665 protein-coding genes, 19 tRNA genes, 1 other RNA gene, 5 pseudogenes, 1 CRISPR repeat array and 1 other annotated feature (2 of these 692 running past the window's edge) are annotated in these 702,737 nt (G+C 58.5%); of the genes and pseudogenes, 406 read left to right on the top strand and 284 right to left on the bottom strand.

What is annotated here, in order from left to right; all coding sequences use genetic code 11:
- The 8 genes in view from ACQAYK_RS09480 to ACQAYK_RS09445 are tightly spaced (at most 56 nt apart) and all read left to right on the top strand, a layout consistent with a single transcriptional unit that may run on beyond the window.
- Window positions 1-263, top strand: the 3' portion of a protein-coding gene (locus ACQAYK_RS09480; RefSeq protein WP_215872428.1) for a ribosome maturation factor RimP. The gene continues 184 nt to the left of window position 1, outside the view; the window shows 263 of its 447 coding nt (coding positions 185-447); its start codon lies beyond the left edge, outside the window; it ends in the stop codon at window positions 261-263.
- A 25-nt stretch (window positions 264-288) separates the two neighbouring features.
- Complete coding sequence (gene nusA, locus ACQAYK_RS09475; protein ID WP_215872429.1) at window positions 289-1,770, top strand: transcription termination factor NusA; 1,482 nt, start codon at window positions 289-291, stop codon at window positions 1,768-1,770.
- Between the two features lie 56 nt (window positions 1,771-1,826).
- Window positions 1,827-4,421, top strand: coding sequence for a translation initiation factor IF-2 (gene infB, locus ACQAYK_RS09470; RefSeq protein ID WP_215872430.1), 2,595 nt, complete (start codon window positions 1,827-1,829; stop codon window positions 4,419-4,421).
- Window positions 4,422-4,431: 10 nt separating this feature from the next.
- Window positions 4,432-4,812 (top strand): ribosome-binding factor A, encoded by a 381-nt coding sequence (locus tag ACQAYK_RS09465; RefSeq protein WP_215872431.1) that lies wholly within the window; start codon window positions 4,432-4,434, stop codon window positions 4,810-4,812.
- Complete coding sequence (truB, locus tag ACQAYK_RS09460) at window positions 4,809-5,693, top strand: tRNA pseudouridine(55) synthase TruB (protein WP_215872432.1); 885 nt, start codon at window positions 4,809-4,811, stop codon at window positions 5,691-5,693. Before ACQAYK_RS09465 ends, truB begins: the two co-directional genes overlap by 4 nt.
- 38 nt (window positions 5,694-5,731) lie before the next feature.
- Entirely contained in the window at window positions 5,732-6,001 is a 270-nt protein-coding gene (gene rpsO / locus ACQAYK_RS09455; RefSeq protein ID WP_215872433.1) for a 30S ribosomal protein S15, read from the top strand.
- A gap of 24 nt (window positions 6,002-6,025) precedes the next feature.
- Complete coding sequence (pnp, locus tag ACQAYK_RS09450) at window positions 6,026-8,107, top strand: polyribonucleotide nucleotidyltransferase (protein WP_215872434.1); 2,082 nt, start codon at window positions 6,026-6,028, stop codon at window positions 8,105-8,107.
- 47 nt (window positions 8,108-8,154) lie between these two features.
- On the top strand, window positions 8,155-9,384 hold the full coding sequence (locus ACQAYK_RS09445) for a M16 family metallopeptidase (protein ID WP_226830669.1): 1,230 nt from the start codon (window positions 8,155-8,157) through the stop codon (window positions 9,382-9,384).
- On the opposite strand, the gene gloB is transcribed toward ACQAYK_RS09445, so the two are convergent.
- On the bottom strand, window positions 9,385-10,131 hold the full coding sequence (gene gloB / locus ACQAYK_RS09440; RefSeq protein ID WP_215872435.1) for a hydroxyacylglutathione hydrolase: 747 nt from the start codon (window positions 10,129-10,131) through the stop codon (window positions 9,385-9,387).
- Window positions 10,132-10,192: 61 nt separating this feature from the next.
- Between gloB and ACQAYK_RS09435 the strand changes: the two genes are divergently transcribed.
- The 3 genes from ACQAYK_RS09435 to dnaQ are packed head-to-tail and all read left to right on the top strand — an operon-like array spanning window position 10,193 to window position 12,109.
- On the top strand, window positions 10,193-10,963 hold the full coding sequence (locus ACQAYK_RS09435) for a class I SAM-dependent methyltransferase (RefSeq protein WP_215872436.1): 771 nt from the start codon (window positions 10,193-10,195) through the stop codon (window positions 10,961-10,963).
- Entirely contained in the window at window positions 10,953-11,432 is a 480-nt protein-coding gene (gene rnhA / locus ACQAYK_RS09430; RefSeq protein WP_215872437.1) for a ribonuclease HI, read from the top strand. The genes ACQAYK_RS09435 and rnhA overlap by 11 nt, the downstream gene beginning before the upstream one ends.
- On the top strand, window positions 11,429-12,109 hold the full coding sequence (gene dnaQ / locus ACQAYK_RS09425; RefSeq protein ID WP_215872438.1) for a DNA polymerase III subunit epsilon: 681 nt from the start codon (window positions 11,429-11,431) through the stop codon (window positions 12,107-12,109). Before rnhA ends, dnaQ begins: the two co-directional genes overlap by 4 nt.
- 7 nt (window positions 12,110-12,116) lie before the next feature.
- Here dnaQ and gloA read toward each other — a convergent pair whose 3' ends face one another.
- Genes gloA through ACQAYK_RS09400 form a run of 5 tightly spaced genes read right to left on the bottom strand, consistent with a single transcriptional unit; the run spans window position 12,117 to window position 17,033 of the window.
- The gene (gloA, locus tag ACQAYK_RS09420; RefSeq protein WP_215872439.1) at window positions 12,117-12,500 is read right to left on the bottom strand and encodes a lactoylglutathione lyase; all 384 of its coding nucleotides are present in this window, start codon (window positions 12,498-12,500) and stop codon (window positions 12,117-12,119) included.
- A 9-nt stretch (window positions 12,501-12,509) separates the two neighbouring features.
- Entirely contained in the window at window positions 12,510-13,709 is a 1,200-nt protein-coding gene (locus tag ACQAYK_RS09415) for an argininosuccinate synthase (protein ID WP_215872440.1), read from the bottom strand.
- A gap of 2 nt (window positions 13,710-13,711) precedes the next feature.
- Entirely contained in the window at window positions 13,712-14,647 is a 936-nt protein-coding gene (argF, locus tag ACQAYK_RS09410; RefSeq protein ID WP_215872441.1) for an ornithine carbamoyltransferase, read from the bottom strand.
- On the bottom strand, window positions 14,644-15,810 hold the full coding sequence (locus tag ACQAYK_RS09405; protein WP_215872442.1) for an aspartate aminotransferase family protein: 1,167 nt from the start codon (window positions 15,808-15,810) through the stop codon (window positions 14,644-14,646). The genes argF and ACQAYK_RS09405 overlap by 4 nt, the downstream gene beginning before the upstream one ends.
- Window positions 15,810-17,033 (bottom strand): aspartate kinase, encoded by a 1,224-nt coding sequence (locus ACQAYK_RS09400; RefSeq protein ID WP_215872443.1) that lies wholly within the window; start codon window positions 17,031-17,033, stop codon window positions 15,810-15,812. The genes ACQAYK_RS09405 and ACQAYK_RS09400 overlap by 1 nt, the downstream gene beginning before the upstream one ends.
- 118 nt (window positions 17,034-17,151) lie before the next feature.
- Here ACQAYK_RS09400 and ACQAYK_RS09395 point away from each other — a divergent pair, with 118 nt between their 5' ends.
- The 18 genes from ACQAYK_RS09395 (at window position 17,152) to ACQAYK_RS09310 (ending at window position 37,003) form a co-directional block, all read left to right on the top strand.
- On the top strand, window positions 17,152-18,066 hold the full coding sequence (locus ACQAYK_RS09395; RefSeq protein WP_215872444.1) for a LysR family transcriptional regulator: 915 nt from the start codon (window positions 17,152-17,154) through the stop codon (window positions 18,064-18,066).
- Complete coding sequence (locus ACQAYK_RS09390) at window positions 18,059-18,646, top strand: uracil-DNA glycosylase family protein (protein WP_215872445.1); 588 nt, start codon at window positions 18,059-18,061, stop codon at window positions 18,644-18,646. The genes ACQAYK_RS09395 and ACQAYK_RS09390 overlap by 8 nt, the downstream gene beginning before the upstream one ends.
- Before the next feature lie 108 nt (window positions 18,647-18,754).
- Window positions 18,755-19,924, top strand: a complete 1,170-nt coding sequence (locus ACQAYK_RS09385; RefSeq protein WP_215872446.1) for a CmpA/NrtA family ABC transporter substrate-binding protein — start codon at window positions 18,755-18,757, stop codon at window positions 19,922-19,924.
- Between the two features lie 290 nt (window positions 19,925-20,214).
- Window positions 20,215-21,621 (top strand): MFS transporter, encoded by a 1,407-nt coding sequence (locus ACQAYK_RS09380; protein ID WP_215872447.1) that lies wholly within the window; start codon window positions 20,215-20,217, stop codon window positions 21,619-21,621.
- A 65-nt stretch (window positions 21,622-21,686) separates the two neighbouring features.
- Complete coding sequence (locus tag ACQAYK_RS09375; protein ID WP_215872448.1) at window positions 21,687-22,931, top strand: alginate export family protein; 1,245 nt, start codon at window positions 21,687-21,689, stop codon at window positions 22,929-22,931.
- Between the two features lie 221 nt (window positions 22,932-23,152).
- Window positions 23,153-25,591 carry a nitrite reductase large subunit NirB gene (gene nirB, locus ACQAYK_RS09370; protein WP_215872449.1) on the top strand — a complete coding sequence of 813 codons (2,439 nt, stop codon included), beginning with the start codon at window positions 23,153-23,155 and terminating at the stop codon, window positions 25,589-25,591.
- A 12-nt stretch (window positions 25,592-25,603) separates the two neighbouring features.
- Window positions 25,604-25,924, top strand: a complete 321-nt coding sequence (nirD, locus tag ACQAYK_RS09365; protein WP_215872450.1) for a nitrite reductase small subunit NirD — start codon at window positions 25,604-25,606, stop codon at window positions 25,922-25,924.
- On the top strand, window positions 25,921-28,680 hold the full coding sequence (locus tag ACQAYK_RS09360) for a nitrate reductase (protein WP_483167546.1): 2,760 nt from the start codon (window positions 25,921-25,923) through the stop codon (window positions 28,678-28,680). The genes nirD and ACQAYK_RS09360 overlap by 4 nt, the downstream gene beginning before the upstream one ends.
- Window positions 28,677-29,693 (top strand): DNA-binding protein YbiB, encoded by a 1,017-nt coding sequence (gene ybiB / locus ACQAYK_RS09355; RefSeq protein ID WP_215872452.1) that lies wholly within the window; start codon window positions 28,677-28,679, stop codon window positions 29,691-29,693. The genes ACQAYK_RS09360 and ybiB overlap by 4 nt, the downstream gene beginning before the upstream one ends.
- Before the next feature lie 12 nt (window positions 29,694-29,705).
- Window positions 29,706-30,497, top strand: a complete 792-nt coding sequence (gene cobA, locus ACQAYK_RS09350; RefSeq protein WP_215872453.1) for a uroporphyrinogen-III C-methyltransferase — start codon at window positions 29,706-29,708, stop codon at window positions 30,495-30,497.
- Window positions 30,488-30,853: a sirohydrochlorin chelatase gene (locus tag ACQAYK_RS09345; protein WP_480082322.1), complete on the top strand. Its 366-nt coding sequence runs from the start codon at window positions 30,488-30,490 to the stop codon at window positions 30,851-30,853. The genes cobA and ACQAYK_RS09345 overlap by 10 nt, the downstream gene beginning before the upstream one ends.
- 8 nt (window positions 30,854-30,861) lie before the next feature.
- The gene (locus ACQAYK_RS09340) at window positions 30,862-31,431 is read left to right on the top strand and encodes an ANTAR domain-containing response regulator (RefSeq protein ID WP_215872455.1); all 570 of its coding nucleotides are present in this window, start codon (window positions 30,862-30,864) and stop codon (window positions 31,429-31,431) included.
- A gap of 141 nt (window positions 31,432-31,572) precedes the next feature.
- Entirely contained in the window at window positions 31,573-33,138 is a 1,566-nt protein-coding gene (locus ACQAYK_RS09335; RefSeq protein ID WP_215872456.1) for an MFS transporter, read from the top strand.
- Complete coding sequence (locus tag ACQAYK_RS09330; protein ID WP_215872457.1) at window positions 33,135-34,577, top strand: efflux transporter outer membrane subunit; 1,443 nt, start codon at window positions 33,135-33,137, stop codon at window positions 34,575-34,577. Before ACQAYK_RS09335 ends, ACQAYK_RS09330 begins: the two co-directional genes overlap by 4 nt.
- Window positions 34,558-35,718, top strand: coding sequence for an HlyD/EmrA/EmrK family protein (locus tag ACQAYK_RS09325; RefSeq protein WP_215885316.1), 1,161 nt, complete (start codon window positions 34,558-34,560; stop codon window positions 35,716-35,718). Before ACQAYK_RS09330 ends, ACQAYK_RS09325 begins: the two co-directional genes overlap by 20 nt.
- A 14-nt stretch (window positions 35,719-35,732) precedes the next feature.
- The gene (locus ACQAYK_RS09320; RefSeq protein WP_215871027.1) at window positions 35,733-36,095 is read left to right on the top strand and encodes a DUF488 domain-containing protein; all 363 of its coding nucleotides are present in this window, start codon (window positions 35,733-35,735) and stop codon (window positions 36,093-36,095) included.
- 15 nt (window positions 36,096-36,110) lie between these two features.
- The gene (locus ACQAYK_RS09315; RefSeq protein WP_215871028.1) at window positions 36,111-36,641 is read left to right on the top strand and encodes a hemerythrin domain-containing protein; all 531 of its coding nucleotides are present in this window, start codon (window positions 36,111-36,113) and stop codon (window positions 36,639-36,641) included.
- The gene (locus ACQAYK_RS09310) at window positions 36,638-37,003 is read left to right on the top strand and encodes a hypothetical protein (RefSeq protein WP_255789693.1); all 366 of its coding nucleotides are present in this window, start codon (window positions 36,638-36,640) and stop codon (window positions 37,001-37,003) included. Before ACQAYK_RS09315 ends, ACQAYK_RS09310 begins: the two co-directional genes overlap by 4 nt.
- Before the next feature lie 90 nt (window positions 37,004-37,093).
- Here the strand turns inward: ACQAYK_RS09310 and ACQAYK_RS09305 are convergent, their stop codons facing one another.
- Window positions 37,094-37,951, bottom strand: a complete 858-nt coding sequence (locus ACQAYK_RS09305; RefSeq protein ID WP_226827106.1) for a 2Fe-2S iron-sulfur cluster-binding protein — start codon at window positions 37,949-37,951, stop codon at window positions 37,094-37,096.
- A 61-nt stretch (window positions 37,952-38,012) separates the two neighbouring features.
- Window positions 38,013-38,477 carry a globin domain-containing protein gene (locus ACQAYK_RS09300; protein ID WP_215871674.1) on the bottom strand — a complete coding sequence of 155 codons (465 nt, stop codon included), beginning with the start codon at window positions 38,475-38,477 and terminating at the stop codon, window positions 38,013-38,015.
- A 147-nt stretch (window positions 38,478-38,624) separates the two neighbouring features.
- Between ACQAYK_RS09300 and ACQAYK_RS09295 the strand changes: the two genes are divergently transcribed.
- The 7 genes from ACQAYK_RS09295 (at window position 38,625) to ACQAYK_RS09265 (ending at window position 45,028) form a co-directional block, all read left to right on the top strand.
- Window positions 38,625-39,311: a Crp/Fnr family transcriptional regulator gene (locus ACQAYK_RS09295; RefSeq protein ID WP_215885317.1), complete on the top strand. Its 687-nt coding sequence runs from the start codon at window positions 38,625-38,627 to the stop codon at window positions 39,309-39,311.
- A 124-nt stretch (window positions 39,312-39,435) separates the two neighbouring features.
- Window positions 39,436-40,044: a TetR/AcrR family transcriptional regulator gene (locus tag ACQAYK_RS09290; RefSeq protein ID WP_215872970.1), complete on the top strand. Its 609-nt coding sequence runs from the start codon at window positions 39,436-39,438 to the stop codon at window positions 40,042-40,044.
- The gene (locus ACQAYK_RS09285) at window positions 40,041-41,189 is read left to right on the top strand and encodes an efflux RND transporter periplasmic adaptor subunit (protein ID WP_215872969.1); all 1,149 of its coding nucleotides are present in this window, start codon (window positions 40,041-40,043) and stop codon (window positions 41,187-41,189) included. The genes ACQAYK_RS09290 and ACQAYK_RS09285 overlap by 4 nt, the downstream gene beginning before the upstream one ends.
- On the top strand, window positions 41,186-42,400 hold the full coding sequence (locus tag ACQAYK_RS09280; protein WP_215872968.1) for an ABC transporter permease: 1,215 nt from the start codon (window positions 41,186-41,188) through the stop codon (window positions 42,398-42,400). Before ACQAYK_RS09285 ends, ACQAYK_RS09280 begins: the two co-directional genes overlap by 4 nt.
- A 1-nt stretch (window position 42,401) precedes the next feature.
- Window positions 42,402-43,115, top strand: a complete 714-nt coding sequence (locus ACQAYK_RS09275; RefSeq protein ID WP_215885318.1) for an ABC transporter ATP-binding protein — start codon at window positions 42,402-42,404, stop codon at window positions 43,113-43,115.
- Between the two features lie 15 nt (window positions 43,116-43,130).
- Window positions 43,131-43,439 carry a TehB family protein gene (locus ACQAYK_RS09270; protein ID WP_215872967.1) on the top strand — a complete coding sequence of 103 codons (309 nt, stop codon included), beginning with the start codon at window positions 43,131-43,133 and terminating at the stop codon, window positions 43,437-43,439.
- An 80-nt stretch (window positions 43,440-43,519) separates the two neighbouring features.
- Entirely contained in the window at window positions 43,520-45,028 is a 1,509-nt protein-coding gene (locus ACQAYK_RS09265; protein ID WP_226827104.1) for an efflux transporter outer membrane subunit, read from the top strand.
- Between the two features lie 16 nt (window positions 45,029-45,044).
- Here the strand turns inward: ACQAYK_RS09265 and ACQAYK_RS09260 are convergent, their stop codons facing one another.
- Together ACQAYK_RS09260 and ACQAYK_RS09255 are read right to left on the bottom strand one after the other, a co-directional pair.
- A complete protein-coding gene (locus ACQAYK_RS09260; RefSeq protein ID WP_215872966.1) occupies window positions 45,045-45,824 on the bottom strand; it encodes a UDP-2,3-diacylglucosamine diphosphatase in 780 nt (259 codons plus the stop codon).
- 3 nt (window positions 45,825-45,827) lie between these two features.
- Entirely contained in the window at window positions 45,828-46,328 is a 501-nt protein-coding gene (locus ACQAYK_RS09255) for a peptidylprolyl isomerase (RefSeq protein WP_215872965.1), read from the bottom strand.
- 128 nt (window positions 46,329-46,456) lie between these two features.
- Between ACQAYK_RS09255 and ACQAYK_RS09250 the strand changes: the two genes are divergently transcribed.
- On the top strand, window positions 46,457-48,727 hold the full coding sequence (locus ACQAYK_RS09250) for a TonB-dependent receptor (protein WP_215871289.1): 2,271 nt from the start codon (window positions 46,457-46,459) through the stop codon (window positions 48,725-48,727).
- On the opposite strand, the gene ACQAYK_RS09245 is transcribed toward ACQAYK_RS09250, so the two are convergent.
- On the bottom strand, window positions 48,683-48,928 hold the full coding sequence (locus ACQAYK_RS09245) for a YgaP family membrane protein (protein WP_215871290.1): 246 nt from the start codon (window positions 48,926-48,928) through the stop codon (window positions 48,683-48,685). The genes ACQAYK_RS09250 and ACQAYK_RS09245 overlap by 45 nt on opposite strands.
- Before the next feature lie 427 nt (window positions 48,929-49,355).
- Here ACQAYK_RS09245 and ACQAYK_RS09240 point away from each other — a divergent pair, with 427 nt between their 5' ends.
- Window positions 49,356-49,748, top strand: a complete 393-nt coding sequence (locus ACQAYK_RS09240) for an Lpp/OprI family alanine-zipper lipoprotein (protein WP_226827102.1) — start codon at window positions 49,356-49,358, stop codon at window positions 49,746-49,748.
- A gap of 52 nt (window positions 49,749-49,800) precedes the next feature.
- Here the strand turns inward: ACQAYK_RS09240 and ACQAYK_RS09235 are convergent, their stop codons facing one another.
- The 6 genes from ACQAYK_RS09235 to glgA all read right to left on the bottom strand — a co-directional run bounded on the left by ACQAYK_RS09235 (window position 49,801) and on the right by glgA (window position 55,844).
- The gene (locus ACQAYK_RS09235; RefSeq protein WP_255789689.1) at window positions 49,801-50,712 is read right to left on the bottom strand and encodes a L,D-transpeptidase family protein; all 912 of its coding nucleotides are present in this window, start codon (window positions 50,710-50,712) and stop codon (window positions 49,801-49,803) included.
- Between the two features lie 64 nt (window positions 50,713-50,776).
- A complete protein-coding gene (locus tag ACQAYK_RS09230; RefSeq protein WP_215871291.1) occupies window positions 50,777-51,823 on the bottom strand; it encodes a hypothetical protein in 1,047 nt (348 codons plus the stop codon).
- Window positions 51,816-52,451 (bottom strand): endonuclease III, encoded by a 636-nt coding sequence (gene nth, locus ACQAYK_RS09225; RefSeq protein WP_215871292.1) that lies wholly within the window; start codon window positions 52,449-52,451, stop codon window positions 51,816-51,818. The genes ACQAYK_RS09230 and nth overlap by 8 nt, the downstream gene beginning before the upstream one ends.
- 31 nt (window positions 52,452-52,482) lie before the next feature.
- Window positions 52,483-52,905, bottom strand: coding sequence for a hypothetical protein (locus ACQAYK_RS09220; RefSeq protein WP_215871293.1), 423 nt, complete (start codon window positions 52,903-52,905; stop codon window positions 52,483-52,485).
- A gap of 73 nt (window positions 52,906-52,978) precedes the next feature.
- Window positions 52,979-54,370, bottom strand: coding sequence for an MBL fold metallo-hydrolase (locus ACQAYK_RS09215; protein ID WP_215871294.1), 1,392 nt, complete (start codon window positions 54,368-54,370; stop codon window positions 52,979-52,981).
- Window positions 54,371-54,404: 34 nt separating this feature from the next.
- Window positions 54,405-55,844, bottom strand: coding sequence for a glycogen synthase GlgA (gene glgA, locus ACQAYK_RS09210; protein WP_255789688.1), 1,440 nt, complete (start codon window positions 55,842-55,844; stop codon window positions 54,405-54,407).
- A 128-nt stretch (window positions 55,845-55,972) separates the two neighbouring features.
- On the opposite strand from glgA, the gene ACQAYK_RS09205 reads away from it, so the two are divergent.
- Entirely contained in the window at window positions 55,973-56,548 is a 576-nt protein-coding gene (locus ACQAYK_RS09205) for a 3-deoxy-D-manno-octulosonic acid transferase (protein ID WP_215871295.1), read from the top strand.
- 3 nt (window positions 56,549-56,551) lie between these two features.
- Here the strand turns inward: ACQAYK_RS09205 and ACQAYK_RS09200 are convergent, their stop codons facing one another.
- The 7 genes from ACQAYK_RS09200 to ACQAYK_RS09170 form a co-directional block, all read right to left on the bottom strand.
- Window positions 56,552-57,061: a hypothetical protein gene (locus ACQAYK_RS09200; RefSeq protein ID WP_215871296.1), complete on the bottom strand. Its 510-nt coding sequence runs from the start codon at window positions 57,059-57,061 to the stop codon at window positions 56,552-56,554.
- Entirely contained in the window at window positions 57,061-57,390 is a 330-nt protein-coding gene (locus ACQAYK_RS09195) for a DUF3579 domain-containing protein (protein ID WP_215871297.1), read from the bottom strand. The genes ACQAYK_RS09200 and ACQAYK_RS09195 overlap by 1 nt, the downstream gene beginning before the upstream one ends.
- Window positions 57,391-57,478: 88 nt before the next feature.
- Window positions 57,479-58,366, bottom strand: a complete 888-nt coding sequence (gene galU, locus ACQAYK_RS09190; protein WP_215871298.1) for a UTP--glucose-1-phosphate uridylyltransferase GalU — start codon at window positions 58,364-58,366, stop codon at window positions 57,479-57,481.
- Between the two features lie 29 nt (window positions 58,367-58,395).
- A complete protein-coding gene (locus ACQAYK_RS09185; protein WP_215871299.1) occupies window positions 58,396-59,061 on the bottom strand; it encodes a DUF502 domain-containing protein in 666 nt (221 codons plus the stop codon).
- A gap of 79 nt (window positions 59,062-59,140) precedes the next feature.
- Window positions 59,141-60,529 (bottom strand): sigma-54-dependent transcriptional regulator, encoded by a 1,389-nt coding sequence (locus ACQAYK_RS09180; protein WP_215871300.1) that lies wholly within the window; start codon window positions 60,527-60,529, stop codon window positions 59,141-59,143.
- Window positions 60,526-61,032 carry a hypothetical protein gene (locus tag ACQAYK_RS09175; protein WP_215871301.1) on the bottom strand — a complete coding sequence of 169 codons (507 nt, stop codon included), beginning with the start codon at window positions 61,030-61,032 and terminating at the stop codon, window positions 60,526-60,528. The genes ACQAYK_RS09180 and ACQAYK_RS09175 overlap by 4 nt, the downstream gene beginning before the upstream one ends.
- Window positions 61,025-62,500 carry a sensor histidine kinase gene (locus ACQAYK_RS09170; RefSeq protein ID WP_215871302.1) on the bottom strand — a complete coding sequence of 492 codons (1,476 nt, stop codon included), beginning with the start codon at window positions 62,498-62,500 and terminating at the stop codon, window positions 61,025-61,027. Before ACQAYK_RS09170 ends, ACQAYK_RS09175 begins: the two co-directional genes overlap by 8 nt.
- 164 nt (window positions 62,501-62,664) lie before the next feature.
- On the opposite strand from ACQAYK_RS09170, the gene ACQAYK_RS09165 reads away from it, so the two are divergent.
- On the top strand, window positions 62,665-63,174 hold the full coding sequence (locus ACQAYK_RS09165; RefSeq protein WP_215871303.1) for a hypothetical protein: 510 nt from the start codon (window positions 62,665-62,667) through the stop codon (window positions 63,172-63,174).
- Here the strand turns inward: ACQAYK_RS09165 and recN are convergent.
- Genes recN through ACQAYK_RS09150 form a run of 3 tightly spaced genes read right to left on the bottom strand, consistent with a single transcriptional unit; the run spans window position 63,142 to window position 66,154 of the window.
- Window positions 63,142-64,839, bottom strand: a complete 1,698-nt coding sequence (gene recN / locus ACQAYK_RS09160) for a DNA repair protein RecN (RefSeq protein ID WP_215871304.1) — start codon at window positions 64,837-64,839, stop codon at window positions 63,142-63,144. The two genes, ACQAYK_RS09165 and recN, sit on opposite strands and share 33 nt — an antisense overlap.
- Complete coding sequence (locus ACQAYK_RS09155; RefSeq protein ID WP_215871305.1) at window positions 64,839-65,714, bottom strand: NAD(+)/NADH kinase; 876 nt, start codon at window positions 65,712-65,714, stop codon at window positions 64,839-64,841. Before ACQAYK_RS09155 ends, recN begins: the two co-directional genes overlap by 1 nt.
- 8 nt (window positions 65,715-65,722) lie before the next feature.
- Window positions 65,723-66,154 carry a superinfection immunity protein gene (locus ACQAYK_RS09150; protein ID WP_215871306.1) on the bottom strand — a complete coding sequence of 144 codons (432 nt, stop codon included), beginning with the start codon at window positions 66,152-66,154 and terminating at the stop codon, window positions 65,723-65,725.
- A 126-nt stretch (window positions 66,155-66,280) separates the two neighbouring features.
- Between ACQAYK_RS09150 and ACQAYK_RS09145 the strand changes: the two genes are divergently transcribed.
- The 7 genes from ACQAYK_RS09145 to ACQAYK_RS09115 all read left to right on the top strand — a co-directional run bounded on the left by ACQAYK_RS09145 (window position 66,281) and on the right by ACQAYK_RS09115 (window position 72,312).
- Entirely contained in the window at window positions 66,281-66,547 is a 267-nt protein-coding gene (locus ACQAYK_RS09145) for an HPr family phosphocarrier protein (protein ID WP_319643740.1), read from the top strand.
- Complete coding sequence (gene ptsP / locus ACQAYK_RS09140) at window positions 66,544-68,265, top strand: phosphoenolpyruvate--protein phosphotransferase (protein ID WP_215871308.1); 1,722 nt, start codon at window positions 66,544-66,546, stop codon at window positions 68,263-68,265. The genes ACQAYK_RS09145 and ptsP overlap by 4 nt, the downstream gene beginning before the upstream one ends.
- Window positions 68,255-69,505 carry an AsmA family protein gene (locus ACQAYK_RS09135; protein WP_215871309.1) on the top strand — a complete coding sequence of 417 codons (1,251 nt, stop codon included), beginning with the start codon at window positions 68,255-68,257 and terminating at the stop codon, window positions 69,503-69,505. The genes ptsP and ACQAYK_RS09135 overlap by 11 nt, the downstream gene beginning before the upstream one ends.
- Window positions 69,502-70,542 (top strand): A/G-specific adenine glycosylase, encoded by a 1,041-nt coding sequence (gene mutY, locus ACQAYK_RS09130; RefSeq protein ID WP_215871310.1) that lies wholly within the window; start codon window positions 69,502-69,504, stop codon window positions 70,540-70,542. The genes ACQAYK_RS09135 and mutY overlap by 4 nt, the downstream gene beginning before the upstream one ends.
- A 93-nt stretch (window positions 70,543-70,635) precedes the next feature.
- On the top strand, window positions 70,636-70,911 hold the full coding sequence (locus tag ACQAYK_RS09125) for an oxidative damage protection protein (RefSeq protein WP_215871311.1): 276 nt from the start codon (window positions 70,636-70,638) through the stop codon (window positions 70,909-70,911).
- 323 nt (window positions 70,912-71,234) lie between these two features.
- Entirely contained in the window at window positions 71,235-71,594 is a 360-nt protein-coding gene (locus ACQAYK_RS09120) for a hypothetical protein (RefSeq protein ID WP_215871312.1), read from the top strand.
- A gap of 472 nt (window positions 71,595-72,066) precedes the next feature.
- The gene (locus tag ACQAYK_RS09115; protein WP_215871313.1) at window positions 72,067-72,312 is read left to right on the top strand and encodes a hypothetical protein; all 246 of its coding nucleotides are present in this window, start codon (window positions 72,067-72,069) and stop codon (window positions 72,310-72,312) included.
- Window positions 72,313-72,411: 99 nt separating this feature from the next.
- Here ACQAYK_RS09115 and ACQAYK_RS09110 read toward each other — a convergent pair whose 3' ends face one another.
- Window positions 72,412-74,109, bottom strand: coding sequence for a hypothetical protein (locus ACQAYK_RS09110; RefSeq protein WP_215871314.1), 1,698 nt, complete (start codon window positions 74,107-74,109; stop codon window positions 72,412-72,414).
- 178 nt (window positions 74,110-74,287) lie between these two features.
- Between ACQAYK_RS09110 and ACQAYK_RS09105 the strand changes: the two genes are divergently transcribed.
- The 5 genes from ACQAYK_RS09105 (at window position 74,288) to ACQAYK_RS09085 (ending at window position 79,961) form a co-directional block, all read left to right on the top strand.
- The gene (locus ACQAYK_RS09105; protein WP_226827100.1) at window positions 74,288-74,746 is read left to right on the top strand and encodes a DUF1841 family protein; all 459 of its coding nucleotides are present in this window, start codon (window positions 74,288-74,290) and stop codon (window positions 74,744-74,746) included.
- Complete coding sequence (locus tag ACQAYK_RS09100) at window positions 74,747-76,531, top strand: M3 family oligoendopeptidase (RefSeq protein ID WP_215871315.1); 1,785 nt, start codon at window positions 74,747-74,749, stop codon at window positions 76,529-76,531.
- Window positions 76,531-77,919 carry a class II fumarate hydratase gene (gene fumC / locus ACQAYK_RS09095; protein WP_215871316.1) on the top strand — a complete coding sequence of 463 codons (1,389 nt, stop codon included), beginning with the start codon at window positions 76,531-76,533 and terminating at the stop codon, window positions 77,917-77,919. Before ACQAYK_RS09100 ends, fumC begins: the two co-directional genes overlap by 1 nt.
- A 24-nt stretch (window positions 77,920-77,943) precedes the next feature.
- Window positions 77,944-79,068 carry a 3-deoxy-7-phosphoheptulonate synthase gene (locus ACQAYK_RS09090; RefSeq protein ID WP_215871317.1) on the top strand — a complete coding sequence of 375 codons (1,125 nt, stop codon included), beginning with the start codon at window positions 77,944-77,946 and terminating at the stop codon, window positions 79,066-79,068.
- A 236-nt stretch (window positions 79,069-79,304) separates the two neighbouring features.
- On the top strand, window positions 79,305-79,961 hold the full coding sequence (locus ACQAYK_RS09085) for a peroxiredoxin (RefSeq protein ID WP_215871318.1): 657 nt from the start codon (window positions 79,305-79,307) through the stop codon (window positions 79,959-79,961).
- A gap of 316 nt (window positions 79,962-80,277) precedes the next feature.
- Here ACQAYK_RS09085 and ACQAYK_RS09080 read toward each other — a convergent pair whose 3' ends face one another.
- Window positions 80,278-80,583, bottom strand: a complete 306-nt coding sequence (locus tag ACQAYK_RS09080; RefSeq protein WP_226827132.1) for a hypothetical protein — start codon at window positions 80,581-80,583, stop codon at window positions 80,278-80,280.
- Between ACQAYK_RS09080 and ACQAYK_RS09075 the strand changes: the two genes are divergently transcribed.
- Window positions 80,464-82,719: a PilZ domain-containing protein gene (locus ACQAYK_RS09075; RefSeq protein ID WP_255790289.1), complete on the top strand. Its 2,256-nt coding sequence runs from the start codon at window positions 80,464-80,466 to the stop codon at window positions 82,717-82,719. The two genes, ACQAYK_RS09080 and ACQAYK_RS09075, sit on opposite strands and share 120 nt — an antisense overlap.
- An 82-nt stretch (window positions 82,720-82,801) precedes the next feature.
- Here the strand turns inward: ACQAYK_RS09075 and metG are convergent, their stop codons facing one another.
- The 3 genes from metG to ACQAYK_RS09060 are packed head-to-tail and all read right to left on the bottom strand — an operon-like array spanning window position 82,802 to window position 86,646.
- Complete coding sequence (metG, locus tag ACQAYK_RS09070) at window positions 82,802-84,820, bottom strand: methionine--tRNA ligase (protein WP_215871320.1); 2,019 nt, start codon at window positions 84,818-84,820, stop codon at window positions 82,802-82,804.
- Between the two features lie 50 nt (window positions 84,821-84,870).
- Window positions 84,871-85,650, bottom strand: coding sequence for an HAD family hydrolase (locus ACQAYK_RS09065; protein WP_215871321.1), 780 nt, complete (start codon window positions 85,648-85,650; stop codon window positions 84,871-84,873).
- A 3-nt stretch (window positions 85,651-85,653) separates the two neighbouring features.
- Window positions 85,654-86,646: an aminoglycoside phosphotransferase family protein gene (locus tag ACQAYK_RS09060; RefSeq protein WP_215871322.1), complete on the bottom strand. Its 993-nt coding sequence runs from the start codon at window positions 86,644-86,646 to the stop codon at window positions 85,654-85,656.
- A gap of 115 nt (window positions 86,647-86,761) precedes the next feature.
- On the opposite strand from ACQAYK_RS09060, the gene ACQAYK_RS09055 reads away from it, so the two are divergent.
- Window positions 86,762-88,099 (top strand): aminopeptidase P N-terminal domain-containing protein, encoded by a 1,338-nt coding sequence (locus ACQAYK_RS09055; protein ID WP_215871323.1) that lies wholly within the window; start codon window positions 86,762-86,764, stop codon window positions 88,097-88,099.
- Window positions 88,100-88,116: 17 nt separating this feature from the next.
- On the opposite strand, the gene ACQAYK_RS09050 is transcribed toward ACQAYK_RS09055, so the two are convergent.
- From ACQAYK_RS09050 to ACQAYK_RS09015, 8 genes are all read right to left on the bottom strand, one after another.
- Complete coding sequence (locus tag ACQAYK_RS09050; protein ID WP_483167545.1) at window positions 88,117-88,671, bottom strand: RlpA-like double-psi beta-barrel domain-containing protein; 555 nt, start codon at window positions 88,669-88,671, stop codon at window positions 88,117-88,119.
- Between the two features lie 149 nt (window positions 88,672-88,820).
- A complete protein-coding gene (locus ACQAYK_RS09045) occupies window positions 88,821-89,576 on the bottom strand; it encodes a type III pantothenate kinase (protein ID WP_483167544.1) in 756 nt (251 codons plus the stop codon).
- Window positions 89,573-90,496 (bottom strand): biotin--[acetyl-CoA-carboxylase] ligase, encoded by a 924-nt coding sequence (locus ACQAYK_RS09040; RefSeq protein ID WP_483167543.1) that lies wholly within the window; start codon window positions 90,494-90,496, stop codon window positions 89,573-89,575. The genes ACQAYK_RS09045 and ACQAYK_RS09040 overlap by 4 nt, the downstream gene beginning before the upstream one ends.
- Entirely contained in the window at window positions 90,465-91,727 is a 1,263-nt protein-coding gene (locus tag ACQAYK_RS09035) for a glutamate-5-semialdehyde dehydrogenase (RefSeq protein WP_483167542.1), read from the bottom strand. The genes ACQAYK_RS09040 and ACQAYK_RS09035 overlap by 32 nt, the downstream gene beginning before the upstream one ends.
- Before the next feature lie 80 nt (window positions 91,728-91,807).
- On the bottom strand, window positions 91,808-92,815 hold the full coding sequence (holA, locus tag ACQAYK_RS09030; RefSeq protein ID WP_483167541.1) for a DNA polymerase III subunit delta: 1,008 nt from the start codon (window positions 92,813-92,815) through the stop codon (window positions 91,808-91,810).
- A complete protein-coding gene (locus tag ACQAYK_RS09025) occupies window positions 92,815-93,306 on the bottom strand; it encodes an LPS-assembly lipoprotein LptE (RefSeq protein WP_483167540.1) in 492 nt (163 codons plus the stop codon). The genes holA and ACQAYK_RS09025 overlap by 1 nt, the downstream gene beginning before the upstream one ends.
- A complete protein-coding gene (gene leuS, locus ACQAYK_RS09020) occupies window positions 93,306-95,774 on the bottom strand; it encodes a leucine--tRNA ligase (RefSeq protein WP_483167539.1) in 2,469 nt (822 codons plus the stop codon). Before leuS ends, ACQAYK_RS09025 begins: the two co-directional genes overlap by 1 nt.
- On the bottom strand, window positions 95,771-96,073 hold the full coding sequence (locus ACQAYK_RS09015; RefSeq protein WP_483167538.1) for a YhbY family RNA-binding protein: 303 nt from the start codon (window positions 96,071-96,073) through the stop codon (window positions 95,771-95,773). Before ACQAYK_RS09015 ends, leuS begins: the two co-directional genes overlap by 4 nt.
- 74 nt (window positions 96,074-96,147) lie before the next feature.
- Between ACQAYK_RS09015 and ACQAYK_RS09010 the strand changes: the two genes are divergently transcribed.
- From ACQAYK_RS09010 to ACQAYK_RS08985, 6 genes are all read left to right on the top strand, one after another.
- Window positions 96,148-96,774, top strand: a complete 627-nt coding sequence (locus tag ACQAYK_RS09010) for an RlmE family RNA methyltransferase (protein WP_483167537.1) — start codon at window positions 96,148-96,150, stop codon at window positions 96,772-96,774.
- A gap of 14 nt (window positions 96,775-96,788) precedes the next feature.
- Window positions 96,789-96,865 (top strand) — tRNA-Arg (locus ACQAYK_RS09005).
- Window positions 96,866-96,974: 109 nt separating this feature from the next.
- Window positions 96,975-98,045, top strand: coding sequence for a site-specific integrase (locus tag ACQAYK_RS09000; protein ID WP_483167536.1), 1,071 nt, complete (start codon window positions 96,975-96,977; stop codon window positions 98,043-98,045).
- 24 nt (window positions 98,046-98,069) lie between these two features.
- Window positions 98,070-98,624, top strand: a complete 555-nt coding sequence (locus ACQAYK_RS08995; RefSeq protein WP_483167535.1) for a restriction endonuclease — start codon at window positions 98,070-98,072, stop codon at window positions 98,622-98,624.
- 1 nt (window position 98,625) lies between these two features.
- On the top strand, window positions 98,626-98,964 hold the full coding sequence (locus ACQAYK_RS08990) for a CFI-box-CTERM domain-containing protein (protein WP_483167534.1): 339 nt from the start codon (window positions 98,626-98,628) through the stop codon (window positions 98,962-98,964).
- Between the two features lie 50 nt (window positions 98,965-99,014).
- The gene (locus ACQAYK_RS08985; protein WP_483167533.1) at window positions 99,015-99,359 is read left to right on the top strand and encodes a hypothetical protein; all 345 of its coding nucleotides are present in this window, start codon (window positions 99,015-99,017) and stop codon (window positions 99,357-99,359) included.
- A gap of 405 nt (window positions 99,360-99,764) precedes the next feature.
- Here the strand turns inward: ACQAYK_RS08985 and ACQAYK_RS08980 are convergent, their stop codons facing one another.
- Window positions 99,765-101,240 (bottom strand): type IV secretion system DNA-binding domain-containing protein, encoded by a 1,476-nt coding sequence (locus tag ACQAYK_RS08980; protein WP_483167532.1) that lies wholly within the window; start codon window positions 101,238-101,240, stop codon window positions 99,765-99,767.
- Window positions 101,241-101,427: 187 nt separating this feature from the next.
- Here ACQAYK_RS08980 and istA (ACQAYK_RS08975) point away from each other — a divergent pair, with 187 nt between their 5' ends.
- A complete protein-coding gene (istA, locus tag ACQAYK_RS08975) occupies window positions 101,428-102,966 on the top strand; it encodes an IS21 family transposase (protein ID WP_483165846.1) in 1,539 nt (512 codons plus the stop codon).
- A 14-nt stretch (window positions 102,967-102,980) separates the two neighbouring features.
- Window positions 102,981-103,736 (top strand): IS21-like element helper ATPase IstB, encoded by a 756-nt coding sequence (istB, locus tag ACQAYK_RS08970; RefSeq protein WP_483167356.1) that lies wholly within the window; start codon window positions 102,981-102,983, stop codon window positions 103,734-103,736.
- A gap of 280 nt (window positions 103,737-104,016) precedes the next feature.
- Here the strand turns inward: istB (ACQAYK_RS08970) and ACQAYK_RS08965 are convergent, their stop codons facing one another.
- From ACQAYK_RS08965 to mobF, 6 genes are all read right to left on the bottom strand, one after another.
- Complete coding sequence (locus ACQAYK_RS08965; protein WP_483167531.1) at window positions 104,017-104,220, bottom strand: hypothetical protein; 204 nt, start codon at window positions 104,218-104,220, stop codon at window positions 104,017-104,019.
- A gap of 12 nt (window positions 104,221-104,232) precedes the next feature.
- Complete coding sequence (locus ACQAYK_RS08960) at window positions 104,233-104,751, bottom strand: hypothetical protein (protein WP_483167530.1); 519 nt, start codon at window positions 104,749-104,751, stop codon at window positions 104,233-104,235.
- Between the two features lie 12 nt (window positions 104,752-104,763).
- Window positions 104,764-104,970 carry a hypothetical protein gene (locus ACQAYK_RS08955; RefSeq protein WP_483167529.1) on the bottom strand — a complete coding sequence of 69 codons (207 nt, stop codon included), beginning with the start codon at window positions 104,968-104,970 and terminating at the stop codon, window positions 104,764-104,766.
- On the bottom strand, window positions 104,954-105,280 hold the full coding sequence (locus ACQAYK_RS08950; protein ID WP_483167528.1) for a hypothetical protein: 327 nt from the start codon (window positions 105,278-105,280) through the stop codon (window positions 104,954-104,956). Before ACQAYK_RS08950 ends, ACQAYK_RS08955 begins: the two co-directional genes overlap by 17 nt.
- A gap of 11 nt (window positions 105,281-105,291) precedes the next feature.
- Window positions 105,292-105,510 (bottom strand): hypothetical protein, encoded by a 219-nt coding sequence (locus ACQAYK_RS08945; protein ID WP_483167527.1) that lies wholly within the window; start codon window positions 105,508-105,510, stop codon window positions 105,292-105,294.
- A gap of 491 nt (window positions 105,511-106,001) precedes the next feature.
- Window positions 106,002-109,112, bottom strand: a complete 3,111-nt coding sequence (mobF, locus tag ACQAYK_RS08940) for a MobF family relaxase (RefSeq protein WP_483167526.1) — start codon at window positions 109,110-109,112, stop codon at window positions 106,002-106,004.
- A 787-nt stretch (window positions 109,113-109,899) separates the two neighbouring features.
- Here mobF and ACQAYK_RS08935 point away from each other — a divergent pair.
- The 5 genes from ACQAYK_RS08935 to ACQAYK_RS08915 all read left to right on the top strand — a co-directional run bounded on the left by ACQAYK_RS08935 (window position 109,900) and on the right by ACQAYK_RS08915 (window position 112,625).
- Window positions 109,900-110,316, top strand: a complete 417-nt coding sequence (locus ACQAYK_RS08935; RefSeq protein WP_483167525.1) for a P-loop NTPase family protein — start codon at window positions 109,900-109,902, stop codon at window positions 110,314-110,316.
- Window positions 110,286-110,627, top strand: coding sequence for a hypothetical protein (locus ACQAYK_RS08930; protein WP_483167524.1), 342 nt, complete (start codon window positions 110,286-110,288; stop codon window positions 110,625-110,627). Before ACQAYK_RS08935 ends, ACQAYK_RS08930 begins: the two co-directional genes overlap by 31 nt.
- Before the next feature lie 2 nt (window positions 110,628-110,629).
- Window positions 110,630-111,586, top strand: a complete 957-nt coding sequence (locus ACQAYK_RS08925) for a hypothetical protein (protein ID WP_483167523.1) — start codon at window positions 110,630-110,632, stop codon at window positions 111,584-111,586.
- A 254-nt stretch (window positions 111,587-111,840) separates the two neighbouring features.
- Entirely contained in the window at window positions 111,841-112,278 is a 438-nt protein-coding gene (locus tag ACQAYK_RS08920) for a hypothetical protein (RefSeq protein WP_483167522.1), read from the top strand.
- An 11-nt stretch (window positions 112,279-112,289) separates the two neighbouring features.
- On the top strand, window positions 112,290-112,625 hold the full coding sequence (locus tag ACQAYK_RS08915; protein WP_483167521.1) for a hypothetical protein: 336 nt from the start codon (window positions 112,290-112,292) through the stop codon (window positions 112,623-112,625).
- A 341-nt stretch (window positions 112,626-112,966) separates the two neighbouring features.
- Here the strand turns inward: ACQAYK_RS08915 and ACQAYK_RS08910 are convergent, their stop codons facing one another.
- The 6 genes from ACQAYK_RS08910 to ACQAYK_RS08885 all read right to left on the bottom strand — a co-directional run bounded on the left by ACQAYK_RS08910 (window position 112,967) and on the right by ACQAYK_RS08885 (window position 122,528).
- Window positions 112,967-116,482, bottom strand: coding sequence for a toprim domain-containing protein (locus tag ACQAYK_RS08910; protein ID WP_483167520.1), 3,516 nt, complete (start codon window positions 116,480-116,482; stop codon window positions 112,967-112,969).
- On the bottom strand, window positions 116,479-117,054 hold the full coding sequence (locus tag ACQAYK_RS08905) for a hypothetical protein (protein WP_483167519.1): 576 nt from the start codon (window positions 117,052-117,054) through the stop codon (window positions 116,479-116,481). Before ACQAYK_RS08905 ends, ACQAYK_RS08910 begins: the two co-directional genes overlap by 4 nt.
- Window positions 117,051-118,283, bottom strand: coding sequence for a hypothetical protein (locus tag ACQAYK_RS08900; protein ID WP_483167518.1), 1,233 nt, complete (start codon window positions 118,281-118,283; stop codon window positions 117,051-117,053). Before ACQAYK_RS08900 ends, ACQAYK_RS08905 begins: the two co-directional genes overlap by 4 nt.
- Before the next feature lie 425 nt (window positions 118,284-118,708).
- Complete coding sequence (locus ACQAYK_RS08895) at window positions 118,709-119,314, bottom strand: hypothetical protein (protein WP_483167517.1); 606 nt, start codon at window positions 119,312-119,314, stop codon at window positions 118,709-118,711.
- 622 nt (window positions 119,315-119,936) lie between these two features.
- On the bottom strand, window positions 119,937-121,028 hold the full coding sequence (locus ACQAYK_RS08890) for a cytochrome d ubiquinol oxidase subunit II (protein WP_483167516.1): 1,092 nt from the start codon (window positions 121,026-121,028) through the stop codon (window positions 119,937-119,939).
- A 60-nt stretch (window positions 121,029-121,088) separates the two neighbouring features.
- On the bottom strand, window positions 121,089-122,528 hold the full coding sequence (locus ACQAYK_RS08885; protein WP_483167515.1) for a cytochrome ubiquinol oxidase subunit I: 1,440 nt from the start codon (window positions 122,526-122,528) through the stop codon (window positions 121,089-121,091).
- A 342-nt stretch (window positions 122,529-122,870) separates the two neighbouring features.
- On the opposite strand from ACQAYK_RS08885, the gene ACQAYK_RS08880 reads away from it, so the two are divergent.
- The 10 genes from ACQAYK_RS08880 (at window position 122,871) to ACQAYK_RS08835 (ending at window position 134,012) form a co-directional block, all read left to right on the top strand.
- The gene (locus ACQAYK_RS08880) at window positions 122,871-123,803 is read left to right on the top strand and encodes a methyl-accepting chemotaxis protein (RefSeq protein ID WP_215870827.1); all 933 of its coding nucleotides are present in this window, start codon (window positions 122,871-122,873) and stop codon (window positions 123,801-123,803) included.
- A 17-nt stretch (window positions 123,804-123,820) separates the two neighbouring features.
- Window positions 123,821-124,192 carry a response regulator gene (locus tag ACQAYK_RS08875; protein WP_215870828.1) on the top strand — a complete coding sequence of 124 codons (372 nt, stop codon included), beginning with the start codon at window positions 123,821-123,823 and terminating at the stop codon, window positions 124,190-124,192.
- A gap of 2 nt (window positions 124,193-124,194) precedes the next feature.
- Window positions 124,195-124,518 (top strand): STAS domain-containing protein, encoded by a 324-nt coding sequence (locus tag ACQAYK_RS08870; protein WP_215870829.1) that lies wholly within the window; start codon window positions 124,195-124,197, stop codon window positions 124,516-124,518.
- Window positions 124,515-126,719: a chemotaxis protein CheA gene (locus tag ACQAYK_RS08865; protein WP_215870830.1), complete on the top strand. Its 2,205-nt coding sequence runs from the start codon at window positions 124,515-124,517 to the stop codon at window positions 126,717-126,719. The genes ACQAYK_RS08870 and ACQAYK_RS08865 overlap by 4 nt, the downstream gene beginning before the upstream one ends.
- A gap of 8 nt (window positions 126,720-126,727) precedes the next feature.
- Window positions 126,728-128,368: a HAMP domain-containing methyl-accepting chemotaxis protein gene (locus ACQAYK_RS08860; RefSeq protein ID WP_215870831.1), complete on the top strand. Its 1,641-nt coding sequence runs from the start codon at window positions 126,728-126,730 to the stop codon at window positions 128,366-128,368.
- Window positions 128,369-128,378: 10 nt separating this feature from the next.
- Window positions 128,379-128,915 carry a chemotaxis protein CheW gene (locus ACQAYK_RS08855; RefSeq protein ID WP_215870832.1) on the top strand — a complete coding sequence of 179 codons (537 nt, stop codon included), beginning with the start codon at window positions 128,379-128,381 and terminating at the stop codon, window positions 128,913-128,915.
- Window positions 128,899-129,717 (top strand): CheR family methyltransferase, encoded by an 819-nt coding sequence (locus tag ACQAYK_RS08850; RefSeq protein WP_215870833.1) that lies wholly within the window; start codon window positions 128,899-128,901, stop codon window positions 129,715-129,717. Before ACQAYK_RS08855 ends, ACQAYK_RS08850 begins: the two co-directional genes overlap by 17 nt.
- 128 nt (window positions 129,718-129,845) lie before the next feature.
- The gene (locus tag ACQAYK_RS08845; protein ID WP_483167514.1) at window positions 129,846-130,235 is read left to right on the top strand and encodes a chemotaxis protein CheD; all 390 of its coding nucleotides are present in this window, start codon (window positions 129,846-129,848) and stop codon (window positions 130,233-130,235) included.
- Window positions 130,232-131,308 (top strand): protein-glutamate methylesterase/protein-glutamine glutaminase, encoded by a 1,077-nt coding sequence (locus tag ACQAYK_RS08840; protein ID WP_483167513.1) that lies wholly within the window; start codon window positions 130,232-130,234, stop codon window positions 131,306-131,308. The genes ACQAYK_RS08845 and ACQAYK_RS08840 overlap by 4 nt, the downstream gene beginning before the upstream one ends.
- Entirely contained in the window at window positions 131,292-134,012 is a 2,721-nt protein-coding gene (locus tag ACQAYK_RS08835; protein ID WP_483167512.1) for an EAL domain-containing protein, read from the top strand. Before ACQAYK_RS08840 ends, ACQAYK_RS08835 begins: the two co-directional genes overlap by 17 nt.
- 30 nt (window positions 134,013-134,042) lie before the next feature.
- Here the strand turns inward: ACQAYK_RS08835 and htpG are convergent, their stop codons facing one another.
- Window positions 134,043-135,932, bottom strand: a complete 1,890-nt coding sequence (gene htpG / locus ACQAYK_RS08830) for a molecular chaperone HtpG (RefSeq protein ID WP_483167511.1) — start codon at window positions 135,930-135,932, stop codon at window positions 134,043-134,045.
- Window positions 135,933-136,180: 248 nt separating this feature from the next.
- Here htpG and ACQAYK_RS08825 point away from each other — a divergent pair, with 248 nt between their 5' ends.
- A complete protein-coding gene (locus tag ACQAYK_RS08825; protein WP_483167510.1) occupies window positions 136,181-137,488 on the top strand; it encodes an ammonium transporter in 1,308 nt (435 codons plus the stop codon).
- Between the two features lie 194 nt (window positions 137,489-137,682).
- Window positions 137,683-138,537, top strand: a complete 855-nt coding sequence (locus ACQAYK_RS08820) for an outer membrane beta-barrel protein (protein ID WP_483167509.1) — start codon at window positions 137,683-137,685, stop codon at window positions 138,535-138,537.
- A gap of 65 nt (window positions 138,538-138,602) precedes the next feature.
- On the opposite strand, the gene ACQAYK_RS08815 is transcribed toward ACQAYK_RS08820, so the two are convergent.
- Window positions 138,603-139,729 (bottom strand): IS3 family transposase gene (locus ACQAYK_RS08815; RefSeq protein ID WP_480082161.1). Its coding sequence is split into 2 segments (ribosomal slippage): window positions 138,603-139,460 and window positions 139,463-139,729, totalling 1,125 coding nucleotides; the frame shifts between segments, so codons are not numbered across the junction.
- Window positions 139,730-139,801: 72 nt separating this feature from the next.
- On the opposite strand from ACQAYK_RS08815, the pseudogene ACQAYK_RS08810 reads away from it, so the two are divergent.
- The 8 genes and pseudogenes from ACQAYK_RS08810 to ACQAYK_RS08775 all read left to right on the top strand — a co-directional run.
- Window positions 139,802-140,116: pseudogene (locus tag ACQAYK_RS08810) on the top strand (outer membrane beta-barrel protein); the annotation flags it as partial.
- A gap of 138 nt (window positions 140,117-140,254) precedes the next feature.
- Entirely contained in the window at window positions 140,255-140,995 is a 741-nt protein-coding gene (locus tag ACQAYK_RS08805) for a proteasome-type protease (RefSeq protein WP_483167508.1), read from the top strand.
- 168 nt (window positions 140,996-141,163) lie between these two features.
- Complete coding sequence (locus tag ACQAYK_RS08800) at window positions 141,164-142,612, top strand: circularly permuted type 2 ATP-grasp protein (protein ID WP_215870841.1); 1,449 nt, start codon at window positions 141,164-141,166, stop codon at window positions 142,610-142,612.
- Window positions 142,612-143,604, top strand: coding sequence for an alpha-E domain-containing protein (locus ACQAYK_RS08795; RefSeq protein WP_483167507.1), 993 nt, complete (start codon window positions 142,612-142,614; stop codon window positions 143,602-143,604). Before ACQAYK_RS08800 ends, ACQAYK_RS08795 begins: the two co-directional genes overlap by 1 nt.
- A gap of 11 nt (window positions 143,605-143,615) precedes the next feature.
- A complete protein-coding gene (locus ACQAYK_RS08790; protein WP_215870843.1) occupies window positions 143,616-146,978 on the top strand; it encodes a transglutaminase family protein in 3,363 nt (1,120 codons plus the stop codon).
- A 495-nt stretch (window positions 146,979-147,473) separates the two neighbouring features.
- Window positions 147,474-147,635 (top strand): DUF1328 domain-containing protein, encoded by a 162-nt coding sequence (locus ACQAYK_RS08785; RefSeq protein ID WP_215870844.1) that lies wholly within the window; start codon window positions 147,474-147,476, stop codon window positions 147,633-147,635.
- 40 nt (window positions 147,636-147,675) lie between these two features.
- Window positions 147,676-147,942 (top strand): EexN family lipoprotein, encoded by a 267-nt coding sequence (locus ACQAYK_RS08780; protein WP_215870845.1) that lies wholly within the window; start codon window positions 147,676-147,678, stop codon window positions 147,940-147,942.
- A 155-nt stretch (window positions 147,943-148,097) separates the two neighbouring features.
- Window positions 148,098-148,565 (top strand): hypothetical protein, encoded by a 468-nt coding sequence (locus ACQAYK_RS08775; protein ID WP_215870846.1) that lies wholly within the window; start codon window positions 148,098-148,100, stop codon window positions 148,563-148,565.
- Between the two features lie 18 nt (window positions 148,566-148,583).
- On the opposite strand, the gene ACQAYK_RS08770 is transcribed toward ACQAYK_RS08775, so the two are convergent.
- Window positions 148,584-149,552: a PDC sensor domain-containing protein gene (locus ACQAYK_RS08770; protein ID WP_215870847.1), complete on the bottom strand. Its 969-nt coding sequence runs from the start codon at window positions 149,550-149,552 to the stop codon at window positions 148,584-148,586.
- A 285-nt stretch (window positions 149,553-149,837) separates the two neighbouring features.
- Here ACQAYK_RS08770 and glnL point away from each other — a divergent pair, with 285 nt between their 5' ends.
- On the top strand, window positions 149,838-150,929 hold the full coding sequence (gene glnL / locus ACQAYK_RS08765; protein WP_255789682.1) for a nitrogen regulation protein NR(II): 1,092 nt from the start codon (window positions 149,838-149,840) through the stop codon (window positions 150,927-150,929).
- Window positions 150,926-152,374: a nitrogen regulation protein NR(I) gene (ntrC, locus tag ACQAYK_RS08760; RefSeq protein ID WP_215870849.1), complete on the top strand. Its 1,449-nt coding sequence runs from the start codon at window positions 150,926-150,928 to the stop codon at window positions 152,372-152,374. Before glnL ends, ntrC begins: the two co-directional genes overlap by 4 nt.
- A 61-nt stretch (window positions 152,375-152,435) precedes the next feature.
- On the opposite strand, the gene ACQAYK_RS08755 is transcribed toward ntrC, so the two are convergent.
- The 3 genes from ACQAYK_RS08755 to glnA form a co-directional block, all read right to left on the bottom strand.
- Window positions 152,436-152,558, bottom strand: coding sequence for a hypothetical protein (locus tag ACQAYK_RS08755; RefSeq protein ID WP_483167506.1), 123 nt, complete (start codon window positions 152,556-152,558; stop codon window positions 152,436-152,438).
- 94 nt (window positions 152,559-152,652) lie between these two features.
- A protein-coding gene (locus tag ACQAYK_RS08750) for an IS3 family transposase (RefSeq protein ID WP_483167505.1) occupies window positions 152,653-153,779 on the bottom strand; the annotation gives its coding sequence in 2 pieces (ribosomal slippage) (window positions 152,653-153,510 and window positions 153,513-153,779; 1,125 coding nt in all).
- Complete coding sequence (gene glnA, locus ACQAYK_RS08745; RefSeq protein WP_483167504.1) at window positions 153,706-155,112, bottom strand: type I glutamate--ammonia ligase; 1,407 nt, start codon at window positions 155,110-155,112, stop codon at window positions 153,706-153,708. The genes ACQAYK_RS08750 and glnA overlap by 74 nt, the downstream gene beginning before the upstream one ends.
- Before the next feature lie 278 nt (window positions 155,113-155,390).
- Here glnA and ACQAYK_RS08740 point away from each other — a divergent pair, with 278 nt between their 5' ends.
- The 5 genes from ACQAYK_RS08740 to ACQAYK_RS08720 all read left to right on the top strand — a co-directional run bounded on the left by ACQAYK_RS08740 (window position 155,391) and on the right by ACQAYK_RS08720 (window position 159,406).
- Window positions 155,391-156,545, top strand: a complete 1,155-nt coding sequence (locus ACQAYK_RS08740) for an outer membrane beta-barrel protein (protein ID WP_215873193.1) — start codon at window positions 155,391-155,393, stop codon at window positions 156,543-156,545.
- A 24-nt stretch (window positions 156,546-156,569) separates the two neighbouring features.
- Window positions 156,570-156,908, top strand: coding sequence for a P-II family nitrogen regulator (gene glnK, locus ACQAYK_RS08735; RefSeq protein ID WP_215873194.1), 339 nt, complete (start codon window positions 156,570-156,572; stop codon window positions 156,906-156,908).
- Between the two features lie 55 nt (window positions 156,909-156,963).
- Window positions 156,964-158,268, top strand: a complete 1,305-nt coding sequence (locus ACQAYK_RS08730; protein WP_215873195.1) for an ammonium transporter — start codon at window positions 156,964-156,966, stop codon at window positions 158,266-158,268.
- A 74-nt stretch (window positions 158,269-158,342) separates the two neighbouring features.
- Window positions 158,343-159,062, top strand: a complete 720-nt coding sequence (locus tag ACQAYK_RS08725; RefSeq protein WP_215873196.1) for a type 1 glutamine amidotransferase — start codon at window positions 158,343-158,345, stop codon at window positions 159,060-159,062.
- Complete coding sequence (locus ACQAYK_RS08720; protein ID WP_215873197.1) at window positions 159,062-159,406, top strand: P-II family nitrogen regulator; 345 nt, start codon at window positions 159,062-159,064, stop codon at window positions 159,404-159,406. The genes ACQAYK_RS08725 and ACQAYK_RS08720 overlap by 1 nt, the downstream gene beginning before the upstream one ends.
- Before the next feature lie 9 nt (window positions 159,407-159,415).
- Here ACQAYK_RS08720 and ACQAYK_RS08715 read toward each other — a convergent pair whose 3' ends face one another.
- Entirely contained in the window at window positions 159,416-160,786 is a 1,371-nt protein-coding gene (locus ACQAYK_RS08715) for an APC family permease (RefSeq protein WP_255789679.1), read from the bottom strand.
- A gap of 6 nt (window positions 160,787-160,792) precedes the next feature.
- Complete coding sequence (gene pmbA / locus ACQAYK_RS08710) at window positions 160,793-162,130, bottom strand: metalloprotease PmbA (protein ID WP_483167503.1); 1,338 nt, start codon at window positions 162,128-162,130, stop codon at window positions 160,793-160,795.
- Between the two features lie 184 nt (window positions 162,131-162,314).
- Here pmbA and leuC point away from each other — a divergent pair, with 184 nt between their 5' ends.
- The 4 genes from leuC to ACQAYK_RS08690 are packed head-to-tail and all read left to right on the top strand — an operon-like array spanning window position 162,315 to window position 164,796.
- Window positions 162,315-163,724: a 3-isopropylmalate dehydratase large subunit gene (leuC, locus tag ACQAYK_RS08705; RefSeq protein ID WP_483167502.1), complete on the top strand. Its 1,410-nt coding sequence runs from the start codon at window positions 162,315-162,317 to the stop codon at window positions 163,722-163,724.
- Entirely contained in the window at window positions 163,721-163,870 is a 150-nt protein-coding gene (locus ACQAYK_RS08700; RefSeq protein ID WP_215873200.1) for a hypothetical protein, read from the top strand. The genes leuC and ACQAYK_RS08700 overlap by 4 nt, the downstream gene beginning before the upstream one ends.
- A gap of 1 nt (window position 163,871) precedes the next feature.
- Window positions 163,872-164,501, top strand: coding sequence for a 3-isopropylmalate dehydratase small subunit (gene leuD, locus ACQAYK_RS08695; RefSeq protein ID WP_483167501.1), 630 nt, complete (start codon window positions 163,872-163,874; stop codon window positions 164,499-164,501).
- Window positions 164,494-164,796 carry a hypothetical protein gene (locus tag ACQAYK_RS08690; RefSeq protein ID WP_215873202.1) on the top strand — a complete coding sequence of 101 codons (303 nt, stop codon included), beginning with the start codon at window positions 164,494-164,496 and terminating at the stop codon, window positions 164,794-164,796. Before leuD ends, ACQAYK_RS08690 begins: the two co-directional genes overlap by 8 nt.
- Before the next feature lie 8 nt (window positions 164,797-164,804).
- On the opposite strand, the gene pdxH is transcribed toward ACQAYK_RS08690, so the two are convergent.
- Genes pdxH through ACQAYK_RS08675 form a run of 3 tightly spaced genes read right to left on the bottom strand, consistent with a single transcriptional unit; the run spans window position 164,805 to window position 166,874 of the window.
- A complete protein-coding gene (gene pdxH / locus ACQAYK_RS08685) occupies window positions 164,805-165,452 on the bottom strand; it encodes a pyridoxamine 5'-phosphate oxidase (RefSeq protein WP_483167500.1) in 648 nt (215 codons plus the stop codon).
- Between the two features lie 14 nt (window positions 165,453-165,466).
- Window positions 165,467-166,135, bottom strand: a complete 669-nt coding sequence (gene rpiA / locus ACQAYK_RS08680; protein WP_215873204.1) for a ribose-5-phosphate isomerase RpiA — start codon at window positions 166,133-166,135, stop codon at window positions 165,467-165,469.
- The gene (locus ACQAYK_RS08675) at window positions 166,125-166,874 is read right to left on the bottom strand and encodes a DJ-1/PfpI family protein (protein WP_483167499.1); all 750 of its coding nucleotides are present in this window, start codon (window positions 166,872-166,874) and stop codon (window positions 166,125-166,127) included. The genes rpiA and ACQAYK_RS08675 overlap by 11 nt, the downstream gene beginning before the upstream one ends.
- Before the next feature lie 501 nt (window positions 166,875-167,375).
- Between ACQAYK_RS08675 and ACQAYK_RS08670 the strand changes: the two genes are divergently transcribed.
- From ACQAYK_RS08670 to ACQAYK_RS08640, 7 genes are read left to right on the top strand one after another with little or no spacing between them, the layout of a single operon-like run.
- A complete protein-coding gene (locus ACQAYK_RS08670; protein WP_483167498.1) occupies window positions 167,376-168,335 on the top strand; it encodes a ubiquinol oxidase subunit II in 960 nt (319 codons plus the stop codon).
- Window positions 168,336-168,357: 22 nt separating this feature from the next.
- Window positions 168,358-170,496: a cbb3-type cytochrome c oxidase subunit I gene (locus tag ACQAYK_RS08665; RefSeq protein WP_215873206.1), complete on the top strand. Its 2,139-nt coding sequence runs from the start codon at window positions 168,358-168,360 to the stop codon at window positions 170,494-170,496.
- Window positions 170,497-170,545: 49 nt separating this feature from the next.
- Window positions 170,546-171,178: a cytochrome c oxidase subunit 3 gene (locus tag ACQAYK_RS08660; RefSeq protein ID WP_483167497.1), complete on the top strand. Its 633-nt coding sequence runs from the start codon at window positions 170,546-170,548 to the stop codon at window positions 171,176-171,178.
- Window positions 171,175-171,531: a cytochrome o ubiquinol oxidase subunit IV gene (locus ACQAYK_RS08655; RefSeq protein WP_215873208.1), complete on the top strand. Its 357-nt coding sequence runs from the start codon at window positions 171,175-171,177 to the stop codon at window positions 171,529-171,531. Before ACQAYK_RS08660 ends, ACQAYK_RS08655 begins: the two co-directional genes overlap by 4 nt.
- Before the next feature lie 17 nt (window positions 171,532-171,548).
- Window positions 171,549-172,490, top strand: coding sequence for a cytochrome C oxidase assembly protein (locus ACQAYK_RS08650; protein ID WP_215873209.1), 942 nt, complete (start codon window positions 171,549-171,551; stop codon window positions 172,488-172,490).
- A gap of 9 nt (window positions 172,491-172,499) precedes the next feature.
- Entirely contained in the window at window positions 172,500-173,441 is a 942-nt protein-coding gene (locus ACQAYK_RS08645; RefSeq protein WP_215873210.1) for a heme o synthase, read from the top strand.
- A gap of 37 nt (window positions 173,442-173,478) precedes the next feature.
- Window positions 173,479-174,669 (top strand): MFS transporter, encoded by a 1,191-nt coding sequence (locus ACQAYK_RS08640; RefSeq protein ID WP_215873230.1) that lies wholly within the window; start codon window positions 173,479-173,481, stop codon window positions 174,667-174,669.
- Between the two features lie 25 nt (window positions 174,670-174,694).
- On the opposite strand, the gene ACQAYK_RS08635 is transcribed toward ACQAYK_RS08640, so the two are convergent.
- Genes ACQAYK_RS08635 through carA form a run of 4 tightly spaced genes read right to left on the bottom strand, consistent with a single transcriptional unit; the run spans window position 174,695 to window position 180,418 of the window.
- A complete protein-coding gene (locus ACQAYK_RS08635; RefSeq protein WP_226827420.1) occupies window positions 174,695-175,549 on the bottom strand; it encodes an undecaprenyl-diphosphate phosphatase in 855 nt (284 codons plus the stop codon).
- 32 nt (window positions 175,550-175,581) lie between these two features.
- Window positions 175,582-176,058, bottom strand: a complete 477-nt coding sequence (gene greA, locus ACQAYK_RS08630) for a transcription elongation factor GreA (protein ID WP_215873211.1) — start codon at window positions 176,056-176,058, stop codon at window positions 175,582-175,584.
- Between the two features lie 6 nt (window positions 176,059-176,064).
- Window positions 176,065-179,289, bottom strand: coding sequence for a carbamoyl-phosphate synthase large subunit (gene carB, locus ACQAYK_RS08625; protein ID WP_215873212.1), 3,225 nt, complete (start codon window positions 179,287-179,289; stop codon window positions 176,065-176,067).
- Window positions 179,276-180,418, bottom strand: coding sequence for a glutamine-hydrolyzing carbamoyl-phosphate synthase small subunit (gene carA, locus ACQAYK_RS08620; RefSeq protein WP_226827422.1), 1,143 nt, complete (start codon window positions 180,416-180,418; stop codon window positions 179,276-179,278). The genes carB and carA overlap by 14 nt, the downstream gene beginning before the upstream one ends.
- A 185-nt stretch (window positions 180,419-180,603) precedes the next feature.
- Here carA and ACQAYK_RS08615 point away from each other — a divergent pair, with 185 nt between their 5' ends.
- From ACQAYK_RS08615 to ACQAYK_RS08530, 18 genes are all read left to right on the top strand, one after another.
- Window positions 180,604-181,071, top strand: a complete 468-nt coding sequence (locus ACQAYK_RS08615) for a YceD family protein (protein WP_215873214.1) — start codon at window positions 180,604-180,606, stop codon at window positions 181,069-181,071.
- A gap of 23 nt (window positions 181,072-181,094) precedes the next feature.
- Window positions 181,095-181,280, top strand: coding sequence for a 50S ribosomal protein L32 (gene rpmF, locus ACQAYK_RS08610; RefSeq protein WP_215873215.1), 186 nt, complete (start codon window positions 181,095-181,097; stop codon window positions 181,278-181,280).
- Between the two features lie 24 nt (window positions 181,281-181,304).
- Window positions 181,305-182,330, top strand: a complete 1,026-nt coding sequence (gene plsX, locus ACQAYK_RS08605) for a phosphate acyltransferase PlsX (protein ID WP_215873216.1) — start codon at window positions 181,305-181,307, stop codon at window positions 182,328-182,330.
- Entirely contained in the window at window positions 182,330-183,271 is a 942-nt protein-coding gene (locus ACQAYK_RS08600) for a beta-ketoacyl-ACP synthase III (RefSeq protein WP_215873217.1), read from the top strand. The genes plsX and ACQAYK_RS08600 overlap by 1 nt, the downstream gene beginning before the upstream one ends.
- Window positions 183,272-183,307: 36 nt before the next feature.
- Window positions 183,308-184,243, top strand: coding sequence for an ACP S-malonyltransferase (gene fabD / locus ACQAYK_RS08595; protein WP_215873218.1), 936 nt, complete (start codon window positions 183,308-183,310; stop codon window positions 184,241-184,243).
- Entirely contained in the window at window positions 184,243-184,983 is a 741-nt protein-coding gene (gene fabG / locus ACQAYK_RS08590; RefSeq protein ID WP_215873219.1) for a 3-oxoacyl-ACP reductase FabG, read from the top strand. The genes fabD and fabG overlap by 1 nt, the downstream gene beginning before the upstream one ends.
- Before the next feature lie 81 nt (window positions 184,984-185,064).
- Window positions 185,065-185,313, top strand: coding sequence for an acyl carrier protein (gene acpP, locus ACQAYK_RS08585; protein WP_215873220.1), 249 nt, complete (start codon window positions 185,065-185,067; stop codon window positions 185,311-185,313).
- 33 nt (window positions 185,314-185,346) lie between these two features.
- Window positions 185,347-186,588: a beta-ketoacyl-ACP synthase II gene (fabF, locus tag ACQAYK_RS08580; RefSeq protein ID WP_215873221.1), complete on the top strand. Its 1,242-nt coding sequence runs from the start codon at window positions 185,347-185,349 to the stop codon at window positions 186,586-186,588.
- Between the two features lie 6 nt (window positions 186,589-186,594).
- Window positions 186,595-187,458: an aminodeoxychorismate lyase gene (gene pabC / locus ACQAYK_RS08575; RefSeq protein WP_215873222.1), complete on the top strand. Its 864-nt coding sequence runs from the start codon at window positions 186,595-186,597 to the stop codon at window positions 187,456-187,458.
- Complete coding sequence (gene mltG, locus ACQAYK_RS08570) at window positions 187,455-188,462, top strand: endolytic transglycosylase MltG (RefSeq protein ID WP_255789677.1); 1,008 nt, start codon at window positions 187,455-187,457, stop codon at window positions 188,460-188,462. Before pabC ends, mltG begins: the two co-directional genes overlap by 4 nt.
- The gene (gene tmk / locus ACQAYK_RS08565) at window positions 188,455-189,099 is read left to right on the top strand and encodes a dTMP kinase (protein WP_226827424.1); all 645 of its coding nucleotides are present in this window, start codon (window positions 188,455-188,457) and stop codon (window positions 189,097-189,099) included. Before mltG ends, tmk begins: the two co-directional genes overlap by 8 nt.
- Entirely contained in the window at window positions 189,092-190,057 is a 966-nt protein-coding gene (locus tag ACQAYK_RS08560) for a DNA polymerase III subunit delta' (RefSeq protein ID WP_215873224.1), read from the top strand. Before tmk ends, ACQAYK_RS08560 begins: the two co-directional genes overlap by 8 nt.
- Window positions 190,054-190,404 carry a PilZ domain-containing protein gene (locus ACQAYK_RS08555; protein ID WP_215873225.1) on the top strand — a complete coding sequence of 117 codons (351 nt, stop codon included), beginning with the start codon at window positions 190,054-190,056 and terminating at the stop codon, window positions 190,402-190,404. Before ACQAYK_RS08560 ends, ACQAYK_RS08555 begins: the two co-directional genes overlap by 4 nt.
- Before the next feature lie 46 nt (window positions 190,405-190,450).
- Window positions 190,451-190,541, top strand: a tRNA-Ser gene (locus tag ACQAYK_RS08550).
- A gap of 103 nt (window positions 190,542-190,644) precedes the next feature.
- Entirely contained in the window at window positions 190,645-191,775 is a 1,131-nt protein-coding gene (locus ACQAYK_RS08545) for a DUF6538 domain-containing protein (RefSeq protein ID WP_226827425.1), read from the top strand.
- Window positions 191,776-191,910: 135 nt separating this feature from the next.
- Window positions 191,911-192,753, top strand: coding sequence for a hypothetical protein (locus ACQAYK_RS08540; RefSeq protein ID WP_215873226.1), 843 nt, complete (start codon window positions 191,911-191,913; stop codon window positions 192,751-192,753).
- A gap of 494 nt (window positions 192,754-193,247) precedes the next feature.
- Window positions 193,248-193,805, top strand: coding sequence for a hypothetical protein (locus ACQAYK_RS08535; protein ID WP_215873227.1), 558 nt, complete (start codon window positions 193,248-193,250; stop codon window positions 193,803-193,805).
- A gap of 159 nt (window positions 193,806-193,964) precedes the next feature.
- Window positions 193,965-195,920, top strand: a complete 1,956-nt coding sequence (locus tag ACQAYK_RS08530; protein ID WP_215872386.1) for a hypothetical protein — start codon at window positions 193,965-193,967, stop codon at window positions 195,918-195,920.
- A gap of 366 nt (window positions 195,921-196,286) precedes the next feature.
- Here ACQAYK_RS08530 and ACQAYK_RS08525 read toward each other — a convergent pair whose 3' ends face one another.
- The 3 genes from ACQAYK_RS08525 to ACQAYK_RS08515 form a co-directional block, all read right to left on the bottom strand.
- Complete coding sequence (locus ACQAYK_RS08525) at window positions 196,287-196,499, bottom strand: hypothetical protein (protein ID WP_215872387.1); 213 nt, start codon at window positions 196,497-196,499, stop codon at window positions 196,287-196,289.
- Window positions 196,499-196,777 carry a plasmid mobilization protein gene (locus ACQAYK_RS08520; RefSeq protein WP_215872388.1) on the bottom strand — a complete coding sequence of 93 codons (279 nt, stop codon included), beginning with the start codon at window positions 196,775-196,777 and terminating at the stop codon, window positions 196,499-196,501. Before ACQAYK_RS08520 ends, ACQAYK_RS08525 begins: the two co-directional genes overlap by 1 nt.
- Before the next feature lie 143 nt (window positions 196,778-196,920).
- Window positions 196,921-197,280, bottom strand: coding sequence for a DUF2237 family protein (locus ACQAYK_RS08515; protein ID WP_215872389.1), 360 nt, complete (start codon window positions 197,278-197,280; stop codon window positions 196,921-196,923).
- Between the two features lie 142 nt (window positions 197,281-197,422).
- On the opposite strand from ACQAYK_RS08515, the gene ACQAYK_RS08510 reads away from it, so the two are divergent.
- The 3 genes from ACQAYK_RS08510 to ACQAYK_RS08500 all read left to right on the top strand — a co-directional run bounded on the left by ACQAYK_RS08510 (window position 197,423) and on the right by ACQAYK_RS08500 (window position 199,810).
- Window positions 197,423-198,532 (top strand): cytochrome-c peroxidase, encoded by a 1,110-nt coding sequence (locus ACQAYK_RS08510; protein ID WP_215872390.1) that lies wholly within the window; start codon window positions 197,423-197,425, stop codon window positions 198,530-198,532.
- 153 nt (window positions 198,533-198,685) lie between these two features.
- Window positions 198,686-199,336: a uracil-DNA glycosylase family protein gene (locus ACQAYK_RS08505; RefSeq protein ID WP_215872391.1), complete on the top strand. Its 651-nt coding sequence runs from the start codon at window positions 198,686-198,688 to the stop codon at window positions 199,334-199,336.
- Window positions 199,337-199,399: 63 nt separating this feature from the next.
- Window positions 199,400-199,810 carry a truncated hemoglobin gene (locus tag ACQAYK_RS08500; protein WP_215872392.1) on the top strand — a complete coding sequence of 137 codons (411 nt, stop codon included), beginning with the start codon at window positions 199,400-199,402 and terminating at the stop codon, window positions 199,808-199,810.
- Here ACQAYK_RS08500 and ilvA read toward each other — a convergent pair.
- The 5 genes from ilvA to ACQAYK_RS08475 form a co-directional block, all read right to left on the bottom strand.
- On the bottom strand, window positions 199,781-201,349 hold the full coding sequence (gene ilvA / locus ACQAYK_RS08495) for a threonine ammonia-lyase, biosynthetic (RefSeq protein ID WP_483167496.1): 1,569 nt from the start codon (window positions 201,347-201,349) through the stop codon (window positions 199,781-199,783). The genes ACQAYK_RS08500 and ilvA overlap by 30 nt on opposite strands.
- Window positions 201,346-201,738, bottom strand: coding sequence for a winged helix-turn-helix domain-containing protein (locus ACQAYK_RS08490; protein ID WP_215872394.1), 393 nt, complete (start codon window positions 201,736-201,738; stop codon window positions 201,346-201,348). The genes ilvA and ACQAYK_RS08490 overlap by 4 nt, the downstream gene beginning before the upstream one ends.
- Complete coding sequence (locus tag ACQAYK_RS08485; protein ID WP_215872395.1) at window positions 201,725-202,681, bottom strand: YheT family hydrolase; 957 nt, start codon at window positions 202,679-202,681, stop codon at window positions 201,725-201,727. Before ACQAYK_RS08485 ends, ACQAYK_RS08490 begins: the two co-directional genes overlap by 14 nt.
- Window positions 202,678-202,887 (bottom strand): (2Fe-2S)-binding protein, encoded by a 210-nt coding sequence (locus ACQAYK_RS08480; protein WP_215872396.1) that lies wholly within the window; start codon window positions 202,885-202,887, stop codon window positions 202,678-202,680. Before ACQAYK_RS08480 ends, ACQAYK_RS08485 begins: the two co-directional genes overlap by 4 nt.
- 27 nt (window positions 202,888-202,914) lie before the next feature.
- A tRNA-Leu gene (locus ACQAYK_RS08475) sits at window positions 202,915-202,999 on the bottom strand.
- 53 nt (window positions 203,000-203,052) lie between these two features.
- Between ACQAYK_RS08475 and ACQAYK_RS08470 the strand changes: the two genes are divergently transcribed.
- The gene (locus tag ACQAYK_RS08470) at window positions 203,053-203,661 is read left to right on the top strand and encodes a nucleotidyltransferase (protein WP_215872397.1); all 609 of its coding nucleotides are present in this window, start codon (window positions 203,053-203,055) and stop codon (window positions 203,659-203,661) included.
- Window position 203,662: 1 nt separating this feature from the next.
- Here ACQAYK_RS08470 and ACQAYK_RS08465 read toward each other — a convergent pair whose 3' ends face one another.
- The 11 genes from ACQAYK_RS08465 to ACQAYK_RS08415 all read right to left on the bottom strand — a co-directional run bounded on the left by ACQAYK_RS08465 (window position 203,663) and on the right by ACQAYK_RS08415 (window position 217,159).
- A complete protein-coding gene (locus ACQAYK_RS08465; protein WP_215872398.1) occupies window positions 203,663-204,733 on the bottom strand; it encodes an alkene reductase in 1,071 nt (356 codons plus the stop codon).
- Between the two features lie 97 nt (window positions 204,734-204,830).
- Window positions 204,831-205,793 carry a hypothetical protein gene (locus tag ACQAYK_RS08460; RefSeq protein WP_255789673.1) on the bottom strand — a complete coding sequence of 321 codons (963 nt, stop codon included), beginning with the start codon at window positions 205,791-205,793 and terminating at the stop codon, window positions 204,831-204,833.
- A gap of 118 nt (window positions 205,794-205,911) precedes the next feature.
- The gene (locus ACQAYK_RS08455) at window positions 205,912-207,558 is read right to left on the bottom strand and encodes an ArnT family glycosyltransferase (protein WP_215870783.1); all 1,647 of its coding nucleotides are present in this window, start codon (window positions 207,556-207,558) and stop codon (window positions 205,912-205,914) included.
- 3 nt (window positions 207,559-207,561) lie between these two features.
- Window positions 207,562-208,566, bottom strand: coding sequence for a glycosyltransferase family 2 protein (locus ACQAYK_RS08450; protein ID WP_215870782.1), 1,005 nt, complete (start codon window positions 208,564-208,566; stop codon window positions 207,562-207,564).
- A 203-nt stretch (window positions 208,567-208,769) separates the two neighbouring features.
- Window positions 208,770-208,973, bottom strand: a complete 204-nt coding sequence (locus ACQAYK_RS08445) for a YgaP family membrane protein (protein WP_438266988.1) — start codon at window positions 208,971-208,973, stop codon at window positions 208,770-208,772.
- 80 nt (window positions 208,974-209,053) lie between these two features.
- The gene (locus ACQAYK_RS08440) at window positions 209,054-209,719 is read right to left on the bottom strand and encodes a Crp/Fnr family transcriptional regulator (RefSeq protein ID WP_215870781.1); all 666 of its coding nucleotides are present in this window, start codon (window positions 209,717-209,719) and stop codon (window positions 209,054-209,056) included.
- A gap of 10 nt (window positions 209,720-209,729) precedes the next feature.
- Window positions 209,730-212,771: an efflux RND transporter permease subunit gene (locus ACQAYK_RS08435; RefSeq protein ID WP_215870780.1), complete on the bottom strand. Its 3,042-nt coding sequence runs from the start codon at window positions 212,769-212,771 to the stop codon at window positions 209,730-209,732.
- Window positions 212,771-213,805 (bottom strand): efflux RND transporter periplasmic adaptor subunit, encoded by a 1,035-nt coding sequence (locus tag ACQAYK_RS08430; RefSeq protein ID WP_215870779.1) that lies wholly within the window; start codon window positions 213,803-213,805, stop codon window positions 212,771-212,773. The genes ACQAYK_RS08435 and ACQAYK_RS08430 overlap by 1 nt, the downstream gene beginning before the upstream one ends.
- Window positions 213,802-215,145 (bottom strand): TolC family protein, encoded by a 1,344-nt coding sequence (locus ACQAYK_RS08425; protein WP_215870778.1) that lies wholly within the window; start codon window positions 215,143-215,145, stop codon window positions 213,802-213,804. Before ACQAYK_RS08425 ends, ACQAYK_RS08430 begins: the two co-directional genes overlap by 4 nt.
- Window positions 215,133-216,497 (bottom strand): sensor histidine kinase, encoded by a 1,365-nt coding sequence (locus ACQAYK_RS08420; protein WP_215870777.1) that lies wholly within the window; start codon window positions 216,495-216,497, stop codon window positions 215,133-215,135. Before ACQAYK_RS08420 ends, ACQAYK_RS08425 begins: the two co-directional genes overlap by 13 nt.
- Window positions 216,494-217,159, bottom strand: coding sequence for a response regulator (locus tag ACQAYK_RS08415; RefSeq protein ID WP_215870776.1), 666 nt, complete (start codon window positions 217,157-217,159; stop codon window positions 216,494-216,496). The genes ACQAYK_RS08420 and ACQAYK_RS08415 overlap by 4 nt, the downstream gene beginning before the upstream one ends.
- Window positions 217,160-217,500: 341 nt before the next feature.
- Here ACQAYK_RS08415 and ACQAYK_RS08410 point away from each other — a divergent pair, with 341 nt between their 5' ends.
- The 16 genes from ACQAYK_RS08410 (at window position 217,501) to ACQAYK_RS08335 (ending at window position 237,423) form a co-directional block, all read left to right on the top strand.
- Complete coding sequence (locus ACQAYK_RS08410; protein ID WP_255789672.1) at window positions 217,501-219,882, top strand: TonB-dependent receptor; 2,382 nt, start codon at window positions 217,501-217,503, stop codon at window positions 219,880-219,882.
- A 146-nt stretch (window positions 219,883-220,028) separates the two neighbouring features.
- Complete coding sequence (locus ACQAYK_RS08405) at window positions 220,029-221,045, top strand: YncE family protein (RefSeq protein ID WP_215870775.1); 1,017 nt, start codon at window positions 220,029-220,031, stop codon at window positions 221,043-221,045.
- A gap of 199 nt (window positions 221,046-221,244) precedes the next feature.
- On the top strand, window positions 221,245-222,510 hold the full coding sequence (locus ACQAYK_RS08400; protein WP_215870774.1) for a TolC family protein: 1,266 nt from the start codon (window positions 221,245-221,247) through the stop codon (window positions 222,508-222,510).
- Window positions 222,507-223,499: an efflux RND transporter periplasmic adaptor subunit gene (locus ACQAYK_RS08395; RefSeq protein ID WP_215870773.1), complete on the top strand. Its 993-nt coding sequence runs from the start codon at window positions 222,507-222,509 to the stop codon at window positions 223,497-223,499. Before ACQAYK_RS08400 ends, ACQAYK_RS08395 begins: the two co-directional genes overlap by 4 nt.
- Window positions 223,496-226,588: an efflux RND transporter permease subunit gene (locus ACQAYK_RS08390; RefSeq protein WP_483167495.1), complete on the top strand. Its 3,093-nt coding sequence runs from the start codon at window positions 223,496-223,498 to the stop codon at window positions 226,586-226,588. The genes ACQAYK_RS08395 and ACQAYK_RS08390 overlap by 4 nt, the downstream gene beginning before the upstream one ends.
- The gene (locus ACQAYK_RS08385; protein WP_483167494.1) at window positions 226,558-227,139 is read left to right on the top strand and encodes a cytochrome b/b6 domain-containing protein; all 582 of its coding nucleotides are present in this window, start codon (window positions 226,558-226,560) and stop codon (window positions 227,137-227,139) included. The genes ACQAYK_RS08390 and ACQAYK_RS08385 overlap by 31 nt, the downstream gene beginning before the upstream one ends.
- Before the next feature lie 265 nt (window positions 227,140-227,404).
- Window positions 227,405-228,202 (top strand): oxygen-binding di-iron domain-containing protein, encoded by a 798-nt coding sequence (locus tag ACQAYK_RS08380; protein ID WP_483167493.1) that lies wholly within the window; start codon window positions 227,405-227,407, stop codon window positions 228,200-228,202.
- Complete coding sequence (locus ACQAYK_RS08375) at window positions 228,199-228,543, top strand: roadblock/LC7 domain-containing protein (RefSeq protein WP_483167492.1); 345 nt, start codon at window positions 228,199-228,201, stop codon at window positions 228,541-228,543. Before ACQAYK_RS08380 ends, ACQAYK_RS08375 begins: the two co-directional genes overlap by 4 nt.
- Window positions 228,544-228,649: 106 nt before the next feature.
- A complete protein-coding gene (locus ACQAYK_RS08370; protein WP_483167491.1) occupies window positions 228,650-229,996 on the top strand; it encodes a hypothetical protein in 1,347 nt (448 codons plus the stop codon).
- Between the two features lie 46 nt (window positions 229,997-230,042).
- Window positions 230,043-230,492, top strand: a complete 450-nt coding sequence (locus ACQAYK_RS08365) for a hypothetical protein (protein WP_483167490.1) — start codon at window positions 230,043-230,045, stop codon at window positions 230,490-230,492.
- Window positions 230,493-230,585: 93 nt separating this feature from the next.
- Window positions 230,586-232,457, top strand: a complete 1,872-nt coding sequence (locus ACQAYK_RS08360) for a sensor domain-containing diguanylate cyclase (RefSeq protein ID WP_483167489.1) — start codon at window positions 230,586-230,588, stop codon at window positions 232,455-232,457.
- Window positions 232,454-233,026, top strand: a complete 573-nt coding sequence (locus tag ACQAYK_RS08355) for a heme NO-binding domain-containing protein (protein WP_483167488.1) — start codon at window positions 232,454-232,456, stop codon at window positions 233,024-233,026. Before ACQAYK_RS08360 ends, ACQAYK_RS08355 begins: the two co-directional genes overlap by 4 nt.
- Window positions 233,026-234,363, top strand: coding sequence for a PAS domain-containing sensor histidine kinase (locus tag ACQAYK_RS08350; protein WP_483167487.1), 1,338 nt, complete (start codon window positions 233,026-233,028; stop codon window positions 234,361-234,363). The genes ACQAYK_RS08355 and ACQAYK_RS08350 overlap by 1 nt, the downstream gene beginning before the upstream one ends.
- Entirely contained in the window at window positions 234,360-234,701 is a 342-nt protein-coding gene (locus tag ACQAYK_RS08345) for a response regulator (protein WP_483167486.1), read from the top strand. The genes ACQAYK_RS08350 and ACQAYK_RS08345 overlap by 4 nt, the downstream gene beginning before the upstream one ends.
- The gene (locus tag ACQAYK_RS08340) at window positions 234,698-236,773 is read left to right on the top strand and encodes an EAL domain-containing protein (RefSeq protein WP_483167485.1); all 2,076 of its coding nucleotides are present in this window, start codon (window positions 234,698-234,700) and stop codon (window positions 236,771-236,773) included. Before ACQAYK_RS08345 ends, ACQAYK_RS08340 begins: the two co-directional genes overlap by 4 nt.
- The gene (locus ACQAYK_RS08335; RefSeq protein ID WP_483167484.1) at window positions 236,770-237,423 is read left to right on the top strand and encodes a thiopurine S-methyltransferase; all 654 of its coding nucleotides are present in this window, start codon (window positions 236,770-236,772) and stop codon (window positions 237,421-237,423) included. The genes ACQAYK_RS08340 and ACQAYK_RS08335 overlap by 4 nt, the downstream gene beginning before the upstream one ends.
- Before the next feature lie 79 nt (window positions 237,424-237,502).
- On the opposite strand, the gene ACQAYK_RS08330 is transcribed toward ACQAYK_RS08335, so the two are convergent.
- From ACQAYK_RS08330 to ACQAYK_RS08320, 3 genes are all read right to left on the bottom strand, one after another.
- Window positions 237,503-237,578, bottom strand: a tRNA-Asn gene (locus tag ACQAYK_RS08330).
- Window positions 237,579-237,745: 167 nt separating this feature from the next.
- Window positions 237,746-238,348: an NAD(P)H:quinone oxidoreductase gene (wrbA, locus tag ACQAYK_RS08325; RefSeq protein ID WP_483167483.1), complete on the bottom strand. Its 603-nt coding sequence runs from the start codon at window positions 238,346-238,348 to the stop codon at window positions 237,746-237,748.
- A gap of 19 nt (window positions 238,349-238,367) precedes the next feature.
- On the bottom strand, window positions 238,368-239,222 hold the full coding sequence (locus ACQAYK_RS08320) for a pirin family protein (protein ID WP_483167482.1): 855 nt from the start codon (window positions 239,220-239,222) through the stop codon (window positions 238,368-238,370).
- 92 nt (window positions 239,223-239,314) lie between these two features.
- Here ACQAYK_RS08320 and ACQAYK_RS08315 point away from each other — a divergent pair, with 92 nt between their 5' ends.
- The 3 genes from ACQAYK_RS08315 to ACQAYK_RS08305 all read left to right on the top strand — a co-directional run bounded on the left by ACQAYK_RS08315 (window position 239,315) and on the right by ACQAYK_RS08305 (window position 242,035).
- Window positions 239,315-239,659 carry a winged helix-turn-helix transcriptional regulator gene (locus ACQAYK_RS08315; protein ID WP_483167481.1) on the top strand — a complete coding sequence of 115 codons (345 nt, stop codon included), beginning with the start codon at window positions 239,315-239,317 and terminating at the stop codon, window positions 239,657-239,659.
- 64 nt (window positions 239,660-239,723) lie between these two features.
- Window positions 239,724-240,392, top strand: coding sequence for a 3'-5' exonuclease (locus tag ACQAYK_RS08310; RefSeq protein WP_483167480.1), 669 nt, complete (start codon window positions 239,724-239,726; stop codon window positions 240,390-240,392).
- Between the two features lie 29 nt (window positions 240,393-240,421).
- Window positions 240,422-242,035 (top strand): cation:proton antiporter, encoded by a 1,614-nt coding sequence (locus ACQAYK_RS08305; protein WP_483167479.1) that lies wholly within the window; start codon window positions 240,422-240,424, stop codon window positions 242,033-242,035.
- Between the two features lie 74 nt (window positions 242,036-242,109).
- Here ACQAYK_RS08305 and ACQAYK_RS08300 read toward each other — a convergent pair whose 3' ends face one another.
- From ACQAYK_RS08300 to ACQAYK_RS08290, 3 genes are all read right to left on the bottom strand, one after another.
- Window positions 242,110-242,370, bottom strand: coding sequence for a hypothetical protein (locus ACQAYK_RS08300; RefSeq protein WP_483167478.1), 261 nt, complete (start codon window positions 242,368-242,370; stop codon window positions 242,110-242,112).
- Between the two features lie 50 nt (window positions 242,371-242,420).
- Complete coding sequence (locus tag ACQAYK_RS08295; RefSeq protein WP_483168028.1) at window positions 242,421-243,443, bottom strand: cytochrome d ubiquinol oxidase subunit II; 1,023 nt, start codon at window positions 243,441-243,443, stop codon at window positions 242,421-242,423.
- Window positions 243,444-243,560: 117 nt separating this feature from the next.
- On the bottom strand, window positions 243,561-245,033 hold the full coding sequence (locus ACQAYK_RS08290; RefSeq protein WP_483167477.1) for a cytochrome ubiquinol oxidase subunit I: 1,473 nt from the start codon (window positions 245,031-245,033) through the stop codon (window positions 243,561-243,563).
- 283 nt (window positions 245,034-245,316) lie between these two features.
- On the opposite strand from ACQAYK_RS08290, the gene ACQAYK_RS08285 reads away from it, so the two are divergent.
- Together ACQAYK_RS08285 and ACQAYK_RS08280 are read left to right on the top strand one after the other, a co-directional pair.
- Window positions 245,317-245,850: a TlpA disulfide reductase family protein gene (locus ACQAYK_RS08285; RefSeq protein WP_483167476.1), complete on the top strand. Its 534-nt coding sequence runs from the start codon at window positions 245,317-245,319 to the stop codon at window positions 245,848-245,850.
- Window positions 245,851-245,863: 13 nt separating this feature from the next.
- Window positions 245,864-247,177, top strand: coding sequence for an ATP-binding protein (locus tag ACQAYK_RS08280; protein WP_483167475.1), 1,314 nt, complete (start codon window positions 245,864-245,866; stop codon window positions 247,175-247,177).
- Window positions 247,178-247,184: 7 nt separating this feature from the next.
- Here the strand turns inward: ACQAYK_RS08280 and ACQAYK_RS08275 are convergent, their stop codons facing one another.
- From ACQAYK_RS08275 to gnd, 3 genes are all read right to left on the bottom strand, one after another.
- Window positions 247,185-247,478 carry an ArsR/SmtB family transcription factor gene (locus ACQAYK_RS08275; RefSeq protein WP_483167474.1) on the bottom strand — a complete coding sequence of 98 codons (294 nt, stop codon included), beginning with the start codon at window positions 247,476-247,478 and terminating at the stop codon, window positions 247,185-247,187.
- Window positions 247,479-247,680: 202 nt separating this feature from the next.
- Window positions 247,681-249,147 (bottom strand): glucose-6-phosphate dehydrogenase, encoded by a 1,467-nt coding sequence (gene zwf, locus ACQAYK_RS08270; RefSeq protein WP_483167473.1) that lies wholly within the window; start codon window positions 249,145-249,147, stop codon window positions 247,681-247,683.
- A complete protein-coding gene (gene gnd, locus ACQAYK_RS08265) occupies window positions 249,144-250,067 on the bottom strand; it encodes a phosphogluconate dehydrogenase (NAD(+)-dependent, decarboxylating) (protein ID WP_483167472.1) in 924 nt (307 codons plus the stop codon). The genes zwf and gnd overlap by 4 nt, the downstream gene beginning before the upstream one ends.
- A gap of 73 nt (window positions 250,068-250,140) precedes the next feature.
- Here gnd and purT point away from each other — a divergent pair, with 73 nt between their 5' ends.
- The gene (gene purT / locus ACQAYK_RS08260) at window positions 250,141-251,340 is read left to right on the top strand and encodes a formate-dependent phosphoribosylglycinamide formyltransferase (protein WP_483167471.1); all 1,200 of its coding nucleotides are present in this window, start codon (window positions 250,141-250,143) and stop codon (window positions 251,338-251,340) included.
- Window positions 251,341-251,422: 82 nt separating this feature from the next.
- Here purT and ACQAYK_RS08255 read toward each other — a convergent pair whose 3' ends face one another.
- The 6 genes from ACQAYK_RS08255 to ACQAYK_RS08230 all read right to left on the bottom strand — a co-directional run bounded on the left by ACQAYK_RS08255 (window position 251,423) and on the right by ACQAYK_RS08230 (window position 256,178).
- Window positions 251,423-251,737, bottom strand: a complete 315-nt coding sequence (locus ACQAYK_RS08255) for a hypothetical protein (protein ID WP_483167470.1) — start codon at window positions 251,735-251,737, stop codon at window positions 251,423-251,425.
- Window positions 251,724-252,017: a BrnT family toxin gene (locus ACQAYK_RS08250; RefSeq protein ID WP_483167469.1), complete on the bottom strand. Its 294-nt coding sequence runs from the start codon at window positions 252,015-252,017 to the stop codon at window positions 251,724-251,726. Before ACQAYK_RS08250 ends, ACQAYK_RS08255 begins: the two co-directional genes overlap by 14 nt.
- 109 nt (window positions 252,018-252,126) lie before the next feature.
- The gene (locus ACQAYK_RS08245; protein ID WP_483167468.1) at window positions 252,127-253,458 is read right to left on the bottom strand and encodes an OprD family outer membrane porin; all 1,332 of its coding nucleotides are present in this window, start codon (window positions 253,456-253,458) and stop codon (window positions 252,127-252,129) included.
- A 110-nt stretch (window positions 253,459-253,568) separates the two neighbouring features.
- On the bottom strand, window positions 253,569-254,474 hold the full coding sequence (locus ACQAYK_RS08240) for an extracellular solute-binding protein (protein WP_483167467.1): 906 nt from the start codon (window positions 254,472-254,474) through the stop codon (window positions 253,569-253,571).
- Window positions 254,475-254,810: 336 nt separating this feature from the next.
- A tRNA-Thr gene (locus ACQAYK_RS08235) sits at window positions 254,811-254,886 on the bottom strand.
- 86 nt (window positions 254,887-254,972) lie between these two features.
- Window positions 254,973-256,178, bottom strand: coding sequence for a class I SAM-dependent rRNA methyltransferase (locus tag ACQAYK_RS08230; RefSeq protein WP_483167466.1), 1,206 nt, complete (start codon window positions 256,176-256,178; stop codon window positions 254,973-254,975).
- 95 nt (window positions 256,179-256,273) lie between these two features.
- Here ACQAYK_RS08230 and mtnA point away from each other — a divergent pair, with 95 nt between their 5' ends.
- From mtnA to ACQAYK_RS08105, 25 genes and pseudogenes are all read left to right on the top strand, one after another.
- Window positions 256,274-257,305 (top strand): S-methyl-5-thioribose-1-phosphate isomerase, encoded by a 1,032-nt coding sequence (gene mtnA / locus ACQAYK_RS08225; protein ID WP_483167465.1) that lies wholly within the window; start codon window positions 256,274-256,276, stop codon window positions 257,303-257,305.
- Between the two features lie 66 nt (window positions 257,306-257,371).
- A complete protein-coding gene (gyrA, locus tag ACQAYK_RS08220; RefSeq protein WP_483167464.1) occupies window positions 257,372-259,915 on the top strand; it encodes a DNA gyrase subunit A in 2,544 nt (847 codons plus the stop codon).
- Window positions 259,915-261,000 carry a 3-phosphoserine/phosphohydroxythreonine transaminase gene (gene serC, locus ACQAYK_RS08215; protein ID WP_483167463.1) on the top strand — a complete coding sequence of 362 codons (1,086 nt, stop codon included), beginning with the start codon at window positions 259,915-259,917 and terminating at the stop codon, window positions 260,998-261,000. The genes gyrA and serC overlap by 1 nt, the downstream gene beginning before the upstream one ends.
- The gene (pheA, locus tag ACQAYK_RS08210) at window positions 260,993-262,078 is read left to right on the top strand and encodes a prephenate dehydratase (RefSeq protein WP_215871841.1); all 1,086 of its coding nucleotides are present in this window, start codon (window positions 260,993-260,995) and stop codon (window positions 262,076-262,078) included. The genes serC and pheA overlap by 8 nt, the downstream gene beginning before the upstream one ends.
- Entirely contained in the window at window positions 262,078-263,169 is a 1,092-nt protein-coding gene (gene hisC, locus ACQAYK_RS08205) for a histidinol-phosphate transaminase (protein ID WP_215871840.1), read from the top strand. The genes pheA and hisC overlap by 1 nt, the downstream gene beginning before the upstream one ends.
- Window positions 263,170-263,172: 3 nt before the next feature.
- Window positions 263,173-264,189: a 3-deoxy-7-phosphoheptulonate synthase gene (gene aroF / locus ACQAYK_RS08200; RefSeq protein WP_215871839.1), complete on the top strand. Its 1,017-nt coding sequence runs from the start codon at window positions 263,173-263,175 to the stop codon at window positions 264,187-264,189.
- Window position 264,190: 1 nt separating this feature from the next.
- Window positions 264,191-265,069 (top strand): prephenate dehydrogenase, encoded by an 879-nt coding sequence (locus ACQAYK_RS08195; protein WP_215871838.1) that lies wholly within the window; start codon window positions 264,191-264,193, stop codon window positions 265,067-265,069.
- An 8-nt stretch (window positions 265,070-265,077) separates the two neighbouring features.
- Window positions 265,078-266,376, top strand: a complete 1,299-nt coding sequence (gene aroA / locus ACQAYK_RS08190; protein WP_215871837.1) for a 3-phosphoshikimate 1-carboxyvinyltransferase — start codon at window positions 265,078-265,080, stop codon at window positions 266,374-266,376.
- Complete coding sequence (gene cmk / locus ACQAYK_RS08185; RefSeq protein WP_215871836.1) at window positions 266,373-267,074, top strand: (d)CMP kinase; 702 nt, start codon at window positions 266,373-266,375, stop codon at window positions 267,072-267,074. The genes aroA and cmk overlap by 4 nt, the downstream gene beginning before the upstream one ends.
- 60 nt (window positions 267,075-267,134) lie before the next feature.
- Window positions 267,135-268,847: a 30S ribosomal protein S1 gene (rpsA, locus tag ACQAYK_RS08180; RefSeq protein WP_215871835.1), complete on the top strand. Its 1,713-nt coding sequence runs from the start codon at window positions 267,135-267,137 to the stop codon at window positions 268,845-268,847.
- 75 nt (window positions 268,848-268,922) lie between these two features.
- Complete coding sequence (locus ACQAYK_RS08175; RefSeq protein ID WP_215871834.1) at window positions 268,923-269,219, top strand: integration host factor subunit beta; 297 nt, start codon at window positions 268,923-268,925, stop codon at window positions 269,217-269,219.
- A gap of 14 nt (window positions 269,220-269,233) precedes the next feature.
- Window positions 269,234-270,379, top strand: coding sequence for a tetratricopeptide repeat protein (locus ACQAYK_RS08170; protein ID WP_215871833.1), 1,146 nt, complete (start codon window positions 269,234-269,236; stop codon window positions 270,377-270,379).
- A complete protein-coding gene (gene pyrF / locus ACQAYK_RS08165) occupies window positions 270,376-271,074 on the top strand; it encodes an orotidine-5'-phosphate decarboxylase (protein ID WP_215871832.1) in 699 nt (232 codons plus the stop codon). The genes ACQAYK_RS08170 and pyrF overlap by 4 nt, the downstream gene beginning before the upstream one ends.
- 27 nt (window positions 271,075-271,101) lie before the next feature.
- Entirely contained in the window at window positions 271,102-271,707 is a 606-nt protein-coding gene (pyrE, locus tag ACQAYK_RS08160; RefSeq protein WP_483167462.1) for an orotate phosphoribosyltransferase, read from the top strand.
- Window positions 271,708-271,744: 37 nt separating this feature from the next.
- The gene (tig, locus tag ACQAYK_RS08155) at window positions 271,745-273,061 is read left to right on the top strand and encodes a trigger factor (RefSeq protein WP_483167461.1); all 1,317 of its coding nucleotides are present in this window, start codon (window positions 271,745-271,747) and stop codon (window positions 273,059-273,061) included.
- 27 nt (window positions 273,062-273,088) lie between these two features.
- Window positions 273,089-273,733 carry an ATP-dependent Clp endopeptidase proteolytic subunit ClpP gene (gene clpP, locus ACQAYK_RS08150; protein WP_483168027.1) on the top strand — a complete coding sequence of 215 codons (645 nt, stop codon included), beginning with the start codon at window positions 273,089-273,091 and terminating at the stop codon, window positions 273,731-273,733.
- Window positions 273,734-273,753: 20 nt separating this feature from the next.
- Window positions 273,754-275,028, top strand: a complete 1,275-nt coding sequence (gene clpX / locus ACQAYK_RS08145; protein ID WP_483167460.1) for an ATP-dependent Clp protease ATP-binding subunit ClpX — start codon at window positions 273,754-273,756, stop codon at window positions 275,026-275,028.
- Window positions 275,029-275,152: 124 nt separating this feature from the next.
- Window positions 275,153-277,561 carry an endopeptidase La gene (gene lon / locus ACQAYK_RS08140; RefSeq protein WP_483167459.1) on the top strand — a complete coding sequence of 803 codons (2,409 nt, stop codon included), beginning with the start codon at window positions 275,153-275,155 and terminating at the stop codon, window positions 277,559-277,561.
- 112 nt (window positions 277,562-277,673) lie between these two features.
- Window positions 277,674-277,970 (top strand): annotated as a pseudogene (locus ACQAYK_RS08135) (HU family DNA-binding protein); the annotation flags it as partial.
- Window positions 277,971-277,981: 11 nt separating this feature from the next.
- A tRNA-Val gene (locus ACQAYK_RS08130) sits at window positions 277,982-278,057 on the top strand.
- Between the two features lie 10 nt (window positions 278,058-278,067).
- Window positions 278,068-278,144: transfer RNA gene (locus tag ACQAYK_RS08125), tRNA-Asp, on the top strand.
- Between the two features lie 79 nt (window positions 278,145-278,223).
- On the top strand, window positions 278,224-279,702 hold the full coding sequence (locus tag ACQAYK_RS08120; protein WP_483167458.1) for a peptidylprolyl isomerase: 1,479 nt from the start codon (window positions 278,224-278,226) through the stop codon (window positions 279,700-279,702).
- A gap of 57 nt (window positions 279,703-279,759) precedes the next feature.
- On the top strand, window positions 279,760-280,569 hold the full coding sequence (locus tag ACQAYK_RS08115; RefSeq protein WP_483167457.1) for a flagellar brake protein: 810 nt from the start codon (window positions 279,760-279,762) through the stop codon (window positions 280,567-280,569).
- 23 nt (window positions 280,570-280,592) lie between these two features.
- Window positions 280,593-281,651 (top strand): flagellar hook-length control protein FliK, encoded by a 1,059-nt coding sequence (gene fliK, locus ACQAYK_RS08110; RefSeq protein ID WP_483167456.1) that lies wholly within the window; start codon window positions 280,593-280,595, stop codon window positions 281,649-281,651.
- On the top strand, window positions 281,644-281,934 hold the full coding sequence (locus tag ACQAYK_RS08105; RefSeq protein ID WP_483167455.1) for an EscU/YscU/HrcU family type III secretion system export apparatus switch protein: 291 nt from the start codon (window positions 281,644-281,646) through the stop codon (window positions 281,932-281,934). Before fliK ends, ACQAYK_RS08105 begins: the two co-directional genes overlap by 8 nt.
- An 11-nt stretch (window positions 281,935-281,945) precedes the next feature.
- On the opposite strand, the gene ACQAYK_RS08100 is transcribed toward ACQAYK_RS08105, so the two are convergent.
- From ACQAYK_RS08100 to ACQAYK_RS08090, 3 genes are all read right to left on the bottom strand, one after another.
- Window positions 281,946-282,503 carry an HdeD family acid-resistance protein gene (locus tag ACQAYK_RS08100; protein ID WP_483167454.1) on the bottom strand — a complete coding sequence of 186 codons (558 nt, stop codon included), beginning with the start codon at window positions 282,501-282,503 and terminating at the stop codon, window positions 281,946-281,948.
- Window positions 282,504-282,525: 22 nt separating this feature from the next.
- Entirely contained in the window at window positions 282,526-283,038 is a 513-nt protein-coding gene (locus tag ACQAYK_RS08095; RefSeq protein ID WP_483167453.1) for an AAA family ATPase, read from the bottom strand.
- A 132-nt stretch (window positions 283,039-283,170) separates the two neighbouring features.
- Window positions 283,171-283,257, bottom strand: a tRNA-Leu gene (locus tag ACQAYK_RS08090).
- A 38-nt stretch (window positions 283,258-283,295) separates the two neighbouring features.
- On the opposite strand from ACQAYK_RS08090, the gene rnr reads away from it, so the two are divergent.
- The gene (gene rnr / locus ACQAYK_RS08085; protein WP_483167452.1) at window positions 283,296-285,530 is read left to right on the top strand and encodes a ribonuclease R; all 2,235 of its coding nucleotides are present in this window, start codon (window positions 283,296-283,298) and stop codon (window positions 285,528-285,530) included.
- Between the two features lie 29 nt (window positions 285,531-285,559).
- On the opposite strand, the gene ppk2 is transcribed toward rnr, so the two are convergent.
- The 3 genes from ppk2 to ACQAYK_RS08070 are packed head-to-tail and all read right to left on the bottom strand — an operon-like array spanning window position 285,560 to window position 288,929.
- A complete protein-coding gene (ppk2, locus tag ACQAYK_RS08080) occupies window positions 285,560-286,333 on the bottom strand; it encodes a polyphosphate kinase 2 (RefSeq protein WP_483167451.1) in 774 nt (257 codons plus the stop codon).
- A gap of 55 nt (window positions 286,334-286,388) precedes the next feature.
- Window positions 286,389-287,996, bottom strand: coding sequence for a GGDEF domain-containing protein (locus ACQAYK_RS08075; RefSeq protein ID WP_483167450.1), 1,608 nt, complete (start codon window positions 287,994-287,996; stop codon window positions 286,389-286,391).
- 27 nt (window positions 287,997-288,023) lie between these two features.
- A complete protein-coding gene (locus ACQAYK_RS08070; RefSeq protein ID WP_483167449.1) occupies window positions 288,024-288,929 on the bottom strand; it encodes a GGDEF domain-containing protein in 906 nt (301 codons plus the stop codon).
- 128 nt (window positions 288,930-289,057) lie between these two features.
- Between ACQAYK_RS08070 and ACQAYK_RS08065 the strand changes: the two genes are divergently transcribed.
- The 5 genes from ACQAYK_RS08065 (at window position 289,058) to ACQAYK_RS08045 (ending at window position 292,670) form a co-directional block, all read left to right on the top strand.
- Window positions 289,058-289,468 carry a hypothetical protein gene (locus ACQAYK_RS08065; protein WP_483167448.1) on the top strand — a complete coding sequence of 137 codons (411 nt, stop codon included), beginning with the start codon at window positions 289,058-289,060 and terminating at the stop codon, window positions 289,466-289,468.
- A gap of 50 nt (window positions 289,469-289,518) precedes the next feature.
- Entirely contained in the window at window positions 289,519-290,019 is a 501-nt protein-coding gene (locus tag ACQAYK_RS08060) for a flagellar basal body-associated FliL family protein (protein WP_483167447.1), read from the top strand.
- An 11-nt stretch (window positions 290,020-290,030) separates the two neighbouring features.
- Window positions 290,031-290,891, top strand: a complete 861-nt coding sequence (gene motA, locus ACQAYK_RS08055) for a flagellar motor stator protein MotA (RefSeq protein ID WP_483167446.1) — start codon at window positions 290,031-290,033, stop codon at window positions 290,889-290,891.
- 3 nt (window positions 290,892-290,894) lie between these two features.
- A complete protein-coding gene (gene motB, locus ACQAYK_RS08050; protein ID WP_483167445.1) occupies window positions 290,895-291,830 on the top strand; it encodes a flagellar motor protein MotB in 936 nt (311 codons plus the stop codon).
- Between the two features lie 129 nt (window positions 291,831-291,959).
- On the top strand, window positions 291,960-292,670 hold the full coding sequence (locus ACQAYK_RS08045) for a PilZ domain-containing protein (RefSeq protein ID WP_483167444.1): 711 nt from the start codon (window positions 291,960-291,962) through the stop codon (window positions 292,668-292,670).
- A gap of 21 nt (window positions 292,671-292,691) precedes the next feature.
- On the opposite strand, the gene ACQAYK_RS08040 is transcribed toward ACQAYK_RS08045, so the two are convergent.
- Together ACQAYK_RS08040 and xseA are read right to left on the bottom strand one after the other, a co-directional pair.
- The gene (locus ACQAYK_RS08040; protein WP_483167443.1) at window positions 292,692-293,528 is read right to left on the bottom strand and encodes a hypothetical protein; all 837 of its coding nucleotides are present in this window, start codon (window positions 293,526-293,528) and stop codon (window positions 292,692-292,694) included.
- 1 nt (window position 293,529) lies between these two features.
- On the bottom strand, window positions 293,530-294,870 hold the full coding sequence (gene xseA / locus ACQAYK_RS08035; RefSeq protein WP_483167442.1) for an exodeoxyribonuclease VII large subunit: 1,341 nt from the start codon (window positions 294,868-294,870) through the stop codon (window positions 293,530-293,532).
- Between the two features lie 84 nt (window positions 294,871-294,954).
- Between xseA and trxA (ACQAYK_RS08030) the strand changes: the two genes are divergently transcribed.
- Window positions 294,955-295,335 carry a thioredoxin gene (gene trxA / locus ACQAYK_RS08030; protein ID WP_483167441.1) on the top strand — a complete coding sequence of 127 codons (381 nt, stop codon included), beginning with the start codon at window positions 294,955-294,957 and terminating at the stop codon, window positions 295,333-295,335.
- Here the strand turns inward: trxA (ACQAYK_RS08030) and ACQAYK_RS08025 are convergent.
- The gene (locus ACQAYK_RS08025; RefSeq protein ID WP_483167440.1) at window positions 295,332-295,505 is read right to left on the bottom strand and encodes a hypothetical protein; all 174 of its coding nucleotides are present in this window, start codon (window positions 295,503-295,505) and stop codon (window positions 295,332-295,334) included. The two genes, trxA (ACQAYK_RS08030) and ACQAYK_RS08025, sit on opposite strands and share 4 nt — an antisense overlap.
- Window positions 295,506-295,517: 12 nt before the next feature.
- The gene (locus ACQAYK_RS08020; RefSeq protein ID WP_483168026.1) at window positions 295,518-296,357 is read right to left on the bottom strand and encodes an energy transducer TonB; all 840 of its coding nucleotides are present in this window, start codon (window positions 296,355-296,357) and stop codon (window positions 295,518-295,520) included.
- Between the two features lie 161 nt (window positions 296,358-296,518).
- Here ACQAYK_RS08020 and atpC point away from each other — a divergent pair, with 161 nt between their 5' ends.
- The 6 genes from atpC to ACQAYK_RS07990 all read left to right on the top strand — a co-directional run bounded on the left by atpC (window position 296,519) and on the right by ACQAYK_RS07990 (window position 299,016).
- Window positions 296,519-297,031, top strand: a complete 513-nt coding sequence (gene atpC, locus ACQAYK_RS08015) for an ATP synthase F1 subunit epsilon (RefSeq protein WP_483167439.1) — start codon at window positions 296,519-296,521, stop codon at window positions 297,029-297,031.
- Between the two features lie 175 nt (window positions 297,032-297,206).
- A complete protein-coding gene (locus ACQAYK_RS08010) occupies window positions 297,207-297,776 on the top strand; it encodes a Uma2 family endonuclease (protein WP_483167438.1) in 570 nt (189 codons plus the stop codon).
- Window positions 297,777-297,931: 155 nt separating this feature from the next.
- Complete coding sequence (locus ACQAYK_RS08005) at window positions 297,932-298,171, top strand: ribbon-helix-helix domain-containing protein (protein WP_483167437.1); 240 nt, start codon at window positions 297,932-297,934, stop codon at window positions 298,169-298,171.
- Entirely contained in the window at window positions 298,171-298,437 is a 267-nt protein-coding gene (locus ACQAYK_RS08000) for a putative toxin-antitoxin system toxin component, PIN family (protein ID WP_483167436.1), read from the top strand. Before ACQAYK_RS08005 ends, ACQAYK_RS08000 begins: the two co-directional genes overlap by 1 nt.
- A 56-nt stretch (window positions 298,438-298,493) precedes the next feature.
- Window positions 298,494-298,715, top strand: coding sequence for a type II toxin-antitoxin system RelB/DinJ family antitoxin (locus ACQAYK_RS07995; RefSeq protein WP_483168025.1), 222 nt, complete (start codon window positions 298,494-298,496; stop codon window positions 298,713-298,715).
- A complete protein-coding gene (locus tag ACQAYK_RS07990) occupies window positions 298,702-299,016 on the top strand; it encodes a type II toxin-antitoxin system YafQ family toxin (protein ID WP_483167435.1) in 315 nt (104 codons plus the stop codon). Before ACQAYK_RS07995 ends, ACQAYK_RS07990 begins: the two co-directional genes overlap by 14 nt.
- Here the strand turns inward: ACQAYK_RS07990 and ACQAYK_RS07985 are convergent.
- Both ACQAYK_RS07985 and ACQAYK_RS07980 read right to left on the bottom strand, forming a co-directional pair.
- Window positions 298,988-299,359: an HVO_A0114 family putative DNA-binding protein gene (locus ACQAYK_RS07985; RefSeq protein ID WP_483167434.1), complete on the bottom strand. Its 372-nt coding sequence runs from the start codon at window positions 299,357-299,359 to the stop codon at window positions 298,988-298,990. The genes ACQAYK_RS07990 and ACQAYK_RS07985 overlap by 29 nt on opposite strands.
- Complete coding sequence (locus ACQAYK_RS07980) at window positions 299,359-299,649, bottom strand: toxin-antitoxin system TumE family protein (RefSeq protein WP_483167433.1); 291 nt, start codon at window positions 299,647-299,649, stop codon at window positions 299,359-299,361. Before ACQAYK_RS07980 ends, ACQAYK_RS07985 begins: the two co-directional genes overlap by 1 nt.
- A gap of 282 nt (window positions 299,650-299,931) precedes the next feature.
- Here ACQAYK_RS07980 and ACQAYK_RS07975 point away from each other — a divergent pair, with 282 nt between their 5' ends.
- Both ACQAYK_RS07975 and ACQAYK_RS07970 read left to right on the top strand, forming a co-directional pair.
- Complete coding sequence (locus ACQAYK_RS07975; protein WP_483167432.1) at window positions 299,932-300,183, top strand: AbrB/MazE/SpoVT family DNA-binding domain-containing protein; 252 nt, start codon at window positions 299,932-299,934, stop codon at window positions 300,181-300,183.
- Window positions 300,180-300,575 carry a type II toxin-antitoxin system VapC family toxin gene (locus ACQAYK_RS07970; RefSeq protein ID WP_483167431.1) on the top strand — a complete coding sequence of 132 codons (396 nt, stop codon included), beginning with the start codon at window positions 300,180-300,182 and terminating at the stop codon, window positions 300,573-300,575. The genes ACQAYK_RS07975 and ACQAYK_RS07970 overlap by 4 nt, the downstream gene beginning before the upstream one ends.
- A 267-nt stretch (window positions 300,576-300,842) precedes the next feature.
- Here the strand turns inward: ACQAYK_RS07970 and ACQAYK_RS07965 are convergent, their stop codons facing one another.
- Complete coding sequence (locus ACQAYK_RS07965) at window positions 300,843-301,163, bottom strand: helix-turn-helix domain-containing protein (protein WP_483167430.1); 321 nt, start codon at window positions 301,161-301,163, stop codon at window positions 300,843-300,845.
- Window positions 301,144-301,446, bottom strand: coding sequence for a type II toxin-antitoxin system RelE/ParE family toxin (locus ACQAYK_RS07960; RefSeq protein WP_483167429.1), 303 nt, complete (start codon window positions 301,444-301,446; stop codon window positions 301,144-301,146). The genes ACQAYK_RS07965 and ACQAYK_RS07960 overlap by 20 nt, the downstream gene beginning before the upstream one ends.
- A 214-nt stretch (window positions 301,447-301,660) precedes the next feature.
- On the opposite strand from ACQAYK_RS07960, the gene ACQAYK_RS07955 reads away from it, so the two are divergent.
- The 14 genes from ACQAYK_RS07955 to istB (ACQAYK_RS07890) all read left to right on the top strand — a co-directional run bounded on the left by ACQAYK_RS07955 (window position 301,661) and on the right by istB (ACQAYK_RS07890) (window position 315,363).
- Window positions 301,661-301,942, top strand: a complete 282-nt coding sequence (locus tag ACQAYK_RS07955; protein ID WP_483167428.1) for a type II toxin-antitoxin system RelE/ParE family toxin — start codon at window positions 301,661-301,663, stop codon at window positions 301,940-301,942.
- Window positions 301,943-301,954: 12 nt separating this feature from the next.
- On the top strand, window positions 301,955-302,314 hold the full coding sequence (locus ACQAYK_RS07950) for a HigA family addiction module antitoxin (RefSeq protein WP_483167427.1): 360 nt from the start codon (window positions 301,955-301,957) through the stop codon (window positions 302,312-302,314).
- Between the two features lie 319 nt (window positions 302,315-302,633).
- On the top strand, window positions 302,634-302,927 hold the full coding sequence (locus tag ACQAYK_RS07945; protein ID WP_483167426.1) for a hypothetical protein: 294 nt from the start codon (window positions 302,634-302,636) through the stop codon (window positions 302,925-302,927).
- A complete protein-coding gene (locus ACQAYK_RS07940; RefSeq protein WP_483167425.1) occupies window positions 302,924-303,208 on the top strand; it encodes a type II toxin-antitoxin system RelE/ParE family toxin in 285 nt (94 codons plus the stop codon). The genes ACQAYK_RS07945 and ACQAYK_RS07940 overlap by 4 nt, the downstream gene beginning before the upstream one ends.
- 106 nt (window positions 303,209-303,314) lie before the next feature.
- Window positions 303,315-303,875 (top strand): Uma2 family endonuclease, encoded by a 561-nt coding sequence (locus ACQAYK_RS07935; protein WP_483167424.1) that lies wholly within the window; start codon window positions 303,315-303,317, stop codon window positions 303,873-303,875.
- Window positions 303,876-303,879: 4 nt separating this feature from the next.
- Window positions 303,880-304,008 (top strand): hypothetical protein, encoded by a 129-nt coding sequence (locus ACQAYK_RS07930; RefSeq protein ID WP_483167423.1) that lies wholly within the window; start codon window positions 303,880-303,882, stop codon window positions 304,006-304,008.
- Window positions 304,008-304,223 carry a hypothetical protein gene (locus ACQAYK_RS07925; protein ID WP_483167422.1) on the top strand — a complete coding sequence of 72 codons (216 nt, stop codon included), beginning with the start codon at window positions 304,008-304,010 and terminating at the stop codon, window positions 304,221-304,223. The genes ACQAYK_RS07930 and ACQAYK_RS07925 overlap by 1 nt, the downstream gene beginning before the upstream one ends.
- Window positions 304,224-304,261: 38 nt before the next feature.
- Window positions 304,262-305,770: a flippase gene (locus ACQAYK_RS07920; protein WP_483167421.1), complete on the top strand. Its 1,509-nt coding sequence runs from the start codon at window positions 304,262-304,264 to the stop codon at window positions 305,768-305,770.
- Between the two features lie 3 nt (window positions 305,771-305,773).
- Window positions 305,774-306,595: a class I SAM-dependent DNA methyltransferase gene (locus tag ACQAYK_RS07915; RefSeq protein ID WP_483167420.1), complete on the top strand. Its 822-nt coding sequence runs from the start codon at window positions 305,774-305,776 to the stop codon at window positions 306,593-306,595.
- Window positions 306,592-307,974, top strand: a complete 1,383-nt coding sequence (locus ACQAYK_RS07910) for a glycosyltransferase family 4 protein (protein ID WP_483167419.1) — start codon at window positions 306,592-306,594, stop codon at window positions 307,972-307,974. The genes ACQAYK_RS07915 and ACQAYK_RS07910 overlap by 4 nt, the downstream gene beginning before the upstream one ends.
- Complete coding sequence (locus ACQAYK_RS07905; protein WP_483167418.1) at window positions 307,971-310,004, top strand: glycosyltransferase; 2,034 nt, start codon at window positions 307,971-307,973, stop codon at window positions 310,002-310,004. Before ACQAYK_RS07910 ends, ACQAYK_RS07905 begins: the two co-directional genes overlap by 4 nt.
- 523 nt (window positions 310,005-310,527) lie before the next feature.
- Window positions 310,528-312,717: a glycosyltransferase gene (locus ACQAYK_RS07900; protein WP_483167417.1), complete on the top strand. Its 2,190-nt coding sequence runs from the start codon at window positions 310,528-310,530 to the stop codon at window positions 312,715-312,717.
- Window positions 312,718-313,054: 337 nt separating this feature from the next.
- Window positions 313,055-314,593, top strand: coding sequence for an IS21 family transposase (gene istA, locus ACQAYK_RS07895; RefSeq protein ID WP_483165846.1), 1,539 nt, complete (start codon window positions 313,055-313,057; stop codon window positions 314,591-314,593).
- Between the two features lie 14 nt (window positions 314,594-314,607).
- Window positions 314,608-315,363: an IS21-like element helper ATPase IstB gene (gene istB / locus ACQAYK_RS07890; protein ID WP_483167356.1), complete on the top strand. Its 756-nt coding sequence runs from the start codon at window positions 314,608-314,610 to the stop codon at window positions 315,361-315,363.
- Between the two features lie 339 nt (window positions 315,364-315,702).
- Here the strand turns inward: istB (ACQAYK_RS07890) and ACQAYK_RS07885 are convergent, their stop codons facing one another.
- The 5 genes and pseudogenes from ACQAYK_RS07885 to ACQAYK_RS07865 all read right to left on the bottom strand — a co-directional run.
- Window positions 315,703-316,719 (bottom strand): glycosyltransferase family 2 protein, encoded by a 1,017-nt coding sequence (locus ACQAYK_RS07885; protein WP_483167416.1) that lies wholly within the window; start codon window positions 316,717-316,719, stop codon window positions 315,703-315,705.
- Window positions 316,716-317,420, bottom strand: a complete 705-nt coding sequence (locus ACQAYK_RS07880; protein WP_483167415.1) for a hypothetical protein — start codon at window positions 317,418-317,420, stop codon at window positions 316,716-316,718. Before ACQAYK_RS07880 ends, ACQAYK_RS07885 begins: the two co-directional genes overlap by 4 nt.
- Window positions 317,413-319,965, bottom strand: a complete 2,553-nt coding sequence (locus ACQAYK_RS07875; RefSeq protein ID WP_483167414.1) for a glycosyltransferase — start codon at window positions 319,963-319,965, stop codon at window positions 317,413-317,415. Before ACQAYK_RS07875 ends, ACQAYK_RS07880 begins: the two co-directional genes overlap by 8 nt.
- A 232-nt stretch (window positions 319,966-320,197) precedes the next feature.
- Complete coding sequence (locus ACQAYK_RS07870) at window positions 320,198-321,253, bottom strand: IS5 family transposase (RefSeq protein ID WP_483167413.1); 1,056 nt, start codon at window positions 321,251-321,253, stop codon at window positions 320,198-320,200.
- 46 nt (window positions 321,254-321,299) lie between these two features.
- Window positions 321,300-321,515 (bottom strand): annotated as a pseudogene (locus tag ACQAYK_RS07865) (IS5/IS1182 family transposase); the annotation flags it as partial.
- A 347-nt stretch (window positions 321,516-321,862) separates the two neighbouring features.
- Between ACQAYK_RS07865 and ACQAYK_RS07860 the strand changes: the two are divergent.
- A protein-coding gene (locus ACQAYK_RS07860) for an IS3 family transposase (RefSeq protein WP_483167412.1) occupies window positions 321,863-323,091 on the top strand; the annotation gives its coding sequence in 2 pieces (ribosomal slippage) (window positions 321,863-322,151 and window positions 322,151-323,091; 1,230 coding nt in all).
- Window positions 322,141-322,257, top strand: a sequence feature (AL1L pseudoknot). Its footprint overlaps the gene before it by 117 nt.
- Before the next feature lie 17 nt (window positions 323,092-323,108).
- Here the strand turns inward: ACQAYK_RS07860 and ACQAYK_RS07855 are convergent.
- Window positions 323,109-323,831 carry an ABC transporter ATP-binding protein gene (locus ACQAYK_RS07855; RefSeq protein WP_483167411.1) on the bottom strand — a complete coding sequence of 241 codons (723 nt, stop codon included), beginning with the start codon at window positions 323,829-323,831 and terminating at the stop codon, window positions 323,109-323,111.
- Entirely contained in the window at window positions 323,831-324,640 is an 810-nt protein-coding gene (locus ACQAYK_RS07850) for an ABC transporter permease (protein ID WP_483167410.1), read from the bottom strand. The genes ACQAYK_RS07855 and ACQAYK_RS07850 overlap by 1 nt, the downstream gene beginning before the upstream one ends.
- Before the next feature lie 169 nt (window positions 324,641-324,809).
- Between ACQAYK_RS07850 and ACQAYK_RS07845 the strand changes: the two genes are divergently transcribed.
- The 4 genes from ACQAYK_RS07845 to ACQAYK_RS07830 all read left to right on the top strand — a co-directional run bounded on the left by ACQAYK_RS07845 (window position 324,810) and on the right by ACQAYK_RS07830 (window position 328,520).
- Window positions 324,810-325,964 (top strand): glycosyltransferase family 4 protein, encoded by a 1,155-nt coding sequence (locus ACQAYK_RS07845; protein ID WP_483167409.1) that lies wholly within the window; start codon window positions 324,810-324,812, stop codon window positions 325,962-325,964.
- Window positions 325,965-326,065: 101 nt separating this feature from the next.
- On the top strand, window positions 326,066-326,251 hold the full coding sequence (locus ACQAYK_RS07840; protein WP_483167408.1) for a hypothetical protein: 186 nt from the start codon (window positions 326,066-326,068) through the stop codon (window positions 326,249-326,251).
- Window positions 326,248-326,469 carry a PIN domain-containing protein gene (locus ACQAYK_RS07835; RefSeq protein ID WP_483167407.1) on the top strand — a complete coding sequence of 74 codons (222 nt, stop codon included), beginning with the start codon at window positions 326,248-326,250 and terminating at the stop codon, window positions 326,467-326,469. The genes ACQAYK_RS07840 and ACQAYK_RS07835 overlap by 4 nt, the downstream gene beginning before the upstream one ends.
- Window positions 326,469-328,520, top strand: coding sequence for an O-antigen ligase family protein (locus ACQAYK_RS07830; RefSeq protein WP_483167406.1), 2,052 nt, complete (start codon window positions 326,469-326,471; stop codon window positions 328,518-328,520). The genes ACQAYK_RS07835 and ACQAYK_RS07830 overlap by 1 nt, the downstream gene beginning before the upstream one ends.
- A gap of 99 nt (window positions 328,521-328,619) precedes the next feature.
- Here the strand turns inward: ACQAYK_RS07830 and ACQAYK_RS07825 are convergent, their stop codons facing one another.
- A complete protein-coding gene (locus ACQAYK_RS07825; protein WP_483167405.1) occupies window positions 328,620-328,925 on the bottom strand; it encodes a CopG family ribbon-helix-helix protein in 306 nt (101 codons plus the stop codon).
- A 272-nt stretch (window positions 328,926-329,197) separates the two neighbouring features.
- Between ACQAYK_RS07825 and ACQAYK_RS07820 the strand changes: the two genes are divergently transcribed.
- The gene (locus ACQAYK_RS07820; protein WP_483167404.1) at window positions 329,198-329,449 is read left to right on the top strand and encodes a type II toxin-antitoxin system Phd/YefM family antitoxin; all 252 of its coding nucleotides are present in this window, start codon (window positions 329,198-329,200) and stop codon (window positions 329,447-329,449) included.
- 101 nt (window positions 329,450-329,550) lie between these two features.
- On the opposite strand, the gene galE is transcribed toward ACQAYK_RS07820, so the two are convergent.
- The 3 genes from galE to ACQAYK_RS07805 all read right to left on the bottom strand — a co-directional run bounded on the left by galE (window position 329,551) and on the right by ACQAYK_RS07805 (window position 332,558).
- On the bottom strand, window positions 329,551-330,537 hold the full coding sequence (gene galE, locus ACQAYK_RS07815) for a UDP-glucose 4-epimerase GalE (protein ID WP_483167403.1): 987 nt from the start codon (window positions 330,535-330,537) through the stop codon (window positions 329,551-329,553).
- A gap of 43 nt (window positions 330,538-330,580) precedes the next feature.
- Window positions 330,581-330,656 (bottom strand) — tRNA-Glu (locus tag ACQAYK_RS07810).
- Between the two features lie 81 nt (window positions 330,657-330,737).
- Complete coding sequence (locus ACQAYK_RS07805) at window positions 330,738-332,558, bottom strand: SulP family inorganic anion transporter (protein WP_483167402.1); 1,821 nt, start codon at window positions 332,556-332,558, stop codon at window positions 330,738-330,740.
- Window positions 332,559-332,788: 230 nt separating this feature from the next.
- On the opposite strand from ACQAYK_RS07805, the gene ACQAYK_RS07800 reads away from it, so the two are divergent.
- Complete coding sequence (locus ACQAYK_RS07800; protein ID WP_483167401.1) at window positions 332,789-334,324, top strand: DHA2 family efflux MFS transporter permease subunit; 1,536 nt, start codon at window positions 332,789-332,791, stop codon at window positions 334,322-334,324.
- Window position 334,325: 1 nt separating this feature from the next.
- Here ACQAYK_RS07800 and ACQAYK_RS07795 read toward each other — a convergent pair whose 3' ends face one another.
- Window positions 334,326-335,240: a D-alanyl-D-alanine carboxypeptidase family protein gene (locus ACQAYK_RS07795; protein WP_215873290.1), complete on the bottom strand. Its 915-nt coding sequence runs from the start codon at window positions 335,238-335,240 to the stop codon at window positions 334,326-334,328.
- A gap of 76 nt (window positions 335,241-335,316) precedes the next feature.
- Here ACQAYK_RS07795 and ACQAYK_RS07790 point away from each other — a divergent pair, with 76 nt between their 5' ends.
- From ACQAYK_RS07790 to ACQAYK_RS07770, 5 genes are all read left to right on the top strand, one after another.
- Window positions 335,317-336,102, top strand: coding sequence for a sulfite exporter TauE/SafE family protein (locus tag ACQAYK_RS07790; protein ID WP_483167400.1), 786 nt, complete (start codon window positions 335,317-335,319; stop codon window positions 336,100-336,102).
- 18 nt (window positions 336,103-336,120) lie between these two features.
- Window positions 336,121-337,122 (top strand): class I SAM-dependent methyltransferase, encoded by a 1,002-nt coding sequence (locus tag ACQAYK_RS07785; protein ID WP_483167399.1) that lies wholly within the window; start codon window positions 336,121-336,123, stop codon window positions 337,120-337,122.
- 89 nt (window positions 337,123-337,211) lie between these two features.
- Complete coding sequence (locus tag ACQAYK_RS07780; protein ID WP_255789472.1) at window positions 337,212-337,796, top strand: DUF3617 domain-containing protein; 585 nt, start codon at window positions 337,212-337,214, stop codon at window positions 337,794-337,796.
- Between the two features lie 10 nt (window positions 337,797-337,806).
- Complete coding sequence (locus tag ACQAYK_RS07775; RefSeq protein ID WP_255789470.1) at window positions 337,807-338,769, top strand: thioredoxin domain-containing protein; 963 nt, start codon at window positions 337,807-337,809, stop codon at window positions 338,767-338,769.
- Window positions 338,760-338,835: transfer RNA gene (locus ACQAYK_RS07770), tRNA-Ala, on the top strand. The genes ACQAYK_RS07775 and ACQAYK_RS07770 overlap by 10 nt, the downstream gene beginning before the upstream one ends.
- 258 nt (window positions 338,836-339,093) lie before the next feature.
- On the opposite strand, the gene ACQAYK_RS07765 is transcribed toward ACQAYK_RS07770, so the two are convergent.
- Complete coding sequence (locus ACQAYK_RS07765) at window positions 339,094-340,329, bottom strand: hypothetical protein (protein ID WP_255789469.1); 1,236 nt, start codon at window positions 340,327-340,329, stop codon at window positions 339,094-339,096.
- Window positions 340,330-340,772: 443 nt separating this feature from the next.
- Here ACQAYK_RS07765 and ACQAYK_RS07760 point away from each other — a divergent pair, with 443 nt between their 5' ends.
- Window positions 340,773-342,398 carry a multicopper oxidase family protein gene (locus ACQAYK_RS07760; RefSeq protein ID WP_255789468.1) on the top strand — a complete coding sequence of 542 codons (1,626 nt, stop codon included), beginning with the start codon at window positions 340,773-340,775 and terminating at the stop codon, window positions 342,396-342,398.
- A 421-nt stretch (window positions 342,399-342,819) separates the two neighbouring features.
- Here the strand turns inward: ACQAYK_RS07760 and ACQAYK_RS07755 are convergent, their stop codons facing one another.
- The 11 genes from ACQAYK_RS07755 to ACQAYK_RS07705 all read right to left on the bottom strand — a co-directional run bounded on the left by ACQAYK_RS07755 (window position 342,820) and on the right by ACQAYK_RS07705 (window position 350,468).
- Window positions 342,820-343,188, bottom strand: a complete 369-nt coding sequence (locus tag ACQAYK_RS07755) for a hypothetical protein (RefSeq protein WP_483167396.1) — start codon at window positions 343,186-343,188, stop codon at window positions 342,820-342,822.
- Window positions 343,185-343,484: a hypothetical protein gene (locus ACQAYK_RS07750; protein ID WP_483167395.1), complete on the bottom strand. Its 300-nt coding sequence runs from the start codon at window positions 343,482-343,484 to the stop codon at window positions 343,185-343,187. Before ACQAYK_RS07750 ends, ACQAYK_RS07755 begins: the two co-directional genes overlap by 4 nt.
- Window positions 343,485-343,640: 156 nt before the next feature.
- Entirely contained in the window at window positions 343,641-344,021 is a 381-nt protein-coding gene (locus tag ACQAYK_RS07745) for a putative PDDEXK endonuclease (RefSeq protein ID WP_483167394.1), read from the bottom strand.
- Window positions 344,018-344,224 carry a hypothetical protein gene (locus ACQAYK_RS07740; RefSeq protein WP_483167393.1) on the bottom strand — a complete coding sequence of 69 codons (207 nt, stop codon included), beginning with the start codon at window positions 344,222-344,224 and terminating at the stop codon, window positions 344,018-344,020. Before ACQAYK_RS07740 ends, ACQAYK_RS07745 begins: the two co-directional genes overlap by 4 nt.
- A gap of 256 nt (window positions 344,225-344,480) precedes the next feature.
- A complete protein-coding gene (locus ACQAYK_RS07735; protein WP_483167392.1) occupies window positions 344,481-344,783 on the bottom strand; it encodes a hypothetical protein in 303 nt (100 codons plus the stop codon).
- The gene (locus tag ACQAYK_RS07730; protein ID WP_483167391.1) at window positions 344,780-346,237 is read right to left on the bottom strand and encodes an AAA family ATPase; all 1,458 of its coding nucleotides are present in this window, start codon (window positions 346,235-346,237) and stop codon (window positions 344,780-344,782) included. Before ACQAYK_RS07730 ends, ACQAYK_RS07735 begins: the two co-directional genes overlap by 4 nt.
- Window positions 346,234-347,133: a toprim domain-containing protein gene (locus ACQAYK_RS07725; protein WP_483167390.1), complete on the bottom strand. Its 900-nt coding sequence runs from the start codon at window positions 347,131-347,133 to the stop codon at window positions 346,234-346,236. Before ACQAYK_RS07725 ends, ACQAYK_RS07730 begins: the two co-directional genes overlap by 4 nt.
- Before the next feature lie 517 nt (window positions 347,134-347,650).
- Window positions 347,651-347,887 carry a hypothetical protein gene (locus ACQAYK_RS07720; RefSeq protein WP_483167389.1) on the bottom strand — a complete coding sequence of 79 codons (237 nt, stop codon included), beginning with the start codon at window positions 347,885-347,887 and terminating at the stop codon, window positions 347,651-347,653.
- 110 nt (window positions 347,888-347,997) lie between these two features.
- Window positions 347,998-348,885 (bottom strand): hypothetical protein, encoded by an 888-nt coding sequence (locus ACQAYK_RS07715; RefSeq protein ID WP_483167388.1) that lies wholly within the window; start codon window positions 348,883-348,885, stop codon window positions 347,998-348,000.
- Window positions 348,882-349,955: a tyrosine-type recombinase/integrase gene (locus ACQAYK_RS07710; RefSeq protein WP_483167387.1), complete on the bottom strand. Its 1,074-nt coding sequence runs from the start codon at window positions 349,953-349,955 to the stop codon at window positions 348,882-348,884. Before ACQAYK_RS07710 ends, ACQAYK_RS07715 begins: the two co-directional genes overlap by 4 nt.
- A 436-nt stretch (window positions 349,956-350,391) precedes the next feature.
- Window positions 350,392-350,468, bottom strand: a tRNA-Arg gene (locus ACQAYK_RS07705).
- A 139-nt stretch (window positions 350,469-350,607) separates the two neighbouring features.
- On the opposite strand from ACQAYK_RS07705, the gene ACQAYK_RS07700 reads away from it, so the two are divergent.
- The 5 genes from ACQAYK_RS07700 (at window position 350,608) to ACQAYK_RS07680 (ending at window position 354,820) form a co-directional block, all read left to right on the top strand.
- The gene (locus tag ACQAYK_RS07700) at window positions 350,608-351,363 is read left to right on the top strand and encodes an SGNH/GDSL hydrolase family protein (protein WP_215872826.1); all 756 of its coding nucleotides are present in this window, start codon (window positions 350,608-350,610) and stop codon (window positions 351,361-351,363) included.
- A 23-nt stretch (window positions 351,364-351,386) separates the two neighbouring features.
- Window positions 351,387-353,339 (top strand): acyltransferase family protein, encoded by a 1,953-nt coding sequence (locus ACQAYK_RS07695; RefSeq protein ID WP_483167398.1) that lies wholly within the window; start codon window positions 351,387-351,389, stop codon window positions 353,337-353,339.
- The gene (locus tag ACQAYK_RS07690) at window positions 353,332-353,781 is read left to right on the top strand and encodes a hypothetical protein (protein ID WP_483167397.1); all 450 of its coding nucleotides are present in this window, start codon (window positions 353,332-353,334) and stop codon (window positions 353,779-353,781) included. Before ACQAYK_RS07695 ends, ACQAYK_RS07690 begins: the two co-directional genes overlap by 8 nt.
- Before the next feature lie 10 nt (window positions 353,782-353,791).
- A complete protein-coding gene (locus tag ACQAYK_RS07685; RefSeq protein WP_255789470.1) occupies window positions 353,792-354,754 on the top strand; it encodes a thioredoxin domain-containing protein in 963 nt (320 codons plus the stop codon).
- A tRNA-Ala gene (locus ACQAYK_RS07680) sits at window positions 354,745-354,820 on the top strand. The genes ACQAYK_RS07685 and ACQAYK_RS07680 overlap by 10 nt, the downstream gene beginning before the upstream one ends.
- A gap of 258 nt (window positions 354,821-355,078) precedes the next feature.
- Here ACQAYK_RS07680 and ACQAYK_RS07675 read toward each other — a convergent pair.
- Complete coding sequence (locus ACQAYK_RS07675) at window positions 355,079-356,314, bottom strand: hypothetical protein (RefSeq protein ID WP_255789469.1); 1,236 nt, start codon at window positions 356,312-356,314, stop codon at window positions 355,079-355,081.
- A gap of 443 nt (window positions 356,315-356,757) precedes the next feature.
- On the opposite strand from ACQAYK_RS07675, the gene ACQAYK_RS07670 reads away from it, so the two are divergent.
- Window positions 356,758-358,383: a multicopper oxidase family protein gene (locus ACQAYK_RS07670; protein WP_255789468.1), complete on the top strand. Its 1,626-nt coding sequence runs from the start codon at window positions 356,758-356,760 to the stop codon at window positions 358,381-358,383.
- 421 nt (window positions 358,384-358,804) lie between these two features.
- On the opposite strand, the gene ACQAYK_RS07665 is transcribed toward ACQAYK_RS07670, so the two are convergent.
- The 11 genes from ACQAYK_RS07665 to ACQAYK_RS07615 form a co-directional block, all read right to left on the bottom strand.
- Window positions 358,805-359,173, bottom strand: coding sequence for a hypothetical protein (locus ACQAYK_RS07665; protein WP_483167396.1), 369 nt, complete (start codon window positions 359,171-359,173; stop codon window positions 358,805-358,807).
- A complete protein-coding gene (locus tag ACQAYK_RS07660) occupies window positions 359,170-359,469 on the bottom strand; it encodes a hypothetical protein (RefSeq protein ID WP_483167395.1) in 300 nt (99 codons plus the stop codon). Before ACQAYK_RS07660 ends, ACQAYK_RS07665 begins: the two co-directional genes overlap by 4 nt.
- 156 nt (window positions 359,470-359,625) lie before the next feature.
- A complete protein-coding gene (locus ACQAYK_RS07655) occupies window positions 359,626-360,006 on the bottom strand; it encodes a putative PDDEXK endonuclease (protein ID WP_483167394.1) in 381 nt (126 codons plus the stop codon).
- Window positions 360,003-360,209: a hypothetical protein gene (locus ACQAYK_RS07650; RefSeq protein ID WP_483167393.1), complete on the bottom strand. Its 207-nt coding sequence runs from the start codon at window positions 360,207-360,209 to the stop codon at window positions 360,003-360,005. The genes ACQAYK_RS07655 and ACQAYK_RS07650 overlap by 4 nt, the downstream gene beginning before the upstream one ends.
- A gap of 256 nt (window positions 360,210-360,465) precedes the next feature.
- Window positions 360,466-360,768 carry a hypothetical protein gene (locus ACQAYK_RS07645; RefSeq protein WP_483167392.1) on the bottom strand — a complete coding sequence of 101 codons (303 nt, stop codon included), beginning with the start codon at window positions 360,766-360,768 and terminating at the stop codon, window positions 360,466-360,468.
- Entirely contained in the window at window positions 360,765-362,222 is a 1,458-nt protein-coding gene (locus tag ACQAYK_RS07640) for an AAA family ATPase (protein WP_483167391.1), read from the bottom strand. Before ACQAYK_RS07640 ends, ACQAYK_RS07645 begins: the two co-directional genes overlap by 4 nt.
- Complete coding sequence (locus ACQAYK_RS07635; RefSeq protein ID WP_483167390.1) at window positions 362,219-363,118, bottom strand: toprim domain-containing protein; 900 nt, start codon at window positions 363,116-363,118, stop codon at window positions 362,219-362,221. Before ACQAYK_RS07635 ends, ACQAYK_RS07640 begins: the two co-directional genes overlap by 4 nt.
- 517 nt (window positions 363,119-363,635) lie before the next feature.
- On the bottom strand, window positions 363,636-363,872 hold the full coding sequence (locus tag ACQAYK_RS07630) for a hypothetical protein (protein WP_483167389.1): 237 nt from the start codon (window positions 363,870-363,872) through the stop codon (window positions 363,636-363,638).
- A 110-nt stretch (window positions 363,873-363,982) separates the two neighbouring features.
- Window positions 363,983-364,870, bottom strand: a complete 888-nt coding sequence (locus ACQAYK_RS07625; RefSeq protein ID WP_483167388.1) for a hypothetical protein — start codon at window positions 364,868-364,870, stop codon at window positions 363,983-363,985.
- Window positions 364,867-365,940, bottom strand: a complete 1,074-nt coding sequence (locus ACQAYK_RS07620) for a tyrosine-type recombinase/integrase (protein ID WP_483167387.1) — start codon at window positions 365,938-365,940, stop codon at window positions 364,867-364,869. Before ACQAYK_RS07620 ends, ACQAYK_RS07625 begins: the two co-directional genes overlap by 4 nt.
- Window positions 365,941-366,376: 436 nt before the next feature.
- Window positions 366,377-366,453: transfer RNA gene (locus ACQAYK_RS07615), tRNA-Arg, on the bottom strand.
- A gap of 139 nt (window positions 366,454-366,592) precedes the next feature.
- Here ACQAYK_RS07615 and ACQAYK_RS07610 point away from each other — a divergent pair.
- The 3 genes from ACQAYK_RS07610 to ACQAYK_RS07600 all read left to right on the top strand — a co-directional run bounded on the left by ACQAYK_RS07610 (window position 366,593) and on the right by ACQAYK_RS07600 (window position 369,876).
- Complete coding sequence (locus ACQAYK_RS07610; protein ID WP_215872826.1) at window positions 366,593-367,348, top strand: SGNH/GDSL hydrolase family protein; 756 nt, start codon at window positions 366,593-366,595, stop codon at window positions 367,346-367,348.
- 23 nt (window positions 367,349-367,371) lie between these two features.
- Complete coding sequence (locus tag ACQAYK_RS07605; RefSeq protein ID WP_255789467.1) at window positions 367,372-369,660, top strand: acyltransferase family protein; 2,289 nt, start codon at window positions 367,372-367,374, stop codon at window positions 369,658-369,660.
- A gap of 123 nt (window positions 369,661-369,783) precedes the next feature.
- Window positions 369,784-369,876: transfer RNA gene (locus tag ACQAYK_RS07600), tRNA-Ser, on the top strand.
- Between the two features lie 275 nt (window positions 369,877-370,151).
- Here ACQAYK_RS07600 and ACQAYK_RS07595 read toward each other — a convergent pair.
- The 4 genes from ACQAYK_RS07595 to ACQAYK_RS07580 all read right to left on the bottom strand — a co-directional run bounded on the left by ACQAYK_RS07595 (window position 370,152) and on the right by ACQAYK_RS07580 (window position 377,313).
- Window positions 370,152-373,253 carry an efflux RND transporter permease subunit gene (locus ACQAYK_RS07595; RefSeq protein WP_255789466.1) on the bottom strand — a complete coding sequence of 1,034 codons (3,102 nt, stop codon included), beginning with the start codon at window positions 373,251-373,253 and terminating at the stop codon, window positions 370,152-370,154.
- Between the two features lie 9 nt (window positions 373,254-373,262).
- Window positions 373,263-374,348 carry an efflux RND transporter periplasmic adaptor subunit gene (locus tag ACQAYK_RS07590; RefSeq protein WP_255789464.1) on the bottom strand — a complete coding sequence of 362 codons (1,086 nt, stop codon included), beginning with the start codon at window positions 374,346-374,348 and terminating at the stop codon, window positions 373,263-373,265.
- Entirely contained in the window at window positions 374,345-375,880 is a 1,536-nt protein-coding gene (locus ACQAYK_RS07585; RefSeq protein WP_215872822.1) for an efflux transporter outer membrane subunit, read from the bottom strand. The genes ACQAYK_RS07590 and ACQAYK_RS07585 overlap by 4 nt, the downstream gene beginning before the upstream one ends.
- Window positions 375,881-376,050: 170 nt before the next feature.
- Complete coding sequence (locus ACQAYK_RS07580) at window positions 376,051-377,313, bottom strand: ISNCY family transposase (protein WP_483167386.1); 1,263 nt, start codon at window positions 377,311-377,313, stop codon at window positions 376,051-376,053.
- Between the two features lie 182 nt (window positions 377,314-377,495).
- Between ACQAYK_RS07580 and ACQAYK_RS07575 the strand changes: the two genes are divergently transcribed.
- The 6 genes from ACQAYK_RS07575 (at window position 377,496) to purL (ending at window position 386,397) form a co-directional block, all read left to right on the top strand.
- Window positions 377,496-378,308, top strand: a complete 813-nt coding sequence (locus tag ACQAYK_RS07575) for a tetratricopeptide repeat protein (protein ID WP_215872821.1) — start codon at window positions 377,496-377,498, stop codon at window positions 378,306-378,308.
- Between the two features lie 97 nt (window positions 378,309-378,405).
- Window positions 378,406-379,308, top strand: coding sequence for a 4-hydroxy-tetrahydrodipicolinate synthase (gene dapA, locus ACQAYK_RS07570; RefSeq protein WP_483167385.1), 903 nt, complete (start codon window positions 378,406-378,408; stop codon window positions 379,306-379,308).
- A 14-nt stretch (window positions 379,309-379,322) separates the two neighbouring features.
- Window positions 379,323-380,480: an outer membrane protein assembly factor BamC gene (locus ACQAYK_RS07565; protein ID WP_480082294.1), complete on the top strand. Its 1,158-nt coding sequence runs from the start codon at window positions 379,323-379,325 to the stop codon at window positions 380,478-380,480.
- On the top strand, window positions 380,477-381,784 hold the full coding sequence (gene purB / locus ACQAYK_RS07560; RefSeq protein WP_480082293.1) for an adenylosuccinate lyase: 1,308 nt from the start codon (window positions 380,477-380,479) through the stop codon (window positions 381,782-381,784). The genes ACQAYK_RS07565 and purB overlap by 4 nt, the downstream gene beginning before the upstream one ends.
- Window positions 381,781-382,494, top strand: a complete 714-nt coding sequence (gene purC, locus ACQAYK_RS07555) for a phosphoribosylaminoimidazolesuccinocarboxamide synthase (RefSeq protein ID WP_215872817.1) — start codon at window positions 381,781-381,783, stop codon at window positions 382,492-382,494. The genes purB and purC overlap by 4 nt, the downstream gene beginning before the upstream one ends.
- A gap of 45 nt (window positions 382,495-382,539) precedes the next feature.
- Entirely contained in the window at window positions 382,540-386,397 is a 3,858-nt protein-coding gene (gene purL, locus ACQAYK_RS07550) for a phosphoribosylformylglycinamidine synthase (RefSeq protein WP_483167384.1), read from the top strand.
- 24 nt (window positions 386,398-386,421) lie between these two features.
- Here the strand turns inward: purL and ACQAYK_RS07545 are convergent, their stop codons facing one another.
- Complete coding sequence (locus ACQAYK_RS07545) at window positions 386,422-388,908, bottom strand: penicillin-binding protein 1A (protein WP_215872815.1); 2,487 nt, start codon at window positions 388,906-388,908, stop codon at window positions 386,422-386,424.
- 73 nt (window positions 388,909-388,981) lie between these two features.
- On the opposite strand from ACQAYK_RS07545, the gene gltX reads away from it, so the two are divergent.
- From gltX to ACQAYK_RS07530, 3 genes are read left to right on the top strand one after another with little or no spacing between them, the layout of a single operon-like run.
- Window positions 388,982-390,376, top strand: coding sequence for a glutamate--tRNA ligase (gltX, locus tag ACQAYK_RS07540; protein ID WP_215872814.1), 1,395 nt, complete (start codon window positions 388,982-388,984; stop codon window positions 390,374-390,376).
- A gap of 23 nt (window positions 390,377-390,399) precedes the next feature.
- Window positions 390,400-391,791: a cysteine--tRNA ligase gene (gene cysS, locus ACQAYK_RS07535; protein WP_215872813.1), complete on the top strand. Its 1,392-nt coding sequence runs from the start codon at window positions 390,400-390,402 to the stop codon at window positions 391,789-391,791.
- Window positions 391,766-392,272, top strand: coding sequence for a low molecular weight protein-tyrosine-phosphatase (locus tag ACQAYK_RS07530; RefSeq protein ID WP_215872812.1), 507 nt, complete (start codon window positions 391,766-391,768; stop codon window positions 392,270-392,272). The genes cysS and ACQAYK_RS07530 overlap by 26 nt, the downstream gene beginning before the upstream one ends.
- Window positions 392,273-392,379: 107 nt before the next feature.
- On the opposite strand, the gene ACQAYK_RS07525 is transcribed toward ACQAYK_RS07530, so the two are convergent.
- Window positions 392,380-394,848, bottom strand: a complete 2,469-nt coding sequence (locus ACQAYK_RS07525) for an Rne/Rng family ribonuclease (RefSeq protein ID WP_215872811.1) — start codon at window positions 394,846-394,848, stop codon at window positions 392,380-392,382.
- A 190-nt stretch (window positions 394,849-395,038) separates the two neighbouring features.
- Between ACQAYK_RS07525 and ACQAYK_RS07520 the strand changes: the two genes are divergently transcribed.
- Window positions 395,039-395,983: an RluA family pseudouridine synthase gene (locus tag ACQAYK_RS07520; RefSeq protein WP_215872810.1), complete on the top strand. Its 945-nt coding sequence runs from the start codon at window positions 395,039-395,041 to the stop codon at window positions 395,981-395,983.
- A 15-nt stretch (window positions 395,984-395,998) separates the two neighbouring features.
- Here ACQAYK_RS07520 and ACQAYK_RS07515 read toward each other — a convergent pair whose 3' ends face one another.
- From ACQAYK_RS07515 to ACQAYK_RS07505, 3 genes are all read right to left on the bottom strand, one after another.
- The gene (locus ACQAYK_RS07515; protein WP_226827281.1) at window positions 395,999-397,105 is read right to left on the bottom strand and encodes a flavin monoamine oxidase family protein; all 1,107 of its coding nucleotides are present in this window, start codon (window positions 397,103-397,105) and stop codon (window positions 395,999-396,001) included.
- Between the two features lie 503 nt (window positions 397,106-397,608).
- A complete protein-coding gene (locus tag ACQAYK_RS07510) occupies window positions 397,609-397,938 on the bottom strand; it encodes a type II toxin-antitoxin system RelE/ParE family toxin (protein WP_215872809.1) in 330 nt (109 codons plus the stop codon).
- A complete protein-coding gene (locus tag ACQAYK_RS07505) occupies window positions 397,935-398,177 on the bottom strand; it encodes a ribbon-helix-helix domain-containing protein (protein WP_215890308.1) in 243 nt (80 codons plus the stop codon). The genes ACQAYK_RS07510 and ACQAYK_RS07505 overlap by 4 nt, the downstream gene beginning before the upstream one ends.
- Before the next feature lie 231 nt (window positions 398,178-398,408).
- On the opposite strand from ACQAYK_RS07505, the gene ACQAYK_RS07500 reads away from it, so the two are divergent.
- The gene (locus tag ACQAYK_RS07500) at window positions 398,409-398,738 is read left to right on the top strand and encodes a helix-turn-helix domain-containing protein (protein WP_215872974.1); all 330 of its coding nucleotides are present in this window, start codon (window positions 398,409-398,411) and stop codon (window positions 398,736-398,738) included.
- Between the two features lie 25 nt (window positions 398,739-398,763).
- Here ACQAYK_RS07500 and ACQAYK_RS07495 read toward each other — a convergent pair whose 3' ends face one another.
- The 7 genes from ACQAYK_RS07495 to ACQAYK_RS07465 form a co-directional block, all read right to left on the bottom strand.
- The gene (locus tag ACQAYK_RS07495) at window positions 398,764-399,003 is read right to left on the bottom strand and encodes a DUF3375 family protein (RefSeq protein ID WP_483167383.1); all 240 of its coding nucleotides are present in this window, start codon (window positions 399,001-399,003) and stop codon (window positions 398,764-398,766) included.
- Between the two features lie 14 nt (window positions 399,004-399,017).
- Complete coding sequence (locus ACQAYK_RS07490; protein WP_483167382.1) at window positions 399,018-399,779, bottom strand: Fic family protein; 762 nt, start codon at window positions 399,777-399,779, stop codon at window positions 399,018-399,020.
- Window positions 399,776-400,033 carry a hypothetical protein gene (locus ACQAYK_RS07485; RefSeq protein ID WP_215872977.1) on the bottom strand — a complete coding sequence of 86 codons (258 nt, stop codon included), beginning with the start codon at window positions 400,031-400,033 and terminating at the stop codon, window positions 399,776-399,778. Before ACQAYK_RS07485 ends, ACQAYK_RS07490 begins: the two co-directional genes overlap by 4 nt.
- A 164-nt stretch (window positions 400,034-400,197) precedes the next feature.
- Window positions 400,198-401,241 carry a Fic family protein gene (locus ACQAYK_RS07480; RefSeq protein ID WP_483167381.1) on the bottom strand — a complete coding sequence of 348 codons (1,044 nt, stop codon included), beginning with the start codon at window positions 401,239-401,241 and terminating at the stop codon, window positions 400,198-400,200.
- A 361-nt stretch (window positions 401,242-401,602) separates the two neighbouring features.
- Window positions 401,603-401,969, bottom strand: a transfer-messenger RNA (tmRNA) gene (gene ssrA, locus ACQAYK_RS07475).
- 63 nt (window positions 401,970-402,032) lie between these two features.
- On the bottom strand, window positions 402,033-404,588 hold the full coding sequence (gene mutS / locus ACQAYK_RS07470) for a DNA mismatch repair protein MutS (protein ID WP_483167380.1): 2,556 nt from the start codon (window positions 404,586-404,588) through the stop codon (window positions 402,033-402,035).
- 90 nt (window positions 404,589-404,678) lie between these two features.
- Window positions 404,679-405,377 carry a Bax inhibitor-1/YccA family membrane protein gene (locus tag ACQAYK_RS07465; protein WP_483167379.1) on the bottom strand — a complete coding sequence of 233 codons (699 nt, stop codon included), beginning with the start codon at window positions 405,375-405,377 and terminating at the stop codon, window positions 404,679-404,681.
- 204 nt (window positions 405,378-405,581) lie between these two features.
- Between ACQAYK_RS07465 and ligA the strand changes: the two genes are divergently transcribed.
- Window positions 405,582-407,600, top strand: a complete 2,019-nt coding sequence (gene ligA / locus ACQAYK_RS07460; RefSeq protein WP_215873159.1) for an NAD-dependent DNA ligase LigA — start codon at window positions 405,582-405,584, stop codon at window positions 407,598-407,600.
- Window positions 407,601-407,658: 58 nt separating this feature from the next.
- Here the strand turns inward: ligA and ACQAYK_RS07455 are convergent, their stop codons facing one another.
- On the bottom strand, window positions 407,659-408,450 hold the full coding sequence (locus ACQAYK_RS07455; protein WP_226827447.1) for an alpha/beta fold hydrolase: 792 nt from the start codon (window positions 408,448-408,450) through the stop codon (window positions 407,659-407,661).
- Between the two features lie 289 nt (window positions 408,451-408,739).
- Window positions 408,740-410,170, bottom strand: coding sequence for a cryptochrome/photolyase family protein (locus ACQAYK_RS07450; RefSeq protein WP_255789458.1), 1,431 nt, complete (start codon window positions 410,168-410,170; stop codon window positions 408,740-408,742).
- A 114-nt stretch (window positions 410,171-410,284) separates the two neighbouring features.
- On the opposite strand from ACQAYK_RS07450, the gene ACQAYK_RS07445 reads away from it, so the two are divergent.
- Complete coding sequence (locus ACQAYK_RS07445) at window positions 410,285-410,920, top strand: phospholipase D family nuclease (protein WP_215873160.1); 636 nt, start codon at window positions 410,285-410,287, stop codon at window positions 410,918-410,920.
- Window position 410,921: 1 nt separating this feature from the next.
- Here ACQAYK_RS07445 and moeA read toward each other — a convergent pair whose 3' ends face one another.
- Genes moeA through mobA form a run of 3 tightly spaced genes read right to left on the bottom strand, consistent with a single transcriptional unit; the run spans window position 410,922 to window position 413,234 of the window.
- Window positions 410,922-412,160 carry a molybdopterin molybdotransferase MoeA gene (moeA, locus tag ACQAYK_RS07440; RefSeq protein WP_215873161.1) on the bottom strand — a complete coding sequence of 413 codons (1,239 nt, stop codon included), beginning with the start codon at window positions 412,158-412,160 and terminating at the stop codon, window positions 410,922-410,924.
- Between the two features lie 4 nt (window positions 412,161-412,164).
- Window positions 412,165-412,650: a molybdopterin-guanine dinucleotide biosynthesis protein B gene (mobB, locus tag ACQAYK_RS07435; RefSeq protein WP_215873162.1), complete on the bottom strand. Its 486-nt coding sequence runs from the start codon at window positions 412,648-412,650 to the stop codon at window positions 412,165-412,167.
- A complete protein-coding gene (gene mobA, locus ACQAYK_RS07430; RefSeq protein ID WP_215873163.1) occupies window positions 412,647-413,234 on the bottom strand; it encodes a molybdenum cofactor guanylyltransferase MobA in 588 nt (195 codons plus the stop codon). The genes mobB and mobA overlap by 4 nt, the downstream gene beginning before the upstream one ends.
- A 71-nt stretch (window positions 413,235-413,305) precedes the next feature.
- Here mobA and ACQAYK_RS07425 point away from each other — a divergent pair, with 71 nt between their 5' ends.
- The 24 genes from ACQAYK_RS07425 (at window position 413,306) to ACQAYK_RS07310 (ending at window position 436,435) form a co-directional block, all read left to right on the top strand.
- Window positions 413,306-413,860 (top strand): hypothetical protein, encoded by a 555-nt coding sequence (locus tag ACQAYK_RS07425; RefSeq protein WP_255789456.1) that lies wholly within the window; start codon window positions 413,306-413,308, stop codon window positions 413,858-413,860.
- Window positions 413,857-414,939, top strand: a complete 1,083-nt coding sequence (leuB, locus tag ACQAYK_RS07420) for a 3-isopropylmalate dehydrogenase (RefSeq protein WP_215873164.1) — start codon at window positions 413,857-413,859, stop codon at window positions 414,937-414,939. The genes ACQAYK_RS07425 and leuB overlap by 4 nt, the downstream gene beginning before the upstream one ends.
- A complete protein-coding gene (locus ACQAYK_RS07415) occupies window positions 414,936-415,958 on the top strand; it encodes an aspartate-semialdehyde dehydrogenase (protein ID WP_215873165.1) in 1,023 nt (340 codons plus the stop codon). Before leuB ends, ACQAYK_RS07415 begins: the two co-directional genes overlap by 4 nt.
- A 71-nt stretch (window positions 415,959-416,029) precedes the next feature.
- Window positions 416,030-418,345, top strand: a complete 2,316-nt coding sequence (locus ACQAYK_RS07410) for a motility hub landmark protein FimV (RefSeq protein WP_215873166.1) — start codon at window positions 416,030-416,032, stop codon at window positions 418,343-418,345.
- A 12-nt stretch (window positions 418,346-418,357) separates the two neighbouring features.
- A complete protein-coding gene (gene truA, locus ACQAYK_RS07405) occupies window positions 418,358-419,152 on the top strand; it encodes a tRNA pseudouridine(38-40) synthase TruA (protein ID WP_215873167.1) in 795 nt (264 codons plus the stop codon).
- A gap of 2 nt (window positions 419,153-419,154) precedes the next feature.
- Window positions 419,155-419,799, top strand: coding sequence for a phosphoribosylanthranilate isomerase (locus ACQAYK_RS07400; protein WP_215873168.1), 645 nt, complete (start codon window positions 419,155-419,157; stop codon window positions 419,797-419,799).
- 3 nt (window positions 419,800-419,802) lie between these two features.
- On the top strand, window positions 419,803-421,002 hold the full coding sequence (trpB, locus tag ACQAYK_RS07395) for a tryptophan synthase subunit beta (protein WP_215873169.1): 1,200 nt from the start codon (window positions 419,803-419,805) through the stop codon (window positions 421,000-421,002).
- Complete coding sequence (trpA, locus tag ACQAYK_RS07390) at window positions 420,999-421,811, top strand: tryptophan synthase subunit alpha (protein WP_215873170.1); 813 nt, start codon at window positions 420,999-421,001, stop codon at window positions 421,809-421,811. Before trpB ends, trpA begins: the two co-directional genes overlap by 4 nt.
- Entirely contained in the window at window positions 421,808-422,689 is an 882-nt protein-coding gene (accD, locus tag ACQAYK_RS07385) for an acetyl-CoA carboxylase, carboxyltransferase subunit beta (protein ID WP_215873171.1), read from the top strand. The genes trpA and accD overlap by 4 nt, the downstream gene beginning before the upstream one ends.
- 16 nt (window positions 422,690-422,705) lie before the next feature.
- A complete protein-coding gene (locus ACQAYK_RS07380; RefSeq protein ID WP_483167378.1) occupies window positions 422,706-423,980 on the top strand; it encodes a bifunctional folylpolyglutamate synthase/dihydrofolate synthase in 1,275 nt (424 codons plus the stop codon).
- Complete coding sequence (locus ACQAYK_RS07375; protein ID WP_483167377.1) at window positions 423,977-424,498, top strand: CvpA family protein; 522 nt, start codon at window positions 423,977-423,979, stop codon at window positions 424,496-424,498. The genes ACQAYK_RS07380 and ACQAYK_RS07375 overlap by 4 nt, the downstream gene beginning before the upstream one ends.
- Window positions 424,461-425,906, top strand: a complete 1,446-nt coding sequence (gene purF / locus ACQAYK_RS07370) for an amidophosphoribosyltransferase (RefSeq protein ID WP_255789455.1) — start codon at window positions 424,461-424,463, stop codon at window positions 425,904-425,906. The genes ACQAYK_RS07375 and purF overlap by 38 nt, the downstream gene beginning before the upstream one ends.
- Window positions 425,903-427,099, top strand: coding sequence for an O-succinylhomoserine sulfhydrylase (locus ACQAYK_RS07365; protein WP_215873174.1), 1,197 nt, complete (start codon window positions 425,903-425,905; stop codon window positions 427,097-427,099). The genes purF and ACQAYK_RS07365 overlap by 4 nt, the downstream gene beginning before the upstream one ends.
- A gap of 63 nt (window positions 427,100-427,162) precedes the next feature.
- The gene (locus tag ACQAYK_RS07360) at window positions 427,163-427,756 is read left to right on the top strand and encodes a CBS domain-containing protein (protein WP_215873175.1); all 594 of its coding nucleotides are present in this window, start codon (window positions 427,163-427,165) and stop codon (window positions 427,754-427,756) included.
- A 38-nt stretch (window positions 427,757-427,794) separates the two neighbouring features.
- Complete coding sequence (locus tag ACQAYK_RS07355; protein ID WP_215873176.1) at window positions 427,795-429,123, top strand: hemolysin family protein; 1,329 nt, start codon at window positions 427,795-427,797, stop codon at window positions 429,121-429,123.
- A gap of 6 nt (window positions 429,124-429,129) precedes the next feature.
- Window positions 429,130-430,161, top strand: a complete 1,032-nt coding sequence (queA, locus tag ACQAYK_RS07350) for a tRNA preQ1(34) S-adenosylmethionine ribosyltransferase-isomerase QueA (RefSeq protein WP_215873187.1) — start codon at window positions 429,130-429,132, stop codon at window positions 430,159-430,161.
- Window positions 430,158-431,264 (top strand): tRNA guanosine(34) transglycosylase Tgt, encoded by a 1,107-nt coding sequence (gene tgt / locus ACQAYK_RS07345; protein ID WP_215873177.1) that lies wholly within the window; start codon window positions 430,158-430,160, stop codon window positions 431,262-431,264. The genes queA and tgt overlap by 4 nt, the downstream gene beginning before the upstream one ends.
- Window positions 431,265-431,396: 132 nt before the next feature.
- Window positions 431,397-431,654: a GlsB/YeaQ/YmgE family stress response membrane protein gene (locus ACQAYK_RS07340; protein WP_226827445.1), complete on the top strand. Its 258-nt coding sequence runs from the start codon at window positions 431,397-431,399 to the stop codon at window positions 431,652-431,654.
- Window positions 431,655-431,780: 126 nt separating this feature from the next.
- Complete coding sequence (gene yajC / locus ACQAYK_RS07335; protein WP_215873178.1) at window positions 431,781-432,119, top strand: preprotein translocase subunit YajC; 339 nt, start codon at window positions 431,781-431,783, stop codon at window positions 432,117-432,119.
- Between the two features lie 10 nt (window positions 432,120-432,129).
- Window positions 432,130-433,914 carry a protein translocase subunit SecD gene (secD, locus tag ACQAYK_RS07330; protein ID WP_215873179.1) on the top strand — a complete coding sequence of 595 codons (1,785 nt, stop codon included), beginning with the start codon at window positions 432,130-432,132 and terminating at the stop codon, window positions 433,912-433,914.
- Between the two features lie 7 nt (window positions 433,915-433,921).
- Window positions 433,922-434,872 (top strand): protein translocase subunit SecF, encoded by a 951-nt coding sequence (gene secF / locus ACQAYK_RS07325; protein ID WP_483167376.1) that lies wholly within the window; start codon window positions 433,922-433,924, stop codon window positions 434,870-434,872.
- Window positions 434,873-434,919: 47 nt separating this feature from the next.
- Window positions 434,920-435,008: transfer RNA gene (locus ACQAYK_RS07320), tRNA-Ser, on the top strand.
- A gap of 113 nt (window positions 435,009-435,121) precedes the next feature.
- Window positions 435,122-436,120 carry a site-specific integrase gene (locus ACQAYK_RS07315; protein ID WP_248885565.1) on the top strand — a complete coding sequence of 333 codons (999 nt, stop codon included), beginning with the start codon at window positions 435,122-435,124 and terminating at the stop codon, window positions 436,118-436,120.
- A 183-nt stretch (window positions 436,121-436,303) separates the two neighbouring features.
- Window positions 436,304-436,435: a hypothetical protein gene (locus tag ACQAYK_RS07310; RefSeq protein WP_283102978.1), complete on the top strand. Its 132-nt coding sequence runs from the start codon at window positions 436,304-436,306 to the stop codon at window positions 436,433-436,435.
- Window positions 436,436-437,057: 622 nt separating this feature from the next.
- Here the strand turns inward: ACQAYK_RS07310 and istB (ACQAYK_RS07305) are convergent.
- The 4 genes from istB (ACQAYK_RS07305) to ACQAYK_RS07290 form a co-directional block, all read right to left on the bottom strand.
- Complete coding sequence (istB, locus tag ACQAYK_RS07305) at window positions 437,058-437,813, bottom strand: IS21-like element helper ATPase IstB (protein WP_483167356.1); 756 nt, start codon at window positions 437,811-437,813, stop codon at window positions 437,058-437,060.
- Between the two features lie 14 nt (window positions 437,814-437,827).
- On the bottom strand, window positions 437,828-439,366 hold the full coding sequence (istA, locus tag ACQAYK_RS07300; RefSeq protein ID WP_483165846.1) for an IS21 family transposase: 1,539 nt from the start codon (window positions 439,364-439,366) through the stop codon (window positions 437,828-437,830).
- A gap of 169 nt (window positions 439,367-439,535) precedes the next feature.
- Entirely contained in the window at window positions 439,536-439,859 is a 324-nt protein-coding gene (locus ACQAYK_RS07295; RefSeq protein WP_483167375.1) for a hypothetical protein, read from the bottom strand.
- 2 nt (window positions 439,860-439,861) lie between these two features.
- Window positions 439,862-440,770 carry a metallophosphoesterase gene (locus tag ACQAYK_RS07290; protein WP_248885563.1) on the bottom strand — a complete coding sequence of 303 codons (909 nt, stop codon included), beginning with the start codon at window positions 440,768-440,770 and terminating at the stop codon, window positions 439,862-439,864.
- 70 nt (window positions 440,771-440,840) lie between these two features.
- Between ACQAYK_RS07290 and ACQAYK_RS07285 the strand changes: the two genes are divergently transcribed.
- Window positions 440,841-441,953, top strand: a complete 1,113-nt coding sequence (locus ACQAYK_RS07285; RefSeq protein WP_248885562.1) for a hypothetical protein — start codon at window positions 440,841-440,843, stop codon at window positions 441,951-441,953.
- 111 nt (window positions 441,954-442,064) lie between these two features.
- Window positions 442,065-443,579 carry an AAA family ATPase gene (locus ACQAYK_RS07280; RefSeq protein ID WP_248885561.1) on the top strand — a complete coding sequence of 505 codons (1,515 nt, stop codon included), beginning with the start codon at window positions 442,065-442,067 and terminating at the stop codon, window positions 443,577-443,579.
- A gap of 108 nt (window positions 443,580-443,687) precedes the next feature.
- Here ACQAYK_RS07280 and ACQAYK_RS07275 read toward each other — a convergent pair whose 3' ends face one another.
- The 5 genes and pseudogenes from ACQAYK_RS07275 to ACQAYK_RS07255 form a co-directional block, all read right to left on the bottom strand.
- Entirely contained in the window at window positions 443,688-444,206 is a 519-nt protein-coding gene (locus ACQAYK_RS07275; protein ID WP_248885560.1) for a hypothetical protein, read from the bottom strand.
- A gap of 133 nt (window positions 444,207-444,339) precedes the next feature.
- Window positions 444,340-448,413 carry a tetratricopeptide repeat protein gene (locus ACQAYK_RS07270; protein ID WP_248885559.1) on the bottom strand — a complete coding sequence of 1,358 codons (4,074 nt, stop codon included), beginning with the start codon at window positions 448,411-448,413 and terminating at the stop codon, window positions 444,340-444,342.
- A gap of 148 nt (window positions 448,414-448,561) precedes the next feature.
- Complete coding sequence (locus ACQAYK_RS07265) at window positions 448,562-450,082, bottom strand: hypothetical protein (RefSeq protein ID WP_248885558.1); 1,521 nt, start codon at window positions 450,080-450,082, stop codon at window positions 448,562-448,564.
- A 190-nt stretch (window positions 450,083-450,272) separates the two neighbouring features.
- On the bottom strand, window positions 450,273-450,806 hold the full coding sequence (locus ACQAYK_RS07260; protein ID WP_248885557.1) for a hypothetical protein: 534 nt from the start codon (window positions 450,804-450,806) through the stop codon (window positions 450,273-450,275).
- Window positions 450,807-451,281: 475 nt separating this feature from the next.
- Window positions 451,282-451,494 (bottom strand): annotated as a pseudogene (locus ACQAYK_RS07255) (IS66 family transposase); the annotation flags it as partial.
- 10 nt (window positions 451,495-451,504) lie between these two features.
- Here ACQAYK_RS07255 and ACQAYK_RS07250 point away from each other — a divergent pair.
- The 3 genes and pseudogenes from ACQAYK_RS07250 (at window position 451,505) to ACQAYK_RS07240 (ending at window position 453,712) form a co-directional block, all read left to right on the top strand.
- Window positions 451,505-451,918, top strand: a complete 414-nt coding sequence (locus ACQAYK_RS07250) for a hypothetical protein (RefSeq protein WP_248885556.1) — start codon at window positions 451,505-451,507, stop codon at window positions 451,916-451,918.
- A 26-nt stretch (window positions 451,919-451,944) separates the two neighbouring features.
- A complete protein-coding gene (locus ACQAYK_RS07245) occupies window positions 451,945-452,289 on the top strand; it encodes a type IV secretory system conjugative DNA transfer family protein (RefSeq protein WP_248885555.1) in 345 nt (114 codons plus the stop codon).
- A 205-nt stretch (window positions 452,290-452,494) separates the two neighbouring features.
- A pseudogene (locus ACQAYK_RS07240) lies at window positions 452,495-453,712 on the top strand (ISL3 family transposase).
- Between the two features lie 46 nt (window positions 453,713-453,758).
- Window positions 453,759-456,158: a CRISPR direct-repeat array (repeat unit 37 nt; unit sequence GTTTCAATCCGCGCCCGGTTTATGAGCCGGGCGATAC).
- 178 nt (window positions 456,159-456,336) lie between these two features.
- Here the strand turns inward: ACQAYK_RS07240 and cas2 are convergent.
- The 3 genes from cas2 to cas4 are packed head-to-tail and all read right to left on the bottom strand — an operon-like array spanning window position 456,337 to window position 458,295.
- Window positions 456,337-456,627: a CRISPR-associated endonuclease Cas2 gene (gene cas2 / locus ACQAYK_RS07235; RefSeq protein ID WP_483167374.1), complete on the bottom strand. Its 291-nt coding sequence runs from the start codon at window positions 456,625-456,627 to the stop codon at window positions 456,337-456,339.
- A 10-nt stretch (window positions 456,628-456,637) separates the two neighbouring features.
- Window positions 456,638-457,672 carry a type I-C CRISPR-associated endonuclease Cas1c gene (gene cas1c, locus ACQAYK_RS07230; protein WP_248885553.1) on the bottom strand — a complete coding sequence of 345 codons (1,035 nt, stop codon included), beginning with the start codon at window positions 457,670-457,672 and terminating at the stop codon, window positions 456,638-456,640.
- Window positions 457,669-458,295, bottom strand: a complete 627-nt coding sequence (gene cas4, locus ACQAYK_RS07225; protein ID WP_248885552.1) for a CRISPR-associated protein Cas4 — start codon at window positions 458,293-458,295, stop codon at window positions 457,669-457,671. Before cas4 ends, cas1c begins: the two co-directional genes overlap by 4 nt.
- Before the next feature lie 47 nt (window positions 458,296-458,342).
- Between cas4 and ACQAYK_RS07220 the strand changes: the two genes are divergently transcribed.
- Both ACQAYK_RS07220 and ACQAYK_RS07215 read left to right on the top strand, forming a co-directional pair.
- Window positions 458,343-458,594 (top strand): addiction module protein, encoded by a 252-nt coding sequence (locus ACQAYK_RS07220; RefSeq protein ID WP_248885551.1) that lies wholly within the window; start codon window positions 458,343-458,345, stop codon window positions 458,592-458,594.
- The gene (locus ACQAYK_RS07215; protein WP_346347713.1) at window positions 458,531-458,884 is read left to right on the top strand and encodes a type II toxin-antitoxin system RelE/ParE family toxin; all 354 of its coding nucleotides are present in this window, start codon (window positions 458,531-458,533) and stop codon (window positions 458,882-458,884) included. The genes ACQAYK_RS07220 and ACQAYK_RS07215 overlap by 64 nt, the downstream gene beginning before the upstream one ends.
- Before the next feature lie 4 nt (window positions 458,885-458,888).
- Here ACQAYK_RS07215 and cas7c read toward each other — a convergent pair whose 3' ends face one another.
- From cas7c to cas3, 4 genes are read right to left on the bottom strand one after another with little or no spacing between them, the layout of a single operon-like run.
- On the bottom strand, window positions 458,889-459,821 hold the full coding sequence (cas7c, locus tag ACQAYK_RS07210) for a type I-C CRISPR-associated protein Cas7/Csd2 (protein ID WP_248885549.1): 933 nt from the start codon (window positions 459,819-459,821) through the stop codon (window positions 458,889-458,891).
- Window positions 459,818-461,572 (bottom strand): type I-C CRISPR-associated protein Cas8c/Csd1, encoded by a 1,755-nt coding sequence (cas8c, locus tag ACQAYK_RS07205; protein WP_248885548.1) that lies wholly within the window; start codon window positions 461,570-461,572, stop codon window positions 459,818-459,820. The genes cas7c and cas8c overlap by 4 nt, the downstream gene beginning before the upstream one ends.
- Window positions 461,569-462,234, bottom strand: coding sequence for a type I-C CRISPR-associated protein Cas5c (cas5c, locus tag ACQAYK_RS07200; RefSeq protein ID WP_248885547.1), 666 nt, complete (start codon window positions 462,232-462,234; stop codon window positions 461,569-461,571). Before cas5c ends, cas8c begins: the two co-directional genes overlap by 4 nt.
- An 8-nt stretch (window positions 462,235-462,242) precedes the next feature.
- Window positions 462,243-464,510: a CRISPR-associated helicase Cas3' gene (gene cas3 / locus ACQAYK_RS07195; RefSeq protein WP_248885546.1), complete on the bottom strand. Its 2,268-nt coding sequence runs from the start codon at window positions 464,508-464,510 to the stop codon at window positions 462,243-462,245.
- Between cas3 and ACQAYK_RS07190 the strand changes: the two genes are divergently transcribed.
- Window positions 464,484-464,927, top strand: a complete 444-nt coding sequence (locus tag ACQAYK_RS07190) for a hypothetical protein (protein ID WP_483167373.1) — start codon at window positions 464,484-464,486, stop codon at window positions 464,925-464,927. The two genes, cas3 and ACQAYK_RS07190, sit on opposite strands and share 27 nt — an antisense overlap.
- A gap of 6 nt (window positions 464,928-464,933) precedes the next feature.
- Here the strand turns inward: ACQAYK_RS07190 and ACQAYK_RS07185 are convergent, their stop codons facing one another.
- The 6 genes from ACQAYK_RS07185 to ACQAYK_RS07160 form a co-directional block, all read right to left on the bottom strand.
- Window positions 464,934-466,196, bottom strand: a complete 1,263-nt coding sequence (locus ACQAYK_RS07185) for an IS256 family transposase (RefSeq protein WP_248885544.1) — start codon at window positions 466,194-466,196, stop codon at window positions 464,934-464,936.
- 354 nt (window positions 466,197-466,550) lie between these two features.
- Complete coding sequence (locus ACQAYK_RS07180; protein ID WP_483167372.1) at window positions 466,551-467,567, bottom strand: IS110 family RNA-guided transposase; 1,017 nt, start codon at window positions 467,565-467,567, stop codon at window positions 466,551-466,553.
- Window positions 467,568-467,634: 67 nt separating this feature from the next.
- Window positions 467,635-468,147, bottom strand: coding sequence for a hypothetical protein (locus ACQAYK_RS07175; protein ID WP_483167371.1), 513 nt, complete (start codon window positions 468,145-468,147; stop codon window positions 467,635-467,637).
- Complete coding sequence (locus ACQAYK_RS07170; protein WP_248885542.1) at window positions 468,144-468,800, bottom strand: helix-turn-helix transcriptional regulator; 657 nt, start codon at window positions 468,798-468,800, stop codon at window positions 468,144-468,146. Before ACQAYK_RS07170 ends, ACQAYK_RS07175 begins: the two co-directional genes overlap by 4 nt.
- 757 nt (window positions 468,801-469,557) lie before the next feature.
- Window positions 469,558-469,803: a ribbon-helix-helix domain-containing protein gene (locus tag ACQAYK_RS07165; RefSeq protein ID WP_483165587.1), complete on the bottom strand. Its 246-nt coding sequence runs from the start codon at window positions 469,801-469,803 to the stop codon at window positions 469,558-469,560.
- A 134-nt stretch (window positions 469,804-469,937) separates the two neighbouring features.
- The gene (locus tag ACQAYK_RS07160) at window positions 469,938-470,399 is read right to left on the bottom strand and encodes a tetratricopeptide repeat protein (protein WP_483167370.1); all 462 of its coding nucleotides are present in this window, start codon (window positions 470,397-470,399) and stop codon (window positions 469,938-469,940) included.
- Window positions 470,400-470,782: 383 nt separating this feature from the next.
- Between ACQAYK_RS07160 and ACQAYK_RS07155 the strand changes: the two genes are divergently transcribed.
- The 14 genes from ACQAYK_RS07155 (at window position 470,783) to ACQAYK_RS07090 (ending at window position 485,628) form a co-directional block, all read left to right on the top strand.
- On the top strand, window positions 470,783-471,271 hold the full coding sequence (locus ACQAYK_RS07155) for a prepilin-type N-terminal cleavage/methylation domain-containing protein (RefSeq protein ID WP_483167369.1): 489 nt from the start codon (window positions 470,783-470,785) through the stop codon (window positions 471,269-471,271).
- A gap of 85 nt (window positions 471,272-471,356) precedes the next feature.
- Entirely contained in the window at window positions 471,357-471,896 is a 540-nt protein-coding gene (locus ACQAYK_RS07150) for a prepilin-type N-terminal cleavage/methylation domain-containing protein (protein WP_483167368.1), read from the top strand.
- Between the two features lie 27 nt (window positions 471,897-471,923).
- On the top strand, window positions 471,924-472,106 hold the full coding sequence (locus ACQAYK_RS07145) for a hypothetical protein (protein WP_215873117.1): 183 nt from the start codon (window positions 471,924-471,926) through the stop codon (window positions 472,104-472,106).
- Between the two features lie 18 nt (window positions 472,107-472,124).
- On the top strand, window positions 472,125-473,645 hold the full coding sequence (locus ACQAYK_RS07140; protein ID WP_483167367.1) for a diguanylate cyclase domain-containing protein: 1,521 nt from the start codon (window positions 472,125-472,127) through the stop codon (window positions 473,643-473,645).
- A gap of 84 nt (window positions 473,646-473,729) precedes the next feature.
- Complete coding sequence (locus ACQAYK_RS07135; protein ID WP_483167366.1) at window positions 473,730-475,289, top strand: diguanylate cyclase domain-containing protein; 1,560 nt, start codon at window positions 473,730-473,732, stop codon at window positions 475,287-475,289.
- Window positions 475,290-475,545: 256 nt separating this feature from the next.
- Complete coding sequence (locus ACQAYK_RS07130; protein ID WP_483167365.1) at window positions 475,546-476,283, top strand: tetratricopeptide repeat protein; 738 nt, start codon at window positions 475,546-475,548, stop codon at window positions 476,281-476,283.
- Window positions 476,280-478,331: a phosphocholine-specific phospholipase C gene (locus tag ACQAYK_RS07125; protein ID WP_483167364.1), complete on the top strand. Its 2,052-nt coding sequence runs from the start codon at window positions 476,280-476,282 to the stop codon at window positions 478,329-478,331. The genes ACQAYK_RS07130 and ACQAYK_RS07125 overlap by 4 nt, the downstream gene beginning before the upstream one ends.
- A 277-nt stretch (window positions 478,332-478,608) precedes the next feature.
- Window positions 478,609-478,935: a thioredoxin TrxA gene (gene trxA / locus ACQAYK_RS07120; RefSeq protein ID WP_215871050.1), complete on the top strand. Its 327-nt coding sequence runs from the start codon at window positions 478,609-478,611 to the stop codon at window positions 478,933-478,935.
- A complete protein-coding gene (gene rho / locus ACQAYK_RS07115) occupies window positions 478,932-480,302 on the top strand; it encodes a transcription termination factor Rho (RefSeq protein WP_438266996.1) in 1,371 nt (456 codons plus the stop codon). The genes trxA (ACQAYK_RS07120) and rho overlap by 4 nt, the downstream gene beginning before the upstream one ends.
- 68 nt (window positions 480,303-480,370) lie before the next feature.
- A complete protein-coding gene (gene rpmE / locus ACQAYK_RS07110; protein WP_483167363.1) occupies window positions 480,371-480,571 on the top strand; it encodes a 50S ribosomal protein L31 in 201 nt (66 codons plus the stop codon).
- Window positions 480,572-480,580: 9 nt separating this feature from the next.
- The gene (locus ACQAYK_RS07105) at window positions 480,581-481,804 is read left to right on the top strand and encodes a malic enzyme-like NAD(P)-binding protein (protein ID WP_483167362.1); all 1,224 of its coding nucleotides are present in this window, start codon (window positions 480,581-480,583) and stop codon (window positions 481,802-481,804) included.
- Window positions 481,805-481,808: 4 nt separating this feature from the next.
- Window positions 481,809-482,867, top strand: coding sequence for an AI-2E family transporter (locus ACQAYK_RS07100; protein WP_483167361.1), 1,059 nt, complete (start codon window positions 481,809-481,811; stop codon window positions 482,865-482,867).
- Between the two features lie 111 nt (window positions 482,868-482,978).
- The gene (gene ilvD, locus ACQAYK_RS07095; protein WP_215871054.1) at window positions 482,979-484,655 is read left to right on the top strand and encodes a dihydroxy-acid dehydratase; all 1,677 of its coding nucleotides are present in this window, start codon (window positions 482,979-482,981) and stop codon (window positions 484,653-484,655) included.
- A gap of 1 nt (window position 484,656) precedes the next feature.
- On the top strand, window positions 484,657-485,628 hold the full coding sequence (locus tag ACQAYK_RS07090; protein ID WP_215871055.1) for a LabA-like NYN domain-containing protein: 972 nt from the start codon (window positions 484,657-484,659) through the stop codon (window positions 485,626-485,628).
- A 14-nt stretch (window positions 485,629-485,642) separates the two neighbouring features.
- Here ACQAYK_RS07090 and argA read toward each other — a convergent pair whose 3' ends face one another.
- Genes argA through ACQAYK_RS07070 form a run of 4 tightly spaced genes read right to left on the bottom strand, consistent with a single transcriptional unit; the run spans window position 485,643 to window position 488,176 of the window.
- The gene (gene argA / locus ACQAYK_RS07085) at window positions 485,643-486,956 is read right to left on the bottom strand and encodes an amino-acid N-acetyltransferase (protein ID WP_215871056.1); all 1,314 of its coding nucleotides are present in this window, start codon (window positions 486,954-486,956) and stop codon (window positions 485,643-485,645) included.
- A 10-nt stretch (window positions 486,957-486,966) separates the two neighbouring features.
- Entirely contained in the window at window positions 486,967-487,278 is a 312-nt protein-coding gene (locus tag ACQAYK_RS07080) for a BolA family protein (RefSeq protein WP_215871057.1), read from the bottom strand.
- Window positions 487,278-487,574 (bottom strand): YciI family protein, encoded by a 297-nt coding sequence (locus ACQAYK_RS07075; protein ID WP_215871058.1) that lies wholly within the window; start codon window positions 487,572-487,574, stop codon window positions 487,278-487,280. The genes ACQAYK_RS07080 and ACQAYK_RS07075 overlap by 1 nt, the downstream gene beginning before the upstream one ends.
- 44 nt (window positions 487,575-487,618) lie before the next feature.
- Window positions 487,619-488,176: a septation protein A gene (locus ACQAYK_RS07070; protein WP_215871059.1), complete on the bottom strand. Its 558-nt coding sequence runs from the start codon at window positions 488,174-488,176 to the stop codon at window positions 487,619-487,621.
- Window positions 488,177-488,239: 63 nt separating this feature from the next.
- Between ACQAYK_RS07070 and ACQAYK_RS07065 the strand changes: the two genes are divergently transcribed.
- Window positions 488,240-489,106, top strand: a complete 867-nt coding sequence (locus ACQAYK_RS07065) for an ATP-binding protein (RefSeq protein WP_255789448.1) — start codon at window positions 488,240-488,242, stop codon at window positions 489,104-489,106.
- A gap of 3 nt (window positions 489,107-489,109) precedes the next feature.
- Here ACQAYK_RS07065 and ACQAYK_RS07060 read toward each other — a convergent pair whose 3' ends face one another.
- Window positions 489,110-489,901 carry an inositol monophosphatase family protein gene (locus ACQAYK_RS07060; protein WP_215871060.1) on the bottom strand — a complete coding sequence of 264 codons (792 nt, stop codon included), beginning with the start codon at window positions 489,899-489,901 and terminating at the stop codon, window positions 489,110-489,112.
- A 26-nt stretch (window positions 489,902-489,927) separates the two neighbouring features.
- Between ACQAYK_RS07060 and ACQAYK_RS07055 the strand changes: the two genes are divergently transcribed.
- The 58 genes from ACQAYK_RS07055 (at window position 489,928) to pstA (ending at window position 544,942) form a co-directional block, all read left to right on the top strand.
- Window positions 489,928-490,710 carry an RNA methyltransferase gene (locus tag ACQAYK_RS07055; protein ID WP_215871061.1) on the top strand — a complete coding sequence of 261 codons (783 nt, stop codon included), beginning with the start codon at window positions 489,928-489,930 and terminating at the stop codon, window positions 490,708-490,710.
- Window positions 490,710-491,450 (top strand): serine O-acetyltransferase, encoded by a 741-nt coding sequence (gene cysE, locus ACQAYK_RS07050; protein ID WP_215871062.1) that lies wholly within the window; start codon window positions 490,710-490,712, stop codon window positions 491,448-491,450. Before ACQAYK_RS07055 ends, cysE begins: the two co-directional genes overlap by 1 nt.
- Window positions 491,451-491,501: 51 nt before the next feature.
- Window positions 491,502-491,990, top strand: a complete 489-nt coding sequence (locus ACQAYK_RS07045; protein WP_215871063.1) for an Rrf2 family transcriptional regulator — start codon at window positions 491,502-491,504, stop codon at window positions 491,988-491,990.
- A gap of 11 nt (window positions 491,991-492,001) precedes the next feature.
- Entirely contained in the window at window positions 492,002-493,255 is a 1,254-nt protein-coding gene (locus ACQAYK_RS07040) for an IscS subfamily cysteine desulfurase (protein WP_215871064.1), read from the top strand.
- 24 nt (window positions 493,256-493,279) lie between these two features.
- Window positions 493,280-493,681, top strand: a complete 402-nt coding sequence (iscU, locus tag ACQAYK_RS07035; RefSeq protein WP_215871065.1) for a Fe-S cluster assembly scaffold IscU — start codon at window positions 493,280-493,282, stop codon at window positions 493,679-493,681.
- A 9-nt stretch (window positions 493,682-493,690) separates the two neighbouring features.
- The gene (gene iscA, locus ACQAYK_RS07030) at window positions 493,691-494,014 is read left to right on the top strand and encodes an iron-sulfur cluster assembly protein IscA (RefSeq protein WP_215871066.1); all 324 of its coding nucleotides are present in this window, start codon (window positions 493,691-493,693) and stop codon (window positions 494,012-494,014) included.
- Window positions 494,015-494,045: 31 nt separating this feature from the next.
- The gene (hscB, locus tag ACQAYK_RS07025) at window positions 494,046-494,627 is read left to right on the top strand and encodes a Fe-S protein assembly co-chaperone HscB (RefSeq protein WP_483167360.1); all 582 of its coding nucleotides are present in this window, start codon (window positions 494,046-494,048) and stop codon (window positions 494,625-494,627) included.
- Window positions 494,628-494,652: 25 nt separating this feature from the next.
- The gene (gene hscA, locus ACQAYK_RS07020) at window positions 494,653-496,524 is read left to right on the top strand and encodes a Fe-S protein assembly chaperone HscA (protein ID WP_215871067.1); all 1,872 of its coding nucleotides are present in this window, start codon (window positions 494,653-494,655) and stop codon (window positions 496,522-496,524) included.
- Window positions 496,521-496,859: an ISC system 2Fe-2S type ferredoxin gene (gene fdx, locus ACQAYK_RS07015; RefSeq protein ID WP_215871068.1), complete on the top strand. Its 339-nt coding sequence runs from the start codon at window positions 496,521-496,523 to the stop codon at window positions 496,857-496,859. Before hscA ends, fdx begins: the two co-directional genes overlap by 4 nt.
- The gene (gene iscX, locus ACQAYK_RS07010) at window positions 496,859-497,053 is read left to right on the top strand and encodes a Fe-S cluster assembly protein IscX (RefSeq protein WP_215871069.1); all 195 of its coding nucleotides are present in this window, start codon (window positions 496,859-496,861) and stop codon (window positions 497,051-497,053) included. Before fdx ends, iscX begins: the two co-directional genes overlap by 1 nt.
- A 9-nt stretch (window positions 497,054-497,062) precedes the next feature.
- The gene (mnmA, locus tag ACQAYK_RS07005; RefSeq protein WP_215871070.1) at window positions 497,063-498,127 is read left to right on the top strand and encodes a tRNA 2-thiouridine(34) synthase MnmA; all 1,065 of its coding nucleotides are present in this window, start codon (window positions 497,063-497,065) and stop codon (window positions 498,125-498,127) included.
- A 22-nt stretch (window positions 498,128-498,149) separates the two neighbouring features.
- Window positions 498,150-498,893 carry a phosphate regulon transcriptional regulator PhoB gene (phoB, locus tag ACQAYK_RS07000; RefSeq protein WP_215871071.1) on the top strand — a complete coding sequence of 248 codons (744 nt, stop codon included), beginning with the start codon at window positions 498,150-498,152 and terminating at the stop codon, window positions 498,891-498,893.
- The gene (gene phoR / locus ACQAYK_RS06995; RefSeq protein WP_215871072.1) at window positions 498,890-500,242 is read left to right on the top strand and encodes a phosphate regulon sensor histidine kinase PhoR; all 1,353 of its coding nucleotides are present in this window, start codon (window positions 498,890-498,892) and stop codon (window positions 500,240-500,242) included. The genes phoB and phoR overlap by 4 nt, the downstream gene beginning before the upstream one ends.
- A gap of 45 nt (window positions 500,243-500,287) precedes the next feature.
- A complete protein-coding gene (gene pstB, locus ACQAYK_RS06990; protein WP_215871073.1) occupies window positions 500,288-501,049 on the top strand; it encodes a phosphate ABC transporter ATP-binding protein PstB in 762 nt (253 codons plus the stop codon).
- A 14-nt stretch (window positions 501,050-501,063) separates the two neighbouring features.
- Window positions 501,064-501,774: a phosphate signaling complex protein PhoU gene (phoU, locus tag ACQAYK_RS06985; protein ID WP_215871074.1), complete on the top strand. Its 711-nt coding sequence runs from the start codon at window positions 501,064-501,066 to the stop codon at window positions 501,772-501,774.
- Window positions 501,775-501,779: 5 nt separating this feature from the next.
- Window positions 501,780-503,288, top strand: coding sequence for a Ppx/GppA phosphatase family protein (locus tag ACQAYK_RS06980; protein ID WP_215871075.1), 1,509 nt, complete (start codon window positions 501,780-501,782; stop codon window positions 503,286-503,288).
- 15 nt (window positions 503,289-503,303) lie between these two features.
- The gene (locus ACQAYK_RS06975) at window positions 503,304-503,918 is read left to right on the top strand and encodes a DedA family protein (RefSeq protein WP_215871076.1); all 615 of its coding nucleotides are present in this window, start codon (window positions 503,304-503,306) and stop codon (window positions 503,916-503,918) included.
- Between the two features lie 163 nt (window positions 503,919-504,081).
- Window positions 504,082-504,837, top strand: a complete 756-nt coding sequence (rpsB, locus tag ACQAYK_RS06970) for a 30S ribosomal protein S2 (protein WP_215871077.1) — start codon at window positions 504,082-504,084, stop codon at window positions 504,835-504,837.
- A 31-nt stretch (window positions 504,838-504,868) separates the two neighbouring features.
- Window positions 504,869-505,738 (top strand): translation elongation factor Ts, encoded by an 870-nt coding sequence (gene tsf, locus ACQAYK_RS06965; protein WP_483167359.1) that lies wholly within the window; start codon window positions 504,869-504,871, stop codon window positions 505,736-505,738.
- The gene (gene pyrH / locus ACQAYK_RS06960; protein ID WP_215871079.1) at window positions 505,738-506,466 is read left to right on the top strand and encodes a UMP kinase; all 729 of its coding nucleotides are present in this window, start codon (window positions 505,738-505,740) and stop codon (window positions 506,464-506,466) included. The genes tsf and pyrH overlap by 1 nt, the downstream gene beginning before the upstream one ends.
- Window positions 506,463-507,023, top strand: coding sequence for a ribosome recycling factor (gene frr / locus ACQAYK_RS06955; RefSeq protein ID WP_215871080.1), 561 nt, complete (start codon window positions 506,463-506,465; stop codon window positions 507,021-507,023). Before pyrH ends, frr begins: the two co-directional genes overlap by 4 nt.
- Before the next feature lie 3 nt (window positions 507,024-507,026).
- A complete protein-coding gene (gene uppS / locus ACQAYK_RS06950) occupies window positions 507,027-507,791 on the top strand; it encodes a polyprenyl diphosphate synthase (RefSeq protein WP_226827042.1) in 765 nt (254 codons plus the stop codon).
- On the top strand, window positions 507,776-508,576 hold the full coding sequence (locus ACQAYK_RS06945; RefSeq protein WP_215871081.1) for a phosphatidate cytidylyltransferase: 801 nt from the start codon (window positions 507,776-507,778) through the stop codon (window positions 508,574-508,576). Before uppS ends, ACQAYK_RS06945 begins: the two co-directional genes overlap by 16 nt.
- Window positions 508,573-509,736 carry a 1-deoxy-D-xylulose-5-phosphate reductoisomerase gene (gene ispC / locus ACQAYK_RS06940; RefSeq protein ID WP_215871082.1) on the top strand — a complete coding sequence of 388 codons (1,164 nt, stop codon included), beginning with the start codon at window positions 508,573-508,575 and terminating at the stop codon, window positions 509,734-509,736. The genes ACQAYK_RS06945 and ispC overlap by 4 nt, the downstream gene beginning before the upstream one ends.
- 13 nt (window positions 509,737-509,749) lie before the next feature.
- Entirely contained in the window at window positions 509,750-511,108 is a 1,359-nt protein-coding gene (rseP, locus tag ACQAYK_RS06935; RefSeq protein ID WP_215871083.1) for an RIP metalloprotease RseP, read from the top strand.
- A gap of 5 nt (window positions 511,109-511,113) precedes the next feature.
- Window positions 511,114-513,459, top strand: coding sequence for an outer membrane protein assembly factor BamA (bamA, locus tag ACQAYK_RS06930; RefSeq protein WP_215871180.1), 2,346 nt, complete (start codon window positions 511,114-511,116; stop codon window positions 513,457-513,459).
- Window positions 513,459-513,992 carry an OmpH/Skp family outer membrane protein gene (locus ACQAYK_RS06925; RefSeq protein WP_215871084.1) on the top strand — a complete coding sequence of 178 codons (534 nt, stop codon included), beginning with the start codon at window positions 513,459-513,461 and terminating at the stop codon, window positions 513,990-513,992. Before bamA ends, ACQAYK_RS06925 begins: the two co-directional genes overlap by 1 nt.
- Window positions 513,989-515,035 (top strand): UDP-3-O-(3-hydroxymyristoyl)glucosamine N-acyltransferase, encoded by a 1,047-nt coding sequence (lpxD, locus tag ACQAYK_RS06920; RefSeq protein ID WP_215871085.1) that lies wholly within the window; start codon window positions 513,989-513,991, stop codon window positions 515,033-515,035. Before ACQAYK_RS06925 ends, lpxD begins: the two co-directional genes overlap by 4 nt.
- Before the next feature lie 8 nt (window positions 515,036-515,043).
- Window positions 515,044-515,490, top strand: a complete 447-nt coding sequence (gene fabZ / locus ACQAYK_RS06915) for a 3-hydroxyacyl-ACP dehydratase FabZ (RefSeq protein WP_215871086.1) — start codon at window positions 515,044-515,046, stop codon at window positions 515,488-515,490.
- Complete coding sequence (lpxA, locus tag ACQAYK_RS06910) at window positions 515,487-516,269, top strand: acyl-ACP--UDP-N-acetylglucosamine O-acyltransferase (protein ID WP_215871087.1); 783 nt, start codon at window positions 515,487-515,489, stop codon at window positions 516,267-516,269. Before fabZ ends, lpxA begins: the two co-directional genes overlap by 4 nt.
- Complete coding sequence (locus ACQAYK_RS06905) at window positions 516,266-517,225, top strand: Gfo/Idh/MocA family protein (protein ID WP_215871088.1); 960 nt, start codon at window positions 516,266-516,268, stop codon at window positions 517,223-517,225. The genes lpxA and ACQAYK_RS06905 overlap by 4 nt, the downstream gene beginning before the upstream one ends.
- Before the next feature lie 14 nt (window positions 517,226-517,239).
- Window positions 517,240-518,346, top strand: coding sequence for a DegT/DnrJ/EryC1/StrS family aminotransferase (locus ACQAYK_RS06900; protein WP_215871089.1), 1,107 nt, complete (start codon window positions 517,240-517,242; stop codon window positions 518,344-518,346).
- On the top strand, window positions 518,343-519,464 hold the full coding sequence (gene lpxB / locus ACQAYK_RS06895; protein WP_215871090.1) for a lipid-A-disaccharide synthase: 1,122 nt from the start codon (window positions 518,343-518,345) through the stop codon (window positions 519,462-519,464). The genes ACQAYK_RS06900 and lpxB overlap by 4 nt, the downstream gene beginning before the upstream one ends.
- A complete protein-coding gene (locus ACQAYK_RS06890; RefSeq protein WP_226827044.1) occupies window positions 519,461-520,039 on the top strand; it encodes a ribonuclease HII in 579 nt (192 codons plus the stop codon). Before lpxB ends, ACQAYK_RS06890 begins: the two co-directional genes overlap by 4 nt.
- The gene (gene dnaE / locus ACQAYK_RS06885; RefSeq protein ID WP_215871091.1) at window positions 520,036-523,527 is read left to right on the top strand and encodes a DNA polymerase III subunit alpha; all 3,492 of its coding nucleotides are present in this window, start codon (window positions 520,036-520,038) and stop codon (window positions 523,525-523,527) included. Before ACQAYK_RS06890 ends, dnaE begins: the two co-directional genes overlap by 4 nt.
- Before the next feature lie 12 nt (window positions 523,528-523,539).
- A complete protein-coding gene (locus ACQAYK_RS06880; RefSeq protein WP_215871092.1) occupies window positions 523,540-524,490 on the top strand; it encodes an acetyl-CoA carboxylase carboxyltransferase subunit alpha in 951 nt (316 codons plus the stop codon).
- Complete coding sequence (gene tilS / locus ACQAYK_RS06875; RefSeq protein WP_215871093.1) at window positions 524,477-525,835, top strand: tRNA lysidine(34) synthetase TilS; 1,359 nt, start codon at window positions 524,477-524,479, stop codon at window positions 525,833-525,835. The genes ACQAYK_RS06880 and tilS overlap by 14 nt, the downstream gene beginning before the upstream one ends.
- Window positions 525,836-525,967: 132 nt before the next feature.
- Window positions 525,968-526,756 carry a molybdate ABC transporter permease subunit gene (locus ACQAYK_RS06870; RefSeq protein WP_215871094.1) on the top strand — a complete coding sequence of 263 codons (789 nt, stop codon included), beginning with the start codon at window positions 525,968-525,970 and terminating at the stop codon, window positions 526,754-526,756.
- Entirely contained in the window at window positions 526,757-527,758 is a 1,002-nt protein-coding gene (locus tag ACQAYK_RS06865) for an ABC transporter ATP-binding protein (RefSeq protein ID WP_215871095.1), read from the top strand.
- Between the two features lie 116 nt (window positions 527,759-527,874).
- Complete coding sequence (locus ACQAYK_RS06860) at window positions 527,875-529,161, top strand: NAD(P)/FAD-dependent oxidoreductase (RefSeq protein ID WP_215871096.1); 1,287 nt, start codon at window positions 527,875-527,877, stop codon at window positions 529,159-529,161.
- A 59-nt stretch (window positions 529,162-529,220) separates the two neighbouring features.
- Entirely contained in the window at window positions 529,221-530,075 is an 855-nt protein-coding gene (locus ACQAYK_RS06855; protein WP_215871097.1) for a DUF1641 domain-containing protein, read from the top strand.
- Between the two features lie 98 nt (window positions 530,076-530,173).
- Window positions 530,174-530,602, top strand: a complete 429-nt coding sequence (ndk, locus tag ACQAYK_RS06850; protein ID WP_215871098.1) for a nucleoside-diphosphate kinase — start codon at window positions 530,174-530,176, stop codon at window positions 530,600-530,602.
- Window positions 530,599-531,687, top strand: a complete 1,089-nt coding sequence (gene rlmN / locus ACQAYK_RS06845) for a dual-specificity RNA methyltransferase RlmN (RefSeq protein WP_215871099.1) — start codon at window positions 530,599-530,601, stop codon at window positions 531,685-531,687. The genes ndk and rlmN overlap by 4 nt, the downstream gene beginning before the upstream one ends.
- Before the next feature lie 3 nt (window positions 531,688-531,690).
- The gene (pilW, locus tag ACQAYK_RS06840) at window positions 531,691-532,551 is read left to right on the top strand and encodes a type IV pilus biogenesis/stability protein PilW (protein ID WP_215871100.1); all 861 of its coding nucleotides are present in this window, start codon (window positions 531,691-531,693) and stop codon (window positions 532,549-532,551) included.
- Window positions 532,544-533,530, top strand: a complete 987-nt coding sequence (locus ACQAYK_RS06835; RefSeq protein ID WP_215871101.1) for a helix-turn-helix domain-containing protein — start codon at window positions 532,544-532,546, stop codon at window positions 533,528-533,530. Before pilW ends, ACQAYK_RS06835 begins: the two co-directional genes overlap by 8 nt.
- Window positions 533,499-534,599 (top strand): flavodoxin-dependent (E)-4-hydroxy-3-methylbut-2-enyl-diphosphate synthase, encoded by a 1,101-nt coding sequence (ispG, locus tag ACQAYK_RS06830; protein ID WP_215871102.1) that lies wholly within the window; start codon window positions 533,499-533,501, stop codon window positions 534,597-534,599. The genes ACQAYK_RS06835 and ispG overlap by 32 nt, the downstream gene beginning before the upstream one ends.
- Window positions 534,600-534,611: 12 nt before the next feature.
- Window positions 534,612-535,880: a histidine--tRNA ligase gene (gene hisS, locus ACQAYK_RS06825; RefSeq protein WP_215871103.1), complete on the top strand. Its 1,269-nt coding sequence runs from the start codon at window positions 534,612-534,614 to the stop codon at window positions 535,878-535,880.
- A 44-nt stretch (window positions 535,881-535,924) separates the two neighbouring features.
- Complete coding sequence (locus tag ACQAYK_RS06820) at window positions 535,925-536,533, top strand: YfgM family protein (RefSeq protein WP_215871104.1); 609 nt, start codon at window positions 535,925-535,927, stop codon at window positions 536,531-536,533.
- On the top strand, window positions 536,533-537,732 hold the full coding sequence (bamB, locus tag ACQAYK_RS06815; protein ID WP_226827046.1) for an outer membrane protein assembly factor BamB: 1,200 nt from the start codon (window positions 536,533-536,535) through the stop codon (window positions 537,730-537,732). Before ACQAYK_RS06820 ends, bamB begins: the two co-directional genes overlap by 1 nt.
- A gap of 5 nt (window positions 537,733-537,737) precedes the next feature.
- The gene (gene der / locus ACQAYK_RS06810; protein ID WP_215871105.1) at window positions 537,738-539,084 is read left to right on the top strand and encodes a ribosome biogenesis GTPase Der; all 1,347 of its coding nucleotides are present in this window, start codon (window positions 537,738-537,740) and stop codon (window positions 539,082-539,084) included.
- On the top strand, window positions 539,081-539,491 hold the full coding sequence (locus tag ACQAYK_RS06805; protein WP_215871106.1) for a hypothetical protein: 411 nt from the start codon (window positions 539,081-539,083) through the stop codon (window positions 539,489-539,491). The genes der and ACQAYK_RS06805 overlap by 4 nt, the downstream gene beginning before the upstream one ends.
- Entirely contained in the window at window positions 539,445-539,948 is a 504-nt protein-coding gene (locus ACQAYK_RS06800; RefSeq protein ID WP_215871107.1) for a SixA phosphatase family protein, read from the top strand. Before ACQAYK_RS06805 ends, ACQAYK_RS06800 begins: the two co-directional genes overlap by 47 nt.
- 81 nt (window positions 539,949-540,029) lie before the next feature.
- Entirely contained in the window at window positions 540,030-540,407 is a 378-nt protein-coding gene (locus ACQAYK_RS06795; RefSeq protein ID WP_215871108.1) for a DsrE family protein, read from the top strand.
- An 86-nt stretch (window positions 540,408-540,493) separates the two neighbouring features.
- The gene (locus ACQAYK_RS06790) at window positions 540,494-541,069 is read left to right on the top strand and encodes a cytochrome b/b6 domain-containing protein (RefSeq protein WP_215871109.1); all 576 of its coding nucleotides are present in this window, start codon (window positions 540,494-540,496) and stop codon (window positions 541,067-541,069) included.
- A 12-nt stretch (window positions 541,070-541,081) separates the two neighbouring features.
- A complete protein-coding gene (locus ACQAYK_RS06785) occupies window positions 541,082-541,717 on the top strand; it encodes a molybdopterin-dependent oxidoreductase (RefSeq protein ID WP_215871110.1) in 636 nt (211 codons plus the stop codon).
- 151 nt (window positions 541,718-541,868) lie between these two features.
- On the top strand, window positions 541,869-542,954 hold the full coding sequence (gene pstS, locus ACQAYK_RS06780) for a phosphate ABC transporter substrate-binding protein PstS (protein ID WP_215871111.1): 1,086 nt from the start codon (window positions 541,869-541,871) through the stop codon (window positions 542,952-542,954).
- A gap of 117 nt (window positions 542,955-543,071) precedes the next feature.
- The gene (gene pstC / locus ACQAYK_RS06775) at window positions 543,072-544,031 is read left to right on the top strand and encodes a phosphate ABC transporter permease subunit PstC (RefSeq protein ID WP_215871112.1); all 960 of its coding nucleotides are present in this window, start codon (window positions 543,072-543,074) and stop codon (window positions 544,029-544,031) included.
- Window positions 544,028-544,942, top strand: coding sequence for a phosphate ABC transporter permease PstA (gene pstA / locus ACQAYK_RS06770; RefSeq protein ID WP_226827048.1), 915 nt, complete (start codon window positions 544,028-544,030; stop codon window positions 544,940-544,942). Before pstC ends, pstA begins: the two co-directional genes overlap by 4 nt.
- A 16-nt stretch (window positions 544,943-544,958) precedes the next feature.
- Here pstA and ACQAYK_RS06765 read toward each other — a convergent pair whose 3' ends face one another.
- The gene (locus tag ACQAYK_RS06765) at window positions 544,959-545,531 is read right to left on the bottom strand and encodes a Maf family protein (protein ID WP_215871113.1); all 573 of its coding nucleotides are present in this window, start codon (window positions 545,529-545,531) and stop codon (window positions 544,959-544,961) included.
- A gap of 1 nt (window position 545,532) precedes the next feature.
- Complete coding sequence (gene ppc / locus ACQAYK_RS06760) at window positions 545,533-548,334, bottom strand: phosphoenolpyruvate carboxylase (protein ID WP_215871114.1); 2,802 nt, start codon at window positions 548,332-548,334, stop codon at window positions 545,533-545,535.
- 214 nt (window positions 548,335-548,548) lie between these two features.
- On the opposite strand from ppc, the gene hfq reads away from it, so the two are divergent.
- The 8 genes from hfq to ACQAYK_RS06720 all read left to right on the top strand — a co-directional run bounded on the left by hfq (window position 548,549) and on the right by ACQAYK_RS06720 (window position 556,529).
- Window positions 548,549-548,821, top strand: a complete 273-nt coding sequence (hfq, locus tag ACQAYK_RS06755) for an RNA chaperone Hfq (RefSeq protein WP_215871115.1) — start codon at window positions 548,549-548,551, stop codon at window positions 548,819-548,821.
- Window positions 548,818-550,128, top strand: a complete 1,311-nt coding sequence (hflX, locus tag ACQAYK_RS06750; RefSeq protein WP_226838221.1) for a ribosome rescue GTPase HflX — start codon at window positions 548,818-548,820, stop codon at window positions 550,126-550,128. The genes hfq and hflX overlap by 4 nt, the downstream gene beginning before the upstream one ends.
- A 20-nt stretch (window positions 550,129-550,148) precedes the next feature.
- Entirely contained in the window at window positions 550,149-551,279 is a 1,131-nt protein-coding gene (hflK, locus tag ACQAYK_RS06745; protein WP_215871116.1) for a protease modulator HflK, read from the top strand.
- A complete protein-coding gene (locus ACQAYK_RS06740; protein WP_215871117.1) occupies window positions 551,276-552,154 on the top strand; it encodes an SPFH domain-containing protein in 879 nt (292 codons plus the stop codon). Before hflK ends, ACQAYK_RS06740 begins: the two co-directional genes overlap by 4 nt.
- The gene (locus ACQAYK_RS06735; RefSeq protein WP_255789442.1) at window positions 552,151-553,371 is read left to right on the top strand and encodes an ATP phosphoribosyltransferase regulatory subunit; all 1,221 of its coding nucleotides are present in this window, start codon (window positions 552,151-552,153) and stop codon (window positions 553,369-553,371) included. Before ACQAYK_RS06740 ends, ACQAYK_RS06735 begins: the two co-directional genes overlap by 4 nt.
- Before the next feature lie 21 nt (window positions 553,372-553,392).
- Window positions 553,393-554,682 carry an adenylosuccinate synthase gene (locus ACQAYK_RS06730; protein ID WP_215871118.1) on the top strand — a complete coding sequence of 430 codons (1,290 nt, stop codon included), beginning with the start codon at window positions 553,393-553,395 and terminating at the stop codon, window positions 554,680-554,682.
- A 153-nt stretch (window positions 554,683-554,835) separates the two neighbouring features.
- Entirely contained in the window at window positions 554,836-555,612 is a 777-nt protein-coding gene (locus ACQAYK_RS06725; RefSeq protein ID WP_215871119.1) for a GNAT family N-acetyltransferase, read from the top strand.
- Window positions 555,609-556,529: a lysophospholipid acyltransferase family protein gene (locus ACQAYK_RS06720; RefSeq protein ID WP_215871120.1), complete on the top strand. Its 921-nt coding sequence runs from the start codon at window positions 555,609-555,611 to the stop codon at window positions 556,527-556,529. Before ACQAYK_RS06725 ends, ACQAYK_RS06720 begins: the two co-directional genes overlap by 4 nt.
- A gap of 16 nt (window positions 556,530-556,545) precedes the next feature.
- On the opposite strand, the gene hemE is transcribed toward ACQAYK_RS06720, so the two are convergent.
- The 12 genes from hemE to ACQAYK_RS06660 form a co-directional block, all read right to left on the bottom strand.
- Window positions 556,546-557,622, bottom strand: a complete 1,077-nt coding sequence (hemE, locus tag ACQAYK_RS06715; RefSeq protein WP_215871121.1) for a uroporphyrinogen decarboxylase — start codon at window positions 557,620-557,622, stop codon at window positions 556,546-556,548.
- Complete coding sequence (locus tag ACQAYK_RS06710) at window positions 557,619-559,022, bottom strand: FAD-dependent oxidoreductase (protein ID WP_226827050.1); 1,404 nt, start codon at window positions 559,020-559,022, stop codon at window positions 557,619-557,621. The genes hemE and ACQAYK_RS06710 overlap by 4 nt, the downstream gene beginning before the upstream one ends.
- A gap of 24 nt (window positions 559,023-559,046) precedes the next feature.
- Complete coding sequence (gene gltB / locus ACQAYK_RS06705) at window positions 559,047-563,465, bottom strand: glutamate synthase large subunit (RefSeq protein ID WP_215871122.1); 4,419 nt, start codon at window positions 563,463-563,465, stop codon at window positions 559,047-559,049.
- Between the two features lie 128 nt (window positions 563,466-563,593).
- Complete coding sequence (locus tag ACQAYK_RS06700; RefSeq protein WP_215871123.1) at window positions 563,594-564,253, bottom strand: hypothetical protein; 660 nt, start codon at window positions 564,251-564,253, stop codon at window positions 563,594-563,596.
- A 65-nt stretch (window positions 564,254-564,318) separates the two neighbouring features.
- Window positions 564,319-565,791 carry a type I restriction-modification system subunit M gene (locus ACQAYK_RS06695; RefSeq protein WP_483167358.1) on the bottom strand — a complete coding sequence of 491 codons (1,473 nt, stop codon included), beginning with the start codon at window positions 565,789-565,791 and terminating at the stop codon, window positions 564,319-564,321.
- 34 nt (window positions 565,792-565,825) lie between these two features.
- Window positions 565,826-566,713, bottom strand: coding sequence for a GIY-YIG nuclease family protein (locus ACQAYK_RS06690; RefSeq protein ID WP_255789439.1), 888 nt, complete (start codon window positions 566,711-566,713; stop codon window positions 565,826-565,828).
- Window positions 566,710-567,546: a DUF3037 domain-containing protein gene (locus tag ACQAYK_RS06685; RefSeq protein ID WP_255789438.1), complete on the bottom strand. Its 837-nt coding sequence runs from the start codon at window positions 567,544-567,546 to the stop codon at window positions 566,710-566,712. The genes ACQAYK_RS06690 and ACQAYK_RS06685 overlap by 4 nt, the downstream gene beginning before the upstream one ends.
- Window positions 567,543-568,277, bottom strand: a complete 735-nt coding sequence (locus ACQAYK_RS06680) for a HipA family kinase (protein WP_255789437.1) — start codon at window positions 568,275-568,277, stop codon at window positions 567,543-567,545. Before ACQAYK_RS06680 ends, ACQAYK_RS06685 begins: the two co-directional genes overlap by 4 nt.
- Window positions 568,274-569,815, bottom strand: a complete 1,542-nt coding sequence (locus ACQAYK_RS06675) for a restriction endonuclease subunit S (RefSeq protein ID WP_255789436.1) — start codon at window positions 569,813-569,815, stop codon at window positions 568,274-568,276. Before ACQAYK_RS06675 ends, ACQAYK_RS06680 begins: the two co-directional genes overlap by 4 nt.
- A complete protein-coding gene (locus ACQAYK_RS06670) occupies window positions 569,812-570,099 on the bottom strand; it encodes a type II toxin-antitoxin system RelE family toxin (RefSeq protein ID WP_215871128.1) in 288 nt (95 codons plus the stop codon). Before ACQAYK_RS06670 ends, ACQAYK_RS06675 begins: the two co-directional genes overlap by 4 nt.
- The gene (locus ACQAYK_RS06665) at window positions 570,089-570,334 is read right to left on the bottom strand and encodes a type II toxin-antitoxin system Phd/YefM family antitoxin (RefSeq protein ID WP_215871129.1); all 246 of its coding nucleotides are present in this window, start codon (window positions 570,332-570,334) and stop codon (window positions 570,089-570,091) included. The genes ACQAYK_RS06670 and ACQAYK_RS06665 overlap by 11 nt, the downstream gene beginning before the upstream one ends.
- Window positions 570,335-570,384: 50 nt before the next feature.
- Window positions 570,385-573,126 (bottom strand): type I restriction endonuclease subunit R, encoded by a 2,742-nt coding sequence (locus tag ACQAYK_RS06660; RefSeq protein ID WP_215871130.1) that lies wholly within the window; start codon window positions 573,124-573,126, stop codon window positions 570,385-570,387.
- Between the two features lie 185 nt (window positions 573,127-573,311).
- Between ACQAYK_RS06660 and ACQAYK_RS06655 the strand changes: the two genes are divergently transcribed.
- The 4 genes from ACQAYK_RS06655 (at window position 573,312) to ACQAYK_RS06640 (ending at window position 575,110) form a co-directional block, all read left to right on the top strand.
- The gene (locus tag ACQAYK_RS06655; protein ID WP_226826866.1) at window positions 573,312-573,908 is read left to right on the top strand and encodes a cytochrome P460 family protein; all 597 of its coding nucleotides are present in this window, start codon (window positions 573,312-573,314) and stop codon (window positions 573,906-573,908) included.
- Window positions 573,909-573,945: 37 nt separating this feature from the next.
- Window positions 573,946-574,440: a DsrE family protein gene (locus tag ACQAYK_RS06650; protein WP_215871131.1), complete on the top strand. Its 495-nt coding sequence runs from the start codon at window positions 573,946-573,948 to the stop codon at window positions 574,438-574,440.
- Window positions 574,441-574,462: 22 nt separating this feature from the next.
- The gene (locus tag ACQAYK_RS06645; protein ID WP_215871132.1) at window positions 574,463-574,771 is read left to right on the top strand and encodes a hypothetical protein; all 309 of its coding nucleotides are present in this window, start codon (window positions 574,463-574,465) and stop codon (window positions 574,769-574,771) included.
- 72 nt (window positions 574,772-574,843) lie between these two features.
- Window positions 574,844-575,110 (top strand): hypothetical protein, encoded by a 267-nt coding sequence (locus tag ACQAYK_RS06640; RefSeq protein ID WP_215871133.1) that lies wholly within the window; start codon window positions 574,844-574,846, stop codon window positions 575,108-575,110.
- A gap of 284 nt (window positions 575,111-575,394) precedes the next feature.
- On the opposite strand, the gene ACQAYK_RS06635 is transcribed toward ACQAYK_RS06640, so the two are convergent.
- The 13 genes from ACQAYK_RS06635 to ACQAYK_RS06575 all read right to left on the bottom strand — a co-directional run bounded on the left by ACQAYK_RS06635 (window position 575,395) and on the right by ACQAYK_RS06575 (window position 585,411).
- Window positions 575,395-576,912: an FAD-binding domain-containing protein gene (locus tag ACQAYK_RS06635; protein WP_215871134.1), complete on the bottom strand. Its 1,518-nt coding sequence runs from the start codon at window positions 576,910-576,912 to the stop codon at window positions 575,395-575,397.
- Window positions 576,913-577,037: 125 nt separating this feature from the next.
- A complete protein-coding gene (locus ACQAYK_RS06630) occupies window positions 577,038-577,808 on the bottom strand; it encodes a hypothetical protein (protein WP_215871135.1) in 771 nt (256 codons plus the stop codon).
- 38 nt (window positions 577,809-577,846) lie between these two features.
- Window positions 577,847-578,452, bottom strand: coding sequence for a thioredoxin fold domain-containing protein (locus ACQAYK_RS06625; protein WP_215871136.1), 606 nt, complete (start codon window positions 578,450-578,452; stop codon window positions 577,847-577,849).
- A gap of 10 nt (window positions 578,453-578,462) precedes the next feature.
- A complete protein-coding gene (locus ACQAYK_RS06620; RefSeq protein ID WP_215871137.1) occupies window positions 578,463-578,813 on the bottom strand; it encodes a DsrE family protein in 351 nt (116 codons plus the stop codon).
- An 18-nt stretch (window positions 578,814-578,831) separates the two neighbouring features.
- Window positions 578,832-579,161, bottom strand: coding sequence for a zf-HC2 domain-containing protein (locus ACQAYK_RS06615; protein ID WP_215871138.1), 330 nt, complete (start codon window positions 579,159-579,161; stop codon window positions 578,832-578,834).
- Window positions 579,158-579,712 (bottom strand): sigma-70 family RNA polymerase sigma factor, encoded by a 555-nt coding sequence (locus ACQAYK_RS06610; RefSeq protein WP_483167357.1) that lies wholly within the window; start codon window positions 579,710-579,712, stop codon window positions 579,158-579,160. The genes ACQAYK_RS06615 and ACQAYK_RS06610 overlap by 4 nt, the downstream gene beginning before the upstream one ends.
- A gap of 150 nt (window positions 579,713-579,862) precedes the next feature.
- On the bottom strand, window positions 579,863-580,618 hold the full coding sequence (istB, locus tag ACQAYK_RS06605) for an IS21-like element helper ATPase IstB (protein ID WP_483167356.1): 756 nt from the start codon (window positions 580,616-580,618) through the stop codon (window positions 579,863-579,865).
- Window positions 580,619-580,632: 14 nt separating this feature from the next.
- Window positions 580,633-582,171: an IS21 family transposase gene (istA, locus tag ACQAYK_RS06600; protein WP_483165846.1), complete on the bottom strand. Its 1,539-nt coding sequence runs from the start codon at window positions 582,169-582,171 to the stop codon at window positions 580,633-580,635.
- 406 nt (window positions 582,172-582,577) lie between these two features.
- Window positions 582,578-583,291 carry an HvfC/BufC N-terminal domain-containing protein gene (locus ACQAYK_RS06595; protein ID WP_215871140.1) on the bottom strand — a complete coding sequence of 238 codons (714 nt, stop codon included), beginning with the start codon at window positions 583,289-583,291 and terminating at the stop codon, window positions 582,578-582,580.
- Window positions 583,284-584,165 (bottom strand): MNIO family bufferin maturase, encoded by an 882-nt coding sequence (bufB, locus tag ACQAYK_RS06590; protein ID WP_215871141.1) that lies wholly within the window; start codon window positions 584,163-584,165, stop codon window positions 583,284-583,286. Before bufB ends, ACQAYK_RS06595 begins: the two co-directional genes overlap by 8 nt.
- 112 nt (window positions 584,166-584,277) lie before the next feature.
- Entirely contained in the window at window positions 584,278-584,565 is a 288-nt protein-coding gene (locus ACQAYK_RS06585; protein ID WP_215871142.1) for a BufA1 family periplasmic bufferin-type metallophore, read from the bottom strand.
- Between the two features lie 81 nt (window positions 584,566-584,646).
- A complete protein-coding gene (locus tag ACQAYK_RS06580) occupies window positions 584,647-585,114 on the bottom strand; it encodes a DoxX family protein (protein WP_215871143.1) in 468 nt (155 codons plus the stop codon).
- A gap of 9 nt (window positions 585,115-585,123) precedes the next feature.
- Window positions 585,124-585,411 (bottom strand): BufA1 family periplasmic bufferin-type metallophore, encoded by a 288-nt coding sequence (locus ACQAYK_RS06575; RefSeq protein ID WP_215871144.1) that lies wholly within the window; start codon window positions 585,409-585,411, stop codon window positions 585,124-585,126.
- 527 nt (window positions 585,412-585,938) lie between these two features.
- On the opposite strand from ACQAYK_RS06575, the gene ACQAYK_RS06570 reads away from it, so the two are divergent.
- Window positions 585,939-586,733, top strand: a complete 795-nt coding sequence (locus ACQAYK_RS06570) for an alpha/beta fold hydrolase (protein WP_215871145.1) — start codon at window positions 585,939-585,941, stop codon at window positions 586,731-586,733.
- A 1-nt stretch (window position 586,734) separates the two neighbouring features.
- On the top strand, window positions 586,735-588,069 hold the full coding sequence (locus ACQAYK_RS06565; protein WP_215871146.1) for a GGDEF domain-containing protein: 1,335 nt from the start codon (window positions 586,735-586,737) through the stop codon (window positions 588,067-588,069).
- A 158-nt stretch (window positions 588,070-588,227) separates the two neighbouring features.
- Here the strand turns inward: ACQAYK_RS06565 and ACQAYK_RS06560 are convergent.
- The 13 genes from ACQAYK_RS06560 to dapC all read right to left on the bottom strand — a co-directional run bounded on the left by ACQAYK_RS06560 (window position 588,228) and on the right by dapC (window position 602,021).
- A tRNA-Lys gene (locus ACQAYK_RS06560) sits at window positions 588,228-588,303 on the bottom strand.
- 100 nt (window positions 588,304-588,403) lie between these two features.
- Window positions 588,404-589,570 carry an acetate/propionate family kinase gene (locus tag ACQAYK_RS06555; protein WP_215871155.1) on the bottom strand — a complete coding sequence of 389 codons (1,167 nt, stop codon included), beginning with the start codon at window positions 589,568-589,570 and terminating at the stop codon, window positions 588,404-588,406.
- 9 nt (window positions 589,571-589,579) lie between these two features.
- Entirely contained in the window at window positions 589,580-590,773 is a 1,194-nt protein-coding gene (locus ACQAYK_RS06550) for a dihydrolipoamide acetyltransferase family protein (RefSeq protein WP_215871156.1), read from the bottom strand.
- The gene (locus ACQAYK_RS06545; protein WP_215871157.1) at window positions 590,770-591,762 is read right to left on the bottom strand and encodes an alpha-ketoacid dehydrogenase subunit beta; all 993 of its coding nucleotides are present in this window, start codon (window positions 591,760-591,762) and stop codon (window positions 590,770-590,772) included. Before ACQAYK_RS06545 ends, ACQAYK_RS06550 begins: the two co-directional genes overlap by 4 nt.
- The gene (locus ACQAYK_RS06540) at window positions 591,759-592,808 is read right to left on the bottom strand and encodes a thiamine pyrophosphate-dependent enzyme (protein ID WP_215871158.1); all 1,050 of its coding nucleotides are present in this window, start codon (window positions 592,806-592,808) and stop codon (window positions 591,759-591,761) included. The genes ACQAYK_RS06545 and ACQAYK_RS06540 overlap by 4 nt, the downstream gene beginning before the upstream one ends.
- The gene (locus ACQAYK_RS06535; RefSeq protein WP_483167355.1) at window positions 592,801-593,154 is read right to left on the bottom strand and encodes a carboxymuconolactone decarboxylase family protein; all 354 of its coding nucleotides are present in this window, start codon (window positions 593,152-593,154) and stop codon (window positions 592,801-592,803) included. The genes ACQAYK_RS06540 and ACQAYK_RS06535 overlap by 8 nt, the downstream gene beginning before the upstream one ends.
- An 84-nt stretch (window positions 593,155-593,238) precedes the next feature.
- Window positions 593,239-594,759 carry a 2,3-bisphosphoglycerate-independent phosphoglycerate mutase gene (gene gpmI, locus ACQAYK_RS06530; RefSeq protein WP_215871160.1) on the bottom strand — a complete coding sequence of 507 codons (1,521 nt, stop codon included), beginning with the start codon at window positions 594,757-594,759 and terminating at the stop codon, window positions 593,239-593,241.
- 32 nt (window positions 594,760-594,791) lie between these two features.
- Window positions 594,792-597,191: a phosphoenolpyruvate synthase gene (ppsA, locus tag ACQAYK_RS06525; protein ID WP_255790271.1), complete on the bottom strand. Its 2,400-nt coding sequence runs from the start codon at window positions 597,189-597,191 to the stop codon at window positions 594,792-594,794.
- A gap of 53 nt (window positions 597,192-597,244) precedes the next feature.
- Window positions 597,245-598,195, bottom strand: coding sequence for a sulfotransferase family protein (locus ACQAYK_RS06520; protein ID WP_215871188.1), 951 nt, complete (start codon window positions 598,193-598,195; stop codon window positions 597,245-597,247).
- A gap of 1 nt (window position 598,196) precedes the next feature.
- Window positions 598,197-598,865, bottom strand: coding sequence for a hypothetical protein (locus tag ACQAYK_RS06515; protein WP_483167354.1), 669 nt, complete (start codon window positions 598,863-598,865; stop codon window positions 598,197-598,199).
- Entirely contained in the window at window positions 598,865-600,001 is a 1,137-nt protein-coding gene (gene dapE, locus ACQAYK_RS06510; RefSeq protein WP_215871163.1) for a succinyl-diaminopimelate desuccinylase, read from the bottom strand. Before dapE ends, ACQAYK_RS06515 begins: the two co-directional genes overlap by 1 nt.
- Window positions 600,001-600,822, bottom strand: coding sequence for a 2,3,4,5-tetrahydropyridine-2,6-dicarboxylate N-succinyltransferase (dapD, locus tag ACQAYK_RS06505; protein ID WP_215871164.1), 822 nt, complete (start codon window positions 600,820-600,822; stop codon window positions 600,001-600,003). Before dapD ends, dapE begins: the two co-directional genes overlap by 1 nt.
- A 20-nt stretch (window positions 600,823-600,842) precedes the next feature.
- A complete protein-coding gene (gene dapC, locus ACQAYK_RS06500; RefSeq protein WP_215871165.1) occupies window positions 600,843-602,021 on the bottom strand; it encodes a succinyldiaminopimelate transaminase in 1,179 nt (392 codons plus the stop codon).
- 135 nt (window positions 602,022-602,156) lie between these two features.
- Between dapC and ACQAYK_RS06495 the strand changes: the two genes are divergently transcribed.
- Window positions 602,157-603,002: a DMT family transporter gene (locus ACQAYK_RS06495; protein WP_226826884.1), complete on the top strand. Its 846-nt coding sequence runs from the start codon at window positions 602,157-602,159 to the stop codon at window positions 603,000-603,002.
- Here the strand turns inward: ACQAYK_RS06495 and ACQAYK_RS06490 are convergent.
- The 10 genes from ACQAYK_RS06490 to ACQAYK_RS06445 form a co-directional block, all read right to left on the bottom strand.
- Window positions 602,976-603,638: an HAD family hydrolase gene (locus tag ACQAYK_RS06490; RefSeq protein WP_215871167.1), complete on the bottom strand. Its 663-nt coding sequence runs from the start codon at window positions 603,636-603,638 to the stop codon at window positions 602,976-602,978. The two genes, ACQAYK_RS06495 and ACQAYK_RS06490, sit on opposite strands and share 27 nt — an antisense overlap.
- Window positions 603,635-604,339, bottom strand: a complete 705-nt coding sequence (ubiG, locus tag ACQAYK_RS06485; protein WP_215871168.1) for a bifunctional 2-polyprenyl-6-hydroxyphenol methylase/3-demethylubiquinol 3-O-methyltransferase UbiG — start codon at window positions 604,337-604,339, stop codon at window positions 603,635-603,637. Before ubiG ends, ACQAYK_RS06490 begins: the two co-directional genes overlap by 4 nt.
- On the bottom strand, window positions 604,339-605,670 hold the full coding sequence (locus tag ACQAYK_RS06480; protein ID WP_215871169.1) for a TRZ/ATZ family hydrolase: 1,332 nt from the start codon (window positions 605,668-605,670) through the stop codon (window positions 604,339-604,341). Before ACQAYK_RS06480 ends, ubiG begins: the two co-directional genes overlap by 1 nt.
- 57 nt (window positions 605,671-605,727) lie before the next feature.
- On the bottom strand, window positions 605,728-606,894 hold the full coding sequence (locus ACQAYK_RS06475; RefSeq protein ID WP_215871170.1) for a lytic murein transglycosylase: 1,167 nt from the start codon (window positions 606,892-606,894) through the stop codon (window positions 605,728-605,730).
- Window positions 606,895-606,984: 90 nt separating this feature from the next.
- Window positions 606,985-607,596, bottom strand: coding sequence for a C40 family peptidase (locus ACQAYK_RS06470; RefSeq protein WP_215871171.1), 612 nt, complete (start codon window positions 607,594-607,596; stop codon window positions 606,985-606,987).
- A 358-nt stretch (window positions 607,597-607,954) separates the two neighbouring features.
- Window positions 607,955-608,389: a hypothetical protein gene (locus tag ACQAYK_RS06465; protein ID WP_215871172.1), complete on the bottom strand. Its 435-nt coding sequence runs from the start codon at window positions 608,387-608,389 to the stop codon at window positions 607,955-607,957.
- Window positions 608,390-608,423: 34 nt separating this feature from the next.
- Complete coding sequence (locus ACQAYK_RS06460; protein ID WP_215871173.1) at window positions 608,424-608,714, bottom strand: DUF3293 domain-containing protein; 291 nt, start codon at window positions 608,712-608,714, stop codon at window positions 608,424-608,426.
- A gap of 181 nt (window positions 608,715-608,895) precedes the next feature.
- Entirely contained in the window at window positions 608,896-610,113 is a 1,218-nt protein-coding gene (locus ACQAYK_RS06455; RefSeq protein WP_215871174.1) for an MFS transporter, read from the bottom strand.
- A gap of 46 nt (window positions 610,114-610,159) precedes the next feature.
- Complete coding sequence (locus ACQAYK_RS06450) at window positions 610,160-610,705, bottom strand: c-type cytochrome (protein WP_226826882.1); 546 nt, start codon at window positions 610,703-610,705, stop codon at window positions 610,160-610,162.
- 132 nt (window positions 610,706-610,837) lie between these two features.
- Window positions 610,838-611,146, bottom strand: a complete 309-nt coding sequence (locus ACQAYK_RS06445; RefSeq protein WP_226826880.1) for a hypothetical protein — start codon at window positions 611,144-611,146, stop codon at window positions 610,838-610,840.
- Between the two features lie 195 nt (window positions 611,147-611,341).
- On the opposite strand from ACQAYK_RS06445, the gene ACQAYK_RS06440 reads away from it, so the two are divergent.
- Window positions 611,342-612,472: a fatty acid desaturase gene (locus ACQAYK_RS06440; protein WP_215873234.1), complete on the top strand. Its 1,131-nt coding sequence runs from the start codon at window positions 611,342-611,344 to the stop codon at window positions 612,470-612,472.
- Between the two features lie 7 nt (window positions 612,473-612,479).
- On the opposite strand, the gene ACQAYK_RS06435 is transcribed toward ACQAYK_RS06440, so the two are convergent.
- Window positions 612,480-613,487, bottom strand: a complete 1,008-nt coding sequence (locus ACQAYK_RS06435) for an NAD-dependent epimerase (RefSeq protein WP_215873235.1) — start codon at window positions 613,485-613,487, stop codon at window positions 612,480-612,482.
- A 2-nt stretch (window positions 613,488-613,489) separates the two neighbouring features.
- A complete protein-coding gene (rfaD, locus tag ACQAYK_RS06430) occupies window positions 613,490-614,476 on the bottom strand; it encodes an ADP-glyceromanno-heptose 6-epimerase (RefSeq protein ID WP_215873236.1) in 987 nt (328 codons plus the stop codon).
- A gap of 54 nt (window positions 614,477-614,530) precedes the next feature.
- On the opposite strand from rfaD, the gene ACQAYK_RS06425 reads away from it, so the two are divergent.
- Together ACQAYK_RS06425 and ACQAYK_RS06420 are read left to right on the top strand one after the other, a co-directional pair.
- On the top strand, window positions 614,531-616,528 hold the full coding sequence (locus ACQAYK_RS06425; protein ID WP_215873237.1) for a monovalent cation:proton antiporter family protein: 1,998 nt from the start codon (window positions 614,531-614,533) through the stop codon (window positions 616,526-616,528).
- A 34-nt stretch (window positions 616,529-616,562) separates the two neighbouring features.
- Complete coding sequence (locus tag ACQAYK_RS06420) at window positions 616,563-617,414, top strand: fumarylacetoacetate hydrolase family protein (protein ID WP_215873238.1); 852 nt, start codon at window positions 616,563-616,565, stop codon at window positions 617,412-617,414.
- Between the two features lie 8 nt (window positions 617,415-617,422).
- Here ACQAYK_RS06420 and speA read toward each other — a convergent pair whose 3' ends face one another.
- From speA to ACQAYK_RS06405, 3 genes are all read right to left on the bottom strand, one after another.
- Entirely contained in the window at window positions 617,423-619,312 is a 1,890-nt protein-coding gene (gene speA / locus ACQAYK_RS06415; RefSeq protein WP_215873239.1) for a biosynthetic arginine decarboxylase, read from the bottom strand.
- A 61-nt stretch (window positions 619,313-619,373) separates the two neighbouring features.
- Window positions 619,374-620,771: a PhoH family protein gene (locus tag ACQAYK_RS06410; protein ID WP_215873240.1), complete on the bottom strand. Its 1,398-nt coding sequence runs from the start codon at window positions 620,769-620,771 to the stop codon at window positions 619,374-619,376.
- The gene (locus ACQAYK_RS06405; RefSeq protein WP_215873241.1) at window positions 620,768-621,244 is read right to left on the bottom strand and encodes a peroxiredoxin; all 477 of its coding nucleotides are present in this window, start codon (window positions 621,242-621,244) and stop codon (window positions 620,768-620,770) included. The genes ACQAYK_RS06410 and ACQAYK_RS06405 overlap by 4 nt, the downstream gene beginning before the upstream one ends.
- A 100-nt stretch (window positions 621,245-621,344) precedes the next feature.
- Between ACQAYK_RS06405 and ACQAYK_RS06400 the strand changes: the two genes are divergently transcribed.
- Entirely contained in the window at window positions 621,345-621,791 is a 447-nt protein-coding gene (locus ACQAYK_RS06400) for a Fur family transcriptional regulator (RefSeq protein WP_215873242.1), read from the top strand.
- A gap of 52 nt (window positions 621,792-621,843) precedes the next feature.
- Here ACQAYK_RS06400 and ACQAYK_RS06395 read toward each other — a convergent pair whose 3' ends face one another.
- Window positions 621,844-622,602 (bottom strand): HAD-IA family hydrolase, encoded by a 759-nt coding sequence (locus ACQAYK_RS06395; protein ID WP_215873243.1) that lies wholly within the window; start codon window positions 622,600-622,602, stop codon window positions 621,844-621,846.
- Window positions 622,603-622,755: 153 nt separating this feature from the next.
- Here ACQAYK_RS06395 and dksA point away from each other — a divergent pair, with 153 nt between their 5' ends.
- The gene (gene dksA / locus ACQAYK_RS06390) at window positions 622,756-623,211 is read left to right on the top strand and encodes an RNA polymerase-binding protein DksA (RefSeq protein ID WP_215873244.1); all 456 of its coding nucleotides are present in this window, start codon (window positions 622,756-622,758) and stop codon (window positions 623,209-623,211) included.
- A gap of 56 nt (window positions 623,212-623,267) precedes the next feature.
- Window positions 623,268-624,065 (top strand): EcsC family protein, encoded by a 798-nt coding sequence (locus ACQAYK_RS06385; RefSeq protein ID WP_215873245.1) that lies wholly within the window; start codon window positions 623,268-623,270, stop codon window positions 624,063-624,065.
- Between the two features lie 11 nt (window positions 624,066-624,076).
- Here the strand turns inward: ACQAYK_RS06385 and ACQAYK_RS06380 are convergent, their stop codons facing one another.
- Window positions 624,077-625,252 carry a TDT family transporter gene (locus ACQAYK_RS06380; RefSeq protein ID WP_215873246.1) on the bottom strand — a complete coding sequence of 392 codons (1,176 nt, stop codon included), beginning with the start codon at window positions 625,250-625,252 and terminating at the stop codon, window positions 624,077-624,079.
- A gap of 115 nt (window positions 625,253-625,367) precedes the next feature.
- Between ACQAYK_RS06380 and ACQAYK_RS06375 the strand changes: the two genes are divergently transcribed.
- The 5 genes from ACQAYK_RS06375 to hflD are packed head-to-tail and all read left to right on the top strand — an operon-like array spanning window position 625,368 to window position 630,976.
- Window positions 625,368-626,264, top strand: a complete 897-nt coding sequence (locus ACQAYK_RS06375; protein WP_215873247.1) for a LysR family transcriptional regulator — start codon at window positions 625,368-625,370, stop codon at window positions 626,262-626,264.
- Window positions 626,261-626,959: a DNA/RNA nuclease SfsA gene (sfsA, locus tag ACQAYK_RS06370; protein WP_215873248.1), complete on the top strand. Its 699-nt coding sequence runs from the start codon at window positions 626,261-626,263 to the stop codon at window positions 626,957-626,959. Before ACQAYK_RS06375 ends, sfsA begins: the two co-directional genes overlap by 4 nt.
- Window positions 626,960-626,982: 23 nt before the next feature.
- Complete coding sequence (map, locus tag ACQAYK_RS06365; RefSeq protein ID WP_215873249.1) at window positions 626,983-627,792, top strand: type I methionyl aminopeptidase; 810 nt, start codon at window positions 626,983-626,985, stop codon at window positions 627,790-627,792.
- Window positions 627,793-627,803: 11 nt separating this feature from the next.
- The gene (locus ACQAYK_RS06360) at window positions 627,804-630,317 is read left to right on the top strand and encodes a bifunctional uridylyltransferase/uridylyl-removing protein GlnD (protein ID WP_215873250.1); all 2,514 of its coding nucleotides are present in this window, start codon (window positions 627,804-627,806) and stop codon (window positions 630,315-630,317) included.
- Complete coding sequence (hflD, locus tag ACQAYK_RS06355; RefSeq protein ID WP_215873251.1) at window positions 630,314-630,976, top strand: high frequency lysogenization protein HflD; 663 nt, start codon at window positions 630,314-630,316, stop codon at window positions 630,974-630,976. Before ACQAYK_RS06360 ends, hflD begins: the two co-directional genes overlap by 4 nt.
- Here the strand turns inward: hflD and ACQAYK_RS06350 are convergent.
- The 8 genes from ACQAYK_RS06350 to ACQAYK_RS06315 all read right to left on the bottom strand — a co-directional run bounded on the left by ACQAYK_RS06350 (window position 630,955) and on the right by ACQAYK_RS06315 (window position 637,856).
- Entirely contained in the window at window positions 630,955-631,647 is a 693-nt protein-coding gene (locus ACQAYK_RS06350; RefSeq protein WP_215873252.1) for an endonuclease III domain-containing protein, read from the bottom strand. The genes hflD and ACQAYK_RS06350 overlap by 22 nt on opposite strands.
- Window positions 631,644-632,462, bottom strand: coding sequence for a 23S rRNA pseudouridine(2605) synthase RluB (gene rluB / locus ACQAYK_RS06345; protein ID WP_215873253.1), 819 nt, complete (start codon window positions 632,460-632,462; stop codon window positions 631,644-631,646). Before rluB ends, ACQAYK_RS06350 begins: the two co-directional genes overlap by 4 nt.
- Window positions 632,463-632,535: 73 nt before the next feature.
- Complete coding sequence (locus ACQAYK_RS06340; protein WP_215873254.1) at window positions 632,536-633,846, bottom strand: NAD(P)/FAD-dependent oxidoreductase; 1,311 nt, start codon at window positions 633,844-633,846, stop codon at window positions 632,536-632,538.
- 141 nt (window positions 633,847-633,987) lie between these two features.
- Window positions 633,988-634,509, bottom strand: a complete 522-nt coding sequence (gene scpB / locus ACQAYK_RS06335; protein WP_226826878.1) for an SMC-Scp complex subunit ScpB — start codon at window positions 634,507-634,509, stop codon at window positions 633,988-633,990.
- A complete protein-coding gene (locus tag ACQAYK_RS06330) occupies window positions 634,502-635,284 on the bottom strand; it encodes a segregation and condensation protein A (RefSeq protein WP_215873255.1) in 783 nt (260 codons plus the stop codon). The genes scpB and ACQAYK_RS06330 overlap by 8 nt, the downstream gene beginning before the upstream one ends.
- Window positions 635,274-636,473 (bottom strand): tryptophan--tRNA ligase, encoded by a 1,200-nt coding sequence (locus ACQAYK_RS06325; RefSeq protein WP_215873256.1) that lies wholly within the window; start codon window positions 636,471-636,473, stop codon window positions 635,274-635,276. The genes ACQAYK_RS06330 and ACQAYK_RS06325 overlap by 11 nt, the downstream gene beginning before the upstream one ends.
- On the bottom strand, window positions 636,470-637,132 hold the full coding sequence (locus tag ACQAYK_RS06320; protein ID WP_215873257.1) for a site-2 protease family protein: 663 nt from the start codon (window positions 637,130-637,132) through the stop codon (window positions 636,470-636,472). Before ACQAYK_RS06320 ends, ACQAYK_RS06325 begins: the two co-directional genes overlap by 4 nt.
- A 7-nt stretch (window positions 637,133-637,139) precedes the next feature.
- Entirely contained in the window at window positions 637,140-637,856 is a 717-nt protein-coding gene (locus tag ACQAYK_RS06315) for an L-threonylcarbamoyladenylate synthase (RefSeq protein ID WP_226826876.1), read from the bottom strand.
- Here ACQAYK_RS06315 and ACQAYK_RS06310 point away from each other — a divergent pair.
- From ACQAYK_RS06310 to ACQAYK_RS06300, 3 genes are read left to right on the top strand one after another with little or no spacing between them, the layout of a single operon-like run.
- On the top strand, window positions 637,836-638,495 hold the full coding sequence (locus tag ACQAYK_RS06310; RefSeq protein ID WP_215873258.1) for a 7-cyano-7-deazaguanine synthase: 660 nt from the start codon (window positions 637,836-637,838) through the stop codon (window positions 638,493-638,495). The genes ACQAYK_RS06315 and ACQAYK_RS06310 overlap by 21 nt on opposite strands.
- A gap of 26 nt (window positions 638,496-638,521) precedes the next feature.
- Window positions 638,522-639,343 (top strand): ferritin-like domain-containing protein, encoded by an 822-nt coding sequence (locus ACQAYK_RS06305; RefSeq protein ID WP_215873259.1) that lies wholly within the window; start codon window positions 638,522-638,524, stop codon window positions 639,341-639,343.
- Between the two features lie 10 nt (window positions 639,344-639,353).
- On the top strand, window positions 639,354-641,615 hold the full coding sequence (locus ACQAYK_RS06300; RefSeq protein WP_226826874.1) for a mechanosensitive ion channel family protein: 2,262 nt from the start codon (window positions 639,354-639,356) through the stop codon (window positions 641,613-641,615).
- Here the strand turns inward: ACQAYK_RS06300 and proB are convergent.
- Both proB and ACQAYK_RS06290 read right to left on the bottom strand, forming a co-directional pair.
- The gene (gene proB, locus ACQAYK_RS06295; protein ID WP_255790268.1) at window positions 641,606-642,751 is read right to left on the bottom strand and encodes a glutamate 5-kinase; all 1,146 of its coding nucleotides are present in this window, start codon (window positions 642,749-642,751) and stop codon (window positions 641,606-641,608) included. The two genes, ACQAYK_RS06300 and proB, sit on opposite strands and share 10 nt — an antisense overlap.
- Window positions 642,748-644,367 carry an APC family permease gene (locus ACQAYK_RS06290; RefSeq protein WP_215873260.1) on the bottom strand — a complete coding sequence of 540 codons (1,620 nt, stop codon included), beginning with the start codon at window positions 644,365-644,367 and terminating at the stop codon, window positions 642,748-642,750. The genes proB and ACQAYK_RS06290 overlap by 4 nt, the downstream gene beginning before the upstream one ends.
- Before the next feature lie 293 nt (window positions 644,368-644,660).
- On the opposite strand from ACQAYK_RS06290, the gene ACQAYK_RS06285 reads away from it, so the two are divergent.
- Both ACQAYK_RS06285 and ACQAYK_RS06280 read left to right on the top strand, forming a co-directional pair.
- Window positions 644,661-647,774, top strand: coding sequence for an L-glutamate gamma-semialdehyde dehydrogenase (locus ACQAYK_RS06285; RefSeq protein WP_215873261.1), 3,114 nt, complete (start codon window positions 644,661-644,663; stop codon window positions 647,772-647,774).
- A 118-nt stretch (window positions 647,775-647,892) separates the two neighbouring features.
- Window positions 647,893-649,452, top strand: coding sequence for an APC family permease (locus ACQAYK_RS06280; protein WP_215873262.1), 1,560 nt, complete (start codon window positions 647,893-647,895; stop codon window positions 649,450-649,452).
- Window positions 649,453-649,507: 55 nt separating this feature from the next.
- Here ACQAYK_RS06280 and ACQAYK_RS06275 read toward each other — a convergent pair whose 3' ends face one another.
- The 5 genes from ACQAYK_RS06275 to ACQAYK_RS06255 form a co-directional block, all read right to left on the bottom strand.
- Window positions 649,508-652,570 (bottom strand): error-prone DNA polymerase, encoded by a 3,063-nt coding sequence (locus tag ACQAYK_RS06275; protein WP_215873263.1) that lies wholly within the window; start codon window positions 652,568-652,570, stop codon window positions 649,508-649,510.
- Window positions 652,554-653,963 carry a Y-family DNA polymerase gene (locus ACQAYK_RS06270; protein WP_215873264.1) on the bottom strand — a complete coding sequence of 470 codons (1,410 nt, stop codon included), beginning with the start codon at window positions 653,961-653,963 and terminating at the stop codon, window positions 652,554-652,556. The genes ACQAYK_RS06275 and ACQAYK_RS06270 overlap by 17 nt, the downstream gene beginning before the upstream one ends.
- An 11-nt stretch (window positions 653,964-653,974) precedes the next feature.
- The gene (gene imuA, locus ACQAYK_RS06265; RefSeq protein WP_215873265.1) at window positions 653,975-654,604 is read right to left on the bottom strand and encodes a translesion DNA synthesis-associated protein ImuA; all 630 of its coding nucleotides are present in this window, start codon (window positions 654,602-654,604) and stop codon (window positions 653,975-653,977) included.
- The gene (lexA, locus tag ACQAYK_RS06260; RefSeq protein WP_215873266.1) at window positions 654,604-655,212 is read right to left on the bottom strand and encodes a transcriptional repressor LexA; all 609 of its coding nucleotides are present in this window, start codon (window positions 655,210-655,212) and stop codon (window positions 654,604-654,606) included. The genes imuA and lexA overlap by 1 nt, the downstream gene beginning before the upstream one ends.
- 72 nt (window positions 655,213-655,284) lie before the next feature.
- Window positions 655,285-655,980 (bottom strand): trimeric intracellular cation channel family protein, encoded by a 696-nt coding sequence (locus ACQAYK_RS06255; protein WP_226827753.1) that lies wholly within the window; start codon window positions 655,978-655,980, stop codon window positions 655,285-655,287.
- Between the two features lie 105 nt (window positions 655,981-656,085).
- Between ACQAYK_RS06255 and ACQAYK_RS06250 the strand changes: the two genes are divergently transcribed.
- Window positions 656,086-656,826: an SDR family NAD(P)-dependent oxidoreductase gene (locus ACQAYK_RS06250; RefSeq protein ID WP_215873267.1), complete on the top strand. Its 741-nt coding sequence runs from the start codon at window positions 656,086-656,088 to the stop codon at window positions 656,824-656,826.
- Between the two features lie 76 nt (window positions 656,827-656,902).
- Here the strand turns inward: ACQAYK_RS06250 and ACQAYK_RS06245 are convergent, their stop codons facing one another.
- The gene (locus tag ACQAYK_RS06245; protein ID WP_215873268.1) at window positions 656,903-657,466 is read right to left on the bottom strand and encodes a hypothetical protein; all 564 of its coding nucleotides are present in this window, start codon (window positions 657,464-657,466) and stop codon (window positions 656,903-656,905) included.
- 123 nt (window positions 657,467-657,589) lie between these two features.
- On the opposite strand from ACQAYK_RS06245, the gene ACQAYK_RS06240 reads away from it, so the two are divergent.
- From ACQAYK_RS06240 to ACQAYK_RS06225, 4 genes are all read left to right on the top strand, one after another.
- On the top strand, window positions 657,590-659,392 hold the full coding sequence (locus ACQAYK_RS06240; RefSeq protein WP_215873269.1) for an ABC transporter ATP-binding protein: 1,803 nt from the start codon (window positions 657,590-657,592) through the stop codon (window positions 659,390-659,392).
- A 198-nt stretch (window positions 659,393-659,590) separates the two neighbouring features.
- A complete protein-coding gene (locus tag ACQAYK_RS06235; RefSeq protein ID WP_215873270.1) occupies window positions 659,591-659,830 on the top strand; it encodes a hypothetical protein in 240 nt (79 codons plus the stop codon).
- 118 nt (window positions 659,831-659,948) lie between these two features.
- The gene (locus ACQAYK_RS06230; RefSeq protein WP_215873271.1) at window positions 659,949-660,341 is read left to right on the top strand and encodes a tetratricopeptide repeat protein; all 393 of its coding nucleotides are present in this window, start codon (window positions 659,949-659,951) and stop codon (window positions 660,339-660,341) included.
- Window positions 660,342-660,410: 69 nt separating this feature from the next.
- Window positions 660,411-660,495: transfer RNA gene (locus tag ACQAYK_RS06225), tRNA-Leu, on the top strand.
- Window positions 660,496-660,719: 224 nt separating this feature from the next.
- Here the strand turns inward: ACQAYK_RS06225 and ACQAYK_RS06220 are convergent.
- Window positions 660,720-660,866, bottom strand: a complete 147-nt coding sequence (locus tag ACQAYK_RS06220; RefSeq protein WP_215873272.1) for a hypothetical protein — start codon at window positions 660,864-660,866, stop codon at window positions 660,720-660,722.
- A gap of 202 nt (window positions 660,867-661,068) precedes the next feature.
- Here ACQAYK_RS06220 and ACQAYK_RS06215 point away from each other — a divergent pair, with 202 nt between their 5' ends.
- The 6 genes from ACQAYK_RS06215 to ACQAYK_RS06190 all read left to right on the top strand — a co-directional run bounded on the left by ACQAYK_RS06215 (window position 661,069) and on the right by ACQAYK_RS06190 (window position 664,251).
- A complete protein-coding gene (locus ACQAYK_RS06215; RefSeq protein WP_215873273.1) occupies window positions 661,069-661,806 on the top strand; it encodes an MBL fold metallo-hydrolase in 738 nt (245 codons plus the stop codon).
- Complete coding sequence (locus tag ACQAYK_RS06210; protein WP_215873274.1) at window positions 661,803-662,153, top strand: ArsR/SmtB family transcription factor; 351 nt, start codon at window positions 661,803-661,805, stop codon at window positions 662,151-662,153. The genes ACQAYK_RS06215 and ACQAYK_RS06210 overlap by 4 nt, the downstream gene beginning before the upstream one ends.
- A complete protein-coding gene (locus tag ACQAYK_RS06205) occupies window positions 662,150-663,448 on the top strand; it encodes an MFS transporter (protein ID WP_226827751.1) in 1,299 nt (432 codons plus the stop codon). The genes ACQAYK_RS06210 and ACQAYK_RS06205 overlap by 4 nt, the downstream gene beginning before the upstream one ends.
- Window positions 663,448-663,735, top strand: coding sequence for a hypothetical protein (locus tag ACQAYK_RS06200; RefSeq protein WP_215873275.1), 288 nt, complete (start codon window positions 663,448-663,450; stop codon window positions 663,733-663,735). Before ACQAYK_RS06205 ends, ACQAYK_RS06200 begins: the two co-directional genes overlap by 1 nt.
- Complete coding sequence (locus ACQAYK_RS06195; protein WP_303652391.1) at window positions 663,732-663,983, top strand: GDCCVxC domain-containing (seleno)protein; 252 nt, start codon at window positions 663,732-663,734, stop codon at window positions 663,981-663,983. The genes ACQAYK_RS06200 and ACQAYK_RS06195 overlap by 4 nt, the downstream gene beginning before the upstream one ends.
- A gap of 112 nt (window positions 663,984-664,095) precedes the next feature.
- Window positions 664,096-664,251, top strand: a complete 156-nt coding sequence (locus ACQAYK_RS06190; protein WP_215873276.1) for a hypothetical protein — start codon at window positions 664,096-664,098, stop codon at window positions 664,249-664,251.
- 210 nt (window positions 664,252-664,461) lie between these two features.
- Here ACQAYK_RS06190 and ACQAYK_RS06185 read toward each other — a convergent pair.
- Window positions 664,462-664,536: transfer RNA gene (locus tag ACQAYK_RS06185), tRNA-Val, on the bottom strand.
- A gap of 152 nt (window positions 664,537-664,688) precedes the next feature.
- Here ACQAYK_RS06185 and ACQAYK_RS06180 point away from each other — a divergent pair.
- The 4 genes from ACQAYK_RS06180 (at window position 664,689) to ACQAYK_RS06165 (ending at window position 671,643) form a co-directional block, all read left to right on the top strand.
- Window positions 664,689-666,485 carry an autotransporter assembly complex protein TamA gene (locus ACQAYK_RS06180; RefSeq protein ID WP_319643708.1) on the top strand — a complete coding sequence of 599 codons (1,797 nt, stop codon included), beginning with the start codon at window positions 664,689-664,691 and terminating at the stop codon, window positions 666,483-666,485.
- 545 nt (window positions 666,486-667,030) lie between these two features.
- On the top strand, window positions 667,031-670,045 hold the full coding sequence (locus ACQAYK_RS06175; protein WP_483168019.1) for a translocation/assembly module TamB domain-containing protein: 3,015 nt from the start codon (window positions 667,031-667,033) through the stop codon (window positions 670,043-670,045).
- Window positions 670,011-671,153 carry a glycine oxidase ThiO gene (gene thiO / locus ACQAYK_RS06170; protein ID WP_215871783.1) on the top strand — a complete coding sequence of 381 codons (1,143 nt, stop codon included), beginning with the start codon at window positions 670,011-670,013 and terminating at the stop codon, window positions 671,151-671,153. Before ACQAYK_RS06175 ends, thiO begins: the two co-directional genes overlap by 35 nt.
- 55 nt (window positions 671,154-671,208) lie before the next feature.
- Entirely contained in the window at window positions 671,209-671,643 is a 435-nt protein-coding gene (locus ACQAYK_RS06165; RefSeq protein ID WP_226827747.1) for a Fur family transcriptional regulator, read from the top strand.
- A gap of 62 nt (window positions 671,644-671,705) precedes the next feature.
- On the opposite strand, the gene ACQAYK_RS06160 is transcribed toward ACQAYK_RS06165, so the two are convergent.
- The 3 genes from ACQAYK_RS06160 to ACQAYK_RS06150 form a co-directional block, all read right to left on the bottom strand.
- Window positions 671,706-671,948, bottom strand: a complete 243-nt coding sequence (locus ACQAYK_RS06160; RefSeq protein WP_215871785.1) for an HP1242/YdcH family protein — start codon at window positions 671,946-671,948, stop codon at window positions 671,706-671,708.
- A 157-nt stretch (window positions 671,949-672,105) separates the two neighbouring features.
- Entirely contained in the window at window positions 672,106-673,197 is a 1,092-nt protein-coding gene (locus ACQAYK_RS06155) for a TQO small subunit DoxD (protein WP_215871786.1), read from the bottom strand.
- Between the two features lie 30 nt (window positions 673,198-673,227).
- Entirely contained in the window at window positions 673,228-674,721 is a 1,494-nt protein-coding gene (locus tag ACQAYK_RS06150) for an outer membrane protein assembly factor BamB family protein (protein ID WP_215871787.1), read from the bottom strand.
- Between the two features lie 319 nt (window positions 674,722-675,040).
- On the opposite strand from ACQAYK_RS06150, the gene ACQAYK_RS06145 reads away from it, so the two are divergent.
- Together ACQAYK_RS06145 and ACQAYK_RS06140 are read left to right on the top strand one after the other, a co-directional pair.
- A complete protein-coding gene (locus ACQAYK_RS06145; protein WP_215871788.1) occupies window positions 675,041-676,048 on the top strand; it encodes a tyrosine-type recombinase/integrase in 1,008 nt (335 codons plus the stop codon).
- Window positions 676,049-676,973: 925 nt separating this feature from the next.
- A complete protein-coding gene (locus ACQAYK_RS06140; protein ID WP_215871789.1) occupies window positions 676,974-677,789 on the top strand; it encodes a hypothetical protein in 816 nt (271 codons plus the stop codon).
- Window positions 677,790-678,116: 327 nt separating this feature from the next.
- Here ACQAYK_RS06140 and ACQAYK_RS06135 read toward each other — a convergent pair.
- Together ACQAYK_RS06135 and ACQAYK_RS06130 are read right to left on the bottom strand one after the other, a co-directional pair.
- A tRNA-Arg gene (locus ACQAYK_RS06135) sits at window positions 678,117-678,193 on the bottom strand.
- Between the two features lie 37 nt (window positions 678,194-678,230).
- The gene (locus ACQAYK_RS06130) at window positions 678,231-678,998 is read right to left on the bottom strand and encodes a pseudouridine synthase (RefSeq protein ID WP_215885790.1); all 768 of its coding nucleotides are present in this window, start codon (window positions 678,996-678,998) and stop codon (window positions 678,231-678,233) included.
- A gap of 26 nt (window positions 678,999-679,024) precedes the next feature.
- Between ACQAYK_RS06130 and ACQAYK_RS06125 the strand changes: the two genes are divergently transcribed.
- Window positions 679,025-679,336, top strand: a complete 312-nt coding sequence (locus ACQAYK_RS06125; RefSeq protein ID WP_215871238.1) for an encapsulin-associated ferritin-like protein — start codon at window positions 679,025-679,027, stop codon at window positions 679,334-679,336.
- Here ACQAYK_RS06125 and hemW read toward each other — a convergent pair.
- Window positions 679,306-680,502, bottom strand: coding sequence for a radical SAM family heme chaperone HemW (gene hemW / locus ACQAYK_RS06120; RefSeq protein ID WP_215871239.1), 1,197 nt, complete (start codon window positions 680,500-680,502; stop codon window positions 679,306-679,308). The genes ACQAYK_RS06125 and hemW overlap by 31 nt on opposite strands.
- Window positions 680,503-680,524: 22 nt before the next feature.
- Between hemW and ACQAYK_RS06115 the strand changes: the two genes are divergently transcribed.
- The 5 genes from ACQAYK_RS06115 (at window position 680,525) to ACQAYK_RS06095 (ending at window position 688,070) form a co-directional block, all read left to right on the top strand.
- Window positions 680,525-681,082, top strand: coding sequence for an LON peptidase substrate-binding domain-containing protein (locus ACQAYK_RS06115; RefSeq protein ID WP_215871240.1), 558 nt, complete (start codon window positions 680,525-680,527; stop codon window positions 681,080-681,082).
- 69 nt (window positions 681,083-681,151) lie between these two features.
- The gene (locus ACQAYK_RS06110; protein WP_215871241.1) at window positions 681,152-682,339 is read left to right on the top strand and encodes a pyridoxal phosphate-dependent aminotransferase; all 1,188 of its coding nucleotides are present in this window, start codon (window positions 681,152-681,154) and stop codon (window positions 682,337-682,339) included.
- A 57-nt stretch (window positions 682,340-682,396) separates the two neighbouring features.
- A complete protein-coding gene (locus ACQAYK_RS06105; RefSeq protein WP_255790260.1) occupies window positions 682,397-683,884 on the top strand; it encodes a TolC family protein in 1,488 nt (495 codons plus the stop codon).
- A 2-nt stretch (window positions 683,885-683,886) separates the two neighbouring features.
- Window positions 683,887-684,975 (top strand): efflux RND transporter periplasmic adaptor subunit, encoded by a 1,089-nt coding sequence (locus tag ACQAYK_RS06100; protein ID WP_226827167.1) that lies wholly within the window; start codon window positions 683,887-683,889, stop codon window positions 684,973-684,975.
- Window positions 684,972-688,070: an efflux RND transporter permease subunit gene (locus tag ACQAYK_RS06095; RefSeq protein WP_215871243.1), complete on the top strand. Its 3,099-nt coding sequence runs from the start codon at window positions 684,972-684,974 to the stop codon at window positions 688,068-688,070. Before ACQAYK_RS06100 ends, ACQAYK_RS06095 begins: the two co-directional genes overlap by 4 nt.
- 17 nt (window positions 688,071-688,087) lie before the next feature.
- Here ACQAYK_RS06095 and ACQAYK_RS06090 read toward each other — a convergent pair whose 3' ends face one another.
- On the bottom strand, window positions 688,088-689,905 hold the full coding sequence (locus ACQAYK_RS06090) for a putative bifunctional diguanylate cyclase/phosphodiesterase (protein WP_483168018.1): 1,818 nt from the start codon (window positions 689,903-689,905) through the stop codon (window positions 688,088-688,090).
- Window positions 689,906-691,101: 1,196 nt separating this feature from the next.
- Here ACQAYK_RS06090 and ACQAYK_RS06085 point away from each other — a divergent pair.
- Complete coding sequence (locus tag ACQAYK_RS06085; RefSeq protein WP_215871245.1) at window positions 691,102-691,497, top strand: SCP-2 sterol transfer family protein; 396 nt, start codon at window positions 691,102-691,104, stop codon at window positions 691,495-691,497.
- Between the two features lie 57 nt (window positions 691,498-691,554).
- Here ACQAYK_RS06085 and ACQAYK_RS06080 read toward each other — a convergent pair whose 3' ends face one another.
- Complete coding sequence (locus tag ACQAYK_RS06080) at window positions 691,555-692,406, bottom strand: tetratricopeptide repeat protein (RefSeq protein WP_215871246.1); 852 nt, start codon at window positions 692,404-692,406, stop codon at window positions 691,555-691,557.
- A 69-nt stretch (window positions 692,407-692,475) separates the two neighbouring features.
- A complete protein-coding gene (locus ACQAYK_RS06075) occupies window positions 692,476-693,015 on the bottom strand; it encodes a hypothetical protein (RefSeq protein ID WP_226827164.1) in 540 nt (179 codons plus the stop codon).
- A 516-nt stretch (window positions 693,016-693,531) separates the two neighbouring features.
- Here ACQAYK_RS06075 and ACQAYK_RS06070 point away from each other — a divergent pair.
- The 8 genes from ACQAYK_RS06070 to ACQAYK_RS06035 all read left to right on the top strand — a co-directional run.
- A complete protein-coding gene (locus tag ACQAYK_RS06070) occupies window positions 693,532-694,677 on the top strand; it encodes an efflux RND transporter periplasmic adaptor subunit (protein WP_215871247.1) in 1,146 nt (381 codons plus the stop codon).
- On the top strand, window positions 694,674-698,177 hold the full coding sequence (locus ACQAYK_RS06065) for an efflux RND transporter permease subunit (RefSeq protein ID WP_215871248.1): 3,504 nt from the start codon (window positions 694,674-694,676) through the stop codon (window positions 698,175-698,177). The genes ACQAYK_RS06070 and ACQAYK_RS06065 overlap by 4 nt, the downstream gene beginning before the upstream one ends.
- 260 nt (window positions 698,178-698,437) lie before the next feature.
- A complete protein-coding gene (locus ACQAYK_RS06060; protein WP_215871249.1) occupies window positions 698,438-699,106 on the top strand; it encodes a hypothetical protein in 669 nt (222 codons plus the stop codon).
- Between the two features lie 615 nt (window positions 699,107-699,721).
- Complete coding sequence (locus tag ACQAYK_RS06055) at window positions 699,722-700,144, top strand: hypothetical protein (RefSeq protein WP_215871250.1); 423 nt, start codon at window positions 699,722-699,724, stop codon at window positions 700,142-700,144.
- A gap of 29 nt (window positions 700,145-700,173) precedes the next feature.
- Window positions 700,174-700,779, top strand: a complete 606-nt coding sequence (locus tag ACQAYK_RS06050) for a tetratricopeptide repeat protein (protein ID WP_215871251.1) — start codon at window positions 700,174-700,176, stop codon at window positions 700,777-700,779.
- Window positions 700,776-701,354 carry a tetratricopeptide repeat protein gene (locus tag ACQAYK_RS06045; protein ID WP_215871252.1) on the top strand — a complete coding sequence of 193 codons (579 nt, stop codon included), beginning with the start codon at window positions 700,776-700,778 and terminating at the stop codon, window positions 701,352-701,354. The genes ACQAYK_RS06050 and ACQAYK_RS06045 overlap by 4 nt, the downstream gene beginning before the upstream one ends.
- Window positions 701,354-701,878 (top strand): DUF948 domain-containing protein, encoded by a 525-nt coding sequence (locus ACQAYK_RS06040; RefSeq protein ID WP_226827162.1) that lies wholly within the window; start codon window positions 701,354-701,356, stop codon window positions 701,876-701,878. The genes ACQAYK_RS06045 and ACQAYK_RS06040 overlap by 1 nt, the downstream gene beginning before the upstream one ends.
- Window positions 701,879-701,880: 2 nt before the next feature.
- A protein-coding gene (locus ACQAYK_RS06035) for a sigma-54 interaction domain-containing protein (RefSeq protein ID WP_215871253.1) crosses the window boundary here: on the top strand, window positions 701,881-702,737 show its 5' portion. The gene runs 496 nt beyond the window's last position; 857 of the gene's 1,353 nt are visible here — the first part of the coding sequence; it begins with the start codon at window positions 701,881-701,883; the stop codon falls past the right edge of the window.

Below are 702,737 nucleotides of genomic sequence, written 5' to 3'. Positions count from 1 at the left end.
TCGAAAATCCCATACAAGGGGCATATCGCCTCGAGGTCTCCAGTCCTGGGCTTGATCGCCCTCTGACCAAGGCTGCAGATTATCAGCGTTTTCTGGGCAGCGAAGCGGAAGTTGAGCTGCATGCTTTGCTCGATGGTCGCCGCCGTTGGCGTGGAACATTGGCAGCGGCAGACGAAGAGTCTGTAACCCTGCTTACCGAAGCTGGTGAGCGTAGATTTTTGTACAGCGCAATCCATCGCGCCAAATTGGTACCGCAATGGTAAGCGTTTTGCTTGAGGGAATCACAGGATGAGTCGGGAACTTCTATATCTGGCTGATGCGGTCGCGCATGAAAAGGAAGTCGATCGCGAGGTCATTTTTCAGGCCCTCGAGGCTTCTCTGGTTTCGGCTTCGAAGAAAAAATACGGGCAGGACTGGGATATCAGCGTGGAGTTGGATCGGAAGACCGGCGATTATCTCACCAAACGCTGGTGGACGGTCATCGCTGACGATGACGAAATGACGATTCCCGATCAGGAACTGCACTTGCGGGAGGCCTTGGAAAAGGATCCCGGGGCGGTAGTCGGTGAAAAAATCTATGAAGATCTCCCGGCGGTGGAGTTTGGCCGAATTGCGGCGCAGAGCGCGAAACAGGTCATCTTTCAGCGGGTGCGGGACGCAGAGCGGGACCGCATCGTTTCTGATTATGCCTTTCGCAAGGGCGAAATCATTAGCGGACTCGTCAAGCGTATGGACAAGGGCAGCGCCATCGTCGATATGGGGCGCGCCGAGGCCATCTTGCCGCGCGACGAGATGATTCCGCGTGAAGCGATTCGGCCGGGTGACCGGATCCGCGCCTACCTCAAGGATGTCCGGCGCGTACAAAAAGGGCCGCAGCTTTTCCTGTCGCGCACGGCGCCGGAATTGTTGCTGAAGCTGTTTTCCCAGGAAGTGCCGGAGATCGCCAACGGCATGATCGATCTTATGGGCGCCGCCCGCGATCCCGGTCTGCGTGCCAAAATGGCCGTGCGTTCGAACGACCCCCGTGTCGATCCGGTCGGTGCCTGTGTAGGTATGCGCGGTAATCGTGTGCAGACCGTGGTCAATGAGTTGCGCGGCGAGCGTGTCGACATCATCGTTTGGTCCGCTGATCCCGCCTCTTTTGTGATCAACGCCCTCTCTCCCGCCGAGGTTTCGAGTATCATCGTTGATGAAAACACCCACAGCATGGACGTTGTGGTAGATGAAGATCAACTTTCGCTTGCCATTGGCCGCGGTGGCCAGAATGTACGGCTGGCCAGCCAGCTAACTGGCTGGACCATTAACATTCTGACGCAAGAGGAGGCGCGCCAGAAGCGCGAGGAAGAGGACGCGCGTTTCCAGGAAGAATTCATTTCCGAGCTGGATATCGAACCCGATCTGGCACGGCTTCTGGTGGAGGAGGGCTTTACCTCGCTGGAGGAAGTTGCCTATGTCCCCGCCGCCGAAATGCTCGAAATCGAGGGGCTGAATGAAGAGCTGGTGACCGAGTTGCGGCGCCGTGCTCGCGATCGACTACTGAGCAAGGCGATTGCGCAGGAGGAGCAGGTGCATCTTAGTGAACCGGCGGAAGACCTATTGCAGTTGCCGGGGATGGATGAGGCCCTGGCACACCAATTGGCCGCCAAGGGCATTGCCACTGCGGAAGATTTGGCAGAACTGGCGGTGGATGAGCTCGAGGAATTGGTGACGATCGATGTTGAGCGCGCCAAATCCCTGATCATGGCAGCCCGCGCGCCCTGGTTTTCCTGAATGCAGAAAAGGGCAAAGCCGGGTTGTCGCGACAGCGAGTGGAGGGACAAGACAGTATGACGGTTACAGTTGCGGGTTTCGCGAAAGAGCTACAATTGACCAGTGAGCGCCTTCTGGAGCAGTTCCAGGCGGCAGGTATTGCCAAAGAAACTGCGCAGGACAAGGTGACGGAGGAAGACAAGCAGAAACTACTCGGCTTCCTGCGTGGCTCGACGGAGAAGGCCTCCCCGCAACGGATTACCCTCAACCGCACGAGTACCAGCGAAATCAAACAAAACGTCGGAGCGGGTAAGTCTCGGACGGTGCAGGTGGAAGTGCGGCGTAAGCGCACCTACGTAAAGCGGGAGGCCTTGCATCCGGAAGCGGCTGAGGAGACCGCCAGCGGAACAGCGACGACGCCCGCACCGATCCCGGTGGAGCAACCAGCACCGATGGTCGAGCCGACGCCGGAGAGTGTGCAGGAGCCGCACGTAGAGCCCGAAATCACAGAGCCGGAGGTGGTGTCGGCAGGCGCAGATGCAGAGGCCCCAGAGGCGCCCGTGGCGGAGACGCCCACTACGACTCCTCCTGCCAAGGCGGAGCCGAGCGTAGTGGTGCGACGTTCGGAGGGGACGAGGGATATCGCTCCCGAGCGCCGGCGACCGCCCAGCGAGAGAACTGCTGCCGCTCCGCGCGGGGCGGCGGGTGCTACGCGTCCGGTGGCGCCAGCTCCGGCGCCCAATGCTGCGCCTGCCGGCAAGAAGAAGGCGGCTCCTGGTCGACGCGACGATGATGACTGGCGTAGCAAGCGGGGTGGGCGACGCGAGGAGCGCGGTTCCGACGCCGCCATGCGCCGCCGGCGCAATGAGAAGAAGACGGGCTCTGCTGCGGCCAGCGATTTCAGTGCCGCACCGGTAGTGCGCGAGGTACCCATCCCCGAGACCATTACTGTGGGCGAACTGGCCAGCCGCATGGCGGTCAAGGCCAGTGAGTTGATCAAGGTAATGTTCAAGATGGGGGTGGTGGCGACCATCAATCAGGTGATTGATCAGGATACGGCAGCCATCGTTGTCGAGGAGATGGGACACAAGGTGAAGATGGTGACGATTGCCAGTCCCGAGGCCCTGCTGGAAGAAGATGGCGCGGTCGAGGAAGCGGTGATGGTGCGCCGGCCGCCAGTGGTGACAGTCATGGGTCATGTCGACCATGGCAAGACCTCGCTGCTCGACCGGATCCGCTCGGCGCAGGTGGCCAGCGGCGAGGCGGGAGGGATCACCCAACACATCGGCGCCTACCATGTACAGACCGGTAAGGGCATGATTACTTTTCTTGACACTCCCGGCCATGAGGCTTTCACAGCGATGCGTGCGCGCGGTGCACAGGCAACGGATATCGTGGTCCTGGTCGTGGCGGCCGACGACGGTGTCAAGCCGCAGACCATCGAAGCGATCCACCACGCCAAGGCGGCAAACGTGCCGATGGTGGTGGCGGTGAACAAGATCGACAAACCAGGTGTGGACCCGGACAGGATTCGCCAGGAACTGGCGCAGCAAGACGTGCTGCCAGAAGAGTGGGGCGGAGACACGCAGTTCGTCAATGTTTCGGCCAAGCAGGGGCTCCATATCGATGCCCTTCTCGATGCCATCCTGTTGCAGGCGGAACTTCTCGATCTAGAGGTACAGAGTAATGGTCCGGCCAAGGGCCTGGTCATCGAATCTCGGCTGGATCGCGGGCGCGGTGCGGTGGCAACGGTCCTCGTGCGCCAGGGAACCCTGCATGCCGGTGATATCGTGCTCGCGGGTGCCCAGTATGGTCGCGTGCGCGCCCTGATCGATGACGGAGGTGCGCAGGTAGAGGAGATTGGGCCTGGCCTGCCGGCGGAGATTCTCGGACTGAGTGATGTGCCGCAAGCAGGTGACGAAGTGCTGGTGATGACCGACGAGCGCAAGGCACGCGAGGTTGCCCTGTTCCGGCAGGGCAAGTTCCGCGATGTGCGCTTGGCGAAGAGTGCCAAAGGCAGTTTGGAGAGCCTCTTCGAGGCCGCCAGCGAGGGCGAATTGCAGCAACTCAACCTGCTCATCAAGACCGATGTCCAGGGTTCTGCCGAGGCCCTGCGCAGCACCCTCGAGGGGCTCAGCACCAATGATGTCCGGGTGCGGATCATCCATTCCGCGGTTGGCGGTATCACCGAATCCGACGTCAATCTGGCGCATGCCTCCGGTGCCGTCATCATCGGCTTCAATGTGCGCGCCGAAGCGCAGGCACGACGCCTGATTGAGCAAAGCGGAGTGGATGTGCGCTACCACAGCGTCATCTACGATGCAGTGGATGAGGTGAAGGCGGCGATGACCGGCATGCTGGCTCCCGAGATTCGCGAGCAGATCATCGGTCATGCCGAGGTGCGCGAGACCTTCCGCGTGCCGCGCGTGGGTACCATCGCTGGTTGTATGGTGACGGATGGTATTGTCCGGCGTAACGCCAAGGTGCGGGTGATCCGTCAAGCGGTGGTGATCCACACTGGGGAAATGGATTCGCTACGACGCTTCAAGGACGACGCGCGGGAGGTCCGTGAGGGTTTCGAGTGCGGCATTGGCGTGCGTAATTTCAACGATATCAAGGTCGGCGACGTGATCGAGGCCTTTGAGACGATTGAAGTAGCGCGTACTCTTTGAGGTACCTCGGATGAGCACCCCGCATCAGCGCAGCTATCCGCGCAGCGACCGCATCGCCCAACTCCTGCAGACGGAGATTGCCGCCCTGCTGCCCCGGCTGCACGGACTGGCGGGCGTCGGCTTGCTGCCCAGCATTACCGAAATACATCTGGCGCCGGACTTGCGCCAGGCAACGGTGATGTTTTCGCTGATGGATGGCCCTGGGCGTGCGGACTTGGTGCGCGAGCGCTTGCAAGAGGAGGCTGGAGAAATTCGCCAGATTCTTGGTAAAAAGCTGCATCTGCGGCGTATCCCGCCCCTGCATTTCGCCTATGATGTGCGCTTCGATCGTGATGCCGAGATGGCAGAACTCCTTGCGCATCTGCCGCCGGCGCCGGAGGATGAGGCATGAGTGCCTGCAGCGACGGAATTCTTCTGCTCGACAAGCCCGCAGGGATCAGCTCCAATGCCGCCCTGCAGCGTGCCAAGCGGATCATGGGCGTGCGCAAGGCCGGGCATACGGGCACTCTCGACCCCTTCGCCACCGGGTTGCTGATCCTCCTGTTTGGACAGGCAACCAAAGTCTCCGATTATTTGCTCAATGCCGACAAACGCTACCGGGCTACTTTGCGGCTGGGGCAAGAGACGAACACCGGGGATCGCGAAGGCGAGGTCGTGGCAAGCGGGCGCGTGGATTTTGATCAGCCGCAACTGGATGCCGCCCTTTCCCAGTTCCGCGGGCGCATCTCCCAGATTCCCCCCATGTTTTCTGCCATCAAGCGCGATGGTCAGCCGCTCTACCGTCTGGCGCGCAAAGGGGTGGAAATAGAGCGCGAGGCGCGCAGCGTCGAAATCTACTCCCTTGATTTGCTCTCTTGGGCTGGTGATGAACTCGTACTCGACATCCATTGTTCCAAGGGTACCTATGTGCGCAGCCTGGCCCAGGATCTTGGGCGTCTGCTTGGCTGCGGTGCGCATATTCGTGAGTTGCGACGGCTCAGCTCCGGCAGTTTTTCCATCGATGCTGCCTACGATCTTGACCGCCTTGCGGCGGCACGAGAGGCCGATCAGTGCCCATTGCAGGCGATGGATCTGGCGCTGCAGGATTTGCCGGCGGTGACCTTGACGGAAAACACCGCATACTATGTTCGACAAGGCCAGGGGGTGGTGATTGCCCATGCCCCAGCTCCGGGCCGGATTCGCCTTTACGGACCGCAGGCACAGTTTTTGGGTCTGGGAGAGGTGATGGAGGATGGCAAGGTGGCGCCGCGTCGCCTGATGGGCGTAAACTAGGAATATTTTCCAGATTGATTGCGTAGGAGAAGTACAAGATGTCCCTGACTCGTGAAGTGAAGTCCGACGTGGTGAAGGCCTATGCCACGCATCCCAGCGACACCGGTTCGCCGGAAGTGCAAGTCGCCTTGTTGACCACCCGCATTGAAGGTCTTTCTGAGCACTTCAAGGCGCACCACCATGATCACCATTCCCGCCAGGGCCTGTTGAAGATGGTCGGGCAGCGTCGCAAGCTGCTGGACTACCTCAAGAAGAATGACTACGAGCGCTATCGCTCTTTGATCGAACGTCTGGGTCTGCGTAAGTAATTCACCAACTTCGGGGAGAGTCTCTTGAGCATCGTGCGGAAAGAAGTGCAATTTGGGGGCCGGACGCTGGTCCTGGAAACGGGACGGATGGCTCGCCAGGCCGATGGCGCGGTGTTGGTCAGCAGCGGCGATAGTGTGGTGCTGGTCACTGCGGTAGGGCGGCGCGACTTGAAGCCAGGCCAGGATTTCTTTCCGCTGACGGTGAATTATCAGGAAAAGACCTACGCTGCAGGGAAGATCCCCGGCGGCTTTTTCAAGCGGGAAGGGCGCCCCTCCGAAAAGGAAACGCTGACTTCCCGTCTTATCGACCGCCCGATTCGTCCGCTCTTTCCCAAGGGATTCATGCACGAAGTGCAGGTGATTGCTACGGTCCTCTCGGTCGATGGCGAACAGGATCCCGATATCCTGGCCATGATTGGCAGCTCGGCGGCTTTGGCTGTTTCCGGTATTCCCTTCGACGGTCCCATCGGCGCCGCACGCGTCGGCTATCGGGACGGCGAGTATCTGCTCAATCCGAGCTTTGCAGAACTGCAGGGCTCGGAGCTCGATCTAGTGGTGGCTGGCACGGAGTCGGCGGTGCTGATGGTGGAGTCCGAAGCCAAGGGTCTGTCCGAAAAGGTCATGCTCGAGGCTGTCATGTTTGGCCACGCCAGCTTTCAGCCCGTCATCGCTACTATCAATGAGCTGGCGGCGGCGACCGGGAAGGAGCGCTGGGATTGGCAGGCGCCCAGCAAGGATGCGGAGTTGCACGCCGCCGTGGTTGCCGAGGCGCGCGATGCCCTGCAAGCGGCCTATCAGCTGATGGAAAAGCAGGCACGCAGCAAGCGCCTGGAAGAAGTCCGTGCGGCCACAGTCGCTGCTCTTGCAGCGGAGGACGCCAGCCGCGTCGATGCCGTGCGCGCTGCGCTGAAATCGATCGAGACCGAGATCGTCCGCGGTCGGGTTCTCGACGGTGCCCCGCGCATCGATGGACGCGATCGTTTCACCGTGCGTCCCATCAGCATCGAAGTCGGCGTGTTGCCCCGCACCCATGGTTCGGCACTCTTCACGCGTGGCGAGACCCAGGCCCTGGTGACGGCCACCCTCGGCACCAAGAGCGACGAACAGATCGTCGATGCTCTGCACGGTGAAAGTCGCGATCGCTTCCTGCTGCACTACAACTTTCCGCCGTTCTCTACTGGTGAAACGGGCATGGTGGGTTCGCCCAAGCGGCGGGAAATTGGCCATGGACGCCTTGCCAAGCGTGCCATCGCTGCGGTTCTGCCGTCCGAATCGGAGTTTCCCTATAGTCTTCGGGTGGTTTCGGAAATCCTGGAATCCAACGGTTCTTCCAGCATGGCATCGGTCTGCGGCGCCTCTCTGGCGCTGATGGATGCCGGGGTTCCCCTGCGGGCGCCGGTCGCCGGTGTGGCCATGGGCTTGATCAAGGAAGGCGAACGTTTTGCGGTCTTGACCGATATCCTCGGCGACGAAGATCATCTGGGAGACATGGATTTCAAGGTTGCAGGCACGGAATCCGGCGTTACGGCCCTGCAGATGGACATCAAGATTCAGGGTATTACCCGCGAGATCATGGCGCAGGCGCTGGAGCAGGCCTTGGCTGGGCGTTTGCACATTCTCGGCTTGATGAAGGATGTGCTCGACCATGGGCGGGAAACCCTGTCCCAACATGCACCACGCATCATCAGCATCCGCATCAATCCGGATCGCATCCGAGACGTGATTGGGCCGGGCGGCAAGATCATCCGCGCGCTGACGGAAGAAACAGGAGCTACCGTCGACATCCAGGACGATGGTCTGGTGACCATTGCCTCCGTCGACGGGGCTTCCGGGGAAGAGGCCAAGCGGCGCATTCAGCTCCTTACCGCTGATGTCGAGGTTGGCGTGATCTATGACGGTAAGGTGGCGAAGATCATGGACTTCGGTGCCTTCGTTACGATTCTGCCCGGTCGCGATGGTCTGTTGCACATCTCGCAAATCAGCGCCGAACGCGTCAATGACGTGCACGACTACGTCAAGGAAGGGCAAACCGTGCGCGTCAAGGTTCTGGAGGTGGACCGCCAGGGCAAGATCAAGCTGAGCATGAAGGATATCCCCCAATCCTGAGCCCGCAGCCCTTGTCGCAGCGACTGCCGCTGGCGTGTCGGGAGTCGATGGATGTCTCTTCCCTATCCCTGCAGCAGTTGCCCAACGGCGTATGCTTTCTGAGCGAGAGGGTTCCGGGTCGGCGGCAAGTGGCGATCTCCGTCACCGCCCTGCGCGGCAGCCGCCATCAGCAGGCAGAGGAAAATGGTTTTGCCCATCTCCTCGAGCATATGCTGTTCAAGGGAGCGAAGGGGCGTGACGCCTCGGCCATCAACCGTCTGGGTGAACGCCTGGGCGGTACGCTCAATGCCTTCACCGATCGCGAAACGGTCACCCTGCACCTGACCGTATTGGCAGAGGATCAGGCGGCGGGTCTCGACCTGCTTGCCGACCTGCTGCTGGAGCCCAGTCTGACGGCAGCAGACCTCGCCCTCGAGCGGACCGTGGTGGCGCAGGAAATTGCCATGGCGCAGGAGGACCTTGAGGATCATTTGCAGGAACTCGCGACCCAATCTTTCTGGGAAGAGGATCCGTTGGGCTGGCCGGTTCTGGGTAAGGCGAGCCTGGTACGTAGAGTCAGTGCCCGGCGCTTGCGCGACTTTCATCAGCATTATCTGGCGACTGCACCCATTGTGATCGTCGCGGTGGGTGCGCTGGATGCAGATTCTCTGGCAAGACAGGTGGAAAGCAGGTTTGCGTATCTGCCAGCGCGCCCTAAGGCCACTGCCCTGACGCTGCCCACGGCGAATTTTGCGACGCGGCAACGACGCTCCGCTCATGCCCGTCAGGCCCACCTGCTATGGATGGCCCAGGCGAGCGCCTTCGCAGATCGAAATCACCTGATAGAGCTTTTCGCCAATCATATCCTCGGCGCGGGGATGGCGTCGCGTCTCTTTCAGGAGCTTCGCGAGCGCCGCGGACTCGCCTACCAGACCTATTCCCAGCTCGAGGCCCTGAGCGACACCGCGGAGTGGACTCTCTATGCGGCGGTGCCAGCAGATAAGCGTCGTGGTACCGAGAAGGCCATCGCCGGAATCCTCAAGGCTCTGATGGAGGATGGACCTAGCACTGAGGAAATGGATTGGAGTCGCGCCGGTCTGCGCAAGCAATGGCTGCTGGGTCAGGAGGATCTGGAAACGCGGATGGCGCGACGGGTGCGCCAGCTTGCCCAGGGTGGAAGTCTGAAAAGTGAAGAAGAGATCCTCGACTCGATTCAACAGGTTTCCGCAGTGCAGGTACAGGAAGTTTTGGCGCGCGCCTGGGCCCAGCGCCTCGAATGGACCGTGCTCCCTGCCTGACTAGCGAAATCCATCTTTCCAGCGGCGTAAGGCGGCAAATACCTCGACGTCGGAGTCATTGCGGGCGCCGTGCGCGCGTGCGGCGCGGATTACGTCAGTTTCCCTGCAGCGGAGAAAGGGATTACTTTGTCGTTCTTCTTTTAATGTAGAGGGCAGGCTCGGGTGATTTTGTTCGCGTAGCTGCGCTACCTGCTTTTTCCGTTCCGCGATCGTTGGGTTTTCCGGCTCGACCGCTGTGGCGAAGCGCAGATTGCTCTCGGTATATTCGTGGGCACAGCAGATCTGTGTGCTGTCAGGCAGGGCGGCAAGCTTCTGCAGGCTGCTGTACATCATCTGTGGATCGCCCTCAAAGATTCTTCCGCAGCCTGCCGCAAAGAGGGTGTCGCCGCAAAAGGCATGGTCCTGCCAGAGATAGGCGATGTGGTCCAGGGTATGCCCGGGTACTTCCAGCACCTGTATCGTCTCGCCATCGATCTCGAGCGAACCCTCGGCGACGGGGTGACTGAGCTGGGGAATCCGCGAACCGTGGCCGAAGACGGGAAGGTCATAGCGTTCTACCAGGGCCCTGACACCGCCGACATGGTCGGCATGGTGGTGGGTACAAAGGATGGCCGTAGGGCGGAGCTGCCGGGATTCCAGGTATTCCAGAACCGGCTGATCATCGCCGGGATCGACGATCCACAGGCCGTGAGGCGTGTGCACCAGATAGATGTAATTATCCTGGAAAGCGGGAATGAGGGTCAGCATATAGGCTCCTGCTCCTGATCAAGGTAACATGCAGTCATGATCAGAACACAGCCCGTTCCTCATGCCTAGGGGGGTCGTTCCTTCTTCCCTGCGACAACGGCGGGCAGCGCGCTGGTGGACGGGTCGCAGTGGGCGCCTGTTGCTGGAGCGTGCCAGCGAAATCCTGCCGCCCTGGATCGAGCGTTTGCATGCGGATACCGTGCTGCAGCTGGGGCAGCCGGTCTTCTGGAACCCCCTGGAGTCAGACAGATCTTGGGTTTTGCTCAATGACGGTTTTGTCTGTGCTGCAGATGGCTATCTCCAGGTTTATGGCCGTTGTGATGCACTACCTTTCGCTGATCTGCGTTTCGACCTGGTGCTGGTTCCTTTTTGTCTGACCCGCATGTCCGATACCCGACGCATTCTGGAGGAGTGCTGGCGCGTGTTGCGGCCGGAAGGCCACGTTCTGATCATGGATTTCAATCCGAGCGGGAGCCTTGGAATGCTGCGGCGCTGGCACCTCTGGCGTCGCGATCGCGGCTGGCCCTGGCGCGAGCCTTTTTTACCGCTGACGCAACTGCGTCGCTTGCTGGAGGAAATCGGTTTTGGTCTGCGCCAAGGACGCTATTTCCAGTATACCGTTCCAGGATTTGGGCATAGCGCCCAATGGCTGGAGTTGGTTGGCGATCGCTGGTGGCCGGCGGGGGCCAATGCTTATATCCTGCTGGCGCAGAAGCGCGAGAATAGCCCCACCCTGGTGGGCCTGCTGCCCGCGCGTCAAAAGAAGCGGCGGCCGAAGTTGGCAACGGCAACGGCCAATCTGCAATGTTCTGGGGAGTCTAATGGAGACTGAATCCACCCTGCGCCTGATTACCGATGGCGCCTGCCGGGGGAACCCGGGCCCCGGTGCCTGGGGTGCCTGGCTGCGCCAAAGCGAGCATGAGCGCGTGTTGTGGGGCTATGCGCCGCAGACCACCAATAATCGCATGGAGCTGGACGCGGCAGTGCAGGGTCTGCAGGCACTGAAACGACCGAGCCAGATATTGGTGCGCTCGGATTCGCAGTACCTGATCAAGGGTATGACCGAGTGGCTGGCGGGCTGGCAAAAGCGGGGCTGGCGTTCCGCAGGGGGCGCAGCAGTGAAGAATCAGGAACTCTGGCAGGCACTCGCGAGTTTGGCGCAGACTCACCAGATACGCTGGGAATGGGTGCGGGGGCATGCGGGTGACGTGGAAAATGAGGCGGTCGATGCCCTGATCAATCGGGTATTGGATCGCTTCGCCGGAGCTGTACAAGAAGCGAGTGGAGAGGGGTGGCTATGAGACAGATCGTCCTGGATACGGAAACCACGGGTCTGGACCCCAGCAAAGGGCATCGTGTCATCGAGATTGGTGCTGTGGAGATCATCGACCGTCGTCTCACTGGCAACAACTTTCATGTCTATCTCAATCCCGAGCGTCCATGCGATCCCGATGCGGTACGCATTCACGGTTTGACCGATGAGTTTTTGCAGGACAAGCCGCTCTTTGCCGATCTGGCGGAGGACTTTCTGGCCTATCTGGGGAGCGATGAGCTGATCATCCACAACGCACCTTTCGATATCGGCTTTTTGTCCGCCGAGCTTGGACTCGTGCAGCGTAGCAAATTGCAGAATCCGGTCATCGACACCCTCGTAGAGGCCCGACGCCGCTTCCCAGGGCAGAAAAATGATCTCGATACCCTTTGCCGACGCTACGCTGTCGACAACAGCCAGCGCAGCCTGCATGGTGCTCTGCTGGACTGTGAATTGTTGGCAGAGGTGTATCTGGCCATGAGCGGTGGTCAGGTGGATATGGGCCTGATGGATGCTGCGCCAACCGACGCGACGGGCAAGGGCCGCAGTCTCCCCGCAGTGCGGCCGCAAGGGCGGCTGCGAGTCATCTCCGCCTCGCCCGAGGAAAAAGCGGCGCACGCTGCCTATCTGGCAGGGATGGGCAACGCCCTGTGGGAGAAGGTCTAGTGCTCTCTCACTTGCGCTCGATGAGTTCGATGCGGTAGCCGTCGGGGTCCTCGACAAAGGCGATGACCGTCGTGCCGTGTTTCATCGGGCCAGCCTCGCGCAGCACCTTGCCACCGCGTGTCCGAATTTGCGCGCAGGCAGCGGTAGCATCGTCCACCGCGATGGCGATATGCCCAAAGGCATCGCCAAGCTCGTAGCTGTCGACGCCCCAGTTGTAGGTGAGTTCGATAACGGCACCCTGGTCTTCTTCTTCGTAACCGACAAAGGCGAGGGTGAACTTGCCCTCGGGGTAATCCTTGCGACGCAGAACGCGCATCCCCAACACTTCGGTGTAGAAGGCCAGAGAGCGGTCGAGATCGCCAACTCGTAACATGGTATGCAAAATGCGCATGGGATCCTCCTAGCCTTGCAGGCGTTTTTCAATGCGCAGGCGCAGGGCGTTGAGCTTGATGAAGCCCTCGGCATCCTGCTGGTGATAGGCACCGGCATCGTCCTCGAAGGTGGCGATACGCGGATCGAAGAGACTTTGCTCGGATTTGCGGCCGACAACGGTGCAGGCACCCTTGTAAAGCTTAAGGCGCACTACACCGGAGACCAGGCGCTGGGTCTGGTCGATGAGGGATTGCAGGGCGCGGCGCTCCGGGCTCCACCAGTAGCCATTATAGATGATGCTGGCATAGCGTGGCATGAGCTCATCCTTGAGATGTGCGGCTTCGCGATCCAGGGTAATGGATTCGATGGCACGGTGCGCACGGAGCAGAATGGTGCCGCCGGGGGTTTCGTAGCAGCCGCGAGATTTCATGCCCACATAGCGGTTCTCGACGATGTCGAGACGACCGATGCCATGTTCACCACCAATGGTGTTGAGGTGGGCGAGGAGGGCGGCAGGGGGCAGGGCCTCGCCATCGATGGCGATCGGATCGCCATGGGCAAACTGAATTTCGATATAGCGCGGCTGGTCCGGGGCCTTCTCCGGTGCCGTGGTCCAGCGCCACATGGATTCCTCGGCCTCGGCCCAGGGGTCTTCCAGAATCCCGCCCTCGTAAGAGATGTGCAGTAGATTGGCGTCCATGGAATAGGGTGATTTCTTGCCATGCCGTTCGATGGGAATGCCATGTTGCTCGGCATAGGCCAGAAGCTTTTCCCGCGAGGTCAGGTCCCACTCCCGCCACGGGGCAATCACGCGGATTTTGGGGTCGAGGGCGTAGGCGCCGAGCTCGAAACGCACCTGATCGTTGCCCTTGCCAGTGGCGCCGTGGGCGACGGCATCGGCGCCCACCTCGGCGGCGATCTCTACCATCCGCTTGGCGATCAGCGGGCGCGCAATGGAGGTGCCAAGCAGGTACTCTCCTTCGTAGATCGTGTTGGCGCGAAACATGGGAAAGACATAGTCACGCACGAACTCCTGCCGCAGATCGTCGATGAATATCTCCTTCGCACCGAGCCGGGTTGCTTTGGCACGCGCCGGCTCCAGCTCCTCGCCCTGACCGATATCGGCAGTGAAGGTAACGACATCGCACTGGTAGTGATCCTGCAACCACTTGAGGATGACGGAAGTATCCAGTCCACCGGAATAGGCGAGTACGACTTTCTTTACCATAATCAGACTCCTTGTTCGGCCAGGGGCCCAAAGCCCGCCAAAAATTCCATCAGTGCCTTTTGCGCGTGCAAGCGATTCTCCGCCTCCTCCCAGACCAGAGAGTGCGGTCCATCGATGACCTCCGCCGTTACTTCCTCGCCGCGGTGGGCGGGCAGGCAGTGCATGAACACGGCCCCGCTCCGCGCCTGAGAAAAGAGCGCGGCATTGACCTGGAAGGGCGCAAAGAGGGCGCGGCGCTCGGCATTTTCGGCCTCCTGTCCCATGCTGGTCCAGACGTCGGTGACGACCAGATCGACCCCGGCGACGGCGGCGCGGGCGTCGCCGAAAATTTGCGTATGACTGCCATTTTCCCGTTCTGCATCGGCACTGGGCTGGAAACCCTCGGGCGCGGCAATCCGTAATTCGAAGTCGAGAAGCTGTGCTGCCTCCATCCACGAGCGCGCCATGTTGTTGGCACCATCACCGATGAAAGCGATCTTCCGGCCGGACAATCCGCCCCAGAGCTCCTGCGCCGTCATCAGGTCGGCGAGGAGCTGGCAGGGATGATGGTCGTCCGACAAGCCGTTGATGACTGGTACCCGGCTGGCGCTGGCGAAGGTCTCGAGGCCAGCATGGGAGAAGGTGCGGATCATGATCAGATCGACCATGCGCGACAGCACCCGAGCGGTGTCTTCAATGCTTTCGCCGCGCCCCAGTTGCGTGTCGCGGGGGGAGAGGAACAGGGCATGCCCCCCCAATTGCGCCATGCCGGTTTCAAAGGAAACCCGGGTGCGGGTGGAGGATTTTTCAAAAATCATCGCCAGGGTGCGCTGGGCGAAAGGGGTGTACTGCTCGCCAGCGCGCAGCATGCGCTTCAGCTCGATAGCGCGCGCGAGCAGGCCCTGGAGTTCGGTAGGGGAGAGATCCTGCAGGCGCAGGAAGTGGCGCACTGATTTCATACTTCCTCCTGCAGAAGCTTGGCCAGGGTATCGATGAGCAGATCGATCTCGGCAGGTCCGAAGATGAGGGGCGGCAGCAGACGGATTACCCGTCCGGCCGTCACATTGAGCAGGACACCGGCGTCCAGGGCGCGGCGCACGAAATCCTTGGGTTCCTGGCGCAGGACGATGCCGACCATCAGACCCAGGCCGCGTACTTCCTCCACCCCTGGGTGTCCATGGAAACGCTCGCGCAACCGACCTTGTAGGAGCTCCCCCATGGCCGCGGCATGCGCGGGGAGGTCTTCCGCTTCCATGGTCCGTAACACCGCGCGGGCGGCGGCGCAGACCAGGGGGCCGCCACCAAAGGTACTGCCGTGCTTGCCCGGGCCGAAGAGATCGGCGGCCGCCTGGCGGGCGACGATAGCGCCAATGGGAACGCCATTGCCCAAGCCCTTGGCCAGGCAGAGTACATCGGGCAGCAGGCCTTCCTCATGCTGAAAGGCGAAATAACGTCCGCTGCGGCCGATGCCGGTCTGCACTTCGTCGCAGAGCAGGAGGGCTTGGTGTTCGTCGCAGAGGGCGCGCAGCCCGCGCAAAAAACTGGCAGGGGCAGGGCGTACCCCGCCTTCGCCCTGTACCGGTTCGACGAGTACGGCGACGATATCGGGATCGGCGCTGAGCATGCCCCGCACCGTTACCAGATCGCCGTACGGGGCGCGCACGAACCCCGCCACCAACGGAGTGAAGCCTTCCTGAATCTTGCGATTGCCGGTAGCGGTGAGCGCCGCCAGGGTGCGACCATGGAAAGACTGGGTAAAGACCAGGATCTTGGGTTCGGCAATACCGCGCGCATGGCCATGCAGGCGGGCGAGCTTGATGGCGGCTTCGTTGGCCTCGGCGCCACTGTTGCAGAAGAGGACGGCATCGAGGCCACTCAGGCGACACAGGTCATCGCTCAGGGCCGCCTGTTCGGGGATCTGATACAGATTGGAGGTATGCAGGAGCTTGCCGGCCTGTTCCTGCAAGGCGGTGGTCACCGCCGGGTGGCTATGGCCCAGGCCGCAGACTGCAATCCCCGCCAGGGCATCGAGGTACTTGCGCCCGGATTCATCGTAGAGCCACACCCCCTCACCGCGTACGAAGGCGACGGGCAGGCGCGCGTAGTTATTCATCAATGCCATCAGGATGCCGCCTTTTCCAGACCAAATGCGCCATGCAAGGCGCGCACGGCGAGCTCCAGATATTTTTCGGCGATGACCACCGAGATCTTGATTTCCGAGGTGGAAATCATCTGAATGTTGATGTTTTCCTGGGCCAGGGCAGCAAACATGCTGGCGGCGATGCCGGCGTGGGAGCGCATGCCTACTCCCACCGCCGACACCTTGACGATGCCGGTGTCGCCGCGCACATCTTCGGCGCCCAGTTCGTGGGCAACGTCGCGCAGAATGCCCATGGCGCGCTCGAAGTCGTTGCGCTCGACGGTAAAGGTGAAGTCGGTTTTTCCGTCCTCAGAGATGTTTTGCAGAATCACATCAACGTTGATGTTGGCCGCCGAGATCGGACCGAGGATGGCAGAGGCGATGCCCGGACGATCGGGAACGGCGACGACGGTGATCTTGGCCTCATTGCGGGAGAAGGCGATACCCGATACGCGGGGGGCTTCCATACAGTTTTCCTCACTGGTAACAAGGGTGCCGGGGCCATTGGCAAACGAAGAAAGCACGCGCACCGGCACCCGGTAATTCATGGCAAATTCTACCGAACGGGTCTGCAGGACCTTGGCGCCGAGACTCGCCATTTCCAGCATCTCCTCGTAGGTGATGCGGTCCAGGCGGCGGGCCTTGCTTTCCACCCGCGGATCGGTGGTGTAGATGCCGTCGACGTCGGTGTAGATGGCGCATTCATCGGCCTGTAGAGCAGCGGCCAGTGCGACGGCGGTGGTATCCGAACCGCCCCGCCCGAGGGTGGTGATGTCACCGTGCGGATTGATGCCCTGAAACCCGGCGACGATGACCACCTGCCCGGCGGCCAGGGCGGAGCGCAGACGGGTGCCGTCGATGCGTTCGATGCGCGCCTTGTTGTGCGCGCTGTCGGTCTCGATGGGTACCTGGCTGCCGGTGAGCGAAACCGCCGCTTGTCCCTTGCGGTGCAAGGCCATCGCCAGCAGCGCGATGGTGACCTGCTCGCCGGTACTGAGCAGGGTATCGAGCTCGCGGGGATGCGGCTGCGAATCGATCTCGCGCGCGAGCTTGAGCAGGCGGTCGGTCTCGCCCGACATCGCCGACACGACCACTACCACATCGTGCCCAGCGGCCCGTGTCGCCAATACCCGATCTGCTACAGCCTGAATCCGTTCGATGTTGCCGACGGAAGTGCCGCCGAATTTCTGTACGATGAGCGCCATAATCTGAGGAATGCCGTCAAAGGGCGAATGATAAAGGCAGATTTCCGGGCTGTATAGGGTGATGCGTTTGACTGGTAGCGATCCGGACCGCGGATTTCTGTGCTAAGGTAATCCTACCATGCCAATCCCGACGCCCTCCCTCGAACTCCTGGAAACCTTCTGGGCTGTGGCCGAAACCGGCAGTGTCAGTGCCGCCGCAAAGTTGTTGCATCGCAGTCAGCCGGCGATCAGTGAGCGCCTGCAGCGGCTGAATGAGATTCTTGGCGAGGCCCTCTATCTGCCCAATGGTCGCGGCGTGCGCCTGACCGCTGCTGGCAAGGCCTATCTGGCATCCGCGCAACGCCTGATGGAACTGAAAGCGGAAGTCGCGGAAATCGCCTACCGACGATCCCACTTGCAGGAGGGGGCCTTGCGGATCGCGGCGACCAACACCATCGCCAACTATTTTTTACCCCAGCATCTGGTGGCCTTCCGCCGTGACCACCCGGAAGTGGAAATCATCATGAAGGGCGGGATTAGTGACTGGTCGCAAAACGCTCTACTCGATTGGGATCTGCTTTTCATCGAGGAGGGCAGCGAAGAAGTTCCTCTACCCCGGACCTACCAGCTACACCCCTGGCTGCAGGATGAGATTCTGACCATCTTCCCGTCCGATCATCCGCTGGCGGGCCGGCCAGAGCTGACGTTGGCAGATCTCCTGGCATTTCCCATCGTCTGGCGCGAGCTGCAATCCGGGGTGCGCGCCAGGGTGCTGCAGGAGTTTGCGCGGCTGGGTCTGCAAGTCCCGATCCGGCTGGAAGTGAACGGCGTCGAAGCGATGGGTAACGCCGTCGCCGCAGGCCTTGGGATCGGCTTCATCACCCGCACTGCTCTGCGTCATCGACCCGATTGGCAGGTCGTTTCCCGGCGTCTGCCAATGCCCCAAGGCATCCACTGGACGCTCTATCTGGCCGTGCCAGAACCCGCTTATCAGTCCCGTACCCTGGCGGCTTTTTTGTGGCAGATCGGTGTAGGGCAGCGCGCAGATGTCTGATCGCGATCTGGCGCGGCTATTGCAGGAACTGGAATCCTGTTCCCTCTGCGCTACTAGTTTGCCCAACGCACCTCGCCCAGTACTGCAAGTTCATCCCCAGGCCAAAGTTCTGATTGCCGCCCAGGCCCCTGGTCGCCACGCCCACGCCCATGCTCTGCCTTTTGCCGACCAAAGCGGCGACCGTCTGCGGGATTGGCTGGGGGTCAGCCGGGAGGAGTTCTATGATTCCCACCTCTTTGCCCTGCTGCCCATGGGATTTTGTTATCCCGGTAAAGGCCGTTCGGGTGATCTACCGCCGCGACCGGAATGCGCTTCCCGTTGGCGTGCTTCCCTTCTGGCACAGTTGCGGCAGGTGCAACTCACCTTGGTCATCGGTCAGTACGCTCGTCGCTATCATCTGCCAGACAGTCCAGGATCCTTGCAGCAACTGGTGCGTAATTGGCGGCACTATGCTCCCTCTGTCTTCCCGCTGCCGCATCCCAGCCCACGCAATATCCTTTGGCTACGGCGCAACCCCTGGTTTGCGGAAGAGGTCCTCCCGGCACTGCGCGAGCGAGTCGCGGAGGTTTTGCGCTCCTGAGAAGGTCCTGGGCTGCATGAATCTTGCTTGCTTCCCCATGACAATGGCGTCCTCGCTTCGGCTCTGCGGAAGCGAGGCTTTCTTTTGTGAGCTATTGAGGATTATGGAATGAAAACCGATGCTGAACTCTCGCTGGGCTATGTTGCCCTCGCTGATAGCGCGCCCTTGCTGGTTGCACAGGAATTAGGCTTGTTTGCCCGCGAAGGACTGCGCGTGCGTCTGCAATGCGAACCCTCCTGGGCCAGCCTGCGCGATCATCTCCTCTTTGGCGAGCTGGTAGCGGCACACGCTCTAGCACCATTGCCGATGGCGGCCACCCTCGGCGTTGCCTCTCCCAAAATTCCGGTAATCACCGGACTGGTCCTCTCGCTCAATGGCAACACCATTACCGTCAGCCAGCGACTATACCACGAGCTGGTACAGCGGGGTGCTGCAGCGACGGATGATCCTGTTCGCACGGGACAGGCGCTACGAGAACTTACGCGCAGCCACCCCAGTCTCCTGCCGCTACGTTTTGCCGTGGTATCAACCGTCTCCAATCACCATTATCAATTGCGCCACTGGCTACGCGCAGCCGGTCTCGAATTGCACAGTGAAGTCGAGATTGGTGTGGTTCCGCCGCGCTATATGGTCGATGCCCTGCGCAACGACGAGATCGATGCTTTTTGTGTGGGTGAGCCTTGGGGAAGTCTGGCCGCCATGGAGGGGGTCGGACAACCCATCGTTAGTAGTTATTCTCTATGGAACAATGTGATGGAGAAGGTTCTGGCGGTGCGCGAGGATTGGGCGAAACGTGAACCAGACCTCCATCAATCCCTGCTCCGCGCCCTGATTGCCGCGGGCCGTTGGCTGGATGACGCAGCACATCGACAGCAGGCCGCGCGGTGGATAGCACAGGCCATCGCCGTTCCTGAGGCCGCGCTTGCTGCGGCCTTGCAGGGAACCATACCCGGCATGACTGAGCAACCCGATGGCCATGTATTCCACCGCTACGCGGCGCAATATCCCTGGCAGGAACACGGTCTCTGGTTGGCGGAGCAGATGCGTCTTTCTGACCAATGGCCGACGGCGGCCAGTCCCAGCGCCGTGGTGGAGCGGGTCTATCGAGGCGATCTGTATCGATTGGCAGCAACGGCCATGGATGCACCCATTCCGGTCGATGAACAGTCGGGTTTCGGCATCCATGCAAACCCCTGGAAATTGCCGGGGGTGGCGCGCGACATTGCCATGGGTACGACGCGAATTTTTGATGGCAGTCTATTGCAAAGACCTAGTTGAATCGTTGTCTTGACCCAGAATGAGGCCCCAAAATCGAGCGCATGCACTACACTTGTGCATTATACAAAGGCGAGCGCCGGCGCAGTCACCCTCCGAATCTTCAGTGCAACTCATTATTTTTGCCTGACTTTACAGAACATCTCTTGTTGATCTCCATTATGGCATGATTTCTGCTTAACTAAGGTAGAGCATCATTCAACGCTGAATGATGACACGGGACGATGGCGTTCCTGACCGGTAACGGTCAGGAACGCCTTTTTTGTTGTGCACATAATCGGAGGATCAAGCAAATGCAATCCTTGCTTTCGCAACTACGTGCGGGAAATTGGCGCGCCTTGGTCGCCAGTTTTCTCTATTTCGATACGGGTTTTACCGTATGGCTTTTGTTTGGGCCGCTGGCGCCATATATGATCCAAAGTCTGCATATCACCCCCATGCAGCAGGGTTATCTGGTCGCCATTCCCGTGCTGTCCGCTGCAATTTTGCGCATTGGCTTCGGCAATCTCTACCAAGCCATGGATGGGCGCTGGCTGGCCTTGATCGGGGTGGCACTTTCGGCGATTCCCCCCTTGGTCCTTTCCATCTACCCGTATACGCTTAGTTACGATGCCCTGATTTTCCTGGGTGTTTTGCTGGGCGTTGGCGGTGCCAGCTTTGCCGTCGCCCTACCCATGGCTGGCAGCAATTATCCTCCCAAAATCCAGGGAACGGTGTTGGGCATTGCGGCGGCGGGCAATATCGGCGCCGTCCTCGATGGCTTTCTTTTTCCGCCCTTGGCCGGACAATTTGGCTGGACCCATGCGGCAGCAGCCGTGCTCCCTTTGCTGGGCTTGGCCGCAGTGACCCTGTGGTTTTGGGGCAAGGATTGCGCTCCCAAAACTGGGAAGGTGGCGCCGGCGGCCTGGGGTTGGGGCCTGACTCTCGCCGGCTTGGCGCTTTTGGCCGTCGCCAGCCCGCGCGGCTGGCTGGGGCTGCATGGCAAAGCGGCGCTGCTGATGTTGCCGGTCTATGGCGTCCTCCTGTCGTTGCTCTTTCTGCCGCGCCGCTACTTTCCGGTTCTGCGCGAGCGGGACACTTGGGCGTTGATTTTGGTCTACGCCATTACCTTTGGCGGCTTTGTGGGCATGTCGGCCTTTGTCAGCCTGCTGCTGGTGACGCTCTACCATCTGCCCAAGGTAGACGCCGGTATGCTGATGGGCCTCTTTGCCTTTACTGGTGCCATTCTCCGTCCGTTTGGCGGGCTGATCGCTGACCGCATTTCGGGAGCGCGCGCATTGCAGTTTTTCCTCGCAGGGATCTGCCTCATCGATGCCACCTTTTCCCTGTGGACGCCCACCCTGGCGGTCAGTATCGTCCTCTTTCTCCTTCTCTATGCAGCCTTTGGTCTCGGTAACGGCGCCACCTTTCAACTCGTACCCCTGCGCTGGCCGGAAAAGACCGGGCTGATGACCGGCATCATTGGTGCTGCCGGTGGTATCGGTGGTTTCTACTTGCCGGTAATTCTGGGAATCGCCAAGGAAGACACCGGGAGCTATCACTGGGGTTTCGGGATTTTTGCTGGACTCAGCGCAACGGCGTTGCTGCTGATCGTGGGCTTGCGCCGCCAGTGGCAGACCTGGGCCAAGATTGCCTCCGCCCATGGTCAGTGCATGCCTTCGCAAGGGCAAGCTCCCCAGGCATCCGCCATCGCGGACTGAATCCTCCTGCTGTCACCCTCCAGCGGCGTTCGCGCCGCTGCCAGCCCCCTTGTCTGGAGTAAGCCATGATCCAATTCTCTTTTCGCCGCCACCTCGTTGCCGTCGCGGTACTGTCTGCAGTCGTCTTGCCACAGAGCGATGCTTGGGCTGATCCCATTGTGCAGGCCATCAGCGCTGGCAAGGTCAGTCTGGATTTTCGTCCGCGCTATGAATTTATGTCGCAAGCTGGCAAACGCGATGCCAACGCCTTTACCGTGCAAACCTTGTTAGGGTTGAGGAGCGCCCCCATTGGCGGTTTCAGCGCTAACCTGCAGTTCATCGATGTGGCGGGTATCGTCAATGATTACAACAGTCTGCGCAATGGCAAAACTGCGTATGCCGTCATCCCCGACCCCGAAGAAGCGAACATCAATCAGGCCTATCTGCAGTACCAGGGCTTGGGCGGGCTACTGGTCCGTGCCGGGCGCCAGGAAATCAATCTCGACGACCAACGTTTTGTCGGGGCGGTCGGTTTTCGGCAAACTCCTCAGACCTTTGATGCTGTTTCCCTCCAGGAAAATCCCAGCAGCAGCCTGGGTGTCTATGCCGCCTATATCTGGCGTATCAAAAACATTCTCAATGAAAATGTGCCGAGCAAGACCTTTCTGGGCGAGGTCCATTGGCAGCCATCGCCCTTGTTTCATGCGCAAGCCTTCGGTTATTGGTATGGAAATCAGGCGAACAGTGCGATTCCTGGAGCCGCTGCCTGCTTTCTGGTGGGCAACGCCCAGGTTTGCAACAGCCAGACCCTCGGCGTACGCATGCAGGGCAGCATACCGATTTCTGCTTCCCTGCAGATCCCCTACGACGCCAGCTATGCCAAGCAGCTACCCTATGACGGCGGCAGTCCCCTCGTCGATGCCCAGTATTACCACCTGGGCAGTGGGGTGCGCTGGTCCGGGCTTGGCGTACTCGCCGATTACATGGTGATGGGAAGCAATGACAAGGGCAGCTATGGATTTCAGACACCGCTCGCCACCAAGCACGCCTTCAATGGCTGGGCGGAGGTCTTTCTTACTACCCCGCCGCAGGGTTTGCGCAGCCTCTATTTCACCGTGGAGGGCAAGCTTTTGGGCACGGCACTGCAGGCGACCTATTATGACTTCCGTAGCGCCTACCACAGCGAAGCCTATGGCCATGAGATCGATCTATCGGCCATTCATCGCTTCTCGCCGCACTGGACGGCCGGGGTGCAGTATGCCGATTACCGGAAAAACCAGTACGGAGTGAATACCGAAGGCGCCTGGGTATTCGTGACGGCAAGCTTCTAACGCACCATGGCAGTGCATCTTGCACCATGGGATGCACCATCAGATCGCAGAATCAATTTGCGAAAATCGATAACTGCCTGATTGTAAATGATCAAAGTTCTGGCATGAAACTTGCTAAACAGGGCTTGAAGCAATCTATCTGATTGTTGGTATGTGAAACGGCAAAGGCGTCGTCAGCATTTTCGGCTGACTGCGCCTTTTTTCTTTGGAGAAACGTCACGATGGGCAACAAGGCACGAAAGGCACGCTTGGTGGTGATTGGCAACGGCATGGCCGGCATCCGCACCGTCGAAGAGTTGCTGAAGATGGCTCCTGACCTCTACGAGATCACGGTTTTCGGCGATGAGCCGCACCCCAATTACAACCGTATCCTTTTGACTCCGGTGCTGGCTGGCGAGATGCGCCTGGAGGAGACCATTCTCAATGATCATGACTGGTACCAGGAACACGGTATTACTCTGCGTACCGGTTGCCCGGTTACACAGATCGATCGCGTGCGGCGTCAAGTCATCACCGCGCAGGGGGAGAAGGTACCGTATGATCGCGTCCTGATCGCTACCGGTGCGGCGGCAGCCCTGGCGCCGATCCCGGGCAACGACCTTCCCGGCGTCTATTCCTATCGCGACATGCGCGACGTAGAGGCGCTGACGCAGGTGAGTGCCGACGGTGGCGAGGCAGTCATCATCGGTGCCGGCCTGCTGGGTCTGGAAGTGGCGCATGGCCTGAACGCCCGCGGCATGCAAGTGACCGTCGTGCACCGGCGGGCCTGGCCGCTGGACAAGCAATTGGATGCCCGCGGTGGTGCGCTCTTGCAGCAGGCCATGGAGGCCCGCGGTATCCGCTTTCTGATGGAGCGGGAAAGTGCTGCCGTTTTAGGCACGGACCGCGTGGAAGGCTTGCAATTCCAGGATGGGAGTCATATCCCTGCGCGCATCGTAGTGATGACCGTGGGCATCCGCCCCCGTATCGACCTCGCCCAGGCCGCAGGTCTCGCCTGCGAGCAGGGGATATTGGTGAGCGACACCCTGCAAACCTACGACCCACGGATCTATGCCGTGGGCGAATGTGTGCAGCATCGCGGTATGACCTATGGGCTGGTGGCGCCCCTCTTCGAACAGGCGAAGGTGGCGGCCAACCATCTGGCCGAATATGGGAGAATGCGCTACCAGGGGTCGGTTACCAGCACCAAATTGAAGGTAACTGGGATCGAGCTGTTTTCGGCCGGGGATTTTCTCGGTGGCGAGGGCACGGAAGAACTCACACTGCTCGATGCCCATCAGGGAATCTATAAAAAAGTGGTCCTGCAGGACGACACCATCAAAGGGATCCTGCTCTATGGCGATACCAGCATTGGGCCTTGGCTCTTCGAACATCTGCGCGACAAAAATAACGTCGCGTCGCTGCGTGACCATCTTCTCTTTGGCGAAACCCATCTGGGCGATGCCGGACATGCCGGCGTCAATCAAGCCGCACGCCTGGCGGACAGTGCCGAAATCTGCGGCTGTAACGGGGTCAGCAAGGGACAGATCGTGCGCGCTATTCGTGATGGACTCTTCACCCTGGAAGAGGTTCGCAAGTGTACCAAGGCCAGTGCCTCCTGTGGTTCCTGCACCGGTCTCGTCGAACAGCTCCTGGTCAGCACCCTGGGGGGAGTCTATGACAGCAGCGCGCGCAAGAAGGCCCTTTGTGGCTGCACCGATTACAGCCATCAGGAGGTGCGTGATGCCATTCGCAAAGAGAAGCTGCTGTCAGTGCGCGATGTCTTTCGCTTTCTCGACTGGCGACATCCCGGCGGTTGCGCCACTTGCCGCCCCGCCGTCAACTATTACGTGCGCACCGCCTGGCCCGCCGAGGGTAAGGATGACCCATCGGCACGCTTCATCAACGAGCGCGCCCATGCCAACATCCAGAAGGACGGCACGTACTCCGTCATTCCCCGCATCTACGGTGGGGTAACCACACCGGCAGAACTCAAGCGCATTGCCGAGGTCGCCGAGCGTCACGCCGTGCCCATGGTCAAATTCACCGGCGGACAACGCCTCGATCTGCTCGGGGTACCCAAGGAAAAATTGCCACTGATCTGGGCGGAACTGGATATGCCCTCCGGGCATGCCTACGGCAAGGCCCTGCGCACGGTAAAGTCCTGTGTAGGCAAGGAGTTTTGTCGCTTCGGGGTACAGGACAGTACCCAACTCGCCATCGATCTCGAAAAGAATCTGGAACGGATGTGGGCACCGCACAAGGTCAAACTGGCCGCCTCCGGCTGCCCACGCAACTGTGCAGAAAGCACGATCAAGGACGTCGGGGTAATCGGCGTCGATTCCGGCTGGGAGATTTATGTGGGTGGCAATGGTGGCATGAAGGTACGCGCGGCCGACCTCCTGGCCAAGGTAAAGACCGAGGCCGAGGTCATCCAGATCAGCAAGGCCTTTCTGCAGATGTACCGCGAAGATGCGCAATATCTCGAACGCACGGCGCCCTGGGTGGAACGGGTCGGCCTGGAGCAGATCAAGTCGCGGGTCATCGACGATCTGGCACAACGAGTGGAACTGGCAGAGCGCCTGGATTTTGCGATTGCCCAGGAGAAGGACCCCTGGGCGGAAGCGGTTTCCGGCCGCCTGGACATTCACGCCGCGCCGCTGCGGCGGGTATCGGCCTGAGGAGGGCAGAATATGGAATGGTTTCCTTTGGGCAGGATAGACGAAGTGCCCCTGGGTGGGGGTCGCTATGTGGAGACGCCAGCAGGGCAGATTGCCGTGCTCTGTAACGAAGCGGGCGAATTGTTCGCAGTGCATAACCGCTGTCCTCATCGCGGTGGTCCCCTCTCGGAGGGCTTCGTGTCGGGCAAGACGGTATTCTGCCCGCTACACAACTGGCAGATCGACCTGGAAAGCGGCCAAGCCTTGCCTCCCGATCAAGGCTGTGTAAAGACCTTTCCTCTCAAAACGGAAGGCGAGGAAATCTGGCTGGGTCTGCCGGAGACGCAGTCGTGAACCCCCCAGCCCTACGCGAAAGCCGGTCCGTATGTCCGTACTGTGGCACGGGTTGCGGGGTTCTCATCGAACATGATGGCGAGCGGATCCTGGGCGTGCGCGGAGATCCTGAACATCCGGCCAATTTTGGCCAGCTCTGCAGCAAGGGTATGACGCTGGCGCAGACAGTGCACGGCTCCGGCCGTGCCACTGTCCCTTTGCAGCGGGTGGCCGAGGAAACGTGGCAGCAGGCCAGCTGGGAGCAGAGTATGGGCCAGATCGCCACCCGTTGGGCCGAGATCTATCGGGATCGCGGACCCCAGGCCCTCGCCTTTTATGTCTCTGGTCAGTTGCCGACGGAAGACTATTACGTGGTCAACAAACTGGCCAAAGGTTTTCTCGGCACCAATCATATCGATACCAACTCCCGCCTATGTATGGCCTCCGCGGTGACGGGCTATAAACGGAGCCTGGGTATGGATTCCGTGCCCTGCAGCTACGAAGATCTGGAACGAACCGACTGTTTGTTCATCGTGGGAGCGAATGTCGCGTATGCCCACCCGATCATTTTTCGTCGCATCGAAGCGGCCAAGGCCCAGCGTCCTGAGTTGCGCATCATCGTCGTTGATCCACGGCGCACGGCAACGGCCAGCATTGCCGATCTGTTTCTCCCCATCTTGCCGGGTACTGACGTGGCGCTGTTCCACGGCATCTTGCACCTCTTGATCTGGAATGACAGGCTGGACACCGATTTCATTCAACAGCATACGGAGGGCTGGCAGGAACTCAAACAGCGGGTGCAAGAATATACCCCGCAGCGCGTGGCCGAGCTCTGTCAGATTGCCGAAGCCGATCTACAGCGGGCGGCCGAGTTCTTCGCCACGTCGCCCGCGGTTCTCTCCTTGTGGTGCCAGGGTCTGAACCAGTCGGCCCATGGTACCGACAACAATGTTGCCCTGATCAACCTGCACCTCGCCACCGGACAGATCGGGCGTCCAGGCGCTGGCCCGTTCAGTCTCACCGGTCAGCCCAATGCCATGGGCGGGCGCGAGACCGGGGGAATGCCCGCCCTGTTACCGGGGCATCGGGAGATTGCCAATGGCGAAGATCGCGCCGCCATTGCCGAGCTTTGGGGTGTCGAAACCCTGCACCCGGAGCCGGGATACACCGCCGTGCCCATGTTCCAGGCGCTGGAGCGGGGGGATCTGGCAGCCATCTGGATCACCTGCACCAATCCCGTGCTCTCCCTACCGGATCGCCAACAGGTGGAACGAGCCTTGCGCACTGCTGAACAGGTCGTTTTGCAAGAGAGCTACTTGGATGGCGAAACCATGCCCTTTGCCCATTGGCTCCTGCCAGCAGCGAGTTGGGGCGAGCGCGAGGCCCTGGTCACCAACTCCGAACGGCGTATTTCCCACCTGCAGGCGGCCGTTCCCCCGCCGGGTTCCGCCCGACCGGACTGGCAGATATTCTGCGACTTTGCCCACGCTCTGGCTTTGGCCCTGGACCGCCTGAGCGTACCCCTGCCGGATCGTAAAGACGACTCCTGGCAGCAGCGGGCCTTGCGCATGTTTTCCTTTCGCGACACGGCCAGTATCTTTGCCGAATACCGTCGCTGCACGATCGGTCGGGATCTCGATATCGGTGGCCTGGAAATTGCCATTCTCGATAGGCAAGGTCCGCAACAGTGGCCTTTCCCTGTCGGGGCAAAGAGTGGCCAAGTGCGGCTCTATGCCAATGGCATCTTCCCCACCCCCAGCGGTCGTGCCCGTTTCCATGCCCCGGTGCATCTGGGAGTGGCCGAGGAAATCGACGCCCGTTACCCCCTACGCCTGACGACCGGGCGCCTGCGCGATCAGTGGCACAGCATGGCGCGCAGCGGTCGGGCAGCGAGCCTCTTCGCCAGCGCCGAAGAGGCATTGCTCGCCATCCACCCGCAGGATGCGCGGCAATACGGGCTGCAGGAAGGGCAACTGGTGCGCGTCGAAAGCCGTCGTGGCGCAGCGTTGTACCGCCTGCAGTGCGACGATAGTCTGCAGCGTGGTCTGCTATTTGTGCCCATGCATTTTGGCTCACGATATTCCCCGGCGGCCCTGTGCAACAGCGTGACCCAGGCCGCCATCGATCCTTACTCCGGCGAGCCGGAATTCAAGCATACGGCGGTGCGCATCAGTGCTGCCGAACTCCCCTGGGAGGCGGCAGCACTGGTAGAAGACGACACGAGAGACCTATCCGCGATCCTACGCCAACTGGCCCAGGGCTTTCCCTATGCCAGCATCACGCCCCTGGTATCCAAACATGGTGCAGCAGTCCTTTTGCGGGTGGCCGCCGCGCAGGCACCAGAAGCGGAACTGGCCCAACGCTGGGACGCAGCGCTCGCTTTGTTTGGCCCGGATACCCTGCTCTACGAAGACCCTCGCCAAGGCCTGAGCAAGCGTTTGCGTATCCGCGGCGGACGCTTGACCGGCTTGCGCCTGTGGGGCGGGCTACAAACCCTGGATTGGTTGCGCCAGCTCCTCCTGGAGGGGACGGCCATCGACGCCTTCCGCCTAGCGTTGTTGGCGCCTCGGGTACCAGACAATCTAGGGGCGTGGGAGCGTTCGCGGGGCATTTGTGCCTGCAAGGGCGTCGACGAAAAGACCATTCGGCAAGTCATTGCCAATGGCGCCGATACCCTGGAGGGCGTCATGCAGTGCTGTGGCGCAGGGACGGAATGCGGTTCCTGCAAGCCAGAGATTCAACAGTTACTTCAGAGTCGTTTGGCGGAGGCCTCATGAGTACGTGGAAGCAATATCTCAGTCGCGTCGCCCGTGGCCGTGAACATGCCGAAGACTTGCGGCGGGAAGAGGCCGAGGAGCTCATGGGCGCCTGGCTGCATGGCGAATTGCCAGAGCTGTATGCGGGAGCCTTCTGGGTGGCCTACCGCATCAAGGGCGAGAGTCTTGGCGAACTGCTGGGCTTTCACGATGCCGTTCGCGCCCGCATGAGCACCATTTCCCGGCCCGGTCGCCTGCGCCCCATCGTGTTCGCCAGCTACAATGGCACGCGACGGCGCGCCAATCTCCTGCCCCTCCTGGCGCTCACCCTCACCCGTTGCGGTGTCCCGGTTTTAATCCACGGTGCCGATCTCGATGACCTGCCTGGATCGGCATCCGCAGACCATTCGCCGCAAGGGCGAGTCCACACAGGGCAGATCCTGGAGCACTTGGGTCTGGCGGCAGCGGCAAACCTCGCGCAAGCGGAAACCCTACTTCAGTTGCAAGGGTTGGTCTATCTGCCGCTTTCGGCCTGGCAGCCAGGATTGGCGCGCATCTTTGCCTTGCGCGAAAGTCTGGGAATCCGTTCCAGTGTGCACACGTTGCTCAAAGGGTTGCATCCGTTCGCACCGCAGGAGGCGCTCGTCTGTGCGGCCGTCACCCATCCCCCGTATCTACAGCGCTTGCAGGAATTTTTCCTGGCTACGGAGATTCCCGCCCTCTGTTTTCGCGCGACGGAGGGGGAGCCCTTCGCCAATCCTCAGCGTCGTCCCGATCTCTTTCTCTGTCATCAAGGGGAGAGCCGGTTGTTGCTGGCCAAAGACCATGCCTCCCTCGCGCAACTACCGGAGCTGCCAGATAATCTCGCGGCAAGTACCAGTGAATTCATTTCCGCCGTGCTCGACGGCCGGCGGGCTTTACCCCTCGCCATTGCCGAGCAGGCTGCGGCGCTGCTGCTGCTGAGCGGTCGTTGCGCGGATCTGGCCAACGCACGCGCCCTGCTGCGGCAGTCCTTCACCCGTATCGCGGCCTAAAGGAAAACTCTCATGACGACCTCTTCCCCCCTCCATCCGGTTTCTCTGGTAGGCGCCGGTCCCGGCGATCCTGATCTTCTGACTCTGCGCGCAGTGCGACGTCTGGAGAGGGCAGAAGTGATCTTTTATGACGCGCTCGCCAATCCCGCCATCCTGTCTTTGGCTCCACCCCGTTGCCGGCGGGTGGATGTCGGCAAGCGGGGCGGGCAAGCTTCCACCGAGCAAATGCGCATCCACGAGCAGATGATCCGTGCCGCGCGCCAGGGGCTACGAGTGCTGCGTCTAAAGGGTGGGGACCCATTTCTCTTTGGGCGCGGTAGTGAGGAATGCCTCGCTCTGCGCGCCGCCGGCATCGAGTACGAAATCATTCCCGGAATTACCAGTGCCATGGGTGCCGCCGCCTATGCCGGTATTCCTCTCACCCACCGACAGATGAGCCGGTCGGTACTGTTCTGCACTGGGCAACAGGCGCGCAATTCCGAGCCCATCGACTGGAGACGCTATGCTGGGGCCGCCGACACCCTGGTCATCTACATGGGGATCGCGCAGATCGCCCAGATCTGTGCCGGTCTACTGGCCGGCGGGATGCCAGCGCTGACCCCGGCGATAGCCATCCAATGGGCGACCCTGGAACAGCGCCAACTGCGCAGCACGGTGCAGGAATTGCCCACGGCAATCGCCCGCGCGGGCATTGGCAGCCCGGCGATACTCATCATTGGCGCGGTGGTGGAGTTGGGGGATATACTGGCTTGGCTGCCAACACCCCCGCCAGCCGTCCCTGCTCTTCCCATCCAATGCCTATGACCCATCCGGTGCAACTACTCCTCGCCCATGGCTCGCGCGACCCCGAATGGCGCCAGCCCTTCGAATGGATTGCCGCCGACTTGCAAGCCGCCCATTCCCAGCGCCGCATCGTTCTTTGCTACCTGGAACTATGGTCGCCGAGCTTGCCAGAAGCCATCCAAGCGGAATTCGCTCGGGGTAGCCGCAATTTCCAGATTACCCCCCTGTTCTGGAGTCGTGGACGCCACCTGCGTGACGATGTACCACGAATCCTGCAGGAGCTGGCGACGGACCTGCCCGATTGTAAGATCACTCTCGACCCGCCCGTCGGGGAATCCGAAATCGTGCGCTCGGCGGTGTTACGTCTCCTGGCCTGACCGCCCCCATGTACCGAATCGTTCTCATCGATGACGATGACGCGCGCGTGGCCATTCTGCGCGATGCACTGATCGCAGAAGGCCACAGTGTCCCTGCCGTGCTTTCGTGGCAGACCTTGTCCTGGCAGCGCGTAGAGGAATGCCAAGCAGAAGTCATCATCGCCGATGCCAGCTCCCCCGCGCGCGACGTCCTCGAACACATCGTTTTCCTGAGTGAAACCCTGGAGCTTCCGGTGGTGGTGCTTGGCGCCCCGGAGGATGAAGATACTATGCGTCGCGCCATTCGCGCCGGGGTGGCCGCCTATGTGGCGCACGGAATCGCTGCGCGCGACATAGCCCCCATCCTCAAAGTTGCGGCACTACGCTATGCGGAATACCGCCAACTGCGCCAGGAATTGAGCAACACCCGTACCGCTTTGAATGAACGCAAGATCATCGAACAGGCCAAGGGCATCGTCATGCGGGACCTGCAGATCACGGAGGCTGAGGCCTACCAGCGAATGCGTCGTCTGGCAATGAACCAGGGGAAAAAACTCATTGAAATTGCCCTACAGATCATCGAAATCGAGGATCTGTGACGAGAACCTGTCATCCGGGGCCAAAATTGTCGATAGTCATCTGCTATCGTTACATTAGATATATTCTATCAATCTAATCGATTTGTTCGATAATTCTGGCGTTGCTAGGATTGCCCGGTTTTTCACGAAACCGGGAGTACGATGCTCCACGTCCTGCGTGCCCGTAGCAGTCAAGGTCAAGCGGCGCCGTTTCTTGCGGTGAATCTGGCGATTGGTCTTGCGCATTTTTTGGTGCTTTTCAACGCTGGTGCCTATTTGCCGATGATTCCCTATATTGCCGGGAGTCTAGGGCGTGCGCCGATGTATGGTGACTGGACCCAGGATCTGTATTTTCTCTTCCTGGGGCTGGGATTGCCTTTGGCACGTTGGGTCAGCGGTCGCTGGGGGGCGCGGGATGGCCTGCTGGCCTGTCTGGCCGTTCTGCTGATCAGCTCTGCGATCAATGCCAGTACCTCGAATTACAATCTTTTTCTGTTGGCGCGCATCTTTTCGGGTCTGGCCGGCGGGCTCAGTATTCCGCTATCGCTGCAGCTGCTGCTTCGTCATTACCATGAAAATCATCGCAGTAGCGGGCTCTTTCTCTGGGGGTTTGCGGCGATCACGCCCTTTGCCTTGGGTCCATTCATCGGTGGCTGGATTGCCGATGCATGGGGATGGCGTTGGCTTTTTTATCTCAACCTTCCGGTGCTTTGGGCCAGTTTTTTGGGAATTCTCTTCTGGGAAGCCCCCTCGCAGCGGGGCGCCGCCCGCATGGATTGGCCGGGATACGGACTCCTTTGCCTTGGTCTTTTGGCGTTGCTGATGGCCTGTAACCTGGGCAGCAAGGACGACTGGTGGCGTTCAGGAGAATTCCGTTTCTTGTTTGTGGCGGGGGTTGTGCTGCTTTGCAGTTTCTTCCTTTGGCTGCCGCTGGCGGAGAAACCTGTTGTCGATTACCGATTGTTTCGCCAGCGCAACGTCCTGCTGGCAAGTCTGGGCATTTTTCTGACGGCTCTGGCCTTTCAGGGAAGCCTGGCCTTGCTCATTGTGCAGTATCAGTTGAGTTTTGCGTACAGTGCTCGTGCCATTGGTCAGATTCTCCTGAGCTTGGCTCTGTTTGCGCCACTCAGTGCCTGGTTGAGCCACTGGATTCTTGGACGCTTCGATCCGCGCCCCTGGGCGGTATTGAGTATGCTGCTGCTCGCGGTCGGTGCTTTTTGGCTCTCCTCCTACGATCTTCCCGTTTCCCCATCGGCCCTCGCGGGCCCCCCGGCCCTGGTCGGACTGGGGCTTGGTGGTGTTTTCGGGTCGTGGGCGCGCATCGGTGTCTGGGGGCTTGCGGGCACGAATGAACAGGAAGCGGCCATGCTGCTCAATTTACTGCGTAGCAGTGGCCAGGCCCTGGGAATCCCTCTGGTGGCCGCCCTCTGGGAGCGGCGCATGGATTTGTTTCGCCATTTTCTGGTGGAGGATCAGGGGAGCAATCTGGCAGCTTGGCACGCAAATCTGGCGCAGTTTCGCATCGTTCTGGGAGAGTCTGCGGCCCAGAAGGATCTGGCGGAACAGGTACATCTGCATGCCGCCATGCTCGCCTTCAACGAAGTTTTTTATTGGGCGGGCTGGATCTTTGCCGGGCTCGCTTGCTGGAGCCTCCTGGCGAAGAGACCTCGTCCCAGTGGCGAAAGTCGCATCGAAAAGTTGGCCGCTGTGGAGTTGGTGGAGCCATGAGGCACGGTGTATCGATCTTGGCTTTGGGCCTTTCGGCGGCGCTTCTTGCGGCCTGTGCCCGGCTGCCGGAGCATTTGCCGCAGAATCCTACATTCCAGCCGCAAAAACTGGCCTTTGCCGCTGCCCGGCAGCCGTCGCCCTGGCCGCAGCAGGATTGGTGGCAGGCGGCCCATGCTCGGCAGCTCGATCGTCTCGAGACCATGGCCTTGCAGCGCAATCCCGACTTGCGCGCAACGGCAGCGCGTGTGCTGTATGCCCAGGCCCAAGTCCAGCGCATCCACGCCGGATTGCTACCGCATTTTGCCGCGGGGCTCTTCCTTACCCAACAATATTTTTCTGCCAACGGTCTGCATCTGCAGGCCAACGGCACGAGTAACCTCTATGGCGAAATCGATCCCCTGCTGGTCCATTATCATGTGGATCTCTGGGGACGGGATCGCGATCTGGTGGAAGCCGCCCGCGGCGAACTGGCCATGACCCAGGCTCAGGAAGCCGATGCCCGCTTGATGCTGAGTAGCGCGGTGGCCGTCCACTACTTCGCCTTACAGGGAGAGGAAGCCCTGCTGCAAAGGGAGGTCTCTTTGCAGAAATGGCAGCAGCGGGGCGTGGCGGTTGCACAAGTGGCCTTCGCCAGTGGCTTGCAGTCGGCAACTGTGGTCCAGGAGAGCCGTATCAGCGTGCAGCAGTCCGCGGAGCGGATCGCAGAAATCCAGTCGGTCATCGCTGCCGAACGGCATGCCCTGGCCGCCCTTTGTGGCCTTGGGCCGGATAGCCGTAACACCGCAGCGACCGGCCAACTGCGGGATTCGACCCCAGTACCGACGCTGCCCGCCGATTTACCCATGACTCTGCTGGGTCATCGCCCGGATATCGTCGCCCGACGCTGGGCGGTGGAAGCTGCGGCGGCGCAGGTGCGGGCGGCGCGCGCGGCCTTCTATCCCGATATCAACCTGAATCTGCTGGCGGGCTGGAACAGCATTCATCTGGCAGACCTCTTCGCCCCCGGGAATTTTGCCCATGCCTTCGGACCAGTCATCACCCTGCCCATTTTTGAGGGGGGCGCCTTGCGAGGCAATCTGCGTGCCGAGAATGCCCGATTCCTGGCTGCCCAGGACCAATATCAGGAGCAGATTCTCACCGCCCTGCGTCAGATCGCCGATCTCCTGAGCGTCCGCAAACGCCTGGGGACACAGGAAAGGGCGCTAAAACAGGCATTGCAGGAGCAGCAGGCGCAATGGCGTTTGCAGGAGGCATCCTGGCAAGCTGGCCTGAGCGATGGCGCGCCAAGAATTGCCGCACGGGTAAAAATTCTGCGACTGCAGGAGCAACGGATTTCCCTGCGCATGGCCGCCTGGCAGAACTGGGCGCTACTGGAGTCTGCCCTGGGGGGTGGCTATTCGACGGACAAAAAGAGTTCTCATGACGAAAGAAAAAAGTGATTATTCGCCTGCGTTGGCGCGCAGTCGGCAGAATTTCCTGATTTTTTTTCTGTTCCTGGTCTTGGCTCTGGGAGCTTGGGGCGCATGGTGGTTTTTTGTCGGTAGTCGCCGCATCAGTAGTAACGATGCCTATGTGACGGGAAACCTCATTCCCGTTCCGGCCCAGACTGCCGGGACCATTCGTCGGGTCTTCGCAGAAAACACCGAATATGTCCATGCCGGACAGATTCTGGCAACGGTACAGGGAGATCACAGCACTTTGGCCTTGCACCGGGCAGAAGCGGTGCTGGGACGAACAGTGCGCACCTTGCGCCAGGAATTTTCCGGAGTGCGCAAAAGTCAGCAAACCCTGCAGGCTGAGGAAGCACAGTTGGCAAAACTGCAGGGCGATCTGGCCCGGTACCAGATGGCACGAAAGGGCGACGCGGTACCCGGCATTCAGATCAGCAACACCGAGGCGGATATCCGCGCGGCCGAGGCGCAGATCGGTGCCACTCGCGCGCAACTGGCCGCCGCCACGGCCCTGGTTGGCGGTACGACCCTGCAGAACAACCCGAAAGTGCGCGCCGCCGTTGTGGCGCTGGAGCAGGCCTACGTGGCTTGGGCGCGACGCGATCTCCGGGCCCCGGTCAGCGGCTATGTCGCACAGCGTGCTGCCTATCCCGCCTTGATGATCCATCCAGGAGAACGACTGTTTACCATCGTCCCCTTGCAGGATCTCTGGGTGGTGGCCAACATCAAGGAAACAGAGATGGCCCATCTATATCCTGGGCAAGCGGTGCGACTCACCAGCTACTACTATGGCAGTCGCGTCGTTTTCCATGGGGTCGTGCAAGGACTGCTGCCCGGCGCGGGTAGTGCCTTTGCCATCCTGCCGCCGGAGAATGCCACCGGTAACTATATTCACATCGTAGAACGGGTGCCGGTGCGAATCTCCTTGTCGGCGCGAGAGCTCGCGCGACATCCCTTGCGTCCCGGACTGTCGATGCAGGTGTACATTGACACGGCAAAGCAGCACTCTCATAGCGTTTTGCAGCCCCTGACGCAAACGCCCTCAGAGGGATACCAGACCAACTTATATGACGGCGAACTCGCCAAGGCCAAGGCCCTGGCTGCGCAAATCATCGCTCAGAATTCCTGAGCAAGGAGACGGGAGTGGAGACGACAAAGATCGAGACCCGGCGCGTGTATGAGTGCCCATTGCCAAGCGGCTACCGGGTTCTGGCCGAACGCTTGTGGCCGCGCGGCCTGCGCAAAAGTGATCTGGATTTGGCCGCCTGGCCCAAGGACCTGGCGCCGAGTACCGAATTGCGCCAGTGGTTTGGCCATGACCCCGAACGCTGGGAAGAATTTCGCCAGCGGTACTGGGAAGAATTGCAGAGTCATCGGGATATTGCGCGTCAACTACTCGAAGATGCCAAGTCGCAACCGATCCTTCTCCTCTATGCCGCCCATGATCAGGAGCACAACGGCGCCCTGGTGCTGCGGGACTTTTTGCGGCAGATCGGCGCCGTCTGAGTAGGGAGCGGGGATATGCATCAAATCGGGGAAGCAGCGGCACCATCCTTTACCGCGCCAGTGGCCATGCTGCGTGCCTGCCACCAGCGGATTCTACAGCAGTGTGACACCCTCGAGCGGTTGCCCTCTTATATCGCCGAGCATGGGGCAGATGAGCAGGTGCGCCAAGCGGCGGGCAAGATACTGCGTTATTTCTCCCAGGCGGGGCTCGCTCATCATGAGGACGAGGAAGAACAGCTCTTCCCCTGGCTTTTGGCCCAACCCACCTTCCCCGAGGATCTTCGGAAAATGCTCCGCAATCTCATACAGGAACATCGCCAACTGGATGCGGCATGGGCGGAACTGGCTCCAGATCTGCGCGTCCTGGAAGCCGGTGGGCAGATTCGATGGCTCCACATCGCTCCCTTTGTGACCATCCATCGTCGGCACATCGTTGTTGAAAACGAGCACATCTTTCCCGTGGCCGAGGCGCTCCTGGACGCCGAGACAGCGCAGCGCATCGGCATGCAGATGGCAGAACGGCGCCGCCTGGGGGGTGAGTCGTGAAGAGAGAAGGAGAGCCGATCCTGCTTACGGCAGCGACCTTGCAGACTTGGGGAGAGCCACAGTTTCTCTCGCGACTGAAAACGGAGTTACTGGCGCAGGACGCCCTCTTTGCGCCACTGCAGCAGGCCCTGACCCAGGGCAGTTATGCCCTGCTGGACGATCTCTCTTTGTTGGAGCTACGTCGCTGGGAGGAGGCAGATCACTATCTTCTGCGCCTGGGCGTGCAGTACCGCAGCGCCATTTCGGGCTGCGCCTGCGCCGGCGATCCAGATCCGGAGATCGAACCCCTCGAATACGCCGAGCTCGAACTGTGCATTCAGCGGCACTCCGGGATCGTATCCCTGCAGGCGTTGGCTCCGTGAGACTCCGTCATGCGCTGGGGCTGAAACTGTCGAAATGGATCTGCTCATGCGGCATCCCATGGGAGAGCAGGAGATCGATGGCTGCCTCGATCATGCCGGGGCTACCGCAGGTAAAAGGCGCCGGGGCCCCGACCATTCGGACAGCGCCGGATCGGAGCAGGACACCGACAGTCGCAGTTCCGGATGCTTGCTGGCGAGATCTTCAAGGAACTCAAGATGATAGAGATCCCGCTGCTGGCGCACCCCAAAATAGAGGGCAATGGGCCGCCGCTCGCCGCGCCGGAAATGGTCCTCCAAAATGGCTTCGATGGGCGCCAGTCCTGTGCCGGCAGCAATGCACAGCAGGGGGCGATCGTTTTCCTGCCGCGTAAACTCCCCCTGGGCAGCCGACAGCATGATCTCCTCGCCTATCTGAGCGTGGTCGAAGAGCCATTCCGAGAATTTGCCCCCGGGCACCTTGCGGATATGAAAGTGCAGGCGATGATCCTCCCTGGGGGCGCTGGCCATGGAATAGGAGCGCCAGAGGGAAGGCGCTCCTGGAACCGCGAGCCGTGCATATTGTCCTGCCCGGTAGGGATAGGGACGATCACAGTCGACCCTAAGCTCCATGATCGTCTCGCCCAGCAGGTGCAGACCGCTCACCCGGCCCTTCCAGTACGCTGGACTCTCGTCGACCGTTGCGGCGATGCGCATGGCAGTACGCGGTTGCAGCTTGCACAGGATCGCCTTGTTGGATGCCCGTTCTTCCGGGGTCAGCAACAGGGGCATGAACGGTAGCTGTTCGCCGTCGCCCGCGAGAATGGTACCCTTGCAGTCACCGCAAGAGCCATTGCCACAGCCGTGATGGATCGCTATGCCCTGTTCCAGGGCGGCCTCGACAATGGCCTGATCCTCGCGCACCTGCAGGCAGATCCCCGAAGGTTCGAGTCTTACCTCATGGGTTTGCATGTGCTCTCCTTTGTAGAAGGTGGAAGACACACCGCCGCGTAGACGGCGGCGTTGCCAGCGCTCAGGCCGTGGCCGGGGGCACGTCATCCAGGATCAGAGGCACATAGCGACCTGGCGCCATGGCTTCGGCCGCAGCTTGAATACAGACCGTTGCCGCCAGGTTGTAGGCCTCGATCCAGGACTCCGCCATCTCTGCGGTCCAGGCAGGCCCCAGGAAATGCTTCAGCGTCAGCAAAAGGCTCTTGCCGACGATCGGATAGTGTTCCGGCCGGGTATCATATTGGATGTGGCCCACGCCGAGCTCCTTGAGATAGGGGACCAGCATCTCGGTATTGTCGATGTTGCTGGCAATCTGGATCACCGAGTTGAAAAGACGCACGCGCTGCTGGGTCATGTCCCCCGGAAACATCTTTCGTACTTCGGGGTAATGGCTGAACATGGTATCGTAAAAATGTTGGGCAACCTGTACGCCCAAATCCTCTACGGCCTTGCCGCTTTGCTTGATCAGATCGATGTTGATGCTCATCTTGGAGTCTCCCGTAATGAATAGTGCCCAATTGGCGAGCTACAGTCTGGCTTCGCGAAAGATTCGCGTCCTTGATCTGGGTCAAGGTTTTGTTCGTGGAATCTGCCGATCGATCGCGGCCAGTATTTTCCAATCGACGAGCCTGCCATGAGCGTCGATCCCGCATCGTATGCCGATCGCCTGCGGCAGCAGCCGATCTTTGCCGTTTGGTCGCCAGCGGAATTGGTGGAGTTATTGCGCGTCTGTCAGCTCCAGTCGCATACGGACGGAGAGGTCCTCTTCGTCGAAAGGGATCCGGCGAGTCAGTTCTTTTTTCTCGATGTCGGCATCGTGGAATTGTTCAGCACCAGTGTCGATGGCAAGGAAAAGATTCTGGAGATCATGCAGGCAGGTGATCTCTTTGCCGAAGCCGTGGCCTTCATGGAAGGGAAATATCCGGTGACCGCGCGCTGTCAGGGTCGCTGCAAAATTTTGCAAATCCCCTTCGCTCCCTTTGTTGCCATCCTCGACCGGGATCCCCGCCTGATGCGGCGGATACTTGCGCAGCTGAGCATGCGCCTGCACTTTCTGGTCAAGGAAGTGCGCATGCGTAGCATCGAGTCGGCGAACCGAAGAGTTTGTAATTATCTCCTGGAGCTGTCGGAGTCTGCGGCTCCGCAAGCCGATTTTTCCCTTCCTGCGAAGAAGGTCAGCATCGCGGCGCGTCTGGGATTGACGGCAGAAACCTTTTCGCGCGTCCTCCGCCGCCTGCAAGATGCCCATGCCATCGACATGCAGGGGCAGCATATCGTGATTCTGGATCGCAAGAAGTTGTTGGCGATCAGTCTGGCGTGAGCGTAGGTACTACGTTCCTCTGAATCGCTGCTGTTGCAGATGTCCCGATGCCCGCATACGGCATCTTGACATACAGGTTCCAACGGATAAGATAGTAATTAATTACTTTCTATTGGAAGACGTCATGGATTCCCACCCCGAACATCTACCCGCCGACGTGCGCCGCGAGGTCACGGTCGAAGCTGTGATCGCGCTGGCTGCCGAGCACAATCCCGGCGACATCACCACCAGCGCGATTGCGCGCCACATGGGGCTGACGCAAGGCGCCTTGTTCCGCCACTTTCCCAGCAAGGAAGCGCTGTGGGAGGCGGTGATGGACTGGGTGGCGGCCCGGCTGATGGCGCGGGTGGACGCCGCCATGGGCACGCACAGCGATGCCCTCGACGCCCTGGAGGCCGTGTTTCTCACGCACTGCGACTTCGTTGCCGAGCATCCGGGGGTGCCGCGCATGCTGTTCGGTGAACTTCAGCGCGCCGAGGACACCGCCGCCAAGCGCGTCGCCCGCAGCCTGCTTTCGGCCTACGGCAAGCGCGTGCGCCAGCTCATTACCACGGGCCAGCAGCGCGGGGAACTGAGCTCAGACATCACCGCAGACGCCGCCGCCGCGATGTTCATCGGCGCCATCCAGGGCCTGGTGATGCAGACCCTGCTGAACGGCAAACCCCAACACATTCGCAGCGCGGCACCAGGGGTGTTCGCGCTGTACCGTCGCTGCATTCGGAGCCAGCCATGACGTTTTCCGCAATGAACCGCCGCACCCTGCTGCTGCTTGCCGTACTGGTGCCCATTCTGATCTTGCTCGGCTATGTGGCGCTGCGCTCCGGGCCGCTGGCGCCGGTGCCGGTCACGACAACCAAGGTGGAAAGCCGCGCCCTGCAACCGGCTCTGTTCGGCATCGGCACCGTGCAGGCGCGCTACACCTACAGCATCGGCCCGACCGTGGCCGGGCGGGTGTTGCGGCTGAACGTGCATGTGGGCGACCAGGTCAAGGCCGGCCAGCTGCTGGGTGAGATGGATCCGGTCGATCTCGGCCAGCGCCAGAGCGGGCTCGATGCGGCGATGCGCAGCGCGCAGGCGCAGTTGCAGCAGGCGCAGGCGCAGCGCGACTTCGCCGCCAGCCAGGCCGAGCGCTACGACCAATTGCTCGCCGTGCATGGCACCAGCAAGGAGGTGGCCGATGTGAAGCGCCAGGAGCTGCGCGTGGCCGATACCGCGTTGGCCGCCGCCCGCGACGCCCTCAAACGCGCCCAGGCCGATGCCCAGGGCGTGGGCGCGCAGCGCGGCAATCTCAAGCTCATCGCCCCGGCGGACGGCCTGATCACCGCCCGCGACGCCGACCCCGGCACCACCGTGGTCGCCGGGGCGCCGGTGATCGAGATGATCGACCCGAACAGCCTGTGGATCGACACCCGCTTCGACCAGCTCAGCGCCAGCAGCCTGGCCGCGGGCGAGGCGGCGCGCATCGTGCTGCGCTCGCGCTCGGGTCAGACCCTGCCCGGCAGCGTGCTGCGCGTGGAGCCGCTGGCCGACGCCGTCACCGAGGAAACCCTGGCGAAGGTCCGCTTCGCGCAAGTGCCGAAGCCCCTACCGCCGCTGGGCGAACTGGCCGAGGTGACGGTGAGCCTGCCGGCCCTGCCTGCGCGCCCGACCCTGCCCAACGCCAGCCTGCAGCATGTGGACGGCAAGCTCGGCGTGTGGCGCATCCACGCGGACAAGCTGGAGTTCGTGCCCGTCAAAGTGCTGGGCAGCGACCTCGAAGGCCATGTCCAGGTCGATGGCGTGAAGGCGGGTGAGCGCGTGGTGGTCTACAGCCAGCGCAGCCTGCGCGCGGGCAGCCGCTTCAGCATCGTCGATCGCATTCCCGGAGTGACGCCGTGATCAGCCTGGCCGGCCGCGACATCCTGCATGCCTGGGGCAAGTTCGTCTTCACCGGCATCGGTCTGGGCCTGCTGATCGGCGTGACCCTGACCATGGCCGGGGTCTATCGCGGCATGATCGACGATGCCATGGTGCTGCTGGACAACAGCGGCGCCGACCTGTGGGTGGTGCAGAAGGACACGCAAGGGCCGTACGCCGAGTCGTCCAGCCTGTATGACGATACCTGGCGCGGCATCGCCGCGATGCCGGGCGTGGCCAGCGCCGCCAATGTCACCTACCTGACCATGCAGGTGCGCGCGGTCAACCGCAGCCAGCAGCGCGACGTGCGTGCCATGGTGGTGGGCGTTTCCGCCGACGGCCCCGGCACGGCCGGCTGGCCGCCGTATCTCGTCGCCGGGCGCCAGATCACGCGCAGCCACTACGAGGCGGTGGCCGACATCGCCAGCGGCTTTCGCCTGGGCGACACCCTGCAGATCCGGCGCAACCGCTACACCGTGGTCGGCCTGACCCGGCGCATGGTGTCGTCCAACGGCGACCCGATGGTGTTCATCCCGCTCAAGGACGCGCAGCAGGCGCAGTTCCTCAAGGACAACGAGGCCATCCTGCAGCAGCGCCGCCGCACCGCCGAAAATCCGGCCTTCAACCGCCCCGGCGTGCCCGGTCTGCTCGACGCGGTGATCGCCTCGCAAAGCAGCAACAACTATGTCAACGCCGTGCTGGTGCGCATCAAGCCCGGCACTACCGCCAACGAAGTAGCTGAACCCATCCGGCGCTGGAAGCGGCTCACGGTGTTCACCCGCGCGCAGATGGAAGACATTCTGGTCAACAAGCTCATCGCCACCGCGGCCAAGCAGATCGGCATGTTCATGGTCATCCTGGCCATGGTCAGCGCGGCCATCGTCGCCTTCATCATCTACACCCTGACCATGGACAAGATCCGCGAGATCGCGGTGCTCAAGCTCATCGGCACGCGCAACCGCACCATCGCCGCGATGATCATGCAGCAGGCGCTCGCGCTCGGCCTGATCGGCTTTGCCGTGGGCAAGATCACCGCCACCTTTGCGGCGCCGATCTTTCCGAAGTATGTGCTGCTGCTGCCGGGTGACTCGCTCAAGGGCTTGGCCGCCGTCATCGTCATCTGCGCGCTGGCGAGCCTGATTGCCATCCGCATGGCGCTCAAGGTCGATCCGGCCGAGGCGATCGGGGGCTGAGATGAGCACGAACAAAGGCATCCGCATCGAAGGCTTGAAAAAGCGCTACGGCAGCGGCGACACCGCGGTGGACGCGCTCAAGGGCGTGACCATGCAGGTCGATCCCGGCGAGGTGGTCGGTCTGGTCGGGCCGTCGGGCTCGGGCAAGAGCACCCTGCTCAAGTGTCTGGGCGCGGTGATCGACCCCACGGCCGGTCGCATGGTTCTGGGCGACGAAGTGATCTACGACGACGGCTGGAAGGTGCGCGACCTGCGCGCCCTGCGCCGCGACAGGATCGGCTTCGTGTTCCAGGCGCCCTACCTCATTCCCTTCCTCGACGTCACCGACAACGTCGCCCTGCTGCCCATGCTGGCCGGCATGCCCAACGCCGAGGCGCGCGCGCGCGCGCTGGAACTGCTCACTGCGCTGGATGTGCAGCATCGCGCCAAGGCCATGCCCTCGCAGCTCTCCGGCGGCGAGCAGCAGCGCGTAGCCATCGCCCGCGGCCTGGTCAACCACCCGCCGGTGATTCTGGCCGACGAGCCCACCGCGCCGCTCGATTCGCAGCGCGCCATGGCGGTGATCCGCATCCTCAACGACATGGCGAAGAAGTATCAAACCGCCATCATCGTCGTCACCCACGACGAGAAGATCATCCCCACCTTCAAGCGCATCTACCACATCCGCGACGGCGTGACCCATGAAGAGGCCGGTGAAGGCCGCGGCTTCGACTGAAACCCTGGAGACGACATGAAAACCCAGCTTCCCGCCGATGTCCGCCCCTACCGCCGCACGCCCGAGTTCACCGAGGCCACCATCCCCGCTGGGCTGCTGCGGCACCACAGCACCAAGCCGGGGGTGTGGGCGATGATCCACGTGCTCGAAGGGACGCTCGAGTACCGCATCCTGGAGCCGGTCGAGGAACGCCACCTGCTCACCCCTGGCCACCCGGGGGTGGTCGAGCCGACGGTGCCGCATGAAGTCGCACCGCTTGGGCCGGTGCGCTTCTATGTCGAGTTCCACGCCGTCGCGCCGGACGTCGGCGATCCGCACGGCTGAAAGGGAGGTTAGCATGGTCCGTATTGCTGAAGACAGTTGTCCATCATCAGAGTTTTTCTCGTCATTCGTGGAGCATTTATATGTATAACAATGGCTTGACGCGCATTTTTGGCGTTTGCCGCGGCGCTGGCAACAATGCTCCATTTCGCGCAGTCATGGCAATGGCCCTTGCCGGCTCGCTGGCCGCCTGCGCCGCTGGTCCGAATTTCCAGCGGCCCGCTCCGCCCACGATGGCGAGCTATACGGCCACGCCGTTGTCGGCGCAAACGCTGTCTTCCCCCACCGCCCTGGGCGAGGCACAACACTTCCGTACGAACGCCCGTGTGGCTGCGCAGTGGTGGCGGAATCTGGGCTCGTCCAAGCTAGACGCCCTGATCGAGCAGGCCTTGCAGAACAGCCCAACGCTGGCCTCTGCGCAGGCCACTTTGCGGCAGGCGGAGGAGCTCCATGCGGCGCAGGCAGGATCGACACTCTATCCCCAGGTAGATGCTGGCGCTGCTGCCCAGCGTCAACGCTTCAATCCCGGTACCTTGGGGCAGGTAGGCAATGCCCGTACATTCAGCATCTACAGTGCCAATCTTGGAATGCACTACAACCTGGACCTTGCCGGTGGCAACCGTCGCGCCCTGGAAGCCCTCTCCGCACGCGCGGACTACCAGCGCTATGAATTGGAGGCTGCGCGTCTGACCCTAGCAGGGAATATCGCTACCGCTGCCATCACCCGAGCGAAGCTTGCTGGCCAGCTTCAGGCGACTACGGCGATGCTGCAGAGTCAGGAGGAACAGATACGGATTGCCCGCGAGCGTCTGCGGCTAGGTCAGGCGGCGCCAGATGAAGTGCTAGCCTTGCAGACCCAGGCGGAGCAGACGCGGGCGCAAGTGCCTGCCTTGCGCAAACAGATGCAGCAGGCTGAGCACCAGCTCGCCGTGCTGGCTGGCCGCGCCCCGGGTGCCGGTGGCATTCCGGAATTTACGTTGGCGGACTTTACTCTACCCGCCGAACTGCCGCTCAGCTTGCCCTCTGAGCTGGCGCGGCAGCGCCCGGACATTCTCGCCGCCGAGGCGCTGCTACATGCGGCCAATGCCGAGTATGGCGTCGCCCTGGCCAAGCTGTATCCCCAGCTCAATCTGAGTGCCACCCTCGGCAGTCAGGCCCTTACTGCTGGCGCTCTGTTCGGTCCCGGCTCCGCAGTCTGGAGCTTGGTCGGACAACTGACTCAGCCCCTATTCCATCCTGGTCTGCCGGCGGAAAAACGGGCAGCACGCGCCGCCCTCGACGCGGCCGCTGGCCATTATCAGGAGGTGGTGCTGGAGGCCTTGCGGAACGTCGCCGATGTACTGCGTGCCGTGGAAAACGACGCCCAGACACTGGCTGCCGAGGCTGCGGCGGAGCATGCAGCGCAGGGTACTCTCGACTCTGTCGAGCAGCAATACCGCCTTGGCGTGGCCAGTTATGTGCAGTTGCTCATTGCCCGGCAGCAGGTTCAACAGACTCGCCTTGGACTGCTTGCGGCCCAAGGACAACGCTTGACTGATAGCATTGCCCTGTATCAGGCACTCGGTGGCGGAGCCTGGCAGGAGCGGAGCTGAGTGTCGAAGTTCGCATTCAGCGCGGAGGGTAGCACCAAAGCGAACACTCGCCCGTCGGCGCGCAGCGCAGCAGGGTGGCCCCCGTAGTGTTCCAGTCGCTGAGCACAAAGCGATGCGCGTGGAGAGCTGGAAGATCCTCGTCGATGGCTTGATGTGTATGACCGTGGATGAGGATGCGATAGGGTGCCGAAGGACTGGCAAAGATGCCCTCGCCCTGGATTGCCATGGCGATGCCACGATCCGTTGCCTGCATCATGGTGATGGTCTTTTTTTGTAGCTCCTTTTGGCTGCTGCGTCGTAATCGACGGCCGATTCCCAGCAGGACGGCATAGGGCAGGATGCGCAAGAGGCCGAGCAGGAGGGGATTGCGGATGATCCGGCGAAAGCGCAGATAGCGATGGTCCTGGGTACAGAGCAGATCTCCATGGGTCAGGACGATCCCGCCGGGAAGCAGGGTCGGATCGGGTAACGCCGCAATCCCGAACTCCGCCAGAAGAGAGGGTGCCAGGGCGAAGTCCCGATTGCCGGTCATCACCCAGACGCGGATGCCGCCCTCCTGCACCATATGTAGGGCCCGCAGCACGCGGTTCTGCGATTCTTCCAGCGCTTGTGCGCGGTGCACCCAGAAATCGAAGAGATCGCCCAGAATGCAGAGATCGCTGACCCCTGCCGGAATCTCCCGGCAAAAGCGCAGAAAGAGCTCGGTCAGCTCCGGTCGCTGTGGGCCGAGATGCAGGTCGGAGAGGCAGAGGAGGTCTCCCTGCCGCTGCGCGAGGGCGGCTGGTGCCGGGTGCACAGATCAGGCGATACGTTCGGCCTTTTCGATCACCACGGCTTCCTTGGGCACATCCTGGTGCATGCCGTGGTTGCCGGTGGCTACCTTGGCAATGGCGTCCACCACTTCCATCCCGGAAGTGACCTTGCCGAAGACGGCATAGCCCCAGCCGCTGCCGGAAGCGGAACGGAAGTTGAGAAAATCGTTGTCCACGAGATTGATGAAGAACTGCGCCGTGGCCGAGTGCGGATCGTTGGTACGCGCCATGGCCAAAGTGCCGCGCTCATTTTTCAGGCCATTTTCCGCCTCGTTTTTGATCGTATCGTGGGTATTTTTCTGCTGCATTTTCTCGGTGAAACCGCCGCCCTGAATCATGAAACCCGGGATCACGCGATGGAAGATGGTCCCATCAAAAAAACCTTCGTCGACATATTGCAAGAAGTTGGCGACGGTCTTTGGGGCCTTGGCGTCATCCAGTTCGATCTGAATGTCGCCGTGATTGGTATGCAGTACCACTTGTTCCATGACGGACTCCTATCTGTGAGAAAATTTTGCCCAGAGTAGGGGCCTTGCCGCCGCTTGTCGAGCCTCTTGCCCGAATTCTGACTCTTCATTAGTATTTGCAACAAAGTTGCAAATATGGTGGGAGCAAAATGAAGAAGACTTCGCGGCGTCTGCGCGCTCAGGCAGGCTTTGCGGCGCTATGGGCAGTATCCTCTGCGCTCAGTGACAGCGTGCTGGCAGAGGATCTCGGTACGGTACAAAGCAGCGGGATGGCGGCGGCGTTGGCACCGGCCCTGGGGGAAAATCTGCCAGGCCACAGCGCCAGCGCCTTTCGTCTGCAGCAACGGCAGATCGAGGCGCTGGCTGGCCCCGGTGGCGCGAATGCCGATGCAGCGCTGGGCTTTCTGCCGGGCGTGTCCTATAACGCGCCGGATGCCCTCAACCTTGCCAACGTGCAAAGTGCCAACAAGGGCTTGCGCGTGCGTGGTGAGACCGCCCAACATGGCGCTGGCGATCTGCTCGCCGGCGTACCTTTCATTGCCGGTTTTTCCGGGCCCGGACAATGGCTGGTAGACCAGGAGGATGTGCGCAGCGTGACCCTCTATGCCGGTGCGGTGCCGCCCTTTCTCACGGCACCCGGTACGATCGCCGGGGTGGTGGACAGCGAGCTGCTCTGGCCGCAGGCGCAGAGCTCGTGGCTCCTGCGGCAAAGCATTGGCAGCAACTGGTTTTCCCGAAGTTTTCTGCGCTGGGATAGCGGCCTTCTGCCGGGGGGCTCCAGTCTCTTTGTTTCTGACTCCTTCACCCGTGCCGATATCTGGCGTGGCAGCGGCTTCGCTCCCGCCGGGCGCAGCAACGTGGCGCTCGCCTGGCAGCAGCCTTACGCCAGTGGCCGCCTGCGCCTTTTTTATACGCACAACGACTACCGCAGCGACAATTACCGCCCCCTGACCTTTGCCCAGTCTCAGGACTTGGCCCGATTCGGCGACTTAGGTTACAACGCCACGCCAGCGTCTGACCCCCGATCCCCTGAGGCCGCTTGGTATCAGGGCTACAACCGCCAAGATTTTCGCAACGATGCCCTGCTGTTGCTTTGGCAGCAGAGTCTCGGGCGCCTTGGCGCGGTGCAATTGGAGCCCTACGGCATGAAAGAAACGGGCTGGTACCAGCGCGGCTTGCTGCAGGGGACACAACCGCTCGTCCAGCGCACCGACATCGATTCCTGGCGCTGGGGGCTGCGCCTACAATGGGAGAAACGTCTCGGGCCTTGGCGCTGGCAGGCGGGGTATTGGCATGACGAAAAGATCGCGCCACATCCGGCCACCAACAGCGCCCTGTATCTACCGACCGTTGGCGGCGGCCTGCAGTTTTTGCGCTGGTCCCTGCTCAGTGGCCCCACTCGCGCGGAGCGCTACGACAGCCTCTTTGCCGAACAATCCTGGCAGTCCGGTGCCTTGGCGCTGACGCTGGGCGGGCGATATCTCTGGGATCGACTGCCGAGTTTGCAGGCCTATGCCACAGCCGGGATCAGTACCGACTCTCTTAACCAAGCATTGGCGCAGGCACAGCCCGTTACTGCGCTCTCCGTGACCGGCCGCACCCTGGGCGCTTTTCTGCCCTACTTGGGTTTCCGTTGGCTGCTCAATGAGCATTGGCTCTTGCGCGCCAGCGCCGGTAGCAATGTGGCCTCCCCCGGCTATGACCTCTGGCCTGCCTATCAGGCCAATGTGGCCGCGTTGCAAAAGGCGGGCCTGGCAATTCAGTCGTTATGGGATGCCCAGCGCCTGCAACGCGCGGACCAGGGGGATCTGGCACTGCGCTGGGCCAACGACTCGGGCTTTGTCGAACTACTGGGGTATTACGGTACCTTTCGCAACAAGTCGGTAGCCGTATTCGATCCGCTGTCGCAATTGGTCTACCCGCAAAACGTGGGCGATGGCCGCAGCTTCGGTGCCAGCATCAGCGCCGAGTGGCGCATGGCACCGCACTGGCAGATCGCTGGCAACGGCAACTATACCCGCAGCGCGTTCAGTCGCGATTTCCAGTCGCTGGGCGGCCAGACCCTCGTGGTTTCCGGCTTGCAGACCCCGGATACGCCTCTGTGGACCGGCAACCTTCTGCTGCGACATGAAGATGATGCCTGGCGCGCCAGTGTGGCCGGACGCTATCTAGGACAACGCTGGGCCGACAGCCTGCACACAGAACCCGTTTCCGCCTACTTTCTGGCGGATCTCAACGCCGGCCATCGCTGGCGTTGGAACCGGCAGGAACTGGACCTGGATATCTGGCTCTACAATCTCTTTGACCGCCGAGCCATCGGCTTCATCAACACCGGTGGTTTGACAGTAGATAGCGGGGCAAACTTTTACCCCCTCTCAGCGCGTACCCTCGCTTTGACCTTCAACTGGCACTATCACTGAGGCCGCGTCCGCCTTTTTTCGGCGTCGGAGAAATCCATAGACCGGGCAGTAACCGATCGCCGCAGTAGCAATCAGAAGCAGGCCGGAGAAGGTCCATTCCTTGTAGGGAAAGGGATTCATGAAGTAGATGGCAACCAGGATGGCGCCAAAATACAGGCGCAGCCAACGCTCTACGGGCAGCATGTTCGGTCGGATTCTCATGGCGATTCCTCCAAATCGGATGCCAAGGTCTTTACTGTAGGCCTTTCCTCAGCGGGATGCAATGATTCGGCTGCGTCACTACTTGCGGCGGTAGCGCAGATTTTGTCGCAAGGGACAAAGTTCTTCGGGCTCCATATCAAGACCAGAGAGTTGTGACTTTTTGGGTCTTCTTCGCGAGACGTTTTTCAAATATCCCCTCAAGACCAGCATGATAGTCGTGATGTTTTCTTCTGGAGAGCTTGCCGCTGCCACGGCTGATGAACTGCATTCCTGGCGCACGAAGATTGGGACGAGTCTAGGAACAGAAAGAGTAAGTTTGTCAGACGATTTGCCTAGCGTGGTCATACTTGGTCACAATCTATTGAGTCTTGTGGTGTATCTGCAATAGAATGTCGGCACGGTATGACAAGTAGGCGCTGCGGTCTGCATGAAGATGCGCGCGGTGATAGCTCGGATGCCGGTGTTTTTGCTTGATTTTTTTGCTCGTTATTCCACCCGAAATGAGGAGACCGTTATGAGCAAGCTGACCACCACGTTGAAAGTTGCAGCCCTGATCCTGCCTTTGGGTCTGGCTGGCTGTGCCACCAATTCCGACCTCGCCAAGGTTGCTTCCAAGGCTGACGCTGCGCAGTCTACCGCCAACGAGGCACTCGCCAAGGCCAATGCGGCGCAGAACACCGCCAATGATGCTCTGAGCAAGGCCAATGCTGCGCAGAGCACTGCTGACCAGGCGATGAGCACTGCCAATGCTGCCAACCAGAAGGCTGAAGAGGCCAACGAGAAGGTTGAGCGGATGTTCAAGAAGGCGATGATGAAGTAAGTTTTACCGGTTCGGTAAACTGAGAGGCCCCGCTTCGGCGGGGCTTTTTGTTTCAGTCTGCATCGGGTATCGGGTCACGAACCGCTATGAGTGTTGGCACCCCATCTGCTTCGCGAAAAACCTGGAGCGCCTGCACCCAGGATATCTGCATTCCCGCCGGAATTTGTTCCTGTAGCCAGCGCCGGAAAGCCTGTTCTTGCCCGCGCGTATCCGGTTTTTCGTGTAAGGGTGGGAACACCTGCAAAAAATAAGAACCGTCGCGCTCCCCCCAAAGCCAAGGCTGGTCAACGACCTGCACGACCGTGCCCGGCGCGACCTGCGCAAACAACGCCTCGATGTCGTTTGGCATCAGGCGGATACAACCATGACTGACCCGCATCCCCACCCCATAGGGCTTGTTGGTACCGTGGAGCAGGTATCCACTCCAGCCAAGACGCAACGCAAATTGTCCCAACGGATTGTCAGGGCCCGGGCCGACAACGGCGGGTAAAGGATCGCCGTTTTTTGCATGTTCGGCGCGAATGCTGGCCGGAGGCGTCCAGCTTGGATCGCGGATTTTGGCGGTAATCGTTGTCGTGCCAGTGGGAGTGTTCCAACCCTCCCGGCCAATGCCAATCGGAAAGGTTTCTACGGTATTGCCGTGCGGCGGGTAGTAGAACAGGCGCATGGCTGGCAGGTTGATGACGATGCCCCGGCGCGGCGTTGCAGGCAGGATGTATTCGCTGGGAAGCAGGATCTGCGTTCCGGCCTTAGGCAGCCAAGGATCGACGCCTGGGTTGGCGGCACGCAGGGCATCGTAACCAATGTCCTGTTGTCGGGCGATATCGACCAAGGTATCTTCATGACGTGCGTTGAGATAGCGGATTTCTCCTACCATATTGCCCTGCGGCAAGGGATAGGTAGTCGCAGAGGCGGCGCCGATGCCACAGAAAAACGAGTATAGGAGAACAGCGGTCAAACGCACGGGGAAAACCTGAAGCAATGGAAACCGCCTGAGTCTGCCAGATTGCCTGGGGTGGTCAAGTATCTCAGGTACCCTGCCGATAAAAGAGATCCATGACCAGACTGAAGCGCTGGAGCTCTGGTCCACTCCTCCTGCCGGTCATGAGCTCAGCGTGGGCAAAAGCACCCAGCATCGGACAGTTGGGGAAATGCTCATGCCATAAGCGCAGCTCGTTTTTCGCTTGTGAGGAACAATCCATCGCGCGGGAAGAGGAGTAGCTGAGCCAGGCGAAGTCCGGCATCCCGCGCGGCCTGACTGCCTCCAGAATTACCCGGGTGTCCCGTAGAGCCGCGTCTGGATTACGCCAGGCAAGAAAGACCTGACTGTTCGCCCGCAGCGGTCGCTCCAACCATAGGCCGCTGCGATTGCCATCGGTTGCGACAATGTGCAGGTAGCGAATGCGTGATTGCGCATCGCGCTCTGCTACCAGCAGTTGGTCCAGGGGCAGCCGACGTGCTTCCCGCAAGGCAAAGGGGATGTTGCGGGCAAGGAGAGGCAAAGCGGAATAGCGTTCCAGCTGCAAGAGTAACGCACCCTCTTGGCGAAAATATGGGAAGAGATTCGTCAGCGGGCTGATACCGGAAGAGCTTTCCTGCTGATGTTGCAATGGACCCAACAATGCTGTGCGCAGCAGGTGCCGGCGCTGGGGATATTGCCAGAACCAGGAAAGTTTGCTGGTGACCACTCCCATCGACGCGTTTTCTTCTGCGGGCAATTCTCCCGCATCCAAGTCTTGTGGGCTAGCCCAGAACAGCGTGTTGGCACCATGTTCACCGAGTCCAAGGGGGGAAGAGAACAGCAATACCGCGCAGGCCGCCTGTCCCAGTGCGCTGCCATGATCGCTGATGACTCCGGGGAAGGAAGCGGCGCGAATTTGCAGACAGGCGAGACGTCTTGCAAGACGCTGCAAGGCCGCGCGTGGTTGCGGCAGATGGCTCGGGCTGAAGACAATGAGGGCCCCGCTGACCGGCCCCGCAAGCTTCGCGAGAGCCATGGCTACGGCATCATCGAGCAGGGCCTCTGGCCCTTTGCTACCCGTGGCAAACCCGGAAGAGACGGCCTTCTCAGCCAAGTTGTTTATTGGGCCAGATGCAGCAGTCGTGCAAGGCGCAGACGTTGCAGCGCGGCTTGCGTGCAGTACAGGTGTAGCGGCCGTGCAGGATCAGCAGGTGATGGGCATCGAGCAGAAATTCTCTGGGCACTACCTGCATCAAGCGGTCTTCAACGGCACGCGGGGTTTTGCCTGGGGCAATGCCGGTGCGATTGGCCACCCGAAAAATATGCGTGTCGACGGCAATGGTCGGTTCCGCAAAGACCGTGTTGAGAACGACATTGGCGGTTTTTCGTCCAACGCCGGGCAAAGATTCCAACGCCTGACGGTCTCGCGGAACTTCCCCTTGATACTGGTGTAGGATGATTCCAGCCAGGGCGTGAACATTCCGTGCCTTGGTGTTGAAGAGTCCGAGGTGTCGTATGTGCTCCCGGATGTTTTCTTCTCCCAGATCCCATAACCCTTGCGCATCGGGCGCGGCGGCGAAGAGCCTGGCGGTGCAGAGATTGACCGCCTTGTCGGTACTCTGCGCCGACAAAACCACAGCCACCAGGAGTTGAAACGGGGAGGCGTAGTGCAGCTCCGTACGCGGCTCGGGGATTGCCGCCCGCAGGGCGGCAAAACAGGTTGCTATGGTTTTCGGGTCCATCGCGGATCCCGCTGGCGCGGGATGCAGAGTGTCAGACGTGGCGGTAACGACCGATTTCCGGTGCTTCTGGACGAGGATGCTCGGCACTGACGGCGTCCGCTGCCTTGACCCACTCGTGGTGCTCGTGCTCCAGCGCGTGCAGGGCGTCGTGGTCCATTTTGGGGAAGATGGCACCCTTGATGAACTCGCCAAGGTCGAGCAAACGGGTCGCAATAGCGTAGCCATGCAGATGAAAGTCATGGTCGGCATGCGTCCCGAAGTGGAAATGTTCGCCGGTGAAAAGAACGCCTTTGCTGGCTTTCAGATCGGCGTCGTTGAGGACATAGTTCTTGGTCCACTCGTACCAATCCTCAAAATATTTCTCCTGCGCTTCCAGACTCCAATCGTGTGCTTCAAAAAAGGCATAGACAGAAACGCGGTTGGCTTTGCCAGAGAACGGAAAGTGACCTGCCATGGACTGCTCCTATGTGCGGAAAAACTACGTGATTATAGACTGGTTACCGCTTTTGCGGGTAGTCAAGGATTTTTTAGAGGGAATAATGATCTCCAATGACCGGACAGTGGTAGCGCAGATTGCGCTCGCGCAATACCTTGGCGATCCCCTCGCGGCCGTTGTCTTCGCCATGCACCAGAAAGGTAGTTGCCGGGCGTTGCTCGGCCCCATACCAGTGCAGGAGTTCGTCGTGGTCCGCATGGGCAGAGAAGCCGCCGATCGTATGCACTTTGGCGCGTACCTGGATCTCCTCGCCAAAGATCCGCACGGTCTTGGCGCCATCGATGATCCGTCGGGCCAAGGTCCCCTGTGCCGCATAACCAACAAAGATAACGCTGCTGTCGGCGCGCCAGAGATTGTGTTTGAGGTGATGGGTAACGCGGCCACCACTGGCCATGCCGGAGCCCGCCATGATTACCGCTCCACCCTTGATCAAATTGATCTGCATCGATTCCGCCGTCTCCCGGGTAAAGTGCAGATTGGGCAGTGCGAAGGGATCGACACCGCTCTGAAAGATCTTCCCGGTCGTGGCATTGAAACATTCGGAATGGCGGCGAAAGATTTCGGTAGCGGAAATGGCCATCGGCGAGTCAAGAAATACGGGTAGTTGTTTGGGCAGTTCGCCAGCCTCGATCATCTCGCGGAGAAAATAGAGCAGGTCTTGGGCACGTTCGAGGGCGAATGTGGGAATGATGGCGTTACCGCCGCGCTCTAGAGTGTCGAGGATGGCGTCACGAAGCTCGCCGATGGAGGGCTGCATAGCCTTGTGTAAGCGATCGCCATAGGTGCATTCCATCACCAGGACATCTGCCTCGGGCGCCGGGCTCGGGCTGCGGATGATGGGTTTGCCGGCATTGCCCAGGTCACCGGAAAAGACAAAACTTTGGCGTTTGCCGCTTTCCACGGCCTCGATATGCACCCACGCCGAGCCGAGGATGTGGCCGGCATCGCCAAACCGTACGGTAATGTCCGGACACAAGTCGATGGGCTCGTCGTATTTGGCCAGACGACCGAAGTGATCCATGGCGTCCAGTACGTCCTGCACTTCATAGAGGGGCTCCTGCAGCTCGTCACCATGCCGCGAGGCACGTCGATTGGCCCGTTTCGCCTCCTCGGCGGCAAGCCCAGCGGAGTCGAGCATCACCAGACGCGCCAAGTCCCGGGTGGCCGCCGTACAGAGAATTTCGCCACGAAAGCCACGTTTGACGAGCAGAGGAATGCGTCCGCAGTGGTCCAAGTGCGCATGGGTCAGCAACAGATAATCGATGTCCTTGGGCGAGAAACCGAAATCGGCGGCATTTTCCTTGGCGATGTCTCCTTCTCCCTGAAAAATGCCGCAATCCACCAGGATCTGGCGCTCACCAATCTGCAGATGGTGACAGGAGCCGGTGACACCGCCCGCGGCACCATGAAAGGAAATTTCCATGATCAGTTCTCCTTGTTGTTCTCGTGTGCTTTGATCATGCGCCGGACAGCAGTTTTCTGTAAAGCGCTACATATTCCCGCGCCGCCCGTTGCCAGCCATAGTCGCCCTGCATGCCGCGGCGTTGCAGTTCCTGCCAGTGTTCGCGGTGCTGAAAGTGGCGCAGGGCCCGGTGGATGGCATCGCGCAGGCCGTCAATTCCGGCGGGCGCGAAGGCAAAGCCGTTCCCAGCGCGTACATCCTGATCGACATCGACCACGGTATCGGCGAGTCCCCCCGTTGCATGGACGATGGGTGGGCTGCCATAGCGCAGGCTGAACATCTGGTTCAGGCCACAGGGCTCGAAACGCGAGGGCATGAGAAAGGCATCGATGCCTGCCTCGATGCGGTGGGCAAGACTCTCATCAAAACCAATATGCACTGCCATTTGCCCCGGATGCAGATGCGCTAGCTGCCGCGCCTGGTCCTGGTACTGCGCCTCCCCACTGCCCAGAAGGATCAGCTGGATGCGTTCGCGCAGTAATTCCGGAGCCAATTGCAGAACGAGGTCGATCCCCTTTTGTTCGACGAGTCGGCTGATCAACCCTAATACCAACACTTCAGGATCGGGATACAGTCCGAGCAAGCTTTGCAGAGCACTTTTACAGCGCGCCTTGCCCGCGAGATCATGCTCGTCGTAGTGGGCGACCAGATAGGGGTCGCCGCGCGGGTTCCAGCGCGTGTCGTCGATCCCATTGAGGATACCGGTCAGATCGGCGTGACGTGTCCGCAAGAGACCGTCCAGCCCCATGCCGAAGGCCTCGGTCTGGATTTCCTGGGCATAGCGCGGGCTGACGGTGCTGAGGGCGTCGGCATAGACGAGCCCGGCCTTCAGGAAGGAAAAACTGCCATACAGCTCGATACCGCCGGGATGAAAATCTGCAAGGGGCAGATGCAGGGACGCGAGTAACTCCGGTGAAAAGCGCCCCTGATAGGCCAGGTTGTGAATGCTGAGCAGGGTGGCGGGGCGTGGCGCGCCGATACGACCTTCCAGGTCGAGGAGATAGGGCGCCAGTCCTGCCTGCCAGTCGTGGGCATGCAGTAGATCCATCCGCCCGGGCAGAAAGGGAATCCGCCCTTGGGCTAGTTCCACCCCCATCCGGTTGAGATAGGCGTAGCGCTGGGCGTTGTCCGGCCAGTCCTGTCCAAAGGGATCCTGGTAGATGCCGCCACGCTCGTAGAAACCGGGTTCGCGCAGGAAGAGGGTGTGCGGCTCGGCGGGCAAGCACCAGAGCTCTCCCTGGCGTTCGGTATACGGAGGAGTGAAGCTGCCCAGATAGCGGAGATACTGCAATTCCGGTTTGCCATAGTACGGCTGCAAGACCCATGTCTCGATTCCTTCCGCCCGCAGTTGTCCGGGAAGGGCACCGATGACGTCGCCGAGCCCCCCGGTTTTTGCATAAGGGGCCATTTCCGAGGCGAGAAAAAGAACGCGCACACTGCACTCCTCAACCGGCAAAATCTGGGATGAAAATACCACTACCCGATACCTGCGCCAATTTTGAAAGTTCTCCCGGCCTGCCGTAGTATGCCGAAGGCTGATACTCGAAAGCGGAGAAGAAGGAAATGGAAGTCTGTGAGCGCTTCAAGGAATTTCGCGACCGAAATCGTTGCGTGGTCTATTTCCCCAACACCCACAACGACGAGGAGCCAGAGGCGTACAGTAGCTTTCTGGCGATGATGCGGGTGCAGATGGGAATTATGATCCTTGCTCCGGATCGCGAAGAGCGCTTCGAACCCGTCTACCGCGATGCCCTCAAGTACCACTTGCAAACCATTCGCCATAGCCGCCTGTTCACCAGCTATGTGCCGATCAAGACGCGCGTCTACTTCGTGGAGACGATTGCCGTGCGTGATGCTTTCTATGCCTGTGCCGATTTTTGTGTGCCGGGCGGTACGCTGAGTGACGGGCCTGTGGACCTGGAAAGCCCGATCCGCGCCGGCTGCCCCATCCTCTTCGGACCGAAGATGGCGGATACCGCCGAGCGGCGGGGCCTGCTGCAGGCCGGCGGCGCACGCTATGCAGCCAGTAGCGAAGAGATTGCCGAGCAGGCGCGGGACTGGCTCAAAGACCCGGCCAGCGCGAAAGAGGCTGCCGACAAGGCAAAGGCCTGGTGGCAGGCGCAGGGACGCAGTCTATAGCTGTTAGCGAGTCGGGTTACCGTCTACGTGAAACGGATAGAGTGATTCGTAAAAATTATCCATAGCCGCACCTTGGGTGTCGTAGCCCGTCACCTGAATACGACCATCGACAACGGCCACGTAGACATGGCAGGCTCGCTCCTGCCGGTTTTCGGGTGCCTTACCCAGCACAAAGGCTGGTGCCTTGGCGCCGCAGGCGGGGGCCACTGCCGCCTTGTTCCACTCGCCAAGAAAGGCCAGAGCCCAGCGCTGCGCGTCGCTCCCTACCCAGAGCGCCCGGTGCTCTGCCCATGCCGACTGGAGCTCGTTGCGGACGGCGGGATCGTTTTCCAGATCCATTTGACGCTGATGCAGAAAATCCATGGAGTTCAAGGCGATGCTGAGGTTGTTGCGGACACTGCCTTGCGCTTGGATGACCTGCCAGCTGAGGACTGCCGCAAAGAGCCCATACAGCCCAATGACGGAAAACAGGAGGATAGCAAAACGGCGCCGCGAAGCCGGGCTTGGTGTCATCAGGAAGAGCGCCGGGAATCAGCCTGCGTAGCCGTTTTCTGGGCGGCGCGCCGCTCGGCCAGGGTGCCGATCTCATAATGGATCATCAGGTGATTTTCCTTGGCGAAATGCAGAATTTCCTTATACGCTTCGGGGCGTAACTGCTCCAACGCCTCATCCATGATGATCGCCGCGTTGCCGTTGATGGTGGCCGGTTCGATCATCGGCAGGTAGTGGATCTTGTGGTCGCTGCCAAAGTGGGCTAGTCCTACCCCCTCGATGAGCATCTCTGCCCAGGCCGAGGGGCGGAACTTGCCGCCTTTGTCAGTGACACCCTCAATGATGATCATGACGCCCCCTTTCTCTTCAGCGCGCCATAGCATAACCCAAGAGGCGCCAGAGCGGAAAAGGCGGTCAGCGTGACCGGTGCAGCGTGGGTCAATCCGCTGTGCTCATGCTTTGGCATTGTTCCTGCAGATAGCGATTGAAGGCAGAGCCGACCTCGGGATGGCGTAGCGCAAAATTGATGGTGGCCTGCAGATAACCCAATTTATCGCCACAGTCGAAGCGCTGTCCGTGAAAGCGATAAGCCAGAACTTGACGCTCGCTCAGCAGTTTGGCGATGGCATCGGTGAGTTGGATCTCGCCGCCAGCGCCGGTACTGACATTCTCCAGAAAATGGAAGATTCGCGCCGGGAGGATGTAGCGCCCCACTACCCCCAGATTGGATGGCGCTTCCTCGGGCTTGGGCTTTTCCACGATACGGCTGACCTGGTAGATCTGCTCGTCCCAGGCGCGCGCCTCGACGACACCATAACGGACGCTGTGCTCGTAGGGAATCTCCTCGACGCCCAGAATCCCCGCCTGATAGCGATGATATTGGTCCACCATTTGCGCCAGTACTGGCTCGTCGGCCAGCATCAGGTCATCGGCCAGAAGGACGGCAAAGGGCTCGTCGCCCACCACCGGGCGCGCCATGGAAACCGCATGACCCAGCCCCAGGGGGTAGGGTTGGCGCAGGTGAATGACGCTGACGTTGCTGGGAACAATGGCGCGAACCTGCTCCAGCAAGGCGTTCTTTCCCTTTTTTTCGAGTTCGGCCTCGAGTTCGTAGGATACGTCAAAGTGGTCGGCGATCGCCCGCTTGCCGCGTCCGGTGATGAAAATCATCTGGTCACAACCGGCCGCGATCGCCTCCTCGACGGCGTATTGAATGAGGGGCTTGTCGACTACCGGCAGCATCTCTTTCGGGCTGGCCTTGGTCGCCGGCAAGAATCGGGTGCCGAGGCCGGCTACGGGAAAGACTGCTTTGCGGACACGATCCATATTTCCTCCATTGGTGGTGAACTAAGATACTAGCGCGGTTCCGGATGGTCGGCTTGCAGCGATTTGTCTCGCGCTGTTCGGCCACTACCGAGGCCACCCGCCATGGCAAAGCGCAGCGCTTGCTGCGGGCTGAGATCGGGTAACGGGATGATCTTGCTACGTGGCACCACACAGGTAAAGCCGCCCACACCGTAGCTCATGGGAATGAATACTGCCACACAGTCCTCGTCTGCAATAGTCGGTAACTCGGCGAGATGATCGCGGGTAATCAGTCCTACGACATAGCCCAGATCGCCACCTTGGCGTAGCAAAACGGCGCTGCGAAAGCCTTTCTCTTTGCCGCCAAAGAGCAATTCCACGGTTTCCTGGATGGTGCTGTAGATGCTGTGCAGTACCGGGATTCTCTCGAGCAGGGCGTTAAGGCGCTCGAAAATCCAGGCGGTGAGGACGTGCGATGCCAGAAAGCCCACCGCAAAAATGCAGAGCAGCGTCAGAACAATGCCCAGGCCCGGGATATCGGTACCAAAGATGGCATGGATCGGGGCGGCAAAGATGCTGTCGATCCAGCTTCCAACCATCAGAACGAGATAGATGGTCAGGCCAATGGGCAGGGAGATCAGCAGGCCTTGGATAAACCAGCGGCGTGGATGCCAGCGCCGCTGGATGGTTACCTTGGGGTTTGGCATTGGCAACATGGCGTTTCGCAGGTCCCGTAAGTCGATACGGGTAAAGTATACCCGCTACTGCAGGGGAAGATCATCTGCGCGACCTGGGTCAGGACTCCGTTTCCCCATCGTCTTTGAAGTCTTCTGTCCGCAACTGATGTTTGCGCATCAATTTGTACAGATCCGTGCGATGCCGCCCGGCAATGCGGGCGGCGCGCGAGATGTTGCCATCCGTACTGCGCAGCAGCCGTTGCAGATAGTCGCGCTCGAACTCTGCCTTGGCTTCCTGCAACTGGGCAAATGCGGGGGTACTCGTCCCCCGTCCTGAGTCGGATATGGCGCTGGCCGGAATCCAGTTCTCGTTGCTCAAGGCGACGGCTTGAGTCACGACATTTTCCAGTTCGCGCACATTGCCCGGCCAGGCCCGTTGTAGAAGTTTATCGACCGCCTCGGAAGCAAAACCCTGTATTTCCCGCTGCAGACGAGAGGCTTCGCGGTCGAGAAAGTGCTGCGCCAGCAGCAGGATGTCCTCGGGGCGCTCGGCAAGGCTCGGAACCCGCAGGGGAATTACATGCAGTCGATAATAGAGGTCCTCACGAAAGCGACCGGCACTCAGAAGTGCGTGAATATCCTGGTGCGTGGCACTGATGACGCGGATATCTACCGGGAACTCCTCGCGTCCACCGACGGGCCGCACCCGACCCTCCTGCAATACCCGCAGCAGCTTGACCTGCAGGGGAAGAGGAAGATCGGCCACCTCATCGAGGAAGAGGGTGCCGCCATGTGCGCTGCGAATCAGACCGGGATGGTCAGCCGTGGCCCCGGTAAAGGAGCCCTTTACATGGCCAAACAGCTCGCTCTCGGCGACATCGGCCGGAATGGCACCGCAGTTGATCGCCAAAAATGGCCCAGTCTGCCGCGGGCTGGCGCTATGGATGGCGCGGGCAACCCGTTCCTTGCCGGCGCCGCTTTCGCCCGACAAAAACACGCTCGCCTGGGTGCCGGCGACCCGGGTCACGTCGTCCATCAGCTCCTGCATGGCCCGACTGCGGTACAGCAGGGACTGGTTGGCCTGCTGGCGGATGGCAGCACGCAAACGACGGCTTTCCTGTTTGCCTTGCCATTGCTCCAGGGCTGCCTGCATCTGTTCTTGCAATTCTTCGTAGCGAAACGGTTTGGCCAGATAGGCAAAGGCATTGCCGCGCATGGCAGCGACGGCATTGGGAATGCTGCCATGGGCGGTGAGAAGGAGGACGGGCAGGTCCGGCTCGCGTTCCTGCACCCACTCGAGGAGTTCCATGCCGTCGATTTCCGGCATGCGCAGGTCGCTGATCAATAAATCTGGCAGCCTTTTATCCAGTTGCTTCTGCAGATCCGCCGGATGGTCAAAAGTGACGACCTGATGTCCCTCACTTTCCAGCCACAAACCCAGAACGCGCAGGAAATCGGGATCGTCATCGACTACGTAAATGGTTGCTGGTTCGGGCTCATTCCTCATTTTGCTCTCTTCTCCAGACTCTTCTGGGCCTCTGCCTGTAACAACGAGTTGAGTTGGGCGAGTTTGGCCTTTTGCGCAGCGTTTTCGGCGCTCAGTCGCGCAATTTGGGCGCTTAGCGTAGAGCTGTCCCCGGCCGCGCATTTGCCCGAGCTTTCCGGGCGCGCGGCAAGCTGCAACCAGGAGGCAGTCAATTTACGCCAACCGTCGACCTGCTGTTCCAACTCCGGATTTTGTGCGGCCATATGCAGCTCCGAATGGGCCGCCGCTACGCTCGTGCGGCTGAGTGGTTGCTGGCGCAGGTAATGCTGCGCCAACGCCAAGTGAATCTGGGCACAAGCGAGGGAATCGGCGGCACCACAATGAGCGAGGGCGCTGAGGAGACCGCGTTCGCTGTTGCTCGTCGGGGAAGGGCTCGGGAAGGCCGGTGGCGGCAGACGCTCGGCACAGGCGCTCAACAGGAGAGGCAGACCCAGAGACAACAGGACTAGACGGGACTTAGGCATGGGCATCTCCATAAGGCAACCAGAATTCCGCGAGGAGTCCGGGACGCGCGTTGCGTAAGGATATCCTGCCCCCCTGCGCCTCGACCAGCTCTCGGGTGATAGCCAGACCCAGACCCGTCCCTTTGCTCAATACCCCTTTTTCCCGTACCTGAAAAAATTCCTCGAATACCTTCTCCAGCAATGCTTCGGGGATTCCCTTGCCGTAATCGCGTACGCGAAAGTCTACGCCCTGCGGGCCTTCCGCAACCGCAATCTCGATACGACTCTCTGCTGGGGCATATTTGTGGGCGTTGGTCACCAGATTGCTCAGAATCTGTAGCAGACGCTGTGGGTCAGCGCGCACCCTTCTGGATGTCTGGACCCCGCATTGCAGCTTTTGCCCCTTTTGTTCAAGCAGGCTACGAAAACGCAGTTCCAGTTCCCGCAGCAACGAGGCCGGTTCGACAGGCTCCAGATGGTAATCGAGACTGCGGGCGCGCAGGGCATGTAAATCCAGCATTTCCTGAATGGCGAGGAAGAGCTCGTGCACCTGCCGGTTGATGATCTCAAGAATTTCCCGTTGCCGTGCATCCAGTGCACCAAAACGTTCGCTCAAGAGCAGCTCTGCTCCCGAGCGAGCCGATGCCAGAGGGGTCTTTAGCTCGTGAGAAATCTGGCTGAGAAAGAGATGGCGCAATTTTTCTTCTTCTGCCAGACGCTCCTGCATCAGGGAAATGCTCTTCGCGACGGCGCGCAATTCCGGTGGGCCAGCCTCGGCTACCAACGCGCTTCTGCCCGCCGCCATGTCTTCCAGGGCGGCCAGAATCCCGTGTAATGGACGGGAGAGACTGACCTGTACCCGCCAGCTCACCAAAATGGCCAGCAATGCACTCAGAAGGACCAACGCCAGAATGAGCCAGGTCGCATGTTGACGAGCTTTGGCTGCCCGATCCGCTTCCTGCTGAAAAAGTTCTTGCAGGTCGCTACTCAGTTTTTTCATCCGCGCATCGAGCAGTACCTGCGCGGCATATAGCTGATTGGCATCAGCCTGGCTGAATGCCTGTAATTGCGTTTGCAAGCCATGCAAATCTGCTGCGATTTGCGGGTAGGCTGCCAATTTTGGCAACAGCTCTGCCAGCTGTTCCTGCTCCTGTTGCAGCAGTTTGGCGCTGGTCTCGCGGTAGCCTTGCTGCGGTAAAACCGCTGCCAAGCGTTCGTAGAATTCTGCCTGTTCCTGCAGGGCGCTGATACGCAATGCGTCACGCTGTAGCGGAATGGCAACCCGAAGCAGGGTGTCGCTGCTATCCTGGAGGGTCTGCACGGCGCGCAGGGCGAGGGCGCTGATGGCAGTCACGGCGATGACGGTAGCCAGGGCAAAGCCCAGCACCCGTCGCAGCAGGGACGCGCGCGGCGGGCCAGACCCGGTGTCGGTGGACGACAAACGCAGATGAGACGGACCGGCAATCCTGGAGGCTCGTAATTTTTGCATGTTTGCCAGTCTACCCATTCGCGGGCTTTTTGCCACTGTAGTCTTTCGACTACGGCAGGCGTCCTCAGCACATCGCCAATCTGTTGATTTTCCTTTTTCATGATATTGGCATGGGCATTGCATAAGTATAACTACATATTCTAATTCGCCCCAGGAGATCTGCCATGCACCTTTTCTGTTTGGAGAAAACCGGTTTTGCCAACCGTTACGCCGTCGTTAGCGAAGAAGACCTATTGCTGCTTGACTTTCAGAGCGACACTCTAGAAGAGGATCTCGATCGGATCCTGGAATATCTGCCGGAGCCGCGCCGTGTGTGGCTGTTGCAAACGCGGCCGGACGCCGCCCTGAGTGCGGCGCGGGAGCGTCTGCAGTGCCTGCTGCCCGATGCAGAAAGTTTGGATCCGGGGTATGACCTTACGGCGCTGACGCCGTGGCGCTTCTCCGGTCATCTGCTCAATATTTTGCCCATGGGTAATGAGCATTGGGCCTTTGCGCTGGCTGACTGGTTGTTTTTGGGAGCCGTACGCGATGCGCGAGGACGCTGGTGCGGAGATGATCTGGGACGCAAGATCCTTACGCGACAAGGCGCACTGCGGCGTCGCCTGTGGGCGTTTCCAGCAACGGCAGAGAAGGTGGTTGATCTAGCCGCGCTGCGTGCCTTGCGGGCTGCCTGAGCTGCGCGCGGCATCCTGCAGGAGCTTCTGCGCTGCGTTCTGCAGGCTGGCATCGATCTCGCTACCGCCCAACATGCGGGCGATTTCGTCGCCCCGCTCGGCGCTTTGCAGCAGACGCAAACGACTTTCGGTCTGCCCGTCGGCAACGGACTTTTCCACATGGAGGTGCTGGTGCCCGTGCGCCGCTACCTGGGGCAGGTGGGTGACGCAGAGGACCTGATGGGTTGCACCCAATTGGCGCAATAACCTGCCGATGCGCTCAGCGACTGCCCCACCAACGCCCACGTCGACTTCATCAAAGATCAGGGTCTCCACCTCTTCGAGCTTGAGTAGCACCTGCAGGGCAAGACTGATGCGGGCCAGCTCGCCTCCAGAGGCGACCTGGGCGAGCGGCTGAGCCGGGTGACCAGGGTTTACGGATATCCAGAATTCCACCCGATCCATGCCGGCGTTTGTCCAGGACTTTTCCGCTGTTTGGGTGTCCAGGCGAAGTTCGACCACGGCATGTTGCATACCCAGAGAGCGGACTTGCTCTTGCAAGGCCAAGGCAAGCCGGGGTGCTGCCTCCTGCCGGTTGGCACTGAGGGCTTCCGCCTGCTGCAGGTAGCTTCGGCGAGATTTCTCCAGGATCTCTGCCGCGTGGGCAAGCGGGTCTTTGCCGCTGTCCTCGGCGGCAAACTCCGCCGCCAATTGTTCCCGTAGGGCAAAAAGACCCGTCATATCGCAGCGATGCTTGCGCTGCAGATCCTGCAGCTCCTGCAGGCGGCGCGCAATCTCATCCAGTCGCTCGGGTTCCGCCTCCAGGTGATGCAGATAGCCGCGCAGTCCTTCAACGACTTCGCTCGCCTGAATCGTCGCCGCGTCGAGCAGCTGTAGCGAATCTTCCAGGCGTGGATCCTTTTGTGCAGACTGATTCAGCCCGCGCTGCGCTTCTGCCAGACGCAACAGGGCACCGTCGTCTTCGTCCAGAGCACGCAGCGCGAGATCGACGCCGGCACGAATCTGCTCGACCGCCATGAGGCGTTGCTCTTCCTCCTGCAGCTCTTCCCATTCGCCAGGCCGGAGCCGCGCCTGCTGTAGCTCCTGGGACAAGAACTGTCGCCACTCGCGCTGGGCGGCATCCTGCGCCTGATTCTGGGTGAGCCGGTCCCATTCCCGTTGCGCCGCGCGCCACTGCTGCCAGGACACGGCAACCGCGGCACGCAAGGCGTCACCATTGGCAAAGCGATCGAGCAAGGTCAGTTGACGCTCGGGTTTGAGCAGCTGGAGATGCGCATGCTGCCCCAGGATATCAAGCAGAAACGCCCCGAGATCACGGGCTTGTTGGCTGCTGATCGCGCGGCCATTGAGAAACAGGCGGCTGCGCCCCTGAACGGGCAGGACCCGCCGGAGGATGAGGGTATCATCTTCTGCTGCAAGTTCTTGCTCGTCCAGCCAGGCCGCGCTGGCGAGATTGGCGGAAAAACTGCCGATGATTTCTGCTTGCTCGGCGCCGTGCCGCACCATTTGCGGGCTGCCCTTGTCGCCCAGTAGCAGGGCGATGGCGTCGATCAGGATCGATTTTCCGGCACCCGTCTCGCCGGTCAGTACCGTCAGGCCCCGCTGAAATTCGATGTCGAGGTTGCGAATCAGGGCAAAATCGCGGATCTGTAGATCAAGTAGCATCAGTCCTCGCCAGGGGGTTCGGCCCAATGAAGCTTGCGGCGCAGGATAGCAAAAAAGTCCTGCTCCTGTGGATGAATGAACAGGGCCTCGCAGTCGGCGCGACGCACATGGACTTCGTCACCGATGACCATGGGAAAAGAACTGTGGCTGTCGAGGCTGAGGGCGGCCGGGAAGCGCGCTGCCGTCAGTTTGAAGCGCAGGGGCAAATGATCGGGCAAAACGATGGGACGGGTACTCAGGGTGTGTGGGCAGATCGGCACGAGTAGTAGGGCGCGCAGCTCCGGGGTGAGAATGGGGCCACCAGCCGAAAGGGCATAGGCAGTGGAGCCGGTGGGGGTGGAGAGAATCAGGCCATCGGCGCGTTCGGTATAGAGCTGCCGACTGTCCAATTGTACACCAAGCTCGATCATGCTTTCGCCGCAGCCTTTGTGGACAAAGACCTCGTTCAGGGCAAGCCCGGAAGAGATCGGGGTCCCTTCGCGCCAGAGCTCGGCGTGCAGAACGCTGCGCCGATCCTCGACATAGTTACCGGCGAGGATCGGCGGTAGGGTCTCATCGATGTCGGCAAGGGAAATGTCGGCAAGAAATCCCAGGCGCCCGGTATTGATGCCCAAGACGGGAACATTGCGACCGGCCAGCTCGCGGGCGCTGCCGAGGAGGGTGCCATCGCCTCCCAGCGCGACGACCAGATCGCCGGGCTCCGCCTCGTGCAGGGAGGAAAAAGGCAGCAGGCCGGGAAACTGGTCCCGATAGCGGGCATCGATGCGCAGATCGCAGCCCCAGGCCTGGAGAGCCGAAGTGAGCTGGAGGAGAGCAGGGAGGGCCCCGCTGTCGCGGTATTTACCCAGCACAAAGATCTGCGAGAAGACTGACATATAGCGCTCTATTTCTCTGGTGGCTGACGCAGGGCGTGACCGCAGTGGGCACAGAAGAGATCTTCCGGTCCGACGGCATGACCACAATGCGGACAAAAGACGGCAGTGCTGCTCGGCGTTGGCGGCGCCGTCATGATGGCTCTTGGCTGCGGGCTGATCGAGGCGTTGTTGCTAGGTGCGGCAACCGGAATCTGCACATAGGCGTAGCCTTTCTTTTCGTCGAGCAGGGCCCATATCAAGGATCCTATCCAACCCAGGAGACTCCAGCCAAGGAACAAGTTGAGCAGGAAAATAGCCAGAAAATTCTGAGTGCGCCGCGCGTAGGCGACAATACTCGGGATGAAATAGACGACGACGGCGAGAGCGAACGCGAAAATCATGACCGCGACCATCACCGGCCCAAAAGAGGAGTAATCCATCAGCATTGCCGTATTGTCCAAGACCTCGACCCCCGTCCTGCAAGATGCAGGCTGGATTATTTCACAAGCAGCGAGATCCAGCGACTTGGCCCATCGCGCGGCTGGCGCTATCCTCTCCACTTGCCTGGAGGAAAAGGAATGCGGTCAATGCGAGTGGAATTTCCCATCATCAATCGTCTGGGCTTGCATGCCCGGGCCTCGGCCAAATTCGTCAGTATCGCGGCGCGCTTTCCTTGTCAGGTCTGGCTCGAGCGCGACGGGCAGCGGGTGAACGGTAAAAGCATCATGGGGCTGATGACCCTGGCCGCTTCCCAGGGTACGGTGCTTACCCTGGAGACCGAAGGCGAGCAGGAGGAAGAGTGCAGCGCCGCGCTGCGCGCCCTGGCTGCAGATTATTTTGGAGAAGGTGAGTGACCTTTGAACTGGCAGGAATTGGCGCGGCGGCCGGCATTGCTATTGGCACGGCCGTCGTCCTGGAACCTGCCAGCATGGAGATTCCGGATTACAGCGTTGCCCGGGACGAGCTTGAAAGCGAAGAACAGCGTTTGCGCGCCGCCCTGGCCTTGGCTCGCGATGAGCTCTTGCGCGTGCGCGAGGCCATTCCCAAGGACGCCCCCCAGGATACCCGCCTGTTCATCGATGCCCATTTGCTCATGCTCGACGATCCTGCGCTGCGGGATCGCCCCATTGCCCTGATCCGCGAACAGCACCGCAATGCCGCCTGGGCCCTGCACCACGAACGCGAGCGCCTGGTCGAAGTCTTCGAGCGCATGCAGGACCCCTATCTGCGCGCCAAACGGGAGGACATCCTGCAGGTGACCGACCGCGTGCTGCGGCACTTGCTCGGTGCCCAAGTGCCCAGCCTGAAGACAGCCGCAGAGCGCATCATCGTCGCCTCGGAACTGAGCCCTGCCGACACCGTCCTGCTCAAAAATGGCTCGGTGCTGGGTTGGGTGACCGACTTTGGCGCGGCAACTTCCCATTCGGCCATCCTGGCGCGTAGCCTGGGGCTGCCGGCGGTAGTGGGTACCCACCACGCCACGCGGCTGCTGCGCAGTGGCGATCAGCTGGTCGTGGATGGCGAACAGGGCACGGTACTGGTCAATCCCGGTCCAGAGCTTCTCGCCGAGTATCGCGAGATGCAGGCGCGGCGCGAGCGGCGGCGCCAACTCTTGGAAGAAGAACGGCATCTGCCCGCGCTGACCATCGATGGCACTGCCATTCGTCTCTTCGCCAACATCGAACTGCCCGAGGATATCGAGTGGGTGCAGCGCAGCAATGCCGAAGGAATCGGTCTGTTTCGCAGCGAATTTCTCTTCATGAACCGGGCGGACAGCCCCAGCGAGGAAGAGCAGTATGCGGCCTTCGCGCAGGTGCTGCGCGCTCTTCCGGGTGCGGAGATTACGATTCGTTCGGTGGACGTAGGGGCCGATAAGCTCCTTGCCGACAGTGACCTGCAATTGTATCCCAGCGGTCTGAATCCCGCGTTAGGATTGCGTGGCTTGCGCCTCTGTCTGCGGCGGCCGGAATGGTTTCGCCGTCATTTGCGGGCGATCTTACGCGCCTCCGCCCTGGCGCCCATTCGTCTGATGTTACCGATGGTGAGTACGGTCTATGAAGTACAGCAGACCCGGCAATTGATCGAACAACTGCGCAGCGAGCTGCGTGCCGAGGGGCAAAAGGTGGCGGAGCATCTGCCCATTGGCATCATGGTCGAGGTTCCGGCGGTGGCGATGGCCGCCCACGCTTTCGCTGGCGTGGCCGATTTTTTCTCTATCGGCACCAACGACCTCACGCAGTACGCCCTGGCGGTAGACCGTAGTGATGATGATGTCAACGCACTCTTCGACCCCCTGCATGTGGGGGTGTTGTCGATGATTCAGCACACCATTGCCGCGGGCGATGCCGCTGGGATTCCTGTGGCCATGTGCGGAGAAATGGCGTCCAATCCGCAGTGGACAGCACTACTGGTTGGCTTGGGTCTGCGCCACTTCAGCATGTTCCCCGGTGCCATTCCCGAGGTAAAGGCGGCAATCCGTGCGACCTCTGTGGAAGATGCAAAGGTTATGGCCCTCGCCGCCTTGGCCGGCACCTCCGAACTCTTCGCCCACGTCGACGACATTGAAACGTAGATACCTGCGCTGGCTGGCTCTCAGCCTGCTCGGTGTGGCTCTGCTCCTCTATCTGTGCATTCTTGCTGGACTGCCAGCCTGGTTCTTCGCGCGTGTGTTGAGCCTGGAGCTGCAGCAGCCAGTGACCTTGGCAAAAAATCCGCAGATTAGCTTCAACGCCCAGCATGTTGGCATTGTACTTCAGGGTCTGCAGGTTGGCAGGCACTTGCTCGTGCTACGGCAGATGCAGGCAAGTTGGCGCTGGAAGGCTCTGCGCGCTGGGCGCTGGCTGGATATGGATTTGCATATTAAGGGACTGAATTTGCATGGGCCCTGGCCAGGTAGTGGCTCCCACAGCAGTCAGGGAATGGCTCTGCCGCGGGTAATGACCTTGCAGGACAGTTCCGTGGACTGGCCGCTGGGCGGACACAGCTTGCGGGTCTCTAGACTGCAAGCCCACTACCGGGCCGACCAAGGAGCTACGATGAGCGGGAAGCTTTCCTACGCTGGACGTTTGCTGGCCGTGCAAGCGAGATATCTAGCCCCGCAGCCGCAGCAAGCTGGGGCAATCTCTCTGCTAGCGCAAGGGCAGGGAAACCGGCTACAGCTGCAGGCGAAGGATCTTTCTTTGTCGTCTTCCGGTGTGCTGGTAATCGACCAGGGCACGCTACGCTTGGTCTGGAAGCCGATGCATGGCGAGCTCCATTGGCAAGGCCTGCGCTATACCGCAAATGCACAGGGTCTAGCGATTCGGACTTGGAGGATTGCCGCACAGCCACAGCTGAGCGGGGAGGGAAATCTGCTGCTACACTGGCAGCGGGCCCTCACTCTGAGCAGCCAGTTCCAACTACAATCGGAGAATCTGCCGGACTGGCTGCATCTGCTGGGATTGTCAGTGCCCAAGGTGCAGGAGGAGCGGGCGCTGCGGCCAGCGGCCTTGTCGGGGGATCTCTCTTGGACGCAGGATGGCCCAATCCGGCTGGACCCCCTGCGTGGGATTTTGGGCAAGACCCAGTTCCATGGCTCCCTGCAACGAGAAAGCACGCAAGCCCCGTGGCAGATTACTGCCGTCATTCCCCAGCTGGATCTCGATCCTTGGCTGCCCACGACATCATCGTCCAGTGCGCCATCCCCAACGGTTCTCCCGACCTTGCCAAAGTCCTGGCCTCCCGTACGGGGCGAGCTGCAGATCGGGCAGCTGCGCTGGGGACAATGGCAGGCACGGGATCTCCAGATTCGCCTCCGGGCAAAATCAAAATGACGCCGCCGAGCATCGCCAGTCGTCTCTTGCCTTGGTATCAGCAGTCTGGTCGCCATGATTTGCCTTGGCGGCAGAGTCGCGATCCCTATCTTTTGTATCTCGCCGAGATCATGCTGCAGCAGACCCGGGTGGAGACGGTGAAGCCCTATTTTCGCCGTTTTCTGGCGCGCTTTCCCAGTTGGCAAGCTCTGGCCGACGCCTCCCTCGATGAAGTGCTGGCGCTCTGGAGCGGGCTGGGCTACTACGCCCGGGCGCGCAACGCCCACGCCGCAGCACGCATGGTGGTCGATAGATTTCAGGGAGAGTTCCCGACGGATCTCGTTCAGGCGCTTGAGCTCCCCGGCGTTGGCCGCAGTACTGCCGCCGCCGTGCTTGCCAGTGCTTATGGGCAAAGGCAGGCCATCCTCGATGCCAATGCGCGACGGGTACTCTTCCGCTATCACGGGCTCACGGGTAGCATGCGGAGTCCCCAGAACGAGCGCCTGCTCTGGCAGCTTGCGGAGCAGGAAACGCCAGCTATGGCACACGATTATAACCAAGCAATCCAGGATCTTGGCGCCTTGCTTTGTCTGTCACGCAAAGCTCGGTGTGACGAGTGCCCTTTGTTGGGTCCCTGTGCGGGGCCGTGTGAACCTACCCAGATACCGCAGCCAGAGAAACCCGTCCGTTACGCCTGTTTTTTACTGCTGCGTACGGAGGATGGCTGTGTCCTGCTGGAGAAGCGGCCAAACCGGGGAATCTGGGGAGGGTTGTGGGCATTGCCCTGGTATGCCCTGGCGGGCGCGAACGAAGTGCCGGAACTGGCGGAAACACTGCGCAATTGGGCACGAGAGGAATATGGCCTGCGGCCGCAGCTAGGGGAATGGCATTCGTGGCAACGTCATACGTTTACTCATTTTCATCTAGAATATCGGGTGATAGAGGCTGACATATCGGTCTATGGCGTGGGGGAAGGGCGACGGGCATTGTTCCCATTTGCTCCAGAGCAGCTCGCGCAGCTTGCTTTGCCCAGCCCTTTACGGCGCTTGTTCTCCTGAGGTCGGGATTCTGGACATCCCCTATGGCTCTCGCTACCCTGCGGGCTGTTCTAACTATCACTATGGGTTGGCAAATTTTTCGGAGGTGTGAATATGGCGAGAACGGTGCAATGCGTGAAGTTGGGCAAGGAAGCCGAGGGTCTGGATCGCCCGCCCTATCCTGGTCCCCTCGGTGCCCGGATCTATCAGGAGGTCTCCAAAGAGGCATGGCAGGATTGGCTCAAGCATCAGACGATGCTGATCAACGAATATCGTCTGTCGCCGATCGACCCCAAGTCACGCTCCTTCCTGGAAAAGCAGATGGAGGCCTTTTTCTTCGGCGAAGGGGCGCAGACGCCAGAAGGATTCGTGCCGCAGCAGCACGCATAATCTGTCGTTTCTCCACGACGGCGAGAGGGGAGGCAGCTTCTGCTTCCCTTCTCCGACTATCGGTCGCCAGTTGACTGAATAATCAGCTATAAAAATATGAAAAAGTTTATTATTGGCTAATGTCTGCGTGCCTTCCTCTGCCTTGTTCCTGATCGTGCTTTTTCTTTCCCCGACACTTTCCTGCTGAGGATAGATCCTGCAGATCCTGATCCACGTTGTTTTTTCGATCAATAATGGATCTGGCACATAGTGTGCATATGTCTGGTTGCTGAAACTACGTCAGCCCGCGCAAGCGGATTTTAATCTAATGGAAGGAGTGAGTTATGAAGAAGATTGTTGCCATTACGGCCGTCCTTGGTGTTTTGATGGCGGGTACCAGCTTTGCGGCAGAAGAAGTCCCTGTGGCCGCCGCATCGACTGGAACGACTACCCAGGGAAGCCAGCTTATGACGCAGCAGGAGCGCGCAGAGCATCGCAACAAGATGCAGTCTGCCAAAACGGAGCAGGAGCGCCAGCAGATCCGTTCGGAGAATCATGAGACCATGCGCAAGCGGGCCGAGGAGAAAGGAATGAGCATCCCGGAGAATGCTCCATCTACTGGCATGCATCAGGGTCGAGGCATGCAGGGTGGTTCCGGCATGATGGGTGGTGCAGGTATGGGGCGTGGTGGCTCCAATCGTTAAGTGACCACACCTGGGGTGATTGATCACCCCAGGGACAATCGTTGTTTTCTTCTGGCCGGGACTGCTGATCCCGGCTTTTCTTTGCGTCAATATCCAGTCGGACTCCCGCAATTCATTGCCAGCAAATGGCGCATGCTAAAGTGGTTGGTGTTGTCGTCGTGGGCAAGCGACAGGTGGTGGAACTTCCCGCACGCCCCTGCTTTGGTCTGAGATCTGGTTGAGACCCCAATCGATCAAGCAGATAGATTGGCTGGCTCTACAGGATTGCAGAAAAATTGGCATGATGTGTTGGCCTTATGTTGCTTCTCGTTCGCTGCTTCCCGACAGATTTTGTCTACGCGAATCGCAATAAAAATCACAACATTATGAATGTAAAGGTATAAGTTATCTGGCATGAGATATGCTTAGGAAGAATCGCTGAAATGGATCAGCCCGCGCAAGCGGAATTCTATTCTTATGGAAGGAGTGTTTTATGAAGAAGATTGTTGCTCTCACGGCTGCCCTGTCTTTTCTGACCGCTAGCGCCAGTTTCGCTGCGGAAGAAGCCCCTGCTGCCGCTGCCGCCGAGAAGCCGGCCATTGCCGAGAAGGCTCCGGTGAAGAAGGCAGAGCACCACTGGAAGAAGCATCATCATGCCAAGAAGCATCATGAAATGAAGAAGGCTGAGCCGAAGAAGGCGGAAGCACCTGCCGCCGCCGAGGCTCCTGCCGCCGAGTAAGGCATCTGGTAGACAGAAAGGGCCGAGAGCTGATGCTCCCGGCCCTTTTCTGTGGGGCGCGACCGAACCTGAAGACTACGGCCGCCTACTGCTGCTTGCTCAGGCCTGCTTCCACGCCTTGAGGAAAATGCTGGCGAAGCGCACCGCAAATTTGAGCACAAACTGGGTGTCTTTCGCGAAGACAATTTTCATCAGACCGAAGATGCCGCCGCCCTTATTGGCTTCGTCCTTCATCTCTACCTGCGTCTGCTCCAGCGCCTTGACCGCCTTGTCGACGCCGCTGGCAAATGCTGCATCCGAGGGAAGCAGAGGCAAGGCCTTGTCGAGAACCAAGTTGACCTTGTGCAGTAGTCCTGCCTTCTGCAGCTTGCCAACCAGGGCGAGCGCCTCGGGTACCATGTCCATCAGCTTGGCGTCATGCAGTTCTTTTACCAGTCCCTTCACCCGGGTGGTGATATCTGCGGCATCGCCTTTGAGCATGGTACCGCCGATGTGGGCGATTTCCATCCAGGCTAAGGCACCCTGACTGATGTCGGCACCGATGTTCTTGATCGTGCCGTCGCGCCACATTTCGCCGAGGAAATCAGTAGCCGTGCACGCTGCGATGCTCAGATCGCCGCGCGGCGACAGGATGTCACCCAGGTGGATTCCTTGCCGTTCGAGGTTGCAGGCGAGATTGCGCATCGTTTCGGAAATGGTTTCGGCATGATCCAGCAAGTTATTGATGGAATCCGCCACGTCTCCCGCCTTGGCGTCACCTATGGCGATCCGCTTGGCGCGAAGGGCGATCTTGCCCCACTTTTCCGCCTCTTCCGCAAGAATGTCGAGCTTTTCCGGGAGATCGAGATCCGTAACGATTCCCTGCACCGCTGCCAGGCCATCCTTACCGGCCTGCAGGAAGAAACCGGCGTTGCCAGCAAAGCCGGCAACCTTCTCGACCTGGTCGAGGAGCATCTCTACCCGACTGACCAGATCGCCATTGTCGCCCGCAGCAAGATTCTTGACGCGGATGGCCACCTGCAGCCAACGCTTGCCGGCAATTCCGACAGTGCCAATGGTGCTGTTCAGATCGGCGTTATGGAGCAACTCTGGGGCGGTATCCTTGATGGTCCCCAGGGCCACGCTCATCTGGCCGCCAAGGATCTCCGCCATGTCGAGAAGTCCCTCCAGACGCGCCTGCACGCTCGGTGCATCGCCCTGCACCAGCTTCTGCGCCCGCTTGGCCATCTGCAGCCACTGGTCGGCCATTTCCTGCAGTTCATCGAGACGTTCCGGAAGTTGCAGCTCGCCAGCAACGTTGCCGATGACGCCGATGCCTTGTTTGGCGCTGGTCCAGTAGTACTGCAGGTTTTTCATGGCGCTGCGCAACTTGTTGACCATGTCTTCGGGATTTTCGCCGATAAGCGGACATTTGAGCTCGCCGCTGAGGGTCGCCAGAGAGGAAAAAAAGCCGGATTTCTGCAGGTTGTTGAGAATACTCAGCAATTCACCAATGGTCTTGTCGAGTTGCGCGTCCTTGACTTCGCTCAGGAGCTGCTTCAAGCGGTCGACCCCGCCGTCGACGGTGAGCATCCCCTGCAGGGATTCGGTGGCCTCGCGCAAGGCATCAAGTTGCGGCTGGTATTTTGCGAGGAGTTTGTCCGTGTCGATGGCATTCGGGAGCTCGTTGAGGACATCGCGGAACATCTGCAGGAGATTCTGCAATTGCAGGGCGGCGTCGCCGACCTTGCCTAGTCCTTCCCACTGTTTGGGGGTGAGAGCTACTACTGTTTCCGCTGCTGCATTTCCGTTGGCCATGACGTATTCATCTCCCGCTGAATGATGCTGATCCAAGCCCCAATTGGCCGAGCCACGCTTATTTAACACAAAGAACTACGATTTTTCCAGTTACCAGATCTTGATAACCCGGAATTCGCATAGTCCTTGCCCCAGTTTTACGGGACCGTATGATGGAAGAATCTGATGCAGTTGGGTAATGAATATGCTTTATGGAAGCAGGAGAGAAACCTATCGTCAGCTGTTCATTGACTACTGGCAGCGCTTTCGCGCTGGTCAACCCCTGGATGCCATGGCACAGCGGGTGGTAGAGGTGATTCGCGCGCACCCTGAGTATCATGCCCTGTTGGAAAATCCGGAAATGGCTCTGGAGGCAGATTTCCCGCCGGAGCTCGGCCAGAGCAATCCCTTTGCCCACATGTCGCTGCACGTGGCATTGCTGGAGCTCTTGGCGACCGGCCAGCCGCCGGGTATCGTGCAGGCGTATGGGCGTCTGCGGACGCGTTATGGGGAGGCAGTCGCCGAGCATCGGGTGGTGGACTGTCTCGGAGAATTGCTCTGGCAGGCGCAGCGCGCCGGCCGGGAACCGGATCTGAGCGCCTTGTTGCCTTGTCTGCAGGCAGATGAGGAGCGCGAGACATTGGAAGGAGAGAAGTAGATGGCGGAAGCGAAGACAGGAGCGGAATCGATCCATTGGCGTTTACAGGATCTCTATTCTGGGCGGGAAGATCCGCAGCTGCGGCAAGATATGGACTGGGCAGCCGCTGCGGCCAGTGAATTCGCGCGCCGCTATCGGGTCGATTTTACGACCCTGAGCGCGGCCGAGCTGGCCCAGGCCATGCAGGACCTGGAGGCGCTGCGTAGCCGCCTGGCGCGGGTTGGCGCGTACCGCTATCTCAGTTACGTCACCCATGCCGATGATCCCCTCTACGGCGCATCGCTGCAGCACTATCAAGAGCAAGCGACGCAGATCGGCAATCAGCTGGTCTTTTTTGATATCGCTTGGAATGGTCTGGCCGCGGAGCGCGCTGAGGCGCTGCTGCGCGCTCCAGAACTGGCACACTGGGCCCATCTCCTGCGTAATTGGCGCAACTATGCTGCCCATCTGCGCAACGAGGCAGAAGAGCAGATCCTGGCAGAAAAGGCGGTAACCGGCCGCAGCTTGTGGGAGCGGCTCTTTGACGAAACTCTCACCGAAATGCGTTTTTCCCTGCGCGGTAAGGAGCTGAGTGAGCAGGAGGTGCTCAGCAAGCTCTCTCACCCGGACCGCAGTTTGCGCAAGGATGCGGCTGAGGCCTTGAGTCAGGGGCTGGGCACGCGTCTGCATACGCTCACCTTCTGCTTCAACGCCGTCCTGGCGGACAAGGCCCTCGATGATCGCCTGCGCCGTTATCCGCACTGGCTGGCCGACCGCAATCTCGCCAACGAGATCGACGACAGGATGGTCGAGGCCCTGGAACGCGCAGTCGTTGCCCGTTATCCCCTGGTGGGCCGCTACTACCGCTTGAAGGCGCGGCTGCTGGGCATCAGCCCCCTCTACGACTACGACCGCTACGCGCCCTTGCCTGGCTCTTCACGGCCCTATTCCTGGGCGGAATGCCAGTCTATCGTCCTTGGCGCTTTTCAGGACTTTTCCCCGGAGCTCGCCACCATCGGCCAGCGTTTCTTTGCTGAGGGATGGATAGACGCCGCCCTGGCTGCCGGCAAGCGCGGTGGTGCCTTTGCCCACCCCGTAACCCCCGACGTGCATCCGTATCTCCTGGTCAACTACACTGGAACGGTGCGCGACGTCATGACCGTGGCGCACGAACTGGGGCACGGCATACACCAGTATCTGGCGCGCGAACAGGGCTTTCTCAATGCCGACACACCGCTGACCACCGCCGAAACCGCGTCGGTCTTCAGCGAGATGCTGATCTTTGAACGCTTGATGCGCAACGAGCCCGATGCGGACAAACGGCTGGCCCTGCTCTGTGGCAAGATCGAGGATACCTTCGCGACGGTATTTCGGCAGATGGCCATGCACCGTTTCGAGGCCCTCATGCACGCGGCCCGGCGCAGCGATGGAGAACTCAGCAAGGAGCGTCTGGCAGAATTCTGGATGCAGACGCAGGAAGAGCAGTTTGCCGGAGCCATCCAGTTCAGCGAAGGGTATCGCTGGTGGTGGAGTTACATCCCCCACCTCATCGGCTCGCCAGGCTATGTCTATGCCTACGCCTTCGGCGAACTGCTGACCCTGGCGCTGATCCAGCGCTATCGCGCCGAGGGGACAGACTTTGTGCCGTGCTACCGGAAAATGTTAGCCCTGGGCGGTAGTCTACCACCGGTGGAAGTGGTCGCCGCTTCTGGGGTGCGGCTGGATGACCCGCAGATCTGGGACAGCGCCCTGGACTATCTGGAAGGAATGGTGAACGAGGCCGAACGCCTGGCGGAGAATCGCTGATGCGGCGCGAGCGCGACAGTCTGGGCGAGGTGGAGGTTGCGGACGATGCCTTTTGGGGGGCGCAGACCCAGCGCTCGTTGCACTTTTTTGCAATTGGCGAGGAGCGCATGCCGCTGCCCATCATCCATGCCCTGGCGCAGATCAAAGCGGCAGCGGCGCGGGTAAACGGCAAACTCGGCCTGCTTGCGGCCAATCTTGTCGAGCCTATCGCCCAAGCTGCCGATGAGGTTGCAGCTGGCCAGTGGGATGCCCAGTTTCCGCTGCGGGTCTGGCAAACGGGCAGTGGCACCCAGAGCAACATGAACGTCAATGAAGTGATCGCCAATCTTGCCAACGAATGCCTTGGTGCTGCCCGTGGCAGCAAAAATCCCGTACATCCCAATGACCACGTGAACCTTGGGCAATCCTCCAACGATGTCTTCCCCAGCGCCCTGCATCTCAGCGTTGCCAGCGCCGTTCATGCGCAACTGCTTCCGGCCCTGCAATGCCTGCGTGATCTGTTGCAGCAGCGCAGTCAGGACTTCGCCGATATACTGAAAATCGGCCGGACGCATCTGATGGATGCGGTGCCGATGCGATTGGGCCAGGAATTCTCCGGTTATGTCGATCAGCTTCGCCAGGGTGAGGCGGGAATCCGTAGCGTGCTACCCGGGCTCTATGCCCTGGCCTTGGGAGGGACGGCGGTGGGCACCGGGCTCAACACCCATCCAGACTTTGCGCTGCAGGTATGCAGGATGCTCACAGAGCGACTGTCCCTGCCGCTGCGCCCCGCAGAGAACGCTTTTGCGGCTCTGGCCGGCCAGGAGGCGCTCTGCCAGCTCAGTGGCCAGTTGCGCAGTCTGGCGATGTCGCTGCTCAAGATCGCCAATGACATCCGCTGGATGGGTTCCGGGCCGCGGGCGGGTCTGGGAGAATTGGCGTTACCCGAGAACGAGCCGGGTTCCTCGATCATGCCGGGCAAGGTCAATCCTACCCAGGCAGAGGCGTTGAGCATGGTCTGTGCCCAGGTCTTTGGCAACGATGCGACAGTTGCTTTCGCTGCGTCGCAAGGAAATTTTGAACTCAATGTCTATAAACCCGTCATAGGCTACAATGTGTTACAGAGCATCACGCTGCTGGCAGATGCGATGCGTTCTTTCACGCTGCATTGTGTGCAGGGTCTGCAGGCGCGCGCAGACCGGCTGCAGGTCCATCTCGACAGCTCCCTGATGCTGGTCACGGCCTTGGTACCCAGTCTGGGCTACGAGCGCGCGGCCAAGATCGCCCAGCGTGCCCACCAGGAGGGCAGCACACTGCGCGCTGCGGCGCTGGCGAGTGGCTGGATCGATGCGGCACAATTGGATGAAATTTTACGACCGGAGCGGATGCTAGCGCCGGACAGAAACTAGTGTGGGCGACGAAAAGGATAGACGATGATTTTGATTCTTCGAGAGGATCTGCAGGAGAGTGCACCAGAATATCAGGCCCTGCTGCGCTATCTGGATGGTCTAGATGGTATCGAATACCGCGTGCATCGGGTGCAGGGTGCCGAACAGCTGCTCAGTGAAGTCTATCTGATTGGCAACACCAAGGCCTTGGATTTGGAGCAGATGGAATCCCTGCCCGGCGTGACCAAGGCCATTCGCGTGTCGCGTGAATACCGGGTGCTGGGGCGGCATCAGGATGACGCCCGTGCCAACGGCTTTACCTACAACGGGGTGGAATTCAGTCAGGATACCCTGCACGTTTTTGCTGGCCTCTGTGCCGTCGATACCCGCGAGCACGTCGAGCAGATGCTGCGCGCCCTGCAGGAAAATGGCCAGGTCTGCACGCGCATGGGGGCCTACAAGCCGCGCACCAGTCCTTACGCTTTTCAGGGGCATGGCAAGGACTGTTTGCCTTATGTTTTTGAGCTGGCAGGAAAATATGGCATCAAGGTGATCGCTATGGAGATCCTGCACGAGCAGCACATGGATGAGATCCGTGAGGCGCTGCGGCAAACGGGCAATCCGACCGGTGTCATGCTGCAGATTGGCACCCGCAACACGCAAAATTTCGAACTGCTGAAGGCGGTAGGTAGGCAGCAGGAATTTCCCGTCCTGCTCAAACGAGGCTTCGGAATTACCCTGGAAGAATCCCTGAATGCAGCAGAGTACTTGGCCTCGGAAGGAAACAGCCAGGTAGTCTTTGGCTTGCGTGGCATGAAGACCAACCTGGGAGATCCGCACCGCAACTTTGTCGATTTTGCACAAGTACCGGTGGTCAAGCGTCTCACGCGGATGCCTGTCTGCATCGATCCTTCGCACTCGGTAGGCAGCCGCGATGCCGGCCCCGATGGCATACCTGAGGTGTTCCATGTCACCGCGCAGGGCGTGATTGCTGGTGCCAACATGGTGTTGGTCGACTTTCATCCCGATCCCGCCACGGCCCTGGTCGACGGGCCGCAGGCGTTGCTGCTGAAGGAACTTCCCTGGTTTTTAGAGGACGTCCGCCTGGCGCGGGAGGCCTACGAGGAGCGTCGTCTGCTGGCCGGAGCGCAGCCGGAAAGCAATGGATAAAGAAGTGGCAGATGGCGAAGTTCTTTGGGAGCGTGCGGCACGGCAACTTCGGTTGCTGTTCCGCAGGAAGATCAGGCGATTCTGCGCCTGTCGGTTTGCCGGATCCGCTGCTGACAGATTGCTCTACTGGTGAATGATTTAGACTGTTTACAAATCTGGATTTTATATGCTATCGTTGCTCTGTGCTGGAAACGCACGGAACGGTTTTCCTGGGTACAACTTGAGGAGAGTGCTTTATGTCTATTCGTATCAACGACGTAGCTCCAGATTTTACGGTCGACTCCACTGCCGGTGAGTTGAATCTGCATAAGTGGATTGGCGATAGCTATGCCATCCTGTTTTCTCACCCGCGTGACTTCACGCCGGTCTGCACTACCGAATTCGGTGCCGTCGCCCAGCTGGCGCCCGAATTTGCCAAGCGCAATACCAAGGTGATGGGGGTGTCGGTGGATACCGTCGAGGAGCACAAGAAGTGGAAGCGTGACATTGAGGCAACGGCGGGAGCTCCGGCGGATTTTCCGATCATTGATGATACGTCCCTGCACGTCTCCAAGCTCTACGACATGCTCCCCGCCGAGGCGTATCTCCCCGAAAATCGTGACGCCAAGAATACCGCCACGGTGCGTACGGTGTTCATCATCGGTCCGGACAAGAAGGTGCGCCTGACCATGTCTTACCCCATGTCGGTGGGCCGGAATTTTGCGGAAATCCTTCGTGCCCTCGACGCCATCCAAGCCACTGACGGCGTTCCGCTGGCCACTCCGGCCAACTGGGTGCCCGGCCAGGACGTTATCGTCGCCCTGTCTTTGAATAACGAGCAGGCCAAGGAGAAGTTTGGCGAAATCGATATCAAGCTCCCCTACCTGCGTTTTGCCAAGGCGCCGAAGAAATAACGCGCGGCCAAGGCCTCTGAACAGCTCCCCGGTCGTTCGGCCGGGGAGCTTTTTTGCGTGTGTCTTTCAAAGTAACCGCCGTTTTGCGCCGACAGCCTGGTAAAGCGGAAGGAGTTTACCGCTTCAAGCAGGTAGCAGGGCATTCGCATTGCTGGCATCGCATCAGGCGGCATGCTAGAGTAATTTGGAGATGAGTCCCGAACAATCTGACAGAAGGTAAGGCCGTGGCGGGAATGCCGGAAGCCCTGAATCAACCATGAGCCATCGTGATTTCCTCGACCTTCGTAGCATCCTTCCGGCCCGATCGGGGCTCGAACTAGGGATTTATCATCAGCTTCTCATTAACGATTTCCCAGCAGGTAGCTTCCGGAATCCAGGCGACCTCTGTGCTGATAAGGGTAGTAGCAGCATCATATTCTCTGCTGATGAAGGGGATGATGGCAGTCTTTTTCTTTTTGCAGGTTGCGACTCGGAGAAACTTCTCTTCCTGGCGCAGGAAAATATTCTTCAGAAAATCTTTGATCAGAGCCTGATATGTATCGATAGCAAAGGATTTCTTTCTAGTTTTTTTTCGGAATTTTCTGGAATTCAGCAGGAGTCCAGAGGCCTTCTCTTCGAGCAACCAAAGCTCGTCAATTGGCGCAAAAAGCGCTCTCGCAATCGGGTTCGGGTCGATGGCGAAGTTGTCGTCTTGCGCCGTTCGGGGAAGCCTCTACAGGCACGGCTCCATGACCTGAGTACTAGTGGCGCGGGGTTTCTGCTTGCCGACAATGATCTGACAATTGGCGAAATGGTCCTCTTGGAACTGCGGATTTCCATGTATCCGCTGTTTTCCAGCACTGCGTTGGTAGTGCGCAAAGAAATTCAACTCAATCAACACTTTGATTTCTTTGTTGCTGCTCATTTTTTGCTGACGCGTCCCCAACGTCAGCAATTGCTGAATACGCTGCAGACGCTAGCTGGCGATCCGGAATTTTTTTCCGGTACGGGCAAGACGATTTCCGAACTGGCCAGCAGCCCACCTTCGACTGTAGAGGAACCAAGAATGTCGGATCCCACGGAAAAATCCGATGCTGCGGAACCGTCCCCCCCTGCGGAGCCTTCCCCCGCTGCACCAGTGCCCAAACTCCAACCGGTTACCGCCATCCTGAGTTTGGCTCTGCCTTATCAACCCAACTTTCCGCGAACTGGCTCGGTCGAGGAGGGTGTTGCAGAGGAACACGTTCCAGCCGCGCCGTTAGAAAGTAACCGGCCTGATCCGTATGTTTCAGAGCTAGTGGCGGAAAAAGAACCCGAAGCGGTGGAAATGGGATGCGTCAGCGACATGGAATCGGCAGTGGTAAGTACTGAAGTCCTTCCTAGTCTTGACCCCGTTCCCCCCCAGGAGGTCCGGTCTCCGGAAGACAAGTCCTCAGAAGCGGATCTGCTGCTTGCCTCTACACCTACTGCATTGACCCAAGAAACGTCCGACTGGCGTGCCCCGATTGATACAACCTCACCCCCGGAGACCCCAATGACTGAAGAAAGTTTGCCTGCGAAATCCGAAGCCGAGCCCCGGAGTCTGAAAATTGCCGCGCTGCGCAGCGATCAGCAGCGCTGGAGTACCCGTCTGGACCTGGCGGAATTGCGTTGTAGTCAAGCGACAGTTCTTGCGGAAATGGATCGTCATGCCCAGGCTATCGAGCAATTCCAGGAAGCCCTGCAGATTTTGGATCAACTCCCGTCCAGCGACGGCAATTTGCCGCGTCTTCTGGATCTGCGCGCGCGGTGCCAGTTGGGTAGGGCCATCTCCCTCCATGCTACGGGCGATGCTTCCGCGCCAAATGCCGCTGGTCAGGCCATTACTCTGTTGGATCCCGTGTGGCGCGATGGCAAATCACAGCGGCCCCAGTTGGGCCGAGAGCTTGCGCAGGCCTACATGATTCGTGGTACCGCCCAAAATGGCTGGAGCACAGCAGAGGCCGTGGCGGATTACCAGCGTGCCCAAGAAATTCTCGATGATCTGCGTGAACGTCTGGGCCAGCAGTCGGAAACCCCGGATGTCTCACATCTACGCGCTCGGCTCGCGCTCTGTTTGGGCAGAGTCTATGAGTTGGAAGGGCAATATGAAGATTCTCTGCGTGCTCTCGACCTTGCGCAAGAGCTCAGTCGTGCGGCAGTTCAAAAGCTGCCCGAGGCAGTACGCTGGTCACCCGAGGCCACCGATGCCAATGCGGTATTGCAAAGGGCCCACGTGTTGTTTCAGTTGGGTCGCGAGGCGGAAGCCGAAACCCTCACCGAGGAGGGGCTTGCCATTTGGTCGGCGATTCAGCAAAGGTTGGGTGAGCAATTCACGGCCAGCCAGTGGAGCCAACTTGCCAGTGGTCATCTGCAGGCGGCCGAACAACTGGCGGAATTGGGTCGTTTGACGCAGGCACGCCAAGCCCTCGATCGGGCTCAGGACATCTTCAAGCGATTGAGTGACGAGATGGGAAGCTCTCTGCAGCCGGCCATGCAGCAGCGGATTGCCGCGCTCCACCTACAGGATGGGGAGACGGCGCTGAATCTGGGCGACGCGCCGCAGGCGATGAATCGTGCGCAACTAGCCATCTCGATGCTGCGCTCTCTGGAAGATCGACTGGGTCAGGCGTTTCCTCTCGAAATGCGCAATCTTCTCGGCTCTGCGCTCCTTTTTCTGGGGAAAACGCACAGCGCTGTCGGCGATCATCGCGCCGCTCTGGAAGCCATGGATCAGGCGCAAGAGGTTCTCGCAGCCTGAGCGGCCTGCCAGTTCTGCAAGTCGGGTAGCATTTTTTGCTACCCGTTGGATTTACTGGACCCTTTCTGGAGAATGTAAATTCCTACTTGACCCGCATGCCTGGCTGGGCGCCGCTGTCGGGGCTGAGGAGGAAGGGGCCGCCGGCGTCGCCGCTGGCCGCCAGTACCATCCCCTCTGACAGGCCAAAGCGCATCTTGCGCGGGGCGAGGTTGGCGACCATGACGGTCAGGCGCCCCACCAGCGTAGCCGGATCGTAGGCGCTCTTGATGCCGGCAAAGACCGAACGGGTTTGCGCTTCGCCGATATCCAGGGTGAGATGTAGGAGCTTGTCTGCTCCCTCGACGGCTTCCGCTGCGACGATGCGCGCAATCCGCAGATCGACCTTGCCGAAATCCTCGATGCCGATCGTTTCGCTCTTGGGCGCCTGCTCGGCTTTGCTGGTGGTGCTAGGCGCTGGCGGGATAGGCTGGCTGGGTTCTTGAATCAAAGAGTCCACGTGGGTTTTTTCCATGCGTTGCAACAAGTGGGAATAGGGTTCGATACCGTGCGCCAGGAGCGGCTGCTGGACGCCGTCCCAGGACAGCTCGCAGCGCAGGAAGGCGCAGGAGCGCTGCGCCAGCCGCGGCAGCACCGGACTGAGCAGGGTGATCAATAGCCGGAAGCCATTGAGGATGACCGTGCAGACGCGCTGTAAGGTGTCGCGCTGGGTATCATCCTTGGCGAGCAGCCAGGGAGCGTGCTGATCGACGTAGGCATTGAGCTGGTCGGCGATGGTCATGATCTCGCGCATGGCGCGGGCGTATTCGCGCGCCTCATAGCTGGCGGCAATCTCTTCTTGTTTGGCAGCCAATTGCGCATAAAAGGGCTGATCTTCTCCAAGACTGTCTGCCAGGTGGCCGGCAAAGTGCTTGTGGATGAAGCCTGCGGCGCGGGAGGCGAGATTGACGACCTTCCCTACCAGATCGCCATTCCCCTTCAGCAGGAAATCTTCGAGATTCAGATCGATGTCTTCGACATGGCTGTTGAGCTTGCAGGCGAAGTAATAACGCAGGAACTCCGGATCGAGCTGGTCGAGGTACTGGCGTGCGGTGATGGAGGTGCCGCGCGATTTGCTCATCTTTGCGCCATTGACGGTGAGGTGCCCGTGGGCGAAGACGCCGGTCGGTAGGCGGTGTCCGGAACCCTGCAACATGGCCGGCCAGAAGAGGGCGTGGAAGTAGATGATATCCTTGCCGATGAAGTGATAGAGCTCGGCATCCGCGCCTTGGCCCCAGAATTCGTCGAAGTTGCGGCCATGCCTGTTGCACCAATGCTGCGTGGCGGCCATGTAACCGGGCAGGGCGTCGAGCCAGACGTAAAAAAACTTGCCCGGTGCATCGGGGATGGGGATGCCGAAGTAGGGCGCGTCGCGGCTGATGTCCCAGTCGCTTAGGCCGGCGGTGAACCATTCGTCGAGCTTGTTGGCCATTTCCTCCTGCAGCGTGCCGCTGTGAATCCACTGCTGTAGAAACTCCGTAAAGTCCCCCAACTCGAAGAAATAATGTTCGGAACTGCGCCGCACCGGGGTGGCGCCAGAGACCGCCGAGCGCGCATCCAGCAGATCCGTGGGGCTGTAGGTGGCACCGCAGACTTCGCAATTATCGCCATACTGATCTGGCGCCTTGCAGCGCGGGCAGGTGCCACGAATGAAACGGTCGGGTAGAAACATCTCGGCAACCGGATCATAGGCCTGCTCGATCTCCCGCACGATGATATGCTCGTTGGCGCGCAGGGCACGGTAAAGATCCTGAGAAATCTCAAAATTTTCCGCGGCGTGAGTGCTGTGATAGAGGTCGAAGCCGATGCCGAAATCGGTAAAGTCGCGTAGGTGCTCCGCATGCATGCGCTCGATCAGCGCTTCCGGGGTGATGCCCTCCGACTGGGCACGCAGCATGATGGGCGTGCCATGGGCATCATCGGCACAGAAATAGAGGCATTCATGGCCGCGTAGGCGCTGGTAGCGCGCCCAGATGTCGGTTTGGGTGTATTCCACCAGATGGCCCAGATGCAGAGGGCCGTTGGCATAGGGTAGGGCGCTGGTGACCAGGATCTTCCGTTTCATGGGAGGCTAAATTACCTGCCTTTCCTTGCCTCGGCAATGCCACGGCAGATTCAGTGTCGTTCTGCGAGGAAGCGGATCCCTTCTAGCACCTCGTACAGATCGCGCGCGTCGTAGTCGGCGCGGACGTCGCGGTAGTCCTTGCGCCCCTGATCGGACCAGACGAGGATGGTTTTCAGCCCCGCCTCGCGGGCGCCAAAAACATCCCGGTACATGTCATTGCCGACATAAATGGCCTCGGCAGGATGTACCTGTAGGGCATGGCAAGTTTCTTTGAATAGACGGGGATCGGGCTTGCGGTAGCCATAGGCGGAAGAGATGGTCTTTACCGGGAAATATTTACGGATTTTGGTGATGCGCATTTCTGGTTTGGCAAATTCCACCTGGGCGTCGGAGACAATCCCCAATTGAAATTCACCAATAATGGCTTGTAACAGCTCCTTCGCTCCGGGATAGCGTTCGATCATGCGCCGCGACAGGGCCCGATGTAAGCGTACCAGTTCCTTGGCGAGCCGCTCGCGGCGTTTTTCGATTTCCTGTACCCGATGGTCCCCTTCGCTGGCCACGGACTCCGGGCGAAAATGCTTGGAGCCGGAACGCAGAATTTCCCGCCAGACGGCGCGGGCATCCATCTCGGGGTAGGTCTCGGCGGAATTGCGTTTCTGTTGCTTGGCGAGATCGAAATAGCGTTCGCGCAGGCTATCGGGGCGGGTATGTATGCGGTGGTAGCTCAGATAGCGGGACAGTGCCCAGTAGATTTCTCCCTGGGTTTCATCGGTTTCGATATGGATGAGGGTGCCATACAGATCGAAAAGAACGGCGCGTATACTCATGATTTATCTCCCCAGGCAAGCAATGGCCTCATGGACAAGGATGTGGGCGGTGTGATCGCCGAGATAGCTGTTGCGCGCAATGCGCAACAAGGTAAGACTCATATAAAAAGGCAGCCGTTGGGTAATGGCACGAAAGGCTGCGGGCTGCTCCGGAAAATGACGGCTGTATTCCCAGAGAAAATGACCGATGTAATTTTCCGCCACGCCGCCATCATTGTGCTGCCGCAGTGCCCAGTGTTTCAGCTCGCCAGCAATCATCCCCAGATCATAGGCGCGATCGCCGAAGTGGGAGCGCTCGAAATCGATGGCGGTCAGCTGGTGATGACCCGTCACCAGGAAGTTCGCCGGGGTAGCATCGCCATGCAGGCGCACGCAGTGGTCCGCGTACATGGCCGGATCGTCCGCCCACCGTTGACGCAGGACATAGAGGCGATCGACCTCTGACTGTTTGGCGCGGCCGCGGCGCCAGAGGCGGGCGACGATCTTGTCGAAGTAGGGAAACACCTCGCGAAAGCGTACCGCATCGCCGCGTACGTTATGGTTGTGCAGCCGCGCGAGGAAATACGCGAGGTCGGAAAGGCTATGGTACATCTCCTGATCGTCTTGGCCGGGGTGAGTGCGCGCCCAGATGCGATGCAGGGGTTCGCCCAGCACGTAACACTCAAAGAGGACATCGGCAAAAGCGGGATTGACGCCGAGCGGCTGGACCACGCGATGTTGGCCGTGACCAAGGCCATTACCATGCAACAGGGATAAGACCTGGAATTCGTGCTGCGCCGCGGCGGCATTGTCATGACCGTGATGACGCTCAAAAAATTTTCCGAGCACGCGCCGCCGATAGCGCCGATCTTCGTATAGATATACGGCGTTGGAGCCGTTGAGGGCAAAGACGCGAAAGCCCTTGCTTGGCTCGATGCCCAGCTCGGCAACAAAAATCTGGTGATACAGATAATCGTAGAGGGGATCGTTCCGCTGCAGGTGTCCCAAATAGTGCACGGCCCGCCTCCCCGTTACGATCATCGGCTTCGAGTTTAGCATGGCCGCGAGCGGGAAGCCCGCCCCGGCGGTTTTGTGGCATACTCTTGGTTTCCGCAATTCCAGGCAGGTGCTTATGTTTGCTCTTGATCTTCCGCGCCCCGATACCCTCGCCCGCCGGGCACGCTTGCTCGCACAGATCGGTGAGCGGGGTGTCCTGGTTCTCCCCACGGCGCGGGAGCAGTTGCGCAATCGGGACGTCGCTTATCCTTTTCGTCCGGATTCAGATTTTTATTATTTGACCGGTTTTGCCGAGCCGGAGGCAGTGCTGGTGCTGATACCGGGCCATGCGGATGGCGAGCAGATCCTGTTCTGTCGCAGCCGAGACCCCGAGCGGGAAACCTGGGATGGACGCCGCGCCGGCATCGAGGGCGCAAAGGAGCTTTGTCAGGTCGATCAGTGCCATCCCATTCAAGAGTTGGACGAAATCCTGCCTAAGCTGCTGGAGAATCGTGATGTGCTGCTCTATCCCATGGGGCGGGAGAGCGACTTTGACGCTCGAGTATTGCGTTGGCGGAATCAGGCGCGCTCACGCAGTCGGCAGGGGATCGGCTATCCCCTGGAACTGGTCGATGCGGCTCACTTTCTGGAGGAGATGCGTTTGCACAAGGATGCCGTCGAGCGCGAGCTAATGCGGGCGGCGGCGGGGGTGAGTGCGGCGGGGCACCGGCATGGCATGCGACAGACGCGGCCGGGGATGATGGAGTATCAGTTGCAGGCCGAAATCGAATATGTGTTTCAACGCCAGGGAGCCGCGCGCCTAGCTTACTCTAGCATTGTTGGTGGTGGAGCCAATGGCTGCATTCTGCATTATGTAGAAAATCGCGATGAACTGCGCGACGGGGATCTGGTACTGGTCGATGCGGGCGCGGAAATTGCGGGCTACGCCGGCGATATCACGCGTACCTGGCCGGTGAATGGGCGTTTTTCCGGGCCGCAACGGGACATTTACACCCTGGTGCTGGCGAGTCAGAAGGCCGCCATTGCTGCGGTGCAGGTGGGTCGGCCGGTCAGTGATTACCATGATGCCGCGGTCGAGGTATTGGTGGACGGCCTGCACGACTTGAAAATTTTGCGGGAGAGTCGCGAGGAAATCCTCGAAAAACAGCTATATCGACCGTTTTATATGCACCGCACCGGCCATTGGCTGGGTATGGATGTGCATGATGTGGGGGCGTACCGTCAGGGTACGGAGCCGAGCTGGCGCCCACTCGCGGCGGGGATGGTCTTGACGGTCGAGCCAGGACTGTACTTTGCCCCTGGTCAGAAGGGGATACCTGCAGCTTATCAAGGTATCGGTATCCGCATCGAGGACGATCTCTTCCTGGATGCGGAAGGCCCGGAGATATTGAGCGCCGGCGTGCCCAAGGAGATCGACGAGATCGAGGATCTGATGGCCGGGGGGCTGGGTTAAAACCAGCCCGTACTGGATCAGGAGTCGACCGTCTGGGGTTGCTGCTTGGGCAGAATGCGCAGCTCGGCGCGCTGGACACCAAAATTCAGAGCTTGTTGCACAGTGCTCATGAGAATGTCGGCAGCCATGTGGTAGCGCGGATTCATCACATCCCATACCACACCTTGAACGACCTGCCCGGAACCGAGCAGGATCTCGACGTGTTCGCCGCAGCGGTTACTGCCATTGCTGCGGAAGAACAAGTCCGGCGAAAGTGCTATCTGATTGGGGCGGGTCGGACCACAGGCTGACATGGCTGGGTCACTGTTGGTCTGCCAGGATACGGCGTTGTAAGCCGATACCCGGTGCAGATAGATCAGCTTGTGACCGAGCATCATGGTGCCGTTGAGAGCAACCTTGGCGGCGTCTTGCGCCTGTAGTTGTGCCTGCGTGGCTGCCAGTTCTGCGCTTTGCTTGTCCATGGCCTGATGCATCAAGGAAACCGGCAAGCCGGGCTGTGCCAAGGAAAGCGCATTCGGGAGTACCGCTGCCAAGAGAGCCACGGATATCCCCACCGCAATTTTTTCCAACAAAACCTTCGTCTCCTTTTACCTCGAGGCCCTTTGCATGGCTTGGGTACCTGTTGGCACCTTCTCTCAAGATAACTGTTTTCGGGGTGGAGACTATCGCAAAATTGTCAATAAAAATCAATGAAATATAAAATATTAGAAAAAACAGTTAGTTATCGTATCTTCTTGCTGTTATTGCGATTTTCTTGCACGAGATGGACAAAGCCCTGCAACAGGAGCAGGGAATCACAGGTCACACCTGGGACTTGTGGGCGCAAGAGATCGGCGTCGCCGCCGGTCAGAAAGACCCGGCCATCCGGCCATTTCTGGAGAAAGTCGGCGATGGCCTGACGAATGGCAGCGAGCGTTCCATACCATACCCCCGCCTGCATGCCGCTGATGGTATCGTTCGCGAGCGGCTCCGGGTTTGCCAGCGGACTCGTTCGTGGCAGCAGGGCGGCGCGGTGCTTTAGGCAATCGAGTTGGCTTTGCAGGCCGGGGAGGATCTGTCCCCCGAGAAAACGACCCTGGGCCAGGGTATCGATGGTGATGGCGGTGCCGGCATCAATGACCAGTGCTGCACCCTCCGCCACCTGCCGCCAGGCGCCGATGAGGCTACAGCGGCGGTCGAAGCCGAGGGACTCGGGCGGCTGGTAGGCGTTGGGCAGGAGCTGGTGAAAGATTTCCGGGTTCCAGACCGGCAGATGACAATCCTGGAGCTCCGTCTGCCACAAGTCCTGCACCGTGGGCACGACGCCAGCCAGAAAGATTTCCTCGCTCTGCCACCATCCAATCCAGGACCTCGCCAGCTCGGCACGAATCTGTGCAGGACTGCGTGTACTGTCAAAGCGTGCAGTGGTAAAGGTCCTGCCGCCATCATCGGTATGGGCGAGGAGGGTGCGGCTATTCCCGACGCTGATGAGGATCATGGGTGTAGGCGGACTTCGCCGGCATGAACGACGCGTTGCTGGATGCCATCGTCGATGCGCAGACGGCCGTCGTCCTGGATGTCGAGCACCCGGCAGGATTTCCTCTCGCCAGCCAGAGCAAACTCTACCTGCTGGCCACACAGCCGGTCCGCCTCCCGCCAGCGCTGGCGAAAGGCCGCAAAGCCGCTGCGTTCCAGCTGCGCAAAATCGGCTCGCCACTGCTGGATGATGGCCAGTAGTAGCTCCTCTCGGGCCATGCTGCAGCCTGCCTCGCGCAGACTGATTGCCGTGGCGGGCAGGGCAGGATCAGCGAGGACGTTGATGCCGAGCCCGAGCACCCAGCGCTGACCGTCCGTGCCGTGGCGCCCTTCGAGAAGCAGGCCGGCGACCTTGCGCTGTCCAATCCACAGATCGTTGGGCCATTTGAGCCACAGGGCGGATATCTGCTCCCGCAACACCTGATAGACCCCAAGGCCGGCAACTACAGGCAATACCTGCGCATGCGCCGCAGAAATTTCCACAGGCAGGCTGCCATAGAGGTGTTTGCCGAAGCTGGAATGCCATTGCCGCCCGCGCTGGCCATGACCGGACCATTGCGCTTCGGCGAGTCCGAGGCGCAGGTGACGCTCTTCCAGCAGTCGGGTGTTGCTGGAATCGCAAAATGGCCAGATGCCGATTTCCTCTTCCCCGAGCTGCAGGGCGCTGGCCAAGGCCGGGAGATCCCAGGCCTGCTCCGGATGCTCCAGTTGCCAGGAGCCATTGCGCGCGATGAGAGGAATGCCCCAGCGTCGTGCTTCCTGCTCTCGCTGCCCGTCGTCCGGCGCACGGGCAACGCTGTGTCCGGCGTAGAGCTGCCCCAAGAGCGCAAGAAACTCCGCGCTGGGGGCTTCAGGAGCGGATATGGCCGTCCCCCAGGACAATCCATTTCTGCAGGGTCAGTCCCTCCAGACCGACCGGACCGCGCACATGCAAGCGATTGGTGGAGATGCCAATTTCCGCGCCCAGGCCGTATTCAAAGCCATCGGCGAAGCGTGTGGAGGCATTCACCATTACCGAACTGGAATCGACTTCGCGCAAAAAACGCCGCGCATGGCTGTAATTTTCGGTGATGATGCTTTCGGTATGCTGCGAGCTATAGGTGTTGATGTGCTCGATGGCAGCATCCAGACTATCGACAATTTTCAGGGAGAGGATGGCCGCCAGATACTCGGTACCGTAGTCTTCTTCCGTAGCTGCTACGGCCCCGGGAATCAGGGGCAAAGACTCCGGGCAGGCACGGATTTCGACGCCTTTTTCCTGCAGTGCGCTGGCAATGGGGGACAGGAGATCGCTGACCCGGTCGCGATGAATGAGCAGGCTTTCCGCGGTATTACAGGTGCCCAGACGCTGGGTCTTGGCATTGACCACCACCTGCAGGGCCTTTTTGCTGTCGGCGTCCTGATCGATGTAGACATGACAGTTGCCGTCCAGGTGCATGATGACCGGTACTGTCGCTTCATCGCGGATGCGGGCGAGCAGCCCCTTGCCGCCGCGGGGAATCACCACGTCCACGAAGGCATCCATACGAATCAGGGCGCCGACGGCCTCCCGATCGGCGGTGTGCACGTATTGAACGAGGTCGAGGGGCAGGCCAGTCTTACCGAGGGCTGCGCGCAGCCGCTCGGCGATGGCCATGTTGCTGTTCAGGGACTCCGAGCCCCCACGCAGAATGACGGCGTTGCCCGATTTGACACAAAGCCCGGCAGCATCGGCGGTGACGTTGGGACGGGATTCGTAGATCATGGCGATGACCCCCAGCGGCATGCGCATGTGCCCCACCTGAATGCCACTGGGCCGCATCTTCAGGTCGGTGATTTCGCCCACCGGATCGGGCAGGGCGGCAATCTCCTCCAAACCCTGAGCCATGGCTTCGACCCGCTTCTCATCGAGACGCAGGCGATCGATGAAGGCCTCGTCGCGTCCGGCCTGCTCGGCGTTGCGCAGGTCCTTGCGATTGGCGCGCTGCAGGTCGTCGGCATCGCGGCGTAAAAATTCTGCCATTTGCCGCAGGGCATCATTCTTACGCCCAGGCTCCAGGGCCAGCGCGCGCCGTTGCGCCTGGCGGGCGCGTTGGCCGGTGTTTTTCATCAAGCTTTGCAGATCTTCGGACATTTTCGCTCCTTGTCTGGGGCGAGATCATGGCGGTGCCCACGGGATGGACGCGGCGATGATTTCGCGGGTCAAAGAATTCTTTATTGTGCCGGGACTTTGTCGGTCTGGCAAAAATGCAATGCGAGATCGCTCAGGGCGGGCCAGAGCGGGCGCGCGTCTTGCCCCTTGATGCGGGCGTCGATTTCCTGACACTGAAAGAGTGCCTGACGCAGGCGTTGCCTCGGCAGACGGCGGGCGGCCCCCAGCAAGCGCTCGCTGCGTGGCGGAAAGAGTCGTTCGCGGCGCAGGATCTCGGCGGCATTACCATCCTGTAGTTGCAGGAGCAGGACGAGGTCGCGATGCAGGGTCCACAGAATCAGGACCGGCTCGGCTTCCGCATCCCGCACACGCCCGAGACACTGTAAGACCGCATGTGGATTGCCCTGCAGGACGGCGTCACTGAGGTCGAAGATGGAAAACTGACTGCTGTCGCCGAGCAGATCAGGTAGGTCTACCGCCTCCAGGCGCTGACCTGGGCAGAGCTCTGCCCAACGGCGAATGGCCTGATCGGCAACACTCAGGTTCCCGAGGCTCCGCTCGGCAAGCAGGGCGATCGCCTCCCGACTAGCATCGATCTTTGCCCGCCGCAGCCGTTCTTCAACCCAACGCGGCCAGTCGCTTGCTTCCGGCGGGTAGAGGATCACTAGGCCCAGGGTTTCGTTCTGGTCGAGGGTTTGAAACCATTTGAGTTTCTGGATGGCAGCGTCAGGACGGGCACCGGTGAGGAGCAAACGGGCATCCTGCGGCGGGCGCGCCAGCCAGAATTCGAGGGCAGCCAGGGCATCTTTGCCCAGGCGGAGATCGGAAAGTCGCAGCAACAGAATGCGCGGCTCGGGAAAGAGGGACAGGGCATCGCGTTCTTCGCGCAGGATTGGCCAAGGGTTGTCCTGCGGCAAGCGCTGCAGGCGCAGAAACCCCTGCTGCTGCCAACGCTTGCGTACCTGCGCTTCCGCCTCCGTCAACAGGAAAGGTTCATCGGAAAACAAGGCGTAGGCGAGGGCCTTGCCGCGTGCCAGCGCCGTGGGCCAGTCGCGCGCCTTGATGCGCATCAGCGTTGCGCTGGCGCGAGCAACACGCGGCGCAGTACGACTCTTGCAGCCTCGTCGAAGAGTTGCCTTTGGCTTTCGATCTGTTGCTCGTTGGTGGCGAGGGGGCTGCCGCTGTTATAGGTAAAGCTCTGCTCCACCAAGAGCGGTTCCGCCGGCAGCAAGATCTTCTTGCCGCGCTGCACCCAGACGCTACCGCGCAGGGTATTGAGGAACTCCAAGGCGGCACCCGTGCTGGGGCTGATGCTGATGGCCCGTTGGTTGAGAGAGATATTGTCAAGCCGCAGCATGGGGCCATCGCCACTGGCAACATTGCCGTCGCGTTCCAGGGCCCTTTCGACTGCCTGGGCGAGCTGGCCGCCAGCCGGACCACTGGCTTCGACGCGCAGGCCCTGAACGCTGGCGGGGATCGTGTTGCCGCTGGGTAGATGGAATCCACAGCCGCCCAGCAGGGAAAGGCTGCCGAGAGCGATCAGAAAGTGTCGGCGCTGCATCAGGCCACCACGATGTTGATCAGGCGCCCCGGCACGACAATCACCTTGCGCACGGTCTTCCCGTCCAGATGCCGCGCCATCTCCGGATGGACGAGGACGGCGGACTCCAGTTCCTGGAGGGTACTCGCGGCAGGAAAATCCAGACGCTCCCGCAGCTTGCCATTTACCTGGATGACCAGGGTGACGGTGTCGCTGTGCAAGGCCTCGGGATCTGCCTCGGGCCAGGGATGGTTAAGGATAGCCTTGCCGTCGCCAATCTTGTCCCAGAGCGCCTCGGTGAGATGCGGGGCGAAGGGATTGAGCAGGAGCAACAGGGCACGCAGCCCTTCTCCCAGCACGGCATGCTCGTCGCTGCCCGGTGTGGCCTCCGCCTTGGCGAGCTGGTTGCTAAGCTCCATGCAGGCAGCGATCGCGACATTGAAATGCTGGCGCTCCTCCATATTGAGAGTGACGCGCTCGATGCACTGATGCACGGCGCGGCGCAGGTCGCGGGCGGTATCACCCAGTGCTTGCGGCAGGGGCGGCACGGGTCCGCGATAGTCCTGGACCATGCGCCAGATCCTTTGCAGAAAGCGATAAGCCCCTTCGACGGCACTGTCCGACCACTCCAGCGACTGCTCGGGTGGGGCGGCAAAGAGGATGAAGAGACGCGCCGTATCAGCACCATAGCGATCCAGGATTGCCTGCGGATCGACGGTATTGCCTTTCGACTTGCTCATCTTGCTGCCGTCTTTCAAGACCATGCCCTGGGTGAGAAGGCGACGGAAGGGCTCGTCGTGTTTGCCATCGTTTGGCAAGAGTCCCACATCCCGTAGCAGACGGTTGAAGAAGCGGGCATAGAGCAGATGCAGGACGGCATGTTCGACCCCACCCACATACTGGTCCACCGGGAGCCAATCGGCGGCGCGGCTATCGAGCATCTGCGGGGCATCGGGACAGGCAAAGCGGGCGTAGTACCAGGAGCTCTCGACAAAGGTATCCATGGTATCCGTTTCGCGCTGCGCCACCGCTCCACACTGCGGACAGTCGACTTGCAGAAATTCCGGATCGTCGAGCAACGGGGAACGGGGGTCGTGCAGTTGATAATGGGTGGGCAGCACCACGGGCAGATCGGCTTCTGGCACTGGGACGATGCCACAGTGTGGGCAGTGGATCATGGGAATGGGATTGCCCCAGTAGCGCTGCCGCGAGATGCCCCAATCGCGCAGGCGGTAGTTGATGGTTTTCTTGCCCAGATTTTTGGCCGCCAGGGCCTCGGTGATGGCCGTCTTGGCCGTCTGGCTGTCAAGGCCATCAAAGTTTGCGGAATGCACAAGGTGGCCAGGCGTGGTGCGCGCGGCTTGCAGATCATCGCCACTTTCCAGTTCATCCTGCTCTGTGCGAATGACGATGCGGATCGGCAGCCCATACTTACGGGCAAACTCAAAGTCGCGCTGGTCGTGGGCAGGGACGCTCATCACCGCACCCTCGCCGTAGCCCAAGAGGACGAAATTGGCGGCCCAAACCGGCAGCAGCTCGTCGGTGAGGGGATGGCGCACCTGGATTCCCAGGGGCACGCCTTCCTTCTCCTGCGATTCCATGGTTGCTTCTGATACCGCCACATGCTTGCAGCGCTCGATAAAGCGGGCGACCTCGCTGTTGCTCTCCACTGCCTGCAGTGCCAGCGGGTGCTCAGCGGCCACCGCCAGATAGGTGGCGCCGAAGAGAGTGTCGGGGCGGGTGCTGAAGACCTTGATCACGCCGCTACCGTCGCTGAGAGGAAAGTGGATTTCCGCCCCTTCCGAACGGCCGATCCAATTGCGCTGCATGGTCAGTACTTGATCGGGCCACTGCCCCTGCAGGGTATCGAGCCCGTCCAGCAACTCGTCGGCGTACGCACTGATGCGCAAGAACCATTGGCGAATCTCGCGGCGCTCCACTAACGCGCCAGAACGCCAGCCGCGGCCATCAACCACCTGTTCGTTGGCGAGCACGGTCTGATCCACCGGGTCCCAATTCACAGTACTCAGCTTCTGGTAGACCAGGTCTTTTTTCCACAATTGCAAAAGCAGCCATTGCTCCCAGCGGTAGTAATCGGGAGTGCAAGTGGCAATCTCTCGCGACCAGTCGTAGGAAAGCCCCAGGCGCTTGAGCTGCCCGCGCATGTGTTCGATGTTGGAAAAGGTCCAGTCCGCTGGTGCGGAGCCGTTCTTCAGTGCCGCATTTTCCGCAGGCAGCCCGAAGGCATCCCAACCCATGGGGTGCAAGACCGTCTTGCCGCGCATGCGCTGGTAGCGAGCGATGGCATCGACGATGCTGTAATTGCGCACATGCCCCATGTGCAACTGCCCGGAGGGGTAGGGGAACATGGCGAGGGCGTAGTATTTCTCGCCCTCGGGATGGTTCGGGGCGCGAAAGCTGTTCTCGCGTTCCCAGCGCTGCTGAAGGTTGCTTTCCAGACTTTGCGGGTGGTAGGAATTTTCGCTCATGAGGATGCTTGCAAGGGGATGAAAATTTTGTTTGCGGGACGCGGCCGGTAGAGCATCAGGATCCGACCCACCCGGCCAATGGCTTCTGCGCGGGATCCTTCTACCAGTTCTGCAATACAGCCATCGCGCTCTTCCTTGTCGAGAGCGGGCAGGCGCACTTTGAGCAGCTCGTGATCAAAGAGTGCGCGGTCCAGTTCTGCCAGCAGGGAGGGAGTGACGCCCTGGGCGCCGACCATGATGATGGGCTTGAGGTGGTGCGCTTGGGCGCGCAGTTCTTGTCGGGCTTTGCTGTCCAGCATGCTATGCTCTGGTGTCCGGTCGGAAAGATCAGAAGTGTACGGTTCGCCGCTGGTGGGGTCAAAAGGAGAGAGGCGTGGCGCGCAGTAAATCGAGTGGACGCTGGCTCAAGGAGCATTTTCAGGACGCCTATGTGCAACGGGCGATGAAGGAAGGATATCGTTCCCGCGCCAGCTACAAGCTGTTGGAAATACAAGAAAAAGATCGCATCCTGCGGCGCGGTATGCGGGTTCTGGATCTGGGTGCAGCGCCGGGCGGCTGGACGCAGGTAGCGGCGCCGATCATCGGCCCGCAAGGGCGTATTGTCGCCGTCGACCGGCTGGCCATGGATCCCATTGCCGATGCCCTGGTGATCGAGGGCGACATCTTCGATGAGGACGTGATTGCGCAATGCCGTGACGCCTTTCCCGAGGGGGTGGATCTGCTCATGAGCGACATGGCGCCCAATATGTCTGGAATCGCCAGCAGCGATCAGGCCCGCGCCATAGGCTTATGCGAGTTGGCCCTCGACCTGGCTCGGGAGTGGCTGGTACCTGGCGGCACTTTGTTGATGAAGGTTTTCATGGGCGTAGGGGCGGAAGATTTACGGCGGGAACTGCGCGCCAGTTTTGGCAAGATCGTGGTGCGCAAACCCGACGCCTCCCGCGCCCGCTCGGCGGAGCAGTACTGGCTGGCGCTGGACTTCCGCGGTCCGACAAAATAAACTGCAGGCCTCACGCGCGGTTAGCTCAGCTGGATAGAGCGTTGGCCTCCGAAGCCAAAGGTCACAGGTTCGAATCCTGTATCGCGCGCCAATAAAATCAAGGGCTTGAGTTAAATCTCGGGCCCTTTTTATTGCCAAATTGATTTTTAGGGACACTAGGGGGACACTAAGCCTGAAAACGCTGTCCCGCGAGGTGGCACATGGCATCCATAGTCAAGAGAAAAGATCGAGACGGAAACCTCATCGGTTGGCAGGCGCGAATCGTCAAGCAGGGCTTCCCCAAACAAACGCGAGTCTTCCGCACAAAGAGCGAGGCCCAGGCTTGGGCAAAGGTCGTTGAGGCTGAAATGGTCCGTGGGGTCTGGCAAGACCGATCAGAAGCCGAGCGAACGACCATTGCCGATCTCTTGGATAGATATGTCTCTGAGGTCTTGGCGGATAGAAAGCATTGCGCTCCCGAGCTGTCGCGCATTGAAACGCTCAGGGGGCGATTTGGGCCGTTGTCTGTTGCTCTGCTCACGTCTAGCGCCATTGCCTCTTTCCGTGACCAACGGCTGAAAGAGACCGGACGAGGCGGTAAGCTGGTATCTGGGCAGACGGTCAAGCATGAGCTAGGGCTTCTTCACCGCGTGCTGAAGAAAGCAGAGCGGGAGTGGGGGATCGCGCTACCCATGGGGCTACCCACGGCGAAGGTGCAAACTCCGAAGGTTGGAAAGGGTAGGGACCGGCGATTGCAGGGTAACGAAGAAAGCCGATTGCTTGCCGCGTGTGCCGATGCGAGAAATCCTTGGTTGCTACCTGTGGTCCGGTTCGCCATCGAGACGGCTATGCGGGCGGGCGAGATGTTGGAAACTAAAGGAACGGCTGGCGAAGACGGTGAACGTCTTATTAAGACTGATGGGCTTCTCTGGAAGCATGTGGACCTAACTCGCCGTACCGCGCACTTGCCAGAGACGAAGAACGGAGACGCAAGGACTGTCCCCTTATCCACCGCTGCCGTTGATGTGCTCAAGGCCCTGCCGCGCTCCATGAACGGCAAAGTCTTTGGTACGACCTACGAGGCGATCCACTTGGCCTTTGTTCGGGCTTGCCGCCGCGCTGGCATCGAGGACTTGCGCTTTCACGATCTCCGCCACGAGGCCACCAGCCGCTTGTTCGAGAAGGGTTTGAACCCGATGGAAGTGTCAACGATCACCGGGCATAAGACGTTGCAGATGTTGAAGCGCTATACTCATCTAAGGGCTGAAGACTTGGCAAGATTGCTAGGGTGATCACCTTGATCGAAGGCGGACAGAGTGGCAAAGAGACGAAAGAATAACGAACTTGGTATTGCTGCGGCAATTATTCTGCTGCTCTTTATCCTCGGCTCATCATCCGGAAAAACGGTGATTAGCGACTTCTTTTCTGTTTTTGGTGCAATAGCTATTTTTGTAGCTGCGCTGTTAGTAGTGCTATTCCTGTGGAAACACCAGCGACGAAAGCGAATCCGGGAACAGCTCCTGGCCGCTGGCACCAGCAATCCGCGACAGCTTACCCCGGAACAGTACGAACAATTTTGCGCCGCCTTGCTCGCAAATAACGGTTGGCACGTTCAGACAACGGCAAAAACAGGAGACTATGGGGCCGATGTGATAGCAACAAAAGGGAATCAGAAAATTATAGTCCAGTGTAAGCAGTGGACAAGCTCTGTAGGCATAAAAGCGGTTCAAGAGGCACATGGTGCTCTCAGTTATTACAAGGGAACCAGGGCGGTTGTAGTGACAACGTCCAAATATAGCCAAGCCGCACAGGAACTAGCAAAGAAAACGGGTGTCTCTCTTATAAGTCATGAAGACTTAATTGGATTCTAAAATGGCAAAGCGTGGAAGAAAGAAAACTCCGGCATCAATTTTTAATCCCAGAGGGGAAACACAGAAACAGCGGGAAAAAAGGGTAGCGATGGAGCGCAAGAGATATGGCAGAAGCGGGCCGTGTTTTATAGCAACGGCGGTTTATGGAGACCCATATGCTCCTGAGGTGAATGCAATAAGACGGTTTCGGGACCGCTGGCTGCGTCCTAATGCTCTGGGGCGTTCTGTAATTTACCTTTACTATAAGTTATCGCCAGCTGTAGCAAATAAGATTAGAAATAACAATAAGCTAAGGGCATTTATTAAGATTTTTCTTGATCCTCTTGCGCGCAAGTTTTAATTTTTTGGAGATTGAAATGGAATACAATTTGATCGATCGAGGAGGTGATTATGTCCGTTGAGGCTTTGTGGACGATGCATTTTGAGAGTCTATCAGGACCAAGACATAGTGCTGGGGTCGTTGTTTTTGAAACGGGGCGAATTTTTGGGGGTGACAGTTGTTATTATTATGCAGGAAACTACGAGATTGATAGAGATGTCATAACTGGAAATGTGGAAAGTGTAAGGTTTAATAATACTGAAAACTGCACTTCGATCATCGGCCCCTATAACCGTTTGGTATTTTCCTTTAGAGGAGAGTTGGAAAGTGATGGGCAATGCATCCGTGCTGTACTGTCAGCGGGTGATAGAGGGGAAATCAGGGCAACGCTTACGCGCAGGAGGGATCTACCGTAAACGGAAAATTAGGGGTCCGATTCCCTAGATATAGCTCACCCCGAGCTTTTGTAGTAGTAATATGTAGTATTATACAATGTATTACATATTCAGTGTTACAGAACTGGCCTGAACCAAGGCAGACGCCTAACGATAGGCGCAGCAGCCATGCCCGCCCCTTTCTTTTGGAGACCTGCAATGTATCCTTACCACCAATGTATCCAGAGGCAGGCGCGCGCGGGCGCGCCCCGCTGCGAGGGGACCCCACGGAGTGGGGACGGTGGCGGGGGAACCTGCCGAAGCACAGTGCCTGCATGGGCACTTGTTGGGGAATCGAAAGGCCCGGATAGCAAACGGCGGGCCTAAGCGAAGACTGGCCCGACGATTGCCGGGCCGATGTTGGCTTTTCGCACGACTTATGGGTGGTTAGATGCTGGGCAAGGCCCGAGGCGGGCGGTACAGGCGAGCAGGTTGGCTGGAAACCCAGCGAGGCTCCGGCACGGGAAGCCGAACCCTCACGATTTCTCCTCCGGCACGGAGATACCCTTCCAGATCCGGCAACGCCATGATTTCTGAGGGCAGAACGGCCCGCTCCGTGACCAGCGATTCGCTTTTGTTGGTGCCCCAGCTTTGCCCGCTGCTGTGCGTGGTGTTCCTGGAGCCAAAGACGCCATCAAACATGCCTCCTGCGAACTCCCCCATGCCGCCGCCCATGCTGGTGCCGTGGGATACACCCACGTTCTCGCTGTAACTGCTGCCCGTAGTGATCCGCCGCCGCTGGTATTCGCCAATCTCGGCGGAAATCATATCCGCCGTCTCGTGGTCGGATATGCGGAGCATCAGGCGATTCTTGGGCAAGCCCCAGAGTACCGCCGCACCCTCACGGCCATAGATTTCCCGCAGCTGCTGGATGGTTTGCAAACCCAGCACACCGATCAGGCCGAATTTCCGACCCTCCGATAATGCGGGGGCTAACATTTCCTGTTTGCCCAGCGTTGGCAATTCGTCCAGAAATAGCCAGATTCGGCGGTCAGGGCTGGGGGTGGCAGACAGCGCGGCGCGGACCACGGTATTCAGCCACCAGGCATGAAGTGGGGCCAGAGCCGCCGCCTGGCCCTTGTCCGACAGCAGGAAGACCCAGCGGCCATCGTTATCATTCTTCACCCACTCGGTGAGAGAGAATGCCCGTCCTGCCTGGGAGTCCATCAGGGTCTTGTTGTGCACCAGGGCGATTTTTTGCAGGGGAGCGGCCAGGGTGGCACGGACCCCGGAAAAGGTTTTTTCCGCGCCGACCAGACCGATCATGCCCGCCTTGCGGACCACGGCCCGCAATTCCTCATCTTCGGCCATTAGCCCCAAACGGATGACCTCATCAATTTGCTGGCATTGGGAAAACAAGGCTTGCAGAACGGCCTGGGCCGCGTTTGCCCAGAACGGGTCCGCTTGTCCTTGAGGGTCTGGAACCAGCATCTTTGCCACGGCGGGCAGGTCATGCCGCTCCATGTCTGCCCACGGATACCAGCCCGCGTCCCGTTCATCGAGGGGATTCAGGATGATGTCAAAGCCGGGGCGATAGAATAACTCAACGGCATCCCCTACGGGGTCGTATACAAGGGCCTTTTGGCCCCGCTGCCGGATGTCCGCCATCATCCATTTCAAGGACAGGCTCTTGCCTGTGCCCGGTGCTCCGGCCAGGAGAAAATGCTGCTGTTCCTCTTGGAAGGCGATGGGCACAAAGCCCATCTGCAACTGTCCCGGCTGCTTTTGCTGCCAGAGGGCAAGCTGTGTGGCCCGATCCCTGGCGTCCTCAATAAAGGAACCGCGTAGGTGATGATCTTCCGTTGCGGTTGGGCTGTGCTGGGTGCATATTCTGGACCATCGTGGGCACCGATTCTGATGCATCGTGGGCGGTCATTCTGATCGATCGTGGGCACTGATTCTGGTGTGATCGTGGGCACTTTTGCGGGTTTTTCAGAATCAGTGCCCACGATTCCAGAATCTGTTCGGATTTACCCTCTGGCGAATTGAAATCTTTCTGGTCATTCATTGGCTTAGCAAGCATTCTTGGCTCTTTTACAGGAGATCGAGGATGCCTACACCGAGGATGACGATGAAAGCGATTTACGAAGTGCTCCGTTTACACGCCGCAGGGTTCAGCCAGCGGCAAATTGCCCGATCTTGTGGGCTCTCCAAGGGAGTCGTCGGGAAGTATTTACAGAAAGCCGAACAGGCAGGTATCTCTTGGCCTCTGCCAGAGGGGCAAGAAGTAGCCCTGGAAGCGGCATGGTTCTCCAGTCCCTCACGGCACACCGTCTCTGGCAAGGTGCAGCCGGATTTTGCCCGGATCCATGCCGAGCTGCGGCGCAAAGGCGTGACCCTGCAGTTGCTCTGGGAGGAATATTCCGCCGCGTACCCGCAAGAAGCGGTGTATCAGTATGCCCAGTTCTGCGTCCTGTACCGACGCTGGCGGGCGGGGCTCAAACGCAGCATGTGGCAAAACCACAAGGCTGGTGAGAAGCTGTTCATCGACTACGCTGGTCCCATCGTGCCGGTGGTTGATCCCCAGACCGGGGAGATCCGCCCGGCGCAGATCTTCGTCGCGGTGTTGGGTGCCTCCAACTACACCTATTGCGAGGCTACCTGGACCCAGAGTCTGCCGGATTTCCTCGGCGCGCATGTACGCGCCCTGGAGTTCTTTGGCGGGGCACCGCGTCTGTTCGTGCCAGATAATTTGAAGGCGGCGGTAACCAAGGCCTCGCGCTACGAGCCCGAAATCCATCGAAGTTATCAGGATCTCGCCCGGCATTATGCTGCGGTGGTACTGCCCACCCGCCCTTATAAACCGAAAGACAAGGCCAAGGTCGAGGTCGGGGTGCAAGTGGTGGAGCGCTGGATTCTGGCGCGCCTGCGCCACTTCCAGTTCTTCTCGCTAGCGGAACTGAATCAGACTCTCCACAGCCTACTGGAAGACCTGAACGGACGCCCCTTCAAACAGCTACCAGGCTGCCGCCGCAGCGCTTTTGCGGAGTTGGACGCTCCTGCCCTGCAGCCACTACCAGAACAGCCCTACGAGTATGCTGACTGGAAGTCCGCCAAAGTCAGTATCGATTACCATGTTGCCTACCAAGGACGCTTCTACTCCGTACCGCATCGCCTCGTCGGACAGCGGGTGGAGCTACGCATCAGCGCGCAAACCGTGGAGATCTTCCAGGGGCAACAGCGCGTCGCTTGCCATCTGCGTGAGGGCGTCCAGGCGCGCTACAGCACCTTGACCGAACACATGCCCAAGGCTCACCAGCGGCACCTGGAATGGAGTCCGGGGCGCCTGTTGCATTGGGGGCTCTCCATCGGTCCATCGACTCGGGACGTGGTGCGCTGGCAACTGGAGAACAAGCCCCATCCGGAGCAGGGATATCGCTCCTGTCTCGGCCTACTCCATCTCTGTCGCCGCTACGGGAAGGAGCGTCTGGAACACGCCTGTCACCGTGCTCTACGCCACGGCTCCCCCACGACCCGCAGTGTCCGCTCCATCCTGGAGCGGGGACTGGACCACAGCCCACACGATCCCGTTCCTGCCAAACCGTTACCGCAGCACGGCAATATCCGCGGCCCTCGCTACTATCACTAAACCGGAGTCTTCCCATGTCTTTGCAACCGACCATTCAGACCTTACAGCAACTCAACCTACACGCCATGGCAGAGGCCCTGGCCGAGCAGTCCACCTCGCCGCAACTGCAAGAACTTCCCTTCGTAGATCGCCTGGCACTGCTTCTCGACCGAGAACTCTGTGCGCGCGACAACCGCCGGCGAAAGCGCCTGTTGCAGCTGGCCAAACTCAAGGTACATGCCGCCGTCGAAGACCTCGATCATCGCGCCTCCCGTGGTCTGGACCGTACCAAAATGGCGGCCTTGATACAGTGTGACTGGATACGGCGAGGACAAAACCTGCTGATCACCGGTGCCACCGGTACCGGCAAGACCTGGATTGCCTGCGCCCTGGGGCACCAGGCCTGCCGTCAGGGCCTGAGTGTGCGCTACTTCCGTTTGCCGCGCTTACTGGAAGAGCTTCATATCCGTCACGGTGACGGCAGTTTCGGCCGCTTTCTCACGACTCTTGCCAAGGTGCACCTGTTGCTCCTGGACGATTGGGGCCTCGCCCCGATGAACAGCGAGGATGCCCGGGATCTGCTGGAAATCCTTGATGATCGCGTCGCCCAGCAGGCCACCCTAATCACCAGCCAATTGCCGGTCTCGCATTGGCATGAAATCCTCGGAGAACCCACCGTCGCCGATGCCGTCCTCGACCGTCTGCTGCACAGTGCCCACCGCCTGGAGCTCAAAGGCGAATCGATGCGCCGCCAACGGGTACAGACCGGCGATGGAGAGGCAGGATCATGAGTAAATTTACCGTTTACATGGTAAAGGTAAATGAAGAAATTTACACCGATGATCGGCCACCACGGCCGGGTGCTCATGACGCCACTGATTTGACCGATCGTGGGCACCTATGCCTAGAATTTACGTGACCAGAAAGTTCGCTGATTGGGGGTGCCCACGATCAGCAGAATCACCGCCCATGATCAACAGAATACGCAGCTGGGGGCGACCGCTGGACAATGTATCCAGCATCGAGGACGCCTGATTGGAGTTGGTATCGAGCGCCGGTGGGCGGTTTCGCTTAAAGAATGCCATGGGTTTCCTCCTTGAGTGCGCGAGCGATAGAGATAGCTAGTTTGGCCCGCCGCTGGGTCATGGCGTTGAGAAACAGTGCAAACTGGTACTCCTCTCGTGCTTTTTCCAAGCGGGCCTGTATTCGCTCCAATCGCGCTAGGTATTGGGCGGCTACATCTCCTGCTGTGCGTTGTTTCGTTGGGTATTTCATCGGTTTTCTCCTTTATGCCTTGGTGGGCGCTTCTCTGGTCACGCCCAAAGTGCGGTACATTTGCAAAAAGGCATCCATCTTCTGACCATGCAGGAGCCGGTGCCGGACCCAAAATGCCAGGACGAGCCACCCCAGAGCGGCGGGCAGGGACAATAGGCTAAAACCATTGCCCCACGTTTGCAGACTGGATAGCAGGGTGACAGCCATCAGAGGGCGGCTCCACCAGTATTGCCAAGGCATGGATAGCAATCTTCGGTAGCCTGCCATCCCTCCGGGATTTTTGAGGGCGGCTAGGTGCGGTTCCAGGAATATCGTGCTTGCCAGGAGCACGGCGGGAATCCAGATAGGGCCGTTGGTCACTCCGGCCAGGATGATCTGAGGGATCACCACCCAAAGAATGAGTGAGGCCCGCGCCTCGCGGAAAGTGATGTACTCCTCGACCCGAACCAGTCCGGCCAGCCGCTCCGTGGTCCAAAGCGGGGGAGTATAGACGGGGCGGAGCTTGGCTTTGATGTTGGCTACAATTCCCATTGTATATCTCCTTTAGAGAAGCTGCCGGGCCAGCAAGGCCAGCCCGCCCGCGATAGCCAGCCAGGTGACATTTTCCCCGAGTCCTGTTGACGCCTTGAAAACCATATCCAAGCCGATCATCAGGAAGGGGAAAAGGAAAAACACGGCCAGCATGATCTTGGCCCGCTGGCTTTTGGCCGATACCCAAGCTGTGGGTTGGGGGTTAGCGTTCTGGTTCATTTTGCTCACGCTCCTGTTGTTCCCGCATTTGCCGCTGCATGTCGGCGGCTGCCCGCTCCCGCTCCCCAGCGTCCATTTCTGGGGCTGCCTTTTCGATCTGCTGGGCAAAGGCGGCCTGCTGGGTTCGGTCCAGCACGCCCCGATCCATCGTGTGGACAGCCTGGTCTTTGTCGTAGGCGGGCTGCGGCTTGCTGCCAGATTCCTCACGCTCCCGATTCAGGGCCATATCCCGCTCCCGTTCTTCCCTTTCCGCCTGTTCCCGCGCCTGCTTTTCCGCCTGTTCGCGGGCAAATTCGTCTGCCATGCTCATGATGTGCCTCCTTAGTTGAACAACGGATGTTGATGGTCGGCTGTTGGCTGCCAGCCCAGCTTTTCGGCCAGATTGGAAATGTCGTTGAGTCGGCTGCTCGGGCCGGGGATGCGCTGTGCGTGTCGGATCATCTCCCGGAGGAAATACAAGTCGCCCAGCCGATCTTCCAATTCCACGGACTGCCGCAACGCCCACTCGTGTAAAGCCTGTGTATCTATTGTCTGTGACACTGTGCCTCCTTGGGGCCGTTGCGGCCCCGCTGTTGATGACTGTGCTACTTATCGAGAGGGACGGTCGGGAATACTGGCTTTTCCCTCCAGCAGATGTACGCCATCTGGTGGTTTCGGGTGGCAATGACAGGGGTGCCAAAAAACTCAATGTTCTCGCGGATCAAGCCTGGATGATTCACCCAGAAATGGAGTGCGCGAGACCGGGAAATGCACCGGGAGTACACCTGACCGTGCCACGTCACTGATACGGGGGCTTTAGGCGCAGGGACTACAGGGGCAGGGGCCGCTATGGCCCCAAGCGGGACAAGGAATAATAGTGCTGCCAATACTCGATCCATGGGTTCTCTCCTATTCGGTTTGAGGGGTCAGGCTTCCAGCGCAGCAAGGAACGGGATTGCCACAAAGAAGAAAAACAGAATGGTCATGATTTCGTTCCTTTTGCTGGGTGCCTATTTATAGCTGTCGCGTGTCAACCTTTTTTCTGAAAATGTTCAGCGATCAATGTTTGCTTCTTTCTGCTTGGCCTTGCGCTGCTTTTCCCTATCCTCCCGCAAGAGTCGATCCCGCTCCGCGCGCGCCTGCTCCTGTTGCTGCCGCTCTTGTGCGGCCTTGGCCCGTGTGCGTTCTTCCGCCTGGCGGTCCAGATCGGGGAGTTCATGGCGAAGCTGCGGCAATTTGTCTGGGTTCTTTCCCGGCTCCAAACCTAGAGCATGGTGGGCGGTCTCGCGGGCCGCGTATTTCTCCCACTTCTCCCCCAGCTTTTGGGCATCGGTGGTGATGATCTCTAGCCCGGTTTTCTCACGAGAACAGGCGACATAGGCGGCTTCTGCTCCGGCGACCTTGGCCGCCTCGCCAATGACTATCGCTTTCTCGAACGTCGATCCCTGGGCGCTGTGGATGGTGCGGGCATAGCTGTAATCGGCCACTTCCATGCTCTCCAAGGGAACCGCCATGCCGTCTTGCAGGCGCACGGCGGGCTGGCCGTCGATGATTTTCACAGTACCTACGCTGCCGTTGAGGATGCCGCGCTCGCGGTCATTCTGACGGAAAAGGATTTTCTCGCCGTCCGCGATCTGCATTTGCCGGGGCTGGTAGACCTGACGCACCTTGCCGGGGTCGACGCGCCGCCCACCCTCGTCAATGAGCTTCCCGCCCTCAATGTGGTCTACGGTTCGGTACTCCGGCTCTTTACTTGTGCCCACGTTGATCACCAATCCAGGGGTGTAGCTTTGGGCGTGTTTCCGCTGCTCATCGGACAAATTGGTCTTGTCCAGTGCCGTTATGGTCACGGATTTCTCCGGGTTCAGTTCGCCGCGCTCAATGAGTCCGGCACGGATGGCATCGTTGGCGGCCTGTCGGGTGGCATTGGTGCTCGCCAATAGCAAGGTATTGGCCCGATCTTCCGGGGAAAGAGAAAGGTAGCGGTTAGCCGCTACTTGAGCGAGTTTTTGTATACGGTCCTCGCCTTTCTCTACGCGGATTTCGGTCATGTAGGGTTTTGCAAGCTGGACGCCGCGCTTTGCGTCGCCTCGTGCAAATGCCTCTGCGATCTCTTTCAGTCGGGGGTCTTTCTGCCGCTGGATTTCGTCGATCCGAACATGATCCAAACTGCCGGATTCCAGAAGCTGCTTGAATGTGGTGCCCGCCTCCACGCTTTGGAGTTGCAGGGGATCGCCAACAGACAGGGTGCGGGCACCCTCGCGGTCGGCCTTGGCAAAAAAGGCGTGATAGTCCTTGGCAGAGACCATGCCTGCCTCGTCCAATAAATAAAGGGTCTTGCTCGGCTGCTCTTCTTTATCCTTGAGCAAGCTGGCAAGTGTGCGGGATTCGCACCCTGCACTTTCAAGTTCTTTCGCCGCCGCTGCCGAGGGGGCTACGCCAATGACGTTGTACCCTGCGGCCTTGTACTGCTCGACGACAATCTTCATGCTGGTGGTCTTGCCCGCCCCGGCGTAGCCGACGATACCGATATGCCGGTCCTGGCTCGTTAGGGCCAGATCCACGGCGGCCCGCTGGCCCGGACTGAACTTCCAGCCCTGGGCCTGCTCACGGGCATCCAGCAACGCGGCTACTGCCCCTGTTCCTCGGCCATCGCCTGCCCGTCGCACATGGCGATCTCCATATCCACCAGGTGCGCCATGATCCGGCAAAATACCTGAATCCGTCCGCTGCTGGTCTGCATCCAGACGGCTGCCGGACAACAGGCGCAAACGGTCTTGGGAGAGTGGTTCAGGGTTAATAGCGTGGGGCTGGTAATGTCTTGCCTGGTGATCGTCTTTGCTTCCATGGTGCTGCTCCTTTTCGGGTGAAAGAATCTTTGGGGTCGGACTGGACACTTCGGCGTCAGGGGGAAGGATCGCCTCAGTCTGGCCTCTGCCCTGACGGGCGCGGTCCATGATCTCCGCCTCGCGATGCAAGGCTTCCCTGGTGGTGTATCGCTGGTCCAGCTTGCCCGTGCCGTCCCGGTCGCGGTGGCCTGCGTCCAGCAGTTCGGCGTTGGCCTCAATGGCGGACTGTACCTGCTCTATCGTCACGGAACCCATGCCGAATTGCAGTGCCGCATTTTCCAGTTCCGCGCGAGAAATTACGGTGTCCCGTTCGGATAAATGCCGGATCGCGGCGTCCAGCGCCTGGTCCGGTGTGAGTTCCTGCTGGATGTCTTTTGGGTGTTCTTGCAACCTTCGACCGTCAATACCTGCCGCACGTAACTCCCGACGCCATGCGAAATGCTGGTCCATTCGTGATAGTTGCGCCTTTCCCGCTCGGGTGGCATTTTGGGCAGCTTCCCGCTGGGCGGCGGTGGCGTTTTCGATTCCGCGTTCGGCCAGATCATCACGGATTTGTCCCTGACGGCGGGAGAAATGGGCGATTTGCTCTCTGGTGATTCCCGCAAGTTCAAAACCGTCTGATGTGCGTTCGATTTGATACCCCAGGGATTTTAACTCTCTAGCCAGTTCGGTTTTGTAAATCTGGTCCACCAAAAGCTGATGTATATTGTTCTCGCCCCAATCAATTCTCAGTGCCGCCCAGGCCCCATCGCTGCGTCGCGTCATGTTTGGAATAATGACGTGAGTATGTAAATGCGGGTCCGCTTTGCCATCCACAACACGCCCATCCTCGTGACGATACCCTGCGGCCAGAATATTCTGCGTATACTCGGTTTCCGCGCCTCCCTTCCCGATTCTGGCATAGGCAAGAGATTTCACACGGTCAATGGCTTTCTCGACGGCTTTATCATGCGCGTTCATGATACGGTCGTCATCCACCATCAGGATAGAGACCGATTTGGGAGCCGAAAAAGTCAGGTCGTAGCCCATGCGGTGCTTTTCCTTCTGGTTGCCTCTGCCGGATAAATCCGTCCCATCCGGGGCAATGCCGGATAGCAGGGATTCCACTTTGTCAGCGTCTGGTTTACCAGAAAGCCCGAACTCCGCACCAGCGATCCATTGGCTCGGCGCGCCGCCTTTCTCGGAATAGTAGCCGGTGGCGAGCTGTTGGCCGTGTTCGTTGAACTTGTCTTTGCCCGGCTCTTTCCTTTCGGCCTGGACATATTTGGAAACGGCCTTCGCATGGTTTCCTTTCAGTGTCGTGAATCGCAACATCGGGGCCTCCATTCCTATCCTGAAAATAGCAGCACGATGTCAACCTTTTTCTCCGCTGCTGCAAGGAAGTCGCGTGTAACTGTGACGTGTTTGGCGAAGCGGTTTTGGGTGAAGCGACCGCCGAAGGCTGGGAGCGTGGAACGCACAAAGTGCCCGGCAACGGGCACGTCCTCACCGAAAATGAAGCGCAGCGAAATTCAGGTGGGGTTGTGCGTATAAAAGACACCCGCAGGGTGTCGTCCCTGTATTCACGTGATTGGATTCGGTTCGGATTCAGTTCGGTACGAGTTAGGCACGCATTGAGTACCAAGGTAGTACCGCATGAGTGCCTGACTAGTACCAAACTATGTCGTAGAGCGGCCAATGGCGTGAAAAAAGGTTGACACGGTGCAGCTATGTTTGAGGGGGTCGATTTACCCCCCGAAGGAGACATAATGGTGGAACCGAAAAGAACCTTTGCGATAGTTGGGCGGTACGCAGATGCCATCAGCGATGCCCGAAAAAATGGGTGCACATGGAAAGAACTGTTAGTTGTCCTTGCTCCCGTAATCGGTGTGAGGCATGAGAGGATATTGGCTAATGCGTACCGACGAGCAGCACGCGCAATTGAAAGTGGGCGCATATCCCCAAAGCAATTGCCGTTGCCCATGATGGGAGAGGAAAAGACGTCCTCTGGTGGCGTAACAAAACGCCTCATTGCTGAGAAAAAACATGACGCATCGCGGTCAAGCGATGAGGATAGCTCTTGGTTGGATAAGTATCGTTTGGATAAATAAGGAGACTTGAAATGGAAAAGATGATGTTTGTTTCACATGGAGACAAAGGCGGCGTGGGGAAATCCGTAATATCCATGCTAGTAGTCGAAGCGTTGTTACAACGTGACTTGATTGTGTCTCTGATTGAAGGGGACAACAAGACCCCTGACTTGGCAAAACGCTACGCTGGAACCACAAATGTTTCTCTTGGGGTACTTTCTCTCAACCGCGCGGGTGATGCAGAAAATGCGTTATCCAAGTTTGGAGATTATTTGGAGTCACATGACGCCAGTTTTGTGGTGGTGAACCTGCCTGCCGGGGCGGGAGACACGCTGGATGCCAATGGGGATTTGCTCCGTGGATTGGCAGACGCTCTCGAATACAAATTGATAGTTACCTATGCGATGGAAAAAACTCGGTGTCCACTGACGGTCTTGTCTATTCCATGAAAAAGGGTTTACTCGCTCATATCGATCCAGCTAATCGGTGGGTGGCTTATCCCTTGTATAAGGGTGATCCGCGAGAATTTCATTGGTATTCGTGTCCTCAGCGCAATGAATTTGAGATTGCGGGGGAATTGAAAATCCCCGCGCTCAAAAATACCCAAGCATTGAACCGGTTAGAAGCCACACCTGGGCGGGTGGCCGATCTTGTGGCTGGTCGGCCTGACGGGTGGCAGATTTTAGATGTGGCAAGTGTTAAACGGTTTCTGGATGCAGGAATTGAGGAAGTGGCCCGTATCTTTTGTGAGGAGTGCTAATCATGGGTAAAATCAAGGGCGTAGACTTATTGGCAACGCTTGCCGCAGATCTGGAGAAGACTGAGGCTGAGGCAGAAGCGAGACGACAGGCTCGGGCTGCCCAGGATGGGCCAAAGGCAGATGAGGCAATTGATGCGGTATTTAACGGCATCAGTCAGTCGGATGCGAAGGCCCTCTCTGCCTGGTGTGTACGATTCCGAGTTGGCCCGGAGGATGTGGTTTGGGGGCAAATCTTGGCGACCAGAATCAGCGTTGATGCGATGCAGGCCGCAAGACAGGCGGCAGATGCTGTGCAGGCCGGGATCGGAAAAATCCAGGGCGAAGTTTTGGCTGGGGCAAGGGCGGCAGGAAAAGATGTTGCCCAGGAGATCGAGGCGGCGGGGAAGCGAGTGACAACGGCCATTACCCAACACCTAAATGCGCCAGGCAATGGGATACTTGCCAGCATCATGACAGCTCTGGAAACCGGGGTAGGAACGGGACTGGGGAGTGCCAAGGATGCTTTGCGACAGGCCCAGGCCGAGGCAGGCCAGATCATCCAATCCTTGCCCGGAGAGGTCCAAGAGGCAATCCAGCAAAGCAAGTCGATAGCCGCTGAGGAGTTCCGTCAAGAGGCGGTGAAAACCCTGAACCGCATGGAACAAAACGCAATGCCGGGCTGGCTGCTGATTGGAGGGGTGTTGAGCTTGTTTCTTATCAGTTTAGGGGCTGCCTTAGCTAATGTTGTCGAGACCGGCGAGCGAGCATGGTGGGCCACTCGCACCCACTCGGTCTGGGTAACGATTTTCACGGCACCGCTTGGCTGGCTATTGATACCCACGTGTGGCATTGCTCTGATCGAGGCTGGGCGAGGATACTCCGAGTTCGACCGGCTCCGATTTATCCTGATCTGGATTGGCGTTAGCGTTACCGTTTTGGGAGTGGTTCTTCCAGTGGTCTTACATTTCCTGGCCGGGTAATCCAACGCGCCGCAAAGCCTTTTTATCGCCCGCCCTGTGCGGGCTTTTTTTGAAGCCGAATATGGTATAATCAAAGTGCTCTTGGCCTAGCGCGAAAGGGGACTCCGGGTTCCGGGGTTTGCGTGTGATACGGCGAGTCGCGCAACAAGAGCACCTCCGGCCTAGCGCCAAAGGGCCACACTGGGCTGCGGTGGGTGCGCCGCAGCGGACAGTTTCTTGTGGTATAGCCGCTCGGTTGCGGATACACTTACCACATGGATATTCAAGAGACCGTTGACAGTTTGCGGAAGGTGCTGGAGAGCGTTGTCGCTCCCGGCGTGGAATCTCTGCGTCTACGCCTCGACGCGGTGGAGAAAGAGTTACACGAGAATGGGCAGAGTATCGACCGACTGGATGCCCGCGTGGATCGTCTCACCGGGAGAATGGAAGAAGGCTTTGCACGGCTGGACACTCGTATCGACACCTTGGGATCGAGCATCAATGCCCGTGTGGACCATCTGACCGAACGCATGGAAGAAGGTTTCAAAAGAATGGACAGCAAAATAGATAGCCTTGCGGAACGGATGGATACCCGCCTGGATGCTCTTACCTCCGCCATCCTTGCCATGCGGCAACCGACCTATCCAGATGCGGTACTCTCGCGCCTGGAAAAGCTGGAACGGGAGATTGAGGCGCTACGGCGGGCTGGGTAGCAGGAGGCGGCATGAAACATCCAGAGCCTAAGTATAATTTTCGCGTTGGTGCCACCCCAGACTGTCCAATCGCAATTCAGGACACCGGAGCCGGAGAGTACCTACTGGTGCTTGCCCGCTTCGTGCGGGACGTGAACCCTGATCTGATTTTCCTGCGTAGCGATACCGAAGACCTTTCCGTAGTACGCAAGTCGCTGGAATATCTGTCGCGCCGTGGGCAACTTGTCGGTGTCGCGGAGCAGCTACCCGATGAGGAAGTGGCGGCGATCTTTGGGGTGGGGGTGCGTCAGTACCAATCCACGGTCATCAATCCGAATGGAGATGCGGCGGCCTTTGCCCAATATTGATTGTCCCACAGGGATAAGAGTCCTTATGGGCAGTGGGACAAAGCCAAAACGTCTGATTTTCCTCGCCTTGAGCAAGGTTCCTTGGACAGGTTTCTACCGCAAGGATTGGGTTAGTTTGGCGGCGTCAGAGGCATGAGATGCCCACAAAACCCTGCGATCTTCCCGATTTTGTTGTCAGGTGAGGGTTTAGAGTCGTTCTGCGATTTTTTGCTGCTCGGGATGGACTGGTTTCCGGTCAAATCGCGGTTCTGCGCCAGTTCTGGGCCTTTTGGGGGGTGGAAATGCTGTTTTTGGGGCGAGTTGGTCTAGCCCCGCCGCTAGCGGGTTGCCGAAGAGCGGTATCAGCTACAGGCTGGGGGACTCCCGCCGCCACACAAGGCGGCGTCCAGGACCAAAATGATGGCTTGATACTCAACCGGAGCGGCTGGGTCCAGAGCCTCAGCCCGGCACTGGTCCAGTGCTGCCCAAGCGATATCCGTGCCTTGCCGGATCAGCCCGTCCGTGACCTCGATGGCGACCTTGGTTGCTTGCGTGCCAAACTTTTCCAGTGACCGGCGTACTGCTCTGACTTCCTCAGCCCGAGGCCCTGTGGTTGCCAGGTAGCGAGCAAGATATGGGGCTTTTTTGAGGCAGTGGTCCAGCCACTCGGAGTAGGTATCATTGCGCGGCGCGACGGGCGCAAAACCCATACCATCCGTGCCCGTGGCCCGGCATTCCCGTTGCAGGGCTTCCCTCGTGATTTTCCCGCCCTGGGCGATCAGGCGGCCCGCCGCGTAATGGAAGGCGATGACCCTCCCATCGTGGGCTATGCCCTTGCTCTCTCGATTCGATTGAGCGGAGACCCGCAGATATTGGATAGTCAGCCCGTGCATCGGGGCTGTGGCCAGGGGCCAGCCGCCACAGACAAGGCCGTGGAGAGGCTGATCAGCGGGTTGATTCAGGGCGCGGGCACGGCCAAGCCCCTGCAATCGGGCATCATCAATTATTTCCTGAAAAAACGCCTGGATCGTCGGGTCTTGGTAAATCCCCGCTCGGGATTGTTGCTCCTGCTCGCCAGTGCAAATCCATTGCCCGGATATCCAAGATTCCTCGTTGCCCTGATAGTGGGGGATGGTGGCTGGGTCGGTTCCCGCTCTGATCAATAACGCCCGGTGCGTTTCCCACTGCTGGCCCAGCACCGTGCGTGGGACTGCGGGCTGGTCAAACAGTATCGGATTCCAGCCCGCCCACGAGTTGTGAGCGCGGTCATGCCACCCCCACCATCCGATTCCCCCGCGGATGGTTAGCTCCCACAACGATTGCCGATCCAACCCATTGATATGCTTGAGTGACATGCCTGTCACTCGTGCCAAAAGTCGCAGCGCCTTTGGTTTCTGCATTAGGATGTAGCTTGGCCCATATTGAGACTTCCACTCCCGGAATATCCGTTCCGCCGCTTTTACCTGCCCCGCAATGTCCTCCTCGTCGATGCGGCCCTGCCGGTTCCGGCGAGGCGCAGCATGAAATCGCGCAGGGTCAACCGCCAAGTCAAGCTGCTGCTCACCGATCACACGATATATCTCTCCCTCATTGGCTTGGAGCATGGCCTTGGCCGTGGGGGAAAGCGTGGCGTCGGCCAGCAAAACAGCGTGGCCGGAGATCAACTCCGCAATGGGGTTTCGATACGTGAGGAAAAGCCGCCCATCAACAATCGAGATTGTGCCATTGTCGGCTGCATCAGCTATTTCTTTCGCCGCGCGCAACGGCGCAGATAGCAAGGTAGTCCACCGCTCCCATTGCGGGAGTTCCCAGCGGCCTGAGCTGCCAACGGATTCCTTGCGGTACGCTTTGGCAAAATCCAAGGATTTTACGGCATCCACGATTGCCGGGGCATCTATGTATGCGCCCCCCGTGTGGGCGTGAGCGCCAAGCTCTTGTCCTATAACCTCAAATGCCTGATAGAGGCGGCGGAGATTATCATTATCCTCATCCTTTTTGAGAATGTTATTTATTGAGTTGAGCCACTCAGTGAGGTGGTCAAGATGGGCAAATGCCGAGTGTGCAAATTCTATCCCCTCATCAACCATGATAAGACGCGGAATCCGCTCGTCCCCCGCGACAAAAACGGCATCCTGTGGGCCGAAGCCCTGTGCGGTAACAACGATTACGGTTTGGTGTTGTGATTCCGCTTGGTGATCGGCCCAGCAATGATCCGATGCGGATTTCCTCAAATGAGGAAGATCACGAAAAAACTGCAAGGCATGTTCGGGCGGCTCCTTGCCGCGCTCATCTGCAATCCGAATTGCACGTAGATTGCCGTGTTCGCAGTGCCCCGCCCCGCACAATGCGGCTGCCTGCATATGCTCGGTTTCCCGGAGTTCCGCGCCGAGTGCCGCCTTGGTGCAATGCCAGGGTATGTCAAAACCGCCAGCATCGGTCATATCCTCGCGACCGTGTCGCCACCACGCTCCTGCTGCCTGGTATTCCGATGCCTCGTTGCGGCCTTTGGCCACGATTACGGTGACAATACTTTCGGCTTTGAGCGCCTTGATGATCCTTTTGATGGCGGTACTTTTGCCCATACCAAAGGTGATTTCCAGACCCAGGCGGGGCGGCTCACCCTCGCCTCTCTGCCAGGCTTTGGCCCGCGCTACAAAGCGGTCCACCAGTTTTGTGAGCGATCCACGTCCCCGCTCCACGGTGAGCGTCTTTGTTGGCAGGCGAGGGGTTTTTGCATCGCGAACCCCAATAATGGAGCGGATGGTGACATCATCGGGCAGGTACGGCGCCATTGCCACGTCGCCGGTTGCAACGGCTGCGGACAAATGCGCCCGCAAGACATCATCGGGGATGCCTTCGCGGACATAATCGCCCCAGTCCCTGGACTTGCCGTCCCCCTTGGGTCCGCCGTCCTCTGTGGATGGGGGCATGGCAAAAAAGGCCCTCAGGCCCGCACGGCGCAGGACTGTAACGGCGTAAGCCGCTGCTTTCTGCCCAGTTTGACTTTCATCCTCATCGACGAGAATCACCGCAGCATCCGCTGCTGCCTTTTGCTCCTCGCTTAATCTTTCTGCTGCCTTGGCCTGCTCGTCCGCCCAGCGCCGGATTCCGGCGGCATCAAACGTGCAGACGCCTGGCTGGCCTGCCGCCTGGACTACCACTCCATCTGTTTCAAAACCCTCGCCAATCAGCCGGTAGCGGCCTATACCGAGATCCAGAGGCTTGACACCCGCAGGCCAGCGAATGGGTAGAAAACCTCTCCGGCCCAGCATTTTGCGCTCAATCTTGTTGCCGCTATGGTCAAGGTAGGTCCGCTGGACACCACAAAAGGCGCCCTCGCTCTGCATGGGCACAAGGATGGTGCCGCCGTCACTGATACGCACCTGGCGCATCCAATGATCCAGGTGCTCCCCGCCAAAGCGCGACTGCATATAGGTTCGTGCAGCGTCACGTTCGCGCTCGATTATGACTCTGCGCCCCATTTTTCCTTTGGAGGACAGCCCGCGATTCCAGGCAGAAGGCATGTCGTCCGCATGGGTACAGGTCCAAGCATGCATCCACAGCCGCAGTGCAGCGGCCCTGGTATCAGGCTGGCCTTGATGCCCGCCTTCGGCGGGGCGTGGGGAAGCGGCAATGGCTGCGGGGGCGATGCCGGGGATTTGCAGCCGACGCAGGAGCGCGGCAATCGTGCCGCCCTTGCCGCTGGCCGCGTCGAGATACAGGCCCTTAGCTGGATTGATCTTGTAGGAGCAATGGCCCGTACCATCACAATCCGCCTCAATTTCCCGGCCAACGCGGTGAAATTGGATGCCTTTTTGCTCAAGGATTTCAGCAATCTGGTCGGGGGAAAAGGTTTTAATCTTTTTCTTGGGGGTCATAGAATCCCCCCAAACAGATCAAGCTGTTGCCCTGGGCCATAAGGTATCGGCTGCGTGGGCGGTAGGTTATCCCATCGATCCATTGCCCGGCGTGCGTCGTTGCGGAATTTTGCCCGCTGTAGGAGCCGGGTATACGTTTTATGCGCCGCCTGACGGGAGACGCCTATCTGCCTCGCGGCCTCTGCGATGGTTGGGCAGGATTGGATGGCCTGGATTAGCTCACGCTCAGCCCGGTAGCGGGCAACGCCGATTAGATCTACATCTGGCACTGCCTCCGGCTGGGACTGGTCATCGTCGGCCTCAGCCAGGTCAAAATCGGCCACCAGGGCCGCGTCATCGAGTATCTGCCCGCCGATTTTATGCCGCTCCCTCCGGCGGCGGTTGGCAAGCGTGGTGGCAGACAACCCAACCATCTCCGGGGCATGCTCCATCAGCCACAAATCGGCTGCATCTAATTTTGGCTCGGTGGTAGGCGCGTCCGACTTGGGCAAATCGCGCAACGGCATGACACGCGCAACCGATGATGGGACCTCTGGGATTACGGTGATCTTGATTTCGGGAGCGGCGGTCATTGCGTGCCCCCCTTGCCCATGGCCTGAGCAGCAATACGGGGGCGGCCACGAGGGCGTTTTTGCTGGGGCGCTGCTGGCTTGTCCGGCCTTGGGGGCGGAGTCGGACGGGGGGCTTGGCCGATAAACTCCAAATAATGATGGACCGTGAAGCGGGGGCCGGCCAATGTCTGGATTGGCTTGGAGAGCTTGCCTTGCGAAACAAGGTTGTAGATCGTTTGCCGGGCGCAGCCGCCCAAGGCTGCAAAGGCTCCGTAGTCGTAGAGCTGTAGGGGTAGTAGGGATTGCTCCGCCGGATCGTCGGCGGCTAGCTGAGTGTAAAGACTATTGGATTGTTTTTCTGTGAGTAATCGTCGGTGGGGCGGTTCTCCGTCGCCTCCGCTGCCGTCGTCATCATCTGACGATTTTGAGGCAGGCTTGCGAGCGCTTGGGCGTCGGGCAGCATGGCTCTGGCGGCCAGTGCTATTGTTAGCCGTGCGGCAAGCAGTTACATTGATCTGCGTCTGAAAGATACTTGAGAGTCGGTTATTCAACGCGGTATCACGGTCTTTCAGAAAGCTGCGAAAGGCGTCGTTGTATCGCTTTACCCTTTCAGGGGTTGGCGAGTTTGATTCATGCAGTTCGGCTGGGTCGATGCCAATGCGGCTTTCCTCTGCCATCCAATCAGACTTTGCCTGGCTCACAAAATCGCAATAATCACCAAACTCGTCTACCGGCAAATCTTTGTTTAGCTCGTTCAGGATAATTTGCGACAAACCGACTGGCGTATTTATCTCACGGCAAAGGTCAGAAAACCGCTTTTCTAGGTCTGAATAGTTCCACGCTTCCGTGTAGATTTCCTCGTATGCGTCTATCAGTTTGGCAACCAAATCCGATAGATTGGGAAAAGCCGGGTACGATTCGCTGTAAGCATCTGTTATCAAATTGATCTTTTGTGCCTTTTTAGCGTCCAAATCTTTTTTGATTATTTGAGCCGCTTTCTTGATCTCGGCAGGACTGTAATGCTCATGCTGCACCACAATTTCGCGCGCGGCATCCAGAGTTAGGGCCGTCCCTGGCTTTTTTGTTTCCATGCTCGCATCCTCCAGAAAGATAAAGTGGTGCGCGGGTCTGGTCCATCCTACTTTTGGTCCCCCGCGCAGGGGAAGCATGGTGGCACCGCGCACCGAATTAGTATCCCACAGCGCCCAGAGGGATGCAAGCATGTTTCCAAAAAATCTGTTCTTATTCATGATGATGGTATACCATGGGTGAGGGACAAATGAGGGACAGTGCGAAAAGGAAGCATGGGTAAAGGTGAGTAAGGATAGGTAAAGCATTTGCTCTAACATACTGATTTTATTGAATATAGAAATGCGATAGATTCTCAACGGGTTAGATAATAGCAGTTTTTTGGACTCCGAATCCAAAGGTCACAGGTTCGAATCCTGTATCGCGCGCCAATAAAATCAATGAATTATGAAGAACCCAGCCGCGCGCTGGGTTTTTGTGTCCAAAATGTGTCCATACTGTTCCCAAATTGTGTCCAAGCGGGCATTGCATGGTCCTGCCTCTCCCCGAAAATGCTGATTAGCTCCGGGCCACAGCGCTATCTTTGATCAATGGTAACCAATGGCCCGCCTGTCGTTTGGCTCCTGACCCCGATGGCTGCGCATTCCTAGGCAGGCGGCGAGAGATGTAGTCCCTCCCCCCAGCTTTCGTAGTTGATGATCTCCGTCAAGGTGTACTGATAGCCACTCTGCGCAACGGTTTCCTGCAAAACGGCCTGCTGTGGATAATAAGGCGCGCTGCTCGACAGATAGATCGTGCCGCTCGCCGCGCTTATCGATCCGATCGGCAACGCAGCACCCGCTTTATTGAGCTCCATCAATCCCTTTCCATTGACGGTGAAATGAAAAGCCGTCGTTGGAATGCCGCGTATCGATTGGTCCGGCAGTTCGACGACATCCGTCAGATAGGGCTGGATTTTTTGCCAAGGAATGGACTGCGGGACTTGCACCGGGATGACCCCTTGCCGGTAGCCACCACCAGGAGGGGAGGTCCGATACCATGCCTTGTCGCCGATGGTCAGGCTGCTTGCCGTTGCCGAAATCCCCGCGAAAAATTCGGTTTTTGCGGTGGCTTCACTTTCTTTGTTGATTGGATCCACGGCCCCCCAGCCGGTGATTTCTGCAGGCAAAAGCGCGCTGGTGACGCGAATCCGAAAATGAAAAGGGGTCGTCAGGAAATTGGCAATTCCGCTCCGCAGCCTTTCTGGGAGCACGGCTGAACTCCCGCTTGATGATGATGTCGGACCTGCCTCTTGTAGAGGAGAGAGCTCCTGTGCCCGAAGCGGGGTGCTGAAAAGTGAGCCGCACAAAGTTAGCGCTGCTGCGCTCAGGAGCAGGGCATTTGTGCGTCGATTCCGGTGCAGGATCATTTGTACAATCTCTCCAAAATGGCTCTATCCTGAAGTCATGCGCTGCATACTTTCTGTCGATTCTGGCCCAGCACAACGCTGGGACGAAGCGGCTGCGCAGTTCTCCGCCTTGCGCGCATAGCGCTGATCGCGCGTCCTGTCGTGGCAGAGGGAAATACACAAAGCGTGCCAGCACGGATGGCCTGTATTTCTGGGGCTGCGATGCCAAGATCTGTTTCTGATCGGCTACAGCGCATTGTCACCCCGATATGCAATATGTAGAACTCGACTGCTTGATATGGACGAATCCAGGTTGCCTGGCTGTCGTCAAATGGAAACAACCGGGGAGCTATGCTCAACTGGCTTTGTACAGGTGGTTGAGCGTTTTGTAGGCTGATTTCTGGAGCGCGCTGCTGCCGTGGGATGGTGAAAAAGAATGTGTCCCCCTGGGCATTGCTGGGAATGCCCGGGGGTGGTGTGTTGCGGATCAGTGGCTCTCGTAGCCCGCCAGATGGGTGATCCGGTGGCGGAAGACCCAGATCTGATAGGCGTTGTACATGATCATGACGGGTACGAAGCCGGTCATGAACAGGGTCAGGATGGCCAGGTCGTTGGCCGGGTTGCCGCCTGCGGTGATAGTCCAAGTATTGGGAATGATATACGGGAAGTTGGTTGCCCACATCCCGCCCCACATCAAGACCACGATGGCGCCGCACCAGAGCAGGGCCAGAAAATCCCAATGGGCGGCGTGCGCCGACATCATCTTGTAGGCCGAGACCAGAATGGCCAACAACAGGATCAACCAGCCAAACCAGCCGCTGCCCGTCCACTTGGCGGCATCCGGCATGATGGCATAGGACCAGATCAGGGTGATGACGACCGCCGCCAGGGCCAGAAACGAGAAGATCGTCGCCCAGTGATGGGCCTTCTTATAGATCGGATCGTCCTGCTTGAAGCGGGCACAGAGGAACAAGGTGCCGGCCAGACCACCGGCAATGACCGCGCCAATGCCCGTCCAGATGCTGAAGAGGCTGAGGAAGCTCAGCGCATTGCCAGCGAAGTGCGGTACCGTGTTGACGAAGGGGTCATTGGCCACCTGGATGCCTTGCGCATTTCCTTTGGCCATGGGAAAGCCCAGCAGGGTGGCACCCAGGGCAATGCCAGCAAAGAACGCGGCCACCAGGCTACCGAGCCCGAACATGGTGCCCCAGAATTTCTTCGATGTCTTGGCATGGACATGAAACTCAAAGGCCACTGCACGCGAGATGATCCCCCACAGCGCAAACATCAGCGGAATCATCAGATAGTTGAAGGTGGAGCCGTAGACGAGAGGGAAGGCGCCAAAGATGACCCCGCCGGCCACTACCAGCCAGGTTTCGTTGGCATCCCAGGTCCCTGCCATGGAAGACATGACCGCCGCACGGTCATTATCGTCCCGCAGAAAGAGGAGAGAGAAGACCCCGGCACCGAGATCGGCACCGTCCAGCACGATATAAATGATGAAAAACAGTCCCAGCAGAATCCACCAGAAGGTGCTGAGCGCACTGTGGATTCGCAGAATATCACTTAGATGATCCATGATCGTTGTCCTTTTGCATCAGGGAGGCAAAGCGCAAGGCCTTACCTCCGATAGACGGGTTCAGAGCTTGTTCAGGGTAGGCTTGGCAAAACTCGCCTGGGCCAGGCCGCCGCCGGAGGATTCCGCAGGCGTAGAGCCCACCACCGGGCTGTGCAAATCCGGTCCCTTCTGGATGATGCGGCTAAAGAAGTACCACGCCCCGCCCCAGACCATGAATTCAAAGACAATATAGCCCGCGAACCACAGAGCTTCGGCGGAGACCCCCATGTGGCTCACCCCCTGCCAGGTCCGCATCAGGCCATAGACAACCCAGGGTTGGCGGCCAATCTCGCGCGTCCACCAGCCCGTCCATACTGCCAGGTAGGGCAGAAACCCGCTGAAGACCAGCAAGCGCAGGAAGCGGGGATGGCGGCGGAGCTTCTCTGCCGTCAGTTCCCCGCGGATGCGCAGCCAGTTGCCCCACAGAGCCATCAGAAACAGGAAGAAGCCGATGGTCACCATGAGTCGGAAGGCATAGAAGGGCACCCAGACATCCGGACGGTCATTGGGCGCGAACTGATCCATTCCCGCGACTTTGCCATTCAAGGTGTGGGTTTCCAGCAGACTCAAGACATGCGGGATGGTAATGGCAAAGATATTGCCATCGTTTTGTGCATTGGGAATGGCAATGATATGCCAGCCGGAGTTCACCCTTCCATCTGGCAGATAGGTGTGATAATGCCCTTCCATCGCCGCCAGCGAAGTGGGTTGATCGACCGCCACTTCGCGCCCCAGCTCATCGCCAATGAAGATCTGCAAGGGAGTTATCACCAGCAGCGCGAGGAGCGTTGGCTTGAGCAGCGTAGTGAAGAGATCCGCGTGGCGATTCTTGAGAATGAACCACGCCGACACCGCAGCAAAGAAAAAGAGCGCGAGCTCCACGGTGGCGATCCACATATGCGGAAAGCCGATATCGAAGTTGGGATTGAAGATCGCATGCCACCAGTTGGTCACCTGGAAGAGACCATCTTTCAGCACGATCCCCCGGGGCGACTGCATCCAGCCATTGGCCACCAGGATCCACATGGCCGAGAGGCTGGAAGACAGGGCCACATTGAAGGTGGAAAACAGGTGCATGCCCTTGCCGATCTTGCCCCAACCAAAGATCATTAGACCAATGAAGCCGGCCTCGTACATGAAGGCGGTAATGGTTTCAAAACCGAGGATATTGCCAAAGAAGGGACCAACGGCCTGGGAAAAGGGCCCGTAGAGAATGCCGAAAGCCATCTCCATGGTGACCCCGGTTGCCACGCCGGCGCCAAAGTTGACGATAAAAAGCTTTTCGAAGAAGCGTTGCAAGCGGTACCACTTTTCGTTCCCCGTGCGCAGCCAGGCCACTTCCAGAAAGAAGAGCAGCCAGGACATGCCGATGGTGACCGGCGTCCAGAGAATATGCATGGACGTGATGAAGGCAAAGTCCAGGCGGCTGAGCATTATCGGGAGTGTATTCTCGATAATCATAAAAACTCCTTATCTTGTAAGCGATGTGAATCGCGGCAAGCCTGATTGGCTTGCGGCTGTAGAAGCACTCTCTGTACCTGACAAAAGCGGTAAACTATGTTCTAATAAAAATATATAGTTATATGATATTTCATCAGAAGGTCTCCTCCCTTCTGGTCCAAATCAACCGCACGCACTGGTTTATATCAACCTTTCTGGTGTATTTGCACCGCGGCTGCCGCCGATCAATTTCATGAAACTCTACGATTTATTTTCGCGGATGGTATTGGCAGAGTGGCCATTCAAGTTCTCGCGTTCTGTGCCGTTACTGAGCCATAGATAGACTTGATCAGCAGGATTGTTATGCACGAGGCAACAGAAAACAGCGGTGAAGTGCTGGAGACAGTCACCAGCATCCTGACCCGGCAGCTCGCCCTCAGCCGTGAACAGTTGGAGCAAGCCATCACCGATATTGTCGGTCGCTTCACCAGCCTGCACCGTCGCTTGAGTGAAGCGGTGCTTTCTTCCCAGGGTACATCCGGCGAAGAAGGCGCCGCGGAAGCGAGGCAGCGTTTTCGCGAAACGGAAACCGAATTGCAAATGATCCTGCGCCATATCGAAGCTTCGGTGCAGCAGCATGAAGCCAATCAGGCGACCATTTCCGCCCTTATGCAGCAGGTCAATGTCCTGGAACAAATGGCGCGAGAGGTGGGAGAGATTGCTGCGCAAACCACGCTCCTGGCCCTTAACGCGGCCATCGAAGCTGCCCGTGCCGGCGAACAGGGGCGCGGCTTCGCGGTGGTGGCCGACGAGGTGCGCAAGCTTTCCTCTCGTTCCAAGGAAAGCAGTGTGGCGATGGCCGAGAATGTCAAGGAAATCGTCAAGGTCATCCGCCAGGTCGTTGCGGCGGCAGGTAAATCCATCGAAGAAGAAAGAACTTTCCTGAAAAATGCGCGGGAATCGACGCGCAACGCCCTGGATCGTGTCGAGCAGATGACCGAAGAGCTCTGCACCTCTCAGGCCAGACTACAACTGGAGGGAACGCAAATCGCCGGGGATATGGATCAGCTTCTGGTCACTCTGCAATTTCAGGATCGCGTCAATCAGATTCTGCAGCACGTCGAAGAAGGTCTGGCTGAATTGCCGCGACATCTGCACCCCAGGGAAAGCCTGCAGAGCGTCCAAGACTGGCTGCAGTCCATGGAGAATCGCTACAGCACGGCCGAAGAGCGGGCCGCCCACCGCAATGAAGGTGTCGCGACCGCTGGCGGTGGCGACGACATCACCTTTTTTTGAATCCAAGGGATAGCGCAATGGCAAAAACGATTTTGATAGTGGATGACTCGGCCTCCTTGCGGCAGGTGGTACGTATTGCCCTGGAGGGGGCGGGGTACGAGGTGCTGGAGGCTGGTGATGGTGTGCAGGGTCTCGCCCAGCTGCAGGCCGCCCCTCGCGTTCATCTGATCATCAGCGACGTCAACATGCCCAACATGGATGGGATCACGTTTCTGAAAAATATCAAACAACTACCCAACTACAAGTTCACACCGGTCATCATGCTGACCACGGAAAGTGGCGACGAGATGAAACAGGAAGGCCGCGCCGCAGGTGCCAAGGCCTGGGTCGTCAAGCCCTTTCAGCCACAGCAGTTGCTGGCGGCCGTTGCCAAGCTGGTATTGCCCTGAGCATGGAAATCCGCGAAGAACGTCACGGCGAACAGCTGCAGCTTGGGTTGCAGGGTAATCTGGATATCTATGCCGTTGCGCAGTTGCGTGAACGTTTGCTTTCCGCTTTGGCGTCCGCGCACACCCTCGATATCGATCTGCACCAGGTGGAGGAAATCGACGGCGCTGGTCTGCAATTGCTCCTGGCCCTGAAGCGGGGTGCCAGCGAACAGGGTTGCCAATTGTCCCTGAGTAACCACCCTCCTGCGGTCGTCGAAGCCATGGAACTCTGTCGCCTGTCGTCCTTTTTCGGTGATCCGATTCTATTGCAGCGTGAGCAAGCATGATGATAGATATCGATCCCGCGCTCCAGGGCGCCATGGAAACCTTTTTCGAGGAAAGCCGCGATCTGCTGCAGGAGATGGAGCAGATCCTGCTCGGCGTCGAAACCCATGGTCTGGAGGCCGAGCAACTCAATGCCCTGTTTCGGGCCGCGCATACCATCAAGGGCTCAGCCGGACTCTTTGGTCTGGATCCTTTGGTACGTTTTACCCATCGGCTGGAAAACCTGCTCGACCGCATCCGTGCCGGGCAGCAGGCCTTCGCTGCCGAACAGATGGTTCCCTTGTTGCTCGCCTGCGCCGATCACCTCGGGGCGTATCTTGCGATGCTACAGGGGGCAGAGCCCTTTCAGCCCGACTTTCTCGCCGAGGACGTGCGTCTTCTCGAAGCCCTGGAGGCGGTGCAGCAACCCCAGCCAGAAGGAAGTCGCCTGCCAGCACCGGTAAGTAATCGCCCGGCGTCACCTGTGGTGCAACCGGCAGATACTCCTGCCCCAGCAGATCAGCCGCAGGCCTCTCAACCTGCCAGCTGGCATATTTCTTTGCGCTTTGGCGTGGACACCTTTCGTGACGGCATGGACCCGCTGTCCTTTCTGCAGTACCTACGACAGATGGGAGAGATTCTGGGTCTGGTCACCCTGACCGATCAATTGCCCAAGTTTGCCGAGCTGGATCCTGAAAGTTGCTATCTGGGTTTCGAGATCGCCTTTGCCAGTACTGCCAGCAAAGCGGAACTTGCTGCCGTCTTCGATTTTGTCAAAGACAGTTGCACGCTCCACATCTTGCCCAGTCATGATCGTCTCCCGGAATATCTGCGGATGATCGAGTCCCTCCCCGAAGCCGATCACAAACTGGGGGAGATCCTGGTTGCTGTCGGTTCCCTCACTCCCGAGGAGCTGCAGCAAGCCCTCGGGCAGCAACGGGAGGAAGAAGATCGCAGTGGTCAACATCATCCCTTGGGGGAGATTCTGGTTGCCTCTCAGATGGTCCAGGAGCCGCTGGTCCAGGGCGCCCTCGCCAAGCAACAGCAACAACGGGCCCAGCGGCAGATGCTGCGCATCCATGCCGAGGAGCTCGATCAACTGGTCGATCTGGTGGGCGAACTGGTCATTGCCAGCGCAGGCAATCGCCTGCGTGCCCAGGAAGAAGAGCGTGAACTCAGGGTGGAGGCGGCGGTGCAGGTCGCACGTCTGGTCGAGGAGATCCGCGATCGTGCCCTGCATTTGCGCATGATCGAGGTGAACGAAATCTACCAGCGCTTTCCGCGCGTGGTGCGCGATACCGCCAAGCAGTTGGGTAAGGACATTCGCCTGGAGATTCGTGGAGAGCAGACGGAACTCGACAAAAGCATGGCGGAAAAAATTGTCGATCCCCTCATGCATCTGGTGCGCAATGCCATGGATCATGGCATCGAGCCTGCAGCAACGCGGCAGGCTACTGGCAAGGATCCGCAGGGACGCATCCTGCTCCAGGCGCGCCACGATGCCAGTGGCATCCTTATCGAGGTCCAGGACGACGGCGCCGGTCTGCAACGCGACAAGATCCTGCGCAAGGCGATCGAGAAGGGCCTGGTGCAGGAAGATCAGAAACTGAGTGATGCCGAGGTATTTGCCCTGATCTTCGCTCCGGGGTTTTCCACTGCCGAGAAAATCAGTGATATCTCCGGACGGGGCGTGGGTATGGACGTAGTCAAGCAGAACATCGAGTCCATCCGCGGAAGCATCGACATCGAGAGCCAGCCCGGCCAGGGTACCACCATTCGCATCCGCCTGCCGCTCACCCTTTCCATCATCGACGGCTTTGTGGTGCGGATTGGCAAGGGCCTCTTCGTGATTCCTTCTGACGCCGTCGAGGAGTGTCTCGAGTACCCGCAAGTCGAAGCGGCGGGATATCTGCAATTGCGCGGTCAGCCCCTGCCCTTGCTCGATCTTGCGGCGATGTTCCAGGTAGAGCAGGACGCCGGGAGCCGACGCAATGTCATTGTCGTGGGGCAGGGCTCCGAACGTATCGGGGTGCTGGTCGGCGCCATTCTGGGCAATCAGCAAACGGTCATCAAACCCCTGGGACGCCTTTTCGAATCCTTACCCGGCATCTCGGCGGCCACCATTCTGGGCAATGGTGAGCTCGCCCCGATCCTTGATATTGCCCACCTACTCCAACACCACACCCGGCCTAGCCGCACGGCCCAGCCGACGAGTTCTTCATAGGAGATCCAATGATGTTTGCAAATCTGCGTATCGGTGTGCGGCTCAGCCTCGCCTTTGCACTCTTGATCATCTTTCTGATAGCAGTTGGCGGTACCGGCTGGTGGGGCGCGCAGCGGCTCAAAGGTGATCTGGAAACGGTTACCGGAACCGTTGCCACGAATGTCGATAAAATCAACTCCATCATGCTGCATGTCGGGCGGATGAAGGCCGACTTTAATCTGGCGTATGGTTTGCCCGCGCAAGCGGCCCAGGCATCCGCCCAAATCGCCCAGATCGACAAGCAGATTCGACCATTTTACCCGTATCTTGAGAAAACCCTGATCAGCCCGGAAGCGCGCACGGATCTGCGCGAATCTCAGGCGACCTACGATACCTTCTATCGTGCCGAGCAGCGGTATTTACAATTGCTCCTCGCTGCCGACCAGGATCCCAAGACGGAAACCCAGGCGATCAATGCAGCCAATGATTTCTTCAATAGCCAGGTCACTCCCGCAGAGCGGCATCTGTACGCCGTCAATCATCAGCTACGCAGCCATGCAGCGAGCACCTTGGTGGCCAAGCGGAAACAGGGCGCAGCGGACGCAGAGATGGTCAGTACGGTAACCGTGCTCATCGTCGTGCTTGCCATCATTGCCAGCATTCTGATCGCGTGGGGATTGTCGCGCTCCATCACCCGTCCGCTCCTGGAAGCGGTACGGGTATCTGAGCGGGTCGCCGAGGGGGATCTCAGCGTGCAGGTCCAGCCGCGGGGCAAGGACGAAACCGGACGTCTGATGAGCGCCATGCAGGCCATGGTAAAAAATCTGACCCAGATCATTGGCGATGTCCGTGCGGCCGCCGACAACCTGTCCAGCGCCTCGGAAGAGGTCAGCGCCACTTCCCAATCCCTGTCCCAGGCGGCCTCGGAACAGGCGGCCAGTGTCGAAGAAACCTCCGCTACCCTGGAGCAGGCGGCTGCTTCCATCAAGCAGAATGCGGAAAATGCGCGGGTCACCGATGATATCGCCACCAGCGCGGCAAAAGAGGCGCAAAGAGGTGGTGAGGCGGTCAGTCAGACCCTACAGGCGATGAAGGACATTGCCGAGCGGATAGGTATCGTCGACGATATCGCGTATCAGACCAATATGCTGGCGCTGAATGCCGCCATCGAAGCGGCGCGGGCCGGAGAACACGGCAAGGGCTTTGCCGTGGTCGCCGCTGAGGTGCGCAAACTGGCGGAACGCAGTCAGATCGCGGCACAGGAGATCGGCTCTCTGGCCAGCGGCAGCCTCAAGGTCGCCGAAAATGCCGGCCAGGCCCTGGAAGCACTGGTGCCCGCGATTGCTAAAACCTCGGACCTGGTACAGGAAATCAACGCGGCGTCCAACGAGCAGGCCGCCGGCATCGACCAGATCAATGTGGCCGTGGGGCAGTTGAATCAGGTAACGCAGCAAAATGCCTCGGCCTCCGAGGAGTTGGCGGCGACTGCCGAAGAGATGAGCGGGCAGGCAGGACAGCTGCAAGAGCTCATGGCCCGTTTCCGCCTGGATAATGAGGCGCAGCGTCAGGGGCGCAAGTCGGCCAAAGCACCGGCGAGCGAGCACGGCGTCGCGCACCTGCCCAAGGGCACGCCAAGCATGGCAGCGTCCGAAGAATTCGTACGCTTCTGAGGAGGGCACAATGGCACAGGTCCCTGCTACTACCGGCGAGCCAGCGACGAGCAGCGCCGGACAGTTTTTGATTGTGCAGCTGCAAGAAGAAGCCTTCGGTCTGGACATTACGGTGGTGCGCGAAATCATTGCCTATGTGGCGCCGACACCGGTCCCGATGATGCCGAATTTTGTGCTGGGCGTCATCAATCTGCGTGGGCAGGTGGTGCCTGTCATCGATATGGCTCGTCGCTTTGGCCGCAAGCCAACCACTATTTACAAGCGCAGCTGCATCATCATTCTGGATTTTTCGGACGACGGGCAACGCCAACGTATTGGCATCGTTGTCGATGCGGTCAATGAAGTCATCGAGTTCTCTGCGCAGCAAATCGAGGTGCCTCCCCAATTCGGCACGGGACTGCGCACCGATTTTCTGCGCGGAATGGGAAAAATCGATGGTCGATTCATTGTGCTGCTGGAAATGAAAAAGGTGCTTTCCCTGGAGGAAATGGCGCAATTGGTAGCTCTGCGTGGCACGGAAATCGAACCGGATGAGCAAACCGTCTGATTCTGCGGGTGTTGTTCCCACCCTCCAGGAGTATCAAAAATTGCAGCAGTTTCTGTTTTCCCAGGCGGGTATTACCTTAGGGCCAGGAAAGCAGGCCATGCTCGCGGGGCGTCTGGGAAAACGGCTGCGGGCACTCAATCTGCCCAGCTTTTCTGCCTACTTGCAGCATCTCTCCAGTGATGCTGCAGAGCGCCAGCTGGCCGTCGATCTACTCACCACCAACGAAACCTATTTTTTCCGGGAACCGAAACATTTTGCCTTTTTGAGTGAGATCGCAATTCCGGAGTTCCACGCACAACAAAAGGTACGTATCTGGAGTGCTGCCTGCTCCTCGGGGGAAGAGCCCTATAGTATCGCGATGGTGCTGGCGGAAAGACGTGGCCCGCGACCTTGGGAAGTTCTCGGTTCAGATATCAGCCAAAGCGTTTTACAGAGCGCCCGCGCTGGCCAATATCCCCTCGCGCGAGCCGAGAAAGTCCCGCGTTCCTATCTGCAACGTTTCTGCCTCAAGGGCATTGGTGCACGGGAGGGAACTTTACAAATAGATGCAGCTCTGCGGCAGCGCGTGCAATTTCAGCAAATCAATCTAATTACCGCGCTGGGGAGCGGGGACGATTTCGATATGATTTGGTTGCGGAACGTTCTTATTTACTTTGATACCGAGACAAAGGTAGCGATTTGTCAAAAGCTGTTACAAAAACTGCGACCGGGGGGCTATTTTCTGGTGGGGCATTCGGAAAGCCTGCAAGGCATGATCGGTGGGCTGGAGATGGTGCAGGCCGCCGTTTATCGCAAGCGATGAATGCACAGCGGGAAATTTTTCTGCAGCCGGGGGATTGGCACTTTGGCGGGCCCGACTTGGTGCTTCGTACTTTGTTAGGCTCCTGTATCGCCGTGACCTTGTGGCATCCGCAGACACACAGGGGCGGCATGTGTCATTTTCTGCTGCCGCGGCGTTCTGGTGTCTTGGACGGTCGCCTGGATGGCCGGTATGGGGAAGAGGCGATCGCTGCTCTGCTGCGCGCATTGCAGCAGCAGGGAAGGCGGGCAAGCGAGTTTCACTGCAAGATTTTCGGCGGCGGCAATATGCTCGGCGGCAATGCCAAGAAGGACTCGATGGCTAGTGACGACCAATGCAGCGATGTCCCCTGTCGCAACATCCGCGCCGCCAGCACGCTGGTACGCGATGCCGGTTTTGATCTGCAGGGCGTACATGTGGGCGGCGCGGGGCATCGCAACCTCTCTTTTTATCTTCATTCTGGGGAGGTGCTGTTGCGTTTTGTCGGCAATGATGCCCAGATCTGGCGAAAGCCCCAATGAATCCTATCCGCGTTTTTATTGTGGACGACTCGGCGGTGGTCCGGCAGATACTGCAAGCGGCCCTTGACCAAGATCCCGGCATACAGGTGCAGGGAACGGCGCAAGATCCCCTTTTTGCCTGGCAGCGTATTCAGGGGCAATGGCCCGATGTCCTGATCGTCGATATCGAGATGCCGCGCATGGACGGCATCAGCTTTCTGCGCAAGATCATGGCCGAGCATCCCCTGCCGGTACTCATCTGTTCGAGTCTGGCCGAGTCGGGCAGCCAAGTTGCCATCGATGCCCTGGCCGCCGGTGCGGTACAGATCATCACCAAGCCGCAGTCCGGTGTGCGGGAGTTTTTGCAGAAGGATGCGCCGGCGATCATTCAGGCGGTCAAGACCGCGGCGCGGGCGCGGGTGCGAGCCCTGCCGCAAGCCAGCGCAGCAGCGAGTCCAGCCAAAACCGCAGCAAGTTCTGGCCTGCAATTACTCGCCCAGCGCAGTACCGAAAAGGTCATTGCCATTGGTACCAGTACCGGCGGCACCCAAGCGCTGGAGTTCGTCTTGCAGCGATTGTCTGCCACCCTGCCAGGGCTGGTGATCGTCCAGCATATGCCGGAAAAATTCACTGCCGCCTTTGCAGCGCGGCTGAACTCGATCAGCGCCCTCGAGGTACGCGAGGCCCAGGACGGTGACCGAGTACTGAGCGGCAGGGCACTGATTGCACCGGGGGGAAAACATATGCGTCTGGCGCGTTCAGGTGCGCAATTTATCGTACAGGTCTTCGACGGGCCGCTGGTGAAGCACCATCGGCCCTCGGTAGACGTGCTTTTCCGCTCGGTGGCCGAGGTGGCCGGGCGCAACGCCTGGGGCGTGATCATGACCGGTATGGGTGACGACGGCGCCCAGGGCCTTGTCACCATGCATCAGGCGGGGGCCCATACCCTCGCCCAGGATGAAGAGAGCTGCGTGGTCTTTGGCATGCCCAAGGAGGCCATCCGACTGGGTGGAGTGGACGAAATTTTGCCTCTCGAACAAATCCCGCAGCGGCTACAACAGCTGATTGGAGCAGGACATGACGCCAGAAGCTGAGGCTGAACTTTCTCCTGCGCCTGGAGCGTCCAGTCCAAGAGCCCATGAAGATCCCTTCCTGCGGCGCAGCCTGTCGGTCTATGGTGCCTGGACGTTTCTCTCCGTGTTGCTGGTTGGTGCCACGCTGCTGATTGCTTGGCAATGGCAGACGACATTACGGGAAAAGACGGCCACAAGAGCCGAGCAACGTGCCCAAAACGACCTGGAGCGTATGAGCGATCTGTTACATGTGATGCTGCAGATCCACGCCCGTGAGCTGCTCCCGTTGACCGCCTCTGACCGGTTAGGACAGAGCGCTGCAGCGCTGGAAGCTCAAGCCCATCCCTACGTTTCCAAGCTCTCTTGCTCGCGCTTTCAGGCCCCACTAGCTTTCCGACTGCCGGGCTGTATTCCGAAAAACACCTCTTTACTGGGATCGCAGTTCTCCTGCCACGCAGGTTTGCCGCAACACCAATCCGATGGCTATCTGCAGATTCCTATCCAGGTATGGAATCAGTTCACAGAGCGCGCCTGCACTGCCGAGCTTCTCTTTCGCAGCCCACCTTTGCAGGATGCGGTAGCTTTCACGCTCTACGCTGGTTCGCAACCGGTTGCTACCTGGAAACGGGGTTTCTGGGGTCCGGCAGAATCGTTATCGGGCTGGCGCAGCGCGCAGACGGGAGTAGCTGGTACGCCCTGGACTCTGCGCGTGTTCTGGCAACCGGTTCTGCCCGCGCAAATAACAGGGGCATTGGCGCGACAGGTCTGGGGTAGCGCGATCCTGGTTGCCAGCGAAGTCTTGATGGCGCTGCTTATCCTGTTTTGGCTCTATCGGCGAGACATGAATCTGCGCTTTCGCTGGGTTCAGGAGCAGATACGCGCGCAGATGCTGGAGGACTCCTCTCTGCTCAGCCTCTTCCAGCACATGGTAAAACTCAGCGTGCATGCCACCCGTGCCCACGCGGCCTACGTGGCCGCTCCCGATGAAGAGCAGAAGCGCCTGCGCGTGGTAGCCATTTGCGGTGTAAATGATCAATTACGCGACGCGTTGCGCAGTCTCCCGCTACCGTTGGATGGGAGTGCCCCCTGGGGACAGCTCCTTCCGGTTCTCGCCTTCCTGCGTCGGCAACGGGTGGATCGCCACAGCCCGCACGTCTCCGGTGTCTGGGCCCAGGCTTGCGCCCAATACCCGGTCCTGCGCGGCCTGCGCGAGGTGATCGTCTGGCCTCTGCTGCAGGGACCAACGCATCCACCCTTGGGAGTCTTCGCCCTGGAAATCCCGCGTCTGCAACGGCGATTCTTCGGGAAGGACCTGGTAGAGCGCTGGGATCAGATTGCAAATGATCTGGAGCGCTTCGCCCGTTCCCAGCTCGAAGCGGAAGAACAGTACCGTCTCCTGCACTTCGATCCACTGACCAGTCTACCCAATCGCCAGCACTTTCTACACCTTGCTGAGCGGACTTTGGGCAAGGAGGCAAGCCCTTGGCTAGCGGTTCTGGATCTCGATTATTTCAACGAGCTGAACACCATCCACGGGGATGGCGAGACCGATCGCTGCCTTGAGGAAATTGCCGGGGAAATTCGGCAGGCCTTGCCTGCGGATGCTCTCCTTGGCCGCATTGGTGGTGATGAATTTGCCATACTGCTCGACGTCGCCCAGACGCCTGCGGCTGCCAGCCGTCAGATTGCCGCGGCCATCGCCAGGGCAGGACACAGGGTTCTGGGCAGCCATCTGACTGCGTCTTTGGGCTGGGCCCAGAGTGCTGAAAATACTGCACAGGTTTCCGAGCTCTTCCATCAAGCCAGCGAGGCTCTGGCGCAAGCCAAACTGGATGGGCGCAACACTTGGCGTGAATATGAAGGTTTCGTCCGTAATCGTGCCGCCCGTCGGCTGCACGTGCATCGCTACTTCGAACGCGCCATCGAGACCGACGAGCTGGCCTTCTTCCTGCAACCCAAGGGTGATCTGCTGAATCAGCGCATCAACGGTTGCGAAATGCTGGTCCGCTGGCGCAAGCCCCAGGGGGGCTGGCTGGGGCCTGGGAAATTCATGCCCTATGTGGAAGAAAATCCCCGTCTGATTCGTGCCCTTGGTCGCTACGCTCTCGGCGAGGCTTGTCGGCTGCGCCAGGAGCTGGGGCGCAAAGGTCTCGATGACTGGTCCATCTCCCTGAATATCGGTGCGCGCCACTTTCTGGCTCCGGAATTCATCGATGATCTTCAGGAAGTCTGTCCCGACGGCCAGGGACTGGTCCTGGAGCTGACCGAGACCAGCGGCATTTTGGGACGGGGTCCGATTCGTTCGGTCATGGAGCACTGCCAGGAGCTGGGCTACCAATTGTCCATGGACGATTTCGGGACCGGGTATTCTTCTCTACTCTCTGTGGCCCAGCTTCCCTTTGACGAGCTCAAACTGGACCAGAGATTCATTCGCCAATTTCGCCATGAGCTTGCAAACTTTAGTGTCGCTGGTGCCGCCCAGTTGCTCAGTCGCCTAGCCGGCATGCGCCTGGTGGCCGAGGGTATCGCCGCCCCCGAAGAGCTGCGCCTATGGCAGGCCATGGGTGGACGCTATCTGCAGGGCTACCTCCTCGCACCACCCTTGCCCGCAGCGGCCTTTTTCACTTGGTACCACTGGCTGATGCCGTCCCTGCTCCATGGCACCCCGCCAGTTGCCCTGCGGGATCTGGATATTCTCTGGGAGCAGCAACAACATTGGGTGTAAAAGCCTCCGCCAGCGACACTCGGTTTTGCATCAGTTCGCCAAGGCAAGCATGAGTTGGTTCAGGCGGGCGACAAAGCTGGCGGGATCCTCCAACTGCCCACCCTCCGCCAGGATCGCCTGGTCGAGTAAAAGTGCGGACCATTCGCCAAAGCGGGTCTTGTCCGTCTCTTTCTCGATGCGTGCCAGCATAGGATGCTGCGGGTTGATCTCCAGGGTGGGCTTGCTGCTCGGCATCTCATGCCCGGCCTGCTTGAGCAACTGCTGCATATACAGGGCCATATCGCGCTCCCCAAGGACGATACAAGACGGCGAACTGGTGAGGCGATGGGAGACGCGGACCTTTTCGACGCGCTCACTCAAGGCCTTTTGGATGCGCTCGACCAAGCCCTCGGCGGCCTTTTCGGTTTCCTCTTGGGCCTTTTTCTCTTCTTCCGTTTCCGTCTGGCCCAGATCCAGGTCGCCCTTGGCGGCCGAGACCAGGGTCTTGCCGTCAAATTCGTGCAGGTGACTGGTCAGCCACTCGTCTACGCGGTCACTGAGCAGTAATACCTCGATGCCCTTTTTGCGCAACAGCTCCAGTTGCGGACTGTTCTTCGCCGCCAGGAAAGAATCGGCAGTGATGTAGTAGATCTTGTCTTGGCCTTCCTTCATCCGCCCTACATAGTCGGCCAGGGAGACGTTCTGCAGCTCGGTATCGCTATGGGTACTGGCAAAACGCAGGAGCTTGGCAATCTGCTCGCGATTGCTGAAATCCTCGCCCGGACCTTCCTTCAAGACCCGCCCGAACTCGTTCCAGAACTTTTGGTATTTTTCCGGGTCTTTTTCCGCGATCTCTTCCAACAAGCCTAGAATGCGTTTGGAGGCCCCGGAGCGCATCTGTTCGATAGTGCGGTTGCCCTGCAGGATTTCGCGCGAGACGTTCAGGGGCAGATCACTGGAATCGATCACCCCGCGCACGAAGCGGAGGTAGCGCGGCAGGAGCTGCTCGGCATCGTCCATGATGAAGACGCGCTGTACGTAGAGTTTGATGCCATGGCTCTGCTTCTGATCCCAGAGATCGAAGGGAGCCTTGGCCGGGATGTAGAGTAGAGAGGTATATTCCAGGCGGCCTTCGACGCGATTGTGCACCCAAGCCAGAGGCTCGCCAAAATCGTGGCTGACGTGTTGGTAGAATTCCTTGTATTCCTCCTCGCTGATCTCCGACTTGGGGCGCTGCCACAGAGCCGAAGCCTTGTTGACGGTCTCCCATTCCTCGCTGGGTTTGCCGTCTTCCCCAAGCTTGCGCATGCGGATGGGCAGGGGGATATGGTCGGAGTACTTCCCGATAATGGAGCGCAGACGCCAGGAGTTGAGCAGGTCTTGGCGTTCGTCTTCGCGGATGTGGAGGATGATTTCCGTGCCGCGGGCCGGCAGCTCGACAGTTTCCAGAGTGTAGGCGCCGGTACCATCGGATTCCCAACGGACCCCATGCTGGGGCTCCATGCCGGCGCGGCGGGTGTTCAGGGTAACGCGCTCGGCGACGATGAAAGCTGAATAAAAGCCGACACCAAACTGCCCGATGAGTTGCGCATCCTTTGCCTGGTCGCCGCTGAGGCGCTGAAAGAATTCCCGCGTGCCGGACCTGGCGATGGTACCGATATTGGCAATGACTTCGTCGCGGTTCATGCCGATGCCATTGTCGCGGATGGTGACGGTATGGGCTTCCGGATCGAAATCCACCTCTACCTGCAGTTCGCTGCCGCCTTCCAGCAGCGCTGGATCGGACAGGGCCTCGAAGCGGAGCTTGTCGCAGGCGTCGGAGGCATTGGAGAGCAATTCGCGGAGGAATATCTCCCTATTGGAATAGAGCGAGTGAATCATCAACTGCAGAAGCTGATTGACTTCGGTCTGAAACTGCATTGTTTCTTTTGCTGCTGCCATGTCTTCTCCTGAATTTTCACCATGCGCCATTTCGGCCCTCGCTAGCGAAGATTGGGATGCTCCGCGAAAAAATCAAGGTAGGGGCACCGCGCTGTTGTCGCACCATTGTGGTGCATGGGGAGCGCGAAGGGTTTTCAAGCCATTGTTTTTTCATATAGGCCAAAATGGCCCGCTTTTTGCTAAAAAGAAATCGTCCAAATTGGGGACGATTTGACCTTACAATCAAATAGCTAGTCTAAGGAGCGTTTATGACTCGAAAGGGAGCCTTGGGGGTGGCGTCACTTGCTGCCTCGATCAGTTTTCTCGCCAGTCCCTGGGCCATGGCCGACACGGCCACGCCCTTCAAGGGCGGCGATACCGCCTGGATGCTGACATCGACCGCTTTGGTGTTGTTGATGACGATTCCTGGTCTGGCGCTGTTTTACGGCGGCATGGTGCGGCGCAAGAACATTCTTGCCACCGCGGCGCAGAGCTTTGCGGTGACCGCGCTTATTTCCGTGCTGTGGATGTTCTTTGGCTATTCCCTCGCCTTTACGCCAGGAAATGCCTTCATTGGTGGTACCAGCCGCTTCTTCCTGCACGGCCTCGGCCTGGATAGCGTGAACGCGCTGGCACCGACCATACCGGAATCGGTCTACATGACCTTTCAGATGACCTTCGCCATCATCACCCCTGCGCTCATTGTGGGTGCCTTTGCCGAGCGCATGAAATTCTCGGCGCTGCTGTGGTTCACTGGCCTGTGGTCGCTGCTGGTCTATGCGCCAATTGCCCATATGGTCTGGGGCCCTGGCGGCTGGCTGGGGGGCGATGGCGTGCTGGATTACGCCGGTGGCACCGTGGTGCACATCAACGCCGGTATCGCTGGCCTCGTGGCCGCCCTGATGATCGGCAAGCGGGTGGGATACAAGCACGACAACATGCACCCCGCCAATCTACTCTTCACCTTGATGGGGGCGGCGATGCTCTGGGTGGGCTGGTTTGGCTTCAACGCCGGTTCGGCAGTTGCCGCCAGTGATCGCGCGGGCATGGCCATGGCGGTAACGCAGATCGCAACAGCCGCCGCTGCCCTAGCCTGGATGTTTGTGGAGTGGTGGGCGCGTGGCAAGCCGACGGTGTTGGGCATGAGCTCCGGCGCGGTCGCCGGCTTGGTGGCCATCACTCCGGCTTCCGGCTTTGTCGGCCCCATGGGATCGCTGTGGATTGGTATCGCCGCAGGCATCGGCTGCTTCTGGGCCTCGGTCTACGTCAAAAACTGGCTCAACTACGATGATTCTCTGGATGCCTTTGGCGTCCATGCCGTCGGCGGTATCATTGGCGCCTTGCTGACGGGCGTCTTCGCGGTCGCTGCCATCGGTGGCACGGCGGGCGTTCTCGAGGGCAATCTGCATCAGTTGTGGATTCAGGCAACCGGCGTGGGCATCACCATTGGCTACGATGCTTTGGTCAGCTGGATCCTCCTCAAGATCATTGACTGGGTCATTGGTCTGCGGGTAAGTGAAGAGGCCGAGCGGGAAGGTTTGGACGTCACCCAGCACGGCGAGCAAATCTACATGTAAATGTAGGCAGGTTTGGGTATGGCCTCGGCATCCATCGCGAGGCCATTGCTCAAAATAGTGCACACTTGGGTTTTTGTGCCCCAAAAAAGTGCAAATAACCTATGGCAGGTGCCGAATTCCCTCAGAATGTTCTGGCACGAGTTATGCTTTACCCTTCTAGCAGTATCTCAAATTCGTATTTGGAGCGTATACTAATGAACAGCAAGAATCCTTCGGTAAAAAAATCTCTTACTCATATCGCGGTGGCTCTGACCGGCATCTTCGCTGGTGAGGAAGTCCAGGCAGCACCGCTGAGCCTGCCCGCTCCCTTGCACTTTGATGCAGGGCCATTGGGGGCGCTCAACGCGCAAGGGGTGGCGAGTGCCTATGGCATGTGGCAGGACAATGCCTTTTCCGGATCCGGCACACCGGCCAACAAGACCGCGTCGGCGGATATCAGCAATGGTCTGGTCATGATCTCCAAAACCGACGGCATGTTCCAGTTTGCGGCGCAGGCCGGGGCCTACAATGTGATCACCCTCGGTGCACCCTTTGTCTCCAGCGGAACCTTCACCCAGAATACCTTCGGGGCATTGCCCACGGCCTACGTGGAGTTTGCGCCCACCGATCATCTCAATATTCAGGTCGGTAAGCTCTTCACCCTGATTGGCGCCGAATATACCTTCTCTTATCAAAACTGGAACATCAATCGCGGTCTGCTTTGGGGGCAGGAGAATGCCGTCAATAAAGGTGTCCAGGTAAATTACTCGGCGGGGCCGGTCACTGCGGCGGTGTCTTGGAATGACGGTTTCTATTCCAATCGTTTCAATTGGATGACGGGCATGCTGACCTGGGCGGTGGACAGCAAGAATAGTGTGTTCGTTCAGGCAGGCGGCAATCTTGGACATACAGATTATGTCCATGCGAGTCTGGCGACGGCACCGTTGCAGAATAACGAGACCATCGCGGTAGCGGGATACAGCTACGTGGGTAACAGCTTGTCGGTGACGCCCTATGTGCAGTACACCACCGTCCCCGCGAGCGCTATCCAGGCCCTGGGGGCAGGCTGAGGTGGCCCCCCTGGATTGGACAGCCTGCTGGAGTGATTAAGCTCTGAACCTGTTTCCATGGCGGGTCAGGCCACCAGCCTTTGTAAACCTTCTGCATAGACCACATCGGGTGTTCTGTCTCCCAGAGAGGAGTGCGGTCTTTCGGCATTATACCAGTCGAAGTAGGCTCTGAGGCCAGCTTTCAACTCGGTTCCAGTTTCTGCTGGCCGCAGGTAGACGTGCTCGTATTTGACGGTGCGCCAAAGCCGTTCGACAAAGACGTTATCCAGGGCCCGGCCTTTGCCGTCCATACTGATTCGAATGCCGTGCTGGCGGAGTACAGAGAGGAAGGACTCCGCGGTGAACTGAGCACCCTGATCCGTGTTGAAGATCTCGGGGGTGCCATAGCGGCGTATGGCCTCTTTCAGGGCCTCTACGCAGAAACCCGCGTCAAGACTGTTGGAAACCCGCCAGGACAACACCTTACGACTGAACCAGTCCACTACGGCTACGAGGTATTGAAATCCTCGTGCCATGGGCAGATAGGTCACATCCGCGGACCAGACCTGGTGGGGACGGTCCACCGTCACGCCACGCAACAGATAAGGATATTTTGGGTGCTGGGGATGGGGCTTGCTGGTGTGTGGTCCGGGCGCCACCGCGGCAATGTCGAGGATACGCATGGCCCGGTGTACCGTTTTGCGGTTGACCACGACATTCTCCGCTTTCAGCATCCGATGGATCTGCCGCCTACCCATGAATGGAAAGGCGGTGTAGAGGCGATCGATCGCCCGCAACAGCCCGTCGCCCATCGGCCGAGGATGCGCGCGGTAATAGACCGTACTGCGGGGCACGCCCAAAAGAGCGCATTGCCGTTGCACAGAAACTGGGGTTTGGGCCCGGTCGATCATTTGGCGCCTTTCCCGATCCGAGACATGAGACCGGGCCTGGAGGCTAAAAAATCGCGTTCCATCTCCAGCTGTCCGATCTTCCGATACAAAGCCTGCACGTCCACGGGCTCCTCGGTCCGGGACTTTCCCCGTTCAAAGGCCGTGGCCGCATGCTCCACCAGCTGCCGGCGCCAGGCATTGATCATGGTGGGGTGTACCCCAAATTCTTGCGCCAGCTCGGCCATCGTCTTATCGCCCTGCAAGGCCGCCAGGGCTACCTGCGCCTTGAATTCCGGCTTGTACTGCTTGCGTTTTCCCTTCATCCCTCGACTCCTTTCCTGAAGCCCAGAGCTTAACCCCTTGTCCAACTTTCGGGGGCCACTTCAGGCAGCAAACGCACCAGCACCCTCGGCGCCGCAGTGCTTGCGGACTACAGCTTCACCGATACGGTCTCTCTGGCAGGTCGGGTGGAATATATCAGCAACTCCGGGACGGTGGCGGATGGCTCCGCCAACCTCACCGGTTTCGGTCCCGGATCCCACGCTTGGTCGCTCACCGTGACGCCCACCTATCAGAAGGGCGGTTTCTTTGCGCGCGGCGAACTGGCCTACGTGGCGGCCACCATGCCGGCTGATACCGGAATCTTCGGGAAAAGCGGCCTGAACCAGAGTCAGGTGCGTGGCATGCTGGAAACCGGTTTCATGTTCTAGGGTTTGGCCCACCCCTCGGGCGCGGAGCGTGAGAACTCCGCGCCTTTTTTATTTCGGGCTTCCCTTAGATGCTTCCCTTAGGGCGCCAACTACGCCAGAATCAGCCTCGATAGACCGCGTGACAAAGAGGACTGCTCGATGACCTATTGTTTGGCCATCCATGTCGAAGCTGGGTTGGTATTTTGCTCCGATTCCCGGACCAACGCCGGCACGGATCATGTCAATACCTATTCCAAGATACATGAATTCAGCAAGGCGGGGGAGCGGCATTTTTGCCTGCTCTCGTCCGGGAATCTGGCCACCACCCAAGTGGTGGTGCAGCGGCTGCGGCAGGATCTCGAAACTCCTTCGGCACAGAGCCTGTGGACGGTACCCAGTTTGGCCGCTGCTGCCGACTACGTCGGTTGGCTCAGCGCCGATGTGCAGCGGGTGCAAGCTGGGCGCGACACCGCCAACACGGTCTTCGAGGCGAGCTTTATCTTGGGTGGGCAAATTGCTGGGGAAGCTCCGGGTATCTATCTCATCTATCCCCAGGGCAATTATATCCACGAGTCGGCCGACCATCCTTTCCTGCAGATTGGGGAGATCAAGTACGGCAAGCCGATCCTCGACCGTGTGGTGCAGCCCAGTCTATCCCTCGAAGCGGCGGCTCGCTGTGCCCTGGTGTCCATGAATTCCACCATCCGCAGCAATTTGACCGTTGGTCCGCCGATCGAATTGGGGATCTATCGGACGGACAGTCTGCAGCGCGGAGAGTGTTTGAGCTTGCTCGACGATGATCCTTTTTATAAGGCCATTGCCGATGGCTGGAGTGCCGGTCTGGCGCGCGCCCTCGAGGAATTGCCCCGTTTCCCGTGGGAGGATGCTGCACTATCATAGTGCAAAACCGTCGGTCGTAGCGGTGTAACTGCACCATTTTTGCGCATTCGCGTAGTCGCGCAGGTCAGTAGCTTGTGAAAGTAATCGGCACGCCCCTTGCTAGACATCGCTGAGGGGTATCGAAAGACGATATCTCCACGACGGAGAAAGGCTTGCGGGAGTCAGGCAATGCAAAAGATTCTGTATGCGTACCCGGAAGGAAGTTCTTACGATGAGCTGTTGACTGCGGCAGGAAAGCCGCGTGCCGTCGCCAAGGCGTTGCTCGAGCATTTTGAAAAACTGGGCCCTGAGGCGCTGCGGCAGCGTCAGGAGACTGCGGACACGGCGATTCGTGCCATGGGTATCACCTTCACCGTCTATAGCGAGGCAGGCAACATCGATCGCTCCTGGCCCTTCGACATTGTGCCGCGCACCCTGTCGGCGCGCGAGTGGACGCAGATCGAAGCCGGACTCCGGCAGCGGCTCAAGGCCCTCAATCACTTCATCGACGACATCTACAACGAGCAACGGGTGCTCGACGACAACGTTTTCCCGCGCGAAATTCTTGAAGGCTCCAGGAATTTCCGCGCCGCCTGCCGTGGCGTGCATCCGCGCTTTGGTGCCTGGGCCAATATCTGTGGCTCGGATCTGGTGCGCGATGCGGATGGCACGGTGTATGTGCTGGAAGACAACCTGCGCGTGCCCTCGGGAGTTTCTTATATGCTGGAAAACCGCGCGATCATGAAGCGGCTTTTTCCGGAAATCTTCGCGATGTGTTCGATCCTGCCCGTAGACGATTACCCGGCGCAGTTGGCGAGCATGCTTGCCGATCTCAGCCCACGGCCCAGCGACAAGCCGGTGATTGCGGTGCTGACGCCCGGAATCTACAACTCCGCCTATTTCGAGCACAGCTACCTTGCCCAACAAATGGGCGCCTATCTGGCGGAAGGGACGGATTTCCTGGTCGACAGCGAGGATCGGGTATTTCTGCGCACCATTTCGGGACTACTGCAGGTGGACGTGATCTACCGGCGGGTGGACGATGATTTTCTCGATCCCGAGGTATTCCGTGACGACTCCGTCATCGGCGTTTCCGGCCTAATGCGCGCCTGGAAGCGCGGTACCGTGGCAATCGCCAACGCCCCTGGAACCGGGGTTGCCGATGACAAGGTGGTCTATGCCTTTGTGCCGGAATTCATTCGCTATTACCTGAAAGAAGAGCCGATATTGCCCAACGTTCCAACCTACCTGTGCCTGCGGGATGCGGATCGGGAGTATGTGCTCGCGCATCTCGATGAACTGGTGGTGAAGCCGGCCAATGAGTCGGGTGGCTATGGTATGCTCATAGGCCCCCGGGCTTCTGTGGAGGAACGCCAGCGCTTTGCCGAACGCATCCGCGAGGACCCGCGCAATTATATCGCCCAACCCACTCTGTCGTTGTCCACCGCGCCGACCCTGATTGGCGATCATCTGGAGCCACGCCACCTGGACCTACGTCCCTTCATTTTGCAGGCCAAGGACAGCTACGTGACGACCGGGGGACTGACCCGTGTGGCCATGAATGCCGGCTCCCTGGTGGTGAACAGCTCCCAGGGAGGTGGCAGTAAGGATACCTGGATTGTCGAGGAGGATGTCTGATGCTCTCGCGTGTCGCTGAAAACCTGTACTGGATGGCCCGTTACCTGGAGCGGGCTGAGGACTTGGGGCGCTTCATCAACTCCGCCACCCTGCTGCTGCTCGATTTACCTCTCGGCACCCGCTTTGGCTGGGACATCCTGCTGCAGATCACCGGCGAAGCGCAGCGCTTTCAACAGCATTACGGCCAGCCGAACGAAAAGGCGATCATGCGTTTTTTGATTGCCGACAGTCGCAATCCCAGCTCCCTGCTGTCCTGCGTGCATCAGGCGCGGGAGAATTGTCGTACCTTTCGCGATCTTTTGCCCGGAGAGTTCTGGGAGCGGATCAATTCGCTCTTCCTTTATGTGCAGGATGGTTTGGAAAAGGAAAATATTGCCGAAGATCGGCGGGCACGCCTCGACTTTCTCGAGAATGTCATTGCCCGGCGGCACGCCCTGGTGGGCCTCCTGGTTGGTAGCATGAGTCAGAATGCGGCGTACCAGTTCATCAAGCTGGGCCGCAATATCGAGCGTGCGGATATGGGATCGCGCATTGTCGATGTCGTTAGTGCGGTGATCCCTCCGGAGGATCAGGGCATGCGTCGGACGGTCTATCAAAGTCTTTGGGTGGGCGTATTGCGCGCCATGAGCGCGTTGGAGATGTACCGGCAGCATGTTGGGGTGCAGGTGCGTTCGGCCCGTGCGGTCGAGTTCCTCTTGCGCGACAGCAAATGCCCGCGCAGTGTGCGCAGTTGCCTGACGGATATGGAACTGGCGCTGGCCTATCTCCCCAATGCTGGTATTCCCGCCGAGGCCCTACGCCGCACCCGCCGGCGCCTCGATCAACTGCAGCTCAAGGAGCTGACGCCGGCGGTCTTGCATGAGTATCTCGATCAGGTGCAAAGAGATTTGGGGGTATTGCACCACAGCATCGAGAACGCCTATTTCCGGGTACGGGAAGCAAACGATCCGTACCCACATCCCTCCCCGCAACGCTTTGCACTGCAAGCCTAGCGAGGATCATCATGGCCATACAGGTAGCTCTGTCGCACGTCACCGAGTACCGTTTCGACCGTCGGGTGGGTATGGCCCCGCACATTGTCCGTCTGCGTCCGGCGCCGCACTGTCGGACCCCCATTCTTGCCTACTCCCTGCAGATCGAACCCAAGCCTCATTTTCTGCATTGGCAACAAGATCCCTTCGGCAATTATCTGGCCCGCCTGACCTTTCCCGAGCCTGCACGACACTTCCAGGTAGCGGTGGAACTCATTGCCGAAATGGTTGCCATCAATCCCTTCGACTTTTTCTTGGAGGAGGCAGCAGAGCAATACCCATTCTCCTATGACGCCGAGACCCTGGGCTCTCTGCGTCCGTATCTGGAATGCGAAAGCGCCGGACCTTTGCTGCAGGAATGGTTGGCAGAAGTGTCCCGTGCACCGCAGCCGACGGTCAATTTTTTGGTCGACCTGAATCAGCGCCTGCAGAGCGACATTGGCTACCGAATCCGCATGGAACCCGGGGTACAGGGCTGCGACGAGACCCTGCGTCTGGCCTCGGGCTCCTGTCGCGACAGTGCTTGGCTCTTGGTACAGATTCTGCGGCATCTTGGACTTGCCGCGCGCTTTGTGTCGGGGTATCTGGTGCAGCTGGTTGCCGACGAAAAGCCCATCGCGGGGCCGGCGGGGCCGAGCGCCGACTTTACCGACCTGCACGCCTGGGCCGAAGTCTATCTGCCGGGCGCGGGTTGGGTTGGGCTCGATCCCACCTCCGGCCTTTTTGCCGGAGAAGGGCACATCCCCTTAGCTTGTACCCCCAAACCCAGCGATGCCGCCCCCATCAGTGGCGCCATCGATCCCTGTGAAGTGGAATTTTCGTTTCGCAATGAGGTGCGTCGTATCCATGAGGATCCGCGCGTCACCCTGCCTTACGATGAACCGACTTGGGCGGATATCAATGCCTTGGGGAATAAGGTAGACGCCGATTTACAGCGCTTGGACGTGCGCCTGACCCAGGGCGGGGAGCCCACCTTCGTGGCGGTGGATGATATGGATGCGCCGGAGTGGAATACCTCTGCTCTCGGGCGCGACAAGCGCGAGCGGGCGGAGCAATTGTTGCGGCGCCTGGCTACCCAGTTTGCCCCCGGCGCCCTCTTTCATACCGGGCAGGGCAAGTGGTATCCCGGTGAGCCGTTGCCGCGTTGGGCATTGAGCTGTTATTGGCGCAGCGATGGGGTGCCAATCTGGCGGCAGAGGCAGTTGCAGTGGCAGCCGGGAGCGGCGTCCGTTGTCGCGCCGGCGGATGCCGAACGCTTTGCCCGGCTCCTTGTCCAGCGGTTGGGACTGGCGACGGACTGCCTGAGTCCAGCCTACGAAGATCCTCTCTACCAGCTCTGGCGTGAGGCGCAGCAGCCCAACGATGTCGACTGGTTACAGGTAGAAGGATTGGACGATCCCGCCGCGCGCAGCGAATTGGCCATTGCCCTGTCGCGGGGCCTGCGGACGCCTACAGGTTTTGTGCTGCCGCTTTCCTGGGATTGGCGCAGGAGTTGCTGGCACAGTGCCCCCTGGAAATTCCGCCGGGGTGCGTTGTTCCTGCTGCCGGGAAACTCTCCCTTGGGCTTGCGCTTGCCGTTGTCCGGGTTGCCTTGGGCTGCTGAGCAGGAAATTCAGCCGGAACCCGATCCCTTTGCCGAGCGACCGCCGTTATCCGCCGATATTCATGGAGAGGTGGAGGCCCGCTATTCCACCTGGATGCAGCGACAAGCAGCGCCGCCGGCACCTGCCGATCTGCAGTTACCCAACAAGGTTTGGGTGGAGGTGCCGCATACGGCCTTGGCCATCGAATGGCGCGAGGGCGCGCTGAATGTCTTTTTGCCGCCCTTGGGGGTGCTGGAACATTACCTCGATCTCATCGCCGCGATCGAGGGTACGGCGGTAGAGCTCGGTGTGCCGCTGCGTATCGAGGGATATCCGCCCCCCAAGGACGCACGTTTGCGCAGTTTTGCCGTGACCCCGGATCCGGGGGTCATCGAGGTCAATATCCATCCCTCCACGAGTTGGGAGGAACTGCGGGACAAGACCGAGCGCCTGTATGGCGAGGCCCGGCTGTGCCGTTTGGGAGCGGAAAAATTCATGCTCGATGGCCGGCACACCGGCACCGGTGGCGGTAATCACATGACCCTGGGCGCCGCCTGGCCGGAAGATAGCCCCTTCCTCCGTCGCCCCGATCTCCTCGGTTCCATGCTGCGTTACTGGCAGAATCATCCGACCCTGTCCTATTTCTTCAGCGGCCTCTTCATCGGCCCTACGTCGCAGGCGCCGCGCGTGGATGAAGGGCGTGACACCGCCCTCTACGAACTGGAGATTGCCCTGGCGCAACTGCCGCAGGGCGTGAGTTCGGCACCCTGGCGGGTGGATCGACTGCTGCGTAATTTTCTCGTGGATCTCACCGGCAATACCCACCGCGCCGAGTTTTGCATCGATAAGTTATATTCGCCGGATTCCGCCAGTGGGCGTCTGGGACTGTTGGAACTTCGTGCCTTTGAGATGCCACCGCATCCTCGCATGGCGCTGGTGCAGAGTTTGCTGGTGCGGGCGCTGGTAGTGCGCTTCTGGCAAACCCCGTACCGGGGCCGCCTGCAACGCTGGGGCACCAGCCTCTACGATCGCTGGATGCTCCCCCACTACCTGTGGGAAGACCTGCGCGAGATCTGCGCGGAGTTGCAGGAATGCTCCTATCCCATGGCCCTGGAGTGGTTTGCACCTTTTCTCGAATTCCGTTTTCCGGTTTTGGGCCGGGTGCGCATTCGCGATGTGGAAATCGAGCTGCGGATGGCCCTGGAGCCCTGGCCAGTGCTGGGCGAAGAGGCGACGGGGCAGGGCACGGCGCGCTTTGTCGATGCCTCGGTGGAGCGTCTGCAGGTGCGGGTGACGGGGATGGCAACGGACCGCTATGTGCTGGTCTGCAACGGCCGCCGCTTGCCGCTGCGCGCCACCGGTACCCAAGGCGAGGCGGTGGCCGGCGTGCGTTACCGTGCCTGGCAGCCGGTTTCGGCATTGCACCCCGAGCTGCCTCTCGATGTGCCCCTGGTTTTCGACTTGATCGACACCTGGAATGGTCGCTCCATTGGCGGTTGCACCTACCGGGTCTCACACCCCGGCGGACGCAACTATGAACGCTTCCCGGTCAACGCCTACGAGGCCGAAGGGCGCCGGATCGTGCGCTTTGAGCCGCTGGGCTTCACCCAGGGTTCTTTACAGCCACCGCCGGAGCGTGGCGGCCTGCGGGAATTTTATCCCCATGGCAATCCGCTGGGTTCGCTACAACCGCCAGCCGAATCTCCCAATCCCGACTATCCCTGTACCCTCGATTTGCGCCGCATACGCTAGGCATCAATAATTGGTAGGAAGATAATTTCTCTCTTCTCTTCCTATCACTGGTTGCTTGGCGAGTCACTGTCGCTGTTTGGTGAAACTGTGTTTCTATTCTCTCTCGAGATCATACCATTGATTAATATGAAGATATTGATTAATATTTAGATAATAATATTTATTTTATAGATTAATCTGTAGCGATATGGCTACAAAAAAAGAAGGAAAATCTCTCGGTGCAATATAAAAAATAAATCTGTTCAATAGGTTGAGTGATTTGGCATAGAAAATGCTCCTGAATATATGAAAAGATTCGCAAAATAGTTTTAGTGGTTTCTTTCAAGCTACATTGGTCTGAGTAAGCATGCTTGCCTAGATGCATTTTCTCAGTTGATTTTTGTAAGGTAAAAGTTGTCCATCGGGAAATCTCCGTCTTCTGCTCACGATTCCTGTGAGTATGGGTGACCGATCGAAATCGAATATCAACAGAAAGAAAAACTGGAGGTAATTGATATGTTATATTGGACATTGGTGTTCTTAGTTATCGCGATCGTAGCCGGGTTCTTAGGATTTGCCGGTTTGGCAGGATTGGCTGCGAGCGTTGCCAAGATCATTTTTGTTATTTTTCTTGTCGTGTTCGTGATTTCTTTGATTACCGGGCGGCGTCGCCCGTAGTTTCAAGTTTCACTACGAGTCAGTTGCAAAAGGAGGAATTGTGAAGAATCTGACGGTAACGCTTTTGGTCCTCGCTGGACTCCTGGGTTTGGCCGGATGCTCTGGTGTTGGTGAAGGGCCGGAGGGAGGGCATGACGTGTCTTGGTATTTGCATCATCAGAATCAGATGCAGAAGGAAAGTCATTGGTGTAAAGAGAGTGCAGATCGCTCCAAACTCACTTCCTGCAAAAATGTCAAGGAAGCGGAGAGCCAGGCACTGTCCTATAACGCCAAGAAAACTGTGCAGAGCGTCAAAAACGACTTGTAACCTGCATTGCAGTTTTTACGATGCAGAGGACGGCCTAGTGCGCGGTCCTCTGCATCGTGTGTTTTTTCGATGGTCGCGAAGTCATTGTCTTATTTTCCTAAAAGTGAGGGCATTGAGATATGTGAACTTCTCCAAATCCACAGTGAGTTCTATCTATGATTGCGCGTAGAAAAATTTTTCATATTTTTGTGGCAGCATTTTCTGAGATAGCAATTCTCAGTATTCCTGTCCTGATATACTTGTTTTTTATAATCATTAATGTATATGCTGGAAAAATTTCTGAGTTATCGTTAGAGATGTCTCTAATGTCTATTATTTATTATTCAGATTCGGTATTGGTGGCTAAGCGTATCGAGCATAATACCTGGAATCTGGCAATAAATGTTTGCTTGATTACGTTGATTATATTTTCATCCTCTTTGTTTACCTTGGAGCTTTTGGCAAATGGGACAAAGAATGCTGCGTTGATATTCAAAGGAGGTTCTGGTGCGTACAAAGATATGCAACTTGCTAATTACGCGCTGATTCTTTCAGGCTTCGTGACGAATTTGCTTCTGCGGTGGGTGGCCGATTTTCAACATGAACTACGTCGCATGGCAAAAACGTCAGAAAAGATCGGGTAGCGCACAGGTAGGTGGTAATCACTTTGTGTGCTCTGGCGCCGGGTCGCTCGAAGGGAGGATTTGCCGCCGTTGTTCGGTGAGGATTCGTTCCGCCTTCGCACCGAGATATACATAGACCGCCAAGGCTGCTAGCAGCATCGCGGTAGCGAGCAATAGCAGAACGGCCAGCCAGAGCTCTTGGGGATGGTCCAGGGCAAACTTGAAGACCAGCATCAGCCCCTCGATGGAAACTGCGATGGCAATGGCAGCTATAAAGCGCGTCAGGGTACGACGGGTGCTGCTGTGACGGCGTACATCTTTGCGTAACAGTACTTCTTCTTCGAGTATGGTCTTGGCGAGGTCAAAGACGGCCAGCGCCAGGGTGAAGAGGATGGTGGCCTGAAACGGTGCAGTGAAATCGCTCAAGGGATTTTGCCAGTGCCATAGGCCGCGGAGTGCGGCGAAGCCATGGATGCCCAAAGATGCACTCACGAGTAGCAAGCCGCACGAAAAGAGTGCGTAAAACGCCTTAAAAAAGGGCTCGAAGCTGCGTCGGGTATCGTCTTCCTGTAATAGTGAGAGCGCACGATCGAGCTCGCTGTCCCCTACCAACACGCCCAACAACTCGCCTGTATCGCGATAGATCGGGATGGCAACCGTGACGCAGAAGCGGCTGGTGGCCAAAGAAAGATAGGGTTCTGTAACGATAGGCGCGCCGGCGTTGCGCGCTGATCGGAAGTAGGGACGATGGCTGCGGTCGATGCCGTCGCCACCCCGGGCACTGTGCAGGCGCCGACAGACGACATTGTCTCCGAGTTGAACGCCCTTCGCATCCAGCAGATAGAGAAGGTCGAGGAACCCATGGCTGCGCATGACCTGCGCCAGGGTTCGCCTTCGTTCGGCAGCCGACTGTCGAAACAAGTGAGCACTGGCAACGCTTTCCACTGCGCCAACCATGAGCATGCGAAGCTCCCGCTGTGACTCGTGGAACTGCTCAAAGCGATTCATGGCCCGGACCTCCATGCAAGGACACCTGCAGACCAAGCAAGCAATGCGCCGAGACTTGGCACGCTTAGTGCTAGATACAGGATGATCATAGTCATGGTCACTCCTCCTCGAATGTCTCGGCGGCCCCGGCCGCCTTTTTTATTGCTCCGACGGCTCGAAAAGCCTGCCTTGTGCGTCCGCTTTGCACTATACTGGTGCGATGCTGCCACGGAACTGTGCAAAAAAAGGTAATTCTATTGGCATAGGCTTTGCACTATCTCGGCAAAGACGACATGGGACATTCTCGTGATTCCGATCAAACGTTCGAAGAAAAAAACTGCAAGCCCCGAACCAATGGCGATTCTTGATGGACTCGACGCCGCTGTACTACTGCTGTCCGCAGAGGATGAGGTGGAGTACCTCAATGCCAGCGCCGAGAATTTGCTGCGGGTGAGCGCCAGTGTCAGTCGCGGCAAAGCCCTGGAGTCGTTTTGCGCGACCGCAGAAGGAGAAAGCCTAAAAAGCATTTTGAGTGACGCACGGCGAGCCGGCACGATGGTAAGTCGCCATGCCGTGCCGCTGCGCGTGGCCGACGGTAGTCGGGCGGTCGTCGACCTTCTGTGTAGTGGGCTCAGCACGGGCAGCTCTTGGGTGCTGGAGCTGCGGCCGGTCGAGGCGTCCCTGCGCCGGGCGGAAGAGGAGATGCAGGACAAGGTCTTCGAGGCGGCGCAAGAAATGCTTGCTGGTCTGGCCCATGAAATTAAAAATCCGTTGGGCGGATTGCGGGGTGCGGCACAGCTCCTGGAGCGTGAACTGCCTTCCCCCGAGCTGCAAGAATATACCCGCATCATCCTGCATGAAGTGGATCGCCTACGGCGTCTGGTCGACCGGCTGCGTGGGGACAAAACCCAGCCGCAAAGGCGTATGGTCAATATCCATGAAGTCCTCGAGCATGTACGCCGCTTGTTGCAAGTCAATTTGCCAACCGGCGTCGCCTTGCGTTTCGATTATGATCTCTCCATACCCGAATTTGAGGCGGATCCCGAACAGCTGGTACAGGTGTTTCTGAATCTCCTGCGCAATGCCCGCCAGGCATTGGCCGGACAGGGGACGATCCTGATCCGCACGCGGGTCGAGCGCTTCATGAATTTGCAACAGCGTCTCTATCGTCTCGTATTGCGGGTGGATATCAGCGATGACGGACCGGGAATTCCGGAAGACCTGTTGCCGCGGATTTTTTTACCCTTGGTGACCAGTCGGGCGGAGGGTATGGGGATGGGCCTGGCCATTGTACAGAACCTCGTGCGCAGCCACGGGGGGACGGTTCATTGTCGTTCGCAACCCGGAGATACCGTATTTTCTGTGCGCCTGCCGCTGCCTGATGGGAGATTTTCATGAATTCTGCTGTTTGGGTGATCGATGATGACCCTTCCATTCGCTGGGTCCTGGAGAAGGCCCTGCAGAAGGCCGAGATTCCCGTCCGCAGCTTTGCCGATGCCGATCTCGCGCTACGTGCTATGGGGCGGGAACGTCCGGGGGCGGTGGTCAGCGACCTGCGCATGCCGGGCCTGGATGGATTGAGTTTTTTGCGGGAAATCCAGCAGCGTCACCCGCAACTGCCGGTCATCATCATTACTGCCCACTCGGATCTGGAAAACGCGGTGGCCGCCTTTCAGGGGGGCGCTTTCGAGTATCTGGCGAAGCCGTTTGACATCGACGATGCCGTGTCTTTGGTGCAACGTGCCCTCACGGTGGAAGGTCAGCAGGCGGCCCAAGAGGAATCGGGCTTCGACCGCCGGGACACGGAAATCATTGGCGAGTCGCCGGCGATGCAAGAGGTCTACCGTGCCATTGGGCGCCTCTCCCGCTCCAGTATCAACGTCCTGATACTGGGCGAATCTGGGTCAGGCAAGGAACTCGTAGCCCGGGCCCTGCACCGGCACAGCCCCCGAGTGGATGGCCCCTTCGTCGCCATCAATACGGCAGCAATCCCTGCCGAACTGCTCGAGTCCGAGCTCTTTGGCCATGAGAAAGGCGCCTTTACCGGGGCGGTGCAGGCACGGAAAGGCCGTTTTGAACAGGCGGCGGGTGGCACCCTGTTTTTGGACGAGATTGGCGATATGCCCGCTGCCTTGCAGACCCGTTTGTTGCGAGTGCTTTCCGACGGTACCTACTATCGGGTTGGTGGGCATGCACCCATTCGCGCCGATGTCCGCATTCTCGCTGCAACCCATCAGGATCTGCAGGCGAAGGTGCGCGATGGCAGTTTCCGCGAAGACCTCTATCATCGTCTCAACGTCATCTCCATTCACATCCCGCCACTGCGCGAGCGTCGCTCTGACATTCCGCGTCTGGCGCGTTTCTTTTTGCATCGGGCGGCGGAGAGCCTGGGGGTGGAAGGCAAGACACTCAGCCCAGAGGCAGAGGCGCGGATGGCCGCCTGGTCTTGGCCGGGCAATGTGCGCCAGCTCGAAAACAGCTGCCGCTGGATCACCGTGATGGCCCCTAGCCAGCGGGTGGAACTGAGCGATTTGCCACCGGAATTATTGCCAGCGGAAAGCGTGCGTGGGCAAGGCGATAGCAGGGAGTCCGACTCCGCCACGCCGGATGCCGGAGAAATGCCGGTTTCCGGAGATTGGCGCAGTTTGCTGCACCAAGAAGCCGCGGCGCGCCTGCAGGACGGCGACAACGCCTTACTCGACGCGCTATTGCCGGATTTTGAGCGGGTACTCCTGCAGGCGGCGTTGGATGCCAGCCATGGCCACAAACAGTTAGCAGCCGAGCGTTTGGGTTGGGGCCGCAACACCATCGCCCGTAAGATGCGGTCTCTCGGTATGGAATAACCCCGTCCACAAAAAAGCCCGGGCGAACCCGGGCCAATGACGACGGAGGTTGAAACGCAAATCAAAGACTATAGTACATCTGGTATTCGACGGGATGGGTGGTGACGCGCAGGGCCTGGACCTCGGCCCACTTCACTTCCAGGTAGCCTTCCAGCCATTCCGGGGTAAAGACCCCACCTTTCATCAGGAACTCATGATCGGCCTCCAGGGTGAGGTGGTCCCCCTGGATTGGACAGCCTGCTGGAGTGATTAAGCTCTGAACCTGTTTCCATGGCGGGTCAGGCCACCAGCCTTTGTAAACCTTCTGCATAGACCACATCGGGTGTTCTGTCTCCCAGAGAGGAGTGCGGTCTTTCGGCATTATACCAGTCGAAGTAGGTCCTGAGGCCAGCTTTCAGCTCGGTTCCAGTTTCTGCTGGCCGCAGGTAGACGTGCTCGTATTTGACGGTGCGCCAAAGCCGTTCGACAAAGACGTTATCCAGGGCCCGGCCTTTGCCGTCCATACTGATTCGAATGCCGTGCTGGCGGAGTACAGAGAGGAAGGACTCCGCGGTGAACTGAGCGCCCTGATCCGTGTTGAAGATCTCGGGGGTGCCATAGCGGCGTATGGCCTCTTTCAGGGCCTCTACGCAGAAACCCGCATCAAGACTGTTGGAAACCCGCCAGGACAACACCTTACGACTGAACCAGTCCACTACGGCTATGAGGTATTGAAATCCTCGTGCCATGGGCAGATAGGTCACATCCGCGGACCAGACCTGGTGGGGACGGTCCACCGTCACGCCACGCAACAGATAAGGATATTTTGGGTGCTGGGGGTGGGGCTTGCTGGTGTGTGGTCCGGGCGCCACCGCGGCAATGTCGAGGATACGCATGGCCCGGTGTACCGTTTTACGGTTGACCACGACATTCTCTGTTTTCAGCATCCGATGGATCTGCCGCCTACCCATGAATGGAAAGGCGGTGTAGAGGCGATCGATCGCCCGCAACAGCCCGTCGCCCATCGGCCGAGGATGCGCGCGGTAATAGACCGTACTGCGGGGCACGCCCAAAAGAGCGCATTGCCGTTGCACAGAAACTGGGGTTTGGGCCCGGTCGATCATTTGGCGCCTTTCCCGATCCGGGACATGAGACCGGGCCTGGAGGCTAAAAAATCGCGTTCCATCTCCAGCTGTCCGATCTTCCGATACAAAGCCTGCACGTCCACGGGCTCCTCGGTCCGGGACTTTCCCCGTTCAAAGGCCGTGGCCGCATGCTCCACCAGCTGCCGGCGCCAGGCATTGATCATGGTGGGATGTACCCCAAATTCTTGCGCCAGCTCGGCCATCGTCTTATCGCCCTGCAAGGCCGCCAGGGCTACCTGCGCCTTGAATTCCGGCTTGTACTGCTTGCGTTTTCCCTTCATCCCTCGACTCCTTTCCTGAAGCCCAGAGCTTAACCCCTTGTCCAACTTTCGGGGGCCACTTCAGGGCGCGCAGGGCCTCTTCCAGCGAGGCCGCCACGCCAGGGATCTTCTCCTGCTCTTCGGCGGGCAGATCATAGAGGTTCTTGTCCATGGCATCGCCGGGATGGATCTTATTCTGGATGCCATCCAGGCCCGCCATCATCATCGCCGCAAAGGCCAGATAGGGATTGGCGGTGGAATCCGGGAAACGCACCTCGATGCGCCGCGCCTTGGGGTTGCTGACATAGGGGATACGAATCGAGGCCGAACGGTTCTTGGCCGAGTAGGCGAGCAGCACCGGCGCCTCGAAGTGGGGCACCAGACGCTTGTAGCTGTTGGTGCTGGGGTTGGTCAGGGCGTTGATGGCCTTGGCGTGCTTGATGATGCCGCCGATGTAGTACAGCGCCAGCTCCGACAGACCACCATAGGCGTCGCCGGTGAAGAGGTTCTTGCCATCCTTGGCCAGGGACTGATGCACGTGCATGCCGCTGCCATTGTCGCCGACGATGGGCTTGGGCATGAAGGTAGCGGTCTGCCCATAGGCCGCCGCGACGTTGTGCACCACGTATTTGAGAATCTGCACCTCATCGGCCTTGCGCGTCAGGGTGCTGAAGCCCACGCCGATCTCATGCTGCCCGGCGGTGGCCACCTCGTGATGGTGCACTTCGACGGTCAAGCCCATCTCCTCCAGGGCCAGACACATGGCCGAACGCAGATCCTGTGCCGAATCCACCGGCGGTACCGGAAAGTAGCCGCCCTTGACGCCCGGACGATGGCCCATGTTGCCCGATTCGTATTCCTTGCCGGAATTCCAGGCCGCCTCTTCGGCATCGACCTTATAGCCGCAGCCACTCATGTCGATGTGCCAGGTGACGGAATCGAAGACGAAGAATTCATTCTCCGGCCCAAAGTAGGCGGTATCGGCAATGCCGGTGCTCTTCAGATACGCCTCGGCGCGCTTGGCCAGGCTGCGCGGATCGCGCTCATAGCCCTGGCCGGTGGCAGGCTCGATCACGTCGCAACGAATGATCAGGGTGACCTCGTCGGTGAAGGGATCGAGTACCGCCGAACCCGCCTCGGGCATGAGGATCATGTCGGACTCGTTAATGCCCTTCCAGCCGGTAATGGAGGAACCATCAAACATCTTGCCTTCGATAAAGGTCTTCTCTTCGATGGTGTGGGACGGCACCGAGACGTGCTGTTCCTTGCCCTTGGTGTCGGTAAAACGAAAATCAATGAACTTGACATCTTTTTCGGTGATCAGCGTTAGAACTTCTGCTGGGGTCATACCCATTTGTTGCACTCCTGCCTGTTATAGGAAACGCACTCGATAGGTAAGCAGGTTATGTGCCATCCACATCGCCGGTAAATCCGGGGGCGTAGACGCCAATGATGCACCTAAGCAGTGCGATGGAAGCTCCGTATGCACTATAAAAGTGCATTACGGTAGAATTCTGTCTCGATTCTGCCGTTTGTGTTCTTGTAACTATATGAAGTATATGTAGTTATCTAAGGTGGCACGGATTCTGCAACAGGGCATTCGCTTTTTTACCACCTACGAGGACAACCGTAATGAAAAAAACATGGATACTCTCCGCTGCCGTAGTTGCCGCTCTAGCCGCTCCCATGGCTGAGGCTTCTTTGACCCTGCCGAATCCCATCGAAGTTAGTGCTGGACCCCTAGGCAAGATTGGGGTGCAGGGCGTAGCGAGTGGAATGGCCTTCTGGCAGGACAATCCGCAGGGAGGGGCTGGCACCCTCGGGGCCAAGTATGCGGGCGCTACCATCACCAACGGTTCGGTAATTGTGCAGAAGAGCTCGGGCCTGTTGCAATTTTATGCCCAGGCGGGGGTCTACAGCTTTCCCACCCTGGCAGCGACCCTTACCGGCGCTAATCCCACTAGTACCATAAATGATTTCGGCGCCCTGCCCATTGCCTATCTGAAAATTGCGCCCAGCAGTGACTATTCGATAGAAATTGGTAAGCTCCCCACGCTGATTGGCGCCGAGGGCGGCTTTACTTATCAGAATATCAATATCGAACGCGGATTGCTTTGGGATATGGAGCCGATTGTCAGCCGCGGCATTCAATTCAATGCCAGTGCAGGCCCGCTGAGTGCTTCTCTATCGTGGAACGATGGTTATTATTCCAACCGCTATAATGTTCTAAGTGGATTGCTGACCTATACCATCAACAGCGCCAATACCTTGGCATTTTATGCCGACGGTCCACTCGGAAAAGTGCGAGAATCAGCGCCCAACATCGCTGCCTATAGCGCTTACGGTACGGTCAGCCAAATCTACGGTCTGATGTACACGTACAGTTCCGGACCGTGGACTGTCGAACCATATTTTCAGTACATGACCACGCCTAAGTCGGCGCGTTTGAGAATCGACAAGAGCTTTGACAACTACGGTGGATCGCTGCTGGTGAACTATGCCGTAGATTCCGATATCTCCCTGGCTGGCCGGGTGGAATACCTTGATGTGGGCGGCGTGCCGGGAGAAGGTCTGGAAAGCGTTGCTTCCTCGCTGACTGATCTTCCTGACGACTCCCATGCCTGGTCACTAACGGTAACCCCCACTTATCAATCGGGGGATTTCTTCGCCCGTGCGGAACTCTCCTACGTTACCGCCTCAACCCCTGCGGGTACCGGATTTGCAGGCCAGAATAGTCTGGCGACCAATCAGGTGCGCGGGATGGTCGAGACCGGCTTTCTTTTCTGATGGCAATCACAAGGGGGTAGAAGTATGAAACTGGTTACGGCAATCATCAAGCCGTTCAAACTGGATGACGTACGGGAGGCGCTCTCGGAAGTCGGCATTCAGGGCCTGACGGTAACGGAAGTCAAAGGATTTGGGCGGCAAAAAGGCCACACGGAACTGTATCGTGGTGCCGAATATGTGGTGGACTTTTTGCCCAAGGTTAAAATCGAGACGGTAATCAAGGACGAGTTCCTCGATATCGCGATAGAAGCAATCTCCAAAGGTGCGAAAACGGGCAAAATCGGCGATGGAAAGATTTTTATCTCCGAAGTAGTCCAGGCTATTCGCATCCGCACCGGCGAGAGTGGCGATGAGGCCCTCTAGTCCGGCGTACTGATAAACGTATCGTTTCAAAACACCGTTACAAAGGAGAAGTTTTATGTCTGTGTCCTGGCTGAATACCGGCGACAACGCGTGGCAGCTAACGGCAGCAACTATCGTTGGCTTGCAAAGCGTCCCCGGTCTCGTTGTCCTCTATGGCGGCATCGTCAAAAAGAAATGGGCCATCAACTCTGCTTTCATGGCCTTCTACGCCTTCGCGGCGGTGCTCATCGCCTGGGTTCTCTGGGCCTATAACATGGGTTTTGGTCACGAATGGTTCCCCTTCGTCGGTCTGCCCCATCCCATCATCAGCATGCAGGATGAATTGACCCAGGCATTGCTGCCGACATCGAATACCACCGCCAATTTCCCGATGTCGACGATGGTATATTTCCAGTTCGTCTTCGCGGCCATCACTTTGGTCATTATGGCGGGTGCCTTTCTGGGACGCATGAGCTTCAAGGCGTGGATGCTGTTTGTGCCGCTATGGTTGACCTTCTCGTACACCGTTGGCGCGTTCAGTCTTTGGGGCGGCGGTTTTCTTTCCACCTTGGGCGTGATCGACTACTCCGGTGGCTACGTGATCCATTTATCGGCGGGTATTGCCGGCTTTGTCGGTGCCGCCGTGATCGGTCCTCGTCTGGCTCGTGATCGCGAGAATTTCCAGCCCAACAATGTGCTCTTGATGCTCGTTGGCGCAGGCCTTTTGTGGCTGGGATGGAACGGCTTCAACGGCGGTGATCCCTATGCTGCCAGTCGTGATGCCGGTGCGGCAGTGCTGAACACCAATCTCACTACGGCAGTCAGCGTGATTGTCTGGACGATGATGGACATCTTCTACTTCAAGAAGCCATCGGTGATCGGGGCTGTGCAGGGTATGATCACCGGCTTGGTGGCCATCACCCCGGCGGCGGGTGTGGTGGATGGCTGGGGCGCGATCGCCATTGGTATTGCCTCTGGCATCATCCCTTGGATCAGCATGAATATCGTCGGCAAGACCGCCCTGTTCCGCAAGGTGGATGATACCCTAGGCGTCTTTCACACGCATGCGGTGGCAGGTGTGCTGGGTGGCATCATGACTGGCTTGCTCGCTACCAAAGAGGGTTGCGCAGCGTTTGGTCTCTCCAATCCTGGCGGTGCCATTGCTGGCAATTGGCATCAGGTCTGGTTGCAGATCATTGGAGCCGCCTTCATCATTGGCCTCAATATCGTGGTTACCTTTATTCTGCTCAAGCTGATCAGCTTGGTAACGCCGTTGCGCATGAGCGAAGAGGAATTGTTGATTGGTGATGATGCGGTGCATGGAGAGGAAGCCTACGCGTTCTACGGCGAAGGCGAGAGGCACCCGGTCTTGGGTGACTGATCTGGTCGTGCGGTAGCTGTTCAGCAGCGGCGGCCCTCGGGTCGCCGTTTGCTTTTGGGGCAGGAGGACTTTTGATGGCGACGATATTGGTTTTGCAACATCACCCAGACGAAGGGTTGGGTAGCCTGGCTCCGCTCCTTGCGAGCCTTGGCTATGCAACGGACCTGCGCGCGCTGGAGCGGGGCGACCGTGTGCCTAGCAGCCTGGCGTCGTATGTGGCCCTGATCGTCATGGGTGGTCCCATGAGCGTGCACGATGAAGCGGAATACCCCTGGTTGCGCGCCGAGAAGGCCTTGATTCGCTCGGCTGCGGCAGAACAGTTTCCGATCCTGGGGCATTGTTTGGGTGCGCAGCTCATCAGCGTGGCCTTGGGGGGCAGTGTGGAACGCAGCCCCTCCGGGCAAGAGCTTGGCTGGTGGCCGGTGCGCTTGTCGAAGGCCGGTCATGCTCTGTGGCCAGAACTGCCTGCCGAGTTCCCCCTGTTTCACTGGCATGGTGAGCATTGCGCGACGCTCCCGCCAGATGCGCAGGTACTCGCGTACAACGCTGCGACCCAAGTACAGGCATTTGCACTGGGTGATCGGATTCTGGCGCTACAGGCGCATCCTGAGGTGACGGCAGCGCAGGTACGTCGGTGGGTAGATAGCAATTCCGCTGGGCCGGCAGAGGAGGGTAGGTACCTACAAACTGCTGCCGAGATGCTCGCTGATCTCGACGCCAAAGCGGCGAGGCTTGCGGCCACCGCTGCGGCGCTGTACCGTCCTTGGCTAGCGCAGATCAAGAGACTAGGTTGATGGCCAACGCAATATCCTGGATACGAGTTACGGCAATCGTTCGCCCGCAGCGCATGGATCAGATCTGCGACGGTCTCGCGGAACTGGGGGTAGGTGGGGTAACGGTGAGCGAGGTGGAAGGTGTTGGGCAGCAGCGCGGCTACTCCACCCTGCGTAGTGGCGCCTGGTATCAGTCTGCCAGTCATCCCAAGGTACAGATCGAAACCATCGTCGCGGCCGACGATGCCGATCGCGTAGTGGCCTTGGTGACCAGCAACGCCGCTACTGGCGAAATGGGGGATGGCAAGATCTGGCTGGAGCCAGTCTTGCAGGTCGTCTCCATTCGCGAAGAAGACGGTAGTTAAGTCGTTACTTCACGATAGTTGCTTGCTGACGATGGCCTGCAGCCGCTCCGGCTGAAAGCGAGCCCAATACAGTCCCACGCTGCTGGTCGCTGCAAGCATCAGCAAAAAGACGATAACCGTCGCGCCAATGCTGCCGCCGGGGAAGGGTACCACCGTCCCGTAAAAGACCGCTCCGAGCAAAGGCAGACTGATCAGGGTGATCAGTAAGCTGATCCAGCGCAGCCCGGCGCCGCTGCGAAAAAGGTAGCGCAGCGCCGCCAGATTGCTCAACGCATAGAGCAAGACAAAACCGAGCGCGGTAAAGGTGCCGAAGATGTCGATCAAGTCGAGCACCGAACTATGGGTCAGCCAGAACAACAAAATGCTCGCCAGGACCAGGATGGCAAGGACCTGCAACGCACGAATCGGGGTGCCATAAGCAGGATGTCGCTGCGCCAGCATCTGCGGCAGAACGCGATGCTCGGCCATGCTCAGAAGGATGCGCGAGATACTATTGAAGGTGGCGATGCTTGCCGAAAAGGCAGCGCTGGCCATAGCCAGATCGACGAGCACTCCGAGCCAGGATTCCCCCATCGCGGTGGCGATGGCGTTCAACGGGGTCGAGGCATTTCCCAGGGGTTGCCCCAGTGCGTGAAAGGCCAGGGTTTCCGTATAGGCCAGAAAGACAAAAAAGATGGCGACCAGAATCACCGCCCAGCGCATGATGCCCGGTATGGCGCGTGGATGCTCGGCCTCCGCGGCCAGATTGCCGGCGGTCTCGAAGCCGCCGTAGGCAAGCAGGGATAGGACCAGGGCGCTGAGCAAGGAGGGAGTGTGCAGGTGGGAAAAGTGCCATTGCTGCGGGTCACTGATGCCAAAATGGCGCAGGGTGAGAATGGCGATGAGCAGGATGCCGGCGAGGGAGAACCATTCCACCCAGAGCCCCCAGCGCGCCGATATTTCCACCCCGCGGCGGGCCAGGGAAAAGGCAATGGCCAAGGTCGCGAGGGCGAAGAGGTCGAGAAGATTGGGGGCTGTCGGCCAGATGGCATGCAGAGCAGTATTGGCAAACAGGCCACAGAGTAGTGGTGCACCGAGCAAGGCGCCACCGTATCCGAAAATCATGGTAATCCCGGCGACCAAGCCCGCTACCGGATGCAGAGCCTGCGCCAGATAAAAAAACAGCGATCCCGGCGAAGGAAAGTGGCGTGCCAGAATGCCAAGCTGAATCGCCACCAGCCACATCACCATACCCACCAGGGCGTAAGCAAGCCAAGTGAAGGCGCCACCATGGGCGGCGACCAGGGCAATGGTCACCGCCGGCATGGCCGAAGGGGTGATGTTGGCCACCGCATGCCCCCAGACCTCGCGGGTGCTGACCCGCTGAGAAGGCGTTAGCACGTGGGATCAGTTGCCGGCGACGGTCATCTTGTCGATAAGGATGGATGGGCTGCCCGTGCCACCATGAATCAGCAGATCGCTGCCGACGGCGACGAAGCCCGCAAACATCTCTCGCAGATGGCCGGCAATGGTGATTTCCTCGACAGGATACTGGATCTCTCCATTTTCCACCCAAAAGCCGGCAGCGCCGCGGGAATAGTCCCCTGTCACCCCATTGACGCCAAAGCCGATCAGCTCCGTTACCAGCAGACCGCGTCCCATCTGCTGCAGGAGTGCCGCAAAGTCCTCGCTACCGGGAGCGAGGGTGAGGTTGTGGGCACCGCCCGCATTGCCCGTGCTTTGCAGTCCCAGCTTGCGGGCGCTGTATACGTCGAGCAGGTAGGACTGCAAGACGCCGTCGTGGATCAAGTCCCGATTGTGGGTCGCAACCCCATCGCCATCAAAGCTGGCACTGGCCAAACCCCGCCGTCGCAGAGGCTCCTCGTAGATCCGTATATGCGGGGGAAAGATCGTCTGCCCGAGACTGTCCTGCAGAAAACTGGCCTTGCGATAGAGACTGCCCCCGCTGATGGCCTGCGCGAAGTGCCCAAGCAGACTGGATGCCACCTGGTTCTCGAAGAGAACCGGCACCGTGCAGGTACCAATTTTTCGTGCCCCAAGACGGCGCAGAGTGCGTTCGGCACAGATTCGGCCAATCTCCTCTGGGCTGGCGAGATCCTCGTGTCGTCGGGCCACATCGTACCAATAGTCCCTTTGCATGCCCTGTTCATCCTCGGCAATTACCGAGCAGGAAAGGCTGTGGCGAGACCCCCGGCTGACGCCGACAAAGCCGAGACTGTTGGCGGAGACACTCATTCCCTCCCCGGTGCTGATGCTGCCGCCCTCCGAATTGTGAATGCGTGGGTCGGCGCTGCGCGCGGCCGCTTCGCATTGGCGAGCAATTTCCGCTGCCGTATCGGGATCGACGTCCCAGGGGTGATACAGGTCCAGATCGGGAAATTCCTTGGCGAGCAGGTCGGCATCCGCGAGACCCGAAAAAGGATCCGGTGCGGTGTGTCGGGCAATGTTGAGCGCCGCTTCCACCGTCTCCGTCAACGCCTGGGTGGAAAAATCAGAGCTTGAAGCAGAACCCTTACATTCACCGAGATATACAGTTACGCCCACACTCTTGTCCCGGTGGTACTCTACCGACTCTACCTCTCCTAGCCGCACGGTGAGCGACAGGCCCTTACCGGAGCTTGCGCCGACCTCCGTCGCGCTGGCACCCCGCGCCTTGGCAAGTTCCAGGCATTGCTGGGCTACCCGGGTCAGTTCCTGTTCTTCGCGCGATTTTTCTGAGCTCATGCTGTGCCACCTTTACTTGCCAAGCCACCATACTACCCGCTACCTGCCCCAAGGGGGAAGGTAGTTGCCTGTCCTCGGGGTCTACCGTCTCCGGCTGGGCGTCTCGGCCGACGTCTCGGCCGACGTTTCCCAGCTATCGTTAAAAGAGTAGGATAAGGGCGTTTTTACCACAGGTGCAGAACTCATGACCGCACAGACCCTGTACGACAAGCTCTGGGAGCAGCATCGCATTCTCAGCGAGGAGGATGGTCGCACGTTGCTCTATATCGACCGCCATCTGTTGCACGAGGTGACCAGTCCGCAAGCCTTCTCCGGCCTGCGCGCAGCCGGACGCAAGCTATGGCGGGTGGATGCGAATATCGCCACCGCGGATCACAATGTGCCGACTACGGATCGTGCTGCCGGCATCGCCGACGCCACCTCGCGCCTGCAGGTCGAGACCCTGGACCGCAACTGTGTCGAATTTGGGGTGGAAGAGTACGGTATGCTCGACCGGCGGCAGGGGATCGTCCATGTGATTGCGCCGGAGCAGGGGCTGACTCTGCCCGGCATGACCGTGGTGTGCGGGGATTCGCACACTGCCACCCACGGCGCCCTTGGCGCGCTTGCCTTCGGTATCGGCACGACCGAGGTCGAGCATGTTCTCGCGACGCAGTGCCTGTGGGCACGCAAGTCCAAAAACATGCGAGTCTGGGTCGAGGGCACCTTGCCGCAGGGAGTGACGGCCAAGGATCTCGTCCTTGCCATCATCGGGCAGATCGGCACCGCCGGCGGTACCGGCCACGCCATCGAGTTTGCCGGGCCGGGGATCGAGGCGCTGAGTGTCGAAGGGCGGATGACGGTCTGCAACATGGCTATCGAAGCGGGTGCACGATCCGGTATGGTAGCCCCCGATGCCAAAACCTTTGCCTATCTGCAGGGACGGCCGCACGCCCCGCGGGGCGATGACTGGGAGCGGGCGGTAGCGTTCTGGAAGACCCTGCACAGTGATAGTGATGCCCAGTTCGACCGGGAGATTCGCATCGACGCCAGCCAATTGCTGCCCCAGGTGACCTGGGGGACGAGCCCTGAGATGGTCCTGTCCGTCGACGCGAAGGTTCCTGACCCGGCCGCTGCGCCTGATAGCGTGCGCCGGGAGGCGTGGACGCGCGCCCTGGAGTACATGGGGCTGCAGGCGGGCACTCCAATCAGTGAGATTGCAGTCGACAAGGTTTTCATCGGCTCCTGTACCAATGCCCGAATCGAGGATCTGCGCACCGCCGCCGAGATCGTGCGTGGCAAGCGCAAGGCGGACTCGGTGAAGGCCGTCCTGGTGGTGCCCGGTTCAGGCCTGGTCAAAGCGCAGGCAGAGAGCGAGGGGCTCGACCAGATCTTTCGGGATGCGGGTTTTGAATGGCGGGAACCAGGTTGCTCGATGTGCCTGGCGATGAATGCCGATCGCCTCGAGCCCGGCGAGCGCTGTGCCGCCACCTCCAACCGCAATTTCGAGGGGCGGCAGGGCGCCGGTGGCCGCACGCATCTGGTCAGCCCGGCCATGGCCGCTGCGGCAGCCATAGCCGGTCATTTTGTTGATCTTCGGCGGTGGCACGGATGAGCGCTCGCCTCTTTTTTCTACGGGTGGCGCTACTCTTATTCAGTTGCGGTCTGACGGAGCTGGGCGCGCTTGCCGCCAGTCGCGCTGCGTCCAATCAACTGGCAGCCGTTGAATATGTCGTCCTCAAGCGCATGGAGAAATCCTGAGATGCAAGCCTTTACCACCCTCGATTCGGCGGTGATCCCTCTGGATCGCGCCAATGTCGATACCGATGCCATCATCCCCAAGCAGTTTCTCAAGACCATTGAGCGCCAGGGACTGGGCAAGTTCCTGTTTTTCGACTGGCGCTATCGCGCTGGCGATTTGACCGATCCCAATCCGGATTTCGTGCTCAACCGAGTCGATTTGCAGGGGGCACAGGTCCTTCTGGCACAGCAGAATTTTGGTTGTGGATCGAGTCGCGAGCATGCTCCCTGGGCACTTGCCGACTACGGTATCCGTGCGGTCATTGCGCCGAGTTTTGCCGATATCTTCGCCAACAACTGTGTGCAGAATGGCATCTTGCTGATCACGCTGCCGCAAGAAACGATCGACGCACTGTTCCTTGCCGCGCGGGCTGCACCCCTGCAGGTGCACATCGATCTCGCCGCACAGGAGCTGCGCAGCGCCGATGGTCGGCGCTATGCCTTCGATATTGCCCCGGGAGCGAAACACAAGCTGCTCAACGGTCTCGACGACATTCAGATGACTCTGGCGCACGCCGACGTCATCCGCGCCTACGAGGCGGAGCGCCGTCGCCAGATGCCCTGGCTCTTTCGGGAGGTGCAACATGGATGAGCAGCAGGATTCCGGGCTGCCACCGCTTTCGCCGCATGCCCGCATCGTCGAAGGACAGACGCGGCGCGGAAAGCCCTGCCGCGTCGTGGATAATACGGGGACGGTAGTGGAAGCGGAGCTGCGCAAGCTCTTGCATGAGCTCATCGAACAGGATCATTTTCAGCCCCTGGGATTGAGTATGGCGGGGGCGAATTCCATCCGGATTGGCGGCCCGCAGACCGCCCACGTGCAGCTGGGAGACGACCTATTTCGCCTGATCGTGCTCGACTACGAGGCGCGCATAGAAGGTTTTTGAGAGTTCACTCAGGGCATCAGGCGGGTGATGCGCCAACCCTCTTCGTTGTGGGTGTAGACAAAGCGGTCATGGAGCCGGCTGCTGCGCCCTTGCCAGAACTCGAAGCGCTGTGGTGCCAGACGGTAGCCGCGCCAGGCAGGATTGCGCGGTACATCGCCGTCAGGATGGCGGGCCGCGAGCTCCGCCACTCTTGCTTCCAGATGGGCGCGATCGAGAATTTCCCGACTCTGTTCCGATGCGGCGGCAGCCAGGCGACTACCGATGGGCCGCTGCCGGAAATAACTTTCTGCATCACTCTCGGGTAGCAGAGAGACCTCCCCCTGCAGCCGTAGCTGCCGGTCGAGCTCTGGCCAGTAGAAGGCCAGGGCCGCGCGGGCATTGGCGGCCAATTCCTGCCCTTTTTGGCTACGGCTATCGGTGTACCAGCAGACGCCGCGAGCGTCAAAATGCTTGAGAAGCACATAGCGCACGTTAGGGAATCCACCGCCATCGGCAGTAGCCAGGGCCATGGCGGTAGGGTCAAAGTTTCCAGCCCGTTCTGCTTCCTCTAGCCAGCGTTGCATCTGCACCCAGGGATCGGCATCGAGATCCGTCCGCGCCAGCGTGCCGGCGCGAAAATCCCGTCGCGTGGCGCGATGGTCGATTTCCCCTTCCACTGCTGGTCAGATCCTTACTGGGGCGCGTTACTGCGGCGGATGACGCCCTCGGGGCTGCCGAGCAGGACCACGTCGGCGCGACGCAGGGCAAAAATGCCATTGTCGAGTACACCCGGAATGCTGTTGATCTTGCTCTCCATGGCCACTGGGTCGCTGAGATCGAGGCCGACCACATCGAGGATGACATTGCCGTTGTCGCTGGTGAAGCTGTTGCGCAGGCTCGGATTGCCACCCAATTTTACCAGTTGCCGCGCAACAAAGCTGCGAGCGAAGGGCAGGACCTCGACCGGCAACGGGAAGCTACCGAGTTTTGCATGGTCTTTGGAGTGATCGGCGATGCAGACGAAGCGCCGGGCCGCCGAGGCAACGATCTTTTCGCGGGTGAGAGCGCCACCACCCCCTTTGATGAGGCGAAAGTGCGGATCGATTTCGTCGGCGCCGTCGACGTAGACCGGGATGTCGCCAGTGTCGTTGAGATCCAGAACGCGCAGACCTAGCGACTTGAGCCGCTCGGCAGTGCCTATGCTGGAGGGTACGTAGCCTTCAACGGAAATTTTTGCCCGACCGAGGGCGTCGATAAAGTGATTGCTGGTGGAACCGGTGCCGACTCCGACGACCATTCCTGGCTGAATGTAATCCAGCGCTGCCTCAGCAGCCATACGCTTTAATGCATCAGTATCCATGTTTGCTTCCCCTATGACGACGATTTTCCTCCAGACGTGCCAACAACGCCTGCGCCAGAGGGAGAGCAGAGGCGGGATTCTGGCCGCTGAACAGATCGCGATCGCGGACGACCTGCGCGTGCCACGGTGTTCCCGCTGTCACCTGGAATCCGCAGCTGCGCAACTCTTCTTCCAGATGAAACGGCCAACGCCCCGCGAGACTGGTCTGCTCTTCCTCGAGCTTCTGGAAACAGCTTACCTGAAAGCTGGCAAAAGGGCGATCTTGAGCAGGATCCGGGCGGGCGAGAAGGGCGGCGCTGCCGTGGCAGAGAGTGGCAACGGGGATTTTCCGCTGCCGGCATTCGCTCAGCAATTGTCCTACGGCAGCCGAATCGGGAAAGTCCATCAGCGGAGCATTGCCACCCGGAACAAAAACGCCGCGCAGGGCCGCCAGTAGCGGAAAAATGTGGGTAGCGGAGAGTATGTCGGAAAGCGGCAGCCGAGCGGATTCGCGCTCCAGATGCCTTTGTTTGTTCTGGTCACCAGAAAGATTTTCGAGTAGTAGGCTCTGCGGATCGATTTGCGCCGGCCTGCCATCCGGGCTCAGAAACACGATAGGCCAACCCGCCCTGCGGAATTCTTGCCAGGGGAGAAGCAGTTCTTCCGCCCAGACGCCTGTCGCAACGGTGTCGCCATCCCGCAGGCGGAGAACCTGCGCGCTGCTGAGGAGGAAAGCGAGGAAAGGTTGGCTTGGCAACATATGCAGAGAATAGCAGAAAATGTTCTCCAATAAAAAAACAAAGTTGTAGTTTTTGTCTTTACTGTCGCGAATACTGTAAACATAGATGTAAAGACAGAGTTTATCTTGGTGCCTTTCTTCTGGTCTATCGCTTTTGATTATTTAGGAAAATTAAATATAAGAAAACGCTAACATAATTATATGATGGTTTTTGTAAATTCAGCGCGCTAATCGATATTGCATGTACCCAAAAATATTTGAAGGCCTTTTCTATTGCTTCGTCGTTTTTAGTGGAATAACGTAGTGCCCGAAAAGAAGAGTTCTGTAAAAATATAATGTTGTATGAATATGGTGCTGACTTGCTGCGGGGGCCAAGCTCCCTGTCGGTCCGTACTGTGTTTTCTGGTTTGGCTCAGCGGGTAGGGCATTAAAGGGAGTGCCTCGACCCGCGGATGGGTTGCTGCAGGATACCGCGGCGGCAAAACGATACGGAACTAGGAATCCGTCAGGGAGAAAGTGGTTATGTTCAAAAAGCAAGCAAAACGACTGGCGTTATGGGGAGGTGGCACACTGGCAGCCGCATGGGCTGGCCTTGCCAATGCCGGTATTTTCTGGATCTTTGATCCGAAAGGTACGATGGCCGATACCAACCTACATTACATGATCATCGATGTCGTCATCATGGGTGCCATTGTTGGTATTACGGCGCTGCTGGTGATCTGGTTCATGTGGAAATATTCCAAGGGCAAGAATCGTGGCAAGTACGATGCCCATTGGTCTCATTCTAATACGCTTGAGGTTCTGGTTTGGGGTATTCCGATCATTGCGGTCGGTTTCCTGGCATACTTTGCCGTCAAAGGTACCTTCGAAATCAATCCCTATAATCCTACCGTCATTACTAAGCACATGGCACCCAAGGGTGATCCGGTACATGTGGACGTTATCGCCACGGACTGGCAGTGGTTATTCATCTATCCGCAATATCATATGGCGGTGGCCAATGAATTGGTGTTGCCGGTGCATACGCCAGTCTTTTTCCGCCTCACCTCTACGGCGGTTACCTCGGGCTTCTTCATTCCGCAGCTCGTCGGCATGATCGACGTGATGCCTGGCATGCGCACCAAGAATGCGCTGGAAAGTGATCGCATCGGCGTTTATCAGGGAATTGCTTCGGACTATGCGGGTGCGGGTACCTCCTGGATGACCTTTCCGACCAAGATGGTCAGCAAGGAGGATTTCCAGAATTGGGTGAGCAAAGTACAGACTTCGCCGAAGACTATGACCTACGCCAGCTTCAATCGCTTTGCCGAGCCCTACATCAATGTCAATCATCGCGTGGTCTATTTCTCTAACGTGGAGAGTGGAATCTTTGACCATCTGATGATGGAAGTGATGCATGGCAAGACTTGGCCGTTGCCGCCGGCAATGACCGAAAACATGGTGGCTTACATGCAAAAGCAAGCCGCTGAGCATCGCGACTAGGAAAAAAGGAGAGGTGACGCAAATGCTCGTTCAAGTACCGGGAGGGTGGAACCCTCTACTAGGGAGACTGGCAATCGACCAGATCCCCTATACCAATCCGATTCTCGCGCCGCTCTTCGTGGCCGTGGTTATCGGCGGAATCATCCTGTTGGGCCTCATCACGTACTACCAGAAATGGGGCTATCTCTGGAAAGAGTGGCTGACCACCGTTGACCACAAGAAACTGGGGGTGATGTACATCATCCTCGGTCTCGTCATGCTCTTTCGCGGCTTCATCGATGGCCTGATGATCCGTACTCAGCAGGTTTGGGCCAATGGTCCCCAGTCCTCCGGCGTCTTCGGTGCCGTGCATGGATATCTGACGCCCTTCCATTTTGGGCAGGTATACAGCGCCCACGGCCTGATCATGATCCTCTTGGCCGCGACCCCGCTGCTGGTGGGCTTCATGAACATCATCGTGCCTCTCCAGGTTGGGGCGCGGGATATGGCCTATCCCTATCTCAACGCCCTTGGGCTGTGGATTACCGCGGCGGCCGTTGCCTTGATCATGATTTCCCTTTTCGTGGGTGATTTTGCGCACAACGGCTGGTTTGGTTATGCGCCCATTTTTGAACTGCAGTATAGCCCTGGCGTGGGTGTGGATTACTGGATCTGGACCCTGGAGCTGACGGCACTCGGTACCACCCTCGGTGGCATCAACCTGATCGCCACCATTGTCAAGATGCGGGCGCCGGGCATGACTTGGTTCCGCCTGCCGATCTTCACCTGGGCGAGCCTGTCGGCCAACATTATTGCGTTGACCTCCTTTCCCGCCTTGCAGGTAGCCCTCTTCCTGGTCGCCTGCGATCGCTATTTTGGTTCGCACTTCTTCACGGCGGGCTTCGGCGGCAACCTGATGTTGTATACCAACCTGTTCTGGCTTTGGGGGCATCCCGAAGTGTACTTCGTGATTCTGCCTGCCTTTGGCATGATGTCAGAGATCTTTCCGGCATTCTCCGAAAAGCCGCTCTTTGGGTACATCACCATGGTGGCAGCGAGCTTCGCTATTGCCGGGGTATCCTGGCTGGTCTGGTTGCACCATTTTTTCACCATGGGTGCGGGACCGGAAGTGAACAGCTTCTTTAGTGTGGCAACCATGCTGGTTGGTATTCCCACCGGTGTGAAGGTATTCAACTGGGCCTTCACCATGTACCGCGGACGTATTACCTACACCGCCGCGATGCTCTGGGCCATCGGCGCGTTGTTCCTGCTCCTGGTGGGCGGTTTGACCGGTATGATGCTGGCCATTCCGGCAATCAACTACATGGTGCACAACAGCGTCTTCGTGATTGCCCACTTCCACTCGATGTTGCTGGTGATCGTTTACGCCATTTTTGGCTCGGTACTCTTTTGGTTCCCCAAGGTCTTCGGGTTCAAACTCGATGAATTCTGGGCCAAGACCATGTTCTGGCTCTTCAGTGCCGGTACGGTGCTGGTCTTCGTGCCGATGTACATGCTCGGCTTCATGGGACAGACCCGTCGTTTGGATTACGTCTTCAATACTGCCTGGCATCCCTATCTGGTGACCGAGGAAATCGGCATCGCGGTGTACTGCCTCTCGGTGGCCGCGTTCTTCGTGCTGCTCTATGTCAGCATCCGCGATCGGGTGAAGAACCGCGTTGGGCAGGATGCGTGGGGTACCTCACGCTCCCTGGAGTGGCTGACCCACTCGCCCGTGCCGTTCTACAACTTTGCGGTGACCCCACACGTCAACGCCCGTGATGAACTAGCCTGGCGTCGTCATAACGGCATCAATGAGGCGCAACCGACCCAGTACGTCGATATCCACATGCCGAACAATACCGGCGTGGCGATCTACATTGGTGCGTTGACCTTTGTGCTGGGCTTTGCTCTGACCTGGCGGGTATGGTGGCTCTGTCTGCTCAGTCTGGTAGCCATCATCGTGCTGATGATCGTGCGTTCCTGGCGCGGTGATCCGGGCTACATCATCACGGCTGCCGAGCTGGAGAAGATGGAGCGTGAGGCCATGCAGCGTCAGCAGCAGGTGGAAGGACACTTGCCACATCATGGCGGGCACGCGGTTCCTAGCGGGGCGATGGCCTATGAGGGCCAGAAAGTAAGCCCATTGGGTACGCCGCCAAGCTCCGGCGATCACCACTAAGGATTGCGGGCGTGGCTGATGCCACGCCCCTGACAAGAGGATTAGATTGATGAGTGCACATGATTCACCCGATCCCAGCAAGGCGGTGTTGTGGGATACCCACCACCACGGCCATGATGTGATCTCGACACGTAGTTTTGGATATTTTCTCTATCTGCTCAGTGACGGCATGCTCTTCGCCACGCTCTTTGCGGCCTATGGCGTGCTGAGCTATTCCCATAGTTATTTCAATGGCCCGACCCCGGCGGATTTCGTTCATCCCTGGTATACCTTCACCCAGACCGTAGCGCTGTTTTTGAGCGTGTTGGCCTATGGCATGGGCATGAGTGCGGTGAAAAAGGGCAACAAGGCGGGTCTGATGAATGGCCTGATCGCGGCTTTTGTCCTGGGCGTGATTTTTCTCGGTCTGGATATCCACGACATGATGGATCTGGCTGCCCACGGTGTGACGGTGCAGACCAGCGGCGGCGCCTCGGCCTTCATCGTTCTCACCCAGGTCCACGCCGCCCATATCTTCTTTGGCTTGCTCTGGATTCTGGTGATGATGGCGCAAGTCGCGGCCAAGGGATTCACCACGGATACCGTGGGGCGCTTGCTGAGTCTGCGGATGTTCTGGCATTTGCAGGCAATTATCTGGGTCTTCGTCTTCGTCTTTGTCTATCTCTGGGGGTATATGTCATGAGTCATGGACACGACAATCCGATTCTGCATCCCGAGGTTCAGATGTCGAGTACCCGGGGCTATTTCACCGGCTTTCTGATCTCGTTGGTGCTCATGGCGGCGGCTACGGCAATGGTCTCGTCGCATGCCTTTCCGCCCTTTGGACTGCTGATGGTTATTACGATTTGTGCCGCCATCGCCATCATTGCGCAGATCTACTTCCTGCTGCATATCGATGTCTCGGAGCACAACATCTGGAATACCGTTTCCCTTGTGCTTTTCATTCCGTTGTTCATTTTAACGATCGGCCTGACCTGGTGGATGTTCTCGCAGTTGTATCTGCGCACCATGCCGATGATGCCAGGGATGCACTGAGCATCCAGGAGTAACAAATGTCTAGCGTACTCGAGAATGGACCAGCAGTCGGTGGACGGGAAGGAATCCCGCACGCCGTTGAGCCGGAAATGACCCCCTTCGTTCGTGCCATCGGCAAGTTCATCGGCCTTGCGCTGATTGCCGCGGTGCTGGCCGGCGTGGTCGAGGGACTGCGCAGCAGCGGAGGGTTCGTCGATGCCTTGGTGCAGGCGCTGTCTACCACGGAAGTCGGCTTTGCCATGGTGTTGATTTTACTTGGCAGCTTGGTCGAAGGCTTCGGTTACGGCCTATCCCTGGGCACCAAGTGGCCCTATACCCGCAACATTGTGGTCTTGATGTTGCGTAGTGACCCCGAAGCGGCCCACCGCGTGGTGGCCACTTTGGTGGGCCTGGTCGCGCTTGTCCTGGCCATTCTCGCGCCAGACGTGAATACCCTTTCCGGACTGGGACTCATCGTGGTGACCGCGCTCTTTGGCATGGGCACCCTCTATGTCCTGGCCGGAAAGGCCCCTTCTCTGGTCCATGGGATCCATGGACTTCTTGCCTACGGGGTCTTTTTGATCTTTCTGGTCAATCTGGCCTATCCCGGCATGAATTTCTGGACGTATCTCGGCTCCATGGGCGCCTTGCATGCGCTCTTGCTGGCCGTGCTGCTGGGCGGAATGACCACCGGACAGCGGGGCTTCGGCAAGGCGATTGGCGCCTTCGTCAAACCCCAGAAGGCCTCGCAATGGACGGTGGCGGCGCACGTGAGTGCCGCCCTGTTGCTGGTTGCCACCCTGGGCTGGATGATGCCGGCCTTCCCGGTGGCCTTCTATCTGGCGGTGATCCAGGTTGCCGTTGGCTTTCTCCTCTTTCATTCGGTCAATCTCAAACCCAAAGACCCCGGAATCATGGTGGCTTTTCATCAGGGCATGGTGCTCTCCATGAGTCTTGCCATTGTCCTGGTATGGCGCTAAGGAAAACAAATGCCTAAGTCTATCGGTACCTCATCACCCTTCCTCTTGCCCAGCCCGAGTGCAGGCGTTCAGTTGCTGCGCGATCTCTGGGTCCTGGCCAAGGCCCGGGTGGTCTCTCTGCTCGTGTTCACCGCTGCAGTTGGCGAGTTGCTGGCACCCAGCGGTATTCAGCACTGGCCCGCAGCAGTCGCCGGACTGCTGGGTATCGCCCTGGCGGGAGGTGCTGGCGGAGTGCTCAATCAGATCGTCGAGCCAGAGCTTGACCAGCACATGCGGCGTACCCACCGCCGTCCCCTCGCAGAGGGCCGCATTGGCCGCAAGGGCGCTGCGGTGTATGCCGCGATCCTGCTCGGCGTCAGCATTGCGGTACTCTTGCTGTGGACCAACCCCTTGACCCTGGCGCTGACCCTGCTCGGTACGGTGGGCTACGGAGTGGTGTATACCCTGTACCTCAAGCCCAGCACGCCGTGGAACATCGTCTGGGGTGGGTTGGCCGGAGCGCTTCCGCCGTTGATTGGCTGGACGGCAGTCATGGGTTCGGTAAATCTTTTGCCGCTGATGCTGGTGGCGCTGATCTTCGTCTGGACGCCGGCGCATTTCTGGCCGTTGGCCATTTACTGTCGGCGTGACTATGCCAAGGCTTGCATCCCGATGTTGCCGGTCACCCATGGGATTGATCGCACCCGCAAGGAAATCCTGGTTTATGCGGTGGCGACCTGGCTGGTGAGTCTGGTGCCGGCCTTCCTTGCCCATGACTGGGTCTACGGCGGAATTGCCTGGATCGCCGGTGCCTGGTTTGTTGGCATGGCCTTGCGCCTACGCAGACTGCCGGAAGGCGCAGAGATGGACCTTTACGCGCGCAAGATGTTTGCATTTTCCATCAGCTATCTGTTCCTCCTGTTCACCGCGCTCCTCGTGGGCAAGGCGTTGTTGAGTTATGGCATCTTCTGAACGAAAGGGGCGGCGCCAGCGGCACGCGGGTCCGCCCATGACCGGGCAAGAAAAAAAGGCGGTTTTTGGTCTCAGTTTCATCTACATGACCCGCATGCTTGGGCTTTTCATGTTGATGCCCGTGCTTGCCCTCGACAGCCATTCGATGCGTGACAGTACGCCCTTTCTGCTGGGGCTTGCCGTCGGCATCTATGGACTGGCCCAAGCCCTGCTGCAATTTCCTTTTGGTAGCGCCTCGGACCGTCTGGGACGCAAGCCGGTTCTGGTGCTTGGATTGCTGCTCTTCATTGTGGGGTCGGTGCTCGGGGCGCTCACGGATAATATCTGGGGGGTGATCTTGGCCCGTGTACTGCAGGGGGCAGGAGCGGTCTCCTCCGTACTGTTAGCCACCGCCGGCGATCTCACGGACGATGCGCACCGGACCAAAGCGATGGCGGCCATCGGTGGCAGCATTTCCATCGCCTATGTTTTGGGTATGGCGTTGGGACCCATTATTTACGGATTTTCTGGCCTTGCGGGGGTATTTTGGGGGGCTGCGGTCCTCGGTGTATTGGCTTTTCTGCCTCTGTTTTTCGTAATTCCTGGCATATCCGAGGGGCAGCAGCGGCGCATGGGTTCCTTTCGCGATGCCCTGCGCATTTTCTCTCACCCTGCGGTTCAGGCCGCCAGTGTCGGTATCTTTATTTTGCAGATGGTCTTGGGCGCCAGTTTCGTCGTTCTATCACCGGAATTATTGCGGGCCACGCAATTGACCCAGGGGGCAATCTGGGAGGTCTATCTTCCCGTCATGTTCGGTGGCATCGTCCTCATGCTATATCCGGTGATTTATGCAGAGAAAAACCGGGAGCATCGGCGCGTACTCGCTCTTAGCGGGATCATAATTGCCCTCGGCGCACTGTTCATGGGCATATTCGCCGGGTATTTCTGGGCGGTAGGCATTGCGGCGATCGTCTTCTTTGCCGGCTACAACATCGCTTCCGCGATTTTGCCTTCGATGATGAGTCGCTCTACGACACCGGAACAGCGTGGCGCTGCCAGTGGTGTGTATTCCCTCATGCAGTTTTTGGGCATTTTCACCGGCGGTGTGGTCGGTGGATGGGGATTGGGCTGGATTGGCGTTCAGGGGGTTTTTTATATCCTCACCGTCGTGGGTCTGGCTTTGGCTCTGCAGAGCGCTTTTGCTGCGGGGGCGATGAACAAATTGCTGGCTGCTGAAGAGCGCCCTTGATGGCGCTCTAGCTCGGGGAAGCTACTTACAGGCCGCCATTTCCCACGAGCAAAGCAAAGGCGCCGAAGAGAATGCAGTAAATCCCAAAGGGTCGTAGCGCCTTGATCTCGTGCTGGTGAAAATAGCGCATCAAGAACCATACCGAAAACCAGGCGAAAATCGCGGAAATAATTCCGGACAGGACAATTACACCATATAGTCCATGACTCAGATGCTGATGGGCGAGTTTGGGCACTTCGAGCAAGCCGGCTGCGCCGATGATGGGAGTGGCTAAAAGAAAGGAAAAACGTGCCGAATTGGCATAGTCCAGGCCCACGCCAATGCCGGCTACCAGGGTTGCGCCCGAACGGGAAAAACCGGGGATCAGGGCCAGCGATTGGGCAAAGCCGATGATCAGGGCGCGCCCCCAACTGAGTTTCTCCAGGGTATGGCTAGGCTCCCGGGCGCGCAGGCGATCCCCCCAGATCAACAGGACGCCGTTCACCATCAAAGCGACTGCGGCAAAACCAAAGCCGCCAAAGAGGTCTTTGATCCGATGGGCAAGGGCAAGGCCGAGCAGGCCGGCGGGTATGCTCGCCAGGATCAAGAGCCACAGAAGCCGGGTTTCGGCACTGCGTGGGCGCCCCCGATCGCGCAGAAAGGCGCCGATCAGTTCGACCCAATCGCGCCAGAAAAAACTCAGCAGTGCCACCAGCGTGCCCAAGTGCAAGACAACGATGAAGGGCAGAAACCACGAGGCATCGCGATTGATGGGCCAGCGGAACAGGGCTGGCACGAGGATGCTGTGGCCGAGGCTGGAGATCGGGAAGAGCTCGGTCACGCCCTGCAAGGCAGCCAGTAGAAACAGGTAGAAATGATGGAGCATAGATTCGTTTCCCATGGACGCCCCGTAGGGCATGATCGTACTGCGGATCAGATATAGCGGACCGCGAGGATGCTGTACTCGCGGGTACCACCGGGAGCGTTGACCTCGATGCTATCCCCTTCGTGTTTGCCGATCAGGGCGCGGGCGACAGGGGAACTGATGGAAATTTTGTTTTCCTTGATATCGGCTTCGGCATCGCCGACGATTTGATAAGTGATGGTTTGCCCATCCTGATCCTCGAGCTCAACCGTTGCACCAAAGACGATGCGGTCGCCAGCATTGAGTGATTTGGGATCGATGATTTGCGCGCGGGCGATGAAGTCCTCGATCTCCCGAATGCGTCCTTCGATGAAGCCCTGCTGTTCTTTGGCTGCATCGTACTCGGCGTTTTCGGAGAGATCTCCCTTGGCGCGCGCCTCGGCAATAGCCTCGATCACCGCTGGGCGATCCTTGCTCTTGAGTCTCTGTAGTTCTTCGCGCAAGCGCTCTGCGCCGACGACGGTCATCGGAATCTTGTCACTCATGATAGCTTACCTCTGGAAAGGGGACTGGCTGGCCAGATCCTGCAAACAAACGACGCTGCGCTCCTGACTGAGCAGGACAGCAAGGGCGGCAGTACCGGCTGTGGCGCCAGCCAGGGTGGTGTAGTAGGTGAGGCCCATCTGTAGGGCGGCGCGACGAATACTGAAGGAGTCGCGCACCGATTGGCGCTCATCGACGGTGTTGATGATGATCTGCACCTTACCATTCTTGATCGCATCGACGATGTGCGGACGCCCCTCGGTCACCTTGTTGACCGCGGCGACACGGAGACCCGCACGTTCGAGATGCTGGGCCGTGCCCCGGGTAGCGAGCAGAGAAAAGCCGAGGCCGTGCAATTCGCGGGCGACCGGGATGATGCCTTCCTTATCGGCGTCGCGCACGCTCAAAAACACCGTGCCTTGCCGCGGAAAGTGCTCGCCGGCGGCGATCTGCGCCTTGAGGAAGGCCTCGCCAAAGCTGCTCCCGATACCCATCACCTCGCCGGTAGACTTCATCTCTGGGCCGAGAAGCACGTCTACCCCAGGAAATTTGAGGAAGGGAAAGACCGCTTCCTTGACGCTAAAGTGCTGCCCGAGGGTGATTTCTTCCACCCCCTGCTGGGCCAGCGTGTTGCCCGCCATGCAGCGCGCCGCAATCTTGGCCAGAGGGATGCCTGCCGCCTTGGAAACGAAGGGCACCGTGCGCGACGCACGGGGATTCACCTCTAGGACGTAGATATCCGATCCTTGCACGGCAAACTGACAGTTCATCAATCCGACCACCCCTAGGGCCTTGCCCAGAGCTTCGGTCTGCTGCCGCAATTGGCTCTGTATGGCGCTCGGCAGCGAGTAGGGCGGCAGGCAGCAGGCCGAGTCCCCGCTGTGCACGCCCGCCTGCTCGATATGCTCCATGATTCCGGCCACCAGTACGCGTTCCCCATCGGCAACGGCGTCGATGTCGACTTCCAGGGCGTTGTTCAGGAAGCGATCAAGCAGCACCGGCTGATCTTCGGACACCCGTACCGCTTCCTGCATGTAGCGCTCCAGGTCATCCTCGGCATAGACGATGCGCATGGCGCGGCCGCCGAGCACGTAGGAGGGCCGCACGACCAAGGGGTACCCGAGGGAGCGCGCATGGGCAAGGGCCTCGGTGCCGCTGCGGGCGATGGCATTTTCCGGTTGGCGCAATTGCAGGCGCTGCAACAGTTGTTGGAAGCGTTCGCGGTCTTCCGCCAGATCGATGGAGTCCGGGCTGGTGCCGATGATCGGTACGCCTGCCGCCGAAAGATCGTTGGCGAGTTTGAGTGGGGTCTGCCCACCAAACTGGACGATGACCCCTTCGGGCTTTTCGATCTGCACGATTTCCAGCACATCTTCCAGGGTGAGTGGCTCGAAATAGAGGCGATCGGAGGTGTCGTAATCGGTGGAGACCGTCTCAGGGTTGCAGTTGACCATGATCGTTTCGTAGCCATCCTCGCGCATAGCCATGGCCGCATGCACGCAGCAATAGTCGAACTCGATCCCTTGGCCGATCCGATTAGGTCCGCCGCCCAGGATCATGATCTTTTTGCGCTCGCTGGGCTGCGCCTCGCACTCGTCCTCGTAGGTGGAGTAGAGGTACGGGGTAGGCGAATGGAACTCGGCGGCACAGGTATCTACCCGCTTATACACGGGACGGATGCCCAGCTTGTGACGATGTTCGCGCAATGCTGCCTCGCGACAGCCGAGGAGCTGCGCCAGGCGTCGGTCAGAAAAACCCATCCGCTTCAGACGCCGTAGCTCCGCTTTATCCAGACTTGCCACGGCACGACCACGCAGGTCATTTTCCATGTTCAGCAGCTCGGCGATTTGCTCGAGGAACCACGGATCGATCTGCGTCAGTTCGTGAATGCGCGGAAGCGTCCAGCCGAGGCGGAAGGCGTCTGCCGTCTGCCAGAGGCGTTCGGGACCCGGGTTGCGCAGGGCCTGCTCGATCTGCGCGGTAGTCCAGTTTTTGGTATCCAGTTCATTCAGCCCGTCCATCCCGGTTTCCAGGCCGCGCAAGGCCTTTTGCAGCGACTCCTGGAAACTGCGCCCCATGGCCATGACTTCCCCGACCGACTTCATCTGGGTGGTCAGGTGCGGGTCGGCCTCGGGAAATTTCTCGAAGGCAAAGCGTGGGATCTTGGTCACTACATAGTCGATACTGGGCTCGAAACTGGCCGGGGTGGCCTGGGTGATGTCGTTGCGCAGTTCGTCCAGGGTATAGCCCAGGGCCAGTTTGGCGGCGACCTTGGCAATCGGGAAGCCCGTTGCCTTCGATGCCAGGGCGGAAGAGCGCGAAACCCGAGGGTTCATTTCGATGACCAGCATCCGGCCATTGCGCGGATTGACGGCAAACTGCACGTTGGAGCCGCCGGTGTCGACGCCAATGCGCCGCAGCACGGCAATGGAGGCGTCGCGCATGGTCTGGTATTCGCGGTCGGTGAGGGTCTGGGCTGGGGCCACGGTGATCGAATCGCCGGTATGCACGCCCATCGGGTCGATGTTTTCGATGGAGCAGATGATAATGCAATTGTCGGCGCGGTCGCGCACCACCTCCATCTCGAACTCTTTCCAACCGATCACCGATTCTTCGACGAGAATTTCATGGGTGGGACTGGCTTCCAGGCCACGCACCGCGATTTCCTCAAATTCTTCACGGTTGTAGGCCACACCACCGCCGGTGCCACCAAGGGTGAAGGAAGGCCGAATGATGACCGGGTAACCAATGGTATCGGCAATTTCCCGGCCCTCATCGAGCTGATGCGCGAAGGCGGAGCGGGCAACCTCGAGGCCGATTTCCTCCATGGCCTTTTTGAAGAGACCGCGATCCTCGGCCTCGCGGATGGCGGAAATGCTGGCACCAATCAATTGCACGCCAAAGCGGTCGAGGACCCCCTCGCGGTGCAAATCGAGGGCACAATTGAGCGCCGTCTGCCCGCCCATAGTGGGCAACAGGGCGTCGGGCCGTTCGCGCTCGATGATGCGCGCCACCGTCTCCCACTCCACCGGCTCGATGTAGACGGCATCTGCGGTCTGCGGATCGGTCATAATGGTGGCTGGATTGGAATTGACCAGAATCACCCGGCAGCCTTCTTCGCGCAGGGCCTTGCAGGCCTGCACGCCGGAATAATCGAATTCGCAGGCCTGACCTATGACAATGGGGCCAGCACCGATGATCAGTACACTGCGCAGATCCTCACGCCGGGGCATGGCTTTTCCTTGTGGCAAAACTGGCGACAAATTCATCAAAAATGATGCTGGCATCATGCGGGCCGGGGCCGGCTTCCGGATGCCCCTGGAAAGAGAAGGCGGGAAGATGGCGGTGACGCATCCCCTGCAGGCTGCCATCAAAGAGGGAGACGTGGGTGATCTCGACGCTGTCCGGCAAGGACTCCGCCGCCACCGCAAAGCCGTGGTTCTGGCTGGTGATGAGGACGCGACCATTGCGCAGATCACGGACCGGATGATTGGCGCCATGGTGCCCGAATTTCATCTTCTGCGTTTTGCCGCCCAGGGCGAGTCCGAGCAACTGATGGCCGAGACACAGACCGAAGGTAGGGATGCCCGCCTCGACGACTGCCCGCATCGTGTTCTGCGCTTGGGTCAGCACTGCAGGATCGCCCGGACCATTGCTGAACAGGACACCATCGGCGCCGACACCGAGGATTTCCGCGCTGCTGCTCTGCGGTGGCAACAAGGTCACGCGGCATCCACGGTCGGCGAGGAGACGCAGAATATTCCGCTTGGCACCAAAATCTACGACTACTACATGATGGGTCGTCGACGCCGATTCCTGGCTGACATAATCGTTTGCAGGGCTGGGGCTGCGGCGGGTCCACTCCTGCCGTTCGCCGGCGGTTACCTCGCCGATCAGATCGGCCCCTTCGAGGCCGGGAAAGGCGCGTGCTGCCGCCAGGACTTGCTCGATATCCAGGTCGTTACCCACGGCAATGGCCCCGTTCTGGGCGCCGTGTTCGCGCAAATGACGGGTCAGCGCGCGGGTATCGAATTCCGCCATGCCCGGAATGCCGTGACGCCGCAGATAAGTGTCGAGTTCTTCTTGCGCTCGCCAGTTGCTCGCTGCCCGCGGTAGGGTGCGCAGCAGGAGGCCGGCGCAAAAGATCTCGCGACCTTCGGCATCCTCCGAATTGATGCCGACATTGCCAATGTGAGGATAGGTCAGGGTGATGAGCTGCCCGCGGTAAGAAGGATCGGTAAGGATCTCCTGATACCCGGTCATCGCCGTATTGAAGCAGACCTCGCCCGCACGCAAGCCAGTAGCGCCGAATCCCGCGCCGTGAAAGATACGCCCATCGGCCAATGCCAGGACTGCGTCCAAATCCCACCCCAGGTTGCCAGAATTGAAGATGCAAAAATGGGAGGGCAGATGCCTCCCATGTATTCCAGACATTCTAAATAACCCTGCCCAACTGGGTCAAACTTCGGGAAAACTCCCAACGTGATTGAGTTGAGGGTAGAAAACTGCTTTACTCCCGCCATGAGCCTCGGTAATATGCCGCCCTCATGATTGCGGCGCACGTTTCTACCTTGCTGATTTCCCGAGTTTCCGAGGCGGGGGATCAGTTGCTTGGAGAGCCCGATTTTGCCCGCTGGGCCCGCTTGCTGCAAGCGGTGCAGCGGCTCGATTTGGTGACTGTGGATTTGCGCTTGCAACGGCGCGGTCGGGTATTGTTGGTCGACGGTGAGCTGCGGTTGCAGGGGCTGCTACGCTGTGAGCGCTGTCTGGGCGATATGCCCTGCGACATCCGCCAGGACGTGCGAGTGGGTGTGGCGGACACGGAAGGGGCCCTGGCAGCCATCGACGCCGAGCGCGAGCTGGTGATGGCTGCGGATGGAAAGTTAGCAGTTCAGGATTGGCTGGAGGAGGAGGCGTTATTGGCGCTCCCACTCCTGCCACGTTGTATGGAATGGTCATCCGGCATTTGTCCGGTGTCTGGAATCGAGGTGCCAAGCCTCGGTGCGAATCAGTAGTTTGTTGATGGAGAAGCGAGATCATGGCAGTTCCCCAGAGTAAAACCTCCAAATCCAAGCGCGACATGCGCCGCGCCCACGATTTCTTGACGGCAAGCAACCGGTCGACCTGCGATCACTGCGGAGCGAGCAAGCTGCCCCACCACGTCTGCCCGGAGTGTGGTCACTACAAAGGGCGCGAGATGGTGCGCAAATCCGTAGAAGCCTGAACGAATTCTCCGGTCTGAACTCCATTGCCGCAGATTGCCGTTGATGCCATGAGTGGCGACTCAGGACCGCGCACGGTCCTGCTCGCCCTCGCTGGCCTGGTGAAGGACTATCCAGATGTGCAGTTTCATCTGGTCGGAGATGAGGCGACTCTCCGCCGGGAACTGCAGCGCAGCCGCCTCAGGGATACGGAGCAGGTGCAGATCCGGCATGCCAGCCAAGTCGTCGGGATGGACGAGGCGCCCTCCCAGGCATTGCGCGGCAAGCGTGATTCGTCCATGCACGTGGCGATCGGTTTGTTGCGCGAGGGGCAGGTCGATGCGGTTGTCAGCGCGGGTAACACCGGTGCGCTCATGGCGTTGGGCAAGGTCTTCCTGCGTACTATCCCTGGGATCGACCGTCCGGCAATTGCCGCCTTTCTGCCTACCCGCAAGGGCCGGGTGCTGGCTCTCGATCTGGGAGCAAATGTGGACTGTCACCCGGAGCATCTGCTGCAGTTTGCGGTAATGGGGTCCATTCTTTTTGCACAGGTGACGGGAACGCAAAGGCCGCGGGTTGGGCTGCTCAACATCGGCTCGGAAGAAATCAAGGGTAACGAACTGGTGAAGGCTGCCAGTGCTTTGCTGCGGCAGAGTCATCTGAACTTCATTGGCAATGTGGAAGGCTCTCAGATATACCAAGACGGTTGTGATGTTCTGGTTTGCGATGGTTTCGTCGGCAATGTCTTCCTCAAGACCTCTGAAGGCCTGGCAGCCATGGTGCGGCAAGAACTCCGCGCCAGTTACACGCAGGGACTGTATGGGCGCATGGCCTATCTCATCAATCGACCTATCCTGCAAAAATTGCGACGCCGGCTCGATTCGCGGCAGTACAACGGTGCAACTTTGCTTGGCCTGAATGGCATCATCATCAAGAGTCATGGCAACGCCGATCGTCTGGCCTTTGCCCGTGCCGTGGAAGTGGCCATCGCCGAGGCCCGTCACCGCCTCACCTTGGAGATCGCCAAAGTGGTACAAGACGATTTGGCGCAAGTGATTCGTAACAGCGCCTGATGCCTAATTACAGTCAGTTGATTGCCACCGGTTCTTATCTGCCGGAAAGGGTGCTCGATAACCACGAGCTCAGCACCTGGGTGGACACGAGTGACGAATGGATCGTCGCGCGCACCGGGATTCATTCGCGACATCTGGCAGCGGAAGGGCAAGGCAGTGTCGACATGGCGACCCGTGCCGCCGAGCGCGCCCTTGCTGCTGCCGGGTTGCAAGCGACTGACATAGACCTGATCATCGTGGCGACCACGACGCCGGATCAGATTTTTCCGAGTACCGCCTGTCTGGTGCAGGCCCGCCTGGGCAACCAAGGGGCGGCCGCATTCGATGTGCAGGCGGTCTGTACCGGATTCATCTACGCATTGGCTACCGCCGACCAGTTTCTGCGCAGCGGTGCCGCGACAACGGCGCTGGTCATTGGCGTGGAAACCATGTCGCGCATCGTCGATTGGCAGGATCGCAGTACCTGCATCCTCTTTGGTGACGGCGCGGGTGCCGTGATTCTCAGGGCAGCGCAACAGCCCGGCATTCTTTCCACCCACCTGCATGCCGATGGGCGCTATGCCGAGCTGTTACAGGTGCCGCAAGCGGAGAGCCACTTGACGATGCAGGGCAATGCGGTATTTCGTATGGCTGTGCGCACGCTCGGCGACATTGTGCAGGAGACCCTCTCTGCCAATGGATTGCAGAGCAGCGATATCGACTGGCTGGTACCGCATCAAGCCAATATCCGCATCATCCAGGCCACCGCAGAAAAGCTCGCCTTGCCCATGGAGCGGGTGGTGGTAACGGTGGGCAAGCACGGCAACGTGTCGGCCGCCTCGGTACCTCTGGCGCTGGATCATGCCGTGCAACGCAATTGTTTCCGCCCGGGTCAGCTGCTGCTGCTGGAGGCCTTTGGCGGTGGTTTTACTTGGGGCTCGGCGCTGCTACGCTGGACCTGAGCGTACAGCCACCAACTTCGCATCAAGGAGACTATAGTGCAGGGTTCGATTGCCTTTGTTTTTCCGGGTCAAGGATCGCAGTCCATCGGCATGCTCGCCGCTATCAGTGCCAACCGCCCGGTGCTGCGAGAGATTTTTGCCGAGGCCTCTGACCTCTTGCATCGCGATCTCTGGCAGTTGGCGCAGGAAGGTCCGGTCGAGGAGCTGAATCAGACCCGCTGGACCCAACCGCTGATGCTCACTGCAGGCTATGCCATGTTCCGCGCCTGGGAGGAGGAGGGCGGCTCCAGTCCCGACTTCGTCGCCGGTCACTCCTTGGGCGAGTATACCGCCTTGGTGGTCGCCGGCAGTCTGGACTTTGCCGACGCCCTCCGGCTGGTTGCACGCCGCGGCGAACTGATGCAAAACGCCGTGCCCGAGGGCGAAGGGGCGATGGCTGCGGTTCTCGGGATCAGCGAAGAGGATCTGCGCGCGCTGTGTCAGCGCGAGGCGCAAGGCCAGGTCCTAGAGCTTGCGAATCTCAATGCGCCGGGGCAGATCGTTGTGGCCGGACAGCGCGCTGCCGTCGAGCGGCTCAGCGAGCGGGCCAAGGATGCCGGGGCGAAGAAGGTCGTGCTCTTGCCAGTCAGTGTCCCCAGTCACTGTTCGTTGATGACCGAGGCCGCCGAGCAGTTTGCCAGCGATCTCGCCAAGGTAGAATTCCGCAGTCCCAATGCGCTGCTGGTGCATAATGTGGACGCACAAAGTCATCGCGAGCCGGCGGCCATTCGCGAAGCACTGCGTCGGCAGATCTTTTCCCCGGTGCGCTGGACCGAGAGTATTCGCTTTCTGGCCCGGCAGGGGGCCACCACCTTTGTCGAGATGGGCCCGGGTAAGGTCCTGTCGGGGTTGGGCAAGCGCATCGAACCGAGTCTGCGCATGCTGTCTCTCGATGACGAGAAGAGTTTCGTCACCGCGTTGGAGGATCTCTGATGAGCCATGCGCTGGACGGGCAGGTGGTACTGATTACCGGCGGCAGCCGGGGCATTGGCGCCGCGCTGGTCGAAGAATTCCGCAGCCTCGGTGCCCAGGTTGCCGCCACCGCGACCAGTGCCGCAGGGGCAGAGGCCCTCTGTGAAAAACTGGGGGAGCGGGGGCGCGGCTATGTTCTCGATGTGACCGATGACGCCGCCATGGATGCCACGTTGGCGCAGATCCGGGCCGAGCTGGGGGCCCCCAGCGTCCTCGTGAACAATGCCGGGATCACCCGCGATCAGTTGCTCTTGCGTATGAAGGACGAGGACTGGGACCGGGTGCTGCAGACCAATCTGCGCGCAGTCTACCGCCTCAGTCGGCTCTGTGTGCGCGACATGATCAAGGCGCAATTTGGGCGCATCATCAGCATTACTTCGGTGGTGGGGATGATGGGGAACGCTGGGCAGAGCAATTACGCCGCTGCCAAGGCGGGGGTCATGGGCTTCAGCCGCGCCCTGGCGCGCGAGGTCGCGGCGCGCGGAGTCACCGTCAATTGTGTCGCCCCAGGTTTCATCGCCACCGATATGACCGCCGCCCTGAACGAGGCACAGCGTGAGCATTTATTACAGCAGATTCCCGCTGGTCGCCTGGGTAGTGGGCAGGATGTGGCCGCCGCCGTCGCCTTCCTGGCCTCTGCGCAAGCTAGCTATATCACCGGTGAAACCCTGCAGGTGAATGGCGGTTTGTGGATGGGATGATGCCTTTTTCCTTTACAGGACCGCGCCAGCTGTGGTCCAATTCCGCCGAAAATAATTTTTACCAACTGAGGAGTTTCTCCCATGGATGATATCGCAGCACGTGTAAAGAAAGTGGTCGTCGAGCAACTGGGTGTGAATGAAGATGAGGTCACCAACGAAGCGTCCTTCGCTGACGATCTGGGTGCCGATTCCCTCGACAACGTCGAGTTGGTGATGGCCCTCGAGGAAGAATTCGACTGCGAAATTCCCGACGAAGAGGCCGAAAAGATTTCTACGGTGCAGCAGGCCATCGACTACGTCAGCGCGCATCTGCCCAAGCAGGATGCCTGAGATCATTTCTCCGTTCGGTTTGGAGTGCCTGCGTTGAAAAGACGTGTCGTGGTTACCGGTTTGGGGATCGTTTCTCCGGTCGGGATTGGTCTGGCCGCCTCTTGGGACAGCATCGTCCACGGCCGCAGTGGCATTGCCCGGGTCACGCGCATCGATCCGGAGGCCTATGCCTCGCAGATCGCCGGTGAAGTGAAAGGCTTCGATGTCGGCCAGTATTTGCCCGTCAAAGAAGCCCGCAAAATGGAGTTGTTCATCCATTACGGCCTCGCCGCCAGCATGGAGGCAATGGAAGACTCGGGGCTCAAGATTACTCCGGAAATTGCCGAACGCGTCGGTGTTTCCATTGGCAGTGGTATTGGTGGCCTGCCAGGCATCGAGTCCGAGCATTCCGTGGTGACCGAGAATGGGCCACGGCGCATTTCCCCATTCTTCATCCCGCGCTGTATCGTCAACATGGTGTCTGGTCATGTATCGATACTGTATGGGGCGAAGGGCCCGAACATTGCCATGGCGACTGCCTGCTCGACTGCAACGCACTCCATCGGTGACGCGGCACGGCTCATCGAGTACGGTGATGCCGATGTGATGATCGCTGGTGGTGCGGAGGCTGCCATCAGTCCTCTCGGATTGGGAGGATTTTCTGCTGCCCGGGCGTTGTCGACCCGAAATGATGCTCCGGAGAAGGCGAGTCGCCCTTGGGACGAGGGGCGTGACGGCTTTGTCTTGGCTGAGGGTGCCGGCATTCTGGTTCTGGAAGAACTCGAGTTCGCACAACGCCGTGGCGCGAAAATCTATGCCGAGGTGGTGGGCTACGGGATGAGTGCTGATGCCTATCACATGACGCAACCCGCCAGTGGGGGCGAGGGAGCTGCGCGCTGCATGCAGGTAGCCCTACGCAATGCAGGCCTGCCAGCGGATGCCGTGGACTACATCAATGCTCATGGTACTTCGACGCCGCTGGGTGATCTGGCCGAAACCGAAGCGGTCAAAGCGGTATTTGGCGAGCACTCCAAGAGGCTCGCGATGAGTTCGACCAAGTCCATGACTGGGCACCTTCTCGGCGCCGCCGGTGGAATTGAAGCGGTCTTTACCACGCTGGCGATCCACAACGGTATCCTGCCGCCCACCATCAATCTGGAACAGCCGAGCGCGGGCTGTGATCTGGATTATGTCGCTAACGTGGCCCGGCAGCAGTCTATCGAGGTTGCGTTGAGTAATTCCTTCGGTTTTGGTGGTACCAACAGCACTCTCGTATTCCGCAAGTTCCACGACTGAGGACCTGTGACGGTCCTCGCCTGCAGTGTCGATGGCGTCTTCCAGGACCCTGCGTACTCGCTCCCCTTCGCACGTGCCCTACAGTATGGCGATGGACTCTTCGAGACCATCGCCGTCATTTCCTCGCAACCTTTATTTTGGCAGCAGCACCTGCATCGGCTGAGCCAGGGTGCCGCGGTTTTGGGAATTGCCGTCCCGGACGTTGCCACACTGCTGGCCCATTGGCAGGAACTGCTGGAGGGGTCCCCTCTTATTGCGACATCTCGGCGTCTGGTACTGAAGATCCTGTTGTTCCGCCGGGATGGCCAAGGCTACGCCACCCCGCGGGAGAGCACTGGACAGATCGTTTTCCTTCTGCAGGATTGGCCCACTCGATCCAAAACCTATTGGCAGGAGGGCATCTGCGCGGGTTTGTCCACGGTCCCCCTGCAATGCGGTGCGCCCTACTTGGCGCTCAAGTCTCTGAATCGTCTCAATCAAATCATGGCACGGCGCGCTTTGCCCGAGGGCTGGCAAGAGGCGCTACTCTGCGACCAACAGGGATACCTGCGCGAGGGTATCCAAAGCAACGTCCTCTGGCGTCGCGGGGACACGCTTTATACCCCGGATCTGCACGATGGCGGAATCCGTGGAATTCAACGGGATGCAATTCTACGCCAGGCGGAAGGCTGGGGACTTGCCGTACAGACCGTAAGAGAAACGCCAACTGCGCTGGCAGAGGCAGAAGAAATCCTCTTTTGTAACAGTCTGATTGGGTTCTGGCCGGTGCAAAGATGGCAAGATCGCAGTCTCCCCGGCGCTGCGGGTAGCTTGGCGCAGCGTCTGGCGGCTTGGCACCGTGAGCTGGGATTATTCCCGGAGGCAACGTGAGATCCTGGTTGCCACGCCTGGCCCTGCTTCTCCTCTTCACGATTTTCGCGCTGCTCGGCTGGGCACTATGGGGCCTCTACCGCCCCTTTGCGTTGCCAGCACCGGGGACGGAGGTACCCATCCGCTTGGGAGCCAGCGTTGATGCGAGTATTCGGGAGCTGCACAGAAAGGGTTTGTTGCCGAACCCCATGCTGTTCCGACTCCTCTGGCAGGTGGAGGGGCGCCCGCCTCTACACGCCGGCCTCTATAGGTTTCGCGGACGGGTGAGTATGGCAGAAGTGCTCGAGACCTTGCGGGCTGGGCGCTCGCGGCCGCTGCTGTTTACCATCGTACCCGGAATGAATCTGCCGCAGGTGCTGCAACAACTGGAGCACGCCCCCTATCTGGACGCCAAGGGGATCCCCAAGGCAGCACAATTGCCCAGATTGCTGGGACCGATGGCAGCCACACGACAGAATGCCGAGGGTTGCCTGCTGCCGCAGAGTTATCGCTACGTGCCCGGTGAACCGGCCCTGACTCTGCTGCGCCAGGCCGCCCAGGCCATGCAGCAGACCCTGCGGCAGTCGTGGGCGGAGCGTGCGCCCAATCTGCCACTGCACGGCCCCTATCAGGCGCTGATTCTGGCCTCCATTGTGCAACGTGAAGGTGCGCCGTTGGCGCAGCAACAACGCATTGCCGCCGTCTTTCTCAACCGCTTGCGGATAGGAATGCCGCTGCAATCCGACCCCACGGTAATCTATGCGCTGGGCAAGGCCTATGATGGTCATCTCCAGCCGGCGCAGATGCAGGTGCAAAGTCCGTATAATACCTATCTGCATAGTGGCCTGCCGCCAACTCCGATCGCCATGCCGTCGCAGCAGGCCCTGGCGGCGGTTCTGCACCCGGCGGTTGGCGATGACCTTTACTTCATCGCCAAGGGCAACGAATATCACTACTCAGCAGGGTTTGCGGAACATCAGCAGCAGATCCGACGCTACCTTCAGGCGGGTGTCAAAAATGACTAAGGAATCGGGATTTTTCATCACTCTCGAAGGGATAGAAGGGGCTGGCAAGAGTACCGTCCTGCCTTTCCTTGCCGAGCAGATCGAGGCACTCGGCTACACCGTGGAGCGCAGTCGTGAACCGGGTGGTGGGCCACTGGGTGAAGCCCTGCGCGCCATCTTTCTCAATCCTGACCTGCAACTGGATGTGGAAGAGGAGCTGCTGCTGCTCTATGCCGGACGGCGGGATCACCTGCGCAGTCGTATCCTGCCGGCGCTGGCGGCGGGCAAGGTCCTGCTCTGTGATCGTTACGAGGATTCGACTGTTGCCTATCAGGGTGGCGGGCGTGGGGTAGCCCTTGCGCGTATCGAGGAGCTTTCGCGCTGGGCCGGTATTTTGCGTCAGCCAGATCTGACGTTCTGGCTCGATATCGATCCCCAGGTTGCCGCTGAGCGCATTCGCGATCGTCGGCCCGATCGCATGGAACGAGAGAGCATCGACTTCTTCCGCCGGGCGCAAGCCGCTTTTGCGCAGCGGGCCATGGAGATGCCAAAGCGTTTTTACCGCATCGACGCCAGTCAGCCCCTGGCACAGGTCCAGGAGCAGCTACGGGAGGCTTTGCTGGCGCGGATACCCCCACGCCAATCGCATCATGGATAACGCAGCGATCTCCTATTTTAGCGCACCGGCCTGGCTGGGCTCGGATCGTGCTCGGGCGCTTCCGCAGTCGCTGCTGCTCGAGGCGGCGGCGGATAGCCTCGCGGCTGCGTGGTCGGAACGACTCGTGCGCCTCTGGCTTTGTCATCGGGCTGCTGAGGAGGCCTGCGGTAGTTGCCCTTCCTGTCAGTTGCTGGATGCGGGAAATCATCCAGACTACCTGAATCTGCAGGCAAGTAATGGCAAGACTCTGGGCATCGAGCAAATACGCGAAGCGTTGGACGTCCTGGCTTACACCCCGCAGTCTGGTCCCTTACGGGTGCTGCGGATCATCACTGCAGAACAGATGAGCATGGCAGCAGCCAATGCACTGCTCAAGGGTCTGGAAGAACCCCCGCTACGTGCCCGCATACTGTTGCTGAGCGCTGCACCTGTGCGACTTTTGCCGACCATTCGTTCGCGCTGCCAGCGCCTCGAGTCACCTCCGCATGAAGTTGACGCCTGTGCCCGTTATCTTCGCGCACAGGGAGTCGATGCTGCTGATGTGGACAACCTTGCCCAGCGCTATGCCGATCGCCCAGCGCGTGCTCTGGAACTCGTCAACAGCGGCGTCTGGCCAGAGCTGCAGGAGGCGCAGACGCAATTGCTCAGCAAAACACCGCGACTCGAGTTGTTATGGCGGCTGGTGGGGCAGTGGAGCAAGGAGGAAGAACGCGTCTTGTTGCTGCGAGAGTTGATGTTGGGCTTGTATACGCAAATTTTTCGACTACAACACGGTCTGGAAGCCCCTTTGTGGGCGCAAGCGCTTTCGACGCGGGCCGCGAGTCGGTCGCCAACGCAGTTATGGAAAGAGTGCCAGGCTTGGTTGCGTCTCGCTGTTGATCTGCGCCAGAATCTACAGATACCCATGCGTCTGGAGCGCCTGCTCTGGTGCTGGTTTTGGGGAGAAAGAGAAGAATGAGTACATTGGATTCCAGTGCCCGTGCGCTTTCGGTGGTACTGCGCGATGCCGAGTCGGTGCAGCGCTATTTTTTGCCGCAGGTACGAGGTGGAGGAATACTGATCGAAACCCCGAACCTGCTGCCCATGGGGACCGACGTGCTATTGATGATCACGTTGCCCGACAATGGCCAGCGTACCCCGCTGCAAGGTAAGGTGATCTGGATCATGCCCAAGGAAAACCGTGAAGGTCATCCGCCAGCCATCGGCATTCGTTTCACCAACGATCGTTCTGGAATCCTGACCCGTATCCAAAGCATCATTGCCAGCCTGCCCAAGGGACAGAAGCGCGAGATCCTGGCCTTCTAACCTCGATTGCTTGCATCGCGCAACTAGGCTACACTCCCGCCCCTACGGAGAGGTGACCGAGCGGCCGAAGGTGCAGCACTGGAAATGCTGTGTACTCCAAAAGGGTACCGTGGGTTCGAATCCCACCCTCTCCGCCAATTTGTGCTAATGTTCTGAATATCAATAATATCAAGGCATTCAGGAACGATTTTAGTACAAAAAGCTAGTACAAAGCGGAGCGAGCGGGACGAGGAGAAGGTGATGCCCGCCCTGCCCAGCAACTGTTACAAGATCCCCCACGGATACGTTTTTCGCATCGTCGTCCCCGAGCCGTTACGGGCCGCTGTCGGCAAGCGCGAGATCAAGCGTTCCCTCGGTAAAGACTATCGCCAGGCGGTCAGTCAGGGGCGCCTGCTGGCCCTGCAGGTGGATCAGCAATTCCACAGCCTGCGCCAGCAGATCGACCAGCAAGAGGACTACGCCGAAGCCTTTCAGCGCTATGCTTCCCAAGCCCCCCATCATCCCCTCAAACCCATCACCCAAGTCACCCCGGCACTGGTCTCCGGTCTGCGGGCCTTGTGGCTTTCCAGCCTCGAAGCCGACCTTGCCTGGCGCCGGGAGGGAATCGACGAGGAGGAATACCAGGAACTCCAGGAGAATATCCAGGAGGTGCAGGCCAAGATCGCCCAAGCCTTGGCAAGAGGGCAGCCCGAGCCTTTCCTACCCGTCATTCGCGGGCTGTTGGTGGGCAAGAGATATCAACTGGCTGTCAGTGCGGCAGAAGAGCGCCAACTGGTTTTAGACGTGCTCCCCGCGTTTCAAGAAGGCTACGACATCCTGGCCCAGCGGCAAGCCGGCCGGCTGGTGCAACCCAAGCTGACCCCCGAGGATATTCCCTTGCCGGCCGTCTGGGAGCCTGCCGCCCCTACCAACCCCGCCACCACTCGTAATTCGGGCCTCAGCTGGCAGGAACTGCTCGACCACTGGCGCCAGGATTGCCCGCGCAAGCCCCGCACCGACTTCGAGATGCAGCGCCTGGTGCAGGCGTTGTCCATCTATCTCCCGAAAGCCACCCCCGCCACCCTGACCCGCGCCCAGGTCACCGACTGGCTACGCCACGAACGGGATCAGCGGGGCAACAGTGCCAAGACCCTCGAAAAGAAGGGAACGCTCGTCGGCGCCGTATTCTCCATTGCCGTCAAGGACGAATTGCTGGAGAAAAACCCATTTTCAGGATTCGACTACAAACGCTTTGCGGCCAAGGAAGGTTTGGCCCCTGAATCCCAGCGCCGATCGTTCACCCAAGCGGAACTGGCCCGGATCTTCTCCCCGCAAGGCCTCTTCGGCATCACCACGAGTGCCGGGGGAGGGGGCTACCATGCCCGCATCTGAGGGGAGGGCGCAGCGGCGCCCCGACCCCTCAAAAGTTGAGGGTCGGTACAGTGCCTCCCCACGGACACAAGGGCAGGGTTGGGGGGCACTGCCGATCTATCGGCCAGGAGCGACGAAGGGGTTGCTATATTGGGCATGGATACCCATGCGCAACACCAAGCCAACCTTCTCGACGGCCTCGAAGCGGTCAGCCGCTTTGGCTGGCTGACCCGCGACCAGATCACCCGCATCCTTTGGCCGGGGAGTAGTACCGCAGCGACCAGAGAAAAGCTTGGCCAGCGGCTGCTTGGCAAAGCCCAGGAAAAAGGCCTGTTGCTGCGTTGGGTCATCGACGGCGGCGGGTCGGCTTATGTGCTGCGTCCTGCCGGAGTGGGTTACCTAAAAAGCTTCCGGCCTACCGTCCCGGCAAAGTCGGGGCTCGACTTTCGCTTAGGCAATGTACGGCACCGCAGTCTTGCCAACAATATTATCCTTCAACGAATGCTGGAAGGGGGGCGGGTCTGGACGGAATATGAGATTCTGACCCGGCGAACGCCACAGATTGAGATTGCTGGGAAGATTCCAGACGGGGCAGTTTTTGATCTTCCTGGCTCTTTATCTGGGGGTATGGACTGGATCGAAGTCGAGGCCCATGCGCGCAAGCGTCGGGATTTTGAAGCACTCTGTGAGTTTATTCGCGGACCTCTGGAGATTGCCTGCCGGCCTGGCGGTTACCAGATTGCGGAGGGCGAGTATCTTGGCACCCTGGGTCTGTATTTCGCTGATGATCACCTGGGCGCACTTCTGACGCATCGCCTATTACAGGTGGCTCACGCGGAAGACTGGCCCGACACCCTCCGGGATAGTATTGAGCTATACTGGGCCCAACAGACGCCCGGGAGCCGCTGGGACGGGCTCAAACAGGTCGGCACCCTACTGTATCTGCCGGAGTCCTGGGCAACCAAAAAACTGTCTGCCCTGGAATCGTCCTTGACATAGCGGGTAAATCGCCTAACTGTTGAGCTGGAGGCGATGAAAGCCTAGAGAGGCCTCCGAACGGCTAAAGGGGATAGGGCTGCAGCAGACTGGAAGCGGACGCTGGGTTGCGCCAAACTTCTTCTATCAGTAATACTCGTGCCTTGATCGGTTAGGCAAGTATGGTTAGGAATAAAAGCGATTGTTTAACTGGCCTAGATTCTATAAGTACAATCGCTACTCGCCGGGAGAGCGACGCGAGGGCGAGTATTCCCCGGCAGGCCACGCGGTGTACTGCATCCGCCGAAGGCTGGGAGTGCAGGCGCGTGCTGTGCCGCATGGTGGCCGTCGAGTCAGTGGGGGGCGAGTGCACCGTCTGCGCCCCAACGAGGGCTGTACGGTGCGCCGATGACCAGAACGAGGACGTCCGGGGCACAATCATCCAATCGCCAGCGCAAGGACGCGCGAAAAGGCATACTGAGCACGGCGATTCTCCGTCTCAACAAAGGTTTTTTGTCATGCAGTTATTAGAAACATTAGGCTTGATTATTTCCCCTACAGTCACAGTAATTGCTGCTTACGTTAGCTACAAGTCAGTGAGAGAATCCAGTGATAATGCTAATAAAACAAAGGTACAAGTAGAAATATTATCAGGAAAGATTTCTGAGCTATCCTATCAACGAAGAATATCATACGAAAGAAAGATAAATGTTATATATGAAACAAATAAGCTTGTTGGCAAGATCGGATATTATATAGAACGATCTATTGTTTCCTATACTTCGTATGACTTGCTAAAATATAATGCATTAGATAGAGCGGAGAGATGTTTTGAAAACTTGATGAAATATAGATATGAGAATAACATGGCAATATGGGATGGAAAAGATTTTGAGGGAATATTTGGAGAAATAATGATAATTATAAATCTGCTTAGAGCTGAAAACGATATTGATAAAAGGCAACAAATTGTTATAAATAACTTCTACGGTACATTCAATAAATTTAGAGAAGAAATAAAAAAAGAAATTATCAACTTAAGCAAAGAAGAGGCGTCTTTTATTGATGGTATATAAAATTGATGGCTACTTGTAATATTCTGAATTGTGTTGTGCGCTTACCGGTTATATTGGCGAGTTAGTTCACCGACAAAATCTTGATGGTTAACTATTTTTTGTAAAAATATCGTGATAACAAATAAGATTATTCAGAATTTTCTACATATAGTAGATCAGATGCGCGTTAATGATATTGCCGGATTTCTTCTTCGCAACGACATCATACTGGAAGGTCTGAGATTTAACAGATCGAGCACTCTATATGAGTTGGTACGGCAGCGGATTAGTTTAAAAAAACCAACCTCTACATGTATAGGGCTACATGATCTCGCTCGGGTATTGTATCTGCAAGGCGAATTTGAAGGCTGGGATTATCCTTATTATAAAGTCGTGCGCACCATATTATTTGGTATATCTGATCCATACATTCACGAACCAGACCAAAGCCCTGACTGGCAAATAGCTGTAGCTATAGGATTGCTATTAATGGAACAGCCAGGCCTCAACATTACCGAGCAAGTGCCGATTTACGCTAGACAAGATGCGGTCCTTAGTGCTATTCGACGGCTGCAAGGCCAAGGTTATCAATTCCATGCTAATGACGGTCATGTCACATGGGTTAGCGGGGAACTTGAACGAGCCTGCCAAATCATGGACGCAGCAGTTAGCGCATACGGTGGATGGCCTCTCATTCGCCGGATTTTCGAACGACTTTATCCCTATCTGGAGAGAGGCCGATATGTCATAATAAGGCATCTTGCAATGGCGGTTAGAGAAGATAAGCCTCTGGAAATCCCCTGGGGCTACCTGTTAAACCTTGCTGCCAAGCACCTCAAGCCTGCAGTTCCGGAAATGCAAAGCGAAGAGCGATTCGAGTCTTTGTTAGAGTTATCCAAGGATATCGTAGCTACCCTAGACCTCGAGCCTTACAGCGGCGTAGAAGTCGCGATGGTAAGTCCTACTAGGTTGATAGAAGCGTTGCAAGATGCCGTGGTAGGCGACGCTTGTTTTAGTTTTGAGCAACTCCGGCCTATTGATTTGTTCGTTATGTTAGAGACGCTCTTTAAGGCTGTAGACCAGGCTGAGATGAAGCGGGAATTGGGATGGACTGTGGCGGATGCTCTTGTGTTAGCAAAAATTATTTTTGGCCCAGACACGAGGCCCTGTCACTCTTTTACCTTTCGGAAAATTAGAGAATCAACAAATCTATCAAATGCTGTTATTAAGGCTATGCTGGATCAGTTCACGCATGATCCGACGCAGTTGAATACAGAATTCTTTAAACCGAATGACATCATTCACTGCAATTTAAATTTTAGACCACTAGTCGCAGGGCAGAACCAAAACAGGTTGCTTATCGCGCCTTCTATATCTGCTTTGGGTTTCTATATAGCACTTACAGATGCCATTCGAAGTTACGACACTCATATAGATGAGAAAGTAGGAACTGCGGCAGAGCAGTTGGTTTCGAATTTATATATACAACATGGGTTGCAACCTGTCGTGGCACCTGGATTCTACGAAGTATCAGGCGAAAGGTACGAGTGCGATATCGTTCTAGAGACCAACGAATATATTTTTTTCCTGGAAGTAAAAAAGAAAATACTAACTCGAGCAAGCTTTTCTGGAGATGTTCTGGAAATACTCACCGATCTTAAGTCAATGTTTGAATCCCAAATACAAAGCGGGCGACACGAGCTATATCTTCGCCAGAACGAGGTACTCTACTTCAGTGACGGTACGAAGCTTGAATTTCATGGTCGGCGCGTGGTTAGAATCTCGGTTTCACTCCTAGATTGGGGAACATTGCAAGATCCGTTGAACACAGGGTCTTTTTTGCAAGCTTTTATGCAAACTAATTTTGGGGTAATGTCTGATCAAGGAACATCTGCCGCCGTTAAAAAAATTAATGCTGTTAATATTGCGCTCAATAAACTGCGCACCCTGGAGTTCCAATTGGCAACGTTTCATCATGCGGGTCGTCCATGGCTATTCGATAGCTTATTTGTCAGTATCCCGTGGCTAATGTTTCTTCTGGATAGGTGTCATGACGCGTCAGCCTTTGAGGCAAAGTGGCGTTCATTCCACGCTATAAGAAAGCCTGCTCGAAATCCCTACTTCCAAATTTTGTAATTACTTGTCCGTCTCTATTGGGTGCGTGAATGACTGCAAACGCTGCCTTGGAGACGTTTATCCAGGCTGATTTACAGAGGTTGGAAGGACTTTCGAAGGATTGATGATGTCGGGAGGAGTCTGATACCTGGTCATTGCTTGACACTGACTGGCACCAGTAATGTTGATAACATCGTACGCTTCTGATAGTTGGGGCTTGATACTGTATTTGTAACTAATCACTGTAACTATCTGGTCAAGGCGGTTGTTCGCAACTCATTGAATAAGTTTTGGATATTTGGTGAAACGGGCGAATTCCACCCTCTCCGCCAAATCCGCATAGTATCTGCCCTGAAAATTCTTTCGACTTCTTGCGAAATGTCCGCATTACTCCTCGTGTTTTAAACGGGGTACTCCGCTACGGATGCGCGACGGGTTTGACAGGGCGATTTCCAAGGCAGTTTCCAGGCGAATGACCCGCTCGGTGAGATTCTCTATTTTTTCCTGCTGCCGTTTTACCGTGCTCGCCAAACCCTCCACCCGATCATTCATCTTGATCACGGTGCTCAGGGCATCCCACATCTTGTCGGTAATCGCCATCAGCGGGTTCGTCCGGATTCCATGGCGGCGATCCGCCGTTCGGAGTCTTCGACGAAGGCCAACGCTTCATCGATGGCGGCATTGGCCTGGGCGCTCGTCTTAAGTATTTGACCAATCATCCCCTCCAGAATCTCTTCCTCCTCATTTGGACGAAAGGACGAGGCGGCCCGGCGGAGGAGCTCTCCCATCGACATATGGGCATCCTGGGCCATCTTGGAAATCAGAGCCTTTTCCTGTGGGGTAACCAGGACCGGGATACGTTCGCTTGCAGTTGCCATGCTCTACTCCTTTCTGTTCATGACCAGCACATGGACATTGTAGAAGGAATGCAAGAACAATCAAGAGGTCTGCTTACTCGTGTATTTACGGCCGGCCAGGTCGAACCCATACCGTTTGCAGCAATGGCCGGCCAGGAGCCGACTTACTGGTAGGCGTGGGCGAAGAGGTCTTCGCGGCGAATCACTTCTAGACAGAGCTTGTCACAGGCGGCGAGGATGACCGGCGGGGCGACGCCCGCCTCGCGCGCCTCTTCCCAACGCGCAGCACAGAGACACCAGCGATCCCCGGGGCGCAGGCCGGGAAAATCCCACTCCGGATGTGGGGTGATGAGGTCGTTGCCGCGTTCCAAAGTATATTGCAGAAAGGCCCCCGTCATGACCGCACAAACGGTATGCGAGCCGAGATCGTTGGGGCCACCGCTGCAAAAGCCATCACGGCGGAAACCGGTACGAGGATTTTCGCTGCAGGACACCAAGTCCTCTCCCAGAACATTGCTGCGCATTTTTTCTCCGAGTCGGCCGACTTTCTTAAGGGTAGCATCATCGGTCCAGAAATGCCCAATGGTGCAGGGCAAAGTTGCCGCTTGTGAGTGATGTCAGGAATTTCTATACTGGAGTCCTAAAATGTCAGAAGGGAGCGTTTTTATGCATACACATCTCATTATCCGGTCTCCGCGGCGGGGCTGGCAGTCGTTACTTTTGGCTTGTGCCGGTCTCTTGGCTGCGCCGCTGGCGGTTGCTGACGGGGAGTTTCCCGCCAAGGTACCCGTCCCTGCCGACAACCCCATGACTCCCGCCAAGATTGAGCTGGGCAAGCAGCTGTATTTTGATCCCAGAATTTCTCTTTCTGGAACCGTGTCCTGTAACAGCTGCCATATGGTGCAAAGTAATGGTAGCGATAATCTTCCTCTGTCTTTCGGCGTTTTCGGTCGAGTCGATGTCCCGCGTAACACGCCTACGGTCTACAACGCCGCCTTCAATACGGTCCAGTTTTGGGACGGGCGGGCCAGTAGTCTGGAGGAGCAGGCGAAAGGACCCATCCTCAATCCGGTGGAGATGGGTATGCCCAACGCAGAGGCGGTAGTCGACGTCTTGCGCAAGATTCCGGGGTATCATGCGCAATTCGCGCAGGTTTTTGGTGGCAAGGAACCGATCACTTTTGACCATGCGGCGGAAGCGATCGCCAGCTTTGAGCGTACCCTGGTGACACCGGATAGTCCCTATGATCGCTTTGTAAAAGGCGATAAAAAGGCCTTGGACGTGACGGCGCAAGAGGGACTGAAGTTGTTCAACTCGGTGGGCTGCGGTACCTGCCACGCCGGACCTATGTTCGATAACCCCGGGCTGCCGATGGGTGAGGGCTTTTATCAAAAATTTCCGGCCCAACCGCAGAATGCGGCCTGCGCAAAATACGTGCAGAAATATCATCTGCATGGTGATTTGGGGCGCTACGACGTGACGCACAAAGACGCCGACAAGGAACGATTCCGAGTACCGGGTCTGCGTAATGTTGCCCTTACTGCACCCTATTTCAACTACGGCACGGTTCCCAATCTGCAAGAAGCTGTCCGAGTCATGGCCGCCTGTGAGTTGGGCAAAAACCTGACGGAAACCCAGACCAAGCAGATCGAGGCATTCCTGAACAGTCTGACCGGCAAGTTTCCACAGGTGACACTCCCGCATTTGCCCCAGACCCCCGATTCCACCTTGCTCATGAAGGTGGCGGATATGGCGAAGGAAATGCAGAAAAAATAGCGTACATGCCCGGGCGGCGTGTCGGTCCCGTTCCGCGCGAACGCCGACTTACGCCGCGCCGAGGGTGCTAGACGGGATGCTTCGATGCTGACGATTGCTCTGAGAATGGCAATGTAGGATTATGGCCGGCTGATCAGCAAAGGCGTGTTCCCGATGCAGAACCCTCTTTTTTTCGCCCAAGACCAATATTTGCAGGATGAGGCATTCACCGGCCTGTTGCAGGAGCATGGCATAACGATTCTCCAGGATTTTTTGGAGTATCGACCCTATGCCGAGCAGTTTATCCAACAGTACCTTCCCGAGCCTTTGCCCCGGACGGTGATCCTGGGCCTCAATCCCGGGCGTTCGGGGGCGGGACTGACGGGCATCCCCTTTTTGGACTTCCGGAGTCTGGCAAATTTGCTGCCGGATACGCCTTTGCCGCGCAACGACACTGAGCCCTCGGCCAACTTCTTTCATCGGGTGGTGCAGAACGTGGGCGTTGAGAAGTTCTACCGCGCGTTCTATGTGAGCAATGTTGCAGCGGTGGGCTTCCTGCGCGATGGCAAAAACTGCAATTATCCAGAGCTTCCCATGGCCGCGCAGCGAGTGGTCGAGGAACGTTTTCTGGCCGAGATGGCGCAGATTCAGCCAAAGCGCATCATTGCCCTGGGGCGAGAGGTGGAGGCGACGGTGCAGCGGCTCTTTCCTGATGGCAGCGTGCGTATTTCCCACCTGCCGCATCCTTCCTGGATCATGACCTATCGCTTGCGGGAGGCGCAATCGTGGGTGCGGCGCTACACCCAGATGCTGCTGCAGGGCTAGCGATTGGTCGCCGCGGGCTGGCGGCGTATGATGGCACTTTGCTGATACAGAGAGGAGGCCGTCATGGCTGATGAGTTGCCGGTTCTGCCTGCCAAACGCAAGCTTGAACCGCTCTGCCAAAAAATCGGTCTGCCGACCATTCGTGCCGTGGTGGACGATTTTTACGATCGCATTCAACATCATCCCACTCTGGCAGAGCCCTTCGCCATTGTTGGCGACTGGACCTTGCACAAGGAACGTCTCACCCATTATTGGTGGACGGTGATGGGCGGCTTACCCTATCAGGATTTTCGCTATGCCCTGGGCGACAAGCACGCTCCTGTCGGGGTGAGCAATGCCTTGGTGGACGACTGGCTACAGCTCTTTCACGAGACGATGCTCGACCATCTCGATGCGGACCTCGCCAAGCGCTGGTTGGGCCTGGCGAGTGGAATTGGCGAGTCGCTACGACTGATGTTCGCCCGCGACGCGTAGACGCGGGGTCTGTTCCTCGCCCTGGCCAAGAAAGAAGCGATAGGCGGGATTGTCGGTCTCTTCGGCGTAGGGTAGGCCGAGGAGATCGAGCATATCCCGGAAGGCCGCGGAATCTTCGGGCGGCACTTCAAATCCCGCCAGTACGCGATCGAAATCGACGCCATTGTTGCGATAATGGAAGAGGCTGATGTTCCAGCGCCCGCCGACCTTGTCGAGAAACTCCATGAGGGCGCCGGGGCGCTCGGGAAATTCAAAGCGAAAGATACGCTCGTTACGGGCTTGCACCGCATGGCCGCCGACCATGTGACGGATATGCAACTTGGCCATCTCGTCATTGCTGAGGTCCAGCGCGATATGTCCCGTATCGCGAAGCGCCTGCAGTAGCCCCTCGGCGTCGGCCCGATCCTGCACGGCAACGCCGACAAAAATCTGCGCCTCGTCACGACGATGCAGGCGGTAATTGAATTCGGTGATGACGCGCTGCCCGCCAATGGCGGCACAGAAGGCCTGGAAGGCCCCGGGACGTTCGGGGATGGTAACAGCAAACAGGGCCTCGCGCGCTTCCCCAATTTCGGCGCGCTCGGCAATAAAACGCAGGCGGTCGAAGTTCATGTTGGCGCCGGAGAGGATGGTTACCCACGCTCCCTGGCCGGCCTGTGCGGGCTCTTCCAGCGCCAGACGCTTCAGCCCGGCAAGCGCCAAGGCCCCGGCCGGCTCCATCACCGTGCGGGTCTCGTCGAAGACATCTTTGATGGCGGCGCAGATTTCGTCATTGCTGACGCGCACGATCTGATCGACGTACTGGCGGCAGAGGGCGAAGGTTTGCTCGCCTACCTTGCGCACGGCGACACCGTCGGCAAAGATGCCGACCTGATCCAATTCGATCCGCTCCCCAGCCTGCAGGGATTGATACATCGCATCGGCCTCGAAGGGTTCGACGCCAATGATGCGGATCTCCGGCACGATACTTTTCAGGTAAGCGGCCACGCCAGCGATCAGACCGCCACCCCCCACAGGCACAAATACCGCATCGAGGGCACTCCCGCGCTGGCGCAGCAGTTCCGCCCCCACGGTACCCTGACCGGCAATCACCAAGGGGTCGTCGAAGGGATGGACAAAGACCATGCCGGTTTCGGCGATGATCTGCTGACAATAGGCCTGCGCGTCGGAATAGCTGTCACCGTGCAGAATGACCTCGGCACCCAGGGTCTGCACGGCGCGGACCTTGATTTCCGGGGTGGTGCGCGGCATGACGATGGTGGCGCGGATGCCCAGAAACTGGGCGCTACGGGCAACTCCTTGGGCATGATTGCCGGCACTCGCGGCGATGACCCCTCGGCGCCGCTCCTCATCGCTCAGTTGGGCGATGCGGTTGTAGGCGCCGCGCAGCTTGAAGCTGAATACCGGCTGCAGATCTTCGCGTTTGAAGAGGACCTCTCGCCCCAGGCGGGCGCTCATTTTGGGCGCGGCTTCGAGCGGTGTCTCGCGGGCAACGTCATAGACCCGGCTGCAGAGGATTTCGCGGAGCAGATCTTTCACTCGGAGTTTCCGTGGCTTGGGGGAAGAGGGCCGTCGGGGCGCAACCACTGGCGAAACTGGTCGATGTCTTCTTGCAGGGCAGTATTGGCCTTTTCCTCCATCGCCTCATAGTGGGCCAGGACTTCTTTGCCCAGATCGGTGAGAAAGGCGCCACCACCGCGCGTACCGCCCGTCGCTGTGCCCACCAATGGGCCAACGAAAGAGCGATTCATGGTGTCGACCAGCAGCCAGGCGCGCCGGTAGCTCATGTTCATGGCCCGTGCTGCAGCCGAGATCGAGCCCTTTTCCTCGATGCGATGCAATAGTTCCGCTTTGCCAGGGCCAATGGCGATGGCCTCGGCCAGCAGTATGCGCAGCCTCGGCGCGATGACATGACTATGCTTCTGCATCTGGGTCCTCTCCCTGAAAAAAGCGCAGGATTCGCTCCGGAAGCCAGTCGGTATCTCCGGGGAATCTACCTTGCACGTAGGCAACATGGCCGCCGCGCTGGGTGAAACAGCGATGCACGGCGCGACCGCGGGGCCATTTCGCAACGGCATCCAAGGGTACGATAGGATCATTGCGACTATTGATCAACAGCGTGCGCGTGCGCACCTGCGCGAGGCCGGGCCCGGAAGAGCTCTGCTGCCAGTAGCTCAGGGCATCGGGAAAGCCATGGACCGGAGCGGTGAAGGTATCGTCAAAGGCACGCAGACTCTTGCTACGGCGCACCGCCTGCCAATCCACCAGGTCGGGAAATCGTTGGGCATAGCGCCCCATCTGTCGTTTCAGGGTGCGGACAAAATACTGTTCATAGAGGGGGCGAGCGGCGATATATGCGGCCGTGGCCACCAGATCGACCGGCGCGCAGACCGCAGCAGCTGCCGTCAAATAGTTTGGGTGATCCTCACCGAGATATTTCAGTAGGGCATTGCCGCCGAGAGACACACCGACGGCGTATAGCGGTCGCTGCAACGCATGCAAGCGCTCGATGATCCAGGCAATTTCCGCGCTGTCACCGGCGTGGTAGGCGCGCGGTAGAAGATTGTCGATGCCGCCGCAGCCGCGAAAATTGATGAAACAGCCTGTCCAGCCCACTCGCTGCAGGGCTGCGCCGAGGGATAGGGCATAGTGTCCGCTACTGCTACTGCCCAGCCCGTGAAAAAGAACCAGCACCGGGCTATCGCCCTGGCCATCTACCCAGTCGACGGCAATGCGATCCTGGTCTGGTGTCGTCCAGATTTCGCGACGCAGAGAGACCTGCCGTCGGCGGGAAAAAAACGGCGCCCAAATGGTTTCGAAATCGCCGTTGGGGAGCCAGAATGGGGGGCGAAAGTGGCAGGAGAGCGTCAATCTTCGATGTAGGCGTCGTGCGCTCGGAGGTATTGCTCCAGCTCGTCGATGCAGCTGCCGCAACCGGAACCACAGCCCGCATGCACCATCAGTAGCTCCATGAAGGGTAGGGGCTGGGCGCGTTGACGCTCCAGGATTTCTCGGAAAGTGGCTGCCGAGCAACAGCAATAGGGACTGTCGTCGATTTCCTGCGCTTCTGCTGACATTCTTGCTGCGTTCCTCGATCATCCATATGGTGCGAAGAGGGAGACTCGAACTCCCACGCCTTGCGGCGCTGGAACCTAAATCCAGTGCGTCTACCAATTCCGCCATCCTCGCGTCTGCGCTATCTTATCCTTTGGGGCCTTTCTGGACAACGACGGAATCAAATCATGGCCAAGTCTCCGCAACGCCTACGTCAGCTTTTAGCGGTGGAAGCCGCGCGCATCATGGTCGATGAAGCCGTGGGCGATTTTCGCAGTGCCAAGGAGAAGGCTGCACGCCGGCTGGGCGTCCATGCCCAGCAGCACTGGCCTAGCAACACGGAAATTCACAGCGAGATGCAGGCGCGCCTGCAGCTTTTCCATGCGGATACCCAACCCCAGGCCTTGCGCCACTTGCGGGAAATTGCCCTGCACGCCATGGAGTGGCTGCAAGAGTTTCAGCCACGTCTGGTTGGCCCAGTGTGGGAGGGTGATGCAACGGAGCACAGCAAGATCACCTTGCATCTCTTTGCCGATGCCCCGGAAAGCGTGCTGTTTTTCCTGCTTGATGCCCAGGTCGAATATGAGGAAGGCTGGCAGCGCCTGCGCTTTGGCGACGCCAATGCTGTGGATTACCCCACCTTTTTACTGGAGTTTGAGGGGGCACCCCTGCGCCTGGTGATCTTTGCCCTGGACGAAGACCGCCGCAGCCCCGCCTCGGCGCGCGATGGCAAGCCCCTGCCGCGGGGCAGCATCGCGCAGTTACAGCGGCTCTTGGCCGCGGAAAATCCCTGCTGATTTAACCGGGGAGGGTGGGATAATCGGTATAGCCCTCTGGTCCTGAGGTATAAAAGGTGTCAGGGTTGGGCTCATTGAGCGTGGCACCGCTGCGAACGCGCGTGGGTAAATCGGGATTGGCGAGAAAGGCGGTGCCAAAAGCCACGGCGTCCGCTTTGCCCTCGGCTATCGTATTCTTTGCCTCTTCTGGGCTATATCCCATGTTGACCACGAGCTTGCCGCGATAGTTTTTACGCATGGGAGTCAAGACATCTGCCGTCTGCTTCTCATAAAAATCGCCGCGCATGAGGTGGAGGTAGGCGAGGTTCTTGTCATTGAAGGAATTCGCTAGCCAGGTATAGAGCCCTACAGGATCGCTGTCTTTCATGTCATTGAAACTGTTGAGTGGCGAGAAACGCACGCCAACACGATCCGCCCCGATGGCTGCGCATACAGCATCCAGGACTTCGAAAAGGAAGCGGGAGCGGTTTTCCCGACTCCCTCCGTAGGGTCCCTCACGATGGTTGCTCCCGTCGCGCAGGAATTCATCGATCAGGTAGCCGTTGGCCGCATGGACTTCCACCATGTCGAATCCCGCTGCGCGAGCGTTGCGGGCCGCCTGCGCAAAGCCTTCAACGATGGCAGGGATTTCGTCGTCAGTCAGCGCGCGTGGCATGGTGTAGGCCTGTTTTCCCTTGGGCGTGTGGACTTCTTCATTGGCAATGGCGATGGCACTCGGTGCCACCGGGATCACGCCATTGTTGAGATCGGGATGGCAGGCACGCCCACCATGCCAGATCTGCAAGGCAATTTTTCCGCCGGCCTGATGTACGGCATCGGTTACCTTACGCCAGCCGGCGATCTGCTCCGCGGAATAGATGCCGGGTTCATGCCAGAACGCTGAATTGCCCGGCAAAACCATGGTCGCTTCGGCGATGATCAGGCCGGCGCTTGCGCGTTGGGCATAGTATTCGGCCATGAGCGGCGTAGGCACGTGTTCGCCTTCGGCGCGGCAGCGAGTGAGAGGGGCCATCAATATTCGATTGCCGAGTTCAATGGCGCCCAAGGTCAGGGGAGAGAATAGGTCCGTCATACTGGCTCCTCAGCTGGATCGACTGCTGAGAATGGTACCGACCGGTCAGTCGGTGTGCAACTCTGCCTGCGTTATCAACCCCCGTCGTTGCTGTCTTTCAACCGTTTTGTGGCTTGTGTGGCCGGAAATAGACCCACGCCGCCAGGAACAGGAAGGCAAAGATGTAGATATTGGTAGTGCCGAGGACGTCGCCCTTGTTGGCAGTGCTGCCCGGCAGATAGGGCGCACCCCAACCCTCGGCGGTGGTCCAGACACCAAAGCTATAGGCGATGCCGACGGGAATGATCCAGCGGAGCTGCTTGCCGCCGATCAGCAGAAAAAGGGCGATCACGCTCTCTGCCAGCGCCGCGAAAACCCCGAAGAGAAAAGGTCCCACGGCGTTGATGATGGTGATGAAGAAGGTGATGTAGGCGGCAATCCATGCCGGCTCCCCGGGCAAGGCTTGCTGCAGATACGTGACGGCGTTGTGCAGGAAAAAGGGCTGCCACTTCCAGAAGGCATCGAAGGCCCAGAGCAGGCCGAAGAGGATGCGTGCGGTGTGCATGGCCGCAGGGGAAAGACGCCCGTGGCGCGTGCCAGCCAGACTCCAGCAGTCCCAAGAGCGACTGGAAATGACAAAAACAAAGACCAGCGCGTAGATGATGGCGGTTCCCGGATCCGTGGCGCCTTGGGTGTAGGGCCCGCCGAAGCCGCCAACGGTGCTCCATAGCCAAAGGTTGTAAAACACCCCGACGTAGGCAAAGAAGGGCAAAAAGAGTCCGCTGATCAGGCTGACAGCGAGAAGCACATCCAGCACAATGGTGATCCAGGCGACCAAGTTCGGGCCAATACCGGTGACCACTGATGCCATCCAGTGTCCATAGGTCATTACCCATGCGGGTTGCCCACTGACCCAGTCCGCACTGAAGGTACCCAGAAAATGCGCGCGGTAGGCTGGACTCAACTGCAGAGCGGTGTTGATCAGCCAGGCGAACCCAAAAAGGATGCGCACCGCAGCAAAGGCGCGTTGTTGTGGGGAATACTCGGCAATCGTGGGTTCTGCGGTAGTGGCGGTAGTCATTCATGAACTCCTTGTTTTGCTGGAGATAAAAACTCTATCATCAGGTCGGTGCGTGGCACGTTGTGAAATTGTACCTCTTTCATTCGGGAAAACCAGTTATTACAGAATCTTCTTTTGATCATGGTTTAGCGACTCGGAGTAGTGCGATTTTTTCCCGATTATAAATTTCATAGCGTATCAGTATCACCTTTGCCTGGTAGGGAGATTCTACCTGAGAAATAAGTTTACTTAGGTCAGTTGCCGGACAGACGACATAGAGCGGCCTATTTCCCATGTAGTTCCTGATATTTGCTGTATCTTGTAGATGGTGGATAGTCATGGCGCCACGCGCCGCATAAAACAGAAAGTCGGGCTGAAACCACTGCCATGACGCCAGGCGATAAGGTGCTCCCGCCTGAATATGGACAATTTGTTCCGCCATCTCCCGAGAGGGTTTCAGCCGGTTGAACTCCGGCGTATATAGAAACACCAAAAGTATGCTGAGTGCCACCGCGCCACCAGCCAAACTCAGCAGGGCCCAGAGGACACGCTGTCGCCAGATCCAGACCCCGGCTACGAGTGCGGCGACGATGTAGGGCGTACCAAGCCATAGCATGCGTGGAATTTCCGGCTGCCGCATGGGTACGATCCAGCCACCAAACGTCGTCAAGATGACACCGATGGCAAACAGAACGCCCAGTGACAGAACGTCGGACTTGGTAAGGCTCTTCTGCGTAGCTTGCAGTCGCGAGTCGAGATACGTGGCCAAGAGAATCGCCAGTGGTGGATAAGACTCCCAGACATAGCTCGGCAGTTTGGTCGCGGAGAGGCTGAAGAAGACGATCCAGATTACCGCCCAGAGCAGCATAAACTGGTTTTTGACCTGTTGCTTGTCCGGAGTCAGTGCCCTTGTCCTTTTTAACCAAAGCAGCGCCTGTGGTAGGAACACCGACCAGGGTAACATACCGAGGAAGACGCTAAGCAAATAATAAAACCACGGGCCCCGATGGCCTTGCATGCTTGCATCAAAGCGGCCAATATTCTGCTGCAATAGAAAGAGCTTGTCCCACCCCCAGTGCGTTTCCAGGCCGACCGCGACGTACCAAGGCATGACCAATATCAGGAATAGCGGTAGCCCCAGTTCGAGCCTTCCCTGCTGCCATAGAAAGTGGAGATTTTTCTGTACGATGAGAAAAATAACGATGATCAGCCCTGGTAACAAGAACGCGATTGGACCTTTATCCAGCGTTCCCAAAGCAAGCGCTATATAGCATAAGAATAAAGCGTTGCGCCTGACCTGGGGATCCAGATAGGCCAGCAAGAAAGATAGCAGCGCAGCAGTTGTGGCAAGGATCAGCAGAGGATCGGGCGTAGCGCTCCGAAAAATCACGGTACTATGGAGGATGGTAGCGATTATCAGAGCAGACAGAAAGGCGATTTTCTCGCTGTACATTCGGCGAACGACGCTGACGATCAGCAATACTAGCAGCGCTCCCACGATCGCCGATCCGATGCGTAGGCCAAAAGAATCGAGGCCGAACAGCCTTACCCCTACCCACATCATCCAGTAATTCAGAATCGGCTTGTCAGGAAGAATCTGGCCGTTGAAGGTAGGCAGAATCAGATTGTGATTTGCCATCATTTCCTTCAAGGATTGCGCGTAGATAGGCTCATCGATATTCCATAGGCTGGTGTTTCCTATTCCCCAAGAGAAATACAGTGTAGAAGCCGCAAAAATAAGCAGAGACTGCACTAGATATTTATAACTTGTCTTTGTTTTTTGCATGCGCTATTGATTCTTTCTTTCGTTATCTGTGTCATTGATCCAGGAATCCTGAATCAAATATAGTGGTCGCTGCTTGCTTTCTTCGTAGATTCTGGAAATGTACTCGCCAAGCATCCCCAGTGCGATGAGCTGAACCCCACCCAAGAACAATATGGTCACCATGAGTGAGGGGTATCCCTTTACCGAGTTTCCACAACATATGGTTTCGATAATCAGGTAGATGGCATACAGAAAAGATGTAAATGCAATCATTATGCCCATGTAGGAAGCGAGTTGCAGCGGTACATGGCTGAACGATGTGATCCCCTCCAGCGCCAGCTGCCATAATCGCCAATAATTCCAGCTGCTTCGCCCATTTTGACGTGCGTCTCTTTGATAATATATTGATGTTGTCTTAAAGCCAGTCCACGCAAACAGACCCTTCATGTAACGGCGGCGTTCGGGTAGGCATTTCAGGGCCTCCAGCACCTTCCGCGACAGCAAACGGCAGTCCCCAGCGTCATGGGGAATCTCAATGGTACTCATCCGGTTCAGAACACGATAGAACAGGAAAGAACTCATTCGTTTTGCATAGGATTCTCCCAAGCGTCGCTGGCGCACCGCATTTACCACGTCGTAGCCCTCCAAGAATTTTGCAAAGAGGGGTTGGATCAACTCGGGGGGGTCCTGTAGATCGGCGTCCAGAGGAATGGCTACATCGCCGGTAGCATGGTCCAGTCCTGCGGACAATGCCGCTTCTTTACCAAAATTGCGGGAGAGATTGATGATCGTTACCCGATCATCCCGATCTCGGAGCGCGAGCAATTGCAATAGGGTGTCGTCGCTACTGCCGTCGTTGACGAAGACGATCTCCCACCTTTGCGCTAATTTTTGCAGCACCGCCTGGGTACGGTCAAAGAGGGAACTGATATTGGCGGATTCGTTGTAGCAGGGAATCACCACCGATATTCTATAAAGCTCATTCTCTTGCTTTTTTTCATTTTTCAATGGGATGTTCTCTGATTCCATGTGGGCCAGCGGAAGACGCCAACGCTTACTGATCAGTAGAAGAGCGGCAGCAGAGCCTGTTCGACCACTTGAAAGAATAACGCGGCAAGCTTAGGCGAAAATTAGGGAGTCTCCGATCGTGGTGGGAGAAGTGTCGAAAAACGGTCCGTTTGACCTGGCTAGGCGCCCCCTCGACTTGCCGAGGGTGGCGCACCTTTTTGGCTTCAGCGATGCAACTTACAAGTCTTGATTCCAAACAGGGAATAGGCTGGGCACCAGCCAATCAGCCCGGTGACCAATGGGATCACTCCCAACCAACCCCAGGGACTTTGCGGCCCCCAAAATACGAGGCTGATGACTACCGCCCCGATAATGATGCGCATGCCGCGATCCACTCCGCCCTCATTGAGCAATGTTTGCATGTTCATGACCTTACCCTCATTGTCCTTGGAAAGGAGTTCCATGATGGCAGGCCAGGGAGCAATGCGTCGGTGACAATATCACAGAATTAGGAGCCGTTTGCCAGCTCTTTCAGTGCCTCACGGTTCAGTAAATGAATTTCTCGATGTTGCCGAAGAATCCAGCCGCGGGCCTCGAAATCCCGCAAGCTGCGGCTGATTACCTCACGGGCAGAACCCAGCTCGGCGGCAATGGCCTGGTGCGTAATGGATAGCGTATCCCCCTCTGCGCCCTGATGCAGTAGCAGGCGGGCCAGACGGATATCCAGGCGGGTAAAAAGCACTTCTTCGACCAGGGCAAATAGTTGTGTCAGGCGGTCGCCGTAGGCGCGAAACACGAAACTACGAAAATCCGGGTTGTCTGCGATTGCGGCCTGGAAGTGTTGGCGTGAAAACGCCACGGCGCGGCCCGCGCGCTCGCTGATCCCGGTTGCGGGATAGGCGTGCCCATTGAACAGGCAGGCGGTAGTCAGTATGCAGGACTCCCCTGGCCCAATTCGATACAGCACGATCTCCCGGCCACTGACAGAGACCTGCTGCACACGAATCTGACCCTCCTGCACCAGAAGATATTGCTCGCAAAGACTCCCGTTCTGAAAGATAAGGCTACCGGCGGTAAATCGCAGCTGTCTGGCTGCAGCCAACAGCACCGCACCACTTTTCGTCTGCTGCAAAGCACGAAGGTCTGGAAACTGCTCCAGCCAATCGGTGTTCATCTATCGATCGTCATTCATGACCCCTGGATTTGCGCAGCGGGAGAATCTTCTGCAGGGTGACATAGATTCCTGGCATCACCAACAGCACCAGGGGAATCTCGGCCAGCAGACCGGAAATGATGGCAACCGCCAGCGGTGCCTGCATTTCGGCACCGGCGCCAATGCCCAGGGCCAGAGGTAGCAGGGCGAGAATGGCGATAATGGCGGTCATGAGTACTGGGCGTAGGCGCGCGGCGCCGGCGCGCACGAGCTCTTCCAAATTATGGTTACGCAGCTCTGCGAAGTAAAAAATCGCCGTTTCGGTGACGATACCGACAATCATGGTCATACCGATCATGGCAGTGAGATTGCGCTCGGTGCCGGTGAGCCACAAGCCTATGAATACCGCCCCCAATGCCAGTAGCGCGGTGATCAGGATGCTGAACACGACGGCAAAGTTTTCATAAAGGAAGAGGAGTAGCGCCGCAACCAGAAGAATTGCCGCCAGCAGGACCAGGGCCAGGTCGTGCATGGCCTTTTGCTGCTCCTGATAGAGGCCGCCGTATTCCAGATACACTCCGGACGGCAGTTGGAGCTTGGCGAGACGCTGCCGGATTTGCGCGAGGACCGTACCCATTGCATGGCCGTTTTCGATACGTGCGGTGACGGCAACCATGGGCTGCAGGTTTTCTGCATCCAGCTCCGCCTGGCCGGGCTGGATGGAGATCGCCGCTACCTGATTGAGAAAAAAGGTCTGCCCGTTCGCTGCAATCAGCGGCAGGTGGCGCAACTGCTCGATCCGTTGTGCGAGGTCTCGCGGGGCACGCAGACGTACGCCGATCATTTCCTCGCCGTGTGGGATTTTGGTGACCACCTGCCCCTGCAGCAGGGTGCGCAGTTGTTGGGTGACCTCGGCGGGAGTCATGCCGGCAATGGCCTTTGCGCGCAGGGGATCGACGTGGATGTCGATGGCATCCCCGGCAATGGTGATGCCGTCAAAGGCCTCGGTAACTCCGGGGACGCCCTCGATCGACCGGGTGATCTGCCGCGCAATGGGTTCCAATTCCTGGGGATGATTGCCAAAGATCTTGATTTCGATGGGTTGCGGCACGGCGGTGAGGTCGCCGATCAGATCTTCCATGAGCTGCCCCGTTTCCACGCGCAAGCCCGGCACTTGGTCCTTGATCTGCTGCCGCACGCTGTCCATGACCTGCCAGATGTCGCGTTTGCGCTGGCTCTTCAGGCGGATGAAAAAGTCGCCGGCGTTGGCCTCGGTAATCCCGCCACCCAACTGCAGTCCGGTGCGTCGCGAGTAGGCGGCGACCTCCGGGGTCTGTGCCAGAATCTGCTGCACCTGCGCTAATAGGCGATCGGTCTCGGCCAGGGAGGTGCCCGGAGGTGCGCGATAGTCCAGTACAAAGCCGCCCTCGTCCATGGGGGGCAGAAAGCCGCTACCGACCTGGGTATAGGACCAACCGGACAGGGCGATCAACAGGCCCACGGACAGCAGGAGCCACACAGGTCTTTGCAGGAAACGGGCAAGAAACCGTCGATAGTGTTCGGTGGTCCAGCGCTGCAGCGATCCTTGATGCTCGGCCTTGTCGGCGTCTTTCTGCCGCAGCAGCAATTGCGCCAATACCGGGACCGCCAGGAAGGTAACGAGAAAGGAAATGAGGAGAGCAGCGGCAATGGCAATGGCCAAGGCCTGAAAAAACGCGCCGGTGACCCCGGACAGAAAGGCCAGGGGAAGGAAAATGATCAGCGTCGCCGCCGAGGAGCCGGCCAAGGGGGTGCTGAGCTCCTGGGCCAGATGCAGGATGGACCAGTTTTCGCGCTCTTCACTGATCCGGCGCATCAGATGCTCGAGCATGACGACCACGTCATCCACCACCAGCCCGACCGCTGCAGCCATACCGCCCAGGGTCATGATGTTGAAACTCTGGTGCAGCACATAGAGGACCAGTGCGCTGGCGATCAAGACACTGGGCAAGGTGATGGCGACGATCAGGGTAAGACGGAGATTGCGGAGAAAGGCGAAGAGCACCAGGGCGGCGAGGATGGCACCGATGATGATCGCATCGCGTACACTGCCCGCGGCGGCGGTGATGAGTTGGCTCTGGTCGTACCAGGTGCTGATCTGCACTCCCGCGGGCAGCGATGCCACGCTACTTTGCAAGAGTTTGCGCAGGGCCCGGTCGATGGCAACGGTGTTGCCGCCGGGTTGCTGCAGGATGTTGAGGAGTACGGCGTTTTTGCCGTTGGCGGTGACGGTGGTCCAGGCGGGACGTGTGCCCTGCGTGATCTTGGCCACATCGGCCAGATCGACAATGCCTTCGGGACCGCTTTTGAGGATGGTCTTGCCGATTTCCTCGCCATTGACCAGATGGCTCGTGCTGAGGATCTGATACAGGCGATAATGACGCTGACTGCGCCCCACCGCCTCGATGGTGTTGGAACCGGCCAGGGCCTTTTCGACATCGGCATAGGAGAGGCCGTAGTGTTGCAGAAGCCAGGGATCGACCACCACCTGGAATTCTTCTTGGGCGCCACCCTGTACCGTCACTTGCGCTACCCCAGGAATGCTCAGCAGGCGTGGACGCAGTTGATAGTAGGCAACCCGCCGCAAGGCCACGGGGTCCAGTTGAGACGAGGTCAGGGCGAGGCCCAGAATCGGATCGACGGTCGGGTCCATGCGACGAGCGCGGAATTGGGTATCGGCGGGGAGTTTGGGCAGCTCCTGGTTGATGGCGGCCTCGACCTGCAAGAGCGCGCGTTGCATGTCGCTACCCCAGGCGAATTGCACCGAGATATCGGCGGCGCCCCGCGCCGTGGTCGAACGGATCTTGCGGACCCCGGGAACCGCACGCAGGGCCTGCTCCAAGGGTAGGGTCAGGGCGATCTGGGTCTGACTGATGGGCATGTTGCCGGCATCCACCGAGACCTCGATGCGCGGAAAAGAGACTTGCGGAAACAGTGCCACCGGTAGTTTCTGCGCCGCCAGCAGACCACCGAGGGTGAGGAGCAGGAGCAGAAAAAGCAGAAAACGGCGGTGTCGAAGCAGCCAGTCACCCATCAGGCATTCCCCTCCAGACGCAGGGGCATACCCTCCTGCAATTCGTAATTGCCCAAGCTCACGACTGACTCTCCTGCCTGCAGACCCTGCCGCACCTCGATCCATTTTCCGTCCTGCCAACCGGTTTCGATCCAGCGTTTTTGCGCAATTCCGTGCTGATCGACAAAGCAGTAGGACCGTCCATGCTCGCTGAGGACGGCGGAATCAGGAATGGCCAGGGACTGCTGTTGGGCAAGGGTGATCTCGCCACTGAGCAGGGTACCGGGGAGGGCCTGGGCGTTCGCCGGCAGGGGCACGATCACCCCCGCCAGACGGGTGCTGGTATCGACCTGCGCCAAGACCTGTTGCACCTTGGCGGACCAGGGTTGCCTGCGATCTTCCAGGCTACGCAAGACGACCTCAGCTCCCGGATGTACCTGGGCGAGATCCTGCGGCTCCACGCCGAGGGCGACAACGCGTGCCTCCGCTGGATTGATGGTGAGAAAGGACTGCCCAGCCGCGACGGTGTTGCCCGCCTGTACCGGTACGGCGGTGATGACCCCGGAGATCGGGGCGCGGATAGCCCCTCCCTGCAAGGACTGCTGGCGTTGCTGCAGGCTCTGCAGTAGCGCCCTGGCCTTGGCGAGGTTCTGGGCCGCGCTCTGTACCTGGGCGTTGGTGGCCAGTTGTCGTTGCAGCAGATCCTCCTGACGCTGCCATTCGTTCTGCGCAAAACGCAGGTCGATTTTGGCCTGCTCGATCTGCAGTTGCTCGGCAGGCGAGGCGCTGACGCGCAGCAGCACCTGTCCTTTTTGTACCTTTTCCCCTGGGACCACCAGGACCTGTTGCACGACACTCTCACAGCGTGCACTAAGCAGGTCTGCCGCCTGGCTGGCAAAGGCTACCGTACCGTAGGCGCGCAGGGTGTGGGTGAATAGCCTGCTCTGCACCGGACTGACCTGCACCAGGGCCGAGGGCGCAGCGGCGCAGATCAGAGAAGCAAGACCAAGCACGGCGGTGAGGGCGCTGCGTTGCAGCGCGCGCTGCCAGTTCATGGGTTTTTTCTCCATCGTTCCCAGGGAATTCCTACAGCCAGCTCCAAGGCTGCCTGATCTTCTGCCGCTGCCCCTTCCAGGGTCAGAAGCTGCAATTTTTTGTCGAGCAACTGACTGCGTACGCTTTCGTATTCGACGAGGGTGGCATTGTGATCCGCTACCGCTTGGCGCAGCACCTTCTCCGCCTGCGCGAGCCCGGGCAACTGGGTGCGCAAAAGGGCGATTTCCGGATGCAAGCGCTGCAGGTCCTGCACCAGGCTGGCAATCTCCGCCCGCGTTTGGAAGAGCCGGGCGCTATAGGCGGCGTGCAGTTCGGCGCGGGTCGCCTCGCTTTGCCGGATGGCCGCACGATTGCGGTTCCACAGCGGCAGGTCGAAGCTAATGCTCGGTCCCCAGGTGTGGATGTTGGAGGTGTCGGCGGCGTGACTGACGCCGATACTGAAGCCCGGGTATTGACCGAGGATGGCGCGCCGCACCTGCGCCTCCTGGGCGTCGTATCCGGCGCGCAGCGCCGCGAGATCGAGACGATGCTTCAGTGCCTCGTGCACGAGTTCCGCCACTGGGGGCAATTTTGTCAGGGTCCGCGGTGCGGCCAGTTCGAGGTGAAAATCGGGGGGCAGGCCCAACTGTGCATTGAGTTCTTGTCGGGTCTTGGCCACCTGGCGGCGCAGTGCCAGTTCCCGATCCCGGCTGTCCACATAAGCGATCTGGCGTAAGGCATGGTTGGGCAGGGTCGTATCCCCGGCGCGCAGGTTGTCCGATGATTTTTGATAAAGCTCCAGACTCACTTGGGTAGCGGCAGCGGCAATGCCTTCCTGCTGCTGCAGAAAATAGAGTTTGCGCGCCAGAATACGGACCTGATTGGCCAGCAGCCATTCCTGCCAGGCCACGTCATAGCGGACAGAGGTCGCCTGGGCGCGGGCAATGGCAAGATTGGCAGAGCGGGTGAAGAGGCTCGCCAGACTCCATTGTAGGCCCATACTATAGGCGGAATAGTAGCCGGGGGTCGTGGGCAGGTCGGCACTGAGGGAAAGCTGCGGATCGGGCAACAATCCCGCGGCAAAGACCTGGGCGTTGGCTACTCCGAGCTTGGCGCGGGTGGCACGCAGATCTGGATTGAGCAAGACCGCGATTTGGGCGAGGGCGGTACCCGAAAGGGGGGCCTGCAGATCAATCTTGTCGCTGCGTATCGGCGCGCCGGCATCGGCCTGGGCCAGGGCTGTCTGCAGAGTTTTTGGCTGTGACAGCTGCTGGTCGAGGGGCAGGGGCCGGTAACTCGCGCAACCGGCGAGCAGAGTCAACAGAATCCCGCCACAAAATCTTTGCGTCAGCCAGTGCATGTGCCGTCCTCCTGGGTAGATTCCAGAGGCTGCTCATAATGGAATAACAGGCCTCTGCCGGCGCTGCCATCCAGCAGTTGCACCCGCCCTCCCAAGCGTTTTGCCGCCGCGGCAACGATGGTCAGACCTAGACCAGTACCTTCGCCCTGGGCATCAGCGGCACGATGGAAGGCGGAAAACGCCAGCTCGCGTTGGGCCGGAGGAATCCCCGGTCCGTCGTCTTCCACTTCCAGCGTCAGCTTTTCGCCATCGGCAATGGCACGCAGCACGACCGAGCCCTTCGCTGGCGTATAGCGCAGGGCGTTATCGAGGGCATTGCTGATGAGCACGCGCAGGGCCAAGGGATCGGCGGCCAACGGCAGACGGGTAGGGCTGAGCTGCAATTCCAGTTCGATATCCTTGCTTTCGGCCAGAGGGAGGCGCTCACTCAGGAGCTCCCGCAGCAGATCGCCCAGATTGATGCTTTCCTTTTTTGCTGGCCCGGCAAGCTGACGTTCGAGGGTGAGTAGTTGATCGAGCAAATGGCGACTGCGCGCCAAGCCCGTATCGACGGCGAGTAGGCGCTCGCGACAAGCGTACCAGCTTTCTGCATGTTGGGCGTTTTCCACTTGCAGGGAGAGGGCCGCCAGGGGTGTTCGTAACTCATGGGCGGCATCGGCAATGAAGCGACGCTCGCGCTGCAGTAAGTCGGCGACGCGCTGCAGCAATTGCTGGATGGCCAACCAGAAGGGCAGGAGCTCCTGCGGTACATGGGTTTCGGGCAGGTGAATCCGGCTACTCTCGGGCCGCAAAATTGCAAGCTCCCGGGCTAGGCGGCGGAGGGGGCGAAAGACCGCGTAGACCTGCCAGCGCAGGGCAAGCAGGAGTATGGGCAGCAAGATAAGGATGGGCCAGATACTGCGCTGGGCAGCATCCCAGGCGGCTTCCTGCAGAACGGAGGTGGGCTGGGCAACGACAAGTTGGTCACCATCCGGCAGGGCGGCGAGAAATACCCGCCACTGCTTGCCGTTCTTCTCAAGATGATGAAAGCCGGGCCGCCAGTCTCCGGAAATCGGCAAGGGATTTTCTGTTTGGCCAGGGCCGATGCGCTCGACGATGATCGTCCCGAATTCTTCATCGTGCCGGATATGCTTCCCTTTGCCATGAAACCAGGGCACCTCCAGCGGATGGTCGGGCAGGTGGCTGGGATCCACCCAGTTGGCCATTTCCGCCAAGGTAGCGTCCTGCAACTGTTTGGCATCTTCGTAGGCCAGGCCATAATCGACGCAAGCGGCGATAAAGCCACCAAGGAGCAACCAGAAGCTGAGGGTCCAGAACAGGCGTCTTTGCAGCGATGGAATGCGCTTTTTCATCCGTCCTTCTCTACCAGCCAACCCGCCCCGCGCAGGTTTTTGATGCTGTCCGCACCCAATTTCTTGCGCACGCTGTGAATGAGAAAGTCGATGCTGTTGCTCTCCACTTCCTCTCCCCAGCCATAGATGCGGGTTTCCAGTTCTTCGCGACTGAGAATGCGGCCAGGTCGTTGCAGTAAGGCGCTCAACAGGGCGAATTCCCGCGCCGACAGGCGTTGTGCTGGCCCGCCCTCGCGCCAGGCTTCGCGGGTGCTCGGGTCGAGGCTGAGTACGCCATTACTGAGCAGCGGCCCTGCCTGTCCCCCTTGGCGGCGCTGCACTGCCCGTAAGCGGGCGAGTAGTTCCCGCGCCGAAAACGGCTTGATGAGATAGTCATCGGCGCCGGCATCCAGACCGCGCAGGCGCTCCTCCAGGGCATCGCGAGCGCTGAGAATGAGTATGGGCAGGGTATGGCCTTCTGCCCGCAAATCGTGCAGGAGTTGGATGCCGTCGTCGTCGGGAAGGCCGAGATCCAGCAGCAGTACCTCATGTTCGCTGTGCGGAAGAGTGCTGCGGGCCGCCTGTCCACTGCTGACCCAGTCGACCGCATGACCGCCGTCGCGCAGGGCCAGCAAGAGTGCCTCGGCCAGCATCCGATCATCTTCGACTAGTAAGATACGCATCGTTCCTCCCCAGAGTCTCGCTCCTGCACCTGGGACCGAAGCTTAGCAGAGCATTCTTAGCTTGGGATGAGGAGCATGGTGTTGCGCAACGCAAGAGTTCGCCGGCTCGGTTTCCTAAATATAAACCAAATTTGGCCCGAGAACTTCTAATTCTTTCCTAAGAAAGCAGAGGTATTCTGCGGATCGTCTTGCTTTGGAAATTTAGCTCGGTTTTTGGAGGATTTGTCATAAAAGTGTCATAAAAAGTTCATCAAGCTGTAATATTCCTGTGCTACGATCCTAATTAGGTTGTTTAACAACCAGATTGTTCCTAACACGCAACTAGCTACAGGAGATACAACGTGACACCAAAGGACACATCGCGCCATTCTAAATGCGCCTATCCCCATTTTTCCATTCTGCGAGTGGCCTTATTAGCCGCTGGTGTTTTGAGCACCCCTGCCGCTTTCGCTACGGACTCGGTAACTGCCCCAACCCAGTCCGCCATTTCCATTGGTGAGGTCAGCGCCGCGGTAGAGGCATCCACCTACCTCGGCAGCAAAGAGGCCAAGAGTCTCACTCAAAAGCACAATTTCTACTCTGGGCAGTCCATCAAGGTATTGGATAAGGCGCAAATGGCCGCGACGGGCCCAATGGGTGGTAGTGCCCAGGCGCTGAGCTACGCGCCGGGTGTCGGCGTTTCTGGTTATGGTTCCAATGGTGCCACCAAAACCTCCATCAGCATCAATGGCGTCAAGCAGGGTTGGGGTGGTTTTTCCGGTGGCCAGATCGATAATGGTAGCCTTTCCGTCACCTTTGATGGTGTGCCCATGGTCGACCCCTCCACCGGTTTGTGGGAGTCGCCACAGGTGCCGCAGACCGGCATTTTGCAGGGCATCGGCATCACCTATGGCCCGGGAAATCCGCAGGAGCGTTGGTACAACAATATCGGTGGGCAGATCAATTTTGTGCCCTTGCAGCCGACGGCAAAGCCCGGTGGTGACATCAAGCTGACCTATGGCAGCTATGATTCTAAAAACCTGGTTTTCAATATTCGTACTGGTAATGTTGATGGCTGGTCCACCATCCTTGCCGGCGGCGCAGGTTCCTCCAATAGCTACCGCCAAAGTCCGGATGGCTTCAATAACCCCAGTTACAGTTACGCCTGGTTTTTGAAAACGCGCAAGACGTTCAGCAATGGTGATTTCTCGGTGGGAGCATATCTGGCGAAAGGTTCTGGCTATCGTCCGGTGCCTGTCCCAGTCAACCCCATTGCCGGGGTGACTATGGATGGCACCGCTGGCTCTGCGCTCTACAGCCAGGCCAGCAGTGGCTTTTACTCGTCCTTGCCCAAAGATGTCTGGTACAAGCAGGACAGCAACAGCACTTGGCTGCTCTACAGCAAACTGAATGTGGATCTGGACAAGACCTGGTCAGTACACAATATGATCTGGTACCGCTATGGCCATCGTCTGCACTTTCACTACAATAATTATGGATTGTCCAATCCTAGCAATCTGTACGAGTACAACAACCCCCATGACTCGGTCTATGGCGACAAGCTGTTTCTGACGGCCAAATTGCCCTACAACAAGGTCAGCTTTGGCGGCTTCTTCCTGAATAGTAACTACAACACGAGAAATGCCTTCTATAATACCAACGCTCCATATTTTGGCTCGCGTCTGGTTCCGAATGCACATTATCGGAGTGACTATTTCGACCAAACGGATTTGGCCGCGTTTTTCCAGGATCGTATCAGTCCTATAGCGACCCTCGATATCACCCCAGGGGTGCGGGTCATCAATTATCAGACCCGGTATACGCCAGCCGGCCAATCCGATTTTGCCGAGGCCTATGCTTTGTATCCGAAGAATGATCAGGGTGTATTGCCAGCGGCGAATACCAGTTTTACCCAGGTCGAGCCGTCCATCGATTTCAATTGGCGTCCCATGCCCTGGTTGGCGGTGTTTGCCAATTATGCGCAGGCCTACAAGGAACCGCAGGTGGGTGGTGGTGGTGGGCTGTATCAGAAAAAAGCGCCTATCTATAACTTGGAGCGCAGCGCAGATTACAACGCTGGCGTGAAAATCCATTTTGATCATGCGGCGTTCTTGCATCATTTTCTCTTTACTGCGAGCTTTTACCATTTGCATTACAGCAACCAGTACATCCCTCTGTATGACTCCAATGGCAACTATATTGGCGACGCCAATGGCGATTCGATCTATCAGGGTGTGAATCTGGCCCTGGATGACGAGATTTTGTACAACCTCGATCTCTTCATGAATGCCAACTTCGAGAAGGCTGTCTTCGCCCATTATGTGACCAGTGGCGTATCTTATGATGGCTTGCCGGTGTCGAATGTGCCGAACAAGACCTTCAATATTGGCGTGACCTACCGTATGCCGCTAGCCGGAACGGTATTGCAACCGCGCCTGTGGTATCAATATGTGGGAGCGCAGGGCATGTTCAACAACAATACCGGCGCCCCGAGTGCAGAAAAGATGCCGGCCTACGGCACTCTGAATCTAGGTGTTGACGAAAAAATCCCCACGGTAGGCATGGTGCCCTTCCTGCGCCATGTGGATTTGAGTCTCAATATCCTCAACCTCACCAACAACCATTACAACGAGTTCCAGTACATCAGTTCTGGTGGTTTGTTGGGTGGTGATTCGGCCGGTCAGGTGCTGGCGCTTCCAGGTGCGCCCATTACCGTTTACGGCAGTATCTCCGCACATTTCTGATCGCGGATAACTATAGTAGGGCGTCGGCGCAGTGGGTGCCGACGCTCGTTTTTTGCAATGAGGTGGCTGTGCTACGTCGTTGGCCTAACTGCCGGCCAAGAGTTTCTTGTCAAACTTAAAGCGTTATTCGCTATTGAGGATATAAAATGAAACCTTCGCTACTTTCCTGTTGTATGGCGATCGTCATCACCGTTCTACCATTGACATCGTTCGCGTTACCGATTCACTTCCATCTGGTAAGAATAATCACCTTGCCAACGAAGGACGGTCATGGTGATCTCCTTCGCTACGATCCTGGTAATCAAAAAATTTATGCTTCTATGGCGTACAGTGCTGGTGCTGTTATTAATTCAGAAACAAATAACATTGATCGCATCATTCGTGGAGGGATTGAGAATCCATCTGGTATGGCCTGGGATAAAAAATACATTTATTGGACCTCAAATGGTAAGGTTGATGGCCATCCGCATGATCAAGTCTATGTTATCTCCAAGCGCACGTGGAAAATTGTATACAGATTCCGACCTGTGGGATTGACCCCTGATGCCATCTACGCGGACTCGAAGAATCAGCGTCTGTACATCACTATGGATGACAGTAACTGGATAGATATTTATCATTTTGGGGAAAAACCTCGTTATCTCGGGAAAATTATTCTGTATCCAAGTTCTGGCAGCGGTCCCGATGTCGGCACTCTGCTTGCTGCGCAGGATCGGCTCTATGTGCCCGATGATTCCTGGGAAGAAATCGTTGATCTGAAGAATCATAAAATCGTCAATAAAGTCAATATGGATCTGCCCACAGTTGATGGTAAACCGTCGCATACCAAAGGTCAGGTATATGATGAAAAGACTGGAGATCTGTGGGTGGGAACGACCAACAGTGGCATGTTAGTCTTTCATGGGGATGATCTGAAACTTATCAAACGTATATCCTCGAGAAGTGGAATCGATGAGGTCGCTATTGATCCAGGGTATCAACTGATTTACGCCTTCGAAAGTAAAGGCCGAGGATTTGATGTATATAATGCCGTTACGCTACAACCGATCGCATTTGTTAAAACCGGTTACCTCAGTACCCATACGGGTGCAGTTAATCCTCGCAGCCATGAAGTCTATGCTTACGCTGGCATGGACCATGCGATATTCGTGTATAAACCGTAGTCGTTCTGGTTAGATCACCTGCTGCCTGGCGCAATACTTCTGGGCAGCCTCTATGTTGACTACGGGAAAGCGAGCCAGAATGTCGGCGCAGTGGGTGTCTACGCTGCGCTTGCGGCTAATTGTCGACTAAGAGTTACTTGTCATACTCTGAGCTATGATCCGCAAAACATCCCCTTCTGTTGCTTGGCGCCGTTGGGCCATGCCAATCGGTCTCGCCATGACCGCGTTCTGCATCGCGCCAGCGGTGCCGGCGGAGTCGTGGACACTATCGGCAGCGGTGCAGCGCGGGATTGCCGAGCAGGCGCAAGTGGCCGCAGCCAAAGACCGGGCAGAGGGTAGTCGGGATCTGGCCGACGCGGCAGCTACCAATCGCCTGCCGCAATTATCCCTGCGCTTGGGTAGCATCTGGACGGAAAGTCGTCAGGGCCGGCCACTTTTTGTTGCCGCCAATGGGCGTCGGGAGGCGATTGGCCAGCTTGTGATCACCGCCCCCGTGTTTGATGCGCAGTTGCAAGCGTTGGCAAAGGCGGCACGGGCCAGTGCCACCGCTGCTCGGTATCAGGTCCTGCTGACCCAATTACAGACGGCAGCGAGTGTTACCAATGTTTGGTATCAACTTGCCTTGGCGCAGGAGCAGGTCGCCTTTTGGCAGCAGACCGTAGCGTATGACCAGACGCTCGTTGCCCGCAGCGCTAAAGCCTTTCGAGCGGGCGCGGCGGCGCGCATCGACGTCGTGCAGACGCAACTACTGCTGACTCAGGCGCGCGCGCAACTGGATCAGGCCGAGGTGCAGCAGCAGACCGCAGCGCGAGAGCTCAACCTGCAGCTGGGGCTCTCTGCCGAGGAAGCTGCCGCGACGGTTGCAAATCAGCCGATCCCCGCTGCCGGCGCTTTTGGCTCCTTCGCCCAACTTTGGCAACAGATGCAGGCCCGTCAGCCCCTGTTACAGCTCGCCCAAAAACAGATTGGGGTGGCGCGGGCCGCGAAGGCTGTGCAAAAGGCCGCGTATCTGCCGGTAGTAAATGCTCAGCTTGCCTATGGGATTGATGCCAATGGGGTTCCCTCTGGTCACGACCTCGGGTGGCAGGCTGGACTGGGTCTGACGATGCCGTTGTATTCTTTTGGACAGCGTCAGGATCGAGTGGCGGCCGCCAATGCCAATGTGCAGGCACTGCGCGCCGACCGGACGGCATTGCTGTTGCAGATGCATTCGCGCCTCAACCAGGATTGGGGCGCGTATCGTGCCGCCCAGGAAAATGCCCAGCACACCAAAAAGATTGCCAGGGAAGCGAATGCGGTCTACCGCATGACCCAGGAGGGTTTCCGTGCGGGTGCGCTCAACGCCCTCAATCTTGCGCAGGCGCAGAATGCCTGGAATCAGGCACGACTGACGGCCTTACAGGCGAGATTACGTGTGAGTCTTGCGCGTCAGCAATTGCTCCTTGATACAGGGAAACTGCCATGAACTTCGACCGCCACCTCTGGCCCTGGTTGCTCCTCCTGTTGCTGATACCGTCGTCCGGCGTGCTGGCAGCGGAGATCACGGTACAGGTGGCCAGAGTAGAGGCTGGGACGGCGCAGGCCAACGTATCGGCGTTGGGGGAGGTACGCAGCCGTGCGGCTGTCACGCTGGTGGCTCCGGTCACGGGTCGGCTATGCGGGCCATTGCGCGCAGATGGCCCGGTTCGTCAGGGAGCGTTGTTGGGGCGGATACAGGTCGCAGGGTTTACGGCGCGGGTGGCGGCGGCACAGGAGCAGCAGGACTACGCCAAGAACGCGCTGCAACGGGCGCAAAAACTGTTTGACGATGGGGTCATCGCTCGGGAGCAAGTGGATGCGGCGCGCCTGGCGGCACGCCGGGCAGGAGACGCCCTGAGCGCTTTGCAGCAGGAGTCCGCACAACTACAGATCACGGCGCCGGTTGCAGGACTGCTGCAGTATCTGGTCCCGATGGGTACCCTGCTGGCGGCAGGAACACCCATCGCCCGCATCGAGGGACGTGGCAAGCCCTGGATACAGGCTCTGGTCCCACCCCAGGTGGCAGGGACCCTGGTCGTGGGCGATACGGTGCAGATCGAGGTTACGGGCCGCAAGCTTGCCGGCAGCGTGCGCAGCGTGGGGCAAAGCGCGCGCCAGTCGGGCTTGGTAGCGGTGCTCATCAATCTGCCCAGGCAGAGCCATCTGCTCCCGGGAGAATGGGTGGAGCTTCATTTGCCGGTTGCGGTTTCCCGTCCTGCGCGTTTCGCAGTGCCGGCACAAGCTGTCGTCATGCGCGGTGCTGAGGCCTATGTCTGGCGCGTAGATCAGGGCAGGGCGCAGGCAGTACCAGTACAGATCGTCGCGCGGACGGGAAACAGGGTACTGATCCGAGGTGCCTTGCAGAGCGGTCAATCGGTCGTCACCCGTGGCAATACCCGGCTCAGCCCAGGCGTAGCGGTAGCGGTACAACCATGATGCGCCGCTACTTGCAGTTTCTCTGGGAAACGCGCAGTACGCTCTTCCTTCTGGTACTGCTCTTGCTTGCCTCTGGCACTTACGCCTTCCTCAATATGCCCGAAAGTGTCTTCCCTCCCGTCGCCTTCCCCAAGGTGGCAGTGCTGGTGCATACCCAGGACCTGCCGGTGAAGGTCATGCTGCTGCAGGTAACGCGACCTCTGGAAGAGGCGGCCAAGGGGGAGCCCGGCGTTACCCTGGTACGCGCCCAGACCGGCAATGGCTTGAGCAAGCTGCATATCTATTTCCGCCGAGGAACATCCCCGGAACAAGCCTACCTCCTTCTGCAAGCGCGTCTGTCCCAGATCCCGCTCCCCCCGGGGGCGACCCTGTCCGTGCGCTTGATGACACCCAACATCTATCCCCTACTGGAATATGCCCTGGTTTCCCGTCACCTGGACAGCTCCGCGATGATGGCGACCTTTGCTTTCACCCTCCGGCCTGCCCTTCTGTCCCTTCCAGGTGTCTATCATGTCGACGCGACGGGGCGCGGATGGCCCGAGGTTCGGGTGACCCTCAGCCCGCGTCGTCTGGCGCAATACCACCTCAGCAGTACTACGGTCGTAAATGCCTTGCGGGCCTATCAGGGGCCGTATTTTTCCGGCGTCCTGCACGCCTATCACGAGCAATTTCTGCTGACGACGGCACCACGGCCGGAGAGTATCGCTGCTTTGGCCGCGCTTGCTTTGCCCATTGGACCGGCCAATGCCCAGGGTATCCGCGCGCCTCTCGCCTTGGGTAGCCTCGGCCAGATTCAGATTGGACCGCCGCCACGTATGCGCGATGCGGCCGTGCTGGGTTGGCCGCATGCACTGATTCTGGATGTTTCCGCGCAACAGGGCGCAGATCAGGTGAAGGTAGCCACCGAAGCACGGGCAAAACTACGGGAGCTCGCACAGCATCTCCCAGCACATATGCATCTGGTTCCTGTCTATGACCTGAGTCATCTGATCCATTCCAGTCTGCGGGATGTCTGGATTGCGCTGGCGCTGGGCACCGCCCTCGCTTATCTGGTGGTGCTGCTGTTTCTCGGGCGTCTGGATGCGGCCTTGTCGACCCTGGCGGTCGTGCCACTCGCGCTGGCAGCCACGTTGCTGACCTTGCATGCCCTCGGCTTTGGTATCGATATCATGACCTTGGGTGGGATTACCGCGGCCATCGGCGCGCTGGTCGACCATGCCATCGTCATCATCGAGCGCGGCATCCACGGCCTCCATGAGGAAGACGCCGAAGTCCGGCGAGAGCGTGCCTTGCAAAGGATTCACGACATCCTGCCGCTGATGAGCTTTGCCACCCTCACCGCCTGCGTCGTGTTCCTGCCGTTGGTTTCTCTGTCGGGAACGGTAGGGCTGTTGTTCCGCAGCATGGCGCTGGCGATTGTCATTGCCCTGGTTACCTCGCAGATCATTGCGCTGACTGTGACACCCATTCTGGCCCTGTGGGTGGCTGGACGTGCGTGGCGGCAGCATCGGTTATGGGGCGAACGATGGTTACGGCGCCACTATGGGCGCCTGCTGCTTGCAGGCATGCGCCGTCCCTGGCTGGCGGTACCGCTGGTGCTCGCCCTTCTGCTGCTTGCCGGGGTAGGGGGAACACAGCTCCCCACGGCCTTCCTGCCCCATTGGGATGAGGGGATCTTCGTCGTTCCGTTTCGGACGCCCGTCGGGAGCAGTATTCGCGAGACCACGCAGGTTGGCCGAAAGCTGATGACGATTGCTCAGCGCAACCCTAATGTGGAGCGGGTCTCGCTGGTGGTCGGGCGAGGCCTGGGGAATGCTTACGCCACGCCCAACAAGGGTGGTTTGACGATCCTGCTCAAGAATGATCGCACGCAAACGACCGAGCAGGTCATGCAGTCCCTGCGCCGGGAGTTTCGCGCCGCAGAACCCAATCTGACCACGCTGGAAACGCAGCAGATCATGATCAATCGGCTGGGAAACCTGTCGGGTTCCCATGCCCCACTGGTCATCCAGCTATTTGGCAGTGACTCCCGCCAGTTGCAGGCCGTGGCCGCCGCCCTGACCAAGAAACTGGAAGCCAGCAATGCGTTTCAGTCGATTGTTCTGAAGGCACCATCTGCCGGACCCGAGATCCAGATACGACCCACTGCACTCGCCGCGATGGAAGGACTTCCCCCGCAAGCGATTGCCAGTGCTCTGAAGGCGCGGTTCTGGGGGGAAACGGCGGGCTTTTTATTACATGGAGAGCAGATCCTGCCCATCGCTATCCACGTGGCGCCAGCTCCCGATACTACGCCGCAAACCCTGGGCAACACGCTCCTCGCCTTGCCGAACGGTACCTTGGCGCCGCTAGCGCTCAGTGCCGATACCCACCTGCAGGGGATGGTGCCCTACGCCACCTATCAGAACCTGGTGCCGGATGCCGAAATCAAGTTCCAGCCGCGTGCCGGCGAGGGGCTGTCGACGGCTGCCGGTCGCGCGCAATCCATCATTGCGCAGATGGGCCTGCCGGTGGGCGTGACCAGCCAGATCGTCGGCTATTATCAGGAACAGCAGAAGAGCTTTCGGCAGATGTTCATCATTCTGGGCGCTGCCTTGCTCATCCTGCTGGTCCTGCTGGGATTCCAGTTTGGCAGCCAGCGCGCGGCGTGGGTGGCCCTGGTCTCGGTGGCGCTGTCTGCCCCCGGAGCCCTGCTCCTGTTGCTGCTTGCCGGTACCGATCTGGACAGTACCGCGTTTTTGGGCATCCTCCTGGTCTTCGCCATCGCGGTGAACAATGTCATCCTGATCTTTGCCCGGGCTCGGCAGTTGGGAGGTAATCATCCACGGCCATCCCTGGTCGCACTGGCGGCGCGCCAGCGCCAGCGCCCTATTCTCATGACCATGCTGGCAGATGTCCTCGGTTTTCTGCCGCTGGCGCTGGGCATTGGGCACGGAACCGATCTTCTGCAAGCCTTGGCGCTCGCTGTCATGGGTGGATTGCTCGTCGCTACCCTGATGACGCTGTGGCTGGCGCCCGTTCTGTATTCCGGTTTTTCACAAGTCTCTGCGAGGATGATATGGAAGAAAGCGCTTGGCCATCCCAACTGAAATGGCTGCATACCGCCCTAGCGGTTCTGGTGACGTTTCAGCTCTTCAGCCAGTTGAAAATGCATGCGATCTGGAAGCACGTCGGGGTGGCGCCGTATCAGCACGTCCTGTACTGGGCGCATATGCTCCTCGGCACGACCACCTTTGTGGTCATTCTGCTGTTCTGGCGTCAGATCTGCCTGTCCCGTGACTTGCGCCTGCATCTGTTTCCCTATGTTGGGGTCCATCGCGGCCGTATCTGGGCCGATCTCCGACACTCCCTCCGCGGCGCCTTGCCCGAGGGGGGCATGCGTGGCGGACTACCCGGACTCGTGCACGGATTGGGGATTCTGGTGGTAACGACCATGGGCCTGAGTGGAGTCCTGATGTTTTATCTGATCCTTTCCGCGCATGGGGTAAAACCTGCCGCCACCTATTATGATTTTCCGAAGAGTATTCACTCGCTGGTGGCCAATCTCTTGTGGGCCTACTGGGGCGGGCATATCGCAATGGCCTTGCTGCACGCCCTGAAGAACCCGCGCATCCTGCGGATTTTCGTGCCGGGGGCATAGACGCAATACCCGGTTAGTAATCAGGGAGATACACGTAATCCAGCAACGCGCGGGGGTCAATCGCGGTTCGCCGGGTCTGGAGCCCGGTATTCCACACCGTCCTTGTTTCCCTTTCCGATGATGCGGATTCGTCCAGTAAGATGTCGGGCGCTTGCGTCAGGTGGATGATCGGTCCGTGGCGCTTTGTCTGCTGGGCTGCCTTGCAATCACATCATATCATACTAAATATCTTGCTGTCTGATTATCTGGAGTGAGAAGGATATTTATGAGCGTATTGCTGTATGACGATGGAGAACACAAATGCGTCGCCTTTACGGATCTGGTGGAAGGGGAGGGAATCCAGGCCAACCAATTTTTGATTGTCCACCATGGTGAGGGGATGTTGCTCGATCCGGGTGGCAATCTGACTTACAAAAACCTGCTGGCTGGCATGGCCGACTATTTTTTGCCGGCCCATCTGGACTACGTCTTTGCCTCCCACGAGGACCCGGACATCGTTGCCTCGGCCAATGGCTGGCTTCTGATCACCGATGCCAAAATTCTCATTGCCCAGGAGTGGACCCGCTTTCTGCCACACTTCTGTTCCAAAGGGATGACTGCCGGGCGGGTCATTGGCATTCCCGCGCAAGGCGCCGTGGTCTCCCTCGCGGGGCAAGACTTGCATCTCATTCCTGCCCACTATCTGCACGCAGTAGGCAACTTTCAGGTCTATGATCCGCGCAGCAAGATCCTGTTTTCCGGAGATATTGGCGCCAATCTGGTTAGCGGCGAGGCGGCTACGCATCCCATCGAAGGCGCCGATGCCTTTCATGCCCACCGTGCGGCATCGGGCATGGATGCCTTCCATCGCCGCTACATGGGAGGTAACAAGGTCTGTCGACTCTGGGCACAGATGCTGCGCGGCATGGAAGTCGACTGGATCGTGCCGCAGCATGGCGCTTCTTTCAAAGGCAAGGAGACCGTCCAGGCCTTTCTCGATTGGTTTGCCGAGTTGGAATGTGGCCCCGACCTGCTGCGTGAAGACGATTTCCGATTCCCTATCCCCAACGGAGAACCGCTATGAGTCCAGAGAAATTTCAGAGGTTGTCGAGCCGGATCCACGCCGCTGCCGCCAACGTTCGCGGTATCGCCGTGATTTCCAGTGATGGAGCCATCTTGCATTACGAAGGGGAAAAGGTGGCCGACGAGCGGCTCATGGGGGTGGCCGGAGCGGCGGTAATGCGCGTGGCAGAACTTGTTGGAGATGGTCTAGCGGAATGTGCAACCCAGGAGATCATTATCCGCTGCCAGAAGCACGTCGCCCTGTTTCTCCCCCAAAGCGCTGATACCCTGCTGATGGTTGTGCTGCCCGCCGATGCGGATGTCCCCGGCTTGGGTCAGCAGATTACGGCTCTCGATGGCTGAACCGGGTGAGTGATCAGTCAGCATCTACTTTCCCGTCGCGCACTGCAGGATCCGGAAACCTCGCCTATCTACCTGAATGTCTCCAGCATGTTCAGGATGCCTTCGCATGTACGCTTGCCAGCCAGTTCGAGATGACCAAAGCGGGGTGGTGTTTCTCGATGGAGAGCCGATGGTTTTCCACTGCAACCACTACAACCGCTTCCTGCAGCTCGTGGTGGAGGACTGCCATTACATTGCCCATGAACCGATCCTGCAAGACTCTGCTACGGAGGTCATCTTCCGGCAGCTCCGAGGAATTTTTGCCAGGCACCCGGAATGGGGAAGAAAGGAGCGAACGGCCTGCGCAGAAACGCTCTATCGCTACTGTGGATTTGGTGATCTGGCCCTCACCCACGCCGATCAGAGCAAAGAGGAATGGGTAGATGTCCGCGAGGCCCATTCCCATTATGGCAGTGCCCTGCGTCTGAACTATGGCGTTCGTCGCAGCCCGGGCGAATATTTTGATCTGGGCTTTGCCATCGGCAGTCTTTCCGCCATTCAGGAGCGTCCCCTGCAGGGGGCCATGCAGCTGAGTCCTGAACCCATTTCCAAAGGTGGCGATGCTACGGTTTTCCGGATCATTCCCCGTCTGGATAGAGATTACCCGCTACAGACCCCCGCGATCACGCAGCCGGTATTGCCTGAAGGGGCAGAGCAAATCCCGCCACGAACCCAGAGTCTCCATGTAGACGAGGACGCCATCATCGCTGCCGTGGGAACGCTCCCTCTGACCGGTGACGAAAACGGCCTGATCCCGGCCTTCGGTGTTTACCTGACCCGTCACTATGCCGACTACTACAACCTCGTGTCCTTCCGTTTCGAGGAAGCATTGGCGCATGCCTTGTCCACCCACAAATACCTGGGGGAGATGCTTTGGTATGAGTATCCCAGCCTGTTCTACTACAAAGACAAGTTTGGCCACCTACAGGGCAAGGCCTTGGCGCAAACTCTGCTGATCGAAGCAGGACATATCTGCGGCTTCAACACCATGGGGGGAATCATGCGCTCCGATCCCTGGTACCAACTCATTGTCCCCCAGCTTCGTTGCAAAGAGGACTGGCTGGCCGGGATCATTGCCTGCATCAATGCCCTGGGTTGGGGAGTCTGGCGGATTACCGAGATCATCCCCAATGAACGCCTGGTGTTGCGTGCGTGGTACCCCTATGAATCACTTGGCTATCTGCGCATCTACGGTAGCTACGCCGACCATCCCATCGATTATTTGATGACTGGCATCGGTGCCTCGCTCATGAACCTGCTCTATACGGCAGATATCACCACCAAGCCGGATCTTACCCTAGACTTTTATCATCGGGTGAATCGCAGCAAGGATGGCTTTTGGGGCCGACAGACCCATTGTGTTGCCCAAGGAGACGCCTATTCCGAGGTGGTGGTGGAACGGAATTGCCTATGATTTTTTGGGTTGCTGCGTTCTGAAACGGATGGTGGGAGATATGTTCATGACAGAGCAGGTCAAGCAATGTGCGATGGATACCAAGGATGTGGTCGATCTCCTCTATAGTATTGCCAATCAGGTTGGCGTGCTGATTGGTGATAAAGGAGCGGTAAGCGTGTTCCGTTTTGCGGGCAAGCAAATGGGCAAAAAAATCGGCGAAGGCCATGCCGGTAAAAGCATCGATGAGGCACGGTCCCTGGTGTCGGACTTCTTCCGTAACAAGGAATTCATGGAAGGAGTCTGTCTGCAAGACGGCCAAGCAGAGCTTGTGGGCTGCAAGATTGGGCTCACCTTGCGTGAGCAGGGAATCCCTGCGGGCAATCACGCCCTCTGCCATTTTGGTTTTGGCCTCATTGATGGGGTCGTAGAATCCGTCACGGGTCAGAAAATCGTGACCCTGTATGTGCAGTCGGAGTATCACGAAAACGGCGTGACCTGCTCCGAAACCTGGTGAACGAGTGGGGTGTTGGGATTTGTCAAAATGGAAATGCGTTACCAAAATACGCATGATGCGGCGATATCTATATTTTAAGGGTGCGGCCCGGCCATGACCATGAATGACTTTCTGCGGTATCTGGATGATTGCGACTGCCCCTCGCCGCCCCGGCTGGCGCTGGAACTCCTCAGTTTGCTCGATCGACCGGAAGTGTCCGTCCGCGACATTGCCGAAAGGGTGCGCCGGGATCCCATCCTCGCCGCCAAGACCCTGAAGCTCGCCAACTCGGCACTATATCGAGGGTTACGTCCGGTGGTCGCCATCGAAGATGCGGTCATGCGCATCGGGCTCGCGGTGCTTGCCAGGCTGTCGATTGGTCTTTCTCTGACGCAACAGCGACCAGCCATTTCCCGTTTTTTCGATTTGCCGCGCTACTGGAGTGCCGCCCTGGTTCGCGCGACAGCCATGCAGGCGCTTGCTCGGGCTGTCGGCTCCTGGTCGCCTCCGGAACTTTTCACTATCGGGCTGCTGGCCGAAATCGGCACGCTGATTCTGGCCTGTGCCGCCCCCGAGCCCTATGGCCGTATCCTGGAGAACAGTAGCGATCTGGTCGAGCGGCTGGAAAAGGAGCAGGCCGAATTTGGCTTCGACCACCGTCAGCTTAGCGCTGCACTGCTGGCGCGCTGGGGGCTGCCCGGTTTTATGGCAGAGGCGGTAAGTTCCGATGACACCGGCGCCAGCAGTCATGTGGTACGGAGTCAGGAGCTGCGGGCCATGCTCAATATTGCACGTTGGTTTGGCGGCTATGCGGACGGTAGTTGTGTAGAAAACGCTCCACCTCCGGAGCGGCTGCTGGCCAAACTCGGACAGCACGATGACCTGATGGACAGGATCCGCAAGGAGATCGAGGGCGAGTGGCAAGATCTGACCGATCTCTTCGAGCTGGATCCGCCAGCCGATGTGCGCGGCCGATTGCAGCAGCTCACTCATCCCGACGCCCTTGCCTTGCTGAGCTCGTCGAGTATGGCCTGTCGCACGGTCCGGGTGCTGGTCGTTGACGACGACGGCGACAGCCGCGCGCTGCTTCGGCGCATTTTGGAGCCCGCCGGATATGAAGTGCTGGAAGCCACCGACGCGGAGTCGGCCATGGAGCTCATTCAACAGTTTCTGCCCCGAGTATTGATCCTGGACTGGGTATTGCCGGGCATGGATGGTCCCAGCCTCTGCCAGTGTCTGCGCAAACAGTTTGGAGGACGTCTCTATCTGTTGGTACTTTCGGCGATCATGGATGGTGGGCACGCGGTGGAGGCATTGGACGCTGGCGCCAACGATTTTCTGGAAAAACCGGTTTCCCGAAAGCTGCTCTTGGCCAAGCTCAAAAATGCGCGTGCTGCCGTTGAACTCACTCAGTCGCTCGAAGATGCCCAATTCCAGAGCCGCGAAAGCCAGCGTGAACTCCTTCTTGTGAATGAGGCGCTGCGACAGGTAGCCGCCCAGGACGATCTAACCGGTCTGCACAACCGGCGTAGTATCGACCAGTATCTCAAGGAAGCGTGGGAAACCGCACTGCGCTATGGTTTCCGTCTGGCCGTTATTATGCTCGATGTCGATCACTTCAAACGGGTAAATGATGAGCATGGTCACGACGCTGGCGACCGTGCTTTGTGTGCCCTGGCAAAAGTCCTCAAAGAGCATATCCGTAGCAGTGATCGGGTGGCGCGCTGGGGTGGCGAAGAGTTCGTTATCGTGTGCAGCAATATTGGCGCGGAAGAGGCCCAGCAGCTTGCCGAGCGGCTCTGCAGTGCGACGGAAGGACTGACCGGCGACTTCCCGTCCATCACCCTCAGCGGCGGCGTCGCTGAGCGTGCACCGGAGATGTCTGGCCCGGATGATTTGCTGCGCGCGGCCGACCAAGCCCTGTTGCAGGCCAAGCGCGACGGACGCAATCGCATCATTCTGCATGGCGAAGGTGGCAGCGCGTGATTGGTCTGATTCAGAAGGTGCTGTTGGATATGGTCCAGCAGTTGGGTGGTGACGAGGCGCTGGCGGAGGTCAAACGGCGCACCGGGCTCGCAGCGGATTTTCAGTATCGCCTCGATACTGACTACGATAACGAGGAAGTCGGCGAGCTCTTGAAAAATGCCTGCCTCGTGCTGGGCGTGGATCAGGAAGCAGCATTCCGGGCCTATGCGCAGTTTTTTCTTGCGGAAACCCTCACGCGCTTTCCAACTTTTTTTCGGCTATCGGCGGATGCTCGCGAGTTCCTGGCCCGCCAGCCAGCGATCCACAACATGCTGGCCTCGGGCCTGCGCGATACGGCAAAACGCGATGCGGTGAACGACAAATTTGCCGTGGAGGACGGTCCGGAAGGAAAATTGCTCGTCTATTATCGTTCTCCCAACCGCTTCTGCGGCCTGTACTTCGCCTTGGCCGAGGAGGTTGCCAAACACTACGGGCAGCAGGTGCAAATCGACGTTCTCCAATGTCGCAAGCGTGGCGACGCCGAATGTGCGTTTCAGCTGCAGTTTAACGCCAAGGACGGCTCGCAGTAATGGCAGGCGACCAAGATCCATTGCGCCAAGCGCTACACGAAATCAGTAATCAGCTTTGCCTGGCTGTGGACGGTCGGGTGGATTTTACCATCCGCACGCAATTTACCGATCCTGACATCGAACAACTGGTGCTGCTGACTAATTTTCTGTTGGATTCCGTAGCCCGGCTCCTCGATCGGGAACAGGCCAATGCCCGGGATCTCGATCAGCGCGTGGCCGAGCGCTCTGCCTTGCTGAAAGCCACCTGGGATACCCTGCTCGATGGTCTGATCGTGATCGACGCCCAAGGCACCATTCTGGAGGCCAATCCCGCGGCCAAACAATTGCTGGCCACAGACGATAGTCTCATCGGTCGCAACATCAAGGCGTTCATGCCAGAGCCCTACAGTCGTGAGCATGATGATTACCTGCTAAGGTATCTGCAAACCAGTGAGCAACGCGTCATCGGCGTCGGGCGTGAGGTGGAGGTGCGCCGGCGCGATGGAACACAAATACCTGTGCGCCTCGCCGTCTCTGAAATTTGTGTCCACGAACAACGCCGGTTTGTTGGCTTATTGCGCGATATTCGCGAGCAACGGGCACAAGAACGAGCCCTGGAAGAGCGCCGTCAGGCCGCCGAGGCGGCATCGTTGGCCAAAAGCCGTTTTCTTGCCAGTATGAGCCACGAACTGCGCACTCCCCTCAATGCCATCATCGGCTATAGCGAGCTGATCCTCGAGGAACTCGACGATGGCGTTCCAGCCGAAAACAGTCGCAGCGATCTCCAGGCAATCCGCGATGCCGGCCGGCATCTGCTGGGGCTGATCAATGACGTTTTGGATATGAGCCGTATCGAGGCTGGCCAGACCCGAGTGCACAGAGAACCCATCCATCCCGCCGAGCTGGCACGGGCGGTAGGGGCTGTCGCGCGACCTTTGGTCGAGGGCAATGGCAACCGCTTTGTGCTGGAGCTGGATACGCAACTTCCCCTACTCGAAACCGATAGCAGCAAACTGCGCCAATGTCTGCTCAATTTGATCGGCAATGCGGCAAAGTTTACCCAGGATGGCGTGGTTACCTTGCGCGTGCAGCGGGTAGATGACGCCGTTCTGTGGACGGTCTCGGATACCGGTATTGGTATCAGTCCCGAGGCACTCCACCGCATCTTCGATGCCTTTGTCCAGGCTGAGGACGATATCGACCGTCGCTTCGGGGGCACGGGCCTGGGCCTTGCCCTCACCCGTCAGCTGATCGAGTTGCTCGGGGGGCGGGTCGAGGTGGAGAGCCAACTGGGAGCCGGCTCGTCTTTCCACCTGTTTTTGCCGCTCTCGTCGACAGATGAAGGAGAGGGACAATGAAGCTGCTTCTCGCTGAAGATGACGCACGAAATCGCGACATGCTGAGTCGTCGCTTGCAGCGTCGGGGTTTTACCGTCATCGAGGCGGAAAATGGCCTCATCGCCGTGCAGGCATTCAAGACGCATAGCCCGCAGATCATCCTGATGGATCTGGCGATGCCCGAAATGAATGGCTGGGAGGCAATCGAGCGCATTCGCGAGTACGATCCAACGGTACCGATCATTGTGCTGAGTGCCCATTCCCTGGGGGGTGAACAGGAGAGGGCGCAGGCCTACCTGAGTAAACCCATAGATTTTGAGCCGCTACTGGAGTCCATCAAGGAATTGGTGAAGTTGTGACTTTCGAATCGATCTCACCGCAGGCACCCATTCTGGTTGTCGAGGATGACCCCGCCAGCCGTGCCCTTTTGCTGCGCCGGCTTACCCGTGAAGGCTGGGAGGCGGAAGGCGTGGCAGACGGCATGGCTGCGCTGACCTGGCTGGAGAAGCACCGGGCGGTCGCTATTCTGTTGGACATTGGTCTGCCGGGGCTGACGGGGCTCGAGGTCCTGGCTCGGATCCGTAGCACGCATACGGCCAATGTCCTGCCTGTCCTCATGGTGACAGCCTTTGATGAAGAGGACCGTCTCGCCGAGGCGCTGGCCCTCGGTGCCAACGATTATGTTGGCAAGCCCATTGACTTTGCTGCCTTGCGCGCCCGTCTTCGATCCTGTTTGAGTCTTAGCCATTCCCATCGGAAATTGCAGGAAGCACAGGCCCGTCAGGAGCTGATTTTGGCTGGGGCCAATGATGGTGTTTGGGAGTGGTTCGTGCCCGAAGACCGTGTAGAGCATTCGGCGCGCTGGAACGAGCTGCTCGGCGGCACATCTGTGGCCCGTACGGATTCCAGCGCGATGTGGCTGCAACGCATCCACCCGGACGATCGCCGTCGGGCAGAGGCCGAATGGGAGCGGCTTCTGCATACTCCCGGTCAGGCCAACTTCCACTGTGAGTACAGGATTCTTGGGGCGGATGACCGGTATCGCTGGGTACTTACCCGCGGCGGCGCCCTGCGGGCTGACGATGGATCGTGTACCTATTGCGCTGGCACGCACACCCACATCAGTCACCTGCGCTACACCAACCGGCTAACCGGCTTGCCAAATCTCGCATGTCTGTCGGACGAGCTGGCTTCCCAGGCTGTGCTCGCCAGGGCGGCGGGAAAGAGTGAGCAGGAGATCATCTTGCTGCAGCTCACCAACCTCGATGATTTTTCGGACAAGCTCGAAGGACGTCGCCGTACGGTTGCTGCGTTGGGCAGGGCCCTCGCCGAGGAGTTGCCGAGCTGTATGGTGGGTAGCGGCGAACAGTTGGAACACTTGGTGCTTTTACCGCAGTCTGAGCACGGCGGGACGGCCTCCTGCGAAGACTTGGTCCGTCGCGCCCTGGCGATTGCCAATGCAGGTTCCTCCGAGTTTTTACCGTGTACTGCGGTGGCTGGCATCGCGACGATGGCAGTGAGCGAACCGGTGCCCTCTGCAGACGCGCTCTTTGCAGCAGCCCAGTTGGCGGCGCAGGAGGCAGATGCGCTCGGAGTGGATCTCTACCACTTCGATGAAGCCCTAGAGCAACGCGACAAACGTCGTCGAAAACTGCGTCCGGAACTGGCGCCGGCGCTGCAAAGCCGCGCGTTTCAGCCCTGGTTGCAGCCCATCATCAATGGACATGGGCAGCTCGTCGGTTTCGAGGCCCTCGCCCGCTGGCAGCGCGACGATGGCGAACGTGTCTCTCCTGCCGAGTTCATCCCCTTGCTGGAGGAAACGGGGTTGATTGAAAAGTTGACCCAGCAGATGCTCGACGGATCCTTGTCGATGATTCAGGAGTGGATCCACGTTGGCTTGGTGCCAGCAGATGTCTATGTCGCTATCAACTTCCCGCCGGGACTTCTCCAGGCGCAACTTCCGGCACAGCTCATTGGGCATGTGCAGCAGCATGGACTCGCGCCGCACAATCTTTGCGTGGAAGTGACCGAGTCCACAGCCGTGACCAATCTGGAAACCGCTGGAGATTGCCTGCAGCGTTTGGGAAAGATCGGCTTTCATCTGGCGCTGGATGATTTTGGTACCGGGTATGCGTCGTTGAATGCCCTACATCGCTTGCCGTTCGATACCCTCAAAATTGATCAAAGCTTTGTGCGCGACTTTGCTTCGCAAGCAGAAGTTTGGAATTTGATCGAAGCCATCATCGCGATTGCCCGCGCCCTGAACCTGAAAGTGGTTGCCGAAGGCGTAGAAACCGTGGAACAGGCCACAGCCCTGCGCGAGGCAGGGGTGGACCGGCTACAGGGTTATCTCTTTGCCAAGCCGATGCCCCGCAATGAAGTGGAAGCCTGGTTGAGGGCTCAAGCAACGGACAACGGAGTAGGGTCATGAACACGCAATCCTGGCTGCAGCGCTGGCAGGAAAATCGGATTGGTTTTCATCGCTCCGAGTTTCATCCACAGCTATTGCGCTATTGGAGCCAGCTTGAAGCCAGTGCCGGTGGTTGGGTGTTCGTGCCCCTCTGTGGCAAGAGCCTCGATCTACTGTGGCTGGCCAAACAGGGGTACAAGGTACGGGGAGTCGAACTCAGCCCCATTGCCGTCGAGGCATTTTTCGCGGAACACGGTCTGGTACCCGACGTTGAACAGCAAGGCGCTTTTCAGCGCTACCATTGCGAGGGCATCGAAATTCTCTGCGGAGATTTTTTTGCTCTCTCGCCCGCGGATCTGGCTGACACGGTGGCTGTTTACGATCGGGCAGCGCTTATTGCCCTGCCGCCGGAGACTCGCATCGACTACGTCCGCAAGCTGCACGAACTGCTGCCAAATCGTCCTCCCATCCTGCTGATCACGCTCGACTACCCGCAAGATAACCGAGATGGACCGCCCTTTGCCGTGGGAGAAGCGGAAGTTCATGCATTATATGAACCGGCATGGGCGGTGCAAAAATTGGAAAGGCGAGACCTTCGTAGCCAGGAGGGCAAGGAGGAGCTTGCACGCTTCGACGAACTCAGTTTTTTGCTGCGTCGGAGCAAAGAATAGCGGGATGAAAGAGTTTTTCCCCACAGTGGAGTGGGGGAACAAAAAGGCGCCTGGAAAAATCTCCAAGCGCCTTGATTATTGGCTCCCCGGGACAGGCTCGAACTGCCGACCTAGTGATTAACAGTCACCCGCTCTACCGACTGAGCTACCGGGGAAAAGTTCGCGTAGGATAGCGATGGAAGGGGTTTGCGTCAACCGGCTTTGCGTCAACCAGCTTTTTGCCTCTTGTTAGCCCAAAGGCGTATTTCCTCTTTGCGGTGTACGAGGAGCTCGCCGGAGACAGGTCGGCTGCCCCGTTCGCTCCCGCTACTAGGCGCGCATCTCAGGAAGGAAAGAGTTTCTGGGTGATCTCCGCTACGTGGCGTCCCTGAAAGCGGGCAATGGCCAGCTCGTTGGCCGAGGGCTGGCGGCTACCGTCGCTCTTGGCGAGGGTGCTGGCACCGTAGGGAGTGCCGCCGCTGATCTCCTCCATGTTGCTCAGCTCGGGGCAGGTATAGGGTACCCCGACGACGATCATCCCCTGATGGAAGAGGAAAGGGTGAAAACTGAGGATGGTGCTTTCCTGGCCGCCATGCTGAGAAGCCGTACTGACAAACACGCTGCCGACCTTGCCCACCAGCGCGCCTTGCTGCCAGAGACCGCCGGTGCGATCGAGAAAATTCCGCATTTGGCCACTCATGTTGCCAAAGCGGGTGGGGGTGCCAAAGAGGATAGCATCGTAGTCCCCCAACTCATGCGGATGCGCTTCTGGCGCGCTTTGCGCCTTGACGTGCATGGCCGACTGTTTTTCCGCGTCCAGGGTCTCCGGGACGCGCTTGATGATCACCTCCACGCCCGGCACCGAGCGTGCGCCTTCCGCTTCGGCTTCAGCCAACTGCTCTATGTGACCCCACAGACTATGATACAGCACCAAAATTTTGCTCATCTCTGATCTCCTTTTTCCACTACGCCAGTTGTCCGGCCCGATAGTCTGCTACCGCCTGCTGAATTTGCTCCTCGGTATTCATTACAAAAGGCCCATATTGGGCAATGGGTTCCCCCAACGGTCGTCCCGCGACCAGCAAGGCCCGACTGCCAGTCGACGCGGACAGCGCAACGCCCGTTCCGGCATCGTCCAGAATCGCCAAATGCTGCACCGGGACTTTTTGCGTGCCGATCTGCAGCTCCCCCTCATAGGGCACGACAAAGGCGTGATGAGCAACGGGCAGTTCCTGCCAGAAGCTCGCCCCCGCGGCTAATTCGAGGTCGATGATCAGAGGCTCTGTCTGGGCCCGTTGTACCGCGCCCTGCACGCCATGACTACTGCCGGCAATGACGGTCCAGTGGTTACCCTGGATATCTGCGCCGCGCGGCAGATCCGCGGCCTGAAAATCCCGATACCATGGCGCACAGAGTTTGTCTGCGGCGGGCAGGTTCAGCCAAAGCTGAAAGCCGGCCATTCGTCCCTCGGCCTGCTGCGGAATTTCGGAGTGAATCACCCCTTTGCCTGCCGTCATCCACTGCACCCCGCCACTCTCCAGCAGGCCCTCGTGTCCGGCACTGTCGCGGTGCAGCATGCGGCCGGCCAGCATATAGGTGATAGTCTCGAAGCCGCGATGCGGGTGGTCGGGAAAACCCGCGATATAGTCGTCGGGCTGATCGCTGCCAAAGGCGTCGAGCATGAGGAAAGGGTCGAGTCGCTTTTGCAGCGAACGCTCGAAGAGACGGGTGAGTTTGACCCCGGCGCCATCACTGGTGACGCGGCCGGCGATGACGCTCTCGACGCCCCGGCTCTGGGCAGAAGTCTGGGAAGTGCTCATGGTGTCGCCTCCTTGCGCAGTTTTGCGCGTAGTACTGACTTTGCATACTATGGCAATACATATTTTTGTAAAGTAGGTACTGATTAGTAACCATGAGAAAAACCATCCAGGAAAGTTCCTGCCCCATGGACAGCTTGTTGCGGCTCCTCATGGGGCCATGGACCACCTATATTCTTTGGACCCTGCGCAATCACGGACCGCTGCGCTTTGGCGCCCTGCAGCGCGCTGTAGGCAAGATTTCCGCACGCATGCTCACCGAGCGTCTCCGGCTGCTGGAAGAAGCAGGGATTATTTACCGCGACTATCGCCCGACTGTCCCGCCCGAGGTTCGCTACGGTCTGACTGAGCGCGGTCGGGAGCTGGGAGCGGTGCTGGATGGACTCGACGTCCTCGCGCGCAAGTGGGCGTCCGAGGGGTTTCCCGACAAGTCCCAGTAAATTCCCCTTGCGAGGGGGGCGGGGAGCCGATACCCTGCTCGTTGATTTCTGACAGGGTGAGAGTATGGCAGCGTTGATTTTTGATACGGAAACCACTGGGCGCAACGCGCCGCAACTGATCGAGGCAGCATGGTTGCGGGTGAATGACCTGCGCACCCTGGAGGTGGAAGAGCAATTCGTGCAACGCTACCGTCCGGAAAAGAAAATCGAGCTAGGCGCCATTGCGGTGCATCACATCCTCGATGAGGATCTGGCCGATTGCCCACCGGCAAGTACCTTCCAGTTGCCGGCCGATACGGAATATCTGGTGGGGCACAGTATCGACTTCGACTGGGAGGTAGCAGGCCGGCCCGAGGTGAAGCGCATCTGCACCTATGCCATGAGCCGCCGGCTATGGCCGGAAATCGACAGTTTTTCGCAGTCGGCCTTGCTCTATCACTTCAGTAAGGACCGAAACAAAACCCGGGAAAACCTTAAAAATGCGCATTCTGCGCTGGCTGATGTGAAATTTTGTCGGGTCATCCTCAACCGGATCGTGCTGGCAGTGCGGCCGGCCAATTGGGAGGCATTGTGGGAGTTCAGCGAGCGCGCCCGCATTCCCGAAACCATGCCCTTTGGCAAGCACAAGGGCGTCAAAATTTGCGATCTGCCGGATGATTATCGGCGTTGGGCATTGAATAATCTCACCGATATGGATCCGTACCTGCGCAAGGCCCTGGAGGGGGCGGCCTAGTCTCACTTCTCTCTGACCCAGGGGCTCCCGTGATACCCGAGAGTGCACTGCTTCTGCTCTTTGTGGCCGCCTCTTTGCTGGCGGTGATCGCTAATCGCTTGCGCCTGCCCTATACCGTTGCCCTGGTATTGGGTGGCCTGCTGCTGGGAAGTCTGCGTCTGTTTCAGACCCCAGTGCTGACCCATGATCTGGTGTTCAGCATCTTCCTACCCGGGCTGATTTTCGAATCCGCCTATCACCTGTCCGCAAGTACCCTCTGGCGGGATCGCCTGGCGATTTTCGGCCTGGCCGTCCCGGGCGTTTTTCTGTCGATGATTGTAACTGCCTATGTTTTTTTGGCGGTCTATCCCTATCTTCCCCATTTGGCCGACATGACCCTGAGCCTGGGCGTGGCACTGGTCTTCGGCGCTGCGGTCGCTGCCACCGATCCGATCTCGGTGGTCTCCATTTTTCGCCAGCTCGGGGCGCCGGCGCGGCTGACCTTTTTGATTGAAAGTGAAAGTCTGCTCAATGATGGCACCGCCATCGTCTTCTTTACGCTTTTTCTGGGTATTGCCATGGGCAAAGGCGTCAGCCTGCCTGCGTTGGGACTGGAATTTGTTTCCATGGTCGGTGGTGGCGCCTTACTGGGCCTGGTGATTGGCTGGCTGAGTTCGGAAGTCATCAAGCGGGTAAACGACGGTATGGTAGAGATTACCATCACCATCCTGGCGGCCTATGGTAGTTTTTTGTTAGCCACCGAACTGGATTTTTCTGGGGTCATCGCTACCGTGGTGGCGGGGCTGCTTTGTGGCAATTATGCCGCCCAGCGAGGCATGAGCGCCTCGGTGCGCATGGCGGTAAATACCTTTTGGGAATATCTCGGCTTTGTCCTCAACTCGCTGATCTTTTTGTTGGTGGGGCTGACCATTCATCTCCAGGACTTGCTGAAGATCTGGGCGCTGGTTCTCGCCGCGTATTTGGCGGTCACGGTGGCGCGTGCCGTGGTAGTCTATGGGATGGGAGCCATTCTGCGACCCACCCGTGCGCGGATTCCTCTCAACTGGAACTTCATCCTGCTCTGGGGCGGAATTCGCGGGGCGCTATCGATGGTCCTGGCACTCAGTCTGCCGATGGATTTCCCTTCCCGCGACCTGCTCATCAATCTGGTTTTTGGCGTGGTGTTGCTGACGATTCTGGTGCAGGGACTGAGCATCTCGCCGTTGGGACGCCTCTTTGGCGTCCTCGCGGGCAAGAACGACAATGAAAACTTTGAGAGGAACCGCTTGCGTCTGGCCCTCGCCGAGCACGACCTCAACGAGCTGAAGGCCTTGGAAGAGCAGGCTTTGCGCGACCCGAAGGTACTGCAGCTATTGCAACGGCAATTTTCTCAGGAGCGTGCGCAGATACAAGAAACGCTTGCGCAGGAGGAGGTCGACAATGACTGGATTCGTCAGCGCGACTATGTTCGCCTGTATCGACGTCTGCTGCTGCAACGCAAGCAGAAAATTCTCGATGCGCGCCAGGAGGGATTATTGAATGAGACGGGCGCAGAGGATTTGCTTGCCGATGTCGATGCGCAGCTGCTGGAGCTGGAATCGGCGCCTGCCAGGGCTTTTCAGCGGGCGAGGGAAGACGCTCAGGAACTTCCGCTGAAAGAGTGACTACCCATGCAGATGGGCGTCCAGCCTCTTCTGGCGCTCCATGGGGTTTCGGACCGGGTGCAGGTGCTCACCCTTCAGCTGGCAGAAGATCGCTGATCGATAAAATGACTTTTGAGAATATGAAAAAAACGTCGATACTTGCGCAGCTCGCGGTCGAGGATGAGTACCTGGTCCATGATCTCGTCGGGATGCGCATGATTGACGCTACCGAGAAGTTCCCGCAATTTTTCCTGTACCAGATCCTGTTTTTCCTCTAACGCTTCGAGGGCCTGCTGTAAATCCGTGGGCGGCGTGGCCGCCGGGCTGACGGCAGCCGGATGTTGTTTGATATTCATCGTTTTGCTCCAACGTGAAAATGGGCCCCGAGCGCCGGGGCCCCGACAGATCAGTGGGCCGAGTACATGGCCTTTTTGGTATAACGACCGCGGAATACCCAGATCTGGTACCAGTTGTATAGAATCATGATGGGCACAAAGCCAGTCATGAAGAGGGTGAACACCGCCAGGGAGTCGGCCGGATTCGATGCCTCTTGAATGCCCCAGGTATGCGGCACGATGTAGGGGAACATGGTCGCCCACAGGGCGAACCACATCAGGGCAACGACGCCCTCACCCCAAAGCAGGGCCACAAAGTCACGCGAGGCAGCGTGCGCTGTCATCGACATGTAGGCAAAGCCCAAGATCACCAGAATCCAGATCAGCCACACCCACCAATTGGCGCCGGTCCACTTGGCGGCTGCCCAGGGGAAGATGGTATAGGACCAGACCAAGGTGATAACGATCGCAGCCAGAGCGATCATCGAGAAGGCATTGGTCCATTTCTTGGCGCGCTCGTGAATGACATCGCCAGGGACAAAACGAGCACAGAGGTACAGACCACCGGCGAGACTCGCAGCAATGACCGCACCAAAGCCGGTCCAGATACTGAAGGGACTCAGAAAGGTAAACGGCCCGCCGGCGTAGTGGGGAACGGCGTCGAAGGCATTGGCGTGGGCACCTGCCACCCCTTCAGCAGCGATGTGGTGCGCCATGGGGAATCCTTGCAGGGCGCCGCCCAATGCCACACCAGCACCAAAAGTAGCGAGCACGCTTCCAAATGCAAACATCCAACCCCAGAAGCGCTTGGAACCGATGGCATGCACATGGAACTCGAAAGCTATGGCGCGCGAAATGACGCCCCAAAGGGCAAACGCGAGAGGAATCAGTAGGTAGTTGAAAGCGCTCCCGTAAACGGATGGGAAGGCGCCAAACAAGATACCGCCGGCGACGACCAGCCAGGTTTCGTTACCATCCCAAAAACCTGCCATGGACGCCATGATGGCACCCCGTTCCTCTTCATCCGGCGAAAACAGCGCAAAGATGCCGGCGCCCAAATCTGCCCCGTCCAGGGCGATATACAAAAGAAACATCAGGCACAGAACCAGCCACCACCAGGTGGAGAGTGCGCCGACGATTCTGGATACGTCTTGAAAAAACATGTGGAAAGTCTCCGTGGCAAGGCCGGGGTTGACCCCCGGCTCATGGATTTACCGACTCTTATCGAGCATCGGCTTGCTGGCGAAGGTCGGTTTGGCAAAACCACCGCCCGCCTTCTCTTCGTCATGCCCACTCTCCTCATCATGGTGCGTGAAGAGGGTGTCGGAATGTGGGATGTTGTCCACACCCTTGGCAATGACGCGGCTGAAGAAGTACCAGGCCCCCGACCATACAGTCAGTTCGAAGATGATGTAGCCAACGAACCAGAAGACCTCCTGACCGAGCGACATGTGGCTAACGCCCTGATAGGTCCGCATCAGGTTGAAAACCACCCAGGGCTGACGGCCGATTTCCCGAGTCCACCAGCCACACCAGATGGCGAGGTAGGGAAGGAAGCCGGAGAAGACTACAGCACGCAGGAACCAGGGATTCTTGCGTAGCGATTCGGCATTGAGCTTGCCGCGCAGGCGTAACCAGTTGCCCCACAGCGCCACAAAGAAGAGGAAGAAGCCAATCGCCACCATGACGCGGAAGGAGTAGAAGGGCACCCAGACATCCGGACGATCGTTGGCCGGGAACTGGTCCATACCCGGGACCTTACCGTTCAGGGTATGGGTTTCCAGCAGGCTCAAGACATGCGGAATGGTGATGGCAAAGAGGTTGCCGTCATTCTGCGCATTGGGAATGGCGATCAAGTGCCAGCCGGTATCCACTTTTCCATTCGGCAGGTAGGTGTGGTAGTGACCTTCCATGGCTGCCAGCGAAGTCGGTTGCGTCATAGCCACGTCACGGCCGATGGAATCGCCCAGCCAGATCTGTACGGGTGTGACGATCAGTAGCGCCAGCAAAGTTGGCTTAAGCAGCTTGGTGAAGAGATCGGCATTACGGTTCTTGAGAATGAACCAGGCGCTGACGCTGGCAAAAACGAAGAGGGCCAGCTCGACCGTCGCCACCCACATGTGCGGGAAGCCCCAGACAAAGTTGTCATTGAAGATGGCGTGCCACCAGTTGGTGACCTGAAAGAGACCATCTTTGAGTACGATGCCGTTGGGGGTCTGCATCCAGGAATTGGCCACTAAAATCCACATGGCCGAAAGACTGGAGGACAGACCGACATTGAAGGTGGCAAAGAGATGCATCCCCTTACTGATCTTGCCCCAGCCAAAGACCATCAGGCCGATGAAGCCGGCCTCATACATGAAGGCAGTAATGGTCTCGAAGCCCAGGATATTGCCGAAGAAGGGGCCGACGGCCTGGGAGAAGGGCCCGTAGAGGATACCGAAGGCCATTTCCATGGTGACACCGGTTGCGACACCGGCGCCAAAATTGATGATGAGAATCTTCTCGAAGAAGCGATTGAGCTTGTACCATCGCTCATCGCCCGTGCGCAGCCAAGCGACTTCCATAAAAAACAGCAGCCACGACATTCCGATGGTCAAGGGAGTCCAAAGGATGTGCATGGAGGTGATCCAGGCGAAGTCCATACGGCTGAGGAGCACGGGCAAAGTGTTTTCTAAAACCATGACTCACTCCTATGTCAGTTTTGGTAAATATCAAGTACACAGTAATGTACGTATTTATATAAGCAAATGCTGTACCATCTGAAACAGTCAGTAAGTCCCTGATCTTCTGCCTTCGTGGGAGGGGTTGTGGTGGATATCCACCAATCTCCTGGGGTATATGCACAAGTTATATATATAGATAAAAAACTATTTTGATAGCTATTTCTTGTCGGAAATTTTCATTCTGAGCCTTGCCCAGAGGCCTGACTCGTGCGATTTTCTCGGCTTCTGACGAGGGGAAACCGTGTTCCGATTTTTGCGCAAGAGACGTTTTTGGCTGGAGTTGGCGATCTGGATAGCGTTGCTCGCGGGAGTCTACTGCTTCACCCAGTGGCGCGGCAGTAGCGCCGAGCTGGCGGTCCCCCGACAGCTGCCGGCCATCAGTGTCCGCTCCCTCTCAGGGCAGGTACTTGAGCTGCCCAGGCTGCCGCAGCAAACCCTGCTGATCAATTTCTGGTCTCCCGATTGCCCGCCCTGTCTGGCCGAGACTCCGGCTCTGGTGCAGTTGCAGCGCTGGTTTGGCGGCAAGGAATTCAGCATTGTTGGGATTGCTGTGGATGGCAGTAGCGCCAGTGCAGTGCGGGCGCGCATGCGAGAATTCGACATCAATTACCCGGTCTACCTGGCAAGCGGGCAGGGCGCCAGCGAGGCGGCGGGTGGGGTGCTGCTGACACCCACGAGCTTGCTGGTGAATGCCAAAGGGCAAATCATCGGGCGCTATGTCGGCGCCATGGCGGTGCCCGTCATTCTTTGGCATCTGTTGTGGGCCTGGATATGAGAGGAGCCCGTTGATGCAGCGCAAGAGCCTCTTCCGCCAAACCGCCGGGACCCTGGCCCTGGGTATTGTCGCATTGCAGATTTTTTCCGTGCTTTCCATCATTCTTACCGTCCTGCTGCCTTTGGGCCAACGCTCTGCGGAAGATCTAGCCGGCCTGTTGATCATGACCGCCCAGACCTATCAACAACTGCCGGCGGAGCAACGTGCCGGTTTTCTGCAGCGCGTCGCGCGCGATAACGGCATCTATATCGGTGCGCCACCCCCCGATTTTGATATTGGCAGCAACCGCAGCCATCTCTACGGAAAAATTTTGTCCGAGGTGTTGCGTCAACGCCTGGGAAAGACGGTGCCGGTATTTTCTGCGCACGACCCAAAAGGCACCCTCTGGGTTGCTATCCCCACTCGCGGACAAGCGGTCTGGATGCATTTTGCGCGCCGACGCCTTACCGCCACACTACCCTTTGGTCTACTGGCGATTCTGGGGATCTCGACCTTATCTTTGTTGGTGTTGACGATCATTCTGGTGCGCCGTGTATTGCGCCCCCTGGCGGTGCTGGCGGACGCCCTGCGCCGCAAATGGAACGCCCCCCTGCCGACGCTGCCGGACAATGGTGCCAAAGAATTCTACGATCTTCTGGATGCCTTTGAGCGCATGCGCACCCGCTTGCAAGCGATGATCGACCACCAGTCTCTGCTGTTGGTGGGCATTTCCCATGATCTACGCTCCCCCCTGACCCGTATTCAGATGGCGCTGGAATTCTTGCCGGAAGACACACCGCAGGAACTGCGCGAGGGTCTGGCAGAGGATACCCAGCGTATGACCGAGCTGCTGGCGCAGTCCCTCGCCATTGGTCGGGGGAGTTCCGCCCGCATTGCCGATCTCGATCTGGTAGCACTTTTGCAGGTGACGGGCGAGGCGTTTACACGGGCCGGTGGCGCATGGCAGGCAAGCTTGCCACGCCGTTATCCATTCCGGGGGGATTACGAGGCGTTGCGCCGTCTCTTCGACAATCTGCTGGACAATGTGCGCCGCTATGCCGGCGAACGGGTAGAAGTGACGTTGCGCAAGCGCGACGGAAGAGGGGTGCTGCTGTTCTGTGACGACGGTCCCGGAATACCAGAGGATCGTCTGGAAGCATTACTGGAGCCGTTCAGTCGTGGGGACAGCGCGCGGGGGCACAGCGAAGGCAGCGGTTTGGGCTTGGCAATTGCGCGGCAGATTGCTGAGGCACAGGGCTTACAGTTACGTCTCTATAACCGCAGCGATGGGAGAGGACTCTGCGCGGAACTCTCCTGGGAGCTGCGCGCAGAGCCAAAGCTACGATGATGTATGGTCAGGCAAGAACCTGACGGCTTCTGGCAAGAAGATCGAGGGTACGGCGATCTGCGATCCGGTAATACACCCGGGTGGCTGCCTTGCGCATCATTACCAGACCCTGCGCCTGCAGCAGGGCAAGATGCTGGGCGGCGTTGCTGTGGCTGGTGTGCACCGCGCGCGCAAGGTGCTGCAGGTTCATCTCGCCGCTGCTGAGCAGGCAGAGCATGTGGTAGCGCAAAGGATGGGCGAGCGCGCGCAGGGCACCCGCCAAGCGGTACATCTCTGTTTCGTCGAGAACGGTTTTGGTCATGGCGATAGCCTCATGTGGAGATCGGTACCGATACCTTTAGCAATACCTGTGCCGGCCGCAAAAGTCATAGTAACCGTTTGATTTGTAATAAAAGGCGAAATTTTCTGGTGATCCGCCTGTCGATCTGCGGCTACATTTCCGCGCGTTAGGGCTCTTTCCTCCCAGAAGGCTGGTGCTGACCCTGTCGTGGGTCAGCGACAGATCACAATTGGTTGCGCCAGAATTGATCTTCTTTGTCCATGATGCGGGTGGCCTCTTCCGGGCCCCAGGTGCCCGCCGGGTAGGTGATGATATAATCCATCTCCCGAGACCAACGCTTGATGAAGGGATCGACAGCGCGCCATGCCCATTCGACCTCATCAAAGCGGATAAACAGGGCCTTGTCTCCCTCTAGCACGTCGAGCAGCAGCGCCTCGTAGGCATCCAGTTCTTTTTCTCCGTCGCGGCGATAGCTGGCATTGAGCTGGGTGGGGCGGATGCGCATTTCCAGCCCCGGTTCTTTGACGTGGAGCTCAATTTTCAGACTTTCGGGCTCCAGCGATAGCAGGATCCAGTTGGGTTCAATGCGGTCGATAGGGGTTTCGCGAAAGAGCTGCTGCGGGGCATGACGAAAACGGATGGCGACGCTGGAGCTCTTGGTAGGCATGCGTTTGCCGGTGCGCAAATAAAAAGGGACCCCGCGCCAGCGCCAGTTGTCGATGTAAAATTTGGCGGCCACGAAGGTCTCGGTAATGGAGTTGGGTGCCACTCCCGGCTCGTCGGCATAGCCGGGCACATGCTGATGGTCGATGATACCCGGTCCGTACTGGGCACGTATCGCGTGGGCATGGATGGCCGTTTTTGGAATGGGCCGGATGGAACGCAGGACCTTGACCTTTTCGTCGCGCAGGGCGTCGGCCTCCAGGGAGGGCGGAGGTTCCATGGCCACCAGGGTGAGGATCTGCATCAGGTGGTTTTGTACCATATCGCGCAAGGCCCCCGCCTGATCATAATAGCCAGCGCGGTTTTCTACCCCTAGGTCCTCGGCTACGGTAATCTGCACGTGATCGATGAAGTTGCGATTCCAGACGGCCTCGATGGGCAGGTTGGCAAACCGGAATACCAACAGGTTTTGCACGATCTCTTTGCCCAGGTAGTGATCGATGCGGTAGATCTGTTCCTCCCGAAAATGGCGATGGATTTGCTCGTTTAGCTGAATCGCGCTTTCCAGGTCATTGCCAAAGGGTTTTTCGATCACGATGCGGTAATCGCCATCGCGGTGGAAGCCTGCCGCCGAGAGGTTCTGCAGTACGGTAAAGAAGTCCTGCGGACGGATGGCGAGATAAAGGATGCTGCGTTCGGGCTGCTGTGCGCCATCCTTGGTCAATTGTTTAGCAAGGTTTTGGTACAGCTCGGCTTCGTGCAGTTCTCCCCGCACATAATGAAAGCGGGCGGCAAATTTCTCGAATTGCTCGGGATGAAAGTCGCCGGCAAAGGATTCGAGTTGTTCGCGCAGAAATTCCAGCCAGCCCGAATCATCCCAGGGGCGTCTGCCCACGGCATGGATCTGCAGATCCTCGGGGAGTAGGCCAGCACATTGCAGATGATAGAGAGAGGGCAAGAGCTTGCGCGAGGCGAGATCGCCGGTGGCACCGAAGATGACAAACTGACAGATGCAGTCTTCGTTCATTTTGCCTCCTGTACTACCGCGTGGCCACCAAACTGATTGCGCATCATGGCCAGTAGCTTGGCGGCGTAGTCGTCCTTGCCCTGACTGGCCCAGCGCATTTGTAGGGCGAGGGTGATCACCGGGGCGGGAATCTTTTGTTCCAGTGCCGCCTGCGCGGTCCACAAGCCTTCGCCGGAATCCGCAACGATGGGGGCGATATCCGCCAAGACCTGATCCTTGTGCAGGGTAGCGGCGGTGAGATCCAGCAACCAGGAGCGTACCACGCTGCCATAGCGCCACATCTCGGCCACTGCGGCCAGATCCAGATCGAATTCCGTCTTGCCCTGGAGGATGGCAAAGCCTTCGGCGAGGGCCTGCATCATGCCGTACTCGATCCCGTTGTGAACCATTTTCACAAAATGTCCGCTGCCGACCGGACCGCAGTGCAGCCAGCCCTTATCAGGCCCCGGAGCCAGGATCTTCAGAAAGGGCTCGACCTTGGCCACCGCTTCCGGCTTACCGCCCACCATCAGGGCATAGCCTTCCTGCAGGCCCCAAACACCGCCGGATACACCAGCATCGACATACTCCACGCCATGGCCCTCGACCTCCTTGGCCTGCGCCATGGAGTCGCCGTAGAAGGCGTTGGCACCGTTGACGAGGATGTCGCCTTTGGCCAAAAGGGGCAGGAGCTCGGCAATGTGCTCGGCGGTCGGAGCGCCTGCCGGCAGCATCAACCACACGACGCGCGGGGCGGGGAGCTGTTCCACCAATTCTTGCAGGCTGCTGGCGGCTTGCATCCCCGTCTCCTGCGCCAGCTCCTGCGCTTTTTCGATATGGCGGTTGTAGGCGACCACCTCAGCACCATCGCGCTGCAGGCGGCGCGCCATATTGCCGCCCATGCGTCCCAAACCCACCATTCCGATCTTGCCTGCTGCCATATCCCACCTCCTGACGATCACCCGCTGACACTGCTATGCTCTCAGTATAGTCAGCTCATAAGGATCAGGACGGATGGCGATGGAATTTTCTTTGGGTACGCCGCTGGCAGCGGGGGCAACACGGATCCTCCTGCTGGGCGCCGGTGAGTTGGGGAAGGAGTTTGTCATCGCCGCCCAGCGTCTGGGGGTGGAGACCATTGCCGTCGACCGCTACGCCCATGCGCCCGCCATGCAGGTGGCGCATCGCAGCGAAGTGATCGATATGACTGATGCCGATGCGATCCTGGCCTTGGTGGCGCGGGAGCGGCCAGATTTTGTGGTGCCGGAAATCGAAGCCATCGCCACTCAGGCCCTGGCGCAGATCGAAGAAAGACGCTTGGCCACGGTCATTCCCACGGCGCGAGCGGTGCGCCTGACCATGGATCGCGAAGGCATCCGTCGCCTTGCCGCCGAAGAACTCTTCCTGCGCACTTCTCCCTATGCCTTCGCTGCTTCTTTGGCGGAGCTGCAGGAAGCCAGCGCGAAAATCGGTTTCCCCTGCGTCGTCAAGCCGGTGATGTCTTCCAGTGGCAAGGGACAGACAGTACTGCATTCTTCTGATGAAATTCCGGAGGCCTGGGCGGAGGCGCAGAGCGCCGGGCGGGTGCGTGGTCAGCGGGTCATTGTCGAGGGTTTTGTTGATTTTGATTTTGAAATCACCCTGCTGACGGTGCGGGGCGCGGAGGGAACCGTCTTTTGTGCGCCCATTGGCCATCGTCAGGAGGCGGGCGATTACGTCGAATCCTGGCAACCACAGCCCATGTCCGATAAGGCACTCGCTGCGGCGCAGCAGATGGCACGGCAGGTGACGGAGGCCCTGGGCGGTCGCGGCATCTTTGGGGTGGAATTCTTCGTGCGCGGCGAGGAGGTGTATTTCAGTGAACTTTCGCCCCGCCCGCACGACACCGGCATGGTGACGCTGATCAGCCAGCGCCAGAACGAATTTGAGCTGCACCTGCGTGCGATTCTGGGTTTGCCCCTCGACCCCGGCTTTCGCCGGCCTTCGGCCTCGGCCGTCATTCGCGCCGGCGATGTCGGCTGGGGACCGGTCTATAGCGGCATGGCTGCGGCTTTGGCGGTCCCCGAAAGCGATTTGCGCCTCTTTGGCAAGCCGCAGGCGCAGAAGCTGCGCCGCCTGGGGGTAGCGCTGGCGAGCGCGGAAACGACCGATCTTGCCCGCCAGCGGGCGGTACGGGCGGCCGCGGCCATCCGCGTCACCCGCTCTTCCGGCTGAGCCTCTTTCTCCCTTGCCTACGCGTCCGCCGCCACTTGTGGCCCTTTGCGGACGGGAGCAGGCGTAGGTTTTATTCGTGATTCTATCCTGATTTTGCGCCGGGCTTGCGAGTTGTGCTCGTGACATCACCGGCGCGCTCCGCAAGGCGGCCAGTGACGTACTTATGCAGAACGCTGGCAATTAGCGTCTGGTACGGCACGCCTTCCTCTAAGGCCTTGACCCGGATATCGTTCAGATCACCAGATGATAGGCGGATATTGACCCGGCGATCCTTGGTTGCGGTAGCGCGAGCGGCGACTTTGAACCTGGCAAGTTCGGCTTTGGTAGCAACGGACTGCAACTGGCCTTTCTCGAGGGCGCTCAGTATCTCGAGTTCGTATTTATCAATTTTCGGCATCTGACTCACCTTGATATAAATAGTCCCGAGTAGCCTTGCGACTGGGGATCACAGTCTTCAGGAAGAAATAGTCTTCTTCTTCGACAAACGGTACCAAGTAGGCGTGGTTGTCACACGACACCACGAGAATGCGCTGCTTTGGATATTTCGCCTGGTTCGGGTGAGTCAAGATGTCCAGCAGCCCACCGGACTCAATGGCGACCGCGATGCGCTCAAAGGAAATGCCCCGCTCAGAGGCGAGCGTTTCATTCTTCTCTGCGTTCCAGCGGAATGGTTTCATAAAGACATCTTACGCCGCCGTGTGCCTATTGTCACCAGACCGCCTCTTCCAATCGCACAGGGTCAATCATCCACCATCAAGGCGAACAACGTTTCTATCGGTAAATGACTCAGAACTTGTAGGTGAACATCACCCGGTTGTAGACAAAGGAGTGCTGACCAGAGCCCGGATAGAGTCCGGGCGCACCCCCATTGCCCACTTCGACCTGATCCCGCAGGCAGAGGCTCTGGAACTTGCCCTGTGGGAAATAACTCACATTGAAGTGGGTCCAGTTGCTGTCCCCGGAAAAATACGTATTGAACTGCGAGTAGCCGGCGGTTAGCTGCAGTTGCTTCGGGATTGGCCAGTACGCGGCACGCACGCGCCAGCCATGCCCTGGTCCCACCCCCACCAAGCCCTGAATCATGGCGTCTACGTACAGAGGGTCTGCCGTGTAACCCACGGTGTAGGGCGAGATGATGGCACCGCCACCCAGGGCGTTGGCGTGCAGTTCGGTGCTGTCGTAGGCATACCAGAGACTCCCGTGCGGAAAGTGAATGCCCGCCTTGACTCCCCAACTGGTGGTGTTGACACCTTGACCGGGTTGTCCGAATAGGGTGGTTCCGGTACTCGCAAAGGCCTCACCCGCCCCCCATTCGCGGGTAAACTGCGCGGCCACGAAGGGCTGTACGGGGGCGGATACCGGCAAACGGTAACTGCCATCCCAATAGAACATATTGGCAAACTGATCAAACTGGTAAAACCAGGCCTGGGTCTTGGCAGTGTGCCAATGGTACTGAGCGCCAAAAGCCAGGGCACCATTGCTTGGGTGTTCCTCTGAATAGCTTTGCGGCAGGACGTTGGGGCCACCATAGAGGTAATCGCCGTAGCTCGGGCCAAAATAATAGAGGTTGTCGCGGGTGAACTGATCGTTGGTGCGATCTTTCCAGCGGAAAATGCGCAGTGCATCCAGTGTCAGACCGGATACCGGATGCACGGCCAGGGTTACGCCTTGATAGGTGACGGGAATGACCCGCCCGCCCACGCGATTGAGCCAGGGGGTATCGACGAGCTGGTTACCGATCTTGGCGGTGAGCCAGTGGTCCTGGTATTCCAGATAGGCCTGACCCAGGGCGTTGACGGAGCTTTGATCCCCCATCAGGGTCTTGTCCACCCGGGCCGGATTGCTCGCCAGCGTGCCTATGGCATTGGCCGTGTAAAAGCTGACGCCCACGCGGAATCCCGACAGGAAAGATGCCGTCAGGACATTGATCCGGCCAGCCAAAGAATAGGCGTAAGCGTTGACGGTGTTCGGGGTGCCATACAGGCGACTGAAGTAGTAGGAACGAATCTGCCCGTCGATCTGGCTCTTGGCAAAGAACTGACTCAAGGTTTCCGCCTGAGCGCCGCCCGCAAGGGCGCAGCTGGCAAAAAGGATTGCAGTGATGGTTTTGCGTTTCATGATTGGATTCCCTCTTATATTTGATATATACGTGAATATAGCGATACTGGGAAAGAAGGCCTGCGGTTTCCAGCAGGCCTGTTAACTGTTCTTGGCAGAGAACCAGCGAATCAGTTCAGAGGCTCACCCTTGGGCGCGCTGTAGCCATCGTCGCGGAAGATCTTCTGGCCTTCCGGGCTTTGCAGGAATTTGATGAATTCCATGCCCAGCTTGGGGTTGGGCGCATCCTTGGGAACCGCGGCGTAAAATACCAAGGGCTGCGGGGTGACGGTCTTTTCCTTGCCATCGACATTGGTCTTGAAACTGGCCTTGTCATACCAGCTGGCCTTGTAGGCGGGATCACTGAGATTGATTTCGACCGGCAGCTTGACATAGGGCAAATGCAACGATTTCACCGCACTCAGATAGCCTGAAGACGCTGCCATCTGTCCGCTCTTGAGCCGCGCCAGCAGCGACATTTCCGTGAAGATCTGCTGTGGATTTTCGATGGGGCCAAGGATTTTCTTCACGAGATCGGGCTGATGGTAATAGCGTTCCGCCAGTTGCAGGGTAAAGACGATGTTCTGCCCCTGCGGGTCGGCCTTGGGGTCAGTGCGGCCAAAAGTAGCACCCGGCATTTCCAGGACCTTGTACCACGGCTTGCCGGCGGCGAAATCCTTGGCAAACGGCGTCTTGGGGCTGTAGGCGATGACCATTTGGGTACTGGCGACGGGGTATGCCGTCTTGACCATGCCCGCCTTCTGCAGCACCTCGATCGGGCCGGGGGTAATGGAAATGAACACGTCAGGTGTGATCTGATGCCCAGCGATCAGATGAGCCACAGCGTAAGCCCCTTGGCCCTCACCGCGGAATTCGACGTGATGGCTTTTGGCAAAGGCGGGGCCCAGATGTAGGTTCATGACATTCCCCATGGATCCGGCGAAGGCAGCGAACATGGTTTCAGCATTGGCAGCTACGGGCAGGACAAGACCCAAGGCGAGAGCGGCGGCAAGTGGGGTTTTGCGAAAAATATTCATCGGCGTGGTCTCCATCGCAGTGTGATATTCACAAATATATAAGGCTTCGATCGAAGTGTAAACTAGAATATAGCGATAGGCCCATAAAATTGGGCAAAGGCCTGCTTATCCAGTCTACAGACCTCTTTTTTCGCTCTGTTTTGGGCTTGGCGCGCCACCTCGGCAAGATGCCTATTGGGGCGCCTGTTCACCGGCTTGTTGTCTGTTGCGGTGTCGTTGCCTCACGATCTACATCAAAGGCGTCAGCTTTGTCGTTTGCCGGCTAGCGAGCGCTTCGGCAGAGTAGACGGCCTGGCCGTCCTGATCGGAGGAGACGTCACAAGGGATTGGTATAGATGGTGCCGTTGAGGGGAATCGAACCTCTGACCTACTGATTACGAATCAGTTGCTCTACCGACTGAGCTACAACGGCATAACTACTTTTGTGCAGGCCGCCAATGGTAGCGACACGGCGCCGCTTTTGTCAAAAAGCGATCCCGCCATTTGGATGGAAGCAAGTCACGCGTCGGTCTCTATCTGCAGTTCGGGCCGCTGCAGCAGGAAGGCCTTGAGATACCGGCTTTCCGGTACGGCGGGCGGGACCGGGTGGTCCAGATCCTGCCCGCCGTCGGCGAGGATGACGCTGGGGCTGCGCACGGCGGCGTGGCTGATTTCCCGCAGCAACATCTCCCGCGACATATGGAAGGAGCAGGAAGCGGTGAAGAGTAATCCGCCAGGGCGTAGCAGGCGCAGGGCGAGGTCGTTGAGGCGTCGATAGGCCTGCACGCCTTCTTTCATGTCCTTGCGTGATTTGATCAGCGCTGGCGGATCGAGGACGATAAGGTCGAAGCTCTCTCCTTGATCACGCAGCAGACGCAGGCTTTCCAGGGCATCACTTTGTTGGGCGCGAATCTGCCCGAGTCCATTGCCTGCCGCATTGCGCTGCAACAATTCCAGGGCGCTGGCGGAGGCGTCGATCGCCAGCACCTCGCTGGCCCCCGCCCGCGCCAGGGGCAGGGCGAAGGCACCGCTATAGCTGAACAGGTCGAGCACCCGGCGGCCCGCAGCAAAACGCTGTATCAAGCGGCGATTGGCGCGGTGATCGTAAAACCAGCCGGTCTTTTGTCCGGCGTATGGATCGATCGTGAAACGGCAGCCATTCTCTTCGATCTCGAGTACGGCGGGTACGTCGCCGGCCAGCACTTCGACCCGCTCGGGTAGTCCTTCCATCTTGCGCGCGACGCCAGTCGCCTTGAGCAGGATGCCCTGTTGCGGAATTTCCGCCTGCAATGCCGCGACGATCTGGGGGAGATCGCGTTCCATACCCTGACTGCCAATCTGCAGTACAAGAAAATCCCCGTGGCGGTCGATGATCAGACCCGGCAGACCATCGCCTTCGCCATGCACCAGACGATAGTAGGGAGAATCGAGCAGACGTTCCCGCAGACGCAGGGCAACGGCAATGCGCCCGCGGTAGAAGCTGATGTCGATGGCCTCGCGCACATCGCGGGTCAGCAGGCGGGCACAGAGCAGGGAGTGGGGACTCAGGTGCGCCAATCCGAGGGCATGGCCCTGGCAGTCCTCGACCTGGACCACGCTTCCCGGTTCCATCTGCGCGAAGGGGGTCTGCGTCGTATCGATCTCGTTGCTGTAGACCCAAACGTGGCCTGCACGCAGGCGGCGATCTTCGTGGCGACGGAGGCGTAGGGGAGGGTAGCTGGACATGGGGAATTCCTGAGTCGTTGTTGTCGGGGCGAATTTTACAGACTCCTCGCTGCTTCGTATATTGGCGCCAATCCACCGCCCAAGGAGTGTGCCTCATGCGTGCCGAGATCCGCCCGATTCGTTGGCAGGACGATCAGTTGCTGTTGCTGGACCAGCGCCTTCTACCGGCCGAGGAGACCTATCTGGAGCTCGCGGACTACCGCGCGGCCGGCCAGGCAATCACCGATATGGTGGTGCGGGGTGCCCCAGCAATCGGCATCACGGCTGCGTATGCCATGGTCCTGGCGACGGACAGCGTCGCCCAGCAAGTCGATTGGCAGGTGGCACTGACACAAGCAGCAGAGGAATTGCGGGCGGCAAGGCCGACGGCGGTGAATCTTGCTTGGGCCATCGACCGGCAGCTGGAGCTGGCGCGTGCGCAATCCAGTGCAGCGGCGGCGCGGACAGCCCTGTTGCAAGCTGCCCATGATCTGCTTGCCCAGGATATCGCCGATAACCAGCGCATGGGCCGCTATGGCGTGGAAGCGCTACCCGAGCGTGGCGGCATCCTCACCCACTGTAATACCGGCAGTCTGGCGACCGGAGGATATGGTACCGCGCTGGGGGTGATTCGCGCCGGTTTTGCTGCCGGCCGCGACTGGCAGATTTACGCCGATGAAACGCGCCCCTGGTTGCAGGGTGCGCGGCTCACGGCCTGGGAACTGCAGCAAGAAGGGATTCCTTTCTCGCTGAATGTGGATGCTGCCGCGGGTCATTTGATGGCGACCGGCAAGATCCAGGCAGTCATCGTCGGCGCCGACCGCATCGCCGCCAATGGCGACGCAGCCAACAAGATTGGCACCTATAGTTTGGCGGTGTTGGCCCACTACCATCAGATTCCCTTTTTTGTCGCTGCACCGCTGAGCACGGTGGATTTTGCCATGCCGGAGGGGAGCCAGATTGTCATCGAAGAACGTGCGGCCGACGAGGTGCGCAATTGTGGTGGTCAACAGATGTCCCCAGCGGGGGTGGCGGTGCGCAATCCTGCCTTCGATGTCACCCCGGCGAAACTCATCGCCGGCATCATTACCGAGCGGGGGGTGGCACGGGCGCCGTTTGTTGACGCTCTGGCAGCCCTGCGCGGCTGAGCGAGTGCGCAGCCCAGTGAATGCTGGCATAATCTCTTGATGTCTCGATCGTTGGATACACCATAAATGGTAGATTTCGCCAAGGAAACCATCCCCGTCAGTCTCGAACAGGAGATGCGGCAGTCCTATCTGGACTACGCCATGAGTGTCATTGTCGGGCGCGCCCTGCCCGACGTCCGCGACGGTCTCAAGCCAGTGCATCGGCGTGTGCTCTATGCCATGCACGAGATGAACAACGACTGGAACAAACCCTACAAAAAGTCGGCGCGCGTGGTCGGTGATGTGATTGGTAAATATCACCCGCACGGTGACACGGCGGTCTACGACACCATCGTGCGTATGGCGCAGGATTTTTCCATGCGCTACCCGCTCATCGACGGACAAGGCAACTTTGGTTCGGTGGATGGCGACAGCCCGGCCGCCATGCGTTACACCGAAGTGCGTATGGCGCGGATCGCGCATGAGATGCTCGCCGATATCGACAAGGAGACCGTCGACTTCGGCCCCAACTACGATGAGAAGGAAGTCGAGCCGCTGGTCTTGCCGGCACGCATTCCCAACCTGCTGATCAATGGCTCGGCGGGTATTGCCGTGGGCATGGCGACCAACATCCCGCCGCACAACCTGACGGAAGTCATGAACGCATGTGTGGCCCTGATCGATGACCCCGAACTGGCCGACGAAGCCCTTTTTGCCCTGGTGCCTGCGCCGGATTTTCCCACGGCGGGCATCATCCTCGGCCGCGAGGGGGCGTTGGAGGCCTATCGTACCGGCCGGGGACGGGTGGTGATGCGCGCCCGCGCCGAGTTTGAAACCGACAAAAAATCCGGGCGCCAGAGTATCATCGTCAGCGAGCTACCCTATCAGGTGAACAAAGCTAAGCTCATCGAGCGCATTGCCGAGATGGTCAAGGAGAAGCGTCTCGATGGCATCTCCGACCTGCGTGACGAATCCGATAAGTCGGGTATGCGTATTGCCATAGAGGTCAAGCGCGATGCCAATGGCGACGTGGTACTGAACAATCTCTACCAGCATAGTGCCATGCAGAGCGTTTTCAATATCAATACGGTGGCGCTTCTCGACGGGGCCCCGCGCACCTTGGGGCTGCGTGACCTCTTGCAAGCCTTCTTACGCCATCGCCGCGAAGTCGTCACCCGGCGCAGCATCTTTGAGCTGCGCAAGGCCCGGGACCGCGCCCACATCCTCGAAGGGCTCGCTGTTGCCCTCGCCAATATCGATGCTCTGATCGCCCTCATCCGCGCCGCAGCCAATCCGGCGGAGGCCAGGGCGCAGATGCTGGCGCGGGTCTGGCAACCGGGCATGGTCGAGGCTTTGCTGCGCGAGCGCGGCGAGCCATCGGCGGGACTGCAGGCGGACGGCTATCATCTCTCCGAGGCGCAGGCGCAAGCGATTCTGGATCTGCGGCTGCACCGTCTGACCGGTCTCGAGCAAGACAAGATCCGCGATGAGTATCTCGGCCTGCTCGAGCGCATTGGTGAGCTCCTCGCCATCCTCGGTTCCGAGGCACGGCTGATGGCGGTCGTGCGGGAAGAGCTGGTCGCCATCCGCGATCAGTATGGCGATGCCCGGCGCAGTGAGATTGTGGCGGATACCGGTAACATCAGTAATGAAGACCTGATCGCCGAAGAAGACATGGTCGTCACCTTCACCCATGCTGGCTACATCAAGGCGCAGCCGGTAACCGCCTTCAATGCGCAGCGGCGTGGTGGGCGCGGCAAGGTAGCGACCACCACCAAGGAAGAGGACTTCGTCGAGCGGATGTTCGTCGCCTCGACGCATGCCTACGTGCTCTTTTTCAGTAACCTGGGCAAGGTCTTTTGGCAGAAGGTCTATCAGCTTCCGCAGGCAGGACGTGGCGCGCGTGGCAAGCCCATCGTCAATCTCTTGTCCCTCGCCCCCACCGAGCGCATCACCACGGTGCTGCCGGTGCGCGAATTCCTCGAAGGCTACTACGTATGCATGGTCACGGCCCACGGCGTGGTCAAAAAGACCCCGCTGATGGACTACTCGCGGCCCCGCAACCAGGGCATCAATGCCATCAATCTGGATCCGGGTGATCGTCTGGTGGCCGTCTGTCTTTCCGATGGCCAGCGGGAATTCATGCTCTTCACCCGCGACGGCATGGCGGTGCGTTTCCCAGAGGACAAGGTTCGCCCCATGGGTCGTACCGCGCGGGGCGTACGTGGTATCTCCCTGGCGGAGGAGGACCGCGTCATCTCCGCGCAACTGGTCGAGGAAAATCAGGTCATCCTCACCGCTACGGCCAATGGTTATGGCAAGCTCACGCCGGTGGCCGAGTATCGCCGCACCAATCGCGGTGGCAAAGGGGTCATCGCCATTCAGACGACTGCCCGCAACGGCAAGGTCGTTGGCGCCCTGGCGGTGCAGGACAGCGACGAACTGATGCTGGTCTCCGACGGTGGCACTCTGATCCGCATGGCCGTAAAGGAAATCCGCCGCACGGGCCGCAACGCCCAGGGTGTGCGTCTGATCAATCTGGGGGAAGGGGAACACTTGGCAGGCCTGGCGCTGATTGCCGATACGGAAGACGACGAGGAGGGGCAGGGAGAACTGCCCGTAGATCTGTGATGCCGCAAGAAATCTATAATTTCGGCGCCGGTCCGGCGGTATTGCCCAAGCCGGTCCTGGCGCAGGTGCAGGAAGAACTCCCAGACTGGCATGGCAGCGGCATGTCGGTGATGGAGATGAGTCATCGTGGCCGCGAGTACATGGGTATCATTGCGCAGGCCGAGGCCGATCTGCGTACACTGCTCGCGATTCCCGAAAACTATCGGGTCCTGTTCCTGCAGGGCGGCGCCAGCCAGCAGTTTGCCATGGTACCGATGAACCTGCTCGCGGGCGGTCGTGCCGCCTATGTCGAGACCGGTATCTGGTCGCGCAAGGCGAGCAGCGAGGCACGGCGCTTTGGCGAGATCGATGTCATCGCCAGTAACGCGACGGCAGCGGACCATGCCGTGCCGCGGCAGGAAAGCTGGCAACTGCGCCCCGAGCATCGCTACTGCCACATTGCCGACAATGAGACGATCGACGGTATCGAATTTGATTTTGTCCCGGAAACGGGAGAAGTGCCGCTGGTCAGTGATGCCTCTTCCAATATCCTCTCCAAACCTTTGGATGTCAGTCGTTTTGGCCTGATCTATGCGGGGGCGCAGAAGAATATCGGACCGGCAGGGCTGACCCTGGTCATCGTCCGCGAGGATCTGCTGGGCAAGGCGGGGCCGCAGGTACCGACCATGCTCAACTATGCGGTGCATGCGGAAAACGCTTCGATGTACAACACGCCGCCTACCTTTGCCATTTACGTGGCGGGGCTGGTGTTTCGCTGGCTATTGCAGCAGGGCGGCCTGCCGGCTATGGCCGAAATCAATGCCCGCAAGGCAACGGCATTGTATGCTGCCATCGACGGTTCCGAGGGTTTCTACCGGAATGACGTCGCCACCGCCAATCGTTCGCGCATGAATGTACCGTTCTTTCTGCGCGATAGTCGTCTGGATGGTGAATTTTTGCAGGAAGCGGGGCAGCGGGGACTGCTACAACTCAAGGGCCATCGCCTGTTGAGCGGCATGCGCGCCTCGATCTACAACGCCATGCCCGAGGCCGGGGTACGGGCTTTGGTCGATTTCCTCCACGATTTTGCCCACCGCCATGGCTGAAGCGGGGGAGACAGAACTGCTGCAGTTGCGGCAGGAGATTGATCGTGTCGACAGCGAAATCCTGCGTTTGCTTTCGGAACGAGGACGTCTGGCGCAGCGCGTGGGGGTCTGCAAGCGGGCAGCCGGCAGTAGCCAGTTCTACCACCCCGACCGCGAGGGGGAGATTCTGCGTCGGGTGATGGCAGAGAACCCCGGGCCCTTTGCCGCCGAGCAGGTGGGCAGGATCTTCCGGGAGATCATTTCTGCCGGGCTGGCGCTGGAGCAGTCGCTGCAGGTGGCCTATCTCGGACCAGAGGGGACTTTTTCGCAGCTGGCTGCCGAGAAGCAGTTCGGTACGTCGGCGAGCTTCGTCCCCGTTGCCAACATTGCCGAGATCTTCCGTCAGACCGACAGCGGGTCCACGCAATTTGGTGTCGTGCCGGTGGAAAACAGCACCGAGGGGGCGGTCAACCAGACCCTCGACTTGATGTTGGACTATCCCCTGCAAATCTGCGGCGAGGTGGAACTGCGCATTGTCCACAATTTGGTAGCGTCTATCCCGCGGGCGGCCATCCGTCGCGTGCATGTGCACTATCAGACCCGCGCTCAGTGTCGCCAGTGGCTGGCGCAGAATCTGCCCGCCGTCGAGCTCTGCGATGCGCCGAGCAATGCGGAGGCAGCGCAGCGTGCGGCAGCGGATCCGGAGGGTGCGGCCATCTCCACCCTGGCGGCCGCCCAGCATGCCGGACTGGAGCTGCTTGCCCAAGGGATCGAGGACAACCCCGAAAACAGTACCCGTTTTTGGGTGATCGGCAAGATTGCTACACGCAGCACCGGTGCCGACAAGACCAGCATCGTGGTCGGTGGCGCGCATCGGGCCGGCAGCCTGCACGCCTTGCTCGCGCCCTTTGCCGACGCTGGCATCAGCCTGACGCGGATCGAGTCGCGACCCGCTCGCGGCGCGCTCTGGCAGTATGTCTTTTACCTCGACTTTCTCGGTCATCAGCAGGATCCGGCGGTACGCTCCACCCTGTTGGCGCTGCAGGAGCAGGCGGCATTCGTGCGTATTCTCGGTAGTTATCCCAAGGCGGTGTTTTGATGTCTTTCTCGGTTCAGCCCATGCCCTGGGTCCAGGGCCTGCAATCCTACCAACCGGGCAAACCCCTGGCGGCGCTGGAGCGCGAACTCGGCATTCGCGATGCCATCAAACTGGCTTCCAACGAAAATCCGCTGGGCACCAGCGCCCGCGTGCAAGAAGCCATCAGTGCCGCCTGCCGCAGCCTGGGACGGTATCCAGAGGGTGCCGCGCCAGAGTTGCGCGCCGCCCTCGCCGCCAAACATGGAGTGGCAGAACAGCAGATCCTTTTTGGCAATGGCTCGGACGAGATCATCACCATGCTCTGCCGCGCCTTTGCCGGGCCGGGCACAGAGGTGATCGTGTCCCAATATGCCTTTGCCGCCTATGCCATTGCGGCACGCTCGGTGGGAGCGGAACTCGTGCAGGTAGCCGCTCGCGACTATGGCCATGATCTCGATGCCATGGCCGCGCGAGTTGGTCCTTCTACCCGCCTGATCTTTCTGGCGAATCCCAATAATCCTACGGGCACGCATTTTTCCAGTGCCGAGCTGGATGCTTTCCTCGCGCGGGTACCAGCGCAGGTGTTGGTCGTGCTCGATGAGGCCTATGCGCAACTGATGTCCGCGCAGGACTACCCCAACGGCCTGGAACGTTTGCCAGCGCATCCCAATCTTTTGCTTACGCGCACCTTCAGTAAGGCCTACGGGTTGGCGGGGCTGCGCCTGGGCTACGCCGTCGCCCATCCCGAACTCATCGCCCTCCTCGAACGGCTGCGTTTGCCCTTCAATGTCAACAGTCTGGCGCAGGTGGCGGGCTGTGCTGCCCTGGCCGACAGCGAGCATCTGCAGGCGACCTTGGCGAACAATGCCGTGGGTCTCGCTCTGCTTGCCGATGGACTGCAAAAATTTGGATTGACAATATTGCCGGCTGCGGGCAACTTTATCACCTTTTTCACCCCCGGCCCGGCGCAGCCTGTGTATGAGGCCCTGCTGCGCCGAGGGGTGATCGTGCGGCCGCTCTTGCCTTACGGAATGCCCTCCCATCTGCGCGTCAGTGTGGGCACCCCGCAGGAAAACCGGCGTTTTTTACAGACTTTGGGTGAGGTACTCTGAATCATGATCGTCATCGTCAAACCCCAGGCAACTGCCGAGCAACGCGAGCAATTGCTGCGACGGATCCGCGAACTGGGATTGCAACCCATGGTCAGCAATGGCTCCGAGCGGACCGTGGTTGGCCTCATTGGCGACGAACGGCTGATTGCCGAGGGAATGTTGGAGTCCTTGCCCGCCGTGGAACAGGTCATGCCCATTCTCAAACCGTATAAACTCGTCAGCCGTGAATTCAAGGCCAGTGACAGTATCGTCGAAGTCCGCGGAATCCCCTTTGGCGGCAAGCAGATTCAGGTAATCGCCGGTCCCTGCTCGGTGGAAACGCCAGAGCAGATGCGCCAGGCGGCGGCGGCAGTCCAGGCGGCCGGCTGTCGCCTGATGCGGGGGGGTGCGTTCAAGCCGCGTACCAGTCCCTACACCTTTCAGGGGGTGGGGGATGAGGGGCTCGACTTTTTCCGCGACGCCGCCGACGCTTTCAATCTGCCTATCGTTACCGAACTGATGGATGTGCGCAAAATCGATCTCTTCCTGGAAAAGCGGGTCGACGTCATCCAGATCGGCACCCGCAACATGCAGAATTTCGATCTGCTCAAAGAGGTGGGTCGCCTGGAAGTGCCCATCATTCTCAAACGGGGCATGAGCGCCACCGTCAAAGAATGGCTGATGGCCGCTGAATACATCGCCGCCCACGGCAATCACCGCATTATCTTTGCCGAACGCGGCATCCGCAGCTTCGAGACCAGCTACCGCAATATCCTCGATGTTACCGCCATCCCCTTCCTCAAAAAGGAGACCCATCTGCCGGTCATCGTCGATCCCAGTCATGCCGGCGGCAAGGCCTGGTTGGTGCCTGCCCTGGCCAAGGCCGCCATCGCTGCTGGGGCCGACGGTCTGCTCATCGAGTCGCATCCCTGCCCGGAAGAGGCCTGGTGTGATGCCGATCAGGCACTGAGCCCCGAACAGCTCAAAATCCTGATGGCCGATCTGCGCAAGCTGGCCGAGGCCATTGGTCGCGAACTCTGAGATGTCCACCTTTCCCTTCCAAAACATCGCCATCATTGGCCTGGGGCTGATGGGAGGGAGCCTGGCGCTGGCGTTACGGGCGCGGGGATATACCGGGATCCTGCAGGGAGCAGGTGGCTCGGCATCGGATCTGGGGCTGGCGAGAAGCGCGCAGGGACACGGTCGCGCGGTGTTTGACGAGATTTGCGAAGACCCCGCGGATTTGCCTCTCGGCGCGGTCGACCTCCTGATCCTGGCGGTGCCGCCGGCGGCGTTATCGGTGTATTTCGCGCTGGCCGCCGAGAACTTGCCGGCGGCCGCCGTTGTCACCGACCTGGCGAGTGTCAAGGCGAACAATGTCGCCAAGGGAGAGGCGCTGCTGGGGGCGCGCTATCAATCTTCGCACCCGCTCATCGGTGCGGAGCAGCACGGTTTTGCGGCGGCGCACGCGGATCTTTACCGGGATTACCGTTGCATTCTGTGTCAGGGTTCCGTAACCGACGCAGAGGTTGATGAGCGTCTGACCGGTTTTTGGACAGCACTGGGTGCCGAAGTCTTGCACCTGGATGTGGCGACCCACGACACCGCCCTGGCCGCGACCAGTCACCTGCCGCATCTCCTCGCCTTCGCCTACCTTGAGCTCCTTGGCGCAGAGCCGGAGTTGGCCCTGCTGGCGGGCGGTGGCTTGCGCGACTTCAGCCGCATTGCCGCGAGCGACCCGCGGCTCTGGGCCGACATCCTCTGGCAGAATCGTGCTGCCGTGCGAGCTCGACTGGCGCGTCTGCAAGAGGGCTTGGGGCGGCTCGACGGAGTCCTGGCTGGGGAAGACCCGGCTCCTTTGCTTGCCAGTCTGAGCCGCGGACAACAGACCCGCTCCCGTTTTCGCTTTCCTTCGTCATGAGGCAGACCATGCAGTATCTCGTCCAGCCCGGCGGCGCCTTGCGCGGGCGCCTGCGCGTTCCGGGGGATAAATCGATTTCCCATCGCGCCGTCATCCTCGGTGCCCTGGCCGAGGGAGTGACGGAAGTCAGTGGCCTTCTGGAAGGCGCAGATGTCCTGGCTACCATCGCTGCGTTCCGCGCCATGGGCGTGCAGATCGACGGGCCGGACGACGGCAAGCTGCGGATCCAGGGGGTTGGTCTGCACGGACTGCGCGCGCCGGCAAAACCCCTCGACTGTGGGAACTCCGGTACCGCCATGCGCCTCCTGGCGGGGGTGCTAGCGGGGCAAGACTTTCCCAGCACTCTGGTAGGTGACGAGAGTCTGCATCGGCGTCCCATGGGGCGGGTGATCGACCCTTTGCAGGCCATGGGGGCACGGATCGCGTCCAAGGAGGGCAAGGCGCCGCTGCAGATCGAGGGTACGCGGCTGCACGGCATCGACTATACCCTGCCGATGGCGAGCGCCCAGGTAAAGTCGGCAATCCTGCTGGCGGGTCTGTACGCCGCGGGTCAGACCTGTGTACGTGAACCGGCTCTCACTCGCGATCACAGTGAGCGCATGCTGCGCGGCTTTGGCTATGAGGTGTCGCAAGAACCTTTGCGCGCCTGTCTGCAAGGGGGCGGGCGCTTGGCAGGACAATGCATCGACGTGCCTGCCGACATCTCCTCGGCCACCTTCTTCCTGCTCGGCGCGACCATCGCCCCAGGCTCTGACCTGCTCTTGGAAAATGTCGGTATCAATCCCACCCGCACCGGCGTCATCGAGATCCTGACCCGTATGGGCGCGCGCATCGACCTCACCCAGTTGCGTGAGGTAGGAGGCGAAGCGGTGGCGGATATTCGGGTGCGGTCCAGTCAGCTGCACGGCATCGATATTCCGCCGCGTCTGGTGCCCCTGGCCATCGACGAATTCCCAGCGATCTTTATCGCCGCCGCCTGCGCCGAGGGGCAGACGCGGGTGCGCGAGGCGGAAGAGCTGCGGGTCAAGGAAAGCGATCGCATCGCGGTGATGGCCGCGGGATTGCGGAATCTGGGAGTTCTGGTGGAGGAAACCGCCGATGGCGCGCGCATCGATGGCGGCCAAATACGTGGGGGAACAGTGGACAGCCACGGTGATCATCGCATCGCCATGTCCTTCGCCATGGCTGCCTTGCGTGCCGAGGAAGCGATCCAGATCCTGGATTGCGAAAATGTCGCTACCTCGTTCCCCACTTTCCCCGTGCTTGCCCGCCAGGCGGGCCTGGATCTGGCGCAGGTGGTCTCATGAGCAACGTTCCGGTCATCACCATCGATGGCCCTGGTGGCGTCGGCAAGGGTACCCTCAGCCGACTGCTCGCCGCGCGCCTCGGTTGGCATTTACTCGACAGTGGCTTGATCTATCGCGCCGCGGGGCTGGCGGCGGCGCGTGCTGGCCTGCTCCAGGCGCAGCCGCTGGATGAGGTGCCACTGATTGCCCTGGCGCGGGATCTGCCGTTGCATTTTGCAGAACAGGACGCTGCGACCCATGCGTTCCTCCATGGCGAGGATGTTACCGAGGAATTACGTAGTGCCGAGGCGGGACAGCGTGCCTCGCAACTGGCCGTGATTGCGGATCTGCGGCGCGCACTGCTGCAACGGCAACGGGATTTCCGCCAGCCGCCCGGTCTTGTAGCTGACGGTCGCGATATGGGAACGGTGGTGTTTCCTGATGCGCCCCTCAAGGTATTTATTACTGCAAGTGTCGAAGAACGTTCCAAGCGGCGCCTAAAACAGTTGCTAGAACAGGGAGCTAGTGCTACTCTCGCGCAGGTTGAAAGGGAGATCGCCGAGCGCGATCGCCGTGATCGCGAGCGCAGTGTCGCGCCTCTGGTGCCTGCACCGGATGCGCGCGTTCTGGACAATAGCGGTCAGACCATTGAACAGACTTTTCGGGTTCTCGAAGGGTGGACGCGTGACGCCCTCGGGGAGTTTTTTTGTTGCCAATGATGGCAGTTACAGCATGTATCGGGGCAGAGCAGCGCTCCATCACGAGGTTTAGCGAATTTTATGACCACCCTACACAGTGAAGTGCAGTCCGAACCCAGTTTTGCCGAACTCTTTGCCGAGAGTGAAAGCTCCCAGGGCCTCAAGCCCGGTGACCTGCTCGTCGGTACCGTGACCCGGGTCGACAACGACATCGTCATGGTCGATGTCGGGCTCAAATCCGAAGGACCCATTCCCGCCGAGCAGTTTCGCAATGCCGAAGGCGCCTTGGAAGTCCAGGTTGGTGACCAGGTGGAGGTCTGTCTGGAGTCCGTCGAAGATGGCATGGGTGAAACCCGTCTGTCGCGCGAGAAGGCGCGGCGCGCCAAGACCTGGGAAGAGCTCGAGGCGGCCTTTGCCGACAATGCGGTGGTCAAGGGCTTCCTCACCGGCAAGGTGAAGGGCGGCTTTACCGTCAGCATCGACGGTGTGCGCGCCTTCCTTCCCGGCTCCTTGGTGGACGTGCGTCCGGTGCGCGATGTTGCCTATCTGGAAGGCAAAGAGCTGGAGATGAAGATCATCAAGCTCGATCGCAAGCGCAACAACGTCGTCGTTTCGCGGCGTGCGGTGGTCGAGCAGGAGCAGAGTGCCGAGCGCGGCCAGCTGCTGGAAAGCATTCAGGAGGGCGCGATCCTGCAAGGTGTGGTCAAGAATCTTACCGACTATGGTGCCTTCATCGATCTGGGTGGCATCGACGGGCTGCTGCATATCACCGACATGGGCTGGCGTCGCGTCAAGCATCCCAGCGAAGTGGTCAACGCCGGTGACGAGGTCAAAGTCATTGTCCTCAAGTTCGACCGCGAGCGTGGCCGCATCTCCCTGGGCATGAAGCAGTTGGGTGCCGATCCCTGGCAGGACATCGCCCGTCGCTACCCCGAACACACCCGTATTTTTGGCAAGGTCACCAACATCACCGACTATGGTGCGTTTGTCGAAATCGAGGACGGCGTCGAGGGCCTGGTGCACGTCTCCGAGATCGACTGGACCAACAAGAACGTCAATCCGGCCAAGGCGCTGCATCTGGGCCAGGAAGTGGAGGTCATGGTACTCGATATCGACGAAGATCGTCGCCGTATCTCCCTGGGCATCAAACAATGTCTCCCCAATCCGTGGGAAGACTTTTCCGACAACTTCCAGAAGGGCGACCGGGTATCCGGGCAGATCAAGAGCATTACCGACTTCGGCGTGTTCATTGGTCTGGACGGTGGCATTGACGGTCTCATCCATCTCTCCGACCTGTCCTGGGATCGTCCCGGCGAAGAGGCCGTTCGCGACTTCAAGAAAGGCGACTCGGTGGATGCCGTGGTGCTCAGTATCGATCCCGAGCGGGAGCGTATCAGCCTGGGCATCAAGCAGCTCGAAAACGATCCATTCCTTCAGTTTGTGGCGGCCAATGACAAGGGCGAGATGCTCGACGGCGAAGTCATTAGCGTCGACGGTAAGGGGGTCCTGGTGCGTCTGGCGGAAGGGGTCGAAGGATTTCTCCCCACGCGCGAGATCGCCAAGGGTACGCAGCTGCAAGAGGGAAGCCCGGTGCGCGTCGCGATCGCCGTGGTGGACCGGAAAAATCGCAGCTTGACCTTGGGCAGCAAGGCGCGCGAAGCAGTACACAGCCAATCTTCGGAAGACCAGTCAGCCCTGGTACAGCAGTATGCGCGCAGCGCCGCCACCGGCACCACGAGCCTCGGCGACCTGATCAAGGAGCAGCTCAAGCGCAAGCAGGAAGAAGAGGGCTGAGTTCGCCCTCTGGGTGGCCATCGACCTGCCGTGTTCGATGGCCTGCTTCTTTCCTGCAGATTGGGAGGATTGCCAATGACAAAGTCAGAATTGATCAAATATATCAGTGCGAAACACCCACTGTTGCCGCCGCGGGATATTGAAAATGCCACTCGCCACATTCTCGAATATCTGAGCGACGCCTTGCAGCAGGATGAACGGATCGAGATCCGGGGCTTCGGAAGCTTTTCCCTGCATATTCGTCCGGAGAAGGTGGGGCGCAATCCTCGCACTGGCGAATCGGTACGAGTGCCGGAAAAACGGGTGCCGCATTTCAAGGCCGGCAAGGAGTTGCGTGAGCAGGTCGACTACGCCCCTGCGTCCGTAAGTTAGTTGTCGCCGCTGCCATGGGTACGCTGACCCTGGCCCTGTTTCTGCTGCTTCCAATCGCCTTTTTGGCAGGTTGGTGGGTTTCCGCCCGTCGTGTCCGTCGCCCGACGCCAGTTCCATTGCCGCGTGCCTATGTGCAGGGTTTGGGGCACCTTCTTGGCGAACGCAACGACGAGGCGGTCAAAACCTTCCTCGACGCCCTGCGCCGCTACCCGGAGAGTTCCGAGCTGCTGCTGGCCCTGGGGCGCATGTTCCGACGTCGCGGTGAGCTCGAACGCGCGCTCAGCGTGCATCAACATCTGCTCGATCAGCAAGAGCTGGACCTTGTCGGCAAGCAGGAAGTGCTGCTGGAAATGGCCCGCGACTATCTCAAGGCCGGAATTCTCAATCGTGCTGAGGCGATTTTGGTGGATTTGTTGCGCAAGGACGGTGACTCGTTGCCGGCGCGCGAACTCCTGGCGGAGGTCTATGAGTTGGGCGGCGACTGGGAGCAGGCCATACGCACGCGGCGAGCATTGCGTGAGCGTGGCCAGACGGGACAGAACCGGATTATCGCCTTGCTCTACTGTGAGCTTGCGGAAGAGGGGTTGCGCCGCAAGGAAGCCATTGAAACCTATCTGAGCGAAGCGGAACGGGCAGATGCGCAGTGTCCCCGGCTCGTCCTGCTGCGTGGTCGTATTGCCCATGGGCAGCGTGATTGGGAAGTTGCGGCGCGCCATTGGTCGACGCTGTTGCAGCCTGACCGATTCGCGGTCTTGGCGCAGATTCTGGTACCGTATCTGGAAACCCTGCGCAACTGCGAAGCGTCGCTGGATTGCCGCGCCTGGCGCGCGCAATTGCTGACTCTGGCAGACAGTGCCTCTCTCCTGCTGCCGCGGCTTGTGGAGGCTGTCCGTCAGGTGGAAGGAGACGCAAAAGTTATCGCGTTACTGCAGGATAAGCTGCGTAACGGCGATGATCGGGTCGTCCTGCAACTCTATCTGCGCGCCGGCGGCGATGCTGCCGCCGTCGTACCGCAAATGCAGCGGGCAATTGCGGAATTGCCCCTTGCCGACGGGCTCTTTCACTGCCAGCAGTGTGGCTACCAGACCGCAGAATTTTATTGGCGCTGCCCCAGCTGTCGCCATTGGGACACCTTTCGCAGCGGAGGACTGGCAGCATGACCCCACTCATCGTAGCTCTCGATTTTCCGGACGCTCCATCGGCCCTCGCTTTGGCCGATCGTCTTGACCCGCAACAATGCCGGGTAAAGGTCGGCAAGGAGCTGTTTACCCGCGCCGGCCCGGCAGTGGTGGAAAATCTGCAGGCGCGCGGCTTTCAGGTATTTTTGGATCTGAAGTTTCATGACATCCCGGCAACTGTTGCCGGCGCCTGTCGGGCGGCAGCCGAGCTGGGCGTATGGATGCTCAATGTGCATGCCAGCGGCGGGCGGGCAATGCTCGAAGCGGCGCGGGAGGCCGTGTCCGTCAGTGCTGCGCCGCCGCTGCTGATTGCCGTTACTGTCCTCACCAGTCTGGATGCTGCTGATCTGGAAGAGATTGGTTGCCACAGCAAGCCCGCCGAACAGGTGCGACGGCTCGCCGCACTGAGCGCGGAGACCGGGCTCGCCGGTGTTGTATGCTCTGCCCAGGAGGCTGGGCAATTGCGGCAGGAGCTGCCGGCTTTGCTACGCGTTACACCGGGAATTCGTCCCGCGGGCTTTGCCCGGGACGACCAGCGGCGTGTCCTCACCCCCGCTGCGGCCCTGGCCCAAGGCGCCGATTACTTGGTGATCGGAAGACCGATTACGGCCGCCCCCGATCCCGGTGCCGTCGTCGCCGCAATCGTTGCCGATATGGCCGCGGCGAGTGTACGGTAGACCCGTTCCATTGTGGAGAATCGATAAATGGTGAAGCCAATGCTCAATCCCGATCAACTTGTCGCCCTCTATGAACAGGACGGCGCCCTCCTGCACGGTCACTTTTTGCTTTCCTCGGGTTTGCACAGCGATACCTATCTGCAATCGGCTCGGGTTTTACAGCACCCCGAGCACGCTGCCCAGGTCGCCGAGGCGATGGTCGCCGGTATCCCCGCTGCATTGCGTGCACAGATCACCGCGGTTGTCGGTCCGGCCATGGGCGCGGTCATCGTTGCCCATGAGTGCGGACGGGCCCTGGGGGTGCGCGCCTTCTTTACCGAGCGGGAGGGCGGACAGATGAGCCTGCGGCGTGGCTTTGCTCTCGATCCCGGAGAAGGGGTACTGGTGGTCGAAGACATCACCACCACCGGTGGCTCCACCCGTGAATGCATCGCCGTGGTGCAGGCCGGTGGGGGAAAAGTACTGGCAGTATCGGCAATCATCGACCGCAGCAATGGGGGCATTCCGGATTTCGACGGAGTGCCGTATTATCCGCTGCTTCGTTTGCCCGTGCAGACCTGGGAGGCGGCCAATTGTCCCCTCTGTGCCGCGGGTTCACCGGCAGTCAAGCCCGGGAGCCGCGGCTTGCGTTGAAGTTGAGCAAATTCGGTCAAGGTCTTAGGATGGTCCTATGACCATGGAAACACAGCAGAGAAAGGATCAAGTCATGGAGTTGAGTACCCCAGCCGATGCGCCGTTGCAGCGGCATATGCGTTTTACGGTGCCTGCCGCCGATGTCGAAGCACACTACAAGGAGTCCCTGCGCCACAAGGCGAAACATGCCCGCTTGCCGGGGTTTCGCCCGGGCAAGGTACCGATGCCGGTGGTCGAGCGCCAGTTTGGACGTGATGCCCTGCTCGAGGCCTTCGACGAGTTGATCAACGAACAGTATGCCAATGCCCTGCGCAGCCACGAACTGCGCCCGGTAGCGCGGCCTGAGGTCAACGTCGAGCAGGGGGCGCCGGGGCAGGATCTGATCTTTACCGCGGTGGTCGAAGTCTATCCAGAGTTTACTCCGCAGACGCCCAGCGCCTCGCTGACGCGCAATGTCGTGGAAATTACCGACGAGGACGTCGAACGCACGCTCACCGTCATGCGCCAGCAGCGCCAGGACTACGTCTCGGTGCAACGGCCAGCGCAGGCCCAGGATCGCGTGCTGATCGATTTTGTCGGCAAGATCGATGGCGAACCCTTTGCTGGCGGAAGCATGGATGATTATCCGGTTCTCATCGGCGCGGGGCGTCTTTTGCCGGAGATGGAAAATGCCTTGATTGGGATGTCTGCAGGAGAGGAAAAGCAGGTTGCCGTCCCCTTCCCGGCAGAGTATCCAGTGGCCGAACTGGCTGGCAAAATGGCGGATTTTCTGGTGCGGGTGAAGGACATTGCCGAGCCACGGCTGCCTGAGCTGGACAGTGAGTTCGCGCGCTCCCTGGGTATCGAGGATGGCGACGTGGCGACTCTGCAGGAGGAGGTGCGTGCCAATCTCCAGCGCGAAGCCGAGCGACTCAGCCGTCAGCAGCTCAAGGCAGGACTGATGCAGGAAGTGCTGGCCGCCAACGTAATCGAAGTACCCAAGGCGTTGCTTGAGCAAGAGGCGGAGCGGCAAAAGCAGGGTCGAGAGGGTGAACTCAGTGCGGAGCAGGTTGCCGAAGTGGAAAAGCGCGTGCGCCTGGGTCTTATCCTCTCCGAATTGGCTCGCCAGCAGCAACTGCGTGCAGCAAGCGCAAAGATGGAGCAGGCCCTGGCGGAAATGGCTGAGCAGTACGAAGACCCGCGTGAGTTCATGGCCTGGTACCGCAAGGATCAAGAACGGATGGAAAATCTGGAATCGATGGTCCTGGAGGATGCGGTAGTGGACTGGCTGCTGGAGCGTGTTACAGTGGAAGAACAGAAGATTGGGTTTCAGGATCTGATTGGTGCTCGTGCTGGCACAGGCAGTGAAGGCTGAAGCAGGATAACCTGGAGGGCAGTGGTGATGAAGCGGGTATTGCAGGACGAAAATATGCTGGAAACGCGGGCTCTGGGGTATGTTCCCATGGTTATCGAGCAGACCGGACGTGGCGAGCGCGCCTTTGATATCTACTCCCGCCTGCTCAAGGAGCGAGTCATTTTCCTGGTCGGCCCGGTGGAAGACATGATGGCCAATTTGGTAGTGGCCCAGCTCCTGTTTCTGGAAGCGGAAAATCCGGAAAAAGATATCGCCCTCTATATCAACAGCCCGGGGGGTTCGGTGACGGCAGGGCTGGCCATTTACGATACCATGCAATTCATCCGACCCGCTGTCAGTACGGTTTGCGTGGGGCAGGCGGCCAGTATGGGGGCAGTGCTTCTCGCCGCAGGGGCCGCTGGCAAGCGCTACGCCCTTCCCAATGCCCGGATCATGCTGCACCAACCTTCGGGCGGCTTTCAGGGGGTGGCGCACGATATCGACATCCACGCCAAAGAGATTTTGCGGATTCGCGAGCGTCTGAACGAGATCCTGGTGCATCACACCGGTCAGGACAAAGAACGGATCGAGCGAGATCTCGATCGAGATTTCTTCATGTCTGCCAATGAAGCAAAAGAGTATTGTTTGGTTGATGCCGTCATCACCCATCGCGGTGATGACGAGAGTGCCTGAAGACAGGCAGGAGTGTAGCGATGTCTGGAAAAAACGAGAGCAGTGGTGACAAGAACCTCTGTTGTTCCTTTTGTGGCAAAACGCAACACGAAGTACGCAAGCTGATTGCCGGACCCAACGTCTTCATCTGCGACGAATGTATCGAGCTTTGTAATGATATCGTCAAGGATGAATCCTTGGACGAAACTGCCAGCGACAAGGAGCAGAAGCTCCCCAAGCCGATGGAGATTCGTCAGACCCTGGACGATTATGTCATTGGTCAGGACGTCGCCAAAAAGGTCCTGTCGGTGGCAGTGTACAACCATTACAAACGCCTTGAACATGGCGGGTCGGGTAGCGATGTGGAGCTCGACAAGAGCAATATCCTGCTCATCGGCCCCACCGGTTCGGGTAAGACCCTGCTGGCGCAGACCCTTGCGCGCCTGCTCAATGTCCCCTTCGCCATGGCCGACGCCACGACCCTGACCGAGGCCGGTTATGTCGGTGAAGATGTCGAGAACATCATCCAGAAGCTGCTGCAGAAGTGCGACTACGACGTTGAGAAGGCGCAGACGGGCATCGTCTATATCGATGAAATCGACAAGATTTCTCGCAAGTCCGAAAATCCCTCCATCACCCGTGATGTGTCGGGGGAGGGAGTGCAGCAGGCCCTGCTCAAATTGATCGAAGGCACGGTCGCCTCGGTGCCGCCGCAGGGCGGCCGCAAGCACCCGCAGCAGGAGTTTTTGCAGGTCGATACCCGCAATATCCTCTTCATTTGTGGTGGTGCCTTTGCCGGCCTGGAAAAGGCCGTCGCCAGCCGTCTGGAGAAGGGCGGTATCGGCTTTGGTGCCAAGATCAAGAAAGGTAAGGAAAACTTGGCCACGGCGACGATGATGGAAAATCTCGAACCCGAGGATCTGGTGCGTTATGGACTCATTCCAGAGTTTGTCGGTCGCCTGCCCATCCTCGCCCTGCTCGAAGAACTGGACGAAAATGCCTTGGTGACGATCCTTACCGAGCCCAAGAATGCCCTCGTCAAGCAGTATCAAAAGCTCTTTGCCCTGGAGAGCATCCAGCTCGAGATCCGCCCCGAGGCCCTGCGCGCCATTGCCAAGAAGGCGCTCACGCGCAAGACTGGTGCGCGTGGACTGCGCTCGATTCTCGAGCATATTTTGCTCGATACCATGTACGAGCTACCCTCCATGTCGGGTATCAAAAAGGTCGTAATTGATGCCGGGGTCGTCGAAAATGGCAACCAGCCGCTGCTGGTCTACGATGAAGCGGCCAAGGTGGATGCTTCTCACCCTGCCTGAACCTTCCTGATCCGACGCTGTTGAAAACGACAGCGTCGGCCCCCATTTCCTCCTTCCATGGGGAGAGTTTTTCTTCCCCGCTACCCTGGAGTGAAGCGTGGCTGAATCCAAAACGAGTTCTCTCATGAGCGAAGAATCCCTCATCGTCCCCGTCCTGCCCCTGCGCGACGTGGTGGTGTTTCCCTTTATGGTCATCCCTCTCTTTGTCGGACGGCCAAAATCCATCCGCGCCCTGGAGGACGCCATGGCCGGCGACAAGCAGATCCTGCTCGTTGCCCAGCGCAACGCCGCCGATGACGATCCCGAGCCGGAGCGGATCTTCCGCATGGGAACGGTCGCGACCATCCTGCAACTGCTGAAGTTGCCGGATGGCACGGTGAAGGTGCTGGTGGAAGGTACCGACCGGGCCCGTATCCAGGCCTTTCTGCCGGCCGAAGAGACCCTGCGCGCGCAGATTGCCGTGGTGCGTTCCGGTACCGCCAATGACCGCGAGCTGGAGGCCTTGGTTCGTTCGGTGCAGGCTCAGTTCGAGGCCTACGTCAAGCTCAATAAGAAGATTCCGCCCGAGATCCTGCAAACCCTCGCGAGCATCGACGACCCGGCGCGCCTGGCCGATACCGTGGCCGCCCATCTCAACCTCAAGCTCGAGGAAAAACAGGAAATCCTGGAAAAGGCCGAGACCCGCGCGCGGCTCGAACATCTGCTCGGCATGATGGAGTCTGAGATCGATCTGTTGCAGGTGGAAAAGCGGATTCGCGGTCGCGTCAAGCGGCAGATGGAAAAGAGCCAGCGCGAGTACTACCTCAATGAGCAGATGAAGGCCATTCAAAAGGAGCTGGGGGATCTGTCGGAGGAGGGCGGCAACGAGGCCGACGAGCTGGCACGCAAGATCCAGAAGGCTGGCATGCCTAAAGACGTGCGTGCCAAGGCCGATGCAGAGCTGAAAAAGCTGCGCATGATGAGTCCGATGTCGGCGGAAGCCACCGTAGTGCGCAACTACATCGACTGGCTCGTTGCCGTGCCGTGGAAGAAGCGCAGCAAGATGACCCAGGACCTGGCCCATGCCAAGGAGATTCTGGATGCCGACCACTACGGCCTGGAAGACGTGAAAGAGCGAATCCTGGAATATCTCGCAGTGCAGCAGCGGGTCGGCAACAGCCATGGTCCGATCCTCTGTCTGGTGGGCCCGCCAGGGGTGGGTAAGACCAGTCTCGGCCGTTCCATCGCGCAAGCGACGGGGCGCAAATTCGTGCGCATGTCCCTCGGCGGCGTTCGCGATGAAGCGGAAATCCGCGGGCATCGCCGCACCTACATCGGCGCCTTGCCTGGCAAAATCGTGCAGAGCCTGTCCAAGGTGGGTACCCGCAACCCGCTGATGTTGCTTGACGAAGTCGACAAGATGGCCATGGATTTTCGCGGCGATCCGGCCTCGGCCCTGCTCGAAGTCCTCGATCCGGAGCAGAATAACACCTTCAACGATCATTACCTGGAGGTGGATTTCAATCTGTCCGAGGTTATGTTCGTCACCACTGCCAATACCCTCAATATCCCGGCACCGCTGATGGATCGTATGGAGGTGATTCGCATCTCGGGGTATACCGAAGACGAGAAAATCCACATCGCCAATCAGTACCTGCTGCCCAAGCAGATTGAGAAGGCCGGTTTGCAGAAGGACGAAATCCAGATCTCGACGGCCGTGATTCGGGATATCATCCGTCATTACACCCGCGAAGCTGGGGTGCGGAATCTCGAACGGGAACTGGCACGCCTTTGCCGCAAAGTGGTCAAGGAGCTGCTCCTCGACAAAAAACGCCGCAAGATACAGATCAGCGAGCGCAATCTCGACAAGTATCTCGGCGTACAGCGCTTCGATTTTGGCAAGGCCGAGAAAGAGAATCGCATCGGCGAAGTCACTGGCCTGGCCTGGACGGAGGTGGGTGGCGAACTGCTGAGCATTGAAGCGGTGGTGGTCCCGGGACGGGGTAAGTTGCTGATCACCGGCAAGCTGGGCGACGTCATGCAAGAGTCGATTCAGGCAGCGATGAGCGTGGTGCGCGCCCGTTCCGGTATTCTCGGTATTGCCCCGGATTTCTATCAGAACTGGGATGTGCACATTCATGTGCCGGAAGGCGCCACCCCCAAGGATGGTCCAAGTGCCGGTATCGGTATGGTCACGGCCCTGGTTTCGGCGCTGGCCGGTATCCCGGTGCACGCCAGTGTGGCGATGACCGGTGAAATTACCTTGCGTGGCGAAGTGCTGCCGATTGGTGGATTGAAAGAAAAACTGTTGGCAGCACATCGCGGTGGCATCAGCACCGTGCTGATCCCGGCAGAGAATGAAAAGGATCTGCAGGATATTCCCAAAAACGTGCGCGATGCCCTGACCATCAAACCGGTGCGCTGGATAGACGAGGTCTTTGCCATTGCCCTGGAACGGATGCCAGAACCGGTACCGGCCAATGAAGAGGGCGCCGTGGCGGCGGCTGCCGTTCCGGTCGATGAAGGCACTGGCAAACGTGGTGCGGCGCACTGAAACTAATTGCCGCCCCAGAATAAATCTGGGGCGGTTTATTTTTGCAGCTGTTCTTGACAGCGCTTTTTTTGTCCTGCTATAAAACTCTGGCCTTAATCGTCAAGCCTTACAGTACACACTCAGGAGACAGGGAAATATGAACAAATCCGAATTGGTCGAAAAAATTGCAGAAGAAGCCGACGTATCCCGCGCTGCAGCCAGCCGCACTCTCGATGCAGCGATCAAGGTCGTTACCGAGGCACTGCAAGCCGGTGACCAGGTAACCTTGGTCGGGTTTGGTTCCTTTGTGGTTGCTGAGCGTGAGGCACGCAAGGGTCGTAACCCTGCCACGGGAGCAGAGATCATGATCCCTGCCAGCCGCTCGCCCAAGTTCAAGGCTGGAAAAGCGCTTCGGGATGCAGTAAACTAGGTCTTCTGGTCGGACGGTTAGCTCAGTTGGTAGAGCGTCGGCTTTACACGCCGAATGTCGGGGGTTCGAGCCCCTCACCGCCCACCAAAGCCCTTGTGGGGTGGTAGTTCAGTTGGTCAGAATGCCGGCCTGTCACGCCGGAGGTCGCGGGTTCGAGCCCCGTCCACCCCGCCACAACGCAGGCGATCCCGATGGGGTCGCCTTTTTTTATGTCTCGGTGCTTACGGATAGTCCACACCTTTGAGGTTTTTCTATGCTTGATGTCTTTCGTGGTCTGGCCCAATCCTGGGTGGCAAAAATCGGGATGCTCGTCATTGGTTTGTCTTTTATCCTTTGGGGCGTAAGCGGCTACCTATTCAACCAAGGCGATGCCACCGAGGTGGTCGCCAAAGTGGACGGCGAAAAGATCAGCAGCAGCCTCTTTCAACACCGTCTGCAACAGGCGAAAGAGCAGTACGCCCATGTTTTTGGCAGTGACACGGCCAGCAAAGTGACCAAGACCCCAGCCTTCGCGCAGCAGGTTCTCGACAGCATGATCGACGACCTACTGCTGGCGCACCAGGCGAGCAAGCTGCATCTGCAGGTACCCGACAGCGCCCTGAGCGCCAAGATTGTTGCGATGCCGGTTTTTGCGGAAAGTGGGAAGTTTTCCCGAACCCGTTATGATCAGCTCCTCAAAGAAAATGGTCTGACTCCCGCGCAGTTCGAGGCACAATTGCGCCAGGGGATGCTGCTGGAGCAATTACAGGCCCTGCCCCAGATCCTCGCCAGTGCCTCGCCCCAGGAGGCGCAACAAGTCTGGCAGTGGTCCCAGGAATACCGCGATGTCTCCGTATTGACCCTGCATAATGCGCAATTCATTGCCCAGGTGCATCCCAGTGCCGCAGAGATCGACCAGTATTACCAGGCCCATAAGGCAGAATTCCAGCAGCCCGCGCAAATGCAGGTACAGTACCTCGTTCTGGGGAAGAAGGACTTTGCCGACGAGCTGCAGTTCGAAGCACAGATCGACAACTTTAAAAATCTCTTATTCAGTAGCCCAAATCTCCAGGCCGTGGCCAAGCAGTACGATCTGACGCCAGAGCAGAGCGGCCTTCTCGAGGAGGGGAAAGCCGGTACCGGAGTATTCGCTGAACCGGCAGCCGTCAAGCTGGCCTTCAGTGCGGCGGTGCGCGCCGGCAAGAACAGCAGCGCCTTGCGACTTGCCAACGGCGATTTGCTGGCATTGCACCTGATGCATTACCAGCCTGCCCAGACACGGAGCCTGCAGGCAGTGGAAACGCAAGTCCGCAGTGCAGTGCTCCAGCAGCAGGCGGCCAAGATGCGTCTGGCAGAAGCCAAGCAATTGCTGGCAACGGCACGCAAGGAACAGAGTATTGCTTCTTGGCAAAAGGAATATTCCGCAGAGCTCGTGCATTATCCCGAAATCTCCCGCCGGGAAGCGCATGGCCTGTCATCGCCGTTGCTCCAGAAAATATTCCTGGCAGCGGCCCCTGCCAGCGGCAAGGTCACTGTGGGATCGCTGGAAGATACCTCTGCAAGCACCTTGTACGCGGTTGCCGGGGTGGTCCTGCCCAGTCCCGATTTGCTCAATCCCTCGGTGCGTGATGAAATTCAGAAGTCCCTGGCGGAGCAACGGCTGCGACTGCTGAGTCGAGCCTATCTGCGGGCCCTGCGCGATCAGGGAAAGGTAAAGATCTATCAAAGTAATCTACAACAGGCAATTGGATGATCGTTACGGAAATTTGCAGAAAGTAGCCGTTCATCCGTAGAGGGGGAGGGGAGCGGGGTGTCGGAGAGTCTCGAGAATCTGCAGCACAAGCTGTTCAGCGAAGAGTACCAGATTGGGGCGGGAAGCAAGGCGCTACAGATAATCGAGCGCATTACCCGTGAGCACCTTTTCTGTACCCTATTCTTTGCAGAGCGTGATCGTAGTTACACCTCCATGCTGCTTCCCAATGCCGACTCTGGCAGCCTGGTATTGGATCTTCCTCTCGACCTGCCGACGCAAATTCAGTCGGGGACCCCGGTAGTGCTGCTGGCGCGTATTGATGGCGTGATCACCGGCTTTCGTTCAAATCTGCGCGAACGAAGTCCGGAGGAACTGGTCCTGGATTTTCCCGAGGCCCTCTATCAGATGCAGCGGCGGCAGCTCTATCGGGTACCGCCGGCAGTCGGCGATCCCGATCAGGTAATGATCTCCCGCCTAGGAGCTGAAACGTTTTTGGGCACAATGCAGGACATCAGTGTGGGCGGTATGCGTGCCCTGTTTCGACCGGCGCCACGAGATTTTCCCGTGCAGGCAGGAGAGCACTTTCCTGACGTCCGCTTTCAGCTGCGCGGCGGCAATGAGCTATCGCTGTCAGCGATCGCCCGCTTTACTGATCTGCACAGTCAGCGTGGCGATGCCCTGGTGGTTGGTCTGGAGTTTCAAGACATGTCCGCCGCGATCCGAGAAGGCATCGCGCAATATGTTCAAAGCCGCGATCGCGAAATTCTCAAGGCCCTGGGCATTGGTCTCGGTGGTGGGAGAGCCAGCGGAACCGCTGAGCAACCGGCGGGTCTGGGGCGCAAGCTACGTCGCTGGTGGCGGGGTTGAGCGGGTGACCATGAGGGGTGTCAATGTCCGCTGATCTGCCCCGAGTTCTGAATGCCCTGCGTCCCGTGCAGGGCCGCGCCCTGCCGGACGGCGGTAGCGGGGATCGAGGCTTCTCGGCGCATACTGCAGCCGGTACCCTGTTGACCGGGCAAATCATTGGTCAATCTGGTGAGTTGAGTCTGGTTCGCATTCGTGGCCAGGATTTTCTGATGCAGCTCCCGCAACGCTGGCCAACGGCACTGCGGGAGCTCTCCCTGGTGTACCTGGGTGGACAGGAGGAAGCCAAGTTTCTCCTGCTGCAGCCCCAGGGCGCATCTTCCTCCGCGGCAACCAGTCTATCGCCTCTTCTCCGAACGCTGTTCGCGGCGGCGTCGGCATCCGCCCCAGCAACCCTCGCCTTGGTTGGCGTCAATTCTGGCGGACAAATCCTGGCTTCGTCTCTCGCCGCTTCTCTGCAGAGCGGCGTGGAAAGCAGCGGGATGTTTTATGAAAGTCATCTGCAGGCCTGGGCGCAGGGAAATTATCCTTCGCAACGCTTGCTCCAGGAGCCGCAGGGAAAATTGAGCCCATTGCTCCATAGCGATATGGCGAACGGTGGGGCGGAAGCCTTGTCCTCGCTCAGTCCTGCCCCGTTTCGTTTGGCGCAGGCGCAACAGGCGCTGGGGGTCTACGCGCAAGTGGCGGCCCAGGGTTCTTCTGCCTTTACCGTGCCAGCGGCGCTGCATACCGTGCTGCAGCAGCAGGGGCAGGTGCTGATGCAGCAGCAATTGCTCTGGAACGTGTCGGTGTGGCCGGGGCAAAACGCTATTTGGACGGTACGCCGTCGCGACGAGGATGCCCAGGATGGCAAAGCGCTTGCCGTGGAAGAGCGGAGCTCTTGGGAGAGCCGAGTGGAAATGGATCTTCCCTCCTTGGGGCACCTCGACGCACGCATACGCCTGCGTGGTGACAATCTGAGCTTACGGATGCAGGTGTCATCACAGATTCTGAAGAGTCTACACGCCAAACTCGAAGAATTGCGCTCGGCGCTGGAACTGCTGGGATTGCAGGCAAATATCCGCCTCGAAGCGGAAAATGGCTGAAACGATCGACCCAAAGCGCAAAAAAGCTGCCGCGGCGCTCCGCTATCAGACCGGTGATGCGGCGCCGACCCTGGTGGCCAAGGGGCAAGGACTGATTGCCGAGCAGATCATCGCCGCCGCAGAATCCGCAGGGGTCTATGTGCACCACTCGCAGGAATTGGTCAGCTTATTGATGCAACTGGATCTGGATCAGCAAATTCCACCAAAATTATACCAAGCGGTGGCCGAATTATTGGCGTGGGTGTATCGCTTGGAGCAGGATCATTCCGCTCGCTCCAGATAGGAGCACCGTGTTTATCCGCCGTTTCCTTTCAGGAGCCGACTGAGCAGCAGCAAGGCAATGCCATCGAAGATCAGGTTGATGCCCACAAAAATGCCCACCAAAACCAGCGAGCCTCGGGGCCAGGTGAGGAGAAACAACAGGGCGATCAAGACATCGACGATGCCACTGAAGATGAACCAAGGGCGGCCTAGCCCCCCGGAGCGTTGATGCGCGGTAAAATTCCGGTAGGCATCCAACAGAAAATAGAGAATGAACAGCAGACCGAGGCTGGCAATCCCGGCGGCTGGTTCCCAGACGATGATGAGACCGGTGATGAGTAGGAGCAGGGGCCGTAGCCAGTCGGAGAAATGCCGTTGACTATCGCCGTAGAGGTGCACGGACCAGAAAACTCCGCCCAGAATCAAGATGGCGGCGACAATTCCAACGGTAAGGGTGGAGAGAAATACCGGGCTAATGAGGCCAATGATGCCCACCACGATGAGAAGGACGGCGACTGGGCGGGCAAATTTTCCCAGGCGTTTTTGTTCTGCCTCGATAATCGTGGAGAGGTCTGGTGGTCTGAGGTTCATACTGGGCTCCGCTGGCGATGATTTATGCCTTCAGCTTAGCACAGCTGGTTTCTGCCGCCTCCAACGCTTGCCAGTAGGTATCTTGGGGCTGAAGCCGCTGGATCTGCTCGCGCAACACTGCAGCCCCCACCGGATAAGAGCGGCTCTGGTCTTTGCGAATCAGTTCGACCAAAGGCTGAGCGGGAAAATATTGCAATGCCATTTCGCGCACTCCCATCTCGCACAGAAGGCTTGCCTCACGCGTCAACTGCTCGGGATCAATGTGGGTATCGGCCAGAACCAGCACATCTGCGCTCAACAGATCATGTAGCCGCTCCACCCATTGCTTCTGAATTTCGCTTTCTTGCCCAACATCCCAGTCCGTCCAGGAGAATGCCGTGTCATGACTCTTGCCGTATTGTTCGCGGCGCAGTTGGTCGCGTTCGAGGATTGTGATTTGCAGATGGGGAAAGCGCTTGCCAAGATCCTGTGCCCAGGTTGATTTGCCCGAGGCGCTGGTTCCTACCGTAAAAAGTACTAAAATTTCTGGATTCATCGATGGTTTCTTTGTAGGTGATTGCCCGGACTGCAACCTGCAGACGCATGGACAAAAGGCTCGCCTTCAGGGATAGTAAGGCAAGTCAGCTTGCAAACATTGAATGAAATGACCAAAAAAATTCTAGGAGAGTGGTACCGAGGACTGGATTCGAACCAGCACAAGCTTTCGCTCACTAGGACCTGAACCTAGCGCGTCTACCAATTCCGCCACCTCGGCAATAGCGCGCATCATCTACCAACAAGGAGTTTTTGTCAATGCCGGAGCAAGAGTCGCCCAGCCTGTCCCTGCCAGATCGGGATCCCATGTACGAGCGGGAAAAAGAAAAATATGAGCGCCCCATCGTCAGTCGCGAGTTTATTCTGAGTTATCTGGAGGGATTGGGGCATCCCGCCCGATTGGAAGATCTCATCGAAGACCTGGAGGTTGCAGAGGAGGATCAGGAAGCGCTACGGCGGCGCCTGCGCGCCATGGAGCGTGATGGCCAGGTACTGCGCAACCGGCGTGGGACCTATGGGCTCGCGGAAGCGATGGAGCTGATCCGCGGGTCCGTGATCGCCCACCCCGATGGCTTCGGTTTTCTCTCGCGCGACGATGGCGGCAAGGACCTGTTTCTCTCCCCCCGGGAGATGCGCAAGGTGTTTCATGGTGATCTTATTCTCGGTCGGGTGATTGGTGAGGATCGGCGCGGGCGCCTCGAGGGTGCCGTCGTGCGCGTACTCGAACATGCCCTGACCCAGGTGGTGGGACGCTACCATGCGGAGGGAGAAAGCCGTTACGTGTTGCCGGAAGACCGTCGGCTCAGCCAGGAATTCGTGGTAACCGGCGCCGGAGAGCTGGCGCCGGTGCATGGCCAGATTGTTGTGCTGCAGATTGAAACCTATCCCGACGGGCGCAATCTCCCCGAGGGACGCATCGTTGAGATCCTTGGCGAACATATGGCCCCGGGAATGGAGGTCGAGATCGCCGTGCGCAGCTACGGTCTACCGTTCCAGTGGCCAGTGGCAGTCGAGCAGGAGGCCGCCACCATTGCGCCGGAGGTCCCGGAAGAAAAGAAGCAGGGGCGCTACGACGTGCGCGACCTGCCGCTGGTGACGATCGATGGGGCAGACGCCAAAGATTTTGACGACGCCGTGTACGCGGAGCGGATGGAGGAGAGCGGATTCCGCCTCTTTGTGGCCATTGCCGATGTGGCGAGTTATGTACAACCGGGGTCGGCTCTCGACCAGGAGGCGCGACGGCGGGGCAATTCGGTCTATTTCCCGCGCCGCGTCATTCCCATGCTCCCCGAGGTGCTCTCCAATGGCCTGTGTTCCCTAAACCCGCAGGTAGATCGCCTGTGCATGCTCTGTGAGATGGAAATCGCCGACAATGGAGAGGTGCAGCGTTTTCGCTTTGCGCGTGCGGTGATGCGCTCTCAGCGGCGCTTTACCTACGATGAAGTGGCGCAGCTCCTGGCCGGCGCGATGCCAGCCGAAGGCGCAGATGCCGCCTTGCTTCCCCATCTGCAGACCTTGCACGCGCTCTATTCGGCGTTGGCAAAGGCACGGGAAGAGCGTGGCACCATCGAGTTCGACAGTCAGGAGAGCCGGATTCTCTACAATGAGCAGGGGCGGATCGAGGCCATCGTGCCGTTACAGCGTAACGTCGCGCATCGCATGATTGAAGAGTGTATGCTCGCCGCCAACGTCTGTGCGGCGCAGTATTTCCGCATTCATCAATTTCCCATGCTGTATCGGGTACATCCAGAACCGAATGCCGACAAGATCGAAGATCTGCGCCGCTTTCTGGGCGAGTTGGGCGTCCCGGTACGCCTGCCGGCACGTCCACGCAGTGCCGATCTGGCGCAGATCATCGAGGCCACCCGCGAGCGCGCCGACGCCACCCTGATCCAGACCATCATCCTGCGCAGTCTGTCGCAGGCGTTCTATACCGTGGATACCAGCCTGCATTTTGGTCTGGCCTATCCCGCCTATACGCACTTTACCTCGCCCATTCGCCGCTATCCCGACCTGCTGATCCATCGCGGCATTCAGGAAATGCTGGATGCCGCAGCGGCTGGACGCCCGGTCCGAACCCCTGCGCTGGCGGAGCTGAAAGAGCTGGGGCAGCACTGCTCGATGACCGAGCGTCGTGCCGACGAGGCCTCCCGCGAGGCCGTGCAATGGCTCAAATGCGAATTCATGCTCGATAAGGTTGGCAATGAATATTCCGCTATCATCACTGGCGTCACGGGCTTTGGTCTCTTTGTTGCGTTGCGCGAGGCCTACGTGGAGGGGCTGGTACACATCAGTACCCTGGGTGCCGACTACTACCATTTCGATGCCAAACATTATCGCATCGTCGGCGAACGCAGCGGAGAAGTCTTTCAGCTGGGGGAGGAGCTGCGCGTGCGCCTGGTGCAGGTGAATCTGGACGAGCGCAAGATCGAGTTCGAGCGTGTGCTGGCTGAGGGCGAGGAAGGAGCGGGGCGCCGTCGTCGGCGCGCTTGACGCCGACCACGGCAGTGTTGTGCCCCAGACTATGGGGCGATGCCGCCGTTTTCCAGATAGCTCGGGTCGTAGTCAAAAATGACATTGCGATCCGGGCTGACCAGATCCACATCCTTGCCGTCGTAATCCAGACGCAACAGGATTTCCTTTATGATCTGTAGGCGCGCCACTTTCTTATCGTCGGCGCGGACGATGGTCCAGGGGCAGAGGGTGCCGTGGCTGCGCGCAAACATCTCGTTGCGCGCCTTGGAATAGTCCTTCCAATGTTTGACCGCCTGTTGATCGATGGGGCTGGTTTTCCATTGTTTCAGTGGATCATCTTCCCGGGCTGCCAGGCGGGCCTTCTGTTCTTTGCGGGTGATATCCAGATAGAACTTGCGCAGGTGGATGCCGGAGCGCATCAGCATACCCTCCAGTTCCCCAACTTCCTGAAAAAATTCTTCCAGCTGCTTTTCCGTACAGAACCCCATGACCCGTTCGACGCCAGCGCGGTTGTACCAACTGCGATTGAAAAGCACGAATTCCGCTGCCGCCGGCAGGTGTGCGATGTAGCGTTGAAAATACCATTCCGTCTGCTCGCGGTCCGACGGCTTGGGTAAGGCGACGACGCGGGTTTCCCGCGGACTCAGGTGCTCGATGATGCGCTTTATGCTGCCGTCCTTGCCCGCACCGTCGCGCCCTTCGAGAATGATCAGGATTTTGTCGCCGCGCTGGATGATATGCCGTTGCAGCTTCACGAGTTCGATTTGCAGCAGCCGCAGCTCTTCCTTGTATTGGATGGAATTCTCTGCCTTCTTGTTCATTTTTGTTCCTCGGATGCGCCTATCCTATTATTTTTAGGTCGCGTGGAGGGTGGCGTCAAGTAGATGTTGTTCGATCCGACTGTACAGAACTGGGCGCTGGCTGGCCTTGGCTGCGATAAATCCGCTGGCGTCCATCCCGTTTTGCCCGATACAGGGCCTGATCGGCGTCAGCAAGGGCCGTCTCCAAGCTGGTGGCGGGGCTCCACCCCACTACCCCGGCGCTGAAACTTACTATGATTCCCTGCTGTTTGCCGGTCAGTAGCGGCTGCGCGTGCAGGGAAGTTTGCAGGCGCTGCAAAATCTGTATGGCGGTATCGGGATCGGCTCCGGGCATGAGAATGACAAATTCCTCCCCGCCATAGCGCGCAATGGCATCTTCAGCACGCAGGCTCTGGCGCAGGAGTCGGGAAAAATGGCGCAGAACTTCGTCGCCGGTTTCGTGACCATAGTGATCGTTGATTTTTTTGAAATAATCGAGGTCCAGCAGGGCAATGCTCAGGATGCCATTCTGCCGTGCCAATCGCGCTGATTCCCGCTCGAAGGCCAGATGCAGTCCGCGACGATTGAGCAGGTGGGTCAGGGGGTCTTCATGCACCAGGAGATTGAGTTGGGAGATCTCTTCCTCCATGTCCTGCACTCGGCTGCGGGCAGTCTCCAACTGTACACGCGCCTCGCGCAGCGCAGTATGGGATTCGCGCAGCATGTCCTGTAAACCGCGGCTGCGCTCGACTAGGTGGCCCACCAGCTGGCGAATTTGCGTCGGATCTTCACTCTGCTCTATCTCCGAGCTCAGGCGCACAAATTCCGTATAGGTTTCAGTGCTTCCTTCACTCAGGTTTTCGATATACTGAAAAACGAGTTGCAACAGCTCTTCCAGGGTCTTATCCACGTCGTTGACGAGTTCCCGGCGCTGTTCCTGCCGGTAGAGCAGTTCGCTCAAGCCGGAAAGCAGTTCCTGGGCGCGGCGAGCGCTTTCGGGGGGCGCGTCGAATTCCTTGCCGAGGCTTCTGAGTTGTTCGCCAAACCAGGGAGTTTTGGTAAACGATTCGGCGCTGGAGGAAAATAGCAAGCGCAAAGCGCGGCGATAGATATCCTGAATTTGTTCTTTTTCTCTCTCCTTCTCTTCCAGAAGATGCCAGAGGTTTCGCAGCAATTGGACAAGATCTTCGGCAGGCGTGGCTGTATCGCCTACCAGCCTGTCGACGGCCTCGATGATGGCCTGCCCTTGGTCATCATTTTCCAACGGAATGGCAAAGCCGGAACGCAGTCCACGAAACCAGATCTGTGGCATGGTGACGGAGCTGTCACCGCTTTCCTCGTCGCAGGCGCTACCGCGCGTCGGCAGGGCTCGCCAGCGCGCGACGAGTTTCGCCATGGCTGCGAAGATTTCTGCGCTGTCCCGCGCTTTTGCCAGAAGCGTGTGGCGCTGCTGGAGCTTCTGTATATGAGCGAGCCCAGCCTGGCTACGGTCCCACTCCTGAAGAAAATTGCCAAGGGTTTCCCGCCAATCAGCCGGTAATGCACTCTTGGGCGTGAACCCTTCTTCAGCGCCAAATAATTTGTGGTAAACGAGTCGATAGTTTTCGGGATCGGCGGACAGATTTTCTTGCAGCAGGGTCTTCAGGACGGAAAGGCCAACCTCTTTCGGATCGAGTTCGGTCATGAGTTACCAGCCGCGCAGCAGAGAGAATCAGCGGGATGATACGGCGGGTTGCTGCTTTTCGGAAGCCCTTGCAAAGCCTAATCTTGCCCTGCCACGCCCCTCTGCTTTGGCCTCGTAGAGTGCTGCGTCGGCAGCAGCAAGGACAGTTTCGTGGGGGCTGTCTGCCGTCAGGGCGGCAATGCCGACAGAAATGCTCAATCCAAAGGAGCTTCCGTCGTCAAAATATTGGCGACTTGCAAGCAGGCGTTCGCAGAGTCGATTGGCCGTCCGCAGCGCGCAGGATTCTGTCATCCCGGGTAGAATCAGGATGAATTCCTCGCCGCCAAAGCGGTACACGCCGTCGTACGGGCGCAGGGAGCTGCGCAGAAAATCGGCCAATATTCGCAAGGCCTGGTCCCCGGCGAGGTGACCATACTGGTCGTTGAAGGCCTTGAAATGGTCGAGATCGACGATCGCGACGCAGGCGGCTCCACCCCGCTGCACCATCGACTGTTGGCGCAGGAGATCCTGCGCCAGTCGACGACGGTTGGGCAGGCCAGTCAGCGCATCCGCTTCACTTTGCGCTCTCTGACCTTGCAGTAATGCGTTCCAGCAGTCGTTTTGAAAGCGAGTCACCCTTTGCAGGAGTGCCCGGTCGCAGATGTATAGTCGGTTTTTTGACGATGTATCGGCGCGCAGCTCATGTAGCAGAGCATGGCATGCCTGTTCGAGCGAGGACCAGGTTCTCCGATCTTCCTCCCGGAGGATTGGCTCTGGATCATGCAAAGCGCGCAAGAGCTTCTGCTCCGCCTCCCGCGTGTCGGCCTGGTCGAGCCACTCAGACCAATAGGCATTCCAGGCGTTGATGAGCCGATCCAATGCGGCAAGGACAATGTCCTGACCCTCATCGCGTAGCTGCAGGGACTTCGGTTTTTGCCAAGAGCGCTTTTCCATGAGATTTCCCTTCACCGTTGGTATGGGTCCACAAGCACAAGTCGTACCACTTCTGTCACGGAGGAATTCAAGAAATTCTCCAGGTGTGTCGCTATTCACCTCAATAGCTGACTTCCGCGAGGTGAGGCGTGCTGAACCATTTGCAAGCAGGTGAGAGGTATGGGGGTGCCGGCGAAGTCGGCAGCGGAAATCATGATGCCCTACCGCTCTTCATCTTTGGTGTTGAGCAGAGTTTGCGACGGGTGCGCACGCGTGCTGGTTGTGCGGTAGCCCTGGAGCCCTGGCCCCAACTCGCCCATGCCGAGCGGATCGTGCAGCATCAGCTACTGCAATTACCGGAAAACTGGACCAGAGAGCGGCAAAATCTTGCCGATCGACTATGTAGATTGTTGTTATTACGTTTTGCCCATACCCGTATTTTTGCGGACACCTCCGCGTTGGAGCAGTGCCCGGCAATTCTTCTGGCACTCTCTCGGGTATGGTGGGGGGAGGGCATGGCAGTGCGCGGGCAGGACGCGGAGACGCTTTCGCTGGGTTAGCGGAAGGGAATGGTTGGAGCATTTTTTTACGACAGGGAACGACACGGAAGATGGCAGGAAAAGAAAAATCGGGCAAGGGAAAGATCATGTTGCTGGCGGTCATTGCCGTCCTGTTGCTGCTGATTGCCGCTGGCGGCGCCTGGTGGTTTCTGCTGCGCTCGACTGCGGCGCCAAGCAAGGCGCAATTGCAGGAGCAGCGTGCTCAGCAAACCAAGTTCATTGAGCTGGGTGAGCTGGTAACCAATCTGCAAAGTACGGATGGGAGCACACATTACATCCAGGTAAAAGTTGAGCTCAAGACCTATGACGCCGATCTGGAGAAAAAAATTCAGACCTATCTGCCAGAGATCAGGAATCAGGTATTACAACTGCTTGCCGCACAACAGGCGGATAAGGTCAGTGACCCTGCGGTAAGAAGTCAACTGCTGGACAAGATCAAAGCCGGTGTCAACCAGATTCTGGAAACCGATGGTGGTGCGTTGCCTGGTCCGGTAGGCAGTAAGAATCCTCCCATCGTGGCCGCGTACTTCAGTAGTTTTGTGGTTCAATAGGCGGAAAAGACATGTTTCTCATCATTGGTTATGTGATTGCGCTGGGGGCCATTTTTGGCGGATTCATGGCCGAAGGCGGCAAACTCGCAGCGCTCATCCAGCCGTTTGAGGCACTGATGATCATTGGCGGCGCGTTTGGTGCCTTTTTTGCCTCCACTTTTCCCAGAAGTTTCAAGGCAGTTCTCAAGACGTTGCCGATGGCACTCAAAGGCAGCAAATACACTCGCGCTGCCTACATGGAATTGCTGAGCCTCCTCAACGAAATCTTCGGGCGCATTCGCCAAGGCGGGCTGATGTCCATCGAGGCAGATGTCGATGACCCGCAGAACAGCGAATTGTTCAAGAAATATCCAATGATTTTGGCAGATCATCATGTGCTGGAATTCCTTACCGACTATCTGCGGCTGATGGTGGGTGGCACCCTTGGCGCCTTCGAGATGGAAAATCTCATGGACGTGGAGATCGATACCCACCATCGGGAACTGGAGGTCCCTATCCATGCCCTGACCCGGGTGGCGGACGGCATGCCGGCCTTCGGTATCGTGGCAGCGGTGATGGGGGTGGTCAATGTGATGAGCTCGGTGGATAAGCCGCCCGCGGTGCTGGGCGAACTGATCGCCGCCGCATTGGTGGGCACCTTTCTCGGCATTCTGCTGGGCTATGCCGTGGTGTCGCCAATTGCGGCGCGTATGGAAGACCGCGCGGCGGAAAGCAGCAAAATGCTGGAGACCATCAAGGTCTCGTTGCTGGCGACGATGAATGCCTATCCGCCGCAGGTTGCCGTGGAGTTTGGACGGAAAGTCCTGTATTCCACCGAGCGCCCCAGTTTTCAGGAGCTCGATGCGCATCTGCGTGAGATGAAGGGCAAGTAAGCGATGGCAGAGGGAAAAAAAGACCAGCCGATTGTCATCAAGCGGATCAAAAAGGGGGGCGGCAGCCACGGTGGGGCGTGGAAAATTGCCTACGCGGACTTTATCACCGCCCTCATGGCCTTCTTCCTGTTGATGTGGTTGCTGGGGTCCACTACCAAGGCGACCCTGCAGGGGATTGCGAACTGGTTCAAGAACCCGGAGCGTGTCTCGCTCATGGGCGGGCCGGGGACCGGGTCGTCCAATTCCATACTGAATGGCGGCGGCAGTAATCTGAACAAGACGGTCGGCCAGGTGCAGCGTGGTGAGAAACAGCAGGTGTTACCCAGTCCGCAGCCGCCGGGGGCCGAGGCGCAGGAGATCGATCAGCAAAATCTGGCGCGCCTGCAACAGGAACTGGAGGCACAGATCCGCGAGAATCCAGCCTTGGCCGCGTTTCGCAAACAACTGCTGATCAATATCACCCCCGAGGGCTTGCGTATCCAGGTGGTGGATAGCGCCAAAAGGCCCATGTTTCCCAATGGCAGTACTGACCTAGAACCCTATGCGCAAGTGATTTTTGAGGCCATCGCGCCCACCCTCAACACCCTACCGAACCGGGTCAGCATCACCGGGCATACGGATGCCTTGCAGTATCTCAACGGTGGCAGAGGGTACAGCAATTTCAATTTATCCGCAGGGCGAGCCAACGCGGTACGACAAGTCATGGTGCAGCATGGTCTGGCGGAGGCCAAAATTCTGCGGGTGATGGGGATGGGGTCGGCGGTGCTGTTTGACCGTCAGAATCCCGACTCCCCGCTCAATCGTCGCGTGACCATCGTGGTGCTGAGCAACACGGCGGCCGATCGCATCATCAAAAATCAGCAGGCGGTGATGAATGTGAGTGCGCCTTCCTCGGCAAACGATGCGCTGCGCAGCGTCGCCGTGACTCATTCCTCCTGAGCCCGCGCGAGTGGCCAAGCGCGCCGACCTGATTCTCCGATTTTGTTTCCTGTGATACTGTCCCGATAAATCATCGGCAGTGGTCAGGAAGAAATCCGCATGATGGAGCCAGCGCAAGGGAGAAGATCGATGACAGGTGAGCCTGATTCTCAGGGAGGTGTCCTGGTCGATGATGCAATAGTCGAATATCTGCTGTATTTGCGTGAGAGTGGTGGCGCGATTGCCCTCAGCGACTTGCGTCGAGGAATGCATGGGATTGGTCGGGTGGTACGACTCTCTTCGCGGGGCGTAACTATTGCCTGCGAAAATTTCTGTAGCGCGCATGCTAAGGTTCTTGTCGCCCACTATGAGCCCCGACGCTCAGTCCATTTTCTCCTGCAGGAAGGCAAAGAAGAGGAACCGGGTGTTTGGCTTTTCCCCTACCCAAGCAGCATTCAGATCCGTCAGGGGCGCAAGAATCTGCGCTATACCGTCAGCAGTCCCGTCCTCGCGACCTGGTATGACCTGCAGGGGAAGGAACTGGTCTCCGGCGATGTCGTCGATATCGGCCTTGGCGGGTTATTAGCGAGTATTTATGTATCGAGTGAACAAGCCCCAGAGACCAGTATTGGTGAGGAGGGTGATCGCGGCCAGATCGTCCTGCGTCGCAATGACTCCCGGCAATGGAAAGGGCAGGCGGAGCTGCGGCGGCGGGTCCCTCTCAATCCTCCCGCAGAGGAGAAGAGCATCGCCGGCGCTGCCGAGTTTGTCTTGCTCGGATTTGCCTTTCAATTCGCCAATCCGCAGGCCATAAATGAGCTGACGGATTTTTTTCAGGGGATTCTGGGGCCAGTCGCTTGACGCAACTTGCGTGCGTGGCAATTAGTTCTGCACGCTGGGGATGGCGTGCGCCTTGGGAACACGCCGACGCTGGGCCTGCCGCTGTTTGGGCAAGCCAAAGCTTTCCTTGGCAAAACACCAGCCAAAGAGTCCTACCCAGAGCAGAAGCATGACCGATAAGGCAGCGACAAGGGCCGCCGCCGCGGCCTGCTGGAGAATATGGGCGAGATAGCTGATTCCTGCTTGCAGAAGCAGACTGGCGAGCAGAAATACCAGCCAGATCCGTACATTGCGCAATACCGCCAGAAAGCCGGCGAGAAGGGCGAGATAGCCCTGCCGTACCAGCCCCAGTACGACGGCACCCACTGAAAGCATCAAAAATACATTGCCGAGCAGGGTTTGCGCATTCCCCAGGCTGTTGCTGAGGAGATTCTTCAGCCACAGAGGCAGCCTTGCCCAGCCGCCCGAGTGTAAGGTCTTCAGCGTGGCCGCCGAAGAAATATGGTCATGCGCCAAAATCCCCTGCAGGTAATGGTGCAGCGACCAAAGTACCAGCAAAATGACAAAGACCAGCAGCGCGAGGACCAGCCCCAGGCGGAGCAGGGGCAGCCAGGGCAGATCGCGAAAGGCAAGAAGCAAGTCCGGTATCTGCCAGCCTCCCAGTTCCACGGTCATGGCCGTGGCGAAGATGAGGGCGGTTTCCAGACCGGCAAAGGGAATGGTCAGGATCAGGGGCTGGTGACTGAGATTGAGCAGCATCAGCAAGCCCGAAAGAAAAATGAAGGCGACCGGAGCCTCCCTTTGCAGCGCCCAGGACTCCCGAGTCCAGCGCCGGAACCAGCCCGGTGGTACGGAATGAGGCTGCAGGGTCGAGGCCACGCTATTCTTCCCGCTCCAAGACCTGGCTGTGCAGGTGCCCGCGCCAGAGCTGTACCTCGATGCGCGCACCCACTGCCACTCCCACGCTGCTGCGCAGAACGGTACCCTGGCAATCGCGCACAATGGCATAACCACGTTCCAGAACCGCCGTCGGATTGAGGGCCAGCAGTCGCAAGCGCCACTGGTCCAGTTCCCGTTCCTGCTGTTCCAGCTGGCGCTGGATGGTGAAGCGCAGACGCGCGCGCAAAAGCCCGATCTGGTCCCTGTGGCGATTGATCCGCTGGCGGGGATCGAGACGCAGCAGACGGGCCCGCAGTGCAGTCTGGTGTTGCTCCGAACGTGCGAGATGCAATCGCATCTGCCGGCCTAGGCGGCTCTGCAGCTGCGCGACCTCACGCTCCTGCTGCTGCAATGCCGTGAGAGGATTGCGCAGGCGGACGCGTAAATAATCGAGGGCGAGGATGGCGTCGCGCAAGTGGCGTTCCATACTACGGATCAGCTGCTGGCGCTGGTTGCGAATGCGCTGAGCCCATTCCTCCCGATCCGGACTGATCTGTTCGGCGGCAGCGGTGGGTGTGGCGGCGCGCCAGTCCGCCACGAAGTCGGCTATGGTAAAGTCGATTTCATGGCCGATACCGGTTACCACCGGCAGGACGCTGGCATGGATGGCACGGGCGATGCGTTCGTCATTGAAGCACCACAGATCTTCGGCGCTACCACCACCGCGGGCCAGAATGATGAGGTCTTCCTGCGCGCGCCGATTGGCGCTTTGCAGCGCCGCAACGATCTGCGCCACCGCCGCTTCCCCCTGTACCTGAACCGGGTAGAGTAACAGCTCCAGCAGAGGCCAGCGCTTGGCCAAGGTGACGCGGATATCATGCCAGGCGGCCCCCGTTGCCGAGCTGATCACTGCCACCCGGCGCGGATGTTGCGGTAGCGACCGCTTGTGTTCGCTGGCGAAGAGCCCCTCGGCGGCAAGCTTGTCCTTGATGCGCTGAAATTCCGCGGCCAGATTGCCGGCGCCCAGCTCTTCCATCTGTTCGACGATGAGCTGAAATTCGCCGCGCCCCTCATACAGGGTGGGCTGGGCGAGGACCTGCACCTGCTGCCCATCGCGCGGACGCCAGGATTGCAGCCCATTGCGGTTGCGAAACATGGCGCAACGCACCTGCGCCTGGGCATCCTTGAGCGAAAAATACCAGTGCCCAGAACTGGGGCTGGCAAAGTTGGAGATTTCGCCTTCTACCCGTAGCGGCGGAAAATTTCCCTCGATGATCTCCCGCACGGCACTGTTGAGGTCGCTCACCCGTAGAATGGGCATCGACGCGGCATATTCGCTCATATTTCCTCGGGTATCGCCACTTTTCTTGACCTTACGGGGAGCAGGACTTATGGTCAACCCAAATTCGCTAGACAAGGAGGCCGTATGGCCGTGGTAGAACTGACGCAGGACAACTTCGAACAGATCATTGCCGGCAACGAACTGGTGCTAGTGGACTTCTGGGCGCCTTGGTGTGCCCCCTGTCGCGCCTTCGCGCCCATCTTTGAGGCCGCGGCCGAAAAATATCCAGATGTCATCTTCGGTAAGGTGAACACCGACGAAGAGCAGGAATTGGCGGGTGCCTTTCAGATCCGTTCCATTCCTACTCTGACGATTTTTCGGCAGCAGATCGGTATTTTTTCACAGGCGGGCTCCTTACCGGCCAGCGCCCTCGATCAGGTCATCGAGCAGGCCAAGGACCTCGATATGGAGCAGGTGCGGGCGGAGATCGCCGCGCAACAGCAAGAAGGTGGCGCACAGCACTAAGACGCGCCGTGGGACGGGGAGGCCGTACTGGCTTGCGGGGCCGCCCCGCTCTTGCCGATACCGGCGGGCTGGATATTGGTGAAGCCGATGATCACCAGGGCTACCATCGCCGCAGCCCAGAGCACTAAAAACAGGAACATCAGCAGGGTGGATCGCTTGGGTTTTTTCACGGGCTCTCCTCGTTACCAGACATTCACCTGGCGTACGCCAAGAAAATGCATGTTCAATGGGATCTCGATGCGCCGCGTCTGTTTTTTGAGCTGCTCCGAAAACGCGGTGTAGGGGAAGGACAGGCGGATGATCTGCTCGGCCGCGGCGTCGAGTTTGGGGTTGCCGGAAGAATGGACCATGATGATGCGCTGCAAGCCCCCCTCCGGGTTGAGTACCACTTTGACCTTTAGGTTACCCACCATCTGACCAGGGTAGTTCAGGTCGCCAATCCGCTCCAGTTTCTGAATCCAGCCGGCAATGAAAAATTTGGCGGCGAGGGTTTCCGGGTTGTGAAACTGGGGTAGGGCAGGGGCTGCGGTCGCGCTGCGCGCGGCATTGTCCATCTGCTCTTCCAGACGTCCCAGACTGATGCGCGGGACGGCCTTGCCCGGGGACACCGTGCTCGGCGCAGCGGCAGGTGGGCTCGGCGCCAGCTGCTCTACCGGAGCGGGCTGGGAGCTGGGTCGCGGTAGCGGATGGACCTGCGGCCGCGGCGTGGGCCGGGGGCGCGGTTGCACGTGCGGTACCGGCGCGGCAGGCTGCGCTCTGGCCGGTCGACTGGGGGCGGCCGACCGGGTCGGCTCGGGCATGATCTGAAAGGTCTTATACTGCTCTTGCTTGCCCTGCAGCGCGAGATGTTTGGGCGGATGCTGATAAATCAGCAGAAAGAGTAAGACACCGATCAGCAGCGCGGCGGGCACCATCCACGGCAACAGACTGTCGCTCCAGTGCGGCTTGCCCTCGGGCACCAAAAAATAAAACTGATTGCCGACGCTCACCGCACCACCCACAAAGTCTCTTGCAACCTGCACAGGCTGCAAGATTGAAGCATCCGCTACGCGGAGTAAAGCCGGAAAGACTTTTGTTCACAATTCCGCCAAGGGGGGAGCAGGGGGTCTCCAGGAGGCTAGACTTTTCCTGATGGTTTACACTGCATGGGCTGTTTGCGTCTTTTCCAGCAAAAAAGGCAATCATGACCGATACCAGAAATGCTTTTCCGCTACAGGTAGCCGACGTCCATGGGCTGGTGTATTCCGGACAATGTGTTTTTCTGGTCTTGCCGGGGGAACTCGGAGAACTGGGCATCCTCGCCCATCATGCCCCCCTGCTGACCCTCTTGCAGGCGGGAGAGATGCGCATGCATCTGCTGGATGGCAGCGTGGAGGTCTTGTTTCTGGAGGGGGGATTTGCAGAAATCCTGCCCAATGGGGTGATGGTCCTTGCCGATCTGAGTCTCCGTATTCCCGACCTCAACCCCGCCACGATCCAGGGGAAGCTCGCGGCGGCAAAGGCCGCCGTTGCCAGCAGCAAGCCGGGTGAGGTGGATTTTTTGCGGGCGGAGCAGGAGCTGCGCCGGGAGCTGGCCAAATATCGCGCCCTCCAAAAGTATGCCAGTATGCCGCCAGCGGAAAAAGGCGAATATGATTGGCAGCGGCCGCCGGTGGCAGAGCCACCCAAAATCAATCCATCTGCGTTGGAGGATTGATCGCGCCCACCAGCCAGGCGGCTTTGTCGTGAAAACAACGATCCATCATCAACACAGGCAACCATCAGCTGAATACCCAAGGTGGTGGACGCATACAGACGCCTGCATCCGGGTGCGGCTCGGAGTAAAATCGCGCTATGCTGCACGGCACCAGCACGCAACAGGAGCGCAGACTATGACTTTCCAGCCCGCCCCGCATCCCTTTGTTACGGTTGCGAACTACCTCGCCGGCGAACAGGACGGCCAGGTTCGCCATGAGTACATCGACGGTGTCGTCCATGCCATGACCGGCGCGAGTCGGCGGCATGGCCTGATTTGCATGAATCTCGCCGTCAAAGTTCGGCCACTTTTGCAGCACACGACTTGCCAACTCTTTGCCAACGACATGAAGGTACGGTTGGAGATCCACGGCAAAACGCTGTTCTATTATCCTGACTTGGTACTCAGCTGCGATCCAGAAGACCGCGAGGACTACTTTAGCACCCGCCCCTGTTTGCTCGTCGAAGTATTAAGCCCAAACACCGAGCGCCTCGAGCGCCGCGAAAAGCTGCTTTCCTACATCACCATCGGCAGCCTGCAGGAATATCTGATCGTCTCGCAGGATGAGCCACGCATCGAAGTGTACCGCCGGCGCCAGGACTGGCTACCCGATGAATATACGGACGGCAGCTTCGCCCTGGATTGCGTGAACGCAGAATTCTCCGTGGCCGATGTCTACGAAGGCGTGTTTGGTGGATCTCTATGAGCACCGCCAAACGTCTTGCCTGCTACGAATATTTTCTTGATCTGTCAAGCTGTTGGGCGGATTGAAATGGGACAAAGCTTTCTGCAGCAGCCTGGCGAAAATGGCAAAAAGGTGTATAAACACCTAAGTACCTAATTGCCACATCGGAGGGCACTATGAGCACCGTTCGCTGGAATATCGCTGTGTCGCCAGAGGTAGATCAGTCCGTCCGCATGTTCATCGCCGCGCAGGGCGGTGGGCGCAAGGGTGACCTTTCGCGCTTCATTGAGGAAGCGGTGCGTGCCTACCTGCTGGAGCGCGCCGTCGACCAGGCCAAGACGGCTGCTGCCAGCATGAGCGAAACCGAACTGACCGAGCTCATCGACGAGGCGGTGCAATGGGCGCGTGAGCACTGATGCGTGTCATCCTCGACACCAACGTGTTGCTCGGCGCGCTGACTTCGCCCGACGGCCCACCCGATGCGATCTATCGCGCCTGGCGCACGGGGCGCTTCGAGTTGGTGACATCGGCGGCACAACTCGACGAACTGCGGCGAGTGAGCCGCTACCCCAAGCTCAAGACGATTTTGCCCGCGCATCGCGTCGGCACGATGGTCAACAACCTGCAGCGCGCGATCGTTTTGGCGCAATTGCCGCCGCTGCCATGGACCCGTGCCAGATAACGGCGCCATAATGATCAACGAGTTGACCACGGTAGAGGAGCGCGCCTCATGAGCACATCAAGGAAGAAGCATCGGCCGTTTTGGCGGCGATGGGTCTTACTGTGTCCGATGCCTTTCGCATCATGCTGACCCGCATTGCGCGAGAGAAGGCATTGCCATTTGAACCCCTGGTGCCGAACGAAGCTACCATCGCCGCCATGCGCGAAGCCCGCGCCGGCAACCTCAAGAGCTTCGATAGCATTGAGGCGTTCATAGCGGGCTTGCATGCGGAGGATTGAGTACACCAGCCAATTCAAGCGCGACTACAAACGCGAGGCGAAGGGACATCACCGCGCCACGCTTGATGTGGATCTGGTGCCCGTCGGCAAAGCCTTGGCGGGCGACCAGCTGCTGGAGCCACGCCATCGCGACCATGCGCTGACTGGCGACTGGAAAGATCATCGGGACTGCTACGTTAAGCCCGATCTGGTGTTGATCTATCGGAAACCCGATGACGAAGTGTTGCAGCTCGTGCGCATTGGCTCGCATAGTGAGCTTGGGCTGAGGCATATCACGCCAAAACCGCTTCCAATCGAATAGCATCTGCTACTGGTCGCACTTCCTTTTTTCGCCCATGTCCTGGCAACGGTTTCTCTTCCACAAGCACTAGCCCAGATTCTTCGAGCACGGTGACATCTCGCTTCACGGCGCTGCGATCACGATGCAGGCATTCAGCAAGCTCCGTTATGGAACGTGGCCTCTCCAAGACTTCCCGCAGAACAGCAAGCCTGGATGTGCTAAGCACATGCAGAAGATCGGTCGGATCCTCAAAGCTGATTGTCATCTCTTCCTCTACAAGTTTCTCCGCGTCCGCTAGGCGCGCAATCTTTCTCCCACTCTCAAAAAACGATTTCTCGTCAGAAACTCGCAGAAACATCGTCATCACCTCCTGAAGGCCAGCCAATCGGCCTGGAATGCCGCTTCGACTTCCTCGAAGCTGACAAAATCGATGGGGCTTACCGTGCCAAAATAGTGCCTATGGTGATATCCATGCGGATTGTCATAACCCACAACCCGACCGTTATCGACCGCACAGAGTTCGTGGTTGATATAGGCCAAGTTGTAACGGCTGACCTTGCCATCATCGCCAACCCATACCTCTCGCCGTAGCTGCCCATTCCCGCGCCGCTTTGCAATATGATGAGCCTCATCCACAATCTTTCTATCAGGCATGATGAATTATATCATGACTGGAAATCCAGGGATACTTTCTGCACAAGGCTCGACCCAACGCCATGGACCCGGGCCCGGTAGCGGCGTCATAACGACAAAGGTTCTGACTGCGCCACCCAGGAGCGCGCCTCATGAGCACCGCCAAACATCTTGCCCGGAATGAAGACCTGCTCGATCTCTCCCATCTCTGGGCGGACTGATTTGTTTGATAGACATTGAAGGTAAGGTGGTTGTGCATTACCCTGCAGTGCATCAATCTACGATATTGCTGGGGGCAACATCATGACCACACTGACCGTTACCGCACGGGGACAAGTGACTTTTCGGAAGGACGTCCTGCAACACCTCGGCATCAGGCCAGGCGACAAGATTGAGTTGGACTTGCTGCCAGATGGTAGGGGTCTACTCAAGGCGGCGCGGCCCGCTGGAACGATAGCCAGCTTTGTTGGCCTGCTTGAGGGTAAGACGCAGAGAGTTGCCAGCATCGAAGAAATCAACGAGGCGGCTGCGCAAGGATGGGTGGGCAAGAAATGAAGATCGCAGTGGATACCAATGTTCTTGTGCGTGCAGTTGTGTGCGACGATCGCGCTCAAGCGGACGCTGCCATCACAGTCTTGACCACCGCCGAGTTGATCGCGGTCGCGTTGTCATGCCTTTGCGAGTTTGTTTGGGTGTTGCTTCGCGTATATGGGTTCCAACAAAGCGACGCGGCCAGCGCAATCCGGGCACTGCTGGCAGCCGCCAACGTAGAAGTGAACCGGCCTGCCGTGGAGGCCGGCTTGCTAGTGCTCGACGCGGGCGGTGACTTTGCTGATGGCGTCATTGCCTATGAAGGCAATTGGCTTGGCGGGGAAACCTTCGTATCCTTCGACAAGAAAGCAGTGGCACTTCTCACGGCCCAAGGGCAATCAGCTCGTCTGTTGTGACGCAGGATAGCCGAAGGATGTACGCACTCGACAGCAAAATCCAACAACGTTTCCCGAGCTTGGAAGAATCACAGACTTGGGTGGACTGAAATCATCCGCCAGAGTGCCGTCGAGACCTTTGGCCCCGAGGCGTGAGTCTGGCTCTTTGGCTCGCCTCGCCCTTCGACAAGCTCATGCCACCAGCCAGACGCACCTTGCGCCGCTCAATGCTTGTATAGACCATACGCCCGTCCGGCTATCGGCTGAAAATAGTTAGGAGGCATGTCCTCAGATGACAGCTTCCAGCCCCTTGCGCTCGATCAGATTCAGTAGCTTCAGGGACGGGCCGCTCGGCTTCTTGTCGCCCACTTCCCACTTTTGCACCGTAGACAGACTGGTATTCAGCACGGCGGCAAACACCGCTTGGCTCACATGCGCTTTTTCGCGCAGGGACTTGATCTTCTGCGGGGGCATCTCCTGGACATCGAGATGGCGCAGCGCGTCGAACTCGCCCATGCGTCGCTTGCTGATCAAACCTGCGCCATGCAGCCCACGCGCAGTTTCATGCATCTCATCCAGAATTCGGCTCTTACGCTTTGTCGTTGCCATCACATACCTCCACAATCTCACCCGCCGACAGGGCGGTTGCCAGCTGTCGATCATCGAATCCGAGCAATTCCTTCGCCATCTCCTGGAACACCTTCAGTTCGTCCTTGTCGATGTTGGCTCGCTCGTTCTTGCCGAACCCATAGAGGAAGAACCAGCGGTCGGCCATCTTCGTTGCGACGATGATCCTGGCACCGCTGCGTTTCCCCTGCCCTGGTAGTGCGCGACTCGCTTCTTCACCACATGCCCGCCCAAGTCTGCGTCGACAAGTCCTTGGGCCATTCATTTTTAAAGGATACCACTTAGTGCAATAGATTTCCAGTCAAGTTCCCCGACTGAGGCCGTTTACTGCAGCATGGCTGGCTCACCAGCAAAATAGTCATCGGATGGCGCAAGAGAGGCGTTGATGGTGACCATGGCTTGTATGTATCGATGTCGTTGTCTGTTTCAAGTCCTGCGCCATACTTGCTGTTACTATTGCTGCACGTTAGTATTCGTCGATGATCAGGAGTTTCGCCGACAAGAAAACTGCTGCGGTCTTCGCTAATTTTCGCGTGCGCATGTTTGGTCCCGATCTCTTGCGGATAGCGCAACGTAAGCTGGCACAGTTGCATCGGGTGACGTCAGTTGAGGAACTGCGAACCCCTCCCGGCAACCGGTTGGAAAAACTTTCCGGTGATCGGGAAGGCCAATGGAGCATCCGCATCAATGACCAGTGGCGCGTTTGCTTTACCTGGCGAAACGGCAATGCCTGGGAAGTGAAGATCGTCGATTATCACTGATGGAGGGGGATCATGAGTATCAGCGTGGAAGAGATGGAACGGATGGATTTCTCCGATGTGGCGGACGTGGCTGCAGGCAAGACTGCCCCCGTACATCCCGGCGAAATCCTGATGGAGGACTTCCTGAAGCCGATGGGTATTACCCAATATCGTCTGGCCAAAGAGATTGGGGTGCCGCAACGCCGCATCGGGGAGATTGTCTCCGGGAAAAGAGCCATTACTCCCGATACGGCGCTCAGGCTTTCCCGGTTTTTCCGCATGAATGATGGCTTTTGGATCGGTTTGCAGACGGACTGGGATCTTGCCGTAGCTCGTGAAAGACTGCGGGGAGTCCTTGAATCGATTCACCAGTATGATTCGCAGGCCGTGTGATTCTATCGATTTCGCCACTCAGGAGCGCGCCCTGTGGCTACTGCCAAATGCCTTGCCAGCTACGAAGATCTACTTGCCCTCCCCGAAAACGTGGTCGAGGAGATCATTGCCGGTGGATTGCATACCCATCCTCTCGGGTGCTGAAGCTGCCGCGCTATGCCGCTGCGGGAGCTGGGCACTGCTGGCTGATCGACCGTAACGAGGGTGGCCTCAGCTTCTGCTGGGAGTAGCGAACCCAAGGGTGCCGATCCATCACAGATGACAGTGATACAGACAATGTATATACTTCGTAAGTACACAAGCTGTCTGGAGGCGCACCATGTCTAAAGAAGCTGTTTTTACTATGAAGCTAGAGCCAGAGCTGCGCGCTGAGTTCATGGCAGAGGCTGAAGCCAGCCATCGGCCAGCGTCGCAAATCCTGCGTGAGTTGATGCGTGAATTTGTGCAGCGCCAACGTCAGGTGCGTGAGTACGAGGAATTTCTGAGTGGCAAGGTAAAAGATGCGCGGACGCAAATCCGTGCCGGTGACTACGCCAGTGGAGATGATGTTGAGGCACGCTTCGCGGCAAAACGCGCGCAGTTGCTGGCCAAGGCTGGCGGCGCGGGCGCGTGAAGATCTTCTGGGCCGCCGCTGCCGAGCAAGACCGGGCCGACATCATTGATTACATCGGCCAGGACAACCCGTTTGCAGCCATTCGGATGGATGAGCTATTCACTGAAGTTGCGGGTCGTCTGGCTGAGCATCCACTCATTGGCAAGACAGGACTGATTCCAGGCACTCGTGAGCTGATTCCCCACGAAAGCTACCGCTTGGTGTATGAGGTGCAGGACAACACTGTGTGGATAATTGCCTTGGTGCACACCGCCAGGATGTGGCCACCGAGGCGACCGTAATCGTTACCGAAGGCGCAGCGAGTGAATAGGTTAGGCGACGTGGACCCGAGCCTTGTAGCGGCGCCATAATGGCGGGAGTTTTGACTGCGGCACCAAGGAGCGCTCTGTGGCTACTGCCAAACGCCTGGCCAGTTATGATGATCTACTCGAACTGCCCGAAAACGTGGTCGAGGAGATCATTGCCGGAGGATTGCATACCCATCCTCGGCCCGCGCCGGCCCATGTCCGCGCCTCATCGGCACTGGGCATCCAGGTGGGCAATCCTTTTGATTTGGGAGGAGGCGGTGGCCCCGGTGGCTGGTGGATTCTGGATGAGCCCGAGCTGCATCTGGACGCCGATATCCTCGTCCCCGATCTCGCCGGCTGGCGCCGGGAGCGCCTGCCCTCGCTGCCCCAGACCGCCTGGTTTGAAGTCGCCCCCGACTGGGTCTGCGAGGTGCTCTCGCCCGCCACCGCCCGCACCGACCGGGTCCTGAAGCTGCCGCGTTATGCCGCCGCCGGAGTTTCTCATTGCTGGCTCATCGACCCCGACACCCGCACCGTGGAGGCTTACGCCAATCAAGACGGCCGCTGGCTACTTCTGGGCGCCTGGGGTGGCTCTGACCAGGCCGCCATCGAGCCTTTCGCGGCTATTGAGCTAGAACTTTCCAGTCTGTGGGTGGACTGAAATCATGCGCCTGAGCCCCGAGCAAGTCGCCATCATTCGCCAGAGTGCTTCAGAGGCTTTTGGCCTGGAGGCGCGGATCGGGCTTTTCGGCTCGCGGGTGGACGATGGCAAACAAACCCATGAGGGGCCATAATGCGCCTCGAAAAAAAGCGTGGTGTGGCCATTCTTGACGCGATGCCAGAAATCGGCCCAGAAGAATCAGTCTTCGGCAAACGCTGGGGATCCGGTGCCGCAATCCAGATCAGCCGACAGGAGATCAAAGCGCTGCTGGACGGAAAGGTACTGGCAATAGACGTAGAATGCGAATACCTGGTTTATATCCAATTCCGTAAAGACGTGGAGGTATGAGTACCTGTGTTACTGTGCCGATTGCAGGATGACTCCGAGTGCGCTGTTCCGCGCAAACATCCAACGTCGTGATCACCAGCAGCGATTCCCGTCTCTCGATAGCACGCTCCACCCTGATCAACCTGATGGGTCTCCTTGTGCCGACGGCGGTTTCCCTAGTCACGGTTCCTCTTTACCTAGAGTGGATTGGTGAAGTGCGCTACGGTGTCCTCCTGCTGGCTTTTACCTTCCTGGGCTACTTCGGCGCCTTCGACTTGGGGCTGGGCCGGGCGGTGGCTCAGCGCGTGGCGCGTCAGGATGATGCTGCTGGACGAAATCGAACTTTTTGGACCGCCTTCATCCTTTCCGCTGGGATGGGCTTGCTTGGGGCCGTTGTCCTCTATTTCCTTGGCCAATGGCTTTTTGCAAACATCTTCCACATACCTGCCAATCTACGCACGGAGATGGATAGTGCGATCCCCTGGCTCGCCGCTATCGTGCCCCTGACTGCCATGATATCCGTGCTTGCAGGTGCCATGGAAGCTCGGCAAGCCTTTGTTTCCCTCAACCTTAGTCAGATGGTTGGAACAATCGGCCTGCAAACCTTTCCCCTCGTCGCCGCCATGTTGGGCCATCAAGCCATGCCTGTGCTGCTGGCCGCGGCACTCGCAGGCCGCCTGCTTGGTGTTGCTTTCATGCTTGCAGCCACCGCTCGGCAACTACCTTTTGCGGGATTGCCCGGCATTCACCCGCCAGAAATCGGCCTCTTATTGCGCTTTGGCGGTTGGGTAAGCGTTTCGGGCCTTGTCACCCCCTTGCTGACCATCGTCGACCGCTTGGTCATTGGCGCTCAGATCAATGCCGCTGCCGTCACGGCCTATACCGTGCCTTATAACCTCACCCAACGGTTTACCTATCTACCTTTTGCTTTGAGCACTACGCTCTTTCCCCGCTTTGCCCGAGCCGAGGGAAGCGAAACCGAGGAGTTGCTCCATGATGGCATCCGTGCGCTCGTGGCAATTCAGACGCCGCTCATTGTCCTGGGGATTTTGCTGGTCCATCCTTTCTTAACAATTTGGATCGGCCAGGATCTAGCGGCGCGCGCGGCGCCGGTAGCTGTTGTGCTGCTTGTCGGCATTTGGATCAATGCCCCCGCTTTCATCCCCCACAACTGGATGCCCGCCCAAGGCCGGCCGGATCTCATGGCGAAATTTTACCTTATAGAGTTGCTGCCCTCTCTGGCCATTCTGTGGTGGCTAGTTGACTCTCTGGGAATACTTGGCGCGGCCCTCGCTTGGCTGCTTCGCAGTACGGCAGACGCATTTTTTTGTTTTGTCATGACCCGCAGTACCGTCACTTTTCTGCGTGCTATTGTTCCTACTGTTCTTGCCGTTCTCCTAGCCTGCCTGAGCGCGTTCATGCCCATGGCTCTTGGCTGTCTGCTCTTTACTGGAGTGGCCGCAGTCGTTGCTGCTATCCTGGCATCCTGGCGGGCAAGCCCAGAGTCCTTGCGCAGACGTATACCGGCTAGACATCTTATTCCCCATCTCCGCAATCCATCACGATAGACCATGTCCTTTTTACAACAGATCAAAGCATATCTGCGTAACACACCCCTATATCGACCCCTAAAGACCCTTGGGGCATTAGCTGGCTACGGCAGCTATGGCCTCCCGTTTGCCCACACCATTGCCGCGGAACCTTTTCTAGAACGTGCCATGGCCCGCCTCGGCCCACCTTCTCTGGATGGCAAAAATAGTGAGTTCTATAGCTATTTCAGTGAGATATGGGGAGATGGGTACGAGAAGACGCTGTATGATCAATATGCCGCCTACCTGCCATATATCGCTCACCTAAGAAGGGGAGTGTTCTTGGATATCGGCTGCGGTGCAGGAGAATTTGTTGCTTTTCTCCGCGATCACGGGATCCTTGCCGAGGGGATCGACCGGGAAACTCGGGAAGTGGAAAGGGCGCAGGCGCTGGGCCGAGTCGTCCAGCAAGATGATGCCATTTCCTACCTTGGCACTATCGAAAAGTCCTTCACCGGGATCTCCATGCTGGAGGTCATCGAGCATCTGACTCCGGAGGAGATCGACGAACTGATCCCCTTGATCTTTCAACGTCTCGCGCCGGGAGGGGTTTTTTTGGTGGAAACCATCAACATCAAGCATCCTCTCGCCTTCCATGTTTTCTACACTGACCCCACCCATCGACGTCCTCTGTCATCTGACTGGCTGACCTTTTTATTGCAGTGGCACGGCTTCATCAACCTGCAAATCATTTACACGAGTCCCTTGGCAGTTACCTTGGCAGAAAGTCACGATCCGTCACGAGCATATTTCATCTATGCCATTGTAGCCCGAAAGCCCGACGAGCCTGGGGTAACTCCATGAAGCGTCCAGCCGGAGCAACCCTACGCCATTGGTTGTGGTCCCTCCTGTATGACCAGCGTTTGATGGCGTTTGCGCGTAACCTTCTGCGACCTTTCCCCGGCCTGGAGGAAGAGGGACGAGTTCTCGTCTACCGGCTCAAGAAATTCACCAACGAACGCCGTCAAACACCGCTCATGCAATCAGCTCCACCTATTCGAGAAGGCCATACACGCCAACTACTCTTCGACGTCTCCGAATTGGCGTTAAAAGATATCCACACCGGTATCCAGCGTGTGGTGCGCGCTTTACTAGGAGAACTGTTACGTAATCCACCCCCAGGCTTTTGTGTACGAGCGGTACGCGCCGATGCCGATGGTTGTCTTCTTTATGCAGACAAGTTTATGGCCGAATTTCTTAATCAAAAAGTGGTGGAGCCGACTGACGATCCGGTGGAAATTACGGTTGGGGATATTTTTTTCAGCGCTGACCTGTACCTCCACTTCCCTTTCGCCATCTTGCAATCCTTGCGAGCGCAAGGATTGCGCGTGATATTTACCACCTATGATCTTGTAGCCGTCCAACTCGACACTAGCCCCAAGGCCCTGCGCTTGGCCTTCACTGATTGGCTGAAGAACGTTCTGGCCGTTGCTGATGCGGTTGTCTGTGTCTCGCGGTCCGTGGCAGACGACGCGTTCGATTGGCTACGCGCTCATCCGGACCTCCGTCAAACGCCGTTGCCGATTGGCTGGTTCCATCTGGGTGCTGACCTGCAATCGAGCAAACCTACCACAGGCATCAGTAGCTCAGATGAAAATGTTCTTAGGTCAGTCAATTCTCGGCCCACTTTCCTCATGGTCGGCACCATTGAACCCCGCAAAGGTCACGCCCAAGCGCTTGATGCTATGGAGGCGCTCTGGGCACAGGGCGAAGATATCAATCTCGTGATTGTTGGCAAGGAAGGCTGGCGCAGCCATGATCTTGTTCGCAGGTTGCGACGCCATCCAGAGCGCGGCCAGCGTCTTTTCTGGCTGGAAGGGGCCAGTGACGATCTGTTGCTGCGACTCTACGCGCAAAGTACGGCGCTCCTTGCCGCGTCCTTCGCCGAGGGCTTCGGTTTACCGCTGATCGAGGCAGCACACCGTGGTCTACCCATCATTGCCCGCGATATTCCGGTGTTTCGGGAAGTGGCTGGGGATCACGCGTTTTATTTCCCCAACGACACGGATCCGCAACATCTGGCGGATACCATCTTGCACTGGCTGGCATTGCAGGCCGAGGGTAGGACGCCACAGTCTAGAAATATGCCCTACTTAAGCTGGAGGGAGTCCGCAGCACAGCTTGTCGCGCTACTCACCGAAGAGCATGAGCCGTACCGCCTTTGGACGCCGCCCTCCTCATGAACACCCATGTCATTCTGGTAAACTGGAATAGCCTCATTAAAACGCGGCGATGCTTGCGGTCGTTGGAAGACCTGATCGCGGCACCGGCCAAGGTCTGGATGATCGATAATGGCTCTGAGGATGACAGTGCGAGCGAGCTGGCGCGCTATCTGGCGGCATCGCCGCTGTGTGCGGAGCTGGTTTGCACCGGGGTCAACCTGGGTTTCGGTGGCGGCTGTAATGTAGGCATCGAGCGCGCGCTGTCCGAAGGGGCGGATAGCATCTGGCTGCTCAACAATGATGCCGTTGCGGCCAGCGATGCCCTCGCGGCGCTGCAGGCCCGTATGGAGTCCGACCCATCCATCGGCGCAGTTGGTTCAGTCATCTATGATCTGCATAGTCCCAAAAAGATATTGGTATGGGGTGGTGGGCGAGCGATCCTCTGGGCTGGCCTCTCTACCCACTTTTCCCATCCCGCAGCGGAGCAAAAGCTGGATTATCTTACGGGTGCGAGCCTTCTGCTGCGTCGCGAGGCATTGGCAAGGGTTGGGTCTTTTGATTCCAAAAGCTTCTTCATGTACTGGGAAGATACGGACCTCTGCCTGCGACTGCGGGCCGCCGGCTGGAAACTTGCAGTAGCGGACGCCTCCCGCATTTGGCATGAACATTCCTCCAGCCTGGGCAAGACCCACCCCCTCAAAGATTACTACGTTACCCGCTCGGCTGGGGCTTTCCTGAGGAAATACAGCAAAGTTCCCCGTGCGGCGTGGTTTCTGGGGACAAGCGTGCGTGTGGTATCGCGCCTTATCCAGGGACAGACTGCCAACTGGGTCGCCATCCGTGCTGCGTGGTACGGCAAGGATTTTTTGCCTACACAGGCCGGGGACAACTCACCTGGACAGGGCCAATCTCGGAAACGCCCTATCCTCAAGCTGGCCCTGGAGAGTAACACGTTACAGGGGAAACGCGCCGGCATTGGCCACTACACCGAGCAATTGAGCCTCGCGTTACAGGCGCGTCCGGACGTTGAGATGCGCTATTTTAGTTGGCGAGAAAGCTCTGCCGAGGCACCAAAACCGGTGGGTCTGATTCTTCCCAGGCGGCGCCCACGGCAATGGCTCAACAAAATTCCCATGGGGCGCGAAGTCCAGCTTTGGCTTCAGCAATATCAGTTGCAGGCACTAAAAAGCCATTGGCAGCCCGATCTGGTACTCGGTACAAACTATGTCTTACCCAAGAGCAGCATACCGAGCATCGTTGTGGTGCATGATCTTTCCCATTTGCGCTATCCAGAATTTCACCCGCCAGGGCGCGTCCGCTTTCTTGTTAGACACCTCGCTGCAAGTCTTTGGCGGGCAGAAATGGTCGTAACCGATTCACAATTCAGCAAGAGTGAGCTCCTGCACTTTTTCCCAGATTTGGCCGGGAGAGTACGGGTGATCTATCCCGGTATTTCAGAGCGCTTTTGGCAAGCACCCACCGACGAACAGCTCAGGGCATTGTCCGTTGCCCTGAATGGCGAAAGCAGACCATACCTGCTCTTTTTGTCGACACTGGAGCCGCGCAAGAACATCAGCCGACTGCTGCAAGCCTACAGTATGCTGCCTGAGCCACTGCGCCAGGAATATCCCTTGGTCATGGTCGGTCAGATGGGTTGGCAGGAGTCTTCGTTTGCGCCCCTGTTGGAAAAATTGCTGGCAAGGAAGGAAGTCATCATGGCAGGCTACCTGCGTGATGAACTATTACCCGCTCTGTATCATCGTGCTCATGCTTTTCTCTATCCGTCGCTCTATGAAGGTTTTGGTTTACCCCCCGTCGAGGCCATGGCCTGTGGTTGCCCGGTACTGGTCGGCAATGTCGCATCTATGCCCGAAGTCTGTGGACCTGCGGCCTGCTACTGCGATCCTCTAGAAATCGAATCCATTACACAAGGAATTCAGTCTGTGCTCAACGATACGGGAGGTGATGCGCGTCGGGAACTTAGGCGTGATTTAGCACAACGATACACTTGGGATGATGCTGTAGAAAATTTTTGGTCAATATTCCCTTAGGCCATCTGCGATATTTCAATCAGCATCTTATGAGTTGTCGTGATGTTAGAAGCCGCCAAATTAGAGCCGTTTGAAGGTCGCTATAATAGGCATAGATCGCGTTCTGGAAACGGACCACAACTGGCGGAAGATGAAGTTTATCCCACTGTTGATTTGGCTGGCTATTCCTGGTCGCTAATCTTGGTAACCGCATCTTTCAGGAGCGGCGCGCTCGCTGACTCAGTCTGTTATGGCTAAGAACATGATCTTTCATCAACTGCAAAACGCTAGAGAGATTGGTCGAAACAATTGGTTGACACATGCCTGTGGATATCTCAGAATGCCTACGTGAGTACCGGATCGGTAAATGTAATCAGGGTAACCGACTTTTTATGTGAGGCAATGTCTTCGACTGCCGCTGTCCCAGCTGTCGCTGGTGACAGGGCTTAATATCTGACGATAGTTGATCAGCGAAAGTAGATAGCGACGGCTTTCTTTCTGCAGTAATGCCGAGTCTCATTGGCTTCGGAACTGAGGTGTGACTATGGGTGTTAATTTAAAACATTCTATCTATCATGTAATTCGCTCAATTTATCGAGCATTGCCGATCAGTTTGGAAGCGAAATCCGCCATGAAGGCGAAAGTCATGCCTTTCTTTCGGCCCCTGTCTGGCACATCGCATGAAGGGAAAAGCAACAACTATAATCTTTCGTTCTCTAAGTATCAAAAGTTTCCAGAGAAAGATGCCGCTCGGCGTTATTACCGATCCGCTCTTCTGAAGTTTTTGGAGGAGTCGGACCAGAAAATTACTCTTCCTTCATCCACAAATCCTAATCTTAGCGTGGTTATTGTTCTTTATAATCAAGCAGAACTTACCTTGGCCTGCTTGAAGAGCCTGGAAGAGCACCTTCCACAGCAGAGTGAAGTCATACTGATCGATAATGCTTCCTCGGATGAAACAGGTCTACTTTTGCAGCGCGTGTATGGCGCGATTGTTATCCAGAATGGTGAGAACTTACACTTTTTACGTGCTTGCAATCAGGTTCTCGATCTGGTCAAAGGCGAGTATCTTCTTCTTCTTAATAATGATGCTCAGATACTCTCAGGTACGGTAGAAAAAGCCATTACAGTACTTTCAGAAAATAGGCACGCCGGTGCCGTCGGTGGCAGAATTATAAATCTTGATGGAGCGTTGCAAGAAGCTGGCAGTATTATTTGGAGGGATGGGAGTTGCTATGGCTATGGAAGGGGAGACCATCCAGATCGACCTGAATATCGTTTCCGCCGTTCGGTGGATTATTGCTCCGGTGCCTTCCTGTTAACCCGTACCGCTCTCTTTCAAAAATCCGGTGGATTTGATGAGGCCTTTTCGCCAGCCTATTATGAGGAAACAGACTATTGCGTGAGGCTCTGGGAAGGGGGCTATCCGATCCTCTATGATCCGGACGTAGTTCTTTACCATTTTGAATTTGGTAGTGGCAGTAGCGAGCACGCTAATGCGCTGATGGAAAACCACAAAGATATTTTTGTACAGCGGCATACAGACTATCTGCGGGGACAATTGTTACCCGATTCTATGAACATTCTGTTTGCACGCAGTCATTCACTCCAACCCCGTATCCTATATGTTGACGATCGGATACCACGCCCTCGCTACGGATCCGGGTTTCCTCGCGCCTGCCGGATTGTGCATGAACTCTGTAAACAGGCATTGGTTACGATTTATTGCACTAATCACGCTCAGGAAAGTTGGGAAGAGATCTATGCCGATATCCCAAAAGACATTGAGGTGATGCGCGGGTGGGATGCTTCTGGGCTATCCTCTTTTCTGCGCGAACGCGCTGAATATTACGACATAATTTGGGTTTCGCGTCCTCACAACATGGCCCATATCTCTCGTCTGCAAAAGGCTGACCTTATCAGGCACAAAACCCGTATCATCTATGATGCGGAGGCTCTGATCAGCTTTCGTGAGCAGGAACGCGCGATCTTGCAAAACGGGAAAGCTGGTATCACGGAGCAAGAGGAAATGAGGTTGGCAGCAGCCGCTGACTTGGTACTGGCGGTTTCGGCCACAGAGGCAGACCTCTTTCGCGGTGGAGGCGTGGCAGAGTGTATGGTGCTGGGCCACTCTATGGAAGTGGAGCCTACCCCCGCGAGCTTTTCTGAGAGATCAGGTTTTTTGTTTGTCGGTGCTCTACCCAGTCTCGATTGCCCAAATGGAGATAGTCTTCTGTGGTTCAGTAAAACCGTGTGGCCCCTGATCCGACAGTCCCTAGGCCATGCTGCGCGCCTCGACATCGTGGGCTATATGCCCAATCCTGAGCTATTCACTAAAGTGCTTGCACAAGAAGGCATTCATCTCATAGGAAGCGTCCAAGATTTGACGTCGTATTACAACGCATCGAGGGTAGTGATCATTCCTACGCGTTTTGCCGCAGGCATCCCCATGAAGGCCCATGACGCTGCTGCAGCCGGTGTACCCTTTGTGACCTCAGAATTGATTGCCTCCCAACTGGGGTGGGAGCACGGTAAGGAGCTCTTGCAGGCTCCTTTAGATGCGGAAGCATTTGCGGCTTCCTGCGTTCGTCTTTATCAGGATGAAGCACTCTGGAACATGTTACGCAACAACGCCTTGCAAGCTGTCATTCGCGATACCGATGCCGGGGAATTTCGCAGCACCATAGAGATCGCGTTACAACGCTTTACGCGTGCGACTGCCGAATCCACGTAAGTGTTCGGGTGAGCCCTTCCTGCATACCTACCTCCGGCTTCCAGCCAAACGCCTCCTGAATACGCGTCTTATCGAGTACGCAGATGGGTACATCGAAGCCCCGCGAGGACTGCATATTCTGGACCATCGTGGGCACCGATTCTGATGCATCGTGGGCGGTCATTCTGATCGATCGTGGGCACTGATTCTGGTGTGATCGTGGGCACTTTTGCGGGTTTTTCAGAATCAGTGCCCACGATTCCAGAATCTGTTCGGATTTACCCTCTGGCGAATTGAAATCTTTCTGGTCATTCATTGGCTTAGCAAGCATTCTTGGCTCTTTTACAGGAGATCGAGGATGCCTACACCGAGGATGACGATGAAAGCGATTTACGAAGTGCTCCGTTTACACGCCGCAGGGTTCAGCCAGCGGCAAATTGCCCGATCTTGTGGGCTCTCCAAGGGAGTCGTCGGGAAGTATTTACAGAAAGCCGAACAGGCAGGTATCTCTTGGCCTCTGCCAGAGGGGCAAGAAGTAGCCCTGGAAGCGGCATGGTTCTCCAGTCCCTCACGGCACACCGTCTCTGGCAAGGTGCAGCCGGATTTTGCCCGGATCCATGCCGAGCTGCGGCGCAAAGGCGTGACCCTGCAGTTGCTCTGGGAGGAATATTCCGCCGCGTACCCGCAAGAAGCGGTGTATCAGTATGCCCAGTTCTGCGTCCTGTACCGACGCTGGCGGGCGGGGCTCAAACGCAGCATGTGGCAAAACCACAAGGCTGGTGAGAAGCTGTTCATCGACTACGCTGGTCCCATCGTGCCGGTGGTTGATCCCCAGACCGGGGAGATCCGCCCGGCGCAGATCTTCGTCGCGGTGTTGGGTGCCTCCAACTACACCTATTGCGAGGCTACCTGGACCCAGAGTCTGCCGGATTTCCTCGGCGCGCATGTACGCGCCCTGGAGTTCTTTGGCGGGGCACCGCGTCTGTTCGTGCCAGATAATTTGAAGGCGGCGGTAACCAAGGCCTCGCGCTACGAGCCCGAAATCCATCGAAGTTATCAGGATCTCGCCCGGCATTATGCTGCGGTGGTACTGCCCACCCGCCCTTATAAACCGAAAGACAAGGCCAAGGTCGAGGTCGGGGTGCAAGTGGTGGAGCGCTGGATTCTGGCGCGCCTGCGCCACTTCCAGTTCTTCTCGCTAGCGGAACTGAATCAGACTCTCCACAGCCTACTGGAAGACCTGAACGGACGCCCCTTCAAACAGCTACCAGGCTGCCGCCGCAGCGCTTTTGCGGAGTTGGACGCTCCTGCCCTGCAGCCACTACCAGAACAGCCCTACGAGTATGCTGACTGGAAGTCCGCCAAAGTCAGTATCGATTACCATGTTGCCTACCAAGGACGCTTCTACTCCGTACCGCATCGCCTCGTCGGACAGCGGGTGGAGCTACGCATCAGCGCGCAAACCGTGGAGATCTTCCAGGGGCAACAGCGCGTCGCTTGCCATCTGCGTGAGGGCGTCCAGGCGCGCTACAGCACCTTGACCGAACACATGCCCAAGGCTCACCAGCGGCACCTGGAATGGAGTCCGGGGCGCCTGTTGCATTGGGGGCTCTCCATCGGTCCATCGACTCGGGACGTGGTGCGCTGGCAACTGGAGAACAAGCCCCATCCGGAGCAGGGATATCGCTCCTGTCTCGGCCTACTCCATCTCTGTCGCCGCTACGGGAAGGAGCGTCTGGAACACGCCTGTCACCGTGCTCTACGCCACGGCTCCCCCACGACCCGCAGTGTCCGCTCCATCCTGGAGCGGGGACTGGACCACAGCCCACACGATCCCGTTCCTGCCAAACCGTTACCGCAGCACGGCAATATCCGCGGCCCTCGCTACTATCACTAAACCGGAGTCTTCCCATGTCTTTGCAACCGACCATTCAGACCTTACAGCAACTCAACCTACACGCCATGGCAGAGGCCCTGGCCGAGCAGTCCACCTCGCCGCAACTGCAAGAACTTCCCTTCGTAGATCGCCTGGCACTGCTTCTCGACCGAGAACTCTGTGCGCGCGACAACCGCCGGCGAAAGCGCCTGTTGCAGCTGGCCAAACTCAAGGTACATGCCGCCGTCGAAGACCTCGATCATCGCGCCTCCCGTGGTCTGGACCGTACCAAAATGGCGGCCTTGATACAGTGTGACTGGATACGGCGAGGACAAAACCTGCTGATCACCGGTGCCACCGGTACCGGCAAGACCTGGATTGCCTGCGCCCTGGGGCACCAGGCCTGCCGTCAGGGCCTGAGTGTGCGCTACTTCCGTTTGCCGCGCTTACTGGAAGAGCTTCATATCCGTCACGGTGACGGCAGTTTCGGCCGCTTTCTCACGACTCTTGCCAAGGTGCACCTGTTGCTCCTGGACGATTGGGGCCTCGCCCCGATGAACAGCGAGGATGCCCGGGATCTGCTGGAAATCCTTGATGATCGCGTCGCCCAGCAGGCCACCCTAATCACCAGCCAATTGCCGGTCTCGCATTGGCATGAAATCCTCGGAGAACCCACCGTCGCCGATGCCGTCCTCGACCGTCTGCTGCACAGTGCCCACCGCCTGGAGCTCAAAGGCGAATCGATGCGCCGCCAACGGGTACAGACCGGCGATGGAGAGGCAGGATCATGAGTAAATTTACCGTTTACATGGTAAAGGTAAATGAAGAAATTTACACCGATGATCGGCCACCACGGCCGGGTGCTCATGACGCCACTGATTTGACCGATCGTGGGCACCTATGCCTAGAATTTACGTGACCAGAAAGTTCGCTGATTGGGGGTGCCCACGATCAGCAGAATCACCGCCCATGATCAACAGAATACGCAAGGACAGACATATCCGTTGCACTGGCCGACTAATCAGTCTCAATTCCACTAAAACATTCAGACGACTTGCCTGATTTGTTTCAATATAAGGAAGTTCGCCGAGCTTTTCGAAGAGCACCTCAGGCATGAATGGCGCAGGTTACTACTGGTGATGAAGAACAGTTAAGTCGGTTGACGATACCGTTTCTCTCCGATCACCATCTTCAACCGCTGCGTCCACTATACCCTTTGCGCGCGATAAGAAAAACGCAAGGTGATACGCGTCATCGAGCGTTTTCTGCAAAATTGGGTTTTGTGGAATATGCCCAGTCTGCCATGCATTCGCGAGCCGATCCATCTTGTGTACCCAACTTAGGTGCGCTTTATAGTTGAATTTATAACGATCCCATGCAGCCACTGCTGTATCGATTTCGCAGTATGAACGAACTTCTGGCACGTTGTGCAGCCTGGAAAAACGATACTGAGAAAGTCCCTGTCTATGTGAACGCTCGCAAAATTCGTCGAACGTTAAGCCGCGGAACATCACTGATTGAGCTCGGGGTTCATAAATTACCGTCAAGCCATGACGCGCTAGCCTCCAACCCAGTTCTATGTCCTCACAGCCGAAACGGAAGGCCGGATGGAACACCCCATGGCGGACTAGAAAACTGCGCTTGCACGAACTACGTCCGCCCCAAAATGCCGTGTAATCCAAAACTTGCCCGGGCTTCATCCAGCCGTAAGAGAACAGCTGGCTTCCAATCTGCGTTACATGATGCATGACGGGCAGAGCTGCTATTTCGGAAGAAATAGACGTATAACCGAGGACTGCAATTGCCGGATCGGGATTCGCAAGATGCGTTGCAAGGTGGGCAAGAAACAGGTCTGGTCCCGCTTCGTCATCATCGTCAAGAAATATGACGATCGGTGCGCGCGCAGCGAATACGCCGAGATTCTTTGCCGCGGCTAGACCTGCATGATTCTGACGTAAGACACGCAGCGGAAGCTGGCTCTGCCAGTCAGCGAGAATTTTTGGCGTTGAGTCTATCGAACCGTCGTCAATAGCGACGATCTCAAACCGTGAAGCATTCATCCGTTGTTCGGATAAGGCTTGCAGTACACGCGGTAGAAAATGGGCTCGATTACGAGTCGTCAGTATTGCAGAGATCTCTGGCTTCATGATGAATAGGCTTCCAGCACGGTGAATGCGTCGTCAAACGTAAGATGTTCATGGCCGGCTAATCTCCAAAACATCTCTTGCAGAGCATCCGAACTATCGTACAGGTTGGCCGGCGGACGCAAACGATGAGCCACTGGTGCTGCGTCAACTATACCCATACGCATTTCCGCAGACTCAAGATGCTTAGGCCAGATAAGATCAAGTCCCCAACCCATTCCAGCGCTTTCCGAGAAAGGTAGCAGCAGATGCATTGCATCGCGTCGTATGCACACGAGTGGCCCAATTTCTACGAATCGGGTTCTTCGTGCTCGGAGTCCCGGCATAAGTTGCACGATTGGATGATCAGTGTAACTGTCAACGGTGCGGGCCGGCTGCGACACCGCAAAATCGTATTTTTCTGACAATCCAATAATTATATCAAGAAAACCTTCCTCTACCTCGATATCGTCGTCGCATAGAAGTAGCCAGTCAAAATTTGTGGCGTCCTTCGTTACGAGATTGATAGCCATGAACTTTGGAAGAGGATCTGTCAAAATCATCTCCGTTGAGGGAAGATCGCAAATACCACGTCCGCTTGGCGTCAATGCTATCCAGCGCTGTACTATAGTATGCTGACTACTCCTACTTAGTTCATGGATAAGACTCTTTGCCAAATTCTTTCGATCTGCCATGTAAACACCGGCGACCAGTATATTAGCCATCTAAAAGTTCTCCAAAGTGATCTCGAATCGCGTCTACTGAATAATTGTTCCTAATATATTCGTAACCTGATGTAGATAAAGATGACCATAGTTTATCATCTCTATACAACCTCAGGACCTGCTCGACGAACTCATCCTCATCCCTACCGACGAGCAGGTGGACTTCGTTTTGCAACCCCATGCCCTCGGCACCAATTGGCGTTGCAACTACAGGAAGGCCATAAGCTAGACTCTGTCCAACTTTTCCTTTCATTCCAGCACCAAAGCGTAGTGGCGCGACGAAAACCCGATGGCGGAAATACATCTGCTCTAGATCTTCTACAAAACCCACTACCTCAACTCCAGGTTGCTGTGACAATGCCAAAATATCATCGCCTGCATTTGAGCCTGCAATGCTGAAGAAAAGATCTGGTATTTCCATTCTAAGCCGCGGGAAAATGTTTTTCACGAACCATATGACAGCGTCGGTGTTTGGTTTATGCCAAAAACCGCCAACAAAAAAAACTCCGCTCCGACCAGCCTGATCATGTAGTGGGTATGGTGGAACAGTAAAAATGTTTGGAAGAACCTCAACGACTGCGTCCGGAGCAAGAGCAATTAGTTCTTTTTTTTCATCATGGGTGACTGCAAGGGTAATGTCGGCCGCAATCGCACACGCGATCTCGATGTTACGCGTTTCTTCTGCTTGTTTCAGAATGTTCGGATCATTGTGCAACGCAGCCTCGCGCGTTAAGCGGATACTGTGGAAATCGACCATGTCATAGATAAGGCGCGTTCCCGGGCAATAGCTAAGGACTACGGGGATAAATCTAACTGCAATTCCCGGAAATGAAAGAAATGCCAAGCGAATTTGTCGACCGTAATCCTCGAGATAACAGTCGATCTCATCGGTCCCATATAATATCTTGACCGTTCCCGCATGGTACAATGCTTCCTCGTAGCGTGCTCGCCCTTCCGGGGTGGCTAGCACGCCTGGCTGTTCATTAAGGCCCGCGAATGACCCGAATACAATACTCCACCCCGCATCGCTCATCATGTCAATTATTGTTTTGAGACGGAGACCGCCACTAGCCTGATCAAAAAGTGGCAAAATGTCCGCGATCACCAAGATTATCCCTCGTTTTACGCCTACAGTTGGCTGGCTATCATCCTGTTGGAGCGATGGCAACGTTTCAGAGGCTCGAAAGTTCATGTCGTTGCTGTCCGTCAAAAGAGGGTGCGCAACTGCTCCTTGGGCTGCTTGCAGTCCTGTTGCGCTGGTGGCGTGTTCAGCCGGAGACGGACGGCGGCGAGTGGCTAAGCGCTGTCCAAGCTTTAAGGTCAGTGTCCACCAAGTGACCTTCGCCACGCCTCGGACAACTCGCCTCATCCCTGTTGGCAAATGAGGTGTCAAAAGACGAATCGGCAAGGTTGACTTCCATACAGTTGACGAGAGGATAGTTTGCAACTCTCCGGCCAGCAGGTGCTTTTCATGTAAGGTGGCATTTCGCTCGGCTTCCATTTCAGAATAGCGTTCCTGTTCTTTCTGGAGAGCTGACTGCAGTTCTGTCACTCGGCGCTCAAGATCGTTATCCCGCGCCGTAAGAATTTGTGCGCGCTGCTCAGCAGACTGCTTGTCTATCTGTTCTTTCTGGAGAGCTGACTGCAGTTCTGCTAGTTCTTGCTCCGGATAGCTAATCTCCGTTCTAGTGTAAGGAAATACGGTCTGGTTGTCGTCTTTGCCAGAAGCGCGCGCTACAGTTTCCAACCTTGGAATAACGGACTGGCCGGCTGCGTACGCTCCGACTAGGGCTCGATAGTCTGTCTGCTCTTCTGAAAACGCTGCTAGTCGGTGGCGACGATGGAGGATCAATACGTTGGTGATAAAATTTTCAGGATGGACCCGCGCTAGAGACAGTTTTGCCCTGTTAAAATTTTGCGCCAAAAAGTCTGCCGCTTCCGAGCCATCTTTTACAAAGAGAAGCGTATTTTGCGCATACCACCAATCAACATCAGGATGATTCCATATTTCGTCTCGCAAGAAGTCGAAGCAGGAATAACCGCGAGCGCGAAAAAGCATAGCCCAGAATTCAGGCCACTGTTCATTTATATGCCCCGTTCCATACTGATAAGGCACAGCTGCGGAGAATAAGACCGTGTCTGCCGTTTTCGTGAGATCGTCGACGAGCGCGCTTGAGCGCTCAAATGGGATGTGTTCCGCCACTTCTAGGCAAATACACAGATCAAATATACGTTCGGCATCTCTGTTGAGAACACTTCGAAAAGACTCCGTTGCGAGATCGGCTGCTCGAAAATATAGTGGACTGATCTGCAACATAGAACGGTCCACATAATCTCCGTCGATTCCAATTATATATTCCACGCCGAGATTTGAGGCTGCGCGTAACCAAGTCCCAACGCCGCAACCGATATCGATAACTTGCTTTGGGTGCAGAAATTTAAATAGGCGATCCAAGACTACGTAAGCCGAACTAAAACTACGCTCCTGTTGAGCGATATAGAAAGATTGATCATACATTGTTGGATTATTTGTTGCGGTGGTCACTGATTCTGCACCTTCTTTGTGAAGTAAATTCAACGTTACAGCGTTTCTTCATTTCAGGCTCCATTACTATCAATTTAACTGACCTGTCCATCACTACTTTAGTAGGGCGATAAAACCAGCCCAGTACCTGTTTTTCTCGAAAAACGCGGCCTGAAGGCAGTTCTGGACGACTTTTGTGCGGTTTTTCTGGTCAATCTGCCCGGTTTCCCGAACTCTGGACGCAGCACCCCCGTCACGCCACCCCCAGTCGTGCCATACGCACCAGATTGTAGGCGGTGGACACCAGGGTGAAGTGCAGCCCCACCCGTTCCAATCCACGAAATCGCGTTTTGCGCATCCCGCCCACGGTCTTCATCCACCCAAAGATCGACTCGATCCGCTTGCGTACACGAAGGCTGATGCTGTACCCGACATGACGGGTAGTGCGGCCATCTACCGCGGATCCCTTGCGCTTACGGACCACGTGCGGGGTGACATTCCGATCACGAAGGTCCTGGACGAAGCCATGACGATCGTAGCCCTTATCGGCGCCCAGGGTGATCCGTTGGCTTCCACCCAGCTCATCCATGAGCTGTAACGCAGCATCCACCTCTGCCGTCCCATCCGCCGTGGTGACCTGTTCTCCCACGATCAGGCCCTGTCGGTTATCCATGAGCACATGCCCCAGATACGCCAACCGCGAGGCATCCCCCGGTGCCTTCTTGTAGAGACGGCAATCGGGGTCCGTGATGGAAGCGTGGGTATCATTACTGCGCTTCTGCCCACGGAAATCCGAGCCGTCGCCCTGCCGATCCTCGGGGTCTTTGGGCTGAAAGGACTTTTGTGAGGCCCAAGCCTCCAGCAAGGTGCCATCCACAGAAAAGTGCTCCTCGGAGAGTAGCCCCTGTTTCCTCGCTTGTTCCACGACCGTCTGGAAAAAGCGCTGCACGGTTCCATTGTCCAACAAGCGATCCCGGTTCTTGGTGAACACCGTGGGCACCCAAATCGAATCATCCATACCCAAGCCCACAAACCAGCGGAACAAGAGATTGTACTCCAGCTGTTCGATGAGCTGCCGCTCGGAACGTACGCTATAAAAGACCTGCAACAGCAAAGCACGAAGCAGGTGCTCTGGGGGAATCGAGGGGCGCCCCAGGTCTGAGTAGATCTGGTTGAAATGTCCGTCGGGCTCTGCCAAGGACCGATCTACGATCACCCGAATAGCACGTAGGGGATGATCCTTCGGCACTCGCTCCTCGGGGGACAGATAACTGAACATCGCACCCGTCTCTACCTTGGCTCCACGCATGATCGAATCCCCCGTGCCTATTCCGCCAATTATACCATAGAGTTTTTCAGCAGCCTTCTAAGGTGAAGTGTAGCCCCACCCGTTCCAATCCACGAAATCGGATTTTGCGCATCCCGCCCACGGTTTTCATCCACCCAAAGATCGACTCGATCCGCTTGCGTACACGAATGCTGATGCTGTACCTGACATGACGGGTCGTGCGACCATCTACCGCGGATCCCCTGCACTTACGGGACACGTGCGGGGTGAAATTCCGATCCCGCCATTTGATGACCGTTTTCGCTCGCGTCTGGCAGTTCGCCGCAACTTCTTGCACTCGCGCGCCATCCAAATATCCAAGAACCCTTCTGGCTCGTTCCACTGTTCGCGCCGCCTCCATCCTGCTGGCTGCGCGCCGTTCCAGTTCCGCTCGCACTTCCGTTGAGCTCGTAATCTTCGGGGCTACTCTTGGCACATCGCCAAGAGTATTTAATAACGCTAAACGATGCAACTAAGCACTAGCATCTATCTGCTGTGAACAACTTTGGTCTGGCGAGCACTGGTCACTCCTCTGAAGCCTGAACCGCCCCGGGTTTGGTGGAGGCTCCAACCTTTGAGAGAATTGGAGCCATGAATAAGTCCAAGCGGTTTTCGTTTGAAGTTCGCGAGCGCGCTGTTCGCCTGGTACAAGAACATCGCGGTGAATATCCTTCCCTGTGGGCCGCTGTCGAATCTATAGCCCCCAAGATTGGCTGTGTGCCGTCCACCCTACTGGCCTGGGTGAAGCGGGCAGAAATAGATGCCGGTCAACGTTCCGGCATGAGCACTGCGGAAGCCCAGCGCATCAAGGAACTGGAACGTGAGGTCAAGGAACTACAGCGCGCGAATGAAATTCTGAAGCTGGCCAGCGCGTTTTTCGCCCAGGCGGAGCTCGACCGCCGTTTGAAGCATTGAGGCGTTTCACCGATCAATACCGGGACCGCTTTGGGGTCGAGCCGATCTGCCGAGTCTTGCAGATTGCCTCATCGGGTTACCGGCGTCATGCGGCACAACAGCGGAACCAGACGTTGCGCAGTGCCCGAGCGCAGCGGGACGCGGTGCTCTTGCTGGAGATTCAGCGGATCTGGCAGGCGCATCTGCAGGTCTACGGTGCGGATAAGGTCTGGAAGCAGATGAATCGCGAGGGGATACCGATAGCACGTTGTACCGTAGAGCGCCTGATGCGGCATCTGGGCATACAGGGGGTAGTCCGCGGCAAACGGATCCGCACCACGGTTCCAGATACCCAGGTGCCCTGCCCACGAGACCGGGTCCACCGGGTTTTTCGGGCGGAGCGGCCTGACCAGCTCTGGGTGTCGGATTTCACCTACGTTTCCACTTGGCAGGGTTGGCTCTATGTCGCTTTTGTGATCGATGTTTTTGCGCGTCGGATTGTGGGATGGCAGGTCAGCTCTACCATGCATACGGACTTCGTGCTGGATGCCTTGGAACAAGCGCTACACGCCCGACAACCGCAGCGGGACCAATCCCTGATTCACCACAGCGACCGTGGTTCGCAATATGTCAGCATCCGCTATACAGAACGGCTTGCCGAGGCTGGCATTGAACCCTCTGTGGGGAGCAAGGGAGATAGCTACGACAACGCCCTGGCAGAAACCATCAATGGACTGTACAAGGCCGAACTGATCCATCGTCGTGCGCCCTGGAAAACCAAAGCGTCCCTGGAACTGGCCACCCTGGAATGGGTGCATTGGTTTAACCATCACCGACTTCTGGAACCCTTGGGATATATCCCTCCGGCAGAAGCTGAGGCACAATATTACCAGCAACTCGAACGTCAGGCCGGTAAAGCGGCATGACTTACGTTAATCAGCCTCTACAATACCCGGGGCGGTTCAATTCTTCCTTCTTCTACCACCCGGCCATGATCTAACCGTACATAGATATCACAGAATTGGTTGACTTGCTCCGGGGTGTGAGAGACGAGAATCAGGGTCATACCCTGAGCGCGGAGCTCGGCAATTTTTGCATGACATTTGTCCTGAAAGGACTGGTCGCCAACAGCCAAGATTTCGTCGGCCAACAAGATGTCGGGCTGCAGATGTACAGCAACGGCAAAGCCTAAGCGCATCTGCATACCGGAAGAGTAGTTTTTAAGAGGGGTGTCGATAAAGTGCTCGAGCTCGGAGAACTCAATGATATCCTTTGCACGCGCTTTAATATCTCTGTTGCGGAACCCGTATAAGCTGGCATTGAGAAAGATGTTTTCGTAGCCGCTAAGTTCACTGTTAAATCCCACACCCAATTGTATGAGAGGGGCAATGCGACCGTGGGTAGTCACTCGGCCTCCACTAGGTTCTAAGATGCCCGCGATGATCTGGAGCAGAGTGCTCTTGCCGGAGCCGTTGTGTCCCAGCAGCCCAAGGGCTTCCCCTTGCTCAACGCGTAAATTGATGTCATCCAGAGCAAGAAAATGTTCACGGTGCTCACGCTTGCTCTGATGAAACAGGGCGACGAAGCGAGTCTTCAGGCCCATGGCGCGATTGTGCCGAAGGATGAACTCCTTGCGGAGGTGCTCGACGAGAACGGCGGGAGGCATCAGAGGTCTTCTACCAAATGCTTTGCCTTGCGGCGGAATAGCGTCATGCCAACGGCGAGCGTGGCGATGGTCCAGACAAGAGAGATGAAGACATGACTCAGCGCTGGCAAAGTGCCGGCGTAGAGCAAAGCGTGAAAGAGGTCCATGAACTGAGTGAGTGGATTGAGAGAAATGATCGCGCGTGTTGAGGGCTTCAAAACGTTAATGTCGTAGGCAATGGGGGTGCACCAGAACCCAAACATCAGGGCTATCTCAACCAAGTGCTTGAGATCACGAAGTTCGACCTGCAATACCGAGAACGTAAGTACTATGCCCCAAATGAAGGCGAGGTACAGCCCGAGCGCCAGCGGGTAGAGCAGCAAACCCCAGTGATAGACGCCACCTAGAAATGGATAGAGCACTGCGAGAATTAAAATGGCGATGATCCACAGGACGATTGTGAATAGCAGGCTAGCGGTCGGCACGAGAATGCGTGGAAAGTAAATCTTTTGGATCAGTCCGGAGGCGCCTGTGAGGCTTTCACAACCTTGGCTCACAGCCTGAGCAAAGAGATTGTAGTGTAGGATTCCAATAACAAGATAGAGGATGTAGTTGGGCAAATCGCTGCGAAATATGTGCGTAAAGACGAAATCATAGAGCAAGATGAGTGCGAGTGGATTGCCCAGAGACCAAAGAAATCCAAATGCCGCGCCTTGGTAGCGAACCTTGAGATCCTTAATAACCAAATTCCGTACTAGATCCCGGTACTGCCAGTAACGGGCTAGGCCGGTGGTGGGGAGGTGGGGCAGAGATTGAGCGCTGGTCTCCATGGGCGGTGATTCTGCGTGCTGAAGGGGGGGGCGGTCAATAGTGAGATGCAGCCGTGTAGTGTTGCCTCGGCTGCGAGGTGCTTTGCAGAGGTGGCGGCGGCAGCTATCGGAGTGGGAGCAATTGTGCATATATAATGGTGAGTATGCAGCCCTTGGTTAAGAGAATAGAGTGCGACGAGTAGCCATTGTTCACGATTGGCTGGTGACCTATGCGGGCGCTGAGCGGGTGCTGGAGCAGATGCTTGCCTGCTATCCCGATGCCGATCTTTTCAGCCTGGTGGATTTCTTTCCCGCCGGAAAGCGGGAGTTCATCCTGGAAAAGAGTGTTGCCACTTCCTTCATTCAGCACTTGCCTAGGGCGCGAAAAAAATACCGAAGTTACCTTCCCCTCATGCCTTTGGCCGTCGAACAGTTCGATCTTTCGGGCTATGACCTGGTCATCAGCAGCAGTCACGCGGTAGCCAAGGGAGTACTGACCGGGCCAGATCAACTGCATCTTTGTATGTGCTACTCCCCTGTGCGGTATGCTTGGGACTTGCAGCATCAGTACTTGCGCGAGGCGGGGCTGATCAAGGGCGTCCGCGGGTGGTCGGCGAGGCTGATCCTGCATTATGTCCGCCTCTGGGATACCCGCACGGCCAATGGCGTAGACCAATTCATCGCGATCTCTCAATATGTTGCACGAAGGATTCAGAAAGCTTATCGACGGGATTCCGTTGTTATCTATCCTCCCGTGGACATTGCAAGGCTCACATTGCGCGCGGACAAAGAGAATTTTTATGTCACCGCGTCCCGAATGGTCCCCTACAAGCGGATGGATCTCATTGTGGAGGCCTTTGCATCGATGCCGGAGAAGCGTCTGATGGTTATCGGCGATGGTCCTGACCTTGCAAAAATTCGCGCAAAGGCCAGGCCCAACGTACAATTTCTGGGATTTGCCGACCAGGATTCATTGCTGGATCACCTGCAGCGGGCACGGGCCTTCGTTTTCGCAGCGGAGGAGGATTTCGGCATCGCCCCCCTGGAGGCCCAGGCCTGCGGCACGCCGGTCATCGCCTATGGGAAGGGCGGGGCGCGGGAGACCATCATTCCCTTGTCGGACGCGGACTGCACGGAGTCGTCCCCTGCGCCCACTGGAGTCTTTTTCCACGAGCAGTCTGTGGCTGCCATTGTGGGTGCTGTGGAACACTTTGAGGCAAAGGCAAGCGTCATCACCCCGGAAGCCTGCCGGCAGAACGCCCTGCGCTTTGCACCGGAACGGTTTCGGGCGGAGTTTACCGCCTTTGTAGAACGGGAGTGGAGCAATTTCCAACAGAATCTATGAGGCCGAATCGGCTAGCTGCAAGGCCGCCGGCAAATATATTGCGGTCAAACAGAAAACGACCTACAGTATTTGTTGAAGTTTTCAACAATGGTGTCCCTAAAGTGGCTACTTTCCGTAAGGAAAACAAAGGCGCCATCATCGCTGCCTTGATGCGGGAGGCGGTGGATCGTGCGCAGCGTAAGGATCGCGCGCGGCAAGCGGCTGCCCGCATTTTGGAGCGTCGCAAATCCGCGCCAGTGGTGAGTACGGCCGAGTGCCGGGCAGCGAGGGAAAGTGACCGCCCGTGAACTGGGTCATCGATGCCAGTGTCGCACTGAAGTGGTTTTTGCGTTTTCGGGCGGGGGAAGACCACTCCCGACGATACGGGCATCATCTTTTTGAAACCTTGTACCATGCGCTGGCTTTGCTGCATCCCGAAGCGGTGCTGGTAACTGCCGACCGACGGTATTTTGTGAAGGCGCAAAGAGAAGGAAGCATCATGTTATCAGAGAATTTTACCGCGTAATGAAAAGGCCCACGCTCTCCTCACCCACCCGGACACTCTGGCTGGCGCTCCTTCCTCTGCTGGCCTATTTTTTTGGCTGGTACTACAACGGCTCGTTAATCCCGTTGCTCGCTATCAGTAGCATCCTGCTGCTACTCTTTGCGACGGTGGCCGTCTGGCCCCGGCTGCGCGAGGGGCTGCCCTGGCCGAGGGGTTACCTGCCGGTGTTCATGATGCTGTGGTTGCTGTGGTTCTGGCTGACCCTGTTCTGGAGCCATGTGCCCTATAGTAGCTGGTTCTACTTCTGGACTCTGGGATCGGTGCCGCTGGGCTTTCTGGCTTGGGCGATGATGTCGGAATCCGACGTTCGGGCGGTGTGGCCGTGGTTCTGGCGTGGCATTCTGCTCGGCACCTGGGCTTTGATTGCCATTGCATTTCTGGAATATTTTCAGGGTATTGCTACCAATCAGCCGCTGGGAAACATCCGGGTTCAGGGTCCGCTCATGGACACCAATAGCTTTGCCGCCTGGATGAACCTGTTTTGGTTTGTATTGCTTGGGCGCTTTCTATACCTGGATGGGCAGCGAAACGTCGCATTTCGCAGTACCAAAGTTGATTTTGGCCTCCTTTTTTATCTGGTTACGCTCCTCTTCACCACTTTCGCGTTCTGGGCAACCTACAGCCGGGGAGGTGCCCTTGCTTGGATTTGTACGTTTGTTGTTGCCCTTGTTGTGTTCCGCAAGACACCAAAATTTGGTCGCGCCATTGCCCTGATTCTGGCCATTGAAGTCGCCACCTACGCCATTTTTGGATATCTGCACCATTACGACATGCTCGGGCATCTGGCACCTGGTTATGTGGCATCCAATATCGACACGGTTTCCCGTGGCCTGATGTGGATCGCGACTTGGCATATCTTTCTGAGCCATCCCTACCTGGGTACCGGGCTAGGCAGTTATTTCCTGTTCTATCCCGCCTACCGTTTGCCCGGCGAGCTGGCGTCGGCGGGTACCTATGCCCATAACGATTACATCGAGTTTCTGGCGGAAGGAGGACTGATCAATCTCGGCTTTCTGCTGGCCTTCGCCGGGGCCTTGATATACGCCCTGTACCGCTTGATCGTGCGCCCGGCGCGTTTGGGGATCAGTGAAGAAAATCGCTATTGGGCCCTGGGTCTGGTCCTGGGAGTCTTTGCCATCACCGGACATGCATTGGGCAATTTCATTTTCTACAATCTGCCCCTGAGTATCCTGGCGGGGATCTTTCTGGCGCAGGCGTGGCGCCTGTACCACGGCCAGGGGGATACGGCGCCCATGCTACCGCGCCTGGGTATCAACCATACCAAGATCGTGCAGGGGGCCATGCTGCTGGTCGTGCTGCTGGCAAGCTGGTTTCTGGCCCTGGATGCCGCAGTCTATGGACTTTTCAGTGACAACGCTTGGCTGAATTCATTGATGGCCAATCCGAACGCGCGCGCGGTCTTTTTGATGAAGGCGGCACGCTTTCTGGAAGTAGTGCGGCCCCAGGCGACGCAGCCTTGGGTCTATATGGGCAATGCCTACCTCAACCTCGCCAGCCAGGATACTGCCATGCCCACGGCCCAACGGCGGGTGTTGGTGGAGGCGGCACTGCAGCAGTACCACGCCTCGTTGGTGGGGATTCCTCGGCAAGCGGGCGTGTACAACGCCATCGGCTCGGTATACCGGCAGTATGGCAGCACCTTGCTGGGGATGACGCCGCCGGCGGCGCAGGACCGCGCGGTGCTGGCCTGGCGCAAGGGCCTGGCCCTGACCCCCGAGAGCGTCAACCTGCGCAGTGAGATTGCCACGGCGGCGTTTTTTGATCAGGGCAAGGTGCAGGAGGGCATCCGCTTTTTGCAGGCGGGACTGCAGCGGCCACTCTTTCCCGAGCCGAGGGCGTTATTGGAGTGGGTCATCGCCCGCAATCAGTGGAAGCTGGCGCACGACCCCAAAGCGGCGGAACAAACCCTGATCACCAGCCTCAAGGCCTCTCCCGATTTTGCGCCCACTTTGCAACTCTTGCGGCAGATTACCGAGGCGGAGCGCTCTTGACCGGTTATTTGAATCCTTGAGGATAATCGCCAACACGGTACTTCCAGAAGGCTCCCAGTTTGGAGCCTTTGAGGGCCTCGCCAATGCTGCGGGGGTCGTCTAGCGACGAGATGCGCTCACGCAGAAAACCCGTGATGCGCTTGGCAATGGCAACGCTGTGTCGCTGCTCAGACTATCGGCCCATGCCTGCACGGCCTGATGATGGACGACATGGCCGACGTCCACATCGGCAAGCGCCTCGCGGGTCAGCCGTTCCCGCTCTTCTTCCTGATCGAGCCAGGCCGACAGCGCCTGTTTCATGATCCAGCCGCGGGAGCGCTCTAGCCTTTCGGCCATCCGATCGACCTTCTCAGCCAGCGCCAGCGGTACATGAGCGGTCAGCACTTTGGTTCCAGTTTGCGCCATGTTGCGTCTCCTCTCTTGGAACTTATTCCGTGGAGCTTACGTGTTGATGATGAAACATGATTCGGATTTAATCGTAGGGATTGCTATTGAGTCGGTCAAGGTTTGCCTGCAGAAGGGGTATTCGTTGGGAGGGCGGAACTGTCTTGGCAATAGCTTATGACGCGAACACCAGCGCTGGCCTTTTTGCTGCTCCCAGGCCCAGGCGTAGATCGCCTTGATCAAGAATGCGGGATGTCCTACGTTTGAAGAAGGGTTTTTTTGAGGAACTACGTATGGCCATACAACGCGTTTCGCTTCGGGAAGCCAATCAGCACCTTTCAAAATACGTTGATTTGGCGGCGGGTGGCGTTGAAGTTATTGTAACCAAAAGGGGGCGGCCGGTGGCACGCATCGCACCCATTGCAGTTGACCAACAGATGTCGGAAGCCGAAAAATCTGCCCTGGAGCGCTCGCGAACCAGAATGCGACAGGGGTATTCGTTGGGTGGGCAATCCTTTGACAGGGAAGCCGCGCATGCGCGCTAAGCGCATCTCACTGGATACGAACATCCTCGTCTATGCAATGGATCGCGATGCTGGTGAATCCTTTGCAGACGGACTTGTCCTGGCAATAATGGATAATGCGACTACCAGCGCTGGCCTTTTTGCTGCTCCCAGGCCCAGGCGTGGGCGATGATGGTATCGAGATCGGCATATTGCGGTTCCCAGCCGAGGGTCTGGCGCGCCTGAGTACTATCGGCCACCAGGATCGCTGGGTCGCCGGGGCGGCGCGCCTGCTCCTGGACGCGGATTTCTGTACCGGTGACCCGCCGTGCGCTGTCGATGACCTCCTGCACTGAGAAACCCTGGCCGTTGCCCAGGTTGAGGGCGAGGCTCTCACCATCCTGCAGCAGATGCTCCAGGGCCCGGAGATGGGCGCTGCACAAGTCCGAGATATGGATGTAATCGCGGATGCAGGTGCCATCGCGGGTCTGGTAGTCGTTGCCGAAGACGGAAATCTGCGAGCGCCGGCCACTGGCAGCCTGCAGCACCAGGGGGATCAGATGGCTTTCGGGGTCGTGACGCTCGCCCAGTTCGCCGCTGGGATCGGCACCAGCGGCGTTGAAGTAGCGCAGGCAAACGGAGCGCAGCCCGTAGCTGTGCCCGAGATCGGCAAGCATCTCTTCCACCATGCGCTTGGAGCGCCCGTAGGGATTGATGGGCTGGGCGGGGTGCCGTTCGTCGATGGGGGTGTATTGTGGTTCACCAAAAATGGCCGCCGTGGAGGAAAAAATGAACTTATCGACTGCATGGCGACGCATGGCATCGAGCAGGTTGAGGGTGTTGGCGACGTTGTTACGGTAGTAGCGTTCGGGGATTTGTACCGACTCGCCGACCTGACTGAGGGCGGCAAAATGCAGCACGGCGGCGTAGGAATGCTCGGCAAAGAGGCGGTCGAGCAGGGCGGTATCCGCCAGATCGCCAGTGATTAGATCGCCGTAGCGGGCGGCATCGGCAAAGCCGGTGCTGAGGTTGTCGAGCACGGTGACGGGATATTGCGCCTGGGCCAGCATCTTGACCATGTGCGAGCCGATATAGCCGGCGCCGCCGACGACGAGAATGGGTGGATTCATCTTGGGTCTAAGCTTTCAGCAGCGCGTGGCACCCTACGCAAACTGGCGTCCCCAGGGGGGTTCGAACCCCCGTTACCGCCGTGAAAGGGCGGTGTCCTAGGCCGCTAGACGATGGGGACCTGGAGCGCGAACTTTACCCGGAAAGGCTGGGCCGTGCAATAGCCTGTATGCGTCCGCCTCAGCCCTCACCGGATGCTTGCCTATGTCCCGGGGCTGCGGGCCTCGCCATTGGGGAGGTGGCTCTGACACTGCGGGAAGATCCGTGCCGTGCAAGTGCGGCAGATTTCGGAATCGAGCTTGGGGTAGATTTTTTCGATGGGCCTGGTGCCGGCAGGGAAGAAGTTTTCCTCTCCCAACTCTTCCAGATAGCCGCCCTGCGCGAGGCTCTCTCGAACCGCATCCTTGAGACGATAGAAATAGAGCCCGCCACCCATGCGCCGTCGGCGCCGTGTTTCCTGCGCGAGCAATTCGCCGCCGGCAATGTCGACAAAGTTCATGCCGGTTGCCACCACCAGCAGGTGTTTCTGACTGGGATTGTGCTCGTCCACCTCGGAGAATTGGTGGCCGACGTGGTCCACCGCACCAAAGAAGAGGGAGCCATTGACCCGCAGAATCTTCAGTTGTGGACACTCAGCGTGGTTCTGGGCGCTGGTGTAGTGGTAGCTGCCGGGGTGCGCGTCGGGTACCTCTGCCTGCACGTTGGGTCGGGAAGTGCGATATAGGTAAAAGATGAGGGACAGGAGGATGCCAAAGAAAATACCCTTTTCGAGATTGATGACGGTGCCGATCAGGGTCACCCAGAGGATCAGGGATTCGATGCGGCTGGCCCGCCAGATGGCGCCGATGTGGTGAAAATCAATGAGTCCCCAGGCCACCAGAAACAGGATGCCCGCCATGGCCGCGGTGGGCAGATAGGCTGCCAGCGGGCCGACCAGGAGCAGGATCAGCAGCAGGAAGCCGGAGGCGAATACCGTTGCCAGCGGGGTACGGGCGCCGGCGGCATAGTTTACCCCGCTGCGGTTGAAAGAACCGCTGGAGGCATAGGCCGAAAAGAAGCTGCCAATGAAATTGGAGAGTCCCTGGCCGATGAATTCCTGGTTGCCATCGATGCGCTGGCCGGATTTGGTCGCTACCGAGCGGGCAATCGAAACCGCCTCGGTAAGTGCGAGCATGGTGACCACCAGGGCCGGGAAGAACATGTCGTGCAGGGCGGTGAAGGAAAAATCCGGCAGGGACAAAGGGGGCAGATTGGCAGGCAGCGCGCCTACCGTTTTGATGCCAGTCGTCGCTGCGCCAAACTTGGCATCCAGCGCCAGACTCAGCAACGAGCCGACGATCATGGCGGCGATCATGTAGGGGATGCGCGGCAGGAATCGTTTGAACAAAATGCCTGCCAGCAGGGTGACAACGGCGACGCTGGTGACGTAGGGGTTGATCTCGTGCCAGTGGACGAAGAGCTGATGGATGGTCTCATGGAGCGGCAGACCGCGTGGCAGTGGCAGGCCAAAGAAATGGCGAATCTGGCTCCCGGCAATGAGAATGGCAGCGCCGGCGGTAAAACCGATGATCACCGTATGCGAGATGAAGTTGACCAGGGTGCCCATCCGCGCCAAGCCCAGCACCAACTGGAAGACGCCCACCAAGAAGGTCAGCGTCAGGGCAAGACTGATGAAGGCCGGGCTACCCGGTGTGGCGTGGGTGACGATGGATTCGTAGACGGCAATGGAGATAGCAGTGGTGGGACCGGATACCAGATGCCAGCTCGACCCCCATAGCGCGGCGATAATGGCCGGGACGATGGCAGCATAGATACCATAGTGCGGCGGCAGTCCCGCGATCACCGCAAACGCGACGCCTTGGGGCAGGACAATCAGCGCTCCGGTCAGCCCGGCGATGATATCCGCACGCAGCGAACCATGGTTTACCTGGGGCCACCAACGGAGAAAGGGCAGGAGCCGGTAGAGCCAGAGAGGGCAGACGACCGCGCCAGAAGGGGAAGAACTCAGGGGTGAAGATGCCATGGTCTATTACCGAGAAGTTGCTACAGAAATCTTTCTGCGGGTTTGCGACCATTTCCCGGCTGTGGGCCGGTGTTATTGGAAAATCCAAGTCATTCAGCCACCGGAGCTTCGCTCAACAGCGCATCATTGACTATAAGCAAAAATATCATGGTCGAGTGCTGTGAGCAATCATCCCAATCTTGCATACCGACCGATCGGTCAGTAGACTTATTGGGATCCGGGGAGGGCCCATGAGCGAATCCGAGAACAGTTCCGTGGTGGCCATTACGGTGGCGGTGATGTTGGCGGTGGTCATGCAGGTGCTCGATCTGACCATCGTCAACGTGGCCCTGACCTACATGCGCGGCTCCCTGCAGGCCAACAGCGATCAGATCACCTGGGTGCTCACCAGCTACATGATCGCTAACGTCATCCTCTTGCCCCTTACCGGTTTGCTGGTGGAGCGCTATGGGCAGCGCACCGTGATGCTGTGGAGCGTGGCCGGCTTTGTGGTCGCCTCGGCGCTCTGCGGGCAAGCGCACAGCCTGCCGGAAATCGTGCTGTGGCGCTTGTTGCAGGGTGTCTTTGGCGCGTCCCTGGCACCGGTGGGGCAGACGATCATGCTGCATGCCTACCCCGCGCGAAAACGCGGCCAGGCCATGGCCATCCTCGGCATGGGCATCATGCTGGGTCCGATTCTCGGGCCGACCCTGGGCGGCTGGCTCACCGATACCTTGAGCTGGCGCTGGGTCTTTTACGTCAACATCCCCTTCGGCATTCTCGCGTTCTTACTGCTCCAGGCAGTGCCGAACATCGGGCGTAGCGATCATCCGCGACCGGTGGACTGGCTGGGTTTTGCGCTCATGGCCATAGGTTTTGGGGCATTGCAAGGGGTGCTCAGCCTGGGTAACGAAGACGACTGGTTCAGTTCGCGCACCATCATCATCCTGAGTCTGATTTCCGCCCTGGGATTGCTGTTCTTCGTGTGGCGCTCGCTGTCGGTGAAGCATCCGGTGGTGAATCTGCGCCTGCTGAAGGACGCCAATCTGTCGCTGGGCAGCGCGGGTATCGGAATTTTTGGTCTGGCCTTGTTTGGGGCGATGGTCATCCTGCCGATCATGCTCGAGGATTTTCTGCACTATGAGGCCTTCACCACCGGCCTCGTTATGGCGCCACAGGGCGTTGGTGCCATGCTGGCGATGGTCGTTGCCGGGCGCCTTCTGGCGCGCAACGTGAATCCGCGGGACATTGTTCTCGTCGGCATCTTCTTCGGTGCCATCGGCAGTTGGTATACCACCAAGTACAATCTCGACATCAGCATGGCTTGGGTGATCTGGCCATCTTTCGTTCGTGGCTTGGGCCTGGGCCTGGTCAGTATTCCCCTCTTTACCCTGGCCTTTTCGACAATCGACAAAAAGGATCAGGCCGAGGGCTCGGGTATCTTCAACCTGATGCGCACCCTGGGCGGCAGTATCGGCATCGCCATTGTGTCGACGGTAATGACCCAGGGCAAGCAGATGGGATGGAATCAGATGGCTGGGCATATCAATCCCTTCAACCCGGCATTTCATCGTTTCATTGGGACGATGGGCATGGGCGAGAGTCCGCGAGCGTGGCAGGTGCTGGGCAATGTGGTGGTGTTGCCGCAGGCGGGGATGCGCGGCGTGTTGGATGCATTTATTCTGACCTTTTACAGCTTCCTCGTCTTGATTCCGCTGGTGCTCCTGTTGCGCCGTCCGCCAGAGCCGGCCGAGCCGGCCGGGGGCGGCGAGGCATTAGGTCACTGAGTCATTGCTCTTCGGCGGTGTTTTCCAGACCGGCGGCTTGCGGCAGCCAGAGAGTGCGGGCGAAACCCCAATCCAAGAGCTTGAGCCCTGCCCAGGAGGCCTTCCAGAAGCCACGGCTTTCGTTGGTAAAGGAGGGGACGCCAAGGACGACGGCAATCAGGGTCATGTTTCCCTGGGTGCCCGTCACTACCAGGCAATGACCGGCGGCATCGGTGTAGCCGCTCTTCATGCCGGTAACGAAAGGTACGCGCCCCACCAGCAGGTTGGGATTGGGGCTGGTGATGCCGGCGTAGGTGAAGTTTTTATGGCCGAAAAAGGGCAGGTATTGCGGGAAGCGCTGCAGGATGTTGCGGGTGAGGACGGCCTGGTCGTAGGCGCTGGAGAAATTGTTGGGGTGGGGCAGACCGTCGGGATTGTTGTAGGTGGTGGAGAGCATGCCGAGCTTCTGCGCGCTGCGGTTCATCTGTTGCACAAAAGTGGGCACGTTCCCGCCGACCAGGACGGCGGCCTCCACCGCGGCATCGTTGCCCGAGGGTACCGTCATGCCGAGGATGAGCTGGGCCAGACTGAAGGGCAGGCCGGCGCGGAGAAACATCGACGAGCCACCGGTTTGTAACGCCGCTGGGCCGGGAGTGTATTGGCCGTGGAGTTGCAGGTGTCCGGAATCGATGTCCTGAAACAGTAAGTACAGGGTCATCAACTTGCTCAGGCTGGCGATGGCGTAGGGCTTGTACGCGTTTTTGGCGGCGAGGATCTGCCCCGTTTCGGCATTCATGAGGATGTAGGAACGCGCGTCGATGGGCGGCAGGGCGGAGATTCCCTCGGCCCGTGCGCTATTGCCAAGGCTGAGCCAGCAGAACATGGCAAAAAGCAAAAAATACAAAGGGTTGCGAATCTGTGTCTGTACCGGGACCATGGTGGTACCACTCCATGCTAAAGTTATGGTTTAGAGTTTAGGCGCTTTTCTCTATTTTTCAATAGATTTTTAGGAGATGGATATGCATGTTCTGGTCGGCGCTGCGGCCGCCGTCAGTCTGGCTGCCAGCAGTCTCTGGGAACACCCAGGCCTTTGGGCCATTGCTGGTGCGATTGTCTTTGTCGCGTTCTACGTGCGCGCGGTGATCGGCTTTGGTTCCGGTCTGATTTCCGTGGCGTTGCTGACCCTGTTCTTTCCGATCAAGGAAGTCGTGCCGGTGGTGCTGCTGCTTGATCTCTTGGGTTCGGTGCTGTTGGGTGCCTACGACTTTCGCGAAATTCATTGGCCGGAACTGGGCTGGCTGGTGCCGGGGAGTCTGCTGGGACTTCTCGTCGGTGCCTTCATTCTGGCCGACAGCGACGCCCAGGATCTGACGCGCTTCCTGGGGGTTTTCATTCTGGCCTATGTGGCCTACGCGACGCTGCTCAAACCGGAACGACTGCCGCGTTTGTCCTTACCCTGGGGGGTGCCACTGGGCACCTTTGGCGGGATCATCGGCAGCCTCTATGGTGGCGGCGGACCGCCTATCGTTGCCTATCTGCAGATGCGCCACCTCGACAAACGCGCCTTTCGCGCGACCTTTCAGGGTATTGCCCTGACAGACAATATCGTGCGGGGCCTCATGTATTTTTTCCTGGCTCTGCTCACCGGGCCGCTGGCCTTGGGATTTCTGGCCCTGGCGCCGGCAAGTCTGCTGGGGCTCTGGGCCGGGAATCATCTGCATTTCAGAATCAATCAAAAGCTGTTTTTGCGGGCGACGCTGGTTGTACTGGCCATCGTCGGCATCAAATATCTTGTGTGATCGAAAAAGGAGCGAGCCATGATTTCAGCGGAAGAACTACGCAACCGTGCGCAGGGAGCGATGTCTCTGCACATTGCTTTCATCGGAGTGGTGAATGGATTGTTTTCTGCCTTGCATCGCTTGCAGACAGCAACGCCGGCAGAGTTGGCCCAGGCAACGGACTTGAACGTGGGATATTTGCGGCGCTGGTGCGATGCGGCGTATGCCTTTTCCTGGCTGGAGCGGGAGGGCGACGGCTTCCGCTTGAGCGAGGATGGCGACAGTATGCGCCCTGAGCGATCGGATAGTCGGATGGCGGCCGCCGTGGGAGCGGTTCTGGGGGCCCACATGGCGGAGCGGGCAGCGGGTTTGATGCGCACCGGAGAGCGTCCTGGCGAGAAGGTGCTCGCCGAGCGCGAAACGATTCTGCCGTGGTTTGGAAGTATGCTGGAGCACAATTTTCGGCGCACCTTTGAAGAAAAAATCGTGCCCAGCGTTCCGATATTTGCGGAAATGAATGCGCGTCAGGGGCTTGCGGTGGACCTGGGCTGCGGAAATGGCTGGTACCTGCGGGCCTTACTGGGTAAATGTACGCAACTGCGCGGTCTGGGGCTCGATGGCTTTGCCGAAAATGTGCGTCAGGCGACTGCCCTGGCTGCTGCAGAGGGGTTGGGCGAGCGCCTTCACTTTGCGGAAGGCGACATTCATCAGTTTCGACTTCCCGAGTCCGCTGATCTCATCGCCATGAATCGGGCGCTGCACCATGTCTGGGAAGAGCGGGGGGAACTATTCGCACGTTTGCAGGAAGAATTGCAGCCAGGGGGGGCAGTGGTAATCTGGGAGCCGGCTTGGCCCGACGATAACCTGCTCCTGCGCGAGCCGGCGTACCGCGGCATGGCCTTCCAGAATCTTACGGAGCACGTGCAGGGGAATCACTTCCTGCGGCCGGACGAGATCTCGCAAGCCCTTTCTGCCGCAGGTCTTGCCGTCAGCATCCATCCGGTGGGCAGTGATGTCGTCGTGGTGGGGCGGCGGCACTAGGTAATTTGAATTATTTGCGTTTATCATTCTGCAGACTATTTTTATTTTGCTAGCGAGCGGGTTCGCATGCACAGCCCCGGGAGGGTGAGGTGGAGAGGATTGCGGCGGCGCTGTTGCTGGTGGTTTCAGGAGGTCTCTGGTCGCAGACTGTTTTGGCGCAGAGAGATCCCTCCGGCATGATTGCTCCGGGCCTATGGGAAATTGTTTCTCAGGTGGATGGTCCCATGAATGAGCGCAGTACGCTCACTCAGGAAGAGTGCTGGAAGGCCCATGACGGCAAGTATTCAGATTTTATTCCTCTAAAACAACGCATTACGGAAACGAATAACTCCGTCGTCAATAGTGGCAACCACACTACGGTACACATCCATAGTTTTCAACGGATTCCCCAGGGTGCTGTAACGCAAGACATCGAAATGGTGTTCAGCGATGATCGCAGTGCACTCCATCGGGCTACCATGACCGGCTCTGGCAGCCTGATCTTTTCCGCGACTCCCATGTTGGACGAGCACTTTACGCAGCGTGGACGATGGATTTCGGCGGATTGTTCCCAGCTGGTACCTGAGCCTTCCAAGTTGCAGATTACCCGCCCGGCCGAGGTACCTGCGCTGCAGCGTTTGCAGGCGCTTTCCCGACAACTGCAAAGGGAATTTCCCCATCCCAATGGGCCGTGAGGAAAGAGCTATGGTTTCTGTGCGCCAGGTTCTTTTGCTACGTGGCATTTCCGCAGGTCGGGTCTTCCGCTGGCTTTTGCCGATTTGGCTGGCGTCGTTGACTGGCTGTGCAACCTGGTGGTTTCCATCCGTCAACGTAAAACAGCAACCGAAGGATTTCTTGCACGCCGTGGAGCGCTTGCCCGGGGTTAACACCGGACCTCGCGGCGAAAAACCGGTGGCGTCGGTGTTCATTGATGTCTCCTGCCCGTTTTGTCGAGATCTCTACGCCGATCTAAGACCGGTGTTGCCGTACATTCGGCTGCACTGGATACCCATTGGCAGCCCTGGGGGAAAAGCTCTCATGATTCTCCCGAATGGGCTGGTCAAGAGCTACCACACCGCTTCTACCTTAGAAAGTAGTGCCTATCTACTTATCGCTTACAACGGCGCGGAGGCACTTGACCGCGCAATGACCGGCAGTATCGCTGTCCCGACCATTGGGGCGGGACAAGAACCCGCAGTTCAGGCTGCGGCCAACAACTATCAGGCCCTGTGGAAATGGAAACCGCTGGGGGGTGGAGTACCGGCGGGGGTAATTGCTTTGGCGCCGCCGGCTGACTATGTCGTGGTCCATGGGTATAAAGATATCGAGGGCGCCATCCTGGGGGCTGCGTTGCAGGAGAAGGTGCGTATTCCGGGTTATCCTGCTCACCCGGGTTGGACGATAATGGCCCCAGAAGGCCATGTGGCTTTGCCCCAGGTAGGGGTCTATCGCACTCCGCAACGGGCCTGTGCTGCATTGCCGATGAGACTGCACGGGTATACGACTCATGCTTATTCCGCGAACCCCGATCCCACGGTCTGTCGTCTGCCGGGTGACGCCAAGCCGGTAGCCTACGCTGTCCCCTTCGTTGCGCAGGAAAACATGACTGATCGCGTTGCATTTGCGCAGCGCAGCGGCTATCATTCGCCCTCAACGTTGGGGCGGTAGCTCAGCTGGGAGAGCGTCGCGTTCGCAATGCGAAGGTCGGGAGTTCGATCCTCCTCCGCTCCACCAAAATTCAGCGCCCGACTGGTTTCAGTTGGGCGTTTTTATTCAGGAACTGGTGACTCTTGGTATTCGGGATTATCGGCAGACCGTTTTCCAGGTCTACCGAGTGGTCTACCGTGCCATGGTGCAGAAGCCACCATTTAGGTGCTTGCCGACGGACAGCGGGATATGCAGTTGGCTTTTGGCGCCTCGCCGCTTGGGGCTTGACGACTGAAGGCACGCAGATAAGCGCAGCGGTGCCCATTGGCCCCGCCGTAGCTCTCGTTACTTTCTGGCCTCGGATTCCAGGCTGCGCAAGCTTTCTTCCGTTCCCGCTGCGGCGGTGAGGTCGGCGACATTTTCCTTGGTAAAAAATCCCTCGAAGCCGTGAAAGCGCTGCACAAACTCGATGATGAGAGAGGTGTGCGTGGAGGCACGAGAAAAAATCTGCTTGAGACCCTCCTGCTCGGAGCCGATCACCTGCAGCAGGAATTCCTGCCCGCACTCCGCCAGGCTGGATACCACGTAATCGATGTTGGTCTTGCCCTGGGTTTTGCCATCCCGCACGGCCACGGCAATATGATGCAAACGCGGGCCAAAATTGCGCACAAAAGACTCCGTAGGAGAGGGAGTTTGCAATAGGTGATTGCAAAAGTAGGGATGATTGGCAGCCGTGAAGACCTTCGCTGGTGTATGCAGAACGTCATCATAATGCAGGCTTTTGGTGACGTTGGTGGATGAGTTTTGATCTGGAATATCGTAGGATCCCCAATAGTAGTAACTGGATAATCCCAGGTACTCGAGAATGGCAACTTCTCGATTCTGGCTATAGATGCGGGTAGCCAAATGATCGATTGGCAAGAGGAGTTCGCTGATTTTTACCCGTTCCCGCAGCTCTTGCGCTTGCTCAAATGCCGCCTGCATTTCCGGATCGATGCGCGAATTTCCCAGGGCGTAGACGCGAATATCGTTGTCCGGGCGCTCCCAATACCCGATGATATTGTGGGTGTAGGGCGAGGGCTTGACAATCGCCATGTTTCCCGGGAGCTCCATCTGCCGAATTTGTTCCTGGTTGAAAAAACGGATTTCACGACTCTTCTGAATGTCGACTACCTCATGCAGATTTTCTACCTGAAAAATCTCTCCCATATAGCGCGAATTTGGTTTCTTCGCACCAATGGGATACACCTCGTTCAGGCTGCGAAAGATACCGCGCAAATCGGGGTCTTTGACCTCTCGCACCAATACATCGGGATAATTCATGTTGATGCGCAGGATGTGGGTCAGATGCTGGTCGGTGTCGAGCGTGACCAGATAGTTGTAGGGCGTCATCAGACAGAGTTCGCGGATGTATGCAGCGGAATGTCCCGGCTCGAGGGTCATCATCAACGCATCGATGCGACGGATGTTCTCGGTCAATCCGAGCCTGTCCCGCTCTTCCAGAAGGCGTGGCAGCCATTCTTCAAAGAAAGGGGAGTTGGCTTTGTCGCCCTGTCGAGGATGCGCAGTATAACTGTTCACGATCTGCTCCTTGGATTGACTCCGTTTCTTTACCGTGCGAGCCCAGAGGGAACCGAACCCCCACCCTACGAGTTAGAAAGTCAAAAACAGGTAGTTGTTCCATTTGTTGCATCAATGGCCCACAGAAATAAGTGAATAAATTACAATGATATATGCCATATTTGCTATATGGCTGACCCCCAACATTCCTGCTCATTTCCGACTTCAGTATGGCACCAGGGTAGCGAGAGAATCAACGGCTTATATTCTCAGAGTAGGGACGCCAGAGTGCCCGTTGGCACGATTGTGGAGTCTGCCACTGGTTTCTAAGAAAGGACGCCCAAAATACCTGGCTGCGGCCTGGCTTTCCGGATCTGATGCTTGCTGATCAGAAAGATTACAGTCGTTGACCCTATACGGACTACAGGGGTACAAAAGGTGCTCTATCTTGCAGGAGACAGATCATGGAGTTCTGGAGTCGTCGCCATTTTTTGCGGTCTGGTCTGACCTTGCTTGCTGCCGTGCCGACGGGGCGGGCGTTGGCCGCATCCGCGATGATGCGTGGCATGGCGGGCATGAGTGGGATGGGAAACATGGGTGCCATGCCCGCGAAGGCAGCCCCGTTTGTTCGCCCCCTGCCGATTCCTCCGCTATATGCTGGCACCTTGGCCAAGGATGGGGTGCGCGAATATCGTCTGCAGATGGGATTTGGCAGCGCCGAGTTACAGCCCGGCGTCCAGACGCCCACTTGGGGGTATAACGGCAACTATCTCGGTCCGGCTCTCGTCATCCCCAGGGGGGAGCACTTGCGCCTCTGGGTGAACAATGCCCTCAACCAGAGCACGACGACCCACTGGCATGGCGCCCATGTGCCCGGTGACATGGATGGTGGACCGCAAAGTCTGATTGCTCCGGGCGCAACCCGATTCTATCAGTACCGTATCGAGCAAGACGAGGCCACCCTCTGGTATCATCCGCACCCGGATGGCCGCACCGGTCCGCATGTCTACGGAGGTCTTGCCGGTCTGTATCTGATCCAGGACGGCACGGATCGGAATCTGGGGCTGCCGCATCATTGGGGCGTCGACGACATCCCGATCATCGTCCAGGATCGACTCTTTGATTCGGCAGGACGATTGGTCTATATGCCTCAGGCGATGGACGTGATGGGTATGAAGGGTAACCGGTTTCTCGTCAACGGCTGCGAATCGCCGGTGTTGCGTGCCCCCGCGCAGTGGCTTCGTCTGCGCTTGCTCAATGCTTCCAATAGTCGAATCTATAACTTTGCCTTTTCCGATGACCGGCATTTTTACCAGATTGCTACCGATGCGAGTTATCTGGAATCTCCGGTGACCATGCGGCGGCTGTTATTGGGACCGGCGCAGCGTGCAGAGATATTGGTAGACTTGCGCAGTAACGAAGGTCAGCGATTGTGGTTACGCAGCGATTCCGCTGCGGTAGTGCCTGGTCTTAGTCGCCGTCCCATGGATAGCGACCATTACGACCGCAGTGTCTTCGACCTTGTCGAAATCCGGGTGGAGCGAGGGCAGGGGCAGGGTGGTCGATTACCCGACCGGCTGCTTGCGGCGCCGGACCTGCCAACGCATGGTCCAGAACATCAGTTCAGCTTGCAGGGCATGGGCGAGGGTCAACAAATGATGGCCGATATGCGTCGTGTCCGTGCCGCTTTTCACCATGTTGCGCATGATGGCCCAGGTGGCATGTCGCTTGGCATCGGCAAGGTGCCTGTCTTCTCGATCAACCACCAATTCATGGACATGCAGCGCATCAATCTGCGGATACCTCTGGGCAGCACCCAAGTTTGGATGGTGCACAATGAGGCAGAAATGGCCCATACCTTCCATGTCCATGGGACGTCGTTCTGGATTCAAGGCCGTAATGGTCACCCCGCTACCTCCTCTGAGCACGGCTGGAAGGATACGCTATTGATTCGACCTGGCGAGCAGATTCAGATTGCCATGAGCTTCCATCATCCGGCAACGGACGCCTACCCCTATATGTACCACTGTCACATGCTGGAGCATGAAGACAATGGAATGATGGGGCAGTTCACGGTGCTGCCTGCCTGACCCTGTCGGCTCTGCCTGCGTGCGCCAATGGTGGACGTGGAAGAGGCTGTCGCGCTGGGAGGTGGGATCGATTCCAATTTTGAAAGGTGCTTCCACACTGATAGATGGTCGCCTGCGCCACTCCACCGCCAGGCAGCAGCTCCGGAGATCACGCTAGAGCCTTGTCTATATTGGCGCGCCCAGAGGGAATCGAACCCCCAACCTACGGCTTAGAAGGGCAGGGACGTTGCACACTCTGCAATAAACGGGCAATAAATGCGACTATAAAAACAGAGCCTTACCATCTAGCTGCTTTTCCCTTGTGTTGTGGATAACTCCCGCTTTTCGCCCCTGAGTGTCCCGCCAGTGTCCCACGGGGCAGTTAGTCAGTGTGTCGTTACGCAGTAACAGCGCCAGCCTTTTTTATGGTTGCAGGGTGCGACTAGGGCGCGACCTCTTTTTTTTGTGGCGGCCACTGGCTACTTGCCCGGCCACTTCTTTTTTTTGTGGTTGCACCCTGCCACCACACCCGCCACCCCCCTTTTTTATAGACGGCACATTGCGCCATCAGGACGTGAGTAAAATTCATACAGGCGCTCACGATGCGCTCATCATGGGGCTGTAACGCCTGCCAGTGCTGACTATCAGCGTTCACCATGCGGTCATCATGGCCACTCCTTTTTTTGTGGTCGCTACCCGCGACTATGCCCGCGACTTTCTTTTTTTGTGGTGGCACCCTGCCACTTGCCTGCAACTTTCCGATGCCAGACAAAGAAAAACCCCGCACATGGCAGGGCAGGCTTTCTCTCACCAGTCCTTGCGCCGCAACTCCTCCCGGATTTCCTCGATAGTCGCATACGGCCCTTCTGGTGGCGGGATAGTTTCGACTTGGGCAGACAGTGCGATGTCAGCAGGCAACAGCTTGCCGAGTAACCCCATAAACGCCACGGGGTTTTCATCTGCCTGCCTTGCAAGCCAGTCTGCACCCCCGGCTTTCTCGAAGGCCTCCATTATCATTCCCTTCATGCTGCCGTTCAGCTTGTTAGGCGAACCCTTGGGCCTACCGGGTCCGGGGCCTAGTTGGTTATTTCTGGTTATTTTATTCATGCTGTTTCCTTTTGGGTAAGTGGGGCACTGGTGGCACCCCTGTTGCTTGCGTCGATTCTGGGGCTGTTTCTGGCCCGGCAATGGGCTGTTTACCGTAGAGCTTGCCGAGTGCAGTCATGTAGCCCTGTGGCATCGCTGGTGCTTCCTTCCGACGCTTCATGGCAATGACTCCCGTATGACGGTGCAGGCATCGGACAAGGCCAACTCGCACAAGCTGCCCGGTGCCGTGAATACCCCCGGCGCGATATGGTGCAAGTCCAGAACAGCACGCCAAGGCTTCCGGCTCTGGCGATAGAACAGCGCAGGCTTGCGGCCCGTCTGCTCGGCCTGCCGCTGGGTCTGGGTCCACCATGACGCAATACTGAGGGCTTCCTGCCGCTTCACTTCGATAGCCCAGCCCTCGACGTTTAGGGAATCCGCACCCCCGCCCCGCGTCTGGGATAGGTTGCGCGTCACGGTGACGCCTAGCTGCTCGGTCAGTAGGGCGAATAATTCACGCTCGCCCCGGCTGCCCTTGTTTCTCTGTGATGCGCTCATTCCGTCACCTCGAACGGCACGCGGCCAACTTCCCGCCCTTCTGTATCCTCCGCCACCAGTTCGGACGTGTCAGGGTCAAAGGCGATATGTAAAAACTCACCCCCGCAGGTGGTAAGGGTGGCCTGCTCCAAGTGGGGCAACGCCTGAAAGAAAGGCACGGCGCGGCGTAGTGCCGTCTTGGGGTTCCATCGTTCGGTTTTCATTGGTTGCTGCTCCTTGGTTCGTGGTTTGGGCAGGTGCGCGGTGCCGCTGGAAAACAAGCGCGGTATCCGTTCCCGCCAGAAGGTGGCAATCCGGTTGCGGTGAGTGAACAGGTGCCCAGAGATTGTCCGGGCAACGGCTGACCGGGAACGAAGTGCAGGCATGTACCGCAGGACACGCGGGAAGGGGCCATATCTGCCCCGTGCTGCATTTTCTCCGCTGGGGTGGCATTGGTACGGCTCCGACCGTCTGGCGCTGTCATGGCTGCCCCCATGCCCGAAGCCCGTCTATCAGGTCAGTTGCCCACGGCCCGCAGTCCTCGACGGCGGCGAACTGCTCAAGGGCTTCCACCATAGCGGCGGGTGACTTGAACCCATGGGCCAACATCTGACCGAAAACCACGGCTAGGCTGCCGCGCTCCTTCCAGTCGGCAAAAACTGCCCCGTCTGAATATCGCTGTGGGTATCTCAGCCCGTCGCCTGTACGTTCCACCATGAGGACGTTATGCACGCCCCTGGCTTCTGAGTGGTCCCACAAAATCATGGTGCGCTCGGTTTTCACTTGATGGCCTCCTTGGGCTGACAGAATGAACAGCCTTCACCATCGCAACGTGGACAGGTGCCGGGTGCGCCTTCATTTGCGCCAAGTGTGTGCGCTCCGCCCCCCTCACACTCCTTAGCGCCGGAAGTTGGCGCACTTGGCGCAAGCGCCGTGCTAACTTCTGCGTCTACTGTTCCTACTTCCTGAGTTGGCGCACTTGGCGCACTTGGCGCAGTCTTGCCGATTCGCTCCCATCCCTTGGCGGAGAGAGTCCACGCGGTGCGGTCCTTTCGTGACTGATTCCGGTATTGCTCCCGCTCGATAAGCCCGTCTCGTTCCAGTTGGCGGATAGTAGCGAACAAGGCCCCGGCGACCGGAAAGGCACGCTTAGGGAATTGCGGCTCAGGTCGGAGCATGGCCCATGCGTTAGTACGGGGTGAGTTCGCTTCGGTGGATACCCGCTCCCCACGCTCCACAAAATCCGCCAGCACCTTGAGCAAGCTATCCACTGGCGGCTCGTTTGGTTCACCTGCCGCGTCGTGGGTGCTTTCGTCGATGGTTAGCAGGCCTGTCATGGTTCGCACGAGGCGCAACGGCTCCGCAGTCCTTGGGCCAAGGTTCAGCTTGTCATGCGAGAGGGTGAGGCGTGCCGGGTCGTCCCTATCGGCGGTGAGGGCAAGGCGACTTCTGGCGCTGTTATGCCATGCGGTGCTGCCGCTGTAAGACTCGGCCCCGCGTCCGGCCCCTACTGCCGCCTTCTGGATATGCGCCAGCAACAGCATTGCAGGTGGTGCGCCTTCATCTGGGAACAGAGAGCGCAGAGAGCGCATAAAGCCCCGGACGGCTGCCCGGTCGTTTTCGCTGGCCTCGAAAACATCGGATGCGTTATCCACGATAATCAAGTCGGGCTGAACCTCCGCGATGATTTCCGCCAGTCTGGAAAATCCCGGCGTGCCCTCTCCTGTTTTGATACCGAAGGCGGAGGCTTCCCGATATAGGGCGGGTTCGTCTGTGGCGTCCAGAATTACAAGGCGTTCTGCCAACATGCGGGGGCTGGCGTTGAAGTGCGCGGCAATGAAGCCCAGCCTATGGCGGAGCACTGCCGCCCCATCTTCAGCAGAGTAGAAAAGCACGCGGCCCTGCTCGGTGGACGCTCCCAGAAAGTCAGCGCCAAGGCAGGCGGCAACGGCGAGTTGCAGCGCAAGCATACTTTTACCCACGCCACCATGAGCACCCAACAGGGTGACGTGCCCGCGCGGTATGCGCCCGGCCCAGATAAAGGCAGGCTCCGGGCTGGGTGCGCTGTAAATGTCGCTGATACTGACTCTTGGAAAGTCCAAGGTCGGGACTGGCTCTGGCAAGTCGTCAGCGCCAGCGCCAAGCTCGGACGCGGGCACAACGGACAGGTGCGGCGCTGGCTGCTCGAAGTCGTCAGCGTATGCGTCCAGCGGTGGCAATTCGTCAGCCCAGCTCATGACGCCACCCCCTGCCGCTGAGATTTCCGCCAAGTGTGCCAATCGTTAAAATCGTTTACCCATGCAGGGGCATCAGCGGGTAGTCTGGGCCATATCCAACGGGCACGGGCTGCAATAGCAGCGGCCTTGGCTTTGGATAAACCGACTTCGCCCAAGTCCGCAGCAATTACCATATCCAGCGCAGGGAACAGGCGGCGGGCTTCGGTTGCCACGGCCTGCAAATTGCCTGCATCCAGCCCAGCGATAACGCAAGCCCCCGGACTGAGTGCCGCCAAGGTTTGGCTAGTTGCCCAGCCTTCGGCAATTATTAGCCGGGTATCAGGTGAGGGCATGTCAGCGGTTCGGATAAAACAGCCTGATTTTTTCATACCGGATAGAAAGCGTTTGCTGCCGTCCGGTGCGATGAATTGCAAGCCCCAAAGTTTCCCGGCGTAGTCCTGAACAGGCAGAACCAATGCAGGCCCGGACTGGCGGGCAATACCTGGCGCAATACCTTTTTTCAGCAGATAGGGGTGGTTCGGTTTCGCTGGTGCTGAGTCATTCCATACGCGAAGGGCACGGGCTGCCGCGTCACGGTGACGGGCTTCTTGTTCGGCCTGAGCCTCGGCACGCTCCCGCAGGATACGGGCGGCGAGTTCGGCGCGTTCTTTGGCGGTGAGTGCCGATTCTCTCTTGCTGCACCAGCGGGTTGATATGCCCGTCCGCCAGTCTCCACCAGCGCCAGCAATGGGCGCGTCAAGGTGCAAACGATACCAGCAGGACACTTTACCGGGCCTATCGTCGGCACTTCTGGCGCGATGCAAGACACCATCAGCGCGGATTGTTTCGGACGGGTGAAGGATTACACCAGCAGACGCCAAGGCTTCACGAAAGGCTGCAATGGGGTTATTTGCCATGTTGCACCCCCATAGCCCGGCGCAGCTTCCGCAGGCTCCAGAACATGCGGGCTAGGTTGTGGCGTATCTGCTTGTATGTGCTATGCTTCTGCATGGTTTCCCCCCTGCTCTTGGGTGGTTGCCTGCTTGCTTGTAGCGCCTTGGGTGGCTGCCGGGCCACCCTTCCCAGAATACAGGGCGCGAGATACTTGCCGTTTATCCCGGTAGCTCAGAGCGTAAAGCCCACGGTAAGTCCAGAGTCCGTCCATGTCGTGAACCCCCAATCGGTAACAGGGAAGCTCTAGCCCTTGCTCCCGCAGCTTGCGGACTTCTTCTGGGCCATTGCTCGCGCCTGTTATGGTGTCCGCAGACTCACGGGTTAAAGGCTGTTTCAGTAGTGCCCGCAGCAGACGCAATGCACGCGGGTTGTCGGTTCCTTGAAATTGCACGGGCTGGCGCTGTTTGTGCTGAGGGAATCGGGAGAGGCGGGTAACATCTGCCAATAGGTCCGGCTGCTCCGGCGCTGGCTTGCGGCGGTTCATGCTGCACCCCGGACGCTCTTCAATCCGCCATCCTGAACGAATCGCAAGAATACAGGCTCATTTATCAGGACGCGGCGGCCCAGCCGGGCAATGGCTCCGGCTGCTTCCAGCTCGTCACCTTTCCAGAAAATGGCAGAGCGTAGGCCACCAGTGGTAAAAGCGGGGTGCTTTTCGGTGAACTGCTTTACGGTTACATATTGCGGGGTTTCGTTTGCGTTCGTCATTTCTTGCATCTCCACAATGCCGCGTTGTTGCGGCGATGTGTGGAGCATAAAAAACAGCAACCTATAAACGGAAAAGCCCCATTTAAGGGGCTAAAATATTTAGTGGGTAAAAAGGGCGATTATATTTTAGGCTTGGACAATAGCCCGATTATGCCGCTATCCCGTCGCGGCTCCGGCTTTGGTTCTGCCGTGCGCTTTGCCTGTTCCATCACTGAGCGGACAAATGCAGGCGTAGTGCCCAGCTCGCAGAGATTGGCTATTCTGGCGATGATGGTAAATCCCCCTGCTTCAACAAAAGGCCCGTCTATGGTGAAACACCCCGCCAAGGCGCGAACAATGGCCGCTTTACGGCTGCGCGTGCCACGCTTCCCTGCAAACGCAGCAGATAACGCATCCCCGTGCTGGCTTGCGTGCATGTACCGCCCGGACAGCCCGGCGGGATACACACGCCCATACTTGCCACGCTCTGCCCACGGTGCCAAGGCTTCCACGTTACGGGCCAGCGGTTCGTTATCGGCTCCCCTGAGCAACGCGGCGGCTTCCCTGAGTAGCCGGGCGGCCTTATCGCAATCCTTGGCCCGGCGCTCGGCAATCTCTAGGGCGTCGTCGCGCTCGTTCAGCAGATAGGAAACGGTACTCAGGAATACATGCGCGGGCTTGCAGGTTAAGGCTAACGCCTTGTCTATGACTTCCACGCCCACGCTTTTTATTGGCGGCCTGCCGTCCATGATGTTACCGGGCACGGGTTCGGGCCTGCCTGCCGCTTCCCATGCTTCAACACCCCAGCGGTTAAGTGCCGCTTCAATGCGTGCGCGGGCAAAATCCTTGTCAGGTATTTCTCCATCATCATGCGCCTTCTCGAACTCAAGGGCGAACCGTTCCCGTTCGGCTTCTGTGGGGTAATATGGCTCGATGGTGGCGGCGGCGATTTCTTCGGATAGAACCTTATCCCATTTTTCGGCAATGGCTAAGGCTTCGGCCTGCTCTTGGGTGAGTTTACGCGTCATGCTGCACCCCCGCCCACCATACGGGCGGCCACCCGTTCCGCCAGTGACGCGGTATGGGCTGGGCTTAAATGCGCGTATCTCTGCACCATTGCCAGCGTTTTATGTCCCAACAGTGCCGCCAGTTCTGGAAGGCTGGCCCCATTCATGGCGGCATAGCTGGCGAAAGTATGCCGCAAATCGTGCCAGTGGAAGCCCTCAATGCCTGCCGTCTTTAGTGCCTTTTCCCACGGCTGGCGCAAGTCCACGGGCTGCTTAGGATTCACGCGGGAAGGGAACAGCAGGACTGAATCAATCCGGCGCACCTTGGCCCGTTCCTGTAACAGCGCCAGCACTGGTGCGGTAAGGTGCAAGGCGCGGCGGCTGCCGTTCTTGGTTTCTTCAAGCTGCAAGGTGGCGCGGTTCAAATCAATTTGCGCCCATGTCGCGCCCATTGTTTCAGCCTGTCTGCCGCCAGTGGTCAGGGCCAGCAGCACGGCAAGATATAAGTCATCGTTGGCGGACGCTTTGCAGGCGGATAGAAGGCGTTCGCGCTCATCATCTGACAGGTAGCGCACGCGGCCCCGTGGCTCTGCTTTCTTGCCGACCTTGACCATAGGCGATGCTTCCAGCCATTCCCAATCTTTTACGGCCTCAGTCATGACGGACGCCAAGGCCTGCCGGTAGTGGTTCAGGGTGGACGCTGACCGATTGCGCCCGGTGCGCTCGCTTGGCTCATCGGCAAGGCGCGTCATGCGCTCTTTGATGACGGCTGGCGTCACGTCCGCAAGCGACAGGGTGCCTAGTTCGGCCTTCCAGTAATCAAGGTGCTGTTTCCGGGCATCCTTGGCCCGCATACCTTGCAACTTCTCCCGTTCGTAACGCTCAATGGCATCCGCCAGCGTGTGACGTTTGGCCTCGGACGTTTTGAAGTGCCGACCTTCCCTTATGGCGCTTTCGGTCTGGGTGGCCCATTGCTTGGCCTTGGTCAGACTGGCGAACGTGGCGGACTGGACAGGCTGCCCCCGTAGTCTGACCTTCACCCGGTAGGACGTGGTGCCGTCGCTGGCGGTGCGTTTCTCGATGGCGGCCATGGTTACGCCCTCCAAGGGGTGAGGGCTGGCGCTGTATGCGGTAAACTGAGGGTATCCATTGCGGCCTCCTGCTTAGGCTTTGCGGTGGTAGGGTCGGGCGGGTGCTGATTACACCCCCCGGCCTGTTTTTTATTATACATTCACGGCAAAAAAGCGCAACAAGGGCTTAATAAGCCAAAGCATACGCAACACAAGGCAATGAATTATCAGGGAATATATTCCGCCATAATGAGGCATGGGACACTCATGGGGCAGCGCGGGAAAAAATGGGGCACTTATCCACAGGCCGGGCGGTTGTCTCGGTGACGCCAAAGGGAAGGCTAAAGGGTGCGGATTGGGTGCCGGTGAGTGCCCACGGTTTGCGGCTTAGTGTCCCAAGAGTGCCCCATGACGGGGTTTTGATGGTCTGGAATGTTGCTTAACTTGTTGATTTTTATGGCGCGCCCAGAGGGAATCGAACCCCCAACCTACGGCTTAGAAGGCCGTTGCTCTATCCGATTGAGCTATGGGCGCCTGCTTTCATTGTAAGCTAGGCAAGGCGCATCTCGCTAGGCACTTTCGCCCTTCCTTTGCTACCATCCGCCCGGAAGGGAGGCGCCCTATTTCTGGAGCCGCGCCGGGAATTGCGGGAGAGGGGTGAGCATTGCATCTTATGAAACCTTACATCTGGGCGCGCCTGCTGCTTGGCGCTGCGATTCTTTCCGTGACCTCGTGCGCGCAGTCGCTTCCCCAGACACCTGCGCCCCAGCCCGTGGTGCCAACGCTTCCCGCTACCTCAGCGCCCAAGGCGACGGCCTCGCCCAGTGATCGCTATCTGGATCGCATGGCCATCATAGATGCCCGCAAGGATTTTCGCCAAAGCCCGAATCCTGGTTATGTGCTCGACGCCCACTCGGTCATCCGTTTTCCCAGCCTAGGCCCCACTGGTGTGATCATCATTGGGGATAGCATCCTGACTGGGTGGTCCGGCTATTTTGCGCATGTATTTCCCAATGCTTTTCTCGATGGCCGGGTCGGCCGACAATTTTCCTCGGCCATACCCATCTGGCGAACGCTGCAGGAAAATGGGATGACTCACAAGGTGGGTTATGTGGTGGTTGAATTGGGGACCAACGGCGAGGTTTCGCCGCAGGATATGCAGACCTTTTTGCAGCTGGTCGGCGACCGTCAGGTGTTGCTCGTAATGCCGGAAATGCCCCGATCATGGGAGCACGAGGTGCAGGACCTTTACCTCCAGACCGCGGCTACCCACCCCAATGTCCATCTGGTGCGCTGGGACTTGCTCAGCCGCAACCATCCCAGCTACTTCTGGACGGATCGGGTACACCCAACCTGGATAGGGATCCAGGTGATGGTGCACGCCATCGCCACCGACCTGCAACAAGTGATCGCCAACAAGCATAACTGAATTTTTTCTTCTGGTAAAAAAGCGTGCTGCCATATATTGATTATCTCAAATTTCTGGCCATTTTTGCGGTCATCGCGTTCCATATTCATGACACCATCAGTTTTGACTACCCCTGGTTCTCTGGTGGTTATCTGGGCGTTGATGTTTTCCTTCTATTGTCAGGATTTCTGATCGAAAAATCTCTTGCCCGCGGGCGCCAGGATTCCTTGGCGCAGCGTAGCAAGGATTTCTTTGCGCGGCGGTTTTCCCGTATTCTCGTTCCTATGCTGGTGGTGACCGCCATCCTGGCGGTACTGCTTTGGTCGACCCATCTGCTCACCGGATGGGCGCCTGTCTGGTACTCGGCCATTCTCGGCTACAACTTTTATTTGGTCCTCCATCATATCCCCTATTTTCAGGTGTACAGTTATCCTCATCCGTTTTTGGGAATGTGGTTCATTTCTCTATTGGGTCAGTTATATCTGCTGCACTTTTTATTGCGTTCCTTATTGCCAGGGAAGTGGTGGTACCGGACAGTTCTGACGTTGCTCTTTTGTATAAGTTTGGGCTCTGCCTGGTGGCTGATGCGCCAGGGTAGTCTGAATGCCGCCTATGTGCTTCCCAGCCACGCTTTTCCCTATCTTGCCGGCGCGTTATTGACCGAACTGGGCTGGGCCCGGCCGCGGGAGACAGGAAGGAGCAGCTTCGATACCTTGAGCATCCTCGCCATCCTGCTGCTGGTGGCGCTCTTTGTTTTGGCGCCCTACGAGAATTTTGTGTATTTCTCCCTTGCCACAACCGCCCTTGGTGTGGCCTTCCTGCTGGCGGCCGCGCGCGCGGCCTGGTTGCCACGACTGCAACTGCTGGTCTTGGGTAAACTCGGGGAGATGTCCTATTCTCTCTATCTGTGGAATGTTCCAGTCGTTGCCTTGGTCCACTACTACTTCCCACAGACTTCTATTGCCAGTCAGGCGTTGTTTTCGCTTTCTCTGCTGCTGTTGTTGTCGGTGCTGTCCTACCTGCTGTTGGAACTGCCATTGCAGGCGGCCTTTCAAAAGCAGGTGCGGCATGGGGTGGGCCGGGGAGCTTTCGTGTCGGTGCTCGTCTTGCTGGCGCTGGCGAGTGTAGGCTGGTGGCAGGCCAGTCGACTGGGACAGGAGGGGGTGCGTCTACAAGCGCAAGCGCAGCACGATGCTCTCTATCGGCAATATCTGGAAAAACGGGTAGCCAGTATGGGACGGGATCTGCAAGCACTGACGGGCGCCAAGACCCTCTCGGCTGCCGAGGCTAAAGCACACGCAGATTCTCGGGCCAACAAGGCCCTGGAAAGCAATGCCGATCTGATGCAGTGGCAGCCTCATCCCGGTCTGGGCTTTCTGTATAATGGGCAAGAACTGCGCAGTAATCCGGCCTATCCCGAAAAGCAGGTATTGTTCATTACCGATTCTATTCTGTTGGGTTGGTCTGGGTACGTGATTCACATGGTTCCAAACGGGATTCTGGATGGTCAGGTGGGCCGCTCGTTTTTCCGGGCACAGCCGGTGCTACAGAAAATGTTTCAGGACCCAGCCTACGCCAAGGTTGCCTATGTTGTGGTAGAGCTGGGCAGCAATGGCTATGTTCAGTGGTCTGATCTGGAAAGTTTTGTGCAGACAGTGGGGAATCGCAAGATCCTGTTGATTGTCCCGTCCGTACCGCGCCCGTGGGAAAACGAAGTGCGCAGTATGTACGATCGCGCTGTTGCCAAGTATCCGAACATCACCTTGCTGCATTGGGACCACATCAGTGACGGTCATCCAGGCTATTTCGTGGCCGATCAGGTCCATCTCGATTGGGACGGTGCGCAGGCCTTGATGCAGGCGGTGCTCCGCACCCTCTATCAAATGGGGTATCGCAATCCGCCGCCGCCCAAAGCGATCTTTGCCAACGCTGTCCTCCGGCATGATTGCTCCGGGCCTATGGGAAATTGTTTCTCAGGTGGATGGTCCCATGAATGAGCGCAGTACGCTCACTCAGGAAGAGTGCTGGAAGGCCCATGACGGCAAGTATTCAGATTTTATTCCTCTAAAACAACGCATTACGGAAACGAATAACTCCGTCGTCAATAGTGGCAACCACACTACGGTACACATCCATAGTTTTCAACGGATTCCCCAGGGTGCTGTAACGCAAGACATCGAAATGGTGTTCAGCGATGATCGCAGTGCACTCCATCGGGCTACCATGACCGGCTCTGGCAGCCTGATCTTTTCCGCGACTCCCATGTTGGACGAGCACTTTACGCAGCGTGGACGATGGATTTCGGCGGATTGTTCCCAGCTGGTACCTGAGCCTTCCAAGTTGCAGATTACCCGCCCGGCCGAGGTACCTGCGCTGCAGCGTTTGCAGGCGCTTTCCCGACAACTGCAAAGGGAATTTCCCCATCCCAATGGGCCGTGAGGAAAGAGCTATGGTTTCTGTGCGCCAGGTTCTTTTGCTACGTGGCATTTCCGCAGGTCGGGTCTTCCGCTGGCTTTTGCCGATTTGGCTGGCGTCGTTGACTGGCTGTGCAACCTGGTGGTTTCCATCCGTCAACGTAAAACAGCAACCGAAGGATTTCTTGCACGCCGTGGAGCGCTTGCCCGGGGTTAACACCGGACCTCGCGGCGAAAAACCGGTGGCGTCGGTGTTCATTGATGTCTCCTGCCCGTTTTGTCGAGATCTCTACGCCGATCTAAGACCGGTGTTGCCGTACATTCGGCTGCACTGGATACCCATTGGCAGCCCTGGGGGAAAAGCTCTCATGATTCTCCCGAATGGGCTGGTCAAGAGCTACCACACCGCTTCTACCTTAGAAAGTAGTGCCTATCTACTTATCGCTTACAACGGCGCGGAGGCACTTGACCGCGCAATGACCGGCAGTATCGCTGTCCCGACCATTGGGGCGGGACAAGAACCCGCAGTTCAGGCTGCGGCCAACAACTATCAGGCCCTGTGGAAATGGAAACCGCTGGGGGGTGGAGTACCGGCGGGGGTAATTGCTTTGGCGCCGCCGGCTGACTATGTCGTGGTCCATGGGTATAAAGATATCGAGGGCGCCATCCTGGGGGCTGCGTTGCAGGAGAAGGTGCGTATTCCGGGTTATCCTGCTCACCCGGGTTGGACGATAATGGCCCCAGAAGGCCATGTGGCTTTGCCCCAGGTAGGGGTCTATCGCACTCCGCAACGGGCCTGTGCTGCATTGCCGATGAGACTGCACGGGTATACGACTCATGCTTATTCCGCGAACCCCGATCCCACGGTCTGTCGTCTGCCGGGTGACGCCAAGCCGGTAGCCTACGCTGTCCCCTTCGTTGCGCAGGAAAACATGACTGATCGCGTTGCATTTGCGCAGCGCAGCGGCTATCATTCGCCCTCAACGTTGGGGCGGTAGCTCAGCTGGGAGAGCGTCGCGTTCGCAATGCGAAGGTCGGGAGTTCGATCCTCCTCCGCTCCACCAAAATTCAGCGCCCGACTGGTTTCAGTTGGGCGTTTTTATTCAGGAACTGGTGACTCTTGGTATTCGGGATTATCGGCAGACCGTTTTCCAGGTCTACCGAGTGGTCTACCGTGCCATGGTGCAGAAGCCACCATTTAGGTGCTTGCCGACGGACAGCGGGATATGCAGTTGGCTTTTGGCGCCTCGCCGCTTGGGGCTTGACGACTGAAGGCACGCAGATAAGCGCAGCGGTGCCCATTGGCCCCGCCGTAGCTCTCGTTACTTTCTGGCCTCGGATTCCAGGCTGCGCAAGCTTTCTTCCGTTCCCGCTGCGGCGGTGAGGTCGGCGACATTTTCCTTGGTAAAAAATCCCTCGAAGCCGTGAAAGCGCTGCACAAACTCGATGATGAGAGAGGTGTGCGTGGAGGCACGAGAAAAAATCTGCTTGAGACCCTCCTGCTCGGAGCCGATCACCTGCAGCAGGAATTCCTGCCCGCACTCCGCCAGGCTGGATACCACGTAATCGATGTTGGTCTTGCCCTGGGTTTTGCCATCCCGCACGGCCACGGCAATATGATGCAAACGCGGGCCAAAATTGCGCACAAAAGACTCCGTAGGAGAGGGAGTTTGCAATAGGTGATTGCAAAAGTAGGGATGATTGGCAGCCGTGAAGACCTTCGCTGGTGTATGCAGAACGTCATCATAATGCAGGCTTTTGGTGACGTTGGTGGATGAGTTTTGATCTGGAATATCGTAGGATCCCCAATAGTAGTAACTGGATAATCCCAGGTACTCGAGAATGGCAACTTCTCGATTCTGGCTATAGATGCGGGTAGCCAAATGATCGATTGGCAAGAGGAGTTCGCTGATTTTTACCCGTTCCCGCAGCTCTTGCGCTTGCTCAAATGCCGCCTGCATTTCCGGATCGATGCGCGAATTTCCCAGGGCGTAGACGCGAATATCGTTGTCCGGGCGCTCCCAATACCCGATGATATTGTGGGTGTAGGGCGAGGGCTTGACAATCGCCATGTTTCCCGGGAGCTCCATCTGCCGAATTTGTTCCTGGTTGAAAAAACGGATTTCACGACTCTTCTGAATGTCGACTACCTCATGCAGATTTTCTACCTGAAAAATCTCTCCCATATAGCGCGAATTTGGTTTCTTCGCACCAATGGGATACACCTCGTTCAGGCTGCGAAAGATACCGCGCAAATCGGGGTCTTTGACCTCTCGCACCAATACATCGGGATAATTCATGTTGATGCGCAGGATGTGGGTCAGATGCTGGTCGGTGTCGAGCGTGACCAGATAGTTGTAGGGCGTCATCAGACAGAGTTCGCGGATGTATGCAGCGGAATGTCCCGGCTCGAGGGTCATCATCAACGCATCGATGCGACGGATGTTCTCGGTCAATCCGAGCCTGTCCCGCTCTTCCAGAAGGCGTGGCAGCCATTCTTCAAAGAAAGGGGAGTTGGCTTTGTCGCCCTGTCGAGGATGCGCAGTATAACTGTTCACGATCTGCTCCTTGGATTGACTCCGTTTCTTTACCGTGCGAGCCCAGAGGGAACCGAACCCCCACCCTACGAGTTAGAAAGTCAAAAACAGGTAGTTGTTCCATTTGTTGCATCAATGGCCCACAGAAATAAGTGAATAAATTACAATGATATATGCCATATTTGCTATATGGCTGACCCCCAACATTCCTGCTCATTTCCGACTTCAGTATGGCACCAGGGTAGCGAGAGAATCAACGGCTTATATTCTCAGAGTAGGGACGCCAGAGTGCCCGTTGGCACGATTGTGGAGTCTGCCACTGGTTTCTAAGAAAGGACGCCCAAAATACCTGGCTGCGGCCTGGCTTTCCGGATCTGATGCTTGCTGATCAGAAAGATTACAGTCGTTGACCCTATACGGACTACAGGGGTACAAAAGGTGCTCTATCTTGCAGGAGACAGATCATGGAGTTCTGGAGTCGTCGCCATTTTTTGCGGTCTGGTCTGACCTTGCTTGCTGCCGTGCCGACGGGGCGGGCGTTGGCCGCATCCGCGATGATGCGTGGCATGGCGGGCATGAGTGGGATGGGAAACATGGGTGCCATGCCCGCGAAGGCAGCCCCGTTTGTTCGCCCCCTGCCGATTCCTCCGCTATATGCTGGCACCTTGGCCAAGGATGGGGTGCGCGAATATCGTCTGCAGATGGGATTTGGCAGCGCCGAGTTACAGCCCGGCGTCCAGACGCCCACTTGGGGGTATAACGGCAACTATCTCGGTCCGGCTCTCGTCATCCCCAGGGGGGAGCACTTGCGCCTCTGGGTGAACAATGCCCTCAACCAGAGCACGACGACCCACTGGCATGGCGCCCATGTGCCCGGTGACATGGATGGTGGACCGCAAAGTCTGATTGCTCCGGGCGCAACCCGATTCTATCAGTACCGTATCGAGCAAGACGAGGCCACCCTCTGGTATCATCCGCACCCGGATGGCCGCACCGGTCCGCATGTCTACGGAGGTCTTGCCGGTCTGTATCTGATCCAGGACGGCACGGATCGGAATCTGGGGCTGCCGCATCATTGGGGCGTCGACGACATCCCGATCATCGTCCAGGATCGACTCTTTGATTCGGCAGGACGATTGGTCTATATGCCTCAGGCGATGGACGTGATGGGTATGAAGGGTAACCGGTTTCTCGTCAACGGCTGCGAATCGCCGGTGTTGCGTGCCCCCGCGCAGTGGCTTCGTCTGCGCTTGCTCAATGCTTCCAATAGTCGAATCTATAACTTTGCCTTTTCCGATGACCGGCATTTTTACCAGATTGCTACCGATGCGAGTTATCTGGAATCTCCGGTGACCATGCGGCGGCTGTTATTGGGACCGGCGCAGCGTGCAGAGATATTGGTAGACTTGCGCAGTAACGAAGGTCAGCGATTGTGGTTACGCAGCGATTCCGCTGCGGTAGTGCCTGGTCTTAGTCGCCGTCCCATGGATAGCGACCATTACGACCGCAGTGTCTTCGACCTTGTCGAAATCCGGGTGGAGCGAGGGCAGGGGCAGGGTGGTCGATTACCCGACCGGCTGCTTGCGGCGCCGGACCTGCCAACGCATGGTCCAGAACATCAGTTCAGCTTGCAGGGCATGGGCGAGGGTCAACAAATGATGGCCGATATGCGTCGTGTCCGTGCCGCTTTTCACCATGTTGCGCATGATGGCCCAGGTGGCATGTCGCTTGGCATCGGCAAGGTGCCTGTCTTCTCGATCAACCACCAATTCATGGACATGCAGCGCATCAATCTGCGGATACCTCTGGGCAGCACCCAAGTTTGGATGGTGCACAATGAGGCAGAAATGGCCCATACCTTCCATGTCCATGGGACGTCGTTCTGGATTCAAGGCCGTAATGGTCACCCCGCTACCTCCTCTGAGCACGGCTGGAAGGATACGCTATTGATTCGACCTGGCGAGCAGATTCAGATTGCCATGAGCTTCCATCATCCGGCAACGGACGCCTACCCCTATATGTACCACTGTCACATGCTGGAGCATGAAGACAATGGAATGATGGGGCAGTTCACGGTGCTGCCTGCCTGACCCTGTCGGCTCTGCCTGCGTGCGCCAATGGTGGACGTGGAAGAGGCTGTCGCGCTGGGAGGTGGGATCGATTCCAATTTTGAAAGGTGCTTCCACACTGATAGATGGTCGCCTGCGCCACTCCACCGCCAGGCAGCAGCTCCGGAGATCACGCTAGAGCCTTGTCTATATTGGCGCGCCCAGAGGGAATCGAACCCCCAACCTACGGCTTAGAAGGGCAGGGACGTTGCACACTCTGCAATAAACGGGCAATAAATGCGACTATAAAAACAGAGCCTTACCATCTAGCTGCTTTTCCCTTGTGTTGTGGATAACTCCCGCTTTTCGCCCCTGAGTGTCCCGCCAGTGTCCCACGGGGCAGTTAGTCAGTGTGTCGTTACGCAGTAACAGCGCCAGCCTTTTTTATGGTTGCAGGGTGCGACTAGGGCGCGACCTCTTTTTTTTGTGGCGGCCACTGGCTACTTGCCCGGCCACTTCTTTTTTTTGTGGTTGCACCCTGCCACCACACCCGCCACCCCCCTTTTTTATAGACGGCACATTGCGCCATCAGGACGTGAGTAAAATTCATACAGGCGCTCACGATGCGCTCATCATGGGGCTGTAACGCCTGCCAGTGCTGACTATCAGCGTTCACCATGCGGTCATCATGGCCACTCCTTTTTTTGTGGTCGCTACCCGCGACTATGCCCGCGACTTTCTTTTTTTGTGGTGGCACCCTGCCACTTGCCTGCAACTTTCCGATGCCAGACAAAGAAAAACCCCGCACATGGCAGGGCAGGCTTTCTCTCACCAGTCCTTGCGCCGCAACTCCTCCCGGATTTCCTCGATAGTCGCATACGGCCCTTCTGGTGGCGGGATAGTTTCGACTTGGGCAGACAGTGCGATGTCAGCAGGCAACAGCTTGCCGAGTAACCCCATAAACGCCACGGGGTTTTCATCTGCCTGCCTTGCAAGCCAGTCTGCACCCCCGGCTTTCTCGAAGGCCTCCATTATCATTCCCTTCATGCTGCCGTTCAGCTTGTTAGGCGAACCCTTGGGCCTACCGGGTCCGGGGCCTAGTTGGTTATTTCTGGTTATTTTATTCATGCTGTTTCCTTTTGGGTAAGTGGGGCACTGGTGGCACCCCTGTTGCTTGCGTCGATTCTGGGGCTGTTTCTGGCCCGGCAATGGGCTGTTTACCGTAGAGCTTGCCGAGTGCAGTCATGTAGCCCTGTGGCATCGCTGGTGCTTCCTTCCGACGCTTCATGGCAATGACTCCCGTATGACGGTGCAGGCATCGGACAAGGCCAACTCGCACAAGCTGCCCGGTGCCGTGAATACCCCCGGCGCGATATGGTGCAAGTCCAGAACAGCACGCCAAGGCTTCCGGCTCTGGCGATAGAACAGCGCAGGCTTGCGGCCCGTCTGCTCGGCCTGCCGCTGGGTCTGGGTCCACCATGACGCAATACTGAGGGCTTCCTGCCGCTTCACTTCGATAGCCCAGCCCTCGACGTTTAGGGAATCCGCACCCCCGCCCCGCGTCTGGGATAGGTTGCGCGTCACGGTGACGCCTAGCTGCTCGGTCAGTAGGGCGAATAATTCACGCTCGCCCCGGCTGCCCTTGTTTCTCTGTGATGCGCTCATTCCGTCACCTCGAACGGCACGCGGCCAACTTCCCGCCCTTCTGTATCCTCCGCCACCAGTTCGGACGTGTCAGGGTCAAAGGCGATATGTAAAAACTCACCCCCGCAGGTGGTAAGGGTGGCCTGCTCCAAGTGGGGCAACGCCTGAAAGAAAGGCACGGCGCGGCGTAGTGCCGTCTTGGGGTTCCATCGTTCGGTTTTCATTGGTTGCTGCTCCTTGGTTCGTGGTTTGGGCAGGTGCGCGGTGCCGCTGGAAAACAAGCGCGGTATCCGTTCCCGCCAGAAGGTGGCAATCCGGTTGCGGTGAGTGAACAGGTGCCCAGAGATTGTCCGGGCAACGGCTGACCGGGAACGAAGTGCAGGCATGTACCGCAGGACACGCGGGAAGGGGCCATATCTGCCCCGTGCTGCATTTTCTCCGCTGGGGTGGCATTGGTACGGCTCCGACCGTCTGGCGCTGTCATGGCTGCCCCCATGCCCGAAGCCCGTCTATCAGGTCAGTTGCCCACGGCCCGCAGTCCTCGACGGCGGCGAACTGCTCAAGGGCTTCCACCATAGCGGCGGGTGACTTGAACCCATGGGCCAACATCTGACCGAAAACCACGGCTAGGCTGCCGCGCTCCTTCCAGTCGGCAAAAACTGCCCCGTCTGAATATCGCTGTGGGTATCTCAGCCCGTCGCCTGTACGTTCCACCATGAGGACGTTATGCACGCCCCTGGCTTCTGAGTGGTCCCACAAAATCATGGTGCGCTCGGTTTTCACTTGATGGCCTCCTTGGGCTGACAGAATGAACAGCCTTCACCATCGCAACGTGGACAGGTGCCGGGTGCGCCTTCATTTGCGCCAAGTGTGTGCGCTCCGCCCCCCTCACACTCCTTAGCGCCGGAAGTTGGCGCACTTGGCGCAAGCGCCGTGCTAACTTCTGCGTCTACTGTTCCTACTTCCTGAGTTGGCGCACTTGGCGCACTTGGCGCAGTCTTGCCGATTCGCTCCCATCCCTTGGCGGAGAGAGTCCACGCGGTGCGGTCCTTTCGTGACTGATTCCGGTATTGCTCCCGCTCGATAAGCCCGTCTCGTTCCAGTTGGCGGATAGTAGCGAACAAGGCCCCGGCGACCGGAAAGGCACGCTTAGGGAATTGCGGCTCAGGTCGGAGCATGGCCCATGCGTTAGTACGGGGTGAGTTCGCTTCGGTGGATACCCGCTCCCCACGCTCCACAAAATCCGCCAGCACCTTGAGCAAGCTATCCACTGGCGGCTCGTTTGGTTCACCTGCCGCGTCGTGGGTGCTTTCGTCGATGGTTAGCAGGCCTGTCATGGTTCGCACGAGGCGCAACGGCTCCGCAGTCCTTGGGCCAAGGTTCAGCTTGTCATGCGAGAGGGTGAGGCGTGCCGGGTCGTCCCTATCGGCGGTGAGGGCAAGGCGACTTCTGGCGCTGTTATGCCATGCGGTGCTGCCGCTGTAAGACTCGGCCCCGCGTCCGGCCCCTACTGCCGCCTTCTGGATATGCGCCAGCAACAGCATTGCAGGTGGTGCGCCTTCATCTGGGAACAGAGAGCGCAGAGAGCGCATAAAGCCCCGGACGGCTGCCCGGTCGTTTTCGCTGGCCTCGAAAACATCGGATGCGTTATCCACGATAATCAAGTCGGGCTGAACCTCCGCGATGATTTCCGCCAGTCTGGAAAATCCCGGCGTGCCCTCTCCTGTTTTGATACCGAAGGCGGAGGCTTCCCGATATAGGGCGGGTTCGTCTGTGGCGTCCAGAATTACAAGGCGTTCTGCCAACATGCGGGGGCTGGCGTTGAAGTGCGCGGCAATGAAGCCCAGCCTATGGCGGAGCACTGCCGCCCCATCTTCAGCAGAGTAGAAAAGCACGCGGCCCTGCTCGGTGGACGCTCCCAGAAAGTCAGCGCCAAGGCAGGCGGCAACGGCGAGTTGCAGCGCAAGCATACTTTTACCCACGCCACCATGAGCACCCAACAGGGTGACGTGCCCGCGCGGTATGCGCCCGGCCCAGATAAAGGCAGGCTCCGGGCTGGGTGCGCTGTAAATGTCGCTGATACTGACTCTTGGAAAGTCCAAGGTCGGGACTGGCTCTGGCAAGTCGTCAGCGCCAGCGCCAAGCTCGGACGCGGGCACAACGGACAGGTGCGGCGCTGGCTGCTCGAAGTCGTCAGCGTATGCGTCCAGCGGTGGCAATTCGTCAGCCCAGCTCATGACGCCACCCCCTGCCGCTGAGATTTCCGCCAAGTGTGCCAATCGTTAAAATCGTTTACCCATGCAGGGGCATCAGCGGGTAGTCTGGGCCATATCCAACGGGCACGGGCTGCAATAGCAGCGGCCTTGGCTTTGGATAAACCGACTTCGCCCAAGTCCGCAGCAATTACCATATCCAGCGCAGGGAACAGGCGGCGGGCTTCGGTTGCCACGGCCTGCAAATTGCCTGCATCCAGCCCAGCGATAACGCAAGCCCCCGGACTGAGTGCCGCCAAGGTTTGGCTAGTTGCCCAGCCTTCGGCAATTATTAGCCGGGTATCAGGTGAGGGCATGTCAGCGGTTCGGATAAAACAGCCTGATTTTTTCATACCGGATAGAAAGCGTTTGCTGCCGTCCGGTGCGATGAATTGCAAGCCCCAAAGTTTCCCGGCGTAGTCCTGAACAGGCAGAACCAATGCAGGCCCGGACTGGCGGGCAATACCTGGCGCAATACCTTTTTTCAGCAGATAGGGGTGGTTCGGTTTCGCTGGTGCTGAGTCATTCCATACGCGAAGGGCACGGGCTGCCGCGTCACGGTGACGGGCTTCTTGTTCGGCCTGAGCCTCGGCACGCTCCCGCAGGATACGGGCGGCGAGTTCGGCGCGTTCTTTGGCGGTGAGTGCCGATTCTCTCTTGCTGCACCAGCGGGTTGATATGCCCGTCCGCCAGTCTCCACCAGCGCCAGCAATGGGCGCGTCAAGGTGCAAACGATACCAGCAGGACACTTTACCGGGCCTATCGTCGGCACTTCTGGCGCGATGCAAGACACCATCAGCGCGGATTGTTTCGGACGGGTGAAGGATTACACCAGCAGACGCCAAGGCTTCACGAAAGGCTGCAATGGGGTTATTTGCCATGTTGCACCCCCATAGCCCGGCGCAGCTTCCGCAGGCTCCAGAACATGCGGGCTAGGTTGTGGCGTATCTGCTTGTATGTGCTATGCTTCTGCATGGTTTCCCCCCTGCTCTTGGGTGGTTGCCTGCTTGCTTGTAGCGCCTTGGGTGGCTGCCGGGCCACCCTTCCCAGAATACAGGGCGCGAGATACTTGCCGTTTATCCCGGTAGCTCAGAGCGTAAAGCCCACGGTAAGTCCAGAGTCCGTCCATGTCGTGAACCCCCAATCGGTAACAGGGAAGCTCTAGCCCTTGCTCCCGCAGCTTGCGGACTTCTTCTGGGCCATTGCTCGCGCCTGTTATGGTGTCCGCAGACTCACGGGTTAAAGGCTGTTTCAGTAGTGCCCGCAGCAGACGCAATGCACGCGGGTTGTCGGTTCCTTGAAATTGCACGGGCTGGCGCTGTTTGTGCTGAGGGAATCGGGAGAGGCGGGTAACATCTGCCAATAGGTCCGGCTGCTCCGGCGCTGGCTTGCGGCGGTTCATGCTGCACCCCGGACGCTCTTCAATCCGCCATCCTGAACGAATCGCAAGAATACAGGCTCATTTATCAGGACGCGGCGGCCCAGCCGGGCAATGGCTCCGGCTGCTTCCAGCTCGTCACCTTTCCAGAAAATGGCAGAGCGTAGGCCACCAGTGGTAAAAGCGGGGTGCTTTTCGGTGAACTGCTTTACGGTTACATATTGCGGGGTTTCGTTTGCGTTCGTCATTTCTTGCATCTCCACAATGCCGCGTTGTTGCGGCGATGTGTGGAGCATAAAAAACAGCAACCTATAAACGGAAAAGCCCCATTTAAGGGGCTAAAATATTTAGTGGGTAAAAAGGGCGATTATATTTTAGGCTTGGACAATAGCCCGATTATGCCGCTATCCCGTCGCGGCTCCGGCTTTGGTTCTGCCGTGCGCTTTGCCTGTTCCATCACTGAGCGGACAAATGCAGGCGTAGTGCCCAGCTCGCAGAGATTGGCTATTCTGGCGATGATGGTAAATCCCCCTGCTTCAACAAAAGGCCCGTCTATGGTGAAACACCCCGCCAAGGCGCGAACAATGGCCGCTTTACGGCTGCGCGTGCCACGCTTCCCTGCAAACGCAGCAGATAACGCATCCCCGTGCTGGCTTGCGTGCATGTACCGCCCGGACAGCCCGGCGGGATACACACGCCCATACTTGCCACGCTCTGCCCACGGTGCCAAGGCTTCCACGTTACGGGCCAGCGGTTCGTTATCGGCTCCCCTGAGCAACGCGGCGGCTTCCCTGAGTAGCCGGGCGGCCTTATCGCAATCCTTGGCCCGGCGCTCGGCAATCTCTAGGGCGTCGTCGCGCTCGTTCAGCAGATAGGAAACGGTACTCAGGAATACATGCGCGGGCTTGCAGGTTAAGGCTAACGCCTTGTCTATGACTTCCACGCCCACGCTTTTTATTGGCGGCCTGCCGTCCATGATGTTACCGGGCACGGGTTCGGGCCTGCCTGCCGCTTCCCATGCTTCAACACCCCAGCGGTTAAGTGCCGCTTCAATGCGTGCGCGGGCAAAATCCTTGTCAGGTATTTCTCCATCATCATGCGCCTTCTCGAACTCAAGGGCGAACCGTTCCCGTTCGGCTTCTGTGGGGTAATATGGCTCGATGGTGGCGGCGGCGATTTCTTCGGATAGAACCTTATCCCATTTTTCGGCAATGGCTAAGGCTTCGGCCTGCTCTTGGGTGAGTTTACGCGTCATGCTGCACCCCCGCCCACCATACGGGCGGCCACCCGTTCCGCCAGTGACGCGGTATGGGCTGGGCTTAAATGCGCGTATCTCTGCACCATTGCCAGCGTTTTATGTCCCAACAGTGCCGCCAGTTCTGGAAGGCTGGCCCCATTCATGGCGGCATAGCTGGCGAAAGTATGCCGCAAATCGTGCCAGTGGAAGCCCTCAATGCCTGCCGTCTTTAGTGCCTTTTCCCACGGCTGGCGCAAGTCCACGGGCTGCTTAGGATTCACGCGGGAAGGGAACAGCAGGACTGAATCAATCCGGCGCACCTTGGCCCGTTCCTGTAACAGCGCCAGCACTGGTGCGGTAAGGTGCAAGGCGCGGCGGCTGCCGTTCTTGGTTTCTTCAAGCTGCAAGGTGGCGCGGTTCAAATCAATTTGCGCCCATGTCGCGCCCATTGTTTCAGCCTGTCTGCCGCCAGTGGTCAGGGCCAGCAGCACGGCAAGATATAAGTCATCGTTGGCGGACGCTTTGCAGGCGGATAGAAGGCGTTCGCGCTCATCATCTGACAGGTAGCGCACGCGGCCCCGTGGCTCTGCTTTCTTGCCGACCTTGACCATAGGCGATGCTTCCAGCCATTCCCAATCTTTTACGGCCTCAGTCATGACGGACGCCAAGGCCTGCCGGTAGTGGTTCAGGGTGGACGCTGACCGATTGCGCCCGGTGCGCTCGCTTGGCTCATCGGCAAGGCGCGTCATGCGCTCTTTGATGACGGCTGGCGTCACGTCCGCAAGCGACAGGGTGCCTAGTTCGGCCTTCCAGTAATCAAGGTGCTGTTTCCGGGCATCCTTGGCCCGCATACCTTGCAACTTCTCCCGTTCGTAACGCTCAATGGCATCCGCCAGCGTGTGACGTTTGGCCTCGGACGTTTTGAAGTGCCGACCTTCCCTTATGGCGCTTTCGGTCTGGGTGGCCCATTGCTTGGCCTTGGTCAGACTGGCGAACGTGGCGGACTGGACAGGCTGCCCCCGTAGTCTGACCTTCACCCGGTAGGACGTGGTGCCGTCGCTGGCGGTGCGTTTCTCGATGGCGGCCATGGTTACGCCCTCCAAGGGGTGAGGGCTGGCGCTGTATGCGGTAAACTGAGGGTATCCATTGCGGCCTCCTGCTTAGGCTTTGCGGTGGTAGGGTCGGGCGGGTGCTGATTACACCCCCCGGCCTGTTTTTTATTATACATTCACGGCAAAAAAGCGCAACAAGGGCTTAATAAGCCAAAGCATACGCAACACAAGGCAATGAATTATCAGGGAATATATTCCGCCATAATGAGGCATGGGACACTCATGGGGCAGCGCGGGAAAAAATGGGGCACTTATCCACAGGCCGGGCGGTTGTCTCGGTGACGCCAAAGGGAAGGCTAAAGGGTGCGGATTGGGTGCCGGTGAGTGCCCACGGTTTGCGGCTTAGTGTCCCAAGAGTGCCCCATGACGGGGTTTTGATGGTCTGGAATGTTGCTTAACTTGTTGATTTTTATGGCGCGCCCAGAGGGAATCGAACCCCCAACCTACGGCTTAGAAGGCCGTTGCTCTATCCGATTGAGCTATGGGCGCCTGCTTTCATTGTAAGCTAGGCAAGGCGCATCTCGCTAGGCACTTTCGCCCTTCCTTTGCTACCATCCGCCCGGAAGGGAGGCGCCCTATTTCTGGAGCCGCGCCGGGAATTGCGGGAGAGGGGTGAGCATTGCATCTTATGAAACCTTACATCTGGGCGCGCCTGCTGCTTGGCGCTGCGATTCTTTCCGTGACCTCGTGCGCGCAGTCGCTTCCCCAGACACCTGCGCCCCAGCCCGTGGTGCCAACGCTTCCCGCTACCTCAGCGCCCAAGGCGACGGCCTCGCCCAGTGATCGCTATCTGGATCGCATGGCCATCATAGATGCCCGCAAGGATTTTCGCCAAAGCCCGAATCCTGGTTATGTGCTCGACGCCCACTCGGTCATCCGTTTTCCCAGCCTAGGCCCCACTGGTGTGATCATCATTGGGGATAGCATCCTGACTGGGTGGTCCGGCTATTTTGCGCATGTATTTCCCAATGCTTTTCTCGATGGCCGGGTCGGCCGACAATTTTCCTCGGCCATACCCATCTGGCGAACGCTGCAGGAAAATGGGATGACTCACAAGGTGGGTTATGTGGTGGTTGAATTGGGGACCAACGGCGAGGTTTCGCCGCAGGATATGCAGACCTTTTTGCAGCTGGTCGGCGACCGTCAGGTGTTGCTCGTAATGCCGGAAATGCCCCGATCATGGGAGCACGAGGTGCAGGACCTTTACCTCCAGACCGCGGCTACCCACCCCAATGTCCATCTGGTGCGCTGGGACTTGCTCAGCCGCAACCATCCCAGCTACTTCTGGACGGATCGGGTACACCCAACCTGGATAGGGATCCAGGTGATGGTGCACGCCATCGCCACCGACCTGCAACAAGTGATCGCCAACAAGCATAACTGAATTTTTTCTTCTGGTAAAAAAGCGTGCTGCCATATATTGATTATCTCAAATTTCTGGCCATTTTTGCGGTCATCGCGTTCCATATTCATGACACCATCAGTTTTGACTACCCCTGGTTCTCTGGTGGTTATCTGGGCGTTGATGTTTTCCTTCTATTGTCAGGATTTCTGATCGAAAAATCTCTTGCCCGCGGGCGCCAGGATTCCTTGGCGCAGCGTAGCAAGGATTTCTTTGCGCGGCGGTTTTCCCGTATTCTCGTTCCTATGCTGGTGGTGACCGCCATCCTGGCGGTACTGCTTTGGTCGACCCATCTGCTCACCGGATGGGCGCCTGTCTGGTACTCGGCCATTCTCGGCTACAACTTTTATTTGGTCCTCCATCATATCCCCTATTTTCAGGTGTACAGTTATCCTCATCCGTTTTTGGGAATGTGGTTCATTTCTCTATTGGGTCAGTTATATCTGCTGCACTTTTTATTGCGTTCCTTATTGCCAGGGAAGTGGTGGTACCGGACAGTTCTGACGTTGCTCTTTTGTATAAGTTTGGGCTCTGCCTGGTGGCTGATGCGCCAGGGTAGTCTGAATGCCGCCTATGTGCTTCCCAGCCACGCTTTTCCCTATCTTGCCGGCGCGTTATTGACCGAACTGGGCTGGGCCCGGCCGCGGGAGACAGGAAGGAGCAGCTTCGATACCTTGAGCATCCTCGCCATCCTGCTGCTGGTGGCGCTCTTTGTTTTGGCGCCCTACGAGAATTTTGTGTATTTCTCCCTTGCCACAACCGCCCTTGGTGTGGCCTTCCTGCTGGCGGCCGCGCGCGCGGCCTGGTTGCCACGACTGCAACTGCTGGTCTTGGGTAAACTCGGGGAGATGTCCTATTCTCTCTATCTGTGGAATGTTCCAGTCGTTGCCTTGGTCCACTACTACTTCCCACAGACTTCTATTGCCAGTCAGGCGTTGTTTTCGCTTTCTCTGCTGCTGTTGTTGTCGGTGCTGTCCTACCTGCTGTTGGAACTGCCATTGCAGGCGGCCTTTCAAAAGCAGGTGCGGCATGGGGTGGGCCGGGGAGCTTTCGTGTCGGTGCTCGTCTTGCTGGCGCTGGCGAGTGTAGGCTGGTGGCAGGCCAGTCGACTGGGACAGGAGGGGGTGCGTCTACAAGCGCAAGCGCAGCACGATGCTCTCTATCGGCAATATCTGGAAAAACGGGTAGCCAGTATGGGACGGGATCTGCAAGCACTGACGGGCGCCAAGACCCTCTCGGCTGCCGAGGCTAAAGCACACGCAGATTCTCGGGCCAACAAGGCCCTGGAAAGCAATGCCGATCTGATGCAGTGGCAGCCTCATCCCGGTCTGGGCTTTCTGTATAATGGGCAAGAACTGCGCAGTAATCCGGCCTATCCCGAAAAGCAGGTATTGTTCATTACCGATTCTATTCTGTTGGGTTGGTCTGGGTACGTGATTCACATGGTTCCAAACGGGATTCTGGATGGTCAGGTGGGCCGCTCGTTTTTCCGGGCACAGCCGGTGCTACAGAAAATGTTTCAGGACCCAGCCTACGCCAAGGTTGCCTATGTTGTGGTAGAGCTGGGCAGCAATGGCTATGTTCAGTGGTCTGATCTGGAAAGTTTTGTGCAGACAGTGGGGAATCGCAAGATCCTGTTGATTGTCCCGTCCGTACCGCGCCCGTGGGAAAACGAAGTGCGCAGTATGTACGATCGCGCTGTTGCCAAGTATCCGAACATCACCTTGCTGCATTGGGACCACATCAGTGACGGTCATCCAGGCTATTTCGTGGCCGATCAGGTCCATCTCGATTGGGACGGTGCGCAGGCCTTGATGCAGGCGGTGCTCCGCACCCTCTATCAAATGGGGTATCGCAATCCGCCGCCGCCCAAAGCGATCTTTGCCAACGCTGTGCCAGCCGCCAAGCCAGCGCTCAGCGCGAAACCTTCTGCTGCGACTGCGCCGACCCCGGGTGCCGCTGCGTCCATTCCTGCTGTGACGGAGAGTGCCTCTGCCAACGCTACGCCGGGTGCTGCTGGATTGTCGGCTACAGGCCCGGTTGCCCGAGCATTGCGAAAACAGAGTGCGGTACAGATGGGCGAATCCATTGGTAAAACGAACAGCGGACAGAACCAGTTGGAAGAAAATCAGCAATGGCAGGGTAGCCAGGAGAGCGGCGCTGGGGCACTGCAGAATCCCGGTCACACAGAAAATAATGCCTCTCGGCAGCAGGTTGGGGAAGAGGACGCTGGCAAACAGCGCCGGCATTTCCCCACCGATCAGGCCCAGAGTCCCGACGTTGGGGGGCAATAGCAAAAGATTGCGATATCAGTTCTGCGCATGACCTTTTCCAGGCCTGGCAGGTTGTGGCGGGCGGCGCGCCGCAGGCCCCATTTTTTGACGTAGAGTATGACTCCGCGGTACACTCCGCGCGTCGGAGAGATGGCCGAGAGGCTGAAGGCGCTCCCCTGCTAAGGGAGTATGGGGCTAAACACTCCATCGAGGGTTCGAATCCCTCTCTCTCCGCCAGTTACCATTTGTGGCACTCCCCGACTGAACCAGTAGTAACCGGCTGGAAACCAGTAACGTCCCCCTCTCCTTGAAGGTTCCCATGGCTAGGATTCGTCTAGCCCAACGCAGGCGACCAACCGAACGCGCTATCTCGAGTTTTGGGGGGGCTGTCTGGTATGAAATATTCACGGGATCTCGACGGCCTTCCCGTGGACCCGGTGGATTATCTTTTGAAACGCGCAAAAAAAGCGCCGCACGAGGCGACGCTATCATGGGCACCGCTGGCCATTCTTTCAGACGGACTCGCTGGCGCTTTCTCCCAGAAGCTGCTCGCGCTTGTTGCGGATGTCCTTGGCCAAGGCCATATACATGGCAGGCACCACAAAGAGCGAGAAAAGCGCACCAATGGCTAGCCCGGTACAAATCACCAGACCCATCTGGTAACGCGAGACCGCGCCGGGCCCAGTCGCAAACACCAGCGGCAGCACGCCGAGGACCATCGCCGCCGTCGTCATCAGGATGGGGCGCAGACGGATACTGGAGGCCTTCTCAACCGCCGCGCGTTTGTCGAGACCTTCGTGCAACTGAATGCTGTTGGCAAATTGCACGATGAGGATGCCCTGTTTGGCGATCAAACCGATCAGGGTGATCAGACCCACCTCGGTGTAGATGTTGATAGAGCCGAAGCCCAAGCTGATGAAAATGAGTGCACCGCTGATCGACATCGGCACAGTGATCAGCACGATCAGTGGATCGCGGAAGCTCTCGAACTGTGCCGAAAGCAACAGATAGATCAACAGAATGGCTAGCAGGAAGGTGACCAGTAGCCCACTTTTCTCCTGCTCGTACTGCCGGGACTGGCTCGCGTAGTTCACCTGATAGTCGCTCGGCATCACTTTTTCCGCTGCCTGGCGCAGGAAGCCAAGCGCCTGCCCCATGCTCACGCCGGGTTTGGGAATCGCCTGGATGGTCGCCGCGTTGAGCTGATCGAATTGTGGCAGAAACTGTGGTTCGGTACGTGTCTCAATGCTGACCACCGTCGACAGTGGCACCAGGGCACCGCTGGCGGTGCTGATGTAGTAATGCTTCAGCATGCCCGGATCGGCGCGAAAGCGGTCCGGAACCTGGGGGATGACCTTGTAACTGCGCCCGTCCATATCGAAGCGGTTGACGTAGTTGCCACCGAGCAGCGGCTGCAGGTCCTGGGCGATGGCCGCCATGCTGATGCCGAGGTTACCGGCAAGGTTGCGGTTGATCTTCAGCACCACTTCCGGGTTGTCGATGCGCAGATCCTTCATGACATAAAAGAACAATCCGCTTTGGTAGGCCGCGCCGACGACTTGATCCGCCACCTTGTCGAGCTTGGTGTAACTGCCGGGACTCTGCAGGACAAACTGCACCGGCAGACCACCGGCAGAGCCTGGCAACGGCGGTGGCAAGAAGGAGGCCGTTTGCAGACCGGTAACGGACTGCAACGCCTGCTGCACCTTGGGTTGTAGCTGCATCGCCGTAGTGCTGCGTTGACTCCAGGGCGTCAAGCGCATACCAGCGAACATGCTGTTGCTGCCGGCACCGCTGCCCGTCGATATGCCGGTAACCATGAAGGTTGCCGCCTTCTCCGGATACTGGTCGAACACGTGGAGTATCTGTTTCCCGTATTTCACCAGTTCTTTGGGCGTGATTGTGGGACCGCCGGTATCGGCGCTGAAGATGATCCCCTGATCTTCCTGCGGTGCCAATTCCGATTTGGATGTGGTGAACAGGAAATAGATACTGGCGAAAACCACCGCAGCAAAGAGCAGCGTCACCGGAACATAATTCAGGCTGCCTCGGAGGAGGCGATCGTAGAACCGGGAAAGGCCACTGAAGCGCTGGTCGATGAAATGCTCAAAGCCGTGTTCCTTGGTAGGCCGCAGCACTTTACTCGCTAGCATCGGCGACAGGGTGAGAGCGACAATCATCGAAATGAACACCGCTGCGACCAGGGTAAAGGCGAACTCGCCAAAGAGACTCCCGGTGAGGCCGCCCATGAAGGCAATGGGTGCGAAAACCGCGATCAGCGTCGTGGACATGACGACGATGGGAGAGCCGAGCTCGCGACCCGTGAGCATTGCCGCATCGAAAGGAGACTTCCCCTCGTCGATGTGCCGGTGGACATTTTCGACCACGATGATGGCATCATCTACCACCAGTCCAATGGCCAGCACGAAGGCGAGCAGGGTGATGAGGTTGATGGAGTAGCCGAGACCCCACATGATCAAACCTGCGCCGATGATCGCCAGCGGAATGGCGACGGCAGGGATGATCGCTGCGCGCCAGGAACCCAGGGTAAAGAAGATCACCAGCAGCACCACCGCCAGGGTAATGCCGATGGTCAGCATCACCTCATCCAGCGAGGCCTTGATGAAGACGCTGGCATCATAGGGGATGGCCTCATGCAGACCCGGTGGTAGTCCTTTGTCGATATTCTTCAGTGCCGCCTTGACACCACTCGCTACATCCAGAGAATTCGCCGATGGCGATTCCTGAATGCCGATGAAGGCGGCAGGGCGGCCGTCGAAGAAGGCATAGGAGGTGTAGTCCTGCGCGCCCAATTCGACCTTGGCAACATCCTTGAGACGAATCAGGGTGTCACCAGACTTGGTAATGACCAGGTTTTCAAATTCCTGCACATTATGCAGATTGGTGGTAGCAACGATGGTATTTTGGACCGTCTTGCCCCGCGTCTGCCCGACGGCAGAGATAAAGTCATTCGCCTGCAGGGCCGTCGATACCTGTGCGGCGCTGATCCCCAGGGCCGCCATCTTCTGCGGGTTGAGCCAGATACGCATGGCGTAGGTATTGCCGTTACCGGCGCCGGGCGGCAAGATCTGCGCCTGGCCGACTCCCGACACGGTAGCCAGCTGGGGCTGTACCACGCGCAGCAGATAGTCGGTGATCTGCTGCTGGTTCAGGGTCTTGCTGTAAAAGGCCACGTACATCAGATCGGTGGTGCTGCCGACGGTAACATTGATGACCGGCAACTGGCTGCCCGTCGGTAACTGGTCCGTCACCTGCTGTACCTTGGCCTGAATATTGGCCAAGGCAGAGCTTGGCTCGGTGCCGAGCTGCATATAGACGGTAATGGTCGATGTGCCCTCGGAACTATTCGAGGTGAGATAATCGATATGTGGCGCGCTGGCGATCACCTTTTCCAGACGCGTGGTCACAAAACCCTGCACCGTGGATGGGCTGGCGCCGGGGTAGGCCGTGGTGATAGTGACCACGGTGTTGGTCAAAGCCGGATATTGCCGCACCGTCATCATCAGAAAGGCGTGCAGGCCCAGCAGAAAAATCACCAGATTCAGTGCCGTGGCCATTACCGGCCGGCGTACGAAAATTTCCGTAAATCGCATAAGAGGGCCTCAGTGTGCCGCGGCGACGCTAACCAGCGCACCGTTCGTCAATTTGACCTGTCCGGCGGTGACAACCAGCTCGCCGGCCTTCAGGCCCTTGCTGATCGCGACCTGACCATCGCGCTCTTCGCCCGTTTGTACCACGTGCTGCACGGCGACCTGCGTTTTCTTTCCATCTACCGTTTTATTTTCGATGAGATAGACAAAGTTGCCGTAGGTATTGTACGTAATGGCCGCCACCGGTACCGTCAATACCTTCTGGGTCACATTGCGGACCACCGTGACGTTGCCGAACATTCCCGGACGCAGGACAGCCTTGGGATTGTTCAGGGTTGCCTGAACCTCTACTTGCCGCGTCTGCGCGTTGATAGCGGAACCCAGCGCGGTGATCTTGCCGGTAAATGTCTGGTCGCCGGTGGCGTCCGAGCGAAATTGTACCGGCGTCCCGACCTGCAGTTCCGGGAGATCGCTCTGCGGCAGCGTAAAGTCGACGTAGAGCGGATCCCAGCTCTGCAAATCGGCAATGGCGGTACCTGGCGTCACATACTGACCCACATTCACCTTGCGAATTCCGATATGACCGCTGAAGGGTGCGGTGATGGCGAGCTTGTGTAAGGTCGCTTCGTCATTCTGCAGGGTAGCCTGGTCGACGGCGTAGGTCGCCTGCGCCTGATCGAGTTGTGCCTGGCTTGCCGCCTTGTCGGCAATCAAAGTTTGCGTGCGCTTGAGGTTGACCTCCGCCAGATGCAGATTGGCGCGGTCCACCCGCAGTTGCGCCAGCTGGTTGCTGTTGTCGATCTGCACCAGAAGCTGCCCCGCCTGTACCATGGAGCCGGAATGAAAATGGATGGCAGTGACGTTGCCAGCAATCTGTGTGCTCAACTCTGTGCCTTGTATGGCATTGAGGGAGGCAACGGCCTGCAGTTCGGGATGCCACTCCCGTTCCTGCACCTTGGTCGCAGAAACGGAAGATACCGGCTTCGGTGCGTTGGCGATGGCCTTGGCAATCATCTGATTGACAAAGGCCTTGAAGCCGAAGATGCCACCAAAAAGAAGGACCAGTCCGATGATGACGATAGCGTATGCTTTTTTCATTGTGGATCTCCGGAGGGTTTTACCGGGGGAATGGAAACTTTCTGCAGCTCGGGTGCCCCTTTGCCGGGCTCGTGCCACCAGCCGCCACCGATGGCGACGAGCAAAGCGGCGGTGTCCTGATACCGTTGCGACTCTGCCTGCACCACCGCAATTCGGGCGCTGTTGTACTGGATCTCGCTGGTCAACAGGGTGAGGTAGTCACTGGCGCCGCTGCGATAGCTCACCTCGCTCAGGTGCAAGGATTTTCGCGCAGCATCGAGTGCTGTCTGCTGCGCGCGCAGGGTTTCGGCATCGCGCTGCAGAGCGCGCAAGGCATTGGCCACCTGACCAAAGGCATCGAGAACTGTCGTTCGATATTCCTGAAAGGTGACTTCGTAGGCGGCCTTGGCCTCGGACTCCTGTGCGCGCAATTTGCCACCCTCAAAAATCGGTTGCGAGAGACTGCCCACCAGGCTCCAGATACTGCTCACTGGATCGAAAAAGAGCCCCGGGTGGGCAGCGGTGGAGCCAATGGCGGCGCTAAGTTGCACGGTCGGAAAGAACTGCGCCTTCGCTTCACCGACGGTGGCATTGGCGGCCTTCATCTGTGCCAGTGCCGCCTGAATGTCCGGGCGTTGCTTGAGTAAGGTGGAGGGCAGGCTTACCGGGATCTTTTCCGGCAGGGTCAGCTGATCCAGTTGCAGTTCAGGAATCCTCGCCTCGCCGGGAAATTCGCCGAGCAAGGTCGCCAACTGATGATCATAGACGGTGAGCTGCTGCTGCAGGGGCGGCAGTTTCGCCTCCTGGCTGGCGAGTTGACTGGCCTGGGTTACGACGGTGTTGTCGTCGATCGCGCCAGCCTGATATTGCAGCTGGGTCAACTGCAGTAGTTTTTTCTCGCGCGCGATGATTTCCTGAGTCGCGGCAATTTGTGCCCGGGTGGCTGCGGCATCGATGGCGGTGGTGACAATGTTGCCGCTCAAGGTCAAACGCGCAGCCTCTAGTTCCCAGCGCTGATAGTCGACCAAAGCCTTACTGTTTCTGTAGACCAGACGATTTACACCAAAGATATCGGGATAATACGAAACCCCAAGACTGCCGGTGACGAGAGAATAGCGGAACCCGCCCTTGCCGCCACCAAAGGCCGCCGACGATGCTTTGGCACGTGTGGCTTGCAGGCTGCCGGTGACCTGGGGATAGAAGATACTGGCGTTCACTCGTTCTACTGCTTGCGCCTGCCGCAACTGCGCCTGAGCCTGCGCTACCGTCGGGCTGTTCTTCAGGCCCGTCTGCACCAGTTCGTTGATTTTCTGGGAGTGAAAAAGCTTCCACCACTCTTCGTCGAGCGCCTTACCATAGACGAATTCCTGCGCGGACCCCGCCGGACCCGTGGCAGACACCGTATTTTTGGGATTGCCCTTAGCGGCATAGGGAATGTGATCGCCGGGGGTATGCGGCACGCGCAGCTTCGGCTCAAAGCTACAGGCGGAAAGCCCCAGAGCTAAAGGCACCAGCAGTGCCAGGAACCGGTAAGAGGGCAGGGAAGAGGACATGGGCGGGGACTCCAGGGGTTTGACCGACCGTTCGGTATAATGCGCATTACCTATGATCTTGTCAATCGAAGACAAATGATTTCAAAATGTAAAGAACCTGTCAAGGCACATTAGAAATGTCCGGTGTTGGGCAAGATAGAGATGTCCGGTTTCCTGGGTGTTGGTTTCTTTCAAGGACAATCTGAGGTGGGGTAACGACGCCAAGGGTGGTCGGCAGCAGGTCGGGATTTTTCGGACCAGCGGCGGGACGCCAGGATCGTGTCGACACGTGCGTTGAGGCCTTTGTCATCGACAGGACGAGGGATTTCCTGGGCGGGATCGAAGACCTTGTAGGGCAAGACTGCCTGGGCGGCTACTAGTTCTACTTGCCCGTTGGCATGGACCACGACATCGACTTTCCGTCCGCGCAGTGCATAACGTGGGGCACCACCGGTCTGGATGATGTAGCGTTGTCTCTGGAAAGACAGCACCAAGTCTTTGGATAGGGTACGGCGGTGGTGGATGGCGCAGATCCGGGCGAGAGTTTCTGGACTTCCATCATAGGGTTGGTGGGCGTCCTCGTCGTCGCATGCCGCCACGGCAAAGCGCGCATTGTGTTGCTGCAGGTACTGGGGGAGCCAAGCGTTGGCGGTATCCTGATCGCTGATACCCTTCAGGCGCAAGGCCTTGACCAGGCGATCCTGAAGCGTTTGGAACAGGCGTTCTACCCGACCTTTGGCCTGTGGGCTCAAGGCCTGGATGGTGGCAATTCCCAAGGCTTCGGTGGCACGCTGAAACTGCGTGGGTTCGTTGTCTTCTGGGTTGTGTTTGGTGAAGATGCTGTGCCGATCGCTGTAGAGCGCCACGGGGCAGCCATGAGTCGTGACGTAGGTCTGTAGGGCGGACAGGTAGGCCTGACTGCTTTCTACCGGCGCAAAACGGGCATACAAGACCCGACTGGTGGCATCGTCAATGAAGGCGATCAGGGTGCAGCGCGGCCCACGGCCTTCGAACCAATCGTGGGGACTGCCATCGATCTGGATCAATTCCCCCAGTCGCGCTCGGCGCGGCCTGGGTGGGTGCAGGCGCGTGCGCCGCTTGCGCTGGGCTTGCCACAGGCCCGCAGCGATCATCCAGCGACGCAGCGTCTCCTTCGATACGGTATAGCCATCTGCGCGCAGATATTCCGCTGCCAAGGTGGGGCCAAAGTCCGCATAGCGTGCCCGCACCTGCGCCAGGATGCCCTCCCGGACCGTCGTCTCTACCCTTCGGTTGGAGGGTCTGCCACGGCGTCGACTGATCAATGCCCGTGCCCCTTCCCGCTCAACCCCGCGCTGCAAGCGCCGAATCTGCCGCTCCGACAAGCCTAATGCCAGCGCTGCCTGCCCCTGACTTCGGCTCCCATCGATCACCTGCTGCAGCACCGCAAACCGCTTGAGCTCCCGCTCGCTCATCTCTATCCGCTCCTGCGTCATTCGTCCTTGCCTCTCTACTCTTCCAGGCGGACATTTCTAACGTGCCGAAAGCGGACATTACTAATTTGCTGCTACACAAAATGTAAAGAACCTTGATTTTACAGCACGCGCAACGCATATTCACGTACACCAAACTTGATGGTTTTTTCGGAGCGTTTACCATGATTCGTCGTACCCTTCTCATCGGCCTTGCGGCCTCCAGTTTTGTGGTGCTTTCCCCTGTAGCGATGGCGGAGCCGACAGCGCCGCAGGTTATCCAGTCCATCCAGAGTGGTCAGTACGCCCAGGCGCAGCAGCAGCTTTCCGAGGTCCTGGCCGCGCATCCCAAATCTGCGCAGGCCCAGTATCTGGAATCGCGTCTACTGGCCAAGGAGGGCAAGTGGCAGGAAGCGTCTACCGCCTTACAGCGCGCCAAGAGCCTCGATCCCAGCCTGTCTTTTGTGCAACCCAAGGTGTTGGCCGGTTTTGAAAAGCAGTTGCAGCAAAAGGTCGGAAAAGCAGCCCCTGCTGCGGCGGCTAGCGAGAAGTCGCATTCCCGCCTGGGCGCTGCCATCGCCTGGTTTCTGGGCTTGATTGCCGTTATCGCCGGCATCTCCTGGTTCCTGCGCCGTCGTCGGCAACAGCAGGCCATGGCCTATCGCCAGATGCAGCCTGGCTTTGGCAATATGGGCGGATTTCCAGGGCAGGGGGGGGCTTACGGTCCGCAGGGGCCCTACGGTCCTGCGGGGTCACCGCAGGGTGGCGGCATCGGCTCCGGTTTGGCCTCGGGTATTGCTACCGGCGTGGGTATTGGCGCAGGTATGGCTGCGGGTAATGCCATCGCCGGTAGTCTCTTCGGCCATCACGATGACCAAAATGGCAGCAACGATGCTGGTCAGAACGATCAGTTTGGCATGACTGACACCTCCTGGGGTGGAGACGATTCGTCTGCGGGGGATTTCGGGATGGGTGGAGACGACGACAGCTGGGTGTGATGATTGCCGCTTGGCAGGCCTCGTCTTGCCAAGCATCATCCCCGACCAGTACCATTCAGCCTTTGCCGGTCTGCGCTGATATGGCTGGAGAGCAGTGATGTTTCACGGAAGTATGGTGGCGTTGATCACGCCAATGAATCCTGGTGGGGCCGTGGATGACCGCGCCTTGCGGGATCTGGTCGAATGGCACATTGCCGAAGGCACGCACGCGATCGTTGCCGTCGGCACGACCGGCGAGTCGGCAACGCTGACGGTGAAGGAGCATGTGGCCGTCATTCGCGCTGTGGTCGAGCAGGTGCGGGGTCGAATTCCCGTGATTGCCGGTACTGGGGCCAATGCCACCGCTGAGGCCATCGAGCTCACTCGTGCTGCCATGGAAGCGCAAGCTGACGCCGCACTCCTGGTCAGTCCCTACTACAACAAGCCGACGCAAGAGGGCCTCTTCCAGCATTACAGCGCTATCGCCGATGCCTGTCATTTTCCCATCATTCTGTACAACGTGCCCGGCCGTACCTCTGGTGATCTCCTCCCGGAGACAGTGGCGCAGCTTGCCGAACGTCCCTGCATCGTCGGAGTGAAAGAGGCCAGTGGCAAAGTCGATCGCGTCGCGGAAATTCTGCATCTCTGTGCTACCCGAAATGCCAGTATCGAGGTCTACAGTGGTGACGACGGCGCAGCCCTCGCAGCGATGGCGATTGGCGCGCGTGGCGTGATCTCTGTCACTGCCAATATCGTGCCGCGGGCTATGGCGCAAATGATGAGTGCCGCCCTGGACGGAGATTTTGCCCGGGCGCGGCGAATCAATGACGCACTGGTACCACTGCATCGCGATCTCTTTGCCGAATCCAATCCGATTCCGGCAAAATGGTTGCTCGCGGACCAGCAGCGCGTAGGCCCCAGCATCCGCCTGCCGCTCACTCCGCTCAGCGAATCCTTGCACGCCCGTTTGCGTGCCGCGCTGGAGTATGCCAGTAACGCCCCTCTTTCTCCCGCCTCATGAGTACGCTTGCACCCATGCGTAAACCGATTGCTCGAAGCCTCGTTGCCGCCACTTTGCTCAGCCTGGGTCTGAGTGGCTGTTCCTACATTCCCTTTTTGAAGACCAATAATGGTCCCCAGTATACCGATGCCAAATTATTGAAGCCGCTGGCGGTGCCTCCAGATCTGCTGGCCTCGGCGCCAGAACCGGGAGTTACCGTGCCTGGCGGTGCGTTGACAGCGGCGGAGGCCGTGCAACAGTCCGGTATGCAAAGCGCGACCACCAGTAATGGCTACGAAGTCTTTCAACCGCGCCTGGCGCCCGGCGAAAGCGCGGTTGCCGAGCCCACGGTTCCAGGCGAGCAGGCGACGCTGGTCGGGCAGGGCAAGGATCTGGCTCTGCGCACCCAGGCCCAGCCCGCGCAGATCTGGTCAGCTGTCCGTGCCGAGTTGGGAAAGCGCAAGATCGGCATCAAGAGTTTCTCATCGGAGAAGAACGAACTGATGACCGACTGGGAGTATCAACGTGGCGGCCTCACCTCGATCTTTGGCAACAGCCTCGGTGCCAACCGGCGGATGCAATATACCTTCCGGCTGCAAGCGCAGGGAGATGGTGCGCAGCTTTTGACCCTTACGCAGCAACGCCAATGGATCAGCCCCACTTCCGAGTCCCTGGACTGGCAGGCGCACGATCCGAATCTGGATGCCAACCGGCATCTGCTGGAGGCGGTGCAAAAGCGTCTCGCGCAATCGGTCGTATTGGCGGAGCTGCCCCCGATCAAGGTGACCCGCTATCGCGACGACCTTGGTCCCTATCTGGTTTTGAATCAGCCGCCGGCCAAGGCGCAGCCTGCCGTCCAGACCGCACTGAACAGCCTGGGTTATCCCGTCCATGCCGAGGCTCTCGGCGTCTGGTCGGTGCAAGTTCGCGGCGGTTCTGAACAGAAGAAATCGGGGGGTATTTTTGGCGGAATGTTCAGCAACGCCTGGCACAGCATCCAGGGTATCTGGGGCGGTGGCAAGCCCTCCAAGCCGCTGTCTGTGCAGGTCAAGTTGCTGGCCATGAAGGACGACAGCGGTAGCGTATTGGAGACCTCTTCCACAGCGCAGGGCGAAGAAGAGAGCAAGGCAGCCGTCAGCGTCCTGGACAAGCTGCAGTCGGCACTGAGTCCAGAGAAAGGAAATACCGCATGATCGAGCGCTACACCCGCCTGGAAATGGGCGCTCTCTGGACGCAGAAGGCCAAGTACGATGCTTGGCTGCAGGTTGAACTGGCCGCCTGTCGCGCTTTGGCGGCAAAGGGCGAGATCCCCGCAGAGGCCCTGGCTGAAATCGAGGGTAAGGCACAGTTTGATGTCGAGCGTATCGACGTCATCGAAAAAGAGGTCAAGCACGATGTGATCGCGTTCCTGACCTCGGTCGCCGAGTTTGTTGGTCCCTCCAGCCGCTTCATCCACAAGGGACTCACCTCTTCTGACGTGGTGGATACCGGCTTCGCCCTGCAGTTGCGCGCTGCCGGCAAGCTCTTGCTGGCTGGCCTGCAGCGTCTTGATCAGGCACTGGTACGGCTGGCGTGGAAGTATAAAAACACGGTGATGATTGGCCGCTCCCATGGGATTCACGCCGAACCGGTTACCTTTGGGCTCAAAGTGGCAGTGTGGCGGGCGGAGGCACAACGCAATCTGCAGCGCCTGGAGCGCGCCATTGCCGCAGTGTCGGTGGGGATGTTGTCAGGGGCGGTGGGTACCTTTGCCAATATCTCCCCAGACATCGAAGAAGCCGTCTGCAAAGAGCTCGATCTGCAACCCGAGGCGGCCAGTACGCAGGTGATTTCTCGCGATCGTCATGCTGAATTTTTCAACACCTTAGCCCTGATTGGCGGCTCTGTCGAGAAGATCGCCGTCGAGATTCGGCATCTCCAGCGCACCGAGGTCCTGGAGGCGGAGGAGCCCTTTACCGCGGGGCAGAAGGGCAGTTCGGCAATGCCGCACAAGCGCAACCCGATCCTCTCCGAAAACCTCACTGGACTGGCGCGACTGCTGCGTGGTTACGCCGGGATGGCGCTGGAAGACATTGCTCTCTGGCATGAGCGGGACATTTCGCACTCCAGTGTGGAGCGCGTCATTGGTCCGGATGCCTGCATCGTTCTCGATTTCGTGCTGCATCGTGCTAGCGGACTGCTCGAGGGCTTGGTCGTCTACCCCGAGCGGATGCGCGAAAACCTTGAAAAAATGCATGGCCTGATTTTCTCCCAGCGCGTGTTGCTGGCGCTGACGGAGAAGGGGATGCTGCGGGAGGATGCCTACCGCGTGGTGCAACGCAATGCCATGCGGGTCTGGCAGGAGGGCCAAGATTTTCAGGCCCTTCTGGCGGCCGACCCGGAGATTCAGCGCTATCTCAGCGCTGCCGGACTTGGCGAGCTTTTTGATCTTGCCTACCACACCAAAGAGATCGACAGGGTCTTCGCGCGGGTGTTTCCGGAAGGCCGACCCGCATGAGCGATCGTGAAAAACTGTACGAGGGCAAGGCCAAGATCGTCTACATGGGCGAAAATCCCGACGAGTTGATCCTCCATTTCAAGGACGATACCTCCGCCTTCGATGGGGAAAAGCTCGCGCAGTTGGCGCAGAAGGGCGAGGTGAACAACGCCTTCAACGCCTTCATCATGGAATATCTGCAGCAGGCGGGGGTACCCACCCATTTTCTGCGTCGGTCTGGCGCGCGTGAGTCGGTGGTACAACGCCTGGAAATGATCCCAGTGGAGTGTGTCATCCGCAATCGCGCCGCAGGTTCCCTTTGTCGTCGTCTCGGGATCGAGGAAGGACGCATTCTGGAGCCGCCGGTGCTGGAATTTTTCCTCAAGAGCGATGCCCTGCACGACCCCATGATCAATCACTCGCATATTCGCAGTTTTGGCTGGGCAAGCGAGGACGAGATCGCGGCGATGACCCGCTGGACGGAACGGGTGAACGTCCTGCTGCTTGCGCTTTTCGCTCGTGCCGGCCTGATTCTGGTGGATTTCAAGCTCGAATTCGGGCGTTATCACGGTGCGCTGCGTCTGGGCGATGAGTTCAGCCCCGATGGTTGCCGCCTTTGGGATGCCCAGAGCCTCGAAAAAATGGACAAGGACCGCTTCCGTCGCGATCTTGGTGGGGTGGTCGAGGCCTATATCGAAGTGGCACGTCGCATTGGTGTCCCTCTCGCCTAGGCGCTACAGAATCATCCAATTCCTCAGGTCTGCCGGGAGATTGCCGTGACCTTCGCCATCCATCGCGGGGCTCGGGCCCTGTCTGTTTTTCGTGCCCAACGCATCCTGCAGCGGCTTCATGCCGAGGGACTTGCCGTTTGTGGTCTCGCCGCGCGCTATGTGCATCTGCTCGATTGGGAGCAAGCCCCCAGTAACGAAGAGCAAGAACGTGCCGAGGCTTTGTTGGGTTATGGCGAGCCCTGGATAGGCAAGGGTGGCGCGATGGAGATTGCTGTGGTGCCCCGCCTGGGCACGGTTTCTCCCTGGTCGAGCAAGGCTACGGAAATCGCCCAGGTTTGTGGTCTGGGCAATCTGCGACGCATCGAACGCGGTATTGCTTACTATGTAGACCATGATCAAAGCCTGCTGCCGCCAGAACGGGAGAGGCTGCTGGCGCTTCTGCACGACCCCTTGACCGAGTCGGTGCTGGAAGACTGGCAGGCCGCCGATGTCGTTTTTGTGCATCCGCAGCCGCGTCCCCTGCGCCGCGTTCCTTTCCTGCGGGAGGGCCTGCCGGCCCTTCTCGCCGTCAACGAGGAACTGGGGCTTGCCCTCTCGGCTGCGGAAATCGATTACTTGGCGCAGCTTTTTCGCGACTTGCAACGCGATCCGAGTGATGCCGAACTGATGATGTTTGCCCAGGCGAATTCGGAGCACTGCCGGCACAAGGTCTTCAATGCGCAATTCCGTCTGGATGATCGGGAACAAAGTCAGACCTTGTTCGGTATGATCCGTTCTACGCATCGAGCCCATCCGCAAGGCACACTCTCGGCGTATCATGACAACGCCGCTGTGATCGAAGCCTATGCGCCAAGCCACTATTTTTGCGCCGGCAGTGATGGGAACTACCAAAGTCACAACGAAAATTTGGGTATTCTGATCAAGGTCGAGACCCATAATCATCCAACCGCCATCTCTCCCTTTCCCGGTGCGGCGACGGGTAGTGGTGGAGAAATCCGGGACGAGGGCGCGACGGGCCGCGGTGGTAAGGCAAAGATGGGGCTCTGTGGCTTTTCCGTATCGCAACTGCGTATCCCCGGCTACGAGCAGGCTTGGGAACAAGAGTTTTACGGGCGTCCCCAGCGCATCCGTTCTGCCCTGGAAATCATGCTCGAAGGGCCGATCGGCGCGGCGGCCTTCAATAATGAGTTCGGGCGTGCCAGTGTGGCTGGCTATTTTCGCGTTTTTGAAGGCGAGCAAGGCGGACGCCACTGGGGCTATCACAAGCCCATCATGCTCGCGGGTGGCATCGGTCAAATTCGGCCGACTTTGATTCAGAAACTGCCCTTGCCCGTCGGGGCCAAGGTTCTGGTGCTTGGCGGCCCTGCCATGCTCATTGGCCTGGGGGGCGGCGCGGCTTCCAGTGTGGCGAGTGGCAAGGGGGAAGAGAACCTGGATTTTGCCTCGGTACAGCGTGGCAACCCGGAGATGCAACGGCGCGCCCAGGAGGTGATCGAGCGTTGTATTGCCCTGGGAGAGGAATCGCCCATTCTTTCCATTCATGATGTTGGCGCTGGCGGCCTGTCCAATGCCTTGCCCGAACTTCTGCACGATGGTGGGCGGGGAGGCACCTTGCAACTGCGCGCCGTGCCCAATGACGACGCGGCGATGTCGCCCATGGAGATCTGGTGCAACGAGGCGCAGGAGCGCTACGTTTTGGCGGTGGCCGCCGATCGCTTGGCGGAGTTCCTCGCCCTCTGCCAGCGGGAGCGCTGCCCGGTCGCCGTGCTCGGTACAGCGGAAGAGGGTGACTATCTGCGGGTGGAAGATGAGCTATTCCGGGATTTGCCTGTGGAGATGTCCCTCGACGCCCTGCTGGGTTGCCCGCCGCGCATGCTGCGGGACGCACATAGCGTGCCCATGCGCACGCAAGCTCTCCAGATCCCGGACAAGGATCTGCGTGATCTTGCCTACGCCGTGCTTCGCCACCCCTCGGTTGCCAGTAAGGAATTTCTCGTCACCATTGGCGATCGCAGTGTCGGTGGCCTGATCGCCCGCGATCAGATGGTCGGTCCCTGGCAGGTACCGGTAGCCGATTGCGCCGTCTCTGCCGCCGACTTTTGGCAATTTCACGGTGAGGCGATGGCCTTGGGTGAACGCGGGCCGGTGGCGGTGCTCGATGCGCCGGCAAGCGGTCGTCTGGCCCTGGCGGAAGCGTTGACGAATCTCTTTGCCGCTGATGTGCAGGAATTGGGGCAGATCAAGCTCTCCGCCAACTGGATGGCGGCGGTCAATGTCGCCGGTGAAGACGCGCGTTTGTTCGAAACCGTGCGCAGTGTGGCGGAAGAACTCTGCTCGGCACTGGAGTTGAGCATTCCCGTTGGCAAAGATTCCCTATCGATGCAGACGGTCTGGCAGGAGGGCGATGTCCAGAAATCGGTGACCGGGCCACTGAGTCTGATCATTACAGCGGTTGCGCCGGTGGCGAATGTTGCCGCCACCTGGACCCCACAGTTGCAGGATCTCGCAGACACAGAGCTCTGGCTGCTGGACCTCGGACGTGGTCGACTGGGGGCGTCCATTCTGGCGCAGATTTTGGGACAACTGGGTGCGGAATCTGCCGATCTCGATGCGCCCTTGCTGTTGCGGGCGGCCTTTGCGTTGCTGCGCAAGTTGCGACAGGAAGGTGTCGTTCTGGCGTATCACGACCGTTCCGATGGTGGCCTCTGGGCCAGTGTCTGTGAAATGTCCTTCGCTGGCCGGCGTGGCGTAGATATCGTCATCCCTGTAGATGTGGAGTGCATGGGCTTTCTCTTTGCCGAAGAGCCCGGCTTTTTGCTCCAGATCCGTCGTGCGGACGCGAAGGTGCTGCAGAGTCTGGTTGCTGCGGCAGGGCTGGAATCCCGCTTGCATTGCCTTGGGCCAGTGACGGTGGATTGGCGGTTGCGTATCCTGCAGGATGGCGCAGCCTTGCTGGATGAGGCGGGTAGCGAATTGCTGGCAGCCTGGGCGGAAACCAGTAATCGCCTGCAGTCCTTGCGTGATGATCCCGATTGCGCAGGCGAGGCCTATGCGCATGGCACGGCCCTGCGTCCCAGTCTGTTCAGTAATTGGCGGGAGGATCAGCGTCCCAGCTTTCCCACGCCAGAGATCGGCGCGGCAAAGCCGCGCGTGGCGATTCTGCGCGAGGAGGGGGTCAACGGCCAGGTGGAGATGGCCGCGGCCTTTGCGCGCAGCGGCTTCACCGCCGTCGACGTCCACATGAGCGATTTGCTGGCCGGTCGTGACGATATCCGCAATTATCCGGTATTTGCCGCCTGCGGCGGCTTTTCCTATGGTGACGTATTGGGGGCCGGTGCCGGCTGGGCCAAGTCGATCCTCTACCACGAAGCTCTGCGCTTGCAGTTTGCCGGCTACTTTGCCGACTCGACCCGCTTGGCGCTAGGGGTCTGCAATGGCTGCCAGATGCTGGCAGAGTTGCGCGAGTTGATTCCCGGAACGGAATATTGGCCAAGCTTTCGGCGCAATCGTTCGGAGCAGTTCGAGGCGCGTCTGGCCATGGTGGAAGTGTTGGCTTCTCCCTCACCCCTCTTTGCGGGACTGGCGGGTCTGCAAGCGCCAATCGTCGTGGCGCACGGGGAGGGGCGAGCGATATTCCACGACCCAGAGCAGGTCTCTCAGGCGCCGGTGACGATGCGCTACATCGATGCCAACGGGCAGGTGGCTACCCGCTATCCGGTCAATCCCAATGGATCGCCGCAGGGAATTACTGGCTTGTGTTCCAGCACCGGACGGGCAAGCATCCTCATGCCGCACCCGGAACGGGTGGTGCGAACGGTGCAAATGAGCTGGCACCCCGCCGATTGGCAGGCCGACACCCCCTGGCTGGAGATTTTCCGCAACGCCTACCGCAGCGTATCCTGATGAATCGCTGCGGCAGGCCGTCTCTTAGAACAGGTTTTTAATCGTTTCAATCAGCTTGCTGCTCTCACTACTGTTGGTGCTCGCCGTCGCGGAAGTGACGCTGGCCACCGGTGGGTATCCCGTCAGGTAGTCAGATACGCCAATGGGGCTGGCGAAGCTTTCTGTTGCACCGGAAACCGTGCTTGGCCGGGGAAAAGGCAGATCCGGAGTTTTGCTGAGCGCCGTCTTCATGTAGTGAATCCAGATCGGCAATGCCTCCCGCGCCCCGGCGGCCCAGCGTCCCATGCTGTGGTTATCGTCATAGCCCACCCAGACACTGGTGGTAATCTGCGGGCTGAAGCCGTTGAACCAGGCATTGTTTTCGTTGTTGGTCGTACCCGTTTTGCCGGCGATATCGTGGCGTCCCAGGCTTTGGGCGGCAACGCCAGTACCGATCTTGATCACCTGTTGCATCATTTCGGTCATCAGGTAGGCAACGCCGGTCGGGATCGCTGGCTCGCTCGGTGGCGCTTCGTAGCCCATTGGGCAACCGAGTAACGATACCTGAGTACCGTTACTCTTGACGATTTTGCGGATCAGATAGGGCTTGACCAGGTACCCGCCATTGGAGAACACCGCGTAGCCGCGCGCCATCTGAATCGGAGCGAAATCCCCGGATCCCAGCACCATCGAGGGTACCGACGGAATCTGTTTTGCGGGAAAGCCAAAACGCTGCACGTACTGCACCGCGTAAGGGATGCCAACGTCCATCAGAATCCGCACGCTCGGAACATTGTGCGAGTATGCGAGGTTTGACCATACCGGAATCGGGGTATTGGAGAATTGATTGCTGTAGTTGGTTGGGCTATAGACCTGGCCGGAGGGCAGGGTAATGGATAGTGGGGTATCCGGGATCAAGGTCTGCGGCGTCATGTAGCTACTGTTGCCGGAGGCGAGCAGCGCCGGTGCGTCCATGGCAGCGGCATAGACGAAGGGCTTGAAGCCAGAACCCGGTTGCCGATAGGCAAACACCGCGCGGTTGAAATGACTCAGCTCGTAACTGAAGCCGCCACTCATGGCGAGGATCGCCCCGGTATGGCTATCGAGGCTGACGATGGCGCCCTGTACCTTGGGAATCTGGGTCAATTGCCATCCCGCATCTGGGCCAGCGGAGGACCAAACGTTCGCACCCCATTCCTGTCCGGCACCGGCGGTTACCGCCGTTACGTAGGGTCTCACCCAGACCAGGTCCCCATGCTGCAGGACCGCATCCACCGCTCGCGGCTTTGGCCCGCCCGGGCGGGAGCGTGCCCAGGCGACGTCACGCAGGGTGAGAGTAATGGTTTTTTTGCCCTCTAGAGACAGCTCCGCGCTTTTGGCCGAGCTGGCGATGACCACAGCCCATTTCAGATTGGCGGGATCGTGCGGGGGAAGCGCCTCTGGGCGCTTGCCGGCCAAGGCCGCCTGGTAGTCTGCGCCGTGCAGGCGAGTGATGGGACCGCGAAAGGTTTTCGGATCCAGACTGGTGAGGCCCATGTCGTAATTTTCCAGGCCGATTTCCAACGCCCGGTTGGCTGCCTGCTGATCTTGCGGATCGATACTGGTGTAGACCTTGAGCCCCGAACGATAGGTGAAATCTGTGCCGAACTCCTGGCTGAGCCAGTTGGCGATCCAGTCCGTCACATACGGCGCAGTATTGGAGGCCGACTCATGGTAGCGAGATAAAATGGGTTCCTGCTCGGCGGCATCCATCTCCGCGCGAGTGATATAGCCGCGCGCATGCATGCGACGCAACACATAATCGCGACGCTTGCTGGCCAGTTTGGGATTGACCACCGGGTTCAGGTAGGAAGGTGCGGGCGGCAGTCCGGCAATGGTTGCCATCTCGCCCAGGGTGAGCTGATCGATGCGCTTGCCAAAATAGGTCTCGGCTGCTGCCTCCACCCCATAGGCGCCCTGACCGAGGTAGATTTTATTCAGGTATAGTTCGAGGATCTGGGCATGGGTGAAGTGCTGCGCCAGCTTGTAGGCAAGCAGAATCTCCGCAACCTTGCGGGTGATGGTCTTTTGCGGGGTCAGATAAAAATTGCGGGCGACCTGCTCGGGAATGGTGCTGGCCCCTTGCACCGGCGCCATATGTGTCAGATCGACAAAGGCGGCGCGCAGGATCCCGGGTAGGCTGACTGGGTAGTAGAGTGGATTGCTGCTGTAGAAGTGGGAGTTTTCGGCGGCAATGAAGGCGTCCTGCAGTTTTGTGGGGATCTGGCTCAGGGGCAGGGCATAGCGCATCTGTGGGCCGACCACCTGCAACAGGCTGCCATTGGCGGCATAGATACGCAGTGGCTCATCTGGATGCCATTCCTTCAGCTCGTGCACGGGCGGTAAAGTTGCCCAGATCCGGTAGGTAAAAATAGCCGCACCGATGAAGAGGTTGGCGAAAATCAACAGCACGATCAGAAATACCCAGCGACCCACGTGACGTTTTCTGCGTGGCGCAGTCTTGCTCGCCCCAGAAGAATTTCCTTTGCCCATGTACCTTCCCTATTTTCCTTGCTGACAGGCCCTGTCGATTGCGACAGGGCCTTTGGCCTTCTATGATATCACGATGATTTTTACGAGTCGCTTCGCACCGAGTCCCACGGGTCACATTCACCTGGGCAATGCCCGCACCGCGTTGTTTGCCTTCTGGGCGGCACGTCAGAGTGGCGGCCGCTTCATTGTCCGCATGGAAGATACCGATCAGGCCCGCTCTCCGGCCGAACTGGCCAGAGTCCTGCTCGAGGATCTCCGTTGGTTGGGGCTGGGCTGGGACGAGGGTCCAGACTGCGGCGGCCCGCATGGACCGTATGCGCAGATGGAGCGCTTACCAGTGTACGACGATCTGCTGCAGAGACTTGTCGATACTGGGCACGCCTATCCCTGTTTCTGCACGGCGGACGAGCTGAGTGCCGAGCGGGATGCGCAGCGTGCGGCAGGAAAGGCGCCGCGCTACTCAGGTCGCTGTCGGGCGCTTTCCGCTGCGGAGGTAGCGCGGCGTCTGGAAGGGGGGGAGGAAGCTACGCTGCGTTTCGCCGTGCCGTGCTCGGGCACTCTGTCCGTGGATGACCTCGTCTGGGGAGAGCGAAGCTATGACTTGGCGGACCTGGGCGATTTTGTTCTACGGCGCAGTGATGGCAGTCCGTCCTTTTTCTTTGCCAACGCCGTCGATGATGCCCTGATGGGAGTGAATCTGGTGTTGCGCGGCGAGGATCATCTCAGTAACACGCCGCGGCAGATTCTGATCCTGCAGGCACTCGGGCTGCCGGTACCACAATATGGACATCTGCCGCTGCTGCAGGGTAGTGATGGCCAACCCCTGTCGAAGCGCAATGGCGCGGCCAGCCTGCGCGAGCTGCGCAGCGCGGGTTATCTGCCTGCGGCCCTGCGCAATTATCTCGGTCAGCTTGGTCACCACTACCCCGCCACCCACTGGCGCAGCGATGCGGAGCTGATTGCGGAGTTTTCTCTGGCGCGCATCGGCCGCGCACCGGCCCATTTCGATCGGGAGCAACTGCAGTATTGGCAGGAACAGGCGTTGCAGCACCTAGGGCTCGACGAGCTCGTCGCCTGGCTGCGCCCACACCTGACTCTGGTCCCGGATGCGCAGATCAGCGGCTTTGTCGCTGCCATCCGTGGTAATATGCTTTTGCCTGCGGATGCCGTCGCCTGGGCAGAAGCCTGTTTTCACCCGCTTGGGCGCAGCGAGAAGGTGCGGGCAGAACTGGCGGAAAACGGTGCAGAATTCTGGCAACAGGCGCAGACGTGCTATAAGGAGCAGCCCGATGACTTCCGTGCCTGGACCCGTCAGCTCGCTCAACAGAGTGGACGCAAGGGACGTGCCCTGTTCCATCCCCTGCGTCTGGCCCTCACCGGCCGGGAGCAAGGCCCAGAGCTGGCACAGCTATTGTCCTTCATCCCCCCCGAGGAAGTGCTGCGTCGCCTGGCACCTATTTTCTCCTGAACGCAAACGGATTCGAGAACGTCATGCCCAAAGCACTCCCTGTTCTACACCTCCACGACAGTCTGCAGCGAGAAAAGGTTGTTTTCACGCCCTTGCAGTCTGGCACGGCGAGCCTCTACGTCTGTGGGATGACCGTCTACGATTATTGTCACTTGGGTCATGCCCGCGCCATGGTCACCTTCGATACCTGGTCACGCATTCTCCGCTACTGGGGCCTGGAAACTCGCTATGTGCGCAACATTACGGATGTCGACGACAAGATCATCCACCGGGCAGCAGAGCGGCAGGAGCCAATCACGGCGCTCACCGAGCGGTTCATCGTGGCGATGCACGAAGATGAGGCGGCACTGGGGTGCCTGCCACCGGATCTTGAACCACGTGCCACGCAGCATATCCCGGGCATGCAGGCCCTGATTGCCACCCTCATCGACAAGGGCCACGCTTATGTTGCCGAGAATGGCGACGTCTATTACGCGGTACGCAGCTTTCCCGGGTATGGCAAACTCTCCGGGCGCAGCCTCGACGAACTGCAGGTAGGTGCCCGCATCGAGCCGGATGAACGGAAGCGGGATCCTTTGGACTTTGCGTTGTGGAAGGCAGCCAAACCCGGCGAGCCGGCCTGGGCATCGCCGTGGGGGGAAGGGCGCCCAGGCTGGCATATCGAATGTTCCGCGATGTCAACCGAGGCCTTGGGCTGTGCCTTCGACATTCATGGGGGTGGCCTCGATCTGCAGTTTCCGCATCACGAAAACGAGATCGCGCAGTCGCAGGGTGCCGGCTGTGCCTTCGCGCACTACTGGCTGCACAACGGGCATATTCGCGTGCGCGACGAAAAGATGTCGAAATCATTGGGAAATTTCGTGACGGTACGCGATCTGATCCCCATCTATGGCGGCGAAGCCCTGCGCTTTTTTATTCTCAGCAGCCATTACCGTAGTCCACTGCAGTATAGTGACGATGCCTTGGCCGCGGCACAAAATTCCCTTGTACGACTGTATACGACGCTGCGGGGATTGCCCCCCCACGAGCTGGTGCCGGAGCTCGGTGCAGATTGGGAGGCGCGATTCGTCGCTGCGTTGGCCGATGATGCCAATACGCCTGGGGCCCTGGCCGTACTTTTCGAGTTGGCGCGGGAAATCAACCGGCTGCGCGAGCAGGGCAGCGAACTGGCATCGCCCCTGGGTACGCTCCTGCGTCATCTCGGCGGAATTCTCGGCCTCCTGCAGCAGGATCCCGAGCGCTTCTTTCAGGGCGAGGACGAAGACGCCGACTGGATCGAGGCCAAACTCGCGGAGCGGCAGACTGCGCGGGTACAGCGCAATTTCGCCCATGCCGATGCCATCCGTGCAGATCTGGAAGCGGCGGGGATCGTCATCGAGGACAGCGCGAGTGGCAGTACCTGGCGGCGGCGTTGAGGACATGAAGATCCTGTTGGTATGTTTGGGAAATATCTGCCGCTCGCCGATGGCGGAGGGAGTCTTTCGTCAGCTCGCAGAGCAGCGCGGCCTGGATTGGCAGATCGACTCGGCGGGGACAGCGGATTACCACGTCGGTGAGGCACCGGACCGACGCGCGCAACGGGCCAGCGCCGAGGTCGGTATCGCCATCGAAAATCTCCGGGGCCGCCAGGTAGAGAAGTCCGACTTTACCCGCTTCGACTGGATACTGGCCCTGGACCGCGCGAACCTGCGCGCGCTCCAGTCCCTTGCCCCAGCCGGGCATTCTGCCAGGCTTGGACTACTCCTCGATCCCTTTCTCGAGGGCCGGGAGCCGGAAGAGGTTGCTGATCCCTACTGGGGGGAGATGGAAGATTTTCGCGCTTGCCGAGCGCAGATTGAGCAAGCCGCGGAAAAATTTTTTGCGCGGACGGGCCGATTGCAGAAAAATCCTAGCTGAACAGCGAAGGTTCTGCTGCCGACCCTACACCCCCATGCCGTTTGTCACCGTCTCGGCCGGGCAGCGCTTTCGTGAAATGCATTTGCCCGGTGAATAGCATTGGGGGGTCAGTCGCCTCCGAGAAGATCACCCTGACCCTTGAGCAGGTCATTTTCGTCGCCCGCTGGCCGATCCTCCGTAGCGCCTGCCGCCTCGCCAACCACCTCCAGCGCTGCGGGTTCCGCAACCTCCAGATCGGAAATTTGGTTCGTATCCCCAGTCGTTACCGGAGCTGCATCCTCACTGCTTGCCTGCGGCGTAGCGGACGTCTCTTCTTCCGAGAGTGGTTCTGGCAGATCCCTATTGGCGCTATCTCCACTGCCTAGCGCAGGCGTGTCTGTCGGGACAACATCATCGGCGTTGGCATTGACATCCCATTCGGCACTCGCATTTTCGGAATCCGCGTCAACGGATTCTGCCGATGGCGAATTGTTGCTGGGTACAGGATCGAATGCTCCGACCTCGTGGGCTACTTCCAATCGCTCGGCGGGCGCTTCTCCATGTACTTGGCTCGCGACGGCACTGGCGGGGACCAGTAACTGGTGCCAGTCGTCGGCTGCGGGTACCAGACCGGGGTAGCGAAGCTCCTCGTCGACCATGCCACCCTCCGCGGGGGGCAGGATCACTGGGCTGGACTCTGGTTCTTCTTCGAGTTCGTCGTCTACCGCATTGGCCTCGCCGCCGTGCTGGCGTCGCGCTCGCGCCCGCCGACCGCCCCGGCGCCGGCGGCGCCCCCCGGCGCGACTGCCGTCGTCCGGGCTCTCGCTATCGTTGGCGACCTTTTCGCCATTGTCGGTACTTTCGGCCGCGCCGGTATAGGCGGCGAAAGTTTCGGCATCCATCGGTACGTAGCGGGAGACCAGGGCGCGGACGAGACGCGCAAGAATTCCTTCTTCGCGCGGTGCAGGGGCGGCCGGCTTGGCCTTGGCTGTCGGTAGGCGTGGCGGTGGCAGCTCGTCCGGTGGCGGTGGCGCGGTGAGGGGGGTGATTGCCGCACTGCTGTTTGCCGTCGCCTTGCTCGGACGCTGTGGCACCGCACTGACGCGACTCTCGACGGGGCGCTCGGGGCTGGCTTCGCCCTTGATGCGCTGGATCTCGTAGTGCGGTGTCACCAGAGCCGGATTGGGGATAATGTTGAGGCGCACCCCACTGCGTGCCTCGAGTTCGAGGATCGCCTGCCGCTTTTCATTGAGCAGATAGACAGCGACATCGATCGGTACCTGGCACTCCACTTCGCTGCAATTGCGCTTGAGGGCTTCTTCGTGCAGCAGGCGCAGCACATGCATGGCGGTGCCCTCGCAGCCGCGGATCTGGCCGGTGCCGCGGCAACGTGGGCAAGGTTCGTAGGTGGCTTCGTCCAGACTCGCACCCAGCCGTTGGCGTGACATCTCCAGCAGTCCAAAGCGGGAGATACGGCCCACCTGCACCCGCGCCCGATCGATTTTCAGGGCCTCGCGGATGCGGGTTTCGACCTCGCGCTGATGTTTGGGCGATTCCATGTCGATGAAATCAACGACGATCAGCCCTCCCAGGTCGCGCAGGCGAATCTGCCGGGCGATTTCATCCGCTGCCTCCAGATTGGTCTGGAAGGCGGTTTCGGCGATATCCTGCCCCTTGGTGGACTTGCCGGAGTTGATGTCGATGGCGACCAGCGCTTCGGTGTGGTCGATGACAATGGCGCCGCCCGATTCCAGGCGTACCTCGCGGCTGAAGGCCGACTCGATCTGCTGTTCGATCTGGTAACGGCTGAAAAGTGGTATATCGTTTTCGTAGAATTTGAGGCGGGAAAGCATGCGCGGCATCATTCCGCGCATGAATTGCTGTGCCGCCTCAAAGGCCGACGCCTCGTCGATCAGGACTTCGCCGATGTCCTCGGAAAAGTGATCGCGCAGAGCGCGCACCACCACATTGCCTTCTTGGTAGATGAGGAAGGGGGCAGGCTGCTCGGCAGCCGCCGCCAGAATCGCCTGCCAGATCTGCTTGAGATATTCCAGATCGCGTTGCAGCGCCTCGAAATCCTGGCCAATCCCGGCCGTGCGGGCAATCACCCCCATGTCTTCCGGAATGTCCAGCATTTGCAGGTGCTGACGGATCTGGGCCCGGTCGTCCCCCTCGATGCGCCGCGACACACCACCCGCTCGGGGATTGTTGGGCATCAATACCAGGTAACGGCCCGCCAGGCTGACGAAGGTGGTCAATGCCGCGCCCTTGTTTGAGCGCTCCTCTTTGTCGACCTGGACGATGACTTCCTGACCTTCGCGCACCAGTTCCTGGATGCGCTTGCGGCCGGATTCCTGTTTTTGAAAATATTCGCGGGAGATTTCTTTGAGGGGCAGAAAGCCGTGCCGTTCGGCGCCATAATCGACAAAAGCGGCCTCGAGGCTGGGCTCGATGCGGGTGATTTTCCCTTTGTATACATTGCTTTTTTTCTGCTCACGGAAGGCGTGTTCCAGATGCAGATCGAGCAGTTTCTGTCCATCTACGAGCGCCACCCGCAGCTCTTCTGCATGGGTGGCATTGATCAACATTCTTTTCATTACTGTCTTCTCCGGCGCTCAAACCCACAATGGGGAGCGCAACGTATTGCATGAACTGGGCGGCACATACGGTCGCAGCCGATGATTGTACCTGTATCTTCGACCGGTGCACTCTCACTGCAGCGCGGCCTACGTCGCAATATATGACAGATGAGAATAGAATCGCAAACCTTGGCGATGGAGTTGGCAGATGGCAGAAAGCGGGGTCCGCTACCTGGAGATCGGAGAAGCAGAGGCGGGGCAGCGGCTGGACAATTTTTTGTTGCGCGTGATGAAAGGGGTGCCGCGCTCCCATGTCTACAAAATCCTGCGCAGTGGCGAGGTGCGGGTGAACAAGGGGCGGGCCAAGGCGCAATATCATCTGGCGCCGGGTGACCAGGTGCGCGTCCCACCGCTGCGCCAGGCCGACCCCAGTCCTGCGCCCCAGGTTTCGTCCTGGCTCGCCGATGATCTACGCCAGCGCATTCTCTATGAGGATGACCGGCTGCTCGTCCTGGACAAACCCAGTGGCCTGGCCGTACATGGCGGTTCGGGGATCGCCTGGGGAGTCATCGAGGCACTGCGCAGTCTGCGTCCGGAACTGCGCGAGTTGGAACTGGTGCATCGTCTGGATCGGGAGACCTCCGGTTGCCTGCTGCTGGCCAAGCGCCGCTCGGCGCTGCGCCAACTGCATGCTGATCTGCGCGAGTCTGCCTTTCAGAAACGCTATCTGGGTCTGGCATGGGGGAAATGGGTGGGGGGAGAGCGTCGCGTCGATCTGCCTCTGCGCAAAAATACCCTGCGCTCGGGCGAACGGATGGTGCGGGTAGATCAGCAGGAAGGTAAGGCCGCCGCCACGCGCTTCACCCCTCTGCAAAGGTTGTCCGACTGTACTCTGGTGGAGGCCGAGCTCGAGACCGGCCGCACGCACCAGATCCGCGTGCATTTGCAAGCCCTGGGTCACCCCCTGCTGGGGGACGAAAAATATGGCGATGCGAACGCCAACGCCCGCTTTCGCGAGCGCGGGCTGCGGCGGCTTTTTCTACATGCAAGCCTGTTGGCGTTCCCTCATCCACGGGATGAACGCATGATTCGCGTCGAGGCGCCATTACCGGCAGAACTTGCGACGCTGCTGGATTCCCTGGCTGGCGCATAGGGCTCGTAAGCCAGTTCAGGTCTTTTGTCGTAATAGCTGGCCAACGCCGAGCGCGGCCGCTTCGACAGCGCCGGCAACATAGCCCGGAAACTGGGGTGACCATTCGCTGGCAATGCCAGTGAGTCGTCCCCGCCAAGGACCTTCTGCCGCCGAGGAAGGTGGGGCCGAACCATGCTGAGCGACCTCACTCTGGTCCGCCTCAGTCGCCGTCCAGGAATCGGCGGCCCAGTCCTTGAGAAAGTCCGCCCGCGGCGTTGCCGCCCGCTCTCCGAACAGTCGCGCAAACTGCGCGCGGCAGTGCAACCGGAGAGTTTCCTCGGGGATTCCCTTGCGAAGCGCGGCGGGCAAGGCGAAAAACCCGAACAAGGCCGCACTGCCACCCGGCATGGACGCATCGTGCATTTCACCGAGGGGTCCACAAGCGCTACGCGCCTCTCCGGACAAACCCTGCGCGCGCCAGAATGGCTCGTCGTAGACGGCAAGATACTTGGCATGGGGCGCCATCCAGGTGGGGGTGGCTCTCCAGGCCTGCAGCAGCGGCCCCGGCAACTCGGGGAGGAAGTCGATGGTGGTCGCCGCCAGGCGCGGTGGTACGGCCAGAAGTAGTGATTCCACGCGGAAAGTGAGGGCCTGTTGCGCCGCCTCGACGTCCAGTTCGACATGCTGACCCTCGCTGCGTATGCGCTGTACGCGATGATTCAGCAAAAGCTTGTGCGCTGGCAATGTCCGCCGCACAGCGTCGATCAATGCGCCCATGCCTCCGACCAGCCGCATCGACGGCGGCGTGTAGGTGTAGCCAGGCATCCACTCCGCTGCGCCGTGGGGCGTGCGCTCGACAAGCATGCTTCCCTTTTCATATTGCGCGAAACGTTCCAGACCCAGACTCTGGATCAGGCGGTCGAGTTGTGCCTGGTAGTCGGGCCAGAACCATGTTGGGCCGAGGTCGAAGCGATCCAGTGCTGAACTTTCGGTAATGCTGGGCGTCGTGGCGATCCGTCCGCCCCAACCCTCGCGCGCTTCCAGGAGCACATAATCGTGTATGCCCTTTTGCTCCAGTAGATAGGCTGCATAGAGTCCCGCCAGCCCGCCACCGACGATGGCGATACGCGCAGTCAGCATCATTTGGCCTCGCTCGAGGCTTCGCGAAAGATTCCGTGATCTGCACTCGCAGGCGGGTTAGGGCAACTGTTACAGTCAAAGGAGGGCATACCCACCAAAATACTGCATAGTTTGAGGCAATGCGAGCAGTCGTTTCTTATCTTGGCTACTACCCAAGCACGTAACAAGGTCCGGCCGGGCGAGGAATGCCGACTGCAGTGTAAGGCGAGTACATATTTCAGCGCCTGCTCGAACATCCGCAGCAGTGCATCGTAAAAGCATTCCTCGTCCATGCCGCAACCGGCCAGAAAGTCGAATACTTCTTCGCATCGGTTTGAACTATTAAGTACTGCTTAACAGTTGCCTCGTGCGTCAACTCCTTGTCGGAGTAACTGCGCTTCAAGTGCAGACTGATGGCGGGCACTGACTCATCGCAGAGCGTGGCAGGCCTGGAAATAGGCTTCCACGCTATCGAGCACCTGCTGTTGGTCGATTTTTGGTACGAAGGCGCTCATTGCCCATCCCTGTCACACGTCATCAGGCTCCTGCATCCACGCCGGAATATCCCGATGGCCATGCAGCACACGCCAGACATCGATGTGGTTCGGGTGCTCAACATAAAACACGAGGTGCGGGTAGCGTGTCAGCGGCCAAGTGCGCAGGCCCGGCAGGTTCAGTTCGTGGGCGTAGCGGGGTGATTCAGTGGCGGGGTAACGAGCGATGTGGCCGTAGGCCTTCTCCAGTGCATCGATGAAACCGAGCGCCACGGCTTCACCCGCCGCATTCAAATGGTAGGCGACCGCCTCGTCCACATCCCTGTTGGCCTGCTCACGCGGGATGACTGGCTTGGCCTTCACGCCTTGGCAGCGGGTTTGGCAGCCTTGCGTATCTGATCTCGCATCCCGTCGAAGTAACTGGCATCGGCGGGCCCCGCCGGGGCAGATGCTACTCCGGCCAACAGCAAGCCCCGCAGTTGCAGACGGTCCTGGTCCTTGCGGATCAGTTCGCGCAAGTACTCGCTGCTCGTGCCATAGCCGCGCTGGCTGACCTGTTCATCCACGAAGGACTTCAGAGTGTCGGGGAGAGAGATGTTCATCGTACTCATGGCGCAAGTGTGGGTTCTTTGGCAAAATTTGGCAAGACCCGTATTCCACCCGTATTCCACCCTACCGAAAGAAGGCCTCCATACCCGACCCGAACAACTGTCTGCGCTAATGGGATCTGGTTGATTTCGTCGTTCACCCGGACGTGCAGCATCGTGGAGTGAGCCATGATCGAATCCTCCGTATAATTCCTTCTCATGATGACGCTGGTTGAGACCCTTACGATGCTGACTGAAAAGGAGTTGCTGGAGCGCGGCGCCGGGCGAGACATTGGGGCGGAACTGCTGGAGTCCGTTCGCCAGATGAAGGCAGGCAAGCGCGGCGCTGTTCATGCGGTTGACGTGCCCCAGGTAGTACAGGCGCGTATCCATGCCGGGCTATCCCAATCCCAATTTGCAGCACTCATGGGGGTGTCTGTCCGTACCCTTCAGGATTGGGAGCAGGGACGGCGTAACCCTTCCGGCGCGGCCTGCACATTGCTGCGGATCGCCGCAAAGCATCCTGAAGTGATCCGGGAGATGCAGGCGGATTGGGTTCTATCGCCATGCCTTTAGGATAGATCCCGAAAGGCCGCAACCTTCACCGGAGATGTTTTGATAATAACCAGATGCAACGCAGGCGCTTGGAGATACGCGATGCGAGAGCGACGGCGCCGTGGTGGACCTCGTCCAGGACGGCCTGAGACAGATTGCGGACACTGGGCACGATGAACACCCAGTGCAGAAAACCGGCCACCAGCGGCGCGTGATGTGCGCACAGCAAACGCCACGCTGGGTGGTTCTGGCGGAGCAGCTCTAATGTGGCGTAGTCCAGTGCCATATCTTTCCCCAGTCTTATCCATCGCCATGCTGCGCCAGCCACTGGCGGCCTTTGTCGGTCAAGCGGTATTTCTGCAAGCGGCTGTTGGGTTTGTCGGGAATGGTCATCTCAATCAGGCCGTCGTCCAGAGCCGGTTTGAGGTAGCGCTCGCGGAAGGATTTGCGGTCCGAAAGCCCCAGGGCGGATTGCAGTGCCTCGCGGCCCATCTCGCCCCGGATCGCCGCCAGCAGTTCGCCGACTTGGGGGGTGACTTGAGGGCTAACTTGGGGGGCGGAGGTGGTCACGGTATCCAAAATCATCCGCAGCATGAAGGCGATGAAGGGTGCGGAGTCGGTCTTTTGGGTGCTTTCCTGCAAGGCTTGGTAATACTCGGCCTGGTGCTCGAAGATCAGGCTTTCCACTGGAATGTTGGCGAACAAAGGATTCCAGTGTGCCAGAATCAGGCTCTGCCACAGCCGTCCCATGCGGCCATTGCCGTCGGCAAAGGGGTGGATGAACTCAAATTCGTAGTGAAAAACCGAGCTGGCAATGAGCGGATGGACGTCTGTGGCTGCCAGCCAGCCGAAGAGGTCCGCCATCAGATGCGGTACCCGATCTGCTGGCGGGGCCATGTGAATCACCTGCTGGCCTGCCATTACCCCCACGCCGCCATGCCGATACAGCCCTGCCTCATCGATCAGGCCGGACATCAAAATCCGGTGCGCCTCCAGCAAGTCTTTTTCCACACTAGGCTTCCAGGTGTCGAAACGGTCGTAAGCGGCCAAGGCGTTTTTCACTTCCTGCACCTCGCGGGGCGTGGCGGGGCGATGACCCGCTTGCCCTCCAGAATCGCGGTGATCTGCGCCTCGCTCAGGGCGTTGCCCTCGATGGTCAGCGAGCCATGGATGGTGCGGATGCGATTGATGCGCCGCAGCCGCAATGCTCTCGCCTGGTCAGTGAGCACGGTTAACCGCCCGATAGCTTCGCTAATCGCGGCGACCCGGTTCAGGATCTCTGGGGTGATGGTATAGGGCGGCTGGTTAGCGCTCATGCGGCGGGCGATACGGTCCGCGCAGCAGATCGGCGACAGACCAAATGAAGTTGGCGAGTTGTTGGAAATTGGCGCTCATGGATGCGTCCTGAAATGCGAGAGGTTTGGTTGGGCTGATATCGCCCAATTACCGCAGATATGACAAAAGTTGTCCGATAGCATCTTCATGGCCTCGGCCCCGTTTGTTCCCATTTGGCCGCACGGCCTTTGCCCGTTGGCGTGATCAGCCCTTCGGCTTTCATGGCGCGCAAGACGACGCGGACCATGTCGCGGCTGATGCCGGGGCAGGCTTCTTCGATTTCGGAGATTGAGAACGGCAGGTTGCGCTTGAGAATTTCGGCGCGCACACGGTCGCCCTTGGCGCCGCGCCCGCGTTCGATGGTGCCGACGCGTTCCTCGAATTCCTTGTAGGCCCGCAGCAGAGCCCCCCAGAAATAGTCCAGCCACGGCGCGATATCGTGGGCACCGTCATGCCAGCCCTGCGAGCTGGCCTCCAGTGTTTCGTAGTAGCTCTCTTTCGACTCTTCGAAGATGCGCTCCAGGCTGATGAAGCGGCCCACGGCATAGTCAAAGTGGTAGAGCAATTGCAGGGTGAGCAGCCGCGCCATGCGGCCGTTGCCATCTGGGAAGGGGTGGATGCAGAGGAAATCGAGGATGGCCAGCGGCACCAGCACGAGGGGGTCGGCAAGGTGCTGATCCAGTGCCGTGCGATAGCGCGCGATCATGTTTGTCATTGCCATGGGCGTGAGATGCGCCGCCACTGGCCGGAAACGGATGCGTGAGCTGCCATCGGGGTGACGCTCGACGATGTCGTTATTCGTGGCTTTCCAGTACCCGCCCGGCTGTGGCATGTAGCGATACAGAATGCCGTGAAGTTGCAGGACGGTGCCCTCTGAGAAGGGCATTTGCTCGCCGCTTTCGTGGATCAGACCCAGCGCGTCACGGTAGCCTGCCACCTCTTGCTCGGAGCGGCTTTGCGGCGTGGCGTTTTTGAGCACCAGTGACTTTAGGCGGTGCGCCGCGACCACTACGCCCTCCAGGCGGTTGGATGACTCGGTTGACTCCACCACGGCCACCTGCCGCAAGTCGCTCAACACCTCGGGCGACTGCGCCACGTATAGCTGCTGCTTGCCCCGGTACTCGCCCAGAGCGCGCAGCGTCGCCAGTTGCTGGGCATCAAAGCGCAGCTTGGCGAGGTAGTCGGGCAAGAGTGAGTGCATGAAGGGTTTCGGGAGCCGTAAATGGGGTAATCGTACCCTGAATTGGGGTAAATAACCATTCCATTGCCCCGATAAATAAATGATTATCCTATTCGGCAGCGCTTGGCTTTTTGATCGTTCCGCGCGTGAATAGTGACGCGATCAATCAACCCGGAGCCTGCCATGACCACCCAGTCCACCGCCCTCGACCGCAGGCCAAACAGAGAATAGAGACGGCTCTGGCCGAGAAAGTGGTCGATTCGGGGCGTTTTGACAGATGCCCACCCGTAGCACGGATGGCCGGAACCCCGCGTGGCGCGGGGATTTCAGGCAAGAAAAAGGGCCCGGAGATTATCCCAGCCCTTCAATTTGGTGGAGGCGGCGGGAATTGAACCCGCGTCCGCAAGACCTAGACCACCGGATCTACATGCGTAGTTTGTCTATTGGGTTTTAACCCGGCGCGACTCCGACAAACAGGATGCGCACCCAGCGATTCGGCTTTACTTTAATGCGGGACCCACCGACCAGATCCGGCACGATTCCATGTTTCGTCGACCCCCCGCAGGCCTTGCGGCCACCGGACCCATGGACAAACCCGGGCGGAGGGCTCACTGCTTACGCAGCGAGGGCGTAATTGCTGTCGTTGGCAATTATGAATCTGCGATCAGTTTTAAGAGCGAACCGCAGCTCTGCATGCACCGAAGGCTTCGCGACCTGCGTCGAAGCCGGTCGCCCCCTTGTTACGCGTTAGACTATACCCCTGCTGGGCAAGTTCCGAAAGAGACGCCAAGCTTGGCGTCTCAGTCGCTCTCTTCGACGAGGCGACGCAGTCGGAACAACGCCTCCAGGGCAGCACGGGGACTGAAGTCCTCGGGATCAATTTCCCGTAAGGCTTGAATCGCCGGGTGTGGTGCATCGATAAAGAGGGATAATTGCTGTGTGGTGCTTTGGGGCTCTGCGATGGGGGCGCGCGCTGGATCTTCCAGGCTCGCCAGACGCGCTCGTGCGCTCTGCAGAACGGTATCCGGCAAGCCGGCCAGGCGGGCAACTGCCAGTCCAAAGCTTTGCGTTGCCGGTCCATCCTCGATCTGATGGAGGAAGGTGACGCGGTCGTTGGCTGCCAAGGCATCGACATGGACGTTTGCCAGCAATGGATGCTGCATCTCCGTCAGCTCGAAGTAGTGCGTGGCGAAGAGGGTATAACTCCCTTTGCGTAGCAGCTCCTCGGCGGTGGCCCAGGCAATCGCGAGGCCATCGTAGGTAGCGGTACCGCGTCCAATCTCATCCAGAATGATCAAGCTCTGTGCCGTTGCCAGATGGAGGATCTGCGCGCTTTCCTGCATCTCTACCATAAAGGTCGAGCGTCCGCCGGCGAGGTCGTCGGCGGCACCAATGCGGGTAAAAATCTGATCCACCGGACCCAGCCGCGCCGCTTGCGCCGGAACCCAGCAGCCAATGTGGGCCAGAAAGACGATCAGCGCCACCTGGCGCATGTAGGTGGATTTGCCGCCCATGTTGGGGCCGGTGATCAGCAGCGTACGCCGCTCGTCATGCAAGTGCAGATCGTTGGGGACAAAGTGCGCGCCCAGCTCGACCTCCACCAACGGGTGTCTCCCCGCTGCAATCTCCAGCACCGCCTCGTCGCAAAATTCTGGCGCTATCCAGCGCAAGCTATGGGCCCGTTCGGCAAAATTGGCGAGCAGGTCCCACTGCGCGATTTCTGCGAGCACTTCCTGCAGGGCCGGAAGCTGTTTTGCTACCGTATGCAGAAGCTCCGTGTAGAGCGCCTTTTCGCGCGAGAGGGCGCGGCTTTCGGCAGACAAGACCCTATCTTCGATTTCCTTCAGGGTGACGTTACTGAAGCGCTCGGCATTTTTGGTGCTTTGTCGGCGTCGATAGTCGGCGGGTACCGGCCCCTCGTAGCTGCGTGGAATCTCGATGAAATAGCCGTGCACGCGATTGAACTGGACGCGCAGCTGGGCGATGCCGCTGCGCTCCCGTTCGGCCGCTTCGAGGTCTGCCAGCTCCTGCCCCACATTTTGCTCGGCGTGACGCAGGGCCCCCAACTCGGGATCGTAGTCATCGCGCAGATAGCCGCCATCGCGCTGGCTCAGGGGTAACTCGTCGACGAGGGCACGTTCCAAAAGACCTTGCAACTGCGCGAATCTTTCCAGATCTGCACTGGCGACCGTGGGGCTGGCAGATTCCTGGGCGGCTGCGATGGCAGCAAGGATCTCCGGCAGGCGCTGCAGAAAATGCCGCAACTGGCCCAGATCGCGCGGGCTGGCACGCTCCAGGGCAACGCGAGTCAGTACGCGCTCGATATCGGCAAGCCCATGCAGGGATTGCTGAAGATTTCGATACCGAGATCCTTCTACCAGCTGCGCAACCCGCTGTTGACGTATTAGAAGCTCCTCGCCTTGGCGTAGGGGTCGCAAGAGCCAGCGACGCAAAAGGCGCGCGGCCATGGGGGTTTGGCAATGTTGCAGCAAGCGCCAGAGGCTGGGACCGTCATTGTCCCGCCCGGCCAGAATTTCCAGGGAACGCAGCGCGTTGGCGTCGATTCCCAGGATTTCCGAGGGGCGCTCCGGAGTGATGCGCTGCACCTGGGCAAGGGAGATTTTGAGCCGCGATTCGGCATAGTCGAGGACGGCGGCAGCGGCGCGCAACGCGAGAGGATGATCGGCAACCCCAAAACTGCCCAGACGGTTGCCGAAGTAGCGCTGCAGAATCCGCTCACTGATATTGTGCTGAAAAGATTTCTGGCTGATCTGCTGGCAGCGCTCTGGCGCCAAGCCGGAGAATATCTCTTGACCTTCCGGTAGCAGAATCTCCGCCGGCTGCAATTGCCGTAGACGATCGGCCAGAGCCGCCCGAGAAGCAAAATCCTGCACCCGCAACTCGCCGCTGGCGACGGAGAGCAGCGCCAAGCCCCAAGTATTCTCCGATCCTGGACAGAGGGCGGCCAGTAGCGATTCTTGCTCGGGTTCCAGCAGGCTGGCGTCGACCAGCGTACCAGGAGTCAGCACGCGGCTGATGGAACGCTCCACCGGCCCCTTGGCCAGCGCCGGATCGCCGATCTGTTCGGCAATCGCCACTTTGAGCCCGGCGCGTACCAGGCGCGCGAGGTAGGCCTCGGCGCTGTGGATCGGTACTCCCGCCATGGGAATGGGCGCACCGGCGCTTTGCCCGCGGGTGGTCAGGGCAATGCCCAGCAGCTCCGCAACGCGGCCGGCGTCCTCGTAAAACAGTTCGTAAAAGTCGCCCATACGAAAGAAGAGCAGGGCGTCGGGATTCTCGGCCTTGAGCGCCAGATACTGGCGCATGACCGGGGTATGCTCGTGCTTCGCGGTCATCGGGAACGGCACGCTACCTTGTCGTAGTACATTAATAGAAAACAAAAACCCCGATGGCAAAGCATCGGGGCGAGTTGCAACGCTATGCCGTCAATTTCGGCTCGTGCCGCCAAAGATCTCCAGCAGCGCCATAAAGAGGTTGATGATGTCGAGATACAGACCGACGACCAGCAACACCGGCTCCTGGATGCCACCCTGCACCATGCGCTGGGTATCAAAGATGATCAGACCGCTGAAGACAATGACCAGCACCCCGGCAATCGCAAGCTGCAGCGCGGGCATGTGCAGCAGGAACATATCCAGCAGGGAAATCAGGATGGCAAGGATCAGGCCTGTCATCAGGAATCCGGCCATATTGCTGAAGTTCCTGCGCGTGGTCATGGCGTAGGCGGAGAGGCCGATAAACATGACCGCGGTGGTCCCCAACGCCGTTGCGATGATCTGCGGTCCGTCGGGCATACGCAAATACATGGCAATGCCCGGACCCATCATCATGCCCATACCCGCGGCAAAGGCGAATACCAGAGGCACGGCAAAGGGGCTGCGATGCGCGCCGGTATACTGGACCGCAAAGAGCAGGATGAAGGAGCCGATCATCAGCAGAATGGGATGCTGATACGCAAACGGCGAGCTCATCCCATAGATCGAGGCAATGGCCGAAACCCCAAGGGTGGCGGCGAGCAAGCCGTAGGTCTTGGCCATGAGGCTACCACGGCTCAGGGCCGGCGCTTGATTCCCGTAGGGATTCATGCCGTCAGGAAACTGATAGGGCTTTTGATCATAGTTCATCGCGTGACTCCTGAAAAATACCGCTCTCTCCATGTTGTGGGCATCTGGTAGAAAACACAAGGGCCCAGCTTTTCAATTGCTTGGATTATAACGTCCGGCGGAAGGTTCCGTACAGTCGCAGCCATGGCATGCAGATATCCCAATTTTCGGCCAGGGACACAATCCCTATACTACGGACAGTAACTCGCCGAAAGAGACTCTCTTGTGGATGACGAAGCTTCCCGTTTGCGGATCGAAGAACTGCGCTCCTTGCTGCAGCAGGCCAATCAGGCCTATTACCAGAACGATGCCCCCATACTGAGTGATGCAGAGTACGATCGTCTCTTGCGCGAGCTGGGGCAGCTAGAGGAACGCTATCCGCAGTGGCGCCGCCCAGATTCGCCCACGCAACGGGTGGGTGCGGCCCCGGTCAGCGCCTTTGCCAGCGTCGCATATCGCATACCGATGCTGTCATTGGACAATGTCTTCGATGCCGAGGGCTTTGCCGCCTGGTGGAACAGGCTGGAGCGCGGGCTGGGGGATGGCCAAGCGATCCGCCTCAGTGCCGAGCCCAAATTCGATGGCCTCTCCCTTAACCTGCGCTACGAGGGAGGGGAGTTGGTGGCTGCGGGTACCCGTGGCGATGGCGTGCATGGTGAAGACGTAACCCACAACGCCCGCACCATTCGCAATCTCCCCTTGCGTCTGGCGGGGGAGGGCTGGCCGGATCTGCTGGAGGTACGCGGCGAGGTCGTCATTCCCAGCGCCGCCTTTGTGCGCCTGAATCAGGAACGCGAGGAAAATGGTGACGCTCCCTTCGCCAACCCACGCAATGCGGCGGCCGGCAGTCTCCGACAGCTCGATCCGCGCATTACTGCGCGCCGTCCTCTGGCCTTTTTTCCTTGGGGCTGGGGCGAAAGCTCTGCCTCGCTTGGGAACAGCCATCTCGCCATTTTGCAGCGTCTACAGGATTGGGGCTTTGCGCTGCTGCATGATCTGCTCCGACCGATAGACAGCCTGCAGGCTGCCGAAGACTACCAGCGAGAGATGGCCGGGCGACGGGATCATCTGGCTTTTGAAATCGACGGTCTCGTCTTCAAGCTGGACGATCTCAACGCGCGCGAGCGCCTCGGCTTTACTGCCCGGGCGCCACGCTGGGCGATTGCCTACAAGTTTCCCGCCCACGAAGAGACCACGGTGGTGCAGGATATTGTCGCTTCGGTTGGGCGCACCGGCGTAATCACCCCCGTGGCGGTTTTAGCGCCGGTAGAGGTTGCGGGAGTGATCGTCAGTCGCGCCTCACTGCACAATCTGGATGAAGTGCGTCGCAAAGACGTGCATATTGGTGATACGGTGCTGATCCGCCGCGCCGGTGACGTGATCCCCGAACTGGTGCAGGTCCTGCTCGATCGTCGTCCCGAGGCTGCAGCCGAATGGCAGATGCCCAGACACTGCCCCGTCTGCGGCTCAGAAGTCCTGCGGCTCGGTGACGAGGTCGCCTATCGCTGTACAGGGGGGCTGTTTTGTCCGGCGCAGCGAGTCGGTGCGCTGCTGCATTTTGCCTCGCGCAAGGCGATGGACATTCGCGGGCTGGGGGAAAAACTGACGCAGCATTTGGTGGATTCCGGAGTCGTGCGCACTGTCGCTGACCTCTACCGTCTCGATATCGATACGCTGATGAAAATGGAGCGCATGGGTCGGCGCTCGGCGGAAAAGCTCCTGGCGGAGCTGACCAACAGCAAAGACACGACCCTGCCGCGTTTTCTCTATGCTCTGGGTATTCCCCAGGTGGGCGAGACCACAGCACGAGCCCTGGCCGAGCAGTTTGGTGATTTGTCCGAGCTGATGGCCGCAGGTGAAGAGACGTTACAGACTGTACCAGATGTTGGCCCGGTGGTCGCTCAGGCCGTCGCCCACTTTTTCGCGCAGAGTCACAATCAGGAAGTCATTCGTGCTCTGCTAGCCGCCGGCATCCACTGGCCAGCACCGGCAGCCCCACAGGGCGGTATCTGGAGTGGCAAGCAATTCGTTCTGACGGGAACGCTGGAGCGCTGGACGCGCGACGAGGCCAAGGCGGAGATCGAGAAACGCGGAGGAAAGATCGTATCAGCGGTTTCCCAAAAGACCGACTACCTGGTTGTTGGCAAAAGTCCGGGCAGCAAGCTGGCGCAGGCCGAAAAGTATGGCATTCCGATCCTGGGGGAGGAGGAGTTCGCTAACGCCTTGCGGCAACAGGCGGAATAGAGCGTTGCGTCGCCGGACTCGTCGAGCCTGCGGCGAGAGGGCGGCATTGCGTTCTGTGCTAAGCAACTGAGTTTACAAGAGTTCTGTCGTTTTTGATGTGGGCAAAACTGCTCTCTACTGCAGCAAGGAGCTGTTGATCTGCACCTTGCAGGCGATGGTTTACGCCGGGCAGGGTTTGGATGGCCAGCGGCTGGGCTCGTGCCCGGTCGGCAAACTGAAAGCTCCGTTGTAGGGGAACGGCTTCATCCGCGGAGCCATGCAGAATGGTGACCGGAATCTCCAGGCGCGGAGGATCCTGCAGCACATCGTGACGCGCCGCATCACGCACGGCGTCGAAGCCGAGCTGATACACCGGGCCGTTGCTGCCGAGCGACCAATCGTGCAGCCCAGAATGTTGCCATGCCTGTTGCGCCTCTGGAGGGAGGGCAGCAAAGTAGTCCCGGATGAAGTTGTAGGCGGGGGCGATGAGCAGCAGGGCGCGGATGCGCTCAGGCCAGAGTTGGGCGGCACGGGTCGCTACCCAGCCGCCCATGCTCGAAGCAACGAGGAAAATCGGCCGGGACGGCAAGGCGTTTAGTATGGCTTCCACGTCTTCCAGATAGCGGGAGATGCTCAGTTCGGCAAAACTGCCGTCGGAGATACCCATGCCGCGATAGTCGAAGCGCAGCCATGACCTTTGATTTTGCTGCGCATGGCGGGCGAGAAGCTGCGATTTGCTGCCGTTCAAGTCGGAGGCAAAGCCCGGGAGAAAGACGCCGGTGACTCCCCGCCCGGAATCCTGAAAGTAACCGCGCAGGACCTCGCCATTGCGAACTGGAGTCTCGAAGGGGTTTTCCGTGGCAAGCTGCATGTGGCAAGCATGGCACAAAAAAAGGGGCTACAGAAAGCCCCAAAACCACAAAGGAGGAAAGAAACATGCGCTCGCGGTCAAAGTTGACCACGAGAGTCAATATTAGCATTTGCTCGATCTTCTTGCAAGAAACATCCCGACCGGTCGGAAAAAAAAGAGGGCGGCACCGGAAGGGGCCGCCCAAAACCACCAAAGGAGGAAGAAACATGCGCTCGCAACCATCACAGCTGCTTGCAACGATTTAGAACCAGGGGTCCTGGAAAAGTTCCTGAGTCCCCAACGGAAATTGTTACGTGTTGTTTACGGGCTCCGTCTTGATGGTGGCGAAGGCCGCGAGGGCGCGCTCCCGGGCCTGGTGATGGTCCACTAGAGGTAACGGATAGTCTTGCCCTAGCTTGATGCCCTTGGCCTGCACTTGGCCCGGATCGCTCCAAGGTTCCGGCAACAGCTTGTTTGGCAATGCGGCGAGTTCGGGCAGCCAGCGCCGCTGATAGTGCCCGTCGTCATCGAATTTTTGCGCCTGCAGTACCGGGTTGAAGACGCGAAAATACGGGGCGGCATCGGTGCCGCAACCCGCAACCCATTGCCAGGAGGCGTTGTTGCTGGCTGGACAGGCGTCGACCAGGGTATCCCAAAACCAGGCTGCGCCCTGCTGCCAAGGCAAGAGAAGATCCTTCACCAGAAAACTGCCCACGATCATGCGCACGCGATTGTGCAGGTAGCCGGTTTGCCAAAGCTCGCGCATACCCGCGTCGACAATCGGATAACCGGTTCGACCGTGTTGCCAGGCGCGCAGCAAATCATCGTCTTGCGCCCAGGAGAACTGCGCAAATTCCGCGCGCAGGGGGGTATGGGGTAATTCGGGAAAGTGATAGAGCAGGTGCCAGGAAAACTCGCGCCAGCCCAGTTCCGCGAGAAATTTGTCCGTCGCCTTACGCAGTTCGGGCTGGGCTGCAGCAACTTCCTGCAGGCGCTGCCAGATGCGCCGCGGGCTGATCTCTCCATGCGCGAGGTGCGGCGACAGACGGGATACCTTTTCTGCGGCGGGATAATCGCGGCCCTTGGCATACTCGGCCAAGTTATCCCGGATAAATCCCTCGAGACGCGCGCTGGCACCGTCCTCGCCGGGTTGCCAGTGCTCGAGAAAGCGACTGGCCCAATCCGGGGCCTTAGGTTCCCAGCCCCAGCTATCGGGCTCTTCTGACGCGGGAAGGCGCGAAGCCGCCCGTGCCTGCTGCGGCTGCGTAAAGGGCGCGTCGACGCTGATGTCGCGCAAAAAACGCTTCCAGAAAGGGCTGAAGACCTTGTAGGGAGCGCCATCCCGCAGGAGTTTCCAGGGTTCGCACAGGGTGTCACCGGCAAAAGATTCCGCCTGTACGCCGCGTTCCCGGAGAACGTCCTTGAGGCGAGCGTCATCGTCGCGTTGCTCTTTGGCGTAACGTCGATTCCAGAGCACCGCGTCGGCGCCACTGTGCTCGACAATTTCCTGCACGGTTTCCAGGCTGTTGCCACGCCGGCAGACCAGAGGTAACGACAGGGCAGCGAGGCGGGTTTCCAACGTGCGCAGGCTCTGCCGCTGCCACCACTGGTAGGCTGCTCCGCGCTCTTCGCGAGGATCGCTCAAAAATACCGGCAGCACCGGGCCGCGCGCTACCGCATGGGCAAAGGCCGGATGGTCATCGAGGCGCAGGTCATTGCGAAACAGCACGATACTGGTCACGGGGATCCCTCAGTGGCGATGGCAGGCCGCTATCCTAAAAATCGGTGCAAACAAGGTCTTGTCAATTCTGCGCCAGGCCGGGACAATGCTGCAAATTCGGTGGGGAGCGAAATCATGAACACTCTGCGCAGGGTCGCGTTTTTTGTGATCTTGTTGGGAATGGCCTCTGGCGCGTATGCGGTACTGGCTCCTGCAGACTCGCAATCGCTGCTGCATTCTGCTGGCGAACAACTGCGGGAGGCCGGCGCGACCCTGCCGCCATCCGCGACAACGATCGCTGCCCAAGGCACGATCGAAGTGTCTTTTTCTCCGCCACCGGGAACGACGGATGTGGTCGTCGGCGCCATGAACCAGGCGCGGCAGCGTCTGTGGATCCAGGCGTATAGCTTTACCAGCGCAGCGATTGCCAAGGCAGCGCTGGCGGCGCAAAAGCGGGGCGTCGAAGTGCGGGTGCTACTGGACAAGAGTCAACGTACGCAGAAATATTCCGAGGCCGATTTCTTTGCCAATCAGGGGATCAATACCCGCATCGACGATCAGCATGCCATCGCACACAACAAGGTCATGGTCATCGATGACGCCACGGTGATCACTGGCAGCTTCAACTTTACGAAGGCGGCGGAGCAGGCCAATGCCGAGAATCTCCTGGTGCTGCGCGGAAACGCAGCGCTCAATGCCCTGTATGCGCAAAACTTTCTGCACCACTGGTCGCACTCGACGCCGTACGCGCCGCGGCATGGAGCAGACTAGCTTAGACCATGCCCTCGAGTAGCTGCACATCGACCATGGTACCGGCAGGCAGATCGCCGCTCTCTGCCGGGATGACCAGAAAGCACTCCGCCTGCGCCATGCCGGTGAGAATGTGCGAGGATTGCGTCTTGACCGGCGCCACCTGCAATCCGTCGGGCCCCGGCAGCAGTCGACCCCGCTGATAATCGGTACGTCCCGGCTTCTTTTTGATGGGCGTGGCACAAGGTAAACGCAGTCGCGGCGCCGTCCAGGGAGCACGGCAGCCCATGCGTTTGCGCAAAGCCGGCGCCACGAACTGATAGAAGGTAACGATGGTCGACACCGGGTTGCCGGGCAGGCCGAAAAAGTCCGCTTGGCCGATGCGGCCAAAGGCCAGCGGCCGACCGGGCTTCATGTTCATCTTCCAGAACTGCACACTGCCCAGACTCTGCAGCAGCTCGGCAATGTAATCGGCTTCGCCGACCGAGACCCCACCACTGGTAATCAGCACATCTGCCGTAGCGCCAGCGTGGCGCAGGGTATTGCCTATACGTTCGGGATCGTCTGGCAAACGGCCCAGATCGATGGCTTCACAACCCAGGCGGCGGAGCAGGGCGAGCAGGCTGTGACGATTGCTGTCGTAGATTTCCCCAGCCCGTAAGGTGCCGCCGACCGCCCGTAATTCATCGCCGGTAGAAAAGAAGGCCACTCGCAAACGCCGCAGAACTTCCACTTCTGCAACACCGAGACTGGCTAGAACGCCGATCTGACTGGGACGAAGCTGGGTGCCGGCGGGTAGGGCGACTTCCCTTTGCGCCAGATCATCGCCAATTCCCCGAATGTTGGCGCCCGCTCGAATGGAGCTGGTGAAGTGGACGGTTTCGCCATCCCGTTGCGTTTGTTCTTGCGGAACCACGGTGTCGCAGTCCTCCGGCACAATGGCGCCGGTCATGATGCGAATGGCTTGTCCTGGGGCGACGCTGCCGACATAGGGGTGGCCGGCAAAGGAACTGCCAACGACCTGCCGCGGTGTGTCGCCATCGCTGGAACGCAATGCATAGCCGTCCATGGCGGAATTGGGCCAGGCAGGAATAGGGCTGGCGGCTACCTGATCGCGGGCGAGAACCCGGTCCAGAGCGGTGTCCAGGGCCAGCCACTCGCTTTCTGAAAGGGGTACGGAAGCCCCCAGGATGATTTCCAGCGCCTCTTCGACGCTCTTTGCCCTGGGGTCATGCTCATTGTCCTCACAGCAGACAGCCATATTCCTACTCTCCATACCAATGCAACAAAAATCTGGCGATCGCCCGCGGGTCATTCAAATCCAGGCAGGGGACGCCAATCTCCAGGGGTATATCACTGGCCACCGCTAGCACGTCTTCTCCTGTCCGCCAGCGCAGCTCTCGACCCACTGCGGCGCGGTGGACCAGCAAGCGGGGAATCGGCCAGTCCTGATTACCCTCGCTCAACACGAGATCCGGCACCGGTTGCAGGGTCTCCAGCATGGCCTGCCAATCCCCGGGAGCTGCAGCGCGGCTGAGATACCAGCGATTGGGCCCGACCAGCAGCGTGGGTTCGCCCCCCGCCTGCTGCAGGCGCCAACTGTCCTTGCCGGGCTCATCCCAACGGACGTCGTGGTGCGTCGCTTTGATCGCCGCCACGCGCAGGCCGGCCTCGCGCAGTAGCGGGAGGAGGGCGCAGAGCAGGGTGGTCTTTCCCGAACCGCTATATCCTATAATTGCTAACGTCTTCAAGCAATCGTCCCCTGGAGATCTTCGGGATGATTGCAGTTCAGAGACTCTGCCAGGGAGAGGGGTAAACGATGCTGGGGAATCTTGTCAAAGAATGCGCCAGCGCGACGCTCGCCGCTGTCGAGGTAGTGTTGTAACAACCGTATAAGACGGCGATGCATCAGCCCAATGACGGGAATGGGGCCATGTTCGTCTTCGGCGAGCACCAGGGGCACACCCTTGCGCTGCACCCAAAGTTGCCAGATCAGGTCATCCGGTAATGCTGGCGCGTCGACGGGCAGGAAGGCAAGCCAATCCTGCTGGGCAGCCGCCAATCCCGCCAGCAGGCCGTGCAACGGTCCGGGAAAACCGCTTTCTGCATCCGCCAGTACCGGATAGCCCAGCGCGCCATAGCGTTCCTGATTGCGATTGGCGCTGATCAGGATTTCGCGCGCATGCCTCTTCAAGGGACGCAGGGAATGGTGCAGCAAGGGGCGACCATGGTACTCCACCCAGCCTTTGTCCTGTTGCTGCATGCGCCGTCCCGCTCCCCCCGCCAACAGCAGTCCAGTGATAGGAAGCGTCCCGCCTTCGCTCGTTGTTGCCATACCGTGATTCTCCGCTATTGTGCTATCCTTGCGCAATTTTCGCGCACGTTTTTTGGAGCGGTTGGCAGGCAGTGGCGATCTGGGATTGGTTTACGGGGAAGGGGCAGGGTTCGGAACCGCGTGGAGCGGTAGTGGATGCCGGCGTGCCGCCGCAGGCGCGGGTGGACGAATTGCCCCTGCCGGAGCCGTTGTTTTATCTCCATCTCCAGGGCTTTGGTAGGCTGCCCGATGATCCCGCATTGCACCAAGCCCTGCTGCAGTTTGCCACCCAGGCGGAGTTCCTGCGCCTGCTGCCGCGCCAGAGCGCCCGCAGCTTTCTGGCCGAGCATCCGCAGCCGCAAATCGATGAAAACACCTTGACTGCATTTTTCCAGGTCTTGTTCAGCGAAATCACCCGTCGTATGTATGTCGATGCCGCTCGCCAGCGACCGGAGGCCGTTGGTCTACGCTTTACCTTGGCCAAGGCAGAGAACGCTTCGCCTGTGGCGCAGACGATTGTAAGCACGGACGCCCATGGCCTGGGGGCGGGGGTGTATCCTTTTACCCATGTCCCGGAAAATCCCGATCTGGGCACGGAAAACCCTTTCGTTATTCGTATTCTCTACCGTAAGGACCTAGAAAAATGAAGAAAATTGCCTTTTTTCCAGGCGACGGCATTGGCCCTGAGATCAGTGCCGCAGCGCGCGCAGTACTGGAGACCGTTGCCGAGCTGGCCGCCATGCCCATGCAAATTGAAGAAGGATTGGTCGGAGGGGCCGCCCTGGATGCGCATGACGATCCGCTTCCCGAGGCCTCCCTGCAACTTGCCAAAACGGCAGATGCGGTGCTGCTCGGGGCCGTAGGCGGCCCACAATGGGATGCCCGTCCGCCGGCACAGCGACCAGAACAGGGCTTGCTGCGTCTGCGCAAGGGGCTCGATCTTTACGCTAATCTGCGTCCGGCACAGATCTTCCCGCAGCTGCTGGCGGCCTCGCCCTTGCGCCCGGAGCTGGTACAGGACGTGGATATCCTCGTGGTACGTGAATTGACGGGCGACATCTACTTCGGTCAGCCGCGGGGTATCGATGTGGTCGATGGCAAACGGCGTGGCTTCAACACCATGGTCTATGATGAAGGCGAAATTCGCCGTATCGCCCACATCGCCTTCCGGGCGGCGCAGGGAAGGCGGCGCAAGGTCTGTTCTGTCGACAAAGCGAATGTCCTCGAGACTACCCGCCTGTGGCGGGAGGTGGTTACGGAAGTGGCGCGGGAATATCCCGACGTGGCCCTCGAGCATATGTACGTCGACAACGCCGCGATGCAGCTCATTCGCTATCCCGCGCAGTTCGACGTGTTGCTGACCGGTAACATGTTTGGTGACATCCTTTCGGACGAAGCGAGTCAGCTCACCGGTTCCATCGGCATGCTGGCGTCTGCATCTCTGGGAGAGGGACGCGGTATGTATGAACCCATCCACGGCTCGGCCCCCGACATCGCCGGGCAGGACAAGGCCAATCCCCTGGCGACGATCCTCTCGGTAGCGATGATGCTGCGCCATTCCTTGCAGCAGGAGGAATGGGCAGATCGGATCGAGACGGCTGTCAACCAAGTTCTCGATCAGGGATACCGCACCGCGGATATCGCCAGTCCTGGCGAAGCGGTGATCGGCACGCGCTCCATGGGCGAAGCGGTGGTGGCGGCGTTGCGGGCAGGGGCTGCCGCATGAAGAAAAATGCCTACAAAGTGGCCATCCTCGGTGCGACCGGTGCCGTGGGGGAGGTCATGCGCGAGATCCTCGCCGAACGAAATTTCCCGGTCAGTGAGTTGTTTCTGTTGGCGAGTGAGCGCTCGGCGGGGGATACCCTGGATTTCGCCGGCAAGGCCGTGCGCGTGCGCGATGCCGCGACCTTCGATTGGACGGGAGTGGACATCGGCCTTTTCTCGGCGGGTGCTGCGGCCAGTGAAATCTACGCGCCCAAGGCAGCTGCCGCTGGCGCGGTGGTCATCGACAACACCTCTCGTTACCGCTACGAGGAAGATATCCCGCTGGTGGTACCCGAGGTCAATCCCCAGCGCATTGCCGATTACCAGACGCGCAATATCATCGCCAATCCCAATTGTTCGACCATTCAGATGCTGTTGGCGCTCAAGCCCATAGCCGATAGCGTCGGCTTGGAGCGGGTCGTGGTATCGACCTATCAGGCGGTCAGTGGTGCGGGCAGCCGCGCCATTCAGGAATTGGGACGGCAGACCTTGGGAATTTTCAAACAGGAAGAGGTCGCCCCGGCGGTATTCCCCAAGCAGATCGCGTTCAACTGTCTGCCGCAGATCGATGTATTTCAGGATAACGGCTATACCAAAGAAGAAATGAAAATGCTCTGGGAAAGTCGCAAGATTCTTGAAATTCCCGATCTGCCTCTGAGTGCTACCTGTGTGCGCGTGCCGGTTTTTTACGGTCATTCCGAAGCGGTCAACGTGGTCACGCGCAAAAAGCTGAGTGCGGAAGAAATGCGTGCCTTATTGTGTAACGCCCCAGGCGTGCAGATCTGGGACGAGCGCGAGACAGGGGGATGGCCAACAGCATTGGATTCGGCAGGCAAGGATGCCACCTGGGTAGGGCGAATTCGGGAGGATTGCAGCCACGAGAGAGGGCTCAATTTCTGGGTGGTGGCGGATAATATTCGCAAAGGTGCAGCACTGAACAGCGTGCAGATTGCAGAGATTCTGATTCGCGACTATTTATAACTGCGAGCAAACTGTCTGGCGGCATAGATGATTCTGGCGCAACCTTGCGATTCGCCACGAAGGGGAGAAGGATGAACAAGAAAGATTGGATGCAGACTCTGCTTTCTTTGGGTCTTGTGTTACCGGGGGTTGCGCAGGCGATTGGCCTGGGAAACCTGATGGTGCTGTCCGGGCCGGGGGAGCCATTCCGTGCGGAAATTCCCATCCATGGTGCGCATCCGAATCAGCTGGAGGACCTGAACGCGCAACTTGCGGGCTCCGCCGCCTACGCCATGATCCATTTACCCTTTGCGCCGGCGACGCGGGATTGGCAGTTTTCTGTACGGTCTGGCGATGCGCCGGCAATTGTCATCAGCAGCTCGACGCCGCTCGCTCCCGGGGCAACACCTTTCCTTGTCCAACTCGACTGGGCAGGTGGGCAGATGGTCCGGGAGTATCAGGCCTATCCGGGAACCTACAATGTGCCGCAACGGACCGCATTGCCCATGCCTGCGCCGCTGGTGAGCAAAACTCCGGCAGCAGCCATGCCCAGTCCCAGCAGCAGTACGGGTTGGTCCAAGGTCGGGCACTATGGTCCGGTCCCCAATGGATCCTCCCTCTACCAGATCGCACAGCAATTGAACGGCAGTGCCCAGGTCTCGCAGCAGCAGGCCATGGCTGCCCTGTTCAAGGCGAATCCCGGAGCCTTCGTGCAGGGTGACCCCTCCCGACTCATCGCTGGCGTGATCTTGAAGGTGCCAAGTATCCACGAGGCGCGCGCCCTGAGCCCGCTGCAAGCCGCAACGCTGCTGCATCGAAAGGAACAGGTGGCGGCACCGGCTCAGGTAGCGGCACCGGCTACGGCCAAAGCACAGCCGGTGGCGTCGACGACCGCAGTAGCGGCACCCAGCGCATCGGCAACGCCGGTCGGTAGCTCTGGCAAGGTTGCGACAGCCCTGAGTCTGACCAGTGCTCCTGCGCTCTCGGCGGCTAAGAGTGCTGAAATTACCCCGGCAGTCACCGCCACTGCCTCTGCGGCACCGGCAGTTGCGAATCCGGACCAGGCGGTAATCGCAGGCTTGCAAAAGTCTCTCCAGGGTGTTGAAGCACGTCTGGCAGTCGCGCAGCAGCAACTGGCAACACAGTCACTGGAAATCAGCAAGATGTCTCGCAACCAGGGATCGAGCTTCCCACCGTTGTTGTGGGTATCCCTGGGCGGTAATCTGCTGTTGCTGCTGCTGTTTATCTGGATGTACCGACGGCAGGAGCAGGCCGCCAGTCGGCAACGGGAAATCTCCTCCAAACTCACCGCTTTGGGAAGCGCGGCGCGCAGCATGCCGCCAGCCGCTGCGGCGCCCACTCCTGCACCTGCACCTGTACCCGCTCCTGTACCGGTGGATTCCCCGGAGGCAGAGTATGCGGCCTCTGCGCCAGCTATCACTCCCACGAATAGTCCCGTAGTAACGCCGGTATCGACACCGGTGTCAGAAGTCTTGCCCGCCATGGGCGCGGCACAGGCTGAAAGCCATGTTTCGGCTCCAGAGGAACCCATACCGGCTTCGCCGAAGGCGGCGGAGGTTTTGGAAATGGAGGAGGAGCGCGACGGTTTTGATGTCGATCCCCTCGAACAGGCCGACCTGTATCAAACCTACGGGAAAACGGAGCAGGCCATCAACGTATTGCAGGAGGCGCTGGAAAGTAATCCTCGCCGCCGCGAACTCTATGCGCGTCTGCTTACGCTGTATGCCGATGCAGATCGTCGCAATGATTTCCTCGATCTTGCCGAGCGCATGCGCAGCCGGTTCGGGCCGAACAATCCCGACTGGCAGGAGATTGCTGCGAAAGGACAGACGTTGTTTCCCGGTAATGCCCTCTTCGTAGAGGAAAAAAATGAGACGGCAGAGCATCCTGTTCCCGCTGCATCGATGCCGGAATTGAGAGAGCCTGAGGCAAGCTTGGAGCCGTCGCAGCCCGCCGATGCTGAAATCGAAAAACTGGATTTCGATTTCGCTTCGTGGGGAGATCAGACGGAAACGCAGAATACGGAAGAAGAGCCAGCCTGGACCGATGCGCACCAGAAGATGCTGGATGAGATGAATGAGCAATTCCGCGCCTTGGACGAGGACAGTCGACCCGCCTTGCGCCTCGCCGACGATGCGGAAAATGGCATGGGCGCGGTCCCGGCCCCGGAGACCCCGTTGCTAGCCGGCGGGGAGGAGATAGCGCCACGGCAGGAGCAGATTGCCAATGCCGCAGATTGGGATGCCGCTGGCACCAAGCTGGATCTGGCGAAGGCCTACGTCGAGATGGGAGATGGCGAGGCAGCGCGTGAATTGCTCATGGAAGTACAACGTGACGGCAACCCGGCCCAGCAAGACGAGGCGACGAAACTGCTCGCCAACGGGTGAACCGCGACGAGAATGGATTTCTCAGCACAGCGTTGGGCCCTTGGTATCGAGTACGATGGTGATGGGTTCTCCGGCTGGCAGTTGCAGGATGGTCCGCGTACTGTCCAGGAAGAACTGGAGCGGGCTTTGGCCAGTGTTGCCGGCCAGCCAGTCCGGGTCAGTGTGGCCGGTCGTACCGATGCGGGGGTGCATGCCGTCTGTCAGGTGGCACACTTCGATAGCCCGGTTGTTCGCCCAGAAATTGCCTGGGTGCGCGGTAGCAATCGTTTTTTGCCGCGCGATGTCAGTGTTCGCTGGGCACGGGCCGTTCCACAGGATTTCCACGCGCGCTTTTCCGCTACTGGTCGCAGCTATCGTTATCTGATTCTCAATCGTCAAGAGCGTCCTGCCTTAGGGGCCAAAAGAGTGACTTGGGTGCCACGGACGCTCGATCACTTGGCGATGCAGGAAGCGGCCAATCTCTTGCTGGGCACCCATGATTTTACCGCTTTCCGCGCCGCTGGCTGCCAGGCGAAAAATCCTGTACGCAGCTTACGCTGTCTGGAGATTGAACGTCGCGGCGACTTGCTGATTGCGACCGTCGAGGCAAATGCCTTCCTGCACCATATGGTGCGCAATCTGATGGGTACTCTGCTGTTTGTTGGACGGGGAGAGCGCCCAGCCGACTGGGTGGCGGAGGTTCTGGCGAGTCGCGATCGTCGTCTGGCGGGAACGACAGCTCCGGCAGATGGTTTGTATTTCCTCCGCGCGGCGTATCCTGACCAATATGGGTTGCCGGACTGTGGCGATGCCTTTTTCGGAGCATAGGTATGCAAGAAATTTACAGGAATCTCGTGCGCGTCAAAATCTGTGGTATTACCACTCCCGACGATGCACGGCTTGCTGCGGCAGCGGGTGCCGATGCCATCGGCCTGGTTTTTTATCCTCCGAGTCCCCGCAATGTGACAATCGTGACCGCGCAGCAGATCCTCGCCGCAGTACCGCCTTTCGTGACCCGCGTGGGTCTTTTCGTCAATCCGCAACGAGCCTGGGTAGAGGAAGTCCTGGCGGCGTGTGCCCTCGATATGCTGCAGTTCCATGGCGACGAAGAGCCGGAATTTTGCGTAGACTTTCAGCGGCCCTATCTCAAGGTGCTGCGCGTGAGCGGGGAGTGTGATCTGCGTCCTTGGCGCGATCGCTACCCTACGGCGCAGGGCCTTCTCCTGGATAAACGCGACGTGCAGGTCTTTGGCGGCTCGGGACAGAGCTTTACCTGGTGGCGCCTGCCGCAGGATCTGGGTATGCCTCTGATTTTGGCTGGTGGCTTGCAACCGGATACTGTCGCGACGGCGATCGATGTCGCCCGTCCCTATGCCGTGGATGTCAGCAGCGGGGTGGAAACTTCGCCAGGACGCAAGGATCGTGGCAAAATGGAGGGATTCATCGCGCAGGCTCGCGCGGCAAGAGAGGCATAGAGGATGGCGGCATATCAGCAACCCGATGAGCGGGGACATTTTGGCGACTATGGCGGGCGTTTCGTCGCCGAGACCCTGATCCCTGCGCTCGACGAACTGCAGCAGGCCTATAAGGCGGCGCAGGCAGACCCCGCGTTTCAGGCCGAGCTGCATAGCGAATTGCGGCAGTTTGTTGGCCGGCCCAATCCCCTCTATCATGCCCAGCGACTGTCCAGCGAGATTGGTGGCGCGCAGATCTACCTCAAGCGCGAGGATCTCAACCATACGGGCGCGCACAAGATCAATAACGCCGTGGGGCAGGCGCTGCTCGCGCGGCGCATGGGCAAACGCCGCCTGATTGCCGAAACCGGGGCAGGGCAGCATGGCGTCGCCACGGCGACGGTGGCTACCCGCTACGGCATGGACTGCGTAGTGTTCATGGGCGAAGACGACATTCAGCGTCAGTCGAGCAATGTCTACCGGATGCGTCTGCTCGGCGCGCAGGTCGAAGCCGTGCGCAGCGGCTCCCGCACCCTCAAAGATGCCCTCAACGAAGCCCTCCGCGACTGGGTAAGCAATGTCGAGGACACCTTTTATGTCATCGGCACTGTGGCGGGCCCGCACCCGTATCCGGAGATGGTGCGCAACTTCCATCGGGTCATTGGTGACGAAGCGCGGGCCCAGTGCCTGGAGCTCACCGGTCGCCTGCCGGATGCTTGTGTTGCCTGTGTCGGTGGAGGCAGCAATGCCATGGGTCTGTTTTATCCCTTCATCGACGATCAAGCGGTGCGTCTGATCGGCGTCGAGGCGGCGGGGCTGGGGCTCAGCACGGGCAAGCACGCCGCGCCGCTCACGGTGGGCCGTCCCGGCGTGCTGCATGGTAACCGAACCTACTTGATGACGGATGAGAACGGGCAGATTGAAGCGACCCATTCCATTTCTGCAGGGCTGGATTATCCCGGAGTGGGTCCCGAGCATGCCTACCTTAAGGATACGGGGCGTGCTGCATACGTTGCCGTTACCGACGCGGAGGCGCTGGCCGCTTTCCATCGCCTGAGCCGCGTCGAAGGCATCATCCCCGCACTGGAAACCTCCCATGCGCTTGCCTATGCCTTTCAGCTGGCGACGCAGATGCGGGTAGAACAAAGTATCGTGGTCAGCCTCTCTGGGCGTGGCGACAAAGACATCCACACCGTAGCGGCCCTGGAGGGTATTCAGCTATGAGCCGCTTGGCAGCCATGTTTTCACGCTTGCAGGAAGCTCGTCGCACTGCCCTGATTCCCTTCCTGACCGCCGGCGATCCGAGCACCACCGGCGTCGTGGCGCTGTTGCATAGCCTCGTGCAGGCAGGCGCGGACGCCATTGAACTGGGCGTGCCCTTTTCCGACCCGATGGCGGATGGTCCGGTCATCCAGGGATCGAGTGAGCGAGCCCTGGCACGCGGCGTGAGTTTGCGGCAGGTCTTGGCTTGGGTGCGCGATTTTCGTCGGCAAGATCATGATACCCCGATCATCCTCATGGGCTACCTCAATCCCATTGAGATCCTTGGTATGCGGCACTTTGCCGAGGAAGCGGCCGACGCCGGGGTGGATGCCGTGATTGTGGTGGATCTGACCCCCGAAGAGGCAGAGACGGATACCGCGCTGCTGCGCCAAGCGGGTATCGATCCGATTTTTCTGCTGGCGCCCACCAGTGGTCCGCAGCGGGTTGCCGCGGTCAAACGTCTGGGCAGCGGCTTTGTCTACTATGTCTCCCTGCGCGGTATCACTGGCGCGCAACAGCAGGATTGGGACGAAGTGGTCTCTCGCGTGGCGGAATTGCGGCGCGAACTAGCAATGCCCATGGCCATTGGCTTTGGTATCCGCGATGCAGCTACGGCCAAGCGCCTCGCCGGCAAAGCGGATGCAGTCGTGATCGGCTCGGCGCTGGTGCAGCTCCTGCAGCAGGCCAAAGACGATGAGGATGCCCAGCGCCTGGCCAGCGAGTTTCTGGCGCCTATTCGCGCGGTCCTGAATGAGGAGCTGAGCGCATGAATTGGTTCAGCCGCGTTTTGCCGCCCAAAATCAATAAAAAAGTGCCAGAGCAGGAAGCCACGGAAAGCAAGCGCTCGGTGCCCGAGGGACTATGGTCCAAGTGCTCTACTTGCCAGGCGGTTCTCTACCGCAGTGAGCTTGAAGAAAACCAGCAGGTTTGTCCCCATTGTGGTCACCACCATCGACTCACGGCCCGCCAGCGTCTGCACTATTTTCTCGATCCGGAGCCGCGTCTGGAGATCGGTGCCGATCTGCTTCCCGTCGATCCGCTGCGCTTCAAAGATCAGAAGCGCTACAAGGAGCGCTTGCAGGAAGCCCAGCAGAAATCGGGCGAGAAGGATGCCCTGGTCGTCATGCGCGGCTTGCTGGAAGGGCAGCCAGTGGTCGCCGCCGCCTTTGCCTTTGAGTTCATGGGCGGCAGTATGGGTTCAGTGGTTGGGACACGCTTCGTCAAGGCGGCCGAGAGTGCCCTGGTGGAGCGCTGTCCGCTCATCTGCTTCAGTGCTAGTGGCGGCGCACGGATGCAGGAGGGGCTGCTGTCTTTGTTGCAGATGGCCAAGACGGCGGCGGTCATCGAGCGCCTGGGCAAGGCACGCATTCCCTTCATCTCGGTGCTTACCGACCCAACCATGGGTGGCGTCTCGGCGAGTCTTGCGACCCTGGGCGATATCCTCATTGCCGAACCCAATGCCTTGATCGGTTTTGCCGGGCCGCGGGTCATCGAACAGACCATTCGGGAAAAATTGCCCGAGGGTTTTCAGCGCGCAGAATATCTGCTCGAGCACGGGGCCATCGATCAGATTGTCGACCGGCGCCAATTGCGCTCCAGCATTGCCCGTCAGATCGGTATACTGATGCAGGCAGAGCACTCCGCCTGATGCCGACATGAGCGGCATGGCCGACGCCGAAGACGCTGAATCGTTGCTGCAGCGGCTGGCCGGGTCCCCCCAACGCATCGAGCTCGGGCTGGAGAGGATGCACGCCGCCATGCAGCGCCTTGGCATTCCTGCAAATCTGCCATTCCCGGTGATCACGGTTGCCGGGACCAACGGTAAAGGCTCGGTACTCGCTTACCTCGAAGCCCTGTATCAACAATCCGGTTACCGCTGCGCTGCGTACTCCAGCCCGCACATCTGGCGCTTTGCCGAGCGTCTGCGGGTGGCCGGCGCGCCGTTGCCCGATCGGCTTTGGCGAGAAAAATTTGCGGCCCTTGCCTCTCTGGCAGGGGAAATTCCCCTCACCTATTTCGAGCTGAGTACCCTGGCCGCGCTGCTCCTCTGTCTGGATGAGGCGCCGGATCTGGCCATCCTCGAAGTGGGCCTGGGCGGGCGGCTCGATGCGGTGAATGCGGTAGACGCGGACATTGCCATTATCAGTTCTATCGATCTCGATCATCAGGCACTACTCGGCCCGGATCGCGAGAGCATCGGCCGCGAAAAGGCCGGTATTCTGCGTTCCGGGCGGCCCGTACTCTACGGAGACCGGGAATCTCCCTGTGCAAGTGTTTTGACCGCCGCGGAGCAGCGTGCTGCGCCACTGTGGCTGCTCGGACGGGACTTTGATCTCGATGCCTCGGGCTGCTGGCAGGCGGGCGCCACAAGTGTTCCGGTGCCGCCGCCAATGCTCGATAGCGCCGCGCAACGGGCGAATCTGGCACTCGCCCTGGCGGCTGTTTACCAATTGCGCGCAAGATTGCCGCAGGCCTGGCCGCCGCAAGAACGGTGGCGCTTTACGCCGCGTCTCCTGGGGCGTAGCCAGTGGCTACGGCCGTGGGGTGAAGACAGGCCGCGCCTGTTGGTGGATGTCGCCCACAATCCCCAGGCGGTCCGCGCTCTGGCCGCCACCCTGGCGGGGCAATCCGGGCGGATTTTCGCCTGTTGGGGCATGATGGCGGACAAGGATCTGGCCGCCAGCGTTGCGCCTTTGCGCGCCAAGGTCGACGCCTGGGCGTTGCTGGCGATGCCGGATAATCCGCGCGCAGCATCCCCTGCCCAGTTGCGCGGGCAATTGGCGGACGAGAATATCTGTTGCGAACTATCGCTGATTGATCTTCCCGAACACTTGCGGCGCTGGGCCGCAGAGCTCGGCAGCGATGACATCCTACTCTGTTTCGGCTCTTTCCATGTGCTGTCGGCACTGCCGTCGGAGTGGTTCGGCTACGCCCCATGACCTGGCTCGACGTTGCGGTTGTTGCCATATTTCTTCTCAGCGCTCTGTGGGGCGTGGCACGCGGGATGATCCGCGAATTCTTTGCGGTAGTGGGTTGGGTGGGCGGCGTGTATGTCGCCTGGCGCTGGGGCGAAAGTTTGGTGGCCCCGCTTCTGGTGGGGCACCTGCCCGTCGAGTGGGTGCATCCAGTCGCGGATTTTGCCCTGTTTTTTTTGGTTCTTGCGGCGACCACCGTGCTTTCCTTCCTGCTCCGGGGAATGCTCTACAGCGTTGGTTTCAGTATCCCGGATCGCTTGGTCGGTGGCGCTTTTGGCTTGCTGCGTGCTGCCGCCATTATTGCGCTTATGATACTTTTGGCCCAGAGTTTTCACTTGAATGACGCGGCCTGGTGGCGCCAGTCCTGGCTCGGGCAGGCGCAAGTGGAAGATCTGGCGCATTCGGTGACGGCACCAGCGGTATCTTTTTGGGAGTTACACACACGTGGAAAAAGCGTTGCCCCAGTTGTCAGTGCTCGATGATGATCACTTCCATGACGAATGTGGTGTCATCGGAGTCTTTGGTCATCCCGAAGCGGCCAATCTGGCCTATCTCGGCCTCTATGCCTTGCAACACCGTGGCCAGGAGTCCGCAGGGATTATCGCCGCCGATGACGGCAAATTGCGCAGTCACCGAGGCATGGGACGGGTCGCCGATATCTTCGGTAGCAAGGAGCTGAGCGAACTGCCTGGAACGCAAGCCATCGGTCATGTTCGCTATTCGACGGCGGGTGGCTCGGTGCTGCAGAACACCCAGCCGGTATTCATCAATTATCGCTACGGCTCCTTTGCCGTGGGCCACAATGGTAACCTCGTCAACGCCCTGGAGCTGCGCCATCGTCTGGAGCAGGACGGCGCGATCTTCCATACCGATATGGACACGGAAGTGATTGTCCATCTCCTGGCTCGAGTACCCGGCAAGGACGCCGGAGAACGCCTGGGCGCCGCTCTGCAGCAGGTATCGGGCGCCTATTCCCTGGTCTGTCTGACCGAAACCCGACTGATTGGAGTGCGCGATCCGATGGGTTTCCGCCCGCTGGTGTTGGGTCGCCTCATCGACTCCGGCGGTTTCGTCCTCGCTTCCGAGACCTGTGCCCTCGATCTCATGGGCGCGGAATTCGTGCGTGATGTGGCGCCGGGAGAGATGATCATCATCTCCGCTTCCGGCATCGAGAGCCGCCAGGCTTTGCCCGAGACGGCGCGCCGCATGTGTATCTTCGAGTACCTGTATTTTGCCCGCCCTGACAGCGTCCTTGACGGTATCCATGTCTACTCGGCACGTAAGCGTATCGGGCACGTCCTCGCGCGTTTGCATCCCCGCGACGCGGATATCGTGGTGCCGGTGCCGGACTCGGGTGTCGCGGCGGCCATGGGTTACGCCGAGGCCTCGGGCATTCCCTTTGAACTCGGTTTGATCCGTAACCATTATGTAGGCCGTACCTTCATTCAACCGGCCCAGCGCGGGCGTGACTTTGGTGTTCGCGTCAAGCTCAACGCGCAGCCGGAAATTCTCAAGGGCAAGCGCGTGGTGCTGGTGGATGATTCCATCGTTCGTGGTACGACGAGCGCAAAAATCGTCCATCTGGTACGTGCGGCTGGCGCCAGGGAGATCCATTTCCTGTCGAGCTCTCCGCCAACCACCGGCCCTTGTTACTATGGCATCGATACGCCGGACCGCGCGCAGCTCATCGCGGCGCAGCATAGCATCGACGAAATCTGCAAGATGATCGGCGCCGATAGCTTGGGGTATTTGACCGTAGACGCACTTTACGAGGCTGTTGGCAAGCGTGAGCTGGGTTTTTGCGATGCGTGCTTCAGTGGCGATTATCCGATTCCCGTGCCAACGCCGGGCAAAGGTCACCAATTGCATTTATTGAAGGAGCTACGATGAAGGACGAAGACTGGTTGGCAGGTCTGCACCCGGAAACCCTCGCGATCCGGGCCGGTACCCAGCGCACGGCGGAAGGAGAACACTCGGAGGCCATTTTCCCAACCTCCAGTTTTGTTTTTGCCTCTGCCGAGGAGGCCGCCGAGCGCTTCGCCGGTCGTGAGGCGGGGAACATCTACGCTCGCTTCACCAACCCCACAACCCGCATACTCGAAGAACGCCTGGCCGCCCTGGAGGGGGCAGACGACTGTATCACCACCGCCTCCGGGATGGCCGCTTGTCTCACGGCATTCATGGGTTCGCTGCAGGCCGGTGATCATATCGTGGCCTCGCGCTCGCTTTTTGGTACCACGGTGCAGCTGCTGCAAAAGATCCTGGCGCGCTTTGCCGTCGAGACCACCTTTGTGCCGCTCACCGATCTTTCTGCCTGGGAGGCGGCCATCCGCCCCAATACGCGGATGTTGTTCCTCGAAACCCCCTCGAATCCCCTGACCGAGGTCGGTGATCTGGAGGCGCTGGCGCGACTGGCGCATGCGCACGATGCCCTGCTGGTGGTCGACAACTGCTTTTGCACACCGGTGTTACAACAGCCCATGCGCTGGGGCGCGGATCTCGTTTTGCATTCCAATACCAAGTATATCGATGGGCAGGGGCGCACTCTGGGCGGTGCCGTCTGTGGCCGGCGTGAACTGCTGGATGGGCCGCGGAATTTTCTGCGCACTGCCGGACCCAGTCTCAGCCCTTTCAATGCCTGGGTGCAACTGAAGGGGGTGGAAACCTTGTCTCTGCGCATGGAACGCCACTGCGCCAATGCCGCGGATCTGGCGGCATGGCTGCAGAGTCTGCCGGAAGTGGAAAAGGTATATTACCCCGGTCTGCCGGAGCACCCGCAGGCAGACTTGGTGCACAAGCAGCAGCGCCTGCCGGGAGGCATCCTGTCATTCGTGCTGCGGGATGGACAGCCAGCGGCCTGGGCCTTGATGGATCGTCTGCGGATTTTTTCGCGCACGGCTAATCTCGGAGATGCGAAAAGCACGGTGACCCATCCTGCCAGCACCACCCACAGCCGGGTGAGTGCCGAAGAACGCCAGGCGGCTGGCATCCAGGATGGACTGCTGCGCTTGAGTGTCGGCCTGGAGCACGTCGATGATCTGCGCGAGGATTTGCAGCGCGCCCTGGCGGACTTGTCGCGCTGAATTTTTGCGCTATGCTCAAAACATGGGCAGCTCATGGGGAGCTCGCCAGAGGAGAAGAACAAGATGACCAAATATCGCCCCTTACAGATCTCCAGGCTCCATCCCGACACCCAGTTGACCTATTTCAACAATGGGTTGCCGTTGCATGTTGCGCTGGAGGATAGCGCCCTGAAGGTGATGACCGACCTGCAGCGCGTGCCGGCGGTGAGCTTGCACCCCGAACTTACGATCGATGCAGCCTTGCAACGCATGGTGCATGGCGGTGTGCGCATGCTCTTTGTGCTCGATGCCATGGGCGAGCTGGTAGGTATGGTCACCGCCCGCGACCTTATGGGCGAAAAACCGGTGCGTGTTGCGACGCAGGAGCAGATGCCGCGAGACGAGGTGCGGGTAGCCGACGTCATGACTCGCCGCGGCCAGATCGAGGTGCTCGATTTTGACGAAGTGAGTCGCTCTACCGTGGGTGATCTGGTACTGACCATGAAGCAGATGGGGCGGCAGCACGCGCTGGTCGAAGAAAAGAATCCGCAGCCGCAGGTGCGCGGCGTTTTTTCGGTGAGCCAGATCGCTCGTCAGCTTGGCGTGCAGATCGATACCAGTGGTGCGGTGCAGAGTTTCAGTGAACTGGAGAAATTGCTCGTCCATCATGATAGTTGACCGAAGTAGCGGGCTCGGGCAGGAGGAGGCCGTTCTTCATGCCTGAGTCCCTGGCGCTGCTGGTAGCGCTTATCCTGATTCTGATCAACGGCTTTTTTGTGGCGGCAGAGTTTGCTCTGGTTCGTCTGCGCGGCACCCAGGTCCACACCCTTGCGCGTGAACATGCTTGGCGTGGCAAAGTGTTGCTGCGTATTCACCGTCACCTGGATATCTATCTTTCCACCACCCAACTCGGTATCACTCTGGCTTCCCTGGCCCTGGGCTGGATTGCCGAGCCAGCGGTCGCCCGGCTTCTGCATCCCCTTTTTCACGCCGTTGGTATGCAGTCGGCGGCGCTCGTGGAATCCAGTTCTTTCACCCTGGCTTTTGTCCTGGTTGCTTTTACTACCATCATCTTTGGTGAGCTCGCGCCCAAATCTCTCGCGATCCGAAAGGCAGAAGCCATTTCCTTGTGGACGGCCGTACCGCTCTATGTCTTTTACTGGACCCTGTATCCGGCGATTGCCCTGCTCAATGGTGCTACCCGTCTGGTGCTGCACGCTTGTGGCCTATCCTTGACAAAAGAGCATGGCGATACCCCCCATAGCCGAGATGAAATCGCCATGATCCTCGCCATCAGCCAGGCGCAGGGCGTCCTGGGGATTCGCACCGGGGATATTCTCGAGCGCGCCCTGGACTTTCATGAATTGACTGCGGGGGATCTGGCACGGCCAGCGGCAGACATGGTCTGTCTCATGGATGATGCCCCTGCAGAGGAGACCCAGCGCACCCTGTTGCGCTACCGCTATACACGTTTCCCGCTTTGCGCCGGAGATCGCCAGCATGTGCGTGGTCTGGTGCATGTTAAGGATCTACTGCCGCTGCTTTTGCGCGGGCGCGACAGACTCGATCTACGGCGGGTCGCCCGCCCGCTGCCAGCAGTTTCCCGAGATTTACCAGCCATGGAACTACTGGCGCATTTTCGCTCCGGCCAGCCACATTTCGCCTTGGTCACCGATGAATTAGGCACGATCACCGGCTTCGTCACCCTCGATCATGTGCTGGAGGCCTTGTTGGGAAGGATTCCGGATGAATTTCGCCACCGTCATCAGGATTGGCAGCCGCAAACCGACGGATCCTGGATTGGTACCGGCAGCCTGTCGATTTATTCGCTGGAACAGCTCCTTGATCATGACATTGATGAGGCGGGCGATGCCGACAGCATCGGCGGTCTCCTGATGCAGCGCCTGGATCGTCTGCCGGAAGAGGGCGAGCGGGTCGAATTTCGCGACTTCGATGTCCTGGTCCTGCGGCGGGAGGGGCCGCGTATTGCTTCGCTGCAGATTTTCCCGCATCCTGCCGCGGATTCTGAGGAATGGTTTGCCTGAGTGACTCTGCGAACGTCTGATTTTCATTACGAGCTCCCGGAAGAGCTGATCGCCCAGGAACCGCTGGCCGAGCGCGCCGCCTCCCGTATGCTGCTTCTCGACCCCAAGACCCGGGCGTGGCAGGATCGTCAGGTACGCGAACTGCCCGGGATCCTGCAGCCGGGCGATTTACTGGTGTTCAATGACACCCGTGTATTGCCAGCCCGCCTGCAGGCCCGCAAACTGACCGGCGGCGCGGTGGAGCTGCTGCTGGAACGTATCCTCGACGATCGCGAGGCCGTGTTTCTGGCGCGTGCTTCGAAAGCACTCCGCCCGGGAATGCAATTGCTGCTGGCCGATGGCTCCCTGGCCACGGTGCGGGAACGGCGGGAAATGCAGGTCTGGCTGCAGCGTGATGGCGGCGACTGGTTGGCGCTGCTGGAAGCGCATGGTGAGGTCCCCTTGCCACCCTATATTCACCGCTCCGCCGATGCCACCGATCGCGAGCGCTATCAGACCATTTTTGGACGGGAGCCGGGCGCGGTGGCTGCCCCTACCGCCGGTCTCCACTTTGATGACCCATTGCTGACGGCGTTTGCCGAGCGTGGCATCGAGCACTGCTTTGTCACCCTGCATGTGGGGGCGGGCACCTTTTTGCCGGTGCGCGAAGACGACATCGAAAAGCACCAGATGCACGCCGAAATCAGCCGGGTGACGAGCGAAACCGTGCGCGCCGTGCAAGAAACCAAGGCGCGTGGAGGACGGGTGATTGCGGTGGGGACCACCGCCTGTCGCGCGCTGGAGAGCGCCGCAAGCGACGGCTGTTTGCGCCCCTTTGCCGATGAGACCCGGCTGTTTCTCTACCCCGGCAAGGAATTTCATGTCATCGATGCCCTGTTCACCAACTTTCATCTGCCGGAATCGACTTTAATGATGCTGGTTTCCGCCTTGGCAGGCCGGGAGCTCATCCTTGCCGCCTACCGTCATGCCGTGCTGCAACGCTATCGCTTTTTCAGTTATGGCGACGCGATGTTGATCCTTCCCGGTGGCATCGCGTGAGCTTTTTTACCCTGCTCGCTACGGACTCCGCCGCGCGCCGGGGACGCCTGCACTTTGCGCGTGGAACCGTCGAGACCCCGGCCTTCATGCCGGTAGGCACCTATGGCACGGTCAAAGGGATGACGCCAGAGGAGCTGCGCGAACTGGGTGCCGAGATCATTCTCGGGAACACCTTTCACCTTTTCCTGCGCCCAGGGCTGGAGATCATCGAAGCTGTGGGTGGGCTGCACCGCATGATGCACTGGGATGGCCCCATCCTCACGGACTCCGGGGGATTTCAGGTCTTCAGTCTGGGGGCTTTGCGGAAGTTGCGGGAAGCAGGGGTGAGCTTTCGTGCCCCTAATGATGGGCGCAAGGTCTTCCTCGGCCCAGAAGAGTCGATGGAGATTCAGGCGCGCCTGGGCTCGGATATTGCCATGGCTTTCGATGAATGTACCCCGCATCCGGCGGATCATCCTACGGCGCGCGCCAGCATGGAGCTCTCCATGCGCTGGGCGGCGCGTTCGCGTGCCAGCTATGGCGGGCCGGGGAGGCTGTTCGGCATCGTGCAGGGGGGTATGTTTCCCGATCTGCGTCTGCGCTCCCTGGCGGCGCTGGAACAGCTCGACTTTCCCGGGCTCGCTATCGGCGGTCTTTCGGTGGGGGAGAGCAAGACGGAGATGTTCCACGTCCTCGATCATCTCCTGCCGCAGATGCCGCAGCAGAAGCCACGCTATCTGATGGGAGTGGGGACGCCGGAAGACCTGGTTGAGGGAGTGTGGCGCGGCGTGGATATGTTCGACTGTGTGATGCCGACCCGCAATGCCCGTAATGGCTGGCTTTTTACCCGCTGGGGTACGCTCAAGCTGCGCAATGCCGAATATGCCCGGGATCCTTTGCCGCCGGATCCTGAATGTCAGTGTTACACTTGCCGGAATTACAGCCGGGCCTATTTGCGTCATCTGCAACAGAATCGCGAAATCCTCGGGGCGCGTCTCAATACCTGGCACAATTTGCATTATTACCAAGAACTCATGGCGGGAATGCGCGATGCGATTGCGGCCGGCAAGATGGCCTCGTTTCGCCGCCAATTTTACGCGAAAAGAGCTGCAAATCTGCCGTGAAATAATTCACTGCTATGCTAATCATTTGTAAATAAAAGAATTGACCCGCCCAGCGATGTTCCGTACCATCAAATCGTGTCCGTTGCCCCTTCGCAACGAGATGCCCAGACTGGTTACCAGAGGATAAAAGTCATGTTGATGCATCTGATTGTGTTCTTGATTATCGGTGGAATCGCTGGTTGGCTTGCTGGACTTCTTATTCGTGGTCGTGGTTTTGGGATTATTGGCGATATCGTCGTTGGCGTGGTTGGCGCGTTCATCGGTGGTTTTCTTTTGACTGCGGTCGGTCTTGCTGCGCTGTTTGGTGCCGGAATCATCGGCTCCATTATCGTGGCGGTGATTGGCGCCGTGGTGTTGCTATTCATAATTAAACTCATCAAAAAGGTTTGATCAGAACCGGGATGGTCTGGCGCCGACGGTCCGTTTTGTCGGCGCTCCTCACAGGTTTTTCGGCTCCTTTCCTGACTGGCGCGTAGCGGCTACAATGGCGCCCTTGGTTCCGAACCGGAGGGGTTCATGGATTTTTCGCCCATCGCCACCGCCCACGCCGCTACCACTGGCGCTGGGGGGGGCACTGACAGCATGATTTTTCAGTTTCTGCCGCTCATCTTCATCTTTGCCATCTTCTACTTTCTCCTGATTCGTCCGCAGAGCAAAAAGGCCAAGGCGCAGCGCGACATGGTGGCAGCCATCAGCAAGGGAGACGAGTTGGTAACCTCCGGTGGCTTGGCGGGGCGGGTGATGCAGGCTGGGGACGAATATCTGCATCTGGAAATTGCCGAAAATACCGTCGTAAAAATTCAGCGCAGCGCCGTCAGCATGGTCCTGCCCAAGGGGACCCTGAAAAAACTCTAAAGGCGTTGGTATGACCCGTTATCCGTGGTGGAAGTATCTGATTATACTGGCGGTGGTGCTCCCCGCTATCTTTTATGCGGTGCCCAACTTTTATGGTTGGCGTGCGGCCATCGAGGTGCGTGCCCCGATCGGCACGCAGCTACCTCCGGCGGCAACGATGCGGGATTGGCTGAATCAGGCCAAGATTCCGGTGACCCGGCAGGAAACGGACAGCCAAGGGACGACCTTCTACTTTCCCAACGACGACGCCCAAGGATTGGCGGAAACCCTGCTGCAGAACCGTTTGCCCACCAATGCGCAGGTGGTCCTCTCGCAACAATCGGCACAGCCGGCTTGGATGGCCGATCTTGGTGGTCGTCCTGTAAATCTGGGGCTGGATCTGCGCGGTGGTGTGTACCTCTTGCTGCGGGTCGATACCCAGGCACTCATTCATCACCATCTGGAAGAATATCAGAACGGCATCCGCAACCTCCTGCGGCACCACGACCTGCAATACCTCAAAGTGGAAATCACCGGCCCGGACCAACTCGGGGTGGAAATGGCCCAGGACGATCTGGTCGGCAAGGCGGTGCAGGCGATCAGCAGCCAATATCCCGATCTGGTCGCCACCGACAAGGGGCAGGGGCAGATTCTCGTCAATATGCCGGCGGCGACGGTACAGAAGCAGAGCGACGATGCCCTGCAGCAGGCCATTGTCGTTATTCGCAACCGCATCGACGAATTGGGCGTGGCCGAGCCGCAGATTCAACGCCAAGGCAAGGAACATATCGCCGTGCAGTTGCCCGGGGTGCAGGACACCCAGCGCGCCAAGGCCATCATCGGTTCTACGGCGCAGCTCGAATTCAAGATGGTGGCCAATGAGAGTGACTTGGCCGCGGCCCTGAAGGGGCAGGTGCCCCCGGGCGATGCGCTGTATTACGGTACCGATGGGCAGCCCTATCTGCTGGAAAAAGAAACGGTGTTGACGGGGCGCTATCTCAACGGTGCAACCGCTGGCGTCGACAACAATACCGGGCAGTCTATCGTCAACATCAGTTTCGACAGCGTCGGCTCGACCATCTTTGGTAATCTCACCAGCAAGAATGTCGGCAAGCGCATGGCGATTCTGCTCGACAACAAGGTGGTGACTGCGCCAGTGATTCAGGAGGCGATTACCGGTGGCCGCGCGCAGATCAATGGCTTCTCCGGCCTGAAAGACGCCAGCAATGTGGCCATCGAGCTGCGGGCGGGTGCCTTGCCGGCGCCGGTACATATCTCGGAAGAGCGTACCGTGGGCCCGACCCTGGGGCAGGACTCCATTCACGACGGCATCATGGCGGTGATCTTTGGCATGATCTTCGTCGTTGGCTTCATGACCTTTTATTACCGGCTCTTCGGGCTGATTGCCGATCTGGCGATTCTGGTCAACATCCTCGCTATCCTCGCTGTACTGTCGATCATGGGCGGCACCCTGACCCTGCCGGGTATTGCCGGTATCGTGCTGAAGATTGGTCTGGCGGTGGACGCCAACGTGCTGGTGTTTGAGCGGATTCGTGAGGAACTGCGCCGCGGCATGAGCCCGCGTGCCAGTATCGACACCGGTTTCAAACGCGCCTTTGCAACCATCGTCGACTCCAATATTACCGTGCTCATTGCGGCCCTGACCCTGTTTCAGTTCGGCACCGGTGCCATCAAGGGTTTCGCCTTGGTGCTTACCATTGGTGTACTGGTATCCATGTTTACCGCCACCATGATGAGTCGTGGTATCGTCGAACTGGCGCTGGGCAAGCGCCGCATCGCCAAGCTCTGGATCTGAGGTCAGCATGCAAGTCATCAAATCTGCCACCCATATCGACTTCATGTCGCGACGCTGGATCTTTCTCGGTATCTCGATTTTTCTCATCGTCGCATCGGTCGTCCTTTTTCTGGTGCGCGGTCTCAACTACAGCATCGACTTTACCGGTGGCACCCTGGTGGAATTAGCCTTCAGCAAGACCCCCGATCTGGGCACCGTGCGCCACACCCTGGAGACGGCCGGTTATGGCGATGCCGTGGTGCAGACCTTCGGCGGTGACAAGGATCTGCTGATTCGTCTGCGTACCCGGCCGGGCGAAAGCAGCGCGGTGGCGAGCAAGATACTGGGCGTCTTCAAGAATGATCCCGCAGCGTACCCCGGCGTGCAGTTGCGACGCACGGAATATGTCGGCCCGGAAGTGGGTAAGGAACTGCGCAACAAGGGCATTCTGGCGCTTATCGTCGTCACCATCGGCATTCTCATCTATGTTGGTTTTCGCTTCGAGTGGCGCTTCGCCACGGGCGGCGTGCTCGCCATGTTGCATGATCCCATCCTGGTGGTGGGGTATTTCGCCATATCCCATCAAGAGTTTTCCATGACGGTGATTGCTGCCTTGCTGGTGATCATGGGTTACTCCCTGAACGATACGGTGGTCGTCTTCGATCGTATGAGAGAGGACCTGCGGACAGCGCGCAATGGCAGTGTTGCCGAAATCTTCAACATCGCCATCAATGAAACCCTGTCGCGCACCATCATCACCAGTTTCATCACCTTCATGGTCGCGCTGGCGCTGTTTATTTTTGGTGGGCCGGTCATTCATGGCTTCGCTACGGCGCTGGTGATTGGCGTGGTGGTTGGCACCTATTCTTCGATCTTCGTCGCGAGCCCGATTGCTCTATGGCTGGGCTTGAAGCGCGAGCACGTCCTCAAGCGGCAATTCATCAGCTCCAAAGACCGCAAGGACGGCGCCACTTTGTAACAAGATGCTTGAGCCCCAGCCGGTGATGCAGTACTGTATGCGCCACTGGAGAGGTACCGAAGTGGCCATAACGGCGCCGACTCGAAATCGGATGGACAGCAATGTCACGTGGGTTCGAATCCCACCCTCTCCGCCAATAAAAACAAACAGTTAGAAAAATATCCCTTCCGTCAATCTTCCAGGTTTTGATTTTGCAGCGTAAATGCAGCACACTGAGCTTGGTTTTGCTGCGCTGAAAAGGGGGTTGATATGGCTTCGATCGCGCCCAGCTACGACCGAGAAGGGGAGCACATCGGCTGGAAGGTGTCGGTCAGAAAAAGAGGGTTCCCTCCCCAATACAAGACTTTCAGGACGAGACGTGAGGCCGAAGCGTGGGCAGTCGTGATCGAGTCAGAGATGACCCGGGGTGTTTGGCAAGATCGGTCAGAGGCAGAGGGCACAACGCTCATGGAGTGTCTGGATCGCTACCTGACCGAAGTCGTCCCAACCAAGAAGGGTGGTCGCCGAGAGGTTGATTATGTGAACCAGTGGAAGCGTCGCCGGATTGCATACCTATATATGGCATCCGTCCGTGGCCGAGATGTCGCGGAGTCGGTCAAGGAGATGGAAGAAGAAGGGAAGGGCGCCAATACGATTCGCTTGCACCTGGCGTTGCTGTCGCATCTGTTCAAGGTAGCTCGCACGGAATGGGGTCTAGAATCGCTCGCAAACCCGGTCGAGGTGATCCGTAAGCCAAAGGTGCCCCAGGGCAGAGAGAGAAGGTTGCGGGATGGCGAAGAGGAAATCCTGCTGGATACGTGCGAGGCTATCAATCCCGAATTGGCCGCAATTGTGAAGATCGCACTGGAAACTGCGATGCGCCAAGGGGAGATCATGGGGCTAACGTGGAAGCACGTGGATCTTGCCAAGCGCACGATCACTCTAGATATGACAAAGAACGGCACTCGTCGGGTTGTTCCTCTTTCCTCTGCCGCTTGCAAGGTACTTGATGGACTTCCGCGCCAGATCAATGGGAAGGTCTGGAAGTATAAGCAAGAGGGAGTGAAGGATGCCTTCTCCCGCGCCTGCCGACGTGCTGGCATCGAGGATCTCCGCTTCCACGACCTACGGCACGAGGCAACCAGCCGCCTCTTCGAGAAGGGCTTCAACCCCATGGAAGTCTCGGCGATCACCGGCCATAAGACATTGCAAATGCTGAAACGCTATACTCATCTGAAGGCGGAGGATCTGGCGAAGCGGTTAGGGTAGGATAAGGCCTAACGCTATGTTAGGGCATCGGTTGGGGTGGCAGAATGAACACAGAGCAAGCCAAGCATCTTGCCGCAACACTCCAAGCTGTAGGATTGGCCGAGCTGGGGTATTTTCGTTTGGTCACTGGTCATGTTTCTTTGGTTAGAGTTTGCTGCTTTCTGGTCGCTACAGGGGTGGACGATGAGCGGTAATGTTATGGGCTCGCTTGGTGTTACTTTGCTCGCAATCATTGGAACCGCCGTGGTTGCCGTAGATCGCTTCGGAAAACAGCACAAGGTGGACGATAAAGAACATAACACCAAGCACCATTGATCAGCATACCTGATACCCCCCTTGCCTTGGTGGTTATGCTGTAACTAGCGGTTACGCCATCTCACCGCCTCACCCTCCACGCTGACAGATCGCTGATCTGGCTTTGCACATAGCCCCCGCCGATCTCGTCGCCGGGTATCCTTCTCCGCTTTCTTGTGCATCCGGTATGCCCTCGATGCTCGATGGCGCGGCAAGGCGATTACGGCTGGAATCCCAGATTGTAAAGGAAGCAGCCGAGAGCGTTTTGGCCTCGGCTGCGTTTTGGAGCCTTGCTAGTGAGCTTCGGTATATTTCCGGGCCAGGTGGTTGCGCGACCGATCTGGCTGGCTACGACCTGCTCAATCCCTCTTCAGCGACAACCCATCGAAGCGCCGGTGGTCGTGGCGGACGCGTTCGGCTGCGGTCTCGAGGCCCATGTCCCTTGGTGCGTATTCTGTTGATCATGGGCGGTGATTCTGCTGATCGTGGGCACCCCCAATCAGCGAACTTTCTGGTCACGTAAATTCTAGGCATAGGTGCCCACGATCGGTCAAATCAGTGGCGTCATGAGCACCCGGCCGTGGTGGCCGATCATCGGTGTAAATTTCTTCATTTACCTTTACCATGTAAACGGTAAATTTACTCATGATCCTGCCTCTCCATCGCCGGTCTGTACCCGTTGGCGGCGCATCGATTCGCCTTTGAGCTCCAGGCGGTGGGCACTGTGCAGCAGACGGTCGAGGACGGCATCGGCGACGGTGGGTTCTCCGAGGATTTCATGCCAATGCGAGACCGGCAATTGGCTGGTGATTAGGGTGGCCTGCTGGGCGACGCGATCATCAAGGATTTCCAGCAGATCCCGGGCATCCTCGCTGTTCATCGGGGCGAGGCCCCAATCGTCCAGGAGCAACAGGTGCACCTTGGCAAGAGTCGTGAGAAAGCGGCCGAAACTGCCGTCACCGTGACGGATATGAAGCTCTTCCAGTAAGCGCGGCAAACGGAAGTAGCGCACACTCAGGCCCTGACGGCAGGCCTGGTGCCCCAGGGCGCAGGCAATCCAGGTCTTGCCGGTACCGGTGGCACCGGTGATCAGCAGGTTTTGTCCTCGCCGTATCCAGTCACACTGTATCAAGGCCGCCATTTTGGTACGGTCCAGACCACGGGAGGCGCGATGATCGAGGTCTTCGACGGCGGCATGTACCTTGAGTTTGGCCAGCTGCAACAGGCGCTTTCGCCGGCGGTTGTCGCGCGCACAGAGTTCTCGGTCGAGAAGCAGTGCCAGGCGATCTACGAAGGGAAGTTCTTGCAGTTGCGGCGAGGTGGACTGCTCGGCCAGGGCCTCTGCCATGGCGTGTAGGTTGAGTTGCTGTAAGGTCTGAATGGTCGGTTGCAAAGACATGGGAAGACTCCGGTTTAGTGATAGTAGCGAGGGCCGCGGATATTGCCGTGCTGCGGTAACGGTTTGGCAGGAACGGGATCGTGTGGGCTGTGGTCCAGTCCCCGCTCCAGGATGGAGCGGACACTGCGGGTCGTGGGGGAGCCGTGGCGTAGAGCACGGTGACAGGCGTGTTCCAGACGCTCCTTCCCGTAGCGGCGACAGAGATGGAGTAGGCCGAGACAGGAGCGATATCCCTGCTCCGGATGGGGCTTGTTCTCCAGTTGCCAGCGCACCACGTCCCGAGTCGATGGACCGATGGAGAGCCCCCAATGCAACAGGCGCCCCGGACTCCATTCCAGGTGCCGCTGGTGAGCCTTGGGCATGTGTTCGGTCAAGGTGCTGTAGCGCGCCTGGACGCCCTCACGCAGATGGCAAGCGACGCGCTGTTGCCCCTGGAAGATCTCCACGGTTTGCGCGCTGATGCGTAGCTCCACCCGCTGTCCGACGAGGCGATGCGGTACGGAGTAGAAGCGTCCTTGGTAGGCAACATGGTAATCGATACTGACTTTGGCGGACTTCCAGTCAGCATACTCGTAGGGCTGTTCTGGTAGTGGCTGCAGGGCAGGAGCGTCCAACTCCGCAAAAGCGCTGCGGCGGCAGCCTGGTAGCTGTTTGAAGGGGCGTCCGTTCAGGTCTTCCAGTAGGCTGTGGAGAGTCTGATTCAGTTCCGCTAGCGAGAAGAACTGGAAGTGGCGCAGGCGCGCCAGAATCCAGCGCTCCACCACTTGCACCCCGACCTCGACCTTGGCCTTGTCTTTCGGTTTATAAGGGCGGGTGGGCAGTACCACCGCAGCATAATGCCGGGCGAGATCCTGATAACTTCGATGGATTTCGGGCTCGTAGCGCGAGGCCTTGGTTACCGCCGCCTTCAAATTATCTGGCACGAACAGACGCGGTGCCCCGCCAAAGAACTCCAGGGCGCGTACATGCGCGCCGAGGAAATCCGGCAGACTCTGGGTCCAGGTAGCCTCGCAATAGGTGTAGTTGGAGGCACCCAACACCGCGACGAAGATCTGCGCCGGGCGGATCTCCCCGGTCTGGGGATCAACCACCGGCACGATGGGACCAGCGTAGTCGATGAACAGCTTCTCACCAGCCTTGTGGTTTTGCCACATGCTGCGTTTGAGCCCCGCCCGCCAGCGTCGGTACAGGACGCAGAACTGGGCATACTGATACACCGCTTCTTGCGGGTACGCGGCGGAATATTCCTCCCAGAGCAACTGCAGGGTCACGCCTTTGCGCCGCAGCTCGGCATGGATCCGGGCAAAATCCGGCTGCACCTTGCCAGAGACGGTGTGCCGTGAGGGACTGGAGAACCATGCCGCTTCCAGGGCTACTTCTTGCCCCTCTGGCAGAGGCCAAGAGATACCTGCCTGTTCGGCTTTCTGTAAATACTTCCCGACGACTCCCTTGGAGAGCCCACAAGATCGGGCAATTTGCCGCTGGCTGAACCCTGCGGCGTGTAAACGGAGCACTTCGTAAATCGCTTTCATCGTCATCCTCGGTGTAGGCATCCTCGATCTCCTGTAAAAGAGCCAAGAATGCTTGCTAAGCCAATGAATGACCAGAAAGATTTCAATTCGCCAGAGGGTAAATCCGAACAGATTCTGGAATCGTGGGCACTGATTCTGAAAAACCCGCAAAAGTGCCCACGATCACACCAGAATCAGTGCCCACGATCGATCAGAATGACCGCCCACGATGCATCAGAATCGGTGCCCACGATGGTCCAGAATATGCACTTGGCGCAATCCGCTTGCGGATCCAGTCTGGGACCTGCTCCAGGGCGGGTGGACAACCGTAGACCTTGGATAGCAAAAGTAGCCCTTTTTCCTGTTCCAACGCCGACAGGCGAGGCTGATCTTTGGGGAGTACCGCTTGTGCAAAGACCTGCCCGTATGGGTCCTCCCAAAGCATCGGGTCGATTCTGTCGCGAACCCGCTGCAGTATGCCGCGCAAGATGGCTCCATCCCGCAGGATGCGGGCATTGAGTTCGTCTGTGGTCATTTTCACTCCCGGTCGGCTTGACGAGTAATGGTCACAATCGGTGCATAGGCTCGATATTGGTATCCCTGATCCTGCTGCACGTCCCACAGGACGAGGCCGCAGCCCTTTTTCCTTGCCTGGTAGGCACCAAAGTCCAGGAACACATGACTGGCAGCCTCCCGCACCTGATGATTTCTGGATGCCGTGATCGTGTGCCCAACGAAGGTAATGCCCACACCCGGCCACTGCTGCGGGAGATCGCTTTGCCATTGCATCGCCCGGCGGACGGAGCGCCCCCAAAGCAGCGCATCCCACCAGTTCCCTTCCAGGTCGTAGCCAATGACGGACCAGGGTGCGCGCAGTTCGTCCAAAAACGCCCCTTGCAGCAGATATTCGTCCGTCAGTGCCCGCGGCTCGTCGTCGGTGGAAAAGGCAATGCGCTCGGCGTGGGCAATCCAAAAGGCTTGCTCCCCAGAACCGACCCGGATCAGCAAGGGCAGGGTGCCCAGGCGCTGCACGAGGCGGCGCACGGCATCCGCTGGATTTCTCCCCAAGGCGATGGCCCAGTCGCTGCCGTCATTCTTCCGGAACGCACTACCGTAGATCTCCAAGCGAAAATCCCGTTCCAGCTCCGGGCCAAAACCCTGCTGGACCGCATAGGCCAGAAACATGGCATCGTGATTGCCCAGCACCGCATAAAACCAGGGCTGTTCTAGGAGCTGCAAGGTCGCAAAACTGTAGGGACCACGATCCACAAGGTCGCCGACGGAGAACACCCGGTCCCGCTCGGGATCGAAGGCGACGTGCTGCAGCAGTTTGCGGAATTGGTCGAGACAGCCGTGGAGGTCGCCGACGACGAAATCCCTGCCGCGGCGATTTTCCTCAAAGTGGGCGAGCAAGGGGTTGGACTCGAGAAAGAGTGCTTTTTGCATGAGGAATCTCCCTTGCAAAACAGACCAGCGTAGCATAGCATAACGTAACATTTTTATCAAGTGTATTACGATGAAGAAAACGATCCTTCCCCTCGACGTCCTGCATACGTTCCTCTCCCTGTCGCCTTGGAGCATGGGGCACATTGCCCAGAGCTTTGGCGTTAGCCGCACCAATCTGGTCAGCTTTCTGCATGGGCGCCCAGCCATCGGCAGCCAAAAGGCGCTGGAACTCCTCGATTGGGCCGGTCTGTATCTCGATCCCTCCGGGGCTCTGCGTTTACAGAAGGGTGTACACCTCTGGAAGGTCGCTTCGGAACGTGAGCTCGAGTCGTTGTTACGCATCCCTAAGAGCCTGTTGGACCCCGAGCAAGGCGTGGATATCTTTTTCGAGATCGGTGTGACCCAGCGCGACTGGCTGCATCTGCTGATCCGTTCCACGGAAGGCCAGATTCTGCTCTCTCTGCGTCCGCAGGTCTTCTTTCTGTTGCGCGACCAGCATCCCCACTGGAACCGGCCGCATGCGGTGTACCAGCACCCCAGCGGATGGAATCACCAGCAGATTATTGCGTTTCTGGGTGGCCAGGGGAGAATCCATATTCCTGAGTCCGAGCAGAATCAGCACTTCCAAAAGGCCCAACCGGACTATCTACAGAAGCTGGCCGACTGGAATGCCTGGGCGGAATGGGCCAGTTACCAAATGGGCATCAAGCTTCCAGGCAGTGAGCCGCATTCTCTATCTGGCGAGCAGAAAACCGACGAGACCGCCTGTCGCCATGCCTGGCGTACCCTGCGCCACCGCCTGGAAGTGCCCGATGGCGTCCATCCAGAAATTGTCGACGTTCCCATCTTCCCGCTCCCCGAGCAGCGGCTCTTTCCTGAAGGTCTGGTCCGCCTGGATCGCCTGCTGCTCGGTGCACAGGCTTTCCAGCTCGCCCGGGAGGGAAAGATTCGCCTCTACGTCGATTCCCGCTCCGACAAACGCTGGCTCATACAAACCGCAAGCGCCTTGCCCTGTGGCCGTCTGACACCCTGGGGAGAACCGGTCCCGAGCGGCCATCCTGCTCTCTATCTGCGGGGCGACAGGTTGGAAATATCGAGCGCCCCTGGTGGCACCTGTCTGGGCCTGGCCCTGGCCTGTCTCCAGGACATCGTCAGCCCGGACCCGGCCGATCTCGACTGGTGAGGAGTTTTTTTTCAGAAAAGCTGGTTAACAGATAGATAACACAACAGTTGACAACAGTGTTACTATGGCTATAATGTCCCTCGTGACAGATCATCACGAGGAGCTTAGGTCATGATTCTGAATCGCGTAGCAGAACTTCGGGAGTTGGGAGAACGACTCGATGCGGATGTAAAAAAAGCCGGGACCGACTCGGCAAAGAGAGCCTTGCAGCTCTGGAAAAGTCAGAGCGATTTCCTGGCAAAGGAAGATTGCTGGGAGCTGGCACAGGAAGACACATTGAGCGCAGATGCCTTTCGTGATGCCCTAGCGGATATTGGCCGCGCCTATTTGCCGAATTCTGACTTCCTGCCAGACGATGCCGAGACGGGTCTGCGATGGTGTTCGCTCGCCGCCGAGATGGGCTCGCTGATGGCCCAATTGGTCCTCGTGCAAAATGAGAGGATCTCTCAGGGGCGCGTCGATGCCGCATTTGCCAAAAGGGTTTTTCTGCGTTGGCAAGCCGTCGCTGCCGACGAGCAATCCCTGCGTCAGCAAACATCGCGATTTGCCAGCATCAGGACACTTGCGGCAGAGGTGGGACTGTGTGCGGCCATCGCCAACCGTGATCCAGAAATTGCCGAAGAGACCCTGAAGCTTATGGCGGAACTCGGGGTGGACGAACCAGCACTCCTCGGCTTGCGATGGGAGGCACAGAACCTGTTGGGCGTGGAAGATTCCATTGATGGCGTGCGGATTCTCCAGGATCTCGTCCCCAGCACGGAACAGCGGGAGAAGGAACAGATCCGCCGTATGAAACCCTTGTTGGAACCCCTGCCACTGGCGTCGTGGCCAAAGAGTGACGATTGGGCAGAGACCTTGCGTGCCGAGTTCCCCAATCTACAAGAGGTGATCGACCGCTTGCTGGGCTCGAGTGCGCGGGCGCGGTATCTGAACCAGCGCGAATTGCAATTTTCTCCCATCCTGCTCGTGGGGGGTGCCGGGATCGGCAAGAGCCGTTTCTGCCGCCGCCTCGCCGGGGAGCTAGGAGTACCAAGCCGGCTCTATTCCTTGAACGGAATGAACGACAACATGCTGCTCAAGGGCAACGCCCGCGGCTGGGCAGGCGCCCGCCCTGGTGCCCTGCTCGAATACTTTCTCAAGGCGAAGATCGCCAACCCGCTGGTGTGCCTGGATGAAATCGACAAGATCGGGGAAGGCAGACAGAACGGGCGGGTCTGGGATACCTTGCTCGGTATGCTGGAGCCCGCGACGGCTTCGCAGGTGCTGGATGAGTTCATGCTCACCCCGGTGGATTACTCGCGCATCAACTGGATCGCTACCGCCAATGATATCCGCATGCTGCCGGACCCACTGAAGTCACGCTTCCGTGTCATCTATGTACAGGAGCCGCGGGGGGAGGACTTTTCCCGCTTCTTTGGCAACATCCTGGAAGACATCGCCCGGGACTGGGGGACGGACGTGGAGGACTTGCCGCGTCTGGATCCCGCGTTGGTGAAGCGGCTGCGGGATGCGTTCCGGAAGAATCCGCGGTCTCTGCGGCGCTTGAAATCTCTCACCCAGGATCTCCTCGACTGGGAGGCGAGGATGCAACAGGCTTCTGCTGCCGGGCCAAGCTGGATCCAGTGACGAGGGGGAGCCGGGAAAAACGCCAATTACCAGCAGAAAGAAAAGGCCCCGCAATGGGGCCGAATGTTTTTTTCCCTCAGCAAAAGGCTTCGGGTGGCGCCTTGTTCCTCAATCCATCGACATCACGTTGCGTCGCACAGCATCGCTTTTGGCGAAGCTCCGGATGATAGACTTTTCCGATTCCGGCATGTTCTTGAGCAGGATTTTATTCTCGTATGTCGTTTTGTTGTTATTCCATGACGCTCCAGGCACGACCGATCCGCGCACCTCGACAGAGCCACTCTGATTGCGCATGTGCAGACTCTCTCCGCCAGAGGCTCCTTGGTAGAAAAGATAGCGCATGCCTTTTGGCAGGAGGTACGGACCAAATGCGGTCACATAAACGGCGTAGTTCTTTTGCATCTCGGCAGGAATGTGAAAGGCGAAGTTTCTGTTTTGCAGCTGCACATCCGCCTCGCCTTGAAAAGCAGCCCCTGGACCATAGGCATAAGCAGCAAAAGCGGGAAGCGGCGTCTTATCGAGATATACCGTTCCGATCGGTTTCGGTATCGTCATTTGTGCAAAAGGGGTTCCCGCCAGGGCCAGCGGGGAAACTAACAACAGAAAAAATAACACGATATTTTTCATACGGATTCCCTCCCAAGAAAATGAAAGCACGATTTCGCCTTTTTCATACCATCAACTGGACGGATGGGCGGATGGCTTTACCGACCAATCCTGACAGCCCACTATCTTGGATACATGATTTGGCCGTCCAACATCAATGGTCACGCAACTTGTCCCGCATCGACTGGGCCGTAAGAAGATCTTCCGCCATATCCGGCGTGAACTGTTCTCCCAACCGGTCACGCAGTTCCTCCCAAATCTGGATCGCCTGCTCGTAGTCGGCCAGGGCCTCTTGATGTTGGCCGAGAGCGCTTCGGGCGACGCCCCGGTTCCCATACGCGCTGGCCAGATCGTTGGCCATCTCGGGCGTGAATCGCTCTCCCGGCCGACTGCGAAGGTCCTCCCACATAGAAATCGCTTGATCGTAGTCGGAGAGGGCCTCCGAATTCTGACCAAGATCGCTCCGGACATTACCTCTGTTCACAAATGAGCTAGCCAGATTGTTGGCCATCTTGGGAGGGAACTGCTCGCCGAGTCGCGTCCGTAGCGCATTTTTCATATAAATCGCCTGCTCGTAGTCGGAAAGGGCCTCTTCATGCTGACCGAGAGCCATACAGACGTTGCCTCGGTTCAAGTATACGACAGCTAGACCATTGGCCATCTCGGGCGTGAATTGGTCTCCCAATTGGCTGCGCAGATCCACCCAAATAGAGATCGCCTTCTTGTAGTCGGAGAGGGCCTTTTCATGCGAATCGAGAGCCAGCCAGACGTTGCCTCTGTTCATGTATGCGCCGGCCAGATCTTCAGCCATCGCGGGCGTGAACCGCTCGCCGAGTTGCTCTCGTAGCAATTCCATCCTGTCAATCGCCTGCTCGTAGTCGGAGACGGCCTCTTCATGCTGACCGAGAGCCATACAGACGTTGCCTCGGTTCAAGTATACGACAGCTAGACCATTGGCCATCTGGGGCGTGAAGTCCTTTCTCAATTGGCTATGTAGGTCCTCCAAGATGCGGATTGCGCGCTCGTAGTCGTCTAGGGCATCCTGATTCTGGTCGAGGTCGCTCCGGACGACGCCTCGGTTCCCATACGCGCGGGCCAGAGTTTCAGCCATCTTGGGAGGGAACTGCTCGCCGAGTTGATTCCGTAGCGTTTCCATCTTGTCAATCGCATGTTCGTGGTTGTCTAGGGCCGCCTGGTTCTGACCTACAGCGCTGAGGGATTTGCCCAGGTTTATTTCTGCGGCGGCCAGCCCGGTAGTCATTTCGACCGTGAAGTGATTGCCGTGTTTTTCTCGTATTTCTTCCCAAATCTTGATTGCTTCGTTACCGGCATCAATGGCTTCACGATTCTTTCCAATGGTTCTGAGAGTGTAGCCTAGATTTGATAAAAATCCGGCTAGGCTGGCAGCCATGTATGGCGAAAGCTGCCCTCCGCTTTGTTTGCGGATCAATTTCAACATGCCTATGGGCCGATCAAAATCAGCTATCGCATCTCCATTATTTCCGATAGCAAAAAGAGAAGCTCCTCTTCTTTCACAGATGCTTAACCACGTTTGAAGTTCGTTAATATTTGTTAACAAAAACAGAGAGGTATCGGAATCCAAGGTATATTGCAGAGAGGGCGTTTTTTCCTCTGTCTCCCAATCCCAACGAAGTAGAGCATCCGCAGCAGAAATCCGCTGCAACGCATCCCGATGGTGCGATCGGTTTCTGTGCGCGTTAGCACGATCCAGCAGCTCTTTGGTCAAGCTCTGTCTGAGCGATTGATCGGGCGCGATGCTTAGTTTCGGCTGGGCATCCAGCTCCAAGGACAAGCCATCGAGGTGCAGGAGCACCCAGTCCAGTGCCGGCCCGCGGAAGTCTTTTCCCTCCCCGCGCTCCGCCTCTGGGGTATCCAGCCACTGCCGTTGGCGAAGGAAGAGATTCTCGACCCAGCGGCGTGCCAGATCGGCAAGGGCTTGGGGATTCTCCTCTCTGAGCAGATCCTCCAGCCCCTTGATACCCAGGCGGTACCGGGGACCATCGCTCTCGCCACGCCAAGTGGACAGCAAGGGTTTCAATAGGTAGAGGAGATTGACGAGGTTTGGCGTCATTCGCGGCGTGCCCTCCACCATCTCGCAGAGTACCGGCATGGGCAAACCTTGCCAGGGACTGCGCGCCAAAATCGGGAGGGATTGCATCGACTGCTCAAAAGCGCGCTCCGCCAGCGCAAGGGTATAGAGGGCACGGTCGATGCGCTCTCCCATCGGGGTATTGGCATAGCGGTCCCGCAAGGCCCTTACGAATCGCGGCAACAAGTGCTCGGCTCTGGCCAGGTGATGGAGATCCTGCGCTTTCAAATCGCCATCTTTCAGGCGATCGACCAGGAAGCGGAAGTACAAGAAACGGGCATCGCTCTGCTCGAGCAGCTGCGGAAAAATTTCCTCAAGAGGCTGGCCCTGGATTTTTCCTTGCAGAGTTTTTTCTGCGTACTCCCGGAGCAAGTCCCGATACTCGGGGTCCTCGAGCCCCAGCTCCCGCCCGGGCGCGGATAGAAGTGACTGCAGCCGGTTCTGTATCCAGAGATCGCAGTCGGCGAGAGGACGCGAGGTGAGCAGGAGGAAGACTTTTTCCGGCATCTCATCGGGACTCGGCAAGAGGTCGAGGATGCCGGGATGTTCCTCGGCGAGCTCGTCCAGACCATCCAGAATGACGAGAATGGGTTTTCTCCCCAGGGTTTGGAAGTCCTTCAGGAACGTCAAGAATGCCTGTGGGCTTGGGTTGGCGATGTCGAGGCTGGGCAGTACCTGCGTGCCAGCGCTCAGGTTGAGCGCGACTTTGAGCAGATCCCGCAACCCATCGGCAAACTGGGCCAAGTGGTAGTGGTACTCCCGTCGTATCGCGAAGCTGACCACGGCCAGGTCGTCCCGCAACGGCTTTTCCCCCAAGATCTCGGCGGTCTGTGGGTCCAAACCCTGCACGAAGGTAGACTTTCCGACATGCGCCGGCGCCCGGAGCCAATAAAGTCCACCTTGCCCGGAATCCAGCCCGTCATCGATGAATTTCCATAAAGGATCGCGCAGATATGCAGGAGAGAGATAGCCTCGTTCGATTGCCTGCTGACCGAGCAGCTCGACAACATCACCGGGGATGCTTGCATCGTTGTCGAAATCGATCTCCGCACGATGTTCTTGCGGGATGTTCAGCCGTCGCCATTCTTCCAGCAGGCCGCTGTCCACCTGGAGGGGAACCGGAAATGCGTGACCCTGTTCGTAGTTGAGCACTCGGAAGTCCGGCAGGTATTTCTTGGGGCGCAGGCAGTCGTAATGGAAAGTCTCGGCACGACCGCAGACTTCGCAGCGGCGCACGGCCAGGTAGGGGCTCAGGGAGATTTTTTCCCCATCGCTGCGACGTTGGAGCCAGAGCCCCTGCCAAGGCTCCAGTGGATGCTCGACAGATTGCTGCTGCTGCGGGGCATGCAGCGCCTGGCTCCCCATAAGGGCACGCTCCCTGTCGTCGATCAATAGCAGCCCTTCTCCGATGTTGCCAGCGGCCTGCAACCCTCGATGCAGATTGTTTTCTCCATCAGCCCCTAAAAAACGCTCCAGGCCTTGCATGGTGGGTTCCAGATCGCTTCCCCGAACCCCGTGCCCGATGGTCTCGTTGCGCCAACGGACCATTTGCTCCAGCACTCGGCCCAATACGGTCTGTCTTTTTCCGCTGCGCCACAAGCGGGCAATGGGCCGCGTGAGCCAGTCCGGCTGCCGCTGGGGCTCGGCTTCCAGCCACTTTGCCAGGCCATCGGCCAGACGCACCCAGTCTCCCATGGTCAGAGGTTTGGCGAAGAGCTGGGACAACACCTCGCGGCGCTTGTCTTCTGGCCCTTTCTCCCGGATCTCGCAGGTCATGGCCAGGGTCGAGAAACGAGCGAGCAATTCGGCGAAATCCTTGAGCACCAAGGCCGCTGCATCAATCTGCCCCCTTTTCAGCGTACTGCGCAACAAGGCATAGGTATAGGCGATCGGTGCCGGCCAATGATCGAGAACGTCGCTGCACCAGGCGTCAGAATCGGCAAGGCCTTTGGCGCGAGCGCGAAACTCGTCTTCCCGCAGCGCTAGTGGATCTGGTATGTCCTCTGGGGCAGGCGCAGGGGCATCGAAACGTTGCTCACAGTCCTGGCACTCCCACTGCCGGGCTTTGGGCTTCCAGGCAGTATCGTGGCTGTTACAGTGTGGGCAAACAGCGGCCATCTTTTCTTCCTCCCTTTGACGAACGGACAAGCTGCCAAAATCTTAGTATCTTTAACCGTTATGCTGCCTGGCGGCACCGCGAAGGGAGTCCAAGGATGGCAAGCAAATTCCGCGACAAAGCCGAAAAGGCGCTGGATGCTGCTTTGCCTCATTCCTTCCCGATGGTTTTGTCAAAATTCCACATGGACCACAAACCCAGCGCGGCCCCTAGGAGGCTCCCGAGAAAGATCCCGATTTCCCAATGCTCTACCAAGGCCAACATTGGGCGCAGCACTTCTGGGGTCTTGTTGGCCGTAATGACGAACCAGGTGCGCATGTCCGGCATGGCGAAGGGGAGTCCGCTGGACGCAAAGGCCTCAAGGACTTCGTGGGTCACCAAAAAGCCGCCGACGGCCCCAGAGAGGCGGCCAATCCAGCGGGAGCGGCGTGCCCCGATCAGTTCCGCCACATCTTTGGCGGTTTGTTCCTGAAAACGGATCCGTTCGGGGATCGACAGGGCCTCTTCCCAGAGACGGTGAAAGCGGTTGTGCAAACTGATCTGGCTGACCACGGGATATTGAAAATAGCGGCGATACTCGACGGTGGTCTCGAAGATTTCTTCGATTCCCTCGCGTTCTTGGCGGCTTCCGGAGCGGGTCCGCTCCATGGGGATCCATTCCGTGCGATTGAGGAGCCAGAAATGGGCATGGAAGGAAGCCAGCGCCAGGGGAAGATAGGTCTTGGGGCCAGTGCCCTCGACAAACCCCTTCAAAAAGTCCGAGGCAATCGGTTCTCCGCGGACCACCGATGCGCCCCCTTCCAAGCTGGCCCCATGGCAGACGTAGGGAAAGGGCTGCCAAATCGTTGCCTGGATCATCTCCTGGGCAGGTTGGTAATCGATCGTCTGCCGATGGGACAAGCGGGTAGTCAGCAGGTCTAGGGGCTCTGGACTATCCGCGTCAATCTCCAGGATGGAGTAGAGGATGTTGCGGCTACTCCGGGAGGAGTCATATTCCGGGACCAGTGGACGGATCATGCGGCCTGCCAGCAGGACGAGCTGTTGGGGACCGAACACGTCGTGTTCTGTCGCGTCGAGATTCTTGATCTGCGGCGCTCGGGCATGGCCGAGCACGTAATTTCCTTCCAGGATTCGATCGGCTCTCTTGACGTTGGGATAGCGCCAGGCAAGGTCGAGAATGCCGATACCGGTACGAAACAGATAGAGCCGGGCATCGAGCAACTGCAGCGCCAAGGTTTCGTGCTCGCCGAGCCGACAGCGTTCTTTCGCTTTGGCCCCGATGGGCAGCTGCCAGAGCCGCGGCTTTCCACCTTTGCGTTGGGAAAACATCGTGGGCTGTGCCAAGTCCAGCGGGATACAGAGCAACGGAAAGTGTTCCGCTCTGCTGCCGATGATCTGGCGAATGATGGGGTAGAAGTCCTCCGTCGCCAGCCCTTTTCCGGAGCTTTCTTTCCATACCGGGCCGTTGGCTTCGAAGTTCCCTGCCGCCAGCGATACGCCACCCTCCGTAATGGTGGGCGCAGTGAGTTCCAGGTCCGTCGCCGTCGCGGACGTCACTCTTCGCGCGACGTTTTGGAGTGCGTCCGCACCCATCAAGCCACCGGAAGGTTCCTCCTGCCCGAAGGAGAAGGGGAAGAGACCGTGAATCTTATGGGAGGCGACATTGACCATGGGGGAGCTTTTCCTTATCCGCGCAGCAGAGCCCGACGTGGGGCTCCCTTCCTGTTTTCCGACGGGTGAGATTATTACGCAGGGTCATTGCCGAGCGGAATATCGTGCCCACGACAGTATTCCCATCGCGAAGCTCATGCCGAGTATCCTCGCGTCCGTAACGGGGTGCACGAAATGGCCTTTACCACCGCTAGATCTGATACGGCGTTCCCTCATGCCGATGGCCGGTGAAGGGCTCGGTGTGCGGCAGGATATCCTCGAGGGTCACGATCCTCCCACCCCACACGTCCACACCGACATCGATCATGCCCGGGTGCCGGCCACCATTACCGTGGGTATGGCCGTGCAGGTGCAGGATGTTGCGCATGTCGCCCCAGGAGGCTAGGGGATAGTGGCAGAGCAGGAGATGTTTGCCATCGACACGAACATCCAGGAGCCGGTGTTCCTCGTCCCAACCCTGGATCTTGCCGTCATCGTGGTTGCCGACGACCAGAATCTTGTGTCCGGGTAGGGAGGCCAGAATGGCTTCCATGCGCGGCCTGTTTTGGGCATTGGTAACGGAGAAATCGCCCAAAAAATAGACGGTATCCCTGCGGGTCACGCGGCTGTGCCATTCGCCAATCAGGCAGGATTCCATTTCCTCGATGGAGGAAAACGGTCGCTGGGTGTACCGGATGATATTTTTGTGGCCCAAGTGCCAGTCAGAAGTGAAAAAGATGGTCATCGTTTCCCCCGCGCCCTGGCGTCCCGGAAATCCAGGAGCACTTGGGTCCGCTCCGCAGTCGTGGCTACCATAGCAAAAGGCGAGCTCTGGCGCATGTCGTTGGCGTGCTCATCCGTGCTGATCATGAGCGCGTACATGCGGGCGAGCGATTCTGGAGAATGCAGCGCATCATCGAGGATCCGCACCCGCTATGCAAGCCAGATGTCCTCCGGCCTCTGTGCAGAAAAATGCTGCGCCTACTCCAGCGCCGCACGCAAAAAGCCCTCCGGACCCTGCCGCTCCATTTTCTCCCGTATCGCCCGGAACAGAGCCGGCTTTTGGCCTCGTGGCGGAATATCGCAACTTCCTCGACTGGATACCAGAATTGTCGCCCAGTCCTGGCGCGAGCGCACCATTGCATGATTTCTGCCCTCTCCGGGAACGCCGCTTTCAGATAACAGGTGTAGCAGCGATTCGGTAAGGGACCGGCGTTCTTTCAGGCGGGTTTGCGGATGTAAGAAAGTAGAGAGCGTAGAGGATTGGCGGCGAAGTGCTCTTTCCAGAGTCTTGGGGTGAGCTGCGTCGCATCCTTGACAGGGTGCCACCCGTGCAGGACATCGACGATGTAGTCCTAAGGGTACACACCCTGCAGCCGGCAGGTACTGAGCAGGCTCTGGATGATGCCTAGGTACTCGGCACCCAGCTCGGTAAGGAGCCTCATGCTGGCAACACAATCCACTCAGGGAAAGAACGCCGCAGGGAGACCGGTTACTGTAGATCAGCAATCCCAGGCTTCCAGACCGCCAGAACAGAATCGTCAACCGGTCTCTGATGCGGTTTCTGCCCCGCAAAAAATTTTCGCTTCTTTTCGGAAACAGGCGGAAAAGATCCGCTGGATTCTGGTTGGTGAGCCTCTTTTTTTCGTCGACCCTCTATGTTGGCTTAACTTTATGATAGAAAAGTATCAAAGAAAAAACGTGCCAAAAAATTTGATAACAGAGCGTCATGGAATCAGATTGTTCTCTGCATTCATTAGGAGTTGGCATGTCCATTTCCTTTCGGCGCATTTCCCTTTTCCGTCTTCCTTGGGTGTTGCTCCCCTTATTCCTGACCGGGTGTCCGATACATCCTGACAAGGATTTTCCTGGGGCTGCATCGGTTGACGCGCGACTATGCATGGATGCTGCGTTTTTGGTGGCTGAGTCAGCGTGGTGTGGTGCAGGCGCCGATTTTGTCTACGGGTGAGGTAGGGATTCGGGTAGAGGGGCGGACCTTGAGTGTGGGCGAGCGGATTTTCCGTTTGACGGATTCGGGTTCGTTTCGGATGCCGAAGGATTGGGCGCCGGTCATTCAATCGCCTGATTATCCGAATGCAGGGCTGCCGTTGATCCAGTTTGTGGGCGCGCCTACACCTGCGCAGACAGCGGAACAGGAATACACGCAAGATGGCGTCCCGACGGTCCCACCAAATGGCCAAAATGTTATCCGAATGGTGACGAAATGACACCATCATATCGCCATTTTGACATCATCTTATCGCCATTATGTCGCTATTTTGGTGTCATCATGGCGCCATTCGTACTTTGGTGCTATTTTGTCACCATTATGTGGCCATTTTATCGCCATTTATCATTTGGGGCTCCTCGACATTTCGAGTGGGTAAGGCGGTATGATTGCCTGATAGAGCGGGCAGCGAGCTGAGGGAAACGATGGACCAAGGGAATCAACTGTTCACACTGGCATTGGGCTTGGTTCCACCGTGGGCGGTGGACGATGTACGGTTTACCGTGGAGGAGAAGCGGCTGGACCTGCACGTCAATTTCCCCAAGGGGAGCCACTTCCCTTGTCCGGTCTGCGGCCAGGACTGCCCCGTCTATGACACGCAGGAGAAGGTCTGGCGCCACCTCGATTTCTTCCAGCATGGGGCCTACCTCCATGCGCGGGTGCCGCGGGTCCAGTGCCCGGAACACGCTGTGCATTTGGTGCCCGTCCCCTGGGCGCGGGAAGGCTCAGGGTTCACGCTGCTCTTCGAGGCTATGGTCATGGCCATGGTTCGGGAGATGCCCGTGTTGACGGTCGCCCGCTTGGTCCGGGAGACGGACCAGCGGCTCTGGCGAGTGATCGAGCATTACGTCGCCAAAGCTCGTGAGGCCGTAGACATGTCAGAGGTCCATGCCATCGGTGTCGATGAAACCAGCAGCCGGCGCGGCCATGACTACATCACCCTGTTCGTGGACCTGGAGGCCAGGCGTTTGCTCTTTGCTACCCCTGGCAAGGACGCCAGGACTTTTGCGAAGTTCTCCGACGATCTGCAGGCCCATGGTGGTAGCGCCGAAGCCATTACGGAGGTGAGCATGGACCTCTCGCCGGCCTTCCAAAAAGGCGCTGCAGAGCATCTGCCCCGTGCCCAGATCACCTTCGATCGCTTTCACCTGATGAAGCTCATCAATGAGGCCGTGGATGCCGTGCGTAAGAGCGAAGCCCTCTCCCAGCCCGATCTGAAAAAGAGCCGCTGGCTGTGGCTCAAGAACCCGGGAAAGCTCTCGGCCAAGCAGAGCGCCAAGCTCTAGGAGATCCTCAAGAACCAGAACCTCAAGACGGCTCAGGCCTACCAGTTCCGCCTCTCCTTCCAAGAAATCTTCACGATCCAGAATCGCCACCAAGGCGCTGTGCTCCTCAAGGCCTGGATGGAAAACGCCAAGGCCAGCGGACTACCCCCTCTGGTCAAAGTCACCTACACCCTCATGAACCATTGGGACGGGGCATTGCGCTGGTTCGAGAGCCAGATCACCAACGGGATTCTGGAGGGATTCAACAGCCTTCTGCAGTCCGCCAAGGCCAAGGCTCGGGGTTACCGTACCCATAAGAACTTCATCAACATGGCCTACCTCATCTTGGGCAAGCTAGATCTCAGGTTACCCACATGAAACGTCGAGGAACCGGCAATTATTTCGGACGATGCGCAGGTCTCAGGTTTCAATCCGCGCCCGGTTTATGAGCCGGGCGATACGCTTCTTCGGGCAGCCCGAGTTCTGCCAGTTCCTGTTTCAATCCGCGCCCGGTTTATGAGCCGGGCGATACCTGGGGGCCGTGCGCCTGCCACGCACCGCTTTCCTGTTTCAATCCGCGCCCGGTTTATGAGCCGGGCGATACCTGGGGGCCGTGCGCCTGCCACGCACCGCTTTCCTGTTTCAATCCGCGCCCGGTTTATGAGCCGGGCGATACAGTCAGATTGCGGGACGTCCCAATAGTACAGATTGTTTCAATCCGCGCCCGGTTTATGAGCCGGGCGATACCTGGACGCACCCGCCGAGATCGTCGGACTCAAGACGTTTCAATCCGCGCCCGGTTTATGAGCCGGGCGATACCTGCACGCCGTAGCCGTGGCCGAAGTATCCTCCAGCGTTTCAATCCGCGCCCGGTTTATGAGCCGGGCGATACGCACCACGATTCGGAGATCGTGCCCGTCGAGGCGGTTTCAATCCGCGCCCGGTTTATGAGCCGGGCGATACAAACGTCCACGGTAGCGCCGTGGCGAAGAACAGGTTTCAATCCGCGCCCGGTTTATGAGCCGGGCGATACCCCGCGTGCGGGTGGCGATTGACCTGGATTCCGGGAGTTTCAATCCGCGCCCGGTTTATGAGCCGGGCGATACCGTACTGCTTTGATCGTTATTCACCACCCTGAATTTGTTTCAATCCGCGCCCGGTTTATGAGCCGGGCGATACATGTAAATCCTGTGCTGGCTGACTTGATCGAGCGGGTTTCAATCCGCGCCCGGTTTATGAGCCGGGCGATACCAAGGCATTCGCCTGCCCACCAACGGCGGAATCCAGTTTCAATCCGCGCCCGGTTTATGAGCCGGGCGATACGAAGCGGCACCGGAAACTGAGGCACCGGAAATGGGTTTCAATCCGCGCCCGGTTTATGAGCCGGGCGATACGCACAACGCCGTCCAAGACCTCAGCAAATAATCCAGGTTTCAATCCGCGCCCGGTTTATGAGCCGGGCGATACCTGCTCGACCGGCGCGGGTCCGCGATCATGGCCGGTTTCAATCCGCGCCCGGTTTATGAGCCGGGCGATACCTTGGCGAGACGGAATCTGTTGAATCCCTAGACCTGTTTCAATCCGCGCCCGGTTTATGAGCCGGGCGATACTTGAGGCCAACTGGCGCGATAATCCGTGGTTTACGGTTTCAATCCGCGCCCGGTTTATGAGCCGGGCGATACCGGGTGGCGTCGGGTATTCTGCTATCCACTTTGTGTTTCAATCCGCGCCCGGTTTATGAGCCGGGCGATACGCTCAAGGCCACGTAGCCAACTCTTGGCATGATTGTTTCAATCCGCGCCCGGTTTATGAGCCGGGCGATACCCATACGGCCACAATCGCGATCACTACAGTTTTCAGTTTCAATCCGCGCCCGGTTTATGAGCCGGGCGATACAAACCGCAGGGAGAGACGACGAAACAGAAATAGAGGTTTCAATCCGCGCCCGGTTTATGAGCCGGGCGATACAAGAGCTTTCATATCAACACCTCACAAGTAACCAGTTTCAATCCGCGCCCGGTTTATGAGCCGGGCGATACGACCGTATCAAGGTAGACGTCCAAGGCCTCAAAAGTTTCAATCCGCGCCCGGTTTATGAGCCGGGCGATACAGCCGGAGCAGCATTTACAACCTCTTCAACTGGGTGTTTCAATCCGCGCCCGGTTTATGAGCCGGGCGATACCCAATGTGCGCGGGTGGTCCTCCGGCCATGTGTCGTTTCAATCCGCGCCCGGTTTATGAGCCGGGCGATACCTGGCCATTCGGTTCCTCTGACCCAAAACGCACAGTTTCAATCCGCGCCCGGTTTATGAGCCGGGCGATACCCTGGGGATGGGCGATATTGGGTGCCGGTATTGTTGTTTCAATCCGCGCCCGGTTTATGAGCCGGGCGATACGATCCGCGTCTGGAATTTGCCGGATGACGTGAAGGTTTCAATCCGCGCCCGGTTTATGAGCCGGGCGATACGGCTTCGGTACGACGCGCAGCGTGTCCATATCCAGTTTCAATCCGCGCCCGGTTTATGAGCCGGGCGATACCCTGGCAGACGCCCTCAAGCACCTCGATGCGCTTGTTTCAATCCGCGCCCGGTTTATGAGCCGGGCGATACCCCCATTGCACGGAGCCGTTACCGTTACGCTGGACGTTTCAATCCGCGCCCGGTTTATGAGCCGGGCGATACTAACCCAAGGAGAGCAACATGCCTCAGTATCCCCTGTTTCAATCCGCGCCCGGTTTATGAGCCGGGCGATACTGAGCTGTTCCGCCGTTGGCCAGGCCGGGTTCCTGTTTCAATCCGCGCCCGGTTTATGAGCCGGGCGATACCCACAAACATACAACCGTCTGTTGTAAAAGAACTTTTTCTATTCTTTGCGCGAACCTGAGCAAGAGGCGTTTGAGACATCGGTTCACCGCAAGGAACATATCATAGAATGGAATATAAACAATACGTTGAGCGGTGCGCGAAACGGCGGGTTCAAGAGCGACGAACCGGGTTCGCGCCTCAAATGACGATGGGAGCCGTGAAATCGATGGACCGGAAGGTGCCATATTGCTTGATGCGGAGATCGGTTGGTTCAGAGATGCGATAGAAGCGCAGATTGTCCTCCTTTTCATCGATTTCTGCCAGTAACTCGCGCTCGAAAGCTTCATATTGTATTGCATTGACCTGGCATTCGAATACGGACTTTTGCACTCTTTGGCCGACACGCTCACAGGCTTTGGCCACACGGCGAAGCCGCTTGCGACCAGCCGCGGTTTCAGTGGAGACATCATACGTGACGATAATAAGCATGATTCGGTCCTCAACGCGCCAGATAGGGTAAGTAACTGACCATCTCTCCCCGAATGCTACGTGCCATCAAGCGTGCTTGCACGAAGGGCAGCAGGCCAATGGGCATTTTTTGATCCAGCAAGGGATGGGTGATTTCCTCCTGCTTCCGCTCCTGCCACGCAGCCACGACTTTACGTCGACCTTTGTCCGCAAGCAGTACTGCCCCACCTTCTCGTTCTTCAAAATCGCCGTTGCTGAGTTGACCACGGTTGACTAGAGTGAGCGCGAACCGGTCGCAAATGGCGGCACGGAATTCTTCCTGTAGATCAAGAGCCAATGCTGCCCGGCCAGGGCGCATTACGTGCAAGAATCCGAGCTGGGGATCAAGGCCAACCGTCTCTAGGGCGGAACGGCAGTCATTCATCAGCATGGAATAGAGAAAGGATAACAGGGCATTGAGCTTGTCCAGGGGCGGGCGCCTTGTGCGGCCGTTCCACTGAAATTGCGTACGCATGTTGGGCTTAATGATGTAATTGAACGCCGAGAAGTAAAAGCGTGCTGCGTCGCCTTCGATCCCCCGTAGCTCGTCTACTCCTGATGCCTCTGCTGTGGAGCGCAGGGATGCAGCCAAGTGTTTAGTAGCTATATTCAATTGGTTCGCGTCCTCCAGATCTTTGGCTTCCCTAGCTCCACGTTGTAACAGCGTGCGGCTATTACGGATTTTGCCCGCTACACAGGAACGGGCTAGTTCCAGTGTTATTGCAGCGTCGTTGGCGCTCCGATATTGGGCTTGGCGAAGCAGGATGTTTCCTGAGATCGGTCCTTCCATGCGTGCTTTGAAGCGACCGAAGCCATCCAGCAGCACCAGGGACTTCCCTTCGTCGGCCAAACGATGCACCAAGGCAGGCGAGACCATCACGTTGCCAAAACAAACCAGCGCGCCCACATGGTGCAGGGGCACTTGTAGGCGTTTTTCATGCTCCACGTCTACTCGCAATGTTGTGTTGTCCAAGTGGACATAAGCCTGTGGGGTCATTACGTAGAGAGTGTTTTGCAGGGTGATCATGGCCATTCCGCATCAAATAAGCGCGTGTGTTGCTCACGCTGCTTTTCAAGGGAGGTCAGGGCCTCAGGCTGGCAAATGTCCCTGAGTGAGCATTCCTTGCAGCGTGCGTCATTCACCGGAGACGGCAGCTTGCCGGAAGTGAGCATGGCGCGAATAGCCTCCGCAGCTTCCACCACCAGTGCTCGAAGTTCGGGGGTGATGCTCACCACACGTCGGCGGTGGCTGCTGGCATGGAAAATTGCCCCTTGCGGAACCGGTCGACACAGCATGTCTTCCAGACAGATGGCTTGGGCGGCAAGTTGAATGTCGTCATGGATCTTTTGTTGTTTTCGCCCATGCTTGAATTCCACAGGAAACACTGTACCGTCGGGGTGGAATTCCACCAGATCTGCCTTGCCGATTAGCCCCAGCCGGTCCGACCACAGCGGCAACGCCCGTTCCACCCGCACTCCGTGCCGGACCTCGTAGCCGGGCGTGTCCACCAAATGATGCACTGCCTGCCCGCGTGCCGTGTGGATATTCTCCGCAAACTGCTGCTCCAGGTGGATCAGGCCGCACTGTCGCGGGCAGTAGGTCCAGTGCTGAAGAGCGGAGAGGGGAATGGGGTCTGTATCGGTCACCATGCAGGTGCTATCCTGTTACATAAGGCAGCAATGATACGAGGCAAATCATGGTCGCGATACTCCAAGAGATTGAAAACCAAGCCTTGCAGCTTTCGCCGCACGAGCGCAGCGAGCTAGCCCATCGTCTCATCGTGAGCTTGGAAGAGGAGCCAGAGGATTCTCCAGAGACCATTGCTAAGGCCTGGGATGAAGAAATTGCCCGGCGTGTAGCCGACTTGGAAGCGGGACACACGCAGTGGATTCCTGCCGAAAAGGTGTTCGAGGAAGTCGATGCCCTTATCGCCAAACGGACGCGGTGAAAATCTCGTTCAACCCAGCAGCCCGGCAAGAATTTGCTGACGCAGCAATCTGGTACGCCGATGAAGCTGGGGAAGCGCATGCAATGCACTTCAGAAACGAAGTGCAGCGCAGCTTGCAATTGATCAGCGCGCACCCAGCTATCGGCGCGCCTTCCTCTGGCGATACGCGCAGAATAATCATTCGTCGTTATCCCTACTCGATCATTTATCGTATCGATAGCGGCCACCTGCGGGTACTCGCCATCGCCAGTGACCGTCGTCGTCCGGGGTATTGGTCCGGGCGGCGGTAGCATCTTAAACCATGCTTAGAAGCGTCACGCCTGAGGGCAACTCCGCCTCGTTCACGACGACTTCATAGTCCGCGAAGCTGCGCGGCACGTCTACCTTTCGCACCACCTGGATGCGCTCGAATAGCGAGTGCGCCGGCGCATTGCCCAACTCCGACTCGTGCTTGAACACGTACAGCCTGCGTGTTGCCATTTCCCCGCGCGCAGCCGAGCGGTCATGGTCAAACATCTGGCCAAGCGCCTGCCATAGCAGTTCTAGGTCGGCGTCTGAAAAACCGGTCTGCCTGGCGAGGAAGCTGGAGATGAAGCCATGCGCGACATAGAGGCCGTATGGAACGGTGTGCTTGCGGCCCATGGTACGATTATCGCCTCCCTGCTTTTCGGCTTCAGCTTCGGTAGCTACGGCCATGCGGGTAATCGAATGCTCTTGCGCGATGATAGGATCGACCGAACGCGCAAAGGTGAGCTGCACTGGTCCGCGCACTTGGCCGCAGTTGATGCCGGTGGACATAACCGCTCCGAAGGTGCGTACGTCGAAAAAATTCTGGCACATCCAGTCTCTGGCCTTGTTCACTTCGTCGCCGCCACCCTTACGCTTTTTGACAGGTTTTTTCTCTGGGGCTCCGTCGGAATCGGCCTCAGCCGGTTCCACATCTAGCTGCAGCGCGGAGTAAGCACGCTGGTTTTGTAGATTGAGGATGGCTTTCTCGCGCACGTAAATCTCAAAACGCTTTTCTCCCGGCTGCGGGTCGCGTTCATCCTGATCGCGAGTCATGGCCACGAAGTTACGTACCTTGCGCTTCAATGCTACGTCAGTCACCAGCCCATGTCCGGTTTCGGCATCCAGGCGCGGCAAGTTGCCGGCATCAGGGTCGCCATTGGGATTACCGTCTTTCACATCAAATAGCAGCACAAAGTCATAGCGATTGGCGATACTCATAGGGTTTGCTCCTTGACGGTGACGGGGGAGGGTTTACTGAAAAAGGCTTGGCGTTGCTGGTAGTAGCCGAGGGCGAAACGCGCCTGGTCTGGCAGGGGCAGGATACGCGGCGGGAAGGCGGTGGCATCGAAACCGTCCATGATTTCGCCAATCAGCCTCTCACGGGTGATCGCGAGACCGGCGGCCAGCTTGCCGAGGTGGTGCTTATTTAACCGCAGCAGCGTCGGGAACACCGCAGCTGGGGTGCTCGACGCCGCGCCATAGTAGCGGTCGCGGATGGTGGCGTTGAGTCCGGGGCTGGCGTCTTCCTGGATTTTTTCCAGCGTGGCGAACAGTCGACCCAGCCGATAGGCCGGGTTGGCATTGGATGGATCGAGCATGGGCGCGAACTCCTTCTCTTGGGTATGACGTGAACGAATCCAGCGGTTAATACTGCCCTTGATGGCAGCGGCGCGGGCATAGGTGGGTTTTTGCTCGGCGCGGCAGCGCGCCACAGCCAGATTGAGCAGGGTGGCCGGATAAGGCAGGCCTTCGAGGATGGCGCGCATGACTTCGCCGCCGAGGTTGGGCGGGATGTTGTCAGACTTGTTCAGTAGCGCCACGCCGGTGAGCAGGCGAAATAATGACAGATGTTCAGGTTCGTAGATGGTGTGGACGATGGCCACATCCTCGAAGTGCTGCCTGATGCGCCGCGCCAACTCGCTGGCTGTGGCAGTTTCCCAAAAGCGGATGCTGATGCGCGCTGCGTTGGGTGCAAGGCCGAGCACATGGAAGCGGGTATCCGGCCTGCCGACACTGAACTGCCCCGACGCTACGGACGTATACAGGGCCTTGATCGCTTCAGTGTTTTTGTCCGGGTTGTCCTTGAGTGGTTCGCCGAAGAGATCGGTCAATGTATCTTCCAACTCGTGGGGCTCCTCGGCCCAGAACACAGTGGAGGTATCACCGACCTGAATGCGCTGCTTCGATGCCAACAGGTGATTCAATGCGGTGGTGTAGGCGAATGAAGCATGCAAGCTGACCGGCGCGTTTTCACCATTGCGTTCGCGTTTGCCGTAGGACTCAAATGCGCGGGCGTTGAAGGAAATGATATTGCACCCGGCAGACTGCCCGCCCCAAACGCCCTTTATGACGGATTCGTTCGGTGCAAGTGGCACATCAACCTCACCGGTTACTAAGCAATTGCCGTGCAGTTCGCTGCCGGCTTGCGAAGCGGCCAGCGCTGTTTCGTATGCATCGCGGACGGCGGGACGTAGGTGAATGCCCTCCATATCGGAGATAAGGCGAAAGATCAGAACTGGGTCGCGCTTCTCGAAATCGTCTTTGGCTTGGAAACGATGTACTAATGCTGTGGAGGCTTCGGGGTTGTCACGAAGGTTGATGCAGAACCGACGCACGGCTTCGACGCCTTTATCGTTTAGGTCACCAAGCCATTCTTGAAGAGTGTCTATGAAGCCACACAGCTTGACGTCGCCCTTATTGCCTTTGCCAAACACGAAACTGGCGTTGTCCCAGAGCAGATTGGCATCCTTGCCGCTGTTGGTGTGCTTCATCGCCTGCTTGCCGATGGCGGTAACCAGCATGTCGCGCGGAATGGTCTTACCTTTACTCCGTTCTCCGACAGCTTCGAGGTTGACGCATTCACCCTGCTCGTCGAGAACAACGACATAATCGACGCCACGGCGCACCCATCCCTCGCGCGGCAAGCTGTCAACCCGGTCGTAGTAACGATTCAGAGCTTGCAGAATCATCTCCGCACCTCCGCGCTGTCCCAGGCTGGAACATGCACCACGCCTTGCTCCATGCGCGCGCGGAAAAAGCGCGGCTGTGGGTCGGCTGGGTTGGAGAAGTCCAAATCGTGCAGCATGAAACCTAAGTCGCGGGATTCATCGATAGGTTGTGGCTCGGTGGCTTTATCGTCAACGAGCCGGAAATGCGCCGCGAACTCACGGGTGCCGAGGTAGGGCTGATTGACGCATTGGCCCTTGGCCGCGCGGCGCTCGAACATCTCGTGATACTTCGGTGCGCGGGCCTCAGGGTCGTGCGCGGGCAGGAACTCCAGATCGGCATGCACCCGGTATGCCACATCGCGTAAGAACAGCCCGGCGCGCTGCTGGCGGTCATCCTCAATATAGAGAGCTAGGTCGCCTTGACCATTCTTCATAGCGGTCTGGACATTGTGGCTGGAGACCACACCAGCCACCTCGTTACGCCGCAGATTGATCCAGCGGATGGGTTTGAGCACCTCGATGCGGCGCACATGCCAGCGGATTGCTGGCTTCCAAAGAATCGCCTCGAAGCAGGCGCGTGCGGCCGAAGGAGTCATCACGTCGTAGCTCACCCGTTCGACCTTCATTTCCGGCCGGGTGAAACAGGCGTAGGGGCCAGAAAGTTCAAGGCAGTAAGGCTTCATAAGACCTCTCATGCGATGCAAACAGGGTGAACCGGAGTGCCCTCGGGATTGAGGCCAAGGGTGGTGTCGTACAGCCAATCGCTCACTTGCGCGAACAGCCCAGGCATGATTTCCTCAATGTCGCCTTGTCGGAGCAGTTGCATGGCTTGGATGCGATGCAGGTTAACAGTGTAGCGCTGCAGCTTGCGCATCAGCCAGCGTTCGGGACCATCTTTACGCAAGGTCGCTAGCCACTTGTTGATGCTGTCGTCCTGGCCATTAACGCCCTGGTAACGCACAACGATGGGCATGCTGTCTTCATCTGAAATCAATTTGAATTTCTCTGCTGCGGTGCGGAAATTGACGGCCAGTTCGCGTCCGTCAAGCGCGTTGTCGGCCATGAACAAGTCATCGCAGATGCCTTTTTTGTCGAGTTCACAGGCATGGTACAAACGCTCGAAATAGCGGGCGAAGCACTCGAGCGCAAGCGGCTGCTCGGTGTCGCCGTACAGAACGCTGCGACAAGCGTCCTCGCCACGACGCAGAAGCCCGGGTGGAGCGGGCTTAGGCGGCACGAAAATGACGACCTTGCCTTTGGCGGCCAAGTGGCCCTCGCGGTTGCAGCGCCCTGCCGCTTGGGCGATGGAATCGAGCCCTGCGAGCGCACGAAATACCACAGGGAAATCCACGTCCACGCCCGCTTCGATCAGTTGGGTGCTGACCACACGCGTAGGTATGCCGGCTTTTAGTCGCGCCTTGATGTCGGCGATGACCAGCGAACGGTGGGCGCCGCACATCAGCGCGGACAGATGCAGCGTCCCCGCATCGATCTTCTGCATCTGCTCCCACAACGCGCGAGCATCGTTGCGGGTATTGACGATAGCGAGCACCGAGTCGTGTGCGGCCAATTCCGACGCCAGCTGCGGCCATTCTATGGGTGTATGCCAATCTGCAGGTAGAAGTACCCGCACGCGTTCCAGTGAATGGTAGAGCGCATCAGGATCGCTGATGATTTCACGCACATTGTCCAGGCCGCGCAGGTTCTGGCGCGCGTCAAAATAGGCGCGAGTGCTCAAGGCGGGCTGCGTGGCGGTGGACAGCACCACGGTCACGCCGTAGTGCTGCGTCAACAGATTGAGTACGTCGAGCATCGGCTGTAGAAATTCCGGAGGCAACAGCTGCGCTTCATCGAGGATGACGACGCTATCCACCAGATTATGTAGCTTGCGGCAGCGCGATGTCCGGGCGGCGAACAGTGACTCGAAAAACTGCACGTTGGTGGTAACGATAACGGGCGCGTCCCAATTTTCGCAAGCCAAGCGTGAAGCGTGGTTTTCCTGGCTGGGTTCGGATTCGGCATTGCTGTGATGCTCGATGACCACTTCGCCGAAGATGCTGCGGAAGACGTCTGCCGTCTGCTCGATGATACTGGTGTAGGGGATGACGTGAATGACCCGGCGCTTGCCGTGTACTTGCGCATGGGCCAGGGCGAATGCCATAGCCGAGAGTGTCTTACCGCCACCAGTGGGCACGGTGAGCGAGAAAAGGCCCGGAGTGAGCGCGGCTTTTTCCCGACACTGGCGCAGAATATCTGCGCGGATGGCGTTGACCGCCGTGGGCAGGGCCAGTGTAGCCAGCTGCGCCATGTGAGCGTCGAAGCGGGGCTCTAGCTCGGCAAGCGCAGGCCAGCAGTTACGTTGCGCGAACTTGTCCGGGTCCATGTAGCGCTCGGTGTCGAGGAAGTCTGCATCCACCAGCGCCGAGAATAGCATGCGCACCCACAGGGCAAAGCCATTCTTGCCACCTGGGATGATGCGCAAATCTGGCTTGAAGCCACCAGTATCCAGTAATTCTGCGGGCGGATTTTCGGCCAGTGCTTCATTGAGTTCATCACGACTATCTGCGTTGCTCAGTCGCACATCCAGCCCTCCAAACCAGTCTGCGAGTCCCGCATGATGTCCAGCGATTAGATAGGCCAGCACTCGACCCGCCGCACCGAAGCGATCCGTTGCAAGCATGGCCCCCGCCGTAGAATGTGGCGCCTTGCCCGCTTCGCCCTTGATGTGTGCATCGACCTCAAAGCCACTGGCCAAGCGGATGTAGCGCTGGAAGCGCGGGCGGTATTTACCGAGATCGTGCCAGCGCCCGGCCAATCGGGCCCAGTCGCCGCCATATTGTTCCGCGAATGTCGCGGCCAGCGTACCAACACTATTCAGATGCTCTAGTAGGTCGTGCGGATCACGCCAAAATCCGTCAGCATTTTTCGCGGCATGAGCGATGCTACTACTTATGGGCATGATTTGCGCTGCCTATCCGCACTTTATTTCCTCTCGTTCGTCGTGACCAGCCAGACGCCAAGGCCTGTGCCGCGATCAACAGGCCATGCCATCTTCTTCAAGAACCGAACACTTGAGGCGCGCACGGCCAAGCGAAGAGCCGCCATGCAGAATCTGCACAAGAACATTTTCCAACTTCCGGCTATAACCGAAGGTAGTTGCTCAGGAGATTGTATGCTTTCCATCCACGCCAAGAAAGGCTCCAACCTGGAGCACGTCGCCAAGGTGGCTGACTATCCAGACGAAACCCCCAGCGACCAACCCAAGCGCACAAGCGATTCCCGGCCTGGATCGGGCGCCATCGAGGACTATTACAGCCAGAATAACGGTGGCACGCCCAGGAGCTATGGTCAAGAGTGGTGTATCAGGATTTGCTGACATGATTCAGGCGGCGTCCTGTTGGGGGTCGGGCTGGGTTTCATTGGCCGGCATCCCATCGACAAAGATCACCCCGGCAAAGAGGTCTCGGAGCCTCTGCGGGTAGCGAATCCCTTTCCAGTGTTTTTCCGCTTGCTGGATGAGCTTGAAGCTCAGTCCCAGGAAACTGCTGCGCGAGACGCAGTTCTTGCTGCGGCTGCTGCGCTGGCGAACGGTCGCAAAGGTGGACTCGATGGCATTGCTGCTGCGAATGTGGAGCCAATGCTCTGCGGGAAAGTCGTAGAAGGCCAGCAGTACGTCGCGGTCCTTCTGGAGCTTCTCTACCGCCTTTGGGTACTTGGCCTGGTAGTTGCGCACAAAGACCCGCCAGGCCTGCTCTGCCGCCTCTTTGGTCTCGGCCATCCAGATGTTCTGCAGGGCGGCCTTGGCCTGGCTCTGCAGCCGCTTGGGAAACTCGTTGAGGACGTTGGCGGTCTTGTGCACCCAGCAGCGTTGATGGCGTGTCTGCGGATAGATCTCGCTCAGCGCCGACCAGAAGCCCAAGGCCCCGTCGCCGATGGCCAGCAAGGGGGCTTCCTGCACGCCTCGATCCCGCAGGTCGCGCAGGACTTCGAGCCAGGACGCCTTGGATTCGCGCAGGCCGTCGGTGACCGTCACGATCTCCTTCTTCCCTTCAGCGGTCACGCCGATGATGACCAAGAGACAGATGCGTGGGTCATCTTCCGCACGCAGGTTGGTGTAGATGCCATCGGCCCACCAGTAGGCATAGCGCTTGCCACAGAGGGAACGGCGCTGCCATTCGGTATGCTCCTGCGCCCACTCCGCCTTGAGGCGCCCCAGGGCCGCCGGAGAGAGTCCCCGAGCCTGCTCGCCCAACAGCACGACCAGCGCCTCGCGCAGCTTGCCAGAGGAAATACCGTGCAGATAAAGCCATGGCAGGGCCGCAGCGATGGTCTGCGAACGGCGAACATAGGGCGGGACCAAAGAAGAGCGGAATCCCAACCCCGATCCCGAGCGGTCCCGAGTCTTGGGTACTCGCACCGGAACAGGACCCAGGCGGGTCAGTATCTCCCGCTCCGGCTGGTAGCCATTGCGCACCACGGCGCGACGCCCATCCACGGTCCGTACCGTGCTCAGCTCTTCGAGTACCGCCACCAGTTCAGCCTCCACCGCCTGTTGGACCAAACGTCTTGCCCCCTGCCGCAGGATCTCTTCGATCCCCACCTCCAGCCCTGCCAATCCCTCTACCACTTTGCTATCTTCTCTCATGGCGCACCTCTTCGTTGCTGATCAGATTTCGAAACCCTTTCTAGCAACAGTGCGCCACCCTCCTCAGGTCAGCTGTAATCTCCCGCACACCATGTATGAACGTCTCCGGCTTTACAAGATGTCGTAGATATTGGATGGGATCGACTGCAAACATGTATTCGGCCTGTTTATGGGCGTGCCGCCCTGGCCCCGATGGACTATCCGCGCACCGACTCCTCATCACTTTCACGGCTTCAAACAGCCTCTGGTGTATTCAGGTTCAGTTAGTGCCGGTCCGACCTATCCGCCATCATTCGTCATCAAGCAAATCGAGAAACTGTTGACCTCCTTTTACCTATAACCACTTGTTCTCCATTACGCGGCTACGGCCATTCGATAGCTCTCTCCACGAGCCATCAGCACCCATGCCGTGCGTACCATTTTTGCAGCGAGGGCGACAGCCGCCTTCTGGATGCCGCGTCGTGCCACCAACGCTCGAATCCACTCAAAGCGTGGACCCTCTTTGTCACCCATATGGTGGATGACAGCCATCGCTCCCTGTACAAACAGGGTACGCAGATAGCTATCTCCATTTTTGGTGATCCTTCCCAACCGGGTCTTCCCCCCAGAACTCGATTGTCGGGGTACCAACCCCACCCAAGCAGCGAGTTCTCGACCATTGCGAAAGAGCCTGGCATCCCCAACAGTCGCCACTATCGCGGTGGCAGTAACAGGTCCTACCCCAGGAATAGTGACCAGGCGCTGGGCTGTCTCTTCTGTAGCCAAGTGCGCGATCCTTTGGTCGCACTCCGCCAGGCGCTCGTCCAACCGCATCAAGTCCCCACGCAAGGCGGCGAAGATGCCAATGGCATCCAAAGGCATGTCAGCATCAGTAATCGCTTCCAGCAATCTTTGCGGGAATCTGGCCGCCCCTTGGGGGAGAACAATACCGAACTCTTGTAAGAGGCCTCGGATTCGGTTGATCAGCGCAGTGCGGTCTCCCTTGATGGACTCCCGCACTCGGTGCAGGGTCAGCACTGCCTGTTGTTCGGGTGTTTTGATTGCTACGAAACGCATATTGGGGCGAGTCACGGCCTCACAGATGGCTTCAGCATCGTTGGCATCGTTTTTTCCGCTCTTGCGGTAGGGTGCCACAAATTGGGGGGCCATCAGGCGCACGGTGTGTCCCATCTCCGCAATCTTGCGAGCCCAATGGTGTGCGCCTCCGCACGCTTCCATCCCCACGAGGCAGGGTGACAAGTTGACGAGCGTCTCCAAGAGCTTTCCCCGGGTAACAGTCTTCCTGAGCACAGCCTTGCCCTGCCTATCCACACCGTGGATCTGAAATATGTTCTTTGCTAGATCAATACCGATGGTCGTAATCTCTTTCATGGGATGAACCTCCTTGTTCAATAGGCCTCCATCGTGGCATCTGACCACGGCTGGGGGAAGGAGACGTTCATCCCATTACTTTCGAGCATAGCTCACCTAGCCGCGACCGGATATAAGCTCGCGCAGCATCGCGTTCGCGCTCGATTCGCGCACGCACCCCAATTTTTTGACCAGTGGACAGACCCTTATCCCAATCCACCGGCATATCAGCGCTGTGTATGCAGCTCCAGCTTTGCGTCCAGAGGCGCGCAGCAATGCTGCTGTTATCTTGTGTCGCACGCTCCACTTGTTGCCTGCCTTCGGCGGGGCGAGGAGACGCGAGGATCGGTGCAGAAGCCGTGGCAGCATCAATGCGCAGGCGGCGGAGAAGATCGGCTATAGTGCCGCCCTCGTTGGCGGCTGTATTGAGATACACTCCTTTTTGCGGGGCAATTTTGTAGTTGCAATGACCAGTATTGTCGCAATCGGCATTAACTTCCCGCCCGTTACGCTTGCAATAAATTTTAGCGTTTTGTAGCAACGTCAAAACATCATCTACAGAAAATGTCTTGGCGGATTTTTTGAAGGTGCGAGTACTCATGCCGCACCTCCCTTTGCCCCACGGGCAACGAGGGCAAGCCGAGGACGACCACGGCGCTTTTGCTGAGTAGGTAGTGGCGGTGCAGGGGGGAGATAGGTAGGACGATTAGCAATCCATGCTTGGATACTGGCCAGCGTCCACCTGGGACCGCGAGCTCCAGGCACTGCAATGGCAGGCGGGAATGCGAAAGGGTTTTTGCTGTACTGATTTTGAAGGGTTTTTTTGCTAACGCACAGAAGTTGCGCGAGCGCGTTCTGGTCTAGAAGACTGCTGATGAGTGATTGAGGCGGTTCCCCATCGCCGCCATCCCCATCGCCGTCGGATCCCGACTCTGCAGATGCTGCGCTTGAGCGGCTTGATGCCCCGTGAGACCGACGTGCACGGGTGGTAGTGCGAGTCGCGGGCACTCGCTGCAGCAGCCGAACTTGCGGACGAGTAACAAGAGAAAGCCTCTTCTTTAAAAGTGCAACGCGCACCTGTACTTTATTTATTCTATATTGCTGTTCTTGTGTAAATAACGGTTTATCATCGTTTTCGGGATCGTAATAGCTTGGTGGGTTGAGCATATCCGGCGCGAGTTCCGTTGCAATGTCTGTGATTTTGCGAGATTCCCGTTCAATCTGTTTTGCCAAATTTTGTGCTTCAGACGTCATTTTCGTCTCCTATAAACATCGCCGCCGTCTCACTTCATCCGCCGTTGGCTTGTGCGGCAGGAGTGCAGGGGGAGACGAGGCCCTTTCCGTGCAAGTGCATGGTGCACTCCATATCACTCATTATAGGCACCTAGTCTGCCCATGTCAAGCATAAATGCAATACGATCAATGGCTTATGAAACTAACGCCACGTTATTCAGTGGGAACGAACGGGGGCGAGAGGGAACAATTAAGGCAATGTAGCGTTACTTTTTCACGATGATTGCCCGTCGGTATTGCGATTATTGATGTAACCATAAAAAGATTGAGGGCCGGTGAGCGCTCGCGCGGGTCTGAGCGCATGGGATGGGTGAGCGCGGTTCTCAACTCGTGTGCTAGTATGGGCGCGGTTGCTGGGTGCGATCGGATTGGTTATGAGGATTCTCAGGGCTTTCTTGCAGCGTAATTGCAGCACACCCAGGGCGGGAATATATGGGAATTGGCGGGAACGGAAAACGATATAACGTATTGAAAAATAAAAAGAACACTATGCAAGCGATTGATCAAAAAAGGCGTAAAATCCGACTCGAAATCGGATGGACAGCAATGTCACGTGGGTTCGAATCCCACCCTCTCCGCCAATTAAAACAAGAAGTTGCGTGATGATCCTGGAAGACATCGGAAATCCAGGTTGCCTATACTCCAGTTGCCGAACTTGAGACAGGAAAAGGCAAGCGCTTCGCCAGTGTCGATGAACTGGACGGTGACTGGCGTCATTTCAGTGGCTACCCTCCATGTCTTTGGATGCGCCCTCGACAGCCTTGTTGAGCAGGTCCAGGCCGCGAGAAGTCTTTCCCTTGCCGCGGGCTGCGCGCAACTGGAATCGCGTCTCTGCGTCAAAATCAGCCAGCATGAGGGTGGTCATTTCGTCGATTAGACGACTAATGCTCACCTTCCGCTGCTTGGAAAGTTCTCGCAGTCGCCGATGTTTGTCATCGGGTAAGCGAACGGTTAATGCGCTCATGATTGCATCTCCTGCCAAAGTTGCTCTGGAGTTACCACCTGCAGACCAGCAAACCGTAACTCTTTGCTCCGTAAGTCCTGCAGGTTGTGTGTGATAATCCGTGTTGCTCCAACGGCTACGGCCAGTTCTATCTGTCAGGAATCCAGGGCGCGGAGCTTGGCGAGGGCGACCGGATGGCCGGCCACGGCGGCCTTGCCCAGCCACTCGATGCCGTGGGCGAGGTTCACTTCGGTGCCCAGTCCTTCCAGATACCCGGTGGCCAACCACTCCATGGCGTCGGCATGTCCCTTCTTGGCCGCCATTTCCAACCAGCGGATGGCAATGTCCGGCTGTCCGGCTTCCAGAAAGATCAACGCGACGTTGTGGAAGCCAGCGGCCTTGCCCTCCATGGCATCCTGCAGGGCGGCCTCCAGTTCGGCGGAGACTGGCAGGCTGAGGTGCGCGGCAAGATCGGGTAGGGCCAGCAAAAAGCTGCCTTTGCTGTCGGCTCCGGACTGCCGGGGGGACAGTATGCCATCGTCCACCCAGCGATAAATGGTCTTGGTCGTCTTTCCCGTCAGCAGGCTTGCCAACATCACCGAAATCTCTGTAGACATCGACGGACTCCTCACAACAGTCGCGCGTGCGCCAGTAGAAGAATGCGCCACCCTTGCCGGCCTGTCCATGGGCGGGGAGGGCAATGTCACAAGAAAAGCTAGGACATTTTCGCGGGATTTCCTGCCGATACCCGGATGTCACAAGAAAACCCGTGACATTTTGGCCGGATTTTACCGCCAGCCCAGAATGTCAGGCGTAAACCCGGGACATTGACGGCGGGAGGCACCGAATATCACCAAGACAGTATCTGCTGAACTGAGCATACACCCGATAAAATGGGGTGTTGAGACGATAAGCAAAAAGTGGCACGAGCCTTGCATAGCTATCCTGCAACTCGCACGGGGCGAGTGTAGATTCACTTCTCTGCAGGAGGAAGTACCCCATGAGCATGAAAGTACAGCAAGTGAAGCGGGCCTCTGAAGCCGGTTTCACCCTCATCGAGCTGATGATCGTTATCGCCATCATCGGCATCCTGGCGGCCATCGCCATTCCGCAGTATGAGCAGTACATTGAGACGTCCAAGGCGACAACCATCAGCCAAGATTTTCATCAGTTAGTGACTGGGGGAACTGCTGCCGTTGCTGCGGGTGCTGCGGGACAAACGACGTCAATTTGGTTGCCAAATAATTACAGCACCGGCGTCGAAGGGTGTGCAACATTTTCTTCCACGCCGGCAGCTACGGCAGTGGGTACGAGCGCATATGTAGCAGTAGCTCCCAATTCTTCTGTTGCGTTTACGGTAGACTACAGTGGCTGTTCTGGAAATCTGCCCACAAAAATTAGTAGCGCTTTGACCGCGGCGGGTATTAGCGCCAGTGGAACTTCGACTACCGCCACCATCGACGTGAATGGCGGTGTGAGTTACAGCTAAGTTGGATTGCACCCCCCTTCGTCGGGGGTGCATCTTTCGGACAGCACTCTGGATTTCCCAGAGCCCTCTCGGAAGGGTCAAAAACATGGACAGCACAATGTTGGGCGCCGATTCCGAAAGGGCTTTCGGACGGCCCCCTGAGGAAGGCTTTACCCTGATCGAGGTCATGATCGTGATTGCGATCATTGGCATCCTCGCCGCCATCGCCCTCCCGCAGTATTTCCAATACATTGAAACCGCCAAGGCGCAGACGGTGGCGGGTAACTGCAAGCTGGCGGTGGATGCGGTCACCAATGCCTATGCCGCCAGCAACAATCAGGTCTCGACCAATATCTACAACACCCTCAACGGCAACGTGGCGCATGATGTTGCCGATCCGGTCTATGGTCAGGGCACGCCCGCTTTTGTTACCGGTGGTACGGCCTCGGCCTGCGGCCAGGTGGAGGTCAGTTCCAGCACCATCAGCGCCAGTGGTCCAGCACCCACTACCGTCAAAGTCATCACCAGCGGCTGCCCCGGCAACCTTGGTAACTACATCGCCCGCGCCTGCAGTGCCGAAGGTTTTCCCTCCGCCGCCACCGGCTCCGGGGTCGTTATCACCCAAAATGGCGGGGTCACCCCCTAGCCAACCACACAACCAGGAGAGTGAAAGATGAACGTTCAGGAACGCATCCAGCAATTGCAGTCTCGCCGCCATCGCCTGCTCGACCGTCGTGCCGAGCGCGGCGCGCCGGTCGCCAGCCTCGACCTGGAGCTGAATGTGGTGCGCAGCGAATTGATTGCCCTGTACGAAATCCAGCGTGAGCGGCGCATCGCCCTGCGCCTGGCGAGCTAGTCCGGCTGCCGCCCTGCCGTGAGTAGCGACGACACCTCCCGGAGTTCCCCGGGCCGCAGCTTCTGGCAGCGCCTGGGGCGCCCGCCGCAAGCGGACCAGACGGTCCGCGAGCAGCAGCAGTTGCTCGCTTGGCGCGGGGCCTTGTCGGCGGTGTTGGTGCCGGCGGCAGAGGAACGGCAGGTCCTGCAGCGTTTTTGCGAAATTACCGTGCAACAGGGAGTGGCGGACCTGGCGGCGTTGCTGCGCCCCGGTCCGCAGTCGATACTCCAGCCGGTGGCCTTGAGTGGTCCCCGCGCCTTCGTCAGCGATATTTGCTGTTCGCCGAGTGCCGCCATCTCCGATACCCAAGGTCCGCTGGGAAGGACCTGGCGCGAAGGGCGCGCCTGGTACTCCGAGGAGCGGCCCTCTGCTGCGGCCTTTGTCGAGTGGAATGCACAAGTGGCGCGGCGTGGGCTGCGCGCCTCGGCCATCCTGCCGGTGTTGCGGCGCGGACGGATCTGGGCCCTGTTGCTGCTGGCGCGCGAGCGGCAAAGCGACTGGGCCAGCGACAGCCAGATGCTCCTCGAATCCACGGCGCAACTGCTGGGCGACGTCCTCGAAGACCTGACCAAACAGCAGTTACAGCTCATTCTGGGATCCGGCCTGCGGGCCGCCCTCGACAGCGTGGTGCTCACCGACGCGCGGCGGCGGGTGCTCTATGTCAACCAGAGCTTTACCCTGATGACGGGGTATAAAGAAGACGAAATCTGTCACAAGGGCCTCAAGATTCTGCAGGGCCCGGAAACCAGTCTGGCGGATCTGGCAAGCCTCGACATGGCCTTACGCGAAGGCGCCGCGTGGTCAGGCAAGCTGCTGAATTATCAGCGCAACGGGCAGACGTTCTGGAATCAGGTGAGTATCGTCCCGATTCGCAACGCGGCCGAGGAACTGACCCATTTTCTGGGCATTTTGCGCGATGTGAGCCGTGAGCATTCGTTGCTGGGGCAGCTGGAGTACGAAGCTCGCCACGACCGTCTGACGGGGTTGGCCAACCGCCGCGCCCTCGACGACGAACTGGAGCTGGCCCTGGCCCGGGTGCAGCGCAATCGTTCCAGCCTGACGGTCTGCCTGATCGATCTCGATTCTTTCAAGCCAATCAATGACCGCTACGGCCACGACGCTGGCGATCATGTGCTGCAGGTCGTGGCGCGCCGCCTGCGCGAAGGGCTGCGACGTACGGATTATGTGGCGCGTCTGGGTGGCGATGAATTTGTCATCCTGCTGGAGGGCTATCGCACTCCCAAAGACTTGGTGCAGGTGCTACTCAAGCTGGAATCCCTGGTCAATGCGCCCATCCTGCTCCCCAACGGGCAAGAGGTTGCGGTGCAACTGAGCATGGGTGTCTGCCGCTATCCCGAGGACGGTGAGGTCGATGTTGGGCGTCTGTTGCGCTACGCGGATCTGGCGCTCTACCAGGCCAAGGCCAACCGGCAGCAACGCATTCAGTACTGGGTGTTTCATCACGAGCGGATACTGGCACGGCAAAGCGCGGGCGGGTGACGTCGGCAAAAATGTACAGTCCCACCTGCGCGCTATTTTTCGCTAGAATAAGTGCCCATACTTCTCTGCAAGGATTCCCGCTGTATGTCTGATGCCTTCGACGATTCGCATAGCGACTCTCCCGGCGCCCGTTTCTGGCGTTTGTTGGGGCGCAGCGGGCAGGCGGACAGTAATATCCGTCGTCAGCAGCAGCTATTGACCTGGCGCGAGGCGATTGCCGCCATCCTCGTGGCGCGCCGCAGCGAAGGGGATCTGATGCAGCGCTTCTGTGACAGTGTGCTGCACAATCAGGTCGCCTCCTTTGCCGCCATTCTCCTACCAAACGCCGATGGTATCCTGCAGCCGATGGCCCTGGCGGGCTCGCGCACTATTCTGGAGGGGGTGCGCTGTTCGATCCATGCGGATCGGCCCGAAGGCCAGAGCCCGTTAGGCCTGGCCTGGCGCGAGGAGCGTTCGTTTTACTCTTCTCGCCTGCATAATGGTCCCAGCCTGCGCGCCTGGACCGATCGCTTGCAACGTCTGGGGGTTTCCTCTACGGCAGTGCTTCCGCTCGCGCGCCAGCAGCAGGCGTGGGGGCTGTTGCTGCTCTTGCGGCACAGTGGCGCTGCCTGGCCGGGCGACGAACAGATGTTGCTGGAGTCCACCGTGCGGGTGCTGTCTGAAACCCTGGAAGACGTCGCAACCTATGATCTGCAGGCCACCCTGGGTGCTGGGCTGCGTTCGGCCTTCGACGCCGTGGTGCTGACCGATACCCAAAAACGCATCCTCTATGTCAACCAGAGTTTCACCCTGATGACCGGCTATCGCCTGGAGGAAGTCAAGGAGCGAGGCTTGCGCGTGTTGCAGGGGACACATACCAGCATACAGGAGCTGGCGGCGCTCGATCATGCCGTGGCGGAGGAGTCGCCCTGGGAGGGCAAGCTCCTCAATTATCGGCACGATGGCACCGAATTCTGGAACCACATCAGCATCATCCCGGTGCGCGATGGGGCAGGGGTGCTGACGCATTTTGTCGGGATTTTACGCGACGTGAGCCGCGAGCAGCAGCTTTTCGAGCAGATGGATTACGAGTCGCGGCACGACCGTCTGACCGGGCTGGCCAATCGTCGCGCCCTGGATGACGAACTGGAACTGGCCGTGGCGCGGGCGCAGCGCAATGCGTCCACCTTGGCGGTCTGCATGATCGATCTTGATCATTTCAAACCGATCAATGACCTCTACGGCCATGAGTCCGGCGACCGGGTGCTGCAAGTGATCAGTCGCCGTCTGCGCGACAGCCTGCGACGTACCGATTATGTGGCTCGGCTGGGGGGCGATGAGTTTGTCGTGCTGATCGAGGGCTACCGTAATCTCGACGAATTGGAACTGGTGCTGGTCAAGATCGAGGCGGGAGTCAATGCCCCCATCCTGCTCGCCAACGGTCGAGAGGTGGCGGTGCGCCTGAGCATGGGGATCTGCCGGGTGCCGGAAGACGGCGTACAGGATCCGGGAAATCTGCTGCGCTACGCCGACCAGGCCTTGTATCGAGCCAAAGCAATCCGCAACGAACGCAGCCACTACTGGGTGTTCCATCAGGACTCGCGTCTGGATTTGCGACCCGAACGCCGCGTAGGCCTGGACGCCAAGCCGGAGGGAAAAGAATGAAGGGAAGGTCCTGGTGGGCCCGCGCCAAAAATTCTAAGCTATGGTAACGTTTTGCTGGCTTACCGATATCTTTCCCTATAAGGGGTATCTGGTAAAAAATCCGAACCATTAGGGTGTTGAGAATGTCATAAGTTTGTCATAAAAGCTTCATCATAGTGTCACATTGCTCTGTTAGTATTTGTCCACAGTTTGGCAAAACCGCTACAGTCATGGGGTGAAGTGGCCCCCGGATGGTGGGCAAGGGGGCGAGAGACTCATGAAAAAATTCATCGGCGCAGTATTTCTGGGAATCTGGATGTCGGGTTCCGCACTGGGCGCCCCTCTGATTGCCATGAGCAACACTGCCAATCCTGGCGCGGTTGCTGATGCCTATCTGGCCCACGCTCGGGCCATTCGCGAGAGTGACCGGCCGATCGTCGTACTGCTCAATCGCGATGATTACGGTGCGGCCATCCCGCTGCTGCGCAAGGCGGCAGCGGATAAGGACGACTTCTGGGCGGCCGATACCCTTGGGCATCTTTATCAGGCGGGGCTTGGGGTGGAACGCAGTCCGCAGCAAGCCTTTCAGTGGTATCTGCAGGCCGCGGAGGCGGGCGACCGCTCCGCCCAGCGACAGGTGGCCAATGCCTACCTGAATGGCTGGGGGGTGGCCGCCAATCCGCAGCGGGCCGCCTTCTGGTTCCGTCAGGGCCTGATGGTGCCGCAGGTAGTCAATGCCGACTTCTGGTTGGGCAAGACCTACGCAGCCGGCAAGCTGATGCCGAAGAACATGGACAAGGCTGCCTGGTATCAGGGGCGCAGTCTGGAGTTGCTACAGACGCTATACGCGGAACGGGTGGGGGCGGCGGCCTATGATCTGGGCATTGCCTATCTCCACGGCGACGGTGTGGATAAGGGTCGCACGCGGGCAGAAGCGTATTTTCGTCAGGCCCTGGCCTGGCATTATCCAGCAGCGGCGTACGCGCTCACGCATCTGGAGGAGAAGCACTCATGAAACGACGTGAGTTTTTGCAGAGTCTGGGGGTAGGGGCGAGCCTTACCGCGTTCTTGGGCAGTACCGTCGCCCGGGCGGCCTTGTTGCCGGCCAACCATCGCAGCGGCAGCATCGAGGATGTCGAACATATCGTCGTGTTCATGCAGGAAAATCGCTCCTTTGACCACTATTTTGGTCATCTGAGTGGCGTGCGCGGCTACAACGATCGTTTTCCTCTGACCCTGCCCGGTGGTCAGCCGGTCTGGTTTCAGGGGCGGATGACGGATCCTAGTCGTCCCGTCCTGCCCTTCCATTTGAACACCCAGAAGACCTCGGCGCAGTTCATTCAGGACCTCGATCATAGCTGGGCATCGCAGCATGGCGCGGTGGCCGGCGGGCTGATGAATGCCTGGCCCCTGAACAAGACCGACATGACCATGGGCTATTTTCTGCGTCAGGACGTTCCCTTCCATTATGCCCTGGCCGACGCTTTTACGCTTTGTGACCACTATTTTGCGTCCATCAATGGTCCCACCTGCCCCAATCGCTGCATGCTCTTCACCGGCTCCATCGACCCAGAGGGGAAAAACGGCGGTCCCTATATCGATGACGACACGCATCTCTGGACCAAGGGGGTCAAGCCCTTTACCTGGCCGACCTATGCCGAGCGTCTGGAGGAGGCGGGCATTACCTGGCGGGTGTATCAGGAGGGACTGCACGAGGTTGATCACAACCCCATGACGGGCAACTTTGGTGAAAACGCGCTGCTCTACTTCCAGCCCTTCGCCGATGCCTCCAGTAGTTCACCATTGTACCAGCGGGCGGCATTACCCGGTGGCGTGGCGGCCCTGCGCGAGGATGTGCTGCAGGACCGTCTGCCCCAGGTCTCCTGGATCACCGTTCCCGCCGGGTATTCGGAACATCCGTCCTATCCGCCGGCCTATGGGGCCATCTACATTGCCCGGGTGCTCGATGCGCTGACCAGCAACCCCAAGGTTTGGGGCAAGACGGTACTGCTGCTGGACTACGATGAAAACGACGGCTTCTTTGACCATGTGCCGCCGCCCCAGCCACCTACTCCCGTGCGCCCGGGCAAATCCACGATCAGTACCGAGGGCATGGTGCACGATCGCATCAACCCCGACTGGCCGGTCTTGTATACCCCCGATCAGCTTCCCTACGGTCTCGGGCCGCGGACACCAATGATGGCGATTTCCCCGTGGAGCAAGGGCGGTTATGTCTGCTCTGAGGTCTTCGATCACACTTCGGTGCTTCGCTTCATCGAGAAGCGCTTTGGCGTGAGCGAGCCCAACATTGCCCCCTGGCGGCTGGCGGTCTGCGGGGATCTAACTTCTGCCTTTGATTTCTCCCGCCCCGATGACCGCTTTGTGTCTTTGCCCAGCACCCGGAACTATGTGGCAACGGTACACCACGAATCGACACTGCCGGCGCCGGTGGTGCCGGAGGAACAGCCGATCGCCATCGCGCCGCAGGAGGCAGGACTGCGCCGTCGCCGGCCTCTGGCCTACGACACTCGTCTGCGCCTGGAGGCCACGGCGACTGGGGTACGGCTTCACTTTCATAATCCCGCCCCCTTGGGTGTTGCCTGCACCGCGTACTGGGATGGTAGCAGCCATCTGCCACACCACTACAGTATCGGCGCCGGGGATCGCCTGGAAGACGATATGTCTCTACCCAAGGGCCAGGAGCTCTCGCTGACGGTGGTTGGCCCCGACGGCTATCTGCGGCGAATTGCCGGAGAGGGATCTTCCACCCTCGAAGTGGATGCCTGGCCGGAGAAAAGCGGTGACCTCTATCTGCGTCTGCACAACAGGGGTGGAGAAGGGCAGAGGGTGATGGTTGCCGACCAGGCCTATGGTCTGGGCACGCGCGAGATCCGTCTGGCGCCCGGAGAAACCCACGAGATTTCCTGGCCGCTGGCGCAAAGCCATCATTGGTATGACCTGGAAATTCGTGCAACCCGGCATCGCTGGCGATTGGCGGGACATGTCGAGACGGGCGAGGAAAGCTGGTCCGATCCGGCAAATCTGAAGCCTGTCTTGGTATAGCGGGTACCGCCAAATTCTTTGCTTTGCCGGCCGTGTCTTGGGAAATTTGACTCGGGCGCTGCAACCGCTATGATATCCCTGCGTTCGTTTACCACCTATTTTTCTGTACGACGGGCTCCCCACAATAGCCCTGTCGGATGTTTGGAGGATGTTGCAGTCTTGATCAAGCCGCACAAGCGGTATAGGCTCAGTGAACATCAACAATGTGCAAGTCTCGTATCCCTGATCTCAAGGCATAATTCCTGATCTGTATTCCGTGCAGAGGAGCTCTCTCCCAATGAGTGACGTTATTTCCCATGTATCTGATGAAACCTTCGACGCCGAAGTCCTGCAGTCTGACAAACCTGTGCTGGTCGATTTTTGGGCGGAATGGTGTGGCCCGTGCAAGATGATCGCTCCGGTTCTTGAGGACGTTGCCGGTGAGTACTCCGATCGCATGAAGGTCGTCAAATTCAACATCGATGAAAATCCCGCTACGCCACCGAAATATGGCATCCGCGGTATTCCCACCCTGCTCCTGTTCAAGGCCGGAAAACTCGAGGCCAGCAAGGTAGGGGCACTTAGCAAAGCGCAGCTCACCGCTTTTCTGGATAGCCAGCTTTGAATGCTCCAAGACCCCGCCGCAAGCCGCAACGTTCCCCCAAATCTTTCCCTAACGAAGACCTTCTCCTGGAAGAGGAGGAGTCCTTCACTCCAGTTCCCGGGGCTCCTTCGGTCAACCTCAGCGAACTGAAAAGAAAATCGGCCACGGAGCTGGCGCTCCTGTGCCAGGACCTGGGAATCGATGGGGCGGCCAGGCAGAAGAAACAAGAACTGATCTTCAATATCCTCAAGGCCCATGCACGCAATGGCGATGCCATTTATGGCGATGGGGTGCTGGAAATCCTGCAGGATGGTTTCGGCTTTTTGCGGGCGGCATCGGGCTCGTATATGGCGGGGCCGGACGACATCTATGTCTCGCCCTCGCAGATCCGTCGCTTCAACCTGCAGACGGGGGATACCGTTTCCGGGCAGATTCGCCCGCCCAAGGAGGGAGAACGCTACTTTGCCTTGCTCAAGGTGGAGAGCATCAACTTCGAGGGGCCGGAGGCAACCCGCAACAAGGTCAATTTTGATGATCTGACGCCATTGTTTCCGGAAGAGGCCCTGCGCCTGGAGTCGGATCATATGGTCTATGGTGAGCCTTCGGCGCGCATCATCGATCTGATCTCCCCGATCGGCAAGGGACAGCGTGGCCTCATCGTGGCCCCGCCCAAAACCGGCAAAACGGTATTGTTGCAGCAGATCGCCCATGCCATCACCGGTAATCATCCGGAATGCTATCTGATCGTTCTGTTGATTGACGAGCGCCCGGAGGAAGTGACGGAGATGCAGCGTTCGGTGAAGGGTGAGGTGGTGTCCTCGACCTTCGATGAGCCCGCTACCCGCCATGTGCAGGTCGCCGAAATCGTCCTGGAAAAGGCCAAGCGTCTGGTGGAACACAAGCATGACGTGGTGATTCTGCTCGATTCCATTACCCGTTTGGCGCGCGCCTACAATACCGTCGTGCCCTCTTCGGGTAAGGTGCTCACTGGTGGCGTCGATGCCAACGCCCTGCAAAAGCCGAAGCGCTTTTTTGGTGCGGCGCGCAATATCGAGGAGGGCGGCAGCCTGACCATCATCGCTACCTCGTTGGTGGAAACCGGTTCCAAGATGGACGAAGTGATCTTCGAGGAGTTCAAGGGCACCGGCAATATGGAAGTGCACTTGGATCGCCGCCTTGCCGAGAAGCGCGTCTACCCGGCCATCAATCTGAACAAGTCCGGTACCCGTCGCGAAGAACTGCTCATTCCGCAGGAGCTTCTCAACAAGATCTGGGTACTGCGCAAGCTGCTGGCGCCCATGGATCCCATGGAGTCGATGGAATTTCTGTTGGACAAGGTGCGAGCGACCAAGACCAATGCGGAATTCTTCGATTCCATGAATCGCTGAGCCGCCCTGGACCTGCGGCGCGTCTCTCTTTATAATCCGCCACTTTCTGAAAACCCAGAGTGTTAGCCATGAATCTCGAAATTCAGCCGAAATATGAAGAAGTGACTGTAACCTGCAGTTGCGGAAACAGCTTCAAGACCCGTTCCACGGCAGGGCGTGATCTGCATGTTGATCTGTGCTCCGAATGCCACCCGTTTTACACCGGCAAACAGCGTGCGGTTTCTGCCGCTGGGCAGGTGGAGAAGTTCCGCAAGCGTTACGGTAAGTAAGCTCTCTCCATGGCCAGCGAGAGCCTGCGCGATCGCGCCCTGGCGTACCACGCTGCTGCGCCGGCGGGGAAGGTGACGGTCGTTCCGTCCAAGCCCTGCGCGACTCAGGCAGATCTGACGCTGGCCTACACCCCTGGGGTTGCCGAACCGGTGCGCGAGATTGCTGGCGACCCGGAAAAGGCCTACGACTACACCGCCAAGGGGAACCTCGTCGCGGTCATCAGCAATGGTACCGCGGTACTTGGCCTGGGGAAGGTCGGAGCGCTCGCCGGCAAGCCAGTAATGGAGGGCAAGGCGGTCCTCTTCAAACGCTTTGCCGACATCGATGCCTTTGATATCGAGGTAGAGGCGCGCGATGCCGAGCATCTGATCGATGTGATCGCCGCTATCGCTCCCGGCTTCGGTGGCATCAATCTGGAGGACATCGCCGCGCCCGATTGTTTCCGGGTCGAGCGCGCCCTGCAGGAGCGCCTCGATATTCCCGTCTTTCACGACGATCAGCATGGTACGGCGGTCATTGTTGCGGCGGCCCTGCGCAATGCCCTGGAGTTGCAGGAGAAAGATCTCGGCAAGGCGAAGATTGCCATCGTCGGCGCCGGCGCGGCGGGCCTGGCCATTGCCGGCATCCTGAAAAAACTGGGTGCCCAGCACTGCTATCTCAGTGACGTCCACGGGGTTTTGCACCAGGGGCGGCAGGATTTGAGTGAGTGGCACCGACCCCACGCTATGGCACCTGACGGCTGGACGCTGGCCGATATGATCGCCGATGCCGATGTGCTCATCGGCGTTTCCGTAAAGGGTGCCATCCCTTTGGAGTTGCTTGCCAGCCTCGCCCCGCGCCCGGTGCTCTTCGCCCTGGCGAATCCCGATCCCGAGGTCGATCCTTGGCGGGCGCGGGAGCTGCGTCCGGATGCCATCATCGCTACGGGGCGCTCCGACCTGCCCAACCAGGTCAATAACGCTCTGGGTTTCCCTTTCCTCTTCCGGGGGGCCTTGGACGTGCGTGCCCGGGCCATCAATGCCGAGATGCTCGCCGCTGCGGTAGAGGCCCTGGCCTCCCTGGCGCGCAGCGAGGTGCCGGAAGAGCTGTATGCGGCCTATGATCTTGCGCCCGGTAGCTTGCAGTTCGGGCCAGAGTACATCATTCCCAAACCGCTGGATCCGCGCTTGCGCAGTGTTGTCGCCACTGCGGTGGCGCAGGCAGCGCGGGATAGCGGCGTCGCCCGCAGGTAACCCCATGCGCCTCGCGGATCTTGCGGTTCGCGATCTGCTGCGTATCGCATCTGTTGGTTTTTTACTGGCGGTCTTTGCCTTCCTGGTGTGGCGGGTTATGGCACCTTTCTTTGGTGTTCTCGCCTGGACCTCAATCATCGTCTATGTCACCTGGCCGCTACGGCGCTGGCTTTGCCGACGTCTGCCGCCCTGGCCGACGGCTGTCCTGATGACGCTCTTTTTCTCCTTGGTATTTCTGCTGCCTTTTCTCTTTCTGAGTTTTCATCTCTTCCATGAACTGCAAGCCTTGCTGCAGAGCTGGAGCACGGCCGACGCTGACTGGCATCCGCTGGCAGAAATCCAAAAAAACCCATGGCTTGCCAAGATCTGGAATAGCGTTCCTCTCGCGTGGCGGGCCAACCTCCACGCCGGCGCGCTTAGCCCGGACCTGAATGCCTGGGCAGCGCGGGTAGGAATCTTTGCGGGAGGGCTGGGGAAGGCGTTGGGCAGCCTGGGGATGATCTGGATCAGTGGTCTGGTCTTCTACCGGCATGGCGAAACCTTTCTGCGACAGGGACAGGAGGTATTCGCGAGCCTCCTCGGGCCACAGTTCCCACAATATCTGGCGACCGTCGGCAATACCCTGCGTGCGGTGGTATACGGCATCTTCGCCACGGCCATCGCCCAGGGTCTGTTGGCGGGGCTGGGGTACTGGGTGAGTGGCATGCCGGCGCCGGTGTTGTTGACCTTTCTTACCATGATTTTTTCGCTGATCCCCTTTGGCACTCCCTTGGTTTGGGGGGCGGCGAGCATTTGGCTGCTCTGGCAGGGCCACTACTACGCTGGTGTCGGGCTCTTTCTGTGGGGTGCCCTGGTGGTCAGCTGGGTAGACAATCTGATCCGCCCCTGGGTGATCTCTGCCGCTGTGCATCTGCCCTTTCTGCTGGTGATGTTCGGGGTACTGGGTGGGATCATTGCCTTTGGCTTCTTGGGGATTTTTCTCGGACCGGTCTTGCTCGCCGTGGCGCTGAATCTCTGGCAGCGCTATGTGCGGAGCTTGCAGACTGTCGCTTCCGACTCCTGAGCTTGGACTTCCTTTACCGGATCTGCCTGCCTTGGTCTTTTGTGCCCAGGGTTCTATACTGACCCCATCAACACAGCAAGGCCCTCCGGGGCCCTATTTTCGAGGTGACCGATGCGTTCCGATACAATCAAAAAGGGCTTTGAACGAGCCCCTCACCGCGCTTTGCTCAAGGCCTGTGGCGTTACCGATGCCGACATGAACAAACCCTTCATCGGTGTTGCCAATTCCTATATCGACATCATTCCGGGGCATGTGCATCTGCAGGAATTTGGCAAGATCGTCAAGGAGGCAATTCGCGCTGCTGGCGGAATCCCTTTTGAATTCAATACGATTGGCGTGGATGACGGGATCATCATGGGGCACGATGGCATGCGGTATTCGTTGCCGAGCCGGGAACTGATTGCCGACTCTATCGAAACGGTGGTGCAGGCGCATCACCTCGATGGCCTGGTCTGCATCCCCAACTGCGATAAGATCGTTCCGGGCATGATCATGGGTGCGCTGCGCTGCGATATTCCCACGGTCTTCGTCTCCGGCGGTCCCATGGAGGCCGGCAAACTGGATGACGGCACGCCCATCGATCTGGTGACGGCGTTTGAGGCGGTCGGGCAATTTAAGCGTGGACAGATTACCGAACTGCGTTTGAAAGAGATCGAAGACAAGGCCTGCCCCACCTGTGGTTCCTGCTCGGGAATGTTTACCGCCAACAGCATGAACTGTCTGATGGAGGTTTTGGGCATCGCCTTGCCCGGTAACGGCACCGTTCTGGCGACGGCCAGTGAGCGGCGCGATCTGGTGCGGGAGGCGGCGGCGCGGGTCATGGCCCTGGTAAGCGCCGGGGGGCCGACCATGCGCCAGCTGGTCGACTTCGAGGCCATCGACAACGCCTTCATTCTGGACATGGCGATGGGTGGCTCCACCAACACGGTGCTGCATACCCTGGCTATCGCTCGGGAGTCGGGAATTGATTATCCTTTGGCGCGCGTCAACGAGCTGGCGCAGAAGGTGGCCTATCTGGCCAAGGTATCGCCGGCGCTCTCTACCGTGCATATCGAAGACATTGGCCGCGCTGGTGGCATTCCGGCCATTCTGCATGAAGTGCATAAGCGTAACGGCGATGTTCTGCACCTCGATAAGCCCACGGTCAGCGGCAAGAGCCTGCGCGAGATTGTCGAAAGCGCGCAGGTGCGCGACAGCAAGATCATTCATCTGGCAACGGAGCCAATCTCGCCCACCGGTGGTCTGCGGGCGGTCTTTGGCAACCTGGCGCCGCAAGGGGGCATCGTCAAGATTGGCGCGGTAATACCCGCCATGCGCAAGTTTTCCGGGCCGGCAAAGATCTTCGAGAGCATGGAAACCGCGGCAGAGGGCATCCTGGCGGGCGAGGTGCAGCCGGGGCAAGTGGTGGTGATTCGCTACGAAGGGCCAAAAGGTGGCCCCGGTATGCCGGAAATGCTCACGCCTACCGCCAATATCATGGGCATGGGCCTGGGCGAGAGCGTTGCGCTCATTACCGATGGCCGTTTCAGCGGCGCTACGCGGGGGGCCTGCATTGGTCACATCTCGCCGGAGGCGGCCGAGGGCGGCCCCATTGCTTTGCTGCGCGATGGTGACATCATCGAGCTCGATCTGGATGCCGGTAGCTTGCAGGTGCAGCTCAGTGATGCCGAACTGGCAAAGCGGCGCGAAAGCTGGGTGCCCGTCGAAAAGCCGCTCAAGTCGCCGTGGTTGCGCCGCTACCGCAAGCTGGTGACCAACGCCGCCATGGGCGCGATTCTGGAATCCTGAGTTGACGGATTCTTCCCTGCGGATCGGCGTCTATGTCGATGCCGAGAACGTACGGTATAACGGTGGCTATGCCATGCGCTACGACGTCCTGCGCCGCTTTGCCGCGCGTGGGGATGGCCGCATGGCGGGACAGCTCATTCGCCTCAACACCTACATGGCCGTCGATGGGCAGCGTACTCGCGTAGACAGCGAATACCGTGACCGCATTCGCGCCTATCAGCAGGCCGTGCGCGATCTGGGCTGGAAGATCATCGAGAAGCCGGTGCGCTGGTTTACCGATGACGAGGGCAATGCGATAGCCAAGGCAAATGCCGATCTCGATCTCGCCGTTGATGTCATGCTGCAGTCGGAACGTTTGGACCAGGTGCTACTGGTGACCGGTGATGGCGATTTTTTGCAGGTCGTACGGGCACTGCAGAATCGCGGTTGTCGGGTAGAAGTGCTGGGCTTTCGCAATGTTTCCCTGCACTTGCAACACGAGGCCGATGCCTTTTATTCCGGTTATCTCATTCCCGGACTGCTGCCCGTGCGGGGGGATGGCAAAGTATCCTGGGGGGAGTTTGGTTCGCGGGTACGCGGTATTTGCAGCCGCTGGGAGGTGGACCGTGGCTTTGGTTTCATCCGTTTCCAGCGCGAACTGAGCAGCCAACTTTGGGTGACCGATACCCGCCAGGGAGACTCTCCCTACGGCTCGGCGTTTGTGCACATCTCCGATCTACCGCGCGAGCTGGATGTAGGCGATCTCCCCAGTCGCGACATCGTCCTCGAATTTGATCTGGAGCCCAGCGAAATGGAACGCGGGGGGTTTGTCGCCAAGCGCTGTACCGTCGTCTACCGTTATGACGGAAAATATGCCGCTACGCCGCGCGTCGATCATCGGGAACTGGAGTTGTTGCCGGTTGCGAGAAACCACGTGTCAGCAGAGAAAAGCGAGGACGCGGCCAGTATCGTGGAGCCATCGACCGCAGACTAGCCCAGTTGCCGCACTTATTCCTCGCGTAGACGGCGCAAAAAGATCCCGCTGCGCCGCTGCAGGTTGTAAAGTGCCTGTTTCGGCATGGGTAATTCCTTGAGATTGCCGCGGCGAAAGGCACGCTCCAGAAACCAGTGACTGCTTTGGGTGCTGAGTACGAAGACCTCGTTCAGACCGAGCCTGCGGGCAGTCGCGATGCCATAGTCCAAGAGCTGCTCGCCGCGGCCCTCCTCGCGGTACTGCTCATCCACGGCCAGACAGGCGATCTCGGCCATGCCGTATTCCGGGTAGGGGTAGAGTGCTACGCAGCCGATCACCTTGCCGTCGCGTTCCATCACCGTAAACTGTTCCACCTCGCGCTCCAGGCGCTCGCGTCCACGGCGCACCAGCACGCCGCTTTCCTCCAGCGGGCGAATCAGGGACATGATGCCGGGGATATCATTGCGTGTTGCCGGACGCAGGTGTTCGAAGGGATCGCCGGAAATCATCGTCCCCAAGCCATCTCGGGTGAACAGCTCGCGCAGCAGGGCTCCATCCTCTTTGCGCGGGATGACGTGTACCCGTTCCACGCTGGCGCGGCAGACCTTCTCCGCACTCAACAGGTGCTCGCGGATGGCCTCGGGCAGTTCACTCTGCAGCAGGGCAGGGATCTCCGACAGGACGATCTGCCGTAGCAGTTCGCCCCGGTTATCGGGCACGCCCGGAAAGTCGGCGTAGAAGATCAGTTTGGCCGCCTTCAGGGCGATTGCTGTCGCCACGGCGATATCTTCTGCGCGGATATTGAAGAGGGTTCCGGTCGGTGAAACCCCAATGGGGGAGAGCAGCACCACTTCATCGGCGGCGAGATGACGATGGATGGCCTCGACGGCAACGCGCCGCACCTCTCCCGTATACTGGTAGTCGACCCCTTCCAAGATACCGATGGGCTGGGCAATGATGAAATTGCCGCTACTCACCTGCAATCCGGCGTGGGCCATGGGCGAATCCAGACGCCCTTCCGAGAGCATGGCTTCCACCTGCAGACGGGCACCGCCGACCGCCGGAATCAGGCGCTCCATGACCTCCTCGGTGGTGATGCGACGGCCATTCACCCGCTGCGAACGGAGATCGTCGCGCTCCAGGGCGGCGTCAATCTGCGGCCCGGCGCCATGGACCAGCACGATGTTGATTCCCAAGCTGTTGAGCAGGGCAATGTCTTGAGCAATATTCCAGAAGTGGCCGTCAGCGATGACATCGCCACCAAAATTGAGGACGAAGGTCTGCCCGCGAAAGCGATGGATATACGGCGACGATTCGCGAAAATGGCGAACGAAACTGCTTTTGATCATCGCCGCAGCGTTAGGAGTGCAGCGAAATCGTACGTCGTTGCGGTCGCTTCTGGGCGCGTGCCTGGGCTTCTTCGGGCGTCAGAGTTTGCAGGGCAAAGGCATGGATGCTCTCACCAATGCCATCAACGGCGGCATAGACCAAGCGATGCCGGGCGAGGGGACTCAGGCCGGTGAACTTGTCACTCACGATGCGCAGCTCGTAATGACCACCGTCACTGGTGGCTCCGGCATGTCCGGCATGGGCCTCGCTGCGGTCACGGATTTCCAGCTCCTGCGGCTGCAGGGCGCTGCGCACGGCATTTTCGATCGCTTCCTTGTTCATTAAAACACCGCCTTGTAGGGACGCACACTGACATCGGCATAGACGCCATGACTGAGATAGGGCTCGGCAGCAGCCCAATGTTGGGCGTCGCTCAGGGAATCGAAACGGGCGATGATCAGACTGCCGGTGAAACCAGCCTCGCCGGGCTCCTCGCTGTCGATGGCCGGGAAAGGACCCGCACTCAGCAGGCGTTCCTCGGATTGCAGCTGGTGCAGGCGGGCAAGATGTTCGGCGCGCACTTGTTTGCGCAATTCCAGAGAATTGGGGTTGTCGATGCCGATGATGCAGTAATACATACCTGTTCTCCCGAAAATAATGTCCCAGTCTAGCACAGGCCGGCTTACTGCGAATCCTTGCCGTGCAGGGCGTCGGGGGGGAGGGCGCGGCTGATGAGGATCGCCTGATAGATCACGAAGAGCACGGTAAGTATCAGTAGGCCAAAGAGCTTGAAATCCACCCAGATGGCCGTCGGAAAGGTGTAGGCAATGAGCAGGTTGAGGGCAGCCAGGACGATGAAAAAAATGATCCAGTAGCGGTTCAGTCGACGCCAGAAGTGATTGGGCAGGGCGACCGGCAGCTGTGCCCCCATGAGACGCTGCAGCAGGGGTGTCTCGCGCCAGTGCGTCCAGAGCAGGGCGACGGCGAAGAGAAAATACAGAATGCTGGGCTTCCACTTGATGAAAGTGTCATTATGAAAATAGATCGTCAGGCCACCAAAGATCAGAATCAGCAGGGTCGAGATCCAGGTCATGCTCTCCACCCGACCCTGGCGTCGCCATTGCCAAAGCATGAGCAATACCGAGGCAACGATGAGAACCTTCGTGGCAAAGTAGATGCCGTGGATCTTGTAGGCGACGAAGAACAGGATCACCGGCAGAAAATCGATCAACAGTTTCATGAACAGACCAAAACGGGTAGGGTGAAGGGTGCCAGTGTAACGATCTGTGGGAGAGTTTGCCTAGTGGAACAAGAAGAATGGTTGCTGCCGTTGCTGCGGGCCCTCGGGCAGCAGCAGAAGATGGAATTGCCCGACTTTGGGCGGCACCTGGCCGCGCGCTGGCGTCGTCAACGCCTTGGCGGCCATCTGGAGGGGCTGGCGCGGCTGGACCTGCCGCGCCTCGATAGCCTCTTGGGGATCGAGGACATCAAAAAGACCTTAGAGACCAACACCCGCCAGTTTGTTGCCGGCTTGCCAGCCAATGACGCTCTGCTTTGGGGTGGGCGCGGCACTGGCAAATCCTCGTTGGTCAAGGCGCTGCTACATGCCTACGCGGACGAGGGGCTGCGTCTGGTGGAGATCGACAGTCAGGCCATTCTGGATCTGCCGGAGATCCTGGCCGCCATTGCCGAGGCGGATGCGGAAGAAAAATATCGCTTTCTGCTCTTTTGTGATGATCTTTCCTTCGGCTCCGACGATCCCGCCTATCGCTCCCTGAAATCGCTGCTGGATGGCGGAGTGGAGGCACGCCCGAGTAATGTCTTGCTCTATGCCACGAGCAACCGTCGTCATCTTCTACCGCGCCATTTTTCCGACAACGAGGAATATCATCGCCACGGCGAAGAGATCATCGCTGGCGAGACGGCGGAAGAGAAGATCAGCCTGTCGGAACGCTTTGGCCTCTGGCTCGGCTTCTATCCCTTTGATCAAAAACAATACCTCGCCATTGTGCGCCAGCATTTGCAGTTGCTGAACAATGACGACAGCGAAAACGAGTGGCGGGAAGAGGCCCTGCGCTGGGCCTTGCAACGGGGCTCGCGCAGCGGCCGGGTGGCGCAGCATTTCGCCCGCCATTGGGTAGGCAGCCGGGGTCTGCAAGACCCGGCCTGAGATCTACGCAGCGGGCAGTTCTTTCTGGATCTGTTGCAGCAGCAACGCGTGAATGCGTAGATTGCCGCCGACGATATTTCCCGATTCGAAAAAGTTCTGCTCGCCGTGAAAATCAGTGGCCAGTCCACCAGCTTCCTGAATCAACAGGATACCAGCGGCAATGTCCCAGGGTTTCAGGTGGAACTCCCAGAAGCCATCGTAACGACCTGCAGCCACATAGGCGAGGTCGAGGGCGGCCGAACCGGCGCGGCGCAGTCCGGCAGTCCTCTGCATCAGGTTTTTGAAGATGGAAAGATATTGGTCGAGATAACTGAAATCCCGGAACGGGAAGCCCGTGGCAATCAGACTGTCATCGAGGTCCTTGCGCTGGCTGACGCGCAGGCGTCGATCGTTGAGGTGCGCACCACCGCCACGGCTGGCGGTAAAGAGCTCATTGCGCAGCGGGTCATAGACGACGGCATGCTCCATCCGGCCATGACGGCGCACGCCAATCGAGACGGCGAGACTCGGCACGGCATGTATGAAATTGGTGGTGCCGTCGAGGGGATCGATGACCCACTCGTACTCCGCGGCCTCGACGCGCGTGCCCTCTTCGGCAAGGATGCCATGCTCGGGGTAGGCCCGTTGAATGATCTCGACAATGGCCGCCTCGGCCCGTTGGTCGATTTCCGTCACAAAATCGTGCGGACCTTTGCTGGCGACCCGCACTTCGTTGACGCGGTCGATACTGCGGCTGATGATGTCGCCGGCCTTGCGGGCGGCGCGGATCGCGGTTACAAGAATGGGATGTTGCATGACAACCTTGGCTCGGAATTCAAAACATGAACGAGTATAGAGAAAAGCGGGGCACCCTGCACGGTGCGGCGGTGCTGCCGCAGATCCGCGTGGTGTTGGTAGAGCCCAGCCATCCGGGGAACATTGGCGCGACGGCGCGGGCAATGAAGGTCATGGGTCTTACCCAACTGGCGCTGGTACGGCCGCGCCAGTTTCCTCACCCCGACGCCACGGCTCTGGCCTCGGGCGCCGAGGATCTTCTCGTGGACGCGCAGGTGCATGCAGATCTGCAGGATGCCATTGGCGACTGCCAGCGCGTATATGGCACCACGGCGCGCGATCGTCACATTCAGTGGCCACAGCTGGACGCCCGGCAAGCGGCGTTGGCGATGGTGACGCAAGCGGCGCAGGCGCCGGTGGCGCTGCTCTTTGGCCGGGAGAGCAGTGGTCTGAGCAATGCCGAGCTGGACCTCTGTCAGACCCTGATCCAAATTCCTACGGGCGATCTCTACCATTCGCTCAATCTGGCGCAGGCCGTGCAGATCATCGCCTATGAACTGCAGATGGCGAGCAGATCTCCCACCCCAGTGGTGGACGGGTTGCCCGAGCTGGAGGCCAGTGTCGCCGATCGCGAAGGATTTTATGGCCAGCTGCAAACGGTGTTGCTGGCCTCTGGGTTTTTGCAAGCGCCCCGGGAAGAACACATGATGCGCCGCCTGCGCCGTCTCTTTGATCGTGCTCATCCAAGCCGTAATGAAGTCGACATCCTGCGCGGTATCCTCACGGAAATCTCGCGCTGGGCGACGCGCACCGCACCTGAGGAAGATTGATGTCTCTACGTGATGATCTCGATTCCATTTTTGCGCGCGACCCAGCGGCGCGTAATCGCTTTGAATTGCTCCTCACCTACCCAGGGGTGCATGCGCTGCTGCTCTATCGCGTGTCGCACTGGGCCTGGGGGCATCACTGGCGCCTCCTTGCGCGGATTCTTTCGGGTATCGCCCGCTGGGCGACCGGCATCGAGATTCACCCGGGCGCGCAGATCGGTGCCCGCTTCTTCATCGACCATGGCATGGGGGTGGTCATTGGTGAGACCGCAGAGATCGGTGACGACTGTACGCTCTACCACGGCGTTACCCTGGGCGGTACCTCCTGGCAGCCGGGCAAGCGCCATCCCACCTTGGGTAGCGGTGTCATTGTCGGTGCCGGTGCCAAGGTGCTCGGGCCCATTCGGGTCGGTGACAATGCCCGCATCGGTTCCAATGCCGTGGTGGTGAAAGACGTGCCCGAGGGCGCGACGGTAGTCGGCATCCCGGGTCGTGTGGTGAACAAGAGTGATGCCGGTGACCGCCACTTCGAGGCCTACGGTCTGACCGGGCAGATGCCCGATCCCGTTGCGCGGGCGGTAGAGTGCATGCTCGAACACATGCACCATCAGGACAAAGAACTGGCCGAGCTGCGCGCCCAGCTGGCCGAGCTGCGGCCCCAGGCAGACGACATCCAGATCGAGAAAAGTCCGGAGTGTTCCTTGGAAACGCAGGGTGAGGGAACCCCTGCGCAGAATAGTTGACTAATTCAGTAGGGATAGTAGGATACGTACCCAACCAGGAGGTTTACAGAGATGAAACTGACGACCAAAGGTCGCTACGCGGTAACTGCCATGCTCGACCTTGCATTGCATGCCGAGGACGAGGTGGTGACGGTGGCCGACATTTCCCGGCGTCAGCAGATCTCTGTGGCCTATCTGGAGCAGCTTTTTGGGCGCTTGCGCAAGCAGGGGTTGGTGGAGAGTGTGCGTGGTCCGGGCGGTGGCTATCGCCTTGGCGCAGCAGGTACGAATGTACCGGTGGATGAGATCATCCGCGCGGTAAATGAGTCCATCAACACTACCCAGTGCGGCGGTGATCCGGTGCAGTGCTGCAAGGGTGAGGGTCAGCAGTGTTTGACGCACGATCTCTGGGAAGCGCTGGGAGAAGAAATCAGCCGTTTCCTGAGTGGCATCACCCTTGCGCAACTGGTTCGCGAACAACGACAAAAGTTGCAGCAGCAAGGTTCTTTGCCGATACGAATGACGGAGCGCGGACGTCCGCAACGTCCGGCCCATGGGTAAGCGAGGTGAATATGAGTGCAGTGCAGGCAGACTTGGTACAAAGCCCGGCAGTACGGGAACGGCCGATTTATCTGGACTACCAGGCAACGACGCCGGTCGACCCTCTGGTCGTCGAGGCGATGTTGCCGTACCTGACGCAGAACTTCGGTAACCCCGCAAGCCGTTCGCACAGTTATGGCTGGTCTGCCGAAGAGGCGGTTGAGAAGGCGCGTGCGCAAGTGGCAAATGCGATTCATGCCGATCCCAAGGAGATCGTCTGGACCTCCGGGGCGACCGAGGCCAGCAACCTCGCCATCAAGGGCGCCGCGCATTTCTACTCTGGCAAAGGGAAGCACATCCTGACGTTGCGCACGGAGCACAAGGCAACCCTCGACACCTGTCGGCAACTGGAGCGGGAAGGGTTCGAGGTCACCTATCTCGACGTGCAGGAAAATGGTCTGGTCGATCTCGAAGCCTTCCGCGCGGCTCTGCGGCCGGATACGGTGCTCGCTTCGATCCTCTTCGTGAACAATGAAATCGGTGTGATCCAGCCAATGGAAGAGATTGGCAAGATCCTGCGCGAGCACAAGATCGTCTTTCATGTCGACGCGGTGCAGGCCCTTGGTAAGGTCCCGGTCGATGTCGACGCCATCCAGGCAGATCTGATGAGTCTGTCTGCCCATAAGATCTACGGGCCCAAGGGCATCGGTGCCCTCTACGTGCGGCGCAAGCCGCGGGTGCGGATCGAGGCGCAGATTCACGGCGGTGGACATGAGCGTGGCATGCGTTCCGGTACCTTGCCGACGCATCAGATTGTTGGCATGGGTGCTGCCGCGGAACTCGCCGTACGCAGCATGGAAAGTGATAGCCGACGCATTCGCCAGCTCCGCGATCGCTTGCTGGAGGGCATCATGAGTCGGGTGGACGAAGTCTACATCAATGGTGATATGGAACATCGCGTGCCGCATAACCTGAACTTGAGTTTCGCCTTCGTCGAGGGGGAATCGTTGATCATGGCACTCAAGGGCATCGCAGTGTCCAGCGGGTCGGCCTGTACCTCGGCCAGTCTGGAACCCTCCTACGTGCTGCGTGCATTGGGCAAGTCCGACGAGCTGGCGCACAGTTCCATCCGCTTCGGTATCGGCCGCTATACCACCGAAGAAGAGATTGACGAGACCATCGCCCTGGTGGCTGCGAAGGTCGGCAAATTGCGGGAGCTTTCGCCTTTGTGGGAGATGCATCTGGAAGGCATCGACCTGAATTCCGTGCAGTGGGCGGCACATTGATTCTGAGATAACGGGAGACAAATCATGGCATACAGTGAAAAGGTAATTGATCATTACGAGAACCCCCGGAATGTGGGTGGGTTTGGTAAGGAAGATGCGGGTGTGGGCACCGGCATGGTTGGCGCGCCGGCCTGCGGCGACGTCATGCGCCTGCAGATCAAGGTGAACGAACAGGGCATCATTGAAGACGCCAAGTTCAAGACCTACGGCTGCGGCTCCGCCATCGCCTCCAGTTCTCTGGTCACCGAGTGGGTGAAGGGCAAGACCCTGGATGAAGCGATGACCATCAAGAACAGCCAGATTGCGGAAGAACTGGAATTGCCTCCGGTCAAAATCCACTGTTCTGTGCTGGCCGAAGATGCAATCAAGGCGGCGATCGAGGACTATCGCAAGAAGTCCGGCGCTAGCTCCAGCGAAACTCACTAAGGTAGAGCGATGGCACTGACGATGACGTCTGCCGCAGCGCGGCAGGTGCGCAAGAGCATCGAAAAGCGCGGGAAGGGACAGGGGATTCGCATCGGCGTGAAGACCAGTGGCTGTTCCGGCCTGTCTTATGTCATGGAATTTGTCGATCAGCCGCAGCCGGAAGATATTGTTTGCCAGCAGGATGACGTCAAGGTCTTCGTCGATCCTAAGAGCATGCTGTATCTGGACGGTACCGAGCTGGATTTCACCCGCGAAGGTCTGAACGAGGGGTTCCGCTTCAACAATCCCAACGTGAAGGACACCTGCGGCTGTGGCGAGAGCTTTACCGTCTGACATGACCCGGTGTGCTGTCTGTCAGGCGGAGATGGAGGCGGGCGCGGCCCTTTGCCCGCAGTGTGGGGCGTTGCAGCCGTTTGATCCCTCTCTCTCCCTCTTTGCCATCCTGGGCTTGGCCGAGGGCTTCGTCATCGATCCGGCAGCGTTGCGCTCGGCTGCACTCGAGCGTCTGCGCGCTGTCCATCCCGATCGTTTTGCCCAAGCCGATGGACGCACGCAACGGCAATCGCTGGAGTGGACTACACGCCTCAATGAGGCACAGGCGGTGTTGGGTGATCCGCTACGTCGCGGCGATTACCTCTTTTCCCGTCACTTTGGCCAGTCCGCGTTAGGCGAGGAGATGGGCAGCCTGCGCGACCCAGAAGTCCTGATGCGCCAGATGGAGCGGCGTGAGGCCTTGGAAGAAGCCGCAGCCGTGCGGGATCAGGCAGCTCTGGAGCGTCTGCGTGCCGAGGCACATGCCGAGGAAAAACAAATCGAGGAGCAGCTTGCTGCGTCCTTCACTGCGCCCGAGGCCGGGCGCATTGCCCCGCTCCTGCAGGAGTGGCAGTATCTGCGCAAATTTCTCGTAGAAATCGATCAATACGAAGAGCGGTGGGATTTCGCCTGAAGCCCACTCGCGCTGAGGAGCTTGCATGGCGTTGTTACAAATAGCCGAACCTGGGCAGTCTACCGCCCCCCACGAACATCGCTTGGCGGTGGGGATCGATCTCGGGACCACCCATTCTTTGGTCGCGACGATTCGCTCTGCCCAACCCGCGGTGTTACGTGATTCTCAGGGGCGCTATCTCCTGCCGTCGGTGGTGCAATATCGTGCCGATGGTACGGTTCGCGTTGGTGAGGAGGCCCGCGCGGAGGCCGCCGCCGACCCCCACAATACCATTGCCTCGGTGAAGCGTCTGATGGGCCGCGGAGCGGAGGAATTGCAGACCCTGGCGGGGGCCTTGCCCTATCAGGTGCTTGCTGGCGAGGGCATGGTCCGCCTGCAAACTGTGCAGGGAGAAAAGACCCCGGTGGAAGTTTCCGCTGAGATTCTGCGCATATTGCGCCAGCGGGCGGAGGAGAGTCTGGGGGGTGAACTGACCGGAGCGGTGATTACCGTCCCCGCCTATTTTGACGATGCCCAGCGCCAGGCCACCAAGGATGCCGCCCGGCTGGCGGGGATCAACGTCTTGCGCCTGTTGGCAGAGCCTACCGCAGCAGCAGTGGCTTATGGCCTCGACAAGGGAGCGGAGGGACTCTTCGCCATTTATGACCTGGGCGGGGGCACCTTTGACCTGTCATTGCTGCGTTTGCAGAAGGGTGTCTTTGAGGTGCTGGCGACGGCTGGTGACGCCGCCCTGGGCGGTGATGACATGGATCGCCTGATTGCCGAACAGATCCTGGCGCATTTCGCCGAACAGGGAGACAGTAGTCCTGCTTGGCAGCGACAGGTGCTGCTCGCCGCGCGCGCCATCAAGGAGCGCCTGAGTAGCCTGGAGGAAGCCAGTGTCGAGCTGGTACTGCCAAGTGGCAAAGCCGTGCAGTGGCATCTGCGGCGCGAGCAACTTGAGAGCTGGATCGAACCGGTTATTCGTCGCAGCTTTGCGCCCTGCCGCCGGGCCCTGCGCGATGCCCATATTCGTCCGGAAGAAATCGACGGAGTTGTGCTGGTTGGAGGTGCCACCCGGGTACCCCTGTTGCGCCGCCTGGTCGCTGAACTGTTCGGACGGGAGCCGCTCTGTGATATCGATCCCGACCAGGTCGTCGCCCTGGGTGCCGCCATCCAGGCCGACGCCCTGGTTGGCAATCAGAGCGACGATCTGCTCCTCATGGATGTGCTGCCCCTGTCCCTGGGGCTGGAAACCATGGGGGGCCTGGTGGAGAAGATCATTCCACGCAACACCCCTATCCCGGTTGCCAAGGCACAGGAGTTCACCACTTTCAAAGACGGGCAGACGGCGATGAGCATCCACGTTCTGCAGGGAGAGCGGGAGAAGGTGGAAGACAATCGCTCTCTTGCCCGTTTCAGTCTGCGCGGTATCCCGCCGATGACCGCCGGGGCGGCGCGGATACGAGTCACCTTTCAGGTGGATGCAGATGGTCTGTTGGCGGTGAGTGCAGAAGAGGCGAGCACCGGCGTACGCGCCGAGGTGCAGGTCAAACCGTCCTATGGTCTGGACGATGCGGCGATTACCCGCATGTTGCGGGAGGCCATCGCCCATGGCAAAGAGGACATCGAGCAACGGCGCCTTGCCGAAGCCCGGGTCGAGGGCGAGCGCGTCCGGGAGGCGCTGGATGCGGCCCTGGCCCAAGACGGCAGTCTGTTGCAGTCTGACGAACGCGCCGGGATCGACGCGGCGCGGGCCGAATTGCTGCATGCTCTGGGCGGTGATTCTGCCACCGCGATCGATCATGCCGCTGAGGCGGTCGAGAAGGCAGCCGAGGTGCTTGTCGAGCGACGCATGAATCAAGCCGTGCGCAAAGCGATGGCGGGCCATTCCATCGACGAGTGGAGCGAGAAATGACGAAAATCCGATTTTTACCCCATGCCGAAATCTGCCCGGAAGGGCGAGAGATCGATGCTACGCCTGGCGAAAGCATCATCGATGCAGCGCTGCGCAATGACCTGCATATCGAGCATGCCTGCGAGATGTCCTGTGCTTGTACAACCTGCCACGTGATTGTGCGTGAGGGCTTTGACAGCCTCGAGCCCGCCGAGGAAAAAGAAGAGGATCTGCTCGATCGCGCCTGGGGGCTGGAACCCTGCTCGCGCCTGAGTTGTCAGGCCAAGGTGGCGGAGACCGATCTGCTGATCGAGATCCCCAAGTACACCATCAACCTGGAAAAGGAGCGTCACTGATGCGTTGGACCGACACGCAAGAAATCGCTATCTCGCTGGACGAAGCGCACCCAGACGCCGATGTGCAACACCTGCGCTTTACCGATCTGCACCGCTGGATCGTGGAACTTACTGATTTTGAAGACGATCCAGAGGCTTCCAACGAGCGCATCCTGGAGGCTATCCAGATGGCCTGGCTGTCCGAGCGCGACTGAGGACGCCTCGTGGCGCGGGTGGTGGTCGCCCTGTCGGGCGGAGTCGATTCCGCCGTGGCCGCTGCTTTATTGCAGGAGGCCGGCCACGATCTGTTGGGCGTGACCATGCGGCTGTGGCCGAAAAGTCGCTGCTGCGACGAGAAAGACATCGAAGACGCCGCCGAGCTCTGTGCTCAGCTCGGCATTCCCTATCAGGTGCTCGATTACCGGGAGCGCTTTCGTAGCGAAATCGTCGATCCCTTCATCGCTGCCTATCAGGAGGGCCGCACACCCAATCCCTGTACCCGCTGTAATCAGGTCCTGAAATTTTCCGCTCTCTGGCAGGAGGCAGACGCGCTCGACGCAGACTACCTGGCAACGGGTCATTATGTGCGTCAAGTTCGCTCTGCGGCGGCGGAAATCTGGCGCGGCGTCGATGAACGCAAAGATCAGTCCTATTTTCTCTATGCGATCGAGCGGGACTTGTTGCCGCGCTTGCTCTTTCCCCTTGGTGCCTTACGCAAAGAGGAAGTGCGCGCCATCGCCAAGGCGCGTGCGCTGCCGGTGGCCGGCAAGCAGGAGTCCCAGGATGTCTGCTTTGTTGCCGGTGACTATCGCAGCTTCTTGCGGGAACAGGGGGTATCCGGGCGCCCAGGGAATATCGTCAATCTGCAGGGCGAGGTACTTGGTACCCACGATGGCGTCATCAACTTTACCGTCGGTCAACGGCGGGGAATCGGTGGTGGCAGTGCGGTGCCTTTGTATGTCCTCGCAGTAAATGCCAAGCGCGATCAGGTGCGCGTGGGACCCGCAGAATACTTGTATCAGGACCAGTTGCGTATCCACGAGTGCAATTGGCTTGCTGAGCTTTCACCTGATCGAGAAGAGCGCGTAACCGTCAAACTGCGTTACGCCGCGCCGCCCGTCGCCGCAACCCTGCGCCTGGGGCAGGGCGGAGAAGCCTCTTTGCTTCTCGACGCCGCGCAGCGCGCGGTTACCCCCGGGCAAGCGGCAGTCTGTTACCAGGACGAGCGCCTGCTGGGTGGGGGCATCATTGCGGAGTTTGGCATTTCTGCCGATTCTGCGTCAGAATGATTGCTTCCACGGGAGCGTTGATATGGCTGAGGAAAGCAACGAGCAGCAAATCTTTCGGGTCCTCGTAGTGGAGGATGAAGAAGGCATCCAGCAGCTCCTTCGCCTGACCCTGCAGAAGCATGGCTTTGCAGTGTCCTGTGCAGGAAGCGTCGAGGCAGCCGAGGACCTTCTCCATGATCCAGTGCCGCATCTGATCATTCTCGACTGGATGCTCCCCGGGGAAAGCGGTATTGCCTGGTGTCGCAATCTCCGGCGGCGGCACAAGCTACAGGGTCTCCCCATCATTTTGCTTACCGCCCGTGGGGAAGAGGGCGATCGTGTGCATGGTCTGGAGTCCGGCGCCGATGACTATCTCGCCAAGCCCTTCTCGCCGCGAGAGCTGGTAGCGCGAGTGCAGGCTCTGTTGCGCCGCAGTTACGGTGGCCTTAGCCCCAATCGGGTACAGATTGGCGAACTCAGTATCGACGTCACGGCACATCGCGTTACCCTGAACGGCCGTCATGTGCCAATGGGGCCCACGGAGTTCCGTATACTGCGCCTCTTTGTCACCAATCCCGACCGGGTGTATAGCCGTGATGCCCTGCTCGATCTCATCTGGGGGCGTCAGACCTATATCGAAGAGCGTACCGTAGACGTGCATATCCGCCGCCTGCGCCGCTGCCTTGAAAAGGTCCACTACGCTCACATCATCGAGACGGTGCGGGGAGAAGGCTATCGCTGCAATCCCCTGCCACAAAGCCCAGAACTCGCCAGCGAAGCGCCATGAACCATCTGCGCGCCTGGGTTCCCGCCCTGCTGCCTCTGGCGATGCTACTGGCGTGGAACTTTCTCGGGGCACCTAGCACTTCTCTTATCTCTTTTTTTTGGGCTTCCGTCATCTTTTATGCCCTCTGGGTGGGCTGGCACCGACAAGAGGCCCTGCGCTTTCGCGTCTGGTTTCGGGAGAAAACGACGCGAATCCCGCCGATGAGCAGCGGCATCTGGGAAGAAACCTTTGCCGAGGGCTATCACTGGCGGCGGCATCAGGAAATCCGCCAGCAGCAGCTCAATCAGCAGATCATGCAACTTCGCGACGCCTTGCAGACCTTACCCGACGCGCTGGTATTGATGGATGAAGAAGGACGCCTGTTGTGGATGAATCCGGCCGCGGTCGAGCTGTTCCACCTGCACTGGCCGGAGGATTTGGGCAAGCCGCTGTCTTTCTGGCTCCGCCTGCCGCACATCCAGGAATTTCTTGTTGGCGCTGGCCCTGGCAATCTCTCCCTGCAGTTTCCGGACCGGCCGGAGGCGGTTTTTGAGGCGTTACGCTATCCCCTGGGAGACGCGGGGACCCTGGTCCTGTTTCGCGATGTCTCCCGCCTGCGGCAGCTGGAACAGGTGCGGCAAGATTTTGTCGCTAACGTATCCCACGAGTTGCGAAGTCCGTTGACGGTGATTCAGGGTTTTCTCGAAAACCTTCTCGATGGCCCCCTGGGGCAGGACGAAGAGGTAGGTCCACAGCTGCGTCTCATGGAAGAGCAGGGTAAACGGATGCAGTCGCTGGTCGAAAACCTGCTGTCTCTGGCCCGAATCGAAAGTGCCGAGCCCGATCCACAGCGCTGTGAAACGGTTTTTGTCGCGCAGATGGTGGAGCGCGCAAGGGAAAGCCTGATGACATCGATCGTGGAAAAACGACTCTCCTTGCACCTGGACCTGGAGTTTGGTCTGGCGCTCTGGGCCGAACCGCTGGATATTCACAGCATCGTCCAGAATCTCCTGGAGAACGCCGTAAAGTACACGCCGTCAGGTCGCGATATCCATGTGCGCTGGACGGCGGGGGACGGTCGGCTGATGCTGAGCGTGCGTGATACTGGTGATGGCATATCGCGCGAACATCTGCAGCGCGTCACCGAGCGTTTTTACCGGGTGGACAAAGGGCGCTCCCGGCGGGTAGGGGGCACCGGTCTGGGACTCTCGATCGTTCGCCACACCGCGGAGCGTTACGCTGGTAGCCTGCGCGTGCGTAGCGAGGTGGGAAAGGGCTCAGAATTTACCGTCTTGTTCCCTATGGATCTGGCGCGGCGTGGGAACTACTGGCAAGACGATGAGGAAGCGCATGTCATCAAAGTGTCATAATTGTCCGGTATACTGCCGGGCAGGATCGGTCTCGGGGAGCTATTTGTGACGGAAAACGCGAAAATTGCGGTGCGCAATCTCGATTTTTACTACGGCGACAACAAATCCTTGAAAGGCATCAATCTGGATCTGCCGGGGAACCAGGTAACCGCCTTCATCGGTCCATCAGGCTGTGGTAAGTCGACCCTGTTGCGGGTTTTCAATCGCATGTACTCGCTCTACCCAGGGCAGCGGGCGACCGGGCAGGTACTGCTCGATGGTGAGGACATCCTCTCCCCCAGCTACAATGTGAATCTGCTGCGTGCTCGAGTGGGTATGGTGTTCCAGAAACCCACCCCATTCCCGATGTCTATTTACGACAATATTTCTTTTGGCATCAAACTCTATGAGAAGCTGCGCAAGGTGGAACTCGACGAGCGGGTAGAGCAGGCCTTGCGGCAAGCGGCGCTTTGGGATGAAGTCAAGGACAACCTCAAGAAGAGTGGCCTCAGCCTTTCGGGTGGCCAACAGCAACGCCTGTGCATCGCCCGCGCCGTGGCTGTGCGTCCCGAGGTCATCCTTCTCGACGAACCCACCTCGGCACTGGATCCCATTGCGACGCTGAAGATCGAGGAACTGGTGGCAGAATTGCGCGAGCATTTCACTCTGCTGATCGTGACGCACAACATGCAGCAGGCAGCGCGAGTCTCTGATTATACTGCGTTTATGTATCTCGGCGAGATGGTTGAGTATGGCCCCACGCAGCAATTGTTCACCAACCCGCAAAAAAAGCAGACGGAAGATTACATTACCGGTCGATATGGCTGAGGAGGTTCCTTGCTATGAATTCAGATCCCCATGTTTCGCAACGCTTTGATGATGAACTTCATGCAGTGCATGAGCTCGTACACCGCATGGCGGGCGTCGTCGAAGAGCAGATGCGCAACGCCTTGACGGCGCTTTTGCAGCAGGACGAGTCACTGGCCAATGAAGTCGTCGGTGGTGACAACGTCGTCAACGGCTATGAGCTACGCATCGAAGAGGAGTGCATCAACATCCTGGTCCGGCGTCAGCCAGCGGCTGGAGACCTACGTTTGGTAATGACCCTGATCAAGTCCATTGCCGACCTCGAACGGATCGGAGACAAGGCGGTAAAGATCGCCAGCATGGCGCTGTCGATGCAACGCAGCAGCGCCAGTATCAATGGCCGTTTTCTGCGGGATATCAAAACCATGGGGGACTATGCCCTGGGAATGCTTCGTCGCGCCATGGACGCCCTGGCCAATGGTGATGCGGATGCTGCCCTGGAGATCGCCAAGGGTGACGAGGAGCTCAATCAGGAATACCGCGCTGCGTTGCGCCGCCTGATCACCTACATGATGGAAGATCCGCGCACCATTACCCCGGCTATCGACGCCCTCTTCGTAGCCAAGGCTTTGGAACGCGTGGGTGATCATGCGCGTAACCTCTGCGAGTATGTCATCTACCTTGTCAAAGGCGTCAACGTCCGTCATATTCCCTTGGAGGAAGTTCGCCAACAGTTTCAGGATTGAATCTCATGCCCAGTGACGACAGTCTGCCGCAGCAAAATCTTCTGGCCGCCGTTGATCTGGGCTCCAACTCTTTCCACATGGTCATTGCCGAAGAGGTGGGTGGTGATCTCCGTCTACTCGATCGCCTGCGAGAAGGCGTGCGTCTGGCAGAAGGGTTGCGTCCAGACGGTGGACTGCGGTCCGAGGTTGCGGATCGTGCCATCGACTGTCTGCAACGCTTTGGGCAGCGGCTACGTTCCGTGCCCCGGGAGCGCATTCGCGTCATTGGCACCAATACCCTTCGGATGTTGCGCGACGCCGATGACTTCCTTGCCAGAATCGAAACGGCCCTCGGCGTTCCCGCAGAAATCGTTGCCGGACGGGAAGAGGCGCGCCTCATTTATCTGGGGGTAGCCCACAGTCTGGCGGTTGCCCCGGAGGAGCGGCGGCTGGTCGTCGATATTGGCGGTGGCAGCACAGAGATTATTGCGGGGCGAGGCTTTAGCCCTGGCATCCGGGAAAGCCTGCATTTTGGTTGCGTGCGTTCGACGCAGGAGTATTTCCCTGACGAAAAAATCAGCCGCGATGCCTTTGCCGCCCTGCAGCGGCGCGTGCGCCTGGCCCTTGAGCCTGTGCTTGGAGAGTATCGTCGCTTTGGCTGGGATCAGGCTGTCGGTTCTTCCGGTACTATCAAAGCGATTGCCCGCATTCTCCAGGAAAATGGCCGGGGTCCGCGGATCACGGCGGTGGGGTTGCGTTGGCTGCAAGAGGAGCTGCTCTCCTTGGGCAGCTTCCGCGCCCTTTCCCGCTTGGCGGGTTTGAAGGGCGATCGAGTACCCGTTTTTCCTGGCGGCCTCGCCATTCTGTCGGCAGTTTTCGACTCTTTGCAGTTGCAGGAGATGCGCTTCTCCGAGGGCGCTTTGCGGGAAGGCGCGATCTACGATCTACTGGGCCGGATCCATCACGAGGATAGCCGGGAACTCAGCGTACGGGGGCTGCAAGAGCGCTTTCATAGCCAACGCGAACGGAATGCCGAGGTCCTCGAATGGGCCGCACGGATACTTGCTGCCACCGCGAGGGACTGGGAGCTCGCCGACCTTCATCAACGCTGGCTACGCTGGGCAATTCTGACCCACGATATTGGCCTGGACATCGCCCATTCGGGCTTTCACAAGCATGGGGAATATATCTGGCGTAACGGCGACATCGCGGGGTTTTCCCAGCGCGAACAAAACCTGATTGCCACCCTGGTTCGCCTGCAGCGAAAAAAGCTACCCAGTGGCGTCCAATTGCAGAGTTTCGGTATCGCGGCAGAGGATCTTCCTGCCCTGCAAAAGCTCGCGATCATCCTGCGCCTTGCCATTCTGCTCCAGCGCGGAGCGGGGGAGCTTGTGACCAAGCCGGAAGTGATGGTCATGGGTAAGACCCTGCAGCTGCAATTTGCCGACGACTGGCAACGGCAGGCACCGCTCCTGCGTGCCGAGCTAGAGCAGGAAAGGGATCAGTTGGCGCCTGAATTCCAACTCCTTTTTTGATATTTCACCTACGGCTTGGAACTCCTCAACTGGCTGCTCGCCCATCTTGGCTACACCCCCGTAACGCTAGCGGACGTCAGCGAATTCTTGCGGCGCTATGGCTACGGAATCCTTTTTTTGGGGACGCTGTTCGAAGGCGAGGCCGTGGTGGTGATTGCCGGTGCCCTGGCCCACGCCGGTATTTTGTCCTGGCCAGGCGTGGTGCTGGCCGCCTGGGCTGGCAGTACTCTCAATGATCAGATTCTATACCTCCTGGGCTATCGCTATGGGGAGCGTCTCATTTCCTGGCTGCCGAGGTTTTTGCGAAGCCACGTTGGCCGTGCCGAAGGTCTGATTCGCCGCTTTGGTGATGGTATCACCCTGTTGTTTCGCTTTATCTATGGTACCCGTACCATCACTCCTATCCTCCTCGGTGTACATCGCTATCATCCGCGCCGGTATCTGTGGATGAATCCGATCGCTGCCCTGCTTTGGGCCATTCTCATCAGCGCCGCCGGTTATCTCCTGGCCGCCTCGCTCCCCCTCATCCTCCGCGAGTTACGCTATGTGCAGATTGGATTTCTGATCCTGCTTGCGATGGTCGTGGCGTATTTTGTCTGGCGGCAGAGGGGAAAACGCTCGGACGACTGAAGAAGAAGAGAGCACATTGCCGCGCCGCGGCTTTTTTGATATAAACCGCCGCAGGCCCGCAGGGGCCAATTCACACATCGATCCGCACCTGCTGCCGGGTGTCCTCAGGGATGGCAGACAGGGGGTCGGTGGCGGCTATCAACCCAAGTCTCAGGAGTTTTTCATGACCAGTCCTTCCGTAAGCATGCGCGCTCTTCTCGAAGCGGGTGTTCATTTTGGGCATCAGTCCCGTTATTGGCATCCCAAGATGGCGCCGTTCATCTTTGGCGAGCGCAACCGAATCCATATCATCAACCTCGAACACACCCTGCCGATGCTGCGCACCGCTCTGAACTTTCTCGAGCAGTTGTCGCGTAAGCACGGTCGGGTACTGTTCGTGGGTACCAAGCGCCAGGCCCGCGACGTGATCGCCGAAGAGGCGAAACGCTGTGGCGCCTTCTATGTCAATCAACGTTGGCTCGGGGGCACCCTTACCAATTTCAAGACCATTCGTCAGTCCCTGCGGCGCATGGAAGAACTTGAGCAGATGCGCAGTGATGGCACCATTGAAAAGCTCACCAAAAAAGAAGCCCTCGACCTGCAGCGTGAATTGGAAAAGCTGGAGCGTAGTCTGGGTGGTATCAAGGACATGACCGGCGTGCCGGATGCAATCTTTGTCATCGATGTCGGCCACGAGAATATTGCCGTTGCCGAAGCTAAGAAGCTGGGGGTGCCAGTGATCGGCGTGGTGGACAGCAACTGTAATCCGGATCTGATCGATTATCCCATCCCTGGCAATGACGACGCCGGTCGCGCCATCCGCCTGTATGCCAGTCTGGCTGCCGATGCCATTTTGGCCGGACGCCAAGGGGTGGAGAGTGATCTGCTCGACGAATTTGTCGAAGTCGATGAAGATATCATCGAGATTACTGCCGACTGATCTTTTTCTTTGCAGAATTAAGGGGTAAGAGATGGCCATTACGGCACAGCAAGTCAAGGAGCTACGGGAGCGCACCGGTGCGGGCATGATGGAATGCAAGACCGTGCTGAGCGAAGCCGACGGGAACATGGATGCCGCCATCGATCTGTTGCGCAAGCGCGGTTTGGCCAAGGCCGACAAAAAGGCGGGTCGGGTTGCGGCAGAAGGCGTGGTTACCGTGGCGAGTAGCGCCGATCAAACCAAGGCGGTCATTGTCGAGCTGAACTGCGAGACCGATTTCGTCGCCAAGAACGACGACTTTGTTGCCTTTGCCCGGCGCTGTGCAGAAACCGCTCTGGCGCAGGCTGCAGCCCTGGAAGATCTGGAGGCTGGCGAGATCGAAGAGACCCGCAAGAGCCTAGTCAGCAAGCTGGGCGAAAACATTGCCCTGCGCCGGGTACAACACATGAGCGTCGATTCCGGTCGGGTTGGAACGTATCAGCATGGCAGCCGCATTGGCGTGCTGGTCGCCATCGCAGGAGATGCCTCGGAAGAGCTCGGGCGCGACCTGGCCATGCATGTGGCAGCCTCCCGTCCCGAAGTGGTGAAGCCGGAGGACGTGTCAGCCGAGCGGGTTGCCAAGGAAAAGGAAATTCTCATTGCCCAGGCGGCAGACTCTGGCAAACCACGGGAGATCATCGAGAAGATGATTTCCGGGCGGATGAGCAAGTTCCTCAACGAGATTGCGCTGACCGGTCAACCCTTTGTCAAGAATCCTGACCAGACGGTTGGCGATCTGCTCAACGCAGCCGGCAATGCCACGGTACTGGAGTTCGCCCGCTTCGAGGTCGGCGAAGGCATCGAGAAGGCGCCCACAGCGGACTTTGCCAGCGAGGTCATGGCTCAGGTCCGGGGTAGCTGATGGAGGCCCCGCTGCGATACCAAAGGGTTCTGCTCAAACTGAGTGGCGAGGCCCTGATGGGCGACGGCCAGTATGGCGTCGATCGTGCGGTAGTGCAGCGGATGGCTGCCGAAATCAAAGAGGTGGCCGACGCCGGCGTGCAAGTGGCGGTAGTCATCGGCGGGGGTAATATCTTTCGCGGCATGGCGAAAGCCGCAGAAGGCATGGATCGGGCGACGGCGGATTACATGGGCATGCTCGCCACGGTCATGAATGGTCTGGCCGTGCAGGATGCCCTCGAACATCTGGGTCTGCCAACGCGGGTGCAATCGGCCCTGCATATCGAACAGGTTGCCGAGCCCTATATCCGCCGACGCGCCATTCGCCATCTGGAAAAAGGGCGAGTAGTCATTTTTGCTGCCGGCACCGGCAATCCTTTCTTCACCACAGATACCGCTGCCAGCTTGCGTGCCGTGGAAATCAATGCGGAGCTGGTGCTCAAGGGCACCAAGGTGGATGGTATCTACACCGATGATCCGGTCAGCAACCCCGATGCCATGCGTTACCGCGAACTGAGCTTTGATCAGGTGTTGGAACAGGGCTTACAGGTGATGGACGCAACGGCAATTACCTTGTGTCGTGATAATGATATGCCCATAGTGGTCTTCTCCATGAACAAGGCCGGCGCCTTGTTGCGCGTTTTGCAGGGCGAGGAAGAGGGCACTACGGTACGGAGTGCGGTATCATGAGTATTGCAGAAACGAAGAAGGACGCGGAAACGCGGATGAAAAAGAGCATCGAGTCGCTCAAGACCGAGCTCTCGCGGCTGCGCACCGGGCGCGCCAATGCAGCACTTCTGGATGCTGTAGAGGTGGATTACTACGGCAGTCCGACGCCCTTGTCGCAGGTGTCTTCGGTAAGCGTGGCCGACGCTCGCTCCTTGGTGGTGACCCCTTGGGAGAAGAATTTGATTCCCAAGATCGATAAGGCGATTCGTGATGCCGGCCTGGGGCTCAACCCCGTTGCCGGGTCGGACAATGTGCGGGTGCCGCTGCCACCACTGTCCGAGGAACGGCGCAAGGAAATGGCCAAGATCGTGCGGGCGGAGGGCGAGGGCGCGCGCGTCGCTATTCGCAACATTCGTCGGGATGCCATTACCCAGATCAAGAATCTTCTCAAAGACAAACTGATTTCTGAAGATGAAGAGCGGCGGGCAGAGGAAGAGTTTCAAAAGCTCACTGACCGCTTCATTGATGAGGTCGAGGGCGTGATCGAGGCAAAAGAATCAGATCTGATGGAGGTCTGAGTCTTGTCCTTGAGCCACGTCGAGAAACTGGCCAAGCAACGGCCACAGCATATTGCCATCATCATGGATGGCAATGGCCGCTGGGCCTACCGCCGGCACCTCCCGCGTGTTGCCGGACACCGGCGTGGCGCGGAAATCGTGCGCGAGATGGTGCAACGCTGCGTCGATGCGCAGATCGCGCATCTCACCCTCTTTGCCTTCAGCACGGAAAACTGGCGACGGCCGCCCCTTGAGGTGCGCCTGCTGATGAATCTCTTTCGCTTGATGTTGCGGCGAGAGGCAAAGAAGTTGCATGACAATGGCGTGCGTCTGCGCATCATTGGTGATCAGAGCCATCTGGCTGCAGACCTGCAAACCCTGATTCGGGATGCGGAGAGTCTTACCGCCGGAAATCGCCGTTTGACCCTAAACCTTGCGGTAAATTATGGCGGTCGCTGGGACATCGCTCGGGCCAGCAAACGAGCAGCCGCCAAATGTCTGCAGGCCGGGCGTAGCCTGGACGCCCTCAGTGAAGAAGACATCGCCGCTGAGCTGTGTCTGGCAGACAGTCCGGAGCCGGATCTGCTCATTCGTACTGGAGGCGAAGAACGCATCAGCAATTTCCTCGTCTGGCAGTTGGCTTACACCGAATTCTATTTTACCGAGACACTGTGGCCGGACTTTGACGGCAATGCCCTGGATCTTGCGCTCAAATCTTTTGCCCAACGCCAGCGACGCTTTGGCCGCACCGGCGATCAAGTTCAGGAAGATGCTTGCGCCAGCGACTGATCACCGCGTTCGTCCTGCTGACATTCTTCGTTCCGCTGCTCCTGTACGGAAATCGCTGGCTTTTTCTCTCCATATTGAGCCTCTTTCTGGGACTCGCGGCTCGGGAATGGGCGCAGCTGACCGCCCTGCGCTGGCCCGGCTTCTGGGCGGCGTGTGCCGCTCTTTTCCTGCTGGCAGCCGGAGTGTTCTGGCCGATGCACGGCAATTGGCCGGCCGTAGTGGCACTACTGGGAGTTGCCTTCTGGTTCTTGGCGGCGGCGTTGCTGGCAAGGGTGGTGCGGCGCGAGATCTTTGCGTCCCGCTGGTTGCGTTGGGCGGCACTGCCAGTGCTTTTGCCGGCGTTCTGGCTGGCTGTGTATTTGCAGGCTCGGCACCCCATCCTGTTACTCTGGGGCCTTGCCATCGTCGTCATGACCGATGTGCTGGCGATGCTTGCCGGAAAGCGCTTCGGTAAAACGCGTCTCGTCCCCCGGCTCAGTCCGGGCAAGACCTGGGCCGGACTCTGGGGTGGCTTGCTCGGCGCTGCGCTTGTGGGCACACTGGGGGCAGGGTGGCTTTGGTCTTGGCGGCCACTGGACCTGGTGTCGGGGGCCGGACTGGGCCTCGTGGTAGCCATATTTGCGGTGTTGGGAGATCTTTTTGAGAGCCTGCTCAAGCGCGCCGCCGGAAAAAAGGATAGCGGTCAGCTCTTGCCTGGCCATGGGGGCATCCTCGATCGCATCGATGCGATGACGGCCGGGCTGCCAGTATTTGTCAGCATACTGATTTACTGGGGGAAAGTATGACTCGCGGAATTTGTATCCTCGGCGCGACCGGTTCCATTGGCAAGAGCACCCTCGATGTACTGGCCCGGCACCCGGAGCGCTTCCATGTATTGGTGCTGACCGCAAACCGGCGAGTCGAGGAAATGGCCGCGCTGTGCCGCCAATATCAGCCAAAACTGGCCGTCATGCGCGATGCCGCCGCCGCCCGCCGTCTTCGGGAAGCGCTGGCCGACCAACCTGGCATCGAGGTAACAGGCGGAGAAGAGGCCCTGCAGGAAGCCGTCACCTATCCCGGCGTCGACGAGGTCATGGCAGCCATCGTGGGTGCTGCCGGTTTGCTCCCAACCCTTGCGGCGGTGCGCGCGGGCAAGAAGGTCTACCTCGCCAACAAGGAATGTCTGGTTATGGCGGGCGAACTGTTCATGGCGGAAGTCCGCCGCCATCAGGTTACGCTGCTCCCCATCGACAGTGAGCACAACGCCATTTTCCAATGCTTTGGGGACGAGCGCGGAGTGCGTCGCATCATTCTTACCGCCTCCGGTGGTCCGTTTCGACAAACACCTTTGGCTGAACTGCAACGCGTCACGCCAGATCAGGCCTGCGCCCATCCCAACTGGGTCATGGGACGCAAAATCTCCGTAGACTCGGCGACCATGATGAACAAGGGCCTGGAAGTCATCGAGGCGCGCTGGCTTTTTGATCTGCAAGTGGATCGGATCAGCGTGCTCATTCATCCGCAGAGCATCATTCACTCCATGGTCGAATATCTCGATGGCTCGGTGCTGGCGCAATTGGGGAACCCGGATATGCGTACGCCGATTGCCCATGCCTTGGCCTATCCCGAGCGTATCGCGAGCGGTGTCTCCTCCCTGGATCTGGCGCGTGGACCGGCTCTGCAGTTTGAGGAACCAGACCTGCAGCGCTTTCCCTGCCTGGCTCTTGCATTTCAGGCCATTGCCGGGGGATCGGCCAGCACCGCAGTACTCAATGCCGCAAACGAGATCGCCGTGCAGGCCTTCCTCGATGGGGAGCTCTCCTTCCCCGGGATTGCGCGGGTTGTCGCGGCAACACTGGAAGCCTATCAACCAGCCACACCTGCGGATCTAGATGCCGTCATGGCCATTGATGCGGAGGCGCGGGTGCAGGCACGGCAAGCCATTTCTTTGGCGGGTGCGGCCTGAGGCGGAATCGTTCTTGGGTATTTTGACAACCCTGCTGGCCTTCATCATTGCCATCAGTATCCTGGTGACCTTTCACGAGGCCGGGCACTTTTTCGTTGCCCGCTCCCTCGGTGTACGCATCTTACGCTTCAGCGTCGGCTTTGGACCGGCAATCTGGCAACGTAGCTTCGGCAAGGACGCGACAGAATTTCGCTTGGCGGCCATTCCCTTCGGCGGTTATGTGAAGATGCTCGAAGAAAATCCCGAGGAAACGCTGCCGCCGGCAGACCGGGGGCGAGCCTTCAATACCCTCGCACCCGGAAAGCGGATACTGATTGCCGTAGCGGGACCAGGGGCCAATTTTTTACTTGCCATTCTGCTGTATGCGCTGGTCGGCACGATCGGCATTCCGGGTATTGCGCCAATTATCGGGAGTATTGATCCCCATGGCTTTGTCGCGCAACACAGCCGCCTGCAGATCGGTGATCGTATTGTCCAGATCAATGGCGCGCAGATCCATGATTGGCAAGATTTTCGTCAGCATCTGCTGACCGCTGCGGTCAACCAGCAGCCAGCGCAAATCATGCTGCGGGATGCTTCTGGGCGCGCTGGGCAGGTCGAGCTACCCCTGCAAAAACTGCCGGCAGACAGTGTGGGTAGCGGATTTCTCACGGAGGTGCTAGGGCTGGGTCCCTATTTACCTCCAGTGGTGGGGTCGGTCATGCCCCATAGCCCGGCTGCTCGTCTCGGTCTGCGCGCGGGCGACAAAATCACTGCGGTGGCTGGGCACAAGACATTCAGCTGGCAGGAAGTGGCGCAAAGAATCGAGGCGGAACCCGCCAAAGCAGTGCGGATCGAATGGCAGGATCCAGAGGGACAAGTGCATGGCGGCGAGGTCTCCCTGCAGACTGTGCTTGCTCGGGGCAAGACGGAGGGTTATCTGGGCATCACTTTGGCAGCTTTGCCAAAATCACTCATCGTACAGCACCGTCGTGATCCGCTTGCCGCCATGGCGTATGGGGCACGGCAGACCTGGACGGTCACCAGCCTGTCTATGGAGATGATCTGGCGAATGATTCAGGGTGCCGTGTCAACGAACAACATCAGTGGACCGATCGGAATTGCCGAGGTTGCCGGGCAGACCTTCGCCGCGGGCTTCACCCCATATCTGAGTTTCCTTGCCTTGCTAAGTGTCAGTCTCGGGGTCATCAATCTTTTTCCGTTGCCCATCTTTGACGGTGGCCATGTCGTCTTTGCCGTTGCCGAACTCCTGCGGGGTCGCCCCCTGCCTCCCGAATGGATGCAAAAAGCACAGATGATCGGTATAGTGCTGATCCTGATGCTTCTATTCCTCGCCCTGTACAACGACATAGTGAGAATGTTGAAACCGTGAAGAAAATGCGCCTTTCACCCCGAACTACCCGGGCCTTGACCCTGTCCGCAGCGGTGTTCTGTGCCTCCGCCTTCGTCCCCGCCTGGGCGTTTACCCCATTTACCGTGCACAATATCGAGATCCAAGGATTACAACATATTACGCCGGGGACGGTGTATAACTACCTGCCAATCCACATCGGCGAATCGGTTGACGATGCCCTGGCACAAAAGGCGGTGCAGGACCTCTACTCTACCGGTTTCTTTCGGGATGTCAGTATTGCGCGTTCCGGCGATGATTTGGTCGTCGTGGTCAAGGAACGTCCCATCATCGCCAGCATCGAGACCAAAGGGATCAAGGCCTTTTCCAAGGATGAAGTGGAGTCCACACTGAAAGGAATCGGGCTCGAAGTGCGGCATATCTTCAACCAGGCAACCCTCGATCAGGTGGTCCAGGGACTGCAACAACAGTACGAGGGGATGGGATATTACGATGCGAAAATCACGCCGCACGTAGAGACCCTGCCGCGCAATCGCGTGGCGATCCAGATCGATGTCGAGCAGGGGCAGCAGGCGACCATCAAGCAGGTCAACATCATTGGCAACCATGCCTTCAGCGAAAATCGTTTGCGCGGCCTCTTCTCCATCGGTGCGCCGGATGCCTTCTCCTTTTTCAGCAAGAACGACCGATACTCGCAGGAGAAATTTTCCAAGAGTCTGGAAAAACTGAACAATTTTTATCTCGACCATGGATATCTGAATTTTGCCATCGAATCGTCGCAGGTGCAGATTACGCCGAACCGTCGCTTCGTCTATCTTACGGTCAATGTTCACGAAGGTGACGTTTACCATATTAGCAAGGTAGATCTGACGGGTGATCTCATTCTGCCGCGTAGCAAGCTGGAAAAACTGATAGAAATTCATCCCGGTGAACGTTTTTCCAAGGCAAATATTTTGGCAACCAACAAAGCCATTGCCGATGAACTGGGTAATTATGGTTACGCCTTTGCCAACACCACACCAGTGCCTACCGTCGATCCAAAGACCCACGAAGTGGCCCTGAATTTCCAGGTGGATCCCGGGCACCGGGTCTATATCCGGCGCATCGACATCAGTAACAACAATCGTAGCATGGATTATGTGGTGCGGCGGCAGTTCCGACAGATGGAAGGTTCGCTCTACAATCGCAGTCTGATCGATCGTTCCAAATTGCGTCTGGAACAGACCGGATTCTACCAAAATGTTACCACCAAGACTGTGCCGGTGCCTGGACATCCGGACCAGCTGGATCTGGATGTTGCCGTGGATGAGCGGCCAACGGGTTCTTTCAGTGTGGGGGTAGGCTACTCCAATGCCCAAGGATTCCTCTTCAACGGGTCCATCACCCAGAAAAACTTTATGGGTACCGGTAATGCCCTGTCTTTTTCGGCTAACGTCGGCGGCCTCGGCAGCGCGTTCAATCTGTCCTATACCAATCCGTATTTTACTCCGGATGGCATCAGTTTAGGCTTTAACGTATTCCGCAACGATACCAATCTCTCCACGCTGGCAGTGGCGCCCTACCAAGAAGTGGATCTGGGCGGTGCCGTCACCCTGGGAATCCCGGTGCTGGAGTACGTCTATGACTATATGTCTTTGGGTTTTACGCATACCAATATCACGCTGGATACCAGCAATCCGATCCCTCTGTATCAGAATTATATAGACAATTATGGAAATTCGACGAATTCTTTTACCTTGGGCAATCAATTGGAGTACAACACCACCAACTCGCCAATTTTCCCCACCAAGGGTTTGTACACTAGCCTCGATCTGAAGGCAGCGGTACCGCCGGGGAACCTCCGCTGGTACAAGGCCGAAGTGAAGGCCAACTATTACCATCCCTTTACCTCTTGGCTGAGCGGTGGCCTGGGGATGCGCTACGGCTTCATCAACAGTTTTTCCGGCAAGCCAGTACCGTTCTTCAATAATTTCTATCTTGGCGGTCCTTTGACGCTTCCAGGGTATCAGACCTACGCCGTGGGCCCGCAGATCGATGGCTACCCAGTGGGCGGTACCCGCGAACTTCTCCTCGACGCCAATCTGTATTTTCCGCTGCCGGGTCTGGAAGACAACAAGAATTTTCGTCTGAACGCCTTCGTCGCCAGTGGTTGGGTATATGGTGTAAACGCAGTGAACGATGGAAGTACCACGAATTACGCTTATTCAAACAGCTATTTTCCAAGTCTTGGCGAGATGCGCACCACGGCGGGCATCGGGCTACTCTGGATCAGCCCGCTCGGACCGTTGCGTCTGTCCGTGGCGATTCCTTTGGATAAGAAGCCGGGTGATCTTACCCAGCCGCTACAGTTTACTGTGGGTAACGCCTTCTGATGTTCCGTCGTTGGTGGCTGAGCGGCTGTATCGTCTTGGGCTGCGGTATTCTCGCCGCGCCCTGGGCGCTGGCGGATGCACCAAAGATCGGTTTTGTCGATCTGGACAAGGCTTTGCGCGAGTTGCCGGAGGCGCAGGTCGGCGCCAAGGCCCTCAATTCGCTCATTGCCGAGAAGGAAAAGGCGATCGAACAAAAACAACAACAGATCGTTGCCGCGCAGAAGAGTTTGGAGGAAGACTTTCCAAAGCTCAATAATACAGAGCGGCAGAAGCGCGAGGCACAATTGCAGGGAATGGTCCTCGATTTGCAAAAACTACGACAATCAGCCCAAGATCAGGTAAATCTGCAACGCAACCAAATCCTCGAAAATATCCAGGCACGCTTGGTTCGGGTGGTCTCAGAGATTGGCAAAAAAGGCCATTACACACTGATTTTGAATGACAAGTCGGTTCTCTACGTCAGCGGCGCAATCGATCTGACGCATCAGGTGGTGGCCGCCATGGAGAAGCCAAAAGCCGGGGGGCAAAAATGAGTGCCCCGGCGCGGGTAGTCTACACCCTGCAAGAGCTGGCTGTGGCCCTTGGCTTGCCCTATCGTGGGGATGCAGCCCTGCAATTTCGCGCCATGGCGCCCTTGTCCTCTGCGCAGGAAGATGAACTCAGCTTTTTGCAGGACAGCAAATATCTACCACTACTGGCACAGACCCGCGCCGGGGCACTGATTCTTTCTCCAGAACATGCAGAACAATACGATGGCGCAGCCATCTGGAGTGAAAATCCCTATGCGAGTTTTGCGCAGGCAATGCAGTTCCTGTATCCAGAGAAAGCGTTGACGCCTTGGCGCTCCCCGGATGCGCGGATCGCCGCAGATGCCGATGTGGACCCCAGTGCCCGCGTCGAGGATTTTGTCCAGATCGGCTCCGGAGCGAAAATTGGTCCTGGGGTGTGGCTGGAAAGTGGGGTAGTCATCGGGCCTGGGGTGGAAATTGGCGCTGCTTGCCACTTGTATCCCGGTGTCAAGGTCCTTGCCGAGTCGCGCATCGCCGAGCATTGCATCATCCACAGTAATGCTGTGATCGGGGCTGATGGCTTCGGTTTTGCACAAACCGAGGCGGGCTACGAAAAAATCCCCCAGGTCGGACGGGTGATTCTTGGCGCACGGGTAGAGATTGGTGCCAACACCTGTATCGACCGTGGTGCCCTGGCTGACACGATCCTCGGGGACGGAGTGAAAATCGACAATCTGGTGCAGATCGGCCACAACGTCGTCATCGGCGCGGACACGGTGATTGCCGGACAGACCGGGATTGCTGGCAGCACTCGGATTGGATGCCGCTGCCGCATCGGCGGCCAGGTCGGCTTTGCCGGTCACCTCAACATTGCCGATGGTACCGTGATTGCCGGACAAAGCGCCATCACGCATGACATTCGGCAAGCTGGCGTCTATTCTGGGGTGATCCCCGCCCAGGATGCGCGGACTTGGCGACGTACCATTGCGCAGCTCAACCGTCTCGATGGCATTCTGCGACGCTTGCGCGGTGCGGCCAAGGCAGCGCACGATTCTTCTTCTACTTAGGAGTCTTCATGGAAGGTTTTGATATTCATCAGATCCTGCGTCGATTGCCGCATCGCTATCCCTTTCTCCTCGTTGATCGAATTTTGCAGATCGAGATTGGCAAGAGTCTGCGCGCGGCCAAGAACGTGACCATGAACGAACCGCATTTTCAGGGCCATTTCCCCGATTTTCCGGTGATGCCTGGGGTTTTGATCATCGAGTCTCTGGCCCAGGCCGCGGCCATTCTGGCCTTCGTTTCCGAGGACAAATATGGGGAGAACGCCGCAGTATACTTCGCTGGCATCGACAAAGCGCGCTTTCGCAAGCCAGTGACTCCTGGTGATCAACTGATTCTTTCTGCCGAGGTCGCTCGACGCAAATCGGGGTTGTGGCAGATGGAGACGGTGGCAACAGTAGACGGTACGGAAGTCGCGTCGGCATTACTGATGGCAACCCTACGCGAGCGTGAGGCATGAAAGCGCAGATCGACGCACGGGCGGCGGTCGACCCTGCTGCAAAGATCGGTGACGGCTGTATCATTGGAGCGTTTGCGGTCATCGGCCCAGAAGTGGAAATCGGCGAAGGCTGTCGGGTGGACGCCCACGCGCTCGTGCAAGGGTCCACGCGGATCGGCCCGCGTAACCAGATCTTTCCCTTCGCTTCCATCGGTACGGCACCCCAGGATCTTGGCTATCGCGGAGAAGATACCCGGCTGGAGATCGGTTCCGACAATACGTTTCGAGAGTTCGTCACCATCAATCGCGGTACCGTGAAGGGCGGTGGGGTGACGCGGATCGGTTCTCAGAACCTGTTTATGGCGTATTGCCATGTGGCACATGACTGCCAGATCGGAGATCGGGTGGTGATGGCCAATGCTGCGACTCTGGCGGGCCATGTCATCGTGGAGGACGACGCCATCCTCGGTGGTCTGTCCGCGGTGCACCAGTTTGCGCGCGTCGGTGCGCACGCCATCCTCGGCGGTGGCACCATGGCGCCGCTGGACATCCCGCCGTACATGATGGCCGCGGGTAACCATGCGCAATTACACGGGATCAACGTGCGCGGTCTGAGCCGGCGGGGCTTCAGCAAAGAACAGGTGCACACCCTGAAACGCGCGTACCGTCTGCTTTTTCGTTCCGGCAAGCTACTGGAGGAGGCCATGGAGGAACTGCTGCGCGAAGGCCCCGACATCCCTGAGATTACACGGTTGCTCGATTTTATTCGCAGTAGCAAGCGGGGGATTACGCGGCCGTGAAAGAGCTACGAACAGCCGTCGTCGGGGTAGGGCACCTGGGACGCTTCCATGCGCAAAAATATGCCCGAGTTTCGCAGTTGCAAGGGGTCTATGACACCGATGGCGAGCGGGCACAAAGCGTCGCGCAAGAGCTCGGTTGTCGCGCATTTTCTGATCTGGGGGAGTTGTTGGCCGCGGTCGATGCCATCTCCATTGTCACGCCAACACTGCAGCACCACGCCGTTGCGCGGGAGGCAATCGCTTGCGGGGTCCATTGCCTGGTGGAAAAGCCCTTTACCTTCACCCTCGCCGAAGCAGACGACTTGCTTCGCCTGGCGGATGCGCAGGGAGTGATCCTGGCGGTGGGGCAAATCGAGCGCGCTCAGGTGGTCATGCAGTACCTGCGGGAACAAAAGCTCCCCGCGCCCCGCTATATCGAGGCCGAGCGTCTGGCGCCATTCAAGCCGCGCTCTCTCGATGTCGATGTGATCATGGACTTGATGATCCATGATCTCGATCTGGTCCTGATGCTTACGGCTGCCGAGCCGCAGGAAATGCGCGCGGTGGGTGTCGCCGCCGTCACCGAACAGGCCGACATGGCCAATGCTTGGGTGACCCTGAGCAATGGCAGTGTGGCCAATCTTGCCGCCTCGCGGGTGGTGCGGGAAGCGGTGCGGCGCATGCGCCTTTTCTGGCCAGATCGCTATGCCTCGGTGGATTTTCTGCAAAACCGCCTGACCTTTTACCGCCGCGGTGCCGGGCAGGTACCGGGCATTCCGGGGGTGGTCGAGGACGTGGTTGATCTGCAGCCGCGCGATGCCCTGGAAAGTGAAATCTCGGCCTTTCTCGCTGCCGTCTCCGGCCAGGGAATGCCGCTGTGCACGGGCCACGAAGGACGCGCCGCACTCGCCGCAGCCCTTGCCGTCCGGCAGTCGGTCAGTGACTTTTTGTCGGCCTCCGCCGACTCGTATTCGTAGAGGAAGAACAGGTAATGGAACAACAAATCCCTATGGTCGATCTACGCGCCCATTTCGCACCCTTGCGGGAGGAGATCCTTGCCGGGATCGGGGAGATACTCGATCAGGCAGGATTTATCCTGGGCGCGCACGGGCGTGGCCTCGAGGCGGAGCTGGCGCAATATCTCGGTGTTGCGCATGGCGTCGGTTGTGCTTCGGGTACCGATGCCCTGCTGCTGGCCCTGCGTGCCCTGGACATCGGTCCCGGCGATGAGGTCATTGTCCCCACCTTTACCTTCATCGCCACGGCCGAGGCGGTACGCTACGTTGGCGCGACCCCGGTATTTGCCGATGTCGATCCCGACTATTTCTGCGTGACGGCGGCAGGTATCGCGCCGCTGATCACACCCCGCACCCGCGCCATCATCCCGGTGCACCTCTATGGTCAAGCCGCGCCCATGCCCGAGCTTCTGCAACTCGCGGAACAACACGGCATTCTGGTGATCGAGGATATGGCCCAAGCCATCGGCGCACGCCTGCATGGCCAACGTGTCGGTAGTTTTGCGCAGCTCGCCTGTGTGTCTTTTTTCCCCAGCAAAAACCTGGGTGGGGCAGGGGACGGGGGGATGGTCTTCACCAACGACGAAGCCCTGGCAACCCGTCTGCGCGGCCTGCGTAACCATGGCTCCTGGCGGACCTATGAACACGAGGTCCTGGGCTACAACAGCCGCCTCGATGAGATTCAGGCCCTGATCTTGCGTAAACTCTTCCAGCGCATCGATGCCTACAATGCCGGGCGACAACAGGCTGCCAGCCTCTACGATGCCGCTTTGCAGGACTTGCCCCTGCAGATCCCCGCGCGCCGGGCCGGCGCTGAGCATGTATTTCACCAATATACCCTTCAGATCGCAGATCGTGACGCCCTGCGTACCCGTCTGCATGCCGAGGGCATTGCCTGCGGCGTGTACTATCCCATCCCTTGCCACCAGCAGCAGGCCTTTGCCGATCTGCCGCCGAGCCATTGCCCGGTAGCCGAGAGCCTGAAAGACAGGGTTCTGTCCCTGCCGATGTTTCCTGAACTGAGCGCTGCGCAAGTGGAGCGCATTGCCGGGGTGATACGCGCACATCTGCACGGCGAATGAACAAAACCTTCGTCATTGCGGTCGAGCGTTCCGGAGAAAGCCTGGGCCTCGATCTTCTGACGCGTTGTCGGGCGGCGGGGATCGAAATGCAGTGGGAGGGCGTGGTTGGCAGCCGTCTGCAGGCTGCCGGCGTGCGCAATATCGCGGATGGCGAAGTGCTGGGGGTGATGGGCCTGGTGGAGGTACTGCGCCATTACGGCAAGCTGCGGCGGCTGTTCCGGCAGGTTCGCGACTACCTGCAACGCGAACGTCCGGATGCGGTACTGCTGATCGATCACCCCGCCTTCAATCTGCGCGTCGCCCGGGAGGCCAAGCGCCTGGGCATCCGTGTGCTCTATGTGGTCGGTCCACAAATCTGGGCCTGGCGGCAGGGACGCATCCGGCAGATTCGTGAGCGCATCGACGAAATCTTTCTGCTCTTTCCCTTCGAGCGCCCTCTCTACGCAGAGGCAGGAATCCCTGCGCAGCTGCTGCCCCATCCCCTGCTGGCGCAGACGGCGACAGCGCCAGGCAAAGAAGTGGCACGACAACAGTTGGCTCTGGCGGATGGTCCGATTCTGGCCCTGTTACCCGGCAGCCGGCGTAGCGAGCTGCAGCGACTTGCCGCGCCGATGGCACAGGCGGCGCTACTGTGGCAACAGGCGCATCCCGACTGGCAGATCGTCGTCGCCCTGGCGCGCGAGGAGCTACGCCTGCCGTGGCGGGAGCAGGCTGGGCCGCTAGCAGCAGGTCAGATTCAGGAGGTCTGTGGACAGAGTACGGAGCTGCTCGCGGCGGCCGATCGCGTCTTGGTGGCATCAGGCACGGCAACCCTGGAAACCGCACTGCTCGGTCGTCCCGCCATCGTTCTCTACGCCATGCAGCCGCTGACCTTCGCCATTGCCAAACGCCTGGTTCGCGTACCGCATATCGCCCTGCCCAACATCCTCCTGCAGCGTCGGGTATACCCCGAGCTCCTGCAGTCCGAGATCACCCCCGAGCGGGTGGTGCAGGAACTGGAAAAGCTGCCGGTTGCGGAGCAGGAGCAAGCCCTGAAGCCCCTGCGCGGGTTGCTGCAGGGAGACGATAGCGACAGCATCGCCGCGGCCTTGCGGCGCACTCTTTTGGGTCAGGAATGATGGAGCATAGGGGTGGCGACGTCGCCGGCGTTGATGAGGCGGGCAGGGGACCATTGGCGGGACCAGTGATGGTCGCGGCGGTGATCCTGGCCCGACCGATAGCGGGTCTGCGAGACTCGAAAAAGCTGCGTCCTCCCCAAAGAGAACGTCTGGCGCAGCAGATCCGTGCCGAGGCGCGTGCCTGGGCGATCGCTTCCGCTGGCACTTGGGAGATCGAGCGGCACAATGTTCTCGTGGCCACTTTGCAGGCCATGGATCGCGCCCTGCGCGCGCTCCCGATTCGACCACGACACATCGTCGTGGACGGCAACCGTGTCTTGCCGCAGTGGCAGGCGGAGGCTATGGTAGGAGGTGATGATCGCGTGGATGCCATCGCTGCCGCCAGTATCCTCGCCAAGGTAGCACGGGACCGGGAGATGGCCTTGTTGGACCGCCAGTATCCTCTCTATGGATTCAGCCGCCATCAGGCCTATGGTACTGCGGCGCATCTGGAGGCGCTGCGACGTTTTGGTGTTACCCCCATCCATCGCCGCAGCTTTGCGCCGGTGGCGCGGATACTGGAAGAGAGACAATGAGCACGGATTTTGTCCATCTGCACGTGCACTCGGAATATTCCCTTGAAGACGGGATCATCCCCGTCAAAAAACTGGTGCAACGCTGCGCCGAACAAGGCATGCCAGCGGTCGCCATCACCGATCACGGTAATCTCTTTGCCCTGGTGAAGTTTTACAATGCCGCCCGCGCCCAGGGCATCAAGCCAATCATCGGTGCAGAACTCTGGTTGCAAGGCGAGGGCGCGGAGAGCGGCAGCAGTCTGCTGCTGCTGTGTCGCAATGGCGATGGCTTTCGTGCTCTGAGTCATCTGCTCAGCCGGGCATTTCTCGAGGGCTTGCAGGATGGCAAGGCGCGGATCCAGCGCTCCTGGCTGGAGCACGAGGATCGCACTGGCCTGATTGCCCTATCGGCGGCCGGGCAGGGGGAGATCGGGCAAGTTCTGCTGCGCGATCCGCTGCGCGCGCGAGCGCTTGCCCGGCAGTATCAGGAACTCTTCCCCGATGCCTTTTATCTCGAAATCCAGCGTAATGAGGAGGCGGAGCAGGAGGCCTTGAACGAGGCCACGGTGGCCCTGGCCCTGGAACTGGACTTGCCGCTGGTTGCCAGCAATAACGCCCATTTTCTCGACGCCGAAGACTTCCCCGCCTTCGACGCTCGGCAGTGTATCGCCGCTGGATACACCCTCGCCGATGAGCGTCGCCCCCGCCGCTTTACGCCGGAGCATCGCCTGCCCAGCGCCGCGGAGATGCTGGCACGCTTTGCCGACCTCCCTGAGGCCTGCGCCAATACGGTAGAAATTGCCCAGCGTTGCAATCTGACCCTGACCCTAGGCCAATATACCCTGCCGGATTTTCCCACTCCCGATGGCAGTCCCATCGAGGTCTACTTCCGCAAGGCGGCAGAGCAGGGGCTGGCAGAGCGCTTGCAGGGCCTGGGTATCCCTGATGCGGAGGCCTTGCCCTATCGCGAGCGGCTGTTGCGCGAGGTCGATGTCATCCTGCAGATGGGCTTCCCCGGCTATTTTCTCATTGTTGCCGACTTCATCCAGTGGGCCAAGGATCACGGCGTTCCCGTGGGTCCCGGACGTGGCTCCGGAGCCGGCTCCCTGGTCGCCTATGCCTTGCGGATCACCGATCTTGATCCCATTGCCAATGCCCTCCTGTTCGAGCGCTTTCTCAACCCGGAACGGGTCTCCATGCCCGATTTTGACGTCGATTTCTGCATGGACCAGCGCGACCGTGTCATCCAGTACGTTGCCGAAAAATATGGCCGTGACCGGGTAGGGCAGATCATCACCTTCGGTACCATGAAGGCGCGGGCGGTGGTACGCGACGTGGGCCGGGTGCTCAATCTGCCCTATGGTTTTGTCGACCAGCTCGCCAAGCTGGTGCCCGGCGATCTCGGTATGACCCTGGCCAAGGCGCTGGAAGAGTCCGAAGAATTGCGACGTCGGCAGCAGGAAGAAGACGATGTGCGCGAGCTGCTGGACATCGCCCTGCGCCTGGAGGGACTGCCGCGCCATGCCTCCACCCATGCCGGTGGCGTGGTGATCTCCCCCGAACCCCTGGCTGACCGACTGCCACTGTTTACCGACGGCTCGGAGGGCGGTGGCAACGTCACTCAGCTGGACAAGGACGATGTCGAGAAAATGGGGCTGGTGAAGTTCGACTTTCTGGGGCTGCGGACCCTGACCATCATCGACATTGCCCTGCGCGGTATCAACGCCGAGCGCAGGGCGGCAGGGCAGGAACCCCTGGATATTGCCAAGCTGCCCCTCGATGATGCCGCCACCTTCACCCAACTCAAATCCACTGATACGGTGGCGGTGTTTCAGCTCGAATCCTCGGGCATGCGTGATCTGATCCGCCGCCTGCAACCCGACAATTTCGAGGATATCGTCGCGCTGGTGGCCCTGTTCCGGCCCGGACCCTTGCAATCCGGCATGGTCGATGACTTCATCGCGCGTAAACACGGCAAGGCCAAGGTTGTCTATCCGCATCCACTGCTCGAGCCGATCCTCAAGGAAACCTATGGGGTAATCGTGTATCAGGAACAGGTGATGCAGTGCGCCCAGGTACTGGCGAACTATTCCCTCGGTGGTGCGGATCTGCTGCGCCGCGCCATGGGCAAAAAGAAGCCGGAAGAAATGGCCAAGCAGCGCGAAATCTTTCTGGCGGGAGCGGCGAAAAATGGCATCGATGTGCATCAGGCGACCGCAATCTTCGATCTGATGGAAAAGTTCGCTGAGTATGGCTTCAACAAGTCGCACTCGGCCGCCTATGCCCTGGTTTCCTACCAGACCGCTTATCTGAAGGCCCATTATCCGCGTCACTTCATGGCCGCCGTATTGACCGCCGACATGGATCATACCGACAAGGTGGTGGCAATGATCAGCGAATGCGGGCGGATGGGGATGAGCATCTTGCCACCCTGCATACAACGCAGTGAGCTCGCATTTCGACCCGAGGGCGACGGGTTGCGCTATGGTCTGGGGGCCATCAAGGGCTTGGGTCGGGGCGCCGTGGAGGCCATTGTCGAGGCGCGCCGCGAGGCAGGGGAGTTTCAGGATTTCTATGATTTTTTGTGCCGTCTCGATGGGCAGCGGGTCAATCGCCGTAGTCTCGAGGCCTTGATCAAGGCCGGAGCTTTGGATGCCTTTGGCGTGCCACGGGCGCAATTGCTGGCCTCTCTGGACCGCTTTCTCGAGGCGGCGCAACAGCAGCAGCGTCAGGAAGCCAGCGCGCAATGCAGCCTTTTCGATAGTGAAAGTCAGGGGCAGCGAGCGAGTCCGGCATTGGTATCCGTAGAGATCGATGATCGCGATCATCTGGCCGGCGAACGGGAGGTCCTCGGCTTCTATCTGAGTGATCATCCGCTGCGGGTCGTCCGCACCGACTTGCAGGCGCTTGGCGTGCAGGAGATCGGTCGGATTGTCATTGGCGAGCCGGTCTTCGTTGCGGGTATGCCGGTGTCCCGGCGCAACATGCGCACCAAGCGCGGTGATCGCATGCTCTTTCTCACCCTGGAAGACGAAAGCGGGCGCGCCGAGGCGGTGGTATTTGCGGAAACCTGGCGGCAGTTCAATGGCCAGATTGCCGACGATGAGCCGTTGCTGCTTTTGGCGGAGGCCAGCGAAGACAGCTACTCAGGAGGCCTGCGACTGACCGCCCAGCGCCTGCTGCGCTGGGAAGAAGCTCAGCTTGCCTTGGCACGCCTCCTGGTATTGCACATCGACGCGTCGCCACTCAACATTGCGCAACTGCAAGAATTGCTGCTAGCGCATCCCGGCGACTGCCTGGTGCGCATCGCACTGACCGTTGCCGATGGGCAGGCGCGGGCCATTCTCGATTGCCCGCAAGGAATCTCTGCCAGCAGCGAATTTCGCGCCGCACTCGATGCCCTGCTCGACCGCGATCGGCAAGAGTGGCAATATGGCCCGCCAATGAATCTGCTAGCCAATGTTGTCTCTCTGCGCGACGAGCGACAGCGGCGCCAGCGCTCAGCCTGACAAGGAGAACGGGTGAAACTGCAATATCTCGACTTTGAACAACCCATCGCCGAACTCGAAGGCAAGGTAGAGGAGCTCAAGGAGCTCAATCAGCCGGGTATTCAGGAGGATATCAAGCGTCTGGAAAACAAGGCGCGCAAGGAGTTGCAACGGCTCTACAGCAAATTGACGGCCTGGCAGACCGTACAGGTAGCGCGTCATCCGCAGCGCCCCTATACCCTGGACTATGTGCATGCGCTGTTTACCGACGTAGAAGTGCTCGCTGGCGATCGCGCCTATGCCGATGATGCTGCCATCGTTGGCGGGCTTGCCCGCTTTCAGGGGCAGGCCATCCTCTGGATTGGGCAACAGAAGGGGCGGGATACCAAGGAAAAGATCCAGCGCAATTTCGGTATGCCGCGTCCCGAGGGCTATCGCAAGGCCCTGCGTCTGATGCGCTTGGCGGAGCGCTTTCGCCTGCCTGTACTCACCTTTATCGACACCCCTGGCGCCTATCCCGGTATCGGTGCCGAAGAACGCGGCCAGAGTGAAGCCATCGCCCGCAATCTGGCAGTCATGTCCGACCTCGCGGTGCCCATCATCTCTCTGGTCATCGGCGAAGGAGGGTCGGGCGGGGCCCTTGCCATCGGCGTTGGTGACCGCCTACTGATGCTCGAATATAGCGTCTACTCGGTCATTTCGCCGGAGGGCTGCGCCTCGATTTTATGGAAAGACGCTGCCAAGGCTGCAGAAGCGGCGGAAACCCTGGGCATCACTGCCCGTCGCCTGCAGTCCCTCGGACTGGTCGATGAGGTGATCGACGAACCCCTCGGTGGCGCCCACCGCAATGTCCAACTCGTGTATGAGAACATCGCTGCGAGCCTGGCGCGCCACCTCCAGGAATTGCAGGGGATGGAAACGGCGCGGCTCCTCAGCCATCGCTACGAACGTCTGATGCACTATGGTGTCGTTGGCGCTGCCTGAGCCCGAGGAAAAACTACGGCAGAAACTTTTTTCCGACTGGCAGCTGTCCCCGGAGCAACCCTTTTTTCTGGCCTGTAGTGGTGGCGTCGATTCCACCGCCCTACTGCATGCCGCCCACGCGCTTGCGTTGCGCGTTGAAGTTCTCCACGTCAACCACCATTGGCACCCAGACAGCGCGCGCTGGGCGGAGCACGTGGCGACACTCGCGGCTGGTTATGGTTATCCCTGCCGGCTCCTCGATCTGCCGGCCGAGCAGAAGGGGGAGGGACCCGAGGATCGCGCCCGCCGCGGTCGCTACGCCCTCTTTGCCGGCCAGTTGCAGGAAGGAGACTGGATATTGAGCGCTCAGCATCGGGATGATCAGGCGGAGACTCTGGTGCTGCAGCTCTTGCGCGGTGCCGGAAGCGACGGCCTGGCGGCCATGCCGGAGCGGCGTCGTCTGGGGGCAGGTACTCTCGGGAGACCCTTTTTGGAGCTGACACGGGCGGCGCTTCGCCAGTATCTGCGTCAGCAGGGTATCCGCTGGCTGGAAGACCCCGCCAACAGCGACTTGCGCTACGCCCGGGCGCGTCTGCGCCAGAGGATATGGCCACTGTTCCACGAGCTCGGCTGGCCGCAGGCGTCGGCGAGTATCGCCCGTAGCGCTGCAAACATCGCCGACCAGCTGGCCGTGGAAGACGCCTGGTACGCCCAGCAGGCCATGCGCTGTTGGCTCGGCGGCGCGGTTGGTCGAGTCTTGTCCGTAGACTTTGTAAAAGAGTGGGCACCAGCCTTGCAGCGAGTCTTTTTGCGGCGCTGGCTCCGCGACCTGGGGGCGAATGTCCCGGACCGGCAGTCCCTGGAGCGACTCCGGCAGCTGTTTGGCCCGTCCCAGGGCGGCAGGCGGGTGGAACTGGCGGATCTGCGCGCTTGGCGTCAGGGACAGCGGGTCCAGCTATGGCAAAATGGTCCCCGCCATACAATTCCTGCCCAGGAGTGGAGACCGCACGCCCCGTGCGGACGGGGCGCTGGATTTCGCTGGTGCTGGGGACAGGCAACAGGACCAGCGCCAGGACTCAGTGAAGGCGCCGTCATTGTCGGTGGGACAGAATTGCAGGGACGCACGCTACGCTGGAGCAAGCGGCGAGCTGGCGCACGCTATCGGAATGTCAGCGGCCATCAACGTCCTCTGAAGAAATTCCTTCTGGAACTTGGCATTCCCCCATTCCTGCGCGACGACGTGCCCATTCTGTGGACAGACACAGAGGAAATCCTTTGGATTCCCGACTTTTACCTGCGCAAACCGGCGCTGCCGGAAAAAGAAGTCCTTTGGGTGGACCTTATCCGCACAACGGCGAATTCATGACGGGGTAGCGATCCAGGGGACATGCTGCGCAAGAGATCCGGGCGTTATCGTAGAGCGCTTTCCGGACTGGACACCTGTCCGCTTTTTCGGAAATAATGGCTATATGTATGAAAATATAGCGTTACTCTGTCAATGAAGCGAATCGGATCGTCGCGTAGCCTTTCCCTTGAGGCGCCCCTACTGCTGTTTTCCCTGGCGATCCTGGCCATCCTGATCGCTCCTTTCTCCGAGATGTTCTTCGGCTTGGACTGGCAGCACCTGGAGTTTGCTCCCAACGATCTGCACGCCATCCGCACTTCTTTGGTGTATAGCGGCACCGCTTTGCTCCTCTGCGTACTGCTTGGCACGCCCCTCGCCTGGTGGATGGCGCGCCGCCGATATCGCTGGAGCCCCATCGTCGACGCCTTGATCCTCCTGCCGCTGCTCACCCCACCCCTGGCGCTCGGCATTCTCCTGGCCTCTTTTTTCGGCCCCTATGCCAGCGCAGGAGAATTTCTCTCGCATTGGGGACTGCGACTGGTCAATACCGCACCAGCCTTCATCATGGCCCAGGTCTATGCCGCTATGCCGTATTATGTCCTCTCGGCACGTGCTGCCTTCGAAGGCGTTCCCACGGATCTCGAAGAAATCAGCCATACCTTGGGGAAATCTTCCTTGGAGACTTTCTGGCTGGTTACGCTACCGATGGCTCGTAACGGCTTGACTGCAGCAATAGCCCTGGCCTGGGTACGAGCGATGGGTGAATTTGGCGTGGTGCTGATCGTTGCCTACTACCCCATGGGGATTCCGGTGAAGATCTACCAAAATCTGGAAGACATTGGTCTGAGCGCCGTCTATCCCTTGCTTTGGGTGTTCTTTCTCGTGGCAATTCCCCTGCCCCTATGGATTCGTTTACGCAGCCGCCGGCAGGTCCCGCTCTAAATGCTGGCCCTGCGCTGTCAAATGGATACCCCCGTTGCCCTCGACATCTCCCTGGAGGTGGAGGGCCTTTCCGTGCTCCTCGGGCGCTCCGGCGAAGGCAAAACGACCTTTTTGCGTGCCCTGCTCGGGCTCCTGCCGGCACGGGTGGAGCCCTGGGGCCATCTGCCCACGGAACAGCGTCCGCTGGGATACTTGCCGCAAGGATACCGCCTGTTTCCCCACCTCCGGGTCTGGCAGAACATCGCCTTCCCCATGCGCGGCGGTGATCGGCGTCAGGCGGCACTGGAGTTGCTCGAGCGGATTGGCATGGCGCGCTTCGCCGAGCAATATCCCGCGGCTCTCTCCGGTGGCCAGCAGCAACGCGTCGCCCTGTTGCGGGCTATTGCCCGCAAACCGAAGCTATTATTGCTGGATGAGCCGACATCGGCATTGGATCCACAGACTCGCGACGAAATCATCGCTGCCCTTAGCGAGGAATCCGCCATTTTTTCCATCCCACTACTCGTAGTTACTCACGATGTAAGCATTTGTGCAGCAGCGCAACGCATGGCCATTTTGCAGGAGGGAGGAATCCAGGCCGTCGGGGAGCCCGCCGAAATTTTCGCCCGTCCACCGAATCCGCAGGCTGCACAAATGCTCGGGATGGAAAACTTCTTCACCGGCAGGATCGAAGAAAAGCTCTCCCAGCAGGAATATCTGGTCCGCATACATTCGCGGCGCTTACGGGCAACGGGTATGGCGGATCATTCTCCGGGGGAGGAGGTGATCCTTGGCATCCGTGCCGAGCACGTCCTGCTGCGGCATGCCAAAGATACGGACGCCGAAAACCTGATCGTCAGCGAAGCAGTGGAGTGGCACCGACAGCCACTCTGGCAGCGTTTTGTAACGGCGGCGCCCTTTTCTCTGCGTGGTCGTTTCCTTGCCCAGGATCGCAGCGACCCGCCGCGGACGCTGTATCTGCAGCTTCCCGCAGAAAAACTGCTCTTGTGGAAGAAAAGATAAGCATATAACGATAACTCATTATTATTTGTACTTTGTTTCTCCGACACCAACGAAATTTCTGAACTATACTCAAAAGGTAGATCGTTTTTTCCGATGAAAACGGAGGAGTGTAACGAATGAAACCGCATATCGTTGTGTTGGGAGGTAACTTTGCTGGTCTTGGTTCTGCGCAAAAGATCCGGCAATACTGTGGCGACACGGTGCGCATCACCGTACTGGACCGCAAAGATTATCTGCTCTTCGTTCCGAATATTCCAGCGGAAGTCTATGAGGATCGGGACCCGAGCAAGACCTTGTCCATGGATTTACGCAGCACGCTGGCGGAAGATGACATCGATTTCATCCAGGGTGAAGTGAAAGCGCTGGATGTGGATGCCAAGCGGGTGGACTTTGTGCCCAATGAACGGCCTGGAGCGGCCAGCGAGTCTCTCCACTACGATTATGTTGTCGTCGCCGTGGGCAATCGTCTGGCCTTCGACAAGATCGAAGGTTTTGCCGAGCATGGTCATACCTGCACCGATTTTTATTATGGCAACAAATTGCGCCGCTATCTGCATAACGATTATAAGGGCGGACCGGTGGCCATCGGCTCGGCGCGCTTCCATCAGGGGGATGGTACAAAGGACATCAAACTCTATGGTGGTCATGCCTTCCCCAGTGCCGAAGCCGCTTGCGAAGGCCCACCAGTGGAAACCATGTTGGCAACGGCTACTTGGCTCAAGGAACATGGCATGGGTGGTCCCGAGAAGGTCACCGTGTTCACTCCTGCAGGCCTAATTGCCGAGGACGCCGGCGAGCAGGTGGTTGGCAACTTGCTGAAAATTGCCTCTGGCATGGGTTTTAACTATGTCAACAACGGTAAGGACATCACCCGGATCACCAAAGATGGTGTGGAATTGGCGGGCGGCCAGAACATCGAGGCGGAACTGAAAATCATCTTTCCCGATTGGGTTCCCCACGACTTCCTCAAAGGGTTGCCGATCTCTGACAGTGAGGGTTTTGTGGTTACCGACACCACCATGCGCAATCCCAAATATCCGAATGTCTTCGCCGCCGGTGATGCGGCAGCGATCACCGTCCCCAAACTGGGCGGAATCGGTCATGCGGAGGGGGAAATTGTCGCCAAGCAAATCGCCAAGGACCTTGGCCGCATGAGTGCTGCGGAAGCCGATAAAGAGCTCGAGCCAGTGGTGTACTGCATTGGTGACATGGGCGCGAATCAGGCGTTCTATATTCGCTCGAACAGCTGGTTTGGCGGTCCCGATCAGGTGTTGAAAATGGGTCATGTCCCATTCTTGCTAAAGATGCAGTACAAAAATCTCTTCTTCAAGACACGCGGTAAAATGCCGGATTGGGGTCTCGATGCCTCCAAGCTCCTGGCGGAAAAGATGTTCGCCGCCTGAAGCAAGATGCAGGGGGCTCTTTAGCCCCCTGTCCTGTTCACACAAAAAAGGAGAGCAGAATGACCACGGAACAGAATATGGCACCCAGTCTCAGCCCAGAGCAATGGGCAGGACTAGCGCGCTTGGGAGGCATGATCAATGGCGCTGAGTCTTTTCTCGGGAGCCCGGCAAGCAGTGCTGTGCTGGGTATGGCCTTGCGGCTTGGAGAATGGAACGAGCGCTATGAACTCGAGACTTCCATCGAAGAACTATTGTCCTCTGTGTATGCGCTGCGTCGCGCGGGGGTGCTGCAGTGGGTAACGGATAATGCCGAGTTTCTGCGCGACAACGTCGAGTTGATCCGCGGTTTTGTCCCGCAGATTCTGGACGTAGTACGGGACATTCCCTGGGCAACTTTGGTGCAGGCTATGCAAACGCTTGGCGATGTGATGCCCAAGGTGCAGGCGTTCCAGGAGTTCCTGCAGACGGGTGCCGGCAATGATCTGGTAGCACAACTCAAGAAGCTGGGGGATCTCTGGGAAGAGACGCGTGCCGATGAGAGCATCGTCGCCGCTCTGCGCGTGCTGCGACAGCTGCAGGAGGACGGCAATCTGCAGCGGGTGGCAGACCTGAGTCGCCAGATTGGCTTGCTGGCGGAGACCATCCCGTTGGAGTCATTGCTCGGACAGCTCATGCAGGAACAGGAGAAAGGCCCCTTGATGACCAGCCTTGGCACCTTGCTGCATTCCGGTAAGGCGATGGCCAAGGCCCTGGAAGATGCCGCAGAACACGAAGCCCAGGGAAAAGCTGGCGGGATTTCCGGACTCTACCACATGCTGAAAGACCCCGATGTACAGCGGGGCATGCGCGTGGTGGCTGTCTTGCCAGTCTATCTGCAGAAGGCCGGTGTACTGCCCAGGAACGCCGCCGCCTAGTCGCCAGGAAGACAGCGGCCATTGCCTAGGAAAATTGCTCCGGGAAGCGCCTAATGATAGGATTGCGCCATTTTATAGCCTAACTAAAGAGGATGTTTATGGCTCTTGAACGCACCCTTTCCATCATCAAACCCGATGCCGTCCAGAAAAATGCCATTGGAGCCATTCTGAGTCGTTTCGAAAATACGGGTTTGCAGGTCGTTGCGGCCCGCATGCTGCAGCTCAGCGCCGAAGACGCTGGTGGGTTTTATGCGGTGCACAAGCAACGTCCCTTTTACGGCGAATTGTGCGCCTTCATGAGCAGCGGTCCGGTCCTGGTGTCGGTTCTGGAAGGGGAGAATGCCATTGCCAAAAACCGTGATCTGATGGGTGCCACCAACCCCAAGGATGCCGCCCCCGGCACCATTCGCGCGGACTTTGCCGAAAGTATCGACGCCAACGCCGTGCATGGCTCCGACAGTGCCGAGACGGCCGCTTGGGAAATTTCCTACTTCTTCTCACAACGGGAGTTGTGCCCACGCTCATGAGCGTTCCTGCGCCGGTGAGCGCCTCTGATCGCCCCAAACTCCTGGGGCTTGACCGGGCCGGGCTGGAAGCGCTGTTCGTCTCGTGGGGCGAACCGCGCTTTCGCGCTGCCCAGGTTTTGCAATGGCTGCACGCCCGCCAGGTCAGCGACTTTGCGCAAATGAGCAACGTCAGCAAGACCTTGCGTGCGCGACTGGAGGAGAGCTGCGAAACCGGGGAACTCGAGGTGCTGCGCGAGCAGCTCGCCGCCGATGGTACGCGCAAATGGTTGCTGGGATTGAGCGACGGGAATGCCATTGAAACGGTTTTCATTCCCGAAGAGGAGCGCGGCACCCTGTGCATCTCCTCCCAGGTCGGCTGCTCCCTCGCCTGCAGTTTCTGCGCCACGGGCGCGCAGGGTCTCAGTCGTAATCTGGAAACCCACGAGATCATTGCGCAGATTCGCGTTGCGCGGCGTGTTCTTGGCCTTGATGCGATCAGTAACGTCGTCTTCATGGGTATGGGCGAACCGCTCCTCAATCTGAAGCAGGTGCTGCCCGCTATCCGCCTGCTCTTGGATGACTACGGTTACGGTCTCAGCTCGCGCCGGGTGACCGTCAGCACCGCGGGGGTGCTGCCGGGCTTGGCGCAGTTGGGGCGGGAAAGCCCAGTCAACCTCGCAATCAGTCTGCACGCCACCCGCGATGACATTCGCGATGAGCTTGTCCCCATCAATCGCCATTATCCCCTCGCTGAGCTTCTACTGGCCTGTCGCGCGTATCCTCTCCCGCCACGGCGACGGATCACCTTCGAGTACGTGATGCTGGAGGGCGTCAATGATCAGGATCAGCATGCCCGGGAGCTGGTACGCCTGTTGGCCGGAATCCCGGCGCTAGTGAACCTGATCCCCTTCAATCCCTTTCCGGAATCGCGCTATCGGCGCAGCTCTCCCGCCCGCATCGACGCCTTTCGCGAGATCATTCTGCGTGCCGGGCTGATGACCGTCACGCGCAAGACACGCGGTGACGACATCGCTGCCGCCTGCGGCCAGCTTGCCGGGCAAGTCCAACGGGGGCGGCGTAGCATTCCTCTTCAGGTGCTCAATTGACCCATGCAAAGACGTGATTCTATCCGTATCCGCACGCTCCTGTTCGTCGGTATGGTTCTTTCGAGCAGTGCCTGTGCCCTGTTTTCCGGTCACGAAAAACCCACTCCCGCAGAGGAGGCAGCGGCGGCGGCACGTAATGCACCACCGAATCCAGCCGCCTCGCTCCATTCGGCGCCACCAGATCAGGTAGCCATTTACACTTCTCTTGGGACTGCGTATCTCCAGGGTGGGCATCCCCGCGCGGCGGTGCGGGAGCTGAAACAGGCCATCAGTCTGCCCGGCAAGCACGGCGATGCCTATAATGTTCTGGGTCTGGCCTATCAGGCGCTGGGCGAGGCAGCGCTGGCTGAAAGCGCGTTCCAGAGCGCCCTGAGTGACGAGCCCGGCAACCCAGAATTTTTGAATAATTATGGTGCGTTCCTTCTGGAACAGGGTAAATTCTCTGCTGCGATACAACAGCTCAGCAAGGCCACTAAAGATCCTTTATACAATACGCCGGAGTATGCCTGGACCAATCTCGCGGCTGCCTACCGCGGGTTGAAGCAAAACAACCTGGCCATTGTTGCCTTGCAGAAGGCGCTCTACTTCAAGCCTGGTTATCCCCCCGCCTTGTTGCTATGGGCAGAAATGGAATACCAGGACAAAAATTTCCCGGCCGCTTATGGGCATCTGCAGGGGGTGCTGGCGCAGGAACCGAACAATGCGCAGGCACTGCTCCTCGCAGGCCGGATCGCCTGGCAACAAGGGCAGCCGGTTCAGGCACGTTCCCTGTGGGAGCGTTGTGTCAATGCCGATCCCTATTCCGCAGCAGGAAAAGAGGCGCAATCGTTGCTGCTGGAGCATGGTGCCGACAGCAATGGATGAAGGATTTGTTGAACTCTTGGCGCAACTGCGATCGGCCCGAGTCGCGCGCGGCTGGGATCTGGCGCAGGCCGCACAGAAACTGCACATCACCAGCACCCAGATCACGGCATTGGAGGAGGGACGCTTCGACGAATTGCCGGGCGCCGCATTTGCACGGGGATATCTGCGCAACTACGCACGTCTTCTCGATCTCGACGTGGAGCCCTTGCTGGCCGCCTATGATCGTTACCAAGGCGGTTCTGGCCTGGAAGCAAGCAAGGTGGTACTGCCGCGCAGCGAACTCCCGCTTCTGGACTACAGCGGCAAGATGCTGTTTTTTTCCCTTCTGCTTGCCGTTGCCCTGATTCTTCTTGGTTGGTGGCTCTGGGGCAGAGGTGGATCGACCTCCTCACCGGCGCCGGTTGCGACTGCGACCAGTGTATCGGCTGCCCAGCACAGTGCTGCACAAGTCGTCATGTCTACCCCAGCGGAACCGGCAGCGCTTACCGGCTCGGCCTTCTCACCGGCAGCAACCGCTGCGACAACTTCGGTAACGGCAAGCACACTGTCTTCCCAGGTGGGCGCTTTGGCCTTTCATTTTACCGGAGATTGTTGGGTGCAGGTGCGCGACGCCAGTGGCAACATTGTACTTTCCACCCTCGGCAGGGCAGGACAGGACGTTTCGGTAACGCAAGGGCAGCCACCGTATCGTATACTGGTAGGGAAGGCCAGTGCGGTGCAAATTACCTATGCGGGGAAACCCGTCACCCTTCCGGCCAATGCCCTGAATGTGGCGCGGATGCAGGTGGGTATGGCGCCGGTCACGGCCTCGTCAAACTCGGCAAAACTTGCTCCAACCCCTCTGGCCGCGGCACAATCGCAGCAATCTTCTCGTCCCTCCGCCGCCACTGCCTCTTCTGCTGGCGTAGCGGTGGCAAGCGACATATCTACTTTCAGCGAGGTAGCGCATGCAACATCAGTCACCCATTCAGCGTCGTAAAAGCCGGCAGATCCATGTAGGCAAGGTCGCCATTGGGGGCGACGCGCCGATTTCCGTGCAAAGCATGACCAACACCGAAACCCGCGATGTGGCTGCCACGGTCGCGCAGATTCAGCGGCTCGAGGCAGTCGGTGCCGACATTGTTCGCGTGTCCGTTCCCAGTATGGAGGCAGCCGAAGCGTTCAAGGCCATTCGCGCGCAGGTTGAAGTCCCGCTGGTTGCCGATATCCATTTTGATCACCGCATTGCCTTGCAGGTGATGACGGATGGCGTGGATGGCCTGCGCATCAATCCCGGCAATATCGGTGCGATCGATAAAGCACGGCTGGTCGTGGAGATGGCGAAAGACAAAGGCATTCCCATCCGCATTGGGGTGAATGCCGGCAGCCTCGAAAAAGATCTGCAGGAAAAGTATGGTGAACCGACACCAGAGGCGCTCGTAGAGTCGGCTTTGCGGCATGTTGCCATCCTCGATGAGCTGAACTTTCATGACGTGAAAATCAGCGTCAAGGCATCGGACGTTTTCCTCGCCGTGGATGCCTATCGTCTGCTCGCGCAGAAAGTCGATTATCCATTGCACCTTGGCATCACCGAGGCGGGCGGTCTGCGTTCCGGGACCGTGAAATCTGCCATCGGTCTGGGTCTGCTTCTCAACGAAGGCATTGGTGATACCATCCGCGTATCGCTGGCGGCGGACCCGGTCGAGGAGATTCGCGTCGGCTTCGATATCCTCAAGAGCCTGCATCTGCGCCAAAAGGGGATCAATCTGATCGCCTGTCCGTCCTGTTCGCGACAGGAGTTCGACGTCATCAAAACCATCAATGCCTTGGAAGGGCGCCTGGAAGACATCCTTGAACCCATGGACGTATCGGTGATCGGCTGTGTGGTCAATGGCATCGGCGAGGCCAAAGAAGCGGATATCGGACTGACCGGCGGAGACAAACGCAGCATCCTCTATTACCGCGGCAAGCAGGTGGATCGGATCGAGAACCAGGATATCGTCGACGTCCTCGAGAAACGGATTCGCGCCGAAGTGGCAGAGCGTCGCGCCGCCCGTAACGAAGCCTGAGGACGATTCTTCTTGGCAAAAACGACCCTCAGCGCCGTGCGGGGGATGAACGACATCCTTCCGCCGGAAAGTGGCGCTTGGCAACAACTCGAGCAATCTTTCCGCAGCGTGCTGGCGCAATATGGCTGTGCCGAGATCCGCGTGCCCATCGTCGAGCAAAGCGCACTCTTTGCCCGTGCCATCGGTGATGTCACGGATATCGTGCAGAAGGAAATGTACACCTTTGCTGACCGCAATGGGGACTCCCTGACCCTGCGTCCCGAGGGCACCGCTGGTGTGGTGCGCGCGTTGATCGAGCATGGTGCCCTGCGCGGGCAGACCCCCAGGCTCTACTATATGGGGCCGATGTTTCGCCATGAACGCCCACAACGTGGTCGCTATCGCCAGTTTCACCAGCTCGGCGTCGAGTTCTTTGGCATTGCGGGTGCCAGCGCAGATGCCGAGATCATTGCGCTGTCGGCGCGACTATTGGCCAGCGCCGGGATTCCTGCCCAGCTACAGCTCAATTCCCTGGGCACGCCCGAGTCGCGCGCCGGCTACCGCGAAATTCTTCTCGCGTACCTGCGTCCTCATGCGCAACAACTCTGCAACGATTGTCAAGAGCGGCTGGAGCGTAACCCCCTGCGCGTGCTCGACTGCAAGATTGCGTCCTGTCAGGAGATCGCCCGTGGTGCTCCGCAGTTGCTGCAACATCTCGATCCGGAGTCGGCCGCACACTTCGTGGCTTTGCAGGAACTACTGCAGGCCATGGATATTGCCTATACGATCAACCCGCGCCTGGTGCGTGGTCTCGACTATTACCATCGGACTGTTTTCGAATGGGTAGCAGACGGCCTGGGTTCGCAGGGTACGGTCCTTGCCGGTGGTCGCTACGATGGCCTGGTGGCGCAACTGGGCGGTCCGGAAACACCGGCTATCGGTTTTGCCCTGGGTATGGAGCGGATTCTCGCGCTGCGGTCGCTGACGCAGGCGAGCGAATCCTCGACGGGTCCCGCACTTTTTCTCGGTGCCCTGGATGAGCCCGCATTGTCAGCCGTCTTCCAGCGCGCTGAGGAGTTGCGCAGCCAGGGTCTCAGTGTCGTGGTAGCCGGGCCGGGCTCGGTGAAATCCTTGCTAAAACAGGCGCAGCGCAGCGCAGCACGTTACCAGGTATTACTGGGCGGCAGCGACCTGACGGGCGGCGATATTCTCCTCAAGGAACAAGAGGGACAGGGCGAGTGGCGCGGCCCCTGGGCAGAACTGCCGCGTGCTTTGGCAACCCTCGGCGTTGATTTCCCCTAGCTCCCCCTCCATACTACGCGGCAAACGCCACAGGCAAAAACCTCATGACTGGCCCCGACTTTACTGAACTCCTCCAACGTCATCGTAAGCTGTTGATCATAGTCTTCGTGCTGATCATCGCCGGGGTGCTGGCGTTTTTTGCCTACGACAAATACCAGCGGCATCAAGTCGAACGCGCAGCGGTTCTGTACAGCGAGCTGAGTGATAGCCTGGCAAGTGGCAACGACGCCACGGCCCGCGCCAGCGCCGAAACCCTGATCCATGATTATTCGGCTACCCCCTACGCCAGTATGGCGAGGTTCTATCTGGCTCGGCTCGACATCGATGCCAAGCAGGATGACAAGGCAGAAGGGCAGCTACTGCAGCTGACCCGACAAGCTGACCTGCCCGAGGGGATGCAGGGGCTGGCGCGTAGCGCGCTGGCGCGATTGTATGTGGATAACGGAAAAAATCAGCAGGCGTTGGAGTTGTTGCAGAAGCCCGATGGCGCCTTTGCAGCGGTGGATTGGGAGTTGCGCGGCGATGCGGAAGCGAAGCTGCGACACGATGACCGTGCTCGCGACGACTACGAAAAGGCCATCGCCCACCTGCCCGCAAGTGACCCCTATGTGGTATACCTTCAAATGAAAATGGCAAATTTGGGAGTTTCTTGATGAGCTATGCTACGGCAGGCGGCATGCGTACTGGACTGCGTGCCATCGCCATGCTTGGGATGATCTTCACGCTGGGTGGTTGTGGTGTCTGGAATTGGGCCTTTGGCCCCTCCGCGCCGGCGCCCAAGCCAATGACGGCCATGCACCAGGAACAGGTCACTGTCGGTTTTGCCACCGACTGGCAGGCGCGTCTCTATGGCAACTGGCGCCTGGACCCCTATAACGCCACGCAGATTCGCGTGACGGACCACGCAATTTATCTCAGCGACGACGCTGGTGATCTGCTCGCTCTCTCGCGTAGCGGGCGTTTGCGTTGGGTGTATCGTTTGAACGGTAAGAGTCCTTGTGGCCCCACAGTTGCTGATGGTGTGGTCTATGTGGGTACAGATCGCGGCACTCTCTATGCGGTCTCCGCTGCACAGGGCAAGAAACTTTGGGATGTGCAGCTGGGCGCAGAGCCAAGCAGCCCCATCACCGTGGCCAATCAGCGTCTCTTCCTGCAGTTGTCGAATGGGCACTTGTTGGCCCTGGATGCCCAAAATGGCTCGGTGGACTGGACTTTCTCCCTTCCGCAACCTTCCTTGCTGCTGCGGCGAAGCAGCGGCATCGTGGTTTCCGGCCAGACCCTGTATACCGGTTTTGCCGACGGTAAACTGCTTGCCCTTAACGCCGACGATGGCGCCGAACTCTGGCGCGCTACCATCGCCATCCCCCACGGCAACAACGAACTCGCGCGCATGGTGGACGTCGCCGCAACTCCGGTATTGGACGGCAATCGCGTCATTGCCGCCGCCTATCAGGGGAATGTAGCAGCCTTTAGCAAGGATAGTGGGGAGCAAGACTGGGCTCGCCCAATGTCCACGCTCCTCACCCCAATTTTGCACGATGGCAAGCTCTTTGCCGCCGGCAGCGATGGCCAGATCTACGCCATGGATCCCGCCAGCGGTACCGTGGAGTGGCGCAATACGCGTTTCAAGGGCCAGTCGCTAAGCGGTATGACCCTCTGTGATGGCAAACTGTTGCTCAGCAATTATGCCGGTCAGGTCATCACTATCGACCCCCAAACCGGCCATCGTACGGGGCAGGAAACCGTCTCCAGCAGCGGGATCCAAACCGCGCCGGTCTGTGTTGGCAAAAATCGTTTTCTCGTATTGAGTGGTGTCGGAACCCTCTATCAGCTGCAGTTTGCGAAGCCCTAGTTGCCATGGCGGCAATACTCGCACTCGTTGGTCGCCCCAATGTCGGTAAATCCACGCTATTCAACCGGCTGACCCGTACCCGGGAGGCGCTGGTCGCAGACATGCCCGGTTTTACCCGCGATCGCCATTATGGGACGGCACGGCACCAAGAGCGGGATTACCTGGTTATCGATACCGGTGGTTTCGAGCCGGAAGAGCGCGAGGGACTGGTCGCTGCCATGGCCCTTCAGACGCGGCAGGCCATTGCCGAGGCCGATGTCCTCCTGTTCCTGGTCGATGCCAAAGAGGGGCTGGCTGGCCAGGACGAGGAAATCGCCCGGGAATTGCGGCGCAGCGGTAAGCCGGTACTACTGCTGGTCAACAAAATGGATGTGCGGCATGCCGTGGCAGAGTTGCCGGAATTCCACCGCCTCGGACTGGGAACACCCATCACCCTCTCCGCAGCCCACGGTCACGGGATGGAACAGCTATGGACCGCCATTTCTGCCCTGCTAGCCGAGGCACCGACGGGAGCCGAAACGTCGAGTGAACTGGAGGACGGCCCAGCCATTGCGGTGCTGGGACGTCCGAATGTCGGAAAATCCACCCTGGTCAACGCCATGTTGGGGGAAAAAAGGGTTATCGTTTTCGATCAGCCGGGAACCACCCGCGACAGCATCCGCATTCCCTATGAACGTGCGGGACGGCGCTACGTAATGATCGACACTGCTGGCGTGCGACGGCGCGCGCGGGTAGGAGAGGGGTTGGAGAAGCTGACCGTGCTGAAGACGCTCGCAGCCCTGCGTGAGGCGGACGTAGTGCTGATGGTCATGGACGCGCATGCTGGTGTCAGTGATCAGGATGCGCATCTGGTGGGTGTCGCGGTAGAACTTGGCCGCCCGATCGTTCTGGTACTGAATAAGTGGGATGGTTTGGAGGTGCGCGCGCGCGAGCGCATCAAGGACGAGCTGGAACGACGGCTGGCCTTTCTCCGCTACGCGCCGTTTCACAGCATTTCGGCCCTGCATGGCAGCGGCGTCGGAGAGTTGTACCGCAGCATCGACAAACTATGGCAAAACAGTCAGCGACATTTTTCCACTGGCGAACTCAACCGCCTGCTGGAGGATATCGTCAGCGGCCATCAGCCACCGCTGGTCGCGGGTCGACGGATCAAACTGCGCTATTGCCACCAGGGTGGTACCCAGCCAATCACACTGGTCTTTCACGGCAATCAGCTCGACCGCCTGCCTGGGGCCTACAAGCGCTATCTGGAGACGGCATTTCGCACGGCGCTGAAACTGGATGGGGTCCCCCTCCGTCTGCTCTTTCGTCAGGGGGAGAATCCCTATGCCAGCCGTGGAGCACGCGCATGAACCTCTCCTCATCCTATCGTTGGTGGCTACCCGCCGGGATTCTCTACGCCGCCTTCTTGTTGCAACACTTTTTCAGCATCCTGCAACTGCCGGCGTGGCATTGGGGGCTGGCAATCGCCTATGCCTTGTGGGCCGCCCTGGCTCTGGGCGCTATTGCCCGCAGCTGGCCGAAACTCACGCCCTACGGCTGGCGACCGCTGGTGATTTTTCTGGGCGCGATTCTCTCGGCGATCGACATATTCGCCGGGCCAGGGCCGGCCTCGGCGCAACGTATAGACACGTGGATGACAGCGCTGATCGGGATCGCCATTGTTTCGATTCTGGCGCGCTTCACGCCGCGAAAGTGGAGCAAGCTCTGGTTTGGGCAGGAGGTGCAACCTGGATCTCGTCCTTATTCGTCACGCTGAAGCCGAAGAGCATAGTGCCGATGACAGCGATGCCGGGCGCCGCTTGACCGCCCGCGGCGAAGCGCAGGCTGCCGTTGTCGCTGGGGCTCTGCGCCATTTCCACCTGCAAGACGCGGAAATCTGGTACAGCCCCAAAGTGCGTACACGGCAGACCGCAGCGGCGCTGCAGGCAGAGCTGCAGGCATCGGTGTATCGCGCTGAGGAGGCGCTCGTCACGGGCAACCTAGCCCAACTGCAGTTTGCCTGGCAGGAAGATCAGAGCAAGCAGGTGATTCTCGTTGGACACCAGCCGTTGCTTGGCGACTGGATAGCGCAACTGGCGGGCATCCACTTGCCGATAGCCAAGGCCAGTGTGACATTTTTGCGGGAAAATCCCTGCAGCGCACAGTTTCAGTTTCTCGGACATTTTCGCCCAGAGCTTTTCGCCGCCGCAAACTCTTCTGAAAAAAATCCGTAAGCGTGCTAAGGTGTCTAGATGGGAGCGACTGATTCGCGCCCGTGTTCCATCATCTATCGTACGCTCGAAAGGAGATGACTTATGTCGGAAAGTGAAGCCCCAGATCTCGTGATTATCCTCATTACCGGGCCAGAGAATCCAAAGCGCTTGCCTTCGGCCTTTTTTCTGGCAGCGACTGCCGCTGCGGGGGAACAAAAGGTGGTGATGTACTTCACCGGCCCGGCGACCGAGCTTCTCGCCAAGGGGAAAGCCGAGTCGATTTTCCCCATGCCCGGCGGCAAGAGTGTCGCCGACTTCATGAAGCTTGCGGAAGACAATGATGTGCAGATCATTGGCTGTCTGCAGTCTCTGGAGTTGAATGGTATGACCAAGGGTGACCTGGCAAAAGAGATCCCACTGTTGAATCCCAGCGCTGCTCTGCCTACCCTGGGCGCTGCCGGCCGCGTTCTGACCTGGTAACTTGCAGTGCCCGCGAATTGCGGGCACAGCTGCATCCATTCGGGAACTGTCTGCGTAGTTACGGACAGGATCAAGACGGAGCAAGCATGACGGCTTCCCGAATCGTAGAAAAATCGCAAACGATATCGTATCCGCGCGGAGCGCGCGTCTTGCACTTGGGGCTCGTTCTACTTTTCAGCTTCGAGTTGCTCAACTCAATTCTTGCCCTCTGGTTCCAACATTTTTCCCTGTTTCAGTGGCATATCCTGGTGGGTATTGTCCTGTCTTTCTGGCTGACGCTCTCCTGGATTGTCTATGGTTCGACGTCTTGGGGTCGACAGTTGTTGTATGTGTGGTACTGGCCGGGAAATATTCCCGCCATCTTTTCTGATGTCGGCAGACTGTTGCGTGGTCAGCTTCCTGGACATGGCCCCCAACCGGGGCTCTCCTCCTGGTGGCAGGGAATGTTTTTCTTGCTCGTCAGCTGGGTCAATTATGCCGGACTGGCTGCCTGGCTGACCATGCAGGGTTATCTTGGCATTCCCGATTTGACCCATATCGGGCTCAGTTCAATGCGGCTCGGTACCCCCATCTTGTTGTACTTCTGGCTGGGTCACGTGGGCATGGCTCTGTATCATGCCGCGCGGCGGCAGCCATTATGGTCCATATTCGCACTTTGGTAAGGGAGAAAAGAAATGCAACGTCGAGATTTTCTTCTGCGCGGTGCCGGGTTTGTAGGCGGAATGGCTGGTGGACTCCTCCTACCTGCCTGGGCACGTGCCAACGCGATCCCCGTCTTTCCCGAGTATTACACCTATGCTGGGTTCTATCCCAAAATCGATCCGCAACAGTATCAACTGCGATGTGGAGGACTCATTGGGAAGCCGCGCAGTTTTACCCTTGCCGAGTTGTATCAGCAAAGCGTTCAGCCCGAAGTGTATACCTTTCATTGCGTCACCGGCTGGACCGTGGCAAACGTGCATTGGCGAGGCATCCAGCTGGCCGACTTTCTCACCGAATTGCAGCCGCTGGACTCTGCACGCTTCGTTGTCTTCCATAGTGCCGATGGTGTGTACGTCGATAGTCTGAGCCTGGATCAGGCGCGGGCACCTGGGGTCCTCCTCGCGACGCATATCGCGGGACAGTCGCTGCTGCGCAAAGGGGGCTATCCGTTGCGTTTGCTGGTACCCCAGATGTATGGCTACAAGAGCGTCAAGTGGGTGAATCGTATTGATTTGACTGCCGAGAGACCCGAGGGCACCTGGGAGCGGGATGGGTATTCGAGTAACGCCTATATCAAGAAAGGCTTCAGTTGGCGCGATCTCCTCTAGCATCACGTGAAGTCGAGTGTCACAAAAGTGTCATAAAAAGTTCATGATAGTGTCATGAACTTTCGGTATGATTAGCAGCGCATAGGGATTTCCGATAGTGAAGTCCCCTACATGCTGCAGTGATTTTGATAACGCCATCTTCGGAGGTTTTATGTTGCCAGGTTTTAAGAAGACCGTCGCCCACGCCATGAAGGGCGCCGTTGTTGCGTCCCTCCTCGGCCTTGCTGCCACCGCCGCTACGCCCGCTGTTGCGGCTCCGCAGGTCAGTCTGCTGGAGACCGGTTCCACCCTGTTGTACCCCCTGTTCAACCTGTGGGTGCCGGAATACACCAAGATGCACCCCAACGTGAAAATCACCACCCAGGGTACCGGTAGCGGCACGGGTATTGCTCAATCCATCTCTGGTGTGGCCCAGATCGGTGCTTCCGACGCCTACATGTCAGATGCCCAGGTGAAGATGCATCCGATGTTGAACATCCCCCTGGCCATCTCCATCCAGATGATCAACTATAACCTGCCGGGTCTGAACAACAAGCATATCAAGCTCTCCGGACCGGTGCTGGCGGGCATCTATTCCGGCAAGATCACCAACTGGGACGATCCTGAGATCGCCAAGATGAATCCCGGCATCAAGCTGCCCAATCACAAGATCATCCCGATCCATCGTACCGATGGTTCTGGTGACACCTTCATCTTCACCACCTATCTCTCCGACACCGATGCCACCTGGTCCAAGAGCGTTGGTTACAGTACCACGGTCAGCTGGCCGACCGTACAGGGCGGAATCGGCGCCGTTGGCAACCCCGGAATGGTCGAAGCCCTGAAGTCCACCCCCTATGGTGTGGCCTACATCGGCATCAGCTGGAAGGAGCCGGTCGAGAAGGCGGGTCTGGGCATCGCCATGCTGAAGAATCGTGACGGTAACTTTGTGTTGCCCACCGTGGCGAACGCGAAGGCGGCCGCCGGCGAAATGGTCAGCAAGACACCGGCCGATGAGCGGATCAGCCTGGTCTTCGCTCCGGGCAAGAACTCCTACCCGATCATCAACTATGAATATGCCATCGTGAAGAAGCAGCAGCCGAACGCGGAAACCGCTGCGGCATTGAAGGACTTCCTCAACTGGGCGCTCGATCCCAAGGGTGGCAACGCCCCGCACTTCATGGAAAAGGTACACTTCGTACCGCTACCGGAGAGTGCTGTGGAGTTGTCCCGCAAGCAGGTTGCCGAGATTCAGTAAATTTTCGGCCCTGGAGCCTGGGTCTGCGACCCAGGCTCTCCACAGAATGAACGACGCGGCCCTTTTGTCGGAAGTGCCGCGCGTTTATTATGAGGCCTGCTCCACCGGAGGGTGAACATGAAGGTTTCCGTCTTTCGCTTTGGATTGGTAGGCACGGCCAGCTTTCTGCCGTTATCACTTATCCTTCTCGTAGCTTTTCTGACGGCCTATTCCTGGCCTGCCATCCAATACAACGGCCTGCAATTTTTGTGGACTAACGATTGGAATCTTGGCAGTCTCTATGGCAATCCAGTGTCCATCCACGGCCAACAAGTCATGCCGGGGGCACGCTACGGGATCTGGTTTCTTGTCGTTGGCACCTTGGCCAGTTCCTTCCTTGCTCTTCTGTTTGCGCTTCCGATTGCGGTGGGAGCAGCGTATTTTCTCGTCGAGATGATGCCCAAGTGGCTCTCCGGGCCGCTCGCACTGCTGGTCGATTTGTTGGCGGCCATCCCCAGTGTGGTTTTCGGACTGTGGGGATATGTGTTGCTGATTCCCCTTTTGGGGCAGACAGTCTTTCCATGGATGACCCAGCACATTGGATTCATTCCTTATCTGGGAGGCAGCCCGGGCAGCGGTTATGGCTTGCTGACGACTGCCATCGTCCTGGCGTTCATGATCGTGCCGCTGATCTCAGCGACGATGCGCGAAGGTATCAGCGCCATCGAACCTTCTCTCAAGGAAGCAGGCCTGGGTCTCGGTCTGAACCGTCTGGAGGTGCTGTGGAATATCATCCTGCCCAAACTCAAGACGACTCTGGTCGGCGTCTCTATTCTGGCCCTGGGACGTGCCCTCGGCGAAACCATGGCCGTCGTTATGGTCAGTGGTAACGCCCTTAACTATCTGCCAAACAACATCTATACCCCGATTTCCACCATGGCAGCGTTTATCGTCTCGCAGTTGGAGAGTGCCCTGCAGGATCCCACCAACATGGCGGTGGAAGCCTTAGCGGAGATCGCTCTGGTGCTTCTCGTGCTTACTGTGATTGTCAATATCATTGCCCGTATGATCCTCTGGGGAGCGAAGGTGCGCTCATGAGTACATCCAATCTCACGACGTCCATGACCGCCAGTGTCGGTTCTAAACGCCGGCAAATTCGCGTTTCCTGGAAACGTCATCTCTTTCGTACCCTCGGTACCGCCTTTGTCTGGTTCAGTTTCGTCATTGTTGCCGTTGCTTTCCTGTCCATCATATTGGATGTATTCCTCAAGGCATTGCCCGGATTGAAGCTCAGTCTTCTGACCGAGGTGAGCAACGGGATGAGCGGTGGCCTGAAAAATGCCATCGAGGGTACCCTCGTTCTTTCTCTTGGTTCCCTGCTGATCTCGGCGCCCGTCGGCATTGCGGCGGGGATCTACCTGAGCGAGTTTGGTAGCGGTATCGCCGGCAAATCCCTGCGTTTTCTGTCCGATGTTCTGGTGGGCGTTCCATCTATCGTGTTGGGTTACGTGGGGTATATCACGATGGTGATCTATCTCGGTTGGCAGTTTTCCGTGGCGGCCGGCATCATTACCCTGAGTATCATGCTGTTGCCGTATATCGCCCGTACCACCGAGATGGCGCTGGGCAATATCCCGCAAGCCGTGCGAGAGGCGGGCTTTGGTATTGGCGCGGGCGAGGGCTCGGTGATTTTACGGATTCTTCTGCCCGGAGCCATGCCCGCGGTCATGACGGGGCTGTTTTACGCGTTGGCCCTCTCGATGGGGGAGACGGCGCCGCTGATCTATACCGCTGGATGGTCTAACTATATGTGGAATGGACAGTTCACCAACCAGCCGATCGGGTACTTGACCTACGTCATCTGGACCTTTATCAACGAGCCTTTTGAAGAGGCCCACATCCTTGCCTTTGCGGCAGCGTTTTTGATTACCATGGTAGTACTGGGACTGATATTGCTCGGGCGTTGGCTGATGGTGCAGCAGTTGCGTAAGCGTGGCGCTTACCAATAAAAGCTAGTTCGTCAGTTCAAGGAAGGGGAAACCCCGCCGCGCGCAACATGGCTGACAAGCGAATGAGGGGAAGGCCAATGATGGCATTGGGATCTTCTCCCTCCATGCGCTCGATCAGACAAATACCCAGTCCTTCGGAGCGCAGGCTCCCAGCACAATCGAATGGTTGTTCTTTTTCGATGTAGCGAACAATTTCGTCTTCGCCAAATTTGCGCATCAACACGTGGTAGGGAATCAATTCGGTCTGCGCGTCACCGGACGGACCCAGCAGACAGAGACCATTCAACAGCTCTACTTTTTGTCCCTGCATCATCTGTAACTGAGCAAAGGCCTGTTCGGCAGAACCCGACTTGCCCAACAGGGCGCCGTCGCAACGTACCAGCTGGTCGGCGCCAATGACCCAGGCTTTCGGGTGTTGCTGCCAGATCGCGCGGGCCTTTTCATAGGCCAGGCGTTGTACGAGTGCCTCCGGTGCTTCCTGAGTCTTGCGGCTCTCATCAATCGCTGGCGACTGCCAGGTGAAGGGGATGCCCAATCGGGCGAGCAATTCCCGTCGGTAGGGACTGGAAGAGGCAAGGATGAGCTGCATATCAGCCCGTATTACGCTGCCCGGCGGCAATCGCGTTGATGCTGCGCAGCAAAGGATCGAGCCAGGTTTCCCGAAACTCGGGAGGGGTATCCTCGTTGCGGTACCGCCGTAACAGGGCAAGCTGGATATGGTTCAGTGGCTCCATGTAGACGTTGCGGCGCTGCAGGGAGAAGGCCAGTACCGGGTTTTCTTCGAGCAACTCTTGCTTCTCCTGGATGAGTAGGGTCTCCTGCATACTGACCATAAATTCTGCATGGATTTTTGCAAAGATCTGCTGCGCACACTTCTGATCGCGAGGTAGCGTCGCATACTCTGCGGCAAGTGTCATGTCCGCTTTTGCCATCGCCATGGTGATATTGCCCAGCAAGGAATAAAAAAACGGCCAGCGCTGGTACATTTTTCGCAAAAGCTCCAGTCGCTCGGGGTCTTCGCCACGCCAGCTGCGAATGGCCGAGCCCAGCCCAAACCAGGCCGGCAAAACATGCCGCGACTGTGCCCAGGCAAAGACCCAGGGAATTGCACGAATCGAATTCATCGAGCGGTCGCCACGCTGACGATGCGAGGGACGGGAACCGATGTTCATATGCGCGATCTCGTTCAGCGGAGTGGCCTCGTAGAAGTAATCCATAAAGCCCGGAGTTTGTTGAATCAGTTCGCGATAGACCGCTTCGCCGGTCTTGGTGAGTTCATCCATCACTTTGAGGAAACTGGGATCATCGGTGGGCACCGCCTGTATCAATCCAAAGCTGGCGCGCATCAATCCGGTGACACCGACGGTTAGCTCATATACGGCAGTTTCCAGGTTGGCATATTTGAACGAAAGCACCTCTCCCTGCTCGGTGATCTTGATCTGCCCGCGGACGGTATTGGCCGGCTGCGCCAGAATGGCTTCGTGGGTAGGTCCACCGCCGCGGCCGACGCTCCCGCCGCGACCGTGGAAGACCCGGATATGAATACGCCGGCGGTCTGCCAGGGCGCTCAGTTCGAGCTGTGCTTGGTATAACGACCAGCTCGAGGAGAGAATGCCGCCATCCTTGCAGGAGTCCGAGTATCCCAGCATGACTTCCTGCACATTTTCCTGGCTGCGCAGGATCTCGGCATACTCCGGATTGTCGAGTAATCTCCCCATCACGGTTTCCATGCGCTCGAGATCGTGGATGGTCTCAAACAGCGGCGTGACTGCGATCTCGCTATACAAGCCTTGGCGTGACCAGCCGGCAAGACCAAACTCTTTTGCCAAGACTAGGACTTCTAGAATATTGCTGGCCTCGTGGGTCATCGATACCACGTAATTTCCAAACGCGCGTTCTCCGACTTCTCGGCGCAACTGACCAATGCACTTGAACATCGCGCAGGTCTCCATCGCTAGGGGCGACAGTTGTTCGGGCATGCCTTCAACCAGTCTACCGGGCTTGCGTAGGGCATCACTCAACACCGCGAGTTTTTGTTCTTCCTCCATCTCGGCATAACCCTGAAACTCCGCTATTCCTGCAAAGAGTTCCGTGAGGGTGCGGGTATGTACGGTGGACTCTTGCCGAATATCCAGCGAAGCCAGGTGGAATCCGAAGGTTTCTACCAGCCAGACAAGATCTTGTACCGTATGATTGGCGATGTATTCATCACCGTGGCCCCGCAGCGAGTCACGAACCAATATCAGATCGGCGAGAAAGTCCTGATCACTGATGTACGCCGGAGTATCCGCCGCAAAGCCGCTGCCACTTTGACCATTTTCGAGCTGGTGCAGACGCAGATCGAGACGGGTCATCATGTAGCGCAACTTCCGCCGGTACGGCTCGCTGGGAAAGCGTTGATTCACCCATTCCGCAAGTTCTGGAAAGTCGTCGGCGTCCTTCTCCAGGGAGGCGAGGAGGATCGGCGAAATGCTGCAAAAGCGCGCCGAGTGCCCCAATAGCGGATAGAGTTCGGAGAGACGCCGCTGGTACTCGCGGAGGACCTCGATACTCTGCGTGCGCAGGGTCCAGCCGGTAATGGCCGCGGTCACGTTGGGGTTGCCATCGCGATCCCCGCCGATCCAGGAGCCGAAGCGAATGAAAGCGGGAATATCGACCTGCCGATCGCCGTACACCCGGCGCGCTGCGCGCCGCGCGGCGTGATAGGTCATCGGTACTGCCTGAAAGAGACTGTCGCGAAAATAGAAGAGGCCATTTTCGACTTCGTCCTGCACCTGCGGTTGATTGGTCCGCACCTCCTCCGTCTCCCAGAGGATCTGGATCTGCGCTTGCAGTTGACGCAGCACGTCACCTTCTTCCTCTTCGGTCAAGGTCGGGTCATCCAGGGCCTTGCTGGTGAGAAAGATCCGTCGCAGAGCATGCAGTACGGTGCGGCGCTTGGACTCGGTAGGATGCGCCGTAAAGACCGGCAGGTAGCGCAGTTGGCCCAGCAGAAACTGCAATTGTCCGGCATTTATGCCGGCCTCCTGCAAGCGCCGGAAGGTATCTTCAAAGGAGCCAACCCAAAGCCCGCTGCCGCGCTGCAACAAGCGACGCCGCTGCACATGCTGGAACTCCTCCTCGGCGATGTTAACCAGACTGAAGTAGGTGTTGAATGCACGGATGACAAGTACGAGGTCATCCTGGGGCAGGGCATCGATGAAACGGGCAAGGCGTTGACGGAGCTTGGCATCTTCCCGGCGATGCAGGCGGATGTAGCCCTGGCGAAGCTGCTCTACGGCGCTGAATACCCGCTCGCCGGCTTGCTCGCGCAACACCTCTCCCAGAATGTTTCCCAAGCGTTTTACGCGAGCACGCAACGCACGGTCGCTGGTCAGTTTTTTGGCGTCCACAAACTCTCCCCGGTACGGAATGTTGGCATGGGTGATAATGCAGAGAACTTATCGGCAATCCGGCAAAAGGTCAAAGACCCGTCCTGACGAAGTCTATGCGACGGAGGATTGGCATGCTGTCAGCACGGTGTCTTCCCCATAGCGCACCGACATCTTTTGAGTTAGTCTAAGGGTACTAGCCGATGGCACGATTTGCGTAAAAAAGGAGACAATAGTGGCCAGTCAACAAAAAGGGCAAATTTTGCAAGACCCTTTCCTCAATCTGTTGCGTAAGGAGCACGTTCCGGTAGCCATCTATCTGGTCAACGGCATCAAGTTGCAGGGCTTTGTCGAATCCTTCGACCAGTTCGTTGTGCTGTTGCGCAACAATGTCAGTCAGATGATCTATAAGCACGCGATTTCCACGGTGGTCCCCAGTCGCGACGTGCGTTTGCCACTGCCGGAAGGGGAAGGCGAAGCGACTGCCGGAGACGAGGCCGCAGACTGAGTCAGAGCCCAGGGATTCAGCGGTCGCATCGAGATCGCTGCTTACTGATCCACATTCATACCCCAGGAAGCACGGCGGACGATGGTGGAGAGGAGTTTCAGCAGTTGGCGGCAGACACTGGTGCCGAAATACTGGGCCTGTGGACGGTGTCGCGCGCGCGCCTGGATCCTGCCACCTGTGTTGGAAGTGGCAAAGTTCAGGAAATTGCCGATTTTGTGCGCGCCAACGCGGTCGATCTGATTCTTTTTGACCGTCCGCTGAGTCCGATTCAGGAACGGAACCTGGAGCGCTCCTGTGCTGCGCGGGTCATCGACCGGGTGGGACTCATCCTCGACATTTTCGCCCGGCGTGCACGTACGCACGAGGGACAACTGCAGGTCGAATTGGCACAACTGGATCATTTGCGCACCCGACTGGTGCGTGGCTGGACCCACCTCGAGCGGCAGCGGGGTGGCATCGGCCTGCGCGGACCTGGCGAAACGCAGCTGGAAACAGATCGCCGCTTGATCGGTGTGCGGATTCGCATCTTGCGCGAGCGGCTGGCACGGGTCGCTGCCCAGCGAGCTACGCAGCGACGCGCTCGGCTGCGTGCACCAGCGCCCACGGTTGCTTTGGTAGGCTATACCAACGCTGGAAAATCTTCTCTTTTCAATGTGCTGACGGCAAATGATCAGTATGCCGCCGATCAGCTTTTTGCAACGCTCGATCCCGCCATTCGCCGTCTCTCCGGCAATGGACCGACAACCCTGATAGCGGACACCGTTGGGTTTTTGCGCGATCTGCCGACGGAATTGATCGCCGCTTTCCGCGCCACCCTGGAAGAGGTGGGGCAGGCTCAGTTGCTGCTGCACGTCATTGACGCAGCGGCGCCCGATCGCGACGCGCAGATTCTTGCGGTGGAAAACGTTCTTGCCGAGATTGGCGCGGCCGGCGTGCCGCGTCTACGCGTATTCAACAAGATCGATCTGTTGGGTGAGGAGGTGCGGGAACGGGTAGATGAAACTGGCCAGGTGAGCGATCTCTGGCTCAGTGCCCATAGTGGTGCCGGCGTGGCCCGCCTGGCGGAAATAATCACGCAGCGCCTGCACGGTGCCCGCCTGCGTCTGCGTTGTACGTTGCGACCAGAGGCGGGGGCGCTGCGCGCACGCCTCTTTCGGGAGGCCGCGGTCCTGGAGGAACGTTTCGATAGCGAGGGGAGTAATCATCTGCTCATCGAAATCGACCAACAAACCTGGACCGGTTTGCAGGCAGAAATCGGGGCAGAGAGTTGTCAGCGGGAGGATCTGCCTTCTACAATGCGCCCATAGTCCGGGGTAAGGAGAGCGGGATGCCGTGGAGTGATCCAGGCGGAAACGGTAAACAAGACGGTAACGGCAGCAATAAAGGTCCCTTGGGACGGCGTCCCGGAAATTCCGGCGCAAGCTGGAATATCGACAAGATCACCAAAGAACTGCGCAAGCTCGGCGGCAAATTGTCGTCGTCTCCCGGATCTGGACCGCGACGAAAAATTCCTTTTGTTCGTTGGTTTCCCCTGATCGTGGTGCTTGTGCTGGTTGGTGTCTGGCTGCTCTCCGGCTTCTATCAAGTCGGCAGCGGTCAGGAGGGCATCGTGCTGCGCTTCGGTCGTGTGGTCGCCACCGTGCCGCCGGGAAGCCACTATCATTGGCCCAGTCCCATCGAGACGGTCGGGACCGTCGAGGTTGGGCGCAGCCGGCGCTTGGTCCTGGGCTACGGGGATTCGGGAGAGGCACTCAGCCCAGGTCGCATCCTCACCAGCAATAATGAGGTAGTCGATGTGCGCTATGCCGCGGATTACCGCATTGCGCACCCCCGCGACTTTCTTTTTGCCAGCAGTAATCCGCAGCAATATCTGGCCTTTGTACTGAGCGCTGCATTGCGCCAGGTGACCAGCGGTATGAGTTCTCAACAGCTGCTTGCCACGGCACACGCGCCGCTTGAGCAGCAGCTTCTGCAGAAGGCACAAAATCTCCTGGCCGGCAGCGATAGTGGCATCAGCCTGCAATCCGTGCAGATCATCGAGCTCACCCATCCCAAGGCGCTGGATGCCGAGTACGAGAAGATTACCAAGGCGCGCAAGGATGCTGCCGAGCAAGCCGAGCAGGCGAAGGCAGATACCGCCAAGACACTGCTTGCCGCCAAGGCTGAGGCTGCCAAGATGACCGATCGCGCCAGCGTCCAGGCAGAACAGTTACTCGGTAAGGCACAAGGAGACGTCGCCCGTTTCAATGCCGTCTATCAGGCCTATCAGCAGGATCCGCAAATCAGCACCAAGCAGATGTACCTGCAGACCATGCAGGACATACTGGCCAAGGCAGGCAAGATCGTCGTGGCGGATGGAAATGGTGCGCAGGTGGCAGTACAGGTTGCTGCACCAACCCAGTCGGCTCCGGCAGCTAAAGCTAGTGCTCCCACCAGCAGTGGAGATAAGGCCTCATGAAACCGATGACCTGGGGCTGGATAGCCCTGGCAGTTGCTGTTTTGCTATACCTGCTATCCGCCAGTTTCTACCAGCTGCGTCCAGGGCAGAGTGCGGTTATTCTCAACGCCGGGCACGTAGCGGCGGAGCGTTCGCAGGCAGGCCTCTACGTCCACTGGCCTTTTTTACAGTCGGTGCAGGTCATTGATACGCGCAGACGCAGCCAGAGTACCAAGGCAGTCACCGTTACGCCAACTACGGGACCAAGTCTGCAGCTCGACTGTTTTGTGCAGTGGCACGTGAGCGACGCAAAAAAGTTTTACCAGCGGGGTCTGAACACTGCCTTGGCCGAGAGCCAGATCAGTGACGTCGTGCAAGCCGCTCTCTCGCGTATCGTCGATAAAAATTCTGGCGTGACACCAAGCAATGCCGTTCTGGACGCTTGGCAGCAAACCTTGCGTAGCCAAGTGAGTGATTCTCTCGCGCGCGATGGCATTTCTCTGGATGAGCTGCATTTTCTGGAGCTTGGTTTGACTGCAGAGGCGCAACAGGACGTCTATCAGCAAATGCGAACGGAACTGCAGAGCAAGCTTGCGGCGGAAGAGCTGGCCGGCAAGGAACAGGTGGAGCAGATCAAAAATGCCGCGGAGAAGGAACGCCAGCAAGTTCTCAGCCAGGCCTATGCCTCGTCGCAGCAAACCTTGGGCAAGGCACAAGCGCAGGCAGCCAAGCTCTATGCCGATGCCTACGGAAAAAATCCACGTTTTTATGCCTTTTATCGTAGTCTCGAGGTATTGCGCGATAGCACCAAGGCGGGGGACGTCTGGGTCCTGCCGGCCAACTCTCCGTTGCTCCGCTATCTGCATGAGGGACTGCAAGGAGGCGGCAAGCCGTGAGCAAACGGAAAGATATCTTGGCGAGTTGGATGTTGCCTGCCGGTTTTGAGGATATGGGACCGCAGCAGGCGGCAGCACTCGAAGGAAAGCGTCGGGAGCTGCTGGATCTCTTCGCATCCTGGGGATACCGACAGGTGATCCCGCCCATGCTGGAGCATCTGGAGGGCTTGCTGACCGGCAGCGCCATCGATCTCGATCTGGAAACCTGGAAGGTACTCGATCAGGCCAGTGGACGGGTGCTGGGCTTCCGCTCGGATATGACGCCACAAATGGCGCGGATCGATGTGCAGATGGCACGCGGTGATGAGGCGCGACGCCTGAGTTACGCCGGCACCGTGTTGCGCGCACGTCCCGATGCCCTCGGTGGGAGTCGCGCGCCCTTTCAGGTGGGAGCCGAGATGTTTGGCGTCGCTAGTGCCGATGCCGATCTCGAAATTCTGAGCCTGATGGTGGAGAGCGTACAGCGCTGCTGTCCCGGTACCGAACTGGTATTGGACCTGGGGCATGTCGCAATTTCGCAATGTCTGGCAGAAGCGTGCGGGCTTGGTCAGCAGGATCGAGAGGAGCTATTGCGTTTCCTGGAACGCAAAGCCTGGCCGGATCTGCGACAGCTTCTGCAGGCGAATGCGGTGCCTGCGCAGCAGGCCGAAGCATTTCGGGCGTTGTCCGAACTGCATGGCGATCATGAAATCCTGGATCGCGCCCGGCAACGCTTTGCCTCTTATCCCGTCATTCTGCGCGCTCTGGAAGAGCTCGATTTTGTCTGGCAAGTACTTGCCCAGCGCTATCCGCAGCTCAGCATTCGTGCGGATCTAGCGGAAATGCAGGGGCATCGCTACCACACCGGCATGCTCTTTGCGCTATTCTCGCCGCAGCAGGGCGCGGCGATTGCCCGCGGCGGGCGGTATGACGGTGTCGGCAAGGCCTTTGGCCGCTATCGTCCGGCGACCGGATTCAGTCTCGATTTGCGTCCCTTGTTGCGCGATCTGACCGAGGAAAGAAATTCTCCACGGGTCCTTGCCCCGGGTGGTTCCGACCCCAGCCTGTGGCAGGCCATTCAGGACCTGCGTGCACAGGGGTATACCGTTGTCCAGGACCTGGCTGGTGGCGCCCCCGCGCAACCGTTGCCGGCAGGCTTCGACGCCTGCCTGGTAGTGGAGGGGGGGCGATGGACACTGGCCGGCCGCGAGCCTGAATTTCCCTTTTCTGCATCCTGATCTTTTGCGGAGTCGCTATCGATGTCCAGAAACGTAGTGGTAATAGGCACCCAGTGGGGTGATGAGGGCAAGGGCAAGATTGTCGACTGGCTTACCGAGCAATGTCAGGCAGTTGCGCGCTTCCAGGGTGGCAATAATGCCGGTCACACCCTGGTCATCGCGGGCAAAAAGACGGTGCTGCATCTCATTCCGTCCGGTATCCTGCGACCGGAGGTACAGTGTCTTATCGGTAACGGCGTGGTGCTCGATCCTGTGGCCCTGTTCGAAGAGTTGGATCCATTGCTGGAAACCGTTCCAGATGCGGCCCAGCGCCTGGTCATTTCCGAGGCGTGTCCGCTGATCTTGCCCTATCACAAGCGGCTGGACCTTGCCCGGGAACGGGCCAAAGGGGAAGCGCGCATAGGGACTACCGGGCGAGGGATTGGGCCTGCATATGAAGACAAGGTAGCGCGACGGGCCTTACGGGTGGCGGACCTGTTTCACCGCGAGCGTTTCGCAGCAAAACTGGGCGAGGCACTCGACTATCACAACTTTGTTCTGCAGCACTACTTCAAGGAAAAACCAGAGGATTTTCATCAGACGCTGGAGCAGAGTCTCGCCTATGCGGAACGTCTGGTACCCATGGTTGCCGATGTCTCCCTGCGCCTCAGCCAGATTCAGGCGGCCGGTGGACGGATTCTGTTTGAGGGGGCGCAAGGGACCATGCTCGACGTCGACCACGGCACCTACCCGTTTGTCACCTCTTCCAACACGGTGGCCGGGGCCGCCGCTGCCGGTACCGGGGTAGGGCCCGGCGAACTGGGTTACGTTCTCGGCATCACCAAGGCCTACACCACCCGCGTCGGCTCCGGCCCATTTCCCACCGAGCTCTTCGATGACACTGGACGCTGGCTGGCGGAGAAGGGCGGCGAGGTGGGCGCCACGACCGGGCGGGCGCGGCGTTGTGGCTGGTTCGATGCCGTGGCCCTGCGCGCTTCCTGTCGGGTCAACGGGGTGACCGGCCTGTGCATGACCAAACTCGACGTGCTCGATGGCCTGGCGGAAATTCGTGTCGCTACCGGCTATCGGGTACGGGGTGCGGAGTGTCGTGACCTGCCTGGCGGCGCCGAATCGCTGGCGGATTGTGAACCTGTCTACGAAAGTTTTCCGGGCTGGTCGGAATCCACTGCCGGTGTTCAACGTTGGCAAGACCTGCCACAAAACGCGCGAAGCTATCTTGAAGCTCTGGCGGAGCTGGTGGAGCGGCCCCTGGCAATTGTTTCTACCGGGCCGGACCGAGCCCACACGATTCTCCGTGAGGCGTTTTTATGAGCTTGAGTTTCTTGTCTTTTCTTGTCTGCATTGCGTAGTATGTCGCGTATCATTCCCAGTGGCTGTCATCAAAGTGTCATAAAACTGTCGCACTATTGTCATGGTTTTGGGTCATACTATTGTTTGCTGCAACCCGAACAGGGGGATTGAGGGATGCTCGAAACGCAAGTTCAGAAGGACATGGGTCGTAATACCAAAAAAGGGGAGCGCTCGCTGCGACTGTATCTCGCCCGCCATCAGGATGAGATCGAGGCGGCACAACGGCTGCGCTATCGCGTGTTCAGCGCGGAGTACGGTGCCCAGCTGAGTGGCCCGCCGGGAATCGATCAGGATGAATATGATCCCTTCTGCGAGCACCTGATCGTCGAAGATGAGGTCCGTCAGGAGGTGGTTGGTACCTATCGTCTTTTCCTGCCCGAGCAAGTACCCAATGTAGGCCGCTATTATGCGCAGACGGAGTTTGATCTCTCGCGTCCCTTGGCCCTGGGCTCTCGGGTCATGGAACTCGGTCGCTCCTGCGTGCATCCAGACTATCGCCAGGGAGCCGTGATCGTGCTGTTGTGGTCTGGCTTGGCAGAGGCTATGGGCATGTGGGACATCGACCATCTCATGGGTTGCGCCAGCGTGCATAGCACCGATGGCCCGGCGCTTGGCGCCCTGTATCGCTCGCTGGAGCAGCAGATGGTGCCAGCAGAGCAGCGCGTCTTTCCCCTGCGCCCGGTACCCGGTTTCGATTCCGACGCCCAGGTGGAGCCCGTCGAGTTGCCGGCATTGCTGAAAGGCTACTTACGGGCAGGGGTGCGGCTGGGGGGCGAGCCGTATTGGGACCCCCAGTTTCATTGCGCTGACTTTTTTGTGTGGTGCGATTCGCGACTTATTACCTCGCGCTACCAGCAGCGTTTTCTGGATCCTGTGGTCCAAGGCAAATGATCTTTCGTCGGCGGCGTATTTCCGCTTCTGCACAAGCGCAACTGATCCCCTATCCCAGCGACCGTATCCTGCGGCGCAGCGAGCCGCGTTTTTATCGCCGCTTGTGGCGTATCCCCGCCCTTGCCCTGCACTTGGCTTTGGCATTTCCCCTGAGCTGGTGGTACTACGGGCGCAGGGTGGAAATCGATGGATCTGCGTTGGCGGTATTTCGCTGGTGGTGTGGGGTTGCGCTGCGCATCCTGGGGATCCGGCTGCGGGTAGCGGGAACCTTACCCATGGCACCGACGATGTTGGCGGCCAACCACGTCTCTTATCTCGATATTCTTGCGCTTGCCGCGATCCGGCCGGGTCAGTTTGTCGCCAAAAAGGAGATGGAGTCCTGGCCTCTCTTTGGCCGCCTGGCGCACCGCCTGGGAACCTTTTTCATTGACCGTGGTGATGCCCGGGCCAGCCAGCGGGTGTTGAAAGAGGCGGCCGAGGTCCTCCGTGATGGCCGTATCCTGTCCATCTTTCCCGAGGGAACGACAAGCGATGGTACGGACGTCGGCGACTTTTTTGCCGCTCCTTTCGAGACCGCCGTCAGTGCCGGCAGCATGGTGGTACCGGTTACCCTGCGGTATGAGGATGTCCTGCGTCCCGGGCATGCGGATCAGGTCTGCCCGTTCATTGGCGACGATACCCTTGCGGGACATCTGTGGCGGCTCACGGCATCGGCACCGCTCACCCTGCGCATCCACTTCGGTTCGCCCTTATCGCCCCAGCTCGGTCGAAGAGAGCTCGCCAAGGAGACCCAGCGTCTGATTCGCGAGTCGTTACAGCGGATGGAGGAGGGCGCGGCAGTGACCTATCTGGATCCGTATCGCCACCGCCTGCGCGATGCCTGGGAGGCCTGGCGTCACGGTAGTCAGTCCCGCTAGGGTTTTTCAGGCCACATCAGTATTCTTCGTAGACGCTGTCATTGCTGCAGCCGTTCCAGGCGTGTACGGTCTCTACCAGCAGTTCTACATTGTCTATTGGTGTTTGCGGCGTGATGCCGTGGCCCAAGTTGAAGATATGTCCTGGCCTTCCCGCATTCGCACAAAGGATATTTTCGATTTCAGCGCGCAACAGGGCGGCTTGACCATAAAGTGCAATCGGGTCGAGATTGCCCTGTACGGCGATTTTCTTACCCAGACGTGTGCGCGCCACGTTAATGTCGATGGTCCAATCCAGGCCGATGACGTTGGCACCGCTCGCCGCCATGCGCTCCAACCAGTTACCCCCGCCTTTGCTGAAGAGGATGATGGGCAGCTCTTTGGCCTCTGCTGTGGCGCGCAGTCCGGCGATGACCCGCTGCAAGGGGGCCAGAGAAAAACGCTCGTAGGCCGAAGTCGTCAACGTACCGCCCCAGGTATCAAACAGCATTAGTGCCTGAGCGCCCGCCGCGGCTTGCGCGTGCAGGTAGTCTGTCAGCGCCAGCACCAAGCGTTCGAGCAATGCCTCCAGGCTTTCCGGATCGGAATACATCCAAGTCTTTGCATGCAGGAAGTCGCGGCTCCCTCGGCCCTCGATCATGTAGCAGGCGAGGGTCCAGGGGCTGCCGGCAAAGCCAATGAGCGGGACCCGACCGTCCAGCTCCCGACGGATGAGACGTACTGCGTCCATGACGTAGCGTAGATCTTGCTCGGGATCGGGCTGCCCCAGGCGCCGCAGATCACTGGCCTCGCGTAATGGATCGCGAAATACCGGACCCTCGCCTTCGAGGAAATCCAGTTCCATGCCCATAGCGTGGGGCACGGTGAGGATGTCGGAAAAGAGGATGGCGGCGTCGAGATCAAAGCGTCGCAGAGGTTGCAGTGTTACCTCGCAGGCCAATTCCGGCGTCTGGCAGAGCTCCAGAAAACCCGACACCTTGGCACGGGTGGCGCGATACTCTGGCAGGTAGCGCCCGGCTTGACGCATCAGCCAGACCGGCGTGCGATCGACCTCCTGGCCCCAGCAGGCCCGCAGGAAGCGGTCTGTCTTGCTCATTCTGCGGCGCTCAAAAAATCGAGGATGCCGTCGGCCGCCCGACGTCCTTCATCCACCGCCGTCACCACGAGGTCAGAACCACGGTGCATGTCACCGCCTACAAAGACCTTGGGGTTACTGGTCTGGAACTGGCTGTTGGCCGTCACCCGGCCGGCCTTGTCGGTGGCGATGCCAAAGTCGTCAAACCAGGCTGCGGGGGAGGGATCGAAGCCGAAGGCAATGATCACGGCATCGGCGAGCAAAAGCTCTTCTGAGCCGGGCACGACTTCGGGGTAGCGGCGACCTTTGTCATCGGCCGCACCGAGTTGCGTGCGCAAGACCTTGACCCCTTGTGGACCAGACTCAGGACTGCCAACAATCTCCACGGGCTGGCGATTGAAGAGGAATTTCACTCCTTCCTCGCGGGCGTTACTGACTTCCCGGCGGGAGCCGGGCATGTTTTCTTCGTCACGGCGATAGACGCAACTGACCGCCGTCGCACCCTGGCGGATGGCCGTGCGCACACAATCCATGGCGGTGTCACCACCACCCAGCACGACCACGCGTTTGCCGGTCAGGTTGATATAGGGATGCAGAGGATCGGGCAGGGCCATCAGATGGGAGATATTGCCATTGAGGAAGTCCAGGGCCTTGTAGACGCCCGGCAGCTCCTCGCCGGGGAAATGCCCCTGCTTGGCCTTGTAGGTGCCCATGCCCAGGAACACGGCGTCGAAGTCGCGCAGTAGATCGGCAAAGGGAATGTCCTTGCCGACTTCCTGCCCAAGACGGAACTCGATGCCCATTTCCCGCAGCAGATCGGCACGCCGCGCGACCACTTCCTTTTCCAGTTTGAAGGGGGGAATGCCGAAGGTCAGCAGGCCACCCACGGCGGGGTAGCGGTCGAAGACCACTACATCGACGCCATTGCGATTGAGGATATCGGCACAGCCGAGGCCCGCCGGCCCGGCGCCGACCACTGCCACGCGCTTGCCCAAACGCGCAACCGGCTCCTGTACCGGCTTCCAGCCGCGCGCCAGGGCTTCTTCGGTGATGAACTTCTCCAGGTTGCCGATGGTGACCGCGCCGTAGTCTTCGTTGAGAGTACAAGCGCCTTCGCAAAGGCGATCCTGGGGACAGATACGACCACAGATTTCCGGCAGGGTGTTGGTACTGTGGGAAAGGGTTGCGGCCTCCTCGATGCGGTTTTCGACGATCAACTGCAACCAGTTGGGAATGTAGTTGTGCACCGGGCACTTCCACTCACAGTAGGGATTACCGCAATGCAGACAACGGTCGGCCTGCAAACGGGCGCTGTCGAGATCGAAGACTTCATAGATCTCGCGGAAGGCTTCGCGACGCTCCTCTACCGGCAATTTCTTGGGATCCTGCCGACCATCTTCCAAAAAGGCAAAATTATTCATGTCAATTCCTCGCGATGGACAAGGTCAGCTGGCTTCTTCGAGCAACACATCGAGCTTGGCCGCCTTGGGCACCACCAGCCAGACCTGTGCAACAAAACGCGACCAATTGTGCAGTAAATCCTGGGCCAGCAGGCTGCCAGTCCATTCTGCGTGACGCTTGATATGGCGCTTCAGTAAGACTTCGTAGCCGCGCATGGATTCGGTATCGATACGATGGACATTGACCAGCTCGCCATTGACGCGATTGGGAAACTGGCCCTCGGCATCGCGCACGAAGGCGAGACCACCGGTCATGCCGGCACCGAAATTGACGCCAACCCGGCCGAGAATGATGACCTGACCGCCCGTCATGTATTCGCAGGCGTGGTCTCCGGCGCCCTCGATGACCGCAACCGCACCGGAGTTGCGCACCGCAAAGCGCTCGCCGGCGCGGCCGGCGGCGTGCAGCATGCCGCCGGTGGCACCATAGAGGCAGGTGTTGCCGATGATGGCCGATTCTGCGGCAACATAGGGGGCATTTTCGGGCGGGGCGATGATGATGCGGCCACCATTCATGGCCTTGCCGACATAATCATTGGCATCGCCGTGCAGACGCAGGGTCATGCCCTGTACCGAGAAGGCGCCAAAGGACTGACCAGCGGTGCCGTGCAGCTCGACATGAATGCAGTCATCGGGCAGACCGGCATTGCCATAGCGTTTGGCAATCTCGCCTCCCAGCCTTGCGGCAATGGAGCGGTGGGTGTTCTGAATGCGGTAGTGCAACCGCGTGGGGATCTTCTCCTCCAGGGCCGGGCGGGCATCGGCCACGATCTGCTCGGCGAGTTCGCCGCGGTCGAAGGGCGGATTGCGATCCTGCTGATGGATGTTGTGATCAGCATTTTCCAGCGTGGCATTGCCGAGCAGCGGACGCAGATCCAGGGCGGCCTGCTTTTCCGTACTGGCCTTACCGATCTCCAGCAGGTCACTACGTCCGACCAGATCGTCAAAGCGACGAATGCCGAGTTCGGCCATGATCTCCCGCACCTCTTCGGCAACAAAGCGGAAGTAGTTGATCACCAGTTCCGGCAGTCCCTTGAAATGCTTGCGCAGGGTCTCATCCTGAGTAGCCACGCCCGTGGCGCAGTTGTTGAGATGGCAGATCCGTAGATACTTGCAGCCGAGCACGATCATCGGCGCGGTACCAAAGCCGAAGCTCTCGGCGCCGAGCAGGGCACCTTTCACCACATCGAGCCCGGTCTTGAAACCACCGTCGGCCTGCAGACGCACGCGATGGCGCAGGAAGTTCTTGCGCAGGGTGACCTGGGTTTCCGCCAGCCCCAGCTCCCAGGGGGAACCCGCATACTTGACCGAAGTGAGCGGACTGGCGCCAGTCCCGCCATCGTAGCCAGCGATGGTGATGCGGTCGGCATAGGCCTTGGCCACACCGGCAGCAACGGTGCCCACGCCGGCCTCGGAGACCAGTTTGACCGAGACAAAGGCGCCGGGATTGACCTGCTTGAGGTCAAAAATGAGCTGTGCCAGGTCTTCGATGGAGTAGATGTCATGGTGCGGTGGCGGGCTGATCAGCGCCACACCTTCCTTGGCGTAGCGCAGGCGCGCGATGATGCCGCTGACCTTGTGACCAGGCAGCTGACCGCCTTCGCCGGGCTTGGCGCCCTGGGCGATCTTGATCTGCAGCTCTTCGGCATTGACCGCGTATTCCGGCGTCACCCCAAAACGGCCAGAAGCAATCTGCTTGATTTTGCTGACCTTGTTGTTGTGATAGCGGGCAGGGTCTTCGCCGCCCTCGCCGGAGTTGGAACGCCCACCGATAGTGTTCATGGCAATGGCCAGGGCCTCATGGGCCTCGGGAGAGAGCGCACCCAGGGACATCGCCGCGGTATCGAAGCGCGGAGTGATGGCCTCGACCGGTTCCACTTCATGCAAGGGGATCGCCTTGCCGCCGCGCAGATCCAGTAGGTCGCGGAGATTGGTGACCGGCCGTCCATTCACCAGTTCGGCGAAGCTGCGATAGTCCTCCTGGCGGCCGGAACGGGTGGCAGCCTGTAGACTGGCAACCACATCCGGGTTGTAGGCGTGGTATTCGCCGCCATGGATATATTTCAACTGACCGCCGGCACTCATGCGTCGATGCGGACGCCAGGCATCTGCCAGCAGGCGCCGTACGTCGGTTTCCAGGTGCCGGAAATCCGCGCCCTCAATGCGGCTGACCGTACCGCGAAAACAGCGTTCCACCACCCGCGACGATAGGCCCAACGCCTCAAAGAGCTGGCTACTGCGATAGGAGGCGAGGGTGGAGATCCCCATTTTAGAGAGAATCTTGTACAAGCCTTTGTCGATGCCCTTGCGATAATTGGCCAGGGCCTTGCTTACCCCCACCGGCTGGCTGAAGGCGCGGCGCTCGGCCAGGCTACGCACTATGCTGTAGGCGAGGTAGGGATACACTGCGGTAGCGCCGTAGCCGATGAGGGTGGCGAAGTGATGGGGGTCGCGGGCGTGGGCGGTAGCAACGAGAATGTTGCAGCGAGTACGCAAGCCGGCGTCTATGAGGGCGTGATGCACCGCACCCACCGCCATGAGCGCGGGGATATAGACCTGATCCTTCTGCAATCCGCTGTCGTCCAGTACCACAATGACGGCTCCGGCCTGCACCCCGGCCACGACTTCGGCGCAGAGACTGCTGACCGCAGATTCGAGATCAGCACTGCTCGGGTAGCAGATGTTGAAAATCTGCGCGCGGAAGGCGGGTTCCGCACGCGAAATCAGCGCCTGAAAGGCCGCATCGGATAGTACCGGGGAGTGCACCTCGATACGCCGCGCATACTCCGGGCGCTCGGCAAAGAGATTGCTTTCCGTCCCCAAAATGGCATTCAGGGACATGACCAGGGATTCCCGCAACGGGTCGATCGGCGGGTTGGTAACCTGGGCAAACTGCTGGCGGAAGTAGTCGGCCAGGTGCCGCGGCTGGGTGGAAAGCACCGCCACCGGGGTATCATCGCCCATGGAGCCAACCGCCTCTTGGCCTCCTTCGGCGAGCACCCGGATGACCTGGTCTTCCTCTTCCATGCTGACGCCAAAGGCCTTTTCCCAGGCAACCAGATCCGTCACCGGGCGGGCGATTTCCGGCGCATCGTCATCTGCATCGAGATGTTCGGCATATTCCGCCAGCCAGTCGCCGTAGGGGGCGCTGTTCTGGATGCGCAGGTCGATACTGGCGTTGTCCAGTAGCTGGCCGTTGCGCAGGTCTACCGCAAGTATTTGCCCCGGCCCCACCCGTCCCTGGGCGGTGATATCCTGGTGTGCGTAGTCGAAAACGCCCACTTCCGAGGCAATATTGATGATGCGGTCGCGGGTGATGACGTAGCGCGCGGGTCGCAGGCCGTTGCGATCCAGAGCGCAGACCGCCATCTGGCCGTTATTGAGCACCAAACCGGCAGGGCCATCCCAGGCCTCCATGCGCATGGAGTGATATTCATAGAAGGCGCGCAGTTCCGGGGCCATGTTGGGGACATTGTGCCAAGCCGGGGGAACCAGCAGGCGCAGGGCCTTGAAGAAGTCCATCCCACCTTGCACCAGCAGTTCGAGCATGTTGTCCAAACTGAAGGAATCACTGCCGCCACCCACTGCTGGCAGCACCTCCTCCATGGGCAGGAGATCGGATTGCAGCAGGGGGGCCCGTGCCCGTGCCCAGTTGCGGTTGCCCTGAATGGTGTTCAGCTCGCCGTTGTGGGCGAGAATGCGGAAGGGTTGGCATAAACGCCATTCCGGCCAGGTATTGGTGGAGAAGCGTTGATGGTAGCTGACCAGCGCCGAGGCAAAACGTGGGTCGCGCAGATCAGGATAGAAATCCGGCAGATGCTCGGGCATGACCAGCCCTTTGTAGCCGATCACCCGGCTGGAGCAGGTGACCGCAAAGAAATCGCTGTCGGACGCGCAGCGCTTTTCCACCCGGCGGCGCAGACGGTAACAGAGGCGTTCGAAGGCATCGTCGTCTGCTTCCTCTCCGCTGAGGAATGCCTGCTCGACGCCAGGGAGAGTCTTCAGCGCCTCCGCACCGCAGGCCTCGGCCACGGTGGGCACGGCACGCCAGCCAAGCAGGGTAAGGTCCAGGGCTTGCGCTTCTTCCGCAATGATCTGGTGTATTCCCTTTGCCCGCTGCACGTCGCGAGGCAGAAAAAACTGCCCAACGGCAAAGCGCGCTGGCAGCGTAATGCCCGACTCGGTCGCCACGGCGCGGAAAAAGTCCTGGGGCATCTGGATGAGCAGCCCGCAACCATCCCCACTCTTGCCGTCGGCGGCGACCGCTCCACGGTGGGTCAGGCGGGCCAACGAGCCGATGGCCGTGGCCACGATGCTGTGACTGGCCTGGTTGTCCATCTGGGCAATGAGGCCAAAACCACAAGAATCGCGTTCAAAATCTGAAGAGTAGAGATTATTTGTCATGCTTTCACCATCGGCCGGACCATTCCCTCCCGCCCTATGGCGAAAGGGCTACCATTATAAGCCGCTGATGCAGCAGAAACCAAGCCGTTTTGGTAATCCGCAGCGGCCTAAGCCTCGGGGTAAGAGCACTAGGGATGTCCGTCCTGCCGGTCCTGTGGGCCGCGCCTCCGTTGCGGATGGCGTTGGTCCTGCTCTCTGCCCGCGTCCGGTCGTCGCTGCTCCGCGGCACTTCCTGGGCGCTGCGCGAAATTCTGCGGACGCTCCCTGGGTACGAGCTGGCCTTGGTAGCGGTCGGGCGGTGCTACTGGTCGCTGGGCATTCGGAAACCCCTGCATTAGGGGGCGATCAGGTCTCCGATTCTCAAAATCCGGCCTGCCGGGACGAAAATCCGGTTGCGTTGGTCGCTGCCCAAAGCGCTGGAAAAAAGTACCGGGAGGCGGCGGCGGAGAACCGTAGGGCGGTCGCCTTGGCAGGGGAGCACCGCGTGGTAACGGCGGCGGTGGAGCAGGATAGTACTGATAATATTGCCGCGGGTAATAATACCAGAGCATGTATTGAGCATAGAGCGGTGGCGAGTAATATTGCGCATATCCGGGCTGCAAATCGAAGTAGGTATACTCCCCCGGCGCTGCGTAGACCGAGCTCGTGTAGCCGCTCTGATAGTAGCCGTAGGGGTAATAGGCGCAGCCCCCCAGTATGCCCAGAATTGCCGGAATGGCGAGCCACGACACCAGTTTTCTGACAGACAATGATGTCGTTGGCTCGAGAGAGAATCTTCTTGCGTTCATCCGTCATTCCTCGCTAGGTCTATCCCGCAGCCACTGGTTGCCCGGCGCCTTGCGGGCGCGGCAGTCTATAGCTCGTGGTTGGCGAGTAGCTGAAACTGCTCCAGCGCCGCCTCCAGATCTTCGATGATCGCACGCGCAATTACTTCTGGCGAGGGCAGGTTGTCGGAATCGGATAGCGAATCATCCTTCAACCAGAAGATGTCCAGACTGGCCTTGTCGCGGTTGACGAGTTCCTCGTAGTCGTAGGCGCGCCAGCGGCCTTGCGGGTTTTCTTCTGACCAGGTGGGCGAGCGTAGATGGCCTACACCGCCGTAGCACTGGACAAATTCCTCCAGGTCTTCGCGCCGCAAGGGGTTGGTCTTGAGGGTGAAGTGCAGATTGGTGCGCAGGTCGTAGATCCACAGCTTCTTGGTCCATGGGGCCTCACCGGCAGGCTTTTTGACAAAAAACAGCACGTTCGCCTTCACGCCCTGGGCGTAAAACAGGCCAGTGGGCAGGCGCAGTAGGGTGTGCACGTCGCAATCGTGCAGCAGCTTGCGGCGAATGGTTTCGCCGGCGCCACCCTCGAAGAGCACATTGTCGGGCACGACCACGGCGGCGCGGCCGTTTTGCCTGAGCAGGGTCTTGACGTGCTGGACGAAGTTGAGCTGCTTGTTCGAGGTGGTGGTCCAGAAGTCGCCACGCTCGACGATGTCGCGCTCCTTGCTGACCTTGCCCTCCTCACCGACGATGGTGGTGCTGCTCTTCTTGCCGAAGGGCGGATTGGTCAGGATCAGGTCGAAGCGGTCACCGGGGTCGGCGGCCAGTGAATCGCTCACCACGATGGGCTCGAAGTCCTGGCTACCGATACCGTGCAGCAGCAGGTTCATGGCGCAGAGCCGCGCCGTGGCCTGCACCAGCTCCCAGCCCTTGAAGGTTTCCTCCTTGAGTTTCCTGCGCTGATCCTTCGTCATGTGCGGGTTGTGCTGCACCACGTAGTCGTGCGCCGCAAGCAGAAAACCGCCGGTGCCGCAGGCCGGATCGCAGATGGTCTCGCCGGGCTTCGGGGCCATGACCTCCACAATGGCCTGAATCAACGGACGCGGGGTGAAATACTGGCCTGCACCCGACTTGGTGTCTTGGGCGTTCTTCTCCAGCAGGCCTTCGTAGGCATCGCCTTTCACATCGCTGCTCATCGACACCCACTGTTCCTTATCGATGAGATCGACCACCAGCCGCCGCAGCTTGGCCGGGTCCTGGAACTTGTTCTGCGACTTGTTGAAGATCAACCCGAGCAGGCCCTTCTGGTTGCCCAGCGCCTCCAGGGTATGGCGGTAGTGATCGAACAACTCGTCGCCGTCCTTCTTGATGAGGCTAGTCCAGCCATATTGCTCCGGCACCGGGCTCGGCTGGTGGTAGGGCGCCCTGGTGCGCTCGTCGGCCATCTTGAGGAACAGCAGATAAGTGAGCTGCTCGACATAGTCGCCATACGACATCCCGTCGTCGCGCAGAACGTTGCAGTAATTCCAGAGTTTTTGGACGATGGTGGCGGTGTTCATGAAATTCCCCACAGATTTTGGGTCCGCATACCCACTAGGATGACGCCTCTATGTTCTGCAAGCTCTTCAGAGTCCGGCCCTCTTGGTCCTTCCATTCCATACGACCGTTAGCACTGCGTCCAAGTATGACCGCAGCAGCCGTGGAGGGTGAGCTAAACACGTAATCCTGGGCAAAACGGAATCCGTTGTCAGAGCGTTGCAATACACCGTTCTTAATCAGCTCCTCGCGCAGGTCGTACATGCCGCGCACATGCTGTTGCATCGAAGGTGCTGTCTCGGCTACCGCTTCGGATTCTGTCTTGACTATGAATCCTTGGGTAGCCTCGTAACCACGCGCAGTCGCCCCTTTCCCCTTGCAGAAAAGCATTCTTTGCCCTGATGAACCTGCCATTGTCGCCGTCGGTTCAAAGGCGTGGACACCCAACACCGGCAGCATGCCGAGTAGATTGTCCAAAAAAACCTGCATATCGGCGCGATCTGCCTCCGAGAGGCTGGGGTCAGTCGGTTGGTTGACGTTGTCCAGGGGCAATCGTTTGGCTGATCTTGCCAAGCGAAGGAGCTGCGCTTCCAAAAACTGCACATGCGCCTTGTTGATTTGACCAGATGCTGCGATGAAGCAGATTGCCCGATTCCAGAAGTCTTTCTGTGCGTAATGGCTCTCCAGACGGGCACGCACGGGATCCCCCTCACCGATATAGAGCATTTCTCCCTCACCGTCTTCGCGTGGTCCCAGGAGAATATAGACCCCGGTCTGATCCAGCTCTGGACGCTGTTTGATCTTTGGCAACAAGGCGCGGGGAAAAATGATCGCCTTACCAATCCAATTGGATCGCTCCGCAAAGCGCAGACCATCCGGGTCACCGTCGGCAACAAAGATGCGGAGAGAAAACGGTTGTGCGTGGAGCATCTGCGATTCGCTCATGCGGAGGCGGCAAAACGAAGGATATGTTCCTTGTCTGCGAAAGGGAGAACGTTGACACCGGTCTGCCGGAGTTCTTCGACAGCCTCCTCATAGGCGGCAGATCTGTTACCCTGTTCGTCTGGTCCTTTTACGGCGAATAGCAATTCCTGCGGCAGTAGCTGACGCTTACGAAGTCTGGCTGTACGCAGAGCCCATTGGCCGCCGTGATCAATGATTCTGCTGGGATCGTCATGAGCCAGGTAAAGCGGCTTGATCGCTTTCAGCGGATGTTCGGGTCCACCTTCTACGAAGGGAAATTTCGCCCCATAGATGTCATCCCCCAAGCGCTCTTCATGAAAACGATCTGCCAGCCGGGCAGCAGCCAGCCAGTCGCGCAAGCCCTTCACCATTAAATTTTCCTGATATTCCTTGGTGGCAAAGTTCCGTCCCACATACAAGTCGTAGAGTGCGTTTAGCTGTTCCTTTGGGTCTGCGGCAAGCACGGATCTGGGCTCACTGAACCTGATGATGGTTTCCCGCGGTCGAACGAGTTCAGCAAAGAGCATCCTGCCGAAATCCGCGTTGCCATGCTGCACCTGTTCGCCGTCCCACTTTTGCAGCATAGCGGCAATACGCTGCAGTTCCTCGCGTACATTATGGATCGTCTTGTTGTAGGTTCCAGATTTCATTTCTGGGAAGAAGCTAGTTATGCGGGCATAACGTCGGTCCAGCAAACGAAAGCCAAAATACTTTTCCCCCGGGGCGAGCAGAATGATGCCTACGTTGGCAAATTCCCCCGTCTCCACGAAGGGCAAGAAGCGAGCAATGGCATAGAGGCAAGGGATTTTGGTCATCTTGGTACCCAGAAATCGTCTGTACGGTATCGCATCAACCACTGGCCAATAGCTTGGAAATCAAAATTGGTGGGCACCGTTTGCTCGTCGTCCAGAAACCGCCATTCGGAAGGGACACTATCACAGATCGACTCCCAGTCCAGCATTGCCTGCTCAAAGCGTTCGGCATAGATCTGTTCGGTTACCCAGTCCTGGAAGAGCATCGGAGCTTGCCCCCAAAAAGCATGAATCCCCTCAAAGTCGCGCGCTGAGCATTGAAGATCGAAGGCCTGATTATGGTCAATGACCGCCAACTTGTCATTTACCACATCCCAGAGCAGGTTTGGGTTTCCTCCCCGGTCTCCCAGGGTCCGGTCGCTATTGCAGATCCACCAGTCAAAGGCAAGGACATCGCGCTGCTCCTGAGCAGGTACCATGGGTATCTGGGAGACGTTCAGTTCCGTTGCCTCCAGTTTGCGGGAGGCAAAGGCCTTACCTGCGCCCAGATCAGCGAGATCGTTGCGTGGGGCAATGGCGAGTAGTGCGGTAGAAATCTCGGCAATCTCGAACGGTGCAATCGGCAGGCCAAGGCGTTGCCCGAGCTGACCGGCAATCCATTCGCAAATCAGACTACGCCTGCCGGCTCCGCGCCCTTTGACGAAATACACCGCGCCATCGTCGCCCCGGCAGATGAACGGTCGAGTCATCCCCTGAGTAGAACGGTCGATGATTTCGACAATCTCGACGGTCAAGCGGCGCCCTCTTTCATGGGCTGGACCGGCACCAGATCACCGGAAAATGCCCGACTCAGTATGGACTGGCGCAGGCGCTCGGCGCGCTGGAGATTGGCTTCCACCTGGGCCTCTGTTTCCCGTAGGAGAGAAAGGCGGCGGTCAACTTCGGCGACGATGCGGTGTTGTTCATCAATCGGCGGCAGTGGGACTGGAAGCGCTTTGATAATTCCAAGATTTAAAATCTCCATCGTTCCACCGTGTGCCTGCAACTTGAAATAATGCTTCGCCCAAGCGGATTGAAGCATGTATGCCGCATACGCTGGCGCGATGAAAGCTTGATTTAGAGATAGTTTCAGAAGGCGTGGATTGATGATGCCGGGTACCGCATTTGGCGGGAGCACTAACACTTTCCCTGCCGTACCTACGAGGCTAATTAGCAGGTCCCCCGGCTTGACAGCACAACTCTCCAGCTCGCGGTACTTTTCCTCGTCGATGAAGTAATCGCCAAACGTCGGATCACCACTAATTACTTGCTCTTGTCCATAAATCTTGTAGCCGGCCTCGACATACATTTCCTTCTTCAAGGCACTGCCGAAGGGTCCAGCCTTTAAAGCGTGTTTATTCGATAAGGAAACCTGTTCGAAGCCACACCAAGTCCACCCCTCCGGCAATTCGGGCAGGTCGGTGGTGTCGGGCGCAGCGGGTTCTTTGTATTTGCCCTTGCCGCGCCACTGGCTGCGGCGGGTTTCGAGGATGCGTTGCAGGAGCTGTTCGCCGGTCTCGTAGCTGCGGCCTTCGCGGCGGGCGAGTTCGGCTTCGGTTTCGACGAGGCGGCCTTCGACGGCGGCTTTGAGGACGGCGGCTTTGTAGCGCTTCAGGTTAGCCTTGACGCGCTTGAGGTTGGCGACGGCTTCGTCGAGGCAGGAGAATTGTTTTTCAATTTCCGCGACGATGCGTTTTTGTTGGTCGGGGGGTGCGACTGGGATCTTACACTCTTTGATGTAAGTCGTCGGCACGCGCCGCTGACCCACCGCACCAGTCATATACCGCTCCGCCTCACTTCGGAATGCCTGGCTCGAAACATAGTAATAGAGATACTTGGCGTCCATGCCTGACTTGGGGCGGAGCACGTGAAACTCGGTGGACCCAAATCCATAGCCGTTTTCCAGCGCAGGCACTACCGCCATCTTGCCGTTTTCCATACAGGGGGTGATCTTGGCAAAGAGTACGTCCCCCTCAAGGAAAGCGGTAAATCCTTTCTTTACTTCACCAGCAGGCCGAGTTTCTTTGACGAGGATTGATCCGTCGGCTGCGCCAACGGCGGTCATTGGAACGAACGAAACGGGCAAGTCTTCTGGTATCAAAGCCTTGCTGGCTCTGGGATTCACCTCGGCGACATCTTCAATTGCCATGGACGGATAGGGACGCAAATGGTCCAATAAGATTTCTACACTTTTGTGCCGCGTGATGCGCCCTGCTTCGCCATCCGCCAATGAAGCAGAAACCCTGGCCTCCAGCGAGCCCTCGGCTTGCTCCAGTTTCTCTCCCCCGTTCACTTCATCCGCCCCTTCGCCTTGCGATACACGGCGCTGTCCTCCCGCTTGCCCACGGCCACTACGACCACCACGACGCGTTCGTCGAATATCCGATAGACCAGCCGGTATCCGGCGGCGCGCAGCTTGATCTTGTAGCAGTCGGGCATGCCCGAGAGCCGGGCGGATTCGACGCGGGGGTTTTCCAGCCGCTCCAGCAGCTTGGCCTTGAATTGTTCGCGCAACAGGCGGTCGAGCTTTTGCCACTCCTTCCAGGCGCTATCCCGGAATTCGAGGCTATAGGTCATCGGGCGAGACCTTGATGGTGGGCTCGTGTTCGCGCTCCTTCACCATGCGGACCAGTTCGATGTCGTCGAGCTTTTCGATCATGGCCTCGAACGCAGCAGCGGGCACCAGATAAGCGGCGGGTCTGTTGTGGTTGAGCACGGCAACAGGAAAGCCGTCCGCTTCCTCGATAACCGCAGAAGGGTTCTTTTTCAGCTCACTGATGCTGATTGATGCGTTGGTATACAGAATTTCCATTTCCGGCTCCTCGAGAGCGATAATTTGGTCTCAATTTTAGTTGTTAATTGTCATGCCGCCAACGTCTCGTTCAATTCTTCGATGATCGCATTCAGCTTCTCGCCAAACAGTTGATGTACCTTGCCCAGCCCGCCCTGTTGAGCGAAGGGGGCGTACTCGAAGTCGTCCGGCTCAATGCCGAGGTTGCCGGCGATGTGGTCGCGGATCATTTCCAGCCAGAGCAGTTGTTCGGGGGTGAAGGTTTGACCTTGTAGCGCCAGCCAAGCCTTGAAATTGGCGTTGACGCGCTCGGGGAAGGGGATGAGTTCGTTATCCTGATGGATGGCGAAGCGCACCAGCGAGACGAGATCGGTGAGGATGCGGCGTCCAGAGGCGCCTTTGACCTTGGATTTTTCCAGTGCGGCATAGGCGCTCCAGAGCTGGGATTCGTTCCACAGATAGGGCGGCTTTTCGATGGCGTCGGCGAGTTCGCGCACGGCCTTGAAGTCCAGCCGCTGGCGATAGGGACGGTTGAAGAGGATTTGCAGGGCGGTGATCTCGTCCTTGTGCTCGGCGATGAACTGCTCGAAGCTCTGCACCATGCCGCGCGCGCGGTCGAGGGCGTCGGCGCTGAAGCCCGCCTCCAGCACTTCGTCGGCGCTAACGGTGTCGATGATGATGTCATCCTGCCGTTTGATCTCGGCCAGCAGCTCGCGCACTTTCGGGTCATGCAGCGGGCGCACGGCGGTTTCGATGGCCTGCCGGTGGGCTTCCGGGGTAGGGTGTTCATCCGGGTCGAGCGCGGCGATGATGCCGTGGGCTAGGTCTTTCAGGCCGATGCCGCCAGTGGCTTCGCGGATACGCTGGTCGTTCTCCGCGGTGATGCGGTGCTCCATGCGTGCCAGGCGCCCGGCCAGCGAGGTGAGCACTTCGTCTTCGGTATTGCCGAAAGCGACGGCCTGCAGGAGTTTTTCGAAGCTGACGGTGGGCTTCTGCTCCATGGGGCGGGAGTCGGTCTTGTCCTGCTCGCAGACGCCCACGGCATCGACAATGACGAAATGGTCCTTGGCGCGGGCGTCAGGCGTGACACTTTGCAGGTCGTCGGCAGAAATGATCCGCACGCCACGGCCTTTCATCTGTTCGAAGAAGGCGCGGGATTTGACGGCGCGCAGGAAGAAAACGACTTCCACCGCTTTGATGTCGGTGCCGGTGGCGATCATGTCCACGGTGACAGCGACGCGCGGCATGGGGCTGGTGCGAAATTCGTTGATGAGATCTTTGGGCTTGGCCCCCGTCGTGCGGTAGGTAATTTTTTGGGCGAAGTCGTTGCCCTTGCCAAATTCCTCGCGCACGATTTCAACGATGTTCTCGGCGTGGGCATCGTCCTTGGCGAAGATGAGGGTCTTGGGCACCCAGGTACGATCGGGGAAGATTTCGGTGAAGAGCTTATCGCGGTAGGTCTGGATGATTTTTCTGATCTGATCGGGTGCGACCACGTCGCGATCGAGCTGATTGGGGTCGTAGGCAAAGTCGTCGTCGAGCTGTTCCCAGCGCTTCTTGCGGGTTTCGCGCTCCTGGATCTGCACGCTGTAGCCGGCCTCGACCTTGCTGCCCTGCTCGGTGATAGCGGTGCGGATACGGTAGACGTCGTAGTTGACGTTGACGCCGTCGGCTACGGCCATCTCGTGGTTGTATTCCATCACCAGATTTTGGTGGAAGAAGCCAAAGGTCTGCTTGCCGGGCGTGGCCGTCAGCCCAATGAGGTAGGCGTCGAAATACTCCAATACCTGCGCCCAGAGCTTGTAAATAGAGCGGTGGGCCTCGTCGGTGACAATGATGTCGAAGGTTTCGATGGGAAGCTTCGGGTTGTACTCAATTGGGTCGGGACGCTTGAACAGGCCACCGAGATCCTCAGCAGGCATTTCTTCGAGGTCTTCCGGCAGATCGCTTCCCTTGAGCATGGCGTATAGGCGCTGGATGGTACAGATGCAGACCCGTGCGGTGGTATCCAAGGTGTTGCCGCTCAGGCGCTGGACGATGTATTCCTCGATGAACTTGAAGTTGTTGTAGGGCGAGTTGTATTGCTGGAATTCCTTCAGCGTCTGGTCGGCGAGGTTGCCGCGATCGACCAGAAACAGAACGCGCCGCGCACCTGCAAATTTGATCAGCCGGTAGAGGAAAGAGATGGCGGTGAAGGTTTTGCCGGAACCGGTCGCCATCTGGATCAGGGCGCGCGGGCGGTCATCGCGCAGGGACTGCTCGAGGTTGGTAATGGCCTTGATCTGCGCGGGCCAAAGGCCTTCTTCCACCAGCGGTGGCAGGTGCTGCAGGCGGGCGAGAAAGGTCTTGCCTGGGTCCAGATAGCTTGGGGCGGTTTCAGCTATGCCCAGCTTGCTACTGCTTAGCCAGTCGGTGAACAACTCGGGACGATGGAAGGCGAAGACCGACCGGGCCTTGGGCTGAGGGTCGAAGCCGTTGGTGAAGCGCGTCTCGATGCCGGTGGACTGGTAGGCGAAGGGTAGGGGGTCGGCCCAGCGTGGCAGGCCGTCGGGCAGTCCCTGACTGTAGCGATCAGACTGAATTTCTACGCCGGAGAGTGTGACGCCGGCCTTTTTGGCCTCAATGACCCCGGCGGCTTTGCCATCCACGTAGAGCAGGTAGTCGGCAAAGCCGTGGCCGGACTTGAGGGGGAATTCACGGATGGCGACGCCGCGATGGGCGCTGATATGGGCATCCTGCGGGTCGCATACGGCCCAGCCCGCTTGCCGGAGCAGCTCGTCAATCTGTTTGCGGGCGTTGTCTTCGGGCTTCATGAGCGGTCCTTCAACCTTGGGGCCGATATCGCATAGCGGACGGATCCTTTGCGTTATTGTAACGGATTTTCTTCTCTTTTGTCATTGCATCAGCAAACGATCGGTACGGAAAGAAGCGAAACTGGTGTTTTGTTTGGGTTGGGCGTAGTTTATTTGCAGAGGCACCCGCATAGGAGGCGAATCCATTGAGAAATCTCTTATATTCGGTTTCAGCGCTTGGAATGTTTGGAGCGGGAATCGGAATTGCGATGGCTGGGGTGGAGAGTGTGCCTACGCCGCAGGCGCTCTGGCAGGAAATCCAGGTTCTGCAGAAGAATCAGGCCATCATGCCTGAAAGTTCTCCATTTCAGGCTGGCTCCCGCACAGTGGATGCCTTTACGATCGATCTCGCCAATGCGGCTGCCGTTCAGTCCATTTCTCAGGCAGGGGGCATCATCCATGTTTCCCGATATAAAAATGACAGTCTGCTCGTAAAGGAAAACTTCAACAAAAATAGAAAACCAACGGGTGTGACAGCTATGCTCAAGCTTGCCGGGTATGATGCAGCGGATCGAAATTGGGTCATGGCAGCCTACAAGCCTGATGGGACCATGGTTTCCTTCGGGAAGATAGGTTCCTGTATTGCATGCCACACGATGGTACAGAAGCAGGATTTCGTATTTGCCCCGCCGCCGCAGCAATTGCTATCCATTCGTACCTGGAAAGCCTTTTTCCCGAAGCAGGAGATGAATCCAGCTTACGTATCTCTCCTCAAAGAGCACCCTGAGGCGGTTGTTAAATGAAGTAGTGCGCGCGAGCGATAGACCATAGGTCAAGCTCATGAAGACGCTAAGAATATTGTTGGTTCTTTTATTACCGTTATTCGCCGTGGCATCCTCTGCTTTTGGTGATAGCCTCAATGACTCTGCGGCACTTTCCGGGCTGCACTCGGCCAAGGCAATATTTTTGGTCAACATTAAAAAGCCAGAGGCCGTAGATCATCTGATCCAGGTCATTGCTCTTACCAGGAAACAGTTGCTTCAGCAGCACGTCAAGCCTCAGTTTATTGTGGTTTTTATAGGTCCAGATGTTGCCTTTTTGACCAAGGATCGTCGTGGAATTTCCTACATGGACGAGCGGAGCGTGGCTGAACTGCAACAGGAAATCGCCAAACTCAGCAAACTCGGCGTGTCATTTCAAGCTTGTGGCGTCGCCATGCATGGGATGGATGTCCATCCCAAAAGCCTCATTCCAGACGTGCAGCCCGTCGAAAGTGGATTCATCTCGGTGATCGCTTACCAAGAAAAGGGCTATGCACTCGTTCCGGTGTATTGACAACCATTCGCAATGGAAAAAAATGAAAACCTTCATCTTATTTGTAGTTGCAGTTGCGCTACTAGAAACGGCAGTCACGGCCTCTGCGAAGATCATTGGTGATTCCAGCAAAGCCTGCGAATATCTGTCGGCGCATGCGCTGACTGGTTACGACGCTAGCAAGGCCGCTGCGGAGAAACTCTCGGGTTTGCATATCCCATTGTACGTCGATTCTTCCAAGATCATTGCCAAGGTGGGGCATATTCCCTATGTCCCATATTTCTCCAGCATTCCTGAACCAGGACACTGCGTTGCCCTTTCGCCCACCATCTTGAATACCAGTGTCTCCTAATTGGGAAGAACTTGGCTTTGGTTGGTGGCGATCGCAGGGACTCGCGAAAAGAAGGCATACCACGAAGCGGTTATGGCGGCAGAACATCCGTTTCTGCGCCATGTGGCTGGCTGGATAGGAATGGGTAAAGGTGTGTCCAAAAAAGCGGTCCTCGCTTCCGAGTGCCAAGCATCCCACTGGTTGCATTCTTCATCATCACTGCAGGAGTTTTCTCTGATCCAGGGCGATCTGGCTGACAATAAATATCTGCCAAGCATTGCGCAGATGCATCAGGAGATCGCCAAGTGTTCCGAGAGCAATGCGCGCCCAGGTCTACATTTAAAAAATTACCAGAACTAGCAGGAGGGGTATCTGATATTATTTTCTTTTTAATACCCAACGAATGATCAGGAGAATTAATCCAAGAATAAAAAGTATCGCGCCTCGTAATACCCATATCCTTTCATTGATCATGAAGCTAGTTCTCGGATACGGAAAAATCCCTGTTCCTTGCAGGAAAAATAGCAAACCAAAAAGTATGAAAAATATTCCTGCCACCAATAGCAGTATACGCAGTATCTTTCTCATTAAGCACCTCGATGATTAGAGAGGAGAGAGAATCCGGATTGCTTGATATCACGGATTCAGAATAACGAAAGCTGTTTTGTTTCTTCCGGCTTGGATCGTGGAAGTCGATTACGTTTACGGCTACCGTGACGTTGCAGAATTTGTTCTGCTTCCTCTCGAGCTGCCGAGGCCCGGCGCGCAGCGTAGATTCGGGTGCGAGCCTGGCGCGTGGCGACCGCAAGAGACACGATTGGCGAGGGATAATCCCGATCCAGCTCGACGTTGTATCTTCTTGCAGTTTCTCTGGGCAAAAGCCACGGTTGCTGAATCCATGGGGCTGGCAAGGCGGCGAGTTCGGGAAGCCACTGCCGCAAAAAGGTACCCTCGGGGTCCAACTCTTGCGCTTGCTTGGTAACATTGTAGATCCGTAAGGCATTGATCCCCGTGGTTCCGGCTTGCATCTGCACCTGTGGGTAATGAATCCCGGGCTCATAGTCCAGAAAAAGGCGAGCAAGATGCAAGGCCGGCTCCCGCCAATGCAACCACAGTGCGTAGCTGCTGAAGGAAACGAGCATGGCGCGCATGCGAAAGTTTAGCCAGCCAGTCGCTTGCAAAGACCGCATGCAGGCATCGACCAAGGGAAAGCCGGTTTCCCCGCAAGACCAGGCGTCAAAGCGCGTCCGGTCAAACTCTGACTCTCGTAGTCCGTCGAGCGCACGCTGCAGGTTCTCGTGTTCGATACGCGGCTCGTCTTCGAACTTTTGCATGAAGTGTCCCCGCCACGCCAGGCGCGCCTGCAAAGCACTCAGACCGCGACTGGACCTCAAACGTTGCGCGGCGGCAAGCTCTTGAACGGACTGACGCGTGCTGTAAATTCCAAGAGCGAGGTAGGGGGAGAGGCGCGAACAGGTTCTGAAAGCCGTGCGTGGGCTCGACATACCGGCCAGATAGTGCTGCTGTTTTTCCCGAATGAATTGCTGCAATTGTGCGTGCGCGGCGGCAGGTGTCGCGACGGGGATATGCTGCTCGAGAAGTGGCTCGTCCAGGTCGAGATCTTCTGCGCTTGGGAGCTGCGTAGTGGGGATACTGCCCAGGGGAGGCTGGATACCGCACAGGGTGGCGGGGGCTTCTGCTATCTGCAAACGCATAAAGCGATCGCGCTGGGCCTGCCATCGATCTCGATCTTTCAGACCGCGCTGCACGCCATCCTGGCTAGACTGTTCCCATGGAATTCCCCGCTGACGCAACCAGGCAGCAACGCGTCGATCACGGGCATAGGTCCAGCTGTTCCCGATCTCCTCGTGACCATAGACAGCCTTGATGCCCAACTCTGCGTGGAGTTTGTGGAATATTTCGATTATATCGCCACGCAGTATGGTGAGTGCTGCTCCGCGTTCGCGTAGCTCCTGATCCAGTGTCTGCAGTCGCGCTCGCAGCCATTGCCAGTGTCGTGCAGACATGTCCTTTTGCCGCCACAACTCTACTTCGATCACGTACAAAGGCAGCACCGAGCCCATGGCTGCAGCGCGTTGCAGCGGTTCGTGATCCCGCACACGCAAATCGCGCTTGAACCAGACGATATTCGGGGCAGACATGGGCAACTCCGGGATCAGGTCTGTGTCTCATCCAACGACTGATAAATCCATCAGCCTCAGTATGCAGAGGAATTGCAGCGATAGCCAGACTCCGCAATCTCTCTGTGCGTCGCGGGGCACTGATCTCATCGTACGCCGAGTATCCAGCCCTCAATCTGAGCATAGCGATATTCCTCTGGCGTGAGATCGGGTCGTAGATAATTCGCTAAACTACCGTCCTGGTCAGACGTACAGAGCCATGCCGCAGAAACGTAGGCATCATGCTCATCGGGTGTGCGGTTTTCTATCGGAAAAGTATGATTCCAAAGGGATGGGTAAATCTCAGCGAGCGCGGACTTTCCTGCGGGAATTTCCCAGCCATCAAACGGCCAGAAGTGAATGCGGTCACCGAGCGCATTGCGTAGAAAGAGAAGCCAGGGCAGTCCCGCGTGAGTGGATTTGGCTACTTGCCCGGGAACGTCGAAATGAAATACCGACTTTGCACCGCCTGCCCGTATCTCCGTCAGTCGGCGCCAGGTGGCTTTGCCGGTTCGCATTTGTTCGGCCTGACGGCGTAGAGCTTCCACCGCCTGAATATCCGTAGGCCAGTGCTGGCGAAAATCGACCAGAAATTCATTCCAGTCGGCTTTCAGGTGATACTGGTCAAAATACTGCATTGGGAAGGAAAATGCGTGATCAATGCCCACCAACTTGGGTACGCCCATGCGCAATTCCTCGCGTAGCCATTCGGCCAAGGCCTGTCGGGACCAATGTTTTCCGTGTACTTTTGGTGAAGACACCGCTACTGGCGCGGTATCGCGCTCAGCAAGAAAAACCCGAATTCCGCTCTGGCTGCGCTGCGGATCTCCTGCACCAGAATAATCGATGCCAATGTATTGTCGAAACGCAGGATACATCGCAGTCAGCCTTCTCCGTAGCCGGAGCTTGTATCTTATCAAAGTTCCGGGAGCAACCTGCGTAACTGTTTGGTGGAGATGAGGCCAGGAACACGACCGAGCTCACCATCTTTGTCCCGGAACAAAAGGGCCGGAGTGCCATCAAAGCCCAAGCGCAAGAACATCGCTTTATTGACCTGCAATTCTTTACTTATTTTGGGGGTTAACGCTCGATGCGGGAGCTGATCATAGTCGCCCGTACGCAAGACGGGACCGACCATGGTCTCGAAATGCTGCAGTGTCGCCAGAGGATGAGAAGACAACAACCATGCAGCGGCTTCTCCAGGACTTTGCGGGGTCAGGATAGCTACTGGAACATATCGAACCGTGAGTTTCCCTGCCCGAATCAGTGGCACCTCGTTTTCGTATAACAGGTGACAATAGGGGCAATTAGGGTCCTGAAAGTCATAGATGATTGGGCCGCCATGGCCATCTTGAATGTAGGTCAGGCGCTCAGGCAGTACTTGATCCCACAGAGTTTGCTCAGCCTGTGCTGCCGTCAGGGAGCGATCTGCTGCGTTGGCCAGGTCGTGAATGGCAGAAAAAAAGAAAGCAGATGTGATAAACAGAACTGTCAACACGCCTCGAGTGGATGTTTTTGCCATTTTTGTTCCTCTAAAACGTCATTACTTGATAGCCATCCGCGACCAGCCGCGTCAGTTCCGGTCCGATAGCCCGTGCCTCGATTTCCGCCTTCTGCAGGTGTTCCGCCTCCCCCATTTGTCGTGCATTGTAGACGCAGGCTACGGTCGTCATGCCGCTATTCAAAAGCTGTTGCAATACCTTTTCGAGTTCACTACCACTCTCCAAAATCTGCCCTGGGACCCGAACCCCTGGTCCAAAAAAATAAAAACGCAGATCATCGAGTAGCTTTTCTTGTTGGGCTACCAAAGCAAAGCGCATAGCCATTTCTACTTTTACCGATTCCTTCATGTCTGATAACAGAACTACTGCCAATTTGCTCATTAGTCACTCCTTTTTCGCTCACTGATCAATCGACGTTGAATCCGTCGCATCGCGCTTTCCTTCCAGATTGCCTTCGCCGGGACCTGCCTTTGCTTCAGACCGTCGCATCTGTTGGCAAAGGCGTGATTTGAACTCATCCCCCAGATGTGCCTCGCGCCAGGGTGCTGCCACGGTCGAAAAAGTTTGATGCAGCCAGCGAACCTGTCGATCGTACTGGCGGCAGGAAGCACAGAACAATAAGTGCATACGTAATTTAATGCGCTCACCCAATGGCAATCGCAAGTCCTGGTTTCGCGATATGCTCTGAGCAGCCTCCTTGCAGGTCATCATGAAATGCTCTTTTTTCACGAATGAACCTCTCCTTGGGGAAAATATGCCTCCAGACATCGGGCAATGCGTAGCCGCGCTCGATGCAGAAGAACGGCCAGATGACCGATGCTCACCTCGAGAAGCCTTGCACAGCAGGCGGTATCCTCCCCATACCACTCTCGATGCATAAAGGCCATTTGCTGTGCTTTTGGCAAGCCCTCGAAGCATCGTTGTATTGCCTGCAAAAGATCTTGATCTTCTGCCAGGTTTTCTGGATTCCTTCCCCAATTCCCAGGTCGCAAGGCCCATCGCCCATCGGCCTGGAACAGCAGCTGCTCCATTTCGTCTTCTCCGCCATCCCGGTCTTCCAGATAGACTTGAGGATGCCGTTTCTGCTGACGGAAATGATCCAGGATCTTGTGTTCCAGAATTCCGAACATCCAAGTCTGCTCTCGTGCAGCACCTGCGTACTCCTTGCGACCAACCCAAGCCGCTAGTAAGGTTTCCTGGACAAGATCCTCGGCCAATGCTTTGTTGCCATTCTGCGTATTCTGTTGATCATGGGCGGTGATTCTGCTGATCGTGGGCACCCCCAATCAGCGAACTTTCTGGTCACGTAAATTCTAGGCATAGGTGCCCACGATCGGTCAAATCAGTGGCGTCATGAGCACCCGGCCGTGGTGGCCGATCATCGGTGTAAATTTCTTCATTTACCTTTACCATGTAAACGGTAAATTTACTCATGATCCTGCCTCTCCATCGCCGGTCTGTACCCGTTGGCGGCGCATCGATTCGCCTTTGAGCTCCAGGCGGTGGGCACTGTGCAGCAGACGGTCGAGGACGGCATCGGCGACGGTGGGTTCTCCGAGGATTTCATGCCAATGCGAGACCGGCAATTGGCTGGTGATTAGGGTGGCCTGCTGGGCGACGCGATCATCAAGGATTTCCAGCAGATCCCGGGCATCCTCGCTGTTCATCGGGGCGAGGCCCCAATCGTCCAGGAGCAACAGGTGCACCTTGGCAAGAGTCGTGAGAAAGCGGCCGAAACTGCCGTCACCGTGACGGATATGAAGCTCTTCCAGTAAGCGCGGCAAACGGAAGTAGCGCACACTCAGGCCCTGACGGCAGGCCTGGTGCCCCAGGGCGCAGGCAATCCAGGTCTTGCCGGTACCGGTGGCACCGGTGATCAGCAGGTTTTGTCCTCGCCGTATCCAGTCACACTGTATCAAGGCCGCCATTTTGGTACGGTCCAGACCACGGGAGGCGCGATGATCGAGGTCTTCGACGGCGGCATGTACCTTGAGTTTGGCCAGCTGCAACAGGCGCTTTCGCCGGCGGTTGTCGCGCGCACAGAGTTCTCGGTCGAGAAGCAGTGCCAGGCGATCTACGAAGGGAAGTTCTTGCAGTTGCGGCGAGGTGGACTGCTCGGCCAGGGCCTCTGCCATGGCGTGTAGGTTGAGTTGCTGTAAGGTCTGAATGGTCGGTTGCAAAGACATGGGAAGACTCCGGTTTAGTGATAGTAGCGAGGGCCGCGGATATTGCCGTGCTGCGGTAACGGTTTGGCAGGAACGGGATCGTGTGGGCTGTGGTCCAGTCCCCGCTCCAGGATGGAGCGGACACTGCGGGTCGTGGGGGAGCCGTGGCGTAGAGCACGGTGACAGGCGTGTTCCAGACGCTCCTTCCCGTAGCGGCGACAGAGATGGAGTAGGCCGAGACAGGAGCGATATCCCTGCTCCGGATGGGGCTTGTTCTCCAGTTGCCAGCGCACCACGTCCCGAGTCGATGGACCGATGGAGAGCCCCCAATGCAACAGGCGCCCCGGACTCCATTCCAGGTGCCGCTGGTGAGCCTTGGGCATGTGTTCGGTCAAGGTGCTGTAGCGCGCCTGGACGCCCTCACGCAGATGGCAAGCGACGCGCTGTTGCCCCTGGAAGATCTCCACGGTTTGCGCGCTGATGCGTAGCTCCACCCGCTGTCCGACGAGGCGATGCGGTACGGAGTAGAAGCGTCCTTGGTAGGCAACATGGTAATCGATACTGACTTTGGCGGACTTCCAGTCAGCATACTCGTAGGGCTGTTCTGGTAGTGGCTGCAGGGCAGGAGCGTCCAACTCCGCAAAAGCGCTGCGGCGGCAGCCTGGTAGCTGTTTGAAGGGGCGTCCGTTCAGGTCTTCCAGTAGGCTGTGGAGAGTCTGATTCAGTTCCGCTAGCGAGAAGAACTGGAAGTGGCGCAGGCGCGCCAGAATCCAGCGCTCCACCACTTGCACCCCGACCTCGACCTTGGCCTTGTCTTTCGGTTTATAAGGGCGGGTGGGCAGTACCACCGCAGCATAATGCCGGGCGAGATCCTGATAACTTCGATGGATTTCGGGCTCGTAGCGCGAGGCCTTGGTTACCGCCGCCTTCAAATTATCTGGCACGAACAGACGCGGTGCCCCGCCAAAGAACTCCAGGGCGCGTACATGCGCGCCGAGGAAATCCGGCAGACTCTGGGTCCAGGTAGCCTCGCAATAGGTGTAGTTGGAGGCACCCAACACCGCGACGAAGATCTGCGCCGGGCGGATCTCCCCGGTCTGGGGATCAACCACCGGCACGATGGGACCAGCGTAGTCGATGAACAGCTTCTCACCAGCCTTGTGGTTTTGCCACATGCTGCGTTTGAGCCCCGCCCGCCAGCGTCGGTACAGGACGCAGAACTGGGCATACTGATACACCGCTTCTTGCGGGTACGCGGCGGAATATTCCTCCCAGAGCAACTGCAGGGTCACGCCTTTGCGCCGCAGCTCGGCATGGATCCGGGCAAAATCCGGCTGCACCTTGCCAGAGACGGTGTGCCGTGAGGGACTGGAGAACCATGCCGCTTCCAGGGCTACTTCTTGCCCCTCTGGCAGAGGCCAAGAGATACCTGCCTGTTCGGCTTTCTGTAAATACTTCCCGACGACTCCCTTGGAGAGCCCACAAGATCGGGCAATTTGCCGCTGGCTGAACCCTGCGGCGTGTAAACGGAGCACTTCGTAAATCGCTTTCATCGTCATCCTCGGTGTAGGCATCCTCGATCTCCTGTAAAAGAGCCAAGAATGCTTGCTAAGCCAATGAATGACCAGAAAGATTTCAATTCGCCAGAGGGTAAATCCGAACAGATTCTGGAATCGTGGGCACTGATTCTGAAAAACCCGCAAAAGTGCCCACGATCACACCAGAATCAGTGCCCACGATCGATCAGAATGACCGCCCACGATGCATCAGAATCGGTGCCCACGATGGTCCAGAATATGCACCATTCAAACGAAACAATGCGTGACGAAACAGGGCGTCTCCATATCGTTCCACCCAAGACTCAGGGGAGGATCTCTCCGCCGATTCCGCTGTTGGTGTGTTCACTGTCTTCGTCTCCACAGTGCTTGCCATCAAGTCTTCCCGTTCTCGTGCGATTGTCGCGTGGGCCAGTACCATCGTTTATCCATCTTCCCTGATCAGCCCCTCTGCCACTGCGTTCTTCACAAAGGTTGCAAGATCGAAGTCCGGTTCTGTTGCAATCGTCATTTGTCCGGCTTCCTGGATGCCGTACCCGGACAACAAGAACCCATACCAGCGTGCCTCAGCCGGCCCAACAGGGCGCATCAGGACTTCTTCGGTGGGTCTTGCGACCAAGATTGATTCTGCGCTCAAGTGGTCCAGGTCTAGAGTCCCGGCGTTTTCCGGGTCCTGGCAGAATGCCCAAATGGAAAAAATAGGATAGTCCGACTCCACCAGGCGCGCGGAGTTGTGCAGCCCCAGTGCCGAGAAACCATCCTCCGCGAGGTATGCCTCATGCTGACGCCATTCCAAACGGGCTAGATCAGGAAGATACGGGATTGTATGGGCGAGTGGGTGTCCCACAAGCCAGGAGCTCAGCTCTTGGCCGTAAGCATTGCGATCGCCACTGGCAGAGGGATGGTTCTGCACATACTCGCGACAAAGGGCCCGAAAACACTCCTCTCCCAGTAGCTGTTCTGTTGTCCGATAGATGTCGGCCAACGCCAGACGAAAGCCTTCGAGGATATTGTTGCGATAGATCACGGTGGAGACTTCGGGAGGAATGCAGCCGGAAAGCCCGCGCAATGTCTTTCCGTCATCGGAGGAGAAGAGCACATCGCGAAACCGTTCCTGCCATTGGCGAATCTCATCCATGGGTTCTCTCCAGGTGCTTTTGGGCGACCGAAGCCTCTCGCAACAGCTCATCAAGGCTGGGCAGATCGACATCCCATTCGATCAGCGTTGGCACTCGGCGATTCAGGAGCTGTAGGGTTTTCTCGTATAAATCCCATACTTCAGGCCACACCGCGCGGCTGTGGGTGTCGATCAGGACACGGGTATCAGCAACTTCTTCGATACTGAATCCTGCCAAGTGGATTTCCTGCACTGCGTCCAACCGAAGATTCGCCAGATAAAACAGGGGGTCAAAGCGCTGGTTCCGGCTGCTGACATACAAGTTGTTGACATCCAGCAGCAGCCCGCATCCGGTTCTCTCTACCAGGGCATTGAGCATGGCCCATTCGGGCAGACTTTCTCCGGAATAGTGCAGATAGGCGGAAACGTTCTCTATCAGTATCTGACGCCCCAACACTTCCTGGACCTGCAGAATGCGCGGTACCAGGTGATCTAACATGAGCTCGGTTCCCGGTAGCGGCAGTAAATCATGGAGATACTGCCCGCCCACGGAAACCCAGCACAGATGTTCGGAAACCAGGCCTGGCTCATAGCGTCGAACTACCTGCTGGAGTTGACGGAGATGGCGGGCATTCAGCGGATCTGCGCTGCCCAGGGAGAGGGCCACACCATGCAGACTCAAGGGATACTCCTGGCGAACCCGCTCCATCACTTGATGAACCCGACCTCCCGGAGCAAACAGATTTTCGCTGTGCACTTCCATCCAGGAAACGTCCGGGCGACTTGCCAGCACCTCGGCATAATGGGGGGCACGGAGGCCAATCCCCGCAGCGGCGGGAACAACATCGTTTGTCCGTCGGCCAGCGACCGAATGGGCTTGGAGGGTGTCGAGCATGCGATATTCTCCTGAAAAAGAGGCTTTCTCATGTTTCCCGGTAAGATTCATGAGGAAACATCCTGTTTGCTGAAAAATGGTCCAGGCTTTCACGCCTGGACCAAAGCGCCGCTTACTTGCCTGGAGTCAGGCTACCACCCACAATCTTCTGACAAACCCCTTTCGGTACAGCAAGCCAGGCATCGGGGTTACCGTTGGTTGCGGCCGACCCTCGGGTAATACCACCGATGGACATGCACTGGTTTTGATGCGCCTTGGCGATGCCATAGCACTTTACGTACCCTTCGGGCATCATGCCCGCCCAAGCGGTACTGGCAAAACCTGCCCCCGCAAGCGCCAAAACCCCAGCCATGGCGACATGCCGAACCATTTTGTTCCGGTTGCTTCCGTGTTGTTCCATTTACGATACTCCTTTTTCAGTCAATACCACGTGGTTTCTCACGATTCCTGCGCCGAAGCCCAGGCTGGAGAAAGAGCTTGGCTATCTGGATGTCTTCCAAACCTTGTTGATAACTGCGTCAACGGATAGAACTCCAGGGCCATAGATAGTCAAATACAGGAGGAATATCCCCCACGGCACTTGAAAAAGAACACCCGTCCAACCCATCTGAGGGTAGGAAATAATTGTCAGGATGTTGTAGATAAAGAGAAAAGCTGCGGCAAAACGTCCGGCCATTCCCAGCGCAAGCAGCACGGGAAACGCCAACTCGATACCCGTTCCAAGATAGGCTGCCCACACCGGTGGTAGAAGAGGGACGTGATACATGTACCGGAACAAGGTGATAGTGGACGACATGCTTTGCCACTTGACGACACCCGCATTCCAGAAGATCTGCGCTACCCAGAGCCTTGCGCCCAATGCTGCAAGGGAGGAAAGATGCTGGGCGGACTGCACCAGACGGTCGTAGATCTGGTCCATCCGATGCATGAGCATGGAGCAACTGGCCATCTTTGCCTCCTACTTGCCGGGCACCAGACTGCCACCCACAATTTTCTGGCAGATCCCGGAGGGTAAGAGCAAGAAAGAATACTTGCCACCATTATGAATGGATTGACCCGCACAGGAGTGGGTGGTGGTCGCACAATCGTTCATGTGCGCCCGGGCAATGCCATAACACTTGACCCAGTTGGAGGCATAGGCCTGGGGCGCCATGACCAACCCAGCCATGCCCATCACCGCTACTAAGGCGCCAACCGCCACTTTTTCTGACAGGGAATTCTTGGATACAGTTCTACTATTGGACATTTGACTTCTCCTTGGGTAACACCGTAACTCAGTGCTTTCACCTAGTTAGTCGCCAGAACCTCCGATTTATTACAGGCTCAAAATCAGCTACTGGCTGGGCAGCTATGCGATTTGGTCTCCCCGAGTCGGCCATACGCACCGCCAAGCGTCGCTTCAAAGATCAAATGCAGCACCCATGTGGACGCGGAAAGCTACCTATTCCTCTGCGCTCAGATCGGCGTGGATGAGGACCAGATCGCCGAATCTACGGTAGCGATTGAGGGCTCCCGCACAGGTGGCTCGTTTCCCTTTTCCCCATTCTGGAGCCGTGCAAAAATTCCCCGGAACTTGCGAAAGATGACTTTCCGGCAGAGTCTTGCGAGATCGGCTCATGGGTAATGTAATAGCATTCATCACAAAATTTTGGACTTTGACGAGAGCTCGATCCTTGAGAGAATGACGTCATGACCACCTGTCCCTCGGGAACTTGCATTTTGGTCTGCCCACCTGAAACGTCGAGAGGCATCAAATTGAATCTACCGGAATCCTTGCGTTCATACGTGCAACTGGACGGCACGGGAACCCTCCCCGTCGTTTTGGGCCATGGCTTTGGCACTGATAGGAGCGCCTGGGACGCGCTCCTGCGCTGCCTTCCAGAGGATCTGGCCTATATTCGCTACGACTTGGCGGGAGCAGGTTCGGATACTGACACGGCGCATCGATATCGAGCAGATTATCATTCCACTCTTTTCGCCTACGCAGATGACTTGATTCAGCTGCTGGATACTTTGGGGCTGCAGTCGGTCACCTATATTGGCCACTCTATGAGTTGTATGATCGGTGCCATCGCCGCCGTTGCCCGCCCAGACTTGTTCGCGCGGCTGATCCTGATTGGTGCCTCGCCACACTACCTGAAGAAGCCCGATTATCCGGGAGAACTGCAGCCAACCGATCTGGATACCTTGTACACCGCAATGGCCACAAATTATCAGGCCTGGGCAGCAGGCTTTGCACCGCAGATCTTTGGGCTGGAAGATGCTGCGTTGTTGACAGATTATGCCAAGACCCTCTTTCGCCTGCAGCCGGATATCGCTTTGCGTACCTTGCAAATGATTTTTCACTCGGATCTACGGCGTTTGGTCGAAAACATTCGGCAGCCCGTTCACTTGATCAATAGCCGTCAAGATTTTGCAGTTCCAGAGGGTGTGGCTCTTTGGCTCCATGAACACATCTCCGGAAGCACCCTCGACTGGATCGAGGCCCCCGGTCATCTCCCACACGTCACGAGTGCGCCTGACGTTTGTCTGGCAATTTGTTCCTACTTGCCAATCGAGATCTATTGAAATGGATGCGTTCCCAGCAACCGCTGCTGATACCTGGATTCCCGAGGGGCTCACGGCGTTTTGTCGATTCGTTTCCCATCTGAGCGGCGCGTTTCTGGTGCTCACGGTCCATTGGCGAGTAGGTGAGGACATCGCTATTCTCGCGAGCAATGCGGATCTTCCGATTCAGAAGATACGGCCAGAAAACCTCGTCGAAAGACTCGATACCTCGGCAGCCATCGTGGATCTCAGTGCGTCCGTATCGCACCTGTCATCGGCGTTGCTGATGCTCTATCCGGCGGAGGAGAGAAACCTCTATTTTCTCGCTGTGGAGGCCGAGGAAGAACGATACAGTGGCTTGCTCCTTCTGAAATCTGGACCCTTGGAGACGTTCCAGGATGCATTGATCCTGGACTATCTTCGCAGCGTTTTGCGGCAGATGCTCGGGGATTACTGGCTACTTCGAGAACGCCGATATTTTCAAGCAAAATTCCACGATCTTTTTGATAGCCTTCCGATCGGTATTCTCCTGATTGAGGGTAACGGCACGGTAGGCCATGTCAACTCCACGGCGGAAGCACTATTGGGGATTCCTGCTGGACAATCTTCCGTGGCAACCATTGCACGTGCATTTCAGAAACTGCGGGATCGCTGCATCAATGCAGCAGAGCTGCAGCGTTTGTATGCTCCCCTGCAACAGGATCTGCAGTTTGCCATTCAGTGCGATTGGTCGACCGACGAGCAAGTCCTTTATGTGGATACCCATCCCATTCTGGGCAATGCGCGGCAAGGGCGTGTCTGGATTCTGCAGGATGTCACCGCGCAGCGGATAAGAGAACAGTCGTTGCAAAAGACGGCAGAGAGGGATGCCCTGACCGGCGCCTACAATCGACACTTCTTGGAACGATATCGTAACGATTTCGAGCAGAAAACCAGCACGTCTGAGAATTCAACCGCCGTGATGATGATCGATATCGATCATTTCAAAGCGATCAATGATCAGCTCGGCCACGCCGTCGGAGACGACGTGCTGCGCGCTGTCTCCCAGCGTTTGCAAGGTCAGCTGCGGCAGAGGGACGCAGGGGTATTCATCCGCTGGGGCGGAGAAGAGTTTGTGCTTTTGGTGCCGGTAAGAACGCCGGAGGAAGGGTCGCTTGTCGCAGAGCGATTGCGAGCGAGTATCGCCCATCGACCTATACGAGTCGCAGCAGAGCAAACCATCTCTGTCACGATAAGCCTGGGGGCCACTTTTTACCGTACTGGGGAAGGAGTTACAGAAGATACTATTCCGCGGGCGGATACCGCCCTCTATCGAGCCAAGCAAGGAGGCAGAAATCGCTGCGAGTGGAGCCAGTGAGGTAGTTTCCCGGGCGACAAGCAAAATTGGCGATCTAGCCTGCTCTATTTCACAGTGACGGACGGGAGCGATTCTGGGTTCTGCGATACACTGGTTAGCCTAGATTAGCCCAGAAAAATTAAGGCACTTGGACGATCTGCCTAAGTGCCTGTTTTGATTGGTGGGTTGTGAGGGGATCGAACCCACGACCCGCTGATTAAGAGTCAGCTGCTCTACCAACTGAGCTAACAACCCGATCTGCAGGATAATAGCAAAATTCCCAGACAAAGCAAGGCTGGCTCCCGTCCAGTACGCAGTGAAAGCCTGGATTTGTCTATACTTCGCCTTGTAGTTCTCAGGAATCAGGCGCCTGGTGCAGAAGGCGATAGCTATGCGCGGCAATCATGCGGTCTTCGTCGGTGGGAATGCAAAGTATCTCTATCGGGCTGTCGCTCTGGGAGATTCGTCTCTGCCCGGCCTGATTGGCGGCGCTATCCAGGACGAATCCCAGGCTGGAGAGGGGGGCGCAGATCAGCTCGCGTACCAGATCGGCATGTTCGCCGATTCCGCCCGTAAAGACCAAGCGATCCACACCTCCCAAAACCGCCAGAAAACTGCCGATCATCTTGCGCACACTGTAGGCCAAGGCATCGATGGCAAAGGCGGCTTGTGGCTCGTTGTTCCGGGCCGCCAGCAGCACCTGCATGTCGCCACTGATGCCGGACAGACCAAGCAAACCGGAGAGATGGTTCAGGACCCGTTCGAGCTGGTTGGCGGTATAGCCCTTTTCCTCGAGCAGAAAAAGAAGCACCCCGGGGTCGAGATCACCGCAACGGGTGCCCATGACCACGCCGCCCGTGGGGCTGAGCCCCATGCTGGTATCCACGCAGACGCCGTCCCGCACTGCCGCCAGACTGGCACCATTCCCCAGATGCGCGATGATGCTCCGTCCGCTGTTCGGAATTTGGGTGCAGATGTATTCATAAGAGAGTCCATGGAAACCATATTTCCGTACCCCTTCCTGCCACAGATTGCGGGGCAGGGGATAGCGCGCCGCCAGTTCTGGAATACTGCGGTGAAAGGTGGTATCGAAGCAGGCGAACTGCGGGGTTTGCGGCCAGCGCTGCTTGGCGGCATCCATGACGGCAATCTCGGCAGGAAGATGCAGAGGGGCAAAACGCAAAGAGGCCCGGAGGGTTTGCAATACCAGGGCATCGATGCGGCAGTGCTCGCGCAAGTCTGGGCCGCCGGAAACGACGCGGTGCCCAATCGCTGCGAGTTGCTGCACCCCCAGCTCCTGGAAACAGTCGAGCAGAGCGCGTAGGGCGCTGGAATGATCAGGGAAAACGGCATTGCGATCGATGTTGGCGCTTTTCGCTCGCCACCACAGGCGACCGACACTCTGACCAATGCGCTCGATCGCGCCTTCTCCCAGCCTTTGCCCGCTCTCGTCGGCATATTCGTACAGAGCGAACTTGAGGGAAGATGAGCCGCCATTGAGGGCCAGAATCAGCTCAGCCATGTGGAGTCTTCATGTATCCAGCCAGGCTGTAGTGCTGATGCGCTCGCGCAGACGTTGCAGGAAGCGGGCGGCATCGGCGCCAAAGATCACCCGATGATCACAACTCAGGGTACATTCACTGCTGCCATCGGCTTGGGTTGCCGCTACTGCCAGGATGGCTGCAGCACCCAGGGGCACGATGGCATCGAAGTTGTGCACCACGTCAAAGACGCCAAGATTGGAAAGATAGAAGGTACCGCCGCGATAATCCTCCGGAGCCAAGCGACCTTTTTTGATCTTGCCGAGCAGAATGCGCCAGTCTTCTGCCAGCTCCTTGAGCGGACGTCGGGCCGCATCGCGCAGAACCGGGGTCAACAGGGCGTCACCGGTATCCACGGCAATCGCCACGTCCACCCGTTCCCGTTTGGCCAGCCCCTGGGGGGTCCAGAGATGGTTGAACCAGGGATCTTCCGCGACCGTCAGCGCGCAGGCCCTTGCCAGCACGAGGGTGAGGCTGAGCTTCGCAGCTTTGGCTTGTGTTTGCAGTGCACTGAGGGGTAGGCGTGCGCCAATCTGAAAGGTTGGCGTCTGCACGGCATCCTGCATATTCCGAGCTGCCGCAGCCCGCACACCAGAGAGGCGCTCGATCTGGTAATCAGGGCCGGTACTGAGATCTGGCAGTGGGCCGCGCAGTGCCGTCGCAAGTACGCGACGACTGTCGATGGGACCTGTGCCCAACAGATTCAGATCTACACCCAGTTCCTGAGCCAGGGCACGGGCATAGGGGCTGGCAAGAACGCCATCTGCCGCTGCGCGCGGGGTGGATGGCTCGGTAGGTGCGACAGGGACCGACTCTTGCGCGGCTGCTTGTGGCGGCGTTGCCTGAGATATTTTCGGGACAGGTGTTGCAGCAGGGGTGGCTGATGGGGCGACAGAGCCAGAAGCTGCAGTATTGCTTGCAGAAGTGGTTGCGTCCAGATCCTCTTTACTATCCACCAGCCAGGCGATCACCGAACGCACCGGGATGTCCGTATCCACTGGCGCCAGGGGGCCCGCCAGGAACCCATCCTGGAAGGCCTCGACATCCAGTATCGCCTTGTCGGTTTCCACTTCGGCGAGGGCATCTCCCTTTTTTACCGCATCACCGACGGCCTTGTTCCAGCGAACCAGGCGTCCTGTCTGCATGGTATCCGACAGGACGGGCATGATGACTTCCTGTTTCATACGGGTGCTCCTGACATTTGGACAAGGTCTCTGGCGGATCGACAGGTCCGCTCGACATTGGGGATTGTGGCGGCCTCCAGCTCCGCTGCAAAGGGTGTGGGAAGATCGAGCCCGGCTGTGCGCTGGATGGGGTGGTCCAGAAAATAGAAGCAGCGCTCTTGCAAGGTCGCAGCGATTTCCGCGCCAGCACCGGCAAAGCGGCAATCTTCTTCCAGAACCAGGGCACGATGGGTCCTACCAACTGACTGTATACAGGGCTCCCAGTCGATGGGGGAGAGACTGCGCAGGTCGATGACCTCCATTTCGATGCCCTCCCTTGCCAGCTCCTCCGCCGCCGCCAGGGCCACTTCCACCATGCGCGAATAGGCGATACAAGTTAGATCGCGTCCCGGACGCCGGACCACTGCGGCGTGTATGGGCAACGGAGTAGCATTCGTCGCTACTTCTCCTTTGTGGAAATACAGGAGTTCGTGTTCAAGGACGATGATCGGGTCATCGGAGCGGATGGCCTGCCGAAGTTGCCAGTAGGCATCCTGAGGGGTTGCGGGAACGAGAATGCGCAGGCCGGGAACATTCATCAGGGTATGTTCGAGGCGCTGCGAGTGCTGTGCCCCGAGCTGTTTGGCGACCCCGCCCGGCATTCGCACCGTCAAACCCATGGCAAACTGCCCGCCAGACATGAAAGGAATCTTGGCGGCCATATTGATCAGGGCATCGAGGGCGAGGAGGGCGAAATTGATGGTCATGATCTCCACCACCGGCCGCAGTCCCAACATCGCCGCACCAACACCGAGTCCGGTAAAGCTGTTTTCCGAGATCGGGGTATCGCGTACCCGCCACTCGCCATATTTGGCCAGGAGCCCTTCGCTGACACGGTAGGTGCCGCTATACAGGCCAACATCCTCACCCAAAAGAAACACGTTTCCATCCTGTGCCATCTCTTCGTCCAAGGCGCGATTCAGGGCCTGCCAATAGAGCATCTCCGTCATGCCGCGCCCCTCCCAAAGAAGTCCTCGAAGCGATGATTTTTCTGAAATACTGCCTGCACATCGGTAAGGCTCGGCGCGGCTGCTGCCTGCGCTTCGGCGAGGGCTATGCGCATTTCCTCGGCGATTTCCTCTTGCAGACCTTGCAGCCTCTCACTATTGAGGTGACCGGCGGCGCAGCATTGCTCCTGAAATTGCAGTACGCAATCGCCGGCGGGGCAATTGGCCTGTGTACTCAACTCTCCTTCCAATTCTTTGATGGGATCCTGGCGTTGGTAGGCCTGTACCTCGCTGGCCGGACGATAGGCGCCTGGATCGGCCATGGAATGGCCGCGGTAGCGGTAGGTCTCGAACTCGAGAAACTGGGGGCCATCACCGGCACGAATGCGTGCCAGGGCCTGCTCGCTCGCCTGCTGCACCGCCAGGACGTCCATGCCATTGATCCGCTCGGCGGGAATATTGTAGGCGCAGGCGCGGCGATAGACCTCGACCACGGCGGAGTGGCGATGGATTTCCGTACCGATCTGATAGTGATTGTTTTCGCAGACAAAAAGGATGGGCAGACGCCATAGGGCGGCCATGTTCAGGGATTCATGGAAGGTTCCCTGATTCACCGCGCCGTCGCCAAAGAAGCAAATGATGGCTTCGGGTAGCTGGCGATAGGCGACGGCATAGCCAGCCCCCAGGGCAATGGGAAAGGTCTCCCCGACGATGGCGTAACCCCCCAGAAAGCGCCTTTGCGCATCGAAAAGATGCATGGAACCGCCCATTCCCCCGCTTACCCCGGTCTTTTTGCCGAGAAGTTCCGCAAAAATGGCCACCGCCGGAATGCCACGCAGGAGGGCGTGTACGTGTTCGCGGTAGGTGCTGACGATGTAGTCGCCGGGTTCGGCGCAACTAAGCACCCCAGCTGCCACAGCCTCTTCCCCGGGGTATAGGTGTAAAAAACCGGCGATTCTGCCGGCGGCGTACTCCTGAGCCGCGGTCTCTTCCAGGGCGCGAGCGCGCAGCATCTGGCGCAGTAAAAAAACGGGATCGACGCTATGCATGGTCCACCTCCGGCAGAAACTCGTCGAGGGCTTTGCTAAGCGGCACCAGATACATCAGGGCCGGACCACCATGCATGAGCACTGCCTGGAAAGCGGCACTCATGATCTCATCGCGGCTTGCGCCCGCTTTGACGGCGCCATGCACATGCAAGGCGATACACCACTCGCATTGTGCCGCAACGGCCAAGCCCACATTGATAAGTTCCTTTTGCGCTTTGCTCAGCGCGGGACTCCCGTCTGCTTTTCCCATGAAAGAAAGAAAGCTATTGATTTCTGAAGGATATTGTTCCTTGAGACGGTGGGTGAGCTCTTCAATCTGCGTGATGCGATCCTGCATTTCCGGCATGACGACCTCCCTGAAGGTTGGTAATTCCGATCTGGATCTCGGAATTTAGCGTAGACAGTCTGCTGGAAATGAGCAAGTCACTTATTACAGCTCGGAGTGCAGGAGCAGGCTGCGCCCCGTCATTTCTTGCGGTTTCTCCACTCCCAAAAGATCCAGTACGGTGGGCGCGACGTCGGCCAAACCGGCACCAATTCCGAGGCGCGCTCCGGGCTCTCCCAGCAACAAAAAGGGCACCGGGTAGACGGTATGCTGGGTGTGCGGTTCGCCACTGACGGGGTCGACCATTTCGTCGCAATTACCATGATCGGCGCTGAGAATGACCCGATACCCGTGCGCCAGAGCCACCTGTACAATACGATGAAATTGCAGATCGAGGGTCTCGACGGCGCGCAGGATGGCAGGGATCTTGGCGGTGTGGCCAACCATGTCGCCATTGGCAAAATTGACCAGCACAAACGCATACTTGTCCGCGCGCAGTGCGCCAATGACGCGATCCGCCACTGCCGGCGCACTCATCTCGGGTTGCAGATCGTAGGTGGCAACGGCAGGGGAGGGGATAATCGTGCGCTCTTCCCCAGCAAAAGCTTGTTCGCGACCACCATTGAAGAAATAGGTCACGTGCGCGTACTTTTCGGTTTCCGCACAGTGGAACTGTGCCAAGCCGGCATTGGCAAGGACCTCTGCCAATACCTGCGCGGGGATTTCCGTCGGAAAAAGCACTGGTAGGGCAAAGTTCTCGTCATAGGCGGTCATGCAGGTACTGACACGCGCGCTTTCACTGCCGCGATCGAACTCGGCAAAATTGGGAAGGGCGATGGCGGCGCAGAGCTGGCGCATGCGATCGGAGCGGAAATTGAAGAAAAGTACCGGCTCGTCGGCGGCGATGCGCGCCCTTCGCGGATCACCAATCACCGTAGGCTGAATAAACTCATCCCCGTCATCCCGTTGCCAGCCCGCCTGTACGGCGCTCAGGGCATCCTCTGTCGATTGCCCCTCGCCAAGCAGCATGGCTCGCCAAGCCTTTTCTGTACGCTTCCAATGCTGGGCACGGTCCATGGCGTAGTAACGGCCCGAGAGCGTAGCGATATGGCCGGTGCCGAGCTGCTGCAAGGCCTCCTGCAGACGCTGCACATAGCGATCGGCGCTGCGCGGCGGCGTATCCCGACCATCGCTGATGAAATGCACGACCGGTTCCATGCCGGCCTGTACCAGAAGGGGCAGCAATCCCAGGAGATGCTCGATATGCGAATGCACGCCGCCATCGGAGACCATACCAATCAGATGGATGCGTTTGTCTTTCTGCAGCATTTTCTGCCAGTTGGGTAAGCGTTCCAGGCTCCCATCGGCAATGGCATCGGCAATGCGCAGCAAGTCCTGTTTGAGAATGCGCCCTGATCCCAGAGTCAGATGACCGACCTCAGAATTGCCGAACTGCCCATCCGGTAAGCCCACCGCCCGCCCGGAGGCTTGCAGGGCACTATGCGGGTTGCTGGCAAAGTAATGATCGAGATGTGGAGTCCGCGCCTGCGCCCAACCATTGAAGGCTCGACTGGGGTTAAGCCCAAAGCCATCAAAAATCACCAGCAGAACTTTCTTATCGGGCATGCCACACTCCTCATCCAGGAAAAAAATCGACGTTAGCTATGCAGGGATTTCTCCAGCTCCAGCACCTGGCGGGTAGTGGAGAGAATGGTATCAGGATTGAGGCTGATGGAATCAATACCCAGTCGTACCAGAAATTCCGCCATTTCCGGATAATCCGAGGGCGCCTGGCCACAGAGACCGGAGTGGATGTGGTTACGCCGGCAGCCCTCTACGGCCTGTTGGATGAGCACCTTTACCGCGGGATCGCGCTCGTCATAGTCGAAGGCAACGATGGCGGAGTCGCGATCAACCCCTAGCGCAAGCTGGGTTAGGTCGTTGCTGCCGATGGAAAAGCCATCGAAGCGCTTGGCAAACTCATCGATCAGCAAGACGTTGCTGGGCACTTCACACATGGCGTAGACTTGCAAATCGTTTTCGCCCCTACGCAGGCCAAATTCGGCCATCTTCGCCAACACTGCGTCGGCTTCCTCTATCCGGCGGACGAAAGGCAGCATGACAATGACATTGTCCAGCCCCATTTCCTCCCGTACGCGCCGAATCGCGCGACATTCCAGGCGAAATCCCTCTTCATAATTGGGATGGGCGTAACGCGAGGCACCGCGAAAACCCAACATGGGATTGGCTTCTTCGGGCTCAAAATCCGTACCCCCGATCAACGCGGCATACTCGTTGCTCTTGAAGTCCGAGCTACGCAGCACCACGGGTTTCGGATAAAAGGCAGCGGCAATGGTCCCGACCCCCTCGGACAGACGTTGCACGAAATATTCTTCCGGGCTCGAGTACCCTGCGGTCCGTCGCTTGATCTCGTGGCGCACCTTCGCGTCGCTGATCCGTTCGGGATGTAACAGGGCCAATGGATGGATCTTGATGGCATTGGCAATGATGAATTCCATGCGCGCCAGTCCGACGCCATCATTGGGCAAGGCTTGCAACTGGAAGGCCAGCTCCGGATCGCCCAGATTCATCATGATTTCCGTTTTCGGCCGTGCCAACCCAGAAAGATCAGTCTCTACCACCTCAAAACGCAGAGTGCCGGCGTACACGTTGCCTACCTCCCCCTCGGCGCAGGAGAGGGTCGCTGCTTGCCCATCCGGGATCCGGCTCATGGCTCCCTCTGCCCCTACCACCGCCGGAATGCCCAATTCCCGGGCAATAATGGCGGCATGACAGGTGCGGCCACCACGCTCGGTAACGATACCCGCAGCTAGCTTCATCACCGGCTCCCAATCGGGAGTGGTATTGTCGGCGATCAGGATCTCTCCTGGCTGGAAGAAATGCAGTTCCTCCAACGTAGCGATGTGTCGCGCCCGACCCGTAGCGATTTTGCTCCCTACTGCACGGCCGCTGACGAGTATGGCACCCCTCTCGCGCAGATAATACTCCTGCAACACAGTACCCTTGCGCTGCGAGGCGACGGTCTCCGGCCGGGCCTGCACGATGTATAGTTGGCCGTCTTCGCCATCCTTGGCCCACTCCATATCCATCGGCCGTTCTTCGCCAATCGCCTTGCTGTAGTGTTCTTCAATCTGGATGGCATAGCCGGAGAGGGTGAGCACGTCTTCGTCCGCAAGGGAAAAGCGCTGTTGTTCGGCAGCCGTGGTGGCAAGGTTGCGCACGCCATGATGGGTACTGCCGGCGGCGTAGACCATCTTCAGCTTTTTACTGCCGAGAACGCGTCGCAAGACCGCACGCTTTCCCCGTCGAAAGCCGGACTTGAACACATAAAATTCGTCGGGATTGACCGCACCCTGCACGACGTTCTCCCCCAGTCCATAGGAAGATGTGATGAAAATGACGTCGCGAAAACCGGTTTCTGTATCCAGTGAGAACATCACACCGCTGCTGGCAAGATCAGAACGCACCATCTTCATGATGCCAATGGAAAGGGCGACATGGAAATGATCGAAGCCCTCGTCCATGCGGTAGTGAATGGCGCGATCGGTGAAGAGGCTGGCAAAACAACGCCGACAGGCATCGAGCAAATCCGCTTCCCCACTGATATTGAGATAGGTATCCTGCTGCCCTGCAAAACTCGCGGTGGGCAGATCTTCGGCGGTGGCCGAAGAGCGGATGGCGAGCGAGAGATTTTCGCCATATTCCTCCCGCAGGCGGGCGTAGGCGGCGAGAATCTCTTCTTGCAGTTGCTTCGGCAATTCCAGACTGTAAATCAGCTCCCGCGCTGCCTTGCCACGCCGCGCAAGATCCTCGACCTGATGCGGCTGCAAGCCGTCGAGAATTGCATGGAGTTTGGGCCAGGCCTGGTGGCGATCGAGCAGATCCCGATAGGCGTGAGCGGTAACGGCAAAGCCGTTGGGTACCCGCACCCCCAGCGGGCGCAGCGCCCGATACATTTCCCCGAGCGAGGCGTTTTTGCCGCCCACCAAAGCAATGTCATCGATCCCGATTTCGGCAAAGAAGCGGATGTATTCCACGGCAGGCCCCTCCAAAACGGATATGCTCCTTTGAAGATAGACCCCATCCCTGGCTACCGCAAGGACGATTCCGTCGACAGTGGATGGCCCGCCGCATGGTGAAGTTCAGCCTCTGGCCAACTGCGTCGCAGCTCTGGAAGAGGCCGTTGCAGCAATCCTTCGAGCCGCGCCATTTCCGGCTGGAAGCGCTCAATCAACCAGTCCCGAGCTTGCGGATCGATGGCGGGCTTTTTTTCCTTCCGCAGGAAAAGATTGCGCCAGATATACTCCCCCCAGCGTTGCGGAAAAAAATATTCGCCAATGGTCCGGCTAATGGGATTTCCAGCCAGTCGCCGCGCCCAGTTGCCGCGGGGGCGTGCGTAGTGGTTGTGCGCCCTACGGAAATCGATGCGTTGAAACGGCAGGGGAGAAACTTGCAGAAATTCTGCCAGATCATGGAGAACCTGTAGCGGTTTGCGTTGCAGATCCTCCAATAGAAGCACTCTCACCTGATTTCGACCAAACAGCGAAAAGTAGCGCTGAATCTGATCATGATACAAACCCAGCTCGACGTATAACTGGGATACGCCCCAACCTTTGTCCGGACGCGTCCAGTCCCGTTGCAAGGCGCTGTAAAAATCGAGATCGGTAACGCCCTCATTGAAGTCCATCAGATATTGCGCATAGGCCCGCTGTACCGGATCGCGCAGGATGATGATGATCTTGCTGTCTGGACAACATTGCGCGATTTCCTGCGCAGCGACTTCCGACCACAGGTAGGAGGGGCTGGCATCGCCCCGATACGTCACTTGGCCCGAGTCCTGATACAGTCGAAGATACTGCTCTTCGGAGTCAATATAACGGATACAATGACGTTGTTCCGGGGCCGGATGCGGGTGCGTGAAATAATGCGGCTCTTTCATTTCCGGAAAATAGATCTCAGGATGTTGCTTGAGATACGCCCAAAGAGAAGTGGTCCCACTTTTTACCGCACCGACGATAAATAAATTAGGCCAATTTTGCATCTTACTCATTTTCTGGTGTATGAAATGGAAATCCTGCATGGCGCAGGGTCTGCGCCAGAATGCTTGGGGAAAGGCCGTTGGGTAGGGGACCCAAGCGCAAACGATAGGCCCAAGATCCATGATCAATACCGGGCGCGATCTGTACTTTCGCGATACCGGCACGCTGCGTCTTTTCCCACGCCACTTGCGCCAAATAGATGCTGGAATATGCCGCAGACCAAAGATAATGCTGGTCGGAGGTCGCCGCCATCGTTGGTGCCGCGGCATCCGCGGCGGCAGCAGCCAAGCCCGCCACCGCAATCGGAGTCGTAGCGAAAATATCCAATGCCCGAGCTGCGCCAGATCCCAGTTGTAGCAAGCCAAAACTGCCAGGGGGGCTCTTTTGGTCGATCAGAACCGCTACGCGACGATGATTGGTAAGATTTTCGACCAGCGCGCAGGATGGCGAAGGAAGCACGCTGCTGGCAGCTGTCAGCTCTTTCTCCGGGCTGCTTTGCATTCCCGATCCGTTGTCCTGCCAAGCAAGCCAGGTCGCCATACCACGAAGTGGGGGGTGGGGAGTGGCACGGGAGTCGGCCAATTGACAAGCGCTTTGCAGGACTGGAGTAGCGGCCATGGCAATGGGCACATAAACCAGCAGAAGCGCTGTCGCCAGGCGCAACACGATCACTATACCCCTCCCGAAGCGAACAGGGCGCGGAGGGAAGCAAGGTAAACCTGCGGCAGGCGCTCCAGGTCGGCCAGGGCCACATGCTCGTCAATCTTATGGATACTCGCATTGCAGGGACCAAGCTCCACCACCTCACCGCCCAGCAGGGCAATGAAGCGGCCATCGGAGGTGCCACCCCCAGTGGACAGCTTTGCCGGCCGTCCCATGATCTCGGTGATGCCCGTTTGCACCGCATCCAATAACTTGCCGGGCGCGGTATAAAACGGTGGCCCGGAGAACTGCCAGTCCAGCTCGTAGCGCAGCTGCTTACGATCCAGAATTTCCTGTACGGCTGCCTGCAGGTCCTCCACGCTGGATGCTGGCGAAAAGCGAAAATTGAATTGCAGCTCGAGCACACCGGGAATGACATTGGTAGCGCCGGTGCCAGCGTGGATATTCGAGATCTGCAGGCGCGTGGGGGGGAAGTCAGGGCTGCCGGCATCCCATTCACGTCCGACAAGTTCCTGGAGGGCTGGCAAGACCCGATGAATAGGGTTGTCCGCCTTCTCCGGGTAGGCCACATGGCCCTGCACACCGAGGATGCGGAGGGTGCCATTGAGGGAACCACGGCGGCCATTCTTGACCACATCGGCCAGGCTTTCTTCCGAAGAAGGCTCGCCGACCAGGCAGTAGTCGATCCGTTCACCACGGCAGTGGAGTTGCTCGACCACGTGGCGGGTACCATGGGTAGCGACGCCCTCCTCATCGGAGGTGATCAGAAAAGCAATGCGGCCTGAATGATCGGGAGACTCGCGCAGAAAATCCTCGGTAGCCACCAGCATTGCCGCGAGACTTCCTTTCATGTCGGCAGCCCCCCGGCCATACAGATTCCCATCGCGAATGATCGGCACGAAGGGATCGCTATGCCAGGCATCGAGCGGCCCGGTCGGGACGACATCGGTGTGTCCGGCAAAGCAGAACACGGGGCCCTCTGAACCGTGTACGGCCCAGAAGTTCTCCACGCCGCCGGCAGGCATGCGCTCGATGGTAAATCCGAGCGCCGCAAGCTTTTCGATCATCCACTCCTGACAGCCCGCATCCGCAGGTGTTACCGACTGACGGGCAATCAGTTCCTTGCTGTAGTCGAGAACGCGCATCAGAGATCGCGCAGAATTTCGTTGATGCCGACCTTACTCAAGGTTTTGGCATCGACCTTTTTCACAATTACGGCGCAATAGAGACTGTAACTGCCGTCCTTGGCGGGCAGATTGCCGGACACCACCACCGAACCGGCGGGCACCCGGCCATAGCTGATCTCGCCGGTGCTGCGGTCGAAGATCCGCGTGCTGGCCCCCAAAAATACCCCCATGGAAATCACCGAGCCTTCCTCGACGATCACTCCTTCCACCACTTCGGAGCGGGCGCCGATGAAGCAGTTGTCTTCGATGATGGTAGGGTTGGCCTGGAGTGGCTCGAGCACGCCGCCGATGCCGACGCCACCGGAGAGATGCACATTCTTACCGATCTGCGCGCAGGAACCCACCGTCGCCCAGGTGTCGACCATCGTACCCTCATCGACATAGGCGCCGATGTTGACGAAGGAGGGCATGAGCACGCAATTGCGACCAATGAATGCCCCTTTGCGCACGGTCGCGGGTGGCACCACGCGAAATCCGCCAGTGCGGAAGTCGTTGCTGTTGTAATCGCTGAACTTGCCTGGCACTTTGTCGTAATACTGTGTCTCGCCACCATTCATGCGGAAATTGTCTTGCAGGCGAAAGGAGAGCAGCACCGCTTTCTTGATCCACTGATGGGTGTGCCACTGCCTATCGATCTTTTCGGCCACGCGCAGCACGCCCTTGTCGAGCCCCTCCAGTACCTGATGCACCGCCTCGCGCAGCTCTGCAGGGGCCTGTTTGGGGGAAATTTCGGCCCGCTGTTCCCAGGCCGTATCAATGATTTCTTGCAATGCAGTCACTAGATAATTTCCTTTTAGGATCAAGAGAATGTTTGGAGAAACTTACGGATTCTGATCAGCCCTTCACGACAAATGTCCAGAGGACCAACCAGGGCGATGCGCACGCGCTCGACGCCAGGATGGGCCCCATGCGCCGCACGTGCCAGATAGGTGCCGGGCAGGCAGCGTACGTGTTGGACCGCGTAGAGATCGCGGGTAAAGGCCTCGCCATCGCCCACCTGCAACCAGAGATAAAAGCCACCATCGGGACGTTCGACGGGGAGGAGATCACCCAGGATTTCTGCCGCCGCCGCAAATTTCTCTGCGTAGTCCTCGCGCATGGCAATGACATGTTTTTCGTCGCCCCAGGCCGCCGCCGACGCGGCCTGGATGAAGGGCGGCATGGCATTACCCAGGTAGGTGCGATAGAGCCGGAAAGCCGCCAACAGCTCTGCGTCACCGGCAACGAAGCCGCTGCGCGCACCGGGGATACTGGAACGCTTGGAGAGGCTGTGAAATGCCAAAACCTTGCTCAAAGAGCCGCTGCGGGCTGCGGCGCTCAGTACCCCAGCCGGAGGGGTATCGAAGTAGATCTCGCTGTAGCATTCATCCGCCGCCAAAATGAAATCATATTGCCGCGCCGTGGCGACCAGAAAATCCCAATCCTCCGCCTGCAAGGCAGCCCCGGTGGGATTGTGTGGGCTGTTCACATAGAGCAGGGCACAACGCTGCCAGATCTCCGGCGCTACCGCCCGGTAGTCCGGTTGGCCGCTTGCCTCGCAATTGAGATAGTACGGTTGCGCCCCCGCGAGGATCGCTGCGCCCTCGTAGATCTGATAGAAAGGGTTGGGTAACAGAATCAGATCCTTGCCGGAGCCACTATCCGTCAGTGCCTGGGCAACGCTGAACAACGCCTCACGACTGCCGTTGGCAGGCAAAATGTGCTTTTCGGGATCGAGGAAGCCCTCGGGCAGGGTGAAGCGCCGGGACGCCCAGGCGGCGATCGCCTCACGCAAGGTGTCCGCGCCGAGTACTTTGGGGTACTCCGCAAGGCCATGCAGATGTTCGATGATACTTTCCACCACCAGGGCGGGAGCAGGATGCCGCGGTTCCCCGATGGAAAAATCGATCAGGGGTAGGGCCGGGGGGTGTACACCGGCCAGCAAATCGCGCAGACGCTCAAAGGGGTATGCCTGCAGTGACGACAGTCGTGGGTTCATTTTACAATCGCCTCCCCATCAGCGCGTCACGGGATCTGAGTGAACATGATTCATCCGCAAAAGTTTGGGCCAAGCAGGCAGCGCTGACAAGTGTCCGGGAGTTCCTCAGCACATTCTACGCAGCTATTGCCGGTTTTGAGCCTGATTCTGGGCGCTGGCCTATGGGGCACCTATTGGTGGCCCTTGCACTTTTTTACCGCGCAAGGCTTTGGTGGGCCGTGGTTGATCGCCATCACCTATCTTTTGCTGGCCGCGGCTGGGAGCCTTTTGGCCTGGCGGCGTGGCGTGCACAAAGTCCGTCGTGGCGATTGGCGCAGCCTTTTCTGGCTCGCACTGTTTGGTGGCTGGACCAATGTGGCGTTCATGATGGCCCTATTTCACGGGCAGGTCGTCATCGTCCTGCTGCTTTTTTACCTGTCGCCGGTCTGGGCGGTATTGCTCGCCCGCGTCTTCCTGAAAGAGGCCATCGGCTGGCGCGGCGCCTTGGCCGTGCTGCTCGCGGTGTCCGGCACCGTACTGGTGGTTGTGCAGGGAAATCTGGATCTGCGCACAGCCGGGCTGGTCACGCTGTTTTTTGCCGTGAGCAGCGGCTTTGCCTTTGCCTTGAGTAACGTCGTGCTGCGCGGGGCCAGTCTCAGCTCTGACCTCATCCGGGCGGTCGCCATCTGGTGGGGTTGCGCCATTATTGCCTTGGCCTTCGCCGTCAATGAGGCTTGGCCAGCCGCGCCCCACTGGCCAGTACTCTTCCTTCCCCTCTTCGCTTGGTTCTGGGTCGGTTTCGCTACCGCCAGCACCATCTATGGGGTCAGCCGTTTACCCATCCGTATTTCTGCAGTGATTATGCCAATCGAGGTCATTGTGGGTGCTGTCTCTGCCTGGATTTGGGCAAATCAATCAATGAGCTTTATCGAAATCGCGGGGGCAGCGCTGATTCTGTCTGCTTCTCTCGTGCAGTTAATTCGCCAAAAGGCGGGCGCGTAAGGCGTCGGCGTCTTCCAGCACCACATTGGCTCCCCAGGCACTGGGTGGATCGGACTCCTGCCAATAGCCCCAGGACGCAGCCCAGGCGTGACAACCTGCCGCGTGGGCGGCTTCGATGTCACGGCGATCATCTCCCAGAAACACGGTCGCCTCGGGCTCGATTCCAAGATGCCGCAGGGCATACTGCACCGGCAGGGGCGAGGGCTTAGGTTTCTCGGTGGTGTCGCCACCAACCACGATGGCGGGAGGATAGGGCAGGGCGAGGGTGCCCAATAAATCGTGGGTCAACTCCTCGCTTTTGTTGGTGACGATGGCCCAAGGAATTTGCCTTTCCGAGAGGTACCGCAGAGTCTGCAGGATTCCGGGAAAGAGGACACTGGCGCGGTGCGCGCGGGCGCGATACAGGCGCAAAAAATCCAGCCGCATCTGGGCATAGTCGGGATCGGCGGGAGTTATACCAAATGCCTTCCCGAGCAGTCCCGGCGCACCATGAGAGGCCATCCGACGGAGTGCGTCGAACGCCGGTACTGGCAGATTTCGCTCTCTGGCCAGATCCTGCACTGCACCGACCAGATCCGGCGCACTGTCCACCAAGGTGCCATCCAAATCAAAGAGCAGGGCCTGCCAATGCATCATGCAGGCTTCTGGCAATGACAGAGATAGTTGACGCTTACGTCGCCCGTCAGCCGTGCCACGCGCCGCCAAGGGTCATAGTGCATGCCCTGGAGATCGCGCAGACGCAGGCCGCTGGCGCGAATCATGTCCAGCAATTCACTCGGCCGCAAGAATTTTTCATAGTCATGGGTACCGCGGGGTAACAGACCCAAGAGATATTCTGCACCAACAATGGCATAGAGATAACTCTTCGGGTTGCGGTTGAGAGTGGAGAGAAACACGCTTCCCCCGGGTTTTACCAATTTCGCGCAGGAGGCAATGATGGAAGCGGGGTCAGGGACGTGTTCGAGCATCTCCATGCAGGTCACGACATCGTAGCTGTCGGGCTCTGCCGCCGCGAGATCTTCCACGGCGACTGCGCGATATTGCATCTCGATTCCCCGCTCTACGGCATGTTGCTTTCCCGCCTGAATCGCGTCTTCCGCCAGATCGATCCCCAGCACCTCCGCACCCTGCCAGGCCATGGATTCGCTCAGGATACCGGCACCGCAGCCGACATCCAGCACGCGCTTGCCGCGCAGCCCACCCGATACTTTTTCGTTGATATATTGGAGACGTAGCGGATTGATTTCATGCAAAGTGTGGAGCGGGCCCTGGGGGTCCCACCAGGTATTTGCGAAAGACTGAAACTTGTCGATCTCCGCTGGATCCAGATTGCTCATCAGCTGTTCTCCCGTGCAATGCGCAAGGCCCAGTCCTGCGCTTCCCGGCCGAGTTCGGCATCATCCCAATGCAGCGCCCGGCCATCCTGTATTTTCTGTACGCCCGCCACCCAAACATTGCGCACCTGATCGCGTCCAGCGCAGTAGACGAGCTGCGAGATAGGGTCGTAGACCGGACTGGTGGCAGGATGATCGAGACTGATTGCGATACAGTCGGCGGCCTTGCCGACCTCCAGGCTACCAGTCTCCTTTTCCCAACCCAGGGCCCGCGCCCCGCCCAGGGTCGCCAGGTACAGCGCCTGCTTGGCGGGTAAAGCGGTAGGGTCGCCTTCTCGTCCTTTGGCCAGCAGGGCTGCCGTGCGCAATTCGCCGAGCATGTCGAGATCATTGTTGCTGGCTGCGCCATCGGTACCCAGGCCAACTCCCTGACCCTGCACCAGGAGAGTAGCTACCGGGGCAATCCCCGAACCCAGCTTGAGATTGGACTCCGGGCAGTGCGCAATCTGCAAGCCAGTCTCCTTACAGATGGCCAGGTCATCTTCATTCAATTGCGTCATGTGCACGGCAAGAAACCGCTCATTCAGCAATCCCAGTTCGTGCAGGCGACGTAATGGGCGCCGGTCGTCTCTAGCTAAAGCATCGCGCACTTCCCCTGCCGTTTCATGCACATGCATGTGCAGGAAGCTTCCGTGTTGCCGTGCCAGTGCAGCAGCCTCCTGCAGCGGCCCGTCACTCACCGTGTAGGGTGCATGGGGCGCGATACTGTGGCGCAGCAGCGCAGGATTTCCCAGGATAGCGATGTGCTCCGCAGCTAGACGCAGGGCGTCTTCGGCATTGCGCGTGTAGGTCGTGGGAAAGTCGATGATGACATGGCCAAGTACCATGCGCATGCCCATCTCCTGCGCGACTTCTGCTGCCTCCTGCGGGAAAAAATACATATCGTTGAAGCAGGTAGTGCCCCCGCGCAGCATTTCTGCGATGGCCAAGCGTGTGCCTACGCGCACAAAGTCGGGAGCGACGAAGCGCCCCTCAGCGGGCCAGATGTGCTCCCGCAGCCAGACCATCAACGGTAGGTCATCGGCCAGGCCGCGCAAGAGCGTCATGGCTGCATGGGTATGGACATTCACAAAACCCGGCAACAAAACCTGGCCGGGGAGGGGAGTAAGCTGTGCCTCGGGGAACCGCTCCCGTAAATCAGTATGGTGACCCGTTGCGACAATTTTGCCATCCCGAACCGCTACCCCATGGGCGGGAAGGAAGCCATCCGGAACGATCGGGACCAGCCACTCCGGCAGGAGTAGTTCTACGTCAGAAAGCGATTTCTTCGTCACGCAACAACACCCCGGGAGTTGGAATTCCCGGGAGTGTAGCACGGCAGCAGGGAAGTCTCAGCCCAGGCGTGCCTGCAGGGCTTGTGCATAGGCCCAGACCGTAGCGGAATAGTTGATGCTCGGATTGTAGCCCATGATGGCGTAAAAATTGGGATAGGCAATAAAGAAGCGCGGTCCTCGCTCGGTGGCCAGCTGCAGCAGTCCCACTTGGGTACTGGCGGGCATCGGTGTTGCTATATTGGGGCGAATGCCAGCGCGCTCGATTTCCCTCAGGGGATAGCGGCCATGCAGAAAGGCAGTCGCCTGTGCCGGATTGAGAACGGTGGCTTCGCGCAAAACCGGCTGTCCGGGCTGCCAGCCATGGCCAAGAAAGAATTTGGAAGTCGACGCCAAGACATCCGGTACCGAGCGCCATAGATCTGGCAAACCATCGCCGGGAGGATCATCCCAGACGGTTCCATATTTCAGATAGCTACTCGCAAGGAACTGCGACATTCCCATCGCGCCGGCCTCCGATCCCCGCAAGGAAGACACAGGCTGTCCCAATTGATGTGCCAAACGAATAGTCTCGGCCGCTTGGTACAAAAAGAAGGAGCTTCGCGCTGGTAGTCCTAAGGCTAGAGACAAGTTTGCATCCAGCACCGGAAAATTTCCCTGGAACGTACCGAAGCCAGTCTCAATATTCAGAATCCCCATGAGGATTTCCGGCGAGACTCCATATCTTCCGGAAACCTGCGCAATAACATTCTGATGCGCCTGCCAAAAATTTACCCCTCGCTGTAGGCGATCGGCGCGCACGAAGCGATCGCGATAGCGCCACCAGGGGTATGGCTGGGGGGGAGTGGCAGAGGGAGGAGGTGGGGTCATCAGCGCGAGGGCCCGCTGGTTGAAGCGTGCATTGTAGAGAGCAGGCAGGACCCACTGCTCGGGCAACTGATACTTGATCTGTAAGGCGCAGGCGAAATTCCGCAGCTGTACTTGGTATTCTTGTGGAAACCCGGGAAAGAACAGATTCTGCGAGCAATCTATTTGCCGAGTTCGAGCAGGTTGTGCTGGTGCACTGGCCGGTGCTGGCGACACTGACTGGGGCGCAATGGCGGGAGTCGTTTGTTGCGGGTAGACCTGGTGCGCGACAGGAGTCACCTGATTGGCACAAGCGCTGAGGAGTAGAGTGCAGCCGAGCAGAATGGGGCCGGTAATAAATCTTTGGTTCACGCTACTCATGACGCTCCTGAAAACCTAAATGATCTATCGTTGATCAATTGCCATACACGCCGCTCAGAATTTGGGCCCGCGGTAGAGCCTTCCAGAACTTCATTGATTGAGTACGTGGTCATTCAGGGACTGCATGGCAAGAAGTTCCGGGGGCATGGGACGCCTGACGCCATCCAGACGTTGAGCCCAATAGGGATTATGCAGGCTCTGCACGGTAATCCCGGCATGACGATTGAGGGCGCTGACGAATTGGTCACCACCAATATAAATACCGACATGAGTATACGGGGCGCCCATGGTGTTGAAAAAGACCAGGTCGCCTTTGCGAATGCGGGAGAAAGAAACCGCCGGAAGGGCGAGGGCCTGTGCTCGAGCGGTACGCGGCACGGTTACTCCCGCCTCTTGCAGTACGTATTGAATCAGGCCGCTGCAGTCAAATCCATGATGCCGGCTTTCGCCGCCCCATACATAGGGCTTGCCAATTTGCGCAATGGCATTGACCAGCACTGCATCCAAAACTGTCGCTTCGCGATGGGAGTCGTAATAGGAATAGCTGTTTTGCGGAGTCGTTGCCGGGGCTTGAGTCGCAACCGGTGGCTGCCAGCCGTCACCCCCCCCATATTCCGCGCAACCAGAGAGTACCAGAGAGGAAACGGCGAAAAGTACGCCCACGAATCGGGCATATGGACTGACGTTTTTTAATTTACGCATGCATTCATCCCGTTATTCTTTCCGATCTGTAACGGTTTATAGAACAAAACCTTTTTTTTGGCAAGAGGAACTTGTCACGGAAAATAGCATTGAATTCCGCTCTCAAAGAAATACGATATAAAAACTTCATCTTCTCCTGATGCTTGAACTTCTCGGCTACCCGCAATATGCAGCTAGTCGTTGTTGAGGATCATTGTGAGCATGAAGAGATGGAGGGGGCAGGCGGGATCAGCACTTCAAGTGCCTCGGATAGGTTCGCAGGGCCGAATGCGTGATTTAACATAATATAGATTATGCGACATTAGAGACTGGGCATTGAATCGGGAAATCCCTTGCTTCCCGCCAGCCCGTTGCCCCTCTACGCGCTGATACGCTCCAGGTCCGAAGGCCGATTGATCAGGCTATCTCGACTCATCGCGCAATGCGCACAGAAACCCGTGCGCATTCCCTGTGGCAACACACACAACGGTAGGACCTCCAGCCGCTCGCTGCTGAGATACTGTTCAGGGAAAGCGCAAAGTTGTTGCTTGATGACAAAGTTCAGGTAATGCTCGATAGTGCTCGGTGACAGGTCCGCCACCTCCCGCACCCGCGCTTGCAGCCACTGACGAGCCTTATCCTTGCCGGCGTGCAGCTCTACCAGACGCTGAAATAATCCAGTGCCCACAGAGATGGACAGAGCCGGACCCCCAGACTCCCCCCGATATTCCAGAAATACATGGGACTGCTCTGTTTCCGCGACTGCGTCCAAGGTTGCCTCTCGCAGTTCGTAAGACAATAATAACTTTCCCATGATCCTACCCCGCTCTCATCTTATCTCGCATTTTTCAAGTGTAGCACCAAATCAGCAGAACGTGCTTGCCGTTAAGAAAGAGAAATGCTTTCTGTTCCATGGCAGAAGCCAGACGATTGGCGCGCTGAAAGGTCAACCCTGGCACCCAGAAATGTCGTTCCCACCAGGCATCGGTACCACCCCACATAGACTGATAATATTGGCCTCCGAGCTTGCGTAACAAGCGTTGATCGCGTTTGCGGTTGCGATATTCTGACTGCCAGCGTGAACCCGGATTCCAGGCGCCCAGTACGGCACCGCGCAGACGCGTGGGAGCACCAATCACGAATTCGACTTTTGCGTTTTCCGTTTTGTAACGGGATCTTGTATAGGCTTCTTGCAGCTCCGGTGAAGCTAGAACAGTGGAAAAGGTTCGGCGCTGACGACCGCGATGTTCAGTCTCTTGTGTGTTACATGCCTTGGCAGAAGCGCGAGGTCGCAGGTTGAACTTTCGGTAGATCAATGCGCTACACCGGAACCTGCAACTTCTCGTAGCGCTTGCGTTCCTGCTGAAACAGCTCTGCCGGCATGAAGAATGCCAAGAACAGGCTGGGAATCGCGGCAGCAAAACTCAGCAGGAAAAAGTGAAAATAACCCAGGTCTCGCACCAGGAAGCCGCTGAAACTGCCCGCTACGGTAGCGGCGAGAGACATCAAGGCCGAGCCAATCGCGAAATGGGTGGCTTCAAACCCCCTGCGGCAACGTTGCATCAGAAAGACCATGAGCACTGCCGTACCCAGACCCCCGGCGAATTGCTCGAACGCGGCAACGGCCGCAACCGAAAACACATCCGGCTTGGCCCAGGCAAGCCACGCGTAGGCAAGAATTGCAAAGGATTGAATGAAGGTCAGGATAAAAATACTTCGTTGCAGACTCCAGCGTGCGATAATCAAGCCACCCAGAATAGAACCCGCGATTCCAGTGATGGTTCCCACGGCGCCAGTAAGTACACCGCGTGCGATCAAACCATAGCCCAAGCTATGCAAAAATGGGGTAACCATGGCGAAAAGAAAGGCGTCGCCGGCGCGAAACAGCAAGATGAACAGTAATGCCCAGACGATGTGTGGTTGCGTAAGATAGCTACGTACGGAGTTGATCACTTGCTCCCAGCGCTGCCCTTTGGGCGTCGTGCCTTTTTCCGGAACCGGCATCACGGCCCGATGCCAGAATGCCAAACCGAGCAACATCAACGCTGCAAGAGCAAAACAGGCAAACCAGGAGATCCACCCAGCAATGATCACCAGAGCCCCATTACCAACCAACATGGCTACCCGGTAGGCCGCGACCCGCAAACCGGAGTATCCGGCCTGTTCACTTTCCGGTAAGGTCTGGATATAAAAACCATCGACGGACATATCGTGGGTGGCGGACATCACCGCCATGAGCGCGAAAATCTTGAAGGCTAGTGACAGATTCATCGTCTGCGCGGGCCAGATGAGCAGCATGGCTACTCCCGCCAGGATCAGTTCCATGACAAAGATCCAGCGCTTTTTATTGCCGAAGAGATCAATCAGTGGGCTCCAGAACAACTTGAAGTTCCAGGGCAGCCCCAGCAGAGAAAGTAAGCCGATCAGAGGAGTTCCAGCTCCAGCAGCGGTAAAAAATTGTACAGACACTTGCTGTACCAGGGAAAACGGTAGCCCCTCGGCATAATAGCTACTGGCGATCCAGAATACTTTTCGCATAAAAAACCCCGCATGAAGCGGGGTTTGTATCATGAAACCAGTAGGTTTATGAAGCCTTGGGCGGCGCGATGGGCTTTTGCGCCAGTACCCAGGAGGCAAGTTCCTTGGCTTGCGCAGGGGTAACATCCTGGGCCGGCATAGGCATGCCACCCCATACACCGCTGATACCATGCTGGATGGCATCCGCCAGTTTTCCTTCTGCCTTCGGATTGCCTTTGTACTTGTAGGCTACCCAGGCAAACGCCGGTCCTACGACCTTGGCATCGACCTGATGACAAGCAAAACAGCCCTTCGCTTCCGCCAGGGATTTGGCCTTGGCCATCTGGTCTGTGCTCATCGCTGCTGGAACCAGATGAGCTGCGGGAGATGTCTGATAGGCCGCCGGTGAGTTGGTCTCTGCGCTGGAACCAGATTCTGTTGCTCCAGCACCACTGTCGCTGGAAGACATTGCCGTGCTGTCACTGCCACTTGCGGACGATGCTGCTGCACTGCTGCTTTCGTTACCTTTACCACAGGCTGCTGCAAGCCCAATGATCCCCAGCATTACTACGGTCCGCGCCAGCGGATGAATACGCTTCCCTTCCATAACCATTGCAAAACCTCCCTTTGTTTCCGTGAGATCTTTCTCGCCCAACGTTCTGTAATTTAAAAAAGAGGATAAAACAAAATGGGCCAGTGGAGAAGAACCCACCGGCCCATTCCCAGACAGCCTCTGTAGAGAGGATCAGTCGGTAGAGGTACTGGAGCCCCCACTGCCGTCATCACTGGAGGTCGCCGCATCCGCCGAATCCGAAGACTCGGTGCTGGCGGCACCACTCATGCCACTCATGTCAGAGGCCGTCGCCGCGGAACTTTCCGGCGCGGTGCTGGCTGCCGTGGCAGAACTCGTATCGGAGCTGGCGGCGGCAGAGGATTCGGTGGTGGCGCTGGAAGAAGCGGCGGCAGTGCTCTCCTCTTTCTTCGCGCAGGCACTGGCCAGGGCAATGACGCCAGCCAGCAGGACCAATCGGGTAACAGGCTTAATTTTGCTCATATCCAACATGCTCACATTCTCCCTGAATGAATGAGGAAGTAATCCCCGCTCAGCAATCTAGCATCATCATCTCTAAGCCTGCAAGAGAGCGAGAATCGGCCTGGAGAGAACCGGGGCTTGGGGCATCGTTACTTGCTCTCCTCATACAATAACGATATAAATATACTAATACACTATGATGTTAGGGGGTTTGTGATGCTTCAAAAATCTCTGCAACAGGATCTGGCGCAGGTACGTCCGATCCGGCTACAGGAGCTGCGCGCGGCCATCCGGCCGGAACGTTATCAACAATCCATCACCCGAGCGCTGCTGGCTTACTTCTTTGACGCCCTGCTCTACCTGGGCGCGATTGCCGGTGCCCTGCTCGCTCCCCATGGATGGCTAAAGCTGGTATTCGGATTGCTGGCCGGTGCAGCCGTCGCCTTCATGTTTGTTTGGGCCCACGATGCGGCGCACGGTGCCCTCTTCCGCAGTCAGCATTTGTCGCGCTGGTTGGGGACGGTTTTTATGCTGCCCTCTTTCAATATGTACCGCCTGTGGGCCTTCGGCCATAACCGCGTGCATCATGGCTTTACCAGTCTGAGTTCGGTTGACTGGATCTGGCGCCCTTGGACCCCTGCCGAATACCGCAAAAGCTCCTGGCCAAGGCGCCTGCTCTACCGTCTGGAGCGCAGCCCCTATGCTTGTGCCTTACACTACATTTTACGCGTCTGGTGGCCAGGCATGCTGCGTTTTCGTGGGGACGGAAAAAATCGCACTGCATTTCGCAATGACAAACTCATTACCCTAGCCTTTTTCCTGGGCTTCTCGGTACTCGCTTGGTGGATTGGGGGAATCTGGTCATGGATCTCGGCGGTACTTCTGCCCTTCATCGTTTTTAACTACTTCATCGCGCTCTTTGTCTTTTTGCATCACACGCACCCCGATCTACCCTTTTTCGCTGAAAAAGAGGATTGGACACCGGCGCTGGGTCAGCTCTATTGCAGCACCATCGTGCGTTGCTCGCGCATCAGCGAGATGCTGATCCACAACATCCTTATCCATACTCCGCACCATGTCGATGCGCGGATCCCTTTCTATCACCTGAAGGGGGCCTATGCCGATCTGCGCGAGCAGTATGGACAATATATCCACGAAATGCGCTTCAGTTTTCGCGCAGTATGGCGAATTTTTGCGCAGTGCCAGCTTTACGATTACGAACAGCATTGCTGGCTGCGTTTCCGCCAGGCGCGCTCGTGGCTTGCAACACAGGAGCAGAATGGCCTGCTGACGCGGGTGATCGATGTCGCCCCGGTGGTCCGCAGGCAAGGGACTGCGCAGGGTTGAAGAGGCTCTACTGGCCGCCGAAATAGTCGCGGTACCAGGCAACGAAGCGTCCAAGCCCCGTCGCCAGGTCTGTGCGCGGGGCGAAATCCACCGTCCGCTGCAATTCGCTGACCTCGGCATAGGTGGCGTGCACGTCGCCATCCTGCATCGGCAGAAGCTCCAGTTCGGCGCTGCGTCCCAGCGCCTCCTCCAGCAGCCGAATAAATTCCAGCAACGCCACGGGCTGATGATTGCCGATGTTGTGAATGCGAAACGGCGCTGCGCTGCTTGCTGGATCTGCCGGCCAACTTTCTTGCGGCGCGGGCGCAAGAGGGAGCAGCCGCGTCACTGCCTCGACGATGTCATCGATATAGGTGAAGTCGCGCTGCATCTGTCCGTGATTGAATACCGGGATCTTTTCTCCGGCCAGGATTTTCTGGGTGAAACTGAAATAGGCCATATCTGGCCGACCCCAGGGGCCGTAGACTGTAAAAAAGCGTAAACCGGTGCAGGGGATGCGGTAGAGGTGGGCATAGCTGTGCGCCATCAACTCGCCTGCCCGCTTGGTCGCGGCGTAGAGACTGACCGGATGATCGACCGGATCATGGGTGCTGTAGGGTAACTGGCTGTTGGCGCCATAGACAGAACTGGAAGAAGCAAAGAGCAGGTGTTGCACCTGCTGCTGCCGACAACCCTCCAGAACATTCAGAAAACCTTGCAGGTTACTGTCCACGTATTCGTGGGGCGCCTTCAGGGAATAGCGAACTCCCGCCTGGGCCGCCAGATTGACCACTGCCGCGAAAGGCAAGCGCGAAAACAGCGCTTCCATACCGGCTCGATCCGCGAGATCGAGTCGTTGAAACTGGAAAGCGGGATGACTTTCCAACTGCGCCAGACGGGCGCGCTTGAGAGCGGGATCATAATAGGCATTGAGGTTATCGATGCCATAGACCGAATACCCCTCCGCGAGTAGGCGACGACTGAGATGAAAGCCGATGAACCCGGCCGCTCCGGTTACCAGAATCCGTCCATCCATGCTCATTCCCTCTCACGCAGCCAGGCCTGATAGCGTCTCACGCCAGCTTCCACATCCAGGAAGGGAGCGGTATAGCCCGCGGCGCGCAATGTTTCGATATCGGCCTGGGTATAACTCTGATATTTGCCATGCAGGGCTTCGGGCATGGGCATGTACGTAATCATTCCTTGCTGTTGCAGTTCGACGAGGGAGCGGGGCGCTTTGCCGGTTTCTGCGTCGATCGTCTGGATGACGGCGAGGGCGACATCATTGAAACTCTGCGCCCGACCCGTTCCGACATTGTAGATGCCAGAATTTGGATGCTCCAAAAAGTGAAAATGGACGGCAACTACGTCGTCCACATGGATGAAATCGCGACGCTGTTCGCCATCCGCATAACCGGCACTACCAGCAAAGAGGCGTACCCTGCCCTCCTGGCGATATTGCCGGGAAAAATGCAGAGCCACCGACGCCATACGTCCCTTATGGAACTCCCGTGGCCCATAGACGTTGAAGAAGCGAAAGCCATGCACCGGTGCCTGTAGGGCGTGCCACTGGGCCCGCAGGTACTGGTCGAACTGAAATTTGCTGAAGGCATAGATATTGAGGGGATCTTCCGCTGCGCGCTCTTCGCGAAAGCGACCGGTCATGCCATACACCGAGGCGCTAGAGGCATAGAGGAACGGTACCCGGTTTTCCTGACACCAATGGAACAGGGCCTTGCTGTGGGCGTAGTTGTTGTCCATGACATAGCGACCATCACTGGCCATGGTGTCGGAACAGGCGCCCTGATGAAAGATGGCGTCGATCTTCCCCAGACGGCCCGCAAGCAGTTCGGGCAGAAAGGCCTCGGCCTCGAAATAATCGCGAATGTCGAGATCGGCGAGGTTGCGAAACTTGTCGGCACGTTGCAAATGATCACTGACCAGAATGTCAGAGATCCCTCGCTGATTGAGGGCGTGTACGAGATTGGCACCGATGAATCCAGCACCGCCAGTAACGATATACATGGGATTGGCCACCTCCTTTGCGCTATGATAGCAAAAACCCTGCTGGAAGGAGCCATGCCTGATCATTCTCTGCTGACGGTCGTTGTTCTGCTCGCCGCCGCAGTACTCACGGTGGCTGCGGCCCGGAAAGTGCGCCTGCCTCCCATCATTTCCTATCTGCTGATGGGGATGCTGCTCGGCCCGCATGCCCTGGCGTTGGTGCCAGACGAGGAACGCATGCGACACCTGGCGGAATTTGGGGTCGTCTTCCTGATGTTCAGTATCGGGCTGGAGTTCAGCTTGGCGCAGTTCATTCGCATGCGTCGCTTGGTTTTTGGCCTCGGCAGCGCGCAGGTGGTGTTAACGGCCATCACCTTCCTTGGTGTTGCCCTACTCATTCCCCTATCGTGGCGGACTGGTGTTGTGCTCGGCGGGATTCTGGCGATGTCGTCCACCGCCATGGTGGTGCGCGCCCTGGCGGATCGTCTGGAAACGCAAAGCCGTCATGGCCGCATTGCCATCAGTATATTGCTGTTCCAGGATCTCGCGGTCATCCCTCTGCTCATTCTCATCCCGGCTCTCGCAGGGTCGCCCAGGGAATTGCCCCATGATTTGGCCATTGCCGGTGCTAAAGCGGTTTTGGCATTGCTGCTGCTGGTGGTCATCGGTCGCCCGCTCGTCAGTCCCTGGTTTGAGTGGGTAGCCGCGCGCAAATCGAATGAGCTTTTCATGCTCAATCTCTTGCTCGTCACCCTCGGGCTGGCCTGGATTACCGAAGCAGCCGGGTTGTCTTTGGCCCTGGGCGCTTTCATCGCCGGCATGCTGCTTGCCGAAACCGCCTATCGCTACCAGGTGGAGGCCGACATCGCTTCCTTCCGGGATATCCTGCTCGGGCTTTTTTTTGTGACCATCGGCATGATGGTCGATGTTCCTGTCTTGATCGAGTATCTACCCTGGGTCTTGCTGGTCCTGGTACTGATCTTCTTTCTCAAGGGCGGCCTAGTGTGGATCATTTGCCGTGTGACTGGCTTTGAGAACGGAGTGGCGCTACGTAGCGCAGTGGTCTTGGCGCAGGCGGGGGAGTTTGGCTTCGTGCTCATTTCGCTCGCCAGCCAGAAAAATCTGCTGCCGCCCGGCGTATTGCAACCGGTGTTGGGTGCGATGCTCCTGTCCATGCTCTTCGCGCCGGTGCTGGTGCAGTACAATGGGGCCATTGCCCGTCTCCTGGCTCCGGGTTACCGTAACCGCCGACAGCAGGATCTGGAAGAAGTCCGGCAGCAGGATCTGCGGGAACATGTCATCATCTGCGGCTATGGTCGCGTGGGGCAGAGCATCGCACGCGTTCTCGAGGATGAGGGGGTTCCCTACTTGGCCCTCGATCTCGACCCTACCCGGGTACGCCAGGCCCAGGCCGCAGGGGAAACCATTTTCTATGGTGACGCCAGTCGCCGCGATCTGCTGGAGGCAGCCGGTATTGGTCACGCCCGTGCCATCGTCATTACCTATGGCAATGTCCAGGAAACCGCCCGCGTGCTTGCCGTCGCCAAGGAGCTGCGGCCGCAGATTCCCAGTGTCGTCCGGGCGCATGACGACAGTCAGATGGCAGCCTTGGAGGCAGCCGGTGCCGATGAGGTCATTCCGGAAGTTACCGAAGGGGCACTCATGCTCGCCTCCCAAACCTTGCTGCAAATCGGCTTTCCGCTTAGTACGGTATTGCGACGAGTGCGGCGTTTCCGGCAGGAACGCTACAGTCTCTTTCGCGGGAATTTTTGGGGCGGCTCAGCACCGGGAGAGGACCAGGAATCGCCACGCCTCTACTCCATCGCTTTGGGCGAGACCGCCTATGCCCTCGGGCGCCGCCTGGGTGACTTAGAGCTGGAAAAACGTGGGGTGCAAGTCGCCGCTGTGCGTCGCTTTGGAATTCGTGGGCGCGAACCTTCGCCAGAAACCAGACTCCGCCGCGGGGACGTTCTGGTACTTTTTGGTTCGCCAGAATCACTGACGGATTCCGAGCGCTTTGTGTTGCATGGGGAGCAGGAGGAGAAAGACGCGAAAGGTGTGGAGGCAGTGTAGGTCGGAAATCACGCAATCGAGAGGAGTTAGCGCTATGCGTTGGAGTTTGTTGGAAATTGCCGGTCGTGCGGAGATCGCCGTCTGGATCGGAGACAATGCCTTTCAGCTGCGGGAATTGGACGGGAATCTAAGCGTAAGCGATGTACTGAGCCGGAGTTCCCGCCTACGCGAGCAACTGGATCATATGCCAACACAATGCGCGCCCATCGATCAGCGCCAGATGCGTTATCTTCCTCCCCTGCTCGGCCAGAAGATTCTTTGTGCCGGACTCAACTATCGCGACCACATTGCCGAGACCGGGAGTGTGGCACCACAGTATCCCAATCTTTTTATTCGGTTTCCCGACTCACTGGTGGGGCACGAGGAGGCCCTGGAGATACCAGACGTCTCGGTGGAGTTCGATTATGAAGTGGAGCTGGCGGTGGTGCTTGGACGGCCTCTCTCTGGCCGGATCAGCCGGGAGCAGGCGTTGGCGGCAGTGTCCGGCTATACCATTTTCAACGATGGCAGCCTGCGAGATCTGCAGTTCCGCAGTAGTCAGTGGACCTTGGGCAAAAACGTGGCGCGCAGTGGTGCCATGGGCCCCTGGGTAGTAAGTGCCGACGATTTACCCGTCGGCGGCGCAGGGCTGCGCCTGCAGACCCGCATTGGTGAGGAAACCCTGCAGGATGGCAATACCGGCGATCTTCTGTTCGATGTGGCGGACTTGCTGGTCGCCACGGCCGCTGCCCTGCCCTTGCGACCTGGCGATGTGTTGGCGACCGGCACGCCGGCGGGGGTGGGCTTCAGCCGCCAGCCGCCGCGCTTTCTGCAGGCTGGCGAGATCTGCGAATTGCAGATCGAGGGCATTGGCACGTTACGTAATCCGATTCGCCATGCTCGGTAATTCCGGTACTACTCCAGGTAGGTGTAGCCTTGCAGACCATCGCGGAAGTCCCGTAAAAAGCCCTCCCGTTCTGCGGCGGGGACACTGCCGGCGCCTGCCAGTTTCTGCTCGAACTGGCGGACGAGTTCCTCGGCAGAAAATTGCACATACTGCAACACCTCGGCCACCGAGTCTCCTGGCACTGCACCTTCCAGGCGCAGGGCGCCATCTTCTTCACAAATCACATTGACGGCATCGGTATCGCCAAAAAGATTGTGCATATCGCCAAGAATCTCCTGGTAGGCGCCCACCAGAAACACCGCCAGATAATAGGGTTCGTCAGCGCGCAACCCATGAACTGGCAGCGTCGGCCCTAAACCATCAGCCGTGACGTAGGCATCAATGCGACCGTCGGAATCACAGGTGATATCCTCCAGGCGCGCGTGCCGCTCCGGGCGTTCGTCCAGGCGGTGTACAGGCATGATCGGGAAAACCTGATCGATCGCCCACACATCCGGTAGCGACTGAAACAGAGAAAAATTGGCAAAATATTTGTCTACCAACTTTTCTTCAAGTTCATCCAGAACTTCACGATGGGCGCGCTTGGCGGGGTCCAACAACGCGCGACAGCGCCACATCAGGTGCGCGTACAGGCGCTCCGCTTGCGCCCGTTGAGCAAGGGTAATCAATCCGAGCTTGAACTCCTGTTGCTCCTCACCAATGCGGAAAAGAGCCTCCTGATAAACCTCCAGGGCAGTATTGGCATCAGGGTGCTGCTGCACGCGATCCAGGAGGCGTCGCCACGGATGATTGGTATCTTCCGGAAGATCATCGGGGGCCAAGGTCTCGCCCGAGGCGCGCTCGACATCGACCACATTGAAGAGCAATACCGCGTGATGGGCGGTGAGGGCCCGACCCGATTCGGAAATGATTCGCGGCTGCGGCAAGTCTTCCTGATGGCAAATTTCCGCCAAGCCTCCTACCACCGCTTGGGCGTAGTCCCCCAGCCGGTAGTTAGTGGAACAGTAGGCCCGCGAGTGGGTGCCTTCGTAATCTACCCCCAGCCCGCCGCCGACATCGACTACCTGCACATCGGCACCCAGATGACGTAATTCCGCGTAGAGCCGCGCGCACTCGCGCATACCCCCGTGAATGAACTGGATATTAGGGATTTGTGAGCCAAGATGAAAATGCAGGAGCTGCAGGCAGTCCAGAGCATCGACGGCGGCGAGCTCGCTGAGGAGCTGCAGGATTTCTGTGGAGGAGAGCCCAAACTTGGATTTTTCGCCCCCCGTATTCTGCCATTTTCCCGCACCTGCCGAAGCCAGACGGGCGCGCACCCCAATGCGGGGGCGCACCTGCAATTCCTTGGCGATGCGCAAAATCAGCGGCAATTCTGCGCTTTTCTCGATCACGAGATAGACCCGCAGGCCCAGACGTTCCCCCATCAACGCCAGACGAATGTATTCGGCGTCTTTATAACCATTGCAGATGACGGTACCACCTACCGGCATCAATGCCAGCACGGTCAGGAGTTCGGGCTTGCTACCGGCTTCCAGACCCAGCTGACCCTGCCCGGCGCGCAGGATCTCTTCCACCACGCGCCGTTGTTGATTTACTTTGATGGGATAGACCGGGGTGTAGGGGGCGACGTAGTTCTCCGGCTGCATTGCCTCCTGGAAGGCAGTTTGCAGGGCTTCAACGCGCTGCTGCAGAATTTGCGGAAAGCGCAGGAGACAGGGTAATCCCAGATTTTGTCCGGAAAGCCGCTGGATGACGTCCACCAGACCGGCGCGGCTGCGGGCCTGCGGGCCATCGGGAGTGACCCAAAGTTGACCGTCTTCCCCCACCTGAAAAAAACCTTCGCCCCAATGGGCTAGATTGTACAGATTGCTCGAGTCTTCCGGCGTCCAGCCCATCGTCCCTTCCTTCATTTGACGCGCACAGTCTAGAAGTTGACAGGCTACGACTCAAGCTCTGTTAGAGCGCCTCATTGGCATAATCCGCGAGACGCGAGCGTTCCCCGCGCCGCAGAGTGATATGACCGCTATGCTCCCATTTCTTGAAACGGTCGACGACATAGGTCAGGCCCGAAGTGGTCTCCGTCAGATAGGGGGTGTCGATCTGGGCGATGTTCCCCAGGCAAACGACCTTGGTTCCAGGACCAGCGCGGGTGATCAGGGTTTTCATTTCCTTGGGGGTAAGGTTCTGTGCCTCGTCAATGATGACGAACTTTTCCAGAAAGGTACGCCCGCGCATGAAGCTCATGGATTTGATACGCAGTCGCTTGCTGATCAGGTCCTGGGTGGCGCTGCGCCCCCAACTGCCTGCCCCCTCGGGACCGCGCGAGAGTATTTCGAGATTGTCTTCGATCGCCCCCATCCAGGGCTGCATCTTTTCCTCTTCGGTACCTGGCAGAAAGCCGATTTCATCACCGACGGGAACCGTCGCCCGGGTGATGATGGCTTCGGCGTAGCGCTTTTCCTCGAAAATCTGCTGCAGTGCCGCAGCCAAAGTCAGCAGGGTCTTGCCCGTACCTGCCGGCCCGAGAATGCTGATGAAGTCGATCTCGGGATCGAGCAGCAGGGCCAAGGCGAAATTCTGCTCGCGGTTGCGCGCACGAATACCCCATACTGCATTCCGTTCCGAGCCGTAATCGGTAATCCTCTCGATAATAGCATGATCGGGAGCCACGCTGCGGACGATGGCGGAAAAGTCTTCGCGCTGCTCACCACCCGGATCCAATTGAATGAACTGGTTGGGATACCAGTGCTCTACCGCCGGGCCACGCAGACGGTAGAAGCTGCGACCATTCTCCTGCCAGGCATCGAGGTCGCGACTGTGGTGCTCCCAGAAGTCCTGAGACAGGACGTCGACACCGGTATAGAGCAGATCGGCATCTTCGAGGGCGCGGTCATTGTGATAATCCTCCACACGAATGCCGAGGGTGCGGCCTTTGATGCGTAAGTTGATATCCTTGCTGACGAGGATGACCTCGCGATCGGGATGCATCCCTTGCAGCGCCAGAGTAACGGCAAGGATCTCATGATCTGCTTTGCCACCCGCCAGATCTTCCGGCAGTGTTGCCTGATAGGCGGCCGTCTGAAAATAGAGTCGTCCCTGCGCATAGGGCAGCGGCAGGCCGATCTCGAGGTCCGCGTCACTGCCGAGCATTTCATCGAGATGTCGACTCACCTGGCGGACGTTACGGGCTTGCTCGCTCAAGCCCTTTTTGTGTTGATCCAGCTCCTCCAGCACAATCATCGGCAGGAGGATGTCGTGTTCCTGAAAGCGGAACAGCGACGCCGGATCGTGCATCAGAACATTGGTATCCAGCACATAGAGCCGCCTTTGTGCTGCCGCAGATCCCGTCGTCATCCGGCGAGCTTCTCGACGATGGCCAGGATCTTTTCAGCGTGACCGGCTGCCTTCACTTTTCGTTCGATGTAGGCAAGCTTTCCCTCGCGATCGATCACAAAGGTGCTGCGCTCGATCCCCAGATAGACCTTGCCGTAGTTCTTCTTTTCCTTGATGACGTCGTACGCCTTGCACAGGGTTTCGTCGGGGTCGGCAAGCAGGGAGAAAGGGAATTCGTATTTGCAAGCAAACTTCAGATGGCTGGCGACACTATCCCGGGATACCCCCAGTATTTCGGCGCCGGCCACCTGAAACTTGGGGTAGAGGGCGGTAAATTCCTGCCCCTCGGTGGTGCAGCCAGGGGTATCATCTTTCGGATAGAAATAGAGCACGACGCTCTTGCCCCGCAGGGAGCTCAGGGCGATATCCTCGTCTCGCTGATTTTTAGCGGTGAATTCTGGAGCAATTTGACCAATTTCGAGGCGTTCGGCCACGGCTTTTCTCCCATTGCGACGTCCTCGTGAATCTAACGCGCTCGCGACGTAGCTGTCCAGTTGCTTTGCTGACAGCGGATGCGCGGGGTACCATGCGGGGATGGAACGAGCGACGGATAATGCAGCGCAAACAGTAGAGGCGGAACGGCGGGTTCGTGCCGCCGGCCAGCGTCCGACCCGTGCCCGCCTGCAAATCCTGCAATCTCTGCTCGATCTGGGGCAACCCGTGAGCCACAGCGAGATTCAGGAACACATCCAAGTACGTTGGGCAGAAAGCATCGACCGTGTCACGCTTTATCGGGGACTGGACTGGCTGGTACAGCATCACCTGACGCATCGCATCACCGCCGATGATCGCGTCTGGCGCTTCAGCGCCATCAATCCGGAGCACCCATCGCATCCCCATTTTCACTGTCTGCGCTGCGGCCAGGTGCTCTGCCTCCCGGAAAGTCAGCTCCCCGCGCCAAAGCTTCCCGCGGAGTATCGCGTGGAAGAGATCGAGGTGGTCGTCAACGGCGTCTGCCCGCACTGCCAACGACAGGATTAGTTGGGTATGGGCACATGAACGAGGATGCCTGCCCTGCCGCCACCATCCAGGTTCAGCTCGCGGCGAGCCAATCCTCCAGCGTCTTCAGATCGACGACGACAGAGGCCCCAGTCTCCCCTCCCTGCAGGATCCTTCCTGGATGCTCCGGCTCTCCGAGCTGATCGAGAACCCGTAATGCCCCGGTAAAGTCTTGTCCCTGGGTATATTCCGTTTGCGTGATCAACACCGGCAGCCCGGCATCGAGCGCCGAGCGCAAACCATTCTCGGAGTCTTCCAGGGCCAGGCAATCGGCGGCCATCAGGTCCAGGCGCTGCAAGACATGCTGATAGATGTCTGGCGCCGGTTTTTTCTGCGGGACGATATCGCCGGCACCGATATAGTCAAAACGATTCCAGCCGCCCTCCCCCAAATTGCTTTGCAACAACGCCGCAACATTATCGGGGGTCGTGGTGGTGGCAATGGCCAAGCGCATCCCTGCCGCGCGTGCGGACTCCAGTAGGCGTTTCACCCCAGGGCGCAAAGGCGCGATACCCTCGGCAATGATTTCTCCGTAGAGGGCGGTTTTGCGCCGGTGAATTTCGCGGATCTCGCTGTCAGTCAGTTGCGGATATTGGGGATGATCCTGCAAAAAGCCACGCAGGCGCTCCTTGCCACCCGTGATCTTGAGATATTTGCCGTAGGTCGGCACATCCCACGCGAAAGGCAGGCCAAACTCGGAAAATGCGCGATTGAAGGCGACGCGATGGGCGTCGCGCTCGGTATCGGCCAGGGTTCCATCGACATCAAAAATGAGGGCACGCAGACGGGGCATGGGGACAACCTCCTGGGGAACGGGTTTATGGGTTTTGACGCCACTCGACTGATCGGTCGGTAGGATATACCGAAATGGGCGGCGTTTGCCAAAGTCAGAAATCTCTGCTACACCATGCGCGATTTTCTCCACATTAAGACAGGAAGACAGACCATGACGGATAGCGCTGCGGCCATCAAAACTAGTAACCCGCAAGAGCTTCAGGCTTTCACCCCGTACCAGCCGGCGGCTGACGAAGAGTACATGAGTGCGGGACAGATCGCCCACTTTCGCAAGATACTGGAAGACTGGCGAAGCGAACTGATGGCGGAAGTCGATCGGACGGTCCAGAACCTGCAGATCGAGAATGTCAACTACTCCGACCCCAATGACCGTGCCAGCCTGGAGACCGATATGGGTCTCGAATTGCGCGCCCGCGACCGCGAGCGCAAGCTGATTCGCAAGATCAACCAGACCCTGGCACGGATCGATGCTGGTGAGTATGGGTACTGCGAGGCTTGCGGCGTGGAAATCGGTCTGCGGCGCCTGGAAGCCCGCCCCACCGCCACCCTCTGCATCGACTGCAAGACGCTGGAAGAAAAGCGTGAGCGGCAAATGGCGCAGGACTGATTCGCAGCTACCCGGGGCTACTTCCGGCAGGCTTTCGCGCAGGTGACGGAGATGCAATGGCGGAGATACAACGACTGCTGACCGAGGAAGATGCTGCCGAATTGCGCAGAGCCCGCGAGCTTCTGGAAAACCCCGGCTTGGCAGCACGTCTTGTGGATCAGCTGGGGGCCCCCATCGAACAGGGGTTGCAACGACTGCCGCAAAAGTGGCACCGCGAGATTGGCCGAATCAGCAAGACGGCGCTGGGCAAGGCTGCCGACGCGGCGCTTTTCACCCTGGATGACGCACCCTTCCGTGCGCCATCTCCGCGTTGGCACCAGGCAGCGGTCGCGGCCTCTGGCGCAGTGGGGGGATTTTTTGGTCTTTCCGCCCTTGCTGTGGAGTTACCCATCTCGACCACGATCATGTTGCGTTCCATCATCGATATCGCCCGCAGTCAGGGAGAATCCATCAGCAGCCCTGCGACCAAAGCCGCCTGTCTGGAGGTCTTCGCCCTCGGGAGCACCAGGCAGGGCACAGATGATGCGGCAGAAACGGGCTACTACGCCGCGCGCATGGCCTTGAGTGGCTTGGTCAGCGAAGTGGGTCGGGCCGGTGCCAGTGGCGCCGGATCATCCGCCAGCGCCGCTCTGTTGGCCTTACTGCGCAAGGTCGCTGAACGCTTTGGTGTAGCGGTGACCGACAAGGCCTTGGCGCAGCTTGTGCCGGCCTTGGGCGCCATTGGCGGCGCCACGATCAACAGCATTTTCATTACGCATTTTCAGGACATGGCGACCGGCCATTTCCTCATCCGCAAGCTGGAACGCAAGTATGGTCAAGCATTCATAGCAGAAGCGTATCAGGCACTAGCCTGATAAATCTTACGCTACGGAACAAGGGTACTCGCTTTCTGTGATGCCTTTTGCGCGCTCTCGCAGCTCATCGGCAGGCCAGTCTCCTCCGATAGGCAGGGAGCCCGAAACAGCCTTCCCGTCCACATGCCGAGAAAGCTTTTGCGCGTTACAATCACCCAGAAAAACGCCAGCAGGATGGTGAAGACGGCTCCCAGGGGTTGGAAAACCCAGAAGCCGGTTTTGTCGGCCAGCAGGTACGTGGCCGCGTTGAACACCCCCAAAGGGAAGGTGAATCCCCACCAACCCATATTGAAAGGCAACCCCTCCCGCAAATAGCGCAGGGTGAAGAAGATCGCCATGCACATCCACCACAGGCCGAAGCCCCACAACAGCAAGGCGATCATGAGACCTGCCATCTGTGCAAAATGGGCCATTTCTGCCAGGACGCCATGAAAACTGGCGAAATCCGCATTACCGAGGGTAATCATGGCCATCGCGCCGGTACCGAGGGGACCCAGGGTCAACCAGCCCGATACAGCCATGTCCTGATGCGGCAGCTTGTGCAGGGTCAGACGTAGCAGCAGGATGGCGAGGATTCCCATGGCGAGCAAGACCGAAATGGCCCACAGTACGTAGCTCATGTAGATCACGTTCTCCGCTGCGGCGGAGGCCAGATGCGGGGCCACCAAACCGCCACTGGCCGCGGTAACCTCCGGTGGCACTATGGGGAGCAGCCAGGCTGCGGTCATCCGCTCCATGCTGTGGCCTTGGCTGGTGAACATAAAATAGGGCACCAGCAGCACCGAAGTGAGAGCGAGGATTACATCCATCCACCAGAAGGCTGTCGCGACGGCCAGGCTCTCGGGACGCAAGGGCCAGATGATGAAAAAACCATTGACGATGGTGGCGAATCCCATGGGGATGGCACCGATGAAAAGAGACTGCACGGGATGATCGAAGAGTTTCTGAAAATCCCGAAAGTAAAATATCGCCCGACTGAGGAAGAGGATACTGAATAGCGCAAAGAAAAAGCTGTTGATGCACCACAGGGCCTTGGCAATCTCCGCTTGTCCCCAGTGACCGTACGGAAAGAGGGCCAGCATCAGGGCCAGGATGCCCGTTCCCATATTGGCAGTGAACCAGTTGGGGGTAAAGTGACGAATCACCTGCCGGATGTCACCGTTTGGTACATTTGAGAGAAAACCCATGACGGAGCACTCCTTACAGATTGGACGGTGACATGTTATGCGCGGTAAAATATCAAATCCAATGCATTAAAGTAATTCATGTGATTATTAAATCTAATTTCATGGAGAGGGCCGCATGGAGCGACGTATCGATCCCAGCCTGCTTCTAATCTGGGCACAAGCCGCACGCGCCGGAAACCTGCATCAGGCAGCCGAACGCCTGTTTCTTACCCAACCGGCCATTTCCCATCGTCTCAAACAGTTGCAGGAGCGTGTGGGGGAGCCTCTCTATCGTCGCACCCATCGTGGTATCAGCCCTACTCCTATGGGCATTGCGCTGTGGCGTATTGGTGAGCACATCGAAGCCGCGTTGGCAGAAGCTGAGTCCCTGTGCGCAGACAGTCAAGGTCTGCTGACGGGTACCGTGCACATGGCTGCCAGTCAAAGTAACGCCGAAGTGTTGTTGCCCCGCTTGCTGGCGGAGTTTCACCGCGACTATCCTGGGATCCACTTGCAGGTTTGCGCGCTCAATAGCCGGCAAGCGCGGCAAAACAAGGATGAATATGATCTGGTCTTTGTAGAAGACGACGTGCAACTGGGAGAGCAAGGGAACTGGCGCTTGGAAATCCTCGTCAAGACCGAGATCGGCCTGATGCTGCCCGGGCAACATCCATGGGCACAGGAAGGCTCGGCGATCCCCTTGCAAGTCTTGGAGGGCAAGGATCTGATCTGGCGGGAACCGGGGTCCGGCATTCGCGAAGCAGTGCAGCAGGCTGCTCGGCGCCTCGACATCGACTTGGCCATTCGCTATGAGTTCAGTGGCCATGCGGCCATCCGCGAAGGTGTTCGTAGCGGTTTGGGTCTCGGATTTTCTTCCTTTTATCGGAGCAATCTCCCGGATGATCTGCGTCTGTTGCACTTCGACCCACCTATCCCGCATCGTCTTGCGGTCCTGTTCCGAGAAGATGCCAATCCGGCCACCCATACCCTGCTGCAAAGCTTGCGCTCGCATCTGCGAGGCGCCGACGCTTGAAACTACCTCCCCTTACCCCGGCAAAGCTATTGCGGCGCTACAAGCGCTTTCTTGCCGACTGTGAGCTGGAAAACGGCGAGGTGGTGCAGGTGCATTGTCCCAACCCCGGCAGCATGCGCAGTTGCGCCGAAGCCGGCCAGCCCGTCCTGTTGTCCTGGCATGCGGATAAAAAACGCAAGCTCCCCTGGACCTGGGAACTCTACTGGAGCGGTGCGAGTTGGGTAACGATCAATACCCAAAGACCCAATGCCGTGGTGGCCGAAGCGCTGCGCGAGCAGCGGATCGTGGAGCTCGCCGGGTATCGCGAGCTACGCCGCGAAGTTGCCTACGGCGAGCATGAACGAGTGGATTTCTGGCTGGGCGATCCCGAGCACGGCGAGGTCTTCGTTGAAGTGAAATCCTGCACCCTGCTGGACGATGAAGGCGTGCTGCGCTTCCCGGATGCCCACAGCCGTCGAGCGCTGCGTCATCTGCAGGCACTGGAAGGGGAGCGATCACGCGGGCATCGTGCCGTCATGCTGTTTTTGCTGGGACGCGAGGATGGTCACGGTTTTGCCCCCGCTGACGCGATCGACCCGAAGTACGGCGCCGCGCTGCGCCAGGCGCGCGAGCGCGGTGTTGAGGTGCTTGCCTACCGAAGCCGAGTCAGGCCTGATAGTATAGAGCTTTGTGACGCGGAACCGCTGCTGTTCTGAGTGAACCGTGCGAAGGAGCCTATATGTTACGCCGAGCCCAAGCCCGTCCCCCGGTAGTGGTCCACAACGCCGAAGAAATCGAAAAAATGCGCGTTGCCGGGCAACTGACCGCCATGGTCCTGAAAATGATTGCCGAGCATGTGCGTCCCGGCATCAGCACGGGGGAACTCGATAAGATCTGTCACGACTATATCGTCAATGATCTGCAGGGGATCCCGGCCCCCCTCCACTACCAGCCCAGCCCAGAGTATCCGCCCTTTCCCAAGTCCGTGTGCATCTCGGTCAATCACGTGATCTGCCACGGTATTCCTGGTGACCGCATTCTCAAAGATGGCGATATTCTCAATATCGATGTCACCGTTATCAAGGATGGCTTTCATGGTGACAGCAGCAAGATGTTCCTGGTGGGGAACGTCCCCCTGAAAGCGCGGCGCGTCGTCGAAGTGGCGCACGAGAGTATGGTGCGTGGCATCGAAGTCGTGCGCCCCGGGGCAACTTTAGGAGATATCGGGCACGCCATTCAGAGTTATGCCGAAGCGCAACATTGTTCGGTCGTGCGTGAATTTTGTGGTCACGGTATTGGCCGCAAATTTCATGATGAACCGCAGATCCTGCATTACGGCGAGCCTGGCAAGGGGCTGGCCCTGCAGGTCGGGCAAACCTTCACCATCGAGCCCATGATCAATGCTGGCAAGCGGCATATTAAGGCCCTTCCCGACGGCTGGACCATCGTCACCAAAGACCACAGCCCTTCGGCGCAGTGGGAACACACGGTTCTGGTGACGGAGACCGGCCATGAGGTACTCACCCAGTTACCGGGAGATTCCCTCTGAGAGCAGCGGCCTTGGCCTCTGACAGCGAGTCGGTGCCTCTCCCCGCCGCTGCAGCTTTGCCGTCGCCTTTTCCCGCTATGGGCAGCACCACGCAGCGCCTGCGCCGTTTTGCGCGGGAAACCGATGCCCTGTTGCAGACCCTCTGGCACCAGTTCGAGCCGCCTGCCGGGCTCAGCCTGATTGCGGTTGGCGGTTATGGACGCGGCGTCCTCTTTCCTTTCTCGGATCTCGATCTGCTGCTCTTGCGCGCGCCCGACTGCGCCGCGGAAGACTTTGTCAGACAACTTCTGACATCTCTCTGGGATCAGGGGCGGCAGGTTGGCGCCTCTTTGCGCACAATAGACGAATCCCTCGAGGCGGCGCGGGACGACTTGACTGTTGCAACCACCTTGCTGGAATGCCGTTTTCTTGCCGGCGACGCAGAGCTCTGGCAGGACCTGCAAGCACAACTGCAGAACAATCCCCCCTGGTCCATCAATGCCTTTTTTGCCGCCAAGGTGGCCGAACAGGAGGCGCGGCATCGTCGTTTCCGTGACACCGCCTACCATCTGGAACCGCAGATCAAAGATGGGCCAGGGGGGCTGCGCGATGTGCACCAGCTGCTTTGGTTTGCCGGGCGCGTTTGGCAACGGCCAGAGCTGGCGATGTTCAAGCGCGTCGACATCCTGGATGCGGCGGACTTGCGCCAGTTGCGCGCGGCCGAGCGTTTTATCGCGCAAGTGCGGGTAGCCATGCATCTGCGTAGCGGACGTGCCGAGGATCGGCTGCGTCTGGAGTTACAGGAAGCCATCGCGAAGGATCTTGGCTTTTCGGCAAAACGCGGCAGAAGTGCGGCGGAGCGTCTGATGCAACGCCTCTATCAGTCCTTTGCCGAAATCCAGAGTTTGGCAGCCATTGTTGAAGAGGCGATTGCGCACTACTTGGCCACGGGAGAATCCCCCGATAGCTCCGTCGATGCCGAGGAGAGTCCAAGTGCGCTGCTACGCCATTGGGGACAACGAGCGAGTGTTGCGGCGGATTTGCCCGCTCAGATGCTGCGCGCCGCTCGGCGCCAAAAAAGAGATTGGAAACCGCAACTGTTTTCCGATCCAGCCTTTCGTCTGGCATTTTTACGGGCCATTATCGAGCCTGTGCGCGCAAGCCGAATGCTGAACTGGTTGCATCGTGCCGGCATACTCGGACGCATCCTTCCCGCTTTCCAGCGGGTCAGCGGGCTAATTCAGCACGATCTGTTTCATGCCTACACCGTCGATCAGCACACCCTCTTCTTGATCGATCAACTTGCGGAGCTCTGGCGCGACGAGGAGACTGGCAGCATTCGCAGAGCCCGGCGCGAAATCGACCAACCTGCCTACCTGATCCTGGCTGGACTTTTTCACGACATAGGCAAAGGTCGCGGGGGGGATCATTCGCGTATCGGGGCACGGGAATGGCGCAGCTTCGCGCGACGGCTGCAGCTCCCGGAAAGCGAGCGCGCTCTGGTCGCCTGGCTCGTGGAAGGGCACCTGCAGATGTCCTCCATCTCGCAGCGACGCGATCTCGACGATCCCGAAATCATTCGCCAGTTTGCCCTCTGGGCGGGTACCCGCAAGCGCCTGGCGCACCTGTTTCTATTGACCGTAGCGGATATGCGGGCTACCAACCCAGAGCTCTGGAATGACTGGAAAGCCAGCCTTCTCTATAAACTTTATGAGCGCGCCGACGCCTTTCTCGCCTCTGATACCGCCCCGGATGATCGCCTGGAAACTGCGCGCCAGCGCATCGAGATATTGGGTCGAGATTTTCCCTCCATGCAACGCGAACGACTGGAGCGGTTGTGGCGCGCCCTGCCGGTAGGGTACTTTCTCCGCTACGATAGCGAAGAGCTGCTTTGGCAGGCTCGACAGATCCTGCAAAGAGACGAAGAGTATCACGTCGCCATCCGGCGCCATCCCCACCAGGGAGAGCAAATTTTCCTTTTCGGTCCCGACCGGCCAGGTTTGTTTCAGGATATTGCCGCACTCCTCGATCGTCATTCCCTGGCAGTTCTGGAAGCACGGATCGATACCAGCGACAACGGTCTCGTGCTGGATACCTTTCACGTACTCGACGAAACACGCGCCTTTCAGCGTTCGGCGGCGGCCCATGATGAGCTGGCGACGGAGCTCCGCAACATGCTGCATCTGGGGGTAATCAGCCAACCCCACTTTGGGCTGCGCCACCGCGATGCGCGCCATCGTTTTTTTGCCGGCATTCCGCTGCAACTGCATCTGGATAATGATGCACTTCCGGACGACACCTTGCTGGAAGTGCAGGCCTGTGACCAGATGGGATTGCTCTATACCGTTGGTGCGGTAATTGCGGGTCTCGGGTTCAGCGTCGTTGCCGCAAAGGTTTCTACCTTTGGTGAGCGTGTGGAGGACACCTTTTTCATCCGTAATGAACAAGGGGAAAAATTGCGCCGCCGGGAGCGTCAACTCTTGCTGGCAACCCTAGAACAGCGACTGAACGACAAATTTCCTTCGGAGAGGGCGAAAGTTCATTGATCTCCCAGTTTTTACCCGCAGCACAACGTCTACCTGATCGCTGTCTCGCCCTGGCAGGAATGCTCCGTGCTGCGCTCGAGGTGCAGGAAGCAGCGCGGCGCGGACGTAGCGATAATCACCTGTTGCTGCTCAGCGTGCAGAGCATTTTGGCGATCGACGCGCAGGACAGCATTGCTGCCCTGGCAGGCCTTGAAGGATTGCAGCGCGCCCTGCAGGCCCTCTGCCCATTGCTGCATCGGGGTCCGGCACAGGCGGAGGAAGCAGAACTCTTGCGCTATACCCTCTCGCTAGCCAAGTTGAGCGGCCGCCTGCTGGCGCAGCCAAAGGCCCTGGATCGCGTGCAACGGGGCATAGAGCAGGCGCGACGCCAAGTCGATCATTTTGGCGAGCTGCTGCATCCCAGTGTCCTGGCCGGTCTGGCCGACACCTATGCCGAGGGTATCGGTACCCTCTCGCCGCGCATCATTGTGTCCGGCGAAAGCCGTTTTCTCACCCGCGACGAAGATACCGCCCGCATTCGCACCCTTCTCCTCGGGGGAATCCGTGCCGGCGTGCTGTGGCGTCAGGCGGGAGGCAGGATCTGGAGCACGCTGCTCGAACGGGGAAAACTCTGCGAATGCAGCCGCGACTACCTGCGTCAGTTACCCGGCCGCTCCTGACCGGCTCCATAGGCACAACGTCTGCGTAACGGACATTGGCTGCAAAATGGGCGGCGCGGTCGACAAATATTTTTGCCCAGTTCCACAAGCAAGGCGTGTAATTCATTGCGCATTGCGACATCGCCAGGTACCAGAGCCGACTCGATGTCCCGCTGTAACTCTGCGTACGTCACCCGCTCTGTGCACCAGCCCAGACGGCTGGCGATGCGCTTGGTATAGGCATCGACAACCATGATCGGCAGTTGGAGCGCGTAGAGCAGAATGGAGTCGGCGGTTTCCTCCCCGACCCCATGCACCTGCAGCAATTTCCTGCGCAAATTGGCAAGAGCCCCTCTCTCCCGCAGGGATTCCGGCAGTTCGGCACAGCCCTCTTCCTGCAAAAAGGCACACAGGGCCCGCAGGCGGCGAGCCTTTACCCGATAATAGCCGGAGGGATGCAGACAGGACTCCAGATTCGCGTCATTGCTGGCGAGAATCTTCTCGACGCCCATCAGGTCGGCAGCCTGCAAGCGGGCAATCGCCTTCTCCACATTCGACCACGCCGTATTCTGCGTCAGGATGGCACCGACCATTACCTCGAAGGGTGTTTTGGCAGGCCACCAGTGTTGCACTCCCCAACGATCCAGCAATTGACGGTACAGCCATTGCCAATCGTTTACCGAAGCCGTCATCGCCGGGGTGGCATCCGCCGACCGCGTGCCGTACCAGAAGGGCTCCCCGGCGCGTGTTTTGCGGGTAGGTCGTCTTTTTCCTGCCAATCGATCTCTGCAAAAAGCGCCGCACGCTCCTCCTCTGGCAACTCCTCGAAGTACCCACTCTTCAAATGCCTGGGCATTTCGATAGGACCATAGCGCACGCGGATCAGACGGCTCACCGCCAGATTCAGGGCACTGAACATACGCCGCACCTCGCGATTGCGGCCCTCCTCCAGCGTGACATGATACCAGTGATTTGCCCCTTCCCCGCCGGCATCTTCGATCTGCAGAAATTTGGCGGGACCGTCTTCCAGCTCCACGCCGCTGAGCAGTTGGTCTATCTGCTGGTCCGATAGCCGGCCGAGCACACGCACCGCATATTCCCGCTGCAGCCCATAGCGCGGATGCATCAGCCGATTGGCCAGATCTCCATCATTGCTGAGGAGGAGCAGACCCTCGGAATTCAGATCCAGCCTGCCGATCGAGACCCAGCGGCTGGCGCGCAGGCGTGGTAGGCGGTCAAAGACCGAGGGCCGGCCCTCGGGGTCACGCCGACTGCAGATCTCCCCAGCCGGTTTGTGGTAGCGCAAGATCCGCAGCCGTCCCTGCGTCCAGGCGGGAATCTGCAGCGGCTTGCCATCCACCAGGATTTGCGCGTTCGCGTCTACGCGATCGCCCAGTTTGGCAAGCTGCCCATTAACGCTGACGCGACCGGCGGCAATCCATTCTTCCAAAGCCCGGCGCGAGCCGAGGCCATAGCGTGCCAGCACCTTTTGCAACTTCTCATCCATTTGGCTGCCTCCCGGCAGTAACAAAACGGCCCCACCGAGCTGGTGGGGCCGATACTGGCGACGTCAGCGTGCCTCAGGAAGCCTTGCGCTGCTCGACTTCTGTCTCTTCCTTGAGGCGGGTGATACCCATCATCTTGAAGAGCACACGCTCGTAGAAGGGCTCGGAGACCCCCATCTTCATCTTGCGGATGAAGTACTTCTCGAAGGCGACCTTGGCCAGATGTACCCAACGCCCGTAGGCGAAAATGTCCACCTTGCGCGGCTTGATCTGCGGCAGCGCCACAAAGGCAGCGCCACGATCACCCATGTCCGCAAAGCAGACGGCATTCCAGGTACCCATGGTCTTGTCGCCCACGCGGCCTTCGATGTCCGCCTTGATGTTGTACACCGAGGCGCTGACCATGGACTCGATCATATAACCGGTCTTGGGAGCGCCAGTCGGTACCGGGGTCGCTTCCACGGGCGGAATGGCGATGGCAATGCCGACGGCGTAGATGTTGGAGTATTTCTTGCTGCGCTGGTTGTCATCGACAATGACAAAGCCGCCCGGATTGCAGAGTCCTTCGACATTGGCAACCGCAGGAATGCCGCGGAAAGCGGGGATCATCATGCCAAACTTCACCGGCAGGGTGAATTCCTTGACGGTCTCGCCCTTGTCGTTGACCTGGGTGATGAACATTTCGCCATTCTCGACCTTGCTCACCTTGCAGTTGGTGTAGGCCTTGATGCCCTCCTCTTCCAGCCCTTTGGTAAGGATGCCGGTGGAATCACCAACCCCAGAGATACCCAGATGACCAATGTAGGGCTCGCTCGTAACAAACGAGAAGGAGGGCACCTTGTCGCGCATCCCGCGCTTCTTGAGGTCGGAAGCGACAATCATGGCGTACTCGTACGCAGGACCGAAGCAGCTGGCACCAGCCATGGCACCGATGACGATGGGGCCGGGATTTTCGAGCAGTTCTTGGTACTTGCCATAGGCGAGTTCCGCATGATCGGTAGTGCAGACAGACTGCACGGGTCCTTCATGCGGGTCAGAACCCGGGACCAGCTCAAAGGCCAAACGTGGTCCGGTGGCGATCATCAGATAGTCGTAATGCACCGAGCTACCATCCGCCAAGGTAATGGTCTGCGCTTCGGCGTCGATCTTTTCCGCATTCTTGGCGATGAACTTGATGCCACGGCGTTCTACATAGGGCCGAATGGGAAAGGTAATGTCTTCGCGCTTAGACCAGCCCACGCCCAGCCACGGGTTGGACGGCACGAACTGAAAGTAGTCGTTGGTGCTGATCAATGTAACTTCGTGGCCCGCTCCCAGAGCGTGCTTCATCTCATACGCGGCAGGCATTCCGCCCGTGCCTGCGCCCAAAATCACCACATGTGCCATGGTCTTGCTCCTCAAGTTTCTGCCCAATGCAAACGCCGATAATGTCGGCAAAGATTTTCTACTGTTAGCTTACCGGGAAACTATCAATCAGCGCGGGGCCACAGTCAAATCAGCACTTTCTAATCTTTTCATTATATTTCCTTATGATTCTGGCAACGCATTTTCCAGATTCACCGCAGGCATTTCGGCCAAGGAAGACAAACCAAAATGACGCAGGAATTCCGTCGTTGTTCCCCACAGCGCTGGTCGTCCCGGGCCGTCTCGATGCCCCTTGATTTCAATCCAGTCAAAGTCCTGTAGTTGTTGCAGAATGCCACTGCCCACAGCAACGCCGCGCCAATCTTCGATTTCGGGCCGCGTGATGGGCTGATGGTAGGCGATAATGGCCAGAGTCTCCAAAAGGACCTTGCGCAACGGGCGCGGCTTCTCCAGCTGCAGCTCTTGGAGAAGATACAGATACCGCGGATGCAGGCGCGCCTGCACCTGCCCTCCCTGCGCGATCAGCTGCAGAGGCCCCCAACCGGTCTCTACAAGTTGGACCAGCACTTCCCGCCATTGTGGATGGTCGTTGCCGAGCAAAGCATCCAAGTCTTTCTCGCTTATGCCCTCTGTACGCAAGAGCAGAATCGCCAGGAGGAGATCGCGCAGGGGATCTTCAGACATTCTCGTCCCCGGCGACGGCACTCAGCAGCCAAACCTCATCTTGCCAGAGCAAGCACAGTGCCTGTTGCCGCAAGAGCTCAAGAATGGCCAGTAGATTCAGTCCTACTTGTAAGCGATCTCGTTGCCGCGGCAGGATTTCATGAAAATGCAGCGGGCGGATGGCGCTACGACAGCATTGCAATACCTCGAGAATGCGTTGCCGCAGGTCGAAGGCGAAGTGCGGCGCTGGTGCGCGCGCCTGCCTGTGTCGGTGACGCTGCGCGATCTGTCGCAACAGCTCTGGCAGTCGGGATACGGCAAGCACGGGCGGTACGAGCGGCACCGGATCATGGGCAAGAGCGGTGGGAAGCAGAAAATCCAGGCCGGCCCGCGGTAGGGTCGTCAACGCCTCGGCTTCCGCCTGCACCTGGGCGAGCTTGGCCAGGCGCAGTGCGAGCTCGGCGCGCGGATCCTCAGCCTCCCCCTCCTCACTGGGCGGCAGGGGTAAGAGCATGCGTGCCTTGATCTCTGCCAGCCAGGCTGCCATCAACAGGTAATCTGCCGCCAATTCCAGCTGTCGCCGCCGAGCCTCCTCCAGGTAGCTAAGATACTGGCGGGTGACTTCCGCGACAGGAATGTCGCGAATATCCATCCGATTGCGGCGAATGAGCCATAAAAGCAGATCCAGCGGCCCGGAAAACTGGTCGAGAATGACCTCCAGGGCATCGGGCGGAATATACAGCCCCTCGGGGATGGGCATGACCTCCCCGGAGGCAACTCCCTGATCAGCCGGCATCCAGCCCCATGACTTCGCGGACGCGAATCAAGGTCTGCTCGGCGCGGGCTCGTGCCTTCTCGGCCCCATGCGCAGCAATTTCCCGCAGCCGCTCCGGCCGTGCCGCCCAGTCCTCGGCGCGTGCACGGATGGGCTCCTGCTCCTCCAACACCTTGTCCACCAGTACGCTCTTGCACTCCACGCAGCCAATGCCAGCACTGCGACAACCCTCTTGCACCCAGGCACGGGTGGTCTCATGGGAATAAATCTGGTGCAACGGCCAGACCGGGCAGCGCTCCGGGTCGCCGGGATCGTGGCGCCCCACCCGTGCCGGATCCGTGGGCATGGTGAGCAGTTTTTTGCGCACTGTTTCCGGCTCTTCGCGCAGGGCGATGGCGTTGCCATAAGATTTGCTCATCTTCCGCCCGTCCAATCCCGGCATTTTTGCCGCTTCCGTCAGTAGCGGTTGCGGTTCGCTGAGAATCGTCCGTCCCTTGCCTTCGAGATTGGCAAGCAGCAGGATGCGCGTTGCCTCGTTGATACTGGCAGCGCTGTCAAGGAGTTCGCGTGCCTGCGTGACCGCGCTGCCGTCACCATCCTGTTGAAAACGCTCCAGCAGACGCTGATATTGCTGCTTGCCTTTTTTGCCGAGGGCGCGCAGGCCTGCTGCGAGTGCCTCGCTATCCTCCTGGCTGCGGCCATAGAGGCTGTTGAAACGACGCGCCAGTTCGCGACAGATTTCCAGGTGCGCCACCTGATCGGCACCGACCGGCACCCAGGCAGCGTCATAGAGCAGGATATCGGCGCTCATCAAGGCCGGGTAGCCCAAAAATCCGAAGGTTGCCAGGTCGCGGTCGCGCAACTGCTCCTGCTGATCTTTGAAGGTGGGCACCCGCTCCAGCCAGGACAAAGGCGTCAGCATGCCCAGCAGGAGGGCCAACTCGGCATGCTGGGGTACCCAACTCTGCACAAAAAGCGTTGCCTTTTCCGGATCGAGCCCTACCGCCAGCCATTCGACCAGCAGATCCCAGGTCGACTGGCGAATACCCTCTGGATGCTCGTAATGGGTAGTGAGGGCATGCAGATCGGCGACAAAGAAAAAGCTCTCGTGCTGCTCCTGCAAACGCAGCCAGTTTTTCAAGACGCCATGGTAATGGCCGAGATGCAGGCGTCCCGTAGGACGCATGCCGGAAACGACCGTTGCGCTCATGCCAGCCCTCCCAGCCGAAAAAAGAATCCCTGAAACCAGGTAAAGGCGGGGCCCAGCACCGTCCATAGGATCCCGGTAAAGAGCAGCACAATCAGAATGATGAATCCATAAGGCTCGACCCGGCTTAGGGCATTGGATGCGTCGCGGGGCAAGAGGCCCACCGCCACCCGCCCGCCATCGAGGGGCGGAATGGGAATGAGATTGAACAGAATCAGTACCCCATTGATCAGGATGCCCGCCTGCCCCATCAACCGCATTGGCTCGGCAAAGTACGGTGCGGTAGCTGCCAACTGCACCCCCAGCCAGAGGACCATGGTCCAGAAGATTGCCATGATCAGATTGGCGGCAGGTCCGGCGATGGCAACCAACACCATATCGCGCTTGGGATCGCGCAGACCTGCGAAATTGACCGGCACTGGTTTGGCGTAGCCGAACAGGAAAGGTGAATGGAACAGCAGCAACATGGCGGGCAGCAGGATCGTGCCAAAGGGATCGATGTGCTTGAGCGGATTCAGGGTCAGGCGACCCATCAGCATGGCCGTGGGATCGCCGCGTTTCCAGGCCATCCAGCCATGGGCGACCTCGTGCACGGTAATCGCAAAGAGCACCGGAATCGCCCAGATACTGATCTGCCGAATAATATTTTCGATATCGTTCATGCGCCGACTATACCTCTTCTGCGATCGGATTTCCGGTATCGGCCAGTTCGATTCCCAAAGAATCCGGATCACCCAGGCCGCGGCGAAGAAGACGTGGCGGCCACTCACTCAGATCAATCACCGTAGAGCACTGGGTTTTGCCGTCCTCGGCGCGGAGCAGCACATCCACGCGATTACCGATCCGATCCGTGATTTCATGCACTTCGTGTAACGGCAGAGAATCACCGGGAAGCTGCAGAGTGGAGCTCATCAGCGGTTCTCCCAGCTCGCCAAGGAGCCCCTGTACCACCGGGGCATCCGGCACACGTACCCCAATGCTGCGCCGTCGCGGGTCTGCCAGGCGCCGCGGGACGTCGTGGGTTGCGGGCAAAATAAAGGTGAAGGGACCAGGTAAGACCCGCTTCAGGATGGCAAAGTTGCGATCGTCGAGCTTGGCGTATTCTGTTAGCTGCGAAATACTGGAAAATAGCAAGGACAGGTCGTGATGGACGTCGAGCTGACGGATCTGCCGCAGGCGCTCCTGCGCCGCCTTGGCGCTCATGCAACATCCCAGCGCGTAGCAAGTGTCGGTGGGATACACCAGAAGGCCACCGGCGCGGGCCTGCTCTGCCGCCTGTCGGAGAAGACGCGCTTGCGGGGTTTGCGGATGGACATCCAATATCAGGGTCAAAGAGTTCTCGATAGGCAAGGAGAAAACTGCGGCATGATAGACCAAGTACAACATTTGCTGCCAGCTCTTGCGGGAGGCAGCCGCATACTCCTGCTGATGAGTGGTGGAGTCGAGAGCAGTACACTCTTGCGCCTTCTGCAGCGCGCAGGCTATGCACCGGAACCGTTTTTTCTGGATTACGCGCAGCGCGCTGCGGCGCAGGAGTGGCGATCGGTGCTGGCGCAGTGCGGGCAGCTGGGGATCGCTGCCCGGAGCATACCTATGGGAGAATTGGGCGAGGCGCTTGGCGAACTTCGACCGCATCGCTTCCATGTGCCCATGCTCTATCGCAATCTGATCGCCATCAGCGTGGCGGCCAGCGCCGCGGGCGCCTTGGGAATTCCACACATCTGCATGGGGATCACTGCTGATGACGCCGCGGTGGACAGCGGATCACGCGCGGAAACATTGGCCCCGCTGCGGAACAGTCTGGCAGCGCTGGGACGTACTCTGTTGCTGCCACTGTCAGAATTGACCAAGGCGGAAGTCGTGGCATTGGGTCAGGACTTGGGCGTCGAGTGGAATTTATCGTACAGTTGTCTGCTTGGGAGGGCGCAGCATTGTGGCGTTTGCCCGCAGTGCCTGAAGCGACGGGAAGCATTCCGTCGCGCTGGCCTGCGGTCCGTAGACGTCCAGTACGCCCGCAATGAATGATTGACAGAACAGGAGAGCTGCCTCGAATGGCCAAGAACCCCCGCCATCCTCGCTGGTCTCTACAAGATATCCCCTTCGACCGCATAGAGTGCGCTGCCATCGCTGAGGAAAATGACTGGTTTTATCTTTTGGCTGGCGCTTCTTTTGTCGAGACCTTGTCGGACCTCTACGCTCGCAATCTGGCGGAATATTATGGAAGCAATTTGGAGGCGCAGTCGTGGCTCCGGGAGCAGTGGGAACAGGAAGAGGTGCAGCACGGCCGCGCCCTGCGCGCCTACGTTTTGGCAGTTTGGCCAGATTTCAATTGGGAGGCCGCCTACGCACGATTCGTGGCGGAATATGGCCCGCTCTGCCAGACCGAAAGTCTGGGACCTACCCCGGCACTGGAGATGGCGGCCCGTTGCGTGGTCGAGACCGGCACTGCCAGTTTTTATACGATGATTCAACAGGCAAGCCCGGAACCCGTATTACGTGAGCTTGCTGCTCGTATCCGCGCCGACGAGGTACAACACTATAAGTACTTTTATCGCTTCTTCCGGGAATACCAGACGCGGGAAAGAATTTCTCGCTGGCGAATTCTGCGCGGATTGTGGCAACGTGCCGCCGAGGCAGACCTCGAGGACAGCTTTTTGGCCATTCGTTGCGCCTTTGAACTGCGCAATCCAGGGCAGACTTTTACCCCAAACGACTTCCGCGCCTTTCGCAAACGTCTGAGCGTCTGGATTCGCCGTCACTATCCCTTTGAGATGGCAATCAAGATGCTGATGAAGCCGGTTGCCCTGCCACCGATGCTACAACGCCTGCTCCTTCCCTTGCTCATGCGCGGAGCCCGGCGCGCAGTTACCTGAGCCGTCTGGCATGACCTCAGAGAAGCTGTCGCAATCGCTGTTGCGGGTCTGCCTCGGCTTGCTGTTGGCATGCGGACTGCTTTCCTCCCTGGCGTCAGCTAGCCCAACGAGCGACTTCGCCGGTGATGCTAGTGTACTGCACCACATTCATGATTCCTTGAACGGCTCAGTCAGCCTCCAGCAACTGCGTCAATGGCAAAGACAGACGCAGGCTGTGGTTGCCTCCGCCAACGCCTGTACTCAGAGGCAGCAGGCATCACTCAACACCATTGAAAAATCTCTGCATATTCTAGGCCATCCAGTCGCAGGCGAGCCAGCTGAGCTCGGTCAATTGCGACAAAAGCTCGAAACCCAGCAGAAACAGGTCAACGGAAAACTCGCTGCGTGCAAGGTACTGTATGTCGGTGGGAATACCGTCCTCGGCGAACTGCACGCCAAGCAAACCCGTATCCATACCCGAGAACTGTTGCAGCGCGGTCCCGATTTTATTCAGCAAATTTCACAGATTGTCAGCACCCCCAAAAAAACATGGGAACAAGAAAGGGATTTTTGGATTCGTTGGAATGCTATCGCGATATTCAACGACCCCAATTTTCAGGGGGCCTGGGGAATCGGCATTGCTGTTTACCTGGTGGCGATGATTCTGCGCCGTAACTCCAGATCTGCAATTCGGGAGTTATATCCGCTGCTTGCCATTATCGCCTGGCTACTGGCAAGTGTTCTGCTCGGTGTTTTGCTGCCGATCACTGAGTTGGTGCTGACGACTTTATCCGCGTACATCCTCAGCACCTGGCTCGCCCGCTCCATGCTGCGCCATCTAGCCGAGATACCCAATCGTGCACAGCGAGAAGCCGTGTTATTGCGGGTATTGTGGCGTCCGTTGCGCTTCATCATCACCTTTGGCGTCTTCGTGGTGATGTACCAGTCCCTTGATCCGCAGGGAAGCAACATCATCGCCGAACACACGGCCCTGTTGACCGTAATCCATACAGCAATTCTCTCCAGCATCATCTGGATGCTATGGCGTGCTCGACGCTTCACCTTTCTCAAGAATTGGCGATGGCTGCAAGTCCTTCTTTTTGGTCTGGCCACGGTTCTGATCCTGCTCAATTTCATTGGCTTCTCTCAGCTTGCCAATTATCTCACCGATGGTTTCGTCACTACTTTGGTAGCCGTCATCGTTGCCCGAGTCGTCGCCTGGTTCATAGACGATATCTGGGGGGAAGACGACGACGAAGACAACGGTGCTCTGCCGCGTCTCCTTCGGCAACACCTGGGATTCACTACACAAGGCAGTTCGTGGTTGTACTGGCTACGAATTCTCATCCACGCCTCCCTCTGGATGTTGGTATTGGCTATCAGTTTGCTTGCCTGGGGCCTAACGCATAGTAGCTTCCACTACTTTTGGCAGTATTTCATTCAAGGTTTCAGCGTCGGGAACTTTCATATTCAGCCGTTTCGCTGGTTGATCGCGATCTTCTTGTTGATTGTTCTGTTTAATGTCAACCAATGGATACAGAGCCGGCTAGCCAGTGCGCGCGGTATTTTTCGCCATTTCGACATTGGCTCCCGTCATTCCGTCCTCGCTATTTTTCGCTATGTCGGCTTTATCATTGCCATTCTTCTATCGCTATCGACAGCGGGAGTGGCTTTGCATAACCTCGCCATCATTGCCGGTGCGCTGTCCGTCGGAATTGGTTTTGGTTTGCAGAATATCGTCAACAACTTCGTTTCGGGAATCATTCTACTGCTGGAACGTCCCATTCGCGTTGGTGACTGGGTCAGGGTGGGAACAACGGAAGGTTATGTACAGCGGCTCAGCATACGCTCTACGCTGATTCTGACCTTCGATCGCACGGAAGTTTTTGTACCGAATTCCGAGCTCATATCCGGTCAGGTCACCAATTGGACGTACAGTAATAACGTGCTGCGGCTCATGATTCCGTTACGAGTACGGCATGACTCGGATATTGACGAAGTGCGCGAAATTCTGGAAGAAGTTGGTCAAAATCACCCTGACGTTTTACAGGATGATCCGCGCGGTATTCCACCGACGGCATTACTGCTGGATGTAACCGAAAACTCTCTAGTGTTTTATCTGCGCGTGTACATCGGCGACTGCAACAACAGCTTTACCATTCAGACAGAACTACGTGCCCGAGCGGTTGAGGCGTTATATCGCCGCGGCATACGCCTTGCGCACCAGCAGCAGGATCTTTATTTTCCGGAGCGCGCTCCGGCCGCCGAGCACGATAGCTCGGCTCAGGTCTGACTACGTACCAGATTATCGCGGTGAATAGCAACGCGAAAATCATCAGAAACATCGCCCTCTTCGGCCAATTGCAGACGACAGTGTTGGAGCAGATGAAAATCCAGATTGATCAGACCGCGAGCAATCTCGCGCCCGCTTGGATCGAGACAACTGACGAGATCTCCCCGCCGAAATTCACCTTCCTGTCCTTTGATACCGAAAACTAGGAGGCTCGCACCCTCCGCTCGAACAGCATCGGATGCCCCAGCGTCAAGATATAACTTACCATGCACACGCAAGTGGTCAGACAGCCAGCGCTTACGCGCCGTCAGAACGGCTTTTCTGGCTTCGAGCAGGGTACCGACTGACTCTCCCGCGGCGATACGGAGTAACACTCGCTCCTCCAGACCGCCAGCGATGATCGTGGAGGTGCCTGAACGCGCCGCCCGTGCCGCTGCCTTCACCTTTGCCAACATCCCACCCGTACCTACCGAGGATCCACCGGAACCGGCCAAACGTTCTAGGCGCGCCTCACCTGCCTTGGCATGATGGATTAACTTTGCTTCGGGATGCGTGCGCGGATCCGCGTCAAACAGACCGGACTGATCCGTCAGCAAAACGAGCAAGTCTGCATCCCATAAATTAGCGACCAACGCTCCCAAGGTATCGTTGTCGCCCAGCTGTATGGCGCGATGCGAGATGGCGTCGTTTTCATTGACGATGGGTAATACGCCGTGATCGATCAAGGTGCGCAAAGTTTCGCGGGCATTCAGGTAGCGCGCACGATTGCGCAGCTCCTCATGCGTGAGTAGGACTTGGCCACAGTGCAAGGTAGGATGGTTTTCCCGCTGAATCTGGTGCAGGATTTTCTCGTAGCCATGCATGAGAATAGACTGACCGACGCTGGCAGCAGCCTGACGATCGGCAAGGCGTGTCGGTCGGCTTTCCCAGCCCATACGTCGAGCTCCAACGCCGACCGCTCCAGAAGACACCAATACGATCTGATACCCATCATGGATCAGCGCCTGTATCTGCAATAGCCAGTCGGAAACCCGGTCTTCTGCAAGCCTTCCCATGCCATTCATGAGCAGGCTGCTGCCGATTTTCACCACCCATTTTCTTCCTGCGGAAGGACGCTCCCGCTGGTTTTCGCTCACGGTGCGCCAACCCCGCGCTTACCCAGATTTCGCATGTAGACCCGAATCTCGTGATCAGAGACAGCACTATGCACTGCCCAGTAAAAAATCGCAAGGCTGAATGCGGCGATGATGGCCATTCCCTCGTAGAACCCGATCATACCAATCCCGCCCAGCGATTTAGGGCTAATCCAAGATACTCCCCATATACCAAGGAAATAAGGAATAATCCACCACATGTATTGCCAACCCATTTCGCGCAGAGGTTCTTTGCGGAAAACACCCCAGATAGCATAGAGCGCAAGCAGTACAAATAGTGTTCCAAAAATAAAATTGAGGGTATGCAATCCGGACCAGTAGACGATCCAGGTCCCCACAACAAAAGAGATCGGTGCGATTACTTTTGCTCCAGGAAGGGTGAAGGGCCGCTCGAGGTTTGGCATCGCCTTGCGTAGCTGCATCAACGCAATGGGACCGATGACATACGACAATACCGTCATGGAAGCGATATAACCAACCATTTTCTGCCAGGACGGAAAAGGTAGGAAGAAAATGGCCCCGACAATGTAGAGCAAAATCAGACTGGTCCAGGGCACGCCATGCCCGTTGATCTTGCCAAGAATCCTAGGGAACGCTCCACTTTCTGCCGTTGCCAGGGTGACACGGGCGGAAGTGGCGGTGTAAATCAATGCTGTCCCGGCTGGAGAGACAAAGGCGTCCACGTACAGAAGGACAGCGAGCCAGGAAATTCCAATGCTGGCGGCCAGCGCCGCAAATGGCCCATTGATGCCGGGAAAGTGCAAATGCTCCCAGCCACCATTGGCCAGATCTTCTGGTCGCACCGCAGCAATGAATGCCACTTGTACAAGGATATAGATGCCACCTGCGATCAGCACCGAAAGAATGGTCGCCAACGGCAGATCACGTTTGGGGTTTTCACTTTCACCCGCCAGATCGATGGCGTGGCGAAAGCCCAACAAAGAGAAAATGACGCCACCGGTTGCCACGGCAACAAACATTCCTTGAATATTGCTAGCAGAATTTCCCGCAGCGCTGTGAAAATTGCCCGAATGCCAGCCGAGAACAATAAAAGCAATTCCTGTGAGCGCTGGAATCGCTATCTTCCACCAGGTGGCACCGTTGTTGATCCGAAAAATCCAGCGTACTGAAAGAAAGTTCAGTGCCACGAAAAACGCCAAAGCGAGCAGTGCGTAGAAATATCCTTGACTGCTCAGCAAGCTACTATTGGGCTGCAAAAAATGAGGAAAATAATTATTTCCGTAGGTAAGCAACGCCGTCACTTCGATAGGAGCAATCGTCGCGTATGACAAAAACAAAATCCAGGTCCACATGTTACCGACGATCGGACCGTTGCCAATATTCGCCAGATGAACTACCGCGCCGGCTTTGGGAATTAGCGGTGCAAGTTCGGCGAAAACCACAGCAAGCAAAAGAATGGCGACCATGCCGATCACCCACGAACCTATCGCATAAGGACCAGCCATTTTGGCCGTATATAGCGGACCGAATAGCCAGCCAGAACCAATTGAAGCACCAACGCAGGCAAGGATTAGACCCTGCAATTTTCCTTCCCGCCGTAAACCCCTCTTATCATCCCGCAGTGGTTGATCTTTCAAAGTGATTCTCCCTTTTTTGATGATAATCTAATTTTACCTTGCCATAAAAATAAATGTGTGTCAAATCTCGAAAATGCTTTCACGAAGTTTTTCTTATTTTGCAAATTGAAATCAGGATAGCTACTATACTTTAATTAATGTATTTGGATTTTGTGATCATCCGAATAACATGAGATATTTATCGTGTGATGGGACTATCACTACTGGAGGATCCTCATTTTCCCTTCGGACGTCCAGGTACAATATTTGCTGGACGAATTGTATACCGCTGCAGTGATTCATAAGGAATGCCAATGCTTGACCGCTCGAATGATAGAATTGCGCCAAATGAAGATCTCAATTGCCAGAGCGTCGCGCGCAAGATCTCTTTGCCCTTGGCAGTGCGCCCAGAACAAGACTGCGTCACGGCCGCGCAGCGCTATCTCGAAGATCTCTCCTGGGATGCCGTCGTAGAACGCTCTGCACCTTGGATCCAGGGCGCACGCGAGTCGCAACGCCACAATTTCTTGGGTATGGAAGCCCTGTTGGCAGAATATCCACTGGATAGCGCGAGCGGAACTGCTCTCATGCGACTGTCCGAGGCCTTGCTGCGCGTCCCAGACCGCGCCACTGCAGGCGTTCTTGCCGCAGATCAGCTACGGCGCGGATTCTCCGAGCAAGATGGGCGCCAAGACAACACTCGCTCCCTCATTACACCGATGTTGCGCATGGCAGCCCAGTGGCTTCCGGACCCCACGCAGGGCTCCTCGCCAAAGCAGACGCTGCGCGCCCGCAGCATCCTGCATGCCGCTACCCAGGCAGTGCGTTTTATCGGCCATCAGTTCATTTTGGGAGAAACCATTGAACAGGCACAGAAACGAGCTGCAAATCAGCGTCGCTTGTCTGATAACTGGCGATTTTCTTTTGATATGCTGGGGGAGGGTGCGCGCTGTCAGGAGGACGCTGAACGATACTACCAAGCCTACCAAAATGTCCTGGGCCAGTTGCGGCTGCAAGAGCACAAAGGAGGGCCGATAGAACGGGATGGTCTCTCTATCAAGCTCTCCGCCCTCGAGCCACGCCTCGAAGCAGTGCAGTTGGAGATTCTTCTCCCGCGCTTACTCCCCAAGTTGGTGCAGTTGGCAAAAATGGCTGCGGGGGCGCGGGTAGGTTTAACCATCGATGCGGAGGAATGCGAGCGCTTAGAGCTGACCCTGCAGATCCTGGAGACACTCCTTGGAGCAATTGCGGATGATGCCGACTGCGCGGATTGGACTGGATTGGGTATTGCAATCCAAGCCTATCAGACACGTGCTTTGGATACCGTCGACGCAGCAATTTCTCTGGCACAACAATTTCAGCGTCCACTGATGTTGCGCTTGGTAAAGGGGGCCTATTGGGATAGCGAAATCAAACGCGCCCAAGAACTAGGCTTGACAGGATATCCCGTATACACCCGCAAACGTCATACGGACTTATCCTACCTCGCTTGCGCGCGAAAAATGTTGGCGGCGGCTTCTGAAGGACATATTTTCGCACAGTTTGCCACGCACAATGCGACGACAATTGCCGCGATTCTTCTCATGGCGGAAGGATTGCCACAAGGCGTTTTTGAGCTGCAGAAGTTACATGGAATGGGAGATGCCATCTATGCAGAAGTACTGGCATCAGAGTCTCTTCCCGTGCGGGTCTATGCGCCAGTGGGCATACATCGCGATCTGCTTGCCTATCTGGTCCGGCGGCTTTTGGAAAACGGTGCCAACAGTTCTTTCGTGCACCAATTGGCGCAAAAGCGCGTTCCTCTTTCAGCGCTTCTCGCCAACCCCTTTTTGGGGGACAGCGACTCGCCCCTACCCTTACCCGCGGAAATATATGGTGAGATCGCCGGCGCGCAGCGTCCCAATCCCATAGGGGTAGACGTATCAGAAGAAAGTCAGCGCTCTGCCCTGATGCAGGCCTGGCGGCACGAGCTGCCACCGCAAAAAACGCGCAAGGAAGACCCATGCGATACCATTCCCGAGCGTATGCGCAAACTGCAAGAGGCGCAGCAACGATGGAATTCCTTGCCCCTCGCGGAGCGTTGCGCCTGCCTGCTGCGCGCCGCGGATTTGCTGGAGGCACAGCGTGATTCCTTCACCGCTCTGGTAGTCTGGGAAGGGCACAAAAGCTGGGTCGATGCCATCGCCGAGGTGCGCGAGACCATCGACTATTGCCGCTATTACGGTCTATTGGCGCAAGAGCAATTGGCTGATCGTCGTCTGCCGGGACCCACTGGCGAGTCCAATGGTCTGCGCATGGAAGGTCGTGGCAGCATGGTATGCATCAGCCCCTGGAACTTTCCTCTCGCCATCTTCGCCGGACAGCTGCTTGCTGCCATCGTTTGCGGTAACAGCGTGGCGGTCAAACCCGCTGAACAGACGCCGGCAATTGCGGAGGCGTTTGTAGCCTTGCTCCAACGCGCCGGTGTCCCCACAGGTGTGGTCGATTTGTTTCACGGCCCGGGGCGCAGCCTTGGCGCCGAATTGGTACGCGCTACAGGAGTAGCTGGCGTGCTTTTTACCGGCTCTACCGGCGTGGCAAAGCAGATTCAGAGAAGTCTGGCCGCAAGCGAAAGTCCGATCGTACCCTTGGTTGCTGAAACCGGCGGTCTCAACGCTATGATCGTTGACTCCACTGCTCTCCCAGAACAGGTAGTGGATCATGTGCTGCTGAGCGCCTTTCGCAGTGCCGGACAGCGTTGTTCTGCCCTGCGTCTGCTTTTTGTGCAAGATGATATCGCCGATGGGCTCGTACAGATGCTTGCCGGCGCAATGGCACTCTTACAGATTGGCCCACCCGAGGATTTTGCCAGCGATGTGGGTCCCGTCATCGACGTCACTGCCCAAAAACGAATCCTTGCGCAAATCCAAAGATTGGAATTACAGAGGGGAAAGTTACTGGCGCGTAGTCCCTGGCCCTCTTCGGCAAACATCACCGGCAATGGTAGCGCCGCCATCATGCGGGATAGTCTGGGGCGAGTACTGCATTTTATCGCACCCAGCCTCTATATCGTAACTCCAGACCAGATCCTGGCGGAAGAAATCTTTGGACCAATCCTGCAGGTGGTGCGTTGGTCGGGTTCCTGGGAGGACGTCGTAGAACAGATCAATACCTTTGGCTATGGTCTGACCTTGGGCATCCAGACGCGAATTGACCGTCGCGCAGAAGGCATCAGCCGCCTCGCCCGCATCGGAAATATCTACGTAAATCGTGGCATGACGGGTGCCGTGGTCGGCGTGCAACCCTTTGGTGGAGCGGGACTTTCCGGTACTGGCCCGAAAGCGGGAGGACCACACTTTCTGGCGCGTTTGTGCCAGGAAAAAAGCATCAGCATCAATACGGCAGCAGCGGGAGGAAATGCAAGCCTGCTCAGTCAATCCAAGTGGTAAGGCCTGGCCTGTATGACAGAAGATTTTGCCGCTTTGATACATAGCATACTGTAATGTTTGCGATCTGCATTTTACCATGTTAGGGTGAAAATGAAGCCGCATGATAGGAGATCCGCTCATGACACACAAAAAAGCCACCCTGCATCGCGAATTGACGTTAATCGACCTTCTCATCATTGGTATTGGTGGAGCAGTGGGTACTGGCGTCTTATTTGGTAGTGCAGGTATGGCAGCAATTGCTGGGCCGGGAGTTATTTTTGCCTGGCTGATTGGTGGGCTCATGTACCTCACGGTTGGTCTCACCTACATAGATCTCAATCGTTTGTATCCAGAGGAAGGCGGGCCGTCACGCTATAGTTTATATACCTTTGGATCGATCACCAACATGATCAATGCGTTTTGCGATATACTTTGGTATCTTTTCATTCCTCCCATCGAGGCCCTGGGGGTAGTCGAAGGACTTAATTTCTTCTACCCACACTTCATCAATTCCTCGGGAAATCCAACCATGCTCGGCGCCATCCTTGGCGTTGTATTCATGCTGTTATTTTTTCCTTTCAACTATTTTGGCGTCAAGGCGTTTTCCAAGAACACCAACTGGTTTGGCGGAATTAAGCTGCTACTCTACCTAGCCGTCGCCTTGGGCTTCCTCTCCGTTGGTCACTTTGTCAACTTCACTGCACACGGTGGACTGGCTCCCTTTGGGATTTCCGGAATTTTTCTCGCTATCCCGCTAGGTATGTTTGCTTTCGGCAGTCTGCGCGTGATTCCGGATTACTCGGAGGAAGTCAAAGATACAAAGGTGATATCAAAAGCGATATTGCTCTCCTTACTTGGTCAGACTCTGTTGTATATTCTGTTTGGTGCGGCGCTTGTTGCGGGACTGAACTGGCATGACGTCAAAATTACGGCTGGACATTGGGCAGGTTTGACCTCCATTCCAGGAAATCCATTTCTTTTCATGGCGGGGCACTCCAATCTTTCTTGGCTAGTGGCCATAGTCGTCATTATCGCGATTATCGGTCCCTTCGTTACAGGATATATCTATCAGGGTGGAGCCAGTCGTATCCTGTTTGCCATGGGAAGATCGAAAATCCTCAGCAAGAAAATGACGGAGCTCAGCAAGTCTCATGGGATTCCCGTGCAGTCCTTGGTTGTCACCACAGTGGTCGGCGTTCTGATTGCTTTCATCGCCGCACCGGCACCCTCTATCTACGCCTTATTGGGAGATGCTGTTGTTGCAGGTTATCTGGGTTTTGCCGTCAATCCTCCGATCATGATTGCGCTGCGCAAAGATGGGACTCAGGGATATTTTCGTTCGCCCACTGTGGTCAATATCATCGCCGCATTAGCCATGGCTTCGGCATCGCTCATTGTGTACTGGAGTGGATGGCCTTCCGTTCCGTATGCTGCCATTTTGGTACTTTTGTTGTCGATCATTTTCGGTTTCTCGGGACGCGCCAACACCCATTTCGTCAATTCGATCTGGTATATTTCTTATATTATTTTTCTCTCCTTCATGACGTACATCGGCAGCGAAGGCGCACTGCATCTCCTAAACTTCACTTGGGGTAGCATTATTGTAATTCTGGTAACGGTATTTATCTTTCTACCTTGGGCAGTTGCGTCCCGCCTGAGCGTGGAAGAACAGCCCAAGTTTGTTGCACCCATCGCCTGAAGATCTAAAGAGGTCTGATAGTAGAATCACCCGTGTCTTCCAGGGCACGGGTTTTTTATTGAAAATCCTGTGAGACCGCACGCAGATCAGAAAGGCGCGTAGAATAATCCTGTATTTCTTCGACAATGATGTTATGAACATAGGGGCCGTTCTTTTCGAGACGCCCCAGCACCCCCAGGAGTTTGCCGTGCAACACCGGGCGCCGCCACTCCTCCACCCGCTGTGGCCAGACGATAAGATTGGCACTGCCCGACTCATCGACAATGGTCAGGAACACCGTACCGTGCGCAGTGCTGGGGCGCTGGCGATGGGTCACCAAGCCGGCGACGCGCACCTTTGTACCCGAAGGCCGGCGCAGAGACTGCACAATGCTACGGTAACCTTCCCGTTCCAACTGTGGCCGTAAAAAAGACAACGGATGGGGACCCAGGCTCAAGCCCAACTGTTGATAATCGTCGCGACAAAGACTTTGCGCAGATGGTGGCGGCAGCGTAGAAGGTTGTTTGGAAGCTACGGGTAGCGCTAGCGCCGTATTCTTGCATAGCGCCAGGATTTGCCACAGTGCCTCACGCCGATGTCCGAGCAAGGCATCGAAGGCGCCAGCACGTGCCAGCTTTTCCAAGCTTTGCCGTCCAACTCCGGCGTCCTGCAATAAGGTCTCAGGATCAAGATTGCCATCTGCCTCACGCCAGGCAAGGCAGCGCTCGATATCGCTACGCAGCAGTCCCTTGACTTGATGTAACCCCAGACGCACGCGCCGGCCGCGGGCCCGGGTTTCCCAATGACTGCGACGGATATCCACAGGCAATACCTGCACACCCTGACGCTTTGCTTCTTCGACGATCTGTGCCGGCGCATAAAAACCCATCGGCTGGCTGTTGAGCAGAGCAGCCGTGAATACCGCCGGATGGTGGCATTTGATCCATGCCGAGGCATAAACCAGTAGCGCAAAGCTTGCGGCATGGGATTCGGGAAAGCCATATTCGGCAAAGCCACGAATCTGCTCACAGAGTTGCTGGGCAAAATCTTCTGCATAGCCGCGGGCCGCCAGACCCTCCAAGAGACGTTGCTGATATGGTCCCAGATTCCCCTTGCGCCGCCAGGCAGCCATGGCGCGGCGCAGACCATCGGCCGCATCGCCATCAAAGCCGGCCGCTTCCATGGCGATCTGCATCACCTGCTCTTGAAAGATCGGTACCCCCAGGGTGCGCTCCAGAACCTTCTGGACTTCGGGGCCGGGATACGATACTGCCTCCTGACCCGCCCGACGACGCAGATAGGGATGTACCATGCCCCCTTGAATGGGACCGGGACGGATAATGGCCACTTCAATCACCAGATCGTAAAAGCAGTGGGGCTTCAATCGCGGCAGCATCCCCATCTGCGCCCGCGATTCTACCTGAAAGACCCCCAGGCTCTCGCCGCGCTGCAGCATGGCATAGACCTGCGGATCTTCTGCGGGAAGGTCGGCGAGCCGCATGTGCAAATCCGCCAAGGCGCGACGCAACACAGTCAGCATTCCCAAAGCAAGCAGATCCACCTTCAAGATACCGAGCAGATCCAGATCGTTTTTATCCCACTGCAATACCGTACGTTCCGACATCCGGGCTGGCTCGATGGGGACCAGGGCATCGAGCGGCGTCTCGGAAAGGACCATCCCTCCCACATGCTGCGAAAGATGGCGCGGCATCCCTACCAAGGCATTGACGACAATGATGAGGCGTTGCACGGCGGAATGTTGCGGGTCGAAGCCGGCCTCTTGCAGACGTTCGGGAAGCACCCGGCGACCATCCCACCACGCCAATTGCTGACAAAGTTGATCCTGCTCGCTGGCGGAGAAAGCCAGGGCACGCGCCGCATCCCGCATGGCGCTGCGCGGGCGATAATGGATGATACTGGCAGTCAAGGCGGCGTGGCGGCGACCGTAGCGACGAAAGACATATTGGATGACCTCTTCCCGCCGCTCGTGCTCAAAGTCGATATCGATATCCGGTGGCTCTCCCCGTTCGCGGGATAAAAACCGGGAAAAGAGCAGATGTGCACGTGCCGGATCCACCTCGGTGATGCCTAGGACATAGCAAAGTACGGAATTGGCTGCCGAGCCGCGTCCCTGGCAGAGAATGTCGCGCTCCCTGGCGAAACTGACAATCTCGTATACCGTCAGAAAGTAATTGGCGTAGCCCAGCTCGGCGACGATGCGCAATTCTTCCTGCAATTGCTGCCGGACCGCCTCTGGCGCGCCATGGGGATAGCGTCGCAGCAGACCTTTTTCGGCTTCTTGTTGCAGATATTCCTGTGGGCTTTGGGAAGCCGGGCAGGACCCTTGCGGATAGTGGTAGCGTAGTTCCTGCAGAGAAAATCGACAGCGCTGAGCAATATGGACGCTTTCTGCCAGCAGTTCTGCTGGATAGAGCTGCGCCAGTTGCTGGCGTGTGCGCAAGTGCTGCTCGCCATTACTGGGCAGATCCCAGCCTACCGCAGAGACCGGCTTGCGCAAACGGATGGCCGTAAGGACATCCAATAAAAAGCGCTCGGAACGCCGCGCCATGCGCACGCCAGTACAGGCGACCGCGGGAAGCTGGAAGTGCTGCTGCCAGTGGCGCAGAGCCGTCAGCTGCCGTTGTTGATCGCCGCGATAACGTAAGGAAAGTCCAAGCCACAGCCGCGCGCCACCCCAGGCAGCACGTAGCTCCGTTACCAGGTGATCTGCTGCGGGCGCGTTGCGATACTCCGGCAGGAGAATCGCCAAGAGTCCAGACAAAGGTAGCAGATCAGCAAGGAAGATGCGGTATCCTCCTTTCTCCGCCCGGCTGCGGGCAAGGCTGATCAACTGCGCCAACGCCGCATAGCCTGCCCGGTCCTCTACCAGCAAGACGAGACGCAATCCCTCTTCCAGTTGCAGGGTACAACCAATCAGCAAAGGAAAGGCGATTGTCTGGGCATGCACATGGGCGCGCGGCGCGCTATACAAAGAGCATTCTTCGGTAATGGCGAGTGCCGCATAGCCCAGTGCCTTTGCGCGATCGAGCAGATCTTCGACATTTGCCGTTGCCTGCTGAAAACTCAGATTACTTAGGCAATAGAGCTCAGCGTAGGCAGGATCAGGCAAAGTATCCATGCAGAAAATATCTGGCAGAGCGGCGATCGCGGAAAACCCAGCACTCCGCCCCATCGCTCCGTCGCCAACGGAAATAATCCCGACTGACGTCGTGACCATCCCACCAACCACCCTCAATCCGCTCCAGTTCGCTAGTTTCTGGCTCATGCAGCACAGAAACCGGGATGGGCTCAGGTAACAACCACAGAGGACGTGGGCGAAGATCGGGAAGAGCCGTGTTCGTCTCTGACTCTTCCGGCACGACGGAATGCCACGCGTATTCCGGACGATGATCCGCACGGGGCTGTACACGATAAATGCTATCCACCCCCAGGCGGGCACGCCAACGATCCAGCAATTGTCCTTGCTCCCGCAGCAGATTCTGCTCCCAGAACGCGCCCTGCTCTCCTGCCCAGTTCTCCGTATCCATGGCACGCAGCTGCAGGTGCCGAGCCGCAAAACCCCAAGGATGTCGTTGCAGACGCTCTTGCCAAAGCTGCAGAAAGAGCTCCGCACTGGTCAGAGGATCACGACTGTGCAACAACTGACGATATTGTGCATCCCGCCCCTGCAAGAGGAGCTCCCAGCGCGTGCTGGCCCGATGACGCAAGCGTAGCCGCAATTCCTGAAAGGCGCGCCGCAGGGGAAAGCGTAAGCCTTGCCAATCAGAGACTTCCTGCAGCAGAGGAAAGGCGACTACAAATTCTTCCTGCAGGGGCCAAGGGCTACGCGGATCTGCTCTTATTCCGCGCAAACGGTCCAAAAAGCGCTCCCATTCCGGCCCAAAACGCAGCGCCCGTTCCCGCCGATCGAGGCGCAGCCAATCGCCGCAACTGTAAAGACCCAGACTTTCCCAGCGGGCGTGCAGCGTGTCGTTTGCGGGGAGAAGTTTCAAGGGGATCTCCTGCCAGCACTCTGTAAAAGAGCGGTCTGCAGGCCCGTGGCACAATTCCCCATCCTTTCCCTGCCAGGCAAACAGTGCTGCAGCCAGGGAGGTGGGTGCCAGGCCCAAACGAATCCGCAAGCGTTCTCCAGCAAATTCACGAATGGCCTGGAGCAGCGCTTGAGGCCTTGCCCGCCAACGCGAGTTGCCTTGCAGCTCTACGGCCAATGCGTGCGGCCATTCCTGCAGGGCTACTACCTGCGGTCCCCAGGCATATAGCAGTTGCGCGCAACGGTCGAGAAGATTGAACTCGCGCTCTGCATCCCGCTGCATAACCTGCAGTTGCGGGGCCAGAGCACGCGCCTGCGCAGCACTCATGCCGATCTGAATACCCTGCTTTGCTGCCCCAGCATCCATCTGCCAGACCCGCTGCCGGGTATCGGCGATCCAGACACCAGGCAGAGTGCCGTCAAGATTCCACAACTCCGCAGCCAGGGCGGGAAAAATCACCGCAAGCCACTGCTCTGCCATGAGGCATCCTCTTAGATCGCCAGAGGCAATTCCAGATTGGCCGCTGCTGGCGCCGTAGCACCACGACGCTTTTCCACCTGTACCCGCGTGTGCTCGCCAGCAGGCTGCAGGCGCAGACGCAAGGCCGCCGGACTACGTTGGCTGACGACATCCCGATAAAAGAAAAAGCCCATGCTGTTGCCGGTCTCCGCAGCGAGTTGCAGACGCCGTTGGGCCGCTTCCTCCAACGCCGGTGGCCAAGCCAGTACAGCGCTACAGGTACCCGATCGCAGGGCCGACTCCAGCGTCCATAGCTGATCCTGACGCTGGCGTGGATGGATTATCAGCATTCGATCCAGGCGTACGCCTGCCGCCGCCAGGGCTGGCGCATAGGGGATATAAGGCGGTAGGCACCAAAGTATCCAGCGCTTCTCTTGCTGGCTCAATGCAGCGATGGTCGGCAGAAGCAGGCGGAGTTCACCGATACCTTCTACCTGACTATGGATTTCGGTAATGGCCCCGCGCGGCCAGCCGCCCAGCAAATCGCGTACTTCGCTGTGCCCGGGATCTTGCAGATGCTTCTGCCGCCCAGGATTTCCGGCTTCGGCGCGCCACAAACGCTGTGGATGACGGGCTAACAGTTCTTCGACAGCAGTTTTCATCACAGACCTCCTAAACGAAGCAATCCCACCACCAATCCTTCCAGGCGGAGGTCCTGCTTACGCAAATCGACTTCTATGGGAGAAAAATCCGGATTTTCCGGCAATAAAAATACCTGGTACCCATCCTTACGCCAGCGTTTGACGGTAACTTCACCATCCACACGAGCCACTACCACTTGCCCATTGTGTGCTTCACTGCATTGCTGCACAGCAAGAATATCGCCATCAAGGATACCTGCATCGCGCATGCTCATTCCCTGTACGCGCAGAAGATAGTCCGCACCCGGAAAGAGTTGTGGATCGATGGGTAAACACCCTTCCTGCTGGCCCTCGGCCAGAATCGGGGCACCTGCGGGTACCCGGCCAATGAGGGGCAAACCGCTTTCTTCGATCAGCTCGCTGACCAGACGAATGCCGCGCGCCCTACCCTCCTGCAAGACTAGATATCCCTTGCGGGCCAAGGTACGCACATGACTTTCAGCAGCGTTGGGGGAACGGAAATGAAAGGCCTCCTGTAGCTCGGCCCGTGTAGGGGGCAGGCCATGCTTGGCAATTTGCTCTTGAATCCATAGCAAAATTTGCTGTTGCCGACGTGTCAGAGCTTCCACAAGCATCCTCCGTAACCAGTAACTGTATTTTTATACAGTATTCATGAGGAATGCAAGCGCTCTGGCAAAAATCTAGCGAGGATGTGGCAAGGTCCAGTGGCGATAGATGCTGAGAGTACGCAGAACAAAGGTACAGGAAGCCCCAAGCAGAAGACTGAGCCACGCCGGAAGCTGCAGCCAGTCACCGCCGAGCAGCAGGATGGCACCGAGCAGCGCGGCCGACGCATAGATATCACCGCGCAAGACGACGGGAACCTGTGCCGTCAGCACGTCGCGCACTATGCCACCGCCGATGCCGCTGATCATGCCCAGTACGGCCGCCATCTCCGGCGCCAATCCATAGTCCAGCGCCTTTTGCGTTCCGGTAACGGCAAACAACCCCAGACCCGCGGCATCAAACAGCAAGACCGGATACTGCATGCGTTCAAACAGCCGATGAAAGAAAAACACCAACAAGCCTGCCACTACCGCCAAGGCGATGCCGTGCCAGTCACGGATGGATTGCGGCGGAATCGCGCCGATCAGGACATCCCGCACGATTCCTCCGGACACCGCCGTAACCACGGCCAATACCACAATCCCAAAAATATCCAGACCGGCGCGAACGCCGCGCATGGCGCCACTTATGGCAAAGACGAAAATGCCGATGAAATTGAAGATGTCCAAAAACAAGGAAAAATGCATGGCAGACGCGTCAAAACGAAAGCGCGCATGGTAGCCCATTCCGGGCCTGGCAGAAAAATCCGCAGATCCCAAACTACGACGCAAAGGCCCGCTCTCTGTCCTGTGCTACACTATAACTAGCGTCGAGTCAGGGCCTCGCTTTGTTGCTGAGGCCGCCACCGACCCACCGAAAATCCATAAGGAGTACTCATGACCGAACGACAAAAGACTGCTGTAGTGACCGGCGCCTCCTCCGGCATTGGCGCTGCCACGGTCCAAGTGCTCTGTGCAGCTGGCTATCACGTGATTCTGGCGGCGCGGCGACGCGAGCGTCTGGAAAAAATCGCCCGCGAATATGGTGGAATGCCTCTGGAGCTGGATGTCACCTCCAGCGCGTCTGTCGCTGCCTTTGCCGCGCAGATCGACATCCCGGTCGATGTGCTGGTGAACAATGCCGGGGGCGCCCTCGGAAAGGAATCGCTGGTGGAGTTCGACGAGGAACACTGGCTGCAGATGTATCAAAGCAATGTTCTTGGGCTGGCTCGGGTTACTCGTGCCCTCTGGCCCCGGCTACAGCAATCCCCCGCTGCCACGGTCATCAACATTGGCTCGGTGGCTGGTGAGGAAACCTATGCGGGAGGTGCCGGGTACACCGCTTGCAAACATGCGGTACGGGCCATCAGCGAAACCATGCGCCTGGAATGGTTGGGACAGCCGATTCGCGTCACCGAGATCGATCCTGGACTGGTAGAGACGGAATTTTCCCTGGTGCGCTTTGCTGGCGACGCGAAAGCGGCCAAGGCCGTATATGAAGGCATGGCCCCGCTGGTGGCGGAAGACATTGCCGAGGCCATTCGTTGGGTAGTGTCTCTGCCCGAGCATGTGAACATCGATCGTCTGGTCATCAAACCGCGCGACCAGGCCCGCGTAGACAAGGTAGCTCGACGTTAGTCGACGCAATTTGCGCACACGACAACGGCGCCTTACGGGCGCCGTTTTTCCGTCAGCACGGATCGCTAAGTGCAGGTCAAAGCGGGATCTTGGGATTACTGCTCTTGTCCTGCTCTGCTGCGGGTTTTTGCCAGTGAACCTGATACATGCCCTGCTGCCATGGCGCGACTCCAGACGGCTGCGCCTGCTGGGATCTGGGAGACGGCGCTTGCGCTACCCCTGTCGGAGCAGAGGGGATGCCGAACAGCGGGAACAGCACTGGTACAGGCGCTTGCACCATCGGCACACCGGGCATGGCAAAGGCAACCTGCATCATTTGATTCATCATCGCCATCTGTTGCTCCATGGCGACCTGCATTTGCCGCATCTGCACGGCATTCTGCTGCATCAACGCCTCTGCTTGGGCGGTATTCAGGGAGTGAAAGGCCACCTGTGCCTGCGGTCCGCTACCATAGCTGATGCTTTCAATATGGATGACACCGCCAGGAATGTGCATGGTTTTTTGTTCTACATGCACCGGAACCGTTTTACCATCCACCAGCACGTAGGGTGCGGCAACGGCCAGGCCACTTGCCAGCAAAGTACCGGCCAAACCCACAGCGAGGGTGGCCTTGATGGCTCTTGAAGTATGTTTCTGCATGAAAAACCTCCACTCTCACAAAACCATTTATTTGGACCGTAACAAAACCCCAGCGGTTCCGTAAAGCAGCAAGGAGTTGGCAAATGGGCTATCATGCCCAATCCGTTACCTGCAGGAGCAAGAATGGCCGCCAATCCGTGGCAGCGCCCAACCAGCAAAAACTGGCATGCACTCTTTGCGCTGCTGCCCTTCCTGCGTCCAAGACTCTGGTTATTGATTCTCTACGCCATCGCCTTATTGTTGAGTGCGGCGGGTACTCTTGTTCTGCCCCAAGGGGCACGATACCTTCTCGATCCCGGCTTCGACAACGCCCGGGTTTTGTTCCTAGCGAGCCTGGCCCTGCTGCTGCTCGGCATCTTCACCACTGCCGCCCGTGCCGCACGCGAGGCGCTGGCAACCTGGATCGGGCAAAAAGTGGTCGCCGATCTGCGGGAACGGGTTTTTGCCCATGCGGTGCATCTGCCCGCCCTGTTTTACGAGAAGTTCCGCACCGGCGAGGTGATTTCGCGGCTGAGCAGTGACGTCACCATCCTGCGCTTTGGCCTGGCTGGGGTACTGGGTGGAGCTTTACAGCACGGACTGACGTTGATCGGCTCTTTGATCATGATGTTGGTTACCGCACCCATTCTGGTCCTGCCGGTGGTCATCGTGGTGCCGCCACTCGTCTGGGTCAATCTGCGTTCTGGACGCTTACAACGCAAATATAGTCGCCTGGAGCAGGACTACCTTGCTGATCTCTCGTCACACACCGAGGAAAGCATCAATGCCATCCGCACGGTGCAGGCATTGACGCGCGAAAATGCCACCAAGGATACCTATCGGGCAGGTATCCAAGGCGTTTTGCAACAGGTACGCGCGCGCATCAAGGTACAGGCGGGAGCATCCTTACTCAGCGGCTTTCTCATTTTTCTCCTTTTGGCGGGCATGCTTTACCTGGGCGGCTGGCAAATTCTGCATCATCGCGGCAGTATCGGTGGGCTCACCGCCTTCCTGATCTACGCCATGTTTGCTACCTCCGCCCTGTCTTCCCTCGGCAGCCTGTGGGGACAATTGGGACGGCTACTCGGCGCCGTCGAGCGCCTGCTCGCACTACTGGAGCAGGAACCGGAGGAGTCGCCAGCGCAAAGGGCGACAGAAAGTCCGGTGACGGCATCGCCCTCGGCTGCCAGCCTGCGTTTTGTCCAAGTATATTTTTCTTATCCCAGCCGCAGTGACATCGCTACCCTGGAAAATATCGACCTGACTATCGAGGCAGGGGAACATCTGGCGCTGGTTGGAGCCTCAGGGGCCGGTAAAAGCACGTTTTTCGATCTGTTGCTGCACCATTACGCACCAACGCGAGGACAGATACTACTCGACGGCCAAGATATCAGCCAAATGCGCGTACACGATCTGCGCCAGCAAATTGCGATCGTTCCCCAACATCCGGCCATTTTCTCGCTCAGCGTCGCGGACAATATCCTACTCGCCAAACCCGGCGCGCCGGCTTCGGCCTTGCAAGCCGCCATGCGAGCTGCACGCGTCGATGAGTTTGTCGAACGTTTGCCTGAGGGCATGCACACCCATGTCGGCGAGAAGGGAATCACGCTGTCGGGCGGACAACGCCAACGCATTGCCATTGCTCGTGCCCTGCTCCGCAATCCGCGCATTCTGATTCTGGACGAGGCCACCAGCGCCCTCGATGCTGAAAATGAGCGACTGATACAGGAAGCTTTGGCCGAACTGATTCGCGGTCGCACCACCCTGGTTGCCGCGCATCGTCTGGCAACCATTCGTGATGCTGACCGTATCGTAGTGCTGGAAGCCGGACGCATCACGGCGATTGGCGACCACGCGAATCTGCTGCATAACTCTGCCGTGTATCGCCATTTCGCCAGCCTGCAGTCTCTGGATGAACGCCCACTCTCCAAAATCGCCACGTCGTGATCTGACAACAAGATTACAAAATCTTTTCAAAATGTTAGCACGGTGCAAGAAGAATCCGTCGGGACATCCCAACAAGAACCTAGCCATCGCTTATCGGAATAATATCGCATCTCTATGTTTTTTATACAGATAAAAAGTTGGCATGCTGATTGCTAAGAAACCATCGCAGTTCAATCTAGCCTTTTAAGGAGAAGTACCATGTCTGTAAAAACTTCCGCTATCGTCGTTGCTTTGGCCTCTTTGTTTGCCGTCTCCAGCGCATTTGCTGCCACCACCCCCGCCGCTGCCGAGAAGCCGGCTGCCAAGATGGAAGCTCACAAGGCTCCCGTGAAGAAGGAAATGAAGAAAGTCGAGCATAAGGCCCCAGCGAAGAAAGCCATGAAGAAGGCACCCGCCAAGAAGGTGGAAGCCAAGAAAGCCGAAGCCAAGGCGGGCTGATCTCCGCGCAGTACAGAAAGAAACATGCATGGGGGCCAACCGGCCCCCTTCGCATATCTGGAACTCCACTACGCTGTGCTACTCTTACGGCATAGCAAGCCGCAGATATCAGGTAGCCATGAAATACAAAGCCCTACTTTTGACCGCAGCCCTTATCACCATTGTCCCACTTGGAAGTCTTGCTGCAGGTACCTCTTTGAGTGCTGCAAAAATCGAGCAGCTGCAGCGCTCAGCAAAACTTGGATACGGAGCAGCCCAGTATGAGCTAGGTCTGGCTTACGCTGCGGGCGACGGGGTGCCGCAAAATTTGCAGCTCGCTGTTTTCTGGTGGCAAAAAGCGGCAGAAAATCTCGACGCTGCCGCGCAGTTGCAGCTTGGAACTGCGTACGCCCATGGTTGGGGTGTTCAGAAAAACATGGACCAAGCGATTTACTGGTGGCAAAAAGCGGCGCAGGACGGCGATCGAGCGGTTGCTGAACAAGCACGTCTATTACTCGATCAGGCAGCGTAGACGCAGTCCCCGCAAGCAGCGGCATGAGCAAGGACAAACGCTCGACGCACTGCTATACTAACCTGCCCTGCCCAAGTGGCGAAATCGGTAGACGCAAGGGACTTAAAATCCCTCGGCTTATGCCGTGCCGGTTCGAGTCCGGCCTTGGGCACCATTTGAAAATCAGATAGTTGCGGTCGTTCAGAAAAAGAAACCGTTGCATCGTTCCGGTATGGACGCATGGCTACTGACGTCGCTGGAGCGAAAGACCACGATCCCGGCCATGGATGAACTTTTGATACATCAATGGTTCAATTATCTCAACGCCGAGAAAGACTGAGGTATCATGCGGAACATCGGGAACTCGAGCATCAGGATCATCGAGGGCTACGCACACCTTCAGGTAGACGTGCAAAGCGGGCTTTCGAACGGGCCTTTGCGGAAGAGGCGGTATAGAACCAATAAGCGCCTGACCTGCCGCACGCTCAGCCCGAGCTGCTGTGCCGCCTCTTGCTGCCGTAGCGTCCGGCTGACCAACTGCTGCATCACCTCTAGCCGGTCCACCGGCCTTCTGCGTCATCGTAATGGTCGCCTCTGTCACCGCTCCCCTAAAACCAAAAGAAGAAATTTTACAATTGGACAAAGAGGATATTTCGACTTTGGGTTGAGAAGATCAGAGGTTGGCCTTGACAACGGACGCGCCCCGGCACTAGTTTCATAATTTCGAAAGTAACGAAACAGGTGCTCCATGTTTTTTCAACAGCGTGGTGGTGCCGATGGCACGCAGTCCTATTTCTATGGCTGTGGTGGCAAGGGATTCGCGGTGGCGGTCGATGTCGTCGCTGGCGACGAGGATTGGTTTCTGCAACAGGCAGAGCAAAAAGGGGTGCGCATCTCCTATGTCATCGACACCCATCTCCATGCCGACCATCTTTCCGGCGGGCGGCAGTTGGCGCAGCAAGTTGGGGCGCCTTACTGTCTGCACGATAGCGATCAGGATCTGGCCAACTTTCCGATCCGCGCTCTACACGATGGTGAAGTGTTGGAAACCGGGAATGTCCAGACCAAAATTCTGCACACTCCGGGGCACACGCAGGACAGTATCTGTCTGTTGGTGACTGACCAGCGGCGCGGCCCCGAGCCCTGGTTTTTGTTGACGGGAGACACCCTCTTCGTCGGTGCCGTTGGACGTCCAGACCTGGGCGGGACACCGGAAGAAATGGCAGCCCTGCTCTACGAGAGCCTGCAGAACAAGATCCTTCCCTTGGCGGACACCATCGAAATCTATCCCGGACACGCGGCAGGGAGTGTCTGTGGTGCGGGGTTGTCGGGCAAGGCCAGCTCTACCCTGGCCTTCGAGAAGCGCTGGGACCCCTATTTGCAGATGGATCGCGCAAGCTTTGTGCGCGAACTCGTGGCCAGCATCCCGCCACGACCCGCCCAGATGGAACAGATCGTGGCGGCCAATCTCGGGCGTGCGGCATGAGTACAGGAACCGTGCGTTTCGCCCTCTTTGCCGAGGTATTCGCCGCCCTTGCGCATCCCAAGCGCCTGGAAATCATCCATCTTTTGGGAATGAAACAATATAGTGCCGGAGAGTTGGCAGAACGAACCGGCCTCGCCAAGGCGAACCTCTCCCAGCACCTCAATGTCCTCAAGGCGCGGGGGCTGGTCCACTGTGAAAAATGCGGCACCTTCTGTCATTACCGTTTGACGAGTCCCAAGGTGCTGGAGACTTGTCAGATCGTGCGCGGCTTGATTCTGGAACAAATGGAACTCACCACGCAACAACGCGCGGAACTGGTGCAGCTCCCGCAAAAAGATTCGGCATGAATGCCATGCCATCTGCGGCCTCGGCGCGGTATCCGCAGGGTATCGCGCAGAACTCGCAACAATTCGCCCTGCAGACGGCGCAGGTCTTTTTCGTCGGCCTCCTCCTTGGCATGGAACGCACTGTCTTGCCGACCATGCGGGAGGATTTTGGGCTCAGCAGTCACGCCTTTCTCTTTCTTGCCAGTTTTGTGGTCTCCTTCGGCCTGGTGAAAGGCATCCTCAATTTTGTTGCCGGCGATCTCTCCGATCGGGTGGGCCGGAAACGGGTATTGTTTTGGGGTTGGCTGGCCGGTATACCTATTCCACTACTGATTTTCTTTGCTCCGAACTGGTGGTGGATCATTGCCGCCAATGTTTTTTTAGGTGTTAATCAAGCCTTTACCTGGACGATGACGGTGACCAGCCAGATCGACTTGGCCGGCAGCCGCCAACGCGGGTTGGCGGTGGGCATCAACGAAGCCATGGGGTATATCGCCGTAGGCCTCGCCGGTTTGGGCACTGGTTATCTGGCAGTACTCTATGGCCCCCGCTGGACGATTCTCGGCTTTGCCTTGCTGGTGATTGCCTTGGCTTTGCTGGCGCTGATTTGGGTGCGTGATACCCTGCCTTGGGCCCAGGCCGAACATCAGGAACAGAACGGTTCCCTCCCCCTCCATCCGGATTCGGCCAGAACCCAGCTGGAAAGCCGATGGCAGAGCTTTGTCCGGGTCTCGTTTCGTGATCATACCTATCGCGCGCTCTGCCAGGGTGGGGTGGCCAACAAGGTGGCAGACACTCTGGTCTGGGTGATGCTGCCGGTGTACTTTCGCTTTCATGGGGAGGGGATTGTCCAGATTGGGTGGATTACGGGTAGCTACGCCATGGTTTGGGGCCTATGCCAGTTTTGGACGGGGCATCTTGCCGATCGTGTGGGACGCAAAGTGCCCATATTGTCTGGGTTCTTTCTTTTGACCTTGGGGCTCGTGGGGATTGCCTTGGTCCATCACTTTGCCGCCTGGATGCTTGCCGCCGCCGTCATGGGGCTGGGTATGGCGTTACTCTATCCCAACCTGATTGCGGCCATGGCAGATGTGGCACCCGCGGCGGTGCGGGGCAAGACGTTGGGGATCTATCGCTATTGGCGGGATACGGGATACGCTATCGGTGGACTGCTTTTGGGTGGCGCCGCGCAGTGGGCCGATGCCGCCTTGCCGACGATCTGGTTGACGGCGGGTGTCACCGCTGTCTCCGCAATCTGGATCGCCCTGGCGGTGGAGGAAACGCATCCCATTTCCAATCGTCAAGGAGCGGGCTAATGTTTACCGTACCCATCTTACTACACCGCGATATCGCCGAAGAAAATCTGCGGGCAGACACGTCCCTTCGCCTCGCCGTGGCCATCTGGTATTTTAACCGAAGTCTGCTGGTCAAAGAGAACTATGGAATGGACAAGCCGTTGACTGGCGTGACAGCGGTGCCAAAGCTCTCCGGATACGCTGCAGGAAATCAAAACGGGGTGATGACGATCTATTTCCCCGATCAGGAGGTGAACCCGGTCTATTTGGCTCGCCTCCAGAGATATCCCAAGGAGGTAATCAAATGAGCGAGATCACTTTGCAATCGACCATCACCTGCCCGGTTTGCGGGCACAGTGAGATAGAAACCATGCCCGTAGACTCCTGCCTGTATTTCTACGAATGCCAGGGTTGCGGTGCCCTACTTTCGCCCAAATCTGGTGATTGTTGTGTGTTCTGCTCCTATGGCACCGTACCGTGCCCACCAAAGCAGAAAATAGCCCGATCCTCTGAGCATCCGTGTTGTAAAGCTGAGAACAATCGCGCAGATTCATGAGTGTTGTTGCATAAATATCGATAGGAGATCGTTACCGCTCAACGCGCACCGTACTTCTCGGCCTGATTTGTGCGGACTACCCTGCTCCTGCATTCTCTGAGCAGGAGCACGTATGAACCCACGACGCAGCGACTGGCAAAGATTGATCGAGGAACAAGAAACCAGCGGCCAGCTCTTCGTGTTTCTGAACTGCCGGCGCACGCAGCTGAAGGTGCTGCACTGTCTAAACGCCCAAAATCTTCAGGCAATCAGCATGGACTTCCGGTAAAAAGCTCCCTCAGAAGGCTACATCGCGCACATGCCGGCGCAATAACAATCACGCATCAGCCGACTTTTCAGCGGCATCCTCGGACATACCACCACGCGAATGAAAGAACGCTATGAGCACCTGCAAATCGAGGCACAACGTAATGCCCTCGAATCTGTCTTTTCCGTATGGAAGCAATCGGAAGCATGCAATATAACTCGCTGTTTTTATTGGTGGGCGGTACAAGGTTCGAACTTGTGGCCCCTGCCGTGTGAAGGCAGTGCTCTACCGCTGAGCTAACCGCCCAACTCTTCAATAGGCGCTTAGAATAGGGGAGTCGAAGGGGAAAATCAAGCAGTACGCAGTGCCCTACTCCCCCTATCCGCTGGGGCGAGTGACGGGGTTTGACCGATCCTGTGCTACACTCGAACGCACGGGTGGAGAGAAATGGGGAGAGGGTGAGACAACTTCCGCACAGGCGCGCGCAACTGCGGCGCGGCATCCGCGCCGCATGGGTTCTTGTCCCCTTGCTATGCGCCTTGCCGACGGCAGCCTTTGCCAAGAACCTGATTTCTTTCCAGATCGATGGGGCGCCCGCGGATCTTACGGTGCAGTTGCAGAATGCGATGCCAAGTCTTCCCTACGATGGCAAAGAAAGCCGACTGCATGAACTCATCCTTTCTTCCAATTTGCGTTTGCGCGATGCGCTGCAGGCTTACGGCTACTATCACGCTACCTGGCATAGTAAAACGCTACCGCTGAAAAACGGGGATGCCGTCGTCCAGTATGACATCGCGCTTGGCCAACCTATTCGCGTCAGAAATACGGATATACGTATCCTTGGCACGATTACGGAGGCCCCCAGCCTGCGCCAAAGGATAAAGCCTTTTCCTCTCAGCAACGGCAACATTCTCGATCAGGTCAGCTATGAAACCTGGAAAGATCAGAGCCTTTCATTTCTCCGGTCCAGAGGATATATCAGGGCTTATTACCAGCGCCACGAACTTCTCATCGACAAGAAAAATGATTGGGCTGACATCTATCTTTGGCTCAATAGTGGCGAACGCTTTCGAGTAGGCAGTATTTCCATTGTTGGTGCAGAGCGCTATCCACGCTGGTTCATCGAACGCTATCTTACCTTCAAAACTGGAGACTGGTATTCACCTGACGCGCTGTCTGTGACAGAGAGCAACCTGCACGATGCAAATCGTTTCGAGAATGTGCAAGTACTTGGGGATACTGCACATCCTGTCGATACCGCTGTGCCGGTAACGGTCAAGCTTGCCAGCCTGCCGGAACAGCATTTGAAAGTGGGCGTTGGCTACAGCACCAATATTGGCCTGAATGGTATACTCTATTACGATAACTACAATATGTTTCAACGTGCGCAGCATTTGCACGTAGCAGTGCAGGCCGCACAGCGGACGCGTAACATTGGCGCAACTTATACCTGGCCAATTGGTTCCACCCTGGGATCGGAATATATTGCTACCACCTCTTTTCAAAATGAGACTTACCAGATCTGGTCAGCCAATGAGCTCAGCGCGGCGATCGGTCGCCGCTGGGCGCTTGCCGACAATGCTAGAAAAAATGTCAACGCCACGATACAGGCGATGTTTAATCTGGAGCAGGCTTCGTATACCGTATCGGGCATCAGTGATAGTTCATTTTATCTTTATCCCTCGGTGACCTATCGCGTGCAGAATTATCGTAACATCCTGCGACCGGTATCTGGCTTCTATGTGCAGGCAACCGCCGAAGGAGCGAGCAAGGTCTGGGGGAGCACCAGCAATTTCATGCGGTTGCGGGTGCGAGGGGGCTGGGACCAGATGCTTTCCCCTGACTGGGGGATCGGTGCGCGAGCAAGCTTGGGAGCACTCTGGCTGCACGGACCCATTCGCAATTTGCCGCCCGATCTGCGCTTTTTTGGCGGTGGACAAAACAGTCTTCCCGGTTATGCGTACGAATCGCAAGGACCGACAGACGCCCAGGGAGCCGTAGTCGGTGGACGCCTTCTGGCGGTAGCCGGGATCCACATCGACCGTTTCATTACGCATGACTGGGCAGTTGGCGCGTTTTATGACGCCGGCAATGCCTTTGATAGCTTCTCTTCCTTTCACGTCTTGCAGGATATCGGTATCGGGACGCGTTGGTATTCTCCCGTTGGGCCCATAATTCTTGATCTTGCGCACCCACTCATTGCGCCACGCGCCCCCGCCGTCCGCGTCGCACTCTCCGTTGGATTCAACTTCTGATGCGTTGGCGGAAGATCCTATTTCGCGCATTTTTATCCGGCTTGTTGTTGCCTATAGTTACTATTTTTGTGCTTTTTACCTGGGTCTTCCTGACCAGCGCTGGCGCAAATTGGACGCTATCCTTGATGCCCGGTCTGCACTACCGGAGTCTGCACGGAAACCTGGCACATGGTTTACGTCTGCAGGACGTATCCTATGTGGATCACAACACAAGCATCGATGCGCAGGAATTGTCCTGGAAGTTTAATCCAACCGCACTGTTATGGGGAGAGATCAAGTTTTCGACGATCACCCTCAGCAATGCAAATATTCGCTTACCCCCAGCTAAACCAAGAACTACTGCACTGACGCTGGCTCCGCCAGAACTGCCGCGCTGGGTAAACATTTTCAGTGTATCAGTCTCTCCTTTAACGATTGATAGGCTCAGAATCTACCAAAATGACAAGGAAACATTTTTTCTGCAGCAGGCGGAATGCAAAAAGATCGCCTGGGACAGAGGGCTTATAGAGATACTGAATCTGCAAGGCCAGGGGTCTTTCGGAAAATTGCGGCTTACGGGTAACGCCGGCATCAAGCAACGGAAGATCCGTCTAGTTGCCGACTGGCAATCGGCAAAATCGGACCATACCGCGGTAAACGTACAAGTGGATTGGCATGATTTGTCTGGAGGACGCTACGGAGGTCCCATCGCGCTCACCCTGCATCAGGCAAACATCAGTGGAAAGCTTCAGGGAACTGCGACAATAGCCCCCTATGCAATAGAGCTGACGCAGGCAAAGCTCAGTAGCGAGAAGCTGGCCAAGCCGATAAAACTCGCCATTTCTGTACATTTACCCAAAACCCTGCATGGCAACTATGCGACGGCGGGCAAATTGTCAGATCTTGCCTGGGTCGGGATGCCAGAAGCGTTAGGGAAAAGTGGTATCCAGGCAAACTGGCACGGATCGGGAACGGAATCCCGCTATCAGGGCACCTTTACCCTGGAATCCGGAAAAAGCAGGCTGAACACCAATTTTTCAGGCTTGCAGAAATCTGTGACACTCCTACTGAGTGGTAATCTCCTGGACGGCCAGCTTCTGCGCTCGAAGGTAGAGGCTACGTTCGGAAATGCGGAGTCGGTGCGCGGCAATCTGGCCTTCCGGCAGGTGCCTCTTCAGGCTATTTTTAAGCAGGTTCCTGGTAAGCTTTCTGCAGATATGGATCTTCATGCAGCTGCATCATCCTCTGGTTGGAGTGGGAATGTCCGTTGGAATCTTCTGCCGAGCCAAATCTATCAGGAAACGCTGCAAGGCTCGGGAGAGCTACACTTTTCTGGCAAAACCTGGGACCTGAAGCAAGCGGTTCTGACCGGCCCCGGACTACAATTACAGGCAGAGGGCAGTCTTGCCCAGCGCCTCAGCATCAATGCTCAAGTGGACCGCTGGTCTGGCGTATTGCCAGCAGCCAGTGGTAAAAGCAAATTACACGGATGGGTCGCTCAGCATGGGCAGGAATGGCAGGGGGAGCTGCATCTGCAAGGAACACAATTGCAGTACAAAAAGTATGCGTTGGCACGGCTGGATCTGGACGGTTCTCTGGGCAAGGGGGGCAAACTCCAGGCGACGCTTCTCGCCGCAGGTCTGGCCCTGGATGGACAGAAGCTGGATCTGCGCAGCAAGGTCTCTGGCTCTTTGCAACAGGCAGACGTTCAGCTTTCGCTGCAGGATGCCCAGCGGAACTTGTTTCTTGGCGGCACTCTGCAGCACGCTACCGCTTGGAAACTCCATCTGGCGCAATTACGGTTTCAGGATCCCAGATTTGGGCAATGGTCTTTGGTTCAGCCGGCCACCCTGCAATGGAATCAGGGCGCTATCAGCGTTGGCACGCTGCGCATCGACGGCGCAAACGGAGCCAGCGTGCGCGTTGCTGGCAACTATACCACCGGATCGTCTCAAGGGAGTTTGGATGCGGAAGCTTCAGCCTTGCCGCTCGATTTTTGGGATAAAACTCTGGGTACCGGAATTCGTGGTCGATGGAATGCACAACTGCATGGTCGCTGCGATGGGATATGCCAACTGAAGGCTGACTGGGGGGTGAAAGACACGGCTTTGCATTGGTTGGCCGGGGATACCAGTCATCAGATTGCAATAACACAATTTTCCGGAGATCTGCATTGGCAGAAGGATGGGCTGCACCTGCAGAGTAGTCTGCATTTGGCGGATCAGTTGGGAACATTTCAACTGGATGCAAATAGTCCGGCCGTGCTGCGACTACCCTGGAAGACGCCCACGCAGCAGCCGATCAATGCTGCTGTCGTAGGACATATTCCGGGCGTTTTGCTCTCGCAGTTGCCAACCGGAAATATTGAGGTCGACCCCAAAGGGGACATCACGATCAACCTGCACGCAGACGGAACCTGGGAAAAACCCCTTTGGCAGGGTCAGGCGACCGCTTCCGGTTTGGGCTGTTATATTCCCGAGGCCGGACTGCATCTGCAGGATATTGAGGCCCAGCTCACTGGTAGTGGAGATCATTTGCTCCTGAAAAGTCTGGTCGTGCACTCTGGCTCTGGCACTCTGCACGGTAGCGGTGATATCGCTTTCGCCAAGGGCGTCCCCTACCAGATCAATATTACCGGAAACAACTTCCTCGCGCTCAATTTGCCGCAGGTACAAGCGGCCATTGATCCTGACATCAACATTCATCACCAGCAAGGAAACTTGGCGATAACCGGAAAAGTGGAAACCACACGTTTGCGGATTCTGGGAACCGATTTTGGTGGACCGAAGCCGTCAAGTGACGTCGTTTTTGTCCATGAAGCGAAAAAGAGTACTACGCCTTCTGATCTGGCCGTGGACGTGCATATCGGACTCGGGAAAAATGCCCGAGTGTTGATTGGCGGTCTACATGCTGATCTGCAAGGTGATTTGCATTTGCGCATGGTGCCGCCCTCCACCACGCCACTGTTGCAGGGTAGTCTACAAATGGTTGATGGAAAATATGAGATCTATGGCAACTCGCTGACATTTGAAAGAGGAAAAATTCTTTTCAATGGTCCGCCACAGGCAGCAAGCCTCGACGTACTTGCGGTGCGTCGCATCAAGAACAGTGATAGTTTTTCCGTGGCTAATGAAACGATTCTTGCCGGTGTCCGGGTTACTGGCAATCTTAGTCATCCGGTGGTCAACTTATATTCTAAACCAAGCATGGCGCAAAACGATATCCTTTCTTACCTCGTGTTAGGTACACCGAGTACTGGTCTGCAAAGCCAGGATGCTGTTCTTTCTGCCGCAGCAGGACAACTTTTTTCTGCGGGGCGCGCGGCAGTACTCGGTAACAGTCTCAGCAGCGCCGGCTTCGATTTTGGCGTAAGCTCCAGTGGCTCCGGCAGTGGACTGGCCGCCGATATGGTGACCCTGGGACACTATATCACTCCAAATTTATATTTCAGCGTCGGTCAGTCTGTCTTGGGTGATGGTACGGTTGCACGTCTACGATATCGAATTTCCCGCAATATAGAAATTCAAACGGAAAGTGGCACGCAGGATGGCGCAAATATCTTTTACCGAATCGATTTCTAAAACTGACCTCCGATCTGCAGAGGTCCTGATCATAGGTGCCGGCGTTATCGGGCTGAGCGCCGCCTTGCGTTTGGCCCAGGCCGGCAAGAAAGTCACCATACTGGATCGCGGCGCTCTGGGGCGGGAGGCCTCGTGGGCGGGGGGCGGGATTCTCAGTCCCTTGCACGCCTGGCGCTATCTCCCTCCCCTACTCCGGCTGGCAAAAGAAGGCATGCGCCGCTATGAGGCTTTCGCCAACGAAATTCAGGATGCCTCAGGCATTGATCCCGAGTGGCGGATGTCGGGAATGTGGGTTCTCGATAGCGAGGAGGCCCCTCTGCCAAGGGATGTGCTAGCGTGGGGTGCGGCCTGGGGACGAAATTGGCAGTGGCACACGGCGACGGAGATGCAGCATTTGGCGCCTATGCTACGTGCCGACGCCGCCCTGTTCTGCCCGGAAGTGGCCCAAATACGAAATCCACGTCTGCTTTCCGGGCTGCTTCGCTATGTGACAGCGCTGGGAGTTCATACCCAGGACCATACTGAGGTAACCGAGATTCGAAAGGAAGGCACGCAATGGGCGGTGCTGGCTGGCAATCTGCGGTACTACGCCGATCGAATCATCGTCAGTGCTGGATCCTGGACGGGCAGAATTCTGGCGCAGCAGGGTATCTCGCTCCCGGTCACCCCGGTGCGGGGCCAGATGCTTCTTCTGCAGGGTCAGAAAAATGCCCTGCCACAGATCGTTTTGGAGGGAGCGCATTATCTGGTCCAGCGTCAGGATGGGCAGCTCCTGGTTGGCAGCACCAGTGAGGACGTCGGCTTTGACAAGTCATTTACGCCGGAGGCAGCGCAGGAGCTTTTGGCATTTACGCATCGCGTGTTTCCCGCAAGCCGGACTTACCCCGTCACCCAGCAGTGGTCTGGATTGCGCCCTGGCAGCCCAAACAACATTCCGTTTATCAGCAAGGTGCCAGGACAGGATGGGCTATTCGTCGCCAGCGGTCATTTTCGTTATGGGCTGACAACCGCCCCGATTACTGCCGAGTTACTGACCGAACTTGTCCTCGATAGAACTCCGAGTCTGGACCTGAGTCCCTATGCTCTTCCCTTGGCACGCAAAGAGTAATATATTGGACAGAGTAAAGATTTTGTATTGGGACAAGCACATGAGCAAGGGACCTATGAACAAACAAGAAGTTTTGGAAACCCTGCGGGATGCAGGAGTGAACCCGACCAGTCAACGGGTGGAGATCGGGTACATCCTGTTTGCCGAGCATGCCCACCTCTCTGCCGAAGAAATTATGCAGCGTGTGAACGCGGATTATGCCGTCGTATCCAAAGCCACGGTCTACAATACCCTGGGCCTGTTTGCGCAACACGGGTTGGTTCGGGAGGTCATTGTGGAGCCCGGAAAGGTCTTCTACGACTCCAATGTTGCACCGCACCACCATTTTTATTACGTCGACACTGGCGATCTGATGGATATCCCTGCCCAGCACCTTCGGCTGGCGCAGCAACCTCAGCTGCCGGAGGACACAGAGCTGGAAGAAGTCGACATCGTATTGCGCGTACGCAAGCGCAAACCGATGTCAGAAGGCTCGCGTCTGCGGCAATAAGGCCATTGCTTTCTTCCGCGGTTTAGATCATGCGGTAGCCAGGAAAGATCCCTGAGCTCGGTTCAGGGATCTAGTCTCGCCATCTGATAGACCTCATCCTTGATGGCCAAGCGCTTTTTCTTCAGCTCTTCCAAAGAGGTGCTCCCTGAGGCAGCGTCACTCCGTTCGATGTGCTCGATCTCCAGAGTGACTGATCTAAACTCGTTCAGCAACTTCTCGAAGTGTGGAGATTCTTCCCTGAGCGCTTGCATTTTCTCGGTCAATTCTGGAAATTCCGACAATAGATCCTGGTGTTCTGCTTCCATAATCGCTCCTGTACCTATCGGCTTCAATCAGTATATCTGAACGCTGGGCCTGGATGAAGGCCGGAAACCATATTCAGAGCAAAGAGACGGCAGCAGTCTATCGCTGGTCTGTGCTTGGCGCCCCGAGGGCGGGACGCCAAAATAGAGAAAACTCCGTTCACCCTTCTATCTGACCGGAAACAGACATGGTTTTTCCATTGATGGTCAGGATCTGTAATTGGTACGGCCCGGCACTGGTGCCAAGGAAGCCGGAGGAATCACTGACCGGCAGATGCACGGTAGCAGCAGCTCCAAGCCCTGCTTTCAGGCCCAATATTGGGTCAGGACGGATCTGCTGATAGGCGTAGTCATTGTCGATTTCCTTAGCAGCCAGGTGTGATAGCTGTTTACCATCCCATATCTCTACAACTTTTCCGGCATAATTTAACAAACGGGCCGAGATGATATGAGCCGGGACCGAAGCCGTACCCGCGTTCACATACATATGAACCGTAACACTCCCATCGGGCGCAATCTGCAGGTTCCGCATTTGCACGTGATGTACCTTGACCCCCGTGGGGTCGCCGTGAAAGGGGGTGATGACAGAGCCACGATAGTAGGAATAGGTCGCCACGATAAAGATGACGGCAATCCAGAACAGCGTCAGGGCCAGTTTTTTGAAGGCAAGATCCGATAAGGGTAAAGGCTCACTTCCGCCCAACCAGCGAAACCATCCCTTGGTTGCGAGCGCGGGTTTGGTTTTCAATAGCCAATTGTCGATGGAATACGCCCCACCACCGACCAGAAAAAGAGCAATACCCATACCGAAGTTGGACGCCGCCATTGTCCATTCATCGATACAGGTAGCCCCCTGCCAGCCAAAAAGCAGCATCAGAGTGAACGACAAACCAAGCGTCAGAAGCGCAGCGAGACGAGTGAGAAAGCCAGAGATCAACATCAGCCCGGAAACTAATTCCACGGCGCTGAAGATAATGACTCCGGCATACAGTAAAACAAAATGGTGCAGAAGAAAGGAAATGAGATGGCTAGTGCCAAGGATCGCACCCGGCATGGCGGTTTGGAATTTGTATGCCATCCAATGACCAGCCGGATTAATTTTTTGTGGACCATAGATGAAGCGGCGAGAACCACCACCCCAATATATCCACCCTTGAACAAACCGCACTGCCAGCATCCCAATGGCCATTATCCGCCACAAGTGCTTGCTCTCAGTGACTTGCTGACTACTGCTTTGCATTGTAGTTGCCATATATACCTCGAAGTAGAGATCAATCTCGTGTTAGCTAAACTGCGGATTCACATCCTTCACCGGTACCGCATTTACCCAGTCCCAGGAGTTTCCTAGATACATGGTACCGCCAACAATCGTGGGGTTCACGATACCAAAGCGTCCCCCTACGTGATAACTATGGATGAGATGACCGTTATCAGGATTCACCGCGTAGATATCCGGCCCAGTGGAGATATACAGCGTTCCCTGATAGTAGGTAGGCGCTCCCCGACCGGCACCCGCTGGACCAGGATTCGGTACTTTCCATGTCCATTTTACCTGACCGGTGTGCAGATCAATTGCGGCATAATCAGACGTTACGGGACTACCGACGTATACCATATTATCGTGGATCATCGGCACACCACCTTTGAATGCGGGAATTTTTGGACCGCGGCCCAGATTATCGGTCCACAAAACCTGTCCAGTCTTGCCATTAAAGGCCCGCACAATGGTTTCCATGGTTGGTTTTCCGTCGACGACTTTTGCGTTTGCGACAGTATCCATTACCACAATGCCATCTGCGGCTGCGGGAGAGACATCCCCCATTCCAGTATTCACCGCCCCCGGGATTTCTCCTTTCCAGATTACTTTACCAGAATGGATATCCAGACTATACAGACCGGGAATCACAGACATTGAGACATATACTCGTCCATCCATGACTACTGGACTGGACATATTGGCAATGCCACCGACATGGGTTTTCCAATCCTCCTTACCATTCGCAGAAGATATCCTGTAGATATTCCCGTCGCCGGTACTGATGAAGAGGGAGTGGTCTGCGTATGCAGGCGTTGGCATTGCATCTCCGGCAGTCTTGAAGCTCCATTCCAGCTTTCCCGTCTTCCGATTTAGACAGAACACACCGTTGTAACTGATATCCTTTCCGCGACCGGCCTTTTCTGGATTCCTCTTGTACTCCATGACGTTTGCGAAATTGAAAGAAACGCTGCCAGCGGATAGGAAAACACGATTTCCAACCACTAGAGGATTCCCCATGAGAGTGTTGGCAACCGGGCTAGTCCGCCAAATCAATTTTCCCGTTTTTGCATTGATGGCATAGGCGAACATATCATCGCTTTCAGCGTAGACAACACCGCGTACTACTGATACGCCCAGAGCATTACCATAAAACTGGGTCTGAACGGGCAACGCCTCTTTCAACCCATCCACTTTCTCACCATAGGGATGGTCGTCATTAAGGGGCCAGGCACGGGCTTCCGGAAAATTCCAGCGAACTCCTTGACGGATCCACTCTGGTGCATTCTTCGCTATCGGAAAGGCCGCATTGTGGTCCGGATTACCGTAGGCATGGGTCCAAGAATCTGGTCCCACTTGATCCACCTGAATCGGAGCATTCTGCGGCAGATATAGCGTCGCAAACGGGCTCTGCGGATCCATTGCATTGTGTGTCGGATCGAGGGGAATCGTGCCAGCAAACGCACCGGCGGGCGTCCAGGCTGCTATTGCTACGGCTACATAGATTTGTTTTGCATTCATAGTCAACTCCTATCTGAAGTAATTTAAAACGTGCTTTTACCTGTATAATTAGACTATGATAATATTATGTTATATCATAGATAAATGTAAAAGCTGATGTAATAGTAGACACCAAACCCATATCTATCAACCTATTATTTGTAATAATATGCAACAAAGTTACAGTATGTTACAAAATACTACAGACCCACCATAACGGATAGAGATTTCTTGTGCACAAGACCTGGTAGCAACAATTTTTGAGAATTACTTGGTGTTGAGATAAAAACACGGAAAAGCCATCATCGTCGACAACCCTGTCGGCGTTTTGCGGAAACGCATGTATCGATTCGAACGGCGCAAGGGACATCTGGAACCCCATCAAATTGCAGCATGGTGGAGCGCCACCGGTGAACTGCAAGACCACGCGAGGGACTATCTGCGCTGCCTGTTGCTGACCGGCCTTCGCGCTAACGAAGCATTACGCCTGCGCTGGTGCGACGTAGACCTTGAGGGCCGAATCCTGGCAGTGCGAGCGACCAAAAACGGATCAGATCACACGTTGCCGGTGGGCGAATGGTTGACCACCATGATAGCTTATCGACCGCGCCATGATGCTTTTGTGTTCTCGGGTCCGCGTGGGCGACCGACCAACATGCGGTATGCAACGCAAATGGTATGCGCTGCGACCGGCCTGGACATTGGCCGCCATGATCTGCGGAGAACTTTTCTCACTGTGGCCGATGCAGTGGACGTGCCCTATTACGCGCTAAAAGCGCTGGCTAACCACCGGACGGGCGACATTACCGCCGTGTACATTCAGTACGGCGTCGAGCGGCTACGGCGACCCATGCAGGCCATCGAGAACTTCATCTTGCGTGCCGCCGGTGCCCGTGCTGGTGCAGAAATTGTCGAGTTCGACGGAGTTCGAAAGTCCTCACCCCGGAGCATGGCTCGCGTCCTTGGCATCTCTCTGTCGGTGTTCTACGCAGCCATCCGCGAAGAACGTGACGCGGCACGCTGCGAGGGCCTGCCGATTGGGGATCAGAACGACTATCGGCCATTCATCGATGAGAATGAAAAAGCTCGCTGCGGTGCAAGGACAAGAACTGGAGCGCCATGCAAAGCCCAGGGCATCGGGAAAGGCCATCGGTGCAAGAATCATGGCGGCATGATTACAGGACCACGGATCGAGGCAGGAAAGGCGCGGATCGCAGAAGCCGCGCGGCGGCGTGCTAAAAAACCTGACTTTTGCTTCATGCATCATGGAGTCTCACATCCACCGGAGGGACTTTTGGCAGTTGTACATGCGCGTGCATCATGGGCTTTCTGTTCCTCGTGCGCGTAAAGCGACTGCCTATACAACAACCCCGCCTGCGCCGCGAAAATCGCTCAGAGGGCAAATCTGGGGCAGGAAACGGCATCCACACACAGCAACCGCTGTCCCCATCCCCAGGCCATTCGTCTGGGGCTTTTTTGTCCCTGCCATCGTGGTGGCTGAGTCGCTTATGAATAAAATTCACGTGGCACGATCTATGCGCTTATAGTGCAAGGTCTGTACCACGTGAAATCATTCACACGCTATGACCGAGCGGAAATAGCAACCGCGCACGTGTGCAGCTGGTATCAGTCTTTCAGGCGGGAAGACTGATCTGCCGCATTCCCTCACGTGCGCGCCCGGCTGGGCAAAAAGCTCTTTGAGACTCCAAGGGCTTTTTTCGAGCTGGTGCCATTGAACCCAGACTATCCCACGTTGCGATCCGACGTGGAGCGCCTATATATCTCCGGCGTCATGACTGAGCATCATTGAGCATCGACGTTATCGGGGGAAATAGCAAAGAAATGGACGAAGCTGGCAGTTTTGGGCCTGATGCTCATGTCTCCTGCGGCTTGGGCTTCTCAATGGTGGATCTTGGACTTCGGCACGCAGAGATGCGAGAGCGCCACCAACGTAGCCGCCCGGAGGCAAGCTCCAGAATTTCGAAGCCCTTTGGCGTTGCGCGACTTCATGCGATCGACGCCGGAAGCGCAAATCCTTCTCGGGTATAAGGGGGTGCGAGTCACCCATTTAGGTGACGGGCGTCTCTTGGTAGTCCTGCGGATGAGTCATGGGAACATGAATTACTTTAATTCCCTGACTGCGTGCGAGGCTGTGAAGAAAGCAGCGATTGAGGACGGCAATATGCCCAACCTCAACGAGCTGCGATGACCTAGCTTGCACCCCTCATGATTTCGCCTAAAAACACCTTGCCACCCTCAAGGAGCAGTCTCGTATGAAGAAAATCGTTTTAACCGTCGCAGCCTTGGCCGCGATCCCTTCAATCTCCATGGCAGATGACATGGTTGGCTCTTTTGGGCAGACCGAGAACCTGCTGGGTCTGTACGGTCAGTTTGTCAGCACGCCATCATCCGTGTCCGCATCTATTCCAGGCGCGTCCGCTTCTGCTTCTGGCAGCCAGACGGTGGGAGGCATGGGCGTTTTCGCCAACGGCATCAATGGACAGCTCTGGTTCGTGCATCTAGGCTTTAATTACGGCTTCGGTGCGCCTCTGTCCGGCGGCAGCGGCTCCGTGGTATCCGTTTTGGGGAACGCCTCGGCCAGCTACCACGCCAAAACCTACGGGCACTCGCTCCAGTTTAACGCCCGCGCAGGCAAGCTCTTCCAAGTCTCGCCCACGATTGCGGTTGGTCCCTACATCGCCTACCAGTACGCGGATTTCTACATTGGCTACGATGGACTCGGAACCGTCAAGTATGGCAATAACGGGTTGGGCGGAGGCGTTGAAGTGGCAACCAATACCGGAGGCCCATTCGACGTTTCAGCACATGCTGGATATTTGGCAGGCCTCAGCTCGACAGCAACCGCAACCTACCAAGGCAACTCCTATGGCGCTGAAAACCCTCCTGCATCCGGCATCTTCCAGTTGGGCGCAAAGGGCGTCTATGCGTTCTCGGATGATTTCAGCGCCTTCGCGGGCGTGAACTATGACCGCTACCACGCCACCTACAGCTATGCGCCCTATCAGCTCGCCGCCGCTGCTACGATCAACGAGGTGCGCGGCATGGTCGGCCTGGCGTACCACTACTGATGACCGACGACTGCCTGCACGAGGTAGTCGCTACCCCATTCCTGGCCGTTGGGCATCTGGTGATCATAACAGGGAATGCCGAGGTCTTCGGAGGTCGGTAAATCAGTGTTTGAGTCTCCAGCACTGATATTTTTTCCTGTTCCATCCGTTCCACGCCACCTCCCCCGCTACTGCGCCAGATCGCATTCCTTGGCCAGCCTGATCTGGGCGCAGGAGGTAATCGCCAGCGCCTTCCGATCTGATGCCGGCTTTCTCGCTGGTACTTACATAGTGCTTACACGAAAAAAATATGGCACTTAGGAGACTGACCTAAGTGCCTGTTTTATTTGGCGCGCTCGGAGAGATTCGAACTCCCGACCTACTGATTCGTAGTCAGTTGCTCTATCCGGCTGAGCTACGAGCGCTGCGAGGGACGAAGAATACCGATCATGCGGCGGCGAGTCAATCCACCCTGGCGGACGCTTTTTCCATCAGACCACGGATCTCTTGCGCAGAAAGCTCTCGCCACTCACCCGGGCGCAGGGTGCCGAGCTCCAGTGTGCCGATGGCAATTCGAATCAATCGCAGCACTATGCGGCCCTGGTTGTCTAGCAGGCGGCGAATCTGCCGGTTACGACCTTCGATCAGCATGAATTCGAGCCACTGAGTCTTTCCCCCACAGCGGATTTCGCGGATGTCCATGGGACGGTATTGCACACCTTCGATCTGCGGACCCGCTGCGAGGGTCGCGATCTGCTCTGCGGCAAGAGGAGGACGGATCTGCACATGATAGCGCTTGGGAAGATGGCTTTCCGGATCGAGCAGGGTCTGTGCCCAGGCGGGGTCATTGGTAAGCAGTAGCACGCCGCTACTCGCCTGATCCAGACGCCCTACAGGAGCTAACCAGCCGTCTCCGGGGATAAGTTCGTAGATCGTCCGGCGTCCCTGCGTGTCGCTTCGGGTTACGAGATAGCCGTGGGGTTTATGCAGGAGGAGGACGCGGCGCTCTGGCGCCGCTACCAAGGCTCCGTCGACTGTGATCGCAGCTTGATGCAAAAGAAAACCCTGCTCAGGATCGGTAATGATTTCTCCAGCCACGCTCACCCGTCCCGCGCGCACCCATTCTGCCGCCGTGGTACGGGAACAGAGCCCACGCTTGGACAGAATCCGCGCCAAGCCAAAGCGCCGCCCTGGTCTTGGGCGTTGCCCGCGGCTATGCTTAGGAGGCATTCACAGACACCGAACGGAGACAAGCCATGGCCCACGAAAGCCTGCATGAACCCCTGGAAAAATTGAGCCCGGATACCCTGGATATCCACCGCGCCATCAGCTCCCTGATGGAAGAGTTCGAGGCCGTCGACTGGTACCAACAGCGCGCCGATGCCTGCCAAGACCCCGCACTCAAAGCCGTATTAGCCCATAACCGCGACGAGGAAATCGAGCATGCGGCCATGGTGCTGGAATGGCTGCGGCGTAAGCTGCCGCGCCTCGACAAGGAGCTGCGCGAGTACCTCTTTACCGAAGGCTCCATTACGGGTCATGAAGCCGAGACAATGGGGCGCGACTGAATTGTGCGCGCCTTGGGCAGAAACTGGCGACAGAGTTGATTGAGCCAGTTCAATCCCAGAGGCGTGGGGCGCCAGTGGCGCCCTTCCCGCCGCATCAATCCATCCCGCTGAGCTTGGCGCAGACGTGCCTCTACCAACAGGAAGCTGATTCCCGTTCGCTCCTCGAACAACTCTTCGTCAAATCCCTCCAATAAACGCAAGGCGTTGAGAAAAAATTCGAAGGGTCTCTCCTCCGTTGGCACCCAATGTTCCTCGGCCAATTGCCCTTCCCCTCGCAGCGCTGCGGCCATATAACTCTCTGGACGTGGCGCCTTGCGGCTACGCCAGATGCCCTGCCCCGGCAAGGTGATCTTTTCGTGTGCGCCCGCGCCAATGCCCAGATAATCACCATACAACCAGTAATTTCGATTGTGCCGGCACTGTCGGCCAGAGCGTGCGTGCGCCGATACCTCGTAGCGCTGCAATCCGGCGGCGGCCAGTTCGCTGCGTAGCACTTCCTCCATTTCGGCAGCCGAGTCCGGGTCGGGCAACTGCGCGGGAATTTGCGTGGCGAATGGGGTACCTGGCTCCAGGGTCAGTTGGTAGAGGGACAGATGGGGAGGCTGATGGGCCAGCGCAGCGCGCAGGTCTCGCTGCGCGGCGACAAGATCCTGAGCCGGCAAGGCAAAAATCAGATCCAGATTCCAATTGTCGAAGCCGGCGTTTTGTAGCGCCTCGATGGCTAGATGCGCGGCACGGGCGTCGTGTATCCGGCCCAAGGCTTGCAAAAAACGATCATCAAAGGATTGCACGCCAAGCGACAAGCGATTGATTCCCGCATCGCGAAATCCCTGAAATGCGGCTGCATCCACGGCGCCGGGGTTGGCTTCCAGACTGATTTCCACCTGCGGCGCCAAACGCAGGCGAGCGCGAATGGCGCAGAGCAGACGATCCAGAGATACGGCGGGAAAGAGGCTTGGCGTGCCGCCGCCAAAAAAGATAGTGTGCACTTGGCGTCCCCAAACGCGCGGGAGTTCGCGCTCCAGATCGACGATCAGGGCATCGACATACCGCTCCGCGGGAAACTCTGCCGCAGCGTAGGAGTTGAAATCACAGTATGGGCATTTGGCTTTGCACCAGGGAAGATGCACATACAAGGAAAGGGGAGCTACACTAAGTTCAGGCATGATGGCTTCACAGGGGCAGACGATGACGGCGCAGCAAGATGCGCAGGAATGGATTGACCTATTTTTACTCAGTTCGGTGCTTTTTCCCAATGCCCGAATGGGTCTGCGGATCTTCGAGCCGCGCTACCTGGACATGGTGAGTCGCGCCATGCGCAGCGGCAAACCTTTTGGCATCTGCCTGGCCGAGGCAGAGTCGGCGCCGGTGCCGGTAGGTACCCTGGCGAAGATCATCGACTGGAACAGTGAAAATGGCCTTTTGCTTCTGGAAATCGAGGGCATGCAGCGCTTCACCGTGCAGGAGTGGGAGCAGGCCAATGATATCACGATTGGACGCGTCCACCTGTGGCCGGAGGAGCCCACGCTTCCCCTCGCCTTCGAGCATGACTGGCTGAGACCCATCCTGCAGCAGATCACCGAAGACCCAGCGGCGCAGAATCTGGATGCCAGTCGTGCAGGCATGATTCTCGCTCAGGCGCTTCCAGTCCGGGCAGCGGAAAAACAACAACTGCTGCTGCTGCAGGATCCTCTGGAGCGCCTGCGGCGAATTGCCAGCATCTTGCACAAGCAAGCCACTAGCTGATGCGGTTGCTTTTCCCCAGCCACGGCTTACAATTTGGCCCTTTTCTACGCTTCCCTTGAGGACTGTGCAGTGGATATTCGCCTTTCCAGCCGCGTTTCGACGGTTCGCCCCTCCCCTACCCTGGCGGTTACCGCCCGCGCCGCAGAACTGAAGCGGCAGGGAAAAGACATTGTCAGTCTGGGCGCTGGTGAGCCGGACTTTGATACGCCAGGACCCATCAAAGACGCCGCGAAGGCGGCACTGGATCGTGGCTTCACCAAGTATACGGCGGTCGGTGGCACCCCCGAGCTGAAGGCAGTAGTTGCGGCCAAATTCGCTCGGGATAATGGGCTGGAATTTCGTGCCAGCCAGATCCTGGTTTCCGTCGGCGGCAAGCAAAGTTTTTTCAATCTCTGTCAGGCCCTGCTCAACCCCGGAGATGAGGTGATCATCCCGGCACCCTATTGGGTATCGTATCCCGATATGGTCCTGCTGGCCGAAGCGCGTCCGGTGATACTGGATACGGATATCGACGTGCAGTTCAAGATTTCTGCGGAGCAACTGGCTGCAGCAATCACCCCGCGCACACGTCTGTTGGTGCTCAACAGTCCGTCCAATCCCTCGGGGATGGCGTACAGCAGAGCGGAATTGGCCGCCCTTGGAGAGGTTCTGCGGGCCCATCCAGAGGTTCTCATCGCCAGCGACGACATGTACGAAAAGATCCTCTTCGGTGATGCGCCATTCGTGAACATCGCGAATGCCTGCCCCGACCTGCTTCCGCGTTGTATCATCATGAATGGCGTTTCCAAGGCCTACGCCATGACCGGCTGGCGCATTGGCTATTGTGCTGGACCCTCGGCGCTGATCGCTGCCATGGAAACCGTGCAGTCGCAGAGCACCTCCAATCCGTGTTCCATTGCCCAGGCAGCGGCCCAGTCGGCCCTGGAGAGTGGCGATACCCTTCTTACCCCCATGCTACAGGCCTTCGCGCGACGCCATCAGTATGTGTATGACCGGTTGCGTACCCTCCCCGGCGTTGCTGTTTTGCCATCCTCTGGTACGTTTTATAGCTTTCCCAACGTGCAGGGAGTGATGCAGAGCCGGGGCATCGATTCCGATCTGCAGTTAGCCGAGCAGCTTTTGGAGGCTGGAGTTGCCGTGGTTCCCGGCAGCGCCTTTGGTAGCCCCGGCCATCTGCGGCTCTCCTTTGCCACCAGTGACGAAAATCTGCGCCTGGCTCTGGACCGCATCGGCGGGTATATTACCGCGCCTGCATAGACGCCTCCGATCCTAAGTGCTACCTTGGCGCAACTCATCGCGCAAGGTATCCGGTCGGTGAAAAACAACCCCCGCAAGGCATTATCGCTGCGCTTTTGCGCCCTGCAGATCGTCTGTTCGATCGTGGCCGTCGGTGGTCCTGCGACTGCCCTCTCCGCCCCGCTTGATCTGCTCTGGCAGGACCCTTTCGATACGCAGGGGTACAGCGTGCCCCTGGGCAAGACATGGACAGGCGCACCGAGCAGTCTGCCGCAAGCAAGGCTGCCAGCTGCAAAACCCATCAGGAAACCGCAAAGCCTGGCAGCCCTCACCGCTTACGCTTTGGCACACAATCCACAGACGCGGGTCGCCTGGGAAAATCTACGGGCTTCGGCTGCAGGAGTAGGTGCAGCAGACGCCGCCTTCCTGCCCAGCTTATCGCTATCTGCCAATGGCATACGTTCACAAAGCAATACCACGGCCGGTTTTGCTATTCCAGTTCTGAACAGTAGTTCGGAGAGTCTCAGCCTGACCTGGGTATTGTATGAATTTGGGCTGCGCGCGGCGCAACGCGACAATGCTCTGGCGCAGCTCTACCTCAACGGCTTTGAAAACAATCAGGCATTGAGTCAGGTTGCATTGACGGTAACGCAGGACTATTACCAGTTCATCGGCCAAAAGGCGCTGGTGCAATCCTATACACAGACCGTTCGGGAAGATCGCGCCAATCTCGATGCCGCTCAACTCAAACAGAAGTCGGGTATGGCGACCATTGCGGACGTGCTGCAAGCGAAATCAGCGCTGGCTCAAGCGGTTGCGCAACTGCTTTCGGCGCGGGCGACGCTGCGCTCCGATCAATCGGCTTTGGCGGCGAGTTGCGGGTTACCGCCCAATAATTCCATCCCGGTGGCTCCGCTCGATGTCGATCAATTACCTCCGAGCATCACCCCCAGCATGGCGCAGCTTGTGCATCGCGCGGTGCACAATAATCCACTGGTACAAGAGGCTGCAGCCCGAATTCTGGCAGCCCGTGCCACGGTGCGGGAGGATGCGGCGCAAGGTCTGCCGAGTCTGGCATTTTCGATGAGCGCCGGTAAGCGCTTCCAAAACAATTTGCAGCCCTCGGAAAACTGGGCGCTCGGCTTTACCCTCAAGGTACCACTCTTTACCGGCTTTCAGCAGAGTTACGCGATTCAGGAGGCGCAACGACAGGAGCGGAGCGCGCAGGCAAGCCTGAGTCAGGAGGCGCAAAGCATCGCCTTGACCGTGGGGCAGGATTATCAGACCGTCTTGGGTGCTCGCGAAGCTGCGCGTGCCTCACAGATCGCCGTGGAAAGTGCCAAGGCATCCCTTGCGGCCATTCGCGCGCAGTACAGGGTTGGGTTGGCTACCATGCTCAATCTGCTTTCTGCGCAGGCGACTCTGACCACTGCCGAGCAGACTCGCGTGCAGGATATCACCACCGCCTATACGCAGCTGGCCAATCTGGCCAACGCCCTGGGGTTGATCGGCCTCCCGCGAAACGTGACGAAACTTCCAACCCTGGCCGCAGGCTCCAAGGAATGACCATGGATATAAGGATCAGATTTCTGCTTCTGGTGATTGTCGGCCTGGCCTTGGCTGGCTGCGGCCACCAGGCGAAACGCCAACCGCCACCAGTAGTCGTAAGCAGCACGGTGGTGCAGCGCGGTGACTTGCCGCTGAAGGTGCAAACCCTGGGGCAAGCACAGGCCTCCCACTCGGTCACCATTGTGCCGCAAGTGAGCGGAATCCTGCAGAAAGTTGCCATCCACTCGGGCGAACAGGTGCAGAAAGGGCAACTGCTCTTTGTCATCGATCCCTCGACGGCCGCAGCGCAGGTAGCGCAGGACGAGGCCAATCTGCAAGGCGAGAAGGCGCAGGAACGTTACGATCGTCAGCAGGTAGAGGCGTATCAGCCCCTATTGGAAAAAGAGTACGTGACCCGTCAGACTTTTGAGCAGGCCCAGTCGCAGGCGCAAAGTGCAGCCGCCAGCATTGCGGCCGATCGCGCGGCGTTGCAAGCCGCACAAATCAACCTGCGCCACACGCAGATCTATGCTCCCATCAGCGGCGTGGTCGGCCTGGTGCAGACCCGCGCGGGCAACCTGGTGACTGCCAACAACACCCAGCTCCTCACCATCCAGCAAACCCACCCCATGCTTGTCCAATTCAGTTTGCCGGAGAAATATCTCGGCGATTTGCGCCAGGCACTGGCGGGGAAGACTGGAACCGTGCAGATCTGGGATGAAAACCACCACAAAATTCTTGCGACTGGCAGACTGACGGCCATCGACAACACCGTCAACGCCGCCTCGGCAACGGTTACCGCGCGGGCTACGGTGCCCAACCAAAACCAGCTCTTGTGGCCGGGGGAGTATGTGCAGGTCGAATATATCGCCAAGACCCTGCAGGACGTCGCGGTCCTTCCGGCGACTGCCCTGCAGCAGGGCGTTTCCGGGCCCTACGTTTACCATATCGTAAAGGGTAAGGCGCAGATGCAGGCGGTGGATTTTCTCGGTCAGGATGGCAATCGAGTAGCGGTCAAAGCCAAGAACCTGGTTGGTGAGCAGGTGGTGATTGGCGCGCCTGCGCGTCTCCACCCCGGTATGGCAGTCCAGACGCAAAACGCACAATGAATCTCTCTGCCCCCTTCATTCGCCGTCCCGTCGCCACCACTGTTCTGGCCCTGGCATTTGCCCTTCTTGGCCTGGTAGCCTACCTGCAATTGCCGACGGCGCTGCTGCCGAATGTCAGCTTCCCAATGGTGATGGTGACGGCGCAGCTACCAGGCGCCAGCCCCAAAACCATGGCCAGCGCTGTGGCAACGCCACTGGAGCGCCAATTTGCCAGTATTCCTGGCATCAATTCGATGAGCGCGGTAAGCGAAAATGGGGTGGTCCAGATCACCCTGCAATTCAATCTGAGCACATCGGTGTTGGGCGCAACGCAGGAGGTATCCAATGCCGTCGCGCAGGCACAGCATCTTCTCCCGCCGGGAATGCCGCAGCCGCCGACGGTCCGGCAAATGAACCCTTCGGCACAGCCGATTTTTTACATGGGGATGTCGGCGCGCAACATGCCCTTATATACCCTTGATAAATATGCGCAGACCAAGGTAGCGACAGCACTTTCGGGGATCGCAGGGGTCTCCAATGTGCAGATCTACGGTGCTCAAACCTATGCCGTGCGCATCTATCTCAACCCTTACGCCCTCTCCGCCCGCGGTCTGAGCCTGCAGGCAGTACAGACGGCCATCGGCAACGCCAATGTCAACCTGCCCGGCGGTACGCTGGATACGGGTCCGCAGGCCTTCGCCACCCGCGTACATGGCCAGCTGCACGATGCCGCCGCCTTCAACCACCTCGTCCTTGCCTATGCCGGCGGTCAGGCGGTTCCACTGGATGCCGTGGGCAAGGCACGCAACAGTACCGAGGACAACCAGCAGGAGACCTGGATCAACAAAACGCCTGGTATCGTCCTCGCCGTGGTACGGCAACCGGGCAGCAATACCGTGGCGATCTCGGACCAGATCCGTACGCTACTGCCCAAACTGCAGGCAGAAATGCCGGGAGGGATACAAGTAAAGCCAGTGTTTGATCTGGCCGACTACGTGCGCGCCGCCATTCAGGAGGTCTTGCTGACCCTGCTGATCGCCTCGTTTCTGGTTGCCGGAGTCATGTGGCTTTTTCTGCGTCGTCCCTCGGCGACCCTGATCGGCGCAGTGGCCATCCCCCTCTCGCTGCTGGGTAGTTTTTTAGGGATGCGGCTACTGGGCTTCAGCCTGAATACCCTGACCCTGCTGGCCCTTACCCTCGCGGTAGGCTTTGTAGTGGATGATGCCGTAGTGATGTTGGAAAATATCAATCGTCATATCGATCGCGGTGAGACGGGAAGCACCGCGGCCTTGCACGGTAGCCAGGAAATCAGCTTTACCGTGCTCTCCATGACGATCTCTCTGGCCATCATTTTTCTGCCGCTGATCTTTCTGGGCGGCTTTGTCGGACATCTGTTTGCCGATTTCGGCATCAGCATTGCCATGGTGATCCTCATTTCCGGGGCCGTGGCGTTGACCGTCACTCCCATGCTCTGCAGTCGGTATCTCAAGCCCAACCATGCGCATGCGCTGGCGGGGGTACACGACCCCGATCTCCTGCCCGAGGATGGCTGGTTTCAACGCCTCTTCAAGCGTAGTCGCGACGGCTATGTCGCCAGTCTGGAGACTGCGTTGCGGCACCGCAACTGGATGCTCTTCCTGGCGTTTCTTTTTCTGCTCGGGAGTCTCGGCATGGCCGCGTTGGTGCACAAGGCCTTTCTGCCGTCCCAGAATGCCGGCTTCATCAATGCCAACATTGAGTATCCCTCCAACATGACCTTCGCCGAGATCGTGCAGGAGCAGGGACAAATCGCGCGAGTCGTGAAGGCAAACGACAAGATCCAGTCGGTGGTCTCCTCGGCGGGCCAGGGTCCGGGGGGCTTTGGCAACCGTAGTACAGGCCATATGTTCATCCATATCAAGAATGGCTATGCCCCCCAAACGCCCGAGATCATCAGCGCGCTCAACCGAGCGAGTAAACCGTTTCACAACGTCCAGATCGTCTATCAAGGCCCGCAGAGTGGCAGTTCGGGAACGGCGAGTGGTAACGGGAGTGTGGTCTATGAGCTGGTGGGCGGCAGCTGGGCGGAGCTGCATACCGCCACCCGCAAGATGACGGCAGCCCTGCGCCAACTTCCCGAGCTTCGCAACGTCAACAGCAGCCTGCAAAATGACAGTCCTCAGATCAGCATACAAATTCATCGCGCCCGGGCCACAGCACTGGGAGTCACCCCGGAAGCTATCGAGAAGACCTTAGGGCTGGCCTTCGGTGGGCAGGAAGTGGGGACCATCTACGGTGCCAGCGATCAATATGAAGTGATCCTGGAGTTGCAGCCGCAATACCAGCAAGACATCAATGCCTTGTCTACTTTGAGCGTACCGGGAGCTGGGGGTAGCCTGGTACCATTGTCGGCCGTGGCTGGATTTCGCTACAGTGCAGCACCAGAAAATCTCATGCAGCACGATGGGCAACCTTCGACCACGATCTCGTTCAACCTGGCGCCTGGCGCCTCCCTGGGGAGTGTGGTGCCGACCATTGAAAAAACCGCAAAGGCGGTGCTGCCAGCAGGAATTGTCGGCGAATTTGGTGGCAATGCCCGGCAGTTTCAGTCCGCATTCCAAAGCCTGCCCTTCCTGCTCCTGGCCACGATTTTGCTGATTTATGTGGTGCTGGCGATTCTCTATGAACATTTTCTGCATCCGCTGACCATTCTCACCGCCCTCCCTCTCGCTGCCTTCGGAGCACTATTTTCACTGTGGATTTTTGGGCTGCCGTTAGATCTGTATAGCTTTATCGGTATCATCATGTTACTGGGCCTGGTGAAGAAAAATGGTATCATTCTCGTGGATTTTGCCGTCAGCCGACGGCGCGACGGGGCATCCGCACAGGAAGCCATCATCGATGCCTGCCGCATTCGCTATCGTCCCATCATGATGACTACCTTCGCCGCCATCCTCGGGGTCTTGCCCATCGCCATTGGATTTGGCGCCGGCGCAGATAGCCGCGTGCCACTGGGCGTAGCCGTGGTCGGCGGCCTGATCTTTTCCCAGTTTCTGACTCTGTACATTACCCCGGCGTTTTATTTATGGTTTGATCGCTGGGGGACAAGCAGAACCAGGCGGATACTTGCAGAGTGAGCAGATGCTTAGTTATTTCACGAGCTCAGAAGGTCAGCGGGGACTTCCCAATTTTCGAACTCTTGGGCAGGCATGGGTCGGGAAAATAAATACCCCTGATAGGCAGAGCAGTTAAGTTGCTGTAGTGCCTTGAGTTGCTCTTTCGTTTCCACTCCCTCGGCAACCACGGACAAATTGAGCATTTCTCCGACATAGATGATTCCTGAAACAATCGCGTAATCTTTTGGGTCGCGCAAGATGTCACGAATAAAACTTTGGTCAATCTTCAAGGAACTGACGGGAAGCTGCTGAAGGTAGCTCAACGAAGCATTTCCCGTCCCAAAATCATCCAGGGCCAGGGAGCAACCCAAGGCCTGACATTCGGTCAGTACTTGGCGCGCACGTTCGAAATGCAGCATGGGCGCAGTTTCCGTAATTTCCAGCACAAGATTATTGCGTAACTCAACACTGTACTCGCCCAAAGCCACTTCCAGATCCTCCAAAAATTTGGGATCGAGCAGATATTGTGCGCTGATGTTGATAGAAATCTTTGGCCGGAAACCGCTATCCAACCAACGTTGCAGTTGGTCCAATGTCCGATGAAGAACAAAACGTCCGACTCGCGCAGCTAGCTGCGGGTGGTCAAGAGCCTCGCTGAAATCGCGTGGTCCGAGCAAACCGCGCAGAGGATGCTGTAAGCGCAGCAATACTTCTGCGCCCAAAAATCCATCAAACTGATGCACGATAGGCTGGAAGTACAGTTGCAAATGCCCTTCAACGAGGGCAGATTCCATGATCCGCAAGCTTTCGATCTGCCGCCCCTGCTGGTCTTCCATTTCCTTGGTAAAAATCGATAGGGCATTGCCACCTCGGTCCTTACTGGCATAGAGGGCGAGGTCTGCGTGGCGCATCAATTCCGCACTACTCTCGGCATCATCCAACGGATACACCGTCAATCCTAGGCTGGCATGCACGGTGCGTTGCTCACCCCCCAGCTCCACGGGAAGAGTTATCATCTTCAATATTCGGCGAGCAATTTGTTCGGCCTGGCCGATACTTCTCACGTCACTAATAAAAAATGAGAACTCGTCCCCCCCGAAGCGACAGAGCATATCGCCATCACGGAGTTCTGCACGCAGGCGTTCGGCAACATGCCTCAATAGATCATCACCGGCAGCGTGACCTAAGCGATCGTTTATCAGCTTGAAGTCATCCAGATCGAGAAAAGCGATGATCAGCAATAATTCACTGCGTTTAGCTTTGCGCATCGCTTGCTCCAGGTGCTCCTGAAACAGCACACGATTGGGAAGTCCGGTGAGCAGATCATGCGTAGCCTGATAGGATAACCGGGTTAGGAGTTCATGTTTCTCGCTGACGTCATGGAATACGAGAACCGTACCCAAAACTTTGCCAGAACGATCCCGAATAGGCGCTGCCGAGTCTTCGATACTTCGGCGCTGGCCCTGCCGGTCGATCAAAATCGTATGGTTGGCCAACCCCACGATTCTCCCCTCGGTTAAGGCTCTCTCAGCAGGGTTGGCGACGGGGCGACCATCGGCCTCGCTAACAATCGAGAAGACCTGCGTGATCGGTTTGCCAAGAGCCTCTGCCAGGGTCCAACCGGTCATCGACTGGGCGATCGGATTCATGTTGGCCACCAGTCCGTTGCAATCGGTACTGATGACGCCATCACCAATCGAGCTCAAGGTCACTTCCGCATGTTCCTTGGCCTCCCAGATTTCCTTCTCGGCTGTCCTACGTTCCAGCTCCCGGGAGCGATTTACGCGCGCCAGATATCGGTAGAGAAAGAAACTCAGAAACAGTAACAGCAAGGCCCCTGCCGTCGGCCAACGCATTGATCTCCACCAGCTGGTCGCAAGAATGGATCTCCCGACACACTGCCCAGCGATGAGATGGTATTCACCAATTGGCTGTGCCGCGCACATGCGCCATCCATGCGCCGCGGAACTGTAGCCAGAGAAGGTCCTGGCAAAGCTAGTGATCTCCATGAGCCAGTGCTTTACGACGGTTCCGGTTTGTACTCCAGCGTAGTCTACTTTCGGGGAGTACGGATATCGGCTCAACAACATGCCATCCGACCGCAACAAAAACGAATCGCCCTGGTGCAACAGGTGGAGGCCCGACCAGGCAGGGAATAAACCTCCGTAGAGGGGAATCCAGGCGATCAAAAGCGAGGTTTGCCCGGAGCGCTCGGAAACGCGCTGAAAAACCGGGAATCCCCAGCGAGAAGCAGCGGTTGCAACCGAAGAGTCTGGTAACAACGGACCGATACAAAATGCTTTATCATGAAGGCAGCGTTGCAGGGCCATAATCTGCGCAGGTGTCCAAGTGCGGGACTGCGACGAAGTCGCCGACTGCCATAGCTGACGCAAGAAAGCCGAATTTTCTCCAGCAACAAGGACATTCTTTGCGGAAAAAAAGCCGACAGAGCGGATCGGCGCTAGACGAATCAGGGGCTGCAAGAACCTAGCGTTGGGGGTGGTTGAATTGGCGATTTGCATCGCGACGAGGGAGAGACTTGAATCGATGCCAGACAATTGCAGTTTGGATGTTCGTGCCAACGAGAAGGCGTTTTCCTGTAAAACTCTCCCCTGTTCTGCATTGACTACATCCCAAGTGATGACGGCGAGGATCAGCCAAGCGAAGAGGATGAGTAGAGCAATGAGCAACCACGCCGCTCGCAACCATCTGTCGGTGTAGCCTTCGGCCGAGCGCCTGGCTTTGCTCCACTGCATTGATGCGGACTCGGCGTTTTGCATAGAGACAGCTTCGATTGATGTAGACTGTGTCTGTTATAACGAATGTGCCCGAAAAAGTCCAAAGTTCTGGGCGAAAATCGGAGGCCTACAATTGTTGCACTATCTGCCGGACTGTTGCAGAAAAACGAGGGCGCAACATCCTCTCGCGCAAAGAATAACATAAGCAATTGTTTGTGTTACTCATATTATTGATCTCAGCATGGCATCAATCGTGCTTTCAAGGCTGGCGAGGCTATTCGGCCTCAGCATCAACAGCACAGGAGAGACAGAGTATGGCAGAATTATTTTCCCCCGAGTGGATGGAAAGGTTTGCAGCAGAGTGGAACAAGGAGCCGGATCTGGCGGGTGCCCTGTCGCAAATTGATTTTGCGTCGAACATTGCCTATGGCTTTGTCGAAGAAGAAGGACCGCGGGGCTTTTTACAAGTGGTGAATGGCCAGGCAGTTGGAGCGGGTGTGTATCAAGGGCAGCCCGTCAATTGGGATATTCGCGCCAGTGTGGATCAATGGATGAAGTGGATTTCCAGTCCTCCTGGCATGACGGGACTGGGTATGGCCTTTACCACAGGCAAAATCAAGTTCAAGGTAGGTGATTACAAAAGCATGTTGAAAGACCCCCGTATGGCCGGTCCTTTTGTAAAAAGCTTTTCCGTCATGGGATGCGTCTAGCGAGTAGAAAAGAGGGCAGAGCATGCTCTGCCCCTGCGTTAGCCATCTGTATTTTCGTTACTGCGTAGGGGTATCCGCTCCGTAACCGTCATCCTGTGGACTGTGTGATAGGGCCACTTGCACCTTCTGCGCCATTACGGGATCAAGGGCGCCCAGTGCGGGAATGAGACTGGCAGCCCGTTGTTCCTGACCCTGTTGAATCAGCAGCAGAGCCGCACGTTCAAAGTTTTCTGCGGCCTTCTCCCGTTGGCCGTTCATGTAGTACACATTGCCCAATTCGCCATAGGCAAAGGCTGCATCTGGTACCTTTTTGATCAACTCCTCATATTGGCTGATAGCAGCGGGAATGTCGTGGTGCCAATAAGCTGCCCGCGCCGACATCAACTCTCGTTGCTGATCCGCACTCAATTTCGGAGCTGGCTCTGCGGTCGCCATCCCGGGGGCAGCGATGGGGGCGACTTGAAGAGTTTTCTGTGGCGGCGGCTGCACGGATTTTTTCCCTGACATATCAGCTTGGTTAGCTGTGATTCCCCAGATAAACAAGATGATAATGATGATCACCAACAGAAAAACCAGCGCCGGCCAGGAAAACACCCGACTGGCGACGCTTTTCTTGGGTTGCCGAGGGGGTAAGGGCGGATAACTACTTCCACCGCCAGGTGGCGTTGTTCCCGCCCCGCCTGCATTGAGGCTGGGAGCACTGGTACCCGAGCCCGTGGCATTCGGCGGCGTCGTCCCGATATTTGCATTCATCTGCGGCGGCGTCGTGTCAGAGGCGCTTTCGGTTTCCGCCTTGATCACGGGCGCAGAGTCCTCCTCGCTCGCCGGAGGGGAAGCATCCGCTTCCAGTACGTTGGAAGAAGGCTCTGCAGGCGTTTCTGCAACGAGCTCATCATCTTTCTTCGTCATAGGTATCTCCAAATTATTCATTGCACCGAAATTCGCCATACCGTCTGCCGATATGGCGCGGGACCTGCTTTACCGATATCCGTAGCCGTAGCCATCATAGGGGTTGTACGCTGGTCCATAGCCGTAGGGACCTGCAGGTGGCGCATAGTTCTGGGCCCGCTGCGGATACTGCGGAGCCGGTCGCGGCACCGGGTATCCACCGCCATAGGCTGGGTAGGGCGAACGCGGTTGGTATTGGGGATAAGCCGGCGGATAGTTGTTGTAGCCGTAACCGTCGTCGTACCCGTTTCCATAGGCCCCACCATAATAGCCATTGTAGCCTTGCCCGTACCCGCCATAGCGGCCACTGTCAAAGTTCATGGGTCCCCCATGGGGCGCATTGAAGCTCATCGTGCCCATGTCCCACGGGCCGCTATTGCCGGTGAAGGGGCCACCGTAGCTGCTGAAGGGTCCGCTGTTCCCCCAGAAAGGATTGCTGTAGCCATCTCCCCAGGGAGAACCTCCCCACGGGCCCCAAGCAAAGGCAGGTGCCGCCACCAATAACGCCGACACCCCGGCTACCGCAACTGAGCCCATAATCCAACCCTTTTTCTGAATCAACGTTTTCATCGACGCACTCCTTACACATTCTGAATTTGAAACCGTGCGGATTACCTATATAGCGGAAGTCCTAACGGAACCTGGCAATCCATGTAGGAGATTACCTACTTCTTGAAAAGCAGATTTCATGCCACTTAATAACCATTTGATAGTAATAGATTTATACAAATATTTCGCAAAGCGCCTCTGCAACAGAAAAAACCAAGACATAAACATTTCAATAGCTTGCGTATTTCGTACTTGTTGCAGGCGTTGCAGTGATCACCTCTGGACATCCAAAGGGGTGCCAGAAGCCAATTGCTATCATGATAATCATGGCGTTATAGCAAATGATGCAGATTTCACCGCAACGCAACAGTGATCATGCAACAGTCCAACCCTCTGTTTTACCTATTGTATCCCTGCTTTTATCGCAACACTTTTTGCCCACCGTCAAAAATAAATATTTAAAAAACAATTCGTTATGAAATGGCATGAAACATGCTTTAAAGATGTTGACTGCTTACCTTGAGGAACTTTTCAGCCATGTCCGTCCGTATTTCTTCCTTTTGGTGCCTGTTCCCCTGTCTGGCGTTGAGCATGGCTCCGGGTATTGCCTTTGCCGGACCCAGTTTGCTCCGAGTACAGCCCGCCCCCTCCTTGGGCCCCTTGCTCGGCGCCCGCGCCATCCCTGGGCAGGTAGTGGTGTTGCGCGCCCAGACCGGAGGACGGGTCGAGTATGTGGCAGGGCCGGTGGGTTCCCCGGTGCGTTCCGGCGAGGTTGTGGTCGGTCTGGGTACGGAAGCGTTGCGTGCGCAACAAGCACAAGCCGAAGCCGCCTATCAGGCGGCGCAGGTCGCCCTGGGGAATGGCTATTCGCAGTATCAGGTGCAACTCTATAACTACGGTGGTAGCAGCAATCCCTGGAATCCCTTCGCGTGGTTCGGTCAGGGCATGGCGGCGATGATGGGCAACCAGCAGAATCCCTGGGCCAACTATCTTGCTACCCTGGACAACCGTCGCGCCGCAGCCATGCAGGCGCAAACCACCTTGCAGTCTGCCGCCTGGCGCATTCGCGAAATCGAAGCCGAAATTCGCGACGCCTACGGGGTCTCTCCCTTCTATGGGGTGATCCTGCAAAAAGACGTCAATCCCGGAGACGTGGTGCAGCCGGGGCAATCCTTGCTGGTCCTGGGTGGCGCGGGTCCGGCACAGATCCTTGTTGAAGTGCCGACCAGCATGAGTGCTGGACTGCAACTGGGAGACACCCTACAGGTACGTGCGCCCAATGGCGCTGGTGTGGTACGCGCGCAAATCATACAGATTGCCCCGGAGGCGAACGCGCAAACCCACACCCTTGCCGTGAAACTCGCCCTGCCGAGCCATACCGGAATCCGCGCTGGCGACTACGTAACCGTCCGCCTGCCGGCTGCGCAATCCGCGAGCCTCGGGGTGGCGATCCCGCGTTCGGCGCTGCTTCCGGGGCACAGTCTGCCGTCGGTGCTGGTCGATCAGAACGGGGTCACGCAGTTGCGGGTACTGCGTCTGGGGGAACCGCTTGCCAATAACCAAGTCCAGGTACTATCAGGATTGCGTCCGGGTGACGTGATCGTCAACGATCCGCCGGCCGGCGTTGGTTCGGGATACCACCTGCAAACGGCAGGGAGTGCAGCGCCAGGAGCCGATGCATGAGCAGCACAAACTGCAACGGTAATGGTGCCCACGGGGAGTCGAGCCCGTCGGCGAAAAATCTGGGGCTGGCAGGCAACATTGCACGGATTTTTGTCAATTCGCCGCTCGCACCCCTCTTGCTCATCGTGCTCTTGGCCGCTGGTGTACTGGGCCTGATTTCGACCCCGCGGGCGGCCAATCCACAGATTTCCGTGCCCATGGTGGACATCTTTGTGCCCTATCCCGGCCATTCGCCGGCGGAAGTGGCACGCATGGTGACCGATCCCCTGCAGCAGTTGATGAGCGAGCTGCCGGGGGTGCGTCACGTCTACTCGGTATCCAATCAAGGCGAAGCGATGGTGACCGTGCGCTTTGTCGTAGGTAAGCACATGGCTCCCTCGCTGGTTGCGGTCTACAACAAGCTCGCGGCCAACATGAACCGAATTCCTCCGGGGGCCGGCAAGCCTTTGGTGCGCGCCAAGGGCATCAATAGTGTGCCCTTTATGACCTTTACTCTATGGTCGCAGAGTGTGGGTTCGGGCACCCTGAACGAGATTGCCGAAAGTGCACTGAAACGCCTCAAAGAAGTCCCGGATACTGGCGAGAGCTTCATCATCCATGGTGCGACGGATGCCCTGAATATCGACATACAGCCCAGTCGTCTGGCCGCCTATGGGCTTACCCCGCAAGCCGTCGCCAAGGTCGTGGAATCCGCCAACCAGGAACTGCAAAGCGGTAGTGCGGAAGGTAACAACCGTCACTTGGCAATCCTCAGTGGCGGTTTTCTGCGCAGCCCGCAGCAGGTCGAAAATCTGGTGGTCGGGGTCTTTCATGGTGCCCCGGTCTATCTGTCGCAAGTGGCTGCCGTGCGCTATGGGCCGTCCACCGCCCACAGCCTGGTGACCTATACGTCGGGTGCCGGTAGCCGTGGCCCCGCCGTGCAGAATGCGCCGGCGATCACCATTGCCATCGCAAAGACTGCTGGCAGCAACGCGGTTGCGGTGGGCGAGGCCTTGATCGCCAAGGTCCATTCCCTGGAAGGTAGTGTCATTCCTGACGATGTTCGGGTCAGTATCACCCGCAACGATGGCAAGGTGGCCAACGACAAGGTCAATTCCCTGCTCTTCAAGCTCTTCGTTGCTACCGCTGCCGTGACTTTGTTGATTTTTCTGACCCTCGGCTGGCGGGCCGCTGCCGTTGTGGTCATTACCATCCCGCTGATCCTGCTGATTACGGTCTTCGCCGCCTGGATCGTTGGCATCACCATCAACCGCGTCAGCCTCTTCGGACTGATCTTCTCGATCGGTATTCTGGTCGATGACTCTATCGTTATTGTCGAAAATGTCTACCGCCGCTGGTTGCTAGAGAACAGTACCTCTACGGACACCCTGATCGACGCGGTACGCGAAGTGGGTAATCCGACTACGTTGGCGACCTTCACGGTGATTGCGGCCCTGCTGCCCATGGGTTTTGTGGGCGGCATGATGGGTCCGTACATGGCCCCCATCCCGGTATTGGGATCGGTGGCCATGCTGTCCTCCCTCTTCATTGCCTTTGCCCTGGGGCCGTGGCTGATTCTGCGCTTCAAGCCCAGTCTGCGGGTACTGGAGAAGATGCATCACCGCGAGGCCAAGCAGGCAGCGTGGCTACGTAAGTTCTTTGCCCAGACCCTGATTCCCCTGGTACGCCGCAAGCTGTATGGGCGGCTCTTTCTGGGTGGCATCGTCCTCGCTTTCTTTGGCAGTCTGGCCTTGTTCTTGGTGGAGTGGGTGCCATTCACCATGCTCCCCCACGGCAATTCGGATGCCTTCAACGTGGTGGTCAATATGCCCGCGGGCACGGCCCTGCCGGAAACCGCCAATGCCACCTATGCCATTCAAGAACGCTTGCAAGGCATGAAAGACATACGTGCGCTGCAAAGCTACGTCGGCACGCCAGAGCCCTATGATTTCAACGGCATGGTCCGCCATTATTACCTGCGCAATCAGCCTTGGCAGGCGATGATCCATGTGCAGTTGGTGAGTGGCGACCAGCGCTCTGCCTCCAGCGCTCACTTGGCGACTGTGGCACGGGAGCGGATCGAGGCAGTTGCCAAGACTTGGGGAGCACACATTCAGGTGGTGCAAACTCCACCGGGCCCACCGGTACTCGCCCCAGTGGTAGCGGAGGTCTATGGACCTTCCAGCGAGATTCGGGATGCCGTTGCCCGGCATCTGGTCACGGTCTTTGAACACAGCAAGAACCTGACCGACGTCAACAGCACCCTGATGGCGCCCCACGATTTGCTCGTTTTCCATGTGGATAGCACCCGGGCCGGGATGGCCGGGATCAGCAACGCGACGGTGAACCAGACCTTGGCGATGGTCATGGGAGGACATTCTCTGGGAGACTTCCATCCGTTTGGCCAGGATCTGGCGGTGCCTATGCGTCTGCAGGCACCGCTCGCCCTGCGCAGCAACGTGCAGAATCTGGCGAGTCTGCCCGTCTCCTCGCCCTATTATGGCTCAGTGCCCCTCTATAGTCTGGGCAATTTTGCGCGCGTCCCTGCCCAAGCCCCCATCTATCAGCAGGATCTGCGCCCCGTGCAATATGTGATGGGGGACACGCAGGGACGCCTGGATGCGCCGCTGTATGGCATGCTGGAAGTGGAAACTGCGCTCAGTCACTATCTCGCGCCGACGGGTAAGGCCCTGGGAATCGACTGGATCAGTCAGCCCAGTGGCAATACCGCCAGCATCAAGTGGGGCGGGGCGTGGACCGTGACCTATGTGACTTTCCGCGACATGGGTGCTGCATTCCTGGTCGCTCTGGTGTTGATCTATATGTTGGTGGTCTGGGAATTCGGTAATTTCGTGATTCCCGCCATCATCATGGTGCCCATCCCGCTGACCCTGATCGGTATCCTGCCTGGGCACTGGCTCTTCGGCGCCAGTTTTACCGCTACGTCGATGATCGGCTTCATTGCACTGGCCGGCATCATCGTCCGCAATTCGATCCTGCTGGTGGACTACTCACAGCAGAAGGTCGCCGAAGGCTACCCCGTGCTCGACGCCCTGATCGAGGCCTGCGCTACGCGCACTCGACCGATCGTTATTACCGCCCTGGCGCTGATGCTGGGCTCGGCGGAGATCATCACCTCGCCCATCTTCCGCGGCATGGGAATCTCCCTGCTCTTTGGCGTGATGGTGTCCACCATCCTCACCCTGCTGGTTATCCCCATGGGCTGCGTCAGCGGACGCCGCGCCTTCTGCCCCGCCAGTATTGATTTGAACGATGGCAGTCATGCCGGCCAAGCGTCTTTTCCCATGAGTCGCAGGAAGTGGATCGTGGTCAAGGCGGACGAGATACCACTAACGCAAAGGGAGAACGTTCCGTCTATCGCGCAGCGATCCCCTCGCAAAAAGACTTCGTGGGCAGACCTGGTTGCGCTCATCACTCTGGTGCTGCGCAGCTTTTGGGACGATTTCATCCTGTTTTTGACTTCCTGGCGTCAATTTTTCACGCGCCGATCTGGCAAGTAATCATCCTAAGGAGGATACGCATGATCCATAAATATTCATCCTGCCGCTTGCGCGCACTCTCGTTGGTTGCCGCCGTCGGTTGTCTTGCAAGTGCCAGTGCATGGGCGGCTCCTGTCTTCAGTCAAGGCTGGAACGATTCTGGAAATGCTGTTCCGAGCAACAGTGGTGGTTACTCTGGCGTGATTCCCTGGTCCTCTGCACCACAAATGCAGCCTCAACCTCCGTCTGCATGGAGAGAGGGATCTAGTTCAGGAACCAAGATGGGCCAGCTAGGCAATGGCTATGAGGCTATGCAAATGCCGGTGCAGGCCCAAGCTGTGGCGTATGTTCCGCCGCCGCCCGGCCCGTATCCTGTTTCACCCCGTGAATTGAGCGAAGGCGCGATTGGCAATCTGCGTATGGAGCCGACACCCGCCTATGCTGGCGCTCCTGGCCCTGGACCCTATCCTCCCAGGATGGCACCCAGTTATGGAGCGCAGGGCGCACCCATGGGTCGCGGGTATACACCCGCATCGCCCTATCCCCTGCCACCGCAATGGGCCGGCCCGCAGTCCTATGGTCCGCCACCCGAGGCATACGGACCGCCACCGCGGGGACCCTATCCGCCGCTACCGGAGATGAACGGACCCGCACCCTACCCGGCGCAGATGCCACCCGCTTATGGCCCCATGCGTCCAGCCCCCTACCCCATGCCGCCGCAAGAGGCCGGCCCGCAGTCCTATGGTCCACCGCCCGAGGCATACGGACCGCCACCGCGGGGTCCCTACCCGCCGCTACCCGAGATGAACGGACCCGCACCCTACCCCGCGCCTATGGCCCCTGGTTATGGCCCCACTCCGCGAGCGCCCTACCCCATGCCGCCGCAATGGGCGGAACCGCGGTCCTATGGGCCAGCAGACTGGATGGCTGGCCCTTGGGGGTCCAGGTAGTCCTACCGCAACGGAACGGGTAACAGCCGTTCCGAATATCAAGAGGTGAATCGTTATGACAAAGACAAAACTGATCGTAGCAGTCGCTGGCGCCGTAACTTTTAGTCTTCCCTTGAGCGCCCTAGCGTGGGGACCTTGGGGGGGGAGCATGCCCTGGTCGGGGGGCAATTCCTGGTCACGCTGGGCCCCGTGGGAGAGTAGCGCTTACAGCTCTCCCTGGAATGGTTACGCCGGGCCTTGGAGCGGGTATGGCGGGCCGGGCAATGGAAGCTTCGGCCCCTGGAGTATGGGCGGTTTCAGTATGCGCTTTCCGCATTTTGGGCCCATGAATTTCCGGGACGCTCCTTGGGGAGCCTATGACAGGCCTTGGGCCGGATCGGGCGGAATGCCCTGGGGTGGCGGTATGCCATGGTCCGGCTGGGGCGGAGGCGGCGGCTCACCTTGGTCCAGTTGGGGAGGCAGTTCGCCCTGGTCTGCTTGGAGTAGCCCGTGGGGTGGATCGCCATGGGGTGGTTCTCCCTGGGGCGGGAGTCCCTGGTCAGGCTGGAGCAGTCCCATGTCGCCCTGGGGCCCGATGTCACCTATGGGTTGGTGGTAAGCGGAGGAGAGATATTAATGTCCAGTAAGAAAGCATATCAGTCGATCGCTCGCCTCAGCATCGCCGCGGCACTGTGCATGATCAGTAGTTCCGCGTTTGCCTGGGGACCTTGGGGGGGTTGGGGCCCGTGGGGCGACAGCGCCGGCCCTTTTTCCGGTTTTGGCGGCCCATTCACCGGAAGCATGGGTCCATGGAGCATGGGCAGCATGCGAATCCAGCGGCCATATGGCGGACCCATGCGCTTCAGTACCGGCACCTATGAGGCCTACAACGGTCCCTATCAGGGCTATTACGGCGGTGCAGGTTACCAAGGAGGAGGATATCCACCAGAAAACGCCTACTACGGCTATCCGGACGAGGGGGCGCGGTGGAATTCGTCCGCATCAGCCCCGCCTGTTCCGAGGGACGTGCCGCCCCCTCCCGGACCTTTCCTGCCATGAAAATAGCAAAGGGCGAGGAGTGCTGATTTATGCGATCTTTTATTGCGCGTTTGATTTTTCTCGTGATCCTGGTGGTCATCGTCTTATTCGGGATCGTTGCCATCCAGCATCCGGACACCTGGCAGAAGGACTGGTTGACCGTACGAGCCTTTTTCCTGCGGCATTGGCAAGACCTTCAGGGGCAGAAGCAACCTCGGCACAGTCCGCCGCCAAAGGTGGAGCCGGCACGGCAGCATGCACCAATGTCCACGACACCACCGCCAGTAATGCCAACCCAACCGGCCGCGCCCGAGACCGTATCGCCAACTCCTCGCAGACAAGCGCAACTCAACGAGCGACAACTAACGCTGCTCATGGCCGCAAGACGAGCATTCTGGTTGGGTGATTACCCAGTTGCCATTGGCGACTATCGTGCACTGATCAACGCCGATCCTGAGCAAGCTGCACTATACGGCGAGCTGGGCAACGTCCTCTGGCACGCCGGTCAGCGCAATGCCGCAGCGACGGCCTATGCCCACGCCGGACGTCTGTTACTTATCCAGGGAAACTACCGTGAGGCAGCAGCGCTCATTCCTATCCTGATGCGCCTTGATCCGGAAGCCGCCGCAAATCTGCAGGAGGAGCTCGCTCGATGATATCTCGACAAAGTTTACCGGGGCACAGAATGCCGGCGACTCTACTGGTCCGCATTACCCTGCTGCTCAGTGTCACGATTGGCGCCTCCGCAGCCACCGCACTGGCTGCAGAGTCTGCAAAACCCGCCGCCAAAAAACCAGACACACAGACCTCTACAACGACACGTCCAGCCCACCCAGCAAAGAAATCCGAAGTGCCGAAAAAAGCGGAGACATCCTCAAAGACAGCCCTGGCCAAGACGTCTCCCCAAGGTCAGAAAGACACGGTGGACAAGCTGGTGGAGCAGGCTCGCGCCGCTTACTGGCATGGTGACATTCCCGCTGCGATTGCAGGCTATCAGAAGCTGATCAAAAAACATCCGCAGCCGCGCTGGTATGGCGAACTGGGCAATATCTATCTACAAGTTGGCCGTCCACGCGAGGCCGCCCAAAATTACTATCATGCTGCCCGTGCCCTGATGGCCGCTGGCCGCCTGTTGGAAGCCGGGGCATTGCTTCCCACGCTCCAACGTCTCGATCCCCCGCTCGCGGCAAAACTGTTGGCAAGTGAATCCCCACACAAGGAGACCCATTGATGGCGCAGGAATCCCAAACGCCCACATCGGAACACCATAACCTGGCTGGCCTTTCTGACCGGCAGTTACGCATGATCGTATTTGCGGGCTTAACCGCATTCCTGGTGTTGGCGGCATATGAGTTTTATCTGGCCGTGGCCATGAGTCGAGACCTGCGGGAAATGACCAAACAGGTGCAGGCCTTGAGCCCCAACGTGCAGCGCAATATGGACAGTATGGCGCAAAATATGCGGCAGATGACGGCATCAACTAATTACATGGCGCAAGCCACCGGGCAGATGCAGGCGGATTTCTGGAGTCTGAACAAGAATGTTTCTCCTCCTTTCTCCTTCTTTGCCGGCATGGTGCCTTGGGCTAAGCAGCGCAGTCCGTACTCCGGACCTGACCGTCCTTTGCCATTGCCGCCGCAAGCAGACTATCCTGCCCCGTATGGACCGCCGCAAACTTCTTATCCAGATTCCTATGGCCGAGTCGCTCCCTACGGATATGAGATGAGCCGCCCCGGTCCCATGCAGGAGAGGTGATCATGACCGACCTCGATAGTAAAGCACTGGAAATTGTCTGCACCGTCATGCCACAAATTCTGGAGAGCATGACTTTTGGCATGATGGTTGCCGATCCGCAGGGTAAACTTCTGTATCACAACCCCATGGCCGACCGTTTTCTGGGTATCCACTCCGCGGCACAGCTACGCGACATACCGAACCTGCAGCTGCAAAAAGAGATTGTGCGCGCGGCAATTTCTGCGGGGCATGAGGATGCCGTGAGTCGCCCAACCGAAAATTGCATCAGTTGGGATCGTGTCGTTACCGTCGACAATGAAACCCGGATCCTGGCCATCCGGACTCGCATGGTGCGTCAGCGCGACCAGAAATACCGGGTCTTTTTCATTGAAGATGTCACCACCCTACGTCAGGCGGAACGCAGCTTGTCGGGGGAGGCACGAGCCGGAATCCACAGTAAGGATCCGCAGATGTTGCGGGCGATCGAACTGATCGAGCAGGTAGCGCCCAGCGATGCCAGCGTCCTGATTCAGGGCGAGTCCGGGACCGGCAAGGGGATGCTTGCGCGTCTGCTTCACGATACCAGTCAGCGTGCGCATAAGGCATTGGTAGAGGTGAACTGTGCCGCCATTCCGGAGAATCTCTGGGAGGCAGAGTTTTTCGGGGCGGTAAAGGGTGCCTACACGGGTGCCGTTGGCGATCGCATTGGACGCTTCGCCGCAGCGGATGGCGGAACCCTGTTCCTTGATGAAATCAGCGAATTGTCCAAGCCGCATCAGGCCAAGTTGCTCAAGGTGCTGGAGGAACAGGCCTTTGAGCCGATCGGCTCGATGAAGACGCGCAAGGTCGATGTGCGGGTGGTGGCAGCCACCAACCAGGG

The organism is Acidithiobacillus sp. AC3 (genome assembly GCF_050261095.1).
Lineage (GTDB): Bacteria > Pseudomonadota > Gammaproteobacteria > Acidithiobacillales > Acidithiobacillaceae > Igneacidithiobacillus > Igneacidithiobacillus copahuensis.
This window is presented reverse-complemented; position numbering and strand designations above follow the sequence as displayed.

Bases quoted from the DNA above. Each gene is read 5' to 3' on its own strand.
- ACQAYK_RS08120 (WP_483167458.1), top strand. From the start codon at position 278,224: ATGCTTGATGTCTTTCGTGGTCTGGCCCAATCCTGGGTGGCAAAAATC.
- ACQAYK_RS06805 (WP_215871106.1), top strand. From the start codon at position 539,081: ATGAACCTCTCCTCATCCTATCGTTGGTGGCTACCCGCCGGGATTCTC.
- map (WP_215873249.1), top strand. From the start codon at position 626,983: ATGTTACGCCGAGCCCAAGCCCGTCCCCCGGTAGTGGTCCACAACGCC.
- ACQAYK_RS09045 (WP_483167544.1), bottom strand. From the start codon at position 89,576: ATGATCCTCATCAGCGTCGGGAATAGCCGCACCCTCCTCGCCCATACC.
- tsf (WP_483167359.1), top strand. From the start codon at position 504,869: ATGGCCATTACGGCACAGCAAGTCAAGGAGCTACGGGAGCGCACCGGT.
- ACQAYK_RS06695 (WP_483167358.1), bottom strand. From the start codon at position 565,791: ATGAACACCGCCACCATCGTCCAAAAACTCTGGAATTACTGCAACGTT.
- ACQAYK_RS06585 (WP_215871142.1), bottom strand. From the start codon at position 584,565: ATGGAACAACACGGAAGCAACCGGAACAAAATGGTTCGGCATGTCGCC.
- ACQAYK_RS06090 (WP_483168018.1), bottom strand. From the start codon at position 689,905: ATGCGTTGGCCGACGGCAGGGGCCTTGCTGTTACTGTTTCTGAGTTTC.
- ACQAYK_RS06075 (WP_226827164.1), bottom strand. From the start codon at position 693,015: ATGAAAACGTTGATTCAGAAAAAGGGTTGGATTATGGGCTCAGTTGCG.
- fdx (WP_215871068.1), top strand. From the start codon at position 496,521: ATGACGAAAATCCGATTTTTACCCCATGCCGAAATCTGCCCGGAAGGG.
- ACQAYK_RS08045 (WP_483167444.1), top strand. From the start codon at position 291,960: ATGACAGGTGAGCCTGATTCTCAGGGAGGTGTCCTGGTCGATGATGCA.
- ACQAYK_RS09335 (WP_215872456.1), top strand. From the start codon at position 31,573: ATGCTCCACGTCCTGCGTGCCCGTAGCAGTCAAGGTCAAGCGGCGCCG.
- ACQAYK_RS08455 (WP_215870783.1), bottom strand. From the start codon at position 207,558: ATGCAAAAAACAAAGACAAGTTATAAATATCTAGTGCAGTCTCTGCTT.
- ACQAYK_RS06190 (WP_215873276.1), top strand. From the start codon at position 664,096: ATGAACCCACGACGCAGCGACTGGCAAAGATTGATCGAGGAACAAGAA.
- ACQAYK_RS09345 (WP_480082322.1), top strand. From the start codon at position 30,488: ATGCCTATGACCCATCCGGTGCAACTACTCCTCGCCCATGGCTCGCGC.
- mobF (WP_483167526.1), bottom strand. From the start codon at position 109,112: ATGTTGCGATTCACGACACTGAAAGGAAACCATGCGAAGGCCGTTTCC.
- ACQAYK_RS08835 (WP_483167512.1), top strand. From the start codon at position 131,292: ATGACGCCAGAAGCTGAGGCTGAACTTTCTCCTGCGCCTGGAGCGTCC.
- galE (WP_483167403.1), bottom strand. From the start codon at position 330,537: ATGAATCCACCCATTCTCGTCGTCGGCGGCGCCGGCTATATCGGCTCG.
- ACQAYK_RS06040 (WP_226827162.1), top strand. From the start codon at position 701,354: ATGGCGCAGGAATCCCAAACGCCCACATCGGAACACCATAACCTGGCT.
- ACQAYK_RS08655 (WP_215873208.1), top strand. From the start codon at position 171,175: ATGAGTCATGGACACGACAATCCGATTCTGCATCCCGAGGTTCAGATG.
- ACQAYK_RS08400 (WP_215870774.1), top strand. From the start codon at position 221,245: ATGCCAATCGGTCTCGCCATGACCGCGTTCTGCATCGCGCCAGCGGTG.
- ACQAYK_RS07165 (WP_483165587.1), bottom strand. From the start codon at position 469,803: ATGAGCGCATTAACCGTTCGCTTACCCGATGACAAACATCGGCGACTG.
- der (WP_215871105.1), top strand. From the start codon at position 537,738: ATGGCGGCAATACTCGCACTCGTTGGTCGCCCCAATGTCGGTAAATCC.
- ACQAYK_RS09290 (WP_215872970.1), top strand. From the start codon at position 39,436: ATGGATTCCCACCCCGAACATCTACCCGCCGACGTGCGCCGCGAGGTC.
- ACQAYK_RS06860 (WP_215871096.1), top strand. From the start codon at position 527,875: ATGAAACCGCATATCGTTGTGTTGGGAGGTAACTTTGCTGGTCTTGGT.
- argF (WP_215872441.1), bottom strand. From the start codon at position 14,647: ATGAAATCAGTGCGCCACTTCCTGCGCCTGCAGGATCTCTCCCCTACC.
- scpB (WP_226826878.1), bottom strand. From the start codon at position 634,509: ATGTCTGAAGATCCCCTGCGCGATCTCCTCCTGGCGATTCTGCTCTTG.
- ACQAYK_RS08545 (WP_226827425.1), top strand. From the start codon at position 190,645: ATGCCCGCCCTGCCCAGCAACTGTTACAAGATCCCCCACGGATACGTT.
- tig (WP_483167461.1), top strand. From the start codon at position 271,745: ATGACCATGGAAACACAGCAGAGAAAGGATCAAGTCATGGAGTTGAGT.
- gltB (WP_215871122.1), bottom strand. From the start codon at position 563,465: ATGACAAATAATCTCTACTCTTCAGATTTTGAACGCGATTCTTGTGGT.
- rnr (WP_483167452.1), top strand. From the start codon at position 283,296: ATGCCGGAGCAAGAGTCGCCCAGCCTGTCCCTGCCAGATCGGGATCCC.
- ACQAYK_RS06060 (WP_215871249.1), top strand. From the start codon at position 698,438: ATGGGCCAGCTAGGCAATGGCTATGAGGCTATGCAAATGCCGGTGCAG.
- ACQAYK_RS07750 (WP_483167395.1), bottom strand. From the start codon at position 343,484: ATGAATAAAATAACCAGAAATAACCAACTAGGCCCCGGACCCGGTAGG.
- ACQAYK_RS09385 (WP_215872446.1), top strand. From the start codon at position 18,755: ATGAAAACCGATGCTGAACTCTCGCTGGGCTATGTTGCCCTCGCTGAT.
- istA (WP_483165846.1), top strand. From the start codon at position 313,055: ATGCCTACACCGAGGATGACGATGAAAGCGATTTACGAAGTGCTCCGT.
- ACQAYK_RS07515 (WP_226827281.1), bottom strand. From the start codon at position 397,105: ATGATGCTGACTGCGCGTATCGCCATCGTCGGTGGCGGGCTGGCGGGA.
- istB (WP_483167356.1), top strand. From the start codon at position 102,981: ATGTCTTTGCAACCGACCATTCAGACCTTACAGCAACTCAACCTACAC.
- dksA (WP_215873244.1), top strand. From the start codon at position 622,756: ATGACGGATAGCGCTGCGGCCATCAAAACTAGTAACCCGCAAGAGCTT.
- mutS (WP_483167380.1), bottom strand. From the start codon at position 404,588: ATGACCGCGAAGCACGAGCATACCCCGGTCATGCGCCAGTATCTGGCG.
- ACQAYK_RS06055 (WP_215871250.1), top strand. From the start codon at position 699,722: ATGTCCAGTAAGAAAGCATATCAGTCGATCGCTCGCCTCAGCATCGCC.
- ACQAYK_RS06455 (WP_215871174.1), bottom strand. From the start codon at position 610,113: ATGCGAAAAGTATTCTGGATCGCCAGTAGCTATTATGCCGAGGGGCTA.
- ACQAYK_RS06210 (WP_215873274.1), top strand. From the start codon at position 661,803: ATGAGTACAGGAACCGTGCGTTTCGCCCTCTTTGCCGAGGTATTCGCC.
- carB (WP_215873212.1), bottom strand. From the start codon at position 179,289: ATGCCCCGGCGTGAGGATCTGCGCAGTGTACTGATCATCGGTGCTGGC.
- secD (WP_215873179.1), top strand. From the start codon at position 432,130: ATGACCCGTTATCCGTGGTGGAAGTATCTGATTATACTGGCGGTGGTG.
- ACQAYK_RS07145 (WP_215873117.1), top strand. From the start codon at position 471,924: ATGAACGTTCAGGAACGCATCCAGCAATTGCAGTCTCGCCGCCATCGC.
- ACQAYK_RS07075 (WP_215871058.1), bottom strand. From the start codon at position 487,574: ATGTATTACTGCATCATCGGCATCGACAACCCCAATTCTCTGGAATTG.
- holA (WP_483167541.1), bottom strand. From the start codon at position 92,815: ATGCGCATCAAGGCGCGCGACTGGCCCACGGCGCTGGCACGCGGCAAG.
- ACQAYK_RS08640 (WP_215873230.1), top strand. From the start codon at position 173,479: ATGACCGGGCAAGAAAAAAAGGCGGTTTTTGGTCTCAGTTTCATCTAC.
- ACQAYK_RS06250 (WP_215873267.1), top strand. From the start codon at position 656,086: ATGACCGAACGACAAAAGACTGCTGTAGTGACCGGCGCCTCCTCCGGC.
- rnhA (WP_215872437.1), top strand. From the start codon at position 10,953: ATGGAGACTGAATCCACCCTGCGCCTGATTACCGATGGCGCCTGCCGG.
- ACQAYK_RS08255 (WP_483167470.1), bottom strand. From the start codon at position 251,737: ATGCCGAAAATTGATAAATACGAACTCGAGATACTGAGCGCCCTCGAG.
- ilvD (WP_215871054.1), top strand. From the start codon at position 482,979: ATGCGTTCCGATACAATCAAAAAGGGCTTTGAACGAGCCCCTCACCGC.
- ACQAYK_RS06230 (WP_215873271.1), top strand. From the start codon at position 659,949: ATGAAATACAAAGCCCTACTTTTGACCGCAGCCCTTATCACCATTGTC.
- ACQAYK_RS07625 (WP_483167388.1), bottom strand. From the start codon at position 364,870: ATGACGCGTAAACTCACCCAAGAGCAGGCCGAAGCCTTAGCCATTGCC.
- ACQAYK_RS06385 (WP_215873245.1), top strand. From the start codon at position 623,268: ATGGCGGAGATACAACGACTGCTGACCGAGGAAGATGCTGCCGAATTG.
- ACQAYK_RS09340 (WP_215872455.1), top strand. From the start codon at position 30,862: ATGTACCGAATCGTTCTCATCGATGACGATGACGCGCGCGTGGCCATT.
- pheA (WP_215871841.1), top strand. From the start codon at position 260,993: ATGGCTGAAGCGGGGGAGACAGAACTGCTGCAGTTGCGGCAGGAGATT.
- ACQAYK_RS07795 (WP_215873290.1), bottom strand. From the start codon at position 335,240: ATGGTCCCGGTACAGACACAGATTCGCAACCCTTTGTATTTTTTGCTT.
- ACQAYK_RS09250 (WP_215871289.1), top strand. From the start codon at position 46,457: ATGAAGAAGACTTCGCGGCGTCTGCGCGCTCAGGCAGGCTTTGCGGCG.
- ACQAYK_RS08880 (WP_215870827.1), top strand. From the start codon at position 122,871: ATGCACGAGGCAACAGAAAACAGCGGTGAAGTGCTGGAGACAGTCACC.
- cmk (WP_215871836.1), top strand. From the start codon at position 266,373: ATGAGCAACGTTCCGGTCATCACCATCGATGGCCCTGGTGGCGTCGGC.
- ACQAYK_RS08665 (WP_215873206.1), top strand. From the start codon at position 168,358: ATGCTCGTTCAAGTACCGGGAGGGTGGAACCCTCTACTAGGGAGACTG.
- ACQAYK_RS07710 (WP_483167387.1), bottom strand. From the start codon at position 349,955: ATGGCCGCCATCGAGAAACGCACCGCCAGCGACGGCACCACGTCCTAC.
- ACQAYK_RS06145 (WP_215871788.1), top strand. From the start codon at position 675,041: ATGTATCGATTCGAACGGCGCAAGGGACATCTGGAACCCCATCAAATT.
- ACQAYK_RS09205 (WP_215871295.1), top strand. From the start codon at position 55,973: ATGGAAGTCTGTGAGCGCTTCAAGGAATTTCGCGACCGAAATCGTTGC.
- ACQAYK_RS07580 (WP_483167386.1), bottom strand. From the start codon at position 377,313: ATGAGCGAGCGGGAGCTCAAGCGGTTTGCGGTGCTGCAGCAGGTGATC.
- ACQAYK_RS07360 (WP_215873175.1), top strand. From the start codon at position 427,163: ATGACCAAATATCGCCCCTTACAGATCTCCAGGCTCCATCCCGACACC.
- ACQAYK_RS06670 (WP_215871128.1), bottom strand. From the start codon at position 570,099: ATGACCTATAGCCTCGAATTCCGGGATAGCGCCTGGAAGGAGTGGCAA.
- ACQAYK_RS06150 (WP_215871787.1), bottom strand. From the start codon at position 674,721: ATGAATGCAAAACAAATCTATGTAGCCGTAGCAATAGCAGCCTGGACG.
- ACQAYK_RS09120 (WP_215871312.1), top strand. From the start codon at position 71,235: ATGAAGAAGATTGTTGCCATTACGGCCGTCCTTGGTGTTTTGATGGCG.
- ACQAYK_RS07885 (WP_483167416.1), bottom strand. From the start codon at position 316,719: ATGAAGCCAGAGATCTCTGCAATACTGACGACTCGTAATCGAGCCCAT.
- istB (WP_483167356.1), bottom strand. From the start codon at position 580,618: ATGTCTTTGCAACCGACCATTCAGACCTTACAGCAACTCAACCTACAC.
- ACQAYK_RS08770 (WP_215870847.1), bottom strand. From the start codon at position 149,552: ATGAATCGCTTTGAGCAGTTCCACGAGTCACAGCGGGAGCTTCGCATG.
- ACQAYK_RS08990 (WP_483167534.1), top strand. From the start codon at position 98,626: ATGGCAAAGCGTGGAAGAAAGAAAACTCCGGCATCAATTTTTAATCCC.
- ACQAYK_RS08010 (WP_483167438.1), top strand. From the start codon at position 297,207: ATGACTTTCCAGCCCGCCCCGCATCCCTTTGTTACGGTTGCGAACTAC.
- ACQAYK_RS07965 (WP_483167430.1), bottom strand. From the start codon at position 301,163: ATGGCAACGACAAAGCGTAAGAGCCGAATTCTGGATGAGATGCATGAA.
- ACQAYK_RS08480 (WP_215872396.1), bottom strand. From the start codon at position 202,887: ATGTCAGCAGAAGCGCAGGAAATCGACGACAGTCCCTATTGCTGTTGC.
- ACQAYK_RS06535 (WP_483167355.1), bottom strand. From the start codon at position 593,154: ATGCCGGAAATGCAGGATCGCATCACGCAGATTGAAGAGCTCACCCAC.
- ACQAYK_RS08670 (WP_483167498.1), top strand. From the start codon at position 167,376: ATGTTCAAAAAGCAAGCAAAACGACTGGCGTTATGGGGAGGTGGCACA.
- ACQAYK_RS07130 (WP_483167365.1), top strand. From the start codon at position 475,546: ATGAAAAAATTCATCGGCGCAGTATTTCTGGGAATCTGGATGTCGGGT.
- ACQAYK_RS07925 (WP_483167422.1), top strand. From the start codon at position 304,008: ATGCGCCTCGAAAAAAAGCGTGGTGTGGCCATTCTTGACGCGATGCCA.
- ACQAYK_RS07290 (WP_248885563.1), bottom strand. From the start codon at position 440,770: ATGCAAAAAGCACTCTTTCTCGAGTCCAACCCCTTGCTCGCCCACTTT.
- ACQAYK_RS06660 (WP_215871130.1), bottom strand. From the start codon at position 573,126: ATGAAGCCCGAAGACAACGCCCGCAAACAGATTGACGAGCTGCTCCGG.
- ACQAYK_RS07265 (WP_248885558.1), bottom strand. From the start codon at position 450,082: ATGGTCAATGTCGCCTCCCATAAGATTCACGGTCTCTTCCCCTTCTCC.
- ACQAYK_RS08075 (WP_483167450.1), bottom strand. From the start codon at position 287,996: ATGACCGAACTCGATCCGAAAGAGGTTGGCCTTTCCGTCCTGAAGACC.
- ACQAYK_RS08900 (WP_483167518.1), bottom strand. From the start codon at position 118,283: ATGAATAAGAACAGATTTTTTGGAAACATGCTTGCATCCCTCTGGGCG.
- ACQAYK_RS08230 (WP_483167466.1), bottom strand. From the start codon at position 256,178: ATGTCCAGCTACCCTCCCCTACGCCTCCGTCGCCACGAAGATCGCCGC.
- ACQAYK_RS07485 (WP_215872977.1), bottom strand. From the start codon at position 400,033: ATGAGCGCTAACCAGCCGCCCTATACCATCACCCCAGAGATCCTGAAC.
- ACQAYK_RS06330 (WP_215873255.1), bottom strand. From the start codon at position 635,284: ATGCCGGCTGATCAGGGAGTTGCCTCCGGGGAGGTCATGCCCATCCCC.
- ACQAYK_RS08385 (WP_483167494.1), top strand. From the start codon at position 226,558: ATGGAAGAAAGCGCTTGGCCATCCCAACTGAAATGGCTGCATACCGCC.
- ACQAYK_RS07825 (WP_483167405.1), bottom strand. From the start codon at position 328,925: ATGGCGCAAACTGGAACCAAAGTGCTGACCGCTCATGTACCGCTGGCG.
- ACQAYK_RS07380 (WP_483167378.1), top strand. From the start codon at position 422,706: ATGGCCGACGCCGAAGACGCTGAATCGTTGCTGCAGCGGCTGGCCGGG.
- gloA (WP_215872439.1), bottom strand. From the start codon at position 12,500: ATGCGCATTTTGCATACCATGTTACGAGTTGGCGATCTCGACCGCTCT.
- ACQAYK_RS09195 (WP_215871297.1), bottom strand. From the start codon at position 57,390: ATGATCATCATTGAGGGTGTCACTGACAAAGGCGGCAAGTTCCGCCCC.
- fabG (WP_215873219.1), top strand. From the start codon at position 184,243: ATGAGCCATGCGCTGGACGGGCAGGTGGTACTGATTACCGGCGGCAGC.
- ACQAYK_RS06855 (WP_215871097.1), top strand. From the start codon at position 529,221: ATGACCACGGAACAGAATATGGCACCCAGTCTCAGCCCAGAGCAATGG.
- leuS (WP_483167539.1), bottom strand. From the start codon at position 95,774: ATGAGCGAAAATTCCTACCACCCGCAAAGTCTGGAAAGCAACCTTCAG.
- ACQAYK_RS06650 (WP_215871131.1), top strand. From the start codon at position 573,946: ATGAAGACGCTAAGAATATTGTTGGTTCTTTTATTACCGTTATTCGCC.
- ACQAYK_RS08000 (WP_483167436.1), top strand. From the start codon at position 298,171: ATGCGTGTCATCCTCGACACCAACGTGTTGCTCGGCGCGCTGACTTCG.
- ACQAYK_RS07250 (WP_248885556.1), top strand. From the start codon at position 451,505: ATGCTGGCAACACAATCCACTCAGGGAAAGAACGCCGCAGGGAGACCG.
- cas7c (WP_248885549.1), bottom strand. From the start codon at position 459,821: ATGAGTATCGCCAATCGCTATGACTTTGTGCTGCTATTTGATGTGAAA.
- ACQAYK_RS09000 (WP_483167536.1), top strand. From the start codon at position 96,975: ATGGCATCCATAGTCAAGAGAAAAGATCGAGACGGAAACCTCATCGGT.
- ACQAYK_RS08790 (WP_215870843.1), top strand. From the start codon at position 143,616: ATGGCCATACAGGTAGCTCTGTCGCACGTCACCGAGTACCGTTTCGAC.
- ACQAYK_RS06205 (WP_226827751.1), top strand. From the start codon at position 662,150: ATGAATGCCATGCCATCTGCGGCCTCGGCGCGGTATCCGCAGGGTATC.
- ACQAYK_RS07355 (WP_215873176.1), top strand. From the start codon at position 427,795: ATGCCTGAGTCCCTGGCGCTGCTGGTAGCGCTTATCCTGATTCTGATC.
- ACQAYK_RS09035 (WP_483167542.1), bottom strand. From the start codon at position 91,727: ATGTCCGAAGATCTGCAAAGCTTGATGAAAAACACCGGCCAACGCGCC.
- ACQAYK_RS08105 (WP_483167455.1), top strand. From the start codon at position 281,644: ATGGCTGAAACGATCGACCCAAAGCGCAAAAAAGCTGCCGCGGCGCTC.
- rluB (WP_215873253.1), bottom strand. From the start codon at position 632,462: ATGGATGAGAAGTTGCAAAAGGTGCTGGCACGCTATGGCCTCGGCTCG.
- ACQAYK_RS07465 (WP_483167379.1), bottom strand. From the start codon at position 405,377: ATGAACTATGATCAAAAGCCCTATCAGTTTCCTGACGGCATGAATCCC.
- ACQAYK_RS08365 (WP_483167490.1), top strand. From the start codon at position 230,043: ATGACAGAGCAGGTCAAGCAATGTGCGATGGATACCAAGGATGTGGTC.
- yajC (WP_215873178.1), top strand. From the start codon at position 431,781: ATGGATTTTTCGCCCATCGCCACCGCCCACGCCGCTACCACTGGCGCT.
- ACQAYK_RS07730 (WP_483167391.1), bottom strand. From the start codon at position 346,237: ATGAGCTGGGCTGACGAATTGCCACCGCTGGACGCATACGCTGACGAC.
- ACQAYK_RS07970 (WP_483167431.1), top strand. From the start codon at position 300,180: ATGAAGATCGCAGTGGATACCAATGTTCTTGTGCGTGCAGTTGTGTGC.
- mobA (WP_215873163.1), bottom strand. From the start codon at position 413,234: ATGGCAACAACGAGCGAAGGCGGGACGCTTCCTATCACTGGACTGCTG.
- ACQAYK_RS08535 (WP_215873227.1), top strand. From the start codon at position 193,248: ATGCAGTTATTAGAAACATTAGGCTTGATTATTTCCCCTACAGTCACA.
- clpX (WP_483167460.1), top strand. From the start codon at position 273,754: ATGTCTGGAAAAAACGAGAGCAGTGGTGACAAGAACCTCTGTTGTTCC.
- ACQAYK_RS08465 (WP_215872398.1), bottom strand. From the start codon at position 204,733: ATGACGGACCTATTCTCTCCCCTGACCTTGGGCGCCATTGAACTCGGC.
- ACQAYK_RS08650 (WP_215873209.1), top strand. From the start codon at position 171,549: ATGTCTAGCGTACTCGAGAATGGACCAGCAGTCGGTGGACGGGAAGGA.
- phoB (WP_215871071.1), top strand. From the start codon at position 498,150: ATGGCTGAGGAAAGCAACGAGCAGCAAATCTTTCGGGTCCTCGTAGTG.
- ACQAYK_RS08335 (WP_483167484.1), top strand. From the start codon at position 236,770: ATGAACACGCAATCCTGGCTGCAGCGCTGGCAGGAAAATCGGATTGGT.
- ACQAYK_RS06310 (WP_215873258.1), top strand. From the start codon at position 637,836: ATGATAGACCAAGTACAACATTTGCTGCCAGCTCTTGCGGGAGGCAGC.
- ACQAYK_RS07500 (WP_215872974.1), top strand. From the start codon at position 398,409: ATGCTGACTGAAAAGGAGTTGCTGGAGCGCGGCGCCGGGCGAGACATT.
- ACQAYK_RS06215 (WP_215873273.1), top strand. From the start codon at position 661,069: ATGTTTTTTCAACAGCGTGGTGGTGCCGATGGCACGCAGTCCTATTTC.
- ACQAYK_RS09255 (WP_215872965.1), bottom strand. From the start codon at position 46,328: ATGGAACAAGTGGTACTGCATACCAATCACGGCGACATTCAGATCGAA.
- ACQAYK_RS09215 (WP_215871294.1), bottom strand. From the start codon at position 54,370: ATGGAAATTTCCTTTCATGGTGCCGCGGGCGGTGTCACCGGCTCCTGT.
- ACQAYK_RS08300 (WP_483167478.1), bottom strand. From the start codon at position 242,370: ATGAATATCAAACAACATCCGGCTGCCGTCAGCCCGGCGGCCACGCCG.
- aroF (WP_215871839.1), top strand. From the start codon at position 263,173: ATGATCGTCATCGTCAAACCCCAGGCAACTGCCGAGCAACGCGAGCAA.
- nusA (WP_215872429.1), top strand. From the start codon at position 289: ATGAGTCGGGAACTTCTATATCTGGCTGATGCGGTCGCGCATGAAAAG.
- cysE (WP_215871062.1), top strand. From the start codon at position 490,710: ATGTCTCTACGTGATGATCTCGATTCCATTTTTGCGCGCGACCCAGCG.
- phoR (WP_215871072.1), top strand. From the start codon at position 498,890: ATGAACCATCTGCGCGCCTGGGTTCCCGCCCTGCTGCCTCTGGCGATG.
- trpA (WP_215873170.1), top strand. From the start codon at position 420,999: ATGAGCCGCTTGGCAGCCATGTTTTCACGCTTGCAGGAAGCTCGTCGC.
- ACQAYK_RS06540 (WP_215871158.1), bottom strand. From the start codon at position 592,808: ATGCATAGCGTCGATCCCGTTTTTTTACTGCGCCAGATGCTGCGCGCT.
- ACQAYK_RS06490 (WP_215871167.1), bottom strand. From the start codon at position 603,638: ATGATGCATTGGCAGGCCCTGCTCTTTGATTTGGATGGCACCTTGGTG.
- ACQAYK_RS09085 (WP_215871318.1), top strand. From the start codon at position 79,305: ATGTCTATTCGTATCAACGACGTAGCTCCAGATTTTACGGTCGACTCC.
- ACQAYK_RS09465 (WP_215872431.1), top strand. From the start codon at position 4,432: ATGAGCACCCCGCATCAGCGCAGCTATCCGCGCAGCGACCGCATCGCC.
- ACQAYK_RS08415 (WP_215870776.1), bottom strand. From the start codon at position 217,159: ATGCGTATCTTACTAGTCGAAGATGATCGGATGCTGGCCGAGGCACTC.
- ACQAYK_RS07125 (WP_483167364.1), top strand. From the start codon at position 476,280: ATGAAACGACGTGAGTTTTTGCAGAGTCTGGGGGTAGGGGCGAGCCTT.
- dnaE (WP_215871091.1), top strand. From the start codon at position 520,036: ATGAGCACGGATTTTGTCCATCTGCACGTGCACTCGGAATATTCCCTT.
- glnK (WP_215873194.1), top strand. From the start codon at position 156,570: ATGAAACTGGTTACGGCAATCATCAAGCCGTTCAAACTGGATGACGTA.
- argA (WP_215871056.1), bottom strand. From the start codon at position 486,956: ATGATCAAAAGCAGTTTCGTTCGCCATTTTCGCGAATCGTCGCCGTAT.
- ACQAYK_RS06065 (WP_215871248.1), top strand. From the start codon at position 694,674: ATGAGCAGCACAAACTGCAACGGTAATGGTGCCCACGGGGAGTCGAGC.
- ACQAYK_RS09375 (WP_215872448.1), top strand. From the start codon at position 21,687: ATGATCCAATTCTCTTTTCGCCGCCACCTCGTTGCCGTCGCGGTACTG.
- ACQAYK_RS09145 (WP_319643740.1), top strand. From the start codon at position 66,281: ATGCGAGTGGAATTTCCCATCATCAATCGTCTGGGCTTGCATGCCCGG.
- ACQAYK_RS07045 (WP_215871063.1), top strand. From the start codon at position 491,502: ATGAAACTGACGACCAAAGGTCGCTACGCGGTAACTGCCATGCTCGAC.
- ACQAYK_RS06925 (WP_215871084.1), top strand. From the start codon at position 513,459: ATGTTCCGTCGTTGGTGGCTGAGCGGCTGTATCGTCTTGGGCTGCGGT.
- ACQAYK_RS06395 (WP_215873243.1), bottom strand. From the start codon at position 622,602: ATGCCCCGTCTGCGTGCCCTCATTTTTGATGTCGATGGAACCCTGGCC.
- aroA (WP_215871837.1), top strand. From the start codon at position 265,078: ATGCAGTATCTCGTCCAGCCCGGCGGCGCCTTGCGCGGGCGCCTGCGC.
- pstS (WP_215871111.1), top strand. From the start codon at position 541,869: ATGTTGCCAGGTTTTAAGAAGACCGTCGCCCACGCCATGAAGGGCGCC.
- ACQAYK_RS08820 (WP_483167509.1), top strand. From the start codon at position 137,683: ATGAACAGCAAGAATCCTTCGGTAAAAAAATCTCTTACTCATATCGCG.
- clpP (WP_483168027.1), top strand. From the start codon at position 273,089: ATGAAGCGGGTATTGCAGGACGAAAATATGCTGGAAACGCGGGCTCTG.
- bamA (WP_215871180.1), top strand. From the start codon at position 511,114: ATGCGCCTTTCACCCCGAACTACCCGGGCCTTGACCCTGTCCGCAGCG.
- gyrA (WP_483167464.1), top strand. From the start codon at position 257,372: ATGGTAGATTTCGCCAAGGAAACCATCCCCGTCAGTCTCGAACAGGAG.
- ACQAYK_RS08360 (WP_483167489.1), top strand. From the start codon at position 230,586: ATGACCATGAATGACTTTCTGCGGTATCTGGATGATTGCGACTGCCCC.
- ACQAYK_RS08420 (WP_215870777.1), bottom strand. From the start codon at position 216,497: ATGAAAAAGCGCATTCCATCGCTGCAAAGACGCCTGTTCTGGACCCTC.
- serC (WP_483167463.1), top strand. From the start codon at position 259,915: ATGCCGCAAGAAATCTATAATTTCGGCGCCGGTCCGGCGGTATTGCCC.
- cas2 (WP_483167374.1), bottom strand. From the start codon at position 456,627: ATGCTTATTATCGTCACGTATGATGTCTCCACTGAAACCGCGGCTGGT.
- ACQAYK_RS08500 (WP_215872392.1), top strand. From the start codon at position 199,400: ATGGCTGATGAGTTGCCGGTTCTGCCTGCCAAACGCAAGCTTGAACCG.
- ACQAYK_RS06520 (WP_215871188.1), bottom strand. From the start codon at position 598,195: ATGCAAAATTGGCCTAATTTATTTATCGTCGGTGCGGTAAAAAGTGGG.
- ACQAYK_RS08560 (WP_215873224.1), top strand. From the start codon at position 189,092: ATGGATAACGCAGCGATCTCCTATTTTAGCGCACCGGCCTGGCTGGGC.
- nth (WP_215871292.1), bottom strand. From the start codon at position 52,451: ATGGACCCGAAAACCATAGCAACCTGTTTTGCCGCCCTGCGGGCGGCA.
- moeA (WP_215873161.1), bottom strand. From the start codon at position 412,160: ATGGCTGTCTGCTGTGAGGACAATGAGCATGACCCCAGGGCAAAGAGC.
- istA (WP_483165846.1), bottom strand. From the start codon at position 582,171: ATGCCTACACCGAGGATGACGATGAAAGCGATTTACGAAGTGCTCCGT.
- ACQAYK_RS07985 (WP_483167434.1), bottom strand. From the start codon at position 299,359: ATGACGATGTTTCTGCGAGTTTCTGACGAGAAATCGTTTTTTGAGAGT.
- ACQAYK_RS06595 (WP_215871140.1), bottom strand. From the start codon at position 583,291: ATGGATGAGATTCGCCAATGGCAGGAACGGTTTCGCGATGTGCTCTTC.
- glnA (WP_483167504.1), bottom strand. From the start codon at position 155,112: ATGGGTATGACCCCAGCAGAAGTTCTAACGCTGATCACCGAAAAAGAT.
- pstA (WP_226827048.1), top strand. From the start codon at position 544,028: ATGAGTACATCCAATCTCACGACGTCCATGACCGCCAGTGTCGGTTCT.
- wrbA (WP_483167483.1), bottom strand. From the start codon at position 238,348: ATGAGCAAAATTTTGGTGCTGTATCATAGTCTGTGGGGTCACATAGAG.
- ACQAYK_RS06240 (WP_215873269.1), top strand. From the start codon at position 657,590: ATGGCCGCCAATCCGTGGCAGCGCCCAACCAGCAAAAACTGGCATGCA.
- ACQAYK_RS06900 (WP_215871089.1), top strand. From the start codon at position 517,240: ATGGAACAACAAATCCCTATGGTCGATCTACGCGCCCATTTCGCACCC.
- ACQAYK_RS07740 (WP_483167393.1), bottom strand. From the start codon at position 344,224: ATGAAAACCGAACGATGGAACCCCAAGACGGCACTACGCCGCGCCGTG.
- ACQAYK_RS06115 (WP_215871240.1), top strand. From the start codon at position 680,525: ATGACGGCGCAGCAAGATGCGCAGGAATGGATTGACCTATTTTTACTC.
- ACQAYK_RS07055 (WP_215871061.1), top strand. From the start codon at position 489,928: ATGAACGAGTATAGAGAAAAGCGGGGCACCCTGCACGGTGCGGCGGTG.
- dnaQ (WP_215872438.1), top strand. From the start codon at position 11,429: ATGAGACAGATCGTCCTGGATACGGAAACCACGGGTCTGGACCCCAGC.
- ACQAYK_RS08720 (WP_215873197.1), top strand. From the start codon at position 159,062: ATGGCCAACGCAATATCCTGGATACGAGTTACGGCAATCGTTCGCCCG.
- ACQAYK_RS07990 (WP_483167435.1), top strand. From the start codon at position 298,702: ATGCGGAGGATTGAGTACACCAGCCAATTCAAGCGCGACTACAAACGC.
- ubiG (WP_215871168.1), bottom strand. From the start codon at position 604,339: ATGAGCAATCTGGATCCAGCGGAGATCGACAAGTTTCAGTCTTTCGCA.
- ACQAYK_RS07505 (WP_215890308.1), bottom strand. From the start codon at position 398,177: ATGAACATCTCTCTCCCCGACACTCTGAAGTCCTTCGTGGATGAACAG.
- zwf (WP_483167473.1), bottom strand. From the start codon at position 249,147: ATGAACGAAGACTGCATCTGTCAGTTTGTCATCTTCGGTGCCACCGGC.
- ACQAYK_RS07150 (WP_483167368.1), top strand. From the start codon at position 471,357: ATGGACAGCACAATGTTGGGCGCCGATTCCGAAAGGGCTTTCGGACGG.
- ACQAYK_RS08805 (WP_483167508.1), top strand. From the start codon at position 140,255: ATGACCTATTGTTTGGCCATCCATGTCGAAGCTGGGTTGGTATTTTGC.
- bufB (WP_215871141.1), bottom strand. From the start codon at position 584,165: ATGCTCGACACCCTCCAAGCCCATTCGGTCGCTGGCCGACGGACAAAC.
- ACQAYK_RS07495 (WP_483167383.1), bottom strand. From the start codon at position 399,003: ATGGCACTGGACTACGCCACATTAGAGCTGCTCCGCCAGAACCACCCA.
- ACQAYK_RS08740 (WP_215873193.1), top strand. From the start codon at position 155,391: ATGAAAAAAACATGGATACTCTCCGCTGCCGTAGTTGCCGCTCTAGCC.
- leuC (WP_483167502.1), top strand. From the start codon at position 162,315: ATGACCGCACAGACCCTGTACGACAAGCTCTGGGAGCAGCATCGCATT.
- ACQAYK_RS08845 (WP_483167514.1), top strand. From the start codon at position 129,846: ATGTGTCATTTTCTGCTGCCGCGGCGTTCTGGTGTCTTGGACGGTCGC.
- ACQAYK_RS07905 (WP_483167418.1), top strand. From the start codon at position 307,971: ATGAACACCCATGTCATTCTGGTAAACTGGAATAGCCTCATTAAAACG.
- ACQAYK_RS06195 (WP_303652391.1), top strand. From the start codon at position 663,732: ATGAGCGAGATCACTTTGCAATCGACCATCACCTGCCCGGTTTGCGGG.
- gpmI (WP_215871160.1), bottom strand. From the start codon at position 594,759: ATGCCCGATAAGAAAGTTCTGCTGGTGATTTTTGATGGCTTTGGGCTT.
- ACQAYK_RS08440 (WP_215870781.1), bottom strand. From the start codon at position 209,719: ATGAACACCGATTGGCTGGAGCAGTTTCCAGACCTTCGTGCTTTGCAG.
- ACQAYK_RS07270 (WP_248885559.1), bottom strand. From the start codon at position 448,413: ATGGCCGCTGTTTGCCCACACTGTAACAGCCACGATACTGCCTGGAAG.
- infB (WP_215872430.1), top strand. From the start codon at position 1,827: ATGACGGTTACAGTTGCGGGTTTCGCGAAAGAGCTACAATTGACCAGT.
- ACQAYK_RS07650 (WP_483167393.1), bottom strand. From the start codon at position 360,209: ATGAAAACCGAACGATGGAACCCCAAGACGGCACTACGCCGCGCCGTG.
- ACQAYK_RS08795 (WP_483167507.1), top strand. From the start codon at position 142,612: ATGCTCTCGCGTGTCGCTGAAAACCTGTACTGGATGGCCCGTTACCTG.
- ACQAYK_RS08840 (WP_483167513.1), top strand. From the start codon at position 130,232: ATGAATCCTATCCGCGTTTTTATTGTGGACGACTCGGCGGTGGTCCGG.
- purT (WP_483167471.1), top strand. From the start codon at position 250,141: ATGGCGATGGAATTTTCTTTGGGTACGCCGCTGGCAGCGGGGGCAACA.
- truB (WP_215872432.1), top strand. From the start codon at position 4,809: ATGAGTGCCTGCAGCGACGGAATTCTTCTGCTCGACAAGCCCGCAGGG.
- rpiA (WP_215873204.1), bottom strand. From the start codon at position 166,135: ATGGATACTGATGCATTAAAGCGTATGGCTGCTGAGGCAGCGCTGGAT.
- pyrF (WP_215871832.1), top strand. From the start codon at position 270,376: ATGACCCCACTCATCGTAGCTCTCGATTTTCCGGACGCTCCATCGGCC.
- ACQAYK_RS08490 (WP_215872394.1), bottom strand. From the start codon at position 201,738: ATGCAGAAGCATAGTCATGTCATCGCGCCGAGGCTGCGCATACTGCTG.
- cas4 (WP_248885552.1), bottom strand. From the start codon at position 458,295: ATGGTGACCGATACAGACCCCATTCCCCTCTCCGCTCTTCAGCACTGG.
- ACQAYK_RS09265 (WP_226827104.1), top strand. From the start codon at position 43,520: ATGTATAACAATGGCTTGACGCGCATTTTTGGCGTTTGCCGCGGCGCT.
- ACQAYK_RS07315 (WP_248885565.1), top strand. From the start codon at position 435,122: ATGGCTTCGATCGCGCCCAGCTACGACCGAGAAGGGGAGCACATCGGC.
- ACQAYK_RS08950 (WP_483167528.1), bottom strand. From the start codon at position 105,280: ATGAGCATGGCAGACGAATTTGCCCGCGAACAGGCGGAAAAGCAGGCG.
- ACQAYK_RS08505 (WP_215872391.1), top strand. From the start codon at position 198,686: ATGCAGAACCCTCTTTTTTTCGCCCAAGACCAATATTTGCAGGATGAG.
- ACQAYK_RS06435 (WP_215873235.1), bottom strand. From the start codon at position 613,487: ATGGATGGACGGATTCTGGTAACCGGAGCGGCCGGGTTCATCGGCTTT.
- ACQAYK_RS06380 (WP_215873246.1), bottom strand. From the start codon at position 625,252: ATGGGTTTTCTCTCAAATGTACCAAACGGTGACATCCGGCAGGTGATT.
- leuB (WP_215873164.1), top strand. From the start codon at position 413,857: ATGAAGAAAATTGCCTTTTTTCCAGGCGACGGCATTGGCCCTGAGATC.
- istB (WP_483167356.1), top strand. From the start codon at position 314,608: ATGTCTTTGCAACCGACCATTCAGACCTTACAGCAACTCAACCTACAC.
- ACQAYK_RS08935 (WP_483167525.1), top strand. From the start codon at position 109,900: ATGGAAAAGATGATGTTTGTTTCACATGGAGACAAAGGCGGCGTGGGG.
- cas5c (WP_248885547.1), bottom strand. From the start codon at position 462,234: ATGAAGCCTTACTGCCTTGAACTTTCTGGCCCCTACGCCTGTTTCACC.
- ACQAYK_RS06690 (WP_255789439.1), bottom strand. From the start codon at position 566,713: ATGAGCGAATCGCAGATGCTCCACGCACAACCGTTTTCTCTCCGCATC.
- ACQAYK_RS06200 (WP_215873275.1), top strand. From the start codon at position 663,448: ATGTTTACCGTACCCATCTTACTACACCGCGATATCGCCGAAGAAAAT.
- ACQAYK_RS07455 (WP_226827447.1), bottom strand. From the start codon at position 408,450: ATGCAGCTTGCCACGGAAAACCCCTTCGAGACTCCAGTTCGCAATGGC.
- ACQAYK_RS07080 (WP_215871057.1), bottom strand. From the start codon at position 487,278: ATGAACAAGGAAGCGATCGAAAATGCCGTGCGCAGCGCCCTGCAGCCG.
- ACQAYK_RS06820 (WP_215871104.1), top strand. From the start codon at position 535,925: ATGACTGGCCCCGACTTTACTGAACTCCTCCAACGTCATCGTAAGCTG.
- ACQAYK_RS08460 (WP_255789673.1), bottom strand. From the start codon at position 205,793: ATGACTACCGCCACTACCGCAGAACCCACGATTGCCGAGTATTCCCCA.
- ACQAYK_RS06095 (WP_215871243.1), top strand. From the start codon at position 684,972: ATGAATCTCTCTGCCCCCTTCATTCGCCGTCCCGTCGCCACCACTGTT.
- ACQAYK_RS08195 (WP_215871838.1), top strand. From the start codon at position 264,191: ATGTCCACCTTTCCCTTCCAAAACATCGCCATCATTGGCCTGGGGCTG.
- ACQAYK_RS09015 (WP_483167538.1), bottom strand. From the start codon at position 96,073: ATGCTGGACAGCAAAGCCCGACAAGAACTGCGCGCCCAAGCGCACCAC.
- ACQAYK_RS07105 (WP_483167362.1), top strand. From the start codon at position 480,581: ATGGCCAGCGAGAGCCTGCGCGATCGCGCCCTGGCGTACCACGCTGCT.
- phoU (WP_215871074.1), top strand. From the start codon at position 501,064: ATGAATTCAGATCCCCATGTTTCGCAACGCTTTGATGATGAACTTCAT.
- ACQAYK_RS06285 (WP_215873261.1), top strand. From the start codon at position 644,661: ATGCTTGACCGCTCGAATGATAGAATTGCGCCAAATGAAGATCTCAAT.
- ACQAYK_RS08450 (WP_215870782.1), bottom strand. From the start codon at position 208,566: ATGGAATCAGAGAACATCCCATTGAAAAATGAAAAAAAGCAAGAGAAT.
- ACQAYK_RS07910 (WP_483167419.1), top strand. From the start codon at position 306,592: ATGAAGCGTCCAGCCGGAGCAACCCTACGCCATTGGTTGTGGTCCCTC.
- ACQAYK_RS07160 (WP_483167370.1), bottom strand. From the start codon at position 470,399: ATGTCTACAGAGATTTCGGTGATGTTGGCAAGCCTGCTGACGGGAAAG.
- ACQAYK_RS07400 (WP_215873168.1), top strand. From the start codon at position 419,155: ATGCAAGAAATTTACAGGAATCTCGTGCGCGTCAAAATCTGTGGTATT.
- ACQAYK_RS06375 (WP_215873247.1), top strand. From the start codon at position 625,368: ATGGAGCGACGTATCGATCCCAGCCTGCTTCTAATCTGGGCACAAGCC.
- pstC (WP_215871112.1), top strand. From the start codon at position 543,072: ATGAAGGTTTCCGTCTTTCGCTTTGGATTGGTAGGCACGGCCAGCTTT.
- ACQAYK_RS07180 (WP_483167372.1), bottom strand. From the start codon at position 467,567: ATGAAAGAGATTACGACCATCGGTATTGATCTAGCAAAGAACATATTT.
- ACQAYK_RS08755 (WP_483167506.1), bottom strand. From the start codon at position 152,558: ATGAAAGGTGGGGTCTTTACCCCGGAATGGCTGGAAGGCTACCTGGAA.
- ACQAYK_RS09115 (WP_215871313.1), top strand. From the start codon at position 72,067: ATGAAGAAGATTGTTGCTCTCACGGCTGCCCTGTCTTTTCTGACCGCT.
- ACQAYK_RS09200 (WP_215871296.1), bottom strand. From the start codon at position 57,061: ATGACACCAAGCCCGGCTTCGCGGCGCCGTTTTGCTATCCTCCTGTTT.
- ACQAYK_RS07365 (WP_215873174.1), top strand. From the start codon at position 425,903: ATGAAGGACGAAGACTGGTTGGCAGGTCTGCACCCGGAAACCCTCGCG.
- ACQAYK_RS07060 (WP_215871060.1), bottom strand. From the start codon at position 489,901: ATGCAACATCCCATTCTTGTAACCGCGATCCGCGCCGCCCGCAAGGCC.
- ACQAYK_RS07100 (WP_483167361.1), top strand. From the start codon at position 481,809: ATGCGCCTCGCGGATCTTGCGGTTCGCGATCTGCTGCGTATCGCATCT.
- ACQAYK_RS08395 (WP_215870773.1), top strand. From the start codon at position 222,507: ATGAACTTCGACCGCCACCTCTGGCCCTGGTTGCTCCTCCTGTTGCTG.
- ACQAYK_RS06425 (WP_215873237.1), top strand. From the start codon at position 614,531: ATGCCTGATCATTCTCTGCTGACGGTCGTTGTTCTGCTCGCCGCCGCA.
- ACQAYK_RS06275 (WP_215873263.1), bottom strand. From the start codon at position 652,570: ATGGATACTTTGCCTGATCCTGCCTACGCTGAGCTCTATTGCCTAAGT.
- ACQAYK_RS06625 (WP_215871136.1), bottom strand. From the start codon at position 578,452: ATGGCAAAAACATCCACTCGAGGCGTGTTGACAGTTCTGTTTATCACA.
- istB (WP_483167356.1), bottom strand. From the start codon at position 437,813: ATGTCTTTGCAACCGACCATTCAGACCTTACAGCAACTCAACCTACAC.
- ACQAYK_RS08965 (WP_483167531.1), bottom strand. From the start codon at position 104,220: ATGAAATACCCAACGAAACAACGCACAGCAGGAGATGTAGCCGCCCAA.
- ACQAYK_RS08315 (WP_483167481.1), top strand. From the start codon at position 239,315: ATGAGAAAAACCATCCAGGAAAGTTCCTGCCCCATGGACAGCTTGTTG.
- ACQAYK_RS07880 (WP_483167415.1), bottom strand. From the start codon at position 317,420: ATGGCTAATATACTGGTCGCCGGTGTTTACATGGCAGATCGAAAGAAT.
- ACQAYK_RS08515 (WP_215872389.1), bottom strand. From the start codon at position 197,280: ATGCGCAGCAATGTTCTGGGAGAGGACTTGGTGTCCTGCAGCGAAAAT.
- ACQAYK_RS06070 (WP_215871247.1), top strand. From the start codon at position 693,532: ATGTCCGTCCGTATTTCTTCCTTTTGGTGCCTGTTCCCCTGTCTGGCG.
- ACQAYK_RS09300 (WP_215871674.1), bottom strand. From the start codon at position 38,477: ATGAGCATCAACATCGATCTGATCAAGCAAAGCGGCAAGGCCGTAGAG.
- lpxB (WP_215871090.1), top strand. From the start codon at position 518,343: ATGAACAAAACCTTCGTCATTGCGGTCGAGCGTTCCGGAGAAAGCCTG.
- ACQAYK_RS07445 (WP_215873160.1), top strand. From the start codon at position 410,285: ATGAACACTCTGCGCAGGGTCGCGTTTTTTGTGATCTTGTTGGGAATG.
- rpsO (WP_215872433.1), top strand. From the start codon at position 5,732: ATGTCCCTGACTCGTGAAGTGAAGTCCGACGTGGTGAAGGCCTATGCC.
- ACQAYK_RS09065 (WP_215871321.1), bottom strand. From the start codon at position 85,650: ATGAGTATACGCGCCGTTCTTTTCGATCTGTATGGCACCCTCATCCAT.
- ACQAYK_RS06565 (WP_215871146.1), top strand. From the start codon at position 586,735: ATGGATGCGTTCCCAGCAACCGCTGCTGATACCTGGATTCCCGAGGGG.
- ACQAYK_RS07975 (WP_483167432.1), top strand. From the start codon at position 299,932: ATGACCACACTGACCGTTACCGCACGGGGACAAGTGACTTTTCGGAAG.
- ACQAYK_RS07980 (WP_483167433.1), bottom strand. From the start codon at position 299,649: ATGCCTGATAGAAAGATTGTGGATGAGGCTCATCATATTGCAAAGCGG.
- hisC (WP_215871840.1), top strand. From the start codon at position 262,078: ATGTCTTTCTCGGTTCAGCCCATGCCCTGGGTCCAGGGCCTGCAATCC.
- motA (WP_483167446.1), top strand. From the start codon at position 290,031: ATGTTTCTCATCATTGGTTATGTGATTGCGCTGGGGGCCATTTTTGGC.
- xseA (WP_483167442.1), bottom strand. From the start codon at position 294,870: ATGAGCGAATATGCCGCGTCGATGCCCATTCTACGGGTGAGCGACCTC.
- ACQAYK_RS06125 (WP_215871238.1), top strand. From the start codon at position 679,025: ATGGCCCACGAAAGCCTGCATGAACCCCTGGAAAAATTGAGCCCGGAT.
- ACQAYK_RS07700 (WP_215872826.1), top strand. From the start codon at position 350,608: ATGAAACCTTACATCTGGGCGCGCCTGCTGCTTGGCGCTGCGATTCTT.
- ACQAYK_RS08725 (WP_215873196.1), top strand. From the start codon at position 158,343: ATGGCGACGATATTGGTTTTGCAACATCACCCAGACGAAGGGTTGGGT.
- ACQAYK_RS08600 (WP_215873217.1), top strand. From the start codon at position 182,330: ATGCCTAATTACAGTCAGTTGATTGCCACCGGTTCTTATCTGCCGGAA.
- ACQAYK_RS08095 (WP_483167453.1), bottom strand. From the start codon at position 283,038: ATGAATCCAGAAATTTTAGTACTTTTTACGGTAGGAACCAGCGCCTCG.
- ACQAYK_RS06155 (WP_215871786.1), bottom strand. From the start codon at position 673,197: ATGGCAACTACAATGCAAAGCAGTAGTCAGCAAGTCACTGAGAGCAAG.
- ACQAYK_RS08865 (WP_215870830.1), top strand. From the start codon at position 124,515: ATGATGATAGATATCGATCCCGCGCTCCAGGGCGCCATGGAAACCTTT.
- mtnA (WP_483167465.1), top strand. From the start codon at position 256,274: ATGCGTGCCGAGATCCGCCCGATTCGTTGGCAGGACGATCAGTTGCTG.
- nirB (WP_215872449.1), top strand. From the start codon at position 23,153: ATGGGCAACAAGGCACGAAAGGCACGCTTGGTGGTGATTGGCAACGGC.
- ACQAYK_RS08100 (WP_483167454.1), bottom strand. From the start codon at position 282,503: ATGAACCTCAGACCACCAGACCTCTCCACGATTATCGAGGCAGAACAA.
- ACQAYK_RS08635 (WP_226827420.1), bottom strand. From the start codon at position 175,549: ATGGGAAACGAATCTATGCTCCATCATTTCTACCTGTTTCTACTGGCT.
- ACQAYK_RS07575 (WP_215872821.1), top strand. From the start codon at position 377,496: ATGATTCGTCGTACCCTTCTCATCGGCCTTGCGGCCTCCAGTTTTGTG.
- ACQAYK_RS08405 (WP_215870775.1), top strand. From the start codon at position 220,029: ATGAAACCTTCGCTACTTTCCTGTTGTATGGCGATCGTCATCACCGTT.
- rfaD (WP_215873236.1), bottom strand. From the start codon at position 614,476: ATGTATATCGTTACTGGCGGTGCTGGATTCATCGGTGCCAATCTCGTA.
- ACQAYK_RS08510 (WP_215872390.1), top strand. From the start codon at position 197,423: ATGCATACACATCTCATTATCCGGTCTCCGCGGCGGGGCTGGCAGTCG.
- dapC (WP_215871165.1), bottom strand. From the start codon at position 602,021: ATGAACCCACGACTGTCGTCACTGCAGGCATACCCCTTTGAGCGTCTG.
- pyrH (WP_215871079.1), top strand. From the start codon at position 505,738: ATGGAGGCCCCGCTGCGATACCAAAGGGTTCTGCTCAAACTGAGTGGC.
- ACQAYK_RS08295 (WP_483168028.1), bottom strand. From the start codon at position 243,443: ATGTTTCTTTTGTATATCGCCCTGGACGGGGCAGATTTGGGCGCCGGC.
- ACQAYK_RS09245 (WP_215871290.1), bottom strand. From the start codon at position 48,928: ATGAGAATCCGACCGAACATGCTGCCCGTAGAGCGTTGGCTGCGCCTG.
- ACQAYK_RS09180 (WP_215871300.1), bottom strand. From the start codon at position 60,529: ATGAGGAATGAGCCCGAACCAGCAACCATTTACGTAGTCGATGACGAT.
- ACQAYK_RS07640 (WP_483167391.1), bottom strand. From the start codon at position 362,222: ATGAGCTGGGCTGACGAATTGCCACCGCTGGACGCATACGCTGACGAC.
- speA (WP_215873239.1), bottom strand. From the start codon at position 619,312: ATGGGCTGGACGCCGGAAGACTCGAGCAATCTGTACAATCTAGCCCAT.
- hemW (WP_215871239.1), bottom strand. From the start codon at position 680,502: ATGCCTGAACTTAGTGTAGCTCCCCTTTCCTTGTATGTGCATCTTCCC.
- ACQAYK_RS08730 (WP_215873195.1), top strand. From the start codon at position 156,964: ATGTCTGTGTCCTGGCTGAATACCGGCGACAACGCGTGGCAGCTAACG.
- ACQAYK_RS09100 (WP_215871315.1), top strand. From the start codon at position 74,747: ATGGCGGAAGCGAAGACAGGAGCGGAATCGATCCATTGGCGTTTACAG.
- ACQAYK_RS06100 (WP_226827167.1), top strand. From the start codon at position 683,887: ATGGATATAAGGATCAGATTTCTGCTTCTGGTGATTGTCGGCCTGGCC.
- ACQAYK_RS06450 (WP_226826882.1), bottom strand. From the start codon at position 610,705: ATGGTTATGGAAGGGAAGCGTATTCATCCGCTGGCGCGGACCGTAGTA.
- ACQAYK_RS07525 (WP_215872811.1), bottom strand. From the start codon at position 394,848: ATGAAAAGAATGTTGATCAATGCCACCCATGCAGAAGAGCTGCGGGTG.
- dapA (WP_483167385.1), top strand. From the start codon at position 378,406: ATGTTTCACGGAAGTATGGTGGCGTTGATCACGCCAATGAATCCTGGT.
- ACQAYK_RS06220 (WP_215873272.1), bottom strand. From the start codon at position 660,866: ATGCAGCAGTTGGTCAGCCGGACGCTACGGCAGCAAGAGGCGGCACAG.
- ACQAYK_RS09415 (WP_215872440.1), bottom strand. From the start codon at position 13,709: ATGGTAAAGAAAGTCGTACTCGCCTATTCCGGTGGACTGGATACTTCC.
- ACQAYK_RS06545 (WP_215871157.1), bottom strand. From the start codon at position 591,762: ATGACGGAGATGCTCTATTGGCAGGCCCTGAATCGCGCCTTGGACGAA.
- ACQAYK_RS08320 (WP_483167482.1), bottom strand. From the start codon at position 239,222: ATGAGCACTTCCCAGACTTCTGCCCAGAGCCGGGGCGTCGAGAGCGTC.
- rpsA (WP_215871835.1), top strand. From the start codon at position 267,135: ATGACCACCCTACACAGTGAAGTGCAGTCCGAACCCAGTTTTGCCGAA.
- ACQAYK_RS07585 (WP_215872822.1), bottom strand. From the start codon at position 375,880: ATGTCCTCTTCCCTGCCCTCTTACCGGTTCCTGGCACTGCTGGTGCCT.
- ACQAYK_RS09165 (WP_215871303.1), top strand. From the start codon at position 62,665: ATGCACCTTTTCTGTTTGGAGAAAACCGGTTTTGCCAACCGTTACGCC.
- ACQAYK_RS06725 (WP_215871119.1), top strand. From the start codon at position 554,836: ATGCTCGAAACGCAAGTTCAGAAGGACATGGGTCGTAATACCAAAAAA.
- atpC (WP_483167439.1), top strand. From the start codon at position 296,519: ATGACCGATACCAGAAATGCTTTTCCGCTACAGGTAGCCGACGTCCAT.
- hemE (WP_215871121.1), bottom strand. From the start codon at position 557,622: ATGAGCAAGACAGACCGCTTCCTGCGGGCCTGCTGGGGCCAGGAGGTC.
- ACQAYK_RS07745 (WP_483167394.1), bottom strand. From the start codon at position 344,021: ATGAGCGCATCACAGAGAAACAAGGGCAGCCGGGGCGAGCGTGAATTA.
- ACQAYK_RS07520 (WP_215872810.1), top strand. From the start codon at position 395,039: ATGGCAGAAAGCGGGGTCCGCTACCTGGAGATCGGAGAAGCAGAGGCG.
- ACQAYK_RS07820 (WP_483167404.1), top strand. From the start codon at position 329,198: ATGGCCATACAACGCGTTTCGCTTCGGGAAGCCAATCAGCACCTTTCA.
- ACQAYK_RS07725 (WP_483167390.1), bottom strand. From the start codon at position 347,133: ATGGCAAATAACCCCATTGCAGCCTTTCGTGAAGCCTTGGCGTCTGCT.
- ACQAYK_RS09105 (WP_226827100.1), top strand. From the start codon at position 74,288: ATGAATATGCTTTATGGAAGCAGGAGAGAAACCTATCGTCAGCTGTTC.
- ACQAYK_RS07275 (WP_248885560.1), bottom strand. From the start codon at position 444,206: ATGAAAAATATCGTGTTATTTTTTCTGTTGTTAGTTTCCCCGCTGGCC.
- pyrE (WP_483167462.1), top strand. From the start codon at position 271,102: ATGGTGAAGCCAATGCTCAATCCCGATCAACTTGTCGCCCTCTATGAA.
- ACQAYK_RS06720 (WP_215871120.1), top strand. From the start codon at position 555,609: ATGATCTTTCGTCGGCGGCGTATTTCCGCTTCTGCACAAGCGCAACTG.
- ACQAYK_RS08070 (WP_483167449.1), bottom strand. From the start codon at position 288,929: ATGGAAAAGCGCTCTTGGCAAAAACCGAAGTCCCTGCAGCTACGCGAT.
- ACQAYK_RS06870 (WP_215871094.1), top strand. From the start codon at position 525,968: ATGAAGCGAATCGGATCGTCGCGTAGCCTTTCCCTTGAGGCGCCCCTA.
- hflK (WP_215871116.1), top strand. From the start codon at position 550,149: ATGCCGTGGAGTGATCCAGGCGGAAACGGTAAACAAGACGGTAACGGC.
- ntrC (WP_215870849.1), top strand. From the start codon at position 150,926: ATGAATTCTGCTGTTTGGGTGATCGATGATGACCCTTCCATTCGCTGG.
- rlmN (WP_215871099.1), top strand. From the start codon at position 530,599: ATGAGCGTTCCTGCGCCGGTGAGCGCCTCTGATCGCCCCAAACTCCTG.
- ACQAYK_RS07565 (WP_480082294.1), top strand. From the start codon at position 379,323: ATGCGTAAACCGATTGCTCGAAGCCTCGTTGCCGCCACTTTGCTCAGC.
- ACQAYK_RS08660 (WP_483167497.1), top strand. From the start codon at position 170,546: ATGAGTGCACATGATTCACCCGATCCCAGCAAGGCGGTGTTGTGGGAT.
- ACQAYK_RS06340 (WP_215873254.1), bottom strand. From the start codon at position 633,846: ATGGCACATGTGGTGATTTTGGGCGCAGGCACGGGCGGAATGCCTGCC.
- ACQAYK_RS08350 (WP_483167487.1), top strand. From the start codon at position 233,026: ATGGCAGGCGACCAAGATCCATTGCGCCAAGCGCTACACGAAATCAGT.
- ACQAYK_RS07170 (WP_248885542.1), bottom strand. From the start codon at position 468,800: ATGACGTCTGAAGCACAAAATTTGGCAAAACAGATTGAACGGGAATCT.
- ACQAYK_RS07610 (WP_215872826.1), top strand. From the start codon at position 366,593: ATGAAACCTTACATCTGGGCGCGCCTGCTGCTTGGCGCTGCGATTCTT.
- ACQAYK_RS09400 (WP_215872443.1), bottom strand. From the start codon at position 17,033: ATGGCGCTCATCGTACAGAAATTCGGCGGCACTTCCGTCGGCAACATC.
- ACQAYK_RS07785 (WP_483167399.1), top strand. From the start codon at position 336,121: ATGATTTCAGCGGAAGAACTACGCAACCGTGCGCAGGGAGCGATGTCT.
- ACQAYK_RS07620 (WP_483167387.1), bottom strand. From the start codon at position 365,940: ATGGCCGCCATCGAGAAACGCACCGCCAGCGACGGCACCACGTCCTAC.
- ACQAYK_RS09390 (WP_215872445.1), top strand. From the start codon at position 18,059: ATGTCTGATCGCGATCTGGCGCGGCTATTGCAGGAACTGGAATCCTGT.
- acpP (WP_215873220.1), top strand. From the start codon at position 185,065: ATGGATGATATCGCAGCACGTGTAAAGAAAGTGGTCGTCGAGCAACTG.
- ACQAYK_RS08690 (WP_215873202.1), top strand. From the start codon at position 164,494: ATGGATGAGCAGCAGGATTCCGGGCTGCCACCGCTTTCGCCGCATGCC.
- ACQAYK_RS09295 (WP_215885317.1), top strand. From the start codon at position 38,625: ATGAGCGTCGATCCCGCATCGTATGCCGATCGCCTGCGGCAGCAGCCG.
- bamB (WP_226827046.1), top strand. From the start codon at position 536,533: ATGAGCTATGCTACGGCAGGCGGCATGCGTACTGGACTGCGTGCCATC.
- ACQAYK_RS06645 (WP_215871132.1), top strand. From the start codon at position 574,463: ATGAAAACCTTCATCTTATTTGTAGTTGCAGTTGCGCTACTAGAAACG.
- ACQAYK_RS07190 (WP_483167373.1), top strand. From the start codon at position 464,484: ATGAGCGATGCTACTACTTATGGGCATGATTTGCGCTGCCTATCCGCA.
- ACQAYK_RS08645 (WP_215873210.1), top strand. From the start codon at position 172,500: ATGCCTAAGTCTATCGGTACCTCATCACCCTTCCTCTTGCCCAGCCCG.
- ACQAYK_RS07715 (WP_483167388.1), bottom strand. From the start codon at position 348,885: ATGACGCGTAAACTCACCCAAGAGCAGGCCGAAGCCTTAGCCATTGCC.
- ACQAYK_RS08005 (WP_483167437.1), top strand. From the start codon at position 297,932: ATGAGCACCGTTCGCTGGAATATCGCTGTGTCGCCAGAGGTAGATCAG.
- ACQAYK_RS09155 (WP_215871305.1), bottom strand. From the start codon at position 65,714: ATGTCAGTCTTCTCGCAGATCTTTGTGCTGGGTAAATACCGCGACAGC.
- gloB (WP_215872435.1), bottom strand. From the start codon at position 10,131: ATGCTGACCCTCATTCCCGCTTTCCAGGATAATTACATCTATCTGGTG.
- ACQAYK_RS09185 (WP_215871299.1), bottom strand. From the start codon at position 59,061: ATGTTGCCAATGCCAAACCCCAAGGTAACCATCCAGCGGCGCTGGCAT.
- truA (WP_215873167.1), top strand. From the start codon at position 418,358: ATGGATTTCTCAGCACAGCGTTGGGCCCTTGGTATCGAGTACGATGGT.
- ACQAYK_RS08905 (WP_483167519.1), bottom strand. From the start codon at position 117,054: ATGACCGCCGCTCCCGAAATCAAGATCACCGTAATCCCAGAGGTCCCA.
- trxA (WP_483167441.1), top strand. From the start codon at position 294,955: ATGGCCGTGGTAGAACTGACGCAGGACAACTTCGAACAGATCATTGCC.
- ACQAYK_RS08435 (WP_215870780.1), bottom strand. From the start codon at position 212,771: ATGGGTGACTGGCTGCTTCGACACCGCCGTTTTCTGCTTTTTCTGCTC.
- ACQAYK_RS08615 (WP_215873214.1), top strand. From the start codon at position 180,604: ATGATTGCGGCGCACGTTTCTACCTTGCTGATTTCCCGAGTTTCCGAG.
- ACQAYK_RS07040 (WP_215871064.1), top strand. From the start codon at position 492,002: ATGAGTGCAGTGCAGGCAGACTTGGTACAAAGCCCGGCAGTACGGGAA.
- ispG (WP_215871102.1), top strand. From the start codon at position 533,499: ATGCAACATCAGTCACCCATTCAGCGTCGTAAAAGCCGGCAGATCCAT.
- ACQAYK_RS08910 (WP_483167520.1), bottom strand. From the start codon at position 116,482: ATGACCCCCAAGAAAAAGATTAAAACCTTTTCCCCCGACCAGATTGCT.
- trpB (WP_215873169.1), top strand. From the start codon at position 419,803: ATGGCGGCATATCAGCAACCCGATGAGCGGGGACATTTTGGCGACTAT.
- ACQAYK_RS06640 (WP_215871133.1), top strand. From the start codon at position 574,844: ATGGCGGCAGAACATCCGTTTCTGCGCCATGTGGCTGGCTGGATAGGA.
- ACQAYK_RS07310 (WP_283102978.1), top strand. From the start codon at position 436,304: ATGAGCGGTAATGTTATGGGCTCGCTTGGTGTTACTTTGCTCGCAATC.
- ACQAYK_RS07930 (WP_483167423.1), top strand. From the start codon at position 303,880: ATGCGCCTGAGCCCCGAGCAAGTCGCCATCATTCGCCAGAGTGCTTCA.
- ACQAYK_RS06050 (WP_215871251.1), top strand. From the start codon at position 700,174: ATGCGATCTTTTATTGCGCGTTTGATTTTTCTCGTGATCCTGGTGGTC.
- mutY (WP_215871310.1), top strand. From the start codon at position 69,502: ATGACGCCGCCGAGCATCGCCAGTCGTCTCTTGCCTTGGTATCAGCAG.
- ACQAYK_RS08530 (WP_215872386.1), top strand. From the start codon at position 193,965: ATGCGCGTTAATGATATTGCCGGATTTCTTCTTCGCAACGACATCATA.
- ACQAYK_RS09220 (WP_215871293.1), bottom strand. From the start codon at position 52,905: ATGGCAGGTCACTTTCCGTTCTCTGGCAAAGCCAACCGCGTTTCTGTC.
- greA (WP_215873211.1), bottom strand. From the start codon at position 176,058: ATGAGTGACAAGATTCCGATGACCGTCGTCGGCGCAGAGCGCTTGCGC.
- ispC (WP_215871082.1), top strand. From the start codon at position 508,573: ATGACTCGCGGAATTTGTATCCTCGGCGCGACCGGTTCCATTGGCAAG.
- ACQAYK_RS08540 (WP_215873226.1), top strand. From the start codon at position 191,911: ATGGATACCCATGCGCAACACCAAGCCAACCTTCTCGACGGCCTCGAA.
- lon (WP_483167459.1), top strand. From the start codon at position 275,153: ATGAGCGAAGAATCCCTCATCGTCCCCGTCCTGCCCCTGCGCGACGTG.
- ACQAYK_RS07915 (WP_483167420.1), top strand. From the start codon at position 305,774: ATGTCCTTTTTACAACAGATCAAAGCATATCTGCGTAACACACCCCTA.
- ACQAYK_RS06765 (WP_215871113.1), bottom strand. From the start codon at position 545,531: ATGCAGCTCATCCTTGCCTCTTCCAGTCCCTACCGACGGGAATTGCTC.
- ACQAYK_RS06165 (WP_226827747.1), top strand. From the start codon at position 671,209: ATGAACAAACAAGAAGTTTTGGAAACCCTGCGGGATGCAGGAGTGAAC.
- ACQAYK_RS09025 (WP_483167540.1), bottom strand. From the start codon at position 93,306: ATGCAGCGCCGACACTTTCTGATCGCTCTCGGCAGCCTTTCCCTGCTG.
- ACQAYK_RS06700 (WP_215871123.1), bottom strand. From the start codon at position 564,253: ATGAACGCAAGAAGATTCTCTCTCGAGCCAACGACATCATTGTCTGTC.
- ACQAYK_RS09125 (WP_215871311.1), top strand. From the start codon at position 70,636: ATGGCGAGAACGGTGCAATGCGTGAAGTTGGGCAAGGAAGCCGAGGGT.
- ACQAYK_RS07175 (WP_483167371.1), bottom strand. From the start codon at position 468,147: ATGAGTACTCGCACCTTCAAAAAATCCGCCAAGACATTTTCTGTAGAT.
- cas3 (WP_248885546.1), bottom strand. From the start codon at position 464,510: ATGCCCATAAGTAGTAGCATCGCTCATGCCGCGAAAAATGCTGACGGA.
- ACQAYK_RS06350 (WP_215873252.1), bottom strand. From the start codon at position 631,647: ATGACGGCTTCGGTAAACGATTGGCAATGGCTGTACCGTCAATTGCTG.
- ACQAYK_RS06440 (WP_215873234.1), top strand. From the start codon at position 611,342: ATGCTTCAAAAATCTCTGCAACAGGATCTGGCGCAGGTACGTCCGATC.
- istA (WP_483165846.1), top strand. From the start codon at position 101,428: ATGCCTACACCGAGGATGACGATGAAAGCGATTTACGAAGTGCTCCGT.
- ACQAYK_RS08250 (WP_483167469.1), bottom strand. From the start codon at position 252,017: ATGAAACCATTCCGCTGGAACGCAGAGAAGAATGAAACGCTCGCCTCT.
- ACQAYK_RS06140 (WP_215871789.1), top strand. From the start codon at position 676,974: ATGAAGAAAATCGTTTTAACCGTCGCAGCCTTGGCCGCGATCCCTTCA.
- ACQAYK_RS06685 (WP_255789438.1), bottom strand. From the start codon at position 567,546: ATGACCAAAATCCCTTGCCTCTATGCCATTGCTCGCTTCTTGCCCTTC.
- ACQAYK_RS07850 (WP_483167410.1), bottom strand. From the start codon at position 324,640: ATGGAGACCAGCGCTCAATCTCTGCCCCACCTCCCCACCACCGGCCTA.
- ACQAYK_RS06730 (WP_215871118.1), top strand. From the start codon at position 553,393: ATGTCCAGAAACGTAGTGGTAATAGGCACCCAGTGGGGTGATGAGGGC.
- rpmF (WP_215873215.1), top strand. From the start codon at position 181,095: ATGGCAGTTCCCCAGAGTAAAACCTCCAAATCCAAGCGCGACATGCGC.
- motB (WP_483167445.1), top strand. From the start codon at position 290,895: ATGGCAGAGGGAAAAAAAGACCAGCCGATTGTCATCAAGCGGATCAAA.
- ACQAYK_RS09055 (WP_215871323.1), top strand. From the start codon at position 86,762: ATGTTTGCTCTTGATCTTCCGCGCCCCGATACCCTCGCCCGCCGGGCA.
- ACQAYK_RS07285 (WP_248885562.1), top strand. From the start codon at position 440,841: ATGAAGAAAACGATCCTTCCCCTCGACGTCCTGCATACGTTCCTCTCC.
- ACQAYK_RS08855 (WP_215870832.1), top strand. From the start codon at position 128,379: ATGGCACAGGTCCCTGCTACTACCGGCGAGCCAGCGACGAGCAGCGCC.
- ACQAYK_RS08885 (WP_483167515.1), bottom strand. From the start codon at position 122,528: ATGATTATCGAGAATACACTCCCGATAATGCTCAGCCGCCTGGACTTT.
- ACQAYK_RS08850 (WP_215870833.1), top strand. From the start codon at position 128,899: ATGAGCAAACCGTCTGATTCTGCGGGTGTTGTTCCCACCCTCCAGGAG.
- ACQAYK_RS08375 (WP_483167492.1), top strand. From the start codon at position 228,199: ATGAGTCCAGAGAAATTTCAGAGGTTGTCGAGCCGGATCCACGCCGCT.
- ACQAYK_RS07185 (WP_248885544.1), bottom strand. From the start codon at position 466,196: ATGAGAGAAGATAGCAAAGTGGTAGAGGGATTGGCAGGGCTGGAGGTG.
- ACQAYK_RS08860 (WP_215870831.1), top strand. From the start codon at position 126,728: ATGATGTTTGCAAATCTGCGTATCGGTGTGCGGCTCAGCCTCGCCTTT.
- fabZ (WP_215871086.1), top strand. From the start codon at position 515,044: ATGGAAGGTTTTGATATTCATCAGATCCTGCGTCGATTGCCGCATCGC.
- ACQAYK_RS06980 (WP_215871075.1), top strand. From the start codon at position 501,780: ATGCCCAGTGACGACAGTCTGCCGCAGCAAAATCTTCTGGCCGCCGTT.
- ACQAYK_RS06785 (WP_215871110.1), top strand. From the start codon at position 541,082: ATGCAACGTCGAGATTTTCTTCTGCGCGGTGCCGGGTTTGTAGGCGGA.
- ACQAYK_RS07260 (WP_248885557.1), bottom strand. From the start codon at position 450,806: ATGACCATCTTTTTCACTTCTGACTGGCACTTGGGCCACAAAAATATC.
- ACQAYK_RS06740 (WP_215871117.1), top strand. From the start codon at position 551,276: ATGAAACCGATGACCTGGGGCTGGATAGCCCTGGCAGTTGCTGTTTTG.
- ACQAYK_RS07955 (WP_483167428.1), top strand. From the start codon at position 301,661: ATGATCAGGAGTTTCGCCGACAAGAAAACTGCTGCGGTCTTCGCTAAT.
- ACQAYK_RS06300 (WP_226826874.1), top strand. From the start codon at position 639,354: ATGACCTCAGAGAAGCTGTCGCAATCGCTGTTGCGGGTCTGCCTCGGC.
- cobA (WP_215872453.1), top strand. From the start codon at position 29,706: ATGACGACCTCTTCCCCCCTCCATCCGGTTTCTCTGGTAGGCGCCGGT.
- purC (WP_215872817.1), top strand. From the start codon at position 381,781: ATGAGCGATCGTGAAAAACTGTACGAGGGCAAGGCCAAGATCGTCTAC.
- htpG (WP_483167511.1), bottom strand. From the start codon at position 135,932: ATGGCAGCAGCAAAAGAAACAATGCAGTTTCAGACCGAAGTCAATCAG.
- ACQAYK_RS07655 (WP_483167394.1), bottom strand. From the start codon at position 360,006: ATGAGCGCATCACAGAGAAACAAGGGCAGCCGGGGCGAGCGTGAATTA.
- ppk2 (WP_483167451.1), bottom strand. From the start codon at position 286,333: ATGAACAAGAAGGCAGAGAATTCCATCCAATACAAGGAAGAGCTGCGG.
- metG (WP_215871320.1), bottom strand. From the start codon at position 84,820: ATGAAACGGAAGATCCTGGTCACCAGCGCCCTACCCTATGCCAACGGC.
- secF (WP_483167376.1), top strand. From the start codon at position 433,922: ATGCAAGTCATCAAATCTGCCACCCATATCGACTTCATGTCGCGACGC.
- gltX (WP_215872814.1), top strand. From the start codon at position 388,982: ATGATTTTTACGAGTCGCTTCGCACCGAGTCCCACGGGTCACATTCAC.
- leuD (WP_483167501.1), top strand. From the start codon at position 163,872: ATGCAAGCCTTTACCACCCTCGATTCGGCGGTGATCCCTCTGGATCGC.
- ACQAYK_RS08875 (WP_215870828.1), top strand. From the start codon at position 123,821: ATGGCAAAAACGATTTTGATAGTGGATGACTCGGCCTCCTTGCGGCAG.
- ACQAYK_RS08240 (WP_483167467.1), bottom strand. From the start codon at position 254,474: ATGAATATTTTTCGCAAAACCCCACTTGCCGCCGCTCTCGCCTTGGGT.
- ACQAYK_RS06630 (WP_215871135.1), bottom strand. From the start codon at position 577,808: ATGTATCCTGCGTTTCGACAATACATTGGCATCGATTATTCTGGTGCA.
- ACQAYK_RS09285 (WP_215872969.1), top strand. From the start codon at position 40,041: ATGACGTTTTCCGCAATGAACCGCCGCACCCTGCTGCTGCTTGCCGTA.
- ACQAYK_RS06790 (WP_215871109.1), top strand. From the start codon at position 540,494: ATGACGGCTTCCCGAATCGTAGAAAAATCGCAAACGATATCGTATCCG.
- ACQAYK_RS08785 (WP_215870844.1), top strand. From the start codon at position 147,474: ATGTTATATTGGACATTGGTGTTCTTAGTTATCGCGATCGTAGCCGGG.
- ACQAYK_RS07950 (WP_483167427.1), top strand. From the start codon at position 301,955: ATGAGTATCAGCGTGGAAGAGATGGAACGGATGGATTTCTCCGATGTG.
- ACQAYK_RS08245 (WP_483167468.1), bottom strand. From the start codon at position 253,458: ATGAAACGCAAAACCATCACTGCAATCCTTTTTGCCAGCTGCGCCCTT.
- ACQAYK_RS07415 (WP_215873165.1), top strand. From the start codon at position 414,936: ATGAAGAAAAATGCCTACAAAGTGGCCATCCTCGGTGCGACCGGTGCC.
- ACQAYK_RS07295 (WP_483167375.1), bottom strand. From the start codon at position 439,859: ATGACCACAGACGAACTCAATGCCCGCATCCTGCGGGATGGAGCCATC.
- tmk (WP_226827424.1), top strand. From the start codon at position 188,455: ATGACTAAGGAATCGGGATTTTTCATCACTCTCGAAGGGATAGAAGGG.
- ACQAYK_RS08980 (WP_483167532.1), bottom strand. From the start codon at position 101,240: ATGCATCAGAATCGGTGCCCACGATGGTCCAGAATATGCACCCAGCAC.
- ACQAYK_RS08985 (WP_483167533.1), top strand. From the start codon at position 99,015: ATGTCCGTTGAGGCTTTGTGGACGATGCATTTTGAGAGTCTATCAGGA.
- fumC (WP_215871316.1), top strand. From the start codon at position 76,531: ATGCGGCGCGAGCGCGACAGTCTGGGCGAGGTGGAGGTTGCGGACGAT.
- hscB (WP_483167360.1), top strand. From the start codon at position 494,046: ATGGAGGCGGGCGCGGCCCTTTGCCCGCAGTGTGGGGCGTTGCAGCCG.
- lpxD (WP_215871085.1), top strand. From the start codon at position 513,989: ATGAGTGCCCCGGCGCGGGTAGTCTACACCCTGCAAGAGCTGGCTGTG.
- ACQAYK_RS08800 (WP_215870841.1), top strand. From the start codon at position 141,164: ATGCAAAAGATTCTGTATGCGTACCCGGAAGGAAGTTCTTACGATGAG.
- ACQAYK_RS07375 (WP_483167377.1), top strand. From the start codon at position 423,977: ATGACCTGGCTCGACGTTGCGGTTGTTGCCATATTTCTTCTCAGCGCT.
- iscX (WP_215871069.1), top strand. From the start codon at position 496,859: ATGCGTTGGACCGACACGCAAGAAATCGCTATCTCGCTGGACGAAGCG.
- ACQAYK_RS07630 (WP_483167389.1), bottom strand. From the start codon at position 363,872: ATGCAAGAAATGACGAACGCAAACGAAACCCCGCAATATGTAACCGTA.
- ACQAYK_RS06410 (WP_215873240.1), bottom strand. From the start codon at position 620,771: ATGACGACGGGATCTGCGGCAGCACAAAGGCGGCTCTATGTGCTGGAT.
- ACQAYK_RS08310 (WP_483167480.1), top strand. From the start codon at position 239,724: ATGGCAGCGTTGATTTTTGATACGGAAACCACTGGGCGCAACGCGCCG.
- purB (WP_480082293.1), top strand. From the start codon at position 380,477: ATGATCGAGCGCTACACCCGCCTGGAAATGGGCGCTCTCTGGACGCAG.
- pilW (WP_215871100.1), top strand. From the start codon at position 531,691: ATGCAAAGACGTGATTCTATCCGTATCCGCACGCTCCTGTTCGTCGGT.
- trxA (WP_215871050.1), top strand. From the start codon at position 478,609: ATGAGTGACGTTATTTCCCATGTATCTGATGAAACCTTCGACGCCGAA.
- ACQAYK_RS06575 (WP_215871144.1), bottom strand. From the start codon at position 585,411: ATGTCCAATAGTAGAACTGTATCCAAGAATTCCCTGTCAGAAAAAGTG.
- ACQAYK_RS06555 (WP_215871155.1), bottom strand. From the start codon at position 589,570: ATGGCTGAGCTGATTCTGGCCCTCAATGGCGGCTCATCTTCCCTCAAG.
- ACQAYK_RS06795 (WP_215871108.1), top strand. From the start codon at position 540,030: ATGTCGGAAAGTGAAGCCCCAGATCTCGTGATTATCCTCATTACCGGG.
- ACQAYK_RS06890 (WP_226827044.1), top strand. From the start codon at position 519,461: ATGATGGAGCATAGGGGTGGCGACGTCGCCGGCGTTGATGAGGCGGGC.
- ACQAYK_RS06045 (WP_215871252.1), top strand. From the start codon at position 700,776: ATGATATCTCGACAAAGTTTACCGGGGCACAGAATGCCGGCGACTCTA.
- ACQAYK_RS06470 (WP_215871171.1), bottom strand. From the start codon at position 607,596: ATGCGTAAATTAAAAAACGTCAGTCCATATGCCCGATTCGTGGGCGTA.
- recN (WP_215871304.1), bottom strand. From the start codon at position 64,839: ATGCTACTTGATCTACAGATCCGCGATTTTGCCCTGATTCGCAACCTC.
- frr (WP_215871080.1), top strand. From the start codon at position 506,463: ATGAGTATTGCAGAAACGAAGAAGGACGCGGAAACGCGGATGAAAAAG.
- ACQAYK_RS06305 (WP_215873259.1), top strand. From the start codon at position 638,522: ATGGCCAAGAACCCCCGCCATCCTCGCTGGTCTCTACAAGATATCCCC.
- ACQAYK_RS08280 (WP_483167475.1), top strand. From the start codon at position 245,864: ATGCAGCGCAAGAGCCTCTTCCGCCAAACCGCCGGGACCCTGGCCCTG.
- ACQAYK_RS07590 (WP_255789464.1), bottom strand. From the start codon at position 374,348: ATGAAAAAAGCATACGCTATCGTCATCATCGGACTGGTCCTTCTTTTT.
- ACQAYK_RS06635 (WP_215871134.1), bottom strand. From the start codon at position 576,912: ATGTCTGCCCCGAATATCGTCTGGTTCAAGCGCGATTTGCGTGTGCGG.
- ACQAYK_RS06420 (WP_215873238.1), top strand. From the start codon at position 616,563: ATGCGTTGGAGTTTGTTGGAAATTGCCGGTCGTGCGGAGATCGCCGTC.
- ACQAYK_RS08370 (WP_483167491.1), top strand. From the start codon at position 228,650: ATGTACGCTTGCCAGCCAGTTCGAGATGACCAAAGCGGGGTGGTGTTT.
- ACQAYK_RS06580 (WP_215871143.1), bottom strand. From the start codon at position 585,114: ATGGCCAGTTGCTCCATGCTCATGCATCGGATGGACCAGATCTACGAC.
- ACQAYK_RS09270 (WP_215872967.1), top strand. From the start codon at position 43,131: ATGAAAACCCAGCTTCCCGCCGATGTCCGCCCCTACCGCCGCACGCCC.
- ACQAYK_RS08925 (WP_483167523.1), top strand. From the start codon at position 110,630: ATGGGTAAAATCAAGGGCGTAGACTTATTGGCAACGCTTGCCGCAGAT.
- ACQAYK_RS06620 (WP_215871137.1), bottom strand. From the start codon at position 578,813: ATGAGCAAATTGGCAGTAGTTCTGTTATCAGACATGAAGGAATCGGTA.
- ACQAYK_RS09380 (WP_215872447.1), top strand. From the start codon at position 20,215: ATGCAATCCTTGCTTTCGCAACTACGTGCGGGAAATTGGCGCGCCTTG.
- ACQAYK_RS09315 (WP_215871028.1), top strand. From the start codon at position 36,111: ATGCATCAAATCGGGGAAGCAGCGGCACCATCCTTTACCGCGCCAGTG.
- ACQAYK_RS07900 (WP_483167417.1), top strand. From the start codon at position 310,528: ATGGGTGTTAATTTAAAACATTCTATCTATCATGTAATTCGCTCAATT.
- ACQAYK_RS06320 (WP_215873257.1), bottom strand. From the start codon at position 637,132: ATGAACGATATCGAAAATATTATTCGGCAGATCAGTATCTGGGCGATT.
- ACQAYK_RS09305 (WP_226827106.1), bottom strand. From the start codon at position 37,951: ATGCAAACCCATGAGGTAAGACTCGAACCTTCGGGGATCTGCCTGCAG.
- lpxA (WP_215871087.1), top strand. From the start codon at position 515,487: ATGAAAGCGCAGATCGACGCACGGGCGGCGGTCGACCCTGCTGCAAAG.
- istA (WP_483165846.1), bottom strand. From the start codon at position 439,366: ATGCCTACACCGAGGATGACGATGAAAGCGATTTACGAAGTGCTCCGT.
- ACQAYK_RS08060 (WP_483167447.1), top strand. From the start codon at position 289,519: ATGGCAGGAAAAGAAAAATCGGGCAAGGGAAAGATCATGTTGCTGGCG.
- ACQAYK_RS07830 (WP_483167406.1), top strand. From the start codon at position 326,469: ATGAAAAGGCCCACGCTCTCCTCACCCACCCGGACACTCTGGCTGGCG.
- gnd (WP_483167472.1), bottom strand. From the start codon at position 250,067: ATGGCAGCAGGCAAGATCGGAATGGTGGGTTTGGGACGCATGGGCGGC.
- ACQAYK_RS08960 (WP_483167530.1), bottom strand. From the start codon at position 104,751: ATGGGAATTGTAGCCAACATCAAAGCCAAGCTCCGCCCCGTCTATACT.
- ACQAYK_RS06865 (WP_215871095.1), top strand. From the start codon at position 526,757: ATGCTGGCCCTGCGCTGTCAAATGGATACCCCCGTTGCCCTCGACATC.
- ACQAYK_RS08920 (WP_483167522.1), top strand. From the start codon at position 111,841: ATGGATATTCAAGAGACCGTTGACAGTTTGCGGAAGGTGCTGGAGAGC.
- ACQAYK_RS09090 (WP_215871317.1), top strand. From the start codon at position 77,944: ATGATTTTGATTCTTCGAGAGGATCTGCAGGAGAGTGCACCAGAATAT.
- ACQAYK_RS06235 (WP_215873270.1), top strand. From the start codon at position 659,591: ATGTCTGTAAAAACTTCCGCTATCGTCGTTGCTTTGGCCTCTTTGTTT.
- ACQAYK_RS08380 (WP_483167493.1), top strand. From the start codon at position 227,405: ATGAGCGTATTGCTGTATGACGATGGAGAACACAAATGCGTCGCCTTT.
- ACQAYK_RS09405 (WP_215872442.1), bottom strand. From the start codon at position 15,810: ATGGCATTGATGAATAACTACGCGCGCCTGCCCGTCGCCTTCGTACGC.
- ACQAYK_RS08700 (WP_215873200.1), top strand. From the start codon at position 163,721: ATGAGCGCTCGCCTCTTTTTTCTACGGGTGGCGCTACTCTTATTCAGT.
- rpmE (WP_483167363.1), top strand. From the start codon at position 480,371: ATGAATCTCGAAATTCAGCCGAAATATGAAGAAGTGACTGTAACCTGC.
- ACQAYK_RS08915 (WP_483167521.1), top strand. From the start codon at position 112,290: ATGAAACATCCAGAGCCTAAGTATAATTTTCGCGTTGGTGCCACCCCA.
- ACQAYK_RS08425 (WP_215870778.1), bottom strand. From the start codon at position 215,145: ATGCACTGGCTGACGCAAAGATTTTGTGGCGGGATTCTGTTGACTCTG.
- ACQAYK_RS07220 (WP_248885551.1), top strand. From the start codon at position 458,343: ATGGTCGCGATACTCCAAGAGATTGAAAACCAAGCCTTGCAGCTTTCG.
- dapE (WP_215871163.1), bottom strand. From the start codon at position 600,001: ATGCGCGTTCTCGACTACAGCAAGGAACTGATTGCCCGTCAGTCGGTA.
- ACQAYK_RS08290 (WP_483167477.1), bottom strand. From the start codon at position 245,033: ATGGTTTTAGAAAACACTTTGCCCGTGCTCCTCAGCCGTATGGACTTC.
- ACQAYK_RS07410 (WP_215873166.1), top strand. From the start codon at position 416,030: ATGAACAAGAAAGATTGGATGCAGACTCTGCTTTCTTTGGGTCTTGTG.
- ACQAYK_RS07135 (WP_483167366.1), top strand. From the start codon at position 473,730: ATGTCTGATGCCTTCGACGATTCGCATAGCGACTCTCCCGGCGCCCGT.
- ACQAYK_RS07855 (WP_483167411.1), bottom strand. From the start codon at position 323,831: ATGCCTCCCGCCGTTCTCGTCGAGCACCTCCGCAAGGAGTTCATCCTT.
- ACQAYK_RS09330 (WP_215872457.1), top strand. From the start codon at position 33,135: ATGAGGCACGGTGTATCGATCTTGGCTTTGGGCCTTTCGGCGGCGCTT.
- ACQAYK_RS08870 (WP_215870829.1), top strand. From the start codon at position 124,195: ATGGAAATCCGCGAAGAACGTCACGGCGAACAGCTGCAGCTTGGGTTG.
- galU (WP_215871298.1), bottom strand. From the start codon at position 58,366: ATGGATCGTGTCCGCAAAGCAGTCTTTCCCGTAGCCGGCCTCGGCACC.
- ACQAYK_RS08825 (WP_483167510.1), top strand. From the start codon at position 136,181: ATGACTCGAAAGGGAGCCTTGGGGGTGGCGTCACTTGCTGCCTCGATC.
- ACQAYK_RS07870 (WP_483167413.1), bottom strand. From the start codon at position 321,253: ATGCGTGGAGCCAAGGTAGAGACGGGTGCGATGTTCAGTTATCTGTCC.
- rpsB (WP_215871077.1), top strand. From the start codon at position 504,082: ATGACCAGTCCTTCCGTAAGCATGCGCGCTCTTCTCGAAGCGGGTGTT.
- ACQAYK_RS08430 (WP_215870779.1), bottom strand. From the start codon at position 213,805: ATGAACTGGCAGCGCGCGCTGCAACGCAGCGCCCTCACCGCCGTGCTT.
- ACQAYK_RS07775 (WP_255789470.1), top strand. From the start codon at position 337,807: ATGGTTTCTGTGCGCCAGGTTCTTTTGCTACGTGGCATTTCCGCAGGT.
- ACQAYK_RS06315 (WP_226826876.1), bottom strand. From the start codon at position 637,856: ATGTTGTACTTGGTCTATCATGCCGCAGTTTTCTCCTTGCCTATCGAG.
- ACQAYK_RS07155 (WP_483167369.1), top strand. From the start codon at position 470,783: ATGAGCATGAAAGTACAGCAAGTGAAGCGGGCCTCTGAAGCCGGTTTC.
- cas8c (WP_248885548.1), bottom strand. From the start codon at position 461,572: ATGATTCTGCAAGCTCTGAATCGTTACTACGACCGGGTTGACAGCTTG.
- ACQAYK_RS08390 (WP_483167495.1), top strand. From the start codon at position 223,496: ATGATGCGCCGCTACTTGCAGTTTCTCTGGGAAACGCGCAGTACGCTC.
- ACQAYK_RS07805 (WP_483167402.1), bottom strand. From the start codon at position 332,558: ATGGCATCTTCACCCCTGAGTTCTTCCCCTTCTGGCGCGGTCGTCTGC.
- ACQAYK_RS07670 (WP_255789468.1), top strand. From the start codon at position 356,758: ATGGAGTTCTGGAGTCGTCGCCATTTTTTGCGGTCTGGTCTGACCTTG.
- ACQAYK_RS06160 (WP_215871785.1), bottom strand. From the start codon at position 671,948: ATGGAAGCAGAACACCAGGATCTATTGTCGGAATTTCCAGAATTGACC.
- pmbA (WP_483167503.1), bottom strand. From the start codon at position 162,130: ATGAGCTCAGAAAAATCGCGCGAAGAACAGGAACTGACCCGGGTAGCC.
- ACQAYK_RS06550 (WP_215871156.1), bottom strand. From the start codon at position 590,773: ATGAAACAGGAAGTCATCATGCCCGTCCTGTCGGATACCATGCAGACA.
- ACQAYK_RS09435 (WP_215872436.1), top strand. From the start codon at position 10,193: ATGCCTAGGGGGGTCGTTCCTTCTTCCCTGCGACAACGGCGGGCAGCG.
- ACQAYK_RS08775 (WP_215870846.1), top strand. From the start codon at position 148,098: ATGATTGCGCGTAGAAAAATTTTTCATATTTTTGTGGCAGCATTTTCT.
- cas1c (WP_248885553.1), bottom strand. From the start codon at position 457,672: ATGATCACCCTGCAAAACACTCTCTACGTAATGACCCCACAGGCTTAT.
- ACQAYK_RS08175 (WP_215871834.1), top strand. From the start codon at position 268,923: ATGACAAAGTCAGAATTGATCAAATATATCAGTGCGAAACACCCACTG.
- ACQAYK_RS07690 (WP_483167397.1), top strand. From the start codon at position 353,332: ATGAATGAGCGCAGTACGCTCACTCAGGAAGAGTGCTGGAAGGCCCAT.
- ACQAYK_RS09110 (WP_215871314.1), bottom strand. From the start codon at position 74,109: ATGGCCAACGGAAATGCAGCAGCGGAAACAGTAGTAGCTCTCACCCCC.
- ACQAYK_RS09170 (WP_215871302.1), bottom strand. From the start codon at position 62,500: ATGCAAAAATTACGAGCCTCCAGGATTGCCGGTCCGTCTCATCTGCGT.
- ACQAYK_RS09445 (WP_226830669.1), top strand. From the start codon at position 8,155: ATGGATGTCTCTTCCCTATCCCTGCAGCAGTTGCCCAACGGCGTATGC.
- ACQAYK_RS07280 (WP_248885561.1), top strand. From the start codon at position 442,065: ATGATTCTGAATCGCGTAGCAGAACTTCGGGAGTTGGGAGAACGACTC.
- ACQAYK_RS06475 (WP_215871170.1), bottom strand. From the start codon at position 606,894: ATGAGTAGCGTGAACCAAAGATTTATTACCGGCCCCATTCTGCTCGGC.
- ACQAYK_RS06280 (WP_215873262.1), top strand. From the start codon at position 647,893: ATGACACACAAAAAAGCCACCCTGCATCGCGAATTGACGTTAATCGAC.
- iscA (WP_215871066.1), top strand. From the start codon at position 493,691: ATGGCACTGACGATGACGTCTGCCGCAGCGCGGCAGGTGCGCAAGAGC.
- ACQAYK_RS08525 (WP_215872387.1), bottom strand. From the start codon at position 196,499: ATGGCGATTACCGACAAGATGTGGGATGCCCTGAGCACCGTGATCAAG.
- ACQAYK_RS07660 (WP_483167395.1), bottom strand. From the start codon at position 359,469: ATGAATAAAATAACCAGAAATAACCAACTAGGCCCCGGACCCGGTAGG.
- ACQAYK_RS08445 (WP_438266988.1), bottom strand. From the start codon at position 208,973: ATGAACATGCAAACATTGCTCAATGAGGGCGGAGTGGATCGCGGCATG.
- ACQAYK_RS07800 (WP_483167401.1), top strand. From the start codon at position 332,789: ATGAGCGAATCCGAGAACAGTTCCGTGGTGGCCATTACGGTGGCGGTG.
- ACQAYK_RS06835 (WP_215871101.1), top strand. From the start codon at position 532,544: ATGGATGAAGGATTTGTTGAACTCTTGGCGCAACTGCGATCGGCCCGA.
- thiO (WP_215871783.1), top strand. From the start codon at position 670,011: ATGGCGCAAATATCTTTTACCGAATCGATTTCTAAAACTGACCTCCGA.
- ACQAYK_RS08555 (WP_215873225.1), top strand. From the start codon at position 190,054: ATGAGTACATTGGATTCCAGTGCCCGTGCGCTTTCGGTGGTACTGCGC.
- ACQAYK_RS06270 (WP_215873264.1), bottom strand. From the start codon at position 653,963: ATGGCAGAGCAGTGGCTTGCGGTGATTTTTCCCGCCCTGGCTGCGGAG.
- ACQAYK_RS07545 (WP_215872815.1), bottom strand. From the start codon at position 388,908: ATGGGCAAAGGAAATTCTTCTGGGGCGAGCAAGACTGCGCCACGCAGA.
- ACQAYK_RS07760 (WP_255789468.1), top strand. From the start codon at position 340,773: ATGGAGTTCTGGAGTCGTCGCCATTTTTTGCGGTCTGGTCTGACCTTG.
- ACQAYK_RS08470 (WP_215872397.1), top strand. From the start codon at position 203,053: ATGGCCAAGTCTCCGCAACGCCTACGTCAGCTTTTAGCGGTGGAAGCC.
- cysS (WP_215872813.1), top strand. From the start codon at position 390,400: ATGCCCAAAGCACTCCCTGTTCTACACCTCCACGACAGTCTGCAGCGA.
- ACQAYK_RS06245 (WP_215873268.1), bottom strand. From the start codon at position 657,466: ATGCAGAAACATACTTCAAGAGCCATCAAGGCCACCCTCGCTGTGGGT.
- nirD (WP_215872450.1), top strand. From the start codon at position 25,604: ATGGAATGGTTTCCTTTGGGCAGGATAGACGAAGTGCCCCTGGGTGGG.
- ACQAYK_RS08345 (WP_483167486.1), top strand. From the start codon at position 234,360: ATGAAGCTGCTTCTCGCTGAAGATGACGCACGAAATCGCGACATGCTG.
- ACQAYK_RS07070 (WP_215871059.1), bottom strand. From the start codon at position 488,176: ATGAAACTGTTGATCGATTTTCTGCCGGTGATCCTGTTCTTCGTCGCC.
- ACQAYK_RS09325 (WP_215885316.1), top strand. From the start codon at position 34,558: ATGACGAAAGAAAAAAGTGATTATTCGCCTGCGTTGGCGCGCAGTCGG.
- ACQAYK_RS08890 (WP_483167516.1), bottom strand. From the start codon at position 121,028: ATGGATCATCTAAGTGATATTCTGCGAATCCACAGTGCGCTCAGCACC.
- ACQAYK_RS06325 (WP_215873256.1), bottom strand. From the start codon at position 636,473: ATGAGCGCAACGGTCGTTTCCGGCATGCGTCCTACGGGACGCCTGCAT.
- ACQAYK_RS09175 (WP_215871301.1), bottom strand. From the start codon at position 61,032: ATGCCTAAGTCCCGTCTAGTCCTGTTGTCTCTGGGTCTGCCTCTCCTG.
- ACQAYK_RS07720 (WP_483167389.1), bottom strand. From the start codon at position 347,887: ATGCAAGAAATGACGAACGCAAACGAAACCCCGCAATATGTAACCGTA.
- ACQAYK_RS06400 (WP_215873242.1), top strand. From the start codon at position 621,345: ATGGAACGAGCGACGGATAATGCAGCGCAAACAGTAGAGGCGGAACGG.
- ACQAYK_RS07685 (WP_255789470.1), top strand. From the start codon at position 353,792: ATGGTTTCTGTGCGCCAGGTTCTTTTGCTACGTGGCATTTCCGCAGGT.
- ACQAYK_RS07635 (WP_483167390.1), bottom strand. From the start codon at position 363,118: ATGGCAAATAACCCCATTGCAGCCTTTCGTGAAGCCTTGGCGTCTGCT.
- hscA (WP_215871067.1), top strand. From the start codon at position 494,653: ATGGCGTTGTTACAAATAGCCGAACCTGGGCAGTCTACCGCCCCCCAC.
- ACQAYK_RS08675 (WP_483167499.1), bottom strand. From the start codon at position 166,874: ATGTTGCCAAGCCAACCTTTCCTCGCTTTCCTCCTCAGCAGCGCGCAG.
- ACQAYK_RS08275 (WP_483167474.1), bottom strand. From the start codon at position 247,478: ATGACCAAAACCGTTCTCGACGAAACAGAGATGTACCGCTTGGCGGGT.
- ACQAYK_RS06465 (WP_215871172.1), bottom strand. From the start codon at position 608,389: ATGGGAAAGTTATTATTGTCTTACGAACTGCGAGAGGCAACCTTGGAC.
- ACQAYK_RS06445 (WP_226826880.1), bottom strand. From the start codon at position 611,146: ATGAGCAAAATTAAGCCTGTTACCCGATTGGTCCTGCTGGCTGGCGTC.
- ACQAYK_RS06080 (WP_215871246.1), bottom strand. From the start codon at position 692,406: ATGACGAAGAAAGATGATGAGCTCGTTGCAGAAACGCCTGCAGAGCCT.
- ndk (WP_215871098.1), top strand. From the start codon at position 530,174: ATGGCTCTTGAACGCACCCTTTCCATCATCAAACCCGATGCCGTCCAG.
- ACQAYK_RS07945 (WP_483167426.1), top strand. From the start codon at position 302,634: ATGTCTAAAGAAGCTGTTTTTACTATGAAGCTAGAGCCAGAGCTGCGC.
- ACQAYK_RS08520 (WP_215872388.1), bottom strand. From the start codon at position 196,777: ATGGCAACTGCAAGCGAACGTATCCCGGTCCTGGTTACCCCACAGGAA.
- ACQAYK_RS06130 (WP_215885790.1), bottom strand. From the start codon at position 678,998: ATGCCTCCTAAGCATAGCCGCGGGCAACGCCCAAGACCAGGGCGGCGC.
- ACQAYK_RS07790 (WP_483167400.1), top strand. From the start codon at position 335,317: ATGGATATGCATGTTCTGGTCGGCGCTGCGGCCGCCGTCAGTCTGGCT.
- ACQAYK_RS06710 (WP_226827050.1), bottom strand. From the start codon at position 559,022: ATGAATAATTTTGCCTTTTTGGAAGATGGTCGGCAGGATCCCAAGAAA.
- ACQAYK_RS08955 (WP_483167529.1), bottom strand. From the start codon at position 104,970: ATGAACCAGAACGCTAACCCCCAACCCACAGCTTGGGTATCGGCCAAA.
- imuA (WP_215873265.1), bottom strand. From the start codon at position 654,604: ATGAAAACTGCTGTCGAAGAACTGTTAGCCCGTCATCCACAGCGTTTG.
- ACQAYK_RS09275 (WP_215885318.1), top strand. From the start codon at position 42,402: ATGAGCACGAACAAAGGCATCCGCATCGAAGGCTTGAAAAAGCGCTAC.
- ACQAYK_RS09395 (WP_215872444.1), top strand. From the start codon at position 17,152: ATGCCAATCCCGACGCCCTCCCTCGAACTCCTGGAAACCTTCTGGGCT.
- ACQAYK_RS08170 (WP_215871833.1), top strand. From the start codon at position 269,234: ATGGGTACGCTGACCCTGGCCCTGTTTCTGCTGCTTCCAATCGCCTTT.
- iscU (WP_215871065.1), top strand. From the start codon at position 493,280: ATGGCATACAGTGAAAAGGTAATTGATCATTACGAGAACCCCCGGAAT.
- ACQAYK_RS07340 (WP_226827445.1), top strand. From the start codon at position 431,397: ATGTTGATGCATCTGATTGTGTTCTTGATTATCGGTGGAATCGCTGGT.
- ACQAYK_RS07595 (WP_255789466.1), bottom strand. From the start codon at position 373,253: ATGCGATTTACGGAAATTTTCGTACGCCGGCCGGTAATGGCCACGGCA.
- ybiB (WP_215872452.1), top strand. From the start codon at position 28,677: ATGAGTACGTGGAAGCAATATCTCAGTCGCGTCGCCCGTGGCCGTGAA.
- accD (WP_215873171.1), top strand. From the start codon at position 421,808: ATGAATTGGTTCAGCCGCGTTTTGCCGCCCAAAATCAATAAAAAAGTG.
- fliK (WP_483167456.1), top strand. From the start codon at position 280,593: ATGTCCGCTGATCTGCCCCGAGTTCTGAATGCCCTGCGTCCCGTGCAG.
- ACQAYK_RS07960 (WP_483167429.1), bottom strand. From the start codon at position 301,446: ATGAATGGCCCAAGGACTTGTCGACGCAGACTTGGGCGGGCATGTGGT.
- ACQAYK_RS06085 (WP_215871245.1), top strand. From the start codon at position 691,102: ATGGCAGAATTATTTTCCCCCGAGTGGATGGAAAGGTTTGCAGCAGAG.
- ACQAYK_RS06665 (WP_215871129.1), bottom strand. From the start codon at position 570,334: ATGGAAATTCTGTATACCAACGCATCAATCAGCATCAGTGAGCTGAAA.
- ACQAYK_RS09240 (WP_226827102.1), top strand. From the start codon at position 49,356: ATGAAGATGCGCGCGGTGATAGCTCGGATGCCGGTGTTTTTGCTTGAT.